We start from the raw sequence: 922,746 nt of genomic DNA, 5'->3' as shown, positions 1-922,746 counted from the left end.
GGCATTGAATTGCGCACCCGCCCGAGCGGTGGCGGTCAGGCCCGACAGGTCCTCGAAGGGCAACGCGATGTCCAGGGTTGCGCTGATGCGCTGGCATGGCACGCCGTCGACGCTGTGGATGCCGGTGCGCAGGATTTCGTGGCGCGCCAGCAGGTCGTTCAGGCTGGCGTGCAGCGCCTGGACATCGAGTTCACCCTTAAGGTGCAGGGCGAACGGGATGTTGAACAGGGTAGTGCCCGGTGTCAGTTGCTCGATGAACCACAGCCGTTGCTGCGAGAACGACAACGGCAGCAACGCCGGACGCGGCTGGGCCTTGGGGGCACTGATGGGCGCGGCTTGCGGTTCGGCGGCCTGGGCCTGGCGGGTGGCGATGGCCACGGCCAGCAGGGCCACGGTGGGATGCTCGAACAGCACACGCAACGGCAGGTCGAGTTTGAAATGGGTACGCAGGCGAGCCACGATCTGGGTCGCCAGCAACGAATGCCCGCCAAGGGTGAAGAAGTTGTCTTCCACCCCCACGGTGTCGCGACCCAGCACCTCGGCCCAGATCTTCGCCACGCTGCTTTCCAGGTCGTTGCGCGGGGCGATGCTTTGCCGGGTGTCGCCCTGCCAGTCCAGTTCCCGTGCGGCGAGGGCCTTGCGATCGACCTTGCCGTTATTGTTCAGGGGCAGTTTGTCCAGGCAGACGAACGCGGCCGGCACCATGTACGGTGGCAGCTGCGCTCGCAGGTGTTCACTCAGGCCGTCGCTGCCCCGGGCCTGGTCATGGGCCGACCAGTACGCCACCAGCCAGGCTTCGCCGACGGTATTTTCCCGCAGCAGGACCGCGGCCTCGCGCACGTTTTCATGCTGCGCCAGACGGTGTTCGATTTCGGTCAGTTCGATGCGGTGCCCACGCAGCTTTACCTGCTGGTCACGGCGGCCGAGGTATTCGATCACGCCATCTGCACGCCAGCGTCCCAGGTCACCGGTGCGATACAGGCGTCCTTCGAGTTGCGGATGGTCGATGAACGCCTGCGCGGTGCGCTGTGGATCGTGCAGGTAGCCACGGCCGACGCCGACGCCGCCGACACAGATTTCCCCGGCCACGCCAACCGGCACCGGGCGCAGGTAATCATCGAGCACATACAGGCGGTTGTTGGCCGTCGGACGGCCGATGGGCATGTGGCTGACCTCGGCCGCCGGTGCTTCGAAAATGGCCTGGAACGCCACGTCATCGGCGCATTCGGCCGGCCCGTAGGCGTTCATCAAGGCAATGTCGGGAAAGCGCGCGAACCAGTCCCGGGCCACGGTCGGTGGCAGGGCTTCGCCAGTGGGCAACACCCAGCGCAGCTCGGGCAATTGCAGGTCGCACGGGCACAGGGCGAGCAGGGTGCGCATCAGGCTCGGAACGATCTCCAGCACGCTCAGGCGCTCCTCGGCCAGGACCTGCAGCAGGCGCTGCGGGTCGTGGGCGACTTCGTCCGCAAGGATATGCACGGTAGCGCCGAGCACTGGCGCGGCGAGGAACTGCCACACCGAGATGTCGAAGGCCACCGAGGCGGTCTGGGGAATCCGGTCGTCGGCGCCAAGCCCCAGGGCCGGCACTTTGCCGAAGATATTATTGAGCATGCCCCGTTGCTCGATCATCACGCCCTTGGGCGTACCGGTCGAGCCCGAGGTGAACAGCACGTAGGCCAGGCTGTCCGGGCCGGCGAGGGCCGGCAAGGGCGCGTCGTTGCCGGATGCCCAGCAGGCTTGGGCGAACAGGGCTTCGGGGGCCTGGTCGAGGCCGCTGAGCAATTGATCGAGCAGGCCGCTGCAACCTTCGCTGGCGATCAGGAACGGGGCACGGGACAGGCCAAGGATTTCCCGCAGGCGCTCCGGCGGATGATTGACTTCCAATGGCAGCATCGCCGCGCCGGCCTTGAACACCGCCAGCATCATGGTCAACAACGCCAGGCCCCGAGGGGCCAGCAGCGCCACCAGGTCACCCTCGCTGGCGCCGGCGGCGCGCAGGGCATGGGCCAGGCGGGTGGAAAGCCGGTCCAGCTCGGCGTAGGTCAGGGATTCACCGGCGCAGACCGCGGCCACCTGCCCACCTCGCTGGGCGACCTGGGCGGCGAACAGTTGCGCGTAGCTTTGATCCAGGGGGAACTCATGGGGATTGACCGCCCATTCGCCCAGCAGTCGCTGGCGCTCTTGTGGGGCGAGCAGTTCGAAGCTGCCTAGGGGCGCGTCGGGCGCGGCCAGCATGCTGTGCACCAGGCTGGCGATGTGACCCAACAGGCGCTGCACGGTAGCGGCATCGAAGCGCTCACGGTCATAGGACACCCGGATACCCAGCTGTTCACCGGGCAGGATCACCACGGTCAGGCCGTAGTGGGTGTGCACGCTGTGGTCCATGCCTTCGAGGCTGAACTGGAAGCCCCCTTCGAGGATCTGCTCGTCGATGGGTGCGTTCTCGAACACCAGGATGCTGTCGAACAGGGTTTCGCCGCGAGGGAAATCGCTCCAGCCCTGGATGTCGGTCAGCGGTGTGTGCTCGAAGTCGCGCATGTCGACATTGAGCCCCTGCAAGGCTTGCAGCCAATTGCCGAGGGCAGCGTCCGGGTCCACTGAAACCCGCAGGGGCAAGGTATTGATGAACAGGCCGATCATTTCAGCCACACCGGTCAGGTCGGCGGGCCGACCGGCCACGGTGACGCCGAACACCACGTCCCGTTGCCCGCTGTAGCGCGACAGCAGCAACGACCAGACCCCTTGGAAGAACGTGTTCGCAGTGATGCGACGCTGGCGGCAGAAAGTGGCCAGCGCCTGGGTTTGCTGTTCGTCCAGGTGGATCAATTGATCGTCCACCAGCACCGCATCGGTGTAGCGGTCGCGGCTCACGCCATTGTCCACGGTCAGCGGCGTGGGCGCACTGAGACCTTGCAGCTGGCCGCGCCAGAACTGCTCGGCCTTGCCGGCATCCTGGCGCTGCAGCCATTGGATGTAGTCGCGAAAAGGCCGCGGGCTTTTGAGTTCCGGCGTGCGGTCGTTGCACAGCGCTTCATAGACCTTGAGGAAGTCCACGGTCACCAGGGAAATGCACCAGGCATCCATCAGGATGTGGTGGAAGCTGCGAATGAACTCGTAGGACTCGTCGGCCAGGCGCACCAGGCGGAAGCGGATCAGCGGTGGCTTCGACAGGTTGAAGCCGACTTTCTGTTCGTCCTCCAGCAGTGTGCGGATCCGCGCTTCCTGCTCGTGGGGCGCCAGGCCGCGCAGGTCGAGGGTGTCCAACGGCACCTTGACCTCCCGGTGGATCACCTGCACCGGTTGCTTCTGGCTTTTCCATTGGAAGCTGGCACGCAGGGACGGGTGCAGCGCTACCACCCGACGCCAGGATTCGAGAAACGCCACTTCGTCGATGGCCCCGCCGATGCGGTAGCGATCCTGCATCAGGTAGACGCCGGAGTCTTCATGCAGCAAGGAGTGAAACAGCATCCCCTGTTGCAACGGCGACAGTGGGTAGATGTCTTCGATCGGATTGCTGGTGGTTTTTTCGGTGGTCATTGAAAGCGTCCTGCGTAAAAAGGGGCGACGGCGGCACGGCGGCGCAAGGAACCGGTCACAGGTCGGCCTCGTTCAGTTCGGCCATCAGGGCTTGCATTTCGTCATCGGACAGGCCCGAGGCGCTGAATTCGGTGCTCTCGGCCACGGGCTCGACGGCGTCGGCGGCCAGCGGTTGCGCAACTTCGGCCATGGCCGCGATGGTCTGGCGTTCGAAGACTTGCTTGGCCGACAGCGCGATGCCTTGCTCGTGGGCCTGGGCCACCACTTGCAGGCTGAGGATCGAGTCGCCGCCGATGGCGAAGAAGTTGTCGGTGACGCTCACGGTGGACAGCTTCAAGACCTTGGCGACGATGGCTTGCAGGGTGGTTTCCATGGCATTGCGCGGGGCCACGTGGGCGCTTTCGTCGAACTGGTCCGGATCAGGCAACCGGCGAATGTCGAGCTTGCCGTTGGGGGTACGCGGGAAGGTCGGCAGGGTCAGGACCTGGGCCGGCACCATGTACGAGGGCAGGCGCTCACCGAGGAAGCGCTTGATCGCCTCCGAGTCCGGGGCGTAGCCGTGGGCGGCCAGGATGTAGGCGAGCAGGCGCTTGCCGGCGGCGTGCTCCTGGACGATCACCGCGGCTTCGCGTACGTCGCTGTGGCTGCACAGCTGGCGTTCGATTTCTCCCAGTTCGATGCGGTAGCCGCGAACCTTGACCTGATGGTCCTTGCGGCCAAGGAACGCCAGGCGCCCATCCGCCAGCCAGCAGGCCAGGTCGCCGGTACGGTAGGCGCGGGTGCCGTCGGCCAGGGTGACGAAGGCCTTGGCGGTTTCTTCGGGTTTGTTGCGATAGCCACGGGCCAGGGTCGGGCCGGCGAGGACGATTTCACCTGGCTCGCCGATGCCGCAGGCAACGTCCTGTTCGTTGAGCAGGCGCAAGTCCATGCCGGCGATGGGACGCCCGATGCTGACACTGCGGTTGGGTTCCAGAACTTCGTAGGTGGCCCATACCGTGGCTTCGGTGGGGCCGTATTCGTTGACCAATCGGGCTTGCGGCAGGGTCTTGCCGTGTTGCGCCACCAGGGACGGCGGACAGGCTTCGCCGGCGACGATCCAGCATTCGAGGCTGTCGCTCCCGCCGCTGCGCTGCAACTGATCGAGCAAGGCCTGGTACAGCGATGGCAGCGACAGGCCGTGGCTGACCTGGTGCTCTGTGATCAATTGGGCCAGGCGCGCCATTTCCAACTCTTCGCCGGTGGCGGGCAATACCAGGCGTCCGCCCTGGGCCAGGGTCCAGAAAATCCCGGCGACCGAACTGTCGAAGGCGAAGGAGGACAGCAGCAGATAGGCCCGCACTGGCGTCTCATAGGCGGCCATGCGTACCTGAGTGGAGAAGCTCAGGGCACCGTGAGTGATTTCCACGGCTTTGGGTGCACCGGTGGAGCCGGAGGTATAGATCAGGTAGGCCAGGTCGTCCGCTCCTGGCGTCGGCAGGGCTGGCAGATGGCTGGCGTCCTCGGCGCTCAGCTCGTCGAGCACGAAGCGTTGCAGGCTGGCCGGTACGCTGTCGGCCAGCTCGGCGCTGACCACGATATGGTCGATGGCGCTGTCGGCGAGCATGTAGGTCCGTCGGTCGGCCGGGTAGGTCGGGTCGATTGGCACATAGGCACCGCCGGCCTTCAGGACCGCGAGCATGGCGACAATGGCGGCATTGCCGCGCGGGAACACAATCCCCACGGGCACCCCCGGGCCGATGCCGGCGCCGACCAGTCGATGAGCCAGGTGCGTGGCGCAGGCATCCAGGCGGCTGTAGCTCAGCTCGCCGTCCTGGTCGCTGAGGGCGATGGCATCCGGCTGCTGGCGAACGCGGCGGGCAATCAGTTCCACCAGCGTCAGCGGTTCGATGTTCGGCCGGTTCGGCTCGTTCGCCACCACCTGCGACTGGAGCGGTCCACCAAGGGGCAGATGGGCCCAGGCCCGTTGCGGTTCCGCCAGGGCACCCTGCAGCAATTGCAGCCACTGCTCGGCCAGGCAGGCGGCGGCTTCGGCGCTGAGTGCGTGGCGATCATAGACCAGATGCGCCTGCACGCGGTCGGGGAGCTGGCGTACGTTCAGGCAGGCCTTTGCCGGCGCCATCACCGCCCCGGCAAAACGTTCCCGGGCATCGCCGCAACGCCAGGCGAAGGCGTAGTCCGCAGAGAGATCGTGGGTATAGTAGTCCTGCCAGCCCATGGCTCGTTCGACGCAGGCACCGACCTGGGTGCTCTGCTCCAGCAAAGTCGCCTGGGCATCCAGTTCGAGGCTGACGGGCAGGCATTGCTCGAACAGGCCCAGGGCGTTTTCCAGTTCCGGGCCACGGCTTTCATGGACCACGGCAAGGGGAACCTGTTGCTGGCCCGCCAGCCGGCCGAGTACGACGGCCCATGCGGTCAATGCCAGGTTCGCCGTCAGGGCCGGGTGGGTGGCCAGGGCGGCGGGCAATGTCAGGTCGTAGCGGGCAGGGGCGAAAGCGCCGGCGCTCGCCGCTTCGAGGGACAATTGCAAGGCAGCCTGTTCGGTTTCGCTCGATGGTTTCCAGAAGCTGACGCCGGGATGATCCGGTTCGTCTTCCACCAGGCTCCAGCGCCATTCGGCGTAATCGGCATATTGCAAAACGTCCGACAGCGGCGCGGTGCTGTCCTGCAGCAATGCACCGGCCAGCCACTTCAGGCTGGCCAGATCCAAATGGCTGCTGGCGGCCGCCAGGTCCAGCACGCTTTGCTCACCGGGCAGGCGCACCAGGGTCACGTACAAGGGCGTCGCCCAGTCGCGGGCCTGGATGGCCAGTCGCTTCAAGGCGCTGTCCTGTTTGGCGGGGCTGTGTTGTTGCAAGTCCAGCAGCTCCACTTTCAGGGAGCCAGTCTCGTCGATTACCTGCACCGGATGGCGCAACCCCGGCACCGGCATCAGGCGTGTGCGCAAGATCTCGTTGTCGGCCACGAGCGCGAGCAGGCGCTCGTTCAACGCATCGACCTCCAGCGGCAGGGACACCGCCCACTGTAGATGGCAGCTCAAAGAATGGGCGGCCACGCCGTTGAGGTGGGGATATACCGATGCCTGTTGCGGCGAAATGCGAAAACCTTGAAGTCCGTTCATGTTGATCTCGACTGAAAAGGGCTTGAACCTGGGGTGCGGCACAGCGCTCGGGGCTTGTCGACAGGTCGGCCAGGCCTCCGGGGAACGGTGGGTGCCCCCTTGAATGTCAGACGGCGACGTCGCTCGACAGCAGGGCTTCAGCCATGCCGGTCATGATTGCGCGCTTGCCGGTAAAGGGTTCACGACCGTGGACGGCGAGCATGTTGTCGATGAACAACACGTCGCCCTGTTGCCAGCTGAACCGCACCAGCGAATCGAGATAGGCCGTGCGCAGGGACTCCAGCACGTGCGGCTCGATGGGTTCGCCGTCGCCATAAAAGGTGTTGGTCGGCAGGTCCAGGTCGTTGAAGTTGCTCTGCAGCGAATCGCGGATCGCCGGGGGCAGGGTGCTGATGTGAAAAAAAGTCGCGTGGTTGAACCAGACTTCCTCGCCGGTGCGTGGATGACGCACCACGGCCGGGCCGCGCTGGCGGGTGCGCAGGCGATTGTTTTCCTTCCATTCCACTTCGATGCCAACGCTGGCGCAATACGCCTGCACCTCGTTGCGGTCTTCGGACTGGAACACGGTTTGCCACGGCAAGCCGAAACCGTCGCCGTAGTTGCGCACGTACAGCACGCCCTTTTCCCGGAACCGCGCCTCGATCTCGGGACTGATCCGGGCTTTCACGGCTCGGATGGAACCGATCGGGGTTTGCCCGCCAGTCTCGGACGGCTGCTGGCAGTAGAAGAACAGGCGCAGCGGAAAGCGTGGCGAATAGGAATGTTCGTTGTGGGGAAAGATCATCTGGTCGGCCGGGTAGTCGGTCGAGGTATAGATGTTGCCGCCGACCCGGGTACGGGGCGAAGCCCGGAACATGTATTCCAGCGCCCCGGGGGAGAGGGCGGCAATCACCTGGTCGAACTGTTCGACAGACGTTACGTTGAAGCCGCGAAACAGCAGTGCGCCGTACTGCAGCACTTTCTTTTCCAGCGACTCGCGTTCACGGGCAGCCCAGGCGGCCAGATCGACGCCACTGACAGCCGGCTCGATCACCAGGGGCAGGGCATGTTCCGGGCTGAGCAGGCGCTCGCTGACCAGTTGTTGTTCAGAGACGTTCATGGCTTTACGACGCACGGCGCCCAGGGCGCGTGGCGATGAGGGCAGGGTAGACATAACGGCATCCGACTCGGTTAAAGGGACAATGAGCGACGTTTGGCTTGCATCATCTGGCTGCGACCGGCCAGCGCCTGGGACTGTTGTCGTTCACGCTGAAAAGCCTGGTCCCAGCCATCGATGCGCTCGGCCAACGCCGGCAATGGCTCATCCAGCAGGTTGCGGGTCTGCTCCAGCAGGCACATCCACAGGTGTTGCAGCCGCGCGGCGCGATCCTGGTCGAAGTATTCGCCGCGGTACTTGAGCGTCGCGTCGAGGCCTTCGGCGCCATGCACCAGGTCGAGGACCAGATGGAAGTCCCCCGGTGCCTGGGCTACGTCTAGCGCCGATAGCTGCGCGCCGGCGATTTCGGTCGGTGTGACGCGTGACGGTTGATAGTTGAGTTTCACCTGGAACAGCGGCGAATGGCCGGCACGGCGTTGCGGCGAGAGGGCCGAGACCACCAGGTCGAACGGCAGGCCCTGGTGGGCGTAGGCCCGTCGGGCTTCATCGCGGACACGTTCGAGGAAACCGGCCAGGGTCGCTTCGCCGTGCAGGTCGCAGCGCAGGGTCAACTGGTTGACGAAGAAACCGATGACATCCGCGTGTTGCGCCAGCGGCCGGCCGCTGACATCGGTGCCCAGCAGGAACTGCTGCTGGCCGCCCAGTTGCCGCAGGACCAGTTGGTAACTGGCCAACAGCAGCATGAATAAAGTCATGCCCCGGTCGCGAGCCAATGCCCCCAGCTGGTCGCAGGTGGCCTGGGGCACCTTGAAATCCAGGCTGTGCTGGCCCGGATTCCTGCCGCTGCCGCCCAGCGCCAGGGACTGAGGCACGCCGGCCAGGTACTCGCGCCAGAATGCCTGCTCCGTGGCGATCCGTTGTTCGCTCCAGTGCAAGGCTTCCCATTGTGCGAAGTCCAGGTATTGCACCGGTGGCGCGGTGTCTGCCGAACCGGCCAGTTCCTTCAGCAATACTTGCGCCGAGCGCCCATCGAAAGCGATGTGATGCAGGGTCAACAGCAGGTCGTGTCGCTGGTCATCCTGGCTGAGCAACTGCGCGCGCAGCACCGGCCCGGCGTCAAGATCCACGGGCGTGGCATGTTCGTGGGCCAGGCGGTCACGCATCGCCTGCTGTTGCTGCGCCTCGCTCAAGCTGCGCAAGTCATGCTGCTCCAGCGCTACCGCCGTCACCGGCAGCACCCGTTGTTGCGGGCCTTCGACGCTGTCGCGATATACCGTGCGCAGCACGCCATGGCGCTGGACCAGGACGTTCAGTCGCGATGCCAGCGCCTCGATGTCCAGGGGACCGTGCAGTTGCAGGTGCAGTACCAGATTGTGCTGGGTGTCGTCCGGGTTCAGTTGGCGCAGGAACCAGAGGCGGCTCTGAGCGAACGACTGGCGACCGGCCTGGAGGTCGGCGCGCTGCATCGAAGTGGTGGCGCTCGGTGCCGGGGCGCGGAGAAACTCCTCCAAGGCCAGGGCCCATTGCCCGAGGGTTCGTTCGCCGAACAGGTCCTGGGTGTCGAGGTTCCAGCCCAGGTCGTTGTACAGCCGAGCGGCGAAGTCGGCCACGCCGATGGAATCCAGGCCTTGGCCAACCAGGCTGAGTTCGAAGTCTGCCGAGCAATAGGGATTGACCTTGTGCAGGGTCTGCTCCAGCCACTGACGGCACGCGGTCGGCGCCAATCGAGCGGTTTCGGCCACCAGGCGCTTGAGGTCCTTTGGTTCGAGCGTCTCGCCGCATGCGGCGAGGCTGCCACCGCTCTGGGCAATGATGCTCAGCGTTCCCGCCGCCAGCTGCTTGCGTGCGCCCTGACGGGCAATCTTGCCGCTGGTGGTCATCGGGATGGTGCCGGCTTCCACCAGGACAATCTGGTCGATGCCACAATCGGCGGCTTCCCGCACGGCGTTCTGCATCGAGGCAAACAGGTCTGGGTGGCGCGCCGGGTCGACGAACCTGCGCTGTGGCTCGGCGACGATCACCAGCTTCTCGCGGCCCAGCACCGGGTCCATTTCCGAGAACGCGGCGATGCGCCCGGTGCGGATGCCCGGCTCGGCATCAGTGATGGCGAACTCGATGTCGTGGGGATAGAGATTGCGACCGTTGAGAATCAGCAGGTCCTTGAGCCGTCCGCAGATCACCACCTGGCCTTCGTGCATGAAGCCCAGGTCGCCGGAGCGCAGGTAATGTTCCGATGAGCCGACAATGCGCGCCTCGAAGGCTTCGCGAGTGGCCTGGGGATTGTTCCAATAGGATTCGGCGTTGCTCGGGCCCTTGAGCCAGACTTCGCCGATGCGATCGGCGGCGCAGCGCTCGAAGGTCTGCGGGTCGACGATGGCAATGCTGTGCAAGGGCTGAGGGAAGCCGCAGGCGACGAACTCCACGGCGGGGGCATCGTCGGCGGCCAGTGCGACGCGACCGGTTTCCAGCACCGCCTTGTCCAGGCGCAAGACCACCGGCAGGGCATCGGCCGGCGTGGCGCTGACGCACAGCGTGGCTTCGGCCTGGCCATAGCCGGGGCTGATGGCCAAGGGGTTCAGGCCGCAGGCGGCAAACCGTTCGGCGAACGCTTCGAGGGTGCCGGGGTGGATCGGTTCGGCGCCGTTGATGGCGTGCTTCCAGTTGCTCAGGTCCAGCTGGGCGATCAGGTTGTCACTGACCACCCGGTTGCACAGGGCGTAGGCGAAATTGGGGGCAAAACTGGCGGTGGCGCGGTAGCGGCTCAGCGCCTGCAGCCAGGTAGATGGCGCGTTGACGAAGGTCTGGGAGGCTATCAGGTAGCACGGCATTCCGCTGTAGAGCGGCGCCAGCATGCCGCCGATCAGCCCCATGTCATGGTACAGCGGCAGCCAGTTGACCATGGCGCCGTGTTCATCGAAACCGTAGGCCTGGCGCATCAGTTCGACGTTGGCAATGAGGTTGCGCTGACGCACTTCGACGCCCTTGGGCGACCCCGTGGAGCCGGAGGTGTATTGCAGGAATGCCACGGTGGATCCGTCGATGGCCGGTGGTTGCCACTGGCTGGCCGGCGGCGTGCCCAACTGCTGCACGGTCAGCACATCGACCTGGCCTTGCACCAGCTCCCGCAGGCCTTCGCAATGATCCGCCGGTGCGAGGATCAGGCCCGGCTCGGCATCCACCACCACATTGCGTACGCGGTCCAGGTGGCGTGGCTTGCGCGACGGTGGCGGAAACAGCGGCACGGCGATCAGCCCGGCATATAGGCAGGCGCAGAACGCCCGGGCGTAGTCGAGGCTGGTCGGCAACATCAATAGCACGCGGTCGCCCGGCGTGTAGCGCGATTGCAGCGCCGCGGCCAGTGACCGGGCTTGCTCGTCGAGCTGGGAAAAAGTCAGGGTTTCGCCGATCTCTACACCGTCCGGCAGAAAGTGCAGGGCAGTACGCTGGGGGAAGTGCTGAGCGTTGGCTTGCAGCACCTCGATCCAATGTTCGAATGAAAACATGAGTCAATTCACGCCATGGCCACGATGACCTTGCGGTCACCGGTGAAAGGATTGCGACCGTGTGCCACCAGTCGGTTGTCGAGCATCAGGATGTCGCCGGGCTGCCAGGGGAAGCTGATGGCAGTCTGGCGATAGACCTCGCGCACGGTGTCGAGCATCTCGTCGGCGATCGCCGAGCCATCGCCGAAGTAGACATGGCGCGGCAGGTTCTCTTCACCTACCGCCGCCAGCAGGCTGGCGCGTACGCTCGGCTCGATGGCCGACACATGGAACAGGTGCGCCTGGTTGAACCAGACCCACTCACCGGTATCGGGATGCTGTTGCACCGCGGCGCAACGCTGGCGGGTGCGCAGGTCACCATCGGCTTTCCATTCCCACTCGATGTCGTTGTCCTGGCAATAACGTTCGACCTGGGCACGATCCTCGGTGTTGAAGACTTTCTGCCAGGGCAAGTCCAGGGCGCCGCTGTAGTTGCGCACGTAGAGCAGTTCGCGGCTGGCGAACAGCTCGCGGACCTCGGCGGGCATGCGCTGGTAGACCAGGCGGCTGTCGGCAATCGGCGTTTCGCCGCCCGTGTCGCTGGCTTTCATGCAGTGGAACCAGATGCGCGAAGGCCAGGGCCGGGTGTAGGCCTGTTCGTTGTGCAGGGGAATGAATTGATGGGCCGGGTATTCGGTGGAGCTGTAGACCCCGGCAAAGACTTTGCTGCGAGGCGTGGAGCCGAATTCGTAACTGGCCAGCGGCGCGCCGAAACTGGCGGCGAAGCGCTTGAAGTCGATGGGCGTGGCGACAGTGAAGCCGCGAAACAGGACGCCACCCACCGTCGCCAGGGTATTGGCCACGCTGTCGCGAATCGAGGCGTCCAGATCGTGGATCGACTGTCCGGCTGTCGCGTGCACCACCACGGGGAGAGTCCCCGCGCTTCCTTGCGTGGATGCGATTGAAAACGGCTCGGAACGCCCGTGCAGGTGTTCGATTGAGGTCATCCTTGTGCTTCCTCTTTTATCTTTTTCGACCCATCAAAGACCGTGAAAGCAAGGCAGTGGTCTATGGTGCGAGACGGGGCGGCAAATGTATCCAGATCAATACACGGCGGCATATTAGGTACAAATGAGATGGATTATCAATACTATTTATTTAAAATTTTTTTTGGATTAGACTCCGCTCCGCTGGCCCGAGATGGGGTTCGGCTGGCTCAAAAAAACCAAAAAAATCTGTCGCAGGGGACGGGGCGTGAATTTCAAAAAAAATACAATTGCGTTGGCGGTGGGGTCGGCGATCGGTCTGCTCAACTGCGCATGGGCGGCTGAAGAATCCGATGCTTCCAACACTCTGGAAATCGCTCCGATCACGGTGTCGGGGGAAAAGATCGACCGTACCCTTGAGCAGACTCAGTCCAGCGTCGTGGTAGTGACTGAAAAGAACCTGCGCGAGCATGCCGACAAGGACCTGGTGGATGTATTTGCCCGCACGCCAGGCGTCTATAGCCAGGCCGGCAACGAGAACTGGGGTATCCGTGGCGTGCCGGTGTCCGGTTTCGACGACCAGGGCCCGGCGGCCCTCAACGGTGCGGTATCGGTGTATGTCGACGGTGCCGTACAGCCCAACCGCGCACTGACCCTCAGCCCGGTCCCGCTCTGGGATGCCGAGCAGGTCGAGGTTTTCCTGGGGCCGCAGTCCACCACCCAGGGCCGTAACTCCCTGGCGGGTGCGGTGGTCATCCGGACCAAGAACCCCACCTTCGAACCGAGTTTCTCGGCGCAGACCAACGTGGGCAACTACGGTGAGCACGGTGCTGCCGTGGCGGGCGGCGGCTCGATCATCGACGACAAGGTCGCGGGCCGTATCGCCGTGGACTATGGCGAAGGTGATGGCTACATCCGCAACACCGCCCTCAATGACGACGCCAACCCGCGTCGCACCAGCAACGTGCGCGGCAAACTGCTGATCCTGCCCAATGACGACACCGACGTCCTGCTGACCTACGCCCACAGCGAACACCGCCAGGGCGACCGTTCTACCATGCGCGTCAACGGCAAGCCGAGCTATTACGACATCTCTTCCAACACAAAGGCTTTCGACAACCTCAAGCAGGACACCCTCAGCGCCAAGGTGGACTATCGCCTCAACGATGCCTGGTCGCTGACGAGCATGACGGCCAATACCAGTACGGACTACAGCAACCGCCTGGATTTCGACCAGAATGCCGTGGACAATCAGGTCGTTCTGCGTAAGCAAGACGGAAACCTGTTCAGTCAGGAGCTGCGCCTGAACTACACCTCGGACACGGTGAAGAGTTTTGTGGGCGCTTACTATGGCCACAACAGCAACGATATCCACGACCGATTGCTGTTCGATGACGCGTTGTTCGGTACGGTCAAGGGCGATACCACCATCGAGAACAAGGCCGTGTTCGGTGAAGTCAACTGGACGTTCGCACCACGCTGGACCTTGATCACCGGCCTGCGTTACGACCACGAAACGAACGACACCGAGATCAAGCAGGACGATTTCTCCGAAGCGGCCGATGTCAGCAAGTCGTTCGATGCGGTGCTGCCGAAGCTCGGTATCGACTACGAATTGGCGACTGATCAATACCTCGGTTTCATGGTGCAAAAAGGTTACCGCGGTGGTGGCGTCAACCTGCGCTCCGGTAGTGGTCACCAGGCCTACGACCCGGAATACACCACCAACTACGAGCTTTCCTATCGCGGTTCGTTCTTCGACAAGACCCTGCGTGCCCGCGCCAACCTGTACTACACCGACTGGAAAGACCAGCAGGTCAGCGTACGGCAGAGCGGCAGTTCGGTTATCGATGTCTTCAACGCCGGTCGCAGCGACATCAAGGGCCTGGAAGTCTTCGTCGAGAAAGACATCACCGAACAACTGACCCTGAACGTCGGTGGCGCCATTACCGATAGCCAATACAAGGACTTCATCACGGGCAGTGGCCAGGACATGAGCGGTGAGTCGTTCCTTTACTCGCCTAAATACAAGGTGTCCGTAGGTGGCGTCTACCGCTTCGACGACCGCTTCATTTTCGGTACGGATGTCACCTATCAGAGCACTGCGCCTTCGGAATACGAGTTCGACGCCAGCGGCAAGGTGAGCGGTGAGCGCCGTAGCGACAACTACGTGCTGGTGAACTTCAACACCGAGTACAAGGTGACCAAGAACGTTGCCGTGTCCGCCTACGTGAAGAACGCTTTCGACAAGGAGTACGTCACCAACAACCGCAGCGACGACATCATCGACGTCGGCGCGCCGCGCACGGTGGGCATGGCTCTGCGTTACGACATGTAAACCCACGAGCGCGGGGAGGCAATCTCCCCGCGCCTGGTTTGCAACGTCACGGATGTTTGTTTTCAGGCTGTTTGTTCCCTTCCAAACCCAGCCTCCATGGAGGAAATCATGAATACTTCTTCGAATGCCACGGCGGGTGGCGCGCAACAGCTACGTCTGTTGCACACCGGTCTGTCGACCCCTTACTGCCTCGATCCGACCCCGTTGCTGGAGCGTCAGCAACAGCAGGAATCCAATGCCCGCAGTTATCCGCGACGCATCCCCCTGGTGCTCGAAAGGGCCCACGGCATCTATGTACAGGACAGCCGAGGGCAAGTATTCGTCGATTGCCTGGCCGGCGCCGGGACCCTGGCGCTGGGCCACAATCACCCGGTCATCATCCAGGCCATCACCCAGGTCATGGCGGCGGGTGTGCCGATGCATACTCTGGACCTCATGACTCCGGTCAAGGACGCATTCGTCCAGGAAATTTTCGGGTGCCTGCCGGCCGAGTTCGCTCGTAACGCACGCATCCAGTTCTGCGGCCCCAGCGGGGCCGATGCGGTCGAGGCCGCCCTCAAGCTGACCCGCACCGCGACAGGGCGTCACTCGGTCCTGGCGTTCGAAGGCGCCTATCACGGCATGACCCTGGGCACGCTGGCCATCAGTGGCAACCTGTCGCCGAAAAACGCCCTGGGCGCCCTGATGGCGGGGGTGCAGCGCCTGCCATACCCCAACGATTACCGTTGCCCGTTCGGCGTCGCCGGCGAGCAAGGAGTCACGTTGAATGTGCGTTACCTGGAGCACCTGCTCAACGACCCGGAAAGCGGTGTGACCGCGCCGGCGGCGATGATCCTCGAACCTATCCAGGGGGAGGGCGGCGTGATCGCCGCGCCTGACCGCTGGCTCCAGGAACTGCGCCGGCTGACCCAGGCCCACGGTATTCCCCTGATCGTCGACGAAATCCAGTGCGGCATCGCCCGCAGCGGGCGCATGTTCGGCTTCGAGCAATCGGGCATCACGCCGGATGTGATCACGTTGTCCAAGGCCATCGGCGGCGGCCTGCCGCTGTCGGTCGTGGTCTACAACGATTCCCTGGATGTCTGGCAGCCGGGGGCCCACGCCGGAACATTCCGAGGCAACCAGCTGGCGATGGCGGCGGGCACGGCGACCTTGCGCTTCATCCGCGATGAGGGCCTGGTGAAGCACGCCGAATCCATGGGGGCGCATCTGCGCAAGCACCTGCTGGCCCTGCAAAGCGAGTTCGCCTGGATCGGCGATGTGCGTGGTCGTGGCCTGATGCTCGGCATGGAAGTCGTCGATCCCCAAGGCACTGCGGACGTCCAGGGCCATCCGCCGGTGGACACTGCCAGGGCCAAGGCCTTCCAGCAGGCTTGCCTGCGACATGGCCTGATCCTCGAACTGGGAGGCCGTCATGGCGCGACCGTGCGCTTCCTGCCGCCGCTGATCATCACCGAGCAGGAGATCGATTTCGTCGCGCAAATCCTGTTCCGTGCCGCCAGCGCGATCAACGAGCGTCCGGCTCGCTGATCGGACACCGTACAAGGCCTGCCTGCCATGGCAGGCCTTTTTCATGGACAGGGAGCGACGATGCCCAGGGTTCTTGCCTCGATGAAACCCGCCTGGCTGATGCTGGCGGTGCTAGGGATAGGCGGTTGCGGCGAGCCGAAGCCATCCACCGAACGTAACGTGCCGGTACCCCGGGTCAAGACGCTGACGGTACAGCCGCAGGCGTTGGCCATGACCACGGAGCTGCCCGGCCGTATCGAGCCGGTACGCATTGCCGAGGTGCGCGCCCGCGTGGCCGGTGTGGTGCTGACCCGGCAATTCCAGGAGGGCGCCGACGTCAAGGCGGGGCAGTTGCTGTTCAGCATCGACCCGGCGCCGTTCAAGGCCGCGCTGATGCGCGCCGAGGGGGCGTTGGCCAGGGCCGAGGCGGATGTCTATCGGGCCAAGGCCCAGGCAAGGCGCTTCAAGGAACTGGTGGCGATCAATGCCATCAGCCCACAGGCCTTCGACGACGCGGTCTCGGACCTCAAGAGTGCCGAGGCCGATCGCCTCACCGCCCGGGCCGACCTGGACAGCGCCCGGCTCAGCCTGGGTTACTGCCAGGTGCGGGCGCCGATCGATGGTCGTATCGGCCGGGCCCTGGTCAGTGAGGGATCGCTGGTCGGGCAGGACGAGGCCACGCAGATGGCGCGGATCCAGCAACTGGACCCGATCTATGCCGATTTCACCCAATCGGCCGATAAAGTCGTGGCGCTGCAGCAAGCCCTGGCCGACGGCCGCCTGACGCATGATGGCAGTGGCTCGGCGCAGGTGACCGTACAGGTGGGCGACCCACCCCAGGTGCGACATGGCAAGTTGATCTTTTCCGATATTTCCGTCGATCGCAGTACCGGCCAGGTCACCCTGCGTGGCGAATTTGCCAACCCGGACAACCTGCTGTTGCCCGGCATGTATGTGCGCGTCAAGGCGCCGGCCGGCGTCGATCCGCAGGCGTTGTTCGTTCCGCAACAGGCGGTGCAGCGCGGTGCCGATGGCCAGGCCCGGTTGATGCTGGTGGACAGCGGCGCGGTGGTGCGCGAGCGGGTGGTCAGCACCGGTGTGATGCAAGGTTCCAACTGGCAGATCACCCAGGGGTTGTCGGCCGGCGAGCGGGTCGTGATCGAACGGGCCGACAAGCTCGGCGCCGGGACCCAGGTCAGCCCTATCACGCTGGCCGAGCAACAGGCCCAGCACTGACGGTCAAGGAACAACAACCGTGCCGCAATTTTTCATCAATCGTCCGAATCTTGCCTGGGTCATTGCCCTGTTCATCGTGCTGGCGGGGCTGCTGACCCTGCGTACCCTGCCGGTCAGCCAGTACCCGGACGTGGCTCCACCGCAGATCAGTGTCAGCGCCAATTACCCCGGGGCGTCCGCGCAGATCGTCGGCCAGAACGTCACCAGCCTGATCGAGGAGGAGCTCAACGGCCTCAAGGGCTTGATCTATTACGAGTCCACCAGCGCCAATGGTGGGGCCGATATCACCGTCACCTTCACTCCGGGGACCGACCCCGACATGGCACAGGTCGATGTGCAGAATCGCCTGCAGCGAGTGATCGGGCGGTTGCCTCAAGCCGTCATCGAGCAAGGCCTGAAGGTGGAACAGGCGCGCTCCAACTTTCTCCTGGTGTATGCCCTGTCCTATGTCGACGGACAGGCCGACTCCGTGGTGCTGGCGGATTATGCGGCCCGGGCCATCAACAACGAAATCCGCCGGGTGGCCGGGGTCGGGCGGGTGCAGATGTACACCTCCGAACGGGCCATGCGGATCTGGGTCGATCCCGCCCGCCTCGTGGCGTACAACCTGTCGATGGCCGATGTCGGCCGGGCCATTGCCGCGCAGAACGTGCAGGTGCCCGCCGGCAGCACGGGAGAACGGCCGGGGCCCGCCGAGCAGCACATCACCGCCACCGTGATGGTGCAGGGGCAACTGGAGTCGGTCGAGGCGTTCGGCAATATCGTGTTGCGGGCCAACGACGACGGCTCCAGTGTGCGAATCCACGACGTGGCGCGGGTCGAGCTGGGGCGCAAGGACTATCGTTTCGACGCGCGCCTGAACGGCAAGCCTGCCGCCGCCATGTCGGTGCAGCTGGCCCCCGGCGCCAACGCGCTGCAGACCGCGCAAGCGATCAAGGCGCGGCTCGGGCAACTGTCGAGTACATTGCCGGCGAACATGGCCCTGAGCGTGCCTTATGACACTTCCTACTTCGTCGATGTGGCGATCGAGCAAGTCCTCTACACCCTGGCCGAAGCCATGGTCCTGGTGTTCCTGGTCATGCTGCTGTTCCTGCAGAACCTGCGTTACACGCTGATTCCCGCCGTGACCGTGCCGGTCTGCCTGCTGGGAACGATCGCGCTCATGGCGCCGTTGGGTTTCTCCATCAACATGATGACCCTGTTCGGCATGGTCCTGGCCATCGGCATCCTGGTGGATGACGCCATCGTCGTGGTGGAAAACGTCGAGCGGCTGATTTCCCGCGAGCACCTGTCGCCCAGGGAGGCGACCCGCAAGGCCATGCAGCAGATCAGCGGGGCGATTGTCGGCATTACCCTGGTGCTGTCCGCGGTATTCGTGCCACTGGCGTTCATGGGCGGATCGGTGGGAGTGATCTACCAGCAGTTCGCTATGACCTTGTCGATATCCATCCTGTTTTCCGGGTTCCTCGCCCTGAGCCTGACGCCCGCCCTGTGCGCGACCCTGCTCAAGCCCCACGACCCGACCCGCCGGGCCGGCGCTCACCGCTGGGCGCACGCCTTCAATCGGCGCTTCGATGCCCTGGCCGAGCGCTTCGAGGGACTGGGAGCCAGTTGGGTCCGACGGTCCGGGCGCAGCATGGCTGTCTACCTGGTGTTGCTGCTGGTACTGGCCTTGGCCTACCTGCGGCTGCCAACCTCGTTCCTGCCGGACGAGGACCAGGGCTACATCGTCACCGATATCCAGTTGCCGCCTGCGGCGTCCGCCTCTCGTACCGATGTCACGGTCCGGGCGTGGGAGGACTATGCCCTGGCGCAACCGGCCACCGAGCACGTGCTGGCGATCATGGGCTTCAGCTTCTCCGGGGAGGGCGCCAATGCGGCGCTATCCTACGTCACCCTCAAGGACTGGTCGTTGCGCGGCAGCGGCCAGGCCAGCGACGAAGTGGCCGAGCGGGCTAACGAGGCCTTCGAGGACATTGCCGACGGTACGCTGTACAGCGTGGTGCCGCCGCCGGTGGATGGGCTCGGTACGTCCGGTGGTTTCGACCTGCGCCTGCTGGACCTGGCGGGCCGGGGGCACGAAGCGCTATCGAAGGCGCGTGACCAGTTGCTCGAGGGCGCCAAGGCATCGCCGCAGATCGGGCATCTGTCGGAAGACGGCCTGGCTGATGCGCCCCAGATCAATGTCAGCATCGACCGTGAAAAAGCCGAGGCCCTGGGGGTGAGTTTCGACGTGATCAGCTCGGCATTGGCCGCCGCCCTGGGCTCGGAGCAGATCAACGAATTCGCCAATCAGGGGCGGATGCAGCGGGTGATCATCCAGGCTGACGGCGTCAGCCGGCAGACGCCCGAAGCGCTGCTGCGCCTGCAAGTGCCCAACCGGCAGGGGCGCCTGGTGCCGCTGGATGCCTTCAGTCGTTTCGAGTGGCAGGTCGGGCCCCTGCAGATCGCCCGCTACAACGGCTCGGCGTCGTTGCGTTTTTCCGGAGAGCCGGCGCCGGGGTACAGCACCGGCCAGGCGATGGAGGCGTTGCAGGGCATCGCGCGGCAGTTGCCGTCCGGGTTCAGCCTGGAATGGGCGGGGCTTTCCCTGCAGGAACAGCAAGCCAGCGACCAGGTCCCCTGGCTGGTGGGCTTGGCATTGACCATGGTCTTGCTGGTGCTGGTCGCGTTGTATGAAAGCTGGTCGATTCCCTTCGCCGTGTTGCTGGTGGTGCCGCTGGGCATGCTCGGTTCGGTATTGGCGGTGACGGTGATGGGCATGCCCGATGACGTCTATTTCAAAGTAGGGCTGATCACCATCATCGGCCTGTGTGCAAAGAACGCCATCCTCATCGTCGAGTTCGCCAAGTCTCTTCATGGCCAGGGCGTCAGCCTGGCGCAGGCGGCGGCCCGGGCGACCCGCCTGCGCTTTCGGCCGATTGTCATGACGTCCCTGGCTTTCATCCTGGGGGTATTGCCCCTGGCGTTGGCCAGCGGCGCCGGAGCGGCGAGCCAGCGTGCAATCGGCGTCGGTGTCATCGGCGGCATGCTGGCGGCGACGGTGCTGGGCATTCTGTACGTCCCGGTGTTTTTCGTCTGGGTGCTGTCCATCGCCCAACGGCAACGTGATCGCCGGGGTACGGTCAGCGCGCCAGTGCCCGGGGAAGCGGGGCCATGACTCGCACCGCAGGCTGACAAGGGCAACGTGACGGCCGGGAGCGGTCGTTTCCGGTTTTACCAGGTAGGTGTTGAAAAGGATTTCTCATGAACGACCCATCGGCCTCGTTGCCGCGTATCAGACCACAGCAACCCTCCCTCGGCGTCGGCCGAGGGCTTGCCGAGGATGATCGCGACACGAATCGACGTATCCGTGAATTGCTGCGCTTCTATGGGCTGCGCACCAGCCTGATTCGTTTGAAGGTGATCGAGGCCATGCTGGTCGCGGCCAGGGCGGATCATGCCCTAGAGGTGCGTGAACTGCATGCCGCCCTGGGCGAGCCTTGCGCGCAGCTGTCATTCATCAGCGTGAGGGAAGTGCTGCGGCGCTTATGCGAGGAGGATGTCGTTCTCCTGCGGGACAAGCGTTACAGCTTCACCGTCGACGCCCGGGCGATGTTGCACCTGGACACTGGTCAAGCGTTCGGATGAGGTTGTTCACTGCACAAAGTGCAGCGCCCGCGCCCTTTTTACGGGGCGCGGGCGCTTGAGCGGACCGGCGTGCAATCACAAGCGCATGCCCTGGAACGGGTTCCAGCCTTGCTCGCCTTTGACTTCCTTGAGGTAGTAAGCGTAGTTGGTCATCATCGCGTAGGTCATGGAGAACGCGATGCTCAGGCCGGTATTCAGAGGCCTTGGCACCTCCATGCCCACGATGGCGAAAAGCACGCTCAGCGCGATGTTGATGGCGATGATGAGGCCGATCATGGCCAGGTTCTTCTTCCACAGCCCCAGGACGAAGAGATAGATCGGGCCAAAGAAGAAGGCGATGATGTTGGCGTTGATGAGGATCTTTGTCCTGAAGTCGGGCAGCTTTTTCATCGCTTCCTTGTAGCGCGGGTCGCTCGGCGCTCCGTAGGTGTCGAAGAAGTTGAAGCGCTCCTGCCACTTGGCACTGTATTTGCCGCTATCTTGCAACTGTTCGGTGGTGCTCATCCGGGGCTCCTTGGGGTCCATGAGGGGTCAATCGTTCTTCCGGGATTTTCCTGTGCTTGCGCTGCAAGCTTTATAAGCGTTGGGGCGAAAAAATACTCCACCGCCTGCCCGTGGGACCGCCTGATCTGTGACCCGTATCACTTTCCTGCGCACACCGGCCCGCCCTCATTCGGAACGTGCCCATTGTCTGGCACGGCAATTACGTCTAGTTTGCTGCCCGACCCTTAAATAAAAACCAGCGTACAAAAAAATCAGGAGTCCCAGATGCAACCGATTCGTCTCGGTCTGGTGGGCTATGGCAAGATCGCCCAGGACCAACACGTTCCCGCCATCCAGGCCAACCCCGCCTTCCAGCTGGTGGCCGTCGCTACCCAGAGCAAGCCCTGTGCCGGCGTGGAGAATTTCCAGTCCCTGGGCCAGTTGCTCGATAACGGCCCGCAGGTCGATGCCATTGCGTTCTGCACGCCGCCCCAGGGTCGATTCGCGTTGGTGCAGCAAGCGCTGGCCGCAGGCAAGCATGTCCTGGTGGAAAAGCCGCCGTGCGCCACGTTGGGCGAAGCCATGGAACTGGTGAGCCAGGCGCACAAGCACGGTGTCAGCGCGCTGTTCGCCTGGCATTCTCGCTACGCGCCGGGAATCGAAGCCGCTCGCGACTGGTTGGCCACCCGGACGTTGCAGAGCGTGCAGATCGACTGGAAGGAAGACGTGCGCAAGTGGCATCCCGGCCAGGCGTGGATCTGGCAGCCGGGTGGCCTGGGTGTGTTCGATCCCGGAATCAACGCGCTGTCCATCGCGACCCATCTGCTGCCCTTGCCACTGTTCGTCGAATCTGCCGAGCTGCGGGTTCCGGACAATTGCCAATCACCTATCGCCGCCAGCATCAGGATGTCGGATGCACGCCACCTCGATGTCCGGGCGGAGTTCGATTTCGACCATGGTCATGATGAGCTCTGGAGCATCGAGATTCGCTGCGCCGAGGGTGTCCTGCGGCTGGACAACGGTGGCGCGTTGTTGAGTATCGATGGCGTGCGCCAGGCCGTTTCGGAGGAAGGGGAATACCCGGCGGTGTATCGGCATTTCCAGCAGTTGATCACGGACAAGGCCCGCGACCTGGACCTGCAGCCCTTGCGGCTGGTGGCGGACAGCTTCTTCGTGGGCAGCCGGACGCTGGTCGAACCGTTCTACGATTGAAGATCGGGCAACGGCACTGCACCCGTTGGCGTGGCAAGGTCATCGCCAGGCCCCATGTGAGGCTGCCGGACACTGCGACTCGCTCGCAGAGCCGGCAGCCTTTTTCACGTCATGCCAGCTGGAACGGCAACTGGCGTAGCGGCTTGCCCGTGAGGCTCGCGATGGCGTTGGCAAAAGCAGGTGCCAGGGCCGGCAGGCCGGGTTCACCCATCCCCGTGGGAGGCTCGGCGCTGGGTACGACATGGACGGCGATGTCCGGCATGTCGGTGATGCGCGGCACGCTGAAGTCGGCGAAGTTGCTCTGCTGCACCACCCCGTCCTTCAAGGTGACAGCGCCGCCTGGCAGGCACATGGACAAGCCCATCACGGCCGCGCCCTGTACCTGGGCTTCCACGCTGCGCGGGTTGACCACCAGGTTGCAGTGCACGCCAGCGGTGGCGCGATGCAGCACCGGGCGACCGTCTTGCACGGAGGCCTCCACGACATAGGCCACCACGGAACTGAACGACTCATGGACCGCCACGCCCCAGGCATGGCCGGCGGGAAGCTGACGCTTGCCATATTCGCTCTTGTCCACGGCCAGTTGCAGGGCCGCGCGATGGCGAGGGCTTTGGTCGCCGAACAGCTTCATCCTGTAGGCCACCGGATCCTGCCGGGTGGTGCGGGCGATTTCGTCGATCAAGGTTTCCATGACGAAGGCGGTGTGGGTGGAACCCACGCTGCGCCACCAGAGCACCGGTACGTTGAGTTTGGGATGATGGACCGTCAGGCGCATCGGCAGCGGGTAAGGGTTGCGCATGCCCTCGGTCGCGGTAGGATCGATGCCGTTTTTCACCCGGCCACCGAACAGGGTGCCGCTGAGGATCGACTGCCCGACCAGGGCGTGGTCCCAGGCCAGTACCTTGCCGTTGTCATCGAAGCCTATTCGCGCGCGGTGCAGGTGCATGGGCCGGTAGTAGCCGCCCTTGATGTCGTCTTCCCGGCTCCAGAGCGTGCGTATCGGGACCTCCAGCCCACTGGCGCGGGCAGCCTTGGCCACCTCGCAGGCCAGGGCGACGAAATCGCCGCTGGGGACTCCACGCCGGCCGAAGCCTCCGCCCGCCGTCTGCACGTTGACCAGGACCTGTTCCGGCTTGAGATTCAGCACCTTGGCGGCCACGCTCCCATCGCCGCCGGGAAACTGCGTGCCGACCCACAGGCGGGCGCCATCGTCGGCAAGCTGCACGGTGCAGTTTAGGGGCTCCATGGGGGCATGGGCGAGGTAGGGGAATACGAATTCGGCTTCGAGCTTGTGCGGTGCCGTGGCCAGGGGCGCCATGTCGGCCTCGAAATGCAACGGGCCGGGCTGGCCGGCGAGTTCCCGGTACTGGACCAGTTGCTTGTCGCTGTCGACTTTCTCCAAGCCAGCCAGGTTCCATTCCAGCTTCAAGGCGTCTCGGGCGAGCTTGGCTTGCCAGTAGCCATCGGCGATGACCGCCACGCCTTCGGCACCGCCATCCAGCGGCACCCGCACCACGGCTTTCACGCCCTTGGTGGCACGCGCCGCGCTGTCGTCCAGGGAGCTGATTTTCGCGCCGAATACCGGTGGCCTGGCGACGACGGCCGTAAGCTGCCCAGGCAGGTGCATGTCGATGCCGAAATCCTGCTGGCCGCTGCTCTTGGCCTTGGCATCGATGCGGGTGGTGGCCTGGCCGATGATGCGGAAGTCCTTGGGGTCCTTGAGCGTGATCTGCTCGGGCACGGGCATTTTCATTGCGGCTTCGGCCAGTTCCCCATAGCTTGCCTGGCGTCCTCCAGGCCCCAGCACCTTGCCAGATTGCGTGCTCAGGCTCGCCACGTCCACGTTCCAGCGCGCGGCCGCGGCGGCAAGCAGCATGGCGCGAGCGCGGGCGCCGAGTTCGCGGTATTGGATGTAGCTGTTCTTGATCGAATTGGAGCCGCCGGTGAGGTGGATGCCGAAGATCGGGTCCTGGTAGGCGGCGTCGCCGTTGCCGTTGCGACTGCGCACCAGGCTCCAGTCGGCATCGAGTTCTTCGGCGAGAATCATCGGCAGGGCGGTCTGCACCCCTTGGCCGAACTCCAGGCGATTGATGGTCACGATGACCTCTCCGCTGGGGGCGATCTGCACGAAGGCAGACGGTTGCTGGGCCGGTTTGAGAGGGGCGCCGGCAGTGTCGTTGGCCTGTTGGGCCATGGCCAGGTGCGGAAAGGCACCCAGCGCCAGCCCGCCGATGCCGACGATCTTCAGGAAACTGCGACGGGGCAGGGTGGTGGGGCCGTCGGCAAGATCGCGCTCGAACATAGGCTGCAAGGCGCGGGGAACCTCACCGGGAAAGATGTCGTTCAGCATGACGAGCTCCGATCAGGCAAGGGCCTTGGCGGCATCAGCCACCGCGGCGCGAATACGGGCATAAGTGCCGCAACGGCAGATATTGCCGGCCATGGCTGAGTCGATTTCAGCCACGGTGGGTTGCTTGCCCTTGGGTTGGGCCTTGAGGAAAGCGGTGGCGCTCATGATCTGGCCGCTCTGGCAGTAGCCGCACTGCGCCACGTCGTGCTTGACCCAGGCTTCATGGACGGCGGTGCCGACCGGATCGCTGCCGTTGGTGGCCGCTTCGATGGTGGTGATGTGCTTGCCTTCGGCGGCGGCAATGGGCGTCACGCAGGAACGAATGGCCTGGCCATCGAGGTGAACGGTGCAGGCGCCGCACAGTGCCGCGCCGCAGCCGAACTTGGTGCCGGTCATGCCCAGCGTGTCGCGCAGGGTCCAGAGGATGGGCGTTCCTGGGTCTACGTCGACCGTGTATTCACGGCCGTTGATAGTGAGTGCACTCATGATGGGCTAGCTCTCCGGACAAGAGTGGGTCAGTGCTTGGATACGACGCGTGTTGAAGACAAGGGGAGGCCGGTAGCGGAAGGTCAATCTGGCCCACTTCCGCTGTGGACACACCGCATCATCAGGCTTTGCACGAAAAGCCTTGATACTCGCTCATGCTGCGTTGAAAACAGCCTCGCCTGAACTTCGTCTCAAGACTTTTCGTACAGAGCCTGGCGCCGTGACTCGATCAGATACCGATTTGATGTGAATGACTCTAACCCACTATAGAAGTCATTGCGTTAGACCGGATTGCCTGATCCTCTCGAATAATTGCCTGATCTGGCAAATTGGCGGGTCAGTCGAATCGAAGTTGTCGATAGCCGCTTCGCCTCATCCAGGGCTCCTGAGGGCGCTAGGCTCGGTACGGAAAGCCTTGACACTCGTTCAGGCTGCGTTGAAAACCGCCTCGCCTGATCTTCGCCTCAAGACTTTTCGTACAGAGCCTGACTCTCAGGATTCAGCGCGTTGAGCGTCTGTTCGATTCGTGATCGGCCGTTGCGGCCGGGGCAAGTTCCGGGAACTGCGCCAGCAGCGCCTTGTTCCCGGCGGCGATGAGTTTCTTCACTGCCTGGGTGATGTTGAGTCGGACCATTCCGGTGGAAATGGAATACATGGCCCAGGCTTGTTCGGGTGTGCAATGGATGATTTGCTCTTCAATTTCCTTATAGGCCTTGCGGTCGTCTGACTCCGGATAGCCCTGGTGGTTACTTTGGTGCATGAATGGATTCCTTCCCTCTATGACAGCCCTGGCGTCGGGCTGTCTTTTCCCTGGGTGACGTTCATGGCTTCAGATAGCCGCGTCAGAACTGCAGCGGTTCTCCCACCCTGGGCGCTGTCTGAAAAGCCTCAAACAGAGCCTGATTCAAGCGTTGCAGGAGGCGTCAACGACAACTCCGTCAGATCAAGTGCCGCTCTTTACCTTGGTCCAGACCCGGGTGCGGATGCGCTCCAGTTTCAAGGGCAGGGGTTCGAGAGGAACCAGTGTGGCAATCGTCTTTTTGTCCGGATAGATCCAGGGATTGTCGCGCAGCTGTTGCTCGACGAATTCCGTGGCGTCTTTATTGGCGTTGGGATAGAGGGTGTGATTCGAGGTCTTGGCGATGACTTCCGGACGCAGCATGTAGTTGATGAATGCCATGCCTTCCTTCGGGTGGGGGGCGTCTTTCAATAGAACCAGGTTTTCCGACCAGACCAGCGCACCTTCGCGGGGAAGGCTGTAGGCGATCTTGCGACCAGTGTTGTTCTTTTCGTTGATGGCCTGCGCCGCAAGCGCACCGTTTGCCCAGCCCACGACCGCGCAGATGTTGCCATCGGCCAGGTCGGCGTCGATTCGCGACGAGTCGAAATAGAGGACGTAGGGACGGATTTTCAGCAGCAGCGCCTGGGCCTTCTGGTAGTCGTCCGGATTCTTGCTGTTGCTTGGCAGCCCAAGGTAATGCAAGGCAATGGAGATGATCTCGCTGGGAGAGTCGAGCATCGCCACGCCACACGACTTGAGTTTGCTGATGTTCTCTTCCTTGAAGATCAGGTCCCAGCTGTCCACCGGCGCATCGTCGCCCAGGGCGGCCTTGATCTTGTCCACGTCATAACCAATGCCGGTGGTCCCCCACAGATAGGGCACGGCATAGCGGTTGCCTGGATCATTGACTGCCAGTTGGGCCAGGATGTCAGGGTCGACATGGGACAAGTTTCCGAGCTGGTTGCGATCCAGCGGTTGCAGCACACCTGCCTGGATGAGGCTTGGCAATACATTGGAGGTGGCCACCACCACATCGTACCCTGTACGCCCGGCCATCACCTTGCTCTGCATGATTTCGGCGCTGTCGAATGGGTCCATGTGGAATCGGGTGCCGGTTTCCTGCTCGAACTCTTTCGGAGTCTGCGGTGCGATAAACCCGAACCAGTTATACAGATACATCGTCGGTTCTGCGGCACCCGCCGAGCTGTTTATCCCGATACAAAGAAGCGAAGCTGAAAGAATGCGGCGCAGGCGCGACTTGCTCATACAACTATCCTTGTCAAGGCGATGGCCTTCATGGCCGTCGTAACCCGGGACCGAATATACCCCGCATTGACGAATAGTAAATACCTACGAATACTTATCCGCGCCCGACGAATCCCTAACCCTAAAGGGGTAGAAAATGCCGCTCGACCTTCACAGCCTGGCTTGGCATCGATCGATCGGACAACTGATCATGCGGTTGAATCGTCCAGAGTTCTGGAGCTCTCTTGTCCGTCTTTTGAATGAACATGTGCAGGTCGATAACTGGGTCGTATTGATTTTCAGCAATCAGCAAGTTCAAGTGGTCAGCCTTCCTGAAGTGGCCGACACGGAAGAAGTCGATGCGTTCATTCATCGCTATGTAAAAGGGCTCTACATGCTGGACCCGTTCTACATAGCCGATCGGGAAAATCCGCAGACCGGTTTCTTCCATATGTTGGATGTGGCGCCGGAGCACTTTCTCGAGACAGAGTATTACCACCAGTATTTTGAACAGTACATCTCGGTGGATGAGGCGCAATACAACGTCAAGCTCGATCCCGAAAGAACGCTATGCGTGTCCTTCGGCAGCAATGTTCGCTTTACCCAGGAACAAATCACGACGCTCGATATCATCAAGCCCTGGGTGACAGCGTTGATGCACCAGCGCATGGCTTTTGAAGTTGACGTGGCAAAACATCCTGGCGAGCCAGCACCCTGGCCAGAGACCATCGCCTCGCTGGGGGCACAGATCACCGTGCGTGAAAAAGATGTGCTCAAGTTGTTATTGAGTGGCTTTTCAAACAAGGAAATCGCAGGAAAGCTTTCCCTGTCGGCGGAAACCATAAAAGTGCACCGTCGTAACATCTACGCCAAGTTGAATATCAAGTCACAGTCCGAATTGTTTGCACGATTCTTTACCTCCAAGCAGGACGCCATGGCGTTGAGTTGAGGCCGGTATGCCTTTGCAGAATGAGCAGAGGCACCGCTATTTCCCTCACGGCTTGCCGAAGAAATCAACCAACAGGTCGGCCACGCGGTTGGCCGCTTCCTCTGGCAGGTAATGCCCGGCATCGAGGATCACCTCGCCTTGCACATCTGCCGCCAGAGGCTTCAATGCATCGATGATGTGATTCGCGACACCTCGCTGCGCTCCGAGGGCCAGGACGGGGATGCCGAGTGGCGTCTCGGCGCGGCGACGGTTCGCGGCAACCCCTTCGCCGGACAATGCAGATTGGTAGTAGCCGGTCACCGCCCGTAATGCGCCAGGGGCCGCAAGCTGGCGTGCATAGACGGCGATGTCTTCAGGCGTGATGGTCCAGGGCTGAAGGGCCTTGGCCCTGAACAGCCAGGTGAGAAAGGCCTCTTCGCGCCCGGATATGAGTAGCTGGGGGAGGTCATCGAGCTGGTTGAACGCAAAGTGCCAACTGCGTCGGTTGGCCTCATCGACAGGCAGGTCGGTGCGAGGCGTTGAAAGGCCGGGTATCAACGCGTCGAGCAGTGCGACGCGACGGATGTCCGAGCGCCAGTCCGCGGCCCAGGCGTAGGCGATCCAGGTGCCTACGTCATGCCCCGCGACATCGATGGGGCCGTTTTCGAACAATCCGAGGACCTGGGCGAACTGGTGCAGTTCGGTGGCGACAGTGGCCAGGTCATAACGACCGGCAGGCGCATCGCTTTCACCCATGCCGCGAGGGTCGAGCGCGATGACCCGATAACCGGCGTCCACCAGTTGGGGCATCACATAGCGCCATGCATACCAGCTTTGCGGCCAACCTGGGATCAGCAGGATGGGTGGGCCTTCGCCGCCCTCGACGTAGTGAATATTGACGTCACTTACCTGTGTGCTGGCATGGCGAAAACGCTGCCAGAAGTCGGTGCGGAGCAGGAAATCCTGACCGACGAAATCAGGCTGTGCTGATCGAGTGTTCATGTGGTTTCCTCAAATGGAACTGAATGTTTCCTAATTGGGCAAAAAAATCATTCGAGCAAGCGCATCAACTCCAAAACCATGCCAGACATTGCCTCGCTGCTGGATCCGGTCTTTCCCAATACCCGCATGCCTTGCTGGAGTGCCAGCAGGAGTTTGGCCAGGGGAGCGGCATCGATCTGTGCATTGACGGACCCGTCGAGCTGCCCTTCTTCGATCAGGCGACGCAACTGTGCCTCCCGCCTGTTCTGCTGTGCAGCGATCCGGTCTGCCACGTCCATATCGGCCTGGGAAAGCTCCACGGCGGCTTCGACCACCAGGCATCCGGTGCGGCCCGGGATCTCGCCGCTCAGCTGCGCGTATTGAGTGAGCAAGGCCTGGATTTTGTCGCGGCCCGAATGCCTGTCCAGCAACTGAGCGGCGATGGCTTCGGCGCGCAGCGCCATATAGCGATCGAGCGCCGCCAGAAAAAGTCCGCGTTTGTCGCCCCAGGCCTTGTAGATGCTGCCCGACGTCAGCCCCAGGCAGGCGTTCAGGTCGGCGATGGAGGTGCCGTGATAGCCATATTCGCTGAAGCGCTTGATTGCCTTGTCCAGCACCGCATCCGTATCGAATTCGCGGGGGCGGCCTGGGCGGATGGATATTTCGGATTGAGTCGTCATGGCGACAGCATAGGAAACATTTGTTTCCAAATAAAGGGGGGGAAACAAAAAATACCGTTGCCCCCACAGAAAGACAGGCGGGTCCAGGCGAACCCGCGCCTCCTGATGCATGGCTCCGGGGCGTCTCACTGCTGCCGGATAAGCTGGAACCGTAGCCCGGGATCCGCTCGCTGTACGGACAGTGTCCAGCCGTGGGCCGTGGCGATTTCCTGGCAGATGGCCAGGCCCAGCCCCGCGCCGTGATCACGCCGATGGGCCCCGCGCCAGAACCGCTCGAAGAGATGCACCAGATGCTCTTTGTCCACGCCCGGACCGTGATCGCGCAATGTCAGGGTGTCGGCATCCACTTCGATATGAATGTCGCTGCCTCGAGGCGCATGCTGGAGAGCGTTTTCCAGCAGGTTCTTGAGTAGCGTGAAGAGGGCGCCTCGATCCGCCAGCCACTGTGTGTCGGCATCGCCGCCGACGAGCAGTTTCACCTGTGCCGTGTCGGCCATTCGTTGCAGGTAATCGACGGTTTCCCTGACCACTTCGCGGACGTTGACCGTAGCGAACCGGTAGCTCTGGATCTCGCTCGCTTCGGCCAGGTGCAGCAATTGATGGACCTGGCGGGTCATGTGCTCGACGTCGTTGAGCAGCGCTCCGCGTTCATGGCCTTGATCCAGTAATTCGATCTGGGCACGGATCAAGGCCAGCGGCGTCTTCAGCTCATGCGCCGCTTTGGCCAGGAATTCCTGCTGCACGCGATAACCACGTTCCAGGCGCATCAGCACGTGGTTGAAACTCTCGACCAGGGGCGCGATTTCCGCCGGAACCGAAGCGGTTGGCAGGCGTGCGTGAATGGACCGGGGGGAAATGGCGGCGGCCAGGTTCGATATGTCGCGCAGTGGCTTGAAGGTGTATTTCAAGGTGACGTAGACGCAGGTGCCGAAGACGAACAGCAGCACCAGGCTGAACAGGGCGATTCCCAGCCCGGTGAAAGGCAGTGCGAAGGCCCGGTAGACCAGGTGCAGGAACCTCGTGCTGGCGGCGAATTGCAGATACCAGACGCTTCCCTCGTGTTCGACGACCGCGGTGGCGCCGTGCATCCGCACGTCAGCATGCGTGAACACGAAGCGCTCCGGTGGCGGCAGGCTGGCCGCGCTGTAGGGCGGCCATTGGACTTCGCTGGCGGAAGCCAGCGCGACCTTGCCGGAATCGTCCAGCACGCGGTAAGCCGTTTCCTGTTTAAGGCTGTCGAACACCCATTCGACGTCGAAGTCGGTGACGTCCAGGTCCACCGGATTGCCCTGGCTGTCGAACACCAGGTCATCGACCATGTCGTGTGTCGTATCGGCCACTTCTGCGCCCGAGAGCAGGTCGCTCTGGGAAGAGGACATCGAAACCACCACCAGCACCACCAGCGCGGTGGTCAGCGCTGCCCCGGCGACATACGCGAGCAACACCTTAACGGCGAGGCTATTGAACCTGATCATGCGTGCCCAGGGCATAGCCATGTCCCCTGACGTTCACGATGGTGTATTGCGACCCCACCATGATCAATTTACGACGAATGCGGTGCAGGGCGACGTCCAGTGCATTGGGTGTGACCGCATCGGTCAATCCCCAGGCTGCCGCCTCCAATGCTTTGCGTCGCACCACATCGGACTGATTGCGCACCAGAAGCAGCATGATCTGCATTTGCGCAGCGGACAGGGCCATGCTCCTGTCCCCTCGGCACAGTACGCCGGTGTCGGGTCGCAAGGTCAGGTCGCCATGGCTGGGATTGAGGGTGCTGAGCTGGACGGGGCGGCGAAGCAGCGCCTTGACCCGTGCCACCATCTCATCCATGGCGAAGGGTTTGGGAAGATAGTCGTCCGCGCCGGCGTCCAGGCCTTCGACGCGATCATGCAGCGCATCCCGCGCCGTCAAGACCAGGCACGGCAAGCCCAGGGCGACCCTGCGCATTTTCTGCAGCAGCACGAGCCCGTCGCCATCCGGCAGCCCTCGGTCCAGGACCATTGCCTGGTAAGGAAGCCGCTGCACGGCCGCCCAGGCGGTGTCGATGCGGCCGACCACATCCACCGCGATGCCGACGCCGGCCAGGCCCTTGCAGATCAGCTGCGCAAGCCGTTCGTGGTCCTCGACCAGGAGTATGCGGCTCATCAGAAACGGTACAGGTAACCGAAGCGCACGCTGTTTTCGGTAGAAGCATCCACCAGCGGGCTGTCCTTGATCTCATTGGCCAGGCGTACCGCTTCCAGGTCGAGAAATACCGAGTGGTGTCGATCGAACAGGTAGGTACCACGCAGGCCGAATTCAGTGTTCATAGCGGACTTCCCGTCATAGGCTGGGCGATCGGAACGGGCTTCCTCGTCGCGAACCCCGAAATAGTAGTCGACATAGTCCTTGTCCTGCCAGACGGCGGCCAGCCGCGGAGTGAGCCTGATCCGGTCGCCCAGCTCCCACGTCCTGTCCAGGCCGAGGGTGAAGCGCTGTCCATCGCTGTTGCCCGAGGCGTCGGCCGTCCACTGCGCCGTGACGTTCGCCCATGGGTTTTCCCATTTCACGTTCCCCCCGGCCCATAGGCCGCCGTCCCGGTCATCCATACCGTCGAGAATCCGTGCGTCGTCGTCCTCATAGCCGCTGGAGTCGTAGTGGATCACTGCGTTGAACTTCAGTTGCTGAGTGTCATCGAGGCGCAGGCTCGGCAGCTTGATCTCGGCAGTGGTGCCGAACACCTCCAGATAATCGTTCTCGAAATAGATCAGCGGTATGACCTGGTTATCCCGATCGATATCGGTATAGGGCTGTTGGCTGCTGGCGGCACCGATCCCCAGCCCCCAGGATGAACTCCCTTCGGCGCGTTCCGGTTCGGCGGCGCGGACCACCAGGGACGTACTCGACCCAACCAGAGCGGCTGAAATGACCATGCAGCGCGTCAGCGCCGTCAAGCGTTTCGGAGCAGGGAAGCGTGAAAGAGACATGCAGCTCTCCAGAGCGAGGATAAGGACGCCGCGATGATCGGCAGCTTCGTCTTACCGAACACTTACCGGGCGACATCTTTCGCTCCTTGTCCCTGGTAAGGATCTGGAAAGGTTTCCCGCTGGATAGTGGCCGCCTTGCAGCGATTTGCGCACAAGCCCCATCAGCATCGCGCCGACAGCGCTGTGTCCAGGAATACCACCCGCATGAAATCGATCTCCCGCCAAACGGCTCTCGTGGCCGTGAGCACCGCCGCAGCGATCATTTTGGTGATCGTCGCCCTTGCAACGAGCCCCTCTGAATCCACGCCGGATGTCAGCCAGGCAGCCCCCGCGGCAAAGCCTGCGCTTTCGGTCGCGGTCACCACGCTGCAGCCGTTGCGGCTTCCCGTGCGGATTCATGCCAACGGCGACATCATGCCGTGGCAGGAGGCGAGCATCGGGACCGAGGCGGACGGGCTGCGCCTGGCGGAGGTCAAGGTCAATGTCGGCGACCAGGTCCGGCGCAACCAGTTGCTCGCCACCTTTGCCCCCGACACGCCTGGCGCCGAGCTTGCGCAAAGTCAGGCCGCCACGGCGGAGGCGCGGGCTGCCCTTGTCGAAGCCGAGGCCAATGCCAAGCGGGCGCGCTTGCTGGAGGTCGACGGTGCGATGTCAGCGCAGCAGATCACCCAATACCTGGTGGCCGAGCGCACCGCGCAGGCCCGGCTGAAGTCCGCCGAGGCCACCGAGCAGTTGCGGCGCCTTCGACTGGCCCACACCCAGGTACTGGCCCCGGACGACGGTGTCATCTCGTCTCGAACCGCCACCGTGGGCGCCGTGCTGCCGGCTGGCCAGGAACTGTTTCGCCTGATCCGTGGCCAGCGGCTCGAATGGCGGGCCGAAGTCGCGGCCGCCGATCTTGCGCGGTTGAAACCCGGCCAGGTGGCCAGGGTACGCCTGGCCGATGGCCAGGTGGCGCAGGGCACCCTGCGGATGATCGCGCCCACGGTGGATACGCAAACCCGCAACGGGATGGCCTATGTCGATCTGCCGGCCGGTGGCGTCGCCCGTGCCGGCATGTTCGCACGAGGCGAATTCGAGGTGGGTGCCGATCGGGCGATGACCTTGCCGCAGAGCGCGGTACTGTTGAGCGATGGCTTCAGCTACGTGCTGCGCGTAGGGCCGGACGCCAGGGTCATGCGAAGCAAGGTATCGGTCGGGCGCAGCGTGGGCGAGCGGATCGAAATCATTCATGGCCTCGACCCTGCTAGCCCCGTGGTCCTGGCCGGTGGCGGCTTCCTGAACGAAGGCGATCATGTCCGGGTCGTTGAGGCGCTGCCGGCTCCCGACCCTGACCAGGTGACATCCAGTTCGAGGGTGGGTGCTGGCAGCCTGCGTTTGCCGGAGAGCCAGCCATGAGCCTGAACGTGTCGTCCTGGTCGATCCGAAACCCGACACCGGCCATTCTGCTGTTCATCCTGCTGACGTTCGTTGGCCTGATGAGTTTCGCGATGATGAAAGTGCAGGAGTTTCCCGATATCGACTTGCCGGTGGTGACGGTGACGGCTGAATTGCCGGGCGCTTCGCCGGTCCAGCTGGAAAACGACGTCGCCCGCAAGATCGAGGATTCCCTCGCCACGGTGCAGGGCGTCAAGCACATTCGCAGCACCCTGTCCGACGGCACCGTGGACATCTCCGTCGAGTTTCGTCTGGAGAAGTCCAGCCAGCAAGGGTTGGACGAGGTTCGCGACGCCGTGGCCCGTGTGCGCGCGGACTTGCCCGCCGACCTGCGGGACCCGGTGATCAGAAAGGTCGACATCGCCGGCTCGGCGATATTGATCTATACCCTGGCATCGACGCGCCTGGACGATGAAGCCCTGTCCTGGTTCGTCGAGCACGAACTCAGCAAGGCGCTGCTGGCGGTTCGGGGTGTCGGGGCGGTTTCCCGCGTCGGTGGGGTCAGTCGTGAGGTGCGCATCGACCTGGATCCGGTGAAACTGCTCGCCCTCAATACCAGCGCCTTGGATATCTCCCGCCAGCTGCGGCAGATGCAGCAGGAGGCGTCCGGCGGCCGGGCCTATCTGGGCGGCGCGGAACAGTCGATCCGCATGCTGGCCAACGTGCAGTCGAGCGAAGAAATCGCCCGTTTCGAAATCACCCTGAGCGACGGTCGCCGTGTCAGGCTCGACGAAATCGCCTCCGTGGCCGATACGGTGGCCGAACCGCGTTCAGCCGCACTGCTCAACGGCCAGCCAGTGGTCGGTTTCGAGGTGCTGCGCGCGCGCGGCGCCGGGGAGGTCGAAGTGGGCGAAGGCGTCCAGGCCGCCCTCGACGCCCTCAAGGCCAGGCATCCTCATATCGTGGTCACAGAGGTATTCAACTCGGTGGAGCTGGTGGTGGAGAACTATGACGGTTCGATGCGCCTGCTCTACGAAGGTGCCGCCCTTGCCATCCTGGTGGTGTTTTTCTTCCTGCGTGACTGGCGAGCGACCGCCGTTGTCGCCGTCGCGCTACCCCTGTCGGCCATTCCGACCTTCGCCGTGATGCACTGGATGGGATTCACGCTGAACACCGTAACGCTGTTGTCCTTGTCCCTGGTGATCGGTGTGCTGGTGGACGATGCCATAGTCGAGATCGAGAACATCGAGCGCCATATGCGGCTGGGCAAGACTCCTTATCAGGCCGCGCTGGAGGCCGCTGATGAGATCGGGTTGGCAGTGATAGCCACCACGTTCACCTTGATCGCGGTATTTTTGCCGACGGCGTTCATGAGCGGGACCGTCGGCAAGTTCTTCGTCCAGTTCGGCTGGACAGCTGCCATTGCGGTGTTCTTTTCACTGCTCGTCGCGCGAATGTTGACCCCGATGATGGCGGCCTACCTGCTCAGAGCACCGAAGTCGTCGAACCGACAGTCTTCACGGTGGATGAACCTGTATCTGTCCTGGGCTCGCTGGTGCTTGCGTCATCGTCTGTTGACGGTGACGATCGCGGCGGCCTTTTTCGCCGGTGGCCTGATGCTCGCGGTGTCGTTGCCAGGAACGTTCATTCCTGCCGATGACGATTGGCAAACCCAGGTCACGCTGACACTCGCTCCGGGCAGCAAGATGGCCGATACCCTTTCCCTCGCCGAACGGGCACGCCGGATCGTCGAACAGAACCCCCAGGTAAAGCGGGTTTACACCGCCATTGGTAAAAGCGCCGCCGAGGATGATCCAGGCGAACCGCCTGCCAGTTCCGCCGGGGACGTGCGTACCGCCGTACTCACGATCAGCATCGCACACCGCAATGACCGCCCCGGCCTGAGCAAGCAACAGATCGAGGGCGAACTGCGCGAAGCGCTGGGCGTGTTGCCGGGAGTGCGGGTCGGGGTCGGCATGGGCGGTTCGGACAACTTCGTGCTGGTGTTGGCGGGTGAAGACGCTCTGGTGCTGACCCGACATGCGCAGCAGGTAGCGCGCGAGCTGCGTACGCTTCCAGGGGTCGGCGCGGTCACTTCAACCGCCAGCCTGGTGCGACCCGAGTTGATCGTGCGTCCTGACTTTGCGCGCGCCGCCGACCTGGGCGTCACCTCCGCTGCGATCGCCGATACCCTGCGGGTCGCTACCCTGGGGGATTACGACCAGGCGCTCGCGAAGTTGAGTTTCAGCGAGCGACAGGTGCCGGTGGTGGTAAGGCTTGCCGATGCTGCCCGGGCAGACATCGAGGTGCTCAAGCGGCTTCCGGTTCCCGGGGCCAGGGGGCCTGTAGCGCTGGAGAATGTTGCCACGCTGGAAATCGGCAGCGGTCCGGCTGAAATCGCACGCTACGACCGCATGCGCAACGTCGACATCGAAGTCGAGCTCAACGGCCAAGCCTTGGGAGACGTCGAGCAGGCGGTGCTGGCGTTGCCCAGCCTGCGGACGTTGCCGGCAGGGGTGGTGCAAACCTCCGGTGGCGATGCCGAGGCCATGGGCGAGCTGGCCATCGGCTTCGGCCTGGCGATGCTGACGGGCGTCCTGTGCATCTACATGGTGCTGGTCTTGCTGCTGAAGGATTTCATGCAGCCGTTGACAATCCTGGCGGCGCCGATGCTATCGATCCCCGGGGCATTCGTGGCCTTGTTCTTCACCGACACCGAGATGTCGATGCCGGCGATGATCGGGCTCATCATGCTGATGGGCATCGCCACGAAGAACTCTATCCTGCTGGTCGACTACATCATCCTCGCTCGCCGGGATCATGGCCTTTCCCGCTGGGATGCGATTATCGATGCCTGTGGCAAGCGTGCCCGTCCCATCATCATGACCACGATGGCCATGGGGGGTGGGATGCTACCGGTGGCCCTGGGTATAGGGGCCGATCCGAGTTTTCGAGCGCCCATGGCCATCGGCGTATTGGGCGGCCTGATGACGTCGACCCTGCTCAGCCTGCTGGTGATCCCGGTGGTCTTTACCTATGTGGACGACGCCGCCCAGTGGATCGGCAGACTCACCGGCACCTTTGGCGGGCGGCCGATGGCGGGCAAGGAAGGGCATGCCGATCTTTCTGGTGGAGGTGCTGGGTCATGAGTGGACGATGCCGCCCGAGAACCATACGCCTTACGAAAAACCGTGCTACTCGTTCAGGCCGCGTTGAAAACAGCCTGACCTTGGGCTCAAGATTTTTCGGACAGAGCCTAAGGCTGCCTTTTGGTGTCGGTCGAGACCACGTTCTCGAGACCGGCCGCATGGGGTATGTTGATCGGCACGATCAATTGCACTTGCTGACGGCGGCATTTGAATTTCACGCCCTTGCGGGGCGCCATGCCCCTGGCCGTTTCCATGCATATTTCCTTGGTGGCATAGGTCGGTCCCGGCTTGCGTTCTTCCACGCAGCCTTCCTTGCCACTGCAGATCGCCATGACCATAACGTATACAGTCATCATCCCGGTGTTGCTCCCATAGAAGCGATGCGATTGTTGCGTCCTGCGCCAGCCCTTGAAGGGGCAAACGAGTAGCAATGACACGCGGATGATGAGCCTTCATTCGAACACCCAGCAATGGCATGGTGATGCCATTTGTCGGAAAAACGTCACTATTTTAGTTTGTGGCATTTTTGCCAAAAATGGCGACAGTATATTGGCGCTATTGCTTGGAGGGCTGGGTTAATACTATGGGTTGAGCTGAGGTAATGGCCCGTAAATAAAGGGTTGAAAGTGACGCTGCGGCTGGGTGGGGGGACTGCTGTTTCGATCCGTGGATTCTGCTCAAAAATGATCGTGCAATACCTTGATTCGAATCACTTTTAAAGGGCCCAGGGCTGCGATGGCGGGGGTACATGCCGCTGTCAACGCGATCTGGATGAGGGCGATAAGGGTGGGGCACCGCGGCGGGTCTCGAAGCAATTCACCCTTCGCAAGCCTGACCTGATTGACGAGCGGATTGTTTTCTCGCGCTGGGGCGAGAAACTGGCGACAGCAAGCGCTCGATGGCACCGCCCACCATATTTGTCATCATCAGGCCGCGTGCTTGTTCATCCAGCGCATATTGACCAAGCCAACTGGGCGCGCTGTTGAGCAAGGCGGCAATGGCATGAGCGGCAGCCATCTGGCCTTGTTCGTCGAGTTGCAGGCGCACGCCGAGCAGCAGCAAGAGCTTGCTCTCATACTGTTCGCGCAACTGCCGGACCCGTTCCTGTTGCGCCTCGTTCAGGCAACCGCTGTCACGTTCCGCCAGACGGAAATGCCAAGGCATCTCCAGATGCAGGTTCAGGTGCGCGCGGATCACAAGGTCGAGCCTGTCGCGTTTCGCCGGGGCGGTTCGTTCGACGCGTTGCAGGGTGGCGAGCAACTCTTCGTAGAACTCTTCGATCAGGTCGAGCAGCAAATGCTGCTTGCTGGGGTAATGGTGATACAGCGAGCCTGGGGCGAGCCCCAGGCAGGTTGCGAGCTCACGCATGCCGACTTGACCGAAACCCTTGCAGGCAAAGAGCTCCAGCACCTTGTCCCGGTATTCGGCGAAGCGTGAGCAGCGTTCAGGCATAGGCATGGAAGCCACGCCCCGTCTTGCGTCCCAGGTAACCGGCGGCGACCATTTCCTTGAGCAACGGGGCAGGGCGGTACTTGCTGTCGTTGAAGCCCTCGTAGAAGGCTTCGAGGATTGCCAGCACCGTGTCCAGGCCGATCAGGTCCGCCAGGGCCAGAGGGCCGATCGGCTGGTTGCAGCCCAGGCGCATGCCCGCGTCGATATCCTCGGCACTGGCCAGGCCTTCCTGGAACACCAGTATCGCTTCATTGATCATCGGCACCAGGATCCGGTTGACCACGAATCCCGGACGGTTGCCGGCGGTGATGGCGGTCTTGCCGAGGGCGGTGGCCATGTCCAGCGCCAGGGCGTGGGTGGCGTCGCTGGTCTGCAGGCCACGAATCACTTCGATCAGGCCCATCACCGGCACCGGATTGAAGAAGTGCAGGCCGATGAAGCGCTCAGGTCGGCTGACGCTGGCGGCGAGCTGGGTGATGGACAGTGACGAAGTGTTCGAGGCGATCACGCAATCGGCGCTGACCTGGGCCGCGATCTGTTGCAGGACGCGCAGCTTCAAGTCGAGGTTTTCGGTGGCGGCCTCGATCACCAGTTGCGCATCCTGGAGGCTGTCGTAATCGCAGCGGGTGCGGATCCTGTCCAAGGCTGCGCATTTTCGCTCGGGGGTCAGCGTGTCCTTGGCGACCTGGCGGTCGAGATTTTTATCAATCGTCGCGATGGCTTTCTGCAGGGCCGTCTCGCTGATGTCGATCAGCGTTACGTCGAAGCCGGCCAAGGCGCAGACCTGGGCAATACCGTTGCCCATGGTGCCGGCGCCAATGACGCCGATATTTCGTGGATTCATGCGCATCTCCTGGATCACACCCGTTCGAACAACACGGCGATGCCTTGGCCGCCGCCAATGCACATGGTTGCCAGGGCATAGCGGCCCTGGCAGCGATGCAATTCATGGATGGCCTTGGTGGCGATGATGGCGCCGGTCGCGCCTACCGGATGCCCCAGGGAAATGCCCGATCCGTTCGGGTTGACCTTCTGCGGGTCGAACCCCAGCTCTTGCGCGACGGCACAGGCCTGGGCAGCGAAGGCTTCGTTGGACTCAATGACGTCCAGGTCGGCGACGGTCAGGCCGGCGCGCTTGAGCACCAGGCGGGTGGCGGGAATCGGTCCCAGGCCCATCATCGAAGGCTCGACGCCGGCATGGGCGTAACCCACCAATCGGGCCATGGGCTTGAGGCCTTGAGCCTGGACGACCTGGCCCGTGGCCAGGATCAATGCACCGGCCCCGTCGTTGAGGCCGGACGCATTGCCGGCGGTAACGCTGCCGTCCTTCTTGAAGGCGGGTTTCATGCGGCTCAATTGCTCGACATCCACCTCACCTCGGACATGCTCATCCGTGGCAAAGGAAACCGTTCCTTTGCGGGTGCTGATTTCGATCGGCACGATCTGCCCATCGAAACGCCCTTCGGCAATCGCCCGGGCGGCCCGCTGCTGGCTGAGGACCGCCAATTCATCCTGGGCCTGACGACTGATGCCGTAGTGCTCGGCGATGTTTTCAGCGGTGATGCCCATGTGGAACCCGCCAAACGGGTCCTGCAGGACCCCAAGCATGTAGTCGATGGCCTGCATGTCGCCCATTCGTGCGCCCCAGCGGGCCTGCGGCAGCAGGTACGCGCCTCGGCTCATGGACTCGACGCCACCGGCCAGCGCCGCGCCGGCATCTCCCAGCATCAGGCTTTGCGCGGCGCTGACGATTGCCTGCAGACCCGAACCGCAAAGGCGGTTGACGTTGAAGGCAGGCGTCTCTTTCGGCAGACCCGCATTCATCGCCACGGCCCGTGAAATATAGGCATCACGCGCTTCGGTGGGGATCACATGGCCCATCACCGCATGGCCGATGTGTTCGGGCGCCAGGCCCGACCGCTCGATAGCGGCGCGGCAAATGTCGGTTGCCAGCTGGACAGGCGGCACATCCTTGAGCGAACCGCCGAAGCTGCCGATGGCAGAACGGACGGCGCTCATCACAAAAATATCGGAAGGGTTCATGGCGACTCTCCAGGCAGGTCTTTTTTGTTGGCTAGGAGTCTAGAATCTGCAGCGCCACTGGCCTATGCCAAAACTGTCCAGGGGTGATGGCGTTTTTTGCCATGTCCAGGGGTGACAAGAGGGGCGTTCAACAATGCGGGAAACGGACTCGGTGGCGGTCTACTTCATGTACCCCATGCTTCATGCACTGCGTGACGAGCCGCAGCGCCTGCGCTCGGTGCTCGAGCAGGTGGGGATCGATCCGGCATGGTTGGATCAGCCGACGGCACGGGTACCGGCCAAGGCTTTCGCCGCGTTGTGGCTGGTGCAGATTCGTGAGTTGAACGACGAGTTTTTCCAGCTGGACTCCCATGGCATGCCGCCGGGCAGCTTTGCCTTGATCTGCCGGGCATTGATCCAGGAACCGACGCTGGAAAAAGCCATGCGCCAGTGCCTGGCCAACTTCGGACTGTTCCTGCGTGATTTCCGTGGCACGTTGAGTGTGCGGGGCAAGCGCGCGGTCATCAGCTTGCAGACCCGTTCGCAGAGCCGTGAGCTCGGCAGACTGGGGGAGGAAACGTTCATGGTATTGATGATCAGCCTGCTGTGTTGGCTGGGCGGACGGCGCATCCCCATCGACCGGGCGGATTTTCACCATACCCGCCTGTCACTGCAGGATGATCCCTTGCTCTGGGGGCCGAACCTGACCTTTGGCACCGAACACACCGAAATCGAGTTCGCCAGTCACTACCTGCGGCTGCCGGTGGTCCAGGACCTGGCCTCGCTGAAAGTATTCTTGCGTACCGCTCCCCAATGGCTGGTGATTCGCTTCCGCAACCAGCATGGGTTGGCATCCCAGGTCTACCAGCGCCTGCGCCATAGCCATTACAGCGAATGGCCCACCTTGCAGGCCTTCGCCCTGGAACAGCGCCTGAGCCCCAGCACCTTGCGCCGCAAGCTGGGGCGTGAGGGCTGTTCATACCAGGAAATCAAGGACGAGGTACGGCGCGGGGTGGCGTTCGAACGGCTGCGCCAGGGCCAGGCGAACATCAGCGAGATCGCCGAGCAGCTGGGGTTCCAGGAGCCGAGTGCTTTTCACCGGGCATTCAAGAAATGGACCGGAGAGAGCCCTGGGCAGTACCGGTTGCGGTTTCAGGGGCGCGAAACAGGTGGCCACTCTCTGCAACGGCGTGCTTCGGGCCCATGACGTGTTCGGCAGGCTTGGAGGAGAGGAGTTCGGGGTGGTCCTTCCTCATACCAGCGGGGTCGATGCGCTGGCGGTGGCCGAGAAGCTACGCGTGACCATCGAAGCGGCCATTATTCAAACGGACCGAGGCCCATTGCAGATCACGATCAGTTGTGGAGTGGCCTCCCTGTCGCTGGCGGGAGACAGTCCGAGCCAACTGATCGTGCGTGCGGACGATGCGCTATACAGCGCCAAGCACGCAGGTCGCAATCGAGCACGAGCTGCTCCTGCCTGTGTCGAGCAGCCGACGCAATCCCAAGGGCGATCTGCAGACTGGTAGCAGGTCGTCAACGGTCAGGATCGAGGCCTGTCTCAACCGGTAGCAACCCACTGCTGCGGTTCGTTGATTTGAGTCAAGGGAGGAATGTCGGGTAGTGGCACATTGGTATTCATTCGCCTGTGCTTCTACCAATAAGAGATACGCCCGTATATGCCAGCCTGCAGCCGTGTTCGCAGAGGTTTCTTGCCGACCCGACGTCTTGCTTCAGTTCTTCCCGCCACCCCGTCACTCTTGGCTTGCATCTCCATTGCAACGTCTTCGCAGGATCGCAGCGAGGCTGGATTCGCCTCGCCAAGCATCAAGTACTGGAAGGGATTCTGCTCATGCCCATCTCCTTCAGTAGATCACTGCCATGCCGGATCATAAGGATCTTTCGCAAGTCTTCATCCAGACCCTGGAGCAGAGTGTCGACAGCGTCGTCGTCATCGACAGCCATAACTCCATCATCTTGTTCAACGAGGCTGCCCAGAAGCTTTGGGGGTACAGTCCTGACGAAGTCATGGGCCGAAATGTGGACCTGTTGGTCCCGCAGAAGATTCGCCCTCATCACGATGGGTTCATCGATGCCAACCGCCGCACCGGCATCAACAAGATCGTCGGCACCAGTCGCACTGTGCCGATCGAGCGCAAGGACGGCTCTCGTCGTTGGGGGGCGATGTCCATTTCGAGGGTCGAGACTCAAGGGCAGATCCTGTATACCGCCTTCATCAAGGACATTACCCAGCAACATGAAGAACAGCATCGCCTGTATCTCTTGTCGCTGGTCGTCGACACCACCGAAAACGCCATCCTCATAACGGATGCCTCCTGGCGGATCATTTTCGTCAATGACGGTTTCGTCCAGATGTTCGGCTATGGCGCTCAAGAGGCTGCCGGCAAGACGCCAATCGAGCTGCTCGCGCCGCACCTTGAACACCGCCAGGTCGCAGGGATTCGCCACCAGGTGGCCAGACACCATGTCTATCACGGACAGAACTATGGCTATCACCGGGAAGGGCCGCGGGTGTGGTGCAACATCACCAGCCATTCGGTCCACGATGCCCATAGACAACTGGCCAACACCGTAAGCGTGTTGACGGACGTGACGCATACGCGGATGCATGAGGTGCTGCGCCACAAGATTCTCGAGGCGATGGTGCGCGAGGAGTCATTGAAAACCGTCTTGAACCTGGCATGCCTCGAAGTCCAACGTATTGCCCCTGAAGTCACTGCTTCGGTCCTGCATGTCGATGACCGCGGGTGCCTGCAGACATTGGCTGCCCCTGGCTTGCCGTCAGGCTTTTGCATGGCCCTGGACGGCACGGCCATGGGAGCCGGGCTCGATGCCTTGGCTGCGACGGTATTCAGCGGCGAGGCCGCCACGATAAGCGAACTCGACGCTCATCCGTTCTGGGCACGATTCAAGGAGCAGAAGCAGCCACTGGGCCTGACGAGATGCTGGGCGACGCCCGTCAAGTCCAACGACGGACGAGTGCTCGGCCTGTTCGCTTTCTACTACCGCGACTCAGGCCAGCCAAGCAGGCTTCATCAGTTGCTTGTCGACGCCTGCATTCATTTGTGTGCCTTGGCGCTGGAGCGGGAAGAGTCGCGCCAGCACATACGCAAGCTGGCGTTCTATGACGAACTGACGGGGCTGGCCAATCGCAATCTGCTCCACGCCCGGGCCGAGCAGGCGATCGCCGATGCGTCCAGACATCAGTCGAACCTGGCTGTGGTGTTCATCGACATGGACCGGTTCAAGCAGGTCAACGATTCGTTGGGGCATCCGGCCGGCGATGAGTTTCTGCGTCTGGTCGCCCATCGCCTGTCCGAGGACCGGCGTGAGCACGATATCGTCAGTCGGTTATCGGGCGATGAGTTCGTGCTGGTGCTGCCTCAATGCGACTCGGCGCAGGCGATCGACCTGATCGAGAAACTGCGGGCACGCCTGAATGTTCCTAGCCAGGTGTGCGGTGTGACCCTCAGGCCCTCGGCGAGTATTGGCGTCAGCCTGTTTCCCGAGGATGGCTGCACCATGGAGGTGCTCCTGCACCGCGCCGACATGGCGATGTACCAAGCCAAGACTCGTGCGCGGGGAAGCGTCTGTTTCTTCAACGATGGGCTTAGCCAACTGACCCAATGCCGGTTGCGCCTGGAAGCGGCGCTGCGTGAGGCGATGGATCAGCGATCCCTGCACCTGGCCTATCAGCCGCAGATCGATCTGGGCCGGTCGGCGTTGTATGGGGTGGAAGTGCTCGCGCGTTGGACGCATCCCCAACTGGGAGAGATTTCGCCCGCTCGTTTCATTGCGCTGGCGCAGGAGTGCGGGCTGATCAGCGAGCTGGGCCTCTGGGTGCTCAGCGAGGCCTGTCGTCAATTGGCCGCGTGGCGCAAGCAGGGACTGTTGGTGCCGGCGGTATCGGTGAACATGTCGCCCACCCATTTTCATGACCGTGACCTTCCGACGATCCTGATGCGGACGCTGCGGGACCATGGCCTGCAAGCCAGGGACCTGACATTGGAGATTACCGAAAATGTGCTGATGGACATCAATCCGGACACGCTGACCACCATCGAGCAGGTTCATGCCTTGGGTATAACCCTGGCAATGGATGATTTCGGTACCGGTTATTCAAGCCTCAGCTACCTGCGGCGCTTGCCGATCCAGGAGCTCAAGCTTGATCGAAGCTTCGTCCACGACCTTGAGTGCGATACGACCAGCCAGGCCTTGAGCGAGGCCGTCATCCGTATCGGCGAAAGCTTGCAGATGAGAGTGGTCGCCGAGGGCGTCGAGACGTTGGCGCAACAGCAAGTCTTGCAAAACCAGGGGTACCGGATCGTTCAAGGGTTCCTGTATTCGAGGCCCTTGGTGGCCGAGGAAATAGGCCCCTGGATCAGGGCGCGCTACGTGTAGATGTGGTTGACCCAGCCCACGAGCCGGGTTTTTTATGGCCACCTGCTCGGGGCGCTGGGAGCGAACCGGCTTCAAGCGTGCATCGGCCTGCACTATTTGAAGCGTGCCGCATAGGTCGCCAGATTGTCTGCGGTGATCAGTTCGTAGGGGACCCAGACGTCTCCCTGCACCGGCTCCTTGCGGATCATCTTCAGCGCGGCCTGCACGGCCTGCAGCGCCTGGCCCCTGGGATCCTGAAACACCGAAGCCGCCAACAGGCCGCGCTTGATGGCCGCCTGGCCATCGGGCAAGCCATCCACACCCACCACGGGGACGTCCTCCCTGCCAGCCTGGCGCAACGCCATGGCAGCGCCGATCGCCATTTCGTCGTTGTTGGCGACGACGGCGTCGAAGTCTGTACCAGCGGTCAACCAGTTGCTCGTCAGGTCCATGCCCTTGCTGCGATCCCAATCGGCGTTCTGCTGCACCACCACCTGAATGCCCGGAAAGGCCTTGAGGCCCTCCTTGAGGCCTTCGGAACGGCCCCGGGTGGCGTTTTGGGTCAGTTCACCCATGATCAGGGCGATGCTGCCCTTGCCGTTCAACCGCTTGGCAATGAACCGGGCCTGCAGTTGGCCGGCCTGCAGGTCATCCGAGGCCACGGCAACCACACCGTTGGGAATGCCGGGATCGTCGGGGCGGCGGTTGACGTAGACCAGCGGGACCTTGGCGGAGGTGGCGGCCTGGGTGATGTTGACGGTGGCGGCGGTGTCCACCGGCAGCACGATCACGGCGTCGACGTTCTGGGCCAGGAAACTCTGTACCTGGTTGAGCTGGCGCACGACATCGCCCTGGGCGTCCTCGAATTGCAGGGAGACCTTTTGCGTCTTGCCGGCTTCCTCGAGGTTACGGCGAACGTAGGTCATGAAGTTGTCGTCGACCTTGGCAATGCTGACACCGATGCGGTAGTCGGCCAGGGCCAGGGGAGTGAGGGAAAGCGCGAAGGCGGCGCACAGCAGTTTGCGAAGTAGCATGTCCGGTTCCTTTTGTTGTTATGCAAACGGGATGAAAACCTGGATCTATAACGTGAAGGCACTTTTGAAACGCTGGAGCGCACGTTCGCAATTGCCATCCGCCGCCCAGCCCTCCAGACCGACCACGCCTCGATAACCCAGCTCGGCAAGCGTCCGGGCGATGGCGGGGTAATGGATTTCGCCGGTGCCGGGTTCGCAGCGGCCCGGCACGTCGGCCACCTGGATCTCGCCGATAGCCGCCCCGGCGCGCCGGATCAACTCGATCAGATTGCCCTCGCCGATCTGGGCGTGATAGAGGTCCAGATTGAGCCGCAGGTGTGGGCTGTCCACGGCCTCGATCAGCGCCAGAGTGTCTTCGGCACGCGCAAAGGGAACCCCCGGATGATCCACCGCGGTGTTGAGATTCTCCAGGAGGAAGACTTTGCCAGCGGCCTCGCCCAGGCGCGCGATCGCCATGAGGGTGTCCCGCGCGGCCAGCCATTGCGCGCCAGTCACGGTGGGCAGGGGCCTGACCGGCAGGCCGTTGCTGTCCAGGCCGGTGCCATGCAGGTTGAGGGAGGGGCAGCCGAGCCGCTCTGCGACGGCCAGAGACTCCCGGGCACTGGCCAGCAGTGCGGCGCGTCCCTCGGCGGTGACCAGGTCGCCCGAAACATACCCGGTCATGGAGGTGAAGCGGGCGCCGGTAGCGGCCAGGGCGTCGATGTCGTGGCGCGTCCAGTCCCAGATTTCCACTGCGAAACCCAGGGCGTGCAAGCGACGAACCCGCTCGACGAAGGGCAGGTCGATAAAGACCATCTCGGCGCTGACGGCCAGTACAAAAGGTGTGGTAGAGGTCATGGCATCACGCTCCGACGGCGACCGGCTGGCCGGATTTCACCGATTCGATGGCCGCCAGAGCGATGGCCAGGGCGGCCCGGGCGTCGGTTCCGTCCACCGGCACGGGGGTGCCGCCGCGCACGGCGTCGACGAAGGCGCGCAGCTCGGCCAGATAGGCGTCGCGCAGCAGCTGCGCATCCGAGCGCTGGGTGGTCTGGCTGATGCCTTCGGCTCCGTAGCAGACCAGCTCGCTGGTGCGCACGTCGCCGGCGGTGAGCATGCCTGCGCTGCCGAACACCTCGCCACGTACGTCATAGCCGTATACCGCCTGGAAGTTGGCCTCGGCGGTAGCGATGGCGCCGTTATCGTAGCGGACGGTGACCACTGCGGTATCGAGCAACCCCTGGTCGCGCAAATCGGGTCGTACCAAGGCGTCGGCCACCGCATACACCTGGGTGGCTTTGGCGCCTGGGTTGAAAAAGTTGAGGGTGTCGAAATCGTGGATCAGGGTTTCCAGGAAAATGGTCCAGGGTTTCACCGCGGCGGGATTGTGCAGGGCCGGATCCCGGGTGAGCGAGCGCAGCAGTTGCGGCGTGCCGATGCGACCCGCGAGGATCAAGTCGCGCGCCGTACGAAAACTGGTGGCGAAGCGCCGATTGAAGCCAACCTGCAGGGCGACACGGGCTTGGGCGCAGGCCGCGATGGCCCGGTCGGCTTCTTCCAGGGTCACTGCCATGGGTTTCTCGCAGAATACCGGCTTGCCAGCGCGGGCGGCCGCCACCACCAGTTCGGCGTGACTGCGTGCCGGAGCGACGATCACCACCGCGTCCACGGCGCGGTCCTCGATCAGTGCCTGGGGATCGGTGTAGATGCGCTCGACATCCAGGGTCTCCCCAAGTCGAGCGGCGGCACCCGGGGCTGGATCGGCCAGGGCAACCAGGCGGGCGCCGTAAAGATGCCGGGCGAGGGCGGTGGCGTGGAATGTGCCCATGCGACCGGTACCGATGAGGCCGAGGGACAGAGGTGTCTTGGAATGCGGCATGGAAGGGCGTCCTTTTGTGGTTGTTATAGGCGGCCGTGGGCCTTGATAGCCCGGGAGCAATCGCCATGCCACTCCTCCAGCCCCCGTTTCCAGGCGCTTTGGCGGCTTGCCTGCTACTGTCTATGTCTAAGAAAAAGACATGTCTAGCTGGACATGTCCAACCTCTGGACAAGACTGACCCATGACGCCCCTGACCGCCGCGACCGACCTTGAACAAGAGCTGCTGTTCGTCACCGAGCTGCAGCAGCCTTCATCCGCCGACGCCACCCAGCATTCCCTGCACGCGGCATGGGAAGCCTGCCTGGCTGGCGATTGCGATCTGGCCGCTGTACGACCGGTGATTCGCGCGTCCTGGCTACGCAGCCGGGAGGCAGGCATTGCCGCGGATGAATTCCACTATGAATTCGTCTCCCCCGAGGATCTGGCGAGCCGTCTCGCTGCCCATCGCGAGCTGCTGGACATCGCCGCACCGATCATGGCCGACCTGTTGCGCTACAACCCGGACGGCCACCTCAATCTGGCGGACGCCGATGGCGTGACCCTCAGCGCTTGTGGGGTGGACCTGACCCCGTTGGGGAGCCGCCTGCTGGAGCAGGTTCAAGGGACCAATTGCACGGGTTTGGCGCTGCGCGAGCAGCGCCTGGTATTCGTCCTGGCCGCAGAGAACTTCAAGCGGGAACTGCGCGAGCGACACATGCATTGTGCTTCGGCACCGGTGCGCGATACCCAGGGACGCCTGCTGGGCGCCCTGACGCTCACAGCGGCCGTGGGCAATTTCCATTGCCACACCCTTGGCACCGTACAGGCAGCGGCCGAGGCCATCTCCCGGCAACTGGCGCTCAAGGCGTTGCTGGAGGAGCAACAGCGGGTACTGGAGGTGCTCAACGAAGGGGTCATCCTGCTGGACGATGACCGCCGGATCCGTAGCCTGAACGGCTATGCCCGGCGGCTGTTGCAGCTCGACGAGCCGCAGCAGGGCCGCCCCTTCGCCAGCCTCATCACCCAGGACACCGACCTCGATGTCTGGTTGGACCGGCGCTGGGAGCGCCAGGATCGCGATCTTACGCTGCTGCTGCCCGATGGCAGCGGTCTGCCGTGCCTGGCCTCGGCCTGTCCCATCGCCCAGGGCGGCTGGGTGCTGTCGCTCCGTGAAAACCGCCGCATCCGTGAGATTACCCGCCAGTTGCTGGGGACCCGGGCGCGCTACAGCTTCGCCGATATCCAGGGCCGTTCGGCGGCGCTGCAGGCCAGCCTGCAACTGGCACAGGCGGCCAGTCGCAGCGAAGCCACGGTGCTGGTGCTGGGGGAAAGCGGGGTGGGCAAGGAACTGTTCGCCCAAGCCATCCACAATGCCAGCGGACGTCGCCACGGTCCTTTCGTGGCGGTGAACTGTGGCGCCATCCCAAGGGATCTGGTGCAGAGCGAGTTGTTCGGTCATGTCGAGGGGGCCTTCACCGGTGCTGCGCGGGGTGGCGCGGCCGGCAAATTCGAACTGGCCGACGGCGGGACCCTGTTTCTCGATGAGATCGGCGACATGCCCCTCGAGGCCCAGATCAGCCTGTTGCGGGTGTTGCAGGAAGGCGAGGTCACCCGCGTCGGGGCGAGGAAGGCCCAGGCGGTGGACGTGCGGGTCATCGCCGCCACCCACCGCGACCTGGCCCAGGCCGTGGCGGAAGGAACCTTTCGCGAAGACGTCTTCTATCGCCTCAACGTCCTCACCCTGCAGGTGCCTGCGCTGCGCGAGCGCCGCGAGGATATCCCGCTGCTGGTGGCAACACTGCTCAAGCGCCTGGGCCGCAACCTGGAGCGACCGCCGCTGGCCATTTCCGACGAGGCGCTGGCGCGGTTGATGGCTCACGACTGGCCCGGCAACGTCCGGGAGTTGGAAAACGTCATCGAGCGAGCCATGAATCTCGCCCAGGGTGCGTTCATCGAGCCTGCAGACTTTCCCCCCGCGCTGCTCGTCGATACCGCAAGAACAGCGCAGGACGAGGAGCGCCTGACGCCCTTGGAGCAGGGGCAGCGCGAACTGATCCGTGCGGCCTTGAAAGACTCGGGGGGTAACTTGCGCCAGACGGCGAGTCGCCTTGGCATTTCGCGGGCGGGACTCTACGTCAAGCTCAAACGCTACGGGCTTAGCGCAGCCAACTTTCGAGGGGCCTCGGCGCCTTCGCCACGAATGTCAGGCCGGCGCCACGAATAGGAGGGCGTCGGCGCCTCGTCCAGCCGCGGTTCATATCGGTTCGGTCAATGGCGTGTAGCTTCGCCGGTACAGCAGATTGCCCGCCAGCTTGAGCACAGACGCGCGGCCCCAGCCAGGCAGCCTGCGCATCTTGTCCCGGGCGATGCATTGCTTCTGGACCCAATCGACGCGTGGCTTGCGTCGTTGCGTATAGCCAGCAAGGGCATCGCCGATGCGCTCACTGGCGGATAGCATCTCAGCCAGCACCAGCGCATCCTCCATCGCCATCGCAGCCCCTTGTGCCATGCTCGGAGAAGACGCGTGCGCCGCATCGCCGATCAGCACTACATGCCCCGAGACCCAATCCTCCATGACCACCTGCTCCAGACGACCAGCATGGACCTGGGTGTGTGCAGGCATCTGCTCGACAAGCGCGGACAACGGTGTCGGGAATGTCTCGAGCAGGGCATTGCGGGGTAGTTGGGCCAGGTCCTGCTGCGCTTCCCGTTCGCTGGCGCTCCTATCGGCATACATGTAGACCTGCCCGTCACCGATGGGCAGCGCCAGCAGGCTCATCGAGTCCCCGAGCATCACTGTCCAGGCATCGATGCCCACGGTGTCGGCGGTGATGAAGCGCCAACAGACGTTCCCGACATACTGGCTCAAGACCTCAGGGAACACGCTTTGACGTACCTTCGAATGAACGCCGTCGGCGCCGATGACGAGGTCGTACTCGACCATGGTCCCGTCGGAAAAGGTCGCCAGGCTGGTCTTTTCGAGGGGTTCGATCTCGCTGATCGAAGTCCCGAAACGCAGGTGTGTTTCACGCAGCGATTGGCGCAGCGTTGCGTGGAGGACGCCACGGGGAAGCGCCAGGCACGGCCCGCAGGATGCCCAGACGTCCTGGGTCTGGGTAATGCTCAACGGTCGGCCTTTGTGGTCCAGGATGCGCTGGGTCTTGATCGGTGTCGCCAGCGCTGAGGTCGCATCCAGCAATCCCAGGGCTTGCAAGGCCCGGGCTGCGTTGCCTGGCAAGTAGAGCCCGGTCCCGCCTTGGGGCACGTCGGCCTTGCGTTCGATCAGGTCGGGGCGCAATCCCTTGAGTTCCAGCGCCCTGGCCATTGCCAGGCCAGCGATACCGCCGCCCACGATCAGTATTCTCATTGCATTACCCGATGGTTGCTGTGGTTGGCGCGATCATACCGTGCGCGGCGAGGAGGAGATCTGCGGCTCGTTCGCCGATGACCACGCAAGGGGCCATGGTATTGCCGACGGTGATCCTGGGCATGATCGAGGCATCGGCGATGCGCAGTTTCTCGAAGCCATGCACCCGCAGCCGATGATCGACCACGGACATCTCGTCGCGGCCCATTCTGGCGGTGCAGCACGGGTGCCAGTAGGACACGGCGGCGTTGCGGATGAATTGCTCCATGGCGCGGTGATCCCTGGGGCCGGGTACGACTTCGCGCTTGACCAGGCCGTCGAAGGCTTCGCTGTTGCCCAGTGCCCGGCAGAGATCGACCGATGCGAATGCCGCCGCCATGTCCTCGGGCGCGCTCAGCGAGTTCGGCTCGATGAGCGGGGCATCCAGGGGGCCGGCCCCCGACAGGCGCACGGCCCCTCGGCTGACGGGACGGGCCAGCCCGGCGAACATCGTCCAACCCTGTGGCGGTGGCTGGATGTCGACTTCGGCTGGGGAGGGCACCGCGAATTCCAACTGACAGTGCAGAAGGTCCGGGGCATCCAGGCGGCTGTCGCTTTTCCAGTACAGCGTGGTCTCACAACCACCGCCGCCCACCGCCTGGGGATGCAGGTACTCCCAGGTGCAGCCAAAGGCGATATGGTCCTGGAAATTGCGACCCACGCCGGGCAGGTGACTGATCGGCGCGATGCCATGGGGGCGCAGTTCGCTTTCCGGGCCGATACCTGACTGCATCAGCACCTTGGGCGTGTTCACCGCGCCCATGGACAAGATGACCTCGGCGTGGGCATGGAAGCGCTGGCGCTGACCATCGACCACCGCTTCGACTCCGATCGCCGTTGTGCCGCGCAACAGCACCCGGCAGACCCATGCGCCGGTGAGCACCGTCAGATTCGGCTGCTTCAGCAATGGTCGAAGATAGGAGTCGTAAACGGATTCGCGCCTGCCCTGGTTGATGCGCAGATCGGTGATCGCGACCCCGCCCGGGCTTTCCATCATCGCTCCGTTGGGACTGTCATAGCGGGGAATGCCCAGGCGATTGGCCGCTTCCAGCGTTGCCCAGGCCAGGGGCTGGGGCTCGGCCGGTTGCTCGACGTGCGCAGGACCACCCGAACCGCGCCGTGCGGCGTCCGGTATGCCTTGCCAGTTCTCGATCCGCCGGTAGTAGTCCAGTACCGAGTCGTAACCCCAGGCAGGATCGCCGGACTCGGCCGCGAAATGATCCCAGTCCGTTCGATGCCCGCGGGCCCAGACCATCACATTGATGCTGGAGCCGCCCCCCAGGCCCTTGCCCATGTTCAAGGCCAGGCGGCGACCGTTGAGATGGGGGTTGGGCTGCCCGGCGAAGGCCCAATCGCGCTCGGAGCCGAGGTTCAACGGCCATTGGCCGGGCTCGACCACCTCAGGGCCGGCGTACGCCTGGCCGGCTTCGATCAGCAGTACGCGTACGTTGTCCTGGCGAGCGAGGCGGGCCGCGACCACGCAGCCCGCCGTACCTGCGCCACATACGATGAAGTCATAGTGACGATCATGCAGATGATCCATGCGTCCGTTCCGTACAAATGCAGCGGTTGAGTTCAGGGCTGTGAAGAGGCGGCGATCACTGTTTGTCGACGCTGTTCACTGCCTCGAGGATCACCTTGGCCACTTCGGCTGGCTGCGACTGCTGGGGAACATGGCTGGTGCGCAGCTCCGTCAGGGTGGCGCCGATACGCTTGGCGGCGGAACGCTGGACATCGGGATGGATCATCCGGTCTTCGCGGGCGAGCAGGTACCAGGACGGCTTGGTCTTCCAGGCGGAGACGGTCGTCTTGTCCTCGAAGGCGGAGGCCTTGATAGGGCCTTGCGTCGCAGTCATCACGGCGGTCTGTGCCGCGGGGAGATCCTGGGCGAAGTCCTTGGCCATGCCTTCTGGCGTGAGGTAGAGGAAACCGTTGCCGTCCGCCTTGATCTGACTGATACCAGGAGGCGTGGGCGCGCCTTTGCCCTGTTCGCCGCTGGTTTGTCCGGCATCGGGCGCGAAGGCGGCGACGTAGACCAGGGCGCGGACTTTCTCGTCGTTGCCGGCCTGGGTAATGACAGTGCCGCCCCAGGAGTGACCGACCAGCACGACGGGGCCCGACTGGTTGTTGAGTGTTCTCTGCGTGGCGGCCACGTCGTCGGCCAGGGAGGTGAGCGGGTTCTGCACCACCGAGACGGCCACCCCTTTGGCCTGCAGAAGCGGCACGACTTTGGCCCAATCGGAGCCGTCGGCGAACGCGCCGTGTACGATGACGACCGAAGGCGTTGTATCTTTGGCCTGGCTGACACCGGCGGCGAATGTGCTTGCAACGGCAAAGGCGACGGTGATGGCTTTCAATCTGAATGTTTTCATGGGATGAGCTCCTGTGTAGGTGCTCGAATTCTGCTGACTGGCCTGCTCGCTGGGCATCGGTCATTTATCCGACCCCAAGGTTTTTCCATGGATAGTGCGTTGCGGCTGGACATTTCATTGAGCGGAGCGCTGCGGGCGATCGGCCAGGTTGGCGACCTCAGCATGGGACAACCCCTGGGGCACTCCCGCCGCGTCGCCACGTTGGCGCAGAGGTTGGCGCAGGCCGCGCACGGCGAAGGCGAGCACCTGGCAGTGGCGGAGCAGGTCGCCTTGCTGCGCTGGTCCGGCTGCACCGCCAACGCCGAAGGTTTTGCCGACCTGCTGGGCGATGACGTCGACGGCCGCCGCGCGATGCTCGACCTGACCTTGAGCCGCGAGGAAATGACCGCGGTGCACCAGGCGACCCCGTTGGCGGTGGTGCACTGCGAGGTATCCGGCGAAGTCGCCAGGACCCTCGAACTGGGTGAGGCGGTGCAGGCAGGCTTGTGTCGTGTATTCGAAACCTACGATGGGACCGGCCGGCCGCTGGGCCTGACCCATGAGCACATTCCGGAAGTCGCTTATCAGGTGGTGCTGGCCGGTGACCTGGATATCCTCAGCCGAGCCCATGGCCTGGACGCCGCCCTGCGCTGGATCCGGGACCAGTCGGATCGACGTTATCCCGCCGCGCTCGCATCGTTGCTGGCGGATAACGCCAATGATTGGCTGACCGAGCTGGAAAATTCTTCTCAAGCCCCGGCCGGTGAGCATGCCGAGCGTTCTGTCTCACTGACGTTGGTGGGGGATGTGATCGACTTGAAGCTACCCTGGCTGGCGGGCCATTCGCGGCGGGTGGCCCTCCTGGCGATGGAAGCAGCCCGTCTGTGGGGGGTGAGCGAGCCCACCCTGACGGCGCTCGGGAAGGCCGCGCTTGTCTACGGGCTCGGTCGGGCAGCAGTGTCCAACCAGCTCTGGAACACCGCCGGGGCACTGCCTTATGGCGCCGTGGAGCGGGTGCACCTGGTTCCCTACTGGACGCAACAGGCGCTCAGGCCGATCAGCGAACTGGTCGTGCCCGCGCAGATTGCAGCCCATGCCTACGAGCGGCTCGACGGCAGTGGTTATTTTCGAGGCGTAATGGGAGATGCGCTGTGTGCCGAACATCGGCTGTTCGCTACTACCGTCGCCTGGGTCGCGCTGAGGGAGGCCAGGCCGTGGAGGGCGGCCCATGGAGAATCGGAAGCGGCCAGGCTGCTCGAACAGGAGGCCGTCCGTGGCTTGTTCGACAAGGATATCTGCGACGCGGTGATCGCCGCCGCCCGTGGCGAGCGTCGAGCGCATCAGCCCAAGGCGTCGTTACTCACCGCGCGCGAGTGTGATGTGCTCCAGGAGATCAGTCGCGGCGCCAGTAACAAACAAGTGGCGCGACTGCTGGACATCAGCCCGAGCACGGTTCGCACACACATGGAGAGCATCTTTCGCAAACTGCAATGCTCGACCCGAGCCGCCGCGACCCTCAAGGGATTGACGCTGGGGTTGATCTCCTGAAGTCGGACAATAGCGTCAGTTCTCCATCAGGCTGGAAGTGCCATGGAAGATCGTCCCATTCGGCTGGCGAACACGAACGCACCGATGGCGTCAGCCCTCAAAGCTGCCCCCCTCGATATGGTAGACCTGCGGTTCTTCGGAAAAATATTCCTCCAGGCCCATCATGAACAACCGATGGTCTTCACTCGCTTCGAAGCCTGGCGTGTGATCTTCCAGTGATTGCCATCTCACGATCAGATTGAACACCTCGGGACTTTCGATCCCTTGTGCGAGCAGATGGCCGCCGTAACCTTTCGCACGGCTGAGCAAAGGGGCGACCTCGGCAAATGCGCCTCGGAACATTTCAATGCGTTCTTTGTGAACGGGAAGTCGAGCGATCTCGTAGATCATGGCGTTTCCTCTGGCTTGGCTTGATGATTGAAATTACCCACTCAAGGAATCAGCGATGGCTCCACTGCGATCGCGATTTTTCCTTGGAGACCGTTGTTGGGCGTTTCCAAACGGGCATGGGCGAGGGCAATGTCGGCGAGCGAATAGACGGCGCCGACATGAGGCCGCAGCTGACCGCGCGTTATCAATGCACTGAGCTCATCCAGCTTGCCGCGGTTTTGCCGGGTGAACACGAAGTGATAACTGGCGTTCTTGCCCCAGGCCTGGATGAGGTTTTGTGGCTGTGCGATGTCCACGATGGTGACGACGCGGCCAAGCTGGGCCAGCACGTCGGAGCTGCGTGACAATGTGTTGCCGCCAATGGTGTCGAAGACGACATCGACGCCGCGACCATTCGTTTCCCCCATGACGGCGTCGACGTAATCCTGTTTTTCGTAATCGATGGTCACGTCGGCCCCCATGCTGCGGGCGAATGCGGCGTTTGTCTGGCGTACGGTGGTGAACACCCGGGCTCCCATGGCTTTGGCCAGTTGAATCGCGACATGACCGACGCCGCCCGCGCCGCCGTGGACAAGAATGCTTTCCCCGACCCTGAGCGCCGCACGCACCACCAGCGCTTCCCATACTGTCCCGCCGACCAGGCTCAGGCTTGCCGCCTCGAGGTGGCTCAGCGAGGAGGGCTTCTTACCGACAATGCTTTGGGCGGCGACGTGGTACTCGGCATAACTGCCTGGGCCTTCGAATATCTGTGGCGTGTACCAGACTTCGTCTCCCGGAACGAAGGCCGTCACCCCTGGCCCCACTGCTTCGACAACGCCCGATACGTCGTGCCCGGTAATGGCCGGCAGTGGTACCAGGTCGGGATAGTCGCCACGTCGAACCTGGTAATCCAGCGGATTGATGGACGTGGCGTGGACCCGCACCAGCACTTGCCCGGCTTGCGGTACGGGCTTGGGTACTTCGCAGAGCTCGAACGATTCAGGACCGCCGAATGCCTTGAGAATCATCGCTTTCATGGTTGAAAACCTCGTATCGATAAAAAGGGATATCGAGATATCTCGATATATTGCGGCAAAAAAATCTACAGCTCTTTCCCTATGATCTCGGCCAGTGCACCGATGGCCGCTTCATTGCGCTTGTAGTACGTCCACTGGCCGATGCGCCTGACTTCCACCAGGCCGACTCGTTGCAACGTAGCGAGGTAACCCGACACCGTCGACTGCGACAGCCCGATACCTTCCTGGATACTGCTGACGCAGACGCCGACCGTGAGAACGTCCCCTTCATCCTGTGGAGGGAAGTTCTTTACGGGGTCCTTCAAACCTTTCAGGATCTGAAGACGCGTAGGGTTCGAGAGGGCTTTGAATATTTCGATCAATTCCATGCGCCGAGGATATCGAGATTTACCGATATGTCAATACGAAAAAAATTGGTCCGCCCGGTTTTTCCTCGGCCGAAGCATGCCGCTCTTCAGTCGAGGCGGCCGATGGCGTGGGCAAGGTTCGCACGTGCCTGTGTTTCAAACGCGTCGAAGTAAGTGGCAGTCGTATAGAGCCGCCCCCGGGCCAGAAAGCCCTCCAGCACCTGGCGCCGCTTTTGGCGGTAAAGGGGCAGGGGCACGTAGCTGTATTCCTGACGGATTTGCCGGTCGTACTCCTCGAAGCGTTCGGGCGGCGCCCCGAGAATCGCCAGATCCGTGTCCACCAGCACTGCCTGGTCTGCCGAAGCAGGGGCTGCGTCGTGCCGCGTCACCATGACCAGGTCGTACAGCCTGCGCTGTGTTTCGGCACACAAGCCGTGATCCCGAGCGACCTCGGCCAGCCACTGGGCACTGCGCAGCTCGTTGTCGTTGCGAAGTGGATCGTAGATCGCATCATGGAACCACAGGGCGAGGTCGACCTCGGCGGCTGCCTGGCAGCTGGCGCCGACGCCTCGTCTCACCCGCAGGCACTCAGTCAGGTGCTGGCGGTTGTGGTAAGCGCGATGTGGTTCGTCGTAGCGCCGAATGAGTGCTTCGTATGTCTCGTGCGACGCCGCTGTGACGCCCAGCACCGACCAGGCACGAGCCCAGGCCGAAAAGTCCATCGCGCCGGTGTCTTCATGTGTATTGGCTGGAAACGGGGTGCTTTTTTCTGATGATGCCGTCATTTCGTGTCCTTACCATCAATCCAGGGGCTTAGCTGCATGTGCTGGCAATAACCAGAGGAGGCGATACCTGATACAAGGATTGATTCGCCGGTCAAACCGAGCGATCTCGATCAGCCTCCTGAACTTTCAATCAGCATGGCGCGCAAGCGTTGGCGTTGTTCTTCGAGTGCATCGATCTGTCGTTCGAGCCTCGCCAGCCGCTTGCGTTGAGTCTCGGTGATGTCCGCGCAGGCTTTCGCTCCTTCGATCAACAGCATGCAATCGGGAAAGCTGCGGATTTCATCCAGGCTGAAGCCCGTGGCGATCAGGCGCTGGATCTGCTTCACCTGGGTGATGGCTTTTTCCGGGAACGCCCGGTAGCCATTTTCGCTTCGCGTGGAGGCCAGCAGGCCATGCTGATCATAATGACGAATCGAGCGCACGCTGACGCCGGTGGCCCGGGCCAGGGCACCGATCTTGAGCACGGTGGGGGGCGATATCTGGTTCATGGGCGAACGATAGCATTGCGGCTTGACTGTGACACTAATGTCAGGGTCCAGGCTGTGCTCTTTCAATACTTGAGGAGCTTGAACATGATGTCGTTCAAATGCATCAACCACGGGCGCAGCTGGCTGGCTGGCCTGCTGCTGATGGGCGCGTCCTGGCTGGCACAGGCCGCCGTGCAACCGTATACCGTGACGGCGCCTGACGGTGTGTCCATCGCGGTGCAAGAGGCGGGGGACCCGAACGGTCAGCCCATCATCTTCATTCATGGCTTGCTGGGCAGTCATCTGAGCTGGGAAAAACAAGTCGAGAGCCCTGAGCTTCAGCGTTATCGCCTGATCACCTACGACCTGCGTGGGCATGGGCGTTCCGGCCAACCCGGGGAGGGCGATGCCTACAGCGACGGACGACGTTGGGCCGATGACCTGGCGGCGGTGATCGCAGGATCAGGCGCCCGACGCCCCGTCTTGGTGGGATGGTCCCTGGGGGCTGCCGTAGCGACCAACTACCTGGCCGCCTATGGCGACGAGAAGATCGCCGGCGCCGTTTACGTCGCCGGCGTCATTGAGCTCAAGCCTGATCAGATCGTTGCGCACCCCTCTGTGTACAGCGGCATGACGTCGCCTGATCTCAAGACCCACCTCGATGCCGAGCGTGAGTTCGTCGCGCTGTGTTTCGCCACACGGCCTGATGCCGATACTTTCCAGCGTTTGTTGGCCAATGCGGCCATGGCTTCCGAAAACATGCAGAAAGCCGTGCATGGCATGTCGCTGGACGCCCCCAAGGGCCTGGGTGCGATGCACAAGCCGTTGCTCTTGATTTATGGGGCGCGTGACGCCCTGGTACAGGCCGAACCGTCTTTCAATCGTGCCAAGGCGTTGAACCCCAGCATCCTCGGCAAGTTCTACCCGAGTTCGGGGCATTCTCCCTTTCTGGAAGAGGCGGGGCGGTTCAATCGTGACCTGTCTGCGTTCGTTGACGCTGCGATGCGCGCTCGGCGATGAAGCCGGCCGCTCACAGCTTCAACGGGTATTCGATCACGATGTAAATCCGGTCGATGTCATCCCCGCCCTGAGCGCTGTTGGCCCGATGGGACACGTGGGATACCTGCATGGACAAATCCTTGGCCGGCCCGGAGGGCACGATGTAGTGCAGGTCTATATCCCGTTCCCAGTGGCGTCCGCCATCCCCTTGTTGCGGGACGAACTGGCCGGTGTCCGGGTCGAGTGGGTTATACGCTCCACCTTGGGGGGCATGGGTGCCGTCGATACCGCGGCCGGTGACGTAGCGGGTCATGAATTTCAACCCCGGGACGCCGAAAGCGCCCAGGTCAAGGTCATAGCGGGCCTGCCACGAACGTTCGCCGGCACCGTTGAAATCAGCGTATTTGATGGAGTTGGCAAGGTAGATCGAGTCGCCGCCCACAAAGTCGAATGGCGTGTCGCCCTGGATCTTCTGATAGGCCAGCGTGAATCCCTGTGCGCCAAGGGTGTATTTGCCCGACAGGCTGTACGCAGTGTTATCGATCCTGCCGGACGTAGCGTTGCCGTAATCCCGGGTGTGGTAGACGTTGCTGTCCAGGAAGAACCCGGATCGCTTCAGATGTGCATTGGCGTAGTACTGACGCCAGGTGTCGGTCAGCTCGGAAGCGTACAGGGCGCCGCCCAGGGGCTGGTCTTCGAAAAATTGGGTACCGAGAAAACTGATGCTGCCTGGGTCAGTGCTTGCCCCGTAGCCCGTGAAGTCCCCTTCGCTGGTGGAGGCGTCCTGATTCTTGAACGCGGTGAACCGCCCGGCCTGCACGTGCACATCGTCGAACTCCCGACTGTCGAGCAGAAACCCTGTGGCATATTCCGGTTGCAGGCGTTTGTCGGCGGTGTCGAACACCGGAGTTTGCACGGTCATTTCACCGTAGGCCAGGGTGGTTCTGGACGAGCGCAGTTTCAACGCGCCACCGGCACTGGAGTATTCGCGCTCACTGCGGCCTTGCGAATCCAGCGGCAGCAATCCCGTTCCGGAATGCCCTCGGCCGCCATCCAGTTTCAATCCGAGAAAACCATGGGCATCTACACCGAACCCGACAGTGCCGGGGGTAAAACCGGAGGAAAACGAGGCGATGAAACCTTGGGCCCACTCCTGTTTGTAGTTTTTGTTCGCCGGGGAGGGGGATCGGTAGTCGTTCTGCAGGAAGAAATTTCGGCTCAGCACGCCGAAGGTCGAGCCGGCCATGACATCCTGCACCGAAGGCTCGGCAGCCAGGGCCGTGGTGCTGGAGCCGATCAGCACCATGGATAGCCAGAGTCTGTGCATGGGTTGTGGCCACCGTTGCGTGCAAGCTTCATTGCTGTAAAGGCGCCGGGTTTTCACCGCGTGATCTGTCGTGTGCATGCTACAACCGGTTCGGTGACTTCAAAGGGGGCGTCGGGCCATGTATGCGGGCGTGGGAAAGGCTCGCGCAGAGGGCTTGATTATTGGCTGCGGGGCTCTGGCGAGTGAGTTAAACGTTGTTAATTTCAAGCGGAACGCGTCGGGGCCTCAGATCAGGATGTAATCGCTGCGTTGGCCAATCCCCTTATGAGCGCCTGGAACCAGATGCACGTAACGGCCATTCACCAGGTCGACCGGCAAGCAATCGTCCACCTCGAGTACCGCGTCGGTGTGTGACTTGAGCCAATCGGCCGGCATGCGTTGCCTGCCCAGTTGTCTGGCCTGGGCCTTGTTCTGCGCCACCACCAGCAGGTAACGATGTGCCTCGCCAAACACACCGGGTTCGTAGCCCCCAAGGTTGATGAAAAACAGCCTCGGATCGTCGGGCCCCGGGGCCAATTGGCCGAGTTCGACACGGTAGGAGTCGATGCCGTCGACCTCCAGCCACGAGTCGATGTGCAGGCCCTTGGGGCTGCCGAACCAGGCGTCGCGCAGTTGCGGATACGCCTGTTGCAGTGAGTCCGCCTGGGCGAACAGCACATCATGTACTTCAATGCTCGCCCTTGGATGACGGCCACCGAGCATGACGATGTACAGCATGGATAACTCCTTCGGGACGCGTAAGGCGCGACATTCTGCGGATGATGGGGCGTTTATTCAAAGTCGTGAAAAACCTATACATGGTTTGAAATTATCTGTACAAGAAACTAGTCTTGTACAAGTATTTCTCTCGCCCTGATAGGTGCCTCATGGCAAATCCGGCTCGTTGGGCCTGCCTCTGCTTGCTGTTGACGGTGATGTCGTCGGCGGCAGCGGACTGGCGCACGACATTGCCCACGGCGCAACGGCTGGGAGGCGGTGATTTCACCTGGTTTGGCCTGCGCCTCTATACCGCACGGTTGTGGACTGTCGGTCTTGTACATGACTGGAACCAGCCTTTCGCCCTGGAACTGCTTTACCACCGATCCATGTCCCGGGACACGCTGGTGCAGGCCAGCCTCGAGGAGATGCGCCGCCTGGGTTCCGGTAGCGTGCTCCCGCAAGACATCACGACCTGGACTGAAGCCATGGAAGCGGCGTTCGTGGACGTGCGCCCCGGCATGCGGATCACGGGACTGTATCTGCCAGGAGAGGGCTGCCGCTTCTATGTCGACGGCAAGCTCAGTCGGGAAATTGCCGACCCGGTCTTCGCCCGGGCGTTCTTTTCCATCTGGCTGGATCCCCAGGCCCGAGACCCACAACTGCGTCAACGCCTGCTTGGCCTGGCTGACAACGACTGAGGAACATGAACATGTACAAAGCGCTTGTGCTGGTAGCCTGCCTGTTTCTGGGCAGTTGCGGCAATGTCGGGGTCGAGCATTACGCCGGGGAGCAGCCACGTCTGGACCTGGCGGCTTTCTTTTCTCGACCGGTGCAGGCCTGGGGCATGTTCCAGAAGCGCTCCGGGGAGGTGGTCAAGCGCTTTCATGTGCGTATCGACAGCCGTCGGGAAGGCGAGCAGCTGATCCTCGACGAACATTTCCTCTACAGCGACGGCACGCGTCAGCAACGCACCTGGACGCTGGTGCCGGATGGCCCGGGCCGGTGGAGCGGCACGGCGGGGGATGTGATTGGCCAGGCCCGCGGCGATGTAGCCGGCAATGCCCTGCGTTGGCGTTACCGATTGGACCTGCCGGTGGACGGAGAACACTGGCAGGTGGATCTGGATGACTGGATGTACCTGATGGATGAGGACACCCTGATCAATCGCTCGAGCATGAGCAAACTGGGCGTGGAGATCGGTCAGATCACCTTGTTCTTCCGCCGCCTGCCGGAGGGCACACCATGAACCTGAACAATCTCGCCGAGCGAGTCACTGCCGGGGAAGTCCAAGAGCTTGAACTGCTGTCGCTGGAAGGAGGTTTCTACATCCTGCGGGCCCTTACTGGCACGGGGCCGATCACCCTGAGCGATGCGCAGGGGCAACCCCTTCGATTGCGCTCCACCACCGAGCTGCGCCAGTTACTGGCGGACATGCCTGCGGTGCCGTGCATGCTGGTGCAGCAAGTGGTGCATGACGAGATGTGCGGCCTGCGTGATGGCCCCGTTGCACCGCTGCGGGTACCGGTGTCGCTGACGACCCAGTGGTAACCGGTGGATGCTGGGGCTCAGCGCCACGCCGCGATGCGCACCAGCAGCATAAAGACCAATGCCCACACCACGGATAACAGCAGCGCTGTTTCCACGGTTCCCAGGGGCAGGCCCACATTCGCCAGCCTGGCGCCGCCCAGATACGCCAATGGCCCCCCAAGGGCACCCAGCAGTGCGCCGCGCCAGATGGGCCGGCCTGCCCAGGCCAGGCTGTGACGCAAGCCGCTGGCCAGCACCAGCCACAGCAACCCCAGCCACAAGGGCAGCGGCCTGGCGTCGAAGCTGAACACACCCAGTGCCCCCAGCACGCTGTCGAGCACGCAGCCGGCCAGTGCGACGCGCAACAGTGCCTTGGCCTCGGCAGCCAAGTCCGGGCAAAGCCACAGGTGCACTGCCAGGCCAAGGGGTACCAATAGCAACAGCCAGGGGCGCTGCGCGCCCAGGACGCAGATCCACCAGCCGGCCTGCAGCCAAAGGGCGTTGCCGATCAGCCAGTATCCGGGCATCAGGCTGGCCCGGACATTGGCGCGCGCCGTGCCTGGGGCGCCGCCCACAACAGTTGTGCCACACCGATGGCACGCTCCTCGAAGCCGCCCTGGCAATAACACAGGTAGAACTCCCACAGGCGCTGGAATGTATCGTCGTAGCCCAGCGTGGTCAGCTGGGCACGGGCATGGCGCAGGTTATCGCGCCAATGTTCCAGGGTACGGGCGTAGTCCAGGCCGAAGTCCTCCAGGTGCACGAGGTTGAGCGGGGTGTGCCGGCTGGCGGTGTCCAGCATCACGCTCAGCGAGGGCAGTGCGCCGCCAGGGAAAATGTAGCGCTGGATGAAGTCCACCGAGCGCCTTGCCTGGGCGTAGCGCTGGTCGCGGATGGTGATGGCTTGCAGCAGCATGAGTCCATCGGGCTTGAGCAGTGCCGCACACTGGCGGAAATACACCGGCAGATAGCGGTGCCCGACAGCCTCGATCATTTCGATCGAGACGAGTTTGTCGAAGGTTCCTTCAAGGTCACGATAATCTTCACGCAGCACCGTCACCCGCGCCTCCAACCCCAACGCCTGAACACGCTGCAGGGTATGAGCGTACTGCGCCTCGGAAAGCGTCGTGGTGGTGACCCGGCAGCCATGGCGGGTGGCGGCGTGGATCGCCAGGCTGCCCCAACCACACCCGATTTCCAGCAGATGATCGCCGGGGTGTAATTCGAGTTTCTGGCAGATGCGCTCCAGTTTGTTCAACTGGGCCTGTTCCAGGGGCTGCCCGGGGTGTTCGAACTGGGCGGCCGAATACATCATGGTCGGATCCAGCAGCCGTTCGAACAGGGCGTTGCCCAGGTCGTAGTGGGCCAGGATATTGCGTCGTGAACCGCGCTTGCTGTTGCGGTTCAACCGGTGCAGCAAGCGCAGGGCCGGACGGCCGAAGCGTGCCAGGCCACCTTCCAGTGCATCGAGCACGTCCAGGTTGGCGACGAACAGGCGAGTCACCCGTGCCAGGTCCGGGCTGCGCCAGTAGCCATGGATGTAGGCCTCGCCGGCACCGATCGAGCCATTGCCGGCGATCATGCTCCAGGCGGTGTCATCCAGGACCTCCACTTCGGCCTGCAAAGCGCTGTCGGCATCGCCAAAATTCCACTGCTGTCCGTGGCTGAGCAGGCGCAGATGACCGTGGCGCAGTTTGCCCAGTTGGGCGAGCACAGCGGTTCGCGCGAGGCCGCCGAGCAGAGGCGCCAGGCCCGCGGACTTGCTAACGCTCAGGGTAGGATTCGACATGATCGGGATTCTCGCAAGGTTGGCCGAGCGCCAGGTTGCCCCGGCGGGTCGTGTGGTCATGGATAGGGGTACGTTTGAACAACAGGCGCAGGGCTTGCCAGTAGATGGCCGAGACGGTGCGCAGGCTCATCCAGGGGAAGGCCAGGATGTATCGATGCAGTGCCTTTCGCTCCAGCGGTTGGCGGTGCAAGGCGAGGTCGGCCTCGAAGACCTTGTCGGCGCCTTGCCAGTTCTCCATGTGGATGCGGACGCGCTCCTCGTCCAGGACGAATCGCAGGCGATACTCCATGTCCAACGGCATGAACGGCGACACATGGAAAGCCTTGGCCATGGCGAATGACTTCGCATGAGCGTCTTGCACCGGCAGTACATAGTGAAAACGTTCATGCCAGGGGGTGTTGCGCACTTCCAGCAGGATCGCCGTCAGATGCCCGTCCCGGTCATGGCAAAAATAGAAACTCACCGGGTTGAACGACAGCCCCCAGCAACGCAGTTGGGTGAGCAAGCGGACCGGGCCCTCGGGCATCTGTCCCGTGGCCTGACCGACCAGCAGGCGGGCAGCCTGGGCCAGCGATTCACCCTGGCGGGTCAGCGCCGGCAGGTAGTCGGTCTCGCGCCAGCTCAGGGGCGCCAGGCGCCGACGCCCCAGCCACCGAGACAGGCCCAGCAGCCAGGTTTGCTCGTCCAGGTCCAGGTAAAACATGCCGGTCCGGTAGCGAAAAGCATGGCGTCGCGGCGACAGGCGCCGATGGCTGATCCAGCCCAGGCAAAGGCTGCTGTTCACAATGATTCTCCGAAGTGCTCAGCCACCTTCAGAGCACTGACCACGCCGTCTTCGTGAAAACCGTTGCCCCAGTAGGCGCCACAGTAATAAGTGAACTGCTGGCCCTGCAGCTCCGCCTGGCGCGCCTGTGCGGCGGAGGCCGCCAGGCTGTACTGCGGATGGGCGTACTGGAAGCGGGCGATGATTTTCGCTGGATCCACGAGCGCCGTCTGGTTGAGGCTCACGCAGAAGGTCTCCGGCGCCTGGAGGCCTTGCAGGATGTTCATGTTGTAGGTCACTGCGGCCGGAGCCTGCTCGGTGCCGCCGAGGCGGTAGTTCCAGCTGGCCCAGGCCCGGCTTCGGCTTGGCAGCAGGCGGGTATCGGTGTGCAGCACGACATCGTTGTCGGCATAGCCGATGGCGCCCAGCACGGCTCGTTCTTGCAGGCTGGGCGCTTCCAGCAGCGCCAGGGCCTGGTCGCTATGGCAGGCGAACACCACGTTGTCGAAGCGTTCGGTGCCGGCGGCGCTGACAAGAGTGACGCCTCCTTCGTCACGGCTGACGCGCAGGACTTTGCAACCGAGGCGGATCCGTTCGGCAAACGGCCGGCACAGCGGGGCTACATAGCTACGCGATCCGCCCTGGATAACCCGCCATTGCGGACGATCATTCACCGACAGCAAGCCGTGGTTGCGACAGAAACGCACGAAGAACTGCAAGGGGAAACCGAGCATGTCAGCCCGAGACATGGACCAGATGGCCGACCCCATCGGCACGATGTAATGGTCGATGAAGCGGTGCCCGTATCCTTGGGCCTGCAGGTACGCACCCAGGGTGGTGTCGGTATCGATACGCTGACTGTCCAGGTCGGCCAGGGCCTGGCGGTTGAAGCGCAGGATATCGCGCAGCATCCTCCAGAACCCCGGGGATACGAGATTGCGCCGTTGGGCGAACAGGGTGTTCAGGTCGTGGCCGTTGTATTCCAGGCCTGTGAGCGGATCATGGACAGAGAAGCTCATCTCGGTCGGCTGTGAGGTCACCTCGAGCTGATCGAGCAAACGGATGAAGTTCGGATAGGTCCAGTCGTTGAATACGATGAAGCCGGTATCTATGGCATAGGGCTGACCACGCCAGACCACATCGACGGTATGGGTGTGGCCGCCGATCCATTCGGCGGCCTCGAACACCGTCACCTCGTGTTTGCGTGACAGCAAGTGGGCACAGGTCAGGCCCGCGATGCCACTGCCAATAATCGCTATGCGCATTGATCGTTATTCCTGTTCATGACGGGCCAGGCGTTGGCCGAGAGCCAGACGCAGGCGCGCGGGCAGCGCCCCGAGCAGGCGCAGCACCAGGGTGAAAATGCCGGGGAAATTGATCTCCAACGGGCGTCTGGGCAGACGCCGGGCGATGTGTGTGGCGGCACGCTGCGCCGACCACAGCTGGGGCATGGGGAAGTCGTTGCGACGCGTCAGCGGCGTGTCGACGAAGCCGGGGCTGACCAGGGTAACGTCGATGCCCTCGCGGGCCAGGTCGATGCGCTGTGACTCCACCAGATAGCGCACCGCGGCCTTGGAGGCCCCATAGGCACCGGCCCGGGGCAAGGCCAGCCAGGTCACGGAGCTGCCCATCACCACCAGGTGGGGGCGTTGGCCGGCGCGAAGCAAGGGGAGGGCCGCCGCCAGACAGTAGCTGACGCCCAGCAGATTGGTGCGCAACACACGCTCGACCACGGCCGGGTCGAACTGGCCCGGCTCCAGGTACTCGCAGGTGCCAGCGTTGAGGACCGCCATGTCCAGCGCCCCCCAGGCCTGCTCGATCCGGGCGGCGATTCCGGCAACCTGCTGCGGGTCGTTCAGATCGCCGATGGCCAGCAATACCTGCCCCGGAAAGCGTTCAGCCAAAGGAGCAAGGCGATCGGCGCAGCGACCACCCAGTGCGACCTGATGACCTTGCTCCAGCAGGCTTTGCGCCAGGGCGGCACCGATACCGCTGCTGGCGCCGGTCAGCCAACAGCGGCTCATGCCAGCCTGCCTTTGAGCCAGCGGATTGCGCCGCCCATGACGGGAATGTGTTCGTAAAGCAGGGCGCCAGCGTCGAAATAATCCTGGTGGAAGTGGACACGGTCATGCCACTGCAAGTGACTGCATCCCTGCAAGGTGATCTGTTGTCCATGGGCCAGGCGTGAATGGCGGAACTGCAGGGTCCAGCGCAGGTAACCCTGCCCGGGCTGCACTTCGTCCGTGCCGCTGATGAGGTAGCGGATATCCTCTGCGTTGGCGTACAACTGGGCGAAATAGGCCCGCAGGTCCTGCAATCCGCGAATATGGTGCAGGGGGTCGCAGAAGACGACATCTTCACTGTACAGCTTTTCCAGCGTGTCGAGGTTATCCCCATCGAGGCTGGCGAAGCGCTCGGCGAATTGCTGCAGATAGGCTGACATGGGTGGCTCCGGGCAATCTTGTACAAGAAAGAATATCTGTACAAGTATTGCTGAAGCCTAAGGCTAAATCTGTACAAGTCAATGGCTTTGTACAGTTATTTTGAGTCAGCGTTTGACTGCGTCCAGTTGGCGGCGCAATTCAGCGACTTCTGCCTCCAGTTCGCGGACCTTCTCTTCGGCCGATATCTGCGCGGTGACGTCACGCTGGATGCCGATGTAATAGGTCAACTGATCCGCCTCATTGTGCACGGGCGTGATGGACAGTTCGTTCCAGAACAGGCTGCCATCCTTGCGGTAGTTACGCAGCACCTGGCGGCAGGGCCGGCGTTCGCGAATCGCCTGGCGGATGGTCGCGATGCCCGCCTGGTCATGATCCTGGCCCTGGAGAAAACGGCAATCCTGATAGAGGATGTCGTCGGCGCTATAACCGGTGAGGCGCTCGAAGGCAGGGTTGGTGTAGATGAGGATGCTCTCGTGGCCCTCCTGCTCGGCGACGACGATGCCATCGTTGGAGTGCTCGACCATCAATTGCAGGAGTTTGGCGTCGATCATGGGGGTCACCTACAGGATTATGCGGCGCTATATGCGAAGCGCCGAGGCGGTTCGCTACATGATGACCTACGCAGGCTCGCCGCAAAAGGTATCTATGGGTTTAGAATGTGCCACCCTTCGGAAAACCACGTATGACTCAAACCCCTTCACCCGATCTGCTGCCCATGCGGGATGTGGTCAGCCTGACCGGCATCAATCCGGTGACGCTGCGTGCCTGGGAGCGGCGCCATGGGCTGATTCGCCCGCAACGCACCGACGGTGGGCATCGGCTGTACACGCCCGACGATGTCCAACGGATACGCGACATCCTGCGCTGGACTTCCGATGGCCTGCCCATCAGCAAGGTCGGCGAAATGCTCCAGGGCGAACGCGATGAGCCCCCTCGGCAACTCAATGCCATCCAGGATTGGCGCGCCGCCGTATTACGCGCCACGAAGGCATTCGATATCCAAGCGCTGGAAGAGACTTATCAGCAACTGTTCACGCTCCTGCCCAGGGCAACGGCATTGCGTGAAGTGTTGATGCCGGCCTGGCACGAGCTGTCATCAGGCAGCGCGTTTGGCGAGTGCAGTCAATGGCTGCTGCTCGATACCTTCCTGCGCGCTCGCCTCACGCTGCGCTTGCAGATGAACCAGGTCGAAGCCCCGCGCGTACTGCTGGCGGGCACCGAAGGGCATGCCGAGTTGCAACTGCTGTGCGCCGGTGTGCTGTTGAGCGGCAGGCAACAACGCATCGAAGTGCTCGGCTGTGGGCAACCACTGGAGGAGCTCCCCTTGCTCTGCGCGGCGATCCAGCCTGCTGCGCTGGTGATTGCGGTACAGGCACCAGTGAGCCCGATCCTGGCCAAGCGGCTGCGTTCGTTGCAGATGGAAATCGCCTGTCCACTGGCCCTTACAGGGGCGGGATCGGCGGGTTCGCAGGCTGCCTTGCAAGGTATTCCGCTGTGTCTGTTGAACGAGCAGGACGCCGATGTGGCAGGGGTGCTCAGTGCCTTGATCAAGGGCACCCTGGACCTTTGATTTGCATGGCCTACAGTGGCTCCGCTACGTATAGCCCGCCAGTATTACTCCTCCTGGCCCGTAAAAAGACCGTTGGCCTGCACGCCTTGCCAGCGGATATCTGGGTGGCGATCACTACGACGCTGGTTCTTGCCATGGAAAAAATGATGGTAAAGTGATGGCGTTGTATGAGAGTCAATCGAGCTACGCTGGACGTTTTCAAGAGCCAATTCGAGCAAGGAAGCCAAATGAATCAAAATGCATCCGCCACTGATTTTCAGCTACCTGAGCGCATAGGTGTCGCAGCTGACCTGTGTTTTTCAGTTTCAGATCATGTTGGCTACCTGGCGGATTGTCTGCTCGTTCATGACGAAGTCGTGATTCCACTCGACGCTGCGGTATTGAACCGACTGGAGGCGGCTTTTGATACGGGCCCCCTCCATCTGCTGATACAGAAAAAACGTATTCGTTTTTGCCCGGCCTACTCGTTAAGTCATGCAAACGGCGTCGAGCCGCAAACGTATGATCGCGATCGATTTTTCGCCAGTGTCCGCGACAGGGACATGCATAAGCATGGCAGTGATCGCGATGCGCTGTTCAAGGACATAGAAGACACGTTCGTTGACCCGATTGGATTCAACTACTCAACCTGGTTGCCAGCCAGGGATGTCATTGAAGATGCCTTCGCTTATTACGCAGGACGTCCAGGTTATGAGTTTCTCTTTCCCAGCGCGCGGTACTATCTGAGTGGCGCAATAACCGGGGTCGCCAGAATGAATGACCTGATGCTGGCCGGGGTCCCCTCCATGGAAATGGATCTGGAGTTACCTCAGTTATTGGAATTGTGCTACCCCATCAAACGATTGAAAGGCGCCTCCCCAGAAGCTGACCATTTCGCGGCAAAGGGTGTAATCGAGCAACTTCATAAGGTTCAGAATCTTCCAACGTTTGAAAAGCTCGCTTCAAGTTCTCTGAGGCGAGAAGAGGAAATCAAAGACATCGTGGACATCATCTTGAGTGATGAAGCCCACGACCTGAGGTCTTGGCTGGCAAGAAATCTGAAAGCCGATCTTGATGTACGTGCAGCCTATGATTCGGCTGAAAAGCGGCTGCCGTCCAAAAAGTCATGGACGAATTGGGTCAGGTTCGGGATGTCCACCGGCGTCGGTACGGTTGCCGGTTTGTTCCTGGCTGGACCACCAGGTGCCATAGCGGGGGCAGCGATAGGAGCAGCAGATCTGGCCGGAGGTGAAAAAGCAGTCGCTCTTTTTGATGGCTATCACCCTAAATTATGGCTGTCGCACATACAACGAACCGGGCTACTGAAAAAAATCTGATCCCGATCGCATCGGGTGCGTATGCCTTGAGCAAACGCCTCCAGCGATGACAGGCGAAAGTTCATGTTTGCCTGCAAGCAGCGTTCGCGCACCGTAGCCGGACGCTACCGTCCTACCTCAGACGTCCTCGACCAGCCACAGGTCGTTTCTGGAATATCGAGGCGCCCAGCTAAGGGGCAGTGTGCTGATGACCTGCTGACGCCGATGGATTCTGATGAGTGACCCAATGGAACGCATACCCTTGGCGCAGCAGGTGCCTCGCCCGCAGCTGGGGATCGTCCTGTGCCTGCTGTCGATGATGATATTCGCGTTCCAGGACGCGATCACCAAGGTCATGGTGAGGGACCTTCCGGTCACCCAACTGGTGATGGTCAGGTATTGGGCCTTCCTCGCGTTCGCTATCGTCTACAGCCTTTGCAAGGGTGGTTTGCGCGCCGCGTCCAGAACCCGTCACCCTTATCTGCAGGTCATCCGCGCGCTGATCGGCATTGGCGAGATCGCCTTGTTCGGCATCGGCCTGCGTTATCTGGGACTGGCGCAAACCCACGCACTCTTTGCGGTATTCCCGTTGATGACGTTGGCTTTGGCCGGCATTTTCCTGAAGGAATTCGTCGGAATCCGCCGATGGCTGGCGGCAGCGGTAGGCTTTGCCGGCACCCTGGTCATCCTGCGCCCGGGTAGCGGGGTATTCGAGCTGGCGGCGCTTATTCCCCTGATTGCAGCGCTGTGCTTCGCTGTTTTCAACGTCCTGACGCGAAGAATCAGCCAGGGCGACGCCTTCGCCACCAACATGCTCTATATGGGGTTGGTGGGAGCGGCCGCCATCACGCTGGTGGGATTTCCCGGCTGGGTCGCGCCTAATCCGTTGCAATGGGCATTGCTGGGCGTCCTTTCGATCACCGGCGTCGTGGCCCAGCTGCTACTGTTCCAGGCCCTGCGCTATGCGACGGCTTCTACTTTGCAGCCTTTCAATTACACGCTGCTGGTGTTCGCTACGCTCATTGGATTGTTGTTCTTTGGCGAGCTTCCCGATATCTGGACGGTGACAGGAGGCTGCATGGTCATTGCGGCCGGCTTGTACGCGGCGCGGGTCGCGAGGTAAAGCCCAGGCGAGGGGAGAGAGCCTAGAGATGATGGCCTTTTGATTTCAGCTGGATCCGGCTAGAATTCGTGCCCCTCTCAGTGAGCGGCATGTAGAAATTCACGCAAGGAAGTTGATATGCAATTTGCAAAAGCCATAGGCCTCGCCTTGGCCCTGAGCCTCAGTGGATGCGCCAGTTTCACCAAAGATGAAGTCGCACCCGTGAACCTGCCTTCAATGGCCAGCTACTCGAACAAGCCAAACGTTTATGTCGACTTCGATTTCTATCAAGGCGAACCTGGCAATGCCAAGGCCACCGAGGTGCCACAGGCGCGTGACATGCTCAAGCCCGAGCTGAAACGAACCTTCGATGAATCGGGGCTCTTCGGGCGGGTGGTCTTCGACGAGTTCCAGAAGCAACCAGGCGACTACAGCCTTCGACTGAAGGTCTATAACCATGCGCCAGGCGGCGGACAGCTGGTATTGGCGTTCATCAGTGGTTTCACACTGGGTGTGATACCCGCGGTAGGAACCGACCAGTACACCATGAGCCTTGAAACCCTGGACGATCAAGGACAGCCCCTGGCCAAGTCCAGCAATCATGATGCGATCAATACCTGGATCGGCATCTGGTTCCTGCCGCTGGCAGGCAACACGCCCAAGGCTGCGGTCACCGATACCTTCAACCGGCAGGTCAATGCGCTGTTGAAGAACTGGGTCGACACCAACCGCATGAAATACTCCGCTGTCGACACCCGCATCCCAAGGGGCTGACGCCGATGAAAAAAGGAGCCGCAATCGCGGCTCTTTTTTTGATTACTTCAATGCTTGAGTGAACTGTGGGTCGCTGTACAGGCTCTTGAGCAGATCGTGCACCATCGGGTTGTAATTGTTCGCGGCTGCCGGAATGGCGATTGCGCCAATGAAACTACTGTCCCATTCACGTTGCACGTCCTTGGTGGACTCGTACAACACCTGATCACCTTTACGCAGCGTGAAGCGTGCCGCCAGTTCCCCGTGCCCAGTGCCCATGCCTGCGGTCAGCTGACTCTTGACCAGCTGAACCTGCAGCTGCCGGTCAGCACGTGGGTCCAACAGACCCGCCTGGCGAAGCTCATCGTTGATCGCGGCCTGGATATGCAATGGAACGCTGCCTGCGGGGGAGGAAATCGGGTTCATGCGCACCATCAGCGACCCTTGGCCGGAATCGGCATTTACCTGTGCTTCGCGCAGAGGTTGCATGGGTTCGTTTTTCTTGAGCTGCTGAACGTTCTGGAAATCGGGTTCATAGCGGGTCATGGTGACGCCACAGCCCTGGAGCAACAGAGCGCAGATTGGTAGAGCCAGATAGAGCTTCTTCACAGCAAATCCTTATGTGCTTTTTTGAAGGGAGGGGATTATCGGCAGATAGCTATTGGCCATCAAGGAATAAGTTCTGCGGCAGCAGATACGCCTGACGTCGTGGTAGCTGCGATGTGCGATGAACCTTGCTCATTGCCGGAGCCGAAACGGTTCAAATGAGGGCCAACCGACGAGACGGCCGATCTGGAGCAGACCGTGATCCAGACCTCTGAATCCAGTCACCATGTCCTTTCACGGCACCGGAAAAGGAATATTGCCGTTCAGGGCCGCAGTCCTCGAGAACACGCCAGCCATGAAGTCCATGAACACGATTGCCCGCGTGGGGAGCAGTCTGTTGGCGACATAGACGATCTGCACCGGGACGGGCGGAGCGACGTGGTCCGCCAGGATGAGTTGCAATCGACCACTGCTCAAGCCTTCCTCAAACAGCCACGCGGGCCCATGTCCCACCCCCAAGCCTGCGGTGACCGCAGCACTCACGGCGTCGGGCGAGTTGACCCGGAACCTGCCGGAAACCGCAATTTCAGCGTCACGCAAGCGCCAGGTCGTCCCGGACGCCAGCAGGGTGTAGATGACGCAGTCGTGGTCGCGCAGGTCATCCGGTGTCAGCGGGACTCCGCGTTTGCCCAGGTAGTCCTTGCTGGCCACGAAGACGCGGTCGTACCATCCAAGACGCCGGGCGCGCAGGGCGCTGTCTTCCAGGTGCCCGATGCGAATGGCAAGTTCGGTTCCTTCATTGACCAGATCCACGTAGCGATCGTTGAGCTGAAGATCCAGGGTCAGTTGGGGGTAACGCTCCAGAAACGCCGGCACGTGCGGCAGCACGAACGCGTGTGCAAGCGCTGTCGGGCAGGCTACACGCAAGAGTCCCGACGGCTCGATGATGTTTCGGAAGGACGACTCGGATTCATCCACCGCATCCAGGATTCGCCGCACGTCCGAATAGTAGCGTTCACCCTCCGGCGTCAAAGACAGCTTTCGCGTCGAGCGGTGAAGCAGACGCGTCTGCAAATGCTCTTCCAGCGCCGCCACGTAGCGACTGACATTGGGTTGCCCCAGTCCCAGGTCGCGGCCCGCAGCGGAAAAGCTTCCGGTTTCCACGGCGCGTGCGAAGCATGACATCAAGAGAAACCGATCCATACCACTCCCTGGATTCATGTAATTTCTGCATGAATCATATTCAAAAGCTGGATCTTATCTATTTGTTGGCATGAGCGCACATTCTCCATCCCGACCGTGTGGGTCGCTATTCCCAGGAGAAACCAAATGTCGCGCTTGCAAGGTAAACGTACTCTCATCACTGGCGGCACCAGTGGCATCGGCCTGGAAACCGCAAAGCAGTTTCAGGCCGAAGGCGCCCGGGTCATCGTCACGGGCGTCAATCCCGATTCGATCGCCAAAGCTCAGGCTGAACTGGGATCCGAAGTCCTGGTATTACGGGCCGACTCGGCCAGTGTTGCCGCGCAACAGGAACTGGCACAAGCCGTCAAGGACCACTACGGCCAGTTGGATGTTGCTTTCCTCAATGCCGGGATATCTGTCTGGCTGCCCATCGAGCAATGGACACCAGAGATGTTCGAGCGCTCTTTCGACATCAATGTCAAAGGCCCTTACTTCCTGATGCAGGCGTTGCTGCCGGCCTTTGCGAATCCTGCTTGCATCGTACTCAACACCTCCATCAGCGCACATGTGGGCGCGGCCCGCTCGTCCGTGTATGCCGCCACGAAGGCTGCATTGTTGAACATGTCGAAGACACTTTCGACTGAACTGCTGGGACGCGGTATCCGTGTCAACGCCGTCAGCCCCGGGCCGATCGACACCCCCCTGTACGATAAGCTCGGGGTTGCGGATGCGTATCGCGAGCAAATCAACAAGGAGATCACGGCAAGCGTTCCGCTTGGCCGCTTCGGTACGGCCGAGGAGGTTGCCAAAGCGGTGCTGTATCTGGCGTCCGACGAGTCGCGCTGGACCGTGGGTTCTGAAATCGTCGTTGACGGTGGCCGCCTGCTGAATGGGTAAGCGCACCGCCCGGATGTTGGGCGAAAGCGACTTGGCATCGGGCCGATGCAACGAGGCGCTGAAGGTTTGCTTCAGCGCTGAGCGACGCGCCGACCTACTGGCGAACAAAGCGCGCGCCTTGCGCACTACAACGCCAGCTGCAACAGTGCCTGCGCCTGCCCTTTGCTGACCTGCTGCGCTCGCTCAGTGCCTAACCCCATTTTTTCAAACCACAGCAAGCTGTCTACCTGCCATTGTTCGATATCAGGCTGAGAGGTCTGGCCCAGGTCGGAACTGTAGAGCGCCCTGGGGACTTCGCACAGGACCTTGCTGAAGTCTCCCCAGGGCTGGTAGCCGAGCAGATAGGTCAGGGCGGTTTGTTCGGTGTAGACCATGGGCGCTTGAGCCAGCTCCAGCAGAGCGGTGGCGTCCAACCCGGTCAAGGGATTGGCCGGCTGGTTGAGCATAAGCCTGGGCACATCCAACCGCACCGCCGCGTCTACCAAAAGACGTACTTCCCGGGCGTCGGCATGACCGGTGGAAATGACGATCGGATAGTCCCGGGCCATCCGCAGCACATCCAGGGTTTGCGCATTGAGTTTCCCCTCCTGACTGACGGTGAGCGGCCGGATGGGGTATTTATCCAGAATCCAATGACTACTGTTGCGTTTGAGGCGGGACTGGTGGGAGCGACCTGTGACGGTGGGAAGGTGCACGATCAGCCGGGCTTCGCTGTCCCCGTGGTGGCACAGCGAACGCTGCACCACCCTGAAATCGATACCGCCGGCGATTTCATTGAGAACCACCGACCCTGAAACCGGAAGCCCTTCCTGCCTGGCCTCCCAGGCTTGGGACGCGCTGCAGCCAAGGTGGTTCTTCAGCACCACCCAGCCGTTCAACGAGCGGTAATGCCGACCGGCCTCCATCACGCCATGGCGCCGCAGGTACGCGTCGGGACCGGCGTGATAATGCACATCGATGAAGTCAGCCTCGAACAAACCCAGCGGGCGGCTCATGCGGCCACCTCCAGGTTGATGCCCAGGTGATCGCGCACGGTGCGCATGACCAATGCCGGCGCGTCGAGCAATGGACGCATGCCGCCATCGGGAATGGATAACCGGCAGTGGCGGGCCTGATCGTTGACATGCACGTTTATACCCCGCACCAGCTGCGACTGTTCGCCATAAACCGCCAGCAGTGCGCCGGAAAAACCGTGGCTCGCTTGTCGCAGGTCGAGGCGATTAAGCAGCCGGAAACCCAGGTGCAGGCGCCTGGCCTGGCGTGCGGCGCTGGCCTGGTCGATGGCGATTGGCCCGCTGGGACGTATCCGGGTCGCCGGTTGTACAAGCTGGTCGAGTAGCTGGAGCGCTTGTTCGAGATCGCCGAGCAGGGCCAGGTCAGCCATCTTCCCCAGTCGACCGTCGAGGATTCCATCGGCGAAGGCAGGGGAGGACAGCAATAGCACTTTGCTGATGTGCGGGGCGAGGCTGGTGCCGAGTAGCGCCTGGACGACCGCGCCACCCAAGGCCGATCCCACCAGCAGATCGATCTGGCCCAACGCCGACAACTCTTGGCGCCAGCGCTGTGAAAACTCTTCAAGCGATTCGTTTTCGTCGCCCAGCAGCGATAGCGTGTCGAAGACCACTATCCGGTAACCCGCTTTTACCAGTGGTGCGATCATGGGTTGGAAGAACTGCCCTTCATCCCATACGGGCATGACCGGCGACATGACCACTGCCAGTTGATTGCCGTTGCCCCAACGGCGGCTGACTGCATTGGACGTTTGCATAATCCTTCTCCGGATGATCAGGCGATTTTGCCGAGAGCCAGCAGTTGCTGGCTGTTGCGCAAGATGCGCGTGGTTTCGCTTAACAGGTCATGGACGATCTGGCGGGCGGGCTTGATGTCGCCTACCAGGTCCAATACTTCACCTGCCCAGATCGCCCGGTTGTCGAGATCATCAGCGAGCACCGCCCTGGCGTAGTCCTGGCGAATCGAATCCGGCGCCTCTCGCAATGCCTCGTCGCGCCCCAGCCAAGCTTGCGAGAAGCGGTTGGCAATGGCCCGGCCGCTGTAGTGCTCAGGCCATTCGATGCCACGCACCAGATCGAAGATCCGGGTGCGCACGGTGTCCGACGTGCTGGATTCGATCAGGCGCTTCTTGAACGCGGCCGAAGGCAGGGCCTCCTCGGTCGCGAGCAAGCGTGTGCCCAGCATGACCCCATCGGCACCCAGCATCAGCGCCGCTGCCACGCCACGCCCGTCTGCGATGCCGCCGGCCGCAATCAGCGGGATTTTGTCCCCGACCCGATCCTGCACCGCAGGCAACAATGGCATCAGGCCCCGGCGCAAGCTGTGCCCGCCGGCTTCGGCACCTTGGACGATCAAGGCATCAGCCCCGGCGTCCAGGGCCGCAGTGGCCTGGTCAAGCTCATGAATCTGTACGATGGCTTTCGCGCCGGCCCGATGGATGATCGGCACGAATGCGGCAGGATCGCCAAACGACAATGCGACGGCGTCTGGTCCGTATTCCAGTGCCAGGTCCAGCAGCGCCATGTTTCGGGCTACGGTGAACATCACCAGGCCAACGCCCCATGGTTGCTTCAGGTCCCGCATGGGCGCCAGCTCGGTGCGCATCCACCGCTCCTCGCCATAGCTGGCGCCGACCAGGCCCAGCCCTCCGGCCTGGGATACCGCAGTGGCCAGCCTGGCCCCAGAGGCTCCCCCCATGGGCGCGAGGACGATCGGGTGGGAAATATTGAAGGCCTGTGTAAGGCGCGTGTTGAGCTCAGCCATATCGATACTCCTGTTCTCGTGCGGGCAGGCCGTTTCGGCCTGCCCGTTCTGGCTTTGGGATTTATTCAGCGACGAGCGCCGCGGCCAGGGCCTGAGGAATGAAATCGCTCACCTGGTAAAGGTGGAACTCCCATGTCCCGGTGTCCTTGAGCCCTGAATAACGTGACATGAATGACTCGTCCTGAAACAACGAATCAAAGGCATCCTTACTGCTCCATTGGGCCTGGTTGATGACCGTTTTGCCATCGAGGCTCTTGTACAGTCGGCTCCACTGGAAGGCAGGGTAGGTTTGCGCCACGTACTGGACGGTTTCGCGCAGGACGGCGAGGGCGGCATCTTGCTGGCCCGGGTTCACATGGACGACGTTCACCAGGAAGATGGCCTGGTCTTCGCCCGATTGCGGTGCCTGGAATTGTTCGATTTGTGTCATGAGTCATTCTCCTTGGGATTGGGGCGGGTCATTGCGTCAGGCGGGCGGATATCGCCGGGCTGCCGTTTTCCCAAAGCAGTGGATTGATGCAGTCGGCGAACCGGACTGCGTCGACGCGACCGATGATCACGTCGTGGGTGCCGTAGCTGAGGTGACTGTCCAAGGTGCAGACAAGGCTCGATTGCGCATCCGCCAGGCAGGGCAGGCCTTGAATGTCTTCCCATTGACCATGGGCGAAACGTTCGGGCCCTTTGACCTGGCCGGCGAACACCGGCACCAGGTCGCTATGGGTCGCGCTCAACAGGTTGACGCTAAAGCGCCCGGATAGCATGAGCGGGCTGTGGAGGCTGGCTGAGCGGTTGATGCATATCAGTAGAGCAGGGGGGCTGGTGCTGACTGAGATCACAGCGGTCGCGACCATGCCCACCGGGGCATCGCCGTCGCGGCTGGCAATGATCGCCACGCTCGATGTCAACCTGCGCATGGCGTGCTTGAACTGATCCGCCAGTTCGCCAGAAACCACGTCCGTGGTGATCGGCAGGACCGCGACATTGCCCGTAGCACTGCGGGCCTGGGAATATCTGCTCATGCCACGGCCTCCATGATCCTGCCCGGCTTGTGCGGCGCGCGTTGGCCGGCTTGCTCCATCAAGGGCAATACCTCCTTGACGAAGCGCTGAAGCCCGCTCTGGTAGTCCAGCCAGGTCAAGTTGATGCCGTCCACCCCCAGGTCGGACCAGCGCTGCATCTGGTCGACGATCATCTGGGCGGTGCCCACCAACGGCACGCCGGCAAAACCGGCCTTGAAATGGAAGCGAAAACGCTCGGCATCGGCGGCGTCCTTGAACATGCCGCTTTGTACGCCGATCTCGCGGGTTACGTTATCCAGCGCCGCGTCGTCCCCATGCTGGGTCACGTAGTAGTCGAGTTGCTGGTGCGCCTGGTCCAGTGTGTCTTCGTGGACGACGTAGGCGTAGACCCAGATCTGCAGTTCCCGGCCATGTTCCAGGCGTGCCAGGTCGCGATAGGCCTTGATCTGCGCGCGGATGGTGTCATCGTCATCTTCATGCTTGAGGATCAGGAACGCGGCATCGCAATGTTGGGCGCAGAATTGCCGACCCCTTGGGGAGCCACCAGCGTTCATCAGAAACGGCCGGTTGATCGGCTTGGGCTCCGCGTAGCCTTGCTTGACGTTGAAGAACTCGCCCTCGTAGTCAAAGTACCCGTTGGCCTCCCACGCTTTTTTAGCGATCGCTATCCACTCATCGGCATGGTCGTAGCGTTTATCGTGGTCACGCTGGTGACCATTGAACATGCCCATTTCCTGGCCGAACCAACCGCAGATCATGTTCAACCCGAAGCGACCGCCGCTGATGTGATCGATGGTCGCCGCCTGCTTGGCGGCAAACAATGGGTGGACGGTGGACAAGTGTGATGTAGTGAACAGCGCGATCTGCTCGGTGACCGATGCCAGGCCTGCTGCCCAGGTGTAGGTTTCGTAGGAAACGCCCATCGGATTGCTGGCGCCTTCCCAGCCTCGCCAGCGGCCCACGGGTAGCAAAAGCTCAAGGCCTGCGCGATCGGCCAGTGTGGCGATCGCCAGGTTGCTTTGCCAATCGGCTGCCCTGTGGCGCTCTGGAACGGTGGTCAGTGTGCAACCGCCTTCGATGTTGAAACCGAACACGCCGAGTTTGATTTTGTTCTGGCTGTCGCGAACCGGATTAGGCTTGCGAATGGACACGTTTGCAGTGGTCATGTCTTGAATACTCTTTCGAATGGGGAAATAAGTCGAAATCAAGCGTTCGCCTGCTTTTCCTTGGATGACAGCCAAGGCTGGTCGTAGCGGTGCAGGGCGCGGGCCTGTTCCAGGGTGTAGCCATTGCTCACGCTCTGGATAATGTCCTTCTCTGTCTGCTCGACAGCCTGGGCACGCCGGATGACCTCTTGGGCCTTGTCTGCCGGAATTGCCAGGCAACCGCTGCTATCGCACACCACCACGTCGCCCGGATTGATCGTCACCCCGGATATCTGCACGGGTATCTGGGTTGCCTTGAGCTGCACTCGGTTTTTCGCCGATTGCATGAAGCGGGCTCGACTGAATAACGGGTAGTTCAGGCGCTGGACCGTATCGATATCCCGCGCGGCCCCGTCGATCAGCGTTCCTCGAATGCCTCGGCTTATCGCCACATGGGTCAGGATGTCGCCCCAGGTTGTGCAGTCCGTGCGCCCGGGATTGCTGGAAACGATGACCGCGTCGGGCGGCACTTCATCGATGTAATTGGCGGCGGACCTGAAGCCGTTCCGTTCCTGGACTGGCTCGTACAACACGGTGTAGGCGAAGCCGATACAACGGGTCCCTGGCACCTGCTGGTTGAGGCCGGCCAGGCCCCCGGCCAGCCCCAGGCTGTCGAGTGCATCTGACAGGCTGGCGGTGTCGAGCGCCTCGCAGGCCTTGAGCAGCGCATGGTTGTTTTGCAAAGCGGGAGAAATGATGGCGTTCATGCATGGGCTCCTTTTTTCAGGCCGTGCTTGTCCTGGTCTCCGGACTGCCGGGATGTCAGCCCGTCAAGCCGCGCCACCCATTCGAGAGCTTGCTTGACGATGGCGGCCGCCACTTCGAAGGTATTGGCCGTTCCGCCCAGGTCGTAGGTGCGGCAATCACTGCGTGCGACCTGGGAGACGGCGTTGCGAATCGCCTGGGCGGAGTGCCGATGTCCGAGGTGCTCGAGCATCAGCGCGACTGACAGGAACATTGCGCTCGGGTTGGCCCGACGTTGGCCGGCGTAGGCGGGCGCGCTGCCATGGACCGGTTCGAAGTAGGCACCCTGGGCCCCGATGTTTGCGCTGGGCGCCAGGCCCAGGCCACCCATGACCCCGGCCCCGAGGTCGGAAAGAATGTCGCCAAACATGTTTTCCGCCACGATCACCCCGAAGCGCTCGGGCCGTCGGACCATCCACAACGCAACGGCGTCGACGTTATCGATGTTGCACTGGATGTCGGGAAAGTCCGCGGCAACCGACTCCAGGATCTCTCGGGCAAACGCGCCGCTGTACCGCAGGACGTTGGGTTTGTCCGCCAGCGTGACGCGCTCGTGGCCCTGCTGGCGTGCGTACTCGAAGGCAAAGCGGAACAGGCGCAGTAGTCCTGCGCGGGTTTGCAGGCGCACCGTCATCGTGGCATCGGTGCAACTCTCTCGCGACCATGGCGCGCCATTGCGTTCGCGCTCAGCCAGTATCGGTTCGAACGCCTGCGGAATGCTGGCAAAATCCAGCCCAGCATACAGGCCCTCGGTATTCTCTCGAATCACCGAAAAACGATAGCGGTTGTTGCCCAGTACATCGGTGACAGGCCGTACATTGGCAAACAGTCCAAGTTTTTGGCGAAGCTGGATAACCGGAGAAACATAGACTCGCCCGGTTCCCCTGAGTATCGATGAAAGTTCCGCTTCCGCTTCACGAAGAGGCTTGCTGGTAATCGCTCCTAATAACGTGGCGTCACTTTCATTGATCAAGTCCCAGGTTTTATCTGGAATGCAATTTCCTTCTTTCTGCCAACAGCTCCAACCGATATCCCCAAACTTTAGATCGATGGGCAATCCAAGGGCTTCGAATAACGGCAGTACCGCGTCGGTAACTTCGACGCCAATGCCGTCACCTGGCAATACACATACTTGTTGTCGCCGGCTCATTAGCGGATACCTCCGCTTGCCAGGGAGGGCGATAGAGTCGTCGGCAATGGCTTTATAGACTTTTCCGGCTTGCGGCTACCCTGTTCGTGCAATATCTGCAAAGCGTGGAAAGTTGAAGCGGGGCTGTACGCCTTTATCACATCATCCAGGCGTTGCTGAACATCGAAGGGCATGTTGTAGGTGCCCATCATGACATCTGTCAGCGACAATGGCAGGCTGCTGGCGGGCACGGTGTCGGCGGTGAGCTGGGATAAATGCAGGGCACTCACCAGGTCATAGTCATTGCGAATGCCGGCACGGTGCAGGTAGGCGACAAAAACACCCAGGTGCAGATTGCCCGCCCCCTTGCCCATGCCACAGATTGAAGCATCGATGTATTCGGCGCCGGCATCCATGGCGGCAATGGAATTGGAAAGCGCCAGGGAAAGGTTGTTGTGGGCATGGAAGCCCAAGGGGATCAGGACCCGGCTGGATATCCGAGTGATCAGCCGGTCTACATCGGCAGGTATCATGTTGCCGTTGGAGTCCGCGAACACCAGCAAGTCTGCCCCGGCGTTCTCCGCGCGCAGGCTCATATCGGAAATTTCCCCAGGACCCAGGGTTGTGACATGGGTGATATTGGCGCTTACCTGGAAGCCATGAGCCTTGGCCAGTCGCACGGTGGCCAACCCGTCGTCCAGACGGTCGCGGCGCAGGCAAACCCTGATCATCGACACGCCATATTCCTGAAGCAGCTGGAAGTCGCTGGCATCGACATTGTGCGGATGCACCATGACGCACAAGTCGATCCGCCCCGCGGCGGCGTCATGGACCGCACTCAGGTACTGGGCGTCGACAGCGCTGGTGAGCCCATGCTCGTGCTTGCGTACGAACGAACCGTTGCGGTAACCGATTTCGCAGTACGGAATGCCGGCTTCGACCATTTGAGAAATTGCAGACTGGGCGTAATCAACGGTGAAGTTGAAATCATTGCGGTATCCACCGTCTCGCAGCGTGACATCGATAATCTTTATCTGGCTCATGAATACAGTCCCTTTTTCATGTTTCGAAGGCACGCAAGTGTGCCGCTTTAACTTCGAATAAGCAGAGGTAACCAGGAGTAACAATGTCTTGCGCAGCCGTATACGCATAACGATCAGCCGACAGTGGCGGCGTTATTGGCGTAAAAGGCAGGGGGATTATTATTATAGGAATGTAACGGTTTTCTACGAGGTCATGATTTCAGCGAAAACTCGTTCGCCTGACCTGATTCGATACTGGACAACATTCCGCAGATTGTAAACAGGTTGTTTTTAACAGCTGCTGTTAAAAAATTCCCAGTCGGGTCGAACCTTTTATTAACGATGTTGCTGTGCAAAGCAATGAATGATGAAGTCCATCATGGCCCTTATTCCGGGAGCCGTTCGCATGTCGCGATGGACCACCAGCCATAGCTCAGCATGTAACGGCCGCTCTTCGATCGAGACCCTGTGCAGGCCGCTTTGAGGATTGGCCATGAATACGGGGAGCAAGGCGATACCGGCGCCGGCCCTGGCCGCTTCGGCCTGTACATCGAAGGATTTGACCCTTAGCACCACTGGCCTTTGGCCCGCGGCATTCTCCAGCCAGATGCGCTGAGGGGAGGGTTCTTGTTCATCGTCATGGGCGATGAATTCATAGGCTGAGGGGGCACGGCCCTGGAGATAGGATTGCGCGGCGAAAAAACCGAAATCCAGGGTGCCGATCTTCCGCACGACCAGGTCCGTCTCGGTCGGTCGTCCGACGCTGATCGCGATATCCGCTTCGCGCCTTGCCATGGAGGCCATGCGGGGGTTGGACAGGATCCGCACGTTGACGCCAGGACATTGCTCCCTTAGCTGACCGAGACGGGGCGCAATGAAATGCGTCGTCAGGTGGGGAGGTGAGCTGAGGGTAATGTCTGCGACTTTATCGGTGCGGATCGCGCAGACCGCGCGGCTCAGCGCGCAGGCAGTTTCCTGCATGCGGTTACCCAACTGGGCGATCCGCTCGCCGTTTTCGGTCAATTCGTATCGGTGGCTGCGCCGGTCCACCAGGCGTATTTTCAGTGCCGTTTCAAGGGCCGCTATCCGCCGTGAAACAGTCGCGTGTTCGACGTTTAACGACCGCGCTGCGGCAGCCAGGGAGCGTATTCTCGCGAAGGCGATGAAATACCGAAGGTTCTCCCAATCGAACTGGGTGCTGTCCACAGGGAAATCGACGGCCTGCGAGGCGGTGAGTGAAGTGCTGCTAACATCCATATCGTAACTCCGTCCGAGTGGTTCTGACCGATAAAAACTCCGCTGAGTTCGAGAAAGACCGTGGCAGGCCACGGTCTCCGAGGAATGACTTTAGTGCAAAACCGCCTGGGTTTCCGACGCAAGGCCTGGTTGTCGGGCTCCATACACAAGCACCTTGGTCGCGATTGTCGCAGCTGCCAGTGCACAGAAAACCAGCCCGCTGACGATGGTTCCTTCCATTCCCAAGCGTGCGAGGAACCAGCCGCCGGCGGTTGCACCGAGCGTCACGCCCAAATTGATGAATGAAATGTAGAGTCCCGTCACAAACTCGGGAGCCTCCGGGGCTTCGGAGGTCAACCATACCTGCGTTACGATCAGGCCACTGGTGTGTGTGGCACCCCACAGCACGACGATCAACACCATCGGCAAAATGGCTGCACTGGCGAAGAAATGGAGGATCAGGTAGGACGCACCCAGCATGATCGGATGCATCAGCGTGGTACTCACTTTGTTCCTGGACAGCAAGCGGCCCGCCAGCAAATTACCGGCTACACCTCCCACACCAAAGAGGATCAACATGGCGCTGATCACCTCACCGCTCATGCCGGCTTCACGAGACAGGTATTCGGCGCTGTAGGAGTACACCGAAAACATCGCACCGAAGATCAGGGTGGAGGCCAGGATATTGAGCCACAGCGTCGGTTTGCGCAGGATAGCCAGCTGTTCCCCATAAGGGGTTCGCTGTCCGGCAAAGGTATCGGGTAGCCGGGCGATGATGCCGAGGCCGGCGATCACATTGACTGCGGTGCAGAACAGAAAGGCCGCCTCGTAGGAGAAGCGTGCGGCGATCCAGGTGGTGATAGGCACGCCCAGGACCATGCCCATGCTGGTGCCGACAAACGCTTTGGCCGTCGCTTGCGTAGCCTGTTCCTTGGGATAAAGAGACACCGCTGCGACAAAAGCCAGAGAGAAATACACCGGATGGAAGAACGCCGGAATGATCCGCAGGACCGCAAGCGATCCGTAATCGGGCGCATAGGCCGACAAGGCGCTGGAACCGGCAAAAATGAACAACGACAGGGTCAGGATCCGCTTGCGGTTGTAACGTGAAAACAACAGCACCATGAAGGGGCCGAATACCGCAATGATCAGGGCGAACAGGCCCACCAGATAGCCCGCCTGAGAGGCGCTGACGCTGTAGCGTTCGATGATCACTGGCAAGATACCGACTACGCCGAACTCGATGGTGTAGACCCCGAACAAACCCAGCGCGATGAAGAACAACGGGTTGAACATTTTCATGGCCGGTCCTCCAGGGTCACGATGACTTTGCCGAACTGCTCACCGGCCTCCAGGTATTCATGGGCCTCGACGATCTCGTCGAAGGTAAAGGTTCTGGCGATTACAGGGGACAGGCTGCCGTCGATCAGGCCGCTGGAGACGAACGCCTTGCCTTGGGCAAACAGGACCGGGTCGTTGACGATTTCGTGCAGCAGGTAGCCTCGCAGCGTGAGGCTTTTCCCTAGCACGGTGAACAGCGGAAAGGGCGAGGGCTCGCTGCTCAAGGCTCCGTACTCGATGATAATGCCGCCGCGACGGGTGGCATCCGCCAACGGCTCGATAGCCGGACCGCCCACTGGATCGAAGACAACCCTGGCGCCATCGCCGGCCGTGATCTCCCCGACACGTACCGCCAGATTTTCCTTGTCGCTGACAATCACATGAGCGGCACCGGCCGCCAGCAGCTTGCGGACCTTTTCCTCGCCACGGGTCACCGCGATAGGTATCGCCTTTACACGGTTGGCAATCTGAATGGCAGCCAGGCCTACACTGCTCGAAGCGGCGGTTATCAGCACGAAGTCACCTGCAACCAGTCCGGCGACGGGAAATAACGCGCCCCAGGCCGTGAGATATTGCATCCAGACGCCAGCGGCCTGTTCGAGGCTGAGGCTGTCCGGATGTTTGACCAGCATCGCCGCCGGCACCACCGCCTGCTCGGCATAGGTTCCCCATCGAGCGATGCTCGAAGGGGGAACGAGGCTGACCGGATCGCCTATCTCAAAATCGTGTACGGCATCGCCTAAGGCTTCGACAAAACCGGCTGCTTCGTACCCCAGCCGGCTGGGAAACTCAGCCTGCTCAAGGTACTGGCCGCGCCTGAACATGGATTCGGCGCGGTTGAGACCGATGGCTTTTACCCGGATGCGGACCTCATCAGGGCCTGGCTGGGCGACCGGTAAATCCTCGATTCGCAGGACCTCTGGATCACCATACTCATGGAACCGAACGACACGTGTCATGGCATTTCTCGCAAGGGTTGGGGACGTTTGCAGTCTAGAGGCGCGCCGAATGCAGAAAAACGCGCTGGAGTTCCGGTGTTAACGGATGTATGTGTCCGCAATGGGAATTGACCGGGCCTGGGGTAGCTGGCGGCCAAAACTGCGAACCAGGACGTAGAAGAGCGGGGTGAAGAGCAATCCGAATGCGGTCACGCCCAACATGCCGAAGAACACCGCGACGCCCATCGCCTGGCGCATTTCCGCTCCGGCTCCGGTGGAAATCACCAGGGGGACGACGCCCATGACAAAGGCAATCGAGGTCATCAGGATCGGCCTGAGCCTCAACTTGCTGGCCTCCCAGGCGGCGCTCGACGGGGTGTGCCCCTGGCGTTCCAAATCCCTTGCAAATTCGACGATCAGGATGGCGTTCTTGGACGCCAGGCCCACCAGTACCATCAGGCCTATCTGGGTGAAAATGTTGTTATCGCCTCCGGTCAACCAGACGCCCGCGAGCGCCGAAAGCACCCCCATCGGCACGATCAGGATCACCGCCAGCGGCAGCAGGAGACTTTCGTACAGCGCCGCCAGAACCAGAAAAACCAGGAGCGTGCTGACCGCCAGCACCCAGGCGGTCGTGTCACCGGCCAGCCGTTGCTGGTAGGTCAGGTCGGTCCATTCCATACGTACGCCCTGGGGCAGGGTCTGCCGGGCGATGCGCTCGATGGCTGCTTCTGCCTGGCCCGAAGAGTAACCGGGGGCGGGGGCGCCGTTGACGTCCGCCGCTGTAAAAGCGTTGTAATGCACGACCATTTCCGGCCCATAGCCGGGATCGACCGACAGCAGCGTCGACAAGGGCACCATGTCGCCGTAGGCATTACGAACCTTCAAGCGTTTGATGTCTTCGGGGTGGGCCCTGAACGGCGCATCGGCCTGCGCCCTGACTTGGTAAACACGCCCGAAAAGGTTGAAATCGTTGACGTATAGAGATCCCAGGTAAATCTGCAGGGTCTCGAATACATCGGTTACCGAGACGCCGAGCTGCTTGGCTTTGACCCGATTTAGATCGACGTCCAGTTGGGGCACGTTTATCTGGTAGCTGGAGAAAAGGGGGCCTAATTCCGGCGCCTTGGCAGCCTCGGTCATGAAGGCTTTGACCGCGCTGTCGAGTGCGACATAACCCAGGCTGGCGCGGTCCTCGATCTGGAGTTTGAACCCGCCCAGTGTTCCCAGCCCAAGGACGGGGGGCGGCGGGAAGACCGCAGTGAAGGACTGCGCAATCTTGCTGAACTCGGCATTGAGTTCTGCCGCTATCCGGTTCGCCCCCAACTCCTCGCCGGAACGCTCGGCAAAGGGTTTGAGGATGACGAAGATGATCCCGGAGCTTGAAGAGTTCATCAGACCGTTGACGGACATGCCGGGAAACTCGAGGGTGTGGGCAACGCCAGGATGTTTCAGCGCGATGTCGTTCATTTGCTGGATGACCTGCTCGGTTCGATCCAGCGAGGCACCGGCGGGCAGTTGAGCGAAACCCACCAGGAACTCCTTGTCCTGGGCCGGAACGAACCCCGTCGGTAGCGTGTGGCTCAACCAGGCGCAGGCATACAGCAGAACCGCGAACACCGCGAACGTCCTGCCCTTGTGCGCCAGCACACCGTGTACGCCGGCACCATAGTGCTCCTCGGCTTGCTTGAATCGACGATTGAAACCTTTGAAAAAACGCCCCATGACTTTGTCGATTCCACGTTCCAGAGGATCCTTTGGCGCGCCGTGTGGCTTGAGCAGCAGGGCGCAGAGGGCCGGGGAAAGTGTCAACGAATTGAATGCCGAGATCACCGTGGAAATGGCTATGGTCAAGGCGAACTGGCGGTAGAAACCGCCAGAAAGGCCGGGCATGAACGCCAATGGAATGAACACGCAAACCAGCGTAAGGGTGATGGCGACGATGGGTTTGCTCACCTCTGCCATTGCCTGGTGAGTGGCCTGGTGCGGTGACAACCCTTGGCTGATGTTGCGTTCGACATTTTCCACCACGACGATCGCGTCATCCACGACGATGCCGATCGCCAATACCAGGCCGAACAGTGACAACGCGTTGATGGAGAATCCGAACGCCAGCAAGAACGCCAGTGTGCCGACGATGGATATCGGCACAGCCAGCAATGGAATGACCGAGGCGCGCCAGGTTTGCAGGAACACGATCACCACCAGCACCACCAGCACGATGGCTTCGAACAGAGTGCTGATCACCGCATCGATACTGGAACGGACGAACTGGGTCGGGTCGAAGACGATTTTGTAATCGACGCCTGCCGGCATATCGGCCTTGGCTTGAGTCATGATTTCCCGAGCCCGGGCTGAAATGTCCAGCGCGTTGCCGCCCGCCATCTGGAAAACTCCGAAGCCTACCGCCGGCTGCCCGTCGACTAGCGAGCGAAGCGCGTAGGTGGAAGCGGCCAATTCGATCCGGGCCACATCGCGCAAGTACGTCACGCCCCCGTCCGGTACCGTCTTGATGACGATATTGCCGAATTCCTCTTCGGTTTTCAGCCGACCTTTGGCGTTGACCGAAAGCTGCAGTGGAACGCCCGCGTTCATGGGCGACGCGCCTATGACGCCGGCCGCGACCTGAATGTTCTGTTCTCGTATGGCCGCCACCACTTCGCCGGCGGTGAGGCCTCGCTGTACAACGCTGTCGGGGTCGATCCAGATACGCATGGCGTAGTCGCCGCCGCCCCAGATGCGCACTTCGCCGACGCCAGGGATACGTTCAAGCTGGCTCTTGATGTTAAGGATGCCGTAGTTGCGAAGGTAGTTGGCGTCGTATTCGTTGTTGGGCGACACCAGATGAATCGCCAGGGTCTGGGTCGATGACGATTTGCTGGTGGTGACGCCAAGGTTCAACACGTCGGCCGGCAGGCGTGGGAGCGCTTCGGAGACACGGTTCTGTACCAACTGCTGAGCCTTGTCGGGGTCGGTGCCCAGCGCGAATGTCACATTGATCGCCAAGGTGCCATCGCTGTTGGCCTGCGATTGCATGTACAGCATGCCTTCCACGCCGTTGATACGCTCTTCAAGCGGCGCGGCGACGCTCTCAGCCACCACTTTGGGGTTGGCACCTGGGTATTGGGCGTTCACCACGATCAACGGCGGCACCACATCGGGGTACTCCGACACTGGCAGCCGCGTTAGCGAGAGTATCCCGGCCAGCAATACAAGAGCGCTGAGGACGCCGGAAAAAATCGGACGGTCGATGAAAAATCCGGAAATGTTCATCATTGTTGCGCCTGTGGTTGGGAAGGCGCACGTACCGGAGCAACCTGGGAGCCCGGTGTCGCCAGGTGCAGGGAACTCACGACCACCTGCTCCTCGGGTGAGATGCCCTGGTCAATGACCCGTAGCGCACCCTGACGTATCCCGGGCTTGACCTGGCGATACTGGACGCGGCCCTCGGCATCGACCACCAGTACGTACTTTTTGTCCTGGTCGGTGCCGATGGCGCTGTCGTCGACCAAGGTTGCCGGGCGGCTGGCACTGCCTGGCAGCAGGACCCTGGCAAACAGGCCCGGGCGCAGCTCTCCGTTGCTGTTGTCGAAACTGGCCCTGACGCGGATAGTGGCTGATCGAGTATCCAGCCGGTTGTCCAGGGAGCTTAGGTTGCCCTTGCGTGGATAACCCTCTTCGTGGGCCAGCCCGAGCATGACGGGTACCGGATCGCCTGCGGGGCGGTTGCCCAGGTAGCGCAGGAAGGTTTGTTCATCCACGTCGAAGTCCGCGTAGATCGGAGAGATGGACACCAGGTTCGTCAGGGCTGTGGAGCGCTCTCCCACGTCAACGATATTTCCCGGTGTCACCTCCACCCGTGAGGCGCGACCGTCAAATGGCGCGAGGATGCGGGTGTGCTCCAGGTCGAGCCGGGCCAGTTCGACCCTGGCCTGGGCTTCATTGACCCTGGCCTGAGCTTCGTTGGCGCTCTGTATGCGCTTGTCCAGGTCGGTTTTCGCGATGGCATTGCTGGTGATTAAATGCTCGTAGCGCTGCAGCTCTTTCTGCGCAAACAGACTCATCGACCTGGCGGCCACCAGCGCGGCTTGGGCTTGTTGCAGCGTCGCGGCATAAGGACGAGGGTCGATCTCGAACATCAGGTCGCCTTTGCGCAGCAGCGCGCCGTCCTTGAAGTGCACACTGATGAGCGTACCGGCCACCAGAGGCTTTATGACTACGGTGTCGGTGGCGACCAAGCGACCGGTGTAGCTCTGCCAGTCGACGACATCTCGCGTGATGGCGCTCATCACTTGCACCTGAGGCAGCGGAGCGGGGGCGCTTTTAGCCTGGGCTACCGGGGCCCGCATGCTGATTGCGAAGCCGGCGATTAGCGCCAGCGCCAATAAGCCGAGTGCCCAAACGGGCACGCCGCTCAACCTGCGAATAAACGATGACATGGCTAGCATCCTTTCCAGTGGAGAAATCAAACCTGAGGAACACTCATTGGTCGCTCGATCGGCTTGGCTTTGCCCCAACGTCGCATGGCGGGCCGCTCGACGAAGGCGAAAAGCAGCCAGCCCCCCAGGATCGACAGGCAGAACGTGGCCGCGAGAATCAGAGAGGCCGGTACTACTGCGAAACGTTGTCCATCCAACAGCGAAGTCACGCACATCATGATCAGCAGGTGGACCATGTAGAACCCGAACGAGATCTCTCCCAGCCAGACCATCAGTGGATGACGAAACCAGGACTTGAGCTGCGCGACGTCGGCGGCAGCCAGGCTGGTGATCAGCAAGGCAATCGGAATGACGGTGGTGAGTGACAGGCTGTAGATGAAGGGCATTTCTCCTGCGAGGAAGTATGTCGCCGCCGCCAATGCCAGCGTCGGTGCGACCGGGATCGCAATCCAGCGTCCCGTCATCAGGATGCGGGCCATCAACATGCCGAGAACGAACTCGAACAACCGTAGCGGCGGAAAGTAGTAAGCCAACCACCACTGGCTCAGGGAGATGGGGTATTCGGCGATCTGCGGTGCATCGTCGACAACCTCGGCGATGAGCCAGTGGGTCACAGCCATCGCACAGACTGTGAGGCCCGCGGTCAGCCAGAGGCGGTCCTCGCCGACCTTCCACAAGGCGCGCAAGAGAAACGGAAACGCCAGGTAGAAAACCAGTTCACAACACAGGGACCAGGAAGGCCCGTTGACACTCAGGAACACCGACATGTCCGGGACCCAGGCATGAACCAGCAGCAAGTTGGGCAACCAGGCACTCACGGCTGTCAGCGGTACAGCGAACAAGATCATCGCCAGGACGAAGGTGACCAGATGATTGGGATAGATCTTCACCAGGCGACGGCGCCAGAACGCCCCAAGCGTATCGTCCCTGCGGGCCGACCAGGTTATGACGAAACCACTGAGGACGAAAAAAAACGATACGCCAAGCCAGCCCCCCACGCTGAACAAGCGCTGGAAGCCGGCGACAATGTGCTGGTCGGCAAAGGGGTTGAATCCGATGATCTTTGTCAGTGAGGCGTGAAAGAAGAACACCAAGGCAGCCGCGACAAATCGAAACCCCGTCAGGGAGTCCAGGCGTACGTTGGCATGGTTGTGATACAGGCGTGAATGCGTCATGAGTCGATACCTTTCAATAAAGATCCGCGGCGCTGTCGAAAGCCCAGGCGCCTGGTCAATTCCATGGGGCAGGTAGCCAAAAAAAAGCTGGACAACTCAAACTGCATTCGCATGAAGGCCGGCTCTCAAGCCGGTCTTTTCATCATGAACTCCTTATCGCCGCGTGAACCTTTGGCCATTCAGGCACCGTATACGGCGTTGCATAGATCGACGGTGAACTGCCCGAACATGCCTTCGAACGCCGTGTTGGTGAAGGCCACCACGCAGATCTGTTGCACCGGATCGACGAACCAGGAATGACCGAAAGCCCCACCCAGACGCCACGTGCCAACGGACTCGGTCGTTTGTGCGGCCTGCGGGTCAGTCAGCACGGTGAATCCCAGGCCGAAACCACGGCCAGGCCAATTGGCGAGTTCCAGATTGCCGGTCTGGACACTTCCCATTTCTTTCGCAAGGGTCGCTGGCATGAGCGGCCCACCACCCTGGCGCAAGGTTTCGAGCAGGGTCAGGAACTCTTCGGCGGAGCCGATCATGCCGGAGCCTCCCGATGGATAGGCACTGCTATCGAGGGCCCGATCCGCGTCCATCCGGATACCTGCAGTGTTCTCGAATACTTCGATCACTTCGACGCCATTCATGCGGCGTGGAACGGGATCGGCATTGAGGTAGGCGGCTGTCAGGCGGGAGGTGTCGACGACGTTGAAGCGGGTGTCGGACAGGCCGAGAGGCTCGCACACCAGTTGATTGACTGCTTCAGCCAGGCTACTGCCGCATACCCTGGCGATGAGGGCTCCCAACACGTCGGTGGCAATGGAATATCCCCAGTTGGTGCCGGGGCGATAGAGCAACGGCGCGGTCGCCAGCCGCCGGATGTTTTCCTCCAGGGTCAGCGGTGCGCTCTCCAGCCCGTCACACACACCGGCCTGCGCGTAGGCGCCGCCACCCTGGGCTTCGAGAAAACCATAATTCAGGCCTGCTGTATGGCTGAGCAATTGGCGCACGCTGATAGACACCCGAGTGCCGTCCGCCAGGGTCGGCTGGAACTCCGGTAGCCAGCGGGCGATAGGGTCATCCAGGCCAATGCGGCCTTGGGCAACCAAGGCCAGGGCGGCCGCCGAGGTGATAGGTTTGGTGACCGAGGAGAGCCGGAACAGGGCGTCGGTGCGCATCGGTATCCCGGCCTCTCTGTCGGCCAGGCCCACCGCGTTTCGATAGGTGATTTCGCCACGGCGGGCAACCAGTACGACAGCTCCCACCAGGCGTTTGTCTTCAATGGCGCTGCTCAGCGCAGCGTCAATTCGGGCCTGCATAGGGTCAGTGGCGATGGCGCTGGATAACTGAATGGATGCTTTGGCGGTCATGATCGCGATTCCCTGCTGTGATAGACGGTTGTCATGCTAGGTCGCAGACGGCAGGGGAAACAGAGGCTAGAATTCCGGACACATCGGACGTTTCGTTCCGCAATCAAAGCGCCAATACTCAAGGAGAGAGCGTGGACAACCTCAGCGGTATCTCGGTTTTCGTCCAGGTCGCCGAAACCCGTAGTTTTGTCGCAGCCGGTCGGCAATTGGGTGTGTCGTCATCGGCCGTTGGCAAAAGCGTCGCGCGCCTGGAGCAGCGCCTGGGAGTCAGGCTGTTTCATCGCAGCACTCGAAGCATCAACCTGACAGCGGAGGGCATGCTTTTCCTGAACCGCTGCCAGCGTGTGCTCAATGAACTGGAAGCAGCGGAGCTCGAGCTGTCCAGCTCCAGCAGCGAACCCCGTGGCAAGCTGCGCGTGAGCCTGCCCTTGGCAGGGCAGTTCCTGTTCACTTTGTTGTCCCGCTTTGCCAAGCGATACCCGGACATCCATTTGGAGCTGGACTTCAGCGACCGTCTGGTGGATGTCGTGGAGGAGGGCTTTGATGCCGTGGTCAGAACCGGCGAATTGAACGACTCTCGTCTGGTGGCGCGGCGATTGGGCGCCTTCCGTTTCCTGCTGGTGGGTGCTCCGGCCTATTTCCAGGCCCAGGGCGTGCCCTTGGACGCTGGCGACTTGAGCAACCATGACTGCTTGTTGTACCGAGTGCCTTCCACCGGGAAGCTCGAGCGCTGGCCGCTACCGGATAAAACTCACAATGGCGCGCAGGATTTGCCGGCAGTGCTGGTTTGCAACAACATCGACATGCTTTTCAACGCCGCCATGGAAGGTCGGGGCATCGCCTGCCTGCCGGAATTTGCCGTCAAGGATGCCCTTGAGTCCGGAGAGTTGCAGGCGGTGCTGACCCAAGAGGTCACCCGCACCATCCACTTCAGTGTGCTGTGGCCGCCGAACCGCTTCATCACGCCCAAGCTGCGTTGTTTCGTAGATTTCATCTCCCTGCATATGTAAGTGATCAACCGTCTAGATCCGATGACAGTTCCTTGAGGAAATCCTGGATCTTGTCTTCGTCGATTTTGACGTTCAGCGTCTTGCAGAGATGATCGGGTCACCCTGCACGTGAGCGTAGCTGTCACCGAATGCGTGGATCAGGAACCCCGGTTCCCAGCCAGGCACCTCGAAGTTTGGCCATCCTTGCCGTAGTAGGGGATCAGTACACCCAAGTTGCCCGCCGACAAAGAGTGGACCTCGGATTGCCGGCCTGGATCGGCCCGGGGCACTTTGAGCCTGTGAATCTCTGGCGACGTTGAAGAACAGCCGTATAGCAGCGCAAAAGCAACCTTTCCATAACTATCGAAATAACCGGATTGGTTGACCAATTCGCCCAGCGTTTCGCACGTGAGGCAGGGTTTGATGGTGTTGAAATCCACGGCACCATTGGCTGCGAAGATAAGTATTCCTTTGACTGGTCTCGCCGGGGCTCGATGGAGGCAGCTGCAATCCTGCCGCGCAATATGCTCCAATGGCATCCTTCATTGAATATCGAGACCTCATCATGGCTGACGCCTCCGACCAAGCCTTCTACGACCGTGCAGACGCCCATATCGAACTGTCCAACGAACAGATCAAGACCCATGGAGATCTCGGTGGGGTCAGCGCCTCAATGATGTTCGGCACCACTCGTTTCAATGCTTGGGCGAGCGCGCAGAACTTCAAGTCTGGTGCCGAAATGGCTGATGCTCGGGAGGCGCTGTTGAAGTATTTCTGCGATCAGTTCCGGCTGATGCTCGAGGATAATCTTGATGATCACATCAACAATTTCAGCCAGTACATGCAGGTGAAATAGGTTCTGGTGCCGGCACATCCAGACCTACTCGCATCTGCACTCAATCCATTACCATTGAACCGCTTTTCAACAGTCCCAAGTCTCCGACTGGCTAGGGCACCCGATGGAACCAGGGAGAAAGGGATGTACGTCAAACAAAAGTATGGCCGGTTCATCTTGCTGGCCGGCGCGTTACTGGTCAGCGGTTGCACTTCGTTTCTACAGGGCAAGCAATATGTCGTCCCCGGACCCGCTGACCCTTCAGCAACGGTTCGCCTCAAGGCTGGAGGAGGGGCGAGGCTGGATGCCATGACCTTCAGCGATAATGGATGCTATGCCGGTTATACGGTCCTGCCCTCCAACGGGGAACATATCGAATCACGGGTTGCCGTGGACAAAGAGCTGATCCTGACCTATTGGCAAGTCGCGGGTAGCAGCGCTTGTAAGATCCCGTTCTCCTTCAAGCCACAGAACGGAGCCACTTATACCTTGATTTCGGGCTCCTGGACCGAGCCTAAGGCTGGCATTCTTCCGATCTTCAACCGTGACGAGTCTTTCTGCGGGGTGGCCGTCATCAAGAAGGTCGGTGAACAGGAAAATATCGAACCCATTCAGCAACTGCGGATCAAGACCGGGTTCGGGTGCCTCAGGTTCGTCAAATAAAGACATTGAGGCCAGTGGCAAAGCAGAGGGGGAGTGCAATGACAATAACCATGGCACTGCGCCCCCAAGATCGAAACTGCCCGACATTAAGCCGGCTCAGCCATTACGGTACGGAAACCCCGAGTTCGGCGAGCTTGGCCTTATGTTTCTCCAGCAGGTATTTCTTGTCGACCAGCGCCAGGAATTTCTTGAAGTCGGCCCTGGCATCATCCTTCGCCCCCAAATGGTCGTACGCGACCCCGCGGGTGTAATAGGCCCAGGCATAGTCCGGCTGGCGTTCAAGGCCGGCGCTGAAGGCTTCGGCGGCCTCTCGGTATTGGCCCAGGTCCGTCAGGGCCAGGCCTAGATGATAGTAGGTCGGCATATGGAAGCCGGAGCCCTTACCGGCTTCTCCCAGTCCGTTGTCGAGGTTGTACTGCACAAGTTCGAGTGCTTTCTTGGGGTTGCCGGCCTCACGATACATCGCGCTCAAATCCAGGTTCGCCCGCGGATCTGGCTTGACTGCCAATTGGATGGATTTTTCCTTGGCAGTCACGGCTTGGGAAAATTGGTTGAGGTTGCTGTGGGCTTCAGCCTGCACCGCATAAATCACGCTTTGCAGCGAGGCGGGCAGTGTATTTTTCTGCAAGCACAGATCACCTTCCTGCAGCACCAGGGTGTAGTTTTCGGCCTTGAGCGCCTTCAATTGATTGGAGCAATGGGCGAGATTGGCTCTTTGCGGATTCTGCATCCCGGCACATCCTGTGAGGAGGAGGGAACAAGCGATCAGTGCGGACCAGCGAGCATTCATGGAAAACATCCTTGTCAGTCGAGCAGATGAGCGTTGAGGTCAGGGCGATAGACCTGCAGCAACGGCGCGGTCACGGTGCCTTGTAGCGAGCAGAACACGGTGGTACGTCCTGCGAGCGGCGGTTTCATGTCGCCCGTATCGACCATCAAGGCGCGGTCTACGAAACCAAACGGAGTAGCAACCCCCGGGCCGGTCAACCCTTCGGTGCGCCATTGGCCGATCGGATCACCGATGCGACGGATTTCGGCGCGGGTGATGGCTTGGCCCTGGCTGGCGAAACGTGCGTTATCGACAATGAGTGGCTTGAGTTTCGTGGCCACCTCTTGTGGCGAGCCATCTGCCACGAATCCCCAAAACAGAAAATTGCCGACGCTTTTGATGGTTTGGGCCTGGTTGTAATAGCCGACCATACGCACGCCATTGATGATCAGGGGTGTTTCGAAGTGCTGGTAAGTGCCACCTTCCTGCAACGGATCTCTGATGGTCGGCGCCTTGACCGAGCCGTAATCACTCAGGCGCAAGGTAGCTGCAGGGAGACGGGCGTCGCGCAGGCTTTCGAAGAAATGTGCATCGCAGCGAGAAAATTCGCGAAACAGTTGCTCGGGCGTGGTGACGGGCTGAGCCTGGGCCGTAAAGGCGGCGGCGACGGCGAGTAAGGCAACGCCGGGGAGAACAGAGCGGAACATTGAAATCATCCGTGAGACAAGAATGAAGGCTGTCGGCCTATCAGGGGCGAACTTTAGTAAGACGGGGCGGAGGAGGGGTTAGCGTCGGCGTCTCAGAATAAAAGATCGGGTCTGGTCGAGGATGGCACAGCAGAAATTTTCAATAGATCACTACACATCGTTGGGGTGGCCAAGCCACCTTGGATGATCATGGTTGAGCTCATTCTCGTCGCGTCTTGCCACGGGGCGAGACAGGCTTCTTGCGATCTTGACCGACATCCGTCGTGTTCCTGTCGCTTGCGAAACGCCGAGCCTGACCTAGCCTGACGAGGTGGCTTCATCGTCTCCAGCAATATCTTGTGAGAAACAAAGCATGCCTACAGACTACATAGTGACAAAGAGACAGGCACAATTGCTGAGGCTTGGCAACGCAGTGATCGACATTATCAAGGGGTTAACTCCCTACGGTAGTGGCAATCAGTTGGATGAGGAGTACGCCGCCTCACACATTCGTACTGCGGCCACCTACAACTTCATGGAAAACCCAGTCAACAGCGCCATGCTAAGACCTCGGCGTATATTAGAAATCGCCAAAAGAACAGGTGCGGGCAATTGCGATCAGCTGGGGGCAATGGCTTACGCAATCTGCAGGGATTATCTGTCGTCAGATTATTATTCAGCGTGGGTCGGCACCAACGCCCACACGTTTGCTTTGATTGGACATAACTCTGGAGATGCTGAGGACGCCATAGCGGTGGACGCTTGGCCTCAGCGGCCGCAAGCGGTGTTGTATAAACACCACTTCTGTTACGGCATGCAATTCGACACCCATGTCGCAAAACCAGGTACAGGGCGAGGGAGATACAAGGAATCAACGGCAGCTGAAGGCCTTAATTTCAAAATGTCGAATCAATGGGACGCCGTATTCAACAATGCTGAGATTCAAAACTGGAGATATGAGAATAATAACGTTGTGACCCCATGGAGGGGCCGTCAATATCGATACGTTACCGTCGGTTAACACATATCGCTGTCGCATCGAGTCTCGCGTTTCCACACAATCTTATAGACACACATAAACATTGAATCGCCCCGGGTTTCGTAGACCACTACATACTGAGCAACGAGCGGAAAAGGACGCTGAACCTTTTTCTGGGAATCACCGGTAGTGGAGCTCACGTCGGCTATGCCGTATGTCATCGCCATTGCTGGAGGTTCTTCCTAAAAGATGCGAGCCTAGTATTGGGACTGGACAACGGACATGCCTGCAGATGCTCGGCAATAAGGAGGTCCGTTGCATTAGGTCCCTCAATCCACGCTAAATGCCCGCGCTCCGGCAGCCGTATCCAGCGCTTCCCTGAGCAGCTTGATCTTCCCGCCCTCTGCGATGAGCAAGCCTGCATAGGTTTGCCGATAGACCTTGCCCGTGCCGACGACCAGCGCCTCGACGGAGTATTCGCCGAAGACCTTGTCGGGCGTGTCGATCCAAACCTTGAAATCCTTGAACCGGAAGTCCGGAATCTTCACAAGCAGGTCGGCGACCAGTTGCTCAATGGCGGCAGGTCCCTGCGCGTGCACATGAACAGTCGGTATTTCCAGCACGCCGTCCTCGGCAAACAAGGCCGCGGCTGACGTCGGCGCCTGGATGTTGTCTTGATAGGCTTGAAGCAATTGGAGAGCAGTTTTCATAGTGTCCTCTTGGGGCTGGATCTCTGGTGTGGATTCGTCAGTCTTGCCCGCTATCGCTGTCTATGGGTGATCGAGGCTGGCGATGGATGAGAGCTTAGAGAGTTCACTTCGGTGAATAAATGTGCAAAAGGCTATTTGTTAATTCATGATGATGAATAATTTTCGCCCATCTTTCCTAGACACCCCGGCCCCTTTTTAATCATGGATCAATTGCTTGCCTTACGTGTTTTCATCCGTATAGCCGAGTCAGGTGCGTTCTCAAAAGCCGCGGACTCGATGAACATTCCGCGCCCGACCGTTACCAAACTGATGCAAGACCTGGAGCGTCACCTCGACACGAAGCTGCTACACCGAACGACGCGACGCGTCAGCGTGACTTCGGAGGGGGCGGCTTACTACGAGCGTGCGACGCGGCTTATCGGCGACCTTGATGACATGGACGAGAGTATGGTGCGCGCACAGGCCCAGCCGCGTGGCCGCATCCGCGTCGATATCGGGTCGGTGCTTGCGAACATGATCCTGATTCCGGCGCTTCCAAGTTTCCGCGCGCTATATCCCGAGCTCCATATCGACCTCGGTGTCAGTGACCGGCCAATCGATCTGATCGGCGAGGGTGTCGATTGTGTCATTCGCGGCGGAGAGTTGGCCGACACCTCACTTGTCGCGCGACGACTCGCAGACCTGGACTGGGTCACCTGTGCGAGTCCGTCGTATCTTGCCGTGCACGGTGTTCCCATCCATCCTTCCGAGTTGATGCACCCTGGGCCAGCGGCAAAGAAGACGACTGGCGGGCCGGGACATGCAATCCTGGGCTACTTCTCATCACTCACCGGGAGGCCCTTCCCATTGGAGTTCTGCAAGGCAGCCGAGCAGGTTCTGGTCCAGGGACAGGTGGTGGTCGGGGTCAACGACAGCTCCGCGTATTTGAGCACGCTGCTCAGTGGAGTGGGCCTTGGTCAGGCGTTCAGGTTCATGGTCGCCCCGCATCTTGAGAGCGGAAAACTACGTACCGTGCTCGACGATTGGAGTCGGCCACGACATCGATTGAGCGTGATCTATCCGAGCAACAGGCATCTGAGCGCAAAGACGCGGCTGTTCGTCGAATGGGTGGCGCATGTGTTTGCTCCGTTCGACGACCGATAGATTTGCCTGGTCGCAGCCGAAAGCCTCGAAACTCAACTCGTCAGTAATTGAGATTTCGGTCGACCTCGTGAAGCAACGGCTGCCCTTCGGTAAGGCGGTCCAGGTTTTCGATGAACTGCTCGACTACGGGGCCTATCGACGGTTGTGCTGCGATGTGTGGAGTAACCAGGATCTTGTCATGCCTCCAGAGCTCACTGTCCGGGGGCAAGGGTTCGGTCGCAAAGACATCCAAGGCAGCACCGCTTAAATGCCCTTCGTTGACCAAGGTCAGAAGATCCTCTTCCACCACGATGCCGCCGCGTGCCACGTTGATTACGAAACTGCCTCTGGGAAGTTTTTCAAGACATGATCGTCCTAGCAGCCCGGCGGTCTGCGCAGTACCTGGCAGCAGGCACACCAGGAAATCGGACCGCTCGAGGAATGTGTCCATGCCCGCCTTCCCGATGAAGACGGGCACGCGCGACTCGCGCCCATCCGAGCGTGTCCAGCCAATGACGCTGAAGCCCAGCGCGGCGACTACGTCGGCCACGACCGCGCCGATCGAGCCAAGTCCCATGATGCCGACTGTAACTTGGCGCGCGTCGGGTACCGGCAAGCGCTTCCATTCACCCGCTGCGTGCTGCTGTTCCATCTTGGGCAGCGAGCGGAACTGCCGCAGGATCTGCAAGGACACAAACTGCGCCATGCTCAAGCCTAGCCCTGGTTCAACAGCTCGAGTGACCTTAACGTGCATTGGGAGGTCTGGCGCAGAAATGATTCCGTCGGCCCCCGCGCCTACCGAGGCGGCCAACTGGAGGTTAGGCAGGCGAGACGCGATGCCAGTGGGGAGCTTGAAGGCGAAAAGGGCTGTAATGTCGGGGTCGAGTCCTGGGCCAAGCTCAGTGACGATGTCGAGATCTGGCGCTCGGGTACGCAGCGCTTCGTAGCGGGCAGTGACGAAGTCTGATGTCAGAAGCATAAGAACTTTGTGAGGGCGTGCGGCAGGCTTGCTCATACGAAGGCATCTCTGTAGGTGCGTCTGGACGCTATCTGCTTACTTTGCTTGCTCGATTAGGGTATCGCAGGGCGTCGATGATCAATGTCAGAGCAGGTGACGATAGGCTGCGATTCGCATAGAAAATGTGCAGGCCTGGAAAGGTAGGCTGCGCATTGTGCTCGACGATTGGAACCGGCCGCGACATCGATTCAGCGTCGTCTGTTCGAACAACAAGCATCTCAGCGCAAAGGTTCGGCTGTTCGTCGAATGGGTGGTGCATGTGTTTGCTCCGTTTGACGACCGATAAATGTTGCCTGGACGCAGCCGAGTTCGCCCGCCAGCGTTTCAATGGCCACCCAAGACTGTCTCTCAGGTATCAATCGTCTTGGCAAGATGTGCCATCAGCCACTGACGGAAGCGGTTGACGCTTTGTCTGTTCTGGGCCCGGCCTTGGGGTTCCAGCAGGCAGAACTGCGCATCTGTGCGTAATATTGCTTGTGTCGGCCGCACCAGGTTGCCGGTCTGCAAGTGGTTACTCAGCAGGCCCGACCAAGCCAGGGCGATCCCCTGGCCCGCCAGCGCTGACTGGATCAGCATGGCGTAGCTGTTGATATTGATGCGGCGCCTGGGTTCTGGCGCCGGGTAGCCGAGGCGTTGAAACCATTCTCTCCAGCCAATCCAGTCCCGGTGCTGATCTTCCAGCCACAACCAGGTGCACCCCCCCAACTGTTCCAGCGTCTCGATCCCTGGGTGCTGCGCCAGATAGGTGGGGCTGCATACCGGGAAAATCTCTTCGTTGAACAGCGGTGTGACTTTCATGTTTTTCGGCGGCGTGCTGCAGTAATAAAGCGCCAGGTCACAGTCCAGCCGGGAAAAATCGCTGACTTGATCCGTCGCGATGATGCGTAGGTCAATCTCTTCATTCTGGCGCTGGAACTCCGATACAAGCGGCAGCAGCCACAACGACGCCATTGCCGTGCTGGTGACCACAGTGACTTGCTGGGCACCTTGCCAGTGACGTACGCCCGCCGTGGCCTGAGCGATTTGCTGCAAGGTGTCGCGCACACTTTCGTAATACTGGCTGCCGGTGGCGGTGAGGTTGATTTCCCGGGTTGTGCGGGTGAACAGCGCCGCGCCCAGGTAATCTTCGAGCAATCGTACCTGGCGGCTGATGGCGCCTTGTGTGACGTTCAGTTCGCGCGCCGCCACGGTGAAACTCAAGTGGCGGGCTGCGGACTCGAACGCCACCAGACTGTTGAGCGGCGGCAAAGGTTGCAGTTTCATCAGGCTGGTCACTGTTCTATAGGTGTTGGGCGCACAGATATTGTGCAGAAGCCCGTGTGCAGTGACTATCAAATTAGTGAGGCACGTCTAGAGATCGAGGACCAGGTCAGAAGTGGGCTTGCTGCAGCACAGCAAACGCAGGCCTTTGTCGATTTCCCGCTGCCTGATACCGCCGTTGTGATTCATCTCGACCGTACCTTGTACCAAGGCGGTCTTGCAGGTACCGCAGACTCCCTGGCTGCAGGAAGAGGGCACAATGGCACCGGCTTTCTTTGCGGCAGACAGCACCGTCTGGTTGCCCGGCATGCTGAAGGTCTTGCCAGAGCGAGCCAGGGTCACCGTGAATACCGCTTGCGGGTCGAGCGAAGTGGCCTGCTCGATCAATGGTTCTTCATTCAGTACGGCAATGTCGAAACTTTCCTGATGATAGTGGGCGAAATCGAACGCCGCTTCCCTGAGCAGCGATTTGACCGCTTCCATGTAACCCTGGGGGCCGCAGGTAAAGATTTCCCGTTCCTTGTAGTCCGGTACCAGTTGGCTCAACAACGGTAAATCGAGTCGGCCTATGGGTTGCTGCCATTGCGCTGTTTCGCCAAGTCCTTCGCAAATGCTGATCACTCGAAGTCCCGGCATGGCGGATTGCATGCGCGTCAGCTCCGCGTGGAAGATGATGTCGATCGGCGTACGGGCGCTGTGCACAAAGACGATATCGAGGTTGGCAGCCATGTCATAGGCGGCCCGAGTCATCGACATCAAGGGAGTCACGCCGGAGCCGGCCGACAGGTATAACAATTTACCTGCCGGATGGCCGATCGGCGTAAAGCTGCCGGCGGGGCCGGACGCTTTCAGGCTATCGCCTGGCTTGAGGTTGTCATGTAGCCAGTTCGACACGACGCCCCCCGGCACGCGCTTGACGGTAATGGAAAACGCAAAGGGCCGGGTCGGAGAGGACGACAGGGTGTAGCAACGGGCGATGGTCTGCCCACCAATGACTGGCGAGATCGTGATGAATTGACCGGGCTCGAAGCTCAGGGCGCTGAAGTCCGCACAACGAAAAATGAAGGTCTTGACGTCATGGGTTTCCTGGCGCACAGCGCAGCAGTGCAGGGTTTTCTGTTCTCCGCTGTGCCACTGCGCGCCAAACGTGCCCCAGGTGCCCGGGTCGGTAAAGTGCTGGGCTACGCTGACGTCTGCAGGGCGCGTCAGGTTCTCATAAGTCGTCATCTTCATTCCTCACACGCCATGGGCGGCCAGACGTGCCGCGTACCAGCGAGAGAACTGGTCGACATAGGCTTCGGTAAAGGCCGAGAACGGTCCAGGCGTGTAGGAAGGGTCCTGGGTGCCGCTGTGGGTAATACCAACGAGATTGGCGTCTTGCAGGTTGGTTGCGACCCAGACTTCAGTCAGCTTATCCACTTGATAATCGACGCCTTCGACCGCATCGGCATGGACCAGCCATTTAGTCCGGACCAGGGTTTTATCGGGTGCCAGCGGGATGATGTAGGAGACGACGGCGTGGTCGCTCATGACATGGGTCCACGAGTTATGTGTCCAAAGATGCATGTCGCCCAAGTCGCGGCGGGTGAGATCTCCGAAGAGACGAGTGCATGCTACGCGGGTGTCCAGGGTCTGGGATTCGCCATTGCCGGCAATGGCCAGTCGCTGCGAGCGAAATTGGGTCACGGCGTCTTCGCCCAGATGTTCGACGGCATCGCAGATATAGCCTGCGCTTTCCCAGTTGGCCTTGGTGTCTGCATTGCGTTGGTGATACTCCGCCAGCGCTTGAAGAGAATCCTCCCCCAGGCCGTCTGTACAGAATCCGAAATCTTCGGGCAGGAAAGAAGCAGTCAACTCCGGGTGAGTGGCAGCGCAGTGATAGCACTCGCGGTTGTTCTCGATCACCAGTTTCCAATTGCCGTTCTCGATGATTTCCGATTCGTAGGCGATCTTTGAGTGGGCAATGTCGTATTGGGCGAAACGCGGTGCCATGACCTGCTCAAGGTACATGATGTCTTCCGGTGGTTCGTCGCCCAGGCAGACGAAGACATGGGTGCCGATGACCCGGGTGTGCACGGGGATCAGGCTTTTGCATTTAGGGTCGAAATCCTGGCCCATGTGTGCCGCATGTTTCAGACTGCCGTCCAGGTCGTAGCTCCATTGGTGGTAGGGGCATACCAGCATCCCCACGGTCGACTTGCCGGCCTGTTTCAAGCGAGCCCCTCGGTGACGGCAGACATTGCGAAATGCCTGCACATGCTCGTCATCGTCGCGTACCAAGAGAATGGATGATTTGCCAATATCCAGGGTGGAAACATCACCGGGTTCTGGAATGTCGCCAGTGACACCCACCAGAATCCAGTGCTTGGTAAAAAAGATATCGACGTCGGTTTCAAAAATATCCTGGCGACCAAACAAACTCCCCGGCATGCCATGGCCGGGCATGCGGTCGGTCAGAAGTTCACGATGGGTTTTCACGGTATTGATAGTCATTGTGGGTCTCGCTCAAACTCAAAGTTGATCAGGCGGCAGGGACAGTTTGGAAAGGTGGAACAAGACCGTCAACGCGCTTTATTTTCACGCTCGCATAACCTTGCGTTATGCGTATAGATGTGGTTTTTGCGTTTATTATCAGTGAGTTATGCAGCTGTCATCGCGCAGCCAATCGATCAGCGCCTCAATGATTGGTTCAGGTTTTCGACCGTTCGGAATGACCAAGTGATAGGCGTCTTTTGGCTTGACCATATAGGGCGTGATTCTGATCAGCTCACCGCTGCTGAGCCGGTGTGCGATAAGTCGGCTCCAGCCCAGTGCAATGCCATGGCCTTGTGTGGCCGCTTGGATCGCATCGTTGTAGGAACTGCAGCGAAATGAGTAGGTGAGCTTGGGTCGCATATCGCCAAGGTCCCTGCACCAACGATTCCAGGTCATCCAGCCTTCCAGTGTGGAATCGGAGTCAATCAGCGCTGTGTCCAGAAAATCGTCGATGGACGAAGGGGCCGGATTAGCGGCGAGCCAGGCAGGCGAACAGACGGGAAACACTTCTTCATCGAACAGGAAAAGTGAGCTCCCATCCTCCCACTTTCCGTTGCCGAAACGGACGGCCAGGTCGACGTCATCTCGATATGAACTGGGCGAAAGCGGGTGCGTCATCAAGCGCAACTTCAACTTTGGCTGAAGGGTGCGCAGCGTGGTCAGTCTGGGGAGTATTCTCAAGTGAGAAAACGCTTCGGTGCAGGCGATGGTAATCTCCTGCTCACCAATGCCTTCGGCAATTTTGTCGAAGACACTGGCCATGCGATGAATGGACTCGGCAACGACCAGGTGCAAGACATAGCCTTCGTGAGTCAACTTGATCGAGCGATGAAGGCGATGGAATAGCTTAGTCTCCAAAGCATCTTCCAACAGTCTGATCTGTTTGCTGACAGCCGCCTGTGTCACACCTAGTTCTTGGGCGGCCAGGGTGAAACTGGCCAATCGCGCCACCGCCTCGAACTCCAGCAACGCCGTCATGGACGGTATCAATCGTCGATAGCCCTTTACCTTCTTAGCGATATCACTGGGTTGCATAGGAGTGTTCCAACGCCATATCTGGTGGATCAAGCCACCGAATATTCATGTGCGGGTTCAGAAGGCACAGGGAGCGACAGGTTATGCCCCAGCAATGCTCGATACAGCTCTCCGTCGCCCAGGATGCCTAGCACGGTGCCGGCGTGGTCTCGCACGATCAGTGGATGACCCGTTTCGTAGCGGATCTGCAGGGCAGCGCGCATGGTGGTCGTCGGCGGTACACTCGTCGGCTGTCGTCCCAACGTCTCGATTCCCTTGCCCGGATTCCATGGCTGGATGTGTGCGGCCGTGGCGCCTTTTCGAATGCTGGTCAAATGACGCTGCGGGTTCACCGCCATCCACAGGTTCTGAGCGGTATCCAGGCAGTATTCGTCACGAGCAAACACGCACTGATTCAGCGGCGTCATCAAGCTTTTCGCACAGAGCACATTCAACGGGTTGGTATGGGCGACAAAGTTACGCACGTAGTCGTCCGCCGGGTTGAGCACGATCTCTTCCGGCTTGCTGTACTGGATGATCTGGCCGTCCTTCATGATGGCGATCCGGGTGCCCAGTTTCAGGGCTTCGTCCAGGTCATGGCTGACGAACACGATGGTTTTGTGCAATTTGCGCTGCAGGTCGAGCAACTCATCTTGCAGGCCCTGGCGAATCAACGGGTCGAGTGCCGAGAAGGGCTCGTCCATCAACAGGATGTCCGCATCCATCGCCAGGGCACGGGCCAGGCCAACCCGTTGCTGCATGCCGCCGGACAACTCGTCGGGTTTCTTGTTGCGCCAATGGGTCAGGCCCACCAGCTCGAGTTTTTCGTCCACCAGCTTCCTGCATTCCTTTTCCGTGCGGCCCTGCATTTCCAGGCCAAAGCTGATGTTCTCGCGCACCGTCAGCCAGGGCATCAGGGCGAATTTCTGGAACACCATGGCAATACGCTGGGTACGCATCATCTTCAGTTCGGCCGGGGAGCAGGAGGCGATGTCTATCTGCCGGCCTTCGTGTTCGACAAAGAGCTTTCCGCGACTGACGGTGTTCAAGCCGTTGATGCAGCGCAACAGACTGGATTTGCCGGAACCGGACAGCCCCATGAGCACGCAGATCTCACCTTTATTGACCTCCAGATTGGCTTTCTCCACGCCCACGATCAAACCGGTTTTCTGAAGAATTTGCGGACGTGAAAAACCTTGGTCAAGCAAATCCAGGGCGGGCTTCGGGCGGGCAGAGAAGACGACGTCGACGTCCTCGAAACGGATGATGCTCATACGTCACCTCTTTTCAGGATTTCACGTTGCTTGCAGATTCGGTCAAGCGTGATCGCCAACAGCACGATCGCCAGGCCCGCTTCGAAACCCATCGAGATATCCGCGGTGTTCAATGCATTGACCACCGGCTTGCCGAGTCCGTCGGCGCCCACCAGGGCCGCGATCACCACCATGGAGAGTGACAACATGATGCATTGGGTGATGCCGGCGGCGATGCTGGGCATGGCGTGGGGCAGTTCGATGCGCGCCAACAGTTGGCGACGCGAGCAGCCAAAGGCCTTACCAGCGTCCATCAACTCTTGGGGTACATCACAGATACCCAGGTAGGTCAGGCGAATAGGTGCGGCGATGGCGAAGACGACCGTCGAAATCAGCCCAGGAACTACCCCAAGGCCGAAAAGCGTCAAGGTCGGGATCAGGTACACGAAAGTGGGCACGGTCTGCATCAGGTCAAGTACCGGTCGCAAGGCCGCATAGAACCAGGATCGATGTGCTGCGACGATACCCAGCGGTACACCGATGACCACGCAGACAAGCGTGGCGAAGCTCACCTGGGCGAGGGTTTCCATGGTCTCCTGCCAGTAGCCGAGGTTGAATATCAGCAGGAAGGAAAAGGTGATGAACAGTGTAAGGCTCACTTTTCGTTGGATGTAATAGGCGAGCAGGGCAAAGATGGCGATCAAGACCAAGGGGTTGAACCACAGCAACGCGTTGGTGAAGGCGGTGATGACGCCAGACAACGACAGCGATATGCCGTCGAAAAAACCTGCGCCATGTTCGGTCAACCATTCGACATACCGGGCAGTGTGTTCGCCCAGTGGAAGCTTCTCTTGTGTAGTCCACATATCACTAATCCAGCTGATGGGAGTAACAGCTCGCGAGCAGCCATCCGGGCGCAGCGTTGTGCGCCAGGATTTCAGGCAGCAAAAAACGATCGCACGAGACGTTCGTGTGAGCAGCTATCGAAGTTTTGGCAGGAAATGAGTAACAGAAGGAGCGTGTGGCCCAGTGGGTCGCACCGGCATTCCTTGACCGGATGACGGGCTGCATTCAGAGGCGTGCGCTGCAAGATTCATAATTGGCGGCTCATTGTTGTTTTGGTTTGGAGTCCTTTGCCTGCAGGAGATATTTATCCACGCGCACTGCGACGACAAACCATTTTAAGTCAATGGCTCATGAGTTTTTCTCATTAATATTCCCGGGGCTCGAAAGTAGCGAAACGGACAGGAGTCAATCAAATGTACTTCGATGTACATTTGGCGATCATACGAGTACATTCGCCTCACGCACATATTTAAAGAAGGTAAGCACAATGTCCCAGGCAGGGAAGGCGCGTGGCAAGGCTCAGGACGCAGGCTGGCGAGGTTCACCAGAGGGTTGGCTGGAGGCGGCCTACGAGGCCCTGAAGGAGTCGGGCATCGATTCAGTTCGAGTCATGCCACTGGCCAAACGCCTAGGGTTGTCACGTACCAGCTTCTACTGGTTTTTCGAGGACCGTGAGCAACTGCTGGCTGCGTTGCTGTCCCGATGGCGGGAGACCAACACCGGAGGATTGATACGGCAAAGTGAAAGTTATGCCGAGAGTATTTCCGAGGCGATCTTGAATGTGTTCGAGTGCTGGCTCAACCCCCATTTATTCGATTCTCAATTCGAGTTCGCCGTGCGTAGCTGGGCACTGCAGTCCGCTGAGGTGGCCCGGGAAGTGGCCGCCGTGGATGAGCAGCGAATGAATGCACTGGCGAGCATGTTCAAGCGCTTTGGGTACGATAGCCCGAGTGCCGATGCGCGAGCCCGGACGATCTATCTGACACAGATCGGCTACATCACAATGAATACCAACGAGTTGATCACCGTGCGCTTCCAGCGCATCCCCCATTACGTAAGCATCTTCACTGGGAAGGTGCCCAAGCAACGTGAACTGGATCGTTTCTATGGGAAATTCGGCTACGCCGAAGTCGAACCGGGAGTTTTCGTTCCCTTGACGGAAACGTTCGAGAGCGCTGCCGATGAATCATGAAACCCTGGGGATCATCGGTGGAACCGGCTGGCTGGGCGGTGCGATCGCCAAGGCTGTACTGGCCAAGGCATTGCTACCCGCGGGCAACCTGATCATTTCCAACCGTTCGGGCGGCCATCCACTGGCGCAACAAGGTGCTCGCCTGGTGACGGATAACCAAGACCTGGTAAATCGTAGCGACATCGTGATCCTTGCCGTTCGCCCCGAGCATTTCGCCAGCGTGAATATTCATGCGGGCGGGCGGACAATTATCTCGCTCATGGCCGGGATCAAGGCTCATGCGATCATGGCGCAAACATCGGCGACAGCAGTCGTGCGGGCGATGCCCAACGCGGCAGTGGAGATCGAACGGTCCTTTACACCCTGGTATTGTGCGGGGGAGGTACCAGCAGCAACGAGGAACCTGGTGCAACGCGTGTTCGAATGTGTGGGTGAAGCGGCTGAAGTTCAGGAAGAGGACTTCATCGACTACCTCTCGGCGCTCTCGGGTACCGGCCCGGCTTTTCCTGCCTTGCTGATGAGCGCACTGGCCAATCAGGCGATGGCTGCCGGCATTCCTTCCGATATCGCGCAATTGGCTGCGAAGAACGTGGTGGTCAACAGCAGCCAGCTTCTGGAAAACCACGATGCGCTGGAGATGATCGAGGCCTTGGTCGCCTATCGAGGCGTCACGGCCGCGGCTTTGCAATCAATGATCGATAGTCGTTTCGACGAACACATCGGTCGGGCACTGGAGGCCGGTGCTGCGGTTGCCCGCAAAGGGCTTCATGGCTGATAAACCGAGGCCCCTGGTCAAGGGGCTTCGGTAAGCGTCTTATTTACTCTGCCTTGAAGCAGTAGACCGCCAGCTTGTTTCCATCCAGATCCCGGGCGTAAGCGGCATAGGCATTTTCAGCCCAGCCGCGCGTGCCGGGCAGGCCTTCGCAGACACCGCCATTTGCCAGCGCGGCGGCGTGGAAGGCGTGGACCGCAGCACGGTTCGGCGCCTCGAAGCTGACGGTGCCTCCGTTGCCCACCGTTGCAGGATTGCCGTTGGCCGGCTTGAGTACAAAAAACGAAGGTTTGTCGACACCCCAGATGGAGCCATTCTCGCTGAGATCGGCGACGCGTTTGAGGCCAATCTCTTTCAGCGCTGCGTCATAGAACGCACGGGATTTGGCCAGGTCATTGGTGCCGACGGTTACATGGGTAAAAACGGACATCGTTGCTTCCTTTTTGTGGGGGGAATGAGGATCGGCGAATCAATAATGAATGACGGTACGAATGCTTTGCCCGTCATGCATCAACTCGAACGCTTTGTTGATTTCTTCCAGGGGCATGGTGTGGGTGATAAAGGTTTCCAGTGGGATCTCTCCTCGATTGGCCTTCTCCACATAGCTGGGCAACTCAGTGCGACCCTTCACCCCACCAAATGCGCTGCCACGCCACACGCGACCGGTGACGAGCTGGAAAGGGCGGGTACTGATTTCCTGGCCCGCTCCGGCGACGCCGATGATGATCGACTCGCCCCAGCCCTTGTGGCAGCACTCCAGTGCAGCACGCATCAGTTGCACGTTGCCGACGCATTCGAACGAGTAATCCACGCCGCCTTCGGTGAGCTCGACAATGACGTCCTGGATCGGCTTGTCGTAGTCCTTGGGATTGATAAAGTCTGTCGCGCCCAACGACAGCGCGACGTCTCGTTTGGCAGGGTTGATGTCGATAGCGAGGATACGTCCGGCGCTGGCCATTTTTGCGCCGATAATGGCTGCCAGGCCGATACCGCCCAGCCCAAACACCGCCACACTGGCGCCCGCTTCGACCTTGGCCGTGTTAAGGACGGCGCCGATTCCTGTGGTCACCCCGCAGCCAAGCAGGCAGACCTGCTCCAGCGGCGCCTCTTTGGGAATCTTCGCCAGGGAAATTTCCGGCAGCACGGTGTATTCGGAGAACGTCGAGCACCCCATGTAGTGGAACAGAGGTTTGCCTTCATGGGAAAAGCGCGAAGTGCCGTCGGGCATCAAGCCTTTGCCCTGGGTGGCCCGGACGGCCTGGCAAAGATTGGTTTTGCCTGAGAGGCAGAATTTGCATTGCCGGCATTCGGCGGTATAGAGCGGAATCACGTGGTCGCCGACTTGCAGCGAGGTCACGCCTTCGCCTATGGATTCGACGATACCGCCGCCTTCATGGCCCAGCACGCTGGGGAAAATACCTTCAGGATCGCTTCCCGAAAGAGTGAAGGCATCGGTGTGGCAGACGCCGGTGGCAACGATACGAACCCGCACCTCGCCAGCCTTGGGCGGTGCGACATCGATGGTGACCAACTGCAACGGTTCATTGGGCGCGAATGCGACCGCAGCCCTTGATTTCAAGGTCTGTACTGACATGGTAGTGCCTCGTTTCGAATAGGAAATTGCCCCTGATCCAGAATCAGGGGCATGACTTCAGATGTCCTTGACCAGTCGCAACGCATCGTAGATGGCCGCGTGGGTATTACGCGCCGACACCGCGTCGCCGATCCGGAACAGCTGGAAGCGGCCCTCGGGGTTGGTCACGATGTTCTGGGTTCTCCCGGCGATCAGATCATGCTGTTCCACCGCGCCATTGTTGCGCGAATGGGGACGCAGCTCGAAGTACAGATCGTCGAGGGGCAGGGTGCCATGGTTGATGACTACCTGATCGACCACTCGCTGTTTATGGACCTGGCCATAATCGCTGCCGAAGTTAGCCACCAATTGCCCGTCGCGTTTCTCCACCGAGTCGACTCGATAGGTGACGGTAAAGGTAACGTTCAGGTCTTGCAGGCTGCGCATGTAGGGCACCAGGTTCATTGCCATCACTTCGGGCGCGAACGAGCGGTCCGGTGTGACGATTTCCAGTTTCGCGCCGCTGTTGGCGATGACTTCGGCCGCCTGTAGGGCAGCATGGTCACCCGCATCGTCAAAGATCAGCACGTTCTGGCCGGGCTTGACGTCGCCGGAAATGATGTCCCAGGTTGACACCACCAGTTCATTGCCGTGCGTGAGCACTTCAGTGTGAGGCAAACCGCCGGTGGCGACGATCACCACGTCCGGATTTTCCGCCAGCACCGTTTCGGCCTCGGCCCAGGTGTTGAAATGGAATTTCACACCCAGCCGTTCGCATTGCGCCATCCGCCAGTCGATGATGCTGATCATCTCGCGTCGCCGCTCGCTCTGCGCCGTCAGGCGGATCTGGCCGCCGGGTTGATCGGCGACTTCGAATACCGTGACGTCGTGGCCGCGTTCGCCGGCCACCCGTGCTGCTTCCAGGCCCGCCGGGCCAGTGCCGATCACCACCACTTTGCGCTTGATCGACGCCTTGGGGATTTCGTGGGGCATGCTAGTTTCACGGCCGGTGGCGGCGTTGTGAATGCAGTACGCGGCGCCGCCCTGATAGATCCGATCCAGGCAGTAGTTGGCGCCGACGCAAGGGCGGATTTCTTCTTCGCGTTTCTCGATGATCTTGCGCACGATGTGCGGGTCGGTCATGTGTGCCCGGGTCATGCCGATCATGTCCACCTTGCCCGAAGCAATGGCATGGCGGGCCGTGGCGACGTCGGGAATCTTCGCGGCATGGAACGTCGGGAAGCCGGTGGCCGAGCGGATCTCGCCGGCAAAATCCAGGTGCGGGGAGTTGCGCATGCCTTGGATCGGAATCACATCGGTGAGGCCGGCATCGGTGTCGATGTGGCCGCGAACGACGTTGAGAAAGTCGACCAGGCCGCTGTCCTTGAGCATGTGCGAAATCTGGATGCCGTCCTTGGCACCGAAACCGCCGGGCAGATCCTCATCGCCGGTGTAGCGAACCCCCAGCAGAAAATCCTCGCCGCAACGCTGGCGAATGCCGCGCAGGACATCGAAGGTAAAGCGCAACCGGTTCTCCAGCGAACCGCCGTAGGGGCCTTCAAGGTCGTTGGTCAGTGGCGACCAGAACTGATCCATGAGGTGTCCGTAGGCCTGCAGTTCCAAACCATCCAGCCCGGCGGCCTTCATCCGTTCGGCGGCGTCGACATAGTCCTTGATGATGCGATCGATGTCCCACTCTTCCATCTTTTTCGGAAAGGCCCGGTGGGACGCTTCACGGCGATGGGACGGCGAGACAACCGGCAGCCAGTCGGCCTTGTCCCAGCGCGTGCGCCGCCCCAGGTGGGTCAGTTGGATCATCACCGCCGCGCCATGTTCGTGGCATTCATCGGTCAGGTCCTTCATCCACTTGACCACTTCATCCTTGTACGCCAGCACGTTGTTGAACACTGGCGGGCTGTCGCGTGACACCGCGGCGGAACCTGCGGTCATGGTCAGCGCCACGCCGGCCTTTGCCCGTTCGACATGGTACGCCCGATACAGGTCTTTCGGCATGCCATCGACAGGATAGGCCGGCTCATGGGAGGTGGTCATGATCCGGTTCTTGAGGGTCAGGTGTTTGATCTTATAGGGCTGCAGCAGAGGATCGCTGGACATGGTGTTGCGCTCCGAGAACAGAACATCAGGCTTGGTTTTGACATAACGGTATGTTTAATGTTCATGTGTGTCAACGATTAAGACATAGGTGTACATTTTTCTTGCGTGGTGGAAAAACCGGGATTACCATCCAGTCGAAACAGGGGTGGTACGGCGCGTGCGTCCGGCCATCCCGCATCGATCCAAAGTGCCAGGGGGCAGTGCGAAGAACTATGAAAGTGCTCGTTGCGGTAAAGCGCGCCATCGACCCGAATGTGAAAGTCCGGGTGAAAGCCGACGGTTCAGACGTCGAGCTCGGTGGTGTGAAGATGGCCTTGAATCCGTTCTGCGAAATCGCGGTGGAGGAGGCGATACGCCTCAAGGAGAAGGGAGCGGCATCCGAAGTGGTGGTTGTCTCCGTGGGTACGTCGGCCGCTCAGGAACAACTGCGCACGGCATTGGCACTCGGCGCGGACCGGGCGCTGTTGGTCGAGACGAATGCAGTACTTGAGCCGCTCAACGTCGCCAAGTACCTGAGCAAAGTGATCGATCAGGAAAAGCCGCAATTGATCCTGTTCGGCAAGCAGGCGATCGATCAGGAGAACAACCAGGTTGGGCAAATGGTCGCGCAGTTGATCGGCAGCGGTCAGGCCACCTACGCCTCAGCCATCAATCAGGTGGATGGTCAATGGGTCGTCGAGCGAGAGGTCGACAGTGGCAGCCAGGTGCTCGCCCTCGCCATGCCTGCGGTGGTGACCTGCGACTTGCGGCTGAACCAACCGCGCTACGCCTCTCTGCCCAACATCATGAAAGCCAAGAAAAAACCGCTTCAAACCATTGCCGCTGAAACCTTGGGCGCCAGCGTGAGGGAACACGCTCGTCTACTGGGGGTTGCTGCGCCGGCGGTGCGCAAAGCGGGTATCAAGGTCGGTTCGGTCGCCGAACTGGTGGATAAACTGAAGAACGTTGCGGGGGTGATTTGATGCGTACATTGGTGATTGCCGAGCACTACGCAAGTCAGCTTACGGCAGGTACTTGGAGTGCCGTGACCGCCGCCATGGCACTGGGTGCTGAAACCGATCTGCTGGTGATGGGCGGGACGGATGCGTCGGCAGTGGCGCAACAGGCAGCGCTGATCCAGGGCATTGACCGGGTGCTGCTCGCACAGAATGCGATATTCGAAAACATATTGGCTGAAAACGCCCAGCCATTGATCACTTCATTGGTGAGCCAAGGCTATGCGCACGTCATAACCGACGCCAGCAGCATGGGCCGCAATGTGTTGCCACGGGTCGCGGCCAGCCTGGATATCGGCATGATTTCCGATGTCACCAAAATCGTGTCTCCGGACACTTTCGAGCGACCTGTTTACGCTGGCAATGCCATCGCCACGGTGCAGTCCCTTGACCCGATCAAGTTACTCACTGTCCGCGCCTCTGCGTTCGCCCAGGCCTTGTCACATGAACATCGTTGTGAAGTGGTGACGGTCGAGGTCGGAAAAGGAGCAAGCAATGCGCGTTTCGTCAGCGAAGAACTGACTGCAAGCGAGAGGCCAGATTTGTCGAGTGCACGCGTCGTCGTTTCCGGTGGCCGCGGCATGCAAGCCAAGGAGCATTTCGCTTTGATTGAGCGGGTAGCTGACAAACTCGGTGGTGCTGTGGGCGCATCACGCGCCGCGGTGGACTCGGGTTTCGCCCCTAACGATTTGCAGGTCGGCCAGACGGGGAAGATCGTTGCGCCGGAGCTCTACATCGCGGCGGGCATCAGTGGTGCCATTCAACACTTGGCGGGTATGAGTGGCTCAAAGGTCATCGTCGCGATCAACCAGGACGCTGACGCGCCGATTGCCCAAGTGGCGGATTACATGTTGGTGGCGGACTTGTTCGAAGCCTTACCGGCGCTGGAAAAAGCATTGTGACTCTTACTATCAGCTCCGCCAAATGGGCGGAGGAGGGCCGAAGGACCTGAATAGATAAAGGCTTCTCACATAACTAAAACTTATCCATGCATAACATAAAATCCCTTGAGGGCGTAGTGGCGCTCTGCTTTTATGAGGGGAGTTAGTTCTTCTGCTGGCCTGCCAATAACTATTAATACAGTACGCGGAGATGCACCATGATGAAGTTATCGAGTAAAACTTGTATCGGCTGGCTTACTGGCTTGGCGATGGCCGCCGGTAGCCTGGTGGCCCATGCCGAAGAGCCCACACCTATCCGTATTGGATGGGTGAACTGGTCGGATACGGAAATCGCTGTAAAGCTGGCAGACACTGCATTGCGCGATCACTTGAAGCAACCGGTCAAGTTGGTGCTCGCCGATATTGGTATCCAGTTCCAGGCCTTGGCCAACGGAAATATCGACCTGATCCCGATGGTCTGGCTGCCGAGCACCCACAAGGCGTTCTACGACAAATACCAAGACAAGCTCGAGGACCTCGGTGTGTTGTATGAAGGTCGGATCGGCATGGCCGTGCCAACCTCCATTCCTACCAGCGAGATTGCCACTGTCGAAGACCTTAACAAGCCTGAGGTCCGGGAAAAACTGGGCGGCAAGATCCTGACGTCGGAAGTGGGCAATGGTCAGTACAAACTGACGGAAAAGGCCATGAAGGAATATAAACTCGATGGCTACAAGATGGTCGCTTCTTCAGAGTCTGGCATGTTGAGTGAGCTGGATCGCAACCTCAAACGTGACAAATGGTCATTGATCAACGCCTGGAGCCCGCACTGGATGTTCGCCAAGTGGCCGCTGCGCTATTTGGACGATCCGAAGCAGATTTTCGGCGGCGCCGAGCAAATTCATGCGGTTGCCCGCAAAGGTTTCAGTGCCGAACATCCTGACGTTGCCCGGTTCTTTGCCAACTTCAAGATCCCAAAGGCTGACCTTGAGAAATTGATGTCGTCTGCCCGAGACAGTTCTGCAGACAAGGTCGTTGCCGAATACTACGCCGCTAACAAGCCCCGCTTCGAGGCGATGTTCGGTAGCCAGACCGCCTCGGCTACGCCGTCCCAGTGAGGGAGCCGTTGCCAGCCAACGGTTGTGTTGCAATCCAGTGCCCTTGGTCAAGGGGTGCTGGATTCATCGAATGACTATTCAGGCGATATCCTTGGAAACCACAGCCTATCGTCGCTTTACCCTTGATGAAGCAATCGACTGGGTCAAGCATCTCTGTGTATCGAGGGGCTGCTCTCCAGCGGTAGCCGACTCGTTGGCCCACGCTACCGTGGCGGCGCAAGCGCGCGGTAACCAAGCCTTGGGGTTTCGGCATCTGGCCGATTACCTGCCGGGTTTTTCCTCAGGTCGAATCAATCCAAGGGCCGAGCCAAGAATCAGCTCTGCCGGGGCGATAATCTTCAAGTCGGATGCTCAAGGCGGAATTGCCCAGCTTGGCGTCGATCGGTGTTTCGATTCGTTGTGTCATGCCGCGCATGCCCATGGCATGGCCACGCTGAGCCAATGCAACAGTTTCACCAGCGGTGAGCTCGGTGACTTCACGCTACGGTTCGCCCAGGCTGGGCTGATTGCATTGGCGGTCGCAAACGGGCCGGCTCTGGTTGCCGTTCCTGGCGCGAAGGGTAAGACGTATTCGACTAATCCGCTCTCATTTGCCGCGCCCTCGGCCGATGGCACTCCCTTGCTCTTCGACCAAGCCTGCAGTGCCACAGCGTTCGTGAATATTGCCCATGCCGCTTCGACGGGTAGCGATATTCCGAAGGGCTGGGCGGTGGACCGGAATGGAAACGGAACCTGCAATGCCTTGGCGGCGTTAGACGGCGCACTGCTGCCGTTTGGTGGTCACCGGGGGGCCAATCTGATGCTCATGATCGAGGTCCTGGCGGCGGGGCTCACGGGGGCCAACTGGTCGCTGGATGCGCCGGCGTTCAATCAGGGAGGCCAGACGCCTGGCTGTGGCCTGTTGATCCTGCTATTGGCACCGGCATTTCAGAGGGATTCGAGCAGCGCCTAGCCAGTCAAATGTCCCGCTTGACGCAAATGGACGTCCATAGGCCGGGATGGGGCCGGCGATGCTCAATGGTCGACGCTCAGAATGATGGGATCAGCGTACCCGTCGGGCTCTTGGAAAAGTTGAGTCATCTGTAAGCCAGTTCGAATGACAAGTCAGGAGTGACATACAAAACGATGATGAACAGCACTGCAGATCCGGCATGGGATCAGGACATTATCCGCAGCGGCGATGTGCTTAGGCGTGCGCTTCGAGACTTCCTGTCTGGCAGCGTTTGTGATGAGGCACGAGCCCATGTCGCATCGCTGAATGCGTCCCGATGGAAGATCCGGAACGCTGTGGAAGCTTCGAATGCGCTGCCGGCTTCTTTGGAGCGCCATCTATGCGAAGCACTTGAATCCGCGCCTGGCGCCGATAAGGTCCTGCTATCGATACGGGGTGCGTTAGGCACGCTGCTGCCTAATGTCAGCTGGATAAACCGACAAGCCCGTGCTGACCAAGACAGTACGTTCGTGGAGCGGCATCGCCACGGGATGATTGCCGGCCCGGGAGCGTTATTTGAATGTTCCACCCTGAGCTTAGGCGTGGCACTCATGATGCCGCAGACCAGCTATCCCTATCACCAGCACCCGCCTGCTGAGTTCTATCTGGTCCTGTCACCGGGGCAATGGTATCGGGAGGATGTAGGGTGGTGGAGTCCAGGGGCCGGAGGTGTGGTGTTCAATTCCCCCTCCTGTGTCCATGCGATGAGGTCGACGGACGTTCCGCTTCTGGCCCTGTGGGGCTTGATGCATTAATGCCTCGTGATGAGTGGCTGAATTCGGACAATGATTGAGAGGAAGAGAGATGGCGGTGACCACGCAAGGCATCAAATTGGACGAAGTAACGAGGGCCAGGCTTAAGTCTGCATCGGCCAAGCTGGATCGTACTTCTCATTGGTTCATGAAAAAGGCGATTCTTAGTTTTATTGAGAAAGTTGAAAATGGGGCCGGCATAGAGGCTTTCATAGCGATCGAATTCATGGAAAAGGATACGAGGCGCCACAGCATCGCACGCCGGCTTCGCAAAGGTTGCAATACGGATTGATTAATTTTGATGACGCCAGGCTGTAATTTTGTTGGCGAAAGATGATATGGATAAACAGTGAAAAAGTATTACATATAGCGCTGGGTTATAGGTTTGATTTGCTTTCATGATTGATTTTTTCTCATGGGCATGTAATTAAAAATGGTTTGTTGAAGGGCGTTCAGGAGGAAACAATGAGGCCGGTAGAAGAGGGCGACTCTCTTGGTCAGAGAGCCAAGCCTGCTTCAGGATAAATAATACGGTGCTTTTGTGAGGACCTCCGATGATTCAGATGACCGATGCCCGGCTTGCAAGCAAACAGACCACATTCGAGGAAATCCCCTTTATTGATATCGCGCCCTTACTCGATGGGAGCGATCCGCACAAAGTCTCGCGCCAAATCGGCGAAACCTGCGAGAAAGTTGGTTTTTTCTATATCAGGAATCATGGAGTGCCTCGCGACCTGATCGATGCGATGTATGCACAGACGAAAGAATTCTTTGCCATGCCTTTTGATCAAAAGAATCAGCTGAACGTGGTCCATTCTGGTCCCACGCTTCGCGGCTACATCCCCATGTACGCAGAAAACGTCGATCCGGAAAACACCCGTGATTTCAAGGAGTGCTTCGACTACGGCGCTCACGATGACGAAGTGTCTCCATTTTTCGGGGCGAACTTGATGCCGGCCGAGCCTGCGCAGTTTTCGGATGTTTGCGAGGCCTACCATCATGCAATGCTCGAGCTGGCGCGTAAGCTGATCAGCGCTATTGCCCTGAGCCTGGATCTGCCAGCCGACTACTTCGAAAAACTGCAACGCAAACCGATCACCATCCAGCGCTTGCTGCACTACCCCTCGCAGAGCGGTGAAATTTCACAAAAGGAAATCGGGATCGGAGCGCACACGGACTATGGTTTCCTGACGATCCTGTTCCAGGACAAGGTCGGCGGATTGCAAGTGCGCAATCGCGCCGGAGAATGGGTAAGCGCTCCACCGGTGGAGGATACGTTTATCGTCAACATTGGTGATCTGGTGCAAACCCTGACGAATGATCGCTACGTATCGACCATGCACCGCGTCATCAATACCAGCGGTGTCGAGCGGTACTCCATTCCATTCTTCATCGACTTGGACTTCGACGCGACGGTCGAAACCGTCGCGACGTGTATCAGTGCCGATAACCCGGCCAAATACGCGCCTTACACCTGCGGACAACACAAGTACGGTCGCTTCGTCGCCAGCTACGCTCATTTGCGGCCTGTCGACGGCGCCAGACATTAGTTGATTTAGGTTCGGTGCGTTTGCGCACCATCAAGACCGGTCACCGCCTACTGCAGGCGGTGGCTGTGCGGGAGAGCGTCGGTTGGGGTGTCCCATGGGTATTCGACGAGGTACGCTCATCACGCGGCGTCACACCGAAATACCCACGATAACTTCTGGTGAACTGTGCAGCTGAACCAAAACCGCACAGCGCGCCTATCTTCAGGACGGGAGATGAGGTCAGCTTCAATAATTGTTGTGCTCGGAGCAAACGCATCTGAAGGTAATAGCGCGACGGAGAGATCTCCAGATACTTATGAAACAGCCTCTCCAGTTGACGACGTGAAACACCGACTTCGACTGCCAATGCGTTGAGCTCAAGGGGAGCGTCCAGATTGGCTTCCATGCGCACGATGGCCGCTAGCAGCCTGGGTTGATTTGCACCAAGTGTATGCCTGAGGGGAATCCGCTGCTGGTCCTGGGCGTCTCGCATGCGTTCGTACATGAACATATCGGAGATTGCCGCGGCCAAATCACGGCCGTGCTCGCTTCTGATCATGTGCAACATCATGTCCATCGGCGCCGTGCCACCCGAAGAGGTCAAGTGACTGCTATCGATGGAAAACAGGTGCGCAGTGATATCCGCCCAGGGAAACGCTTCTCGCATCGTCGCCAGGCATTGCCAATGAACACTGCATCGGTGTCCGTCCAGCAGTCCGGCCTTGCCCAAGGCCCAGCTCCCTGTGCAAATGGCACCCAGCTTGCGACCCAGTCTGGCCTGATGCTGCAACCAAAGCACATGTTCATGGCTTACGCTGTTATGGACCTCCATCCCGCCGCACACGATCACGGTATTCAACGCCGGGGCGTCTTCCATGTCTGCATCGGGCGTTATTTGCAAACCGGCACTGGCACGCACCGATTGTGTGCCTTTGCCCAGGATCATCCATCGATACAACTCTTTGCCGGAAAGCTGATTTGCCATGCGCAATGGTTCGATTGCTGATGCAAGCGAGATGAACGTGAAATTTTCCAACAAAAGGAATCCGACGGATCGTGGGGCAGGGCACTGCGAAGTAGACACCGTGTTGCGCTCCTCTTGGGACTATCGAATCAGGACTTGCACGTCCAACCAGCCCCCTTGAACTGCTCGGAACAGTCGCGGTGCAAGTTGCGAATTCCTTGAAGGCGATAGCGCCCTTGCCTGGCTTGTGCAAACGAGGCAATGACGCCGCCAGGCAGGGGGCAAGTGCTCGGTCAATCAGAGTTCCGCGCCCGCATGCCACTCCTTCCAGGCAATGGAAGAGCGCAGTCCCAGGCCGAGAAAAGGTTCCGGGGGGTTCCAACAGGGTTCGGGTTGATCGAGCATGATGTCCAGTAATTCACTGTCCATTCCCACGGCGTACTCGGCGATCAACTTGCCCGCCACGGTGCTGCGGGTCAGGCCCAGGCCGTTGCAGCACACAGCGCTGAACACGTCGGGGGCGATCTCACCGAAGACAGATCCAGAGTTGCGCGAAATGCACAAAGCGCCGCCCCAGGTGTATTCGAACAGCACGCCCGACAACATTGGAAAGCGTGCTTCGAAGGACTGACGGTGAGCACGGCGAACACGTTCAAGCGTTCGAAGACTCGCCGCCAGGCGAGGGTTGTAAGTGAAGGAATTGCGAATGCAAATCCGGCCATTGGCGAGTCTTCGCACAGTGGTGCCCAGCGGGTCGGCCGGAATCAGCCCCCAGCTTTGTTCGCCGCCCAGGCGCGCCTGCTCCTCGGCTGTCAACTCTCGGGTCAGGCTGGCGTATGTATAGACGGGTAGCAACCGTCCCTTGAGTCCAAGCTGACCAAACGATGCCGCGTAGGCATTGTTGGCCATGACCATGCGGGGCGCCGAAAGTACCCCTTGGGCGGTAGTCAGTTCATGGGGTTTGCCAAGCTCGATGTTCAATACCGGGCTGTCTTCATACAACCTGACATTTTCGGGCAACGATTGCGCCAATCCTCTGCACAAGGCAGCGGGTTGAACGAGTACACAGCCGGGGGCATGCAGCCCCGATTTGTAGAAGTCGGTACCGGTGATCGCTCTCATCCGCGCGGCATCCAGCATCGTATAGGGTTCCCCCAATCCGCTGAGCCCTTTGGCAAAGGACTCAAGGGCGGCGATGCCTTGTGGATTGACGGCTCCATGCAACTTGCCCTGCTCGCGCCAGTCACATTCGATGCCTTCGCGCTGGACGATCTGGCGCATGAAATCTATGCCGCCACGGCTCAGCCGAATGATTCGCTGATCGGCGCTCCGGTCGGAGGTGTAGCTGTGGGACGTCAAGTCATGGGGCAAGTCCACCATGAAGCCGGAGTTGCGTCCGGCCGCACCAAAACCTACCCGCTTGGCGTCGATCAGCGCGATCGAGGCGTCGGGTAATAGCTCGGCCAGTCGCCGGGCAGCAGCCAACCCCGCAAGGCCCGCGCCGAGTACCGCCCAGTCGGCCCTGACGGCGCCTTTGAGCGGGGTGCCGGGCGCAGGGGGTGGCAACGTTTCGTACCAACCGGGTTGACCGTCGTCCTGAGGTAGGAAGTTACACTGAAGCTGCATGGCAAGCGCCTCCGCCGTAAGTGTCAGGCGCGATGAGCCGTCAGTCGTTCATAGACTATCTTGAATATGCTTTTCTCTTCATTGCTCAGCGGTTGCAAAGGCAGACGGGTCACACCCACCGGCTGGCCTGCCAATTCGCAGCCGTATTTGATGTACTGGCAAAACTTGCCACCTTGTTCGAGCAGGTTGAGCATTGGCAGCAAACGGGTAGCCAGTTCTCGCCCTTTGACAATGTCCTTTTCCTCGACGCACGCCTGGTAGAGTGCCACATGCTCAGGTGCGAGGAAGTTGGACGCGCCCGCTACCCAACTGCGGGCGCCCCAGGTGAAAAATTCCAGGACCTGGTCGTCCATGCCGCAGCTCACTTGCAGTTGGTCGGTGTATTCGTTGAGCAGGCCGTGCATACGTTCAATCGAACCGGTGCTTTCCTTGATGGCCTGGAAGTTGGGGCGATTTTTGAGCCCGTTGATGAACTCCCAAGACATTTCAGTTCCAGTCCGGGCTGGAAAGTTGTAGAGCATGATGGGCATATCGAGCGCGTCATCGACGCTCAAGGCATGCACCAGCAGTTCTTGTTGAGTGGGCTGGCAGTAGTAGGGCGCGGCAAGAAGAATGGCATCGAAGCCGACTTTTTTGGCATGCAGGCCCAGCGTGAGACTTTCCTGGGTGGTGGTGGCGTTTATACCCGCCATCAAGGGGATTCGCGATTTGGCGTAGGCGGCAATGAAATCGAAAAGCGCCAGCCGTTCATCATGGGACAAGGCATAATATTCGCCCGTCGTACCACCGACGATCAGGCCATGCACACCCTGTTCGATAAGTGAGCCGATAATATTTTCCAGCGACCTGAAGTCCACGGAGCCCGAAGTATTAAATGGAGTTACAACGGGAGTCCAAACGCCATCAAAGTTCATACAGTGCCCTGTTATTAAAATAGTTGCGGTTTTGGTTTGTATGCAGATTACGGGTGCGAACGCTGGCGCAACAAGTAACATTTATTAACGGCAATACATGACTCAGCGTTATAAGCATCGGCGACGCCAAATAGGGATCGCTGGACGGGGGCATGAGGTATTCATGCGAACGTCCGGTGGCGCAGCCAGGTATCTGCCCGCAACAGCTATATCTCGTAGCGATTTTCCTTCGAGGGGGGGCACTCGAAGAGGGTGCTATAGCATTTGCTGAAATGAGCGGTTGAGACGAAACCGCAGGCAATGGCGACATCGGTGACGGACAATCTTGAATTTGTTATCAGGCGACGAGCCTCTCTAAGCCGTAGCTCCAAGTAGTAGCGTTGTGGAGATGAGTTGATTTGTTCTCGGAACAGGCGTTGGACCTGACGTTTGGAAAGCCGAACGCATTCCGCGAGCAAATCCAGGCCTAACGGTTCTTCAAGATTACACTCCATCAGTTTGATTATTTCTTGTAGCGGCGCACTCACGTTACGACCATGGGCCTTGGCTGACGTCCGCAGTCGAGACTGGTCATAATCCAATAGATCAAACACGGCGTCTGCGACCGTGTGATCGAGAGCAGCGTAAAGCCATTTCATCATGAGTTGAAAAGCGCCTGCGGGATTGGATGCCGTGAGTCGATCACGATCAAATACCACTGTGTCCGAGGTTACCGTCGTGTTAGGCAAAAATTCCGATAAGGCGATTCGTTGCTCTGCATGGATGGCGCATCGGTAGCCATCCAGCAGTCCTGCCTTGCCCATGTACCAGGCACCGTTCCACAACCCAGCGAGCGCAATGGGGATGCTGGCAAGTTTGTTGAGAAGTTTTATCAGCCTTTCAGGGATGACTCTGGGCGTGCGCAGCCCACCGCAGACAACCATCAGATCAAGTGCGGCGATCCTGGCATCGGTCAGGGGAGTGTCGGGCCTGATGGGGATTGCCAAGTCACTGATGACTTCGCAATCGTTGCGACTGAATGTATGGACTTTTATCGAGCCAGGCTGAATGAGGTTCGCGGTCACCAATACGTCCAGGCATTGCGTGAAGCAGGCCAGGGAGAAATTATCAAGCAGGAGAAACCCTACACTGGATGATTTATGGCCCTCGAACAATTGACTCATGAGTTTGGCTTCGTATCCAGCAGGAAACTGTCATCGAAAGGGTAGTGGGTGAGTAGTTCATGACCGGTCTGCGTGACCAGCAGTTGATTCTCCAATTTGATTCCATCTCGTCCGCCCACTTCACCGACATACGCTTCGACACAAAGGACCATGCCTGGTAGCAGCTCGCCTTCGTATCCGTAGGACTCCAGGTCTTCCGGATAGCGGATGCTGGGATACTCATCACACAGCCCTACACCGTGGTAAAGCACGCCATAGCGTTGCGCCCGACAGGGCTCCGGCAGCCGGTGCGCCTTGGCACTCAGTTCGGTGAAGCGTACGCCCGGTTTAATCAACTCGGTGTTATGGATGATATGGTCATGGGCAATCCGATACAGACGCTTCTGTTCGTCTGTGGGCTCCAGCCCCCCGCAGATCCAACTGCGGGACATGTCCACGCACATGCCATAGGTGCCGATCAGGTCCGTGTCGAAGGCCAACAAGTCACCATCGTTCAGTACCCGTGGACCGGACTCCTGGAACCATGGATTGGTGCGAGGGCCTGAACTGAGTATCCGCGTTTCGATCCACTCACCGCCCCGTCGAATATTGCCGGAGTGCAGAACGGCCCAGATATCGTTTTCAGTCGCTCCTGCCCGCAGCGCCAAATGCATCTCGGCTATGGACGCTTCACACGAAGCCACCGCGCAGCGCATCGCCTTGATTTCATCGGGGCCTTTGATCATCCGCGCCAGTTCGGTCACTTCCTGGCCGCTGCATATCTTGATCGCGAGTTCGTCCAGCGCGCGTACACCCGCGACTTCTATCCGGTCCACCGCCAGGCGCCGATTGGCTCCGGCGTGTTGACGCAGCAGCTCATCGACTTGACCTGCAAAATGCCTGGCATGACGGTCAGTGTGCTCACCAGTCTCGAAATAGAAGAAAGACGCGCCGCTGCGTAACTCAGTAACCAATGGCAAGTGGGCAGAGAGGTGATCACAGCCATGGAAATCCCACAGTACGACATGGCCGCTGGCGGCGACGAAGCAAGCGCGTGCGGGATTGTGGGTTGTCCACAATTGCATGTTGGTAGTGTCGGTGGCGTAGCGGATATTCAGCGGGTCGAACAGCAGGATGCCGCCAAGGTCTCGGGATACCAGTTGGTCGACTATCCGCTGCAATCGATATTGGCGCATGGTCGGCAGATGAGGTACTTGCAGGCCTAATTGCGCCCACTCCGCGAAAGCCAGTGGTGTAGGTCCAATCTCTACGCGATTGTTGTCATCGATGGAGCCGTCGGCTTTGAGCGCAGCGGCGCGTTGCCTGGCTGGGTCGATACGGCGAGCGCCGGCGGGAATTGAAAAGGGTGAAGTTGTCATGAATCCCATCCTGATATTCATTACAGAAGGGGCTGCTTGAGCAATTGATGTTCGAGCAGCGGCATAACGAAAACGCCTGGACATCACAATCAACGTGCCTGAATACCTCGCCACGGTACCCAACCAGGAGGTGTACGGTGTCGATAGCCGGACAGCCATCGGGCACCGCACATTTTCGATCTCTGGCTGGATAGCCAGGCGACTGGAACGCCTGGCGAGGAAGGAGGGCCGTTACTTGCTGGCTTGGGCTGCATCCCGTGAAGCCTGGAGCCAGGCATCGAATTGCTGACGGTGAGCGCCAATCCACTCCTTGGCATGCCGGGTGATATCCGCGGGCTTGTTCTCACCCTTTTGCATTCTCAGGTTCTGAGTACTTTCGTCGTCAGTGCTGATTTGCATCTGCGAAAGGAACTTCAGGGCGGCTGGATTCTTGCTGGCAAACTCCTTGTTGAGTACCGCCTCTACCTTGTCCACGGCGAAACCGAGATTCTTTCCTTTGTAGGAGGTGTCGACTTTGTTATTGCCACCAGGCAGGTCGGTGTAGGGCACTTCAAGCCATACCACGTCTTTACCTTCGACCAACACGCCGGCGTTCCACTGAGGTACCCAGGTGTAATAGAGGATCGGCTGGCCCTGCTTGTAGCGAGTGATGGTGTCTGCCATCAGCGCGAAATAGGAACCCCGATTGTGGTTGACTGTTTTCTCAAGACCATAGGCCTTGAGGTGATGGTCGATGGTCAGCTCGCAGCCCCAGCCGGGGTTGCAGCCGGTCAGATCCGCTTTGCCGTCGCCGTCGACATCGAACAGTTTCGCGATTTCTGGCTTCTTGAGGTCGGTAAGGTATTTGATGTTGTGGGCGTCTGCCGTCTTCTTATCGATCAGATAACCCTGCAATACCCCAGGCATGATATCGCCTGCCTTGATCATGTCCTCGTCACCGCCCGCTTTCTGGTAGAAAGTGTCGTGGAGCTTGTCCCACAGGTGCACAGTGAAATCCGCGTCGCCGCTGCCCAAGGCCACCAGCATGACGGAATACTCGGTTTCCTTCGGCTCCTTGATCTTGTATCCCAGTTCACGCAGCCCCTCCATGGCGATCTCACCACGGAAGCGCTCTTCGGCGATAGAAGGAAAGATCGGCGTTACCGATACACCATCGCCGGGCTTATCCGCCGAGGCCATGGCCTGGAAGGACAAGGCGGCCAGAGCGATAGCCGAGATGCACCGCCGGATGTTGCGGGAGACATTCAATTCGCACATTTCACATACCTTTCGCTGTTATTTTGTTTAAGTGCGGCAGTATTTATCGACGTTTCAAGCAGTCTTGCGCTGCGCTGAAATCTGGCGTGAACCCAAGAGACGCATGACAAGCCCGACCGGACCGGTGTGGTACCAGCGCAAGCTTGGGTCGGCTTTGCTGCGTTCCCCCATGGCCTGTGTAAGGCGATCGAGGAAGATGGCTAGCAATACCAGTCCGACTCCCCCGACAGTGGCCAAGCCCATGTCCAGGCGGCCGATACCACGCAGGACCATCTGACCCAACCCACCAACGGAGATCATCGAAGCGATGACCACCATCGACAGGGAAAGCATCAGGGTTTGGTTGAGGCCCGCCATGATGGTTGACGTGGCCAACGGCAGTTGCACCCGCATGAGCATCTGTCGAGGCGTGCAGCCGAAGGCGCGGGCAGCTTCGATCTTGTCTTCCGGTACTTGACGGATCCCCAGATTGGTCAGGCGTACCAGTGGCGGCAACGCAAAGACGATGGTCACCAGAACCCCAGGAACGTTACCGATGCCGAACAGCATCACCACCGGTACCAGATAGACGAACGCGGGTAGCGTCTGCATGGCGTCCAGGGCCGGTCTTATGGCCCGTTCCAGATGGTCGTTCCGGGCGCTGAGGATTCCCAATGGCACCCCGAACAAGGCACAAAAGAACACTGAGGTGAGGACCAGGGACAGCGTGGTCATGGATTCGGTCCACACCCCGATCATGCCGAGCAGGGTCAAGGTCACCAGGCAGAGAAGCGCCATACGTTTGCCTGCCAGTTGCCATCCCAGCAGAGACGACAGCAGGATCCCGATAGTCGGGGGGATACTTTGCAGGACGTACTCAACGCCGTTGAGGACCTGATCGATCGGCCAGCGGACGGCCCTGAACACGTCCCGGAAATTGTGGACGAGGTAGTTGAGCGCGTTTTGCACCCAATCACCCAATGGGATGATTGCCGACTGGAAGGGGTCTAGGAAGCTGAAATCTGACATGGAGGCTACCTCTCTTTGTTCTCACCGACGCTTAATGGCGACTCAGGGTTTGAAGTAACTGGCTCTTGGAAAGCGTTCCCTTGAGGGCGCCTGCGCGGTCAAGCACCGGTACTGGATATGGAAGCGTGGCGGCGATATCCAGCACGTCATGCAGAGGTGTATCGAGGTAGACGGGACGTAGTTCATGCAGGCTATAGCGTTGACCGGCCATGTCTTGCGATAGGCCCCCGTTGCCGTCGGTATCAACAACGCCCAGCAATTGATCCTGTTCGTCGATCAAGTAGCCATAGGGTGCGCCGGCTTTGAAACTGGGCGCCTTGCCGTTCACCCGACAGATCATTTCCGGATCCAGTTGAGCCACATCTCCGGCGGTCAGTACCCTGGAACTGTCGAACCCCTTGAAGAAGTTGCGCACATAGTCTGTCGCTGGCTGGTTGATCAGTTCCTGGGGAGTACCGATCTGTACGACCCGGCCACCCTCCATGATCGCGATGCGATGGCCGATGCGAATGGCTTCCTCGATATCGTGGGAGATGAAGATGATGGTGCGCTGTTGTTCAGCCTGCAGACGGATCAGCTCGCCCTGCATCTCGCTGCGGATCAGTGGGTCGAGGGCCGAGAATGCCTCGTCCATCAGCAGGATCGTCGGGTCGTTGGCCAGTGCCCTGGCCAGTCCGACACGTTGTTGCATGCCGCCAGACAATTGATGGGGGTAGCTATGCTCATGGCCCGCCAGGCCTACCTGGCTCAAGGCTTCCCGAGCGCGCAGATGGCGCTCTTTCTCCGGTTCGCCGGCGATTTCCAGGCCGAAAGCCGTGTTCTCAAGCACGCTCATGTGGGGCATCAGCGCAAAAGACTGGAACACCATGCCCATTTCCTTGCGTCGCACATCGAGCAAGGCTTTATCCGAAAGGCCGGTAATTTCTCGGCCGTTGAGATGAATGCTTCCCGAAGTGGGTTGGATCAAACGATTGAACAGGCGCACCATGGTCGATTTGCCAGAACCTGACAGTCCCATGATCACGAAAATTTCGCCCCGCTTGACCGAGAAACTTGCATCGAACACACCGACAACATGGCCGGTTTTATTAAAAATCTCATTCTTGTCGGCGCCATCGCGCAACATTTTCATCGCAACGTCCGGGTTAGAACCAAAGACCTTGAAAATGTTTTTTACCGAAAGAATTTCATCGTCATGGCTCATGCGACCCTCTTCTTGTCGTTATGACCAAATATTTAACTTGCCTCAGTCGCTGTACAACTGGCGAGCAAGCGCATATTGGCAGTCCGTTCGAATGCCGAACGTGAGTCATTACGGTGCGCCATAGTTCTGCCTTGAACTTTTTTGCCCTTGGCGTAGCGCACCCGTTATGGCATTGGCTACTTCAGGAAGAATCCAATGCCATATTCTTATTTATATACAGACTTCTGCATCAAATAGACGGTTTATGTCCAGTCGGCCTCGGCTGGCGCGCTTATAGAACTTCTGAAGTCGCCTCCGTCAGGCGGCGGGTCATGATTTCGCAATACCAATCGACGAATTGATTTACGCCATTCTCTACCAGGGATGAGTATGGACCCGGTTGATAAGCGGGTGAGGTAACGCCGACTTGGGCTCCTTCGACGAGGCGTCGGTCCTGGTCGTTAGTTGCCATCCAGACCCTGGTCAGGCGTTCGATATCGTAGTCCACCCCCTCCTGTGCGTCCTTGTGCACTAACCAGCGAGTGGTTACGACGGTCTCGCCCGGACCTCGAGGCAGCACTCGGAAGCTCAGCGCGTGGTCACCAAGAAAGTGATTCCAGGTCGAGGGATAATTGAAGTAGAGCAGGGCACCGATATTATCGACGCCACTGCGATCCAGGCGTCGGGTGACGGCTGGCTTGCCGTCCATGGTGTAGCTGCTGGCGTCCCCACTAAGTGGAATGCGGGTCATACGATACTGGCCGGCAGGATCCATGTTGATCCGGCTGGCCAAGCCTGCAGCCTCGCAAACGCTCCAATGGGCGGCAAGCTCAGGATCTTCGTCACCGCCGATGCCCTGGACGGATACGTTTTCTACAAATGACTGCAATAGTTCAGGGTGCGTCCCGTCACAGTGATAGCACTCGCGGTTATTCTCGAAGACGAGTTTCCAGTTTCCTTTCTCGATCAGGTGAGCTTCGAAGGCAACTTTGCAGTCTTCCAGATAATGAGGGCCGATGAACGGCGAAACAGCGTCGCGGAACTTCTCGAAATCCGGCGCTACTTTGGCGACGCAGACATAAATGTAGCTGTGCACCACTTCACAATGCGCAGGGATAAGCCCGTGGTCGGCTGCGTTGAAGTCCGCTCCCATGTTGCCGGCGTAAAGAAGCTTGCCATCGAGTTCGAATGTCCACTTGTGATAAGGACAGACCAGTTTCGCCACCTTGCCTTTTTCCTCGGTGCAGACTTTTGAACCCCTATGGCGACAAGCGTTGTGGAACGCCCGGACGATACCGTCTTTTCCGCGAACTACAACTACCGGATAATCACCGATCTGCAAAGTAAGGTATTGGCCTGGTTTCTCCAGCTCAAAAGTGTGCCCCGCAAAAATCCACTCCCTATGCCAGATTTGCTGCAGATCCTGACGATACAGATTGGCATCAGAATAAGCCGCGCCAGGCAGGCCATGATGCGGTTTACGCTGCTTAATCAGGTCTAATACATCGGTGTACTTAGGCATTTGCTTCATGCACTCCTTATTATCGGTGCCAAGTGCAGCGTTTTTGTGGTCAGCTGACTTGGCAACGCTGCGAACTTGCTTCAACGCTGCTTCGAATTCAGCTAGCCTAAAGGCGTAGATGCGCCTGGATTTCGGCTGCTACTGCTTGCAAACAGTCTAGGACCAGGCCACCGGCCTGAAGAATCGACATTTTTTGTGGGGTAATGATGATCTACTGTCATGGTTAAGCAGACCGAGCCTGATCAGGCGCTGATAAAGATGCCTTCGCTGCGTGCGGTCAAGGCGTTCCTGGCCGCAGCCAGGTATCAGAATTTCACTCGGGCCGCTGAAGCGCTCTGCGTGACCCAGGCTGCTATCAGCCGCCATATACGAGATTTGGAAGAGCATCTTGGGACCGAGCTTTTCGATCGGGCAGGGCGCGCCGTCAAGCTGACCAATGCCGGCTCGAATTTCTATGATGTGGTGCAATTGTCATTCAGTAGCATCGCGCAGGCCGCTGAGCGTATGCGAAATAATTCAGTCTCCAAACATGTGGTCACGCTGTGTTGTTCTCCAGCATTCACCAACTTTTGGCTCGGACCACGATTGCCGGCTTTTTTCGAAGCCTACCCTGAGATTGATCTCAACCTGGTGGTGACCCAGAACTTTTTGTCAATGGATACAGGGGTGCATCCGGACATCATTATCTGCAAGATGATGAAGAGTCATGATGGTTATCACAGCGAGCCTCTGATGTGCGACGTCGTCTACCCTGTGTGCACGCCGCTCTATCTGGAACAGCATCCGGAACTGCAATCCATCCATGGCCTTCGCGACAGCGCATTACTGAACCTCAGCCCATTCGGGCGCTCACAGGTGGCCGAGCATCTGGACTGGTATGGTTGGCTCGCTCACTTTGATATTGACCTCAAGGCGCGCTCCAGCAAAGCGTCCCACTTTTTCAACGCCAACGACTACAGCCTCTTGATCCAGCTTGTACTGGGCAGTCAGGGCGTCGCGTTGGGCTGGCATCACCTGGTCTCGCCGATGATTGAGAAGGGGTTGCTAGTGCGCCCGGTCGAGGAAAAGCTGGTGCACAAGGAAACCCTTCACTACCTGAACTTCAACGAAGATAAAGCGCGCGATCCAAGCTGCTGCAAGCTACGCGACTGGCTTTTGGCGCAGTTCGATACAGAGGAATTCGACCAGCCGGATCGAGCCCGCACATAACCGTAGATCATCAGTTGCTCCACATAAAAATCGCTGTGTGCTGTTCCCACCTGTCTTTATTCTTCCACCTTGAGAGCCAAGAACATAACGCGGTCTCAAGGTGAAGGAATGACCATTATTTCTGAACACACAAATACGAGCGCTGGTTGATATCGGCGCGATTCGTGTCGTATTCGCCTGCCAGGAAACCCAGTTTTCGTTGTATTGATTATTTGCCGTCGAGTACCACATTCGTGCGAATGAGTTACTCGTCGCCCAACTGTGCCGATCCGATAGCCCGTTGCAGTGCTCACGTTGTTGGCATCTATCGCTCAAAAAAATGCGGGGGAAGACCATATGACTCAGTTGAAGACAACAGAAGAATACCAGGCGATAGCACGACAGCTGGCCTTACCTGATAAGGCTGTGATCGATGGTGAAATACGCCCAGCACTTTCCGGCGCAACGTTTAGTACAGTCAATCCCGCCAATGGCGAGCACCTCGCCGATCTGGCCGCCTGTTCGTCAGCCGATGTGGATTTGGCCGTTACCGCCGCGCGGACCGCTTTCAATGATGGTCGTTGGTCAAAACTCCATCCTGGTGCGCGTAAGCAGGCGATCCTGCGCCTGGCAGGATTGATCGAAGAAAACGCGCTGGAGCTCGCTGTGATGGAGAGCTTGGACAGCGGCAAGACCATCTTTGACTGCCAGACAGTCGATGTGCCGGAAACCATCAATTGTCTGCGCTGGCATGCCGAAGCCATCGACAAGATTTATGATCAGGTGTCCCCAGCGTCCGATAGTCATCTCGCCTTGGTTGTTCGCGAGGCGATCGGTGTGGTTGGCCTGGTCTTGCCTTGGAACTTTCCACTGTTGATGCTGGCCTGGAAAATTGGCCCCTCCCTGGCCGCGGGCTGTTCTCTAGTGGTCAAGCCTGCGGAAGAAACATCTCTGACCACCCTGCGCGTTGCTCAGTTGGCCCTGGAGGCCGGTATCCCTGCCGGGGTATTCAATGTTGTGACCGGGGGCGGGGCTGAGGTCGGTGAACCCATTGGACGTCATCCTGATATCGACGTCATCTCTTTCACTGGCTCGACAGAGACTGGGCGTCGCTTCCTGAAATACTCCGCCGAGACCAATCTCAAGGAAGTGGTACTGGAGATGGGAGGAAAGAACCCTTGCATCGTCCTGGACGATATCGGTGATCTGGACAGCGTCGCCTCGCACATCGTCAACGGTGCGTTCTGGAACATGGGTGAGAACTGTTCGGCTATTTCTCGACTGATCGTGCATCAGGACATCAAGCAACCGCTGATGGAGCGCATCAGGCATTTCGCTGGCGAATGGCACGTGGGTGATCCACTCGACCCGGCCAACCGAATTGGCCCGTTGGTGTCCACCGAACATTTCAGCAAGGTCAGTTCCTTCCTGGGGCAGGGTGGGGCATTGCTCTTCGGTGGGCAGACAAGCCAGGGGCGGTATGTACACCCCACCATCATTGAAGTCTCGAGCAATGACGCAAGGCTTGCGCGCGAAGAAATCTTCGGGCCGATCCTCACGGTCATCACTGTCGGTAGCGTCCAGGAAGCGGTAGCGGTGGCCAACGACACCGAATACGGACTCGCGGCTTCGGTGTTCACGGACAACGGCAAGCGAGCCATGCGTGTTGCCCGCGCGCTCAAGGCCGGGACAGTCACCGTCAACTCGTTTGGCGAAGGTGACATCACCACGCCATTTGGCGGTTATAAGCAGTCAGGTTTCGGTGGCCGAGACAATTCGCTGCATGCGCACGATCAGTACACCCAACTGAAAACTATCTGGCTTGACCTGTCCGGCGATGAAGAAGGGGCTTGATGCAATGTCCGCATTCGCTTTTCCCGGTGTCAATCTGGCCGTTACCACGCCTTTCGATGCCCAAGGCAAGATCGATTATCCGCGTTTCGAAACATTGATCGAGCGCTACCTGGCTGCTGGCGTGCATGGTTTTGTCCTGAGTTCCGGGACCGGTATGCATGTGTACCTGAGCAAGGAAGAATCCGGGGAGTTGGTAGCCTTCGGCTCCAAAGTCATCAATGGACGTGCTCGCGTCATCGTTCAGACCTCTGCGCTATTGGCCGATGAGGTGGTGGAGCGAACCCGCCATGCGGCTGCATGTGGAACTGATGGCATCATGGTTCTCCCGCCTTTTTTCGAAGGCCCAACCGATGACCGGGGCATCGTTGACTTCTACTCCACGGTATCCGAAGCCGGATTGCCCATCATTGGCTACAACGTGCCTCAGGCCGTTGGCGTGGAAGTGACCCCGTCGCTTTTTCTGCAGTTGAGCGAGATTCCGAACTTTGTGTCCGTCAAGGACAGCAGCGGCGACCTTGCTGCACAAGCCTCGCTGATTCGCACTGGGCTGCCTACGATGAATGGCGCTGACCCACTGGTGCCCTACGCGCTCTTTGCTGGAGCGGCGGGCCTGATCTGGGGCGGGGCGAATATGGCTCCGCGATCGTGCGTCGCCCTGGTTGATGCCGCCATGAAACAGGACTGGACCCGCGCCCGGGAGATCTGGCGGTCGATCGAGCCGGTGATGTCACTGATCTGGCAGGGGGACTATGTGCAGTGCGTATACGCCGGCGCTGAGATCACCGGCTATGGGGCGGGGAATCCGCGTCGGCCACTGTCGCGTCTGTCCGCCGAAAAAATCGACGTGCTGAAGGCTGCTCTTGAGCCGTTGCTCGCTCTCGAGTCTGACCTCGCCTGATGACATTGGGAGCGACAGTCATGTACGTGGCCAAGAAGTTTCCAAAAAACAGCAGTCTTCCCGCTTGGGTCGCGATGCTTCCGGCGCGTGTGCCAACCGCATCGCTGGAGGGCGCTGTGACCGCTGACGTGGCGATCATCGGTGCCGGCTTTGCCGGCCTTTCTGCCGCGCGGCGGCTGTCTCAGCTTGATCCAACGCTTCGGGTGACTGTCTTGGAAGCGGGTGTAGTGGGAGAAGGTGCCACAGGCCGCAATTCAGGCTTTATCATTGATCTTCCCCATGAGGTCAGCTCAGAGGATTTCGGTGACACATCGAATGACAGGGCGCGGCGGGACATCATGCTCTATCGGACGGCGATCGACTTGGCCATGAACATGGCACAGGAGCATGGTTGGGGACGCGAGATTATCGATCCGTGTGGTCGCTACAGTGTCGCGATCAGCCAAAAAGGGGATGCGCACATCCTCCGCTACGCTCGTCAGTTGCAAGGGCTCGGCGAAGCCCATGCGGTTCTGAAGGCCGAAGGCATTTATGAGGTGACTGGGAGCCGGCTGTACACGTCAGGGTTGTTCATGCCCGGCACGGTGATGGTCCAGCCAGCAGCCTATATACGCGCTGTTGCCGACAGTTTTCGCAATCCGGTGAAGCTGTATGAAAACTCCGCGGTGAGATCCTTCGTGAAGCAGCCGGGAGGCTGGTCTCTAAGAACCGTCAAGGGTACCGTCACTGCCAAACGAATCATCCTGGCCAACAATGGGCATGCGCAGAGCTTCGGCCTGTTTCCTGGACAAATGCTGCATGTCTTCACGTACGCCTCCATGTCCGAGCCTTTCGAACCAGGACGTCTGAGCGGCAAACGTGATTGGGCCGCCACACCGGCGTTGCCCATGGGCACGACGGTGCGCCGGGTCAGTGGTGCGGACGGCGATCGCATCCTGATCCGCTCACGTTATTCCTATCACGCGGGACTGGAAATCAACGAGGGCCACGTGCAAAGCGCAGGGCGTGTCCACGACGGAAAATTCGCCGATCGATTCCCCAACCTTGCCGGCTTGAGAATGCAGTATCGGTGGGGAGGGCCGATGGCGCTGACCTGGAACAGCGTGCCGATTTTCGGGGAGATTGAGCAAGGTCTGTTTGCGGCTTGCGCTTGCAACGGCCTGGGTGCGTCCAAATCGACGGCAGCGGGAATAGCCGCTGCAGAAGCGGTTCTGGAAATGAAATCTCAGTTGGCCGAAATTTTCGCCGACTACGCATCACCTAGAAGTTTACCGCCCCAGCCCTTTCTCAGCATCGGCGCGAAGGCTGACTTGAAATTGCGAGAATGGCGTGCAGGGCGTGAGTAAGTCGGATGCGCTGAAGACCGGATAAAATATTCCGGCGCTCAGACGTCGGTTCAAGGTTGAAAGCTGCTTGCTGCGTTATTGCAACGGAACATACACGTCAGTTTGCCACTGGTCCTGCGGCGTCTCGGGAAAGAGGCTCAGGTAATGGAAGAACAGTGGCTGGTCACGCAGTTCCTCTCCACTGGCAGGAAGCCAATCGCGGTAAATCGGATAGATCGTTTCGCCGATGTGATCCGGTGACCCCACATGTCGCACCACGGCGCAGCGCCCGCCTGGAATCACGGTCTCCCGCACCCCGAACTCATTTGGCGCCACGGCCTCGTGAATTTCGCCGCAGATTGCGAAGCGAAATGCCTGCGCAGGTGTCGTATCGGGGTTGCCAAAGGGAATGCCGAAGCTGCGACTCGAAGCTACCGGCGACTGTCCGCTTTGCTTGCGCCACTCGATGAACTTGCGCACGCTCTCATTGAGAAGCCCGGCGGGCCCGCGATGTTCAAATGCCGCGACCCTGACTTCAGGGAATTGCACGACTCGTATCTGCATCATGATCGTCCTGGAAAAATGAGGGATTGCGAACACCGTATTCCAGACCTGCCAGTTCGGCTCTTTTCTGAAAGCACTCGGCGACATACCGAACGCCCGGCTGAAGGCCCTGCAAAATGCCTCCGGACTTTCGAAGGCAGCACCCAGTGCTGCCTCCAGTACCGAGTGCTCCGCGACGGTTGCCAGGCGATGCGCCGCGCGTCGTAATCGCATCAGTTGCACATAACGTGAAACAGGCACACCTACGAACGCGCTGAATTGCCGATGGAAGTGAAATGCCGAAAAGTTCGCCACACGGCTCAACGTATTCACCGACAGATCACCTTCGAGATTCTCATCAATGTAGGTGAGGACGGCGTTGAAGCGTTTTGTGTAAGCGACGTTGGTCGACATGTCGGGCACTGGGTAAATGCTCCTGGAGGTACGGTCGGCGATAGAGTCGACTATAGCAACGTGAACGTGCCTAGCCGCGTTTGCTCAATGCACGGATCGGATTGACTCATGTGGCTCAACGCAGCTCAAAGGTCGAGCATGTCAATTCAGCAAGGCTGAGCGAGGCATTGCGAGGGTGCTTGTCCGAATCTTTCCAGTGCTTGCGCGAGGTGGCATAGAGGGAGGCAGGGTGGGAAGGTCGTTGGTTTGGCTGGATTACGTGTGACCTTTGCGAATCGTGGACACTCCCCGCAAGCCCCGAAATTCAAGACCTCCAGCATCCCAATTTGCACTCAGGACACTTTTTGACGGAAAGTGTCCAGATTATTTGCAAATTTTTCCCAGAAAGTGTCCGCATTAACCGCGCAAACTGCGGAAAGTGTCCGTATTAACTAACGCTTTTTCAGCCGCGATGGCCAAGAACATAGAGTCCAAGGAAAAATTTTGCAAAAAAAACATTTGTGATTTCGATGCGAACTTCACCAGATCGCTAATCGCATATATCGATGCCGCAGATACGATTTTTGTCAATATATATAATAATACTCCATTTCTCGTCTCATTTGGCAAGTTTTTCATGAGGCCCGCTCAGCCCCTCAAAGCCTGACACCATCGGGCCTCCAATATTTTTTAGGCGTTGAAAACAGTAAAATAAAACAGCCAAAATTGTCAGTCAATATATGCCTAATTAAACTTTAATGCTCTCCGGAGTGGAACTTGACCTTGCCGGTCTAGGAAGTAAAACTAGCTTGGCTTTCGCAGTGCCGCTCTTTAAAAACCAGCAAGTGATAACCACTACCTAAAACCAACGGGCAGATGCCATTACCCAACGGCAATTCGTCAAATGGTAGGCGGAATGACAAATCGCAATAAAACATCTGAAAAAGAGAATGAGCTATCGAAAGCGCCCTCACTGGGCGCAAAATCAAAATCGAGCTCAAAGCTAAACCTGGATAGTTCGGATAAGACCATTGCTCGCTTCGATCTTGCTAGCGACCGGATTCCGACGATCAAGCTTTATCTTTCCGGTCAAATCAGCGCTGTTGATGCGGCGAACGCGATCGGTATGAAGCCATCAGGCTTTCATAAAATTATCCGGCGAGTGAGGGCACGTGGCGGTGATCTAAGTGCCGTTACGTCCAGCATGCCCGGACGCCGTCCGACGCCGTCCGAGCTTGGGGGAGAACTTGAGGGGTTGATTGTTGACTCCATCAAGACCTACGCAGGGAAGGCAGCAACCATCGAAAGGGTTTGGGTGACCGCCCAAATGCTTGCTGACGAGCGAGGTCTCAAAAGGCCTAGCTATCATGCTGTACGACGGCGGCTTTTGAAGAAGGGCAAGCGGTTCCTGGCTAACATGAAGCTAGGGAAGGTTGATGCTGCTGACATCTTCGAGGCTCGCCCCGGATACAAGGTTACGTCCCGCCCGCTTGAATGGGTTCAGATCGACCATACCCGTGTCGACATGATCGTCGTGGATGAGCAGGAGCGGACGGTGATTGATCGCCCTTGGGTTAGCTTTGCTATCTGTATACATACGAGGGCGATTGTCGGGTTTTACCTGAGCTTACTTCCGCCCAATTCTGTAACGGTAGCGATGCTTATCGAGAACTGCGTCCTTCCCAAAACGGCCATGCTCGCCAGTCTTGGGCTGGATGCAAGCGTCTGGCCTATGCACGGCGTGCCCGAGGTCATACACGCGGATAATGCGGCTGAGTTTCGCTCAGAGGTGCTGAAGGCGAGGTTAAAACGTTTCGGTGTGAGAGTTGAACACCGTGATGTCGGTAAAAAACATCAGGGAGGGCACATCGAGCGCTTGATAGGTACGATGATGCGATCTCATATCCATTTCTTGAGGGGGACAACCTATTCCAATACACAGCAGCGAGGTGATGAGAACAGTGTGGCTAGGGCATCCATCTCTATTACTGCACTTAGGAAGTTCTTCGTTTGCGCCATTCATGCTTATAACGATCGCAAGCATCCGGCCATAAAGATGTTTCCCTCCCAAAAATGGGGTGAGCATTTTGGGAAGCATTCACAGCCTCGTCAGATCGACGAGCCTTTGCATGAAGGATTTCGGTACGCACTTTACCCAGAAAGGCCGAAGCTCATCCGCGCAGGTGGGATCGAAATGCACGGGCGATTCTACTATGCACCGTGCCTGCAGAACAAAGTGCGAGAACAACTGGTAGTTAAGTACGACCCAAATGATCTTTCGAAGATATTCGTAGATCTTGAAGGGGATGGTACCTATGTAAGTGTACCAGAGTACAGAAATCAGATGCGGCGTAGCCACGACTATGCCCTGTACAGGGTTGAGCGGCAGGAGAAGGGTGAGCGGGATGGCACCTACTCTGCTGATGCGACCGCTTCTCTTGCTTTGGGCAATGCAATCGTCCAAGAAGAGTACCGGCGGACTGCTCAAAGCAAGCGCCAAGCTGCCAAAGCGGCCGGCAAACGCGATCAGCGGAATTATACCGAGTCGCTTGATTCCAGGTCTCAAGTCAATACGCAAGCCGAGCCGGAGTTTACGGATCAAACGGAACACTTGGATAACTTCCTTGACAATGCTGCAACTGCCAAGCCCGCCAGCATCGCATCCCCCGGAAAGCCCGAAAACGCCACAACTCCTAAACCCGAAGTTTCAAAAGTTCGGAAAGGGCGTGCGGCACTTCGAGCTGTCGGGGGAGAACGAAAGGCCGCGGAGCGTCGCTGGCAGGGCTTTTCGAGAAGCAGCACGGCAGAGCAGATCGACTTTGATGCGCCACCGACTCTCTACTGAAGCTGGCCTGACCTTATGAATGACTGAGACTCCGCCTCAGACATAGATCCAGCCAAGACTCACCCCAAGCCCAGTCCCTGAATTCAACATCAGGCTCCAAATCACCGATCCAATAAACAAGAGTGAGGTAAATAAACCACAATAGCTACTCTCCAACTTATATATCCTGCAAGCAGGGTGCTTAAGATCGTGGTTATCACCATTCGGCCTGCTTGCGCAGAAAATGCTGTTGGTTGGATACAGAATAAAGATCAACCAGCATTTAAGCAACGCATCTACCAAGGCGCTACAATAACAAGTCTGTTAACTCATCGGCACAGCCAAAATTTCAGTTCAAAGATATAGCTGAGGCTTCAGTGTGTCTTTTTATCCTCAATGCGTCTTATATATTATATCTGGAGATAAATTATGGATCTTTCTCATGTGCACTGCAGCTGCCACCAACTGTTTGAACTGAGCGATCATGATCGGGCTATGTCCTGCCTGAAAGATTTTTTCGTTCCGCACCCCTCCGCCGAGCGCTTGTTCAAAAAGATGGACATGATCATGTCCATGCCAAGGAAGGTTGTTGCCCCTTGCTTGCTGTGTTTGGGTAAGGGGGGCGTCGGAAAGACGAGCATGATCGAGGAGCTTGGACGCAGAAATATCACTTCTGTGAACCGAATTGTCACCGTGACGATGCACCAAAACGCGGACAACATGGGTCTGAAGGAGCTGATACTTGCCGAAATGGGGTTGGACACGAGCCGTAGAGCCCGCCAGTCACGGAGGATCAGTCCGGATCTCCAGCATCTCATCAAAAGCCAGAACATCAAAGCCATTGTCATTGATGAGGTGCATGATGCGCTTACACTCTCGCCTTTCCAGCGAAAGGTCAACCTGTCGCTGTTGAAGAACCTTTCCGGTTCCACTTATGGCCTTTCGGTATTCGCCTTTGGTGTGCCTGACGCCGCCCGCTTCTTAAGGGAGGATCCGCAACTCGCTCGTCGTTATGCAGTTCACGACTTGGAGACTTGGTCGAATGGCCAAGATGTTCGGAATTTCGTGTTCAGCTATATCCACCGGCTGCCCCTGAAAAAGCCGACGGACTTTCGTGACCAGGAACTCTGCTTGGCCATTGTCGAGAAGTCGCTGGGGATCACCGACAACATCGTCAAGATTCTGCAGGCATCGGCTTGGGCTGCAATCGCAGACGGTACCGAACGCATCACGCTCAAGCATGTCCGTGACGTGGAAGCCATCATGGCGATGGAACTGGGAACGAGTTTGCAGGGCCTGCACGACGTGAGCATGGAGAAGGACTGCGCGTAATGACGCCCTCTCAAGCTAAAGCTCTGGCTCGAGAAGTATTGGAGGACGATTTCGTCCTCCCGTATTTTTCAACGGAACAGCTGGCCATGATGAAGACTTTAGAACAATCCATCTGCCCCAGAGACCCACCCCCTCAATCAAACGCAGAGGTAAATACAGAAACAAATACAGAGTCAAACGTGATGCTGCTGGATGGTGTTTCAGGATGCGGCATCACAACATTATTCAGAACGCTGCATCAGCGCCACCCTAGCAGCACTCAGCTCCTGCAGGGTGATATGTACATTGGCGGATCAGAGTTTTTGGATCATTTGTCTGATGCATTCCATGTCAGGCGTAAGTACCATCCCAAAAAAAGGGTACTGGCGCCAAATTTGGTACGGACTTTGTCGCTCTCATCTCAAAAAACGATTTTGGTCGATGATCTAGATGTCTTAGCGAGTGACATTGATGACTATGAAACAGTTTTCGGTGTTATTCGTCTTCTCTCAGAAGAAATCCGAGGTCTCAAGTTTGTAATTTCAATGCGCAGTGCTCTACTGCAAAAAAGGTTCGACAGGTACTTGCGGCTTGGTTGGCGCCGCTACACATTTAGGCAGCGGCTGATAGATGAAGAATACCATGAGTTCGCGAATCGACTATGGGGGAGGTTGAATTGTGAGTACTCGCTCAGCCTTACTGCAGAAAGCCTTAGAGTCCCAGAGCCAAAATTTGGCTTAGACATTCAGGACGTCAATAGGTCACTCAGGCTGAAACTAGTTGAGCGCTTCCTTTACCAGCAAGGCGCAGTGGCGGCGCTCAGCACGACGAATGATTTAAATGAGTACGAAAGTTATGTCCTCCAGTTTCTCTGCACCTGAGGCCTACCCGGGGCCTTCTTCTAACCATTATTCTAAACTTTATCCTGAGCCTTATCCTGATGAAACGCTTTCATCCTGGATGTACAGAGTGCGTGAAGTCCAGCCTGAGCCTGAAGTGCGAGCGTTTTGGGGCATGCCATCCGACGCGTGGGAAAGCTCAACGCTACGCGCACCCTACATCGAAGCGCTAGGAGGCAGAGGTAAAGACTATGATTTTGACTTCAGTCTACCAGGGGTCAAGGCCTTTGCAGAATGCTATGAGATCTCGATGGAGTGGATCGAATCCACGTTCCGTCCCTCTGAGGCTCAAATCATACCGATCTGCTTTCGATCAGATTACTGCCTTACTTGCATGGAGGAATCGGTGACGGCAACGGGCTTTCCAGTGTATCTCAGAAGCTGGCGATACTTATTGAAGCCGTTTTGTCAGGTGCATGGCTGTGTACTGCGTAGTGCTGGAAATTATCTGCATGACTCAGTGGATTTTGCGATGGATGTTTTCGAGTACGATAGCGCCCGTGGTCATGAGCTGGAGAGGGAAAAGAAATGGCTCGAGAAGGACAGTGCAGTGCAGCTACTCGGCAGGATGGTCGTTGAGCGCGCAGATAAATTAATAAAGGGTTGTCAAAATCAGGCGGTGCAGCGTAACGCTGAAAACTTTCTGTTGACGCTCATGCGCCTTACACTGACGTCTGAGGTTGTGGCTGATTACACGTCGCTGCTGAAGTTCAAAGTTCAGTCGAGCAGTGAGTTTGATAATAGCAATAGTCTTGCCCTGTTTCATCAGTTGCCATTACGCGTCACGGCGATCGCCCGCGCTCGGGCGTTTTACCTGGTAGGCTTATTATTGGGGTGGATTACCGACGAGCAAGCCACTGACGCTCGGCCAGATCATGAGTTTTATCTGAGCACGTCGGGATCTTCTTTTTGGCAACGGATTGGCTCCTCGGAGCGCGTCCGTACGATGCTACAGCTGTACAGTACGGAACTGTTGAATGTATCTTCTTTGATAGGCTGGAGGTAACTGCGTGTATAAATATCTCATATCCCTTTACTGGGTTTCTGGTTTGCGCGTTCGTACGGTGCCCGCAAACGACTACGCTATCACACCAGTCTGTTTCTTAATTGATAGTGCAACTGGCATGATAATTTCATACAGCTTTAGCTATGGCTTGCCACGTTTGAAATTGCACGTCCTCGCACAGCTCGTATTTCAGGAGAAAATGGTTCGCCCAACAGCAGCCAAAAAATTGTACAGGAGTGTGCCAGGGGACATACATTTGGCGAGGAGCAGAGTTGAGACTGATGCGTGCCAGTTATCTCTTGAAACTTACAAGTATCCAAGACCATCTACGTTAAATTGGTCAAAAGCCGGTATGCTTGTGGCCCATATGTTTTATGATTGGGATTATTCAATGCTCAACGAGCTTGATAGTTTCCAGGTGATTAATTCAAGCCAACTTGTCCGGATTTTGGATCGTCTAGTAGGTCGCTTCAATAGTGCGGTTGACTCCGGTGTCGTCAACTTTTTTGGCGCCTGAGCCCGAGCGTCCTGACATGTGCTCCCACCAGTTTGCTTACTTGACTAATTTTTGGCTGTGCTGGCCTAGCTAATCCCTATAAGGGGTTCGCAAGATGGTTGACGCCCTAGCATCGGGCCATTTGCCCTTACTGACTCAAACCGCCCTATAGCGTCTTCCACAGTTTGCTCACCGTCGATTTTGCAAGCCCCAGCAGCTCCGCAGTCTCCTTCTGCGTCTTACCTTCAGCTTTGCACTGAAGCACCGCCGCTCGATTGGCAGCGCCTGATCGAATGCGACCGTGTACTGACTGAAGCTTGCCGTCGGTGAATTCGCCGTCGAGCTTGTCCAAGACACCGAGCTTCTCAAGCTTGGTGATCTCGCCGGCCAGGTGTTTCAAAAATTCCTTAGGGGTCTGGCTACGGTCATGAGCGCTGGCCACGGCCACGAGCGCAACAAGATCAACGCCCAATGCGATGGCGATGTCTTCGAGCGATGACAGGGTAGGGCTGCTTTTCGCGCGCTCGATATTGTTCATATGCCGAGCTTCGACCCGGCCATGAAAGTCTTCCTGAGACAGGTTTCGGGCGGTACGTGTCAGCCTCAAGACTGCGGCTAGCTGTTCTCTCAACGACATTTGGAATACCCAAAGCCGAGGATAAAGCCATATTGCGCGGTTCGACTCCATGCAATATAGTGCTGCGAGATGAACTGACTGGCACGCTTGTGCCGTGCTCTGATCGAGGAAGCGAAGATCGGGATGCTTCCGTTCCATTGTGCCGAGTCCCGGCACGCGTGCGCTCTGTAACCCAGTCGGCGTCAATTTATAGCTAAAGCCTCAAGGCCTGCGTTTTGCGAATCAGAATTTACTCAGACCTCCATGCCGAGTTCCACCGTTTCGACCCACCGCCCCTTGATGCTGGGGTTGACCTGGTAATCCTCGCTGGCGACATCAACAAAAAGGCCAGGGGCGTCCAATGGGCCAACGAGACGTTCGCCTGCCAGGTCGTGTACGTCACAGGGAACCACGAATATTACGACGGGCACCTTGATCGCACCTTGCAGAAAATGAGGGGCGCCGCGGCCGGCCACGTGCATGTGCTGGAAAACGAATCGCTGATTCTGGGGGACGTCAGAATCCTCGGCAGCACAGCATGGACTGACTTCACGTCAACAGGGAACCAGGTCGCGGCCAGCAACGGTGCCAGGCAAGGCATGAACGACTTCAAGTACATCAGGGCAGACTCAAACTACAGACGATTGAGACCGGATGACTTGGTTACCCGGAACCACATCGCTAAGGACTGGCTCACCCAAGAGCTCGCTCGACCGTTTGGCGGCAAAACGGTAGTAGTGACCCATCACTCACCATCTCACGTGGTGATTGGTGAGCAGCATGAAGGGCATCTTACTGCAGCGTACACCAACGACTGGCAGCACCTAATTGAGGAGGCCCATGTGTGGGTGTTCGGTCACACGCATGAGGCTACAGATGTTGAGCTGGCTGGCTGCCGGGTGATCTCAAACCCCCGTGGCTACCCTGGAGAGAACACCGGTTTTGACCCTTTTTTCGAGATCCAAATCTAATGGCCACTTCGGCGATGAAGCACTTTTTTGACCACGCCGTCGAGCCGATAGAGCTCGAGCGAGATCTTCCCTCAGAAGTCATTCAGGCACAGGGCATTTCCTGGGGGGTGGTCGTCGACGCTTACCTTGTCAACGCAGCACGGGCAGGGCAGAGCTATGCGGCGCTCGTTTACAACGATCAGTCAAACGTGAGCTCGAATGGGATGACGGTTGCTACCCCTCCACTTCAGCTTGTTGAGACAAGGGCGGGGTTCAAGCTAATGCGCAGCCTAAGCGGCAAAGACTACTACGTTATCGCTAGCGAGCTCAGCGAGCCGCGGTGAGCATTCAATTGGGTTGACTCACCCGGCCTGGAAGCCGCTTTCAACCTGTAGTACTTGGCAAGGCGCGGCGAGCACCTCGGATTTAGAGCTTTATATATCCCGCTGACCAACTCGCTGGACGGCTTCTTGCGCACTCGTGTTCACGTGGCCTTTGAAAGCACTAAGGAAAATGCATGTCTGGTCTGAAAAGAATTGAACTTACCATCAAGAACTACAATGTTAAAAATTCTGCTGAAATTGATACGCTCTATAGCCAAGTTCGGTGTGAAGACAGTGAAGGGAAAACCTTCTATTTCAAAGAAGTTTGCATGCTCGACTACCTGAAAAGGCACGGGGCGATTGTTACTGACAAGCCTCGCACTTGGTACTACAAGCATTTGAACAAGAAAAGCATCGTTCTGGTGGCGTTCCAAAAGGCAGACGGAAAGGTTGAATATGACTTTGATCACCTGCGGCAGGTTGCTAAATCCAGTATTCTCAAAGGGATCGTTTTCGCTGTGGCGGCAATTCCTGCGGGCTTGATCATCGCAACAGCGACGTTTGGTATCGGGCTACTGTTTACGCCTGTGTGCCTCTTCTATGCATACAGAAGTCTCTTTAAAATCCCCCGGATGCTGCGTCGAAGCACTCTGGTGAAGGAGCTCGCCGCGCATGGAGTGGTTGTGCAGTAGCGAGCAGCTGCGAGGCTGCGTACTGATGAGGAGCAACGAATGACAGTAGCGGTAATTTTTGATCTCTTCGGTACGCTTTTGGAGATTCGAAACCGGCAGAACCCCTATCGACGGCTTCTCCGCCTGGGCTCACAGCAGGGTCGCGCCTCATCCCCCAATGATATCCGCTGGAGCATGACCCACGACCATGGCCTCGAAGACACTGCGGCTGCATTTGGAATCAAAATCTCGCCTGCTCAGTTAGCCAATCTCCAAGCTGCTCTGGAGCTGGAGTTGCAGTCGATTCGGGTGCTCGACGACTCGTGGCCAGCGATCCCACCCGCGTCGTCCTGCATCCGCCTCGGGCTCGGCAACTAGGAAAACCGATACCACAGCGCTCCTGCACCTCAGCCGCCGCTCTTAGCCGCTAGAGATAGCGCCTTGCCCGAGTCTGTGGCATATAGCCAGTCACATTGCGTTTGGCTAGGAAGCCTCGACTCGGCCATGAGCCAGGCTTAGGGAGAAGTGGTATGTATCTTTCATCGCTGTCGATCAAAAATTTCCGCCAGTTTGGTGATCTGACTCCAGGCTTCGTCATCCATTTCAATGAAGGCGTCACTGCGCTTGTCGGTGAGAACGATGCTGGCAAGACAGCGGTAATCGATGCCATCCGGCATGTCTTGCAGACCCGTGACTCTGATTTCTTGCGCTTGGAACTGGAAGATTTTCATGTGCAAAGCAATGGTGAGCCTGCAACCGACATCACCTTGGTTTGCACACTCTCCGGGCTATCCACCTTGGAGCTCGGTGCTTTTGCTGAGTATGTGACATTCTCTCACGGCGTGGGCGTGCTCCATGTGCATTGGTCAGCGCGTCGACTCGCTGTGCCCACGGCATCAAGGCGCTGGGTCGACATTCAGGTTCGATGTGGTGAGCGTGGGGAAGGGCCGGCCCTGGACGTCGGGGCGCGGCAACTACTGGCGACCGCTTACCTGAAGCCTTTGCGCGATGCCGAGCGTGAGATGTCGCCGGGCCGTAACTCCCGGCTCTCTCAAGTGCTGAGCAGCTTTCCCGGTATCGACAGTGGGGAGTCGTATGTGCAGACCGCTCCACCAGCTTCTACAGCTGATGCCTATGGCCTGAGTATCGCGGGGATGGGCGATTTCATGCGTGAGCTCGTCCGGGGCCATGACTCTATCAAGGTTGCCCAGGCGACCATCAATGATCGGTATCTAGAGCCACTCTCTCTCGCGGGACAGCCGCTTCATAGCAATCTTGGCTTCGGCGATACAGGGAGTGAGACCACCAAGCTCAAGCAAATCCTTGAGCGGCTGGAGCTGGGACTGCTCGACAAGGGTTCAGGCTTAGTGAAGGGCAGTTATGGTTTGGGCTCAAATAACCTACTTTTCATGGCCTGCGAACTCCTGCTGCTTGGCAAGGAGCCGGACGGACTTCCGCTCCTGTTAATCGAAGAACCAGAGGCGCACCTTCACCCGCAGCGCCAGCTCAGGCTCATGGAGTTTCTGGCGAACGCATCCCAACCTGCAGCTCAAGCTCAGGGGCAGGAGCCAGCGAACACGCGAGCTGTTCAGGTAATCCTCACAACTCACAGCCCGAACCTCAGTTCCAAGATTGCCTTGGAAAACCTGGTGCTCATTCACGGTCAGCGCGCGTTTTCCATGGCACAAAAGTGCACCAAGCTTTCCGCTGACGATTATCGCTTCCTAAGTCGTTTTCTGGATGTCACGAAAGCAAGCCTGTTCTTCGCGAAGGGGTTGCTCATCGTTGAAGGTGATGCAGAGGCCATTCTATTGCCGGCCCTTGCTCGACTGTTGGAGCGTGATCTGACCAAGCACGGCGTGTCGATCGTGAACGTCGGGGGAGTTGGGTTGCGTCGTTACGCGAACATCATGCAGCGCGCCGATGACTCGGAAGGTGTAATCCAGATACCTACGGCTTGTATCACCGATATGGATGTGATGCCTGATTGCGCGCCGGCGATCATGGGGTTAGACCCGAACAAACTCACTCCAGGTGGTAAACCAGCGCCTCGGCGTTGGAAAATGATGAGCGACTTCGGTGCTACTGATGATGAGCGTGCACCAAAGCTCGCGGCTCATCGGTATAAACGGACGCGTGGCGACGGCCAGAACGTGAAGACCTTTGTGGCCAATCATTGGACGCTCGAGTATGACCTCGCCGTTGAAGGGCTCATGGATTGGATGCATAGAGCCGCCACGTTGGCTTTGCATGACGCGAAAATCAATGAAGGCACCTTGCCGCGCATGAAAGTACTTGAGAAGGCGAGTAAGGCGCTGGCGGCGCTCAAGGAGCGCTACACCGACGAAGCGGAGCGCGCCACTGAGATTTATCGATTTATAGACTCTGGCTCAAAGTCGATCACTGCACAGCACCTGGTCGACCTACTGGAGGCGGCGTTTGAAGAGGGTGAGCTCGACCAGGGTCGCTTGCGTGCTGCGCTGCCGCCGTATGTGGTTGAGGCGATCGAATACGCTACAGGTGGGCCGATCCCGGATCTGACACCCCAGCCTCCCGCTGAGCCAACCAGCATCGCACCTCCAGAAGCTGCTGAAACGGGGGATTTGGCGTAATGCGGCTCCAGGATCTTGTTCCGGCAGTTACCGATGCCGACATCGAATGGGTGAGCACGCTTATGTCGCTGCGCGACCTCGACGAGCCACGAAGAGCCTTTCTCAAACGTCTCGATACTCTTGATGTGGCAGCATGCCCGGGTAGCGGCAAGACCACTTTGGTGGTTGCCAAGCTGGCCATTCTCGGTCGCCACTGGCGCAGTCGAACGCAGGGAATCTGCGTGCTGTCGCACACCAATGCCGCACGCGAGGAGATTGAGCATCGCCTGGGCACCACGGAGGTCGGCCAGAGACTGCTGCGATACCCGCATTTCATCGACACCATCCACGGTTTTGTCATGCGGTTTCTGGCCTCACCTTGGCTGAGATCGAACGGTCATCCGCTTGTTATGGTTGATGATGAGGCGACCGGGCGTGCCAGGGGAAGGGCGTTGGGGCGCGAGCGAAGAAATATGGAGAGCTGGCTTGGTAACAGAGACACAACGCTTGCTGATCTTCGTCTTCAAACCGCTGATTTTTCGAATCCGCTTGGAGGCGTGCACTACATTTGTTCGCCCAAAGCTCCATCACACGGGAAACTAGCCAGAGCCATGGGCGCTGCGGCGTCGGAAGGTTACTTTTGTTACGACGAGGTGTTCACACTCGGTCAGGCCATGATCGAGCAAGAACCGGATATCGCTCGCTCATTGCAAGCTCGGTTTCCGTGCGTGCTCGTCGATGAAATGCAAGACACGGACGCGTCGCAGAATCGTCTACTTAACCTCGTATTTCCACGCGATGCTGTGGATACGGTCGTGGTGAGGGTAGGAGACCCGAACCAACAGATCTTCAAGGGTGACAGAGAGTCCGATGGCGCATTTCCTGATGGAGAGACGATTGATATCTCTACCAGCTTTCGGTTCAACCAGGCCATTGCCTCCTTAGCGAACGGGTTCGCCGTCGCTCCGATTACCGGAGGATTAATCGGTCGGGGAAGAACGGGGGATGGCTGCCCAAATACAATCTTTGTCTTTCCTGACAACGATACAAGCAGTGTCCTCGGCGCGTTTGGGGAACTGGTGTCTCGGTGCCTACCTGTCGCTGAACGCGAACACGGGGTGCATGCAGTCGGTGCTGTACACCGGCTGAGGGAGTTCAAGGAAGAGCACTTCCCCAAGGCGCTGGTGCACTATTGGAGCGAGTATCGCTCAGAGGCTAATAGCTCGAGGTATGCGCCTAAAACGTTTGTTGAGGGGGTTCGCAGGGCGAGGGCACACTTGGCTATCAGCGGCCACGCACACGAAAGCGTTGAGATGATTGCCAAGTGTTTGCTTCATCTCGCGGAGCGAGCCGGGCTGAGGAAGCCGGTCAAGATCAGGGCACGGCTTCACCGATATATAGAGCGAAGCTTGGCGGGTAACGCGAACCTACTGAACGCTTACCAACGATGCATTTACCTCTATTTGTTCCACCCCCATCCACTGCGTAAGGAACGGTGGGTGGAGACGCATGCGGTGCTACTCAAGCGCCTGATCGAAGAGCTGCATTCCGGGGAGGAGATTTCATTCAACGGTGAGGTTGAAGGCTACCTTGCCTGGACAGAGCCAGGCGATACGGCAAATGTGGATTCGGCGTTACCCCGTAAAACCATCAATACATTCCGGTTCGAGGATGGCAGGAACGAACCCGTCGACGTGCAGCTAGCTTCGATGCACTCAGTCAAGGGCAAGACTCATTCGGCGACGCTGATCCTGGAAACGTTCAATGGGCAGCACGTTCTGGAGATGATGTTGCCCTGGCTCGAGGGTAAGCCGCTGGTAAAGAAGGAACACCAGGTGACTTTCCGGAAAAACAGGATGCTCATGTACGTGGGTATGACTAGGCCCACCCATCTGCTGTGTCTCGCCATTCGGAGCAGTGCGCTGGGAGAGGGGGAGGTGAGAGCTGAGCGGAGGGCCGCGCTGGAAGCACAGGGGTGGGTGATCAATGAACTCGATGCGCGAGTTACTGGCTGAGTCAAACTGCTCGCGTTCGGAGCGCTTTGGAGTGCCAACCTGGTGGTATGTCTGCCGTCGTACGAATCTCACTTTTGAGAGGGCTGGATGCCTCGTTTGACAGTGGGCATCCAGTCCCGGTGTAACGCTCGCAGGCTTAGGCCGCGATGTCGTAGCCGAGCTTGTCGGTCAACAGCTCATAAAACTTCACGCGGGTGCGCGGGTTTTTGAGCTCCTGACAGGCCTCGTCCAGCGCCTGAATTGCATCCTCATGCGAGATCTTGTTTTTCTCAATCAGCGGTTTGAGCTTCTCGTTGTAGATGTAGCTCAACTCGTTGTAGTCGTCGCACTGGGCGCAGGACACGAGTTTCGCGTCCCGCTTGCCGCCTGGGTTTTCGTCCTTGTAGTGGTACTTGTCGTTGATATCGCTGATGGTCTTAGCCTTGGCCATGTCTTTCGCTCCTAATGGGTCGAGCGATCCTGGGAAGTCCTTATCGCAACCGACTAGATAGATTTGGTGGCGTTTTGCCGGTATTCAAGGCGCTGAAACATGTGGTTACCACTGTGACGGATCGGTGAAACTCCAAGACCATGTGGGCGGTAGCGCATCGCGTCAGTGCCCAGCGTAGGCAGTAAAATCTTGTATCGTATTGCCGTCAAAGACTAGGGAGGCCTCACGTGCCTCACATAAGAATTGAGTCCACCACTGCGGTGAAAGACGAGGATGCAGCGCAACTTAAACAGGCGCTACACCAAGCTGCGCGGGACTGTGGTCACTTTCCAGATGGTGGAGTTAGGACGCTTCTTTTCCCAGCGGCAAGCTCACTTGTCGCTCACAACAAGACTGAAGCATCGTTTGTGTTTATCAGCGTCAAAATCCTTCCTGGGCGAACGTTCGAGGTTCGTCAAGAAATAGCCCGTCTTCTATTCACAGCTGCCGAGGAGGCCTTGAAACCGTGCTTTGAGTGCGGAGCTGTTGAGCTTCAACTTTAGCTCAACGAGTTGGAGCCAGGGCTCAACTTCCAGAAGAATACTATGCTTTGAACACGCTTGGGCTGGTGCTTTCAGTCCACAATTAGCCGGCATGCAAGCGGTAGGGTGCTGCAGGCATTCCCCTGGTTAGCAGGTAAGCCATGCTGACCGGCATAGTTCAGGGCGAACGCTAGCACGATGTAGAACCCACCAGTTCAGCGAAGCCCCTGCCGAAAATCTCCAGGAATGTGCTTGGGTTATTGGTGTGGGCCTGCACCAGCGGTATGGCTTGCTTGGTTTGGTCGGTACCTCTCGCACACATTCAAGGAATTCTGGCGTGTCAAAAACGCCTTCACGACCTGCCAAGCAACGTCGGCATTGCACTGGTCGCGAGGGACGTGTTGCGAGCGTGCGCCATTATTGGTCTGGCGCACGCCATTCGATCGTCCAGGGTACCGCTGTAGGGCTTAGGGGTATTCAGAAAGCTTTCCGTTTTGAAGGAAATCCATCACAGCGGGATCCGCCAGCAAGGAGCGATACACGACAGCGTCCCAACTGTTAATCCCTTTCCCTATTTCTAATGAATAACCATTTTCGATGGCTGTGGTGACCGTGACTTTACCACCAGCTCGGGTTTCGCTCGCCATCCGAATAATGTTCAGATAGCTGCTTTCGAAATATTCCTTGAAACGCTCCCAAAAACCGATTCCTTCCAAATGCGATGCCACTAGGCTTTTCAGATCCAAGGTCAGGTCGTTCGATATTTCGAAAGAAATCACGGGAGTCAGGTAGGGCGCTTGTAGTTTTATCGAGTACAGCGGTTGATTGACGTCATCATAGTACGGATGCAAGAAACTTCTAGTGCCAGCGGCGTTTTTATAGTCTACCAGCTTCTCCCCTTGGCACCAATCGCAGGCAGGTACGAGGTTAAACAGGTTTGCCGCGAATTCTGGATAGGTTGTTTTAGGTAGGCAATGGTCAAGTGTCCTTGGCCTCCCAAGTTCACCACATACTGGGCATGCCAAAAGTTTATTCTTCTTCCTGAGCTTCTCCAATTCTTTAAAAGGATATTTGTCTTCATCGGGATTGTATAGTCCCAACAATGATGTCCTGCGTTTGACAGCCTCTCCGTCTGTATCGACATAGTTCCTCAATACCAACGGCGGCATGCCGGATGGACAACCCTTTTGATCGTCATACTGCTGGTATCGGGCGGTAAGGTCTGGCGTGATTCGACCGTAAAATTTCTTGAACTTGACTCTTTCGCCTAGCACTAAAGTTAACACGGCAATGCTGTCTTCGTCGGGCTTGGGGATCTTAGCGACCATCTGGTACGCTCGCATTCAGAATTTTAATGGTCATTTCTTCATTAAGTTCATCTTTGAGCTTGTCCAGCAGGTTTTTGGGGTTGCCGGCTTTTTGAATGGCCCCCTCAATCCACTGTGCGAACGGCTTGGTCACTTTGCTGTCCCCGAACACGTAGGACGAGATTCTTTGCATATTTCCACCGAAAGTTTCGAATGGTGGATGATCGATTTCAAGCCCATACTGCCCGTTGCGATAAACGTGCATGCAGTTTGCCGGGATCTCACGAGCGATGGCAAGTGAATGGGTCGCTAGGATCGCTTTTGAATTGAATGCGGCAAGCACTTTCTTGAGCAAGGCCACGAACTCCACCTCAAACGTCGGATGCAAGAAGAGTTCTGGTTCGTCTACGATGATCAAACTCTCTGCTTTGATTTGTCCAACAATATTTATGACCATGTACACGAAGAGTCGCTGGCCGGAGCTGAGGTCTAGCTTATCCGTGTCATTAAGGAATACGACCCCTGCCTTGCTGTTGACGACAGAAAAAAGATTCTCTTTGAGTTTGAGGAGCTTCGAGTGTGTAAGCGGCGTCAGCTGAATATACTGCTTGCCATCATTACCTTCAATGACCAGAGACTTGAGAAAAAGAGGTAGCTCCGCCTTAGGATTGATCTCTACCGCTAGCTTCTCGAAGCCAAGCGCGGGTTGCAGTACATCTAGAATGGTTGAGAATTTGGATGTCCAGGTGTTAAGGAAACTAAAGGCGTCGTCATCCGCTAGAGCCTTGAACATTGACTCGACTGAATCGCTGGCGGGCTGGTTACGGCTGATGGAGCTTTGGCGCGTTCCCTGGGCGGAAAGCCTGCCTCTCCTGAAGCCAAAGTACCTATACGCAGTTTTATCTTTGAGCTTGGAATCGGACAGGTCTAAAACAAAGTCCTCGAAAGGACTATAAGACATCAAGATCAGTCGCGAAATGTTCGGGTGGGCATCAAATGGCTGGTGTTTGGATTTGTGAAGCTGTGTTTGAGAACCGGCATCCATGCCCAACCAGTAAGCAACGAGATTTTTTAGCGTGTGGGACTTCCCGACGCCATTCGGCCCGATCAGGACGTTAATGTCGTAGGGAAGGGTGTCGGAATTAAATCTGAATCTGACTGGTGTGACCGCATCAACACCCCGACCTGGGAGGTTTAACGTGAAATCTTTAATTGATTGAGAATTTCCAGAAAATGCCTTCCACCCATCCTGGAAAGATTTGCGAGCGCCGGCTTCTCGCAACGGTGAGGTAGAAAAATTTTCCAGTTCGGTCAGTTTTCTTGCAGCCTCGTCCTGAGTGACGTTTACGAGATAACCTGCGTCTCGAATAAGAATCAAAACCTTCTGAGCATCTTGAACGCCCAGTTTTGTGATCAGCGCATCATAGAATTCAATGTCACTTGGGACGGACGCGTAGTTTGTATCTGGAATGGGGAAATAGCCATCCCAGCCCGAGTTACGCAGCGCATTGAGCTTCACTGGCGAGTTGGTGTCGTTCTCGATGAGTAGCTTGAGGTTGAACTCAAAAATTCGTTCGCCCTCATAATAGAATGCAGCGTTCAACGTAGTCCGTACAGAATAGTCATCCCAGTTATTATAACTGAGTGCCAGTACTGTTTTTTCGGTTTTTGTTAAAGGTGGAGTTCGGTTCCAATTATCGCCGGCATGGAAAAATACTTTCAAAAAACACCTTCCTTGAGATAACAATGTAGCGGCATGAAATGCCTCCCGCCTAGAGGATCCATTCTATTCTAAACCACCAGGTAGAGTACCGGGTGGCATCGCCGCGGGTTCGCTCAGAAAGGCACCGCCGGGTGTAGCGGTGCCTTGAGGAGTACAGCGGCTACTGATGACTTCTCATCAAGATCATTGCAGCGCCTGGGTTTTGGGAGCGCTGAGCTTCTCGTGCGCCCCGAGGGCTGCGCGCATCTCAGCGACTTGGTTGGCGGTAACGGCTGGCGCGCCATTGCCCCATGAGTTGCGTACATAATTCAGGATGTCAGCGACCTCTTGGTCACTCATTTTCGAGGCGAAGGAAGGCATGCCCGCCGCCGCCTGCCTGGCCTCGGTGTGCGGCGCTCGCGTTCCCATGAGCATTGCATGGATCAGGTTGGTCGGGTCATCCGAAAGCATACGGTGGTTGCCTGCGAAGGCGGTTACCATCCCCTCGATCCCTTCACCTTCCAGACCATGGCAGGCATAGCAATTCACCTCATACCGCAAAGCAGCATTTGCGCTGGCGGCCTCGCTCATGATCATCGGCTTACCCGGCTTGTGGTCGGAGGCTGCAAGTGACTTCAGGTAGGTGCCGATAGCCTGCAGATCAGGCGTCGAGTAGTACTGGAAGGAATGCTCAGCCATGGTGTACTGGGCCCAGTCTGCGTCAAACCGTCAAGCCGTTGCCGAGGATCTACTCTCTACGGTAGAAGGCGGGCCGGCAGTTACTGGCGAACCTGAGACAGATGCTTCTTAATATCTGCGAACCCCAGGCGAGGGTTTGGTCAGGAAACAGACCAAACCCTCTACCAACTTCACCTTTCAGATGACACCATGTTCGACCAAGGTATTAGCTAACAGCTCTAGGTCAGGCCTTGGCGCTCCAAACACCGCGCGTTAGTCTCAAGCTTTTGCGTTGAGGCTGCAGATGCGAACGAAGCGAAGGATCACCCGGGCATACTGTGTGGATTTGGCCAAAGAATTAACCATTGGCGGTGCTCATCAGGCCTATTTCAACCAAAACCAGCCACGTAGCCGTTTTCTGTTCCAGTGCTCATCACCGGAATGCAGGGCGCTCAAGGTGGTGCCAAAAATCACAGCCGTCAATTACTACATCCACCCGACCGAAAAAGCGCGCGTCAAATCTCCGCATTACAAAGACAACGAGCACTATGACCATCATGCGGACTGCGAGTGGATGCTGCCAGATGAGGACGAAGGTAGCGATGCGCCGTTGCCCGGAGAGACTGAGTTACAGACCCGCACACGCTTGGCAAAACGCCAACTCACTTCGGTAATCGATATCTTTGTTCCCCCGACACAGCCAGAACAACCCGTGGTACGTCCACCTCGAGCCGCACCAAGCGACGAGGACGAGGCAGGAGCTATTCGTCGACGGGGCGGTGGCGGCGCAGAAGGCACCCGATCCGATCGGAAGCACCGAAGCGGTGACCTGCGTGAGCTAGTGGATTACTACCACGACACACGCGAAGCCTTGAAAGACCTCTTTCCCGAGGTAACGATCAACGTGACAGGGCGTGGTGAAATACCGTTGCGTTCGTACTTCAAGAAGGTGGCTTGGGCCAGACCTGACACTGCAGGATACGTCTACAACGGCGGTGGCCGGATTGAGCCGCGTGAAGGGGCCGGCTTCTTATTCAACTTCTATGACAAGGTTACGGACAAAGATGCATCTCTCCAGGTCTCTGATGAGGTCATGACTCAGCACCGATCAAGGCGCTATGTGAATGAAATTCTCGATCAGGCACGGCTGGTAAGGTACTTCACGTTCTATTTCCTCGGCACCTTCACCTATCACGAGGCCAGCGACACCATGGTTGCACAGGTTACTGACCTTCGCTGCCTGGCGATTGACTTGGGGCCGTTGAGGAACTGAGCTTCAGTAGAGATGGCAGCTCCTAACCATTGGCAAGGGCGGCACCCGATGGGTAAATGCTTAAATCAGCGAGAGGCCTTCGCCTAGACGTAGATAGGCGCCGTGTAATGCAGCAAAGGAGCAAGTGATGCGTCAAGTGGTGTGTACCGATTGCCTTACCGAAACCTTCCTGCAGGATCATGCTTCGGAGAACGATATCAGGGAGTGTGACTACTGCGACCGAGAGCTCCCAGTCATGGACATGGATGAGCTGGTGGAACTCTGCGAAACGGCAATCCACGCCTCGTTCCGTGAGGTTCAGCAACCGAATTCAGTGATTCATCATGGTTACCCACCGATCGGTGAAAGTCTGTATGACGTGCTGGAGCGCATGCTGGGTTCCGATGAGACCCTGCTTTCTGACATCCATGAGCGCTTGCTCGACTCTTGGAGTTGTCCAGATGATGACGATCCTTGTTTCGAAGAGGAAACAGAGGCTTCGTCCGAGTTGACTATCGGTTGGCGGAAAATGGAGCACAGCTTGAAGTTCGAATCGCGGCTGGCAAATCCCTTGGTGGGGTCAATCCTGACAATGGTCTTCGACGGCATAGAAGATCTGCGCTCGGTGGACGACCGGTCAGCCATTGTGATCGCAGGCCAAGGTTATCCAATCTCGTCATTCCAACGGGGTAGGGTGTTTCAGGATGAGCAGAGCATGGAGGAAGCGCTGACTCACCCTGAAAAGCATCTCGGCCCGGTACCAGGAGGCAAGGGATCTCCTGGCCGAATGAACGCCAAGGGAATTTCGGTTTTTTACGGCGCAACAGATGACCACACGGCAATTGCGGAGGTGCGCCCTCCGGTTGGCAGCATGGTAGTTACCGCGCGGTTCGACGTAATCCGGCCTCTGAGGCTTCTCAACCTGAACGACCTGGCTTCAATGCGTCCGCATCGGGGGTTGAGCTACTTCAATCCAATTCGCAGGAGCCTCACCGAACGCTGCGCGTTTCTGAAAGACTTACAGCGCCAGCTGACGATGCCAGTTATGCCGGACTCGGCGGAAAGCGGGTATCTGATCACGCAAGCTATTGCCGATTTCCTTGCAACCCATGAAAAGCTGAATCTCGACGGTATCTTATTTCCCTCTGTGCAGGTGCAACAGGATACGTCACCGGGGCAGAACGTCATTCTTTTCAACAAGGCCAGTGGGGTAGAAAGGCTCGAGGACACACAAAAGGCTGAGTATGTGAGTCTCTGGGAACCGGATGAAGATAGGTTGGTGTATTACCCAGAGTACTGGGAAGCGGAACCTAAAGACTCAGATCAATCCTCCCGGTACGTCCCTCTGGTACCTCCGCCGGAGCCAAGCCTACGTCTAGCTCGAGACGGCATTGTGATTCACAAAATCCAGGGAGTCCGCTTCAGCACCGAGATCGACCCAGTCCACTATGTTCCTTGGTCGCAGGACAGGAAATACCATGGGTTTCGATAGCGTGGCTGGTTCCTAACGAGAGCTCGGATCTTATAAGGGATCTCGGAACCCATCGGAGTTTAGCGGGCCAGTACCAGCCGTACCGTTCATCGGCAAAACCTATATATTGGATTAGGCACATATTGAAAGCACTACATATTGGGCTAAATTGTGCTTGAGAGCCTACATCTGGTGTTTTGCCATGAACGAAGCCCATATCGAGAAAGCAGCGACCGATCTGCTCATGCAGATTTACCGTGATCGCCGTTACCTGTGGCCAGATCAAGATGTTCCGCCGATGATGATGCGCAGCCCCCGGATCGCTGCCATGGTCTGCGGCTACGACTACCATGAGCATCCCACCCTGGGAGACACCCATTTCAATCGGCACAACGCCGGTACTCGTATCGCGGGCCTGATTGACCGTCAATCGAACAAGATCGCCGTCGCGACTGAGTTTGGTGACAAAGTCCAGCTCTTCACCGGCGCGCATGAGATCGGCCATCTTGTGCTCCACGAAGACACTATCATGCACCGCGACCGCGCTTTTGACGGCAGTCATCTGCAAACACCACGTGCACCTGCAGAGAGACAAGCCGATCGCTTCGCCGCCTGCTTCCTAATGCCTCAGAAGCTGGTGAGAGAACGGTTCGAGTTCATGTTCTGTTGCAAGGGGCAATTGCGCTTCAGTGACGTGATTGCCTATCACCTCGACCCCAACAATCCGGATCGGCTTCTCTACTCCCCGAAAGAGTCGGGAGAACGTGAGCTGGCGCTGGCGCGATGCACCCGATTTAACAACCAGCACCTGGTGTCATTGGCCCAGCAATTCGGTGTCTCAGACTCGGCGATGGCCATCCGGCTCAAGGAGCTGGAGTTGGTGCGGTGGCCTTAGAACGAGCAGGGCGTTACTGGAACGTGCAGTAGGCAGAAGTTGTTGGGTCGCCCAGAGAGGCATCACTGTTCTGGGTAAAATAAAAAAGGGGCCTTCACGAGGCCCCTAATCTTTGCTTCTGAAGGGTTACTTAGCTAACCAGCTCTCGACTTCGTCGGCACCATGCTGGCTTTTCCACTCTTTCAAGGTCTTGTGGTTACCACCCTTGGTCTCGACGCGCTCTCCTGTATGTGGGTTCTTGTAGACCTTAAGCTGACGGGGCTTGCGGGTGGACTTTTCAGCCACAGCGGCTGGTGCACGTCGACTGACAGATTGTGGGTCAAGAATGGCTATGATATCGCGCAGGCTGTAGCCGTACTCCGAGAGCAGGCTACGGAGCTTTTGTTCGAATTCGATTTCGCGCTTCAGGCCATCATCGTTTTTGAGGGTCTCAAGTTCGGCAAGCTGAGCAGCCAGTTGTTGCTCCAACTTACGGAATTCGGCGAGTCTGGACATTTGATGCTCCTGTATATGGTGCGTCGAGTATAGGCGTGGGGCTACAGGCCATCAATGCGCAGGTTCAAGCCGATGCCTGAGGCCAAAGAGCAAAGAGCAAAGAGCAAAGAGCAAAGATCAAAGATCAAAGAGCAAAGAGTCGAACATCATCCGAGTATGGCCATTGATGCGAGCTTGCGAAACCAAGGTAGTCTGCGAGTGAGAACTACAGCCTCCTAGATGCGAGGCGTGAGGCTTGTTCTTCCAGCTTCGAGATCTATCACCACTACATCAATCCGAGATCGCAACGCTTCCGGAAGGCACTCTATCAAGGCTAGCCGCATGGCCTCAGGCGTACGGGGGGTAGGGACGCCCGAGGGCGGAACCTGCAGTCTTTTTCCCGTGTTGGACGGTAGTTCCCCAAACCAGAACACCAGGTAAATCCCGCAGCCATGCGAGCGCCAATCAATCAAGGCGCGGAGAGCCGTCAAAGTAGCGAAGGCAACAAATCATGCAGATCAGTTGCGCACAGCTCGAGCAGAAGTAGATCAGGCGAAAAGGGCACTAGGGGAGAGGGGCCCGGTATGGTGGAGCGACGGCAGCCCGGACTACAACCGCCACAAGGCTGTTAACACGCCCTATGCTGAGTGGTACCGCTCACTGCCCGAGCCGTAGCGATCATGCGCGCAGAGACACAGATTTTGAGCCCGCCTATTGCTTGACGCTCGCCGCTACTAGTTCCGCGATGCCTTGCCGTACGGCATCGATGTTGTCGTCGAGAGTCGACAGAGCTCCATTCACATTTCCCACCACACTGCTTGCTCCTAGGCCACCAACCCATTTGGCTAGCTCTTCGACGGCGGCGCGTAATGCATCCTGGTTATGGCTGAGGCGCTCAAGGACTTCAGCGGCTGTCCGTAGCTCTTTCATGATTAGCGAATCCTAGTAAGGTTGGCAGCAGACTTTGTATCACGGTTTCCCGCGATAAAGCTGGCGTCTTGGTATTTCAAGATGCCGCCCTGGTTGTGTTCCGCTCCCCTCATTACGCTCACGCGAAAGCTGGAGAGTGTGCAGTAGGGGCTGCCACGTGTATTGATCCGCATCGTCAGTAGGTTCGGTCGTGGCTTGTAACGGAGGTTGACTTTTATACTGTATATATATACAGTATAAAAGTCCGGGGAGTGCTCCAATCTAATAGGTGTGGTACTGACTCTCTGACGTGCATTCTCGGACTCGTGTAACTATCAGGATGATTTTTGCACGCACACAAAAGCCCCTTTCGGGGCTTTTTTTTCATTTTAGAATTCTTCGGCTTCGACATGGTATTAGTCATTCAGCCCTGCGGAAGAAATCAGTCCCATTTGATCACTCACCACTAAGCTAAGATTCTTCAATCTTATGACCAAGTGAAGCGAGGGGCTATGGCAGTTGTGTTCTTTCTACCGTGGGTATCTGCTGCCAAAGAGCTGCGGATCGCAGACCTACGCTTGATCCCTTATGAGCGAGGTCGACTTCCGGGTGAGTTGCTGGGCATACCGCAGGAAGCTTTCGACGGCGTACTAGGCAACTACGGCGACAGAGGTTTCGGCTCTCAGCCTTCACAGCCGATCCAGCAAGCCGCGGTCATCATTTGGGACGAAGACAAACCGGGCCTTGAGGCCTCGGACGCCCAAATCCAGCAGCGACTGGTTCAGTGTTCGTATCTCGCATTCTCTGCCCTGGTAGGTCGGTCGTTGTGCTCAACTTCCGACTATTGCAACGCCGACACACTCCAGGTCGTTGCGCAGCGGTTTGATGTCGCGTCACCGGCTCATTCCTGTGTGACCACGCGCCGGCGTGACGGTGGGACACAAAACATGCTGGCGGGTAGGGGAGGGCTCAAGTTCATTCGGCCGTACCACGTCGACAACAGCTCGCGGATTACGCTCGACATCCCGTTGTTTGAAGCACTACTCAGGCTACCTTTTGGGGAACTTAAGGAACGTATCGACGAGGCGGTCGTTTCCTTCCTCAGAGCCAATAGTGATGCGTCATCCATAGATGAACGATCCGAACTGATCCTGATGCGGGTCGCCATAGACACACTGCTTGACGTTCCGCATGACAAAGCTGCCTTCCGCAGAGCCATCAACGAACACTTCGATGAGCTACCGAACCCGCCCATCTGGCATAACGGGAGCCTGGACGAACAGTGGTGGTGCACGCACTGGGACAAGCACGTAAATCGCCCGCTCGACGCCTGGGTTCACGATTTCTGTGCCGCTCGTAACGCCGCAGCTCATGGCCCCGCAAATGGTGAGAAGGGAAGCATCTGGCCTCGCCATAACCATCTCATTTTCTCCGCCTGGTTGCTGCCGCTGATCGTCAAAAGGCTAGTTGCCCAAGCCGGGTTTTACGAGTTCACCGCCGAAGATAAGGTCGCGAGGGCGGGCTTTGAGGTCTTTCTGGCGCACGATCTGCTGGCCATGACCGACAAGGATGAGAACAAGGTTTGGTGGCAAATAGCCGAGTCTGAGCTTTATCTGCCTCTGTTTGCTGAGCGATTGCAGCGAGCATGCGAATGACGAAAGCATGGTGTTGTGGACTTGAGTCAATGCGTGCTGATACGCAGTGGGAGACGGGGAGGGAATCCGGGAGAGAAATGAAGATCTAGCTTGAAGCCGCCCTCGACTCGGTGTGTAAACCAATTTTTTGATGTGTAAACCACCCCGCTTTACACGTCAAAAAACTGATTTACACATTTCCTGAGACGCCGGCCTCAGGCCAACGTAACCACCTGCAGGGATCGTAGTAATAGGCACGCCTGAAACTCGCACCAGGCTCGCCTATAAGGGGGAGACAGTGAGCGGATGGCGATGGTGTAGCCTAGGATCAGACCGCAGAAGGAGCGTACTCATGAGCACTTTGCCCCCCGATCAACAGGCCCGTTATTTGGAAGTGCTCGACGCCGCGAAGCGCTTGTATGGCGGCGATATCGACGCAGCCATGCACTGGATGTCACGTCCGGTAAAAGCATTTGGCGGCAAAGCTCCTGCCGCTATGATCGCAACCAGGCTGGAAGCGGATACGGCCATCGAGTTTATCAGGCGTTTGGAGCATGGGTTTGTTGCGTGAGTTGCCTAGACGATGCCCTTTAGGTGGAAGTCTGGACATTGAGCCGGGGCGGCGCGAGAAATAGCTCGCTTCGAACCCCAAACGGAAGCCGACTGTCCACCAAACCAAAACCCTGCCGCTACCCGGTGGCCGGCTACGCGACACCCAACAGCTTTTCCAGCTGTGCATGCTCCCAGGTGCTAAGCAGCTCTACGGGGTCGGTACTGTACGACTGCAGCGAGTCAAAAATGTAGGCACGTCCCTCCGGGCTGTAGCAGCTGTCGCAATAGTCGAGCGTGTCACAGTCGTTGTAGAGCGTGAGCACCCAGCCATCGGCCTCCACCGTCATCAAACCGCAATAGATCTCAGCCCAAGACTGCTCACCTAGACGGCGCATGCTACGAACCCCGAGAGCGATGTCCCGCAGGATCTGATAAGCCTCGCGGGCCGTGAGCAGTTTTGCTCCCAAAAGAAGTACCTATATCTGGATGTTGTCGAACTGTCCGTATCCGAACTCGGCTGACCGCATGGTAAATGAAACTTGGCATGGTGGGCGTATTACGCGGGCATCAAACCTATACGATCGCCGGCGAGGAGGGCGTCCTTTCGGAATACGATGCGCGACTGGGTGCGTTCTATCAGCGCGAAGGAATGAAGGCTTCCGGCTGGTCGGAGCAAGTGATCAGCAGACTCCGGAATGTGTCGAGTCTACATGGGCGTGAGGAGCTTCTGGGTGAGCTAGGGCGGATGGGCTTAGGGCTGCGGTAAAGCTCATCGTAGGTTTGCTGAGACCTCCAGCTGGTGTGCCGCTCGCTAGGTTTCATGGTGTGGCCGCGAGCGGCTCAAGACGGTTCTTCATCGTATGGGCGCCGGTCTCAGGTTTTGAGGTCGGGTAGTCTTCGTGACGGTCAGCCCTGGCATGCGGACTCTGTAACCGTCATCACCAGCGTTACTCCATCATGCGTATAATGGAGGTGATGTCAGTCCGCCCTCAAGCAACCTTTGTGGACGCTTGCTCTCGGATTATTGAGTAAGTCTTGTCGGAACTATCTACTCAGTCCAGACGCCTTCCAGGCAGCTACTCTCTGAGATCAGACCCTGCTTCGCAAGCTGCTGCCGCCATGCAGCTTGGAAAGCGATTCAAGGATTTCCATTGAATTGGATTGTGTTTCTTGCTCGCCAATCCAGCGTTGCAGCCCCAAACCCGTTAGCGCCTTGAGGTGATCTGTTTTGGCTTCATGGAATACGGGCACCGAGTCGAGAGCACGCGATTCGGTGGCGATCACCAACTCTTTGGCATGCTTGGCTTGCCAAATGAAATGGCTAAACATCAGCTCCATATGAATCCAAGGAGACCCTGTTTTGTCTTCGTCTTCGATCGAGTGCTGTGTGGATAGAGAATGGTCGGTGTTCAAGAAGAACAGTGCGGTGGAATCGCTAATCATTTGCTGCAGAGCTGTCGCTAGGATCATGTACACATGGGCGGTCGAGCGATTGCGAAGGTCGTAGTGATAACGAGTGGTACCTTTGATTTTGCAATGTTTTTCATCAATTGCCTTCAGGAGTTCGTATGCCGAACCCCAAACCGTAGAGTCGATGAAGGCTGTTATCCCTTTCTTTTCCAGATCCAGCGCGAGTTGGATCGCCAAGTCTTGATCTTGGAATGAATGGGAAATGAAGATGTCGCATCGTTGCGCCGGGAATAGGTGCTTGATAACGGTTTTGGCATCAATGCTAACATTGTCTTTCAATAAGTAATTTTTAAGCTTGACCGTTGAGGCTTTAAGATTGCTCTTGAAGTCACTTACGTCCTTGGTAATAGGGAAATGTTCGGGGTTGATGTCAATGTTGAAGCCGTATTCCATTTTGTGGTTATCCTTTACCGAAAGTATTGTCCGGATCGTGTCTTGGTTTCGAGGGTTTCACTGACAGCTTGCGTTCGCTGTTTAGCCCGATCCCCAGGCCATGGGTGAACAGACCAACGTAGTCGAGCAGCTCGTCGTAATCTTTTTCGTCGGGTGTGAGCCAGGACTCAATTAAGGCAGAAGCGCCACCAGGGCTGCGGAGCGCTATCACATTTGCTCGGGGATGTTCCCTTTTGAACTGCTTGTGTTCGTCGAGGATACCTTGTTGCCCGCCGATGAAGACCGCGGCCTCAAACTTGTGGTGGCTGAACATGGCTCTTCTCATGAGTCCCAGACTCGACTGCCGGTCGCCAGTTGAATCTACTTCAATCAAGTTTTCAAATCTGAGGTTCACCTTTGGAGCTACCTTTGCGAAGTATTTCGACTGGTAGATCGTCACGGCAGCTCTGTTGTCGACTCCTAGATCCTCGCAGACCGCGAGAATGAGAGGGGAGATTGTGGGATGACCACCAAATACGAGGTGTTTACGACCCACTACGGTGTACAGGAATGTTCGAAGCGATGCCTGAATCAGCATCGGATCACATTGTTCATAGAAAATGTTATCACTGCTTGGAACGCTGGCAGAAAGGAATATTTTGCCCATATCGTTGGCCTCAGATTTAGCTGTATGGAGGGATGCGCTGGTTCAGACGTGTGCCCGATCTCTGACTATCGAGTGATCATTCACCATGATTGCCGGCGGAGACGCTTGCAGGTCAATCTCTGGAAGGAACGTTTCGAACGGGCACGCGGTTCCTAATACCAATCTTGGAATCGATGGCCAGCGGCGTTCGCCTTCACCAAGCGCGCATGCCCATCAAGCCTGTCTCCGAGCCATTGCATGTGGGCTTTCCAGGTTCTTTCTTCGATCCCTTCTTCGTTATAAATCACGGCAACTGGAGGCGAGTGCTCCTCCAGCGATGCTTCATAGAATGACTCGCTGGTTGGTACGCGAAGCTCTGGGTAGACAACGATTTCTTCATTTTTTACTGAGACCACCAATCCTCTTCGGGACGAAGCGCCCAGCACTTTACCGCCGGCGGCCTCTACCGAAGACGTTAGCTTCCCGACAAGATCCCGGTACCTGATCGATACGCTTTTGCTTCGATAGAGCTCGATTTTCTCGAGAATCTCGGTCAAAGCGTCCGACTGAATCAGCCGATCTGCACCGAGATCAGAGTCCTCCAACTGGACTTGTCCGCTGATCAAATGGATGTTGGTTGCTTCAACGCGTGGCCACCCAACGCGAAGCATGGCGAGTTTCCTCAACGAAGCCCTTTCGAACTCCAGCTCAGTCCAGCGGCCTTTGAAGTACCCTGAGCTATCGAGGTAGACGAGTACGTCGGAGTCGCAGAGGCGCTGCCATAGCACCTCTTGGAAGTGCTCTCCAGGTAAAATCCCGTGCGTGTCGAGGAAAACGTCGTACTGCCTCGCACACAGTTCTGAATACAGTTGCAGAGCGGCCTCTGTGGACTCTTTGCGTCGATAGCTGAGGAACACCCGGCGCTGACGTGGGATCAGCGAGCTTGCCTCCAGGAGGCAGCTCGCAAGGATAGCTGGGCTTTGGGTCATCGCAACGCCGTTCAATGCTCCAAGTTTTCCAGGAAATTCGGCTTTAAAAGTGTCTGGATCCCGCGCAACCGGAACCAGTGGTACTCGGCGGTCAATGAAATGCTCAATGGCCGCCTCATCAGTGGCATTGATGCTTGCGCAAAGGGCTGCGCAGCAGCGATCAAACTTGGGTCGGAAGCGCCTGGGATCTCCCCGAAACAGTGTCACGTCTTCATGAAGCACTAACCCGAGTTCCGAAATTCGCTCCTCTAGAGCGGCCTCGATCTCATCGGCAATAGCGGTGGGAAAGTCGCCTAGTAGGGCGAGGGAGTAGCGGGCGTCCATGAAGCTTCCGAGCCTCTCTATATCGTTGGCGTACAAGTGGCGGGCCGGGGACTCCGCACACCCAGTCGCTTGGGTGGGCTCAGTTCTACCGGTCAACATGCTAAAAGTGGCGATAAGCTATCATGTATCCAACGCACATGCTCTTGAATGCTGCTAGAAAGGTGCAGCCCTTTCCGTGCTTTCGTCCAGTAATCGGCAGTAGACAGATCAGAGTTTCTGGTGGCTTGCGGGGCTCAGAAATGGAAACCATAAAATCCGAGATGACCAGGCATGCTCCGTGCGAACATTGCCGCATCACAGCCCTCTATCTCAAGGAAATCCAATGCTGATGAGATTCGACCCTCCAACCCGAATCACCTACATTGCGTTGACCTACGCGATACCATGCTTGGCGATGTTAGCGCTATGGATGCAAGACGATTTGACGAATCTAACTGCAGCTCTGACGCTGGGTGTGGCTGCAACCTTTTTTCTTCGAATGGAGTGGATACAGAACTTCGTCCGGGCGAGGTGGCAACGTGAGTATGAACAAAAACTGGCCGCCACGGATGCGGCATTGGCTCGGGATGATCTAAGGGCCATAGAGCGTCGTCGGCTTCAGCGCTATCGTAACCAACTGGCTGATCGCTACCATCTGGTTACCTCTCCCGCGGTAACCTACAAGCCGATCAATGTCATGGGGTATGTGCTCAAATTCAGTGTTTACGCGTTCAAGAACTAGGTTGAGTTTGCTGGATTCTTAGCCTGCGGTTTTTTCGCGAGACCGCTATGCTGCTGGATCACGACTTCAAGCGCCGCCGGCTACAGGGCATGCTTTGAGAGTCAGGGGCAAGGTCAATTGGGTCACGCACTCAGGGTTCGAGATGGGCAGCAATGCTCACCTCGGCACGCTCAAGCTTTGAAGGAGCAGGGAATGAGCATTTTTAGTTGGCTGTTCAAAAGGCCCAAGGCCGTCAACGCTGAAGCCGACCCCGGGTTTCCAACGGGGCGTCGCTCAACGCTCCAGGTTTCGCGTGATAAACATTTTTTGACGGTGGAGTCGCTCGACTTTTACGGGTTATATCAGCTGTCTAAGTCAAAGCACTGGGCGATTGGGTGGCGCGACTCAGACCCTGCGGCGGGCCGAGGAGGACATCGGGAGTCGGGCCTTGGAGCCTACGTACTGGCGGATCTGAGCAGCGGTACAGTCAGTTGCAACGGAAGCATGGCTAGGCCGAACAACGGTCACGTTTCCGACTCCGGTGTTTTCTGCTTGGAGGACTGGCATTTTGGCAGCTCTCTTTCTGGAACATTCAGTGTCTTCGATCCCGCGGGAGCTGTAATCATCACGAAAGAGCTGACGGCCAATATCTTCACCAGCGACATTTCTAGGAATGGGAAGTACGCTTTCTGCGCCACAGCAAACAGCCCCAGTGAGCATGGCAACAAGGTCTTCCTGTTCGACCTGCTCAAGCGGGTAGAGCTGTATTGCGTCACTCCAAAAGCCGGATGGCCCGAAAGCTATGAGGTCGACGAGAAAACGGGAGAACTGATTGCACACTTCAAGGAGGTCGGGAGCTTCCGGTACGACATTGATGGCCAATTCCTAGATGGTGATCAACTCGAGGATGCGAACCTCACCTCGTCTCGGTTTGAGCGCATTCTCCTCTCCGCAGAGAAGGTGCTAGGGGAGGTCGATCTATCAAACGAGCGCGTCGTTGAAGTCCTGGATGCTGTCCAGCGTGCCAGGTCGCTTGGCGCAGACCAATATCCTGCTTGGAGAGCCATTGCCTTGAAAGTACAGGGGCTCGCGCACGAGCACCTGGGCCAGTACGCCGAGGCAGTCCAGGTTTACGAAGAAGCGCTTTCTTTGAATCCTAAAATCGGTGTGAAACGTAGGCTCGCTTCTGTGGCGAAGCGGATCAACACTGGATAGCAGGCACTGAATCACGGGATTCAAGCTCTGTAGGTTGGCCGTGGTGCGTTCAGTAATCGACAAGAAACGAAAAGAGCCCCGAGGGGCTCTATGACACATCACAATCATCCAGTTTGTAATGTGGTTCTAGCGCGGCACATCGCAGAGGTTGTGTTGCTCACCGAGTGGAGGGGGAACCGTCGGTAGATGTTTATGCTGTATGGGCATACAGGCTATCTGTCAATCATAGTTTGATGAGTTATTGGGCTTTGTTCATTGGATTCGTTATATCACAAGGCAGAGGGATGTATCATGGGCCTAGAAATAAGGTGTGAAAGCTATTCTTATACGTCTCATGAAGGCCCAGCTCGATTGGAGTACAGGAAGCGGTTCGGAGAACCTCGAGTAGCCCAGACTTCCATCGCACGCTGAACGATCCGGTGTGTACTGGCTAGATTGAGCGTATTCAGTTCAGGATGCCAGAGGGTTGGCACGAACCTTCTGTCGTGCGGCGAAAGAAAGACCTCGAATTCGTTGTAAATGATGTCGGGGCCGCGCCCCTTCGAGTCCTGCAGAGCTCGGGCTATCTGATCCTCTAGCTTGAGAGCCTGCAGACGCATAGTGGAGTTGATGACCACGATGTGGTGGTCGTTCAGATTTTTGGCTAGTTCATGAGGCTCAAAGATGATGCTGTCCAACACTGCGACCTGGTGCACTTTCTGGCTCCGTATTGATGCGACCCGCTGGCACTTTAGAAAATCTCTCTGCCGGCTACCTGATAAACCTCAAGCCCGGGAGGCTGACAGTCTCGCTGCGGCACGTTCATTTGCTGCATCAGGCTCAGTGACGGCGCGAACCAGCTTGGTCTGTACAAACAGGCGCATGGCATAAACCCAGCCTGGTTTGCGTATCGGCGTAAACTAATGCTCCCGCGCCGCTGAGCACCGATTGACCGCTGATAGTGTTTGGGCTTCAGCTGTAACGGCTGACTGCATGAGGATTTCTGAGCGTTTCATCAGTCCACGCGAGCCATACACATACCGCGAGTGCCATGCATGCATACCCAAGCACTCCCGCAGTTCCAGCGACGCTCATGGATTCCACGTCTCGATAGCACCACACCATCAGGTACCCCATCATTGCACCCAGCGCCGCGCGAAAAGCTGTCAGCAGGCTTCCACCGATGTTAACGAAGAACGAATGTACCTCGCGAGATTTCCGAATGAGACGGTACGCCCGGAACGTCACCCTGAAAATGAAGATACTCACCAAGCCGAAGGCGAAAAGCAGCCAGAGGTAGTAAGACATCAGGGCAGGAGCCGCCAAGAGGGCGTTTACTAATTCTCTGACCTCTTGGGGAGACGCGCATGCAAGGAAGGGCGGGGCACCGAGGAAAAAGGCATAGGTCAGTTCCCGACGCGCGCGTCGGATGAAGCCAAATTTTGGATCTCTTTTCAGTAGCAAGATTACGGACTTCCTGTAGGTCGCGACTAGATCAGCTGATCATCAAAAGCGGAATCTCGCGAGCCCCAGTAGGCCTTCAAGCATCTGCGAGAGGTAGTTTTCAGAGCCAAAGGCGAATCCTGCGGCCAGGGTAGGGGCCTTGAATTCCTCAGTTGCGTACTCGTGAGCGAAGCGGTTGATGGTCTCCGAATGCCATGAGATCCGTCCGCCTGCGATGGTTCTGATCTTACGATTTTGAATGATGTCGACCAGCGATTCCTCGCTGATTAGGCGCGTTTCGCAGAAGAATAGGAAAGAAAGAAACTCAAACCGTTCGTAGAGCAATCCTGCGTCGTGCAGACCTGCAAAATCTGGCGCCCAGCGCGGTGCCAGTACTTCAGCGAGGCGGTTGCAAAACGGTGTAGTGGAGCTGTCTTGCCCCTCGAACATTCGCCAGCGGTCGAACAGGCCGATGCCCGCTTCGACGTACAGCGGAGCGAACCTTTCCCCTATGGTGCTAGGGATTTCGTGGCGGGCAATTAGCGGAGTGCTGAACAGTTTACGGAGCTCTGTCAGGCGTTCAGCCCGGACTAACCCCATTCCGTACGCGTAGATGACCAACGTTGCGGGATAGCTCTTCAGTGAGACCCAATGCTGCCAGCCGGACTGCTCTTTTTGAGATGCGGCATACAGCCCTTTAATGGCGTCCAATACCAATGGGTACTCGCCACCGCTTCCCCAGCGTCCCAAAACTGCGCAGAGGCGAGCGAGAGGTTCGATATTGGCTTCGTAGCTGACGACCCGATCTGTGAAGTCCTTCGGTGCATCTCCGTGAGGCGGTGAAGTGAAGAGCGGTGCTAGCTGTGTGAGGGAGCGCTGAGTCTGTGCTGTGATCAGGTCATCTAGCTGGATCCGGTGTTCCGGCCTCGCCAGGAAACGCTTGGCCATTGCAAGCGTCAGTTCTATTCCTGCCGGGTTGGGTTGCCGGGACTGTTGGATGGTATCTAGCTTAAAGCTCAAGCCCTCAAAGAACGTGTCGGCATCCAAGCCATTCACCACGGTCGCTCTGCGCTGCGTGATGAGCTCTTGGCCGCGTTCGCTTGGACGGCCTCGAGCTAGCCAGTATGTAGGATAACGACGAGAGGGGGCTCTGATGAACGCGGCTCTCAGCGCATGATCCCACTCACCTGACCAACCCGCGACGATCAGCCCAAACTCATCGATGATGCGATCAAGGAGCGTATTGAATGCTGATGGATAGTCTCCCAACTCATCATCCGTGTTGAGGATCCTGGCATCCTTGTAATCGCCATGGATTTTCAGGATGTAGCAATTCGAGTGGGTAAGCGGCTCAGCGCCCGCGAAACTATCAGCCGAGCTGACCACAGCAGGTTCGATGCCGACATCTCTTAGCGCGTTTTCCATCAGGCGATCGAAGTTCGTTGTCACAATCACGCGAATGTGGCCCGTCTTGACCATGTTCGCGATAGCTCGGTGTGCACGTGTGGGCAGTTTAAGGCCGTCCTCGGCCTCCTGTTCATTCGGTTCGAGAAAGCCCTGAATTATGGCTCTGCGTTCGGTTTGGGTCGCTGTCAGGCGCTCAAGCAGCTTGGAGTAGTTGGGCTGCTCACTCGTCTGCGCGACATACCAGGAGACCCAGTCATCCTGATCGCCCGCTCCTGTGGCGATGCCCCAGCGTTTGACCAGTTCCATTGTGATCTCCCAGCCCGTCTGTATTCCTGCAGAGCGGGAGACGCCTGAGCCAACAAGGACTGCGTAGACGCCTTTGTTCTCAAACATGGAGAAAGCAATTTGAGCAGTGGCATCAGGGGCTGTTGCGGTCATGCGGAGTCCTCGGTCATTAAGCGTAATGACGCTCATAGGCAGTCGTGCGTTTCAGTCCCTCGGTACCCAGCCGACGTAGGCATGAGCTCCATGCCACAAGGATGCTCGCCTGAGTTCACCCCGTCCAGTCCAAGTGCTGGCAATTTGCCCTGTTTGCGTTCAGAGTGCAGTTGCCTACCTGCTCCTACAGGTGCGTGCTTAGCATTGCCCGCTATGCGGATCAGGGACAGGAAGTTTCAAATACCTCGTAGAAACTACAGAGCAGAAGGGATTCAGTATGTACGTAGGGCTTGAACTGACCGGCTATAAAAGCTACAGCTCGGTACCCCCGTCGGAAATTCAGAAGTTCAAGGAACAGGTGCAAGGTCAGTTCGGTGAGGTTTCCGACTACCTGGTTGATGTATTCGAAGGCAAGCGTCTAATCGACGCTGACCGACTGTCGAGGCATTTCTTCCCTCAGCAGCGCAGGACGCACGTGTTTCTCTCGCACTCCCATGCTGACGAGGAAAGGGCTGTCGAGCTTGCAATTAAGCTCCGTGACCGCGGCGTCAACGTATTCGTGGATTCCTGTGTCTGGGGAGCGTCACAGCATCTTCTTGAGAACCTGACGGCTTTTTACGCAGACCAAAAAGCAGACGGACAGCCACTGAGTGAGCGTGAAGTAAGCGATCTTTCGGCTGGCGTGCATCTGATGCTGGTAGGTGCGCTTCAGGAGATGATTGATAGAACAGAGCTTTTCGTGTTCCTGAACACTGAAAATTCCGTTCCCTTGAAGGCTTACGAAGGTTCAGATCGCACATTCTCGCCCTGGATATATTCGGAGCTTCAGTTCAGCGCAATGGTGAGACGTCGAGTGCCTGCTCGCCGCAGACGCCGTAGCCCAGAGGTCTTGTCATTGGAACACGAGCAGGCCAAACGCTTACAGCCTGATTTTGCTCACAAGGCACTCAATTCCCATCTGCCAAAAGTCGACGGTTCAGCTTTCAGTGGCTGGATTGAGCTTTTAGATGAAATGGGTGAGCCTGCCCTTGATAGCCTGTATGGGCAATTCGAGATACCAGGCCAGTTCAGACGGCTTCGGGCTCAGGCAGCTGCTAGGAGTAAAAAGCTCTTGTAAGAAGGCTCTTGGCACCTTCTCAACACCTACATGGATTGAAAAATGGCATTTTTTACGAAGTCTGAGGCACGTGCCGCAGCAAAACGAGCGATGAGAAATCGCAGCCTCGGCGAGATGATGACCGAGTCGATGGAGTCCAGTAAGCGGGCGACCAGGTTCGACGTTTTCCTGTCCCACTCGATCAACGATGCTGAGTTGGTGCTCGGGGTTAAGGTGCTGCTGGAGGAAATGGGCAAAAAGGTCTACGTCGATTGGGTGGACGATCCTGAACTGGATCGTAGCCAGGTTAACAAGCATACGGCGGCGCGGCTGCGGGGTCGGATGAAACAGTCCGAGACGCTCCTCTACATCGCTACCGAGAACGCTACCAATTCGAAGTGGATGCCATGGGAGCTGGGCTATTTCGACGGCCACAAACCCGACAGAGTCGCCATCCTCCCTGTCCTGGATAACGAAAACCAGAAATTCGAAGGGCAGGAGTACCTGGGGTTGTATCCGACGGTAGACAAAGACAGCTTGAGCGGGCCTCGTCGACAGAGTCGAGACCCGCTCAGGGATCTGGAGGCACTTCGTAGGCTCCAGGGTGGGCCGTTCCCGGGGATCGGTAAGATCTATCTTTGATCGATGACGTAAATTTCACAATGCGCAGCGTACCTTGAGATAGCTACCTAATGATTGAGTCTAGCCCGCTCTCCCCATCGCGGGCTTTTTTTTGCCTCCGATTCATGCCCAGAGAAGATTCTCGTTTCGTAGACACGCAAAGGGCGTCTTATCCTCACGGCTGCCTGGCCGCATTCGGGTTGTTGATCCACAGGAGCTGAACACACACGAGGTGCCATAGCGCACCTCGCCGAGCTGTGTTCGACCTACTGCTCGCAGTGTCACTTGATCGTGCGTTGTCCTGCGAGTAGCCAGCTCGCGCGAGCACGTCGGGATCGATCAACGGTGTAGGCCCGAGCTAGGCATTGCGAGTCCGGGCTCCTCCCTTACGCAGCCGTGTGGGAGTTGATGACGTAGACCACCACCACTGCAGTGATAGCCACCAACACCGCCCCATGGAAGACGATTAACGTTTTTGATAGCGTGGCTTTGAGCCAATTTTTCCACCCTTGGCCTTTATCGATCACCATCAGAAAGTCGATCTGGTTTTTGTCAGTCGCTCGAACCTTGTCGTAGAGCCTGCGGTAGCAACGCTCAAGCGCCAGAAAGTAGCCATCCAGTCCCCAGAAGGCGATGCCTGGGATGTAGGCGAGCAGAGCGAAGCCCTTGTCAGAATCTTTGGCGGACAGTGCGAACAGCGCCGAGATCAGGATGATCGACCAACCTTTGAGCAGAAACGAGTTAGTAGAAAGGCGATTGACTACGCCTTGAACGAATTCAAGGTGTTTGAGCTTGGCATCCATGGGGTATATCCGTCAGAAGTTGCGGTATAAAAGATCGATGGCTTTCGAGCCTCTAAGGGTGGACGCCTGTAGCATCCACTTTTGAAAATCGCTTTCTGCAATAGAGGTTAGGTGGCCGGTAGGGGCATCATGTACGACGTTGAAATGCTCGTTAGAAACTACTTCGTCCATCGCACGCTTGCCCTCTATCGCCATTTTGTAACGTGAGCGACGCCGTACCAATGTACTGAAATTGAGCTCCATGTGTATCCACGGAGACAAGGTCTTTCGCTCTTCATTTACTGAGTGCTTCAGCGAGATCGAATGCTCCGTGTTCATGAAGATGATCGTATCTGTCTGATCAATTATGCGTTGCAGGGCGGTGGTCAGGATCATGTGTATGTGCGCTGTCGAGCGATTACGCTCATCGTAATCGTAATCGATTTGACCTTGACGGCGGCGGTACTTGTCGATGGCCTTCAGCAAATCGTAGATCGAGCCCCAGACGCAAGAGTCAATAAATACATTCAAGCCGCACTTCTCTTGGAGCTCCAGTGCGATTTGGATTGCCTCGTTTGCGTCAGCGGAGGAATGAGACAAAAAAATGTCAGCCTTCACTGCCGGAAAGAGAGCCTCCAAGATGAGGGACGCATCGAATGTGTCCTCATCAATCATTAGCTGGGCGAGGTCGTCAACGCGCTTTTGGTTTGCATCTTTATAAGCATGGACTTTTGTGAAGTCTACGGGGTATGGGCCGGTGTTAATGCTCAGGTTGAAACCGCGATCCATTAAAATCTTCCTTAGTTACTGAAGATCCGTTCGCTATTCGGATCGATGCCTAGAACGCTGTTGAATAGAGAGAAATAGTCCCCAGACTCTTCAAGCTCCTGAATGGCTGGATCTGATTGCGTACAGGGGAGGGTCGCGGTAGCTCCGCCACCGGCTCGGACTGCGATCACCTTGGCATCAGGGGCTTTTTCTCTGAACATTTCATATTCGTCGACAATGCCCTTCATGCCGCCTATGAAAATACCGACTTCAAATTCGTTATCTTCCAGCATTCGCCGGCGCATAGACAAAATACTGTCTTTGAGGTCTGCTTCCTTGGGGATTAACCGAATGTCAGCAAATCCCTGGTTCTCAAGAGGGAATTTATCTTCAAAAAATGCGGATTGGTAAATGGTCACGCATTCAATGGTATTGAGCCCAAAGCTCCTGCCCGCGGCATAAACCATGGGTGTGATTGAAGGGTGCCCGCCAAATACCAAGCGCTGTCGTCCCAGCGCCAGGAGCAACAGTGATCTTACCGCTATTTGTATTTGATACGGATGGCAAGAATCAAAAAATTCTCTGCCATAGGTTGGCACGCTGGCGGACAGAAATATTGATTTCTTCATTTTCGCCAGTCCAGGAATCGCCAGCCCGAATTATAGGGTTCGACTAACCGCACGTCCTTTTCGAGGTAGTTGCTGATCCATTCCATATGTGTCTGCCACCTACGTTCTTCAATACCCGCATTATCATATACTACGGCTACTGGCGCAGGGTGATTGTCAAGGGTGGCGTCGTGCAGGGTGTAGGTCGTCGGCACGCCGAGCGCTGGATAGACATAAATTGGCTCTCCACGTTTTGGCTTGACGGTGAGGCTGCGTCGGAGTGAATAGCCCTCGATTGTCGCTTGGGCACGCTCCAAGGAGGTACCGAATGCGTTCATCAGCAGGCGATAGCGGGTAGCGACGCCTTCTGCGCGCAGATCCTCAGCCGATCGGCAGATGTGTGCGAGGCATTGATTGGTGAGCGACACGCCATCCGACAAGAAATCGTCTTTGGTCAGGCGTAAATCCAACGTAGCTTGGCTTCGATCATCGAGATCTACTTCTGGCCAGCCAGCCCTGAGAATGGGAACACCTCGGAACACGGCGCGCCCAAACTCTGCCGTTGTCCAACGGCTGTCGAAGTAGGACGGGGTATCCAGGTAGATCATGACATCGCTGTCGCACAGCTTTTGCCACAGCACCTCCTGAAAGTGCTCCCCTGGCAAGATCTCATGCGTGTCGAGGAAAACGTCGAACAACCGTTCTGAAAGCGCCGCATAGAGCTGCAGCGCTGCGGTGGTTGATTCCGTTCGTCTGTAGCTCAGGAAAACGCGTCGTTGCCGAGGCAAAAGCGAGGCGCATTCCAGCAAGCAGTTGACGATGGTCGGGATGTCCGATGAGTCCAGTCCTAGCCCGTTGAGGATCGATACTGACGGAGGAAACTCCGCGGCCAGATGTCCGAGCTTCGACGCGACTGGGATGACGGGGACACTATCCTTCATCAATTTAGTAATGTGTACGTCCTGGCCATTAGGAAGAGGGAAACACAGGGCTGCGGTGCATTTCCCGTTGGCAACGCGGTACTCGTCAGGCATACCTGTGTACCAGTCGACCTCAACGCCGAGGTTGAGTGACAGTACCGCGAGTTTCGCTTTCAAGGCTTCGTAGAATTCGTCAACGAAGCCTTCGGGAGGCGAGCCGAAAATAGCCAGGTAGTAAGAGGCGTGCTGCATGGTGATTCTCATTGGCAGAGTCGAGAGAGGGCGGTTAGTAACGCTTTCGGATCGCTATCGCTTCTTCGACCCACCTGCCAAGATTCTGAGAGATGGTTGCGTACCGTGTGGCGCTGTCATAGCCCGCTGGATCGTAAGTGCGAACGATGCTGGAAAGAGAGACATTGTCCACATTGAAGCCGGTGAACGGATTTGAGCCGACTCTGGAGAACTGGTTGTTGCGATCAGTTATGCCGTGAATGTAGACCCCGACCAAGCCCATGCCTTTGTTCCAGGCTTGCTCAATTTCGTAGTTGATCCATTTGCGCCCCGCAGTTTGTGAGCCGATTAGCACAATTGCGCATGAGCGACCGTTCATTTCGGCGGCAATCCAGTTTTTGATTGCCTGTTCGCTGCCATTTTTCACAGCTTCCCAGCCGTTGTCATAGGCCTCACGGGCGCCATGGATAGCGCCGATCGAGCGAATCTTGGCCGCTCGCCAATTGTCGGCTTCGTAGTGAAAGCTGTAAAAACAGTGGCGCATGATTCCATCTCCGCGCAGGTAATGCAGCACCGAATGCTGGGCGCTGCGAGGGCGTTGATATCATAGGGCCGCTACTCTTGGGGCGCTACATCACGATTGCAAAAAGGCTGCGTAGACTCAAGCGCTTGCGCTGGACGCGCGTGGTTGAGCGTGCGCAGTTCAAGTTACGCAGGTTGCTCGGCCTTACTGGCTTCCAAGCGCTCGTAAACTTTCTTGAGCGCTTCCCGGCGCTGCTGCGCATCTGCGGCCTCCACCTTCGCAAGAAGCCGATCTGCGGCTGCGTTAACGCCGTCACGCCCAGATCCTCGCCTGGACGAGCCTCAATCTGGCCGGTTCGTCGAGCTCTGAGGTGAAATCGGCTCGCTACCGAGGCGGGTTCGAGTCGTGATAACGTCGGAGCCACGAATTCATAGGAAGCGCCGTAATGGCAAAAGTGTTTTTCTCATACAGTCATGATGATGAAGCACTGCGCAATCAACTGGAAAAGCACCTCGCCTCCCTGAGGTACGAGGGGCTGGTTGATTCGTGGCATGACCGGCGCTTGGTCGCCGGCGAGAAGGTAGACAGTGCGATCGATGCGCAAATTGATGCCGCGGATATCGTGTTGCTGTTGGTCAGTGCCAGCTTCCTGAGCTCTCACTATTGCTATTCGGTAGAGATGCAACGCGCACTGGCCCGGCATGCTGCAGGGGAGTGCCGGGTTGTGCCAGTCATTCTGCGCGCGTGTGATTGGACTCATAGTCCGATGGGTAAGCTACTAGCGGTGCCTCAGGATGGGAAACCAATCACCAGTTGGACGAACCCTGATGAGGCTTTCACTGATGTGGTACGTCAGATTCGAGTACTGATCAAGGAAATATCGCCTAGCAACCCCGGACGTGGTGCAGTGGCTCAATCCCATCGACCATCTGCTGCCCATGGTGCCGCAGCGGACACGGTAATTTCGACGATGTTTGAGTCGGTGCGTTCGAGTAACCTGAGGCTTCGAAAAACCTTCACAGACTTCGAAATTGATCAGTTCGCTCATGATGGTTTCACTTACATCCAGCGTTTTTTCGAGAATTCATTAGCTGAACTTCAGGCGCGTAACCCTGGCATTCAAGCAACATTGAGACGACTGAGTGACACGCGGTTCGCGGCTTCCATCTATCGGGACGGGAAGGTCGCTTCGGAATGTGCGATTGGGATGGGGGATGGTATCAGTCGGAACGGTATCACCTACTCGGCTCAAGTATCCTCAAATGGATTTAACGAAATGCTCTCCGTGAGCACGGATGACCAGTCGATCTTCTTCAAGCCTCTGATGGGATTCTCTCGGAATACTCGTGATGAGAAGCTGAGCGACGAAGGTGCTGCAGAGGCGTTCTGGGCGAAACTTCTTGAGCCTCTCCAGCGCTAGGCCAGTTGACCTTATATTTTCCGCGCGCCGTGGAACGGGTTTACTTGGACTTTCCACGGATCAGCATTTTCGGCCGAATCGCCATCGAGAAACACCCTCAAAAAATAGAGGCAAAATGCCAGCTTTCTTGGGCTGCCACAAGATGCTGATCTTAACCAGGAAGGCGAATGCGTCGGCTGACGGTCTCACCACCAGCTCAGCAGCAACGTGATGAAGCCATTCGTTTTGGCTACCGTTCGTCAGGTGTATTCGGCTTTAATAGCCATAAATTGACTTGTTAAAATAAAAAAAGCTTCAAGAGTTAAGATCCTCGCTAGCGTTAACCGTAATCTCTTGATTTTTCTAAGCTTGGGCCATTGTTGTGTATATAGCCTCGGCTCAAAATGTGTATTGTGCAATATCATTATATCGTAGAAGCTTGTTTTATAGTTTAATTTTGATCGTCGCTCCTCCCGCCTGAAGGCCTTGAGCGCTCCTTGCATGGCTGCGTTTTGCGGTTAAGCTGCGAGCAGAGTAAATCATTTCGTAGGGCGTTACATGGTGCCCTGGGAGGCGGCGTGCCAAAGAATAAATTAATTAGGATGCTCGCGGTTGCAATATTTTTTCTGCTGATTAGTCTATGGTCGCATTCGGCTTATTGAGTCTTGGTTTGACAGCGTTCGCTTTAAGCCTAAGAGGACGATGCTTTTTTGAGTAATGGATGATGGACGCACGTATCGAAGGTCTGTGTGCTCAAAGCGTATGCAGTGCTGATAGGGGAAGTCAGGTTTATTCTTGATTTTCTCTATGTTTGAGCAGATTGTTGTTGTATAGATGCTTAAGAGATAATTCGGCTAGTATCTGTGCATAGCTCATCATGAGACTCAGCAGGTCGCTCAGATTAAAAGTTGAAAATATGCCGTATGTTGGGTCGGTGTGGCCGAGAAGGAAAACGTGCGTTTCCTCGCTGCTTTTCAACTTGCTGAAAAATTTATTGGCTTTTAGTGATAGTGCTGGTTTGTCTCTATCATTGATGCCGCAATCTCTAAAGATGCGTTCAATTACCTTCTCTTTATTTTTGACTACGCCTGAGTTATGTACGATTAAGTGACGCAGTTTCGATATTAAGCAGAGGTCAAAACCAACATGGTAGTCAAGTTTGTTTTTGGTTTCAATTTTTCTTAGTTCGTCGAATTTATTTCGGAAGCATGCGAGGATGCTGTTTGGTTTGCTTTTCTTGATGGCTACTTGGCTTAAGAACCAATCAAAGTCTTTCGTGGGTAAATCAGAGCGATGAGTGTTTTTGTAGTCTGAAACAGGCCAGAAATCGTAGTCGACGTAGCCCATTCCAGCGTAAAGGTTCTCAAGAAAATCTTCGAACCCCTCGTAAGCTTCTGCCAATACCCACTGGTAGTGTCGGTTTTTATGGATGTGAGCTGACCTAATCTGATCGTCTAAAAATAAGCGCTTTGCGCCATAAGTCTTGGCGTGGCCTGTTCTTAAATCATGATAGATCATGTGATGGACAGAGCGAGGGATATCCTCCATTCCCAGTTCTTTTTCACGTTCCTTCTCTTCCTTCAGCTTCCTGAGTTCACTGTCAAAACGGGAACTGATTGCGCTCCTCAGTGCGCTAGCCTCGGTCATCCTATTTCTTAGTGCATCCAGGGCGTCCAAGATTTTTTGTGCTTTCTCAGGCTCTTTCATAGTGCATCCTTGTTGGCTTTCACGCCGTTCGTTTGAATGCTCCCAGTCTGCTAACGGTGACATAAGTATTCGTAACAACGGGTAGAGGGAGGTCGATACACACCGCGTGCTTCGCGGGATAGGGCATTTTACGAGAAGCAGTGAGAGAAACGTCCACTCTGGTGGTAGGCTTCTCGTGGCCTGAGCCTCGAATGAGGCACCGCATTTGAGCCTATAACCACCCTTCATCTGGTGGATGGGCTTTGTCGCACAGAATGGAGATTTGTTGTAGTGGATGCCCCAAAGCCTGACGCATCAGCGGATGAGACCGTTGAGCCATTGTTTTCTAAAAGTCTGCTGCATCGCCTGGTCAACCGGCTACTTGATGCCGCAGGAGTGCAGCAGGCATCTGCTTGGAGAGCAGGTCGTGTCGTGGGGCGAGAGGACGGATATCAGTCAGGATTGAAAGTAGGTCAGGCAGCGGGTGTCGCTTTAGGAAACAAGATAGGGCATGCACGTGGTCTTGGTGCAGGGCGCGCTACTGGACATGAGGAGGGTAGAGCCCTTGGCTTTGAGGAAGGGCAGATAGCAGGGTTTAAAGCTGGCCACCAAAAGGGATTTGACGAAGGCAAGCTGGTGGTTGAGGTTCAGGCTGGCCCCGAACCCACGACTGGTGCTCCAGGTATCCGGGAAGACCAGCTCTTTAAAGATTGGCGCTTTCCAATCACGGAGGAGTTGGAGGCACAAATCAGAGCTGACGTTGCTGATCGATTGCCTAAGCAGCCGCCTTCAGCCGATCAGTGGAAGATGATTTTGTCGAGGACGCCTACCACATCAGTGGTTGCCGGTGCGGGGAGTGGCAAGTCCACGACCATGGTGTTGCGACTTCTTGTGTTAAGGCACTACTTAGGAATCGATTTTTCGAACCTCACCGTTGTCACCTTTACGGTTGAGTCTAAGAAGGATTTCGCTAAGAAAGTCCGAGAGGTTTTTAAGCATTGGCGCTATGAGATCTCGCATGATGAATCGCTGAAGATCGTACGTACTTTCCACTCACGGATTTTGTCTTTCGCTCGATGCCTGCCAGACATGAGTCAAGTGCAGCCTTTCGAGTTCCTGGAAAAGGACGGTACGACGAAAGAAAAAGGCTCCATGTTTCAGGTGAAGGTGGGCGAGCCCCAACTGGAGTTGATGAACGAATGCTACATGCGTCTCTACGACAAGAATCCAGCGTTCAAAACGCTCATCGGTAAGCTGTATCGTCACGCACTGGCGATGGAGAAGGTTAATGCAGATAGCCCTGACGCACTGAAGGCGCAAAGGCAGGCGCGCGATTTGGCTAAGGCTGACGAAGACATATGCGACACCCTAGAGCAACTGTGGCGCGCTGCCGGTAAGTGGCCGATCGAAGGCATCGAGTCTTCGCGCAGAGTGGTTCAGCTTCTCGGCCACGACTTCCAAGTCAACGGCTACATTCCTGAGCTGGATGCCTTTGTCATCTTGGGGGTGGATAAGTCGGAACCAAGTGATTTGAAGGCAAAGGAGGGGCGCTTTCCCTACCTCACCGCGGACGTCAAAAACAAGCGAATCCTCTTTCAGGCGCATTGCTCTCGACCAGTCATCTACCTAAAAAGCTATGTCGAATCGGCCAGTCCGATAGAGGCAATCCGCAGCTTGGTAAACACCTGCCCAAAATTCACCTATAAGCTTGAAGGTGACATTGCTCCTCAGTACATCACCGAGGCGTTCTACAGCGCCGCATCGTACATGGAGAATCTTGGCCTGGATGTTTTTGAGGCCATCCTGGCCATGCGCCTACGCAAAGACGATGCAGATCGTGACTTCTTCCATGCCCTTGCGATCTACTGGAACGACTTCACACGGATGCTGTTCAACATGACTCCGCCGGTGATGACCTTCAACACAATGTTCTCCATCTTCAGCGAACGCAAGCCCCATAACCTTCGGGCACTGACACCAGATGTGCTGCGACCGATGACTACTTTGCTGGTCGACGAGTTCCAGGATGTCGGCGCTAATACCATCTCCTGGATACGTGCGACGTTTGCTGAAATCGAGCGACGGAATTTGAGGGTTCCCACCAACGGTTCGCCGGCGTACGCCTCGCTCATGGCCGTCGGCGATGACTGGCAGAGCGTCTATGGTTGGCGTGGTAGTTCTCCGCACTACCTTATCGACTTTGACAACGTCTTCGAATCACCAGAACCCAACCGGGTGCTTATGCAGGATAACCACCGGTCTCACCAAATGGTGATTGATGCCGCAGAAGAAATCGTAAAGCGCACGCCAGGTGGTATACCTGGTAAGCGGGGAGCTGCGAAAAACCAAGCTGTGGCAGAGCATCAGGTACCAGTCGAGGTGCGCGAGATGGATTGGAATCAGATCGCAGCCGATGTTGAGCGACACTACGATGCAGGTGATTCGATCCTCGTCCTGACACGCTCAAACTCCTTGAAGGAAGAGGCGCGCGACGCGCTGGAGGATCTTCGTGAGCGAGCCAGGCTGGAACGGCGCTCTGACCAGATCAAGTTCCTTACCTACCATTCTGCAAAGGGACTGCAAGCCAAAGCTGTTTTCCTACTTGGTGATTGCGACCTCAAAACGTCCTCTCCGTCCAAGAATGACCTTTATGCTCAGGCTGGCCTCAATCGCCCGGGTGATCCTTGCGGATACGACACTTCCCAAGGCGAGGAAGCCTTGCGTACAGCATATGTAGCGATTACCCGAGCGATTACCTATTGCTACTGGTACCTGGATGATGGGGCTAAGCCAGCGATCGAGCGGGCCAGCCGGCACATCGATTCGGCTCAGCCGTACTGGAATCGTGTGAACGCTCCTGTTCCGGTCGCTGCCAGCAAGCCCAAAAGGCGAGCTAAGCAGCCTGGCAGTCGGGTTCAATGAGTACCTCCGAGTGATGGCGAATCTGGAGCAAGCAATTGGACGAGCATCTCATTCGATTTCTAAAAGGCGACGATCCGTTGATGCTGGAGGCGATTGACGCGCTCAAACGTTATCACGAGGCTGTGGATGCTTCAGCCCCTGAGGAAGAGGTAGTGCATCTGAATAACGAAGCGGAAGCGCTCTTTCAGGCAGTGTCCGATTACCTACTCCGCGCGACCGGAGGTCAGGCAGGGACGTTGCACTGAGCGTACCAGTCGAGATAGGCATGGTTATTTGGGTGAGGGCGAAAGTAATCGTTTTGCGTGTTGGTAAAGACCTCGAATAAATGGAAGCTTCCAAGAGGGGAAATCATGGAAAAACATCAGCATCTTGTCGACCTGGCGCTTGGTGGGGAATTGCCCAAGCTTGCGATCGAGTTTTTCATCGTGTTCTCCAGATTCGAGTTTGCTCTCAAGCGGTCTGCGTACTATGCAGCGCAAGGCGGCAACGCGAAGGTAAACGCCAATTGGGACGCTTTCGCAAATGATCTCGGAACTGGCTTTTTTGATGAGGTAATCGCTAAGGGTTTAGCTCCAGAGCTAGTCCACAGACCGCCCAAGCTACAAGTGATACTTCCAGATGGAGGTGGGCTAGGGTGGCGGGACACCGCCGCAGTGACCAACTCTGTGGAGCTTTTTCTCGCAATTCGCCGTGCCCGCAACAACCTGGTGCATGGAGCTAAGTACCGCGACCAAGCCACGGGGCAGGTAGATCTCATTGAGGGATCTGAGCGTGATGAGAGGCTGCTGGATCAAGCGTTGGCAGTGCTTGGCCTAGCGCTCGAACGAAATGCAGAAATCCTGCGTTTTTTCCAGCCGTACTGAGCTGTAATAGCATGCAAGGCGTAAAGCTATGGTCTTAGGTATACACTATCGAGTGTTCGAGAGGGTGGGAAAATTGGAGTTTTCAGAGCTGCAGAGCTGGTGTTACGCGGCACGAGTGGCTGACTACCGGCGCTGCCCCTGGTCACTTTCACGTCGGCCGTCGAAATATGTGCAGCCTCACTTGGTATTTTAGGCTCGTAAAGCTGGCGCGCGACGGTGGGAAGCCTTTAGATAAGAACGAAGGGGCATAAGGTAGTATGTAATAGCTGGTGATGAAGTGCGGTATGTTATTTTTTGGGGACTTCGCGCTACATTGCGCATAATAGAAGTGAAGAGATGAGTGCTGATTTATTTATTTCTTACGCATGGACGTCTACAGCCCATCGAGAGTGGGTTCGCTTGCTAGCTAGTCAGCTCCATTTAATGGGCTATGATGTGAAGCTTGATGAAAATGTCAATTATGGTTCAAATCTGCATGGTTTCATGCAGCAGGTCACCGAAGCGGCTCACGTCTTGCTAGTTGTCGACGAAAACTACGTCGATAGAGCTGACAACATGCCAGAGTCCGGAGTCGGTATTGAATCAAAGTGGATGAGTGGTGTTTTTAAGGATAAGCCAGAGTCATGGCTGTCAATCTTGTACATTCAAAATCCCAAGCTTCTCCGGCCTAAATGGTTTGGTGATCATAATCCAAAGGGTTTTGATTTCAACTGCAATATTGAAAATAAGCAGTTCCCGGGGTCGCTACAGCTTGAGGAACTCTGGCGATGGGTTGAGGGGCTTTCGCCTAATAAAGCCAATGCTATCCCGTTGTCGGTGCTACGTAATCGCTGCGCTCGGCTTGAGCGTATAGATGCTGGTCGCGATCCCGCGAATTATGTGAGTCCGGCGATTAGTGGGCAAGTGACCTTTGCCTACAAAGACCATCCTTACTACACAATTGGTTATGGGGAGTATGAGTTTAAAGTGTCATTTGCCGCACGCTCACTTGACAGTGTTTACGTCTACACAGATGGAGATCTCAAAGCGCTCGGTTTGATTGTTGACCCTGGTTTTGATCCGGCCATTGTTGCATCATTCCTAACGCTGGGGCGTGCTGTTGAGCCCGTTGTGGGGCAAAAAGTAGTACTGCTGAATCCATATGGTCTTATGTGTGTCATCACAATCAATGGGTTAGATCGCGAGATAAATGAGAAAAAATACATTCCAGGACGAGTTATTTTTTATTATGAAATTCTGCTAAATGAATAACTGTCCTGCTGGTAAATGACGCCTGTCAATTACTGACTCCGAAGGGGGCTGTCTTTTTGGTGGCAGCCCTGATCTTTCATAACTGCACTTACAGGTAGGTACGAATTGCTAGGCGGCAGCATCCCTCCATTATCGTATAGCATATTTAGGGCATGCTGGTAGTGCAGCTTAGTGCTGAATCGGTAGTTTAGAGGGAAGCATCCTTTGTGATTATATATCGTTGTGAAGAGAGCTCAGCTTATCCGACACTTTTCTTTCATCGCTCGCCGTCTGAGCTTCTCCGCAATCTCGAATATATTGTCTGCAGGGTCAGGCTTGGTAGGCACATAGCCGTTCTTGGCCAGCTCTTGAAACGCTTTCTCCACCGCCCGTTCTTTCGGGTTCCGCTCGATGAATGTACTCATAGCCGCATTGCCACCAAGGTGATTGGATCGACATGCAGCATGACATGCAGAGCCAGTTTAGTCACAGGGGCGCGGTGAAATGTTGCCGGGTGCGGCATCGACAGATGCCATACAATGGCCATCGCTTTCTTTCCAAATCCGGGGAGCCTCTGCAGGCACCGTGTTGGCAATCGCACAGGTCGAGGGGCATAAGCAAGGGCGACGTTCAGTGCGCTCAGGCCGGCCAAGCCGAGCTTGACCAATGAGGAGTGACATATGAGGGATAAAGCCCATCCTTTCCCATTTTATACGGAGGCGAAGCTCGTCATGGAAGCATTCATGAAAGCTACAGGGGAAAGGCTCGATCAAGCGCGCAGACAAGTGGGTGGAGGTGATAACGTCCAGCGCTTCAGCCATGGAGGATCTTGGCAGTCACACCACAGCTATGCCCCTGACCGTGTCGATCAGATGCAGACCATTGAGCACGAAACAAGATTGCGCGTAGAGGACATCATGGAAGGCCAACTCCAGGTCATTGAGCGGACTGCCGAGGAAATTTCCAGCAGCATGGCGGACAGCTATGCCAAAGCGTTTTATCAAATGCTTTCTGATACGTGCGAAGAGAGCGGCAACGTCATTGATGGCTCGGCTGGGAGCTTGGGCGAGCAGATGCTTAAGGCTATCGAGCAAGTCGAATACTCGGTGGATCGGGACGGTCAAGTATCGCTTCCTGAGTTTCGGATGCACCCCGACCTAGCCAAGCACCTTCATTCTGATCCTTCGCTCCGAGATCCGGTACTGCTGGCGAAAGCTGAGGAAATCAAGGCGCTCAAAACCGCCGAGGCATTGGCAGGGGAAGCGGCGCGGAAATCCAAGTTTCGATGCAGGGAGCAGTGATGGCCAAGGTATTGCTGTGTATCGGTTGCGACGACTATCAGTCTCTCAAAAAGCTGACTGGGGCCGAGCGTGACGCGATTTCTATCCATACCGCACTTTGCATTGGGCCACTGAGCAGTATCCAGCCAGTCGACACCTATCTGCTTAAATCTCCGGCCCGGCATGATCTGGATGCCACGCTGCTGCAGATTCAAGATCGGTACGATGAGATCGAAAGTTTCACGCTTTTCTTTGCCGGCCATGGCGGAGAAGCGAATGACAGTTACTTCCTGTGCCTGAGCGATACCCGGGGCGATCGGCTTTCGACCACTGGCTTCGCTCTTAGTCGCTTGTTCGAGTATTTCAACGAGCTCAAAGCTGCTCACTGTAACGTCATCATCGACGCCTGCAACGCTGGCGGTATGGTTTCTAACTTGGGCATTTTGCTCAAGCCTGAAGTGGTAGGTAAGGCAAAGACGTTCGGCGTCTCATTCTTTGTGTCCTCTGCTGCAGATCAATATGCCAGCGAGACCAACCGCGGTGGTTATGGAACCCTCGCACTGCTGAAGGTTTTAGACGGGGAGATCGACACGGGATCGCGAGCCGGGATGCTCGATCTGGTGGATATGGGGAGGCCTGCTGCGCAGTACGTGGCAGAACAAACCCAAGGGAGGCAAATGCCATCGGTGTGGGGCGTGAATCTCTACGGCCACATGCCGCTCTTTAGCAATCCGCATGCTGCCGACAATCCAGCATCCTCATTGCTGGGCCTCACTGGGATTTTACCCACCTCTTTGGCTGGGCAAGCCATCAGCAGTCATTCCGCCGAGCTCTACACGCTCATGTTCGCCCCGGAGAATGAGCTCACTCCGGACAAGCTTTTCCCTGTTTTAGCCAGGTTCGTTGATCGGCTGGCCGAGATACCCAACTCGACCGGGGTGTTCATAGGCGGGATCTGGCAATCCTTGGAGAAAAGCACAGGGCGTCATGCTAATAGCTTCTCAAGGTTGGAATTGAGCGCGACATGCATAGCTTTGCTCCTTCAGTCTTCTCAGAAGGACACCACCGCTCGAGATTGCATTGAAGGGCTTGCCCACGAGATTGTCAGGGATGTTGAGCACCTCCTTTGCGCGATCGTCCAGGGACTTCGTGAGAATCCTGGCTCGTTATGCCGTCATGGCATTCCTGATCTGTTCTACCTTCCTAAGCGGATATCGCGGATTTTAGGTTGGGCCGGCGCAGCAGTGCACCTGGCCCGGGAGCTAGGCATCAGAGATGCCGCACTCCGAGAGGTCTTGGAGCAACTGAGCGTCTTGCTGATCGAGCACTATGCAAGCACCTGTGCTGGTATGAGCGAAGACGAAGCACCGTACTGGTCAGCTTTCCTCACAGCCATCAAAGCCGATGACCTCAATAGCCTCGGTGAATTGGTCGTAAGCACGTTGATCAATGCGCTTGTTGAGCACGATGGGCGACTCGCTCGACCATTGCTGCCGGCAGAGGATGTGTACGCGTATCTCAAGGCGCGCGCAGACAAGGATTCTGTTGCTCTGAGCACTTTGAGCAACTCGCCCTCAGAAACTCTGGCCCTTGTCCTGCTCATCAGTCGGCGTCACTCGCTCGAGGAGGAACTGGATTTCAACCTTGCGAGTCTTGACCACGCACACCTCAACATTTTCATCCCGCAAAGCTACCTGGACTTCAGCCAGTCTTTCGTTCCTAACGGGATAAACCATGTGTTTCAGATCGGCCAAAAGGTGTGGACAGTCGCGGATGTCGTCCAACGTTGGGAGGCCGTGTGCAAACCCCAGATGGATAGTGACCCGTCGCTTCGAGATCCAGCAACGCGGATCGGCGCTATCTGCGCATCACTGCTTTTTCCGAATCGAGTGCCTTGGTTTTTACTCATCGAGCAGTGATCACAGGTTGCTGGCAGATCTTCACGCGTGTCGAGCGCTGTGTCGCCGCGGCTCAGTCGCCCCAGCTAGCTATTCACTGAAGATGACCAAGGCAAGCGCTTACCCAGCTCACCAATGCCTCGCGGCAGTCGACTTTGAGATTCCAAGCATCCTAGAGGTCTCCGCTTTCGAGTGACCAAGCTGTTTGCTGATCAAACCCTGCTCCTTCATCAATCTTCTGACTTTGAAGCGCCCGACCTCGACGCCTTCATCCCGTAGCATGGCCACGAGACTGCGGCTACCGGCTGAGCTACGGCTTTGGCTGAACAGCTCGTTGACACGGCTGCGCAGGCTCACTCGGCGCACATCGACACGACGACGCCGGGCCAGATGGGCGTAGTAACAAGATCGGGGCAGCTCGAACACCGAACACAACAGTTGAACAGGGTAGTGTTTTTGCCAACTGCCGAATCGACCTCAGCGTCTGCGCCCGTGTTCCTCGGCCATCAAGAGCGCAGTGGCCTCCTTTAGGATTTTCTTCTCAAGCTCCACCGGTTGATGCGGGCCTGAAGCTCTTGGATCGTCTGCTGCTCCGGTGTGAGCGCCTTGGCAGTGGGCGTAACGCCTCCACGCTCGAGTTGCAACTGGGCGACCCAGCGGCGCAATTAGCTCTCACCCACGTCGAGGGATCTGGCTGCCTCGGGGCAACTGTAACCCTGGTCAAGCACCAGGCTGGCAGCCTCACGCTTGAAGGTGGGGGATGAATGTACGTCGTTGTCTGCTCATCGAACACCTCTGTATGGCGTTCATTGTGAGACGGGAGTGACTGGATACGCTGTTAAAACTAAGGTTTAACTTAGTTTTTGCGGATCTTAGGACGGTTGTCTTGAGTATCTAAGCTACAGCTTAGTTTTTCCTGGCTGTGTAAAAGCTTTGATGCTGGTGCGGTAAGGGTGAGCGTGAGCGTGAGCGTGAGGGCAGGGTGCCGGGTGCTCGCGTGGCTGACCAAGTGCTGCATATGCATACAGATGACGTTTCCCACTGGCCCAAGCAATGCATCGCGTAATTGGCTGCGTTCATCTGATTGAGAATGAATATGAGTACGTAGCCTGGCACAGCTAGGGGCACCGTAGGATGCCTACGCTGCCCTGTGAGTATTGTGATTGCCCTATCAGTATGGTGACGCAAGAGCAGGGCAGCGCAGCATCAGCCTCTGTCTCGCGTTCCTAAGTGCTTGACCGACCGCGCTCGCTCTTGATCATGTGAGTGGTAGTAGGTGTTCTGGGTAGTAGCCAGGTTGGAATGCCTCAGGTCGTATTGGAGATCCTTCGCGTTTCTGAACGGCGCATCAAAGGTCGCCGAAGTATGACGTAGCCAGTGCGATGATGCTACGCGCAGGCTGTCCATTTCATAAGGCTCACGTCCTTCTTCACGCATTCTGACGAGCGCTTGGTCAAAAACGGTTTGGAGGAGGGCGCGCACCTGTCGATCCGAGAGGCCTGGACGACCGCTCAGCGTTTTCAGGAGTGGAGTTTTTTCCTGATAGGTAGGCAATGGACTCAGTCCAATGAAAGTACGGTACCTTGTGAGATACTTCGTTACATACTCATCGCGCACTGCGATTTTTCCGGACTTGTTGCCCTTACCCACAACATGGAACCACCAGTTTCCATCAGCATCTAGACGAAAGTCCCCCATGGTGGGCTGCCAGTTGGTGCGCCCTACGATGTCCGATATGCGCAAGTACATGCTGAACATCGTAACGAGCACAAATAGGGTGCGTTCATGTTTCCTTGGATTAGCAGCGGCCATGGATTCTGCAGTATCAATTACATAATCCCATTGCAAAGGGGTTAACGCCCGAGAAGTGCTGGATTCTAGCTGAGATGAACTGTACTGCCCCTTTTTAGTAACCTTGCGAAACGGATTCGAACTAGCTATTTCTTCTTCCACTAGATATTCATAAAAGCCGTTTGCAATCTTAAACACATTGCTCATGCTACCGGTTGATGAGTGATAGTCGGTCGGCGAATTGCCCCCAACACCTTCACTTGGGCTGCGATTTTGTTTCGGGACGCGCAGTGTGAAAGGTTTCCATTTGGAGTTGGCCGCTAATTCCAGATCCGATGGATGATCAGCACTACTTAAAGCATTTTCTGAAATGAACCGATTACGAATGACTGGCCCAACCCAAGCGGCTGGCGGGTGCTTGCAAAACTCAAGATACGCTTCGGCATCAAGCCGTTTCAACTCGTGCACAGGCTTCTGGCGAACGATCAGCGCCCAGAGAAATAGCCGCTCAACGTGGCCTCGGTACGTGCTGTATGTGAGCGCGTTGTCGGCATAACACCTCAGATAGCACCTTATGGCCAGGAACCCTGGGATGGCTTTGAGCTCGGGAGCAAAGCCTTCCAGGAATCGCGCTACGCTGGCGATCGATGGCCGGCCTACAGTGAAATCTTGATCAACGAAATCACTATGAGATTCAAATACGGGCCGGGGATTGCAGGTCATCTTACATACCGTAAAAGACCGGTCGACATCCAGCAATTGAAACTTCCTAATCTGGCTGTTTTAGGAAGTTTCCACCTCCTGCACCGCCCGCTTCAATCACTCATCTCAATCGACTGGCCATAGTTAATGGGAGTTGCCGGATGGTAGCGCCAAGTTTGGCCGGCCGCAACCTCGGTAAATTTTTCGCCCATCCACTCCATCCGTCAGTGACTATCAAGCTTGCTTGACATATGACAGGAAACGCACTAAGCAATGTTCGGAGTTGCGGATCTGCTTGGCTGCGTAATATATGAACAATTTGCATCTGGCAGCGTTAGGCATGGGTAATGCCTTGTCGCTCACATAAATGTAGGTTTATAAGAATATTGTTATTTTCGCTTCAGCCACCACCTTCGAGTGCGGGGCCTAAGGAGCTATGCGAATTTCCTTTATATTGTTTGTAGGATGAGAAAGCCTCTTTAAGGCTCTTTAGTCACTGACGTGAAGTGACAATATAAGTATAAATACGCCTCCTCACTCCAATGTCCATTTGGCTCCCGAAAGTGTCCACATTTAAAGCTTACTCATACGAAAGTGTCCGTATTATTGTCGTGCAGGTCGATTTCGGAAAGTGTCGGCATTGACTGCATATAACACCGAGGGCAGCAGAAGTGGGGATTCCGCCTGGTGGTTGCTCAGGGCGGGCTTTGGAAAGTGTCCGCATTATCGTCGCGTTCGCAGGAAAACGGCTCGGAGCGTCGTTCGTGGATGAGCTGTGCGAAAGCTTTGCTACTAGGGGGTTTCCAGGGAGCTGAATTCCAGGATCGACATCGAGAGGTCTCCTGTGAGGCCCGAAGCGCGTGGCTTGGAGCGTTTGTCTGCTTGGTGCTGCGGGGCTTTAGGGGCCACAGGGTGCGTGTATTTCAGATGAGAACTGTGGCTCGTTGAGCGTTGAAAATACGGAAAGTGTCCTGATTATGGGGTTCGCCGTGTGCGCAGGAAGGTGTCCGCATTAGGTGCAAAACCCCTGGAGGCGTTGGATTTACTCGCTTACAGGGGTGGTTCTGAAAATTCCGCAGATTACCCGAGTGTCCTGATAGCGCAGAAAACCGGAGCAACGGTTCAAACGCGCGTTTTTTGACGAGACCCAATGGATTCAAGGGTTTGCGGAAGGCGCTCAGAGGCAGAAGTGTCCGCATTTCTGAGGTTTGCTGGCATTCGTAAGCAATCCCAAGAAGCTGGAGGCCTTGTGGGCCGGGGGTTGCGGGGGGTTAAGGGGTAGGAGTGTCCGTGATTCGCAACGGTTACATTACGGTAATGGCGGCAAAGTTCGGTTTTCAGGTACAGGTGACAGCTAGTGATAAACAGGAAAACACACACTGTTTAACATAATATACATTATGCGTAACTATTTGTTTTAGAGCCGGACCGCAACACCCGGTTTGAAACCCATCCCGTGATCAACCTCTGTAGCGTTTGTCTGGACCTCGGAAACATAACCCAGGAACCCAGGAACCCAGGAACCCAGGAAGAGTTTCCTGGAAACCGCGCTCCTTGTGACAAGCGATCACGCTGACCAGTGTCCACCGTTACGGATAACGGTCTCTGGTGAACACATCACGGTAACGCTCGAACGAATCTTCCGCTGCCCAGTGCCGCCGTTCTACAGATCTGCAGGCGCGGTATGAAGCCACTTCAACAGGTCGTGACCGTCAAGCTGTACTTGCGACTTGCCGATTGACTGAAGATGCTGGTGCGCCGCTCTGGGTGCATCAACGTCAGGATCTACCTTGGATGCTGAGATCGGGCACGGACATGAAACTCTTCAGCTGGATCTCCATACCGATCATTGAGCGACGCTTCTTTTACTTGAAGATCGGCACCGAGCCCGACCGGTTCCGAAGCTGTTCCTGCTCCCGCAGCCTAAGACCGATTTCGGCGATTTTCTGCTCGCCGGCGCGCAATGCCTCGGGGCTGGTGTGGACCGAGTAGTAACCGAGATGAAGATCGAACGGGTGCGCAATGGCTGAGCCAATGACAAACACCGCATCGCCCTCTCCCGCCGTGATGCGTATCGAAGCGCTGCCTGGCTCGAACACCACCATCTCTCCCGCTTCGACAACATCCGGCGATGTCAGTTGTCCACGGGCGACGCTCAGCCACAAGGCGTCATGGCCTGCTGGTGGGGTGTATTCCCAGCTGGTGCCTTCTGAAAGAGTAACCAGCAGGTAGTTGATACCCTCGGGGGCCCGAACCGGACTTCGGACCCCCGCATAGTGGCCGAGAATGACCCGGGCTGGGCCCGCTTCAGGCATCGCAGCGGCCTCCAGGTATTGGCTGTCGACGGCCGCGTTCTCCAGGTCTGGAGGTAACGCGATCCATAGCTGAAAGCCCTGGACGCGTTCAGAAGTGCCGGCGCTCATCTCTTTGCCATGCCAGACACCGCCGCCGGCTCGCATCCATTCGACGCCGCCATAGGCGATTTCGCCGCTGCCGGACTCAGGATCATCAAAGTGCAGATTGCCTTCGGTGATGACCGTGACCGTGGCGATTCCTGAATGAGGGTGCATGGCCATCTGGCCGAGAAACGACCTGTCGCCTTCGAACAAGTCGAGGAATACGAAGGGTTTGATCAACTGGCCCAAGTCCGACGGGCTCATGAGCCGGACAATCGGCCCATGCTTGTGCCCCCGGGTGCGGTGAGTGATCCGACGGGAAACCATTGCATTGCCAAGCGCTGAAATACCCATGACAACTCCTCGAAGAATGATCGGTCCGCCCGTACAAAGCCTGGCGGCGGCGTATGTGCAGTGATCATAAGGAATCGGCATTAAGCTGATTAGAGCCTACAATTGCTTTTCACTCGGCCATTTTTGGAGTAATCGAATGTTCGATCTGAACGACGTGGCCATTTTTATCCAGGTCGTCGAATCCGGAAGTTTCGCCGGCGGCGCACGGCGCATGGGCGTTCCGCCCAACACGTTGAGCCGGCGGATCAAGCAGTTGGAGGACACGATGGGCGTGCGGCTGTTACACCGTTCGACCCGCAAACTGGCACTGACTGATGCGGGCCGGGCGTTGTTCGAACAAAGTGCCTCCCAGATCGGAGAGCTGCTGGAAGTGATCCGACGCTTTGCCGACCGCAGCCAGGAACCCGCGGGACGGGTGCGTGTGGCCGTGACGGCAGATTTCTTCGACGTGTTCCGCATGGAGTTCGTTGCCGGTTTCCTGGCTCAATATCCCAGGATCCAGCTGGATTTCCTGCTGAGTGACCATCGTGTCGACCTGATTGCCGAAGGCATCGACCTGGCGTTCAGATCGGGAATGCTGCCTGATTCCAGCCTGGTCGCACGCAAGATATTCATTGGTAGCCGCATGCTTGCCGCCAGCGCAGGTTATCTGGAGCAGCATGGATCGCCTTCGCATGTTTCCGAACTGAACCAGCACCTGTGCATTTTCCCTTCCAGCCCCTCAGGTCAAGCCACGTGGCGCTTTTCCGGGCCGGGCGGCGCCGCGGACATCGTGGTGACCGGGCGAGTCTGCGCAAACACCGCTCAGGCGCAATTGAAGGCGGCGGTCGCGGGCCTGGGCATCTGTTTCTTGCCGGGGCCCATCCTGCATGCCAGCTTGAGGAAAGGAGCGCTCGTCGAAGTGCTTCCCGAGTTTCGCCAACAAGACATCGACCTGTACGTGGTCTATCCGAGTCGACGCCAGATTCCGTTGGCGGTAAGCACGTTTGCCGATCAGGCCGTCACTCATTTGCTCGAAGAAACGGCCTTCCAATAGCGGCTGGATGATCAGGCCACGGCCAAGGACAAGCAATACTCGGGCTGCCGCTCAAGATGTCGGGCGAAGCAGGAGCGTAGCCAGCGTTCTCGAGGATCGGCATGGCTGGTGCCCCGCCATGCCATGGCCAGATCGGGACTTGAAAGCTGCAGCGGCGGGTATTCAGCGCGCAGTCCATGGATCCGGGCCATCGCCTGAGCCGCGTAGTCGGGTACGACCGCAAGCATGTCGCTATCGACCAGCAGCGCGGGCAAGGCGCTGAACTGCGGGACTGCCAGCACGACACGGCGCCGACGGCCATGGCAAGCCAGGGCACGGTCCACATGATCGGTTACCTTTCCCAGGGCAGATACTGTCACATGGGGGCGCCGGCAGAACTCATCGAGGCTCATGGGACCTGCCGAGTCGGCGCATAGCAGCATCGGCTGCACCGGGCGCAGACTCCGGCAGTGAGCCCGGGCCGGTAGTTCCTGGGCTTGGCCGACACCCAGGGAAATGTCCCCGGCAATCAGCAACTGCGGCAATTGCCACGAATCCACCCGGCGTACCACCAGGGTAATGTTGGGGGCCTCAGCTCGAAGATGCTGCATCAACTGAGGCAGCAGTGCGTACTCCACTTCGTCACTCAGCCCGACGTGAAAAGTCTCCTCGCTGGTGCGCGGATCGAAGGTCTGCGCGCAGCTCAGGGCCAGGGCAACACTCTCCAGCGCGGGCCCCAGATGGACATGAATTTCCTCGGCCCGCGCGGTGGGCTCCATCAGCCGTCCGGTCCGGATGAACAACGGGTCATCGAACATTGTCCGGAGCCGGTTCAGCGCGCTGCTGACAGTGGCCTGGCCGAGGAAAAGACGCTCTCCTGTCCGGGTGACATTGCGTTCGCGCATCATGGTTTCGAAGATCACCAATAAGTTGATATCGGCATGTCGCAGGTCATATCTGTTCATCTTATCCGCCGCCTGAGGAAGTTGATGTTCAACAGCCCTTATTTCGTCCCTCTATCGATGGGACTTTCGAGACGACCTGAGTATTTCAAGCGAGTACCTGCCAGTCACTTGTACATGGGTTCAACGGGGTCGTCCGTTGGGTATCCAGAATAATACTTGTGTATTGCCTCGCTCGTTTCCAGCCGAGGGCTCGGGCTCCGTCTGAGCCGAAGCAGTTCGGCGCCTGACACTTCTGCGGACGATACTTTCGTATGGTTCTGTCCAACGCATGAGTGATCGCCCTACACCCATGTAGAACTGTGCCTGGAAGTTTTCCTATCTAGCATTCACTCACGGCAGCCCACTGCAACTCCATAACGCATATCGCGGTTAACGGTGAGCAGCCTGTCGTGCCGAAATGCTCTAAAGGATCAATAGCCCTATCCCTCTAGATGAACTAACAGGAGAACGACCATGAGCACTTACCTGAACAGTTTCGCCCCCGACAGTGCCTTGCCGACTCAGGAGTTGGTGCCCTCGCGCTATGCCCTGCGCCTGGGTGAGATCGATGTGCTGGTGGTCAGCGATGGCGTGCTGCCGCTGCCGACCGAAACCATGTCCACCAATGCCGATCCGAGCGAGCGTGAAGCCTGGTTCAAAGAAATGTACCTGGGGCCGGACATGTTCGATTGGGCGCTGAACGTGCTGGTTGTGCGTAGCGGCGAACAACTCATCCTGGTCGATGCCGGCCTGGGCAACCAGTTCCCCGGTTTTCCCCGCGCGGGACAGTTTCCCAAACGCTTGAAGGATGCCGGCATCGAGCTGTCTGCCATCACCGATATCGTGATCACCCATATGCACATGGACCATATCGGTGGGCTGCTGGTCGATACGGTGAAGCAAGGCTTGAGCCCGAATGTGCGTATTCATGTCACGGCCACGGAAGTCGATTTCTGGAAGATTCCCGACTTCAGCCTGACCGAAATGCCTCAACCGGTGCCGGACGTCCTGCGCCGGACTGCCAACCAGTTCATTGCGCACTATCAGGATCGCCTGCAGACCTTCGAAGACGAGCACGAAATAGCCCCGGGCGTGGTCGCGAAACTCACCGGCGGACACACGCCAGGCCATTGCATCGTCTATGTGAATTCCGGCGGCGAACGCCTGACCTTTGCCGGCGACGCCCTATTCCCGGTGGCTTTCGATCATCCTGAATGGCACAACGGTTTCGAGCACGATCCGCAGGAGTCGGTCCACGTGCGTGTACGTCTGTTGCGAGAGGCTGCGGCAAGCAAAGAGCTGTTCGTTGCGACTCACCTGCCCTTCCCCTCGGTTGGCCGTGTGGCGCTGGACGGCACTGCATTCCGTTGGATTGCAGCCTACTGGGACTACTGAGAATCGATAGGTAGCTGACATTTGATCCTGTCGAACTGGCTCCCACTCACCTTTTCAATCGAAGACGCAGGTGGGAAGCCGCCCTACTTCAGGCCGCGCATACAGGTAGCCTTGCATCAGCTCGACCCCCAGGTTCAGGAGCTCGGCACTTTCTCCACGGGTCTCGATACCTTCGGCTATCACGGTGATCCCCAAGCGTTTCGCCACCAGGATGATGCCCTCGACGATGGCTTGCTTGACCGGGTCCTGATCGATGGTGCGGGTCAACGCCATGTCGATCTTCATGACGTTGGGCTGGAACATGGCCAACAGATTGAGACCTGAATAGCCGGAACCGAAATCGTCGATCGCCGTGGTGAAACCCTGGCGTTCGTATTCCGTGAAGATGGACCTGAGGTGTTCCGGGTCGTCCACCCTTTCGCCTTCGGTCACTTCGAACATGAGCCGTTCGGGCGGGAAACTGGCCTGGCGGGCGGCTTCCAGCGTAGCGCGTATACAAGTCTCGGCCCGATACACCGCATTGGGCAGGAAGTTGATGCTCAACAGGCAGTCGGGAATATCGAGGATACCCAGCCTGGCCGCTTCCTCGATGGCCTTGACCCGGCACGCCTGGTCGAACCGATAGCGGTTACCGTCATTGACCAATCCCAGGATATGTCCCGCCGATTCGCCATTGATGCCCCTCACCAGGGCCTCATAGGCAAACGTGGTGCCTGTGCGGACATTGAAGATAGGCTGGAAAGCCATGGTGAAATCAAACCCGAGCGCCACGTGGTCGCGGCATTCAGCACAACCGATGGATTTGAAGGGTCGAGAGGAAAATTGCTCGGTCATGATCATCATCCGTCGCGGTCACGGGACGTCCCTGCAGTTGCAAAGAACACTAGCCAACGCTTAGTGAATCGGCAAAGACCGGGTATTCTGAAATTTTGATCAGGATATGTGCCCAGTGTTCCAGCAATCGTGCCCATCCCCCTCCAACAGCGTCCATGGCAGGATCGGGCTCAATGCCTGAGCTGATGACGATATCCGGTTACTTCGGGCTGTTCTTCGCCGCCATGGGAGCCGCCACGCTGTTGCCCATGCAGTCGGAAGCGGTACTGGTCGGGTTGCTGTTGACCGGTCAATACGCGACCTGGGCACTGCTGGTGGTGGCCATCACCGGCAACGTGTTCGGTTCGGTGCTCAATTGGCTGTTGGGCCGCTCTATCGAGCATTACCGGCATAAACGCTGGTTCCCGGTCAGCGAAGCCAGGCTGGAGAAAGCCCAGCGTGCCTATCAGCGCTACGGGCGCTGGTCGCTGTTGCTCAGCTGGGTACCGATCATCGGTGATCCAATTACCATGATTGCTGGAGTCCTGCGCGAACCTTTCTGGAGCTTCGTATTGATCGTTACGCTGGCCAAGGCCAGCCGCTATCTTCTGCTCGCTGCGTTGACGCTTGGCTGGCTCGGGGTGGGTTACTCGATAAGTGTCTGACTCGGCTGCACAAAAATACGGGTTGAGGGGTGGCCAGGGCAGGCGTTTCATGTCGCTGCGCAAGGGCGCAATCCATAACGGCTCATCGGTATACAACCGCAAATGTATCAATGTGAGATGAGGCTAGCGTTTTCAAACCATCGCTGGCCGACCCAGCCGAGACTGATCGCTCCCCTCGGGGTACAGGCGCTTCTCTCCATCTGTCGCTCCCACCACGCGGGTTGTGCGCCTGAATAGTCCGAAACTCCCAGTCGGGCTGGGAGTATCGGTCGATGCGCAATCCGCGGCGCTTTCCCATAGTGACGAGCAATGGTCAACGGTCAGGCCTCGATGACCGCACTAGCTCTGGAGCACATCATGACTATTGGCGAGCAGAAATCCTTGTTCACCCCCACGGCAGCCACCGACCTGGAAGTCGTGGCCACCGGTGCCGACGTTACCCTGGACGAAACGGCCGGCCTGCAGAACGGCACCGCGACACCAGGCACTGCGGGCGATGCCGACGACAACGACATCCTGCTGACGTCCCTGCCCTCTGCCTTTGCCAGTCGCCTGACCGCCCTCGGTGCCGGCACCGCTACGGGCGCAGCGCTGAGTGGCTATACCGGCGCAGCCGGCAATAGCGGCAGCAATGCGTTCACGCTTTCCGCCGACCCTGGTGCGATCATTACCGATATCGGCTTCGTCGACAGTTCCGGGGTACCCCTGGACGGTGTCGACAGCGGTCTGTTCACCCTGGATGGCATCAGCATCCTGCTCTACACGGACACTGACAACAACATCGTCCTCGGCCGCGCCGGAGGCTCGGACGGTGCGATTGTATTTGCCGCCTACATCGAGGAAACCGGCTCGCCTGTCTCTGGTGGCAAGATCTGGACCGTGGAATACGCCGCGTTGAGCCATCCGGACACCACCAACCCCGATGACCCGCTCAGCCTGCAGGACAAAGTCTTCATCGGCGCCAGCCAGGACCTTGAGTTCAGCCTGGCCAATGCACCTTCCGGGCAGAATCTGTTCCTGATGTTCACCGCTGCGAACCCGACGACGGAGGTGGTCGACGGTGTTACCCGTATCACCGAGCCCACCATCATTGCCACCGGGAAGAACCCCGCCGACCAGTCCAGCGGCGTCAACATCACCACCGGCGACACCGTCAATACAAGCCAGGCCGGCGGACCGACCACCTTCGGTACCAACAACCAGATGATCGTGGAACAGGAAGGCATTCGATTTACCTTTGTCACCGGGGCCAGGCAGGATGTGACCATACCCAACCTGGACCAGAACGAAGCGGACCTTGAATCCAACATCGATTTCACCGAGATGTTCGATGCCAAGACCGCGAGCTTTGACGTGGTGCAATTGCAAAGCGGCAAAAGTGCCGTGATCACCGTCAGCGCTTTCGACACTGCTGTCGAAGCGGGCGCGGACTTTATCAACGGCTATGCGGGGGATGACCCCGTTGCGATCACCAACGTGCGCGTCATCAATATCAGTACCGGTCTGGTGACCGCAGATTCGGACGGCTCGGTGACTGATCCAACCCTCCTGATCAGCTTCGTGGATGGCGTTGCGACCATCAGCGGTGTGAAGGCCGGTTATCAGATCGAATACAGCACCACAGCGGATCACAACCGTGTGCTGATCGAAAATGGCGCGGCCGTGGATGCCAAAGGCAATAACCACGCCGATTTCGATATTGGCGGCTTCACCCTGCTCCAGGCCTCTGTCGCCAAGGCCGAGATAGGCTCGCAGATCATTTTCGAAGACGACGGTCCAAGCATCACTACCACCGGCACGGAACCTACGTTGACCGTAGACGAGACGGTGCTGGCGACTGACGCGACCCAGAGCTTCGCCGCCAACTTCACCTCGGCGTTCGGTGCCGATGGCGCTGGCACGAAGGCCTATTCACTGGGAGTGGTCGCCGGTGCCTGCGGATTGACCGACACGGCCACGGGTGAAGCGGTGAACCTGTCGCTCAACGGTACAGTGGTGGAAGGCCGTACCGCCGGCACCAACCTGCTGGTATTCACCGTCAGCGTGGATGCCGATGGCAGCGTTACCCTGGATCAGCTTCGAGCAGTGGTCCATCCGGATGCCACCGATCCGAATGATTCAACGAGCCTGACTTCGGACGAGCTGGTCACACTGACGGCAACCACAATCGACAGGGACGGCGACAGTGTCCAGGCAACGCTGAACATCGGGCAGAACCTGGTATTCAGGGATGATGGTCCCAGCATCAGCACCACCGGTACGGAACCTGCACTGACAGTGGACGAAACGGACCTGACCAGTGACGCGACCCAAGGCTTTGCCGCCAATTTCACCTCTGCTTTCGGGGCTGACGGCGCCGGCATCCTCACCTACGCGCTGGGAGTGGTCGCCGGCGCTTCGGGGCTGACCGACACCGCCACGGGCGAAGCGGTGAACCTGTCGCTCAATGGCACGGTGGTGGAGGGTCGTACGGCCGGCACCAACCTGCTGGTATTCACCGCCAGTGTGGATACCAATGGCAGCGTTACCCTGGATCAGCTTCGTGCAGTGGTTCACCCGGATGCCACCAATCCCGACGATTCGACGAGCCTGGCATCGGACAATCTGGTCACCCTGACGGCAACCGTGACCGACAAGGAAGGCGACACGGCCCAGGCGACCCTGGATATCGGCCATGACCTGGTGTTCAAGGACGACGGCCCCAGCATCAGCACCACCGGTACGGAACCCACCCTGACGGTGGACGAGACCGACCTGACGAGCGACGCGACCGAGGGTTTCGCGGCCAACTTCACCTCAGCGTTCGGCGCCGATGGCGCCGGCACCCTGAGCTATGCGCTGGGCGTGGTCGCCGGCGCCTCGGGGCTGACCGACAGCGCCTCGGGCGAAGCGGTGAACCTATCGCTCAACGGCACGGTGGTGGAAGGTCGTACGGCTGGCACCAACCTGCTGGTCTTTACCGTCAGTGTGGCCAGCAACGGCAACGTTACGCTGGATCAGCTCCGGGCGATCATTCATCCGGATGCAACCAATCCTGATGACTCGACGAGCCTGAGCGCGGATAACCTGGTGACGTTGACCGCGACCAAGACAGACAAGGATGGGGACATGGCCCAGGCGACGCTCAATATCGGGCAGAACCTGATATTCAAGGACGACGGCCCATCGCTCGCCTTCGGCAACCTGATCGGGACCGGCAGCGTACTGCCGCAATACGGTTACTGGGACCGGTCCGCCGGGGCCGATGGACTGGGCGCGGCCGGGTTGGATATTTCCCTGCTCAACGGCCAGTTCACCCTGGTCCGGCCAGACAACACGACCACCACCGGAACCGGGACACTGACGGAACAGGCGCCCTCGCCGGACATCGACGGTGCGTATCATTTTTCCGGCACCCTGACCGGTGACTTCGACAACAACGCCGACACAGCGCACACCAGCGTCGATTACACGCTGACGGCTTATGCCAATGGCAGCTACGCACTCGATCTGGTGCAAGGCTTCAGTTCGACCATCGTGCGCAGCAGCGCCGACGGCTCCCTCGATGCCGGCGGCCCGGACCCCGTGCGCACATTGTTGATCCCGGAAACCAACGACCCGACCATTCCTTCGGCCTCGGAGGAAATCGTGTTCTTCTCCGCGAAGGCGCTTGCCTCCACCACAGACATCCTGGCGGGTATCGGCCTTGGCGCACCCGACCCCACCGAGGCGGCCCTGCAGACCAATCCCCTGCCCTCGTACATCGACCCGACGGCGATGAACGTCAGCACCTCCGGGATCGGCGTGGGCAACAATCTCCTCCAGGGCGATAACCTGGCGGCGATCGGCGCCGCCGATGAAAGCTTCGTCATCAACCCGGAAAGCCTGCTGACCGGCATGAAGATCTTCATCGACAACTCCGTGGCGGGCTATAACACGGCCACCGAAGACCTGTACTTCAGGATCTTCTACGAGGATGGCACTTTCTCCAATCTCACGGAGGTGAACACCCTGACTGCGGAAGCCGGCGGCCAGGTGTCTTTCCTGGTCGAACGTGAAGGCACGGCGATGATCGATGCCGTCCAGCTCACCATGGCCCGGGGCGCGATCAAGATTCCAGTGATCCAGTTCATCCAGGAATCCGAGAGCCTGGCCAGCGACATCCAGCTGACGTTCAACGCAACGTTGACCGACAAGGATGGGGATAGCGCCACCAGCACCTTCGACGCCAACCTGTTCGCCGACGAAGCGGACGACGCCACGTTCGACTACCTGCTGGCAGGCACGGGCGGTGAGCGAGATGCCTTCAACGTCGACCTGACATTCACCGAAAACCTGTACCAGCTCACCGGCTTCGATACCGCAGGCCAGCGAGACAGCCTGGTACTCAACGGTGACCAGGGCGCGGTGGTACAACTGATCGACAACACGGGAGCCGACAGCATCGTGACGGTGGCCGAGTCGGGCGGACAGGTGACTACCATTACCCTGGTGGGCGTCGACCTGCTGAGTACCGACATCGTGCTTGGCAGTGCCTGATAACCGAAGGTGCTTGACCCGATGCGAGGGCGGCCTGGAAGCCACCCTCGCACGATGAGCATCAATCCAGCTCCACCCAGGTTGACTCGGGTGGTGCCTGGTTGCTGGTGAGCCCGTGTTTGAGGGCATACATCAGCAGGTCGATGCGATTGATGAGATTGAGCTTCTGATAGATGTTGCTCAGATGATTGTGCACGGTGTGTTCGCTGATGCCCAAACGCTCGGCGATGCTGATGTATTTGGCGGAAGGATCACCCACGATGGCGAGAATCAGCTCTCTTTCGCGCAGGGTCAGCCGCGCCTGCTTGGCCTGCTCCAGGTTGCACTTCAACGGTATGTGCCCACTGGCGGCATAACCTGAAAGCCCATCGGCCCACGCCCGGTCCATACCGACATCGCGGTGATGAACCTGGATGATGGCCCGGATGATGGATTCCGTCGGATCCTCCGCCAATACAATCCCGCGGGCCCCTGCCTCGATCGCCTGGGCAGCGGGCACCGCCTCGTAAAGTCCCTTGAGCACCAGGACTTTCATTTCGGCGCTGCGAGTGAGCTCCGCGACGACCTCCAGCGGATCCAGGGCGTCCGGAAAGAAGCTGAAGAAGATCACGTTGGGTCGCAATTGATCGGCCAGGTCCAGCGCATTGGTGTAGGTGGAGGCCTGGCCGCTCACTTCCATCTGGGGCTTCCTGGCATTGATCAGATCGTGAAGCCCCATCAGTACCAGGGGACGACAGTCGATCAGCATCACACGAATCGGTTTCTTATGGTCCGACGTCATATTCCTGGCCCCCCTGAAGCACCGACGAGAGCCTCCATCCTTGACACTTGTTGTGAGGGTGGATAATCCATGAAGCCGGATAAACCCACTGAGGCGGAATAAACAGGAATAATTATCAACAGCTTACACATGATAATGTGCTCCCTCGAGCCTGTTTGCTGAGTCTAGGCCAGCTGGCGCCCTGTCAGTCGCAACTGGCAGGGCCGCTGCATCGAGCGCAGATCCGCCGTTTCGCTGCGCATGGCCAGTCAATAAAAAATATCCATTGAAATCATCCAGCTACCTCTTTTTCCTGTGACGATATCGCTGATCTGGAAAAGCGCACTCCGTCAATTAACCGACCAGCGGCGCGAAATTGGAAGTGACAGCCGCAGGCTCGTCAATTTGCCGTCGACGCCGCGCAGCGCGGCACGCTGCTGAACGCCGGCGCCTTCACCTGGCGGCATCGATACGTTTCTCGCCCGGACCGTTACCGGGGCCCAGCCAGACATTGACGTTTGCGATGCTGTCGGCTGGTGGTTTTCCTGCCCAGCGATTGAGGATCAGCACATTGCTGAGAAAATCGTATTGCGTCTTGAGCAGGTCGCGTCGAGCGCGGAACTCGTTGCGCACGCTGGCCAGCACATCGACGGAATTGATCATCCCGTAGCTCAGCGCTTTTTCCGCCGCGACCCGGGACAGCTGGGCGGAACTCAGGGCCAGGCGATTCGCGGCGATTTTCTCGCCATTGGAGCTGGCCGTCAGATAGGCACTGGTGATTTCCTTGACCACCCGGCGCCGGACGGCTTCCAGTTCCTGTTCGGCAACCTGCTGGTCCTGATAGAGCCCACGGACCCTCGCCGAAGTCGAACCACCGCTGTACAGCGGCACCTGGATGCCGATTCCAGCGACATAGCTGTCAGTACGCGGAGCGAGGGAATTGTTGTAGCCCTCGTTGGTCTGCAGGGCGCTCAGGTTCAGGCTCAGGGTCGGGTAATGCCCGCCCTTGCCGCTGCGCAAGGCAGCGCCGGCGGCTTCGACACCGCTCTCGTTGGCCTTGAGGGCCGGGTTGAGCGCGATGCCGTCGCGGACCCAGGCTTCCAGGCTCTGGGTCGAAACCTGCAAATCAATGTCGTCGCGGATCCGGTTGAGCCTTTCCTTCACGGGGCGCCCGACGATTTCCGCCAATGCCTCGCGGCTGATGCTGGCCTGGTTGCGGGCATCGAGCTCCTGAGCTGCCAACAAGTCCACCCTGGCCTTGAGATCAAGCTGGTCGGTGACCAGGGCCAACTGCTTCTCGTACAGGGCATTGACCCGATCCAGGCTGCTCTGGGTGGTTCGACGTTCCGCCCGCACCAACTCCAGCTCATCTTCGGCCGCCAGCGCCAGGAAATAACGCCGCGCCAGCTCCACCGCCGCCTCGGCCTGGGTATCCAGCGCCTGGGATTCGGACTGTCGCGCCAGGCTCTGGAATTTGCGGTAGTTCTCCCACGCCGTTTTGTTGTAGAGGTACTGACGCAGCACCAGGTTGTAGCTTTCACTGTCGTAGCTGCGCTGCACCAGGTCGCTGTCCTGATGGATTCGATTGGTCCCGGCGTTGAACGAAAGTTGCGGCAACAGCGCTCCCATGGCTTCGCGCTGGTGTTCCTGGCCTGCCTGTGCCCGTGCATGGGAAGCCCGTATCTGCGGATCTTCCAGGCGCGCTTCGCGATACAGCTGCATCAGGTCGGTGGAAAATGTCGAGGCACTGACCCCGGTCGAGATGGTCTCGGAGGCCTGTGCCAGGACGGCATTCGTGGCGAGCATCAACCCGCCCAAAAAAACGGCTGCACGGTCCATGCCTCACTCCTCGATCATCGATTGAGACAAGGCCGCCCGGGCTGGCTGCATCAAGTACTGCAGCAGCGTGCGTTCGCCGGTGATGATCAATACATCCGCCGGCATCCCCGGCAGCAGCTTGCGTTCCCCCAGGGTCCGAGCGCCGTTGGCAGTCACCCGCACGCGTGCCAGGTAATAGGCAGTGCCGGTCTTTTCCTGGGTCAGTCGGTCAGCCGATACGCTGCTGACCTCTCCTTCGATGACGGGCGTCGTTGCACTGTCGAACGCGCCAAAACGGATGTCTGCACGTTTGCCGATGGCAATGCGATCGATGTCCACCGGCGCGACCTGGGCCTCGATCACCAGCTCGGAAACCGAAGGCACGATGTCCAGCAACGGCGTGGCCGGACTCACCACCCCACCAATGGTGTGCACCGTCATGCCGATCACCATGCCCGCATCGGGGGCGCGGATGACGACACGGCTGAGGCGGTCTTCCAGGGCCGAGGTCTTTTCCTGCAGGTCGTACATGCGCCCCTGGACTTCGGCCAACTGCTTGACCACATCGGCGTTGAAATCCTTGTCGATCTGCAGGATCTGCAACTGGGTTTCGTTGATCTGCAGGCGGGTCCTGTTGATGCTGGAACGGTGATCGGCGAGCTCCGACCTGAGCAGCCCCAGCTTGCGCTCCTGCTCGACCAGGCGCTGCTTGTCGACGAATCCTTGCTTGAGCAGGTCGCCCAGCTCGGTGATTTCACCGCCATAGGAGCGTTCCAGATGCGCCTTGGCAGCGATCATCGATTCCAGGCCCTTGACCTGTTGCTGCAGCTGGCCGATACGCTCACGCAATACCGCGACCTGCCCCGCCCGTGCTCCTCGGCGGGCATTGAACACCTGGGTCTCGCCTTGGCGTGCCTCCTCAGCACGCAGGCTGGCCGGGCCGGAAGCCCCGCCAAAGTCGATGGTCGCGAGTTCGTCGCGTTCGGCTCTGAGCCTTGCCTCCATGGCCTTGGTCGCGACCAGTTGGTTTCGGCTGATCTCGTATTCGAAGCGCAACTGGGCGTCGTCGAGAATGATCAAGGGGTCGTCACGCTGGACGATGTCACCGTCATGGGCCAGCAGCGTCTTGACGATGCCACCTTCCAGGTGCTGGACCGTCTTGCGGTAGGACTGCACGGTGACCACCCCCGGCGCGTAAGCGGCGCCATCGATAGGCGCGACTGCCGCCCAGGTGCCGAACAGGCCAAAGGTCACGCCGACAATCGCAATGCCCAGGCGGCGGATCTTTCGATCGGAGGTCGGTAGTTCGGTAGGGCTTTCAATTCGACGGTCTGGCGTCGCAGGGTTCATCGGTATCACCCCTGCCGGTATCGACACACGTGATGCCGGCGCTGGCGGGCATGGCGGGCTTCTGTGCCCGCTGTTGCTGCGCTTTGAGTTCGGCCAGCACATCCTCGCGTGCCCCATACAGACTGATCGTTCCGGCGTTCATCACCAGGAGCCGGTTGAGTTGCGACACGATATTGGTGCGGTGCGTGATGACGAACAGCGTCGCGCCGGTCTGCTTGAGCTGCTGCAAGGCAGCCGCCAGGGCACGGTCACCTACGTCATCCAGGTTGGAATTGGGCTCGTCGAGCACGATCAGGCGCGGGCGGCCATAGAGCGCTCGGGCCAGACCGATGCGCTGGCGCTGCCCTGCCGACAGCATCACACCTTCACTGCCGATGACGGTGTCGTAGCCATCGGGCAGTTGCAGGATCATCTCGTGGACACCGGCGGTCCTGGCGGCCAGGATGACCTCCGCCGGATCCACCGCGGAGAAGCGTGCGATGTTCTCCGCGATACTGCCCTCGAACAATTCGATGTCCTGGGGCAAGTAGCCGATATGGGGGCCGAGATCATGCTTGTTCCAGGCACTGATGTCCGCGCCATCGAGCCGGACCACCCCATGTTGGGCGACCCACACCCCGATGAGCGCCCGGGCCAGGGTCGACTTGCCCGCGGCACTGGGGCCGATGATGCCGACCATGCAACCGGCCGGCACGCTGAAGCTGATGTTCTTGATGATCGGGGTCCTGGAGCCGGGCGCTGTCACCACCAGGTTCTCCACCTGCACATGTCCCTGGGGCGCCGGCAAGGGCATGCATTCGGGTTGGGCTTGTTGTTTGCGCAGGATGTCGTTCAGGCGACCATACTGCGACCGCGCGGCGGTGAAACCCTTCCAGCTGCCGATGATCAGGTCGATGGGAGCCAGGGCCCGCCCCAGCAGCACGGAGCCGGCGAACACCATGCCGGCACCCACCTGGTGATCCACCGCCAGGTACGCACCCACTCCCAGTACCAGCGATTGCACCAGCAGCCGGAAGGTCCGGGACAGCGTGCTGATGGCCGCGCCTCGATTGCTCGCCAGCGCCTGCAGCAACAGCACGCTCCGTTGCCGACGCCCCCATCGGTCCATCAGGGTTTCAAGCATGCCCATGGACTCGATGACTTCGGCGTTACGCAGGTTCTTCGTGGTGTCGAGCGTGGCGCCGATGTGCTCCTTGTTGGCCTGGGCCAGCACCGGCCCGGTGAGTTTTTCGTTGATGAACGCGAGCATCAGCAACAACAGGGCACTGCCCGTGGCGACCCAGCCAAACCAGGGATGGAAGACAAACATCACGGCGATATAGATCGGTAGCCAGGGCGCGTCGAAGAAAGCGAACAGGCCATTGCCGGAAAGAAACTGCCGCAAGCCTGTCAGGTCGTTGAGGGACTGAGCCGAGGCGTCCATGCCACCGCTGTCCAGCGCCCGTCTGAAGCTGGCCTTGTAGACCTGGCGACTGAGCAGTACATCCAGCCGGGTACTGACGTGGACCATGATGCGCGAACGTATCCACTCCAAAGACCCCAGGGTCACCACCAGCCCGGTCATGATCAGCGTCAGCATGGCCAGGGTGGTGAGACTGCCGCTGGTCATCACTCGACCGTAGACCTGGAGCATGTAGAAGGTCGGAACGAGCATGAGTGCATTGATGAAAAGGCTGAAGAAGCCTACAGAAATGAAGCTGTCCCTGCAGGCCTCCAACGCTTTCCCGAGACTGTTTTCAGATGCGCTTCGCATTGGACCCCCCTGCTCGGGGCGACTCTTTTCTGGAGCTTAGATCAAGCCAGGCGAAGCCGTGGTTTTCCTTTTGCAATTCAATGAAAAAGCTCATCTGAAAAGCGGTCTGCCAAAAATATGGCAGCGAAATCCCGGCGTCCGAAGTACGTCCGCAAGCTGCCAATGACCATCCCCTCAGGAGGCGTGGTGACGGTCGGGCGTCGCGAAGGCGAGCATCGACAATCCATCAGGATCAGGACCCGCCCCTGGATGTCAGTTGCCCCCCTCCCCGATCGGCTGCAGCGCCCCGGAGGGCTCAGGCTTTTTTGCGAAGAGTCGCTGGGGCAACAGGAAGTAAGCCAGCGCCGGCAGCAGGATCAGGGCGCCGAGCATGTTCACCAGGAACATGAACGCCAGCAGGATGCCCATGTCGGCCTGGAACTTGATCGGCGACCAGGCCCAGGTTGCCACGGCGATGGCCAGGGTGATGCCGGTCAGCAGCACCACCTTGCCGGTGAACAGCAATGCCCGGTAGTACGCCTCGGACAACGAGGCGCCGGCGCGCATGTGCACCAGGATGATGCTCAGCACGTAGAGTGCGTAGTCGACGCCAATCCCCACGCCCAGGGCGATCACCGGCAAGGTGGCCACCTTGACGCCCATGCCGAGTCCGACCATCAGCGCCTCGCAGAGAATCGACGTGAGCACCAATGGCAGCACCGCGGCGAGTACCGCGCGCCAGGAGCGGAAGGTTACCCAGCAAAGCAGGACAACGGCGCCATAGACCCAGAACAGCATCTCGCGCATGGCCTTCTTGACCACGATGTTGGTGGCGGCTTCGATCCCGGCGCTGCCGGCGGCGAGCATGAACTTGACGTCCGGCAACTGCTGCCGGGCGATGAAGGCTTCGCTGGTTTCCACCACCCGTTGCAAGGTGTCGGCCTTATGGTCGGCCAGGTACACGTAGAGCGAGAGCAGCGAACAGCCCTGGTTGAACAGTTCTCGGGGCGCCCGGGTCTGTACCGCGCCAAGGGCGCCGTCGTTGGGAATCAACTCGTACCACTTGAAGTTGCCCTCGTTATAGCCGGCGGCGGCGATCTTGCTCAGGGCGGCCATGGAGTTGGTGGACTCCACGCCCGGCAGTTGTTCCAGTTGCCAGGCCAGGGAATCGACGGCAGCCAGGGTCGGATAGCGGGTGCACTGGTCTTCCGGAGTTTTCACCATCACCACGAAAATGTCCGAACTGGCCGCATAGTTTTGCGTCATGAAGGCCGCATCGCGGTTATAGCGTGAGTCCGGCCGCAGTTCCGGCGCGCCGGGATCCAGGTCGCCCACCTTCAATTGCAGGCTGACGGCGAACCCGCCCACTGCCAGCGCCAGGCCAACCAGGCAGGCCGCGCACGCCCAGAAACGCTGGGTGAACAGATCGAGAAAGCGCCAGAACGGATGCCTGACGCTCGCAGCCAACTCGGCCGTTTCCGTGCGCAGGCTGCGTGCCGCCGCCTTGGCACCGACCCCGACATAACTGAGCAGAATCGGCAGCAGGATCAGGTTGGTGAAGATCAGCACCGCCACACCGATGCTGGCGGTGATCGCCAGGTCCTGGATCACCTGGATCTTGATCACGATCAGCACGGCGAAGCCCACGGCATCGCAGAGCAACGCGGTCATGCCAGCGGCGAACAGACGACGGAAGGTGTAGCGCGCGGCAATCACCCGGTGGGTGCCACGACCGATGTCCTGCATGATGCCATTCATTTTCTGCGCGCCATGGCTCATGCCGATGGCGAATACCAGGAAGGGAACCAGCGCCGAATAGGGATCCAGGTCGTAACCGAGGCTGGCGAGCAGGCCGATCTGCCAAAGCACAGCCACCAGCGAGCAGAGCACCACCAATGCCGTGCTGCGCGCACAACGGGTGTACCAATAGAGCACCGCCACCGTCACCAGCACCGCCACCACGAAGAACAGCAGCACCTGGGTCAGGCCGGCGATCAGGTCGCCGATGATCTTGGTGAACCCTGTTATATGGATCTGGATCCGCGCGCTCTGGTACTTGTCGCGCAACGCTTCCAACTGCCGGGAGAACTCGCCGGCGTCCAGCGCCTTGCCGGTCGCCGGGTTGATCTCCAGCAACGGCACGAAGATCACGCTGGACTGAAAGTTGGCCGCCACCAGTTGGCCGATCTCGCCGGAACGGGCGACGTTGGTGCGCACCTCGTCCAGGCTGGCCGGCGAGCCGTCGTAGCTGTCCGGGATCACCGTGCCGCCATCCAGTCCCTCTTCGGTCACGGCGGTCCAGCGGGTGGTCGGTGTCCACAATGACTTCATATAGGGCTTGTCGACACCGGGCAGCAGATAGATTTCGTCGTTGAGCCGGGCCAGGGTGTCGAGGTAGTCCTTGTCGAAGATACTGCCGTCCTTGACCTCCACGGCGATGCGGATCGAATTGCCCAGACCGCTCAGTTCGCTGCGTTGTTCGAGGAAATGGGCGACATAGGGATGGGACGTCGGGATGGTCTTCTCGAAACTGGCATTCAACCCGATCTTGCTGGCCTGGTAACCCAGTACCAGGGTCGCCAGCAGGCAGAGCAGGATGACCCAGGGCCGGTGATTGAAGATCGCCCGCTCGCCCAGGTTGCCGGAGCGCGGGTCGAAGTCCTCCAGGCGGGCGGTCACCACTTGCTGTTCGAGGGCGGGATTATGGTCGTTCACGTCAGGCTCCGAATACGGCCACGAGGGCTCAGGCAAGTTGTGTTCAGCGTTGCGCCGGGGAAAGGTCGGGATCGAGGCGGGTCACGCCGCCCAGGCCGACGCAGATCAGGCTGCCGTCCGGAGCCGCCACCAGACCGGCGACTGAAGTGCCGGCCGCAGCGGCCAGGGGCCGGAAACGACTGCCGCCACCGGGGCTGAGCAGCAGGTCACCGCCCTGGCTCGCCAGGACCGATGCGCCATCACCCAGGCGGGTCGAGGCGGACAAGGCCGACTCCAGGCCGGTGTCCATGCGTCGCCAGCTAGCCCCCTGGTCGCCCGACCAATACGCATTGCCTCGCAGCCCGAATGCCAGCAACTCGCCGTTGGCGCTGCCCTGCACGCCGAAGAAACTGCCGGGGTAAGGTGACTCCAGGGAGTGGAAGCTGGCCCCGTCGTCCGTAGAACGCAGCAGCAGGCCTCGCTCACCGACAATGAACAACGCGCGACCGGCCGCCCGGATGCCGTACAGGTTCAGCCCTTCGGGGTTGTCGACCTGTTGCATCCAGGGCTGCCAGTTCTGCCCTCCGTCCTGGGTCCGCAGGATGAGGCCATAGGCACCCACCACATAGCCATTGCGCGCGTCGCTGAAGTACAGGTCGAGGAACGGCTTGTCCGGACCGTCCGCCACCAGCCGTTCGGCGTCCTTCAACCGCTGGACGTCTTGCCGTTGGCGGGCCAGAAACAGCGCTTGCTGCGCGGCTTCGATGCCGTCCAACTGCCTGGTCCAGGTTTCACCGCCGTCGCGGCTGTGCAGCACCACCCCCATGTGGCCGACCGCCCAGCCCTGCTGCGGATCGACGAACTGCACCGCCGTCAGGCTGACGCTGACCGGCACCTCGGCCTGGCGCCAGCGCTTGCCGGAGTCGTCGGAGAGCAGGACGATCCCCCGCTCCCCCACCGCCACCAATCGTTCGCCCGCGCGGGTCACCGCCAGGAGCACGGCACGGGGTGCTTTGGCGCTACGCATGGCCGGTTGATCCAGCAACACGGGTGTGGGACTGGCCAGCGTCCAGCCCGATACCAACAGCAAGGTCAGCATCATGCTCAACAACCGGGCCGCCGACCGCCCTCGCCTCAGTGAAAATGTCCCGATCATGTCCGCTCCCGTCACTGCATGAAAATTATCCAGCCCCCAGCCAGGCGCACCGCTGCCCAGGCAGTGGCGCGCCTTGCAATGCCTAGCGCGAACTGTCGTTGGCCATGGCATCGGGGGTGAAGAACGAAGCCGACGGACGCGGATAACTCTGGTACTGCACATCCAGGTCGTTGGCCGAGGAGTTCAGGAAGTAGGCGCCGGTTTCCAGGTTGTAACTGCCCCATTGCATCTGCGCGGTCAGTGCCGGCATCTCGGGGGCCAGCAGGGTCAGCGAGTAGTTATGCCGTCCCAGCTTGCCCTGGGCGTCGTAACCGTCGACCAGCAGCACTTGCCAGGAGTCCTCATCCACGTAGTAGGTACGCTTGGGCACGACGTGACGCTTGCCTTCGCGCAGGGTGGCGCTCACGACCCAGACCCGATGTTTCTCCCAGCGCACCAGGTCGGGATTGAGGAAGCCCGGCTTGACCAGGTCGTCACTCCTGGCCGCTGCGCAGCGGTTGTTGTTGTACGGCACCAGCAGTTCTTTCTTGCCTTCCAGCTTCAGGTCGTAACGGTCGGTCGGGCCGAAGATCATGAAGGCTTCGTCGAAGAAACCGACGCCGGAGGTGACGAAGTCCGGAGTGTCATAGGCGATGTTCGGCGCGCGCCGTACCCGGCGCTGGCCGACCAGGTACTGCCAGGCAGCACGTTTTCCAGGATCCATGTCCCAGTGGGTCATCAGGCCTTCGCCCGCCTTTGAAGAGGGCAATTCCGTGGACAGCTTGCCGATCCGGAATTTGCCGGCGAACGTTTCGAGGCTGCCTTCCTTGAAGTAGTACGGATCCTGGTACCAGAAACGGGCCCGGGTAGCCTGGATCTTCTTGCCGCCGGCGGTCATCAGCCAGGTGTCGAACGGCGCATAGAAGGTGTCGGCGCCCTGCCAGGACAATCGATAGTTCCACAGGGCCTCGGTACCGTTCTGCGGCAGCGGGAACGGAATCCCGCCGTAGGCACCGCTGACTTTCTCGGTTTCCACATCAACGGTGGCCCGGGTCGCGTTCTGCAGGGTGTTGTCATATACCCACTGCGGGGCGGCGGCACTGCGGTGGGTCGGATAGACGTCCAGGCGATAGCCCGGGTATTTCTGCATCAGGGCCTTGGTGCCCTCGGCCAACAGGTCGGAGTATTGCGCCATGTTCGCGGCGCTGACCGAATACAGCGGTTTCTCGGAGGCAAATGGATCGGCGCGTTTGTCGCCGTTCTTGTAACCGGCGGGCACCTGGGTGTAGCCGCCTGTCCACGCCGGGATGCTGCCGTCCTTGTTGCCTGCACGCTCGGCGCCCATGGGGGTGAGGTCTTTGTTCAGTCGTGCCGCCTGCTCGGGGGACACCGCCGCGTGCACGAAACCAGTGCTCGACAAGGCAATGACCAGGGCCGCAATACGCAAGGAAAATAGGCTTTGCATGGAAAATGAAACCTCTTATTAGAATGTGGTTTTCACGTACACGGACACGAAATCGCGGTCGGCCAGGGACTGCGCGTAGCTGAAGTTGCCGTCCTCGCGCAGCCCGGCGCCGGTCTTGCCGAAGAAGTTCACGTAGTTGACGCCGAAGTCCCAGCGCTGCAGGTAGGTGGCCTTCAGCCCGATACTCCAGTCACCGGCGTGGGTATTGCCGAAGCCGGACTTGCTCACTGCCGATGAACGTCCATCGAGCACCACGCCAAAGCCCATGGGAACGCTCACGTCCAGCGCATCCGCCACCTGGAAGTAGGCAGGTTCGGCCAGCACCCGCAGCGCGGTGGCATCGCGGGTGGTGTTGGAGTCCAGGGCCGCGCGGTTTTCAGTGACACTGAGGGTCCGGTTCCAGGCCAGCTCGGCGAGGACCGAGCCTCCGTCCCACAGCGCGTTGGGTGGCAGCAGGTAGATGGTCGACAGGTTGACGTGGGCGGTCTTGCCCTTGGCGTAAAGCGCATCGCCACTGTTGTCCGCCGCAGTCCCGGGCGTCACCACTTGCAGGTTGCTGACCAGGGGCGCGTCCCAACGCACCGAGGTCTCGCCGGCGAAGTTGAACGGGCCATACGCGGTCGAGAAGCTGACGCCCACGGTCTTGATGTCTTCGGCATAGACCTGGCGATAGGCGCCCAGGATCGGCAGCCCGGTGGCAGCCGCCGCCGCGCCGTCGAGGTAGGCATAGAGCGCGCTCGGGGCCTTGTCATGATACTGGGCGGCATAGAAACCCAGTTCCAGTTCGGTGCCGTCGGGCTTGTAGCGCAGTTGCATGCCGCCCTGCCCCGAGTTCCGCGCCTCGATATCGGACGCATGCACGGTGGTATTGCCGAACACCTGGGTCCAATCCCCGGAGCCTTCGCCGATACCGTCGTTGTCGCTCAGATAGCTGCCGGCACCCGGCAGATTGGAACGCTCCCACTCGAACTGGTAGTACGCCCCCACCGACAACTGCGGATTGATCTGCAATTGCCCGGACATCTGGTTGACCGGGCGCAGGATTTCCTTGAACTGGGTTCCCGGAACACTGAGCAACTTGACGACGTCGGTGGAGCCCTGGGCGGCGGCGATACCGTTGCCACCGTAGAACAGGCTCTCGCCGTAGATCAGGCTATGGCGCCCCAGGCGCAGGGTTCCCTGGCTCGAATCGCCGACATTGCCTCGCAGGAAGACAAAGGCATCGAGCAACTCGGCGTCGCGCCCGTGCAGTTCGCGGGTATCGTCGAGAAAATGCGGGTTGGCGCTGTCGTCGGTGTCCTGGTTATAGATGTCGTCGTACCAGGCCGCCCCACTGATCCGCAGGCCATAGTTTTCCCGGCTCAGGTCCATTTCACTGAACAGGTCCAGGCGATTGGAGACCAGGCCACGGCTGAAATTGCGATCGCCCTGGCTCTGGATCGAAGGATACAGGCCGCCCGCCGTCGGTGCGTTGATCAGCTTGTCGTCGGCACCGTGCAGGCGCCAGGCCTGGCTGTACTTGATGGTGTTGTCCCAACGCAGGCGCCATTCACTGTCGCCCAGATCTATCTGCGCCGCCTGGGACTGGGAAGCCAGGCTGGCCAGGCAGGCCGACAGCGCCAGGGCGGAACGCTTGAAACCCGGGTTGTAACGAAAGTTGCTCCGAGAGTTGCGCATGGTGTTCCTCATTGTTCTTGTTGTGGGAAACAGGTTCTTGGATCGACCTCTGGCCGGCACCACCGGCAAGGGCTGCACGTCAAAACGCGGCAAGCGGTACCTCGTTCAGATGTAGGTGGAGGCCAGCCCGCCATCGACAGGCAGGTTGACGCCGTTGATCCAGCGCGACTCATCGGCGCACAGGAAGGCGATGACGGCCGCCACCTCATCGGCGTAGGCCGGACGTTTCATGCGGTGGGCATCGGCCGCGACGCGTTCCTGGCCGAGCATGCTGACGAAGTCACCGAGGATCGGCGTGAACACCGGGCCGGGGGCCACGCTGTTCATGCGCACCGAGGTCTGCATGAACCAGGGCTGGGCCTGCAGGTAGGTCCAGACGATCAGGGCTTCCTTGAAATACTGGTAGCAGCTGTCAACCGGCACCGGATGTCGAGCCAGCCAGGCCTCGCCTTCGCCATACCCCTCGGTGCGCGCCAGGGCCCTGTGCAGTTCCAGCCGTTGTGGCCACTGGGCGCCGAGGATCGAGGCGACGTTGACGATGCTGCCCCCGGCACCGATGCGTGGCAGCATCGCCGTGCACAGATAACGCAGGCCCAGATAATTGACCTGGGCGACCAGATGCGGATCGGCAGTTCCCGGCACCCCGGCGATATTGCACAGGCCATCGAGAGCCTGCGGCAATTGGCGCACGGCGGCATCGATGGCTGTGGGATGGCTGAGATCGGCCTGGATGAAACCGTCCAGGCTCAGGTTGGGCTCATTGCGATCCATGCCGATCACAATGGCTCCGTGGGCACGCAGGGTTCGGGCTGTTTCGGCGCCTATGCCGGAGGAGACTCCGGTCACGACGATCCTCTTGTTGGTCAGCTTCATACGGGTTTCCCGATTCGCGCTTGTGCTGTGCCAGGGGGGCGCCAACCAAGCCATGTTGTTATTGCCGAATTAGTTAAACTCGGTAACTAGTTGTAGCAAGCGATATGCCATCTAACGGGAATGACACAGCGACCGCTCAAGCACGGGACATTCAGCGAATCAGGGGAATGACAGCGGAGAAACCGAAGCGGAACAGGACCAGGAAAAGTGATGATTTCATCAAATTCATGCTGCACTATGCAGATTATGATTATTCCTATTAAGGATTGGCGATGGCAGACAAGCTGATTTCCCTGGCGGAACTTTCTCGCGGAGCCCAGCAAAAACCGGTGCGCGGGGCCAGCGAGCAACTGCCCCCCGGCGCCGCGCCTACCCTGCAGGACCTGACGGAGTGCCTGCTGTTCAGCCCCGGCGATGGCCGCATCTGGCTCAATGGTGCACGCATGCTGTTGATGCACAACAGCGGCATCGGTGCATTGCGCCGGGAACTGATCGAAAGCATGGGCCTGGCCCGGGCCCGCGGCATCATGCTGCGCACCGGCTACCATTGCGGCGCCCGGGACGCAGCGCTGATCAAGGAGCGTTTCCCCGAAGCCGATACCCTCGCCCTGTTCGCCGCCGGCCCGGTGATCCACGCCATCGAAGGGGCCGTCAAGGTCGAACCGGTACACTTCGAATTCGACATGAACCTGGGGACCTATTACGGCGAGTTCCTCTGGCATCATTCCAGCGAGGACGATGAACACATCGCCCAATACGGCATCGGCACCGAGCCGGCCTGCTGGATGCAGACCGGCTACGCCACGGGCTACACCTCGGCGATGGTGGGCCGGTTGATCGTCTACCGCGAGGTCGAATGCCGTTCCACCGGCTCGAATATCTGCCGCCTGATCGGCAAGCCCGCCGAAGAATGGGAAGACGCGGAACAGGACCTGGCCGATCTCAGCGCCGAACCCTTCGTCAGCAGCAGCGGACGCAGCACGACACCCCGCGACGCCGTCGGCAGCGGCACCCTGCCGGCGCACCCGCAAGCCGATTCGGGGCCGGCCCAGGACGGCGACATGGTGGGCATCTCCTCTTCCTTCAACGCCGCCTGTCACATGCTGCGCAGGGTCGCGCCTACCCAGGCGACCGTGCTGTTCACCGGTGAGTCCGGGGTCGGCAAGGAAATGTTCGCGCGGATGCTGCACCGCATCAGCCCGCGCCATGACGCCCCGTTCGTGGCCATCAACTGCGCGGCCATTCCGGAAAACCTGATGGAGTCGGAACTGTTCGGAGTCGAGCGCGGCGCCTTCACCGGTGCGACCCAGTCACGCGCCGGTCGCTTCGAGCGCGCCAACGGCGGCACGCTGTTCCTCGACGAAATCGGTACCCTCAGCCTGGTGGCCCAGGGCAAGTTATTGCGCGCCCTGCAGGAAGGCGAAGTCGAGCGGGTCGGCGGCAGCCGCACCCTCAAGGTCGATGTGCGAGTGGTGGCCGCTACCAACGTCGATCTGCGTGCCGCGGCGCAGCGAGGGGAATTTCGCGAGGACCTGTTCTTTCGCCTGAATGTGTTTCCCATCCACTTGCCGCCACTACGCGAGCGCAAGGAAGACATCCCGTTGCTGATGACGCACTTCCTGCATCGTTTCACGCGCCTGCATGGTCGCCAGATCAGTGGTTTCACGCCGCGCACCGCCGACACCCTGCTGGCCTACGACTTTCCAGGCAACATCCGGGAATTGCAAAACCTGGTCGAGCGCGGTGTGATCAGTGCGCCGGATGGCGGTGCGATCGACCTGGCCCACCTGTTCACCAGCGGTGAACGCCTGGCCCAGCCGATGTTTTCCATCGGCACCCGCGGCCAGTTGGCAGCGGCGCCGAACGACTCGCCCTCGTCTCAGCGCTCTATCCCAGCGCCCGTGCCTGCCGACGCAGGTATTGAGGCGATCCAGGCCTTGTTCGGTGGCAAGGACCTTAGCCGACTGTCATTGCAGGAAATCGAAGACACGATGATCGACCATTGCCTGAAAGAGGTGAAAGGCAACGTCTCGGAAGCGGCCCGCCGCCTCGGCCTGACCCGAGCCCAACTGTCTTATCGTCTATCCCGGCGCCCAGGCGGCAATTGAGCTTGCCGCGGGATTGGCCTACGCCTTCGATAAGGGTGAGTGCTGGATGAAACAACGGCCGAACATGTCGAGGGCGACGTCGACCCGCTGGCTGATCTGCTCGTCGCTCCAGTGCTGCTGGATGCCCAGGGTGAACAGCTTGAGGGGCTGTGAAATCAACAAGGCGTCGATCAATTCGATCGCAGGTTCCACATCACGGGCCGCCAGCAGTCCCTTGCCGGCGGCCTTGCCCAACCAGCCCCGCAACAGGCTCAGGCAGCGCTCGGCGCCCTCCTGGTACCAGATCCTGGCGATACCTGGCGCGTTCTCACGTCCCTGGGCCGCCATCAGATAAAGGCCCAGCGCCAACGGCGACAACGTCAGGCGTGCCCACAGCGTCAGGTACATGCGCAACTCACTGAGCAGGTCCTCGGCGCAATCGATGCCGCTTTCCAGCAGCAGTTCGAGGGTCGACAAATCCCGGGCCACCAGTTGCGACAACAGCGCTTCCTTGCTTTCCACCAGCAGGTAGACGGTCTTTTTCGAGACTCCGGCGGCACGGGCGATGGCGTCCATGGTGACATTGGCAAAATTGCCATTGCCGACCGCCTCCGCCGCCGCATCCAGCAGCAGGCTCATCTGCTCCTGGCGACTGCGAACAGGCGGTCGGCCTCGACCGCGCCTGACGGTCTGCAAGGTGCTTTCAGGCATAAGCGCTCTCGTTCTCCTGCACTGCCCTGCCGTGAAACGCCTCGCGCAGGGCATCCTCTATCGACTGCCAGGCCTCATGGGCCGAAGCGTCCGGTCCCAGATGGGTGAACATATGGTCGCAACCTTGGAACATCTTCGCGTTCACCGAGACACCGGCCTGACGCAACTTTTGCGCATAGGCGTCACCCTCGGCGCGCAGGATATCGTACTCGGCCGTGATAAGGGTCGTGGCGGGCATGCCCTTCAACGCCTCGACCGTTGCCAGCAATGGCGACGCCAGAGGGTCCTGGGCCTGGGCTGGATCGCTCAGGTAGCAGCTGTTGAAGAAACGCACCAGGCCCGCGCCAAGCAGCGGCTTGTCCAGGGGCGAATGCTTGAGTGACGGGTCCTGGAGCAAATCCAGGACCGGATAATCGATGATTTGATGCACCACCCGCAGCCCTTGGTGCCCCCGCGCAAGATTGGCCACGCCGGTGGCCAGGTTGCCGCCAGCGCTGTGCCCGCCGACAGCGATACGCTGGGGGTCGATGCCCAGGTCCGCAGCCTGTTCGGCCAGCCATTCGAGCACCCTGAAACTCTGGCGCAGGCCGGCGGGAAACGGATGTTCGGGCGCCAGGACGTAATCCAGGTTCACCACCAGGCACCCAAGGTTATGGGCCAGTCGGCGGCAGTAACTGTCGTCATGTTCGGGCACGCCGGCCACGAAACCGCCGCCGTGCAGGTTCAGATACACCGGTAAAGGGCTTGTGTACGTGACAACCGGCCAATAGAACAATGCCCGTGCCGGCCCCCAGGCCGTCGGGATATCGACTTCGTCCACGCTGCGCAGCGGATGCTGCGCCGGATCGTACGTGAACCTGGCTTTCATGCGCTTGGCCAGGGCACGCAGCAGCTTGGCCTTGAAGCTTTTCAATACGCTCATGATCAGGCTCCCTTCGCGGCTCACTCGGCCGTCAGCAATTGATCCAGCAATCCGTGAATCATTGCGCCGTAGGGTGCGCGCATCGCCAGGTTCGACTCACCGATCGGGCTCTGTACCACCACCGCCTTGGCATGGCTGAAGGTACGGAATCCGTAGACGCCATGATAGGCGCCCATGCCGGAATGGCCGACACCACCGAAAGGCAGCGCCTCGAACAGCACATGGCTCATGACATCATTGATCACCACCGCGCCTGATGTGGTGCGCTTGAGCACCTGCTGGCGCTCGTCGGCATCCTCGCCGAAGTAATACGCCGCCAGGGGGCGTGGACGACTATTGACGTAGTCGATTGCGCTGGCGAAGTCGCGGTAGGTCTTGATCGGCAATAACGGCCCGAAAATCTCGTCGTGCAGGACCTGCATGTGCTCGCTGGGATCGAGTACCAAAGTCGGGGCGATCTTGCGAATCTCGCGATCGGCCAGGTCTTCCTGGGCCGGATTCATCTCGATCAGCCGAGCCCCCTTGGCCCTGGCGTCGGCGAGATAACCGTGCAAGCGGTCGAAGTTGCGCGGGTTGATGATAGAGGTGTAGTCCGGATTGTCCCGCAACGTCGGGTACAGGGTGGCTACAAATCGCAGCGCCTCTTCGACGAAGTCTTCGAGCCACTCTTGCGGCAACAGCACATAGTCCGGCGCCAGGCAGATCTGGCCGGCGTTGAAGGTCTTCACCGTCAGCACTCGCTGGACCGCCATAGCCAGATCGGCGCTGCGCGAGACCAGCACGGGCGATTTGCCGCCCAGCTCCAGGGTCACCGGCACCAGGTTCTCCGAGGCGGCCCGCATGATGTGCCGAGCCACTGACGTACCGCCGGTGAAGATCAGGTGATCGAACGGTTGTGCACTGAACAGCGCCCCGACCTCAGCGTCGCCCAGTACCGTGCTCAATTCGTTCTCGTGGAAATAGCGGCCCACCAGCTCACCGATCAGCGCCGAGGTGCGCGGGGTCAGCTCCGAGGGCTTGAGCATGGCGCGGTTGCCGGCGGCGAAAATGCTCGCCAACGGCCCGAAGGCCAGCACGATGGGGAAATTCCACGGACTGATCACCCCGACCACGCCCAGTGGCTGGTACTCGACCCGGGCCTGGCATCCGGGAAACGGGGCCGGATGGGATTGCGGCTGCATCCATTGAGCCAGGTATTCACGGCAGTGCTTGAGGCTGGCCACCGAACCGGCGATATCGGACAACAGGGTTTGCTCGCGGCTGCGATTGCCGAAGTCCGCAGACACCGCAGCGACGATGGCCTCACGGTTGTCCAGCAACAAGGCAATCGCCCGGTCGAGGCGATCACGGCGCAATTCCAGGCTCGCCGGCCCCTCGTCCAGGTGAGCTTGCTTCATTCGTGCGAGTGCTGCCGACAGTTGTTCGGCACAAGACGTCGTGGCGGATTGGCTGGTGATGCTCATGGTGTGGGTGCCTGCTGATTGATTGTTATTAGACAGTACTAAATACCGGGCAAGCGGACGCCGCTGTCGGCTCGCGGGCCGAGTATGACAAAAAAATCAACAAAGGAAACCCTTCAGTTTCTTTATTTGACGACACCTGTGAACGTGCCTTATAGCCAATGAAAACAGGAATATCGAGAAGAAATGACAGGTACGTTGCCCGTTCTGGCGACGCACCTGATATGAAATAGAAGCAAGGAGAAAAGCTGCACGGTCAATGCATCTAATTAATTTAGATAACTATTTTTTCTTGCATCAAACGGGCGGTCTCAACCGGTGAAATGCCCAGGATGAGCCTTCTCGCAAGCGTTCAAAAGCACGCTGATCCAGCGGATCTGCCGGGTGAGGTCCTGGACCTTCTCCTCGGGCATGGTTTGTCGCGCGCGGGTGAAACCCGCCAGGGTGCCCTGCTTGCGGCGCAGCGCGCGCTGCCACTTGTCCAGGAATGCCGGCGTACGCGCCTGCATCAGCAAGGGGCCAAAATACAATTCTTCATCGGTATAGATCACCGGTCCGGTACGATCGGCGACGATGATTTCGTAGTCGAAACGATTTTCCCGCAAGGCTTCCTCACACAGGATCCGGTAGTCGTTTCGCATCAGCCACTGGCGCAGCGGTTGTTCGCCGCCGTTGGGTTGCAGGATCAGCCGCTCCTGGCCGTTAAGGCGTGCCTTGCCGTCCTCGAGAATGTCGCGGATGGTCTCGCCGCCCATGCCGCAGAGGCTGATCGCGCTGATCCCGTCCTGCGCTTCGATGGCTGCCAGGCCATCGGCCAGGCGCACGCAGATTCGCGTCTGCAGGTCATTCTCGTGCACGGTGCGCATGGCCGCGCGATACGGCGTCAGTGCCACTTCACCGGCCACCGCCGCGACGATAGCGCCACGACGCATCAACGCTACCGGCAGGTAGCCGTGGTCCGAGCCGATATCGGCCAGGCGTGCGCCGGCCGGCACATGCGCGGCCACCCGTTCCAGGCGCGTGGACAATGTCTGCTCGTTCAACCCACCGCTCCTTTGCGTGATCGTCGGCCCGGTTGACCGGATCGGGGGGCGCAATTGTGTCGGGCAATGCAGCGTATTTCAAATCCAACTGACGGAGTCGGGCTACCGGCCCGAGCAGGCAAAAAAAACCCCGTTACCGAGGCCGGTACGGGGCTAAGGGAATTGGTTGGTTGCGGCCAACCAAAGGAGCACAGACAAAACGTTCGGGCCGGTCAGATGCAATCCTGTGCGGCGCGTTCAAAACTCGATGGCAGCAGGCTCGAAGCCAGCAGCCGGCGTTCGTAGATGAATACCTTGCCGCCATTTCCAGCCTTGTAGGCTTCCAGCACGTTGTCCGCCGCGACCTTGCTCGGCACTACGATCCGGTAGCTGCGCTGGGTTTGCGAAACGGTCGGGTTCAAGGTGCTGCTCTGCAGCTTGGGCACGACGCAATCTGCGTATTCGGCCGGTGTCTTCTCGGTCGTCAAGGTCAGGGACGGATCGTTCGGTGCGGACGCACAACCGGCGAGCAACAGTGAGGCCATCGCCATGGCGGGCATGAATAAAGGGCGCATCGGGCTTTCCTGGAAATGAAGTCTGGTTCGTTATGCGATGGAGGCGATTGTCCTTGGATCGACAACGAAGCAGAACTTGCTTTTCTTGATGGTCACTATCACTTCAAGCAATAGTTATGGCGTAGACCTTCCCGGCCGACTGCTATTCAATCGTGACGTTGGCTCGGGCACGGTCATGGACCGTGGCTGAGCCGTCCATATTTGCGGCCTGCCGTGATCGCCGCTAGCAAACGATGAGGTCCGTCCCATGAATGAAACGTCCTACACACCTCCGAAAGTCTGGACACACGAAGCCCCCTCAGGCGGTCACTTCGCCAATATCAATCGACCCGTCGCAGGGCCCACCCATGAGAAGACCCTGCCCGTCGGCAAGCATCCGTTGCAGCTTTATTCCCTGGCCACGCCCAACGGCGTGAAAGTGACCATCCTGCTGGAGGAGCTGCTGGCACTTGGGCATACCGGCGCGGAGTACGACGCCTGGCTGATTCGCATCAACGAGGGCGACCAGTTCTCCAGCGGCTTCGTCCAGATCAACCCCAACTCGAAGATCCCGGCCCTGCTGGACCGTAGCGTCGAGCCGTCGATCCGTGTCTTCGAATCGGGCTCGATCCTTCTTTACCTGGCGCAGAAGTTCTCGGCGTTCCTGCCCACCGACCTGGCCGGGCGCACCGAAACCCTGAACTGGCTGTTCTGGCAAATGGGCTCGGCGCCCTACCTGGGCGGAGGCTTCGGCCATTTCTATGCCTATGCACCGGAGAAACTCGAATACCCCATCAACCGCTTCACCATGGAAGCCAAGCGCCAACTGGATGTGCTGGATCGTCGCCTTGCCGAAAGCCGTTACCTGGCCGGCAATGATTACACCATCGCCGATATCGCGGTCTGGCCGTGGTATGGCCAACTGGTGCGCAACAATGTTTATTCGGCTGCCGAGTTCCTCAGTGCCCACGAATACACCCATGTGCAGCGTTGGGCGGAAGAGATCGCCAAGCGTCCGGCGGTGATCCGGGGACAACGGGTCAACAGGACCTGGGGCGATGAGGCGAGCCAGGTGCCGGAGCGGCATGACGCACGGGATCTGGGCTGACCTGCCTCGCAGGTCCGGGGGGCATGTCCCCCGGACCGAGAGCGGTCAACGCTTAGGCTGTACGAAAACTCTTGAGACGAAGGTCAGGCAAGGCTGTGTTCAACGCAGCGTTTTCAGCTCTGCCCCTCGCAGTTGACCATCCAGGCAATCCCGAAACGATCTTCGAACATGGCGAAACGCTCCGCCCAGAAGGTCTTCGCCAACGGCATCTGTACGTTGCCACCCGCGCTCAAGCCATGGAACAGACGCTCGGCCTCGGCGACGCTGTCGACATTGAGGGATATCGATACACCCTGGGGTTTTTGAAAGGGCTGGCCCGGTGGGCAATCGGAAGCCATGATGCTGAAATCGCCCACCGTCAGGCAGGCATGCAGGATCATGTCCGGGTCCTTGGGCACGCCCGCCTCCTGCGGCGCGTCGGCGAAAGACATGGAAAACACCTCGCCGCCCAGCACCTCCTTGTACAAGGCAAAAGCTTCCTTACAGTGACCATTGAAACCCAGGTAGGGAATGATTTTCATGGCGTAACTCCTGTTGTCGGTTTTCACGATTGACGGGACACCCGGGCTCGCAAGCGTTCTTCCTGCTCGCGCAACTCAGGTGTAAAGGTCTCGCCAAAATCCTCGGCTTCGAAGATCTGGCGTATTTCGATTTCGCTGTCGCTGATCATTGGGTTCGGGCAACGCTTGACCCAATCGATCGCCTCTTGCAACGACTGGACCTGGAAAATCCAGAAGCCGGCAATCAGCTCCCCGGTGTGGGCAAAGGGTCCGTCGACCACCGTCCGGTCCTGCCCGGAAAACCGCACGCGCACCCCCTTGGCGCTGGGGTGCAGACCTTCGGCGGCGAGCAGGACGCCTGCCTTGACCAGTTCCTCATTGTAGGCCCCCATGGCCGTCAGCAAGGCTTCGCTGGGCAGTTGCCCGGCTTCCGATTCCGGGCTGGCTTTTACGATCACCATGAATCGCATGGTCTTATCTCCTGGTGGCAGATAAGCCGTCCTTGTGGCGGCTCCATGGATAATCGAACGGCAACGGATGGAATCGACAGCGATGGGAAAGTTATTTTGCCAGGCTCTTTACGAAGGTATTGAGACGAAGGTCAGGCAAGGCAAAGAATCCAGGAACGTTCTATGCCGATGCCCTCAGTCCAAGGCAATCCGATTATTTTTAAAGTCATTTTCTATTGTTCATCCGACTGGCGCGAATGCTCGCCTCCTGGGCGGTCCGTTGTGCCTGTTCAGCGAGCGCCATAGCCTGGTCTGCTTTCATGTAGGCTTCATCGGCCCTTAGCCGCGCCGTTGCGGCGTTATTTTCTGCAGACTCCAACCGCGCATCGATTTCTTGGGCGTGCCTGTTACTGCACCCGGCGCTGATCGCCAGGGCAATCCCCAACGAAACGATGGGCAAATATCTGTTCATGACCGGTTCCTCGAGATAGACGCAATCAGAAAAGACTGCCGCTCAACTATCGGGCCTCATCGTTCACCCGCGCTGATCTTTATCAAGCTAATGCCCGCAGAACTACCGCCCCGAGGGCTTACTTGGATCTTGTTGACTTAGCTCAATGTCCGGGCATCGCTCGAGCGTAGAAGAAACAGGCTGGGCAAACGCGCCCCGTACCTTCAACTCCTGCCTGGAGGACTTTGAAATGAGCGACTTGAGCCTGCGCAACTCCATTCTTGAAGCACTGGAATTCGAGCCTGATATCAACGCTGCGAATATTGGCGTGGCCGTTGAAGACGGTATTGTCACCCTATCCGGACACGTCAGCAGTTTCACTCAGAAAATCAATGCTGAACGAGCCGTCAAGAGCGTCAAAGGGGTGCGCGGCGTGGCTGAAGAAATACAGGTCAGGCTCGATAAAGGAGCCGGAGCGGCAGATGACGTCCTTGCCAATCGTGCACTGAGCATTCTTGATTGGAACTGCGATGTACCCGAAGGCGACATCAAGGTGGTGGTGCAGGATGGATGGGTTGCGCTGGAAGGCGAAGTAGACTGGCAGTACCAGAGGGAAGCGGCTGAACGTGCGGTGTTCAAGTTATCCGGCGTCGTTGGCGTGAAGAACAGGCTCACACTGCGCCCGCGCGTGAACGCGAGCAATATCAAGCATTGTATCGAGCAGGCGCTCAAACGCAGTGCCGAGCTGGATGCCAAAGAGATCCACGTCAGTGTTGCAGGCGATGTAGTGAGACTCGACGGCAAGGTCCATCTATGGAGTCAGCGCCGATTGGCAGAGCGGGCTGCCTGGTCCGTGCCTGGGGTCAGAGAGGTGAACGATCATTTATTGTTGGCATGAATCGCTGCGAAAACAAAACAGTACCCTGATCGATCCTGTCGGCGCCATGCAGTCTCATCGATGAACCGTACCTGAGTGCCCCCACGGGGATTCGCTCGTGCGGGGTGTTGAGCCGCGCAGGAGTACCCGCCTCCACTCACAGTGAGCGCCTCATGCCGACACATACCCGGCGGGTGCGATTGGCGCCGGCCACCCGCCAGCAAAGTGATGCAACGTCGCTGCATCACCTTGCATCTACTCCGGCGCCGGCATTCCCATCATGGACGATTGCTGCTCCATCATCTGCATCATCATGCCCATCATGCCTTTGCCTGGACCGCCTTTCGCGCCAGGCATCCCCATACAGCCCATTGCCCCAGGTTCCTTGTTCATCATGGCCATGCTCTCCTTCATCACTTTCATGCCTTCCTGCATGGCGGCCTGACGTTCAACCAGCGTTTTTGCCGCAGCCGCCTTGGCATGTGCCACCTGCATTTTCTGCATTTGCTCGGCCATGGCCGTGGTCATGGCCGTCGATGCGGGGGCTATGTTTTCAGTCGACTCAACGGGTGCATTGGCTGGAGGGGCCGCGTCTTGGGCAAGAGCAATGACTGCGCTGCCAGACAAGATGACAGCCAGAACGAGTTTCGAATGCTTTTTCATGATGAACTCCCGGGATGGTGCAGGGTAAGGAGCATTAACCGAGCCGCTAAAAGCGACGTTGCAGGACAGATCAATCCAAGCCCTGCCATTGCAAGGGTCAATCGTTGAAACGAACGAAAGCCAGATAGGTATCTGCGCTGCAGAGTCGCCACAGATTGTTTGAAGGCGACCGCTGAAGAGGACTGCGTCCCCTCACTGAATCAATACATCGTCTTGTATTCAGCCTAATGGGTAAGGAAATGGGGAGATTGACCAATGTCAAACTGGCTGCTGGCTCGATGTTCGAGTAACAAGCTCGCTCGGATCATCCATGCTCGGATGCCAGGGCGTTGGCATGTTTACCCTGAGATGCTGCCGATGCCGCCGGTCGGATAACCTGGACATTCGACGGCGACAAACGGCTCCGAACTTATCGAGGATCGCGTTGAGCTGCTCCCTATTCGCCCCCCTTGAGCCTGGTTTCAGTAACACGACTCTACCCCATAGCCCCTGCGCACGAGGCGGCGAATCCCGTGCCTTTCACTCGTAACTTTTTGAAACGTCAAGACAGTTGTTCGATTCGTGCCGCCATACGAGCACGCCCGCAAAGTGTCGAGCCAACAAGCGATCCTGATTCCATTGGTGTCGCTGCATCGCTTGCGGCGGAACTCATGCGGATCGCAGGTCTACCGTTAGGCGCCAAAAAAAAAGCGCAACGGGTTAGATCTTCTATGCTGCTTCCAAATAAAGGATTTTTCCCATGGCCGACGCTGATATTCGACTGCTTCGTACGCATGCGCTGAAAACCGCCTGTGCCAATTGCAGCGTGCTTGAACTGTGCCTGCCCATTGGCTTGACGGGCGGTGAAGTCGAACGCCTGGATACCTTGATCGCCCAGCGCGTGAAGGTCAAAAAGGGAGCGGCGCTGTACCGCACCGGTGATCCGCTGCGCTCGTTGTATGCGGTGCGCCTGGGGTTCTTCAAGACCAGTGTGCTCTCGGTAGACGGTCGCGAACAGGTCACCGGTTTCCAGATGCAGGGGGAAATGCTCGGCCTCGACGCCATCAGCACCGAACATTACGCCTGTAATGCAATCGCGCTGGAAGACAGTGAGGTGTGCCCTATCCCGTTCGGCACCCTGGAGAAGCTGGCACGGGACCTGCCGTCGTTGCAGCACAACCTGAACAGGCTCCTGAGCCAGGAAATCGTACGCGACCACAGCATGTTGCTGATGCTCGGCAACATGAATGCCGATGAGCGCCTGGCGGCGTTTTTCCTGAACCTGTCCCAACGACTGGTCCAACGTGGTTACTCCTCCCGGGAATTCGTGCTGCGAATGAGCCGCGAGGCCATCGGCTCGTACCTGGGGCTGCGCCTGGAAACCATCTGTCGCAGCATCGCTCATCTTCGCCAGGAAGAACTGGTGGATATCCAGGGACGCAATGTCACGATCCTGGACTTGCCCGGCCTCAAGCACAAAGTCGCCGGCTGCCATCGTCACGTCGAGCTGTGATGCCTGCCTCGCCGCACCTCTGATCTACATCAGTACCGCCCCACGTCGGCGGGTCGACATTAAGACTGGTGTTCGAACCTTTGTATCGACGAGGGTTATCGAACCTCACGTCTCATGGAGGCTTCCAACATGGCAACGCATCTGCAAGGTACAGAACCGATCATCCCGACCGTCAAACCCCACCCCCTGGCCGGCAGCTTGCGAAAGGTCGAACCCAGACGACTGTCGTTGAGCCTCCTTGTCGCACTGGTAGTCGGCTCGATGATCGGCAGCGGTATTTTCAGTCTTCCTCAGAACATGGCGGCCAGCGCGGGCGCCGGAGCGATCCTGATAGGCTGGTTGATCACTGGCGTGGGAATGCTGTCGCTGGCACTGGTCTACCAGACCCTCTCCAATCGCCAGCCGGAACTCGACAACGGCGTGTTCGCCTACGCCCGGGCGCTGGGTGGGGAGTTCCTGGGTTTCAATTCCGCCTGGGGCTATTGGATCAGCGCCTGGATCGGGAACGTCAGTTACCTGGTCATCCTGTTCGCCGCGCTCAGTTATTTTTTTCCAGTGTTCGGCAAAGGCAATAACAGAGCCGCGATTGCCGGTGCATCCGTGGTGCTCTGGGCTTTGCATTGGATGATTCTTCGCGGCATGCGCACCGCCGCCAAAGCCAACGCCCTGACCACGATCGCCAAGGTCGTGCCGTTGCTGCTGTTCATCGGGTTGGTCATCGCCGGTTTTTCCAGGGACACCTTCATGGTTGATCTCTGGGGCACACCGGCACTGGGCAGTACCCTGGATCAGGTAAAGAGCACCATGCTGGTCACCGTATGGGTGTTCATCGGCATTGAAGGCGCCAACGTGTTTTCCGCACGGGCCGCAAAACGGGCCGATGTAGGCCGGGCCACCGTGATCGGCTTCGTTCTCACGTTGTTACTATTGATCGCCGTTTCCCTGCTGTCGCTGGGCATCCTCCGGCAACCGGAACTGGCGGCCCTGAAGAATCCCTCCATGGCAGGTGTGCTGGAAGCAGTGGCCGGGCCCTGGGGCGCTGTACTGATCAGCATCGGCCTGATCGTGTCTGTAGGGGGAGCCTTGCTGGCCTGGACGTTGCTGGCGGCCGAATCGGTATTCACCCCGGCCAGGGAAAAGGTCATGCCGCGCCTGCTGGCCTCGGAGAACTCCCACGGTGCGCCCGCCAACGCGCTATGGATCACCAATGGCTGCATCCAGGTGTTTCTCCTGCTGACCCTGTATTCGAGCGCCAGCTACCTGGCACTGATTTCCCTGGCCACCTCGATGATCTTGCTGCCCTATCTGTTCAGTGGCCTTTATGCATTGAAAATGACCTGGCAAGGCCAGACCTACGTCGGTCACCGGGGCCTGCAATGGCGGGACATGGCCATCGCCCTGGTTGCCACAGCCTATTGCATCTGGCTCCTGTACGCTGCCGGCCCTCGCTACATGTTGCTCAGTGCCCTGCTCTATGCCCCCGGCTCGCTGATTTACCTGAGCGCCCAACGGGCCAGGACGAACCGGGCTCTGAATGGTTTCGGCTGGGCCCTGCTGCTGGGCATCTGGGGGGGCGCGATTGTCGCCGGCTGGATGCTCTGGTCCGGCCAGCTCACTTTGTAGCAGTTGCAAGCGTTCATCGAACTGGCCGTAGACCGGTCCCTGGCGCTCACGCCAGGGACTGCCCATGTCCAATCCAGTGAAAAAAATGCCGGTCAATACCGAAGTGAGCGCCCAAGTCACGCCGATCGAAGCTGATTGAACGCTTCGCCCCTCGCCCCTCGGCGGCCATCGATGAAGGCGTATTCATTCTTGTAGCAATGATCCCGCCGGGTTTCCACTGTCCAGGGTGACATGTACCGGGCCCGGCGCCCCACAAACTGTCTGGGGCGTCATGCCGGTGTCGGCGTCCACTGCCAGTTCAGTATCTCTGGCATATCCTGTCCATGCTCGATGACGTACAGCTGATGCCTTTGCATGGTGGCCCAGTAGCGAGCCCGGGCGCCTTCTACCAGAGGCTGCAGACGAGGTACGCGCTGGATGACATCGAGGGCCAGTTGGTAGCGGTCCAGATGGTTGATGACTGCCATGTCGAAGGGCGTAGTAGTGGCGCCCTCTTCCATGAAACCGCGAACATGGAAATTGTCGTGGTTATGACGTTTATAAACCAGTCGATGGATCAGCGCCGGATAACCGTGAAACGCGAAAATCACGGGTTTATCTACCGAGAACAACTCATCGAATTCGGCATCCGGCAAGCCGTGGGCGTGCTCTTGAGGCGGTTGCAGAGCCATCAGGTCCACCACATTCACGACTCTCACACGCAGGTCGGGGGCGTATTCACGCAGCAGCGTGACAGCGGCGAGAGTCTCCAAGGTCGGTACATCACCAGCGCAGGCCATCACCACGTCAGGATCACCATCGTCCTTGCAGGCGAAGTCCCACCGGCCAACACCCGCCATGCAATGGCGAATGGCCGAATCCATGTCCAGCCACTGCCACTCCGGTTGTTTTCCGGCCACGATCACGTTGATATAACCGCGACTCCTGAGGCAGTGATCGGCGACCGACAGCAGGCAATTGCCGTCCGCCGGCAAATAAATGCGCACGATATCGGCGCTCTTGTTCGCCACATGATCGATGAAACCAGGATCCTGATGGGAGAATCCGTTGTGGTCCTGTCTCCAGACGTGAGAGGTGAGCAGGTAATTGAGCGAGGCGATTGGCGCTCTCCAGGGAACCTGGGCGGCGGTCTTGAGCCATTTGGCGTGCTGATTGAACATTGAATCGACAATATGAATGAACGCCTCATAACAGGAAAACAGACCATGTCGACCGGTCAGCAGGTATCCCTCCAGCCAGCCTTCACAGACCTGCTCACTGAGAATCTCCATTACCCGTCCGTCGCAATCCAGGTTCGTATCCCCCGCTTCCAGCGAAGCCATCCATGTCTTTGCGCTGGCCTCATATACCGCATCGAGACGATTGGAAGCGGTTTCATCGGGGCCGAACAAGCGAAAATTGGCAGCCTTGAGATTGCGCTTCATCACATCCCGCAGGTAGCCCCCCAACAAACGGGTGGCTTCTGCCTGCACGCCGCCGGGCGTCGGCACAGGTAACGCGTAGTCTGTAAAGCGAGGCAGGTCCAGTGCCTCAAGAAGCAAGCCGCCGTTGGCATGGGGGTTGGCCCCCAATCGGCGGTGCCCCGTCGGCGCCATTGCGGCAATGTCCGGCATCAGGGTCCCGTCATCATCAAACAGTTCGTCTGGCCGATAACTGCCGAGCCATTGTTCCAATTGCAGCAAGTGCAGGGGTTGTTCGAAATGGCACAGCGGTACCTGATGAGCGCGCCAAGTGCCCTCGACTGGCTGCCCATCGACGAGTTTCGGCCCGGTCCAGCCTTTCGGCGTGCGTAATACCAGCATCGGCCAGAGGGCACGCTCCTGGGCGTCCTCATGCGACCCGGTCCGCGCCCGTCGCTGGATCTCCCGGATCTTGAGCAACAGCTCTTCCAGGGTCCTGGCCAGTTGTTGATGAACGGTTGACGCATCGTCCCCTTCTACAAAGTAGGGTTCGTAACCGTAGCCATACATCAAGGCCGACAGCTCATCCTCGCTGATACGTGAAAGCAGCGTGGGATTTGCGATCTTGAAGCCGTTGAGATGGAGAATAGGCAGTACTGCGCCGTCGCGCCTGGGGTTGAGGAATTTGTTGGAGTGCCAGCTTGCCGCAAGCGTACCGGTCTCGGCCTCGCCGTCACCGATGACACACGCCACGATCAGGTCCGGATTGTCGAACGCAGCGCCATAGGCGTGCGCAAGCGAATAGCCCAGTTCTCCTCCCTCGTGGATGGAACCGGGTATCTGCGCCGAGACATGACTTGACAGCCCATAGGGCCAGGAGAATTGTCGGAACAGACGCAGTATCCCGTTCTCGTTCTGCTCTACCGAGGGATAGCACTGGGTGAAACTGCCCTCCAGGTAACTCTGAGCGACGATGGCCGGGCCGCCGTGGCCGGGCCCGGTTATCAAGATCATGTCCAGGTCATGGGCAGTGATCAGGAGGTTGAGGTGAACATAGATCAGGTTCAGCCCGGGCGTCGTCCCCCAATGTCCCAGTAGCCGCGGCTTGATATGGTTCGGTTGCAGGGGCTTGCGCAGCAAGGGGTTGTCCTTGAGGTAGATCTGCCCCACGGCCAGGTAGTTGGATGCCCGCCAATAGGCGTCAAGTCTCTTCAGTTGATCGTTGCTGAGGAAATCGTTCATCAATATCCCTTTCAACTAACGGCAATCGCTGCCAATGCCCCAAGGCATCGCTTCCATGGCAAGGCCCTGTAAGGGCTGCCCCCTGACTGATCGCACCGAACGACCCGCCACGCCTGATTGTGGATCGTGGTGCTGCCCCCGACTTGATCTACATCAGAACCGGGGTCGCAACGCTGCGACACTGTTCAGTCTCGTTGTCCAGTCGCTGCTCGCCGGCCCGGCGAGCGCATTGCTCACCCAGGAGAACGCTCATGCGTGCCATGGTCCTGCATAACCCGGGGCAGCCGTTGCAATTGGAGGAACGCCCTCTGCCGACGCCTGGTGCCCGGCAGATGCTGATCAAGGTCCAGGCTTGCGGTGTCTGCCGCACCGACCTGCATCTGCTTGATGGTGAGTTGCCACAAGCTCGTTTTCCTCGGGTCCCCGGCCACGAAATTGTCGGTGACGTCGTTGCTGTCGGTGATCAGGTGGCGCCGGACTGGGTCGGGCGACGAGTGGGCGTGCCCTGGCTGGGATGGACGTGTGGCGTGTGCCAATACTGCCGTTCGGGACGGGAGAATCTGTGCGACAAGGCGCTGTTCACCGGTTGCCAGCTGGACGGTGGTTACGCCGATTACACGATTGCCGATGCGCGCTTTTGTTTTCCCATCCCGCTGACGATGGACGCCACCGAAGCAGCCCCTTTGCTATGTGCAGGGCTGATCGGTTTCCGAGCGTTGCAGATGACGCAGAACGCCCCTCATCTCGGTCTTTATGGCTTCGGCGCGGCAGCGCGTCTGGCGATTCAGGTTGCCGTGGGCCGCGGCCAGAAAGTCTACGCGTTCACCCGCCCGGGTGACGATGAGGGCCAGGCGTATGCCCGCTCACTCGGCGCGACCTGGGCCGGTGCATCGGATCAGCCTCCTTCGCACCTGCTGGACGCCAGCTTGATTTTTGCCCCGGTCGGCGCACTGGTACCGCAAGCCCTGCAGGTAACCGCCAAAGGGGGCTGCGTCGTGTGCGCAGGCATCCACATGAGCGATATTCCCAGCTTCCCGTATCGCCTGTTGTGTCAGGAACGCACTGTACGGTCAGTCGCCAACCTGACCCGCGCGGATGGCGTGGCGTTTTTCGAGCAGATCCGTCACACGCCTGTCCATTGCAACGTGACGTGTTTCCCGCTGATCGAAGCCAACGAGGCCTTGGAGCGTTTGAGGGGCGGTCAAGTCAAAGGGGCCATTGTGCTGACCCCTTGACGAGCGGAGATCGCGGGGCGCGCGCAAGGTCGATTTTGCGCGCAGCCCATCGACGCCAAAAAAGTCATGAGACGACACTCAGCCGCCCCCCAGAATCATCTGATTCACCCCAGCCCTTGAGAACCGGTTGGCTACGTCACACATCCGGCTTGACCGCCCAGATGCTGCAGGGTGCTCGCTGCAACAGCAGCTCGGCAGTGGTGCCCAGGCGTCTGTCCAGGCCACGATGCCCCGCAGTGCCCATGACGATGACATCGATCTGCTGGTCGGCAGCGAACGTGCAGATGCCGTTCACCGGCGAGCCTTCGATGAAGTGACGCTGCTGCGGCCCCACCCCGTGGCGCTCGGCCAAGGCTTCGAATGCCTCATGTTGTGCCTGGCCCAACGCTTCGTAAGGCCCGGAGGCCAGGGGCAACGCACCGATACTCATATCCGAGGCATATATGATCGTCCAGTCGAAGGCATGCAAAAGCGCGACCTGGGCATTGCATTGCTCGGCCAGCTTGACTGCGGTGTCGACGATCCGGTCGTTGAACACCAGGTCTTGTTCCTCGCTGCGCAGCACGTCGACAATCGCCAGGATTCGCCGTGGCCGAGGGTGGCGCGGGTCGGTGACCAGATGCACCGGCACCGGGCAGTCGCGCAGCAGGCGCCAGTCCAGTGGGGTGAAGAAAATCCGTTTCAGCGCCGGTTCCGGCTGCGCATCCTTGATGATCAGGGCCAGTGGCATCTCTTTGACGTATTGCTGCAGCGCCTGATAGGCGTCGCCGCTCCAGACCACTTCGCTTGTCACCTCGATGCCATGTCGACGTGCCAGTTCCGCCTGCTGCCACAACCATTGTCGATGGGTTTCCAGATAGCCGCTGCGCGCCCTCTTGATCTGGTCCGGCGCAAAAAGGCCGGCCACCGAGAGCACCTCCAGGTAATCAATGGCCACGATGTGCAGAGGCAGGTCCAGCGCCAGGGCCAGCTCGGTGGCACGATCGAATGCAGGCGTACGGGTCAGGGAGTCAGGGGCCAATAAGAGCAAACGTTGATTCGCGGACATGGAACACCTCATCGCGTGGCGCCTCCCACTGAATGGGGATGCGAGACATCAGCATGAGCGCGTGAACGACGCAGGGACTTGACCTATGTCAGACAGCCATCATCGATGTCGAATCATGCATTTTTTCCACCGCCAATGCGCAACCGTCCCTTATCGATGCACGCTGAAGAGCGTCAACAATCGACTCCCCGCAGCGCCAGAATCATTGTGAGGCTGGCGCAGGGACCCAGAGAGACGCTGGAGCAGCACATACCGTGTCGGGTCGCTGGCGAGTGTCCCCCGTTGGCCAGGCATGAGGCGCTTCGATTCGAGCCTGCAAGGTCTTCATGAAGGCGTGGGCTTCATCGATTTTTCTGAAACCTACCCACCATATACCCAGGTGTACGATCCAGCGCTCGCCAGTCTGCTGCTCTTCAATCCAGATAATCATGACTACCCTCACACTACGCTATGGCGTGGACGAGTAATTGATCGGGACGCGATAGCCACCTTCATCACGCCATCGCGTCAGGAATGTATGTATCGCTCGCAGCGATGCGATTCCTGTCCACGAAAATCGCCGCTTTCATCTTCGCCATGGCCAATGCCTGCAGTGTCCGGTGGCCAAGGTATAGCCCGAGACTGCTCCCCTGAGTCGTGAGATAGGTTGACCATGGTCAAACATTGCTGCGTTCTCGATTGCCACTCATCACGCAGACGCTCCTTCGGCTCAACGGCGACCAGAGATGGCGGCCGAGGGCGCAGGTCCAAGTCCATGTTTTCAGCAAGCGCGCTCCCTCGACAGCAAACCTGGTCGGGATCAAACACAATCACGCTTACGGGTTGAATATCGCCCTGTGGGATTCACATCGCCGATGGTGCGCCAGCGGGCAATGGGATCGATCCCGGAACAGAGCGCAGGCATGCCAATGAACGATTCGGAGCAGCGTCGCGGTATTGTTGATGAGTGGAGTCGTACGCCATCAGGGCGATGTGGCATCGATTGGCGTTGCAGCGCAAAACGGCATCGTCAGCCAGACCAGCTCATCGCGAACTTTCCTGATTGAGCAGTGACTTGGCAAGTTCGTGATCCGGGATCCATAAGGTATTGATACAGAGCCGGGCATCTTCCTGGGTCACTGGCTCAAGGTTGAGCGGGTCGAGTTTGAAGGCGTCAACCAATGCCAGACGCGCAATACCGTTTTTCTCTACAAGCGCCTGCGCCAGGCATTCACACAGGACGCGCGGCGGCGTCTCTCTGGGGAACACTATTGCAGCGCCCTCAAACTCGATCTGCAGTCGCGAGGTGCACGTGCTGATCAAAGTCTGCACGGCATGTGACGCGAAATGAAACGTGACCAGATAACCCACCGACAGGATCGACAAGGCCACTATCCAGGTAGCCGCCTCTCTTCTCAATGTCCTTGTATCGGGTCGACGACGAGGGAGCAGTCCGGCCATGCCGCGCCAACCGCCGCGTAGGGCGTGGAGCGCATTCACGAACCAATGGACAGTCATGATCGAGCCCCTGTGCCCCAGTGTGTCTTGAGAACATACCCCCTGCCGGGGACCGCCGTTTGATCTGAATCATGCCCGGTGCGATCGGTGCGGATGTACAGCTCCAGGCTCTGTACGGAAAGCCTTGATACTCGCGCAGCTGCGTTGAAAGCTGCCCCCCAAATGCCTGAGCTTGATCATGAGACTTCACGACAGAGCCCAGGGCGCGCCAAACTCAGTGACTGTTCGGCACCACGACTACCGTCGGCGACACGGGAGCCTGATTTTCATAGGTCGGACGATCGATCAGCAATCGACAGAGCACTCAAAGAAGGCTTGTTGATTTAGCTCAATGCCGCCTCATCGTTCAAGGGTAAAAACGAACGGACCAGGCTTGCAGCCATTGTCATCCACAGAGGACTTCCCAATGAGCGACTTGAGTTTGCGTCAACATATCCTGGAGGAGCTTGAATTCCATCCCGAAATCAATGCTGCCAATATCGGTGCGACCGTGGACAACGGCGTCGTCACGCTCTCCGGTCACGTCAGTAGCTACGCTGAGAAAATCAACGCAGAACGCGCCGTGAAGAGCATCAGAGGAGTTCGTGCGCTGGCCCAGGAAATTCAGGTCCGGCCCGACAAGAACGCGGGTACGACGGATGATGCCATCGCAGCTCGCGCCTTGAGCATCATTGCGTGGAGCTCGGACGTTCCTGAGCAGGATATCAATATCACGGTGCAAAACGGCTGGGTCACACTGGAAGGCCAGGTGGACTGGCAATATCAGAAAGAAGCCGTGGAGCGGGCGGTGCACAAACTGTCGGGAGTGGTCGCAATAGACAACCGCCTGGCCCTTCGTGCGCGGGTGAACGTGGAGGACGTCCGGCAGCGTATCGAACAAGCGCTCAAGCGCAATGCCGAAGTGGACGCCCAGAGGATCCAGGTCAAGGTCGAGGGTGACACTGTAAAGCTTCAAGGCAGGGTTCATTTGTGGCGCGAACGCAAGATCGCGGAACGAGCTGCCTGGTCAGTGCCCGGTGTGAGGCAGGTCGAAGATCATCTGCTGCTCGCCTGAGCCAATTATTCCGGACAAGCCGATACCTCCCCGGATAATGCCCATGCCTCGCCTCATGGAGCCAATCTCATGAAAAGACAGCACCAATGGAACCTGTCCTACTTCGCGATTGCTTTTCTCATCCTGATCGGCGTCCAGTTCCTGTTCGTCCATCGCGATGAAGTCGAGAACCTCCCCTACAGTCAGTTCCTGCAACTGCTGAATGAGCATAAAGTCAGCGACCTTCTGGTCCAGAAGGACCGGATCAGCGGCAAGCTGCAAGAGCCTATCGACGGCCGCGAGCGGTTTTCCACGGTACGGATCGATCCGGTGTTTGCGACCGAGCTTGCCCAATCGGGCGTCAACTTCACAGCGATCAATGAAAACAGCCTTCTGAACGGCCTGGTGGGCTGGTTGATGCCTTTGATGCTGATCATGGTGACCTGGCATTTTCTTTTTCGCGGGCTGGCGGATAAACAGGGTATTGGCGGCTTGATGAGCATCGGCAAGTCCAAGGCAAAGGTCTTCCTGCAACGTGATACCGGGGTGACTTTCGCCGATGTCGCCGGGATCGATGAGGCCAAGGCCGAGCTGGTTGAGATTGTGTCGTTTCTCAAGGACAAGGCCAGATACACACGGCTGGGGGCGCACATTCCCAAGGGCATCCTGTTGATCGGCCCGCCAGGCACCGGCAAGACTCTGGTAGCCAAGGCCATCGCCGGGGAAGCCGGGGTCCCGTTTTTTTCGATTTCGGGCTCCGAATTCGTCGAAATGTTCGTCGGGGTCGGCGCGGCTCGGGTTCGCGAGCTGTTCGAACACGCACGGCAGGCAGCCCCCTGCATCATTTTCATCGATGAGCTCGACGCCTTGGGCAAGACGCGCGGCGTCGGCATGTTGGGTGGCAATGACGAGAAAGAGCAGACACTCAACCAGTTGCTGGCTGAGCTGGACGGCTTTGATCCCCGTGAGGGTGTGGTACTGCTGGCCGCGACCAACCGCCCGGAAGTCCTCGATCCGGCGTTGCTACGGGCTGGACGGTTCGACCGGCAAATCCTGATCGATCGGCCCGATCGCAAGGGGCGAGAGGCCATTCTCAAGGTCCATCTCAAGAAGATCACCGTGGAACCTGGTCTCGATGGCGCGCGTATCGCCGAAATCACCACCGGCTTCACTGGGGCTGACCTGGCCAATCTGGTTAACGAAGCGGCCATCGTTGCCACTCGACGTGGTGCCGAGTCGGTCAACCTGAATGATTTCACTGCCGCGGTAGAACGTCTTATCGCTGGGCTGGAACGCAAGAGCAGCCTGCTCGATCCTGAAGAACGCCGGGTAGTGGCCTATCACGAAATAGGGCATGCCCTGGCTGCCAGCTCACTGCCGGCCATGGACCCGGTCCACAAAGTCTCGATCGTGCCGCGCGCCATCGGCTCCCTCGGCTATACCTTGCAGCGTCCCAACGAGGACCACTTCCTGATCAGTTGCCAGACCCTGAAGGACCGGATCGTCGTTCTGATGGCCGGACGCGCCGCCGAAGAACTCGTCTATGGCCAGATCTCCACCGGGGCAGCCGATGACCTGGGTCGCGCGACTGATATCGCTCGTCAGTTGATTACCCGGTTCGGTATGAGCCCCGAGCTGGGACAATCGGTACTGGAACGCCAGAATACGACGTATCTGGGAGACCGCATGGCCACGGTGGGCGGCAAGGACTATTCCGAACAGACAGCCCGGGAGATCGACCTGGGCATTCGCGCCTTGCTCGATGACGCCTACCAACGGGCCAAGGTATTACTGACGCATCGTCGGGCCGAACTGGACATGGGCGCGGGGCTTCTCGCTGAAAAGGAGAACCTTACGCCAGAGGAGTTTCCTGCGCTCATGCCCCTCAAGCGCGGGTTGATATCCCTACGACCTGCTACGGGGACATCCTCCTGAAATCGGGCCATGCAGACGTATTCACTGGGGCGCGGGTCGTGGTGATCAGCGTTGTGATCCAGCAGTTTTCAGAAGTACTGGAGACGCAGTCAGGCAGTCGCCCTCCCCCGTGCACAGTTCGACTGGAACCGAATTTAATCAGCGTCGGTCCAGATAGCGGAACAGCTCCTCCTCTTGGCTAAAGTGCAATTGCACAAGCGTGTCCAGACGAATCAACTGATGCTGGATTTCATCGGCGAACGACGCTGCCGGGTGGGCGCTGAAATCAGCACTCATGCGCGCGAGCAAATGAATCAGGCGAAAGATTTCCCGATGGGCATGACTCAATGCCGACAAGGAAGCCTCCCCCTGCATGCTTCGCGTCAGCAGCGGGTAAAGTTTTTCTTCATCTTCGCGTTCATGACGGGCCACTGAGCATTGCAGCCTCTTTATCAGTTGCCCCAAGTCGGCCTGCGCCTGCAAGAGCGGACGCTGGGAGAAGTCAGTTGCCATCTGGTGCAGATCGCCCAGTACGGTAGAAAGCTGATCGTGTTCTACCTGTAGACGATCAATCTGCTCCCCCGCCAGCTGTTTGTTCAGGCTTCGCGACGGTCTCAATGTGCTCAGGGCATACAGGACGATCACCACATCGATGCCTTCCTGCGCTACGGCGCCTATCAACGGCGGTAGGTAGCCAAAGGCCGCCGCTATCATGGCCAGCAAGGACATTCCCATGCCGACCCACACACCCTGGCGGGCAATGCGACGAGTTCGGCGAGCTATGTCCAACGCCTCGACCAGGCGATCCAGGCGATCGACCAGCAGTACGACCCCGGCCGCCTGCGCGGATGCCGTGGTACCGCTGGCGCCCATCGCGACTCCGACATCAGCCGCCGCCAGTGCGGGAGCGTCGTTGATGCCATCCCCTACCATCAGCGTGCTGGCGCGCAGGCAGCCTGCCTGGACCGCACGCACTTTGTCTTCAGGCGTCAACCCGGCGAGCAGTTCATCGATCCCGGCAGACAGCGCAATCATCTCGGCGGTTTCCACGCGATCGCCGGTGAGCATGACTATTTTCTCGATGCCTCTGTTGCGCAGTCGACGCAGGGTCAGTGGCGTTTCCAGACGCAGCTTGTCCGAAAAGATCAGCAGGCCAACGAGCGACCCCTCCACGTCGATGAAACTGCCGGTGCATGCCAGGTAATCCATTTGACGCAGCATGTCTGCGACCCAGCCAGACACCGGCATGTCTGCGTGCACAAACGACAAGGTGCCTAAACGCACGCGCCTGCCCTCGATCAACCCGCAAAGACCGGCGCCCGGAACTTCCTCCACCTCCTGCGGCAAGCTGAGCGTCACTGCGCGCTGACAGGCTGCTGCGACAATTGCCTGAGAAATCGGGTGCGTCGAGGCCTGCGCCAGGGAAGCGGCGAGGCCAAGCAGGCGTCCTGGCTCGATCGCTCCGTTGGCTTCGATCGCCTGTAAACGGGCATGGCCGCTGGTCAGCGTGCCGGTCTTGTCGAGAAATACCTGCTTGATTCCGGCAAGCGCTTCCAGGGTCACCCCGTCCTTGATCAAGATGCCGCGGCGTGCCGCCCTGGAGATACCCGACATGATCGCTATCGGCACTCCCAGAATCAAAGGACAGGGAGTGGCCACTACCAGTACTGCCAGTGCGCGCAGCGTATCGCCGCTGATATGCCAAGCGAGTCCGGCCACCAGCAGTGTCAGGGGGACGAAGAGCAATGCGTAACGGTCGGCCATACGCACGAAGGGCGCGCGCGAGCGTCGTGCGGCTTCTGCCAGGCGCACCACCCCGGCGTAAGTGCTCTGCGCTGCCGTTCGATCGGATGTCAGGAGAATGGGCGCACCGACGTTGGTCACGCCACTGGACAATTGCTCTCCTGCCTGACGGGTGACCGACAGTGACTCGCCGCTCAGCGCCGACTCGTCCAGAACGGCGGTAGGGCTGAGCAAACGGCCATCGACCGGTATCACCTCCCCCAAGCGTACCAGCAGTGTTTGCTGTGGCTGGATCTGTTCGACCGGTATCTGCCGTAAATCGCCATTTTCCTGAAGCCAGGCAAAGCGTGGCGCACGATCGACCAGCGCGCGCAGTTCGCGTTCTGCGCGCTGCCTGGTGAAGAACTCCAGGATGCGTCCAGACGCCAGCATCAAGGCGATCACCGCCGCTACCAGGGTCTGTTCGAACAGCAATGACGCGGCGATTGCCAACAACGCAACCAGATCGACGCCCGCTTCGCGCCGAGCCAGGCGCCTGACAATCTCGAAAAGTAATACCAGCGCCATTACCAGACTGCCTGCGCCCCAACCTATCGACGCCCAGTCGGGCTTGCCCATGATCTGCGCAATGCCCCCGCCCAGCAGGGTCAAGGCTGTCAGGACTAACAGGGCCGGGTCCAGCCACTTGCCGAGCATGGCTTCGAATCCTTTATTAATGCGCGCCCAGTGCAGTGCATCATGCATGGGGCATGGATGGCGGCGCCGATGCTCGATGGCCTGACAGCTGAGGCTTGCGCCCCTCTGGCCAGTTGTTCACCAGCCTCTGTATGAAAAGCCTAGATTGCTTGGGTGAATGCTCCTTTTATTGACAAACCTCAAGCAATTCTCTCTGGCCCGGCGTAGGAGTTATCTGGCAGCAGGGCGCAGAGGGGAAAGCTTCAACGCTCAGGCTGTGGACCTGCGCAGTGATCGCAGGCAGGCCAGTGACTTGCACGTATCCAGCCCGATCCTGCCCACGCTCAAGATCTGTCGAACTTCACGATCAGACAATCAACCCTGACCGAGCCTAACGGAGCATGTATGCACTTTTTGGCCCTAGCGGTGGATTACGATGGAACCATCGCCGAAAACGGTAGCGTTTCACCTGAGGTCTGCGCATCGCTCGCCAAGCTTAAAAACAGCGGCCGCAAGTTGCTATTGATTACAGGGCGAGAACTGCAAGCGCTCAAACATCACTTTGTGCAGTTGGCGCTATTCGACTTGGTGGTCGCGGAGAACGGCGCCCTCTTGTATGACCCGATAACAGGTTCCGAGGAACTCATAGCCGATCCAGCCTCCACCGAATTGGTGAGCCGCTTGCGCGACAAGGGCGTCTCTCCACTGTCGATCGGCCGGTCGGTCATCGCCACCTGGCACCCATTCGAGAACGCAGTGATCACCAGCATTCACGAGCTGGGCCTCGAGCTGCAAATGACCTTCAACAAGGATGCGATCATGGTCTTGCCGCCTTGTGTCAATAAAGCCTCTGGCCTCAGGGCTGCCTTGCGGAGACTGGGAATTTGTGAACTCAACGTGGTAGGCGTGGGCGATGCAGAAAACGATCACGCCTTTCTCTCGATCTGTGGCTGCGCGGCCGCAGTGAACAATGCCATCGAGTCTATAAAGTCCAGCGCCGACCTATGCCTCAGCCAGGATCATGGCCAAGGGGTCTGCGAGTTGGTGGACTTGCTGCTGGATAAGGACGCGACCCTGGTTCCCATCGAGCGCACCGGAATCCTGCTGGGCCAGACCGATGATGCGCGCAACGTATGGCTTGCGTCGGAATCGGTGATGCTGGTCGTTGGCAATTCGGGCTCCGGAAAATCCAGCTACGTCACTTGGCTGACCGAAGGCATGGTCCATGCCCGTCAGGGATTTTGCATCATTGATCCCGAAGGCGACTATCTCACCCTGGATGCAGCGGTAACGGTTGGCGGCCTGACGGCTCCTCCAACGACAGAGGAGTCGGTGCATCACCTGTTGCAGGCACAGCTCAATGTGGTGGTCAGTACCCTTGCGTTGGATCCCCCCGCTCGAGTTCGACTTTTTGGCGAGCTACTGCCCTTTATCCAGCAACTGCGCAGTGCCTCAGGTCGGCCCTACTGGTTGATAGTGGACGAAGCCCATTACATGATGCCCCACTGTGCCGATTGGCCGCCCGAGTTTCTCGGTGATATCGGGGCAATCATCGTTGTCCTCGATTTTGATCAGGTGTGCCCGGCACTCCTGGAACAAGTAGACGTGCTGGTGACTCTCGGCAGCGCTGCTCGTGAACTGGTCGAACAGTTCGCCGCACGTATGCAGCGACCTTGCCCGGAACTTGGGGAGCGCTCCGAGAGACTCGAACATGCCTGTTTCTGGAATCTTCATGAAGGAGAAGAAGTCCTTCTGCTTGATCTGGTAAAGCCCCGTCAAAAACACCATCGCCACAGTGGCAAGTACGTGGCGGGAGACGTAGGCGCATGGCACTCGTTCTATTTCCCCTCACTGGGCAAAAGTGCCTCCAACCTGAGCGAATTCCTGTTTTCGTCAGCCCAACTTGAAGACACCGCCCTTCGCGAGCATATGAATGGCGGCGATTTTTCCAGTTGGTTTCGCAAGGTGATCCGCGACGATGTGCTTGCCAGCAAGACCCATCTTGTTGAGATCGACAGAAATCTGCCCCCCAAGGTCGCGCTGGAGCAGATTTGCGGACTTGTGCGATCGCGCTACCACCTCTGACGATAGCGGGATGTCCCTATTTCAAACCAGTCATGTGTTTCACCTGGCGTCTTGCGCGGCGCTGAGCCGTGCGACCAGCCGCGCCTGGAGCGCCCTGAGTTCTTCGGCCTCGGCCTTGCCCCTGCCGTGTTCGCCCGCCTGCAGGCCTTCCCAGCGAGGGATGATGTGCATGTGAATGTGATAGACCGTCTGCCCGGCCACCGCACCGTTGAATTGCGCGATCTGGACGCCATCGGGCTGCAGCTCGTCGACGATGATTCGCGTCAGGTACTGCACGGCCGACATCATCGCGCTCAGCACGGTGGGTTCGACCTCCAGGATGTTGCGGGCCCGGGAGGCCTTGGGAATGACCAGGACGTGGCCGGTGGACTGGGGAAAGATGTCCAGGAAAGCCAGGACCTGGTCGTCTTCGTAGATTTTGTAACACGGCGCGTCGCCGCGAAGGATCAGGGCAAAGATGTTCTGTGGATCGTATTGACCGTGGAGGCTCATGCTCGCTCCTTTAATGAGCTGGGGGGTGGCATCGGCATCGGCCGACCGGAAAATGGCTGGGCTGCCCGAGGCTTTGGCGCAGGGGCAACGTCCTACTGTAGTTCGATATCCCGGGGATAGTCGGATTACCGCAGAGGCCCGTTGACTATAACCGAGAAACAGCAGATCCAGCCCCCATGACCGCCTCGGCCGATCCATGCCCGCAGTGGCCTGTGTGGCCAATCCGAGTACTCGGATTAACCGTACAGGCCTCTAGCGAACCCGCACGAACTCGGCGCTCACCCGCCCGCCGTCCGGGCGTGTAAAGCTTTCGAACATCCGCTCGCCTTCCACCTTGAGTTGCAGCTCCTGTTTCGTGCGAACGCTGCCGACCCAATTCGGGAACGTGGAGCCCTCCACACGGTTGCCCGAAAAATGCCCCTGGGCGTCCACGGTATAGGTGCCGAAGAAACCGATGCTCGAGGCCATGGCGCGCCGGTTCTCCTCATCCTTGCCATTGCCGCGTACGTCTGATTCAAAGCGTGGGGCCTGGCCATTGGTGAGCACCTCGACAAAGTGCATGTCGGCGGTGAAGACCAGCATGCCCTGGGGATGCTCGCCATAGGGCCGTTCGATGCGACCGTCGCGTTCCAGCGTGGCGGACACCATGCGCCACGTGCCAGCAATTTCGTTGGGGTCAGCCGGCCACAAGCGTTCACTGGCGCCAACGGCTCCGGCCGCGACGAGCAGAAGCGCGGGCAGCCACTTCATGGCTTGTCCGCCGTCAGGGTCAGGGCTTTTTGCGCCATCAGGTCGTCCAGCCGAGCGGTCAGTGCCTGATGGATGTGCTCGAATGCCGTGCTGCCCAGCGCAATGCGGCGCCTGGGCCGGGCCGAATCCGCCACCTGGATGATCGCCTCGACCGTGCGCTCGACGTCTCCCTTCACTTCGAACGTTCCGCCGGACAAGGCCCGTCGCATCTCGCCAGCCGGCGTCGCATCGTAGACAGGGAGCGGCGTCGCGTGATCCAGGCCCTGGCCGAAGCCGGTCTCGGTCGGCCCCGGTTCGGCAATGACGACGTCGATGCCAAACGGGGCGACCTCTTGCGCGACCGCATCGAGAAAGCCTTCGATGCCCCACTTGGTGGCGTGGTACAGGCTGAAGTTGGGATAGGCCACCTGACCGCCCTCGGAGGACACCTGCACGATCCGCCCGCCGCCCTGGGCCCGCAGATGAGGCAGCGCCGCGCGCACCAGCTGGATCGAGGCGCTCAGGTTGGTGGCGATCTGGCGCTCGATCTGCGCATCACTGGCCTCCTCCGCGGCGCCGAACAACCCGTAGCCCGCGTTGCTGACCACCGTGTCGATGCGCCCGAAAGCCTGGAAGGCGTCGTCCAGCGCTCGACGCAAGGCGTGCGTGTCGGTGATATCGAAAAGCGCGACACGCAGCCGGTCTGCCGCCATCCGCTGGAGCGCTTCGAAGGCAGTGGCCCGTCGCCCGCAAGCCACCACCCGGTCGCCTCGCTCCAGCAGCTTGCGGGTCATGGCCCAGCCAATCCCGGACGACGCACCTGTGATCAACCATGTCTTCATCGGTAGCTCCTATTGGGGTTTGTCCCGAGTATATGAAGCCGGATCGCCTACAATAAGCCTCACCAATACGAACGAGCTGGTTAGAAATATTCACCAATGGCCGATATCAGTCTTTCCGATCTCAAGGTTTTCGCTCACGTGGCGCACCATCGCGGTTTTCAGAAGGCCGCCGACGCGCTGGGCGTATCCCGGTCCTCCCTCAGCCATGCCATCAAGGGACTCGAGCGGCGTCTTGGCGTACGCCTTCTGCATCGCACCACCCGCAGCGTGGCTGTGACCGAGGCAGGCGAACAATTGCTGTTGCGCTTGAACCCGCTGTTGCGGGAACTGGACGACGTGCTGGATGCGGTCAGCCATGGTCAGGACGAACTGGTCGGCACCCTGCGTATCAACGCCAGCAAGGGCGGCGCGCGATGGTTGCTCAAGCACGTGGTCCCGTCGTTCCAGCAGCGTTACCCTCGTGTCGCGCTTGACCTGGTGGCCGAAGGGCAACTGGTGGATATCGTGGCCGAAGGTTTCGACGCCGGCGTGCGCCTGGCTGAATCCGTTCCCAAGGACATGATCGCGGTGCCCTTCGGCGGCGACGTCCGGTTCGTGGCGGTCGCTGCGCCGGGTTATATCCAGGCGTTTGGCCTGCCCGTGACGCCGAACGACTTGATGGCCCACCGTTGCATTCGCCAACGCCTGCCCAGCGGGAAGCGCTATCGCTGGGAGTTTGAACAGGGCAATCGGCAACTCGCGCTGGACGTGCCCGGCACGCTGTGCCTGGACGACAACGACCTGATGGTCGAGGCGGCTTGCGCTGGCTTGGGGATCGCCTTCGTTCCGGAGCCCTTCGCCCGCCCGGCCTTGGATGACGGCGCGCTGGCCCTGCTCCTGGACGACTGGACGCCTGCCTCACCCGGCCTGTGTCTCTATTACACGGACTTCCGCCATGTGCCTGCGCCACTGCGAGCATTCATCGAGGTGGTACGCGAGGCAACACAGCATTAGCCATGCGCCGATACCCATGCACGCTATGAACCGGGAGCATGCCAGGTATGCTGCCATCTGGATTCATTCCAATTCGAAATAACCCCTATAACTAAAGAAACTGATCAATAACCGCCTGTCGCCTATCTTGAAACACACTTCAGTGCTGTCGCCTTGGTCAGGAACATTGGAACCAGGCCAGGTGATCGCGGACGAGCGCTATCCGCAGGATACGGATCGAGCCGTACGTCCACGCTGATTGGGGTGAATGACGAGGCGATATGGAGATCACGCAAAACAACCGGCTGGTGCAGGTCGACAGTCCCCTGGGCGGCGATGTCCTGCTGCTCAGGAGCATGGAAGGCAGTGAAGAGTTGGGGCGTTGTTTCCACTATGAGCTGGATCTGACGTCCGATGATCGGGCGATCACGTTCGATCAGTTACTGGGCAAGCCCATGGGCCTGACCCTGGAACTGTATGACGGGGCCAAGCGCTACTTCCATGGCATTGTCTGCAGCTGCCGCCAACTGACCGGCCATGGCCAGTTCGCTGGTTACCGGGTCAGCCTGCGACCCTGGTTCTGGTTGCTCACGCGCACCTCGGACTGTCGGATCTTCCAGAACAAGACGGTGCCGGACATCATCAAGCAGGTGTTGCGCGACCTCGGTTTCTCCGACTTCGAAGACAGCCTCAGCGGCAGCTATCGTGAGTGGGAATACTGCGTTCAGTACCGCGAGACCAGCTTCGATTTCGTCAGTCGACTGATGGAACAGGAGGGTATCTATTACTACTTCCGCCATGAGAAGGCCCGTCACGTCCTGGTGATGGCCGATGCCTATGGCGCCCACTCCACAGTGCCGGATTACGCGTCGGTGCCCTTCTACCCGCCTGACCGGCAGATGCGCGAGCGCGACCATTTCTACGATTGGCAACTGGCGCGGCAAGTGCAACCCGGCTCCCTGGCGCTGAACGACTACGACTTCTCGCGGCCCCGCGCCAGTCTCGAGGTGCGTTCAAGCGTGCCGCGCAGCCATAGCAACAGCGACTACCCGCTCTACGACTATCCCGGTGAATACCTGCAGAGCAACGACGGCGAGCACTACGCTCGTACCCGTATCGAGGCCATTCACAGCCAGTTCGAGCGGGTGCAGCTGCGTGGCCGCGCCCGCGGGCTCGGCGCCGGTCACTTGTTCAAGCTGAGCGGCTATGAACGAACGGACCAGAATCGCGAGTACCTGGTGGTGGTCGCCCGTTATCAGATCCGCCAGGAACCTTATGAAAGCGGCCAGGCTGACCTGGGCGAACAGTTCACCAGCGAACTGGATTGCATGGACGCCAGCCAGGCCTTCCGCCCTCTTCCCCTGACACCGATGCCCATCGTCCGCGGACCGCAGACGGCCGTGGTGGTCGGTCCCGGTGGCGAGGAGATCTGGACCGACCAGTATGGTCGGGTCAAGGTGCATTTCCATTGGGATCGCCATGACCAGTCCAACGAAAACAGCTCCTGCTGGATCCGGGTGTCCCAGGCCTGGGCCGGCAAGAATTGGGGATCGGTGCAGATTCCGCGGATTGGCCAGGAGGTGATCGTCAGCTTCCTCGAAGGCGACCCGGATCGGCCGATCATCACTGGTCGGGTCTACAACGCCGAGCAGACCGTACCTTACAAGTTGCCGGCCAACGCGACCCAGAGCGGCGTGAAGAGTCGCTCAAGCAAGGAAGGCTCGCCGGCCAACTTCAATGAAATCCGCATGGAAGACAAGAAAGGCGCGGAGCAACTGTTCATCCATGCCGAGAAAGACCAGGACATCGAGGTAGAAAACGACGAAACCCACTGGGTCGGTCATGACCGCAGCAAGACCATCGACAACGACGAAACCGTTCACGTCAAGCACGACCGCACCGAAACGGTGGACAACCACGAAACCATCACCATCGGCGTGGACCGGACCGAGAAGGTCGGCAACAACGAAAAGATCAGCATCGGCGTCAATCGTACCGAGGATGTCGGCAGCAACGAGACCATCACCATTGGCGCGGACCGCACGGAAAGAGTCGGTGCCAACGAAAAGATCTCCATCGCCAGCAATCGCACCGAGGACGTGGGTGGCAACGAGACCATCGGCATCGGCGGCAACCGCAACGAGACAGTCCAGGGCAATGAAGGCATCGAGATCAACGGAAACCAGAGTACCCGGATCGGCCAGAACGAATCACGGGACGTCGACCAGAACCGCAACAGCAATGTCCGGCAGAACGACAGCCTGGACGTCGGCAAGCATTTTTCCCTCACTGCCGGCGATTCCATCACCCTGACCACCGGGGCAGCCAGCATTACCATGAAGAAGGACGGCACCATCCTGATCAAGGGCAAGAACATTACCCTGGATGGCTCCGGCGCCATCAATATCAAGGCCAACAAGAATGTGGTCGTCAAAGGCCAGAAGATTTTGCAGAACTAGCCACGGAGTGGGCGCCATGACCGTCGAATACCACCTCCCCGTTTCCTCGACATCCACCCCGACCCGGGTGGACGGCGTCGTGATTGGCGTGCTGCTGGATGTGCCCATGGCGGACGCTCCGGTGGTGGCCTTCGCCGGCTGCCCCGTTGACACAGGCCTTGCCGCACGCACCACCACCCCACTCACTCGCGATGACATCGGCGCCCAGGTCGCGCTGATGTTCGAAGCCGGGGACGTGGCCCGTCCGCTGGTGGTCGGGCGCATCCAGCGCTTGCAGGAAACCGTGACGCCGGCGATCGCCCATCTGGACGGAGAGCGCCTGGACTTCAGCGCAGAACGGGAAATCGTCCTGCGCTGCGGCAAGGCCAGCATCACCCTGACCCGCGCGGGCAAAGTGATCATCCGCGGCACCTACCTTTCCAGCCGCTCCAGCGGGGCCAACCGCATCAAGGGCGGCTCGGTGCAGATCAACTAGAGGCCGCAGCCCATGGAATTGCTCAACGCCAGCAAACTGGCTGCTGCCTATACCCTGGGCATGGGGAGCGACGGTCGCGAATCCCTGGTCGTGGTGGCCAAGGGCACTTTCAACCTGCCACTGGATGGCCGCGTCGCGTCCCTGGCGGATGCCCAGCAGCCGCTGTTGATGGCCGATACCTTCCTGGGCGAGCCGGGGCTCAGCGCGCCGCTGCAGGAGATGGACTTCGCCCCGGTCAAGCCATGCTGCGATGTGCTGGTGCGCGGCAAGGCCTATGCACCCGCAGGCCGGCCCGTGACACAGTTGACCGCAGGCATTCGCATCGGCCGGGTCAGCAAGGCTTTTTCCGTGCTCGGTCCTCGGCAATGGCAGCAGGGAATAATGGGCGTTGCCCCAGGCGCGCCGCAGCCCTTTGTCGAGCAGGACATCTCCTACGCCCAGGCCTTCGGTGGTGCCCACCCCACGCTGAACGCCCCCGAAATGCTGCGTTGCTATTCGCACAACCCGAGCGGTTGCGGTTGGTACCCCAGCGACATCGACAGTACTGGTATCGTCGCAAGACCGATGCCGAACACCGAGGAACTGGGCAAGCCGATCGACAGCCCCTCGGGGGACTTCCGGCCCATGGCCCTCGGCCCCATCGGGCGTAGCTGGCCGCAGCGGGTCCGTTTCGCCGGTACCTATGACGACGCCTGGTTGGCGGACTGCTTTCCGTTCCTGCCAGGGGATTTCGACAATCGCTACTTCCAGGCCGCCCCCGAGGACCAGCAGGCCGACTATCTGCGTGGCGGCGAAGATGTGCTGCTGCTCAATCTCACGCCTCAGGAACGCGCAGGCTTTCGCATTCCCGAGATGGATGTGCCGGTCACCTTCTTCCTGAAAAAAGGCGGTCACGAGACGGTGCGCGGGGTGATCGATACCCTGCTGATCGACACGAACGCTCGCCAGGTGCAGTTGACCTGGCGTGTATCCCGGCCCCTGCGGCGCAATCTGTTCGAGATCGCCCAGGTGCTGGTCGGAACGATGCCTGCGGGCTGGTGGCGCGCCCGGGAGCTGGGCAAGGATTATTACCCATCGCTCCGCTCCCTGGTCAAAACCAGGCGGGCTTTCGAGGAGACAGACGGATGAGCGCGCTGTGCATCATCGGTTCGGGCATGGTCAGCGCGGTCGGCCTCAGCGCACCGGCGAGCTGCGCGGCGATCCGTTGCGCCATCGACAACTTCCAGGAGACCCGCTTTATCGACCGTGGTGGCGAGTGGCTGATCGCCGCCGGCGTGATGTTGGAGCAGCCCTGGCGGGGGCGCGCCAAGCTGATCAAGATGGCCGCCCGCGCCATCGCCGAGGCATTGCAGAGCGCTCCCGGCATCGATCCGCAGCAGACGCCCCTGCTACTGGGCCTGGCGGAAGCCGAGCGCCCGGGTCGCCTCGATGGCCTGGACAACAGCTTGCTGCAAGCCATCGAGGCCGAGCTGGGCCTGCGCTTTCATCCTGACTCCTGCATCATCGCCCGTGGCCGGGTCAGCGGTGCCGTGGCCCTGCTCGATGCGCGCACGCTGATCTACCAGGGGGGGCATCGCTATGTACTCGTCGCCGGGGTGGATTCTTTTCTCGCCGCACCGACCCTGGACGCCTTCGAAGACCGCCAGCGCCTGCTCACCAGCCAGAACTCCAATGGTTTCATCCCTGGTGAAGGCGCCGCCGCTGTGGTGTTGACACGCCCTGTCGCCAGCACAGAGCCGCAATTGACTTGCATCGGCCTGGGGTTCGGGATGGAAAAGGCCACGGTGGAGGCCGAAGACATGCCCCTGCGCGCCGAAGGCCTGAGTCAAGCCATACGCGCGGCCCTGGGCGAAGCCGGCTGTGGGCTGGAACAGATGGATTATCGGCTCACCGACATCTCCGGAGAACAGTACTACTTCAAGGAGGCCTCTCTTGCCTTGGGCCGTACCCTGCGGGTGCGCAAGGAGCACTTCCATCTCTGGCATCCGGCCGACTGCATCGGCGAAGTCGGCGCCGCCATCGGCCCGGCCATGCTCGCCGTGGCCCTGGCCGCCAGCCGCAAGGGATACGGCGATGGCCCGAATATCTTCTGCCATCTGGGCAACGACGCCGGCGAACGTGCTGTCGCCCTGCTCAGTTACCAGACAACGAGGGCTGCCTGATGGCGAACGAGGTCTACGCCAACAATATGGAAATATCCTGCAAGGCGGCGGACGGCAAGTCGGTGGCCTGCTTCCCGGACGTCTGTTTCACCCCGCCGCAAACCGCCGCCACTCCACTGGGGGTGCCTATCCCCTACCCCAACACCGGCTTGGCCAAGGACACCACCCGGGGCTCGCGAACGGTGAAGATCAGCGGCAAGGAAGTCATGCTCAAGGACAAGAGCTACTTCAAGACCAGTTACGGGGACGAGGCTGGAAATGCGCCGAAGAAAGGCATCATCACCAATAAAATCAAGGGAAAGGTGTATTTCACTGCCTGGTCGATGAATGTGAAGTTCGAGGGCGAGAACGTCGTCCGGAACATGGACCTGACCACCCATAACCACGGCTCGACGGCCAACACCCTGGCGTGGCCGTACCTGGACGCGGTAGCCATGGCGGACCCCGAGAATCCGTGCGTCAAGTCCGGCACCGTAAAGAAAATCAAGGCGGCCTGCCCACCGCCGGCCAAGTCATTGTCGCGCGGTGCCATCCCCGGCCCAGCCGACAACACAAGCCCGGAATGCTGTGAAGCACGCAAGTGCATGCTGGTGCCAAACTCGCCAAAGACCCGTTGTTCGAAATGTGGCGGGAAGACACCCCACCACCCGGTGCCGGTGGCAGACCTGTCGACTCCCCGGCCGATCAACCCCAAGACCGGCAAACTGAAAGTGCGCGGGGACGCCTTCGTTCCTACCTACGATCACAACAAAGCTCCCTGCGTCTGCGTGGAAGGCGCCGACCACAACTCCCGTGAGGGGCCGACCGAAAAGCTCATGCAACATGGTCGTATCGGTCGCGGCTATGTGGTCAAGCGCGATGCGATGTTGGGCGGGGCCGATGACTTCACCTACGCACAGATCAGCGACCTCGCAGCCCAGGCGGTCGCCGATGAGACTGGCTGCGACAAAGACTGCCTGAAGGCCCAGATCGACAAGGGGCACCAGGATCTGGGCGTAGGCCCGGAATCAGGCATGCGCAGGGGCGAAGTTCGCGCACCAGCCCTGGAGAAGAAGCCGAAGAATCCGGCCCCAATGATATAGAGAGCCCATCATGGATAATGAAGACTCGCTGTTTTTTACCTGCGGCCTGGTCATCAAGGCGGGCACGATCGTCGTGCCTGGGCAGTACAACTCCCTGCCGGACGAGCAAATGTCCAGGGTCGCCTTCTGCTTCGATGGAAACTGGGTCTACAACGACGTGGACGACGACGTCATAGGCGCCATCTGTTTCAGGCACAGTGACAGCAGCCTCTGGATGCTCGGACGCAAGGGCCACCTGCGTCATGTGAAAACCGGCTCGGCGGACTTCACACTCGCCAATGTCCGAGGGAAATTCGAAAACCAGCGGATCGAAACGGGCCGGCTTGGCGAACTGCTGTGCATCCGGGAAATCGCCAATGAGCTGTATATCTGCGGTCAGTCGTCCCAGGTCTACCGTCATTCGAACGGTGGCTGGGTCGGCATCAGCCCGCCGGGAGCGAAGATAGCCTCCCCCACCCTGGAAAGCCTGGATGGCCTGTCGTCCGATGATATTTATGCCGTCGGCGAAAAGGGCCTCATCATGCATTACGACGGGGCACGCTGGAGCACCCTGGACTCTGCGACCAATCGCCCGCTGTCACGGGTCCTGTGCAAGAGCGCAGAGGAGGTTTACGCCTGCGGGAACGATGGCGTGCTGCTGGTGGGCAACCGAAATCAGTGGCAGGTACTCGATACGGAACGAACCATGAATTTCTGGGACATGGCGCTGTACGACGGGCAGTTGTACATCGCCCACGTGCATGGCCTCGTTCGATATGACGGAAAAGACTTCTTCGATGTCGACACCGGCCTCCTCCCCGCGCCCGGCGCCCACAAGCTCGATGTCGGTGACGGGCTGCTTTACTCCTTTGGAGTCGACGACATTCTCAAGTTCGATGGCAGCCGGTGGGAGCGCGTGATATGCCCGCACAACACCTGAGTTCGCCTGCGGCCATCGCGGCGATGCAGTGTTCATGAGCGACTCGCTGTCTCTGGTGATCGAGCAACATGCTGAAGAAGCCAGCTTCCTTGCTGTCCTGCGCGACGATGCCTCGCGCGCGCCGCACTACGATCTCGATCACCTTGGCAAACTCGACAGCCGCCTTGACGCCCACCTCGATGGCTTGCGCATCGCAGGGCCACCAGGGCTGGAAACGCTGCTGATGCAACTCGGCCCAGACACCCTCGGCGAGATGTTCGCCAGTGTGGTGCTGGCCTTCGAGTCGGCCAATGGCAAAGTGTTGTCACGGCTCAGCGAACACCTGCGCAATGCCGCAGAAACGGAGCGCGGTTATCTGATGGCCCTGGGGTGGCTCGATTGGCAGCGGCTCTCACCCTGGATCGACCGCATGCTCGCTGCGCCTGAGCCGCTGTTTCGTCGACTCGGCCTGGCGGCCTGCGGCATGCATCGTCAGGACCCTGGCCCTGCGCTGCTGGGCGGCCTTCGCGACCCTGACCCAAGCGTGATGGCCCGGGCTGCCCGCTCCGCCGGCGAGCTGCGCCGGCGTGACCTGCTGGCCGAGATCCGCGCCCATTGCCGACACCCGGATGCGACCACGGGTTTCTGGGCCAGCTGGGCCGCCGCCCAGATGGGTGATCGGCAGGCCCTGGAGCCGCTGCGCCAGTTCGCCGAGCAACCGAGCCTTTTTCAGCAGCGCGCCCTTTGCGTGTTGTTGGCGTGGCAAGAACGCGAGTCCAGCATCGCCGGGATACGCCAATGGGTGCAGGATCCCCGGCTTCGACGTGTCGGCATCCAGGCCCTTGGGCTGCTGGGCGATCCGGTCTGCATCCCCTGGCTGATGGAACAGATGCGCGACTTGCCGTTCGCCCGTGTCGCCGGCGAAGCCTTCAGCCTGATCACTGGAGCCGACCTGGCATTGCTCGATCTGGAATTGAAGGACCTGCCGGATTTCGATGCCGGTCCGAACGATAATCCACAGGATCCGAACGTCGCCATGGACCCCGATGAAAATCTGCCCTGGCCCGATCCGTCGTCAATCGAACGCTGGTGGCAGACCCACGGCGGACAGTTCCAGTCGGGAACTCGCTACATGCTCGGACTGGTCCACAGCGAAGCCGCCTTCGGGCAGGTGCTGGTCAGGGGCCAACAGCGCCAGCGCATCGCCGCCGCCTGTGGTCTGGCACGCTTTCGGCCGGATGAAGCGCTTTTTCCCACCAGCGCCCCGGCCTGGCGGCAAAAGCGCTTGCTGGGCATGAAGCAGGCATCCGGCCCGCAGGTTTGGCCCGGTCACCTATAGTTTGCGCAACTCGCCGCCCTCCTTCTCCAAACGGGCCAGGTACGCGTCGGCATCCAGCAACTGATAGGGAAAGTAGAGCCCTGGCGGCGTTGGCGGTTGACCGTCCAAGCCGAGCAGCCGCTCCAGGGTCATTGCGACGCTGAGGCCGGTCAGCGGTGCTGCGCCTGCCGGGTGCACGACGGCATGACGGGTGCGCAGTGGTTTACCCACCAGGTCCTCGCCAGACAGTTCGATGATGATCTCGGTGGACTTCGGCCGGCCCTGGCGTCGAGTCGAGCTCACCCCAGTGGCCATATTGAACTGCACATTGGGGGCGCCCGTGGCCGCCCCCAGGCCGACGACATCGATGGACGAGAAACCAGAGGCCTGGATTGGCGTGCCATCCACCGCGTGAAAGCTGACCCTGGCGTCCTCGCCTTCGCGCCAGACATAGACGCCATCGCGCCGTGTCAGCGCGGCCGGCAGCATTTTATTCAGGTGCTCGAAGTCGGTGGCGACAGTCGGGCCTCCGGTGTCCTGCTCATCCACCAGCGCGTGGAGGCTGATGTCCTGGACCCGGCTGAAGGCCCGGGCAATGCGCAGCGTCGCCACCGTCGTCGCCCCTGCCATCCATTCGTAGCCGAGGACAATGGGCGAGGCCTGGGGTGTGTGCATGTACGTCGCGATCTCCGGCGCGATCTCGAAGACACCGGAAGAAATGCTGAGGTGCGGCACCCGGCATTTCTGCGCATAACGCAGTCCCGCCAAGGCGTGGTCCATATAGAAGATCACGACGGCGCTGACCTGGCGCTCACCGAGGCCCAGGTCCTGGGCGCGGGAATCGATCACCACTCCCTGCGCCCCGCCAATTTCCTCTGCGGTGCGCTGGGCCTTGGCAAGATCGCGGCCGCCAATCAGCAGCGGCACGTCCGGGTAAGCGGCGCGCAGCGCCCGGGCAGTCTGATGACCAATGGCGCCAGAGCCGCCCATGAACAAGATTGGATCAAGTGACATCGTGTGCTCTCCTTTTCGGGGTCAGTCACCCAATAGCAGAAGCGTCTTGGGGTCGGGTTCGCCGCAATAGAACTGATCGAGGCCTCGCTGGTACACAGGGGAATCGGGCTGGGCATGGACGAACAGTGTGAGGCAGGAGCGAAACTTCAGGTCGTCGGGCGAGCCGAACAGCTGCCCGGCGCTTATATCGCGGTGCTCCAGGACAGTGTTCACACACTGCTCCAGCCGGGGGCCTAGTACCTCGTGCTGCAGATATGCGCGTGCTTCGGCAAGGCCGGAGATGGCGAACCGAGCTGCCATCGCGGAACGACCCAGGCCTTGCAGTTGCGGAAAGATGAACCACATCCAGTGACCCGTTTTGCGCCCGGCGCGCAGTTCATCCATGACACGACTGAACACAGGGCGCTGGGCTTCGACGAACCGGGACAGGTCAAAGGTGTCGTGCATGCTCGTTGTGCCTCCATCGGTGAACGCGCCTGATCGGCATCTTGACACCAGGCGCTGTCTGAACGATCTGCGCGGTTGGCCAGGCGGGCAGCGCCTAGCCGTCGGACCGACGCCGACTGCCGCCCGGTCCCGCGTTCTTTATTTGTTCGATATTTTCCAGAAAGGTTTTAAGGATGGGCGATGGATTATCGGTCCGGTACCCCACCGCCAGATCAATGGTCGGTCGGGTGCCCTTGAGCTGTCGGCTCACGATGGTCCAGGGAAGCAGCGGCTCGACGTACGCCGGCAGGATGGCGACACCCCGGGTGGAGCTGATCAATGAAATACCGGTGCCATAGTCATCCAGCCAGTAGGAAGAGCTGACCTGCACGTTGCAACTGGCGAAATATTGCGCGATGACGTCGCGCAGTACATGGGGGATCTCGGAACAGCCGATGAACGTCTCCCTGGCCAGCTCGGCAGGGTCGATATCGCCCACACTGGCCAGGCGATGGTCGTTCGGCATGATGACCAGCAGCGGCTCCTTGGCGACCACCTCGTAACGCACATCCGGGCGAGGCTCCACGCGCAGGAAACCCAGATCGACGTCGCCTCGCTGAATGGCGTCGGCCAACGAGGGCGACTGCAGGCTGATGACCTTGAATTCGATGTTGGGCAGTTCGTGGCGAAGCAAGCGGGTCACACTGGGCAACCAGTCCGCCTCCTGCCCCGTCAGGAAACCCACCGAAAACACTTTCTTCGCTGGCCGCGCCGCCCGTCGTGCAGCCGCCACCGCCTCTTGCGCATGGCTGAGGGCGAGCCTGGCCTGATCCAGGAACGCGGCGCCTGCCGGCGTCAGCTCGACCCCCCTGGCCTTGCGGACAAACAGCTCCGCGCCGACCTCCAGCTCCAGATCGCGCAGTTGCCGGCTCAGGGACGGCTGCGCGGTGTGAAGGCGCTTGGTCGCCGCGGACGTCAGGTTGCCCTCCTCGGCAACGGCCACGAAATAACGAAGATGACGCAGTTCCATTCAGCGATGCCTCCGGGGCATGGGTGAGGACAGACAAAGTCTTTCTAAAAAACGCTGTCGTTCTCTAAAGTCTGGGCAACGGAGCGAGATCCCTCGCCCATCGAAAAAAACGCCAGTCACGCAAGGGGAAGAAGACCATGACACCCACTCATCCACCCCGGGTCCTGATGATTGCAGCCAAGGGCTTCGAAGATTCGGAGCTTTTCGATGTCCGTACCGCGCTCGCTGACGCCGGCGCGCAAGTCTACCTTGCCTCGATCGATAAAGAGCCGATCAAGGGTGTGGTCTGGGACGCCGCCACCGGTGTGTCCGCGCCCTCTGCTCAATCGATCACGCCTGACAAGACCTTGGAACAGGTCTCGGTGGACGACTATGAAGCGCTGGTGCTTCCAGGTGGCCTGGTCAACCCGGACATTTTGCGGACGATCCCGGCGGCCGTGGAAATCGTGCAGCAATTCATGGGGCGAAACAAGGTCGTTGCGGCCCTCTGCCATGCTCCCTGGCTATTGGTGGAGGCTGACGTCCTGCGGGGCCGGACGTTGACCGGCTGGCGATCCATCCGGCGCGACCTGCTCAACGCTGGCGCAACGGTGGTGGATCAGGAGGTGGTGGTGGACGGCAACCTGATTTCCAGTCGCATGCCTTCCGACATCCCGGCGTTCTCCAATGCCATCAAGCACGCGCTGGGCCTTGTCGCCGCATGACTGACGGTGACTGGCTCAACGTTCTCTCTACGATTGATTCAACAGCCCAAGAGGATAACTCCATGAACAAGATCGCACTGGTGACCGGCGCCAGCCGTGGCCTGGGGCGCAATGCCGCGCTTGCCATCGCCCGAAAGGGACATGACGTGGTCGTCACCTACCGCACCGGCGAGGCCGAAGCTCGCCAGGTCGTCGCAGAAATCGAACGCCTCGGGCAGGCGGCCATTGCGCTGAAACTCGATGTCGGTGACGTGTCCAGCTTTGCTGCGTTCGCCACCGCGCTGTCCAGTGCACTGCATGAAGTCTGGGGTCGAGCCGATTTCGACTTTCTCATCAATAATGCGGGGCACGGCGCCATGGCGGCGTTTGCAGAAACCACCGAACAACAGTTCGACGATCTCTTCAACGTGCATGTCAAAGGCGTGTTCTTCCTGACCCAGGCGCTCTTGCCGCTGATCAGGGACGGCGGGCGTATCGTCAACTATTCATCGGGCCTGACGCGAGTGTCCTTTCCAGGCTTTTCAGCCTATGCCGCGGCCAAGGGGGTGGTCGAAATCCTCACTGTGTACCTGGCCAGGGAACTGGGCAGCCGAGGGATCACCGTGAATACCGTTGCTCCTGGCGCTATCGCCACCGACTTCCTCGGCGGCGCCGTGCGCGACATGCCCGATCTCAATGCGCAGTTCGCCGGGATGACGGCGCTCGGTCGGGTAGGTGTCCCGGACGACATCGGCCCGATGGTCGCCAGCCTGCTGGCCGAGGATAACCGCTGGGTCACGGGGCAGCGTATCGAGGTGTCCGGCGGGCAGGTCATCTGATTCCAGGCGTGGGCAGCGTGTCCTGCTGGCCATACTGCCCTCACCTACGATCGCTGCCGGCCGCGTGAGTCGCAACCGGCGGTGCCCGTTTTCGTCCGGCAGTCCTGGCTCAGGCCGTCTGTTCCTGCTTCAAGCGCTTGAGCAGCGCCTGGGCCGCGGCTTCGGAGGACGCGGGGTTCTGGCCGGTGATCAGGTGCCCATCCTCGACGATATGGCTGGCCCAATCCGCAGCCTTGATATAGTCCCCTCCCTTGGCCTTGAGCATGTCTTCCACCAGGAACGGCACCACCTGTGTCAGCCCCACCGCCTCCTCTTCGGAGTTGGTGAACCCGGTGACTTTCTTACCCTCCACTACAGGCCGTCCGTCCGGTGCGTTGACGTTCTTGAATACCCCAGGCGCGTGGCAGACCGCCGCGATGGGTTTGTTCGATGCATAGAACGCTTCGAGGAGGGTCTTGGAGTCGCTGTCCTCGGCCAGGTCCCACAGCGGTCCATGGCCTCCTGGATAGAACACCGCGTCGAAGTCGTAAGGGTCCACCTCCCCCAACGGCACCGTGTTGGCCAAGGCCGCCTGGGCCTTGGTATCCGCATCGAAGCGACGGGTGGCATCGGTTTGGGCATCCTCTTCATTGCTCTTGGGGTCCAGCGGCGGCTGCCCGCCCTTGGGAGAAGCAAGCGTGACCGCAGCGTTGGCATCGACGAACACGTAGTACGGAGCGGCGAACTCTTCCAGCCAGAAGCCGGTCTTCTTGCCGGTGTCGCCCAACTGATCGTGAGATGTGAGGACCATCAGAATGTTCATGTGAATCCAGCCTCCGGGTCTGAACGGGCGAACGGTGTCCACCCTGCATTACTCTCAGAGGCTGTGTCGCGGCAGACGTTCAAGCGGATGTAGCGAACGCCCCTTCGCTTGCGTCACCGTCCTACCAGAGCGCGACGTCATAGGTGAAGTAGATGCGGTTGCTGTCCCGCCCCCGTGAAAAATCCGAACGGTAGACATAATTGCGCAGCTTCACGCCCACCCCCTTGAAGATGCCTTGCTGGACGACATAAGCGATTTCGGCATCCCGTTCCCATTCCCTTACGGCACTGCCGGACTTGCCGTCGCTGCCGCTGAGGTAACGGCTGGAAAATGTCAGGCCAGGCACGCCAAGACGGGCAAAGTCATAGCCATAGCCGGCCATCCAGGTCTTCTCGTCTTCTTCGATGAACTTGCCAATGCCGACATTGCTGAAGGAATAGACGGTGGCGCCGCTGATATATGGCAAGCCGGCTTCGCCGCTGAGCTTCTGGTAGCCGGCGCTGAACGTATGACCGACCACGGCGTAGGACAGCTGGCCGCTGAACATATCGTTGTCGATCCTGCCGCTGTAGGCCGAACCTGAGTCGACGCTGTTGAAATAGCGCAGGTCGCTGGTCAGCACCCCGGCGCCCAGTGCCAGGTCATGCTGGATACCGGCGTAGTTCTGTCGATAGAAGTTCTCGAGCTCACCGAAGAAATAGCTCAAGCGGATAGCCTTGCCCAGCTTGTAATCGGCGCCGGCATAGCTGAAGTCGCCAGCCTCGTTGCCGCTGTAGCCGTCAGGCACGATCGGCATGCTGTTGGCGGAGTCCCGTAGCTTGAAACGCTCAAGATGGCCGGCAGTGAGCGCAAGATTGTCGATGTCGGTGCTGTTGATCTGCGTGCCCTGGTAAGTCTGGGGCAACAGTCGTGCATCGTTGTAGACCAGCACCGGGGTCTTGGGCAGCAAGGTGCCGTACTTGACCGTGGTCCTGGCAATCCGGGCCTTGGCGGTCATGCCCGCGCTGGCGAACTCATCGGCGGCACGACCATCGTCATGCACCGGCAGCAGGCCGCTGCCACTGCGCCCGCGTCCCGAGTCGAGCCTGACCCCAAGCAGCCCCAGGGCATCGACGCCAAAACCGACGAAACCCGGCGTGAACCCGGACTGGTAATCCAGCAGGAAGCCTTGGGCCCACTCGGTGCGCTCGCTCTTGGCCGTGCGCGCCGCTCGCGGACTCAGGCCCTGCTCGTCGCGAAAATTCTCGTTGAAATAGACGTTGCGCAGCTGCAGCTTCAGCTTGCTGTCGTCGATGAAACCTTCGGCGTTGGCCGCGGCCAACGGCATCAGGCCGAGCATGGGAAGCAAAGCCCCACGGGTGGCAAAAATGGTCATATCAAGCTTCTCGTTGTTGTTATTGGACGTGCAGCCCGGCGCACACCTCGACGGCGAGGTGTGCCAGGCAGGAAGGCGCAAGGGTCGGGTCGATCAGGAAAACAGTGTCAACGCCCCGGTCAGCAGGGCCAGCGCGGTAATCACCAGGGAAGTCAGCACGGCCCACTTGACGGTGGCTTTCTGGAAATCCCCCAGGTCGCGATCGACCATGCCCACCAACAACAGGGTCGAAGCCACCAGCGGACTCATCAGGTGCACCGGCTGACCGAGGATGGAGGCCCGTGCGATTTCCACCGGATCGATCCCGTAGGCCGCCGCGGCGTTGGCCAGGATCGGCACCACGCCGAAGTAATAGGCATCGTTGGACAGGACGAAGGTCAGCGGCATGCTGGTGATCGCAACCACCAGCGGGAACAGATGTCCCCAGGATGGCGGGATCCAGTCGACCAGGGTCTGCGCCAGCGCGTCGACCATTTTTGTCCCGGAAAAAATCCCGGCGAAGATGCCTGCGGCAAACACCAGCAGCACCACCGTCATGGCATTGCCCGAGTGGGCAAGAATGCGTTCTTTCTGAATATCCAGTTGCGGATAGTTGATCATCAGCGCCAGGACGAAACCGATCAGGAACAGGATCGCCGAATGCATGAGCCCCATCACCAGGGCGACCATCACCGCGATCACCAGCAGCAGGTTGACGTAGGCCAGTTTCGGACGCTTGTGCGGGGTGTCTTCGATGATCGCCTGGATATAGCAATCCCCACCACCGCTCTGCAACTGGATGTTACCGATGCGCTTGCGCTCGGCGCGGCCCAGCACAAAGGCCGTGAACACCACCCACATGGCCCCGCCGATCATGGTCGGCAACAGCGGTACGAAATAGTCGCCGGCATCCAGGCCCAGGGCCGCGATCGCGCGGGTCGCCGGCCCGCCCCAGGGCGTCATGCCGCTCATGATGCTCAACGAAAGCATCGCCACGGTCGCCAGGATCATGGGGTTCATGCCGATACGCTTGTACAGGGGCAGCATGGCGGCGCAGGTAATCATGTAGGTCGTCGTGCCGTCACCGTCCAGTGCCACCACCAGCGACAGCAGTGCCGTACCCACGGCGATTTTCATCGGATCGCCATTGACGCGCTTGAGGATCTTGCGGATCAACGGATCGAACAGGCCGGCGTCGATCATCAGGCCAAAGAACAGGATCGCGAAAAGCAACAGCGCAGCCGAAGGAGCGACCATCTTCAAGCCGTCCAGCATCATCTTGCCGGTGGTCCCGCCAAAGCCGCCGATGACCGCAAAGACGATTGGCACCACCGTCAAGGCCACGATGGGCGACAGCCGTTTGGTCATTATCAGGAAGGTGAAGACCACCACCATGGCCAAGCCAAGTAAAGCGAGCATATGTCAGATCTCTTGTTGTTATTCAGTAGCCTTACCAACATCCGGGCGCACGGCTCCAACCTGCCAGGCAATAGGCTGAGTGTGCCTGGCAGAGGTCATTCATGTCGTCCCGCCCTGATATTGAATTTGCCGTGCCCGGCTAGGTGTGTTGCGCGACTTTCATGGCATCACCCATTCTTGCAATTGTGCTGATGCAACGACCCGGCAGCCGGCTAACCCGCCAGCCGGTGCGAAGCCTTGGCGTAGACGAAACCGGAAAAGAGCCGGCGTGCGGTACGCACCACCGAGGCGCGGATGGTCTCCCCGTGTTCGCCGACGTAGGACAGAACGACATCGATCGCACCGCTCGGGTGCTCGATGCGAACCCGCTGCAAGCGAGGCTCGCCTGGGCCGCCGGTCAGTCGTGCGGCGACGCTGCCTTCGGTTACACACGCGGTGGCAAGGCCGATGGAGCCTGTGATCGCCAGCGCCCGATGACAGTTGTGTGGCATGAAATAACGCACCTGCAGTGTCCCGCCGGAGCTGGCTGGCGACACCAGGACCGGCTTGGGAATCACCTTGTCGCTGACGTCCCCCAGGCCCATGGCCAGGCCGGCCTTGAGCCGCAGGGATTCAAGGCGCTGCAGGAAGTCGTGGTCGGCATCCAGTTCGGCGGGGCTTTCGTCGCCGCGCTTGCCGAGCTGGCTGGCCTCGACGATCACCATGGGCATCGCCATATCGATGCAGGTCACCGGGATGCCGTCGATCAGGTCCAGCACCTGGCCGGTGGGAAACAGTTTGCCCGTCTTGCTGCCGGCCGCATCCAGGAATGTCAGTTGCACTGGCGCGGCGGTGCCCGGTACGCCATCGATGGCCGTGTCGCCTTCATAGCTGACCTTGCCCCCAGGGGTCTGCACCTCGGAAACGACGAAAGTCCCGGTATTGAGGTTGCGAATGCGCACCCGAGTCAGGTCGCCACCGGCCTTGACCAACCCTTGTTCGATGGCAAAGGGACCCACCGCACAGAGCATGTTGCCGCAGTTGGGCGCGGTGTCGACCCGACGCTGGGAAACCATCACCTGGACGAACAGGTAATCGACGTCCGCCTCGGGGTGCAGCGAGGGGCTGACGATCGCCACCTTGCTGGTTTGCGGGCTGCCCCCCCCGATGCCGTCGATCTCCAGTTCATGGCCGGAACCCATCAGATCGAGCAGCAGCTCGTCACGCTCGGTGACGGAGGCCGGCAGATCCCAGGCGAGAAAGACCGGTCCTTTGGAGGTACCGCCGCGCATGAGCACACAAGGAATACGTTGCATGAACACTAACTCTTGTTGATCAATCTGGATAATTGATGTTCTAGAGGCAAGAGTGGCAGGGTTTAAAAAGTGTTTCCAATGCAAAGATCGGCGCGTTTATTGCGTTTTACAAATGAATAGCCTTAGGATGATTTGCAAGACACGTCGCGAGCTTGAGTGGAACCTGCATGGAATATGAACTTCAGGACATACGATCTTTCGTCAAGATCGCCGAACTTGGCAGCTTTCACGAAGCAGCCGATGCACTGCACCTGTCACAGCCGGCGCTGAGCCGACGGATGAAAAAACTCGAGGAAGGGTTGGGGACGGCTTTGCTGGATCGCACCACCCGCAAGGTCAGCCTGACCAGTGTCGGCCGTGATTTCCTGCCCAAGGCGCGGCGCCTGCTGGACGATTTCGACGATTCGATCCTCAACATCCGCGAGTTGGCGCAGCGGCAGATCGGCCGGGTGACCCTGGCGTGCATCCCAACGGCCGCCTTCTACTTCCTGCCCTCGGTGATCCGCCTGTACAACGAGCGTTATCCGAAGATCCGCATACGCCTGCTGGACCTGAGTGCCAACGAAGGTTTGGAGGCGGTCCTGCGCGGCGAAGCCGACTTCGGCATCAACATGATGAGCGGCCAGCACCCGGACATCGAATTCGTGCCGCTGGTCAACGAACCCTTCGTCCTGGCGTGCCGCCGCGATCATGAACTGGCAGGACGCAGCGCCGTCACCTGGTCGGAACTGAGCGACTACCGACTGATCGGCGTGGGACGACTGAGCGGTAACCGGATGCTGCTCGATCATGCCTTGTCGGGCCTGAGCTGGCGCCCCCAGTGGTTTTACGAAGTACAACACCTGTCCACGTCGCTGGGGTTGGTCGAGGCTGGCCTTGGCGTGTCGGCGATGCCCAGCCTGGCGATGCCGGCCGGAGACCACCCGACACTGGTCAGCGTACCGCTGGTGGAGCCGGTGGTGAACCGCTCACTGGGGCTGGTCTATCGACGCGGCGCGTCACTGTCCCCTGCCGCCGAGAAATTCGTCTCGATTCTGCTCGAGCAGTGGCCACAGTGAGCCTCGTGCGGGGCGCTGATGCGCCCCGCCGGAACCGCATTCAGCTGGATACGGGCCACGCCCCCTCCCCCAGCAACGCCGCAACGGTCCGCTCGCCCAGGCCGAGCCCCACGCTCATGCCCAGGCCGGTGTGCATCAACACGGCGGTTACACCGTCGGCGGCAGGCAACACACTGAACGGGCCTGGGCCGCGAGCACCATAGACGCCCTGCCAGCGCTCCAATACTTGCAGGCGTCCACCCAGGGTGTGCTCCGCCAGGTCGATCAGCAGGTTATCCACGTCCTCTTGGTTGAATGGCGCGGCATCTGTGCCGTAGTCGTGAGAATCGCCGATGATCAACTCGCCATGGGGTGTAGGGCTGATCAACAGATGGATGCCATGCTTTTCCAGTTGCGGGTAATCACGCTGGATTTCCCGGCGGATCGCATCGGCCTCGGGCAGGTCGCTGAAGGCGCCGTAGTGCACGCAACTCAGTCCCGTGAGCACCGCGTGGCGCAGATCCAGAGGCTGCGCCAGGCGCGCCCGCAACATCTGCAAACGACAGACTGACGGTCTCAACGCAGCCATCTGCTCGGCCAGTAGCGTCTGATAATCGTGACCGGAGCAGACGATGATCTGGCCTGCCGAAAAGCGGCCTGCCGTGGTCAAGGCGCTGCCAGGTCCGACGTCCCGTACCAGCGTCGAGAAGTGGAATTCGACGCCCTGCCCAGCCAGGTAGTCGATGATTTGTGGCAGCGCCTGCCGGGAGAACAACTGCTGATCGTCGAGCCCATGCAGAGCCGCGCGGTGATGGACGAAGCGGCCTTGGTAGAGGTTGTCCAGGGCCGGGCCGCGCAGCAGCTCAGTGCGGTAGCCCAGTTCCTCGGCACGGCCAAGGCAGAACGCGTCCAGCATGGCCTCCTCGGCCTCGGTGCGAGCGAACACCAGTGAACCCTGTTGTCTGATCGCCAGCCCGGCCGCCCTGCCCAGCTCGGCCCAGAGCCCGTGGGACTGACGCGCGAGGTCGAGCATGGGCCCGGGAGCCTGGCCCGTGACCAGTGCCTGGCCAAAATTGCGGATGGATGCACCCAGCGGTGTATGGCTGCGTTCGAATACCCGGACCTTGAGGCCGCGACGCATGCCTGCCCAGGCATGGGCGAGGCCCAGGATGCCGGCGCCTACGATCAGCAGGTCACAGTCGTGCTGATGCATGGAAATCTCCTTGATGGGGGAAGTGGCCGCCGGGGCGGCCAGGTGAGTCACGATGGAAGGCGCGGATGAGTGCGCCGCTTACTGGCTGACCGGCTCGGACTTGCCGTCATAGCGCTTGCGCCATTCGGTCAGGATGCGATCGCGGTTCTGGGAGGCCCAGTTGAAGTCGTTCTTGATCAGGCGCTGTTCGTAGTCGGCCGGCAGTTCCTGGAACCGTTCGGCGATACCTGGCTGGGCCAGTACGGCAAAGTTGGCCTTGTACAGGTCCATGGCTTCGCGGCTGGCAGCAAAGTCCGCGAGTTTCCTCGCGGCGTCCAGATGCCGGGTGCCCTTGATGATCGCGCTTGCCTCGATCTCCCAACCCAGGCCTTCCTTGGGCAGTACGATGGCCAGCGGCGCCCCCTTGCGCTTGAGCTGCACCGCCGGATACTCGAAGGAAATACCGATGGGAAACTCCCCCGCCGCGGCCTGCTTGCAAGGCTTGGAACCGGAATGAGTGTATTGGCCGATGTTCTGGTGCAACTGGTCCATGTAGGCCCATCCACCGTCTTCGCCAAAGGTCTGCAGCCAGGCGCTGACGTCCAGGTAGCCGGTACCTGAGGACGCCGGGTTGGGCATGACGATCTTGCCCTTGTAGACCGGGTCGGTCAGGTCTTCCCATCTGGTCGGCTTCGGCAGCCCCTGTTTTTCGGCTTCGATGGTGTTGAAGCAGATGCTCGCGGCCCACACATCCATGCCCACCCAGGACGGTGGATTGTCGCTGTCACGATAATGGGCACCGATCTTGTCCAGGCTGGCCGGTGCGTAGGCTTCGAGCATGCCCTGCTGCTTGAGGATGGCCAGGCTGGAGCCCGCCAGTCCCCAGACGGCATCCGCCTGGGGACGGTCTTTTTCGGCCAGCAGCTTGGCGGTGACGACCCCGGTGGAGTCACGTACCCACTTGATGCGGATATCCGGGTGTTGTTTCTCGAATGCCTGCTGGTAGGGCTTGAGTTGTTCGACTTCCAGCGCGCTGTAGACCGTCAGCTCGGTGGCGGCCTGTGCATGCAGGGCGCCGGCGGCGAGCAGGCCGGCGGCAAGGGCGATGCGCTTGAACATGGTGTGGTTCCTGTGGGTGAAGGATGGGCGAGCGAACAGGGAAAACAGCTTCAGCAGCCTTGCGGACTTTCACCGCGAGCCAAGCGCGCGTTGATAGCGTCGACGACCGGTGGCAGGTCGGCCAGAGTGTCGATCAGGTAATGGGGGCGGCTGCTGGCGAACAAGTCATCGATCCGTTGACGCTCGGCCTCCAGCCGTTCATTGGGCAACGCCTGGTATTGCGCCCAGGTGAGGCCCAGGAAGTTACCCGAGAAACGCAGCGCCACCGTCCACATGCCGGCGCAGCGCCCTTCGAGAATGCCAGGTTCGGTGTCGTCGACCTTGACGCAGGCGGCCACGTCGTCGAGCCCCAGGGCAATCACATTGGCCAGCGCCTGGGCCGGACTCGGGCGGCCCTTGGGCACTTCGTCGGTGGCGACGACGTGGTCCGGTCGATAGCCGGCCGCAGCCGCCAGTTCGACCACCTGCTGCATGACCCCCTTGGGATAGCCAGAACAACTGCCAATCTTCAGGCCGCGTTCACGCAGGCTCGCTACGGTCGCCAGGGCGCCGGGAATCGGCGCGCTGTGCTCGGCGACCCTGGCGATCTGCAGGGGCATGAAGCGCTCGTAGATGGCCGTCACGTCGGCATCGCTCGGCCGGCGCCCGAAACGCTTCTCGAAGCGCTCGGCCACAGCAGGCTGGTCGCACAGGGTGCGGATGTGATCCCACTTGCCCATGCCCATGGGACCACGGGCTTCAGCCAGGCTGACGGCGATGTCGAATTCGGCGAATGCCTCGACGAAAATCCGCGTCGGAGCGAAGGAGCCGAAATCGACCACGGTTCCCGCCCAGTCGAGAATGACGGCCTGGAGACGATCAGGGTGTTGGTAGTGCATGGCAGTACTCCGCGAGATCAGAGGCCCGGCGCCGCGCGCCAGGCCTGGGAGCGGCGCGACAGACCACGCGAAGCCCAGGCCAGCAGGAGCGACACGCTGGCACAGGTGAGAAGAATGAGGGTCGACATGGCGGCGGCACCGCCGACGTTGCCAGCATCGTCCATGTTCAGCACGGCGACGGATGCCACCATGCTGTCCGGGCTATAGAGGAAGATCACCGCCGATACGGTGGTCATCGCCGAAACGAACAGATAGCGGACGATGTCCAGCAGCGCCGGCAGGCAGATGGGCACCGTCACGCGCAGGAAATGTCGCAGCAGCGGTACCTTGAGCGACAGCGCGGCGGACTCGAATTCAGCATCGAGCTGACGCAACGCGGTGGCGGCAGTCATCTGCGCCGTGGTCAGGAAATGCGCCACGGTGCATACCACCAGCAACCCCAGGCTGCCGTAGAGCCCATGCAAGGGATTGGCCGGCAGGTTGAAAAAGAATACATAACCCAGCCCGAGCACCAGGCCGGGTACGGCCATGGGAATGAAGCACAGCAGGCGCAGCACTTGCGTCAACGGGTTCTGCCGGGTCTTTTCCAGGAGGTAGCTGCCGGTGAAAATCGCCACGCTGCCGAACAACGCTGTCGCGGTGGCCAGCACCAGGCTGTTGCGATAGGCCAGCCAACCGCCGGGAAGATCGGAGAACACGTAATTGTCCAGCGATAGCGACAGGTCGTAAGGCCAGAATTTCACCAGCGACGAATACACCGCCATGCCGAACACGCCGAGCAGCAGCGTGCCGACCAGCGCGACCAGCAGCAGAAAGGCGCCATCGCGCCCACTGCGCGGTTGCGGATGATAAACCTGGGCGCGACCACTCATGGCGTCGCGCTGGCGGCGGCGCAGCCAGGAGTCGACGGCGAAGCTGAACAGCGCCGGCAGGAGCAGGAACAACCCAATCAGGGCGCCGCGGCCGAATTGCTGTTGACCCAGTACCGCCTTGTAGGCTTCCAACGCCAGCACCTGGTAATCGCCACCGACCACCACGGGCACGCCGAAGTCGGTGATGCACAGGGTGAACACCAGGCATCCTGCGGCGAATGCCCCCTGGCGGGTGCCGGGCCAGGTGATGCTGCGAAAGGCCCGCCACGGCGACGCCCCCATGCTGGACGCTGCGTCGAACAGTCGTGCGTCCGCCAGCGCGAGGGCGCTGAGCAACACCATCAGGGCATGGGGGAACGTGTAGATGACCTGCCCCAGCACGATGCCCCAGAAACCGTAGAGACTGTCCGGCATCCAGTCACGGAGCATGCCCTGGTTGCCGAACAGGTAGATCAGCGCGATCCCTGGCAACATCGAAGGCGCCAGGAGTGGAAGCAACGATAGGCCGCGCCACAGTTTCTTGCCCGGCAGGCAGGTACGCAGCAAGCCATAGGCGAAACCATAGGCCAGCGGCAACACGATCATCACCACGGTCAGCGCGCTGGTCAGGCTGTTGCCCAGCAGCCAGCGAAAGTGGGCGCTGCGATACAGTTGCGCCGCAGCCGCAAGGCCACCGCCTTGCGTCGGGTCGCCCGCCAGGCCTCGCCAAAGAATGGCCAGCAGCGGCAGCAATACGGCCAGCACCAGCAGCGCCAGCATCACCCATCGGCCACCCAGCACGAATAGCCGGTCGGCCAGGTCCGTCGAACGCCGCGGGGATTTCACCCCCTGCTCCATCATCGCCACCTGTTCCATCAGGCGAACACCTGCAGGCTGCTCGGCGGCAAGGCCACGCGTATCTGCTGGCCGTGCAAATGCGGCAGCGCTTCAGGAGACATTTCCGCCAGCAAGGCGTGGCCCGGCAGGTCCTCCAGCTCGAAGCTCAGGCGACAGCGATTGCCCAAGAAGGTGAGTTCGCGCATGCGCGCCGGGAACAGGTTGTCCTGCTCGAATCGAGGGTTGACCCGTATCGCCTCGGGCCGGCAGAACAGGCGTCCGTCTCCACCGGGCCCGGTATCCGGCAAACGCATGCTCAGGCCACCGACACGGGCATGCTGGCCGTCACGCTGGAACGGCAACCAGTTGCCCTGGCCGACGAATTCGGCCACGAAAGGCGTCGCGGGCGTGTTGTAGACGGCCTGGGGAGTGGCGTACTGCTCGATCCGCCCCTGGTTCATCACCGCGATGCGGTCGGCCATCAGCATGGCCTCTTCCTGATTGTGGGTGACCATCAGGGTGGTGATGCCAAGCCGGCGTTGCAGGGCGCGCAGCTCGCCGCACAGATGCTCGCGCACCTGGGCATCGAGGGCCGACATCGGCTCATCGAGCAGCAGCAGCGAGGGACCCGGCGCCAGTGCGCGGGCCAATGCCACGCGTTGCTGCTGTCCGCCTGAAAGTTGTGCGGGGTATTTGTGCCCACTGCCCCCCAGGCTGACCAACTCGAGCATTTCATCGACCCGGCGGCGCACCTCATCGCGCCCACGGCCAGACAGGCCATAAGCGATGTTCTGAATGACCGTCAGGTTGGGGAACAGCGCGTAGGACTGGAACAGAATGCCGTAGTCACGCGCCTGTGGCGGTAGCGTCGAGACGTCTCGCGCGGCGAAATGCAGGCTGCCCTGCCCCTGGCGCTCCAGGCCGGCGATACAGCGCAGCAGTGTGGTCTTGCCGCAGCCGGACGGCCCGAGCAGACAGACCAGTTCGCCGGCCTTGACCTCCAGCGATACGCCGTCCAGCGCCTTGAAAGTGCCGAAGCCCTTGTGAATGTCGCGCAGTTGCAAGTCGACGGTAGCCATGCCAGGAATCTCGTTTGGAATCGAACGAGGGTCATCTTGGGTCCGGCTTGCGAAGGCTTTATGGCAGTTGGGCAAAAGTTGCCGATAGTGATATCGGCGTTTTTTGTGACGACGCCCTGGTCAGGCCTCGGTCGACTCCCGGGCGATGGCCAGGAAAGCCGCCGGCAGGCGTGCTTGGCGGCGTTCTCGCAGGCAATAGAGATACTCAGGAATGAGAGGCGCGTCATCCAGGGCGATCACCCGCAGCTCCTGATTGTCCGGAACCTCATGGCGGGCGATGACACTGATGCCGATATTGCGCAGCACCGCCTCGCGTATCGACTCGCGGCTGCCGATTTCCAGCAGCGGCCCCTGCGCGACTGCGGCCTTGCGCAGCATCTGCTCGGTGAGCTGGCGGGTGGTCGAGCCCACTTCGCGCATCAACAGGCAGTGCCCGGCCAGGGCCGAGGGCGGCAATCGCGTGTGCTTGGCCAGCGGATGGCTGCGGTGCACGGCCAGCACCAGAGGGTCCTCGCCCAGCAGCAGACGGGTGAAGCGCGGGTCTTCCTCCAACTGCGAGGATGCGGCCACGTCAACGCGATACTCTTCCAGCGCCTCGATCACCTGGAGCGAGTTGCCTATGTCCATGGTCACCTGGATCTGCGGCATGCGCTCGCGAAAGCGCCTGACCAGATCGAGCATGTAGTAAGGCGCGGTCGCGGCGATGCGCAAGGTACCCTGCAGCTGGCCGCAGTTATGCAGGTAGAACTCGATATCGGCTTCCTGCTGCAGCAGCGCCTGGACCATGGGCAACAGGCGCGCGCCATCCTCGCTCAGGGTGAACCGTCGGCCGCCGCGGTAGAACAGCTCGACCCCATACTGTGCTTCCAGGTTGCGAATCTGGGTGGTGACGGTGGGCTGGCTGAGGCCGAGCTTTTTCGCTGCATGGGTAATGCTGCCCAGGCGGGCGACCATATGGAAGGACTTGAGCTCGGCAGAAAGCATCCGTTGACAGCTCCTTGGGCCAGGCAGGCATTTGGGTGACTTGAGGCACGAAGGCGAATGGTAGGCTGCCGACGTAGCGAAGGCCACCTGAGTTTTGCCCGCGAGATTGAAGGGTCATCCCGTCGCCATCAACCGAACCGGACCCGATCACATGGTCGCGCCAGGCCCGGGCTGATCCGATACGATGCTTTTGGCCTCGAGAAACGCCTCCAGGCCAAAGACCCCGAACTCCCGACCTACACCGGACTGCTTGACCCCGCCGAACGGGGCAAGCAATTCCGGCGCGATTCTGTTGATCAACACCGAGCCGGCCTGCAGTCCGGCCGCCACGTGGCGTGCGCGTTCCGGTCGCCGGGAAAACACGTAGGCCTGCAAGCCGTAGAGGCTGGCATTGGCGATTTCCACCGCCTGCTCTTGCGAGTCATAGGCGATGATCGATATCACGGGGCCAAAAATCTCCTGTTGGGCGATATCCATGTCGTTGCTGACCTCGGCAAACACCGTAGGCCTGACGAAATAGCCCCTGTCCAGGCCGACCGGCCTGCCCTCCCCGCCGATGACCAGCTTCGCCCCCTGGGCCAACCCACGGCGGATGAAACCTTGCACGCGGTCATATTGCGTCTGGCTGACCAGGGGGCCGATGAGGGTGGATGGATCCTGCGGATTGCCGACGACCATCGCTTCTACCAGGTTCTTCACCCGGTCGATGATGAGCTTGGCCTGCCTGCGCGGCACCAGTAGCCGCGTGCCGGCGACACACGCCTGGCCGTTGTTCATGAACGCGGCATTCAGTGCCAGGGGAATGGCGATGTCGAGATCGGCATCATCCAGGATGATGGACGCTGACTTCCCCGAGAGCGAGAGGCTGACGCGCTTCATCGTCTCGATGCCGGCGCGAGCGATCAGTTTGCCGGTGGCGGTGGAGCCCGTGAATGAAATTTTTGCGACCTCCGGGTTCGTGCTGATTTCTTCACCGACATCGCTGCCACGTCCCAGCAGAATGTTGAAGACGCCCTCAGGCAAACCCGCACCGTGCAACGCTTGGGCAAGCACATCGGTCTGCAGCGGGCTCAGCTCACTGGGCTTGATGACCGAAGCACAGCCAGCGGCGATGGCCGATGCCAGCTTGCTGCAAATCGTCCCTGCCGTGCTGTTCCAGGGAGCGATCAACGCCGATACGCCCACCGGCTCCATCACGACGGTGGCGTCGCCGACCGTGCGACGCAGCGCATGGTTCTCCAGCACCTGCGCCGCATTGGCGAAAGACTGGGACGCGTAACGGCTGACCCATTGGGCACGGGCAAACGGCGCGCCGTATTCCTCGATGGCCGTGTCGCGAATTTCATCCGTCTTGGCCAGCACAGCGGCCTGTAGCTGTCTGAGCATGTCGATACGCTCGGCCTTGGAGCTGCCGCGCATCGCGACCTGCGCACGGGAGGCCGCGGCGATGGCCTGCCTGGCATCATCACGATTCGCCAAGGTGACCGTACCGATGACCGCCTCGGTCGCCGGGTTGATGCATTCCACCGTTTCGTTGCCCTGGACGGGAACGAATACTCCATCAATGTAACTGTGATCGATCTCCCACATCGTGGCTTACCTGGCTGATTGCAGTGTTTGCGGGTCCGGCATGGCCTCTCGGCTGAAGACTTGCACCTCCTGCACCAGGCCTTGGGCGGCCATCATCACCAGTTGCCGACCTTTTTCCGGGGAGGCTTGCGCCGGGTCCGACCCCATGCGGCCATCCGGATGACGGGCACGGAAATCGGCAGCCTCCCGGATCGGGCCCCAGTTGGCGATCTGTGGCGAGTAGTCCGCCGTCTTGATGGCGTGGGGATAGGCCCATTGGGTCACGGCAATTTCCGACGGTGTCGCATGGATACCGTGGCCAGACGGGAACTGCTCCCGCGCCAGGTCATTGACCCCTTCCAGGTCCCACCAGTTGCACAATTTCAAGGCGAAGCCCGCCGGGCGACGGGCGAAACTCGCCTCGGCATAAAGCTCCGAAAACGCCGCTTCGATTGACGCGATATTGCCGCCATGTCCATTGAGGAAGAATATTTTTTCGAACCCGTGGGCAGCCAGGGAGCGTGTCCAGTCGCCGATGGCGGCGATGAACGTAGAAGGCCTGAGCGAGATCGTCCCCGGAAAACCGAGATGATGCTGGGCCATGCCGATGTTGAAGGTCGGAGCCACCAGGATATCGGCTGTCTGTTGTGCCTGATGGGCGATGATTTCCGGGCACATCCAGTCCGTGCCCAACAGCCCGGTGGGACCGTGCTGCTCGTTGGAGCCGATCGGAATGACGACGGTACGGCTGCGCTGGAGGAAATGCTCGATTTCGGCCCAGGTCGATAAATGCAGAAGCATGTGCGTTCTCTCTCTTGAATGGGTTCCTTGCGGAACACGTGGGTTGACGTTCAAAGCGCCTGTTCGATTCGCCCTGTACCCAGGGTCCGGTCGCGGTGCGCCAACGGTTTGCTCGCGATGATGACGAACGCTGTACACAGAAACACGCAACCGACCGCGACGATGCCGGGGGTCATACTGGCCGTCGATGTCTTTGCCCACCCGATCACCGCGGGGCCCCAGAAGCCGCCGCACAGACCGATGGTATTGATCAGTGCGATGCCGCCCGCTGCCGCCTCGCCCTTGATCAGTTCTGAGGGCATTGCCCACAGGACCGTATAGGCCATGAACATCATGGCAACCGCCAGCGTCAGCAGGACCAGGGAGAACAGCAGGCTCCCATCGGCATAGGGGTACAGGAGCAACGACATTGCCCCGATGCCTGCCGGCACCGCGCAGTGATAGCGGCGCTCTGCGAAGCGATCGGAGCGACGCCCGATCCAGTACATGCCCGCTGCTGCGGCTACATAGGGAATGGCGACATACCAACCCAATTGCATCATGCTCTGGATACCCTGGGCCTTGAGAATTGCCGGCAGCCAGAAACTCATGGCGTAGATCGAAAAAATGATGCAGAAATAGGCGCACGCCAGAATGTAGATCCTGCGATCGCGCAACACGGCCCCGAACGAGTGGCCCCCCTCCGGCCCTGCACCCAGCTCACGCTGCAATAGCTGTTTTTCGCCTGTGCTCAGCCAGCGAGCTTCGGCAGGATGGTTGCAAAGGCAGCAATAGGCGACCACACCCAGCAGGACGCAGGGCAAGCCTTCGATCAGGAACATCCATTGCCATCCGACGAGCCCACCCACGCCTTCGAACGTGGTGATCAGCCATGCCGACAGCGGACCGCCGGCAATGCCGCCCACCGGACCGGCAATGAATACGATCGCAATGGCCCTGGCCATCCGCTTGGGGCCGTACCAGCAAGACAGGTAATAGATCATTCCCGGGGCGAAACCGGCTTCGAAGACACCCAGCAGAAATCGCATGGCGTAGAACATCGGCACATTGCGTACGAACAGCATGCAGGCCGAGGTGATGCCCCATAGCACCAGGATGCGACTGAAGGTCTTTCTGGCCCCCACCTTGGGCAACATCAGGTTGCTGGGCACCTCGAACAGCACATAGCCCAGAAAGAACACACCTGCACCGACACCATATGCAGCGTCGGATAACCCAAGGTCGTTCTGCATCTGCAATTTGGCAAAGCCGACGTTGATCCGGTCCAGATACGCGAAGACGTAGCAGACGAACAGGAGCGGCAACAGGCGCCAGTTGAGTTTGCGGTACAGGGTTGCAAGGGCCGCGGCGGAAGCCGGCGTCACGACGGTCGACATGGGGAGTCTCCAGTTTCTTGTTGCTCTGACGTGCCGAGGATGTTGCGCCGACAACGCAGACAGCAGCAAGAGCAACTATGTTCGTGTATTGTTGCCCTATGAGCAACGCACAAACTGAGGGAGAACCCATGCGCGAGATCAACCAGCAACGCTTGCGGTACTTCCATGAAGTGCTGACCCACGGATCGATCCGTGGCGCGGCGGACAGCATCAACACCTCGCCGTCGGTGATCACCCGTCAGATCAAACTGCTGGAAGAGGAACTGGGCACCCGACTGTTCGAACGCCAGGCCCGCGGCGTCCAGCCCACCGAGGCTGCCGCGCACCTGCTGGAGTTCTGGCGCGGCTATCGATCACACCAGGAGAAGCTCGAAGACCAGCTCCAGGCCATCAAGGGGCTGCAATTGGGACAGGTGCGGGTCGTCATCAGCGAGGGCTATGTCGATACCCTGGTGGACCATGTGCTCGCGCCGTTCTGCAAGCAGTACCCCAAGCTCGACATCCGGTTGGACATATTGCCGGTGGACGACGTGCTGAACGAGATTGCCGAGAATCGTGCGCATATCGGCCTGGCCTACAACCCTCCTGCGCACCCGCATATCGATTACCGAGCGACGTCCCGGCAGCCCGTCATGCTGCTGGTTCGCCCGGACCATGCGCTGGCGTTGCGCGGAGCAATGGCCACCGTCGCCGACCTGCTCGAATGCCGGTTGGTGCTGACACCGACGACCTTCGGGATCGGCCATGCGTTGAAGATGCTCGAGTATGCCGAGAAGATCCAGATCCGCCCGGCGCTGGTCAGCAATTCGTTGGCCGCCCTCAAGCGCCTTGTCGCCTCCGGTGAGTTTGCCTCGCTGTTGGGCGAAGTGGCGGCCTATCGGGAGATTGCCCAGGGCCACCTCGCGGCCGTGGCCATCGACCACCCCTTGTTCCTGGGCGTGGAGGCGAAACTGTTGGTGAAGGCCGGACGCCCGCTGGCGGCACCGGCCCAGGAACTGCTCGACTGGATGCTGCGGCGTTTGCCGATGTTCGCCAGCGGCGACCCTGGCCAGCCAGGTGCTTGAACTGCAGGCTAAGCCGTCTTGCCCTCGGTTTCGTCGATGAATTTCAGGATGCTGATACCGCCACGCAGGATATCGTCGGCGATGGCCTTGCGAGCCTTTGCCGGTTTCCTGTCTCTCAGAGCGTCGATCAACACCAGGTGTTCGTCGGCGCCGATGTAGGAGTTGTGGCCGAAGGTATAGAACAGATTCAGGATCGGGCCCATGGACACCCAGAGGCTCTCGATTTGCGCGGTGAGCATGTCCATGCCCGACAGCCGGTAGAGGGTGAAGTGGAACTCGCGATTGTGATGCATCGCAGCGAGGCCGTCGTTCTGTCGATCGGCTTGTTCGAAGGCATTGTGCAGTTCCAGCAGCTTCGCCAGGTCGGCATCGGTCACATGGTGCGTCGCCAGTTCCGCAGCCAGCCCTTCCAGGGCAATGCGGATGGTACGGACCTCCAGATAGCGCGCCCGGGTCAATGCAGGCACGGTCGCAAACCGGCCGGATCGAAGCTCCAGGCCGCGCTCGCTCACCAGCCGAAGGCATGCTTCACGCACCGGCGTCACACTGGTTCCCAGTCGCTCTGCCAGATCCTGCATGACCAACCGTTCCCCCGGCTTGAAATTGCCGGCGATCAGTCCTTCGCGAATCGAATAGTACGCCCGGGCCGAAAGGTTGCCTTGTTCCAAGGGTTGAATCTGCACAGTTCACTCCTAATGATGACCGTCCCGTGCCATGACAGGACTTTCCCATACCCATACGCGATAAGCCGCCACTTATAACATATAGGCAGCCGAGTTCCGACAAGCGCCCGCACCGAAGGCAGCGGTCAGGCTGCCTCCGGTGCCTGGCGCCAGGAACGATCAGACCAGGGTCTTCAACACGTCCTCCATCACCCCGAGGGACTCATCCAGGATCTCCCGAGTATGAGCGGTGCAGAGGTATAGCCGCTTGAGCTGCATCGGCTGGAAGATAAGCCGCTTCTCGATCAAACGCTGACGAAAGGCCACATCGAGTGCGTCATCGTTGCGCAGCAGCTCCGTGTACTGGCTGTACGGTCCCTCGAAGAAATACAGCAGCCAGGCCGAGCCATAACCGGCGCTCTGTGCGGGAATCCCGAGGCGCTGGACGATGAGGTCCAGCTGGGCACGCATATAGTCGCCCAACTCGAACAGCTTCTCGTAGGTCCCGGGGCGCGCCAACTCTTCAAGAGTCGCCTGCACGGCCGCCAACGTCGAAGGTGTGCCATTGCAGGTGCCGCCCATGAACACGCCCTTGGGCCCGGTCAAACCGATCAAGTGCATCAGTTCCCGTTTACCGGCGATGAACCCTACGGGATAGCCGGATGAGGCGGCCTTGCCGAAGGTGGCCAGGTCCGGGGTCACCCCGACGATGGACTGATAGCCTCCCAATGCATGCCGGAAGCCAGTGATCACCTCATCGAAGATCAGCACGACGCCATGGGCGCTGGTCAGGCTGCGCAGGTCTTTGAGGAATGCATCCGTAGCAGCCACCGCCCCCATGTTGTGAGCGATGGGTTCGACGATGATCGCAGCCACCTCGCCCGGGTGAGCCTTGAGGTACCGCTCCACCGAGTCGGCATCGTTATAGGGCAGGATGATCGTGTATTCGGCGGCGGCGCGCAGGATTCCGTCGGACATCGGATCGAATTGACCGATGCGCTCCCGGGTCGTCTGCCCGTTCATGGCGACATAATCGTGCCAGCCGTGGTAACCGCCCTGGAACTTGATGATCCGTTTGCGTCCCGTCGCCGCGCGGGCCAGTCGCAAGGCGTGATAGGTGGCCTCCGATCCGCTGTTGCAGAATGCGATCTGCTCGGCGCAGGGAATGTACTGGACCAGTGTCTCCGCCACTTCGACTTCCAGGTCGGTGATGCCGGCCCCCATCAGGTCCATGCGCTGGGCGACTTCGAAAACCCGGTCCCGTATCGCCGGATGCCCATGGCCCAGTACATGGGCACCGAATCCACAGTGGAAGTCAGTGTGGCGTTGCCCGTCCGCGTCGAAGAGATAGGCCCCTTGCGCACGTACGAATGCGTAGGGTTGCCCGAGCCTGCGACTGGGGCTCAGGTGTCCACCGGGCAGTACCTTTTGTGCGCGTGCATACCACGCCTGGTTAGCCGACATGACGCTGCTCCTTGCCGGAGAACCGGGCCAGCGCCTGGCGGGTGACGGCTTCGATACCCGCCGCGTCCAGCCGATAGTGACGGTACAGGTGGGTGGGCGGTGCGATCAGGCTGTACTCGTCATGGATACCATGACGGACCAGGCGCACGCCGATGCCCTCATCCGCCAGCACTTCGGCCACAGCGCCTCCCAGGCCGCCGAGTACGTTGTGCTCCTCCACGGTGATGAGCAGGTTCGTTGCGGCGGCAGCCTTCAGGATGGCTTCGCGGTCGATGGGCTTGAGGGTGTGCATGTCGATGACCCCCACCGCCAGGCCGCTATCGGCAAGGGCGTTGGCCGCCTCCAGGGTCGGGTGCAGCATGCTGCCGGTGGCGATCAGGGTCACGTCGGCACCGACGCGATGGACGATGGCCTTGCCGAACTCGAAAGTGACGTTTTGCGGATAGACGTTGGGCTCCTGGCCACGCCCGATGCGGAAATAGATCGGCTGCGGATGATGAATCGATGCGCGGATTGCAGCCGCCAGCTGTGGGCCGTCCGCCGGGGCGACCACCGTGAGGTCGGCGATGCTGCGCATGATCGCGATGTCCTCGGTGGCATGGTGGGAAGTGCCGTAGAACCCCAGGCTGATGCCGGTGTGATGACCGATCAGCCGGACCGGCAGCGCCGAGTACGCCACGTCCATGCGGATCTGCTCGCAGCACAGCAACGCCAGGAACGAAGCGAACGTGGCGACGTAAGGTGTGGTCCCGGTGGTGGCGATGCCCGCGGCGGCACTCACCATGTTCTGCTCGGCGATACCGAACTGGATGAACAGCTCCGGGTGCTTGTCGGCGAAACGGTTGAGGCCGTTGGAGTACTGCAGGTCGGCCGTCCCGACGGCAATCGAGTGGCCGTCGGCAACCAGGTCCAGGAGGCCTTCCGAGAGATAGTCGAGCCCGGGATTGATCGCGTTCAGCTGGCGATACTGCCAGCTGGCCGGCTTGACTGGCGCACTCATTGAACACCTCCATTGACCTTGATTTCTTCGATCGCCAGCGCTTCGTCTTCTGGCGCGAGCCAGCCCAGGTGCCATCCCGGTTCGGTCTCCATGTACCCCACCCCCTTGCCCTTGGCCGTCAGTGCGATCACGCAGACCGGGCGCTCGCGCGCGGGCTGCGCTTTCAACTCACGAAACAGCGTCGCGAGCGCCGCCACGTCATGGCCGTCCACCTCCCTGACATCCCAGCCAAAGGCACGCCATTTATCGGCCAGGGGCTCGATACCCACCACATCGTCGACCTTGCCGTCGAGCTGGTAGCCGTTGCGATCGACGATGGCAATGAGGTTGCCGGTCTTGTGGTGCGCCGCCGCCAGCGCGGCTTCCCAGACCTGCCCCTCCTGCATCTCTCCGTCACCCAGCAATACGTAGACATCGAATGCCTGCCCCCGCAGGCGCGCACCCAGGGCCATGCCCAAACCGCCCGACAAGGCATGACCGATGGACCCCGAGCTGAAATCGATGCCCGGCACCTTGCGCATATCCGGGTGATCGCCCAAGGGGCTGCCCAGTCGGGTGTAATCATCGAGCCAGGCCTTGTCGAAGAAGTCCCAGTCGGCGAGCAACGGGTATAGCCCGACAGCGGCGTGCCCCTTGCCCATCAGGAAGCGGTCGCGCTGCGGCCACTTCGGTTCGCCGCGCTTGAGGCGCATGGCGTCGTAATACAGCGCCGAAAATATTTCGGCGCAGGAAAACACCGAGGTGTAGTGGCCGACCTTGGCGATGGAAATCAGTCGCACCGTTTCGAGACGCACGAACAGCGCGCGTTCTTTCAAACGTGCGACCTGCTCGGGCGTCAACGGCATTACGGGGTCACGAACCGCAGGGTTTGCAGCGGGCATGAGGGCACTCCTGAGTGGGTTGATCGAGGCCTGACGCGGCCTTCTTCTTACAACTTATAAGTTATATCTTGTAGAATCAACCACCGATCGACGGTTTATTTTTTTCTCGTCGAGGGCTTGCGTGACGTTGAATTCAGTGCCAATCATATAAGTTATAAGTGATCAGCAGCCCTCAACGAGGTTTTTCATGATGCAGGAAACGCCCCTTCCCTTAACCGAACTGGCCCGCACAGACGTGCGTTTTCATCTGCATTCGCAGACCAATCTGCGGGCGCATCAACAACATGGCCCGCTGGTCATCGAACGTGGATCGGGGATTCATGTGACGGATGAACATGGTCGCGACTACATCGAGGGGATGTCGGGCCTCTGGTGTGCGGGGCTTGGCTTTTCCAATGCGAGGCTGGTGCAGGCCGCACAGCGCCAGATGTCGGTCTTGCCCTACTACCACACCTTCAACCATCGTGTGCCGAGCGTGGTCGCGCAGTTGGCCGAACGCATTGCCTGCCTGGTGCCGTTCGATAGGCCAAAGGTGTTTTTCGCCTGTTCGGGCTCGGAAGCCAACGACTCGATGATCAAGCTCGCCTGGGCCTATCATCGTGCTCGTGGCCATGGCGACAAGCGCAGGATCATCGCCCACCAGAAAGGTTTCCATGGTTCGACGGTAATGGGCGCCAGCCTGTCGGGGCTGCCCAACATGCACGCGGCGTTCGGCCTGCCCCTGCAAGACAGCGTCCTGCATGTGCAATGTCCGCATTTCTATCGCTACGGTGCCGAAGGAGAAAATGAAGCGCAGTTCACCGAGCGCCTGCTACGGGACCTCGAGCAACGCATCGAGGCCGTGGGCGCGGACTCCATCGCTGCCTTCATCTCCGAACCGGTGATGGGAGCCGGTGGCGTGATCGTGCCGCCGCCAGGTTACTTCGCCGGTGTGCAGGCGATCCTGAAGAAGCACGACATCCTGTTCCTTGCCGACGAGATCATCTGCGGCTTCGGCCGCACCGGCCAATGGTTCGGCCATCAGACCCTGGGTTTTGCGCCTGACATGATGGCCTGTGCCAAGAGCTTGTCATCGGGTTATCAACCGATTTCCTGCGTGGTGGTCGCCGGAGATATCTACACGGCCATCGAAGAACAAAGCCAGCAACTGGGCGGCTTTGGCCACGGCTTTACTTATTCCGGGCACCCGGTGGCGGCCGCCGTTGCCCTTGAAACCCTGACCATCTACGAAGAAATGCGTTTGCCGCAACTCACGCGAGAACTGGGGAGCTTCCTGCACCAGCAACTCGAACCGCTGCTCGACCATCCGCTGATCGGGGAGATTCGGGGGGTGGGCCTGGTGGCCGGACTGGAACTGGTTGCGGACAAACGAACCCGCGCCTCCTTCCCCGTCGACCGCACCATCGGTGTTCAGGTCGAACGGGCCTGTCGGGCGAACGGCCTGATCGTGCGCAACATGGGGGACTCCATTGCCCTGGCCCCGCCTTTCATCATCACTGCCGAAGAGATCGTCGAGCTGGTAGCCCGCCTGAAGCGCGCGCTCGATACCGTCGCCTTGGCCAACGGGTTGTCACTGTGATGAACGCCAAGGTCTCTACCTCCCAAAGCACCCAGCCCCTGATCGAGTTCAATGGGGTCCAGAAAAGCTATGACGGCAAGACCCTGGTCATCAAGGATCTGAACCTGGGCATCAGTCGTGGCGAATTCCTGACCCTGTTGGGCGCCTCGGGCTCCGGCAAGACCACCACGCTGATGATGCTGGCCGGTTTCGAGACGCCAACCCGGGGCGAAATCCGCATGGGCGGCACGCCGATCCAGAAAAAGCCGGCGCATCAGCGTGGCATGGGCATGGTGTTCCAGAACTACGCCTTGTTTCCCCACATGAGCGTCGAGGAAAACCTCGCCTACCCGTTGAAGATGCGTGGCCTCAAGCGCGCCGATCTGCAAGCCAAGGTCAAGCGCGCCATCGACATGGTGCAATTGCATGGCATGCAACAGCGGCGCATCACCGAGCTTTCCGGTGGGCAGCAGCAACGCGTGGCCCTTGCCAGGGCGATGGTCTTCGAGCCCGAGATCATTCTGATGGACGAGCCTCTGGGAGCCCTGGACAAGAATCTTCGCGAACACATGCAGTACGAGATCAAGCAACTGCACAAGTCCCTCGGCGTCACCGTGGTCTACGTGACTCACGACCAGAGCGAAGCCCTGACGATGTCGGACCGGATCGCGGTCTTCCACCAGGGAGATATCGCCCAGATCGGCTCGCCGGCGGCGCTGTACGAACATCCGGAAAACGCCTACGTCGCCAACTTCATTGGCGAGAACAACGTGCTGGTCGGTTCCGCCCGACGGCGCGACGAACAGAGTTGCGAAGTGATCCTGGAAAACGGCCTGCAGCTCACCGGGTCCGCCAAGGCGCTGAAAAACCCTCGACCGGAGCGGGTGGAACTGGTCATCCGCCCGGAGAACATTCGCCTGGGCCCTAGCGAGACCATGCCCTGGCAGGCCACGGTGACCGACACCGTCTACCTCGGCGACCACTTGCGGGTGCACCTGCGCCTGGGCAACGAACAACCCCTGGTGGTGAAAGTGGCCAATAACGCGCTCTTCAAGCAACTGCGGCCCGGTCAGGTGACCGGCTTCGACTGGAGTACCGACGACGCCCATCTATTCGAACTGAACTGATCCACCGTCGCACCCTGAACCATAAGTCTCGACAACAATAATGATCCGAGAGGCAACCATGCACACCCTTTCCGACACCGTCTAGTTCGTTACTGCCCGTTTGTGAACCTTGTATTTCCCTTACATCCTCAAACAGCAGGAGGGACACCCATGTCCTCGATATTGCGCCGCACCGCACTGACTACCATCTGCGCCGTCACCTTGTTCTCCAGCCAGGCGCTCCTGGCGAGGGACCTCACCGTCGTCGGTTTCGGTGGCGCCACCCAGGAAGCCTTCGACAAGGCTTACTTCAAGCCATACGCCGCGCAAAGCGGCAAGCCAGTCGTGCAGGACACCTACGACGGCGGCATCGCCAAGCAAAAGGCCATGGTCCAGGCCGGCAACCCGACCTGGGACGTGGTCCAGATGGATGAGAACGAGATGGCGCTGGCCTGCGAGCAAGGCCTGCTGGAGCCCCTCGACCGCAGCAGGTTGAGCAGTGCCGCGGACATCGCCCCCGACAAGTTCGCGCCTTGCGGCGTAGGCGCCATTGTCTGGTCGGAAGTCATGACCTACGACCACAGGAAATTCCCCAGCGAGGGTCCGCAGACCTGGGCCGACTTCTGGAACGTCAAGAAATGGCCTGGCAAGCGTGGCCTGCGCAAGCAGGCTCGCATGACCCTGGAAATCGCCCTCATGGCCGATGGTGTAAAGCCTGCCGATGTCTACACGGTGCTGGCGACCAAGGCCGGACAGGACCGAGCCTTCGCCAAGCTCGATGAAATCAAGCCGCATATCCAATGGTGGGAAACCGGCGCCCAGCCCCTGGAATGGTTGTCTTCGGGCAGCATCGCCGTCACGGCGGCCTACAACGGACGCATCGCCATCGCCAACCAGCAGGGCGCGCATTTTCCGCTGATCTGGAACCAGCAGCTCTACAGCATGGATTACTGGACCATCATCAAAGGCACGCCGAACCTCAAGGAAAGCTATGCCCTGCTCGACTACATGCTCAGCCCGAAAGCCCAGGGTGCCTTCGTCCAGGCCATCCCTTACGGCATCGTCAACGGCAAGGCCCAGGCGGCACTGGACAAGCAAACCCTGAACAACCTGCCCACCGCGCCGGCGAACCTGGAAAACGCCTTGCTGCTCGATACACCGTTCTGGGTCAACTACGAGGAAGACCTCATGGCTCGCTTCACCAACTGGGCGGCGAAGTAGATCCATCCCTTTGAATGGCGGCTTCGTTATCGAAGCCGCTGACATCCCATTCCGAGGTCATCGATATGTTCGCCCCTGCATTGGATTCACTCGCCAGCGCCCACCAGAGATCCAGCCGGCACAAACGGCTCGTTTCTGTCTTGCTGCTTTTGCCGCTGCTGGCCTACACCGCCGTATTCTTCGTTCTGCCCATCGGCATGATGCTCTATCGTGCCGTCAGCAATCCGGAGCTGGTACAGGCATTCCCCCGCACCGTCCAGGCATTGGAACAGGAAATACGCCGTGACGCCTCGAGCCTGCCCGGCGACGCGGTGTTCGAAGCGATCGAGCAGGACTTCATCCACGCCGAGAACATGGGCGTCATGGGTGAAGCCGCGCGGCGCATGAACTATGAAAACAGCGGCTACCGTTTCCTCATCACGGCCACTGCCCGCCGCTACCAGTGGCCAGCCAACCAGCAACCCGTCAACGGTGAGACACCCCGGGCGCGCCTGGTGGCCATTGATCCGCGCTGGGCAACCCCCGAGCTTTGGAATGCGTTCGAGCGTGCATCACCGGCGTATACATCCTATTACCTGCTCAGCGCCCTAGACCTGGAGCGTACGGCTGACGGCATCCAGCGCGTGCCCGCGGAGAAACGGGTCTACCTGGACCTCATTTTCAAGACCCTGAAGATCGCCTTCGTTGTCTCGGTGCTGTGCCTGCTGCTGGGCTTTCCCTTCTCCGTCCTGCTGGTCAAGGCGTCGCGGCCGTTCCAGATGCTGCTGATCCTGGCGGTGATGCTGCCCTTCTGGACCTCATTGCTGGCCCGCACCACGGCCTGGATCGTGGTGCTTCAAGAGAAGGGCATCGTCAATACCCTGCTGCTCAAGCTCGGTCTGATCGACCATCCGTTGCCCATGATCTTCGATGCCCTGGGGGTCTACATCGTCATGGTGCACATCCTGCTGCCGTTCACCGTCCTGCCGTTGTACAGCGTGATGAAAGGCATCGAGGCCCATTACATGCGCGCCTCGGGGTCCCTCGGCGCGCACCCGGTTCGCGGTTTCCTGCACGTCTACTTGCCCATGACCCTGACCGGCATCGGTTCCGGCACGCTGCTGACGTTCATCGTCGCGGCAGGCTACTACGTCACCCCAACCCTGGTGGGCAGCGCACGAGAGCAGATGCTTGGCTACTTCATCGCGTTCTACACCAACACCACGGTGAACTGGGGCATGGCTTCGGCACTGGGCCTGGTGCTGATCCTCTGTGTCATGGCGATCTACCTGGTCGCTGCCCGACTGGTGGGCATCCGCCAGATCGCCGGACTCAAGTAATCGGGAAAATCCTATGAATCATTTCACCCTGTGTTTCATCAGCCGCAACCTTTTGCGCCTGTTCGGGCTCCTCATGATCGTCTTCATGATCGCGCCCTTGCTGGCGGTGGTGCCCATCTCCTTCAGCAGCGGCACCTTCCTGTCCTATCCGCTGCCGGGATTGTCATTGCGCTGGTACGAGAAAGTGTTCAGCGCCGGCCCCTGGCTGCAGTCGCTGCGCAACAGCCTGCTGGTGGGCTGCGCCTCGACGGCGCTGGCGACATTGCTGGGCACCCTGGCGGCCCTGGCCTTCGCCCGACGCAACCTGCCCGGCGCCACCCATGTGTTGGCCTTGCTGATTTCGCCCATGATCATTCCACCGGTGATTTCGGGGCTGGGCATGTATTTTCTGTTCGGCCAACTGGGGCTCACAGGCACCCTGACCGGAATGATCCTGGCTCATACCGTGCTGGCGACCCCCTTCGTCCTCATCAACGTTGCCGCCAGCCTGCAAGGCCTGGACATGAGCCTGCTGAGGGCCGCGGCAATGGCCGGGGCCTCACCGGTACGGGCGTTCATCGATGTCGCCTTGCCCATCATCGCGCCTGGGGTGATATCGGGGGCGCTGTTTGCCTTCATGACGTCGTTCGACGAGATTGTCGTCGTACTGTTCATCGGCGGCCCCGGCCAGCGCACGCTGCCGCGGCAGATGTTCGACGGTATTCGTGACACCATCGATCCGTCGATTGTCGCCATGTCATCGTTCCTGCTGGTGGTGGGCCTGTTGGGCCTGCTGGCCACGACCTGGCTTTCCCTGCGTTCGAACAGGTCCCTGAACCAACCGGCAGCGTGACCCGCGACTGCCCCCATTCCCTCACCGACGCCGTCCGGTCAAGAGGCGGCAAGACCTTCAGGAGCAACACCCATGTATATCGTGACAGGCGGCACCCAGGGCATCGGCGCCGCAACCGTGGAAAAACTCGCCAGCCTCGGCCATCCGGTGGTGTTCACCGGGCGCGATCCATCTGCAGGTAGCCAATTGGCCGAGCGCTTGCCCGACTGCACCTTTGTGCCGGGCGACGTACTGAACGAAGACGATTGCCGTCACGTCGTGGCGACGGCGCTGCAATTGGGCGACGGCAAGCTGGCGGGCCTGGTGAACAATGCCGGCATGTCAGGACGCAAGACCTTTACCGACACCACGCAGCAGGAATGGGACCTGCTGTTCGCCGTCAATACTCGCTCGGTCTTCTTCTACACCAAGCACGCGCTGCCAGGCCTGATCGCAGGTCGCGGCGCCGTGGTGAACGTTTCGTCCATCGCGGGCAAGACCGGCGAGCAGGGGCTTGCCACCTACTGCGCCAGCAAGGCCGCCCTCCTCGGCCTGACCCAGGCCCTGGCGCTGGAATACGGCGGCCAGGTGCGCTTCAACGCCGTCTGCCCGGGGCAAATCGCCACGCGAATGATGGATGCCATCGTCAACGACGAAAAACGGCTCGCCGCGCTGACAGCCAGGATTCCCGAAGGCCGCCTGGCCAGCGCAGCAGAAGTTGCCCAGGCCATCTGCTGGTTGCTTTCGCCAGAATCCAGCTATGTGAACGGCACCACCCTGACAGTCGATGGCGGTGAAACCGCCGGCCTGCTCACGCCAAGGTCCTAGCGATCGGCACGCCCGTCAGGTCGATCAGACACGGGCAGGCCCGGCAAAGTGCGGCGACTGCCCGAACGATTCGATCAAGAGCTCGGTGAGTATGCGTATCTTGCGCGCGGGATGCTGGCCTGGCGGGCGCACGACATAGGCACCCGCCGGTGGCGGCGGATACCGCGTCATGATCGGTACCAGCGCCCCCGAAACCCTGTCTTCGTGGGTGAGGCAATCAGGCAGGTACGCAACCCCGAGCCCTGCGACGGCGGCCGCCACCAGTGCGGTGCCATTGTCGGCCTTGAAGCGTCCGTGGGGACGTACCGTGACGATCTGGTCGCCATCCATGAATTGCCAGGTCTCGGTGCTTTGCATGAGGGCCTCATGGTGGATGAGCTCGTCCGGCGACTCGGGTGCGCCATGGGCTCGAATGTAGGCCGGGCTGGCCACCAGCTTCGTGTAGATCGGCCCGATGCACCTTGCGATCAGGTTCGAATCCGGAAGGTAGCCAACCCGAATCGCACAATCGAAACCCTCGGCAATGAGGTCGACGAAGCGGTCGCTGTAGCAGGTCTGGATATGGAGCTGGGGATGACGCCGCGCCAGTTCAGCAAGCATCGGGGCAAAGTGGGTCGGGCCAAAGGACAGCGGCGCGGCCACCCGCAGTCGGCCACGCAGGGCGCCGGCGGGCAGGATGGTTTCCTTGGCGATCTCTATTTCGGCGCAGACCCTGGCGGCGTAATCCCGGAATGTCGCCCCAGCTTCCGTCAGCGCTGCCCCGCGGGTAGTGCGCGCAAGCAACTGGATACCCAGTTCCGCCTCAAGCCTGGCAAGCCTGCGGCTGACGATCGACTTGGACACCCCCAGCCGCACCGCCGCAGCGGACACCCCTGCGGCATCGGCGACTTCCACGAAGGTCTGCAGCTCTTCGATATCCAAATCAGCGTTCCTCGTTCTGCAACACAGCAAGCCTCGGGATGCTACTACTGCAGCGGTCGAGGGAACAGCACAATCCTGCTTCCTGGCGATGTCGCCGCTGGCGCGTTTCCGGGAGAACCAAACCACTCACAACATCAGTAGAGGCGTCGTCACGGCGGTGGTTATCCACCTGGCCGTGTCCCGCTCCTCCTACCTGCGTGTAGTACAACTGAGAAAAGGATCCGCAAAATGACAAGCGAGATTATCCGCAACCCCCATACCGACCAGCTCTTGTCGCCTGAAAACTCGATGTTGATCATCATCGACTACCAGCCGATCCAGGTATCCTCGATCCGCTCGATGCCCCGTGACGAACTGGTCTTCAACATCACGAGCGTCGCCAAGGCGGCCGTCAACTACCACCTTCCCATCGTCCATTCGACCGTCAACGTCGCGACCGGCCGCAACAAGCCACCGATCCAGGAACTGCAGGACGTGCTTGGCCATTTGCCGACCTACGACCGCACCTCGATCAACAGCTGGGAAGACACCGAGTTCAAGCAGGCGGTCAAGGCGATGGGCCGGCGCAAGCTCATCATGACCGCGCTCTGGACCGAAGCCTGTCTCACGTTCCCGGTGCTGGACGCCCTCCAGGAGGGTTACGAGGTCTATGTACCGGTGGATGCGGTCGGCGGTACATCGCCCGCCGCCCATGAGGCGGCCCTGCGCCGCATCGAACAGGCAGGTGCGAAACTCATCAGCCGGGTGCAGATGTACTGCGAGCTCCAGCGCGACTGGGCACGTGAATCAACCCTACCGGGCTTCATGGGGGTATTCGAGAACGCGGATGGCTTCAACGCTGAAAAAGCGCGCTAGGAAACGACGCGAGACGCTCCAGGCTGTTGAAACGTGAACAAGATGGGCTCGCGAATGCGGGCGCCATCCTTGTTGCTTCCTCGGCTGTTTTTGCCTTGCCTGACCTTCGTCTCAAGACTCTTCGTACAGGGCCTAGGGGCCAGAGGCAATCTACAGGACCGCGATGTGGGAGTCCGCCCTGGGCTCCGTGCCGCCACACAGTACGCCGCTGACCGGATCGCGCAGGATGATCTGGCCGCGCCCGTAGTCGGTCAGGTCCCTGGCGAGCTGCACCTGATGGCCGCGCCGGGCCAGGGCATTGGCCAGGTCGCGGGAGGCGCCGTGTTCGATGCCGACCTTCATGTCCCCTAGCCATTGCCAGCGCGGCGCATCCAGGGCTGCCTGCGGATTGAGGCCGAAGTCCACCAGGTTCATGACCATCTGCACATGCCCCTGGGGCTGCATGTAGCCGCCCATCACCCCGAAGGGACCGAGGGCCTGACCATTCTGGCTGAGGAACCCGGGAATGATGGTGTGGAAGGTTTTCTTGCCGGGGACCAGGCTGTTGGCATGGGTGGGATCGAGGCTGAACTCCTGCCCCCGGTTCTGCAGCGCGATGCCACTGTCAGGCAGCACCACGCCGGAACCGAAGCCGTGGTAGTTGCTCTGGATGAACGAGACCATGTTGCCTTGCGCATCCGCGGTGGCCAGGTAGACCGTGCCACTGGCATGAGGGTCCCCCGGGGCCGGGGGCTGGGCCCGCTCGCCGATCTGGCTGCGCCGCCGGCCGCTGTAGTCGTCGCTGAGCAGGTCGGCTACGGCCACGCGCATGTGCGCCGGGTCGGTAATGTAGTGCAGGCCGTCGCTGTAGGCCAGCTTCATGGCTTCCAACTGGCGATGCCAGGTCTGCTGGCTGTCGCGATGATCGAAGCTGAACCCTTCGAGGATCTTCAGGGCCATCAACGCCACCAGCCCCTGCCCGCTCGGCGGGATCTCCCAGACATCGACGCCGCGATAATTGATGTGGATCGGCTCCACCCACCGGGCCCGGTAATCCTTCAGGTCCGAGGCGCGCAGATAGCCCCCGGTGGCGCGAGAGTGGGCATCCAGGCGTTGGGCCAGCGCGCCGCGATACAGGCTCTCGCATCGAGTGGCGGCCAGTTCCTCCAGGGTGCGGGCCTGGGCCGGGTTGCGGAATATCTCTCCCGCCCGTGGCGCACGCCCCTCGATCAGAAATGTGTCGAACCAGGCCTGCAGGACCCCGTCGCGATGGGGCGTGAATTCGTCCACCGCGATCTGCCATTGATGGGCGACTACCGGGGACAAGGCGAAGCCATCCCGCGCCAGGCTGATCGCCGGTTGCAGCAAGTGGGCGAAGGGCAACTTGCCGAAGCGTTGCGACAGCTCGGCCCAGGCCGATGGGCAACCCGGGACGGTCACGGGCGTCCAGCCGTAGAGCGGCATCCGGTCATGGCCGGCCGATTTGACCGCATCGATGCTCAAGGCCGCCGGGGCATGGCCGTTGCCGTTGAGACCGTGCAACTGGCCGTTGCACCAGACCAGGGCGAAGGCATCACCGCCGAGGCCGCAGCCCGTCGGCTCCACCACCGTCAGCGCCGCTGCCGTGGCGATGGCCGCATCGATGGCATTGCCGCCCTTTTGAATCATCTCGATACCCGCCTGGGCCGCCAGGGGCTGGGACGCGGCGACCATGCCACGGCGGGCGAAAACGCTCTGGCGCTGGGACGGATAAGGGTACTCGTGAGCAGAAAATTTCAACATGGCAGAGGCTCTTCGACACAAGGTTTCAATGGCCGGGTCCGACGCCGATGGCGCCCCAGGACATCAGGCAGCAACAGGTCATAGCACCCGGCTCAGGAAAGCCCGGGTACGCGGATGGACGGGATGGCTGAAGATCTGCTCCGGCGGCCCCTGTTCGATGAGTTCGCCCTGGTCCAGGACCACCACGCGGTCGGCCACTTCTCGCGCGAACCCCATCTCGTGGGTGACCACCACCATGGTCATGCCCTCCTCGGCCAGCTCCTTCATCACCTGCAGCACCTCGCCAACGGTTTCCGGATCGAGGGCACTGGTGGGTTCATCGAACAGCATGGCCTGGGGCTTCATGGCCAGGGCCCGGGCAATCGCTACCCGTTGCTGCTGGCCGCCGGAGAGCATCGAGGGGTAATGGTTGGCCTTGTCCGCCAGGCCCACCCGCTCCAGCAGGCCGCGCGCCTGCTCCAGCGCCTCCGCACGCGGCACGCCGAGCACCTGGGTCGGTGCCTCGATGATGTTTTCCAGGGCGGTCATGTGGGGGAACAGGTTGAAACGCTGGAACACCATGCCGATGTCGCGACGCTGGCGAGCGATGTTGCGTTCCGAATCCCGCACCAGGCTACCGTCGGCCCGCTCGCGATACCCCATGGCCCGGCCGTTGACCCGGATGCGTCCACCCTGGATGTCTTCCAGCAGATTGATGCAACGGATGAAGGTGGTCTTGCCGGAACCGGAGGCGCCGATCAGCACCACTACCTCCCCACGTCGAACCTGCAAGCAAATGCCCTTGAGGATCTGCAGGTCGCCGAAGGACTTATGGACATCCAGTGCCTCGATGATCAGCTCTTCGCTTTTGTGCGCCATGCTCAACGCTCCCTCAGCAGTTTGAGTGTGCTACGACCGAACATCCGGGTGGCGGCCGGTGGTGGCGAGGACGGCCGGTCCGATTGGCCGAAGCGCGCTTCCAGCCAGCGCTGGAAAAAGCCCCAGAGGGTGGTCAGCAGCAGGAAATAGATCGCCACCACCAGGTACAGCTCGAATACCCGGAACGTTGCCGACGTGACCATCTGGGTACTGAGCAACAATTCCTGTACGCCGATCACACTGACCAGCGTAGTGTTCTTGAGCATCACGTTGAACTCGTTGCCCAGCGGCGGCACGATGACCCGGAACGCCTGGGGCAGCACGATGCGGCGCATCAGCCTGGCGAACGTCATGCCCAGGGACCGCCCGGCTTCGTACTGGCCCTTGTCCACCGCACCGATACCGGCACGGATGATCTCGGCCATATAGGCGCCTTCGTTGAGCCCCAGGGCGATGATCGCCGCCTGGATATTGCCCGGGATCACCAGGCCGAACAGATCGATGTCTTCGAAACGGAAAATCCCACCGGCCGCCAATGCCGTGTAGAGAAAGACGATCTGCACCAGCAACGGCGTGCCGCGCATCAACCACACATAAAAGCGCACTGGCAGATGCAGCAACGGATTGCTCGACAGCCGCAACAGCGCCGCGGCCAGCCCCAACGCGCAGCCCAGCAACATGGCCAGCACGCTGATCAGGCAGGTCAACCACAGACCGGTGAGATAGACCCCGCTGGGTTGCAGCAGGTACTGCCAGAACACATCCCAATTGAAATTCATCAAGGCTTACCTCAATCGAGCGTGTCACTGGCCACATGCCATTTGCTCAGCAACTGGCTGTAGCTGCCGTCGCTGCGCATGTCGCTGATCACCTGCTGCACCGCCGCCGTCAGCTGCGGATCGTCCTTGCGAATGCCCAGACCGGTGAGAATCCGGCTAAAGGCCGGCACGCCTTCCTCGAACAGATCGGGCGCCATCGCCGCGTAATAGCCGGCGGTTTCCACAGTGGTGCCGTAGGCATCCACCTGGCTGATGCGCAGGGCCTGGAAGGCATCGGTATCCGTGTTGTAGACCACCAGCTTCATCGCCGGCTTGCCGGCCTTGGCCAGGGTTTCGTTCTCGGCGTCGAGCAGGGTCTTGATGGTGGAGCCGTTGAGCACCGCGACCTTGTGACCGGACAGGTCCGCCAGGCTCTTGAGGCCTTTCGGGTTGCCCTTGGGCACGACGACGGCCTGGCTGGAGTACATGTAGTTGACGATGTCGATCACCTCGCGGCGCTCGGGCTTGTCGAACAGCTGGTCGACGATCATGTCGCATTGCTTGGCCAGCAAGGCGGGAAGCAGTCCGGAAAATGGAATGACTCGCCATTCGACCTGCTTGCCGCCCAGCCGCTTGGCCACTTCCAGGCCCAGGTCCACGGTCAGCCCCCTGGGCTTTTGCGTTTCATCGAAGGACACCAGTGGCGGCGAATCCATGCCCGAGCAATAGACGAGCCTGTCGACCTTTTGCAGGCGTTCCGGAACCACGGGCGCAGCCATCGCCCCCTGTGCAAGCAATCCCAATGACAGTACGGCAAACAACAGGCGAGGCGTATGCATGACCAGACACTCCAGTTCAGTGGGTAACGGGCAGTACTCAAAGTCAGAACACGGACAGGCTCGCGGCCTGTTCTCGTTATTTTTTCGCTTGCAGGAACGTGATGAGCTCCACAACGGTGCCCTCGATATGGGCACGCAACACCGCTTCGGCCTTATCGGCGTCGCCAGAGCGAATGGCCTCCAGAATCACCGCATGCTCCTGGCGTGCGCTCAAGGGCTTCTCAACGTGTTGCAGCCATAGGCGCATGGGCGCCTCGACCAGGGCGTAGAGGGCACTGATCTGCTTCAGCAACCGCGGACGGCCACTGAGGCTGCACAGGTATTCATGGAAAGCGCGGTGCCGGCTGACCCACTCGGCGCTTTCGTCGCGGTAGTCGTCCATCTCGTCCAACAGACGTTCCAGCGCAGCCAACTGACGGTCACCGATGCGCCCCACCGCCACTCGGATGGCCAGGCCTTCAAGGGCACTGCGCATCTCGAACACCTCCTGCAGTTCCTCGATGTCCAGGCCACTGACGATGGCGCCGCGATTGGGCCGCAGTGTCACCAGGCCTTGTGCGTCGAGACGGCGGAAAGCCTCGCGCACCGGCATCCGACTCATCCCGATTTCGCCGGCGATGTCTTCGGCGATCAACCGATCACCCTTGCGCAACCTGCCGCCACAGATGGCATCCAGCAGATAGCTGTAGGCCTCTTCCTCGGCAGTCATCGGCGGACGTTCAGCGAATGTAGGAACGAACTGCATGGCGACACCCTTTGAATTTTTGTATCCAATTATCCATGTATTCAAATAAGCAGAATGCATGCCACTTTTGATGGGCATTGCACAAGCGATTGATTCCTAAGGACAGAGCCGACCCAAGAGGCTTCTTGAGCGGGATGGAACCGCAGGACGGCCGCAGGGAAGTGCTACCAAATGGCACAACCCCTGCTCATTTCCGTGCAGGGGGTAGCCAGGTAACGACCTCAACCCGGGCGTTTCGTGACGAGGGTCTCCAGGACGGGCGCGGCTTCACGCATGAAGATTTCCAATGTCTTGGGCCCGATACCCTCGAAGGTCAATAGCCAGAGTCCGATCCCCTGGAGTCCGTCCCGCCCTTCTTCGAGTGCTTCGAGCCGGGCCGGCATTTCATCATCCAGGCGAGCCCCCAGCAGCCGGAGGCGTCGCGCAGTGGATTCGTCATAGCGGCCATAACCTGCCTGGCCCAGCCACCGGACCAGTTCACGGTGAGGGCATTGCCGGAGCTTGGCGGGTGTATCGAGACCATGGTGGTGGACGAGGATCCGATAGGCCCGCAGGGCCACCGAGGCGCGTATGCGTTTGCCCAGGAGAAAGCTTGCGAGCAGCCAACGGTACAGGCCCGGGCCAGGCGGATGAAGCATGTCGATCTCAAGATCCGCCGCACTGACGGGATTCAACTTCATGCACCTCCAGTCCTTGATGAGCGACTCACGCCGCCGGATCAGCATTGTCGGGCGCCAAGCCCCCGACAGTGTCCTGCCCTGGGGCTCTTTCCGGTCAAGGATGTCGCAGGGCCAAGGGAATCAACGGGTCGGCGCCGGTGCCGCATCGATTTTGACACGCAGCAGGCTGTAGGGTTTGACACGCTGGTCGACCCCGTTGCGAAAACCGGCCTGGCGATGGAGCTGGTTGGCCGTGAAATACAGATAGCCGTCCGGACCGATAGAGAGGGTGTCAGGCCACAATACCCGCGGGTCCTGGACAATGGTTTTCCAAGCACCGTCGGCCAGGCGCTTGCGAATCGCGTTGTGTTCATAATCGGTCGCATAGACTGCACCCTCGGCGTCCGCTTCCAGACCATCGGAAGCACCCTTTTCGCCCAGGTCTACCACCGCCGCTTCCAGGCGTTTGTCGCTGATGCCGGCATCACGCAGCAACGCCGTTGGCACCGAATACAGATGGCGACTCGATAACGGGCTGAAATACAACGTCTTGCCATCCGCCGAGAGGGCGATGCCGTCGCTAGCCACCCCCAAAGGCTTGGGTTTGCCATCGGCCCCTCGGGACATGACCGGCTGTCCTTCCACCATCGGAATGAACGACGGATCCACGGAAGTGGACCTTGCTCCACTCAAGCGCCGCATCGCCTTGCCGCTTTCGATGTCCATGACAATGATTGCCCCCGGGCCGCTGACCGACGAGTCAGTGACGTACACGGTCCCCTGATTGCCGTGGCGAAAATCGAAGCGCATGTCGTTCACATAGGTACTGGGCAATATGACGTGCGGCGGGAACACCAGCGTCTTTACCACCTGGTTGCTCGCCAGGTCCACCGCCACCAGTTTTGCGCCTCCGGCCCTGGGCGCAGCGAAACCGGGAGCCGCCGTATCCAGCAGCCAGACCCGCCCCTGCCCGTCGGCCACCACGCTCTGCACGCTGATCAGGCCCTTGGCCGGGTCGACGCTGTCCTCATGGTTGATCCGGTCATTGGGGTAAGGCCGCAATTTTCCGTCGCTGATCTCAGCCACCGTGAACGGTACATCATCCCCCCAGCGCGGGAAATTGACGAAGATCCGCCCCGTCTCGCTCACCGTGACGCCGGTCGGCATGGCGTCCTGGAAAGCGAACACCTGCTGCAAGGGGCCGATGGACCGATCAGCCGGCGCATCACTGGGAAAGTCCGTGGCCGCCATGGTCGATGTCGCTTGGACAGCCGACGCAAGAGCGAGGGCAATGGCAGATGTTGCGAATCTGTTTGTCTTGATCATGTTCATGCTCCGGGAGGCCGACGGCTGTAGGCCTGGCTGTCTGCCAAGGGTTGGAAGGAAGTCCGCAAGGACAACCGGTGGGGGCCATACTCGCCTTCTCTCCCGGGAAGAAAAATACGTAGAATGCGCCAACACTTTCACAGCTGGAGTGAAAATGATCCGCATCGACGACCTTGCGCTGTTCGTACGGACCGCAGCCCTCGGCAGTTTTTCCAACGCCGCTCGGGAAGTCGACCTGCTGCCTGGGCAGGTGGCCGCCGCTATCAAGCGCCTGGAGCGTGAGCTGGATGTTCGTCTCTTCGCCCGCTCAACACGCAGCCTGCGCTTGACCGCCGAAGGCGAACAGTACCTGCCCAATGCGCAGACCGTGCTCGATACGCTTAGAGAAGGCCGGGAAAAGATCAGGCGCGAAAGCGCCGAACTGCGTGGCGTGCTTCAGGTAGCGGCACCCTCGGATCTGGGACGCAATGTCCTGCTGCCATGGCTATCGGAATTCCGGCACCGCCATCCGCAATTGTCGTTGCGCTATTTCCTGTCCGATCAAGTGGCGGACATGTTCCGCGATCCAGTCGACGTCGCCATCCGGTACGGCCAGCTGGACGATGCCAATTACATCGCCCTGCCCCTGGCCCCCTGGAACCGCCGTGTACTGGTGGCATCCCCGGACTATCTGCACAAACACGGGCGCCCGCGCACGCCGGATGACTTGCTGCACCACGATTGTCTGCTCTACACCCTCCACGGTCGGGTCTACGACAAATGGCGGCTGGGGGCCAAGGTCGTCTCGGTGTCCGGTCCGCTGTTTTCCGACGACGCCGATGTGGTGCGGCGCTGGGCCCTCGCTGGCGAGGGGATCACCTATAGATCCTGGCTGGACCTGAACGACGATATCGGTGCGGGTCGACTGGAGGTACTGCTGCCGGATCACCCAGGCGAACCCCTGCCATTGAGCTTCGTTTGCCCACACCGCAAGCAGTTTTCGGCGGCGGTGCAACAATTGCATTCGTTGTTGCGCAGCCGGTTTGCCGAACTGGAGGAGCGATCGCCCAAGCTGGTTTGAGCCTGCCGTGGCCATCAACTCCCACGAGCATCCCGTCGCACCGCCAAGGGGGTGACACCGAAGCCCCGCAGGAACACCTCGCGCAGATGGCGGCGATCACGAAAGCCGGTTTCCCGGGCGACGGTCTCCAGGCTGTGGCGGCTCTGTTCGATCATCAGCCGTGCCGCTTCCAGGCGCAGGTTTTCGATGGCCTTGGCCGGCGACTGGCCGGTCTCCGCAGTGAACACCCGGGTGAACTGGCGCGGGCTCAGGTGCACGTGCTCGGCCAATGCCTCGACGCTCAACGGGCCGGCCAGGTTGAGCCGCGCATAATCCAGCGCGCTCTGGATCCGGTCCGATTTCGGCGCCAGGGCCAGCAGCTCGGAATGCTGGGACTGACCTCCTGTACGTCGTTGGTGCATCACCAGCTTGCGCGCCACCGAGCGGGCGACTTCGGCTCCCAGGTCCTTTTCCAGCATGCCCATCGCCAGGTCGAGGCCGGCGGTCATGCCGGCCGAGGTCCAGATCGTGCCGTCGATGATATAGATACGATCGTCTTCCACCTGCACGTCCGGGAACCGCCGCTGCAACTCGCTGGCGTAGGCCCAGTGGGTGGTCGCTCGGCGATTGGCCAGCAAGCCGGCCTCGGCCAGGACGAAACCACCGGTGCAGATGCCTGCCGTACGCCGGGCCTGTCCCCCGGCCAGGCGGGCGAATGCCAGCAGTTCGGCCGAAGGTGCAACAGTGAGCGGGTCGTTCACGCCGGTGAAGATCCAGGTCTGTGCATGCCCGGGCGCGCCCAACGGCGCGGTTTCAATGAGCATGCCCAGGGAAGAGCGGACAAGACCGCCGGTCACGGAGTAATTCTCTATGGCATAGAACGGCTCGCCGGCGACGACATTCGCGTACTCGAACACCGTCTGAGAGGCCAACGACATCACCTGGAAGCCGTCCGCGACAACATAGCCGATACGGTGCATGCCGAGTTTCCTTCTTGAATGTCCTGAAAAACGACCATAAACGTCATTTAAGACATCGTCAAATCCCCGCACTATTTCTCCAACGCAACCCACCGCTCTGGAGAATGAAAATGACTCACGCACATCCGGGTACTGCCTTGATCACCGGCGCCTCATCCGGCATCGGTGCCGTCTATGCCGACCGCCTCGCCCGCCGTGGCTACAACCTGATCCTGGTGGCACGCAACCGCGACCGCCTCAACGCACTGGCCAGGCGCATCGCCGATGAGACCGGGCGCATTGTCGAGGTGCTCGACGCAGACCTCAACGAGCGCACTTCCCTGGCCAGGGTCGAAGCCAAGCTCAGGGAAGACGCCAGCATCACCCTGTTGGTCAACAACGCCGGGATCGGCACCCACACCGCCTTGCTCGACAGCGACGTGGAACAGATGACGCGGATGATCGAACTGAACGTCACCGCCCCGACCCGGCTGACGTATGCCGCCGCGCCCGGCTTCGTCGCCAGGGGCACAGGCGCAATCATCAACATTTCCTCCATCGTCAGCGTCGCTCCGGAAATCCTCAACGGCGTCTATGGCGGCAGCAAAGCCTTCGTCACGGCACTGAGCCAATCGCTGCACCGTGAACTGGCCGACAAAGGCGTGCGCATCCAGGCCGTCCTGCCAGGCGCCACGGCCACCGACTTCTGGGCCATTGGCGGGCTGCCCGTGGAAAACCTGGACCCGGGCATCGTGATGTCCGCCAGCGCCCTGGTCGACTCGGCACTGTTGGATTTCGATCGAGGTGAGCTGATTTCCATCCCTTCGCTGCACGCCCTTGAAGCCTGGCAGGCCTACGAAGCGGCGCGCCAGCACCTCTCGACCCAGCTGTCGAGCAACGTCCCGGCGCCCCGTTACAAAGCCGCCCATTGATCACCGAATTCATCCAGGAGAATGTCCCATGAAGCTGACCCAGAACACCGTATTCATCACCGGCGGCACCTCCGGCATCGGTCGAGCCCTGGCCGAAGCCTTCCACCAACGTGGCAACCAGGTGATTATCGCTGGCCGGCGTAAAGCCCTGCTGGATGAGATCACCCAAGCCAACCCCGGCATGGACAGCGTCGAGCTCGATATTGGCAACCCGGCCCAGATCAAGGCCGTCGCCGAGCAGGTGATCGCCCGTTATCCAGCCCTCAACGTGGTCATCAACAACGCCGGGATCATGCCGTTCGACAACGCAGGATCGGGTGAACACGACGACGCCGCGGCGGTGCAGTTGATCGATACCAACCTGCTCGGACCTGTTCGGGTCAGTGCGGCGTTCGTCGAACATCTCAAGACACAGCCCGAGGCGTACATCATCAACAACAGCTCGGTGCTCGCCTTCATTCCGCTGGCCGTCACGGCGCTGTATTCGGCCACCAAGGCCGCCATCCACTCCTACACTCTGTCGCAGCGCTTCATGCTGCGCGAAACCTCGGTGAAGGTGCTGGAGATCTCGCCGCCCTGGGTCGATACCGACCTGATTCACCGCAGTGGCGACGAACGCGCCATGCCTCTCGACGAGTTCATCGCCGAAACCATGGACAAGCTCGAAGGCTCCCGCCATGAAATCATCGTCGACCGCATCGCGGCACTGCGCTCGAACCCCGGGCCGGACGAATACGCCCTGATCGAGCAGTTCAACCTGTCGATGGTGGAGAACCCCATCCCGGTCGCATGACCCAAACGGCCCGACGTCATCCGACGCCGGGCCGTTTCCCATCGGGCTTGGATAAAAAGGGTGGAGCCGGAGCGTTGAATGCCCGACCTGGCTTTCAGACAGAGCCTAGTTTTCGAATGACATCCGGATGTCATCCAGGGCACTCCACGGGCTCATGCCCGGGCGCATCGCCGTGCATTGCGGGTGGTGAACGAAGTCCCTGTCCTTGTCCTGCTCCGGTTGCTCTGCACCGCAGCCCTTGCATTTAACGGTCTGTTTGGAAAGAGCCCAGTTCGAATGCCATAAAAGAAGCTTTTCTTGAGGAGTCATGCCAGCAGTCCCATACGTAACGCCAAAACCTGTACAAATAATAGTTTCTGTATAGAAAACTGTCACCTAGCGAAACCAATCCCACCGCTTGCGTCGCACCTTCCCCTTTCGGACATACGTCACTTGCACCCCAGCCTGCTGGCAATTTCCCGCCGATAGGGTGTATCGATCTGTCGGGGAACCTGCCTGATGTAGTCCCGGGCATGGGCCAGCGTTTCCCCCGTCAGGCCAGACAGATAAGCCAGCACATCGTCCAGGGAAGGTACCCGGCCCTCGTTGTCCTCGAACCTGGGCTCAAGCGCCGTCCAGACCACCGCATCGAGCTGACGCTGCGCAGCCCATCGCGCCATCGTGCCCACCGGCGAACGGCCGGCCTTGAACAGGCCGATACCGCCTTGTCGATCCGCCGGAATCTGTTCGCGTTGGCGCAGCGCTTCACAGGCCTGCTCCAGCGATTCGACGGCCAACACCGACCACAGAACCTTGACGGGCGGCGCGTCCGGGCAGATCGCCGTGGCGAGTTCACCGCCGTCACCGACCCGTGAAAACTCTATCGGCAACAGCGGGCCGTCCAGGAACCACTCGCTGGCCAATGGCAAGGATTCAGGTTTCCAGATCAACGAACCCCATCCCAGGCAGGCAATCATCATCGTTCACATCCTTGACCGTTGGCCTTGGTTCCCTGCCGCCCTTCGGGCCGCCTTCGCGCAGCGCTTCGCGGCGGGCGGTGGGTTTGCGCTGCGCCACGCTTCAAGACGTAGACCATGGGCTGTCGAGGGCTGTTCAATCTTTACGCCGCCGGCGTTGCATCGCCAGCGGATTGAGCCGTGCACGGATTCCTTGCGCACACGGCGTACCCACCATCGGTTACTTGCGAGCCTCGAGGATCAGGTTGAAAGGCGTCTGGGCCGCGCGGCGCAGTTGTCTGAAGCCGGCCGCCTCGAATATCTCCCGCAACCGGGTCTCCCCGGCCTGGGCGCCCAGGCCCAGGCCCACTTCCTGGGAGAGTGAGTTGGGTGTGCAGATAAAGGTGGAAGCGGCGTAGAACAGCCGTCCGACAGGGGTGATGTTCTCGTCCAGCGTGTCGTTGGCAAACGGTTCGACCAGCAGGACCGTACCGTCATCCTTCAGCGACCGATAGGCATGTTGCGCCGCGCCGACCGGGTCGCCCATGTCATGCAGGCAATCGAAATAGCAGATCAGGTCGTAAGCCTCCCCGGGATAGTCCTTGGCAGTGCTTTGGGCGAAACTGACGCGGTCCTCGACGCCGGCCTCCCTGGCGCGCTGTGTCGCAGTGGCGATGGAGGGGGCGTGATAGTCGAACCCCATGAAGCGGGACGCCGCGAAGGCCTGTGCCATAACAATGGTGGAGGCGCCGTGGCCACAGCCGATATCGGCGACACGCGCGCCGGCGGTGAGTTTTTCCACCACACCTTCCAATGCCGGCAACCATTGCGACACCAGATACGTCTTGTACCCCGGTCGGAAAAAGCGCTCGGTACCGCTGAACATGCAGGGATGGTGATCGCCCCAGGCGAGCCCGCCATCACCGCGCATGGCGGCCACCAGTTTGTCCTTGTCGTGGAACATGGAAGCGACCACCATGACCCCGCCCGCCACATACACCGGCGAATCCTCGATGGCCAGCGCCAGGGCCTGCTCTTCGGGCAACACGAACTGCCCTTCGTGATGTTCCATGTACCCGGACGCCACGTGGGCGCTGAGCCATTCCCGGATCAACCGTGGGTTGCAGCCGGTCCTGGAGGCAAGCGCCTCGCAGGTCACCGGTCGGCTATCGGCCATTGCCTTGTACAGCCCGAGTTCGTCCCCCAGTATCACGTTGGCGAGCATGGCCGAGGCGCCCATATCGGACACCAGCTTACCCATGAACTCGTTCAGTTTTGCCTCGTCCATTACGTACCCTCCTGCAAGAAGGCCACCGTCGACACGGGCGCAAGAAACCTGAAGACTGTTTGCGGTGGTCGGATGGATAAAACGCGCGGGCACGTGTCGCCGTTCGTCCGGCACGCAATCACCCGGCAAACCGGACGCCAGCCCGGCTACCCGCGGCCCTGATTCACCGCAGGGATACCCAGTCTATGCCTTGCAAGGCAACGGCGTGGCATGACGCGACGCCCGGCGAAGCGGCGATCGAAGGTGGCCCGAACGAGGCAGGATGGATCAGGACAGGGACGGCCCTGGGTCAGCTTTCAGTGGCGTCGCTCGATGCCTGGTCGGCTTCGGCCGCCAGTTTCAATCGGTCGGCTTTACTGATGTACTTGGGCTTGTTGCGCGGCGCCAGCTTGGCGCTGGCCTTCTTGGCATTGGCCTGAAGTAGCTGCTTGATCTTTTTGCGACGATTCATGTGGCTCTGCCCGGCGTGTACGTGCGGGCATGATGCCAGATAAAAATAATGAGCCAACCATAATCACTACCCTTGCGGAGTAAGACGATGATGACGGATTGGAAAGGACAGGTGGCGTTGATCAGCGGCGCCGGCAGCGGGCAAGGCATCGGGATCGCCATCGCCCGGCGCCTGGGGGCCGCCGGGGCCAGGCTGGTGATCACCGCCAGCAGCGCCCGCATCGACGAGCGCGTCGCCGAACTGCGTGCCGAAGGTTTCGACGTCGAAGGGCGCGCCGCAGACCTGACCGACGAAGCCCAGGTCCGACCGTTCACGGCCTGGGCCGAGTCGCTATGGGGTCGCATCGATATCCTGGTGAACAACGCCGGCATGGCTGTCCAGGGCGCGCCCGAAGCGGCCACCGAAGTGGCCGGCATGAGCCTGGAGACCTGGAACGGCTCGATCGCGCGCAACCTGACCAGCGCGTTCCTGCTCACCCGCGGCGTACTGCCAGGCATGCAGGCGCGCCGTTATGGCCGCATCGTCCAGATCAGCTCCACCACCGGCACCCGTGCCAGCTACCCCAGCGGCGCAGCCTACAGCGCCGCGAAAGCCGGGATGGTCGGCATGAACATGAGCCTGGCACTGGAAGTCGCCTCCTACGGCATCACGGTGAACTCGGTCGCGCCGGGCTGGATCGCCACCGGTTCAAGCTTGCCTGAGGAAGTGCACGCCGCCCGCCATACCCCGCTCGGACGTGCCGGCCGCCCGGAAGAAGTGGCGGCCGCCGTCGCATTTCTCGCCTCTCCCGAAGCCAGCTATATCACCGGGGAACTGCTGGTGGTGGACGGTGGGAACTGCCTGGTTGAAAACAAGGCGCCGGGCCTTTGAATCCATGGCCAGCGCCTCCGTGGCCTGGCTTGGCAAAGCGCGGCTGTAGCGACCGACACAACATGCCGATGTCGATGGAGTCGCGACCGATCTGGCCTTCTGCTGCATTCGGTCACCCTCGCGAATGCCTGCTGGCTTGTGACGGCTTCTTCGCTGCCGATGCCGCGATGAACCAAGTCCACCCGCACCTCCAGGACGAATAATCGTTTCGTCAGAAACAAAATAAAAAAAACTTTCCATTTGCCAAACCACTGCTATGTTTATCCGCTTGGACGGATCTGGCAAGCGCCGCAGGGAGTTTTCCGTGGTCGCTGGCAAACGTTTGGCCCCTCGATAAACCCTGAATCAGGCCCCGAGCCAGGCTTTGCCGATCCCGTCGCCCGTGTCTAAACAGGATATGCCCGTCCGGGCGTGCCGATCCCACCCCTTGGGGTCGCCGCCAGGTCGGCGCCAGCACATATGGACGTGTCATGATCGAACCGCGATGCTTTTCGTTGAGCTCCACGCAACAATCCGTCTGGTTCGACCAATTGCTCTCGCCCGATACACCCTCCTACAACATCGGCGTCACGGTGCAGATCGACGGCGCCGTGGACCCGGCGATCTTCGCGGCCGCGCTCAAGTGGGTCATCACCCAGTACGATGCGTTGCGACTGATCTTCAGCGAAAGCGAAGGACAGGCCCAACAACAGGTCGTCGCCGCGCTGGAGTCGCCGTTCACCTTCCATGATTTGCGCGCTGCGCCCGATGCGCCCGCCCAGGCACTGGCTACCCTCACGCAACTGAACCGCACTCCGTTCGCACTTTATGGCCGTCCGCTGTGGAGCATGGAATGGTTCCAGCTCTCCGATACCCAGGCGCTGTGGAACACCCGTTATCACCACCTGATTTGCGATGGCACGTCCGTGGGGCTGATCGGCCAGGCCGTCAGCGCGACGTACAACCAGATGCTGCGCGGTGAGCAGCCAGTGATCGACCCGGAACTGGCGCAGGGTTACCAGGCTTTCGTGGCAAAGGATCGGGCGTACTTGGGGTCGGCCCGCTACGCCAAGGCCCGCGATTATTGGCTGGAGCAGTTTTCGACGCTGCCGGCGCCGTTGTTCCAATCCCCGGTGTCGCCGGCCACCCAGGGCCAGGCGCAACCCAACCTTACCGCTCCGGTGCCCAGCGCCCAGGCGGTCTGGACCCTGGGGGCGAGCCGCCTGGAGCTCTTGAGCCAGTGGGCAAAGACCCAGGGGGCGACCCTCAGCCACTGCTTGAGCGCGTTACTGGCCGGCTATTTCAGCCGCATGACCGATGGCCGTGAACAGCTGGTGATCGGCTTGCCGGTGCACAACCGCGGCGATGCCCTGCAGAAACGGACCGTGGGGATGTTTTCTTCGGTGCTGCCACTGGCGGTCCGGGTCGACGGACAAGCCAGCTTCGCCGAGGCGGTGCAGCGAGTCGCCCATCAGACTCGGCGCAGCTATCGGCATCAGCGCTATCCATTGCAGGACCTGCACCGTGAGCTGCGGGCACGCGCCGGCCATCCCGGCCAGTTGTTCGAGTTGATGCTTTCGGTGGAACAGTACCCCGGCGATGTGAACCTGGGCCGAGCGCGCTGCACGTTGCGCACCTGGCACAACGGCTACGAACGCTACCCGCTGGCGATCTACCTGCGCGACTACGAAGTGCAGACCGAACCGTTCCTGGAATTCAACTACGACCCGCGCCTCTTCAGCACCGAGCAGATGAGCGCGCACCTGAAGCGCCTCGAACACCTCACCGAACAGGTGCTCGCCGACCCGAGCCAGGCGCTGATGGACTACACCTTGCTCGATGCAACCGAGCAGCACCGGGTCATCCAAGACTTCAACGCCACCGCCCGGGAATATCCCGCCGAAACGTCGCTGTGCGCGCTCTTCGAGGCGCAGGTCCGACTTCGTCCCCAAGCCACGGCGCTGCAGGACGACAGGCAGTCGCTGAGCTATCGCCAGCTCGACCAGCGCGCCGAGTGGCTGGCCGGACACCTGACGGCACAGGGAGTCAAGGCCGGTGACAAGGTCGCGTTATACCTGGGCCGAGGCGCGGGGCTGATCGTGTCGATACTGGCGATCCTGAAACGCGGCGCGGCCTATGTGCCGGTGGATCGCGACGCTCCCGCCGCGCATCTGGCAAGGGTACTGGCCGACAGCGGCAGCGCCTGGCTGCTGTGCGAACACGGGCCCGCATTGTCGGTGGCAGGCGTCCTGACCCTCGACCTCGACGAACTGCCCAGCGAAGCCCCCCCTGTTCCACCGCAGGCAAGCGGTGCGAACGATGTGGCCTACGTCATGTACACCTCCGGCTCGACCGGCGTGCCCAAGGGGGTGCAGGTGCCCCACCGCGCCATCACCCGCCTGGTGCGCAACAACGGTTTCGCCGATTTCAACGCCCAGGATCGCATCGCCCTGGCCGCCAACCCGGCCTTCGACGCCAGCACCCTGGAAATCTGGGGCGCATTGCTCAACGGCGGCTGCCTGGTGGTCTGTCCCCGCGACACCCTGCTGGATGCGGCCCGGTTCAATGAACATCTGCTGCGCCATGAAGTCAGCGTCCTCTGGCTCACCGCCGGGCTGTTCCATCAGTTCGCCGAACCTCTGGCCCCGGCCTTCGCGGCCCTGCGCTACCTGATGGTGGGCGGCGATGTGCTTGATCCCCGGCGCATCGCCCAGGTGTTGCGCCACTCGCCGCCCCAGCATCTGCTCAACGGCTACGGTCCCACCGAAAGCACCACCTTCGCCACCACCCATCGCATCACCCTGGAAGACGCCCTGGCCGGTGACATTCCCATCGGCAAGCCGATCGGCAATACCCAGGTCTACGTGCTCGACGACCAACGTCGCCCCGTGCCCATCGGCGTCGCCGGCGAGCTGTACATCGGCGGCGATGGCCTGGCCCTGGGTTACCTGAACCAGCCGCAGTTGAGCGAACAGCGCTTCGTGCCCCATCCCTTCGACCCGACGCCGGGGGCGCGGTTGTACCGCACCGGCGACCTGGCGCGCTGGCGCGCCGACGGCGTGTTGCTGTTCCTGGGGCGCAACGACTTCCAGGTCAAGATCCGCGGTTTCCGGATCGAGCTGGGGGAGATCGAGGCGCAGCTCAAGGCCTTGCCACCCGTGACCGAAGCGGTGGTGCTGGCCGACGCCCAGCAACGCCTGCTGGCCTACTTCACCGCCACCAGCGCCCAGGACCCCAGCGAACTGCGCGCCCGGTTGGCCGCGGTGCTCCCGGACTACATGCTGCCCGCCGCGTTCGTCCAGATGGACGCCTTCAGCCTCACCGCCAACGGCAAGCTGGACCGCCGCACCTTGCCCGAGCCGGGAGAAGCTCACTTCGCCCTGCACCGCTACGACGCGCCGCAGGGACCGGTGGAAACCCGCCTGGCCGAACTCTGGGCCCAGATCCTGGGCGTACCGCGTGTCGGTCGCCAGGACAATTTCTTTGCCCTGGGCGGTCACTCCCTGCTGGCCGTTCAGATGGTGGAGCAACTGCGCGCCGAAGGCTGGAGCCTCGACGTCGGGACCCTGTTCAACGCGACCAACCTTCTCAACCTGGCGGCGACGCTGGAACACTCAGTCCAGGACCCGGAACCTGCGGCGACGCTCTCACTCGACCTGCCCCAGGCGCAGATCGACCACATCGTCACCACGGTGGAAGGCGGTCTGGCCAACGTGCAAGACATCTATCCCCTGGCACCGCTGCAGGAAGGCCTGCTGTTCCACCACCTGTTGCAGCCCAGGGACGATGCCTACCTGCTGCGCGCGACCCTGGCCTTCGACAGCCAGGCACGCCTGCAGCGGTTCATCGACGCCTTCGACCAAGTCATCGCTCGTCATGACGTGTTGCGCAGCGCCGTGCTCTGGGAAGGCCTGGATATACCGGTGCAAGTGGTCTGGCGCGTCGCCCGCTTGCCCGTGGTCCTGCTCGACGAGGGCCAAGCCTTTGCTGAGGAGCACCTGGACATTCGCCGTGCACCCCTGGCGCAAGCCTTCGTACGCTTCGACGCCGCCGACCAGCGCTGGCACCTGCAACTGGTTCACCATCACCTGTCCATCGACCACGCCACCCTGGGCCTGCTGTTCGCCGAAGTCCGGGCGCTGATGCTCGATCCCCGGCATCCGCTGCCCCCCGCCATCGCGTTTCGCCAATTCGTGGCCCAGGCGCGCCAGCCCCGACGCCAGGCGGATGCAGAGGCCTATTTCCAACGCTTGCTCGGTGATCTCGACGAGCCGACCCTGCCCTATGGGCTGAACGATATCCAGGGTTCGGGACGCGACAATCGCGAGGCCCAGTGCCAGCTCGATCCGGCATTATCCGTGCGCCTGCGGCATCTGGCCAAGACCCAGGCAGTGGGCGTCGCCAGCCTGTTCCACCTGGCCTGGGCAATGCTGGTGGGCAAGACCAGCGGCCGCGACGACGTCGTGTTCGGCACGGTGCTGTTCGGACGCTTCAACGCCGAACAGCACGTCGGCCGCGCCTTGGGCATGTTCATCAACACCTTGCCGCTGCGTATCGACCTCGACCTACCATTGCAGACGGCATTGCGCCAAGTCCATGGGCGGCTGGTGGAACTACTGGCCCATGAACATGCGCCCCTGGCCCTGGCCCAACGCTGCAGTGCCTTGCCCGCCCATGCGCCGCTGTTCTCGGCACTGCTGAACTTTCGTCACAGTCAGGGCCAACGCTCGACGCGCCCGGAATTCGACCTGCCCGGCATCCAGGTGATGGGCAGCGAGGAGCGCAGCAACTACCCGTTCTGCCTGTCGGTGGACGACCTGGGTGATGAATTTGCCCTGAGCGCACAGATCCATCGCTCGGTCTGCGCCGAAACCGTCCTGGCCCATATGGTCCAGGCCCTTCACGTGGTGGCGCAGACCCTGGAGACAGCGCCGACCACCGGTGCCTGCACCCTGGACAGCCTGCCCGTGGCGCAACGGCAACAGTTGCTGGAAGGGTTCAACCAGACTCGACACGCACATCCGCGCGACACCCTGCTGCACCAGCCGTTCGAGCGCCAGGCCGCCTTGTGGCCCGATGCCGTGGCCGCCCATATCGAAACCGCGTCAGCCGGCACGACCACGCTCACCTATGGCCAGCTCAATCGCCAGGCCAACCGGTTGGCCCACGCCCTGCTGGCGACCGGGTTGCGACCCGACGACCGGGTGGCGATCTGCCTGGAGCGTGGTCCGCACATGCTGGTGGCGTTACTGGCCACCCTGAAGGCCGGCGCTGCCTACGTCCCCCTGGACCCGACCTATCCGCCGGCACGCCTGCGGCACATGCTGGAAGACAGCGCCCCGCGCCTGGTGCTCAGCAGTGACGCATTGCGCACGCGCCTACCGGCTAACACCGCAATCGAGCGATGGGACCTGGACACGCCGCAGCTACAGGCCCGGCTGGACGCCCAGCCCATCGACAATCCCGATGCCGCGGACCTGAACGCCGCGCACCTGGCCTATGTGATCTATACGTCAGGCTCCACCGGTATGCCCAAGGGCGTGATGATTGAGCACCGCAACGCCTGCAACCTGCTGCACTGGGCCCTGCGCAGTTTCGACGTCGATGAGTTGCACCACAGCCTGTTCGCCACCTCGATCAATTTCGACCTGGCGGTGTTCGAGTGCTTCGTGCCCCTGGCCGCCGGCGCCACCTTGCATCTGGTGGACAATGCCTTGGCCCTGGTGGAGCGCCCCCGTACGGTATCGCTGATCAACAGCGTGCCCTCGGCCGTGGAGGAACTGGTGAGGATCGGCGCCATCGCGCCGACCACCCGAGTCGTCAACCTGGCCGGCGAGCCCCTCAAGGCACGGCTGGTGGAGCAACTGTTTGCCCAGGGCGCCACGGACCGGGTCTGCAATCTCTATGGCCCGACGGAAACCACCACCTACTCCACCTGGCTGTCGATGAGCCGTGAACAGGGGTTCCTGCCCGGTATCGGTCAACCCCTGGACAACACGCGCATCTACCTGCTCGATCGGCATCGCCAACCAGTGCCTCTGGGTGTGGCCGGGGAAATCCATATCGGCGGGGCCGGCGTGGCCCGTGGCTACCTGAACCGGGCCGAACTCACCGCCGAGCGGTTCTTGCCGGACCCTTTCGTCAGCGATCCCGAAGCGCGCATGTACCGCACCGGCGATCTGGGCCGCTGGCGTGCCGACGGACACCTGGAGTACCTGGGCCGCAACGACTTCCAGGTCAAGGTGCGGGGCTTTCGCATCGAACTGGGAGAGATCGAAGCGCAACTGCTGGGCATGCCGGGCCTGCGCGAAGCGGTGGTCCTGGCCCAACCCGGGCCTGGCGGGGATCCGCGGCTGGTGGCCTACCTGGTCGCCCAGGATCCCGCCGCGCCGGTCCCGGACCTGGCGCAGGTGCGGGCCTACCTGGAAAACCGCTTGCCGGACTACATGTTGCCCAGCGCCTGCATCGCGCTACCCCAGTTGCCCCTGACGCCCAACGGCAAGCTCGACCGGCAGGCACTGCCCCTGCCCGTGACGCTGCCCGCCGACCGGGACAAGTCCCCTCCGCGCAGCGACACCGAACGTCGGCTTGCGGCGATCTGGGCCCAGGTGCTCGGCCAGCCGGACATCGGTCGCGAGGATGATTTTTTCAGCCTGGGCGGACACTCCCTGCTGGCCGTGCAACTGCTCGAACAACTGCGCCGCAACGGCTGGAACCTGGATATCCGCAGTGTCTTCGAGCGATCGACCCTCGCGGCCCTGGCGCAACGCCTGGACACCCTGGGTACCGAGGCCGCGTCCGTGGAAAGCGTCAGTTGCATCCCTACCCCCTGCTCGCGGATCACCCCGCCGATGCTCGACCTCGTCGAACTGGCCCAGGCGCAGATCGACAGGATCGCGGCACAGGTTCCCGGCGGTGCCGGCAACATCCAGGATATCTATCCGCTGGGCCCTCTGCAGGAAGGCATGCTTTACCACCATCGGGCCCAGAGTGCCGGGGACAACTACCTGTTGCGCAGCCTGCTGGCGTTCACCGACGAAGCGTGCCTGCAACGTTTCTGCGCTGCGCTGGAACAGGTCATCGCCCGGCATGATGCCTTGCGCACCCTGGTGCTCTGGGAGGATTTGCAGGAGCCGCTGCAAGTGGTGCTGCGCCAGGTGGCCTTCAAGCCAGTGCGCCTGGCATTCGAGGGCGACGTCGCCGCGCAACTGCACGCCAGTGCCGACCCTCGCCATTACCGCCTCGACCTGCGCCAGGCGCCATTGATCGAAGCACGGGTAGCGTTCGACGCCGTCCACGACCGCTGGCTGCTGTTGCTTGTGCATCACCATGTGGTGGTCGATCACACTTCCCTGGAACTGATGATCGAGGAAATCGCACTGATCGAAGGCGGCCGGCAGGCGCAGCTGTCGCGCCCCGTCAGCGCTCGCGGGCTGGTGGCCCATGCGCGTCGACCGCAGGTTGTCAGTGCGGCACAGGCGTTCTTCAGCGAGCAGTTGGGCGACCTGGACGAACCCACCCTGCCGCTCGCCATCGATGTGCAGGCCGATCCCCGCTGGCGCGCCCTGGAACACCAACAGCCGATGGAGCCTGGGCTGGCGCGCCGCCTGCGTCAGCAAGCCAGTGCCCATGGCGTGAGTGCCGCCAGCGTCTGCCACCTGGCCTGGGCGCTGGTGTTGAGCCGTCTGAGCGGGCGCGATGACGTGGTGTTCGGCACCGTGCTGTTCGGCCGCCTGCAAGCCGGAGCCCATGCCGACCGGGCCCTGGGACTGTTCATCAACACCCTGCCTTTGCGGGTGCGCCTGGATGGCGATGTGGGCATCGTGCTCGAAGGCGTGCAGCAGGCCTTGAACGGGTTGCTCAGCCACGAGCAGACCCCACTCGCACTGGCCCAGCGCTGCAGCGCGGTACCCGCCGGCACCGCGCTGTTCAGTGCGATGTTCAACTACCGCTACAGCCATGCCGACCAGGCGAACGTCCGCCAGGCCATGCCGGGCATGAGCCTGTTGCACAGCGAAGAACGCACTCACTATCCCTTCAACCTCGCGGTGGACGACCTGGGCGAAGGCTTTCAACTGACCGCCCAGACCCACCCGGCGTACGCGCCCGCGCGCCTGGTCGGGTTCATGCTGCAAACCCTGGACGCCCTTGTCGAGGCACTGGAACAGGCCGACGACACCCCCGTCCAGCAGTTGCGCGTGCTGCCCGACGACGAAAAAGCGCGGCTGGATCGCTTCAACCGGCCAGTGGCCCTGCCGTCGTCCGGCGCGACCTTGCAGCAGCGCTTCGCCGAACAGGCTGCGCGCACCCCCGATGCCTTGGCCGTCATCGACGAACACCAGGCATTGAGCTTCCGCCAGCTCAACGAACAGGCCAACCGGTTGGCTCATCACTTACGCAACCTGGGTGTGCAGAGCGGCCAGCTCGTCGCCGTGTGCCTGGAGCGCGAGGTGCAGTTGGCGATTGCCCTGCTGGCGGTGTGGAAAGCCGGTTGCGCCTATGTGCCGCTGGATCCTGACTACCCGGCGCCCCGGCTGGCCTACATGCTCAACGACAGCGCACCGGCGGCCCTGCTCACCCAGGAACGGGTGCGTCCTCGTTTACCGACCTTTACGGGTGGACCACTGCTCAGCCTTGACGCGCCCGAATCCCTGGCCTGGACCCAGGCCAGCGCGGACGACCCGGACGCTATCGCCCTGGGCCAGCAGCCCACGGACCTGGCCTACCTGATCTACACCTCTGGCTCCACCGGACAGCCCAAGGGTGTGATGGTCGAGCACCACTCGGTGCTCAACCTCTGGGCCGGGCTGCGTCAACGCCTGGACGACCTGCCGCCGGGCACCCGTTGCTCGCTCAATGCCTCGGTCGCCTTCGATGCCTCGGTGCAACAGCTTTGCCAATGGCTCAGCGGCCACTGCCTGGTGCTGATTCCCAAACGGGTGCGCCTGGATGCCAGCGCCCTGCTGGACTACCTGCACAGCCGCCAGGTCACGCTGTTCGATTGCACCCCGACCCAGTTGCAGGTCTTGCTCAAGCATCGGCAGGCGGCGCAGACACGACAACCGTTGCCACGGCGCATCCTGCTCGGCGGCGAGGCGGTGCCCAGCGAACTCTGGACGCAACTGGCCGCTGAAGCCGAGGTTCGGGTGCTCAACGTCTATGGCCCCACCGAGTGCACCGTCGACACCACCAGTGCCTGGCTCGACAGCCATTCGACGCCGAGCCTCGGCCAACCGCTGCCCAACACCCAGGTGCATGTCCTCGATCGACATGGCCGGCGCGTGCCGGTGGGAGTGGCCGGGGAAATACACATCGGTGGCCATGGGGTCGCCCGTGGTTATTGGCAGCGCGCGGCCCTGACCGACGAACGATTCCTCAGCGATCCGTTCACTGCCCAGGCCGGTGGGCGGCTCTACCGCACCGGCGACCTCGGGCGCTGGGAAGAGGATGGCAGCCTCAGCTACCTGGGGCGCACGGATTTCCAGGTCAAGATCCACGGCCACCGCATCGAGCTGGGTGAAATCGAAAGCCAGTTGCTGGCCTTGCCCGGTGTGCAGCAAGCCGTGGTGGTGGGGCGCAACGACCGCCACGGCGTGACGCGGCTGGTCGCCTACCTGCAGGGCACGGCGCCACCGACGCCGAGCCAGGCCCGGGCCGCCCTGGCCGAACGCCTGCCCGACTACATGCTGCCCGGCCTGTACGTGCGCCTGGACAGCCTGCCGCTGACCGCCAACGGCAAGCTCGACCGCAACGCCCTGCCGGAACCCGACGCCCAGGCTTACGTGCAGACCCTCTACGAAGCCCCGCAAGGCGAACTGGAGATCACCCTGGCGGCGCTCTGGTGCGAGTTGCTGAATGTCGAACGGGTCAGCCGGCACGACAACTTCTTCGCCCTGGGCGGCCATTCGCTGATCGCCATGACTCTGGTGGAGCGCATGCGACAGCACAACCTGCGGGTCGACATCAGCCAACTCTTCACCACCCCGACCCTCGCCGGTCTGGCCATGGCCACCACCCCTTTGAAGGAACTGCTCCTGTGACCACGGAACAATTGCTGGCCCTGCTCAAACAACGTGGCGTAACCCTGTCCTTGCGCGGCGATCAATTATCGGTAGTGGCCGATGACCAGGTATTGGCCGACCAGGCACTGATCGCCTTGTTGCGCAGCCATAAACCGGCCCTGATCGAAGCCCTGCGCAACCCCGCCGCCCAGGCCGGCAGCAGTAGCGGCCTGCCGCCAGGCACCGACGACATCACCCCGGCGATGCTCGATCTCTGCCAGTTGGACGAAGCACAGATCGCCAGTATCGTCGCCAGCGTGCCGGGCGGCTGCGCCAATATCCAGGACATCTATCCTCTGGTGCCGTTGCAGGCGGGCATCCTCTTTCATCACCTGCTCCAGCAGCACGGCGATACCTATCTGCTGCATGTGCTGCTGGCCTTCGACGATGAGCCCTGCCTGCGACGTTTCATGGATGCCCTCAACCAGGCCATCGCCCGCCACGACATCCTGCGCACGGCACTGGCCTGGGAGGGCCTTGACGAGCCGGTGCAGGTAGTCTGGCGCCAGGCGCCCCTGGCGCTGGAAGTCCTCCATCCGAGCCAGATCGACGTCGAGGCCGCTCTGCGTGCCCATGCCGACCCGCGTCATCAGCGCCTGGACCTGCGCCAGGCGCCCCTGATGCGCGCCGTGGCCGCCGAGGATCCGGGAACCGGACGCTGGCTGCTGCAATTGCTGCATCACCACGCGGTAATGGACCATACCTCGCTGGAACGCCTGGTGGGAGAAGTCGCCGCGATCCAGCAAGGCCGTCTGGCGGATCTGCAGCCGCCGCAGCCGTTCCGGGATTTCGTGTTGCGCGCACGCCAGGGCCTGGGCGAAGCGCAGCACGAGGCATTCTTCACCGAGCTGCTGGGGGACATCGACGAACCCACCGCGCCCTGCGGCCTTTTGGACGTACGCGGCGATGGCAACCAGGTACAGACCCTGGAGACCGCACTCACCCTCGACCTGAGCCGGCGAATCCGTGAGCGTGCGCGTGTCCTGGGGGTCAGCAGCGCCAGCCTGTTCCATCTTGCCTGGGCATTGGTCCTGGGCAAGACCAGCGGCCGCGACGACGTGGTCTTCGGCACCGTGATGTTCGGTCGCCTGCTGGGTGCCGGCGAAGCGACCAGTGCCATGGGCCTGTTCATCAATACCCTGCCCCTGCGGGTACGCCTGGCCGTCTCCGTGGAACAGGCATTGCGCGACACCCACACGCTGCTCAGCCGGCTGATCGCCCACGAGCACGCCCCCCTGGGCCTGGCCCAGCGTTGCAGCGCCTTGCCCAGCGGCACCGCGCTGTTCTCGGCGTTGCTCAACTATCGCCACAGTGCGGCCCCCGGGCATGCACCCCAGGTCGATGGCATGCAGGTGCTGGGCGGTGAGGAGCGCACCAACTACCCCTTCAACCTGTCGGTGGACGACCTGGGGGAAGGCTTTTCGCTGAGCCTGCAAATCGATCACCAGGTGGGCGCCGAACCGGTACTGGGCTGGCTGCGCACCGCGTTGGAGAACCTGCTCGACGCCCTGGAACAGCGTCCCCTGACCCTGGCTTGCCAGCTTTCGGTATTGCCCGCCGCCGAACAGGAGCGGGTCCTGCGCACGTTCAACGCCACCACCCGCCCGCATAACGGCCCGGCTCTGCTGCACCTGGCCGTGGAGCGGCAGGCCCAGCGGCAACCCCAGGCCATCGCCGCCCGTTTCGACGCCGCCAACGGTGCCAGCCCCCTGGCCTATGAGGCGCTCAATACCCAGGCCAATCGGCTGGCGCACTTGCTGCTGCAGGCCGGTGTCGAGCCGGACAGCCGCGTGGCGATCTGCCTGGAGCGTGGCCCCCACCTGCTGATCGCCCTGCTCGGCATTCTCAAGGCCGGTGCCGCCTATGTGCCGCTGGACCCGGCCTACCCGCGGGAACGCCTGCTGCACATGCTCGCCGACAGCACGCCTCGTGCGCTGCTGACACTCGGCCCGCTGCAATCGAGCGTCCCGGCGCCCGCCGGTTGCGAAGTGCTTTGCCTGGACGCGGCCCCTGTCAAGGCGCGCCTGGCCGAACAACCCGTCCATGACCCGGATCCCGCCAGCCTTGGCCTGACCAGCGCTCACCTGGCCTATGTCATCTATACCTCGGGATCCACCGGCACGCCCAAGGGCGTGATGATCGAGCACCGCAACGCTTGCAACCTGCTGCACTGGGCGCTGCATGCGTTCGATACCGCCAGCCTGCGGGACAGCCTCTTCGCCACCTCGATCAATTTCGACCTGGCGGTGTTCGAATATTTCGTGCCCCTGGCCGCCGGCGCCACCTTGCACGTGGCCACCAACGCCTTGGCCTTGCTCGACCGCCCCGTGCCGGTCACGCTGATCAACAGCGTGCCTTCGGCCCTTGATGCGCTGGTCAATGCCCAGGCGATCCCAGGGTCAACACAGGTGGTCAACCTGGCCGGCGAGCCCCTCAAGCAAAGCCTGGTGGAGCAGGTGTTCGCCCACAGCGCAGTGCAACGCCTGTGCAACCTGTACGGCCCTTCGGAGACCACCACCTACTCGACGTGGGTGTCGATGAGTCGTGAGCAGGGTTTCGTCCCCGGTATCGGACGACCGCTGGACAATACCCAGGTCTACATTCTCGATGCGCACCGCCAGTTGGTGCCCCAGGGCGTGGTGGGCGAACTCTATATCGGGGGTGCCGGCGTTGCCCGGGGCTACCTGAACCGACCCGAGCTGACCCAGGAGCGCTTCGTCGACGACCCGTTCGCGCTCCAGGCGGGGGCCCGGATGTACCGCACCGGCGACCTGGGTCGCTGGACTGCCGACGGTCAGCTTCTCTACCTGGGGCGCAACGATTTCCAGATCAAGGTGCGTGGCTACCGCATCGAGCTGGGAGAAATCGAAGCCGCCCTGGCCCGGGTGCCCGGTGTGTTGCATGCCGTCGTGATCGCCCGCGAAGACGCCAGCGGCGATCCGCGCCTGGTGGCGTACTGGGTGGGGCAGGCGGACAGCCCGGTATCCGAGGCCCAGTTACGCGAGGCCCTGCACGCCTGTCTGCCTGAGTACATGCAGCCTGGGGCCTACGTGGCCTTGCCGACCCTGCCCCTGACCCCCAACGGCAAGCTGGACCGCGGCGCGCTGCCGGCGCCGGAGCAGACGGAAAGCGATCATTTCGAAGCGCCCCAAGGGCCGCTGGAGACTCAACTGGCGTCGATCTGGAGTCGCCTGCTGGGACGCCCACGGGTAGGCCGTGAGGACCATTTCTTCCAATCCGGCGGCCATTCGCTGCTGGCGGTGCAACTGATTTCCCAACTGCGCCAGCAACTGCGCATCGAACTGCCCCTGGCCTGCGTGTTCGATCACCCGACCCTGGCGCGGCAGGCCCGTGCCATCGAATCCCTGGGAGCGTCCGGGTTGTCCGGGGCGGCGCCTGTTCCGGCGGCGATGCGCCCGGCGCGGCTACCGTTGTCCTTCGCCCAGCAGCGCCTGTGGTTCATCGCCCACCTCGATGCCCAGGCCAGCGCGGCCTACCACATGGCCGGCGGACTGCGCCTGCGGGGAGCGCTTGACCCAGCGGCGTTGCAGGCCGCCCTGTCGCGAATCGTCGAGCGGCATGAAGCCTTGCGCACCCGGTTCGTTTCCGAGGGCGCGCAACCGTTCCAGATCATCGACCCGCCGCAGGCCTTCGCCATGCCCGTCGACGACCTGCGCGGCCAGCCCCCGGCGGTCTTCCAGGCCCACTGCACCGCCGAGGCCCAGGCACCGTTCGACCTGGCGCGCGGTCCGCTGATCCGTGCGCGCCTGTTGCGCCTGGAAGAGCAGGAGCACGTCTTGCTGGTCACGCTGCACCACATCGTCGGCGATGCCTGGTCGTTATCGGTCATCACCCGGGAACTGACTGAACTGTACCGGGCCTTTGTCCACGGCCAGGCCGACCGCCTGCCGCCACTGGCCATCCAGTACGCCGACTATGCCCTGTGGCAGCGCTCTGCGCGCCAGGCGCAACGGATCGCCGAACAACTGGCCTACTGGCGCACCCAGCTCGAAGACGCACCGCCGCTGTTGAACCTCGCCCTGGACCGCCCTCGCCCGGCGCACCAGGATTTCACCGGTGCCAGCCTGGAGGTGGGCATCGACGCCCACCTGGTCCAGTCGCTCAAGCACGTGGCCGAACGACATGGCTGCACCCTGTTCATGACGCTCCTGGCCGCGTGGTCGGTGGTGCTGGCGCGCCTGTCGGGGCAGGACGACCTGGTCATCGGTTCGGTCCTGGCGAACCGGACCCGGGCGGAGGTCGAGCCGCTGGTCGGCTTTTTCGTCAACACCCAGGCGTTGCGGGTGCGGCTCGGTGAGGTCGATGCGTTCAGCCAACTGCTGGCCCAGGTGCGGCGTACCGCCTTGGATGCGCAGGCCCATCAGGAAGTTGCCTTCGAGCAATTGGTCGAGGCATTGAACCCCTCGCGCTCATTGGCCCACAGTCCGATCTTCCAGGTCATGTTCGCCTGGCAGAACGCCCCGCAGCCCAGCCTGGAGCTGGACTCGCTGGAGCTGACGCCGTTATCCACCCATGAAGACAGCGCCAAGTTCGACCTGACCCTGGACCTGCACGAGCGTGACGGCCGGATTGCCGGTCGGTTCATCTACGCCACCGCGCTGTTCGAGGCCGACACCGTGCAACGTCACTGGCAGGCCTTGCACACCACCCTGCAAGCATTGGTCGCCGATGACCGACAACCGCTCGAGGCCGTGTCCATTCTCGGCCCGGCCGAGCGCGAACACGTGCTGCACACCTTCAATGCCACCACCCGTGACTACCCTCGCGATGAGTCGCTGCCCCGCCTGTTCGAGGCGCAGGTCAAGCGGCGGCCCGAGGCGACGGCGATCCAGACCGGCGAGCAGTCCCTGAGCTATCGCCAGCTCGATGAGCGCGCCGGCCGACTGGCCGGTTGGCTGGCCGAACACGGCGTGGTGCCGGGCGCCCGGGTTGCCCTGTGCCTTGCCCGTGGCCCACGGTTGATCGTGGCGATCCTGGCGATCCTGAAAAACGGCGCGGCCTATGTGCCCATCGACACGGCCACGCCCTCGGAGCGGCGCCGCAATCTGCTGCACGATTGCGGCAGCGCTTGGTTGCTGGTGGACGAACCGCACTCGATCCCCGCGGACCCAGCCGTCCAATCCCTTGCCTTGGCGACCTGGGAAGACACCCTGGACAGCGCCGCGGCGCCCGCCCCGGATGTACCGCGGCCCGCCGACGCGACGGCCTACGTCATGTACACCTCCGGCTCGACCGGCGTGCCCAAGGGTGTGCAGGTGCCCCACCGCGCCATCACCCGCCTGGTGCGCAACAACGGTTTCGCCGATTTCAACGCCCAGGATCGCATCGCCCTGGCCGCCAACCCGGCCTTCGACGCCAGCACCCTGGAAATCTGGGGCGCATTGCTCAACGGCGGCTGCCTGGTGGTCTGTCCTCGCGACACCCTGCTGGATGCGGCCCGGTTCAATGAACATCTGCTGCGCCATGAAGTCAGCGTCCTCTGGCTCACCGCCGGGCTGTTCCATCAGTTCGCCGAGCCTCTGGCCCCGGCCTTCGCGGCCCTGCGCTACCTGATGGTGGGCGGCGATGTGCTCGATCCCCGGCGCATCGCCCAGGTGTTGCGCCACTCGCCGCCCCGGCATCTGCTCAACGGCTACGGCCCCACCGAAAGCACCACCTTCGCCACCACCCATCGCATCACCCTGGAAGACGCCCTGGCCGGTGACATTCCCATCGGCAAGCCGATCGGCAATACCCAGGTCTACGTGCTCGACGACCAACGTCGCCCCCTGCCCATCGGCGTCGCCGGCGAGCTGTACATCGGCGGCGATGGCCTGGCCCTGGGTTACCTGAACCAGCCGCAGTTGAGCGAACAGCGCTTCGTGCCCCATCCCTTCGACCCGACGCCGGGGGCGCGGTTGTACCGCACCGGCGACCTGGCCCGCTGGCGCGCCGACGGCGTGTTGCTGTTCCTGGGGCGCAACGACTTCCAGGTCAAGATCCGCGGTTTCCGGATCGAGCTGGGGGAGATCGAGGCGCAGCTCAAGGCCTTGCCATCCGTGACCGAAGCGGTGGTGCTGGCCGACGCCCAGCAGCGCCTGCTGGCCTACTTCACCGCCGCCAGCGCCCAGGACCCCAGCGAATTGCGCGCCCGATTGGCCGCGGTGCTCCCGGACTACATGCTGCCCGCCGCGTTCGTCCAGGTGGACGCCTTCAGCCTCACCGCCAACGGCAAGCTGGACCGCCGCGCCTTGCCCGAGCCGGGAGAAGCTCACTTCGCCCTGCACCGCTACGACGCGCCGCAGGGGCCGGTGGAAACCCGCCTGGCCGAGCTCTGGGCCCAGGTCCTGGGCGTACCGCGTGTCGGTCGCCAGGACAATTTCTTTGCCCTGGGCGGTCACTCCCTGCTGGCCGTGCAGATGGTGGAGCAACTGCGTACGCAAGGCTGGTCCCTCGACGTGCGCACCTTGTTCGCCACGCCCAATGTCGCCGCGCTGGCCGTCGCCCTGGCGCAACGCCCGCAAGCTTCTGACCAGCCCCCCGTTTCGGCGGGCACCGCCATTGCCCCGGGCTGCACCCGCATCACACCTGAAATGCTGCCCTTGGTGCACCTGACCCAGGCGCAGATCGACCGTATCGTCGCCAATGTCGAAGGCGGCGCGGCCAACGTACAGGACATCTATCCGATGGCTCCCCTGCAAGAGGGCCTGTTCTTTCATTACCTGCTCCAGGACCAAGGCGATACCTATCTGCTGCACACCACCCTGGCGTTCACCGACGAGGCGCGACTGGATGGGTTCTGCCTGGCACTGCAGCAAGTCATCGCCCGCCACGATATCCTGCGGACCGCCCTGGCCTGGGAGGGCCTCGACGAGCCGGTGCAGGTGGTCTGGCGCGAGGCGCCGTTGCCCATCGAGGTCCTGCGCATCACCGAAGCCGATGCGCTCACCCAACTGCTGGCCCACACCGACGCCCGCACCCGGCGCCTGGACATCCGCCAGGCGCCTCTGCTGCGGGTGGTGAAGGCATTCGACGCCCGGGAGCAACGCTGGTTACTGCAGGTACTGCACCACCATCTGGTGCTGGACCACACCACGCTGGAACGCATGGTCGAGGAGATCGTCCTGATCCAGCAGGGCCAGGCAGCGCAGCTACGTGAGCCCGTACCGTTCCGCCATTTCGTGGCCAACGCTCGACGTGGCCAGGACACCGACCGGCAGCAGGCTTTTTTCCAGCGCATGCTGGCCGATGTCAGCGAACCTACGGCACCGTTCGGCCTGCTCGACGTTCAGAATACCGGCGCCCTCGACGAGGCCCGCGGGACATTGGAACCGGAACTGGCGCGGGCCCTGCGCCAGGCGGCGCGACGCCACCAAGTGAGCGCCGCCAGCCTGTTCCACCTGGCCATGGCCCTGGTGCTGGGCAAAGCCACCGGACGCGCCGACGTGGTGTTCGGCACGGTCTTGCTGGGTCGCTTGCAAGGCGTGCAGGGGGCCGACCAGGCGCTGGGGGTGTTCATCAATACCCTGCCCCTGCGCATCGACTTGGCGAACAGCCCGATCGGCGACAGCCTGCAGCACACCCACCAGGCGCTGATGGCCTTGCTCGAACACGAACATGCGGCCCTGGCCCTGGCCCAACGCTGCAGTGGCGTGCCGGCGGGGACCCCGCTCTTTTCCGCGCTGCTGAATTTCCGCTACAGCCTGCAAGACACGCCCCACCAGAGTGTCGAAGGCATGCGCGTACTGAGCACCGCCGAACGCACCAATTATCCCTTCACGTTTTCCGTGGACGACCTCGGCGAAGGTTTCAGCGTGACCGCACAGATCGCCGGGGCAGTGGGTGCTCAGCGAGCCTGGGACTTCATGCATCAGGCCCTCGCCAGCCTGGTGGATGCCCTGGAAAACAGCCCGCAACGGCTCGCCCGGACCCTGAATGTCCTGCCGGCACAAGAACACCTGCGGCTGGCGCGTTTCAATGCCACGCAGCGCCCGCGGCCGGAACGGGCCTTGCTGCACGAACGCTTCGAAGCCCAGGCGCGTCTCACTCCCGCGGCCGACGCGGTGCGCTGCGACGCGCGCGTGCTCAGCTATGGGCAACTCGATCAGCAGGCCACTCGCCTGGCCCGGCACCTGCGGGCGCTGGGGGTAGGCCCCGACGCTCGGGTCGGCATCCACCTGCGGCGCAGCCCGGAACTGATCGTCGCGCTGCTCGCCGTGCTCAAGGCCGGCGGCGCCTATGTGCCCCTGGACCCGGCCTATCCCGCGCAACGCCTGGCCTACATGCTCGATGACAGCGCGCCGGTGGCGATACTGACCATGAGCGATGCGCCACTGGACCTTGTCCTTGCCGCTGACTGCCAGCGCCTCGATGTGGACCGCGTACTGCGCAGCGACGAGACGGACGCCACAGCGTTGGCACCGGCATTGGAGGCACCGGCATTGGAGTCCCGCCACCTGGCCTACATGATCTACACCTCCGGCTCCACCGGCCAACCCAAGGGGGTGATGATCGAGCACGGTAACGCCCGCAACTTCCTCGACTGGGCCTTGCGCAGCTTCGACCCTCAGACCCTGGAACACAGCCTGTTCAGCACCTCCATCAACTTCGACCTGTCGGTGTTCGAATGCTTCGTGCCGTTATCCTGCGGTGGCGTGCTGGAACTGGTGGACGACGCCCTTGCCCTGCTTGAACGGCGCCCGGCGTTGAGCCTGCTCAACACCGTGCCGTCGGCTGCCGACGCGTTGCTGCGGGCCGATGCCCTGCCGGCTTCGCTGCAAACCCTCAACCTGGCCGGCGAAGCCCTGCCGCGCCACCTGGTGGAACGGCTGTTCGCCGACAGCGAGGTGCGTCGGGTCAATAACCTCTATGGCCCCACCGAAACCACGGTCTACTCGACCTGGGTGTCGATGGACCGCGAACAGGGTTTCGTCCCGCACATTGGCCGGCCCATCGACAACACCCAGGTGCATGTCCTGGACGAGGCCTTGCAACCGCTGCCGATCGGCGTGATGGGAGAGCTGTACATCGGCGGCGCAGGTGTCGGGCGCGGCTACCATCGCCGACCGGAACTGACCCGCGAGCGCTTCCTGGCCGATCCGTTCAGCGATGATCCGGCGGCTCGCCTGTACCGCACCGGCGACCTGGGCTTCTGGGACGCCGACGGCCAGCTCCATTACCTGGGGCGCAACGACTTCCAGGTCAAGATTCGCGGCTTCCGCATCGAACTGGGGGAAATCGAAGCCGCCCTGCTCGCCCTGCCTCAGGTGGCGGCCGCCGCCGTGCTGGCGGTCCGGCGCGGCGCTCGCGAACCGGCCCTGGTGGCCTATGCCGTCGCGGCCGAGGACAGCGCGCCGCTGGTGCCCGGCGCCTTGCGCGACGCCCTGGCGAGCCGTCTGCCGGGGTACATGGTGCCGGCGCTGATCGTGCCCCTGGATGTCCTGCCCCTGACCCCCAACGGCAAGCTCGACCGCGCGGCCCTGCCGGCACCTGGGGAAGAAGCCTGGGCCGTCCAGGCCTACGAGGCGCCGCGGGGGGAACAGGAAACGCTCATGGCCGAGATCTGGTGCGACCTTTTGGCCGTCGCCCGGGTCGGTCGCCACGACAACTTCTTCGAATTGGGCGGGCATTCGCTGCTGGCGGTGCAATGGGTATCCCGGGTGCGCCAACGCCTGGGCCTGGAGTTGTCCCTGGCCACCTTGTATGCCCACCCCACCGTGGCCGAACTGGCCACTCTCATGGGCACCGCCTCACGCTCCGCGCTGGCACCGATCGCCGTGCTGCCGGAAGCGGCCGTCCGGCCCCTGTCCTTTGCCCAGCAGCGCCTTTGGTTCATCGCCCGCCTGGACGCCCAGGCGAGCGCCGCGTACCACATCAGTGGTGCCCTGCGCCTGGACGGCGAACTGGACGAAGCCGCCCTGCGCAACGCCCTGACCCGCATCGTCGAGCGCCACGCCGTACTGCGCACGCGCTTCATCGAGCAGGACGGCGAAGTGAGGCAAGTCGTCGACCCGCAGCCGCGCTGGAGCTTCTCGCGCCTGGAGCCGGACGCGAGCGATCTGCGGGCGGTCCTGGCGAGCGATGCGGCGCAGCCGTTCGCCCTGGACGAAGGCCCCTTGCTGCGAGTGTTGCTGGCGCGCCAGAACCCCGCCAGTCATGTGTTGCAAGTGACCCTGCACCACATCGTTGCCGACGGCTGGTCCATCGGCGTGCTGATCGACGAACTGTCGCTGTTGTACCGGGCGTTTCGCCAAGGTGCGCCGGATCCACTGCCGGCCCTGGCGATCCAGTACGCCGACTATGCCGCCTGGCAGCGGGAATGGCTGGTGGGCGAGCGCCACGCCGAGCAACTGGCCTATTGGCTGGAGCATCTGCGCGACGCACCGCAACGGTTGGACCTGCCCAGCGATCGGCCACGGCCGCCGCGCCAGGATTTCTCCGGGGCACGCCTGGCCGTGGCGCTGGACGCGCCGTTGAGCGCCGCGCTCAAGGCCTTGAGCCGCCGCCATGGCACGTCGCTGTACATGACACTGCTGGCGGCCTGGGCGATCGTGATCGGGCGCCTCGCCGGACAGGAACGCGTGGTGATCGGCACGCCGGTGGCCAACCGCACCCGCAGTGAAGTCGAGCCATTGATCGGCTTCTTCGTCAACACCCAGGCGCTGTGTATCGACCTGGGCGGACAGCCGGACGTCGGCCAGTTGCTGGCCCAGGTGCGCCAGCATGCGTTGCAGGCCCAGGCCCACCAGGACGTACCTTTCGAACAGGTGGTCGAAGCCCTCAACCCGCCGCGTTCCCTGGCCCATAGCCCGGTATTCCAACTGATGTTCGCCTGGCAGAACGCGCCCCGCGGCGCCCTCGACCTCGACGGGCTGAGCCTCGCGCCCTTGGCTGCCGAGCAGACCACCGCGCCGTTCGACGTGTCCCTGGAACTCTACGAAGCCCAAGGGTGCATCGTCGGCGGGCTCAACTACGCCACCGCGCTGTTCGATGCCGACAGCCTGCAACGGCACTGGGGTTACCTGGTCAACGTGCTGCGCCAGTTGTGCGCCGACGATCGGCAGCCGCTGGCGCACCTGTCCCTGGTGGATGCACAGGAGCGTGAGCGCCTGCTGCACCAGCTCAACCCGGCCCCGACCCCGTTCCCCCAGGCGGGCTGGGTGCATGAACCGTTCGAACGCAGGGCACTGGAGCAGCCCGACGCTATCGCGGTCGAGTTGCATGGGCGCGGGCTGAGCTACGCCGAGCTCGACCGTCAGGCCAATCACCTGGCCTGGCGGATGATCGAACAAGGGGCCGGCACCGGCCAGCGGGTGGCCATCCACCTGCCGCGCAGCCTGGAGATGGTGCTGGCAGTGGTTGCCACGCTCAAGACCGGGGCGGCCTATGTGCCGCTCGATCCCAGTCAGCCCCTGGCTCGTCGCCAGGGCATCGTCGAGGATTGCCAGCCGTGCCTGCTGCTGTGGGATGACCAGCGTGTCGAAGGGCTGCGAGTCGGCGACACGTGCACGCCGCTGTCGGTTCGACTGGCGGTTACGGCAGACCAGGCCCTTGCCGCGCCGCCACTTGGACAACCGTCCCTTTCGGACCTGGCCTACGTCATGTACACCTCCGGCTCCACCGGGTTGCCCAAGGGCGTGGCCATGGGTCACCTGGCCCTGAGCAACCTGTTGGCCTGGCAAGCCGCACAGGCGCTGCCCGGGCCGGCCCGGACCCTGCAATTCGCCGCCTTGGGGTTCGATGTCGCGTTCCAGGAAATCTTCTCGACCCTGGGCAGCGGCGGTACCCTGGTGCTGCTGGAAGAAGCCCGGCGCCTGGATCTCGCGGCGTTGCCGCACTGGCTTGCCCAGGAGCGCATTGAGCGGCTGTTCCTGCCCTATATCGCCCTGGCGGGCCTGGCCGACAATTGGGCCAGCGACCCCGTGGAACTGCCCGCCCTGCGCGATGTGGTGGTCGCCGGCGAAGCGTTGCGCATCACCGGCCCGTTGCGCGAGCTGTTCAAGCGCCACCCGCGCGCGCGGCTGCACAACCACTACGGCCCGACCGAAACCCACGTGGTGTGTACGCACACCCTGCCCGACGCCCCCGAGCAGTGGGCAGACGTGCCGGTGATCGGGCGCCCCATCGCCAACACCCAGGTGTGCCTGCTCGATGCGAACGGCCACTGGGTCCCCCAAGGCGTCGCCGGCGAACTGCACGTCGCCGGCGTGGCCCTGGCCCAGGGCTACCTGAATCGGCCGGACCTGACCGCCGAGCGCTTCATCGCCCATCCGTTCGATGCCGCCCCTGGCGCGCGTCTCTACAAGACCGGCGACCTGGCGCGCTGGACCGCCGAAGGTACGCTGCAATACCTGGGACGCAACGACTCGCAAGTGAAGATCCGTGGCTATCGCGTCGAACTGACGGAGGTGGAAAGCCGCCTCGACCAGGTACCCGGTGTGCGCGAATCGGTGGTGGTGATGCTGCCGGGAGACGGTGGCCATCCGCGCCTGATCGCCTACTTCAGCGCCACCGAGCCACTGTCGCCCCTGACCTTGCGCAGCCAGCTGAGCGAACGCTTGCCCGAATACATGCTGCCCAGCGCCTTCGTACAGCTGCAGGCACTGCCGCAGACCGGCAATGGCAAGGTCGATCGGCAGCGCCTGCCGGCACCGGCTCCCGAGGCGTTCGCGCAGACCGAATACAGCCCGCCCCAAGGCGAACTGGAGACCACCCTGGCGGCGATCTGGAGCGAACTGCTGGGGGTCGAGCCCATCGGCCGCCAGGACGACTTCTTCGCCTTGGGCGGACACTCCTTGCTGGCCCTGCGATTGCTGGCTCAAGTGCGTCACCGGCTGGGCCTGGAAGTGCCGCTGTCGGCGGTCTTCGCCCAACCGAGCTTGCACGCCCTGGCCAGCGTGCTGCAGGACGCCGGGCACAGTCGCCTGGGCCCCTTGCAGGAGGCCGACCGCAGCCAGCCCCTGCCCCTGTCGTTCGCTCAACAGAACCTCTGGCTGATCCAACAGCTCAATCCGGATTCGACGGCAGCCTTCAACATGCCGGCAGGCTTGCGGCTGCGTGGCGAACTGGATATCGAGGCGTTGCGTCGTGCCCTGGATCGTATCGTCGCCCGTCATGAAAGCCTGCGGACCCGGTTCGTGAGCCTCGCCGGCCAGGCGCGTCAGGTGATCGACCCGCCACGCTCGCTGGCCCTGGAGGTCGTCGACCTGAGCGTGCCCGGCGCGGCGGACTGGCAAGCGCTGTGCGCCGAGCAGGCCAATCAGCCGTTCGACCTGACGAGCCAGTGGCCGATCCGCGCCTGCCTGTTACGCCTGGGCGCCGATGACCATGTCCTGCTGGTGACCGTGCACCACCTGGTCTCGGACGGCTGGTCCATGGGCGTGCTCACCGAGGAGTTCTCCGGTCTTTACCAGGCCTTCAGCCAGGGCCGGGGCGATCCCCTGCCGCCCCTGGCCCGCCAGTATGGCGACTACACGCTGTGGCAACGCCAATGGCTGCAAGCAGACGAACTGCAACGCCAACGCACCTATTGGACACGACACCTGAGCGGTGCGCCGACTTGCGTCACCCTGCCCACCGACCGCCCTCGTCCGGCCCGGCAGGACTACGCCGGGGCCAGCCTGCCGGTGCGCATCGAGCCCGGACTGACCCAGGCGCTCAAGACCCTCGGACGGCGCCATGGCACGACCCTGTACATGACCTTGCTGGCGGCCTGGGCCGTGGTGGTCAGCCGATTCTCGGGACAATCGGAGGTGGTCATCGGCTCGCCCGTGGCCAATCGCAACCGGGTCGAGCTCGAATCGATGATCGGCTTCTTCGTGAACTTCCAGGCCCTGCGCATCGACCTGGACGAAGCGCCCCGGGTGGACACGTTGTTGGCCCAGGTCAAGGGCCTGGCGTTGGCCGCCCAGGAGCACCAGGACATACCGTTCGAACAGGTCATCGAAGCACTCAACCCGCCTCGCTCACTGGCCCACAACGCCATTTTCCAATTGATGCTGGCCTGGCAGAACGCTCCCCAGGGCAACCTGGACCTGGGCAATGGCCTGCAGTTGCACAGCGTCGGCGCGCCGGTCAGCACGGCCAAGTTTGACCTGGCCCTGGATGTCCATGAAGTGGGCGACGCCATCGAGGGCGGATTCAACTACGCCACCGCCCTGTTCGATGCCGATACCGTGGACCGTCACTGGCATGCGTTGCTGGCGGTATTGCGGGCGATGGTGGACGACGATCGGCAACCCTTGGCCGGCATCGACCTGCTCAGCCAGGCCGAGCGCGACCAGTTGCTGCACGGCTTCAATCCGCCGCCGCCCGGCTTGCCGGCGCCGGTCGGTGAGCGCCTGCACCAGCGCTTCGAGGCCCAGGTGGCTAGCCGTGGCGACGCGGTGGCGGTTCAGTTCGGGACGCAGAGCTTGAGCTACCGGGCGCTCAACGAACGGGCCAATCGCCTGGCCCATCGCCTGCGCGAGCTGGGCGTGGGCCCGGATGACCGCGTGGCGATCCTGGCCGAGCGGGGTCTCGACCTTTTGGTCGGCATCCTCGCCACCCTCAAGGCCGGAGGCGCCTATGTGCCCCTGGATCCGGTCTATCCGGCGCAGCGCCTGAATTTCATGCTCGACGACAGCGCGCCGCAGGTGCTCCTGGCCCTCGAAGCACTGCCGGCAACAGTGCGGGCGCCGGCATCGTGCGTCACCGTTTCGCTGGACCCGGACGCCGGTGGCTGGAGCCATCTGTCTGGGGCGAACCCGGCAAGCGATCCCCGGGCCAGCGATACGGACCTGGCCTATATCATCTACACCTCAGGTTCCACCGGCGAACCCAAGGGCGTGATGATCGAACATCGCGCGGTGCTGCGGCTGTTCAGCGCCACCGACGCCTGGTTCGGCTTCAACGACCGGGACGTCTGGACGCTGTTCCACTCCTTCGCCTTCGATTTCTCGGTCTGGGAAATCTGGGGTGCGCTGCTGCATGGCGGCCGCCTGGTGGTGGTGCCCTACCTGACATCCCGCAGCCCGGAGGATTTCTACCGCCTGGTGGTGGAAACCGGCGTCACCGTGCTCAACCAGACCCCCAGCGCGTTCTACGCCTGGATGAAACACACGGGCGGCGAACCCCACCGCCTTCGCTACGTGATCTTCGGTGGCGAAGCCCTGGACGGCGCGGCCTTGAGGCCGTGGTTCGACCGGCCGGACAGCCAGGCCACACGCCTGGTGAACATGTACGGCATCACCGAGACCTGCGTGCACGTCACCTACCAGTTGATCGAACCCGCGCTCTGCGCCACCGATGCCGGGCTGGTGCCCATTGGCCGGCCGATCCCGGACCTGCGCGTCTACCTGCTCGACGCCGAGGGCGAGCTGGTGCCCCGGGGCGTGGTGGGCGAATTGCACATCGCCGGGCCAGGCCTGGCGCGTGGCTACCTGAATCGGGCAGCCCTCGATGCCGAGCGTTTCCAGCCGGCGCGCTTTGCCGGCGGCCACGGCGAGCGCCTGTACAAGACCGGAGACCTGGCACGCTGGACCGCCGACGGCGTGCTCCAGTACCTGGGCCGCAACGACCAGCAGGTCAAGGTGCGCGGTTTCCGCATCGAACTGGGGGAAATCGAAGCGCGGCTCGCGGCCTTGGATGGCGTGCGCTCGGCGGCGGTCCTGGCCCGCCAGGACGAACCCGGCGACCCGCGCCTGGTCGCCTACCTGCTGGCCGAACCAGGCCAGCACCTGGAACCCGGGCAATTGCGCGCGGCACTCGCCGAGCAGTTACCGGCCCACATGCTGCCCGGTGCCTATGTCCAGCTACCGCGGTGGCCACTGACCGCCAACGGCAAGCTCGACCGCCGCGCCTTGCCTGCGCCCGACCGGCAAGCCCTGCAACGGCAGCCCTATGCTGCGCCACAAGGCGCCACGGAGCTACGCCTGGCGCAACTCTGGTCGCGATTGCTGGGCGTGGAACAGATCGGTCGGGACGACAATTTCTTTGCCCTCGGCGGCCATTCGTTGCTGCTGGTGCAGCTGCTCGATGGCCTGCGCGAACAGGGCATGGACGTGGCCGTGGGGGCCTTGTTCAGTGCCGAAAACCTGGCCGCGCTGGCCCGACAGGTGGTCACCCCGGACACCTCCCGCGCAACCGCCCAGGGGCTGCTGTGCATTCGTGCCGGCTCGCCGGAGCGGGCACCGCTGTTTTTCATCCATGAAGGCACTGGCGAAGCGCTGCCCTATGCCAGGCTGGCACGGCATCTGGATCCGGAGTTGGGCCTCTACGCCGTGCAGGCGGCCGCCGAACTGGAGGATGGCATCGACAACGTGAGCCTCGCCCGCCGCTACATCGACCTGCTGCGCAGTGTCCAACCCCAAGGCCCGTACCGTTTGGCGGGCTGGTCGGCAGGCGGCGTGCTGGCTTATGAAATGGCTCGCCAGTTGCTGGGCGAGGATTGCCCCGTGGCCTTCCTCGGGCTGATCGACAGCAGCGAGCCGGGCGCCTTGCGCGCCGCGCCGTTGGCACTGACGTTCGATGAAGCCGGCCTGCGTCAGCAACTGATCGGCTACCTGGCACAGCATTGGAGCGGTGAAGACGCTAGCGGCCAGGCTGCGTGGCACACCGGGCTCGACCTGGATGCGCTCATCGCCTCGGCCCAGGCCCGGGGCTGGCTGCCATCGGGCTTCGACCGTGAGGAACTGACCCGTCGGGCACGCCTCAACCTGAACCTGCGCAACGCCATGGTTCGCTACCGGCCGGCGCCCCTGGGCCTGCCCGTGCATTTGTTCCGGGCCGCGTCGGGGCATCCGGGGGCCGACCCGAGGGACCTGGCCGCCGACTGGCGTGCGCTGCTGGGGGTCGACCTGATAGATCGGCGCGTCGAAGGCGACCACTGGTCCATCATGCGCGACCCCGAGCACCTGCGGCAGTTGGCCCAGGCCTTGGAGCAGGTCCTGGCGCAGACCGAGGGGCAGCCTGCGCAAACGGCCGGCGTGCGTGCCAGCCTGGTGCTGCAGACCGGCGCTGCGCATGCGCCTTGCCTCTTCATGATCCCGGGGGCCGGCGCCAACGTCGCCAGTTTCGTGCCCCTGGTCCGGCACCTGGGCCCGCACTTGACCGTGATCGGGTTGCAGGCCCGCGGTTCCGATGGCCGGCGCGAGCCCCATGCCTCGGTACAGGCCGCGGCGAGCGCCTATGTCCGCGAGATCCGTGCCCGAGTCCCCCAGGGTCCCTACTACCTGCTGGGCCATTCCTTCGGCGGCTGGCTGGCTTTTGAGGTCGCCCGTCAATTGCAACTCGAAGGGGCAGCGGTGGCACCGGTGATGTTGATCGACAGCCGCCCGCCAGGTTCGCGCATGGCCAGGGATCGGCGCGCGGCCCTGGGCCGGTATGTGGCGTTGCTGGAGATGGACACCGGGCGCGACCTGAACCTGGACATCGACACCCTGGCAAGCCTGGAAACGGACGAGCAATGCGCCCAACTGCTGGCGCGCATGCAAGCCGTCGGCCTGATGCCGACGCAGGCTCGTCCCGAAGCCTTGCGCGGGCCGTTGCGAGTCTTCCAGGCCAACCTGGCGACGGACTATCGACCGGCACCGGCCTACACCGGCCCGGTGGTGCTGTTCAGCGCCGCAAAAGCTCGCGTCGAACCAGGTCCAGCCGAGCCCGGCTGGGAGGCATTCGCTGCGGACTGCCGACGCCATGTGCTTGCAGATTGCGACCACCTGTCCATCCTCAAGACGGGGGCGGCGTCGACCTTGGCCGAACACCTGCGTCGCTACTGGCCCGCCCTGGAGAAATCCCATGCTCATGAGGGTTGAACCGGCGATGCGGCCCTGGCTGTGGGCGTGGGGCGGCCAGGTCGCCTCGACCCTGGGGGCGGCGCTGGCGGCGTTCAGTCTGGGTATCTGGTTGCTGCAGCAGCATGCCAGTGTCACCGACTACGCCTGGGTCATTGCGCTGTCGGCCCTGCCCGGCCTGTTCCTGGCCCCATTGGCCGGTTGGCTGGTGGATCGCTGCGAGGCGCGGGCGCTGCTGCTGGGTGTCGAGGTCTGCGGCGGCCTGGCGGCGCTCATCCTCTGGTGGCTGTTCGAACACGACGCACTGGAGCGCTGGCAGGTGTACACCTTCGCGGCGATCAACTCGAGTGGGCAAGTGGCGCGCATGCTGGTCTGTCAGGCGGCGATCCCGCGGATCCTGAGCAGCCCGAAGGCGATCGGCCGGGCCAACGGCCTGATGCAACTGATGGTCGGCTTGCCGCAACTGATCGCCCCGACCCTGGCGGCGCTGTTGCTGACCCGCGTGGGAGTGCCCGGCGTGTTATTGCTGGACCTGGGGACCGTACTGTTCTGCGCAGGTGTGCTGGGCTGGCTCGCCGTGGTCGCCCCCCCCGTACGCGCCAGCCGCCAGGCAGGCGCCCTGGTCACAGACGGATTGCCCGCGGTCCTGATGGTACTGCGTACGCGCCCGGCACTGGGGGTACTGCTGGCCTACCTGGGCCTGGAGCACCTGATGCTCGGCCTGGCCTCGGCCCTGCTGTCGCCCCTGGTCCTGGAGCGTCATTCGGTACTGGTATTGGGCACGCTGATGACCTGCGGCGGGCTGGGCATGCTCGGTGGTTCATTGTGGGTGGTCATGCGCCCGCCGGTGCGGCTGATCCGCACGGTCCTGGTGGCCGACCTGTTGCTCGGCGCCAGTGTCCTGAGCATCGGCACCAGCACTTCTCCGGCGGTCCTCTACGTGGCGGCCTTCGTGGCGTTCGGGTGCTTCTCGCTGAGTACCAGCAGTGACCAGAGCTTCTGGCAGCGCAGCCTGCCCGGAGCCCTGCTGGGTCGGGTGTTGTCCGCACGGCAGATGGTCTGCCTGCTGGCGATGCCGATGGGTGCCCTGGGGGCTGGCGCGCTGGCGGACCACTGGGCGATTCCCTGGATGAGCGAAGCCGGCGACATGCAGGCCAGGCTCACCCTGACGATGGGCACCGGCAAGGCGGGCGGCCTGAGCCTGCTGTTCGCTGTGGCGGGCCTGCTGTATGTGCTGCTCGCCAGCCTCGGCCTGGCCACCACGCCGCTGCGTCGGCTGGAACCCGGGTGGACAGAGCCTCGCCCGGCCGTTGTCGGCAGCGGATGAGTGTGCCGGCCCCGTCCAGGCTCTGTACAAAAACTCTATGGAGCCCAGGGCCGCTCGGCCTCCGGGGAAATAGCACCGCGTCGGGGCACATCGCACCTGTCCATGCTGGCGGACTCCCGCGCCAGGGCACCCATCAGTTGGGGCAGCAGGTAGCCGCTTTCATATTCGCCCTGCGTCCTTTGCGGCGCCTCCGTCCAGGACGTCGAGGCGTAGCAATCGTTTGTGTCGTACATGGGGTGGACCTCCTGGCGGGTGGAGAAACCGCAACGCCTCACCCGGCCATTGCTTGATCGCAGTCTGAACCTTGGGCCGCCGTTGGAGAATGACCAGTAACGGCATGACTCGATTGCAGCGGATGCAACAATGACGGCCTGATTGCATCAGGCGCCGCCCTGTCATGAAAAGCCCCGGGACCTTGAGGTGCCCGGGGCCTGGTGTGCGCGGCAATCGACTAGTTCTTCAAGGCGTCGAACGCCTCCAGGGAATGCAGCGAGTAGATGTACGCAGCGCCGGCGTTGAGGGATATCGCGGTGGCCAGTGCGGCGGCCACTTCTTCCCGGCTGGCGCCGGCCTTGATCGCCGCTTGCGTATGGGTCGCGATACAGCCGTCGCAGCGGGTGGTGACGGCGACCGCGATGGAGATCAACTCTCGCGTCCGGGCATCGAGCACGTCATTTTCAGCCGCCGCTTCGCCGAGTGCCATGTAGGCCTTGGCCATTTTCGGATTGCTTTTGCCCAGCGCGCCAAAGGATTTCTTGATGGTAGGCAGCAATTGGGACCAGTCATTGAACATCGTGTTAACTCCTGAGCAGGTTGGTGTACTGTTTCGACGTGCTCAGTTTTTCATCACCACGCGAACCGGTTTTGTTCGATCCGCTCAGTTTTTTTCGCGAAGCTCTCAAATGAATGCAATCGATAAACTCATCAGCCTGGCCAACGTCCGCGGCAGCCTGGACCTGCGTTGCCAGTTCCAGGGCGACTGGGCACTGGAGCATGGGCCGCAAGCCCTGGGCAAGGCGCCGTATCACATTGTCCTGGCGGGGGAATGCCGGGTGGAGTTCCCCGATGGCCAGCGATTGCCCATGCGCGCCGGCGACATCCTGCTGTTGCCCCGGGGCAGCCGGCACGTCATGCACAGCCCCGGCAGGACCGTCGCGCCAACGGTGCCTGAGACCGTCCTGGGCGGCGTATTACCGATACACCGCATTGGTCGTGCCAGCCCGGACCTGGACATGATTTGCGGCGGCTTTCATTTCAACCGCGCGTCGCTGCTGTTCGCCGCCCTGCCCGATTACCTGGTGATTCCCAGCGCCGCCTTGCCGGCCAACGGAGCGTTGCCGGCGCTGGTAGACGTCATTCGCGCAGAAGCGGACGGGGATCAGGCGGGGGCGCGTTTTTTGCTGGATGCGCTTTCCCAGGCATTGTTCACCCTGATTTTGCGGGCGCACCTGGCAAGCCGGGGGCCGGACGCCGGCTCACTGGCCTTGCTGGGGGACAAGCGCCTGGGCAAGGCCTGGCGGGCAATGCTGGACGACCCGGCCCATGAATGGGCGATTCAGGACCTGGCCGAGATGGCCAGCATGTCCCGGGCATCGTTCATGCGGGCATTCGTGCGGGTGGCGGGTGTTTCGCCATGGGTACTGCTGACCCAGTTGCGAATGGAGCTGGCGTTCAGCCTGCTGAGTCACTCGCACCTCGGTTTGAGCGACATTGCCCAGCAGGTCGGCTATCAGTCCCAGGCGGCGTTCAGCAAGAAGTTCAAGGAGATCTATGGCGAGGCGCCCGGGAAGGTGCGCCGCGCAATCTGATGGACTCCGAGAGGGACAGTCCCTTCACACCTCCAGCACCAGCGTCTCGCTGCCCTGGGCCGGTACCGCACAGCAGATCAGTACTTCATCGTCTGCCAGCGGCATGGCCGGTGTGTTCAGGTAATGCACCTGGCCACGGGTCATGCGGGTCTTACAGGTGCCGCAGGAACCGCCCCGGCAACTGAATTCCGGGCTCAGGCCCCGTGCCTCCGCCAGTTCCAGGAGCGTTCCGCTTCCGGGTTCCCAGCGGCCTTCCTTGGCCGACGTGGCGAACAACACCTTGACCGGCTCACTCGCCACCGGCACTTGCTGCGCCGCCGGAGTACTGATCTCGACGTCCCGCACCAGGGTGGAAGGACCGAAGGTTTCGGCGTGAATCCGGTCGTCCGGGATACGCAACCCCCGCAAGCCGTCATACAGGGCCTGGGTAAAGCTGCCGGGACCGCACAGGTAGTAGTCGTAGTCGTCGAGGGGCAGCAGTTGCTTGAGCAGTTCGATATCGATCCGGCCCTGTGCGTCGTAGCCCTTGCCGGCCTCGCCCCCACTGGGCGGTTGGCTGACCACGCGCAATACCCGCACCTTGCCGCCGGCCCGGGCCGCCAGTGCGTCGATTTCCTCACGAAAGGCCAGGTCGGCCACCGAACGGGCGCTTTGTACCACCCAGACCGGGCGCATCCGATTGATGCGCAGCCCCTGGTAGACCACCTCTCGCAGCATCGACAGCAGCGGCGTCACACCGACGCCCGCCGCCAACAGCACCAGGGGCCGCCGTTCGCCTGGCTGGACGGTGAAGTGCCCCTGCGGTGCCCGGGCTTCAAGGGCATCGCCGACCTGGATCCGGTCATGCAGATGGGAGGACACCGACCCGTCGCGCTTGACGCTGATGCGCAGGAAATCATCCGAAGGCGCGCTGGAAACGCTATAGGTCCGGATCACCGGGGCATCCTGCCCGTCCAGCCCGACCCGCACGGGCAGGTGCTGGCCGGCCTCGAAACGGGGCAAGCCGACACCGTCGGTGGCTTGCAGGTAGAACGAGCGGATGTTGTGGCTCTCGTCCACCACCCGGGCGACCTGCAATGCGCGCCAGCGGGTACGCAAGGCCTCGGCCTGCAGACGCTCATTGGCCTGTTCCCAGCTGCCGGTCATCAGCGAGTTGGGCGAGTCACCGTCGGCCTGGTCTTTCCAGCGCAGCGCGATGGCCGCCCGGCGCAGGACAACGCGCTGCGGCGTGAAGCGCCACAGCCGCTCGGCGCCCTGGAACGCGGCGATCTCGGGCGCATCCAGCAGGACCTCGGCGGTCCCGCTCATTTGCAAGAGGTCTCCGGTGGAGAAATCGATGAACACCAGCCCCGCGCGCGGATTGACCAGGATATTGCCCAGTGTGTTGAAAAACAGGTTGCCGGAGAAATCCGGAATGGTCAGGGTCCCGGCTTCATCCATGTGCACGAAACCGGGTTTGCCGCCGCGGTGGGAAACATCGACCTGGCGTTCGCCGTCGCGCTCGACATAGGTGGCGACATGGAAAGAATCGGCTGACGTGACCAGGGTGCGCACCGCCGGATCCGCCACTGTCAGTTCGAGGGCCGCCGAGGGCCGCTCATCGACAAAGGAATACTGGCGCAGGTTGATGTAACGCGGGCAATTGCCATAGGCCTGGCGGACCGTGATGTCCACGCCGCGGTCGCGACGACGGGCGATGGTGCCGTTCATGCGGTTGCGTCGGCGAGTGTGCAACTCGATGCCCAGCAGGCCGATGGCGTCGCCCTCGTTCAGCCCGGCCTGGGCCGGATCTTCCGGTTGCGGGGTGAGGTCGATGTGCAGTGTCTGCGGATCGGGTGAGTGCATGAAGCCCGGTTGCCCCGTGCGCAGGGTGGCCCACGCATCGCCTTGGGGATCCACCGCACCGAGCACGACGAACGGCAGTTGGGCATAGAACTCCCGATGCTGGTCCGGCATCCACGTCCGGGACATCTGCCGCTGGCCGACCCCGACCATCATTTCCACTGCGCCGACGGAGCGTTGCAGGGTCAGTTCACCTTCGTGCCAGGGGGAGACGGTTGATTTCGAGGCGTTGTCCATGGGTCTGTCCTCGCGGCCGCAGGGATGCCCGCTGCGGTGTGGGTGGGTTCGCGCCTCATGCAGAGGTGCCCGTTGTCGTGGGCTCATCTTCTGCCGTTCGCCGGCACGGCGGAATACGCACGAACCGCAATCCACCCTTTCATGAAATGCAATAGCGCCGCTCGAGGAGCCGCGCCATCGCAGGCAGCCATGACCTACCAGAGCGTCATCGTATAGCTGACGATCAAGCGGTTCTCGTCCAGGTCGTTGCCGAAGTTCGAGCGTACCGAGGCGTTGCGCCATTTCAAGCCCAACCCCTTGAGCGTGCCGTCCTGCACCACATAGGCGATGTCCGTGTTGCGCTCCCACTCGCGCCCCTCGCCCGGTGCGGCGCGTTGTACGTTGTCGCCACTGATGTAGCGCGTCATGAACGTCAGTCCAGGCACGCCAAGGCCGGCGAAGTTGTAGTCGTAGCGAGCCTGCCAGGAGCGCTCGTCGACGTTGGCGAAGTCACCGATCTGGACGAAGTTGACCAGGTAAGGGTCGCTGCGGCTGATGTACGGAAACGGATCGTCACCGCTCATGCGCTGGTAGCCCAGGCCCAGCGCATGCGCACCGAGGCTGTAGGTGAACAGCGCCCCGAATGCCTGGTTGTCGAGGTCGCGGAAACTGCCGTCTTCGGTGCTGCGCGAATAGCGCACGTCGCTCTTGAGCGCCTGGCCTGCCCCCAGGTCCAGGGTATGGACGAAGCCGAGGTAGTTCTGGCGATAGATGTCCTCCAGCTTCCCATAGCGATACTGCGCCGTGAGGTTCGGCAGGAACTGATAGTCCGCCCCGGCGAACTGGAACCGGTCGCTGGTGCCGCCGATACGGTTGGCGGTCAAGTCCTGGTAATCGGTGGAATCGACGAAGTTGATCCGGGTGAGCTGTCCACCGGTCAGTTTCAGCCGGTCGATTTCCTGCACGTTCACTTGACCGCCCTTGAACGTCCCCGGTAGCAGGCGGGTGTCGTTGGAGTTGACCACCGGATCCTTGATTTGCAGCGTACCCAGCTTGAGGGTGCTGTTGGACAGGCGCACCTTGGCGCTCAGGCCCAGTTCGCCATAGCGGTCCTGGGAACCGCCCGACGAGTCGGCAGGCAGCAGATTGGTACCGGCCGTGCCACCACCTGAGTCCAGCTTGAAACCGGCCATGCCCAGGGCGTCCAGGCCGAACCCCAGGGTGCCGGCGGTATAGCCTGACTCGATGCGCAGCAAAAAGCCTTGCGCCCACTCCTCGGCCTTGTCCCGTGCACCTTCCTGGCGGAAATCGCGGTTGAAGTAGAAATTGCGGGCTTCCAGGGTGCCCTTGCTGTCGGCGAGAAACTCGGCATGGGCGGTCGGCACGCCCATCAGGTTCAGGCCCAGCACGGTGCCGATGGGAAGGTGAAGTGGAATGAATCTGCAATAGCGCATGCGTGCTCCCTTTATCGGCGCGAGCGAACCCGCTCGGGGTGCGTTTGCGCGCGCCTCGTTATTGTTGTGTGAAGACGTGGTTTTGGGACTCGGCGCAGTGGGCTGCGTCGTGGGGCGGATTCTTCGCGGGGTGGTTTGCAGGCGTCAAACGGGAAAAAAGCCGGATCGGACATAAGAAAATTTGATGCCTGCCTGGCGCCGATCTGGAGTAACAATTGCAATGAACAAGAACGTCTGCGCCAAGAGAGCCGTCATGAACCTCAAGTTCCTCGAAACCTTCGTCTGGGTTGCCCGCCTGCAGAGCTTCAGCCTGACCGCCGAAAAGATGTTCAGCACCCAGGCAGCGATCTCCAGCCGGATCGCTTCCCTGGAGGATGAACTGGGCCTGCGCCTGTTCGTGCGCGACTCGCGCGGTGTCTCGCTGACCCCGGAAGGTTTCAAGGTGCTCACCTACGCCGAACAGATGCTGGAGGTCCAGCGTGCGTTGAAACAGTCGCTGGACGACACCAGTCCCCAGCAGGGCCTGGTGCGCATCGGCGTGATGGACACGGTGATTCACACCTGGCTCAGCCCGTTGATGTCGATGCTGATGCAGGCTTTCCCGGCGGTGGAAATCGAAATCACCGCGGACGCGGCGCGCAATCTCTGCGAACAATTGCACAAAGGCTACCTGGACATCGCTTTCCAGACCGATACGGTACGCCACGAAAGCGTGCGCAACCTCGACCTGGCGCATTACCCCATGCACTGGATCGCTGCCAGCCAGTCGATCTACGCCCGCCCCTACGGATCGCTGGCGGAAATGGCCGGCGAGCGCATCATCACCTTCGTCAAGCATTCCCGACCGCACCAGGACGTGCTCAACCTGCTGTATGCCCATGGGGTGAATGCACCGCGGGTCAGTTGCGTCAATTCGGTGTCGGCGATGACCCGGCTGATCCGCGATGGCTTCGGCATCGGTGCCTTGCCGGCGGCGCTGGTGGCCAAGCCCCTGGCAAGCGGCGAGTTGATCCAGCTGGAGCCCGGTACATCCCTGCCCCAACTGGACGTGGTGGCCTCCTGGCGCGTGGGGGTGGGGCTGGAGCTGATCGAGAGCATCGTGCAGATGAGCCGTCAGGTGGTGGGACAATATGCCCTCGATGTCGGGCCGCAACGGATGGTGGCGGCACCCGGCCTGGCCAGCGCGACGCTGGAATAACTTTTCCTTGTCGGGGGGTAACAGGATTCCTTGTTGGACGTCGACACCCCGGGGCTCTTAGGGTCTGTACGCAATGTCTTGAGACGAAGGTCAGGCAGTTTTCAACGCAGCCTGAACGAGTTCAAGGCTTTTCCTACAGACCCGACTTGAACGCCCCGACGTGCCCATGGAGCCCCTTCGATGACCCATCCCGCCCCATCCTTCGAGCAACTGCAGCGCTACGAGCCCCTCGCCCTGCGCCAAAGCATCGCCGCCGGTGCCTACCAGGGCCATACCAGCGGCCTGGGCCAGGGACGGGTGCAAGCCAACATCGTGATCCTGCCCCTGGACTGGGCCAATGAGTTCCTGCGCTACTGCACCCTCAACCGCCAGGCTTGTCCGGTACTGGACGTGACCGCGCCCGGGGATCCGTTTTTCCGCAACCTGGGCACCGCCATCGATATCCGCCACGACGTCCCTCGCTACCGGGTCTACCGGCACGGCGAGCTGAGCGAAGAGCCGCTGGACATCGGGCACCTGTGGCAGGACGACATGGTCGCCTTCGCCATCGGCTGTTCGTTTTCCTTCGAGCAGCCGCTGCTGGAAGCCGGCATCCGACTCAGGCACATTGAACTGGGGCGAAATGTGGCGATGTTCCGTACCGACATCGACACCCGCCCCACTTCGCGGCTGTCCGGCAAGCTGGTGGTGAGCATGCGCCCCATGAAGGCCGCCGCGGCGATCCAGGCGATCCAGATCACCAGCCGCATGCCCGATGTCCATGGCGCCCCGGTGCACATCGGCGATCCATCGCTGATCGGTATCCATGCCCTGGATACCCCGGACTTCGGTGACGCCGTGCCAGTGGCGGCGGATGAGATCCCGGTGTTCTGGGCCTGTGGCGTGACCCCGCAAGCGGTCATCCAGGCTTCTCGCCCGCCACTGTGCATCACCCACGCGCCGGGTTGCATGCTGGTGACGGACCTGTGGAACAGCGCGTTGTAACCTTGAAAGCGGCCCCTACCTATGACAGGACACCCGATGACCACCGCACGGCAATCGATCCAGCGCTACATAGAGGCCAAAGACGGCAACCGCCCGCACCTGCTGGCCCAGGCCTTCACGCCCGATGCCACGCTGGACATGGACATGCGCACCGACACCCTCTCGTTTCCGGCCCACACCGAGGGCCGCGACGGCATCGGCGACGTGCTGGTCCGCCGCTTTGGCCAGACCTTCGAAAACGTGTACACCTTCTGCCTGGAATCCGCGCCACCGGCAAATGTCGCCACCTTCCAATGCAAATGGCTGGTGGCGATGTCGGACAAACACAGCGGCGAAGTCCGTGTCGGCTGCGGTGAATATGACTGGCGGTTCGAAGCCGAGTCGGGCCTGGTACAGCGCCTGGCGATCACCATCGAACGCATGAAGACCCTGCCGGCCAGCGAACTGGCGGCGGTCATGGCCTGGGTCTCGACGCTGGACTATCCCTGGTGCAGCCCGGCCGCCGCCGTCCGCCATGCTCCGGACTCAGGCGAGTTGGATGAAGTGATCCGCTACGTGACGGCCAGGCGCATTCAACCGCGCGCCGACGCGTTCGGATAACCTACGCTGGCAACAAGCCCCATGACATCGCCCTGCGTCATCGCACCAAGGAATCGATCCACGTGAACATCAAGTTTCTGGAAACTTTCGTCTGGGTCGCCCGCCTGAATAGCTTTCGTCTCACCGCGGAAAAGCTATTCACCACCCAGGCGTCCATCTCCAGCCGGATTGCCGCGCTGGAGGATGAAATGGGCGTGCGTCTGTTCGTTCGCGATTCCAAGGGCGTGTCGCTGACATCCGAAGGGCAGCGGGTGCTGGAATATGCCGAGCGCATCATGGACACCATGCAAAGCATGAAGGCGGTGATCAAGGATCCACGCCAGGTGCGCGGCCGGATCCGCATCGGCGCCATGGACACCGTGATCCACACCTGGCTCAGCCCGCTGGTGACCCGGCTGATGCAATGCTACCCGGCCCTGGAGATCGAATTGTCGGCCGATACCGCAAGCAACCTGTGCTCCCAGTTGGAAAAAGGCTACCAGGACATCATTTTCCAGACCGATATCCTGCGCCTGGACAGCGTACGCAACGCCCTGCTGACCCGCTACCCGATGCATTGGGTGGTCCGCACCGGCTCGGTCTACGATCGGCAATACGCATCGCTGGAGGAGCTGTCCCAGGAACGCATCGTGACTTTCTCGCGCAACTCCCGGCCTCACCAGGACATCCTCAACCTGCTGCACTCGGCGAACATCGTCTCGCCACGCATCAATTGCGTGAACTCCGCCTCCGCCATCACCCGCCTGGTTCGCGATGGCTTTGGCATCGGCGCCATGCCCGCGGCCCTGGTACAGGGCGAACTGGCCCAGGGTTCGCTGACGCTGCTGAACGGCGTTCCGCTGCCCTCGGTGATGGACATCGTCGCCAGCTGGCGCACCGGCGCCGGCATGGAACGGGTGGAAGATATCGTCAGCCTGACGCGGGATGTGGTGGCTGACTTCGTTGCGCAATTGCCTGAGGGGTACAGGTTGACTGCAGAGTAAGCGTGCAGGCTCGCTTCCACATGGCAGTGACAGGGAAGCTCGCGCGCCTCACTTCTTGGCCGAAACGTGTCCCTAGGTCCTTTTTCAACCGAAATAACGCGCTATCCCAACACCGGTTCCGCGGTCCGGGTCTAATTCAACCCTACCCAACTGCACGATTTTTCCATCTATTTGCAAAGCTATGGCATCCGATATATCCCTTCCACCAGTCATGTTGTTCATGACTTTGCCCTGCACACCGAAGGTCATATCCAAAACGCCGTTGGAAAGAAATCGCATCAAATGGAATGCCCCGCGTGTGTAACTCCCCACCAGAATCTTATTGTCGGGTTGAATAGCCACCCCTTCGCCCCGAGAGTAAAACGGAGGCCCGGTCAGTATGGGCGCTCCATTATTGAAAGTACTGTCCAGACTTCCGTCGATATTGAGCCGGGTCACCAAGGTAAAATAACCCTTCTCTTCAATGATTACGGTTCCCACTGCCACTATCTTTCCGCCCTGCTGCTGTATGACACTAAAAACGTATGCATATTGAGTATTCTTCAGATCGATCCTGATTGTGCCGTCCTCACCAAAATCAGAATCTATGGTTCCATTACTCAGATAACGTATGAAATATATAACGCCAGTATCTGAACCCGATGAATCATTTGATCCAGCTACCAGCAATCGCCCATCCGCAAACACGATCATTGAGGGGGTTTGCAACGGTTTTGCACGGGCAATACCGCCACTGCCAAAGCTAGAATCGAAGTCTCCTCTGGTGTCGAGGCGAACAAGCAGTTTTTCGTAACTTGATACCGATAACAGGATTTTTCCGTCGGGTTGAATCGCCAGTCCATCAGATACATCGCCTCCCGGGGACAAATCCAGAAAGACACTTCCTCGTGAACCAAATGAAGCGTCCAATTCACCATTCGGTAGCACTTTACAAACAAAGATCGTTTGGGGCCCGATATCTCCGAAGCTGCACGATATGAATGCACTGTCATCCGACGCAAGTTCCAACAAACAGTTGAATATGCGGTAACCGGAGACAATGCCGATGACTTTCACACCACCCTCACCGAAAGAACTGTCCAGGCTGCCATCACTTAGAAATCGCACCAAAACAAGGTCACCTTGATTGAGATAGTACCCCGCACTGAATATCTTTCCGTCCGTGCGTAAGCGCGATGTACTCAGCAAGCGAAGTGTGGGAACCGTGACGGGAGGAAAATAGAACGCGTTACCCTCCTCACCAAAGCTGGGATCAAGGCTGCCCGGCGCTTGAGTGGCTTTTTGCGTAGTCATGTCTGCCTTCTCCCAGAAGAACAATGAGCTGACAGTATGAGGCCATGATTTTATCTCTACTGTCAGAGTTGACAGTAGAGATAAAAGGTTTATGGCGTTGAGTTGTCTGAAAGCTCAGACACTGGGACGTGGGATATTCACATTGAGTTTGCCTGATGCACCATTATCGCGGGCAAACCCCGGCTGAGCGATTTGCTGCAACCGATGCAATCCATCAGCCAACGGCAGAAGCGAAAGTTGTTCGAGCGGAATTCAGGCCTCCCTTTCCACGAGCTCATTTATCGGCGTCATCCCCAGCTACTTTTCTCCCATCACCGCCCTGCCAGTCCAGGCTGTCAGTGAACTGCAATATCGGCGACTTATCCTGAGATGCGCGTACGGCGGCGAAACGCTGTTCGTACAGGCCGCCCACTTGGAACTGCTCAGGGAGTCCGCCATGAAAATCAGTGTGTTCGGAAGTGGGTACGTGGGATTGGTGCAAGCTGCCGTCATGGCTGAAGTGGGCCATGATGTGGTGTGCATGGACATCGACGAGCGCAAGGTCGAGCAGCTTCGCCAGGGCCAGGTCAGTATTTTCGAGCCTGGACTGGCAGCGCTGGTACGTGAGGGGCTGGAGGCCGGACGGCTGCATTTCACCAGCGACGCAGCACTTGCCGTGCAACATGGTCAGGTGCTGTTCATCGCAGTGGGTACGCCCTCCAGAGAGGACGGAGCCGCAGACCTGAGCCAGGTACTGGCCGTCGGCGAGGCGGTAGCACGTCATCGTAAACAACCGATCCTGCTGGTGGAAAAATCCACGGTCCCCGTGGGTACCGGCGATCTGCTGAAGGCGCATATCGACAAGAACCTGGTCAAGGAAGGCCGCTTGCTGCAATTCGATATCGTATCCAACCCCGAATTCCTCAAGGAGGGATCGGCAGTGGCCGATTGCCGCCGGCCGGACCGCATCGTCATCGGCTGTGAGCGCGACGAGGTGAGGGAAACCATGCGCGACCTGTATGCTCCCTTCAACCGCAACCACGACCGGATCCTGTTCATGGACCTGCGCAGCGCCGAGCTGACCAAGTACGCTGCCAACGGCATGCTGGCGACGAAGATCAGCTTCATCAACCAGATGGCCGAGCTGGCTGAACACCTGGGCGCCGATATCGAGTCCGTGCGCCTGGGCATCGGCGCCGATTCGCGCATTGGCTACCACTTCATCTACCCCGGCTGCGGTTACGGCGGCTCATGCTTTCCCAAGGACATGCGTGCCCTGATCCATACCGCCGAGCAGGCGCACTGCTCCAGCGACCTTTTGCAAGCGGTGGAAACCATCAACCAACGGCAGAAGCAAAAGCTGTTCGAGCGCATCAAGGCGTTTTACCAGGGCGACCTGCGAGGCAAGACCTTCGCCTTGTGGGGCCTGGCTTTCAAACCCAATACGGATGACATGCGCGATGCACCGAGCCGTACCCTGCTCGAATCGCTCTGGGCCGCAGGGGCCAGTGTCCGGGCGTTCGATCCCGAAGCCATGCAGCAGACCCAGCGGCTTTACCCCAACGAATCGAAGCTGATGCTGATGGGCACGCCGGAATCAGTGCTGCCGGGTGCCGATGCGTTGATCATCTGCACCGAATGGCAACCGTTCAAGGCGCCGGATTTTGACCTGATCCAGCAAAAACTCAAGGCGGCGGTGATCTTTGACGGGCGCAACCTGTATGACCCCGACCGCATGGCAGACAAGGGCTTCACTTACTTTCCCATGGGCCGTGGACAGTCACACAACCTGCCTATCGCCCGACAAGCCTGGTTCCAGTCGTTCAAAAGCGCTTGAAGAGTTACCTCAAAATATATGCATTGAAACTGCATTAATATGAATTTGTAACTCAGGGGGCCCGGGGGCAGACTGTGCATGTTCCTCACCCCCAACTGTTGGAACACTTAAAGGGCTTTCTGGGATTTTCCCGTAAGCCCATTTTTTTGTTCGTTTTTTGGATTTTTGCTGAATGCTTGCCCGCTGGTTCCCCGCTGCGATCAATACCCGTCCCACCGAATGGAGCCGCGCCGCCATCGGCATGGCGTTGGGAACGATGTTCAGTGTCTGGCTTTGCAGCCAGGTGTACGGCCTCGAAGTGGCGCAGCACCTGATCGGGCCGCTTGGCGCCTCGGCCGTGCTGCTGTTCGCGGTGTCCTCGGGCGCCCTTGCCCAGCCCTGGTCGATTTTTGGCGGATACCTGTGTGCCTCGGTCGTGGCGCTGCTGGTGGCTCATGTACTGGGACGCACGCTGGGCAGCGCCTGCCTGGCGGCCGGCACTGCGCTGGTATTGATGTGCTGGCTGCGGTGCGTGCATCCTCCGGCGGGTGCGCTGGCCGCGACCATGGTACTGGCCGACCCGTCCATCGTTGCCCTGGACTGGCAGGGCGTGGCCGCCGCCATGCTGGCCGGCTCCGGCCTGCTGGCCAGCGCGCTGGCCTACAACAACCTGACGCAGGTGCGCTACCCCAAGCGCGCCAGTGAGCCGGTGGCGGTCATCCCAGCCGATCATCCCCCGGTCGATCGACATGCCATCACCGCCGAAGACTTGAAGCTGGCGTTGGCGGAAATGGAAGCATTCTTCGACGTAACCCCCGAAGATCTCGAACAATTGATCCACGCCAGCGAGCGAAATGCCCGGCGCCGCAGCATCACGGAGGTGCTGTCGGGTCGCGGCTGACCCTGTGGCTGCTATAAATATGCAGAAAGGACCTGCACGTATGCCGGTTGTGCGATGCAAATTTGCACTGTTACGATCCCGACCGGGTACGCGCGACATCATTTATAAAGAACAATAAAAGCAGGGAGTTAGCGATGACAGCTCAGGTTTCATCCAAAGCCACAGGGACTGTAGAAGTGATGGCCTGTGACGTATTGGTCGATGTGCGCAACCACATCGGCCACTTGACCCTGAACCGGCCCGCTGGCCTCAATGCCCTGACCCTGGACATGGTGCGCAGCCTGCAGCGACAGCTCGACGCCTGGGCCCTCGATCCGCAGATCCGCGCGGTCGTCTTGCGCGGTGCCGGCGACAAGGCATTCTGCGCCGGCGGCGACATCCGTTCGCTGTACGACAGCTACAAGCAGGGCGATTCCCTGCATGAAGACTTCTTCGTCGAGGAGTACGCCCTCGACCTGACGATCCACCATTACCGCAAGCCCATCGTGGCCCTGATGGACGGGTTCGTCCTGGGCGGCGGCATGGGCCTGGTGCAAGGCGCAGACCTGCGGGTGGTCACCGAACGAAGCCGACTGGGCATGCCGGAAACCGGCATCGGTTATTTCCCGGACGTGGGCGGCAGTTACTTCCTGCCGCGCATTCCCGGCGAGCTGGGTATCTATCTGGGGGTCAGCGGCGTGCAGATCCGGGCGGCCGACGCCCTGTACTGCCGGCTGGCCGACTGGTACCTGGAAAGCCGCAAGCTCGCCCAGCTCGACGAGCGCCTCGACCGCCTGGAGTGGAGCGACATGCCGCTCAAGGACCTGCAAAGCCTGCTGGCGAAACTCGCCGTGCAGCAGCTGCCAGCACCTCCCCTCGATGCCCTGCGCCCGGCCATCGATCATTTCTTCGCCCTGCCCGACTTACCGAGCATGGTCGAGCAACTGCGCCAGGTGACGGTCGCCAACAGCCATGAATGGGCCCTGGAAACCGCCACCCTGCTGGAAACCCGTTCCCCCCTGGCCATGGGCGTGACGCTGCAGATGCTGCGCCGGGGCCGGCACCTGAGCCTGGAAAACTGCTTTGCCCTGGAGCTGCACCTGGACCGGCAATGGTTCGAGCGTGGCGACCTGATCGAAGGTGTACGCGCGCTGCTGATCGATAAAGACAAAAAACCGCGCTGGAACCCGCCCACCCTGGAGGCGCTGGACGCCGGCCACGTGGCGAGTTTCTTCGACGGCTTCGACGACCTCGGGAATTGAGTCCATGCACGACCTCGAACTGACAGAAGAACAAGTGATGATCCGCGACATGGCCCGGGACTTTGCCCGTGGCGAAATCGCGCCCCATGCCCAGGCCTGGGAAAAGGCCGGCTGGATCGACGACAGCGTCGTGGCAAAGATGGGCGAACTGGGACTGCTGGGCATGGTGGTGCCCGAAGAATGGGGCGGCACCTACGTCGACTACGTGGCCTATGCGTTGGCGGTGGAAGAGATTTCTGCAGGTGACGGCGCCGTCGGGGCACTGATGAGCATCCATAACTCGGTGGGCTGCGGGCCAGTACTCAACTACGGCAGCGACGAACAGAAACAGACCTGGCTGGCCGAGCTCGCGAGCGGCCAGGCCATCGGTTGCTTCTGCCTGACCGAGCCCCAGGCCGGCTCCGAGGCCCACAACCTGCGCACCCGCGCCGAATTGCGAGACGGCCAGTGGGTCATCAACGGCGCCAAGCAGTTCGTCAGCAATGGCAAGCGGGCGAAGCTGGCGATCGTCTTCGCCGTGACGGATCCTGAACTGGGCAAGAAAGGGATCTCGGCGTTTCTGGTGCCGACCGATACGCCAGGCTTCATCGTGGATCGCACCGAGCACAAGATGGGCATTCGCGCTTCGGATACCTGCGCGGTCACCCTCAACGACTGCACCGTTGCCGAGGCCAGTCTGCTGGGCGCCCGGGGCAAGGGCCTGGCCATCGCCCTGTCCAACCTGGAAGGCGGTCGCATCGGCATCGCGGCCCAGGCCCTGGGCATCGCCCGGGCGGCGTTTGAAGCGGCCCTGGCCTACGCCCGGGACCGGACGCAGTTCGACAAGCCCATCATCGAGCACCAGAGCATCGCCAACCTGCTGGCCGACATGCACACCCGCCTGAACGCCGCCCGCCTGCTCATCCTCCATGCCGCCCGCCTGCGCAGCGCCGGCAAGCCCTGCCTGTCGGAAGCCTCTCAGGCCAAGCTGTTCGCCTCGGAAATGGCCGAGAAAGTCTGCTCCTCGGCGATCCAGATCCATGGCGGGTATGGGTATCTTGAAGATTATCCGGTGGAGCGCTACTACCGCGACGCGCGGATCACCCAGATCTATGAGGGGTCGAGCGAGATCCAGCGGATGGTCATCGCCCGGGAACTCAAGCACTACCTGGTTTAACAGCAGGAGAAGCATTGCGAGCAAGCTTGCGATGCAGGGGTGCAGTTGATGAAGACGTCGACTGCGCCGCCGCTCATCTGGAAAATTCGCTACCTGTAAGCTCCTACAGTAGCCACCTCCCGCCATCCAGGTCCTAATGATTTCGTCGCTGCATCAGTCCGTCCCTGCTCGGCTTCGGTCGCCGGCTGGACGGGCCTGTCCAGCCTTGGCCGAACAGGAGCCGAATCATGACAGACCAAGCAGGAGATGTACTTGTCGAGAACCACCGAGGCGTGGATATCTGGCGAAGACAATACGACCCTTATGGCGGTCCAGCAAATTACTTTTATGTTTACAGAGGCCGCCAGAGCCCGATGTATAGCGACCCGGGCACGCTGAAAAAGGACCTGGATATTGAAATTGACAAGGACCTAACCGCAAAAAAATAGAAACCGCTTGCCCGGCTGAACGGCCCCCGCCCATCGCGAGCAAGCTCGCTCCTACAGGGCCTGGCGGTGTACACACATGTTCCGTACACCCTGGGTCCCCTACAGGAGCGTGCTTGCTCGCGATGGCGTCAGTCAGGGTTACGGTTATTTGTCCTGGAACTGGGGCGCGCGCTTGTCCACGAACGCCGCCATGCCTTCTTTCTGATCCTGCGTGGCGAACGCCGCGTGGAACACCCGGCGCTCGAAACGCACGCCTTCGGACAGGCTCACTTCAAAGGCGCGGTTGACGCTTTCCTTGACCATCATGCTGACAGGCACCGACTTGGACGCGATCAGGGCGGCGGTCTTCAGGGCGTCATCCAGCAGTTCGTCGGCCGGTACGATCCGCGCCACGATGCCGCAACGCTCGGCCTCCACCGCGTCGATGAAACGCCCAGTCAGGCACATCTCCATGGCCTTGGCCTTGCCCACCGCGCGAGTCAGGCGCTGGGTGCCGCCCATGCCTGGCAATACGCCCAGGTTGATTTCCGGCTGGCCGAACTTGGCATTGTCGCCCGCCAGGATGAAATCGCACATCAACGCCAGCTCACAGCCGCCCCCCAGGGCGAAACCGTTCACCGCCGCGATGATCGGCTTGCGCCGGTTGGCCACGCGGTCGCTGTCGCTGAACAGGTCGTCGAGGTAGATCTGCGGATAGGTCAGCTCGGCCATTTCCTTGATATCGGCACCGGCGGCGAACGCCTTCTTCGAACCGGTCAGTACGATGCAGCCGATCCTGGGGTCCGCTTCCAGGCTGTCCAGGGCGTGGTTCAGTTCGCTGACGATCTGCGCGTTCAAGGCGTTCAAGGCCTGGGGACGGTTGAGGGTGATCAGGCCGACGCGGTCCTGGATCTCCAAGAGAATCGTTTCGTAGTTCATGCAGCACTCCTGTTCAAAGATTTCGCGAAATGACCATGCGCTGAATGTCGCTGGTGCCTTCGTAGATCTGGCAGACCCGTACGTCGCGGTAGATGCGTTCCAGCGGGAAGTCGTTGAGGTAACCGTATCCACCCAGGGTTTGCAATGCCATGGAGCAGACTTTCTCGGCCATTTCCGAGGCGAACAGCTTGGCCATGGACGCTTCCACCAGCGCTGGCTGGTCGTTGTCCCGCAAGGTTGCGGCGTAATGGACCATTTGCCGGGCCACGGCGATCTGGGTCGCCATGTCCGCCAGGCGGAACGCCACGGCCTGATGCTCGATGATCGGCTTGCCGAAACTCTGCCGTTCGCGGGCATAGTCCCGGGCCGCTTCGAACGCGGCCCGGGCCATGCCCACCGCCTGGGCGGCAATACCGACGCGTCCGCCTTCCAGGTTCGCCAGGGCGATGCGATAGCCTTCACCCTCCTCCCCCAAGCGGTTGGCCAGCGGCACCTTCATGTCCTCGAAAAGGATCTGGCATGTGTCGGATGCGTGCTGGCCGAGCTTGTCCTCGACCCGCGCCACGCTGTAGCCCGGCGAGTCGGTGGGCACGATAAAGGCACTGATGCCGCGCTTGCCGGCGCTCGGATCGGTCACCGCGAATACGATCACCACCCCGGCATTCTGCCCCGAGGTGATGAACTGCTTGCTGCCGTTGAGCACGTAATGGTCGCCCTCGAGGCGCGCCCGGGTCTTCAGGCTGCTGGCGTCGGAACCGGCCTGAGGCTCGGTCAGGGCGAAGGCGCCGAGCATCGCGCCGCTGGCCAGGGGAGCCAGGAACCGGGTCTTTTGCTCATCGGTGCCGAACTTGAGGATCGGCACGCAGCCCACCGAGTTATGCACGCTCATGATGGTCGAGCAGGCCCCATCGCCCGCGGCGATTTCTTCCAGGGCCATGGCATAGGCCAGGTAACCGGTGTCGCAACCGCCCCACTGTTCCGGCACCAGCATGCCGAAGAAACCCAGTTCGGCCATCTCGGCGATGGCCTCCCTGGGAAAACGGTGCTCGCGGTCCCAGTCGGCGGCAAATGGTTTCAGGCGTTCCTGGGCGAACTGCCGGGCCATGTCGCGGATTTGCGTCTGTTCTTCAGTGGCAAGCATGGTCATTCCTTAATACAGGCATTCGACAGCCATGGCCGTGGCTTCGCCGCCACCGATGCAGATGGCCGCGACGCCGCGCTTGAGGCCTTTCTGGCGCAGGGCCGAAAGCAGGGTCACCAGGATCCGCGCGCCGGACGCACCGATCGGATGCCCCAATGCGCACGCACCGCCGTGGACGTTGACTTTGTCGTGGGGGATTTCCAGCTTGCCCATGGTCACCAGCCCTACCACCGCAAAGGCTTCGTTGACCTCGAACAGGTCGACTTCATCCAGCGACCAGCCGGTTTTCTTCATCAGCTTCTTCACCGCACCGACCGGTGCCGTGGGAAACAGGCTCGGGGTGTCGGCGAATGCCGCATGGCCATGGATCACCGCCAACGGCTTCAAGCCGCGCTGTACAGCCTGGCTCTGGCGCATCAGCACCAGGGCGGCGGCACCGTCGGAAATGGAACTGGCATTGGCCGCCGTCACGGTACCGCCCTCGCGGAAAGCCGGTTTGAGGGAGGCGATCTTGTCGATCCGCGCCTTGGGCGGCTGCTCGTCATGGCGCACGGTCACCTGCTCCTTGCCGACCATCACCTGCAACGGCACGATCTCGGCATCGAAACTGCCGTCCTTGATTGCTTGCTGGGCACGGGTGGTGGACGCAATGGCGAAGGCATCCTGGGCCTCACGACTGAAGCCGTTGGCTTCGGCACAGTCTTCGGCGAAGGTTCCCATCAGGCGCCCCTTGTCGTAGGCATCCTCCAGGCCATCGAGGAACATATGGTCGAGCACCTTGCCGTGGCCCATGCGCAAGCCGCTGCGAGCGCGATCGAGCAGGTACGGCGCGTTGGACATGCTCTCCATGCCGCCGGCCACGACCACATCGGCGCTGCCGGCCACGAGCATGTCATGGGCCAGGATCGCCGCCTCCATGCCCGAACCACACATCTTGTTGAGGGTGGTGCAGCGGGTCGACTTGTCGAGCCCCGCCCCCAATGCCGCCTGGCGTGCCGGTGCCTGGCCCTGGCCGGCGGCGAGCACGCAACCGAACAGCACTTCCTCGACCGCGTCCGGCGCGATACCGGCACGCTCAACGGCGGCCTTGATGGCGGCAGCCCCCAACTGTGGCGCGGTCAGGCTTTTCAGTTCGCCCTGGAAGCCGCCCATGGGGGTGCGGACAGCGCTGACGATGACAATCGGATCGTTGGACATGGAAAACCTCCTATTTGGCTGCCATGCGCAAGGCACCGTCGAGACGGATCACCTCGCCATTGAGCATGCTGTTTTCAATGATATGCCGGACCAGCGCGGCGTACTCGGTCGGTTTGCCCAGCCGCTGCGGGAATGGCACGCCGGCGGCCAGGGACTGGCGCACTTCGGGGGTCATGCCAGCCATCATCGGTGTTTCGAAAATACCGGGGGCGATGGTCATCACCCGGATGCCGAAGCGCGCCAGCTCCCGGGCTGCCGGCAGGGTCAGGCTGGCGATGGCGCCTTTGGAGGCAGCGTAGGCCGCCTGGCCGATCTGGCCGTCGAAGGCAGCCACCGAAGCGGTGTTGATGATCACGCCACGCTCGCCGTCGGCATTGGCCTGCGTTTCGGCAATGACAGCCGCGGCCAGGCGCAGCAGGTTGAAGCTGCCGATCAGGTTGACGTTGATCACCTGGCTGAAACTGGCCAGGGCATGCGGACCGTTCTTGCCGAGGATTTTCTCTGCGCGCACGATGCCTGCGCAGTTCACCAGCCCGTTCAGGCCGCCAAAGGCATCCACCGTGGCCTTGACCGCCGCTTCGGCCGCGGCCTCGTCGCTGATGTCCGCCACCACGCTGTGGCAACCGAGTGCCTGGGCCTGAGCGGCCACGGCGTCGGCATTGAGGTCCACCAGCATCACCTTGGCACCGGCCTTGACCAGCATTTCGCCGGTGGCCGCGCCGAGGCCGGACGCACCGCCGCTGACGAGGAAAATCTTGTTGTCGATCTGCATCATGGTTTCCTTTGGTTCAAGCTGTAACGTTCTGCGCCGCGGCCCAGGGGGTGTTCTCAGTTGCTTTCCCCATCGCGTTGTCGCCTTAAGCGGGCCAGGCAAGGCGCAGGCCGCCGGGAAGGGTTGTTCCCTTCCCAAGGCCTGCCACGAAGCCTGGCCCGCTTTAAGACACAACCCGAAGGGCTGGCGCGGTGGGGGAACTAACTGAGAACACCCCCTAGAGCCTTGGCAATCTCTTGGTTGCGCAAGATAAAGCGCTGCAACTTGCCGCTCGGGGTCTTCGGCAAATCACTGACAAATTCGATTTCACGAGGATAGGCGTGCGCCGCCAGGCGCTTGCGCACGTACTGGCGCAACTCTTCGGCCAGTTCCGGCGCGGCACGGTACTGGGCGCCCAGCACCACGAAAGCCTTCACCAGTTCGGTCCGCTCCGGGTCGGGCTTGCCGATCACGGCCGCCTCCACCACTGCCGGGTGCTCGATCAACGCGCTTTCCACGTCGAACGGGCCGACGCGGTAGCCGGACGTGGTGATGACGTCGTCGCTGCGTCCGACGAAACTGATGCTGCCGTCGGCGTTGAACTCCACCGTGTCGCCGCTCAGGTAGTAGTCGCCGACGAAGGACTTGGTGGGACCGCCCTCGTAACCGGCGAACCAGCACATCGGCGACTGGCTGCGGTCGATGGCAAGGATGCCTGGCTGCCCCACCCCCAGTTCCCGCTGGTTTTCATCCAGCACCACAATCCGGTGGCCCGGCGAGGCGAAGCCGGCCGCCCCCAGGTGCACCGGATGCTCCAGCCCGTGGTGGTTGCACAGCACCATGCCCAGCTCGGTCTGGCCGTAGTGGTCACGGATCACCACATCGAGGTGATCGGCGAACCAGCGGATCACTTCCGGGTTCAGCGGCTCGCCGGCACTGCTGACGACCCGCAGACGGCCCTTGATCGAACGTGCGAACTGCTCGCCTCCGGCAATCAACAGGCGATAGGCCGTGGGCGAGCCCGTCAGGTTGGTGATGCCGTACTTGTTGATCACCCGGCAGGTGCTTTCCAGGGTGAACGGGCCGTCGTAGAAGGTGATCGGATGCCCCATGGCCAGCGGCCCGGTCACACCGAAATAGATGCCATAGGCCCAGCCCGGATCGGCGACATTCCAGAAAGCGTCCTCGGGGCGCAGGTCCACGGCGTCACGGGTGTAGCTCTGGAAGGCCACGATGGCCTTGAGCGGCACGGACAAGGCCTTGGCCGGCCCGGTGGTGCCGGAGGTGAACATCATCAGGAACGGGTCTTCGCCGGTGAGCATCACCGGTTCGCACTGGCTGGAATGGTTGTCCACTTCGGCCCAGAAACTGTAGTCGCCACGCACGATGCCCCGGCCTTTCTCGCCGCCCACCGTCACCACCGTGGGGCAGCCATCGACGTCAGCGAGCTTGGGACGGTTGACCGCGTCGGTGACCACCATGCGTGCCCCCGAGCTCCCGAGGCGGTGCTCGATGGCCTTGGGGCCGAACGCGGTGAATAGCGGTTGATAGACGGCACCGATACGCCAGGTGGCAAGCACCACGATCAGCAATTCGGCGGTGCGCGGCAGCAGCCCGGCCACCTTGTCGCCCTTGCCCACGCCCTGGGCCAGCAGGAAATTGGCGAAACGCGCGGCGTTGTCCTGCAGGTCTCGGTAGGTCCAGGTCGCGTCGCTGCCGTCGCGTCCCTCCCAGAACAAGGCGATGCGTCCCGGCAAGGCATGCCGGTCGCAACATTCGACGCAAGCGTTCATCGCTTCGAGCGAGCCGTGCAACGCGGCATTGACGGTGTTCAGGTAATCGAACTGCGACGTGGCGGACGAGTAATCGCGCATGACCAGAATCCCTCTGTACTTTTTATTGGTGGGGGAACCGTAAACAGGCAAATACTCGCGCCGAAGGGAGGGGGCGGCAATGGTCAAAGCCATCAAGTTGCATGACTGGTTTGGCCATGGTCCGGATCGCCAGCACGGGCGCACCGCAAGAACGCCCTGGGGTAAGCGGATTCAATGCGTCCAGGCCGATAGTCGCGGGATCGACGATCAGTGAGGTTCGTTGAGGATCAGGCTTCGATAATGCCCGGGGTTGGACCCGGACCACTTGCGAAACGCCTTGTAGAACGAACTGGCATCGGCAAACCCCAGGCGCGCGGCGATCTCCACGAAACTGATGGAAGGCTCGGCCAGCCAGGCAATCGCCAGTTCCTTGCGCACGCTGTCCTTGAGGCCCTGGTAGGTCTGCCCTTCCTCCGCCAGGCGTCGACGCAGGGTCGAGGCGGAAACGCAGAGCTGCTGGGCCAGGGCCTCGGTTTCCGGCCACTGTTCGGCGGGCAGCTGGCGCAGGTCGTGCCTGATACGGCTGGCGAGGCTTTGCGGGTCGCGGTATTTGACCAGGATATTGGCCGGGGCGCGGGCGAGAAAGCGCTTGAGCTCATCGGCATTGCGCCGGATGGGCTGGTCCAGGCATTCGGCGGCAAAGATCATCCGGGTCCGTGGCCGGTCAAAGCGCAGGTTCTGGGAAAACATCACGCGGTAGTCGTCGCAGAAATCCGGCGCCGGGCAACGCAGTTCGATGGAAAGAATCGGGATGCGCCGCCCGGCCAGCCAGCAGGTCACGCCATGGACGATCATCCAGTACGTGAAATAGGTGAAGGCCCGGCGTGGCTCCCGGTCGTCCTCCAGCAGGACGATTTCCGCCAGGCTCTGCTGGCGGGTCCACTGCGCCGGCAAGTGTTCGAGCATCAGCGACAGGAACCCCAGCCCTGCCGTCAACCCGGCGGCCAGGGTGGGCTGGGCCATGGCGCACTGGCAGAGAAAGGCCAGGCTGCCGGACTTGAGCCGGCGCGGGTCCATGCCGAAGAACTCGTCGTCCAGTCGCCTGGCCAGCAACCGCCAGAGCCGCGCATAGGCATCGGCCGGGACCCGGGCCTGGGGATCATCCAGCGACATGGGCTCGATGCCGACCTTGTTCAGCACTTCATCCGTGGCCGCTCCGGGGGCGCAGCTTTGCAGCAGCGCTTCGCGCACCAACTGGATGGAGATGGTGTCTTTTTCGGACATGGCGCCAGTGTTCACAGGATCCGGTAGAGCAGCCGTTCTATCCGCACACGGCTGACCCGCTTGAGGAACTTGGCCACCGCCGCCGGGTAATCCGGCAAAGCTTCCAGGTCCAGGTAGCGCTCGATCCGATGAGTGTGCCGGTAGATCTGTTCGAGTTCGGCCTGGCGTGGTGCCAGCAGCTCGCCCTTGGGATCGTCCAGTAGCAAGGCGTTTTCCAGGTCCAGGCGAAAGGCCCGGGGGTTGAGGTTGTTGCCGGTCAGCAAGGTATAGCGCTCGTCGACCCACATGCCCTTGAGGTGATAGCTGTTGTCGCCATCGCGCCACAGGTGCAGGTTCAACAGGCCGCTGTCGATGTAGCGCTGGTGCCGCCTGGCGAAGCGCCGCAGGCTGATCTCATACAGGTAGGGCAACGCGGCGATGATCTTGAACGGCTCGCTCGGCGGGATGAAGAAGTCGTTGGCGGTCTTGTCGCCGACGATGATGTCGATCCTGACGCCACGGGCCAGGGCTCGGTTGATCTCGCGGGTCAGCCCCAGGGGCAGGTTGAAGTACGGGGTACAGATCGTCAGTTGGCGACGACTGCTGGCGATCAGCTCGACGATGACCCGGCTCAACGGATTGTTCTTGCCCACCCCCAGCAACGGACTGACCGACAGGCCGTGCCTGTCGAGGCTGCCGGCGCTGGTGTCGTAGGCCGCGTGCTTGAGCCGGCTGCGCAGGTCGCCGATGTCATTGCGCAGGCTGCGGGTGCTGGGCAGGTTCGGCAGGTCCAGGCGGTGCACGGCCTTGGACGCGATCAGGCCGTGCTGCACCAGATGGTGCATCGAGTCGGCCAGGGCGGCGTTGTGCAGCAGGTGATAGCGGTCGTAGCGATACTTGTCGAACTTGTGCAGGTACACATTGTTCAGGCTCGCGCCGCTGTAGAGCACGCAATCGTCGATCACGAACCCCTTGAGGTGCAGCACCCCGAACAGCTCGCGGGTCTGCACCGGCACGCCGTAGATCGGCACTTCACTGGCATGGGTGCGCGTCTGCTCCTGGTACCACGCCGAGTTGCCCGGCTGTTTCTTGGCGCCGATCAGCCCGCGCTGGGCCCGCAGCCAGTCCACCACCACGACCACTTCCAGTTCGGGACGCGCGGCCTTGGCGGCATGCAGCGCATCGAGGATTTCCTGGCCGGCCTCGTCCTGTTGCAGGTACAGGGCGACGATGTAGATGCGCCGGGTAGCCTGGGCGATCTTCTCCAGCAGGCAGCGGCGGAATTCGGCCGGGCCATCGAGGATGGCCACGGCATCGGCAGTCAGTGCAAAGCTGCGCAGCTTGGGCAGCAAGGGGCGTTTGAAAAGCGACGGCATAGGGCTCGCAATAAGATCGATTCCAAAGAACGGACGAGCTTACACCATGGACGAGGCCGGGTCTTCCCGTCGTCATGAAAAAAACATTTGACCAAGGAGAACGATCGTTCTACTGTCTACCCCATGAATGAAATCATTAGCAATGACACACGAGACATCATCCTCGATGTCGCCGAAAAGTTGATCTATAAAAGTGGCATCGCGGCCACCGGCATGGATCTGCTGGTGAAAACCGCCGGCGTCTCCAGGAAAAGCGTTTATCGCTACTTCGCCAACAAGGACGACCTGATCGTGGCCGCCCTCAAGCGACGGGACGAACGCTGGATGCACTGGTTCAGCACCGAGGTCGACAAGGCCCCGACCCCGGCCGCACGCCTGTCCAACCTGTTCACCGTGCTCAAGGGCTGGTTCCAGAGCGAGGGCTTTCGCGGCTGTGCGTTCATCAATACCAGCGGCGAAACCGGCGACCCGCAAGACCCGGTCCGCCTGGTGGCGAAGCTGCATAAACAGAAACTGCTCGACTACGTCACCCGACTTTGCACCGAACAAGGCGTCGAGCACCCGGACGCCCTGGCCCGGCAGCTGCTGATCCTGATTGATGGCGCCATTACGGTCGCGCTGGTCATGGGCGATCACAGTGCCGCCGATGATGCCCAGGACATGCTGCACACGTTGTTGTTGGAAAAGAAGCAATAAACCTGCCCCGTTGAACTTTGTGAACTTGATTCATCACCCCACTGGAGATTTGCCATGTCATCTTGCGCTGAAGTTCGTCCACCGTTGCCGCCCTTTACCCGTGAATCGGCCATCGAGAAAGTCCGCCTGGCCGAGGATGGCTGGAATTCCCGTGACCCGCAGCGGGTATCCCTTGCCTATACCCTGGATACCCAATGGCGCAACCGCGCCGAGTTCGCCCATAACCGGGAAGAAGCCAAGGCATTCCTGACGCGCAAATGGGCCAAGGAACTGGATTACCGCCTGATCAAGGAACTCTGGGCCTTTACCGACAACCGCATCGCCGTGCGCTACGCCTACGAATGGCACGACGATTCGGGCAACTGGTTCCGCTCCTATGGCAATGAGAACTGGGAATTCGATGAACAGGGCCTGATGAGCAACCGGTATGCCTGCATCAACGACATGCCGATCAAGGAAAGCGAGCGCAAGTTCCACTGGCCGCTGGGACGCCGCCCGGACGATCATCCGGGCCTGTCCGAGCTGGGGCTGTAGTCCTTAAACGCTGCTGCGAGGGACCGTTGCTCGCGGGCAACGGTCCCTGGCGGCCGGCTAGGAAGCCAGCAACGTAGCGGCTGGCGGCACACGCCTCGACGCCGCCCCCACCATCAGTTCGTTGCCGTGGATATACTCGATGGGGAGCGCAATGCAGCCGCCCATGCCGAGATACTGGGGGCGCTGCCGCGCAAGGATTCGCTCGAATCGAGGCAGAAACAGACGAGCGGATCGTGCCCGGCGACAGACAAGCGGCCTGATGACGGGGTTGACCCCGATACCATCAGGCATCACATTGCCAGGGCCGCCGGCAGATCCGGCGGCAGTTGCGTTGTGTCGCAGAGTTTGTGGAGCCCATGACCGCGTCGATTCCGATCCGTCCCCCCTGCCCGCCCGGCGTTTGCGATTGCGGCCGCGATGCGTTGCTGGAAACGCCCGGCGCAGACTTGCGCATCCTTTGCCTGAACCGCCAGGAAGAAAAGCGCCTGCTCGAACGCCTGGAAAGCATCCAGGACCTGGCCGAACTGGAACGGTTGCAGCAGCGCCTGTATGAGAATCTCGGGGTACGCCTGACCATAGAGCCGGGCTACAACGAAGTCAGGACCATGCGCGGCATCGTCATCGAATTCCAGCCGCAACCGGGGCTGTGCCGCAAGATTCGCCAGTCGATCCCCGCTGCCATTCGCCGCGCGCTGGAGAAACGTCCGCAAATCGCCTGGCGACTGCTGGACGCCCACGACCTGTTCCGCGACACCTGATTGACGGGGTGCCTGGCGGGCCTGTTTCACGCCGCGACCGAACAGCCCTCCCCCCATGCTGACGCCTGGAAATGGCTCCCTCCCTGGAGCTCTACGACGGGTCAGAAATCGACGGTCGCTGACAGCAGGTAGGTGCGCGGCGTCGACAGCGTCAAGCCTGGTTCGCTGTCGTCCGAGGCACCGGCCGAGCTCCAGTAGCGTTTGTCCGCCACGTTCTCGATGTTGGCGCGCAAGGTGATGTTCTTCTCGTCGACCTTGAATGTATAGCGGGCGCCCACGTCGAAACGGAACCAGGAGTCGATTTCCTTGACGTTGGACTGGTCCAGGTATTGCGAGCTGGAATAGATGCCGCGACTGGTCAGGGTCAGGCCCTGCATCGTCGGCACGTCCCACTCGGCTCCTAGGTTGACGTTGTATTTGGGGGTGGCCGGGGCCCGGTTGCCATCGAAAGCGCCGCCCGTGGTATCGGTCAGCTCGCTGTCGATGTACATCACACCTCCGAGCAGGCGGGTGCCCTTGATCGGCTCACCGAAGACACTCAGTTCCACGCCGCTGTTCTCGCGCTTGCCATTGGGTCCGAAGACACGGGTGGTGGCATCGGTGGCATAGGCCGGCTGCTTGATCCGGAACAGCGCCGCCGTCAAGGCGAATGGACCTGCGTCATACTTGGCCCCCACTTCGACCTGGCGACTGATGAACGGCGGGAAAATCTCGTCCTCGTTTATCGAGGTCGACGGTGCGATCTTGCCCTGGCTCAGGCCTTCCATGTAGTTGGCATACAAAGACAGTCTGTCGGTGGCCTTGAACAGGAGGCCACCCGACGGCGAGACCTTCTCTTCATCGTAGGCCGTGTCGCCTTTGACATGGTTGGTCCAGTCATCCACCTCCACCCGCTGCCACCGGGCACCGAGGGTCAACAACAGCCGGTCATCGAAGAAGCCCAGGGTGTCGGACAATGCCACGCCGCTGAAGTGGTTCTCGGTGTAGACCTTGTCGTCCTGTCGCGTAGGCCTGCTGGGGGTCGGGGTCTGTACCGGGTCGTACAGGTTGCTGCGGCCGTTGGCATAGCGGGCGCCGCCATTGGTGAAGTCCATGTAGAAATAACTGGCGGCCAGGTTGACCTCATGGCTCACCGGCCCGGTGTGGAACCAGTTGCGAACCCCGGCCGTGGCCGTCCGGACATTTTCGTCCCGGGTGAAATCCCGTGGCTGAACGGTGAAGTCGCCGGCGTCATTGCTCACCGAGACGTTATGGCGAAGGAAGTCATGGTTGCTTTTACGCGCTCCGACACCGCCATACAGCATCACGGCATCGTTGACATCGAATTCGGCGTTCACCGTACCGAAGGTGTCTTTGGTCCGCGCCTTGGTCCAGGGCTGCGCATAGTTGTCGCGCACGTCGCTGGCATGGGGAACCTGGGCATTGGCGCCCACTTGTACGCGCTCCTGCGGTGCATCCGTATCGCGCTCGGTATGACCGATGTCGGTGGACAGACGCAGGCGTTCGCCGCGGAAGTCCAGGCCCAGCACGGCCATCTCCCGATCCACGCTCTGGTGGTCCCACTCGGTGTCGCCGGACTGCTTGACGCCGTTGAAGCGGATGCCGAACTTGTTGTCTTCGCCGAACCGCCGACCGACATCCACCGCACCGCCCAGTTGGTTGTTGGAGGCGTAGTTGCCGGTGAACGAGGTGATGGGCTTGTCGCTCGCGCGCTTGGGCACCACGTTGATGCCGCCGCCCACGCTGCCACGTGGCGAGATTCCGTTGATCAGTTGGGTCGGGCCCTTGAGGATATCGACCCGGTCGGCCATTTCCATGTCGATGGTGTATGTCGGCAAGACACCGTAGAGACCGTTGTAGGCCACATCACTGTTGAACAGACTGAAACCACGGATGGTGAATTGCTCATAGCGGCCACCCGCCGGGTTGGTGGAACGAACCGAGGGGTCGCTGGCGATCAGGTCGCCCAGGGTCCGCGCCTGTTGGTTCTTTACCGTCTCGCTGGTGTAGGTGGTCATGCTGAACGGCGTTTCCATGAAGTCCCGCGAGCCCAGCAAGCCCTGTGAGCCACGACGCGCCACTTGGCCGCCGGCATACACGTCGCCTCCCGAGGTAGCACCGGCTCCGAGAATCGAGGTGGGCGCCAGTTGCAGGCTGCTGCCTTCCGGCGCGGGCACCAGGACATAGGCCTGTTCACCCACCGGTTGCAATTGCAGGCCGGAGCCCTGCAGCAGACGGGCAAAGCCCTCCTCAACACCGTATTCGCCCGCGAGGCCGGGGCTGTTGCGGCCGCTGACCAGGGACGGATCCACCGACAGGTTGACCCCCGCCAGACCGGCGAACCGGGTCAGTGCGGCGCTGAGGCTGCCGGCCGGCACCTGGTAGCTGCGCCGGGACGCATCCTCGGCCTGGCTGGTGGCGATGAAGAATGGGCTGGCACTCAGGCTCAGCATCAGGCTCAGGTTCAACAGCGGACGCCAGCCGGCAACGGCCGGGCGAAAACGCAAAGGTACTGCTACGGACATTGGAGGGAGCTCTCGTTTTTGTTCACTTGCCTTGAATGACAAGCGAGACAAAAAAAGGGGACAGGCTTCAGGCGATATTTTTACGAGGGACCAGCGTGACCCAGTACCCGGTGCGCATTTGCACATCCAACGGCAGGCTGGCCGCCAGCAGCGCAAGGATCCGATCGGTGTTTTCCAGGCGGAAGCTCCCGGTCACCCGTAGCGACTCCAGGCTCTGGTCCCAACGCAACACGCCCGGACGATAACGGTCCAGCTCTCGCAGAAAATCCCCCAACGGCTGGTTCTGCGCCACCAGCACGCCGTCACGCCAGCCCAACTGAGCCACATCGAAGGCACTCACAGGCCCTGCGCCGGCGGCCTGTAAACTGACCTGCTGGCCTTTCTCCAACGTCAGCGACAGCCCATGCAGCGGCTGCAGTTGCGCTGAACCGCTGAGCAACGACACCTGGCAACTGCCCTGGCTCAACCGCACACAGACTTCGCCATCCCTGAGGGTGATCGTCCCATAAGGTGCCTGGACGGTCAGCGGCATATCGACCGCGACCTTAAGGGCCATCTCGCCTTGGACCAGAAGCACTCGCCGTGCCTTGAGATCCAGGTCCACGGCGCTGTCGGTGTTCAACTGCAATACGCTGCCATCCACCAGCGACCAGCGCCGCTGTTCTCCGGTGGCGGTGTGCAAGTCGGCCCGCCAGGCTTGCAGCGGCAGCTCTCGTCCCAGGATCCAGGCGGCCGGCACCAGTGCAGCGACGCCCAAGGCCCGCTTGAGTACATCGCGCCGAGGCAGGGATGGCCGATCCAGGGTCGCCATGCCCAACTCGGGAGGCACACCGGCGAATCGCTGGCGCAATCGCAGGGCCTTCTGCCAGGCCGCCTCATGCTGGGCACAGCTGTCCCGCCAACGCTGCAGGCCGGCGGAATCGAATTTACCGTCACCAACGTCCATCATGGCCAACCAGCGAGCCGCCGCCCGGGCCACTTCCCGGGCTTCGGGGCAAGGAGCCGGGTTCATCAGAAGTCCACCAGCAGGCAATGTTCGTAGGCCTGGGCCATGTAGCGCTTGATGGTGCGCTCGGACACCTGCATGCGCTCGGCGATTTCCCGGTAGCCCAGCCCTTCGAGCTGGCTCCACAAAAAGGCCCGCCGCACCAAGGGCGGCAGGCCATCGAGCAACTCATCCAGGGCGTGCAGGGTTTCGAGCAGCAACCAACGTTGTTCGGGAGACGGTACGCACGCTTCGGGCAAGCTCGCCAATGCGTCGAGATAAGCCTGCTCCAGGTTGCGCCGGGTGTAGAAATTGCTCAGCAGCCGCTTGCCGATCGTCAGCAGATAGGCGCGAGGCTCGTGCAGGTCGGCCAGGGGCTGGGCGCTGGACAGCACTCGCAGGAAGGTATCCTGGCGCAGGTCCGCGGCATCCCAGGCGTTGCCCATGCGCCGCCTCAGCCAGCCTTCCAGCCAGCTGCCGTGATCACGGTACAACGTATGTAGGGACTGCTCCGCCGGCGTAGCTGCATCAAACATGTCAAGAGGCCCTGCGCATGGAATGTCTCAAATGAGACTGATTCTAATTAATATTCATGCGCTAATCCAAGTCCTTTATGCCCCATGAATGCATAAAGCCCTGCTCGCCGGGCGATGACTCGGCCTTGCCGAGAAACGACAACGCCCTTGCAAGCAAGGGCGCGGGTGCGGCAAGACGGGTCAGTGGCTGGCGTGCAGGACTTTCGGCACCTCCGGCATGGCCGAAGAGTGATGGTTGATGATCTTCCACTGCCCATCCAGGCGTTCGTAGAGGAAGGTATAGCGGGCCTGGACATCCCGCTTGCTGCCGTCGGCGTTGGTGAGCGTGAAGGTGTAGACCCCACTGTCCATGGCCGCATCGGGGCCCATATGACGGATCTCCCGGTAATTGATCGTTCCCACCGGCTTGCCGGTCAGGAAGTGATCGAAGTAGTCCTGGATCTGTGCCGGTGTGGTGCGCACCTTGTTGGACAGCGTCGGCTGCAGGATGGCGTCCGGTGCATAAAGGCTGGTCATTGCCCTGGCACTGCCGGTCTTCAGCGTGGTGTTCCACTGGTCGAAGAGCGCAGCGATTTCGCGATCACCCACGTCTTTCGGCTGTTCGGCCACGGTGCGATACACGTAAGGCGTGGCATCGGCCGCATGGACCAACGGCGAGGTCAGCACAAAAAAGGCGGCAAGGGCGAAGGTTTTCATTTTCATCGTGGGGCTCCTTTGGGTTTCAATGACCCCACTTTGCCGGCCGCCCGCACCGCCGCCATCGGCCAACCGGTGCCGATCGACTATGCCGTTCGGCAGATGGGCCCCGCCACCGACACGCTCTAGGCTGTACATGCAAAGCCAACGATTGACGACCAGGCAAGGCGGTTTTCAACGCAGCCTGATCGTCGCGCAGGTACTTTTCATGCAAGGCTTGATACCGCCTCGCGACCGAATCGGTCCCTTTGATACCGGAGCCCCCATGCAAAGCCCTCCCCATGACCCCGGCAGCGCCCTGGCCATTCGGACCCAGTATCGCCAGTCGCAAAGCCGTGCCGCGCGCCTGGGCCTGCTGCTGGGCACCGGCCATGAACTGACCCGGCTGCCGCTGGCCCAGATGCGCCAGCGCGTGGTGCAACGGGCCTGTGCGTTCATGGCCATGGATCACGGCCTGCTGATGGAGTGGACGGCGGATGACCCGCTGCGAACCCTCGCCAGCCATGGCAGCGGCGAGCGCCTGGAACGGCTCGCCAGCCTCGCCCATTCGCCTTCGGCCGACCCGCAATGGCTGGAGTGCCCCGGCAGCGTCCTGCCGCAAGTGCTGCGCGTGCCCTTGCGCACCTTCGACGGCGCGGTATCCCGAGTCTTGCTGCTGGGCAACAGCGTGACCATCACGGCGCCGGACAACGAAGACATCGACTCGCTGCAACTGCTAGCGACACTGTTGGCCGCGCATCTGGAGAACCATCGGCTGCTCGAAGCGCTCCAGGCCCGGGAGCGCACCATGTCGGAGCTGGTCCATCGCCTGTTCAGTGCCCAGGAGGACGAGCGCAAGCGCGTGGCCTACGACCTGCACGACGGCCTGGCGCAGAATCTGGCAGGCCTGCATCAACGCTTGCAGGGTTTCGCCGGGCGCTGCCCCTCCCTGCCTCCGGAGCTGGCGAACGAGTTGCAGACCATCCTGGCCCTGGCCAAGGGCTGCGTCGGTGAAGGCCGGCAATTGATCGGCGGCCTGCGCCCCCATGTGCTGGATGACTTTGGCCTGTACAAGGCTGTCGACAAGGAAGCCGATCGCCTGCGCGAGGCGGGACTGGCGGTGAGCTGGGACGATCACAGCGCCGCCCGCCTGCCCGGCGCGGTAGAGATCGCCCTGTTCCGCATCGCGCAGGAGGGCATCAACAATATCCTCAAGCACGCCCAGGCCAGCCATGCGCGCCTGGGCCTGTCGGTGAGCGACGGCCAGGCCTGCCTGCGGGTCGAGGACGACGGCCGTGGCTTCGCCCTGCGGCAACCTGTCGAAACCAATGGCCGCTGCCACCTGGGGCTTGCCGCGATGCAAGAGCGCGCCAGCCTTCTGGGAGGGCAATTGAGCTGTTCGAGCGCCCCCCTGGGCGGGACCCGGCTGCTGATCCGCGTACCACTGCCCGCCCATGGAGAGCAGCCATGACCGCGCCCATACGCCTGTTGCTGGCCGACGATCATGAAGTCACCCGCACCGGGTTCATCGCCATGCTGGCCGCAAGCGAAGGTTTCGAGGTGGTCGGCCAGGCCCGAGATGGCCAGGAAGCCCTGGACCTGTGCGAACGGCTGCACCCGGACATCGCCATCCTCGACATCCGCATGCCGGTGCTCAACGGCCTGGGCGCGGCGCGCCTCCTGCGACAACGCCAGCCCTTCATCAAAGTCATGATCTTCACCATGGACGACAGCCCCGACCACCTGGAAGCAGCCATCGATGCCGGTGCCGTTGGCTACCTGCTCAAGGACGCCAGCCGCGAGGAAGTGCTGGATGCCCTCCGGCGGGTGGCCCGGGGCGAAGAGACCTTGAACAGCGCCGTCAGCGCCCGCTTGCTGCGGCGCATGGCCGAGCGCGGAGGCAGCGCCGCCGCTCAATTGCAGGCCCTCACGACCCGGGAACGCCAGGTGCTGGGCCTGGTGGCGGGCGGTTTCAGCAACCGGGAAATCGGCGAAAAGCTCGGCATCGCCCCCGGCACCGCCAAGGCCCATGTGGAGCGGGTCATCGGCAAGCTGGGCGCCGCCGACCGGACTCAGGCCGCGGTGCGCGGCATCGCCCTGGGCCTGGTGGCGCAACCCGCCGGGCAATGGCCATGAAGCTGCGGATCACGCGTCGCTGGGACGACCTGCCCCTGCGAGGCAAGGCCCTGGTGGTGATTTCCCTGCCGCTGGTGGTGCTGTTGCTGTCGCTGGTGCTGATCTACTTCACCGAACGCCAGACTGCCCGCGCCGAGGAGGACGTTCGCCGGGTGTTGCGGGTCCAGGGTGATATCCAGGCGGTCCATACCCTGCTGGCCGAAGCAGCGGCCAGCGTGAGGGGCTACCTGTTGACCCGCCGCGAGGACTTCCTGCCCGGCTACGAAAAGGCCACGTCGCTGATCCAGGCCGCCCTGCAACGCCTGGACCACAACATCCGCGACGCCAGCGTGCGCGATCATCTGCAGACCATCACGCCGCTGATCGAGGAGAAACTCGACGGATTGGCGGCGCTGCGCAACGGCAGGACCGATGACACCGAGGCCATCACGGCGATCCTGATCGAAAACAAGCAGGTGCTGGACGTGCTGCGCGAACAGATCAACGCCATGCGCATCCGTGAGGACGCCCTGCTCGACGAACGCAGCGCCGCCGCCTCGGCCACCCGCATGCGCCTGCTGTTCGCCACGTTGCTGGCAGCGGTATGCGGCCTGTTCGGTGCGATAGTCGCGGTGCTGTTCCTGTCCAAGGGCATCGTTGCCCGGGTGCAACAGGTGCAAGGCAACGCCCAGCGCCTGGCCCTGGGTCAACCCTTGCTGCCGCAACCACCGGAACAGGACGAGATCGGGCAGTTGGGCACCCGCCTGGTGGAGGCCGGGCAACTGCTGGCCGAGCGCGAGCGGGCGCTGCGGGACAACGAGGAACGGCTGCGGCTGATCATCGACGGCGTGAAGGACTACGGGATCTTCGCGCTGGATGCCCAGGGCCACGTGATCACCTGGAATGCCGGCGCCGAGCGGATCAAGGGCTATACCGAACAGGAAATCCTCGGTCGGCATTTTTCCCTGTTCTACCTGGCCGAGGAATGCCCGGCACATCCGGACATGGCCCTGCGCGAAGCCACCCGCGACGGCCATTACATGGAAGAAGGCTGGCGCTGTCGCAAGGATGGCAGTCGCTTCTGGGCCAGCGTGGTCATCACGGCCCAATACGACGCCACCGGCGCCCTGCGCGGTTTCTCCAAGATCACCCGGGACATCACCGACCGGCGTGCCGCCGAGATCGCCCTGGGCACTGCCCGCGAAGAAGCGGAAAGCGCCAGCCGGGCCAAGAGCGAGTTTCTGTCGCGCATGAGCCATGAGTTGCGCACGCCCCTCAATGCCATCCTCGGCTTCGCGCAGTTGCTGGACATGGACTCCACGGCCGGGCAGCGCCCCCAGGTCAGCCATATCCTGCGCGCCGGCCAGCACCTGCTGGCGCTGATCAACGAGGTGCTGGACATCGCCCGCATCGAGGCCGGCCGCCTGCCGCTGAATATCGAGCCCATCGCTCTGTCGGCGGTCCTGCACGAGGCCCTGACGCTGGTTTCGCCCATGGCCGCCGACGCCGGCATTCGTCTCGTCGAACTGCCGCCGCTTCCGGAGGGCACTGGTGTGCGGGCCGACCGTCAGCGCCTGGTCCAGGTGCTGCTCAACCTGCTGTCCAACGCCATCAAGTACAACCGTCCCGGCGGCGAGGTGCGCATCGAAGTGACCGCCCAGGCCCATCAGGTCAGCATCGCCGTCAGCGATACCGGGCACGGCATTGCCCTCGATCAACTGGCGCAGTTGTTCAAGCCGTTCGAACGCCTGGACGCCGATCCCCAGGTCGAGGGCACCGGCCTCGGACTGTCCCTGAGCAAGAGCCTGCTGGAAATGATGCAGGGCAGCCTCCAGGTGCACAGCGTGCCGCAACAGGGTTGCTGCTTTACCCTGCTGTTGCCGGCCGCCCAGGTGAGCGACAGCCATTCGGCGCCCATCGCGCCCCTGGCGGTGGCCCGCCCACCCGTCCAGTACCACGGCAAGGTCCTGTGCATCGAAGACAACCTTTCGAGCCTCGCGCTGATCGAGACCCTGATGCAACGCCGTCCGGGCATCCAGCTGCTGTCGAGCATGCAGGGCCAGATAGGCCTGGACCTGGCGCGCCAGCACGCGCCGCAACTGATCCTGCTGGACGTGACCCTGCCGGACCTGGAGGGCCTGGAAGTCTTGCGTCGCTTGCGCCAGTCCCCCGCCACTGCCGCGACGCCGGTGCTGATGATCACCGCCGACGCCAGCGACCTGACCCACCGAGCCCTGCAGGATGCCGGCGCCACGGCGATCCTGACCAAACCCATTCACATCCAGGCCTTCCTGGCCCATCTTGAGCACTATCTGCCGGAGCCCGCATGAACCGCGACCTGCGCATCCTGATCGTCGACGATCAGCGCCCCAACCTGGACCTGATGGAGCAATTGCTGGCCCGCGAAGGCCTGCATAATGTGCTGAGCAGCACAGAACCGCTGCGCACCCTCGACCTGTTCAACAGCTTCGAGCCGGACCTGGTGATCCTTGACCTGCACATGCCCGCCTTCGACGGCTTCGCCGTACTGGAACAGCTCAACCGCCGCATACCGGCCAACGACTACCTGCCGATCCTGGTCCTGACCGCCGACGCGACCCGGGACACCCGTCTGCGGGCGCTGGCCCTGGGCGCGCGGGACTTCATCAGCAAGCCCCTGGATGCGCTGGAAACCATGCTACGCATCTGGAACCTGCTGGAGACCCGCGCGCTGTACAAGGCGTTGCGCACCTTGATCCCATCCCAGCAGATCGAACTGCTGCGCCAGCATCGGCCCGCCGACCCGGCCTAGGCGCTGTACCGCGAACCTTGCGTGGACGGTTGTCCGCAGCTCATTTGATCCGATAGTGGAAGGTATTGCGCACCGCCGGCACGGTCACCGCCTTGCCATCGATGATCCGGGGCTGATAACGAAAGCCCTGGGCCGCGGCCAGGGACGGACGGATGAACAGTGGATGGCAACCGTCGAGTACCTTGGGATTATCGATGCGCCCATCCGGCGTCACGCTGTATTCCACCGTGCAGTCGCCTTCCAGGCCTTTGTCCAGGGCACGCTGCGGATAATCCGGGGCTTGCTTGCTCAACGGCTGGTAGCTGCGGCTGTCGGCGGCAGCCAGGCGGGCCTGCTCGGCCTGGTGTTGCCGGGCCAGTTCATCGGCCTGCCTGGCCTGGCGTTGTTGTTCGGCGGCCTGCTGGGCTTCCTGCAAGTGCCGCTCATGCTCCGCACGCCGCTCGTTCTCTACGCGCTCGCGTTGCTGTCGGGCCTGTTGCTCGCGTTTGTGCTCCTCTACCCGTTTGCGCGCCAAGGCTGCCTGTTCGAGTTTTCGCGCCTGGAGGCTCGGGTCCGGGAGGGGCTTGGCCGCTTCGGGCCGGGGCATCTCGGCCGGCGCCGGGACGGACTCCACCGGTTGCGCTGCCACAGGTTCCAGCGGGGCCGGGGCGGCCGCCTCGGGCGCAGGGGCCGGCAGCACCACCCATTGCGTGCGTAGCACCCGGGCTGCCTCCGCGGCAGGCTTTTCCACGCTCCAACCCAGTACCAGCAAGGCCGCCACGGCAGCGTGCAGGGCCACGGCGAGCCCGGCCGCCAGGCTGTTTTGCCAGAAACGGTGGCTGGCCGCTACCGGCAGGTTCATGGAAGAACTGTGCATGATCATCGCCGTCATTGCGGCGCCTCGGTCACCAGTCCCAGGTTGCTCACGCCGCCCTGCTGCAAGGCGGCCATGGCGGCGACGACCCGGCCGTAATCGGCATGATCGTCGGCCCGGATATACACCTGGGTGTCGCTGCGCTCGGCAACCACCTGGGCCACCTTGGCCCGCATCTGCTCCAGGTCCACGGCGCTGTCGGTCTGGTGTCGGGTGTCCAGTTCGTCGCCCAGGTTCCAGTAGTAGCCGCCTTCGGCCTTGACCGACAGGGTCAGGATCCGCTGGCGACTGTCGTTGGCCAGTGCCTCGCTCGCGACCTTGGGCAGTTCTATCTTCACACCCTGGGTCAGCATGGGCGCGGTGACCATGAAAATCACCAGCAACACCAACATCACGTCGATGTAAGGCACCACGTTCATTTCGGCCTTGGGCCCGTGCTTGCGTTGTGGCTTGACTAGCATCTGCCCTCTCCTTTCAAGCGGCCGAAGCCAGGTTCACCGGGGCGCCGTGCAGCTTGCGATGCAGACGGGCCTGCAACTCGTTGCCGAAGGCGTAGTAGCAGGTCAGCAGGGTCTGGCCACGGGCGGCGAACCGGTTGTACGCGATCACCGCCGGGATTGCGGCGAACAGGCCGATGGCCGTGGCGATCAGCGCTTCGGCGATGCCCGGCGCTACCGTGGAGAGGCTGGCCTGCTGTACCTGGGACAGGCCGAGGAATGCGTTCATGATCCCCCAGACGGTGCCGAACAGACCGATGTAGGGGCTGACCGAACCGACGGTGGCGAGCAATTGCAGGCCCTTTTCCAGTTGCACTTCCTGCTCGCTGATCGCCACTTGCAGCGAACGCTCCACCCCTTCGAGCACCACCTCGGGTTGGCAGGAAGGTTGGTGGAACTGAGTGAAGGCCAGCAGGCCTGCCTGGAAAATCGGCGTGATGCCGCCGTCCACGTCCCTGGCCTGGGCACTTTCGCGGTACAGGGGCAACAGGTCCTGGCTGCTGCGAAAACGCTGCATGAAACCCTTGAGCTGTCGCTCGTTGCGTTGCAGTACCGTGCTGCGCTGGATGATCAGGTACCAGCTCGACAGCGACGCCAGCAACAGCGTGAGCATGACCGCCTTGACCAGCAGACTCGCGTCGCCGATAAGGCCCCAGATCGTCATGTGTTCCAAAGTGGCTTGCATGGGTAGAACTCCTGTCTGGCTGCTATTCGATGAAATGTTCGTGACCGGTTGATGACAGCGTCGCTCAAGGCAGGCGCAGCGCCCTGGCGATATCGGCCCAGGGCACGAACTTGAAGTTCTGGGCCTGTTCGGGCATGCGCTTGCGTCCGTCCTGGACCACCAACATCCCCTGGCTCCAGGGCCCGCCGAGGTTGACCGAAGTGACTTCCAGGCCGTCGGTTTCCGAGGCGCCGTCGATACCCGCCGCCGCATTCAAGCCGACCCGCAAAGCACCGCGTACGGCGAAAGGCGGCGCGGCATCGAGCACCAGGTAGCTGTCGTTGCCCTGGCTGGACACCACCAGGTAATCGCCGCCGTCGCCTCGGTACAGGGCCATGCCTTCGACGTCGGCGTGCAGTTGCGGGCCGACTTCGATCACGCGGGTCAAGGTGGCCGGCTGGTCGGCCCGGGCATCCACGGCCCAGACGCCGACGTCTTCCTCCCCCAGGAACAACCGCTGATGGCGCTCATCGGCCACGCAGCCTTCAGGCTGGCTATCGACGCTGAACTGGCGCACCAACTCGCCCTTGACCAGCCCATCCGGGGCGCTGAGGCGATATTGCAGGTAGCGGCCGTCCTTGCCGTTGACGAAGGCATACAACTCGCCCTCGGCGGGCTGGAACAGGCAGATGCCGTAGATGTCCTCCAGCGGCGTGGGGACCTCGCCCGCTTCGCGCAGCTCGCCACTGGCGCGGTCGATGCTGAACAGGCTCAGGCTGTTGCGGTCGCGGTTACTGGCCACCGCCAGGTCGACGGTTTGCATGCCGAGTTTGAAATTGGCCCGCAAGTCGACGTTGTTCAGACGCCCCACCGACAGCTCCTGCAGCAATTTGCCTTGCAGGTCGTAGGCGAGCAGCCCTTGCTTCTTGTTGGTGCCCAGCACCCGGCTCGCCCCGGGCGTCGTCGGGTGCACCCAGATCGCCGGGTCATCCGCGGCGTCGCCCTGGCGAGCCACCGGTTCGCTCTGGGCGACGGCAGCCACGCTGGGCAACACCGGCGCCAGCGCTACCGGCGCCGGTTGCCAGCGGATTTCGCCCTGGTACAGCTGGCCGTTGTCGTCGTCCCGCAGTAGCACTTCGAGCGCGTCTTTTGTCAACCGTGCCGCCAGGCCTTCCGGCTCTTTCAGGCCTGCCAGGGCCAGGATGCCCTGGGACGTCCATCCCGCGTCCGTTTGCTGGTACAGATGCAATTGCGCGGCGTCGGGATCGAGGCCCAGCATGCCCCCCGGCATCACCGCCATGGCACCTGCCGTCTGCCGGATATCCCCGAACGGCGTGCGCATCGCCACGGGCATCCGCACGGTCTCGGCTTCAGCGGACGCCGGATAGGCCCACCAGCCGACCCGCTCTTCGTTGACGAACAACTGGCCGGCGGCGTCCTGCACCTGGCAGGTCTTGGCGTCCGGTGGCAATGGCAGACCGCGCACGCGCTGGGGCTTCGCACTCAATTGCCCGTCGGCGCCTACCAGCCATTGTTCGCCCTTGCCCTCTTCGCCCACCAGGAACACGAACAGGTTGCTCGCCTCATCGCGGTACAGGCACAGGCCGTTGACCGGAAAGTCCCGGGTGGGCAGGTACACCGGCGCCCCCCATCGACGGCCCTTGGGGTCGAGGTTGACCAGTACCGCCTGCTGGCGCGTGCTGTCGAGGCTGGCGACCAGCACGTCGGTGCCGAGGGTGCGGCTGTCGAGGCCTTCGAAACGACCCTTCAGGCGCGCCAGTTCGCGGCCTCGGGCATCGAGCAGCAGCAGCCCGTCGCGCCCGGCGGCCAGGCGTTCGCGGGTCTGCTCGCCGGGCAGGAACGTCAGCGCATCCAGGGAAAGTGCCTGGGTCGGCGCCCAGGGTTGCAGCGTCAGGCCGGGGCTGGCTGGAGCCGCCAGGGCCGGGCCGGTGGCCAGGCCGATCAACATTGCCAGCCAATAGTGCTTGGAAAAACCGATATTCATATCCAACGCAAAATCCTTGTCATCGAGCCGGGCTCAAAGTGGTTTTTATTTACCTTGTGGCGAGAGGGTTTCGCTGAGTCCCCTCGCCACAGAAAGATCAGCCCCGTCATTCAGAAATGCGTGAAGGTCAGCCCCAGCTTGTAGGTCGGGCCGTACTCCTCGTACTGGCCGTTGTAGGAGCGATGCCCGGTGTAGACGAAATACGGCTCGTCGGTGAGGTTCTGGGCCTCCAGGCTGACCTGCAGGTTCTTGGTCAGCGAATAGCGGGCGCTGAAGTCGACGAAGGTCTGGGCATCGACGTGCAGGTCGTGATCGCGGTCGCCGATGGACGCCAGTTCGAACAGATACGCCGACTTGTAGTTGGCCGACAGGCGCAGGCTCAGCTTGTCGTCTTCCCAGCCCAGCATCAGGTTGCCAACCGTGTCGGACTGGTTCGGCAGATCGATGCTGCGCTTGCGCTGGGTACCGCTGGCCTGGTCGAAGCCTTCGATTTCGGCATCCGAACGACTGAAGGTGGCATTGGCACCCAGCAGCAGGCCGTTCCAGGGCGCCGGCAGCCAGTCGAATTTTTGTGAGTAGGCCAGTTCCAGGCCATACAACTTGGCGCTGTCGCCGTTGGCATAGCTGTGGGCTTCGGCAAAATCCGTCCAGGCGCCGGTGCCGGCCAGGTCGGTGTTGTAGACGAAGTGCTTGATGTCCTTGTAGAACACGAAGGCCGAGACGGTCCCGGCATGGCCCATGAAATGCTCGATGCCCAGGTCCAGGTTGCTCGACTCCAGCGGCTTGAGGTCCGGGTTGCCGAAGGTTGCCTCGTCATCGTCGATGACGAAGCCCGGCGCCAGTTGCCCAAAGGTCGGACGCACCACGGATTTGGTCCAGGCCGCACGGACCTGGGTGTTCTTGTCCAGCTGGTAGCGCGCGTGCAGTCCTGGCAGCCAGTGGTGGTACTTGCGACGGGTCTGGGTGTCAGTGAATACGCCGTCGGTGGCGCCGGTGCCCTTGGCTTCGAATTCGGTGCCTTCGTAGCGCATGCCGGCGATGAAGCGCCAGTCGTCGATGTCGACGGTGTTCATCAGGTACGCGGCATTGATGTCTTCGCTCATCTTGAAGTCGTTGACCCGGGATTCCTGCTCGTCGAAAAACGCATCGCGATCCAGGCCGCCCAGCAATTGCTTGATGGCACCGGGGCTGATGCCCGGTCCGTAATGCCCGAGGCGGTAGTCCACATTGCCTTTCTGGAACTGCCCGAGGTTGAGCTGTTCGTCGGTGAAGCCCAGGTCATCGAAGTCTTCATAGACCCAGGCGTCCAGGTCGTTGTCCTTGTCGCGCCGGCTCACCTTGCCGCCGAACTTGACCTGGGAGGCATAGCCGCTCAAGTCATAGTCCCGGGCCAGGTCCAGGCGCAGGTTTTTCTCGGTGTCGGTGGTTTTCTGTTCCTCCCAGTCCACCTTGTCGAGGCTGAAGTTGGTCGGGTCGTAGAACCCCGGGCCGATGATCGGTCGCGGCTTGTCACTGTCGTAGAAACCACCGTCGAAACCGTCGATACCCTTGAAGGTGGCGCCGGCGATATGGCCCGGGCTGTCCTCGCTGGAGCGGCTGTAGCCGCCCTGGCCGCTGAGGGTCCAGAGGCCGAACATGCGCTCGCCACCCAGCACGTAGGACTGGATTTCCTGGGTTTCCTCCCGCTGCTTGAGTTTGCGCTCGCCTTCGGCAGCCCCCACCTCGCCCGGCGCTTGCGGGTCGTCGAAGGCAATGCTGGCGGCATTGCGCACTTCGCTGTCCTTGTAGCGGCTGTACAGGGTGCGCAGGTAATAGCTGCTGAAGTCGTCGGGCTTGTAGTCGAAGTTCAAACCGCCCCCGGCCCGTTCACGGCGGATGTCGTAGTCGCGCTGTTCGAACTCTTCGAGCCGCGAGCCTTGCTCGAAATCCCAGGCGCCCCCGGTTTCGACGTTGTCCGAACCGAAGTCGCGCTTCTGCCAGCTCAGCGCGGCGGCCACACCGAAGTTGTCGATGCCATCGCCCAGGCTGAAGCGGTCGCTGGCGGCACCAGAGAATTTCGGGCTGGTCTGGCCGGTGTTCTTGTCGTAGCTGGCTTCGCTGCTCCCGGTATAGAACAGGCCCTTGTGGTCGAAGGCCGAGAGGCTTTTCACATCCACCGTGCCGCCGAGGGAGTTGGCGTCCATGTCTGGCGTCAGGGTCTTGATCACCGACAGCGACTGCACCAGCTCCGATGGCAATACGTCCAGCGCCACGGCCCGTCGTTCGCTTTCCGGGGCCGGCACCAGCGTGCCGTTGATGGTCACACTGTTGAGGTCCGGCCCCAGGCCCCGCACGCTGACAAACCGTCCCTCGCCCTGGTCGCGCTCCACGGCGACACCGGGCAGGCGCTGCACCGCCTCGGCGACGTTCTCGTCCGGCAACTGCGCCACGCCGTCGGCATGCACCACGCTCTTGATGCTGTCGGCGCTGCGCTGTTCCTTGAGGGCCTGATCGATACTGGCCGCCTGCCCCACCACTTCAACGTGTTCCGTGGCGCCGGCGGACTGCTCTGCGGCGTTCAGTCGTTCACTGGCGATGGCCATCGCCAACGCGGTGAACGTGAAGCCCACGAGCCCGGCAGTGCTTGTGCGGTGATGCATGATGGTCCTCCCCGGAATCCGAAATCCGCCAGGCAATGGCCCGGCAACTGGGAGGGCACGCTAGGGCCGGGCAATGACGGTTCTGTGACAGCGGGGCCGAGCCAGAGGACGATATCGGCGATTCAGACGGGTTGGTCGGCCGAAGTGAGCTGAAATGACCTCTTCCCTGCGGCCCGATGAAGCTGAAGACGCTGACCTCGTGGCGAGGGGATCGATCCCCGTTGGGCTGCACAGCAGCCCTGTAGCGCTGATTGCATGGCGCGACAGGTATGCCGGCCGGGAGCGCATCGCCTCCCAACGGGGATCAATCCCCGCGCCCCAATGGGAGAGATGCGGCCTCCCTGCAGCAAAAAAACCGGACAACCGATGAGCTGATTCGACCTCCCCCAGGCATTCGCCCGTCGTCACCGCACTGTCACATTCATCTGCTGTGCTGGGCCGCATTCCGCTTCTGGCAAAGGATTCCGGCCATGTTCTGCGTGCTCGGCCCGCATCGTTTCAAACTCGCCCTGCTGCTCTTGGCCGCCAACCTCGGGTTGATCCTGCACCTGGCCTGTGGCGAGCTCAAACCCGTCGCACAATGGGTCTGGCTGGACATCCTGGGCGAAGGCGGCTCGGCGCTGCTGGCACTGGTCTGGCTGGGCCTGGTGCTCAAGAGCCGGCCGGCCGGACGAGTGACCAACTACCTGATCCTGGGCCTGGGCTGCATCTTCTTTTCCTGGTGGATCGACAGCCTCGACGAGTTCATCCATCTGCCCGACAGCATCACCTGGGATCATTGGCTGGAATCCGGCCCGATGCCGGTGGGCATGATCCTGCTGACCCTCGGCATCTACCACTGGCACCGCGAGCAACTGGCAATCAACGGCCAGATGGAAAAGCGCGAACGACTGTTCCGCGAGCACCGCTTGTTCGACAAGCTCACGCCCCTGGGCGGCGCGGACTTCCTCAAGCACGAATTGTCCGCCTGCCTGGAAGACAGCCGGCGCCGCCAGCAACCGCTGTCGCTGCTGGCCCTGGACCTGGACAACTTCACCGCCATCAACCAGCGTTTCGGCCACGGCGAGGGCGATGCAGTGCTCCAGGCCGTCAGCCAGTTGCTGGTGCTGAACCTGCGCCGCCAGGACCTGCTGTGCCGGCTGGCTGGCGATCGTTTCGTGGTGCTGTTGCCCGACACCGGCGAAAGCCAGGCCCGGCGCCTGGCCGCAGAGTTGCAGGACGCGGTGCGCAGCCTGGCTCACAAGACCCGGCAACACGGCGAACGCCTGCAACTGCTGGCCAGTGCGGCGGTGGTGATGGCGTTCGACGAATCCCCCGAGGCCCTGCTCAAACGTCTCAACCTGGCGCTGGCCCAATCCCGGCCCAGCCTGGCGAAAAGCGCCTGAGGCTGCGCCATGACCATCAAGACCTGCTGGTACGAGACCGACTGCCGCTTCATTCCGGGGCACTATCAGCCTGCCGCGCTGATCGACCTGGCGCTGTCGCGGGACATCGACAGCCATCGCCTGCTGCGCGGCACCGGGTTGTTCCATGACGATATCCTGGCCGGCCGCAGCCGCATCAGCCCGCAGCAGTTTCTTGGCCTGATCGAGAACAGTCGGCGCCTGCTGGATGCCAGCGACAGCAGTTTCCTCTTCGGCCAGCGGCTGTTACCTGGGCACTATGGGCCGGCCAGCCATGCCTTGCGCCATGCGCCGAACCTGCACCAGGCCCTGCAGACCCTGATCGAGCAACAGGCGCTGCTCAGTCCGCTGGCCGCACCACGCCTGCTGCTGGATGAGCATTACGCCTACGTCCACTGGCTGGACAGCTGCGGCGCCCATGACCAGTGGCGCTTCGTGCTGGAAGCGAGCATGACCTCGATGATCGCGATGAGCACCTGGCTGAGCGGCGAACGCCTGCCGTGGCAATGCAGCTTTCGCCACAGCGAGCCGCGTTATGTGGAGCAATACTGGGTACATCTGGGGGAACAGACACAGTTCGACCGGCCCCTGGACCTGATGCGCCTGCCCCGCCACTGCCTGGCCCAGCCCTGGCCCGACGCTTCGGCCACCGCCGGCCAGGTGGCACGGATCGAAGCCCGGGAACAGCTCGATCACCTGGGCTTCACCGCCAGTTTCCTCGACTGCGTCTACGAGTACCTGCGTGCCCATGTGCGCCAGACCCCGAGCCTGGAGCAGACCGCCCAAGCGTTTGCCATGAGCCCGGCCACCCTCAAGCGCAAGTTGCACAAGCACCACACCGGGTTTCAGCAACAGGTGGACCGGGTGCATACCCATGTGGCCTTGTACCTGTATCAGGTCAAGGGCTTCAGCAATGAAGAGGTGGCGCAGTACCTGAGCTTCAATGACACCGCGAACTTCCGGCGCTCGTTCAAGCGCTGGACCGGCAGCACGCCCAACCTGATTCGCCAACTGCTGATGCTGGGCTGACACCTATTGGTTGCCAAGGTCGGAGCGACCTGTGGCAAGGAGCTTCATCCCCTTGCCACAGAGGTGATGCCGGACGGTGCCGGCAATGATTGTGCGAGCCTCAGTGCCCGCGGATGTAGTGTTCCAACTGCCGGATCAGATCGGCCTGTTCGACGATGGCCTCTTTCACCAGGTCGCCGATGGACAACAGCCCGATCAACTGCCCATTGTCCAGCACCGGCAGGTGCCGCAGATGGCTGTCGGTCATGACCTCCATGCAGCGATCGGTGCTTTGCTGGCTATCGGCGGTGATCACCGGCGCACTCATGATCGTGCGCACCGGCGTGCCTACCGAGGAGCGTCCCTGCAGCACCATCTTGCGTGCATAGTCCCGTTCGCTGAACACGCCCACCACCTGGCCGTCTTCGATCACCGGCAGCGCACCGACATTTTTCTCGGCCATGATCCGCAGCGCCTCAAGCACCGTCTGCTCCGGCGCGATGCTATGGACCTGCTGGTTCTGCACGCTCTTGAGTCTTACCAGTTGAGCTGCGGTTTTCATTGCTTCCCCCCGACCTGCGGCTTGGTACGTTCGCTTAAGGGCCCTTGTGGCGAGGGAGCAGGCGCCCTCGCCACAAGAGCGGATCAGTGCTCGCCAATCTCCACCACGTCGCCGTTGAGTCGCACCGGCCATACCCGCAGGCGTTGTTCCGGGTACTCCAGGCAATGGCCGTCCTCCAGACGGAAATGCTGCTTGTACATGGGCGATGCGATCACCAGTTCACCCTTGATACTGCCCAGCAATCCGCGACCGATGACGTTCGCGCCGGACTTGGGGTCGCGGTTGTCGATGGCGTAGAGCGGCCGGTCCACCTGCTCCGGCAGGTACAGCAGCGCCACCTGGCTGCCGTCGTGCCAGGCGACCACGCCGGAATTGGGCACCAGGTCCTGGCGACTGCACAGGGGCCGCCACTGCACCTGGGTCTGGGCGACGGGAATACGGACGACATTTGACTGGCTCATCAGAGCACCTCCTCGGTGACGGGAATCAGGTGAAGTTCGCCGGCATGAACCGGCCGGCGCTGGCCGCGTTCCCTGACGAAATGGACATCCGGGTCGCCGCGGCCATCGTTGACGAAGGTACGGAAACGCTTGAGCTTTTCCGGGTCTTTCAGGGCATTGGCCCACTCGCATTCGTAGCGGTCGACCACCAGTTGCATCTGGGCTTCGAGCTCGGTGCCCAGGCCCAGGCTGTCATGGATGATCACGTCCTTGAGGTAGTCCAGGCCGCCCTCCAGGCTTTCGCGCCAGACCGATGTGCGCTGCAGCTTGTCGGCGGTGCGGATGTAGAACATCAGGAAGCGGTCGATGTAGCGGATCAGGGTTTCGTCGTCCAGGTCGGTGGCGAACAGCTCCGCATGCCGTGGACGCATACCCCCATTACCGGCCACGTAGAGGTTCCAGCCCTTCTCGGTGGCGATCACGCCGACGTCCTTGCTCTGGGCCTCGGCGCACTCGCGGGTGCAACCGGATACGGCGAACTTGAGCTTGTGAGGCGAACGCAGGCCCTTGTAGCGATCTTCGATAGTCAGGGCCATCTGCACGCTGTCCTGCACACCGTAGCGGCACCAGGTGCTGCCGACGCAGGATTTCACCGTACGGGTGGATTTGCCGTAGGCATGCCCGGTTTCGAAGCCGGCCTCGATCAGCTCGGCCCAGATGTCCGGCAGCTGGTGCAACTGGGCGCCGAACAGGTCGATGCGCTGGCCACCGGTGATCTTGGTGTAAAGGTCATATTTCTTGGCGACCACGCCGATGGCGATCAGCTTGTCGGCGGTGATCTCGCCACCGGCGATCCGGGGCACTACCGAATAGGTACCGTTCTTCTGCATGTTCGCCATGAAGGTGTCGTTGGTGTCCTGCAACGGCACCAGTGACGGGTCCATGATCGGCTGGTTCCAGCAGGAGGCCAGGATCGAGCCAACCGCCGGCTTGCAGAGGTCGCAGCCGGTGTGCCCGCGACCGTGCTTGGCCAGCAGCTCCTCGAAACTGATGATGCCTTCCACCCGCACCAGCGCGTACAGCTCCTGCCGGGTGTAGGCGAAATGTTCGCACAGGCTCTTGTCGACGCTGACGCCACGGGCGACCAGCTCGTGTTCGAACACCTGCTTGACCAACGCGGCACAGCCGCCGCAACCGGTGCCGGCCTTGGTGTCGCACTTCAGTTGTCCGAGATCGGTGCAACCGCTGTCGATGGCCGAGCAGATCGACCCCTTGGTGACGTTGTGGCACGAGCAGATCGTGGCGGTTTCGGGCAACGCCGCCGGGCCCAGTGTCGGAGCGCCGGCAGACGACGGCAGGATCAGGCTGGCGGCATCCTTGGGCAGCGCGATGCCGTTCTGCATGTATTGCAACAGCGTGTCGTAGTAACTGTTGTCACCCACCAGCACCGCGCCGATCACTCGCTTGCCGGCGGCGTCCACCACCAGTCGCCGATAGCTGGCGCTGGTTTCGTCGATGAACTGGAAGCTGCGCGAGCCTGGGGTGTTGCCATGGGCATCACCGATGGAACCGACGTCCACGCCAAGCAGTTTCAGCTTGGTGGACATGTCGGCACCGGTGAACGGCTCGGCATTTTCACCGCACAGTCGTGCCGCGACACTGCGGGCCATCTGGTAACCCGGAGCGACCAGGCCGAAGATGCTGCCGTTCCAGGCGGCGCATTCGCCGATGGCGTAGATGTCCGGATCGCAGGTCATGCACTGGTCATCGATGACCACGCCACCGCGTGGGCCGATGGGCAATCCGCTCTGGCGCGCCAGGGCGTCCTGGGCACGGATACCGGCGGAGAACACGATGAGATCGGTTTCCAGGAAATCATCGTCACCGAAATTCATCCGGTAGCGATACTGCTCACCGGCGGTAATGGACTGGGTTCCCTTGGACAGGTGCACACCGACACCCAGCATCTCGATACGGGCCTTGAGCGCCAGGCCGCCCCGCTCGTCCAGTTGCACCGGCATCAACCGTGGCGCGAACTCCACCACATGGGCTTCCAGGCCGAGGGTCTTGAGGGCATTGGCCGCTTCCAGGCCCAACAGGCCGCCACCGACCACCACGCCGCGACGGGCATTGCCGGCAGCGGCGCGAATGGCATCGAGGTCCTCGAGGGTGCGATAGACCAGGCAGGCATCGCCTTGGGCACCCTGGATCGGTGGCACGAACGGGTAGGACCCGGTGGCGAGTACCAACTTGTCGTAGCTGATGCGATCCCCGGCAATCACCACCTGGCGCGCCTGGCGATCGATCTCCTGGACCGGTACGCCCAGGTGCAGGGTGACGCCTGGCGTCTGGTACAGCGACGCTTCGCCGAGGGCCAGGGACTCGGCATCACGACCCGAAAAATACTCGGACAGGTGCACACGGTCATAGGCACGCATCGGCTCTTCGCTGAACACGTGCACGCGGTAATGGTTGAGGGCACCGCGCTCGATCAGTTGCTCGACGCAGTGATGGCCGACCATGCCATTGCCGATCACGATCAGCGTTTGCAGCTTGTTCAGGGAAGCGACGTTGGAATTCATATAAAGCACCCGACAAAAGCCCATCACGGTTTTTGGAAGCAAAAAAAAAGACGCCTGAAACCTTGCGGTTCCAGGCGTCTTTGCCTGTTCTGTGCGGTATCGGCCCGGCGACTGCGCCTCGCCCTACCGTTATTTCCCCGACCTGCTGGCATTCGATCTTCGTTGACCGACGGGGCTGCCCACTCGATTGCGTTCGCGGTGGGCCTGGTCACCCTCTTGCAGCGAGCGTGCCAAACCTTGCGTGCAACGCCTCGGTCATGCCCAGAGTGCCCAGCCGCCCCTTGTGGAATCGGGTCCTGCAGCGAACCTGTCGCCTTGGTGAGCCATGGCCAGGACCTGCGCCGCCACCGCCGACGCCTGCCTTCCCATGGTGCGAATCCTCACCTGCGGCTTCATAAAAGTGCAGCTATCCCTGCCTGGGCAAAAAATGCTGAACCATCGCCAACTCGGATTTTCACAATAGACAGGAGCCGGCCACGGCACTGCCCAGACCCAGCGCAGCCGCCAGGCCAGGTTACTGTCCAACCCGAAAGAGGAGATCAACGATGAAAGTCAATGAAATCATGAGTCGGGAAATTCGCACGGTTTCACCCGATACGCCGCTGCGCGAGATCGCACTGATCATGCGCCAGGCCGACATCGGCGCGCTGATCATCAACCAGGACGACCGCATGGCCGGGATGATCACCGACCGCGACCTGGTGATTCGCGCCATGGCCGACGGCATGGACCTGAACACCCCGGTCAGCCGGATCATGAGCGACGAGGTGCGCTACTGCTTCGAAGACGAAGAAGTCGACCATGTCGCCAAGAACATGGCCCAGCTGGAAAAACGTCGCCTGCCGGTGGTAAACCGCGACAAGCGGCTGGTGGGCATGGTGTCGCTGGCCAACGTCGCCAGCTGCAACGCCGACAAGCTCAGTGCCAACCTGCTGCGGGGCGTGGCGCGGCCTCACTGATGCTACCGCACCGGCCATCGGGCAGAGATCATTGAATTGGAAGAAACGCAATGGATGAGCCAAACCCGCCGGTGGTGGTGATCTGCGGCGGCAGCGCCGGTGTCGGTCGCGCGACGGCCCACCGGTTCGCCGCCGCCGGTTATCGGGTCGGCCTGCTGGCCCGGGGCGCCCAAGCCCTGGCCGACACCGAAGATGAACTGCAGCAGCGCGGCACGCGGACCCTGGGCATCGGCGTCGACGTGGCCGACGCCGCGGCCGTGCTCGAAGCGGCGCGACGCATCGAGCACGAGCTGGGCCCGGTGCAGGTCTGGATCAACTGCGCCATGACCACGGTGTTTTCCCCTGTCCGCCAACTCAGCGCCGAGGAAATCCAGCGGGTGACGTCGGTGACCTACCTGGGCACCGTCCACGGCACGATGGCGGCACTGGCGCTCATGGAGCCGCGTGATCGCGGGGTGATCATCCAGGTCGGCTCGGCACTGGCCTACCGCGCCATTCCGTTGCAGGCGGCGTATTGCGGGGCCAAGTTCGCCGTCCGCGGGTTTACCGACTCACTGCGCTGCGAACTGCTTGATGCCCGCAGCGGTATCCGCGTCTGCATGGTCCAGCTACCCGCCATCAATACCCCACAGTTCGATTGGGCACGCAATAAACTCGACAAGCGCCCGCAACCGGTTCCGCCCATCCACGATCCGGACGTCGCCGCCCGGGCGATCCTCAGCGTGGTACGACGCACGCCCAGGGAACTGTGGTTGGGCGCGGCGTCGGTGAAGGCCATTGTCGGTACTTGCCTGATGCCCGGCCTGCTCGACCGCCTGCTTGCCCGCAGGGCCTGCACCGGCCAGATGACCCGGGAAGACGACGACGGGCAACGGCCGGACAATCTGTTCGAGTCGCAGCAATCGCTGCACCGGATCCAGGGCCGGTTCAGCGGGCAATCACGGGCAGACGCACTGGCCTTGAGCTCCACCCAAGTGTCCGCATTGCTACTGGTGGTCTGCGGTCTCCTGGCGGTCACCCTGCTGCTGTTCTGAGCCTGCGTAGCGAAACCAGCGATAACCATAGCCACAAAGACTCATGCTGGCACCCTCGGGCGCGGGATATGGGCTGTCTGAAACGATTTCCTCGAAGCCCTCCAGGTCCGTCTGCAAACGTACCTCGACAGTCTCTGGGCCGAGATTGGCCAGCATCACCGAAGTGGCCTGGCCGACATGGGCAATGGCGAACACGGCGCGATGGTCTGCCGTCAACAACTGCGCCTCGCCGTTCCCCACTTCCGACAGCCCTGAGCGAGCCCATAGCAGGCGACGTGTGCGAGCCAGCAGCGACTCGGGGTCGTCCTGCTGCCGTGCGACGTTCAGGTGCGTATAGGCGAACGGCCCGTGTTCGATCAAAGGAGCAGCCAAATGATGGGCCGAGGAAAATCCCGCGTTGGCTTCGGCGTTCCATTGCATGGGAGTGCGCACCGAAAGCCGCTCGGGGCGCGACAAGTCATCGCCCATGCCGATCTCCTCGCCATAGCGCACGATTGGCGTACCGGGAAGCGACAACAATAGCGACTGGGCCAGTGCCTGGCGGCGCACGTCACCTTCGAGCATGGGGGCCAGGCGCCGGCGAATCCCGCGCCCATACAGGCGCATGTCCGGCTCCGGCGCGAAGGCCTGCATCACTTCCTCACGTTCCTCTTCGCTCAGACGCTCCAGGTCCAGCTCGTCGTGATTGCGCAACCACACCGCATAATGGGCGCCGTCCGGCGGGGCGGGGCGGCGGGCAATGGCGCGTTGCAACGGTTGCGCCTCGCCCCGGGCCAGCGCCAGGAAAATATGGTTGTTGACCCAGAAATCCAGCACCAGCCCCAGACGATCCCCCGCTCCGAAGTAGTGGCTGTAACGTTCTGGCTCGACATCCACCTCCCCCATCAAGATCCCTTCGGGGTTGATACGGATCATGCATCTGTAAAGCCTTTCGAGCAGCCAGACCCCCTGCTCCTCGTTACCGCCGCCGGCCTGTTCCACCAGGTGCGAAGCGGCATCCAGGCGAAAACCGGCGATCCCCAGCTCCAGCCAGTGGACCATGATCCGTTCGATGTCCTCGACAACTCGCGGGTTGGCAAGGTTGAGGTCCGGCTCATGCCGATAGAACAGGTGGCGATAATACTGTCCGGCCTCTTCGTCCCACTGCCAGATGCTGTCCTCCACCGAGGGAAAGATCGGCTGGTTGCCATCGTCCACGGGGGTATCGGACCACAGGTAATAATTGCGATAGACACTGTTTCTATCGCGCCGCGCCCGCTGGAACCAGGGATGCTGGTCGCAAGTGTGCTGCACCACCAACTCGAGGATCACCCGTATGCCGCGCTCCCCGGCCTTGACGATCAACTGGCGCAAGTCCTCTTCGCTGCCGAAACGAGGGTCCAGCGCCAGGAAGTCGCTGACATCGTAGCCCGCATCCTTGAATGGCGAGCGGTACAGCGGCATCAGCCAGAGCGCGCCTACCCCCAGTGCCTGCAGATAATCGAGCTGGCGGATGATGCCCTTGAGGTCGCCCCGGCCATCACCGTTGCTGTCGTAGAACAAGGAAGGATCGATCTGGTAGATCAAGGTGTTGCGGTGCCAATTGGCTTTCATTGCAGACTCCTCAACGGCACAGGATCAGCGCCTGCTCAGGGTTCAATCGACCGCTGAACGGCTGGCCTTCGCCCTGCCCGTCGCTGGCGATTTCCACTCGCCAGGGGGTGGCCAGGGGAAAGGCGTGTTCACTGTCGGCGAAATTGATGCACACCAACCTTTCGTCAGCCTCGTGATGGCGCCGGTAGGCCAGGACCTGTGGATGCGACGGCAGCTCTTCCCAGTCCCCCAGGCACAAGGCCGTGCTGCGCCTGCGACAAGCCAGGAGCCGTCGGTACAGCGCCAGGGTGGAATCGGCGGCGCTCTCCTGGGCTTGTACTGAAAGAACGTCGGCATCCGCGGCAAAGGGCAGCCAAGGCGTCGGTCCCCAGCCATGGGGTGCCTGGACGGTCCATGGCAATGGCGCCCGGCTGCCGTCCCTCCCGCCAGGGTCGACGCGCGTCCGGGCGGTAACGACGGTATCCTCCAGGCCCAGTTCCTCGCCCTGGTAGATGAAGGGCGTGCCGCGCAAGGTCAACAACATCACGGCGGCCGCACGGGCACGGCGCAGGGAGCCACCATAGCGGCTGCGATGACGGCTGTTGTCGTGATTGGACAGCACCCAGGTCGGCCAAGCCTGCAACGGTCCGAGGTCGGCTTCCACCTCGCGTATGCACATGCGCAACACCACCGGATCCCAGGGGGCGTCCAAAGGCGGAAAATTGAAGGACATGTGCAATTCGTCGCTGGCGCCGTAATAGGCAGCCACCCGGGCGGTGGAGCGAATGTTCACCTCACCGATCAGGACGCGGTCTCCGGGGTAGCTGTCCACCAGCCGGCGCAGGCCGCGCAGCACCTCATGGCTGTATGGCTGGTCGTTGATCTTGACCATGGGTTCGCCGGCCAGGCAGCGCGGGTCGTCGGCGAAACTCTGGTCCTTGCCCACGCAATGCACGACGTCGACGCGAAAGCCGTCCACCCCGCGCGCCAGCCAGAAATGCAGCACCTGGTGCATGGCCGCCACCACTTGGGGGTGGTGCCAATTGAGATCGGGCTGCTGGGGCAGGAAGAAGTGCAGGTAGTACTGCTGACTGGTTTCATCCCAGGTCCAGGCGCTGCCACCCTCTATGGAGGCGCGCCAGTTGTTGGGCTGGTCGCGCCAGATATACCAGTCGCGCCTGGGATTATCACGACTGGCCCGGGACTCGATGAACCACGGATGCTGGTCGGAGGTGTGATTGGGCACGAAATCCAGGAGCACTTTCAGGCCGCGCTCATGGGCCTGGGCGATCAACTCGTCCAGGTCGGCCAGGCTGCCGAACAACGGATCGACATCGGTGTAGTCGCATATATCGTAGCCGGCATCGCACATGGGTGAAGGATAGATCGGCGACAACCACAGGGCGTCGACCCCGAGGCGTTGCAAGTGATCCAGGCGCGTTATCAGTCCGGCAAGGTCCCCTACGCCATCGCCGTTGGCATCGGCAAACGAGCGAGGATAGACCTGATAGACCACAGCGCTCTTCCACCAGGGCGAATGGAAGGAGTTGGGCATGTCGCCTCCTTTTATCGCGATGTCGGGAGCGCAAGACCGCAGCCCCGCCTGGCGTCCCCCGTGTCACAGACCGTATTGCAGGCCTTGGTTAAGAACCGGGAAACGAACCGAGGGTTCATTTTTTGATGGGCAGGCCGGGTTGCGACGGGGCAAGCCATCCGGACAATCCCCGTGGAACGCGGCGGCTCCGGATGGTGATCCGATGAGGCGGCGGGTCAGCTTGCGGGCGCGTCAAGGGTCCGCGTGACCATCGCGACGATGTTCACGAAAAGCTCCTCCTTGGCCTGCGCCGCGCTGAGCTCACCGCCGGCCGCCGCGTTGGACAACGCCTCCGCGGCCCCGAGCATGGCCCGCAGGGCCGCCTGGCCGATGCCCCGGGGGCCGGCGTACGGCGCCAGGACATCACGGCATTTCTCCAGGAAAACCGCCTCGTACTCGCGCTTGATGCGCTCCAGCTCAGGCGAACTTTCCAACGCCGCCACCACCCCGGGAATCTCCCGACCCTGTTGCTGTACGCAGTCGACATAGGCAGAAGCGATCACCGCCGCCCGGCCCTGCAGGGTGGGTTCGCTCGCCTCCAGGGCCGTCTCCATGAGGGCGCTCTGGCGCGCGTCGTAATCCTGGTAAAGCGCGGCCAGGAGCCCTGGCCGGGTGACGAAGTGGTCGTACACGATGGGCTTGGTCACGCCGGCCTGTTCCGCGAGTCGCGCCAGGGTCAGCGCTTCGCTGCCCTCCTCGCGCACGAGCCGCCAGGCGACATCCAATAACTGCCGTTGCCGGTCCTCCCGGGAAAGACGGCGACGGGGAGGAACGGAAGATGAGGGTTGTTCAAGGCTTGACATGCTTACTTTACCAACCGTAACTTACTAAAGGTAACTTAATCGAAGCATAACGCTTTCCCGTCCTTACCGCAGCAGGAGATTGACCATGCATGCACTCATTGTCGTTGCCCACCATGATCCCCACTCCCTGACCCATGGCCTGGCGGCGAAGATCGCCGAAGGCATCACCCTCGCCCATGACACCGATACGTTCGAGATCGCCGACCTGGCCGCCGAAGGCTTCGATCCACGCTTCGGTTTCGCCGACCATGCGGTCCATCATCGCGAAGCCTTGCCCCCCGCGGACGTGCTGGCCGAACAGGCCAGGATCGACCGGGCCGACGCGCTGGTATTGGTGTACCCCATCTACTGGTGGTCGATGCCGGCATTGCTCAAGGGCTGGATCGACCGGGTATTCTCCAACGGCTGGGCGTTCGACTTCAGCCTCGACAAACCCTTTGTCAAGAAACTGCAGCGCCTGAAGGTGCATCTGGTGGCGGTCGGTGGTGCCGATGCCGACTCGTTCCAGCGTCACGGCTATGACGAGGCCATGACCGTCCAGATCGACCACGGCATCTTCGACTACTGCGGTGCGCGGGTGATCAGTTCCCAGCGCTTGCTCGAATCGGAAACCCTGGATCCGGCGGCGCACCTGGAGGCTGCCCAGGCCCTCGGCCAGCGCCTGTTCGCCCGGTCAGGGGAAACCGCACGGGAACAGGCCGACGCCGAATGTGCCTGATCACGGGCCGGGATCAGAGCGTGCGACTGCCGGCGGCGGACAGGGCGGCATCGCGCTTGTAGATATCCGGGATGTACACCGGCTGTCCCTGGCTGTCCGCCTGCACGGTCCAGTAACCCATCAGGATCGGCACGGGCTTGGCCAGCCTGAACTCATGGGTCTGTTCGCTGGCCAGCAGCGTCTCGGTGCGGGCGCGTTCGGCGGGGCTGAGCAACCAGTCGCGCAGGCGCATCACTTGTTCGATGCGCACGCAGCCCGAACTGAACGCCCGCGGGCCTTTGCTGAACAGCGCCTGGCTGGGGGTGTCATGCAGGTAGACGGAAAACGGATTGGGAAAACGGATCGCCATCTTGCCCAACGGGTTCCTCGGCCCGGGGTCCTGGCGCAGCATCAGGCCGCCAGGATGGTCCCAGTCGATATCGGCCGCCGCCAATGGCAGGCCGTCCCGGTCGATCACCCTCAGGTTCTGCCGCCCCAGGAATTCCGGATCGCGACGGATCTCGGGCAGTTTGTCTTCCCGCAGTATCGTCGGGGGAATGGTCCAGGTGGGGTTGAGCGTCAGGCGTGTGACCCGGGATTTGAGCAACGGCGTTTCCCGCCCCGCGCGACCGACCTGGGTCCGGGTCTGCCATACCGGCACGCCGCCCTGGTAAACCGTCAACTGGGCTGCGGCCACGTTGACCAGCACGCTGTCCGGCTCCAGGTCCTGGGCCATCCAGCGCATGCGCTCCAGATTGATGCGCAACTGTTCGCGGCGCATGGCCGGGCTGATATTCAACTCGGTGACGGTCCACGGTCCGACCACGCCGTCGGCCTGTAGCGAATGCTGCAGCTGGAAACTTTTCATCGCCGCCACCAGCTCGGGGCTGTAATGCTCGTCGACATCCGGCGGCAACGCGCTCAGGTAACCTTCGTTGAACAGCCGCTGGGCCAGCGCCGGGACGCGGGCGTCGCGTTTGTCCGGCTGCAACAGAGCGCCGCCGGGCACCGGTTGCCAGTCGGCCAGGGGTTGCTGCCGTTGCAAGGCGTAGGCCTGACGCAAGTTGCGATACAGCGCCAGGCTCGGCCGGGCTTGTTCGAACGCGCCCGCCAGGTCGTGCAGGCCGACCACGGCAATGTTCAGCAGGACCGCCTGACGGTCCTGAGGCTGCGGGTCGGCTTTCCATATCGGCTCCAGGCGGTCCTGGGGCAGATAACCGAAACGCAGATCCCGCAGCGCTTGCAGGTAGCGCTGGCTGATGGCGATGTCAGCGCAGGCATCGTTCGAGGAGGCTTCGGCCGGCAGGCTGTAACGAGACGGGTCCAGGCCGTCGTCGGCCAGTTGCTGAAGCTGCGTCCCCAGCGCCGCGCGTCGTTCGTCGCTCGACCAGACTGCCTGGCCTGCGTTTTGCTCATAGAACGCCTGCAGGTTCATGATCGTCGGAAAGTCGACAGCCGCCGCCAGAGCCGGGCAAGTGACCGATAATTGCCCCAGCGTGGTGTGTACAGGGGCCGGATCGCCGAACGAAACATCACCGGCCGTCGCGACCAATGGCGAAGCGAGGCATAGGAAGCTCAAGTAACATGCGGACTTTTTGAACAACTGCTTAACTCCAATCCATGGCCGTCTCGATGACGGTGACTTTTGCGACAGGTAAGACCCGCCATCATGATACAAACCAACAAATACGGACGGGATGCCGCGAATAAATACCTGCGTGGACATTTTTCGTCGGCGCTGACCTTCACTCGTCGACTCTGTCTGCTCGTGACCGGCCTGGGCGTCCTGTGCAGCCCGGCGCTGGCGGAGAAGGCAAATGCTCAAACCCTTTACAACAGCCTCGCCCACGCAGCGCCGGAACTCAATCCCCAGGCGCTCAAAAGTGCCTTGAGCGCCATGCAATGCGCGGTCGCCAATGGCGCGCGCCAGGCCCGCCACCTGGCTGTGATCGATTATTCCCAACCCTCCACGGCCCGGCGGCTGTGGATCTTCGACCTGAGTCAGAAGAAGCTGGTGTTGCGCGACCTGGTGGCCCACGGGCAGAAATCCGGGGAAAACTTCGCCACTCAGTTTTCCAATCGCCTGGGCAGCTACCAGTCCAGTCTCGGACTGTTTCGTACCCAGGAAAGCTACCAGGGCGCCCACGGCTATTCGTTGCGCATGGACGGCCTGGAACCTGGCTTCAACGACCTGGCCCGGGACCGTGCCATCGTGATCCATGCCGCCGACTACGTGAACCCGCTGTGGAGCGCGCGCCAGGGCCGTATCGGGCGCAGCCAGGGCTGTCCCGCCGTACGTCCCCAGGTGGCGCGGCAGGTGATCGATCGACTCAAGGGTGGGCAGTTCATGTTTTCCTGGTATCCGGATCCGGGCTGGCTGAAGCGTTCGGCGTATCTGAACTGCCAGCCGCAACAGGTTGCCAGCATCCTGGCCAGCAGTGGCGGCTGACCCGCACAGGCTTGCTCGGGCCAGGGTTGCAGTCGAACGGCCGGTGGTTAAAATGCCGGCCTTTCGAATCCCTGGCGTTGTCCGATGAACCCTGAAGCCCTTCACACCCTTCAAACGCATTTGCTGACGGCCCTGGCCTCCCTGCCCGACGAAACCCGGCGCCTGTTCCATGGCCGCGGACGCTGCTGGCCGGGGCTGGAACAGGTCACGGTCGACTGGCTGCAAGGGGTGGTGCTGGTTTCGTTGTTCAAGGAGCCCGAGCCGACGCAACTGGACGATCTGATGTCCATGTTGCTCGCCCTCGCTGCCTCGTCCACCTGGCAGCACAGCACCGCCCATACCCTGGCGGTCCAGCACCGCTATCTGCCCCAGAGCCTGACCCAGTGGCTGGTGGGGGAACCGGTGGATGAGTGGACGCTGACCGAAGGTGGCCTGCGCTACCGCATCGACCTGGGCAAGAAGCAGAACAACGGCTTGTTCCTGGACATGCGCTATGGTCGAGACTGGGTTCGCGCCCATGCCAGCGGTAAACGCGTGCTGAACCTGTTCGCCTACACCTGTGGTTTCTCGGTGGCGGCCATCGCCGGCGGTGCCCGGCAGGTGGTGAACCTGGATATGTCGCGGGCGGCACTGAGTCGCGGACGCGACAATCATCGCCTGAACGGCCATGACCTGGGCCAGGTCAGTTTCCTGGGCCACGACCTGTTCAAATCCTGGGGCAAGGTCATCAACAGCGGCCCCTATGATCTGGTCATCATCGACCCACCGACCTTCCAGAAAGGCAGCTTCCTGTTGACCAAGGACTACCAGCGCGTCCTGCGGCGGCTGCCGGAGTTGCTGGCACCCCACGGCACGGTGCTGGCGTGCAGCAACGATCCGGCCACCGGCCCGGACTTCCTCATCGAAGGGGTCACCCGGGAAGCGCCAGGCCTGGCGTTCGTGCAGCGCCTGGACAACCCACCGGAGTTTCCCGACGCCGATATGGCCTGCGGCCTCAAGGCCCTGGTGTTCCAGGCCCCCTGAGGACACTTGCCCACTGGCGCCGCCCCGCAAAGCCGTTGTGGCGAAGGTGCTCGCCCCCTTCGCCACAGGATCGATCAGACGCTCGCCGTGGGCGGCGATGGCGGTCGCAATGGCCACCAGGGATCGACCAGATCAGTGGTCAGGCGGCGTGCCAATACTTCGATCTCCCGGCTCTTGACCGAACGATAGATCGCCATGGTCCTGCGCAACTGGTCCTCGGTGAGCATCACCGGCTCGCCAGCCGCCCAGTTCACATCCGCGACGCCTTCGAGCGCGACGCGTCGCCAGAGCGTGCCGTTGGCTTGGGGTATCTCTTCGAGAGCGCTGGGCAGGCCAGCTTCCGGCCGGGCTAGATTATCCAGCAGTACCCGAGGCCAATGGGACGGGTCCACCGGCTCGCTGAAAGCATCCACCAGGTCCTCCTCCACCCGGTCCCATATGGCCAACCCTTCTGACCATTCGTGAGACATCAACCCCAGGTAGGGACGCCAGGTCATCTCTCCTACCCGAGGTGCCTGGTCGTTGCTGTTGAAGGTGTCCTGGGCGTCGCTGAGCCAATCGATGAACCCTTCCCGGGTGATGGCTGCGTAACGCTGGGCATCGTCCGGATAACGGCCCCTCAATACCTGGTTCCAATAGCTGTAGTGATCACTCACGAACCTGGCGAAAGGCACGCCCTGGTGTTCGAGGCGAGCCCGCTGGATCGATTCGAACGACAGGAAGTGCAGCTCCAGTTCGGCGACATCCGGTTGTTGCCTGTCCAGAATCCGCGCTTGCAGGCGGGTACGCAACTGCCCCAGTTGCAGATCGAAGTCCGGCAGCCGGGCGGCCAGATCGGCATAGAGCGCTGGTGAGCCGATATAGAACTGCAGGATGGCCGCCGCCCGCTGGCGATCGCCCAGCGACAGCCCATCGGGCGCATCGGCATCGGCATCGCGGATGGCTCCGGAGAACCAATCGATGAACCGGCGCCCTCCAGCATCGTCCCGGGCGGCTTCCAATGAGCGCTGAAGGTCGGGAAAGATATTCAGCCAGTCATCGGCGGTATAACGGAAAGCTTCGGCGTCCAAGGCACGCAGCGCCTGGATCTGCGCGCTGGGCAATGGATTGTCTTCCAGCCACAGACCGAGGGTGTTTTCCCTCGGCATGTTCGCAAGGGTCGGGATCAGGTCATCCTGGATGTTGGTGATACGGTTGCCTTTCAAGTCGACGAAAATCGGGTCGGCCGAGGGCCTCGAGAGTACGGCGAGCGCCAGGGGAGGCACCCGATCGAGCCCGGCATTGGACAGTTCCAGCTCGGTCAGGGACGCGAGTTCCGGCAGGTCTGGCAGTTCGCGGCAGTTGTTGCCACTCAAGCGCAGGTCTTGCAGGCCGGTGGCGGTACGCAGGAACGCGCTGCCCTCTTCATCCAGGCGCAGGCCACAACGCACCAGGTCCAGCCCTCGCAAACCGGGTAACGCGGTGATGGCCCGCAGTTCTTCGAGGGTGAAGCTCAGGTTGTCCGACCATACCAGCTCACGCAGCGCGGGCAACTCGGCCAGGCGGCCGATGGCTGCGACCAGGTTGGCGCTGGCCATGGCATCTCCTGCGCTGCCTATCTGCGACAGGTGCAGCTCCCGCAGGCTGACTGCACGCCCTTCGCCCAAAAGCGGGGCAAAGACATTGGCGTCCATGACCAGGGGATTGGCCCCTAACGAAAGCTCCATCAAGGACGAGAACTCGCCCACGGCCACGGGGACCGCGGTGAGTTGATTGCCGTGCAGGCGCAAGGTATCGAGATTGGGGAACAACCGCAGGAAATCCGAAGGGTCCTCATTCAGGTTCATATGGGCCAGGGTCAGTTCCTCGATATGTTCGAAACGGACGCTGATGGGAGGAAGCCGGCCGATGTCCCACCCGGACAGGCGCAATATCAGCTCGCTGTCTTCCCTGCCCGGCTCGGGCTCACGCCGCCACGCCCGCCGGATTTCATTCGCCACGCCGCGGCGCGAAAAGAGCACGTCTGCCCGTTCGTACTGACTTTCGGCAGGATGATGGGTGCCCTCGAAGCCCTCCCATTGCTGCAATCCCGTGTCCAGCGTGACCCACTCGGTGCCTAGCCGGATGACCAGGTCGTCCAGGCTGATGCCTTCGCGTTCGGCCTGTTCGGTCAGGCTCCACTGGAGTCTTTCGAGGGCCTCGCCTGCGTAAAAGGGAAACAGTTGCTCCAGACGCGCCGCCAGGCTGGCGCGCCAGCGCAGCAATGGCAAACGCCCACGGCCGCTGAGGGGATATCCCAGCCCCCCGTTCATCCATTGCGGCCGATAGGCGCCGCTGTCGAGGTGCTTGAGCGCCAGGTAGGGGCGCAGGCCCTGGCGATCTTCAAGGGCAAGGTCCAGCAGTTTCCTGCGAAGCCGTGCCGCCTCCCAGATATTCAAGCCCAGCGCCGTGCGAGCCCCGTCCGGCATTGCCCTGAGCAGTGCTTGCTCCAGGCTCGAGGCTCCGGCCAGCTCGGCCCCCTCCTCATCGAAAGGCCAGTATTGTCCGTTTTCCTGACGGATCACTTTCAGAGGCCCATCGCTGCCCATCACAAGCGGCTGTGCCAGTTCCCCGGACGCCAGGCTCAGGTGAAGCTTGCCCTGCAACTCAGGCATGTCGCCCAGCAGCCCCATGACGATCCGGTCCCGGTCAGCACCGCTTTCACCGCGTTCCAGGTCGCGCAGGGCCTGGGTCAGGCGCAGTTCGCTCTGGGCCTGCGCACACTGCTTGCCCAGGCTTCCCGTCACCCGCCCCTCCCGCAGTCGCATCCGCTCCTGGCCATGGGATTGACGCGCAAGTTCGTTGGCCATGGCGCGCGAAAGGCTTGCAAAGGCCCGCCCCACCGGGGCTGCCAATGGATCAAGCTCAGGGGCCGGGACCATGGCCGAACTTATCCGCCCGGCATGGCGCTCCAGATGACCGGCCCAGCGTTCAGCCAACAGGTCGCTGAGCTCGGCCGGCCGCGGGCCGATGGAGCTTTGTCCCAGCAACCTGTCCCGCTCCTCCACGCTCAGGCCAACCAGGATGCACTCGGCCCAGGCGTCCTGCTCCAGGTCCAGGTTGCTCAAATCCAGTAGACGCGTCGCGCTCGCTTCGCCCGCGATGTGAACGCCCATGCCGTCGCGATAGCGCAGCGCCAGTTTGCCCGGCCAACCTGGCAAGTCCACCAGCGTGTGGACGATCTGGTAAGGCAGGTTATTCCCTGGCGCCTCGCCGCGACGCAAACGTGCGATGGCATGCTGCACCCACTGCCAGTTTCGGGCCTCGTTCAGGGCCTCGGCAAGCAGGGCCGGCATCGGCTGCCCACCCACTTGCAGATAACGCAGGTGATCCTCGCTGATGCCAGTCTGCCGCTGTACGGTCAGGACCGTATCGTCGTCCAGTTCACCCGGGGTTTCGGCAAAGTTTCGCAGCAATTGGAGATTGCCCCGCTGCAACGGATTGCGGTGCGCCCATTGCCAGCCGCGACTACGGCTCCATTCCAGAAGTGGCGTCACGCCCCGATGGTCGGCAGGCAGACGCAGGTGCAGGACATCGCCGGTGCCCTGCACTTCGTAATAGTGGCCGTCGACCTGTACCCAGGCTTCGTCTTCGTTACGCCAGACACCCCAGGCGTCCTGCTCGGCCTCCACGGGCGGCAAGCGCCGCGCCCGATATGGCGTGACATCGCCATTCCACAGCCGCGTGCTGCCATCACGCACCGGCATGGGTTCCACCGCGCCGCCGACGAACCCCAGGTAAGCGCCCTGGGCGACTCCGAACAGCACATTGAAAATGTGTTCGATCCCCTCCTGGGCGTGCCCTTCGTTGAAAGCCTGGATACCCTCGAATACCTCATAGATCAGGCGGACCCCGCCGACCGCCGCCGCAGCCATCCCCACCGGGGCACAGAACGGGATGAAGCTCGCCGCGAGCATCAGCGAGCGCTCGGCCAGGCTTTCCCAGTATTCAAGCCGGGCCATCCAGGCCTGCCAGTCCTGGTCGCGGGTCGGCACCATCAGGGCCGAAGCGTTGCCCAGGGTGTGGGCCCGCCATTCGTGGTAACGGCCATGCCAGTGGTCTTCTCGCAGATGACCGACGTTCCAGGCCACGCGGGGCGCAGGCACCCGAATGCGACGCGTGTCCCGGTCCTCCCCAGGCTCGCCGTCGCGCCAGCCGACGATACGGGCATGGATCTCCTCGAAGAGGTTGGGGTTGTCCTTGATTTCCCACTCCACCTGATCATGCAGGGTTGCGCCAATACTGGCCTGCAACCGCACCGGGAAGTACCGCATCAGGCCCTGGCGGTAGCTGCGCTTGCGGACCCGTTCGGTCAGTTCTCTGGCCATGGCGTGGATGCTGGGAAACTGCTTGAGGGGCGCGACCTCATCGTGGGGCAAGTGCAAGACCACCGGCCGATTGCCCTTGGCGTCCCTTTCCAGGCCCCAATACACCCGGGCACCGAACAGTGGCGCGGACAGCACCTCCAACGCCTTGACCTCACAGGCCAGGGCGACGACGGTGTCCTCCAGCCGTACACCGGCATGGGTCAGCAGGCGCTCGCCGGTTTCATCGAGGCGACCATCCAGCTTCGCCTCATAGGCGTCGTAGGCAAGCAGGCTGCGGGCATAGGCGATGTACGCCTGGGCGACCGCTGGAATGCCGGTGCCGATGCGTGGCAGCCACTGTTCCAGCAAACGCTGGTATGCGCCCCCCACATCCACCCGTCGGCACAGGCTCGCGAAGCTGGCCGGCGTGATGGGCAACGCGGTGGTGTCCGACGCAATGCCGTCGCGGGAGAACTCGCCGCGCCGCCCCTGGATATACAGACGGCCGTGCTTGTCGAACTCGCTGCCCGGGCGGGCGTCCGCCGGCGGATAGTTGCGCATGGCTGCCTCGACCACCGACAGCGCCGGATCGGTCACATAGGGGCCGCGCCTGACCCGTGCCCGACGTACCGCATCCGAAGCATGCCGGCTGCCATTGACCGGGCGCCACGCCCGCACCTCCGGCTGGGCCTGGAGCAAGTGGCGCGCGAAAATCTCGGGGGGCGGCAGGTCGATCAGTAGCGCATTGAGCGCATCGCTGTCGCGCTGCAGTTGCCGGACCAGCACCTTGAAGCGTTCCTGCCGGGGCCGCGAAGCGTTTTTCAGCCAGGCGGGCAGCCTGGCCTGGATAAACTCGACATGAGTATCGAGGGTAGACATGGTGGACCTCCATCCTTGGGGGCGATTGGGATATCGACATGCAACGAACCCAGGATCCTCGCGAAAATGATCGGGTATTGAAACCGTTCAACCGTTGCAAGGGGTTGCGGGTCCGTGTCCATCGTCACACCAGCAAGGTCAGCCAGGCCGACGCCAGCAACAACAGCGCCATGACCCGGTTGAACCGTCCCATCGCCACAGCGGAGCGGCAGAATCTCGCGGCCCCGCGGCCCAGGAATGCCCAGACGGTCATGCATGGGATCGAGATCGCGAAGAACGCCAGGGACAACCACAGCACCCGGGTCGTGCGATCGATCTCGGCGCCAGCGAACACGCTGACCACCGCCAGGGCCATCATCCAGGTCTTCGGGTTGACCAACTGCAAGGCAGCCGCCCCGGCCAGGCCAAGCCGAGGCCCTTCCACCGGGCGGTCGGGGTCGATGGCCTGGGCCGGCGCGCTGAAAATCTGCCAGGCCATCCAGCTCAACCAGGCGATGCCGGCCCAGGACAGCAGTGCCTGGAGGGTGGCATGGCGCGCCAGCACGTCCCCCAGGCCGGTGCCCACCAGCAGCACCAGCAGCGCCGCTGCGGCGCAGGCACCCAGGATGATGGGCGCGGTGTTGGAAAGGCCGAAGCGCGAGCTATGGCTCAACACCAGGATATTGGTGGGGCCCGGGGTGATGGAGGCAACGAAGGCGAACAGGGCAAACGGCAGCAACTGGTCCATGGGACAACGTCTCGGTGAATGATCGTGAGTCGATCATCCCCAAGGGCGCGATGTTCAGTCTGGAACGTTTGAGCAGCGCTTGCGGTAGTCCGCCGGGCTCATGCGATAGGCCCGCTGGAACCAGCGGCCCAGGTGGCTCTGGTCGGCAAACCCCAGCGACGCCGCCACCGCCACGGCACTGTCGCCACGGGCCAGCAGGCGCCGGGCACGGGCCAGCCGCAGTTGAATCAGATAGGCGTGCGGCGCCAGGCCGAATGCCGCCTTGAAGGCACGGGTCAGGCGAAAACGATCCACGCCAGTGACCCGCGCCAGGTCATCCAGGCCGATGTCTTCACTCAAGTGGGCGTGCAGGTAGTCGCGGGCCTGTTGCGCCACCAGCGGCAACCGTGGATCGGGGTTGATCCGTGCCCGCCAATGCAGATGTCCGGTGAGTTCGGCCAGCAGGGTGTCGAGGGCGGTCTGGCGAACAATGCGGATTTCCTGCTGGTGCAGGCTCTGGAAGGCCATGGCGGTGGCATGGGCCAGTCGGGTGTCCTCGGCCAGCGTGGTGGCGAACCCCAGCTGCGCGTTGTCTGGCGCCACGTCGAACAACGAACGCAATTCACGCTCCAGCCAATGGGGCTCCAGGTACAGGGTGCGATAGGTGAAACCGTCGATGTGGGGTGCATTGCCGTCGTGCAGCTCCCCCGGTTCGAGGAGGAACACCTTGCCCGGCGTGCTGTTGTGCTGCTGGCGACGGCAATGAAACTGCTGCACGCCCTGCTCGGTCACCCCCACCAGGTACGTGTCATGCCAGTGGGGATCGTACGCATGCCCCTCGAAATGCGCGCGCACGGTCTCGATACCGGACGTGACGTCCTGCTTGAGATCGATCCAGTTGCGCGAGGTCATGGGCTGGCCCTGTCGTGTGTATTGGCCCGGAACAGGTTAAACGCCACGGGCGACGGCGTCTGGAAGATTTGTGCAGCGATCAGGCATCCGGGGCAAGCGCCGGCAGCACCGTTTCCACCGCCAGGCGCGCCAGCTCGGCGTCCTGCTCGGCCTTGACCCCGGACACGCCAATGGCGCCGATGCACTGTCCGTCATGGCGGATGGTCACCCCGCCTTCGAGCATCCCCTGCAGGTGCGGTGCGCTGAGAAAAGCCTGGCGACCGCCATTGATCATGTCTTCGTAGAACTTGCTGTCACGCCGGCCCATGGCGGCGGTGCGGGCTTTTTCGGTAGCGATGTAGGCCGACAACGCCGAAGCCTCGTCCAGGCGCAACAGCCCCAGGGGGTGGCCGCCGTCATCCACTACGCAAACCGACACTGCCCACTGGCGCTGGTGAGCCAGCTCCTTGGCGGCAACCAGCAACTGCGCAACGTCTTGCTCGGTCAGTACAGCTTTGATCTTCATGAAACACTCCGATGGCAACGCAAGGGTCCGCATCAAAGTATGTCCTGTGAGGACATTGGAGCCAACCCATTGCCGCCCACAGGTTCGATTCAGGATCCCTCCCCGCTAATGGATCCATTGATCAGAAAATTATCGCCACTCATTCAATAATCATTTGACAGAAAAACTAGTTAAGAGAGTTAATGGATCCACAGAATAACAAAATCAGCCTGGAGATCCATCATGTACCCCAAGAATGCCTGGTACGTTGCGTGCACCCCCGATGAAATCGCCGACAAACCACTGGGTCGTCAGATCTGTGGCGAGAAAATGGTTTTTTACCGAGGACAGGCAGGCAAGGTCGCCGCCGTCGAAGACTTCTGCCCACACCGCGGCGCCCCGCTCTCCCTGGGCTACGTGGAGAATGGCAACCTGGTGTGCGGCTACCACGGGCTGATGATGGGAGGCGATGGCAGGACCGTCGAGATGCCCGGCCAGCGAGTACGTGGCTTCCCCTGCAACAAGACTTTCGCAGTGCAGGAGCGCCACGGGTTCATCTGGGTCTGGCCCGGTGACCAGGCGCTGGCCGACCCGGCATCGATACACCCACTGGAATGGGCGCAGAACGCTGAATGGGCCTATGGCGGCGGCCTGTTCCACATCCAGTGCGACTATCGCCTGATGATCGACAACCTCATGGACCTGACCCACGAAACCTACGTGCACGCATCCAGCATCGGCCAGAAGGAGATCGACGAAGCGCCCCCGGTCACCACGGTCGAGGGCGACGAGGTCATCACCGCCCGGCATATGGAGAACATCATGGCCCCGCCGTTCTGGCGCATGGCCCTGCGCGGCAACAACCTGGCCGACGACGTGCCGGTGGACCGCTGGCAGATCTGCCGCTTCACGCCCCCCAGCCACGTCATGATCGAAGTCGGCGTCGCCCATGCCGGTCACGGCGGTTACCACGCGGCGCCCCAGTTCAAGGCGTCCAGCATCGTCGTGGATTTCATCACACCGGAAACCGAGACCTCCATCTGGTATTTCTGGGGCATGGCCCGGCATTTCCAGCCGCAGGACGAGGCGCTGACGGCGAGCATTCGCGAAGGCCAGGGCAAGATCTTCAGCGAAGACCTGGAAATGCTCGAACGCCAGCAACGCAACCTGCTGGACCACCCGCAACGCAACCTGCTCAAGCTCAATATCGACGCTGGCGGCGTACAGTCGCGCCGGGTGTTGGAGCGCTGGATTGCCCGAGAGCGTGAGGCCCGGGCCGGACTGATCGCCAGCACTGCCCAACCCCAGCTCGCGGAGGGCCGGTCATGATCGAAGTCCTGGTCGCCGCACGGCGCGAAGAAGCCCTGGACATCTGCAGCTATGAGCTCAGGCGTGTCGATGGCCAGCCACTGCCGGCGTTCACTGCCGGTGCCCACATCGATGTGCACTTGCCCGACGGCCTCGTTCGCCAATACTCGCTGTGCAATCATCCCGAGGAGCGGCACCGCTACCTCATCGGCGTGCTCAAGGACCCGGCGTCACGCGGCGGCTCCCGCGGCCTGCACGAGCAGGTTCAGCCGGGTACGCGGTTGACCATCAGCGAACCACGCAACCTGTTCCCCCTCGCGAGCCAAGCCCGCCGTCATCTGCTGTTTGCCGGCGGCATCGGCATTACACCGATCCTGTGCATGGCCGAACACCTTGCCCAGGACGGTGCGGACTTCCAACTGCACTATTGCGCCCGGTCCCTGGATCGGGCGGCCTTTGTCGAGCGTCTGCGGCGATCGGCGTATGCCGATCGGGTGTTCCTGCACTTCGACGAAGCGCCCGAAACGGCGCTGCAGGCCGCCCAGGTGCTGGCGATGCCCGACGATGATCTGCACCTTTATGTGTGTGGCCCCGGCGGCTTCATGCAACATGTGCTGGACACGGCAAAAGCCCAGGGTTGGCAGGAACCCTGCCTGCACCGAGAATACTTTGCCGCGACGCCTGTCGACACCGGCGATGACGGCAGCTTTGCGGTGAAGCTGGCCAGCAGCGGTCAGGTGTTCGACATTCCGGCGGACCGCAGTGTGGTTCAAGTGCTGGAAAGCCATGGCATCGAGATTCCGATCTCCTGCGAACAGGGCGTCTGCGGCACCTGCCTGACCCGTGTACTGGAAGGCGTGCCGGAACACCGGGACATGTTCCTGACCGAGGCGGAGCAAGCCTGCAACGATCAGTTCACCCCCTGCTGCTCCCGCTCGAAGACTCCCTTGCTGGTGCTGGATCTCTGACCTGCCGGACAACCCCGCGCCCCTGTGGAAGCGAGCCTGCTCGCAATGGCGTCCCATCAGTCGACGAGGCGGCTGGATGCGCCGCCTCGGTCGGCTTGTCGCCCGGTGCAAGACCCCAGGGGCTGCTTTATTCAGGACGCAGTATCACCGTCATCCGCTCATCCGCCGAGGACGAGCCGAACACTTCGGCGTAACGCAAAGTGGCATTGGCATGTTCGCGCATGATGGCCTCGGCCCGGGCCCCCTGGCCATGGATCAAGGCGTCGAACACCGAATGGTGCTGCATGTGGGCATAGTTGAAGCGCCGATACTCGCCAGCCATGTTCTGTCGGTCTACCGCCAGGGCGGTGACTGAGGCGAACGGCAAGTGGTCGTTGCGCGCCAGCGCATGGGCAATCGCCGGGTTGTGACTGCCTTCGACGATAACCCGGTGAAAGCGCATGTTGAGATCGTGATAGACCTCCAGGTCCTCCTCGGTCACATAGCCCTTGGCGAACAACGCGTCGCCTTGGGCCAGGCATTGCTCCAGGGTGGCACGGTCCTCGTCACTCAACCCCCGCTCGGCCGTCTGCCGCGCGGCCAGTCCCTCCAGCACACCACGCACTTCCACGGCCCCGGCAATGTCCTGGGCGCTGACCGAGCGCACCTGGAAGCCCCGCCCGCCAAAACGCACCAGCAGCCCTTCCTGCTCCAGGGTCCGGAACGCCATGCGCACCGGCATTCGCGAGACACCGAACAGTTGCGCAGTAGGGATCTCCATCAACCGTTCACCGGCCGCCAACTCGCCAGAAGCGATCATCTTGCGCAACGCAATCAGCACCGTTTGGCCGGGCTTACTCATCCAGGGACTTCCAGGCAATCAGACAGCCGCCATAGTAGAAGGCCCGGGACAGTGTGTCACGGCGGGACTGAACTGGATCGGAAAAACACCTGGACCGAAGGCCCATTGAAGATCCCTCTACAGGGACATTGGAGATGTCCACCTTCGCGAGCCAGCCCGTTCCTCCAGGTACGGGCATAGCCTCATGCCCGCAGGATCGCAGGGTCCTCGCCGCGATACAGCGCCTCGACCTTCGCCGCTCGCCACTGCAATACCGCCCGCTGATTGAGCGACCCCTTGTCGGTGATCTCGCCGCGGTCGATGGAGGCCGGCTCATCGAGCAATGCGATCCATTCCACGCGGCTGGCGTTGCCGCTGGCCTGGCGATTCAAGCGCTGCAGCCAGTCGGCGAACCATTGGCGCACCGGTGCGCTGGCAAGCACCTGGGCATCGCTGGCGGCCGAGCCCAGGCCCGACAGGCGCCGGCATTCGGGCAACCGCGGGAAGACCAGCGCCCCCAGGCACTCGCGATCCGGCGCGGTCACCACCAGGTCCTGGACGTACGGCGTCCCTTCCAGGACCGCGCGGTTACGCAACGGCCCCACACTGACGAAGACCCCGGAAGACAGCTTGAAGTCCTCGGCGATGCGCCCATCGAACATCAGCCCCAACTGCGGGTTGCCGGGATCGGCCAGCTTGATGGCATCTCCCGAGCAATAGAAGCCGTCCTCGTCGAACACCTCGGCGGTCTGCTGCGGCGAGCGCCAGTAGCCCGGCATGATGTGCGGCCCGCGAAAACGCCCTTCGAACTTGCCGTCCACCGGTACCAGCCGTACCTCGCAACCCGGTGCCGGCAGGCCGATGTAGCCGGCCACGGACAGCGGCCCGGTGGTGAAGGTGCAGGACGGCGACGCCTCGGTCATGCCCAGCCCCGCCATCATGCGGATCCGTTCGCCGCAATGCTGCTCGGCCACCTTGTCGAGCCGGTCCCAGGTGCTTTGGGACAATCCCGCCGCTGCAAAGAAGAACAGGCTGATGCGGTCGAAGAAACGCTCACGCAACTCGCCGTCCTGCTCCAGGGCGCTGACCAGCTCTTCCCAGCCCTTGGGCACGGTCAGGTAGGCGGTCGGGGAGATTTCCTTGAGATTGCGCAAGGTCTCGGCGAAGCCCTGGGCGGTGGGCTTGCCGTCGTCCAGGTAAAACGTACCGCCGTTGTACAGCACGATGCCGACGTTGTGACTGCCGCCGAAGGTATGGTTCCAGGGCAACCAATCCACCAGCACCGGCGGCTCCTCGCCGAACACCGGGAACGTCTGCAACAGCATCTGCTGATTGGCGCAGAGCATGCGCTGAGTGGTGATCACTGCCTTGGGCAGCTTGGTCGAACCGGAGGTGAAGAGAAACTTGGCAATGCTGTCGGGCCCGGTGGCGGCAAAGGCGCGCTCGGCCTCGACACCACCGGGTTGCGCCAGCAGGCTGGCGAAATGAGTCCGGGCGCGCCCGGGGATTTCTCCACGCGCGGTAATCAAGGGAACGCCGGCGGGTAACACTGCATTGATCGCGCGTTCGAAAGGCGCCGCGTCGCTGACGTACACCAGGCCCGGCTGCAACAGGTCGCAGACGTGCCGCAGCTTGGCGAAATCCTGGGACAGCAATGAATAAGCCGGTGACACCGGGCAATAGGGAATACCGGCATACATGGCCCCGAGGGCCATCTGCAGATGCTCGATGTCGTTGCCCGATAGCAACACCAACGGTCTCTCGGCGGACAAGCCGTAGCCCAACAGGCCTTGGGCGATGGCCCTGACGCTGTCGAGCATCTCGGCATAGCTGACTCGACGCCAGTCACCACCGGCCACGCGGGCTGCGATGAACGTCTGTTGCGGGCGGACCCGGGCCCAATGCACCAGGCGGTCGAGCAGGCGCGCCGGCAAGGGCTCCAGGGCCTCCAGGGAGCGCATGTGCAAGATGCCCTGCGCCTCGCTGACCTCGACGGCGGGATGACCGATCGACACCTGGCGATAACGCCCGGCGTCGGGTCGGGAGGACGATCTGGACTCGGAACTCACGTGCATTTCCTCCACCAAGGCACGCTCGGGTCGCGCTGAGCGAGCGGAGCGTGGCAGCGTCTGGCTGCGGCCTTGTCATTATTATTGGCCTGCGTCGCGGCGGTGGTCTTCAAGCCTGCCCGCCGGCGACGCAACGGATTTCAGATCGGGTAATGCCGAGGTCCGTTCTGCAGCGTCACCCAGCGCAACTGGGTGAAGTGCTCTATGGAGGCCTTGGCACCAAAGCTGCCGTAGCCGCTGGACTTGACCCCACCGAAAGGCATCTGCGCCTCGTCGTGCACAGTCGGGCCGTTGATATGGCAGATGCCGGACTCGATGCGTTGTGCCAGGGCCAGCGCACGGCTGGTGTCGCGGCTGAAGATCGCCGCCGACAGGCCGAACTCGGAGTCATTGGCCAGGCGCAGCAATGCTTCATCGCCCTCGCCGCGCAATACCACCGCCACCGGACCGAAGGACTCTTCACGGTACAGGCGCATGTCGGCGGTGACGTCATCGAGCAGGGTCGGTTGCAGGATGCAGCCGTCCAATTGCCCGCCCGCCAGCAGCCTCGCGCCTTTGGCCAGGGCATCGTCGATCAGGCCCTTGATGCGCTGGCCGGCACTGGCGTCCACCAGGGAACCCAGCACCGAGCCGTCGGCCGCGGGATCGCCGGCACGCAACGTAGCGATCTTGGTCGTCAATCGGCTGATGAAAGCCTCGGCCACGCTCGCATCGACGATCAGCCGCTCGGTGGACATGCAGATCTGGCCCTGGTTGAAATACGCACCAAAGGCTGCCGCTTCCACCGCGGCGTCCAGGTCGGCATCGTCCAGCACCAGGAACGGGGCCTTGCCTCCCAGTTCCAGCAACGCCGGCTTTAGATGACGTGCCGACAGCTCGCCGACGATACGCCCGACGTGGGTCGAGCCAGTGAAATTGACGCGACGTACCGCCGGGTTGGCAATCAGCCGCTCGACAATGGCCGGCGCATCGGCCGGGGCATTGCAGATGACGTTGACCACACCGTCCCCCAGGCCGGCGTCCTGCAGCACCTGGCCGATCAGCCGGTGCACCGCCGGGCTGACTTCCGAGGCCTTGAGCACCACGGTGTTGCCACAGGCCAGGGGCATGGCGATAGCGCGGGTGGCGAGGATCACCGGCGCGTTCCACGGTGCGATGCCCAGCACCACACCACAGGGTTGACGCAAGGCCATGGCAAAACTGCCGGGCACGTCCGAGGGGATGACTTCGCCATTGATCTGCGTGGTCATGGAAGCGGCTTCGCGCAGCATATTGGCCGCCAGGTGCACATTGAAACCGTACCAGTTGGCCATGGCTCCGGTTTCGCCGGCAGCGGCGATGAACTCGGCGCTGCGGGCCTGCAACTGTTCGGCCGCGCGCAACAGTCGGGTGCGTCGCTCATTGGGCGACAACGCCGCCCAGCCCGGAAACGCAGCGTGCGCGGCAGCCACCGCGGCGTCGGCGTCTTCCAGGGTAGCGGCGGCCACGCGCGACACCACTTGGCCGGTGACCGGGTTGCAACGTTCGAAAGTCCGACCGTCACGGGCGGGGCACGACTGGCCGCCGATCAGCAGGGGCACGTCCAGCATGGTGATTCCTCTTTATTGTCTTTATCGGGAATTCGTTCACAGTAGCGTCGAGGGCCCTCGGCGAACAGCCGCCGGGCCCTGCTCATTCAGCGCTTGTAAGCCTGCAGGCCCGGCTTGATGCTCTTGTCGTCCAGGAACTGCTTCATGCCCTGCTCCCGGCCGCCCTCCTTGTCCAGCAGGCGCGACTGGTCGAGCTTGGCGTACAGGTAGTCTTCGTTCTGCTCCCAGGTCAGCTCGCGGCAGCGCTTGAAGCCATGCTTGGCCGCTCGCAGCACCACCGGGTTTTTCTCCAGCAGGTTGCGCGCCAGCTCCACGGTGACTTCCCGCAGTTGCGCCAGGGGCACGCTTTCGTTGACCAGGCCCATTTCGGCGGCTTTCTGCCCGCCGAAAGTCTTGCCGGTCATGATGTAGTACAGCGATTGGCGATGCCCGACGGTATCGGCCATGGCCTTGCTGACCAGGTTGCCAGGCGGGATGCCCCAGTTGATTTCCGAAAGGCCGAAGGTAGCTTCATCGGCGCAGATCGCCAGGTCGCAGGCCACCAACGGGCTGAAACCGCCGCCAAAGCACCAGCCATTGACCATGGCGATGGTGGGCTTGGCGTACATGCGCAGCAGCTTCCACTGCCATTGGGACGCCTCGCGGCGGATTTTTTCCTGGAGGATCTCCGGACCGGCATCCACTTCGCGGAAGTATTCCTTGAGGTCCATGCCCGCGGTCCAGGAGTCCCCGGCGCCGGTCAGCACCAGTACACCGGCGGCCGGGTCCTGCTCCAGGGTTTCCAGCACGTCGACCATCTCGCGGTTGAGGGTCGGGCTCATGGCGTTGCGTTTTTCCGGGCGATTGAGAGTGACCCAGGCGATGCCCTCCTCGATCTCGACCTTGACGGTTGTCCAGCGACCTTCGTAGTTGCTCATGACACGTGCTCTCTTGTTCTGGGCTGAAGATGAGCTGAAACTAAACCGCAAATTTAGTTATGTCAATTAACTATTAATCAATTTATCAGTATGCCGTTCTCAGGATCGCTGCAGGCCGGATCAACAAATCTGTAATCCACCGTAGCCAGGGCCGCCTAACCCCGGCAAACTGGATAGCCTTGTTAATCACTCACCTTGAGGATGCTCTTTTCAATGGCCAAGTCTGCAAAACTTGCCGAAGCCGCCGAGGCCGTGACCGATGTCGCTGCCGTGCAGGCGCCGCTGGACTCCGCGCTGGACGAGCTGATCGGTTACGCCCTGCGCCGCGCTCAGTTGAAACTGTTCCAGAACCTGATCGGCCGGCTCGCCGTTCACGATCTGCGGCCGGCCCAGTTCTCGGCGCTGGCGATCATCGATCAGAATCCGGGCCTGATGCAGGCCGACCTGGCCCGGGCCCTGGCCATCGAACCACCACAGGTGGTGCCGCTGCTGAACAAGCTGGAAAGCCGGGCGCTGGCCGTGCGGGTACGCTGCAAGCCGGACAAGCGCTCCTATGGGATCTTCCTGAGCAAAACCGGCGAAACCCTGCTCAAGGAACTCAAGCAGATCGCCGCCCAGAGCGACCTGGACTCCACGGCGGCCCTCTCGGGCACGGAGCGCGAAGAACTGCTGCGGTTGCTGAAGAAGGTCTACCAGTCATGAAGAACGCACTGTGGCGAGAGGCTGAACGGTCTCGCCACAGTGGCCTGGAGCCCTACCAGATCGGCACGCTGTAGGTCACCAGAAAGCGGGTCTGGTTCTCGTCGCGAAACGCCGCAGCCGCGGGAAAATCATTGCGATAGATGGACTTGCGCGCCAGCAGCCCCACGTTTTTCAGCGGGCCACTCTGGATCACATAACCCAACTCCATCTGCAATTCCCGCTCCTTGCGATCCTCGGCATTGTAGGCGGCCAGCTCGATGTGATCGCCGCGCACGTAGCGCAATCGGGTCCGAAGGCCCGGCACGCCTACTGCGGCAAAATCATAATCATGGATCGCTTGCCAGGTGCGTTCACGGGCGTTGAGGAAATCCGAGCTCATGGTCATTTCACTCAGGCCCATCAACTCGGTGCCGGACACATAAGGCGTGGCGGTATCACCACTGGCATGCATATAACCCAGGCTGACGCTGTGCCCGCCCCAGCGGTAGCCGAACAGAGCCGAGACGTTGCGGTTATCCACCTTCCCGGCCTTGGCGGCGCCGTCTTCGCCACTGAAGAAGCTGCGCAGGTCGGTGGTCAGTACGCCGTCGCCAAGGGGCAGCTTATGCAATAGCGCCAGGGTCTCCTGCCGGTACAGGTCCGCCACTTCGGCGTGATAGACCCGCAGGCTGAGCGCCTTGTCGACCTGGTAGTCCCCCCCGGCGTAAACCAGGTGCGAGGAAGTGGCCGCGCCATTGAAGCGCCGGTTGGGGGACGCGATGCTCATTGCCTGGTAGTCGGTGGAATCGCGCCGGTTGATGCGATCGATATAGCCAGTATTGAGTGTCAAACCGTCGATGTCCTTGGAACTGAGCGTCGTTCCTCGGAAGGTCTGTGGCAGCAGCCGCGACGGGCTGGCGAACGCAAACGGCAGGAAGATCGACACATCGCCTGTCTTCACCGTGGTCTGGCCGAAACGCAGCTTGCCGGTCAGGGCCAGGCGCGAATACTCATCCGGTGCCCGCCTGTCGCCACTGGACACCGGCAACAGCTCGGTACCGCTGCGGTCCGGCGAGGAGTCCAGCTTGATGCCCATCAATCCCCGGGCATCCAGGCCGAACCCCACCGTGCCGGGGGTGAATCCCGACTCCACGTTCATGATCACCCCTTGGGCCCACTCCCTGGCGGCGGTCTTGGCGCCGTCATCCTTGTAGTCGCGATCCATGTAGTAATTGCGCAGTGTCAGGGTGCCATGGCTGTCGTCGATCAATCCTTGGGCTGACGCGGTGACCGAAGACAGGCTCAGCCCGAAACAGGCCAGCAGATGAGCGAAACGTGTGACAGGGGCCGCTACACAAGCGCCCCGGGCAAGATTGGGCATGTTCGACGTCCATTATTGTTGTTGTTTTGTTCGCACCCCTCCGGCTGGAAGGGATGCCGGACAAGAGAATGGAAACCCCTCGGCATTCTCGTCAATCCAGAATGACCGATAATCGAACATTAATATCATTAACTTGTTTTGCCGTTTTAGTGCCTTTTTCCCTCAAGGCCATGATTTAACGGAAAAAATATCGATTTCCAGCCCGTTTCTTCAGGCCATTCATTTTTTAGTTAGCTTTGTTAATCTAAATCCCGCTCCCTCGCCGGCTCCATCACCGGCCCCCGACAAAAACAATAAGAGGACTTGTCATGAACCATCCGGCGCGTCGTGCAACGCTGACCATTGCCTTGTGTTTCATCGTTGCGTTGATCGAAGGTTTCGACCTGCAATCGGCCGGCACCGCTGCCGCCGGTCTGCGACAGACGTTTGCCCTGGACCCGAAAATGATGGGCTGGGTATTCAGCGCCGGCATCATCGGGCTGCTGCCAGGCGCCTTCTTCGGCGGCTGGATCGCCGATCGCATCGGCCGCAAGAAAATCCTGGTGGGTGCTGTGCTGCTGTTCGGGGTCTTTTCCCTCGGCACAGCCCATGTCGAAAACGTATCCAGCCTGCTGCTGGTGCGCTTCATGACAGGCCTGGGCCTTGGCGCCGCCCTGCCCAACCTCATTGCCCTGTGTGCCGAGGCGGTGGGCGAACAGCGACGCGGTACCGCCATCAGCGTGATGTACGCAGGCGTTCCGCTGGGAGGAGCGCTGGCGGCGGTGGTCGCCATGCTGTCGGGCGAACATTGGCAGATGACGTTTTTCATCGGCGGCCTGGCGCCGCTGCTGGTGGTGCCATTGATGCTGCTGTGGCTGCCGGAATCCAGTGCCTTTCGCCAGGCACGGGCTGCTGGCGCGCAAACTCGCGGCTCCACTGGCCAGGCGCTGTTCGGTGAGGGTCGCAGCCGGACCACCCTGTCCCTCTGGATGAGTTACTTCTTCACCCTGACGGTGATGTACATGTTGCTCAACTGGCTGCCTTCGTTGCTGCTGGAACAAGGTTTCAGCAAGCCCCAGGCCGGCCTGGTACAGATGCTGTTCAACATTGGCGGTACCCTCGGGTCGTTGCTCGGTGGTTGGTTGCTGGACCGCTGCAACGGCATCAAGGTGGTGCTGTTCGTCTATGCCGGCTTGTTGAGCGCACTGGCCGGAGTGGGTTTTTCGGTCGGCATCGTGCCGATGACCATCGCCGGATTCGCCGCAGGACTGTTCGTGATGGCGGCGCAACTGGTGCTCTATGCGTTGGCGCCGCCCTCCTACCCCACCGCCGTGCGGGCGACAGGCGTCGGGGCGGCGGTGGCCATCGGGCGCCTGGGCTCGGTGGCAGGCCCCTTGGCCGCCGGGCAGATCCTGGCGGCCGGCGCAGGAACGACCGGCGTCCTGTTGGCGACGTCCCCCGGATTGGTGATCGCCGCCCTGGCGGCCATCGGTGTGATGACCCGCGCGGTGTCGGCAGGTGAGGTGCAAGCCGCGCGCTGACAAGGAGGCAGGACGAGGGCCGATGGAGTCAATCCGTGGTGCTGGCCGCCAGCACGCTCAGGGTGCGGCGCCGGGGATTCCAGATACTGAGGCACCACACACCCCACCACTCCAGCCCATCTTCGAAGTAATTGCTCCAGGGATCACGTGCCGGATCGGGCTCGTCGCTGGCCAGCCAGTCGAGGTTGAAGTTGTCGACCCAGGTCAGCACCTCGGCCCCCTCCTCGAGCCCGAGCACATCGAGCCAGTCCTTGAACAGCGCCTGTGGGCTGTCGTCGACGAAGCGAGTGCCGTAGGGCGGCTCGCAAAATGCTTTGTACAAGGCAAAAGGCGGCGGGTCGTGCGCCGCCTTGTCAGCATGCAGGAGTTGCTCGATCTCTTGCCGGTCCAGGGGCCTGGGCCTGGCCTTGTCCAGATCCCAGCGCATATCGGGAGGCGTGGCGCCGGCAAACCGAGGATCAAGGATCAACTGGCGATGGCGCTCCAGCCACAGGTTCATGATGGACCGGAACAGCAGGTCCACCGCCTCGCGGTGGAGCGCTGGGGTGACCGCCTCACCCGGTTCGGGAGCGAGCACCAGGAAATCGAAGGCGCAGCCGGCCTTTTCCATCCGCTGGCGCAAGGCGGCGCTGGCTTGCCTTTCAACCACATTCAACATGACGGGCTTCCTCAACCTTTGACACACACCACCTGATGCAAGGTGTGCACGACCTCGACCAGCTCACGCTGGGCGTGCATGACCTGATCGATATCCTTGTACGCCATGGGGATCTCATCGATCACCGCCTCATCCTTGCGGCACTCCACATGAGCGGTGGCGCGAACCTGGTCTTCGACGCTGAAGCGTTTTTTCGCCTGGGTGCGGCTCATGACCCGGCCCGCGCCATGGCTGCAGGAGCAGAACGATTGCTCGTTGCCCAGCCCCCGGACGATAAAGCTCTTGGCCCCCATCGAACCTGGAATGATCCCCAGCTCGCCCTTGTGCGCCGACACCGCGCCCTTGCGAGTGACCAGGACGTCGCGCCCGAAATGGCGTTCCTTCTGCACGTAATTGTGATGACAATTGACCGCTTCGAGCGCCACCTCGAACGGCTTGGTGATGACCTGGCGGGTGGCGCGTATCACCGCGTCCATCATCAGCGCGCGATTCTGCCGGGCGAAATCCTGGGCCCAGTCCACCGCTTGCACATAATCGTCGAAATGCCGACTGCCCTCCTCGAAATAGGCCAGGTCGCGGTCCGGCAGGTTGGCGAGGTGTTGGCGCATGTCGGCCTGGGCCAATTGGATGAACAAGCTACCGATGGCGTTGCCCACGCCGCGCGAGCCGCTGTGCAGCATGAACCAGACCCGGTTGGCTTCGTCCAGGCATACCTCGATGAAATGATTGCCACTGCCCAGGGTGCCAAGGTGCTGGCGATTGTTGCTCCGGGCCAGCTTCGGGTACTTGTCGGTAATCGCCTTGAACCGCTCGGCCAGCGCGCCCCAGGCCTGGTCGGCCTGTGGGGGAATGCTGTTCCAGGCGCCTTTGTCCCGCCCGCCCTGACTGACCGTACGCCCGTGGGGCACGGCTTTCTCGATGGCGCTGCGCAGGCCATGGAGGTTGTCCGGCAGATCGGTCGCGGTCAGCGAGGTACGGGCGGCGATCATGCCGCAACCGATGTCCACCCCGACCGCGGCAGGAATGATCGCACCCACGGTGGGAATCACGCTGCCTATGGTGGAGCCCTTGCCCAGGTGCACGTCGGGCATCACCGCCAGGTGCTTGAAGATGAAGGGCATCTTCGCCGTGTTTATCAGTTGCTGGCGGGCCTCGGCTTGAACCGGCACGCCCTGGGTCCAGAGCTTGACGGGCTTGCCATTGGCGACTTCCAGCAGTTCGTAGGTTCTTTCTTCCATGGTCCGGCTTCTGTTCGATGGGCGAGCCGCTTTCATGGGCGGCTCACGACTTTGACAGCCAGCATGAACGCAGATTCAGGGGGATTTGTCGAAGGTCGGCGTCCCAGGGCGCTTTCAACAGCCGCCGCTGCAGTCGAATCCTTTATGATTGGCTGGCTAAAAACCACGGAAATGGACTTATTTGGCACAAAATCGATCCCATACGATGAGGAGTGTCCCAAGCGGTGCCGGACGGTATCGTGCCAGGGACTTCAACAGAGCGTGAAACCGTTGCCCCAGCGGGGCAAAAATTGCGCATCATAGGCGCCGTCCGCTCAAGGGAGATTTACATGCGTGCCATTTCATCCGCCATTCGTCTTGTGGTGCTGTCGCTGGGCCTGGCCTTCGCCGCCGGTGCCGCTGCCACCGAAGAGACGCAACTGGTCGAGTCCATCAATCTCTACCGCAGCCAATCCCAGAGCTGCGCCGGCCAGGCCTCGCTGGAGTTGCCGCCGCTGGCGATGGATTCGCGACTGATCCTGTCGGCCAATGGCATTGGCGATCTGCAGCAAGCGCTGGCGCGGGCGGCCTATCCGATGGTCAACGTGCAGGCCATCAGCCTGTCGGGCCCGCGGGATGCCCAAGCGGCGATGAAAGCCGTGCAGGAGAGTTTCTGCCAGGTAGTGCTCGACCCGCAGTTCGTCGACATCGGGGTCAGCCGCATGGACCGCGAATGGCGCATCGTACTGGCGCGCCCGCTGCTGTCGGCGCGCCTGGGCGACTGGCAGGCCGAAGGCCAGAAACTGCTGAAGCTGATCAACAGTGCCCGCGCACAGCCGCGCCGCTGTGGCACGCAAGCCTTCTCGGCCACCACACCGCTGTCGTGGAACGCCACCCTGGCCCTCGCTGGCGTGAGCCACGCCCGAGCCATGGCCAACAATAACTTCTTCGACCACAAGGACCGAGACGGCCGCATGCCCGGCGACCGCGCCGAACTGGCCGGCTATCTCGGCCAGCTGATCGGCGAGAACATTGCTGCCGGACAGGACACCGCCCTCAAGGTGGTGGACGGCTGGCTGGCGAGCCCAGGACACTGCGCCAACCTGATGAACCCGCAATACCGCGAGCTGGGCGCCGGGTACGCCACCGATCCGAAAAGCGATGCGGGAATCTACTGGACGGCCATGTTTGGCACACAGTAGGGATTGGCCCGGGCGCCGTTATCGCGTACCCCGCGCAACGGCATCCCACCCCATCAATGCGGCTCCTGCCGCAACGTCTGCCGCAAATGCTGCATGAACCGGCTCAACGACGGTGACTGGGCCACCGGCTTGCGCTGCAGCAGTCCGATGGAGCGCTTGCCGGGCTGGTCGATGGCAATCACCGAGCATTGCTCACCGATGTTGAACACCGCCGTGCAACTGGCCGGCAGCAGGGAAAATCCCAGGCCTTCGCGCACCAGTCCAGTGGCCGTGCTCATGTGGGCCACCTCCCACGCCGGTTCCGGCTCGACATTCAAATAGCGCAACGCCGCATCTGCCAGGGGACGGATGCTGGTATCGGGTGTCAGGGCGATATAGGGCTGGCGCTTCCAGCCGTCCAGGCTGTCGCGTTGATGATCCTTGTGCGCCAGCAATACCAGGTTGTCATCCAACAGGCGTACGAAGCTCAGCCCGGACAGGTCGTCCGGCAATGAGGTGATGCCTGCGTCCACCTCGCCGCGCTGAACCCAGCCCATGATTTCCCCCGCACGGCCGTCCAGCACACTCACTCGTATTCCCGGGTGCTCGCGCTGGAACGAGGCAATGACCACGGGCAGGAAGGACGCGGCAGCGGTGGGCAACGCCCCGAGGCGCAGGGTGCCGCGGCTCAGGCTGAGAGTATCGCGAGCGTCGCGCACGGCATCGTCCATGTCCCTGAGCATCCGCCTGGCCTGGGGCAGGAAGTGTTCGCCGGCCGGCGTCAACTCGACACTGCGGGTGTTACGCGCCAATAACGCCAGCCCCATGGTTTCTTCCAGCCTGCGGATGCTGTAGCTCAGGGCTGGCTGGGACAGATGCAACTGCTCGGCGGTACGGGTGAAACTGGAGGTTTCGGCAATCAGGATGAAGGCGCGAAGCTGCCTGAAGGAAACGTTCATGGGCGCACTTATAAAGATACTGGATCAATTTATCTTACCTTTAAAATTCACAGAACAATGCGTTGCAGCCACCATGAGCCATCGCCTCAGTGGACATGGACATGACAAAAACAATCCTCGTCGGGTGCGGCGCCGGTTTCGCCAATGACCGTCCGGATGCCGCGCTGCGCCTGGCCCAGGACCTGGCGCAACGAAGCGGCCAGCGCTACATCATGCTCGAGCTGCTGGCCGAGCGGACCCTGGCCGAGGCGCAACTGCGCAAAAGGCTCGATCCCAAGGCTGGATACGCGTCCCGGCTGTTCGACTTCCTCGAACCGATGATGCAGGTGTGCATCGAAGCCGGGATCCCCATCATCACCAACGGCGGCGCCGCCAACCCCAGGGCGGCGGCACAACGGTTGCGGGACAGCCTCGGGGGACGCTACCCCGGGTTGAAAATCGCCTGCGTGCTGGGCGACGACCTGCTGGAGCAAAAGCCAGCACGCTACGATCGCTGGCTGTCCCTGGCTCCGGCGGAACACGACCCGGTGTCGGTGAATGTCTATACCGGCGCCGACGGCATCGCGACGGCGCTGGCCGAAGGCGCCGGTGTCGTGCTCTGCGGTCGGGTAGCCGATCCGTCGCTGGCGGTGGGGGCGATACGACACGGGCTGGGTTGGGCCGCCGACGATTGGCAGAAGATGGCGGTTGCGACCGCGGCCGGGCACCTGCTGGAGTGTTGCACCCAAGTCACCGGCGGCTATTTTGCCCATCCAGGGATGAAAGATGTTCCGGATCCGGCCAACCTCGGCTGCCCGATCGCCGAGATCCATGAGAACGGTCGCCTGATCCTCGGCAAGACCCGCCATTGTGGTGGACGGGTCAGCGAACAGACAGTCAAGGAGCAACTGCTGTATGAAGTGCACGACCCACAGCGATACCTGACACCAGACGTCGTGCTGGACCTGGGCCAGGCACAGGTGCGGTCGTTGGGCGACGACCGGGTGGAAATCAGCGGCCTGCTCGGGCATCCGCGTCCCGACACACTCAAGGGCCTGGTGGGCGTGCGCGGCCTCTGGTTCGGCGAGGCGGAAATCTCCTATGCCGGCCCTGGCGCCGTGGCCCGTGCGGCCCTGGCCCGGGAAATCCTGTTGCAGCGCTTCGACAGGTTGGCACCCGGCGTGCAGCCCTGGATCGACTTATCCGGCATCGCCAGCCTGTTCAACGACCATGACGGCCGCTATCTGCAACAACGCCTGGCCCAGGCCCCAGCGCTCGACGATGTACGCGTGCGGGTTGGCCTGACCCATTCCCAGCGATCTCTGGTCGAAGCTCTCCTGGCCGAGGTGGAGTCGCTCTATACCAACGGACCGGCCGGTGGCGGAGGCGTTCGTCGCCACCTCAGCGAAGCCGTCACGACCCGCAGCTTCCTTCTGCCGCGAAGCGAAATCCATACGACCCTGGAGTGGCACTGATGAACACGGTCCTGCTCGCCGACTACGCCCACGCCCGCGCCGGAGACAAAGGCAACATCCTCAGTGTCGCGGTGTTTCCCCACGATCCGGCGCACTACCCATGGTTGGTACGCGAGCTGAGCGCGGCGCGCGTCGCCGCGCAATTCGCCACGCGACGGCCCTCCCGGGTCCATCGCTACGAGCTGCCGAACCTCAAGGCACTCAACTTCGTGCTCGAAGATGCACTGGAGGGGGGCGTGAACCTGAGCTGCGGCCTCGACCGCCACGGCAAGAGCCTGAGCTACCTGTTATTGGCCCTGTGCCTGCCCGAACCGCCGGGCTGACCGCCCTTCCACCCGAACCGCCGACAACAATAAAAAGCGAGGTCGCAACATGATCACTCTCCTGGGATTCACGATGATGCTGGGCATCATCGGGCTGATACTGATGCGCCGGATCAGCCCCGTGGTGGCTTTCACCACCCTGCCCGTCGCCATCTGCCTGCTGGCCGGTTTCAACCTTGGACAGATCGGTGAATTCATCAAGGCCGGGCTGGCCACGGTGGCCCCAACGGCCGCGTTGTTCCTGTTCGCCATCCTGTTTTTCGGCATCATGCGCGATCGTGGATTGTTCGACCCGCTGGTCAACCTGCTGATCCGCAGCACCGGCGGCAAGCCCCTCGCCGTGGCATGGGTCACGGTACTGGTGACCTCCGTCGTGCACCTGGACGGGGTCGGCGCCGCCACTTTCCTGCTGACCATTCCGGCGTTGCTGCCTTTGTACAAGCGGCTGAACATGAGCCCCGCCATGCTGCTGTGCCTGGTGGGTACCACGGCGGGGGTCGTGAACATGGTGCCTTGGGGCGGCACCACGGCCCGGGCCGCCGCTGTCTCCGGGTTGGATGCCACCGAGCTGTGGCTGGGGCTGCTGCCGGTGCAGATGGTGGGTCTGGCCTGCATGCTGCTGGTGGCGACAGTGCTGGGGCTGCGGGCCCAGCGCCGTCGCCCCCTGTCGTTGGGCGCGGCGGCCACATGCGACCTGGATGAACTGCAACTCCAGGGCCGTGAGTTCAGCCTCTCTCCCCGGGACCTGCGCTACTGGCTGAATGTGATCCTGACCGGCGGGATCCTGGCGTGCCTGTTCACCGGCATCTTTCCGCTCTATGCCTGTTTCATGGTCGGCCTGGGTATCGCCTTGCCATTGAACTTCCCCTCCCTGGATGCACAGGCCGAGCGTCTCAAGGCCCATGCGTTCGATGCGCTGCAAATGGTGCTGGTGATGATGGCCGCCGCCGTGCTGCTGGGCGTGCTTTCCGGCGCCAAGATGTCCGATGGCATGGCCTTGGCATTGATCGATATCCTGCCAGCCGGTTCGGCCCAGTACCTGCACGTGATCATCGGTATGTTCGGCGTCCCCCTGGGCATGATCTTCTCGCCGGACGCCTACTACTTCGCCCTGTTGCCTGTGATCAAGGACGTGGCCGCCGCTGCCGGGGTCCCCCTCGAGGCCGTGGCTCGCGCCATGCTGATCGGCGAGAACACCGGTTTCTCCATCAGCCCGGTGGTACCCAGCGTCTACCTGGCACTGGCCCTGAGCGGCGTGGAACTGCGCAAGCACATGGCGTACACCTTTTTCTGGGCCTGGGGCGTCAGCCTGGTAATGCTGGCTTTCGCCGTGGCGACCGGGGCGATCCAGGTGTGAGCCCAACCAGGCGTGCCGATTTCAATGCGTGTCGAAAATCAACGACCGGTGCACCCCCGACCCCGCCCGCACGCCATCACCGACGGCCAGCGCCACCGAGCCGAAGGGCATGGCCGCATCACCACAGACGAACACCCCCGGCACGCTGGTTTCCCGGGTCATGTCGCTCTGGATGAAGGCGCCAAGCGGGCCGTCTTCGAAATCGCAGCCCAGGGTCGCGGCCAGGGTGCCGGCGACGCGGGTGCGCGGCAAGACGAACAGGCCATCGAGGGCCACCACACGCCCATCGACCAGTACGGCGTCGGCCCGCTCGCCCTCGATGCGCCGCACCCGTTGCGATACCAGTGTCACGCCGCGCCGCTCGAGGCTCGCCCGTTGTTCGGGGTCAGGCTCGAACGCGCCGTTGAGCAGGAAGGTGGTGGGCCCCCAGTCCGGCAGCATCAAGGCGTGGTGCAGCGACATTTGCGAAGTCGCCAGCACGCCTATGGGCCCTTGCTCCAGCTCGTAGCCGTGGCAGTACGGGCAATGGAAAACACTTCTGCCCCAGCGCTCGGCCAGGCCTTGCACCGCCGGCAGCTCATCGGTCACTCCCGTGGCCAGCAGCAGGCGCCGGGCGCTGTAGCATTGCCCGCCGGCGGTTTCCAGGCTGAAGCCATCCCCTTCCTTGCGGGCGCTGACTGCGCAATCGGCAAGCCATTGCACCGTTGGATAGGCCATCAACTGCCGACGGGCATCCTCGGCAATGTCTCCGGGGGCACGACCGTCCTGGCCAAGGAAGCCATGGGACGTCGCGGCGAAGCGGTTTCGACGCTGGCCGGCATCGATCACCAGCACCCTGCGCCGGGCGCGAGCCAGTTGAAGACCTGCGGACAGACCGGCATAGCTGCCGCCGGCGATGATGACGTCGTAATCCATGGTCGTTCTCCAGAGTGATTTGGAAGGCGTTGCAAAAGTCTCGACACATCGTAAGTTTCTTGAAAAGCAGCTGTCAACGATCTCGTAACTTTTGCAATTACAGGCGATACTCGGCACCGCCTCGACTTCAGAACCCCAAGCGATCATGAGAAACGACACCCGCCTGTCCCGCATGCTTCACGTCCTGATCCATATGGATCGCCATCAGCAATCGGCCACCTCCGACACCATCGCGCAGATGCTGGGTACCAATCCCGTCGTGGTGCGCCGCACCATGGCCCTGCTCAAGGAGCAGGGCTACGTCACCTCGGAAAAAGGCCACCGTGGCGGCTGGACCCTGAGCAAGCCCTTGTCGGAAATGACCTTGCTGGACATCCACCAGGCCCTGGGCAACACCACGATCTTCGCCATCGGCCTGTCCACCGATCACCCGCAGTGCCTGGTGGAGCAAGCCGTCAACGCGGCGCTGACGGATGCGTTCGATGAGGCGCAAGCCTTGCTGCTCAAACGCCTGGGAAGCATTACCCTGGCGCAGTTGGCGGAGGATTTCGACCAGCGTTTTCGGGAGGGTTGCGGGGCAGGCACCGATGGCCTTTCCCCTGTGGAACGCAACGGGCATTGAGAAGGCTGAGCGCCGCTGTCACGATCGCGCCGCCATCGCCCATAAAAAAACGCCGCTCGATGAGCGGCGTTTTTTTCCTGACCAGACAGCGTCCGGTTTACAGCGCCATGTCGGCCGCCGGATTGGCGTCACGGGCGGCAGCCGGTTTGGCCGGAACCACGGCAGCGCCTGGCTTGCCGATTGCCGGCGGCGGGTCCAGTTGCAGGACCTCGCTGGTGTACGCCCATTCCTGAGCCACGCGCTCAGGGCTTTCGTTGAGCTTGGTGCCGTAGCTCGGCACGATCTGGCGCAGTTTTTCCTGCCAGGCCGGGGTGGCGACCTTGTCCTTGAAGACTTTCTCGAGCACGGTCAGCATGATCGGCGCAGCGGTCGAAGCGCCTGGCGAGGCACCCAGCAGGCCGGCGATGCTGCCATCCTGGGACGCGACCACTTCGGTACCGAGCTTCAGGACACCGCCCTTCTCCTCGTCACGCTTGATGATCTGTACGCGCTGGCCGGCTTGCCACAGGCGCCAGTCTTCCTGCTTGGCCTCAGGGAAGTATTCCTTGAGGGCATTGAAACGATCTTCATCCGACAGCATCAGCTGGCCGGCCAGGTACTCGACCAGAGGGTACTGCTCGATACCGACCTTGGTCATCGGCCACACGTTGTGGGTGGTGGTGCTGGTCAGCAGGTCGAAGTACGAACCGTTCTTGAGGAACTTGGTGGAGAACGTCGCGAACGGGCCAAACAGGATCACACGCTTGCCATCGAGCACGCGGGTGTCCAGGTGCGGCACCGACATCGGCGGCGCGCCGACCGAAGCCTTGCCGTAGGCCTTGGCCAGGTGCAGTTGGGCGATGGTCGGGTTCTCGGTCACCAGGAACGAGCCACCTACCGGGAAACCGGCGTATTCACGGGCTTCCGGAATGTCGGACTTCTGCAGCAGGTGCAGCGCACCGCCACCGGCGCCGATGAAGACGAACTTGGCGTCGGTCTCGGTTTCGGTACCGTCCTTCAGGTTCTTGTACGAAACGCGCCAGCTGCCGTCTTCATTGCGGGTGATGTCTTCCACTTCGCTGGACAGCTTGAGGGAGAAGTTCGGCTTGGTTTGCAGGTAGGTCGCGAACTGACGGGTGATCTCGCCGAAGTTCACGTCGGTGCCCAGGGGACTCCAGGTGGCTGCCACTTTCTGGCTCGGATCACGACCTTGCATCATCAGCGGAACCCATTTGCTGATCTGCTCGGGATCTTCGGAGTACTGCATGCCGGCGAACAACGGGCTGGCCTGGAGCGCTTCGTAGCGCTTCTTCAGGAACGCGATGTTCTCCTCGCCCCACAGGAAACTCATGTGCGGCGTGGAGTTGATGAACGAGCGCGGGTTCTTCAGTACACCGTTCTTGACCTGCCAGGACCAGAACTGACGGGAAATCTGGAAGGCCTCGTTGATTTCGATGGCCTTGGAGATGTCGACCTTGCCGTTCTTGTCTTCCGGCGTGTAGTTCAGTTCAGCCAGCGCAGAGTGGCCGGTACCGGCATTGTTCCAGCCGTTGGAGCTCTCTTCGGCAACACCGTCCAGGCGCTCGACCATTTCCATGGTCCAGCCCGGCTCCAGCTCATTGAGCCAGACGCCGAGAGTCGTGCTCATGATGCCCCCACCGATGAGCAAGACATCCACTTTTTTTGGCTCGGCGGCGTGCGTGGTCGCAAGACCCATCGCCATCGCCAGGCCCAGTAGCGCCGTGTGTGTTTTCTTCAACATGTGTGTATCCCTAGGATGGAACGCCATTCCGTCCTCCCGTCTGCTCAAGGATAGACCACGCCCATGGCCGGCTGCGCCAGCATGGCGGTTATCGAGAAGGACTGGAGGAAGGACCTACAGGGCCGAGCAGTGCGTCGGCCTCTCATTTATGTCTCTCCGGCGCTGACTTCTTGTAGGTCTTGGCTTCAGCTGGGTGAGGGACACTGCAAAACGGTCGTCATCGGGCCTGGCGTGGCCGTGCCCGATTGTCGCAGCGGGGGGAGTTTACATAATGAAATAACGAGACCGAAGCCCCTTTTTCATATTCCTGACAAAAGCGCTGGGTAAAATCGGGCATTTTGATGGCCCAGCGGGACTGGCATTGACGCGCAAGCCCCGCAGATCCTGGCCTTCAGAAGTATTTCAGGATCGCGATGTCACGGCGGCGCTGTTTGACCCCTGCGAACCAACGCGTGGGGAAAAACAGCACGACCGCCAGCAGCACGCTCCACAGCCAGACCATCGGCAGGTGGTCGAAGCCGTAATAGGCGCCCTGGTTGGTCCCCCAGATGGCCACCGCCACCAGGTACAGCGCCTTGAGCACGTAAAGGTGCAGCAGATAGAAAAACATCGGGGCGCCGCCATAGATCGCCAGTAGCGCGATGCTGCCCCGCTGCCGGGCTTTCTCGAAAAGCGCCAGCAGTATCAAGCCCACGCCCAGGGTCGGCAGCAGGAACATCAGGGACGGCGGATACTTCGTCGCACTCAGGAAGCTCATGACGGTACGCAGCGCATCACCGGTCTGGACCCAGGGCTTGTCGCCATACACGTTCAGGTAACGGATCAAGACAAAGGCCAGCAGCAGGCCGATGCCGACCTGCAACAGCCGGCGCAGCCGCACCGCAGGCGCAGTGTCCTTGCCGAACCACGGCCCGATGGCCCAGCCCAGCAGGATCACGCCGATCCATGGCAATACCGGATAAGTGGTGCGAGCCCGGGTGAACTCGGTGATATCGATGAACGCGCGCTGGTGAAGAATCGACCAAGGCACGAAAAATGGCGAGTCAGGCCCCAGCACCACGCCATCGAGCAGGTTGTGCCCCGCGACGATGACCACCCCCAGGGCAATCAGCCAACTGCGCTTGAGGTGCAACAGAGCGGCCAGGACGATCATGCACAGGCCAATGCACCAGATCACCTGCAGCCATAAGGTCCTGGGCGGGAATTCGGCGTTCCAGGCGAAACAGACAAAGGTCAGTTCCAGGAACACCAGGAACAGGCCGCGCTTGAGCAGGAACAACGACGTCTGGCCCGCGGTGTGTTTCTGGCTGTAAAGCCACGCCGACAGGCCGGTGAGGAAAATGAACACCGGGGCGCAGAGCGTGCTGAGCAGGCGGGTGAAATACAGGTCCGGGGTGACGCTCAGTGCGTCGATGGGGTCGCTGACCTGGCGGTGCAGCAGAAAGGTCTCGCGGACATGGTCCACCAGCATCAACAGCATGACAAAACCGCGCAACGCATCGATGGCGAGCATGCGGACGTGGGTGGCGGCGGCGCTGGAGGCCAGGGTGGGCGCGCTGACGCCGGACGGACTCGTCGCGCTTGGGAATAGGCTCATGGCATTACTCGGATGCAAAGGAATCGTGGGGGGTCCACGCCTGGCGAGGATGAGAATCCCTGCCAAACGAAAGCGGATAACATAACATGAAATCCGCTTTACCCATCAACCCTGGGCCTTACCCGAGCATCTGGCTCAACACCGCCCGCAGCTTGCCGGGCTTGACCGGCTTGTTGAGCAGCGGTGCGTTCAGCTTGCGCAAGGCGCGACGACACTGGTCACTGCGGTCGGCGGTGATGATCACCGCCGGGATCGGCTGCTGGAAGTGCTCACGCAGGTGCTTGACCACTTCGCAGCCCACCACGTCATGATCCAGATGAAAATCCGCCAGGATCAACTCCGGTGCATGCCCTTGCAATACATCCAGGGCCCCGGCTTCGTCTGTCGCGATCAACACGTCGCAACCCCACTGCCCCAGCAACGCGGCCATGCTTTGCAGGATGCTCAGTTCATTGTCGATCACCAGCAAACGGCGGCCCGGCAACGGGTTGCCGGCCACCGCCTGTATGGGCATCTGCGACACGGGCAGCGGCTTGTCCTCGGACAGCGGCACCTCGATGCTGAACACCGAGCCCCGTCCCGGCCGGGAACGTACCTGGACCCGATGACCGAGGATATTGGCGATCCGTTCGACGATCGCCAGCCCCAGCCCTACCCCTTTGCGATCGGCGGCCCGCCCCACGTCCAGTTGGTTGAACTCGAGGAAAATCGACTCCAGGTTATCCGCCGCGATACCGCGTCCCGTGTCCCAGACCTCCAGGCTCACCCAACCGCCCCTGAGCCGTGCCGCCAGGAGAATGCCGCCATGATCGGTGTAGCGACAGGCGTTGCTGAGCAGATTGCGCAGGATGCGCGTTATCAGCCGCAGGTCGGTCAACACCGCTTCATCGATAAAGCGCACCCGCAGCTCCAAGCCCGCGGCGCCGGCCACCGACTGGAACTCCGACACCAGCGGTGCCAGCAACTCATCCAGCCGATACGACGCCGGGTCGGGACGAACCGCCGCCTGGTCCAGCCGGGAAATGTCCAGCAAGTCGGTGAGCAGGTCTTCCGCGCCTTCCAGGGCCTGATGGGTGCGCTCCACCAGCAATTGCTCGGTGGTGGGCAACGCGCGCTCGCGCAAGGTGGCGATCAACAGGCGTGCGGCATTGAGCGGCTGCAACAGGTCGTGGCTGGCGGCGGCGAGGTATTTGTCCTTGCTGCGATTGGCGGCCTGGGCGGCGTCCCGGGCCTGGCGCAGTTGCTGCTCCACCAGCTTGCGCTGGGCGATCTGCTGCTGCAGGTTGTGGTTGGCCTCCAGCAGTGCATCGGTGCGCTCGGCCACCCGCTGCTCCAGCTGGTCGTTGAGCTGCTGCAGGCGGTGCTTGGCCTGCTCCAGCTCCTCCAGGCGTGCCGCCAGCTCCGGATAATGGCTCTTGCGTGTCGAGTGGTTGCCCAGGCCCAGCAGCCCTGCCAGGGCTTTCTGTTGCTCGTCAGAGGGCTTCGCCATAGACGACCTCGACATCCCGCTGGCTCGACTCCCGAGGGTTGGTAAGGATGCACGGGTCATCCATCGCGTGTTGCGACAGGAACGGAATATCCGAGGTGCTCACCCCGTGCAGCCCCAGGGTTTCGTGGAAACCGATGGTACGCTTGAGAGCAATCAGGTGCTCCACCAGCCGGGTGCGGATCTGCCGGTGGTTGAGCCCCCGGCAATCGATGCCCAGTGTCTCGGCAATCACCTTGAACCGCTCCGGCGCCGAGGTGTAGTTGAATGCCACCACATGCTCCACCAGCACCGCATTGCACAGGCCATGGGGCAGGTCCAGGAAACCGCCCAGGCTGTGGGACATGGCGTGTACTGCGCCGAGGATGGCGTTGGAGAAGGCCAGTCCGGCCTGCATGCTGCCGAGCATGATCTTTTCCCGCAGCGCGATATCCGCCGGGTTGGCGATCATCTGCACCAGGTTGTTGTTGATCAGGCGCATCGCCTCCAGCGCGTGGGGGTCGGTCAGCGGTCCGTGCCCGGTGGACACAAAGGCCTCGATGGCGTGGACCAGCGCGTCGATACCGGTACAGGCCGACAGGAACGGGTCCATGCTCAGGGTGGTTTCCGGGTCGATCAGCGACACGTCGGGCACCGCCGCCTTGCTGACGATGGAGAACTTCATCCGCTCCTGCTGGTTGGAGATGATCACGAACTGCGACACGTCCGCCGAGGTGCCGGCCGTGGTGGGAATCAGGATCAGCGGTGGGCTGGGTATGTGCAGGGTGTCGACACCTTCGAACTCGAGGATGTTGCGACCATGGGCAACGACGATGCCGATGCCCTTGCCGCAATCCATGGGGCTGCCGCCACCGACCGCGACGATGACATCGCAGTGGTTCTCCCGGTACAGCTCGGCACCGAGCATCACTTCCTCGACCCGGGGATTGGGTGAAACGTCACTGTAGATGCAGTAATCGATGCCCAGGGCCTGGAGGCTGGCCTCGACGTCCCCCACCCAGCCGGCGGCGATGACGCCTGGATCGGTGACCACCAGCACCTTGCGCGCGCCGAAGGTCTTGGCGTAATTGCCGACATTGTGCCGACAGCCGGCACCGAACATGATTTCTGGGGATACGAACTTGCGCAGTGGACTGAGGCTCATCTTCACAGGTGCATGGCTCATTGGTAAGCCTGTTGTTATTGTCTTGGGATACCCTGAGCCTAAAGCATCCCACCGTGATTGCAATCAGACCATTGGGTAGCCCGGCCTGAACGCGTCAGGCCGGGCCGGCACTCATCGGTTGGCGAAGTACATCGTCACTTCGAAGCCGATACGCAGGTCGGTGTACGCGGGTTTAGTCCACATGGGTCTTTCCTCTTCTTGTACCGGGCGATTCCGGCAAGGTCATTAAGGCATCCAGCGCCCCAGGCTCGAATGCTACTTTCGAAGCGGTGGATGGGGTGCGTTGGTATGGGGTGGATGACATGCCACTACCTAGCCCTTGTGGGAACGAGCTTGCTCGCGATGAAGTCGAGACATTCAACACGCAGGTTGACTGATCGGCCGCTATCGCGAGCAAGCTCGCTCCCACAGGTGCAGCTGTGCTATCGGGTTAGAAGAACCCCAGCGGATTGATGTCGTAGCTCACCAGCAGGTTCTTGGTCTGCTGGTAGTGGTCGAGCATCATCTTGTGGGTTTCACGGCCGACACCGGACTTCTTGTAGCCACCGAACGCGGCGTGGGCCGGGTACAGGTGGTAGCAGTTGGTCCAGACGCGCCCGGCCTTGATGGCCCGGCCCATGCGGTAGGCCCGGTTGATGTCGCGGGTCCACAGGCCGGCACCGAGGCCGAACTCGCTGTCGTTGGCGATCGCCAGGGCTTCGGCTTCGTCCTTGAAGGTGGTGATGCCCACCACCGGGCCGAAGATTTCTTCCTGGAACACGCGCATCTTGTTATGACCCTTGAGCAGGGTCGGCTGGATGTAGTAACCGCTCGACAGGTCGCCTTCCAGGCGCTCGGCCGCGCCGCCGGTGAGCAGCTCGGCGCCCTCTTCCCGGGCGATGTCCAGGTAGGAAAGGATCTTGTCGTATTGCTGCTGGGAGGCCTGGGCCCCCACCATGGTCTCGGTGTCCAGCGGGTTGCCGCGCTTGATCCTGGCGATTTTCTTCATGACTTCGGCCATGAACGGCGCGTAGATCGATTCCTGCACCAGGGCCCGGGATGGGCAGGTGCAGACTTCGCCCTGGTTGAAGAACGCCAGCACCAGACCTTCGGCGGCCTTTTCGATGAAGGCCGGCTCGGCCTGCATGATGTCTTCGAAGAAGATGTTCGGTGACTTGCCGCCCAGTTCCACGGTGGACGGGATGATGTTTTCGGCGGCGCATTTCATGATGTGCGAGCCCACCGGGGTGGAACCGGTGAAGGCGATCTTGGCGATACGCTTGCTGGTGGCCAGGGCCTCGCCCGCTTCGCGGCCGAAACCGTGGACGATATTCAACACACCGGCCGGCAGCAGGTCGGCGATCAGCTCGGCAAAAACCATGATGGACAGTGGCGTCTGCTCCGCCGGCTTGAGCACGATGCAGTTACCGGCGGCCAGGGCCGGCGCCAGTTTCCAGGCCGCCATCAGCAGCGGGAAATTCCACGGAATGATCTGCCCGACCACGCCCAGCGGTTCATGGAAATGGTAAGCGGTGGTCAACTCGTTGATTTCTGCCGCCCCGCCTTCCTGGGCGCGGATGCAGCCGGCGAAATAACGGAAATGATCGGCGGCCAGTGGCACGTCGGCGTTGAGGGTTTCGCGAACGGCCTTGCCGTTGTCCCAGGTTTCGCTGACCGCGAGGATCTCCAGGTTCTGCTCGATACGATCGGCGATCTTGAGCAGCACCAGGGCGCGGTCCTGGACAGAAGTCTTGCCCCACGCGTCGGCGGCCGCATGGGCGGCATCCAGGGCCTTGTCGATGTCGGCGGCACTGGAGCGTGGGAATTCGGCGATCACTTCGCCATTGACCGGCGAGGTGTTGGTGAAATATTCGCCATGGACCGGCGCGACGAATTCGCCGCCGATGAAATTGCCATAGCGCGGTTTGAAGGAAACGACGGCGCCTGGGGTTCCGGGTTGTGCATAGATCATGATTGGGCCTCTGCCTGGTCGATGCCTGTCACGGGACAGGCGATAGGCCGATGGTAGAGAGCCCCGGAAGCCGGACGAATGCGTCGTTGGCAGGGGGGGCTCTCGTTATTTGGTCGTAGGTTTTGCTGCGATCCGAGGATGAGCGGGGCTTCTTTGTGCGAGCGAGCTTGCTTGCGATGAGGTCGGCAGCTCCAGCATGGAGGGTGGCTGATCGACCGCTATCGCGAGCAAGCTCGCTCCCACAGGTTCTGCATTTACCAAGGTTGGCTCAGCGCTTGGCCACCAGGTCCTTCGGCAGCTTGAAGGTCCAGAGCATGCCGCCCTGGTTGAAGTCCTTCACCCGCTTGGCCACTTCGCCGCCCCACAGGGGAACCGCGCCGCCCCAACCGGAAACCACGGACACGTATTGCTCGCCGTCCATCTCCCAGGTGATGGGCGAGCCCAGCACACCGGAACCGGTCTGGAATTCCCAGACCTTTTCCCCGGTCTTGGCGTTGAAGGCCTGCAGGAAACCTTCAGGCGTACCGGTGAAGACCAGGTTGCCCTTGGTGGTCAGCACCCCGCCCCACAGTGGCGCGAAGTTCTTGTGGCGCCACACTTCCTTGCCGGTCTTGGGATCGATGGCACGCAGCACTCCGATATAGTCCTCGTTCAACGGCTTGATGGTGAAACCGGCGCCGAGGAAGGCCGCGCCTTTCTTGTAGGCGATGCCTTCGTTCCAGATGTCCATGCCCCACTCGTTGGACGGTACATAGAACAGCCCGGTGTCCTGGTTGTAGGCCATGGGCATCCAGTTCTTCGCGCCGAGGAAGGCCGGAGCGACGAACACCGAGCTGCCCTTCGCTTCACTGCCCGGCGCCCCCGGACGACTGGCCTCGTTGTAGATCGGCCGCCCGTCCTTGTCCAGGCCGCTGGCCCAGGTGATCTTGTCGACAAACGGGAAGCCACGGATGAACTTGCCGTTGGTGCGGTCCAGCACGTAGAAGAAGCCGTTGCGGTCGGCGGTGGCCGCGGCCTTGATGTCCTTGCCGCCTTCCTTGTAGTTGAACGAGATCAGCTCGTTGACGCCGTCATAGTCCCAGCCATCGTGAGGCGTGCTCTGGAAGTGCCATTTGATGCTGCCATCGTCCGGGTTCAGGGCCAGGCGCGACGAGGAATAGAGGTTGTCGCCAGGGCGCAGGTGGGAGTTCCACGGGGCCGGGTTACCGGTGCCGAACAGCAACAGGTTGGTTTCCGGGTCGTAGTAGCCGCCCAGCCAGGGCGCCGCGCCACCGGTCTTCCAGAGGTCGCCCGGCCAGGTCTTGCCGGCCTCGCCACCGGAAATGCCATTCTCGACCGCCTTGCCGTTCTTGTAGACGTAGCCCATGTGGCCTTCCACGGTCGGACGGGTCCACAGCAGTTCGCCGTTCTTCGGGTCGAAGGCGCTGATCTGGCCCACCACGCCGAACTCGCCACCGGCCACGCCGGTGATCAGCTTGCCATTGACGATCAGCGGAGCGGCGCTGATGGAGTAGCCTTCCTTGTGGTCGGCCACCTTCTTGCTCCACACCACCTTGCCGGTGTCCTTGTTCAGGGCCACGAGCTTGGCATCCAGGGTGCCGAAGAACACCAGGTCACCGTACAGGGCCACGCCACGGTTGATCACATCGCAGCAAGGGCGGATGTCGTCGGGCAGGCGCGCATCGTACTGCCACAGTTTCCGGCCGGTGCGGGCGTCCACTGCGAACACCCGCGAATAGGAACCGGTGAGGTACATCACCCCATCCTTGATCATCGGCTGGGCCTGCTGGCCGCGCTGCTTTTCGCCGCCGAAGGAGAACGCCCAGACCGGACGCAGGTCCTTGACGTTGTCGACATTGAGGGTATCGAGGGGACTGTAGCGCTGACCCTGGACGCCCAGGCCGTTGGTCACGACCTGCTGTGGGTTCTTGGGATCCTGGAGGATTTCCTGGTCGGTCACGGCGGCCAGGGCCGAACCGGACAGCAGCATGGCACTGAGCAGCAGGCTGATGGCGAAGGGTTGGCGACGTGCGGGATGAGTCATGACGGCTACCTCTGCGGTTATTGTTATATCCGGGAAATTTTCCCGGTCTGCCGCAGATTCTTGGGCCCGGCGGCGCCGCCAACAATTGCCCGCTGTGTTGAGTTTCCTAGTTCCTTGGTACATGTGGGGCCATTGCCTGTGCCCACAACTCCTGCGACGGGCCCCTCGCCACAGAGGGTTTGTTCAGCCGAGGGTCATCGAGCATCCACCCGCTTCATCCCCGCGCGCTCATAACGCGGATAAAGATGGCTGACACTGCGGATCAGCTCATAACGGGTCAGGCTGATCCCGGCGAATCGCTCGGGGATGGGGCTGCGGATCATCTCGGCCATGTCGTCGCCCCGGGCGGCGCCGTCGCGCATCAGTTGGTCGAGCCAGCCAAGGTAATCGCGCATCTGCGCAAAGGGCCGGAGGTCGCCTGCCACCGGACCATGGCCGGGCACCAGCAGTTTCCAGGGCAAGGCCTGCAAGGTGTCCAGGTCCTTGAGCCAGACCTCCAGCCCCGGGCTGTTGGGGGTGGTCAAGGCTCGCTCGTAGAACACCAGGTCGCCGGCGAACAATACGCCGGTGGTCTCGTCCAGGATCGCCAGGTCGGCCCCGGTGTGCCCGGCCAGTTGCAGAAGGCGCAGGGAATGATCGCCCACCACCAGCCTGCCGGGCTCCAGGACCTGGGTAGGCAATACCACCTCGGTACCGCGCATCCAGTCGCCTACCAACCGGTACATGTTCTCGGCCATCGCGTCGCCCTGCTGGCGCAATAGCTCCCCAGTCCCCGCCAGGGCGGCGATGGGCACGTCGGTGAACGCCTGGTTGCCCAGGACATGGTCGGGATGATGATGGGTCAGCAGTACGCGAATCACCGGTTTATCCGTGGTCGCCGCGATGGCCCGGCGAAAGGCCTCGCCATAACGCCTGGACGGCCCGGTGTCGATCACCACCACCCCCGCATCAGTCACGATGAAACCGGTGTTGACGATGTTGCCGCCATTGCCCTTGGCAAAATTCTCCGTACTGCCTTCCAGCAGCCAGGTGCCCTCGGCGATCCGCCGGGGCTGGAGGGTATAGTCTGCCCCGGCCCAGGCTGGCCCGTTCAGGCAGATGAAGATCAGCAGCAGCCAACGCATGGCGCGCTCCTTGTGGTCAGGGGATCGCCGCCTCGAACGTGTTGCCGCTGTTGTCGCGCAGCGACAGGCGGGTCTGTCCGGGGCCCTGGATGTCGAAGCCCAGGTTGGGGTTTTCGCTGACCGCCGGGAACAGTTCCAGGCGCGCCAGCACCCGGCCTTCGGCGTCCAGCAGTTGGGCCTGGTCGAGAAAGAATTCCGGGATGCCACTCACCAGGCCGTTGTCCATCGGGTGGGCCACCTGCAGGCGCAGGCGGCTGGTGTCGCCCCGGGGGTAGCGCGCCCCGAGCACTTCGCCCAGGTGTTCCTCCCACCCCGGCTGGGTCCGCACCACACTGGGCGCGGTGCAGCCGCCTCCGGCCGCGTCGATCAGGGTCGAGCCGACGTGCCACAGGCCGTCGCGGGTCTGTACGGCGGCCCGCAGTGGCGTGGCCTGTTCGATACGGATGCGAATCGACAACCAGGGCAGCACCCGCTCTCCCGGTTGGAAATCGACGATCTTCGGCAACGGGTTCAGCTCGGCCCAGGCCAGTATCCGAACCACGTCTGCGGCAAAAGCCCGCGCATCGATTTCCAGCGGTACCTGGCGCGCATCTTCGGCAAAGGGCGGCGCCAGCAGCCGGACCCGGTCATCGAACACGAACGGTGCGTCACCCAGCAATTGCTTGTGATAGAAGGCCCACATCACCGAGGGCACCGGATCCTTGCCGGGCTCGACCGCCGCCTGCGCCATCAACGACAGGCCGCACCACAGCAGGCAACACCCCAAGCGATAAGCAGGCCATTTCATCCTGGTGCTCCTATTGGTACATCTCGGGCACTTCGTAACGCAGGCCGTAATGGGCGTAGACAGCCTTGAGGCTGCCGTCGCGGATCAAGCCTTCCAGTGCTTCTTCCACCGCATAGGCCAACTGGCGATTGCTTTCATGCACCGCCATGCCGATTTCCCAACGCTGCTTGCCCATGTTCGGGTAGGCATTCTCGGCGAGGGCCAGCTGCGGGTCGCGCGCCTGGTGCACTTGCCAGTCCACCTCGCCGCGCATGGCCATGACGGCATCGACCTCCCCGGCGTGCATGGCCTTGAACGCCTGGCCGACACCAGGGTAATGGCGGGTCCTGGCGCTGAGCATGCCGTTGAATACCGAAGTCAGGTAGAACGACGGCACGCTGTCGACTTCGACGCCGATAGGGTGCTGCTGGAATACCGCGACGCTGCCCACCGAGTCCAGCCGACGGCGGTCATAAGCCACCTGCCAACACTCCTGCTGATAGGGTCCGAACATCACCACCTGGGCATTTTCCAACTCACCGACATCGTTACGCCTTTGCACGTAATCGTGATCGTAGGGCACCCGCATCATCAGGTCGGCCAATTGTCGGTCGTGGAGCGGGCTGCTGCGCCAGATGTAATCGCGCAGGTCGTCGTCGAGCTTCTCGCCGGGGGGCGCCCAGATCAGTTTCAGCCGCACACCCAGCGCCTTGGCCAGGGCCTGGGCCAGTTCCACATCGACGCCCCTGGGCTGGCCGTCGTCTTCGAAGCTGTAGGGCGCGAAGTCCTTGTAGACCGCCACCTTCAACTCCCCGGCGGCAATCATCTGGTCAAAGCTGCGCACCTGGGCCTGAACCGCCTGGGCACCCAGCAACACATAGCAGATTACCCAGGCGAACCAGCGCATGGCGGTCACTCCTCGACGTGCACGCTGTCGAGGTAGGTGCGCACCGCCCAGAGCGCTTCCTGGCTCAGGTAGTCGGCCATTTTCGGCATGTAGACCCGGCCATCGCGCACCGCACCGTGGCGCACGCGCTCGACGAACCACTCGTCACCGGCTTCGGCGGCGTCCAGCATGCGCAGGTCGGGTGCGATCCCGCCGGACTTGGCTTCCAGGCCATGGCACGCGGCACAGTTCTGGTTGTACGCCGAAGCGCCGATCTCCACGGCCTTTTCACGTTCGGGAGAATTGCGATAAGGGTTCTGCGAGGCCCAGCCATCGCCGTCCAATGGCAGGTTGGTGTCCTTGATCGGGGTCAGGCCCTTGGTTTCCACTGCCTGGGGCACTACGTTGCCATGGGCCCATGCGGAGCCTGCGCCGGTCAGCCCCATCAGCAATGCGGTAGCGATGATGGCGTTGCGTTTTGTTGTCATTGTTATGCCCTCTGGATTGCACGCCGACCTCTCTGCAGAGGCCGTGCCGTCATCTTAGGAACCGTGCCGCACCAGCCGAATGCTGCTTTGGTGGCCGGGTCCTAGTTCCTTGGTATCGGGTCATCCGACGCAGGTCGCAAAGACAGCCGGTTCAGGAAGTCTTCCCGGCAAGGGCGGGACTTTTTCCGTATCGGCCGGCCCCCGGCGCGACCGAACCTAGTCAGGCCAAAACCTCCACTGGGAACCGCCACCATGACAATAAGAACGCTACCCGCCCTCTCCCCCCTGACCGTGGCCTTGCACGCCTTGCTGCTGGCCGGCAGTCTCTCGTTGAGCCCCATGGCCAGCGCCGCCACGCCGGGAGTCAGCTGGGAGGACATCGCCAACGACCACCTGACCACCCGCGACGTGCTGCAATACGGCATGGGCACCAACGCCCAACGCTGGAGCCCGCTGGCCCAGGTCAATGACAAGAACGTCTTCAAGCTCACGCCCGCCTGGTCCTATTCGTTCGGCGACGAAAAGCAGCGCGGCCAGGAATCCCAGGCCATCGTCAGCGACGGCGTGGTGTACGTCACCGGCTCGTACTCGCGGGTGTTCGCCCTCGACGCCAAGACCGGCAAGCGTCTGTGGACCTACAACCACCGGCTGCCGGACAACATTCGTCCTTGCTGCGACGTGGTCAATCGCGGCGCAGCCATCTATGGCGACAAGATCTACTTCGGTACCCTGGATGCGCGGGTGGTCGCCCTGGACAAGAACACCGGCAAGGTGGTCTGGAACAAGAAGTTCGGTGATCACTCCGCCGGCTACACCATGACCGGCGCCCCGGTGCTGATCAAGGACAAGACCAGCGGCAAGGTGCTGCTGATCCACGGCAGTTCCGGCGATGAGTTCGGCGTGGTCGGGCAATTGTTCGCTCGCGATCCGGACACCGGCGAGGAAGTCTGGATGCGGCCCTTCGTCGAAGGCCACATGGGTCGCCTCAACGGCAAGGACAGCACGCCCACCGGCGATGTGAAGGCCCCATCCTGGCCAGACGACAAGACCACCGAAACCGGCAAGGTCGAGGCCTGGAGCCACGGCGGTGGCGCCCCGTGGCAGAGCGCCAGTTTCGACCCCGAGACCAACACCATCATCGTCGGCGCGGGCAACCCCGGCCCGTGGAACACCTGGGCCCGCACGGCCAAGGACGGCAACCCCCACGACTATGACAGCCTCTACACCTCCGGCCAGGTGGGCGTCGACCCGAGCACCGGCGAAGTGAAATGGTTCTACCAGCACACGCCCAACGATGCCTGGGATTTTTCCGGCAACAACGAGCTGGTGCTGTTCGACTACAAGGACAAGGACGGCAAGGTGATCAAGGCCACCGCCCATGCCGACCGCAACGGTTTCTTCTATGTCGTGGACCGCAACAACGGCAAGCTGCAGAACGCCTTCCCCTTCGTCGACAACATCACCTGGGCCAGCCACATCGACCTCAAGACCGGCCGGCCGGTGGAGAATCCCGGCCAGCGTCCGGCCAAGCCGTTGCCCGGCGAAACCAAGGGCAAGCCGGTGGAAGTCTCGCCGCCGTTCCTGGGCGGCAAGAACTGGAACCCCATGGCCTACAGCCAGGACACAGGACTGTTCTACGTCCCCGGCAACCAGTGGAAGGAGGAATACTGGACCGAGGAAGTGAACTACAAGAAAGGCTCGGCCTACCTGGGCATGGGGTTTCGCATCAAGCGCATGTATGACGATCACGTCGGCAGCCTGCGGGCGATGAACCCCACCACGGGCAAGGTGGTCTGGGAGCACAAGGAGCCGCTGCCGCTGTGGGCCGGCGTGCTCGCCACCAAGGGCAACCTGGTGTTCACCGGCACCGGCGACGGCTTCTTCAAGGCCTTCGATGCCAAGACCGGCAAGGAGCTGTGGAAATTCCAGACCGGCAGCGGCATCGTCTCCCCGCCCATCACCTGGGAGCAGGACGGTGAGCAGTACATCGGCGTGACTGTCGGTTATGGCGGCGCGGTGCCGTTGTGGGGCGGCGACATGGCCGAGCTGACCAAGCCGGTAGCCCAGGGCGGGTCGTTCTGGGTGTTCAAGATTCCGAGTTGGGACAAGGCGACGGCGCAGAAGTAGCCCGTCCCCACCTGAACTGCGATCGATATACCAACCCTCTGTGGGAGCGAGCCTGCTCGCGATAGCGCCGCGGCAGTCAACATTACTGCCAGCTCATGCTCCGCCATCGCGGGCTAGCTCGCTCCCACACCGCGCTGCGAGCTAGCCGCCATGAACTACCTGCCTCTTGTACTGCTGCTGATCGCGGCATGTACCAACGCCGACGACCTCGACACCCCGCTCACCCTCAACGGCTGCGTCATTGCCGAAGCCAGCCAATGCCCCGGCGCCAACCTGCGGGGCGCAAGACTGGCGAACCAGGACTTGCGCAAGATGAACCTCAGTGGTGCCGACCTGCGTGACGCCGACCTGCGGCACGCGCGCCTGGACCTGGCGAACCTTGAGAAAGCCCAGCTACAAGGCGCCAACCTGACCCGTGCCAGCCTGCAGCAGAGCAATCTGCGCCTGGCCGATTTCAGCGGCGCCACGCTCAAGGCGATCCAGGGATGGGGGCTGTTCGCCCAGGGTGCGCAGTTCCAGCGTGCCGACCTGACCGGCGCGTATCTTCAGTTCGCCCGCTTGTCCGGCGCTCGCCTGCACGATGCCAACCTGCAAGCCGCCGACCTGGAAATGGCCTGGCTGAGCAAGGCCGACCTCAAGGGCGCCGACCTGCGCGACGCCAATCTGCAGGAGGTCAAGCTGGGAGAAAGCAACCTGGAGCAGGCTGACCTGAGTGGGTCGCGTCAGCATTACGGGAATTTCCAGGACGCCAACATGCAGGGTTGCAAGGGATGCCCGCAATCCTGGGATCGATGAGAGCCCTTCGGCAAACACCTGTGGCAAGGGGATTTATCTCCGTTGGGCTGCGAAGCGGCCCCTGTTCGGTTAACTCGGCGAACCGACTGAAGAGGGACCGCTTCGCAGCCCAGCGGGGCGTTGCGACGTTCCGCCAAATCCCCTCACCACCGTTGACCGTCGCAGTGGAACCCGGGATTCATCCCGCCACCCGCACCACCCCCATATCAATCCCCAAGTGCACCAGCTCGGCATGCGAGCTGACCTGCAACTTGCTTTTGAGCAGCGTGAGATGGTTGGACACCGTCTTGGCGCTGATGCACAGCTGTTCGGCGATGGTGCGCGCAGGCGTGCCTTTGGCGAGCATGACAAAGATCTCCAGCTCTCGCTGGGTCATGCATTGCAGGCGCGGGTCGGCGTCATGCCGGGAGCTGGCGCAGGCCAGTTGTGTCGCCAGGGACTGTTCGATATAGGCATGGCCGGCCAATACCCGTCGCACCGCCTCCACCAGCACCTGGGGCGCCGAGTTCTTGGTCAGGTACCCCGAGGCGCCGGCATCCAGCGCCTGGCGTACCAATGGCAGTTCGTCATGCATGCTGAAAAACAGCACCCGCAGTTGCGGCAGGCGCTGACGCAGGCGCCGGGTGGTTTCCAGCCCGCTGATGCCAGGCAGGCCGAAGTCCATGATCACCAGATGCGGCACCTGCTCCTGCACCTGGCTCAACGCCTCTTCGCCGGTGGTCGCTTCCCGAACCTGCAGGTCCGGCATCAAGGCTCGCAGAAGGCTGGCGTAGCCCTGCCGGACCACCGCGTGATCATCCACCAACAAAATGTTCATCGTGCCTCCAGGGGAATATTCAAGGCCAGCGCCCAGCCGGCACCGGGCTGGCAGATGACCCGCAGCTCGCCGCCCAGGCTGCGGGCCCGTTCGCACATCGAATGCAGGCCGACACCCGGTCGGGGCGGCTGCTGTGCCCCTCGGCCGTTGTCCCGCACCAGCAGGCGCAAGCGGCCGGCACGCTGGCCCAGGCGGATCCTTACCCGGGTGGCATTGGCATGGCGGGCGACATTGGTCAGCGCTTCCTGCAACAGGCGATACAGGTGGGTCTTGTCCGAGCCGGACAATGCCGGCAAGGCCCCTTCGATGCGCAAATCACAGGCAATGCCATGGGTGTCGCGGCATTGCCGTGCCAGCAATTCGACGGCTTCTTCCAGCGGCAAGTGCTGCAGCACCACCGGATACAAGTCGTGCACCAAGGCCCGGAAGCCCTGTTGCAGGTGTTCGCAATCCGCTTCGAGCTGGCTGACGGTCTGCTCCAGCACGGTCGGCTGGCCGGTGACCAGGCGCAGCAGGCAGGCCCGGGCGCGGATGCCCGTCACATACTGGCCCAGGTCGTCGTGCAGCGCCTGGGCCAGATGCGTACGTTCCTGCTCCTGCACGGCCAGCAGTGCCTGGGTGAGCCGGGTGTTATCGGCCTGGGACTGGGCCAGGGCGGCGGTCATCCGATTGAAGTGCCCCGCCAGTTGCCGCGCCTCCGGTATGCCTTCGGCGGGCAAGTGCACATTCAGGTCGCCGTTGGACACCTGGCGCAACGCCCCCAGCAGTTGGTCGAGCATCGACATGACCCGGCGCACCGCCCAGCGAATCACCAACAGGCTGAGCAACAGGGCCATGGCGCAGACGCCCAGCAGTTGCACCAGTGAATCGAGGATTTCGTCGATTTCGTCCCGCGGATCGACAGCGATCCAGGCCCGCCGCCCATCACGCAGATCCACCACCTGCGGCGCCGGGCCATCGGCGAGCAGTCGATGGCCGAGCCAGGCCTGCAGCCCGCTGTCGGCACCTGCCGGAAATTCTTCCCCTGGTGTCAGCCAGCGTATCCGCACATGCCGCAGGCTGCCGGTCAGGCGTGTCTGCAGGCTGGCCGGGTCGCGCTCGGCGGTTTCCTTGAGGTAATGCACCACCGATTCGGCCGATTGCAGCTCGCGCTTCACATCGGTCATGGCCTGCTGCAGCGACAACAGGGAGCACGCCAGGGTCACCAGGGCGAAAAACACCGTGACCCAGAGATTGATGCGCCAGAGGGCCGACATGACTAGCGTTCCGCCCCGAAGTTGACACCCATACCCTGTGGGAGCGAGCTTGCTCGCGATGACGGCGGCACAGCCAATACCGAGGCCGACTGAACCACCGCTATCACGAGCAAGCTCACTCCCACAGGAGGGCCTGGGCGGTGACAGGCTTTGGGACGATCCACCCCGATCAGACTCAGGATCAGCAGAAACGGCAGCAGCAGGGCCTTTAAAATCCGCACGGTCTGTCCACTCCTGGTCGATGACGATTGCCTGCATCCTAAAACCCTGGCGGCGACGGCGAGCTACTACCTTGGTACTGCCCCGGCGGTACTTTCTGCATATTTCCCCATGCCCCCGGCCTTCCTATGCTGGCGCTACCCGCAATGGAGGATGTCATGCGCCGGCTCGTCAGTTACGCCCTGGTTTCACTGCTGGCAGCGGCAACCGCTCACGCGAACGATGCCGCGCCACTGCAAGTGCACATCGGCTACCTGGGTTATCGCCCCGATCCAGGACCGTTGTTGTCCAATGTGATTACCGAGCCTGCCGACGCCGGGCTGCGCGGCGCCGAGCTGGCGATCGTCGACAGCAACAGTACCGGGCGTTTCCTCAAGCACGATTACCGCCTGCAAAGCGCCAGCGTCGACAGCCCCGAAGCGCTGGTGCAAGCCGCTCGCGCGCAACATGAACAGGGCCTGCGGCTGTTCGTGGTCAACGCCCCGGCCGACAGCCTGCGCCAGCTCAGCGCCGCCCTGCCCGACAGCCTGCTGTTCAATGCCGGCAGTCCCGACGACAGCCTGCGCACCACCGATTGCCTGGGCAACGTGCTGCACAGCCTGCCCGACCGGGCCATGCTCGCCGATGCCCTGGTGCAGTTCAGCGTCGTGCGCAAATGGCAGCGGGCTTTGCTGATCGTCGGCCAGACGCCCGACGACCAGGCCTACGCCGCCGCCCTGCGCCGGGCCATGAAACGCTTCGGCATCAAGACCGTCGCCGAAAAAGCCTGGCAGTTCGATAACGATCAGCGCCGCAGCGCCCAGGCCGATATGCCGTTGTTCACCCAGACCGCCGAATACGACGTGGTGCTGGTGGCGGACGAACGCGGGGATTTCGGCGAATACCTGCCCTACCAGACCTGGTACCCGCGGCCGGTGGCCGGCACCCAGGGGCTGGTGCCCACCGGCTGGCACAAGACCGTGGAAACCTACGGCGCGGCGCAACTGCAGAAGCGCTTCGAGGCCCTGGCCGGCCGTTGGATGAACGACCGTGACTTCGCGGCCTGGATCGCCGTGCGCAGCATCGCCAGCGCGGTGAGCAAGCTGCGCCAGGACGACCCGTCGGCAATCCGCCAACTGGCTCTGAGCGATCAATTGCCGCTGGACGGCTTCAAGGGCCGCAAGCTCAGCTACCGGCCATGGAATGGCCAACTGCGCCAACCGATTCCCCTGGTCCAGCCGCGGGCCCTGGTCAGCACCTCCCCCCAGGACGGCTTCCTGCACCCCTCCAACGAAATGGACAGCCTGGGCTATGACAAACCCGAAGTGAGCTGCCGTTACCCCTGATCGATAACAACAATAAGGAAACCGCCATGCCTCGCCCCTTGCTCCAAGCCTGCCAGGTCCTCACCCTGGGCATGGCGTTGTTCGCCGCCGGTCCCGCCGCCGCGAGCATCGCCTGGGTCTCCAACGAGAAGGACAACAGCCTGAGCCTGATCGACCTGCAGCGCCTGGAGGTCATCGAGACCCTGCCGGTGGGCCAACGTCCACGGGGCCTGTTGCTGTCCCACGACAACCGTCTCCTGTACATCTGCGCCAGCGATTCGGACCGGGTCCAGGTGATGGACGTGGCCACCCGCAAGATCGTCAAGGAGCTGCCCTCCGGCAAGGATCCGGAACAGTTCGCCCTGCATCCCAACGACCGCTGGCTCTACGTCTCCAACGAGGACGACGCCTTGGTGACGGTGATCGACACCCAGACATCCGAAGTGCTCGGCCAGATCGGCGTGGGCGTCGAGCCGGAGGGCATGGCCGTCAGCCCCGACGGCAAGTGGGCGGTCAACACCAGCGAAACCACCAACATGCTGCACTGGATCGACACCAGCACCCAGACCCTGGCCGACAACACCCTGGTGGACCAGCGGCCGCGTTTCGTCGAGTTCAGCCGCGATGGCTCGCAACTCTGGGCGTCGGCGGAGATCGGCGGCACCCTGACCATCCTTGATGTCGCGACTCGCCAGGTGCTCAAGACCCTGACCTTCCAGATCAAGGGCGTACACCCGGACAAGGTGCAACCGGTGGGCATCAAGCTCAGTGCCGACGGCCAGCTCGCCTTCGTCGCCCTGGGCCCGGCCAACCATGTGGCGGTGATCGACGCCAAGACTTTCGAAGTGCTGGACTACCTGCTGGTGGGCCGCCGGGTCTGGCAACTGGCGTTCACCCCGGACCAACGCCAACTGCTGGCGACCAACGGCGTGAGCGGTGATGTCTCGGTGATCGATGTCCAGAGCCGCAAGGTGCTCAAGTCGGTGAAAGTCGGGCGCTATCCGTGGGGCGTGGTGGTCACGCCATGAACGCCTTGCAGGTCAGTGACCTGAGCTTCGCCTATGGCGCCCGCGAAGCCCTCAGGCAAGTCGGTTTCGCGCTGCCCGCCGGGCAGTTCGCCGCGCTGTTGGGCCCCAACGGAGCTGGCAAGTCGACGCTGATCGCCCTGCTCACGCGCCTCTACGATGTGCAGCGAGGCGAGATCCGTGTCGGCGGCCACTGCTTGCAGGCTTCGCCTCGGGCGGCCTTGCGTCAGTTGGGCGTGGTCTTCCAGCAGAGCACCCTGGACCTGGACCTGAGCGTCGAGCAGAACTTGCGTTATCACGCCGCCCTGCATGGCCTGTCGCGGCGCCAGGGAGGTTCCAGGATCGACGCCGAGCTGGCCCGCCAGGGCCTGGCTGAGCGACGCGACGAACGAGTGCGCAATCTCAATGGCGGTCACCGTCGTCGGGTGGAAATCGCCCGGGCACTGCTCCATGAACCACGCCTGTTGCTGCTGGACGAGCCCAGCGTCGGCCTGGATCCGGGCAGTCGCCAGGCCCTTGGCTTGCATGTCCGGCAACTGTGCAGCGAGCAAGGCATCAGCGTGCTCTGGACCACCCATCTGCTGGATGAAGTGCAGCCCGGCGACGCGCTGCTGATCCTGCATCAAGGCCGCCTCGTCGCCAGTGGCCGAGCCGATGCCGTGAGCCGAGCCCATGGCGGTGACCTGGGCTCGGCCTTTACTTGCCTGACCACGCCGGGAGTTTGCTCATGAATGCGTATTGGCAATGTTTCAGCGGCATCGTGATACGCGAATGGCTGCGCTTCATGCTGCAACGCACGCGCCTGCTCAGTGCGCTGGTCCGCCCGCTCCTGTGGCTGCTGGTCTTTGCAGCCGGCTTTCGGGCGGCACTGGGCATCGCCATCATCGCCCCCTACGACACCTACATTCCCTATGAGGTGTACATCGTGCCTGGGCTGGCGTGCATGATCCTGTTGTTCAACGGCATGCAAGGCTCGTTGTCGATGGTCTACGACCGGGAGATGGGCAGCATGCGGGTGCTGCTGACCAGCCCCCTGCCCCGGGCATTCCTGCTGGCGAGCAAGCTGGTGGCGACATCGCTTATCTCATTGCTGCAGGTCTATGCCTTCCTGGCCATTGCCTGGCTGTATGGCGTCCAGCCCCCGGTCGAGGGCCTGCTGCTGGCATTGCCGGCGCTGCTGCTGGTGGCCCTGATGCTCAGCGCCCTGGGCTTGCTGCTGTCCAACGCTATCCGGCAGCTGGAGAACTTCGCCGGGGTCATGAACTTCGTGATCTTCCCGATGTTCTTCCTGTCTTCGGCACTGTATCCGCTATGGAAAATGCTCGAGGCCAGCCCCTGGCTGTACTGGCTCTGCGCGGTGAACCCGTTCACCCACGGGGTGGAACTGGTGCGGTTTGCCTTGTACGGGCAGTTCAACCTGCTGGCAATGGTGGTGTGCCTGGTGCTGACCCTGGTGTTCGCGCTGCTGGCGGTGTGGACGTTCAATCCGCAGCATGCGGCGTTGCGCAAGGCAGGTTAACCGTGCCTGTCCCTCTGTGGGAGCGAGCCTGCTCGCGATAGCGTTGGTTCAGTCGACCTCGGTATTGGCTGTGCCGCCGTCATCGCGAGCAAGCTCGCTCCCACAAGATCCGGTGGCGATCCCCAGCCTGTGACAGGAGCATTTTTACGACTTTAGTACTGGTTTTCCTGTCTATGGTCGCATTCACAAGACCGCGACCCTGGCATGTAATGCACCCATAACAACAAGGATCAATCCCCATGCTCCGTTTGCTGGCAATCGTCTTGCCGTGCCTGTGGCTGAGCGTCGCCCAGGCCGACGACACGCTGTTCTCGCCCCAGGGTTATCGCATCGACCGGTATCGCAGCCCCACGCCCGCCGAGGTCCAAGGCGCGCAGACCATCGATACCCAGGCGTTGCAGCGACTGCTCCAGCAAGCCTCGCCTCCCGTGCTGGTGGACGTCTACCGTCGGCCCTGGGTCCAGGGCCGGTTCATCGACAACGAACCCCACGCCAACCTCCCCGGCAGCCTGTGGCTGGCCAATACCGGCGACGGCCACCTGGATCCGACCTGGCAGGACTACTTCGCTCATTACCTGCGCAAAGCCACCGCCGGGCGCATGGACCAACCGTTGGTCTTTTATTGCCGCTCCGATTGCTGGTTGAGCTGGAACGCGGTAAAACGCGCCGCTGCCATGGGCTATAAGCATCTGTACTGGTATCGCGATGGCCTCGATGCCTGGGAAGCGGCCAACCTGCCCCTGCAGGCCGCCCGACCCGAACCTTTTCCCTGATGCACAAGTGCGAGTCAAAAGCGTGCTGCAACTGCCCCACAACAATAACGAGGTGAATGGCCATGTATAAAATCCTGATAGCCGACGATCACCCACTGTTTCGCGAAGCCATCCACAACGTTATCAGCGACGGCTTCCCTGGCAGCGAAGTCATGGAAACCGCCGACCTGGACAGTGCCCTGGCACTGACCCACGAGCACGACGACCTGGACCTGATCCTGCTGGACCTGAACATGCCCGGCATGCACGGCCTCAATGGCCTGATCAACCTGCGCAACGAGGCACCGACGATCCCCGTGGTGATCGTTTCCGCCGAACAGGACAAGCAGATCGTCCTGCAGGCCATCACCTACGGTGCGGTGGGGTTCATTACCAAATCCTCGCCACGTTCGCAGATGACCGACGCCATCGAACAGATCCTCAACGGCAACGTGTACCTGCCACCGGACATCATCCGCACCCAGAAGAACCCGGTAGGCCGGCGCCTGAGCGAAACCCCGGCGTTCCCGCCCGAACTGCTCCAGGCCCTGACCCGCAAGCAGCTGCTGGTACTCGAGCGCATGACCAAGGGTGAGTCGAACAAACAGATCGCCTACACCCTGGACATCGCCGAGACCACGGTCAAGGCCCACGTCTCGGCCATCCTGCGCAAGCTCAATGTGCACAACCGGGTGCAGGCGATCCTCAGTGCCGGGGATATCGATTTCGGGGCTTATCTGCGGCGTTGACACACATCCCTGTGGCGAGGCGATCTAGCGAAACGTCGCACCGCCCCGCTGGGGCGCGAAGCGGCCCTGAAAACTGACAACCGGGGTCTGCCAGGCAGACCCGGCGGGAACAATCCCCTCGCCGCAACAGCGTTCGGCTCAATGGTTGCGGGGCTGGCCCAACAAATGACTCATCGCCGTCTTGAGCTTCATCGGCCGCACCGGCTTGTGCATCAAGGTGTGGCCGCGCTCACGGATCTGCTGCTTGAGCTCGTTGCTGTAGTTGGCGGTGATCAACATGGCCGGGATCGCCGAAGCCCGTTGAGCGTTGATACGGGCCACCGCGTCGACGCCGTTCTGATCGTTGTCCAGGTGATAGTCGGCGATCAACAGGTCCACCTCGGCGTGGGCGCAGTCCACCTGGCCCGCCAGGTCCTGCTCCGACAGCGCGGTCACCACCTGGCACCCCCATCCTTGCAATAGCGTGCGCATGCCGGCGCAAATGGCCGCGTCGTTGTCCAGCACCCAGATCCGCGCGCCGCGCAAGCGTTCGAGCATGGGTTCGCTCATGTCCAGGCAGGGCTGCGGCGTGGGCGCGGTGGCGCTCAGAGGCACGTCGATGGAGAACATCGAGCCCTTGCCCGGCCACGAACGCACCTGGATCCGGTGCCCGAGGATACCGGCGATCTTTTCGACGATCGCCAGCCCCAGGCCCAGGCCGCGGTCCTGGTCCGGGCGCTGCACATCGCCGCGCTTGAACTCCTGGAAGATTTCCTCCAGGCGTTCCTCGGCGATGCCGATGCCGCTGTCCCAGACCTGGATCGAGACCTGCCGTCGATGCCGTCGGCACCCCAGCACCACCCGGCCGCTGGGGGTATAGCGGATGGCATTGCTCAACAGGTTGCGCAGGATCCGCGCGAGCAACTGCATGTCGCTGCGCACCAGGACCGAACACGGTACGAAGCGCAGCCCCAGCCCTTCGCTACGGGCCACCTGGGCGTATTCGGCGGCGAGGTTGTCGAGCAGCTCGCTGAGGGCGAACGGGGCGACATCCGCCTTGATCACCCCGGCGTCCAGCTTGGAGATATCCACCAGGGTGCCCAGCAGGTTTTCCACGTCCTGCAGGGAATTGCTGACGTTGCGCACCAACTGCGCGTTCGCCACCGGCTCGCGGCGTTCGAGCAAGGCGCTGGTGAACAATCGCGCGGCATTGAGGGGCTGCAGCAAATCGTGGCTGACCGCCGCGAGGAATTTGGTTTTCGACAGGTTGGCCTGCTCGGCTTCGCGCTTGGCCTCGCGCAAGCGCACCTCCACCCGACTGCGCTCGTCGATTTCCCGCAACAGTTGGTCATTGAGGGTGGTCAGTTCGGCGGTGCGCTCCTGCACCCGTTGCTCCAGGTTCTGGTAGGCCTGGTGCAGCGCCTCGGCGGTGCGCCGCCGCTCGGTGATGTCGCGGATCAGCACGAAGATCCCCACCACTTCGCCGTTGGCCAACCGGTTCGGCACGTAGGAGCGCAGCATGTAGCGCTCCTGGTTGTTGATGTTGGTCTCGGCGAATTCGAACGTTACGCTCTCCCCCGCCAAGGCCCGGACCACATAGGCCTCCAGGCGCTGGTAATGCTGCTCGCTGTGGGCCTCGCGCAGGCTCTGGCCGAGCATCACGCCCCGGGGCCAGCAGTACCATTGCTCGTAGACCTTGTTGGTGAACTCATAGACCAGGTCGGCATTGAGGTAGGCGATCAATGCCGGGACATGGTCGGTTATCAGACGGATCCAGCGCTCGCTTTCACTCAGCGCCTCGGCATGCTGGTAACGCTCGGTGATGTCGGTGAAGGTATTGACGTAGCCGCCGGTGGGCAGCGGATGGGTACGGATCTCCAGGACCCGGCCATCGGACAGGCGTTGCTCGCACTCGTGGATCAACCGACCGTTGCCGTCGCGGCTGGCGGGGGTCAGCAGTTGCAGTTCGCTGTCGGCGATCACCTCGTTGAACGGCCTGTGGGCGGCTACCGGGGCCAGGCCGCTGAGTTCCAGGAAACGCCGGTTCCACAGTTCCAGCACGCCTTGGGCGTTGACCATCGCCACGCCCTGGGACAGGTTGTCCACCGCCCGCTGCAACAGATGGGACTTCTGCGCCACGGCTTGTTCGCGACGCACGGTTTCGCTGAGCTTGACGTCGGTGATATCGGTGAACAGTATCACCCGCCCGCCTTCCTGGGTCGGCCGTTCGCTGACCTGCAACCAGCGCCCGTTCTGCAGCCGGTAGAGCACATGCTCGTCATCCTGCCCGCGGGTTTCCTCGCTGAACAGGCCGTTGGCGGTCATCAGGCGCTTGACCTCGCCAAGACGCATCCCGGCGATGATCCTCACCCGGCTGTGGGCCCAGAACGCCTTGAAGCGGCTGTTGAACAGGACGATGCGCTGCTGTTCGTCGAACAGCACGAAGGCATCGGAAATGCTCTCGATGGCGTCGATCAGGTGCCGGTGGGCCATCTCCGCGCGCAACCTTGCCTCGCCCAGCAAGTGATTACCGGCCTTGAGCTCGGCCATGGCCTGGTTCAGGGCGTCGGTGCGTTCGCGAACCTGCTCGGCCAGGACCACCGAATGCTGGAACGCCGCATACGGGTCGCTGCCTCGGGTCACACCGGACTCCACGCGCTCGATCAGGGCATCGTTGATACGCCGCAACTTGCGGTTTTCGTGCTGCAGCTTGGCGAGCTGCGCCTGCAGCTCAGCGATGGCCGGGGACGCGATGTCGGGCAATGGCAACTCCGGTGAAGGTCTGGTTGATATGCATGCCATTGAACTGTTCTCCATAGGTGTTGAAGCCCATCACCCGTTGTTCACGCAGGAACTGCCCGATCGGCTCCAGGCCGCCACGATCCTCCAGCTCCAGGCGCCGGAGGAAGCAATCGCAGCCGATGGTCAGCAAGAGGTCGCCGAGGCGCGACTTAAGGCCGTCGAACAGGTCTTGCAGGTTGTCCAGCAGAGGCCCCGGGGTCATGGCCGTCAGGACGATGCCGTTCTCCACCGCGCAGTAAAAACTCAGGCTCAGGTCCGGATGCACCTGCTGGATGGCGCGCACGTAGTACTGGTCGTTGATGCGCACCGCCAGCGGATGGGCGGCGAACACCCGGTAATCGAGGTCGCCGACCGGCACGCCGATGTGCCGGGCGTATTCCTCGGCGGCGGGTTCGGCGTTGAGCTCATAGACCCGCCGGGAAGCGCTGTCGGCGCCGGTCACCACCAGTTTCTCCTGGCGGGGCAGGATGTGATGGGTGGTGAACACTTCGAACTCCAGCCAGGTGTTGACCAGCACCACCACGGCGGCGCCGCTGTGGAACTGGCCTTCGAAGTACACGTGGGTGTGGGTGAGGTAATTGTCGTCACCGGCCGAGCCGCCGAAATGCGGGATGTCTCCCAGGGCCGCACTCAACGCCGCCAGCACCATTTCCTCGCGGCTCGACAGGCCATCGAGCAAGGTCAGCGCGAAGCTGTGGCCCTTGATCGGCGCCAGGGCATTGCTGCGACAACCGCCAGCCAGTCGTTCGACCATCTGCTGGGCGTCGATCAGGCTGAAATGCTCCATTTCGCCGATCAACTCGGCGGCGATGGAAAAGTGCCGGTGGTCGAAGCCCACCGCTGTCACGCAGTTGCGCCCGTAGCCCAGGGACGTGATCTCCCCGGCGCTGGTGCACCCCACCAGGCGAATGCCACCGAAACTGCGCGAAAGCGCCTGGCCGAGGGCCGGCAGATCGTATTCGGCTGAACAGAAGAACAGTACGAACCCCAGATAGGGATGCAGCAACTGCCGCGCCAGCTCCTGGGCCACTTGCTGGACGTCCGTTGCCTGGGACATTGCGCTGACCACGCCTTCGTTCCGGGCCTGTGGCATCTTCGCCTCCGACGGGTGCGTGATAGGAGTCTTGAGTGTACGAAGCCGCGCCAGGGCGACGAATGCTACTTGGGTAGCGGGTGCACGCTTCCATGGGAGGAGAACGGTGGCGGTCCCGACCGCGATGCGCACGGTGGGACCGCCACGAAACTGGCTCGATGACTGATCGCTCCCACGCTCCGCGTGGGAGCGATCATGACCTCAGTGTCTCAGGCGCATCGTACAGCCCCGCGGGGGTGTGCTTTTCGCCCGGCGAATCGGTGTCACCAGGTCAACACAGCGCCCACCGCAAAGGTATCGGTGTCCTCGTTCTGGGCGCTGGTGTCGTGGCCATTGATTTCGAACTGGTTGTACTCGGCCACGAGCTTGAGGTTGTCGTTGATGTCGTGGAACAAGGCGATGCCACGGGTTTCGTAATCGGCGCCGCTGCCCACCACCCCGTTGCCGTCGTCATCGGTCTTGCCATAGGACAGCGCCAGGCGATTCTTGCCCAGCTTGTACGAGCCCTGCAGCAGGTAGCCCTTGCTGTCGACATTGCGCAACGTGGCTTCGCCCGCGTTGTTGGTGAAGAACGGGTTGATGCCCTTGGCCTGGAATCCGGAGCCGGTGAGCGACAGCCCGCCCATCTTGGCCTGCACGCCATAGCCCAAACCCTTGGAAGTCACGGACTCGACGGTGGTATCGGTGTTGTCCGAGGTCTGGTAGCTGCCGTTGAGCCAGCTGTAGATCTTGGCTCCGGCGAGGTCGAACTGGTAGGTGATCTCGCTCTCGGTGCGTGGGTTTTCCTGGTAGGCCTTGCCGGTGGCGCTGTTGTCGTTGGTGTCCACCGGGTCCATGATCCCCACCGCCATGCGCAGTCCGTCCACCACCGGCGTGCGATAGGTGATCTGCGAGGTGGGGAACGGATAGGGATAGCCGCTGCCGATGTTGCCGAACGACACGCCACCACCGTCCACCAGGCCCAGGGTATCGCTGACCTGGCCGTAGCCGGCCAACAGCTCGTCCAGCAGGATGTTGGAACGGGCGAACAGGCCGAAGTCCTTGCCGATCAATACCTCGCCCCACTCCGGGTTGGCCACGGTGCCGTAGAACTGGCGCACGTCGATGGCGGTGTCGGTGCCGTTGGTTTCGCTGTCGTTGATGGTCACCCAGAACGATGCGCGGGCGCCTAGCTTGAGGTCATCGACCTGCTTGCCCATGTTGAAGCCCAGGTAGTTGGGCAAGAACCCCATCTTGACCCGCGACTGACGACGGTCGAATTGCTCGCCGGCACGATCCACGTCGCTGTTGACGTAGAAAGCATTGATATAGCCGTCGGTGGAAAAAGTGGTCTGGTCCTTGTCGTACAGCATGATTTCAGCCTGGGCCCACGGCGTCAGGCCGAGGGTCGAAAGGCCGGCGATCACCGCAGGCAAAAAACGGTGGCGGGTATTGTTATTGTTGTGCATGGCGCGCTCCGCAACAGGGGACAGGATGTCGGAGGCGATTATCGAAAGGCTGCAGGCCCCGCCATACGCTGCCTTGGGGGCAATTGGCGAGTGCTTTGGAAGCGCCGGGCTGGCGCGGCATTTTGGATGTAAGACGGCGAGGCTGACGGGCGCGGCAGTTTGGGCGTAAGACTGCGTTGTCGGCGGGCGCGGTACTTTGGGCGTGGGCCACTGGATGGCCTGGGAGGGTATAAGGTGGGTGCTCAATACCACCGACCTTGTGGTGAGGAGATTTATCCCCTCACCACAAGGGCCTGCTTTCGCTGGCCTGCGCGGCAGGCCCGCCGCCGTCGCCTCAGAACCTCGGCTTGACGATTTTCCAGTCCGGCCGGTAGCGCTGCATCTGCCGCACATCGTCACGCTGACGAATGCCGCAACGCAGGTACTGTTCATGCAGCAGGCCCAACTGGTCTCGGTCCAGCTCCAGCCCGAGCCCCGGCGCCCGGGTAATTTTCACGCAGCCATCGACGATGGGCAGCTTGCCGCCCTGGATGACTTCTTCGTCCGGCTCCTGCCATGGGTAATGGGTGTCGCAGGCGTAGTCCAGGTTCGGCACCGCTGCCGCCACGTGGGCCATGGCCATGAGGCTGATGCCCAGGTGCGAATTCGAATGCATCGACACCCCAAGGCCGAAGGTGGCGCACATCTTCGCCAGCACCTGGGTGTCGCGCAGCCCGCCCCAGTAATGGTGATCGGCCAGGACGATCTGCACGCTGTCCTGGGCGATGCTGCGACGCAGCTCGTCGAAGTCGGTGACCACCATGTTGGTGGCCAGGGGCAGCCCCGTGCGCCTGTGCAGTTCGGCCATCCCCGCCAGCCCTGGCGTCGGGTCTTCGTAATACTGCAGGTCATCGCCCAGTAACTCGGCCATGCGAATGGAAGTCTCCAGCGACCAGTTGCCATTGGGGTCGATGCGCAAGGGATAACCGGGAAACGCCTGCTTCAACGCCTTGATGCACGACACTTCATGCTCCGGCTCCAGGGCACCGGCCTTGAGCTTGATGCTCTTGAAGCCGTAGTCCTGGATCATGCGCCGGGCCTGGGCGACGATCTGCCGTTCATCCAGGGCTTCACCCCAGCTGTCCGGCGGGTACGGTGAATCGATGTGCTCGGCATACTTGAAGAACAGGTAGGCACTGAACGGCACTTGATCGCGAATCGCCCCGCCCAGCAGGTCCACCAACGGTACGTTCAGGTAACGGGCCTGAAGATCCAGGCACGCCACCTCGAAGGCCGAATAGGCATTGCTCACTGCCTTGCTGGCGTGGGATCCCGGCGCCAGCTCCGCCCCCGCGACGCTCGCCGGGCGGTGGGCCGCCACGGTGGCCTGGACAATGGCCCTCAGCTGATTGAGGTTGAACGGATCCAGGCCGATCAGCTGGCTTTGCAGCTGTTGCTGGATCGCCAGAGCCGGCGCATCGCCGTAACTTTCTCCCAGGCCGATGTAGCCGTTGTCGCTCTCGATTTCGATGATCGAGCGCAGCGCGTAGGGTTCGTGGATGCCGCTGGCGTTGAGCAGCGGCGGATCACGGAAGGCGATGGGTGTGACGGTGACGCGTTTGATCTTCATACAGCGGCTCCCGATGGGCCAGGGTTCAGGGCTTGTGATTTTTCCGATGAGTCGGCGTGGGTCGCTGCTTCGGGCCGACCGGACAACGAGTCAGGCTTGTCCCGACGCGGCGCGGTGCGGGCGAAAAATATCACCACGGCCGCCACGAGCGAGGTGATGGCCAGCCCGTACAGGCCGCCTTCGATGGAACCGGTGGTCTGTTCCAGGAAGCCGAAGGCCGTGGGCGCGACGAAACCGCCGAGGTTGCCGATGGAGTTGATGAGGGCGATCACCGCCGCTGCGATGCGCGCGTCCAGGTAGCCCTGGGGGATGGGCCAGAACAGTGCCGAGGCCGCCTTGAAACCGATGGCCGCGAAGCAGATCGCGACGAAGGCGAACACCGGACCGCCGGTGGTGGACATGAACATGCCGAAGGCAGCGATCACCAGGGTCACCGCGACCCAGGCCTGCTGGAACTTCCAGCGGCTGGCCAAGGCGGCGAAGCCATACATCGCCACGATGGAAATGATCCACGGGATGGAGTTGAGCAGGCCCACCTGGAAATCCCCCAGGCCGCCCATTTTCTTGATCATGCTCGGCAGCCAGAAGGTGGCGCCGTAGATGGTCAGGGCGATGGAAAAGTAGATGAAACAGAACAGCGCGATCTGGCGGTCGGCGAGCAACTTGAACACCGACGGCTTGATGACCTGGGCGGCTTCCCTGGCACGTTGCTCCTCGGCAATGGCGGCGATCAGCACGGTCTTCTCTTCAGCGGTCAGCCACTTGGCCTGGCTGGGGTGCGATTGCAACCAGAACCAGACAAACCCGCACAGGGCGATGGAGGCGAAACCTTCGATCAGGAACATCCATTGCCAGCCATGCAGGCCCATGCCGCTGATGTGCAGCAAGGCACCGGACACCGGTCCGGAAATCACCGAGGCGATGGCCGAGCCGCTGAGGAAGATCGCCATGGCCTTGCCGCGTTCGTTGGCGGGCAGCCATTGGGTGAAGTAGTAGATGATGCCGGGGAAGAACCCTGCTTCCGCCGCGCCGAGGATGAAACGCAAGACATAGAAACTGGTTTCGCCGCGCACGAAGGCCATGGCCATCGCCGCCGCGCCCCAGGTGAACATGATCCGGGTCAGCCAGGCCCGGGCGCCGTAACGTTGCAGCAGCATGTTGGATGGCACTTCGAACAGCGCATAGCCGACGAAGAACAGCCCGGCGCCCAGGCCATAGGCAGCGGCGCCGATGCCCAGGTCGGTTTCCAGGTGGCTGCGCACGAAGCCGATGTTGACCCGGTCGATGTAGTTGACGATGAACATCACCACCACCAGGGGCAGGACATGACGTTTGACCTTGGCGGCAGCGACCGCGAGGGTGCTGTCATGCGTGGAGTCCGACAGGTTGTTCAAGGGAGCCTCCCATTCATTGTTTTTGTGGAGAACGGCCCGATGATGGACGGCTGGTATTGTTCCCGTCTAATCTAACTTGGCACTTGATTGATACCTGGATTGAATCAATGTTTGAACTGGCCCAACTGCGCTGCTTCACCACCGTGGCGACCGAGCTCAACTTCCGTCGCGCCGCCGAACGGCTGAACATGACCCAGCCGCCCTTGAGCCGGCAGATCCAGTTGCTGGAGCACCACCTGGGGGTCGAGCTGTTCACCCGCAGCACCCGCAGCGTCGCGCTCACGGCCGCCGGCCGGGCTTTCTTCATCGAGGCGCAGAATCTCCTGGAGCAGGCGCAACAGGCCGCCGTGGCCGCCCGGCGGTTCGCCCAGGGCGATATCGGTTCGGTGACGATCAGCTTCGTCGGCAGCGCCGTCTATGAGTTCCTGCCCAGGGTCATTGCCGAGGCACGGCTGAAACAGCCCCAGGTCAAGATTGTCCTGTCGGAAATGAATACCTACCAGCAGCATGAGGCCCTGCGGGCCCGGCGGATCGACCTGGGCATCGTCCGCTCCCCGCTATTGGAGACCGGCTACGCCACCGAGTGCCTGGTACGCGAACCCTTCGTCCTGGCGGTGCCTGCCGGCCACCCGCTGGCCCGCGCCGACTCCGTGAGCGTCCAGGATCTCGACGGCCAACCGTTCCTCATGTACTCCCATACCGCCTACCCGCCCTTCAACGAACTGCTTACCGGCATGCTCCGCTCGGCCCGGGTCGCGCCGCAATTCGTGCAGTGGCTGGGCTCGTCGCTGACGATCCTGGCGCTGGTCAACGCCGGCATGGGCCTGGCGCTGGTGCCGCGCTGCGCCACCAGCGTGGTGTTCAAGCATGTCGTATTCCGTGAAATCGACCTGGGTGAAGGGGTGCAGAGCGAACTGCACCTAGTGTGGAGAGAGGACAACGACAACCCGGCGTTCACCATGTTGCTGGACGGCATTCGGGGAGCGGTTCGCGAGGGGCTGTGAATGCGCCGCCAGCCCAGGAAGGCCCTCGCAGTATCGTTGTCCCTCCCCGGTGTCCTCTGACCAGACCTCGCCGATTTCACAGATGGCCCGGCTGTTCGACTATTCCCGTAGCCTTCGACAAGTTGTACGATGACCGACGAGCACAATTCAAGCAAAGTGCTCGTGCATTGCCGATACCTACAACAACAAGGAAATCTTCATGAAAAAAGCGACATTGATCGTCAGCTTCTTGTGCCTGTTCAGCGGCTACGCAGCGGCAGCCACCTCATCGGCCGAACAGGAAGTGGCCCAGGCCGTCGACCACCTGACCCAGGCCATGCTGCACAAGGACATCCCGCAACTCCAGGCCCTGGCCGCCGAGAACCTGACCTATGGGCATTCCAGCGGCAACATCCAGGACAAGAAAGCCTTCATTGCCGACATCGAAACCGGCAAGAGTGCGTTCAAGACCCTGGAAATGAAGAATCAGAAAATCATCCTGTCGGGAGACACCGCCCTGGTGCGTAACCACTTTTCGGCCCAAGCGCTCAAGGGCACCGAAGTGGTCCCAACGGAAATCGAGAACTTCCAGATCTGGCAGAAGCAGAAAGACGGCAAGTGGTTGTTGATCGGTCGTCAGGCATTCCGGTTCTGATCGCTGACCGAACGCAAACCTGATCGCTTCATTGTGGCGGGGGGATTTATCCCCTCGCCACAGGTTTTTGCTTCAGGCTTCGGCCCACTGCTGCCGGTACGTCAACAGGAAGTCCACGAAAGCACGCACCCGTTGCGGCACATACCGGCCGTGAGGATAGAGCAACGTAAACGGACGGGATCGGCCACTGTAGGGTTGTAGCACCTCCACCAGGCTCCCATCCGCCAGTTCCTTTTCTACAATGAATCGATACGTCTGAAACAACCCTGCCCCATGCCTGGCCAGGCTGACCCCACCCAGCACATCATCCGAACAGCAGTAGCCGCCCTGGCCGAACACTTCGCGCTCCCGGCCGTCGACATTGAACAACCAGGAGATGCGACGACCGCTGCTGGGCAATTCGAACTGGATGCATTCGTGAACGTCCAGGTCTTCCAGGGTCTGTGGGGTCCCGGCCCGACGTAGATAGTCCGGGGAAGCGATGACCACCAGCTTCGCATCTTCCAGCAGGCGGGCGATCATGGAGGAGTCCGGCTGGGCCCGCACCCGGATAGCCAGGTCATACCCTTCGGCCACGAAATCGATGTTGCGGTTGCTCAAGTGGACGTCCACGCTGACTTGCGGATACAGCGCCCGAAAGGTCGGCAATAATGGCAGGATGCGGTGGTGACCATACGTGGTGGGCAAGCTGATGCGCAGTTGCCCGGACGGTACCGACTGCGCCCCCATCATTTCCTGCTGCGCCTCCACCAGTTGCGTCAACGCCTGGCGGCATTGCTCGAAGTAGGTCCTGCCGGCTTCGGTCAGGCGGATGCTGCGGGTGGTACGCACGAAAAGCCGGGAGCCCAGGCGCTCTTCCAGGCGAAAGACCGAACGGCTCACCGCCGCGGGGGTTACCCCTGCCAGTTGCGCCGCAGCGGTGAAACTGCCCGCCTCTGCCGCCAGGCAAAACAGTTCTATGCTGCCCAACTGCAGGTCTTCGAAATGACGTTTCATGATTGATTACACCGCGTATCAACTGAATATGCCGAGGCCCTGTTTATCAGCCTGTGGCGTATAAATACAGTGAGTTCGTTGACGTGGGAATTTCTCCTGCGTCTTTTTGATCAGCAGGAGTGCGACATGCCTTTCGTCAATGTGCGAATTACCCGAGACGGCGTTACCCGCGAACAAAAAGCCCAGGTGATCGCCGAAATCACCGATACCCTTCAGCGCGTACTGGGCAAGGATCCACACCTGACCCATATCGTGATCGAGGAAGTCGATACGGATAACTGGGGGTACGCGGGAATGACGACGACCCACTATCGAAGTCTTCCCAAGGAATGACAGATCCCTTCCGAGCCCGGTCCATTGACCGGGCTTTTTTCTGCCTGCCAGTCTGACAAATCCATGGGAACGAGCTTGCGTTGCCCTTGCCACTCATTACATGAGGTATCAACTCAAGTACCAGAACCCATATTTATCAAGCATCGATGCAGCAATACCCTGACCACAACCACCGCCCACACGGGCGCCCGGTTCCATTCAATGTGATCAGGAGTCAATCATGAGCATCAACAAAACCGTCATCGTCACCGGCGCGTCCAGCGGGATCGGCCTGGGCCTGGTCAAGGCATTCCTGGACCGGGGTTATAACGTGGTGGGCAATGCGCGCTCCGGGGCCGGCCTGGACAATGCCGCCGCCCTGCTCGGTCATCCGGCCGCCTTCATCGGCGTGGTGGGCGATATCGCCGATCCTTCGACCGCAACGGCACTGGTCGAAAGAGCCATCGAGGCGTTCGGCGCCGTCGACGGATTGGTCAACAACGCCGGCTTCTTCCTGCCCAAGCCCTTTGTCGAATACAGCCCCCAGGACCTGGACGCGTTGCTGGACACCAACCTCAAAGGGCTCGTCTTCGCCAGCCAGGCCGCGGCCGCCCATATGATCAGCCGCCAGCAAGGTTTCATCATCAACATCTCGGCCGCCGTGGCCCTGCAGCCCAACATCCAGGTACCGGCGGCGTTGCCGGTGCTGATCAAGGGCGGCGTCAACCAGATGACCCGCGCCCTGGCCCTCGAGCTGTCGCCCTACAACATCAAGGTCAACGCCGTGGCACCCGGGATCGTCGACACACCGATGCATGATCCGGCACACCGCGAGTTCCTCAACGGCCTGGCCCCGGCCGGACGCGTAGGCACCATCGAAGAGATCGCCCAAGCCGTGCTGTACCTGGCCAGCGCAGATTTCACCACCGGCGCGATACTGCCAGTGGACGGCGGCATGAGCACGGGCAAGTGGTAATAAAGAAAAACCCCGGAGGCAGGACCTCCGGGGTTTTCATGACGCACTGGATTCAGAGCGTGTAGGAGATGCCGGCCTGCACGGTCCGCGGAGCGCCCGGGTAGGCGTAGACGCCACCGAATGCTCCCTCTTCGTAGTCGGCATCAAACAGGTTCTTCAGATCCAGGTTGAGGCGGATCCGCTCGTTGACCTTGTAGAAACCGAGTAGGTCCACGACGCTGTAGCTGTCCATGCTAAAGGTGCTGGCCGCGGTATTGCCGGCCCGCTCGTCGACGTACCGGGCACCGACACCAAGGCCTAGGCCCTTGAGGCCACCGTCCTGGAACTCGTAGACGTTCAACAGGCTGAAGGAGTTCCTGGGCACGTTGAGCAAGCGGGTGCCGGACGGGATGCTGGTGTCCTTGGTCACTTCGGCATCCACATAGGCGTAGCCACCGATCATGCGCCATTGTGGTGTCAGGTTGCCCGCCACATTCAAGTCGAAACCGCGGCTGCGCACTTCGCCGGCCGCCACTTTGAAGTCCTGGTCCAAGGGATCGGGGGTCAGTACGTTACGCTTTTCGATCTGGTACACCGCCGCGTCGACACTCAACTGGCGGTCCAGCGCTTCCCACTTGACGCCCATTTCGTAGGACTTGCCCTCCTCCGGCTTGAACCCACCGCCTGCACGGCTACGGCCAGTGTTAGGTTTGAACGAACGGGCGGTATTGGCATACACCGCCACGGTGTCGGTCAGGTCGTAGATCACGCCCAGTCGTGGAGTGGTCGCGTTATGGCTGGCATCCCAATCCCCATTGCGGGTGGTGAAATTCTCGTACCGATGCTCGAACCGCTCGATGCGCGCGCCGGCCAACACCTTCAAGCGCTCGGTCAGCGCCACCTGGTCCTGGATGAATACACCCAGGGTCTTGAGGTTCTCCTGGTCATTGGTCGGCGTGCGGGTCAACGCCGGGCGTGGCTGGCCGTACACCGGATCGAAGATGTCGATCGGGTAGGCACCGGCGGCGCCGGAGGAACGCTGGATGATGGACTTGTAGTCGTAGTCTTCGTACTCGATACCGGTCAACAGTGTGTGTTCGAACCCTGCGGTGGAGAAATGCCCGGTGAGGTTGAGCTGGGTGTCACGGTCGGTCCACTCCAGCTTGCGGTAGTTGAAGTTGCGGCCCAGGGTGCGCCCGTCGGCGGCGATCCCGTTGCCCTCCACCGCGTTGCCCTGCAAGGTGCCGTCGAGCCACTGGGTTCCGCCAGCGAGGGTCCAGTCGTCGTTGAGCATGTGCTCGAAGCGCACCTGCAGCATGTTGTTGTCGTTGTGCAGCTTGCCGGCGTCTTTTTCGCCGAAGAAGGTATCGCGCGAGGCGGTGCCGCGCTGGCCGGCGTAATGGGTCAGGCCACGGTCCAGCGGCGCATTGTTGCGCATGAAATCGCCTTCGAAGGTCAGGCGCGTGGTGTCGTTGAGCTGCCAGGTGACCACGGGCGCGATGCCATAGCGCTCGGTCTCGACGTGATCGCGGAAGGTGTCGCCGCCCTCGCCTATCACGTTCAGCCGGTAAGCCAGGCGGCCCTCTTCGTCCAGCGGCCCGGAGGCGTCCAGGGTGCCTCGACGCATCCCCTGGTCATTGACCTGGCTGCCCAGGGTCACCGTGCGCTCGGCCAATGGTTGCTTGGACACCACGTTGAAGGTACCGCCCGGATCGCCACGACCGTAAAGCATGGTGGCCGGGCCACGCAGGACCTCCAGCCGCTCGATGGTGTTGGCGTCGGGCATGTTAGGGTAGCCACGGTTGATGGGGAAACCGTTGCGGTAGAACTCCCCCGTGGTAAAGCCGCGCACGGTAAACGTGGTCAGGCCCTGGCCACCGAAGTTGTTGGCCCGGCCTACGCCGCCGGCGTAATCGAGGGCATCCTGCAGGCGCGTGGCACTAATGTCTTGGACCACGTCGCGGGATACCACGGAAATGGACTGTGGTGTTTCATGAATCGCGGTGTCGGTACGGGTGGCACTGGCCGAACGGGTGGCGTGATAGCCCTTCACCGGTCCCTGTGCCGATTCATAGTCGGCGCTACCGACGATATCCGTGGCTTGCAACTCAAGGGAAGCCGGCTTGGCAGGGACTGGCTGTTCAGCCCAGGTGGAAACGGAATAAGCCTGGAGCACACACAGTGAAACGAGAATCCGACGCATCGATGCACAATCCTAATGGAAAAAAGCCTCCGCATCGGGAGGCTGACAAGAATGTGTCGCGAAAGATACAGCAACTCATTCCTGTTCGATATCTATTCCCATTAACGAAAATATTTTTTGTGACCGGTCAGTCCGCCATCGCGAGCAAGCTCGCTCCCACAGGGATCTTCGGTGCCCCCCGGCTCTGCTCCGTGGGAGCGAGCTTGCTCGCGATGGCGCCAGAACAGTCTCCCCATGCTCTACTGGCCCGCCACAATCGATTCCTGCTCCACCCGCTGGAAGAACACCTGCGCACGATGATCCTGAGTATGGGCCACATTCAACCGCAACCAGTCGCACGCCTCCCCTTGGGGCAGGAACGTCGAACCCAGGGACAACTGGATCTGCAATTGCCGGGCGATCTGCTGCACCCGTTGTGCCGTCAGGTACCGAGGCCTGGCCCAGACGAACATCCCCCCCATCGGCTCGGCAAACACCTCCCAGTGGGCCGGGTCCAGGTGGCGCAGCGTACTTGCCATCTGCTTGTTCAGACGCTGGCGCAAGCGCTGGATCAGCTTGCGATAGGCACCGTTGGCCAACAATGTCGCTACCACGTTTTCCGCCAGCAGTGAGCAACCGATGCCGGTAATCATCTTGACATCGGCCAGGCGCCGGATGATGTCGGGCTGGGCGACCACATAACCGATGCGCAGCGAACTGGACAAGGTCTTGGAAAAACTCGCCAGGTAAATCACCCGGTCCAGTGCATCCAGGGAGGCCAGGCGGGACGTCGGGCCATTCTGGAAATCGGCGTAGATGTCGTCTTCGATGAGGCGAAAGTCATGGGCCGTCGCCAGTTGCAACAGACGATAGGCCACGCTCGGCGCCAGGCTGGTGCCGGTGGGGTTCTGGTACATGCTGTTGATGAAGAAATATGAGGGTTTGTGCTCGCCGAGAAGCTGTTCCAGGCGGGCGATGTCCGGGCCTTGGGCGGTTCTCGGCACCGCCACGGTCCTGACCCCCTGCAACTTCAGCAGATTGAACAGGTTGTAGTAGCCGGGACTTTCCACCAGTACCAGGTCGCCGGGCTTGAGCAGGGTTCGCACCAACAGGTCGAGGCCCTGGCTGGCGCCTTGGGTGGTGATGATCTGTGCCGGGTCGACGTGAATGTCGATCAGGCCCAGGCGTTTTTGCAGTTGCAGGCGCAGATGAGGCGAGCCCAACGGGCTGCTGTAGTTGAACAATGCGTGGTTGTCGCTGCGCACCACCTGGCGGATCGCCTGGCCCAGGTCGGTATCGTCGCGCCAGGCGTCGGGCAGCCAGCCGCAACCGAGCTTGAGCTGCGTCGACGCGTTGTCGAACAGCGACCACGGCCCATCCCCCGGCTCTGTGTCCGGCTCGGCGGCGCGGGCCGCCTGTTGCGCCACGAAGAATCCCGAGCCGTGGCGGGACTCCAGCACCCCACTGGCGACCATCTGGTCGTAGGCCTTGATCACGCAAGACAGGCTCACGCCGTTTTCCCGGGCCAGGGAACGAATGGAGGGCATCCGCGCGCCAGGACGGATGTGCTGGGCGTGTATCCACTCCCCGAGGTGTGTCACCAGTTGCCGGATCACTGGGGTCCCGGCATTGCGATCGATGTTCAAGTCCATGGCGCGTGCCCTTGGCGGTCTCGTGGCTCAAGTGTTTCCATAATTCGAGGGAACAGTTAAACACAAAAGGCACCGTTGTGTTCCTTGTCCGTCTGCGGCCCGGACTTGATAGTCCCTCACACGTGCAGACCATCAGGACATACGCTTGAACACACCGGATCGACACTCATGGGGACTGGCCTTCGGCCTTTGCCTGATCACCCTGGCGGTCAACCTCCAGGCGCCGCTGTACACCACCTATGCGCAAGCCTCCGGCCACGGTGCCGGGGCCACGGCGGTGGCATTCTCCTGTTATGTGCTGGGGGTGCTGCCGGTCCTGCTCGCCCTTGGCGGCTTGCCCGACCGGGTCGGGCGCAAGCCGCTGATCCTGGTCGCCCTGGGCCTGTCGATGGTGGCCACCGTGATGACCTCGCTCTGGCCGAACCTGATCGCCCTGGGACTGGCGCGCCTGATGATGGGACTGGGTACCGGATTGGCCTCGGCGACTTCCACCGCCTATATGAGCGAACTGCTGGCGAATGGCGACCCACGCGCCTTCGCCAATCGGGTCACGGCCAGTACGTCCCTTGGGTTCGGCCTGGGTGCCGCCCTGACCAGCCTGTTCCTGTTGGTATATCCCAGCGTGGTCCCCGGCAGTTTCTGGTTGCAGCTGGCCATGGCCACCGTGGCGATCGTGGTGGTATGGCGACTGCCGGACCCTGCCGCAAGGAACCGCCATGCGCCAATGCTACGCCTGCCCCTGTTCCCGGCCGGCAGCCTGCCCTACAGCTTCTCCATGCTGCTGGCCTGGGCCACCTCGGGCCTGGTCATCGCCATCCTGCCGTCGGTGCTGGCAACCCATGATCTGCAGCGCTGGTCGGGCCTGTCGACGTTCACCGTGATCAGTTGCGGCCTGCTTTTCCAGCCCTGGGTACGCCGCCTGCAACCGGCCAGGGCCACGAGCCTGGGCCTGTTGATCCTGCCTGCGAGCTACGCGTTGCTGGCCTGGGGCGCGAGCGTCGGCTCCCTGCTCGCCGTGTTGGCGGGAGCATTGGGTGCCAGCAGTGCTTGTTACGGTTTCCTGTACCTGGGCGGGTTATCAGCCGTCACCGCCATGGCCGGCATGGAAAAGGCGCGGGTCACCGCGGGGTTCTTCCTGTTCGCCTATGTTGGCTTCAGCATCCCGGTCGTGGTGACCGGGCTGTTGGCGGATGGCTTCGGCGCCAATGTGGCGTTGATACTGTTTGGCATAGCGTTGAGCGTCGGAGCGTGCGTCACCGGGCTGGTCGTCGTTCGGACGCAGGCCAGCGTGGCCAGTTTCTCCCATGGATAACGCAGAAACCCTGTGGCGAGGGGATTGATCCCCGCGCCACACGGTGGGGTCGACTTGACGGCTGATAGTCCCAACGACCGTCTCGGTAAAGTCGTATACCATATTCCCATCTCAGCCATCCGACCGCCGCCGTGACTTTATCCAAGTTCAACCTGCCCGACCTGGGCAATACTCCCTCCACCTCGGAAATCATCACCCGCCACCTGCGCGATGCCATCGTGGCCGGGCATTTCGCCGAGGACGAACCGATCCGCCAGGACGACATCGCCCGGCAGTTCAACGTCAGCAAGATTCCCGTGCGCGAAGCCCTCAAGCGACTGGAGGCCGAAGGGCTGGTGATGTTCCAGCGTAATCGCGGGGCAATGGTGACGCGCATTTCCGAGGCAGAACTGGCACAGATGTTCGAGGTGCGGATGCTGCTCGAAGACAAGGTGCTGCGCCTGGCGATTCCCAACATGACCGAAGAGACCTTCGCTCGGGCCGAGGGCATCTGTCGCGAATTCATCGGCGAAGACGACGTGGGGCGTTGGGCCGAACTCAACTGGCAATTGCATGCCTGCCTGTACGAGCCGGCGCAGCGGCCGTTCATGGTCAGCCTGATCCGCTCGGTGCACGACAAGCTGGAGCGCTACCTGCGCATGCAGATGAGCCTGTCGGCCGGCAAGGAACGCGCCGACCACGAACACCGGGAGATCGTCGACGCCTGCCGGGCCGGGGATGTAGAGCGGGCCGTGAAACTGCTGGACGAACACATCGCCGGTGTCTGCAAGACCCTTTTCGAGTTCCTGCCGTCCAGTCATTGAGGGACCGGCGCTGTGCCGATTTCGTCATCGGCGGCGGATAAAAGCATCAAGCCGCCGGCCCCCGGCACGGGCGACGCTTGCGTTCACTCATCTGAATGGACGTGGCCCACCCATGAAGCGCATCACCGTGATCGACTCCCATACCGGCGGCGAACCGACCCGACTGGTCATCGACGGGTTTCCCGACCTGGGCCAGGGCAGCATGGCCGAACGCAAGCAGCGCCTGGCGAGCCTGCACGACGCCTGGCGCACGGCCTGCGTGCTGGAGCCGCGCGGCAGCGACGTGCTGGTGGGCGCGCTGCTCTGTGAGCCGCAGGACCCCAGCGCCTGTGCCGGAGTGATCTTCTTCAACAACAGCGGCTACCTGGGCATGTGCGGCCACGGCACCATCGGCCTGGTGGCGTCGCTGGCCCACCTGGGACGGATCGGGCCCGGCGTGCACGCCATCGAAACCCCGGTGGGCACCGTGCAGGCGACCTTGCACGAGGACCGCTCGGTCAGCGTGCGCAACGTGCCCGCCTATCGCTACCGCAAGGCGCTGACCCTGGAGGTTCCCGGAATCGGCCCGGTGACGGGTGACGTGGCCTGGGGCGGCAACTGGTTTTTCCTGATCGCCGACCACGGCCAACAGGTGGCGGGCGATAACCTCGACGGGCTGACCGCCTACACCTATGCCGTGCAGCAAGCCTTGGAACAGCAAGGCTTTCGTGGCGAAGACGGCGGCCTGATCGATCATGTCGAGCTGTTTGCCGATGACCCTGACGCTGACAGCCGCAACTTCGTGCTCTGCCCCGGCAAGGCCTATGACCGCTCCCCTTGCGGCACCGGTACCAGCGCCAAGCTGGCGTGCCTGGCCGCGGACGGAAAGCTGCAAGCGGGCCAGACCTGGCGCCAGGCGAGCGTCATCGGCAGCCAGTTCCAAGGTTGCTACGAAACGGCGGGCGAACGCATCGTACCGACCATTCGCGGCCGGGCATTCATCAGCGCCGAAGCCTCGCTGATCATCGAGCCGGACGACCCGTTCGCCTGGGGCATCCGTCCGTGAGCGAGGGCGCCGTTGCCGACGTGATTGTCATCGGTGCCGGTATCATTGGCGCCGCCTGTGCCCGGGCGCTGGCCCAACGAGGCGTGCGGGCCCTGGTGCTGGACGCCGGTTGGCACGGCGCCACTGCCGCCGGCATGGGCCATTTGCTGGTGCTGGACGACAACCCGGCGGAACTGGCCCTGAGCCAATATTCGCTCGGCCGCTGGCGCGAGCTGGCCGATGCCCTGCCCCCAGGCTGCGCCTGGCGCAACAACGGCACCCTGTGGCTGGCGGCCAATCCCGAGGAAATGGCGGTGGCCCACAGCAAATACCTGAACCTGCTGGCCCATGGCGAAGCCTGCGAGTTGATCGGCCAGGCCAGCCTGCAGCAGCGCGAACCTGGGCTGCGCAAAGGCCTCGAGGGTGGCTTGCTGATCAACGGCGACGCCATCCTCTACGCTCCGGCGGCCGCCCGCTGGATGCTGGACAATCCGCTCATCGATCAGCAGCGCGCTCAGGTCGTCGAAGTGGATGGCCAGCGGGTACGCCTGGACGACGGTCGCTGGCTGCGCGCCGAAGCGGTGATTCTCGCCAACGGCATCCAGGCCACCGACCTCTGCCCGGAACTGCCGATCGAGCCGAAGAAAGGTCACCTGCTGATCACCGATCGTTACCCCGCCACCGTTACCCACACCTTGGTTGAACTGGGTTACGTCACCAGCGCCCACAACGCCAGCGGCCCTTCCGTGGCGTGCAATATCCAGCCCCGACCGACCGGCCAGTTGTTCATCGGTGCGTCGCGGCAGTTCGGTACCGTCGACCCGCAGGTAGAAGGCTGGATGCTGGCCAGGATGCTCAAGCGCGCCGTCGACTACCTGCCGGGGCTGGCGCAACTCAACGGCATCCGCGCCTGGACCGGTTTTCGCGCCGCCAGCCCGGACGGCCTGCCACTGGTGGGGCAACACCCGCAGCGCAAGGGCTTGTGGCTGGCGGTGGGCCATGAAGGGCTGGGGGTCACCACCGCACCGGCCACGGCCGACCTGCTGGTGGCTCAACTGTTCAACGAAACGTCACCGCTGGCGGCACGCCCCTACCTGCCGCAGCGTTTCCTGGGAGAACCGGCCCATGCCTGAATTATTCCTCGATGACCGGCCGCTGTCGGTCGCCACTGGGACCAGCGTCGCGGCCGCCCTCGCCCTGGGCGCGGACGGCTGCAGCCGGACCTCGGTCAGCGGACAACGCCGCGCGCCGTTGTGCGGCATGGGCATCTGCCAGGAATGCCGGGTGCTGATCGACGGCCAGCGGCGCCTGGCCTGCCAGACGCTGTGCCGCGATGGCATGCAGGTGCGAACCCGACCATGAACCAAACCACCGACCTGCTGATCATCGGCGCCGGCCCCGCCGGCATGGCCGCGGCCCTGGCCGCCGCCGGCAGCGGCGCACGGATCGTGCTGCTGGACGACAACCCGTCACCGGGCGGACAGATCTGGCGCGACGGGCCCCAGGCCAACCTGCCGCCCGCGGCGCGACGCCTGCGCGCCCGACTGCAGGCCTGCGCCAACGTGCACTGCCATGCCGGCACCCGGGTGATCGCGGAGGTTGGCGACAAGACCTTGCTGCTGGAAGATGCCGAACGTGGCTGGCAGATCACCTATGAGCGCCTGGTCCTCTGCACCGGTGCACGCGAACTGCTGCTGCCCTTCCCCGGCTGGACGCTGCCCGGGGTGACCGGTGCCGGGGGCTTGCAGGCATTGATCAAGGCTGGCTTGCCGGTACGCGGCGAACGGCTGGTGATCGCCGGCAGCGGGCCGCTGCTGCTGGCCAGCGCCGCCACAGCCAGGCACCAAGGCGCGCAGCTCGTGCGGATTGCCGAGCAAGCCAAGCGCAGCGCCGTGGCCGGTTTTGCCGCACGACTGCCGCGCTGGCCGGGCAAGTGCCTGCAAGCTGTCGCTCTGTTCGACCGACACTACCGCACCGACAGCCATGTGCTGCAAGCCTATGGTCATGATCGGCTCGAAGGCGTGCGTCTGCTGCAACAGGGCAAGACGATAGAGCTGGCCTGTGATCGCCTGGCCTGTGGTTTCGGACTCATCCCCAACACCCAGCTCGGCCAGGCCCTGGGCTGCGAGCTGGCTGGCAATGCCCTCGCGGTGGACGCCTGGCAAGCCACCAGCCGCCCCGAACACTACGCCGCCGGCGAATGCACCGGTTTCGGCGGCAGCGAGCTGGCGCTTGTGGAAGGCAGCATCGCCGGGCATGCGGCGGTGGGCGATACCGCCTCGGCCCAGGCGCTGTGGACCCGTCGCCGCTACTGGCAAGGTTTTGCCACGACCCTGAACAAGGCGTTCGCCCTGGATGACAGGCTCAAGTCATTGGCCCAGGCAGACACCCTGGTCTGCCGCTGCGAGGATGTGCCCTTTGGCGAGCTGACGGGCCATCGGAACTGGCGCGAGGCGAAACTCGCCAGTCGCTGCGGGATGGGCGCCTGCCAGGGTCGGGTCTGCGGTGCCGCCCTGGAACACCTGCTTGGCTGGACCCCGCCGGTGCCGCGTCCGCCTTTCAGCCCGGCGCGAATCGAAACACTGCTGGACCTGGGGGCCTCTGCAAGCGACTGAGCCTGCCTGCGATTGCGGCGTGACAGCCACCCGATTTTCGAACGACACTGCGCTATCGCGAGCACCCTCGCGCCCACTCCAAGACGATGCCGGCCATGTACCCCTCGTTCACTTCTTTCCCGCCCTGCGACCTGGACACCCTGCTGCACAGCCTGCAACCCATCGCACCGTTGCTCGATACCCTTTCGGACGTGGTGTTCTTCATCAAGGACAGGCAGGCACGTTATGCCTTCGTCAACCAGACCCTGGCCAGACGCTGCGGCTTCAAGCACAGCGGCGATCTGCTGGGGCTCACCGCCGAACAAGTCTTCCCCGAACGATTCGGGCCGCTGTACACCGAACAGGATCGGCGGGTGCTGGCAAGCGGCCGAGAGCTGGCGGACCAACTCGAACTCCACCTGTACTACGGCAACCAACCGGTATGGTGCTTGACCCACAAGCTTGCCCTGCGCGATGCCGATGCACGGATCGTAGGCCTGGCGGGCATTTCCCGGGACCTGCAATTGCCCCAGTCCAGCCACCCGGCGTTCCAGAAACTGGCGGCGGTGGATGCCCATATCAAGCAGCACTTCGCCCGCGCCGTCAGCCTGGCGGAACTGACCGCAATCGCCGGCTTGTCGGTGGCGCAACTGGAGCGTCACTGCAAACGCATCTTCCAGCTCACGCCCCGGCAGATGATTCACAAGGCGCGCCTGGAAGAAGCCTCGCGGCTGTTGCTGGACAAGGACCTGCCCATCACCGAAATCGCCCTGCGCTGTGGCTATACCGACCACAGCGCCTTCAGCCGTCAGTTCCGCGCCTTGACCAGCCTTTCGCCCAGCCAGTATCGGGAGAACCAGCGCTGAATTGTTCCCTCTCGGGGCACGAGCGCGCCGCGCTGCTCCTATCTGTAACACCCTGGACCAGGTTCGCCCACGGCCTTGTAGGGCGCCTGTTTGAGCGAAAGCCCTCTAGATCAACCCTCTGACGCGTCGCCAGGCGACACAGCCTGAACAGGCATGGGGATTGCTTATTTAATATCGTATACGAAATCCTCAATACGATATTTCAACGCACCCATTCGACAGCGAGGCATCTATGAAGAACCCTGCATTGGCCGTAGCGTTAAGCGTTGTACTGACCCCTCTCCTTGTTTCCCCGGCCCAGGCCGACAAGCTCGACGACATCATCGGTTCGGGCAAGCTGCGTTGCGCCGTGACCCTGGACTTCCCGCCCATGGGCTCGCGCGATGAAAGCAACAAACCGGTAGGCTTTGACGTGGACTATTGCCACGACCTGGCGAAAGTCCTGGGCGTGGAAGCCGAAGTGGTGGAGACGCCCTTTCCGGACCGCATCCCGGCGCTGATTTCCGGCCGCGCCGATGTCATCGTCGCATCCACCTCCGACACCCTTGAGCGGGCCAAGACCGTTGGCCTCACCGTGCCTTACTTCGCGTTCCAGATGGTAGTCCTGACCCGGGACAACACCGGCATCAACAGCTACGCCGACCTCAAGGGCAAGGCCCTGGGCAATACCAGCGGCACCTACGAGGCCATCGCCCTGGAAAAGGACCAGAAGAGTTGGGGTAGCGGCAGTTTCCGCGCCTACCAGTCGCAGAACGACACGCTGCTGGCCGTTGCCCAGGGGCACATCGATGCCACCGTGGTGACCAACACCGTGGCGGCCGCCACCATCAAGTCGGGTAAATACAAGAACCTGAAGATCGCTGGCGACGCACCTTATGTCATCGACTACGTCTCCCTCGGTGCCAAGCGCAACGAGTATGGCCTGATCAACTACCTCAACCTGTTCATCAACCAGCAAGTGCGCACCGGGCGGTACAAGGAGCTGTTCACCAAATGGGTCGGCACTGACATCCCGCCCACCGACCTGACCGTTCCCCAGGTCTATTACTGAGGAGCGGCGCATGCCAAGCACGCCTGTGCGCATCGAAGGACGTTGCCTGGTGGAGGGAGCCGCTCAGGGCACCCTGCTCTTCGCCGACGTGGGCCTGAGTTTCTGGGGCGGTGTCGACCCGGCCAGCGGCGAGGTCATCGACCGCCATCATCCGCTGAGCGGCGAGCGCCTGGCCGGGCGCGTGCTGGCGATTCCCGGCGGACGCGGCTCCTGCACCGGCAGCAGCGTGTTGATGGAACTGATCAGCAACGGTCATGCCCCCGCCGCCCTGGTGCTTGCCGAGGTGGACGAGATCCTGGCCTTGGGCGTGCTGGTGGCGCAGGTGATCTTCCAGCGTTCATTGCCGGTGGTCTGCGTTGGACGCGAAGCGTTCGAGCGCTTGCGGGGCCAGGGTTTCGTGCGTGTCGAAGACAACCGCCTGACCCTGTCCGGCCGTCGTCCCGACGATGGCTGGCAAGGCCGCGAGGGATTTACGCCGTCCTGCACACCGACGCACATCCAGCTCACCGAACGGGACCGGGCCTTGCTCGATGGCACCCACGGCAAGGCCGCCCAGGTGGCGATGCAGATCGTGCTGCACATGGCCGGGATCCAGGCTGCCACACAACTGCTGGACGTGACCCAGGCCCACATCGACGGTTGCATCTACACAGGCCCGGCGAGCCTGCGTTTCGCCGAGCAACTGGTGCAGTGGGGGGCAAAGGTCTGCATCCCCACCACCCTCAATGCCATTTCCGTGGACCAGCGCCGCTGGCGAGAACTGGGGGTCGATCCGGCGCTGGGCGAGCCGGCCAGCGCCTTGGGGGATGCCTACATGGCAATGGGCGCGCAATTGAGCTTCACCTGCGCACCCTACCTGCTGGACACCGCTCCCAAGGTCGGCGAGCAGATCGTCTGGGCCGAGTCCAACGCAGTGGTCTACGCCAACAGCGTGCTGGGCGCCCGCACTCAGAAGTACCCGGATTTCCTCGACATCTGCATCGCCCTGTGCGGCCGCGCGCCGTTGTCCGGCTGTCATCTCGACGCCCAGCGCGAGGCTCAACTGATCATCGACGTGCCGGCCATGGAGGTCGCCGACGACAGCTTCTATCCGCTTTTGGGCTATCACATCGGCCACCTGGCGGGCCGGCGAATCCCGTTGATTCGTGGCCTGCAAAATGCCGCTCCGACACTGGACGACCTCAAGGCCTTCGGCGCCGCGTTCGCCACCACCAGCGCCGCGCCGCTGTTCCATATCGCAGGGGTGACCCCGCAAGCCTTGGACCCCGACGCATGGGACCAGGCCTTGCCGCTGGAAACCGTGGCCATCGCCGGCCTGCTTGCCAGTTGGCGCGAGCTGAACAACGCCCGGGACAACCACGTGGATGTGGTGTCCCTGGGCAACCCGCATTTTTCCCTCAGTGAGTTCGCCGCACTGGCGGCGCTGTGCGCGGGACGCCGCAAACATCCGCACGTGGTGCTGGCGATCACCTGCGGCCGCACCGTGCTGGAACAGGCCCGGGCCGCGGGGCATATCGAGCCCCTGGAGGCCTTTGGCGCAACGCTGGTCACCGATACCTGCTGGTGCATGCTGGGCGAACCCGTCATCCCGCCACGGGCCACCACGTTGATGACCAATTCCGGCAAATACGCCCATTACGCGCCAGGCCTGGTGGGACGCGGCGTGCACTTCGCCAGCCTGGCCGAATGCGTCGAGGCAGCCTGCACCGCCGCCACCGGCGGACAGCCGCCGCGCTGGCTGCAACCTGCCACTGGCCGAGGATCCCGCCCCCATGTTTGACTACAGCTTCCAATGGCGCCCCGCCCTGCGGGCCCTGCCCGACATGCTCGCCGGCGCCTGGGTGACGTTCGAGACCGCCGCCCTGTCGATGATCTTCGGCGTGCTGATCGCCCTGGTCCTGACCGTGATGCGCCAGGCGCGCAACCCTCTGCTGCGGGGCGTGGGCAATGGCTGGGTGTCCATCGCCCGCAACACGCCCTCGCTGTTCCAGATCTACATCCTCTACTTCGGCCTCGGCTCCCTCGGCCTGCATGTCAGCTCATGGCTGGCGCTGCTGGCCGGGATCACCTTCAACAACGCCGGCTACCTGGCGGAAAACCTGCGCGGCGGCCTCAGGGCGGTACCCGATACGCAGATGCGCGCGGCCCGCTCCCTGGGCATGAGCGCGTCCCAGGCCTATCGGATGATCATCGTCCCGCAGTTGTTGCGCATCGTGTTCTACCCGCTTACCAACCAGATGGTCTGGGCGGTGCTGATGACCTCCCTGGGCGTGGTCGTCGGCTTGAACAACGACCTCACCGGCGTGACCCAGGAATACAACGTCAAGACGTTCCGGACCTTCGAGTACTTCGCCCTTGCGGCGCTGCTGTATTACCTGATCGCCAAGGCGATCGTCGGATTGGCCCGGCTGCTGTCCTGGCGTCTGTTCCGTTATTGAGGGTTCGTCATGTTCGCCACCAGCCTCACGCTCAACGACCTGCTGTTCCTGCTCGACGGCGCCTGGGTCACAGTGCAGTTGACCGCTTGGTCGATCCTGCTGGGCACCCTGGCCGGGCTGCTGTTCGGCCTGCTGCGCGCGCTGATGCCCCGGGCCAGCCTGCCGCTGGCCTGGGTGCTGGACGTGTTTCGCAGCGTACCGTTGCTGATCCAGTTCGTGCTGTTCAACTCCCTCAAGAGCATCGCCGGCCTGGACCTCAGCGCGTTCGCAGTCGGCTGCATCGTGCTCGGGATCTACGCCGCGGCGTACTTCACCGAAATCGTGCGCGGCGGCGTGCTGGCGGTGCCCCTCAGCACTCGGCGGGCCAGCCGTTCACTGGGCCTGAGCTACCTGCAGGACCTGCGCTTCATCGTCCTGCCCATCGCCACGCGGGTCGCGTTTCCCGGCTGGCTGAACCTGGTGCTCGGGGTCATGAAAGACACCGCCCTGGTGATGTGGATCGGCATCGTCGAACTGCTGCGGGCCTCCCAGACCATCGTCACGCGCATTCAGGAACCCCTGCTGGTGCTGTGCATCGCGGGCCTCATCTACTACGTCATGAGCCTGGTGGTCGCCCGCCTTGGCGCACGCCTGGAAAGAAGGTGGCAGGAAAATGATTGAGATCGAAAACGTACACAAATCCTTCGGCCACCTGGAAGTGGTCAAGGGGGTGAGCCTGACGGTGGACAAAGGCGAAGTGGTGTCGATCATCGGCGGCTCGGGCTCCGGCAAGTCGACCTTGCTGATGTGCATCAACGGCCTGGAACCGATCCAGAAAGGCAGCATCCGCGTGGACGGCGTCGAGGTCCATGCCCCGTCCACCGACCTCAACCGCCTGCGGCGCAAGATCGGCATCGTCTTCCAGCAATGGAACGCCTTCCCCCACCTGACCGTGCTGGAAAACGTCATGCTGGCCCCGCGCAAGGTACTGGGCAAGAGCAGGCAGGACGCCGAGGCCCTGGCGGTTCGCCAACTCGAACACGTGGGCCTGGGGGACAAGCTCAAGACGTTTCCGGGCAAGCTTTCCGGCGGTCAGCAACAGCGCATGGCCATCGCCCGGGCCCTGGCCATGTCGCCGGACTACATGCTTTTCGACGAAGCCACCTCGGTCCTGGACCCGCAGCTGGTGGGTGAAGTGCTGGACACCATGCGCATGCTCGCCGAAGACGGCATGACCATGGTGCTGGTGACCCACGAAATCCGTTTTGCCCGGGACGTGTCCGACCGGGTGGCGTTCTTCTGCAACGGCCGGGTCCATGAAATCGGACCGCCGGACCAGGTGATCGGCAATCCGGTGCAGCCGGAGACGGCGGCGTTTCTCAAGTCGGTGAAATAGCGGATGGCCCTGTCGCGAGCGAGCTCGCTCCCACACTGTTTTGTGTACACGACAGCCCCCCCTTTTGGGAGCCAGCTTGCTCGCGATGAAACCCAGCCAGACAACACAAGGATTTGATCCATGCGCTCATCGAAAATCATCCATGTAGTCAGTTGCCACGCCGAAGGCGAAGTCGGCGATGTCATCGTCGGCGGCGTCGCCCCACCACCCGGTGCCACGGTGTGGGAGCAGTCACGCTGGATCGCCCGGGACCAGACCCTGCGCAACTTCGTCCTCAACGAGCCCCGTGGCGGTGTGTTCCGCCACGTCAACTTGCTGGTGCCGGCCAAGGACCCGCGGGCGCAGATGGCCTGGATCATCATGGAGCCGGCCGACACCCCGCCGATGTCCGGCTCCAACTCGCTGTGCGTCGCCACCGTGTTGCTGGACAGCGGCATCCTGCCCATGACCGAGCCCCAGACCCGCCTGGTACTGGAGGCCCCTGGCGGCCTGATCGAAGCGGTGGCCGACTGCCGCGACGGCAAGGTGCAACGGGTCGAGATCAAGAACGTGCCCTCCTTCGCCGACCGCCTCGATGCCTGGATCGAAGTCGAAGGCCTGGGCTCCCTGCAAGTGGACACCGCTTATGGCGGCGACAGCTTCGTCATCGTCGACGCCCAACGCCTGGGCTTTGCCATTCGCCCCGAGGAAGCCGCCGAGCTGGTGGCCGTGGGCTTGAAGATCACCCGCGCCGCCAACGAACAACTGGGCTTCGCGCACCCGTTGAATCCTGACTGGTCACACATCTCGTTCTGCCAGATCGCCGCGCCCATCGTCCAGGAGAACGGCATTGCCACTGGCGCCAACGCCGTGGTGATCCAGCCCGGCAAGATCGACCGCTCCCCCACCGGCACCGGCTGCTCGGCACGCATGGCGGTGCTGCACGCCAAGGGCTTGATGCAGGTAGGCGAGCGATTTATCGGCCGCTCGATCATCGGCTCCGAATTCCACTGCCGCATCGACTCACTGACCGACGTGGCCGGACGCCCGGCGATTTACCCGTGCATCGCCGGACGGGCATGGGTCACCGGGACCCATCAGCTGTTGCTCGACCCGGCCGATCCGTGGCCACAAGGCTATCGGCTTTCAGATACCTGGCCTGGCGCATGATTTTCCGATTGTGCAAGTCCTCTTGCCACATACCGCTAACCACCGGAGACAACCCATGAGCAAACGCATCAACTGGAGCGGCGTATTCCCCGCTGTCACCACTCAATTCAACGAAGACTTTTCCATCAACCTGGAAAAGACCCACCAAGTGATTTCCAATGTTATCCGCGACGGCGTATCCGGCCTGGTGGTGTGCGGCTCGGTGGGCGAGAACACCTCCCTGAGCGCCGAGGAGAAGATCGCCGTGACCGAAGTGGCGGTGGACGCCTCCCGTGGCCGGGTCCCGGTGATCTGCGGCGTAGCCGAGTTCACCAGCGTGCAGGCGGCCAAGGTCGCCAACGCGGTGCGCAAGGTCGGGGTCAACGGGGTGATGCTGATGCCGGCGCTGGTCTACGGCTCCAAGCCGTTCGAAACCGCCGAACACTTCCGCTATGTGGCCCGGCATGCCGACGTACCGCTGATGGTCTATAACAACCCGCCGATCTATAAGAACGACGTGACGCCGGACATCCTGATCTCCCTGGCCGACTGCGACAACGTGGTGTGCTTCAAGGATTCCTCCGGCGACACCCGGCGCTTCATCGATGTGCGCAATGAGGTGGGAGACCGCTTCGTGCTGTTCGCCGGCCTTGACGACGTGGTGCTGGAAAGCCTCGCCGTGGGGGCCGAAGGCTGGGTCTCGGGGATGTCCAATGTGTTCCCGAAGGAAGGCGAGACCATCTTCCGGCTGGCCCGCGCCGGACGCTTTGCCGAAGCGATGCCGATCTACGAGTGGCTGATGCCGATCCTGCACCTGGACGCCCGCGCCGACCTGGTGCAGTGCATCAAGCTGTGCGAAGCCATCGCCGGTCGCGGCAGCGCCCTCACCCGCCCACCGCGGCTGGCCTTGCCGGAAGAGGACCGGGTGTATGTGGAACAGATCATGGCCAAGGCCATGGCCAATCGGCCGGCGTTACCGGATGTGGGGCTTTGACCCCGGGGCATGGCGCCAACTGGCGGTGACTGGGACGCCGCCATCGCGAGCAGGCTCGCTCCCACAGGGTTCTATGATGAATACACGATAGTGGGCGCATGGGACTCAAACTGTGGGGGCGAGCTTGCTCGCGATAGCGGTCGGCCTGAACCGGCTATGCTGGATATGCCGCCTTCATCGCGAGCAAGCTCGCTCCCACGATGTCTGTGGCGGACACCACAGGGAGACCGCCCATGAACTATTTCCTGGCCCAGGCCCTGAACAACCAATGGGCCAATCACCGGCTGCTCAGCACCTGCGCGCAGTTGAGCGAGGCTGACTATGCCGCGCCGCGCACGGGATTCTTCCCGTCCATCCAAGCCACGCTTTGCCACATCCTGGAAGTGGACCGCTATTACCTCACCGCCCTGGAAGGCGACCGGGACGGCCAGATAAAGGATTTCTCCGAAACCCTGGCCTTTGCCCCACTGGTGCATAAGCAGACCCAGACCGACCAGCGGCTGGTGGCGTTCTGCGAAACCCTGCGGCAAACAGACCTCGCCCGCTGCGTCGACCTGGTCCGGGCCGACGGTGTCGTGCGCGAACGAATCGACCGGCTGCTGTTGCACCTGTTCGAACATCAGATCCATCATCGTGGGCAGGTCCACACCATGCTCAGCGCCACCCATGTCGAGCCGCCACAACTCGATGAGTTCTTTCTCGATTGCGACCGCCCCTTGCGCAAGGACGAGGAACAGCGGCTTCAGCTCGATGAACGGCGGGTCTGGCGCGCTTACTTGCCGGGTTGAACCGCCCTCACAGGAGACCTTGCCATGAACGTTATCCTTCGCTGCATCGGTTTGGCGTCGATGCTGATGGCCACGGCAGCACTCGCTCACCACGGCTGGAGCGAATATGACGCCAGCCCCCCCTTGGAACTCGACGGCACCATCAAGGAATCCGGTTACTCCCATCCCCACGGCTACGTGCGCCTGCAAACCACCGACAAAACCTGGACCGTCGTGCTGGCCCCGCCGTCGCGCATGGAGAATCGGGGCCTGACCAAAGACAGGCTCAAAGCGGGTAACCGGGCCACCGTGGTCGGCTATGCAAACCGCAACAAACCCGACGAATTGCGCGCCGAACGCATCACCATCGACGGCAAGACCACCGAGTTGCGCTGATGCAGGCCTCCCCGGCGGGTGCGACCCAAGGCTGGATGGACCAACTGGCGGATTCATCCCTGGCGGTGGCCATGCGCGGCGAGCTGTGGCTCTACCCGCTGGTGGAAGTCGTGCACATCATCGGCTTTTCGGTGCTGGTGGGCGCGGTGGTGATGTTCGACCTGCGCATCCTGGGGTTGTCCAAGGGCATCGCCGTGACCGCCCTGGCCCGTCATCTGCTGACCTGGGCCCTTGCGGCCCTGCTGCTCATCGTGCCTGCCGGGCTGATGATGTTCAGCGCGCACCCCCATGACTTTGCCGGCAACGACGTCTTCGTCCTCAAACTCTGCCTGATCGCGACGGCGGGCCTCAACGCCCTGGTGTTCCACGTTGGAACCTACCGCGGCGTCCAGCAATGGAATATCGGCCACAAGGCACCCGGCCTGGCCAGAATCCAGGCACTGCTGTCCATGGCGCTATGGTTCGCGGTGATCTGCTGTGGCCGGCTGCTGGCCTATACCTGAAAAAAGGCGATGGCCACTCCGACCATCGCCAAATCGCCCCACCTCAGGCGCCCTCAGATCCGTGCGGGTGACACGATGATCTTCACGTTGTGCTCCTTGTTGTTGACCAGTTCCTCGAAGCCCTGCCCAACGATCTGCTCCAACTGGATACGTCCGGTCACCAGGGGCGAGATGTCCAGGCGTCCGTCGGCGATAAAGGCGATCACGTCGGCGAACTCGCCGTTGTAGGCCAGCGCCCCGAGCACCTGCTTCTCGGTGGAGACCAGTTCAAAGAAGTTGAATGAACTCGGCTCCTCGAAGATCCCCACCAGGACGCATTTGCCGGCCTTGCGGATCAGGTCGATGGCCAGCTTGGCGGTGTGCTTGTTGCCGATGCACTCGAAGCTGACGTCTGCCCCCAGGCCGGCGGTCAACCGCCGCACTTCGGCCAGGGCGTCGCATTCGTTAGGATCGATCACGTGGCTGGCCCCGACTTCCAGGGCCTTGGCCTTGCGGGCGCTGGACATTTCCAGGGCAATCACCTGGGCCGCGCCGGCAGCCTTGGCACACATGATGGTGCACAAGCCGATGGTTCCGGCGCCGACCACCACCACGTTCTGCCCCAACAGGCTGCCAGCCTTTTTCACCGCGTGCATGCCCACCGCCAGCGGTTCGATCAGCGCACCGGCCTCGGCCGGGAATCCGGCGGGCAGCTTGTACAGCAGGTTGGCGGGAACATTGACCAGCTCGGCGAATGCGCCGTTGTTCATCAACCCGGTGAAGGCCAGGTTTTCACAGATGTTGTAGAGCCCATGGGTGCAGTAATAGCAGGTGCCGCAATGCTGGCAGGCATCGGCCGCCACCGGTTCGCCGACACTGAAACCCTCCACACCGGCCCCCAGTTCGACGATTTCGCCGCAGAACTCGTGGCCAAGGATGCACTGGCCCTTGATACCGGTCAGCGGATGCGGTGCATCCACCGGGATGAACACCGGCCCGGCCACGTATTCGTGCAGGTCGGAGCCACAGATACCGCACCACTGCACCCGAATCTGCACCCAGCCGGCGGGCGGCGAAACCGGCAACGGTACGTCCTCGACGCGGATATCGTTGCGACCGTGCCAGACGGCGGCGCGCATGCTGCGGGCAGGCGTGATTGAAACATTCATGATAGTGCCTCCAAGGCTTGGGGCGACGACCCGGTCGGCGCCCGCTTGATCAGTTCTGTTGAACGAATTCGAGAATCAGCCGGTTGACCTGCTCGGCCGCTTCCATCTGCACCATGTGGCCCTGCCCGGCGAGCACCTCGACCCGCGCCGCCAGCCCTTCGCTGTGGGCCGCCGGAATGATTGCGTCGTCGCTACCCCAGATCACCAGGGTCGGTACATGGCCGGCCTGCACCACTTCGCGCAGGTCCACCTGCTGGCGGCCGTCGGCGAACAGCGTCGCCGACAGTTGCCGCAGGGCGGCGTCCACGCCTTCCAGGCGCTTGTACTTGAGCATGTCGTCGAGCATCTGCCGCGTGACCAGCTCGGCATTGGAGAACAGTTGCACCAGTGGCGGCTTGAGGGCGTTGCGGTTGGCCGCCTCGACGAAGCCCTGCAGGTAGCTGCCATTGATCTGCGTGCCCAGCCCGGCGCTGCCGATCAAGGTCAAGGACCGTATCCGCTGGGGCATCAGGCGCGCGGCATTCAACGACACCGCCCCACCCATGGAATGGCCCACCAGATGCACAGCATTGATATCCAGGTGATCGAGCAAGGCCAGCACCACGCCGCTCAGCTCGTCCAGGTCGCCACGTTGCAGGGTTTTCGACGATTCGCCATGGCCCGGCAGGTCCAGGGCAATGACCCGACGCCCGACGGCCAGTGCTTCATGGTTGAACAGCCAGTTGTTCAAGTCGCCGCCAAAACCATGCACCAGCACCAACGGCACACCGCCCTCGCCGCGTTCGAAATAGCGAATCACCCGTCCGTCCAATTCGACTTTCTGAGGTGCCGGACCGCTGTCTTCATCGGCTGCGTCACCGGGCACGAAGCTGGATTGGAACTGCTCGATGACCGCGTCGATCTCGGCGTCGCTGGCCTCGCCTTCCACGACGATGCCGAGCAAGGCGCCCACCGGCAGGGTTTCGTCCTGGCGGGCGACTTGCCGGCGCAACACACCGCCAAACGGGGCCTCGACACTGCTGGAGATCTTGTCGGTCTCCACGTCCAGCACCTCGTCGCCCTTGGTGATGGCCTGGCCCTCTTCCTTGAGCCAGGCATCGACCCGGCCCTCGGTCATCGACAGCCCCCACTTGGGCATGGTCAGGGTATGAATCTGGCTCATCAGCGCTTGCTCCACTCGATCACATTGAGCACGGCGCTCTCGATCTTCGCCGCATCGGGGATGTACAGGTCTTCCAGGGCATCGGAGAACGGCACCGGAGTGTGGGGCGCGGTGACCATTTCAATCGGCGCCTTGAGCGCCCCGAAGGCTTTTTGCGCCACCAGTGCCGAGATATCGGTGGCCATGGAGCATCGCGGGTTGGCCTCGTCGATGACCACCAGCCGCCCGGTCTTTTCCACGCTTTCCAGGATGCTGTCCTCGTCCATCGGGCTGGTGGTGCGCAGGTCGATGACTTCGCAGTCGATACCCCGCCCCGCCAGGCTGCGGGCCGCATCCATGGCGATATTCACCGTGCGGCCATAGGAGACCAGGGTCACGTCCTTGCCATCGCGCAGGAAATTGGCTTCGCCAAAGGGAATGGTATAGAGCTCTTGCGGCACCTCGCCCTGCATGCCGTACAGCAATTTGTGCTCGCAGAAGATCACCGGGTCGTTGTCGCGAATCGCCTGGATCAGCAGCCCCTTGGCGTCGTAGGGTGATGACGGGCAGACCACCTTCAGCCCCGGGATGTGCGTCCACAGCGAGGTGAGCATCTGCGAGTGCTGGGCCGCGGCGCGCAAGCCGGCACCCACCATGGTGCGGATCACCAGGGGCGTGGAGGCCTTGCCGCCGAACATGTAGCGAAACTTCGCCGCCTGGTTGAGGATCTGGTCCAGGCAGCAACCGGCGAAGTCGACGAACATCAGTTCGCACACCGGCCGCACGCCGCAGGTGGCGGCACCGACGGCGGCGCCGACATAGCCGATTTCCGACAGCGGGGTATCCAGCACGCGTCCGGGAAACTGGTCGTAAAGCCCCTTGGTGACGCCGAGCACTCCGCCCCAGGCGTCGTTTTCACCGGGCGCACCGGCGCCGCCGGCCACGTCCTCGCCCATGATGAAGACACTGGCGTCGCGACGCATTTCCTGGGCCAGGGCCTCGTTGATTGCCTGCTGGTAGCTGATTTTTCTCGCCATGATGGGATTCTCTATTCTTGTTTTGAGGAAGGCGTTCAGGGATAGGAGACGTACACGTCGGTGAGCAGGTCCGCGGCCGTGGGCTTGGGATCGGACTTGGCCTTGTACACCGCGTTCTCGATCAGCAGCTCCACTTCCTTGTCGATCTGGTCCAACTGCTCTGCCGACAGCAAGCCGGCCCGGGTGGTGCGCTCGCGGAACTGCATCAGGCAGTCCTGGTTTTCGCGAAAATGCTTGACCTCATCGGGTGCCCGATAAGTCTGGGCATCGCCCTCGAAGTGCCCGTAGTAACGGGTCAGCTTGACCTCGATCAGCGACGGTCCTTCCCCGGCCCGGGCCCGCTCGATGGCGGCCCCGGCGGCTTCGTGCACGGCAAAGAAGTCAAAGCCGTCCACGGTCACGCCCGGCATCCCGAACCCGGCCGCGCGGTCGGCGATGTGATCGCAGGCCACCGACCAGTTGGACGCGGTGGCTTCGGCATAGCCGTTGTTTTCCGCGATGAACAGGCACGGCAGGTTCCACACCGACGCCATGTTCATGGCTTCGAACACCGCGCCCTCGTTGGAGCCGCCATCGCCGAAGAACACCACGGCGACGCTGTCGGTGCCCTTGAGCCGGGCCGCCAGCGCCGCGCCCACCACCAGGGGCGCGCCGGCACCGACGATGCCATTGGCGCCGAGCATGCCTTTCTCGAAATCAGCGATGTGCATCGAGCCGCCCTTGCCTTGGCAGACGCCGGTTTTCTTGCCGTAGATCTCGGCCATCATCCCGTAGACGTCCACGCCCTTGGCGATGCAATGGCCATGGCCACGGTGATTGGAGGCGATGCAATCGTCATCGCCCAGGTGGGCCATGACCCCGGCGGCCGAGGCTTCTTCGCCGGCATACAGGTGGACGAACCCAGGGATCTCGCCCGTGGCGAATTCCACGTGCAGGCGCTCTTCGAAGGCGCGGATGGTGCGCATGACCTGGTAGGCGTGCAGCAATTGATCGTGGGTGAGGGTTGTCGACATTTTTATTCTCCAGGGGTGTCTTGAAGGTTTTGGGGGTGTTGCGGGTGTTCGCGGCCGATGGCCAGCAGACGGTGCTGCGCGGCGTAGGCCAGCACCGCATTGACATCGATACTCAGCGGGCCGCCGGCATCGAGGGTGACCGTGGGCCGGTCGTTGACGTTGAATTCGATTTCCCGTTCGCCATCCAGGGCCAGGGTGCCGCTGGACAGCGACAGCCCGTGGGCAATGCCAGGCTCCAGCGGGCCGGCGGCCAGTACGCCGCAGCCCTGCAGCAGACCGGGAGCCAGCGGTACCAGCAGCGCCTCGGGCGATTGCGGGTCCAGGCGCATCCAGGCCCCTCCCGGCGCCTGGCGCGACACCGGGAACCACAGCCCGCACAGCGCCGACAAGCCCACGGACTGCGGCTCGGCAAAGGTCACGAAGACCTCGGCCAGGTCCGCCGCCCGGCTGATGGCCCGGGCGCCGACAAACCGCAGCGGCGACACAGCCACATCCACCAGGGCGACTTCCCGCAGGCCACGCTGGGCCTCGCAGACCAGAAGCCGCTTGTTGCGGCGCAAGCCGATCTGCGCGGGGATCCGGCCGCTGGCGTACAGGCCGCCGGCCAACCCGGCGGTGGTCGCCTCGCGCAGCTCGGGGAATGCATTGTTGGTACCGGTGGACAGGGTCAGCAGGGGGATGTCTCCCACGTGCGCCGCCACCGCCTTGTGGGTGCCGTCGCCGCCGAGTACGGCGATCAACGCCACTCCCCGCTCGGCCATCAGGCGCGCGGCATTGCGCGTATCTTCGACCGTCTGGCGCAGGGTCAGGTCGAGGAACTCCAGGGCCGGCCAGTGGCTGCCACGGGCCTGCCGGCCATGACTGTTCTTCAGTACGGCGGCGGCGATGCCGGTCATGTCGGTGGGCATCAGCACCTGCTGGATGCCGGTGGCACCGAAGGCCGCCAGCAGGCGCTGGATCACCGAGACCTTGTCGGTGCTGGAAAACAACCCGGCATTGGCGGTCAGGCGACGCACGTCCCGACCCGAAGCGGGATTGGCGATGATGCCTACGGTCAGGGGCGGCCGGTTCATGGCGCCACCCCGTTGCGGGCAGGAAAAGAACCTGAGCGATAACCCATGCGAACCTCGTTTTTATTATTGGAAGACCCGTCGGGCGGGTTGAAGGGGATAGAGCAAGGGCGGTGCCAGAACCGCGCAGAAGCGGCGAGACAGGCGAGCCAGAGCGGCCGGCTTCGGATCAGCCCGGCCACGGATCCGGTCTGGGTGAGACGTGGCATGTCAGCCTGCACGAGCCAGTCGTGAGACTGTGAGACGTGGCGTCTCACAGCGGGCCTGTCGTCCGTCGTGCTTGTCTGCGCCAGGGGAACGGCGCTTAATGAGCGCACAACGATAAGAAGCTGAACCGGAGGCCCGTATGCTTTCCACTCACTCCCGGGCGCATGTGGATTGCGTCAGCCGCGTGGTGAAGAACGCGGACCAGTTGCCCCAACGTCCCGTCCCCGACCTGATCCTCGATTCCTGGCGCCGCTCCATGGAGCAACACCACCTGGACCCTGGCTCGCTGCAGGGTCCGCGCATCCTGTCCGAAGACGTGCTCCGGCAGTGTCGCGAGCGCTCGGAGCTGTTTCTCAACATCGCCAGTGAAGAAGTGACCCGCCTCCATGGCCGGGTGCGCGATGCCGACTACTGCGTGCTGCTGACCGATGCCCAGGGCCAGACCATCGACTACCGGGTGGAAACCACGATCCGCAACGACTGCCGCAAGGCCGGGCTGTACCTGGGGACCTGCTGGTCGGAAGGCGAAGAAGGCACCTGCGGCGTAGCGGCAGTGCTCACCGCCCGGGCCCCGGTGACCGTGCACAAGCGCGACCATTTCCGAGCCGCATTCATTGGCCTGACCTGTTCCGCCGCGCCGGTATTCGATCCCCAGGGAGAACTGCTCGGGGTGCTGGATGTGTCGGCGGTGCGCTCACCGGATGATCGCCGTTCCCAACACCTGATCCGCCAGATGGTGGTGCAGAGCGCCCGGGAAATCGAACAGGCGTTTTTCATGAGCAGCGCCCAGGGCTACTGGGTGCTGCGGGCTCATCACAACGCCGGCTATGTCGACAGCCAGCCCGATTTCCTGTTCGCCTGGGACGACGACGGTTGCCTGCAGGCCCTCAACCCCGCCGCCCGCCAGTATCTGCTGCAACACTACGGCCAACTGCCGCAGAACATCAGCCAGGTCTTCGATCAGCAGCAATTGCACCGCGCCCGTGACGAAAGCCTTTACCCACTCGATCATGCCCTGCATGGCCGCCTGAGTGCGCCCCGCCATCGGGCGGTTCCGCGACCCAGGGTGGCGATGGCTCCTTCCGAGCTGGATCCGCGCCTGGCCGACAGCCTGCGCCTGGCGGTGCGCGTCAAGGATCGCAACCTGCCGGTGTTGATCCAGGGTGAAACCGGTTCCGGCAAGGAGGTCTTCGCCCGTCAGTTGCACCAGGCCAGCCAGCGCCGAGAGCGCCCCTTCGTGGCATTGAACTGCGCGGCGATCCCTGAAAGCCTGATCGAAAGCGAACTGTTCGGGTATGTCGCCGGGGCGTTCACCGGCGCCTCGGCCAGGGGCATGCAGGGCCTGCTGGAACAGGCCGATGGCGGCACGCTGTTCCTCGACGAAATCGGTGACATGCCCCTGGCCTTGCAGACCCGCCTGTTGCGGGTGCTGGCCGAAGGTGAAGTGGCGCCCCTGGGGGCCTCGCGGCGCAGGGCCGTGGACATCCAGGTGATCTGCGCCACCCACCGCGACCTGGAAACCCTGGTGGCTGCCGGCGAGTTTCGCGAAGACTTGTATTTCCGCCTCGGAGGCGCCCGCTTCCAGCTTCCGCCGTTACGCGAACGCACCGACCGGCTGGCGCTGATCAATCGCATTCTCGAAGAAGAATCGATGCGCTGCTCAGGCTTGCTGCAGCAGTTGAGCGGCCCGGCCCTGGAATGCCTGCTCGGCTATCACTGGCCGGGCAACATCCGCCAGTTGCGCCATGTGCTGCGCTACGCCTGCGCGGTATGCGAGGCCAGCGTGATTTTGCTCAGCCACCTGCCCGAGTCGTTGCAGGGCCCGGGCGCTATGGCCGATACGCCGGAACCGGTGGCCTGTGCGCAGCGCCAGGCCTTGCTCGACGCGCTGGTGCGTCATCGCTGGAAGCCCACCGCCGCGGCCCGGGCCCTGGGCATTTCCCGGGCCACCCTCTATCGACGGGTGCACCAGCATGGCATCGAGATGCCCGGCAGAAGCCCGGCATGAATCCATTCGCGACACCGCCTAGCGTTGCGCCAGTTCATGGCGCACGCATTGCTCGTAATAGGTCTGCTTGACCGCGGCCGGCTTGAGGCGCGAAGCGCTGTTGTAGGTCTGCTCGGTAATGCCCAGGGCCGTCATGCGCATCCACGGCCGGGGAAACTTGCGCACCTGCAGTTTTTTCCGGGCGCCGTAAAGGGTGATCCCGGACAGCTTCGAGGCCTGGGCCCCGGCCGCGATATCCGAACCCCAGCGGCACACCGACAGCTGGTTTTTCGTCAACGCCCTGGCCTGGGCTTCGAGCGAGACGATCGCCAGGAGAAATGTCGCCACGACCCACATAGAAATGCGCATAGATTTGTCGCCCAACGTTCTGAAATAGAAGAAGTTTGACGACGTTGCCATGAGCAAGGGGCCAGTATTCGGCCGAAGCGGTTCAAGATGACTGCACGCCTGCGGGGCTGCCAAACCAGCCGTTTCTGGTGCCTGGCGCCTGAGCGCGACAAATCATCCAAACAACTGTAGATTAGATCTATAACTTATTGAAAATAATGGAATTTTATTAAAAAAGACGACCCTCTCAAGGGCCGTCTTTTTTCTATAAATCACTTTATGTTTTAAAAGCAATATATTGAAATATAACGACTTTAAGTAGAAATACCTCAAGCCTGACGCCCCTATGACAAGGGAGCACGCTCCCTCGCCACGGCTCACTGGCCTGCCTTCGCCTCTTGCAACAGTTGCTGGATCACCTGCTCCTGCTCACCATAACGCCCTTCGCCAAAATGGCTGTAACGCACCTGGCCCTTGGCATCGATGAAATAGTGGGCGGGCCAGTACTGGTTGTTGAAGGCGCGCCAGATCGCATACTGGTTGTCGATAGCCACCGGGTACTGGATATCCAGCTTGCGCACCTGCTGGCGCACGTTGTCGATGATTTTCTCGTAACCATATTCCGGTGTGTGGACGCCGATCACCACCAATCCGTCCTTCTCATACTTTTTCGCCCAGCCGTTCACATAAGGCAGCGTGTGCTGACAGTTGATGCAGTCATAGGTCCAGAAATCCACCAGCACTACCTTGCCGCGCAAGGACTCGCTGCTCAGCGCAGGCGAGTTCAGCCACTGCACCGCGCCGTCCAGCGAAGGCATGGCCCCCTGGGATTGAAGGTTCGGCATGGGTGCGGCGTTGGCCTTGCTGACCACGTAGTCGATCGCCTTGGGCACGTTCTCCAAAAGGCCTTTCTCCAGAGTGGCCGCGCCCTGGGAGGACGTATTGGCCAGCAGACGATCATCGACACCCGTGCCAATCGCCACGGCAGCCAGCAACACCACGGCTCCGGTGCCGCGGCGCAACCAGGTCGTCACCGGGAGGGAGAGCTTGAGGCGTCCCACCAGCCCGCGTCCGGCGAGGATCAGCACACCCAGGGACAAGGCGCTGCCCAGGCCGTAAGCCAGCAATAACAGGCTGGTCTGCGCATTGGCGCCTTGCAGCATGGCCCCGGTCAGGATCACGCCGAGTACCGGACCGGCGCACGGCGCCCAGAGCAATCCGGTGGCCACCCCGATGAACACGGACGCCAGCGGCCCGGCCACCTGCCCGGCACCGGCATCGATGCGATTGCCCAGGTTCACCAACGGCCGCGCCAACCAGGTGCCGACCCGGCTGAACATCAGCGACAAGGCGAACAGCACCATCACCCCGAGGGCCACTTGGCGGCCGACGCTGCTGGCGCGCAGTACCCACTCACTGCTGACCACCGCCAGGCTCGACACCAAGGCGAAGGTCAACACCATGCCGCCCAGGGTCAGCAATACCGAACTGCGGGACCGGTCGGCACGGGCGAACAGAAACGGGACGACCGGAAGAATACAGGGGCTGAGGATCGTCAGGATCCCGCCAAGAAAAGCGATCAGAAGCATGGCATCACCTAATAATGGATGAATGGATAAGCAGCCAGGTCGGATCAATCAACCGGACATGATGTGGCTTGCGGGGCTGCGCAACAGCCCCTGGAGAGGCCTGAAACAGCGTTGCGCAGCACCATGGCCCGTGGCGATCCAGTGACATGAATCCAGTTGCAACAAACGGTTGGAGAGCATTCCTGATCTTTTTCATCAGTTTTCGTTATTGCAGTTTTCGGAAATTTTGCGGTAGTCCAACGCCTGCTTGTGGCCCGCTGAGTCCAGGTAGGTCATCCGGGCGTTCACCACACCGCAGGTCGGGTTGGCGTCTTCGGTGAGCGACAGCACCTTCTGGATATCCAGGTGGGAGCCGTAGGCGTAGGTTTGCGCCGGAACATTGCTTTCGGCTCGGGCCGACAAGGTGCAGATGTTCAGTGCGGCGAAAAGACAGGCGGCGTAGATGGCTTTGGTGTTCATGGTGCGTTCCTCGATTCGTTCAATGGGCTGACTTGTGTCGAGGCTCGTGGTGTCGCCTCGTTGGAAGCCATTGAATGCCACCGAGGTATCGCGCCTGTATCGAGCCAGGCGGCTTTTTGCATCGCTGTGTATCCGTCGCGCGCCAGATACACTGCAATACAAACCGTCGCGAGCCAGGCCGGTCGGTGTCTGTAGACTGACCACCAACGAAACGCCATAAGGGGCTGTACACCATGGATCATGTCGACCATGTGTTGATCGTGGATGACGATCGCGAGATCAGAGAGCTGGTGGGCAACTACCTGAAGAAGAACGGCCTACGTACCACCGTCGTCGCCGACGGCCGGCAGATGCGCACCTTTCTGGAAACCACCCCGGTGGACCTGATCGTGCTGGATATCATGATGCCGGGCGACGACGGGCTGGTGCTGTGCCGGGAGCTGCGTGCCGGCAAGCACAAGGCCACGCCGGTGCTGATGCTCACCGCGCGCAACGACGAGACCGACCGCATCATCGGCCTGGAAATGGGGGCCGACGATTACCTGGTCAAACCCTTCGCCGCCCGGGAGTTGCTGGCCCGCATCAACGCGGTGCTGCGCCGCACCCGCATGCTGCCCCCCAATCTGGTGGTGACCGAAAGCGGGCGCCTGCTGGCGTTCGGTCGTTGGCGCCTGGACACCACGGCCCGCCATCTGCTCGATACCGACGGCACCATGGTCGCCCTGAGCGGCGCCGAATACCGGTTGTTGCGGGTGTTCCTCGACCATCCGCAGCGAGTGCTCAACCGTGACCAGTTGCTCAACCTGACCCAGGGCCGGGATGCCGACCTGTTCGATCGCTCCATCGACCTGCTGGTCAGCCGGCTGCGCCAGCGCCTGCTGGACGATGCCCGCGAGCCGGCCTACATCAAGACCGTGCGCAGCGAAGGCTATGTGTTTTCGCTGCCGGTCGAGATCCTCGAGGTTTCGGCATGAACCTGTCATTGCGCTGGCCGCGGACCCTCGCGTCGAGGCTGTCGCTGATCTTCCTGATCGGCCTGATCCTGGCCCAGGGCCTGTCTTTCGGTGTCCAGTACTACGAACGCTACCAGAGCGCCAAGACCACCATGCTCGGCAACCTGGAAACCGACGTTTCGACCTCGGTCGCCATCCTCGATCGCCTGCCCGCTGCCGAGCGTCCGGCCTGGCTGCCCCGCCTCACCCGGCGCAACTACAACTACCTGCTCGATGAAGGCCTGCCCGGCCAGCCCATGGTCCCGGAAGACGCACCGATATCGGTCAGCTCGATCCAGGACGCCATCGGCCAGGCCTATGCGCTGACCTTCACCGACATTCCCGGCCCGCAAAAGCACTACCAGGCCCATCTGCGCCTGGGCGACGGCAGCCCGCTGACCATCGACGTCCGCCCGGCCATGACGCCCCTGTCTCCCTGGCTGCCGGTGGTGTTGCTGGGGCAGCTGGCATTGTTGATCGGCTGCACCTGGCTGGCCGTGCGCATTGCCGTCAGGCCCTTGACCCGCCTGTCCCAGGCCGTGGAAACCCTTGACCCCAACGCCCACGGCGCGCGCCTGGACGAAAAAGGCCCGACCGAAGTGGTCCATGCCGCCAAGGCGTTCAATACCATGCAGGAGCGCATCGCCGCTTACCTGAAAGAGCGCATGCAACTGCTGGCGGCGATTTCCCACGACTTGCAGACGCCCATCACCCGCATGAAGCTGCGCGCGGAGTTCATGGACGATGGCATCGAAAAGGACAAGCTGTGGAGCGACCTGGGCGAAATGGAACACCTGGTGCGCGAAGGCGTCGCCTACGCCCGCAGCATCCATGGCGCTACAGAAGCCAGTTGCCGCATCAACCTGGATGCGTTCCTCGACAGCCTGGTGTTCGACTACCAGGACACCGGCAAGGACGTTCAATTGTCGGGCAAGAACGCCGCCGTCATCGACACCCGCCCCCACGCCCTGCGCCGGGTGTTGGTCAATCTGGTGGACAACGCACTGAAATTCGGCGGCTCGGCGCAGATCCACGTGCAATTGACCGGCAATGGCCAACTGGCGATCCAGGTCCTGGACCGTGGCCCCGGCATCAGCGAGCACGAACTGACCGAGGTGCTCAAGCCGTTCTACCGCGTGGAAAGCTCGCGCAACCGGGAAACCGGCGGAACGGGCTTGGGATTGGCCATTGCCCAGCAACTGGCGATCGCCATGGGCGGTTCGCTGACCTTGAGCAATCGCGAAGGCGGCGGCTTGTGCGCCGAGCTGCGCTTGAGCCGCGAAACCGCTCCTGCCAGCTGAACGTCCACAAGGCCTGGCATCCGGGTTTGTATGCCAATGTGTCTGCCGTCGCCGGGCACACACGAACTTGCAATCCCCCGCGTTCCCGACACACCCCGCTTACACCCGCTTGAAAGACTCCCCGAGCCCCGGCCACTGAAAGGGTCGGGAACCACACCTCAAGGAGTCTTGCCATGCCTGCCACCGCCACGCCATCCAACCTGCGTTTCCAGGGTCGCTTCCCGATCTTTGCCTGCTCTGACTTCAAGGGCGTCCCCACGAGCGACGGGGACGTACTGCCGTTTGGCCTGACCTGCGCCACCACCATCATCCGCCTGGTCGGCACGCCGGGCCGGGCCAACACGCGTGCCCAACCTCTGCAACACGCAGCGTAATCGGGGGAGATCGTCATGTATCCAAGCATCCTTAAAGCCCTGCCCACTCGTCTCGATCACGCCGGAGCATGGCTTGCGCCACTGGGCCTGCGCCTGTTCCTGGCTTGGGAGTTCTTCGAATCCGGCCTGGAAAAATGGAACGGTACGAACTGGTTCAGCGAAATCCAGTCCGCCTTCCCATTTCCCTTCGACCAGTTGCCCGCCAGCTGGAACTGGGAGCTGTCGATGTGGGCCGAACTGCTCTGCGCCATCGCCCTGCTGATCGGCCTGGGCACCCGTCTATCGGCGCTGGTACTGATTATCGTCACCGTGGTGGCCACCGCCGCCGTGCATTGGCCCGCAGACTGGTCAAGCCTCAGCGAGCTGGCCCAGGGCTATGCGATCACCAATAAAGGCCATGGCAACTTCAAGCTCCCATTGATCTACCTGGTGGCGTTGATGCCGCTGCTGTTGCAGGGGGCGGGGAAACTGAGCGTGGATGCGCTGCTACAGACTGCCCTGAACCGTCGAAACGACGCCTGAAAACAAACCTTGTGGGAACGAGCTTGCTCGCGATGGCGGCGTATCGGTCACGGTTGATGGCGACCCGCTGGCATCGCGAGCAAGCTCACTTCTTACAGGGTTTGCGTTTCAATCGGCGGCGAGTGTCTTGCGCCCACCACACCTTCCTCTCGCATGCGCTTGAGCAGCGCCAAGGCGCTGTCCATGAATTCGAAGGCATTCGCCCCCGCTTCTTCGGCCAATCCCAGCAATTGCGCCCGTGCCTTCAGTTCCGGAAATTGCTCGATACGCTGCAACAACCGCCAGGCCAAGGGGCTGAGTTCAGAAAAGCGCACGTCGAGCCCAGGGGTACGCCTGACCAACAGCAAGGTTGGCTGGGATGGCGGTGTCGACGGCTGGTAATCCGGCGCCAGGCGATGCACCGGCCATTCATACGCCAACGGCCAGGCCAGGGGCGAAAGCTGCAAGGGCCGGTCGAGGCACAACGTTTCGTCATCGTTGGGCAAGGCTTGGGCCGGCGATTGCAACAGTGCCATTTCGACCCACTCGTAATGCGCCAGGTCAGCCATGAACGGCGGTTCCTCGGACACCGGCCGGGCCGACAGATAGTCCACGAACTCCCTGGCGATCTCTGCGAACCTGGGCGTGACGCAGCGATGCTCGCGCAGGAAGCGGCGTACACAGGCACGCCAGCGGTCCTGCCCCAGCACGCTTACCAGCACCGCAAAGGTGCCACTGAGTAACGAGCGCATGTTCTCGAAGATCAGGTCGCGATAGACCTGGGCCCGCTCCACGTCCATGCCGGACGGGACCGGACACCGCTCCGGATCGCGCAGGTAGCCGGTCAATGCCTGCTGCTGTTGGTGCAGGGTCTGCCGGAGTTCAGCCATGGATCACCGCCTGCCGGTCGGCGGTTTGCCGCTGCAACTGGCGGATGATCTGCAATTCGGCTACCAGCGCGGCGTAGGGTGGGAAGTTGAAATCCCGTTCCAGCAAGGTCGGCTGGATGCCGAAACGCGCATAGGCCCTGGCCAGCAGCGTCCAGACCACCGGCTTGACCGGCGCGCCGTGGCTGTCGATTTTCAGTGTGTCGGATTCGTCGTAATGCCCGGCCACATGCATCGCCACCACCCGCCCGGGATCCAGGCCGTCCAGGAATGCGCAGGGGTCGAAACCGTGATTGACCGAATTGACATAGACGTTGTTGACGTCGAGCAACAGGTCGCAATCCGCCTCGTGCAGCACTGCCTGGGTGAATTCCAGCTCGCTCATGTCCTGGTGGGGGGCGGCGTAGTAAGACACGTTTTCCACCGCCAGGCGTCTCCCCAGGACATCCTGGGCCTGTCTTATGCGGGCCGCGACGTGATGCACCGCCTCCTCGGTGAAGGGCAGCGGCAGCAGGTCATACAGATGCCCGTCATCGCCGCAGTAGCTCAGGTGCTCGCTGTACAGCGGCACATCGAAGCGCTCCAGGAAACCGCGCACCTGGGCGAGAAACGCCAGGTCCAGCGGAGCCGGCCCGCCCAGGGACAGCGACAGGCCATGGCAGGACAGTGGAAAACGCTCGGCCAACCCATGCAAAGCGGCGCCATGGGCGCCGCCGATGCCGATCCAGTTTTCCGGCGCGACCTCCAGGAAGTCGAAATCACCGGCAGGCGCCTCGCGCAGTTCATCGAGCAAGGCCCGGCGCAAGCCCAGGCCGACAGAGGTCTGGGGGAATGAAGCACCAGCGGCAGGACGGTTGAAGCTATGGCAAAACTCTTGGGACATGGCACATCTCCTTGACAAACAAGAGAGGGAGAGCCACGACGGATGGGGGCACGTCGCCACCGACCTGTGGCGAGGAGCGTCAACCCCTCGCCACACAAACACGCCTGCCCCATTCATGTACCAGTCGGGGCTCCCCAAAGGCGGAGGATCAGGACTCGATTGCCGCCCCGCACTTGCCCTCGCCGCATTTGCCTTCGGCGGTCTTGGCCTGGGCCGACAGGTATTGCTTGGCTTCCGGCAGGGATATGCCGCCGTCGTGGTTGGCGTCGATCTTGTCGAACTCGGCCGCACGCTCCGGTGCGGCGGCGATGAACTCGTCCCGCGAGACCTTGCCATCGTGGTTGGTATCGGTCTTGGCGAACTTGTCTTCGCCGCACTTGCCTTCGGCAGGTTTCTTCACCGTATCGGCCGCTGCCAGGGTATAGCCCTGGGCCAGGTCGTTCATGGTCAGGGCAGAAGCCGCCGAGGACAGGCCAAGGCCACCGACCAGGGCCAGGCCGAGTGCCAGGGACGAATTGCGCGAGAAGTTGAGCATGGGGTATTTCCTCCAGGGATTCGATCGCCAGTCACCGGCACCGCGTATGGGTCCCGGCTGGCTGGCGTAGTTAATCGTCGGTGTGTATCCGGCCTGTGTCCCGGACCCGCCCCTTCGTCAAGCAGATGTATCCGCCCTGCCCCGGTACACACTGAGATACACGCCCGGCCCTGGCACCCGCCCCGGAAAAAATCTAAACCTTGCGCGGCCTGTGTCGGTCAAGTCTGTAAGCACGCCAACCGCTGCACGCCGCTCCAAGCGGCTCGCGGCCTGAAACGAGGGACAGACATGAGCATGACCGTCGGTGATTTTCTGGTGGAACGTCTTTACGAATGGGGGGTTCGCCGGATCTACGGCTATCCGGGCGATGGCATCAACGGCGTCTTTGGCGCGTTGAGCCGGGCCAACGGGAAAATCCGTTTCATCCAGGCCCGACACGAAGAAATGGCAGCCTTCATGGCCTGTGCCCACGCCAAGTTCACCGGCGAGCTGGGGGTATGCATCGCCACCTCGGGGCCTGGCGCGTCCCACCTGGTGACCGGACTCTACGACGCCCGAATGGATCACATGCCGGTGCTCGCCATTTGCGGCCAGCAGGCCCGCGCCGCCCTGGGCGGGCATTACCAGCAGGAACTGGACCTGGTCAGCCTGTTCAAGGATGTCGCCGGGGCGTTCGTGCAGCAAGCCAGCGCACCCGCCCAGGTCCGCCATCTGGTGGACCGCGCCGTGCGCACGGCCGTGGGCGAGCGCCGGGTAACGGCGTTGATCCTGCCCAACGACCTCCAGGAGATGCCCTACGCGGCGCCAGCCCACAAGCATGGCACCGTGCATTCCGGCGTCGGCTATCGCAAACCCAGGGTCGTGCCCTACGAAGAAGACCTGCGCAAGGCCGCCGATGTGCTGAACGCCGGCAAGAAAGTCGCCATCCTGGTGGGCGCCGGAGCGCTGCAGGCCACCGATGAAGTGATCGCCATCGCCGAGAAACTCGGTGCCGGGGTGGCCAAGGCCCTGCTGGGCAAGGCGGCGGTGCCGGACGACCTGCCCTGGGTCACCGGCTCCATCGGCCTGCTCGGGACCGAGCCCAGCGACAACCTGATGGCCGGTTGCGACACATTGCTGATGATCGGCTCCGGCTTTCCCTACGCCGAGTTCCTGCCGCCCGAGGGCCAGGCCCGGGGCGTGCAGATCGACATTCAGGCGGACATGCTCAGCCTGCGCTACCCCATGGAAGTCAACCTGCACGGCGACAGCGCCGATACCCTGCGGGCCCTGCTGCCATTGATCGAAGAGAAGACCGACCGCAGCTGGCGCGAGAAAATCGAGCACTGGCGCCAGCGCTGGGACCAGACCCTGGAGAAGCGCGCCCTGGTCAGCGCCAAGCCGATCAATCCGCAGCGGGTCACATTCGAACTGTCGCCCCGGCTGCCGGATCGCGCCATTGTCACCTGCGACTCAGGCTCCTGCGCCAACTGGTATGCCCGGGACCTCCATATCCGTCGCGACATGATGTGCTCGTTGTCCGGCGGCCTGGCGTCCATGGGCGCCGCCGTGCCTTATGCCATCGCCGCGAAATTCTGCCATCCGGACCGACCGGTGATCGCCCTGGTGGGAGACGGCGCGATGCAGATGAACAACATGGCGGAACTGATCACCGTGGCCAAGTACTGGCGGACCTGGGGCAATGGCGCCTGGGTCTGTGCGGTGTTCAACAACCGGGACCTGAACCAGGTGACCTGGGAACAGCGGGTCATGGAGGGCGACCCCAAGTTCGAAGCCTCCCAGGACATTCCCGACGTGCCCTACCACCTGTTCGCCGAATCCATTGGCCTCAAAGGCATCCTGGTACTGCATGAGGATGATGTGGCCGGCGCCTGGGAAGCCGCACTGGCGGCGGATCGCCCGGTACTGATCGAATTTCGCACCGACCCCGACGTCCCGCCGCTGCCTCCCCATATCAAGCTGGAACAGGCGAAGAAATTCGCCAGCACCCTGCTCCAGGGCGATCCGAACGAGGCAGGCATCCTGGCGCAGACGGCCAAGCAGGTGCTGAGCGGGCTCCTGCCGGGGCACCGCAAGGACAAGCAATAGCGCCAAGCGCTCGCGCAGCGCGCAATCCGCGGCTGTACATCGGCTGTCGGGCAATTAAGTTAATTGTCCGACAGCCGATACAAAGTCGTGCGGGATATTTCGCGTTTTGCCGATGGCTTGTTTATGACTGAAGATGCTGGTGACCATTCCACCGACCTGTCCCCGGGGCTGCCGACCCGTAGCTTCACCCGACGCACCTTCCCGGCCATCATGCTCCTGCTGTTTGTCATGTCCGCCCTGGCGATCGGCGTGCTGCTCAACATCACTCAGAACCAGGATGAGCGCGCCCGGGAACAGAGCCTTTTCTTCGCCCAGCGGGCCATCGAGGGGATCCGCACCGCAATTGCACGTGACTTGAGTGACTACTCCAAGTGGAGCGACGCCTACCGGCACCTGCATGTGACGGTGGATAAGGAGTGGGCCTACGACCAGGAGAACGTTGGTAGCAGCGTTTATTCGCTTTACGGCTACCAGGCGGTATTCGTCGTGTCCCCGAGCGGGAAAACCGTGTATTCGGTGATCGACGGGAAAATGGACGAGGTCGATGCCGATACCTGGCTGGCCGGTGACCTGCGAGGGCTCGCGAAACTTGCCAGGGCCCCGGAAAACCACGATGAGGTCGTGGTCAAGTTGTTGCATCACAACAATGCGCCGGCATTCGTCGCCGCCTCGGCCATCACCATCGGCACCGACAACAGCGTGCCCGAAATACCAGGGCCGCCCAGCCTGCTGTTATTCGTGAAAGTCCTGGACGCTGCTTCCCTACAGGCCCTGGCCCGGGATTTTGCCTTGCCCGATGCATTCATCACCGCAACCCAGGGGCCGCAGGGCACCGCCCAGCTAGCCCTTGATGACCAGGCCCTTGACGGCCAAGGTCAGGAAGCCCTCGCCTGGCGACCGGCCACTCCCGGACACGACCTGCGCAAGGTCTTGCTGCCGCTGCTGATCGTGGCGTTGCTGATCCTGGGGTTCCTGGCGCTCGCCGTGTTGCGGCATGCGCTGATGATGCTCCGTGCCCAGCAGCGCCAGTACGACAGCCTGCTGGCCCACCGCAAGGCCCTGGAGCGCAGCGAAGAACGCTTCCGGGACATTGCCGAAGTGTCGTCCGACTGGCTATGGGAGGTAGACGCCAGAGGGACATTGACCTACCTCTCGGAACGCTTCGAACAGGTGACCGGTTTCAGTCCCGGCGAATGGCTGGGTAAACCCTTGCACAGGCTGCTGCATCCACACGGCGGCAGCATTTCCATCGCCCAATGGTTACTGGGCGGCGCCAGCAGTGGTTCGTCCTCCCCTCTGCTGTGCGAGTACACCGCGCGCAACCAGCGCATGCGTACCTGCAAGCTCTCGGTGCGGGCCATCGAAGCCGGCGCCCTGGGATTTCGCGGCACCGCCACCGATATCACCGATGAGCTGCGGGCACTGGCCCAGATCAAGCATCTGTCGCTGCACGACCCGCTGACCGGGCTCGCCAACCGCAACCGGTTGTTCGACTGCCTCAACGAACACCTGGATCCGGCCAGCGGCGTCCCGCTGGCCGTGTTGAACCTGGACATGGACCGATTCAAGCCGGTCAACGACTCCCTGGGGCATGCCGTGGGCGACAAGGTGCTCAGGGAAGTGGCGCATCTGCTTGTGCAGAACGTACGCGGCACCGACCTGGTGGCTCGCCTGGGGGGCGATGAATTTGTCATCGTCATGCCTGAGCCGGGCGATTCGCAGGACCTGGAGCAACTGTGCGCGCGCCTGATCGACTGCATGCAGCGCCCCATGCACCTGGACGGCAATACCCTGTACCTGGGGGTGAGCATCGGCGTTGCCTGGGCACAACCCGGTGAAACCCGCGCCGACGAGCTGCTGCGACAGGCCGACATCGCCCTGTATGCGGCCAAGGCTGCCGGCCGCAACACCTGGCGCGTGTACGTGGAAGCGATGGGCAACGTGGCCCGGGACCGCCGTCGCTATGAGCAGCAGTTGCGCGATGCCATGCACCACGGCCAGCTGGAGTTGCGCTACCTGCCCCGCTTCGATGTGAATGCCGAGCAGTTGCATGGGTTCGAAGCCCAGATGTTCTGGCACCATCCCGAAAAAGGTGAACTGAGCGGCAGCGACTTCATACCCGTCGCCGAAACGTCAGGCCAGTTGGAAGAGCTGGGGACGTGGATGCTGACCAATCTCTGTGAGGAAGCGGCAAGCTGGCCGACGCCGGTCAACGTGTCGCTGGCGGTTTCGCCCAAATGGTTCAGCAGCGGCTTGCTGCTCAACCAGGTGCAAACGGCCCTGGATGCAAGCGACCTGGCACCCCATCGCCTGACCCTGGAAGTGGCCGAAGGCATCCTGCTGGTGGACCACAAGACTGTCGCCACGACCTTGCATGCCCTCAAGGATGTCGGTGTGCTGATCAACATCGACAAGTTCGGCACCAACATCGCCTCCCTGCGCGAAGTGCTGAACCAGCCGTTCGATGGCATCCGTTTCGATCGCAACATCCTCGCCCAGCTGGGCCTGGAGCACGACGAGGCCGGAGTCCTGGCGATGATCCGCCTCAGTCGCAGCGTCGGCCTCATGGTCACTGCCGAAGGCATCGAAAATGCCCGGCAATTCAGGCAACTATGCAGTGTGGCCTGCGACCACGTCCAAGGCCCCTATTTCGGCTCCGCCCTGGCCCGTTCGGAAATGGCCTCGTTCTTCACCACACCGCGCTGGCTGTAACCCTCCCACCGCTATCGCGAGCCAGCTCGCTCCCACAATGGGCTCTGTGGTGCATGCAAAAGAACACCCCCGGTTCCCTGTGGGAGCGAGCTTGCCCGCAATGACGCCAGCACAGCCCACCTCACTGCAAGCTCAGCCCCCTACAAACTCAACCGCCCCCGCTCTTCCTCGGTCAGACGCTGCCTTGACTGCTCGTCCAGGGGGCCGGCGCCCAGTACCTGCACCGGGCTGGCCGGGTCGTAGGCCCTTGGGGTTTCGCGGCTTGCGCCGTCCCGGGACGGCGCCAGTTGTTCGTTACCGAAGCTCACCACCTGCACGGTGAACACCGATGCCTGGTTCTGCCGCGCCGCATTCTGTTGCTGGCGGGCCACATCTTCAGCCGCCTGGGTGGCCGAGGACGCCGCCGAGCTGGCCGAGGTGATCGCCCCGGTGTTCACCGAGGCCGCCAGCGGCACCCCGGTGGACTTGCCCTGGGTCTGGATGTTGGCCGCGTTCACTACGGTCAGCGCCGCGATGTTGACGTTGCCCGATACCCGGATTCCGGCCTCGCCCGCATCGATGGTGCCCAGCGGCGCGATCAGGTCGATATCCCCCGGCGCCACCTCGAGAATCGGGTTGAGGGTGGCGATACCGGCACCCGTGCTCGGCACTGACGGCGACAAGGAAACATTGCCCCAGGTGTCGTACAAGCGCTTGGGCGGCGTATAGACCACGGTGGTTTTCGAACCCCGGCCGGCGTTGATGTCGCCCTGGGCCGACCAACCGAGGATCGAGCCGCCGAAGGTCGTCATGATCCGGCTCTGGCCCAGCAGGATGCTGTCGCGGGCGTACAACTGGATATCCCCCTCACCCTGGGTGATGACCCCGGCGGTGGACGGCGGTGCGTTGCCCTCGATGCCGAATGTCTGCCCGCCACCCGGTGTGAGCATCTGGATACTGCCACCGAAGTCGGTGTGCACGCCTGCCCCGCCGAACAGGGTGATGTCGCCCTTGTAGGTGATCGGATTGCCCGCCACGTCCTTGGTCGGGAACAGCCATTCGATCGCTTCCCGTCCCCGTAGGTAGCTGCCTTGGCGCACACCGCCGGCTTCGTTGTACTCACGGCCTGCGGCCTTGAGCTCGGCGAAGTACACATTGCGGGCAAACACCCGCTGCTGCTCGGCTGGCAGCGCCGCGAAATAGGCGCGGGCCTGCTCGCTGTCGCCGCTGAAGCCGAAGCGCTGCTCCAGCCAATCCACCAATTCAGCTTCATAGGTCTTGGCGACCTTGCCGTCCTGGTTCGCCAGGGGCACGCCGGCCAGGGCCTGGTTTGCCGGGTCCAGGTACGCCTTGACGAAGCGCTGGTAGTCCGCCCCGTCGAGACCCGTGCCGGCTTGCAGCACCAGGCTCGCCCCAGGGCGCGAATCACCCGGTACCACGGCGCCGAGGCTGGTGATGCTGACCTTGTCTTCCATCAGGATATTGCGCCCGGCGGTGATCTCCAGCAGGCCGGGGCCGGCGACGTTGAAGTTGCTGTAGAGGATGTCGCGCCCGGCCGAGACGATGGAGATGTCGGTGGGGTTGTTGTGAATCAACAGATTGCCGGTACTGGTGTAGTTCCCCAGGAAGAAGTCGCTGTTCAGCGAGCCGCCCAGCGGTATACCACTGCTTACAATGTCTCGTCCGGCCCTCATCCAGACAGCCCCCATGCCTTCATAAGCAATCTGCCCGAATCGGCTATCGTTCTCGGAGGTGTACCTCATCGTTCGTCCGCTCGCGACGGCCAGCAAATCGCCGGTGAGTGCATAGAAGCGAGCAGGATCCGTGTTGCCGGCCCACTCGCTGGAAGCGCTGCTGGTATCGAACGCAAGCAACGGCAGGACATTCGCGCTGGGACGCGCACGATTGGCATCGGCGGAGAGATTGCTGAGCGCCACACTACCATTGACGAGCCCGGCAAAAGCCGGTCGCAACGGTGTGGCCAGGGCCTCGGAGGCAGCACCGGAACGACTGACCGACATGTCGCCACCGTAGATGGAATCGCCGGCCATGAACTGCAGCTCACTGTTGATGCCGGGAGCGAGCAGCAGCGCTGGGCGGTCGTTGCCGTTGTAGCCATTATCATAGAGCGCTGAGGACTTCCCGTAATAAAGGCTGCCGCTGGCTGCCACAGCCCTCAGGATGGACGGATATACCACCGCCAGGTCGGTTGCGATGCTGGATGTCAAAGGTGTCAGGTTGCCTCCCGACGACCACAAATCGACCGCAGTATTGGCCGTCCACAACGTGAACCAGCTCAGGCCTGATCCGTCAGTCGCAGCGTTTTTGAAGGGCGACCCACTCATCATCGGCGCCCGGCCCGGATCGGCGACGTCCATCACGACAAGGTCGCCCGAAGTTGCCAGATCAAAGGTAGCGTCCCCCGGCATGAGGGTCAGTCCACCGGTGGCAAAGCCTCGTGTGGATTTGAAGGAGTCGTAGGCTCGGGTTTCTCCAGGTGACTGTGCCGAGACGGCGTCACCGTATTGCAGGTCGATTCGACCGATGGCGCCGCTGTCGACCTGCACGTGGCCCCGCAGGTTGATCACCGCACCGTTCAGATGCCCGTTGGCGATCAGGCTCTCGGGGTTCAAAGCCCCCCCCACACGCAGATTGAGATCGCCACCGCCAGTCAGTTGCAGCCTGCCATCGGCGCCTACACGCCCGGTACTGCCCACGGCAAGGACCAGCCCTTGACTGCGGCTGTTGCTGCGCGGTTCGAGAAGACTCCCCGTCAGTCGATCGAGTATCCCGGCATCGCCCGCCACTTGAACATTCAGGTCGCCGCCGCCAAGCGTACCGAAACCGGTAAAACCGACCATCAGATCGGCCATGCTGGGGTCCTGCGCAGCGGTGTAGCTGCCAAAATTGATCCACCAGGCGGACGGTTGTGCCCCGGCACCCGTGGCAACTGAGCCGTTGCCTTGGCGCCACAGCCAGTTACCAACGTTGACCGTGTCGTAACCGGTATCGAATGAGTTGGGCCGCCCATAACTGCTACTGGAAACATCCATGGCGTTGCCGGTCATGTCACCACCGACCTTCAGGGTCAGGTTACCGCCAGAGTCAGGGTACCAGGCGCGATAGACACTGTTGACGCCGCCGTCCACGAATTGCTCGTTTTCGCCTGTCTCGTCATTGAGCACCGTACCTCCTGCCCCCAACGCCTTGGGCTGGTTGTACGGATCGCCGGCGTAGGTTGCGCTGGCCGAGCTGCCGGCGGTGTAGACCCCGTAAAGAGAATCCATCCTCAAGTCACCTGCCGACAGCAACTCAAGGTCTGCCGTGCCGGTGCGAATGACGCTCCAGCGCTGACTGCCCGGCTTATAACCCGGAGGACCTCCCACTTCACAGCGAGACGGATCGTCGATGCACAGGTTCGGATCGCCGAACCCTGCGAAGTCCACGGGTTGCCCCACCATGCTGGTGTCACCAAAAAACTCCAGCGATCCTGCTTCGGTCCACACCATATTCGGCACGCCAAACACGCCGTAATGACTGTCGGCCAGATGCAGATCGCCTCTGGCCGACACGGGCTTCACGACCCGGCTGTCAGCCGCCTGTGTATCGGCCCCCGCCACGAGGCGCAACGACCAGGATTGCGAACCCTCGGCCAGCATCAGGGCGATGGCCCAGTTGCTCCCCGCCACTTCCGGACGCAACTGCACCGACTCCACACCGGCCGGCAGCTTGATGTCGGTACCTGAAGGGATTTTCGAGCCCACGCTCAGTGCCAGGGCGCCATTGAGACGCTGCACATTGGTCAAACCGTTGCTCGCGTCCGCAATGCCTGGCAATGCAACGCCTTTAGGCCAGATCAGGCTGCCTATGGTTGCGCTGGTGCCCAGCAGGCTGCCAGCCCCCAGGACTGTTCCTGCCTCAAGGGTCTGAGCCGAAGCCAACAAGGTGCCGGCTGCGAACAACAGGTTACCCGAGGCGTCATGCACCGCCGCGGCCAGCACCGTACCGGCCGGCAGCTCCAGTGGCTGATCAAGCGTCGCGGCGACCGGCAGGCGTGTTCCCGCCGCCAGGGTGGCACCCTTGAGTGGCACGTCGAAGTTGAGCACCGAGCCTGCCGGAAACGCCGTGTCGTCCGCCAAGGTCACACCGGTACCGGGCACGACGATATCGCCCGCGGCGAAATCGATGCCCGGCAACAGCACCCAGCCCTTGTCATCGTTGGTGGCGGGCGGCCGGGCGAAACCGTCGGTGATGCTGCCATAGATGTTCAGGTCTCCCCCGGCGCGCAGGGTCAGTGCACCCGACTCACCGGAGCCGTACACGGCGGTTTTACGAGAGTGCGGATTCACACTGGCGTAGCGATAACCGGACAGGTCCAGGTCACCCCGCACCACCAGGTCACCGTCGGCCGTCGCGCTGACGATCTCCACGCCAGGCCGCAGGTGGAACGCATCGGCATATCGAGCGTTGTTCAGACCGGCGAGCTTGCGTTGCATCAAATCGCCGTTGGCCAGGGCCGCGTTGATGAAAGCGATACTGTCCTGGTGCTTGCCATCCAGGTACGCCTGGTCGATGACCTGATAAGGCCGGCCGCTGGCCGCCGGATCGCTGCCGTAGGCTGCGTCGTTGTACTGCCAGGTACCGTTGACGGCAATCGAACGAGCGCCCTGGATATCCAGGCCACCGCGGGCGTCAATGGCGATGTCGCCCTGGGTCGGAGCCGAGCCGGCACGTCGCGCATTGAGTTCCAGCGTGCCACGGGCACGGCCGTCGTGCTGCCCGGCGGGCGCCGCAGTGCCATGCCGCAGATCGATACGTGCACCCTCGGCCAGGGTCAGCACACCGCCGTGGGAAGTCAGGTCGACGATGGCACGGTTCGGTGAATCGATGATCTTGCCGTAGCTGTCCACCCGCAGACGGGCGCCGTGGGCGTCAAGCACCGCGTTGCTGCCCAGGGTCAGGGAACGCCCGGCCGCGAGCCGGATGCTGCCGACCCGCTCGCCACTGGCGTCGACCTTGCCGTTGACCAGCAGGCTGCCATTATCCAGCGACACACTGATGGCCGAGGCCCTGAGTTCGTTGCCGATCACCAGGTCGCCTTGCTTGAGCTGGAAACCACGGGAACCGAATACCTGTCCTTCGTTCAACCGTTGGTTCAACGCAGCGAACTGCTCACTCAGGCTACCGCCCCCGCCCAGGCGCTGGGCCTGGATTTCCACACCGCCGGCCAGGTACGGCATGGCGGTGCCTGCAGCGTCATATTCGCCTGTGCTGCCACCCAGAATCCGTCCCTGCAAATCAACGATCCCGGCGGCCTCGTCCAGGGCCACCGCGCTGAGCCGGCCAGCCTGGTTGTTGCGAGCCGAGAAGTCGATGCTGGCCCCATCAGCCTGGCGGATGTTGCCGTTCTGGCTTTGCAGGATCACCTCGCCACCAGCGCTGTAGCGTGTCACGTCGTTGAAAGTGACTGCGCGACCAGCCACGTCGATCAGCGACTTATCGGCCAGGGTCAGGTCATCCGTCGCGCTGAGGGTGAGCTTGCCGCCAGGCAGCACTACGGCACTGGCCAAATTGAGGCTCGCGCCTTTGATGGACAACTCGCCCCCAAGCCCGGAGACAGTGCCCGGCCTGGCGGTCGTGCCGGTCACGTTGACCGCCCCGCCCGCCGTGATGCGGTTGACCGAACCGGCTTCACCGGTGAGCAACGGGGTGAGGATATTCAAATTGCCGCCGCTATAGGCGTAGCCTGTTTTGGCGTCATAACTTCCCTGGCTTCGATACACCGCCAGGCTGCCCTTGTGGTTGGCGGTCAGACGCTCGCTGGCGCTGAGGTTGACGTTGGCGAATCCCAGCGCCAGGCGATCCAGGGTAGTGACCGAGCTGGGCTGGGCAAAGTCGCCGTAGCCCAATTCGATGCGCTGGGCCTGGATGTCCAGGCGACCGGCACCGGTACCGGCCCCACCGGCGATCACCGAACCCGGCGCGCCGACGGCACCGTTCCAGATCAGGTTCGCGGTGCGGATGGTCGCCACGTCGTCGACACTGCCGGCGCCATAGATGGCCGGGGTGCTGAGCATCAGGTTGCTCAGGCGTGACTTGCCTGTTGTCAGGTCATAGGTGTCCAGGCTGACGGTGCCGTAGAAATTCAGCGCCTGACTGGCCGTCAGTTCGAGGGTTTCCAGGGACGGAGCGCCATACTGGGTGTCGCCACGCAACAGGCGATCGAGCACCGTCTGGCTCAGGGTCAGGCCGGCAGGCAATACGTTGCGTCCCGCCGCATCGCTCAATGCCTGGGCGGTGCCGACATTGATGTTACTCAGGGCCAGGGTCAGGTGACGGGTGCCGTAACGCACCTGGTCGTCCAGTTCCAGGCTGCTGCCGGAGGCTGCAACGATGCTGCCTTCGGAGTGAATCCGGGTCACGCCGCTGCACGGTGTCAGGCTGCACCCGCCGATGTTGACCGAGCCCATGGAGCCTGACTGCGGAGCCAACACGTTGAGCAAGCCGTTGGAGGCCGCCAGCATGTTGTAATTCTGGTTCCTCACATTGAGGTTATAGATAAAGCCATCACGGGCATCGTATGCCGCCTTGCCCTGCCCGATAGTGTTGATGGCGGCGCCTTGCTCCACCAACAGCTCGCCGCCGTCGGCCAACAGGAAAACCTCGGGCGCTGCCAGCGTCGCACCTTCACGCAAGGTCACGCTGCGCGATACCCGCTGTGGCGTGATGTAATTGCCACCTTGGCCATATAGCACTGAAAACTGGCCGCCAATCACCTGCCGTGACGCATCGAGCGCATTGAGACTCTCGGCATCGAGGGTCACACCCTCGAAGCCGGTCGTGGCCCCCCGCCCTTCGGCGACCACCTCCAGTGCGGTGCCGTTGCTGGCAACCACCGCGACGGTGCCGCCGAATCCCCCGGCCTGAGGCGCGAACCTGCCGACGCCCTTGAAGGTGAAGGCCTGGTCTCCAGCGCCCGTCGCCAGATTCAACTTCAAGGTCTTGGCATCGACCGGCAACAGGGCCCTGGGGACGCCCAAGCGCGTGGCGTCGGCCACGGCAAACTGGGCGTAGCTGGTTTCGTTGTATTGCGAGTAGCGACGCAGCACATCGCCCGACGTCAGGATGAGCTGGCTGGACAGACTGTCACGCTGCCCGGTATTGGCCACCGATAACACACCAGCGGTAGTCCAGGAGCCGTTGCGCATCTGCTGCGCGCCCATTGTGACGCCTTGCCCCGCCAAGCCATTGACCTCGACCCGGAACGCCCCCGGCAGCAAGGCATAGGTGGACGGCATCAGGGTATACGTACCCGCCGGCAACCCAGGAACGCCGGCGCCGATGGTGATCTGCTGCCCTACCCTCGGATCCACGGCGCCGCCCTCCGGAGCGACCGGCGCGTACTGGCTCTGGTTGCCTGGCACGATGGCGTAGACCGGGTTGCTGGACAGGCCAGGCAAGGTGAATCCGCCGTTGGCACCCATTTGCACCAGCGGATTGAAACGCGCATCGGTCGAGCCACCGCGGCCGGAAATGAAACCGGCGCCAAGCAAATCACCTCCACCCGAAAGATCCAGTTCCGAACCCGCCTCGGCCGCCACCGACCTGCCACCGAGAATCACGCCGATTTCGAGATCACCGTTGGCGGAAGGAACCCCTCCTTGCCCCAGCAACACGACTTTCTTGCCGGCGTACTGATAATCTTGACCATCGACGGTGCCACCATACGGCAGCACCAATCCCTTGCCACTGACCGACGTCAGACTGCCTGGCAACAACTCCACCCGATCGGATACCCCTTCCGAGCTGTTCGTGCCGATTTCCAGCAACCCCAGAGGTGCCCGGACGACACCACCTTGTTCGATCTTCGCACTGCCCAATTGCAAGCGGCCAAATACCGAATAAGGCACTTGGGGTGCGATCCGGGTCGTACGGCCGATGACCAGGCTGCGCGCCGGATCATAGAGTTTGGTGCCACTTCCGGACTCAGCGCCCCAGCCATATCCCGCCAACACCCGTGCGCCAACCCCGGTCGCCGGATACAGTTGCGCGGCCCGCAGGATCATGTCCGAGGGGGTCAATAACTGAGTGGTGAAGCCCTGAGGCAAATCGTCGCCGGAGAACCCGGCCAGCAACCGCATATCGCCCCGACTGTTCAACTGCACCCGGTCAAAACCGCCGCGCTCCATCTCGACGGAGCTGCCATCGGCCTGCAGCACAGTGCCTTTGCTGCTGAACATCACGTTGCCCTGCACATCCAGCAGGTCGGCATTGACTGCAAAGACCGATTTGTTCGCCAACAGCGATACACCGCCCTCGATCACCGGTCGGCTGTAGTTGTCCTTGTTCGGTTGACGTCCCGCCAGACCCGATAGCAGCACGTGCGAGGCGTTGAGCCGGACTTGGCTATGGGTTGGTGCAGTTGCACCCAACCCGAAGCTGCGGGCATACAGACTCAGGCTCTGCCCCAGAGACAGCGAAACGTCACCGTCGACACTCAACAGCCCATTGCTCAGCAGGGCCAGGCTGTCGAAACCGCCCGACCGGACCTGGTCCACACCCAACCGCCCATGACCATAGACCAATGAATCCGCCACGGTCTGGGCACTGCCACCCGGCAAACTTGCCTGAGCGGACTGCCCCAGCACCAACTCACGCACCTTCAGCACTCGATCATTGACGGCATTCTTCACGTAGTAGGGCGTTTCCAGCGCCACCGACAGTTTGCCACCCGCCGCCCCCGCCCCACCCGAACGGGCGCTGAAGGCGCCATCCAGGTACAACCCGTTGGCCGATGCCAGGGAAATACTGCCGCCATTGCTCGCCACCGTCGTGCGGCCCTGGCCGGGAATATCCAGCACGGCCTGGCTGCCATCCGCCTGCAGGCGCGCGCCCTCGCGCACCACCACGAACAATTCGGACGCCGAGGCCGATCCTTTCGCGACATCAATCTGGCCACCGATGACAATCTGCCCGCCATCGCGTACCAGGCCGTAGGTCTGGCCACGCATATCGCGGGCGGTCACGGCCCGACTGGAGACGTCGATCAGCGCCTGCTCGCCAAGCCAGATGGAACGGCCATGCCCCTGGGCATTGACCGGGTCGCTGACCGTTTCATTGACGCCCAACCCGGTAAGGCTGACCCGCCCACCCCAGGCATTGAGCGTGCCATTGGCGGTCAATTGCCCGATGCTTCGCACATCGATGCCCTGGCCGGGATCGACGCTGATCACGCTGCCTGTGCCAAGGTTCAATACGGTATCGGCCATGTCGGCGGCACTGGCATTCGCGGTACCGGCATTGAGGCTCAGGCTCGCGCCGCGACGCTGGGTCAGCACCCCCTTGATCGCGTCTTCCTGGTACAACTCAGGCGTCCAGCGCTGCAAGGCACCGGCCGGGTCTGCACCGCTGCCGGTGCTCAACGCCTGCTCGTCAAAACGGTACACTGGCATCGTCACATCGACCCGGGTCCCGTCTGCCACGGTCAGGCCCTGGTTGCCGGTGATGTCATAGGCTGAAAAGCCCTTATCGAAGAAATCGCCGTCCAGTTGCAAAGTGCCGGGTTCAAGGGACGAACCGCTGTTGCCGATCAGCACCTTGTTGGCCGCCAGTTTCAAGGTCCCGCCACCGCTCACCCCGGTGCCACGCAACTCACCGTCCAGGTTCAGATCGCCGTTGCCGGACGACGCCCCCGTAGCCGCCATCAGGGTCAAGTCACCGCCCTTGCCGCCCCGGGTCTTGCCATCGGCCATGATCGCAGCGCCGGAACTGACGTCGATCAGGCTGCCCCGGCGCACATCGATATCACCACTGCTACGCACGGACACGCTGCCGCCGTTAATGAACGGCAGGCCTTGGCGGTCGTGGCCGTCGAGCAGCAGATTGCTCCAGCGTCCGGCGGTGTCCAGCTTGACGCCTTCGCCCAATGTGACCGTCGCCCGCTGTCCTGTAACGGGTGAAAGCGTGACGTCTCCCATCTGGAAGTTGTCGGTCCTGACCTGCTTGAGGATGTTACCCAATACAATGCGACCACTGCGGGCCGTCAGGTCGGCGTTCACTTCCACCTGCGGCGCATAAAGCGTGATATCCCCGCCGTCGGCTACCGTGAGTGCGCCGTCGATCTTGATGCCTTCAGCCGCCGCTACCTTGACTGCGCCGAGCTGGAAGCCATTGAGCAGCGCGTTATCCAGCACCAACTTGCCTTGCCGGTCGTTGCCGACCGCCGAGGTCAAGTCCAAGCCTGCGGCAATCTTGTCGGTCACCTTGCCGACGGTGACCTGATCGAAGGTGGGGTTCAAGCCACTGTTGATCACGCCACTGGCCTTGTCATAGATCGGCGTGTAGCTGCCCACCCACAACTGGGCCCGACGGGCCACGGCGTTTTGCGATTGCTGGTAGCCGTCGAGGTTGAGGTTCGGCGCCTGGGTCTGGCGCTCGCCCTGGTAGACCTCGCCGACGATCTGGCCTTCCAGTACCGCGTTGCGGGTCGACACCACCAGCTTGCCGGCGTCGCGGCCGACGGTGTAACCGGCCTCGAAGCGCTCGCGTGGGGCGATCAGCGGGTTGTAGTAGTAATCGGTCTGGCCCCAGCGTTGACTGTGGTCTTCGTAGCCCTTGTAGATGCCGGTGTAGAGGATGTCACCCGGCGCCCTGGACAACTCATACAAACGCCCGTCAGCGCCCTTGAGCCAGGACTGGCGCAGGTAGCCGCTCTGTACGTCCAGGGTACCGCCGGACAGGTTCAACTGGGCCGCCTGCTGGGTCACGACATCGTTGCCGGTAAACGTCAGGCTGCCACCCTGGGCCGCCCATTCGCCGACACTGTGCCCTCGGGTGCCCAGGTAGCCGCCGACTTCCAACAGACCACCCGCTGTGTACCAGCGGTCAGTGGCGTAACCGTTGGTGCCCGCCGGCACGTAGACCAGGTCACGCACGTCGACCCAGACATCGTTGTTGGTCAGCTTGCCGCCGTCGCGGTTCACCGGTGCGTCGCGCTGCTCGTTGCCCTGTACATTGACCTTGATGGAATTGGACTCCATCGCCACCTTGACGCCGATGGCACCGGACACGTCGATCACCGCACCATCGCGCACCAGGCTGCGCCCGGCGGCGCTGACGGCCACCTGGCCGCCGGTGGCCAGGGTGATGGAGCCGTTCTGGAAGTCGACACTGGCGCCACTGACGATCTCGACCCGGGACTGGTCGCTGCGGTCCACTACGCTGCTGAGGTTGTTGAATTGACCGGTGATCAGGTTGTTCGGCGTGCCATCGAGGCCTGCCGGTCCGGCATTGCGCTGGCTGTCCAGGGCGCTGCCGCCCGCAGCATCGAGCAGCACCGCCGTGGCGCTGCCCTGGCCCAGCGTCACGCTGCCGGTGCTGTCGTTGAAGGCGTTGAGCAAGTGCACGGTGCCGCGGGTGTCCACCGAACTCGTCGCGATGGCCACGCCGTTCTGCTCAACCCGGTGTCCGGTGAGGGTGATATCGCCAGTACTGGCCTGGATCAGTCCGCTGTTGATCACCGTGCCGGCGCTGCTGCCGGGCTTGAGGGACGTCGCCACCTCGTTGCCACGGGTAGTGGAACGCAGGTTGCCGCTGGTGCCCTGGCCCCGGCGGATATAAAAACTGTCGCCCGCCGCCAGGGTGGTCTGGCCCTTGGCGGTGATGATGGAACCGGCGTTCTCCACCTCGGAGCCCAGCAACAAGGCATAACCACCACCGGCCGTGGAGGTAGCGGCGCGGTGGGTTTCGATCAGCGCGCCCTGCTGCACTTCGACCTTGCCCGCCGCGTCGGTGAAGGTCGGTTGGCTGCCGGTGGCATCGACGTACAACCCACGCTTGCTGAATTGCTCATCGCTGATATTGGCCGCTACCGCCGCCAGATTGCGCACGTTGACCTGGCTGCTGCCGCTGAAAATGATGCCGTTGCGGTTGACCAGCATTACCGTGCCGTCGCCCTTGATCTGGCCCTGGATCTGGCTGGGTCGCGCTTGAGGATCGTTGACCCGGTTGAGCACGGCCCAGTCCGCATGCTGCTGGAAATCCACCGTGGTGTTGCGTCCGACGTTGAAGGTTTCCCAGTTGAGAATCGCCTTGTCGGCGGTCTGCTCGATCGTCACCGTGGTCTTGCCGCCGGCCTGGGTCTGCTTGGGCCCCTTGGCGTTGAGCCAGCCCTGGGTCAGGCTGTTATCGACCTTGAGGCCGCCCTCGCCCAATCCATCCGGCACAGTCTGCACCTGCCCGAACGCCGCTTGCCGCCCCGCCGCTTGCGCCGCCTGCTGGGCCGCGATGGCGGCCACGGTGTTGTTGAGGTTGGTCAACGAACGCTGCAACTGCGCATTGGCCCGTTGCTGTTGCGCCAAAGGCGGCGGCATGCCTGGCTGCGCCGTCGCGGGCCGCCCCGCGCCACCGGCCTGGGAGGCGCCCTTGGCGGCAAACCAGGCCGAACTGAACGCCGTCGCCGCCTGGGCATTGCTGGCCACCATCAGCAGCGCAATGGCCTGGGCCAGCGGCTTGAGTCGCAACATCGACAATTCGCCATCGCGACGTGGAGCCTTCAGGTTCGTCTGGGGTTTGCAGCGCAGCATCCTACTCATCCTTTCGGGTTCGCTCTAAGGGGTCGCAAGGCATTGCCATCAAGCTGCCAGCCTTGGTTATAGGGGTTAGGCGGTTACAGCCGCTCGGGACCGAACGGTTGTCATGAAAATTTCATGTGGCTGTGTTGGTCGGGGCCTGACGCAGAAGATCAGCAACGGCTTGCGCCGTTGCTGATCGTGTTGCATGGAGCTAGCGCGATTCGTTACAGCGGACGACCGATGCCGTTGCAGACGTTCGCATTGCCGATGCTCAGGGCATTGGTTGCGGTTACGAAGCTGCTGCGAATGGCGGTTTTCCAAGTCGCTGGAAGCGGTACAAAGCGATTGGCGGTGATGGCGGCGTCGTTGCTGCTGGCTGCCGTGGCGTTGTAGTGACGGGTGAAGAAATCACGCACCTGGGTGGTCTGGGTTGCATCGGCGTAGCACTGACTGAAGATCAGGTTGGTGAAGCCCAGGATCGGATAGCCGGAGGATGGGTAAGCCACTACGCTTGGGTCGTTCGGGTTGGTGGTTGCGGCGAACACGGGCACCCAGGCGTTCGGGTTGGCGCGGTTGGCAGCGGCAGGAACTGGAACAGCAGCGATGGCAGTCGAAACGTTGGCTGGGGCTGGGGACACACCGGCAACGCGAGCGACCTTGGTGGCGTCATCCAGACCGGCCAGGGAGGTAGCGGCGTAATCCGGGCTCATGTAAGTGATGCGACCTTGGGCAGCGTTCAACGCAGTCATCACAGCCTGGCTGCCGGTGGCAGACACGGCGCCGGTTGGCAGACCGCCGCTGTAGCTGGAAGCGAAGTTGGTGGTGACGGCGAAGGTGCCGGTTTCAGCGCACTTGGCGTTCAGGAAGCGGGTGAACAGCTCGGTGGTGCCGCTGCTCTCGGCACGGTAGACCACGGTGATCGCACCGGTACGACCCGAGCCGGTGATCTGGCTCCAGTCGGTCAGGCGGCCGGAGAACACGCCGCACAGCTGGTTGACGCTCAGGTTGACGTTGGCGGTGCCGGTCTTGTTGAACGGAATGGCGACCGAGGTAGCCACCGAAGGCACCTGGATCAATGGACCCCAGGCGGCGCCGTGGGCAGTGACGTAGTTGCTCAGCTCAGTGGCGCTGAGCTTGGAGTCGCTGCCAGCCCAGTGCACGTTCTTGCTGGTGTTGCCCGCTACGAACTTGGTGTAGTCGTTGTTCAGGAAAGCAGCCTTGCCGGCACCGCTGCCCACGCCGATGTAAGGAGCGAAACCAGCGGTCAGTACACCGGAAGTCTGGTACAGGGGCTGAGGCAAGGTCGCACCACCGCCGTTGACATCAGCCATGGCGGCCTGGGCGGCGCAGAGGCCGGCGAGGGTCAGGGATACCGCGAGAACGTTGCGCTTAAACATGAAGAATCTCCTTTCATCGTGTTCGTACGTAGGTTGATTGACGCGTGCTTGCCGTCATGGCGCTCGGTCCTGTGCCAGTGGCGATGGGGTGAGGCCATGGGTTAGAAATTCGCAGTTTCCGGTGACAGATAAAGGAAAAAACCTCGGGAGCCGAGGGCTGTTTTTCGAGTTTTTTCCTCGGGTGTTCGGGGGCTCTGCGCCGTGGGTTCAGGCGGTTTTTCCAGGGGGACGGCAAGGGTTGGCCGTGGAGTGGCGGCGAATGGTTGCCGAACGGCGGAAGATGACAGAACGAGGAACCCGAGTTTGGCGAAAGCGAGGCTCGGGAGGTGTCGACGGCGTCTGTGTCTATTTTGCTCGGTGTGCTTTTCTGGCGAGGGGATTTATCCCCCGTTGGGGTGCGAAGCGCCCTTCACAACGCGCGCGGGTGTGCCAGGCGGGTTGGCTCGGTGACATGGGGCTGCTGCGCAGCCCTGCGGTGAAAGCCCCAGAGCAGCGGTGCTTGCCACAAGGTTTGTGTCAACCAGACGAGGACGGTTTATTGAACCAGTTGGTTGATCTCGATAATCGGCAGCAGCACCGCCATGACGATCACCAGCACCACGCCGCCCATGACCACGATCATCAGCGGCTCCAGCAACGCGGTCATGCCCATGGCCCGGCGTTCGATGTCCCGGGACAGGGTCTGCGCGGCGCGTTCGAGCACCGGGGGCAGGCAACCGGTCTTTTCGCCGCTGGCGATCAGGTGGATCAGCAACGGCGGAAAGACCTTTTCCACCCGCAGGGCGGCCGCCAGGTTGACCCCTTCGCGGACCTTCGCCGTGGCATCGCTGACACTCAGGCTCAGGCGGTCGTTGGACAGTGTCTGTCGCGCCGCTTCCAGCGCCCGCAGCAGCGGCACCCCGGCGGCGCCGAGAATCGCCAGGGTGGAGGCGAAACGTGCCGTATTGAGCCCCAGCACGAAACGCCCGATCAACGGCAGGCGCAACACACGCGCGTGCCAGTTCAATCGTGCCCGAGGGTTGCGCAGGTATATCCGCCAGCTCCAGAACCCGCCCGCCAGCACACCGAAACACAGCCACCCCCAGGCGCGGATGAAGTCGCTTGCGGTGAGCATGGCCAGGGTCAGGCCGGGCAGGTCCTGGCGCGCCTGGGAAAACGCGCTGACCACCTGGGGCACCACATAGCTGAGGAGGAAGATCACGATGCCGATGGACACCAGCCCCACCACCCCCGGGTAGATGAACGCCGTCAGGATCTTGCCCCGCAGGTTGTTGCGCTCCTCGATGTAGTCGGCCAGCCGCTCCATGACCTGGGCCAGGTCACCGGACTCCTCGCCGGCGGCGATCAGTGCCCGATAGATGTCCGGAAAGTCCTTGGGACGCGCCGCCAGGGCTTCGGCCAGGCGCATGCCGCTGCGTACATCGGCCCGGACTTCACTCAGGGTCTGGGCGATGTGCTTGCGCTCGGCCTGTTCCACCGTGGCACTCAACGCAGCTTCCAAAGGCAGGCTCGCCCCCAGCAGGCTCGCCAGTTGCCGGGTGGCCCAGGCCAGGTCGTTGTCCGAGAGCCGGGCCGCGAATAACCCGCCACCGTGGGCTTGAGGTGTGTTGCGTTCCAACTGCACCTGCAATGCGGTCAATCCACGACTGCGCAGCAGGCTGAAAACAGCACCCTGGCTGTCCGCTTCCAGGTGTCCGGTCTCGATCTTGCCCTGGGCGTCGGCCGCCTCGAAACGATAGCGATTCATCAGGCGTCCCGTGTCACGCGCAGGATTTCTTCAGGAGCGGTCACGCCGCCACAAACCCAACGCTCGCCATCCTCGCGCATGCTGAACATGCCGGCCTGGCGAGCGGCGGCGCGCAAGGCCTGCTCCCCTGCCCCCTGGTGGATCAGCGTGCGGATGTCATCGTCGATGCAGAACAGTTCATGGATCCCGGTGCGCCCGCTGTAGCCGGTCTGGCTGCAGGCGGCGCATCCTACCGGGCGCCAGGTGCCGGGTGCCGCCGGGTCGGGTTGTTTGCACTGCGGGCACAGCCTGCGCACCAGTCGCTGGGCCAGCACCCCGAGCATCGACGAGGCCAGCAGGAACGGTTCGACTCCCATGTCGATCAGACGGTTGATGGCCGACACGGCGTCGTTGGTGTGCAGCGTGGCCAGCACCAGGTGACCGGTCAGGGAGGCCTGCACCGCGATCTGCGCGGTCTCCAGGTCGCGGATCTCGCCGATCATGATGATGTCCGGGTCCTGGCGCAGGATCGCCCGCAGGGCCAGGGCGAAGGTCATGTCGATCTTGGCGTTGACCTGGATCTGGCTGATGCCCGGCAGGTCGTATTCCACCGGGTCTTCCACCGTCAAGATGTTATGAACGCTGGCGTCCAACCGGGCCAGGGCGGCATACAGGCTGGTGGTCTTGCCGCTGCCGGTGGGGCCGGTGACCAGGACGATTCCGTGGGGCTGACGGATCAGGTGATCGAGCTTGCCCAGTACATCCGAGTCCATGCCCAGGGTCTCCAGTTGCAGGCGCCCGGCCTGCTTGTCCAGCAGCCGCATCACCACCCGTTCACCATGGCCCGTGGGCACGGTGGAAACCCGGATATCGATAGGCCTGCCGGCCACCCGCAAGGCAATGCGGCCGTCCTGGGGCAGGCGTTTTTCGGCGATATCGAGCTGGGCCATGATCTTGATTCGCGACACCAGCGCACCGTGCAGGGCCTTGCGCGGCGAAACCACGTCCCGCAGGGTACCGTCGACCCGGTAGCGCACCACCGAATGGCTCTCGTAGGGCTCGATGTGAATATCGCTGGCCTCATCCCGGGCCGCCTGGGTCAGCAAGGCGTTGATCATGCGGATCACCGGCGCGCCGTCCTGGGTATCGAGCAGGTCGGTGATCTCGGGAATGTCCTGCATCAAGCGGTCGAGGTCCACCTCGTTTTCCGCCGCGCCCACCACGGCGGCAGCGCTGCCGGTGTCGGCGTAGGCGCTGTTGAGCAGGCCTTCGATGTCGTCTTCGCGCACCCGCTCCAGCCGCACCTCGCCGAACTGACGACGGACTTCGCTGATGGACCAGCCCGGCGTGGAAGGACACACCATCAGCACGGCCCCCTCTTCGCCCTGGCGCAGCACCAGGCGTTGGGCCTTGGCCCAGGCGTATGGGAGAGTGTTCATGCCGACACCTCGACCCCAAGAAACACACATGCCGCCTGTGGGAGCGAGCTGGCTCGCGGTAGCGGCGGTACGGTTGCAATGAGGTTGAGTGAACTGCCGTCATCGCGAGCAGGCTCGCTCCCACAGACTCTTGGGCTGGCTTCAGCCTTGCGCATGCCGCGAACACTCAGAGGGCTGATGCTCATTGACGAGAATCTCCCTCGACCGGCACCGCCTTGATCGCCGCCCTCGGGGTTTGCAGCCCGACCGGCGCCGCGCCGGGGATCGCCTTGGCCGAGGCCGGCAGTTGCGGCGCCTGCATGTCCGGCATGGCCCAACTGCGCTCCGGTTGCAGCAGGCCCTGGGCGCGGCGCATGAAGTCGTAGCGATTGAGGGTGATGCCGCGCCCCGCCGCCGTGTCACGGATAATGTAGGGCCGCAGGAACACCATCAGGTTGGTCTTGATGATCTGCCGCCGCTCATTGCGAAACAGCGCACCGATGCCAGGGAGGGTCGACAGCCATGGCACCGCGTCGTTGCTCTGGCTGTAGCCATCCTGAAGCAGCCCGCCCAGGACCATGATCTGCCCGTCGTCCAGCAGGATGCTGGTGTCGATGGCGCGCTTGTTGGTGACAATCCCGGTGGTGCCGGAGGCGCGGTTATCGACGCTGCTGACCTCCTGATAGATATCGAGCTTGACCGTGCCGCCCTCGGAAATCTGCGGCCGCACGTTGAGCTTCAGGCCCACTTCCTCGCGGGTCACGGTCTGGAACGGGTTGTTGCTGGTGCCGCCGCCCCCGGTGACATAGCTGCCACTGACGAAGGGGATGGTCTGGCCGACGAAGATACTCGCGGCTTCGTTGTCCAGGGTCAGCAGGTTCGGCGTCGACAGCACGTTGGTGCCGCCCTTGCTTTTCAAGGCCCTGGCCAGGACTTTCAGGTCGAGGATCTTGCCAATGCCGGGAATGTCCACGGTGCCGTTGACCACCCCCAGGTTCAGGCCCGGGGGCAGTACGTCGATGCTGGTCTTGCCGTTGAGGTTGAGCCCCGTGCCGCCGAGATTGACGCCTCCGATCACGCCGCTGCCACCGAGATCGCCGGTCTGCCATTGCACGCCGAATTCGCTGGCGTCGTCCTCGCCGACCTCCACGATCAGGCTTTCGATCACCACCTGGGCCCGGCGCTGGTCCAGCAGGTCGATGACTTCCCGCAGGTTGCGGTAGAGCGGGTCCGGCGCCGAGATCAGCAAGGTGTTGGTGGTGGCATCGGCCTGGATGGTCACACCGCCGGCGCTGAACGCGGTGCTCTGCTCGTTCTGTGTCGAGGCTGAAGCCTGCCCGCTGCTGCCCTGGCCGTATCCGCCGCTGGTGGGGGCGACCGCGCCGCTGTTCCCGCTGCTGCCATCACCGCTGCTGCCCTGGCTGCCCTGGCCGTTGGTGCTGGCGCCCATGCCGCTGAGCACCGAGCGCGAGTTGTCGTGGCCCTCGGTTTCGCTCTCCCCGGTCAGCAGGCCGCGCAGGGCCTGGGCCAGTTTGCCGGCCTGGGCGTTGCGCAGGTACACCACGTGCAGGTTGCTCGGATTGTTCTGGGCATTGTCGAGCTTGTAGATCAGGTTGCGCGCCAGCTCGGTGCGCTCGGGGCTGCCAGCGCGAATGATGATGGCGTTGGAGCGCGGGTCGCCGATCACGTTGATCTTCTGGGTCTGGTCACCGCCCTGGGTTTCCAGCAGGTCGGAGACCATCTGCGCGATGTCCACGGCAATGCCGTTCTGGATGGGCACCACGTCGGTGTCGATGGCGCTGGGGGTGTCGATGCCTTCAATGAGCTGCGCCACCCGCGTCAGGTTCTCGGCGTAGTCGGTGACGACGATGGTGTTGTTGCCGGGGTACGCGTTGATCGGGTTGTTGGGCGAAACGATGGGCCGCAACACCGGGATCAGGTTCACCGCGTTCTCGTATTGCAGGCGAAAGGTGCGGGTCAGCATGCCGTTGCCGGCCGGTTTGTCGGCACTGTAGATCGGCCCGCCCAGCAGCTTGGCATCGGCTTCGGGCACCACTTGGGCCACGCCGCCCACGTCCACCACACTGAAGCCCTGCATGCGCAGCGCCGCCAGCAGCATGTCGTAGGCCTGATGGGCGGGCACCTGGCCCTCGGATACCAGGGTCAGGTTGCCCTTGACCCTGGGGTCCACCAGGAACTGCTGCCCGGTCGAGCGGGACAAGGCTCGCACCACGGCCTGGATATCGGCCTCGACGAAGTTCAGCGTGACAGGTTGATCCCCCAGCGGATTGCGCCCAGGCGTGCTGGCGCGGGCTTCGCGACTGCGGGACGTGAGATCGACCGGATGCCTCGCCGCAGGTTTCTGTTCCCGCGAGGCCTGGGCCCGCTGCCGGTCCAGCAACGCGTCGCCCGTGCGCTGGGTATTGCCCAGCGGCATGCCCAGCTCACTGTCCACCAGCAAGGGTGGCTGCGAGGCTGGCGGCGTGCTGTTGCAGGCGCTCAACGCGAGCAACAGCAACGGCGCGGCCTTGTGCCAATGACGTGGATATCTGGCCCCCTTCATGAAGCTTCCTTAGCGCCTTGCGCCTGATCCATGCGAACGGTTCCGGACAATGTGCCGGCGGTGTCGGTGTCGTCGGAACTGGCCGGGCCCGTGCGTTGCAAGCGGGCCTCGATCACTTCCAGGGAAAATCGTCCGGGATAGCTCAGCAACCAGTCGATCGCGCCATCGGCCGGAGCGTCCTGGAGGGTCAGTTGCCAGGCGTTGTTACCCGGGTCGGCAGCCTGCAGCTGATAATGTTCGCCCAGTCCGCTGGCCTCCAGGGTCTGACGCAATGCCGACTCGACCGGCTGCCCCTGGGCAGGCCCGCCGACATCCCGCAGCAGCACCTCCAGCGCTTCGGTCTGCGAACGCAGCTTGGGGGTTTCTGCCTGCCAATAGGCGATGGTCTTGAGCGGCGGCTGGATCAGGACCAGCCAGACCAGGCAGCTGCCCACCACCAGCGCCGCCAGGGACACGGCGCGCCGCTCTCTCAACGCCAGGCCCTGCCAGGCGCCCTTGAGACGCGAACGCAGGGTCTGCCAGCGAACCTTCAGTCGGGTCAGGGAGGGGTTACTCATCGTCGGCTTCCGAGGTGTCGTCGGGGGTGTCCGCGGCACCCGTACCGTTCGAGGCCGTACGCAACAACCAGCCCTGCTCGATGGCGACGACGTCGATGCCGGCCTGGGCCAGGGGCATTTTCCAATCGTCCGCGGCGGTGGCTTTCTGCGCATCGGCGACGACGGTCAGGCGTAGCTCACCGTTATCGAAGACCAGGGTTTGCACGTTGCCGCCCATGAAGGGCATGGCGCTGCCGGCCTGTCGCACAAGGGCAGCGAAGCGCCGGGCCGGATCGGTGGCCGAGCCCTCGCGACGGGCAGCGATCTGCTGACGCGCCTGTTGCAATGGGTTGAGGACCACCGGCAACTGCGGAAACGCCTGCTTCACCCGCTGGGTCATCTGCGCCTTGAGCCGTTGCCCCTGGGCTGCGTGGCGGGCGGCGTAGAGATTCAGACCAACGACCCAGACCACCAGGGCCAGCGCGCAGATCGCCGCCGCCCGGCCCCAGCCCCCACGTCCGGTCGTGCGCTGGTTCAGCCCCCCATGCAAGCCCCAGCCCGGCACGGCACCCGCCAGGCGCTGGCTTGCCGGCAAGGTCGCGATGGAAGGCTGCGGCGGCGACTCTCCCACCCAGTGCAAGCCCGGCCCGGCGTCCATCAGCCATGGGTCCGCGGTCTCCCCGACCAGCGGCTGTATCTCGGCATGCTGCGGGCCATGGCGCACCAGCAGATGTCCGTCTTCGATACAGGCCACCGGTCCGGCCAAGGCCGGCAAGGCGTAGGCCGCCGGGTAAAGGCCGCGCAACCTCAGGCCGGCCTGTTGCAGGAGGCCGCCGAGCAGGTTGAGCGACTCGCGGTCCAGCCAGGCAATCGACACCTGTCCATCGGGGTCCCGAGGGCCGTGGGCGACCTGCATCCGCTCGCAGGCCCCGAGCATCAGGGCCTGGGCCGCGCAGGTCACCGCCGCACTGATTTTCGCCGCCGGTAGCGAAGGCAGTTCCAACCGAGTCAGCAAACTGTCCCGGGGATGAAGGAAGCATTCTACCGACAGGTGTTTGGCGCCCTGCCCCAAGGCCCGGAGGCTGCTGCGCCCGTGTTCGCTCACCCGCCCCTGGCGGTCCAGCCAGGCAAACGCCAATGGCGTGTCGAGGTCCAGGCTCCCCAGCGGCGCCAGCGCTACCCGCAGCCGCTTCATACACCCACCCGTGACCAGATCACCTGGGGCAGCCGATCCGGGCTGCGCTGCAGCAACGCGTCCAGTTCGACCCGACGCTGACCGCTGCGGGCCTGACCGCGCAAGCGGAACCAGTCGCTGGTGATGCCGACCTTGACGGCGGTGGTTTCCAACTGCGGCATGCGCAGGCGATTGACGAAATCGCCGCGATTGATGAACCAGTGGCCACCGTCGCGCTCGGCCACCAATGCCTGGGCCTGTTGCAGCGACAGTCCGGGTACGTAGGCAGCCAGCACCTGAGCACTGGCGGTATTGCCGTTGAGCCAGGTGTTGGCCGGCAGCACGGTGACATGGGGCGCCAGGGTTTCCAGTATCTTGGTCGTGACCCCCTTGAGGCCGTGCAGATCCTGCAACGTGCGTATCATCGGCCGCGTGGGCGCCAGCGGCGTGCCGCCGGCGTGGGGCGAGGTGTCGCGACCGCTGTCGAAGGTGTGAGCCGTCGTCGCGGCATTCGTGCGCTCGGTGTCCGGCAATCTCGGGTACCCCGCGATGACGCGTTCGACGATGCGCCCGCGTACCGCCGCGGCAACACCCAGTTGCTCGCACAGCCGTTCGAAGGCCCGTAGTTGCTCCGGGTCCACCCGCTCGTTGGCGACGAGGTTGCGCAGGTTGAACTTGCCTTGCTCGTCTTCCAGGTGTCCTTCGAACGGCGTTTCGACCGCGCTCGAACCCGGTATCACGATGGGTTTCGCCCAAGGCTGGCCGAAACGCGTCAAGGGATCACGTTGGCGGGCCTCCCACAGCAGTTGGCGGCTCCATTGCAGGCCGCCTTGCAAGCGTGCCGTTCCCTGGATACGTAGCTGTTCGGCCTCCACGCTACGGGTGAAGAGGGTCTGGCGGGCCAGCATGCCGCCAGCGATGACTGCCACCACCGCGGCGATCAACAACGCGCTGATGACGGCCATGCCACGCTGCTTCGCGCCGTTGGGCGAATCCGTGCGCATCACGTTCCTTACAGCTGCCAGGAACCGATGTCGGCGTTGACCCCGTCGCCGTCGGGCTGGCCGTCGGCGCCCAGGGAAAACACATCGACTTCACCATTGGCACCGGGGTTGAGGTAGTTATAGGGACGACCCCACGGATCGTTGGGCAGGCGCTCCAGATAGGAACGCCAGGTGCTGTTCTTGGCATCGACCGGCCGCTCGACCAGGACCTTGAGGCCCTGGTTCATGCTCGGGTAGCTGCCGTGGTCCAGACGATAGAGCTTCAAGGCCTGCATCAGGCCGCCAATGTCCTGTTTGGCCGCCGTCGCCCGCGCCTGGTCAGGCCGGTCGAGCACCTTCGGCACCACCATCGCCGCCAGGATGCCGAGGATGACCACCACGACCATGATTTCTATAAGGGTGAAGCCGCACTGCCCGCTGGGGCCTTGGGGACGGGCAGTGTAACGGGCGATCTGCATCTCGACGGTCCTTCGCTGGATTCGATTCGAGGCGCAGTGTTACAAGAAAATATGTCAGTGATATTGAAATTGGTCAGGAGCTTGCGTCTTCAATCGGTCACGAACCCCGGCTAGCCTTGGAGGCTTGCCTTCACCGATCGAGTCCTAGCCATGTGCCGCCCCGCTCCGCAAGCCGGCTTCACCCTGATCGAAGTGCTGGTGGCCCTGGCGATCATTGCCGTGGCCATGTCGGCCGCGGTGCGCGTGGCCGCAGTGATGACCCAAGGCAACGGCCTGTTGCGCGACAAATCCATCGCCCTGCTGGCCGCCCGTACCCAACTGGCGCAGTTGCGTCTGCAAGGCCGCTTCACCCCGGGCACCCGGGTATCGGACTGCGACCAGGGGCGACTGCTGCTGCGCTGCGAGCAGAGCCTGCGCCCGGCGGAGAACGGGCGGATGCTGCGGGTCGAACTGAGCGTGTCCGACCGCAGCCGCGAGGCGCCGCCCCTGGCCCGGCTGGAGACGCTGGTCGGTCGGGAAAAATGAGCGCCGGACCTGCGTCCGCTCGCTGTTCAACGACGTATCAGGGAAGGCAGGCTCACCGAATCCGGCAGTCGGGCCAGGGGTAGCCGGGTCTGCTGGTTGCCGCGTTCGATCACCACCGCTTGCGCCTCGATCGACACCAGGCGTATGCCGGGGGCCACTCTCTCGCCCACCAGGAAACCGCGGGGTGGCCCGTCGTTGAGGCTGAGGATCGCCACGGCCGCGCGGGCACCGGCCATGACGCCGCTGACCTTGATGTCCACTGATGCCGGCTGGCTGGAAAACCACTGCAACGCCGGGTTATCGGAACGCTCGGCCATGCGTTGCGGCGTCACGTCCGGTGTGCGGGATTCGGCGGATGTCGTCAATAACGAAGACCAGGTCGCCACCCCGGCCAGCGCTGCCAACAGGCCTAGCGCCTGGACGATCTGCGCCGGCGACACACGCTCTATGAGGGACATGACCTGGCTCTCCTTGTATTGATTCCGGCGTTCAGCGTACGCGTCAATTCTCTCCGTTTTATTTCACATGCTTATCATCTTCGCCGTGCAGGATGACGCTCAACGCAAAGGAGCGCGCCATGGGCCGGGACAGGCTGCGGGGATTCACCCTGATCGAATTGATGGTGGTGCTGGTGATCGTCGGAATCGCCAGCGCCGCCGTGAGCCTGAGTATCCGGCCCGATCCGTTGAAGTTGCTGCGCCAGGACGCCGAACGTCTGGCGCAATTGCTGCAACTGGCCCAGACCGAAGCCCGCGTCGACGGGCGCCCTATCACCTGGCGCGCAGATGCCAAGGGGTTCGGCTTCAGCCGTCGTGCCGACCAGGGGACCGGCCTGGACCGTTTCAAGGACGATCCGCAACTGCGCCCGCGTCGCTGGCAGAGTTCCTCCCTGCAAGTCGATATCGAACCGGGGCCACGTGTCGTCCTGAGCGCCGAATGGATTGCCGAGCCCCTGCAGATTCGCCTGTCGGATGGCCTCAACAGCCTCACCGTGCAACGCAGTGACGCCGGACGGATACAGGTCCGATGAACAACCGGGAGACAGGTTTCACCTTGCTGGAAGTCATGGTGGCGATCCTGCTGATGGCGGTGGTCAGTCTGATCGCCTGGCGCGGGCTGGACAGCGTGACCCGGGCCGACAGCCACCTGCAGGCCAGCACCGAACAGACTGAAGCGCTGCTACGGGTGCTGAACCAGCTGGAGCGCGACGTGGCCCTGCGCGCCAGTACCGAGTTGAGCGAACCGATGAAGCCCGGCGTTGACGACGAACCCTCCACCGCCCCACCCGCCCTGACCGTGCGCAGCACCGAGGGTCGGGGGTTTCGCCTGGATGTCATCCGTGTCTCCGCGACCCAGGAAGGCCAGCTGCAACGGGTGCGCTGGTGGCTCAAGGGCGACACGCTTTACCGCGCCCAGGGCCCGGCCCGCAGCCACTACCCACTGCCCGCCCCCGGGCCGGGGGTGGCCGTGCTCAGCGAAGTCAGCGATGCCGCATTGCGGTATTGGGACGTGGAAAAAGGCTGGCGCAAGCTCAGCGGCAACCGCCGGGACAACCCGACAGGCATCGAAATCAGCCTGACCCGCCGGACACCCCAGGGCCTGGAGAAATACCGGCAGGTGCTGGGGCCTTTGGAATAAGCCCCTTGCCATCGCCTGGACGCTCGATTTCGCGGGCGCGCGCCCATAGGGATAGAGATGGCGCCGAGATCTTCACCCGGATTTCCGTGGCAGCGAGCCTGCTGGCGATAGCGGTAGGTCAGTCAACCTCTTCGCCCACTGAACCGCCTTCCCGGGCAGGCTCGCACACGGTCCTCCTCACAGGTCAGCTGATGGCGCCATCCACGAGGGCTTGCGCCTCGCTCACCAGTTGCTTGAGGTGTTCATCGCCAATGAAGCTTTCGGCGTAGATCTTGTAGATGTCCTCGGTACCGGACGGACGCGCCGCGAACCAGCCATTTTCGGTCATGACCTTCAGGCCGCCGATGGCCTGGTCGTTGCCCGGGGCATGGCTGAGGATGCTCTGGATCGGCTCACCGGCCAGTTCGGTGGAAGCGACCTGCTCTGGCGAAAGCTTGCTCAACAAGGCCTTCTGCTGCGGGCTGGCCTTGGCGTCGACGCGCACCGAGAACGGTTCGCCCAGCTCATCCGTCAGGGCGCGGTAGGCCTGGCTTGGATCACGACCGGTACGGGCGGTCATTTCCGCCGCCAGCAGCGCCGGGATCAGGCCGTCCTTGTCGGTGCTCCAGACACCGCCGTCCTTGCGCAGGAACGAAGCCCCGGCGCTCTCTTCGCCACCGAACCCCAGGGAACCGTCGAACAGGCCATCGGCGAACCACTTGAAGCCCACCGGCACCTCATAGAGACGACGACCCAGGCGCCGGGCGACGCGGTCGATCAGCCCGCTGCTGACCACCGTCTTGCCTACCGCCGCATCGGCGCGCCATTGCGGGCGGTTCTGGAACAGGTAGTCGATGGCGACGGCCAGGTAGTTGTTTGGAGCCAGCAGTCCACCGGACGGCGTCACGATGCCATGGCGGTCATGGTCCGGATCACAGGCGAAGGCCACGTCGAACCGCTCCTTCAGGCCGATCAGCCCCTGCATGGCATGACTGGAAGACGGGTCCATGCGGATCTGCCCATCCCAGTCGACGGTCATGAAGCGGAACGTCGAATCCACCTGGGTGTTCACCACCTCAAGGTCCAGGCGGTAATGCTCGGCAATGGCCGGCCAGTAGCGCACCCCCGCTCCGCCCAGCGGATCGACGCCCAGGCGCAAGCCGGCGGCACGGATGGCGTCGAAATCGATGACGTTGACCAGGTCGGCCACGTAGGTGTTGAGGAAATCATGGCGGTGAGTGGTTGGGGCTTTCAGCGCCTGCTCGTAGCTGATGCGCTTGACGCCGGCCAACTGGTTGGCCAGCAATTCATTGGCCTTGGCTTCGATCCACTTGGTGATGTGGGTATCGGCCGGACCGCCGTTGGTAGGGTTGTACTTGTAGCCACCGCTTTGCGGCGGGTTGTGGGACGGCGTGATGACGATGCCGTCCGCCAGGCCGCTGGTGCGCCCGCGGTTGTAGCAGAGGATGGCATGGGACACCGCGGGCGTCGGGGTGTATTCGTCGCCTTCGGCGATCATGACGGTCACGCCGTTGGCCGCCAGCACTTCCAGGGCGCTGGCACCCGCCGGGGTAGACAGCGCATGGGTGTCGATACCGACGAACAGCGGCCCGTCGATCCCGTGGGCTTCTCGGTACAGGCAGATCGCCTGACTGATCGCCAGCACGTGCCACTCGTTGAATCCCAGGTCGAATGAGCTGCCACGGTGACCGGAGGTGCCGAAAGCCACACGCTGGGTGGCAACCGAGGCATCGGGCCGGCCGGTGTAGTAGGCCGTCACCAGTCGCGGGATATCGATCAACAACTCTGCCGGCGCCGGCTTGCCCGCAAATGGACTGACTGTCATGCAAAACCTCTGAATGGAGTGGCTTGGGAAATGGAATGCAGTTTACTGACAGTTCGACCGTGGCGCGATGGGTTCGATCCATCGCCCTGCATTACGATTGCTCGAGCCTCAAGGCCTCGGCCAGCGCCCAGAGCGCGACGTCCATCTCATCCGATCCGCCCAGGGCATGGGTCAGGCGCAGATGCTGGGCATACAGGCCCTGGAGGCTGAACAGCTCCCCCGGGGCAATGACGATCCGCTGGGCAAGCAGGCGCTGGAACACCCGCCGCGGATCCACCCGTCGCAACGAGCGCACCCAGATGGTCGCACCTCCCTGGGGCTGCACCCATTGCACGCTGTCCCCCAGCCGCTCGCCCAGCAGCTGCGTCGTAGCGCCCGCGCTGTCGCGCAACAGACGCCGCAGGACCAGCACGTGCTGATCGATCCGACCATTGCTGTACAGCCGGGCGATGGCTTTCTGGCGAATCGGCGACAGACGAAACGCGCGCAGCAGGAAATGCCGTTGCAGCGGCAGGGTCAGCTGACGCGACAGCACATAACCGTACGGCGCTTCAGGGCCCACGGTCTTTTCGAAGGTGGAATAGACGATCAGCCGATCCGGGTCCAGCAGGTCACGAAAAGGCGTGGCACCCGTTTCGAATGCCAGGTCCGTGTAGCTGTCGTTTTCCAGCACCCAGGTGCCATGCATCTCCAGCAAGCGAGCCACGGCGCGACGATTGCCTTCGGACGCGAGCGTGCCCATGGGCATGTTCAGCACAGAGGAGAGCACCACCAGGCGCACAGACTCGTTGGCCAGCAATTGTTCCAGTAGCTCCAGGCTGATTTCGCCATCCCCCAACAAGGGCAACTCCACCACCCGGACCTCAGCCGCTTGCAACAGGCGAAGGAGGGTCCAGTCGCAGGGCGATTCCACCAGGACCGTCGCGCCCCGCAGTTCCAGGACCGCAATGAGGATTTCCAGCACGCCCCTCGGATCGGCACCGATGTAGACATCATCGGCATTCCAGCAGCGGGCCGGCGAAGAGGTATACCGGGCCGCCAGGGCGGTACGCAGTTCCTGTTCACCCCAGGGTTGCGAAGGCATCTGGGAGGAGCGTGGATACTGGCGCAACAATTCGCGCTCAAGCAGTAGCAGCGGACTGTCCAGGGGCTGCAGCGCGGCAGGCTCGTCGGCGCTGAGTACTCGCATGCCCGGTCGCCGTGCATTGACATACAGCGTCTCGAGCAAATCGTCGCCCCCCTCCAGGGTCGCGACGCAGGGCACCGGCGAGGCGTAATACCCGGACTTGGCGATGGAATAGACCCGCCCTTCCTTCTCCAGCAGCGAATAGGCGTACTGGATGGTGGAGATCGACACGCTCAGGCGGTCGGCCAGTTGCCGCAACGACGGCAGGCGCACCCGGGCATCGGCGCCCAGTTCGTTGATCAACGTCGTCAGGTAGCGATAGACCGCCTGGTAGGCGAAATCCGTTTCCCGCCCTCCTTTCATGACTTCAGGCTCGCCATTGATGCGAGCACCGAACCGGCCGGGCAGTCGTTGAATAAATCCGTCAAGCCGCGCCCCTCAATGCCTGGCCGAGCGTTCGCGCAGGCCATCGGCGTCCAGTCCCGGCGCGTCATCGTCGGTGTCGTCCAGGCCCTGTTGCGGATCGACTCCGGACGCGTTTTCCTGGTCCGGCGCCGCGATGCTCGCCCCATAGAGCCTGCTGAGCATGTCGATGGACAGGCCGCTGACATCCACCATCCACTGCGCCACCTGGTCGGCGATGGGCGCGCCCTGCATGGCCTTGTGCAAGTCCGGCATCGCCACCAGCATGCCGGGATGGCAGCAGCGCAGGAAATGCTCGAGGCCTGCGCCTTTTTCGACAAAGGGCGCGAACAGCATGCACACCAGTTGCGCTTCGTTGAGCCCCAGCGTCTTCTGCGCTTCGAGGGCGGCCAGGGCACGCCGCTCGGCAATGGCCGAGGGCGGACCGAACAGCTCGTTGGCCTGCGCGCAGGCATGCTCCGGCAGTTGCTTGCGGTGCATGATCATGACAGCCCGTTGGACATAGTCGCCATAGCCCGTCTCGTAGCTGCGCCCCTGCAGGTAGCAGGCCTGCAGGCCATGCAGATGAGCCGACAGCAGCGGGCTGAGGTATTCGTTCTCGGGGGAAGACGCGATGAAGTCGTCGGTTCGCACCCGCAGGAATTCGCTGAACAGCGGCCAGTTGGTTTCCTCGGAGCGCTCGACGATCAGGTCGTCGATACCGATATGCCCGACGCGACGGCAGGCCTGGAAACAGCCCTCGGGTTTCCACGCCCCGACCCGGTGCGCCCCGTAGAAATGCTGGAAGAGATCGCCGCCAAGACCATCGAGCTGCGCGAACAGACTGTCGAAGGTGCCGGTTGGCTCGGTGACCAGGCCGATCTTGCGGGTCGCCCGTCGAAGGCCCGCCATGAACTGCTTCTGCTGGCGTGGCGTATCGCTGCTCACCAGGGAATCGACCCCCGCCTCCCAGCGCGCCATGTGCCGATAGAACTCCGCCATGGCCAGATAGCCATCGTCGCCGATCTCCAGGGGGCTATCGGGGGAGCGAAGGTGCCCCAGGACCAGCATGTCCATGCGATTGGATTCGTGCCCGGCCACCGACAATGGCTGGCGGTGATTGAACGGCACCACTTCGCGGTTATCACTCATCAGCAGTTCGACCCGGGGATCGTCGTAGACGAACAGCGCGCTATAGCAGCGGTGGATGTTTTCCAGGGTCGACTGGGTGGTCTCGCCCAACCGCGGCGTGGCGACACGCAGGTCGAAGGTGACCGGATGCCGGCCGGCAATGCTCAATTGCGCCGCCCTCAGGGCCGTCAGGACATAGAAACTGTCCCGGCTTCCGTTCTGGACCGTCAGCACCCGGTAATCACCGATCCGCTCGATGCCGCCGGCGGCGACAATCAGGCGTTGTATCAAAAGCTGCAACGCCGTGCGCTCGGCACGGGAATAGAAACTTAACAGTCGCTGCAATATCTGTTGATACACGTGAACCATTGCCTGCTCATGAATTGCACTCATAACCATTTACCTGGAAATTCGAATATCGGCCTCGCACCCACTGATGTGACCGCGCGACATGTTGGGCTGGAGGATCTGTTCTACTACTGCGAAGAGTATTGTTAATACGCTTGAACTTTGCTTGCCGTAATTATTTGACACATACATTGAGCGCCAACCAACTTGCGTCCAGGGTCCGGCTCAAACCCGCACAATCATTGGCTTTCAACAAGCCACGGGCGCGTCCTAGGAGATTTCCGACAACGTCCCACAGATAATGAGTACAAAAAACAAAGAACATGCTGAACTTTAGTGAACAGTCTGCCCCACGCTGTTCTTCTGACAATCGATAGAAGAACCCGGACCCAATAACGGCCAAAGCATCTTGAACAGGTATTGAAGGACGAAGACCTTCCGAAAACGTGTATTGCACCACGACTTCTTCCTTGAGCTGAAAACCAGCGTTCAATTATCAGGACTTCATTAATGATTAGAAGATACAGATTAAAGGCAAAAACCAGCTCAGTTGTCCGGGGCACAAACGAAGTGGGTTCGAACGAAAGGCAGGCGCAAGCAACCGTGTCAGCACGGATTCACTGGCCTGATGGCGGGGATGACCGGGTCGGGTCGAGGATGCGCAAGAGCCCGTTGCGACGACTCTTGCGCGGGACGGACGTCAGGCGGGATCGACCACCTGGAGGGCAACACGCTCGCGGCAAGGGCATTCGTCCATGTAGCGGTGCGCCTCAACAAACTCGGCGAACGGGAAAACACGGGTCTTGAGGGGCAACAGGACGCGATCGGCCGTCAATTGGTTGATATCGCGCAGAGCCCGTTGCAACGCTACGTGGTCCTGGACAATACCCAGTTCCGGCTTGCCCGTGAAATTGCCAATGCAATGCACGAAGAACTGGATGTTCTTCTGGAACGCCGCACAGGCCGGGAATGGCGTCTGATTGCCACCTTGCAGGCCGTACAACACCAGGCTGCCCCGTGGCGCCAGCACGTCGCCCAGCAAGGACATCTGCGGTCCGCCAAGGCCGTCGAACACCACGTCGACACCGCGATTGTCGGTAAGCTTGTTGATTTGCATGAGCAAGTCCTGCTCTTCCGTGACGATGACCTTCTCGGCCCCCAGGGACAGCAGATACTCACGCTCATCGGAGGTCTTGGTGGCCGCGATCACCCGCACCCCCAGCGCCTTGCCCAACTGGACAAAGGACGGACCGGCGCAATGGCTGGCATCCGTCACCAGGGCGAACTGCCCGGGCTTGACCCGCGCCAGGTCGACATAGGCGAAATAGGCGATCAGCAGCGGCGTGTAGTGCACGGCGGCTTCGATCGGGCTCAGGACGTCGGGATATCGGGTCAGCGCGGTGCGCGGCAGCACGATGAGCTCGCCGTACACCGGATAATCGTTCGGGCTTTCGGCGGGGAAGCTGGCGACCTTGTCGCCTACGGCCAGGTCGTCGACACCGTCGCCCACGGCGGTGACCACCCCAGCCATTTCATGGCCCAGGCCAGAAGGCAGGCGAGCCTGGGACGACGCCAGGTTCTGGCGCCAAAGGGTGTCATACCAGCTGATACCGATCGCTTCTACGCGGACCTGCACTTCTCCTGGCGCAGGAAGAGCCGTCGTCTGCTCTTCGCATTTGAGCACCTCGGCACCACCAAACTTGTGAAAACGGATCGTGCGGGACATCGCAAACCTCGTCAAAGTAACCTCTAATGCCCTGAACTCTATCCGGGCTTTGTGCCCAAGACCATCAGTGGCTATTAATAGTCGACATGCCTGTCATTGATTCCGCCATCAGAAAACCACCAGCCCTGCAGGCCCGCTCCTAGGCTACGAAACGTCTTGGGACCAAGCTCAGGCAAGGCGAACACAGCCGGGCAAGCGCAGCGTACCGGGGTACATGAGCCTTGCGAGGCCGTTTTCAACGCAGCATGAACGAGTATCAGGGCTTTCCCTACAGAGCCTAGGAAAATTCAATTAGCCGGTGCAGAGTACCAGCCTTTACCCGTAAGATTCATGCCGGCCATTGTTCCCATATGGCCGCCCACGTCAAGCTTGCCGAATCTGCCAGGACCCCAGATGAATCGTAATGACCTGCGTCGTGTCGACCTGAACCTGTTGATCGTGTTCGAAACACTGATGCATGAACGCAGCGTAACCCGCGCCGCCGAGAAACTGTTCCTCGGCCAGCCGGCCATCAGCGCCGCGCTGTCGCGGCTGCGCAGCCTGTTCGATGACCCGCTGTTCGTGCGCACCGGCCGCAGCATGGAACCTTCGGCACGGGCCATCGAGATCTTCGCCTTGCTCTCCCCGGCCCTGGACTCGATTTCCACGGCAGTCAGCCGGGCGGCGGAATTCGACCCGGCCACCAGCACCTCGGTGTTTCGCATCGGCCTTTCGGACGATGCCGAGTTCGCCCTGCTGCCGATGCTGCTCAAGCGCCTGCGCGCCGAGGCGCCGGGCATCGTGCTGGTGGTGCGCCGGGTCAACTACCTCCTGATGCCGAGCCTGCTGACGTCCGGCGAAATCTCCATTGGTGTCAGCTATACCGACGACCTGCCGGCCAACGCCAAGCGCAAGGTACTGCGGCGCAGCTCGCCCAAGGTGCTGCGGGCCGATACCGCGCCCGGGCAATTGACCCTGGACGAATTCTGCGCCCGCCCCCATGCCCTGGTGTCCTTCGCCGGTGATCTGAGCGGCTTCATCGACGAAGAGCTGGAAAAGCTCGGCCGCAAGCGCCACGTCGTACTGGCCGTCCCGCAGTTCAACGGCTTGAGTACGCTGCTGTCGGGCACCGACATCATCGCCACCGTGCCCGACTACACCGCCGAGGCCCTGACCTCCGCCGGTGGCGTACGCGCCGAAGACCCGCCCATCCCGGTACGCAGCTTCGAGCTGCACATGGCCTGGCGCGGCTCCCAGGACAACGATCCAGGCGAGCGCTGGTTGCGTTCGCGGATTCAGATGTTTTTCGGCGACCCTGAGAGTCTATAGGCGTCGTCAGGAAGGCTGTTAATCCTGATCATTTCTGCCTTTTGATAGACCATGGAGATCCATCCACCTCCAGTGGATTGCTACATTAGGGGCAATTAGGGCTTGCGCTGATAGGCATGGCTGCACTGGTTGGGATGCTAGGGATGAGCGTTGGCCATTTTTGGCTTGCACTGGTATTGCTTGGCGTTGGCTGCAACTTCGGTTTTCTCGGGGCCTCTGCCTTGGTGCTGACCTGTCACACCTCAGAAGACGGGCCGCGCGTACAAGCGATCAACGACTTCGTTGTATTCGGCACTATGGTTTTCGGTTCATTTCTATCTGGCGGACTGCTCGACGCCTATGGCTGGACGACCGCCTCCGGTCTAATTCTGGTTCCAATGCTGCTGGCTATGTTCGGGCTCCTTTGGCTACAGCGTCGCCCATCTAACGTAGGCGTCCAACCTCAAACCTTACAGGTCGGCTCGGCACTGGCCTGCTTGCAGCCAGAAGGTCAATGCCATGTGGTTCAGCCTGTTAGGTAGTAAAGCACTTCGGGGCGAGCGCCGTCCTCAAGCGGCTAACTATTGGTAGCCGCTCCGAATGTCAGTTCCTTTACTTCGACGCTGCCTCCTCGAATAGCCAGTCTCGAAAAGCGGACAGTTTTGGCAAACTCGAGCACTCTGCTCGATACACGACGTAATAAGCCAATGGCGAAATGCACGATATCTCGGGGAACAAACGTATTAAACGTCCCGTCGCGAGATCATCGGCTGCCATCACGCTTCGAGCGAGAGCGATACCGTGACCGTCGATGGCAGCCTGTAGAACCGCCGCTGAATTGTTGATTTGCATTCCGCGTGTCGCAACGTTGGGGACGCCAGCCGTCTGCAACCACATGTCCCAAGATAGAAACCCCGTAGGCCTATCCATCGACAAATCATGAATCAAGGTCTCGCTTGCCAGATCGCTTGGCTTTTGCAAACGCCAATGTTCGCTAAGCAGTTTTGGCGAACATACAGGGTAGACCTCTTCCCCCATTAGCTTTTCTGCCACCAGGCCTGGCCAACTACCTGCGCCGTATCGCACCCCGATATCAATACGCTGAGCGACGAAGTCCACAGGCTTTAGGTTGGTATCAAGTCTCACATCAGTATCAGGTCGAGCGTTGTGAAAGTGCTCAATCCTTGGCAGCAGCCACTTGGCAGCAAATGCAGGACTTATCGCCACGGTGAGTACGCCTGAAGGAGATGCCTCCTGGAGTCTCTCCATGCCGAGAACCAACCTGTCGAAGCCGGCCCGAATATCCGGCAGTGCACGCTCAGCAGTTTCAGTAGGTATTAACCGCACCCGTCCACTGCTACTGCGCAGAAACAGTGGTGCGCCCAGCCAATCCTCCAAGGTGCGTACGAGCTGTCCGACTGCGGCGGGTGTGACGTTCAACTCCGCCGCTGCCGCTGAAAAGCTTTGATGGCGGGCGCTGGCTTCAAACGCGCGTAGAGCATTCAGATGAACGGGCGTTTTCATGTCGGTAAAGATTTTCTTTTAAAAAGGAACACTTTATCTCGTTTGTCGGCGTATGCAAATCAGCGAAGAATCCATCCCATATCGAAGCCGGAGCAAAGTCCCTGCTCAGGAAACTCGAAGTCTGACGTAATGATTCTGTCAGAAAAAGCGCATCCATCGATGAAGCGGTAAATGGACGCCACGAGGCTACATGCAGTTTAGCGTAAGGGCATGAGCTGGATGCTCCGAGATATTTTTTCTTTTACTGAGTCCTGTCGTCGACAGGCGTAAATCGAGGTTTTCAAAATGAGCATTGAATTCAAAGGCAAAAAGCTGTTGGTCGTCGGTGGCACCAGCGGTATGGGTTTGGAATCGGCACGCATGGTGCTGGCTGGCGGTGGTAGCGCTGTAATTGTAGGCAACCGCCCGGATAAGACCGAAGCGGCGCGTCAGGAGCTGGCGAAATTGGGCCAGGTATGGGCAGTGACCGCTGACCTATCCAGCAGCGAGGGTTTGAACGCATTGCTCAAAGCCATTGATGAGCAGCATGCAGATGTCGATCTGCTGGTGAACGCGGCTGGCGTTTTCTTCCCTAAACCATTTCTGGAACATGAGGGTGCAGATTACGACCAGTACATGAAGCTGAACAAAGCGTTCTTCTTCATCACTCAGAAAGTAGCCGCCAACCTGGTCGCCAAGAGCAAGCCTGGTGCGATCGTCAACATCGGTTCGATGTGGGCCAAACAAGCCATTGCAGCCACTCCATCGTCGGCCTACTCGATGGCCAAGGCCGGTCTGCATTCGCTGACCCAACATCTGGCGATGGAATTGGCCCCCAAGCAAATTCGCGTCAATGCGGTCTCCCCTGCGGTGGTACAAACCCCGATCTACGAAGGCTTTATTCCTAAAGCTGAAGTTCATAGCGCACTGCAAGGTTTCAACAGTTTCCACCCAATCGGTCGTGTCGGCACTCCACAGGACGTGGCCGAAGTCGTCTCGTTCCTGCTTTCGGATAAAGCAGGCTGGGTCACTGGCGCGATTTGGGATGTCGACGGCGGCGTGATGGCTGGCCGCAACTGATCACCTCGGGCAGGCGCTCGCGCCTGCCGACATTGCTGCACCACTGGTAAGGAGAAACGCATATGGTCTATCTGCAAATCAACCTCAAGATTGCCGCTGCCAAACGTGCTGAAGCCGCCGGCATCTACCAGACGTACAAGGCGCCCTTCCTCGAAACCATCAAGGGTGCGCAGTCCAAAGAGCTGCTTGTACGCGATGAGGATGTGCAAGTGCTGCACGGCTTTGACACCACAGAAAACGCACGCGCATACCTGCAAAGCGAGCTGTTCACAGCGGACGTCGTCGAAGCTCTGAAACCATTACTCGATGCTGCACCCGATGTGCGCATCTACCTAGCCGCTTAAGCCGCGTTACAAGCGCAGCACGGCGACGCATGCCCAAATTTTCAAGAGGAATACCGTCATGATGCAAGACTGGAACGCTTACCGTGAAACCCTTCTGGAACGCGTAGGCGATTACGCAAAACAGAGCCCCGACGTTATGCGCGGCCTGATGACTATCGACAACGCTGCCGCCAGGACTGGTCATTTGGAAGCCAAGTTTCATGAAATGATCGCCCTCGCTGTGGCCGTTACCACGCGCTGCGACGGCTGCATTTCAGTGCACACCAAAAAGGCTGTCGATGCTGGTGCCACTCTCGAAGAAATCTCCGAAGCCTTGGGCGTCGCTATTGCTCTCAATGCTGGTGCAGCGCTGACCTATTCGGCGCGTGTCATCGAGACCTACCAACAGCTTCCAAAGGACTAAGCCGCAGCGACAGGTGCCCGCGTTCCTAGGGGGCACCTGTCAGCGCGTTATTTGGAGAATCCCCATGCTGATCAATTCAGATTTCTCGCGCCGCGCGTTCGTGGCACCCCACAAGTATGAATGGGTCTCCTCCCCTCAAAACGGTGTCGAGCGTGTGATGCTGGATCGCGTGGGGGCAGAGAAAGCTCGTGCAACCAGCATAGTGCGGTATGCACCCGATTCGTACTTCCCACACCACATGCACCCAGGCGGTGAGGAAATCCTGGTGTTGGCCGGTACTTTTTCTGAGGACGACGAACATTATCCTGCTGGCTGGTATCTGCGTAACCCACCTGGCTCTGGACACCGCCCCTCCAGCAGTGAGGGCGCGACTATCTTCGTCAAACTTCAGCAAATGCGCGACGACGAAGCCCAACACGTGCGGATTGATACCAGTGACCCAAACAATTGGCTTCGTCACGGTAATCGAGAGATATGCCCCTTATTCTCAGATCAATCTGAGGAAGTATGCCTAACTCGACTGCCAGCATCTGAAGCACTCCTCTCCACGCCCGTACAAGGCGCGGAGTTGTTGGTGCTGGAAGGTGAAGTGGTTGTGAGTGAGCGCTCTTTTACCTCCGGTAGCTGGGTGCGCACACCCGCTGGAGAAATCCCCCCGATCACCGCTGGTGAACAGGGTGCCACCGTCTATCTCAAAACAGGTCATCTGGCCGATCTGACGGCAGGAATTTAAATGCCAAACGTACGCACTGTCATCGTCGGAGCAGGTTTGAGTGGCCTGTATGCCGCTTATCTGCTCGAACGTCAGGGTCGCCAGGATTACATCCTTCTGGAGGCGCGTGATGTGCTCGGAGGCCGAATCGCATCAGTCAGAGCGCCCCACGACCGGGCGTCGACACATACCTCTGATCGATTTGATTTAGGGCCCACTTGGTTCTGGCCCGACTTCCAAATTGAATTGCATCAACTGATTGTGCAGCTAGGCCTGGAATACTTCGAGCAGTTCGACACTGGCGACATGATGGTGGAACGCGCGTCGAGTGAATCGCCGGCACGCACGCGCGGCTATGCCAGCTCACCGGCCTCTATTCGCTTGAAAGGTGGCATGTCGGCACTCATCGACGCACTGAGCAGATCGCTGGACTCAAAACAAACGCTTACCGATCAGACCGTCCTCTCGATTCGCGCCACACCGGCCAATGTAGAAATTGATAGCACAGACTCTGCCGGAAACCTCACGACCTGGTGCGCAGAGCAGGTCTTGCTGGCGATGCCTCCGCGTCTGGTAGAGCGAAACATCAAGTTTGAGCCAGCATTGCCAACCGAGTTGGCTCGACAGTGGCGAGACACTGCCACTTGGATGGCGCCTCATGCCAAATACCTTGCGATCTACGACAGACCATTCTGGCGTGAGCAGGGGCTGTCCGGTGCCGCGCGGAGTGCGCGTGGCCCATTGGGCGAGATACACGATGCTTCCATGCCTGATGGCAGCGCGGCGCTATTTGGCTTCTTCGGTGTACCTGCGTACGTCCGTAAAGCGGTTCCCGAGGATGTGCTGCGCGAACACAGCCGTGCACAACTCGTACGTCTCTTTGGATCACAGGCAGCGGAACCACGCGCTGACTTCATCAAGGACTGGGCGCAGGATCCTTTGACCGCTACCGAAGCTGATCTTGGCTCGGCTGGCCACCCCACAAGCACTCCCCAAGCTGCGGCGAGCTCAGGGATTTGGAAGGGGCGACTCACCGGCATCGCCAGTGAATGGTCACCACAGTTCCCTGGATACGTTGCCGGTGCCATTGAGGCCACGTCGCTGGCAATTCGGGCCTTATCGCCATTGCCGGACTAAACGAATACTTCCCCATTCGTTGAGGATGAGAACATGCCAGATCAACGTTTTGACTTTCACGGAGCACTTGGAACAGTGCTGTCTGGACGAATTGAGCGTCCACAGACCACACCTCGTGGGTGGGCTATTTTTGCCCATTGTTTCACTTGTGGAAAGGAAAGCCTCGCGGCAGCGCGAATTGCACGAGCCCTTGCACTGAACGGGATTGGTGTACTGCGTTTTGACTTCGCAGGACTCGGGGGTAGCGAAGGAGAATTCGCTCACTCAACTTTCGCCGCTGATGTGGGTGATCTCATCGCCGCAGGCCGCGCCATGACTGAAGCAGGCCATCCTCCTTCATTACTGATTGGCCACAGTTTGGGTGGGGCGGCAGCGTTGAGTGCCGCCGCCGAAATGCCCTCCGTGCAAGCAGTGGCAACCATCGGTGCTCCTGCCGATGTGAAACATATCCTTCATCAGTTCGACAATGTTTCTTGCCAGTGATGAGTCGCGCTACATGTTGGGTGCGGAGATTGTTGTTGACGGGGGCTTCGCCCAGCTTTGAATCGATGAAGCGCTGAACCCACTCACGTCAAATCTGACCTACCCATAGGACACAAGACCATGAAAAATACTTACCAAGCAATGCAAGTGACCCGGCCTGGAGTCCTCGAAATGGTGGATCGCCCGATACCTACTCCATGTACCGGAGAGGTATTGATTGAAGTCGAAGCGTGCGGCATCTGTGGTGCCGACATAAGCGACATCGAAGGTGCAGATCCAACGCTGCAAGCACCACGGGTACCAGGTCATGAGGTGGTTGGCCGTATAAAGGCGCTCGGCGCTCACACCTCTTCCATCTGGAAGATTGGCCAACGCGTAGGGGTGGGCCGACTCGGCGGACACTGTAACGAGTGCGCCCAATGCCGTCAGGGCAACTTTCAACTTTGCCCTAACCAACATTTCGTTGGTGCTACCTGTGACGGTGGCTATGCCGAGCTGATGATCGCTCGCAGCAGCGGACTGGTGTCGATCCCCGACGAGCTCGACGCCGTGGAGGCCGCCCCGCTCCTCTGCGCAGGTATAGCGACCTTCAATGCCCTAAAAAAATGTGGTGCCAACGCGGGTGACACCGTGGCCATTCTTGGTATAGGAGGCCTCGGACACATGGCGCTCCAGTATGCGCGCCGCATGGGGTTTAGAGTCATCGCCGTGGGCCGAGGTCAAGACATTGCAGATGATGCGCTGGCATTGGGGGCGCATCTTTATATCGATACCAATAACGAAGATGCTGCAGCAACGCTCAACAGCTTGGGCGGTGCTCAGGCCATCGTCAGCACCGTCGGTCATCCCGACGCGGTGTCTGCGGTGGTGGGCGGATTGGCACCTCAAGGAAGGTTGATTCTGCTTGGAGCACACAAGTCACCCCTGCCCGTTTCGTCTGGACAGTTAGTCGTCGGCGAACGCAGTGTGTGCGGATCCCTCACAGGCACACCCTACGAAAATGAGCGCACCTTGGATTTCAGCGTGCTCACGGATGTACGTCCGAGAATCGAGGTCATGCCACTCGAACAAGCCAATGAGGCCTTTCAGAAGTTGAAGTCTGGTGAAGCCAAATTCCGGATTGTGTTGACTGTCGCAGGTGAAAGTGTGGCACAGAAAGGTTTGCCCTAAGCGTCATCGCTCTCGTGCGCTAACACCTAGCGCACATTGTCGCACTTGCGATTGCATTGAAATCGGTGATGGAGATTCAGAATGACGTTCAAGAGCTCAGGCCAGAGCACTGACACAGCGGCTAGCAACGCATCAGTCGCGCCTTTTATCGTTCTGATGACGAGCCTTGCAATGATTGCGTTCGCAGCCAACTCATTGCTCACCAGGGCAGCTTTTCAAACGACCGACATCGATGCGGCTTCATTCAGTGGCATCCGAGTGATATCGGGCGCACTGACATTACTGATAATTTTCCTGGCTCAGGGCGGAAAAATTAAACAGCTCAAAGCGCAGTGGTGGGCCGCAATCTTCCTGTTCACATATGTCGCCGCCTTTTCCTTCGCCTACCGTGACATCAGTACCGGCGCAGGCGCATTGATACTCTTTGCATCTGCACAAGTCCTTATGATTTCTTATGGGCTCCGGAGGGGGGAACGCACAAGCATCTTCGGGCTGTTCGTTGCTCTCGGCGGAATGATCGCTTTTCTCGCCCCATCCGCATCGGCACCACCTGCGTATGCTGCCGCGTTGATGGCGGTTGCAGGAATCGCGTGGGGCGCTTTCTCAGTGGCGGGAAAGGCTAACGAGTCTCCACTCGTCAAGACTGCGAGCAGTTTTCTTGGGGCAATTCCCTTTGCTGTTGTGCTCGTGCTTTACCAACATGATCATCTGCGTGTCGATACTACCGGGGCGTGGTATGCAGTGATTGCTGGAGGTTTAACATCAGCCGTTGGATACGCGATTTGGTATTGGGCACGGGTTCGAATGACCACTATTACTGCCGGGGCCGTTCAGCTTTCAGTTCCCATCTTGAGCATGGTACTTGGCGTTCTCATCCTCAGCGAGGACATCACAATGCTCAGCGGCATTTCGGCCTTAGTGACATTGAGCGGTGTCGCGTGGGTCTCATTGACCACCAAGCAAAAGAAACTCTGACGACGCACCGATACGGGTGTTCCCCCCCTTCTTTCAAAAGTTGGTGACGGTGATTAGGCATGCCCAGCCACCGGAGGTAGCTGGACACCGTTCATCAGCGAAGATTGATCAAGCCGTCAATACAGGTAACGGCTTCGCCTCCGACCTTGATGACCTCATCGCTCACTTCGAGATTGATGAAACCCGCGCGGCCCAAAATTTGACCCTGACTGGCTCGGAATTGACTGCCAAATGCTTCGGCCTGCCCGGTATGTCGGATAAAAGCCGCCATGGCTCCGTTTCCACTGCCGCAAACGGGATCTTCGCTAACACCGCAAGCTGGAGCAAAAGCGCGTATTTCTACATCTGCAGTGCCGTCAACCGGGTACTTGCCGAACACAATTACCCCAGTTGCTCTATCGCGTAGATTGCTTACCTTCATACTCTGCAAATCAGGCTTATTCGCAATCACCTGCTGAGCACTGGCGAGCTGGACGACAACCCAACGTGCACCGACGTCAACAAGAACAGGTGGATACTCACGTGATATGGATGTGCCCAAACAGGCCTCCAATTCATCAATACGTTGAGCATCAAATGGCTCGAATTTCGGATGGGGGAGCTCAAACGAGATTAACTGCTTTCCGGCCTCGTCAATGGTGACATCAAGCCGCACCAACCCAGCACCGCATTCTTGAACGACGACGCCGTCGGTGGGAACGATGGCGCCGGCCTCTATAAGAGCGTGTGCGGTGCCGATAGTGGGATGACCCGCGAACGGGAGCTCTGATCCAGGCGTGAAAATGCGAACGCGATAATCGGCCTGCTCTTGAGTTTTCGGTAATACGAAAGTGGTTTCGGAAAGGTTCGTCCAATTGGCAATCTGTTGCATCTCGGCGTCCGACAGCCCCTTCGCATCGAGAACGACTGCCACAGGGTTACCTTTGTATCGCTCGAAAGTGAACACATCAACTTGCTTAAAACTGACGCTGTGCATGATTGGTCGTCCAATAGGGTTGAGAGTCACTGAATTTTAGTTTCCTACCCTTTTTGGATACAGCTACAGTCAGCACATTGATTTATGAGTACAATTCAAAGCCCCTCATGTGCATATCTTTTAAATATCCTGCTAGGTACAGCAAATAGCACCGAAGAGTCGAATTATTCTATCTGAGCGAAGTAATTTGCCCAGAGCCCCGTCATGTCTGTCAGTTCAAAGCCCGATTTATTTAGCTCGTTCAACACATAGAGGATCTCTTAGGGAACCCACGACCTCATCGTACAGCGTATCCACGGCACGAGATCCCTTTGAATCCCGGCTCCGCATCAGCACGACTTCAATTACCGGAAGCTCGGGTAAACCTTGCCGCGCATCGAGCATCTTTAGAGTGGGAGGAAGGCTGCACCGCGTAAGCACAGCAACTGCCATTCCGCTTTGAGCAGCAGCTATTTGCCCGCTGACATTAGGACTGTTGTAGACAACTCGATACTCACGTTGCTGAGCCTCAAGCGCTGCCAGTATCTCGGTACGCAACCGTCCGCCTAATTCATGCACTGCAATCGGTAGCGGGCTGCGCTTCCAGATCTCGTGCTGTTCAGCGGCGCCCCACACCAAGGCTTCCCTGAAGAGCAACTCACCACGTGAAGGTGCATCACGGGTCACCAGCGCCAAATCGATTTCACCTCGATCAACCTTTGCCAGCAGCGCTGTGGACTCTTCACACACCAACGTGACCTCGACCTCACCGAAGCGCGCAGCAAAGTGCCTGAGCACCGGCACCAGGTACGGCACTGCATAGTCGTCAGGAACGCCAAAAGACACCCGCCCGGAAAGAGCCCCACCATGCATAGCAAGCACCAGGGTCGAGTGAGACGCTAGTAACTTGCGCGCATGGCCCAGCAGATCGAAGCCAGCGGGCGTCAGAGACAGTTGCCTAGGCTCGCGGTTGAGCAACGGGCGACCGATGCTATCTTCTAGCTTCTTTAATTGCATGCTCACCGCTGACTGCGAGCGCGATACCTGTCGCGCCGCCGCCGTCATGGAACCGGTATCAACCACCGCCAGGAAGGTTCGTAGCCAGTCAATCTGCAAATCCTTGGAGTGCATCACTAAACCTTAGCAATTCGAAACTCGAATGGCGATTATAAAACTTATTCGCTTTTCTTGGATCGCTCAGCGCCCCCAAAATGGCGCCTGAATAGAGGTACAACCTGATCCAGTGAGGTGGAATGGTGTTAAGTGTCGATGCAAGCTCCGTAGAGTTGGATAAATACGAAATATGGAGCGGCTTCAAACAGCTCTTGCCGATCTCCATGTTCGTTGTGGTCTTTGCGATTGCCTTCGGGCTTGCTGCCGCGCAGACAGGGCTGAGCGAAGCGTCAACTCTTCTAATGAGTATTCTGGTATTCGCTGGCGCAGCACAATTTGCAGTGCTTGACCTCTGGGGTCAGCACGTCCCGGTAATACCGTTGGTGATCACGGTATTCGCGATCAATGCCCGCCATCTGTTGATGGGAGCAACCCTGTACCCCTGGTTACGCGAACTACCACGCGCCAAGCGTTACGGCGTGATGATGGTGGTTTCCGACGCCAACTGGGCGATGTCGATGCAGGCGTTCAACAGCGGCAAGCGAGGCATGGGACTGCTGTTTGGGGGCGGTCTTGCGCTGTGGTCGGCTTGGTCGCTTGGCAGTTGGCTGGGGCTGAAGTTTGGAAGCGTCATTCAAAACCCAGTGAGTCTGGGCCTCGACATGGTGATGGGCTGTTTTCTTCTCGCGATGGTGCTCGGAGGCCAAAAAAACCTGCGCATGTTGATCATCTGGAGTGTGGCGGCCGCAGCGTCCTTATCGGCCTACTTGTATTTGCCTGAAAACAGTCACGTTGTTACTGGAGCATTGGCCGGCGGTTTACTGGGCGCCTTCTGGCCGGAGAAAAAGAATGAGCATTGAAACTTCAGGCTTCGGCACGCTGTACATCATTCTGATCATGGCAATTGTCACGCTCGCCACCCGGTGGGGCGGCGTATTCGTGATGTCATTTGTGCCCATCAACTACCGGGTGCAGCAATTCATCAGTGCCATGTCCGGATCGGTACTGGTGGCGGTGCTGACACCGATGGCAATTACGGGTGATAACGGCGCGCGACTCGCATTGCTAACGACCGCCATCGTGATGCTAACACTGCACAAATCTCTTCCGGCGATTGCAGCCGGGATTTTGATGGCAGCATTGTTCAGGCAGCTTCAGGTCGTCTTGTAATATGCCCCCTCTCAACCACCTATGGACATGAAATATGGATCCGCACTCAGTTTTGGCTTTTACCCTAGTCGCAGCGATTGCCATCGCAAGCCCTGGCCCTGCGACCGTTATGGCGATCAATAACAGTTTGGCATTTGGGCCGCGTTATGCCGTATGGTCATCATTGGGCAACGCTTGCGGATTGTTCTGCTTATCGGCTGCTGCGGCGTCTGGCTTGGGCGCCCTGCTCGCAAGCTCCGAATGGATGTTCAATGCGGTGAAAGTCCTGGGTGCCGGTTACCTCTTATATCTGGGCGTGAAGCAGTTGTTCAACAAGCATCCAATCCTCATTCAGGAAGTGCAGCCGGATGGCAAAGCGATTACACCGTCACGTATGAAACTCTACAAGTCGGCTTTCCTGACCGCCGTCACCAATCCTAAGGCAACGATATTCTTTACCGCCCTGTTCCCGCAGTTTATTAACAAGGACGTCGCGCTGCTGCCACAATTCCTGCTACTCACCTTCATCTTCATGGGTTTGTCGCTGGCTTCATTGAGCGTTTATGCCGCCGCTGCGGCTCAGGTCAAAAGTGTACTGACCCGCCCAGCACTCTCCATATGGATCGGCAGGCTCGTAGGCTCAGCATTCATCTGCTTCGGCGCTGCCATTTTGACGGTACGCCGCCCAGTTTCTTGAGATAAACCTGCGCCTTTGGCCTAGCTTAGCTGGGCCGCTCGGAGGCCGGCTAAGACACTGCGCAACAGTCCGCTTTTGGCCGAGGCTGTGTAAAAACGCTTTTGAGCGCGGCAGGTACTCAAAATAGAACTGAAAATTACATTGCCACCCCAGTCCGTGTCAGGAATCGTCATTCGTGATCGCTCGTGTACGGCATAGGATTAGGGGCAAAATTGGGGGCACATCAAGACTTTTTCAAACTGAAACTACCGTCCTAGAGCCAAGTCAAAATGTTCTTTGGGGACCCGGACAGCTTGTGACGCTCCATGGCCTGCGCGTAAACGCCCGGGCCACAGGCTGCAAGAGAATCCTGTTCACAGGTGTTGAGTGGCCTCAACGTGTTCAACCATTAACAGTCAGGGCACACTCGACAACGGGTCACGGTCTCGACCTCGCAACATCCGAGGCCAGACCGCTGCTGTCTTCAGGCTAGGACCTTTGTGGCGTCACGCTCTCCACCGCCCGATGAGGCTCAAACCAATTCAGCCAAAGATGCCGGATTGAAGCCCTTCAGGCCTGCGTAATCGCCTTTTTCCACTTTGGCGACCCAATCCATGTCACTCAGCAGGACACGCCCTACGGCGATCAGATCGAACTCTTCGCGCTCCATGCGTTCAACGAGCCGATCCAGGCTGGCCGGGAGCGATCCCTCGCCGGCAAAAGCGTGAGTGACATCGTTATCCAGCCCGACCGAACCGACGCTGATGGTCGTGGCTCCCGTGACCTTCTTCGCCCACCCCGCGCAGTTCAGCCCGTTCTCACCGTCAATGTCGGGAAACTCAGGTTCCCAGAAACGTCGCTGCGAGCAGTGCAGGACGTCGACACCGGCCTCGACCAGTGGCAGCAGCCAGTCCTCCATCACTGCGGGTGTCTCAGCGATGCGCACGCCGTAGTCCTGCTGCTTCCACTGGCTGACACGCATGATGATCGGGAATTCAGGACCCACCGCCTGACGAACAGCAGACACGATCTCGCTGGCAAAGCGCGAGCGTTCCTTGATGGACGGGCCGCCGTAGCGGTCGGTGCGCAGATTGCTGCCAGACCAGAAAAACTGGTCGATCAGATAACCATGGGCTCCGTGGATCTCCACGGTATCGAAGCCCAGTCGCTTGGCATCTGCTGCGGCCTTGGCGAACGCTGCTACCGTGTCGGCAATGTCCTCTTCACTCATCGCCACGCCACGCGGATCACCTGGCGAAACGAGGCCCGAAGGGCTCTCCACTGGCGCATCCGGCTCCCAGTCGTTGATGTAACGCGTGGAACCGGTGTGCCAGATCTGTGGGGCCATGCGTCCGCCCGCGCCGTGGACCGCATCGATCACGTTTTTCCATCCCGCCAGCGCCGCGTCGCCATGAAAAAATGGGATGCCGCCATCATTACGCGATGCCGGACGATCGATCACGGTGCCTTCCGACAGAATCAGCCCGACACCTCCTTCTGCTCGTCGCCGGTAATAGGCAGCACTCGCTTCACTCGGAATGCCATCGGGTGAGAACAGACGCGTCATGGGTGCCATGACAATACGATTCTTCAGTTCGAGCGACCGGATGGAAAAAGGACGGAATAAGATGCTGGTATCGGGGATCGACATCGGATGGACTCCATTTGTTTTCGGAGGCCATAAAGTATATTTTGTAAACCTGATGTCAATTAGGCACTTAAAGTCGCCTTGGTATACATGAGGAAACTTCGATGCTGGAATTGAAGCCGCAATGCTTTTCGTCGGAGTGCCCAAGCCGGGCGCTGTTCGACCAGATCGCGGACAAGTGGTCAATGATGGTTTTGGCGGTGCTCGATGACGGACCGCATCGCTTCAACGCCATCAAGCGCCGCCTGGAGGGCGTCACCCAGAAGGCACTGACACAGTGCCTGCGGCGACTGGAACGAAATGGTCTCGTCTCGCGCCAGATCATTTCGTTCTCACCTGTGGCGGTGCAGTATGAGATCACCCCACTGGGTCAAACGCTGCAGCAGCCATTTCGCGAACTGCATAAATGGACGCTCGACAAATTACCCGAGGTCGAAGCGGCCCGGTCGAAGTTCGACGAGGCCGCGGAGCAAAAGCCGGCGGTGTGATTGCCGAGTGACTTGTCACCACTGCCCATCTGCAACGCATGACTTCGCAGACTTGCCTGCGGTATCCCTGAACCTGCCAACCGCTAAATCAAGTGCCAGATTTCACTCTCGCAGCAGGGGAAATTTCCGGATCGTGGCCCGGAAGTGGCCATGAAACAGCCGCCCTTGATCGGCACATCATCGAGGGCTGCCCTCAATTGGACATCCTGATCTGCGGCAACGACCGCATCGCCTTGTGCGCCTATTGCTGCTGGGCCGTGGCCTGAAGATCCGCGGCTATGTGCCCGTGCCTGGCTACGACCACATGATCGGCATCGCCGATCGCTCATCCCCGCTCCTGATCCACGGTACGACTGCCGTACTACGAGATCGGTCGAAAAGCGGCCCGGCATCTGATCGAGACCCTGCAAGTCGCGGGGCCCCAGTGGATGGCCCATTGGTGATCAGGGCGTCGCTATAAGCCAGGCCCTGCCGGCTCCGTACTTCACGCGACGCTGTCCAGCTGCTCGCAATGGATCGATGGTTGGCAGGCACTTGAATCGTTTGTCAGGCAACCAGATCGTTGGTACCGAAGGTATTGACCCCCACCAGCTGAATCTCGAAATCCGCGTCCAGGTCGTCGTTGAGGTTGCCGTAGAGCACGTGATCAACGAAGCGCAACTGCCCGGCGCCGCTGAAAACGTTCGAACCTATGAAGTTGAATGGGTTGTCTGCCGTGGTCAGGATATTGGCATCCAGTTTTGACAGGTCAAGTTTGTCGCCCTGCAGGCTGTTGAAGTCGAGGATGACATCGCGAATACCTCCGGTGCCCAACTCGTTCAACGCATCGAAGACGAATCGATCAGCGCTCTCTCCGCCCGTCAGTAGATCCGTGCCCAGCCCACCGATCAACGTGTCGGCGCCCGCGCCGCCATTGAGCTGATCGTTGCCTGCACCGCCGTTCAGCACGTTGTTGCCGGCATTACCTGCCAGCACGTTGTCCAGGGCGTTGCCGGTGCCATTGATTGCGGCAGTGCCAGTCAGCGTGAGGTTTTCCAGATTCGTTACCAGGGTGTAGCTGACAGACGAGAGGACGCCATCGATTTCCGTCAGAGAGGCACTTGCCTCGGTGATCGTATCAGCGACATTGTCAACCACGTAGACGTCATTGCCGGCCCCGCCATCCAGGATATCCGCACCGCCCAGGCCATTGAGCACGTTATCGGCGGCATTACCGATCAGGCTGTTGTCCAGGGTATTGCCGACAAGGTTGAGCTCAGCCGTGCCGAGCAACTGGCCGTCCTCGACGTTGGCCGACAGGGTGTAGCTGACCGCGGTGAGGATCACGTCCCGGCCTGCACCGGCAAGTTCGATAACCTTATCACCCAGGTTGTCGACGACGTAGCTATCGTTTCCCTCGCCTCCGACCAGCGTATCCAGCCCAACCCCGCCGTCCAAAACGTTGTCGCCGACGTTGCCGGTCAACACGTTGTTCTGGGCATTGCCAGTGCCGCTGATAGCCGCCGTACCGAGCAACGTCAGATTCTCCAGGTTTGCGCCCAGGGTCCAGTTCACCGCAGAAAGCACCGTGTCGATTTCGCTGGCCAGGGTGCTGGTTTCGCTGATGATGTCACCGAGATTATCGACCACATAAATGTCGTTGCCCGTATCTCCGATGAGCGTGTCGATACCGCTACCGCCGCTCAGAGAGTTGGCACCCGCATTGCCGGTGATGCGGTTGTTCAGCCCGTTGCCGGACGCGCTGATGGAAGCGGCGCCGATCAGCGTAAGGTTTTCCAGGTTCGCTCCCAGGCTGTAGCTGACGGACGAGAGGACGCCATCGATTTCCGTCAGAGAGGCACTTGCCTCGATGATCGTATCAGCGACATTGTCAACCACGTAGACGTCACTGCCGGCCCCGCCGTCCAGGATATCCGCACCGCCCAGGCCATTGAGCACGTTATCGGCGGCATTACCGATCAGGCTGTTGTTCAGGGTATTACCGACGCCGTTGATAACCGCCGAACCTAACAGTGTCAGGTTCTCCAGGTTTGCGCCCAGGGTCCAGCTCACAGCAGACAGCACCGTGTCGATTTCGCTGGCCAGGGTGCTGGCTTCGCTGATGACATCACCGCTGTTGTCGACCACATAAATGTCGTTGCCGGTGCCTCCGATGAGCGTGTCGATACCGCTACCGCCGCTCAGAGAGTTGGCACCCGCATTGCCGGTGATGCGGTTGTTCAGCCCGTTGCCGGACGCGCTGATGGAAGCGGCGCCGATCAGCGTGAGGTTTTCCAGGTTTGTTCCCAGGCTGTAGCTGACGGACGAGAGGACGCTATCGATTTCCGTCGGTGACGCACTGGCCTCGGTGATCGTATCAGCGGCGTTGTCAACCACGTAGATGTCGTCGCCTGCACCGCCAATCATGGTGTCGTTGCCAGCAAGACCATTCAGAATGTTGCTCAGCGCATTACCTATCAGGGTATCGTCATTGACTGAGCCGACTGCGTTTTCGATCTTGGCGCCGTAAGCGATCGCCAATCCTTCATTAAATGCGTCCTGGGTATTCAGGTTCAGAAAAGCCTTGCCGATTTTGCTGAACTGTCCTTCATTGAGGTCGATACGGACCGCTGCCGCCTGATTGCTTGCGTCGATGGTATCAATGCCACCAGCGTCCCAGATAGTCTCGAAAACCGACTGGTCAGCGGTCCAGCGATAGTTGTTATCGCCCGTCTGCCAAAGCATGTTGGCGCCATAGAGGCTTTGGATCGCCGCAATATCGAGCAGCATGGGCGAGGTGGGTTCATAGGAATACGCGTTGCCGTAACTCATGATCGTATAACGAACATCGTCGTACTGATCTGCAAGCACCGTGTTGTTTGTCAGCCCTTGGGAGAACGGATGTTTCAAACCCAGCGCATGACCGATCTCATGCATAAACGTCAGGTAGTCGTAGGTGCCCGGGGTGGGAGCCGGCTCGTTGGTCACCGGTCCGATCCAGACATCCCCTGCGGCGGCGCTTTGCCCGGGGAAATAGCCCCAGGCGGCGGTGTCGGAATCCATCCAGGAATAGCCGCCAAAGCGCAAGTCACCGACATTCGTGGAGGTTTCGCTCACTTGGGTGAACTTGATATTGGCAACCGAGCTCCACTCGGCGAGCGAGCCGACAACGGCGGTTTTCTGCGCTGACGTCAGGGCATAGCTAGCACCGTACTCGTTTTCGTCGCTGTAGGAGCGGGAGAATAAAGAGCCGATGTTTATGAAACTGTATGTCAGGGACGTGCCACTGCTCGTGCCTGACCAGTAGGTGCCATAGATCAAGCTATCGATTTGCGCATTGCCCGTCAGCTTTGCAGATAAAACAGGTGAATAACCGAGTGGACTAGGCATGCGAAACTTCCTGTGTGCAAACCTGCAGCCCTTCTTGGATGGGGCCGCAGCAAGAGATCATGATGTGGAATGGCGGCATTGATATCATCTAGCCATTGTTTTTTCAAATTTTGACGCTATTTACTTGGCGCAACAAGCCACTCGTTAGTCTTGCGAATATCCCCGTCCCCCAGCCTTCCGCTCCAGCGGTGCAGCACCAGCAGGCTGGTAACGAACCGGTACTGGGACTGGTAGAAATCACGCCGTGCACGAAACTCATCCTTGATGCTGTCCAGCACATCGACGGCGTTCTTGACGCCATAACCGAAGGCTTTTTCCGTGGCCGTCCGTGACTTCTCGGCGGACTCCAGCGCGCGGCGTGTCGCCTTGATCCGGCTGAGTTCGGCCATCATGCCGAGGTAAGCCGTGCGGGTTTCCTTGACCACCTGGCGCCTCAGCGCCTCCAGCTCTTGCTGGGCGACCTCCCTGTCGCTCTCGGAACTCGATACCCGGGCGCTGGTGGAGCCGCCACTGTAGAGAGGGACCTGCAAATCGAGGGAGGCAACGAGATTGTCCGAGCGTGGCGTCAACGCGCCCTCATAGCCGATATCACTGCGCTGCGCGGTGAGGTTCAGGCCCAGGCGCGGCAAATGGCCCGCCTTGGCTTCGCCGATGGCGGCCTCGGCGGCGCGGATATTGTGCTCCCGGGCATGCAAGGCCGGGTTGCTGTCCAGGGCCATCCGTATCCAATCGTCCGGAGTCTGCGGCGGCAGAGTGAAGGCTGGGTTGTCGCCGATACGCTTGAGAGGTTCCTGGACGTCCCGCCCCACCAATTCGGAAATGGCTTCGCGGCTGACCTGGACCTTGTTGCCGGCCTCGATCTCGTCGGCCTTGAGGGCATCCACTCGCGCCTCGAGGTCGAGGGTATCGGTCACCATCGCCATCTGGCGCGCATACAGCGCCTTGATCCGCTTGAGGTTGCGCTCGGTGGCGGCCAGTTCGCTGCGCACCAGGGACAGTTCATCCTCCGCCGCCAGTACGGCGAAGTAGCGTTCGGACAAGTCGATGCTGGACTGCACCTGGGTGTCGTCGGATTCGTACTGGCTTTTCTGGGCCAGCTCGACGTACTTCTGATAACTGCGCCAGACCTGCGGGTCGTAGAGCACCTGATTGAGTACCACGGCCATGCGTTTGCCGTTGTACTGGATTCGCCCCAGGTCATCGTCCCGCCGGCTGCGGTTGACACTGCTGCTGGCATTGAGCTGCGGCAGCAAGCGGCCCAAGGCCGCCCGCTCATTGCCGTCACCGCTACGAGTCAGGGCCTGTGCCCGCAGGATACGGGGATCGGCCCCTTGCGCCTCCTGGTGCAGTTGCCAAAGATCGACATAAGGCAGCGGCGCTTCAGTGTCAGCCAAGGCGCTCATCGACACAGCGAGCAGGCCGATCGCGATCAGAGACTTCATGTCAGTCCTCGATCAACGAACGGGCAAATGCATTGCTGGCGGGCTGCATCAAGTACTGCAACAGCGTCCGCTCCCCGGTATTGAGCAGCACTTCGACCGGCATGCCCGGCACCAGGGTTAGGCTGCCCAGCGTGCGACGCCCATTGTCTGTCAGCGCCACCCGCGCCAGGTAGTAGGCCGCACCGGTGTCCTTGTTGGTCAGGCGGTCAGCGGACAGCTGCACCAGTTGCCCTTCGATCACCGGCGTGGTGCCACTCTTGAACGCACTGAAACGCATGCTCGCCAGCTTGCCGAGGGCGATGCGATCGATGTCCATGGGCGAAACCTGCGCCTCGACGATCAGTTCTTCGTTGGCCGGGACGATATCCAGCAACGCAGTGCCCGGGCTGACCACCGCGCCCAGGGTGTGCACCGTCATGCCCATGACCATGCCCGACTCAGGCGCGACGATGTCGGTGCGCTGGTCGCGGTCCTGCAGGGTGGCGAGGCGCTCGCGCAACTCATACACCTTGCTCCGTGTGTCACCCAGCAGGCCTGCCACCTCACTGGCGAAGGTTTTCTTCAATTGCAGTATCTTCAGCTTCGCTTCGTCGGCATGGACGCGTGCCTGGGCAATCCCGGACTGGCTTTCGGCGATTTCGGCCCGCAGGCGCGACAGGCTGCGTTCCTGTTCCCGCAGGCGCTGCTTGTCCACGTAGCCTTCGGCGAGCAAGGCCCGCAAATCGACAATCTCTTCTTCATAGGACGCCGCCAGCGCCTGCTTGCTGGCGATGATGTTCTTGAGTCCGCGAATCTGTTCCTCGATCTGGCCGATCGTCGTCTCTTGCAGGCCGACTTCGCCCAGAAGCGAGGTCCGTCGCGTCTGGAAGATCCGTGCTTCGCTGTCCCGAGCTTCGCGCACGCGCGGGTCGGAGGGGTCAAGGGAGTGCACGGCGACGGGCTCGGGCAGCCCGTCCCGCTCAGCTTCGAGGCGGGCCTGCAGTTCAAGCGCCGCCACCAACTGGCTGCGCATGGCTTCCATTTCCGAACGTGCCTGGGTGTTGTCCAGCACCATCAGCACATCGCCGGCTTTTACCAGGTCGCCGTCATGCACCCGCAGTTCCCGCACGATGCCGCCTTCCAGGTGCTGTACGGTCTTGCGGTAGCTCTTGACCGTGACCACCCCTGGGGCCAGTGCCGCGCTGTCCAGGGGCGCCAGGGTGGCCCAGCCGCCGAACAGGCCAAAGGTGACCAGCAGCATCAGATACCCGATGCGCCGTGCCGGAGCGTCATCGATCGGCAGTGTGGACATGTCGACGGATGAGGACTTATTGCTTGGCATAAAGGTGCTCATCCGCTTCTTTCGATGGGGCCGTCGCCTGCTGGGCGGCGGGGGCAGCGCCCCGCAACCGTGCCAGGACCGGGTCGCGCGGCCCGAACAGGCTCAACTCGCCCTGGTTGAGGACCAGCAGCTTGTCTACCTGCGCCAGCACACCTGAGCGGTGCGTGATGACAAACACCGTGGCACGGCTCTGCCTGAGTTTGTGCAACGCCTCGGCAAGCATTTTTTCCCCGGCGTCGTCCAGGTTGGAGTTCGGCTCATCGAGCACCACCAGGCGTGGCTCACCGTACAAGGCGCGAGCCAGGCCGATGCGTTGCCGCTGGCCACCGGACAATCCGCCGCCATTGGCGCCGATCACGGTGTCGTAGCCGTCGGGCAATTGCAGCACCAGCTCATGGACACCCGCCATGCGCGCGGCGGCGACCACTGCTGGCGCATTGGCCGGGCCAAAGCGCGAGATATTCTGGCTGATGGAGCCCTCGAACAATTCGATGTCCTGGGGCAGATAGCCGATATATTGGCCCAACTCCTCCCGGCGCCATTGGCTGATGTCTGCACCGTCCAGGCGTACGGTGCCGGCCTGGCCTGGCCAGATACCCAGCAACGCCCGGGCCAGGCTGGACTTGCCGGCGCCGCTGGGACCGATGATGCCCACCGCTTCGCCGGCGGACACCTGGAAGCTCAAGCCCCGGACAACCGGCTTGCGGCTGCCCGGCGCACTCACCGAAAGCCCCTCGACGCGAATCGCCCCTTCGGGCGCGGGTAATGACATGCGTTCTGGCTCAGCGGCCACCTCGATCAGCAGCGTCTGCAACCGGGCATATTGCGAGCGTGCTCCCAGAAAGCCTTTCCACACGCCAATCAACTGGTCGATGGGCGCCAACGCCCGCCCCAGCAGAATGGAACCGGCGATCATCATCCCCGAGGAAATTTCATGGGTAATCGTCAAATAGGCCCCCAACCCCAGCACCAGGGACTGGAGGACCTGGCGGAACGTCCTGGACACCGCGGCAATGCTCGCCGCGCGATCACTGGCCAGACTCTGCAAGGCCAGGACCCGATGGATGCGCTCGTTCCACTGCTGGCGCAGGCTGGCGAGCATGCCCATGGACTCCACCACCTCGGCATTGCGCAGGCTCTTGGCGACAAAGGCGCTGGCGACCATCTGCTCACGATTGGCCGTCTGCAACGGCCCACGGGTCAGTTGCTCGTTGGCGAAGGCCAGTGCTCCCAGCAGCAACGCGCTCAATAGTCCCATCCAGCCGTACCAGGGGTGGAACATGAACATGACCGCCAGGTAGATCGGGATCCAGGGCGCATCGAAAAACGCAAACAGACCGTTTCCGGTCAGGAACTGGCGCAACGCGCTCAGGTCGCTCAGCGGCTGGCCCGAAGCGTTCATCCCGCTGCTATTGAGGGCCTGCTTGAAACTGGCGTCGAACAGACGCTGGCCCAGCAGCGTGTCCAGACGCGTACTGACGCGCACCATGATCCGCGAACGAACCCACTCCAGCCCGCCCATGGTGGCCATCAGCAGCAACATGATCAGCGTCAGCATCAACAAGGTCGACAGACTGGCGCTTCCTACAGCGCGGTCATACACCTGCAACATGTAGAACGACGGAACCAGCATCAGCAGGTTGACGAAAAAACTGAAAAAACCAACGGAGAGGAAACTGCCTCTGCATACGGCAAGGGCGCCTTCCAGATCGGTCTTCGGGTGGGCTGACATGGTTCGTTACCTGGGCCGGCTTGGGGCTGACTGCAAAAACGTGGGGGACCGGTACCCGGATGCTTGTGATTTTTCAGCAGGGCACTGCCGACGCATCCGGGCAAAAAGGGTCTACGGCGGCATATCGGCGGCGGCAGATATTTCTGAAGGGGCGGCTCCCGAGGAAATCGTCAACGAATGCAAGCCGGCAGTGCTCCCCTGGACTACCCTGTCTTCAGGATGTGCTGCATTGCACATATTCATCGTGCGCAAGGCGCTGTTTCACCCACCCGGGCGACGTAGAATGGCGCCGCCTTTCATGCCTGAAGTAATCGATCATGAGCCGGATCACCTGCGTGTCGAATGCTCGCGCCAAAGTGCTTTGCCGGCTTAGCCTGTTGCTGACATTGCTGGGCTTGTGCACTGCGCATGGCGCCCCTCTGCCCATCGAACTGCACATCCTCGATGCGCCTCCACTGACCTTCGTCGACGACCCCAAGGGGCATGGCATCGTTGGCGATATCGCCATTGAGGCGATGATCCGCGCCGGCTATGCGGTGAAAATCCATGTCTTGCCCTGGGCCCGGGCACAAAAACATGTCAGCGAGGAGGAGGATCACCTGATCGCCCCGCTGTCGCGCATCCCCGTGCGGGAGGATCGCTTTACCTGGATCGCCCCGATCATGTCGATGGAGCGGGCGTTCTTCACCCTCGACCGGCAAGTGGCCAGCTTTGCCCAGGCCAGGGAGACCTTCCGCAAGATCGGTGTCGGCCTGGGAAGCGCCCAGGAGGCGATCCTGCGTGCCGAGGGGTTCGACGACGATCAGATCTACACGCTGACCATCGGCGACAACCCCGCTCAGATGCTCCTGATGGGACGCATCGATGCCTGGTTCAACGGCGTCCCGGAAAGCCGCTACATCTGGCCCAAGGTGTCCGACCGCAAGCTTTTGATGAGCTCGGTGGGCAGCAGCGCCGACATCTACCTGGCCTGCTCCAGGAAGTGCTCGGCCAAGATGGTGAGAGACTTGCGCCAGGCCGTCGAAGCGATGCGCCAGGACGGCACCTTCAGCCGTGTACAGGCGATCTATCAGCCCCGGTAATGCCTGCGGGACCGAAGCCAGGCTTATATCATTCCGGATGATAGTTATCTTTGCTTCATTCGATTCGTTCCGTTGCATCCCGCCACGCATCATCCGCCCATTCTCAATACATTGGCGGAGCTATCCATGGAACATTCACTTTCAAAATTGCGTTTTCCCCTCGCACTGTTGGCAGTGCTGGTGATAAGCGCCTGTGGCAAGACTCCCGATACCGCGGCTTCCATGCCGGCCGCCAAGGTGAGTGTGGCCAAGGTGCTGGAACAACCGGTCAACGAATGGGACGAGTTCACCGGACGCCTCGAGGCACCGGAGACTGTCGAGATTCGTCCGCGGGTTTCCGGTCAGATCGACGAAGTGGCCTTCACCGAAGGCGCGCTGGTCAAGAAAGGCGACCTGTTATTCCAGATCGATCCTCGTCCCTTCCAGGCCGAAGTCCGGCGCCTCGAGGCCCAGCTGGCCCAGGCCCGCGCCACGGCCACCCGTAGCGAGAACGAAGCCCAGCGTGGCGAACGCCTGCGTCAGAGCAATGCCATTTCCGCCGAGCTGGCTGACTCGCGCACCAGTGCCGCCGCCGAGGCCCGTGCCGCCGCAGCGGCCATCCAGGCGCAACTGGACCTGGCCAAGCTGAACCTGAGCTTCACCCGCGTCACCGCGCCCATCAGCGGCCGCGTCAGCCGGGCGGAAATCACCGCCGGCAACCTGGTCACCGCCGACGTCACCCGGCTCACCAGCGTGGTTTCCACCGACAAGGTGTATGCCTACTTCGACGCCGACGAGCGAGTCTTCCTCAAATACACCCAACTTGCCCGCCAGGGCCAGCGCGGCCAGGCCACGCCGGTCTACATGGGCTTGTCCAACGAGGACGGCAACCCGCACCTGGGCCAGATGAACTTCATCGACAACCAGGTCAACCCGCAGACCGGCACCATCCGCGGTCGCGCCGTGTTCGACAACAAGGACGGCGCCTATACCCCAGGCCTCTATGCCCGGCTCAAGCTGGTGGGCAGCGGCACCTACTCCGCCGTGCTGATCAACGACGAAGCCGTGGGCACCGACCTGGGCAAGAAATTCGTCCTGGTGATGGATGCCGACAACAAGCCTGCGTATCGCGCCGTCGAGCTCGGACCGAAGATCGAAGGCCTGCGCATCGTGCGCAACGGCCTGAGCAAGGACGACACCATCATCGTCAAGGGCTTGCAGCGGGTTCGCCCGGGATCGCCGGTCACACCTGAAACCATACCGATGGCCAGCGAAGAAACCCTCGCCGCCCTGGCGCAACATCGCAAAGCGCTCGAAGCCAGCAATCTGCCCCAGGTCGCGCCGTCCAAGGCGACAAACGGAACGGCGGGCAAACTGGCCGCTGCGACTCCACGCGGTTAAGGAACTGAACCAAGATGAAATTTTCCCAGTTCTTCATTTCACGGCCGATCTTCGCAGCGGTACTGTCGCTGCTGATCCTGATCGCCGGCGCCATTTCGCTGTTCCAGTTGCCGATCAGCGAATACCCTGAAGTCGTGCCGCCGACCGTGGTGGTGCGGGCCAACTTCCCGGGCGCCAACCCCAAGGTCATCGGCGAAACCGTGGCCGCTCCCCTGGAGCAGGCCATCACTGGTGTCGAGAACATGCTCTACATGTCCTCACAGTCCACCGCCGACGGCAAGATCACCCTGACCATCACCTTCGCCCTGGGCACCGACCTGGACAACGCCCAGGTGCAGGTGCAGAACCGCGTCACCCGGACCGAGCCCAAGCTGCCGGAAGAAGTGACCCGGATCGGCATCACGGTGGACAAGGCTTCGCCCGACCTGACGATGGTCGTGCACCTGACCTCGCCGGACAAACGCTACGACATGCTCTACCTGTCCAACTATGCCCTGCTCAACATCAAGGACGAGCTGGCACGCCTGGGCGGCGTGGGTGACGTGCAACTGTTCGGCATGGGTGACTACTCCCTGCGGGTCTGGCTGGATCCGAACAAGACCGCCTCGCGCAACCTGACCGCCACCGACGTGGTCACCGCGATCCGCGAACAGAACCGCCAGGTGGCCGCCGGTGCCCTGGGCGCTCCGCCAGCCCCCAACGCCACGGCCTTCCAGCTTTCGGTCAACACCCAGGGGCGCCTGGTGACCGAGGAAGAGTTCGAGAACATCATCATTCGCTCCGGCGAGAACGGAGAGATCACTCGCCTGAGAGACATCGCGCGGGTGGAACTGGGCTCCAGCCAATACGCCCTGCGCTCGCTGCTGGACAACCAGCCGGCGGTGGCCATCCCGATCTTCCAGCGGCCAGGCTCCAACGCCATCCAGATTTCCAACGATGTTCGCGCCAAGATGGACGAATTGAAGAAGGGCTTCCCCGCCGGGATGGACTACAGCATCGTCTATGACCCGACGATCTTCGTGCGCGGCTCCATCGAAGCGGTAGTCCATACCCTCTTCGAAGCGCTGATCCTCGTGGTGCTGGTGGTGATCCTGTTCCTGCAGACCTGGCGCGCCTCGATCATCCCTCTGGTGGCGGTACCGGTGTCGCTGATCGGTACGTTCGCCGTGATGCATCTATTCGGCTTCTCGCTGAACGCGCTCTCGCTATTCGGCCTGGTACTGGCCATCGGTATCGTGGTGGACGACGCCATCGTGGTGGTGGAGAACGTCGAACGGAACATCGGCCTGGGCCTCACGCCCGTGGAGGCCACCAAACGCGCCATGGGCGAAGTGACCGGTCCGATCATCGCCACGGCCTTGGTACTGTGTGCGGTCTTCGTTCCCGCGGCGTTCATCAGCGGCCTGACCGGGCAGTTCTATAAGCAGTTCGCCCTGACCATCGCCATCTCCACGGTGATCTCGGCGTTCAACTCCCTGACCCTGTCACCGGCCCTGGCAGCGGTACTGCTCAAGAGCCACGACGCGCCCAAGGACCGTTTCTCCAGGTTCCTGGACCGCATCCTCGGCAGCTGGCTGTTCCGCCCGTTCAACCGCTTTTTCGACCGTGCCAGCCACAGCTACGTGGGCGCCGTGGGCCGCGTGATCCGCAGCAGCGGCATCGCCCTGTTCGTCTACGCCGGCCTGATGGTGCTGACGTTCTTCGGTTTCTCCAGCACGCCCACCGGTTTCGTGCCAGGCCAGGACAAGCAGTACCTGGTGGCCTTCGCGCAACTGCCGGATGCCGCGAGCCTGGACCGCACCGAAGATGTGATCAAGCGCATGTCCGACCTGGCCCTCAAGCAACCCGGCGTCGAAAGCGCGGTGGCCTTCCCTGGCCTGTCGATCAACGGGTTCACCAACAGCCCCAATGCCGGCATCGTGTTCGTGACCCTCAAGCCTTTCGACGAGCGCAAGGACCCGAGCCAGTCGGCCGGTGCCATTGCCGGCGCCTTGAACGGGCAGTACTCGGAAATCCAGGAAGCCTATATGGCGATCTTCCCGCCGCCGCCGGTACAGGGGCTGGGTACGATCGGCGGTTTCCGCCTGCAGATCGAGGACCGGGGCAACCTCGGTTACGACGAGCTGTACAAGGAAACCATGAACATCATCACCAAGAGCCGCAGCGTGCCGGAACTGGCCGGCCTGTTCACCAGCTACACCGTGAACGTGCCCCAGGTCGACGCCGCCATCGACCGTGAGAAAGCCAAGACCCACGGCGTGGCCGTCAGCGACATCTTCGACACCCTGCAGATCTACCTGGGTTCGCTGTATGCCAACGACTTCAACCGCTTCGGCCGTACCTACCAGGTCAACGTCCAGGCCGAGCAGCAGTTCCGTCTCGAATCGGACCAGATCGGCCAGCTCAAGGTGCGCAACAACCGTGGGGAGATGATTCCACTGGCCACCTTTATCAAGGTCAGCGATACCTCGGGGCCGGACCGCGTGATGCACTACAACGGTTTCATCACTGCGGAAATCAACGGCGCGGCCGCACCGGGCTACAGCTCCGGCCAGGCGGAAAAGGCCATCGAGAAACTGCTCAAGGAAGAACTGCCCAACGGCATGACCTACGAGTGGACCGACCTGACCTACCAGCAGATCCTCTCGGGCAACACCGCGCTGTTCGTGTTCCCGCTCTGCGTGCTGCTGGCGTTCCTGGTGCTCGCGGCGCAGTACGAAAGCTGGAGCCTGCCGCTGGCGGTGATCCTGATCGTACCGATGACCCTGCTGTCGGCCATTACCGGAGTGATCCTGTCCGGTGGCGACAACAACATCTTTACCCAGATCGGCTTGATCGTACTGGTGGGGCTTGCATGCAAGAACGCGATTCTGATCGTCGAGTTCGCCAAGGATAAACAGCTGGAAGGCATGAACCCGCTGGCGGCGGTCCTGGAAGCCTGCCGTCTGCGTCTGCGGCCGATCCTGATGACCTCCTTCGCCTTCATCATGGGCGTGGTGCCCCTGGTGTTCTCCAGCGGCGCCGGCGCGGAAATGCGTCATGCCATGGGTGTGGCGGTGTTCTCCGGGATGCTGGGCGTAACCTTCTTCGGCCTGCTGCTCACGCCGGTGTTCTATGTACTGATCCGCAACTTCGTCGAACGCAGCGAGGCCCGCAAGGCGGCCCGGGCTTTGAAACTGGAGGCGCAACAATGAGTTTGAAAGCGTTCGTTCCGAGCTTGCTGGCCCTGGCGCTCAGCGCCTGCGCGGTGGGCCCGGACTACAAGGCACCACAGACCGAGGCGGCGAATATCATCACCGCCACCGAAGGTGCCGCCGGCCAGAAGAACTTCGACCGGGCCCGTTTCGAAGGCATCTGGTGGCAGCAATTCGATGACCCGACACTCAATGCGCTGGTGAGCCGGTCCCTGGAAGGCAACCGCGAGCTGCGCGTAGCGTTCGCCCGCCTGCGGGCAGCCCGGGCGATTCGCGATGACGCCAGCAACGACGTCATGCCGACCATCACCAGCCGAGCCAGCAGCAACCTGGGTAAGGGCCAGATTCCCGGGCAAACCACCGACCGGGTCAATACCGAGCGCTATGACCTGGGCCTGGACATGGCCTGGGAGCTGGACCTGTTCGGACGCATCCAGCGCAACCTGGAAGCCACCGATGCCGACCAGCAGGCCGCCGAAGCCGACCTCTATCAGCTGCAGGTGACCATGATCGCCGAGTTGGTGGACGCCTATGGGCAACTGCGCGGCGCTCAACTGCGGGAAAAAATCGCCCTGGCGAACCTCGAGAACCAGCAAGCCTCACGCAAGATCACCGAAAGCCTGCGCGATGCCGGCGTCGGCGATCAGCTCGACGTGGTACGCGCCGATGCGCGCCTGGCCTCGGTGGAAGCCAGCGTGCCGCAGCTGCAGGCCGAGCAGGTCCGCCAACGCAACCGCATCGCCACCTTGCTGGGCGAACGCCCGGACAAGCTGAGCGTCGACCTGAGCCCCAAGGAGCTGCCCGCCATCGCCAAGGCCCTGCCCATCGGCGATCCGGGTGAGCTGCTGCAACGGCGTCCGGACATCCTGAGCGCCGAACGCCAGCTGGCGGCTGCCACGGCGCGCATCGGCGTCGCCAAGGCCGACCTGTTCCCTCGGGTCAGCCTGAGCGGTTTCCTCGGCTTTACCGCCGGGCGCGGCTCGCAGATCGGCTCCTCGGCGGCCAACGCCTGGGCATTGGGGCCGAGCATTACCTGGGCCGCCTTCGACCTGGGCAGCGTGCGGGCCCGCCTGCGCGGTGCCAATGCCGAAGCGGAAGGCGCCCTGGCGTCCTACGAACAGCAAGTGCTGCTGGCCCTGGAGGAATCGGAAAACGCATTCAGCGACTACGGCAAGCGCCAGCAACGCCTGATCTCGCTGATTCGCCAGAGCGAATCGAGCCGCGCCGCCGCCGACCTGGCCGAAATCCGCTATCGCGAAGGCACCGTGGACTTCCTCGTGCTCCTCGACGCCCAGCGTGAACGCCTGGCCGCCGAAGACACCCAGGCCCAGGCCGAAGTGGATCTGTATCGCGGCATCGTCGCGATCTACAAGGCCCTGGGCGGTGGCTGGCAACCGGAAACCGTCGCCAGCAACTGACCGATCCCGGCCGACAGAGCTCCTTTGGTTGGCCGCAACCAACCAAATATTGGCCTCGTATCCCATCTGGATGCGGGGCTTTTTTTTGGTTCTTCACCGATTGCCTGGCCGCCCTCCTTTGCCCCTACGCGCCGGCGCCGTCACACCGACGGCCCGAACACGATCGCACAGGCCGAAGCCCACGAATAATGGCGAAATGGCACAGGGTTTGACTCAGGCTCTTGCCTGGTCGAAGCTTGCGACATTTCACGCTACCTGGTCATGGATTTCCTGTATGCCCTCGCTTCGCCGCTATGCGCTTATCAGCCTGCTCGTGCTATTGGTCATCGTTGTGGGCACCCTGTGGCTGCGCAGCACCACCCCGCAGATCCCGGAAGCGGTCAAGCGTGGCTACAGCGAGGCGCTGGAACAGGCGCGCAACGGCCAGCCTGGCGCGGCACGGATGCTATACCAGCAACTGGGTCGCCCTGACCTGTCGCCCAAGCGCCGGGTATGGCTGCACGCCGAGCTGCCCAACTACCCAAGCCCCCAGGCCCTGAAACTGGCGGATGCGGACCTGCACAGCGAATCGGCGGACGTGCGTCGGGCAGCCATCGGCAGCATCGTCGGGCTGGTGCCGGCGAACCAGCGCACCCTGCTGCTGGGGCCATTGCTCGAGGACAACGAGCCTGAAGTACGGTTTGCCGCCGTGAATGCACTGCTGGGCCTGTCACCCGATGACCTGGGCTTGTATTTCGGTGCCATGCAGCTGGCCATCGACACTTGGAAACAGGTGCTCCAGGACGGCCCGCTCACCAGTGAATCCCTGTATCAGCTCGCCCGCCTTTACCTGCACAACGCCCAGCTGGACAAGGCCCGACAAGCCTTGGAGCAGGCCTTGAAGCTCAAGCCGGACAACCTGCCGGCACTGGTCATGCAGGTCGAAGTGCTGGACAAACTGGGCCAGGGCGATGCCGCGCGCAAATTGCTCGCCCGAGAGTTGCAAGCCCAGCCGGAATCGGCTTATCTGCAACATGCGCTGGGCATGTGGTTGCTGCAGCATGGCCAGACCGAATACGCCGTGCTCGGCTTGGCGAAAGCGGTGGAACTGGAGCCGGAAAACCGTCATTACCGTTATGACCTCGCCACCACTCTTCACGCCGAGAATGAGGTGGAAGCGGCGCAAAAGCAGTTGCAGGAGATCGTCCAGCGCTACCCCGCCGACCGCAAGGCGCGGGTCCTGCTGATCAATTACTGGAAGGAAACCGGTCAGTTGCAGCATGTCCAGGTTCTGTTGGCGAAACTGGAACAACTGAACCCCGACGACCCGGCGTTGCAGCAGGCGTGGTGAGGGTGCAAGCCATGATTCCCTGGCGGGCGATCGGGTGATGTCCGACAGCCGGAAACACCGAATCAAGGCTCGAAGTCGTCGACAGTGTCACACAAGCAAGCAGAGGAAGCGGAACCGCTATCGCCGCCAACGGTCAAGTAATGAGGCGGTTCATTTCAGGCTCTACCCGGCCTGCCGCCCACTTCCCTGGTCATGAGAGGGCTCTTTTTGTCTACATCCAACGAGTTGATCAGCGCAAAAGCCGCTACCGGCATTGAAGGGCTGGACGATGTCCTTTGCGGTGGCCTGTCCCGCGGTCATGTGTTCCTGCTTGAAGGGGAACCGGGGACCGGCAAAACCACGGTCGCCTTGCATTTCCTGCTGGCGGGCGCCCGGGCCGGCGAGCGATCCTTGTACATCACCCTATCGGAAACCGAACGGGAACTGCGTCAGGGTGCCGCCTCCCACGGCTGGGAGATGGATGACAACATTGTCATTTTCGAGCTGACCCCGCCAGAAAGCCTGCTCAACGCCGAGCACCAGCAAAGCCTGCTGTATTCTTCGGACCTCGAGCTGGGGGAAGCCACCCGGCAAATCTTCGAAGTGGTGGAACGGGTCAAGCCGACCCGGGTGGTGCTCGACAGCCTGTCGGAGATCCGCCTGCTGGCCCAGAGTTCGTTGCGCTATCGCCGCCAGATCCTGGCGATCAAGCATTACTTCGTGCGCTACGACGCCACGGTGCTTTTGCTCGACGACCTTACCACCGAGTCCCTGGACAAGACCGTCCACAGCGTTGCCCACGGGGTGATTCGCCTGGAAGAACTGACCCCCACCTATGGCGCCGAGCGACGCCGGATCCGGGTGGTCAAGTATCGCGGACAGAAGTACCGCGGCGGTTACCATGATTTCACCATCATGACCGACGGCGTGCACGTCTTCCCACGACTGGTGGCCGCCGAACACCGCGGGCAATACAACCGCCGGCAACTCTCCAGCGGCATCGCACAAATGGACGCCTTGCTGGGCGGCGGTATCGAAACCGGTTCCAGCACCTTGATCCTGGGCCCGGCAGGTACCGGCAAATCGCTGATTGCGCTAATCTTCGCTGCAGCCGCGGTGAATCGTGGCGAGCACGCCGCGCTATTCATCTTCGACGAGGAACTGGGCCTGTTGTACGAGCGGATGAAAAACATCGGCATCGACCTGCAGGCACTCCAGGACACCGGCAGGTTATTGATCGACCAGGTGGACGCCGCCGAACTGTCTCCCGGCGAGTTCTCTCACCGAGTGCGTCGTTGCGTCGATGACGGCAACATCAAGACCGTGGTGATCGACAGCATCAACGGCTATCAGGCAGCCATGCCGGAGGAAAATGCCCTGGTGCTGCATATGCATGAGCTGCTGCTCTACCTCAACCGCAAGGGCGCGGCGACCTACATGACCGTCGCGCAACACGGCCTGGTGGGCGACATGCAGGCGCCGGTGGACATCACTTACCTGGCCGACACGGTGATCCTGCTGCGTTACTTCGAAGCGCTGGGCAAGGTTCGCCGAGCGATCTCCATCATCAAGAAACGCACCGGCAGCCATGAGTCCACCATCCGCGAATACCGTATCGGCAACCAGGGCATGACCATCGGCGAGCCGCTGGAGGCCTTCCAGGGTGTATTGCGCGGTGTGCCAACCTACATGGGAGCGGACAATCCGTTGCTCAAGGACGATATCCAGTGACGTTAGCGGAACCCTTGTCCGAGCGGGCGTTGATCCTCGCCCCGCTGGGAAGGGACAGTCAGATTGCCTTGATGATCCTCAATGAAGCCGGTTTTGCCGGCCTCATCTGCCGTCATCTGGGGCAATTGTGCGAAGAATTGGAGAAAGGCGCCGGCTTGTTGGTGATTTCCTCGGAGGCCCTGGTGGGGCCGGACCTGGAGACGCTGTTCCTGCAGATCGAACAACAGCCCGCCTGGTCCGACCTGCCCATCGTCCTGCTGACCCATCACGGTGGCCCGGAACAGAACCCGGCGGCACGCATCGGCGTGCAGCTGGGCAACGTGACCTTCCTGGAACGCCCTTTCCACCCCGTGACCCTGGTCAGCCTGGTGACCACCGCCCTGCGTGGCCGCCGAAGGCAATACGAAGCCCGGGACCGCCTGATCGACCTCAGCAACAGTGAATTGCGCCTGCAAAATACCCTCGAAACCCTCGAGCAGCAGGTAGAGGAACGTACCGCACAACTGCGCCACAACGAAGAAGCCCTGCGCCAGTCACAGAAAATGGAAGCGGTGGGCCAGCTCACCGGCGGCATCGCCCACGACTTCAACAACATGCTCACCGGCATCATCGGCAGCCTGGAGCTGCTGCGTCGCCGCCTCGCCCGCGGCCGCACCGAAGACCTGGACAGCCTGATCGACCTGGGCGTGACCTCCGCCAACCGCGCCGCCGGCCTGACCCATCGCCTGCTGGCTTTCTCGCGTCGCCAATCGCTGGACCCCAAGGCCGTACAGATGAACACCCTCGTACTGTCCATGGGAGAACTGTTGCAACGCAGCCTCAACGAAAGCATCCGGCTGGACATGCAACTGGACAATCAACTGTGGATCGCCGAAGCCGACCCCAATCAATTGGAAAGCGCCCTGCTCAACCTGGTGCTCAACGCCCGGGACGCCATGCCCGATGGCGGTAAACTCGTGGTGCAGACCTACAACCAGTACCTGGATACCGGGTTCACCGACGCCTACACCAACCTCGAACCCGGCGACTACGTGGTATTGAGCGTCCAGGACACCGGTTGCGGGATGCCCGAGGCGGTCGTCAGTCGCGCCTTCGACCCCTTTTTCACCACCAAACCCATCGGCCAGGGTACCGGGCTGGGCCTGTCGATGATCTATGGCTTCAGCAAGCAATCCCACGGCCATGTGACCATCGACAGCGTTGTCGGCCAGGGCACCACGGTCAACCTGTACCTGCCGCGCTTCAAGGGTGAAGAGGTGCAAGAGCCCAAGGTCGATGCCCAGCACACCCCCCATGCCCAGGATGGCGAGACCGTGCTGATCGTCGAAGACGATCCGGCGGTTCGGGTGCTGGTCAGCGCGGTACTGAGTGAATTGGGCTATACGTTCCTCGAAGCTGCCGACGCCAATGGCGCGATACCGATTCTCCAATCAGACCAGCGCATCGATCTGCTGGTCAGCGACGTGGGCCTGCCGGGCATGAACGGGCGGCAACTGGCGGAAATCGGCCGGCAGATACGCCCGGACCTGCGGGTGCTGTTCATCACCGGTTACGCCGAACATGCCGCGGTAAGGGGTGGTTTCCTCGATCCGGGCATGCAGATGATCACCAAGCCGTTCACCTTCGACTTGCTGACCGCCAAGGTACGGGAAATGATCCGGGCCTGAGCGGCCCGGACTTACCGGCGATGCATGAAGATCAGGACAGCATGGTGCGCATGATGGCCTGCAGCTCATCCAGCTTGAAGGGTTTGCCCAGGATGGGGGCCGTGCGGGTGATGGGACTGTCGGTTTCCTGGATCTCTGCGGCATACCCGCTGATGAAGATCACCTTCAGGTCAGGGCGCAACCTGACGGCAGGCTCGGCGATCTGTACCCCGGAAATGACGCCTGGCAGACGAAAATCAGTGATCATCATGTCCAGATGGGGCTTGCTTGCCAGGATCTCGAAGGCCTTTTCACCGTTCTCGGCCTCCAGCACCCGATACCCTTCGCCCGACAGGTAGGCGGACAACACCGTCATGATCGACGGGTCGTCCTCGACGATCAGTACAACATCTTGCGCATCTTCACTCATGAGAAGCCTTTGTTCGATCAATAGCTGCTGATACGACCGTAGGGTCACTCAGAGGTTGCGTCGGCCCGACAGTTTTCTGCAGGGGCAGACAAACGCGAAACAAGGCCCCTTCGTTGAGGCGGCTGTCGACCGTGATGGTGCCACCGTGGGCGGTCACGATCTGCTCGGAAATGAACAGCCCCAGCCCCAGGCCGGCGGAGACAGCCTTGGACGTCACCCGCTCGAACTGCTGGAAGATGCGCTTCTGGTTCTCTTCGCTGATGCCGATGCCGCGGTCCTGGACTTCGACGCAGGCATGCTCAGGCGTCTTGTAGACACGCACGTCGATGGGACCTTTGCCGCCATAGCGCAACGCGTTGGTCAAAAGGTTCGACACCACCTGTTCGATCCTGAACTCATCCCAATGGCCTTCCACCGAGGGTTCGGCGGTGTAGGTCAACGAGCATTCAGCCGCCATGAGCTGCGGCTGGAAGTTGCGCAGCAGGTTTTCCACCAGCGTGCCCAGGTTGAAACGAGTCGGACGGATGGACAGTTTTCCGGTACGAATCCGCGACACATCCAGCATGTCTTCGATCAGGCGGATCAAGCTCTTGATCTGACGCTCGTCGCGCTCGACCATCGCCCTCACCTTGTCCAGGCTGAATGCCGCGGCATTGTCCCGGGCCAGGTGCATCTTGCGCAGTTGAGTCTCCAGGATCAGGCCATTGAGGGGCGTACGCACCTCATGGGCCACGATGGACATGAAATCGTCACGCATGCGCACCGCCTGTTCGAGTTCGCCGCGGGTGGCCTGCAACTGCTGCAGCAGGACTTCCTGTTCCCGGCGACTCTCTTGCAGGGCAACGACCTGCTCCTTAACAGCCTTTTTCTGGCGATAAAGCTCCACGAACACGTTGACCTTGCTTCTGACGGCATGGGTGTCCAATGGTTTGTGCAGGAAATCCACCGCGCCGTTCTCATAGCCGGTGAACGCATAGTTACGCTCACGACCGGCGGCGCTGACGAAAATGATGGGAATGCTGCGGGTCTTCTCCGTGCCGCGCATCAGTTCGGCCAGTTCGAAGCCGTTCATCTCCGGCATCTGCACATCGATAATCGCCAATGCGAAGTCGTGTTGCAGCAGCAGGGACAGCGCCTGGTCAGCCGACAGCGCCTTGAAGACCTCGCGGTTGTCCCCCTTGATCAGCGCCTCCAGAGCCAACAGATTTTCCGGCAGATCGTCGACGATCAGCAGTTTGGCTTGAATCTCTCTTGGCATCTCGTTCATTCCAACCCGGCCAGCAATTCGCTGATGCCTTGTAAAGTAAGGATGTGGTCCGGCTCGTGCAGCGCCAACGCCGCCTCGGGCATGGTCGGGACCTGGGCTTGTGCGGGGTCCTGGACAACCGTGACGCCGCCCAGGGCCTTGACCCGGGCCAGGCCCTGGGCACCGTCGTCATTGGCCCCCGTCAGCACGACCGCCAGCAGGTTCGGGCCGTATACATCGGCGGCGGATTCGAACAGCACGTCAATGGACGGCCGGGAATGATGCACCGGTGCCTCCAGGCTCAACGACAGGCTGCGATCGGCCTCCACCGACAAGTGATAACCCGGCGTGGCGAAGTACAGGGTGCCAGGCTGGATGTCCTGCTTGTCCCGCGCCTCCTCCACCGGTATCGCCAGGCGATGGCCGAAGACCTGGGCCAATTGGCTGTCACGCTCGTCGGGCAGGTGCAATACCGCCAGCACAGGTATGCCAAAGCCCGGGCGCAATTGCCCGAACACCTTGAGCAGCGCCTCGACCCCGCCGGCTGAAGCACCGACCACAATGGCCTCGACCGCAGGCCAGGACCCATCCCTCGTCTGGTTCATAACTTGCGATAGATCCGTTCCTGTTTGACCAACGGCTCGAATTGCTTGCCGAACGTTGAAAAATCCAGGGTTTCCTTGCTGCCCAACACAAGAAAGCCTCGGTGGCAGAGCGACTCGTGGAATAACCCAAAGGCGCGATCTTGCAACTTCTTGTTGAAATATATCAATACGTTACGACAGGAAATTAACTGTGTTTCTGAAAAAACACTGTCCGTCGCCAGGCTATGATCAGCGAAAGTCACGTTCTCGCACAGTGTCTTGTCGAACATGGCGTAATCGTAGGCAGCAGTGTAGTAGTCGGCAAACGATCGACGCCCGCCGGCACGCTGGTAATTCTGGGTGTAGCTCCTGACGCTTTCCAGGGAAAAAATGCCCTGCTTGGCTTTTTCCAGCGACCTGGGATTGATATCGGTGGCATAGATCAAGGTACGGTCCAGCAAGCCCTCCTCCCGCAGCAGGATCGCCATGGAGTAGACCTCTTCCCCCGTGCTGCAACCGGCAATCCAGATCTTGATGGAAGGATAGGTCTTGAGCAGCGGCACGACTTCCTCGCGGATAGCCAGGAAGTGCGACGGGTCGCGGAACATCTCGCTGACCGGAATCGTCAGCAACTGCAAAAGCTGCATGAAAATGCCCGGGTCGTGCAGCACCCGTTCCTGGAGCGCCGAAATGGTCCGGCATTCGAACTGGCTCAGGGCATGCAGTACCCGGCGCTTGATGGAAGCACCGGAGTAATCCCGGAAATCATAGCTGTACTTGAGGTAGATCGCTTCGATTAACAACCGAAGCTCAATGTCAGTGTCACGTTCCACTAAATTCTTTCCATATTCGGCAACCACACGCGAATCAGTGAAAACAGACGGTCCAGGTCGATCGGCTTGGCCAGGTAGTCGTTGGAACCCGCCGCCAGGCAACGCTCCTGATCATCCTTCATGGCCTTGGCCGTCACGGCGATGATGGGCAGCTTGCGCCAACGCGGGTCCTTGCGGATCAGCGCGGTGGCTTCGAAACCGTCCATTTCCGGCATCATCACGTCCATCAGCACCAGGTCGATGTCCTCGTTCTCATTCAACCGCTCGATCGCCTCGAAGCCGTTGCGACCGATGACCACGATCGCCCCTTTTGCCTCCAGGGCACTGGTCAACGCGAAGATATTGCGCACATCGTCGTCCACCAGCAGCACCTTGCGCCCCTCGAATACCTTGTCGCGGCTGCGGGCAGCCTTGAGCATGCGCTGTCGTTCATGGGACAACCGGGATTCGACTTTGTGCAGAAAGAGTGTCACCTCGTCCAGCAACCGCTCTGGCGAGCGGGCACCCTTGATGATGATCGAGCGCGAATATTTGCGCAGCTCGGCTTCTTCATCGCGGGTCAGGTTGCGTCCGGTGTAGACGATCACCGGTGGGAAGGAACAGATTTCCTCGGTGGACATGCGCTTGAGCAGATCGTTGCCCAGCATGTCCGGCAGCTTGAGGTCGATGATCATGCAGTCGTAGACGTTGTCCCGCAGCAGGTCCAGGGCTTGCTGGGCCAGGCCTACGGCCGTGATCTCGATGTCGTCGTCGCCGATCAGGCGGGTGATGCTGTCGCGCTGCAGGTCATCGTCCTCCACCAGCAGCACTCGCTTGACCTTCTGGGTCAGCTTGGCTTCCAGGCGCGCGAACACGTCCTTGAGCTCTTCGCGGGTGGTCGGCTTGACGGCATAGCCGATAGCCCCCATGTGCATCGCGGCCTCGACGCGATCTTCGACGGAAATCACATGCACCGGGATATGCCGGGTCTCGGGTTGTTCCTTGAGCCGCTGCAGCACGGTCAGGCCGGAGTGATCGGGCAGGCGCATATCCAGCAGGATCGCATCGGGCTTGAGCTGCAAGGCCAGGTCGAAGCCTTCGTCGGCAGCGTGGGCCACCAGGCACTGGTAGCCCAGTTCGTGAGCCAGGTCGAAAAGGATCCGGGCGAACCGGGCCTCGTCTTCGATCACCAGGATGCAGCGGGTGGCGAACGGGGCCTTGTCCCGGTCGTCGGCGAACCGGGCGATGGGGCTTTCCACTTCGGCCACCGGGGGAGCCGTCACAGAAGCAGGCGCGGCGGTCACGGGGGCAGGCAGGCTGGACGAGGGGATGAACGTCGGTGGCTCCACTGGGGCGTTCCCAGGCTCGACATAGCGCTCGGGCAGGACCAGGGTGAACACGCTGCCCTGTCCCGGCTCGCTGGACACCGAGATCGAGCCGCCCAGCAGGGTCGCCAGGTCCCGGGAAATCGACAGCCCCAGGCCGGTGCCGCCATACCGGCGGTTGGTGGTGCCATCGGCCTGGCGGAACGCTTCGAAGATACTCTGCTGCTGGTCCGCGCTGATGCCGATCCCGGAGTCACGCACCATGAATGCGATGCCCGAGTCCGGCTGGCCGCTGACGGTCAGGCAGACCGAACCCTGCTCGGTGAATTTCACCGCGTTGGACAGCAGGTTCTTGATGATCTGCTCCAGGCGCTGGCGGTCGGTGTACAGCATCGACGGCGCGTCCGGCAGCAGTTGCACCTCGAAGTCCAGGCCCTTGTCGGCCGCCAGCGGCGTGAACAGGTCCCGCAGGCTGTCCACCAGGCGCGGCACGCTGGTGTTCTCCGGGCGGACTTCCAGCTTGCCGGCTTCCACCTTGGAAATGTCGAGGATGTCATTGATCAGGTTCAGCAGGTCGTTGCCGGCGGAGTAGATGGACTCGGCAAACTTGACCTGCTCTTCACTGAGGTTCTGCTGCGGATTCTCTGCCAGCAATTTGGAGAGAATCAGCGAGCTGTTGAGCGGCGTGCGCAGCTCATGGGACATGTTGGCGAGGAACTCGGACTTGTATTTGCTGGAGCGCTGCAACTCTTCGGCGCGTTCCTGCAACTGCAGCTGGGCCAGGTTCAGCTCGCTGTTCTTCTGGTCCATGGCGTCGCGTTGCTCGGCCAGTTGCTCGTTGGTCTGTTCCAGTTCCTGCTGCTGGGCTTCCAGGTGCGCCTGGGACTCCTTGAGGATGCGCGACTGTTCCTCCAGCTCCTCGTTGGCCGTCTTGAGCTCTTCCTGCTGGACCTGCAACTCTTCATTCAACTGCTGGGTTTCAGCCAGCACTTCCTGCAACCGCTGGCGATAGCGGGCGGCTTCTATGGAGGTACCGATGCTGCCGGAGATCCGCTCCAGCAGTTCAACGTCGCGTTCGGTCAACGGACGCAGGAATCCCAGCTCGATGGCGCCGTTGATCCGGTCATCGTCGCTGGTCGGCACCACCAGCACGCTGTTGGGCAAGCCTTTGCCGAGCCCCGAGCTGACTTTCAGGTAATCCTTGGGCACGTTATCCAGGCGGATAAGGCGCCCCTGTTGGGCGGCCTGGCCGACGATGCCTTCTCCAGGAGCGATCAACTGCTCCTTTTCCGCGTCCTCACGGGACAATCCATAGCTGGCGACCCGCTTGAGCACGCCATTCTCTTCACGGGCATACAACGCCGCGACGGCGCAATCCAGGTAACGGGCACAGAACTGCAGGATGTTGCGACCCAACAGGTTCAGGGTCAGTTGCCCCAGCACCTGCTCGGCCAGTTGGGTCTGGCCGGTGCGCAACCAGGCCTGCTTCTCCAGGTGCAACGCGCTCTGCTGCTGAATCTTGAGGCTGGCGGCGTACTGACTGGACAGATTCAACAGGTCGCGGCGCCCGACATAGGCCAGCAGACCGCTGACAGCGGCGACGAACATCAAGTACAGGGTGATGCTCCAGAGCGTGGTGGAACGGACCCTGTCGTTGCGCTCCGTGCGCAATCGCTGCTCGGTATCGATGATGTCTTCGAAGGACTTGCGGATTTCATCCGTCAGGCGCTTGCCACGCCCGGCCTTCACCGCACCGCGATAATCGCCACTGCTGCGCTGCAGGTCGATCATGCTCTGGGCGTAGTTGGCCCACTCCGTCTGCAACGCTTGCACCTTGTGCAGGCGATCGGTCTGGGTAGGGTTGTCGGCTGTCAATTCCAACAACGTTTCCAGCGCCACGGCGATGCGCGGCTTGGCGACTTCATAAGGGTCGAGAAAATGCTCGTCACCGCTCAGCAGGTAACCGCGCATGCCCGTTTCCAGGTCCACGCTGAGCTTCAGCGCTTCGTTGGCATTATTGATCACCCGGTCGGTATGACCGACCCACTGGATCACCGACAGCAGGTAGGTCACCAGCACGATGAAGAACACCGCACTGAGGGCACCGATGCCCAGCGGCAGGCTGATATTGCGGCTCAGGAGCTTGCGAAAACTTTGCTCGTCGACCGAAGACGAAGGAGTCATGGAAAAAGGCCTTGGCAAACAGTTGAAAACCGTGGAGTGTGCCCGAAAGTGATGGCTTGGATCCACATTTCTGACGAGGCAAGGACGCAGTTCCCAGGGCGAGCCGCCCAATGGCAAGGAAGCGACTATCCTTGTCGGCTCTTGTACTATAGATCCTTTCTTGTACACCCCAGGGAACTTGTCACACCTCGCCATTTACTCATGCATAAGGCCTTTTTGCCGCTTCCGATTTATTTTCCGAGAATAATGACCATGTCCACCCCCGCTCCTGGCACCGCCATCACCGTTCTTGTCGTCGAAGATGACGACATTGTCCGCATGTTGATCGTCGATGTGCTGGAAGAACTCGAATACCAGGTGCTCGAGGCGGACGGCTGTGAACAGGCGCTGGAGCAGCTTCGCAACCCCGACCAGGCCATCGACCTGATGATGACGGACGTCGGCCTGCCCGTGATGGATGGCCGCGAGCTGGCCAAACAGGCCCGCGCGGTACGCCCCGGCCTGCCGATCCTGTTCGCCAGCGGCTATGCCGAAAGCATCGACGTGCCTGACAACATGGCGGTGATCGGCAAGCCATTTTCCATCGACCAGCTACGCGACAAGGTCAAAAGCATCCTGCCTTGAGCCGCAAGGGATTTCTGGTCACTATCGGCGCCCCCTGCGCCGTTGTGCCTGATTGCCAAAGGAAATGCCCTGCTCATGCCTCTCCCTCCCTCCTTGAAGGTCCTGGTCATCGGCTACGTCTGGCCCGAGCCGCGCTCATCGGCCGCCGGCGGACACGTCATGCAGATCCTCGAAGCGTTTCTCGGGCAAGGTTGGGAGATTACCTTCAGCAGCCCCGCCAGGCCTGGCGAGAACCGCGCCGACCTGTTGGCATTGGGCATCCGTGAGGTGGCGATCGAACTCAACCACAGCAGCTTCGATGCATTCATCAGCGAACTGGCACCGGATATCGTGCTGTTCGACCAGTTCATGATGGAAGAGCAGTTCGGCTGGCGGGTCGAGAAACATTGCCCCGATGCCCTGCGGGTACTCGAGACGTCCGATCTGCAGAGCCTGCGCCACGCCCGGCATCACCGCCTGAAGGAGCGTTTGAAGACGGACAGTGCTTCCCAGGATTTCAGCGACCTGTTCGCACCGGCCCTGCATGAAGAATTCCAACTGATGGCCGACACGGACATGGCGAAGCGGGAAATCGCCGCGCTGTACCGCTGCGACCTGAACCTGATGGTGTCCGAGTTCGAAATCGAGCTGCTGGTTGAACATTTCGGACTGCCCCGCGACCTGCTGCTCTGGTGCCCGCTGATGCTGGACCTGCCAGCCGCGCCGGCCGTGCCCTACGAAGACCGGGCGCATTTCCTCAGCATCGGCAACTTCCGCCATGCACCGAACTGGGACGCCGTGCTCTGGATGAAAAATGCCGTCTGGCCGCTGATCCGCCAGCAATTGCCCGGCGCGCAACTGCACCTGTATGGCGCCTACACCCCGCCAAAGGCAGCCGCGCTGCACAATCCGGCCCAGGGCTTTCATATCATGAACTGGGCCGAAGATGCCCTGCAGGTGATGTCGGCGGCACGCATCTGCCTGGCGCCGCTGCGTTTTGGCGCCGGCATCAAGGGTAAGCTGATCGATGCCATGCTGTGCGGCACGCCGAATGTCACCACCCCCGTCGGCGCCGAAGCCATGCACGGCGGCCTGCCGTGGCCCGGGGTGGTGGCCAGCAGCGCAGAAGCGCTCGCCGGGGCTGCCGTGCAGCTGTATAGCGATCCGGCGCGCTGGGCTCAGGCCCGGGACGATGGCTTCGCGCTACTGGCGAGCCGTTATTGCCGGCAGGTCCACGCCCCGGCGTTGATCGAGCGCATCCAGGCCTGCCGCTCCAACCTTGCACAACGGCGTCGGGACAACTTCACCGGCAGCATGCTGCGGCACCACCAGCATAAAAGCACCCAATACATGTCCCAGTGGATCGAGGAGAAGAATCGCAACCAGTGAAGGCCGCTGCAGATCGAGAGTGTCCTGCATGAACCTTTTCGACCGCGTTTCGATCATAGGCAACTGTGCAACCCTCTTTCGCCACGTACATGACCCAGCGACCACCGGTACCCTCGGCGGGCTGGCACCGCTACGGCGATAGGGGCATTATCCAGCAGCGATAAAAACAAAAGCGCAGGCCTATGACCCGAACAGCGAGAGTCACCGACCCTTCCTATGAGTTGATGGATGACCATAACGGACTGTCCATCATCTATCGCCAGCATGGTTTTCCGTGCCCCTTGGTGCGTTGGCATTTCCATAAGGAATATGAGCTGCACCTGATCGTTGCCAGCTCCGGCAAGGTGTTCATTGGCGACTACATCGGCAACTTCTACCCGCAGACCTTGTTTCTCACCGGCCCCAACGTGCCCCACAACTGGATCAGCCAGGTGGCCGAGAATGAAGTGGTGCCCAAGCGTGACATGCTGGTGAATTTCACCGATGAGCTGTTCGACAGCGGCCACCAGGTATTCGCCGAGCTCAAGACCATCGCCCCGCTGCTGGAACGGGCCCGGTACGGTATTGAGTTCCGCTGCAAGCGCACCATCCGCCAGGCGACGATCCTGATGCAGCGGATCGCCGATTCCCAGGGCATGAGCCGCCTGGGCTATTTCTTCATCCTGATGGAGTTGCTGGCCACCTCGGATGACTATCAGTTGCTCTCCGGCGCCACCTCTTCGCAGATGGCCGACGAGCACAGCGTCGACCGCACCAACCGCGCCGTGGATTACATCTTCGCCCACTACGCCCGGGAGTTGACGCTGGAAGAAGTCGCCGAACACCTGGGCATGAAACCCACCTATTTCAGCCGGGTGTTCAAGCAGGCCACCGGTCGTTGTTTCATCGAGTTTGTCAATCGGCTGCGCATCAGCAAATCCTGCGAGTTGCTGGCCGATGGCGACAAGCCGGTGACGGAGGTGTGCTTCGAATCGGGCTTCAACAACATTTCCAACTTCAACCGCAGGTTCCAGCAGCTCAAGGGCATGACCCCTTCCCACTACCGACGGTTGGCGGTACAGCGGCTGACCGAGCAGAACCAGGGCTGACACTTTCCTGCCCCGGTGAGGCAGGATCAGGGGCCGGAGTGACCTGTGGCGAGGGGATTTATCCCCGCCGGGGGCGCGACAACGCTCCCCATATCAATCCAACACTGAGGTGGGTCAGAAAGAACCGGGGGCCGCTTCGCAGCCCAGCGGGGATAAATCCCCTCGCCACGCCACAGATTTATCTCCTACACAGATTTAATCTCCTACATACAGATTCAATCTTCCGCACATGGACGAATCCTTCCCGACAGACAAACTTCGCTGAAACCGCATGCACTGCAAAAAAGTATCAGCATAAGTGCGACGGATGATTTGTCACGCCGCCCATTGAAGGCTGTAATCAGCGCACATCCTTCCTTTCATCGGAAGACTAAAAACAATAACTGTCCTTCTGCAGCCTGCCGGGCGCAGAAAAGGAGTGCGCGATGAAACCTTTGGCAAAAACCCTGCTTGTCTCCACTTGCTTGACCTTCAGCAGCGTCAGTTTCGGCGCACAGACCCTCACCATTGCCACCGTCAACAACAGCGACATGATCCGCATGCAGAAACTCTCGAAGACCTTCGAGACAGAGCATCCGGACATCAAGTTGAATTGGGTGGTGCTTGAAGAAAATGTCCTGCGCCAGCGCCTGACCACCGACATCGCCACCCAGGGCGGGCAGTTCGACGTCTTGACCATTGGCATGTACGAAGCCGCACTGTGGGGCGCCAAGGGTTGGCTGGAACCCATGAAGGACCTGCCGGCTTCCTACGACCTGGACGACGTCTTCCCTTCCGTGCGCGATGGCCTGTCGGTCAAGGGTACGCTGTACGCCTTGCCGTTCTACGCCGAAAGCTCGATCACCTATTACCGCACCGACCTGTTCAAGAACGCCGGGCTGACCATGCCCGAACGCCCGACCTGGACCCAGATCGGCGAGTTCGCGGAAAAACTCACCGACAAATCCAAGGAACAGTATGGCCTGTGCCTGCGGGGCAAGGCCGGTTGGGGCGAGAACATGGCCCTGATCACGACCCTGGCAAACGGCTTTGGCGCGCGCTGGTTCGATGAGAAATGGCAGCCACAATTCAATGGCCCCGAGTGGAAGGATGCGCTGAACTTCTACGTCGACAACATGAAGAAATCCGGCCCGCCGGGTGCTTCCAGCAACGGTTTCAACGAGAACCTGGCGCTGTTCAACAGCGGCAAGTGCGCGATGTGGGTCGATGCCAGCGTGGCCGGTTCGTTCGTGACCGACAAGACCCAGAGCAAGGTGGCCGATCACGTCGGGTTCACTTTCGCCCCCCAGGAAAAAACCGACAAGGGCACCTCATGGATGTACTCCTGGTCCCTGGCCATCCCCACCAGCTCCAAAGCCAAGGACGCGGCCAAGGTCTTTACCACCTGGGCGACGTCCAAGGAATACGGCCAATTGGTCGCCAAGACCGACGGCATCGCCAACGTACCGCCAGGCACCCGCACCTCGACGTACAGCGATGAGTACATGAAGGCCGCACCGTTTGCCAAGGTGACGCTGGAGTCGCTGAAAGTCGCCGACCCGAAAGCCCCTACCCTCAAGCCCGTGCCTTATGTCGGCATTCAGTTGGTGACCATCCCCGAATTCCAGGCCATTGGCACCCAGGTAGGCAAGTTCTTTTCCGGCGCGCTGACCGGTCAACAGACCGTGGACCAGGCCTTGACGGCCGCGCAGTCCACCACCGAACGCGAGATGAAACGCGCTGGGTATCCCAAGTAGTCAGCTCATTGAGGCCCGCTCCCGATTCCTGTGGGAGCGAGCTTGCTCGCGATAAGGGCCACCCGGCCAATATCACGAGTGACTGATACGACGCTATCGCGAGCAAGCTCGCTCCCACAGTGGATCTACACAGGCCCGCAAAAATCGGTTCAATGCCATGAATAGCTCAACGACAACTGTCAAAGCCCCACTCGAGATAGCCCCACCGGTACGCAAGGTCCGTGTGGCCAACCCCGGCTGGTTCCTGGTCAGCCCTTCGGTGGCCCTGTTGCTGCTGTGGATGATCGTGCCACTGGGCATGACTGTCTACTTCTCGATGATCCGCTATAACCTGCTCTACCCCGGCGAAAACGAATTCGTGGGGCTGGAGAACTTCACGTACTTCCTGACCGACTCGGGGTTCATGCCCGGCGCCACCAATACATTGCTGCTGGTCGGCAGCGTGCTGCTGATCAGCGTCGTGTTCGGGGTATTGATCAGCGCATTGCTGGAGGCCAGCGAATTCTTCGGGCGCGGGATCGTGCGGGTGCTGCTGATCTCGCCGTTCTTCATCATGCCCACCGTGGGGGCGCTGATCTGGAAGAACCTGATTTTCCATCCGGTCTCGGGGATCCTCGCCTCGGTGTGGAAGCTGTTCGGTGCCCAACCGGTGGACTGGCTGGCCCATTACCCGTTGCTATCGATCATCATCATCGTGAGCTGGCAATGGCTACCCTTTGCGATCCTGATCCTGATGACCGCCATGCAGTCCCTCGATCAGGAGCAGAAAGAAGCTGCCCGCCTCGACGGCGCCGGGCCGATCGCGATCTTCTGGCACCTGACCCTGCCGCACCTGGCCCGTCCGATCGCCGTGGTGCTGATGATCGAAACCATTTTCCTGCTGTCGGTGTTCGCCGAAATCTTCACCACCACCAACGGCGGTCCCGGCTATGCCTCCACCAACCTGGCCTACCTGATCTACAACCAGGCGCTGGTGCAGTTCGACGTCGGCATGGCGTCGGCCGGTGGCTTGATTGCCGTGGTCATCGCCAACATCGCCGCCATCATCCTGGTTCGGATGATCGGCAAAAACCTCACCGACAAGCACTGAGGCCGCCGCCATGACTCTTCAACAATCCCGTCGGCTGCAAAGCCTGCTGCTGGGTACGCTGGCCTGGGCCATCGCGATCGTGATCTTCTTCCCGATCTTCTGGATGGTGCTGACCAGCTTCAAGACCGAAATCGACGCGTTCGCCACGCCGCCGCAATTCATTTTCGCGCCGACGCTGGAGAACTACCTGCACATCAACGAGCGCAGCAACTACTTCAGTTTCGCCTGGAACTCGGTGGTGGTGTCCTTCAGCGCCACGGCCCTCTGCCTGCTGATCGCAGTACCGGCGGCCTACTCCATGGCGTTCTACGAAACCCAGCGCACCAAAGGCACCCTGCTGTGGATGCTCTCCACCAAGATGCTGCCGCCGGTGGGCGTGCTGATGCCGATCTACCTGCTGGCCAAGCAGTTCGGCCTGCTGGATACCCGGGTCGCACTGATCATCATCTACACACTGATCAACCTGCCCATCGTGGTCTGGATGATTTACACCTACTTCAAGGACATTCCCCGCGACATCCTCGAGGCCGCGCGCCTGGACGGCGCCACCCTTTGGCAGGAGATGGTCCGCGTGCTTCTGCCGATCGCCAAGGGCGGGCTGGCATCCACTGTGCTGCTGTCGCTGATCCTGTGCTGGAACGAGGCGTTCTGGTCGCTGAACCTCACCTCGTCCAAGGCTGCGCCGCTGACGGCGCTGATCGCTTCCTACTCCAGCCCTGAAGGTCTGTTCTGGGCCAAATTGTCGGCCGTCTCGACCCTGGCCTGCGCGCCGATCCTGATTTTCGGCTGGATCAGCCAGAAACAGCTGGTGCGCGGTTTGTCCTTCGGCGCCGTCAAGTAACGCGCCTTACATCTTTATCAAGCGGAGGCTCATCATCATGGCCAACCTGAAAATCAAGAATCTGCAAAAAGGCTTCGAAGGCTTCTCCATCATCAAGGGTATCGACCTTGAAGTGAACGACCGCGAGTTCGTGGTCTTCGTCGGCCCGTCGGGCTGTGGCAAATCCACACTGCTGCGGCTGATCGCCGGCCTGGAAGAGGTCAGCGACGGCACCATCGAACTCGATGGCCGGGACATTACCGAAGTCAGCCCGGCCAAGCGCGACCTGGCCATGGTGTTCCAGACCTACGCCTTGTACCCCCACATGAGCGTGCGCAAGAACATGTCCTTCGCCCTCGACCTGGCCGGCGTGCCCAAGGCCGAGGTGGAAAAGAAGGTCAACGAAGCGGCGCGCATCCTTGAACTGGGACCGATGCTCGAGCGCAAGCCCAAGCAACTGTCCGGTGGCCAGCGCCAGCGCGTGGCGATTGGCCGGGCCATCGTGCGCAACCCGAAGATCTTCCTGTTCGACGAACCCCTGTCCAACCTCGACGCCGCACTTCGGGTGCAGATGCGCCTGGAGCTGGCGCGCCTGCACAAGGAGCTGCAGGCGACCATGATCTACGTGACCCATGACCAGGTCGAGGCCATGACCCTGGCGGACAAGGTGGTTGTACTCAACGGCGGTCGCATCGAGCAGGTCGGCTCGCCGCTGGAGCTCTATCACCAGCCGGCCAACCTGTTTGTCGCCGGCTTTCTCGGCACCCCGAAGATGGGTTTCCTCAAGGGCAAGGTCACGGCGCTCAGCGGCCTGGGCTGCGAAGTGTTGCTGGATGCGGGCACGCGTATCCAGTTGCCCGTCAGCGGGGCCAGCCTGGACGTCGGCAGCGCGGTGACCCTGGGCATCCGCCCGGAACACCTGAACCTGGCACAACCGGGCGAATGCACCTTGCAGGTGACGGCCGACGTCAGCGAGCGGCTGGGCAGCGACACCTTCTGCCACGTCACCACGGCGTCCGGCGAAGCCCTGACCATGCGCGTTCGTGGCGACCTGGCGAGCCGTTTCGGCGAGCAGTTGAGCCTTCATCTGGACGCCGACCACTGCCACCTGTTCGATGCCGATGGCGTGGCGCTGACCCGCACGCTGCGCGCCGCCGCCTGATTACCGAGATCCGTGATGAAACTCAACCGTCAAAACCTGCACAACCTCGCTGCGCACGTCGCCCTGCCCGCCTATCCCTTGAGCGATATCCGCCAAGGCATCGCCCACATCGGCGTCGGCGGTTTCCACCGGGCTCACCAGGCGTACTACACCGATGCGCTGATGAACACCGGCGAAGGCCTGGACTGGGCCATCTGTGGCGTAGGCCTGCGGCCCGAAGACCGCCGCGCGCGGGACGACCTGGCCGGCCAGGACTACCTGTACACGCTGTATGAACTGGGTGACACCGACGACACCGAAGTGCGGGTCATCGGCGCCATAGCCGACATGCTGCTGGCCGAAGACAGCGCCCAGGCGCTGATCGACAAGCTCGCCGACCCGCAGATCCGCATCGTCTCGCTGACCATCACCGAGGGTGGCTACTGCATCGACGACAGCAACGGCGAGTTCATGGCCCACCTGCCGCAGATCCAGCACGACCTGAGCCACCCGGACCATCCGAAAACCGTGTTCGGTTTTCTCTGTGCAGCCCTCGCCAAGCGGCGTGCCGCGGGCATCCCGGCATTCACCCTGATGTCCTGCGATAACCTGCCCCACAATGGCGCCGTGACGCGCAAGGCGCTGCTCGCCTTCGCCGCGCTGCGCGATGCCGACCTCGGGCAATGGATCGACCGCAACGTAAGCTTCCCCAACGCCATGGTGGACCGCATCACCCCCATGACCAGCGTGGCCCACCGCCTGCAACTGCACGACGAACACGGGATCGACGACGCCTGGCCGGTGGTCTGCGAACCGTTCGTGCAATGGGTCCTGGAGGACAAGTTCGTCAATGGTCGGCCGGCCTGGGAAAAGGTTGGCGTGCAATTCACCGACGATGTTTCGCCTTACGAGGAGATGAAGATCAAGCTGCTCAATGGCAGCCACCTGGCCCTGACGTACCTGGGCTTTCTCAAGGGCTATCGCTTTGTCCACGAAACCATGAACGATCCGCTGTTCGTGCGTTACATCCGCGCCTACATGGACCTGGACGTGACACCGCAACTGGCACCGGTGCCCGGCATCGACCTGGGCGAGTACAAGGACACCCTGGTGGAGCGTTTCTCCAACCAGGCCATTGCCGACCAGTTGGAACGGGTCTGCTCGGACGGCTCGTCGAAGTTTCCGAAGTTCACCGTTCCCACCATCAACCGCCTGATCGCCGATGGCGCTGAAACCCGCCGCGCGGCGCTGGTGGTTGCGGCCTGGGCCGTGTACCTCAAGGGCGTGGACGAGAACGGCGCGACGTATTCGATCCCGGACCCTCGGGCGGCGTTCTGCCAGGCCCTGGTGGCCGACGATGCGCTGGTGACACAGCGGATGCTGGAGGTGGAAGAAATCTTTGGCACCGCGATCCCCCGCTCGCCGGAGTTCGTGGCAGCATTCGAATGGTGCTGCAACAGCTTGCGCGAGCACGGGGTAACACGAACACTTGAACGGGTATTGGCTGACGCAGACTGAACCTGCGGACGCGGTCGCTTTTTTGTGGCGAGGGGATTTATCACCTTGCCACAGGTTCCAGGTTCCAGCCTGTCCCGGCCCGAACAGTTCTGTGCTGACGGTTCATTGATATCAAGGATTTCCATGGCAAACCAACAACTGTTCCTGGGCATCGACTGTGGCACCCAAGGCACCAAGGCGCTGATCCTGGATGCGATCAGCGGCCAGGTACTTGGCCAGGGCGCCGCTGCCCACAGCATGATCAGCGGGGCCAACGGTCGCCGTGAACAAGACACTGGGCAATGGCTCGATGCCTTTACCCAGGCGACTCATCAGGCGCTGGCTGCGGCCGGGGTCGATGGCCAGGCCATCCTCGGCATCGGCGTGTCCGGCCAGCAACACGGCCTGGTCCTGCTTGACGACCAGGGCCAGGTCTTGCGCCCGGCGAAGTTATGGTGCGACACCGAGACGACGCCGGAAAACGATCGGCTCCTGGCGCACCTGGGCGGCGAGGACGGCAGCCTGGAACGCCTCGGCGTGGTCATCGCGCCCGGCTACACGGTGTCCAAGCTGCTCTGGACCCGCGAACGACACCCGGATGTCTTCGCCCGCATCGCCCGCATCCTGCTGCCCCATGACTTCCTCAACCATTGGCTCACCGGCCGCCATTGCAGCGAATACGGCGACGCCTCGGGCACCGGTTATTTCAACGTGCGCACCCGCCAATGGGATGTGCGACTGCTGCAGCACATCGACCCCAGCGGCCGGTTGCAGGCGGCCCTGCCGGAACTGATCGAGGCCCACCAGCCCGTCGGCCGCATCCTGCCGGCCATTGCTGCGCGCCTGGGCATCAACCCCGAGGCCGTGGTGGCAAGCGGTGGCGGAGACAATATGATGGGCGCCATCGGCACCGGCAACATCCAGCCAGGTGTGATCACCATGAGCCTCGGCTCTTCCGGCACCGTCTACGCCTACGCCCGGGAACCGGCGGTCAGCCCGCAGGCATCGGTGGCGACGTTCTGTTCATCCAGCGGTGGCTGGCTGCCATTGATCTGCACCATGAACCTGACCAACGCCACCGGTGCGATCCGCGAGCTGCTGGGGCTGGACATCGAGGCTTTCAACACCCTGGTGGCCCAGGCACCCATCGGGGCCGAGGGTGTCTGCATGCTGCCGTTTCTCAACGGCGAACGCGTGCCTCCCCTGCCCCATGCCAGCGCCAGCCTGCTGGGCCTGACGACTACCAACCTGAGCCGGGCCAACCTGTGCCGCGCGGTGGTCGAAGGCACGACGTTCGGCTTGCGCTACGGCCTGGACCTGCTGCGGGCCAACGGCCTCGAGGCCCGCAGCATTCGCCTGATCGGCGGCGGCTCGAAAAGCGCGGTCTGGCGGCAGATCGTCGCCGACATCATGGACACCACCGTCATCTGCACCGAGCAGAGCGAAGCGGCCGCCCTGGGCGCGGCGATCCAGGCCGCCTGGTGCCATTCAGGATCGCCGCAAGGCCTGGACGAGCTGTGCGAGCGTTGCGTCAAGCTCGATCCGGCCAGTGAAACCCGGCCGATCGCCGAGCACGTCGCGGCATCGCAACAGGCCTATGAACGTTACCGACAACACGTCGCAACCCTTTGAGAGCAGGCAATTATGTTTCTGGTGTGTGGTGAAGCACTGTTTGATGTCTTCAGCGAAGACGAGGCTGGCGGTCCGGTCGCGCAGGTCAATTTCAAGGCCATCGCCGGCGGCTCGCCGTTCAACGTGGCGGTGGGGCTGCGCCGCCTGGGGAGGGAGTCGGCGCTGTTCGGTGGTTTGTCCACCGACTATCTCGGCCGGCGCCTGCGCCAGGTCCTGCTCAGCGAGGGCGTCAGCGCAAACTACCTGGTGGACTTCGATGCACCGACCACCCTTGCGATGGTTGCCGTCGGTGCCAATGGCTCACCCCATTACAGCTTCCGTGGCGAGGGTTGCGCGGATCGCCAACTGACTCTGGAGCATCTACCCGCGCTGGGGCCGGAGGTCCGCGGCCTGCATTTCGGTTCGTTCTCCCTGGTGGTACAACCCGTCGCCGACGCGTTGCTGGCACTGGCGCAACGCGAAAGCGGCCAGCGCCTGATCAGCCTCGATCCGAACGTGCGACTCAACCCGCAGCCGGACATCGAACTCTGGCGTGCCCGGATCGGGACGCTGGTGCAATTTGCCGACCTGATCAAGGTCAGCGACGAAGACCTCGGCCTGCTCTACCCTGAGCGCGATCCAGGCACGGTGATCCAAGGCTGGCTTGAACACCGCTGCCAATTGGTCTTCCTGACCCGGGGTGGCCAGGGCGCAACGGTGTTCAGTCGCCGCCATGGCAGCTGGTCGATGCCCGCCCAACCGGTCAAGGTGGCCGATACCGTGGGCGCAGGGGACACCTTCCAGGCCGCCCTGCTGACCTGGCTGTCGGAGAACGAACTGGATTCGGCCGAAGGCCTGCGGACACTGGAACGGGATCAGGTCAGCGCCATGCTGCAATTCGCCATGGGCGCGGCCGCCCTGACGTGCGGCAAGACAGGTCCGGACCTGCCGTACAGGCACCAGCTGAGCTGAGGGAAACGAGGGGAAACCGGACGCCGGGCCTGGGCTTGAGCCCCAGCCCAACGTCTGCGTGACTGACTATGGGCTATTAACGCCCGGTCATTCGATGCTGCTGGTGGAATTGATTACCGGTGACATGACTGTGGTCAAGCTCGGTACGCAGGTCGGCGATCAGATCGTTGATGGCCCGGCAGCTGGTGAGCTTGTTGGCATCGATATCGGTTCTGAGCAAGGCGACACGATCGGTTACATGGTCATCGAAGACCTTGATGGTCATCGACAGATCGGGTGACAAGGTGCATTGGGAGCGCTTGGGTAACAAGCTGCTTTCAATGATGCTGCGCATTTCGAGGGCAGATAAAAACATGGCGACTCTCTCCTGTTGAGGCGTCCAACTTATGTTCACGACGACGGTGATTCTTGTCCGTGTTCTTCCGTGCGGACTGGGACGATAAAAAAACCGTGCCGTTCGTTTTTGGCGTTTTAATCAATAGGCTCGTACAAACGAACTCTTGGATCATCCCGCAAAAAATATGCCTGCAATTGCCACGTTTCTGTTTGATGTAAATCAATGACTTAGCGTGCCAGCGTCGAGACTTCCTCGGGCAAAATGCAAGGAAGCGGCGTATTGCTCTTGCAAACTGCAATTGCTCATTGCGTCGGAAGCTAGATTAGCCCTAATTGCCATCATGCAAAGGGGCGTCCGTCGGCTGGCATGAAAAAAGCGATGACAGGTCATGTCACGCCGTTTCCAGGGCGGCTCGCTGCGCGACCTGCCCCAGGCTATCGAAGTTGATATTGGCACCGGAGTCAATGGCCACCAGCGTCTGGCCCCGGATGCCGGTACGGGCCACATACTGCTTGATGCCGGCCACCGCCAACGCGCCGGAAGGCTCGGTGATCGAGCGGGTATCGTCGTAGATATCCTTTATAGCGGCGCACAATTGGCCGTTGCCGACCGTGATCACCTCGTCCACGCAGAAGCGGCAGATCTCGAAACCATGGACGCCGATCTGCGCCACCGCCACACCATCGGCGAAGGTACCCACGCTTGGCAGGATGATTCGCTCCCCTGCGGCCAACGCCGCCTGCAGACAAGCGGAGTGTCGGGACTCGACACCGATGATGCGCACCTGTGGGCGCAGGTACTTGATGTAGGCGGCAATCCCGGCGATCAGCCCGCCTCCGCCCACCGGAACGAAGATCGCATCGAGCGCGCCGGCATGCTGGCTGAGGATTTCCATGGCGACCGTACCCTGGCCGGCGATCACATCGGGGTCATCGAAAGGAGAAACGAATTCTCGTCCGGTCTCACGGGCCAGGTTCAACGCATGCTCCAGGGCATACGGAAAACTCTCCCCGTGCAGCAGGGCTTCGGCGCCCCGGTCGCGTACGCCCGATACCTTCAACCCGGGTGTGCTCCTGGGCATCACGATGCAGGCCGAGATGCCCAGCTCCCGCGCCGCCAGCGCGACGCCCTGGGCATGATTGCCGGCCGATGCGGTGATGACACCACGGGCCCGCTGCGCCGGGGTCAACCGGACCAGCTTGTTGTAGGCGCCGCGGATCTTGAATGAGAACGTCGGTTGCAGGTCTTCGCGCTTGAGCAGGATCCGGTTGCCCAGGGCCTGGGACAGCGCCGGCGCCGCTTGCAGCGGCGTGCGTACGGCCAGTTCGTATACCGGCGCGGCGAGGATCTTCTTGACGTAGTGTTCCAGTAACGTTTGCTCGTGGCGGGTCGCGGTCATGGCGTGCTCCTGGTGAGGTGGAAGCCCAGGAGACAGAAAGAAGAAACCCGCCTCGAGGGCGGGTTGGGTACAGTCGTCAGCTAGCCCGCCAGATAAGGAATGGCGGTAATAATGCTTGGCTGGTTGCGCAGTACGGTGTTAGTCATGCCTGGAAACTAGCCGGGTGTCGAGGGCAAGTCAATCACCAATGTGCGGTAGACCGAATCAAGGCCACCGCCCTGCGGATCACCCGGCGCTGTTTACTTGAGCCCGACCTTGTACAACGCACCGTCGTCTTCATCCGTCAGCACATACAGGTAACCGTCCGGCCCCTGGCGCACGTCCCGGATGCGCTCCTTGAGTTCCCCCAGCAAACGCTCTTCGTGGACCACCTTGTCCCCCTCCAGTTGCAGGCGGATCAGGTCCTTGGACACCAAGGCGCCGATGAACACGTTGTGCTGCCAGGGCTTGAAGCGGTCACTGTCGTAGAACGCCATGCCACTGAGCCCCGGCGAAACCTGCCATACATGATGAGGGCCAAGCGCACCGTCGACGGTCTTGCCCTGGGCTTCGGGAATCGGCGAACCGGAGTAGTTGATGCCATGGGTCGCCAGCGGCCAGCCGTAGTTCTTGCCACGCTCGATGATGTTCAGTTCATCGCCACCCCTGGGCCCGTGCTCGTTCTCCCACAGCGTACCGGTCCAGGGATTGAGCGCGGCGCCCTGGGGATTGCGTACACCGTAGGACCAGATCTCGGGCCGGACATCTTTCTGCCGGACAAAGGGGTTATCGTCCGGCACCTGGCCGTCCGGGTAGATACGCACGACCTTGCCTTGCAGCTTGTCCAGGTCCTGGGCCGTCGGACGCTGGTTGTTCTCCCCCAGGGTGATGAACAGATAGCCGTCCCGGTCGAACACCAGGCGCGAACCGAAGTGATTTCCCGTCGATAGCTTTGGCTGCTGGCGGAAAATCACATCGAAGTTCTCCAGGCGCGTCAGGTCCTGGGACAACTGCCCGCGCCCCACCGCAGTGCCGGCCTTGCCGTCCTCACCGGCCTCGGCATAGGACAGGTAGACGGTACGATCCTGCTTGAAGTCCGGCGACAGCACCACATCCAGCAATCCGCCCTGGCTCCTGGCCCAGACCTCGGGTACGCCGCCCAGGGGCGCCGATAATCGGCCTTCGGCATCCACCAGGCGCAGGTTGCCGGACCGCTCCGTCACCAGCATGCCCCGCTGGTCCGGGAGGAACGCCACGGACCAGGGATGCTCCAGCCCCCTGACCACGGTGGTCACCTCCAGGGTGCCCTCCTCGCTCTTCAACGACTGGGTCTGGGCGGCCGTGGCCACGGTGGCGAATGTCAGGACAGTGCTGGCGCAGAGCGCAGCGATGAATGTCTTATGCAACATGCACAGCTCCTTCTGTTATCACTGGCGATTACCGTTGTTCATGTTCCGGTTGGGCGTGCCGGACTCGATGGTGGGCCTGGGTGAACCAGGCGGCGGCCCGGAACGCGGATAACCGTTGCCGATACCGCCATTTTCCAGGGTCGGGGGTCGAGGTGCGGGGATCGTCGGATTGTGGCGGATCGTCGGCACGTTGGGCTGGGTGCCCTGCATGCTGTTGGGATTGGCCCGCCGTATCGGATTGCTGTAGGGGTCATTGTTGCCCGGCAGGTTCTGGGCCAGGACCAGCGCCCCGGGGTCCGGCGTCGCCTGGGCGGCACCGGCCAGCAACAGCGCGGAAACGGCGAGCATCAGCCTGTTCATGGGTTTCTCCTGCGTCGCGAAATCGCTCAGGGATATCGAAAGCACGCTACTGCTCTGGTTCGCCGTTGTTAAGTGAAAGTCCCGGTAAAGATGTAACGAGGCATCTCCGGGCAAATCGACAGGCGTTCCCGTCACGGCTTGAACTCGCTTCCAGGGAAACTTTTGCCGGGGCCGGAAGGTCACCAAGAGAGACTTCATCACTGGCAAGGAACCCCCACCATGGCACGGGCAATCTGGAAAGGCGCTATCAGTTTCGGGTTGGTGCATATCCCGGTTGCGCTGGTGTCGGCGACGTCATCCCAAGGGGTGGATTTCGACTGGCTGGACAAGCGCAGCATGGACCCGGTGGGCTACAAGCGGGTCAACAAGGTCACCGGCAAGGAAGTGACCAAGGAAGACATCGTCAAGGGCGTCGAATACCAGAAAGGCCAGTATGTGCTGCTCAGCGAAGAGGAGATCCGCTCCGCACACCCCAAGTCCACGCAGACCATCGACATCTTTTCCTTCGTCGACAGCGAGAAAATCCCGCTGCAGAACATCGACACCCCCTACTTCCTTGCCCCCGACAAGCGCGGCGGCAAGGTCTATGCGCTCTTGCGCGAGACCCTGGTCAAGACCAACAAGGTGGCCCTGGCCCATGTCGTGTTGCATACCCGCCAGCACCTGGCGGCCCTCATGCCCCTGGAATCGGCTTTGGTGCTGGTGATGCTGCGCTGGCCCGCCGAAGTGCGCGACCTGGATATCCTGGAACTGGGCGACGAGGTGATTCACCCGACGCTGGCCAAGGGTGAGCTGGAAATGGCCAAGCGCCTCGTGGAGGACATGAGTGGGGATTGGGAACCCCAGGCATACCGCGACAGTTTCGAGGACAAGATCATGGAACTGGTGGAGAAAAAAGCCAACGAGGGTCGGCTCGAAGCAGTGGAAACCGACCCGGGCGAAGAACAACGCAAGAGCGCCGATGTCATCGACCTCACCGAACTGCTCAAACGCAGCCTGGGCAGCAAGGGCAAGGCGGCCGACAAGCCCGGCGGCAAGACCGCCGAGAAAGCCGCCAAGCCTCGTAAATCCACCCCTGCCAAAAAAGCCACCAAGGCCTCCCGGGGCTAATCCCCGAAGCCAGTACTGCAAGGGAATCTGTCATGGCCAAGGCCGATAGTGAATATGCCCGTTCGTCCGGCACCGAACCGGACACCGTCACGACTCGCGACGACAACCGGCGAGACGACAGCCTTACCGATAACCGGTTACCCGAACGCCTGTCCCCACAACTCGCTACGCCCGTGGAGCAACCACCGGCCGGCGATTGGCGTTATGAAGTCAAATTCGATGGCTATCGACTGCTGGCCCGCATCGAGCATGGCGCGGTCCGCTTGTTCAACCGCAATCACCAGGACTGGACCGAGCGCCTCAAGCTGCACGCCGATGCCCTCGCCGCCCTTGGCCTGGGGGACAGTTGGCTGGACGGTGAACTGGTGCTGCTCGACGATACCGGGCGATCCGACCTGGCGGCCCTGCGGCAGGCTTTTGAGATCGGTCGCACCGTGGACCTGCTGTATTTTCTGTTCGATGCGCCATTTCTCAATGGTCGGGACCTGCGCCAGGTGCCGGTGGAAGAACGACGAGCTACGCTGAAAAAGGCCCTGGCCAACAATGCCAGCAAACGCCTGCGGTTCTCCGAAGCATTCTCCGCCAGCCAGGACGAGATCTTCGAGAGTGCCAGCGCCCTGTCGCTGGACCGTGTGGTCGGCAAGCGCCTGGGCAGCCCCTACGCGGGCCAGCGCAGCGTCGATTGGGTCAAACTCAAGTGCCGGCTGCGCCAGGCCTTCGTGATTGTCGGCTTCACCCGTGCGCAAGGCACCCGCAGTGGTTTCGGTGCGTTGCTGCTGGCGGTCAACGGCCCTGCGGGGCTGACATACGCCGGTCGGGTTGGCACAGGGTTCAAGCAAGCCCAGCTCAAGGGCTTGCACGAGCAGCTCTTGAGGCAGGTGCGTGACACTTCGCCCCTGAACGTTCCCCTCAATACGGCACAAGGGCGCGGCGTGCAGTGGGTCGAGCCAACCCGCGTCTGTGAAATCGAATTCGCCGAGTGGACCCGCGACGGCCTCGTGCGCCAGGCAGCCTTTCTCGGCCTGCTGGCCGACACGCCAGTCGACCAGGTGGTGCGAGTGCAACCCTTGCCGATCAAGGCCATGGCACCTGAACCCAAGCGCGGCGCAAAACATCGCGCGGTGCATGTCGGCGGCGTGAAGATCTCTCATCCCGAGCGGGTCATCGACAGTGTCAGCGGCGTGCATAAGGTGGAACTGGCGCAATACTACGCGGACATCGCGCCATGGATCCTGCCCCATCTGAAACAGCGCCCGGTGGCCCTGCTGCGGGCACCGGATGGAATCGGTGAAGAGCAGTTCTTCCAGAAGCATGCCGACCGCCTGGAAATTCCCCATATCCGCCAGCTGGATCCGGCCCTGGACCCTGGCCATGCCGCGCTGATGGAAATCGACAGTCCACGGGCACTGATCAGTGCGGCTCAGATGGGGACGGTGGAGCTGCATACCTGGACCGCGACCCACGACCGGATCGAAACCCCCGACCTGTTCGTCCTGGACCTGGATCCGGACCCGACACTGCCCTGGAGCGCCATGCTGGAAGTCACCCGCCTGACATTATCGGTGCTCGACGAATTGGGGTTGCAGGCATTCCTCAAGACCAGCGGCGGCAAAGGCATGCACGTTATCGTGCCGCTGGCGCGCAGTGAGGGATGGGACACGACCAAGGCGTTCGCCAAGGCCATCTCTCAATTCATGACCCGGCAGATGCCCCGGCGGGTGACGGCCACCATGGGGCCCAAGAACCGGGTCAGGAAGATCTTCATCGACTACCTGCGCAATGCCCGGGGCGCCAGTACGGTAGCCGCCTATTCGGTACGCGCCCGGCCCGGCCTGCCGGTGTCGGTACCAATTGCCCGGGCGGAACTCGATGGCCTGCGTAACGCCCAGCAATGGGATATCCATACCGCACTGGAGCGAGCCAGGGGGCTGGGCGCCGATCCGTGGGACGGCTACAACCACCGCCAGCGGATCACGGCCCGGATGTGGCAACAACTGGAGGCCGAGAAGCCCGGAGAGTGAGCTGCTCGCGTCCCGACACCGTGCAGGAACGGGACTGCGGCAGCCCCCTCAGATCCAGACGAAAATCGCCAACAGCCCACCGAAGAACGCCCATTTTTGCAGGTAATACAGGGTACGGTTGCGCTTCTTCAGGGCCTTGCCTTGCAGGCGGATCCTGTAGAGCCTGGAAAACGCCCGGTTCAGCCCGCCGGTCCTGTCGCCAGCATCGTTCGGTGCACCGGCGGCCGCCATTACGGTGCGACTGAACCAACGGTTGAAGGCACTGGCCCAGCGGAATTTCATCGGCCGCTCCACGTCGCAGAACAGGATGATGCGGTTGTGAGGCGTGGTGTTCTCGGCGTAATGGATGAACGTCTCGTCGAACATCACCGCCTCGCCATTACGCCAGTGGTATTGCTGGCCATCGACATTGATGTAGCAGCCAGGATCGTTGGGCGTATCCAGGCCCAAGTGGTACCGATACGAACCGGCATACGGGTCGCGGTGCCGGACCAGCTTCGAGCCTGGCGGCAACTCGGCGAACATCGCCGCCTTGATCGACCCGATGCCCTGTACCAGCTCGGTAGTGCGCGGACACAGCTTCATGGCCGAAGGATGGCTGTCGCCGTACCACTTGAGGTAGAAGCGCTTCCAGCCCGTCTTGAAGAACGAGTTGAAACCGACATCGTCATATTGATTGGAGCGCTTGATTTCCCCTGCCTTCAGCAGGTTCTGGCCTTCGGCGCGAATTTCTTCCCAATGGGCCTGCAAGGGGCTCAGGTCGGGAAAATCGGCCGTTTCCAGGTAAGGCCTGTTGGGCAGTTTCGAACACAGGTACAGCAGGCAATTGATAGGCGCCAGGAAGGAAGAATGGTCGCTCAACTGGCGACCGAGCTTGTGCCGCACACGCCCACGCAAGTGCACATAGCCGATGGAGAGGATATAGATCGCAACAATGATGAGTTTCACGCGATTCGTCACACAGCTTAAGTGAACGGACTGCTCTCCCCACCAAGCGGCAGCGTGAGGGCATCTGAAAGATGGCATTTTAGCCACACTTTGTAACTGAAAGTTACCCTCAATTGTGAAAAACTGTCATGCCCGGCCCCCCCTCCCCAAGCGCCCTCGGCCCAGCCACGCCCCCAGACAATGTCATAAGGACTGAATCAGAAGCGCCGATGCACTCCAGGCATCAGCTCCCTAGAAAAAATGAATTAGTCACTTGACCGCTCGGTCAAGAATTATGAACGCAGTAATCTGACGAGGTAACAGAGATGACTATCGAAGCAGAGACACTCGTGCAACTGACCGAAGCGCTTCAAGAGCAAGGCATGGTTCTGGTCTCGGACGTGGCATTCACCCGTGCACCCTACCGGCAGAATCATCGCTGGATCTGCATCGTGGAGTAGCGAGCGCCATGACGGGTGGACCCGTCCTGCGCGCGGGCGATCGCCAGCTGTTTTCGCCTTGCCTGACGTTCATCTCAAGACTTTTGTGCAGAGCCTAGGGTGACGGAGTACCACCTTCGACCGGTCGTCCATCAAGGGCAGGCATCGGGTCCGTCTGGACCCCGGTGGATAGACAAGCCCAGGCTTCATATGCACGCCTATGGCGAGAGACCGCCTCATCCCAGCGAACCCCTGAAACTTCGCGAGAAACGACGAGCATCATGAGATGATTCGTGGCTGCATCGAGATCGAGCAGCAGGTGATGGGCGTTGAAGCGAAAATCGTCAATCGAAGGCATGAGGTCACACATGAAATCGGCGGATTACCAGGGATCAGGTGCCCTGCCACGTAGAATCATTGTGACACCACTTCGATTGACGATGTGAAAGCCCAGACGATCGGTGGCCTGGGCTACTTGTAGTACACGTCAAAGATAGCGCCGGCATTGAAGCTGCCCAGCTTGGGTTTATCCGTGCGCCACTTCAAACGAGCCTCGAATTGCTTGCAGTTACTGGTCGAGCTGACTTGAGGAATCACCACGAACGCGTTGTTGAAGCGCAGCGGGGTGTGGTTGTCGGCATCCAGGATTTCGATACCGACCGAATCATTATCCTTGGGCACCAGGGTTCCCATACTGTCGTATAGACTCGCGTTCTCCGCGGGTCGCAGAATCCCGTTCAAACCATACACGGCGGTACCTTGACAGGTACGTTGTTCAAAGAGCGAGAAGGTGGCACGCTTGATTTCAAGCCCGGGAGTTGCGCCAGCACTGATGATATTTCCGAAACTCATGGTAGTAGGATTCACGGTAACCGTGGACGAACAGGGGATGAGGTTGGCGGTGAGGCCTTTGACAACTACAGAGAGCAACCCCGAAATAGGCTGCCCCTCCTTCCCAATCGTATAGGGAACATAGTTGTTCAGGTCTACTGTCCTGGTCTGTGAAGTCGTGCTTGCAGCGGTCTTTTTTAAAATAAACAAAGAGGCCTTGTAATATCCGAACTCATTGACATTTATCTGCCCTACCGACGTACTGTTCGTAGGCATGGTCCTTGCGCGCACAGACTTGGTAACAGACGGGCGATAGTCAGTGCCATTCAACGTCACCCCGACTTCTATATCCGGACCAAAATCCCGGCCGAGGGGATTAAGAAAAAAATAGGTCGCAAACGTCGAAGGTCCTAACCAGCAGTTGTAGTTCAGGTCCTGGGCGGGCATCCGCCATACTACCGTTCCTGCAGGTGCCGAGTCGGGTATCGTTACAGAGGCATTGATTTGCAAGGCTTGCGTAGTTGCATGAGTGTAGGTGTTGTCACAGGTGTATTGCACCTCGCTCTGGGCCTTGGACTCAGACACATTGAAACTCAACGAAAGCGCTGCCAGGATACTTATTGCTTTATTCATATCGGCGATCCTGAATTAGGTGTGGAACGCGTCACAGCCATCACATGCGGAGTTCTATCGCCCTCATCCGTGATGAACGTGCTGGTAATCCTGGCTATTGGCTTTGCACAATCGGCCAGCTGTACATCCCGTGTAGAAAAGGGGGGGCAACATCAGGTGCGCCACGGGTTTCCCACACACCCGCCCCTGCCGATCAAGGAATTGGACATCCGTGAGAGTCTGGAAATAAGGCGAATCATTGTGAGCATCGAGGATGGCATCTTTTGATTGGGTCGCCTGCCGCCAATACAACCTGGTAAAAGCTTCTGTCGGAGACATAGGCAACGCGGGGCGGAAAAATACCTTCAGGCGGTGACGCAGGACAATCTGCAACCTGTTCTGCTCCGCAGGAACCTTTGGAATATCCATCACACTCAATAGAAAACAGGACTCCCGATCCCGAGGAAGCCCAACCCCTTGATACAGAATATCAACCGTCTGCTTGTCTCCGGGCTGAATCTCAATTAATGGTCTTGAAAGCGCAAGCGGCAAGTCGTCCAGAGCTTGCTGATCATCGCCATCACCAAATGTGACCTGGGCCAGCACGGCTTGCTTGCCAACATTTTCGATTGTAATTGTTTTTGCCTTGTCCCTGGCATTGAAGACGAACCGGGTCGTCCCACCGAAATCAACATCTGCCGCCGCCAGCCCAGTAAACGTTATCGTTTGAGACAGTAGCCAGACCAAGGCACCGAACTTGATAAACCGCATAAAACAAACCATCCCTGCCACAAACAAAATCATTCATTGAAATTGCAAGCTTCCCGCCAACGACCAGACAGAACCATCAATACTCCCAATATTCGGCTGCAGCCCGGCACTGGTTTTTTATAACATCGAGCATCGATTCATTCCAGGAAATGGCCGCTCTTTAAGAATCGTCTTAATTCCGGCAATCGATCTATAAAACAATAACCAGGTGTTGGGCTCAGCTATATAACATCGGCAAGCGAAGGGCCGCAGTTACGCAACATCGTAAACTGGAAAGACGAATCACCACTTGCAGTTGATGAAACCTGATCTGGCACTGATCGGCGGATAGCGCTTTATCGGTTACATGCGGATCGATCGATGTGCCTGTCAACAACCTCCCGCGAGCGACCTTACGTACGCAAGGAGACGGCAGGCCATTTACAGCGCAGCTCCATGAAAGCCAGGCCGGCAGCTCTGGCCCTCCAACCCTCCTGCGAAGCGATCACGCGCTCCCGCAAGGAAGCACGCTGATGAAGGGTCAGGTGCGGATGCGCTTTCGGCTGCCATACAACTGCCGTCATACTTATGCGACAATGCGCGCAACGTCCAACATGCCCCCCGCATTCATCGCTCAGCAGCTTGGCCACAGCGTCCAATGTTGCTGGCGACGTATGCGCGTTGGCTCAACCTCAAGCTCGGACTGGGCGGAGCTGGAGAAGCTCCGAATGGATACCACATCGGTATCAGGGAAAATGACCAGCTCTAACCCATTGATAGGTAAGGTAATTGATCTCCACAGCTAACATCACCATGCAGTTCGGCGCCAAGCCGCTGTTCGAAAACGTTTCGGTCAAGTTCGGTGCGGGCAACCGCTATGGCCTGATCGGCGCCAACGGTTGCGGCAAGTCGACCTTCATGAAAATCCTCGGTGGCGATCTCGAGCCGTCCGGTGGCCAGGTGATGCTCGAACCGAACGTACGCCTGGGCAAGCTGCGCCAGGACCAGTTCGCCTACGAAGCCTTTACCGTGATCGACACGGTCATCATGGGTCACGAGGAACTGTGGAAGGTCAAGGCCGAGCGTGATCGCATCTACTCGCTTCCGGAAATGACCGAAGAAGACGGCATGGCCGTGGCCGAGCTGGAAACCGAGTTCGCCGAGATGGACGGCTACACCGCCGAGTCCCGTGCCGGTGAGCTGCTGCTGGGCCTGGGCATTCCGCTGGCACAGCATTTCGGTCCGATGACCGAGGTGGCGCCGGGCTGGAAACTGCGGGTCCTGCTCGCCCAGGCGTTGTTCTCCGATCCTGAAGTACTGTTGCTCGACGAACCGACCAACCACCTGGACATCAATACCATCCGCTGGCTGGAAAACATCCTCACGGCGCGTAACAGCACCATGATCATCATTTCCCACGACCGGCACTTCCTGAACAGTGTCTGCACCCACATGGCCGACCTGGACTACGGTGAGCTGCGCCTGTTCCCGGGCAACTATGACGAGTACATGATCGCCGCGACCCAGTCCCGCGAGCAGCTGCTGTCGGACAATGCCAAGAAAAAAGCCCAGATCGCCGAGCTGCAGACCTTCGTCAGCCGCTTCTCGGCCAACGCCTCGAAAGCCAAGCAGGCCACTTCCCGCGCCAAGCAGATCGACAAGATCCAGCTCGCCGAGGTCAAGCCGTCGAGTCGCGTGAGCCCATTCATCCGGTTCGAGCAGACCAAGAAACTGCATCGCCAGGCAGTCACCGTCGAGCGTATGTCCAAGGGCTTCGACGGCAAGACCCTGTTCAAGAACTTCAGCTTCACCGTCGAAGCCGGCGAACGTGTGGCGATCATCGGCCCCAACGGTATCGGCAAGACCACCCTGCTGCGCACCCTGATGGGCGAACTGACACCCGATAGCGGCTCGGTGAAATGGACCGAAAGCGCCGAGCTGGGCTACTACGCCCAGGACCACGCCCATGACTTCGAAGACGACGTCAGCCTGTTCGAATGGATGGGCCAATGGACCCAGGGCGAACAGATGATCCGGGGCACCCTGGGTCGCATGCTGTTCTCCAACGATGAGATCCTCAAGTCGGTCAAGGTGATCTCCGGTGGCGAACAGGGCCGCATGCTGTTCGGCAAGCTGATCCTGCAGAAGCCCAACGTACTGGTGATGGACGAACCGACCAACCACCTGGACATGGAATCCATCGAAGCGCTGAACCTGGCGCTGGAAAACTATCCGGGCACGCTGATCTTCGTCAGCCACGACCGCGAGTTCGTGTCGTCCCTGGCCACCCGCATCATCGAACTGAGCGCCGACGGCGTCGTCGATTTCAGCGGCACTTATGACGACTACCTGCGCAGCCAGGGTGTGATGTTCTAGGACCGTCCCCAACGGCTAATGAAAAGCCCTGTCCAATGCGACAGGGCTTTTTTGCATTCGGCATCCCTATAGGCGCGAGCCGGGTTCAAAGGCCTTGGCCTGGCCATTTAGTTAGCCTGCTTTCTTTTCTCCCCATCTCGCGCCATCATGGAACTCTCCCGCCGCCGCCCGCGAACGAGCTCCATGTCAACGCCTCAATCCGCCCCCGGTTCCCTGTCGGTCACCCTGCAGATCGTCTCCATCGTTTTCTACACGTTCATTGCCTTTCTCTGCATCGGCCTGCCGATTGCCGTATTGCCGGGCTACGTCCACGAGCAACTGGGCTTCAGTGCGGTGGTGGCTGGATTGACCATCGGCTCGCAGTACCTGGCGACCCTGCTCAGCCGGCCCATGGCCGGGCGGCTGTCGGACAGCGTCGGCACCAAGCGGGCGATTGTCTACGGTTTGTCGGGTATCGTGCTCAGCGGGGGGCTGACCCTGCTCTCCACCTTGCTGCAAAGCCTGCCACTGCTGAGCCTGCTGATCCTGATCGGCGGCCGGCTGTTGCTGGGGGTGGCCCAGGGCCTGATCGGCGTAGGCACCATCAGTTGGTGCATGGGCCAGGTCGGAGTGGAACACACGGCCCGTTCGATTTCCTGGAACGGCATCGCCTCTTATGGCGCGATCGCCATCGGTGCCCCCCTGGGAGTGGTGATGGTGGGCGACCTGGGTTTCGCCAGCCTGGGGATCGCCTTGTCGCTGCTGGCCGGTGGGGCGCTGTTGCTGATTCGCAATAAACCGTCGGTGCCGGTGGTTCGTGGCGAGCGCCTGCCTTTCCGGGCGGTATTCGGCCGTATCGCGCCGTTTGGAACGAGCCTGTGCCTGGCCTCGATCGGCTATGGCACGCTCACGACATTCATAACCCTGTTCTACCTCAGTCGCGGCTGGACCGGCGCGGCCTGGTGCCTGACCGTCTTCGGCATCTGTTTCATCCTCTCGCGCTTGTTGTTCATTTCCAGCATCGGCCGCTTCGGAGGGTTCAACTCTGCCATTGCGTGCATGAGCATCGAAACCCTCGGGCTGGTGTTGCTGTGGCTGGCGCCTTCCACAGGGTTCGCCCTGGTGGGCGCGGGGCTGGCCGGTTTCGGGCTGTCGCTGGTGTACCCGGCGCTGGGCGTGGAGGCCATCAAGCAGGTGCCGAACACCAGCCGCGGCGCGGGATTGAGTGCCTACGCCGTCTTCTTCGACCTGGCCCTGGCGATTGCCGGGCCCATGATGGGCGCGGTGGCGTTGAACCTGGGTTATTCATGGATCTTTTTCAGCGCCGCTGTACTGTCGATCAGCGGCCTGGCCTTGACCCTGCTGCTACGCCAGCGTGCCGGAAAAGCCGCTTATTGATCCGCGGTCCGCAGGCCGGCGCGGGTCGGCCTACCCAAGGCCTGGCTGAAAAAGCGCCCTGCTTCGGAGATCATGGTGCGGTGGATGTCCTTGCGGTCGACGCCATCGGCATCGGTGCAGAGCGCAGGCATCGCGGCGATCTGCTCTTCAGTGCAAGGGGCCATGAACACGAAATGCCCGGCCCCGGCCAGGGTCTTGAAATCCGGCGCGGTGGGCAGTTTGCGGGCCAGGGCGGCGGCATTCTTGTCAAAGGCCACCAACTTGTCGCCATCGCCGCTGTACAGCAGCACCGGCACATGGACGTCGGCCAGGGTATGACGGCCGAACTTCAGGCTCAACGGCGCCATCAACAACAACGCCCGGACCCTGGGGTCGGCCACCGGATGCAGGTCGTCGCGGTCGGCAATCAGCTCGCCCTGGGTGTTGCAGGCATCGCGATCATCCGGCCGCTCATGGCAGTAGCGACGCAGGCGATCGAGATCCGGGGTGGCGCCCGACAGGATCAACGCGGTTTCGCCGCCGGCCGAATAGCCGATCACGCCCACCTGCCCGGCATTGACGAACGGCGACAGCATCGGGTCGCTCAACGTTGCGGTGATGGCTTCGGAGATCTGGATGGGCCGTCCGTACAGATTGCTCAAGGTGCCGAGCCGGCTGTGGTCCTGGGCGTTATCGCCCGGATGAATCACCGCCACCACCACGAACCCCTTGCGCGCCAGGGACGTGGCCAGGTCATGCAAGGCCAGCGGCGTACCGGTGTTGCCATGGGAGAGCATCAGCATGGGAAAGCGGCCGATGGCGATCCGGGCGTCCGGCGCGGCATCGATCTCATAGCCTTCCAACCGGCTGGTCCGCTCCCGGGCGGTCGACGGATAAAAGGCGATGGCACGCATGGGCTGGTGGTCCAGCGGATCGAGGAAGCTCAGCTCATGGAAACCGGCACTCCAATGAGGCTCCAGCCCCGGTGCGGCCTGTACTGTCACCAGGCTGCCGAGCAAACCAAGCAGTAACCCTGCACCAAGACGCTTCATCGACTCTTCCACCTTCACCAGCGAACGACAGAGACCTGTCCGCTCGCCGCCCTGACGTGCACCCGGCAGCCAGAATACAGCGTTTTACAAGGGTTTCGATATGCACGGTAAGAACAAGCCCGCCCACGACAGCGATGTATCGCCCGGCATCGCTGCTGGATGACACACCGCTATCGCGGGCGGGCCGCTCCCGGAGGATTCAACAGCGTTATGCGGCGGCGAACTGCTCGCCGATCTGCAGCTTGGCTTCGCCCATGGCCTTGGTGCGCATGTCATCACCGTAAGCCAGGCCTTCGGCCCGGACGATCTCGATGTCGGTGATGCCGAGGAAACCGAACAGCAGTTTCAGATACGCTTCATGACCCACGCCGCTTGGCTGGCCGGCATGCAGGCCGCCGGCAGTGGATACGATGACCAGTTTCTTGTTGCCGCACAGGCCTTGCGGACCGGCTTCGGTGTAGCGGAAGGTCTGGCCAGCGACGGCGATACGGTCGATCCAGGCCTTCAATTGGGTCGGGATGGTGAAGTTGTACATCGGCGCAGCCACTACCAGTGCATCCGCCGCCAGGAATTCGGCCAGGGTGGCGGCGCTGAGCTGCGCCTCATGCTGCAGGGCGGCGTCGCGCAGTTCGGCGCTGGTACCGGCCGCCACCAGCGTCTGGGCGGAGAAGTGGCTGATGGCGTCGGCGGCCAGGTCGCGATAGGTCACCTCCACGTCCGGCTCGGCGGCTTTCCAGGCCTGGACCACTTCGCGGCTCAGCTGGCGAGAAGCGGAGTTGTCTCCGAGGATGCTCGAATCGATGTGCAGAAGTTTCATGAAGTGCTCTCCAAGTGGAATCGCTACCGAGGCGATCGATTGGTGACAATCCTACCGATGAAACCAATGGCCGATTAGCCAGCATTGATGCGATAGTTCGTTCCACTGACAGGACAATCGGGCTTTACATGCAAGACCTCAACGATCTGTACTATTTCGCCAAAGTCGTCGAAGCCGGTGGTTTCGCCGCCGCCGGACGGGCACTGGGCATTCCCAAGTCACGGTTGTCCCGGCGCATCGCCGAGCTGGAAGAACGCCTCGGTGCCCGGCTGCTTCAACGCACCACCCGACAGTTGAAGCTGACCGCCGTGGGGGAACGCTACCTGCGCCATTGCCAGGCCATGCTGCTGGAGGCCGAAATGGCCGACGAAGCCGTGGCAAGCATGTCCAGCGCACCGCGAGGCAGGCTGAGGGTTTCGAGCCCGGTGGGGCTGGCCCACGAGATGCTGCCCGGCGTGGTGGCCGACTTCCTGGAGAAATTCCCCCAGGTGCAGCTGGAAATGATCCTGCTCAACCGTCGCGTGGACCTGGTGAGCGAAGGCATCGACGTGGCGCTGCGGGTGCGCGACCTGGGGGACGAGGACCCGCTGCTGATGACCCGGCGCCTGCGCCAGGCACGATTGATCATGGTGGCCAGCGCCGCCTTCGTCGAAGGGCACCGGATCGAGACCCCGGAAGACCTCAGGCAACTGCCCGTGCTGGGTGCCCTGGAAGCCGACCGCCTGGTTCACCTGCGCCTGCTCAATGCCGATGGGGAAAGTGTCGACCTGGCCCTAGAAGCGCGCCTGGGCATCGACGATTTCATCGTCCGCCGCGCCTGCGCCCTGGCCGGCCTGGGCTTTACCCTACTGCCCAGCATGTATTGCGAACAGGAGTTGAGGGACGGCACACTGGTGGAACTATTGCCAGGCTGGTCGCTGCCCGATGGCTGGCTGCAGGCCGTCTATCCCCACCGACGCGGACTGCTGCCGGCGGTGCGGGCTTGGATCGACCATCTGGTGGAAGCCTTTGCCCGTTGTGGAGACAGGACGCTATGAGTTTGAGCGAAGAGGACGTCGCCCGCTTCTGCCTGGGCCTGCCCGGCGCCAGGGAAGATTACAAATGGGGCGGCGTGCGGGTGTTCTCCATCGCCGGGAACAAGATGTTCGCCTTGCAGGGATTGCGCGGTGACTCCCTGGCGTTCAAGGTCGACAAGGACCTGTTCCTGGGCCATTGCGATCGACCGGGCATCCACCCGGCCCCCTATCTGGCCCGGGCCCAGTGGATCATCATGCAGACGCCCTACCCGCTGGGCGCCGAAGAACTGCGGGGCCTGCTGCAACGCTCCCATCAACTGGTGGTCAGCAAGCTGCCCAAGCGCACCCAGGTCGGCTTGCTGTTGCCCTGATTCAGAACAGCGCCAGCAGATGGCCGCCCAGGAACAACTGATCGATCCAGAACACCTGATGCAGCACCACGATGAACCAGAACACCACCTGGAACGATACCTTGCGGGTCTTGTGGCGGAACATTTGCTGGGCGAGCAATGCCCCGGGCCAGCCGCCCGCCAGTTCCATGGCGTGCAGGACGTTCTCCGGGGTGCGCCAGGCCTCGGCGCGGGCCTTGCGCTTGTCATTCCAGTAGAGCAGAAACGTCATCAGGCTGACGGCCCCGTAGGCCGCCAGCGGCAGCCACGACGCCTCTTGCAGCCAAAGCAGCAAGGAACCCAGCAGTGGCAAGGCGCACAACAGCGCAAACACGATCCACTTGAGCCGCAGGTTCTGCACGCCACCCGCCGCCTGACGCGTAGCAGGCTTGCGCAGGCCCGGACCGTTCATGGCCGGACCGTTCATGGCCGGCCCTTTCATGGCTGGACTGTCGCCCAATCCACCCAGCCGAATTGCCAGGTCGCCAGGATCAACAGGCCGAACGCGATCCGGTACCAGGCAAACACCGCGTAGCTGTGGCTGGCAATGAACCGCAGCAGCCCCCTGACCGCGATCATGGCGAAGATGAAGGCCGTGATGAAACCGATGGCGAAGACCGGAAAATCCGCCGGAACGAAGAGCTCGCGATACTTGTAGCCCGAGTAGACCGCCGCGCCGACCATGGTCGGCATCGCCAGGAAGAACGAGAACTCTGTCGCGGTCTTGCGCGACAAGCCGAACAGCAAGCCGCCGATGATGGTCGAGGCCGAGCGCGAGGTGCCGGGAATCATGGCCAGGCACTGGGCAAGTCCGACCTTCAGCGCGTCTTTCCAGGAAATATCGTCAACGGTTTCGGCGTGTACTTCATGCTGGCGCCGCTCGGCCCAGAGCATCACCAAACCGCCCAGCACCAGCGCAGTGGCCACCGTGATCGGGTTGAACAGATAGTGGTGGATCAGGTCGGCGAACAGCACGCCCAGCACCACCGCGGGCAGGAAGGCGATCAGCAGGTTCGCGGTGAACCGTCGGGCAGAGGGTTGGGTGGGCAGGCCCAGTACCACGTCGAAGATCTTGCGTCGGAACTCCCAGACCACCGCCAGGATCGCCCCCAGCTGGATGATGATATTGAACGCCATGGATCGTTCGCCACCAAACTGCAGCAAGTCGGCTACCACGATCTGGTGCCCCGTGCTGGAAATCGGCAAAAACTCCGTCAAGCCCTCTACAACGCCAAGAATCAGTGCCTGTAAGGCGGTCCACAAATCCATTCATCCCCCAAAAAAGACCTGGTATGCGCAGGCCTCATCGATATTCAAGTGTCAAGGCAGTGCAAAAGCAGCGGGAGCACGATAACGGCGACCGTTCAAAAAAAACCAATGAAAGATCGACGCCAGGCTCAGGTTTTTCGCCGCGAGGCCGAAATCCTATCAGACAAGCCCTGATAACGCCGCCGCGTTATGGCCCAAGCGCCGCGGACGACAAGAACAAGAAACCGGAGTGACAGCGTATGAATAGTTTGCGCAGTGTATCGATCAGTCGACGCTTGTGGCTCATCCTGGGCGTGGCCATCGTGATGATGTTCATGTTGGGCGCCTTGATGCTCAAACAGATCCACACCGACCTCCATCAGGCAAAGGTGCAGAAAACCCAGCATGTGGTCCAGACCGCCAGTGGCGTGCTGAACTACTACCATGGCCTGGAAACGGCCGGCACGCTGACCCGGGAGGCCGCGCAGAAGCAGGCGCTCAATGCCGTGCGGGGCCTGCGCTATGACCAGAACGACTATTTCTGGATCAACGACCTGACCCCGGTCATGCTCATGCACCCCACCAACCCCAAGCTCGAAGGCCAGAATCTCTCGGCGATCCGCGATCCGAACGGGTTCGCGCTGTTCAACGAAATGGTGTCCATCGCCAAGACCAAGGGCGCCGGCATGGTGAACTACCTGTGGCCGAAACCGGGCGCGGAGGCACCGGTGGGCAAGACTTCCTACGTCACCCTGTTCCAGCCCTGGGGCTGGATCATCGGTTCGGGCGTGTACGTGGATGACGTACAGGCCGAATTCCTCGCCCAATTGATCAAGGCTTCGGTGATCGGCCTGGTGATCGCGCTGATCATGGGCCTGCTGTTGGCGCTGATCGTGCGCAGCATCGTGCGGCCGTTGCAGGAGACAGTCCACGCCATGGCGAATATCGCCAGCGGCGAAAGCGACCTGACCCGGACCCTGGACACCCACGGGCAGGACGAAGTCACCCAGCTGGCCCGGCACTTCAACGCCTTCACCGCCAAGCTGCGGCAGGTGGTGAGCCAATTGCAGGCCTCCGCCGGTGCCCTGGGGCAATCGTCCAATGAACTGGGCAACGACGCCGCACAAGCCCAGGAACGCAGCCAACAGCAATCGCAACAGATGGAACTGGTCGCCACGGCGATCAACGAAGTGACCTACGGCGTGCAGGACGTGGCCAAGAACGCCGAACATGCCGCCAGCGAAATGCGCGACGCCGAATCCCAGGCCCAGCAGGGCCAGGTCAACATCGACGGCAGCCTGCAGCAGATCGACCGTCTCTCCCAGACCATTGACCAGGCCGTGGAAGTGATTCGCACCCTGGCGAGCGAAAGCACCCAGATCGGCAGCGTGCTGGAGGTGATTCGCTCCATTGCCGAACAGACCAACCTGCTGGCCCTCAACGCCGCGATCGAGGCCGCTCGCGCCGGGGAACAGGGTCGTGGCTTCGCGGTAGTGGCCGATGAAGTGCGGTTGCTGGCCCAGCGCACGCAAAAGTCCACGGCGGAAATCCAGTCAATGATCGAGCGCCTGCAGAGCCATTCCGAAGCCGCGGTGAAAGTCATCAGCGACAGCAGCCGTGCCTCGCAACTGACCATCGAACAGGCCGGCCTGGCCGGCGCCAGTCTCAACGCCATCGGCCAGGCCCTGCGCAACCTCAACAGCCTCAACGCCTCCATCGCCAGTGCCACCCTGCAACAGGCCCACGTGGTAGAGGACATCAACCAGAACGTGACCCAGGCCGCCGGCCTGTCCCACAGCACCGCCCTGGCGGCGGAACAGTCGAGCCTGGCCAGCGCCCGGCTCAGGGAACTGAGCGAACAATTGAACGGACTGCTCAAACAGTTCCGCGTCTGACGACCACCAGGGCGGGACAACCGCCCGTCCTGGACCTGTGTGGGAGCCAACCTGCTCCCACACAGGTTCTATGCAGTTTCCCCGGAATCGATGCTGGCCCCCACGGATGGAGGTTGGAGCTATCCCCTGCATACCGTTTACAATCCCCGCCCCTTCCACTCCCTGAGGAACCGCCATGTCCGGGCTCGAACTGTTTGCCGCAGTCCTCGGCGTGATCGCTGTCTGGCTGACCGTCAAGCAGAACCCCTGGTGCTGGCCGATCGGCCTGGTCATGGTGTTGCTGTACACCTGGATCTTCTTCGGTGTGAAGCTGTACTCCGATATGTTGCTGCAAGTGGTCTACGCCGTGCTGCAACTTTACGGCTGGTGGCAATGGACGCGTGCCGGGCAGCATCATGACGGCCGGCAGGTGACACGCCTGGGAGGGCCTTCGGTGATGCTCGGGCTGGCCATGGGCGCAGCCGCAAGCCTGATGCTCGGCGCGGCAATGGCGCACTGGACGGACGCGGCGCAACCCTGGCTCGATGCGGCGCTCACCGGCTTCAGTCTGGTGGCTCAATGGTGGATGGCGCAGAAACGCGTACAATGCTGGCCGTTGTGGATCGTCCTGGACGTGATCTTCGTGGGCCTGTTCATCTACAAGGGCTTGTACCTCACCGCCGGGCTTTATGCCCTGTTCACCCTGCTGGCCGTGCAAGGCTGGCGGGAGTGGCGTGCCGACCCGGCCTTGCGCGCATGAAGGTGGTGGTGCTGACCGGCCCGGAGTCCGCCGGCAAAAGCTGGTTGGCCAAGCAACTGCAGGAACAGTTCGGCGGCTTGCGGGTGGATGAATACGTTCGCCACTTCATGGAACGACACCGGCGCGATACCTGCCTGGCGGACATCCCTGATATCGCCGCCGGACAACTGGCCTGGGAAGACGCGGCACGCGTCCGGCAACCGACCCTGCTGATCCTCGACACCCATCTGTTGAGCAACATCCTCTGGAGCCAGACGCTGTTCGGCGATTGTCCGCACTGGCTCGAACCCGCCCTGCTGGCGCGCCACTACGACCTGCACTTGCTGCTGAGCCCCGAGCAGGTCGACTGGACCGGTGACGGCCTGCGCTGCCAACCCGACCTGAAGGAACGCATGGCGTTCTTCGAAGCCATCGAGCAGTGGCTGGTCCGTCACCACCGTCCTTACCAGGTGATCGAAGGTGACTGGACGCAACGTCGGGACCAGGTCTTCGCTGCCGTGGCTCGACTACTGCGTACCTGAACGCCGGATCGTCCCTGAACCCGCGCCACCCTTTACAACCGGGCCTATTCCCATCGTTGTGTTTCATCGATGCAACACCTGCCTGGCGCCAAACACGGATCCAAGGCTGTTTCATCATTTTGCCATCGCGACTGTCAATTTTTCGGACACTGCCGCCAGACACTGGATCCAGAGCCAGCGGACCGCCTGCCGCCCGTCGGGCTCTGCCGGCCTTGTCTCAGCAATGAAACAGGTTGCGTAGGCGGCCCTCTCGGCTCGCCAACAAGCCATTGAATACAAAGGTTTTTCAGAAACCGGCACAACTACTGCTCCGCCCCCTTCGCAGCGCTGGACCAAGGCCAGCCCACCGAAGAAGGAATCGATGCCGTGGGGACTTTCAAGAGACGCTTGACCTGCCTGTTGCTGATCGGCTGCGCCACCAGCGCAACCCTCAGCCTGCCGGTACAAGCCGAAGGAAATGGCGTCATTGTGCTCGACCGTGACGTGCAGCCCATCCACATAGGTCGCAACGGCGGCAAAGACCCCTACCCGACCACTGTCAACGCCAACCCCTCCGATCGAATCCATCAGGCTACGACCAGTACCGAATTGAGCGACGGCGACTTCGCCAGCGTCGCCAGCGGCTCGTCGATCCGCAACACGGTCAATACCAATACCGGCGTGCAGGGCCTGAACGTCGTGACCAACCCCAATGGCATGCCCGGCATGAGTGCCGGCCACGGGGGCGGTAGCGGTGGTGCGATTTCCGGCACCATCAACCGCTCGCTGAGTTCCGGCCTGGCCCCGCTGGGTCGATTGGCGGGAGGACAGTGACATGAAGCCGGCCCTGTTGCTGCTCGCCCTGCTCGGCCCTTGCGCCGCGTTCGCCGATCCGGGTGCAGCGCTGGTCAGCCATGCCAACCTGCAGGACTCCGGCGGCCGCTACACCGGCAACCTCAACGTCAACCAGGCGGCCGGCGACCAGACCCAGCAGACCAACACCCGGGCCATCGCCATCGGCACCGGGGCACAGGCGACCACCCGCGTTCACCAGCGGCTGGATACACCGGCCAATGCGTCCATGAGCGCCACCGCCCGCATCGGCGGTCATTCATTCACCAACGGCAACGGAGTACTGGGCGTCAACCAGTCCGCCGGTGCCAACAACCAGATGGCCAATGTCATGCGGGTGGGCATCAGTGCCCAACCGCAGGGCATGGACGACAGCGCGCTTTCTCAGCAGAACGTGGCGTTGTCATCGAACTCAGGAGCAACTGGCGCCCCAACCGGAAGCCGCCAGGTCGTCACCAGCGACCAGGCATTCACCGGCAGCCGTGGGGTCATCCAGGTGAACCAGAGCGCCGGGGTGGGAAACCGCATGGCTAACACCCTGAGCATACGGGTCGCTGACTGACCCGGAATAAAAACAAGAAACAAAAAACTGACACTTCACCGACGACAAGCAAGGAGAAACACCATGAAACCTGCAATGGCACTCAAACCATTGGTTTTCGCTCTCGCCGCTGTCATGGCAATGGCCGCACAGGCCGGCGGAAACGGTAATGGCAACGGCAACGGCCATGGTCACCATGGCCCTCAAGGGCCGACGCTGGATCAACTGCTGTCCATCAACGCCGGAGCTGGGGCTACGGTGATGGACGAGCAGAACAGCGACGGCAACGTGGTGACCAACCAGGCCACCCGAAACACCGCGCAAGCCACTGACTCACTCAATGGCAGCAACGGCAACATGGGCGCCAACATCGCCGCTGGCGACGGCAACCAGCAGGACAATGCCGCCGCCCTGGCCACCGCCGACGAAAGCTTCATCTTCGGTTCGGCGGTGGCCGCCTCCAGCGCCACGCAAACCAATAACAACAACTACGTCAAGAACAACTCGACCCATAACACCGCCTCGCTCACCAATGCAGGCAACAATGGCTCCGGCAACATCGGCATCAACGTGACTGCCGGCAACTTCAACCAACAGAAAAACAACCTGGCCATCGCTGTATCAGGAGGTCGCATCGCAGAAGCGTCCGCCTCGGCCGATCAGTCCTCCACCGGCCTGCAGGTCGACAACAAAGGTGTGCGCACCTACAAGACCGATACCCTCACCAGCACCTACTCCGCTTCCGGCACCTTCAAGGCCAAGGGCACCGGTACCGCCGAAGACGATCATGGTGGCTGGGACAACAGGGGCGGCTACGGCGGCGGCCACGATGACGACAAGTTCAAGTTCTCCGCCGTGGGTACTTTCGAACTGGCCGGCAGCAACACTCAGCAAGTGCTGACCCGCGATGGCTGGAAAACCCCAGTGATCAATAACGCCACCATGAGCAATTCCATGAACGGCTTCTCCGGCAACGGCGGGGCCAACGTGTCGGCAGGCGTGGGTAACCAGCAAAGCAACTCGCTGTCCATCGCTGCCGGCTGCAAGGCCTGCATGTAGTCGCGCATGAAACGAAGCCCCGGCAACGGGGCTTCTGTTCCAGGATTTCCATAAGGCGTATCCATCATGCGCGCGATTGCCCTTTCCCTGCTGCTGTGCATGGCCTTCATGGCCGAGGCTGCGCAGATCCCCGTGGCCGCCTTGCCGGGCGGCATGCTGGTCTACAAGCCGGTGCAAAGCCTGCGCGAGCGCAAGTTCCGCGACATCGTCGAGCAGAAGACCGACTTCAGTTGCGGTGCCGCCGCCCTCGCCACGGTGCTGCGCCAGGCCTATTGGCTCGATGTCGATGAGGAGCACGTCATCAAGGGCATGCTGGTCAATGCCGACCAGGACCTGGTTCGCACCCAGGGCTTTTCCATGCTCGACATGAAGCGTTACGTGGAAAGCATCGGCATGCGCGCCCGGGGTTACCGGATACCCGCGCAAAAGCTCGAAGCCGTGACGATCCCCGTGGTGGTCCTGATGGAGATACGTGGCTACAAGCACTTCGTGGTGCTGCAGCGTGCCGACAAGCAATGGGTCTACATCGGCGATCCGGTGCTGGGGCACAAGCGCTACGCCCATGACGATTTCGTCAAAGGCTGGAACGGCATCGTCTTTGCCATCGTCGGTCCCGGCTATGACAAGGCCAATGCGCTGCGCAGCCCTCCGCAACCTTTGACGGCACGCAACAAGCTGGACGGGTTCAACCCGGTCAAGGATGCGGAACTGATGGATTTCGGCTTCATACAGAGCGACTTCTTTTAATCGCCGACCACTTGCCAACAAATACGTACAAAAGGAGCAGGATGCTCCGGGAGCAGTACATGAAAACTTCATACTGGCTGTCGCTTGCCTGCCTGGTCGCGACGGTCTCGGGCTACGCCCATGGCGGATTCAAACCCATCGAAGTCAAGGACCAGGAGCTTTCCGAGCTGCGTGGTCGTTATGTCATGCCCGGGCGAGTCATCAGCTTCGGCATCGTCATGAGCAGTACCTGGCGCAACGCCAGCGGTGATCTGATCGGCGCAACCAGCTCCATGCAGATCCAGGCCGCCACCGTCAAACCCGAGTTCTACGTCTCCACCATCAAGCAGGCCGGCAACGGCCACACTGCCGAACAAGGCAACGGCACTATCTCCGGCGGTGCGGGCCTGGGCACGGGCCAGGGCGTGACTCAGAGCGTACGCGCCGCGGGCGACGGCAACACGGCCTACAACACTGTCAGCATCAACGTGAAGGAAAGCAGCCAGGCTCCTGCCTTGACGCCATCCCAGGGCCAACTGCTGAGCAGCGGCCAGACCATCACCGGCAGCAACGCCGCCGGCAGTGTCGCGGTCAAGGCCACCGGCAGCGGCGTGCAGATGGCGATCCAGGCGAGCCACAACCAGGGCAGCACCCTGCAACAGGTAGCCCAGGGCGGCTTGCTGCAGAACACCCGCCTGCTGGGCAACAGCAACCTGGTCAACAACATGACGCAGCTCAACGTGGTGCTGAACAACAACGGCCCGAGCGCCGGGACACTGGACTGCAACCTGACCCAGTTGCGCGGCCTTCGCAACCTTGGCTATTGAACGGCGCTGCTTGCGACCACTGGGCTTATAGGGATGGCATACCTCATGTATCGATCCGTATCGTTGCGCGCTGTGATGTGTTTGAGCACGCTGTTGCCTGCCCCTCTGCTGCAAGCGGCACAGGATGCGGAAATCGAAGCCCTGAAACAGGAACTGCTGGAGCTCAGGCAACGCTATGAGGTCCAGCAGAAGGCCCTGGCGGTCCTCGAACAGCGGGTTCGCCAGGTGGAAGACCAACCCGCCGCCCCGCCGCCCAAGCGCCTGGTCAAGTCACCGGCCGACATGAAAGGCAATCAGACTGTTGCCGGAAGCGGCACGACTGCCAGCGGTGGCAGTGGCTACGGACAATCCCTCGCCGCAGACTCCCAGCCCGCCCAGAGCGTCTCCAACCTCTACGACGAAGCCAGCGGCTTCTTTGGCGGTGGCAAGTTCAGCTTCGAGACCGGCGTGACCTATTCGCGCTATGACACACGGCAACTGATCCTCAACGGTTTCCTGGCCCTGGATTCGATTTTCCTGGGCAACATCAACCTGGACCGGATCAAGGCCGACACCTGGACACTGGACCTGACCGGTCGCTACAACTTCGACAACCGCTGGCAGTTCGACCTGAACGTACCGGTGATCTATCGCGAATCCACCTACCAGTCCGGCGGCGCCAACCAGGGCGCGGCCGGGGTGACCAGCGAAGAAACCGTCACCCGCGACCCGACCATCGGCGACGTCAATTTCGGCATTGCCTACAAGTTCATGGACGAGTCCATCGATACCCCCGATGCGGTGGTGACCCTGCGCGTCAAGGCGCCCACCGGCAAGGATCCGTTCGGCATCAAGCTGCGCCAATCCCAGGCCAACACCAATCTGTTCGTGCCCGAGGACCTGCCCACCGGCAATGGCGTCTGGTCGATCACCCCCGGGATCTCCCTGGTCAAGACCTTCGATCCGGCCGTGCTCTTCGGCAGCCTGTCCTATACCCATAACTTCGAGGAGTCGTTCGACGACATCAGCTCCACCGTCAACCAGGAAGTACCTGGCAAAGTGCGCATCGGTGACAGCTTCCAGATCGGCGCGGGCATCGCCTTCGCCTTGAACGAGAAGATGAGCATGTCGTTCTCGGTGTCCGACCTGATCCAGAAGAACAGCAAGCTCAAGCAGGACGGCGGGGATTGGGAGTCGGTGGTCTCCAGCGACGCCAACGCAGGCTATTTCAATATCGGCATGACCGTGGCCGCCTCCGATAACCTGACCATCGTGCCCAACCTGTCCATCGGGCTGACCGACGACGCACCGGATTTCTCCTTCAGTCTGAAATTCCCGTATTACTTCTAAGGCGTACGAAAAGTCGCCGAGCGACGCTCAGGCAATACAAGATAGACGAGCAATGCCCTTGTGGGAGCGAGGCGGCTGCATCATCCGCGGCCGCCCCCGCTGCCACAATTACTTTCAGGGCCTAGCGGATCTGATGCTTGTGCAGCAGGCGGTAGAACGTCGGGCGAGACACGCCCAACACCCGGGCCGCCACGCTCAGGTTATCGCTGTGCCGGTTGAGGACATCGCTCAGTGCCTGGCGCTCGGCGCGAGTCTTGTAGTCTTCGAGGGTGCCCATCGGTGCCACGACGCCCTGGTGGCTGGCCAGGCCCAGGTCCCGGGCTTCGATCTGCCGCCCCTCGGCCAATACCAGCCCGCGACGAACACGATTGGCCAGTTCCCGGATGTTGCCCGGCCAGTCATGCATGCCCATCGCCACCAGCGCGTCCTCGCTGAAGCTGCGCGGCCGGCGGCCGGTTTCCTGGCTGTAGAGATGGGAGAAGTGACTGGCCAGCATCGATAAGTCGCCGTGGCGCTCACGCAAGGGCGCCATCACCACTTGCAGCACGTTCAGGCGGTAGTACAGGTCTTCGCGAAACCGCTTGTGCTCGATGGCCGCCTCAAGATCCACATGGGTGGCGGCCAGTACCCGCACGTCCACGGGGATGGGCTGGCTGCCGCCGACCCGTTCGATGTGTTTCTCCTGCAGGAAACGCAGCAGGTTGGCCTGCAGTTCCAGGGGCAGGTCACCAATTTCATCCAGGAACAATGTCCCGCCGTGGGCGGCTTCGATGCGCCCGATCTTGCGCTGATGAGCGCCGGTGAAGGCCCCTTTCTCATGGCCGAATAGTTCCGACTGGATCAGATGCTCGGGAATGGCCCCGCAATTGATGGCAATGAACGGCTTGTTGCGCCGCTGGGACTGGGAATGCAGGGTGCGCGCCACCAGCTCCTTGCCGGTGCCGCTCTCACCGCGAATCAATACAGGCGATTCGGTGGGCGCCAGTTTGTGCAACAACTTGCGCAGCTCGCGAATGGGTTTGCTGTCGCCCAGCAGCTCATGTTCGGGCTGGTCAACGTGGACAGAACCCTGCCCCCGCAGCCGCGCCATGCCAAACGCTCGACCCAGCGTCACCTGGACCCGGGATACGTCGAAAGGCAAGGTATGGAAATCGAAGAACCATTCGCAGACGAAATCCCCCACGTTCTTGAGGTGCAGCACTTCCTGGTTGAGTACCGCGATCCATTCGGCGCCGCTGCGGCTGATCAGCTCCTTGACCGCCTCCGGGCGCTCCAGGTGAAAGGGCTGCAGCCGCAAGAGGCCGACATCGCAGGAGCGATCGCCTGCATGCTCGAGGGAGCAACTGTCCACTTCCCAACCAATGCCGCGTAACCCCGGCAGCAGGCGATGACAATCATCGCAGGGATCAACCACGAGCAGACGACGCAACGTACTGGCTTCGATCATGACTGATCCTTGGCGCCAAAAATAAGAAAAATGAGTAGAAACAGGCGTTTGGCGAACCTGCATGTAACAGTAGCAAGAAGTTGACACCCCCTTGTATCAATTAATTATTGATTGGGCATTAAAGCGGTTATAAGCGAGCGTTTCGTTAGTTGCCACTTGCCGGAATCTTTCACGAGGCTTTCAAACAAAAGCCTTTTTGCCCTGTCTGAAAGAAAATCGAAATTTATTCAAGGAATGTGTGACCTGATCCCGGGTTCGGGACATCAGTACAAGTAACCCGCCGCACGGTACGCCCAACCGACGGCACATCATTTGATTGGGCACTTTTAAGAGAAAACGCCATGAACGCCCCGCTCCGTATCAACGAAGCTCTTTTGATTGCCGACCGCGCATTTAAGCCTTTCCAATGCGTGGCCTGGGCCCCACAAGACGGTAACGGCGAACTGAGCCTGACCGTCGTCGACCGCACCAATACCCATATTGGACGCACCCAGATCCCCAGCAGCGCCTATACCGATCCAGCCCAACTGGCCGACCTGTTGAAACAGGCACGCGCCGAACTGAGCCAGGAAGGTTACAAACTGCAATCCTGGTCCATGCCTGAATAACTGGCTGTCAGGCTCTGTACGAAAAGTCTTGAGACGAATGCCAGGCGAGGCTGTTTTCAACGCAGCATGAACGAGTATCAAGGCGTTTTATACAGAGCCTGAAGGCTGTTTATTGAAAGCAGGCTTTGCACTGGGTCAAAAAGCCATTGTTCTGGCACAAGACGCTTCTATATCTGTAGAAGTTGACAGTTGTACGCCATCACTTTCAGGGATTGAATGTTGCCCTCATGCAGTCATCGCCCCTCCGGGCCGGTCGACGCGCAAGGAGAGGCATGCATGCTCAATCACTTCGCCCCTGGACTGCCGAAGACGGTAGCCCACGCCGGACAGTTGGACTCAGGCTTTGCCAATGGCGGCAAGGTGTCGGTTCAGTTCCGTGGCAGCACGTCGAGCCTGACCACGGGGATGGCCGTCGACCGCCACGGACGCATCCTGGTGGCAGCCAAGGTCGAGACCGCCCAAGGCAGCCGTTTCGGGCTTGCCCGCCTCAACCATGACGGTTCGCCGGACAAGGGGTTCGGTACCCTGGGCTGCGTCATCGGCGCTTTCGAGCAGGGCTTTGAAGCCACGGCGGGCAAAGTCATCGTGTTGCCCGACGCAAGCATCCTGTTATCGGGTCTTCACTACGAAAGCGCCGACCGCACCCTGCCCGCCCTGGCGTTGTTCGATCAGCAAGGCCGCGCGGTGCCAGGCTTCGGCCACGCCGGGCGAACAATCATCCGGCTTTGCGGCAATCTTTCCCAGGGTCTGCGTGATCCCTGGCTGCCTCCCGGCGTACCAGGCCTTGAAGCCTGCGACATGCGCGTGCAGGCCGATGGCCGGATCCTGTTGTTGGCCAACCATCATTTTCAGTTGTCCGATCATGTCGGCATCCTGATCCGCCTGCTGCCGGATGGCAGCCTGGACAGCACATTCAACAGCGGCGGCTTCGTGATGGTCCGGCGCCTGTTGAAAAACACCTGGCTGAGCTGCCTCGCACTCCAGGCCGACGGCAATATCCTCGCAGGCGGTGCGATCGACCTGCCCCAACAAGGCCTGATGGCCCGCTATGACCCCAGCGGCAGACTCGATGACAGCTTCGGCGACAACGGTTTCCTGTCCATCACGACCCAGGAGCGCAGCGTGATGATCAGCCAGATCGTCCAGCATGAAAACGGCGACCTGCAGGCGTTCGGCAGCAGCCGTGACCCGATGCAGTGCCTGACACTCAAGGTACGCCCGGACGGCCAAGCGGACCTCCAGTTCAACCAGGGACAATGCCGGCTTCTACAGATCGGGCGCAGCGCGAGCCAATGGACCGCCGCGCAGCTTCAATCGGACGGGAAGCTGGTGACCGCCGGCGCCACCATCGGCGGCATCGAGGCTGACTTCGTCCTGGCCCGGCATCTACCGGACGGCTGCCTCGACCCGTTTTTCGGCCAAGGCAGAGGCTGGACTCGCACCCGACTCGGCTACAGCCTGGATACCGCCACCTCCCTGGCATTGCAGGCAGATGACAAAATCCTGGTGGGCGGCTATTCCCTTCATGGCAACTACAGGGCAGTCGTGGCGCGGTATTGGGCCTGAGTCGCAACAGTATCTTTTCCTACGCTTGATATTCCGCATTGCTTACGGCAACTTGCGCGCTTCTAAATAAAAGGAGCAGCCGATGTCCGGTTCAATGGCTGAAGCTTTCGCGCATAACTTTCTTGGGCATTCGCCTCGCTGGTACAAAGCGTGCATCGTCGCCTTCCTGATCCTCAATGCCCTGGCGCTGTGGACCCTCGGGCCGGTCGTTGCCGGCTGGATGCTGGTGCTGGAGTTCATCTTCACCCTGGCCATGGCGCTCAAATGCTATCCCTTGATGCCTGGCGGCCTGCTGTTGATCGAGGCCCTGGTCCTGGGCATGACTACGCCCAAGGCCCTGTACGACGAGTTGACCCATAACTTTCCGGTGATCCTGCTGCTGATGTTCATGGTGGCCGGGATCTATTTCATGAAGGACCTGCTGCTGTTCCTGTTCTCTCGCCTGCTCCTTGGCGTGCGCTCGAAGGCACTGCTGGCCTTGATGTTCTGCTTTCTCTCGGCGTTCCTGTCGGCATTTCTCGACGCACTGACCGTCACCGCGGTGATCATCAGCGCCGCGGTGGGCTTCTATTCGGTGTACCACCGCGTGGCATCGGGCAACGACCCGCGCCAGGACAGCAGCATCGATGAAGACCATGACCTGCCTTCGCTGCACCATGGAGACCTGGAGCAATTCCGGGCGTTCCTGCGCAGTTTGCTGATGCATGGCGCCGTGGGCACCGCCCTGGGGGGCGTATGCACGCTGGTGGGCGAGCCGCAGAACCTGCTGATCGGCCATGAAATGGGTTGGCACTTCGCGGAGTTCTTCCTGAAGGTCGCCCCTGTATCGCTGCCAGTGCTGGCAGCCGGACTGGTCACTTGCGTGGCATTGGAGAAACTGCGCTGGTTCGGCTACGGCACGCTGCTGCCAGACAATGTACGAGCCGTGCTGGCCGATTACGCCGCCCAGGACAACCACGAGCGCACCTCACGCCAACGCGCAGCCCTGGTCGTGCAGGGTATCGCCGCGTTGATCCTGATCGTGGCCCTGGCCCTGCACATTGCCGAAGTCGGCCTGATCGGCCTGATGGTCATCGTACTGATCACCGCGTTCACGGGGATCACCGACGAACATCGACTCGGCAACGCATTCAAGGATGCCATGCCGTTCACCTCCTTGTTGGTGGTGTTCTTCGCGGTGGTGGCGGTGATTCATGACCAGCAATTGTTCACGCCGCTGATCCAGTGGGTACTGGCCCTGCCCGCCGACCAGCAGCCAGGGATGCTGTTCATCGCCAACGGCCTGCTGTCCGCCATCAGTGACAACGTGTTCGTGGCGACCATCTATATCACCGAGGTGAAACAGGCCTTCGTTTCCGGTCACATGAGCCGCGAGCAGTTCGAGACCCTGGCCGTGGCCATCAATACTGGCACCAACCTGCCCAGCGTCGCGACTCCCAACGGCCAGGCCGCGTTCCTGTTCCTGCTGACTTCATCGATTGCACCGCTGATTCGCCTGTCCTATGGCCGGATGGTCTGGATGGCGGTGCCTTATACCGTGGTGATGGGCGGCCTGGGCTGGTTTGCGGTGACCTACTGGCTGTGAGGCCTGGCGATGGCCCTGCCAACGGTCTGCACGTTGGCAGTCACTTTCGCGGGCAAGCCTGCTCCCACGGGAGAATCCGTTGATCCGGATTGCCGACTCATCGGGTTCGTGCGGGAGCGGCATTGCCCACGAAGACGGCGACCGGGCCGATATCAAGGCAAGCCTCCCCCTCGTGGCTTCACCGGGGCAGGATGAATCGCTCGATCGCCAATGCCGCGCCATCCTCGGTCACGGCGGCGGTAATCACGTCCGCTTGGCGCTTGATCGTCTCGTCCGCCTGGCCCATGGCAATGGACAGGCCCGCGCGATGAAACATCGCCGGGTCGTTACCGCCGTCCCCCATGGCCGCCGTCTGCTCCAGCGGCACGCCCAGGAACGTCGCCAGCGTGGACAACGCCTCCCCCTTGTTCGCCTTCATCGCCGTGACGTCCAGATAGATGGGTTGCGAACGCGACACCTGGGCCTGGCCCTTGAGCAGCGGATGCAAACGGGCTTCCAGCTCAATCAGTAGATCGGTGTTGGCGCTGGTGGCGACGATCTTGTCGATGCGCTCCAGGTAGGGCTCGAAACTCTCCACTTCCACGGGTGGATAACCCAGGCCACGGGTCTCTATCGGCACCATCGGACCGTTGGCGTCACGCACCAGCCAGTCACCGTCGGCAAACACCCAGACTTCGATGCCGGGTTGGTCGGCATACAGCGCCAGGGTGGTCAGCGCCGCCTCGGGGGGCAGGTAATGCACGGCAAGGAAACTGCCGTCGGGATGAACCAGGGTGCCGCCGTTGAACGCAGCGGTGGGCAGGTCGACACCCAAGGCCTCGATCTGTTGCAGCATGGCCCGCGGCGGTCGCCCCGTGGCGAGGCTGAACAACACACCTGCTTCACGTAGCGCGCGCACCGCCTGGATGGTGCGTTGATTGAGGCTGTGATCGGGCAGCAGCAGCGTGCCATCCATGTCGCTGAGCAAAAACCGGATGGGCTGTTTCAACGACTCGCTCATCCGAGGCCATGCCAGACACGACCGTCGCGTGTCAGCAGGTCGTTGGCAGCGGCCGGGCCGTCTTCCCCGGCCTGGTAGGGCTGCACCGTCGCGTCCTGCTGCCAGGCATCCAGGAACGGCTGCACCGCGCGCCAGCCGTTCTCGATATTGTCGGCCCGCTGGAACAAGGTCTGATCCCCCGTCAGGCAATCGTAGATCAGGGTTTCATAACCCGTTGATGGCTGCATTTCGAAAAAATCCTTGTAGGCAAAGCCCAATTCTATGTTGGCCATGTCGAGGGCCGGCCCCGGCCGCTTGGCCAGCAGGTCGAACCACATGCCTTCGTTGGGCTGGATCTGGATTCTCAGGTAAGTGGGTTGCAATTCATCGACTTCGGTGTCGCGAAACTGTGCATAGGGCGCCGGCTTGAAGCAGATGACGATTTCCGTATCCCGCACGCTCATGCGCTTGCCGGTGCGCAGGTAAAAAGGCACCCCGACCCAACGCCAGTTGTCGATCATGACCTTGAGGGCCACATAGGTCTCGGTGCTGCTGTCGGCGGCGACGTTGGCTTCCTGGCGATAGCCGCTCACCGGATTGCCGGCGATTTCGCCGGCGGTGTACTGGCCTCGTACCGAGTTGGCGCGGGCCTGTTCCACCGACCAGGGCCGGATCGCCCCCACCACCTTGGCCTTTTCGCCACGTACCGCATCGGCACCGAAGGCGGCCGGCGGCTCCATGGCCACCATCGCCAGCAGTTGGAAAAGGTGGTTGGGCACCATGTCCCGCAGGGCACCGGTGCGCTCATAGAAACTGCCACGGGTTTGCACACCGACGGTTTCAGCGGCGGTGATCTGCACGTGGTCGATGTAATGGTTGTTCCAGAACGCTTCGAACAGGCTGTTGGAGAAACGGCTGACCAGGATGTTCTGCACCGTCTCCTTGCCCAGGTAATGATCGATCCGATAAATCTGTTTCTCGCTCATCACCTTGAGCAGGCAGGCATTGAGGGCTTCGGCGGTCTGCAGATCGGAACCGAACGGCTTTTCGATCACCACGCGCCGGAAGCCATCCTCCTGCTCCTGCAGCAGTCCGGCCGCACCGAGGCGACGGACCACTTCACTGAAGAAACGCGGCGCGGTCGCCAGGTAGAAGACCGCATTGCCAGTACCGCTGGCAGCGATTTTCGCTTCCAGCGCCACATAGGTACTGTCATCGAGGAAGTCACCCTGCACGTAGCTGATGTTCCTGGCCAGCCTGGCCCACAGCTGCGGATCAAGTGCCCGGGCGGCATCGCCGCCCTTGCTTGCCGCTTCGTTGCGGATGAAGTCCTCGAGTTTCCTGGCGAAGTCCCCGTCACTGATAGCGTTGTGGTCAACACCGACAATCCGCAGTCCATCCCCCAGCAGCCCATCCCGACAGAGATGGTAAAGCGCTGGCATCAGCAGGCGCTTGACCAGATCACCATGGGCACCGAACAGGAACAACGTGGTCGGTGGTGCGGGCTCTGCCTTGGATTTCCTGCCGATCGAGGTCATTTTTTTGGTGTCTCCACATGGCCGCCGAAGCCGAAGCGCATGGCCGACAGCATCTTGTCGCCATAGGTGCTCTGCTGGCGGGAACGGAAACGGGCGAACAGCGAGCTGGACAACACCGGAACCGGCACTGCCTGCTCGATCGCGGCCTCGATGGTCCAGCGGCCTTCCCCGCTGTCGGCCACTTCACCGGAAAAACCGTCCAGCTTCGGATCGCTGGCCAGCGCATCGGCCGTCAGGTCCAGCAACCAGGACGAAACCACGCTGCCACGCCGCCAGACTTCGGCGATATCGGCCAGGTTCAGATCGAAACGCTGCTCCGGCGGCAGGCTTTCGCTGGATTTGGTCTTGAGGATATCGAAGCCTTCGGCGAACGCCTGCATCATTCCGTATTCGATGCCGTTATGGATCATCTTCACGAAATGCCCGGAACCGGCCGGGCCCGCATGGATGTAGCCACGCTCGGCGCGGTCATCGTCGGACTTGCGGTCACGGGTGCGCGGAATATCGCCCATGCCAGGCGCCAGGCTGTCGAACAGCGGGTCCAGGCGCGCCACCACTTCGGTGTCGCCGCCGATCATCATGCAATAGCCACGCTCCAGCCCCCATACGCCCCCGGAGGTGCCGACGTCGATGTAGCTCAAGCCCTTTTCCGACAAGGCCTGGGCGCGACGGATGTCGTCCTTGTAATACGTATTGCCGCCGTCAATGACCACGTCGCCTGGCTCGAGCAGCTCGCTCAACGCGTTGATGGTGTCTTCGGTGGGTGCGCCGGCCGGCAGCATGACCCAGACCGCCCGTGGCGCCTGCAGGCCGGCCACCAGGGCCGCCAGGTCCGCGACGCCCGTGGCGCCTTCCTGGACCAGGTTTTCGACAAAAGCGCTGTTGCGATCATAGACAACGGTGGTGTGCCCGTTGAGCATCAGGCGCCGCGCAATATTGCCGCCCATGCGGCCCAGTCCAATGATCCCGAGTTGCATGTGCTGATGCTCCCTACTACAAATAAAGGTATGTCAAAGGTTTAGCTCACGACTATGAGGAGGTTAGTCCAGAGCATTGCTGCATAGTTTCCGGTTAATTCGTGCAATCACAAGGGATAACGCTCCAAATCCGGTCGAAGACACGGCGACCATGAAAAATAAAAAAGTTCCATTCACGAGCAAAAGAAATCAGAATCGGCGCCGATAGTAGAGGTGTCGACCAAAAACTGGCGACATCTCTATAGTTGATGTACGCCATTTGCGAGGTGAGCAATGGACCCAGTCGTTACCGCACGTCCCCCACAGACCCTTTATGTGACCATTCGTCGCGATGAATTACGCCTGCTCAAAGAAGAGCGTGATCTGCTGCTCGATGAAGTGACCCAGTTGCGCCTGCAGCTGCAACACGCACAACTGACCCACCAGGGTCAGGCGCTGGCTCGCTAGACCTGCTCCAGTCGGAAGTGACGCTGAACATACCAGTGTCACTTCCATGAACCCTGGGCATCCCCACAGGAAAATCGGCTCGGTTCGAAGCATTCGCGCCCCCCTGTCCCCTCGCGGTCTCCCTTCGCGACACCACATCCCTGCGTCCCGTAGACAAAAAACTCACGAAGTTTTCACACCCTCATCGCAATACTCCGCGCCTTTGAAGAGGGTCGGTGCACGCCCGCGGATGCCGGATCGGCCCCTGCGGCAGCGCCGACAAAAGGCTGGAGAGCTTGATGAGTGTGTTCAAACGCAGCAAAACGACTGCGAAAGGTTTCGATTGGGCCGGACTTGGCTGGCTGTTCCTGTTCTTCTGGTATTTTTCGGGCATTACCCAACTGCTTATCCTGGTGACCGACACCTCCGGCTTCACCGGGTTTCGCCAGGCGCTGATCATGAGCGCCGTGTGGCTGGCGCCCATGCTGCTGTTCCCGGCCCGGACCCGCCTGCTCGCCGCCTTGATCGGCGTGGTGCTGTGGGCGTGTTCCATGGCAAGCCTGGGCTATTTCTTCATCTACCAGCAGGAATTCTCCCAGAGCGTCATTTTCATCATGTTCGAATCGAACGTGTCTGAAGCCGGTGAATACCTGACCCAATATTTTGCCTGGTGGATGGTGCCGACCTTCCTGGCCCATACAGCGGTCAGCTATTGGCTATGGACGCGCCTGCGCCCGGTGTACCTGCCGCGGGGCCGGGCCATGATGGCCGCCGCCGCGATCATGGTGGCCGTGGTGGGTTACCCATTGGTCAAGCAAACCTTGCGTACCGGCACCCTGGCCGGGGGCCTGGAGAAATTCGAAGACCGCATCGAGCCCGCCGTGCCCTGGCAGATGCTGGTGGCATACCGTCGTTACGGTGAACAACTGACCAATATGCAGGGCATGCTGCACAGCGCCAGCAAGATCGAGCCACTGCGCAACCTCAAGGACGCCATGGCGAACCAGCCGGCGACCCTGGTATTGGTGATCGGCGAATCCACCAACCGTCAGCGCATGAGCCTCTACGGCTACCAGCGGGAAACCACGCCGGAACTGGACAAGCTCAAGGACCAGCTGGCGGTGTTCGACAACGTGATCACTCCACGTCCGTACACCATCGAAGCGCTGCAACAGGTCCTGACCTTTGCCGATGAGCAGCATCCGGACCTTTACCTGAGCACACCCTCGCTGGTCAGCATGATGAAACAGGCGGGCTACAAGACGTTCTGGATCACCAACCAGCAGACCATGACCAAGCGCAACACCATGCTCACGACCTTTTCCCAGCAGGCCGACGAGCAGGTCTACCTGAACAACAATCGCAACCAGAACGCCGCGCAATACGATGGCGACGTGATCGCGCCGTTCAACAAGGCCCTGGCCGATGCCGCGCCGCGCAAGCTGATCGTGGTGCATCTGCTTGGCACCCACATGAGCTATCAGTACCGGTACCCGCCGACCTTCAACAAGTTCACCGACCGCCAGGGCGTACCGGCAGGGGTGCGCGACGATCAGGTCCCCACCTATAACAGCTACGATAACGCGGTGTTGTACAACGACTTCGTGGTCTCCAGCCTGATCAAGGATTACGCCAGGACCGACCCCAACGGCTTTTTGCTGTACCTGTCGGACCACGGTGAGGATGTATTCGACTCGGCGGGGCACGACACCCTGGGACGCAACGAAGGCAAGCCCACCGCGCCGATGTACACCATTCCGTTCATGGCCTGGGCCTCGCCAAAATGGCGCGAAAGCCATGACTGGAACTTTGCCGGCGACCTGTCACGGCCCTACAGCAGTTCTCAGCTGATCCATACCTGGGCAGACCTGGCAGGCCTGAGTTTCGACGAGCTGGATCGCAGCAGGAGCCTGGTCAGCGATGACTTCAAGGCCCGGCCCCTGTTGATCGGCAATCCCTATCAACGCCAACACAAGGCGCTGATCGACTTCAGCCTGATGCAACCCAGGAAACCGGAGCCCCGGCTCGTGCAGAAATAACCCAGGCCCGGGCGCGGGCCAGGGTTCTACAAAGACTTGGTCCAGAACAGCATCCGGCCATGGGCCGGGTCGAACATGCCGGCGGCGAAACCGAATTTGCCATAGCTGGCCTGGGCCACGGCGTTGCCTTCAAGCACCTCCAGGGTCATCTTGCAGCAGCCGCGCTGGCGGGCGATGTCTTCGACCTTCTGCAGCATCTTCTGGCTCAGGCCCAATCCGCGAAAGGCCTGCATCACCGCCACATCATGGATATTCACCAGGGGACGGCAGGCAAAGGTGGAAAAACCTTCGAAGCAGTTGACCAGCCCCGCCGGCTCGCCATTGACGAATGCCAGCACGCTGAACGCATGGGGGCGCTTGGCCAGTTCTTCCGGCAGGTGCAACAGCACTTCGGCCGGCAGGGGCCGACCGCCCCCCATCGGGTCTTGCGCATAGCCGTTGAGCACATGACAAATCGCCTCGGCGTGAACCGGGTTGGTGTAGCTGGCTTGCAATACAAGGATGTCCCTGGCTTCTTCCATGACCTTCCATCTCTCTTTGAATGCCGATCGCCCTTGGCTTCGGCGGATACAGGTCAGGCTGGCTGACCGAAACGTTGCAACTGCATTTCCTGGAGGCGACTGAGGGTACGGCGAAATGGAAATTGCAGATAGCCCTCGGTGTACAACCGCTCCATCGGCACCCAGGCCGAAAGATACAGCGGTACCTTGCGGTCGTAGCATTCGTCGATCAGGGCGATGAAGCGGCGCACACCATCGTCGTGAATCGACAACTGCGGCAGTTCTCTGTCCCCCGCCTCGACCCGCTCGACGCCGTCTTCCGTACCACGGGCAATGCGGCCCTCGCGCTGCTCGGCGCTCAGGCTGGGCACATCGCTGAGCAGAATGACGCTGAAGCGGTCGCAAAGCGCCATGAAATCCAAGGCTGAAAAAGGCTGCTCGCACAGGTCCGCGTAGCGGGTCCAGAGCACTGTCTCGCTGGCCTGGACCGGCTCATGCAGGCGATGGCCCACTTCTATCGGTCCGTCACGCAGCGCTTGCCCCGCAGTCAATTGAGCGAAGACTGCGGCCAACGGGTCAGGCCGAGCGCGTTCCCGCAGCCAGTAGCGCTGTTGCAGCGCACCCGGATGCTGGCGGTGGTCTTGCCATCCATTCACCGGCACGATCTGCATATGTTCCTTGATCGCGCTGATGGTGGGCAGGAAACGCTCGCGGTTGTGGCCGTTGGCGTAAAGCTCTTCGGGAGGCAGGTTGGACGTGCTCACGATCACCATGCCCCGCTCGAACATCACCTGGAAGAGCCGGCCGAGGATAAGGGCATCGCCGATATCGGTGACGAACAGTTCGTCGAAACACAGCACCCGCACTTCGGCGCTCAGCTCCCGGGCCAGGGCCTGCAAGGGATCCGGCGTGCCGGTGAGCTGGAATGAACGCTGGTGTACCCAGGCCATGAAATGATGAAAGTGCTGGCGGCGCGCGGGGACCTTGAGACTTTCGTAGAAACGATCCATCAACCAGGTCTTGCCGCGCCCCACCGGTCCCCAGAGATAAACCCCCTTCACGGGCTTGCGCCCCTCCTGCAATGCCCGGTGGCATTGCTCCAGGGCCATGATGGCGAGCTCCTGGGCCTCGTCCTGGACGAAGCCATGGTGTTCGATGGCGTGCTGCCAGGCGATCAAGGGTGAGTCGAAAATCATACGGCCCGGGTCCGGAAAGCGAAGTCGCCGAGTATGCCATGAACCGGCACTTCGCCGTGTGACGGAAGGTCTCCCTCGCCGTCACTGGGCTCGCGTCAGGTTGCCGGGTTTCTAGACTGAAATATCCAACCGGCTGATTTTCCCCTGTTCGTTGAGGCGGAAGGTGTATCGCAGCTCCAGCGGGCTGCCGGGAAAGGTCCCGGAGATCAGGTTGTGGACCAGCACCTTGCCGGTGCGCTGCTGCACGTTCAGCACCTGCACCCGCGGCTGGTAGCGCCGGGCGGTGTCCTCCATCCATTGGGCAATGGCCTGGGTACCGGCCCGGTGCTGGCCTTCATCGAATACGTTGGCATCCTCGGCGAAAAAACGCGGCACCGCCGAACTGTCACGGGCATTGGCGGCCGCAATGTAACCGGCTATGGCCGGGGCCAGGGAAGAGACGGGATTGGACATGGTACGGCTCCTTGTTCTAGCGATCTGGCATCATGCTAAAACAGCGCCATGTCAGTTTTTGTCAGGAGTGAAACGTCCGGTTTCATCCAGCTGCATCGACTTCATCCAGGCCCGCAACAGATCGCTGCGCCTGCCAGGGTAGCGCCCCCCCTCCTCGATGGCACACGCGATCCGATCGGTGCGAAAGGTCCGATAGGCGTCGCGTAATTCACACCATGCCACCACGACCCGCGCCTCGTTGAAAAACCCCAGGGCCAGGGGCCAGACCAGTCGCTGGCTCGGCGTATTGTTCACGTCGGCGTAGTCGATGCGCAGCTTCGCCTGGCTGCGAATGGCCTGGCGGTAGACGTTCAGTTCCACCCTGTTCTGCGGGTAGCCATAGCCCGGCGGACCGGGCAGCACCGTCGGGTTGCGCAGGGCGTCCCGGACGTCGGGAGCCAGCACCGCGGCGACCTTCGCCAAGGCATCGGCGGCGGCCTTGCCCAGCACATCGTCGCCACGCTGGTCGACGTAGCGCAGCCCCAGCACGATGGCCTCGATTTCATCGGCAGTGAACATCAGCGGCGGCAGGAACAGCCCGCTGCGCAGTACATAGCCGATGCCCGCCTCGCCCTGGATCGGAGCGCCAAGGGCCGTCAACTCGGCTATGTCCCGGTAGAGCGTGCGTTCAGACACGTTCAGCTCGGCCGCCAGCGTCGCGGCAGTGACCGGGCAACGCTTGCCCCGCAAGACTTGCAGCAAAGTGAGCAGCCGGGTGGTACGCGACACGATGGCGATCCGCAAGAAAAAAGTTGACGCAGATTAGCAGAGCCTGATGTCAGAAACTGTCAGGAGCCCTTTATGGAGCGTGTTGTGGGTTATGGTGTCCTCGGTTTCCGCGTTTCCCGACTGCATCTTTATCTTGAGAGCGTGCCATGCGCAGAATCATCGGTTTATCTTTCTTTCTGATGCTCTTGAGCCTGAACGCCTGCACGCTGCTGCAGCGTCACGACCCGCTGAACATCAATGTGGTGGGCATCGAACCCTTGGCCAGCCAGGAACTGGAGATGCGCTTCGCGGTGAAACTGCGCTTGCAGAACCCCAACGACATCGCCATCGATTACAACGGCGTGGCCCTGGACCTGGAGGTCAATGGACGCACCCTGGCGTCGGGGGTCAGTGACCAGGCAGGCACCATCGCGAGGTTCTCCGAAACGGTGCTGAGCGTGCCGGTGAGCATCTCGGCTTTTTCGGTGCTGCGCCAGACGCTGGGCCTGAGCCAGACCCAGCGCCTGGACAACCTGCCCTACGTGCTCAAGGGCAAGCTGGCGGGTGGATTGTTCGGTACCGTGCGCTTCGTCGACCGCGGCACCCTGGACTTGCCGAGCTCCACGGCCAACTGGTGATTCATGGGATAAAACGCACGCCGGGCCTGGCCCGCTCGTCCACCACCAGCTCGAACACATCCGGACGGGCGTAATGCCCGACCACGTCATAGTCGTAGCGCACCCCCACCAGGTCGTCGGTGTCGATTTCAGCGGTCAACAGGCCGGCCTTGTCCTTCAACGGACCGGCGAGCACGTCGCCCATCGGGCCTACGATCACGCTGCCGCCGGCGATCAGCGGCCGCTCGGCCGGCCAGTTCGCGACTTCGATCCCCAGCGCCTGGGGCGAGGCCTGGACCTGGCAGGCACTGACCACGAAGCAGCGGCCCTCGTGAGCGACGTGGCGCATGGTCACTTGCCACATGTCCCGCTCATCCACCGTCGGCGCGCACCACACCTCGACGCCCTTGGCGTACATGGCCGTACGTAACAGGGGCATCATGTTTTCCCAGCACACCGCCGCGCCCAAACGCCCTACCTGGCTGTCGACCACCGGCAGTGTCGAGCCATCGCCCTTGCCCCAGATCAGCCGCTCCGTACCGGTGGGCATGAGCTTGCGATGCTTGGCCACCAGGCCTGCCTCGGGCTCGAAATACAGGGCCGTGCAGTACAAGGTGCTCCCGGCGCGCTCGATGACGCCCAGCACCAGGCTGGCGCCGGTGCGCGTCGAAAGCCCAGCCAGTGCCTCGGTCTCGGCGCCGGGCACGTCGATGGCATTGGCGAAATAGCGAGCGAAGGCTTCTCGCCCTTCCGGCAACCGATAGCCCAGCTGGGTACCGAATCCTTCGCCCTTTGGATACCCGCCCAACAGGGCCTCGGGCATTACCACCAGCCGGGCGCCGGCCTGGCGTATGGCCTCTTCATAGGAAAGGATCTGCGCCAGGGTCTCGCCCTTGCCGCCGGGCAAGGAACCGATCTGCAGGGCGGCCACGATGGATTTTGGCATGGGGTTGCAACTCCTTGGTTCATCAGGTGTTGCCGATTCTCAAGCGTCGACCGATCATGAATAAAGCCCTGATCACTGCTAAATGATATGAGCCAAATGAATATCGCCGATATCGACCTCAACCTGCTCAAGACCTTCGAAGCCCTGCACGACGAATCCAGCGCCAGCCGCGCCGCGCTGCGCCTGGGCGTGACCCAGTCGGCCATCAGCGCCGCCCTGCGCAGGCTGCGCAGCCTGTATGACGATCAGTTATTCGTGCGCACCGGTCGCGGCCTGGCACCGACACTGCGGGCCGATCAATTGAAGCCGGTGATCAGCGACGCATTGAACAAATGCCGCCAGAGCCTGGCGATGATCGATCCGGATGCCAGCCATTACCAGGGGCGCTCGGTCATCGTCGGCCTGTCCGACGACTTCGAGATCGCCTATGGACGGCGCTTGATCGAGGAAGTGGCGCAACGTGCACCAGGGTTGAGGTTGATCTTCCGCCAGACCCACAGCCAGATCGTCGGCCGTGATCTGATGGAGCGCCATCTTGACCTGGCGATCACCGCCGGAGGTTTCGCGCAGCGGCTGCTCAGTCGACGGGTCCTGGGTGAAGGGGACTACGCGTGCCTCGTCGATCAGGCCAGCCTGAAGGAAGGCCAGGCGCACCTTGCGCTGGAAAGCTTCGTGGCGCGGGAACATCTGCTGGTATCTTCCGGTGGGTTCATCGGCATCACCGACGAGGGGCTGGCCGGGCTCGGCCTGAGCCGGAGGGTCTGCGCCTCCACCACGCATTTTGCCGCCCTGCCATTCCTGCTCAGGGGCAGCCAGGCCGTGGCGACCATTCCGACACATGCGGCCCGGGCCATTGCGTCCCTCAGCGGCCTGGCGCTGTTACCCTGCCCCCTTGCCTTGCCGCGCTACCCTATCGAACTGGGCTGGCGAACCCACGCGCAGATGGATCCGGCCGTGATCAAGGTTCGCGAGGCCATCCTGGCGACCTTCAAATGAGGTTCATTTATTGGTCGCCATCAGGCGATTGACTTCACTGCGCACCATGTTGGCGTACTCAGGGGGCGACATGCCATCCAGCTCCGCCCGCACCCACTCGGCCCACTTGCCCTTGCGCTTGGAGCGCTCGCCGAACAGGCGGGCCGCTTCGCCCTTGGCCTTGCCCAGGTTGTTCTGCCACAGTTCGAACAGTCGGGATTTTTCGTCTTCCAGCGCAGCGCGCTCGGCCAGGGGCTTGTCAGCGAGATTGAAGCTCATGGAAATTACCTGTTGCGTAAATAGGCGACATCTTACACCTTGCAAGGAAACGTCTTAACACCCATTTTGGCTGTGCGGCGCTTGCAACTTTCCCCCAGGCGCGGCACTCCACTGTTCACTGCCATCATCTGCAAGGAGTCATTCAATGCCCCGTAAAAGCCCAGAGCAAGCGAACGGAGAGCAAATCAAGGACCAGGCCTTCAGCGAATTGAAGGCCTTGATTGAAGAATCGGAAAAACTGCTCAAGAGCAGCGCTTCACTGGTGGGCGAAGATGCCGAAAACCTGCGGGGGCAGATCGCCCATAAACTGCAACAGGCCCTGGACTCCCTCGCCAGCGCACGGGATCGCACCCGCCCCATGGTGGACGCCACCGAGACCTACATTGGTGGCCACCCCTGGCAAACCGTGGCGATTTCCGCCGGTTTCGGGCTGGTGGTGGGCTTGCTGCTGGGACGACGCTAAGCCTGCCCGTGGCAAGGGCTTCCCCCTTGCCGCGCTGAGTCCGACACCCGCCCAGACGGGCCTTACACGCCGGCCAATTCCCGCAACTGCGCCAGTGTCTGTTCCTCCAGCACAATCCCTCGCTCGCTGGATTGACGGCGCTCGCGATGCCGGCGATCCCCCGGCAACCGTTGCAACCCCACCCCCTGCATTTGCCTGACCAGTTCCTGGCTGCGCTCGGCGAAATCCTGCCCGGCGGCCTTGCTCGGGTCGATCACGATCAGCAACTGGCCGGTCCATGGCGTCTTGGCACCGGGATGATTGCTCCAGTCGAACTCGAAGGAAAAATGCCCCCCCGTCAGGGCCGCCGCCAGCAACTCCACCATCATCGACAAGGCCGACCCCTTGTGCCCGCCAAACGGCAGGAGTGCCCCGCCATCCAGGATTGCCTTGGGATCGCAGGTCGGCTGACCCAGACTGTCCACCCCCATGCCCGGGGGCAACAGTTCGCCCTTGCGCGCGGCAATCTGCACATCGCCATGGGCGATGGCGCTGGTCGCCAGGTCGAAGACAATCGGCTCCCCGTCAGCCCGTGGCGCGGCAAAAGCGATGGGGTTGGTGCCGAACAGCGGGCGCTGTGCGCCATGGGGCACGACACACGTCATGCTGTTGACCACACTCAAGGCCACCAGCCCTTCATAGGCGAACGGCTCGACATCCGGCCAGAGGGCGGCGAAGTGGTGAGAGTTACGGATAGCCAGCACCGCAATGCCGGCGCTGCGGGCCTTCTGCACCAGTAGCGCACGCGCGGCAGCCAGGGCCGGCTGGGCGAATCCGTTGCCGGCGTCCACCCGCACGAACCCCGAGGCAACATCCTCGACCACCGGCACGGCCTGGCCATCGACCCAACCGCTATCGAGGGTCGAGACGTAACCGGGGATGCGAAACACCCCATGGCTGTGGGCTCCGTCGCGCTCGGCGCCGGCGCAGTTTTCAGCCAGGATCCGGGCGACGTCGGCCGAGGTGCCGTGTCGCAGGAAAATCTTCTCCAGCAAACCCGCCAGGGCATCGAAGGACAAGGCGCCGGAACCGGCGTGTTCGGATAGCGCAGACATCTGAAGCTCCAGAATGATTGTTGGAGGTAGCAACAGGTAAGACAAACCAGCGCGCCGATTAAACACCGCTTCATGAGCGCGCTGTCAACCTTTGCGCCGGCGCCTGAGCCTGACAGGCACCGGGGGCCTGGCGTGCGGTAACTATCTACCACCTTCGCCCTTCCATGGCGTCCTAGCCTGACCGCTTCATCCACGGCTGCCTCGCGGCGCCTTGATCGAGAAGCGACGATGACCGAGACCACCCCACTGCTGTTTTCCCACGTGCTGGATGCCAGCCGCCTGGACGAACTGAGCGCACCCCACGGATTGACGCAGGCGGACCTCGACTGGTTGCATCACGCTGCACTGCCCAGCCACTCGCTACGTGCAGCGCAGACACCGCCGATGTCTGTCGAAACCATCCTGTTCGAAGCGACCGGCCGAACCCCGATTCCCCTGGCCGGCTGCCTTAGCCTGACGGCCTCGCCAGCAACCGGCGCTTCGCAGGCTTGGCCTGCGTTTCTCTATACACCACAAGGTGGCATCAGAAAGTTCGCCAGCCGCCGAGCCCTCGAAACAAAGATCGAGCACATGCTGGTGAGCCCCGTCGAACGTGACGATCTGTTTCAACTGCTCTCGATTTCACAACGGGCCGAACTGAACGGCTCCCCCGGCATCCGACAGACCCGCTCGCTCATCGAGGGCGATGTCTTCGAAGCCCTTGTCGCAAGCATCGAGCATGCACAGAGCCTCAATGCCCGGACAATGGTGGACGAACTGATGAAACTGCCTTCGTTGCAGGCGATGCTCGACCAGGTATTGAACGAAGCGGCGTCGAACTTCGACCACAGGCAGGGACGCGTGGCGATCAGCACCTATGCCGGCGCCGGGAGCCCGACAGCCGGCCGGGTCATCAACACCATGTCCCTGGCTGACGCGGTCCTGGTCTATTTCCACCACCAGGGACGACCCAGCGGACATGACGTGGAATTCATCCATCCGGGGATCACCCCATCATCCGGGAACGCCCGGCAGTGGGAAAACCTGCTGAAGGTCGCCGCTGGACACCTGATCCCACGGCTCATCCAGTGCATCGAGGGTTACTGGGACGCCACCGGCCCCTTTCATATTTCACGCCGCAAGCTTCTCTCGCAGGTGCTCAGCGACACGTTGCGGGCGAACATCCTGATCCAGCGGGAACAGGGGCAACTGACGCATGCACAGAGCCGGGAGCTGTTCCGGGTCCTCGGGCCGTCCGGTCGGGATGAAACGCTTCTGTTCATCGAAACGGTGCGACTCTGGGAATACGAACCGCTCTACGTGGAGCTCGCCGGCTCGTTGATGATCAGCGGCAAGGGGCACTACCTCTACACGCCCAGCCACGGTCTCCAGAAAGTCGACGACTATCTGAGCTTCAAGCAGACATTGCTCGGCACTCCGACCCGGGCCACGCGAAAAGAAGCCCTCTACGGCCTTCTGAGCCTGGAAGAGCGCAACCGCTTCCTACGCCTCGACGAGCCAAAGGTGTCGGGGCACCCCGTGGCCTTGCCGGTGTTCGAGTCCCTGGCCAACACCATCATCGGCAAGCAGACCAGCAACCTTCATTACGCCTTGGAGATGTCTCGCCAGGGCAAGGTCGACCTTCACGCCCTCGTCGACAAGGCGCTGGACATACGCACCTTGATCGACAAAAGCCTGTTGAAGCAGGGGATCCAGGGCCATTGGGGTGCCCAACCGGTGTTTTACGGAGACTTGCGCCCTTCCAACTTCATGGCCGACCAACTGGAAAGGAAGATCAAGAGCTATGCCAGCGTCGAAGAGGCGTTCACCACGCTGTTCGCCCGAGTGCCGATGTCCAGTCCCCACGAGTTTTCCAAGGACCTGAGAGCGCTGCTGCCAAAGCTCACCAACGTTTTTTCCCTGGGAATACGTGCCGAAGCCGAACTCAGGGAGCTGGACGGAACCCTGCCGCCAGCCGCCCACGACCTCATCAGGACCGTGTTCGCCTACGACCCCGATTTTCCCGACCGCACCCAACGCATGGGGGTCAAGGGCTTCCGGCCGGACGTCTATTCGCTGAGGCTCACCTGTACCGACGAAACCCGAACGGTCCACCTTTGCCTGGCCAACTGTTTTTTCCTCACCGAACGCGGCGGGCTGGATACGCCCTATTCAGGCCTGGGTATTCTGTGGACACCTTCGGACGGCCTGCAGGTCTTTTCTTCCGTGGAGATGGCCGCCGGGCAATTGAACCGCTACCTGCTCGACCCTCGAAGACGTTTCAGCCTGCTGGAAAACCTGCCCGCTGCCCAACGCAAACCCCACGGGCATTACCGGCTCGAGGCATTCGAGCTGATCGAAGACAACGTCCTGTCGAACCGGATGAGTTCCTTCATCGATCTTTTCGAAGCCGAACACCGGTACCTGAGCAGTCTGAAAATCGGCCCATGGAAACTGAGCGGGATGGCCTTGGCGAAAAGCCTCGAGGCGCTGCAGAACAAAGGCGCCCCGACCAATCTGCCGCGTGCGATGCGCATCGCCCAGGCGAACCGGTGGCGGCAGAAACTGCCCGCCTGGCTCGGCACGGCCGCCCTGGAAGATCAACGCTTGCATATCGATCTGCTCGACCAATACAAGAACAGCGTGGCCGACGGCAAGGACTACCTGGACGGTATCGAGCCGCTTCGCACCTATGTCGGTAAAAAGCTCAAGGCATTACTGGATGCACGCCTTGGCGAAAAGGATCTCGACCCGGCCAGCATCCTGATCACGCCGAACCTCGCATTGGCCGGTCCTCCCGCTTCCTTGATCGATTTCGCCTTGAACCATGTCGAGTTCACCCAGAAGACCGGCTTGCATGTCTCCTCCACGTCCGGAAAAAAACTGCCGGACAGTCTGAACGAAGACACTGTGAAGCAGATGCTGCTGTCCCTGGATATCTCCACTTCGTATAAAAAACACGTCAGGGACAAGCTCTCCGGCACGGGAGCGGACGCAGAAGCGAGAAAGCAGCGTTTTCGCCGCCAGTTGCCCTGGCAACTGTTGCAGCATGCCCACGCACGGCACCTGCAACAGTACCTGTCGGCCACGGCATTCGACTTGATTCGCCAGGTCCTGGATATGCCGGACGGCATCGCGCGCCAGGCAGTGAAGGGTGCCAGCGCCCTGATCCGTCCACTGGAACTGATAACGACCGGCGGCGCCGCGGCGGTCAAGACACTGGGACTCTACCTGATCGGATCGAGCACCGACGCGACGGCTCCTCATGTGCTGTATGCGCCCTACCGCGCGGGGCCGAACCTCATCGAATTCAAGGACGAGGCCAGCCTCATCGCTGCGCTCAACCTGCCCGGGGCGCTTCAGGATCTGCTGATCAGCCGGCTCCCCACGACCCAGCAGGGGCTGTTCCGGAACCTGTTCGTGTCCACCCTTGGAAAACTGTCGGACATCACCCTGGCCTCGAACCCGATTCAGACGAACCTGCTCGACACGCTGTTCAACGATAACCTGGACCTGCTATCGGACCTGTTGAGCACCCAGACCGACCGCAAACGCCAGTTCGACTGGCAAACGGTCCTGCATCTGTTCAGCACCGGGGTCAGGTTTGCGGGACGCCAGCTACCGGGCAAATTGACGTTTTTCGAGACCCTTTGGGAAAGCTACCAGGACTTCAAGGCCTCTGCCGAAGCGCTGCGACAGCATGACTGGAAAACCGGCTTGCATGACTTCATCGCCGGCGCCGCGGAAATGGTCTCGCTGGGCATGCTCAATCGCGACGATACGTTCGGCCTGCTCGCCCCCGCCAGCCCAGCAACGCAGGTGTCCCGGACGACGACCGAAATGAGCTGGAAAGATATCGCGTCCACGGCACCGACCCGTACCAACCTGCACGCCTTCGAAGCCACGGATGCCAGCCTTTTCGACCTGCACGCAAACCTGGCCGACGGCACCTACGGCGCAGCGGGATCCGGCAAGCTCTATGCGAGCGTGGCCGGCAGGGTCTTCCAGGTCGCCAAAGCGAACCAGGTATGGCGTGTCGTCCATGCCCATGGCGAAGGACCGATACTGGCTCGATCGTCCGACGACCAGCAGTGGGCGATCGATCCGCAGCGACACACCATTCGCTACGGCAAGGTCATGTCCACGCTCGCCAATTCCTACAGTGACTACCAGGCCGGCGCCTCGTTGAACATCGAAGCCCGGGGCATGGCTGAAATACGCAGGAAATACCCCCACCATGCCAATGCCATCGTCCAGGCCCTGGAGACAGCCAGGTTCTACTCGATCAACGCCCTCCATAACCTGGAGCACGCCAGGCAGCAACGTGCGCTGGCCTCTCGACTGGAAACGTTTCTCCAGACGTTCCTGGGCGTGGAACACGTCGATGCCGGCCTGATCGAGAAGGTCCACACGGCGATTGCGCCGATCTGCCGGGCACTGGCCGATCCTTCATGGGAAGCGCAGAACGCCAAGCGCATCGTCATCGGCAATCTCAAGGATATAAACGATATCGCCACAGCATTTGTCGTGGAACCCAACGCCAAGGGACGGATTTACCTCACGCAGCTGTTCTTTGAAATAGGCCTGGACCGATACCAGGAGCTTGTGCCGCAATCATTCAATGTCGACGCCCATGCCCAGGGGGCGACACTTATCCATGAATTGACCCACCAGTTGTTCGACACGTACGACATCGTTTACCTGGATGCTTCATTGCCCTTCTTCGACCTCATTTCCCAAGACACCGAATTCGGACGACGCAAGTCGGGGGAGTTGAAAGAGCAACAACTCAAAGGGTTTTCGCTGGGTACGCCGCGATCGAAACTGTTCATGGCCTGGGACCATCGGGCCAGGATGCTCAAGAGCCTGGAACAGATACGTCAATTCAAGGACATGACCAGGGAAATACTGAAAATCACGGGGGCTACCAGCATCAGCGAAGCACGGGATATTTTTCTCGACCCCGCTTCGGCCGATAAACGCATCGACCTGATCCTTCGAAACGCCGACTCCATGACCTTGCTGATTTGCATGCTGGGACGCCAGCTCGACGCCGTGCTGCCCGCCGCTGGCTCTTGAGTGGCTATACTTCTGCCATGCGCGACCCGTTGATCTTTTTTTCACCCGGCCCATGGGATGCTAGGGCGCAGCCATACGGGTGCAAGCACCTTTGGCGGAAAAAAACCGGCCTATTTGACATGTTATCGCCATGACGGCAGTTCTCGACAGCTCATGCCGAAGGTTAGAATGCGGCAAACCAGGAAGAGTCAATGACCGAACATACACTCTCGGAAGCCGAATACGACGCCATTACCGATGCGGCCGCGCACTGGTGCATGCGTATGCATGCTGCCGACTGTAGCGATGCCGAACGGCTGGCCTTCAAGCAGTGGCACGATGCCGATCCCCTGCATGCGTTCGAATACGCCGCCATGCTGGAGATCTGGGACGTCGCCGATCACTTGCCGCGCGTCGAACCCGCGCCGCCGGTCCCGGTGTCTCGTCCCCGGCCGCGGGCGCGCTGGCGTCCCCTGGCCGCTGCCGCCGCGGTGCTGGTGCTGGGGCTGCCACTGGCGGCCTATACGGGCTGGAACCTGGGCTGGCTGGCCAATTCCTACGAGCGCTTCGAAGCCGACGCAAGCGTACGGCGCATCATCCTGGGCGATGGCAGCCAGGTAGAACTCAACCTGGGCAGCGAGCTGGTATTCGCCAATTACAAGAATGAGCGTCGCGCGACCCTGAAAAAGGGCGAGGCGTTTTTCGAAGTCAGCCACGATACCCAGCACCCGTTCATCGTTCGGGCCGGCCAGGGCCAGGTACGGGTGACCGGGACCCGCTTCAACGTCTGGATGTATCAGGACCAGGTGCGCGTCACGCTGGTGGAAGGCTCGGTACTGGTCGCCAGCAACCATGCACTGACGAAAAACGGCTCGCGCCTGACACCCGGCATGCAGGCGATCTACAAGGCCGGCGATTTCCAGCCGCAGGTCCGCGAAACGCCTGCCGATGACAGCTCACTGGCATGGCGCAGCGGCAAGCTGGTGCTGGATAACCTGACCCTCACCGATGCGCTGCCGCTGATCAACCGCTACCTCGACCGTCCCGTCATGCTGGCCGACAACAACACCGGCGCCCTGCGCATCGGCGGTATCTACAACGTCAGTGAAGTGAAGAACCTGGTGCCGTCGTTGCCAAAAGTACTGCCGGTCTACCTGACGCAGAACAAGGACGGCAACCCGGTGCTCAATGCCGTCGGCCAGAGGCCGACCAGCACTCAGAAAACTGCTCCCCGTCAATGACAAAGGGCCGGCGTCGGCGTCGGCGTCGGCGTTGACGCTATCGCAGGCTGTCTTGCGGCTCCAGGCTTATTGCGTGGCCACCCTGCCGGCCTCATCGCGCTCACGAATGATCAGCGCCTGGTAGTGGGGATCGGCCTTGATCTGCTGTTCGGTGAATGGCAGCACGCTCCAGCGTTTCTTCGAGAACGCCTCGGTCTGGTCCGCCGAATGAGGGGATGCCGGGTCGCTGGAAATGGAGAATGCCAACAGCCCTTGTGCCTGGGGCCCCTTGCTGTCGAATGTCACCACTTGCAGGTAACTGGTGCCGCTGACCACTTCGCGCTTGCCGTTTGCCCCCGGCACACTCTGAATCGCATTGTAGATCCCCAGCTCCCCAGGCCCGCCGTGGATCGGTGTCTGCCGGCCACCGCTGCTGGCGACCTGAAGATCCTGCCAGCGGCTGGAGGATGGCAGCCCGGCGGCCTTCACCGCCTCCACCGAGGCGACCATGGCCTGGCGCACTGCCTCGCTGACTGCCGGCTTCTCGACAGCCAGGCCTCGTGGCGTATGTTGTGGGTCCTTTGGGTCGAAGGCCACGCGCCAGGCATCAGGCACGGCCTGCAGCCGCTCCATGATGCGCTGGAAATGAACGAACCCCAATCCGCTGTCCAGGCCAGCAGTACGGTCCCACGCCTTCAGGCTGGCACACGCCTGAGCCAGTACCGCTGCAGCGGCGCCCGATTCGGCCGAACAGAACGCCAGCAGGTCTGGCATCACCTGGTCGGCCAGGTAGACCTGGTCGTCCATTACCATGCGCTGCAAGTCCTCCACCTTCACCGGTCCTTGCTGGGCCAGCCTGCCGAGCCGGTCCAGGGCAAAACGCGACCGCTGGCCCAAGGGCTGGCCTTGCTGGCTGATCAAGGGCGAATAGCCGGACAATGGTTGTGACGGGTTGACCATCCAGGCCGAATCGTTGGAATTCTGCACAAAGTCGCGGCGCAACAGTTGCGGAAGTTTTTCGGCGGCGTAGATGCCTTTCTGCGCAGCTTTCGGGTCCACATCCCAGGCGCATTCGCTACGCGAGCCGTCCAGGACGATCAACTTCTGCCCGGCCCGCGGGTCGCTGCAGCGGGCCAGTTTATCGGCCCCCACGTTCGGCACCACCGACAGGTTCATGTACAGGCTCTGCCCCTGGTCATCCACCGCCAGGGTGTTGACCCACGGAATGCCCTGGATCTCATGCACGGTATTCTGGAAATCCTCGAGGGTGACAGCCCGGTTCATGGCGTACCACTGGGCCAACACCCGATCGTTTTCCAGGTTGGCATCCCGCAGGCTGTAGGCGAACTGGCCGTCCCAGTCCAACCGTCCGGGCCACTGCACCACCGGCCCGAACCGGGAGCCGTAGACCACCCGCGAAATCGACTTCACCTGGCCGTCGGGCTGCCTGATTTCCACCGTGACCGTCTGCTGGCTCATCGGTACGGACTCACCATCGATCAGGTAACGGGTCGGGTCCTTGGGATCGAGCTGCAGGCGGTACAGGGTGAAATGCTTGGAAGTGTCGACAGTGTGGGTCCAGGCCAGATGCTGGCTGAAACCGATGTTGATCACCGGCAGCCCCGGCAACGCGGCGCCCATGACATCCAGCTTGCCCGGGATGGTCAGGTGCATCTGATAGAAGCGCATGCCCCCCAGCCAGGGAAAATGCGGATTGGCCAGCAGCATGCCGCGTCCGTTGAAGGAACGTTCACTGCCGATGGCCAGCCCGTTGCTGCCGCGCTCCAGGGCGAAGCGCTGCTGTCGGTCGGCGGCGACCACGAAATCCGCCACCGGCACGCCGGCGTCCGCCGAAGCCCTGGGCGGCTGCGCACCGGCCAGGGCTTCGGCGAACTGGCCAACGCCGCCTTCCACCAGCAGACGACGGGTCAACTTGACCAGGTCCAGCGCGGTGATCGGTCGTACCCATTCGCTCGCGCATTGCTCAGGCAGCCCTTTGGCCCGGCGCTCGGACAAGGCACGGTTGTAGCCCACCGCATACCCCTCGACCAGCTGTTTCACCTCGGGCGTCTGTGCCTGCCAGAAACCGGAGACCGCCTGGGGGGTGTTGAGCCAGCTGAAAAACAGGTCGCTGGCGGTGTTTTTCCGCTGTTCGACCGTGACCTGGTCGGGCCCGAAATACCGCGAGCGCTGGCCATTGACCGTGACGATTTCATTGGCGAGCAGGCAGAGATTGTCCTGGGCGTAGGCATAACCGATGCCATAACCCAGGCCACGCTCATTCTCGGCACGGATATGCGGCACGCCAAACTGGGTACGACGGATCTCGGCGCTGGCCTGTTGCGCATCGCCCTGGGCGCTGGCAACGGCGGCAAGCCCCAGCCCCATGCCCAGAACCGCGCCTGTGAGGCAAAACCTCGATAACTGCCCGGATATCTTCACGTTCACTCCTGATCGAAAACCTTGAAAACCGGGACGGCTACTGAAAGGACAGCAGGAAAAACGTCATATCCGGCCTGGAAATCACATCCCTCGGGCATGAAGCCGGGAACGCGCCTTCCTTGGAAACGAACCGGATAAAAAAAAATTAATGACCAGCCAGAGGCCTGATCACGGGGCTTGCACGACATTGCCGCATTTTTTTACAACCGCGCCTTCATGATTGGCCGCTCTCGTTCGTCCTATCAGGAGAGTATTTGCAATCTTTTCTTCTGTTCAGGCTGGTAAGGAGTTTCTGCATGCATAACGCGCAACTGCCCAGGGAGGGTAAGCCGGGGTCAACCGGCATCGCGATAAAGACCCCCGACAACGTGTTCGCCAGGCCAACGGAACGCGGCAGCAATGAGCACATCAGGCGCCTGCTCAAGAGCTTCGGGCTCAGAACCAGCCTGATTCGCCTCAAGGTCATCGATGCGCTGCTGACGGCGGCAGGGGAAAACCGCAGCCTGGGTGTACGAGGGGTACACAGCCAGTTGGTGGGGCTGGACATTCCATTGTCCTTCCTCAGCGTACGCGAGGTCTTGAAGCGCTTGTGCAGCGAGGGGGTACTGACACTCAACCCCGACAAGAGCTATAGCCTGCACCACAGGGCAATGGCTGCGCTCGAGGCTGGCGACTGACGCCAGGCGCTCCCTGCAAAGCGCTAGGGCTTGACCTTGCGTCGCATCACCCCGTTGATCACGACGACGATGACCGCCACGGCAATGGCGATGTATTGGAACAGCTGTTCGCTGATCATGCCTTTGTTCTGCATCCAGGACAGCCCGAGCATGATTGCCAGGACCACGAGGACGATCAGGATCGAGTATTTCAAGCGTTGCGAATGAGTCATTGCCAGTTCCTGAATGTATCCGTTCTGTATCCGTCTGCTTGCCAGGTGCCTACCCGATTCCAGGGACAAGGGGCAGCACACGGGGTCCCATGGTACAGCCGAAGGCGCGTTTGCACGCAACCCGGTGCTGTTCATCATGAGGATTTATTTATGTTTCGTCGTATAACCCTGCTGCTCGCACTGTCGTCCACCCTGATGCTGGGCGGCTGCCTGTTCTTTCCTCACGACCGGGGTCATGGCGATGGGCCAGGGCGCCACGGCGGTCCAGGCTTCGACCCACACCGTTGACTGACGTGGCTGAATCGTCAGAAACCGACGGGCCGCCTGCCAGGCCAGCGGCATCAGACTGATTACCCAAAGCAGGAACAAATGCCCACACGGCAGGGCATTTGTTCGTACAACTTTAAGTCAGGTTTCCTCCGCAAACTAAGGGCAACGCTTATTTCGGCCCTGAAACCCGCCCACGTATTCTCGAATAAGAGGCACTTACCTCCTTTGAAAATAACGTTGGAAACCATGCAAAACTTGCTGACAACTTCCTCACCCAATCGATTGACAGGTTTTTGCCTGGCTATCGCGCTTTTCGAACTCCTCACCTACATGGCCAGTGACCTGGTCATGCCCGCCATGCCTGCAGTCACCGAAGAGCTCGGTGCGACTGCGGACCAGATACCCTATGCCTTCAACCTCTACCTGCTGGGCGGCGTCATGCTGCCCTGGCTGATCGGCCCCCTGTCGGATCGCCATGGGCGGCGCCCCTTCATGCTCGCCGGCTGTGCCGGCTTCGTGCTGGCGTGCGCGGCGATTACCCAGGTCACCCACATGCCGGGGTTCAATGGCCTTCGCCTGATCCAGGGCATGGGCCTGGGCTTCGTGATTGCCGTCAGCTATCCCGCCATACAGGAAATGTTCAGCGAATCGGACGCCGTGAAGGTCATGGCGCTACTGGGCAACCTCGCCCTTCTCTCTCCCTTGCTGGGTCCTTTGCTGGGGGGGCTGATGCTGCAATGGCTGTCCTGGCGCGAGCTGTTCCTGCTGCTGGCCGGCCTGGGGGCGATGAGCTGGCTGGCCTTGTGGGGGTTCATGCCGCACAAACCCGGACCGGCTTATCGCCAGTCGGCGTCCGAGCCCTTCGAGCTACCCAGGCTGCTCAAGCGTTATGGCGCCTTGCTGGGCCATGTCGGTTTCCTCTCTGCCAGCGTGGCGCTGGGCCTGATGAGCCTGCCCCTGATTGCCTGGATAGGCCTGTCGCCGTTGCTGTTGATCGAGGGCCAGGGCCTTTCTCCGCTGCTGTACGGGCTGTGGCAGGTTCCGGTCTTCACCGCGGTGATCCTCGGCAATCTCCTGCTCAATGGCCTGGTGGAGCGGGCTGGCGTGCGCGGTGTGCTGCGCTACAGCCTCTGGCCCCTGTGTGCAGGCCTGATCGCATTGGTGCTCGCCAGCCGCTTGCCGCTTTCCCTGCCGGTTCTGGTCGGCGCCCTGTCGCTCTATGCCCTCGGGCTGGGCATGGGCAACGCAGCACTGTATCGACTGGCCCTTTACGCCAGCGACGATAGCAAAGGCCTGGTCTCGGCCATGGTCGGGATGATTTCCATCGCGGTGATGAGCTCGGCCGGTTCGCTGCTGGCACTGTTGGGCGCCGGATCAAGCCTGGAATCCTTTGCGCTGAAGACCGGCGTCGCCGGGCTCAGCTGTCTTGTGGTGTTGCGCCTGTTCATGACCCGTCCGGTCACTCAAGCCTGATTTGCCGTCCTGAGGAAATCCAATGATCCATTTCCCCCATGCCGATGCGCTATGCGCATCGCGCCATCCCTATAGCCCCGAATCGATGCCCACCGGACTGTTCGATCGTGCCATGGCAGAGATCAGCCTGTTCCATAGCCACCACACGCCGGGTTATGAAGACTGGCTCAACGCCAACGGCCTTGGCGCCGCAGACCTGGAACATTTGACCGACTGGTCGCGCCTGCCGCCCATCTACGCCAATTACTTCAAGCAGCGACTGCTGCTCAGCCCCACCGCCGGGGATGCCCTGGAACTGACCTCCTCCGGCACCAGTGGGCAGAAAAGCCGCATGCGCTACGACGAACGCAGCATGGCGGCCGCCCAGGGGATGGTGGCGCGGATCTTCGAGCACTACGGCTGGTTCACGCCGGATTCGCCTTGCAATTATCTGTTGCTCGGCCACGAACCCGAACCTGACAATCGCCTGGGCACTGCCTATACCGATCAGTTCCTGTGTCGCTTTGCCCCGGTCAATCGCGTTGCGTATGCGTTGCGGCGCACCGGAAAAGGCCATGAGTTCGATGTCTTTGGCGTCATCCGCGCATTGCAGGAATTCGCCGAGCAGGGCCTGCCGGTCAGGATATTCGGCTTCCCGGCGCTGCTTTGCCATGTACTTGAGCGCATGCGCGAAAGCGCCGTCCCGGACCTGAAGCTTGCGCCCGATTCCCTGGTGTTCCTGGGAGGCGGCTGGAAAAAACAGGCCGCCCAGGAGATTCCCCGCCAGCAGGTCTATGAGCACATCCGCCGGCAGTTGGGTATCGACACCCAGCGTTGCCGGGACGGCTATGGCGCGGTCGAACATGCCGTGCCGTACATCGAATGTGCGCACCACCGCTTCCATGTGCCGGTGTACTCGAGAGTCTTCGTCCGCCACCCCTCGGATTTCAGCGTCCAGCCATTCGGCGCACCGGGTCTGCTGTCTTTCGTATCGCCCTACATCTCTTCCAGCCCGGCCCATGCCGTGGTGATGAGCGACCTCGCGACCCTGCACCCCGCCGATTGCGAATGCGGCTCGGCTACCCAGTGGTTCGAGCTGCATGGCCGTGCCGGTACCAGCGCCAGCCGAAGCTGTGCCATGGCGGCCGCCGAAATGATCAAGGAGAACTGACATGTACCTCATCAACGGCCAACTGCATGGGGAGCTGCCCCTGGACGAGACGCTGCAGCGGTTGCAGGCACGGCTGCCCGACCTCCTGGCCTCGCCACCCTCGAGCGACAGCGTGCTCGAATGCGCCGAGACGTTCGTAGAAGAGCTGCGCTCTGCCGGTCGAGCCCCATTCCTGACCGAGGATCAGTGCCAGGCGCTGATCGCCTTCTGCAGTCGCGATCACCTGGGCGTGAAGCTGACGCGTGAACTGGGACCGTCCCCTCGCTCGATCAGGCGCATCGACTACAGCGATGGCCCCTTCGAAAGCTGGCAGCCCCTGGGCCTGGTGGTACACGTCACGCCGGGCAACGCACCGCTGCTGGCGTTCTGCGCCGCCCTGGAAAGCCTGCTGGCGGGCAACATCAACTGGATACGTCCAAGCACCCGTGACGAGGGCCTGACGGCGCGGGCGCTCAAGGCCTTCCTCGATTGCGATCCAAGTGGCCGCCTGCGCGAATACCTGGCGGTATTGCCGCTGCCGTACCACGAGAACAAACGTCTCTTCGCCCTGGCGCAAGGCGTCAGCGCGTGGGGTGGAGAAACGGCCCTCAGGGCCATGCGCGAGCAGATCCCCGGCGGGTGCCGCTGGATCGACTGGGGCCATCGCATCAGCTTCGCCTATGTCACGCTCCGCGCCGCCAGCCCACAGGCACTGGACTGCCTGGTGGACGAAATCTGCCGCCTGGATCAGCAAGCCTGCTCCAGCCCGCAATGGCTGCTGGTGGACAGCGATGAACCTGCTGCGTTGCAGGCATTGGGCAATGCGCTCGCCGCTGCGTTCGAACGACGGTCCGGGCGCTGGCCGGCGCTGGCGGTCAGCACCGCGGAGGCCTGCGAGATCACTACCCGGACGGCTCTTGCCCGACTGGACCAGAGCTTCGCGCAAGTCACCGGCCAGGTCTGGGACGGCAGCGGCTGGCGCATTCTGTGGGAACATCATCGCCAGTTGTCGCCATCGCCGCTGTTCCGCACGCTATTGCTGCGCCCCGTCCCTCGGGCGGCATTGATCGAAACCCTGCTGCCCTGGCGCAATGTACTGCAAAGCTGCGCGCTCATGTGTGAAGCGGACCAGGCCGCGGAACTGACCCGCGGCCTGCTAGCCGCTGGCGTAACCCGTGTTTCAGCGACCGCGGCCGTCCAGCAAGGCTATGACGGCGAGCCCCATGACGGCGTCTATGCGCTGCAACGGTTGAGCCGTCGGGTGTCGGTCAGTCTCGAGGCGGATATCGCACCTCATCGGGTCACCCTGGACCGGCCGCCCCCCGCTCTGTCGGTCGACGCCTCGACACCCATCATGGACAAGGCGGCTTTCGCCGCATTACCCGTCAGTGCCCAGGCACAGCTGTTCTTCCGCTCCGGCGGCAGCAGCGGTGCGCCTGTGCTGGCGTCCTACAGTCATCGCGACTTCGATCGCCACATGCGCGCGGCAGCCGACGGGTTGCGCGCCGCCGGACTCGATCCCGCACGGGACCGTGTCATGAACCTGTTCTACGGGGGCGGCCTCTATGGCGGTTTTTTCAGCTTTTCGAAAATTCTTGAACAGATGAACGTCGTGCACTACCCCATGGGCGCTCCCTCGGACAACGATTTCGATGAAATCGCCCGGTTGATCGTCGCCCATGACGTCAACACCGTAGTGGGCATGCCGAGCACCCTGCACCGCTTGTTCTCCAGCCAGCGGCCCGCGCTCCAGGGTTACGGTGGCGTACGCAAGGTACTGCTCGGTGGCGAGCACCTGGGCCAAGGCAGTCGGCAACTGCTTCAGGACTGCGGCGTCACGAGCATCCGCTCAGCCATCTATGGCACCGTGGATGCCGGCCCACTGGGCCATGCCTGCCTCGCCAGCGACGAGGGTGTCTTCCATCTGATGGCCGACATCCAGCACCTGGAAATCGTCGCCCTGGACCAGGACATCCCGCTAAGGCGTGGGGACACCGGACGGCTGCTGTTCACTTCCCGCCTGCGCCAGGCACAACCCCTTCGCCGCTATGAAGTCGGCGATTGTGGACGCTGGTTGACCACCCCTTGCCCGTGTGGCCTGGAATCGCCACGGTTCGAATTGCGCCAGCGTCACGGCCGCCTGGTTCGCATCGCCACGGAGTTCATCAATACCCAGGAACTCACCGAACGGGCGCAAGTGGCCATCCAGGTCGTTCTCGATCACGACGCAAGTGGCTGTGAACGCTTGCTGATTCGCGCCGACGGTGATGCCAGGGCGGTCCGCCACAGGGTCCTGGGCCTGCGGCCATTGTCCACCTCGGTCAATGCCGCCCTGCTGGTACTGGAAGTCCAATCCTGTCCGGTCGAGTGCTTCGAACATAACAGGCACAGCGGCAAGGTCCCGCTGGTGATCGACGTCAGAAAACACGGCTGATTGCCTTTTGCCTGTCCGTCACCCCGTGAATTTTTCCAGAGAATCCCGATGAGCATTTCCTTCACGTTTGAACCCTGGCTGGCCCATGTCCGCCAGCATTCAAGGTATTACCAGAGACACCTGGGACATCTACCGTCCCAGGGCTGCGCCTTGCAGGACATACCTGTTGCGGACGTCAACGATTACTGGTCCGACAGCCAGGACCTGGACACCTGGGAGGTACTGACCGATCGGGTACAGGACGCACTGGTCTTCAAGACCGGGGGCACCACCGGCCAGGGGAAACTGTCGGTCTATACCCATCAAGAGTGGCAATGGATGCTCGACTGTTTCGGTCGCAGCCTGTCCACGCAACTCAAGGCAGGGGATCGAGTCGCCAATCTGTTCTTTTCCGGGGACCTGTATGCCAGTTTCCTGTTCATTCACGGCGCCCTGTCTCGCATTGAAGCAGCCATCACCGAGTTCCCCTTCACCGGCTCGGTCGAACCCGACATCCTGGCGGACGCCATTACCGCGCACCATATCAATGTGCTGGCCGGGGTTCCGGCGCACTTGCTGGCATTCGCCAGCCACCTGAATCAGCAGGGACGGACGTTGCCCCAGGTCACCACGGTGCTGTTCGGTGGAGAGCACCTGTTCGAAGGTCAACTGCCATCGTTGAGAAGCGCCCTTCCGAAGGCACGCTTCACATCGATCGGTTATGCCAGCGTGGACGCCGGGCTGGTGGGGGCCAGTACCCCGGACTGCAATCCAGGGGAACACCGGGTCTTCGACGAACAGACTCGGGTGGAAATCATCGATGAACTGAGCGGGGATGTCATCGAGGCGTGCGACCGACCCGGTAACCTGGTGGTGACCAACTTCACCCGTACCTTGATGCCGATCCTACGCTACCCGGTAGGCGACCGTGCCTGCTGGCGTGAACCGGTCGGTACGCCGCGCCGCAAGTTCGCGCTTCAGGGACGCAGCAGCCACAGTCAACGGGTACGGGTAGGCGTGCTTTCGCTGTCTGCGCCGCAGATCAATGAAATCATCCAGGGCATGGCCGGTGACGCTCAATGGCAACTGATCATCGAGCAGGTGGCAGGCAACGATCGCGTGGTGCTCAAATGGACCCCCGGCGTTCCCCTTCAAGCATATGAATCATTGTCACTGGCGCTGGAGGCCGCTCTCACCAGGCTGTATCCGGGCATCGAGCGGGTTGGCCTGGAGGTCCGGGCCTGCCATGCACGGGACCTGGAGCGCCATCCCCGCTCCGGCAAGCACCTGCCGGTCATCGATCGGCGATCCTACGGCCCGACGGGCCGCACCCAATGAGCGCCTTGGTCATCAGGCCGTTCAGGCCTGCGGATGCCGTCGGCACAAGCGAACTGTTCCGCCGGGTGTACGGGTACCACTACGTTTCGCCGGACGTCTACCTGCCCCACATGATCTGCCAACATAACCTGCACCAACGGTGGCATTCCATGGTGGCGGTGCTGGATGAACGTGTCGTCGGCCATGCTGCGCTGTGCCAGGCTGCCCCCCGTCATGAAGATGCGGAACTGGCGCTGATGGCGGTGGATCCCACCCTGCAAGGCAGTCAGATTGCAACCCGCCTGGGTCGGCAGTTACTGGAGCGGTGCCAGGACCTCGGACTCGCCAGGCTGTCGATCAAGCAAGTCACCAGCCATCCCTACAGCCAACGGCTGGCACAACGACTGGGTTTCCATGACACCGGGCTGATGCCCGACCATGTGCCTTCGCCGTTCGACGTTGCCCTGGCCGAAACCGTGGTGGTCGGCTGCCAGATGATCCAGGGCCATCGCCGGCCATTGCCCTCGATCCGATGGCCTGCGACATGCCAATGGTTCATGGCCCCAATGGCATCGCGGTTTGGCGTCACGCTCGATGACGCCCCGTGCTCGGTGCAACCTCTGCAACTCAGGCAGTTGCCGGGGCGGGTCGACGTCGTGGCTGGACACATCGGCCGTCACCTGGCCAGGCAACTGCAACAATTGCCTGCCCACTGGTCCATCTCAGTGAGGCTCAGCCTTCGCCGGCAATTCAACGACGATTACCGGCGACTGATGGCGGCCGGATTCATCTTCACCGGGCTGATGCCCGGCGAGGCAGATATCAGCTGGCAGGCGCTGTTCCACCGAGGGGCGCTGGCCCGCCGGCTCGACCTGATCTCAGCACCGATGCAACGTTTGCATGAGCAACTACAGGCCCATACCGAGAACTGGAGAGGATCGATAACAAGCTCGGCGGCATGATACCAGCGACCAGCGCGCACCCGTACCAGGGGCAAGGATCGAAGAAGCCTTGATCGCCGCCGCCTCCCGGTCATGGGCCGGGAGGCGGCGGGTCCTCCAGCAAAGTGACGATGCTGGGTTCAATGGCGTTTGCATCCACCTCCAGCAAGGCCAGGGTCACCGGCAACTTGAAACGCCGACGCCCTGCACTGCCCGGATTGAGGTACAGGCGCTCGCCGCGCCAGTCGATGCCGGGCTTATGGGAATGGCCGGTGATCACCAGTTTCACGCGCGGGTCGAGTGAAGCCGGGACATCGGCGATGTCGTGCACCAGCAAGACCTGCCACCCGCAGAGGTCGAACTGCAGGCGATCGGCCAGCCGGCCAGCCCAGTCGGCCCCCAGATCGTTGTTACCGCGCACTACCTGCAAAGGGGCGATCTCGGCCAATCGCTCAAGAATATCGAGCCCACCGATATCACCGGCATGGATGATCTGTTCGCAGCCGCGCAATGCCTCGAGCGCTTCGGGGCGCAGCAGGCCGTGTGTATCGGAGATGACGCCAACCTTCATGCCTGCCCCCTCCCCCGCATTGCGGCAATGGCTTGCGTGACGCGACGCATGGACTATTACTGGACTGACGCCCGACGGGCACTAGCCACAGGCCCATGTGTCTTTACTCTATCTTTTTTTCGCCCCACGAGTGCCACCACCTGTACCGGCCCTACCGTAGTCAGCTAACGTGCCGGTTTCGGATAAGGTAGGCTGCGCACCGCAAGATGCGCAGAAAAGTCGCCAAAGGATATGTAATGCTCGGACGCAAACAGCCGGAGCCAAAGATAGACAGTACCGACGAGGCCTTTTCCCACCCGGCCGTGAAGGCTGGGGCTGCACTGCGGCTTACGGTCAGTTTCATGCTGGTGGTGGTTGTGGCGTTCCTCAGCGTTGAAGGCTGGCGGACATGGCGTGACTATCGTGCGGCCTTCGCGGCCGCCCGCGACTCGGTGACGAACCTGGCGCGGGCAACGGCGCAACATGCCGAGGACACCATCCGGCAAGTGGATGTGGTGACCGCCGCGCTCAGCGAGCGCGTGGAAGGCGACGGACTCCAGAACATGGATATCCCGCGCATCCACAAACTGTTGGTGCAGCAATCGGCCATCATGCCGCAACTGCACGGGCTGTTCATCTATGGGCCCGACGGCAGATGGCTGGTCACGGACAAGGCAGCGATACCGGAGGAAGCGAACAATTCGGATCGTGACTATTTCCAGTACCACCGCACCCACGAAGACCGAAACGTGCGCATTGGCCAAGTGATCAGGAGCCGATCGACCAACGATCTGATCATCCCCATCTCCCGCCGCCTGAACAATCCCGATGGCTCCTTCGCCGGGGTGCTGCTGGGCACCGTCAAGGTCAGTTATTTCGTCGATTACTACGGTGATTTCAAGATCGACGACAAGGGCGCCCTGGTCCTGGCCATGCGCAATGGAACCATCCTGGTAAGACGCCCCTTCATCGACTCGGTGGTGGGCAAGAGCCTGGTCAACAGCGTCATCTTCAAGCACTTCCTGCCGAACTCGAACCAGGGCATCGCGCAAGCCAGGGCCGTCGTCGACGACACCGAGCGGCTGTATGGCTACCGAGCCCTGACCACCTACCCATTGGTGGTGGAAGCCGGCCTGTCCCGGGAATCCATCATCGCCCCCTGGCGTCGCGACCTGCTCAAGACCGGTTTCGTGCTGGTGTTCCTGATCCTGACCCTGGTCAGTTTCGGCCTGATCGTGCTGAGCCAGTTGCGCTATCGGATGGCCATGGAACAACAGATCCTCGATGCGCACCAGACCATGCGGGCCATGGCCCTGACCGACAGTCTCACCGGGTTGTACAACCGCAGGAAACTGGACATCACCCTGGCCGATGAGCTACGACTGGCCAGGCGCCAGGGTTCTTCGCTGGCGCTGATCATGCTGGACGTGGATTACTTCAAGCGCTTCAACGACAAATACGGGCACGCCGCGGGCGATGACTGCCTGCGGGCGATCGCCAGTGCGATCCAGCATGCGGTCAAGCGGCCGAGCGACCTGGCCGTCCGCTATGGCGGTGAAGAGTTCACCGTCCTGCTGCCCAGTACCGACAGCGTGGGTGCCGCCAAGGTCGCCCAGACGATACTGGAATCCATCAGGGCGCTGAACATCGAACACGGCGACCATCCATTGGGAATCGTCACCGCCAGCGCGGGAATCACCAGCTGTCGGCCAGGCACGGACGACGTGACGCCCGCCATGCTGATCAAGGCCGCCGATGCCTTCCTGTATCTGGCCAAGAACACCGGGCGCAACCGCTGGTGCAGCGCCGAACCGGCGCCGCGCTAGCCCTCCGGGTGACGGCCGCGGTACCGCCGTGCATCGGTCCGCGCACACAAATCCAAGTCCACAGGTGCCGGGCAGCCGCCTGACGGCTACAATGCGCGCTTCGACCGTGACCAGCCTGATTAGAAAAACACATGTCCTTGCCCAAGCATCATCTGGAATTGCTCAGCCCTGCCCGCGACGTGACCATCGCCCGCGAGGCCATCCTGCACGGCGCCGACGCCGTGTACATCGGTGGCCCGAGTTTCGGTGCGCGTCATAACGCCTGCAACGAGGTGGGCGATATCGCCCGGCTGGTGGAGTTCGCCCATCGTTACCACGCCCGGGTGTTCACCACCCTCAACACGATCCTGCACGACAACGAACTGGAGCCGGCCCGCCAGCTGATCCATCAGTTGTACGATGCTGGTGTCGACGCGTTGATCGTCCAGGACCTGGGGGTGATGGAACTGGATATTCCGCCGATCGAGCTGCATGCCAGTACCCAGACCGACATCCGTACCCTGGCAAGGGCCAAGTTCCTCGACCAGGCCGGGTTCTCGCAACTGGTACTGGCCCGGGAGTTGAATCTCCAGGAAATCCGCGCCATCGCCGACGAAACCGATGCCGCCATCGAATTTTTCATCCACGGCGCCCTGTGCGTCGCGTTTTCCGGTCAATGCAACATTTCCCACGCCCAGAACGGCCGCAGCGCCAACCGTGGGGACTGTTCCCAGGCCTGCCGCCTGCCCTACACCCTCAAGGATGACCAGGGCCGGGTGGTCGCCTATGAAAAACACCTGCTGTCGATGAAAGACAACAACCAGAGCGCCAACATCCGTGCCCTCGTGGAAGCCGGTGTGCGCTCCTTCAAGATCGAGGGGCGCTACAAGGACGTGGGTTATGTGAAGAACATCACCGCCTACTACCGCCAGCGCCTGGACGATGTCCTCGAAGACCGTCCCGACCTGGCCCGCGCCTCCAGTGGCCGTACCGCGCATTTCTTCGTGCCCGATCCGGACAAGACCTTCCACCGGGGCAGCACCGACTATTTCGTCAGCGAGCGCAAGATCGACATCGGCGCCTTCGATTCGCCGACCTTCACCGGCGTACCGGTGGGCGTGGTGGAAAAGGTCGGCAAGCGCGACCTGCAGGTGGTGACGTTCGACCCGCTGTCCAACGGCGACGGCCTCAACGTGCTGGTCAAGCGGGAAGTGGTGGGCTTCCGGGCCAACATCGCCGAGCCCAGGGGCGAGTTCGAAGAGGACGGCCAGAAGCGCTACCGCTACCGCGTCGAGCCCAACGAGATGCCAGCCGGGATGTACCAGCTACGTCCCAACCACCCGTTGAGCCGCAACCTGGACCACAACTGGCAGCAAGCACTGCTCAAGACTTCGGCCGAACGCCGGGTGGGCCTGTCCTGGGTCGCGCACCTGCGCGAGGAACGCCTGGAACTGGTCGCCACCAGTGAAGAAGGCATCAGTGCCAGCGTCAGCCTCGACGGCCCCTTCGGCCTGGCGAACAAACCGGAACAGGCACTGGAGCAGTTGCACGACCTGCTCGGCCAACTGGGCACCACCGACTATCACGCCACGTCGATCAAGCTGGATGCGCCCCAGGCGTTCTTCATCCCCAACTCGCAGCTCAAGGCGTTGCGGCGCGAAGTCATCGAAGCCCTGACCGCTGCCCGTGTCGCCGCCCATCCACGCGGTGGCCGCAAGGCCGAGACCGACCCGCCGCCAGTGTACCCGGAGTCGCACCTGTCGTTCCTGGCCAACGTCTACAACCAGAAGGCCAGGGATTTCTATCATCGCCATGGGGTCGAGCTGATCGACGCAGCGTTCGAGGCCCACGAGGAGACCGGCGAAGTACCGGTGATGATCACCAAGCATTGCCTGCGGTTTTCGTTCAATCTCTGCCCCAAGCAAGCCAAGGGCGTCACCGGCGTGCGCACCAAGGTTGCGCCGATGCAACTGATACACGGCGACGAGGTGCTCACCCTGAAGTTCGACTGCAAGCCATGCGAGATGCACGTCATCGGCAAGATCAAGGGGCATATCCTCGACCTGCCATTGCCAGGCAGCACGGCGGAGCCGGTGGTCGGCTACATCAGCCCTGAAGACCTGCTCAAGACCATCCCGCGCGCACCGCACTGAGCCACGCCCTGCGCAAGCGAGCGGCTCGCGACGACGGCAACCGGATCAGCCTGGATGCAAGCTGATCCACCGCCATCGCGAGCCTGCTGGCCAGTCGTGGACCCGCTTGGCGTTCCCCGGGTCCTGCATCAGGCTCGGATCAGGTGAATACCCGCTCACCCACATCGTTTTTCAAATCTGCGCCGTTTTTGCTTCGCTGTGCGACACAATCCCCTGCAAGACTCCCCCGCCCCTCGCTCGCCTGTTAGGTTGTAAGCGTTTGTGTCACAAAATCAGACACTTGTCTCCCAACCGCCTGCAAAGGAATGCCCAGCAATGGACTTCTCGCTCAAACACCTGGCCGCGGCCACCCTGATGCTGTCCAGCCTCGCCTCGCTGACCACGCCCGCCTTCGCCAACATCACCGCCCAGCAGGGCTCGACCATCGTCAAAACCTTCGCCAGCACGCCGGTCTCCAACTTCAGGCAGTTCCTCGCAGAAGTCGCCAAGAGCGACCTGGCCAAAACGGCCAATCTGGCTCCGGCCATCAGTGCCTTCCAGGGCAACAAACCCCTTTCGGCTGAGCAGCAGAACGAAATCCATCGCCTGCTGGGCCTCTATGCCCGGGTGAAATACGGTGCCGCGGCCACCGAAACCCTGCGCGAGCTGGTGGCCATCCCGACGTACCGCCAGGACGGCGTGGCCCAGCATGAGAATCCCGAGTTCCTCAAGATCGCCGACAAGATCAAGAGCCTGGCCCAGTCTTTCAACCTGAACTTCCGCAACGTCGATAACCGCGTCTACGAAATTACACTCGAAGGCAGCGGCAACGAGGTCGTGGGCATCCATGCCCATGCCGATGTGGTACCCGTGACGCCGCAGAACTGGGTGCTGAAGGACGGCACCCGACTCGACCCGTTCAAAATCACCCTGGTGGGCGACCGCATGTACGGCCGGGGCACCGAGGACGACAAGAACGGCATCGTCGTGGCGCTCTATGCCATGAAGATCATCAAGGAAGAACAACTGCCGCTGGCGAGAAACTTCAAGCTGCTGGTGGACACCACCGAGGAAACCACCGGCGACGCCATCCCCTACTACTTCGAACGCAACCCCACACCCGACTACAACCTGGCGCTGGATGGCGGCTATCCGGTCGTGATCGCCGAGAAAGGCTATGGCACGGTCATGGCCAAGTTCCCCCGGCGCACCGCAGAGGGCAAGGGCGCCGAAATCACTGGATTGACCGGAGGCCTGGCAACCAACCAGATTCCATCCACTTCGGTGGCCACCTTCGCCAGCGACAGGCCGACCGAGCTGGCCGCCAGCCTGCTCAAGGCCGCAACCGAGTACGCCAGGCGCAATGGCGGCGATTTCGAAGTGGCTACCCAGGTGGCCGGCCCGGATGTCCAGTTGACCTTCACCGGGGTTTCCGCCCACTCCTCCGAACCCGAGTCGGGCGTCAACCCCGTGGCGAGGATGCTGGACTTCATCAACGGCCTCGACGCACAGGTGGCGCTCAAGCACAACCACATCACCGATGCCGCTCGTTACGCCGCCGAAAACTGGGGCCTGGACTACCTGGGCAACAAGCTCGGGATCGGGTTTTCCGACACCTTCATGGGCCCGTTGACCGCCTCCCTGACCTACGTCGGGATGGATGACAAAGCCTTCAAGCTCGCCGTCAACCTGCGGGTGCCGGTCGGCAAGCCTACGGCAGCGCTCAAGACGGAAATCGCTGACAAGCTGGCGGCCTGGAGCAAGAAGTCCGACGTTGCGGTGGCCTTTGACTATTCCATTGACGATCCGATGTACCGCAACCCCGAAGGTGAATGGGTCAAGGCGCTGCTGGCCGTGGCCACCGAGAACCTGGGCATGGAACACAAGTTCGGCACCTCGGCGGGCGCTACGTCGGTCCATGACCTGCCCAACGGCGTGCAATTCGGCCTGGCGATGCCTGACGTCAAGTACACCGGTCATAACGACAACGAGTTCAAGACCGTCGAGCAATTCCTGCTGGACCTGCAGATCGTGACCGAGATGATGGGGCGGATCGGGCAGATGCCGAAGTTGTAGACATCCCTGCTCGGGGGCCAGTGAGCTTTGCTGGCTCCCAGGGTCTGTACGAAAAGTCTTGAGAGAAAGCTCAGGCGAGGCAGTTTTCAACGCAACATGAACGAGTATCAAGGCCGTTCGTACAGGACCTGACAAGGCTGCTTCATTCCTTCAGGTGAGTGGCGCTTGGGTCGATGACCTTGGCGGTGATGTCCACCAGCTCCAGGCCCCAGTCACCTTGCAGGTACCAATCCTCCCCGCTCATCTCCGCCGGGTGCATGGTGCGATCGGCACCGTTGCCGCACGCCAGGGCAGTCGATGCGCAATACCGATCGCACCCCCAGCAGATACGTTCAGGGTGTTTGGGGCTGATGGGAAAGGGTTTGGCCATGTCGATACCGCTGACGGATGGGTGTAGGTGCACCCTATCGCTGTACCGCCAGGGCACATTTGATTTCGATCAAGAACGGGCGATGAACCACGATCTGGCCCGGCGCAATCGCGCTGGAAATTGACAATAATCATTATTATTCGCAGCGAACATTCCTAGACTCGGCCCAACTCCAAGCCGTTCAGGAAATCGTCATGCGCACGCTTGCCCCACTGTCTCTCGCCCTGCTGTTCATCGCACCGCTGTCCCAGGCCAGGGAATACCCCATCGGCGAACCGCAACTGTGCCCAGGACTCGAGGTCGGTGCCGTGTACCTGCAACCGATCGAAATGGCCCCCGCCGGCATGATGCGGGCCACGGCGGATTCCGATGTGCACCTGGAAGCCGACATCCGTGCCACGGCAGACAATCAGCAAGGCTTCCAGGAGGGCAGCTTCGTGCCTTACCTCAACGTCTCGTTCAAGCTGAAGAAACAGGGCAACGACACCGAGCTCAAAGGCGACTTCCACGCCATGGTGGCCAACGACGGACCGCATTACGGCGACAACGTGAAACTGCTCGGCCCCGGTAGATATCAACTGACCTTCACCGTCCTGCCGCCCGGTGGCCATGCCTCCCTGGGCCGTCATACCGACAAGGAAACCGGCGTGGCGCCGTGGTTCGAACGTTGTGAATTGAAGTACGAATTCGTCTATGCCGGCATCGGCAAGAAAGGCGGGTATTGAAGATGAACCGTGCACCCCGCACGCCCCACGCCGCCAGCCATCGCCGCCTGGCGTGGCTGATGCTGGCCGGCCTGGCACTGCCTTCGGCGGCCCATGCGCAATTGCCGACCTACGAGCTGAGCATTCGTGATGGCCACTTCACCCCCGCCCTGCTGGAAGTGCCCGCCGGACAACGTTTCAAGATCGTGCTCAAGAACGTCGGCCAGGGTCCGGCAGAGTTCGAGAGCACGCCCTTGCGGGTGGAAAAGGTCCTGTCGCCGGGCGTCACCACGTTCGTCGTGATCCACCCGCTGCGCCCCGGGCACTATCCGTTCTTCGATGAATTCAATCCGCAACTGCCCGAGGGCGGCATCCTGGCCCGGTAACGGCCAGCAGGAGGCGTTTGCATGACTCAATCGATGTTCATTGTCTGGCGCGAAAGCGTCGAGGCGCTGCTGGTCATCGGGATTCTCCTGGCCTGGGTCGGTCGCCGGCCACAGTCCCGACGACTGTCGCGCTATGTATGGAGCGGAGCCGCGCTGGGCCTGCTGGTGTCGGCGCTCCTGGCCGGCCTGATCCTGCTCGCCGGCGAGGCCATGAGTGGTGCCGCGAACGAGTGGTTCCAAGCCGCCCTGGCGTTGATCGCCAGCCTGCTCATCGTGCAGATGGTGGGCTGGATGCACCGAAACGCCCGGACACTCAAGCAGGACCTGACACGCCACGCCGGTGAGCGCCTGGACCGCCAGGGTGGCCTTGGGCTGTTGGTCCTGGCACTGCTGGCGGTCAGCCGCGAAGGCAGTGAAACCGTGGTCTTCCTGTACGGCGCCGGTGCGAGGTTGCAAGGCACGTCACTGGGCCTGTTCGCCATTGGCGCAGTAGCCGGCCTGGCGCTGGCACTGCTGACCGTCACCCTGCTGCACGGCAGCCGCCGGTTCATCTCGTGGCCACATTTCTTCGCCATCAGCGAAGCGATCCTGCTGCTGTTGGGGGCCGCGCTGCTGGTCAGCGGCATGGAGCGGATCGCCGGGCAATGGCTCGCCATGGACTGGCCCGAGCCGGTGTATCGCGCCATCGGGGACGCCCTCTGGGACACCGGCGCGGTACTCGACGACGGCCATGGCCTGGGCGGCCTGCTGGCCGACTTCGCCGGCTATCGGGCGAGCCCCAGCATGCTGACCTTGGTCGTATGGCTGGGCTACTGGCTGCTGGTGGCCGGATGGCTGCGGCCGCGCAAGACGCGAAGCCTGCCATGCCCGACCTGAACCCGTGGCTCCAGCGCCTGGGCGATGGCATGCGGCGCCACGGTGCGACCATTCGCGCCGTGCAATGGGGGGTGGTGCTGTTCTATGCCGTGCTGTTGGTGCTGCCCGCCGTGGCGCCATTGCCGGCGAGCCAGGCGCGGCTGTTCGACAATCTCACCCTGCTGGCGCAGTTCCTGTTCTGGGGAATCTGGTGGCCGTTCGTCTTGCTGTCGATCGTACTGTTCGGTCGGCTCTGGTGTGGCGTGTTATGCCCTGAGGGCGCGTTGAGCGAATGGGCCAGTCGGTATGGCAAGGGCTTGGGCGTGCCCCGCGGGATGCGCTGGGCCGGCTGGCCCACCCTGGCGTTCTGCCTGACCACGATCTATGGCCAACTGATCAGCGTCTATGACTACGCCCAGGCGGCACTGCTGATCCTGGGAGGCTCGACCGTCGCGGCCATGGTGGTCGGCCTGCTGTTCGCCCGAGGCAAGCGGGTCTGGTGCCGTTACCTGTGTCCGGTCAGCGGCGTCTTCGCCCTGCTCGCCCGCCTGGCGCCGGTGCATTTTTTTGTGGACGAACAACGCTGGCTGGAGAACTTTGGCCCCCGCCGCCCGCCGCCCAATTGCGCGCCGCTGCTGGATATCCGCCGCCTGCGGGGCGCCGCGGACTGTCACGCCTGCGGTCGTTGCAGCGGCCAGCGCGATGCGGTGCGCTTGATTGCCCGTTCCAGCAGCCAGGAAATCCTGGAGGCGACGCCGGCCACCGTCTCGGCATGGGACGTGCGCCTGCTGCTGTTCGGGGTCATCGGCCTGGCCATGGGCGCCTTTCAATGGACCGTCAGCCCCTGGTTCATCGCCTTGAAGCAAGCGCTGGCACAATGGTTGGTTGCCCACGAGCTGTTCTGGCCGCTGCAGGACAATGCTCCCTGGTGGCTGCTGACCCATTACCCCCAGGCCAATGACAGTTTCAGTTGGCTCGACGGGTTTTGCATCCTCGCTTACCTGGGCACGAGCGCCATGCTGCTGGGCACCTCATTGCTGTTGCTGATGCGCCTGGCGGCGAGATTCGTGGGCGATCCCGCCCAATATTGGCCCTTGGCCATCACCTTGACGCCCCTTGGCGGTGCAGGATTGTTCCTCGGCCTGTCGGCCACCACCGTCAAGCTGTTGCGCTATGAAGGGTTGTTGCTCGAGTGGGTACAGCCGGCTCGCGCCGGGCTGCTGGTGGCGGCGATCGCCTGGAGCCTCTGGCTGGGTTACCGGCGCCTGGAACAGAGCGCAGCGACACCCCTCCAGCGATTGCCCGCCATGGCCTGCCTGGTATCGGCCAGCGGGCTGGTGGGCTATGGCTGGTGGTTACAGTTCTGGGGCTGGTGACACACCGCCCTGTGAAAGCGAACCTGCTTGCGATGACATCGGCACGGCCCCTTTTGCCATAAGCTGACTCACCGCCATTGCGAGCTGGCTCGTCCTCCGGGACCAGGGACATCGCTCGATGTCCCTGGGCATCGCCTGCTGGCTACACCTTGAACCGCGCCACTGTTTCATGCAGCGAACCCGCCATCTGGGCCAGGTCCTGACCGGCCGTGTCGGTGTGACGGGCGCCCAGCAGCACCTGCTCGGACAGGTTGCGAATCCCCGTCAGGTTGCGGTCTACCTCCCGGGCCACCAGCGCCTGCTGTTCCGTGGCGCTGGCGATCATCAGGTTGCGCTCGTTGATCTGCGAGATCGAACGGGCGATTTCATCCAGGGCATCGCCCGAGCGCTGGGCCACTTGCAGGGCGCTCTGCACCCGCTCGCTGTTGCTCTGCATGGCACTCACTGCCTGGCCGCTGTCCTGGCGGATGTTGCCGATCATGTCTTCGATTTCCCGGGTCGAATCCTGGGTGCGATGGGCCAGCGCCCGGACCTCGTCGGCCACCACCGCAAAGCCCCTTCCGGCGTCGCCGGCACGGGCCGCCTCGATGGCGGCGTTCAACGCCAGGAGATTGGTCTGTTCGGCGATGCTGCGGATCACGTCCAGCACCGAGCTGATGTCCTCGACCCGTCCCGCCAGTTGCTGGATGCGAGAGGAGGAATCCATCACGCCATCGGCCAATACGCCGATGGACGCAACCGTTTCCTGGACCTGCTCGCGCCCGCGCTGGGCGGTCTGTTCGGAGAGGCGCGACGCCTCGCTGGTGCTCACCGCATTGCGCGCCACTTCATCCACCGCGGCTGTCATCTGGTTCACCGCCGCCGCGGCCTGTTCGATTTCCATACCCTGCAATTGCAAGGTGCTGTTGGTCTGGCTGCTGACGGCACTCAACTCTTCGGACGAGCTGGCCACCCGGTCCACCGAGGCCGCGATATGGCGGACCATGGCGTTGAGATTCTGCTGCATGTCATGCATGTTGCTCATCACGCTGTCATTCGCACCGACGCCCACGGGAACCCGGATCGTCAGGTCGCCCTGGGCGATGAGGTTCAGCACCCGTGCCGCATCATCGGGTTCACCGCCCAGCGGACGGGTCACGCTGCGCGTCACCAGTATCGCGACAGTGCTCACCAGGGCCAGGCACATCAGCACCAGGGCGAGCATGTTGCGTCGTGCATCGCTGTAGCGTTCCTGGGCCAGGCGCTCGCGCTCGGCGAACAGCTTGCCCTGCATCGCCATCAGCCCTTCCAGGCTCTTGTACACCTCCAGCTCCGCCGGGATCACCCCTTGGCGCAGCTGCGTCATCGCCTCGTCCCTTGCGCCCTGGCGGATCAGCGTCTGCACCTGGACGAACGCCGCCACGTAGGCTTCGCGGCGCTTTTTCAGTTCAGCGTATGCGGCCTTGCCTTCGGGCTGGACCAACAGCGGTTCCAGCGTGGCAAAGGCCTGGGTGATGCGTTGCCGGGTGGCATCGATGGACTGTTGGACCTGGGCGTTGTCCTTGTCGATCAACAGGTCCCGGGTGTTGCGGGCGTTATCGCGCACGCCCGTGGCAATCACCATGATCGGATCGATCCTGGGCCAGTCCTGGCGGACAATCTGCTCGGCCTGGTCGCGCAGTGTCGCCAGGTCGTGCAAGGCGTAGAACGCCAGGGCGATCAACGCCAGGGGCGCGATGGCAAAGCCGATGACGATACGTTGGGCAGTGGTGAGTCTGGTCATATCAAATGCTCCCTGTTCAACTACCTGCCATCCGGCAGCGCATTTGAAAACCTTGAGAAAATGCCCGGTCAGGCCGGGCCGATGAGCCTCAGCGTGGCAGTGTCAACTGCGCAACACGAACGAGGGGAACAACTCGCGAAGGGCTCCCCACAGCTCGGGCTGCAAGGCTTGTGCCGAAACGCTGGAAAGATGGGGGTCGAGCATTCGGGCGGTGCGCACCAGTTGCACGGCGAAACGCTTGACGCCCTGCTCGCTCAGGCGCCGGGCCAGGGTCAACAGTCGATCGGGATCGAACAGGTGCCAATGCACGGTGGTGCGGCATTCGTAATCCACGCCACTGGCCAGCAAGTGGTCGAGGCTGCGCCAGTTGGCGGCACCGCTTCCCTCGACCCGGGTGACATCCAGCGCGTCCTCGGGCAGGGCCTTGATGTCGAAACCCACCCAGTCGGCCAGGCCCACCACCTTGGCGAAAGCCGCCGGCTTGATACCGGCGCTGTGCAGGCCGACGCGAAACCCCATCTGCCGCACTTCTTCCATGGCCAGGGCCAGGCCGTCCTGCAGAGTCGGCTCGCCACCGCTGAAGACCACGGCATCGAGCAGGTCCTGGCGACGCTGCAGGAATGCCAGTACCCGGCACCAGTCCACCTCCTCGCTGCCGCGCGGGGGGATCAGTTGCGGGTTATGGCAATAGCGACAACGCCAGGCACACCCCTGGCAGAACAGGACGCAAGCCAGTTGGCCCGGATAGTCGAGGGTGGTCAGGGGCACCATGCCCCCGACCCGCAGCACTCGACTCATGGACGCCCGGCCGCGCTTTCGGTGAAGTGCACCCGCTCGCGGTGCTCGGACTGTTTGCCTGGGTTGAACGCCGCCACCGGGCGGTGATAGCCCATCACTCGGGTCCAGACTTCGCAGCGTTGGCGCTGTGCCTGTGGAACGGTCTGTGATGCAGTCATGGATGTAGCTCCTTGCGGTCGATGGATCGGATCAGTGAACGCTGCCCTGGCGCTGTTGTTGCAGCAGCAAGGCCTCGTCGCATTTGGGGCAGAACTCGTGTTCGCCCGCCAGGTAGCCGTGCACCGGGCAGATGGAGAACGTCGGCGTGACGGTCAGGTACGGCAGCCGGAATCGCCCCAGGGCCTTGCGCACCAGTTGCTTGCAGGCCTGGGCGGAAGAAATCTGTTCGGCCATGTACAGGTGCAGCACGGTGCCGCCGGTGTACTTGCATTGCAGTTCGTCCTGCAGCTCCAGGGCTTCGAACGGATCGTCGGTGAAGCCCACCGGCAGTTGCGAGGAGTTGGTGTAGTAAGGCGCGACCGGACTGCCGGCCTGCAGGATGCCGGGGTAGCGCTTGAGGTCTTCCTTGGCGAAACGGTAGGTGGTGCCTTCGGCGGGCGTGGCCTCCAGGTTGTAGAGGTGGCCGGTTTCCTCCTGGAAACGCAGCAGCGTGGCCCGTACGTGATCCAGCAGCCTGAGCGCGAAAACCCGGCCCTGCTCGGTGTGCAGGCCCTGCTGGTCATCGGTGAAGTTGCGCAGCATTTCGTGCAGGCCATTCACCCCGATGGTGGAGAAATGATTGCGCAAGGTGCCCAGGTAGCGCTTGGTGTAGGGATACAAACCGGCATCCATGTGATGCTGGATGACCTTGCGCTTGACCTCCAGGCTCTCCTTGGCCAGTTCCATCAAGGTATCGAGGCGTTGCAGCAACGCACTGGTGTTGCCCTTGTAGAGGTAGCCCAGGCGCGCGCAATTGATCGTCACCACGCCAAGGGAACCGGTCTGCTCCGCCGAGCCGAACAGGCCGCCGCCGCGCTTGAGCAGTTCGCGCACATCCAGTTGCAGGCGGCAGCACATCGACCGCACCTGGTTGGGTTGCATGTCCGAATTGAGGAAGTTCTGGAAATACGGCAAGCCGTAGCGGGCGGTCATTTCGAACAGTCTGTCGGCGTTCTCGCTATCCCACGGGAAGTCATGGGTGATGTTGTAGGTGGGAATCGGGAAAGTGAACACCCGTCCTTTCGCGTCGCCGGCCTGCATCACTTCGATGTAGGCCCGGTTGAGCAGGTCCATTTCCTGTTGCAGGTCGCCATAGGCGAACGGCATTTCCTCACCGCCGATCACCGGGATCTGCTCGCGCAGGTCCTGCGGGCAGACCCAGTCGAACGTGAGGTTGGTGAACGGCGTCTGTGTGCCCCAGCGCGACGGGACGTTGAGGTTGTAGATGAACTCTTGCAACGCCTGGCGGACCTCGTCGTAGCCGAGCCTGTCCTTGCGCACATAAGGCGCCAGGTACGTGTCGAAGGAACTGAAGGCCTGGGCCCCGGCCCATTCGTTCTGCAAGGTCCCGAGGAAATTCACCATCTGCCCCAGGGCACTGCTCAGATGCCTGGGAGGCCCGGCCTCGACCCGTCCCGGCACACCGTTGAGGCCTTCATGCAACAACGTGCGCAAGGACCAGCCGGCACAGTAGCCGGCGAGCATGTCCAGGTCGTGGATATGCAGGTCGGCCTCGCGGTGGGCCTCGCCGATGGCCTGGCTGTAGACCTCGTCGAGCCAGTAGTTGGCGGTGACCTTGCCCGATACGTTGAGGATCAGCCCGCCGAGGGAGTAACCCTGGTTGGCGTTGGCCTGCACACGCCAGTCCTCGCGGTCCAGGTATTCGTTCATCGAGGTGGCGACTTCCACCAGGGTGCGACGATCCCGACGCAGGCGTCCGTGTTGTTCGCGATAGACGATGTAGGCGCGCATGGACAGGAAATACCCGGCGTCCATCAGAACGCGTTCGACACGGTCCTGGATCTGCTCGACGTTCAACCGTGTCTGTCCTTCCAACCGGGCCAGCACCGCCTGCAGCAGCTCCTCGGCCTCGGCCTCGGTATATTCGCCCGTGGCCTTGCCGGCGGCGATCAGCGCCTGGCGGATCTTGTTCGCGTCAAAGGCAACCACGCTGCCATCGCGCTTGTGCAAGCGGTTACAGCCCACAGCGATCAACATACTTTGCATTTTGGCTCCAGACACTACATATAGGATTTTTTCTTTATAAAAACACAATATGCAGTGGAGATTACGGCCAAACGATCGAGTTGCAATTGATCGATATCAAGAATCCGGGGCGACTATCCATCAGGCTTGAAAGATCATTTTGGCAGCCCCCTTATCCCTGTGGGAGCGCGCTTGCTCGCGATAGCGGTGGGTCAGTTGAGATCGATGTTCAATGGGCCGCCGTCATCGCGAGCAAACTCGCTCCCACAATTGGATCGGGGTACGACCGTGAGACCAAGAACAGGCCTGCTGCGCCCCCCAGCGGGAGCAAGCTCCCGCGCCACGGGGTTTGTGCAGGCCCTTAGCCTCCAGTCATGTTCATGAACCGTACGATCTGCACTTCTGCACCGGGGTTGAAATCATGCCGCAATGGCTTGCCGCGCAACGCCTGTCGCACCGCCTGGATGACCGGTTGGTCGTCCAGCGGATACCGGCGCAGCAAGCCGCGCAGGTCCAGGGAGTTTTCCTGTCCCAGACACAACAGCAAGCGCCCTTCGACGGTCATGCGCACCCGGTTGCAACTGGCGCAGAAGTTGTGGGTGTTGGGGGAAATGAAACCGATCCGGGTGTCCGGATGCTGTTCCAAACGCACATAACGCGCCGGCCCGCCGCTGTTTTCGGTGCTGTCCAGCAGCCGGTGATGGCGAGCGATCCCGGCCCGGACCTCATCGCTGGAACAGAACGACTCGCCCCGGGAACGCCCGACCTCCCCCAACGGCATTTCTTCGATGAAGCAGATATCGATGTGTTGGTCGATGGCGTACTGCACCAACGCCGGGACTTCATCGAAGTTGCGGCCTTTCATGACCACGCAGTTGAGCTTGATCCGCTCAAACCCGCCGACCTTCGCCGCTTCAATCCCTGCCAGCACTTGATCGAGGTTGCCGTTACGGGTGATCGCCCGAAAACGCTCACCGTCGAGGCTGTCGAGGCTGATGTTCAGGCGCTTGACTCCGGCCTCCACCAACGGCCGGGCCAGTCGCGCCAGTTGCGAGCCATTGCTGGTCATCACCAACTCCCGCAGGCCGGGCAGTGCGGCGATGTCGCGACACAAGCCGACGATGCCGGGACGGATCAGCGGCTCGCCGCCGGTCAGGCGGATTTTCTTCACCCCCAGCCCGACGAACAAGCGCGCCAGCCGATGTATCTCTTCCAGCGTCAGTACCTGCTGGCGCGGCAGGAAGGTCATGTTTTTCGCCATGCAGTACACACAGCGAAAATCACAACGATCGGTCACCGACATCCGCAGATAATCGATCTGGCGCCCAAATCCGTCCTGCAACACGGCGTTCATGGATACCCCCTGGTTGGCCCGGTGTTCACTGCACCAACGGCGAGTCGGCGCCCTGGAGATGGATGCCACGGATGTCCGCCGCACCGACCAGGGTCTGCAGGTACTGCACCAGCGCCTTTTGCCACACGCCCTGCTCCAGCTGGGTGCGGATGGCGGTCGCCACGGCTTCGTAAGGCAGCGGCTGGCCTTCGATGCGCTGGTCGATGCTGATCACGTGCCAGCCATAGCGACTTTCCAGCGGCTTGCCTGCCAGGCCCGCCGGCAGCGTGAACAACTGACGCTCCAACTCGGGCACGGTCTGACCCTTGCTGATCTGCCCCAACGACCCGCCCTGCTCCTTGGACGGGCACGCCGAATACTTCAGCGCCAACTCGGCGAAGCTGCCGGGAAACTGGTCCAGCCGCTGGAGCAGCAACTCGGCCTGGGCATGGGCCAGGCTGCGGGCCTCGGCGTCATCCGGCGCGCATTCGAGCAGGATGTGTCGCACCGCCAGCAACGGCGCGCTGTGGAAACGCGCCCGGTTGCTTTCGTAGTAATGCCGGCAGGTGGCCTCGTCACATTGCGGCACCTGCACCTCACGTTCGAGCAACAGCCGCGTGGCTGCCTCTTCTTCGTTTTCACCGGCAGCGACCTGCAACGCCAGGCCCAGCTCGGCGATGCGCTGCTGGAGCAATTGGCGAATCACCAGGGCCCGTGCCGCCTGGTAGACCGCCTCCTCGCGACTGTCAGCCGGGTGATATTGCAGCTCCTGGGCCATCGCCTGCGGGGTGATGGACACCCCGTTGACGCTGATGATCGGCCATTGCTGTTCACTGCTGGCAATCAACTGCGGCGCTTCATCTACCGCCACCGGCCCAGCCTGGGCCGGCTCGAACTGCGCCGCCCCGACGGGGTCCACATCGACCACCGGCGGCACTTTTGCCGAGGAGCCGCAACCACCGCTACCGCTACCACCGCCACATCCGCATCCACTGGCCATGATCTTCTCCTCAGAACTTCTGCCGAACGATTTGATAACGACGTCCCAGGTACCAGACCGGCGCACTGACGATGTGGACCAGACGGGTGAACGGAAACAGCACGAACAGGGTCAGGCCCAACAGCACATGGAGCTTGTAGACCAGGCCCACCGGTGCCATGGCGGTGGCCGCCTCCACCGGACGCAGCAGCACGGTGTTCTGGGCCCAGTCGGCCAGCATCACCATCACCGAGCCGTCCATATGGGCAGTGGACGCCACGATGGTCATCAAGCCCAATACCAGTTGCACCAGCAGCACCACCAACACCAGGATGTCCGAAGTGTTGGACGTGGCACGCACGCGCGGGTCGGTCAAGCGGCGGTTGAGCAGCATCAGCAGGCCGATCAGCCCCAGCACGCCGAAGAAACCGCCGGAAACCATCGCCAGCAACTGCTTGTTCTCGGTGCTCAACACATGGTGGTAGATCGCCGAGGGCGTCAGCAGACCAACGAAGTGGCCGGCCAGCACGAACAGCACGCCAATGTGGAACAGGTTGCTCGCCACGCGCATGCCGCGGTTGCTCAGCATCTGGCTGGAGCCGGCCTTCCAGGTGTACTGGGACAGGTCGAACCGTGCCCAACTGCCGATCAGGCAGACCGCCAGGGCCACATAGGGATAGACCCCGAACAGCAACAGATCCCATTTAGACATTGCCCACCTCCCCGGCTGGCGCTGCGGCCCGCCCTTCATGCTGAAAATCCACCCAGTGCAACGGCACCGGACCTTCTTCCCGGATCTTGCCCGGCGCGCTCGGCAGCGAACTGCAACGCTCCTGCTGCTCGGCCTTCATGAAATCCACCACCTCTTCTTCCCAGACCCTGTCCAGGGCTTCGAGGGAGTCGTCCCGTGGCTCGGCTTTCACCTGCTCTGCCAGCCCGGCGACCGCCGTCTGGGGTTCGGCCCCGGCAATCTGCAACAGGGCCCGGAAACAGCTGGCGTAGGCGCTTTCCCGCTCGTCCAGGCGCGCCGCCAGCAAGGCCAGCAAGTGCGCCACGTCCGCCAACCCTTCACGGGCCTCGATGTCTTCGCGGGTGGACAGAAACTCCAGGTACAGGGGGATGTAGTCGGGCAGCTCCTTGACGCCGATGGCGAAGCCGGCTTCTTCGTACTGGGCCATCATGTCCACCATGGCCTGGCCGCGGTCGCGGGACTCACCGTGGACATGTTCGAACAACAGCAGCGACAGCGAACGGCCGCGACCGAACAGCGCCCCGTAGTGTTCCTGGCCGTCCATCAGATCCTGGCTGCAGATCAGCTCCAGCAGCTCGAACAGCCCGGCACGCTGGGCGGGACTGATTTCCCGGGCCTGGAGAATCGCCTGTTCGAGTTCGTCACGGGCGGCCACCAGGGTTTCGGTCGGGTAGTCGAGGAGCAGCGAAATCACCTTGAGAATGCGCATGTTCATTCCTCCCACAACTGCACGGTCTTGATCACATCCCGGCGGTTGGCCTTCTTGCCGCCGAACATGTTGGTGTCGGAACTGCCGCTGCAACCGCTGCCGAAGCTGAAGCCGCAACCGGAGCGCTCGGCGAATGCGTCGCTCATGGCGTCTTCGCGGTGGGCGCTGGGCACGACGAAACGATCCTCGTAGTTGGCGATGGCCAGGTAGCGGTACATCTCCTCCACCTGGTTCACGCTCAGGCCGACGTCGGCCAGCACTTGCAGGTCCTGTACGCCATCGACCTGCTGGGAACGCTTGTAGGCGCGCATTGCCAGCAGGCGCTTGAGGGCATGCCTGACCGGCTTTTCGTCACCGGCGGTGAGCATGTTGGCCAGGTAACGCAATGGGATGCGCAGGCTGTCGACGTCCGGGATCACCCCGTTCATGCCCACGGTACCGGCGGCCGCAGCGTTCTGGATCGGCGACAGTGGCGGCACGTACCAGACCATCGGCAAGGTGCGGTATTCCGGGTGCAGCGGGAGCGCGAGCTTCCAGTCCACGGCCATCTTGTAGACCGGCGAACGCTGGGCCGAGTCGATCACCGACTGCGGCACACCATCGGCCAGGGCCTGGCGGATCACCGCCGGGTCGTTGGGGTCGAGGAAAATCTCCAGTTGCTTCTCGTACAGGTCCTTCTCATCGGCGGTGCTTGCCACTTCGCTGATGCGGTCGGCGTCGTACAGCAGCACGCCGAGGTAACGGATCCGGCCGACGCAGGTTTCGGCGCACACCGTCGGCATCCCCGCCTCGATGCGCGGGTAGCAGAAGATGCATTTCTCCGACTTGCCGCTCTTCCAGTTGAAGTAGATCTTCTTGTAAGGGCAGCCGCTGATGCACATGCGCCAGCCGCGGCACTTCTCCTGGTCGATCAGGACGATGCCGTCTTCCTCGCGCTTGTAGATCGCCCCGCTCGGGCAGGATGCCGCGCACGCCGGGTTCAGGCAGTGCTCGCACAGGCGCGGCAAGTACATCATGAAGGTGTTTTCGTACTCGCCGTAGATGTCCGCCTGGACCTTGTCGAAGTTCTTGTCCTTGCGCCGCTTGGCGAATTCGGTACCGAGGATCTCCTCCCAGTTCGGGCCCCACTCGATCTTTTCCATGCGCTTGCCGGACACCACCGAACGCGGCCGTGCGGTGGGTTGATGTTCGCCCAGTGGCGCGGTGTGCAGGTGCTGGTAGTCGAAATCGAACGGCTCGTAGTAATCGTCCAGGCTGGGCAGGTCCGGGTTGGCGAAGATGTTCGCCAGCACACGGAACTTGCCGCCGATGCGCGGGTTGATCGAACCGTCGGCGTTGCGGACCCAGCCGCCCTTCCACTTGTCCTGGTTCTCCCATTCCTTTGGGTAGCCGATGCCCGGCTTGGACTCGACGTTGTTGAACCAGGCGTATTCCATCCCTTCGCGGCTGGTCCAGACGTTCTTGCAGGTGATGGAGCAAGTGTGACAGCCGATGCATTTGTCCAGGTTCAGGACCATGCCGATTTGTGAGCGAATCTTCATCTCAGTTCTCCTCGATATCGGTTGGCAGTGGACGCGGCAGATCATCGCCACTGGAACCGTCGAGCCAATCGACCTTGGCCATCTTGCGCACCACGACGAATTCGTCGCGGTTGCAACCGACCGTGCCGTAATAGTTGAAGCCATAGGCCTGCTGGGCGTAGCCACCGATCATGTGGGTGGGCTTGAGCACCACGCGGGTCACCGAGTTGTGGTGGCCACCACGGGTCTTGGTGGTTTCGGAACCTGGCACGTTCACGATCCGTTCCTGGGCGTGGTACATCATCACCATGCCCTCCTTGACCCGCTGGCTGACCACCGCCCGGGCGGTCAGCGCGCCGTTGGCGTTGAAGCATTCGATCCAGTCGTTGTCCTCGATGCCGGCGCGCCTGGCGTCGATTTCCGAAAGCCAGACAATCGGCCCGCCACGGCTCAAGGTCAGCATCAGCAGGTTGTCGCTGTAGGTGCTGTGGATGCCCCATTTCTGGTGCGGGGTGATCCAGTTCAGGACGATCTCGGTCTCGCCATTGCCGCGCTTGCCCTTCACGCCGGCGATGGTGCGGGTGTTGACCGGAGGCCGATAGCTCATCAGCTGCTCGCCGAACGCCTGCATCCAGGGGTGATCCTGGTAGAACTGCTGGCGACCGGTGATGGTGCGCCATGGAATCGACTCGTGGACGTTGGTGTAGCCGGCGTTGTAGCTCACATGGTCGTCTTCCAGGCCGGACCAGGTCGGGCTGGAAATGATCTTGCGCGGCTGGGCCTGGATGTCGCGGAAGCGAATGGCCTCATGCTCCTTGGAGACGGCCAGGTGGCTGTGGTCGATGCCGGTGAATTCCGACAGCGCCGCCCAGGCTTTCACCGCCACATGGCCGTTGGTTTCCGGAGCCAGGGACAGGATCACTTCGGCGGCGTCGATGGCGCTGTCGATCTTCGGCCGCCCTTGGCTGATACCGGCGTCCACTTCATGATGATTGAGCTCGCCGAGGAACTTCACCTCGGCGTCGGTGTTCCAGTTGATGCCCTTGCCGCCGTTGCCGAGTTTTTCCAGCATCGGGCCCAGGGAGGTGAATTGCTTGTAGATGTTGGGGTAGTCGCGCTCCACCACTTGCAGGTTCGGTGCGTTCTTGCCCGGTACCGGCGCCACACCGGCGCTTTTCCAGTCGGTCCCGCCAAATGGCTGGGCCAGTTCGCCAACGCTGTCGTGCATCAACGGTACGGTCACCAGGTCTTTTTCCACGCCCAGGTGTCCGACGGCCATGGCGGAAAACGCTTTGGCGATGCCCTTGTAGATTTCCCAGTCCGAGCGCGATTCCCAGGCCGGATCGATGGCGGCGGACAGCGGGTGGATGAACGGGTGCATGTCCGAGGTGTTCATGTCGTCTTTTTCGTACCAGGTAGCGGTCGGCAAGACGATGTCGGAATACACGCAGGTCGAGGACATGCGGAAGTCCAGGGTGGTCACCAGGTCGAGCTTGCCAATGGCACCCTCGTCGACCCATTCGGCTTCAGTGGGCTTGCAGTCACCGACCTGGCCGATGTCTTCGTTCATCACGCCGTTCTTGGTGCCCAGCAGGTACTTGAGCATGTACTCGTGGCCCTTGCCCGAGGAGCCCAGCAGGTTGGACCGCCAGATGAACATGTTGCGCGGGAAGTTCACCGGGCTGTCCGGTTGCTCGCAGGCAAAGCGCAGGGAGCCGTCCTGCAGCGACTTGACCACATAATCCTTGGGTTCCAGGCCCGCGGCGGCGGCATCGCGGCAGATGTGCAGCGGGTTGGTGTTGAGTTGCGGCGCGCTGGGCAACCAGCCGGCCCGTTCGGCGCGGATGTTGTAGTCCAGGGCGTGCTCGGGGAACTGCGACTTGTCGGCCAGGGGCGAAAGCACGTCGTGCATGCTCATCTTCTCGTGGCGCCATTGCGAGCTATGGCCATAGAAGAAGCTGGTGCCGTTCATCTGCCGGGGCGGACGGTTCCAGTCCAGGCCGAAGGCCAGGGGCAGCCAGCCGCATTGCGGACGCAGCTTTTCCTGGCCGACGTAGTGGGCCCAGCCGCCGCCGGTCTGGCCGATGCAACCGCAGAGCATGAGCATGTTGATCAGCCCGCGGTAGTTCATGTCCATGTGATACCAGTGGTTCATCGCCGCCCCGACGATGATCATCGAGCGGCCACGGGTCTTGTCGGCGTTGTCGGCGAACTCGCGGGCGATCTGGATCGCCTTCTCGCGGCTCACACCAGTGATCTGCTCCTGCCAGGCTGGCGTACCGGGTACCGAGGCGTCGTCGTAGTCCTTGGCGACGTTGGCGCCCCCCAGGCCACGGTCGATGGCCAGGTTGGCCGCCGACAGGTCGAATACAGTGGCGACTTTCGCCACGCTGCCATCGGCCAGCACCACGCTGTGCACCGGCACCCTACGGAACTGCACCGCATCACCGGCCACGTGCTGGAAGTACTCCTGGGCTTCGCCGGCGAAGTACGGGAACGCCACCTCGGCGACGTCACCGCCGATCAGGCTCAGCTTGAGGTCGATTTCACGCCCCTCGCCGCCTTCACGGGGCAGGATGTTCCACTTGCCCTTCTCGCCCCAGCGATAGCCGATGGAACCCTGGGGGGAAACCAGCTCGCCGTTGGCATCCAGGGCGATGGTTTTCCATTGCGGGTTGTTGTCCTGGCCGAGGTTGTCGGTCAGGTCGCTGGCCCGCAGGAAACGGTCCGGCTGGTAGCCCGCGCCTGGTGCAGCGCCAAGCATCGGCTTGAGCATCACCAGCACCGGCAGGTCGGTGTAGCGCTTGGCGTATTCGGTGAAATAGGCGCTGGGCTTGTCCAGGTGGAATTCTTTGAAGATCACATGGTTGAAGGCCTGGGCCAGGGCGGCGTCGGTGCCCTGCTTGGGGTTGAGCCACAGGTCGGTGAGCTTGGCGACTTCCGAGTAGTCCGGGGTGATCGCCACGGTCTTGGTGCCCTTGTAGCGCACCTCGGTGAAGAAGTGGGCATCAGGGGTACGGGTCTGCGGGACGTTGGAGCCCCAGGCGATGATGTAGTTGGAGTTGTACCAGTCGGCCGATTCCGGCACGTCGGTCTGCTCGCCCCAGACCATCGGCGAAGCGGGCGGCAGGTCGCAATACCAGTCATAGAAGCTCAGGCACACGCCACCGATCAGCGACAGGTAGCGCGAGCCGGCGGCGTAGCTGACCATGGACATGGCCGGGATCGGCGAGAAACCCACCACCCGGTCAGGGCCATGGGTCTTGACGGTGTAGACGTTGGCGGCGGCGATGATCTCGTTGACTTCTTCCCAGTTGGAGCGGATGAAGCCGCCCATGCCGCGCTTGCTTTTATAGGCGTCGGCCTTGGCCTTGTCCTCGACGATGCTGGCCCAGGCCTCCACCGGCGGCAGGGTCTGCCGGGCTTCGCGCCACAGCTTGAGCAACGGCTTGCGGATCTTCGGGTACTTGAGCCGGTTGGCGCTGTAGATGTACCAGCTGTAGCTCGCGCCGCGAGGGCAACCGCGAGGTTCGTGGTTGGGCAGGTCGTTGCGGGTGCGCGGGTAGTCGGTCTGCTGGGTTTCCCAGGTGATAAGGCCGTTCTTGACGTAGATTTTCCACGAGCACGAGCCGGTGCAGTTCACTCCATGGGTCGAACGCACGATCTTGTCGTACTGCCAGCGGGAACGGTAGACGTTTTCCCAGTCGCGGGACTCCTTGCGGGTCTCGCCGTGACCGTCGGAAAACTCGCCTTGCTTGCGGTTGAAGAACCGCAGTTGATCCAGTAAATGACTCACAGTGTCTTCCTCTCAGGCTTGCTCCGCGGGGTCTGCGCCCCGCCCAGGCAGGTTTAGGTTCGGCTTAGCAAGGTGTCGCGGCGCCCTTGCGGGCATACCACCACCAGGTCACCACGATGCAGCTCAGGTAGAAGCCGACGAACATGTAGAAGGCCATCTCCGGACCGCCCGTCAGGGCCATCGAAGTGCCGAATGATTTAGGAATGAAGAACGCACCGAAGGCGCCCATGGCCGAGCTGAAGCCCAGCACCGCGGCCGACTCCTTGCCGGCGTTCTTGAGCGCTTGCTCGCGCACCTCGGGCTTTTTCCCCAGGGCGGCTTTTTCATGCAGGGTGCGGAAGATCACCGGGATCATGCGGAACGTGGAACCGTTGCCCACGCCAGTGGTGATGAACAGCAACATGAACAGGCCCAGGAAGCCGTAGAAGTTGCCGCCCTGGCCACCTTGGGGCAGAAAGTGCATGACGCCGAACACCATCGCGATCATCATCACGAAGTTCCACAGGGTGACCTTCGCACCGCCGAGCTTGTCCGCCAGCCAACCACCCAGCGGCCGCACCAGGGCGCCCACCAGGGGGCCGAGGAAGGCGAATTTCAGGGCGATGACTTCCGGGAACGAAGTCTTGATCAGCAGCGGGAACGCGGCGGAGAAGCCAATGAACGAGCCGAAGGTCGCCAGGTACAGCCAGCACATCAGCCAGTTGTGCTTGCGCTTGAAGATCACCGCTTGTTCGCTGAACGAGGCCCGGGCGCTGGACAAATCGTTCATGCCGAACCAGGCAATCAGGGTCACGGCCAGGATGAACGGCACCCAGATGAAACCGGCGTTCTGCAGCCACAGCGAGCTGCCGTCAGCCAATACCTGGGGCTCGCCGCCCATGAAGCCGAACACCCCGAAGGAGATCACCAGCGGCACGCAGAACTGCATCACCGAGACGCCCAGGTTGCCCAGCCCGGCGTTCAGGCCCAGGGCGGTGCCCTGCTGGGACTTGGGATAGAAGAAGCTGATGTTGGACATGCTGGAGGCGAAGTTGCCGCCGCCAAAACCGCAGAGCAATGCGATCAGCACGAAGACGCTGTAGGGCGTGCCCGGATCCTGTACCGCGAAGCCCATCCACAGCGCCGGCACCAGCAGCGATGCAGTGCTCAGGGCGGTCCAGCGCCGACCGCCGAAGATCGGCACCATGAACGAATAGAAGATGCGCAAGGTGGCACCGGACAGCCCCGGCAGCGCCGCCAGCCAGAACAGCTGGTCGGTGCTGAAACTGAAGCCGATGGCGTTCAGGCGCACGATCACCGTGCTCCAGACCATCCACACGGCGAAGGCCAGCAGCAGCGCCGGGATCGAGATCCACAGGTTGCGCCGTGCGGTCTGTTTGCCACTGCTGCCCCAGAAGGCGGGGTCTTCCGGGCGCCAGTCATGGATGACCGGGCCTTTGTCAGGCGTTTGCAGAACGGACATGTTCTTCTCCTTGGGCAATGCTGGAAAACGGGGGTTGGCTGGCGGGCTGACGCTTGCCCAGCAGCGGGCGCTTGCGCATTTCGCTGAAGTACATCCAGATGAGGGAGACCCAGACCACGCCGTACAGCAACATGAAGCAGGACGAGCGCACGCCGGTGAGGTCCACCAGGGCGCCGAACATGATCGGCAGCACGAAGCCGCCCAGGCCGCCGGCCAGGCCGACGATGCCGGACACCGCGCCCATGTTTTTCGGGTAGTCGTTGGCGATGTACTTGAAGACCGAGGCCTTGCCGAACGCGAAGGCGATGCCCATCACGAACAGCAGCACGGTGAACAGGGTGGCGTTGAGGCCGATGTGGAAGTCGACGATGCCGTTGACGGTCTGCACTTGCAGCTGGGTCTGGGGATAGGACAGCAGGAACAGACAGATCCAGCTGACCCACAACACCCACCAGGTCACGCTCTGGGCACCCCAGCGGTCGGACATCCAGCCACCGACGGCGCGCAGCACACCACCGGGCAGCGAAAAGCACGCCGCCAGCAGCGCCGCGCTCTGCAGGCTGAAACCGTATTCCTGCACGTAGTATTTGGTCATCCACAGCGCCAGGGCCACATAGCCGCCGAACACGATCGAGTAGTACTGGCAGTAGCGCCACACGGCCGGCTCTTTCAGGGCCTTGAGCTGTTCGCGCAGGCTGGCGCCGTTGGCGCTGCGGTGCTCTTTTTTCTCGGCGGTGAGGAACCAGAACGACAGCGCGGTGAGGAACAGGATCGCGCTGAACACCTTCGGCACCAGGTGCCAGGAGCCCAGGGCGATCAAGGCCGGCGCAAGGAACTTGGTCACCGCCGCACCGGCGTTGCCGGCACCGAAGACGCCCATGGCAAAGCCCTGGTTCTGTTTGTCGAACCACTTGGCGACGTAGGCGATGCCCACCGAAAACGAACCGCCGGCCAGGCCGACGAACAGCCCCAGGACCAGGAACTGCCAGAAGGCCGTGGCCAGGGTGATCAGGTATAACGGCAGTACGCAGGACAGCATCAGCAGGAAGAACACGATGCGCCCGCCGAAACGGTCGGTGAGCAGCCCCAGGGGCAGGCGCACCAGCGAACCGGTCAGTACCGGCGTGGCGGCCAGCAGGCCAAACTGGGTTTCGTTGAGGGCCAGCATTTCCTTGATGGGAACGCCGAGCACCGCGAACATCATCCAGACCATGAAGCACACGGTGAAGGCCAGGGTACTCATCCCCAGTACCAACCCTTGTTGCACTTGCGCTCGCATCACGATGCTCCCATCAGTTCGATGAGCGCAGACTAGTGATGCCTACCCCGCAAAAACTTGACGTGAGTCAAAGAGCCTCCCGGGGGTATGGGCCTATGCTTGGCCCACCTACCTCCAAGGAGGTAGTCCCTGAAATTGATAGAACCTTTTGTTTATCAATAGCTTGAACGAATTGGCCGAAGCTTTTATGGAAACGGAACGGCCAACAACTCTTTAGAGGTAGTGCGCCCGGGATCGGCTGCAACACCCTCGATCCGAGGCACCCTATGCTCGTTTTACCGCTGTTGCGCCAGGGCCAGCCGCAATGATGGGCTGGCTGCGCAGCTCCCTGCCCGCGCGCGCCGCGGTAGCAGTCATCCTGATTGCCATCCTTGCCCTGGCCAGTTCCCTGAGCGCCGGATTGATCGCCTGGTTCAGCCAGGGCGATGCGGCAGCGATCAACACCGCCGGCTCGGTGCGCATGGAGACCTACCACCTGAGCTGGAAACTGGCGGCGGGCGACACCGCCGCCATCCCGGCCATCGTCGACAGCCTGCAGCAACGCCTCAACAGCCCTTCCCTTCGCGCCGTGCTGGAGGACGGCCCGACAACTGCCCTGAACCAGAGCTATCGTGACCTTCTGCAACGCTGGGACGAGACCCTGCGCCCCGCCGTCGAGCGCGGCGACTCGGCGCTCTTGCAGGCCAGCGCGGATTCCTTCGTCGCGCAGCTGGACCAGTTCGTCACCCTGCTGCAACGCCAGAGCGAGCACAAACAGGGCTGGCAACAGACGATCCAGGGCATGGCGCTGTTCAGCACCATGATCATCCTGCTGATCGGCTTGTACGAACTGCAATACAGCGTGGTCACGCCGTTGCAGGAACTGGTGGAGGCGACCCAGCGTTTTCGCCGTGGTGAATTCCAGGTCCGGGTCAATCACCAGTCCGAGGATGAACTGGGCCAACTGGCGACCAGCTTCAACACCATGGCCGAAACCATCGAGCAGTCCCACCGGACCCTGGAAGAACAGGTCCGCCAGAAAACCCTGAACCTGCAACACGCCAATGCCGCCCTGGAACTGCTGTACCAGAGCAGCCGCAGCCTCGCCACGCGCCAGGCCAATGCCCAGGGCCTGGATGAGCTGATCGGTCGTTTCCAGCAGCGGCTGCCGGGCCTGCGCCTGTCGCTCTGCCTGCAAGGGCAACTGCAGGCCCCCGCGCGGCAACTGCTGGCGATTCATGGCGCCAACAACCGCGAGGTCTGTGCCAGCAGTGACTGTGCCACCTGTCAGAAGCATCATGGTGCCCGGCCACAGACCTTCAGCATCAGCAACCAGGGCAACGAACTGGGCGAGCTCAAGGCGCATTTCGTCGACGGCCATACGGCGCAACCCTGGGAGACCGAACTGATCCAGGCCCTGGCCAACGTGATCGGCACGTCACTGTCCCTCAAGCGCCAGCGCGAGCAGGACCATCGCCTGTTGCTGCTGGACGAACGCACCATCATTGCCCGGGAGCTGCATGACTCCCTGGCCCAGGCCCTGTCGTACATGAAACTGCAGGTCAGCCGCATGCAGACCCTGATGCGTCGTGGCGAACCGGTGCAAACCCTGGAAGCGGTGACCGGCGAGCTGCGCGAAGGACTCAACAACGCCTATCGCCAGCTACGGGAATTGCTGACCACGTTTCGCCTGCAGATCCACGATGACGGCCTGGTGGAAGAGCTCAAGGACACCGCCGCGGAGTTCTCCAGCCGCGGGGACTTCCAGGTCCATCTGTTCATCGACACACTGGCTTTCGAGCTGTCGGCCAGCGAACAGATCCATATCCTGCAGATCACCCGTGAAGCCTTGTCCAACTGCCTGCGCCACGCACACGCCGAGAATGCCTGGCTGCAGTTGCGCCAGGAAGGCGAGACGGTGCAATTGTCGGTCGAAGACGATGGCCGTGGTTTCAGCGGCGAAGTGGACCAGCGCGAACACCATGGCCTGAACATCATGAACGAACGGGCCCGCAGCCTGCGCGGCCAGCTGCAGATCCTCTCCCGGACACCCCAGGGCACCCGTATCCAGGTGTGCTTCCAGCCGGAATTCCTGGGCCAACACACCGAAGGCACCGTCACATGAACGCCCCCCTGCGCCACACCCTGCTACTGGTCGACGACCATCCGATGATGCGTCGCGGGATTCGCCAGATGCTCGAACTCGAAGACGACCTGCAGATCGTCGGCGAAGCCAGCCATGGCGAAGAAGCCCTGTGTTTGATCGAACCGCTCAAGCCCGACCTGGTGCTGCTGGACAACAACATGCCGCAGATGAACGGCATCGAAACCCTGCGTCGGCTGCGCGCCATGAACTACAGCGGCAAGGTGTTGCTGTTCACCGTGTCCGATGCCGAGGACGACATCCGCGATGCCCTGCGCCTGGACGCCAACGGCTACCTGCTCAAGGACATGGAGCCCGAGCTGCTGGTGCAGTACATCCGCGATGCGCTCAAGGGCGCCCTGGTGATCAGTCCCGGGCTGACTCGTGTCATGGCCCAGGCCCTGCGCTCCCCGCCCCGCCAGGCCGACGTGGACCTGACCGAGCGCGAACGCCAGGTGCTCAAGACCATCGCGGCCGGCTACAGCAACAAGGTCATCGGCCACAAGCTGGGCATCACCGAAGGCACGGTGAAGGTCCACGTCAAGAACCTCTTGCACAAGCTCGGCCTGCGCTCGCGGGTCGAGGCCGCCGTATGGGCCATGGAGCACCTGCGCGGGGTCGGTTAGGCTGCAATGCCCGGGCAGGTCTCCCCGCCCGGCTCCCCAGCCGCCATTTGAAAAGTCCTCGGAGACAAAGGTCAGGCCAGGCAAAAACCGCCTGGGAAGCTGGATTCACTGGCGTAAACGAGCATTCCGAGGCGGTTTTCGACGCCGCATCACCGAGTATCAGGGCTTTTCGAACAGCACTTAATGTTGGACCTGGACCATGGAGCTCACCTGCACCCGGGCCTGCATCTGCTCCGCCCCGCCTCCGCGACGCATGCCCCGCACCGGGCAGGCATCGAGGTAGTCCAGGCCGACCGCCAGCTTCAGGTGCCGGTCCGGGCGGGTCAGGCGGTTGGTCACATCGAAGCTGTACCAGCCATCGCCCAGCCAGGCTTCGGCCCAGGCGTGGCTCGCCAGGTGACTTTCATCCTCGGTGCACAGGTAGCCCGAGACATACCGTGCCGGAATCCCCAGGCTGCGGGCGCACGCCAGAAAGGCGTGGGTATGGTCCTGGCAGACACCCGAGCCGCCGGCAAACGCCTCGGCGGCCGTGCTGTTGACCGCGGTCGTACCCGGACTGTAGGGCATGCGGGCCACCAGGCCGTCCATCAGGGCGGTCAAGGCGGCACGATCGCGTCGGCCCGCGCATTGTTCCTCGGCGAAGGCACCGAGGGCGTCGTCCGCCTGGGTGAGACGGCTGGTACGCAGGAACGGCAATGGCGACTGGTCATCCGGCTCCACCTCCACCGCCTGGTGGATCTGCACCTCACCGTAGGCCGTGAGCACCAAGGCGCCGTGGGGCTCGTCCATGGTCATCACATGCAGGATGTTGCCGTACGGGTCGAGCTGGCTGCGCACCAGGCGCGGCAACTCCAGGTGCCATTGCAGGATGCGCTGGCGCTGGCTGTCCTTGGGCGTCAGGCGCAGGAACTGGATGCTGGTGCACACCTCGTCGGTGTAGCGGTAGGTGGTGTCATGGCGTATGGAAAGTTTCATACGACCTCCAGATAGGATTCGTGGACGGTCTGGCCCAGGTGGCGGATCTGGTCGATAAGGTCGGTCAGCCACAGATGCAGGCCCGAGGCCAGGATCTCGTCGATCCCGGAATAACGCAGGCGTGCGTGCAGCTCCGCGGCCAGGCGCTGGGCCGGGCGCCCATTGTTGCCCGGCAGGCTGGCCAGGATGTGGTCGAGTTCCTCGATGCAGGCGAGCAACGAGCGCGGTACATCGGCGCGCAGCAGCAACATTTCCGAGACCTGCTCGGCATTCGGCGCATTGCGGTAGATCTCGTTGAACGCCTCGAAGGAAGACAGGGCCCGCAGCAACGCGCTCCACTGGTAGTAGCCGCGCGCCGATTTGTCGCTGACCTCCTCCGACTCCTCGCCATACATTTCGTAGCGGGCGTCCAGCAACCGCAGGGTGTTGTCCGCCCGCTCGATGAAGGTGCCCAGGCGAATGAAACAGTAGGCATCGTTGCGCATGATGGTGCCCGACGTCGCCCCACGGAACAGGTGCGAGCGTTCCTTGACCCATTCGCAGAAATGACTGATGCCGTAGCGTCCCAGGCCATTGCCGGCGATGTTGCGCATTTCCAGCCAGGTGGCGTTGATGTTTTCCCACATGTCGGCGGTGATGCGTCCGCGCACGGCGTGGGCATTGGTCCGCGCCGCCCGCAGGCAGCTGTAGATGCTGCCGGGGTTGGTGTCGTCCAGGGCGAAGAAATGCAGCATGTGTTCGCTGTCGAGCGCCCCATAACGAGCGTTGTAGTCGTCCAGCGTACCGGCGGCCAGCAATGACATCGCCAGCTCGGCGTGCCCGTCGCTACGCCCGGCCTGGGGCATCAGCGACAGCGAGTAGCTGACCTCCAGCATGCGCGCCAGGTTCTCGGCGCGCTCCAGGTAGCGGGACATCCAGTAGAGGTCCGAAGCGGTTCTTGAAAGCATGTCTTAATCCTCCACTACCCAGGTGTCCTTGGTACCGCCACCCTGGGACGAGTTCACCACCAGCGAGCCCTCGCGAAGCGCCACGCGGGTCAGCCCCCCGGGCACCAGGCGCGTCTCCTTGCCCGACAGCACGAACGGACGCAGGTCGATATGACGCGGGGCGATGCCGTTCTCGACAAAGGTCGGGCACGTGGACAGGCTCAGGGTCGGTTGGGCGATGTAGTCTTGCGGCCGGGCCTTGAGGCGGGCGCGGAAGTCTTCGATCTGCGCCGCGGTCGCCGCCGGCCCCACCAGCATGCCGTAGCCGCCGGAGCCCTGGGTTTCCTTGACCACCAGGTCGGGCAGGTTGGCCAGCACATGGGACAGGTCCTGGGGCTTGCGGCACTGCCAGGTGGGCACGTTCTTGAGGATGGGTTCTTCGGTGAGGTAGAAGCGGATCATCTCGTCCACGTAGGGGTAGATCGACTTGTCGTCGGCCACGCCGGTGCCGACGGCATTCGCCAGCACCACATTGCCGGCGCGGTACACGGCGATCAGCCCGGGCACGCCCAGCATGGAGTCGGGGTTGAACGACAGCGGATCGAGGAACGCATCGTCGAGACGACGGTAAATCACGTCCACCTGTTGGGGACCTGCCGTGGTGCGCATGTAGACATGGTCGTCGCGCACGAACAGGTCGGCCCCTTCCACCAGTTCCACCCCCATTTCCCGGGCCAGGAACGCGTGTTCGAAATAGGCACTGTTGAAACGGCCGGGGGTCAGGACCACGGCGGTGGGGTTGTCCAGCGGGCTGGAGCTCTTGAGGGTGTCGAGCAGCAGGTTCGGGTAATGATCGATGGGGGCCACGCGCTGGGCCGCGAACAGTTCGGGGAACAGGCGCATCATCATCTTGCGGTCTTCGAGCATGTAGCTCACGCCGCTGGGGGTGCGCAGGTTGTCTTCCAGCACGTAGTAGCTGCCATCGCCGTCACGCACCAGGTCGACACCGGCGATATGGGCATAGATGCCCCGGTGCAGGTTCAGGCCCTGCATCGCGATCTGGTAACCCTCGTTGGCCAGCACCTGCTCGGCCGGGATGATGCCCTCCTTGAGAATGCGCTGGTCGTGATAGATGTCGGCCAGGAACATGTTCAGGGCCTGGACCCGCTGGATGCAGCCGCGCTCGACCGTCTGCCATTCACTGGCCTTGATGCTGCGCGGAATGATGTCGAACGGTATCAACCGCTCGGTACCCTGCTCGTCCCCATACAGCGTGAAGGTGATCCCGGCGCGATGGAACAGCAGGTCGGCTTCGCGCCGGCGTTGCTCGAGCAGCTCGGTCGGCGTGTCCGCCAACCAGCGTGCGAAGGCTTGGTAATGCGGGCGGCAGTCACCCTTGGCGTCATACATTTCATTGAAAAAAGCTCGGGGCATAGCCAACTCCCAGCCGCGTTCTACACGGCATTTCTTATCACTGCGTCATTCCAATAGTGCGGCCTTGCCTGTTTGGGTGAGCCTTGTTTGATGAGCCCTGGTTCTATGAGCACCTCATGGATGTCGGTCGCTGATCTGGCCTTTGCGTCTGGAAGACGTGCGCCCCCTTCAACTCTGCGTAGTGCCCCTCTCCTCTGTTCTGTGGGTGTCTGTTCCATGGAAGCCCCCGGTTCGGTGGCCACTGACTCAAGCCGTAGCAAAGGCTGTGCCCAAGCTCGAGGTTAGGCGCTTTCGCTGGAAAAACCGGCGCAAAATGGCGTAACCGTGAAATTTTTATTCGTTTGAGCGGCGAAAAGCACCTGATAAGGCTGCAAAGCCCTGCACGGCGCCTGACCAGGACATCGCAAACGGGTCGAATCGGTGCAGCGAAACGGATGAAGGGCGCTTGATGCCCTGAAACGGGGAAATTACTACCCACTGGCGATTTCGGCCTCCCTGCAAGCCGGCAATCGAACCAAGCCCATGTGTGTCAAAAGTGACAATTGTCCCCACTGGCCCGCCGCCGTCGCGCAAACGGCTGTCAACTGCCCGCAAAGCCCAATAACGTATCGCGCAAACGGATCAACTCTGATTAAGGATGATGCACGTGGGGGTCTTTCGGTTGCTGCTGGCAATGCTGGTGGCGATGTCTCATATGGGCGTGACGTTCATGGGCTTCAATCCCGGCGTGGTGGCCGTGATTTCCTTCCTGATCATCAGCGGCTTCGTGATGACCTCCCTGATCGAACGCAACTACGGCAGCGATGGGCAGATTGGCCTGTTCTACATCGACCGGCTGTTGAGGTTGTACCCTCAGTTCCTGCTTTACTTCGCCCTGTCCTGCGTGGTGATTCATTTCCTGTTGCCCGGCACACCCCAGGCCGCGGCCCTGACCCTGGAAAACGTCGCCACCAGCCTGCCGATCGTACCGCTGGGTTTCTATATGTTCGGCATCACCGTGCCGCAGATCCTGCCGCCGGCCTGGTCCCTGGGCATGGAAATGTGTTTCTACCTGCTGATCCCGTTCCTGATCCGCTACAGGGCGCGGGGCATCGCATTCGCGGCGTCCGTGGCGATCTTCCTGGTTGCCTCGCTGGGCTACCTCGACACGGATATATACGGCTACCGGTTGCTCCCGGGCGTGCTGTTCATTTTCCTCTGTGGCAGCTACCTGTACCGGGCCCAAGCCAAGGGCCTGTGGATCGCGTCGATGACCGCGGCTGTGGCTGGGTTGATGTGCCTGGGCATTGCCATGGGGTTCATTCCCCGCCGTCCTTTCAACGCGGAAGTCACCCTCGGCATCGCCCTCGGCCTGCCGGCAGTATTCCTGCTCGCCAGGCACAAGCCTCATCGGCTGGACGAACTGCTGGGCAATATCAGCTACGGGGTGTTCCTCAACCACTTCGTGGTGATGTACGTACTGCGGGCGTTCTGGCCGGTGGAGTACAACGCGCTGATCATCACGGCGGTACTGGTGCTGTCGTTCGCATTGAGCGGCGTGTCCTATTACCTGGTGGAGCGACCGGCGCTGAAGCTTCGCCACGCCCTCAGGTCAGGCGTCAGGCAGGACGCGGCGAAGCCCCCCGTCGGCGGCACCCCGGCTTAGCCTGCGACACCATGAAAAAGCCCGGGACAAAACCCGGGCTTTTCGGTTTCAGCGCAGCGCGATCAGAATGTCACGCTGGCGCTCAGGCGTGCGGTACGAGGCTCGCCGACGTTGACCTGCAGCTCGCTGCCGGTGGAGGACGGGTAGTACTGCTTGTCGAACAGGTTGTCCACGTTCAGCTGCAACGAGGTCTTGTGCCCCAGCACCGGAGATTCCCAGCGCAGGAAGGCATCGGCGACGGTGTAGCTGCTCAGCCAGAAATCGTTGTCGTTATTGGCGGCTCGTTCACCAACGTAGCGCGCACCGCCCCCGGCGTGCCAGGCGCCGAATTCGGCGGGGACATTGAGATGATGGGTCAGGTACAGGCTGGCGGTGTGTTTCGGCGCGTCGGCGAGACGGTGACCTTCGTCATCCGGATCGTCGAGGATTTCCGTATGGGTGTAGGCGTAGGTGCCGATCAGGTCCCAGCGGTCGGAAAGGCGACCGGTGATGTCGAGTTCCAGGCCTTGGGAGCCGACTTTTCCGGCGGCTTCGGAGACTTCGTCGACAGTAGTCACTACGTTCTTCTTAACAATGTCGAACAGGGCGAGATTGATGTTCAAGCCCGGCAACGGATCGTACTTGGCGCCAATTTCATAGCTGCGCCCCTCCTCTGGCTTGAAGGTACGACTGTCCTTGTCGACCACGTCGTTGGGCTTGAATGAACGGCTATAGTTGCCATACAGCGAAAGGGTCTCGGATGCCTTGTAGACCACGCCCAGGAATGGCACGAAAGCGTCGCCGTTATCGTCGCGAACCGGCGAAGCAGGAACCAGTCCTTGTGTAGTGTATTGATCGTAATGCTGGTAGCGACCACCAAACACCAGGATCCAACGATCATCCAGATGCCAGTTGTCCTTGAGATAGATGGAGCTGGATGTCAGTTGGTTGCTCAGATTACTTTGTGCCGCATTGATTCTGCCCGGCTCTGCCAGCCCACCGTAGACAGGGGCTGTGATGTCGAATCCGCCTTGCGCGACCCCACGATAGGTCTTGCCGCGATACTGATCGGATACCTGATTATCGACCCCCACCAGCAGGTCATGGCGTTGGCCGAACAGCTCCTGCTTACCAATGAAATCCCAACTCGCGTAACGGGTCTCATCATCGTAGTGCGCGCCATTGGCAGCCCTGCGCAGGATATTGCCAGTCAGTTGGCTCGGCTGCGCAATCGAAAGGCTGTACCGATCATTGTTCCAGCCATACGTCACGCGGGTTTTCCACGCCTCGCTCAGCTCATACTCGAAACGCGCCGTCGCTGTCTCGCGAATGCCCACGCTTTTGGCCCAGGGCTCGTCCAGGCGCTTGTCATAATCGATGTCCACCGGATGTCCATTGCGGAACACTGTGCCCCGGTCAAACGGATTGGAATATTCGTTGTACTCATAACTCAAATTCAACGAAGCCCGCTCACCCGTCCAGGCCAGCGAAGGCGCGACCAGAGTGCTCTCGTTGACCCCGTAGTTGCGCCAGTAATCTTCATGTTTGCGCTCGGCAATCAAGCGATACGCCAACCCTGTGTCTCCCAACGGCCCGGTGGTATCCAGGGCCATGGTGCCGCCGCCTTCGCTGTAGCCCGAGCCGCTCAATGTGGTGCTCCGGGTGTACTCGGGCTTCTTGCTGATCACGTTGATCAGGCCGCCCGGCTCCAGCGCGCCATACAGCAACGAGGCCGGCCCCTTGAGCACCTCGACCCGCTCGGTGGTGGCGCTGAAATTGTGCCCCAGGTTCGAGCGCACGCCATCGCGCAGGATCGAGCCATCGTCGTTGGTACCAAAGCCGCGCTTGACCAGTGAGTCCCGCGAGCCGCCCAGGGTGTTGCCCTGGCTGACACCGCTGACGAATTTCATCGCATCGTTCAGCGAGCGCACCTGATAGTCATCCAGGGTCTGCTGGGTGACGACATTGATGGACTGCGCCTCTTCCTTGATCGGTACATCGCTCTTGCTCGCCGTGCTGGCTTGCGATGCCGTGTAACCCTCGTCCTGAGTGATGCGGGTGCCCTGGATATCCGTGGTGGGCAGCTCAAGGGAATCCTGCGCCCACAAGGGGCTGGCGATGAGGCAGCAGGACAGCGTGGGCAGCACACGCTTGAAGAATGCGCTGCGGTTAGCGAAAGGGATGGAACGCTTCAAGAAAGGGCACTCATGGGAGGGGACGTTAATGAGAGCGAATATACTTTGAGAATAATTCCCAGTAAATCTTTTCCATCAAACCCATCGCCTTCCAACCCTATGAATCGGGCCGACTTTTGCAGAGTGATATCAAATAGCCCTTCCCCGCCTAAAGCTTTGGCGCTTTCGGTCGAATGTATTCCATTAAAAGATTTTTCCGCCCAGGAGCGACGGTATGCAGACGTTAAAGGACTTGTACGAGTCTATCGAAATGCGTTTTTTCGATACCCTCACTAAAAAGCTGTCGAGCCTTTTTCTACTGGTCGTGGTCAGCGGGTTGCTGTACTGGGTCGCCCTCAGCGCCCGTGCGGACATCGTGCTGCAGTTGCGCAATGCCCAATTGGACGCCGCCTTGCTGGGGCAGATCGAGGGGCGACTCGACAGCCTGACCCACGCGCTGCTGTTCGGTACGTTACTGACGGCGGGCATGATCAGCTTCATGGTCTGGTACTTCCGCCATCTCATCGTGCGCCCGGTCACAGCCATGACCAAGGCCCTGGAGGAAATCGCCAACGGCGAAGGCGACCTGTCCAAGGACTTGCCCCTGGTGACCCACGACGAAATCCGCGTACTGGCAGGCACGTGCAACCGTTTCCTGGCCAAGCAGCGGGAAATCATCAGCAACGTCCAGGCCCTGACCGTACACATCGCCGTGGAATCGGCGCGTTCGCTCAAGAACATCAGCGATTCCAGTGACAGCGCTACCCACCAGGCACGCTTCGCCAAGGAAGTGATGGACCAGAGCAACAGCGCCGTTGGCCGCATCGAGGAAGTCTCGCGCCAGACCCAGGGCATCTCCAGCACCACCGCCCAGAACCTGAGCATGGCCCGCGACTCCTACGCCGAGTTGCTCGAAGTGACCGGCAACATCAGCGAAATCTCCAGCAGCCTCAACGAGTTCGCCACGCTGGTGAACGCCTTGAACCAGCGCTCCTCGAGCATCAAGTCCATCGTCGGGTTGATCCAGCAGATCTCCGCCCAGACCAACCTGCTGGCGCTCAACGCCGCCATCGAAGCCGCCCGGGCCGGCGAAAGCGGCCGAGGCTTCGCCGTGGTGGCCGATGAGGTGCGGACCCTGGCACAGAACGTCAGCCGGGCCACCGACGATATCTCCCGCAACATCGACGCCATGCTGGAAGAAGTCAGCTCCACCCATCAACAGACCACCCAGATCAGCCACAGCGCCCGGGAAACCCAGAAAGTCGTGGAGCGCGCCTCCGGCCATTTCGAAAGCATGATCGGCGACTTCGAGTCCACCAATGGCAAGCTGGCGGACATCGCCGAGCATATCCAGCAGTTCGCCGATGCCAACACCGGCATCAACGAGCGAGTCACCCAGATCCACGCCGACAGCCAGTCCATCGATCAGCGCATGCAGCATTCGGCGACCGCCACCCGCGACCTGTCCGGCGTGGCCGAGCGGGTACAGGCGTTGCTGGGCCGCTTCGTGCTCGGCCATGGCAAGCTGGACGCCGCCATCACCCGGGCCAGCGAATGCCGCGACACCCTTCAGGTCCGCCTGCAGGCACTGCTGGACGAGGGGCTCGATCTGTTCGACCAGAGTTATCAGCTGATCCCGGGCACCGATCCCAAGCAGTACATGACCCGCTACACCGAACGCTTCGCCCAGGTCTGCCAGGAAGCCTGCGACACCCTCACCCGCAGCACGCCGGGGGGCAAGGTTTCGTTCATTGTCGACAGCAAGGGGTATTGCCCGGTGAACAACAGCTGGGTTTCGAAGCCACCGACCGGCGACAGGGCGGTGGATCTGCCGGTGTGCCGCAACAAGCGAATCTTCAACGACCCCATTGGCCTACGTGCGGCAGGCAACGTCCAGCGCTTCCTGCTGCAGACCTACCTGCGCGATACCGGGGAAATCATGACCGAGATCGACGTCCCGTTCTTCTTTGGCGGTCGTCACTGGGGCAACTTGCGCGTGGGCTTCGATGCGGCGGTGTTGCTGGCGGAGTGAGGGTGCGCTTACACGCCCCCCTCCCCCGGAAACGACTGATGCTGGGGGGAAGTCTGCTCACAAGCGGTGGATCAGCGACATCATCGTCAACTGACCCACTGCCATCGCGAGCAGGCGTGCTCCCACAAGGGATCCGTGGCGTAAGCAAATCCTGAGGTCATCCTACAAAGGGGTCTGAGGTGTATGCACCTCTTGAGCCCCCAGAAACAACTGTGGGAGCGAGCTTGCTCGCGATAGCGGTGGATCAGCGACATCATCGTCAGCCGACCCACTGCCATCGCGAGCAGGCTCGCTCCCACAAGGGTTGCATCATCCGCCGGCAATCAGCGGTTCAACAGCACTTGGGCCCGGCCTTGCCGCCGTAGCGGGCTTCCTGGCGTTCGCGGAAGAACGCCTCGTAGTCCATCAGCGGCTTGTCCGGGTGCTTGGTTTGCATGTGCTCGACGTAGTTGTCGTAGTCGGGCATGCCGACCATCAGGCGGGCGGCCTGACCGAGGTATTTACCGAGGCGACTCAAGTCATTGAACATCGTTGCAATCCTCTGGTTACGCGTCCGGCAGGGCCTGGAATGGCGCTTCTTTGTCCGTGCGCTCTTTCGTGCCCCAGGCGGCGATGCCGACCTTGAGCGCGTAGAACAGGATGCTGAAGACCACGAACAGGAACAGCACCGTCAGCGTGGCGTTGGTGTAGGCGTTGAACACCACGTGCTGCATCTGCTCCACGCTCTTGGCCGGGGCCAGGACCTGGCCGGCGGCCAGGGCATCGTTGTACTTGCGCGCCAGGGCCAGGAAGCCGATCGCCGGGTTGGCGTCGAACAGCTTGATCAGGCCCGCGGTGGTGGTGCAGATCAGCAGCCACGTCGCCGGCAGCAGCGTGACCCAGACGTAGCGCTGGCGCTTCATCTTGATCAGCACCACGGTACCGAGCATCAGGGCGATCCCCGCCAGCATCTGGTTGGAGATGCCGAACAGCGGCCACAGGGTGTTGATGCCACCCAGCGGATCGATCACGCCCTGGTACAGCAGGTAGCCCCACAGTGCCACGCAACCGGCGGTGGCGATCAGGTTGGCGGGCCAGGATTCGGTGCGCTTGAGGGCCGGCACGAACGAGCCCAGCAGGTCCTGCAGCATGAACCGCCCGGCACGGGTGCCGGCGTCCACCGCGGTGAGGATGAACAGCGCTTCGAACAGGATCGCGAAGTGGTACCAGAACGCCATGGTGTTCTCACCCGGCAGCACCGAGTGCAGGATCTGCGCGATACCCACCGCCAGGGTCGGCGCACCGCCGGCGCGGGCCAGGATGGTGGTTTCGCCGATGTCCTTGGCCACCGCCTGCAACGCGTCCGGCGTGATGGCAAAGCCCCAGTTGCTGACGGTCTGCGCCACGGCCACCACGTCGGTCCCGACGATGGCCGCCGGGCTGTTCATGGCAAAGTACACGCCCGGCTCGATCACCGAAGCGGCGACCATGGCCATGATCGCCACGAAGGACTCCATGAGCATGCCGCCGTAGCCGATGTAACGGGCATTGACTTCGTTATCCAGCAGCTTGGGCGTGGTGCCCGATGAAATCAGCGCATGGAAGCCCGACACCGCGCCACAGGCGATGGTGATGAACAGGAACGGGAACAGCCCGCCCTTCCACACCGGGCCGGTGCCGTCGGTGAACTGGGTCAGCGCCGGCATCTTCAGCTCGGGCATGGTGATCAGGATGCCGATCGCCAGGGCGACGATGGTACCGATCTTGAGGAACGTGGACAGGTAGTCCCGCGGCGCCAGGATCAGCCACACCGGCAGCACCGCCGCGACAAAGCCGTAGCCGATCAGCATCCAGGTGATCTGCACGCCGGTAAAGGTGAAGGCCTTGGCCCAGACCGGATCGGCGGCCACCTGCCCGCCCAGCCAGATCGAACCCAGCAGCAACAGCACGCCGATGAGGGAGATCTCACCGATGCGGCCCGGGCGGATGTAGCGCATGTAGATGCCCATGAACATCGCGATCGGGATGGTCGCCATCACCGTGAAGATCCCCCACGGGCTCTCGGCCAGGGCCTTGACGACGATCAGCGCCAGCACCGCGAGGATGATGATCATGATCAGAAAGCAGCCGAACAGCGCGATGGTGCCGGGGATACGGCCCATTTCCTCGCGCACCATGTCGCCCAGGGAGCGACCGTTGCGGCGGGTGGACAGGAACAGGACCATGAAATCCTGCACCGCACCGGCCAGCACCACGCCGGCGATCAGCCAGAGCGTGCCGGGCAGGTAGCCCATCTGCGCCGCCAGCACCGGCCCGACCAGCGGCCCCGCGCCGGCAATCGCCGCGAAGTGGTGGCCGAAGAGGATGTGCTTGTTGGTCGGGACATAGTCCAGGCCATCGTTGTTGAGCACGGCGGGAGTGGCCCGGCGCGCGTCGAGTTGCATCACGTTGTTGGCGATGAAAAGGCTGTAGTAGCGGTAGGCGACCAGGTAGATGGCCACGGCTGCGACGACGATCCAGAGGGCGTTGATGGGTTCGCCGCGGCGCAAGGCCACGACACTCAACGCACAGGCTCCCAGAACAGCCACGGCAAACCAGGCGAGGTGTTTAACCAGACGGGTTGTCATTGCGTGTCTCCTGCCGATGTCCAAGAGGACTGCGGCGATTGTTTTTATAATGTGCCCCGGCTATTCGGAGCCGGCCCAATATCGTTGCAAGCCGTCAATAAATAAATCCGTAGTACTACGTAGACGCCGTCGGTCTTGCAGGGCCGGGCTTGCTTGCACAGGTCTGCTATCGGGTAGGATGTTTGGCATATGATGCCAGTCATCACGCCTCCCCTCGCCAGGCCCGGACAGGAGTACAGATGCTGCTCAAACACAAAATCGTCGCCCTCGGGATCCTGCCCCTGGTCCTGGCGATCGCTGTCATCTGCGTGCTGGTGATTTCCCTCAACCGCCAGTTGGGTGATCAGCAGGCGCAACTGATCGAAGACAGCATCCTGGCCAGCAAGCGCGCCGAGTTGAAGAACTATGTCGAGATGGCGCAGAGCCTGATCGCCCCGCTGTACAACGATGGACAGGGGGACGAAAAGGCCCAGCAGCAAGTGCTGGAGGAGTTGCGCAAGCTCAGCTTCGGCATCAACGGTTATTTCTTCGTCTACGATCGCCAGGGCCGCAGCCTGATGCATGCACGCCAGTCGGAACTGGTGGGCCAGTACCTCTGGGACATGAAGGATCCCCACGGCCTGCCCGTCATCCAGGCGCTGATCAAAAGCGCCGAGTCAGGCGAAGGCTTCCAGCGCTATGCCTGGAACAAGCCCTCCTCCGGCCAGGTGACCGACAAACTGGCCTATGTGGTCATGCTCGATCGCTGGGGCTGGATGCTCGGCACCGGGATCTACCTGGAGGATGTCGAACTCGCCACCCAGAAGGCCCGCGATGAAGTGGCCCAGGGCATCCACACCACCATGCAGGCCATCGCCGCGGTGGCATTGGTGGCGGTGCTGCTGGTATTCGCCGGCGGCATGACCCTGAACGTCAGTGAGCACCGCCTGGCCGACAAGAAACTGCAACGGCTGAACCAGCGCATCGTCAGCTTGCAGGAGGAAGAGCGCTCACGGGTGTCTCGCGAGCTTCACGACGGCATCAGCCAGGTGCTGGTGTCGATAAAGTTCCAGTTCGAACTCGCCAGCCATGTCCTGGAGAATGGCCAGGAAAATGGCCTGGGTATCCTGAAGAACGCCACCGACCGGCTGGGCCAGGCCATCGGCGAAATCCGCAGCATTTCCCATGACCTGCGCTCTTCCCTGCTCGATACCCTGGGCCTGCCGGCCGCCATCGGCCAGCTCGCCGCCGAGTTCGAACAGCGCAGCGGGCTCGAAGTGTCCTATCGAAGCAACGAATTCGACTGCCGGCTGGAAAATGGCGCCCCCGTCTCGCTGTTCCGCATCGCCCAGGAGGCCTTGACCAATATCGAACGCCACGCCGGAGCCAAGCGGGTCGCCATCACCCTGTTCGGTTCGGGCCAGTCCTTGCGCCTGACGGTGGTGGATGACGGCATGGGCTTCAACGTGCCCCAGGTCGAACGTGGCCATGCTGGCATCGGCTTGCGTAATATCCGCGAACGGGTCGAGCATTTCGGCGGCCGCCTGGAACTGACCTCGACACCCGGACGAAGCGAACTGGACGTCCTGCTCCCCATGAACATGTCGGTCACGCAAAGCTGATGAGCCCCCATTACAACAAGAGCGCCTGCCCATGAGCCTGCCCCCTGTAATCCGTGTCGCGCTGGTGGACGATCATTCCCTGGTCCGCGACGGCATCAGGGCCTTGCTGTCCGTCATGCCGCAACTGGAGGTGGTCGGTGAAGCGGAGAACGGCGAGCAAGCGCTGGAAATGATCGGTCGTTGCCAGCCGGACCTGCTGCTGATGGACATCGGCCTCAAGGACATGAACGGACTGGAACTGACCCGGCTGCTGGGCAAGCAGTACCCCAGCCTCAAGATCCTCATGCTCAGCATGTACGACAATCATGAATACGTGAGCGAGTCCGTGCGCTCCGGCGCCAGTGGCTACGTGCTCAAGAACGCCCCATCGCGGGAAATCATCGCCGCCATCGAAGCCATCATCAGCGGCGGCACCTTCTACAGCGCCGAGATCGCCCAGCGGCTCGCCGCCGATCCGAACACCGACAACGAACTGACCCCTCGCGAGAGCCAGGTGCTGCGCAAGATGGTCCAGGGCCTGAACAACAAGGAAATGGCCCGGGAACTGGACATCAGCGTGCGCACCGTCGAGACCCACCGCCTGAGCATCCGCCGCAAGCTCAACATCGACAAACCCGCGGCACTGGCGAAGTACGCCATCGATCACGGGATCATATCCAGCTGAACAGTGGACGGCTGACGCGGATGCAGCGGGCGGAACCGTCCACGCAAGGTTGCAACGGCGCCATGGCTCCGGCAGGTGCCTCGCTTCACTTCGCGAACAGCTGGCCCATGTCCTTGAAGGCCTTGAATTCCAGCGCGTTACCACACGGATCGAATAAAAACATGGTCGCCTGTTCGCCAACCTGGCCCTGGAAGCGAATATAGGGCTCGATCACGAATTCGGTGCCGAAGGACTTCAAGCGTTCGGCCAACGCTTCCCATTCCTGCCAGCCCAGCACCACGCCAAAATGCGGGACAGGAACGTCATGACCGTCCACCGGGTTGCTATGGACGCTTTCCTGGGACGGCGTCTTCGGATGTTCATGGATCACCAGCTGATGTCCGAAAAAATTGAAATCGACCCATTGGGCGCTGGACCGCCCTTCTTCCAGGCCAAACACTTGGCCGTAGAAAGCGCGGGCGGCCGCGAGGTCATATACAGGGATAGCCAGGTGAAAAGGCGCGATACTCATCGGGACTCCAGGGGTTTGAGGTCAGGGAAACCAGCCTAGCGCCGCGCAGAAGATAAAAAAATCAATATAAATCGCTCAGGAACACAACTATTCTTTGTGAATGATCAAAGAACTCAAAACACTGGTCGCCGTCTGCCGCGAGGGCACGTTCGCCGCCGCCGGCCACCGAATCGGCCTGACCCAGGCCGCCGTCAGCGCCCAGATGCAGCGTCTGGAAGCCGAGCTGGGCTTCCCGATCTTCGATCGCAAGGGTCGTAGCGCCCAGCTCAATCGGATGGGTCATCAAATCCTGCTCCAGGCCCAGGACCTGCTGCGCCTGTACGACAACCTGGGCTCCGCCAGCATCGGTGCGCCCGCCAGTGTCTTGATCAACATCGGCGCCATCGCCTCGGTACAGCGCTCGTTCCTGCCGGACGCGCTGGCGAAGTTCCACCGACAGTATCCGCAATGCCGAACCCGCGTGATACCCGGCCTGTCGATCGAGTTGATCAACCTTGTGGACGCCGGTGAGATCGACATGGCCCTCATCATTCGCCCGCCTTTCTCACTGCAGAGCGACCTGCGCTGGGCCACTCTGGTCCGTGAGCCCTACCGATTGATCGTACCCGCCGATGTGCCCGGGGATGACTGGACCGAACTGCTCGCCAGCCAGCCCTTCATCCGTTATGACCGCTCTTCTTTCGGCGGCAGGCAGGTGGACCGATTCCTCAGCCGGATGCCTGTCAACCTGCGAGAAATATGCGAGCTGGATGAACTGGATGCGATCATCAAACTGGTGGGAAAAGGCGTGGGGGTCGCGCTGATTCCCCAGACCGCCGCCCATCAGGACTGGCCCGGCGACGTCCGGGTGGTGGAGCTGGGGGAGCACACTTTTCACCGTGATATCGGCCTCGTGCATCGTCGCCCCCAAAGCCTGAGCGAGCCTGTGGGATCGCTCGTGCAATTGATGAGCGAACATATCCGACCGGACGGCCCTTGAACACGAGCCCTGCCGCCACCGCGGGCGCAAGCATGCCCAGCCCACGCCTTCGGTGACAGCCTGCAAGCACTTTCACTACACTGGCCCGTCTTGTCCCCTTCCCTTGCGAGACGTGCGTCCCTATGAAAAACACAATAAGCACAATGACGTTCTGCGGCCTGATGGCGCTGTGCGGCAGCGTCATGGCCGAGCCGGCCCCTTCCCATCTGGATCAGGTCCTGCAACGCGGCGAGCTCAAGGTCTGCACCACCGGTGACTACAAGCCCTACACCTACAAGGCTGAAAGCGGTGAATACGAAGGCATCGACATCGACATGGCACGCTCCCTGGCCACGAGCCTGGGGGTGAAGGTGCAGTGGGTGCAGACTACCTGGAAGACCCTGATGCCGGACATGCTGGCAGGCAAGTGCGACATCGGCATGGGCGGGATTTCCGTGACCCTGGAACGCCAGAAGAAAGCGTTTTTCAGTGACACCCTGGACGTGGACGGAAAAATCCCGCTGGTGCGCTGCGAAGACCAGTCGCGCTACCAGACCATCGAGCAGCTCAACCAGCCCTCGGTGCGCCTGGTGGAGCCCGCCGGCGGCACCAACGAAGCCTTCGTACGGGCCTTCCTGCCCAAGGGCCAGCTCAGTTTCCATGACAACGTGACCATCTTCCAGGAGCTGCTGGACAAGCGGGCCGACGTGATGATCACCGATGCGTCGGAAGCCCTCTACCAACAGAAACTCAAGCCTGGCCTTTGCGCCGTCAACCCGACCCGCTACCTGCAATATGGCGAGAAGGCCTATCTGCTGCCTCGGGACGACACCACCTGGAAAATGTATGTGGACCAGTGGCTGCACCTGAGCAAGGCCAATGGCAGCTACCAGAAAGTCATCGGGCAGTGGCTGGCGGTGCCAGGGGCTCGATAACGCTCTGATAACGATGCGTTAGGCTGTGGGAACGAGCCTGCCCGCGATGGCGCCGGGTCAGCCACACTGCAAGTCGCTGACACACCGCCATCGCGAGCAGGCGCGCTCCCACAGACTTGAACGGGACCCGATTCAGCTCACTGTCCTGCCCGCACCTTGGCGATTTCGTCGTACATCATCTTCACCAGGTTGGCGTCCAGGGACTGGGCGAACTTGTCGATCACCGGCCGCACCCGCTCGCGGAAGCGATCTTTCTCGGCCGGGGTGAGTTCGTTGACGGTCATCGCGCCAGCCAGCGTCGCCTTGGCCTTGTCCATGCTCGCCGCGGTGACTTCCCGCTGGAAGTGCTGCGCTTGGGCGGCGGCCTCGCGAATCATGGTTTTTTCAGCATCGTTGAGGCGATTCCAGGTCTTCTGGCTGATGATCAACGATTGCGGGTTGAAGATATGGCCCGTGACGGACAGGTATTTCTGCACCTCGTAGAACTTGTTGCCCTCGATCACCGTGAACGGGTTCTCCTGGCCGTCGATGGTGTGTTGTTCAAGACCGGTGTAGACCTCGGGGAACGCCATCGGCACGGGGTTGGCCCCCAGCGCGGAGAAGGTTTCCAGGTAGATGGGCGACTGAATGACCCGAATCTTCAGGCCCTGCATGTCTTCGAGCCGGTTCACCGGATGCTTGCTGTTGGTCAGGTGGCGAAACCCCAGGTCCCAGTAGCCCAGGCCGACCAACCCTTTGCTGTCCAGTTGCGCTGCGAGCTTCTGGCCGACCGGTCCGTCGATCACCGCATGGGCCTCGGCGGCGTCGTTGAACAGAAACGGAAAGTCGAGCATGGCGAAGTCCGGTGCCTGGGCCGCCAGGATGCCCGAGTTGAGCACGGTGATATCCAGCGTACCGCCCTGCAGGGCAGACACCGTCTGCACGTCACCGCCCAGCGTGCCGCCGGGGAACAGGCGGACCTTGATCTTGCCGCCGCTCTTTTCGCTGAGCAGGTCGGCGAACTTCTGCGCCCCCTGGCCCTGTGGATGTTCCTTGACGTTCTGGAACGCGAATCGCAGGGTGCGCTCGCGTATCTCGTCCGCATGGCCGGCCACGCTGCCCAGCAGCAACCCCGTCGCACATGCCCCGGCCAACAGGGTCTTCATCAGTTTTCGCATGTCACTCTCCATTCATTATTGTTGTTGAGGTCGAGCTGACCAGGCTTGCACCGGGCTCATCCGGTGAAGAACTTCAACGGCCCGAGGACCAGTTGCGGGAACAGCACCAGCAGGAACAGCACCACGAATTGCGCGAGCATGAACGGCCAGACCCCGCGGACGATCTCCTCGAAATCCAGCTTCGCCACGCCGCACACCACATTCAGTACCGTGCCCACGGGCGGGGTGATCAGGCCGATGGCCGTATTGATCAGAAACAGCACGCCGAAATACACCGGATCGATCCCCGCCTGGATGACCGCGGGCATCAGCACCGGCGTGAGGATGAGGATGGTCGGCGTCATGTCCATGACCGTTCCCACCAGGATGATCAACGCCATCATCACCAGCAGCAGGAGGGTCTGGTTGTCCATGAAGGGTGCCAGCAGCTCCACCAACTGACCCGGCAGGTCTGCAATGGTCACCAGCCAGGATGAAACCATGGCCGCCGCCACCAGCAGCATCACCACCGAAGTGGTCCTGGCCGAGGACAGGATCACTTCGTACAGTTGGCTGACTTTCATTTCCCGATAGATCACCAGGGACACGAACAGCGAGTAGACCGCCGCCACCACTGCGGCTTCGGTGGGGGTGAAGATGCCGAACTTCAGGCCCAGGATGATGATCAGGGGCAGGCCCAGCGCCCAACTGCCGTCGAGCAGGGTGCGCAGTACTTCGGCGCGGGAGCGCTTGGGGGGCGTTTCCACATGCTCGTTGCGCGAGATGTACCACCAGGCCACGGCCAGCGAAGCGCCCAGCAACAGCCCTGGCACGATGCCGGCCAGAAACAGCTTGGAAATCGACACACCGGACGCCACGCCAAACACAATGAAACCGATGCTGGGGGGAATGACCGGCGCAATGATGCTGCCGGCCGCGATCAGGCCGGCCGACCGACCCCGGGAGTGCCCGGCCAGCACCATCATCGGCACCAGCAACGCCGCCAGTGCGGCCGCGTCGGCAACGGCGGAGCCGGAGAGCGATGCCAGCAGGCAGGACGCGATGATCGCCACGTAACCGAGGCCACCGCGCTTATGCCCTACCAGGGCCATGGCAATGTTGACGATGCGCTTGGACAAGCCGCCGACATTCATGATTTCGCCGGCCAGCATGAAGAACGGCACCGCCATCAGCGGAAAGCTGTCGGCGCCATTGAGCAGGTTCTGGGCAATGATCTGCGCGTCGAACAGGTCCAGGTAGACCATCAACGCCACACTGACCACCAGCAAGGCAAACGCGATGGGTATGCCCAGCGCCATGCTGCCCATCAGGGACCCGAGGAAAATGGCCAGTGTCATGGGCGGTCACTCTTGATGGGGTTATGCGCCAGCACTTGCGTAGCGTCGTTGTCCTTGATCATCACCAGCTCGTCGTCGCCGAGCTTGCCGAACAGGGCCAGGTAGAGTTCATGGAGCAGGATCGGCGCGGCACTGGCACCGAATACCAGGCCGGCGGCATAGAACAGCGCCATGGACAGACCGGATGCCGGTGCGACCACCTGCAGGTTGATCACCGCCTGCTGCCAGCTGCCCAGCAAGATCAACCAGCAGATGTACAGCATCAGCAGATGCCCGATGACCAGGCAGGCGCGCTTGCCGGCCGCTGGCAGACGCTTGACCAGGCTGTCCATGCCCAGGTGCGCGCGGTCCTTGAGTGCCACCAGGGCGCCGAGAAAAATCATCCAGACGAAGAACCAGCGCGACAGCTCCTCGGACACGCTGATGCCGGAGTTGAAGGCGTAACGCAGCACGACGTTACCGAATACCAGCACGATCATCGCGACCATGCACAGGACAATCAGCAACTTGAGCAACTTGAAATACAGATCGACGACTTTGGTCATCTTGAAGACCTCTCGGGTTTGTCGAGCGCCGGCCTCGGCGGCGCGATAGGACCGCAGCGGCGTGGGCCGCTACCGGGTCGAACCGGAGACGCAAATGGCTTCAGGAATGAAACGACAGAGCGAAGAGAGAGCGTGGGGTGCCCGCGGACGGCTGCGCATAGGGTGTTCCTCTATTTTTATTATGAGCCCCGCCGTATCGGACAAGACTGTTGCGCCTAAAATGTACCAACCGGTTAGTTCGGTCAATAACCCAGGCCTGCCCACCGTACAAAGCGTGCGATTATCGGCTAGGGAAAGTCCTCGGAATTGAGCACTGGCAGGCAGGTCTACAACGGATTTGTATCGGTCTGTATATGAACCCGCGACAGATACGAAACCGTCGATTTCGCCCTCTCCCGCCACACAGCGTCGATACATCCAGGCGTTTAACTGTGATCACCGGACAGCAACACCCTTCGCTGCCACGGACCCAATCCACTTGAACGCAAGGAGAACCACCATGCTCAGTTTCTCGAAGATATCCTCCCTGGCACTGGCCCTGACCCTGGTTGGCGGGGTCGGCGTGGCGAATGTCGCCTCGGCGAGCGCAACGCCCCACAGCCAGGCTGCGCAACACCTGGCTGAAGGCGGGTCCGACCGTTTGCTGGAACGCCGTGTCGCCGAAGGTGGCTCCGACCGCTTGCTGGAACGTCGTGTCGCCGAGGGCGGGTCCGATCGCTTGCTGGAACGTCGTGTCGCCGAAGGCGGCTCCGACCGCTTGCTGGAACGTCGTGTCGCCGAAGGCGGGTCCGATCGCTTGCTGGAACGTCGTGTCGCCGAGGGCGGGTCCGACCGCTTGCTGGAGAATCGTGTCGCCGAAGGCGGCGCCGATCGCTTGCAGGAGCTGCGCGAACGCAGCGCCGCGACCGTCGCCTGAAGGTCCCGTCAATGCCCTTCGAGAAGCTGCGTGGCGTGACAGAGAGTGCCGCCACGCCAGCTTCGAGACGGCTCGCAAAGCACCAGTGGCTTCAACTGAGTACCACTACCCCACCCGGTAATTCGATGCATCGGGCCCCGTAGGCGTCGCGGATCAGCAGCGCCACGCCAGCCAGTTGATCGAGACGGAAACGCGCCTGGACCTTGCGCTGGCCCAACTCACGATTGAGCAGCAACAACATGCCCGGACGGTAGCGGTTGATTTCATCGATGACGCTGGCCAACGTGGCGTCGTTGAAGACCAGCACTTGCTCGCGCCAGGCAACGGCAGCCGATACATCGGCGTTCTGTGGCTGGCCGGTACGGCCATTGCCGTAGGTCAATTGCATGCCCGGCTCCAGACGCAAGCTCTGCCCCTGTACCTGCACCTGCACGACGCCTTCCAGGCAGGTAGTGCAGACGCTCTGGTCCACGTAGCGGATGTTGAACCGTGCCCGTGCAGCGCTGATCCAGCCGGTGCCGGCCTGGACGCTGACCGTCGAGACACTGCGCCCCTGCACTTCGATCTCTCCAGCCAGCAACTCCAGTGCCTGCCCTCCCTCTGCCAGCGCACGGCGACTCAGGCGGGTCTGGGTATTGAGCTCCAGGCTGATTCCATCGCCCAGTTCCACCCGCCGCTGCTCGCCAACCTCGGTGACGTAGTCGGCTCCCAGCCCGGAAATTCCGCCGGGCACCATCGTCCTGATCAACAGGAAACCCGCCGATGCCGCGATGGCCCCGCCCAGGAATGCCCGACGGCCGAAATGCCGCGGTGCCTGCATGGCCTCGGCGGCCGGCAGCAGCCCCTGCCAAAGCGCCTTGGCCTGCTCGAATGCCTGGGCGTGCGCGGGGCTTTGCCCACACCATTGGCGCAAGGCCCGGGCATCGGCCACGGTGGCCCGTCCCGAGGTCAGCAGGATCAGCCAGTCTCGGGCTTCGTCGGCCAGTCGAGCCTCTGGCGTGGCATCAGGGGAAGCGATGCTGAAGATGTTCAAGCGCACACGTACTCACGAATTGATCCGATCCAAGGGTTGTACGTAAAGTCGCCACGCGGCGAGCAGGCCAGGCGAAAACAGCCGAGCAAGCGCAGTTGACGGGTTGCCAATGAGCGTTGCGAGCCTGTTCTCAACGGCAGCAGGGTCGTCGCGCAGGCACTTTTCGTACACAGCCTAACCTTCAAGACTGTTTTCCCGCCCCGGGACCGAACCGTTGGATGACTTTTCTTTCCAGGCGTTGGGCGCAATGCCCCAGCGCGGCCTTGATTTCCTTCTCCACCATCCGGGTGGAAATACCGAATCGCTGGGAAATTTCCAGGTGCGGTGCTTCTTCCAGGCGCGCCGCGATGAAAATCCTGCGCCGGCGCGCCGGCAATTCATACAGTGCCTTGAGCAAGGTCTGCAGTTCCTTCTGCCCGCTCACGACCCGGGCCGGGTCCAGCGCCTCATCCGAAACCTGCAGCAGTTCGTCGATCTCGCCGCCGGTCAGCAGGCGAGCATCGGCTTGCCGTCGGTCGGCGGCGATGTTCAGGGCCATGCGATACAGATAGGCGTTGGGCTGGGCGATGTCCGGTGTGTCGTCCATGCGATCGACTCGCAGGTAGGTCTCGTGCAACACATCGTTGGCCAGTTCCTCGGAACCCAGGCGTCGGCGCAGGCGAACCTTGAAATCCTCGTAGGAGGTGAGGAAAAGCCTGACCATCGGGTTGCGACCAGTGTCTTTCATTGCCCGAACACCCCTTCCCCTGCTGTGCATTCCATGCGTTTTCCTGATGAGTCGGGTAACAAGAGCAGGGTCACCGGCTGGCGCAACGACGTGGGCGCCGGGCGGTCGATCCTGAGGTTCTGCATACTGTTGACCAGGGCCTTGTCACGCATCAGATTCCCGGTGGAAGCGACCAGGCGAGTGTGCTGGACCACCCCGTCGCGGCCGATCCACACCTGCAGCAACGCGCGAAAGCTGCCCGGACGGGTCAGTGGCGACGCACACAAATTGCGTTGGATGACCGCCTGGATGGCCGCCGCATAATTGCCTTCACTCAACCCCGGCGCAGCGCCGGGGGGCAGCGCGACTTCACGGACCCGCACCGGCTGCAACGTGAAGGCGTCCGCCCGGGCGTAATGCGCCGCAAGCCCTGTACCGCGCAGCAATACGTTCAAGGCTTCGGAAGGCGTGAATCGCCCCTGGACACCCAGGGTCTGGCGTCGGCTCGACAACCCGTGGTCCACCAGCACCGCCATGCCGGTCGCCCGGCTGAACTGCTCCAGCGCCGTGGTCAATGCCTGGGGCGCGATGTCCAGCTCCACCAGGCCAACAGCCCGCACCGGAGCGGCCAGCAGACACAACCACACCATCAGCCAACCCAAGGGGGGCCTGGTCAATCCACGCCTGCATCCACCCCTGGCGCTGCCTTGCTGCACGACTGACGTATCCGTTGAAAAACGTCATCCTGAGGGCTGTTTATGAATGTCGTATGACACCTGATACAAATCCCTCGGACCGCACTAGACTGATGCCCTGACAACGCGCCGTCCGCGGTGACGGGCCAGGAGGTCAGCGATGAAACAGTGGATGGGCATGACGGCGGGAGTGGGATTGTTCACGGTGCTTTGCAGCGCCTGGGGCGACGAGGCGCCGGCCTGTATCGAGGTGACGGTGGGTGGCTACAAGACCCCCGACTACAACTGCCTGAGCCGTCAGATGGGCAACGATCCACAGGCCGCGGCCGCCGCTCGACAGGCCCGGGAAGCCCTGGACGTGCCCGTCGAGCGGCGGCCGCCCAACAGCGTCGGCCTGGCAACGCCGGCGGCTACCGGGGTGCGCATGGGCAATACGTTCGGCACGTCGGCCAAGCCCCAGAGGCCAGCCAGCGGCCAATGACTTCGCTGCGCCTCAACAGCCGTCCGGGTGCCGTGTCGATCAAGCGCTGGGACTCTGACGGAAACTCACCGCCAGACGGTTCCAGGCGTTGATGGTGCTGATCGCCAGGGTCAGGTCCACCAGCTCTTCTTCGGCGAACTGACTACGGGCCAGGGCATAGACGTCATCCGGCACCTGGCTTTCGGCCAATAGCGTGACCGCTTCGGTCCAGGCCAGGGCGGCACGTTCGCGCAGGTTGAAAAAGCCGCTGTCGCGCCAGACCGCCACGGCGTAGAGGCGTCGTTCGGTCTCACCCTGGCGTCGCGCGTCCACCGAGTGCATGTCCGTGCAAAAGGCGCAGCCGTTGAGCTGCGAGGCACGAATCTTGATCAGGTGCAGCAGCGCCGGCTCGATGCTCAGGCGACTGGCCAGCGCTTCCAGGCCGATCATCGCTTTCATCGCCCCGGGGGAGGCGCTGTAGTAATCCAGACGCTGGCTCATGGCGGGCTCCGTGGCGTTCGATAGCGTCACGGTAGGGCCTGCGGGCCGCCAGGGACAGGTCCAATTCAACGAAAAAACCGGGACCACCGTCCAGAAGCCAATAGGCGGGATTTTCACCACGCAACTTCTACGCGCTTATCCAATACGGGTAATCTTGCCCCTTTGATGCTCGCCGCAACCAATTGCCCCAGGAGCCAGCGGGTATGGAACTTCATGTCGTCATCAACGGCCGCAAGGACCTGACGAGCCAGTTGTATCAACAATTACGCAGCGCCATCGAAAGCGGCCGCCTGGCCGCCGGTACCCAACTGCCCCCCAGCCGGTTGCTGGCCGAACAGCTGGGGGTGTCTCGCAAGACGGTTTCCGATACTTATGCGCAGCTCACCTATGAGAACTTCCTGACCGGCATCATAGGCAAGGGCACCTACGTCAACGCCCGTCCGGCCAGGATCGTGCACAAGCAGAGCCACCGGGAGCTGGCCGGCGCCGAGGTGGTGCAAGCCTGGCGCAACATGCCGGACCTGATGCGCCACCCCAGCGTCGAGAGTGCCCTGCGCTACGACTTCATCGGTGGCGCCACCGGCAAGGGCCAGTTTCCCCTGGACGACTGGCGCCGCTGCACCGCCCATGCCCTGCGCCAGATCGCCAGCCACAAGGGTTTCTATAGCCAGCCCGAAGGCCTGCCGGCGCTGCGCAATGCCATTGCCCGGCACGTCGCGTTTTCCCGCGGGGTCAATTGCCAGGATGACGACGTGGTGGTGTGCAACGGCGCACAACAGGCCCTGGACCTGATCTCGCGAGTACTGACCTGTCCCGGTAGCCTGGTGTCCATGGAAGACCCGGGCTACCCACCGGCGCGCCTGCTGTTCGGTTCCCATGGGGCGACGGTGGCCGGCGTGCCGGTGGACGAGCAAGGCATGCGCGTGGACCTGATTCCCGACGGTACGCGGCTGATCTACGTGACCCCTTCCCACCAGTTCCCGTTGGGCATGCCCATGAGCCAGGCGCGGCGCCAGGCCTTGCTGGCAAGGGCCTACGAGCTGGGGGCGATCATCATCGAGGACGACTACGACAGCGAGTTCCGCTACGAAGGACGCCCTGCCGACTCCCTGCAGAGCATGGACGAACGCGGCATCGTGGCGTACGTCGGGACCTTCTCCAAGACGCTGCTGCCGGAACTGCGGCTCGGTTACGCCATCTTGCCACCGGCCATTCTCGAAGCGGTGATCCTGGCCAAGCGCCTCACCGACCAGCACACCTCCACCCTGCCCCAATGGGCCTTGGCCAAGTTCATCGCCGAGGGCTGCCTGCTCAAGCACATCCGTCGATGCCACACCCTCTACGCCGGTCGGCGCGAACGCATCCTGGCCCGCATGGCCGGGGACCTGTCTCCCTGGTTCGAAGCCGTGCCCACCACCGCGGGCTTTCACCTGGCGGTACTGTGCAAGGTGCCGATCGACCTGGCGCTGGTGATCGAGCTGGCGAAGAAAGCCGAAATCGGCTTGTACAGCCTCGACGGCTTCTTCAACGAAGCGCCGGTCCGCCCGGGCCTGTTCCTGGGTTTTGGCGCGATCGAAACCCTGGACATCGACACCGCCCTGGACCGCTTGCGGGACATCCTGCAACAGCTCGCCTGAGGCGATTGGACTGGTCATTTATCCGCCCATTGGCTGTTTTAGCCTTGGCCTGGGGGGCCTATCCTGCACAGGTGCCGTTGAGTGCCGAACAACCCCGTCCGACTTGATTCAGGAGCCAGCGCAATGACTCGCCAAGTGATCAATACCGTACAGGTGCAGGCTGCCGCCGGCCGCTCGGAAGAGCTGGGCCGGCAATTGCAGCAGATCGTCGAAACCCTGCGTGCCCAGCCGGGCTGCGACGCCTATATGGTCGACCGTTGCCCGGAGGACGGCGATCGCTGGACCGTCAGCGCCCGCTGGCAATCGGAAGCGGCCATGCAGGCCCACTTCAATTGCCCCGAAGTGCAAGGCTTCATCGGCCTGATCGACAATCGCCTGGCCCGCAGCGTGGACTTCAACAGCTTCCCGATTGTCTGAAGGTCGCCGCTTTATTCCTGCCCGGCCAGATTGTGGTGAGGGGATTGATCCGCTCACCACAAAGGGGCTGGCCAGCTCATCGCACTGGCCAGCCTGCCGTGGATTCGCCCCCATCATTGGTCTACTCACCTTCCGCAAGATTGGACGTTTGCTTGCCTCACCCTGGGGCTTAGGGTGGATTCATCGCCGCAACAGCGCGAATCCACTCACAACCACACAGGTCATGTCCCCATGAAAACACTCTGCCTGATCGCCGCCCTCGGCCTGCTGCCCCTCGCCCAGGCCTACGCCCATGAAACCGCGCCTTCGGAAAAGGTCACGGTGCTGCAGGAAAAGGCGTTGAAGAACCTGCCCGGTAAAAAAACCATGATGCTCACGGTCGACTACGCGCCGGGCCAATCCTCCATTGCCCACAAACATGAAGGCACGGCCATGGCCTATGTGCTCGAAGGCGCCATCACCTCACAGGTCAAGGGCGAGCCGGCGACCACCTACAAGGCCGGGGAGTTCTGGTATGAAGCGGCGGGTTCCGAGCACCTGGTCTCGAAAAACGCCAGCGCGACCGAGCCGGCGAAACTGCTGGTGTTCATGGTGATGGGAAAGGATGAAGCGGTATTGATACCGCTGAAAAACTGACGATCACACTACAAGCTCGCTTCCACAGGGGGCCACAGTCAATCCTGAAAGGCAAAAAAGCCCCGCATCTCGCGATGCGGGGCTTTTCATTCAACGCCGGATCAGTTGGCCGTCACGACCGCCTGACCGCTCAACGCCAGGTCCAGCAGTTCGCGGTTGGCCACTGCGTACATGGCGTAGTCGGTACCGTTGGCGGCACGGATGTCCACCAGCATCGCACGCCAGCGCTCGACCATGCTGTGATGCTGCTCCAGCCACAGCGCCAGGCGGGTTTCCACGTCCTGGGTGCCATCGCCCTGTTGCAGGACCGAGATGGTGATCGCCCGCTGCTGCCAGTCGACATCATCGCGGAACGCTTCGCGGGCCAGGGCCTGCCAGTTGTTTTCCACTGGCAAGGCGCTGATCTGCTGCAGGTACCAGGTGACGTCCAGGGCGCTGCCCACGGCGAAGTAGGCCTTGGCCACATCGGCGGCGTTCTGGCCCGTCACGTCGGATGCCTCGATGATCGGCAGCAAGGTGTACAGGTGCGTGGTGCCTGCCACCATGCGCGCCAGCAACTCCGGCACGCCGGCCGCCACATAGGCCTGGTAGCGGGTCTGCCAGCCTTCGCGGGTCGGACCTTCCAGCAGTTCGTCGAGCTTGAGGCCCAACGCCGCCAGGTGCGGACCGAAGTGCGCGACGTCGCGGGCGGCGTTCTGCTCGTTGCGGCGGCTGCGCAGGAACCAGCGCGTCGCGCGGCGTCCCAGGCGCATCAGCTCGTCCATCAGTTCCAGCTGGACGTCCGCCGAGACCTGGTGGTCCAGGGCTTCGATCTGGCGGAACCAGTGTGGAAGGTGAAAGATATCCCGAACGATGACATACGCACCCGCCACGTTCGCCGGGCTCATGCCAGTGGACTCTTTCAGCCGCTGGACGAAAGTGATGCCCATGTGGTTGACCAGGTCGTTGGCGATCTGGGTGCTGACGATCTCGCGCTTGAGACGATGGCGACGCATGGCTTCGGAGAACTTGCTCACCAGGGTCGGCGGGAACGCGGTTTCCATGTCCCGGGTCAGGTAGTCGTCGTCCGGCACCAGGGAGTTGAGCAGCGCCTCCTTGAGGTCGATCTTGCTGTAGGAGATCAGCACCGACAGCTCGGCACGGGTCAGGCCATGGCCCGCCGCGACGCGTTCGGCCAGTTGCTCCTCGGTCGGCAGGAACTCGATGGCGCGGTCCAGCTTGCCCCGGGCTTCCAGGTCGTTCATCAGGCGCTTGTATTCGGCGATCCGCACGAAGGCACGGCGGGCCGCCAGGGACAGGGCCTGGGTCTGCTTGTAGTTGTTGCCCAGCACCAGGCCACCGACTTCGTCGGTCATGCTCGCCAGCAACTGGTTGCGTTGCTTGTCGGTCATGTCGCCGGCCTGCACCACTTCGTTGAGCAGGATCTTGATGTTCACTTCGTGGTCGGAGCAGTCCACGCCACCGGCGTTGTCGATGAAGTCGGTGTTGGTGGCGCCGCCATGCAGGCCGAACTCGACGCGACCCAGCTGGGTCATGCCCAGGTTGCCGCCCTCGCCCACCACCTTGCAGCGCAGCTCGTTGCCGTTCACACGCAGTGCATCGTTGGCCTTGTCGCCGACGTCGGCGTGGCTCTCGCTGCTGGCCTTGACGTAGGTGCCGATACCGCCGTTCCACAACAGGTCCACCGGTGCCTTGAGCAAGGCATTGAGCAGTTCGGTCGGGGTCAGCTTGTCAGCCTTGATGTCGAATCGTTCCTGCATCTGTGGCGTGATGGCGATGCTTTTCGCGCTGCGCGAGAAGATACCGCCGCCTTCGGACATGATGCTGGTGTCGTAGTCGGTCCAGGCCGAACGCGGCAGGTCGAACAGGCGCTTGCGCTCGGCGAAGCTGCTGGCCGGATCCGGATTCGGGTCGACGAAGATGTGCAGGTGGTTGAACGCCGCCACCAGCTGCAGCTTGTCGGACATCAGCAGGCCGTTGCCGAACACGTCGCCGGCCATGTCGCCGATGCCCACCACGGTGATGCTGTCTTCCTGGACATTGATGCCACGCTCGCGGAAGTGGCGCTGCACGCCCACCCACGCGCCCTTGGCGGTGATGCCCATCTTCTTGTGGTCGTAACCGGCCGAGCCGCCCGAGGCGAACGCGTCGCCGAGCCAGAAACCGTAGTCGATGGCGATGCCGTTGGCGATGTCGGAGAAGGTCGCGGTGCCCTTGTCCGCCGCCACCACCAGGTACGGGTCGTCATGGTCATGCCGCACCACGTTGGCCGGCGGCACCAGGGCGCCGTCCTTCAGGTTGTCGGTGATGTCCAGCAGGCCCGAGATGAAGATGCGGTAGCAGGCAACGCCCTCGGCCGCGATCTCGTCCCGGCTGCCGCCCAGTGGCAGGCGACGTGGCAGGAATCCGCCCTTGGCCCCCACCGGCACGATCACCGAGTTCTTAACCTGCTGGGCTTTTACCAGGCCCAGCACTTCGGTGCGGTAATCCTCTTCACGGTCGGACCAGCGCAGGCCGCCGCGAGCCACATTGCCGAAGCGCAGGTGCACGCCCTCGATCCGTGGCGAGTACACGAAGATCTCGAACTTGGGCACCGGCTTGGGCAGTTCCGGGATCAGGTGCGGGTTGAACTTGAAGCTGAAGTACGACTTGTTCTGGCCGTGGGCGTCGGTCTGGTAGAAGTTGGTCCGCAGGGTGGCCTTGATCAGGTCCAGGTAGCGACGCAGGATGCGGTCTTCGTTGAGCACCTGGACATCGTCCAGGGCCGTGAGGATCGCCTGTTCCAGGCGCAGTTGCTTGTCTTCCAGGTCGTCGCCGCTGAGTTTGCGTGCCAGGTAGAAGCGGGTCTTGAACAACCGGGTCAGTTCGCGAGCGATATCGGTGTGGTTGTTCAGGGTGCTGGCGATGTAACCCAGGTCGAAGCCCAGGCGGATCTGCTTCAGGTAACGGGCATAGGCTCGCAGCAGCGCCACATCGCGCCATGGCAGGCCGGCGGTCAGCACCAGACGGTTGAACGCATCGTTCTCGGCATCGCCGCGCACGATGTGCACGAAAGCGTCCTGCAGGGTGTCGTTGAGCTGCTGGATGTCCAGGTCCAGGCCTTCGGCGGCGGTGAAGGCGAAATCGTGGATCCAGAACTCGCGGCCGTTGTTGTGGCGCAGGCGGTACGGGAACTCACCCAGCACGCGCAGGCCGAGGTTTTCCAGGATCGGCAACACGTCGGACAGGGCCAGCGGCGCGTCGGCGTGGTACAGCTTGCAATGCAGCTCGCGCTGGCCGGATACCTGGCCCAATGGCTGGTAGAAGCTCATCACCAGCGGATTGGTTTCGTTCAGGCTCAGCAGGTGCTGCATGTCCACCACCGCCGAATGGGCGGCAAAGCGCTCGCGGTAGCCGGCCGGGAAGCCTTTGGGGAAGTCCGCCAGCACGTTGGTGCCCTGGGCTTCGCCGAAGCTCTCGATGACCAGGCTGGCGTAGTCGTCCTTCCAGCTGCGGCAGGCCTGTACCACTTCCTTTTCCAGCAGCAGCGGGTCGATGTCGATACGGTTCTTCGGGTCCACCCGCAGGATCAACTGCACACGAGCCAGCACGGACTCGGAGAAGAAGGTCCAGAATTCGCAGTCCGTGGCCTTGAGGCGATCCATCAGCACTTGCTGGATCTTCTGGCGCACTTCGGTGGAATAGATGTCGCGCGGCACGTAGGCCAGGCAGTAGCAGAAACGGCCATACGGGTCTTTGCGCAGGAACACGCGGATCTTGTTGCGCTCCTGAATCTGCACGATGGACATCACGGTGCTGAACAGCTCGTCCACCGGCGTCTGGAACAGGTCGTCACGGGGCAGGACTTCCAGTACCTGGGCCAGTTCCTTGCCCAGGTGCGCCTTGGCCTGGAAGCCCGAGCGCCGCTCGATTTCCTCGACCTTGCGGCGGATGTACGGGATGACCCGCACGCTTTCGCCGTACACCGAGGAGGTGTACAGGCCCATGAAACGGCATTCCTTGATGACCTTGCCGTCGGCGTCGATTTCACGGATCGACACATAGTCCGGGTAGGCCGGACGATGGACGCGGCTCGGGTGCGCGGCCTTGGCGAACGACAGCGGAGTCGGTTCACGCAGGTAGTTGACGGCGTAGTCCTCGATGCGCAGGTCATCGGCGGTCAGGCCGGCGCGCAGCAGCCTGGTCAGGCCGAGGAACGAATCGGGGTTGTACTCGATGTGCCCACCCTCGGCATCTTCACGGACCACGAACTCTTCATAGCCCAGGAAGGTGAAGTGGTTGCCCACCAGCCACTCCAGGAAGGTCTTGATTTCGCTCTTTTCATCGGCGTCGATGGCGTAGGCGCTGTTGTCCAGGCCCACCAGGATGTCCTGGACCTTGGCTTTCATCGGTTCGAAGTCGGCCACGGCCACGCGCACTTCACCCAGCACCTGCTCGAGTTCCTTGCTCAGGACGTTGAGTTCGGCGGCGTTGGCGCAGCGGTCGATTTCCAGGTACATCAACGACTCTTGCAGGATCCCCTCGCCCTGGGTGCCCTTGGGCAGGATTTCCAGTAACTCGCCCTTGGCGCCACGGCGCACGCTCAGCACAGTGGTTTGCAGGGTATGGATGCTGTAGCCGCGACGGTTCAGCTCGGTACGCACCGAGTCCACCAGGAATGGCAGGTCGTGGTGCAGCACTTCCACGGCGGTGTGGGTCGATTGCCAGCCGTGACGTTCGTAATCGGGGTTGTACACACGCACCTGCGGTTGCGCGTGATCGAAGCGCTCAAGCAGGCGCCAGGCAGACAGGGTGCAACCGGCGAGGTCGGACAACCGGCGCTGGGTGAGTTCATCGAGGGAAATGATGCCGAAGAATTGTTCAGCGAACAGCGCCACTTGTGGCAGTGCCTGTTCACTGATGTGCTGCGCCAGTACCGCTTGCAGTTGATGCTGGAAGTCGGCTTTGCTGGCTGCGGTGAAGAACGCCATCTGTGGTACTCCGCTTGGGCTTGTTATTGATGAAAGCGTCGTGCAACCCCTCTCGGGCTGCCGGCCATCCTGTTCCTGATTCTCGGGCAGAGGAAACAGGACGACAGGTGGGTGAAGCTGGACAAGACCCGCAGGTCACATTCCTTTTCCATGTAACCTTCCATGTGATGAACACCTGCCAAAAACACCCCACGGTGCTCTTGGCAGGTGCGCATCCGTTGCGCAGCTTAACGAGTGCGACAACGAGCATGCTTGCAGCGCTGCGACATATTCGGTCAACGGCTAGCTAAACAGCCGGTACGCACCGGACAACCCTAGCAGGCTGGGGACCAAACGGCACCCCGAGGCGGTAAACCAGCAGAAAATCCTTCGCGCTGGCAGAATCCACTTTTTGCACCCCGCACGTGCACTCGATCCTGGAGCCATCACCTTGAAAATGACCACCGCCCTTCTGATCGCCAACCCGTGTGATGAAGAAGAAGACAACATGGCCATGCTCTGCTGCCACAGCGCCCAGGGCGAAATGTTCCTCATGAGCCGTTATCCCGACGAGGACGAGCTGGAGATCGCGCTCGATGGCGAGCCTTCGACACTGGATGGTGTAAAGGTGACCCTCAGCCCGACCCTGCTGAAGATCGAGATCGCCGCGGCGCACGTCGATGCTCTCAATGGCGACGACGTGCTGGAAATCAGCCACTGCACCGATGCGGCGGATCTGGTGGAAGTGGAGTTGACCCTGCAGAACATTCTCCGGGGTACCGGGACCTACGTAAGACAGGACTGATTCCAGCGTTTCAATGGACGCTATCGTGAGCAAGCTCGCTCCCACAGGACTGGCGTCGTTCACCAACCTGTGCAAGTCACCATCGTGCAAGCGAGCTTGTTCGCGATAGCGGCGGCTCAGCTTGCAAGAGAGTGACCGTCACCTCAAAACCGCTCGCGACGTGGCAACCGTCGGTCGCTCTCGCATCGAGACGCCCTTGACGGGCGACTGTGTTCTGAGGTTTCCTGAAACCGGTTTCAGAACCGTTGAATAATTCCAATAAGCAGGTTTCCATCCGTGAATTCTTTCTCCGCCGCCCAGCGCAGCCGCGTCACCATGCTTGATGTGGCCGAACGCGCCGGGGTTTCCAAGGCCAGCGTCTCGCGGTTCATCGGCGAGGACCGCGCCCTGCTCTCCGAAGCCATCGCCCGGCGCATCGAGCAAGCGATCAGTGAACTGGGCTATCGCCCCAACCAGATGGCCCGCGGCCTCAAGCGCGGCCGTACTCGCCTGATCGGCATGCTGGTGGCCGATATCCGCAACCCTTATTCGATTGCCGTGATGCATGGTGTGGAAACCGCCTGCCGTCGCCATGGCTACAGCCTGGTGGTATGCAACACCGACCGGGACGACGAGCAGGAACGCCAGCACCTGGCGCTGTTGCGCGCCTACAACATCGAAGGCTTGATCGTAAACACCCTCGGCCATCACCGGGACGAACTGCTCGAACTGCGCAACGAGATGCCCCTGGCACTGGTGGACCGCAAGGTCGACAGGCTCGACAGCGACCTGGTGGGATTGGACAACCCCGCCGCCGTGACGATGGCCCTCGATCACCTTGAACAGCGAGGCTACCGTGACCTGCTGCTGGTAACCGAGCCGTTCGACGGGACCAGCTCGCGAATCGAGCGGGTCGAGAGCTTCAAGGCTGGCATCGAGCAGCGCCCCGCCCTCTGCGGCACCGTGGTGGAAATCTGCGATCAGTTGACCACGCGCATCGAGACCTTCCTGGCCCAGCCGGACCGGGGCCCCAAGGCGCTGTTCTGCGCCAATGGCATTGCAGCCTTGTCCGCCACCCGGGTGTTGCGTGAACTGGGCTGCGACCTGTTCGACGACGTGGGCCTGATCGCCCTCGACGACCTGGACTGGTATCCGTTGGTGGGCAGCGGCATCACGGCCCTCGCCCAACCCACTGCCGAGATCGGCGCCAGTGCATTCGAATGCCTGCTCAAGCGCTTGCGCGGCGACAGCGGGCCGGTGCGGACCCTGGATTTTGCGGCGCGGTTGATCGAGCGTGGGTCGACGCTTGGCAATGGTCGGTGATGGTGAGGGCGCTATCGCGAGCAAGCTCGCTCCCACACTGGATCTGTAGCGCATTGAAGACCCCTGTGGGAGCCAGCTTGCTCGCGATGAGGCCCTGAAGCTCCCCCTTTTTTTTGACCAGAACTGAAACCGGTTTCAGAGGTGTGACAACAATGAACAAGCCACCCGTTTCCATCAGCCTTTCCAGCTACGGCGCCGACCTGGTGCGGCAACATGGCCAAGGCAGTTTCATCGATCTGCTGACCGCCGCCGGCGCCTCGCGGGTCGAATGGCGCGAGGAACTGCTCACCACCGAACAGCCCGCCGAGCTGGCCACGAGCGCCCAGGCCAAAGGTTTGCAGAGCATTTTTTCGTCCCCCCTCGAGCTGTGGCTCGCGGGCCGGTCCAAACCCAATCCCGCCCTGGCGCCTACCTTGCAACGTGCCGAGGCGTTCGGCTCCACATGGCTGAAAGTCTCCCTCGGTCACTTCACCGATTCCCATGACCTGTCAGCCTTGGCGGATGTGCTCGCCGCAAGCCCGGTGCAATTGCTGGTGGAAAACGACCAGACCTTGCAGGGCGGGCGAATCGAACCGTTGCAACGGTTCTTCGCCGCAGCCGAGCAGCAAGCGTTGCCCATCGGCATGACCTTCGATATTGGCAACTGGCAATGGCAGGACCAATCGGCGGCCATGGCGGCCCGGCAGCTCGGCCGCTATGTGGCGTATGTGCACTGCAAGGCGGTGGCCCGACGCGCCGACGGCAAGCTGGTGGCCATGCCGCCGGCAGTGACGGACCTGCATGTGTGGGGACAACTGTTCAAACAGATGCCGGCCGGCGTGATGCGGGCCGTCGAATACCCACTGCAAGGCGAAGACCTGTTGCAGTTGACCAGGGAGCATGTGGCCGCCCTCGCCCAACTTGGGCAATCGAGCCGGGAGCCCGCCCATGTCTGAGCTCGATGTATTGTCGTTCGGCGAAACCATGGCGATGCTGGTGGCCGACCAGAACGGTGATCTGGCCTGCGTCAACCAGTTTCATAAACGCATCGCCGGGGCCGACAGCAACGTCGCCATCGGCTTGTCCCGGCTGGGCTTGCAGGTGGCATGGCTGAGCCGGGTCGGCGCCGACTCCCTGGGCCGTTTCGTGGTGCGGACGCTGGAGAACGAAGGCCTGGACTGCAGTCACGTGGCGGTGGATCCAGCGCACCCCACCGGATTCCAGTTCAAGTCCCGTACCGATGATGGCAGCGACCCGCAAGTCGAATACTTCCGACGCGGCTCAGCGGCCAGCCATCTGTCGGTGGCGTCCATCGTGCCGGCGCTGCTGCAAGCCCGTCACCTGCACGCCACCGGTATCGTGCCGGCGCTGTCGGCCACGGCTCGGCAGATGGCCTTCGAGTTGATGACCCGCATGCGCGAAGCCGGCCGTAGCCTGTCGTTCGATCCCAATCTGCGACCAGGCCTGTGGGCCAGCGAGTCGACGATGATCGGCGAAGTCAATCGCCTCGCCGCCCTCGCCCACTGGGTCTTGCCGGGACTCGGCGAAGGGCGGCTGCTGACCGGGTACGACGAGCCCGCCGACATCGCCGCGTTCTACCTGGACCAGGGCGCCGACGCCGTGGTGATCAAGCTCGGCGCGCAGGGTGCCTATTACCGCACGCCGCTTGAACAAGGCGTTGTGCCTGGCGTGCCGGTGGCGCGCGTGGTGGACACCGTGGGCGCCGGCGATGGATTTGCCGTTGGCCTGGTCAGTGCGTTGCTCGAAGGACGCGCCATCACCGAGGCCGTGCAGCGCGCCAACTGGATTGGCAGCCGCGCGGTACAGAGCCGTGGAGACATGGAGGGATTGCCGACTCGCATTGAGTTACTGGCTGAATTTGAAACCGCCTATCGCGAGCAAGCTCGCTCCCACATGGGATCGAGTTAACCCCTGTGGGAGCGAGCTTGCTCGCGATAGAGGCCACCGCAAAACACACCTGCTGCAAACAAAAACAACAAGCTCAGGAGTCAACGACATGCAAACGCTCAACCTCGCCACCCGCCGCTGGTGGTACATCATGCCCATTGTGTTCATCACCTACAGCCTGGCCTATCTGGATCGGGCCAACTACGGGTTCGCCGCCGCCTCGGGCATGGCCGAGGACCTGATGATCACACCGGGGTTGTCGTCCCTGCTGGGGGCCCTGTTTTTTCTCGGCTACTTTTTCTTCCAGGTACCGGGGGCGATCTACGCCCAGAAGCACAGCGTCAAGAAGCTGATCTTCGTCAGCCTGATACTCTGGGGCTCGCTGGCGACGCTGACCGGCGTCGTCTCCAATGCCTATTGGCTGATCGTGATCCGCTTCATGCTCGGCGTGGTCGAGGCCGCCGTGATGCCGGCCATGCTGGTTTACCTGTGCCATTGGTTCACCCGGGCCGAACGCTCGCGCGCCAACACCTTCCTGATCCTCGGCAACCCAGTGACGATGCTGTGGATGTCGGTGGTGTCCGGTTATCTGGTGCAGCAGTTCGACTGGCGCTGGATGTTCATCATCGAGGGCCTGCCGGCGGTGTTCTGGGCCTTTATCTGGTGGCGCCTGGCGGATGATCGTCCGTCCCAGGCCAAATGGCTCAACGCCCAGGAAAAACACGACCTGGAGAGCGCATTGGCAGCGGAACAGGTCGGCATCAAGGCGGTGAAGAACTACGCCGAGGCCTTCCGCTCGCCCAAGGTCATCATCCTGGCGCTGCAGTTCTTCTGCTGGAGCATCGGGGTCTATGGGTTCGTGCTGTGGCTGCCGTCGATCCTCAAGGCAGGCCAGCAAATGAGCATGGTGGAGGCCGGCTGGCTGTCGTCCTTGCCGTACCTGGCGGCGGTGGCCGGCATGCTCGTGGTGTCCTGGGCGTCGGACAAGGCCCAGAAACGCAAGCGTTTCGTCTGGCCGCCACTGCTGGTCGCCTCCATCGCGTTCTATGCCTCGTACCTGCTGGGGCCCGAGCATTTCTGGTGGTCCTACAGCCTGCTGGTGGTCGCCGGGGCCTGCATGTATGCGCCGTACGGGCCGTTTTTCGCCATCGTCCCGGAGATCCTTCCGGCCAATGTCGCAGGTGGCGCCATGGCGTTGATCAACAGCATGGGCGCCCTGGGCTCCTTCGGCGGCTCCTACCTGGTGGGTTACCTCAACGGTTCCACCGGTTCTCCAGGCATGTCGTTCCTGCTGATGAGCGGCGCACTGCTTCTGTCGGTGGTGCTGACCCTCGCCCTCAAGCCTGGCGCCAGCGACCGGGTCGAATCCAAGGCCGCCAAGCCACACCCGGCGACCGCCCACTCCTGAATCGAGACCGATCCCCATGAAAAAACACGTGGTGTTATACAAGGCCCTTTCCGAACAACTGATGGCCCGCCTGCAAGCCCTGGCCCAGGTGACCCTGGTCGAACGTCTCGATGCCCAGGGCCTGGCGCAACTGCGCGACGCCTTGCCTGGCGCCCATGGCCTGCTGGGGGCCAGCCTCCGGCTGGACGCCTCGCTGCTGGACCTGGCGCCAGACCTGCAAGCCATCGCCAGCGTCTCGGTGGGGGTCGACAACTACGACATCGACTACCTGACCGAACGCCGGATCCTGCTCACCAACACGCCCGACGTGCTGACCGAAACCACCGCAGACACGGGTTTCGCGCTGATCCTGGCCACCGCTCGCCGCGTGGTGGAGCTGGCCAACCTGGTCCGTGCCGGCGGCTGGCAACAGAGCATCGGCTCCAAGCATTTCGGCAGCGACGTCCATGGCAAGACCCTGGGTATCATCGGCATGGGTCGCATCGGTGAAGCCCTGGCCCAGCGCGGGCACTTCGGCTTCGGCATGCCGGTGATCTACCACAGCCACTCACCCAAGCCTGCGGTCGAGCAGCGTTTCAACGCGCGTTATTGCAGTCTCGACAGCCTGTTGCAGCAGGCGGACTTCATTTGCCTGACCTTGCCCTTGACCGCCGAGACCCACGGTCTGATCGACGCCCAGGCGTTTGCCCGGATGCGCCCCGAGAGTATTTTCATCAATATTTCCCGAGGCAAGGTGGTGGACGAAGCGGCGCTGATTGAAGCCCTGCGCAACAAACAGATCCGTGGCGCGGGGCTGGATGTCTTCGAGCGCGAGCCCTTGAATGCGGATTCGCCGCTGCTGCAGATGGACAACGTGGTGGCGACGCCACACATGGGCTCGGCCACCCACGAAACCCGGGAGGCGATGGCCCGCTGCGCGGTGGACAACCTGCTGGCGGCCCTGGCCGGTGAGCGGCCGGCCAACCTGGTCAACCCCGACGCCTGGAAAGGCTGAGTCGTCCTTCTTTTGTGGCGAGGGGATGGCGCTCCGCCAATCTTCCGTGAAAGCCAGCCTGATCGTGAGGGTGCGGCTCAGCTTGCTTCCATGCTGACGCTATGACCGTCATTGCGACCTGGTCCGACCTCACCTCTTGAATCCAAACCGATCACAAATCCGCACACCGGACAAAATCCCGTTAGTCGCCACCCCCCGCCATGCTTTAAAGTAACGCCCCCAGCCCCGACGTTATCCGAACGCCAGGGGCTTCCCTTTCCAGGAACAGTCATCGATGGAACATCGTGAAGCGCTGCTGGCGCTGCGAACCTTTCTTTCAACGCAGATTCTCGGCCAGGAAAAACTCATCGAGCGCCTGCTCATCGCCCTGCTCGCCGACGGCCACATGCTGGTGGAAGGCGCGCCGGGGTTGGCCAAGACCAAGGCCATCAAGGAGTTGGCCGAAGGTATCGAAGCGCAGTTCCATCGCATCCAGTTCACCCCCGACCTGCTGCCGGCCGACATCACCGGCACGGAAATCTACCGTCCGGAAACCGGCAGCTTCGTGTTCCAGCAGGGGCCGATCTTCCATAACCTGGTGCTGGCGGACGAAATCAACCGGGCCCCGGCCAAGGTCCAGTCGGCCCTGCTCGAAGCCATGGCCGAGCGGCAGGTCAGCGTCGGGCGCAGCACCTATGAGCTGTCGCCGCTGTTCCTGGTCATGGCCACGCAGAACCCGATCGAGCAGGAAGGCACCTACCCTCTGCCGGAGGCGCAGCTCGACCGGTTCCTGATGCACGTCAAGATCGGTTTCCCCGATGCCGCGGTAGAACGGCGCATTCTCCAGCAGGCCCGGGGCGAAGCCCTGCACGGCGAAACCACGCCCGAGCGCCGCGTGAGCCAGCAGGCGATTTTCTCCGCCCGCAAGGAAATCCTCGGGCTGTACATGGCCGATGCCGTGGAGGAATACCTGGTGCAACTGGTCATGGCCACCCGCAACCCGGCCAAGTTCGACCCGGAAATGGCCGAGTGGATCGCCTACGGCGCCAGCCCGCGGGGCTCCATCGCCCTGGACCGCTGCGCCCGAGCCCACGCCTGGCTGGCCGGACGCGATTTCGTCAGCCCCGAGGACATCCAGGCCGTGTTGTTCGACGTGTTGCGCCATCGCATCATTCTCTCGTTCGAAGCCGAAGCCGCGGGCATCGACCAGGACCGGGTCGTGCAGCGGATTCTCGACGTCGTCGCCGTCGCTTGAGCATGAGTCATGAATAGCCCACTGGCGCCCGCACCGGGCATCCGCGTCAGCCTGTCGGAGCTGATCGAGATGCGCCATCGCGTGCGCGAAGTGCAGTTGTTTTCCACGCCTGGCCAACGCAGCCCGCTGATCGGCCTGCACCACTCCAAGCTGCGTGGGCGCGGGGTGGATTTCGACCAGGTGCGGGTCTATCAGGCCGGCGACGACGTGCGCACCATCGACTGGCGCGTGACCGCTCGCACCCAGGAACCCCACACCAAGCTGTTCCACGAAGAGCGGGAGCGGCCGATCTTCATCATGATCGAGCAAAGCCATCGACTGTTCTTCGGCTCGGGGCTGACCTTCAAGTCGGTGCTCGCCGCCCAGGCCGCCAGCCTGTTCGGCTGGGCCGCGCTGGGGCACAACGACCGGGTCGGCGGCCTGGTGTTCGGCAACAATACCCATTACGAGGTCAAGCCCCGGCGCAGCAAACAGAGCCTGCTGCAACTGCTCAACCGCCTGGTGCGGGTCAACCAGTCGCTGCACACCGAGGGCGAGCCGGATCGCGACTCGTTCGGCATCGCCTTGCGTCGGGCCCGGGAAGTGCTGCGCCCCGGCAGCCTGGCGATCGTGATCTGCGACGAACGTGCGCTGTCCGACAGCGCCGAACAGCAACTGAGCCTGCTGTCGCGCCATTGCGATCTGCTGCTGCTGCCGCTGTCCGACCCATTGGATCATGCCCTGCCCGCGGCCGGTCTGTTGCGCTTTGCCCAGCGCGGCGCGCAGCTGGAGCTCGATACGCTCAACGTGGAGCTGCGCCAGGCCTATCGTGCCCAGGCCGAGGCACGCCTGGGGCGCTGGGAAATGCTGGCGCAGAAGCTGCGCATCCTGATGATGCCCCTCAGCACCCAGGGCGACATGGTCGAACAGTTGCGCGAATACCTGAATCCCGGACGACCGGGGAAAAAACGATGAGTAGCCTCGATCAATTGCAGCCACTGATAGCGCCACCGCCTATCGGTTTCTGGCCCCCCGCGCCAGGCTGGTGGCTGCTGCTGGTACTGTTGCCCCTGCTGGGCCTGGGCCTGTGGCAGTTGCGCCGCTTCATCCCGGCCAAGCGCAACACCGACCGCGCCGAGCAGCCCCTGGACCCGGTGCGCCTGGCCGCCCTGGCCGAACTCGCGCAACTGCCCAAGCCCTATGACGGCGCGCCGGCCGGTGCCTGGCTGCAACAGCTCAACGGGCTGCTCAAGCGCCTGTGCCGCAACCACTATCCCTACAGCCAGAGCCATACCCTCAACGGGCGCAAATGGCTGGCCTTCCTGGATAACCGCTGTCCGGCCGCCGGCCTGACCCGCTGGATGGTGCTGGTGGAAGGCGCCTACAAACCCGAATGCAAGCTGGACGACAAAGCCATCGCCGGCCTGACCCAGGCCGTCGAAATCTGGATTCGCAAGCATGTTTGAGTTCGCCTGGCCGTGGATCTTCGCCCTGTTGCCGCTGCCCTGGCTGATGCGCCTGGTGCTGCCGCCGGCCGACAGCGGCGAATCGGTGCTCAAGGTCAGCTTCCTGGAAGACCTCGAAGGCCTTGTCGGTCGTCGCGCCCGGGCCAGCCTGCCGAGCTGGCGCCAGCAGGCGCCCTTCATCCTGCTCTGGCTGCTCCTGCTGATCGCCGCCGCCCGCCCGCAGTGGCTGGGCGAGCCATTGCCGATTGCCGCCAGCGGTCGCGACCTGCTGGTGGCGGTGGATGTCTCCGGGTCCATGGATTTCCCCGACATGCGCTGGCAGGACGAGGAAGTCAGTCGCCTGGCACTGGTCCAGCACATGCTGGGGGACTTTCTCGAAAAACGCGAAGGCGACCGGGTCGGCCTGATCCTGTTCGCAAGCCAGGCCTATCTGCAGGCACCCTTGACCTTTGACCGCCACACCGTCCGGCGCTGGCTCGATGAGGCGCGCATCGGCATCGCCGGCAAGAACACCGCCATCGGCGACGCCATCGGCCTGGCCCTCAAGCGCCTGCGCCAGCGCCCGGCCCACAGCCGCGTGCTGATCCTGGTCACCGACGGTGCCAACAACGGTGGCGAAATCGACCCGTTGACCGCCGCCCGGCTGGCCGCCGACGAGGGCGTGAAAATCTACCCCATCGGCATCGGCGCCGACCCGGAGCAGAGCGGCACGGCGGGCTTTCTCGGCGTCAACCCGAGCCTGGACCTGGACGAACCGGCGCTCAAGGAGATCGCCCAGGCCACGGGTGGTCGGTATTTCCGGGCCCAGGACGGTGGGCAACTGCTCGAGATCAAGACCACCCTCGACCAACTCGAACCGGTGATTCAGCAGCCGACCCAGGCCCGCCCCGCCCAGGCGTTGTACCAGTGGCCCCTGGGCATAGCCTTGCTGCTGAGCATGCTGCTGGTGGTCCGTGAGCGCTGGCCGGACAACCCCTTGCAGCGTCTGTTCACCCAGCCGCTGTTCCAGCCGGCCCAACATGCCGAATGGCGTCAACGGCTCAAGCGCCTGCGCTTGCGGAGGCGCCGATGATCAGCCTGTGGCCGCACTGGTTGCGCCCCGCTTTCGTATTGGTGCTGCCCCTGCTGGGGTGGTTGCTCTGGCAGCTGTGGCATCGGCAGAAACGGGTGGGCCGCTGGCAGATGATCCTGCCGCCGGCCTTCCACGCGGTGTTGCTCAGCGGCGGCAGCGGTCGGGAAAGCCGCTTGCCCTGGATCGCCCTGGGCCTGGGCTGGCTGCTGATGGTCCTGGCGTTGCTCGGCCCCAGCTGGGCACGGGTCGAACAGACCAGCCAGAAGCCCGCCGACCCGCTGGTGGTCGTGCTGGAGCTGACCCCGGAAATGCTCGCCACCGACGTGCCGCCCACTCGCCTGGAGCAGGCCCGGCGCAAGCTGCTGGACCTGCTGCATAACCGCAGCGACGCCCAGACCGCGATAGTCGTCTACGCCGGCAGCGCCCACACCCTGGTGCCGCTGTCGGACGATCTGGCCACCAGCGCCAACCTGCTCGAAGCTCTGGCCCCTTCGATCATGCCGCAAGGGGGGCATCGAGCCGATCTGGCCATCAACAAGGCCATGGCCCTGCTGGACCAGGGCGGGCTCGGCCATGGGCGGATCCTGCTGATCGGTTCGTCCCTGAACGAGCAGGAACGCCAGGGTATCCGCCAGGTCCTGGACGGCTCCGCCACCCGCTTGCTGATGCTGGGCATCGGGACACGCGAAGGCGCGCCGGTGGCCCAGGGCGATGGCAGCTACCTCAAGGATGCACAAGGCGCGATCCTGGTGCCGCGCCTGGACAGCCCCAGCCTCAAGGCCTTCATCAACGAGTTGGACGGCCGTTACCGTCCCGCGCGCCTGGACGACAGCGACCTGCGAGGCCTTGGTTTGCTGGAAGGTCCACGGCATCTGCGCCAGGACGGCCAGACCCTGCGCCTGGACACCTGGGCCGACCAGGGTTACTGGCTGCTCCTGCCGCTGTTGCTGCTGGCCGCCTGTGCCGGACGCCGGGGCTGGCTGTTCTGCCTGCCGCTGCTGTTCGTGCTGCCGCAGACCGGGCATGCCTTCGAATTCGAGGACCTGTGGCTGCGTCCCGACCAGCAGGGCCAGCATCTGCTCAAGCAAAAGCGTCCGGCAGAGGCCGCCGCTCATTTCGAAGACAGCCAGTGGCAAGGCGTCGCCCTCTACGAGGCCGGGCAATACAGCGAAGCCGCCCGGCGCTTTGCCGAGGGCTCCGACGCCCGCGCCCATTACAATCGCGGCAATGCGCTGGCCAGGAGCGGCGAACTGGAAGCCGCGCTGGATGCTTATGAACAAGCCCTGGAACTGCAACCGGACCTGCGCCCCGCCCAGACCAACAAGGCTCTGGTGCAGAGCCTGTTGAAAGAACAGACAGTGCCCCCGGACGAACCCGAGCCTGCCGAGAGCGAGGCATCGAACCCCGCCGAACAATCGCCCGGCGCCGATACGCCGCCCCAGTCTTCACAGGCCCAATCGTCCTCCGCCGAGGCAACGACACCGCCGGAAGAAGCCCAGCCATCGCCGACGGCACCGGACGGCGCCCAGGACGTACCGGGAAGCGAGCTGCCCGACGAACAGACCACCACTCCGCCACTGCGCCCCGCCGCCGGACGCAACGAAGAAGAACAGCGCCAGGCACTGGAGCAATGGCTGCGCCAGATTCCGGACAATCCGGGCGAACTGCTGCGACGCAAATTCTGGTATGAACAACAAAGCCACCAGGCCCAGGGAAAAACCCCATGATCCGCTTCACCGCCCAGTTCCTTGTCTTGCTGCTCTGGATCGGCGCGGCCCAGGCCGCGCAGTTGACCGCCAGCGTCGACCGCAGCCGCCTGAACTCCGGGGAAACGGTGGAGCTGACCCTGGAGTCCAACGACGCCACGCTGTTCGGCAAGCCTGACCTGGGGCCGCTCCAGGCGCTGTTCGACGTGCGCGGCACCCGCCAGGTCAACCAACTGACGACCTTGGACGGCGAAAACCGCGCGACCACCCGCTGGATCGTGACGCTGCTGCCGCGCCAGAGTGGCACGGTGGTCATTCCTTCCCTGCAACTGGGGGAAGTGAGCAGCCAGCCGATCACCCTGCAAGTGATCGAAAGCGAAACCCGCAACGCCTCCGGCACCCTGGCACCGGTGTTCATCGAAGCCAGCCTCGACCAGAACCGCGTGTACGTGCAGGCCCAGGCGATCCTGACCTTGCGTATCTACCATTCGGTGTCGCTGTACGACGACAGCAGCCTGACGCCCCTGCACATCCCCGATGCCCGCACCGAGCAACTGGGCGAATCGCGCACCTATGAGAAAGTCATCAACGACGTGCGCCATGGCGTGATCGAGCTGCGTTACGGCATCTACCCCCAGCGCAGCGGCGAGCTGACGATACCGGCCCAGACATTCAGCGCGACCCTGGTCGAACCGGTGGCCCAGGGGGCCGCGCCATCGGGCCCCAAGCCCGGCCAGTTGATGCGGGTCAGCTCGACCCAACTGTCGTTGACCGTCGACCCCAAGCCCGCCAGCTACCCCCCCGACGTACCGTGGCTACCGGCCCGCAGCCTTTCCCTGAGCGAGAGCTGGAGCCCGGAACCGACCCACAGCCAGGTAGGCGATTCCCTGACCCGCAGCCTGACCCTCGAAGCCGAGGGCCTGGCCAGTTCCCAGTTGCCACCGCTGCCTGCCACGGAAATCAATGGCCTGCGCCGCTATCCCGACCAGCCGGTGCTCAGCAGCCGCAGCAGCGAACGGGGGCTGGTGGGCAGCCGCGAAGACCGCGAGGCGCTGGTGCCCAACCGCAGCGGCACCATCGAGTTGCCGCCGGTGGAAGTGGTCTGGTGGAACACCCTGGAAAACCACCTGGATCGCACCAGCCTTCCGGCGCGGACCCTGCAGGTGGCGAACAACCCCAGCCTGATGGTGGATACGCCGGCGGGCACGCCACAGGTGGTGACCACCGTCGACAGCGAAACCCTGTGGTACTGGCAGTTGAGCACTTTGCTCCTGGCCTGCACCACCCTGCTCGGCTTCGGCCTGTGGTGGCGGGCCCGTTCGCAGCCGGCGGTGCTTCGCGCCACCCAGGCCGGGCCGAGCCCTCGCACCCTGCTGGACGACCTCAAGCGCACCTGCCTGGCCAACGACCCCCACGCCACCCGCCAGGCCCTGGACGCCTGGGCCCGGCAGCAGCCGGAAACCCTGGCCGACATGGCGGCGCGCTTCGTACCGCTGTCCGATGCCCTCGACGGCCTCAATGGTGCGCTCTACAGCGAAACCGGCCAGCACTGGCAAGGCGAAGACCTGTGGCGCGCCATCCGCGCCATCCCGCCCACCGAAAACGCGCAAGATTCGGCCGGCGATTCAGGGTTGCCGCCGTTGTACCCTAAATAGCTCACGCATCCATACAGAGCAATCAAGCCAGGCACAGCACCTGTGGCGAGGGGATAAATCCCCTCGCCACGCAATTGGCTCCCGATTCGATCGGTACATCCAACGAAGTTGAGCAAGTCCTGCTTCCCATTTCCCAGTAAACTCTGCTTCTTTTAGCCGCCCCTCTCTTCACCGCGGCCATCACCTGTTTTCTGGAGTTTGCCTTGCGTCTGTTCCACACCTCCGATTGGCACCTGGGGCAAAACCTGCACGGCCAGGAACGCGATTTCGAACACGCGTGTTTCCTTGAATGGCTGCTGCGCCAGCTGGCCTGCGACAAACCCGACGTGCTGCTGATCGCCGGCGACATCTTCGACACCGTGAATCCGCCGGTCAAAGCCCAGGAACGGCTGTACGACTTCATCGTCAGTGCCCATGAGCAAAATGCCAACCTGACCATCGTGATGATCGCCGGCAACCATGATTCCGGCTCGCGGATCGAGTTGCCCGCGCCCTTGATGCGGCGGCTGCGTACCCATGCCCTGGGCCGGGTGCTGTGGCTGGACGATGGACAGCTGGACGTCGAGCGCCTGCTGCTGCCCCTGCCCGACGCCAAGGGCAAGATCAAGGCGTGGTGCCTGGCCCTGCCCTTCCTGCGGCCTGCGGAAGTGACCGGCGCGCAGCTGGGGGACGACTACCTGCGGGGCATTGGCCAGGTCCATGAATGGCTGATCGCGGCCGCCAACGCCAAGCGCAAGAAAGGCCAGGCGCTGATTGCCGTCAGCCATGCGCACATGGCCGGCGGTTCGGTGTCCGAAGACTCGGAACGCAGCCTGATCATCGGCAACGCCGAAGCCCTGCCCGCCAGCCTGTTCGGTCCCAGCATCAGCTACGTCGCCCTCGGCCATCTGCACAAGCCCCAGAAGGTCAATGGCGAAGAGCGCATCCGCTACAGCGGCTCGCCGATCCCGCTGTCGTTTTCCGAGATCGGCTACTCGCATCAGATCCTCGACATCACCCTGGATGGCGAAACCCTGGTCAAGGTCGAGCCGAGGCTGATCCCCCGCGCCGTCAACCTGCAACGCCTGGGCCCGGCTCCCCTGGCCGAGATCCTGGTACAGCTCAAGGACCTGCCTGACATCGACCTGTTGGCCGACATCCAGCGCCAGCCCTGGCTGGAGGTGCGGGTACGTCTCGACGAACCGCAGCCGGACCTGCGCCAGCAGGTGGAAACCGCGCTGCAAGGCAAGGCCGTGCGACTGGTGCGGATCGCCGCCGAGTACGCCGGCAGCGCAGGAGCCGGGCGTATCGACGACACGGCGCTGATCGAGCTGGATCAACTCAGCCCCCAGGAACTGTTCAGCCGCGCCTGGCAGGACACCTACGGCAACGAAGTGGATGAACAGACCCTCGAGGATTTTGCCCTGCTGTTGCAAGACGTGCAGACGCAGGAGGAGCAAGCATGAAGATCCTCGCGATCCGCCTGAAGAACCTCGCCTCCCTGGCCGGGCCCTTCGACATCGACTTCACCGCCGAACCCCTGGCCAGCGCCGGCCTGTTCGCCATCACCGGTCCCACGGGCGCCGGCAAGAGTACCCTGCTCGACGCCCTGTGCCTGGCGCTGTTCGGTACCGTGCCGCGCCTCAGCCACACCGGCCGCGATGCCAAGGTGCCGGACGCCGACGGTGAAGTCGCCACCGGCGATCCGCGCACGCTGTTGCGTCGCGGCACCGGCGACGGCTATGCCGAAGTGGATTTTCGCGGCATCGACGGGCGTCGCTACCGCGCCCGCTGGGAAGCCAACCGCGCCCGGGAAAAAGCCGGCGGCAAACTGCAAGCCAGTCGCCAGAGCCTGCGGGACCTGGACAACGATCAACTGCTGGCGAGCCAGAAAGGCGAATACAAGACCCAGCTCGAAGCGGCCCTGGGCCTGAACTTCGAACAGTTTACCCGCGCCGTGTTGCTGGCCCAGAGCGAGTTCAGTGCGTTCCTCAAGGCCGATGACAACGAACGCAGCGAGCTGCTGGAAAAGCTCACCGACACTGCGCTCTATACCCGCCTCGGCCGTCGTGCCTTCGACAAGGCCAAGCAGGCCAAGGAATCCCACAGGCAGCTGCAGGACCAGGCCAGCGGCGTCACCCCCCTGGCGCCGCAGGCCCGGGCCGAGCTGGATGAGCGTTTCAACCTGGCCCAGCAGCAGCTCAGGCTCCAGCAGGCGCAACTCAAGCAACTGGAGCAGCAACACACCTGGCTCAAGGACCTGCACCAGTTGCAGGACGAACACGCCAGCGCCGCCGAACAGCTGCAACAGGCCCAGGCCGAATGGACCGCCCTGGCCGACGAACGCCTGAAGCTCACCCGCCTGGAACACCTGGCGCCCCAGCGGCATCAGTTTGTCCGTCAGGCCGAACTGACTCGACAACTGGCGCCCCTGGCGACACAGATCCAGCGACTCAGCGAGCGACAGATCGAGCTGAACGAACAACGGGCGGAACTGGAAAAAGGCCTGGAGGCGGCGCAACTGGCGCTGGTCGCGGCTCGACAGCAGAGCACCGACAACACACTGTCGTTGCGCCAGGCGTTCGATGAACAGAGCACCCTTGCCCGTCTCGCCACCGAGGTCAATCAGGCTGCCGAACGCCAGCAACACGCCCAGCAGGCCTGCATCGAAGGCCAGCGCACCATCGAGACCCTGCAACAACAGCAACGGCAGGTAGCCGAACGCCTGCAGCGCATCGCCATCGAGCTGGAGCAGAGCGGCCACCTTGCGCCTCTCAGCGACGCCTGGAATGCCTATCGCGATCGCCTTCAGCAACTGATGCTGATCGGCAATCGCTTGAACCAGGGCCAGGCCGAACTCGCCACCCTGGAACACAGCGCCGCCCGTGCCGCCGAGGACCTGGCGGCACGTCGGCAGGATCTGGAAGTGCTCTACAAGGAAGCCGGCGCCGAGCCCGAAGCGGTGGCCGAACAGGTCCAGTTGCTCGGCACCCTGCTGCAGGACAATCGCAAGCAACAGCGTGCCTTCGAGGAGCTGACGCGCCTGTGGGCGCTCCAGCAAGACCTGGACAAACGCGCAGCCGAACTGGAACAACGCCAGCAGCAGGCGTTGCAGGAGCGTGACCGGTTGGTGCGCGAAGGCAGCGAAGCCAAGGCCGAGCTGGGGGTGGCCGAGCAGACCCTGACTGTCACCCGCCAACTGCTGGAGCGCCAGCGCCTGGCCCGAAGCGAGAGCGTCGAGCAATTGCGCGCGCAACTCCAGGACGACCAGCCCTGCCCGGTATGTGGCAGCGTCGAGCATCCTTATCATCAGCCCGAAGCCCTGCTGCAAAGCCTCGGGCGCCACGACGAAAGCGAAGAAGCCAACGCCCGCCAGGCCGTCGAGCGGCTCAATGAGAAAGTCATCGACCTGCGGACCCGCTACAGCGGCGTCATCGCCCAGCTCAAGGAACTCAGGCAGCAGCATGAACAGCTGGCCGACCAGCAACAGGCGCTGAACCCCACCCTGCAAGCCCATCCACTGGCCACGCAACTGTCGGCCCAGGACGCCCCCCGGCGCGACGCCTGGCTCGCCCAGCAGAACAGCCAGCTGAACCTGCGCATCACCCAGGACGAAGAACGCCAGGCCGCCCTGCTGACCCTGCAACAGGACGCCACGCGCCTGGCTCAACACCTGCGAGCCGCCGAAACCGCCAGCCAGCAGGCCACGCAGCACCTGGAGCACCAGCGACAGGAGCTGACCCGTGATCGCCAGCGCCTGGATGAGGAACTGAGCCACTTCAGCGCGTTGTTGCCCGCCGACACCCTGCAAGCCCTGCGCACCGAGCCCGCCGCGACGTTCATGCAGCTCGACCAGCAGATCGCCCGGCGCCTGGAGCAGTTGGAACAGCAGCGCGACGAACTGGGCGAACAGCTCCAGCGCCAGCAGGCCCTGGAGAAGGAACAGGACCGTCAGCAGACCCGGGCCCAGCAGCTGGAAGCGGCACAGCAACAACTCCAGGCCCTGACCGGACAGCAGCAGGCCTGCCAGCAGGCACTCAAGCAATTGCTGGGGGAACACGCCAGCGCCGAGCAGTGGCAACAAAGGCTCGAGCAGGCCCTGGAGCAGGCTCGTAGCGCCGAGGCGGCGGCCAGTCAGCAGCTGCATGAACGGCGCAACGAACTGGTGCAACTGGCCGCCGAGCTCAAGGCCCGGCAGGAACAGACCCAGGCCCTGGACGCAGAACTTCAGTCGCTGGCCGCTGGCATCGGCCAATGGCGCGCCTCCCATCCGGAACTGGACGACGCAGCCCTGCAGGCCCTGCTCGAACTGGACGAACAACATGTCGGCCCGTTACGCCAGCGATTGCTCCATGGCGAGAAGGCCGTCGAACAGGCCCGGGTACGGCTGGCCGAACGCGAGCAGCGCCTGCACAACCATCAGGCCCAGCACAACGGCAATCCATCGCCCGAGGCCCTGAGCGACGCCCTCGCCGAGCTGCAGACGCAGTTGGCCGCCAGCGAGCAGCAATGCGCCGAGCTACGCGCCGAACAGGCGCAGGACCAGCGCCGGCAGGACGCCAACCAGGCCCTCGCCCTGCAGATCGACCAGGCCTATGCCGAATATCAGCGCTGGGCGCGCCTGGATGCCCTGATCGGCTCGGCCACCGGCGACCGCTTCCGCAAACTGGCCCAGGCCTACAACCTGGACCTGCTGGTGCACCACGCCAATGTCCAACTGCGGCAACTGGCACGCCGCTACCGGCTCAAGCGCGGCGGCAGCATGCTCGGGCTGCTGGTGCTGGATACGGAAATGGGCGATGAACTGCGCTCGGTGCATTCCTTGTCCGGTGGTGAAACTTTCCTGGTCTCACTGGCGTTGGCACTGGGGCTGGCCTCCATGGCCTCCAGCACGCTGAGAATCGAGTCACTGTTCATCGATGAAGGGTTTGGCAGCCTCGATCCAGAATCCCTGCAGTTGGCGATGGATGCGCTGGACGGCCTGCAAGCCCAGGGCCGCAAGGTCGCGGTGATCTCCCATGTGCAGGAAATGCACGAGCGGATCCCGGTGCAGATCCAGGTTCGCCGCCAGGGCAACGGCTTAAGCACCGTGGAGGTAAAATGAGCCGTCCCACGCTCTATTCGTTTCGACGCTGCCCTTATGCGATGCGAGCGCGCATGGCCTTGCGCTATAGCGCTGTCGAACTGGACATCGTCGAGGTCAGCCTGAAGGCCAAGCCGGCCGAGATGCTCGCCCTTTCCAGCAAAGGCACGGTGCCGGTGCTGCAGGTCGATGGCCGGGTGATCGATGAAAGCCTGGAGATCATGAGCTGGGCCCTGGCCCGGCACGACCCGCAAGATTGGAGGCTACGGGACGATGCCGACGGCCAGGGGTTGACCGCGGCGTTGATCGAGGAAAACGACCAAGTGTTCAAGCTGCACTTGAATCGCTACAAATACCCCGAACGCTACCCCGAATACCCGAAGGAGTATTACCGCAGCGAAGGTGAAGACTTTCTGCGCCGCCTGGAGGCACTGCTTGCAACCCGGCCCTTCCTGGCGGCGCAGCACCAGAGCCTGGCGGACGTGGCAGTGTTGCCCTTCGTGCGCCAGTTCGCCCATGTGGATCGCCAATGGTTCGCCCAGGCGCCCTACCCGAACCTGCAGCGCTGGTTGCAGCGGCTGCTCGATTCCGAGCTGTTCGTGGCCATCATGGCCAAGTAGCCAACTGCCCTCACATCACCCCTGTGGCGAGGGGATTTATCCCCGCTCGGTTGCGCAGCGACCGCAAAAGGGGACCGCTTCGCGCTCCAGCGGGGGTAAATCCCCTCGCCACAAAGGCAACCAGCCCCTGCCCTGTCAGTCGTGCAGGAAACTCAGTAGTCGCTCCCGAGCGGCTTCCAGCTCGCCGGGGACCGGTTGGGCCGCGGAAACAATCGGGGTGGAATAGAGGAAAAGCAGCATTACTGCCAGACGCATTGCCATGGTGTCGATCCTTGTCCGCTAAGGAGTCAATTTGTCAGCGTCAAATTTAAACACATGGCCATATGATATTACAGCGGGAATTTCGCAAACGAATGAAGCCTGCGATCTTTTCTCTTCCTCAAAGATGAAAAGATCGCAGGCGTCAGGGGTGATGCGGTATTTCAGTGTTGGCTCTTGTGGTCCAGTGCGGCGTAGAAATTGGCGCTCTGTTGCAGGTATTTCTCGGTGTAGGTCTGGGTGCGATTCGTCTTGTTGCTGATCTCGACGCTGGCGCTGGCAGGCAGTGCCACGGTGGCAGAGATGGCGGAAGCGGCGATCACGGAGAAAAGATTCAGGTTCATGGCGGTATCCTCGGATTCAGTTGGCTGACTTGCCCGGTTGGGCCGTGAAGCAAACTTACGCGCCGAGGCGTCTGGTCTTGAAATGCTTTGCAACACTAACCGATATCAATCGTCTTGATACAACGGCGCAGCCCCCGGAACACGGGGGCTGCGGTCTATTGACGCAGCATGAATTTCAAATCGCTCGGTGCATCCATCGCCACCTTCTGCACGGTTTTACCCAGCAGGCCGGTCTTTGGATCACGCTCCAGCACCACGATCTGGTTGCTCTTTTGATTGGCGACCAGCAGGAATCTACCGCTCGGGTCGAGGCTGAACTCCCGTGGATGGTCGCCTTCCACGGAGCGCCGCTGCAGCTCCTTGAGCGTGCCGGCCGCCGGGTCGATGGCGAACACCAGCAGCTCGTTGGTGGTGCCGCGATTGCTGACGTACAGGAACTTGCCGTCCCTGGATGCATGCAGCGCCGCGGCGGCCTTCGCTGGCTGAGGCTTGCCGGCGGCCAGGTCCACCAGTTGACGCTGGGTCAGGCGCCCGTCCTGGTAGTCGAACACGGCCACTTGCGCGGACATTTCCATCGTCAGCCAGGCGTGCTTGCCATCACCGCTGAACAGCAGATGACGCGGCCCGCTGCCGGGCGGCAGCTGCACGAACGCCGGGTCGGCGGCAGTCAGGGGCAACTCGGGGTTGGCCTTGGGGTCGTAGCGGTAGACGAACACCTTGTCCGCCCCCAAGTCATTGGCGAACACATACTTGCCGTCAGGCGAAGACACCGCCGCGTGCACATGGGCCGACATCTGCCGCTCGGGGTTGACCCGGCTCGGCTGATGGCTGCTCAACTGCACGACGGGCGACAGCTTGCCGTCCGCCCCCACCGGCAATACCGCCAGGCTGCCGCCCGGATCTTCCACCACCGAATAATTGCTGACCAGCAGGTGCCGGCCATCGCCGCTGAGGCTGGAATGGGTCGGCTCGTTGCCCAGGGACTGCACCTGGTTGATCAGGCTCAGCGCATGGCTGTCCGGGTCGATGGCGTAGCTGCTGACCTTGCCCACCGGATCCTTCTGGCCCGGCCCGTTTTCGTTGACCACGAACAGGCGGGTCATGTCGGCCGAAAGGGTCAGCCAGGAAGGGTTGTCTGTCTTGACCACCTGCAGGGGCTTGGCATCGAGCTGGCCGGTGCGGCTGTCGAACTGCAACCGATAGATGCCCTGGCTCTGGCCCGCGGTGTAGGAACCCACCAGCAACGAGTGGCGCTCATCGGTACTCGCCTGGACGCCCATGGCGCCAACACTGCTAGCCATCAGCAATGGCCAGAGACTACGCATCTTCATATTCGTCATCCTCGTCGTCGTGGCCGCTGGTGGCTTGCACGCACTCCAGATGGTGATCGCCCGAGTCGCTGCTGATGATCCAGTGCTTCGAGGCGTGATCGAAGGTCGCGGCCCGCATTTGCGTCGCGGTGAAACGCCAATGCTCGAGCGTGCGACCGTTCATGCACTCGACGTGCAGCTGGTCCTGCTCATCGAGGAAAAAATCGAACGCGTGCAGCCCATCGATGATCAGCATGTCGCATTTATCGAGGGCTTGCAGCAGGGGGGCGGTTACGGCAGTCATGGTGATCAGTCGGTCGTTGGGAAAGCAGCCATGATAACCCAATGTGTCAGTGGACCTTGGGCCATCACTTCAAAAGCAATGTCGACCGGACAATGGCCCGCGCGAGCAAGCTCGCTCCCACACTGGATCTTTTGTGAACACAGGATGTGTATTCACTGGAATCCTGATGGTGGGAGCGAGCTAGCTCGCGATGGCAGCCGTCCATCAAACCTCAATGCAACTGCCCCATCGCACTCCTCAGAGCGCCTCGCGCCCCGGCACGCCATCCACCAGCCGCAGGATCCCCAGCGGGTTGGCATTCTTCAGCGGCTCCGGCAACAGGCTGTCAGGGTAGTTCTGGAAGCACACCGGGCGCAGGAAACGATCGATCGCCAAGGTGCCCACCGAGGTACCCCGGGCATCGGACGTCGCCGGGTAAGGCCCGCCGTGGACCATCGAATCACACACCTCGACACCGGTCGGATAACCATTGAGCAAGATGCGACCGACCTTCTGTTCCAGCAACGGCGTCAATTCGCTGAACCGTTCGAAATCCGCCGGCTCGCCGATCATCGTGGCGGTCAGTTGACCGTGCAGGCCGTTCAGCGCAGCGCTGAGCTGCGCCTGGTCGGCCACTTCGACGAACACGGTGGTGGGCCCGAACACTTCTTCCTGCAACGCCTCGTCACCGTCGATCAACAGGCGGGCATCCGCCTTGAACAACTGCGGCTGGGCCTGGTTGCCCTGCTGTTCACGCCCGGCCAGGTGTTCGATGCCCGGATGAGCCAGCAACTTCTGCAAGCCTTTGCCATAGCTCTGCAAGGTGCCGGCATTGAGCATGAATTGCGGCGCCTGGTCGCCGATCAAGGCGGCCACCTGCTGGGTGAACGCCGTGAATTGCGGCGAGCGGATACCGATCACCAGGCCGGGATTGGTGCAGAACTGACCGCAGCCCATCACCACCGAGGCGGTCAGGTCGCGGGCGATGCTCTCGGCGCGGCTTTCAAGGGCCTGTGGCAGGACGATCACCGGGTTGATGCTCGACATCTCGGCGAACACCGGTATCGGCTGGGGCCGCGCGGCCGCCATGTCGCACAGGGCACGCCCGCCCCTGAGGGAACCGGTGAAGCCCACGGCCTGGATCGCCGGGTGCTTGACCAACCACTCACCGACACCACCACCGTAGATCATGTTGAACACACCGGCCGGCATCGCGGTTTTTTCCGCCGCGCGGATGATTGCATCGGCCACGTGCTCAGCCGTCGCCATGTGACCACTGTGGGCCTTGAACACCACCGGGCAACCCGCAGCCAGGGCCGACGCGGTATCACCACCGGCCGTGGAAAATGCCAGGGGAAAGTTGCTGGCGCCGAACACCGCCACCGGCCCCAGGCCGATGCGGTACTGACGCAGGTCCGGACGTGGCAACGGCGTGCGTTCAGGCAAGGCGCGGTCGATACGCGCACCGTAGAAATCGCCGCGGCGCAGGACCTTGGCGAACAGGCGCATCTGGCCGCTGGTGCGACCGCGCTCGCCCTGGATCCGCGCCGCCGGCAACGCGGTTTCACGGCAGACCACGGCCACGAACTCATCGCCCAGGGCATCCAGTTCATCGGCGATGGCTTCCAGGAACTCGGCCCGGCGCACCGCGCTCAGGCTGCGATAGGCCGGATAAGCCGCAGCCGCGGCCTTGGCGGCGGCGTCGACTTCTTCTGCCGTGGCCTGGATGAAGTCATGGGGCAACGCCTCGCCGGTGCTGGCGTCGACGCTTTGCAGGCGAGTCTGGCCGGCCGCGCTACGCGCACCGCCGATGTAGTTGTGGCCAAGGATCTGGTTCATCGCAAGTCTCCTTTCAAAGTGTGCCGATAGTACCCGGGTTGAACACCGCGTCCACCGGGGCGATCCCGTTGACCAGCGGCGCGCCGAACTCAGCCTGGCTGATTTCGAACACATCCCCCGGCTGGGTGCGGATGCCGTCGGCGAACGACAGGGTCGCGGTGCCGAAGAAATGTACGTGCACGTCCCCCGGGCGAAGGAACTGACTGTACTTGAAGTGATGGAACTCCAGGTTTTCGAGGCTGTGGCACATGTTGGCCTCGCCGCTGAGGAATTCGTTCTGCCACAGCACTTCGCCGTTGCGCAGGATACGACTGGTCCCGGACAGATGTTGAGGCAGTTCTCCCAGACGAAGTTCCGGGCCAAAACTGCAACTGCGCAATTTCGAGTGGGCCAGGTACAGGTAATTCTTGCGCTCCATGACGTGGTCGGAGAACTCGTTGCCCACGGCGAAGCCCAGGCGATAAGGCTTGCCGTCGTGGCCGATGACATACAGCCCGCTGATTTCCGGCTCTTCGCCGGCGTCTTCAGCGAACGGTGGCAGCGGGAACGGGTGGCCCGGACGGACCACGATGCTGCCGTCGCCCTTGTAGAACCATTCCGGTTGCACGCCGGCCTGGCCCGCGGCGGGCTTGCCCCCCTCCACGCCCCACTTGAAGATGCGCATGGTGTCGGTCATGGCTGATTCGTCGCCGGCCTGCTGATGCATCTTGTCCCGCGCCGAGGCGCTGCCCAGGTGGGTCAGGCCGGTCCCGCTGACCAGCAGGTGCGCCGGATCCGGATGATCCAGCGGCGGCAGGATGCGCAGCTCAGCGAGCAATTGCGCGTAGTCATGGCTGGCGCCCAGGCCCAGGCTGTCCACCTGCCGCTCGAGCTTCACACCCGCCTCGATGGCCGCCAAGGCCAGGTCGCGCACCGTGCTGGCGCCCTGCACTTCCCGCACCCGGTCGCCCTCGACCACACCGACACGGCGTTCGCCATTACTCAATTCGAACTGAACTAAACGCATATCTTTTCTCCTTGTAAGCAAAACTTGAATTCGGTGCAGTCCCCCTGTGGGAGCGAGCGGGCTCGCTCCCACAGTCAAGTGCAGTGGTCTAGGTACGCGTCGCCCCCCGGGCGCTGGCCGCGAACTGATCGGCCGGCAGTACATGCTTGCGCTCCAGCAACCGATACACCACGCCGGTCAACACCAGGCCAAACACCATCACGCAGGACAGGAAGTACAGCCCCGATGCCAGGTTGCCGGTGTATTGCTTCAGCGCGCCGATCACGAACGGCCCGATATAGCCTCCCAGGTTGCCCACCGAGTTGATCAGCGCGATGCCCGCTGCCGCACTGGCGCCGGCAAAGAAACGCCCCGGCAGGGTCCAGAACACCGCCGTGCAGGAGAACAGCGCGAACGCCACCAGGCACAGCGCCGCCAGTTGCAGCACCGGCACCGACAGCCAGGCACTGAGGAACAGGCCGAGGGCCCCCAGCACATAAAGCACGGCCAGATGACCGTAACGATCGTTCAGGCGATCAGAACTGCGGGGGATGATCAGCAAGCCGACGATGCCGAAGATGTATGGCACCGATGACACGAAACCGGTCACCAGGTCGCTGCCGCCAAACTGCTTGATCAGGGTCGGCAGCCACAGGCCCAGGCCGTAGATGCTCAGGGTCACCGGCAGGTAGAACAACGCCAGCAGCAGGACACGCTTATCCTTCAAGGCGTGCAGCGGGTTGCCGTGACGGGTCTGGCCATACTCCTGCAAGTCCTTCTTCAGCTCGCCGGTCAGCCAGTCCTTTTCGGCCTGGTCCATCCATTTCACTTGTTGCGGGCCATCAGGCAGGTAGCGCAGCACCGGCCAGGTCAGCAGCACCGCCGGCAGGCCGATGACGATGAACAACCACTGCCAGCCGTGCAGGCCGAGGATGCCATCCATGCCCAGCAAACCACCGGATACAGGACCGGTGATCATCATCGCGATGGGCTGGGAAAGAATGAACAGGCCCAGGATCTTGCCGCGATGGCGCACCGGGAACCACTGGGTGATGTAGTACAGCACGCCGGGGAAGAAACCGGCTTCGGCCGCTCCCAGCAGGAAGCGCATCACATAGAAGCTGTAGGGGCCCTGCACGAAGGCCATGCCGATGGTGATGGCGCCCCAGGTGATCATGATCCGGGCGAACCAGCGCCGGGCACCGAAGCGTTCCAGCATCAGGTTGCTGGGGATTTCCAGCAGGAAATAGCCGATGAAGAACAACCCCGCCCCCAGACCATAGGCCGCGTCGCCGATGCCGATGTCGGCGCCCATGTGCAGCTTGGCGAAGCCCACCGCAGAGCGGTCCACGTAGGCGATCAGGTACAGCAGGATCAGGAAGGGAATCAGTTTCAGCGTGATGCGGCGGATAAGCCGCAGTTCCTGGCTCATGGGTCCGGTCTCCGATTGTTGTTGTTATGGAACCTCGGGGGATTTCTCTCGCGCATGGCGCCAGGACGATCCCTCCGTTGAATTGGACTATATAGTAATACTATTTACCCAACAACACTTCCAAACCTGACAAATTGAGCATATGTTACGCTCAAGCTGGAACAATATAGTCATACAATAAGAGAATCGATCATGTCTGATAAGAAACCCTCCCTGCGCTCGGCCCAATGGTTTGGCACCGCCGACAAGAACGGCTTCATGTACCGCAGCTGGATGAAAAATCAGGGCATCGCCGACCATCAGTTCCACGGCAAGCCGATCATCGGCATCTGCAATACCTGGTCGGAGCTGACGCCGTGCAACGCGCACTTCCGGCAGATCGCCGACCACGTCAAGCGCGGCGTGATCGAGGCCGGGGGCTTCCCGGTGGAATTCCCGGTGTTCTCCAACGGTGAATCGAACCTGCGCCCCACCGCCATGCTGACCCGCAACCTGGCGAGCATGGACGTGGAAGAGGCGATTCGCGGCAACCCGATCGACGGCGTGGTGCTGCTCACCGGTTGCGACAAGACCACCCCGGCCTTGCTGATGGGGGCCGCCAGCTGTGACGTACCGGCCATCGTCGTCACCGGCGGGCCGATGCTCAATGGCAAGCACAAGGGCCAGGACATCGGTTCGGGCACCGTGGTCTGGCAATTGAGCGAGCAGGTCAAGGCCGGCACCATCACCCTCGACGACTTCCTTGCGGCCGAGGGCGGCATGTCCCGCTCGGCCGGCACCTGCAACACCATGGGCACCGCCTCGACCATGGCCTGCATGGCCGAGGCCCTCGGCACCTCCCTGCCCCACAACGCCGCGATTCCGGCCGTGGATGCACGGCGCTATGTGCTGGCCCATATGTCCGGCATGCGTGCCGTGGAAATGGTCCGCGAAGACCTCAGGCTCTCGAAGATCCTGACCAAGGAAGCGTTCGAGAACGCCATCCGGGTCAACGCCGCCATTGGCGGTTCCACCAACGCGGTGATCCACCTCAAGGCCATCGCCGGGCGCATCGGCGTGCAACTGGACCTGGACGACTGGACTCGCATCGGTCGCGGCATGCCCACCATCGTCGACCTGCAACCCTCCGGACGCTTCCTGATGGAAGAGTTCTACTACGCCGGCGGCCTGCCGGCGGTGCTGCGCCGTCTCGGCGAGGCCAACCTGATTCCCAACCCGGACGCCCTGACAGTCAATGGCAAGAGCATCGGCGAGAACACCAAGGACGCGCCGATCTACGGCCAGGATGAAGTCATCCGCACCCTGGACAACCCGATCCGCGCCGACGGCGGCATCTGCGTGCTGCGCGGCAACCTGGCGCCACTGGGCGCGGTGCTCAAGCCTTCCGCGGCGACCCCCGAACTGATGCAGCATCGCGGCCGCGCGGTGGTGTTCGAGAACTTCGATGAATACAAGGCCCGGATCAATGACCCGGAACTGGACGTGGATGCCGATTCGATCCTGGTGATGAAGAACTGCGGGCCCAAGGGTTATCCGGGCATGGCCGAAGTGGGCAACATGGGCTTGCCGGCCAAACTGCTGGCCCAGGGCGTGACCGACATGGTGCGCATTTCCGACGCGCGCATGAGCGGCACCGCCTACGGCACCGTGGTGCTGCACGTGGCACCGGAAGCCGCGGCCGGCGGGCCATTGGCGGCGGTGAAGGAAGGTGACTGGATCGAACTCGATTGCGCCAGCGGCCGTCTGCACCTGGACATCCCGGACGCCGAACTCGCCGCCCGCCTGGCCGACATCGCCCCACCGCAGCAATTGCTGGTAGGCGGCTACCGCCAGCTGTACATCGACCACGTGTTGCAGGCCGACCAGGGTTGTGACTTCGACTTCCTGGTGGGTTGCCGCGGCGCCGAAGTACCACGCCACTCCCACTGACCCCTGCCATACCCCTGTGGGAGCGAGCAAGCTCGCTCCCACAGTAGGCCGGCGTCAGCATTGAAGGCACTAGCGACCCGCCATCGCCGCGCCTGCTATCATGCGCAGCATCTCTTCGTACAGGAACGCATCGCGTCCCATGGATTACCGTAAACCCTCCGACCGCAAAAGCATGCACGCCCGCATCGTCCAGGAACTGGGGATGCAGATCGTCTCCGGGCGCTTCAAGCCCGACGACAAATTGCCCGCCGAAGCGCTGCTCTGCGAAGAATATGCCGTCAGCCGTCCGGTCCTGCGCGAAGCCACCCGTGTGCTGGTCGCCAAGGGCCTGGTGTATTCGCGTCCCCGTGTCGGCACGGTGGTCAAGCCGCGCCGGGAATGGCACATGCTTGACCCCGATGTGCTGCATTGGCTGATGAAGAGCAGTCCGCAGAATGAATTCTTCAACGTGCTGACCAGCGTGCGCAGCATCATCGAACCGGCCGCTGCGGCCCTGGCCGCGCAGTTCGCCACGCAGGCCGATATTGCCGCGATCCGCGAGGCCTACCAGCGCATGGAAGCGGCGCCGACGCCCGAAGCCATGCTGCAACCGGACCTGGACTTTCACAGCCTGATCGCCGACGCCACCCACAACGACCTGCTGGCCAACCTGTGCAACATGTTGTCGGTGGCCATCGCCGAAGCGCTCAAGCACTCCAACCAACGGCCCAACCTGCATGAACTGGCGATGCCACGGCACAAGGCGATCCTCACCGCCATCGAGAACCGCGACGCCCTCGGCGCACGCCATGCCACCCTGGTGCAACTGGACGATGCCCGCAGCGCGCTGAACGTGGTGCTGGGCACCGATCCGGCCTGATATCTCCCGCCAGGCCCATCGGGGCCTGGCATAAACGTCATCCTTCCCGGTGGTATCTATATACCGCCCGCACGGGCACCAGAGGTCGATACTTTTCCAGGCGTCATTCCAACGACCCCATGAAAAGGACTTCCCATGACCCTGCCCTCACCGGCCACCACCCCTTCTGCGCTTGCGCAAAGCGTCAGCCTGCAATTTGCCAGTCGCCCCACCTTCGAGCAGTTCGCACAACGCATGCTCAAGCAAGCCATCCAGGAAAAATACCCCACGCTGGCCTTCGATCTTTCCAAGACCCGGCTGGCAACACCCGATACGGCCTCCCGCGGCTACCTGCTTGAACCCTTCATGCCCCGCGTCCTCGATTACCTGGCGCTTGGCACCCCCATTGAGTTCAAGGATCTCAAGGGGCGTCGCAGTTTCCTGTCCGACGCACCACCGCGGCTCCTTGCGCCAGACGATGGCAAGCTGGACATGAAGGTCATCGAAAAGCTGCTGCTCGAACTGCCCTGGCGTGTGCCGATCGGGCTGGAGGATGCGTTGACGCGTTACTGGAACGCCAACATCGACAGCAGCCCGCAGGTTGACAGGCAGGACGGCACCAGCCGCTGGCAGTGGCTCAGTGATGTGCTCAAGAACCTGCTGCACATCCGCAGCCTGCAGCAGCAAGACCTTGGCGGGCAAGCTCGGCAAGCCCTCGACCAGGTTGTCCGATGGCCGGACCGTGAACAACGCCTGCGGCACCATGCAAAGGCTGCCGTCCATGCCTACAGCCTGGAGACCCGGCTCACTCGGGACGGCTCCCACAGCGTATTGACCAGCAGCGAGGTCCTGCTGATCCACTGCGTGAAGAACGCGACGGTCTTGCTGCTTTGCAGTGCTGGAGGCGCTCTCCAGGCCTTCGACTCCCTGGAGGCTTTTACGCGTCATTGGGGCACCGTGATTGCCAGCCGCTACGTCGTGGACACCGTGACCTGCCAGCGCAACGAGATCGGTGGCAACGTTTTCGAAACCCAGTCGGCCATGATCCTGGAACAACAGCTGGCCGACCTGGACGCCGTGCAACTGCCCTCGCGCATTGGCCTGCCCGACCTCAAGACGCTCTATAACGAGCTGAGCGACCCCGCCCGCTACCTGCTCGACGCCCCGCGCCCGATGCCCGAAACGTCGGCATGGATCGCCCCCCTGATTCCGGACTGGCTGAAACAGGCGTCGGTCCTCGACAGGACGAAAATCCAGCAATACAGCCTGGCATTGGCCAGTGCCAAGAAACGCAACCAGGGGCGCACCTTTCTCAGCGACATCCAGGACATCAAGGCCTTCGCCGCCGATGCCCTGCTCGGCGCCTTGCAAAAGGCCAACGACCGCAGCCCGGCCAAGGCCCAGGCCAGCCAATACCAGCCCGACGATGTGCGACTGACTTTCAGCGCAGCGGCGGGTTATCCGGGAACCATCGGCATCGTCGAAAAACGAACCATCAGCCTGACCGAACTGGCGATCGCCAATCTCGTCGCCCGGCCCGGCGTGGACCCGGTCCTCAGCCATCGTAAGGGCCTGGCATTGCCGGTATGGCTGACAGCCGATTTCATCACCCGCAAGGGCGGGCTGATCGAACAGGTGGACATCGGCACGACCTACCCGCGCTACTTGCAGCAAAAGCTGCTGGACGATGTGTCACAAGCCCACGAGCGTCAGCGGATATTCGCCGAACAGATCCCCGCCCAACTGCCCCTGGATGCCCTCAAGCAGATCCTCAACCACGAAAACGGCATGACCCGCCAAGGCCTGGCCCTGCTCGAAGCCCTGCTCAACCCCGAGGCCGATGAGCAACGAGTCAGCGGCGCTCCCGTGGTCATCCGCCACCTGGCCTTCCTGCGCAAGCCTGAAGCCCATCCCGATACCGTGGCGAACATGTTCATCATCGAGCCGGAAGACATCGCCACTGGCCCGCATGTGCTGTATCGCCCCCTTTATACGCCGTCGCTGCTGCAATACCCGACGCGACAGGCATTGCTGCAGGCCATCGTCGAGCCCGGTGACCTGCACCAGAGCGTACTGACCTGGATGTCCGACGCCGCTCGCGTGATCTATGCCAACGGCGGTTTCCAGGAACCCCATATCGTGCGTTTCTACCAGGGCGATGAGTTCAGCCTTCCCCAGAAGCCGGCGCCGGCGACCCTGGCGGTCGACAGCGTCAACGACGAGCTGCGGCAGTTCCTGCGCAACGGCGAACTGATGCAGTATCTCTACGGCAGCAATGCGCGGGCCCTGGTCACCCAGGCGGACCGGGACTCGGTTTCCAACAGCGAAAGCCGCTGGGCCGTTCTGCTGCACGGTGGCAGCCTGCTGTTCAACACCTTGCTGTTGCCCCTGTTGCGCGGCCCGGCCATGGCCACCGCCTGGCTATGGAACCTGATGGCCAGCGCCAACCAGGACATCCCGGCCCTGGCCAGCGAAGACTCGGTGACGCGGGAGCTCGCCGCCGTCGACCTGCTGCTCAACCTCGGCATGCTGCTCGTCCAGTTCCCCTCCATCAGTGCGTCCCCTCGCCCCCCCTTGCCCGAGGCGCTCAAGGAACAGGCGATGCGTCCTCCGGCGCCGCGCATCGTCCCGGAGCAATGGCCCGCCCCCGCACCGCCGAGCATCCATGAGGGCCCCGTGGCCTTGCCAGGGGAACGCTTGGGAAACAGCGGCGCGAACCTTGACCTGAGTTTCGCCAGCGCGAGCCGTCGCTTGACGACCGGGCAGCTCGCCCGCCTGCAACGTTTTCAGGTAAGCCAACCGGCGTCCCTGCCAGAGCCGACAAAATATGGCCCCTACACGGGCCTGTACGTCATCCGCAACACCTGGCACGCCCTGGTGGATGGAAAAATGTATCAGGTGACCCCTGAATCGGACGGCAGCGCGATCATCGTCAACCCCCTGGCCCCACGGGATCCGGCCCAGAATGGCCCAGTGTTGCAATCCGATACCCGCGGCAACTGGTCCATCGACCTGCGCCTGCGCCTGCGTGGGGGCATGCCGCCCAAGCGCCTGGCGAAACTGCGGGACATCAAGGCCCAACGCGCGGCCGAGCTGAGTGAGCTGCTGAAGAGTTATTACAAGGACGAGGCCGATCGGCAACGCGCCCTGGACACCGCCCAGGAAGTCATGACGAGGGCCCAGGAAGGCAACTTTACCGAGGCGCAACGCGCGGACAAGCGGGCGCGGTTCTACAAGCTCCTTGAGGAGCAGACTGACACCTATCTGAAGCTGCTGGACAACGTCACCGAATATGCCAGCCACGATATGCAATTGCCCTCCGGCATCATTCGGGCGTTGATGGAGAACGTGGTCAACAACGCCCGCAAGGGCTTCCTGATCAACGAGTTCGAGCTGACGGCGCTGGATGCCGCCTATGGCCAATTCACGCACGATTATTCGACCCTGCAAGCGAATGTCGCTGGCAACCTTCTCGACTATTTCAACTACCTTGACGCCTTGAGTGACATTAACGATCGCTCGATCTATTGGCTGGAACTCAGGGATCGCTATCTGGAAGCGCTGTTGAACCAGGGTGCCGCCGGCGCGCAAGTGTTCGAACGCCTGACCCAGGACCGTCCATTGGGTGAACGAACGGCATTGGCCACCAAGGCCCTGCAACTGCCTACGCTGGCGGCACTGATATTCAAGGATCCCGACTCCAATCTTCCCGAGAACCTGCACAGCGTCACCCAGCTGTTGATGGAACAGGCGCGCTCCCAGTCCGACCTGAGCACCTACGAGCTGACCCCATCGGAACAGATCGAGGTCCTGGAAAGCCTGGTCGAACACTATGGCGCGGCACTCGATGCCATGCAGGGTATGAAAGCCCTCAATGTCGCTGACATGGACACGTCCTATTTCGGCAGGCTGTTCAGGCTGGTCGAGGGCCTTTATGAAGAGGCGTCCACGAAGCTGGCCGCCGAAATCAAGCCCGAGCCGCAGCCCCGCAGGCGCCCGCCGAAACGCAGCAGGACAGCTGCCGGACGTCCGCAGAAAAAGGTGATCAAGACGCGCAAGAGCGGCGTGTTGATCGGTGACTTGAAGCCGGCCGGCACATCACTGCCGATCGAGGTCGTCGAGCTGCGCTCTGAAGTCGACGACAGGTTGCTCGCCACCTACTCGCGACACGACGACATCTGGGACATCGTCGAAGTCCAACGACCGACCCCGGCACCCCGCACACGCTCGGTCAAAGCGATCAAGGCCGATGCACGAAAACTGCTCGGGCAACTGGACAACAGTCTGGCGAACGCCGAGCGCTATAAAACCCAGTGCCGCTTCCCTCAGGAAATCGAAGAAATCCTGAGCAATGAGGCAAGTCGCTACCGCAAGCTGGCCGAAGAACTCGAACGAGCCTTCACCGCCTCGAAAACCCCGCGCACCGCAGCCGATCAGACACTGACCGGGCAACTGTCAGACGCCGTTTCGCGCCTGACCACCCGGGGCAGCGATCTGCGCACCGAATTGAGCCTGAAACTGCCGCCCACCGACAGCAACCTTCGCTACCTGTTCGAGAAAGACCTGGTGCAAGTCGCAAGGCTCGGCGAACGCAAAGCCTTGAAAGGCGAGCGCAAGGATTTTCTCCAGGAATACGCCATCAATGACCGGGACGGCTGGCCCCTCTGGTATGCGCACTTTCATTACGAAACGGCGGAAACGCCAAAAGCTGACTTCAGCGTGGCGCATCTGAAAACCAAGGAGCAGCGCAAGGAGCATTACCATTCAATGCTGGCCAAGGCGAAAAGCCCTTACGCGGTGGTGAATGTGCATCGAGGACAGATCGGCAGGCCGCTGGCGCAGAGCAGGTTCTTGCCGTTGGCGCCTTGATTACCTGAGACGGCGGTGACCGCGGCGAGGGGATTTATCCCCTCGCCACGGATTCACTCCAGGGCCTTTGAGTGGATCAAGGTTGCACCTTTGCCGTTTCAACTTTCGGTCAGTGGGCAAACAGCGAGTTGCCCTTCTGCCCCGCCAGCTTCTCCGGCTTGATCAGGAAACGCGCCAGCGCCGGCAGCAGCCACAGCGCACCGAACATGTTCCACAGCAGCATGAACGTCAGCATCAACCCCATGTCGGCCTGGAACTTGATGGCCGAGAAGATCCAGGTGCAGACACCGATGGCCAGGCACAGGCCGGTGAACAGCACCGCCTTGCCTGTGGATTTCAGCGTCTGGTAGTAGGCCTCCTGCAGCGGCAGACCGGCCCGCAAGAAACTCTCCAGGCGGCTGTAGATGTAGATGCCGTAGTCGACGCCGATCCCCACGCCCAACGCCACCACCGGCAGGGTCGCGACTTTCACGCCGATGCCCATGAACGCCATCAGGGCGTTGCCCAGCACCGACGTCAGCACCAGCGGCAGCACGATGCACAGCGTCGCCGCCCAGGAGCGGAAGGTGATCATGCACATGGTCGCCACGCAGATGTACACCAGGATCAGGATGGTCAGTTCCGATTCCTTGATCACTTCGTTGGTGGCCGCCTCGATGCCGGCGTTACCGGCGGCCAGGATGAATTCCAGGCCCTCGCGGTTGTTTTCCTTGGCAAAGTCCTGCACCGCCTTCACCGCACGGTCCAGGGTCTCGGCCTTGTGGTCATTGAGGAATACCAGCACCGGCGCCAGGGAACAGCTGTTGTTGTACAAGCCATCGGCCCGGGCGATGGAGTTGTTCAGCACGTCAGGGTTGCGCGACAGGGTTTCCCATTTCAGGTTGCCCTCGTTCATGCCCTTGATCATCTGCTTGGACACGGTCACCAAAGAAATGGCCGACTGCACGCCCTCGGTGTTCTGCATCTTCCACATCAGTTCATCGATGGGGGCCATGGCCTCGTAGCGCGAGCAGCCTTCGGTCTTGGTCTTGACCATCACCACCAGCACATCGGAGCTGGTGGAATAGTTGCTGATGATGAAGTTGTTGTCCTGGTTGTAACGCGAGTCCGGGCGCAATTCCGGTGCCCCCTGGTCCAGGTCGCCGATCTTCAGGTTCTGGCTGTACCAGAGGCCACCGCCAAAGGCGAGCACGGCCAGGGCAATGGACACCGGCGCGACCTTGGCGCTGGCGAAGCTCGACAGCAACCGCCAGAACGGATGTTCGCGAGTCGCATCTTTCTTGCTGCGCTCGATGGCACGCTTGCTGATTCCCACGTAGGAAATCGCCACCGGCAACAGGATCAGGTTGGTGAACACGATCACCGCCACACCGATGGACGCACCGATGGCCAGTTCGCGGATCACACCGATGTCGATGATCAACAGGGTGATGAAGCCCACGGCGTCCGCCAGGATCGCGATCATTCCCGGCAGGAACAATTGCCGGAAGGTCCGCCGCGCCGCGGTCAGGGCGTTGTCCGCCTCACTGGACTGCAAGGCGATGCCGTTGATTTTCTGCACGCCATGGGAAATACCGATGGCGAAGATCAGGAACGGCACCAGCATCGAGTAGGGGTCCAGACCGAAACCGGCCGCATGCATCAGGCCCAGCTGCCAGACCACCGCCACCAGGGTCGTGCTCAGTACAGCGATGGTGCTGCGCATGCAATGGGTGAACCAGTACAGCAGGACCAGCGTGATGACGAACGCCACGCCGAAGAACATCACCACCATGATCAGGCCATCGATCAGGTCGCCGACTTTCTTGGCGAAGCCCACGATATGGATCTGTACGTTGGGATTCTGGGCTTCGAACTTGTTGCGGATCTTGTCTTCAAGCTCGTGGGAAAACTTCTGGTAGTCCAGGGACAGCAGCTTGCCCTGGTCCTGAGGGTCCGGGTAGGACTCCAGCAGCGGGATATCGATGATGCTCGACTTGAAGTCGTTGGCCACCAGGCGCCCTACCTGGCCGGACTTGAGCACGTTGTTGCGCAGCAGCTCCAGGCTGTCGGCCGAGCCGTCGTAGCTCTGGGGAATCACCTCGCCACCGGCAAAGCCCTCCTCCGTCACTTCGGTCCAGCGCACGCTCGGGCTCCACAACGACTTGAGCCCGGAACGGTCGACGCCGGAAATGTAGAAGACTTCGTCGTGGATCTGGCGCAGGGTCTCCATGTATTCCTTGGAGAAGATGTCGCCATTGGTGGCTTCCACGGAAATCCGTACCGTGTTGCCCAGGTTCGCCAGGTCGTTGCGATGTTCGAGCATCCTCTCGATGAAGGGATGCTCCAGGGGAATCATCTTCTCGAAGCTGGTGGACGGCCGGATCAGCGTGGCCTGCCAGAACAGGAAGAGGCTGACCAGCAGGCAAATGACGATCACTGCCGGGCGGTTGTTGAAAATCAGGCGCTCGAGGAAGGTCGCCTTGTCTTGGTGATGACTGCTCATGGGGTCCGCCTTGTTGTTATTGTGCCCGACTCATGCCCGCGGTTCATTTGCCCGGTTCGGCGCCGGTGGGGGTGGTGGCGCGTACGCCCCCTTGCCCTGCCAGGATCAGGTTGCCATTGCCCGCCGCCGCTACGGCCGCCACGGAAATCCGATCGGGCCGATTGAAGACGCTGAAGGTCACGCCGTCATCGGTGCTGCGTATCACGCTGCCGCCGTTGCCGACGATCACGATGGAGCCGTCCGGCAGCAAGGTCGCCCCTGACAGGCCGAACTCCAGCTCGCCGCGAGCGGCCTTGAGCTCCACCTGCTCCCAGCTGCCGCCGAAATCGGTGGAACGATAGAGGTTGCCGCGCAGGCCGTAGGCCAGCAATGTCGAAGGCTGGGCAGTGCCGATGACACCGAACAACGAACCTTCGTACGGGCCTTCGAGCTTCTCCCAGGTCTGGCCCCAGTCGGCGGAGCGGAACATGGCGCCGGCCTCGCCGACGATGAACAGGCCGGCGTCTTTCACGGCGGCGATGGCATTGAGGTGAAACTGGTCTTCGTTGTCGAGGCGGTCGCTGGCATCTTCCCAGTGCTTGCCGCCGTCGGTGGTCTCCAACAGCGCGCCGTAGGCCCCTACGGCAAAGCCGTTGGTGGCGTCCTTGAACCAGACATCCAGCAGTGGCGCCTCGCGGTTGAGGTCCTCGAATTGCTTGGTCCAGGTGGTGCCGCCGTCTTCGCTGGCAAGGATCTGCGCGTCGTGCCCCACGGCCCAGCCGCGCTTGTCGTCGACGAAAAACACGGCAGTGAGCAATTGGCGGGTCGGAACCTTGGCCTGGGTCCAGGATTTGCCCTGGTCGTCGGAGTAGACGATGTGCCCACGGTCACCGACCGCCACCAGGCGCTGGCCGGCGTGGACCACATCGAGCATCAGGGTTTTGCTGGCCTTGGCCGATTCGACGGAATAGATGACATCGGTTGTCGAGGCCGCAACGGCCAACGCCGGTGCCGACAACACCGCAGAGCCCAGCAGCGAGAGCGCCGAGGCCAGCAACGCAACACTGCGCAGCACCGTCGGACGTGCACGGCTCACTGCCATGACAGGCTCACTCATAGACCTTTCCCCCATTATTATTGTTAGGTCATTCAACCTTTCAGGGCGCCGTAAGCGGGCTCTGTGCTGTTGCAGTCCTGGAGCATAGTCCTGAAACCTGCAATCTAGAGCCACTTCGGAAGCTGACCTATCCTATCGGGCTTTCGAAAGGTCTGACAATCGACGCCGCGTTATCTTTTGTTAACCAGAAGGCTGGGCGTGGGGACTGAATGGTGGGGTATTCGGTGGGGTGATAGCGAGGGGGCCTGGTGGTGACGGCTGACGTTATCGCGAGCAAGCTCGCTCCCACAGAGGATCCATACTGACCACGGAATAAGTGTCCGCTGGAGCGCTACTGTGGGAGCGGGCCTGCTCGCGATGGGAACACCGCGGTCCGCCAGGCAGACCGCGGCATCAACGTCACGCCAGGCTCTTGCTCACCACTTCGAAGACATCGGCCGACAGCCCGCCGGACGCCAGAATGCGCTCAAGTTCGCCCTTCATCAGTGTCTGGCGGGCACTGTCGTATTTGCGCCAGCGGGTCAACGGTGCCAGTTGCCGCGAGGCGATCTGCGGGTTGAAGCCGTTTAGCTGGATCACCAGGTCCGCCAGGAAGCGGTAGCCCGAGCCATCGGCGGCGTGGAAGTTGATCAGGTTCTGCCCGGCGAACGCACCGACCAGGGCCCGCACCTTGTTCGGGTTCTTGATGTTGAACGCCGGATGCGCCATCAACGCCTTGACCCGCGCCAGGCCGCCCGGCAAGGGGCTGCCGGCCTGGACGCTGAACCACTGGTCCATCACCAGCGGGTTGCCCTTGAAGTTTTCCGCGAACACTTCAAGGGCCTTGGCCTTCTCGGTCTCGTACGGCGAGTTGACCAGCACCGCCAGCGCCGTGAGGCGTTCGGTCATGTTGTCGGCCGTGTCGAACTGGTCCAGGGTGGCGCTGAGCACTTCGGGCTTGTCGGTGAGCATCAGGTACGACAGCGCGATGTTCTGCAACGCGCGGCGGGCGAAATGCTCGGCCTCGGCCACGTACGGCGTGCGCTTCGACAGGTCGCGGTTGGCCTCATAGCGCAGCCACAGGGCTTCGAACAGGCTCTCGGCCAGTTGCTGGCGGGCGAATTCGCGCGCGGCATGGATGGCTTCCACGTCGGCCACTTCGCTGATTTCCGTCAGATAGGCCTCGCTTGGCAGCGAGAGCATTTCCGCGACCATGGCCTGGTCCAGGGATTCGTCCGACAGCACCGTGCGCAGGGCACTGACCAGACGTGGGTCCAGCGCCAGGCGCTCGCCCTTCTGGTGTTGGGCGATCAGCTCCTGCAATACCTGCACCGACAGTTGCTGGCCGGCATCCCAGCGATTGAAGCCGTCGCTGTCGTGCTGCATCAGGAACATCAACTGGTCGCGATCGTACGGGAAGCTCAGCTTCACCGGCGCCGAGAAGCCCCGCAGCAGCGATGGCAGGGGTTTTTCCGCGATGTCGACGAAGGTGAAAGTCTGTTCGGCCTCGGTCACCGAGATCACCCGGGACGTACCGCCCGCGGCGGCCTCCCCGGCCAGGCGCAGAGGCATTTCGGCGCCCTTGCTGTCCAGCAGGCCGAGCTCCACGGGAATCACGAATGGCCGTTTTTCCTGCTTGTCCGGGGTGGGTGGGCAGCTCTGGCTGAAGGTCAGGCTGTAGGTCCTGGCCGTGGCGTCGTAGGACTCACTCACCGCCAGGCGTGGGGTACCGGCCTGGCTGTACCAGCGCTTGAACTGGGTCAGGTCGACGCCGTTGGCATCTTCCATGGCCTTGATGAAGTCATCGCAGGTCACGGCCTGGCCGTCGTGGCGTTCGAAGTACAGGTCGCTGCCCTTGCGAAAGCCCTCCGGCCCCAGCAGGGTGTGGATCATGCCGACCACTTCCGAGCCCTTTTCATACACGGTCAGGGTGTAGAAGTTGGAAATCTCGATGAAGCTGTCCGGGCGCACCGGGTGGGCCATGGGGCCGGCGTCTTCGGCGAACTGGTGGGTACGCAGGTAAGCCACGTCCTGGATACGCTTGACGGTGGCCGAGTTCATGTCGGCGGAGAACCCGGCATCGCGGAACACCGTGAAACCTTCCTTGAGCGACAGCTGGAACCAGTCGCGGCAGGTCACGCGGTTGCCCGACCAGTTGTGGAAGTATTCGTGGGCCACGATGGCTTCCACCCGCTGGTGCGCAGCGTCGGTGGCGGTTTCGGCGCGGGCCAGCACGGCGCTGGAGTTGAAGATGTTGAGGCCCTTGTTCTCCATGGCGCCCATGTTGAAGTCGTTGACCGCGACAATCATGAAGATGTCCAGGTCGTATTCACGCCCGTACACCTCTTCGTCCCAGCGCATGGATTTCTTCAGACTGGTCATGGCGTGCTGGCATTTGTCGATGTTTTCCGGCTCGACATAGATGCGCAAGGCCACCGTGCGCTCGGTCATGGTGGTGAAGGTGTCTTCGACGCACCACAGGTCCCCGGCCACCAGGGCGAACAGGTAGGCGGGTTTCTTGAACGGATCTTCCCAGGTCGCCCAGTGCCGGCCGTCCTCCCCCGGACCGCTGGCAATCGGGTTGCCGTTGGACAACAACACCGGATAGCTGTGCTGCTCGGCCACCACGGTGGTGGTGAACTTGCTCATCACGTCGGGGCGGTCGAGGTAATAGGTGATCTTGCGGAAACCCTCGGCCTCGCACTGGGTGCAGAACATGCTGCCGGACTTGTACAGGCCTTCCAGGGCGGTGTTGGTTTCCGGATGGATGCGCACGCTGGTGTCCACCGTGAACGCCTGGGCCTTGGGCTGCAGGGTCAGGTGGCTGTCGTCCAGGTGATAGTCGCCCGGGCCCAGGTCGCTGTCGTCGAGCTTGACCGACAGCAGTTCGAGCTGTTGGCCGTCCAGCACCAGCGGCGGCAAGCCGGCGCCCCGCTCGGGGTTGCGGCGCATGACCAGTTGCGCATGGACCAGGCTGTGGTCCTCGAACAACTCGAAGGTCAGGTGTGTCTCGTCGATCAGGTACTCGGGCGCCTGATAGTCCTTGAGGTAGATCATCTTCGGTTGTTCGGTGCGCATGGGTCGAATCCTTCTACTGATGCACGGCGAGCTGATAGGCCGTGTATTTACGAATATTGATCACGCCGGTATCGAAAATCAGATACTGGCCCTTGATTCCCAGCAACGTGCCTTCGGCAATCGGGTCCTTGTCCAGGTTGAAACTGACGATCTTGGCCGGGTATCGCTCCACCGGATAGCGAATCTCCACAGGTTCGACGTCCGCTATGGTCTGGATCGCTTGCAGGCCGAAACGTTCCTGCAGCCCCTGAAGCCCCTGGGCGCAGCTTTCGAACAGCGAATCGCGGATCCGGGGCAGGTCCACCGCCACCGCGTCGCCCTTGAGCAAGGCGCGCCAGTTGGTCTTGTCCGCCACCTGGCTGCGGAACAGGTCTTCGACGAACCCCGACTGCTGGCGGGTGGCGACCCGCAGGATCGGCAGCGCCTGGCTGGCGCCCTGGTCGAGCCAGCGGGTCGGCAGTTGCGTGGCCCGGGTGATCCCGACCTTCACGCCCGAGGAGTTCGCCAGGTACACCACATGATCGGTCATGCAGAACTGTTCGCCCCATGCCGGCTCGCGGCACGTCCCAGCCTCGAAATGGCAGCGCTCGGGGCTCATGATGCAGATATCGCATTGCGCCAGCCTGGTCATGCAGGGGTAGCAGTAGCCCTGGCTGAAGCTGGTCTTGGTGCGGCGCCCGCAGTGGGTGCAATGGATCGCACCGAGAAACTCCAGGCGCACCGTGCTGCCGATCAGCGGGTTGACCGGCACCTCGACATCGCCCAGGCGAAAGGCATATTGAACGGTCGGCCCGTCCAGGCGCGCCGACATCTTGCTGATTGCACCGCGGCCAATCTCGATCAATGGATGGCATCCGACTTGAACAGGATGTTCGGCACTTCGTGCGCCTTCGACTGGCACTCCTGCGGGCCCATGTAGCCGGTGCGCTCTTCCTCGGGCAGGTTCTGGATTTCCCAGGCGATCATGGCCTGCAACGACAGCTCGCGCTGTTCGGCGGTGAGCTTGTTGCCGTCGGCCCATTTACCGATCTCCACCGCCAGTTTCAGGCTGCGATAGATGTCGGGGGTGATGTTTTTGATCATTTCGTTGAACGAAGACATAGGTTCTCCGCGCTATCGCGCATATTCAAGAGGCACAGGCGCCGGTCAGGGGGCCATTTTACGGCGAGCGAACAGCCCACCCAACAGCCCTGTGAAGCAACCGACGAGCAGCCCGCCGACGTGGGCCGCGTTGGCGATGTCGCCGAAGCCGATCAGCGAAACCAGCCCGGACAGGCACAGCAGCAGCCACACCAGCATCATCACCAGCACCCCACGGGGCAAGTGATAGGTGGGGTTTGGCGCCAGCAGTTGATAGATCCAGCAATGCCCCAGCAAGCCGTACAGCACCCCGGACAACCCACCGAACAGGGTCGGCCCGCTGAACAAATACTGGGCGAAATTGGATACGAGGCTGAACAGCAGCGTCAGCCCCAGCAGGTTGATGCCGCCCTGGCGCGCTTCGATCCGGCGGCCCAGTTCCCAGTACCACATGCCATTCATGGCAATGTGCAGGAAACCGAAGTGGATCAGCATCGGCGTCACCAGGCGCCACCACTGCCCCGCCGCCAGGCTGTCGGCCAGGGGGGTGAAATGGATGTAGTCGCCGACGACGCGAAACTCCAGGAAGGTCAGCCAGCGCAGCGTCTCGAGATTTTCCCCCAGCAGGGTCACCGCCGCGACGATCAGGCTCAGCAGCAACACCAGGGCCGTGATCGGACTGCGGGTCAATTGCTCGACGAAACCCGTCCGCCGTGGGGGGGTGCCGCTGGCAGGCAGCGCCAGCTGGTGCTCGGGGTCGCCCGCCGGAAAGCGTTCGTACAGGGAGCGCACGTCTTCGCTGATTTCGTCCGGCACCCAGAGCACCTGCTCGCCCGCCTCTTCGCTGACGCGGTGAGGCACCTGCATGCGTTGCAGCAACTTGACGAAACCGCTCAGGTCCTGGGCCAGGGGTAAACGCAACACAGCGACAGCGGTCACTTCACCACCTCCGGTCGTTCCACATCGACCCAGACGAATTTGTGCGGGTCCAGTCGGGTTTCCTGGTCCAGGCGATAGGCGGCCAGCTTGCCGTAGAGCACGGCGCTGTAGTCCAGGCACGCCAGGTTCGGGCGGATCGGCGCGGGTTTGCCGCTGCGCCAGTAATGGCCGACGAACAGCAGCGGTTGATCGATGCCGTAACGCAGCAGGTTGTTCTTTTCATCGGGAGACAGGGGCCTGCGCGCCACCGGTTCGGGCAAGGCGTCGGGCTGGAAGACGATATCGCCGTAGGTCTGCGGGTCGTCCTCCCAGAACTTGGTACGAAAGAACGAACGGGTCAGGCCATCGCCACCGGTCAGGGTCATGCCATGGGGCAGGCGCATGTCGGTACCCCGCAACAGGCGGTCGAACACCGTGCAGGCGAAACTGCCGGACTGCGCCGAGGCCTGGAGGAAATGCTCGTCGATGCAACCGTCCGGGAACAGGCCCCGCAGCGGCTCGATCAGGCTGGCGTCCCAACAGGCATGCACCACCCGGAAACGACCGGCATCGACAAACAACGGCAGCTCGTAGAACCAGGCCAGGAAATCGTGCCAGTCGCCGGGGTGATGTTCGAACTGGGTCAGGGTCTCGTTGAGCAACCGGGCATGGCGCGGCGTGTGTTCGCGAACATAGCGCTGGCCACTGCCGGGCAGTGCCGGAGTGCTCCAGCCCAGGGCATTGAACTCGTGGTTGCCCATGATGCACAGCGCCTGGCCGGCCTCCACCATGTCGTGGACGATGTGCAGCGCCTCGCGGATCCGCGGGCCACGGTCGATGATGTCGCCCAGGAACACGGCCATGCGCGACGGATGCCGCCAGACCCCGCCCTGCTTGTGGTAACCGAGCCGGTCAAGCAGGTGTTCCAGGGTCAGGGCGCATCCGTGCACGTCACCGATCAGGTCGTAACTTCGCGCAGGATCGAGCATCAGTCGCCCCTTCCTCCCAGCCGGCTGCCCCAGCCGAGCTTGGTCCGGCAGACTTCGTAGTAATTGTGATCCAGCGGATGGATCAGGCGCAGCTTCTGCGCCTTCTTGCTGACGGTGATGGTGTCACCCGGCGCGCAGGTGAAGTGGTTCTGACCGTCACAGGACACTTGTGGGTAGATCTGCATATCCTTGGACACGACGATTTTCAGTTCACTGTTGCCATCGACCACGATGGGTCGCCCAGACAAGGTATGGGGGTACATGGGCACAATCACAATAGCGTCGAGCTTGGGATGCATGATCGGGCCACCGGCGGACAGCGCGTAGGCCGTGGAGCCCGTGGGCGTGGCGACGATCAGGCCGTCGGCCTTCTGGCTGCAGACGAACTGGCCGTCGATGTACAGCTCGAACTCGATCATGCGCGTGGATTTGCCCGGGTGCAGCACCACGTCGTTGAGGGCGTCGCCCTGGCCGATGGCCTCGGCGTGACGGCGCACCTCGGCCTGCAGCAGGAAGCGGTTTTCCACCAGGTAGTGGCCGTCCAGTACTTCGGCGACCTTGGTTTCCAGCTCGTCCGGGCGGATGTCGGTGAGAAACCCCAGGCTGCCCCGGTTGATCCCCAGCACCGGGATATTGTGCCGCGCCAGGGCCCGCGCGGCCCCCAGCAGGCTGCCGTCGCCGCCCACCACGATCACCATGTCGCAGACTTCGCCCAGCATCTTGCGCGACGACGTCTGCAGGCCATGGCCCGGCAGGACTTCGGCGATGGTATCTTCGAGAATCACATGCAGGTGCCGCTCCAGGAGGAAACGCTTGAGGCGGCGGACGGTGTCCAGCACCTGCGAACTGCCCAGGCGACCGATGATGCCGATATTGCGAAATTGCTCCATGGGGCTCCTGCGAGGGTCTGCGACGGGCGAAAAACCCGATTATGGGCGAAAGCGGCCCATAGACAAAATTCTTTAAGCCTTCACCATCGCGCAAGGCCCTTCATTCGAGGCTTGCCCTCGCCATGGGCCCTGGGTTTTCCCGAAACGAACAGTCTTGGCCATATAGCGGCTATGCTCGCAAAATGATCCTGTTTCCCGAACTGCTGGACCTGCCCCGCCGCTTGCGCCATCCCGAAGTGCGGGACCTGGCGTGGGCGATACTCGCCCCGCCGATGCTCATCGACACCCCCTGGCCCCAGCGCCATCCCCTGTCGGGCAGCGACTGGGTGCAGCAGCCCCACCGGCTGGAACACTGGTTGCAGCAACTGGACCGCGACAGCTATCCCCTGCTGCATTGCCTGTCCCAGGGCCGGACCCGGCGCCTGGGCCTGTACTACGAAAGGCTGTGGCAGTTTGCCGTGCAACACGCGCCGGGCATCGAGCTGGTCGCCGCGAACCTGCCGATCCGCCACCAGGGCCATACCCTGGGCGAGCTGGACCTGCTGCTGCGCGACGGCGAAGGCATCCATCACCTGGAACTGGCGATCAAGCTCTACCTCGGCCCCCAGGACGGCAACGGGCAAGACACCGCTCGGTGGCTGGGCCCGGGCAGCCATGACCGGCTCGACCGCAAACTGGCCCACCTGCGCGAACACCAGTTACCCATCTCGGCGCGCCCGGAAAGCCGCGAAGCCCTGGCGACACTGGGCATCGACGCCGCGGGCATCGAGTCGTTCCGCTCCGAACTCTGGCTGGGGGGCTACCTGCTTTATCCCTGGCCCGGCCACGCCGAACCGCCCGCCGGAGCGCACCCCAGGCATTTGCGCGGCAGTTGGTTGCATCAGCGCGACTGGCCGGCGTTCGTCGCCCAGCGCCCACCGGGCCGCTGGCAACCCCTGCCCCGGGCCGCCTGGCTGGCCCCGGCCCATTACCCGGCGGACCAGACCTGGACCACCGGGCAGCTTGAAGCCTGGCGACTGGCCCTGGACCCCATGGCGCCGGCGCAACTGATGGTGCGCCTGACGGAAAATGCCAAGGGTGAGTGGGAAGAAGCCGAACGGCTGTTCCTGGTGGCGGATCGCTGGCCGGATGTGCCGGGCAATGGCTGAGCCTTGTGCTGCCTGTCAGGACCTCATCGCGAGCAAGCTCGCTCCCACATGGTGTCTCTGTTCTCCCTTGAAATGGCAGGCGCGGCGGTCAGTGTGGGAGCGAGCTTGCTCGCGATAAAGCCACCTCGGTCTAAATGGACAACCGCACCGCCAGCGCCGCCAACGTCACCAGCAACACCGGCACGGTCAGCACGATCCCGACCTTGAAGTAATAGCCCCAGCCGATGCGGATGTCCTTGCGCGCCAGCACATGCAACCAGAGCAAAGTGGCCAGGCTGCCGATCGGCGTGATTTTCGGCCCCAGGTCGCTGCCGATGACGTTGGCATAGACCATCGCCTCCTTCACCACCCCGCTGGCCTGGCTGGCGTCGATGGACAAGGCGCCGACCAGTACCGTCGGCAGGTTGTTCATCACCGACGAGAGCAAGGCCGTCAGCAACCCGGTGCCCATGGCCGCACCCCACACCCCATAGCCGGCGAAAACGTCGAGCCAGCGAGCCAGGTAATCGGTCAGGCCGGCATTGCGCAGCCCATAGACCACCAGGTACATGCCCAGGGAAAAGATCACGATCTGCCAGGGCGCTTCTTTCATGGCCTTGCGGGTGGAAATCTTGTGACCCCGGGCCGCCACGGCCAGCAGCAACGCGGCGCAGACGGCCGAGATCGCGCTGATGGGAATGCCCAGCGGCTCCAGGGCGAAGCAGCCCAGCAACAGGATCGCCAGCACCACCCAGCCGGCGTAGAAGGTGGCCGTGTCGTGGATGGCGCTGGCCGGATCCGCCAGTTGCTGCGGATCGTAGTCGCGAGGGATATCGCGACGGAAGAACCACAGCAGGATCGCCAGACTGGCCGCCACGGCCACCAGGTTCACCGGCACCATCACCGACGCGTAGCGATTGAAGCCAATGCCGAAGAAGTCCGCCGACACGATGTTCACCAGGTTCGACACCACCAGCGGCAGGCTCGCCGTGTCGGCAATGAAACCCGCGCCCATCACGAAGGCCAGGGTCGCCGCCGGGGAAAAGCGCAAGGCCAGCAGCATGGAAATCACGATCGGCGTGAGGATCAGCGCCGCGCCGTCATTGGCGAACAACGCCGACACCAGTGCCCCCAGCAGCACCATGAAGGCAAACAGCTTGCGTCCGCTGCCCCGCCCCCACCGGGCCACGTGCAGCGCCGCCCAAGCGAAGAAACCCGCTTCGTCCAGCAACAGGCTGATGATGATCAGCGCGACGAACGTGCCGGTGGCATTCCAGATGATCTGCCACACCAGGGCAATGTCACCGACCTGCACCACGCCGCTCAACAGGGCCAGAACGGCACCGAGGGTGGCACTCCAACCGACGCCCAGGCCCTTGGGTTGCCAGATCACCAGCGTAATGGTCAGCAGGAAAATCAACGACGCAACGAGCATGCACAATCGCCTTGAGAAAAAAATGGAGGAATGATCAGCAGCAGCGCACGGGACGGTCGACCATCGCGGTCAAGCGTTGCACATCCGCCGCCAGCCACTGGGCGTTGGCCGCCAATGCCTGTTCCAGCAGCGTACCCACCCAGGATGGCAATTGCGGGTGCAGCCGGTAATAGACCCACTGCCCTTGCCGCCGGTCGCTGAGCAGGCCGGCGTGACGCAGCTGCGCCAGGTGTCGAGAGATCTTCGGCTGGCTCTGGTCCAGGGCGGCGGTGAGTTCACAGACACACAACTCGCCTTCACGGGCCACCAACAGCGCGATGCGAGAGCGGGTGTCGTCGGCCAATGCCTTGAAGACATCGACGGGATTATGGGGATTGGGCATGACGAAAAAAGTTTTGGGTAGGCGAAGGACGAATATATGGAGATCCGAATATTCAGTAAAGCGGGGATTGGTGTCACAGGTCCCCTTGTGGCGAGGGGATTTATCCCCGCTGGGGCGCAAAGCGGCCCTAAAATCTGGCAACTCGGTATGCCAGACAGAATCGGGGGGCTGCTTCGCAGCCCAGCGGGGATAAATCCCCTCGCCACAGGATTGTGTTGGGCCAGCTAGCGCGGATCGACGTTATCCAGGGCCCGGTTCGCCAGCAACCCACCCAGCTCGATCAACTGCTGGATGCCCAACGCCACATGCCGACGCGAACCTTCCAGTTCGAAGGCCAGGTCGCTGATCATGGCATCGGCCGAGGCCAGGGTTTCGCTGAGGTTGGCGAGCAGGCATTCGGTGTCGATGCCGTTCACCACGGTGAAGAGCTGGCCTGGAGGCGGACCGGTGTCGGGCTCGGGCTTGAGATAGAAATCGAGGGTGCGTTTGGCGGCTTTGTCGAAGGCGGTTGGGTCGGGATCGGTGTCTGGCGGATTGGGGGTTGGTTTGAACATGGTGAAGCTCCAAATCGAAATATTGAAGCCATCACTCTCGCTACCAAACGAGGGTGGCGGCCATACGCGGGTTGGTAGACCGGTGACTTGGAGAACCGGCGCGCCCGAAGGCGCCCTGCGCATGACCGCCATAGCAATACAGGCGGAAAAAGCCTATATCAGAGGGGGCTATGCGCCAAAGTCTAACCGGGCTACCAAACCCGATCGCTGAGTCTCAGCGACCTGGAAACGATAAAGCCCGGCCCACAAGCGCACAAGCCGGCGAATTCTGGCGCAGTTGTAGGCAATGGCGCAAGGCGGTGGAGTCGAAGGCTGAAGGATGGCGTGGGGCGCAGGTTCGGTAAGCTCGGGCCTGTACAGGAAGATAGATCACCGCACTCGTGACGAAGGGGGCGCAGGCCGCTGTTATACAGGGTCCGGGTAATCAACAATGTCTTGCTGATAAATATTTGCGCCCCTTTTACATCGTCCTCTTTACCTCAATGACTTTTTGGGAACCTGAGCAGCATTACGTCTATACATTTAAAGGGCGCACACACCAAGCCGCCCGCCAAACAGTTGGCACGGAATCTGTTTTGCTCTTTATTTGTATGGTGGTACCTAGATCGGCGATAAAACTTGCCCAGGCTACGGGTGGTAAGGGTCTGGGAGTACAAGTCCAACGGTTTCTGATCAACATAGTGTCCTCTATAAAGGGAAGCCATGTGTCCTCATCGGTATATCGCCTTCTCAGGTCGGTGAGATGAGCTGAGGTAAATTCGATGCCTCCTTGTGATTCGCGCCACACATCGGCGCTACTGGCTGACATGAGCGAATCATTCAGCAGTAACTCCATTACATTTGAAACGCGCACGCTGAATCGTGCCGTCGCCCCGTCCTGATCGGTGACCTCAATCACAGTTTCTCCATTCCCCTCGCCCGTCACAATGCCTTGTTGGGTGACCGAGGCAACTCTCGTATTCATTGACCGGTAGAGATAAGGGGGAACGCCGTTGGAGGCCGTTCGTTGTTGAGTATTTCCAGGCGAGTCGGATGGATTCGGCTTTTGGGTCCAGTTGACGTTGGCTCGCACTGATAGACCATCCAATATCATTAGTGAGGGATCCACAGTAAGAGGAGGGCTGATAAGCAGGCGGTAGGTTCGCAGCGGAAAACTAACCGCATTAGCTTGGTTCGAAGTGCGATCGAAAGTGACCTCAAGCACTACCTTGAGCTCAGAACCATCGCGCAGCTTCTCCAACTCACTCCGTGATAGCGATGTGGAAAGCCCAGCAGTCACCTGGCCCGAGCTGACCTCTGAGTTGGTATACAGCGCAATCGTGTAATGCGAACCATCCTTGGCAATCCCCTCGCAACTCATCCAGACCCGCTGGCCCGCCGCAATCAACGGCCATGGCGCGACAGTGACGCGTGCATTCCCGGTAAACTTACTCAAATCCAATTCAGTCCCCAGCCCTCCCTGCGCCGCCTCCGGAATCAACGGTATCGTCAGGCTCGCCACAGGCATCGCCTGCACATTCAGCACAAACGCATCCGACGGCGGCGACTCCACGCCGTTCTGGATTACCGTGTAAGTCACCGTCACCGACTTGCCCAGGTTGAACGCCACCACGCTGTTGGTCATCGGAACGTCCCAGCCATCCCTGACCGGCCATTCCTCCGAGGTGTACGACCCCCCGGCCGGCGTGCCCGGTGCGCCGGTCCAGGTGACTTTGAGTTTGTCCTCGGGCAGCAGCGCGGCATTGGCTGGCACGACGACGGTCAACTTGTCCTTGGCATTGACCGGGTTCAGGATGGCGCCGTTGGCTTCTTCCACCGAAGGTGCCTTCAGGTCCAGGACCGAACCCACCGTCAGGTGCCTGACAATGGAATTGCCCAGCAAGCTCGTGCCACGGGTGATGGAGTAGCTCACGTCTACCGTGCCATTGAGGTTTTCGGTCACGTACCGGAACGGCACGGTAAACGGCACCAGCTTGCCCGCTGTGTTGCCAGTCAAGGTTCTGGACTGGTCCGGGGCATTGCTCGACGAACCGCGCCAGCGCAGCACGACGATATCTTCGGGAATCGTCGCGGTATGGGTCGCGTGAACGTTCACGCCAATCAGCGGATTGACGTCGTCCGGGTTCAATACGTCGTTGGGCGCTTCCACCACAGTCGGGATAGGCAGCGACGGCGCGGCGACCCCCACGCTCAACACCAGATGCTCCGATTCGGGTTGGCCGTTCACGCTGTAGTACACGGTGAGCGAGCCGCCATCGAGCCGCTTGACCTGCTCTTTGGCGAGGTTCGCCAGCACCGGCGCGCCGACCGGCTCTCCACCGACGATGGCGGTCACTTCATGGTAGGTCGGCAGCGTGGTGGAGGTGCGACCGTCACAGATGATAATGATCTCGTCGCCGGCGGTTCGGCCTGGGTAGTAAGGAACGGACAGGGTGTAGAAGCTGAGGTCCGGATCCAGCGTTCCGCCCACCGCTTCCACAATCTCCGGGGCCAGGTATTGACGGGCATCGCCGATCACGGTCACGGAGGTGCTTTTCGATGGGAGATCCTTCTCGCCACTGCGGATCCTTAGGTAACTTACCGAGGCCCGTCCCCTGGCGATCGCCGCGACATCATCATGGGGGATGGTGAAGTCGTAGTAGTAGGGAATGGTTTGAACCGTGTGCTCCAGCGGGCCGACGATCACCGGGGAGCTATCAGCAGCCGTGCCACGCCAGGTCAGGCGCAAAAGGTCACCCACGGCGTGTTCGTAGCGGTTGGCGGTGACACGTACGGTGACCGGATTGCCGGCCAGTTCGGCGAGGTCGACCTCCTCCACCGGAAAGCCATCGACCAGCACCAGCGGCGGATCGAGGCGATTGTTGTTCACATCCACCAGCACATGGGTCACCGCGGACCAGCGCCAATACCCCCCCGGGTAATTGCCGCACTCATCCACCACCTGATAGGCCACGGCCAGGGCATCGCTGTCCTCGGCTCGCTCGATCACCTCCAGGGGGATGGTGATAGTGATCTCTTGGTTTTCCTCATCCTCGGCCACCGTGTGATAGACATTCTCGGTGCCCCAGGCCACGTTGATCTCGTCTCTGCGACGCATGTTCTTGTATGGCTTGATGGTGATCGGCACACCGGCTGCGGCCTCGTCGGGGCCAACCCCGTTGTCGAGAATGTCCTGGGGAATCGAATACTTCAGGCCCGAATGGCCAGGGGTGCCTTGGTCCGGATCGAAGCCACCGGGTGGGTCGAGCTTGACCAGCAAGTTCCACTGCGGCTGCGACACGACCGGTTGCGTCGAGCTTGACCGCAGCACACTGTAGAACACCGGAAAAGCGTCGCCTTCGACGATATGCCCTTCATCGACCCGGAAAGCCAGTCGCTGGTTTTTCTGGTTCTGGTCGACGACGGTGCTCCAGACAGGGGCGGAGCCATCGCTCCAGTAGAGTTTGAAGTCGTCACCGACCTCCATGTTGGTCCAGGGTTCGACGATACAGAGCAGCCCCCCTTCCACCAGCCTGGCCGGAATACCGGCATCGTAGTCCTGCACCAAAAGCGTCCAGCCTGGAAACCAGGGCGGGTCGAGAGTGTCGGCCGAAGGCGTGCTGCTGGGCGAATAACGCCGGGGGAATCGCTTTTCCATGGGAAACACCTCGATCTTTGAGGGGCTGCCAATAAAACAGTAGAGGCGAAGGGAAGGAGCGATCATTAAGACGCGCCGGGGTGGGAGCGTCTACTGTCAGGATTGACAGGTGGAGGGATGACCTTCGTGGCGAGGGAGCGGGTTTCCTCGCCACGGATAAGATGGACCGATTAACGCAGGTCGCCGTTATCCAACGCCCGGTTCGCCAGCAACCCACCCAGCTCGATCAACTGCTGGATGCCCAACGCCACATGCCGACGCGAACCTTCCAGTTCGAAGGCCAGGTCGCTGATCATGGCATCGGCCGAAGCCAGGGTTTCGCTGAGGTTGGCGAGCAGGCATTCGGTGTCGATGCCGTTTACCACGGTGAAGAGTTGGCCTGGGGGTGGGTCGGTTTCGGGGTCGGGCTTGAGGTAGAAATCGAGGGCGCGTTTGGCGGCTTTGTCGAAGGCGGTTGGGTCGGGATCGGCGTCTGGCGGATTGGGGGTTGGTTTGAACATGGTGAAGCTCCTTGATGAGTGGAGCCGTCATCCATCGCTGCTAAACGAATATAGGTGGCGGCTGTACGCGGGTTAGCAGACCAGGCATCAAGGAACCCGGCGCACCGAAGTGCCCCACGCATAGCCGCCATGATGCTGACCAGCCGAAAAGGGCCGACTGTTCAATGGCGACACTGGCGTGCCTTGATGGTGCGAGCTGCTAAACCCGATCGCTGATTCGTCAGCGACCCGCAAACGATAGAGCCCGCCTCCCAGGCGCACAAGCCGGCGGATTCTGGCGCAGTTGTAGGCCATGGCGCAAGGCGACGTAGCCGGAGGCTGAAGGATGAGGTGAGACGCAGTTTCGGCAAGCTCGGGCCTGTTAAAGCGAGTTTCCTCGCTTTAACAGGCTGTACTTCTAGTAAATAAATGCGTCCCCTTTTTCCTGATTGATCGGTTCAAATGCCAACATACGGGGATACAACTGATTATTACGGTCCTCGCCGAAGCTCAGAGCGCCAAATCTATTTAAATGCCAAACATAAGCAGAAATTCTGGGTTGGCCTGATGGGCTTTCCCATATATATGCGAGCCCCGTAAATAGCCTCTCCGGAGTGTTCGGTCCAGTTGCCATTTCAAGCAGTCCTTCAAGAGTTTCAAAATTCTGAGCAAGAGCCAATATGTACTCATGTGAATCCTTGGTGAGTGCCCATCCGACTTCGCGTGCCCATGCGTGCACATCCGCAGGAGTTGTGGGCTCTACAATACGTATCAACAGCCGGACTATATTCTCGACCATCACCTCATAACGCACCTCAGCCCCTGCGGAGTCTTCAATCACAATTGTTGTCACACCATTACGCAGGCCGGCGACCTTGCCCGCCTCGGACACAGATGCCGTTTCTGGATCGAGCGAAGTATAACTGTAGGGAGGAATCCCACCGGTGGGCATACGAGTACCTGTATTGTTGGGAACCTCACGCTGTGCCAGACCATACGATTGAAAAATTTTGATGCCGTCCAACCGCATGGGCGTAGGATCCACGATCAGTGGATTGGCCCTGGCTACTCTATAAGTTCGCAGTGGAAAGCCGACCGCATTGGCTTGACTCGAAGTGCGATCGAAAGTGACTTTCAGCACAACCCTCAACTCAGAACCATCGCGCAGCTTCTCCAACTCGCTCCGTAACAGCGGTGTGGAAAGCCCAGCAGTCACCTGGCCCGAGCCGACCTCTGAGTCGGAGTACAACGGAATCGTGTAATTCGAACCATCACTGGCGATCCCCTCGCAACTCAGCCAAACCCGCTGACCCGCCGCAATCAACGGCCATGGCGCGACAGTGACGCGTGCATTCCCGGTAAACTTACTCAAATCCAATTCAGTCCCCAGCCCTCCCTGCGCCGCCTCCGGAATCAACGGTATCGTCAGGCTCGCCACAGGCATCGCCTGCACATTCAGCACAAACGCATCCGACGGCGGCGACTCCACGCCGTTCTGGATCACCGTGTAGGTCACCGTCACCGACTTGCCCAGGTTGAACGCCACCACGCTGTTGGGAATCGGAACGTCCCAGCCATCCCTGACCGGCCACTCCCCCGAGGTGTGTGAACCACCTGCCGGCGTGCCCGCTGCACCGGTCCAGGTGACTTTGAGTTTGTCGTCGGGCAGCAGCGCGGCGTTGGCCGGCACAACGATGTGGAGCGCGTCCTTGGCCTGGACCGGGTTCAGGATGGCGCCATTGGCCTCTTTCACCGAAGGAGGCAACAGGTTCTGCGCCGCTCCGATCACGCTCGCATGAGCCGTTTTTGAGGAGCCTATCAGCGTCGTGCCCCTGAACAGTTTGTAAGACGCCTGCACCGTACTGCCCGAAATAACCTTGTCGTTGGGAATCTCCAGCACACAGGCCTGTTTCTGCCCAAAACCATCGGTTTCGACCGTTCCCGTCTCGCTGTGGGTGACCTCCGGCTGGCCTGCCACTTTCGCGACGTAGGTCGCCTCGATCGTATCTCCCGGCAGGAAACGAGGGTCGCTGGTCAAGATGATCAACAGCAGCGGGTTCGTACCCAGTTTCTCGAGATCGATGATCCCGGGGTCGTCAGCCGTGTCGCTGGCGATTTCCCGCGGGATCGGCACCGGCAGTCGAAGACCGGCCTGGTCTACGTCAACCGTCTGCACAGCGGACCAGGGCGAGTTGAGATCCGGCGAGTTGCCCAACTGGTCGGTGACCGTGAAGGAGAACATGAACTGGGCATGGTCATCGCCCAGGTCGGCGCTGGTGACATCGAAGCAGATCGTGGTGGGTGTCGGCGAGCCGGGGTCCGGCGGCGATGGGGCCTCGGTATCAGGCACCGTATGGTATTTGGGCTTGCCGTTGCAGTTGAGCCAGATACGGTCATGTGCCCGGCAATAGGGGTAGCTGCCCGGCCCTACTCCGTTCTTGATTTCATCCGGCAGGATCAACTCCAGCTCGGAATGCGCACCATCGCCAGGCGTGCGATCGAAAAGGCCTGGCCGGAACTCGTTGTAGAGGATCTCTGCAGGAGGATCGGAGGTTTCAACGACACCGCTGAGACGCCTTATGGTGTAGGTCAGTCGATTGACTGCGTTGGCCAATAGTTTTCCATGAGGAATGTACAGCTCCACCGTGTCGTCGGTGCCCAGCGTGTTCCGGTTGTCGATGTTCGTCTCGCCATTGAGGTTGATCGAGACGTTCTCCCCGCCTGTCTGGTTTGTATAAGGCAACACCGCGACCTTGCAGCCCGCGGGCTCCTGGTCATAGATATGCTTGGGCACCCCGAAATCGCCCCCCACCACAGGGCGAGTGGCGCGCGGCAGGTCGGGTTTCTCCAGAAGGACAGTCTGGTCGGCGGGTGTCGATGGCGGGGGCATGGTCGGAGTCCTCATAAGTGACGCGTCAAGGCGTGGAGATATGAGAGCGCCGATGTGTAAGGGCTGGCTACTGTCAGTACTGACAGGTGAGAGCAGGTTTAAGACGAGCGGCGAGCTGGTTTCATGGCTGCCTGCTCCCGCTCGGTTGCGCAGCGACCGCCCCACCGAAGGGGCTGCTTCGCACCCCGGCGGGAGCAAGCTCCCTCGCCACGGGTGGGACGGTCGATCAGCGCAGGTTGCCGTTGTCCAGCGCCCGGTTCGCCAGCAACCCGCCCAGTTCGATCAACTGCTGGATGCCCAACGCCACATGCCGGCGCGAACCTTCCAGTTCGAAGGCCAGATCGCTGATCATGGCATCGGCCGAGGCCAGGGTTTCGCTGAGGTTGGCGAGCAGGCATTCGGTGTCGATGCCGTTTACCACGGTGAAGAGTTGGCCTGGGGGTGGGTCGGTTTCGGGGTCGGGCTTGAGGTAGAAATCGAGGGCGCGTTTGGCGGCTTTGTCGAAGGCGGTTGGGTCGGGATCGGTGTCTGGCGGGTTGGGGGTAACTTTAAACATAAGATAACGCTCCATGTGTGCTCATAAGGAGCCATCACCCTTGCTACCAAACAAAGGGTGGCGGCCATACGAAGGTTGGTAGACCGGCCCACATGGAAAACCGGCGCGCCCGAAGACGCCCTGCGCATGGCCACCATCAGACAAGCCAAAAGGCATGCACAAGGTAACGCTATACGCCATGTGGAAGACGGGCTACCAAACCCGATCGCTGATTCGTCAGCGACCCGCAAACGATAGAGCCCGCCTCCCAGGCGCACAAGCCGGCGGATTCTGGCGCAGTTGTAGGCAATGGCGCAAGGCGGTGTAGCCAGGAGCGCTTATGCCCCACACCAGAACCCATTCCTATTTCGCCCTGATGCCGAAACCATCTGCCCGATTCTTACCCAAGACAGATTCAAGTGGCGTTTCTGCGCCAGTCTCTGTCTGGATGCCATAGACATACCCAATCCCCCATGCAGTAGATGACCAACTCCAATTGGGACTGACCCCGGGCGCCCCGTTGTAATCGCTCCTCATCCGGTGCCATTCATCACGTGTTGGGAGACGTCCTCCTTGAGCCGCCGCTGCGTTGTTACATTGGTTGTACGTGCCATGTACACCAGTCCCGAAAGCAACGAACACATTTGATACAGCTACAGGATAGGACGTGTAATTACCCTTCTGATCCACCGCGTAAATGATGGCTGCCCCGTTGCCAAACGAAGTGACTTTCCCAGTGCTCACATCAACATGGGCGATATGGGGGGCGCTGGAGCTGTATTGGTAAGGCGGCACGCCGCCAGCAGGCTGGCGATAACCAAATGCACCGGCAGCAGGATTGGGCGGCACGGCCCCCGTGCTGCTCAAGAATATCCAGGTGGAAAGAACCATCTGCGTCGGGTCTATCGTTAATGGCTCCACTACGGTGAAGCTTTTTACTGCCGACTCCTGTCCACTGCCATATAGGGCCCTGGCTTTCAGGCTGTAGGTCCTGGCGGTCAGCCCCGCAAGTGTGGTGTTCCAAGCTGTGGTGTTGGCGGGAATATCAACAACATTGCCAATAGCACTATCAACGTCTATCAGCTGAATCTGCTGACCGCTGTTGCCAGTGCCGGTGACTACGACGCTGGTTTCGACCGTGGTCCCATCGACAACCGAGCCTTGACTGTCAGAGATATCCGTAATAGTGGGAGCAATCAATGCCACCGCTCTGACAATGTAAATCCGTAACGGAAAGATAACGGCCTCGCTCTGGTTACTGGTTCGATTGAACGTCACCAGCAGCACAACTTTGAGCTCAGAACCATCGCGCAGCTTCTCAAGATCGCTCCGTAACAGCGGCATGGAAAGCCCACCGGTCACTTGGCTTGAGCTGACTTCCGAGCCGGCGTACAGGGGAATCGTGTAATTGGAACCATCACTGGCTATCCCCTCGCAACTCAGCCAAACCCGCTGACCTGCCGCAATCAACGGCCATGGCGCGACGGTGACGCGTGCATCCCCGGTAAATTTACTCAAATCCAATTCAGTCCCCAACCCTCCCTGCGCCGCCTCCGGAATCAACGGTATCGTCAGGCTGGCCACAGGCATCGCCTGCACATTCAGCACAAACGGATCCGACGGCGGCGACTCCACGCCGTTCTGGATCACCGTGTAGGTCACCGTCACCGACTTACCCAGGTTGAACGCCACCACGCTGTTGGGAATCGGAACCTCCCACCCATCCCTGACCGGCCATTCGCCCGAGGTGTGAGAACCCCCGGCCGGTGTGCCCGGTGTGCCCGGTGCGCCGGTCCAGGTGACTTTCAGTTTGTCGTCGGGCAGCAGCGCGGCGTTGGCCGGCACGACGACGTGGAGCGAGTCCTTGGCCTGGACCGGGTTCAGGATGGTGCCATTGGCCTCTTTCACCGAAGGAGGCAACAGGTTCTGCGCCGCTCCGATCACGCTCGCATGGGCCGTTTTTGAGGTACCGACCAGCGTCGTGCCCCTGAACAGTTTGTAGGACATTTCTACCGTGCTGTCCGGAATAACCTTGTCGTTGGGAATTTCCAGCACACAGGCCTGTTTCTGCCCAAAACCATCGGTTTCGACCGTTCCCGTCTCGCTATGGATGACCTCCGGCTGGCCCACCACTTTCGCAACGTAGGTCGCCTCGATCGTATCCCCCGGCAGGAAGCGTGAGTCACCGGTCAAGACGATCAACAGCAGCGGGTTGGTGCCCAGCTTGTCGAGGTCGATGGTGCTGGGATCGTCGCCCGTGTCGCTGCCGATTTCCCGCGGGATCGGCACCGGCAGTCGAAGGCCGGCCTGGTCCACGTCCACGATCTGTACTGCCGAAAAGGGCGAGTCAAGGTCCGGCGAGTTGCCCAACTGGTCGGTGACCGTGAAGGAAAACATGAACTCGGGATGGTCCTCGCCCAGGTCGGCGCTGGTGACATCGAAGCAGATCGTGGTAGGCGTTGCCGAGCCGTGGTCCGGCGGCGCAGGAGCCTCGCTTTCCAGCACGGTACGCATCACATCCTTGCCGTTGCAATTGAGCCGGATGCGGTCATGTGCCCGGCAATAGGGGTAGCTCACGCACACCGTCGCCCGGGAGAACCCCGGCCCTATGCCGTTCTTGATTTCATCCGGCAGGATCAATTCCAGCTCCGAGTGTGCGCCATCGCCGGGCGAGCGATCCTCGTTACCAGGGCGGATCTGGTTATACAGAATCTCCACGGGAGGGTCAGAGGTTTCGGGGATACCGCTCAGGCGCCTCACGGTGTAGGTCAGTCGATTGACCATGCCGGGCAGCAATTTTCCATTCGGTATGTAGAGCTCCACCGTGTCGTCGATGCCCAGCGTGTCCCGGTTGTCGATGTTCGTCTCGCCATTGAGGTTGATCGAGACGTTCTCCCCGCCTGTCTGATTCGTATAAGGCAACACCAGAACCTTGCAGCCTGCGGGCTCCTGGTCATAGATATGCTTGGGCACCCCGAAATCGCCCCCCACCACAGGGCGAGTGGCGCGCGGCAGGTCGGGTTTCTCCAGAAGGACGGTCTGGTCGGCGGGTGTCGATGAAGGGGGCATGGTCGGAGTCCTCATAAATGACGCGTCAGGGCGTGTAGATATGAGAGCGCCGATGCATGAGGGCTGGCTACTGTCAAAGTTGACAGTTCGGGAAGCGATCAGGGGTGTCGAGCGGGGTAGCTCACTGAACAGGGAGTGCTACCCCGCTCCCAGAGCAAAGGGATGCGTAGGGCGGGATCAGCGCTTTTTATGCTGCTCCACCCACTTGCCATAGGCATCGATGAACTTCTGCAGGAACGGCCTTACAGACTCCGACAGGTTGCCCGCCTCGTCGAACGCCGTGCCGGCGCCGCTCAGGTAGGCTTCCGGCTGCTGCATGCACGGCACGTCGAGGAACACCAGTGACTGGCGCAGGTGGTGGTTGGCGCCAAAGCCTCCGATGGCCCCCGGCGATGCGCTGATGACCGCACCCGGCTTGCCGCTCAGGCAGCTCTGGCCGTAGGGGCGGGAGCCGACGTCGATGGCGTTCTTCAGCGGTGCCGGCACCGAGCGGTTGTATTCCGGGGTGACGAACAGCAAGGCGTCGGCCGCGCCCACCTGCTGGCGGAAAGTGCGGTAAGCCTCGGGCGGCGTGACGTCCAGGTCTTCGTTATAGAGCGCCAGCTCGCCGATCTCGACGATCTGCAATTTCAGGTTGGCCGGCGCCAGGTCCGCCAGGGCCAACGCCACCTTGCGGTTGATCGACGCCTTGCGCAGGCTTCCTACCAGAACGGCCACGCTATACACATTACTCATAAGGGAGCTTCTCGATTTCGGATCAAGGGAGCCTGTAGTTATAGATGATCGGGCTGACAATTGGACCAGTGGAGCGACGAAAACCGGCGGCCTGGACTATTTTTTCCTTGTAGGAAAACTTACCGCGCGTGGGCAAGGTCTACAGAACCGCAAATCGAGTCATCTATTTCCAGAGGTTCTAAGCAATGGCAGCAGTACAAGTCGGACATTTTCATGCGCGGGACGCCGAAGGTCGCGTCTATTCGGTGTATGAATTCCAGGAGTCGACCCCGTCGCCGGAAGGTAATGGCAAGGAGCCTGTCACTACTTACAAGTTGGCCATCGGGGACCGGGTCAACAAAGTGGACAATGACCGGTTTGTACTGGTGCAGTCAGGGATCGAACTGACACGCGAACCCGAAACCTCCATCGCCTCGTAAGTTGAGCAGAAGTCGTACCTGGACTTGGGTTAGGATTCAGCCACTCAATGGCTTTCCCGCCCAACATGGACTTGCTGCATGCGTTTACGCCACATCGAAGTGATCCAGGCGCTGTTGCAGACCGGCCACCTCGGCACGGCTGCCGAATGGCTGCAGCTGCCGGCGGCTGACGTCGAAGCGATCCTGCGCGACGCCGAGGCCCAGTTGGGTTTCATGCTGTTCGCCAGCGTGCGCGGTCGCCTGCAAGCCACCCGGGAAGCATTGGCGCTGCGCGAAGGCATCACGGGCGTGTATGACGCTCTCGACCCGGTGCAGCGCCTGGCCAGTAGCCTCAAGCATCACCAGGCCCCCGCGCTGCGGATCATCTGCACGCCGCCACTGGCCCAACAGCTATTGCCCCGAAGCCTGGCAGCCCTGCGTCGCCGTTACCCGGACGCCCCCTGCACCCTGCTCAGCCAGCCCACCCGCGAGATCGTCCGTAGCCTGCTGCTGCGCGACAGCGATCTGGGCCTGAGCCTGCACGATCCCGAGCACCCCGATATCCATTGCCAGATGATCGCCCAGGGCAAACTGCAATTACTGGCCCCCCACGGCTGGCTGCAACCCCGGCAAAAGTACGTTTCGCTCCAGGATCTGGCGGGCCAGCCGCTGGTGGGACTGGATGGGCACGACCCGCTGAGCCCGGCATTCGAGAATAAACTGGGAGGGCTGCGTCCGGCGCCGCTGGTCCAGATCCGCGTGCAGACCCACCAGATGATGCGCGCCATGGTCGAGGCCGGCGAAGGCCTTGCCATCGTCGACCCGTTTACGGCCTCAGGTGCCAAGGGCAGCGGGCTGGATGTGTGCCCTGTGTCGCCGGCGGTGCCCATCTGCCTCTACGCGCTGCACCTGAACGGCACGGCCCCCTCGCCCACCCTCCTGTCACTGCTGGAGCTGGTCAGGGAACAAGCCGAGGCGTTGCTGAGCCATTGACCGACATGCCCACCGGATCATCGAACAACCGGTACCAGAACAACGCCACTTCGGCGGTATGCCGGTCGATGCCGCGATAACGCAGTTGGTCGATGCCGCCCAGCACATAGCCGCAACGCTCATAGAGCCGGCAGGCGCCGAGGTTGTTGTTCTGGGTTTCCAGCATGATGCCTGGCAGTTTTTTCTTGCGGCTCCAGAACTGGGCGACATCGAGCAAGGCCTTGGCCACGCCATGGCGACGGGCCGGGGCATGCACCGCCAGTTCGTCGATATGGGCAAAGCCGTTCCAGTTGGTGCTGATCACCAGGTGCCCCACCGGCTGGTCGTCCAGGTACGCCATGAAGATTTCGCTGTCTGGGGCATCGTGGAAGCCACTGAACTCTTCGGGGTCGATGCCATAGCACTTGCGGTAGGGAACGATGGGGGTCACAGGCCACTGGCTCACGGGACAGCCGATCTGCGCCGCCCCGTAGGCACTGACTTCGAAGCTGAAATCGCTGCCCCAGATATAGGTCGCGAAGCCGTCATCGACGACCCGCACTGACAAGCCGGGGTGTTTCGGATTCATCACCGGTTGCATACTGGGGAAGCCCTCATTCCTTGAGACAATCAACGGCCCATTGCCATCCATTGCCCTTGCCTTTGGAATCTTCATACATCAAGCGGGTATCCATGGCCTGCTCGTCACCTCAGGTTAGAAGGTCGTTGCGATTGTGGCGAATGAATGATGCCCGATCCTGTGGCAGCGAACCGGCTCGCCGAGGGTGACACCCCGGGCACCGGTGCGATGCCCGGGCACTGCTGTCGCGAACGAGCTCGCGCCCATGGGTCGAACGATCAGTTTGCCGAGGCTTGTGATTCCACCAGTTGCGTCCACAGTGCCGGAGCGCCAGCGGATTTGGCGATGGCTTCCAGACGCGCGGCATGTTCGGCCAGGTCGCTTTCGCTGGCGCGGATGATCCGGCTTGGCGTGCGATCGGCGGGCAAGCGGCGGATTTCCGAAGCCTTGTTGCCCGAGCCTTCGCCGGTACCGTTGCCGTCCGAGGCGTTGCCGGCCAGGGACAGGCTGGTCTGGCCGCCGGTCATGGTCAGGTAGACGTCGGCCAGGATCTCGGAGTCGAGCAATGCGCCGTGCAGTTCACGCCCGGAGTTGTCGACGCCATAGCGCTTGCACAAGGCATCGAGGCTGTTGCGCTGCCCCGGGTGCCGTTCTCGGGCCATGACCAGGGTGTCGAGGATGGTGCAGTGCTGGCTGATGTCGGCCCGGTCGTGCTGGCCCATCAAGGCGAATTCGTTGTTGATGAAGCCAACGTCGAACGCCGCGTTGTGGATGATCAGCTGTGCGCCCTGGATGAACTCGAAGAACTCGTCGGCCACTTCGGCGAAACGCGGCTTACCCACCAGGAATTCGTTGGTGATGCCGTGGACGCCGATGGCCCCCTCGTCACTTTCCCGGTCCGGTTGCAGATAGACGTGAAAATGACGACCGGTCAGGCGCCGGCCGATCAACTCGACACAACCGATTTCGATAATCCGGTGACCATCGGTCACCGGCATGCCGGTGGTTTCGGTATCCAGTACAACAGATCTGTTGGCCATCAGTGTTCAGCTCTCAACGGGCAGTCTTGCAAAAGCGCGGATGTTAACACGCTCCGAGGGAGTTGCTGGCCGCAGCTTTTGTGGGCAGGGTTGCATCAGGCCTGCTTGTAGCCACGCACCTCGTCCACCCCGCGATTGGCCAACTGGTCGGCCCGTTCGTTACCGTGGTGGCCGATGTGGCCGCGCACCCACTTCCAGGTGACGTTGTGGCGGTTGACCTGTTCGTCCAGCAGTTTCCACAGGTCGGCGTTCTTGACCGGCTCCTTCGCAGCGGTCTTCCAGCCGCGCTTCTTCCAGTTCGCCATCCACTCGTTGATGCCTTTCATCACGTATTGCGAGTCGGTCACCAACAATACGTCGCAGGGCCGCTTGAGTTCCTCCAGGCCACGAATGGCGCCCATCAGCTCCATGCGATTGTTGGTGGTGTTGGCTTCGCCGCCCCAGAGCTCTTTTTCCACGCCCTTGAACACCAGCAACGCGCCCCAGCCGCCCGGGCCGGGATTGCCCTTGCAGGCGCCGTCAGTGAAGAGTTCTACGCTATCGCTCATGCCAATCTATCCAGAAAAAATGCAAAGGCCTGCCGGCCGGGACCGGCAGCGCCCCAGGCCGGAAGCCGGCCCGACGGTATCAGAAAAGGGTCAGGGCTCGATGTGGCGGCGATTGACCTTGGCCATCGGCAAGGGAATCAGCTTGCCCATCGGCTCGCGACGCACCTGGCGCACCGGGCGCAGCCCGACCGCGATCTTGCGCGCCACCAGTAGATAGAAGCCGCCACCGGACAGTTGCCAGTCACCGGCCCTGCGCTCCCAGCCAGCCAGGCGAGCCTGCCACTTGGGTGACGCAAGCGGCGGACGATAGCACCCGAAGCGGCGTTTCTCCAGCGCGAAACCCAGCAGGTTGAGCCAGTCGCCCACCCTCGACGCCGAGATGCAACGGGCCTGGCGCAAGGCGTCGTGGGCGAACACATGCCGCAAGCCCCAAGTGCTCCAGGGGTTGATGCCGATGATCACCAGGTGCCCGCCGGGCCGCACGCTGCTGGCGGCTTCACGCAGCAGGCCGTGGGGCGACAGGCAGAAATCCAGGCCGTGCTGCATCACCACCACGTCGGCGGCGTGCTCGCTCAACGGCCACGCCTGTTCCTCGCAGACGATCTCGACCCCCGGCAAGGGCGCTCCCAGGCGCACGTTGCGCTGGACCTGCGGCGCCGACGGCGGCGTCTGCGCCGACGGACCGTAATGCACCAGGTAGCCGCCGAAGAAACGCCCTAGCTCGTCTTCGAGCATGCGCCGTTCTTCTTCCAACAGGAATTGCCCGACAGGGCCGGACAGCCATTCACGGGCCGCGCTGATCAGCGCCAGCCATTCAGGATCAGCCTGAGCGAACGCTTCATCGGTCATTTGCATTCTCCAACGCGCCAGGAAGTTCTAAGATGCGCCTTTGTTTTCCGCTTGGCGAATTCCGCGATGATACAGATCAGTGCCCTGCCCGCGTTCACCGATAACTACATCTGGTTGTTACAGGATCACGCCAGCCGCCGCTGCGCGGTGGTAGACCCGGGTGACGCCACGCCGGTGCAGGCCTGGCTCGAAGCACATCCGGGCTGGGTCCTGAGCGAGATCATGGTCACCCACCATCACCATGACCATGTCGGCGGCGTCCAGGCGCTGAAAAGCGCCACCGGCGCCAGAGTCTATGGCCCGGCCAGCGAAAACATCCCGGCGCGGGACGTGCCCCTCGAAGACAACGACCGCATCAGCGTGCTCGACCTGGACTTCGATGTCTACGCCGTGCCTGGCCATACCCTGGGCCATATCGCCTACTACCACCGTGGCCTGCTGTTCTGTGGCGACACCTTGTTCGCCGCCGGTTGCGGGCGCCTGTTCGAGGGCACGCCGCAGCAGATGCATCGCTCCCTCGGCCGGCTCGCCGCCTTGCCTGAGGATACGCTGGTCTATTGCACCCATGAATACACCTTGAACAACCTGAAGTTCGCCGCCGCGGTGGAGCCCGACAACCCGGACATTGCCGCCCGTCTGGAAAAAGTCACCCGCCAGCGCCACGATGGCGTGATCACCCTGCCCTCGACCCTGGCCCTGGAAAAACTCACCAATCCATTCCTTCGCACGACTGAAACATCCGTTAAACAAAAAGCAGACGAACGGAACGGCCAGCGAAACGGGACGCCGAGCGAGGTTTTTGCGGCCTTGAGGGCCTGGAAAGATAAGTTCTAAGCCCCCCGTATGTTGATACAAAAATTCTGAACGGTTGACCTGTTGGGGTGCGCTTCCTAGAATCGGCCGACATTTTTGCCCGGAACTTACTTCCAGCCAATGTCGTCATCCATACGTAAGTCCGTTCAGTCCGACACATTGACCCGCTTGGCTCAAGCCATCGCGGTGGCCGTGTCCGCCACCCTGGCGGGCTGCCAGAGTTCGGGCCAGCTACCCCAGGCCGATACGGCCCAGGCGCCGAAGAACATGGCCGCCCGGGCCAAGCAGAAACCCGTCTGGCTCAGCGAGAAGCCCAGCCCCCAGGTTCCCCAGGATATCTGGGAGCGCATGCGCCAGGGCTTCCAGCTGCAGGAAACCGCCGGCGTGAACCCGCGCATCGAGCAACAGCGCCTGTGGTTCGCCAGCAACCCGTCCTTCCTCGAAGGCGCCGGCGAACGCGGCAGCCTGTACATGCACTACATCGTCGAACGTCTCGAAGAGCGCAACATGCCGCTGGAGCTGGCCCTGCTGCCGGTGATCGAAAGCGCCTACAACCCCATGGCCTATTCCCGGGCCAACGCCGTAGGGCTGTGGCAGTTCATCCCGTCCACCGGGCGCTACTTCAACCTGCGCCAGACCCGCTTCTATGATGGGCGTCGCGACATCACCGCCTCGACCACGGCCGCCATGGACTACCTGACGCGCCTGCACGACATGTTCAACGGCGACTGGTTGCTGGCCCTCGCCGCCTACAACGCCGGCGAAGGTACCGTCAGCCGCGCCATCGAACGCAACGAAAAACTCGGCCTGCCCACCGACTACTGGAACCTGCCGCTGCCGGCGGAAACCCAGGCCTACGTGCCCAAGCTGCTGGCACTGTCGCAGGTGGTGCTGTCCCCCGATGCCTACGGCGTGAACCTCAACCCGATCGCCAACGAACCTTATTTCCAGGTCGTCGAGATCAACCAGCGCATGGACCTGTCCAAGGTCGCGGCGGTGGCGAACATCGACGAAGACGAGCTGTTCCAGCTCAACCCGGCCTTCAAGCAGCGCACCACCATCGACGGTCCGCAGCACCTGCTGGTTCCTACCTCCAAGGCACAGCTGCTGACCGCCAGCCTGTCAACCATGCGTCCGGAAGAACTGATCAGCCAGCGCTCGCTCAAGCCGGTCTTCGAAAACGTCGACGACAGCGAATTGGAAGGTGCCAGGCGCACCTACCGCGTCAAGCGCGGCGACAACCTGGCCCAGATCGCCAAGGCCAACAATGTCCAGACCAAGGACCTGCAACGCTGGAACAAGCTCAGCGGCAACAAGCTCAAGGTCGGCCAGACCCTGGTAATGCAGGACACCAGGGCCACGAAGGGCACCGGCAAGCGCATCAACACCGTGGTGGCCGCCAACAGTGGCAAGAACAGCAAGGAAAAGACCAAGCAGACCCAGTACAAGGTCAAGCAGGGTGATTCGCTGTATGTGGTTGCCAAGCGGTTCAACGTCGAAATGCAGCATCTCAAGCGCTGGAATCCGCGAATGGGCAAGGCCCTCAAGCCTGGGCAGATGCTGACGGTCTACTCCCCTCACTGACCGAGGGGCTCCCTGTGGCGAGGGGATTTATCCCCGCTGGGCTGCGCAGCAGCCCCAATGGACGGCGTCTCAGACAAGACGCGGGGTCGGTTCGCGCCCCAGCGGGGATAAATCCCCTCGCGACAGGTTCGGCGTTCGCCGGCCAATGGCGTAGCAGACTGGGCCCACCCGCTGCCCCCGCCTTTTTCCTGCCGATACAAGCTGTTACTGTACAGGCCATAAAAGCCCAAGCCGCCTGGATCGGATCTCAGACTTGATACGTCCCCTCCTCCTGTTCCTGATCAGCCTGGCCTTGAGCTCCCCTGCCGGTGCGGCCATCAGCGAAAGCCATGGCTATGCGCAATTCGGCACGCTCAAGTACCCGGCCAGATTCACCCACTTCGACTGGGTCAATCCGCAAGCCCCCAAGGGCGGCACCTTGCGGGTCATGGCGTTTGGCACCTTCGATACGCTCAATCCCTACACCTTCAAGGGCAGCAGCCCGGTGTCCACGCCGAATTTCCTGCAATACGGCATCAACGAGCTGAACGAGCCCCTGATGGTCGGCACCGGCCAGTACGCGCCTTCCGGCGATGAGCCGACCTCCAGCTACGGCCTGATCGCTCAATCGGTGGAGTACAGCGATGACCGAAGCTGGGTGGTCTTCAACCTGCGACCCGAAGCACGTTTCCACGACGGGGTGCCCATCACCGCCTACGACGTAGCGTTTTCCTACCGAACGCTGCTCAAGGAAGGCCATCCGCTGTACCGCACCAATCTGCAGGAAGTGCTGCGGGTGGATATTCTCAACCCGTTGAAAATCCGCTTTGTCTTCAAGCGCGCGGGCAACCCGCTGTTGATCCTGCGCCTGGGAGAACTGCCGGTACTGCCCCAGCATTACTGGAAGGACCGCGACTTCAAGGCCACCACTTTCGAACCACCCCTGGGCAGTGGGCCTTATCGCATCACCCAGGTGCAGCCGGGCCGCCAACTGGTGTTCGAACGGGTGAAGGACTATTGGGGCAAGGACCTGCCGGTCAATCGCGGCAAGTACAACTACGACCGGATGGAAGTGGAGTTCTATCGTGACAGCGACGTGGCCTTCGAAGCCTTCAAGGCTGGCGAGTTCGATATCTACATCGAGCACCAGGCCAAGAACTGGGCCAACGGCTATGACTTCCCGGCGGTCAAGCGTGGCGACGTGATCAAGGCGCAGATTCCCCACCGGATCCCGACCCAGACCCAGGGCCTGTTCATGAATACCCGACGGGGCACCTTTGCCGACGCCAGGGTGCGTGAAGCACTGGGGTTGATGTTCGATTTCGAGTGGACCAACCGCACGCTGTTCAGCGGCGCCTACAAGCGCACCCTCAGTTACTACCCCAACAGCGAGTTCTCCGCCAGCGGCCTTCCGGTGGGGCACGAATGGCTGTTGCTCAAGCCCTACCGCGAACAACTGCCCCCCCGGCTGTTCACCGAACCGTTCAGCCTGCCTCAGACCGACGGTCGCGGCATCCCCCGGGACACCCTGCGCAGGGCCCTGGCGCTGCTCAAGGAAGCCGGCTGGACACTCAACGGCCAACGCCTGCTCAATGCCGACAGCCAGCCCCTGCGCTTTGAAATCCTGTTGGTCAATCCGAACCTGGAGCGCATCCTGCAGCCTTACGTGGGGAACCTTGCCAGCATCGGCATCCAGGCTCGCCTGCGCACAGTGGACCGTGCCCAGTACAAGCAGCGCCTGGACCAGTTCGACTTCGACATGATCCTCCTGACCCTGGGCCAGACCCTCAGCCCCGGCCTGGAGCAATGGCAGTATTTCCATTCCAGCCAGGCTTCGGTCAAAGGCAGTAAGAACTATGCCGGGATCGCCAACCCGGTGGTGGACCATCTGCTGGAAAAACTGCTGGCGGCCCGGACCCGGGACGAGCAGGTCGCCGCCGGCAAGGCCCTCGACCGGGTGCTGCTGTGGCAGCACTATTGCATTCCCAACTGGTATCTCAACTACCATCGCCTGGCCTACCATGACCGGTTCGCCTTCGTCACCACGCCGCCCTACACCCTGGGCCTGAGCGCGTGGTGGCTGAAATCTTCGGAGAAAGATCAATGAAGCCTTTGCGCGCCCTGCTCCTGCAGGCCGGTGGCCTGATGTTCGCCGGGCTGGCCTGCGCCGCCCCGCAGCACGCCTTGACCCTGTACAACGAACCGCCGAAATACCCGGCCGATTTCAAGCATTTCGACTACGTCAACCCCGACGCCCCCAAGGGCGGGATCTTCCGCCAGGGCGGATTTGGCGGCTTCGACAGCCTCAACCCGTTCATCAGCAAAGGCGTGCCGGCCGATGACATCGGCCTGATCTACGACACCCTGGCCAAGCAAGGCCTGGACGAACCCTTCACTGAGTACGGCCTGATCGCCGGGAAGATCGAGAAAGCCCCGGACAACGCCTGGGTACGCTTCTACCTGCGCCCCGAGGCCCGCTTCAATGACGGCCACCCGGTGCGTGCCGAAGACGTGGTCTTCAGCTTCCAGACCCTGACCAAAGACGGCGCGCCGATGTTCCGGGGCTACTACAACGACGTGGCCGAAGTGATCGCCGAAGACCCGCTCAAGGTGCTGTTCAAGTTCAAGCACACCAATAATCGCGAACTGCCGCTGATCCTCGGGCAATTGCCGGTATTGCCCAAGCATTGGTGGGCCGAACGCGACTTCAACAAGGGCAACCTGGAAATTCCCCTGGGCAGTGGCCCTTATCGGGTCGCCGAAGTGAAGGCCGGCCGTTCGATCCGCTATGAGCGGGTGAAGGACTACTGGGGCAAGGACCTGCCGGTCAACCGGGGCTTCTACAATTTCGATGTGCTGAGCACCGACTACTACCGCGACAACACCGTCGCGGTGGAGGCCCTGAAAGCCGGGCAGTTCGACTTCTGGCTGGAAATGACCGCCAAGAACTGGGCCAATGCCTACAACATCCCGGCCGTGACCGAAGGCCGGCTGATCAAGGAACAGATCCCCAACGGCAATCCCACCGGTATGCAAGGCTTTGTCTACAACCTGCGCCGCCCGGTGTTCCAGGATGTGCGAGTGCGCAAGGCCCTGAGCCTGCTGCTGGACTTCGAGTGGACCAACAAGCAGCTGTTCAACGGTGCCTATGCCCGCACCCGCAGTTATTTCGAGAACTCGGAAATGGCCGCCACCGGCCTGCCCGGCGAAGACGAACTGAAGATCCTCGAACCTCTGCGCGGCAAGATCCCCGAGCAGGTCTTCACCGAGGCGTTCCAGCCTTCGATGTGCGACGGCAGCGGCATGATCCGCGACCAGCAGCGCAAGGCCTACCAACTGCTGCAGGAAGCTGGCTGGCGCATCGTCGACGACAGGATGGTCGACGCCCAGGGCAAGCCGGTGGTGCTGGAATTCCTGCTGGCCCAGACCGAGTTCGAGCGGGTGCTGCTGCCGTTCAAGCGCAACCTGAGCGACCTGGGCATCGAACTGGTGATTCGCCGGGTGGATGTGTCCCAGTACATCAACCGCGTCCGCTCCCGGGATTTCGACCTGGTGGTGGGCAGCTTCCCCCAGTCCAGCTCGCCGGGCAACGAGCAGCGCGAGTTCTGGATGTCGGCCGCCGCCGACAAGCCCGGCAGCCGCAACACCATGGGCCTGAAGGACCCGGCGGTGGACCAGTTGGTGGAACAGTTGATCAACGCCGATTCACGCAAGAGCCTGGTGGCCCATGCCAGGGCGCTGGACCGGGTGCTGCAATGGGGCTACTACGTGATTCCCAACTGGCACATCAAGACCTGGCGCGTGGCCTACTGGAATCACATCGGCCATCCGAAGGTCACGCCGACCTATGACATCGGCACCACCACCTGGTGGGTCAAGCCGGACACCAAGCCTGCCGAAGAAGTGGAACACGTGATAGAAAAACAGAACAACGCTGCCTCGGCGAGCGTGGAGTAACCCGATGCTGGCTTATATCTTGCGGCGGCTGCTGCTGATCATTCCGACCCTGTTCGGCATCCTGCTCATCAACTTCGTCATCATCCAGGCCGCGCCCGGGGGGCCGGTGGAGCAGATGATCGCCAAGCTCGAAGGTTTCGAGGGCGCCACCAGCCGCATCGCCGGCGGCGGTGCCGAAGTGTCGGTGGCCGGCTCCAGCTACCGTGGCGCCCAGGGGCTGGACCCGGCGCTGATCAAGGAAATCGAGCGCATGTACGGCTTCGACAAGTCGGCCCCCGAACGCCTGTGGATCATGATCAAGAACTACGCGCGCCTGGACTTCGGCGACAGCTTCTTTCGCGACGCCAAGGTCATCGACCTGATCAAGGAGAAACTGCCGGTCTCCATCTCCCTCGGGCTATGGAGCACGCTGATCATGTACCTGGTCTCGATCCCCCTGGGGATCGCCAAGGCCACGCGACACGGCAGCCACTTCGATGTATGGACCAGTTCGGCGATCATCATCGGCTATGCGATCCCCTCGTTCCTGTTCGCCATCCTGCTGATCGTGGTGTTCGCCGGCGGCAGTTACTTCGACTGGTTCCCGCTGCGGGGGCTGACATCCAACAACTTCGACCAGTTGAGCATGGGTGGCAAGATCCTCGACTACTTCTGGCACCTGGCCTTGCCGGTGACCGCCCTGGTGATCGGCAACTTCGCCACCATGACCCTGCTGACCAAGAATAGTTTCCTGGACGAAATCAACAAGCAGTACGTGGTCACTGCCAAGGCCAAGGGCCTGACGCGCAATCGCGTGCTCTACGGTCATGTGTTCCGCAATGCCATGCTGCTGGTGATCGCCGGCTTCCCGTCGGCGTTCATCGGGATCTTCTTCACCGGATCCTTGCTGGTGGAAGTGATCTTTTCCCTCGACGGCCTCGGCTTGATGAGCTTCGAGGCCGCGATCAACCGCGACTATCCGGTGGTCTTTGGCACGTTGTTCATCTTCACCCTGCTGGGGCTGGTGGTGAAGTTGATCGGCGACCTGACCTACACCTTTGTCGATCCGCGCATCGACTTCGAAAGCCGGGAGCATTGAGATGAACCTGTCCCCTCTCAATCGCCGTCGCTTCGAACTGTTCAAGGCCAACAAGCGTGGCTGGTGGTCGCTCTGGCTGTTCATGGCCCTGTTCGTCCTGAGCCTGGGCGCCGAGCTGATCGCCAACGACAAGCCGCTGGTGGTGCATTACGACGGTGGCTGGTACTTCCCGGCCCTCAAGCGCTACCCGGAAACCACCTTCGGCGGCGAGTTCCCGCTGGAGGCCAACTACAAGAGTCCCTACATCCGCGAGCTGCTGGCGGCCAAGGACGCCTGGGTGCTGTGGGCACCGATTCCGTTCAGCTACCAGAGCATCAACTACGACCTGAAGGTCCCGGCTCCTGCCCCTCCTTCGTCGGTCAACTGGCTGGGCACCGACGACCAGGGCCGCGACGTGCTGGCCCGAGTGATCTACGGTTTCCGGATCTCGGTGCTGTTCGCCCTGACCCTGACCCTGCTCAGTTCGATCATCGGCGTGATCGCCGGCGCCCTGCAGGGATTCTACGGCGGCTGGGTCGACCTGGCCGGCCAGCGCTTCCTGGAGATCTGGTCCGGCCTGCCGGTGCTTTACCTGCTGATCATCCTGGCCAGCTTCGTCCAGCCCAATTTCTGGTGGTTGCTGGGGATCATGCTGCTGTTTTCCTGGATGAGCCTGGTGGATGTCGTGCGCGCCGAGTTCCTGCGTGGCCGCAACCTGGAATACGTGCGTGCCGCCCGGGCCCTGGGCATGCAGAACGGTGCGATCATGTTCCGCCATATCCTGCCCAATGCCATGGTCTCGACCATGACGTTCATGCCGTTCATCCTCACCGGCGCCATCGGCACCCTCACCGCCCTGGACTTCCTCGGTTTCGGCCTGCCGGCGGGCGCACCCTCCCTGGGCGAACTGGTGGCCCAGGGCAAATCCAACCTCCAGGCCCCCTGGCTGGGCATCAGTGCGTTCGCCGTGCTGGCGATCATGCTGAGCCTGCTGGTGTTCATCGGCGAGTCCGCTCGCGATGCCTTCGATCCGAGGAAGTGATATGAACCAGGACAACCTGATCGAAGTGCGCGACCTGGCGGTGGAATTCATCGCCGGCCACCACCATCAACGGGTGGTCGAAGGCGTCAGCTTCGACATCAAGCGCGGTGAGACCCTGGCCCTGGTAGGTGAAAGCGGCTCGGGCAAGTCGGTCACCGCCCATTCGATCCTGCGGTTGCTGCCCTACCCGCTGGCCCATCACCCCACCGGGACCATCCAGTACGCCGGGCAGGATCTGTTGAGCCTGAAAGAGAAGACCATCCGTCATATCCGTGGCAACCGGATCGCGATGATCTTCCAGGAACCGATGACGTCCCTCAACCCGTTGCACTCCATCGGCAAGCAGATCAACGAAGTGCTCGGCATCCACAAGGGCCTGACCGGCAAGGTGGCGACCCGCCGGACCCTCGAGCTACTGGAGCTGGTGGGGATTCCCGAACCCCACAAGCGCCTCAAGGCCCTGCCTCACGAGCTGTCCGGCGGCCAGCGCCAGCGGGTGATGATCGCCATGGCCCTGGCCAACGAGCCGGAACTGCTGATCGCCGACGAACCGACTACCGCCCTGGACGTCACTGTCCAGCTCAAGATCCTCGACCTGCTCAAGCAATTGCAGGCACGATTGGGCATGTCGCTGCTGCTGATCAGCCACGATTTGAACCTGGTGCGAAGAATTGCGCATCGCGTATGTGTCATGCAGCGCGGTTGCATCGTCGAACAGGCATCGTGCGAAGAATTGTTCCGCGCACCGCAGCATCCGTACACTCGGGAACTGCTGGCCGCAGAGCCCAGCGGCAACCCGGCGGCCAACGTCGCCGGTCCGCCGTTGCTGCAGGTCGAGGACCTCAAGGTCTGGTTCCCGGTCAAGAAAGGCTTGTTCAAGCGGACCGTGGACTACATCAAGGCCGTGGACGGGATCCGCTTCAGCCTGCCCCAGGGCCAGACCCTGGGCATCGTGGGCGAAAGCGGTTCGGGCAAATCCACCCTGGGGCTGGCGATCCTGCGGTTGATCGCCAGCCAGGGCGGGATCCGGTTCGAGGGCAAGCAGCTCGACAGCCTGTCCCAACAACAGGTCCGGCCGCTGCGACGGGAGATGCAAGTGGTCTTCCAGGACCCGTTCGGCAGCCTGAGCCCGCGCATGTGTGTGGGCCAGATCGTCGGCGAAGGCCTGCGGATCCACAAGATCGGTACCGAAGCCGAGCAGGAACAGGCGATAATCGCCGCACTGGAGGAGGTAGGCCTGGACCCGGAAACCCGGAACCGCTACCCCCATGAATTTTCCGGAGGGCAGCGGCAGCGTATCGCCATTGCCCGGGCCTTGGTGCTCAAGCCGGCGTTGATTCTGCTGGACGAGCCGACGTCGGCCCTGGACCGCACCGTGCAACGCCAGGTGGTGGAGCTGTTGCGGTCGCTGCAAAGCAAGTACAACCTGACGTATCTGTTTATCAGCCATGATCTGGCTGTCGTCAAAGCGCTGAGCCACCAACTGATGGTGGTCAAGCATGGCCAAGTGGTCGAACAAGGTGATGCCCGCAGCCTATTCGCTGCGCCGCAACACCCCTATACACAGCAGTTGATGGAGGCCGCCTTCCTGGCCCCGACAACTGCCGAATAACCTGAAAGAGGAGCAACACATGGGTTTTCTCGCCGGTAAGCGCGTACTGATCGTCGGTGTCGCCAGCAAGCTGTCCATCGCATCCGGCATCGCCGCCGCCATGCATCGCGAGGGCGCTGAGCTTGCCTTCACTTATCAGAACGACAAACTCAAGGGTCGTGTCGAAGAGTTCGCGCAAGGCTGGGGTTCGAGCCCTGAGCTGTGCTTCCCATGCGACGTGGCCAGCGATGAAGAAATCGCCAAGGTCTTCGAGGAGCTGAGCAAGAAGTGGGACGGCCTGGACTGCATCGTGCACTCCGTGGGCTTCGCCCCAGGCGACCAGCTGGACGGCGACTTCACCGAAGCCACCACCCGCGAAGGTTTCCGCATTGCCCACGACATCAGTGCCTACAGCTTCGTCGCCCTGGCCAAGGCCGGCCGCGAAATGATGAAAGGCCGCAACGGCAGCCTGCTGACCCTGTCCTACCTGGGCGCCGAGCGCACCATGCCGAACTACAACGTCATGGGCATGGCCAAGGCTTCCCTGGAAGCCGGCGTGCGTTACCTGGCCGGTTCCCTGGGCCCGGAAGGCACCCGCGTCAACGCCGTTTCGGCCGGCCCGATCCGCACCCTCGCCGCTTCCGGCATCAAGAACTTCCGCAAGATGCTGGCCGCCAACGAAGCGCAGACCCCGCTGCGTCGCAACGTCACCATCGAAGAAGTCGGCAACGCCGGCGCCTTCCTGTGCTCGGACCTGGCGTCGGGCATCAGCGGTGAAATCATGTACGTGGACGGCGGCTTCAACACCACCGCCATGGGCAACATCGAAGAGTAATCTTCAGCGCGCATGAAAAACGCCGCTCGTCCTGCAAAGGGCAAGCGGCGTTTTTCGTTCTGGCGACCCGCTGCGCCAGCGCGTGCGGCGTGCGGCGTGCGGCGTGCGATGGCCATCATCGCGTCAATCAAAGATCACATTGCCATCAAATGGCCTTGCAAAACGACAATGGCCGACTAGATTCAGAATTGTCTTCCCAAGCGCAACCCGCCGCAGCGGGTCCCACCGAAAACGAGACTGCCTATCGACCCGAGAACCAGCCGACGACGCTTTTAAACATTGACACGGAATGAGTCAAAACACACAAGAGGGATGCTTGATGAAGCACAGCCGGTGGTATCGTGCGCTCTCGAAAAAAGGACCCGCCAAGCCGTTCTGGCTATCCTTGTTCTGCTTCTGTGGCCTGGTGATTGCCAGCTTCCTGTTGTTCGAACAACAGATCCAGGCATTCCTGACCCACCTGCAGTTGTACCTGCCCTCGACCTCCTCGCAAAAGCTCAACCTGGCCCTGTTGCTGATCGCCCTGCTGGCCCTGGACGTGGTGCTGCCGGTGCCTTCGAGCCTGGTGGCGCTGCTGGCCGTGGCAAGCCTGGGCAGCCTTGGCGGCTACCTGGTGATTTTCGTCGGCCTGTGCCTGGGGGCCGGCTTGGGGTATGCCTTGGGAGCCGGCTATTTCCGGCTGTTGTCCGGGCGACTGGGCCTGCACCAGCGCCAGCCGGGACAACTGGGGTACCGGTTGGGCACGCTGTCGCTGGTCTGCCTGCGGGGTGTGCCGGTGCTGGCGGAAACCTCGGTGGTGGCAGCGGGCATGCAGCGCTACCCGCTGCGTGCCTTCGTACCGGTGGTCGTGCTGGCCAATGCCGGCCTGGCCCTGGCCTACGCCGCCATCGGTAGGTTCCTTGTCGAACAGAACGCCCTCCTGGTGACAATCCTGGCCAGCATGGTCCTGCCCGGCTTGTTCATCGCCGGCTACAGCCTGCTCAAGACCTTTCGCAAGCGCGACGCGCAGCAGCCCCTGCACGGGCGCTTCGAGGTCAGCTACGACTATCCGGTGGTGTTCACCGATCACCTGTTCGATCCGTCCAATCCCTGTTTGCATCAGCAGCTCAGCGCCCGTCAAGACAAGCCGGTGAAGGTGCTGGTGTTCGCCGATGAACAGTTGCTGCGCAGCAATCCGGCACTGCAGGAACAGATCGATGCCTATTTTGTCCGCCATCCCGCGGACCTGCGCCTGCTGACAGCGCCCATTGCGGTTCCGGCCGGTGAGTCGAGCAAGGATGCACAGGTGTTGCAGCAGCTCTACACCAACATGCTGCACCACGGGCTGGATCGGCATTGCCATGTGCTGGCACTGGGAGGCGGGGCAGTACTGGATGCGGTTGGGTATGCCTGCGCCACCTTCCACCGCGGCATTCGCCTGGTCCGCGTCCCCAGCACCGTCCTCGCCCAGAACGACGCCGGGATCGGCGTGAAGAACGGCATCAATGCCTTCGGCCAGAAAAACCTGCTGGGGGCGTTCTACCCCGCCACCGCCGTGATCAACGATTTCCAGTTGCTGGGCAGCCTGGGCCGGCGCGACCAGATCGCCGGGTTGGCCGAGGCGGTCAAGGTGGCGCTGATCAAGGACGCGGCGTTTTTCCAATGGATGGAGCAACAGGCCGACGCCCTCGCCCACTTCGATCACGAGGCCAGCCGGCACGCCATCCGCCGCTGTGCCGAGTTGCACCTGGCCCACATCACCAGCGCCGGCGATCCCTTCGAACGCGGTAACGGTCGCCCCTTGGACTATGGCCACTGGGCCGCCCACAAGCTGGAAAATCTCAGCCAGCATCGGTTGCGCCATGGCGAAGCGGTGGCGGTGGGCATCGCCCTGGATGGCCTCTACGCCAACTTGCTGGGCCTGCTGAGCGATGCCGACGCCGAACGTATCGTGGGCCTGCTGCTCAGGCTCGGCTTCAGCCTGAACCCACCGGAACTGAGCCTGAAGGATCCCCAAGGCCGCCCGCTGCTGTTGCTGGGCCTGGAAGAGTTCCGTCAGCACCTGGGCGGCGAGCTGTCCATTCCCATGCTCTGCCGCATCGGCGAATCGCTGGATGTGCATGAGATCGACGCCACGCGGATGGAGCAGGCGCTACGGCGGCTGTCCGGTCTCGCCGATCCGGTCCCGGCATTGAGCGAGGGTTGGGTACGATGAGCCAGGCATCGCCGGACCTGAAAACCTGGATGACCCTGGGCCGGGTTTCCAACCTGCCCACGGTGTGGACCAATACCCTGGCCGCCGCCCTGCTGGCCAGCAGCGCCGGGGCCCTGGCGCCACCGTCTGGGGCGGTGTGGGTCTTGCTGCTGGCGGCCTTGTCGATGCTGTACCTGGCCGGCATGTTGTTGAATGACTTGCTGGACGCCGACTGGGACCTGCGACACCACAACCCGCGCCCCATCACCCTCGGGCTGGTCAGCCGCCAGCAGGTCGGGCTCGCCTGCGCCCTGTTGCTGGGGCTGGCCGCCGTTGCCGTGCTGGGCCTGAGCCGGCTGATCGACCAGCCATACTGGTTGCTGGGCGGCGCCCTCCTGCTGCTGGCCTGTATCCTGGGCTACAACCTGCTGCACAAGAAATACGCCCACAGTGTCTGGCTGATGGGGGCCTGTCGCTCGGCACTCTACCTCACGGCGGCCGCCAGCCTGGCGGTGCCGCCGGAGCCCATCTGGCTCTGCGCCGTGTTGCTGGGGGTGTATATCAGCGGCCTGACTTACCTGGCCCGCCAGGAACACCGCAACCAGTTGCTCAGCCGCCTGCCGCTGATCCTGATGCTGAGCCCGCTGACCCTGGCGATCCACAACGATAATCCCTGGTTCTGGCCCGTGCTGCTGCTCTGGCTTGGCTGGCTGGGCTGGCATTACCGACGTCATCTGGCCGACCCTCGGCAACGGCGGGTCCGCACGTTCATCGGCGCCGGGCTGGCGGCCTTGCCACTGTTCGATGCCCTGGTACTGGCGGTGGCCGACCAGCCACTGGGCAGCCTGTCATGTGTCCTGGTGTTTTTGCTGCTTCCCCACTTCCAGCGCTGGATCAAACCGACATGAACAAGGACATTGCCGGGCCTTCATCGACGGCTCTTGAAATGCGCCGGGACAGTCTGGAGCAACAGCGCCAGACCTTGCTCCAGCACCTCGACGAGGCCGGCCTGCAGTGGTGGCACCAGGCACTGGAACAGCTTGCGCAACGCCCGGATGCCACGAGCGCGGCTCTGTTGAGCAGCCAGTGCAAGCGAGGCCTCAAGGAAGACATATGGACCCACGGTACCGGCTGGAGCCATGTGCAACTGGCGCGGGCGCTGTTGCTGGCCGAGGTCCTGGAGCGGCAACCCGCCACCGGCCAGTTGCCCTTGCTGCGCCAGTTGTTCCTGTGGGGCGACGATCAGGAAAAGATCGCCCTGCTCAAGGCCCTCGACTGGCTCGACAGCCAGGGGGTGTGCGTAGAGCTTGCGCTGCAAGCCGGGCGTACCAGCAACAGCCAGGTGTTCGCCGCCCTTGCCCTGGACACCCTCTATCCTTCGCGCCACTACGACGACCGGGCCTTCCATCAACTGGTACTCAAGGCACTGGGCATGGGGCTCGATGTACGTCGCCTGCTTGGCCTGAAGCAACGCCAGAGTGTCGCCCTCAATCAACTGGCCCTCGATTTGCTGGCCGAACAGCTCGCGGCCGGGCGTACGGTATCGGCCGGCCTGCCCCTGGCGATTGCCTTCGACTTGCTCAGCCCGGCGCAGCGCCAGCGCCTGGAAGGCCTGGCCCGACAGCAACGCTTGCCGCCGCAATGGCGTGAACACCTGACCGGCCCCTAGCGAACCTCCGTTCAACGATCCCCTGCTCTATTGATGAGGATGCATCATGCCTAAATATTTCGACCCGCATATCCATATGGTCAGCCGCACCACGGACGACTATCAGAACATGGCGGCTGCCGGCATAACCGGCGTCATCGAGCCCGCGTTCTGGCAAGGCCAGGCCAGGACCAGCGTCGGCAGCTTCATCGACTATTTCGACACGCTGTTGGGGTGGGAACGCTTTCGCGCCAGCATGTTCGGCATCCACCACTTCTGCACCATCGGCCTGAACCCCAAGGAGGCCAACGACCTCTCGGTGGCCAATGAGGTGCTGGAGATCCTGCCACGCTACCTGGTAAAGGACGGCGTGGTGGCGGTGGGCGAGATCGGCTATGACGACATTACCCCCGAAGAAGACCGTTTCCTGGCCGCCCAGTTGGAACTGGCCAAGCAGTTCAACCTGCCGGTGCTGGTCCATACCCCCCACCGGGACAAGATCGGCGGCACCAAGCGCACCCTGGCGGTGATTCGCGAGATCGGCATCGCCGAACACCTGGTGATCATCGACCACCTCAACGAGCTGACCTTGCCCCTGGTGCTGGACACGGACTGCTGGCGCGGCCATTCCATCTACCCCAACACCAAGATGTCGGAGCAGCGCATGGTCGCGTTGCTCCAGCAGTACGGCACGGAAAAGATGGTGGTCAACAGCGCCGCCGACTGGGGCATCAGCGACCCGCTCAAGGTGCCCAAGACCGGCGAGGCGATGCTCGCGGCCGGCTTCAGCGAGGCCCAGGTGGAACAGGTGCTGTTCCATAACCCGGTGGATTTCTTTGCCCAGAGCGGGCAACTGGACAAGACCCTGGTCGGTACCCCGCTGCCCATCGACCAGCGCAAGCAATGGCAGGACAACTCGACCCTGCGGGGCCAGGAACCGGTGGTCAAATGAAGATCGAGACCGGTTGGCATGCCGCGCAGATCGGTTATTGCAGCAACGTGCACCCCACACCGGACCTGGCCAGCCTGCGTGCGTCCATCGCGGAGCATTTCCAGGGCGTTCGCAGGCTGCGCGGGCTCGACGAACAGGACAGCGGCCTGTGGATCAGCGCCCTCGCCGCGCGAGAACTGCAGCAGGCGTCGGCGCGCCGGGACTTCCTCCACCTGCTGCGACACAACGGGTTGCGCCTGACCTCCCTCAACGGCTTTCCCTACGGCCAGTTTCATCAGGGCGCAGTGAAAGCCGAGGTCTACCAGCCCCACTGGGCCGATCCGCGGCGACTGGAATACAGCGTGAATCTGGCACGGATCCTCGCCCAGGCGCTGCCACCTGACTGTTCCCAAGGTGTCATCTCCACCGTGCCCCTGGGCTACGCCGCCCACTGGAACGGGAATTTGCAGCAGCGTGCCGAGCATCAGCTGCGCCAGCTCACGGCTTCCCTCGCCAGGCTCCACCTGGAGACGGGCAAGAAGATCGTGTTCTGCCTGGAGATGGAGCCGGACTGTGTGCTGGAAAACACCGGGCAGGCCATCGCCTTCTTCCATCGGCTGCAGGCCAGGGACCCCCACCACGACCATCTGGCGCTGTGTTTCGACGTGTGCCACCAGGCCGTGGTCTTCGAGGACTGCTACCAGTCTCTGGGCCGGTTGCGTCAGGCCCGGGTGCCCGTCGGCAAGATCCAGCTGTCCAATGCCTTGATCTGTCGCCTGCCCCAGGCCCTCGATCGGCGCAAACAGGTGCTCGACGCCTTGGGGGGCTTCGCCGAAACCACCTATCTGCACCAGGTGAAGGCCCAGGATGAGCAAGCGCGTCTAAGAGCCTGGGCCGACCTGCCCATTGCCCTCGGCGATTGCGCAGACCCTCGGCAGCAGCAACATGCCGAACTGAGGATCCATTTCCACATCCCGCTGTTCAGCGAACACTTGCTGTTGCCGGAGCTCAGCGGCAGCCAGAACGCCCTGTCGCGAACCTTCGACTACCTTGCCGACCATGGGGATTTTCGTCCGGTCCTCGAGGTGGAGACCTACAGTTGGGGCGTGCTGCCTGCCCAACTGCGACCCACCACCGCCCAGGCCCAGCTCCAGGGCATCGCCAGGGAACTGCATTGGGTCGAAGAGCAATTGCGCCACCGGCAGTTGCTGCATTCCCAGGCCCGGGAGGTGTACGCCAATGCACGCTGAGCGCCCTCGTCAACCGCTGCTGCTGATCAATGTGGTAGGGCTGACGCCGGCGCTGCTCGGCGCGGCGACGCCGCACATCAATGCCCTGTTGCAGAAGGCCAGGATGGCCTACCTGCAACCGGTCTTCCCGGCCGTCACCTCTACGGTGCAGGCCTCGATCCTGACCGGGCAGGCACCGTCGGAGCACGGCATCGTCGGTAACGGCTGGTATTTTCGCGACCAGGCCGAAGTGCGGTTCTGGCTGCAACCCAACACCCTGGTCCAGGGCGAGAAAATCTGGCAGACGCTGCAGCGCCAGTTGCCCGGGTTTCGCTGCAGCCAGTTGTTCTGGTGGTACAACATGTACGCGCAGGTGGACGCCGCCATCACCCCCCGTCCGCACTACCCCGCCGACGGCCGCAAACTGTTCGGCCTGTACTCCTCGCCGGCGAGCCTGCATGAGCGGATCGAACAGCAGATCGGCCAGTTTCCGTTCCAAAGTTTCTGGGGGCCGGCGGCCGGCATCGCCTCGAGCCGCTGGATCGTCGATTGCGCCATCGCCGAATTCGGGATCAACCGGCCCGACCTGCAATTGATCTACCTGCCGCACCTGGACTACAGCCTGCAACGCCTCGGCCCCGACGATCCGTCCATCGTCGATGAAGTCCGCGCCATCGACCACGAAGTGGGTCGCCTGCTGGCGTTTGCCCAGGCACAAGGCGCGGCGGTGATGCTGCTCTCCGAATACGGGATCGAAGCCGTCCACCAGTCGGTGTCCATCAACCGCCTGTTGCGCTCGCAGGGCCTGTTGCAGGTGCGCCAGTCCCTGAGCTGGGAACTGCTCGACCCGGGCGCCAGCGCGGCCTTTGCCGTGGCCGATCACCAGGTCGCGCACATCTACGTCAAGCAGCCCCGGGACATACCACGGGTCAAGGCATTGCTGCAGCGGCAAGCGGGCATCGAGCAGGTGCTCGATAAGGACGAGCAACGGACCTGGCATCTGCATCACCCGCGCAGCGGAGAGCTGGTCGCTGTCGCCTCGGCGGGCTACTGGTTCGATTACTACTACTGGCTCGACGACCGCAAGGCACCGGATTTCGCCCGCACCGTGGACATCCATCGCAAGCCCGGCTACGACCCGCTGGAGCTGTTCATCGACCCCACCATTCGTTTTCCCAGGCTGAAGGTGGCGCGCCGCCTGTTGCAGAAAAAACTCGGACTTCGCTACTACATGGACCTGATTCCGCTGGACACCGGGCTGATTCGCGGCAGCCATGGCCGGCTGCCCACCAGCGAGGAAACCGGCCCGCTGCTCATCACCAATTGTGATCTGCCGTTACCCCAGCACCTTGCGGCCACGGCGGTGAAGCAACTGCTCCTGGAACACTTCCTGGGGCGCTCTCCTACCGACACGGCCAATGCCAAGGAGCTTCCATGCGGCGAGCCATTTCCATAACCGTTCTCAGTGCCCTGGCCGGTTTGGCCCAGGCACAGGACAACGACAGCTTTAATTGCAGCGACTTCCTCACCTACGGGACAGACGTTGACGCGACGCGTAAAGCGTTCAAACAAAGCCCCGAGGCCATGGCCTGGAACTGGTTCGTCTGCCTGAACCAATCCGACGCCCGGGGTTACAACCGTCAATGGGAGTCGTTCAAGCCCTCCGACCAGGTCTATCTGGCCAACGGCGCCAACCCCGGTTCGTACGACAGTCGCATGCGGCTGCCGGACGAGGTGATCAGGCAAGCCAACGCCCTGGGTCTGAACTCGAACCGAGTGCTGCACAACCTCAATGCCACCCAGCAGGTCGACGGCCTGAGTCTGGAAATGGATGGTGCCGCCGTGCCTGACACACAAAAAGGTCACGTCGTGCGTTTTCAACTGCTGATGGGCCAGGACACCTACAACTACATCGTCAAGAACAATGTCTACAACATGAACGGTCAGGATGCCCTGTCGAGCAGCCTGAACTTTCCGGCTACAGCCTGGGAGTTGAAAGCCGCCTGGCTGTGGATCGGTGCGGACATGGCCTACAAGAAGAGGCTGGAAAGCGACGGCTACTATGTCGCCCAGGCCTATTACCCGGTGGGCACCGGCTACAGGGTCGGCTATGCGGCGTTGAGCGGCTTGCACGTGGTCAACAAGCTGACCTCCAGCTGGGTCTGGACCACCTTCGAAAACGTCAACAACTCCAAGTACACCGTGACCAAGGGCCAGCCATCGGCGCCGATGAAAAACCAAACCGGGCCGACATCGGCTGCGATACCGGTCAATACACAATTCCAGGCCAGTCAACCAGGACTCTCGAAGTACGAGCTGATCGGGGTGGAATACCAACGCATTACCCAGGTCCTGGCGAACTCGCAATTGGAATCGGCGTTCCAGGACACATCGTCCTGCCTGGCCTGCCACGACACCGCCGCCTACTCGAAGAACAGCGGTTATTTCAATTTCGCCATCCCGACCCAGGGCGGGCTCACCTACCCCACCACGCCGCTGTCGGAGAAGGACTTCACCGGCTACAACAAACTGGATTTTGTCTGGTCGCTCAAACGCGCCCAGTGGCAACGCTAAGGAGAGCACGACATGAGCGTACTGAATTTCCCCCGCATCTACCTCAACGGCGAGATGTTCTGGAACCCGCCAACGGCCAATAACAACGACAAGTTCCCGCTGTATGACGCGGTGAAGATGGACATCAATTGGCCGTTCGTGAAGCACTTCGGCATTGACCAGCACAACGCCCCCGACAGACTGATGCCATGGACCGTCTCCACGCAGTACATGGCTCACATGCCGACCTATGTGCAGCAGGTACCAGGCAATGTCGATCTGAACCATGACCCGTACATGCCGGCCGAATGGGATCTGTTCGGCGATAACGGTTGCGGCCTGGTGAACTACGGGAAAACAACGTCGACCGTCATCGGCGGCGAACTGCAGCCCAATACTTACATCGACCATGATCCGCTGGTGGGCGCGCCCTACCAGTTGCTCGGCAGCCCCCTGGGCAGCTCCACCCCCACTGCGGCGCGCTTCGTGGATATCAGTCCATGGCAGAACACGTTCACCGCATTGTATTTCGACAAACTGGTGCTGGGGGGTACGTCCTGCGGCCTGACCCTCAACCGCAAGTACCGGATGATGGACCGTTTCCTGAACTTCGGTTGGGGAGCCCTGGGTGGCCTGGTGAACGTCAGCACCACCTGGCAGACCTGCTTCCCCAAGGAGAACCTGGAATGGGTAATCGGCAAATCGTCCCTGCTGGCCAACCTCCAGCAGCAGATGGAGCAGCAAGGGGCACAGGGCCTGATGTTCCGCTTTTGCGTCTACCTGACCTGCTACGACAGGAACGGCATATTCAATGATTACCCGCAGAGCGTGAACACCCGCTCCAACGACCCGAACGTCATGGCGAAAGTGCGTGACCTTTACAACAAAGGCTTGAAAAACGTCAACGAGATTTTCTTCAACCCCGCCTACAGCCGCACCTCGGCAGTCCTGGGGCTGTGGTTCGCCAACGAATACCCCACCGCCCCTGCCGGGCTGCGCCTGGTGCCCGATCAGGAGGTGTCGATGAGCAAAGCACATTCCCAGGAGACCAAAAAAGTCAAGTTGGGGGTGATTTCGGCACAGATTAACGACTACACCCTGTCACTTGACCTGGGCAATACCTTTCCGAGCTATCCCGTGGATGACACGGCTGATATCCCCGTCCCGGAAAAATTCAATGCCGGTACCTACCACCTGGGCGCCGAAAAGGATGGAAAATTCAAGCCGGCGGTCATCTTGAGCTTCGCGCAATACCAGCAGGCTGCCTTCAACCAGCGCTCGGGTATCCTCGATATTCCCCTCGATGACTATACCAAGGGCATATTGGAATCCGGTCCGCTGATTCTGCGTCAGTTGGGCCTGTACAGCGCTCCCCAGACCGTCGCCGCCACCCAGCAGACATGGACCGCCGAAGTGATCGAGAGCGGCGGCTTCATCGACGTCGGTGACCGCAAGACGCTGAGCATCATGGTGCAGAAAAACGGCCAGCCGGCTGCCAACACCACGTTGTATGTGGCGGAGTACGGCAATCCCTACATGGTGACCACCAGCAACTATTACCTGGCGTTCAGTAACGCGGTCGACTTCACGCTGTTCTACGACAACCCGCCGGACCGCACCCAGAACACCGCCTGTCTGCCGCAGTTCACCGACGTGCCCCCGGTCGCACTCTATCGCAGCACCGGTAGCGGTCGCGGGCTGACCGACCTGCAGGACGTGTCTCAACCCGTAGGCAATCCGGTTGCTTATCAGAACTTTCTCAAGGTTTCCGGTACACCGATAGCCGTCGACCTGCGCCCCTGCCTGGTCTTTGAAAACCCCCAAACTGGCACCGGTACACTGCAGGACAATAAGGCCAGCGTCAGTTATTCCTACGCCATTATCACCACCAACGCCCAAGGCATCGCCCAGGTAGGCTGCCGGGCTGTGGCGCCGGGTTTCCCTACCTTGCGCTTCTTCGTGCAGGAGAATGGCAAAAAACCGGTCATTCCCTTCAGCTTTCCACTCACCCAGGCCTTCGTCGATTTCCTCGCGCCAATACGGGTGCTGCCCGTGGACATGCCGTTGCAACAGGAATTCGTCGACACCTGGAACGCCATCTACGAGGACACGGATGCCCCGGAACAACTGTGGAACACGTTCATCTATCCCAAGATCCTGCAAACCTTCTATTACCTGTACCCCATCATGAACAAGTTCATGCCGCTCAATTCCCGGACGCGCGTGGAAGGCGCCGTTGACCAACTGATCCTGCTGATCAGCAAGGATTACCAGGACCACAGCACCCTTGCGATGCCCATCACCCGGGACATGTCCCAGAGCCGTCGCGCCATATTGGAGCTGTGGGCCAAGCGTCTGGTGAAACTCAATTACCCCCCCAGGAAACTCAGCATGAGTGACTACAACGGCCTCTGACGAGTTCACCGAGGATCACCGGGTGGCGAACCCGCCACCCGGCACTTCACAGGAGTGTCGATATGAAAGCCAGCCTCTTGAGCCGACTGTTGTTACTGATCCTGTTGTTCAGTCCGGGGCTTTTTGCCCAACAGGACAGCAGCGCCGTGTACTTCACCATGGGGGTCCACAACAACGAGGGCTGCAACGAACAGAACGGCAACTGCATCGCCAGGCGCGCGCCGGGCGATCCTTCCGATCCATTCTTCCCCGCGTTCTGGATCAGCGACTGGACCATGTACCGGGTGATGCACAACTACGAGAAGAACCCGCCGCCCTATAGCGATCCGCCCAGCACCCTTGCCCCGGCGGACTACACCGTATCGCGAGGCACCAGCTATTACGACACGACGTACATTCCGGCCGATGGCGACGGCTTCGGTGCGATGATGGAGCACTACGAGAAATACTGCCTGCCGATCTTCCCGATCAAGAACAACAACTACACCTGCTCATTCGTGTCCCTGGGCAACAAGGCGTACTTCCTGACCTACCCGCAGGACCGCCCCAGCGACATGCCGGCCTGCTGCATGTTTTCACCGATGAACCATCCGCCCCGGCAAGACTTCATCAAGCACTTGCCCTACAGCGCCGAGCGCAGCAAGCACCTCGATGGCAGCGTCCAGGCCTACGCCGTGGACGTTGACTCTCCCCAGGGCCCCATCCTTTTCGGTTACGCCTTCTACAGGAAAATGACCGGGCAGCCGCCCTATCGGCATCCGCAATCATTCTATTTCTCCGGTGACGCCAAGGTCGCCGATGCGCCCATCGTCAGCCAGAACTACACCAACTTCCGCATCGCCAGGCCAGACCCGGCCCAGACCTGGGCCCGGGTGGCAGCGATGTGCCCGTCAAACCCGCCGCCCTGCCAGTTATTCGAGCCGCCAGCGTCCCGGAGCAACGGCCAGAAAGCCCAATGGAACAAGCTCATGCAGCGCAAACCCTGATCAAGGACGAAGCATTATCATGAACACTTCTCTTGGTTTTACCGCGATGCTACTGAGTGTCGTCAGCCTGCCTGCGCTCGCCCTGGCACCGTCCCAGCAGGACACGCCGAAGCCGACCACGACCCTCAATTGCCAGCCCCCCAACACCGCGCCTGCCGCCAATGCCAGCCAGGATCTGTTCGATCAATACAGCTGGCAGATGTTCATCGCCTTGAACTGGCCGGCACAGGACGGCCAGCGTGGCGACCCCAATTGCAACAAGCAACCCGGGGACCCCGGCTACACAGTCTGGCAGACCTACAAGAGCGTGGAAGAAATCTTCCTGCCCCAGGGTACCGACCCCGGCCCGTGGAACAGCCCGCAGCGGGCAAAGAGCCTGGCCATCATCAACATTGCCGCGCTGAAGAACAGCTCGCTGGTGAACGCCGTGGACCAGGCCGTCGGTGGCTGGCTGATCGACCAGGCAGGCAACCCCACCTACTACGATATCTCGGCCAACGAAACGTCCTATGACTACATCGTCGACAACCAGTACTACAACGCCGATGTGGTCTCCAAGGCCAGCAACATCGCCTTTCCCAACGGGGTCATCGAGGTCAAGTCGAGCTGGCGCATCCTCACGTCCAGCGACACGCCAGCCGCTACCTGACCCAGTTTGCCCGCGTCGCGACGTTCGACGACCAGGGCCGCCGCACCGGTGTCACCGAGGCGTACCTGGGCCTGGTGGGGCTGCACATCATTACCAAGGCCAACGGGTACCCGCAGTGGATCTGGTCGACCTTCGAGCAGGTCGACAACGTACCGCCCAAGGCACTGGTGAACGGCAAGTGGATCGATCAACCGGCCGCAGGCACGGCCTATTCCTACTTCAACGCCGCGGCGCCCGTTACCAGCCTCAACCAGTCGCCCTGCGACTGGCAGACCCAGGGTACGCACCTGGTCTGCGTGCCCAAGGCCGGCACGACGTTCCAGACCCCGAACCCATTGAACCGGGTCACCCCGATTGCCGACGTGACCAACGGCGTCAACGCCAATTACCAGTCCGATCCTGGTCTGCAAAAAAGCGTGCTCAAGTACTACCAGCTCATCACTACCCAGCGCCCGCTGATGCCCGACAACCCCAGTAATCCCCTGGGCCAGCCGACACCGTCGCTTTCGGCCAACGTGACCATGGAAAGCTATATCCAGCCCAACAGCAGCTGCATGAATTGCCACTCCATGGCGACACCGGTCAGGAGCCCCTACAAATCCGATTTTTCCTATCTGTTCAAATTCGCCAGTTCGCCTGTCATCAAATCCATCAAGGACGAGAAATAGATCATGAGCATCCTGAACGGACCCCGACTGAATTTCTGGGGCGGCATCCGCACCGATGTCAGCCTGCCGAACAACTCTCCCACCATTCCCTACAACGGCAACGAGGAGTGGCCGCTGTTCGACCTGACCACTTCGACCCTGGCGCCAGGGGCCCAGTCCTATACCGACGAGCAGTTGAACGACATGATCAACGCCCCCAACGGCACCTACTACACCGCCGGCGGCTGGAATCACTACGGGCAGCACGTCGTCGACATGCAGAACGCCCTGATCAGTTCCCAAGGCGCGCCAGGCGGCATCAGCACCACCGGCGATCTGGTGGGCCAGCCGGTCTACCTGCTCGGTTCGGTGGACCCGGTGACCGGCCAAGGGCCGGTGTCTGGCCCGATGATGGTGGACCTGGATCCCTCCGGAACGACGACCACGCAGATCTTCGTTGGTGGCCTGCAGATCGGCGGCAACAGTGACATCCAACTGCTGATCCACAGCAATACCGTGTGCAGCAGTCTCGACGTGGCGGTTCGTGTACTGCTCCCCAAATCAATGGACGCACCAGGCTCCTTCCACGCCAGCGGCACCTTCCAGCTGACCTTTCCCTTGAGCAGCATCGTCAGTTGGAACCAGAACAGCGCCGGGTTGCGCTCGATCATCCAGGCGCCGGGGGCGACGGGCATCGTCCTGCGTTTCGTCATGTTCGAGATGTGCCCGACGATGACCACCGAACAACTGGACGCCGATTATGCCGCCGGCAAATACACACCCAACCCGAGCATCGGCCGGGTCATCGGCACATTGGCCCCGGCCTTCGCCGATGAGCCGCTGAACTGTCAGCCGGGCCGGCAACTGGTCAACCAGGCGACCGGGGGCACCGGCTACGCCGAACTGGGGGAGAAAAACGGTTACCTGAGCATCGACATGGTGAACGTCATCCCCAAGGAAACCTTCCGGGCTGTCCGGGACGACATCACCAGCCCCATAGGGCCCAACGCCGACTACGGCCCCGTCACCTTCACCGCCGGCACCACCACCCTGGCGACCCTTGAACCGACCAGCCGCTTCCTGTCCGACTACTACGTCTATGGCGGTATCGTCGACCTGCCCATGACCTTCGATCAGCAGCAGGCCGTGCAAACCAGCGCCCTGGCGATCAATGCGCCCGGCAAGGTCGCCACCACAACGCTGCAAGCCACCGAATCGACCTATCGGGTCTACGCCGACCAGCGCAACGTCTATCTGGATGACTACCCCAACGGACTGTCGATCACCCTGCAAGTCCGCTACCTGGGCGGCCCGGTGACCAGCACCACCGAAATCGGCCTGCAAGCGGGACCTTCTGCGGTGTATACCGATCCGCAATATTGGGACTTCCTCGACTTCCCCGCCTCGCTCACCTTGGACAGCGGCCAGTTGTCGGTCAGTTTTCCCGTCACCCTCAAACCGGACAGCGCCGCCCAGGCGGGCTTCGTCGCACTGACCTACACGGCCAACGGCAGTGCGGCCAGTGCCTACTTCACCAACATGCGCAAATACGCCCAGACCGATTTCGGCATCCCCACGGGCACCACCATCACCTGGCCGCTGATGTATCCCAACGTCCTGCGTTTCCATTACCTGGCCTTCCCCGCGATGTCGCGCTACGTCCCGTTGAACCAGCCCGACGCAATCATGGGCGCGAAGAATGCCATTCTCGCCCGGACCTCGGACGCCTACAAAGGCACCACATTGTTCATGCCCGTGGTGCGTTCCATGTCGCCCTGCCAGCGGGCGCTGCTGCGGGCCTACCTCACCGGGGAACCGTGGCAAGCGCCGCAGTGATCACGCCCCCTTGCCCCATGGAGAGAGCCCCCATGCCCATCCAGATCCCGGCGCAGCCCAACGAAACCCTGCGCCCCAGCACCCTCATCGCCGAGGGCCTGCTGAACCCTCGCGGCGTCTGCGTGCAGGTCGATGGCAGCCTGCTGCTGGCCGAGGCCGGTTCCGGCCTGCCGCAGCAGACCTTCAGCGGTCGCATCACGCGCTGGCGTCCCGATCCCCATGTACCCGGTGCCTATCTGCCGCCGGAGGTCGTGGCAGACGGCTTGCGCGCCATGAACATGCAGGCGCGCATGTTGCGCGATGAAATCATGGGCCTGTCGGATATCGCCTGCGGCGAGGGACGCTGCCTGGCCAGCCAGACCGACTACGTCGACGGATCAAGGCTGCTGGACCTGCAATACACGCCGCCCGAACCGGTGTTTCACAGCCGCGGCAATCTGAACGCGCTGTGTTACCACCCCTCTCGCCACAGTTGGCTGGCCGTCAAACCCGATACCAACCAGTTGGTGGAGTTCGTCATCGGACAGGACGAACGCGTGTTGGTCCAGTTGCCCGAACTGGCGCAAGGCCAGGAAGCCGTACCGGTGACCCTGGTGTACGAACCGGCGACGGATGCCGTGCTGATCAGCCTGTTTTCCGGCGAACTGCGAGGCGACCCAAGCCGCAGAGGCATCGACTTCGCCGACAAGGCCGGCCAGGTCATTCGGGTCCACCCCGACAGCGGGCAGATCGAACGGCTGATCAGCGGCTTGCAACTGCCCACGGGCGTGGCGCTCTGCCCGAGAGGGAACGTGTTGGTGCTGGAGCTCTGCGACAGCCTGCAGCAACCCCTGCTGCCCGACTGGAACGGCGAGGTCCGGCATGGTGGCTTCACCCGGTTCTCGGGCCGGCTGTTGAGCTGCAATCTGCAGACAGCCCAGGTCGATGTACTGGCCCGGAATCTCGATACCCCGTCCAACCTGTGTGTGGTGCAGCACGCCGTGCTGGTGAGCGAAGGCATGGGCCTGATCGGAAGACCGTTGCCCACGCCAGACCATCAGATCGTCCCACTCAGTGGCAGGCTTCGCCGGGTATCGCTCTGATCGACCGCGCGGCGGGGCACTCCTGTCCCCGCCGCCGTCGATGCCCTGGAATGGAAAACGCTTCCAAGGCAGGCTCGTCTACCATCCCCGGCCGCTACCGTGAACAGGCAGCCAGGCTGCGGTCAGCCGGAACAGGATACGAATCGAGTCATGGCGCCCATCGCGTGAAGACGAAGTCATGGTTCTGCACGCGCGCCTGGTGACAGGCGAAGCAGGTCTGGTGCTGTGCTTCATCGGCGGGCTTGCCGTTGATGAAGCGACCGAACCCCCAGCCACCGGTCGATGCGTACTTGCTGGAGTCCTTGACCATGACCTGGACGGTGGTGGCCGCGCCGGGAATGGACGCCGGTTCGAACTCCGGCGACTGGACGTGTTTCCAGGCCAGCTTGACCAGCACCGTGCCGTCGGGGAATGGCAGCGTAGACGCCTGGTAGGCCTTGATCGCCAGGTCATTGCCCAATACGGCCCGGAGTTCGTCCAAGGGCGCGGCCTCCTGTGCCGGCGCCACGAGCGCCCATTGGCGGTAGCCGTCGGGCAGCTTGACGCCGTAGATGGGTGAGACATCGCCGCCGCCCGTGTCGCCCAAGGCGACGCCGGCGAAGGTGGCCATGGCGGCAGTCAGCAAGGTCAGGTATCGGATTTTCATCATCGATCTCCTTGTACCCCACTCACAGATGATCGGCATCGATCACCGCCTGGGCGAAAGCCTGCGGGGCCTCCTGCGGCAGGTTGTGGCCGATGCCACCGCTGATCAGGCGATACTCGTACTTGCCGGTGAAGCGCTTGGCATAGGCCTCGGCAGGCGGATGCGGTGCCCCGTTGGCATCGCCTTCGAGGGTGATGGTCGGCACGCCGATGGACGGGAACGTCGCCAGTTTCTTCTCCAGCGCATCGTAGCGGGCTTCGCCCTTGACCAGGCCCAGGCGCCAGCGATAGTTGAAAATGGTGATGGCGGCATGGTCGGGGTTCTGCAAAGCGGCGGCGCTTCGGTCGTAGGTGGCGTCATCGAAGTTCCACTTGGGCGAGGCCAGTTTCCAGATCAGCTTGGCGAAGTCATGGGTATTCTTCTCATAGCCCAGACGACCACGCTCCGTCGCGAAGTAGAACTGATACCACCACTGCAACTCGGCGGCCGGCGGCAGCGGCGCCTTGCCCGCCGCCTGGCTGCCGATCAGGTAACCACTGACGGCGACCAGCGCCTTCACCCGCTCCGGCCATAGCGCCGCGACGATGTCGGCCGTGCGTGCGCCCCAGTCATAGCCACCGAGCACCGCCTGCTTGATGTTCAGCGCGTCCATGAAGTCGATCAGATCCTTGGCGAGGGCAGCGGGTTGACCGTTACGCACGGTCCTGGCCGAAAGAAAACGCGTATCGCCATAACCCCGGGCATACGGAATCAGCACCCGATAGCCCTTCTCCGCCAGCGCCGGCGCCACGTCGGCGTAACTGTGGATGTCGTAGGGCCAGCCGTGCAGCAGGATCACCACCGGCCCGTCCGCAGGCCCGACTTCGGCATAGGAGACATCCAGCAGGCCCGCCTTGACATGCTTCAGGGGACCGAACGAAGTGTGACTGCCCGGGGTAATGGCGCCGATGGTGCTGGCCGGTACTTCGGCGGCGCTCGCCTGCGCCGAGGCAGCGCCCAGGGCGCCCAGTTGCAGCAAGGCAATCGCCAGGACAGACGGCGCGAGCAGACGCCGAAGGCGCGGTGAAAAGGTTGGGGTCGACAGAGTCGTGGCCATGGTGAATCTCCCGTGGGGACGGCAAGTAGCGGTTCGAAATGTGAGATCGGTTGGAAGCGGTTCGCCAACGGATTTACCCGAGGCAAGACGGCCCTGCGCTGTCTCGATGAGATCATTTGATGCCGGGGAGGTGTCTCGGATGTGTCACGGCGGCCCGTTTAAGCAACAGTCCGTATCGATGCGGGGTTTTGTTACATAGAGATACAAAAGCGATCGAGGCGCTTCCAGGGCTGTTGCAGCCCTGGGTATCGCACGGCAGGTCTATCGGTCAGCGCCGGCCTGCTCTCTCACACGGGCCAACACGACCTGCAGGGGGTGCAGCACCGTTGTGCCCTCCTGGCGCTTGATCTGGCTACGGCAGGAATACCCATCGGCAACGACTCGCCCCGTGCGGTTGAGCCGCTTGATGAGCGGTTTCCAGGACTGTCCGTAGATCGTGTCCGATGTCGTGGCATTGCGTGCTTCGTGACCGTAGGTCCCCGACATGCCGCAGCAGCCACTGGCTGGGACCTGAAGGGTCAGCCCCATGCGTTCGAATATCTTCTGCCACAACGCGACACTGCCCGGCTCGTTGGTCTTTTCCGTGCAATGGGGAAGGAACTGGTAAGGCTCATCCGTCTGCGTGACCTGCGTGTGCGGCATTACACTGGCCAGCCACTCTTGCGCGAGCAGCACCCGAGGCGCCACGTCGCCCGCGGCCTTGGTGTATTCCTGTCGATAGACCAGGGTCATCGCCGGATCGAGTCCCACCAATGGAATCCGGTAGTGCTGCAGGCTCGACAGCGTCTGCCCGTTGAAGTTGGCGGCCTTTTCGAACGCCTTGAGGAAACCCTGGACCTGGAGCGGCTTGCCATTGGGCGCGTACGGGGCCAGGTAGACCTTGTAGCCAAGCCGAGCAATCAATTCCAGCCAGTCAACCAGCAACGGGGTTTCAAAGAAACGCGTGAAGGCATCCTGGACGAGGATGACGCTTTTCTCTCGCTGCTCGTCTGACAGCGCGGCTAGACGTTCAGGCGTCGCGGCCTCCACGCCCCATGTCCGACAAGCGGCCGTGAAGTCCACCAGGCTGAGCAGCGGACTGTCCACCATCCCGGCGGCCCGTTCGAGTACCCAGCGAACCGGCCGTGCGCCCATGACGAAATTGTAGAGGCGCGGCATCCTGGCGATATGGGGCACCGTATATTCCAGGGACCCGATCAGGTAGTCCTTGAGGGGGCGCAGATAGCGGCTGTGGTAGAGCTCGAGGAAACGCGAACGAAACTCCGGCACGTTCACCTTGACCGGGCATTGGCCCGCGCATGACTTGCAGGCCAGGCACCCGGCCATTGCCTCATAGACTTCGTGGGAAAAATCCCGCTGCCCCATTTTCTGCGCCAGGCTGTTGATAGCGCGACGGGCCATGCTCCAGGGGGCGGCGGCCCGCAGCCGGTCGCTCGCAGCCAGGACATCGACACCCTCCAGCCCCTGCCGCCTCAGCCATTCGCGTATCAACGATGCCCGGCCTTTCGGAGAATGGACTCGATTGCGCGTGGCTTTCCACGACGGGCACATGGCGTCATCGGGGTCGAAGTTGTAGCAGGCGCCGTTGCCGTTGCAATGCACCGCCGCGTCATAGCTTTTCCAGACGCGCTCATCGATGGTCCGATCCAGCTCGCCGCGCAACGTCACTTCGTCAACCCGAGTCAGGCGCGCGCCGGGAACCGTCGCCGGCGTGGCGATCTTGCCTGGGTTGAGTTGGTTGTTGGGGTCGAAAGCCGCCTTGAGCGCCTGCAAGGCCGGGTACAGGTCACCGAAATAGTCCGGCACATACTGCGACCTCAAGCCCTTGCCATGTTCGCCCCACAGCAACCCGCCATATTTCTGGGTCAGGGCCGCGACGGCATCGGAGACAGGCGGGACCAGGGCCGCCTGGGCAGGGTCCTTCATGTCCAGGATCGGGCGCACATGCAGCACGCCGGCATCGACGTGGCCGAACATTCCGTACTGCAAGCCATGGCTGTCCAGCAGGGCCCGAAACTCGAGGATGAAATCCGCGAGATTTTCGGGAGGCACAGCGGTGTCTTCGACAAACGGCTGCGGCCTGGCCTCGCCCTTGACGTTGCCCAACAGGCCCACCGCGCGCTTGCGCATCGCATAGACCCGCTTGAGCGCATCGGCACCGATGGCCAGCGTATGGCCCAGGCGCACCACCGAGGTATCGCGCTGCAAATGCTGCACGAATTCGTGGACCCGCTGCTGGAGCGCCTCTTCGTCGTCTGCGCTGAATTCAATGAGGTTGATCCCCAGCGTCGGCCTGGCGGGGTCTTCAGGGAAATACTCGGCGACGCCGTGCCAGACGATATCGTTCATCGCCAGCATCAGCACCTTGGAATCCACGGTCTCGATGGACAGCGGCTTCATCGCCATCAGTGCCTTGGCGTCTCGCAAGGCGTCCATGAATCCGGCATAGCGCACGTTCACCAGGATGGAATGCCTGGGGATGGGCAGGACGTTGAGTTTTGCCTCGACGATAAAGCCCAGGGAGCCTTCGGAACCGCAAAGCACGCTGTTGAGATTGAAGCGCCCGTCGGCTTCACGCAGGTGAGCCAGGTCATAGCCCGTCAGGCAGCGATTGAGTTTCGGAAAGGTGGTCTCGATCAGTTCGGCCTGGGTAGCGACGATGTCCAGGGCGCATTGGTAGACCTGCGCGACCCGATCGCCGCGACCGGCCAGCGCAGACAGTTGCGCCCCATCCATGGGCGAACTGGTGAAGCAGGCGCCCCCCAGCAACACCGTCGACAATTCAAGGACATGATCGCGGGTCTTGCCGTAGGTGCAACTGCCCTGGCCGCTGGCATCGGTATTGATCATGCCTCCGACGGTGGCGCGATTCGATGTCGAGAGCTCCGGCGCGAAGAACAACCCATGGGGCTTGAGCGCCGCATTCAACTGATCCTTGACCACGCCACTCTGCACCCTGACCCAACGCTCCTCGACGTTGATCTCCAGGATGCCGTTCAGATGACGGGACAGGTCCACCACCACCCCATCGGTCAGCGACTGGCCGTTGGTGCCCGTCCCTCCCCCGCGAGGCGTGAGCACCACCTGGCTGTGCTCGGCCTGGCCGGCCAACCGCGACAATAGCTGCACATCCTGCACGTCGAGGGGAAACACTGCCGCCTGGGGCAGGCGCTGGTAGATGGAATTGTCGGTGGCCAGGACCGTCCGGTCGCCAAGGTCGCGGGCGATCTCGCCGCGAAACCCCGCAGCCTGGAGCGCGTTCAAAAAAGCGTCATAAGTCGCTTCCTGGGCAGAGGAAGGCGCTAACCGGGCAATCATGATGGGATTCCTGCAGGCTAAAAGCTAATCTATGCATTCTTATTACGCATGCTCAGGACAAGCCAAGCTGAACAGGCGCATGTGATTTCGCTGATTCTTGCGGCTATTGGTCCTTGAGACAAACGTAATTCCTGCTGGTTTTGCATGAGCGTTATGAATGAACCCGAGAAGATTGACGCCTTCGATGTCGCTGTTGATCGCCTTCGAAGCAGCCGCCCGTCATGGCAGCTTCACCAAGGCCGCCGACGAGCTGGCATTGACCCAGAGCGCTGTCAGTCGCCAGGTGCAGACCCTGGAGGCGCAACTTGAAATCGAATTGTTCAGGCGCGAGGGTCGGAAGATCGAATTGACGGCGGCCGGGGCCCTGTACCAGCACGAACTGACGGCGGCACTGGGTCGCATTCGAAGCGCTACATTGCAGGCCATTTCGTACAGCAGCAACGACGGCCCCCTGAACCTGGCGGTGCTGCCGACCCTGGGTTCGAAATGGCTGCTGCCACGCATGCATGAGTTCTATGCCCGGCATCCCGGGATACTGGTCCACATCCACTCCCGGATCATCCGCGAGGATGTCCAGGCATCTACCCAGGACATGAACGCGATCATCTGCGCCGGTCACGGCGAGTGGCCCGGCTACATCGCCCATGAACTGTTCCCGGAAAGACTGGTGGTGGTCGCCAGCCCCACGGCACTGCCCGAATATCGCACCCTGTCCCCCAAGGACATCACCGGACAGGTACTGTTGAACGTCGTATCGAGGCCCAGCGTCTGGCCGGACTGGTTCGACGCCCATGGCCTGGACCACCGGCACATGAGGTCCGGCCCCGGCTTCGAGCTCACGGCGCACCTGATCCAGGCGGTGTCCGCAGGCATCGGCATCGGCTTGATCCCCCACATCCTGGTGCAGGACGAATTGAAGCGCGGCGAACTGGTCGCCCTGTCCGAACCGATGCAAAGCGGGCGCAGCTACTTCCTCGCCTACCCGTCCCGCTACCAGCACCTGCCCTCGCTGAAGGCCTTCAGCCAGTGGCTGTTGTCACTACCGCTCCCCGATCAATGAGCCCTGGCGGTCGTGCAAAAAAAAATGGACCTCTTTTCAGAGGTCCATTTTTTTCACGGCCAGGTACGAGAAACGAGATTCACCTGGTCAGGGAATCTCAAGCGTCTCAGTTCCAGGGACGGTCTCCATGTTCGTCCTTGATGCGGGTCGGCAGGCCCATCACGTCCAGCGCCTTGAGGAAAGCCTCGGCGGGCAACTCCTCGACGTTGACCATGCGCTGCACGTCCCATTCGCCACGGGCAACCAGCAAGGCGGCAGCCACTGGCGGTACGCCGGCGGTATAGGAAATGCCCTGGCTATCGGTTTCCGCATAGGCTTCTTCGTGATCGGCCACGTTGTAGATGAACACTTCGCGCGGCTTGCCATCCTTGGTGCCCTTGACCAGGTCGCCGATGCAGGTCTTGCCGGTGTAGCCGGGCGCGAGGGAGCTCGGATCAGGCAGCACGGCCTTGACTACCTTGAGCGGCACGACCTCCAGCCCTTCGGCGGTCTTGACCGGTTGTTCCGAGAGCAGGCCGAGGTTCCTGAGCACGGTGAACACGTTGATGTAGTGCTCGCCGAAGCTCATCCAGAACCGCACGTTGGGCACGCCGAGGTTCTTGGACAGGGAATGCACTTCATCGTGACCGGTCAGGTAGAGATTCTGCGACCCCACGACCGGCAGGTCGTCGGTACGCTTGACCTCGAACATGGTGTTGCTGGTCCACTCACTGTTCTGCCAGCTCCACACTTGTCCGGTGAATTCGCGGAAATTGATTTCCGGATCGAAATTGGTGGCGAAATACTTGCCATGGGAACCGGCATTGACGTCGAGAATATCGATCGAGTCGATCCGGTCGAAATACTGTTGTTGCGCCAGTGCCGCGTAGGCGTTGACCACACCCGGGTCGAAACCCACGCCGAGAATGGCCGTGATGTTCTTCTGCTGGCATTCTTCGAGGTGCTTCCACTCGTAGTTGCCGTACCAGGGCGGCGTCTCGCAGATCTTGCCCGGTTCTTCGTGAATGGCGGTGTCCAGGTAGGCCACGCCGGTATCGATGCAGGCGCGCAGCACCGACATGTTGAGAAAAGCGGAGCCGACGTTGATGACGATCTGCGATTCGGTCTCGCGGATCAGCGCCTTGGTCGCCTCGATGTCCAGGGCGTCCAGGGCGAAAGCCTTGATTTCAGCGGGTTGTTTGAGGCTACCCTTGGCCTTGACGCTGTCGATGATGGCCTGGCATTTGGAGATGTTGCGCGACGCGATAGCAATACGACCGAGTTCATCGTTGTGCTGCGCGCACTTGTGGGCCACCACCTTGGCGACACCTCCTGCACCAATGATAAGAACGTTCTTCTTCAATTTTCTCAATTCTCCTTTGCGCCAGTTACGAGAGGCTGGACAGATAGTCTTCGAACCCAAATTCACGAACCACCTCGACACTACCGTCGAGTTGTTTCACTACGATGGATGGCATTTTCAAACCGTTGAACCAGTTTTTCTTGACCATGGTGTAACCCGCCGCGTCGATGAACGACAGTCGATCGCCGATGGCCAGCGGACGATCGAATTGGTATTCGCCGAAGATGTCTCCGGCCAGGCACGACTTGCCGCATACCATGTAGGTGTGCTCGCCCTCGCTGGGCGCCAGCTTGGCGTTCAGGCGATAGATCAGCAGATCGAGCATGTGGGCTTCGATGGAGCTGTCCACCACGGCCAGGTGCTTGCCGTTGTAGAGGGTGTCGAGCACGGTGACTTCCAGCGAAGCGCTCTGGGTGATCGCCGCCTCGCCCGGTTCCAGGTAGACCTGCACGCCATACTTCTCGGAGAACGCCTTGAGGCGTGCGCAGAATGCGTCCAGGGCATAACCCTCGCCGGTGAAATGGATACCGCCGCCCAGGCTGACCCACTCGACCTTATGCAACAGATGACCGAAGCGTTCCTCGATAGTGCCCAGCATCTGGTCGAACAGGCCGAAATCGCCGTTCTCGCAGTTGTTGTGGAACATGAAGCCGCTGATCTGCTCGATCACCGCCTCGACCTTGACCGGATCCCACTCGCCCAGGCGACTGAACGGACGGGCCGGGTCGGCCAGCAGGTAGTCGGAGCTGCTCACTTGCGGGTTGACCCGCAGGCCGCGCACCTTGCCTGCGCAAGCCTGGGCGTGACGCTGCAGCTGGCTGATGGAGTTGAAGATGATCTTGTCGCAATTCTCGATCATCTCCTCGACCTCGTCGTCGGCCCAGGCCACGCTGTAGGCATGGGTCTCGCCAGCGAATTTCTGGCGACCGAGCTTGAGCTCGTACAGCGACGAGGAGGTGGTGCCGTCCATGTACTGCTGCATCAGGTCGAACACCGACCAGGTGGCGAAGCACTTGAGCGCCAGCAGGGCCTTGGCCCCGGACTGCTCGCGCACGTAGGCGATCTTCTGCATGTTCGCCAGCAGTTTTTGCTTGTCGATGAGGTAGTACGGTGTCTTGATCATTTCGAGGCCCCCGGCAAGGCCAGCCAAAAAAGGATGCGCATTGTGCCTTCACTGGCCACAGATCGAAAGTGCAGCTTGCCGGATCGATTCGAAACACCCGCCAGGCGCCTGTCGCGCAAGCCCTCGCCAGAGCGCTCCCAGGCCCTGCGGGCGGTTTTGGCAAAAAAATGCCACTCATCGAGTGGCCTTTACCGTCACACAAGCCAGAACGGTGATTCGTCACTGGGTATTCACGCCGCCCTAGGTCTCGACGGCACTCATCCCCACGGGCGCCGTTTCCTGCCAGTCATCGGCCTGGCGCCCCAACTGCCAGCCCAGGTAGCCCCATAGCAGCGCGCACGCGGCGCCAATCACCGCCACCAGTGCGGCGCCCTGCCCCAGCATGTCCAGAAGGCTCTTGGCCCAGCCGCTCACGGCGTCGCCGCCACGATAGACCACGGTGTCGATGAAGTTCTTGGCCTTGTACTTGCTCTCGGCATCCAGGGGCGCGAAGAGCATTTCCCTCCCCGGCCGGACGAATGCGTACTCGCCGATCCGTCGCACGATCATCAACGTCGCCAGCAGCGCGAACCCGGGCGCCAGCGCCAGCCCCAGGAAGCCGACGCACATGATCAACGGCACGACCGCCAGCAACGTACGCACCCCCAGCCTGGGCGCGATACGCCCGCTGATGAACAACTGGGACACAAGCGCACCGGCCTGCACAATGATGTCGATGGTGCCGAAGACACGAACCTGCGCCTCACGATCCGGAAAATGCTCGTTCACCAGGCGCGCCTGTTCGAAATAGAGAAAGGTGCTGACCGTCGCCAGCAGCACCACGAACCCGGCGATCCCCAGCAGGTAAGGCGAGCGGAGCACGGCGCTCAGGCCGCTGAACGGATTGCCCCCCAAGGGCTGCCGGGGGCTCTGGGTCGGCGCGGCGCCTGGTCGCCCGGCCCCACCGGTCTCACGCCATCTCATCAGCGTCCGCTTCAGCACCAGCGTGGCGCCGAGCAACAGGGCCGCGATCAGCATCAACCCCGAAGCGCCCACCAGGCCGATGAGCGCCGCGCTCAGTGCCGGCCCCAGCAGGCCGCCGATGCTGGCCCCCGCCGCGATGAAAGCGAACAGGCGCTTGGCCTGGCCGCTGTCGAACACATCGGCCATCAGGCTCCAGGCCACGGACACGACGAACAGGTTGTAGACCGATATCCAGACGTAAAAGACCCGGGCCAGCCAGACACTGTCCGGGGCGAACTGGAAGAACTCGACGAACAGCAAAAGGTTGATACCGAAGAAGCCATACACCCAGTCGATCAGGCGCAAGCGCGCAACCCGCGCGCTCAACCAGGCGAACAACGGAACGGCCGCCAGCATCACCAGGAAGGTCGCGGTGAACAGCCATTGCAGATTCTCCACACCGGCGGTGATCCCCATCGACTCACGGATCGGCCGCAGCATGAAATAACCGGCGAACAGGCAAAGGAACAGCAGGAAACCGCACAGCGCCGGACGCAGCTCATCGTCGCGGGCATTGATGGCGAGGCTCAGCCGGTGCAGATGCCGGTGCAGATGCCGGTGCAGATAGTTTGGCGCACTCATGAAAGCTCCAAAGGTAACAGGCCAGAGAAACAGGCACGGGGCGTACTCCCCGTGCCCGGGGTCGCTTCACGGATAGCTGACCCCTGTGAGCCGCTCGGACAGGGTCCAGAGCCGGTCGGCGTCCGCCGTCCGCGTAGCCGCTGCCGGCACCTTGGCGAACCCCAGCGGACCGCGTTTTTCTTCATCGCCCACCGGACCGTAGTAGGCCCCGCCGACAGCCTCGCGGGCCGTGGCCGCATACAGCGTGGGCAAGGCTCCCTGCGCAGCGGAGTGGTATTTGTCCCGATCCTCGGCCCAGCGCTGGCCGAACTCGCTGTTCAAGCCAGGGCCGCGCGCGATCAGTTCGGTGACCGCCACGCCGGGATGCGCCGCAATGCTGCGAATGCCCCAACCCTCGGCCTCGCTGCGCCGCTGCAAGGCAAAGGCCCAATGCAGGATGGCGAGTTTGGATTGCGCATAGGCCGCATAGGGCTGGTACGCCTGCTCGGACTGCAGGTCGTCGAAGTTCATCGCCCCGCGACCGGCGGCAATACTTGAAAGGCTCACCACCCGGGCGTCCTGGCTTTGCCGCAACAAGGGCACCAGCAGGCCGGTCAGGGCGAAGTGTCCCAGGTAGTTGGTTGCCAGCTGCATTTCAAAACCGTCGGCCGACGTACCTCGCTCGGGAGGCGCCATGATGGCGGCGTTATTGATCAACACATCGAGGCGGGGCAAGCGCTGATTGAGCTTTTGCGCCAGCTCGCGCACCGAGGACAGATTGGCCAGGTCCACGGACTCGAACTGCACCCTGGCGTCGGGCACCGCTTGCCGGATCCGCGCGATGGCCTCCGCGCCCCGCTCCGGGTTGCGCGCGGCGATGATGACTTCGGCACCGGCACGCGCGAGTGCCAGCGCATCCTCGTAGCCCATGCCGCTGGTGCCGCCGGTGACCAGGATGATCCGGCCATCCTGGGAGGGCATGTCCCGCGTCGACCACTGCGGTTTCGGCGCGGCAGTATCAGCCGCTTCGATGCTCACCGCACCGAGCAACGTGACGCCGACGGTAAGCCCTCGGGCCAGTTTCACGAGTCGGCCCACAGGGCCCGTTGCAGATGTTGTCGTATTCCACATGATTGGAGATCTCTGTTCGAAGGATGAACTGCACCCGCACACGCTCACTGAAGCGTGCAGGCCTCGGTCAACTGCAGGAAGCTGACCTGCTCTGTACTGCCCTGGGTGTTCACGTAGGTCATATGGGCGCGCACGACCTCGCACGTTCGCGAGGGGGGTACCTCGATGCGAACGACCTTGGCGATATCCAGGGGCATGCCGTATTCATAGGCCGGGGCCCGCGTCTGTTCCTTGGCGAACAGTGACGGGCTGCCCAGGGGGACGACGGCCAGCAGACCGATGATGGAAACGGTTCGAATGTTCATGGTGCTCTCCACGACTGTCCTTTACCGGGATGGTGGTAGCACTCTAGGGAGTAGAGACTGACGTCAGGGTGACTGCTGACTGACAGGAAGATGTCAAACGCCGGGGTTCGCCGCACCAGGCTCTTTACGAAGAGCCTCGAGCCGAAGGTCAGGCAAGGGGATAACGGCCGAGCAAGCGCAGTGGGCTGGCGTGCATGAGCGTTACGGCGCGGTTTTCAACGCAGCATCAACGGGTATCAAGGCTTACAGCGCCTAGACCGAATCGTGGGGCAAGGCCTGGCTCATCAGGGAAAACCCGAAGGTATTGAAGCCGTCCTTGCTATGGGCGAACACGCGTCCACCGTGCATGGACGCCACCGCCCGCACGATGGAGAGGCCCAGGCCATGATGCGCATCGCTTCGCGCCCTGGCGGCGTCGGCGCGATAGAAACGCTCGAACAGATGTTCCAGGTGCACGGTGTCGATGGGATCGCCCGCGTTGGAAACGCTCACCTCTACCTGTATCCCCTGGCTCACCAAATTCACCGTGATAGTGCTGGCCGGCACTGCGTAGCGCGCGGCGTTCTGCAACAGGTTGGCCAGGGAGCGGTGGAACAGCCGTCGGTCGATGCGCGCACGCATATCGCCCGTGACCACCACGTTCAACTGCCGGTCGAGCAGGACCGGCTCCAGGTACTCAACGGTCTTGCTCGCCTCCTCGTACAACGAGACATCGCTGAGCTCGGTCGCCCGCTGCCCGCTTTCGGCGCCGGCCAGGAACAACATGTCGTTGACCAGGGTGGCCATGCGCTCCAGCTCTTCGAGGTTGGACTGCAACAGATCCTGGAGCTCACCGACGTCGCGCCCGTGGGCCAGGGCGACCTGGGTCTGCCCGATCAGGTTGGTCAAAGGCGTGCGCAGTTCGTGGGCCACATTGGCGTTGAACCCTTCGAGCTGGCACCAGGCGGCTTCCTGGCGAGCCAGGGCACCGTTGAACGACACCGCCAGCTCCTGCAATTCGCCCGGCAATGCCTCGGTGTCCAGCCGCTGCTTCGAATCCCCCGGCGGCAGGCTGTTGGCCTGCCTGCTCAGGCGCCTCACCGGCCCCAGGCCGAAACGGGCGATCCAGTAGCCAAGCAGCGCCACCAGCACAACGCCCACGGCTGAAATCAGGATCAGGATCTTGGTGAAGTGTCCCAGGGTCTTCATGAACGGCGTCGAATCCAGCCCCACGATAAAGCGCAGTTCCGGACGGCTGCCCAGGGCGGGAATAGTCTTGACCAGCAACATCATCGGGCGAGCCCGATCCGGTATTTCCAGGGTGGAGAAGCCTTCCGGACGCTTCGACCAGTCCTGGCCATCCGGCATCTGCCCGCCGTAGCTGTAGGCCGGATTATCCACCACCACCCAGTAGCGCACCCGTTCATCGGCAGGCGTCAGGCCATCCAGCTTTTGTCGCAGGCCGACCCAGAACGCCGGCGAGTCGTATTTGGCGAGCACCGGATCGAGCACGGAATGGCGCAGGATCAGCTCGTTCTGCATCTGCTCGTTGAGCGACTGCTTCAACGAACAACGCAGCAGCGTTGCGCTGACCGAGGTGATCAGCATGGCGGCCAGGGCAAACATCAGGGCCAGCCGCCGGGCAATCGATCGCTTCATCATCGCTGTCCGACCTGCCGGCCATCGCTGTCGCGACTCTCCAGCACGTAGCCCATGCCACGGACAGTGTGCAGCAGCTTGCGCGGATACGGCGCGTCGACCTTGGCCCGGACGCGCTTGATCGCGACCTCGACCACATTGGCGTCACTGTCGAAGTTCATGTCCCAGACCTGCTCGGCAATCATCAGCTTCGACAGGATCTCGCCCTGATGCCGCGCCAACAGGCTCAGCAGGCAGAACTCCTTGGCCGTCAGGTCCAGGCGCAGCCCGCCCCTGGTCACCTTGCGCGCCTGCAGGTCGACCTCCAGGTCATCGATGCGCAGATGCGTCAGGTCGGCGGTGTCGCCGGCGCGACGCCGTATCAGGGCCTGGACCCGTGCCACCAGCTCGGCGAACGAAAAGGGTTTGCCCAGGTAATCGTCCGCCCCCTCTCGCAGGCCGCGCACCCGGTCATCCACCGTGCCCCGGGCCGACAGCATGATGACCGGGGTGTTCTTGTGCAGGCGCAAGCCTTGTAGCACGTCGTAGCCGTCCTTGCCGGGCAGCATCACATCGAGGATCACCACGTCGTAATCCAGCTCCAGCGCATAGTGCAGGCCATCGATGCCGTTGTTCGCCACATCGACGATATAGCCCAGTTCGCTCAAGCCACGATGCACATAGGAAGAAGTCTTTTCTTCGTCCTCGACGATGAGCAGGCGCATCAGGTACTCCTCTGGAAGCGGGACAGGCAGGCGACCACAGCCTGCATCAAGCCATTCCCCAGTCTAGATAACGAAAGTGTCCGGAGGCTGACCGCTTCCTGACATTCCTGTCAGAAAGGCTCGATGGCCGTATGGCTTGTCCCCCGCCTCAATCGTCGTTGAAAGGCGCATGCGGGTTTCGCTCTCCGGGCGGACCGGGCCGCTCAAGGGCGCGACAGGTCGAGGCGAAACCTTGCCCAGCCAGTTGCCCCTGCACGAAGGCAAAAGCCTCGTTCAGCGAGCCATGCAGCACCCCATCGTGCCCCAACCCGTCATAGAGCCGCCAGGAAACCTGGTTGCCGGCGGCACATAACGCCGCTGCGACCGCGTACTGGCGCAGCGGCGCAATCGTCCGGTCAGCCTGGCCAGTGGCGATCAGCACGGGGAATGGAATCGCTGCCTGTGGCATATCCGTCGTTGGCATGCGCAGCGCATCCAAGGCTTCGGGGGTGACGGTCAGAAGCTGTGACACGGAGTCGACCCGCAGCTCGCGTGATTTGAGGGCGATTTCACGGGTGCAGCCCCGCCGGGCAACCTCGAGCAGTTCAAGGCCTTTGGGCGTCAGCAGGTCTTCGATCCGCGGTGCGTTTTCCCGCAGGCCACCGGAGGCCAGCGACAAAAAGATCGTGTTGGATTGGCGCGCCGGCAACGCCACGGGACCGTCGGGAAAGGTGCTGTTCGGGGCCGTGAGCACCGCGCCGAGGATATTGAGCTGCGGCGCGTAGGTCTCGGCGAGTATCGCCGCGCCCAGCGCCGCGCCGCCGCCCTGGGACTGCCCGGCCAGGAACACGCGATCGGAAATCACCTGGGGGCCGATTGCCCGCGCCGCCCGGATGGCATCCAGGATCGAACGGCCTTCCGCCTGCCAGAACGTATAGGGATGGGGCCCCGGTCCGCCCAAGCCCTGATAGTCCGTCGCGACAACCGCGAAGCCACGCTCCAGCCAGCGATTGACATAGGCTGCGTCGCGCTCGCGCAATCCGGTCCAGGAAGGGGCGCAGCGGTCGGCGATTCCCAGAGTGCCGTGTGCCCAAGCCAACAGCGGCCAACCTTCGGACGGCGGTGCAACGTCCGGGAGGAACAGCACCCCGCTCACGGGGACCTGCCCCGAGTGCCAGCGTTGGTCGGTGGAGGTGTAGAGGATGCGCATCGCTTGCGAGGCGGCCGGCATCGTTTCCTGCAATGCCAGCGGCTCTTTTTTCAGAACGACACCGGGCAGCGCGGGCATTGCATCGGACCACCGATAGAACGGGGAAAGCGTCATGTCGCCTGCCGAAGGACCGGTCACAAGCCTGCCGTCGGTGGCGGCCGTCACCGCCAGGCTGGCCAGAAACACCGGCGCAAGCCGCGCGGCCATGGCGAAGGTTCGAAAAACCAGCATTGGACATTCACCTGACAATCAAGGAAAAGCCAGCGCCTCGCGCAACGCGGCGCCCTGGGTACGGATCACCTGTCGCACCACCGGTGCCACTTCATTGAAACGGATAAACCCGTGGGGCATGTTCGCAAGCACATCCAAGTGTGTCGCCACACCGCAGCGCCGCAGCTTGTCCGCGAGTTCCTGGTTCCCGTCGAGTAACGGGTCCAGCGCTCCGACCACCAGGCGCACGGGTGCAAGGCCCGCCAGGTCAGCCAGGATCGGCTGCACTCGCCAGTCGCGTTCGTCATGGGCCAGGTAGCTCGCCCAATAGGCACTCATGGTTTCGGCCGAAAGGTTCTGCCCGCCGTATCCGCCGAATCGTCGCCACGAATCGGAGGTGACGTCCCTGGAGTAGCTGCCGTAGAACAGGACCAGCTGTCGCAACGCGTCCACTCCCGCGTCGCGCAGGGCAATGGCGGCGCCCAGGGCCAGGTTGGCGCCGGCGGAATCCCCCGCCAGTACATACCCGCGTACCGGAAAATCGGTGACAGCGTTCAGGCGGATGACCCGGCTCACGATGGAGACCACCTCGTTGAACGCCACAGGAAACCGGTATTCCGGCGACAGCGCATAATCGATGGACAGCACCGCCAGGCCGCTGTCGCGCACGAACTGGCGTAAAGGTGCGTCCCAGCCGTTGAGCGATCCATGCCGAAACCCTCCGCCGTGACAGTAGAACATCAGCGTCGGCGTCTCTTCGGCCTGCGGCCAATACAGCTTGCACGCCACCCGGCGACGGTTGACGCAGAACCCCAGCGTGCGCTCATAGGACAGCGGCACGCTGCCCTGGGTCGCCCAGGCGTTGATCCGCTCCAGTTGGGCCCGGACGCTTTGCACATCCCCGTGAATGACAGGAAGCAGGTCCAGTTCATGCAGGGTCGTCGCGACGGCAGCCAGATCGGGATGTACCTGGGGGTCAGCGGCCGCCGACGGGCTTGCACGGCTCATGGCGTGCCCCTTGGCACGGTGGCCGGCCGACCATCCGCGATGACGCAATGCCCGGGAGGATTGCCCCCCTGCAGGACCGCCATCGCGCACCGGGCAGCGATCAGATTGGTGCGATTGAGCCCTTCCACCGTGGAGGCCGCTACGTGCGGCGTCGCCACTACGTTGGCAAGCTGGATCAATTGTTCGCTGACGGCGGCAAGCGCCGGGTCCGACTCGCTTTCAAAAACATCGAGCCCCGCCCCCGCTATCAGGTCCTGTTGCAAGGCCAGCAACAAGTCCGCATCCCGCACCAACCCACCGCGTGCGGCATTGATCAGCACCGCGGAACGTTTCATCGACGCCAACGCCTGGCTGTCGATCATGCCCTGGGTCTGTGGGGTGAGCGGGGCGTGGAGCGTAATGAAATCGCTTTGCTTGAACAGGGTCTGCAGATCGACGAAACGACAACCCTGGCCGCTGCTTTCCAGTGCCTCATCCGGGTGAGGGGTATGGATCAGGGTCGTGACGTCGAACCCGGACAGGCGCTGCACCACCGCCCTGCCGATCCGCCCCAGTCCCACCACTCCGACGGTCTTGCCGTACAGATCGCTTCCCAGGGGAATCGTCCAGTCGCCGCCGGCCAGGCCCGCCTGGCATTGCTTGAGCCTGCGACAGACGGCAAGCATCAGCCCCACGGTATGATCGGCGACACTGGCGTCGTTTCCGCCAGGTGCGATGGTCGCCACCTTTCCCGTGGCGACCACCGCCGCCGTATCGACCCGCTCATACCCCACGCCTCGGCGAGCGATGACTTTCAGGCGCGGGAGTGAAGCCAACAGGTCGGCCGTCACGTTCGCATGCCCGACAATCCAGCCATCCGCTTCATTGAGCAGCTCGATCAATTGGCGTTCGTTCCAATGCCCCTCTGTTTGCCCGTGGGCAGGCTCGGCGATGACGACCTCGCAGTCGTTCGCCTGCAGGAAGGCGATGGCTGCGGGATCAAAAAAGCGTTGGGTGATCACTACTCTATGGCGAGGTTTCATCAGGGATTTCTCGATCGCTCAGTCGATGGTCAAAATGCGTAGTCCAGATACACGCGCGCTTCCGATCCGCTGACCACGTTATCCGGCTGGGCGGATACGAGGGCGACAAAATCCTCGTTGATCCGATAGTCGATATAGATCACGCCCACTGAAAGTCCGGAGTATTCCTTTTCATCGAATCGGTAATAGACGCGATATTCCTTTTGCCGCTCGCGCACATCGGTGCGTTGGCCGCTGAGGGGGTTGCCGGCGTCGAAATCGCCTTGCTTGTAGATGGCCATGGCCTTGAAGCCGTCCAGCGAAGCGCCGAACAACGAAAGGCCGGAGAGGTCGTATTCGGCACCGACCTGCCAGGTCCTTTCACCATCGTTATTGAAGTCATTGCCGGAGCGCGTCCAGGCATCCATCCTGCCGTCGACGTTGTCCGCATGATCGAAGTAGGCATAGCCCAATTGCCCGTTGCTCAACCGGGCTTTGGTTTCAGAAAAGGACACTCCCAGGCGTACCTTATCGAGCAGCAGCCCCAGGTTGATGTTCAGCCAACTGGCCTTGTCATCGTAGGCCGCCTGGCCTGCCGACCAGTCTCGCTCCCATATTGGCCCGGCCTTTTCGAATCGATAGTACTGGGTGTCCAGCACGACCCCGGCGCGCTTGCCAAGCGGTGCCTGCAAGGTCAGGCCATAACGGGTATTTTCATTGAAGTCCCGTGACACACCGTGATCGTAGCTCAGCTCGATGGCCTTCAAATCGTATTTGACGCCGTAGGTGTACAGGTCCTTTATTTCCTCCCCCGTCTGGCTCAGCAAGTGCTCGAATTCTTCCCGGTCCCGGGGCGAGCTCCTGTTGATGTACGCAGCTTCGAACCCCAGCGTTCCCGGCAGTGGGCCAATCCCCATGTTGGTGAAATTCAGATGGGTACGGGCGCCCTGGTAGGAGCCTGGAACGATCCGCGTATCGAGGCTCACCAGGGTGCCGGCATCGAAGCGGCCTCGCCCGATCTGGGCGTCGGCATTCCATCCGTCCCCCACATGGCGCGCCTTCAGATAACCTTGCCCGAGCTTCGCGAAGCCGCCATTGGTTCCATCGGTGTCGTCGAACAGATCCCGGCCGTTGTCTTTCGAGTCGAGCATCGCCACAGCGTAGAGAGAGGCATCGAAGCCCACGATTCCGGCCCAATAGTTGGAGTTGTAATCAACGATCGCCCCGACTCCGGTCCCGCCCAGTTCATTGCCATCCGGAAATCCACCGAAACGGTCTTCGATCAAGTCGTTGGATATGCGCGTATTGATATAGACAGAACGAAGATATGCATTCAACTTGCCTTCATGCTGAAACCGGTCCGGATAACTGATGGCGGCTGCCAGGCAACTATCCGATATAACAACCATTGAACAAAAAGCCACAGCGACGGCGTTAATCGAGTTCATCGACCACCTCATCTATTATTTTTATTGTTGACGTGCGGGCGCGAGCAGCGCCCTTTTAACTTCGGTGCAGCGAACTGTGCAAACTGAAAGTTACTTAGATGATCGCCCGTGTAATGATGGCCGTTACTATCAATACAAGACTGCTGCCGATTGCCCAGAGCAAGCAATATCGTTGCATATCGCCCATATCACGCTTGATGATCCCGCTGATGAGATAAACCGCCGCGACCAGGGGGCTCAGTGCATGAACCGGTTGCCCCAGGACAGAGGCGCGGGCAATGTGCATCGGGGCGATCCCGTATTCGGCGCCGGCCGCCCCCAGTACCGGCAGGATGCCGAAGAAGAACGCGTCATTGGACAGCAGGAAGTTAAGCGGCAAGGCCAATAGCGCAGTCAGGATGCTGAAGTACTGGCCGCCCCCCTCGGGAATCATTTGCACGATTTTCTCGGACATCCCGTCGACCATTCCCGTGCCGGACAAGATGCCGGTAAAGACCCCGGAAGCGAATATCAACGCAATGACCGTCAGCACGCTTTCGGCGTGAGCTGCGATCCGGGCCTTCTGTTCGGCCAGTCGCGGGTAATTGATCAGCAATGCCAGGCAGAAGCCCACCATCATTACCAGCGGCAAGGGGGCCAACCCGGTACCCATGGCGTACATGAGCCCGGCGGTCAATGCCAGATTGATCCAGAACAGCCTGGGCCTTTGTGTCTCGGCCCGGACTTCAGGCAACGGCACCTGATCCAGCGCCGGCCCGGCCTCCTTCTGCGCGGGTGTCCAGCCCAGGCGACGCCGCTCCCTATGGCCGATCCAGAACGCGACCAGGAAGGCATAGGCAAGCCCCACCAGCATGGCGGGCACCAGCCCGAGGAACATTTCCCCTACGTCGACGTGAAGCGCACTGGCGGCACGGGCGACCGGCCCACCCCAGGGAATCAGGTTCACCACGGTATTGGTCAACAGAAGCATCAACGCCAGGATGAGCGGATTCATCCCCAGGCGCAGATACAGAGGCAGGAACGCTGTCGTGACAATCAGAACAGTCGTCGCGCCATCGCCGTCGAACGAAATGACGGCGGCCAGCAAGGCTGTACCCAACACCACTCGAAGCGGATCGTTTCCGACATGACGCAGGATGCGTCGTACAGCGGGCTCGAAGAGCCCGGCGTCGAACATGATCGCGAAATACAGGATGGCGAACATCAACATCAGTGCGGTGGGCGCGACCTGTTTCACCCCATCCATCACCATTGCACCCAGCTGCGGCCCTGCCCCACTCGCCAATCCGAAAGCCACCGGAATCAGTACCAGCGCCGTAACCGCGGAGAGCCGCTTGCTTATGATCAACGCCATAAACGTAACGACCATTGCGAAACCTAGCCAAGCCATGCGTGCACCTTCTTATTTTTATAATGGAGTAGAAATCAATGTGAACAAGCAACTTCTTAACAAAATCTACATAGGCGGGAATACGCTGTAAATCTTGATTTTTTTTGTCAATGTCTGTCGTTTCCGAACTCATCCAAAAGTGCTGGAGGCCTCGTCTGATCAGGGATTGGCCGATCGTCGATCGAATCATCGGACTGTTCATCCGCGACTGCGAATGACCTCGTGAAATGAAAAAACGGATACGGGCACAGGAAAAATGCCGCCGGGATGAACATTGACGAAATCGTCAAATAAACAGTAAATATGAACGCATATTTATCAACCTGAACGAATCCGTCATGCCAGACCAAGAAGACCTATACCTATCGGCGCAAGAGTCGGCAGCCATGCTCAGGGTCAGCCTCCCTACGCTGTACGCCTATGTCAGCCGCAAGAACATCCGCTCCATCAAGATCCCGGGTTCCCCGAAGCGTCGCTATTGGGCCGAAGACATCCAGCGCCTGGTCAAGCACCCGACGGGGGCGAAGCCTTCGGTGAAACGTTCGCCGCCTGCGGACAGCGCCATCACCCTCATCACCGATGATGGGCTTTTCTATCGAGGGCACGACGTCACCGAGCTGGCCGACCACGCAACGGTCGAAGAGGTTGCCGGCCTGATGTGGCAGGTGCCTTCGGCCTTCGGTGCTTCGCTGCCGCGTGTTCCGAAAGACAGCGGCAAGTTGCTGAAAATCTACGAACACCTGTCCGCGCCGGAAAAGGCCATCGCACTGTTTCCGCTGGTACAGCGAGAGAACCCCAAGGCCTTCGATCTTTCCACCGAAAGCTATGCCCGCACCGGCGCGGATGTGGTGAGGTGGTTCGCCGCCCTGGTGGTGGGCGCGACCGAGCCGAGCACGCAGCCGCTGCATGAATTCATCACCCAGGCTTGCGGTGTCCGGCCGGCACTCGCCGACCTGATTCGGCGCCTGCTGATTCTCAGCATCGATCACGAGCTGGACCACACCACCCATAGCGTTCGCGTCGCCGCCACGACAGGCGCCACGCCCTACTACGCCGTGATCGCGGGACTCGCGGCAGCCAGGGGCCACAAGATCGCGTATGGCAGGAATGAAGCGGCCAGCAGGATGATCGAGGAGATCTGCACGGCGACGGATCCCACCCAGCCCATTTTGCAACGCTACAGCCAGGACGGACGTATTCCGGGGTTCGGTCCGAATGTGCATTCCATCAACGATCCGCGGGCCAGCAACCTGATGCAGGCGTTGACCGAGGCATTCGCTGGCGACGGCGAGTTCGCCAAATTGCAGAAGGCTTTTTCGGTGGCTGCCGAGCTGGTGGCGTACCCACCGGAGTTCATTCTCCTGGTGAGCTTCATCGGCAGGAAGTTTGGGTTGCATGGGCAGGAAATCGCACTGGCAGGGGTCGGTCGGTTGATTGGCTGGATTGCCCATGCCAGCGAGCAATACAACCAACACCTCGATGCCCGCCCCCGCGCGCGGTACACCGGGACCCTGCCAGGAACCTCCCGACAGGGCCACGCCTGATCCCTGCATCCCGGCGAGGGCTCCCTGCCTGCCGGGCCTGTAGTTGCGTAAGGTTTGACGTACCGCCCGGAACTATCGGGCCATCGCCGCAAACAAGTCCTCGAACCGCGCCTGATGCTCAAGCCCGGCCACGAAATCCAATACCGTCGCCTGTGCCGATGCCTCGATATGGGGGGCTGCCATGCGCCTGAATTTGCGTTCGAAGTCGTGATCGGTCATGGGCGTCTCCACGGAGCCGGGCCCGGTGATCATCTCGCTGACGACGGTCTCGCCCGACCTCAGTGTGACGACGAGACGGTTGGCCAGATGCCGGGGAAACAGCGCCGTAAGCCCGGGATCTTCCACCACGATGATCTTGTCCATCAGGCCGATCACCGCTGGGTCATGGATCTTCTGCTCGGCATAGGAGCCGATGGTGATGTCGCCATCCATCAATGCCCGGGCGACGTTGTAGGGCAAGCTATGGTCGGCGGTCTCCCGGGTCCTGGGCAGCCACTTTTCCGGGGTATCGGCCAGCACCCGGCGGTTGAATTCCGAGGTTTCGATGGTGATGGCGGCAATCTCTTCAAGACCGGCGATACGCTTGCGTATATCGAGCGCCGCCCAGACGGCGGTATGCAGTTCACCGTTGGTTGGAAATGTCTTGGTCAGCGAGCGCCGTATGGCGTAGTCGCCGTTTTCAGGCGAACCGAAACGATCCATGTCCAGCTCGAACGGCCCGCAAACCAGCTTGAAAAAGCCCATGTCGCCTTCAAAGACCGGCGACGGCCCGGTCATGCCATGGCGCGCCAGTTGAGCGGCAAAAATGGCGTTGCGTGACGCGTTGGCCGCCGAGCAGCCTTTCCAGTCCGATAATGTGCCGCTGCGGACCTGGCGCATAGCCAAATGGCCGCTCAGCGCGATATTGATCGCCTGTTCAGTCTGGTCCACGTCCAGCCTCATCAGGCTGGAGGCCGCAGCAGCCATGGCGACGTTGATGTAATTGACGTGGTCCCAGCCGCGCTTGTTCAGGCTGGCCGCATCCTGCAGCCGCATCTGGATTTCATACGCCAGCACGATGGCCGATATCAACCGGGCCCCACCCGCCCCCTCGGCTTGCGCCACGGCCAGGCAGGCCGGGATGTTGTCGCTGGGATGCCCGGGCTCCAGGCCCATGTATCCGTCGTTGTAATCCAGAAAGCGCACCATGGCGCCGTTCACGAACCCGGCGATTTCGGCCGTTGTCCGCAGGCTTGTGCCAAACACGCTGGAGGTCCCGCCGCGATGACACTCGGCATAACGGATGGCGGCATTGATGGGCGGCGCTCCATAGGCGCCCAGTACGCATGCCAGGCTGTCGATGAAACGCTGGCGCACAATCGCGACGATGGTGTCGGGCAGGCGCTGTTGCGCAAACCCATGGGCGTAGCGCGCCAGTCGCCGGGCAATGGTCGAGTCTTGCATATTCACCTCTTGTTCCAGTTCGAGCGCTCGGTTTCCAGGCTCTGTACGAGACGTCGCGCCGACTTTTCTCGTACAAGCCTGGCGATCGATGACGGACGATTTCAGTCCATCACGACGTCGAGCAACCGCACGTACTGCTGACCCGCATGCATGTCACGCTCGACCATTCCGCCTTGCGGCGTAGCACGGGGGAAGGAGATCTTGACCATTTCCAGATTGGGCACCGGGATGTATTTCACCCGTTCGGGATCGGTGCCATATAGCAGGGCAAACTGCTCCGGCGAGAGCGCGTCGCTACGGGAATAACGTTCAAAGTTCTCCCGGCCATTGAAGAAGATATCGAAGGTAATCCAGAACGGTCCGGCTTGTTTCGATCGAACATGACGGCAGACATCGCGCAACTTAACCACGATTCAACTCCTTCGCAGCTGGCGCCGCCTCGGAAAGGTCAATCCACTTGATACGTACCAGCTCCATTGGGTCCTCAAGCTGCACGACGTGATTGAGCTTGAATTCAAAAATCCGGCCGCGAGGGATATCCGCGGGCGTGAACGCGAATCCATAGGAAGGCAGTTCCTTGCCCATGACACTTGGATAATGAAAAAAGTACGGATTGCAGGCCTGCGCGATGGTATCTGCAAGTTGCTGGGTTGCAGCCGTGGCCACGAATAACATGCCGATCTCGGGAGGTGGCAAGGTTCCCGCGGGCGGCTTCATCCCGGTGACCGCATTCCAACCGTACATGCGCAGGGATATATGAAACTCACCCAACTCGTCGGCGGGAATGGACTGGCGGGTACGGGCATAGAGCGCTTCGAGCAGGCGATCGTGGAAACCATCGATGTCCTTGAGTACGTCCGGGTCCTGGATACCCACCAGCATGATGGTCTGATAGGCACCCGCGGCGGCGCCTTCCAGCTTCATGGTGTAGGGCATCGGCTCCCAGCGCGATCCTTCGACCCTGACGGCGCGTCCGTTCAGATCGGCATAACGTGCGTCTGCGACATTCAGGATGCCCCCCGGCTCCAGCAAGCGAAACGGATCGCTGTTTTCGTAGAGCATATGCGCGGAGACACTGTGGGGTGTGCACAGATTGTCCTGGCTGAGGGGTTCCACATTGAACCCGTCGGCATCCACGCTCAGCAGTATCCCGGAGCCCAGCGTCGGATTGACGGCGCACTGCACGCCACATTCGCCTGTCTTGCCGGCATGCCAGGACGGCCCCCAGGGCGCACCCTTCCAGATCGGATAGCAGGCAATGACGGCGGTGTCGGTGGATCGGCCGGCCAGTATGATGTCCGCGCCGCCATCAAGCGCCGCGAGGAACGGCTCGACCCCCAACGCGGCGACAATGTGCTCGCAGGCATCGACCGTTGCATCCTCCAGTTCACCGTGTGGCGCAAGAGGCTTGATCCGCCCTTGGGCATTCAGTCGCTTGATGGTGTCTTTCTCTTGCTCACAATAGATAAGAGCAACTTTCGGTGTCACCCCGAGTTCACCGGCAACTTCAATGACGATATCCCGCGTCCAGTTCAGATTGAGATCGCCACCGGCTTGCCCGGAAGTACCGATAATAATCGGCACGCCAGAGGATGCCTGGGCTTTCATCAATATACTCAGGTCGCGTTTTACCGAACCGCGATTATTCTTTGATTTGCCAAGTGCAAGATAAGCTGCGCCACTGTCGGTCGACCCCGCATCCGAAGCAATGACTTGCGCACCGGCCGCCAGCCCATAGGCAATTTCTTCTTCGCGCACACCTGCCCCCAAAGAACCACAGGGAACAATGACTTTTACGCAACCTTCGAATAGCCGCCCCATAGAAGCCTCTTTTGTATTTATTTGTGGGCCGATCATAAAGCCTGGAATCAGGCTGACAAGTGGACAGTTTTTATCCATATATCTTTACTGGTAAGTTGGGCATTCTTATTGTTCACAGCAAAGATCAATGACCGGTCATGAGGCATATGAGCATCAATCGCGAGCGTTCCTTACTGCCCGAAGACCTGCGTGTCTTCCTCACCGTTATCCGCAAGAACGGCTTCGGCCACGCGGCGCAGGAACTGGGTTATTCGCCTGCGTATGTGAGCAAGCGGATGGCGGTCCTGGAGACGACACTGGGGACCAGGCTGTTGCATCGCACGACCCGCCGGGTCGCGTTGACCGACGAAGGCGAACGTGTCCGCATCTGGGCCACGCGGTTTCTGGGGGACATGGAGGATTTCATCAGCGAGCTGACCGACGCCCGGCAGCAATTGCAGGGAAGCTTGCACATCTGCAGCTCCTTCGGCTTTGGCCGCAACCATGTCGCCCCTGCGATCCCCGCCCTTTCGCGAATGTACCCGCGCATGGAGATCCGCCTCGACGTGTTCGATCGCCTGGTGGACATCGTCAATGAAGGCTTCGACATGGAAATCAGCGTAGGCGACAACCTGCCCGACCAGCTCCTGCATAAAAAACTGGCCAGTCATCGCAGGGTGCTCTGTGCCGCCCCCGACTACCTCCAGCGCCGCGGTGTCCCGACGTCTCTGGATGACCTGGCCGGGCACGACTGCCTGGTGCTCAAGGAACGTAACAACCCCTTCGGCATCTGGAACCTGACGAAGGATGGCGTCGAAACATCGATCCGGGTCAGCGGGCCACTTTCATCGAACAATGGCGAGATCGTGTCGCACTGGGCCTTGAGTGGCGCAGGCATCATCCTGCGGTCGCTGTGGGACGTGAAACCCATGCTGGAGAGCGGGCAACTGGTGCAGGTGCTGCCCGACCATTTCCAGAGCGCCAATGTCTGGGCCACCTACCCGACACGGCTAAGCCAGTCGGCGAAGCTGAGGGTCTGCATCGAGTTCTTCGAGGCGCATTTCGACGATCTATCCCTGGTTTGAGCATCCGGCAGTCGCCGCCCGATGCCCGTGAAAAGACTCAGCCCAGCCAGGGATGGGCGGCGTGATACCGCGCTTCGAAATCCCGGATCTGCACCGCTCGCCGCAAGGTACTGCCGATGGCATCCAGGCCCAGCAGCAAGGCCTGTTTGCGCAGTTCGTCGATGGCGAAGCCGATACTCGACCCGTCGCTCAATCGAATCTGCTGGTTGGGCAAGTCGACGGTAAGCGTGGCGCTCGCCCCGTCGCTCACGACCCGCCCCAGCGCCTGCAACTGCGTTTGGCAGAGCTGTATCACGAGCACGCCATTGCGCAGGCAGTTGTCGTGGAAGATACCCGCGAAGCTCGTACCGATCAGGGCACGGATCCCCAGTTGCCTGAGCCCCCATACCGCATGCTCACGACTTGAACCACACCCGAAGTTGGGCCCGGTCACCAGGAAACGGGCACCGCTCCAGGCAGGCCGGTTGAGGACGAAGTCTGGATTGGGCTCGCCGGATTCCAGGAAACGCAGGTCGAAGAACACGCCTTTATCCAGTCCATTGCGGTCGATGCCCTTGAGGAACTGTTTGGGCATGATCACGTCGGTATCGACGTTAGAGGCAAGGATGGGTGCGGCCTTTCCGGTCACGCTGTCAAAGGGTTGCATGGTTCAGGCCTCCTCGGTCAACAGGCGTACGTCCGTCAGGCGGCCCCGGATAGCCGCGGCGGCGACCATCGCAGGACTCATGAGGTGAGTGCGAGCACCCGCTCCCTGGCGCCCCTCGAAATTGCGATTGGTACTGGATGCGCAGCGATCCCCCGGAGCGAGGACGTCATCGTTCATCGCAAGGCACATGGAGCACCCGGACTGACGCCACTCGAAACCGGCATCGAGGAAGACCCTGGCCAACCCTTCCCGCTCCGCCTGGGCACGCACCTGCGTCGAGCCGGGAACGATCATCGCTCGTACCGTCGCAGCGACTTTCCGGCCTTTCACCACGCGAGCGACGTCGCGCAAGTCTTCAATGCGCGCATTGGTGCACGAGCCGATGAACGCATGGCTGATCGTCACGTCACTCAACGCCATGCCCGGCTCCAGGCCCATGTAGGCCAGGGCGCGCTGCATGCCCTGGCGCAGGATCGGATCGGCGACGGCCTTGGGGTCTGGCACGGTCCCACCCACGGGCAACGCCTGGTCCGGACTGGTTCCCCAGGTCACCATCGGCTCCAGGGCGCTGACGTCCAACCGGACTTCATTGTCGAACACCGCGCCTTCATCGGTGAACAGTTCGCGCCACTTCTCTAGAGCGGCCTCCCACAGCTCACCCTGAGGGACACGTGGCCTGCCCTTGAGATAGGCATGGACCTTCTCGTCGGGCGCCATGAATGCGCCCCTTGCCCCGGCCTCTACGGCCATGTTGCAGATGGTCATCCGCGCTTCCACGCTCAAGGCATCGATGACAGGGCCGGCGAACTCGATGGCGTAACCGGTGGCTCCCGCCGCACCGACTTTCTCGATCAGGGCCATGATGACATCCTTCGCGGTAACGCCCGCCCTCAACCGCCCGGTGACCATGACACGCAGGGTCTTGAGCCGCTTGTAGACCAGCGTCTGCGTCGCCAGAAGATGTTCGATCTCGGAAGTGCCGATACCGAAGCCGAAGGCCCCCAGGGCCCCGTAGGTGGTGGTATGGCTGTCGCCAGCGGCCACCACCATCCCCGGCAGGATGAAGCCCTGTTCCGGCGCCACCACATGCTCGATGCCCTGGCGTTTATCCAGCACGTCGAACAGCTCGATGCCGAAGTCGCGGCAGTTCTTTTCGAAATAGGAGACCTGCAAGGCACCGCCCGAATCGGGCATGGTGGCGATACGATCGGGGGCGGTCGGATTGACATGGTCGACCACCGCCAGCGTCGCACCCGGACGCCACACACTGCGCCCGGCGTCACGAAGCCCGCTGAAGGCTTGCGGGCTTGTGTACTCGTTGGCCACTTGCCGGTCGACGTAGAGCAAGACATGCCCCTCATCGTCCAGGGTACAGACGGTATGGCTGTCGATATGTTTCTGATAAAGCGTGCGAGGGCCGGTCATGGTGGTGGGCTCTTCTGTCATGCGGGATCGGAGTTGATCCCCAGCATAGGCCCAATGAAATCCCCATCAATGGCCTCGCAGTAATGGTGCGGAACACGATTCGTGAATAATGGGCCGCGTCGATCTCGGAGCCGGCATGCCCACTCAGCCTGTTCTACTGGAGCGGTAACGGATTGACCCCCATGCTTAGCCCCGTCCGTCCCTGGCGGGGCTTGAGCAACACATACTCGCTTTGGGTAGATTGCACCCGTGCACATTGCGGGCCGTATTCAAGCTTCAGGCAAAGGAAAGTCAGCCCCACGGGAAACGCGTTCCCAAGTGCGAAACTCGGTCTGCATGGCCGAGAGTTTACCCATTGCGACATCAACGGCCCGGTTCCCCAGCAACAGACGCTGGGGGGGCTGCGCCGCGGTGACCGCCGAGTAGATCGCCGCAGCCGCGCGAGCCGGGTCGCCTTCCTGCCGGCCTATGGAAGCGTCATAGGCGCGACGCGCCTGCCCGGCGGTGGCATCGTAATCGGCGATGGACTCGCTGACCTGGGTGGCCGAACCGGCCCATTCGGTGCGAAACGCACTGGGCTCGACCGTCATGACACCGATACCCAACGGCTCGACCTCGGCACGCAAGGTTTCCGACAACCCCTCCAGTGCGAACTTGCTCGCGCAGTAATAACCCACTGCTGGAAAGCCGGCCAGGCCCCCGATGGAGGTCAGGTTTACAATCATGCCTCGGCCTCGCTGGCGCATGCCGGGAAGTACGGCGTGGATCATGTTGGCGGAGCCAAAGAAATTGACCTCGAACAGCCGCCGCGCCGACTGCGGGTCAGTCTCCTCGACGGCGGCGAAATAGCCGATGCCGGCGTTGTTGACCAGCACATCCACCGATCCGAACAGGCGCTCGGCTTGCGCCACGACGGCCTTGGCCTGCTCGGCATCGGTGACATCCAGCGGCAGTATCAGGGCCTCGCCAAGGTCGGCAAGATCCCGTACCTGCTCGGCGTTGCGAGCGGTGACGATCACACGCTCGCCGCGTTCCAGCAGATGAGTTGCGATGAATCGGCCGAAACCGGTGGAACAACCGGTCACCAGCCACGAGTGCTGCTTGCTCATGGTCCGTATCTCCTGTGAATGGTCGGGTTTCAGGATCCAGCCGGATCGGGCTGCTGCCCGAAGGCGCGGATCTCGGGGGCCTCGCTGCAGAGCGAGTCGAGCTCTTTCATGAAGGCCTTCACATAGGGCGTCTGCATATGGCCGTCGAAGTCGGCGGGCGAGCGCCAGTCTTCGTAGACGAACCAGCGCTCGGCGGAATCGGCGGCCCGGTAGATCTCGTAACGAACGCAGCCAGGTTCCTGCCGGGTGGGGCCGACCAACGCCAGGAGGCGTTGGCCCAGCACCTCGCCCTGCCCAGGCCGAGCGTTGAAGAAAGCCACATTGGTCAACATGCTCATGATGTTCTCCTGTATGACAGTGGATCGATCAACCCGCGGTGACGGTCATGCCGCCGTCGGCCATGACCACCGAACCGACGATGAAACTTGCGCGGTCCGAGGCGAGAAAAGCGACGACTTCAGCGATTTCCTCTGGCTGCGCGGCACGACCGATGGGCGCGGCCTCGCCATGCTGGGCCAGGAAACCCGGGCCGTCTTCGACCACGTCGTTGAGGATGTTGGTCACCACGTCGCCGACGCCCACCGCGTTGACACGAATGCCATGCTCGATCGCTTCCAGGGCCAGGGTGCGGGTCAGCTGGGCCAAGGCACCTTTCGAGGCGGTATAGGCGGCAATGGTCGGGAAGGCGAAATAGGAGGCATAGGACGCGATGTTGACGATGGCGCCGGCCTTGTTGGGCATCATTGCCTTGACCGCTTCGCGGCAATGCAGGAAGGCCGCAGTGGCGTTGACCGCCTGGATGCGCTCCCAGTCTTCACGGGTCATGTCGATGACCAGTTTGTTGATGATGATCCCGGCGTTATTGACCAGGATGTCCAGCCGGCCGAACTGCTCGACGGCCAGCCCGACCGCGCGCTCGGCCGCGCCATCTTCGGTAATGTCGGCCACCAGCGGCACCAGTCCGGGACGGGCCAGCGCCTCGACGGCGGGGTTTCGGTCCTCGGCGACGACCTTGGCGCCACGGGCATGCAGCAGTAACGCGATAGCCTTGCCGATGCCGCTGGCGGCACCGGTGACCAGCGCGACCTTGCCTTCGACTTCGTTGGGAAAATGCTGCTTGATATCGCTCATGATTGCTCTCCTGCGTTGCGAGCCGAGGAGACATTCATCGGCTCGGCGCCTGTGAGGCGCTGTCGTTATCGACGGCTTCACTGTCTCGCAACGGGCCGATCCAGGCTTTTGCAGGCTTGCCGAGGCTGTCGGGATCTTGCGCCGAGGTGAACGACGCAGCCTCGCGGCCATCGATGGCAGTGGCTTGTCGGAAAAATCCGGATAACATTCAAGAAAACGTTCGAGCGATTAGAAATGATTTCAGACCCAGGCACGCCAACCCTCGACCAGCTTCGGGTATTCCTGACCGTGGTGGACGTCGGCAGCTTCGCCGGTGCCGCCCGCAAGCTGCATCGGGCCACGTCGGTGGTGAGCTACTCCATCGCCAACCTGGAAATGCAGCTCGGCGTAAGCCTGTTCGACCGCAAGACCACCCGCAAACCCCAGTTGACCGATGCCGGGCGCACGGTACTGGCCGAGGCGCGCACCATCTACAACGGTATCGACGGCCTGCGGGCCAAGGTGCGTGGATTGCTCCATGGGCTGGAAGCCGAGGTGCATCTGGTCCTCGATGTGATGCTGCCCAGCGAGCGCGTGGTGGACGCGCTCAAGGCGTTTCGCGAGCGCTTCCCGACCGTGTCGCTGCACTTGCACGTCGAGGCCTTGGGCGCGGTGACGCAACGGGTGCTGGACCGGACGGCCACGTTGGGCGTGAGCGGCCCCTTGACCCATAACCTCGACGGCATCGAACGCATCGGCGTGGGCAAGGTGGCTTTGATTCCGGTCGCCGCTCCCGACCATCCCTTGGCCCAATCGGCCCCCCATGCGCCGGGTGCCGGGCGCGCCCATGTGCAATTGGTCCTCACCGACCGCTCCAGCCTGACCAAGGACCAGGAGTTCGCGGTCATCGGCACCCGCACCTGGCGACTGGCCGACCTGGGGGCCAAGCACACGCTGCTGCGCGAAGGCATCGGCTGGGGCAACATGCCCATCGACAGGGTGAGCGACGACCTGGCCAGCGGCCGGCTGGTGCACCTCGACCTGCCCGACTGCCAAGGCGGCGATTATGGCTTTGACGTCGTCTACCGCACCGACATGCCCCCGGGCCCCGCGGCCAGCTGGCTGATCGAGCGCTTCAAGGCACAGGCGACCGATCTCTGATCGTTCGAGAAAATCGAACCTGAACGTCGAAAGCAACTGGCTTTTCATGACGGTGGTGCCGTGAGACAAATGCTCCAGGCCTGCCGTCCGGCACGCCCCGCCTTCGCCTTGAGACGAGTGATGACCATGATGACTGCCGAGCGGCTGCTGCACCTGCATTTCGAGTTGTTTGTGGATGACCATGAGCGCTGGAAGAACCTGATCGCCGATGACCTGGTATGGGAGCTGCCGTTTGCCCCTGCCCTCGGCCATCCGGCGCGGCTCGAGGGGCGCGATCAGGTATTGGGCCATGTCGGCTGGTTCGTCGGCGCGGTGCAGGACTTTCTCTTTTACGACCTTCGTATCCAACCGAGTACGAACCCTCTGGAGGCCGTCGCGCAAGTCAAGGCCAAGGGAACGATCAAGCACACCGGACGCCTTTATGAACAGGATTACGTGCTGTTCGTACGGGTGGAAAACGGCAAGCTGGCGTTCATCCGCGAATACTTCGACCCTGTACGGGCCGCCCTCGCCCTCGACGCCCCCATACCGGCCCTGGCGAACTGAGTCGACGGACACTCTTGCTCCGGCAGGCCATTGCTGCGTTACCCTATCGGTGCCGCCCTTGTCCGAGAGTGTCGCCCATGGAGCCTTTTGTGCACCCGCCTGAAGATACCGACCTGGCCGCCAGCGATGCCCAGCGCATCATGGCCGAGTCCATGCCGCAACATTTGCCGGGAACGGCGCAGGCACTGCCATCGCACCCGGCCATGCAGGATGTGGTGGTGCAGCTGTTCAGCCATCACAGCATCGTCGAGCCGATACTGGTGCCCGCCGTTGTGGAGCCGCTGCTGGTGTGGGTACTGGCGGGGCGGGCCAGGGTCGAGGAGCGCGCGCTCGGCGGCGCGTGGGAAGCCGCCCTCGTGGAGGCCGGCGACTTCTTCCTCACCAATACCCGCGATCCCTATGAAATGCGCTGGCAGACAGTGGAATGCGACACCTTCGAAGTGATGCACCTGTACCTGGGCCTGTCGCTGATCGATCAGGCTGCCCGCGATGTCCTGGGGGACCATCCCGATCCGGTGAGTTTCCTGGACATCTCCGGGGCCCGGGATGAGCGGGTGGACTTCATCCTCGATCAGTTGCGCATCGAACTCACCGAGCAACGCCAGCCCAGCCCGTTGTTCGTCCACAGCCTGGCCCAGGCCCTGGCCGTGCACCTGATCCGTCGATACCGCGATCCGCACGGCGACAACCGACGCAGCGGCGCCTTGCAAGCTTACAAGTTGCGTCGCGTCCTGGCGGTCATGAACGAGGGCCTGGCCGAAGACTTCAACCTCGCGCAACTGGCCCGGATCGCCGAATTGAGCGAGTACCACTTCAGCCGGGTCTTCAAGCGCGCGACGGGACTGTCGCCCTCGCAGTACTTCATCCGCCTGCGGATGAGTCGGGCCCGGCAACTGCTGCTCGAAACCGATCGCAGCATCATCGATATCGGGCTGGAGGTGGGCTATTGCAGCCCAAGCCATTTCTCCCAGGTCTTCCGGCGCGAGGTGGGGGTCACGCCCAGCACTTACCGCCAGGCATGAGCGGCCCTACAGGTTCTGCGGCTTGAAGCGCTCGCTCAGGTCGAGCATCGGGCCCGCTACGCGAAAACGACCCTGCCCATGGTAATGCAAGGTGGCCGGCTCGCTCACCGTGGCAGCGACGTGCCCCTTCACCACTTCCCAGATGAACAGACCGTACTCGTCGATCTGGCGATCATCGGCCAGGCGACATTCGAAACTGGCATAACATTCCTGGATCAACGGCGCCTGTACATGGTGGGCCGGCGCCGCGGTCAGCCCGTACGCCTCGAACTTGTCCAGCGAATGCCCCGAGCTGTTGCCCACCGCGACGACCGCATCGACCATGTCCGCGGTGGGCACGTTGATCACGCATTCGCGGCTGCGGCGGATCAGTTCGTAACTGTGGTTGCCTGCCCAGATGTAACAGCCGAAAAGCGCGGGACTGAATTGCATCATCATGTGCCAACCCATGGTCATGATGTTGGTTTCGCCCCGCCAGCCGGATGTGACCAGCACGATGGGGCCGGTCTCGAGATGACGACGGGTCTCGACCACGGGAAAGTCGGTCTTTTCATAACGCTGCATGGCAATGTCCTCCGATGGAAACCGGAGGCCAGCTTCTCGCACTTGCGAGCGGCGGTCTGTCGGAAGACTGTCGAGGGTGTCGGGAAATTGCGCATGAAAAAACCGGGCGTCTGCCCGGTTCGATTCATTGCCGCCACGGACCTATCGACTGGCGTCGAGTACCAGCTTGCCACGTATGTGCCGCTCCTTGCTCTGGCGCAGCGCGTCCTCGGCCTGGGACAAGGGCAGCACCTGGACCTCGATCACCAGCTCACCGGATTCGAACAACGAGGCAATGTGCTGGAGCTGCGCACCGTCGGAGCGTGTGGCGAAATGCTTGCCGCAGGCCCCGGCGGCTTCGGCCAGGCTGGCGTCGGGCGGGCTCACCGGGGAGACCAATACACCGCCGGGCTTGAGCACCGACCAGGAACGCACCTGGGTATCGCCACCGACCAGATCCAGCACCACATCGACCCGGTCCACGACAGACTCGAACGGAGCCTGGTTGTAATCGATCACCTGCGCGGCACCCAGTGCTTGCAAGTAGTCATGGTTGTACGCCGAGGCGGTGGCGATAACGGTGGCGCCGGCCATACGCGCCATCTGCACCGCCATGCTGCCGACACCGCCCGCCGCGCCGTGGATCAGCATGCGCTGGCCGGCCTTGATCCGTGCATGCTCATGGAGGGCCTGCCAGGCAGTCAACGCGACCGCCGGAACACCACTGGCTTGCAACGCCGTCAGGCGATTGGGCCGATGCGCAAGACGCTCCGCGCTGGCGACCACCTCGGTGGCATACCCGCCAACGATATTGATGAAACCGAACACCTCGTCGCCGACAGCCAGGCCACTGACGTTTTCCCCTACCGCCGCGACGCGACCGGCCACCTCGACGCCTGGCGTATAGGGCAACTGCAGTGGAATGAACGCCTTCATGGCACCGGAAAGGACCTTCCAATCGACCGGGTTCACGCCGCTGCCGGCCACTTCGATCAACACCTCACCCTGGCCTGGAACCGGCGAGGCCACCTCCTCGAACGACAAACCTTCAACCGGGCCGTACTGTGCTACGCGAATCGCTTTCATCTCTCACCTCGTAAAAAAGGAAATGGCGAGCCGGCGGCAGGCCGGCCCAGGGTCAGGCGCGGCGCGCATCCAGGCTGAAGCGGCCGGCGCCAAAGGCAACTACCTGCAACAGGCCACCGGCCATGGCGATGTTCTTGAAGAAGTGGATGAACTGATTCTGGTCGCCAAGCTGGTTATGGAACGCCAGCGCGGTGGCGACGCTGAACAGGGCCAGACCGGCCGCGACCAGGCGTGTGCGGTAGCCCAGAATCAGGGCAACACCGCCGACCACTTCCACCAGGATGGCGATTGCCAGGGCCAGGCTCGGGAACGGTAGGCCGACCGATTCGATATAAGCGACCATGCCCGCCGATGCGCCGATCTTGGAGACGCCGGAGAGCAGGAAGATGGCGCTCAGCAAGATGCGCCCGGCGAATGCAGCGGATGAAGACAACGAGGCGGCAGGGCCGAAAGCGGTGTTGGTGACGGTGCTGGACGATACGTTGGGGTGAGTCATGGTGGTTTCCTCTTGAAGGGCTCACCACCTTGGTGAGCCGCAATGAGGTGAATTCTGCGCGCAACTCACTTACCTAAAAAGCCAGCTAATTTCGATCAAATCGTTCTATTAAATAGAAAAGCCGAGCGTCGGTTGAAGTATTGGAAAATACCCATGAACCGGTTGCCCTTGCGGTTCGTTTCCAGTCGGAGCCGATTGTTCGTCGCCATTGAATTCACCTGGCAACTTCACACGGTTTATCTCCTGCTCCCAAACCAGAACAATGCCCTCCATCCCCGCCAGGCACGCCGCCCCGTCCAGAGCGGAGCCTGTGACTCATCAGCCCCGCAACTGCGCAAGGGACTCCCCATGACCATAGAGAATTCGTCGACGTTGCGCTCCGCCCTGGCCGCCGTGAACCTGCGGGCCGACCGCTTCGAACCTTATCTGTACGCCCTGCTGCGCACGGTATTCGCCATCGTCCTGTTCACCCACGGACTGCCGAAGGCGCTGCGCACGTCCCACGGGTCGATGGCCGATCCCATGGCCGGGTCCATCAACCTCATCCAGAACGTCATGGGCCTGCCCTTCGCTGCGCAGCTCGCGTTTCTGGTCATGCTGTTGGAAACCGTTGGCGCCCTGATGCTGGCGGTGGGGCTTGCCACGAGGCTGGTGGCCCTGCTGATCGCAATCCAGATGCTTGCCATCAGCTATGCGCTCGGACCGACCTGGCCCTGGATAGACCGGGGCATCGAGTTTCCGGTATTGATGGGTTTCCTGGCGCTCTACATCGTTGCGCGTGGTGGCGGCGCGCACTCGGTGGACGCACGCCTGGGGGCCGGCTGAGGTGGCGCGAGCGGGCGTCGCGCTCCCCAGTCAGGCATTTCAAGGGCGGTGTGCAATCATGCGATCCACTTGCGATCACCGGTAAAGCAAATGGTCAGCCACCGCGTCGCGTCGGCCTGACCCAACCTGGCAGAGATCTGCTCACGGATCGCGTCCAGTTGCCCTACGGTTTGCAACCGGTAATCCGCCGGGAGCACGATGTGGATCTCGATAAAGCGCGCCCGCCCGTGCTTCTGGACATAGGACACATAGTCCTCGAAGCCGTGTTCCACCGTGGCCGCGTCCATCACCTGGCGCACCGTATCGTCAAGGTGATCCGGTGCGATACCCAATACATCGCGCAAAGCCGGGCGCAGGATCTTGAAGGCCGGTGCCAGCATGCTCAGCGCCAGCAGGATCAGGATCAACGGGTCGACATACATCGCCCACTGCCCGTAACCCTGGGACTTGAGCAACAGAGCGACCAGGAAACTGACCAGCAGGCCCACCGAAAGCATCGCGTCGACCAGCCAACTGATGTTGTCGAACTGGATGAGCGATGACTTGAGCGTTCGATTGCGGTAGCGAACGTAGAAGAAATAGCCGAACTCGACGACGGTGAACACCGCGGCATAGATGATCACCATGCCCAGCTCGATTTCACGGCCACCGTTGATGATGCCGGACACGCCATTGAGGAAGGCATAGATGGCGATCAGCAGCAGGAAACTGCCTTCGATCAGCAGGACCATGGGCTCCAGATGCCAGAATCCGAACTGGAAGCGGTGGTTGCTTTCCTTGGCGATCAACCTGGCCGTGATCAGCATCAGTACCTTGATGAAGGTAGCGACCAACGAGAAAAAACCATCGAACAGGATGGATTGGGCACCCGTTATGAAACCGGTGCAGATCCCGGCAATCGCCACGGCGAACATCAGGAAAGTGGATTGTTTGAGCAGCGACTGCTCACCTCGGTTACTCACGTAGCTTACCTCTGACAACATTCGAATCGATGCACAGCACGATCGATTTCCGGGCGATAGTCTACTTCATCGCCCTGGCAAGGAGCCTTTGAAGACGCCCACCTTCGGCATTTTAAGAATCGTCCTATGCCGGGCCGACACTCGAATCGAGGGCCGGAGGGCATGGCCGTCGCACGTGTCAGGCCCGCCAGCGCGTGCCCCATGCCAGGCTCCCGAGGCCACGCTTTCGGAATCGTCTGATACCCGTGCGGCTCGCGCCTCGCTAGGTTGGCTGGATGAAATTGAAGAACTACCTTCACCAGATCAACCCCCTCCTCTCCACTCCCAATGCCGCCCGACGCCTGCTGCGCATCTTTGGCGTGGTGCTGCTCGTGGGCATACTCAGTGGTGTCTACAGTTTTCTGCTGCTGACGTTCAATGCCGAGGTATCGCGCAGGCGCAGCCACATGAGCAGCGCCATCGCCGAGGCCCATACGTTCTTCACGACCCGTGGGGCATTGCTGGAGAGCCTGAGCCTGTCGGCCATCCGCAAGCCCGAGGGGGTGAAGCCACAGGTGTCGCCCGAGGAGATCCATCTGCTGCTGGGCAACGCACAAGGCAAGCAATGGAGCATCTGGTTGACCGAGCGGGTCAGGGACTACCTGACCAGCAGACAAGTGAACCTGCTCTATGTCAGCAGCGGCAACGATGTGCGAGTGAAGCGGCTTTACACGGCGACCCCTGCCGTGGGCGATTTTCCCTCGGCGATGCTGGACCGCTTGCAAGCGTTGAAAGGTGACAACAGGGCCTCGGTCAATGAGCTCTGGCTGACCAATCAGTCGAGCAGTCATTCGCAGCTGTACATGTTCATTCGTCTCGATCGGCGCGACCTCGACTCCGGCTGGCTGGGCTTGGAAATGGACGGTCGCGAGGTGTCCCACGCCCTGGACGACAGGAGCGCCGGGCAATTCATGATGTTCAATCCCGACGGCATGCTGGTATTCAGCAACAGCCAGCCGGCGCAACTCAGCCAGAACCTGTTGCAGGTGCAACGGCAGAATTTCTTCGGCTTCGTCGGCGATGCCTGGCTACCCGACCACCTGGTCATGCGCAAGCAGCTCAAGTCCTCCGACTGGCAGCTGGTGTACTCCATCGACTTGCGAGACGTCCTCCTGGCGCTATGGCCCCGCCTCGTGGGTGCCCTGCTGTTCTGCCTGTTCAGCATCAGCCTGGTGTGGATACTGATTCGCCGCCTCGAACATCGCTTCATCGCGCCGACCATCAGCCGCATCCAGGCCCTGGTGGAAAGCGAGCTGTTCAGCAGCGATGTGATCCAGACGGCCCCTGTGGCCCTGTGCGTGCTGCGCCGCGCCAATGGCCAGGTGGTCCTGGAGAACACCCTGTCGCAGCAGTGGCTGGGGCAAAGCGGCGAACGCGAGCGTCTGAGCCCTCGATGGATCTACCGGGCCTTCGACGCCATGGACCCGCAGGTCACCGACTACTTCGAGGCGGCCGACGGACGCCACCTGTACCTGAGTTGCGCCCCCACCCGCTACAAGGGCGAAGACGTGCTGCTTTGCGCGTTCAGCGATATCAGCACCCGCACGCAGATCGAAGAAGCCCTGGAGCAGGCACGACAGCTGGCCGACGCCGCCAATGAAGCCAAGACCCTGTTCCTGGCGACGATGAGCCATGAGATCCGCACCCCGTTGTACGGCGTGCTCGGGACACTGGAATTACTGGCGCGAACCGAACTGGATGCCCAGCAGACCGACTACCTTCGCACCATCGAGAGCTCTTCGGCGACATTGCTGCAATTGATCTGCGATGTCCTGGACGTCTCCAAGATCGAGGCAGGGCAACTGGCCCTGGAGCTCACCGAGTTCAGCGTGCTGGACCTGATTCACGAGGCGACCCAGGGCTATGCGGCCGCAGCCCATGGCAAAGGGCTGGACTTGTATGCCGTCATCGATCCGAAGGTACCTGAGCGGGTCATCGGCGACGTCTCCAGAATCCGTCAGATCCTCTACAATCTGTTGAACAATGCAGTCAAATTCACCGATGCAGGCCGAATCGTACTGCGAGTCAAGCTGGCTGGGCGGGACGGTGAGCGGGTCAGCCTGTTCTGGCAGGTTTCCGACACGGGCAAGGGAATAACCCAGGAAGACCAGTCGCGCATTTTCGAACCCTTCTACCAGACCCGCGGCCACACCAACGTGATCGCCGGTACCGGGTTGGGCCTGCCCATCTGCCAGCGTCTCACGCATCTGATGAATGGCAGTATCCGCGTGGTCAGCGAGCCCGGGCTGGGCAGCAGTTTTTCCCTGACCCTCTCGCTCGAACAGCCCATGGCGCCCGCGCCGGCGAGCAGCGTCCCGCCTCTGCTGCCGAAAGTGGTCTTCGTGGTTTCCCCCATCCGTGAACTGGCCGAGACCATGAGTGGCTGGTTGCGTCGCTGGGGCGCACGTGCGCAACTCGATCGCCCTGCCCCGGGCGCTCCGACCCAGGGAGCCGTGCTGCTCGAGCTGCACCCGGGTTCCTTCGAACAACGCCTGGCCCCGCAATGGACCGGGTCGCTGGTGATGGCGACCGGCGACGGCTATAACGACCCCCAGCAGGCTGCCGACGGCTGGGTGGTGAACATCAATCACCTGAACGCGATCCACCAGGCCGTCAGCCGCGCCCAGGGCCTGTGCGCCATCGAACCGGCGCATGACATCTGGCCGCGGCACCTGAAAAAACTGCATCTGCATATCCTGGTGGTGGAAGACAACGTCATCAACCAGTTGATCCTGCATGACCAATTGCAGGAACTGGGTTGCACGGCGGAACTGGCCGGAAACGGTGAAGAAGCGTTGGCGATGTGGCGCCGGGGTCGGTTCGATGTCGTGCTGAGCGACGTCAACATGCCCCGCATAAACGGCTATGAACTGGCTCGCGAGCTACGCCGCCTTGGCTGCGAAGTACCGATCATCGGCGCTACCGCCAATGCCATGCGCGGCGAAGAAGCACTGTGCCTGGCCGCAGGCATGAACCACTGCCTGGTCAAGCCTTTCACCCTGCAGGCCCTGCATAACCAACTGGCGCCCTACGAAAGAACCCCCTCATGAAACCCATCAGCGTACTGGTCGTCGAAGACCACCCATTCCAGCAGGTGTATCTGCAGAACCTCTTCAGCGAGCTGGGGGATTTCGACCTGCAATTCGCCCAGGAAGGCAGCGCGGCGCTGGATTGCCTTAAAAAGCGTGATTTCGATCTGGTCCTGACCGATCTGTTGATGCCCGGCATGGACGGCATCCAGTTCATCCAGGGACTGGCCGCCTCCGGCGCCCGGCCCGCGCTGGCGATCATGAGTGTGGCGTCCAGACGAATGCTCACGAGCGCAAGCCTGGCCGCCCGTAACCTGGGCGTCAAAGTCATAGGGCTGATATCCAAGCCGGTCAAGCTCGCCGCATTGCGCAATCTCACCGATCAACTGGGCGGCCTGCGCCAGGCTGACCTGCCCCTTCCCGGCCCGCAGATCGACCACCTGGCCATCAGCAATGCACTGGAGAGCGGCGAGTTGCGCGCCTGGTTCCAACCCAAGAAGTCCCTGGCCAACGGGCGGATCGTGGCCGCCGAAGCGTTGGTGCGCTGGGTTCATCCCGAGCATGGGCTTCTGCTGCCCGGGGTTTTCCTGCCGGCACTCAAGGCGTTCGACCTGGAAGAATGCCTGCTCTGGCACATCCTGGAGCAAGCGATCATCGCTCAGAACCAATGGTGCAGCCAGGGCTATGCCATCCCGGTGTCGATCAACCTGCCCACGCATCTGCTCAACAGCCCGGACCTGGCGGACCGGATCCTCGCGTTCGTCCTCGAGCACCAGGGTGTTCCGGCGATGATCTGCTTCGAGTTGATGGAGTGCTCCATGCCCGAAGACATCAGCAACTTCTACGCCGGTGCATGCCGGTTGCGCATGAAGGGGTTTGGCCTTTCCCAGGACGACTTCGGCCAGGGCTACAGCTCGTATATGAACCTGGTCTCGACACCGTTCACCGAGTTGAAGATCGATCGGGCGCTGGTGCATGGCTGTACCACCAATGAAGAACTGACCCAGGCCCTGACCAGCATCGTCGCGCTCGGCCGCCAGCTGGGCCTGACGGTCGTGGCCGAAGGGGTTGAAACGGCGCAGGAGCTGGCGCTATTGCGTAGAATCAACTGCACCCAGGTGCAGGGTTTCCTGATCTCCCATGCCGTGTCGTCCAGCGAGTTCCAGCAATTGCTGACTCAGGATGGGCCGGCCTTGGTCGACTGACGACTGGAAATCCATTTTCATTTTGTCCAAGGTCGCGCGGTGCGCAACGTTTCCGAGCGTCCTTCAAAGGTTGGCCCAATGACCCATTCCGATGATCTTCTACAGAAACTGACCAGCAGCTCCTTGAAGATGAACAAAGGGCTGATCGTGCTGGGCGGTCTGGCGTCGCTATTGATCGGTCTCAGTGCCTGGGGCTTGAACCGAATGATCGAGGAGCAGCGCGACACCGTTCGGTTTCACTTCGCCAGGCTGATGGAAAACATCGGCGAACAGGACGCCTTCCTCGATGCGATTGCCCGGCAAAGCGCCAAAGGCCTGCCGCTGGATACCGGGCAGTTCCGGATGTTTGTCGAAGAGCCGTTGCCGGATGAAGGCGATGGCATCTACAAAGGCCAGGAACTGTCTTTCTCCCTGCCCTTCAGCGTGAAGATCAACCCGGCCACCATCGAGCCGGGGGAACGCCACCGGGTCTTCGGCCTGGGTGCCCATTTGGCCAGCTACTACAGCGCCTTCTGGTCGGCGTCGTATTACCAGTCGCCGCAGGTGTTCCTGTTCAACATGCCGGACAACTTCGATATCGCCGTGCCCGCTGCCGGCCGCCTGCGCGGCGTCGGCCAGATCCAGGGCGGCACCTACCAGCAGGTCATGAACCAGATATTGCAACGGCTGCATGAGGACAACCCTCGGCCTGCGGACAGTCGCGTGCACTGGGTGCGCTACAGCGCCGAAACGGACAACAGCGCCCCGCCGACCGTCCTGGCCTACATCAACATCGACATGCCGGCCACCCAGCTGGGTATCCGGGGTGCCAGCCCCTGGGTGGTGGTGGCTTCGCTGCTGAACCTGAACCAGCTCAACGAGATCGAGCGCATCATGGAGTGGTCGATCTACGATCGCTTCAGCCTGGTAGCCCCCAACGGTGCCCTGCTGGTAGGCGCCGAAAAGCCTGGGCAAGACCTCAAGGACGGGCTCAACTTTCGTCTCGATGGCCTGGTGTTCAAGATTTCCAGCGACGGGCAACAGCCCTGGACAGCCGTCTATGTGGTCGGCTTCAAGAGCTTCATCGACTATGCCTGGTGGCCCTTGCTGGGCATGTTGACGCTGATGCTCGCGAGCATCGGCGGTGGCTGGGCTTTCAACCGGTGGTACAAGACTCGCGTGGTCTTGCCCGCCCATGAGGCCCACCAGAGCATCGCCGAAAGCGAGGCCTTCAGTCGCGCGATCATCGACAGCGCTCCCACCGGCCTGTGCGTGATACGTCGCAGCGATCACAAGATCCTCCTGCAGAACCAGCGTCTTCAACAATGGCAGCCAAGTGACAAACTGATCGCCGCACTCGAGCAGAGGCAACTGCTCACCCGTGCGGGCCAGACGGAGCTGCAGATCGACGGTCGCCATCTGCAGGTGGGTTTCGTCGGGGCTCGCTATCACGGGCAGGAGGTCTGGATCTGCGCATTCAACGACGTGACCCGCCACATCGAGGATGCCGCGGCGCTGGAACAGGCACTGCACGCCGCCGATTCCGCCAATGCGGCAAAAACCCGTTTCCTGGCGACCATGAGCCATGAGATTCGCACGCCTTTATACGGCGTACTGGGCACGCTGGAACTCCTGGGCCTGACTGAGCTGGCCCCCCGCCAGCAGGAATACCTGCGCACGATCCAGCGCTCGTCGGCCACCTTGTTCCAACTGATCAGCGACGTACTGGATGTATCGAAGATCGAAGCCGGGCAGATGACCATCGAGGCCCAGGACTTCTGCCCGCTGGAACTGACCGAAGAGACCCTGCGGGCCTACAGCGCTTTCGCCCAGGCCAAGGGCTTGCAGCTTTACGCCTGTATCGACCCCGCCGTTCCCGACCAGGTGCGGGGCGATCCGCTGCGGATCCGCCAGATCCTCAACAACCTGGTGAGCAACGCGATCAAGTTCACCGACAACGGACGCGTCGTACTGAGGTTGCGAGTCCTGGACAAGAATGCCGACGTCGCCAGCCTGCTGTGGCAGGTCAGCGACTCCGGCATCGGCATCTCCCAAGCGCAACAGGCCCAGCTGTTCGACCCTTTCTACCAGGTTCGCGATGCGTCCAGCGAAGCGGGCGCCGGCCTGGGCCTGGCGATCTGCCGGTGGTTATGCGAACTGATGGCCGGCGAGCTGAAAGTGGTGAGCGAACCCGGGCTCGGCAGCAGTTTTTCATTGCAACTCAAGCTTGCCTGCGGCCAAGGCCATCTGGGCGACTGCCCGCAATTCGATCCGCACACCCCGCCCGTCTATGTACAGGCACCCACGCCTGAACTGGCGCAGCATGTCTGCAACTGGCTCGAACGACTAGGCCAGGAAACCCGTATCGTCAACCCGGAACAGCCGCCGTGCGCATCATCGCTGTTGCTCGATGTACTGCCCTCGTCCCAGGAGTCCTCCTGGACTGGCCCGCGGATAATCGCCAGGGCCGCCGGTCCTAACCCGCCGGAGTACACCCGCGCCGGTTGGACCGTGGATGCGTACGACATCCGGGCGATGGCATGGGCAATACGTTTCGCCCAGCAGGGCACCGACTCGCGGACATTCCCATCGACCATGGAGCCGCCACGACACCTGGACCTGAACATCCTGGTGGCCGAGGACAACCCGATCAACCGGGCGATCATCAAGGAGCAACTGCAGGCGCTGGGCTGCTCGGTAGTCGCCACGGCGAATGGCGAGCAGGCCCTGCATCAATGGTTGCCCGGCTCATTCGACCTGGTGCTGACCGATGTGAACATGCCGGTAATGAACGGCTATGAACTGGCCCAGGCACTGCGCAGGAACGAGCCGGACCTGCCGATCATCGGGGTGACCGCCAATGCCCTGCGCGACGAGGGAGAGCGCTGCGCTGCGGTCGGCATGAATGCCTGGCTGGTAAAGCCGCTCAACCTGCACATGCTGCGAACACAGCTGTTGAAACACTGCAAGCTCGCCGAGCCGCTCCCCTTCAGCCCGGCACCGCCTGCGGCCGACACGGTGCACAATGCCGACCGGCCACAGCTGTCGCCGAAAATGCGGGACCTGTTCCTCAGCACGATGCAGCAGGATATCGACACGCTCAATGCCACGCTCCAAGGCAACGACACCGCCGCGGTAGCCCGGCAACTGCACAGCATGGCCGGGGCATTGGGCGCCGTGCAGGCGGCCGACCTGGCGCAAACCTGCATCGACCTGGAGAACCGGTTGGAGGGCCGGCACATGACACCTGACCTGGCCAGCGACATCGAGGCTATGCTTGGGCGATTGAGAGCGATGCTCGACGCACTGGCATGACGGTATGACTCAATAACGTATTAGGGATAGCCAACATGGCCACACTCAACGTCGTGATCGCGGATGATCACCCCATCGTATTGCTGGGCGTGCGTGAGCTGATAGAACGCGACGACCGCTTCCGGATCGTCGGTGAGGCGGTCTGTTCGAATGGACTGATAGAGCTTCTCAAACACCAGCCGGTCGACCTGGTGATCACGGACTTCAACATGCCGGCCGACTCACCCTACGGTGACGGACTCAAACTGGTGGAGTACCTGCGACGGCACTTCCCGGAGGTGAAAATCCTCCTGCTGACGATGATCTCCAACCCGCTGATCCTGACCCGGCTCCATGAGCTGGGCGTGGTCGGTGTCATCCAGAAGAACCAGTTGCAGGACGACATCCAGCTTGCGCTCACGGCCATCGCCCAGGGACGCCCTTTCAAGAGTGCAAGGCCCCTGGCCCATAGCGTGAGGGAGCAGAACGTCGCGCTGGATGAACGGCTGTCGAGGCTATCGCCCAAGGAGTTCGAGATTCTGCGCCTGTTCGTCTCGGGGCTGAGCGTCACTGCCATCGCAAAAAGCCAGTCCAGGAGCGCGAAGACCGTCAGCACCCAGAAAATCGCCGCCATGCGTAAACTTGAAGTTTCCAGCGACCAGGATCTGCTGACGTATTGCCTGGAGAACAATATCTTCAGTTGAACAACTCTCTTCGCGCCTACTTGTCATTTCTATAACTTTCAACTTTCGCGCGCCCTCCTCCAACATTCATACATTGACGGTCTGTGCATGAGGCGCAGGCCCGTTCATCGCTCTAAACGCTCCGCCCACAACTAGCCCATTGACATCAATCAGAATTGTCTGATGGCCCGTGCCCCGGCAAAAAACTAAATTGGCCCGGCGTTTAGAACGCAACTTATCTCCGACATATGGATATTTAAATGAAGAACATATCGCTGACACTGCTGACACTTTCAATGCTCGCCGCCGCGGGTCAATCGTTTGCAGCTGATCCGGTAACGCCCACCCTGGCCGGCAGTGGCACTATCAATTTCAGCGGCATCATCAACAACGACGCCTGCTCCATCGAAAGTGCCGGCCTGAATAAAACCATCTCGGTGCCCATGGGTGAAGTGTCCATCAAGGACATGGGCACAGCAGCAGCACCCATCGGCAGCGGCAAGCTGAGCGCGGAAAACTTCGACATGAAGATCAACTGCAACGCCGGCACCAAGGTTGCGATGATTTTCGAACCGACCAAAGGCGCGGGCTCGGGCATCGTGACCGGCACCAAGGTCCTCAAGCTGACTGACGGTGTAGGCGCAGCCAAGAACATCGGTATCGCCCTGCTGAACGCCAATGGCGACCAGATCGACCTGAGCTCCCCAACTGCCGCCAGAATCGAAAACACCCTGCAGGACGGCAGCGCGACCCTGAAGTTCTCCGCTGCCTACGTCACCACTGCCGATCCGAAGACCGCCGTGGCCGGTCGCGGCGACGCCACCCTGCCGTTCACCCTGCAATACGAGTAAGGGCCGGACGGGGCTGATACTGCGCGGGACTTCAGGGTCCCGCCTTTTCTCAATTTCAGGCATCCAGTCATGTTCAACCGACACTTCCTATCGTTGTGCGTGGGTTTGCACTGCGCACTGCTCGCAGCACAGGCAAGCGCCGGCATCTCGCTGAGCGCGACCCGCCTGGTGTTCGACGCCGAGCACAAAGAGGTCAGCATCAAGGTACGTAACAATGGTGACGACCTGCTGATTCAATCCTGGATCGACGGCGAGACCGAGAAAGCGCCAGTCCCTTTTGCCGTGACACCGCCGCTGGCAAGGATCATGGCCAAGGAACAGCAACTGCTGCGGATTATCTATGAGGGCACCGGCATGCCAACCGACAAGGAATCGGTGGTATGGCTCAATGTCCAGGAAATCCCCCAGGCCGCCAAGACGCCGAACACGTTGCAACTGGCGGTACGCCAGCGCATCAAGGTGTTCTTCCGCCCTGTCGGCCTTGCGCCAGAAGCGTATCTGGCGCCTGAACAACTGTCGTGGCGACTGGGCGAGCAGCAAGGTCATGCGACATTGACGATAAGCAACCCGAGTCTCTATCACGTTTCATTGTCGGAAGTGGCCGTTCGTTCAGGCTCCAGCACTGAACACCCGGTGGACTCCATGATGATTGCGCCCGGCGAGACCAAAACGCTCCCTCTTAAACAGGCCACACATTCGAACTATTCGAGCGTCAACTTTTCAAGCATCAACGATTACGGTGCGCAAGTTCGCTATGCAGCGACTTTCACCGGTGCATCGGCCGTCAATGGAAAAGCAGTGCAATAACGATCGCCGCACTCACAGCAGTTCCCGACGCTCTCCGATTTCAATAACGAACCTTAACTTCTGTCGTCCGTAGCGATATAGGGCTGGGCATGTCTTTATTCCCACGCAGCAACTCCAACTCCCCGACAAAAACGACGTCGTCCATTAACTTTGGTCTTAACGCGTTATACCTGGCGATGTTGGCAGGCCTGACCCAGCTCGCAGAAGCTGGCGACCCGGCAGTTCAAGAACCCCTTCAAGTCAGCCAGTTCAATACCTCATTCCTGCAAGGCGCAGCGTCCTCCGTGGACCTGGATCTGCTGCTCTCGGCCAACAGCGTTTTGCCAGGAAATTATCGGGTGGACGTCTACAGCAACGACGTGCTGGTCGGCCGTCGCGATATCGATTTTCGGCGCGTTGAGAAAAGCGCAAAAGTGGAAGCCTGCCTGACCCTGGAAACCTTGCAGCAACTGGGGATCAACCTGAGCCGGCCCGAAGTGGCGGACCGCCTCAAAAACGCTGCGCCGGACGCCTGCCATGACCTGCCGGCCTTGATCGACCAGGCGACCGTCAACTACGACCCCAGTCGCCTGCGACTGTCGATCAGCATTCCGCAGATCGCCATGCAACGAGGCATGCGTGGTTATGTCGACCCCGCGCTGTGGGACGCGGGAGTGCCCGTTGGGTTCATCAACTATCAGTTGAGCAGCAATCGCAACAGCACCGACAGCGCCACGACGATTTCCAACAACCTGGGTCTGCGCAACGGCATCAACCTCGGCGGCTGGAGGCTGCGCAACGAATCCAACTTCAACAGCCAGACCGGCCGGCCGAATACGTTCACCAGCAACCGTAGCTATGTGCAACATGACGTCACGGCCCTGAAGGGACAGTTCAGCGCGGGGGACATTTTTTCCGACTCGCAGTTGTTCGACAGCGTCCGCTACCGCGGGCTGATGCTGAGCTCCGACGAGGGCATGCGCGCCGACAGCGAACGTGGCTACGCACCGGTCATCAGAGGCGTTGCGCAAAGCAACGCCACCGTGGAGATTCGCCAGAACGATTACATCCTGTACAGCACCAACGTGCCGCCTGGTCCTTTCGAGATCAGCGATATCTACCCCAGCGGCTCCAACGGTGATCTCCAGGTGACGATCATCGAAGCGGACGGCCGCCGACGTGAAACCATCCAGGCCTTCTCCAGCCTGCCGATCATGGTGCGCCAGGGGCAGGTCAACTACAGCGTCTCGGCGGGCCAGTACAAGAGCAACACCGAAGGCCTGGCATCGCCGCAGATGCTCAGCAGTACCTTGGCCTACGGCCTGAGCAGCAACACGACCGGCATCGTCGGCGTACAGGCAACCGATAATTTCAGGGCCTTGTCCATGGGCCTGGGTCGCAATACGCCCTGGGGGGCCGTGTCGTTCGACCTGACCCATTCGTCCAGCCAGTCCCACGGCCAGACCACACAAGGCAACAGCCTGCGGATGCTGTACGCCAAGACTTTCAGTGGCACCAACACCAACTTCACCCTCGCTGCCTATCGTTACTCGACCGAGGGTTACCGCACGCTGACCGAACATATCGAGGATCAGAGCTACGCCGAACAGCGTCGCGGCAACTCCAAGACCCGCACGGACCTGACCGTGAGCCAGAGCCTGGGCCGCAACCAGCAGTTCGGAAGCCTTTACCTGAACGCTACCGACCAGCGTTACTGGGGACGAGGCGGATCCCAGAGTGTGTCCGCCGGCTACAGCAACAACTGGGGTGACCTGACCTACAACCTCGGCGTGATCCACACCCAGGACGTGGGAAGTTTCGGCCCCTCGAACAACGACACACAGATGAACCTGTCGCTGTCGTTTCCCCTCGGTTCCAAACCACGGGCCCCCCGGGCGTATTTCTCGACCACCAGCCAGAAATCCGGCGACAGCACTCAACTGGGGGTGAACGGCTACCTATCGGAAAACAGCGACACCTATTATTCCGTACAGGCAGGCAACAGCAGCACCAGCGGCAATTCGGGATCGGCGAGCATCAGTACCCGACAGCCCTTCGTGGACATCAATGCGGGCTACAGCCAGGGGCGCGGCTACACCTCGCAGAACCTGAACCTCGCCGGCTCGGTGGTAGCCCACGCGGGAGGGATCAACCTCGGGCAGACCCTGGGTGAAACCTTTGCACTGGCCGAGGTGCCAGACGTACCCGGCGGCGTCAAGATCAGCAGTTTCAGCGGAACCAAAACCGGCCGCAACGGCTTTGCGGTCATCCCCAACACCCAACCCTACCGGGTGAACTGGATCAGCCTCGACACTCGTGATCTGGGCGCCGATGTCGAGATCGAGAATGCCACCCAACAAGTCGTGCCTCGACGCGGCGCCGCCGTACTGGTGCGCTACGCCTCGCAAACCGGTCGGCGGGTCCAGTTCGAACTGTTCGATGCCATGCACAAGCATCTGCCGTTCGGCACGGTGCTGGAAGACTCAAGCGGCAAGCAGATCGCGATGGCCGATCCTTCCGGCAAGGCCCTGGCCCTGGTGCAGGACCCGAGCGCCACGCTCACCATCAAATGGGCGGACAAGCAATGCCAGGCGAGTTACTCCCTGCCCGAGCGCGACAAGGCTCTGAACTACGAGCGGGTCAGGCTCGAATGCAGGCCCTGACGGTGCGCCTCATGGCGCCGTCAGCGTCACCAGCCAGGTGCCATCGAGCACGGGCTTTCCGGCCGCGTCCACCAGGGCGTAGCGCTGATTGTAATAAGGCTCGTCCGTGCCGCTGTCCGCGATCAGGCGTGCCGAGACACCGGGTGTCTGGTTGCCCTGGCCGCCCATGTGTGTGACATCGAGAGTAGCGCCGCGGGCCGCACGCGGGCATTCGACGAGTTCGATCGCGACGCCGGGGTTCATGTCCGTTCGGCACCCTGGCTCGACGATGCTCCCGGTGAAACGGATAACGCCTTCGGTCAACGCCGGTTCGGCCTGGCACGCCCCGTTCAGGGCCACCCACAGCGACACGCCCATCACTACCTCTTTAACGCCCATAGCGACTGCTCCTTGGCTTGAGTCATCAAGGTCTATGTCGTCAGCGGCAGAGGGATCTTGAGTGTTGTGAAAGAGCTCGGGACCACCGTCCAAGCGATTCCGGCCCCAGCGCAGGCGTGTCCACCCGATCGGTTCGGTGCTGCGGACGTGGCGTATAGGAATCTTCCGATTCCAAAAGCCGGCGACGGATCTTATCGTCGAATTCCAATATCCCTGTCCCAGCCTCCGTCAACCTTCCGACTTCAAATCGATCCCCGCGCAGCGCCGCACCCACCCAGAGCAGGTCTTGAATGACACCAGGAAAAATCATAGTACCCATCGTTTTCCTCGCCTTGACGGGCCAGGGAGCAGAGGCAGCCTGTTCCTTTGTGAAAGGACACGGCCTGACCACCATGCAATTCGATTTTCCGCCGACGATATCGGTGCCCCGGGATGCCCCAAATGGAACGGTCCTTTATGAAACGCCAACAAAAACCTTGCAAGGCGTAAACAGTTCCTACACGTGCCCCTCGGGGTATACCTATGGCATCAAAAACAGCCTTGGGACAACGACACCCGGCAACAACATATTCCCGATAGGCAATACAGGCATCGCCTGGCAGTGGATACGCGTCGAAATCAACAACACCGCGGCACGCGGCTACCCCAACATTGATAACGGCCCCTCCGGCACCTGGGGGTGGAATGGCTCCCAGCACGCGCTACGCCTGATAAAGATCGCCGACACCCAGGGCGAGCTGCTGAAGCTGCCTTCGGGAATATATGGCTATTACTACTTCGACAGCATCACGCCCCTGGCAATGAGCGTGACCAGCAGCACCTCCATCGTTGCCCAATCCTGCGACACGCCAGACGTGACCGTGGACATGGGCAAACACAAGCTCAGTTCATTTGCGGAATATGGTTCGCAATCCGCCCCGGTCAGTTTCAATATAAGGGTCAACAACTGCCCCAAGGGCATCAACAAGATTACCTACACACTCGCCCCGACCCCGAACAGTCCCGCATGGAATGCCAGCCTGGGTATCGTCAACCTCAACAATACGTCCACCGCCAAGGGCCTGGGACTGCAACTGCTTGGCAACGACCAGCAACCATTGGAACTCAACAAAAGCTATGTCCTTGGCGAGTCCCCCGCCGCGGGCGGAACCTTCAGCATCCCCCTGACTGCGCGGTATTTGCGCGTCCTGCCCTCGGGAAGCAGCGGGATACTCGATCCTGGCCTGAGCGCAGGAACCGCGAATGCAGACGTCTGGTTCATCATGAATTACCTGTGACGGACGCCCGCTTTCGATGAGATGCCTGAGCCCCGCTCATCCGTGGCCAGCTGGATTGCCTGCCATGCCAGTTGTCCAGAAACCCTGGCGCATCAATGGTACTGGGCTAGAGTCAACGCTTTGCGATGCTCTAAAGGACTGGAAACATGGCCACCACCTACAGCGCCCCTGGGACGATGATCGTCGATATCGCGGGACATGCGGATAATGCCCAGGACGTGGTGATACAGCCCGATGGCTCGATTCTGATCGCCGGCTTCAGCCAGTACAGCGACGACCTGGACGAGGGCATGGACTTTTCGCTCACCCGCCTTCTTGCCGACGGCAGTCTGGACAAGGACTACGGCAACGCCGGCCGACAGGTGATCCACAAGCAGATCCCTCTCGAAAAGACATACACTCTTCAGGTCCAGGCCGACGGTGCGGTGGTGACTGCCCACGAAGGGCATGACGATACCGCCATCGTCCAGCGCTGGGGGCCGGACGGCAAAGCCGACCTCACCTTCAACAGCAATGCCGCGGCCAGCCTGCCCAGCGGGTTTGGTTCAGCCCCCCTGGTACAGGCCAAGGCCGACGGGGGCGTGCTGGTCAGTGCGCTGGAAGGTCACACTCTGAAAGTGGCCCAGCTGAATGCCGACGGCACCCGGGACATGGCGTTTGGCACGCAAGGCACCTTGACGCTGCAAGCCGACGGCACGTTCGAGTTCATGCAAGGCCTGACCCCGATGGCAGATGGAGGCCTGCTGGTCCAGGGCGCGCCCGGCTTCCAGAACAGCTTGCTCAAGTACACGGCCGATGGGGAATTGGATACCGACTTTGGCGAGGGCGGCATCGCGTCGCTGTCCTTTCTCGGCAGCTACCGTGGCGACGTGGCCATACAGGACGACGGCAAGATCCTGGTGGCCAGCACCAGCACCTTCAAGGATTTTGCCGTGACCCGGCTCAACGCCGATGGCAGCCTGGACCTCAGTTTCGGCAACCAGGGGACGGTCAGCGTCGACCTGCCCGGCGACTCGGCCCTGGCCAGCGAAATCACTTTGCTGGACGATGGCAGGATCCTGCTGGCCGGACACGCCTACGCCAACCATGGCAGTGACTTTGCTGCGGTTCGCCTGAATGCCGATGGCAGCCTTGACACGACGTTCGGCAGCACGGATGGCACCGCCAGACTGGTGGGCTCCTCTGGCGAGGATAAGCTGCAAGGCCTGGAAACCGATGAGATCCTGCGTGGCCTGGCGGGAGACGATCTGCTGCAGGGCAATCTCGGCCGTGACCTGCTTTCCGGTGGCGCGGGAAACGACGTATTGCGCTATGCCAGCGTGGCCGACAGCTTCCGCTGCGCCGACAGTAGCGGCAGCGATCGCCTGCTCGACTTCAATCCCGACGAAGACCGTATCGATCTCAGTGCCCTGGGCTTCACCGGCATCGGCAATGGATACGACGGGACGCTGGCGATCCGAAACAATGCCGACGACACACGCACTTACCTGAAGAGCTTCGAGGCCAATGGCGACGGACAACGTTTCGAACTGGTGATCGACGGCAACGTTTCCTCCCGGCTCAACGAGAGCAACCTGCTGTTCAGTGCGGCGGACAACAGCGCGCCGGCCAGCGCCGATACTGGCGCGAAGTCCGCTGAGGTGCCCCCGCCGGGGCATGTGGAACTGACGTTGATAGGCACAGGTCCGAACCTGCATACGGACGTGGTCTGATCGGGTCACGGGCCAACCTTAGCTGGCGCCACTGCTCGCCGGGCAAGGCGTGACACGGTTCGCCCTTCAGCCCCCACTCGCCCCTCTCGTGAGGCTTTGCGGTGCAATGGGTCGGCCAATCATGGGCTCATGTCCGGTTTCGTCCAGGTACGCCTTGGCGCGCCGCCCCTGTCTCGCGGCCCCTCAGGCAGCCGTTAAGTGGCAAAATCCCCTATCAAGAACTTTCCGGAGACCCCAATGCTTCGTGTGTTTGAACGAAGACTCGACCCCTTCCCACCCGATGAAGCCCCACCGCCCCCGGTCGGTCTGGTCCGTTTCCTGTGGGCCTGCACCCGAGGCGCTCGCGGCTATATACTCGCTTTTGCACTGCTCAGCGCTGGCGTATCGATTTATGAAGCCTGGCTGTTTTCCTTCCTGGGCCAGGTCGTGGACCTGCTCTCGACCTGGCAGGCTGGCGGCGAGGCGCAAGCACAGGAAAGCCGGGTGCTGTGGGGTATCGGCATGGTCTTGCTCGCCAGCATCGCACTGGTGGCGCTGCGCACGATGGTGCAGCACCAGGTATTGGCGATCAATCTGCCGTTGCGGCTGCGCTGGGACTTCCATCGCCTCATGCTGCGCCAGAGCCTTTCGTTCTTTTCCGATGAATTCTCCGGCCGGGTGACCACCAAGGTGATGCAGACGGCACTCGCCGTGCGCGAGGTCCTGTTCACCGTCATTGAAATCGCCCCCGGGATCGGCGTGTATTTCATCGCGATCATCGCACTGGCGGGCGGCTTCGCCCTGAAACTGATATTGCCGTTCATTGCCTGGATCGTATTGTTCGGCCTGGCCATGCTGTACTTCGTGCCGCGCCTGGGGCAAGTCGGCCAGGAACAGGCCCATGCGCGCTCGTCGATGACCGGGCGCATCTCGGACGCCTACACCAACATCACCACGGTGAAGCTGTTCTCTCACTCCAAGCGTGAGGCGCATTTCGCCCGCGCCGCCATGGAAGATTTCAAGCTCACCGGCTTTCGCCAGATGCGCCTGGTCAGCCAGTTCGAGATCGTCAACCAGGCCCTGGTGGTCGCGTTGATCCTTGGCGCCGGCGGCTATGCCTTGTGGTTGTGGCACCAGGGCGAAGTCGGCACCGGGGCCGTGGCGGCGATCACCGCCATGGCGCTGCGCATCAACGGTATGTCGCACTGGATCATGTGGCAGATGACCTCGCTGTTCGAGAGCATCGGCACCGTGCAGGATGGCATGGAGACACTGACCCGCGGCCCCAAGGTGGTGGATGCGCCCGATGCCGGCGTGCTGGTCCCCAAGGGCGGCGCGGTGACGTTCGATAATGTCAGCTTCAACTACAACGGTGAGCGCCAGGTGCTCGATGGTCTGAGCCTGCATATCCGCCCGGGCGAAAAGATCGGCCTGGTGGGCCGTTCCGGTGCCGGCAAGTCGACGCTGATCAATCTGCTGCTGCGGTTCTACGACGTCGACAGCGGAGAGATCCGCATCGATGGCCAGAACATCGCCAGGGTGACGCAAGACAGCCTGCGCAGCGCCATCGGCATGGTCACCCAGGATACCTCCCTGCTGCACCGCTCCATCCGCGACAACATCGCCTACGGTCGCCCGGAGGCCACCGATGAACAGATCCGTGCGGCGGCAGCCAACGCCCAGGCCGATGGGTTCATCCGTCAACTGAGCGACCGGCAAGGCCATAGCGGCTATGACACCCTGGTGGGTGAACGCGGCATCAAGCTGTCGGGGGGCCAGCGCCAACGTATCGCGATCGCCCGGGTGATGCTCAAGAACGCACCGATCCTGTTGCTTGACGAGGCCACCAGTGCCCTGGATTCGGAAGTCGAAGTCGCCATCCAGGAGAGCCTCGATGAAATGATGGAGGGCAAGACCGTCATCGCCATCGCCCATCGACTCTCGACGATCGCGGCCATGGACCGGCTGATCGTCATGGATGAGGGGCGCATCGTCGAACAAGGCACCCATGCCGAACTGCTGGCGAAAAACGGCACTTACGCACGGCTGTGGCACCACCAGAGCGGTGGATTCCTGGGTGAGGACCAGGGCGTGGCCGAGGCGGTGGAGTAACCGCGCCTGTCGCGGGCCGATTGCATCGACAAGCCAGGCCCGTGAAGCGATGAACCGCAACTTTGCGGCGCAGGCAGGAAGAAACGGACAGGCCGGCTCGGCGGGTGCGCATGAACGACAACGAATGCGCCCGGGCCGGCACCCGCTCCTGTCACCGCAGCCGTGCCTTCCAAACCGGAGGCCTGCCAAGTAATCTGAAGTTCTCCGATCGAAGACGTTGGCCCGCTCATGGCTTGCCCGCCCGATGACACCACCCGCCGCACTCGCGATACCGTCCTGCGCTATCACCTGGCCTGGAAACATCGGGACCTGGAGGCGATCATGGCGCTGTACCATCCCGATGTGCAGTACAACGACTTCTTCCAGAACCGCACCATGGGCCTGGCGCAATTGCGCGTGTATGTGACAGGCACCCTGCCCCGGCAGCCGGATGAATACCTGGAGCACACCGATCGCATCCGGGCCGACGGCAGCACAGCCTTCATCCAGTACCAGACCGCACTGCAGGGCAGCGGCCAGCGGGTGGTTTTCCGCTCCAGCGAAGCCATCACCGTGCGGGACGGGCTGATCTGGCGCGTCAATGAATACGCCTCGCTGGTGCATGAACACCCGCAAGCCAATGCCAACCGGGCGCCGGCCATCAGCAAGCTGGGGTTGTCGGCCCGGCAGTTGACCTACATGGCCCGGGACCTGGACGAGTACTTCCAGCGCCAGCAACCCTTCCTCGATCCGGAGCTGGACCTGCAGACGGTGGCGGCAGCGACGGGTTATAGCCGCAACCAAATGTCATACCTGCTCAACCAGGTGCTGGGCCAGAGTTTCTACCGCTACGTTAACCAGGCCCGGGTGCAGTATCTGCTGCGCCGCCTGGCCGAAGAAGGTGAAGCGATGCCCATGGATGACCTCGCTGCCGATGCCGGCTTCAACTCCACCTCATCCTTCTACAAGACCTTCCGCGCCCATACCGGCTGTACTCCCAAAGCCTGGCTGAAGCTGCATTGCACGCGTACCCGCAGATAAGACAGCCGAAGAAGCCGATGCCTAAACTCGTGCCTGAATCGGTAAGCGGGGTATGGCATGGGCGACTGGCGCGGTGTGAGTTTGTGGATGGAGCAACTCGAGGAGCCACTGGAGCCGAGGCCGGCATTGGCCGAAGATCTCCAGGCAGACGTGGCTATCATCGGCGCGGGCTACACCGGACTCTGGACCGCCTACTACCTCAAGCGCCAGGCTCCCCACCTGAATATCGTGATCGTCGAAGCCCAGATCGCGGGCTTCGGTGCCTCCGGCCGCAACGGAGGCTGGTTGATGGGGAACCTGCAGGGTGAGGACCGCCTGCTGGGCGCACTCTCGCCGACGGCCCGGGCAGAAGGTTTCGAGCTGCTGCACGGCATACCGGATGAAGTGGCGCAGGTCTGCCAACGGGAAGCGATCGACTGTGACCTGCGCAAGGGCGGCGTACTGTATTGCGCGGCCCGCTACCCCGAACAAGAACGCCGCCTGCGCGAACAACTGGATGGCTATCGGGCCCTGGGCCTGGATGACGCGGACTATCGCTGGCTGGACCGCGAGGAGCTGGATACCCAACTGAAAGTGGCCTCTGCCTACGGCGGCCTGTATTCGCCCCACTGCGCCACCGTCCAGCCAGCCAAGCTGGTTCGTGGATTGGCGCGAGCCGTGGAAAAGCTCGGGGTGCGGCTTTTCGAACAAAGCCCGGTATCGAGCTGGAAGCCCGGAGAACTGTCGACCGCCCAGGGGAAGGTCCGCGCCGACTGGATAGTGCCGGCACTGGAAGGTTACTCCAGTGAACTTGCGCCCTTGGGCAAGCACCTTGTCGCTGCGCAAAGCCTGATCGTCGCCACCGAGCCGCTGTCGCCAGACCTTTGGGCGCGAATTGGCCTCAGCCATGGGCAGGCTTTCAGCGAGAACAGCCGCCAAGTGACCTATGGCCAGCGTACCCGGGACAACCGCCTGGTATTCGGTGCCCGCGGCGGCTACCGCTTCGGCGGCAGACTGCGTCAGGACTTCAACCTCAGCGGTGCCGAACGCGACCTGCGCCGGCAACTGTTCGGTGACCTGTTCCCGGAACTGCGCCAGGTACGACTGACCCATGCCTGGGGAGGCAACCTGGGAATCGCCCGGCGTTTTCAGCCCCACATGCTGGTGGACCGCCGCCAGCAAGTGGCGCTCTCGGGCGGCTATGGCGGCGAAGGGGTCGGCGCCAGCAATCTGGGCGGACGCACCCTGGCCGAGCTGATCCTCGGTCGTGAAAGTGTGCTCACCCGCCAGCCATGGGTCCTGGCCGAGCGCTCCATTGCCTCGCTGCCGCGATGGGAGCCCGAGCCTCTGCGCTGGCTTGGCTACAACGCGATCATTCGCAGTTTTGTGCTGGAAGACCGGCTACTGGCCAACCTTGAAACCCCACGGTGGCGGCGAAAAATGGCTGAAGGCCTGGCGTCCACCATGGAAAGCCTGATGCACAGTAAGGAGCCCTTCGCATGACCATCGAACACTTCCCAGACACCGCAGCACTGCCCTTGGGCCAGGCCCATCCGGTCGCAGTGCCGTTGGGTGAACCGGTGGCCCACGTATCCAGCAACGCAGTGGAACGCACCGACGGCGTCGAGGCCGGGGTGTGGGAATGCACACCCGGCCGTTGGCGCCGGCAAATCGTGCAACAGGAGTTCTGCCACTTTATCCAGGGACGTTGCACCTTCACGCCGGATGAAGGCACGCCCATCGATATCCAGGCCGGCGACGCGTTGATGTTCCCCGCGAACACAACGGGCATCTGGGACGTACAAGAGACCGTTCGCAAAAGCTACGTACTGATTTTCTGACTGCCCCTTCCATAACGCTTAGAACAAAGGTTGAGGTATCTGTATGTTGAAAATGATCGCTCCATTGCTACTGGTCAGCGCCGCCGCACAAGCGGCGGATACCGTAAGGATCTACAACTGGAGCAGCTACATCGCCCCGGATACCTTGCAAGCGTTCACGGCCAGCACCGGACATCCCACTCAGTATGACCTGTACGACAGCAACGAAATGCTCGATGCCAAGTTGATGGCGGGGCACTCGGGCTACGACGTGGTGTTTCCGTCCAACCACTTCATGGCACACCAGATTACCGCGGGTGCGCTGAAGGTCCTGGATCGCAGCCGCTTGCCCAACTGGAACAATCTCAACCCGACACTGATGAAGGCCCTGGAAGCCAACGACCCCGGCAACCGCCACGGTTTTCCCTACCTATGGGGCAGTACCGGCATCGGTTATAACGTCGACAAAGTCAAAGCCGTACTTGGCGACACGCCCGTGGATTCCTGGGACCTGGTGTTCAAGCCGCAAAACATGAAAAAGCTGGCGCAGTGCGGGGTGGCGTTCCTGGATAACGGGCCGGAAATCCTGCCGATCGCCTTGAATTACCTCGGCCTGCCGCACCACAGCCAGCAGAAGGCCGACTACGCCAAGGCCCAGGCCTTGCTGATGAACGTGCGGCCTTACATCAGCTACTTCCACAGTTCCAAGTACACCGGCGACCTGGCCAATGGCGATGTCTGCGTGGTGGTGGGCTTTTCCGGTGACGTGATGCAGGCCGCTTCGCGCGCAGAGGAAGCTGGAAACGGCCAGAGGATTGCCTACGTGATTCCCAAGGAAGGCTCGCCCATGTGGTTCGACATGGTCGCCATGCCCGCCGATGCGCCGAACGAAGCAGCCGGATACGCTTTCATGAATTACCTGCTGGACCCAAAAGTGATGGCCAACATCAGCAACCACGTGCACTACGCTAACGGTAACGCCGCAGCCGAGTCCCTGGTAACCCCGGCCATCAGGGAAAACCCGATGGTCTACCCGCCGCAAAGCGTGATGCAGAAACTCTTTGTACTCCAATCCGTACCGCTGCAGGTCGACCGCATGCGCACCCGCATCTGGAGCACGGTTAAAAACGGCGGTTAGTTCCGGGCCGGCAACCCAGTGACAACACTGCGACAGCGACAGGTCGGATGTTTCGGTCCGGCCTCCATTCGCGTACAGAGCCTAGTCCTGCGGAACATCGAGGGGGATATCGAGGGTGAACGTTGCGCCGTGTCCGGCCCCCTCGCTGTGCACGGTCAAGCGGCCGCCCATTTCCCGCGCGGCGAGGGCGCAGCTGTGCAGGCCGAAACCATGGCCGTCCGGGCGCGTCGTGAAGCCATGGGAGAAGATCCGCGGCAGGTGCTCCGGCGCAATCCCATTGCCGTTGTCGGATACCGTGATACGCAAGGTCGGTCCCTCGGTGAGGCAGGCACTGAAGGTGATGCACGGCTTGCGATCGAGCACGCCGCCCAACGCCTGCCTGGCATTGCTGATCAGGTTCACCAGGATCAGCAATACCCGGTGTCGGTCCAGGGACAGCAGGGGCAGGTCGGCAATCTCCTTGACCACCGCCACCTCCTGGCGCGACCGTGACCCGGCACTCATGCGCAAGGCGTCGTCGATCAGCTGCGAGACAGGCACTGTCTCGACGATACTGACAGCAACGGCATAGGTCTGCTGGGCAGCGACAATGGTTTTGATATGGTCGATGCCCTTGGTGAGCTGCCCCAGCTCCTCGATGATGCCCTGCTGCTCCACTGTCACCACGTCCGCCAACCTGATCAGGTACTCGGGCAGCAACTTTCCCTTTTGGTCCCGGGTGAGGAAATCGCCCAGGTCATCGATGTGTTCGTTCATCATCTGGGCCACCCTGGCCAATCCCTGGGCCTTGGAGGCGCGCATCTGGCTGCTGACCAGTTCCGCCGAAACGTTCACGCTGTTGAGGACATTGCCGACGTTGTGCAGCACCGTCGTGGCGATCTCGGCCATGCCTGCCTGGCGAGACTTCGCATTCAGTTCGGTCTGCACCTGGCTCATGCGCAGCGCCGCACGGACGCGGGCCTTGAGCTCCAGGGGCGAGAAAGGCTTGGCGATATAGTCGTCGGCACCACTCTCCAGGCCGGAGACGCAGGCCTCGGCGCCGCCGCGGGCAGTCAGCAGGATCACAGGGATATGGGCGAACCCGGCGCTGGCCTTGATCCTGGCCGTCAGGCCAAAGCCGTCGAGCTCCGGCATCATCACGTCCGAGAGCACCACATCGATCGGTCGGCGCTGCAGTATCGCCCAGGCCTGTTCGCCATCGGCCGCGGTGACGATGAGGTAGTCATCGCGCAACAGTTCATGGAGGTAGCCAAGCATTTCCGGGCTGTCATCCACCACCAGTACCCTGGACTGCAAGGCGCCCTCCGGGCGTTGCTCATCATCTGCGCCTTGCGCTGAAGCCCGGGCGTCGCCACTGCCATGGCGTCCGTCGTCGAAAAGCAGGTGGCGCTGCTCGGACGTGACCGGGGTGGTGGGCGACGGCAGCTCCTGCATGGCGCTGGCTTCGCTCGACACGCTGTCAGGCTCGGCCCCCCGCGCAAATCGGACAAAGAAGCAAGAACCCCGTCCTGGCTCACTGTCGACGCCCACCTCGCCTCCCATCAGCTCGGCGAGATCCTTGACCAGGGCGAGACCGATGCCTGTGCCGCTGTAATGCCGTGTGGCGGAATTATCGATCTGGGAAAAACGCTGGAACAGCAGTGGCAGCTTGTCCGGCGCAATGCCGATGCCCGAGTCATGCACCGCGAATTCGAATCGGTCGTCATCGAGAGCGCTTACCGCCAGATGTACGGTGCCGCCGGCGGGCGTGAACTTGATGGCATTGCTCACCAGATTGAGCAGGATTTTCTCCAGGTGTCGGGGGTCCAGGAACACCGTGCCGAGGGCAGGATCGATGTGACAGGTCAAGGTGCAGCCCTTGCCCTTGGCCACCATGGCGGCATCCTCGGCCAGCACCCCTACCATCCTGTTCAGGTCGATGGGCTCCGGACAACATTCGAACTTGCCCGCTTCGGCCTTGGAGAAATCGAGGATATCGTTCACTCGATTCATCAGGCGCAGCGCGTTGCGTTGGGCGCGCTCGATCTGCACACGCCAGTCCGCCGGCGGGCTGCTCGCCGCCGAGAGCTCTTCCAAGGGAGCGAGAATCAGGGTCAGGGGGGTGCGCAGTTCGTGGCTGACCGTGGCCACGAAATCGCTCTTCGCCTGGTTGGCCGTCTCGGCCTGGTTGCGCGCCTGAATCAGTTCGACGGCCTGGGCCTCCAGCAACTCGGTCTGCCGATGCAGGGTGTCGGTCCGCTCGGCGACCATTCTCTCCAGCGAGGCCTGGACCTGCTGTCGCTCGGCTTCGGCCTCGGCTTCCAGTACCCGAATGCGCAAGGCGTTCTCCTGGAATACCCGGACGGCGCGGGTCATGATCCCGATTTCATCGCCGCGTTCGGCGCTGGCGATCTCGGCATTCAGGTCACCGGCGGCCAGCCGGCGCATCACCGAGGCCAGGGCCACGATGGGCTGCGCGACGAACCGTGAGGTGCTCCAGGCGATGGCGCCGGCCAGCAGGATGGCGACGGTACCGGCGATGATCGTCGCAAGCATGCCGCGATCCTTGTGGACCTGGGCGTCCGACCGCGCCTGCCCGGCGAAGCGCGCAACCAGCAGGCCGGCGCTCCGTGCCTCGTTGCGAACCTGGTCGCGCGCATCGCTCAAGGCATTGCTCGCCTGGTGGAACCTGGCGAATGCCGCCCGGTAGCCGGCAATCTGGTCGCTGACCGTCAGCGGCGTCGCGTTGCCTTGCAGCCCCACGGAAGACGGGAGCACCCGCGAAAGACGGGAAAGTTCGTCCAGGATGAGGCCGACGGAACTGGCGACCTCGGCCGATGGCGACAGGCGAAACGACAAGGTCTGTGCCTCCAGGGTGGCAACACGCTCGGCGAAACGCTTGGACAACGCGGCTGCATTTTGCAGCAAGCCGGTGGCGGCCTGGATATCGCTGGCGTCGTGGGCAACCTGCTGGTCCGTTTCGCCCAGCATGGCTTCGAGGCGCCCGGTCGCCTCCCCGACGGCAGCGAGATGCCCCAAGGCCTCGCCTCCCCGGAGCCTGGGCGCATCGCCAAGCCGCTCGAGCGCCAGGCCGGCCGCGGCGACCGCCGCCGCCAGTTGCTCCAGTGCCTGTGCCTGCTGCGGCGTTCCCATCAGCTCACGCAATTGCTCGACCACCGGCGGGAGTGCGGCGCAGGCATTGCGCGCCGCCGTGGCGGCCGCCCCATCACCGGTCGCCAGCAGCCTGGCCACATTGGCGGTGATGATCCGTTCGCCGTTGCGCAGGATATCCAGGATGCGGTGCGAGTCTTCGATGTCGCTCACCCGTGCTGCGTGATCGGCGGCACGGGTCCCAAGGGTCTTCAGCCCGTCGGCGATACCCCGCTCGACGAGGATCGTCACCTCTCGCATCCGGCCGTAGTGGGCCGTCATGTTCTCCGTTTCGCCATCCATGGTCAGGGTGGCCGCCCGCAACGCCGCGATCGCCGTGGCGAGCCGCTCCAGACTGCCCTTGAGCGATTGCGCCTCAGCCACCGGAATGGCGCCGAGGGCGGCGATAGCCTTTGCCACCATGCCTTCGGCCTGGGACAGGCTTTCCTGGTCGCGAGTGGCGATGAAGTTTTCCACCCGCCCGGCGGCTCCGTTGACCGACGCCAGAATTTGCGCCGAATGGCTGGTCGAATCCACCGCCCGCACCATGCCTCGAAGGCCGTAGAGGTTCACCAGCGACACCGTCAGCATCAGGAACACCAGTGCGGCGACCGCCAGGCCGATCCTGACGGCGATGGGCCTGTCCGTGGCTGATTTGAATGTGAACATGGCGCCTCGCCTCCTCGCCCGCCCCTACTGCTTCGCGGCCTCCGGCAAAGGCGCTGGCGGCGCCGTCCTGTCAAGGGCCGCGTCGATCATCGCCGCAACGGAGGCCTGGCTATAGGAAGGGTTGGCGGCGCCGCCCACCGGCATGGTGGCGAGCCAGGTGTCCAGGTCCTTCGCATCGATACGGACCAGCGGCACCTCGACGAACTTCGGCACCTGCTTGCCCGCCAGGATCTGCTGGGCCACCCAGAAACCCACCTGGGAAACGCTCGGGGAAGCGGAGACCGAGACCGTCTCGTAGCCATTGGCATCGCGCTCCTGTTTCCACAGGGCGAGTTCATCCTGGCGGTTGCCCATCACAATGATCGGCAAGGGCCGTCCCGCCGCCTTGAACGCCATGGCCGCTCCATAGCCGTCGCCCCCCTGGGTCGCGACGGCATCGATGTCGGGCAGCGACGGCAGCGCCAGCGCCACCTCCTTGCGTGCGACGGAAGCCGTCCAGTTGCCGTACACGGTCTTGGCGAATGTCAGGCCCGGATAGTCGCTGGCAGCCTTGTGAATGCCGTCGCTGATGTTCTTGTCGGTGGCATCACCGGCAATGCCGCGGATCTCCAGCAGCGTTCCGTTGCCCTTGAGACGCTGGGCGATGTAATCGATTTCCACGCGGCCCATGGCGGACCAGTCGTAGTCCACGGTATAGACACAGCGTTCGGTGACCAGACTGGCCATGACCACCACCACGATGCCGGCGTTGCAGGCATCGCGGATCACCCCGTTGAGTGCCGTGTCGGACGCGGCCAGGATGACGATGGCGTTGACGCCCTGGACGATCATGTCCTGGATATGGGCCGCCTGCTCCGACGCCGAGTTGTTGGCGCTGACCACTGGCGCTTCCCGGATCAAGCCCTCCTTTTGCGCCTGGACCGCAACTTCCTGCCAGTTGCGCACCATCACCTTGCGGAAATCACTGCCCGCATAGGAGTTGCTGAAGGCAATGCTGTAGCTGGCGGTAGGGCCGCCGGCGATGCCAGCTTCGCCTGCCTGGGCTGGATGGGCGGCAAGCATCGCCAGCCCGGCCAGGCTACCGGCGAAGCGCCCCATGATCTCCTGGAACGGCTTAGTGTTCATGCGGTTCTCCATTACGCTTGGGATTCGTGCCCGAATCATCGAGGTGTTCGCTGATCGGGTCGCCGAGGGCAGTGTTGATACGGATGAAACGATCGAGTCCAGGCAATACCACCAACCGTTCGCTGGGGCGCCTGGAAAGGAAAATCGACGGGGTCAAACGGTCGCCCGATAAGGCGTCATGGGAAGAACCGAACACATACAGACTCCTTTCCCTGGTGGCTGATACCTGAAACCGATGGATTGCTGCAATGGCGATGAGCATAGCCCCAACACGCCCGCTTCGCTCGCAGCCGGGGAGGACTTCAGCCAACGGAGCGATACGCTCGTGACACCTGGGCGACTGAGGGGGCCTACCTTTCGGGCGGCCTGGGGAAAGCATCCGGCGGCCCGGTTGCCAATGGCTATCCAGGCGTTGTCGGCACCGGCATCCCCTCCATCCAGGAGATGCTCTATCATGAGCGAACGTTCATGTCATGCCTATCTGCCGACTCGCCGGGACACTGTATTCATGAGAGACCTGCCGCCGACCGCGACACTGCGCGCCTTTGAAGTCGCCACCCGACACACGACCTTTACCTCTGCCGCCAATGAGCTGCACGTCACGCAAAGCGCGGTCAGTCACCAGCTCAAGCATCTCGAAGCGCTATGGGGGTTGCCGTTGTTTGAGCGCGGCAAGTCATTGAGCCTCACCGCAGCGGGTGCCACGCTGGCGCCCATCGTGCGGGAGTTCTTCATGAGCCTCGAAGCAACCCTGGCCGATCTGCGGGAGCAAAAAGGCAGGGTCCGGCTCGAAGTCAGCACCACGTACTCCTTCGCCCTGAAATGGCTACTGCCCCGCTTGCCGGGACTTTCTCGCCAGCATCCCGAGTTGCTGGTGTCCCTGGACACCACGGACAAGATCATCCATTTCTCCAGTGCCCAGGCGGATGTCGCGATCCGGCTCGGCAAAGGCACTTACCCGGGCCTGTATTCGGAATTCCTGTTCGGCGAGCAGGTGTTTCCGGTGGCGAGCCCCGATCTGCTGCAGCGCTTCGGGACACCGCGCAGCCCTGCCGAGCTGTTGCACTACCCGCTGCTGACCCGTGATGGCGCCGAGCTGGTACCGAAATGGGAAGCCTGGTTCGAAAAGGTCGGGCTGGAATTCCTGCCGCTCAAGGAAAGCGTCCGGTTCGGGGACACCAACATGACGGTCGAGGCCGCTTTGCTCGGCCAGGGCGTCGCCCTGGTGCGCAGCGGACATGTTGAAAACGAAATGAGCGATGGCCGCCTGGTGCGGCTGTTCGATGTGCCGTTCCCCTCGCCACTGGCCTACTACTTCGTTTGCCCGAAAGGCACCGAATCGCAACCCCACATCATCAGCTTTCGCCAATGGCTGCTCGGTGAGGCGCTGAAATTCCAACGGGCCCATGGATGATGCATGAGAATTCATTCATGAAACGATGAGGAGACTTCGCTGTAGTTCCCGCAGACGGGCTGCCTAGAATGGTGCATGCCTATCCATATCACCTTGCTGGTTCTCTTCGCCGCGCTCCTGCATGCCAGCTGGAACGCGCTGCTGCGTGGCGGTGCCGACCGACTATGGTCGATGACGATCATGTGCGTCGCCATCGCTTCGGTCAGCCTGGTCTGCGCAGCGTGCATGGCGCCACCGGCGGCGGCCAGTTGGGGCTATGGGGTGCTGTCGGCACTGCTGCATATCGGCTACAACCTGTTTCTGGTGCGCAGCTATCGGGTTGGTGATCTGGGGCAGGTCTATCCGATCTCTCGAGGATCGTCCCCGGCGTTGATCACCCTGGGCGCCGCTGCCTTTGCCGGCGAAAGCATCGCCCCTGAGGCATTGCTGGGTATCGCCCTGGTATCGGGCGCAATCATTTCCCTGGCCTTGCGGGGGCGCAGCCTGTCGGTGCCCAGCCTTCCCTATGCGCTGGGAACGGGCTGTTTCATCGCGGCCTACAGCGTCACCGACGGCATCGGCACCCGTCTTTCCGGCGCGCCGCTCGCCTACACCGTGTGGATGTGTGCCCTGTGGGGCTTGCTGATGCCTGCGGTGTACATCGGCTTGCGTGGTGCCCGCAGCCTGTTCTCCATCAGGCCCGGCATGGGCGCCGCCCTGGTGGGCGGAGTGGTCTCCTTGCTGGCCTATGCAATAGTCATCCACGCCATGAACGAAGCCCCCATGGGCGCGGTATCGGCATTGCGCGAAACCAGCGTGCTGTTCGCCGCGCTGATCGGCTACGTGTTCCTTGGCGAGACGCTGACTGCCCGGCGGGTGCTGGCGTGCGCAGTGATCGTCAGCGGCATCCTCTTGATCGGCTGACACAACCGGTTTTCCTGACGCTATAGGAGGTACTCACGATGAACAACGTCTCCCAGGCACCGTTGATACTGATAACCGGCGGCGGTCGTGGAGTGGGCGCCGCCACCGCGCGGCTGGCCGCCGCGCGGGGTTATGACGTCGCGATCAGCTATGTTGCCAACCAGGCTTCGGCACTGGCGGTGGTGGCGGATGTGCAGGCATTGGGGCGCCGGGCTCTGGCCGTGAGGGCCGACAGCGCGGACCCCGGCCAGGTGGCCGACCTGTTCACGGCCATCGACCGCTCGTTCGGCCGCCTCGATGTGCTGGTCAATAACGCCGGGGTCCTGTCCGTTCAGTCGCGCCTGGAGGATCTGGGCTTCGAGCGCATGCAGCGCATCTTCGCGGTCAACTCCATCGGCCCGATGCTCTGCGCCCAGCAGGCAGTGAAGCGCATGGCCTACCGGCACAATGGTGCGGGCGGCGTGGTGATCAATGTCTCCTCGGCATCGGCGCGCCTCGGCAGCCCCAACGAATATGTCGACTACGCGGCATCCAAGGGAGCCCTGGAAACCTTCACCATCGGGTTGGCCAAGGAGGTCGCCCGGGAAGGCATACGCGTCAACGGCATCCGCCCCGGGCACATCTACACCGAAATGCACGCCAGCGGCGGCGAGCCGGGACGTGTCGATCGCGTCAAGGACACGATTCCCATGGGCCGCGGTGGCCAGCCGGAGGAAGTGGCGCGGGCCATCCTGTGGTTGGCCAGCGCGGAGGCATCGTTCGTTACCGGTACGTTCCTGGATGTGACCGGGGGGAAATGAGCGGGTAGGCCGGATCCGTCCGTCCCGCCAGGGCACTACCCACCCCGGAATTCTCCGGCCGATTGACTGAGCGGCGCTGTCGGACGGGTCAGGTGGATTTGAACGGATCAGGCCCCTGGCGGTGGCAGATTAAAAGCTGCCCACTCCCCGGAACATCCATTGTTCGACGCGCCTCGAAGTGACGCCGTCCCTGAACCCATAACCTGATAGCCACCCTGGAGGAGATGGCTATGACGCACCCCCGTTTTTTTGGACAGACCGTACTGACCTGCACGTTCATCCTGGCAATGATTGGTTGGGGAATCGGTTTCTATGGGCCGCCGATCTACATGCAAGCGGTCATGGATCGCACGGGTTGGCCAATCGCCCAGGTCTCGACTGCCGTCACCCTGCACTTGCTCAGCGGTACGATTGTCATCGCCAACCTGCCGAAGCTTTACGCACGATTCACAATCCCCGGCATCACCCTGCTGGGCAGCATCGTCCTGGGCATCGGCGTGAATATCTGGGCTCATGCCAACCAGCTCTGGGTGCTGTATGCCGGTGCCGTCTGCTCGGGTATCGGCTGGGTCACGTTGGGTGCCGTTGCCGTCAATACCCTGATCGCTCCCTGGTACGTCAAGGAAAGACCCAGGGCGTTGGGCAAGGCTTACAACGGCGCCAGCATGGGTGGCGTGATCTTTTCGCCGCTGTGGGTGCTGCTGATCGAACGTTTCGGCTTTGCCACGGCAGCGTGGATGATCAGCACCATCGCCGTACTGCTCGTTGGTGCCTTCGCCTTCCTGGTGTTCAACAAGAGCCCACAAAGCCTGGGGCAACATCCCGATAACGCAGACCGGCCGGAACCTGTATCGATCGATGCCAGTGCAACCCCTTGGACCTTCCTGCAGACGTTCAGGTCGGCCAGTTTCCGCAGCCTGGCAGTCGGCATGTCCCTGGGGCTTTTCGCCCAGATCGGCCTGATCGCGCACTTGTATTCGATCCTGGCGGGACGCATGGGAGCCCATGACGCCTCCTTCGCCATGGGTCTGGCCACCGCCAGTGCGATGGGCGGGCGATACGTCGCCGCACGCCTCATGAGCCGAGGCATGAACCGCCGCCAGTTGGCCTGCCTCGGCTATGCCATCCAGATGCTGGGCACGCTGCTGCTTGCGGTCCTGGACCTTTATCCCATGGTGGTCTGGATAGCCGTGGTACTCATCGGCTCGGGCATTGGCAATGCCACCTCCCTGCCCCCCTTGATCGCACAAACCGAATTCAGCCGCGAACAAACAGCCAGGGTGATCGCCCTGATGGTCGCGATCAGCCAGGCCACCTACGCCTTCGCCCCGGCATTTTTCGGCGTGCTGCGCTGCGCCTTCACCGATCCCGGTCACGCGATCCGAGCCGTGGTAACAGCCGCGGTCGTGGTGCAGGTGCTGGCCATTTTTTCGTTCTATCGGGGAGTATCCATTCGCCCTTTCAAGAAAGTCGTTTCCTGATCTGTCGCATTCGAAGATTCAAGTACGACAGGCTCTGGATCGCATTGACTGCTGCAAGGTCATACGGTCATGGCTAACAGAACGGAGTAATCGCCCTTATGACTTCGAACCTTGCAGCGCTTTATAACGCCTACATCGCCTGCCTGAATGCACAGGACTGGGAAAACCTGGGCCACTTCGTGCACCCGGATGTGGTTCACAACGCAAGGCCACTAGGCTTGCACGGCTATCGCAGCATGCTGGAAGCCGACTATCGGAACATTCCCGACTTGCGCTTTGAAATCCAACTGCTGGTGGTCGACCCACCCCGGCTGGCAGCTCGCCTGGCATTCAATTGCACGCCGACCGGAGAGTTCCTGGGCCTTGCGGTCAACGGGACACGGATCTGCTTCGCGGAAAACGTTTTCTACACGTTCGAGGACGGCAGGATCCGTGAGGTCTGGTCGGTCATCGACAAGGTCGCGATCGAAGCCCAGCTTCCATCGGCGTAGCGGATACTCAAGGCCGCAGGTCGGTTGAGCATCGACCTGAGCAACCACCTCGATTTCCCGAGCCCTAGATCATCGGTGAGCTGCTCACCACCCGCAGCGCCAACCCCTCGAACGCGTCCAGCGTGATGGTGAACTCGCCTTCGGGCGTCAGGTCGCCTTCGACCCGTTCGTTGATGATGTCGACCACCGGCCCGGGTGCGATATTGGGCAGGTGCAGAGTCTCAGTGATCGGGGTCGAACTGAAGTTCAGCGCGGTGATCTGCGTCCCTTTGCCGGCCGGCAGTTCGTGAACCATGATCAGCAGTCCTGGGTGCTCGACGTCCGGAATCAGTATCTGGCGACTGGCGGCGATGTCATAGGCACGGCGCGCAGCGAGGATCCTGCGCAGCTGCGAGACGAACGAATCCGGATCTTTCAACTGGCCTGGCAAGCTGCCGTACAGGGTCTTCGGACGTGGCATCTGACCGGCCGACAGTGTCGCATCAGGGTTGAGGTCCACAAGGTCGTAGGCACCGCGGTGAATCCAACGCGTGTCGCCGTCGCCCATCAGATGCTCGACCTGTTCGGCGGGCAACGGCAACGCGCCCATCAGGTCCCAGCCAGACAATGCGAATACGCCGGGCTGCATCGCGTTATACATCACCAGCAGCAGATGAACCTGGCGAATCTGCTGGATATCTGCCGTCGTAATGGTGTCGAGATCGCGAATTCCCAGCGCCGCCGTGATGATGCTCGCCGTGGTGCAGGACACACCGTTGGTGACGAACTTCAGATTGTAGGGCGCATGCTCTCCAGCGAGGCGTTCGTACATCTGCTCGCGGATGTGCTCACGCAGGATGTTGCCGGGGAAGGTCTGCCCCTGATAGAGGTAAGTATCGTGCGCGTGCAGGGTCCAGAAATGCACCAGTTCCAGGGTCAACTCATCATGATTCTGCAGCGCATGAATCAGCGAGCCCGGATCGATGCCGAAGGTGTGCATCTGGCGCAGCATCAATCGCAGGAATTCCGTGTCGCCCGTCAGCAAGGCATGCTGGTAGGCGGGTCGGGTGATGAAATCGTAGGACAGATCCGCCCCTCCGTGGGACATGGCGGCGATGTCGTCCACGGTCAGGTTCAGTTCCTGGAAACTGAATCCGCCGGCCTTGCGAATCGCTCCAGCGAGCAACTGGTTTGCGGTGATCGATAGCGGATGGCTTTCGGACCAGGCGGTCCCCTCGAGCTTGCGCTCCACGCCGAGAAATCCGTTGGCGTCCAGACGCAGGATTTTCGCCCCCGAGACATCGATGGCATGCAGCGCGTCGCCGATGATCATCTGTTGAGCGGCAAAGGTCGGATCCAGCCAGTTCAGTGAAGGTTGCCCTTCCTTGAAGTAATGCAGATAGACCCAACGCCGGGGCTTGCCGTCGACCCCCATCACCACCGGGGTCGCACTCCAATCGGTTTCCTTGACGCCCGGTTCGAAGAAGATCACCCGTTGCAACTGTCCAACGATGTAATGCTTGTCTCGCAGAACGTCCACCTGCTGCGGGGTGAGGTTCTGCGCATCGCGTCCCTCGGCAATGTCGGGCAGCAGCGGCCAGTCCTCCTCACGGATTTCCACCATGTGGTAGAGCCCCGGGTAATCCTCATACGCCATCTCGGCCAGACGAAAATCCGCACCCTTACCGGTATGAGACGGGATGACATCCTCGATGACGACCGCATTGTGCGCGGCGGCCATCCGGGTCAATGCTTGCAACTGCGCCTCGGTGCCCAATTGCGGGTCGATGTCGAAACTGATGCGGTCAAAATTGCCGTCGATCGTAGGTGTGTAGTCAGTGCCCGAAAGGCCACCGGACCTTTTCAAAGGGCCATTGTGAATGCCCTGGATACCGATTTTCGACAGCGCATGCCATAAGGTCTCATCCCCCAGCGCTTCAAGCACAGTGCCATTTTCGCGGGTAACGATGGAAGCCGGATACGCGGTGAACCACACCGAAGCCAATGCCGAGGCGTCGCGAGGCCGGGTATGCGCATAAGGCTGCTGCCACAATCGACCCTGACCCGAGTAGAGCCTGGCGCGCTTCCTCGCTGCATTGAGCATCGATTGCTCGATCAGCCAGTCGACATGGTTTTTCTCAGCTGCCGTCATGGACACCATCACCTCCGTCAAGAAAACCGCAGGCGCCAGCTCTTCAACCGAGGCGCCGCTCGTTTCCATATGAGGCCGCTACGGGACATTCGTTGCATCGAATCAGGAGAAAGCCTGCCAGACGCAATCGGCCAGGTCGGAGCGAAGCTCGATCGGCTTGAAAGTGCGGGCTTCGGACAAAACACCAGGACGATGCCTTGCTGGGGGTGATTGCACTGCAACCTCCCATATCCCTTCGCAGCGGACGCGCAGCGTTCAGCTCGGCAGCTCTCGACGCGGCATCACTCTGCAACCAGCAGCCTCTTCACCTCGGCGACAATCGAGTCTATGTCGAATGGCTTGGGCAGCACCGCATCGAACAGGTCCGATCGCGTCATGCCCAGGTGCGCCTGGGCACCGCTCATCAAGATGATGGGCAGCCCATTGACGGACGGCAAGGCTCGCACGGCCGTGGCGAACTCAAGACCATCCATGACCGGCATCATGAAGTCAGTAATGATCAGGGCTGGACGTTCTCTTTCCAGCACTTCGAGTCCTTTTTGACCATTGCTGGCCGTTACCACCATGAAGCCCTCGTCCTCTAGCGCAAAACTGAGGATGTCAGCGATCAGATACTCGTCGTCGACGACCAGGATGGTGGTCATGTCAATTCAACCCGCTCAAAGACTTATGATATTGAACCAGGCAATGACTCAGCTGAGACTGAAGGTTCATTTCTCAAAGCCTTTTCAAGGAAAACATCTTGATCCCGGATGACCACCTCGAATCGCGACGGGTCATAAGAGCTGTCTCGTACCTTAAGAATGGAGAGCGTCCTTCTTAGTTCAGAGCGATCCTCAAGGAAGCGCATGAGCATCAGGTTGTCGACGATGCTGGACAGGTCCGAGTTCGGTGAGCTGACCTCGGAGCCGAATAGGTCACGCATCTCCCAGGAGGCGAACACCGTAACGCCCCTGGCCCTGAGCTCGTTCATGAGCGCGCTGTAGAAATCCGTAATCCGCGCGGGGTTGGTCGAAGTCCGTGTCATGCCGCTCAGGCTATCGATGAACAGGCGCTTGATACCCTTTTCCTTAACGATGTCCAGCAGTCGTGCGCCGAGTCCGTCCAGCAGGCCTTCGGTGGTGGGCTGCCAGGCAATGCTCAATGCTCCGCTTTTTTCCATGCCTTCGATATCGATACCCAGGGAGAGGCCTTTGAGGCGCAGTCGCTGCGGGCTTTCATAGAATCCAAAATGCAAGCCAGGGGTGTCTGCCGTCGACTGGGCGAGGAATTTGAGACCCAGCGTCGTCTTCCCGATCCCGGAAGGTCCAATGACCAGGGACACACTGGAGCTGTACAAGCCTCCGCCCAATATGTCATCCAGAGAGTCGATCCCGCTGGCGATACGCGTCATGTTGGCACTGTCCGGGGCGGAAGGACGACTGTACAGGCTTTCCAGGCGCGGATAGACAACCAGGCCGTCATCGTTGATTTCACATTCGTGAAGACCGGTCAGCGCGCTGCTGCCGCGGGTCTTGCGCAGCTGGATACGCCGTACCGAGCGCGTCCCGAACAGCTCCTCTCCCATTTCGATGACACCATCGACCATCGTGTGCTCGGGGCTGCCGTCGTCAAGCCGTGAACTGGTAAGGAACAATACGGTGCAACCGGCAAAAGCGGCATGCCCCTGCAGCTCCGAGATGAATTTCTTGGTATCGATAGGCGAATCGGCCTTGGAACGCGCATTGAGCAGACCATCGACCACCATCACGGTCGCCTTTTGTCGGCTGATCTCGCGTCTGAGCAGCTTCACGACTTCATCCAGGCCTTCGTTTTCCAACGTATCGAATGCGCTGACAAACTGGATTTCGGCGCCGACCTTGGATGCGTCGAAAAAACTCAGCGTAGAAAGAAACTGGAAAAGTCGATCATGTGATTCGGCCAACAGCGTGGCGACTAAAACCCGGCCGCCACTGCGGGCGTGATGGAATCCAAGCTGGTTCGCCAGGATCGTCTTGCCTGACCCTGGGCGTCCCTGGATTATGTATGAAGCACCCGCGACCAACCCTCCCTGGAGCAGCGCGTCGAGTCCTTCGATTCCGCTTTCAAGGCGTTTTAGCTTTTCCACAATGCGACCCTGATCTGAAAAAACAGGCTGTTCAAGCCCAATGAAGGGGATGCTAACGCCATTTCCGCTTCGGAGCCATTCAGGTCGAGCGTAAAGTTGGATTGGGGATCGCTTGCCTTGGGCCGATACGCCTTGACGGACACCGCCTGGCCGACGCCCGCCGTTTCTTCAATCAGCGCTCAGAACAAGGCATCCAATAACCGGTAATAGCCGATCCCGGCCGCCAGATACAACCGCTGCAACCCGTGAAATGGAATTCGACGCAGCGGCATGACCGGGAACGGGAACGCCTGGGTCGCCCCCGACAGCTTCGCGGCCAGGTGCTTGCCTAACGCCGTGGACAGGGCGATGCCGCGACCGTTGTAACCAAGCAGGACGCACAGCCCCGGCGCAGGCTCATGGACATGCGGAAGAAAACTCTGGGTCAGCGCCACCCGACCACTCCACCGATACTCGACAGGCACCTGCGCCGCTTGCGGAAACAGCGCCGCCAGGGAACGCTCCAGGTGCGCCCAGTCGCGGGGCTGGGATGGCTCCGAAAACGGCCCACGTCCTCCCAGGAGCAAACGCCCCTGGGCATCCAGCTTGAAGTACAGCAGCAAGCGTCGAGAGTCCGAACAGACCTCGCCACCGGGCAGGATGCTCTTGCGGATCGCCGATGGCAGCGGACGGGTCGCAATGATGAAGCTGTTGGCTGCAACGACAGTCTGGCGCAAGCCGGGCCAGAGGTCGTCGGTATAGCCATCCGTGGCCAATAGCACCCGTTGCGCACTGACCCTGGCCCCTTGCACGGTGGACAACGTCCAGCCCGACGGCTGTCGCTGCAACCGCGTGACACGGCTGTGGCCGTGGATCATCGCGCCCTGCCCCAATGCGGCCTTTGCCAGGCCACGGGCGTAACTCAGCGGATGCAAGCTGCCGGCCCGCGGATCAACCCAGCCACCCAGATAGTTGTCGGTACCGATGCGTTGGCTGACGGCAGTCCGGTCCAGCAGCTCCACCTGGACTCCACGGCGTTGCCACTGCCCGGCGCGCTGCTCGATGACTTTCATCGCGGCGGACGAACAAGCGGGTTGAATCCAGCCTTTCTGGGTCGCATCACAGTCGATTGCATACCGGCGGACCAACGAAAACACTTCGTCGGCGGCGCAACCGGCTACATCGAGCATCGCTTCGGCACGGGCCGCACCGAATTTGGCGTGCAATTGATCGGGATCGAACTTCAGCCCGGGAATCACCTGGCCGCCGTTGCGTCCCGAAGCCCCCCAGCCGGGCTCCCCGGCATCCAGCACACAGACATCGACCCCCGCCTCGGCCAATCGCAAGGCCGTGACCAAACCGGTGTAGCCGGCCCCCACGATGGCGACATCCACCTGTTTGTCTTCAGCCAGCGCCGGCGTTTGCACCGCCGGCGCAGCAGTCGCGGCCCAGAGCGAGGCCGGCAGTTGCGGTGCGAAAGGGGCATTCATGCCTGCACCTGCGCGTTGTGGTCGAGCAACCGGCGAAGAAAATCCTGGGTGCGTGGGTGGGTCGGGGTGCTCAATACTTCTCGGGCCGGCCCTGACTCGACGATCTTGCCGCCGTGAAGGAAGCAGACCTTGTCGGCCACGTCCCGAGCGAACGCCATTTCGTGTGTCACCACGATCATGGTCATGCCCTCGTTGGCCAGGTTGCGCATCACCGTCAACACCTCGCCCACCAGCTCTGGATCCAGGGCCGAGGTCGGTTCGTCGAAGAGAATCGCCTGGGGGTTCATCGCCAGTGCCCGGGCAATGGCGACACGTTGCTGCTGCCCACCGGACAGTTCGTCCGGATAGGCATTCATCCGATGGGACAAGCCGACCTTATCCATCAGCGCCTCGGCATTTCTGCGGGCGACCTGAGGTTTTTCCTTCTTCACGTAGATGGGCCCCTCCATGACATTTTCCAGGGCCGTACGGTGCGGGAACAGGTTGAAACGCTGGAAAACCATCGCCACCCGGGTGCGAATGTCGTGGATGCTCCTGGCGTTGCGATCAACCCGTTCTTGGCTGACCAGAACGTCGCCCTGGTCATAACTCTCCAGGCCGTTGATACAACGCAGCAACGTAGACTTTCCCGACCCCGATGGGCCGATCAGGCACACCACTTCACCGCTCTTGACCTGCAAGTCGATGCCTTCGAGGACCGGCACGCTGCCGTAACGCTTGTGAATGCCCTTGATCTCGATCATGACGTTCTCCGGGTGCTCAAGCGTGCTTCCAGACGACGCAGCGCAAAGGACAGCGGCAGGCTCATCGCCAGGTAGAGCAATGCCACCAGGGTGTAGACCGTCATGTTCTCGAAGGTAGAAGAGGCGATCAGTTGCCCCGCACGCGTCATCTCGGCCACGGTGATAGTGGAGACCAGCGACGAGTCCTTGAGCATCATGACCAGGGTGTTGCCGTAGGGCGGCAAGGCAATGCGCAATGCCTGGGGCAGCACCACTCGCCGCATCACCATCGCACCGCGCATGCCCAGGGATTCGGCCGCCTCGATCTGCCCTTGCTGGATCGCCTGGATACCGGCCCGGAAGTTCTCGGCCTGATATGCCGAATAAGCGATCCCCAGGCCAATGATGCCGGCCTGCATTGCAGTCAGCTGGATGCCGAATTCCGGCAGGACGAAATAGATATAGAACAGCTGCACAATGATTGGCAGCCCGCGGATGACGTTCACCACGCTGATGGCGAACAAGGCGATCGCCCTTATCCTGGAAACCATCATCAGGGCCAGGACCAACCCGATCAACGAGCTGAGGACAAACGACCCGGCCGTCACCTCAAGAGTGACCACCGCCCCTTTGAGCAGGATTGGAAGGAAGTCCAAGGCATTCTGGAGAAACATAAGGCTACCCACGAAACAATGAGTGGATCCGCCCGCCGTTGCGGGCGGTCGACAAAACCGTCAGTTGAGCTTCCACTTCCTGATGATCTGGTCGAGGGAACCATCGGCCTTGATAGCGGCGATGCCTTTGTTGACCTGCGCAAGCTTCTCACTGTCTCCCTTGCGCATGATCAGGCAGACATCCCCCATCACCACGGGCTGGTAGCTCTGGACCAGATGCACCTTGTTCTGCGTGCCTTGAGCCAACTGGTAGGCGACCACCGGACGATCGGCAAAGCCTGCCTTGATCCGACCAAGCGCCAGGTCGCGCATCAGGTCGGGAATCGAGTCGTAGCCACGCACTTCCTTGAAGACACCGCGCTTGTTCAGCTCATCGATGAACACCGTGCCGACCTGGGCGCCGACCACCTCACCGGCAAAATCCTCCATGCGGGTGTACGGGGTCTGGTCGTCGGCCTTGACGATCAGACCCTCGCCATAGCTGAAGACCGGGTCGGAATACTGCACCACCTTTTCCCGCGCCGGCGTGCGAAGCATGGCGGCGGAAATCAGGTCGATCTTGTTTGAAGTCAGGGAGGGAATCAGCGAAGCGAAGGTGGTCTGCTGGATCTCCACCTCGAAGCCGCCAGCCTTGGCCACTGCCTGCGCGGCGTCGACCATCATGCCCTGGATACTCTGGCTCTTGACGTCGAGGAAGGTGAAGGGAATACCCGTCGCGGTTGCGCCAACCTTGTAGACGGGTTCGGCGGCGACGCTGGCCGAAGCGATGCCGCAGGCCAGAGCGACAACGAGCGTGAGTGCACGAAAGCGAGTAAGCATGGCGTATCTCCCAATGGACGCTTTTATTTGTCTTAAGTCCGGTACGGGTGCCCCAGGTGTATGGCAGGAGGCTCAAAATGAATATAAACGATTTACTCGAATCGTAAAGAGATTTATAAGTATCGAATACCGATACGCATGAAGCAAAAATAAGGAATTCCACATGAGCGAAACCCCTCACCCTCTGTTCAATCAGTCACTGGAGAAAGGCCTGGCGGTGCTGCGAGCGTTCAACGCATCCCGGCGCACGATGAATCTGGCGGATATCGCGCAAGCGGCGGATATCAATAAAAGCTCCGCGCAACGCATGATCCACACCCTTGAAGAGCTTGGTTACGTGCGCAAGCATCCGCAGACCAAACGCTTCCAGCTGACCCCGAAGGTCATGGAGATCGGCTACAACTACCTGGCCGCCGATACGCTGGTCGACGTGGCCAACCCGTTCCTTGCCGAGCTGGCCCAGGCTACCGGGGAGACGACCAACCTGACCGAGCCCGACGGACTGGACATGGTGTACGTGGCACGCTTCGTGGCGCCGAAATTCATCCCGATCCACATGCCCATCGGCAGCCGGATACCAATGTACTGCACCGGTTCCGGACGGGCCTTGCTGAGCGCCCTGCCCGACGACGAACTCACTGCCGTACTGCACGCCAGCGAGCGCAAACGCCATACCCAGTACACCCTGACCGCGGTCGACGACATCATCGAGCAGATCGAGACCACGCGGCGCAGAGGCTACGCCACGAACAAGGAAGAGTTGTTCCTGGGCGACATGTCCATTGCTGCGCCAATCATCGGCAGCCAGGGCCTGCCGGTAGCGGCCGTGCATGTGGTGGTGCCCAGCAGCCGCTGGACCATGGAGGAAGCCGAGCGCAAGCTGGCACCCGCGGTCATCGAATGTGCACGGGCGATTCGTTCGTCGATACGGACCCTTTAGCAGATTGCTCCAGTGGACAGACACCCTGTCCCTTGCACAAATCCAATTATTACCACCGTCGCTTAGAGGGTGGACTGCGCATACAGGATAGGGTGATTGAGCCCTGGGCTAGTTCAACTGGGAGCCCTTCCAACGAAACACGCCGGGGCAGGTAGCAGTATTTGAACGAGAACAGCACCAACGGTTTGATGGTGCAACTTACCTATCACTCCGGTTGCCCCCAAGGCTCGTGAGTGACTCACACAGAAACATCAAACCGAAGCCTTCAGATCCACCCCCAGCGCCCGGGCAAAGGCCTTGACCAAGGGGCTGCGTACAGTGTTGTGACGCAGTATCAGACTGAACGGCGTGACGATGTTGATCAGGTCTGGACATACTGCGCGAAACTCTCCCCGCGCCACCATCGATGCGGCGTAATGCTGGGGCAGGAACCCGAGGAAACGCCCCGTCTTGATCAGCAGCGCCACGGCTTCCACTTGGGTGGCTGAGGCGGAGAAGCTGTCGTAGTGCGCAAACTTCAGTTTGTCGCGATGAATCGCGTAGCGATGGTTGACGCATTCGTACTCCTTGAGCACATGTGCGCCAATGTCCTCGTCCGCCATGGAGAACAGCGGGTGGCCAAGTGCGCAATAGACCTGCGAACGTTCTTCATAGAGTTCGTAGTAATCGAACTCTTCGCGTTTTTGATAAATCGGTACGATTCCCGCTACCAACCGCCCTTCGACGACACCTCTTTCGACTTCATCGAGTTGTGAAGCCTGAAGTTGAAACCGGACTTTGGGCGACTGTTCATTAATTTGCCTGAGCGCAGCAACTAACGGGGAATTATCATCAGAGATAGTATTATCAATAACCCCCACACCAAGATCACCAACAAGTTCGTTCTGCGCTGAACTAAGTCGGTCACGGAAGTTGTCGACCGAGGCAAATAAGTCTATCGATGCCTGATACACCAGACGCCCTTCTTCCGTCAGGTGAAAGCCCTCGCGCCCACGCGTACAAAGGCGCATCCCGATACGGATTTCCAAGTCGGAAATCTGTTTGCTGATGGCTGCCAGCCCCACGTTCAGCTCATTTTGTGCGGCACTAAAGCCTCCCGCCTCGACCACCGCCTTGAACACTTTGAGCAATTTGAAGTCCAGCCCGCTGAGGGCCAACGGTGCCTTTTGCGGGGTTCTTGGCGGCGGGTTTCCGGAATTGGAAAGTGGGGTTTCCATAATGCTTATTTACCTCTGGCGCTCTATTCAACAACCTGTGCCCAACAACAAGAACAAGCTGACCCAATAATAATGAACACAGAAAACCAAGCTTGGCAACCGCCAATAAATTCCGAACATCAGCGCCAAAACGCTGGTCGCGAAACATCAAAAGCTGACAGTTCGATCAGCGCTCGCACCGATGCAACTGCCCTCTTGAAAACTGCTCTGGCCTGACTTCGCTCGCTGATTTTCGTAGCGACGTCGTGGCCTGGAGTACCCGTTTCAGTTCGCGAAACCGACGAGGAAAACAACAATGTCTCAAACCACCGACCGACTCTGGGGAGCTCGCTTCAAATGCGGCCCTTCCGAAGCCTTGGCGGCCCTGTCCCGTTGCCCTGAGCGCTACTTCCGGCTCACCCCGTACGACCTCGCCGGCTCCAAGGCCCATGCCCGGGAATTGCAGCGCGCCGGACTGCTGAACGAGCAAGAAACCCTGACCATGCTCGACACCCTGGAACGCATCGGCGCGGACTATCGCGCCGGCAGCATCGCCCCGACCCTGGATGATGAAGACGTCCACACCTTCATCGAGCGCCTGCTGACCGAACGGCTTGGCGCCTTGGGTGGCAAGCTGCGGGCCGGTCGTTCGCGCAACGACCAGACCGCCAACGATCTGCGGCTGTTCCTGCGTGACCACGTACGCACCGTGGCCGTTGAAGTGCTGGCCCTGCAGCAGGCGTTGGTGGAACAGGCCGAGCAACACATCGAAAGCATCTGCCCCGGCTTCACCCATCTGCAGCAGGCGCAACCGATCGTGTTTGCTCACCACCTGCTGGCCCACGCCCAGTCGATGCTGCGCGACGTACAACGGTTGGTGGACTGGGACGCACGGACGTCGCTGTCGCCACTCGGTGCGGCGGCCATGGCGGGCTCGGCGATCGCTCGCCTACCTCAACAATCGGCAAAGGAAATGGGCTACAGCGGCGTTTGCGAAAACTCCATCGACGCCGTGGCCAGCCGCGATCACGTCGCCGAGTTCCTGTTCATCGCCAGCATGCTCGGCATCAATATCTCGCGCCTTGCCGAAGAGTTCTGCCTGTGGTCATCGCGGCAATTTCGCTGGGTCGCACTGGACGATGCCTACGCCACCGGCAGCTCGATCATGCCCCAGAAGAAGAATCCGGACATCGCCGAACTGGCGCGAGGCAAGGCCGGTCGCCTGATCGGCAACCTGACCGGCCTGCTCTCCACGCTCAAATCCCTGCCCCTGTCCTACAACCGCGACCTGAGCGAAGACAAGAACGGTGTGCTCGACAGCGTCGACACGCTGCTACTGGTATTGCCCGCCATGGCGGGAATGGTGGCGACCATGAAAGTCAATGTCGAGGAGTTGCGCCGCCAGGCACCGCTGGGCTTCACCCTCGCCACCGAAGTTGCCGATTGGCTGGCGGTGCGCGGCGTACCGTTCAAGGAAGCTCACGAAATCACCGGTGCTCTGGTCCAGGCGTGCGAGAAACACGACATCGAACTGTGGGAGGCCTCCCCCGCTCTGCTGGCGGAAGTCGATCCTCGCCTCACCCCGGAGGTACGCGAAAGCCTGACCCTCGAAGCCGCCATCGCTGCCCGCAATGGCTGGGGTGGGACCGCGCCACAACAGGTACGCGAACAGATCGGACGCTTGAAAGCCGCCCTCGCCACCCAGCAGCAATGGACCGAGGACTATCAGGGCTTGCGCCTCTGAGCAACACACCGGACCTGTGGGAGCGAGCTTGCTCCCACAGCGATAGCGCTGCAACCGAGTACGGAGAAACAACATGAGCCAGACACAGGCAGAACGACTCCAGGCGGAGCGCAAGCTGGCGGAAAACCAGTTCGACATCACCCAGTACGATCATGTGCCCCGGCGCTACTACGGGCGTATCTTCTTCGCCACGCTGATCGTCATCGCCCTTGTTGGCCTGGTGCGTGCCTTCGCCGAAGGCAAGATCGAATGGTCGTACATCGGCCAGTTCCTGACCTCCGAGGCGATCATGTGGGGCTTGCTCAACACCATCGTCATGGCGGTATTGGCCATGGCGCTGGGCATCGTGTTCGGCGTGATCACCGCGATCATGCGCATGTCGGCCAACCCGATCCTGCGCTATGTGGCCGTGACCTACACCTGGCTGTTTCGCGGCACGCCGTTGATCCTGCAACTGCTCCTGTGGTTCAACCTGGCGCTGATCTTCCCCACCATCGGCATTCCCGGCCTGTTCGAAATGGACACCGTGAGCCTGATGACTCCGTTCGCGGCGGCCTTGCTGGGCTTGAGCATCAACCAGGGTGCCTACACCGCCGAAGTGGTGCGCGCCGGCCTGCTGTCGGTGGACACCGGGCAATATGAGGCTGCCAAATCGATCGGCATGCCACGCCTGCAAGCGCTGCGCCGGATCATCCTGCCCCAGGCCATGCGGATCATTATTCCGCCGGTAGGCAACGAGTTCATCGGCATGGTGAAGATGACCTCGCTGGCGAGCGTGATCCAATACTCGGAATTGCTCTACAACGCCCAGAACATCTACTACGCCAACGCCCGCGTGATGGAGCTGCTGATCGTTGCCGGCATCTGGTACCTGGCCACCGTCACCGTCCTGTCCTTTGGTCAGAGTCGCCTGGAGCGTCGTTTCGCCCGCGGCGCCGGCAAGCGTTCCTGAGGAGTTCCACATGAGAAGCATCGTCAAGGCCGTGAGCCTGAATAAATATTACGACCAGTTCCACGCGCTCAAGGACATCGACATCGAAGTCGAGCAAGGCGAAGTGCTGTGCATCATCGGCCCGTCCGGCTCGGGAAAAAGCACCTTGCTGCGCTGCGTCAACCAGTTGGAAAAAATCGACAAGGGCGGCCTGTGGGTCGACGGCGAACTGGTGGGCTACCGGATCGTCGGCAACAAGTTGCACGAACTCAACGAAACCCAGATCGCCCGCCAGCGGCTGTCCACCGGCATGGTGTTTCAACGGTTCAACCTGTTCCCTCACATGACCGTGTTGCAGAACATCATCGAAGGACCGTGCCAGGTACTCAAGCGCTCCCCCAAAGAAGCGAATGAGGAGGCCCTGGAATTGCTCGCCCGTGTCGGCCTGGCGGACAAATGCAACAGCTACCCGATCGAGCTTTCGGGCGGCCAGCAGCAACGTGTGGCCATCGCTCGTGCATTGGCCATGCGTCCCAAGCTGATGCTGTTCGATGAACCCACTTCGGCACTCGACCCGGAACTGGTCGGTGAGGTGCTGTCGGTGATGCGCGATCTTGCGCAGACCGGCATGACCATGATCGTCGTCACCCATGAACTGGGCTTCGCTCGCGAAGTTTCCAATCGCATGGTGTTCATGGACGACGGGCAGATCGTGGAGGCTGGAAGCCCCGAAGAAATACTAATAAGTCCACAGAACCCTCGCACCCAAAGCTTCATTTCTGCCGTTCGAACCTAAGCGTCCGTTGACGCTCACAACACTCATAAGAGAACGACCATGAAGAACTTCTTTATCCCCGCAGTACTCGCTGGCGTCATGGCTTGCGGCTTCACCTTCGCGGCCGAATTGCCGGCAAGCATCAAGGCCAAGGGCGAAATCGTCGTGGCGATCATGCCGAACTACCCGCCGATGGACTTCAAGGACCCGGCCACCAACACCCTCACCGGCTTTGACTATGACCTGGGCAACGCCCTGGCCGAGCGCCTGGGTGTGAAGATCAAGTGGCAGGAAACAGGCTTTGAACAAATGATCAACGCCCTGACCACCGACCGCGTCGACATGGTGCTGTCGGGCATGACCGACACCGCCGAACGCCAGGCCAGCGTGACCTTCATCGACTACTTCACCAGTGGTCCGCAGTTCTACACCTTGCAGAAAAACAAGGACACCAACGAAATTCTCGACCTGTGCGGCAAGAAAGTCGGCACCAGCCGCCGCACCACCTTTCCAGCGGAAATCGCCGAGTGGAGCAAGGCCAACTGTGAGGCCGCCGGCAAGCCGGGGATCAACGTGGTCGGCACCGAAGGCTCGGCCGATGCCCGGGCGCAACTGCGCCAGAGCCGCATCGATGCAGCCATGCAGGGCAGCGAAACCCTGCCTTACCTCAAGACCCAGGAAAAGGACATGTACAAGACCGTGGGCCTGCCGATCTCCGAGCAGTACACCGGCATGGGCGTGAGCAAGAAGAAACCTGAGCTCAGCGAAGCGGTGAAGGTCGCGCTGCAAAGCATGATCGATGACGGCAGCTACCAGGCGATCCTGAAGAAGTGGGATCTGGAACTGGGAGCGATCAAGACCGCGACCATCAACGCCGGGAAGTGATCGCACAGGCCATTTGATTCCGATGTGGCTGCGGGCTTGCTTGTGAGTGTTCCAACGTCAATGTTGCTTCACTCGACGCCATCGCGAGCAAGCCCCGCCACAAAGGGTCTGGTGTCTACGAATAAAGATGGAGCACTACCGATGCCCTCCTCACCCACCTGGCCCGCGCCGCACAAGGCTTGCCTGGCCCTGGCCTTCGACCTCGATGGCCCGACCGGTGATGCCATGCTCAACGGCTCGATCTGGCGTAAGCCCGAGTACTTCGGGTTCGGCGGCTATGGCCCTTACCGTGCACTACCGCGCCTGCTCGATGTGCTCGACGAATTCCGGATCCCGACGACATTCTTCGTCCCCGCCTGGGTCGTGGAGAACTGGCCGAGACAATGCCAGGCGATTGTCGAGCGTGGGCATGAGGTGGCTTATCACGGCTACAAACACGAATCCTTTTATGCCCTGACACTGGATCGGCAAAAGGAAGTCATGCAGATCTGCCGCGAGGTGTTCTGGAAACACCTGCACATCCGCGCAGAAGGCTTCCGCACGCCGTCCGGCGACTGGCGCGCCGAGACCCCGGCCATGCTGGTGGAAGCCGGGGTGATCTATTCCAGCAGCATGCGCGGCGACGACCGACCGTACCTGATGGAGGTAGCGGGTTTCGATACGCCGCTGGTGGAAATTCCAGGCCGATGGGAAATGGACGATTACGCGTCCCTCGCCTACACCCGCGCGCCGAACTTTCCTTCCGGGTTGGACCGTACGGCCAGTTACGCGCTGACCCTGGACAACTGGTGCCGCGAATATGACGGCGCGATGGACGAAGGGTTGTGCCTGACCACCCTCTTGCACCCGAAAATCATCGGTAAGCCGGGACGCCTCCTGCTGCTGGAAAAGCTTTTCGAACACATGCGTCGGCGCGATGACGTGTGGTTCGCCACCTGCCGCGACGTCGCCCACTTCTGGTTGAAGGAGCACCGCCATGGCTGATTCCATCTGGCCGGAAGGCTATCGCTGCGCTGTGGTACTGACCGTCGATTACAACGACATCCATGGCATCCTCACACAAGCCCCGGAAGTGGCCGGGCGTGACAAGACCTTATCGGTATGGCGCTACGGTACCCAACGCGGCGTGGCGCGCTTGCTCGGCCTGTTCAAGGAACTCGGGGTCTGCAGCAGTTGGTTCGTCCCCGGCATCATGGCCGAGGAAAACCCAGCGCTCATCCAGACGATCCAGGACGACGGTCATGAGATCGCCTGCGCCGGCTACCGTCATCAGGATTACGATGCGCTAGACCTGGACGCCCAGGGCGCCGATGTCGTCAGGGGCTGCGAGACCCTGGCCAGGCTGACCGGCAAGCGCCCGGTCGGCTTTCGAATCCCGGCAGGCAATGGTGCGCCGGGATTCATCGGCGCATTGAAGGACCAAGGCATCCGCTGGTCCTCGTCGTGGCGCGGCGACGACTTGCCATTCGCTCACCCGACTGCGCCCGGTGTCATTGAAGTGCCGCTGCATTATGAGCTGGAAGACGAGCCTTACTTCGCCTTCAACTTGAGCCCGGCGGTGCCACCGGGACAATCACGGATCGCCTCCTACAGCCACACCCTGGGCAACCTGCAAATGGATTTCGCCGGGTTTCACCGTTTTGGCCTGTGCTATGTACTTCGCCTGCACCCGGAAATCATCGCCACGCCGGGACGGATAGGCGTGTTGCGCGAGTTGATCGAGGGCATTCAACGGCACGACGACGTGTGGATCGCCACCGGCGCCGAGGTCGCGCAATGGTGGGCAAACAGCGCAGCGCCGGCGGCCGAGGATCATCCCGCCTCGGTATACGAGCGCCATTACCGGGATTACGTCTGATGAGCGAACGTTTGCAACGGTTGGCGCAATTCTGTGTCGATCTGCGGTTTGAAGATCTCTCGCCTGGGTTGATAGCCCAAACCAAGCGACACATTGTCGATACGTTCGGCGCAACCCTGGTCGGCGCCGAGAGTGAGATCGCCAAACAGGCACATAAAGTATTCGCCGGTGACGCGGGCGAGGTTCCGGTTTGGGGAACCGCTCTGCAGGTCGGCGCGGGCCCGGCGGCGATGTTGAACGGCATCGCCGCCCATGCGCTGGAGCTGGACGATACCGGTGGTTGCGATCACTCCGGGGCCGTCGTGCTGCCAGCGGCGATGGCGGCGGTTTCGCTGCGCGCACGGCCCGTGAGTGGTCGTGAATTCATCAGCGCCGTCGTGATCGGTTATGAGGTTGGCCGTCGAGTCCTCGAAGCCTGCGGCGGCTATAGTGCCCACAATGGCGCCGGCTGGCACTCCACCGCGACCTGCGGGGTGTTCGGCGCAGCCGCCGCCAGTGCGCGCATCCTGGGTCTGGATACCCGGCAAACCCTGGCCGCACTGGGCATTGCCGGCAGCTTCAGCGGTGGCCTGTGGGCCTTCATTCACGATGGCTCGCACAGCAAGAAACTGCACAGCGGGCGCGCCGCAGAAGGGGGTCTGCTGGCTGCGCGGTTCACCCAACAAGGCATCAGCGGGCCGACGCAGTTATTCGATGACGTCTGGGGCGGTTTTCTGAACACCCTTGCCCCAGCGACTTCAAGACCCGAAGCCCTCGATGCAGAGCTCGGCGTGAACTGGAAGCTCGCCCGCTGCTCGATCAAACCCTATGCCTCCTGTCGCGGCACCCATTCGGCCATCGACGCCCTCGGCCAGCTGTTGGAGCAGTTGAAGGTATCCGTTGACCAGGTCGAAAACCTGCACGTCGGGTTGAGCGGTTTTCTTCACGGCATGTGTGGCGGCCGGGATATCGCCCACCTCGCGGCCGCACAAATGAGCCTGCCGTATGCCCTCGCCGCGCGGTTGGTGCATGGGCATTGCCAACTGCACGCTTATGACGATCGGCAACGCAACGATCCTCTGGTGACTCAGTGCATGTCGCGCATCCAGCTTGAAGTGGACCCGCGACTGGATGAGGATGGCGAGCCTGTGGTGACCCTGCGGACCGTGGACGGTCGGCAGGCAAGCCTGTGTGTGGAAGTGCCCTTGGGAGCGCCGGGCAATCCACTTGCCGATGAGGCCCTGGATGAGAAGTTCTTCAGTTTGACGACGCGGGTAATGCCCCAGGAACGGGCTGCGGAACTACTGAAGCAACTGCGACGCATGGAAGACCTGGAATCGATACGTACGCTGGAACGGTGGCTGGGGTGATCAGGGTATCGACGGCTCGGGCGTCATCGCGGTGCACGCCAACAATCTGAATAAGGACATTTGCACCTCGTGGCCACTTACTCCCTCGTCATTCGACGCTTGATGATCGTTTCGCTGACCATTGTGGTGAGCCGCGCCATCACCAGCCCGTTGCTTACGCTGTTTCTGAGCAACAAGCTGGGCCTCAATCAACAAGATGTCGGCTTGCTGCTGGGCATCGCGGTGTTCATCGCCACCCTGCTGGCCTTGTACGGTGGCTACATCATCGACCGCCTGGAGAAGCGCCGGCTGCTGATCCTGGCGATGCTCTCCAGCGCCGTGGGTTTCGTCCTGCTGACCTTTGCCGAAAACCTTTACCTGACTACCTTGACCGTGGTGATCACCGAGACCGCGTCAGCCCTGTTTCTGATCGGCTCCAAAGCGATCCTCAGCGAAAACCTGCCCATCGGCCAGCGCGCCAAAGCGTTTTCCCTGCGCTACACCCTGACCAACATCGGCTACGCCACCGGTCCCATGCTCGGCGTGGTGATTGCGGGGGTCTACCCGATTGCGCCATTCCTGATCGCCGCAGGCATCGCGTTCTTCAGCGTCTTTCTGATGATGGGAATCCCCAGCGATGGAACGCCGACAGCGGCCCTTGGCCCACCGCCCAGCTTTCTCAAGACGTTGAAGACCCTGAAGAACGACCGCACGCTGATCATGTTCACCTGCGGCTGCCTGCTCAGCACCGTGGTGCACGGGCGCTTCACGCTCTATCTGTCGCAATACCTGCTGGTCACTCACGACGCCAAGCGTGCACTGGAGATCATGGCCGCCCTGCTCGCCTGCAACGCAATCACGGTGATTGTGCTGCAATACCAGATCGGCCGGTTCCTCGACCGCGAGAAGCTGCGCTACTGGATCGCTGCGGGCACCAGCCTGTTCATGCTTGGCCTGATCGGATTCAGCCTGGCGGACGACATGCTGAGTTGGTGCGTGGCGATGTTCATTTTCACGCTCGGTGAAATGATCATCTACCCGGCCGAATTTCTCTTCGTCGATACCCTGGCCCCGGAAGAACTGCGCGGCAGCTACTACGGCGCCCAGAACCTGGCCGCCCTGGGCGGCGCCCTGAGCCCGGTGATCTGCGGGTACCTGCTGATACAAACCCCGGCACCGACGATGTTCTATGCCTTGAGCGCCTTGACTGCGATGGGCGGGCTGCTGTGTTTCATGAGCGGGCGTCGGGTAGCGGCCGTGCAGAAGTGATTCATGGAACGGCATTCTTGCTGTAAGACGGCTCGGCGGCGTGAGCAACGCCAGGTTCCGGAACATCGGATCCATGACTGACGATCAGGGCAGCGACCAGTGATCAATAGTTTAGAAATCTCTGAACTATCTTTTTGCGCTTCCCTATTTTTTCCGTCAACCGCCCCTCCCTACTATTGACCGCAACAAAGGAGCCTTCCATAGAGATCCGGCCCGAAGATTGCCTTTCCTGATTGTCACTGCCGTTCGTTGTGCGTTTCGGTTAGCCGCAACGTCGCCGTGTCAATCATGCGAAGGAACCTTTGGAGCAGATCGATGAAGTTGGAAATATTCCGAACGTTGTGGGGCTACACAGCGAGCAAGGCACAAGCGCTCGACGAGTTGCTTGAAGCAGGGTTCGATGGCATGGAAGCCCGCCTGCCCATGACCGCCAGCGAACGTGCCGAGTTCGCAGCCTTTCTACGCATCAACAAAGTCAGTTATATCAGCACCGTCTTCAGCGCCTACGACGTTCTGCCGGAGCAGTCGGCAACTCCCGACGAACACCTTCTGGACCTCGACAAGAAACTCGGTTGGGCGGCTGAGTTGGCACCGCGCTTCATCAATCTGCTGGCTGGCAACGATCGCTGGCCCCTGGCACAGCAAGTCGACTTCTTTGGCCGCGCGATGGACCTCGCGCGCAAGCATGGCCAGGTGTGCGCCTTCGAAACCCATCGCGCTCGCTCGTTATTCAATCCCTGGGTCACCCTCGAGTTGATTCGTCAACTGCCGGACCTGCGCTTCACCAGCGACATCAGTCATTGGGTCGTCACCTGCGAGCGCCTGCTCAACGATCCGGAAGACGATCTCAGCACCTTCGTCGAACGCGTTCACCATATTCAAGCCCGAGTCGGATACGACCAGGGACCGCAAGTGCCCCACCCCGCCGCCCCCGAGTACAGCCAAGCGCTTGCCTTCCATCAACAACATTGGGAGGCCATCTGGCGATCCCAGGAAAAACGCGGGTATCAGGTCAGCACGCTGACACCGGAGTTCGGCGCCGACGGCTACCTGCATCACCTGCCCTTCACCAACGTGCCGGTGGCTGATCTGTGGTCGCTGAACGTGTGGATGGCAACCACCGAGCGCGAGCATTTTCGGCGTTTCGCCTGCACCTCAACCCGATAAGGAGCGCCCACTCATGCCTGACAAAACGCCCACGACCGCCAACTTCAATCGCATTCCGGTGGTGGATATCGCCGGGCTGTACAGCGACGACCTCACCCAGCGACAGGCGGTGGCCGAAGAACTGGGTAACGCCGCCCGCGCAGTCGGTTTCCTGTACATCAAGAACCACGGCATCGAGTCGTCACTGATCGACGGCTTGCGTCAAGCGGCGAAGAACCTGTTTGCCCAATCGCTTGAATACAAAATGCAGCATTACATCGGCACTTCACGCAGCCACAAGGGTTTTGTGCCTGAAGGTGAAGAGGTCTATGCCAAAGGCAAACCCGATCACAAGGAAGCTTTCGATATCGGTTTCGAAGTGAGCGAAGACGATCCGCTGGTGATTGCCGGCACGCCACTGATCGGGGCCAACGAATGGCCGGACCTGCCGGGTTTCCGCCCCGCCGTCGAAGCCTACTACGCCGCGGTGTTTGCATTAGGTCGTCGCTTGTTCAAGGGCTTCGCGCTCGCTTTGGGCCTGGAGGAGGACTATTTCGAGGCAATGGTGACTCGCCCACCGTCGAAACTGCGCCTGATCCACTACCCATTTGACCTGGCGGCTCAAGACGCGCCCGGCATTGGTGCGCATACCGACTACGAATGCTTCACCATTTTGCTTGCCGACAAGCCAGGCCTCGAGGTGATGAACGATCAGGGGCAATGGATTGATGCGCCGCCCATGGACGGTACGTTTGTGGTCAACATCGGCGACATGCTGGAGGTCATGACCGCGGGCACATTCGTTGCTACGGCTCACCGAGTGCGAACCGTCAGCGAAGAGCGCTACTCGTTCCCACTCTTCTATGCCTGCGACTTCCATACGCAAATCAAGCCACTGCCGCAGTTTCTTAAAGGCGGTAAGGATTACGAGGAAATCACCATCGGTGAGCACATGTTTGGCCAAGCGTTGCAAACCTATCAATACCTGCGCCGCAAAGTCGAACGCGGCGAACTCAAACTGTATGAGCGCGCACGCAAGCCTTCGAGCTTCGGTCACTTGAAGAACCAGACGCAGGAAGCGTCCTGATGCCCCCGACCGTTCCAAGACAACCCTGTTTCAAACCAGTCCAATCCTACTTTTTCGACGTGGAGTCACCGATGATGCGCAATCCAATGAATATTGCTGTCCGCTTGTCCCTGCTGGCCTTCGCGATCCTCGGTGCGGCAGGAGCCCACGCAGCCACGACGGTGACACCCGGCGTCCTCAAGGTCGGCATGGAAATCACCTATCCGCCCTTCGAATCTTACGACGAACAAAAGAATGTCGTCGGCTCCGACCCCGAACTGGCGCGATTACTCGCCAAACATCTGGACCTCAAGGCCGACTTCGTTGACACCAAATTTCCCAACCTGCTTCTGAGCCTGAACGCCGGTCACTATGACGCGATCATCTCGGGCATGTACATCACCCCCCAACGGCAGACTCAGGCGCAAACCATCCCATACGCCAAGACCGGCGCAGCGATCATGGTGCTCAAGGACAGCCCGCTGAAACCGAAAGTACCGCAAGACCTCTGCGGCCTGAAAGTCGGCCTGGAAAAAGGCACCACTTGGGTCACGCAATTCAACAAACTCTCGACCGATTACTGCGTCCCGAATAACAAGGGCGCGGTCATGGTCAGCGAATTCCCGTCCGCCCCTGAAGTGACCCAGGCGCTGCTCTCCGGCAACGTGCAGGCTCAGGTGGAGATCGACGGCGCCGCCGGCATGATCGCAGAACGCACCAAAGGCCGGGTTGTGATCAGCACCGATCACTCGATCTATCAACAGACGCTGGGGATCTACGTCAAAAAGGACAACGACGCGCTCTATCAGGCGCTGCTCAAGGCTTTTGACGCGACGAAAGCGTCGGGTGAATACGCCGCCCTGTTGAAGAAATACAACCTGGAAGAACCGACTAACTGACTCAATGCAGCCCTGTGGGAGCGAGGCCGCTCCCACAGTCGGCGGCGTTCGCTTGACTGCCCGGCATAGGTGAAGCCTCCGTCGACGCCAGCAGTTGGAGGTACACATGCAATTTGAATGGCCCTACTTCTTTTCTCTGTTTTCGGTCTCGGACTTCTGGAAAGCCTGCATTACGGTGGTGGAACTCAGCACGCTGGCCTGGTTCATCGGCATGCTGCTGGGCTTCCTGCTGGCGTCGGCCAAGCTTTCGGCCACGCGTTGGATCAGCGTGCCGGCGTCGGTTTATATCTGGTTCTTTCGCAGCGTGCCGCTGCTCGTACTGGTGGTGTTCGTCTATAACCTGCCGCAGATGTTCCCGGTCACCCGTGGCGTACTGTCCAACCCGTTCTATTCCGGCCTGTTCGCGCTGGTGGTGACCGAGGCGGCGTACATGGCGGAAATTCATCGGGGCGGCTTGATATCCGTTGCCAAAGGCCAGAAAGAAGCCGGCCGTGCACTGGGCATCGGCCTGATCGGTCTGCAGCGCCTGATCGTGATCCCGCAGGCGTTCCGCATTTCCCTGCCGACCCTGATCAATGAATACATCACAGTGGTGAAGCTGACCTCGCTGGTCTCGGTGATTTCCTTGACCGAACTGTTGACCGTGGGCCAGCGCCTTTACGCGCAAAACTTCCTGGTCATGGAAACCCTGTCGGCTGTGGCGGTGTATTACGTGCTGATCGTGACCGTGCTCGGCTGGCTGTTTCATTGGCTGGAGCAACACCTGGAGCTCAACAACCGCAAACCACAGACGCTGGATGACATCAGCCTGCGGCGTCTTCGCGCGGTACGGGCGGTGACCTCTCCGGCAGACGCTCGTACAGCGCCAGGGCCTGGTTCGGCACCCGCCCTGCAGCTGGTTGACATTCACAAGCGCTACGGCCAGCACGTCGTGCTCAAGGGCATCAACCTTGATGTCAACGTGGGCCAGGTGATCTCCATTATCGGTCCGTCGGGATCGGGGAAAACCTCACTGATTCGGACCATCAACGCCTTGGAAAACATCGACCAGGGCGAGATCATTCTATTCGGCGAAAGCTATATCAACGCCGGTGACAACACCAACACGCACCCAGTACGCCGTGGGATACAGCGCATCGGCATGGTGTTCCAGAGCTTCAACCTGTTTCCCCATCGCACCATTCTCGACAATGTCACCCTCGCCCCGCGTTATCACGGCCGCGACAAGTCCATCAGCGAGCAGCGCGCCTACGCTCTGCTGGACAAAGTAGGGTTGCTGGCTCACGCGCAAAAGTATCCGCATCAGTTGTCAGGCGGTCAGCAACAACGGGTGGCAATCGCCCGCGCATTGGCGATGGATCCCCACATCATGCTGTTCGATGAACCTACTTCAGCCCTTGACCCGGAACTGGTCGGCGATGTGCTCAAGGTGATCAGCGACCTGGCAAAAGAAGGCATGACCATGTTGATCGTGACCCATGAAATGGACTTCGCCATGTCAATTTCCGACAGGGTGGTTTTCATGGAGGACGGCCTGGTCAAACTGGATGCGGAGCCTGGGATGATCCGAGCTGACCAGTGCGGCGAGAGAATCAGGAAATTCATGAGGGTTTGAACTCGGTGTGATTGGCTCCTGGCACTCGAGATGGAAAATTCGTCAAGCACGCCGATTCCCACCCACGTTATGCGTTGCGAAGCTGCTGGCGAGTCATTCTGATGAGGACTCATCCGGATCTCGGATCATTGGCCCCGATGGCAAACCGTATGCGCACGCGACAACCACCTGCCTGATCTTCGATCATCCCGCAATCACACAGGGGACCTCTCATGGCCAAGACCGAGACCGATCCTGGCCCACTCGTTATCCGCGTAAAACTGCGACGCCAAGGCCTTTGCGCCGACACTGTCTGACAATATCGCTGCGACTTGATCAATGGTGAACCATGAAATATGCATCCTTCAGAACCGATCGCATCGATCTCTATTGGTCACATTGGCCGGATAATGTCACGCCTGGCGAGGAAATTGTCCGTGGGTTCGAGGCTGATCTGTTCCCGGCTTCGCATGCGTTGGGATTGGGTATCGTCACTTGGTCGCCACTCGGCGCAGGCATGCTGACCGGTAAGTACCGCAAGGGCGAGAAAGGACGCGCCGAGGGCCTCGGTGGCAAGGTGTTCCAGGCAGAGAATAGCGAGCAGCGCACACAGGTCCTCGACACGGTGATCGCCATCGCCAACGAACTGGGCGTCAGCCCCGGTCAGATCGCCATCGCCTGGTCCGGCACGCACGGGTCGTTGCCCATCATCGGCCCGCGCTCGGTTGAGCAGTTGGCCGACAACCTCGCAGCCCTGTCGGTTGAACTGTCAGCCGAGCAGATTCATCGGCTCGACACCGTTAGCAGTTTGTCTGCTTCGATGCCAGCAAGGACAGCGGCCCCTTGGGCTCGCGCAGCAGCGCAGATCGTGGCTTGAACGTGGGTGGGTGATGCAAGCCGACGACAAGAAAGCCAGACTCAACTGTATGCATCACCTGCCCTGCCCCCCTTATCGCCTGACATGTTCCTGTCAGCCTCCCGTCACCCTGACGTCAGATCGTTGCGCCTAAAGTAATGCCAGGATTGCTCCTGCGGCGCCATCGTGAACCTGCGGGAGCGAGCCTGCCCGCTCCCGCTGGAACCTGGCTTAACCAGAGATTCCGCCCCCTTGGTTGCTTTTTGCCGGAGCTCTTGTCATCAGCCGGAAGGAGAAACGCAAATGAACCACCCTGACGGGCACGACAGCGCACTTGATCAATTCATCTGGCCATCGCCAGACGGTATCCTGGACCGGAAGGACCTGTTGCTTCGCCTGCGCGCCGAACAGCGGTTCATGGCCGCACAGGACCCTGCATGCAGGCTCGATCAACAAGACTACCTGCTTTCCCTGATCGATTCGGTATCAGCACGGGCCGACGGTGCCGCGCAACGCTCAGGTTTCGATGCCAGGCGAATGCGTAGCGTCATCACCGAAGCGGCCATGAGAAGCCATTGGGGCAAGCCCTCAGGCGGTCGCCGAACCCAGGGCATCGCCGCACATTACGATGCGCAGACTTGCATGGCCGCGGTACTCGATGTCGAGCTGAGCGACGAGGGGCGCTTGATTGTGCATGACACGGTGTTTGTCGCTGACCTGGGCACTGTAGAAAAACCCGGTCGCCTACGCGCCCAGCTGGAAGGCGCATGCATGATGGGGGTCGCACTCGTGGCATCTTCTGAATTTGGTGTGACGGCGGCGGATCTGTGCCCGACGATCGCCCAACGCTCCCGCTGGCCACTCGTCTCATGGCTGCCAGGGCACATCGCGGTACATTTGATCAACCCAACGGGTGCGCTCCAGGCCTGCCAGCCCAGCCAGCTGAGCTATGTCCCCATCGTCCGGGCCTTGTGCGATGCGATTCGCAAAGCCTCGGACAAGCGTACCAGCGATTTTCCGCTCAAAAGCCAATCGCTCGAAAGAATGGGCGGACGTTAAGTCACTGACGGGCTTCAAATCAAACCCGGCGCCAGGGCTTTCAGCGTCGCCGCCACACCAGTGGTGCACTGCCATTTGGCAATCCGATAGCCACGAAAGCAGGGTAGATTATCTCTTCCAGACAAGTGAGGTTGCGCGCCATGCCTTCAACTCCCTGTGTCCCGTCCAGCCTCCGTGGGCAACGCGGCGCGAACCTGTTCGTGGAAGTACTGCGCAGCGAAGGCGTCCGCCATGTCTTCGGCAATCCGGGAACAACGGAGCTGCCTTTGCTCGATGCGCTCTCGGGCGTCTCCGATATTCACTACGTGCTCGGCCTCCAGGAGGCCTCGGTCGTGGCGATGGCCGACGGTTATGCCCAGGCATCCGGCCGCCCCGGTTTCGTCAACCTCCATACAGCAGGAGGCCTTGGCAATGCGATGGGCGCCATCCTGAACGCGAAGATGGCGAACACGCCGCTGGTGATCACCGCGGGCCAACAGGATACCCGCCATGGCGTGACCGACCCGCTGCTTCATGGTGATCTGGTCAGCCTGGCCCGACCGAGCGTCAAATGGGCGGAGGAAATCCAGCACCCCGAGCATATCCCGATGCTGCTGCGTCGCGCTCTTCAGGACTGCCGCACGGGGCCGACCGGCCCGGTTTTCCTTTCGCTGCCGATCAACGTGATGGAGCAGCACACCGATGCCGATGCTGGCCAGCCGTCGCGAATCGAACGAGGAGCGGTGACCGCGGCGATTGACCCGTTGGCTGAGGCCTTAGCGACGGTTGCTCCGGGCCGTCTGGCGATTATCGTCGGGGAGGAGGTCTCCCAGTCGAATGCGCAAGTGGAAGTGGTGAGACTCGCCGAAGCACTCGGCGCGCCAGTCTTCGGGCCATCCTGGCCCGGGCATATCCCCTTCCCCACCGCTCATCCTCAATGGCGCGGAGCCTTGTCGCCCAAAGCTGCCGATATCCGCGAAACGTTCGCTGACTTCGATGCGGTCTTGCTTCTCGGCGGTCATTCGCTGATCAGCTACCAATACTCGCAAGGCCCGGCGATTCCCCCTCAGTGCCGTCTCATTCAATTGACCGGCGATGGCCACCAACTGGGCAGAGTGCATGGAACGACACTGGGATTGATAGGCGACATAAAGCTGTCGTTGCAGTTGTTGCTGCCGTTAATGGATCAGGCACTGGCCCCACACAGCCAGGCCATCGCGACGCTGCGAAATGTCGCTGCGCACGAGCGCAGTACTCGCCGAATCGCAGTGGCCGAGCGCGCGAAGCGCGAATTCAATGCGCCCGTGACCACGCCTTTCGTAGCGGCCCATGAAGCTGTCCGGGCAATCGGCCCTGATGTGTGGATCGTCGACGAAGCGCCGGTCACCATCGCTCATGTGCGTGCTTGCCTGGATTCGCATTCGGCCCGCCAGTACCTGTTTACACGCAGCGCCATCCTTGGATGGGGCATGCCGGCGGCTGTCGGTACATCCCTTGGCCTGGACCGGACCCCGGTGGTCTGCCTGGTCGGCGATGGCTCGGCGATGTACTCCCCCCAAGCGCTTTGGACAGCGGCACACGAGCGTTTGCCCGTCACCTTTGTGGTCATGAACAATGGCGAATACAACATCCTAAAAAACTACGCGCGTAACCAGGCGCACTACCGAAGTGCCGGTACGAACCAGTTCATCGGCATGGACATCCGGGACCCCGCCATCGACTTCCAGGCCCTCGCCTCCTCCCTGGGGGTCGCTTCGCGCAGGGTCGAGCGCGCCGGCGATATCGCTGAAGCGGTCGAGGATGGCATTCGCTCAGGCCGTCCCAACCTCATCGAATTGCCGATCATGGCTTGAAGCTAACGGCCGTTCACCTTTGGCGCGGCCCCATGAAAACTGCAGCCCTGCATCAGCGACCGCGATCGACATCATGGATGTTGAGCTTGCACCGGGCCTTCGCAGCTATCACCTTATCTATTCACGCCAGCCTTCCTCATGGGACGATCAAAAGCCCACGCCCTATCGTGTTCGGATAACCGTCAGCGTGTCCGTATGAATCGGGCCTTGTATTCCTTCGAAAACTGCTCACAAGCCTTGCCAAGCTCATCTGAGCTTTCATCGGTTGATCTTGATCAGGTTGAAGAGGTGCAATTATTCCCAATCTGTAGACGTTCGATCCACCAAGCTTCGTGGTTGCCTTGGTCAGCACAATAGCTGTAGCTTTGATCTTCAATAAGCGAGGATATGTCATTGGACGACTCTGAACATCTGAAACAACTGTGCGCTCGTTTCAACTCTGGAGAATGTCTGAGCTTTACGTTTTTCTGGGGGCACCAGCGTAGTAAAACTGGCGTCACGGCTTCGTGCTTCAGCCAATGGTTCGAGGCCGGGTTCATTGTCGACGGGCAACATTACCCGACAGCCGAACACTACATGATGGCCGAGAAAGCGGCCTTGTTCGACGATCAGGATATTCGTGCGCAGGTGCTCCAAACGCCTACTCCAAATGCCGCCAAAGCGCTTGGCCGCAACGTGCGCGGGTTCAATGATAAGGTTTGGCTGCAACACCGATACGACATCGTCGTTCGAGCGAACCAGGCCAAGTTCTCCCAGAATCCGCAGTTGAACGATTTTCTTCTACAAACCGGTTCGCGGGTTATTGTCGAAGCAGCCCGGTTGATAACATCTGGGGTATAGGGCTCGCACAGGACAGCGCGGATGCGAACAATCCGAATCTGTGGAAAGGCTTGAATCTGCTGGGATTTGCGCTGATGCAGGTGCGGGACGGGACTGATATGCCTGCTCCAAGGTAGTGTCCTGACCTTGCTCACGAAAAGCGCAAAAGCCTTGGCGAACGACAGGGCTTATTGCATGCGACCTTATCAAGAAAGCGCGTCAACCAACAGAAGCTGAGTCGCCCGAATTTTTGTCGACACCTTCAGGCGGCTGCTTCTGGCCGTTTTCTGCCTGTCGCCACCGGCAGAAATCGGCCAGAAGCGGTCATTCTGATTCATCTAGAAAATCAGAGGCGATTCAGGCCGAGCTGTACCCGTCCTTTAACTACCTGCCCAGAAGTTCGCTTGAGGTAAGGACTAAATCGTGTTGCTGCCCTCAACGAATGTGCCGCCGACGTGCAACTGCTCAATGATTCTGAAGGCCAAGAGGCCATAGACTACTTCAGGTTTGGTGTCATTTCGGACGTACCGGATGTGCGTTACGACATGTGCGGTGCCGAAGCGTCGATTCGCCTCCGATGTTCCTTCGAGTACGCTTGCAACGATATCGGCCTCAATCAATGGCTCGTGATTACATGCCCCCTGCGGCGGTAGACACTCGCAGATCGGCTCATGCTGCTCACCAACTTCTAGGCGCAGTTGCAGGAGATTATGCCGAGGCCCGGTAATACGTGAAGCGGCAAGGTACTCTCCGAGGCGGACGAAATGCATGTAATTTGCCTCTACTGTTTGGTTAAAGGATGCACTCTAGCCCTTCTTGAGGGACTCAATCAGGCCTGTCGAATAGAGCTGAATCGGTCCTTCTTCTGTAGACGCTTTCAAAGGACCGCTCCTTGGCGGAATTCTGCCTGTAAGGCAGCAGCCGACCATAGCGGTCTGTTGGCAATGAAAGGGACCGGCAATGAAGGGGCCAGATTTATTTACTGGAAATACTGTCCACTTTTTTATGAGGTTCGCCACTCCTTGGCTTGGCGCGGTTGAACCGCCGACGTTGGGAACACCCGCTGTGCCTGTAAGTCTACCTGTAACCAATCATTGGTAAGGTACAGCGCAATGGATAAGACAATTACCGTGGATCAACTGGCGACCACTGACCTCAGATCAATCAACGAGATATGGCTCGGCGGGACTCATACCCAGCTATGCCTCTGGCGTGGCGCACAAGTCTTCACCCACGAAATGCTCAGCGAAGGCACCCACGATCAGAATGTCCAACGCCTGTGCCTGCAGTTGGTCAACCCTGACGATCAGGCCGCAGTGGCCCATGTTGAGCGGATCGCGCGCGAACGACTGACAAAGATGGGCAAGGAAGGCGAGTTTTATCCGGCTGAGGAAGCGGACACCCATCAATAGTCGCTCTGCAGCGGTGATAAAAAGAGGAATATCGGCCAGTCATTAAGGTCCTCAGTACGTCACTTGAGGATCTGGCGCTACACATCTCGGCGATATCCCTTATTGGGCCATTCGATCAGAGGCGAGAATCTCCGCAAGAAAATCGATGAACACATTGATGCGGCTGGAGCCGCGGTGATTGGGCAAATACAGCGCATTGATGCAGCTGCTCGCACTGCCCGGATTGACTTCGTAATGCTCCAGCAACCGTGTCAGTCGACCTGCGGCGACGTCATCGCGCACCAGCCAGTCGGCCAGCAGAGCCACCCCGCCGCCCGCGATTGCGGCCTCGCGCAAGATGTCGGCGTTGTTGCTTTGCAACCGGCCATGCACGTTGAGCTGAAGGGGTTGCTCGTCGCCCTGAAACGTCCAGTGATGATGCGATCCACCGTAATCGAAGCGCAGGCACTGGTGCCCCAGCAAGTCATTAGGATGCCTCAGCGCCGCGTGACGGCCCAGGTAATCCGGGCTGGCGACGACCCAGCGCTGGAAGCCCCCTACCCGTTTACTGACGATGTCCTCGCTGACCACCGACGAGCCGAGGCGCACGGACACATCGATCTGCTCGCTCAACAGGTCACCAACCTGATCGCTCAATGACACGCTGATTTCCAGTCCCGGATGACGGTCGAGCAGTCGGCCCAGATGTGGCGCGATGATTCGCCGGCCAAACTCGACGGGGACACTGATCCGCAGGCGCCCTTGCGCCTCGCTGCCGCGGTCGGCGACCACGGCATCGGCTTCATCGATGGCCTCCAGAATAGCCACGGCTTTTTCAAAATAGGCTTGCCCGGCGACGGTCACGCTGGTGTTGCGGGTCGTGCGGTTAAGCAGGCTGGCGCCCAGCTCGCTTTCCAGGCCCGCCACCTGGCGTGTCACCGAAGAGGTGGAGATTCCAAGTTTGCGCGCCGCAGAGGAATAACCGCCGCAACGCACGGTTTCAACAAACATCTTCAACGCCAGCAATTTGTCCATCAGCGGAGTCCGGTCGAAAGGGAACGGAGCTGATTGTGCATGACCGTTCGCCCGCCGTCTTGCAGGACTGCGCTTCGCCGCGCTCCTCGATGCCTGTTGGTCAGACATCTGCCTTGCGACTCATGAATATCACCAGGGCCAAGGCAGGCAGCAACGCGATCGCCACCGCAGAGAGGCTCCAGCCGAAATGCTCATAGAGCGGGCTGGCCACCAGCGATCCCAAGGCGCCGCCGACGAAGATGCTGGTCATGTACACGGCATTCAATCGAGCCCGGCTGTGCGGGTCGATGGAATACACCTCGCGTTGGCCCAACACCATGTTCAGTTGCACGGCAAAATCCAGCAGCACCGCGCACACGACAAGCCAGATGTAACCACTGCCGGGCAGCGCTGCAATCAACAAGGAGACCGGAGCCAACAGCAGCGCAACGAGTGTCCCGCGACGGCCATGACCTGCATCGGCCAAGCGTCCGGCAATGGGCGCGGCCACGGCACCGACGGCGCCTACCAGCGCAAAGATCGCGATCTGCACCTGGCTGAAACCGTGGTGGCGCATCAGCTCGATGGGCGCCAGGGTCCAGAACAGGCTGAAGCTGGCGAACAACAATCCCTGATACAACGAACGTTGGCGCAGGACCGAATGGCGCCGGGCCAGCGCAAACACCGAGCCGATCAATGCGGCATAACTCGCCCGATGCGTCGGTACGCGACGCGGCAGCGCAATGGCGGTGATCAGGGCGATAACAGCCATCAGCGCCGCCGCACTGAAGAACACACCGCGCCAGCCGAACACGTCCACCAACAGGCTCGACAGCGGACGCGACAGCAGGATGCCCAGCAACAGGCCGCTCATGATGTTGCCCACCACCCGGCCTCGTGTTGCTTCCGGAGCCAGGTGTGCGGCCAGGGGCACCAGGATCTGCACCGCTACCGATGTGAGGCCGATCAGCAGCGACAAGACGAGGAATATCGACGGCGAGTGCGTCAGCCCGGCACACAACAGGGTAACGCCCGACGCGAGGGTGAGGCCCACCACCAGGCGCCGGTTCTCCGCAAGGTCAGCCAATGGCACCAGCAGCAATAAACCCAGGGCGTAGCCCAATTGCGTCAGCGACACGATCAGGCTCGCATTGGTGCTGGACAGGCCAATTTGCGGCGCGATCAATTCGACAATCGGCTGAGCGTAATAAAGATTGGCCACGACCGCGCCGCAGCAGAACGCCAGGAACGCGACCATCAGGCCGGAAAGTGAAGCGTGTTGTTCGGCCTTGGCCGTCGCGGCGGGATTGCCCATGAACATGATGACACCTCGGTAGGTTTGGGGAAGTGATCGTCAGGCTAAGGGCAGCGGTCTGCCCGGAGAACCCATTGATCGGGCAATGAAGTGATGCGCGACACGCAACGCCAGCGGTGTTGCGGTTGGCGCAACAGGCTTTTGCGTGATCCGCTGATACTCCGGCGCATGGGCCTTCTCTACCCTTGGGCACTCGGCGCAGGACTCTCCATCGGCGCCCTTTTCCGGTTGATCAAGGAGACGTCAATGACCTCGAATCCATCCTCAATGTCCAGCGCGCGTGCCTCAGGCTTGGGATGCCCATGATCGGCATTTCCATGAGGTCCAGACCGTTTTGGATCGGCGCCGCGGTCCTGGCTTCGATAGGTGCGATCGCTGCTACCCTGCTGATGTGGCGTCCGGCGATTGCACCTATCGAGCGGCCGCGAACCTTCGATTCGGCGCAGTTGCAACGCGGCGCGCGCGTCGTCGAAGCAGGCGACTGCGCGGTATGCCACACGAGACCCGGCGGCCCTTACCTGGCAGGGGGACTGCCGCTGGTGACGCCGTTTGGCACGCTCTACAGCACGAACATCACACCCGATCCGCAGACTGGCATTGGTCAGTGGTCGCTGCCGGCGTTCGAGCGGGCGATGCGTGAAGGGATCGCCCGCGATGGGCACTTCCTGTACCCGGCCTTCCCGTACGTGCATTACCGACGCATGACGGCAGGCGATATAGAAGACGCCTATGCGTACTTGATGAGTGGCCCTGCCGTGCACGCTCCAGCCCGGCAAAACCGCATGAGCTTCCCGATGAACCTCCGGCCGCTAGTGGCGTTCTGGAATTTACTGTTCCTGCAGGGCGAGCCACTGACTCCCGTGGCGCAGCAATCCGATGCATGGAATCGCGGGCGCTACCTGGTCGAAGGCCCCGGCCACTGCGCAGGCTGTCATTCTCCGCTGAACCTGATCGGCGCCGAGACGTCCGGCGCAAGCCTGGCCGGCGGTACCGTGGATGGTTGGGAAGCGCCTTCGCTGCTGGGCATGGGCCGTCGTGCAAATGCCTGGCGCTACGATCAGTTGGTGAGCTACCTGCGAGGAGAAGTGGTGCACGGCCATGGAACTGCCGCCGGCCCGATGCGCCCGGTCAGTCTCGGCCTGGCGCGCTTGCCAGTCGGCGACGCACAGGCGATCGCCGAGTACCTGCTGAGCTTGCCCGCCAGAACGGTCACCACCGAGGTCCCAGCCGCAGATGCTAATGCCGGGGCCTCCGATCAGACCATTGGCGCCCTGCTGTTCGCCAGCGCCTGTGCCGGCTGCCATGGGCCAGCTGCACCGATGCGTGAAATCGACGAGCGTCCTTCGCTGGACCGTACGTCATCGTTGCAAGCCCCGAACCCGCGCAATTTCCTGAAAACCGTGTTCGAAGGCGTCCCGGCAACGCCGGGCATGCCGGGACCGATGATGCCGCCGTTTGCCGCCAGCCTCGACAACGATCAACTCATCGCACTCGCTTCGTACCTGCGCCGACAAGCCAGACCCGACCAACCCTGGACAGACCTTTCTTCAACCCTTGAAGCGATACGTCAGGAGACGAAATGACTCAAGTCACGCTTAACGTCAACGGCTCGGCCCGGACATTGGACCTCGAACCTGACATGCCGCTGCTCTACGCGCTGCGTAATCATCTGGGGCTCAACGGCGCCAAGTACGGGTGTGGCTTGGGGCAGTGTGGCGCCTGCACGGTCATCGTCGATGACAAGCCTGTATTTTCCTGCGTGACACCCTGCGCCGGACTTGAAGGCAAGCGGGTTCGAACGGTGGAAAGTCTTGGTACCGCCGAACAACCCGGTCCTTTGCAAAAGGCATTTATCGACAAACAGGCGGCCCAATGCGGCTATTGCATCGCCGGTATGTTGATGCGCGCGCAGTCACTGCTGGAGAGCAACCCGCAGCCGGATGAACAGACCATTCGTGAGTATATGGCCGGCAACCTGTGTCGATGCGGCACCCACTTGCGAATCATCGACGCGATCAGCCTTGCCGCCAGGCAAAACGGGAGCGCGCCATGACAGTGGTCAACGAGGTCAATCACAGCCGTCGCGCATTCTTGCGTGGGGGCGCCTTGCTGATGGCGTTTACCCTGGTACCGGTGCCGCGACGTGCGTGGGCGGACACCGAAGTCGACACGCTGGGCACGGTGGTATTGGCACCGGATCTGCCCGGCAGCCTGCGCACCAATCCCTATCTTGATGCCTGGATCCGCGTCGGTCATGAAGGCATCACCGTCTATACCGGCAAGGTTGAATTGGGCACTGGGGTCAAGACTGCCTTGCTGCAAATTGCCGCTGAACGCCTGGAGGTTTCTCCATCAGCGATCAACCTGCTCACCGCCGACACGGCGCTGACGCCCAACGAAGGTTACACCGCTGGCAGCCACAGTATTTTCGACAGCGGGACCGCGCTGTTCAACGCAGCGGCGCAGGTACGTGGGCTGCTGCTGGAGTCGGCTGGACGTAGCTGGGCGGTTGCGCCAGCACTGTTGACGACCCGGGAGGGCATCATTCACGGTCCCAACGGACAACGAATGGCCTACGCCGACGCTGTCAAAAACGTCGATCTGCACCGGTATGCACAGTCCGATTCGCCAGCACTGCCTGCGGCGCCATTCAAGTTGATCGGCCATTCGCTGCAACGGCTGGATATTCCGGCAAAAGTCAGTGGTGGCGCCGCGTTTGTCCAGGACATCCGCCTGCCGGGCATGCTGCACGCTCGGGTGATTCGCCCACCCCGCCCTGGCTGCACACTACAGGCCCTTGATGCAGCATCGATAGAGGCGCTGTCCGGGGTTGTGCAGGTGATTCGCGACGGCAATTATCTTGCGGTGGTCGCGCGGGATGAATGGCAAGCGATCAAAGCGATGCGCAGCGGATACGAAACGGCGCGCTGGAGCGGTGGCCAGGCAATCCCCGAATCCGCGGACATTCATGCATTACTCAAACGCCTTCCTTCACGCCCCTACCCGATCAGCCATGAAGGCACTGCCCAGGGTGCGACCGACAACAGCTATCAGGCCCGCGTGACCAAGCAATACCTGATGCATGGCTCCATTGGCCCGTCCTGCGCCGTGGCCTGGTTCAAGGACGGCACCCTCACCGTCTGGACCCACACCCAGGGCGTGTATCCCCTGCGGGCCGGGATCGCCGAAATGGTGCAGCTACCCCCCGAACGCGTTCGCTGTATCCACACCGAAGGGTCCGGTTGTTATGGCCATAACGGCGCGGACGATGCGGCAGCCGACGCGGCGTTGATTGCCATGCGCATACCCGGCACACCGGTCCGGGTCCAATGGATGCGCGAGCAGGAAAATCTCTGGGAGCCCTACAGCTCGGCGATGGTAACCGAAGTCAAAGCCAACCTGAACGCCCAAGGTCGGTTGCAGGACTGGAACTATGAACTGTGGACGACGCCGCACAACGAACGCATCGTCAACGCCGGCCGGCTGCTGCCGGCGCGATTGCTGGCTCGACCGTTCGCCTCCGCACCTTCGGTGCCCATCGCTCAACCTGAAGGCGATGGCGATCGCAACGCCGTGCCGCTGTACACGCTGGCCTCTACACGCATCAACATGAACTTTGTCACGCAGATGCCCTTTCGCACTTCGGCCATGCGTTCACTGGGTGCGCACATCAACATTTTTGCGATCGAAGCGTGCATGGATGAGCTTGCGTCCAGGGCCAGGGTCGATCCGATAGCCTTGCGCCTGGCTCATCTGGAAGATCCCCGGGCGCGGGCCGTGGTGGAGCGGGTTCGCGACGGAATTGGCTGGCAGCAAAAAAGCAATGAGCCTGGCGCAGGCATCGGCTTTGCCTTTGCCCGGTACAAAAACATCATGGGTTACTGCGCAATCGCGGTAAGACTGCAGGTACATCCGCTGACCGGTGAAATACAGATCGAGCATGTGGTCACGGCGGTGGACGTCGGACAGATCGTCAATCCCGATGGCCTGCGCAATCAGGTGGAGGGCGGGATCGTCCAGTCCACCAGTTGGACGCTGTATGAACAGGTCGCCTATGACGCCGGGGGTATACGCAGCTACGACTGGAGTGGTTACCCGATCCTGCGCTTTTCGCAGGTGCCCAGGAAGGTCGATGTTTATCTACTCGACCAACCGGGACAACCGTTTCTCGGCGCCGCCGAAATCGTCCAAGGTCCCATGGCCGCCGCCATCGGCAACGCCGTGGCGAACGCCACCGGCCGACGCTGGTTGAACCTGCCCCTGACCCGCTCGGAGCAGCCGTCCTGACCCGCATTGCGTTGCGTTTCACGCAATGCAGTGTTGGGCGTTCCTCGGATTATCAAGCGCCCGCCCGCCGATTAACTTAAAGCCATCCGGTGCCTGACCCAACGTCCGCCGCAACCCTGCTTTCTGTACCGCTATTGGAGAACACCCCATGACGCAGCACCTTTTCCAACCCATCGCATTGGGCCCCTACACACTCCCTCACCGCGTGGCGATGGCGCCTTTGACACGCTCTCGCGCCGGGCAACCGGGCGACGTGCCAACGGCCATGAACGCCGAGTATTACCGCCAGCGTGCGAGCGCCGCGTTGATCATTACCGAAGCAACGCAAATTTCCCGGCAAGGCCAAGGCTATGCCTGGACACCGGGCATCTACAACGCTGAACAGGTGCAAGCCTGGCGTGCAGTCAGCACCCAGGTGCATGAGAGCGGCGGCCTGATCTTCATGCAGCTCTGGCATGTGGGCCGCGTGTCCCACCCGAGCTTTCAGCCTGACAACGCGCGCCCGGTTGCCCCGAGCGCGTTACCCGTGCCGGGCAAGACGTTCATCGTCGACGCGGATGGCAACGGTGTCTGGAGCGATGTACCGGTGCCGCGTGCACTGCAGGCTCCAGAGATCACCGACATCATCGACGACTACCGCCGGGCCGCGCGCAATGCACTGGACTCTGGAATGGACGGCGTGGAAATTCATGCGGGCAATGGTTATCTGCTGGACCAGTTCATCAACAGTAACAGTAACCAGCGCGAGGATGCTTACGGTGGAAGCCTGGAAAACCGTGCACGGCTGTTATTGGAAGTGGTCGCCGCCGTAGTCGACGAAGTGGGCGCAGAGCGCGTAGGCGTACGCTTGACGCCGATGGGACGGTTCATGGGCATGGGCGATGAGACACCGCAGGCGACATTCGGCTACATCGTGCGCTCGTTGAACCAATGGACGCTGGCCTATCTGCACCTCGTCGAGCCCGCCGTGGTTGGCACCGTCAAGGACGAGCACTTCGATCCGCGATGGGATGAAATCATCGGTCAATTACGTGCGGCATGGGACGGCGTGTTGATGATCGCCGGTGGCTACGATCCCAAGACGGCGGAACAGGCCTTGATCGACGGCCGCGCGGACATCATTGCGTTCGGCAGAGCCTTCCTGGCAAACCCGGATCTGCCCCGGCGAATTCGTGAAGGGTTACCGCTCAATGCACCAGACCCGAGCACCTTCTTCGGTGGCGATCAGCGTGGCTACGTGGATTATCCGACTCATTCCTGAGCTGGGCTTAACGCAGTTGACCAGTCCGAAAGGCGGCCGGCGCGGATTGTTTGGGATTATCACTCCACATAACGCAGCCAAAGATGAATCCGACCCGAGACCGCCTGAGCGACTGCAAAAATGCGTGCTTGTAGTTTTTCAACGCTCGTGTTGTAGAGCGCGCAAAAGTCTTTCGCAACGAGATTGGCCAGAGATAGATCAGGCGGCTCAGCACGAATGAAGCCGATGTAAGAGGCACCTACGCCCATTAGCTCATAGCCATGCGCTTCTGAAAAATGACGCGCAACCGCAAAATTTTTCGCAGGGTCTAAATCGGAAGTGAAATAGCCGTTGGGAAAAGCAGCGAGTGCCTGGTAAGACTCCTGAACGGGTACCAAAGCGCTGACATTGGCTGGTCGATTATCGATACAGGTTTTTCCTGATAACCAATCCACTCCTGCAGGGCCTGCTCATCAAGCGTCAAACCATGAGCACAAGCATCTTCGAAAGACCTAGCTGCTACCAGGTTCGTGAAATTGCGAAAGCAAATTGCGAACTCCGCTTTCGTGATCGGATAACCTACATATTCATCGTTCTCAAAACATTCTTGAGGCAGCCCCGCGATGTCCTCCTCGGTGGCGTCATCCATTCCTGAATTACTGCGAGCATGGCCCGACGTGTATCAAGCCTGGTGCAGATCATCGAGCGAGAACAGAGGTTTAAAGCCTGGGTGCGACTCAGCAATCTTACGACGAGCCTCGGTCAGATCGTCAAAGCTGGTAATCCCGCTCACACCGTACTCATCGCAGGTCCCTACAGACGGGTTCTCACGCATGCCATTACCGCGAAATTCGATATCCATAAAGCGTGGCTTGCTCCATGTTGTTACTGAATTGAGGGAGTAATCCTAAGCGCTCCAAGATCATCATAGAAACAAGCTACAACAGGACCCGTAGCATGCAACACACACTGCATGTGGCCGCTGCCAATTCCTGCCGCAAGTTCAATCAAAGCGCCACTGGCGTAGAGATACCAAAGCTGAACACTCATAGGACAACATCAGCCCTCTCATACATCGGGCAACCGCAAGCGATCTACTTCGTCAAAGAGATTACAAAAGACGTCCACCAGGGAAGGGTCGAACTGGGTACCGGCCTGATCGGTGATGAAACGCCTCGAGCGCTCGACATCCCAGGCCTGCTTGTAGGCTCGAGGCATTCTTATGGCGTCATACACATCGCATATCGACACAATCCTTGCCGATAACGGAATTTCCTTGCCCCGCAACCCCTTGGGATAGCCGGTACCGTCCCAACGTTCGTGATGCGCCAGGGCAATTTCCGCTGCGAGATCCGTCAAGGGAGAACCGTCCGGGTCATGCAGGATTTCATAACCGATGCGGGCATGTTCCTGCATGACTTCCCTTTCCTGCGGCGTCAACGCTCCCGGTTTCTGCAGAATCGCATCGGCAATGCCGATTTTCCCGATATCGTGCATCGGAGCCGCCATTTTCAGGAGTTCGCACCATTGAGAAGGCATGCCGATTGCCTTGGCCAACAAAGCGGAGGACTCGCCGATACGAACAATGTGTTGCCCCGTGTCATCATCGCGATAGCTGGCTGCTCGACTCAAGCTGCTGCTGATCGCCTTGTAGCTGGAAGCCAGTTGGACCGTGCGCAACTCGACTTTGCGCTCAAGCTCGGCATTGACATCGCGTAGCAGCTTCGCCGCCTGCGCCAGCTCCAGGCAATTGCGTACCCGCAGTAGCACCTCAGGCAGGTCAATGGGCTTGGAGATGAAGTCGTTGGCGCCTTTTTCCAGGCCTTTTCGTCTGTTCTGCTGGTCATTCAAGGCCGTTACGATGATGACCGGTGACTCGGTGCGGTCCCGCTTATTGAGACGATCGAGGATCTCAAAGCCGTCAGGCGCGGGCATATCCAGGTCCAGCAACACCAGGTCCCAGGCGTTCGAAAGCAGCCAATCCAGTCCTTGGGCCGAGTCGTTGAAGGTGGTGATGTTGCGCAGGCCCACGGCTCGCAGGCATGAATCCAGAAGCCGGAGGTTGGTGGGCACATCGTCGATAATGACGATCCTGCTTTCAGCATTTACTTTGGTGAACATGCATCTGCCCTCTTCGCAGCGAGCGTCAATACGAGGTGACGGATACTCTGGCCATCCAACGGAGAGGGCACGATGGCCTGGCACGCCAATCGGTCGACCGAAGCGTGATCATCGGCCGCACGAACCACGATGATCGACATCTGCGCCTCGCCGATCCTCGTGCGTAAACCGCGAAAAAAAGTATCCAGTACAGGCACACGGTCCGCGGTGGCGACGATCAATACGCTGACTGTCGTGGTTTCGAGCACGAGGCTGGCATCAGGCAACGTATCGACGCGCTGCAACTCGAAATCACCGGCCAACGCCTCCCGAACCACCTGGGCATCCCGGGGGTTGTCGCTCACCAACAGCACGCGTGGCAAGCCAATCGCTGACGCTGTGCAATCGCTGGCCGGCGCTGGAAAATCCGAAGAGCACATGTCGATCCAGAAGGTGGTTCCCACGCCGACCTGGCTTTCAAAGCCCATGGTGCCGTGCATCAGGACCGCCAGGTCCCGGCACAACGCCAAGCCAATGCCGGTGCCCTGGATGGAAGAGTTCTCCTTACCCAAGCGCTGGAAGGGCCGGAAAAGCTCTTGCTGCACATCCGGGGAAATGCCCATCCCGGTATCCGTCACGTAAAGACGCAACCGGGCTCCCGTCTCGACAACCATGGCCCCCAGCGTGATATTGCCACCGGGTCGGTTGTACTTGATTGCGTTGGACAACAGATTGATCAGGACCTGCTTGAGGCGACGCTTGTCCGCCCAGACATGCCATGTATCCGGAGGAGCCTTGATGTGCAAGGTCTGGCCGTGCGCAGAGACCTGCTGCAAAACCATGTCAGCGCAGTTGGATAGCAGGCTTGCCACAGGCACCGGCTTGAGATCCAGCAGTGGCTTCTCAGCCTGCAGGCTGGAGAGATCAAGCAGATCGTCCACCAATTGCATGAGGTGTTCACTGGCCTTGATGATTTCCTGCAGGTTGGCTGTCTGTTGCGACGCGTCGTCAGGCGGTTGCATGAGCCCCAATTGGGCAAACCCGTAGATGGCATTCAATGGGGTTCGCAACTCATGGCTCATGCTGGAGATGAACTTGGATTTGGCCGTACTGGCCGCCTCTGCCTCCAGGGTTTTCTCCCGCAGATCCAACTGAGTCTGCTTGAGCGTCGTGATGTCGACACACGCCACGACCACGACACTGGACTCATCGAGCCGCGAGGGCTCCAGAGTGCGGCCTCGGCAAAGGATCCAGATCAACTTGCCATGCACGTCCCTGATGCGGAATTCCGCTTCCGGCGCCACGCTGGCACTGCCCCTGGCCTCTTCCAGGAACTGCGTGAAGGTCTGCCGATCTTCAACGGGAATGTTCTGCAGCAGGGTCTCCATCGGCACTTCATTGGCGGCAAAACCGAAACGCTGGCACAAGGCACCCTTGAGGATGAAACGGTGCCGCTGGGGGTAATACTCCCACAGCCCTTCGGCGAAGCTCTCCATGACCAACTCAAGACGCTGCTGCGTGGCGTTGCGAACGGACTCTGCCTGGGCCAACTGCCTGCCCATTCCCAGTGCCTGGTTGGACATTGACCACAGTTCGGTGATATCGGAAGGGCTTGCCGCCGGTTGCCAGTGGCCCCGACCGATCTCCCGCATCATTTGGGAGACCCCTTGGACCGGTGTGCTCAATTGGCGGCTGAGATCACGCGTGCGCCACCACATGAAGGCAAAGAACAAGGTGTAGAACAGCACCAGCCCCGCGACCAACAGATAACCCACTTCGCGGTAATGACTGGCGAGCAGATTGGTTTCGTGCATGACTGCCGCTTCGTCCACCACCGCCAGCAGGAACCAGCCGGTGGAGGGAATCTCGTCCCAGGCGACCAGGTGAGGCCGTCCATTCAACGTCAGCGCAACGATACCTTGTGAATGGTCGGGCAAGTTCTTGTTGAGGCTGGCAAGGTCCGGATGACGAGCGAGGTTCAAATCCGGCGATTGCAAGCGCTCGCGATCGACAGGTTCTCCAGCGGGCTGGTTCTCGACGTGCAGGGAAAAATCACGTTGGCCTGCCTTGGGGACGGCCATGACATCGAGCTTGTCGTTGACCAGCATCAGGTAGCCATCCCACGGCATCTGCAACTGCTCGATTCGCTTCAAGATGCCGTCGACCGTGACATCGACGCCGGCCACGCCCTCAAGAAAGTCGCCTCTGTAGACCGGCGCGATGGCAGACATCATCCATCCCTGGCCGGCAGGGTCCAGGTAGACATCCGTCCAGACGACTTTTCTCTCCGGGTTGTGCTGGGCATCGGCCAGGTAATAAAAGTTGTACTGGGGGATGTCCATATCATGGGGATACTGTTCGAGCGTATTGAACCAGGGATAAATCCGGTTATAGCTGTCCCAACTATTGAAATAGATGCTGGCAATCAACGGATCCCCATCCTTCAACTGCTTCATCATGAAATCCTGGTTTGCCAGGAGAGAAACCTTGTAGAGATCCTGTTTTTGCGGCGCAGTGACATTCGAATAGAACGAGGCGGACGCTCCGTCGTTTACCGCGCTGTAACGGACACCGTCGGCACTCAATGAAAGCGATGCCGCCGTGAGATTCTGGTTTTCGGTGAGTTCATGCTCGGTGGACTTGGCATAAAGGCCGATCGCCTTGTGGATCTGCTCCAACTGTCCCTGCACCAACAATGCATTCTGCTGCACCGATACCTGGATGTCTCGTGTCGCACTCTGATGCAGATATTCGATCTGGGAATTGCGTATGGACTGGTTCGTGATGAAATAAGTCGTGATCAGCACGCCTTCCACCAGGACAAGTGGCAACAGGCTGGTACTGGCAAACGCCCGCCAGATCCATCTGCGAAGGCTGACCCTCTCTGTTGAAGCTACTTGCATAGGCACGCTCGTTGCGTCGGCGGCACACACTGATATCACAATGACACCATTGTGGTCGCATCCCTGGTTTCTGTCCAACAGGACTCTCGTCCTTTCGTCTGCCTGCCACCCCATCCGGCAAGTACACCAGCATCGATCAAAAGCCCGTGTGCAACCTTATGACCATAGTCGAACACCCGATTTTGGTCGCAAGACTTAAGCTATGCTCAAGATCGGATCACTAGAGGACGGGGCGAATGGACTCAGCCATGGCGATTGCAACACCGTCCACGCAGGATGCCGAGGATGTGGGGGTCCTGTTGCTGGATGCCCAGGGGGCGCTGCTGATCATGGATGACAGCGCCAGCCGGCTGCTGGGCCTAAGCGAGAGCGTCGCCGCCCTGATGCCCTCGCCCGGGCTTTTTTCCCTCAGACCGCTGACATTTGACCAGCACCTGACCCATGCGCGACTCAAGGGGAACTGGTATTTCCAGAGTACGTCGGCCAACGGCGACACGCTGAGCGTGACCCTCGACTACAAGGCCCGACAATCCACCTATCTGGTGAAAGTCCGCCGCGCCGAACCCGTTCACGTTGCCGAACAGGATTACCGCCTGGCGTTCCATTCTGCCGGCACCGGCCTGGCGTTGTTGCGAATGAGCGGTGAGTGGATCGCCGCCAACCGAAGGCTATGCCAGATGCTTGGCTACACCGAAGAAGAACTTCGTGCCACCTCCTTCCAGCGTCTGACGCACCCGGACGACGCCGATATCAGCAAGGATGAATTGCAAAGGCTCATCCAGGGGCACCGCACCAGCCTGACCCTGGAAAAACGCTACATCCGTAAAGATGGCAGCACGCTGTGGGCACGCCTGACCCTGGGCATCGCCCGTAACGCTGATGCCCAAGCGCTTTACTTCGTATCGCAGCTGGAAGACATCAGTGAGCACCTCGCCTTGCGCCAGGCATTGTTCAATAACGAACAGAAGTACCTCTCGCTGGCCCAAAGCTCACAAAACATCATCCTTCGCTACAATCGGCTGGGACAGCAGATCTATGCCAATCCCGAGCTTGAACGCGCCCGAGGTTTTCCCAACACTCACATCACCGAACGCGTCTCGACGCCCAATCAGCTCGATGAGTACTTTCGCACGCAGGTAGAGCTCACGTTATCGACCGGCGTAGCGAACACGTTCCTGCTGGAAAACAAGGACACGCATTCCCGTCGATCCATGGATTTCCTGTGCAACCTGACCCCGGAGCATGACGAAACAGGGGAGCTGTGTGGGGTGCTGGTCACCGCCCAGGACATCAGCGCATTACGCCGGCAGGAACGCGCCGAGAATGCGCGCTCCGCCATTTTCCAGAAGATGGTCACCCACGACACGCTCCTTGAGGTGCTGCCCCTGCTCGGCGCCTACCTGGATATTCTGACCCCCGAGTTGCACAACGCCATGGCGTTCAAGGCTGTACCTGGCGACGACTCCGCTGGCGCGCCTCCTACGGATACGTCCTCGATCGCAAGCTGCCTGGCCGACGATCTTGATCGACGTCCCGAGCTGTTCGGGCACCACCACTTCATCGCTGACTTGAAAAGCGATGCCCTGGGCGTCGCGTTCAGCCGGCCCGCCTTGAAGGCAGGCTATCGAGGTTGCTGGGTTGAGCCGGTGATCAACAAGACCGGCGGCACCATGGGCGTCATCCTGTTGTTCGTCGTTGGCGACACCCAACTGAGCGAGCAGGACCGCAAACATGCACGAATGGCCAGTCATATCGCTGCCATCGCCTGGGAGCGCTGCTCGGCCCACAGCCACCTGGCGCAGAGCGAACGCCGTTACCGCGAAGTCTTCGACCATTCGCAAGACATGCTTTGCCTGCTCGCCGTGGATGCCGAGCAGCAACTCAGTTGCCTGGAGGCCAATCCAAAGCTGTGCGAAATGCTCGGCAAAAATCATTCGGACATGATCGGCCAGTCGTTGGGCCAGTGCCTGGAAAAAGAAGCCGCAAGCATTGTCGAGGCGATCTGCCTGCACTGCATCGCCGTGGGAGCCCCCATCGAGCTGGATGCCCACCTGCCCTGCGGCCAGCGCTCACTCGTCGTCCATTTCAACCTGGTCCCCGTAGCCGATTCAAATGGGCGCTTGCATCGCCTGGTGTGCATCGCTCGCAACATTACCGACATCCTGGAGGCCCAGCGCAACGAACTGGCCCGGCAGCAGGAGATCGGCACGCTGGTCGAGAACTCTCCGGATGGTATTGCACGACTGAGTCGAACCGGAGAATTGCTGTTCGTCAATCCCGCCCTGGAAGCCTGGCTGGATCGCCCGCAAATCGACTTGCTGCGCAAGGGTCTGCTCGAGATCCTTCCGAAGAACCTGCAAAGCCAGTTATTCCATGCAGCCGTGATCGAAGCCGTGGAAAAGGGCCAGCCCCTGGAGCATGAATTTGTGCTCACCGAGCAGCATCGACTGCAGCGCGTCTATCACATCAGTCTCGTACCCGAGCAGGACATCCAGGGAAAGATCGCCACCGTGCTGGCAGTCGTTCGCGACATATCGCAGTTGCGCCTGGCTGAAATGCGCCTGGCATCGCTCAACAAGCAACTGCGCCAGTTGATGTCCAGTCGGGAAAGTGCGCGGGAAGAGGAGCGCAAGCTCATTGCGCAGGAAATCCACGATGAGCTCGGACAACATCTGACGGCAATACGCATGGGCACTTCGCTGCTGCGCTTCCAGTACGGCGAGCAATTGCCCCAGCTCAGCGAACAAGTGGCACGCCTGCTGCAACTGATCGACCAAACGGTGCAGGTGGTCAGGAACATTTCCACCAGCCTGCGCCCCTCCATCCTCAACATGGGCATCGTCGCGTCATTGGAATGGCTGACCGACACGTTCAAGCAGCAATGGGGCATCGACTGCAACCTGCAGGTTCCTGCGCAAAAAATCCATCTGGACGATGCCAGCGCAACCGCTGCATTTCGGATCGCCCAGGAGTCGCTGACCAATATCGCCCGACACGCCGAAGCCACTCGGGTCGATATCACGTTCGAGCAAGGCGAGAACGGCTGGTCACTGGAGATCACCGACAACGGCAAAGGCTTCGAGCAACGCGAACAATCAACCCGGACCCTCGGCTTGCTGGGAATGCGCGAACGCGGCCTGACCCTGGGAGGCACTACCACCATATCCAGCAGCCCGGGCAGCGGTACCACTGTCCAACTGCGCGTACCTGATTCAAGGAGTCACGACTCATGATCCGTTTAATGGTGGCCGACGATCACACGATCATGCGCGAAGGCCTCAAGCAATTGTTCGCGCTGGTAAAGGACATCTGCGTGGTGGCGGAAGCGGAGAACGGAGCCCAGGTCCTGGAGCTGTTGCGCCATACCGAGATCGATGTGCTCCTGCTCGACATGACCATGCCCGGTTCGAGTGGCGAGGATCTGATCAGCCGTATCCATGCCCATTACCCCAAACTGCCGATGCTCATCCTGAGCATGCACAATGAAGCCCACATCGCCCAGCGTGCCCTGCGTGCCGGCGCCTCGGGCTACATGACCAAGGACCGCGACCCGGAAGCGCTGTTGGCCGCGATCCGCAAGGTGAGCACCGGCGCACGTTACCTCGACCCACAACTGGCCGAGCAGATCGCACTGCAAAGCAGTGGCGTGACACCCGAGAACGCCTCGCAGAGCCTGACCTCGCGTGAGTTCCAGATCCTGCGCATGCTGGCCCAAGGACTGAGCGTCAACCAGATCGCCGAACAGCTGGTGATCAGCAACAAGACCGTCAGCACCCACAAGACTCGGCTGATGGAAAAGATGTGCTTTGCCACCAGCACCGACCTGGTGCGCTACGCCTTGAATGAAGGGCTGGTCTGAACACCTTGATCAGGGCTGATGGCCGCGGACGCCAAGGATGGCCGAAGCGATCTGTTCCAGGGGCAGCTCGCGCTCGACCGCGCCCAGCTTGAACGCCTCGCGCGGCATTCCATACACCACACAAGACTCTTCGTCCTGGCCCAGGGTCCTGGCGCCGGCATCGCGCATTTCCTTGAGGCCACGAGCGCCATCGTCCCCCATGCCTGTCATGATGATGCCCAGGGCGTTGCTACCTGCGCTGCGTGCGACCGAACGGAAGAGTACATCCACCGAAGGTCGATGCCGGCTGACGGGAGGCCCCTGGACAATATCCACCTGGTACTGGGCACCGCTGCGCTTGACCAGCATGTGAGTGCCTCCCGGCGCAATCAGCGCACGCCCGGGGATGATGCGGTCGCCCTGTACCGCCTCGCGGACCTCGATCTCGCAAACATGATCGAGGCGTTCGGCGAAGGCGGCGGTAAACTTCTCCGGCATGTGCTGCACCACGACAATGCCTGGACAGACCCGCGACAGCCCCTGGAGAACCTGTTCCAGGGCCTGGGTGCCGCCGGTGGAAGTACCGATGGCCACGATGCTTTCAGTCGTGCGCGCCATGGCCACGGCCCCAGGGGACAGGATCGCGTCAGCACTGAGCCGAGGCGGTACGTCGGCAGGCGTCCGTGCACCCACCCTGCGCCGCAGGTTGGCCTTCGCTGCGCCCCTGACGGCCTGGACCAGTTCATCCGCACTCTCAGTCAGGAACTGTCGCAGGTTGGACTGTGGCTTGGTGACGATACTGACTGCACCGGCCGCCAATGCCTGCAAGGTGGTCTTGGCGCCCTTCTCTGTGAGCGTCGAACAGATCACCACCGGCGTAGGCTTCTGCGCCATCAGCTTTTTCAGGAAGGTAATACCGTCCATTCGTGGCATCTCGACGTCCAATACGATGACATCAGGCCATTGCCTGTTCATCTTCTCCATGGCGTACACCGGATCGACGGCAACGTCGATAACCTGTATCCCGCTGGCCTGGTTCAAGGTCGCACTCAACACCTGGCGCACCACTGCGGAATCATCAATGATCAAGACCTTGATAGCCGTCATCTGAGATTACTCTTGGGCGATTCGAATACCTTGCGTACCGAGTCGGCATGATGGAGTTGGAGGCGTCCGCTGCCCACATCGAACACCAGGTGGCGATACCCTCGGCCACCTACGTGATAGGCCCGGCACTGCAATCCATGGTCCTGGATCAAGCGCCTGGCGGCATTGACGTTCTGCTGGCCGATCCCGGTAGCGTCACCGCGCTCTACTCCGGGAAACATGTCGGCCCCGCCGAAAAGACTCACTTCGAACTGCTCGGGCCGGGCCCCCGCCCGATGGATGCATTCGAGCAACAGCACCAAGGCATCCGTAGCGTAACGGCCGTTCAGGTGTCCGGCGCCGCGGCCGCCCCGCCGAGGCAACATGAAATGACACATGCCGCCCAACAAGCGTTGCGGGTGCCAGAACACCAGGGCCACACAGGACCCCAGCACCGTACACAAGCGCATCTGGCGTCCTCCGAACGCCACGTCGCCGGGCTGCAGGAAATACTCGATCACCTGAACCATCTCAAGCGTCCGGCTTACGGTAGATCGAGGGTTTGACCAGGTGCAATTCGTCGCTGATGCCATTCAGGCTTTCCGAGTGACTCACGATGAAATAACCCCCTGGCCGCAGATGCTTGCTCAAGCGCTTGACCACCTCGGACTTGGTCTGGTTATCGAAATAGATCATCACATTGCGCAGGAAGATCACGTCGAACTGCCCCACCGAAGGCAGTGGGTTGTTCAAGTTGATCGACGTGAAGGTAATCCGTGACGCCAACGCGCGGTCGACCATGAAGATGCCATTGTTGCTGCCCACGCCCTTCAGGCAGTACTTGTTCAGCAGCGGCTCGGGAATACCGCGGATACCATCCAGTGGGTAGCGTCCGCTCCGGGCTTTTTCCAGTACCCGGCTGCTGATATCGGAAGCGAGGATCTCCCATGGCCGGGTGCCCAGACTGTCAGCCAGCACCATGGCCAGGGTGTAGGGTTCTTCCCCCGTGGAGCAGGCACCACTCCAGATGCGCACCGGGCCATTGCCACGCAGCTCGGCGAGCACCACGTTGCGCAGAAAATCGAAATGCTTGGGTTCTCGAAAAAAATAGGTCTCGTTGGTGGTCAGCAGGTCCACCGCCATTTGCAACTCGGCCTGGTCCTTCATCAGCAAACGGTAATAGCTGCCGTAGGTGGTCAAGTTGAAAAACTGCAGGCGCTTGGCCAAACGGCCGCTGACCAGCTGCTTCTTGGCAACGGACAGGCTGATTCCGGCAATCTCGTGAATCATCGCCCGAAACTGCTGGAACTCGTTGTCTGATAGGACGGCATTCATGCTTTCGACCCGCCTTCATCGATGCTCGAAGCAAGGAGTGCCGACCAGTCATTGCGACTGAGCAGATGCTCGATGTCCAGCAACAGCACAAAACGATCACTGAGCTTGCCGACCCCCACTACGAATTCAGGACTAAGGCGTCCCTGGAGCGCCGGCGCCGGCTCGATCTGTTCGGCCGGGATCTCCAGCACTTCGCTGACGGCGTCCACGATGATGCCCACCAGGCCGGCGCCACTGCTGCCGTGGATCTCCAGCATGACGATGCAGGTGCGCGGATTTTCCAAGGTCTGGGCCCCGCCGAAACACAGGCCGAGATCCAGCACCGCAATGGCCGCCCCGCGCAGATTGATGATGCCGCGAACCTTCTGCGGCGCCATCGGCAACGGGGTGATCGGACCGTATTCGACAATCTCCCGGACGCATGGGGTACCGACCGCAAACATCTCCTGGCCGACGCTGAAGGTCAGGTACTGCTGGGCTGCCGTCCCTTGGGCCGATGGGCGCGACGCAGATATGGACATGGTTCACTCCTCGGGGCCCACCGCAGGCGGCAGCCCCCTCTCAAGACAACGTAGGCACGCCTGAGCACGACGGCTCAATGCAATTGGCTGGCGATCTCACGGACACACAGCACCTGGTCGATCTGAAGCACAGTCAGGAACGCCCCTCGTACCTTGACCATCCCTCGAATGAAGTCTTCACGGATCCGGTTTCCGATCGCCGGCGCGGCCTTGACGTCCGCCAGTTCGATTTCGATCACCTCGCTCACCGAGTCGACGACAATGCCCAGTACGTGGGGTTCGCCTTCCTGGGTCAGTTCCAGGATAACGATGCAGGTCCTGCTGCCTCGCTGCGTGGCGCCCTTGCTGAAGCGCGCCTGCAGATCGATCACCGGGACCACCGAACCGCGGAGATTGATCACCCCGCGGATGAAATCGGGCATCATCGGTACGCTCGTCACCTGGCCGTATTCGATGATCTCGCGCACGCACAAGGTATCGATTGCATAGACCTCCCTGGCGGACACGAACGTCAGCAATTGCAGGAGTTCGCTGTCGCACGGACTCTGCGGCACGTACTCGAAATGGCTCAAGGCTGCAGCGTCCATGTCTCAACTCCCGAAGCGAATGAAACCGCCTTCCTGGGCATGCTCGCTGCTTTGCAGGCCGCCCAGACCGGTAGCAGAGGCCCGTGGTACGGCAGACACCGCCACCCGCCCCTGCAAGGTGAAAAAGCCCATCAACTCCTGTAGCTGTTCGGCCTGGCTGCTCATTTCCTCGGCGGTGGCGGCCAGCTCTTCGGAGGCCGAGGCGTTTTGCTGAGTGATCTGGCTCATCTGCGACATGGCGGTATTGATCTGCTCGGAGCCGATGGATTGCTCTTCGGATGCCGCCGCGATCTCCTGGACCAGATCGGAGGTCTTGGTGATCGAGGGCACGATCTCATCCAGCAGGTTGCCGGCCCGTTCAGCCAGGGCAACACTGCTTTTGGCCACCTGGCCGATTTCCTGCGCCGCGACCTGGCTGCGTTCGGCGAGCTTGCGCACCTCAGCGGCGACAACCGCGAAGCCCTTGCCATGCTCGCCGGCACGGGCCGCTTCGATGGCCGCGTTGAGCGCCAGCAGATTGGTCTGATAGGCAATCGAATCGACGATCCCGATCTTCTCCGCGATGGTTTTCATGGCCGAGACGGTGTCCTTGACGGCCTGCCCACCCTCGCTCGCTTCCTTGCTCGCCTTGCCGGCCATGCCATCGGTCACTTTGGCGTTCTCGGTGTTCTGCGAGATCGACGCCGACATCTGTTCCATCGACGCTGACGTTTCTTCGACCGACGCCGCCTGCACCGAAGCCGATTGGCTGATGCTCTGGGCCGTGGCGGAGATCTCTTCCGAAGCGCTGGACAGCGAATCGGCGGAACTGCGAACCTCGCCAATGATCTGCGAGAGTTTGCTCACCGTTTCGTTGACCGCATTCTTCAGGTCTTGCAGGCTGCCCTGGTAATCACCCTTGACACTGCGGGTCAGGTCACCACCGGACAGGGCCATCATGACCTCCATCGCCTCGCTGAGGGGCGCGACGATCGAGTCCAGCGTGCTGTTGATCCCCGCCACGATGCGGCGGAAATCCCCTTGGTGGCGAGTACTGTCCGCACGGGTATCGAGCCGACCGACTACCGCATTCTCGCTGAGCATCTGGGTGTCTTCGATCAGCGCCTGGATGTTGCTGCGCAGTTGCTCGATATTGTCGTTGATAAAGGCTTTTTTGCCGGGGAACTGGGCCAGGGGCGCCGACAGGTCGCCTTCGCCGAAAGAGCGTATGCAAGCCATGGCCTGTTTTTTCACGCTGATATGGCCATCGACCATGTCGTTGATGCCTTGGGCGATCTGACGGTAGGAGCCTTGGAATCGCTGTACGTCGATGTGCACATCGATGTCGCCTTTCTCATGCTCGTCCGACATGTGACGCATCTCTTCGATCAACGCCATGATGGTGCTGCGCAGATGTTCGACGGTGACGTTAATGAACGCCTTCTTGCCGGGGAAGGCTTGCAGGGGCGCCTGCAGATCGCCCTCGCTGATCGATTTGATGCAGGCCATGGCTTGCTTCTTGACGTTGATATGCCCGGCGACCATATCGTTGATGCCTTGGGCCATCAGCCCATAGCTGCCAGCGAAGCGTGCCGCATCGATCTGCACGTCGATGTCGCCTTTGTCGTGCTCCGCGGACATGCTGTTCATATCGCTGATCAACTGGTTCAAGGTCCCGCTCAGGCGGTCCATGGACCCCATCAGTCCGGTACGCTCAAGGCCGTTGCCACTGCCTTGCACATCCAGCTGCCCGGCCACGAACCGCTCCGCCAGCCGGCGTACATCGTCGGGCTCGCCACCCAATGTGTGAAGCAGCCGGCGCACCAGGAAGAAGCCGATCAAGCCGATGGCCAGCAAGGTAGCACCACCGACCAAGGCAATGCTGTAGATCGCCGTCTGTTCGGTCGATGCCGCAATCGCTGCATTTTTTTCCCCCAGGTCCAGGTTGTGCTGGCGGATATCGCCCAGGGCCGAAGTCACCTTTTCACGTGTCACGTCCAGGTCGAGCAGCAGACTACGGGCTTCAGGGGCCGCGCTCCTGAGGGCATTGTCGAAACGTTCCGCCCCCCGGTTGTATTCGTTGACTGTGCTGCGCAAGGCGCTGAGCAGCGTGGCGTCACGATCGTCGGAGACGAACTCTTTCTGGTACCGATCGAGTGCCTGGAGTACCGACTCCCTGTCACTTTGCTGGGAACCGCCGACAGGTCCGGACAGGCTCTGCCATTGGCGACTGTGGCTCTGCGCCAGGGCCAGGGCCACATGATCCAGCAACTGCAGGCTGGGCACAGTGTTGACTTGTGCATAGCTGGCGGTGCTCCTGACCCCACCCATCAGATAGAGACTGAGACTGACGAGGATCAGGATGCCCAACAGAGCTGAGGCGACCAGCAGCGAGATATTCTTTTTAACGGTCATGAGCTGTACTCCAGGGAACACTATTGAGTCAATTCAGGGCTGAGGGTCGTACCGTGCTTCTGCTGGCTGGCGACTTGCCCGAGTAGTTTGGGAATATCCAGGATCAACGCTACCGCTCCGTTCCCCAGGATGGTGAAGCCGCCCAGTCCGTGAGCTGTACCGAAAATCTTGCCCAGCGGCTTGATCACCGTCTGGAACTCCCCCAGCAATTGATCGACGACCAGGCCTACCCGCATCCCCGCGTAATGCACCACCACGATGTTTTCACGGCCATGGTTGGGCTCATCGATGGCGAACATCTCGCGCAGACGCAGCACCGGAAGCACCGCACCTCGCAGGTCGAGGAATTCCTGGTTGTCGCCGTCATCGGTCGACAGCTCGATGCACTCCTCGACCAGGTCCAGGGGCACGACGTAAGAAGCGTTGCCGACTCCGATCAGAAAACCATCGATGATGGCCAGGGTCAGCGGCAGGCGGATACGCACCGTGGTGCCCACGCCCTCTTCGCTTTCCAGATTGACCGAGCCGCGCAGCGCGACGATGTTCCGTTTGACGACATCCATCCCCACGCCGCGCCCGGACAGGTTGCTGACCTGATCGGCGGTGGAAAAGCCTGGCTCGAAAATCAGATTGAGAATGTCGCCGTCGGCCAGCTGTTGCCCTTCGGCAACCAGGCCGCGCTCCATCGCCTTGGCCAGGATGCGTTGCTTGTTCAGGCCGCCACCGTCGTCACTGACTTCAATGACGATGCTGTTGGCCTCGTGATAGGCGTTGAGGCGAACCGTACCCTGCTCTGGCTTGCCACGTTCACGACGCACATGGGAGGCTTCGATTCCATGGTCCATGGCGTTGCGCACCAGATGGGTCAGGGGATCGCCGATGCGCTCGACCACCGTCTTGTCCAGCTCGGTCTCGGCGCCAAAGACGTGCAAGGCGATGTCCTTGCCCAGCTCCTTGGAGACATCGCGCACCACCCGCTGGAAGCGGTTGAACGTGGCACCGATCTGCACCATTCGCAGGGTCAGGGCACAGTCGCGCACCTCCTCGACAAGGCGCGAGAGCGAGCTGGTCGCTTCAATCAACTCGCCGATGCCGCTCTGGATGGCCCCCAGGTTGGCGCCAGCGCCGGCGATGATCAGCTCGCCCACCAGGTTGATCAATTGATCCAGTTTGCCGGCGTCGACCCGAATCAGATTACCTTCGGCCGGACGGGCCTCTTTTGCCCCCCGGCTCTTGGTCGCGTCATCGCGCGCCATCTGGTCTGGCACCTCGGGGGCCACCGCAACGACCGTCGACTCGCCAGAAGACGAACTGGCCAGCCAGGCTTCACGGGTGACGGAACCGCAGGCGACGAAGGCCTCGACCATGGCATCGGGCTCAGCATCGAGACGGCCGATCAAGGCCCGGAAACCGGCCAGGTCGCCGTTGCATGGCAACACGCAGATCCGGCTGCCCTCGCGAACGAAGTCGAAGGCCCCTTCGATGGTGGCCTGGTCGGCATCACTGACGAACCCCAGCTCAAACCCCAGGTAACAGGTTTCCGGATCCATTGCCGCGATATCCGGCATGCCCTCGGTGATACACACGACAGCGCTGATTTGCCCGAAGCTGTTGAGGTAGCGCAGCAATGACAGCGGATCCATGCCGTTGCGCAAAACGTCGGGACACAGGCGAAGGGACACATGCCAACGCGCGACGCAAGCCGATTGCGGCGGTTCGACCGTTGCCAGGCACTGCACCGGTTCCGGACAGTGCTCCAGGTAGCGGTCGAGACGCTCGACCAATGCCGCTCCCTGCCGCTCGTGCTCTGCTGTCATGCCTTGCAGGTCGCCGTGGCTGGCAAGCAATTCAATGAGCGTGCACAAGTGGTCCCGCACTTCGAGGAACAACGCGCTGAGCGACTCGTCCACCCGCAGCTCATGTCCGCGGACCCGATCCAGTACGCTTTCCGCGACATGGGTAAAGGCCACGATCGGCGTGAAGCCAAACAGGCCGGCAGACCCTTTGATGGTGTGTGCGACGCGAAACAACGCGTTGATGGTGTCGGCATCATCCGGGGCCTGTTCGATCTGCAGCAGCGCGTCTTCCATCAGGAGCAGAAGCTCCTGGCTTTCGGCGATGAAGGTCTGTAGCACATCGTCCAGATTCATGGGCGAACTCATGGTTTCAACCTCTCTGCTGACGAGGCGTGGCCGACTCGTCGAAAAAGCTGTGCAACCCGCTCATATCCAGTGCATCAAGCACCGCTGTGCTGGGATTGCTCAGCAGCAGGCTGGAACCGTGGCTCAGTGACGCCTGCTTGATCAGCACCAATAGCTGGAGTCCGGCGGTATCGATTTCGTCCACACCCCCAAGATCCATTTCGACTTCATGGGCCAAGGGAAACAGTTCCAGCAACAGGTCCTTGCGTTCAGCGGCGGTGTAGATGGTCAGGGGACCCTCGAGCACCAGGATCCGACGCAGACAAGCCGTGGTGTTTGTCATGACAACCTCCTTTCCAGGGACTCTGGCGGCGCTAAGGCATGATCAGTTTGGAGACGGCACCCAGCATCTGGGCCGGCTGGAAGGGCTTGACCATCCAAGCCTTGGCACCGACGGCCTGGCCCTGCTGTTTCATGGCCTCTGCGGTTTCGGTGGTCAGCATGATCACTGGCGTGAACTTGTAGGCCGGCAGCAGTTTGGCGGCCTTGATGAAACTCAGGCCGTCCATGTTCGGCATGTTCACGTCACTGACGATCAGGTGGATCTTGCGGCCGTCGAGCTTGGTCAGGGCGTCGCGACCGTCGACACCTTCGATGACCTCGTAACCGGCGCCCTTCAACGTGATGCTCACCACTTGGCGAATGGAAGCAGAGTCATCGACAATCAGGATGGTTTTGCTCATGGGAAACTCCCTAGAAAAAAGTGATCTCGGATGAAGGGCTGCTCACCACAGGCTTTCCGTGATGGATCGCGTGTTGTTCAGGCATCGTGTAGGTGCTTGCCAATTGCTCGAGCCAGCTCTTGGCGATGATCGGGGCAGGTGTTCCGCCGGCAAGGGCCAGTTGCTGGCGTTCGGCGATATGCGCATGCAGTTTGCTAAGATCGTTGTTGACCAAAGAAAGCATCTGGCCGACCCGGTCCTGGAACTGCAGGGCGACCAGTACCCCCGATATCTCGGTCGCAACGTTTTCGCTTTGCTGCTGAAGACTGCTGCTGGTATCGACAATGGCCTGGGCGTTATGCCGAAAGTGCTCGATCACCTGGGACACCAGTTGCTCGGAGTGAGCCAGGGTGTGTGAATCCTGCTGCGCCTGATGCCGGGAAAGCTCGACGGTGCGAGAGATCGCAGCGTTGACGGTGTTCACCGTTTCACTGATTTTCTGCCCCGTCTCGCCGGATAGACTCGACAGTTTGCGCACTTCATCGGCCACCACCGCGAAGCCACGTCCGGCATCCCCCGCCCGCGCCGCTTCAATGGCGGCGTTGAGCGCCAGCAGATTGGTCTGCTGGGCAATATCCCCGACGAACTTGGCCATTTCCTGCAACTGCGAGGTGAAGTCAGAAAGGAGCAAGACCTCCTTGAGTTCCGACTCCTTGCGCAAAAGCGCGTCACGCAGGGCAACCATGATCGAATCCAGGTCCCGCTGACCGACCTCAAGGATATCCAGCAGACGTGCGCCCGAATTCTGGCCTGCGCCCTGGGACGCGGAAGCACTGATCTCCCCCGACAGCGTCGCGAAGCGGTGACTGAGCTTGAGGATCGACTCCTCGCTGAGGATGCGCGCCGCATCGATCTGGTGGCTCCAGATCGGCAGCACCTGCGCACAGACCTCACCCAATCCTTCATCGGGTGAAACGGCCAGCGGAAGGTGACCTGGCAGATCGCCTTGCTGGGCGTGCAAACGGGTACTCACTAAGCGCTTGTTCCACATGCCCATGAACAGCGAGCCCAGCAGGACAAAAGCGCAACTGACTGCGCTTGCAGGGGTGAGGTCCGCGCTGATCAGTATCGCGGCGCAACCGAGCGCTGCCGTCAAACCCGCAGGCAGCATCAAGATCAGGGGGGAAGAATCTACCTGTCCTTTCACCTTCATCTCTCCAGTTCAGTGCGGATCCGGCGGGATCCGGCGCAAGAACATCCAGCCTTGGGATGCCCGGTTCTGTTGGCCTGAAGAGATGATGGCCAAGTAATAGCAATGAAACTATCGGAGCATCCTGATTTACCACTAAGGATTGCGGTTGCGCCGTAGGAGAATTCCTACGCGCCCCGGACACTCCGGAAGAAAAAAACCAGCGACAAGCGCTGGCAAGGAAACCCAGGTTCGTACCGCGTTAGCCAAAGCGCGTCTCGCGGCCTTGCACCTTGGCGCCCCAGAGCGCTTCGAGGTTCTTCAAACCCCAGGTTTTCTCCGACTCGAAGCTGACTATCCTGTCCTGCCCACAGGCCAGGTCAATGCATTCGGGCGGCAGCGGTGTGCGACTCGACGCCGAGAAGAAAACCTTCACCATGGGCGTGAGCAAACATTCGTGATGCTGTTCCATGACCACCGCCAACCTGTCGCTTTGGAGTCGTACCAACGCGCCCACCGGATAGATACCAATGCATTTGACGAAGGCGTGAAACACTTTCTGATCGAAGTGCCCTGTCCATCCGGCCATTTTCCGAATCGATTCAGCGGGGCACCAGCGATCTCGATAAGGTCGGTCAGACGTCACGGCGTCATACACATCACAGACGGCTGCCATGCGCGCGAACAGGCTGATCTGGGTTCCGCATAATTTATGGGGGTAGCCGCTGCCGTCCACTTTCTCATGGTGATGCAGACAAACGTCCAGCACCCGGTCAGTGAAGTACCTGCTTTGCCCCAGCATCCTGGCTCCAGCCTCAGGGTGGGTGCGCATCGTCGTGTGTTCGTTGTCATTCAAAGGAAGTGGCTTGGCCAGGATGGCCGCAGGTATCGCCATTTTGCCCACGTCATGCAGCAAGCCAGCCAGACCGGCCTCTTCTACCAGGAGCGGCGGTAGATCCAACTGGCGTGCCAGACCAATCATCAACCCGCAGACGGCTACGGAATGCATGTAGGTATATTCGTCGGCAGTTTTGAGGCGCACCAGACTGAGCAGTGCGTCAGGATGGCGTAACAGGGACTCGGATATCTCACCCACCATGTCCGTGACACGATCCAACTGAACGATCCGCCCCATCCGTAGCTCGCCGAACATCTCCATGACCGCGGCCTTGGAGCTGGAACAAAGTTCGGCCGCCCTTGACAACTCTTCGCTCATTGCCGCCCTCGGACGTGGGCAGACGGCTTGTGCGCAAGATCGGTCCGACGCACATGAGGGCTGCTGTCCGCCTTGCCCCGCTTGCGCATTGGTTTCAGCACACGCAGAAACCTGTACGTCCACCCCCTTGGACAGGTCGATCCATGCCCCAACGATGCCCGGAACAAGGATCTTTTCCAGTACCTCTTCATTCTGGATGAGAAAGCTATTGTTCCAGAACGGACGCTCCATACAGGAACCGGTTAGCTCCTGGACAAACATTCCTACGCAAAGATCGGCCACACCGATATGTTTCAGCACGATCCAGATCCCCTCTCTGTCCGCAACCGCCCTCCCTGAATTGTCCGAATGCGATGACCAAGCGTGATATGGCTTGGATAGGCATCAAGATGCCGCCCTGGCCCTTGAATGATAGCTATGAGCCACCAACCAAATAATCGGAGCAATCTTATTTAGGGCTAGGAATCACGGATGCGCCTGTAGGGATTTTCCTACGACAGTTTCGAAGTACTGCTGGGGAGGGCCCCTCTCAAATTGCGCGCTGAAAAGAGACCGAAGTCAGGTTTCATTAGACCACTACACTTGTCACCTGCCCGCGTTACGCGGACAGATGCACTAATCGCGTTTTGAGTCGGCTTTGACGCCAGCGCCCTCCCACATGAGTTACTTGAACAGAATCTGCAACGCTGGGAAAACGAAAACGAGCCAAAGTCCCGTCCATGGCAACCGGCTTAGATCGCCAGCCCGGCGATGCGACCCTCGACCAGTTGCAGATAATTGCCCAACATATCCAGCCCTTGCTGCGTCATCACTGACTCGGGGTGAAACTGCAGACCATAGATCGGCAGCTCACGATGTCGCAGCGCCATGATTTCGCCAGGCTGGCCGTTTTCATCCAGCGCATGGGCCGTAGCCACCAGTTCGTCGGGCAAAGCGCCGGCCACGAGCGAGTGATACCGCGCCACTTCCAGACAGTCAGGCAAACCGTCGAACAAGTCACGGCTGTCGTGACGGATGCGCGACACCTTGCCGTGCAGCACCTCTCGCGCCCTGCGTACCTCTCCGCCAAACGCAGCAGTGATGCATTGATGGCCCAGGCAGATACCCAGTATCGGCAAGCGGCCCGCAAAGTGTTTGATGGCGGCCAGCGAAATACCCGCCTCGGCAGGCGAACACGGCCCCGGCGAGACAATCAGCGACTGCGGTTGCAGTGCTTCCATTTCTGCCAGGGTGATCTGATCGTTGCGCCGCACCTCGACATCGGCACCGAGCATGCCCAGGTACTGCACGATGTTGTAAGTGAACGAATCGTAGTTATCGATCATTAAGTGCATAGGCCACCTCCTGACGTTGGGCCAGTGTTTGGCAGCGGCCCGCCGCAACCCGCATCAACTGGCTTTTCTCGATGGTTTCCTGCCACTCGCGTTCGGCGACTGAATCCTGCACAACGCCGGCGCCGGCTTGCACATAAAGTCGCGCATCCTTGAGCAGCCCGGTGCGAATGGTGATCGCCAGATCGGCGCGACCGTTCCAGTCCAGATAACCGATGGCACCGCCGTATACCCCGCGTGCATGCGGCTCAAGTTCGGCGATGATCTCAAGCGCACGCACCTTCGATGCGCCGCTGAGCGTGCCGGCCGGGAAAATGCTTTTGAACAGTTCCAGACCACTGACGTCGTCGGCTATCTGGCCGGTGACCGTCGAGACGATGTGCATGACGTGGGAGAAGTATTCCACTTTGAGCAACTGGCTTACCTGCACACTGCCTGTATTGGCCAACCGCCCGAGGTCGTTTCGCGACAGATCGACCAGCATCATGTGTTCGGCGATCTCCTTGGGATCGGCAAGCAGCTCTTCTCTGAGACGGTTGTCCTCGGCCACCACGCTGCCTCGCCGCCGAGTGCCGGCCATGGGCCGCGTCGTCACCGTTTGCTCCTGCTGGCGGAACAGCATTTCCGGAGAAGCGCCAACCACCTGGCAATCCCCCAGATTCAACAAGTACCGGTACGGTGTTTGCCCCAGATCCGACAGGGAGCGATACAGCGCCACGGCATCCTCCTCGAAAGGCAGGCTCATGCGCTGGGACAATACCACCTGCATTACATCGCCTGCGGCAATGTAGTCCTTGATCCGCGCCACCGCTTCGATGAACGCAGGTTGCGGGAAGGCAGATTCGGCGGCGGGAACAGTCACCTCGGCCACATGCGCGCAAGGTGCCGGTGCTACCAACAGGGGCCGCACATTGGCAACCAGACGATTGAGCCGATCCATGCCACTCTGATAGTCGCCCAACGTTTTCGAGCTTTCATGCACGATGCACCAGGCCAGCCGTTCGCGGTGGTCGAACACCACTACATCGGTGCTGATCAGTTGCAAGACGTCAGGGAGATGAAAACCGGAAGGCTTGCGGGGTACACGGCGCAGGCGTGGCTCAATCAGCCGGGTCGTTTCGAACCCGAAGTAGCCGAACAGCCCACCGCTGAACGGTGGCAGGCCGGGACAATCCGGTACGCGAAAGTGCTTTTGCAGCCGGGCCAGTTCCGCCAGTGGATCTTCGCAGTCAATCCGCGTCGACAATTGGTCGTTGCAGTAACGGCGCACGACACCTTCATCCAGTTCAATACGCTCATTGCACGGCAAGCCGATCACTGAATACGCCTGCTCGAACACACCGTCGTGCCAGTGCCCGGTTTCGAACAGATAATCCTGCCCGCAATTGGCTAGC

General features: G+C 61.6%; 752 protein-coding genes and 13 pseudogenes (2 of these 765 running past the window's edge). 363 read left to right on the top strand and 402 right to left on the bottom strand.

Annotated elements, in window-relative coordinates:
* From AC1M7R_RS25825 to AC1M7R_RS25805, 5 genes are all read right to left on the bottom strand, one after another.
* Positions 1-3,537, bottom strand: partial view of a non-ribosomal peptide synthase/polyketide synthase gene (locus AC1M7R_RS25825; RefSeq protein WP_490610110.1) — the 5' portion only. The gene continues 10,407 nt to the left of window position 1, outside the view; only the first 3,537 of its 13,944 coding nucleotides appear in the window; the start codon lies at positions 3,535-3,537; its stop codon lies off the left edge, out of view.
* A 55-nt stretch (positions 3,538-3,592) separates the two neighbouring features.
* Complete coding sequence (locus AC1M7R_RS25820; protein WP_490610109.1) at positions 3,593-6,655, bottom strand: non-ribosomal peptide synthetase; 3,063 nt, start codon at positions 6,653-6,655, stop codon at positions 3,593-3,595.
* A gap of 106 nt (positions 6,656-6,761) precedes the next feature.
* Entirely contained in the window at positions 6,762-7,808 is a 1,047-nt protein-coding gene (locus AC1M7R_RS25815; protein WP_490610108.1) for a TauD/TfdA family dioxygenase, read from the bottom strand.
* 17 nt (positions 7,809-7,825) lie between these two features.
* Positions 7,826-11,254 (bottom strand): condensation domain-containing protein, encoded by a 3,429-nt coding sequence (locus AC1M7R_RS25810; protein ID WP_490610107.1) that lies wholly within the window; start codon positions 11,252-11,254, stop codon positions 7,826-7,828.
* An 8-nt stretch (positions 11,255-11,262) separates the two neighbouring features.
* Positions 11,263-12,240, bottom strand: a complete 978-nt coding sequence (locus AC1M7R_RS25805; RefSeq protein WP_490610106.1) for a TauD/TfdA family dioxygenase — start codon at positions 12,238-12,240, stop codon at positions 11,263-11,265.
* Positions 12,241-12,487: 247 nt separating this feature from the next.
* Between AC1M7R_RS25805 and AC1M7R_RS25800 the strand changes: the two genes are divergently transcribed.
* The 5 genes from AC1M7R_RS25800 to AC1M7R_RS25780 all read left to right on the top strand — a co-directional run bounded on the left by AC1M7R_RS25800 (position 12,488) and on the right by AC1M7R_RS25780 (position 20,932).
* On the top strand, positions 12,488-14,557 hold the full coding sequence (locus tag AC1M7R_RS25800; protein WP_490610105.1) for a TonB-dependent receptor: 2,070 nt from the start codon (positions 12,488-12,490) through the stop codon (positions 14,555-14,557).
* Between the two features lie 108 nt (positions 14,558-14,665).
* Positions 14,666-16,087, top strand: a complete 1,422-nt coding sequence (locus AC1M7R_RS25795; RefSeq protein WP_083526357.1) for a diaminobutyrate--2-oxoglutarate transaminase — start codon at positions 14,666-14,668, stop codon at positions 16,085-16,087.
* Between the two features lie 60 nt (positions 16,088-16,147).
* Positions 16,148-17,302 carry an efflux RND transporter periplasmic adaptor subunit gene (locus AC1M7R_RS25790; protein WP_490610104.1) on the top strand — a complete coding sequence of 385 codons (1,155 nt, stop codon included), beginning with the start codon at positions 16,148-16,150 and terminating at the stop codon, positions 17,300-17,302.
* Positions 17,303-17,321: 19 nt separating this feature from the next.
* Complete coding sequence (locus AC1M7R_RS25785; protein ID WP_123596134.1) at positions 17,322-20,462, top strand: multidrug efflux RND transporter permease subunit; 3,141 nt, start codon at positions 17,322-17,324, stop codon at positions 20,460-20,462.
* 86 nt (positions 20,463-20,548) lie between these two features.
* Positions 20,549-20,932 carry a hypothetical protein gene (locus AC1M7R_RS25780; protein ID WP_072398396.1) on the top strand — a complete coding sequence of 128 codons (384 nt, stop codon included), beginning with the start codon at positions 20,549-20,551 and terminating at the stop codon, positions 20,930-20,932.
* Positions 20,933-21,007: 75 nt separating this feature from the next.
* On the opposite strand, the gene AC1M7R_RS25775 is transcribed toward AC1M7R_RS25780, so the two are convergent.
* Entirely contained in the window at positions 21,008-21,436 is a 429-nt protein-coding gene (locus tag AC1M7R_RS25775) for a DUF2628 domain-containing protein (protein ID WP_123596136.1), read from the bottom strand.
* Positions 21,437-21,700: 264 nt separating this feature from the next.
* Between AC1M7R_RS25775 and AC1M7R_RS25770 the strand changes: the two genes are divergently transcribed.
* A complete protein-coding gene (locus AC1M7R_RS25770; RefSeq protein WP_490610103.1) occupies positions 21,701-22,627 on the top strand; it encodes a Gfo/Idh/MocA family protein in 927 nt (308 codons plus the stop codon).
* Positions 22,628-22,736: 109 nt separating this feature from the next.
* Here AC1M7R_RS25770 and AC1M7R_RS25765 read toward each other — a convergent pair whose 3' ends face one another.
* From AC1M7R_RS25765 to AC1M7R_RS25750, 4 genes are all read right to left on the bottom strand, one after another.
* Positions 22,737-24,977: a xanthine dehydrogenase family protein molybdopterin-binding subunit gene (locus AC1M7R_RS25765; protein WP_072398393.1), complete on the bottom strand. Its 2,241-nt coding sequence runs from the start codon at positions 24,975-24,977 to the stop codon at positions 22,737-22,739.
* Positions 24,978-24,989: 12 nt separating this feature from the next.
* On the bottom strand, positions 24,990-25,463 hold the full coding sequence (locus AC1M7R_RS25760; RefSeq protein ID WP_072398392.1) for a (2Fe-2S)-binding protein: 474 nt from the start codon (positions 25,461-25,463) through the stop codon (positions 24,990-24,992).
* Between the two features lie 499 nt (positions 25,464-25,962).
* Complete coding sequence (locus AC1M7R_RS25755; RefSeq protein WP_072398391.1) at positions 25,963-26,223, bottom strand: hypothetical protein; 261 nt, start codon at positions 26,221-26,223, stop codon at positions 25,963-25,965.
* A gap of 183 nt (positions 26,224-26,406) precedes the next feature.
* Positions 26,407-27,510: a polyamine ABC transporter substrate-binding protein gene (locus AC1M7R_RS25750; protein WP_072398390.1), complete on the bottom strand. Its 1,104-nt coding sequence runs from the start codon at positions 27,508-27,510 to the stop codon at positions 26,407-26,409.
* Between the two features lie 136 nt (positions 27,511-27,646).
* Here AC1M7R_RS25750 and AC1M7R_RS25745 point away from each other — a divergent pair, with 136 nt between their 5' ends.
* The gene (locus AC1M7R_RS25745; protein ID WP_072398389.1) at positions 27,647-28,438 is read left to right on the top strand and encodes a helix-turn-helix domain-containing protein; all 792 of its coding nucleotides are present in this window, start codon (positions 27,647-27,649) and stop codon (positions 28,436-28,438) included.
* 45 nt (positions 28,439-28,483) lie between these two features.
* Here AC1M7R_RS25745 and AC1M7R_RS25740 read toward each other — a convergent pair whose 3' ends face one another.
* Genes AC1M7R_RS25740 through AC1M7R_RS25720 form a run of 5 tightly spaced genes read right to left on the bottom strand, consistent with a single transcriptional unit; the run spans position 28,484 to position 33,044 of the window.
* Entirely contained in the window at positions 28,484-29,419 is a 936-nt protein-coding gene (locus AC1M7R_RS25740; RefSeq protein WP_072431200.1) for an alpha/beta fold hydrolase, read from the bottom strand.
* A 47-nt stretch (positions 29,420-29,466) separates the two neighbouring features.
* Positions 29,467-30,189 carry a TetR/AcrR family transcriptional regulator gene (locus AC1M7R_RS25735; RefSeq protein WP_490610102.1) on the bottom strand — a complete coding sequence of 241 codons (723 nt, stop codon included), beginning with the start codon at positions 30,187-30,189 and terminating at the stop codon, positions 29,467-29,469.
* A gap of 14 nt (positions 30,190-30,203) precedes the next feature.
* Complete coding sequence (locus tag AC1M7R_RS25730; RefSeq protein WP_490610101.1) at positions 30,204-31,574, bottom strand: sensor histidine kinase; 1,371 nt, start codon at positions 31,572-31,574, stop codon at positions 30,204-30,206.
* A complete protein-coding gene (locus AC1M7R_RS25725) occupies positions 31,537-32,223 on the bottom strand; it encodes a response regulator transcription factor (RefSeq protein ID WP_072458943.1) in 687 nt (228 codons plus the stop codon). Before AC1M7R_RS25725 ends, AC1M7R_RS25730 begins: the two co-directional genes overlap by 38 nt.
* Positions 32,223-33,044: a MipA/OmpV family protein gene (locus AC1M7R_RS25720; protein WP_231991071.1), complete on the bottom strand. Its 822-nt coding sequence runs from the start codon at positions 33,042-33,044 to the stop codon at positions 32,223-32,225. Before AC1M7R_RS25720 ends, AC1M7R_RS25725 begins: the two co-directional genes overlap by 1 nt.
* 204 nt (positions 33,045-33,248) lie before the next feature.
* Here AC1M7R_RS25720 and AC1M7R_RS25715 point away from each other — a divergent pair, with 204 nt between their 5' ends.
* Both AC1M7R_RS25715 and AC1M7R_RS25710 read left to right on the top strand, forming a co-directional pair.
* A complete protein-coding gene (locus AC1M7R_RS25715) occupies positions 33,249-34,442 on the top strand; it encodes an efflux RND transporter periplasmic adaptor subunit (RefSeq protein WP_076406970.1) in 1,194 nt (397 codons plus the stop codon).
* The gene (locus tag AC1M7R_RS25710; protein ID WP_490610100.1) at positions 34,439-37,570 is read left to right on the top strand and encodes an efflux RND transporter permease subunit; all 3,132 of its coding nucleotides are present in this window, start codon (positions 34,439-34,441) and stop codon (positions 37,568-37,570) included. Before AC1M7R_RS25715 ends, AC1M7R_RS25710 begins: the two co-directional genes overlap by 4 nt.
* Positions 37,571-37,677: 107 nt before the next feature.
* Here AC1M7R_RS25710 and AC1M7R_RS25705 read toward each other — a convergent pair whose 3' ends face one another.
* From AC1M7R_RS25705 to AC1M7R_RS25690, 4 genes are all read right to left on the bottom strand, one after another.
* Positions 37,678-37,923, bottom strand: a complete 246-nt coding sequence (locus tag AC1M7R_RS25705; RefSeq protein ID WP_143007953.1) for a hypothetical protein — start codon at positions 37,921-37,923, stop codon at positions 37,678-37,680.
* 463 nt (positions 37,924-38,386) lie between these two features.
* Positions 38,387-39,028 (bottom strand): TetR/AcrR family transcriptional regulator, encoded by a 642-nt coding sequence (locus AC1M7R_RS25700; protein ID WP_337349640.1) that lies wholly within the window; start codon positions 39,026-39,028, stop codon positions 38,387-38,389.
* Positions 39,015-39,866, bottom strand: a complete 852-nt coding sequence (locus AC1M7R_RS25695; RefSeq protein WP_072431206.1) for a 3-hydroxybutyryl-CoA dehydrogenase — start codon at positions 39,864-39,866, stop codon at positions 39,015-39,017. Before AC1M7R_RS25695 ends, AC1M7R_RS25700 begins: the two co-directional genes overlap by 14 nt.
* Before the next feature lie 14 nt (positions 39,867-39,880).
* A complete protein-coding gene (locus tag AC1M7R_RS25690; RefSeq protein WP_072458940.1) occupies positions 39,881-41,065 on the bottom strand; it encodes an acetyl-CoA C-acyltransferase family protein in 1,185 nt (394 codons plus the stop codon).
* Positions 41,066-41,198: 133 nt separating this feature from the next.
* On the opposite strand from AC1M7R_RS25690, the gene AC1M7R_RS25685 reads away from it, so the two are divergent.
* The 3 genes from AC1M7R_RS25685 to AC1M7R_RS25675 all read left to right on the top strand — a co-directional run bounded on the left by AC1M7R_RS25685 (position 41,199) and on the right by AC1M7R_RS25675 (position 45,463).
* Positions 41,199-42,251, top strand: a complete 1,053-nt coding sequence (locus tag AC1M7R_RS25685; protein ID WP_490610099.1) for an AraC family transcriptional regulator — start codon at positions 41,199-41,201, stop codon at positions 42,249-42,251.
* On the top strand, positions 42,133-42,570 hold the full coding sequence (locus AC1M7R_RS25680; RefSeq protein ID WP_490610098.1) for a GGDEF domain-containing protein: 438 nt from the start codon (positions 42,133-42,135) through the stop codon (positions 42,568-42,570). Before AC1M7R_RS25685 ends, AC1M7R_RS25680 begins: the two co-directional genes overlap by 119 nt.
* A 352-nt stretch (positions 42,571-42,922) precedes the next feature.
* A complete protein-coding gene (locus AC1M7R_RS25675) occupies positions 42,923-45,463 on the top strand; it encodes an EAL domain-containing protein (protein ID WP_490610097.1) in 2,541 nt (846 codons plus the stop codon).
* Positions 45,464-45,555: 92 nt separating this feature from the next.
* Here the strand turns inward: AC1M7R_RS25675 and AC1M7R_RS25670 are convergent, their stop codons facing one another.
* From AC1M7R_RS25670 to AC1M7R_RS25660, 3 genes are read right to left on the bottom strand one after another with little or no spacing between them, the layout of a single operon-like run.
* Positions 45,556-46,476, bottom strand: a complete 921-nt coding sequence (locus AC1M7R_RS25670; RefSeq protein WP_072398377.1) for a sugar ABC transporter substrate-binding protein — start codon at positions 46,474-46,476, stop codon at positions 45,556-45,558.
* A 45-nt stretch (positions 46,477-46,521) separates the two neighbouring features.
* The gene (locus AC1M7R_RS25665; RefSeq protein WP_072398376.1) at positions 46,522-47,313 is read right to left on the bottom strand and encodes a TIM barrel protein; all 792 of its coding nucleotides are present in this window, start codon (positions 47,311-47,313) and stop codon (positions 46,522-46,524) included.
* Positions 47,314-47,317: 4 nt separating this feature from the next.
* Complete coding sequence (locus tag AC1M7R_RS25660; RefSeq protein ID WP_072398375.1) at positions 47,318-48,334, bottom strand: Gfo/Idh/MocA family oxidoreductase; 1,017 nt, start codon at positions 48,332-48,334, stop codon at positions 47,318-47,320.
* 181 nt (positions 48,335-48,515) lie between these two features.
* Here AC1M7R_RS25660 and AC1M7R_RS25655 point away from each other — a divergent pair, with 181 nt between their 5' ends.
* A complete protein-coding gene (locus AC1M7R_RS25655; protein WP_072398374.1) occupies positions 48,516-50,537 on the top strand; it encodes a sigma-54-dependent Fis family transcriptional regulator in 2,022 nt (673 codons plus the stop codon).
* A 30-nt stretch (positions 50,538-50,567) separates the two neighbouring features.
* On the opposite strand, the gene AC1M7R_RS25650 is transcribed toward AC1M7R_RS25655, so the two are convergent.
* Genes AC1M7R_RS25650 through AC1M7R_RS25640 form a run of 3 tightly spaced genes read right to left on the bottom strand, consistent with a single transcriptional unit; the run spans position 50,568 to position 54,091 of the window.
* Positions 50,568-51,680: an FAD-dependent monooxygenase gene (locus AC1M7R_RS25650; protein WP_490610096.1), complete on the bottom strand. Its 1,113-nt coding sequence runs from the start codon at positions 51,678-51,680 to the stop codon at positions 50,568-50,570.
* 4 nt (positions 51,681-51,684) lie between these two features.
* Positions 51,685-53,262 (bottom strand): GMC family oxidoreductase, encoded by a 1,578-nt coding sequence (locus AC1M7R_RS25645; RefSeq protein ID WP_072458938.1) that lies wholly within the window; start codon positions 53,260-53,262, stop codon positions 51,685-51,687.
* Between the two features lie 55 nt (positions 53,263-53,317).
* A complete protein-coding gene (locus AC1M7R_RS25640) occupies positions 53,318-54,091 on the bottom strand; it encodes an alpha/beta hydrolase (RefSeq protein ID WP_072398371.1) in 774 nt (257 codons plus the stop codon).
* Positions 54,092-54,178: 87 nt separating this feature from the next.
* Here AC1M7R_RS25640 and AC1M7R_RS25635 point away from each other — a divergent pair, with 87 nt between their 5' ends.
* A complete protein-coding gene (locus tag AC1M7R_RS25635; RefSeq protein WP_072398370.1) occupies positions 54,179-55,618 on the top strand; it encodes an HD domain-containing phosphohydrolase in 1,440 nt (479 codons plus the stop codon).
* A gap of 90 nt (positions 55,619-55,708) precedes the next feature.
* Here AC1M7R_RS25635 and AC1M7R_RS25630 read toward each other — a convergent pair whose 3' ends face one another.
* The 5 genes from AC1M7R_RS25630 to AC1M7R_RS25610 all read right to left on the bottom strand — a co-directional run bounded on the left by AC1M7R_RS25630 (position 55,709) and on the right by AC1M7R_RS25610 (position 58,644).
* On the bottom strand, positions 55,709-56,008 hold the full coding sequence (locus AC1M7R_RS25630; protein WP_072398369.1) for an antibiotic biosynthesis monooxygenase family protein: 300 nt from the start codon (positions 56,006-56,008) through the stop codon (positions 55,709-55,711).
* A 41-nt stretch (positions 56,009-56,049) separates the two neighbouring features.
* A complete protein-coding gene (locus AC1M7R_RS25625) occupies positions 56,050-57,024 on the bottom strand; it encodes a zinc-dependent alcohol dehydrogenase family protein (RefSeq protein WP_072431216.1) in 975 nt (324 codons plus the stop codon).
* Positions 57,025-57,089: 65 nt separating this feature from the next.
* Complete coding sequence (locus tag AC1M7R_RS25620) at positions 57,090-57,392, bottom strand: ArsR/SmtB family transcription factor (RefSeq protein ID WP_072398367.1); 303 nt, start codon at positions 57,390-57,392, stop codon at positions 57,090-57,092.
* A gap of 86 nt (positions 57,393-57,478) precedes the next feature.
* Positions 57,479-58,156 carry an HD domain-containing protein gene (locus tag AC1M7R_RS25615; protein ID WP_072431217.1) on the bottom strand — a complete coding sequence of 226 codons (678 nt, stop codon included), beginning with the start codon at positions 58,154-58,156 and terminating at the stop codon, positions 57,479-57,481.
* Between the two features lie 110 nt (positions 58,157-58,266).
* Positions 58,267-58,644, bottom strand: a complete 378-nt coding sequence (locus tag AC1M7R_RS25610) for a MerR family transcriptional regulator (protein ID WP_072398365.1) — start codon at positions 58,642-58,644, stop codon at positions 58,267-58,269.
* A gap of 84 nt (positions 58,645-58,728) precedes the next feature.
* Between AC1M7R_RS25610 and AC1M7R_RS25605 the strand changes: the two genes are divergently transcribed.
* Positions 58,729-59,643: an alpha/beta fold hydrolase gene (locus AC1M7R_RS25605; RefSeq protein WP_490610095.1), complete on the top strand. Its 915-nt coding sequence runs from the start codon at positions 58,729-58,731 to the stop codon at positions 59,641-59,643.
* 10 nt (positions 59,644-59,653) lie between these two features.
* Here the strand turns inward: AC1M7R_RS25605 and AC1M7R_RS25600 are convergent, their stop codons facing one another.
* Both AC1M7R_RS25600 and AC1M7R_RS25595 read right to left on the bottom strand, forming a co-directional pair.
* Positions 59,654-60,949 (bottom strand): OprD family porin, encoded by a 1,296-nt coding sequence (locus AC1M7R_RS25600; RefSeq protein WP_072398364.1) that lies wholly within the window; start codon positions 60,947-60,949, stop codon positions 59,654-59,656.
* 225 nt (positions 60,950-61,174) lie between these two features.
* Entirely contained in the window at positions 61,175-61,666 is a 492-nt protein-coding gene (locus AC1M7R_RS25595) for a DUF1543 domain-containing protein (protein ID WP_072398363.1), read from the bottom strand.
* Between the two features lie 149 nt (positions 61,667-61,815).
* Here AC1M7R_RS25595 and AC1M7R_RS25590 point away from each other — a divergent pair, with 149 nt between their 5' ends.
* The 3 genes from AC1M7R_RS25590 to AC1M7R_RS25580 are packed head-to-tail and all read left to right on the top strand — an operon-like array spanning position 61,816 to position 63,196.
* Positions 61,816-62,346: a chalcone isomerase family protein gene (locus AC1M7R_RS25590; RefSeq protein ID WP_072398362.1), complete on the top strand. Its 531-nt coding sequence runs from the start codon at positions 61,816-61,818 to the stop codon at positions 62,344-62,346.
* Positions 62,347-62,357: 11 nt separating this feature from the next.
* Positions 62,358-62,894 (top strand): DUF3833 domain-containing protein, encoded by a 537-nt coding sequence (locus tag AC1M7R_RS25585; RefSeq protein WP_072458935.1) that lies wholly within the window; start codon positions 62,358-62,360, stop codon positions 62,892-62,894.
* Positions 62,891-63,196: a DUF6482 family protein gene (locus tag AC1M7R_RS25580; RefSeq protein ID WP_072398360.1), complete on the top strand. Its 306-nt coding sequence runs from the start codon at positions 62,891-62,893 to the stop codon at positions 63,194-63,196. Before AC1M7R_RS25585 ends, AC1M7R_RS25580 begins: the two co-directional genes overlap by 4 nt.
* A 17-nt stretch (positions 63,197-63,213) precedes the next feature.
* On the opposite strand, the gene AC1M7R_RS25575 is transcribed toward AC1M7R_RS25580, so the two are convergent.
* From AC1M7R_RS25575 to AC1M7R_RS25545, 7 genes are all read right to left on the bottom strand, one after another.
* Entirely contained in the window at positions 63,214-63,702 is a 489-nt protein-coding gene (locus tag AC1M7R_RS25575) for a DUF2878 domain-containing protein (RefSeq protein WP_072398408.1), read from the bottom strand.
* Positions 63,702-64,964, bottom strand: coding sequence for an SAM-dependent methyltransferase (locus AC1M7R_RS25570; protein WP_072398359.1), 1,263 nt, complete (start codon positions 64,962-64,964; stop codon positions 63,702-63,704). The genes AC1M7R_RS25575 and AC1M7R_RS25570 overlap by 1 nt, the downstream gene beginning before the upstream one ends.
* Positions 64,939-65,748: a DUF1365 domain-containing protein gene (locus AC1M7R_RS25565; protein ID WP_072431221.1), complete on the bottom strand. Its 810-nt coding sequence runs from the start codon at positions 65,746-65,748 to the stop codon at positions 64,939-64,941. The genes AC1M7R_RS25570 and AC1M7R_RS25565 overlap by 26 nt, the downstream gene beginning before the upstream one ends.
* Positions 65,745-66,992 carry an NAD(P)/FAD-dependent oxidoreductase gene (locus AC1M7R_RS25560; protein ID WP_072398357.1) on the bottom strand — a complete coding sequence of 416 codons (1,248 nt, stop codon included), beginning with the start codon at positions 66,990-66,992 and terminating at the stop codon, positions 65,745-65,747. The genes AC1M7R_RS25565 and AC1M7R_RS25560 overlap by 4 nt, the downstream gene beginning before the upstream one ends.
* Before the next feature lie 6 nt (positions 66,993-66,998).
* Entirely contained in the window at positions 66,999-67,751 is a 753-nt protein-coding gene (locus tag AC1M7R_RS25555) for an SDR family NAD(P)-dependent oxidoreductase (RefSeq protein ID WP_490610094.1), read from the bottom strand.
* A complete protein-coding gene (locus AC1M7R_RS25550) occupies positions 67,748-68,170 on the bottom strand; it encodes a nuclear transport factor 2 family protein (RefSeq protein ID WP_072398355.1) in 423 nt (140 codons plus the stop codon). The genes AC1M7R_RS25555 and AC1M7R_RS25550 overlap by 4 nt, the downstream gene beginning before the upstream one ends.
* A 105-nt stretch (positions 68,171-68,275) precedes the next feature.
* On the bottom strand, positions 68,276-68,722 hold the full coding sequence (locus AC1M7R_RS25545) for a PAS domain S-box protein (protein WP_072431224.1): 447 nt from the start codon (positions 68,720-68,722) through the stop codon (positions 68,276-68,278).
* Between the two features lie 131 nt (positions 68,723-68,853).
* On the opposite strand from AC1M7R_RS25545, the gene AC1M7R_RS25540 reads away from it, so the two are divergent.
* The 4 genes from AC1M7R_RS25540 (at position 68,854) to AC1M7R_RS25525 (ending at position 72,912) form a co-directional block, all read left to right on the top strand.
* Entirely contained in the window at positions 68,854-69,741 is an 888-nt protein-coding gene (locus AC1M7R_RS25540) for a MerR family transcriptional regulator (RefSeq protein ID WP_072398353.1), read from the top strand.
* A 227-nt stretch (positions 69,742-69,968) separates the two neighbouring features.
* Positions 69,969-71,057, top strand: a complete 1,089-nt coding sequence (locus tag AC1M7R_RS25535; RefSeq protein ID WP_490610093.1) for a hypothetical protein — start codon at positions 69,969-69,971, stop codon at positions 71,055-71,057.
* 214 nt (positions 71,058-71,271) lie between these two features.
* The gene (locus AC1M7R_RS25530) at positions 71,272-72,159 is read left to right on the top strand and encodes a DMT family transporter (protein WP_072398351.1); all 888 of its coding nucleotides are present in this window, start codon (positions 71,272-71,274) and stop codon (positions 72,157-72,159) included.
* A gap of 117 nt (positions 72,160-72,276) precedes the next feature.
* A complete protein-coding gene (locus AC1M7R_RS25525; protein ID WP_072398350.1) occupies positions 72,277-72,912 on the top strand; it encodes a hypothetical protein in 636 nt (211 codons plus the stop codon).
* A gap of 42 nt (positions 72,913-72,954) precedes the next feature.
* On the opposite strand, the gene AC1M7R_RS25520 is transcribed toward AC1M7R_RS25525, so the two are convergent.
* Positions 72,955-73,500: a hypothetical protein gene (locus AC1M7R_RS25520; protein ID WP_072398349.1), complete on the bottom strand. Its 546-nt coding sequence runs from the start codon at positions 73,498-73,500 to the stop codon at positions 72,955-72,957.
* Positions 73,501-73,731: 231 nt separating this feature from the next.
* Complete coding sequence (locus AC1M7R_RS25515) at positions 73,732-74,640, bottom strand: LysR family transcriptional regulator (protein WP_123596160.1); 909 nt, start codon at positions 74,638-74,640, stop codon at positions 73,732-73,734.
* Between the two features lie 126 nt (positions 74,641-74,766).
* Here AC1M7R_RS25515 and AC1M7R_RS25510 point away from each other — a divergent pair, with 126 nt between their 5' ends.
* Positions 74,767-75,519, top strand: coding sequence for an SDR family oxidoreductase (locus AC1M7R_RS25510; protein ID WP_072458928.1), 753 nt, complete (start codon positions 74,767-74,769; stop codon positions 75,517-75,519).
* A 125-nt stretch (positions 75,520-75,644) separates the two neighbouring features.
* On the opposite strand, the gene AC1M7R_RS25505 is transcribed toward AC1M7R_RS25510, so the two are convergent.
* The 16 genes from AC1M7R_RS25505 to AC1M7R_RS25430 form a co-directional block, all read right to left on the bottom strand.
* Positions 75,645-76,514 (bottom strand): DUF6282 family protein, encoded by an 870-nt coding sequence (locus AC1M7R_RS25505; RefSeq protein ID WP_072458927.1) that lies wholly within the window; start codon positions 76,512-76,514, stop codon positions 75,645-75,647.
* Positions 76,511-77,287: an alpha/beta hydrolase gene (locus tag AC1M7R_RS25500; protein ID WP_072431230.1), complete on the bottom strand. Its 777-nt coding sequence runs from the start codon at positions 77,285-77,287 to the stop codon at positions 76,511-76,513. The genes AC1M7R_RS25505 and AC1M7R_RS25500 overlap by 4 nt, the downstream gene beginning before the upstream one ends.
* Positions 77,288-77,304: 17 nt before the next feature.
* Positions 77,305-78,294, bottom strand: a complete 990-nt coding sequence (locus AC1M7R_RS25495) for an NAD(P)H-dependent flavin oxidoreductase (RefSeq protein ID WP_072398344.1) — start codon at positions 78,292-78,294, stop codon at positions 77,305-77,307.
* A gap of 61 nt (positions 78,295-78,355) precedes the next feature.
* A complete protein-coding gene (locus AC1M7R_RS25490; protein WP_490610092.1) occupies positions 78,356-78,724 on the bottom strand; it encodes an antibiotic biosynthesis monooxygenase family protein in 369 nt (122 codons plus the stop codon).
* 28 nt (positions 78,725-78,752) lie between these two features.
* Positions 78,753-79,313 carry a flavin reductase family protein gene (locus AC1M7R_RS25485; RefSeq protein ID WP_083526354.1) on the bottom strand — a complete coding sequence of 187 codons (561 nt, stop codon included), beginning with the start codon at positions 79,311-79,313 and terminating at the stop codon, positions 78,753-78,755.
* Positions 79,310-80,479, bottom strand: coding sequence for an LLM class flavin-dependent oxidoreductase (locus tag AC1M7R_RS25480; RefSeq protein WP_072398342.1), 1,170 nt, complete (start codon positions 80,477-80,479; stop codon positions 79,310-79,312). The genes AC1M7R_RS25485 and AC1M7R_RS25480 overlap by 4 nt, the downstream gene beginning before the upstream one ends.
* 38 nt (positions 80,480-80,517) lie before the next feature.
* Positions 80,518-81,225, bottom strand: coding sequence for an RraA family protein (locus AC1M7R_RS25475; RefSeq protein WP_072398341.1), 708 nt, complete (start codon positions 81,223-81,225; stop codon positions 80,518-80,520).
* Positions 81,222-82,412, bottom strand: a complete 1,191-nt coding sequence (locus tag AC1M7R_RS25470) for an isocitrate/isopropylmalate dehydrogenase family protein (RefSeq protein ID WP_072398340.1) — start codon at positions 82,410-82,412, stop codon at positions 81,222-81,224. The genes AC1M7R_RS25475 and AC1M7R_RS25470 overlap by 4 nt, the downstream gene beginning before the upstream one ends.
* Complete coding sequence (locus tag AC1M7R_RS25465; RefSeq protein WP_231991073.1) at positions 82,412-83,542, bottom strand: aldolase catalytic domain-containing protein; 1,131 nt, start codon at positions 83,540-83,542, stop codon at positions 82,412-82,414. The genes AC1M7R_RS25470 and AC1M7R_RS25465 overlap by 1 nt, the downstream gene beginning before the upstream one ends.
* A 207-nt stretch (positions 83,543-83,749) precedes the next feature.
* Positions 83,750-84,670: a LysR family transcriptional regulator gene (locus tag AC1M7R_RS25460; RefSeq protein ID WP_083526353.1), complete on the bottom strand. Its 921-nt coding sequence runs from the start codon at positions 84,668-84,670 to the stop codon at positions 83,750-83,752.
* Between the two features lie 90 nt (positions 84,671-84,760).
* Positions 84,761-85,951: an MFS transporter gene (locus AC1M7R_RS25455; RefSeq protein WP_072398338.1), complete on the bottom strand. Its 1,191-nt coding sequence runs from the start codon at positions 85,949-85,951 to the stop codon at positions 84,761-84,763.
* The gene (locus AC1M7R_RS25450) at positions 85,948-86,949 is read right to left on the bottom strand and encodes a zinc-dependent alcohol dehydrogenase family protein (protein ID WP_490610091.1); all 1,002 of its coding nucleotides are present in this window, start codon (positions 86,947-86,949) and stop codon (positions 85,948-85,950) included. The genes AC1M7R_RS25455 and AC1M7R_RS25450 overlap by 4 nt, the downstream gene beginning before the upstream one ends.
* Before the next feature lie 78 nt (positions 86,950-87,027).
* Complete coding sequence (locus AC1M7R_RS25445) at positions 87,028-90,201, bottom strand: efflux RND transporter permease subunit (protein ID WP_490610090.1); 3,174 nt, start codon at positions 90,199-90,201, stop codon at positions 87,028-87,030.
* Entirely contained in the window at positions 90,201-91,217 is a 1,017-nt protein-coding gene (locus tag AC1M7R_RS25440) for an efflux RND transporter periplasmic adaptor subunit (protein ID WP_231991074.1), read from the bottom strand. Before AC1M7R_RS25440 ends, AC1M7R_RS25445 begins: the two co-directional genes overlap by 1 nt.
* A gap of 176 nt (positions 91,218-91,393) precedes the next feature.
* The gene (locus AC1M7R_RS25435) at positions 91,394-92,542 is read right to left on the bottom strand and encodes an acyltransferase family protein (protein WP_076406986.1); all 1,149 of its coding nucleotides are present in this window, start codon (positions 92,540-92,542) and stop codon (positions 91,394-91,396) included.
* 179 nt (positions 92,543-92,721) lie between these two features.
* Positions 92,722-93,852 carry a serine hydrolase domain-containing protein gene (locus AC1M7R_RS25430; RefSeq protein WP_372239187.1) on the bottom strand — a complete coding sequence of 377 codons (1,131 nt, stop codon included), beginning with the start codon at positions 93,850-93,852 and terminating at the stop codon, positions 92,722-92,724.
* A 182-nt stretch (positions 93,853-94,034) separates the two neighbouring features.
* Between AC1M7R_RS25430 and AC1M7R_RS25425 the strand changes: the two genes are divergently transcribed.
* From AC1M7R_RS25425 to AC1M7R_RS25415, 3 genes are all read left to right on the top strand, one after another.
* Positions 94,035-94,913: a LysR family transcriptional regulator gene (locus AC1M7R_RS25425; protein ID WP_076406988.1), complete on the top strand. Its 879-nt coding sequence runs from the start codon at positions 94,035-94,037 to the stop codon at positions 94,911-94,913.
* A gap of 544 nt (positions 94,914-95,457) precedes the next feature.
* Positions 95,458-95,748, top strand: coding sequence for a DUF3144 domain-containing protein (locus AC1M7R_RS25420; RefSeq protein WP_076407365.1), 291 nt, complete (start codon positions 95,458-95,460; stop codon positions 95,746-95,748).
* A 123-nt stretch (positions 95,749-95,871) separates the two neighbouring features.
* The gene (locus AC1M7R_RS25415) at positions 95,872-96,390 is read left to right on the top strand and encodes a hypothetical protein (protein ID WP_072398331.1); all 519 of its coding nucleotides are present in this window, start codon (positions 95,872-95,874) and stop codon (positions 96,388-96,390) included.
* Positions 96,391-96,493: 103 nt separating this feature from the next.
* Here the strand turns inward: AC1M7R_RS25415 and AC1M7R_RS25410 are convergent, their stop codons facing one another.
* Together AC1M7R_RS25410 and AC1M7R_RS25405 are read right to left on the bottom strand one after the other, a co-directional pair.
* A complete protein-coding gene (locus AC1M7R_RS25410) occupies positions 96,494-97,180 on the bottom strand; it encodes a tetratricopeptide repeat protein (RefSeq protein ID WP_177305120.1) in 687 nt (228 codons plus the stop codon).
* A gap of 14 nt (positions 97,181-97,194) precedes the next feature.
* Positions 97,195-97,875 (bottom strand): hypothetical protein, encoded by a 681-nt coding sequence (locus AC1M7R_RS25405; protein ID WP_490610089.1) that lies wholly within the window; start codon positions 97,873-97,875, stop codon positions 97,195-97,197.
* A gap of 343 nt (positions 97,876-98,218) precedes the next feature.
* Here AC1M7R_RS25405 and AC1M7R_RS25400 point away from each other — a divergent pair, with 343 nt between their 5' ends.
* Positions 98,219-98,866 carry a hypothetical protein gene (locus tag AC1M7R_RS25400; RefSeq protein WP_076406991.1) on the top strand — a complete coding sequence of 216 codons (648 nt, stop codon included), beginning with the start codon at positions 98,219-98,221 and terminating at the stop codon, positions 98,864-98,866.
* Between the two features lie 287 nt (positions 98,867-99,153).
* On the opposite strand, the gene AC1M7R_RS25395 is transcribed toward AC1M7R_RS25400, so the two are convergent.
* Entirely contained in the window at positions 99,154-99,534 is a 381-nt protein-coding gene (locus AC1M7R_RS25395) for a nuclear transport factor 2 family protein (RefSeq protein ID WP_490610088.1), read from the bottom strand.
* A 201-nt stretch (positions 99,535-99,735) separates the two neighbouring features.
* On the opposite strand from AC1M7R_RS25395, the gene AC1M7R_RS25390 reads away from it, so the two are divergent.
* Complete coding sequence (locus tag AC1M7R_RS25390) at positions 99,736-100,677, top strand: LysR family transcriptional regulator (protein WP_490610087.1); 942 nt, start codon at positions 99,736-99,738, stop codon at positions 100,675-100,677.
* A 40-nt stretch (positions 100,678-100,717) separates the two neighbouring features.
* Here the strand turns inward: AC1M7R_RS25390 and AC1M7R_RS25385 are convergent, their stop codons facing one another.
* The 7 genes from AC1M7R_RS25385 to choW all read right to left on the bottom strand — a co-directional run bounded on the left by AC1M7R_RS25385 (position 100,718) and on the right by choW (position 108,602).
* The gene (locus AC1M7R_RS25385; protein WP_490610086.1) at positions 100,718-101,671 is read right to left on the bottom strand and encodes a 2-hydroxyacid dehydrogenase; all 954 of its coding nucleotides are present in this window, start codon (positions 101,669-101,671) and stop codon (positions 100,718-100,720) included.
* Between the two features lie 351 nt (positions 101,672-102,022).
* The gene (locus tag AC1M7R_RS25380) at positions 102,023-102,937 is read right to left on the bottom strand and encodes a LysR substrate-binding domain-containing protein (protein ID WP_139642021.1); all 915 of its coding nucleotides are present in this window, start codon (positions 102,935-102,937) and stop codon (positions 102,023-102,025) included.
* 87 nt (positions 102,938-103,024) lie between these two features.
* Positions 103,025-104,161 carry an FAD-binding oxidoreductase gene (locus AC1M7R_RS25375; RefSeq protein WP_490610085.1) on the bottom strand — a complete coding sequence of 379 codons (1,137 nt, stop codon included), beginning with the start codon at positions 104,159-104,161 and terminating at the stop codon, positions 103,025-103,027.
* 9 nt (positions 104,162-104,170) lie between these two features.
* The gene (locus AC1M7R_RS25370) at positions 104,171-105,427 is read right to left on the bottom strand and encodes an aromatic ring-hydroxylating oxygenase subunit alpha (protein ID WP_490610084.1); all 1,257 of its coding nucleotides are present in this window, start codon (positions 105,425-105,427) and stop codon (positions 104,171-104,173) included.
* A gap of 138 nt (positions 105,428-105,565) precedes the next feature.
* A complete protein-coding gene (locus AC1M7R_RS25365) occupies positions 105,566-106,504 on the bottom strand; it encodes a LysR substrate-binding domain-containing protein (RefSeq protein ID WP_490610083.1) in 939 nt (312 codons plus the stop codon).
* 29 nt (positions 106,505-106,533) lie between these two features.
* Positions 106,534-107,757, bottom strand: coding sequence for a choline ABC transporter ATP-binding protein (choV, locus tag AC1M7R_RS25360; RefSeq protein WP_490610082.1), 1,224 nt, complete (start codon positions 107,755-107,757; stop codon positions 106,534-106,536).
* A complete protein-coding gene (choW, locus tag AC1M7R_RS25355) occupies positions 107,754-108,602 on the bottom strand; it encodes a choline ABC transporter permease subunit (RefSeq protein ID WP_490610081.1) in 849 nt (282 codons plus the stop codon). Before choW ends, choV begins: the two co-directional genes overlap by 4 nt.
* A 467-nt stretch (positions 108,603-109,069) precedes the next feature.
* On the opposite strand from choW, the gene AC1M7R_RS25350 reads away from it, so the two are divergent.
* Complete coding sequence (locus AC1M7R_RS25350; RefSeq protein ID WP_490610080.1) at positions 109,070-109,774, top strand: TetR/AcrR family transcriptional regulator; 705 nt, start codon at positions 109,070-109,072, stop codon at positions 109,772-109,774.
* Positions 109,764-110,549, top strand: a complete 786-nt coding sequence (locus tag AC1M7R_RS25345) for a pyrroline-5-carboxylate reductase family protein (protein WP_490610079.1) — start codon at positions 109,764-109,766, stop codon at positions 110,547-110,549. Before AC1M7R_RS25350 ends, AC1M7R_RS25345 begins: the two co-directional genes overlap by 11 nt.
* Positions 110,550-110,592: 43 nt before the next feature.
* On the opposite strand, the gene AC1M7R_RS25340 is transcribed toward AC1M7R_RS25345, so the two are convergent.
* Genes AC1M7R_RS25340 through AC1M7R_RS25330 form a run of 3 tightly spaced genes read right to left on the bottom strand, consistent with a single transcriptional unit; the run spans position 110,593 to position 114,234 of the window.
* On the bottom strand, positions 110,593-110,976 hold the full coding sequence (locus AC1M7R_RS25340; protein WP_490610078.1) for a VOC family protein: 384 nt from the start codon (positions 110,974-110,976) through the stop codon (positions 110,593-110,595).
* Positions 110,977-111,015: 39 nt separating this feature from the next.
* Positions 111,016-112,140, bottom strand: a complete 1,125-nt coding sequence (locus tag AC1M7R_RS25335; RefSeq protein WP_490610077.1) for an S-(hydroxymethyl)glutathione dehydrogenase/class III alcohol dehydrogenase — start codon at positions 112,138-112,140, stop codon at positions 111,016-111,018.
* Positions 112,141-112,197: 57 nt separating this feature from the next.
* The gene (locus AC1M7R_RS25330) at positions 112,198-114,234 is read right to left on the bottom strand and encodes an oxidoreductase (protein WP_490610076.1); all 2,037 of its coding nucleotides are present in this window, start codon (positions 114,232-114,234) and stop codon (positions 112,198-112,200) included.
* A 212-nt stretch (positions 114,235-114,446) separates the two neighbouring features.
* Here AC1M7R_RS25330 and AC1M7R_RS25325 point away from each other — a divergent pair, with 212 nt between their 5' ends.
* The 7 genes from AC1M7R_RS25325 (at position 114,447) to AC1M7R_RS25295 (ending at position 120,521) form a co-directional block, all read left to right on the top strand.
* Positions 114,447-115,196 carry an electron transfer flavoprotein subunit beta/FixA family protein gene (locus AC1M7R_RS25325; protein WP_490610498.1) on the top strand — a complete coding sequence of 250 codons (750 nt, stop codon included), beginning with the start codon at positions 114,447-114,449 and terminating at the stop codon, positions 115,194-115,196.
* Complete coding sequence (locus AC1M7R_RS25320; RefSeq protein WP_490610075.1) at positions 115,196-116,131, top strand: electron transfer flavoprotein subunit alpha/FixB family protein; 936 nt, start codon at positions 115,196-115,198, stop codon at positions 116,129-116,131. The genes AC1M7R_RS25325 and AC1M7R_RS25320 overlap by 1 nt, the downstream gene beginning before the upstream one ends.
* Positions 116,132-116,328: 197 nt before the next feature.
* Positions 116,329-117,228: a glycine betaine ABC transporter substrate-binding protein gene (locus AC1M7R_RS25315; protein WP_490610074.1), complete on the top strand. Its 900-nt coding sequence runs from the start codon at positions 116,329-116,331 to the stop codon at positions 117,226-117,228.
* A 70-nt stretch (positions 117,229-117,298) separates the two neighbouring features.
* A complete protein-coding gene (locus tag AC1M7R_RS25310; protein WP_490610073.1) occupies positions 117,299-118,180 on the top strand; it encodes an Ldh family oxidoreductase in 882 nt (293 codons plus the stop codon).
* A gap of 173 nt (positions 118,181-118,353) precedes the next feature.
* The gene (locus tag AC1M7R_RS25305; RefSeq protein ID WP_490610072.1) at positions 118,354-118,974 is read left to right on the top strand and encodes a dimethylsulfonioproprionate lyase family protein; all 621 of its coding nucleotides are present in this window, start codon (positions 118,354-118,356) and stop codon (positions 118,972-118,974) included.
* A 49-nt stretch (positions 118,975-119,023) separates the two neighbouring features.
* Complete coding sequence (locus AC1M7R_RS25300) at positions 119,024-119,263, top strand: transcriptional regulator (RefSeq protein WP_490610071.1); 240 nt, start codon at positions 119,024-119,026, stop codon at positions 119,261-119,263.
* 262 nt (positions 119,264-119,525) lie between these two features.
* Complete coding sequence (locus AC1M7R_RS25295; RefSeq protein ID WP_490610070.1) at positions 119,526-120,521, top strand: isopenicillin N synthase family dioxygenase; 996 nt, start codon at positions 119,526-119,528, stop codon at positions 120,519-120,521.
* A 40-nt stretch (positions 120,522-120,561) separates the two neighbouring features.
* Here the strand turns inward: AC1M7R_RS25295 and gbdR are convergent, their stop codons facing one another.
* The 9 genes from gbdR to AC1M7R_RS25250 all read right to left on the bottom strand — a co-directional run bounded on the left by gbdR (position 120,562) and on the right by AC1M7R_RS25250 (position 131,495).
* The gene (gene gbdR / locus AC1M7R_RS25290; RefSeq protein WP_490610069.1) at positions 120,562-121,584 is read right to left on the bottom strand and encodes a choline metabolism transcriptional regulator GbdR; all 1,023 of its coding nucleotides are present in this window, start codon (positions 121,582-121,584) and stop codon (positions 120,562-120,564) included.
* Between the two features lie 177 nt (positions 121,585-121,761).
* Positions 121,762-123,090 (bottom strand): NAD(P)/FAD-dependent oxidoreductase, encoded by a 1,329-nt coding sequence (locus AC1M7R_RS25285; RefSeq protein WP_490610068.1) that lies wholly within the window; start codon positions 123,088-123,090, stop codon positions 121,762-121,764.
* Positions 123,091-123,113: 23 nt separating this feature from the next.
* The gene (gene dapA, locus AC1M7R_RS25280; RefSeq protein WP_490610067.1) at positions 123,114-124,004 is read right to left on the bottom strand and encodes a 4-hydroxy-tetrahydrodipicolinate synthase; all 891 of its coding nucleotides are present in this window, start codon (positions 124,002-124,004) and stop codon (positions 123,114-123,116) included.
* A gap of 206 nt (positions 124,005-124,210) precedes the next feature.
* The gene (locus tag AC1M7R_RS25275) at positions 124,211-125,167 is read right to left on the bottom strand and encodes a GlxA family transcriptional regulator (RefSeq protein WP_490610066.1); all 957 of its coding nucleotides are present in this window, start codon (positions 125,165-125,167) and stop codon (positions 124,211-124,213) included.
* Positions 125,164-126,525 carry a dimethylsulfonioproprionate lyase DddP gene (gene dddP / locus AC1M7R_RS25270; RefSeq protein ID WP_490610065.1) on the bottom strand — a complete coding sequence of 454 codons (1,362 nt, stop codon included), beginning with the start codon at positions 126,523-126,525 and terminating at the stop codon, positions 125,164-125,166. The genes AC1M7R_RS25275 and dddP overlap by 4 nt, the downstream gene beginning before the upstream one ends.
* A gap of 231 nt (positions 126,526-126,756) precedes the next feature.
* Positions 126,757-127,782, bottom strand: coding sequence for a glycine betaine/L-proline ABC transporter substrate-binding protein ProX (gene proX, locus AC1M7R_RS25265; RefSeq protein ID WP_490610064.1), 1,026 nt, complete (start codon positions 127,780-127,782; stop codon positions 126,757-126,759).
* A gap of 54 nt (positions 127,783-127,836) precedes the next feature.
* Complete coding sequence (gene proW / locus AC1M7R_RS25260) at positions 127,837-128,790, bottom strand: glycine betaine/L-proline ABC transporter permease ProW (RefSeq protein WP_490610063.1); 954 nt, start codon at positions 128,788-128,790, stop codon at positions 127,837-127,839.
* 31 nt (positions 128,791-128,821) lie between these two features.
* The gene (locus AC1M7R_RS25255; RefSeq protein WP_490610062.1) at positions 128,822-129,994 is read right to left on the bottom strand and encodes a quaternary amine ABC transporter ATP-binding protein; all 1,173 of its coding nucleotides are present in this window, start codon (positions 129,992-129,994) and stop codon (positions 128,822-128,824) included.
* Between the two features lie 271 nt (positions 129,995-130,265).
* Positions 130,266-131,495, bottom strand: coding sequence for an aromatic ring-hydroxylating oxygenase subunit alpha (locus AC1M7R_RS25250; RefSeq protein WP_490610061.1), 1,230 nt, complete (start codon positions 131,493-131,495; stop codon positions 130,266-130,268).
* Between the two features lie 219 nt (positions 131,496-131,714).
* Here AC1M7R_RS25250 and AC1M7R_RS25245 point away from each other — a divergent pair, with 219 nt between their 5' ends.
* From AC1M7R_RS25245 to AC1M7R_RS25230, 4 genes are all read left to right on the top strand, one after another.
* Positions 131,715-132,704 (top strand): LysR family transcriptional regulator, encoded by a 990-nt coding sequence (locus AC1M7R_RS25245; RefSeq protein WP_490610060.1) that lies wholly within the window; start codon positions 131,715-131,717, stop codon positions 132,702-132,704.
* Positions 132,705-133,040: 336 nt separating this feature from the next.
* Positions 133,041-134,537: an aldehyde dehydrogenase gene (locus AC1M7R_RS25240; RefSeq protein ID WP_490610059.1), complete on the top strand. Its 1,497-nt coding sequence runs from the start codon at positions 133,041-133,043 to the stop codon at positions 134,535-134,537.
* A 4-nt stretch (positions 134,538-134,541) separates the two neighbouring features.
* Complete coding sequence (locus AC1M7R_RS25235) at positions 134,542-135,435, top strand: dihydrodipicolinate synthase family protein (RefSeq protein ID WP_490610058.1); 894 nt, start codon at positions 134,542-134,544, stop codon at positions 135,433-135,435.
* A 20-nt stretch (positions 135,436-135,455) separates the two neighbouring features.
* A complete protein-coding gene (locus AC1M7R_RS25230; protein WP_490610057.1) occupies positions 135,456-136,781 on the top strand; it encodes an NAD(P)/FAD-dependent oxidoreductase in 1,326 nt (441 codons plus the stop codon).
* A gap of 75 nt (positions 136,782-136,856) precedes the next feature.
* Here the strand turns inward: AC1M7R_RS25230 and AC1M7R_RS25225 are convergent, their stop codons facing one another.
* The gene (locus AC1M7R_RS25225) at positions 136,857-137,717 is read right to left on the bottom strand and encodes an AraC family transcriptional regulator (RefSeq protein ID WP_207956435.1); all 861 of its coding nucleotides are present in this window, start codon (positions 137,715-137,717) and stop codon (positions 136,857-136,859) included.
* An 895-nt stretch (positions 137,718-138,612) separates the two neighbouring features.
* Here AC1M7R_RS25225 and AC1M7R_RS25220 point away from each other — a divergent pair.
* The 5 genes from AC1M7R_RS25220 (at position 138,613) to AC1M7R_RS25200 (ending at position 144,253) form a co-directional block, all read left to right on the top strand.
* Positions 138,613-140,541: a TnsB C-terminal domain-containing protein gene (locus tag AC1M7R_RS25220; RefSeq protein WP_438663354.1), complete on the top strand. Its 1,929-nt coding sequence runs from the start codon at positions 138,613-138,615 to the stop codon at positions 140,539-140,541.
* A 408-nt stretch (positions 140,542-140,949) separates the two neighbouring features.
* Positions 140,950-141,852: a TniB family NTP-binding protein gene (locus AC1M7R_RS25215; RefSeq protein ID WP_263963172.1), complete on the top strand. Its 903-nt coding sequence runs from the start codon at positions 140,950-140,952 to the stop codon at positions 141,850-141,852.
* Positions 141,852-142,712 (top strand): hypothetical protein, encoded by an 861-nt coding sequence (locus AC1M7R_RS25210; protein ID WP_490610056.1) that lies wholly within the window; start codon positions 141,852-141,854, stop codon positions 142,710-142,712. The genes AC1M7R_RS25215 and AC1M7R_RS25210 overlap by 1 nt, the downstream gene beginning before the upstream one ends.
* Positions 142,672-143,736, top strand: a complete 1,065-nt coding sequence (locus tag AC1M7R_RS25205; protein ID WP_438663356.1) for a hypothetical protein — start codon at positions 142,672-142,674, stop codon at positions 143,734-143,736. Before AC1M7R_RS25210 ends, AC1M7R_RS25205 begins: the two co-directional genes overlap by 41 nt.
* A gap of 4 nt (positions 143,737-143,740) precedes the next feature.
* Positions 143,741-144,253 carry a hypothetical protein gene (locus AC1M7R_RS25200; protein ID WP_490610055.1) on the top strand — a complete coding sequence of 171 codons (513 nt, stop codon included), beginning with the start codon at positions 143,741-143,743 and terminating at the stop codon, positions 144,251-144,253.
* Between the two features lie 145 nt (positions 144,254-144,398).
* Here AC1M7R_RS25200 and AC1M7R_RS25195 read toward each other — a convergent pair whose 3' ends face one another.
* Positions 144,399-144,770, bottom strand: a complete 372-nt coding sequence (locus tag AC1M7R_RS25195; RefSeq protein WP_438663358.1) for a helix-turn-helix domain-containing protein — start codon at positions 144,768-144,770, stop codon at positions 144,399-144,401.
* A gap of 314 nt (positions 144,771-145,084) precedes the next feature.
* On the opposite strand from AC1M7R_RS25195, the gene AC1M7R_RS25190 reads away from it, so the two are divergent.
* From AC1M7R_RS25190 to AC1M7R_RS25165, 6 genes are all read left to right on the top strand, one after another.
* Positions 145,085-145,819 carry a metallophosphoesterase gene (locus tag AC1M7R_RS25190; RefSeq protein WP_490610054.1) on the top strand — a complete coding sequence of 245 codons (735 nt, stop codon included), beginning with the start codon at positions 145,085-145,087 and terminating at the stop codon, positions 145,817-145,819.
* Positions 145,819-146,142, top strand: coding sequence for a hypothetical protein (locus AC1M7R_RS25185; protein ID WP_198834657.1), 324 nt, complete (start codon positions 145,819-145,821; stop codon positions 146,140-146,142). Before AC1M7R_RS25190 ends, AC1M7R_RS25185 begins: the two co-directional genes overlap by 1 nt.
* A 173-nt stretch (positions 146,143-146,315) precedes the next feature.
* Entirely contained in the window at positions 146,316-146,813 is a 498-nt protein-coding gene (locus AC1M7R_RS25180; protein WP_490610053.1) for a hypothetical protein, read from the top strand.
* Positions 146,814-146,852: 39 nt separating this feature from the next.
* Entirely contained in the window at positions 146,853-147,170 is a 318-nt protein-coding gene (locus AC1M7R_RS25175) for a hypothetical protein (RefSeq protein ID WP_438663361.1), read from the top strand.
* A 152-nt stretch (positions 147,171-147,322) separates the two neighbouring features.
* The gene (locus tag AC1M7R_RS25170) at positions 147,323-149,404 is read left to right on the top strand and encodes an ATP-dependent nuclease (protein ID WP_198834654.1); all 2,082 of its coding nucleotides are present in this window, start codon (positions 147,323-147,325) and stop codon (positions 149,402-149,404) included.
* A complete protein-coding gene (locus AC1M7R_RS25165) occupies positions 149,404-151,398 on the top strand; it encodes a UvrD-helicase domain-containing protein (RefSeq protein ID WP_438663363.1) in 1,995 nt (664 codons plus the stop codon). Before AC1M7R_RS25170 ends, AC1M7R_RS25165 begins: the two co-directional genes overlap by 1 nt.
* 136 nt (positions 151,399-151,534) lie before the next feature.
* On the opposite strand, the gene AC1M7R_RS25160 is transcribed toward AC1M7R_RS25165, so the two are convergent.
* A complete protein-coding gene (locus AC1M7R_RS25160; protein WP_198834652.1) occupies positions 151,535-151,828 on the bottom strand; it encodes a hypothetical protein in 294 nt (97 codons plus the stop codon).
* Between the two features lie 227 nt (positions 151,829-152,055).
* On the opposite strand from AC1M7R_RS25160, the gene AC1M7R_RS25155 reads away from it, so the two are divergent.
* On the top strand, positions 152,056-152,370 hold the full coding sequence (locus AC1M7R_RS25155; RefSeq protein ID WP_198834651.1) for a 5-carboxymethyl-2-hydroxymuconate Delta-isomerase: 315 nt from the start codon (positions 152,056-152,058) through the stop codon (positions 152,368-152,370).
* A 446-nt stretch (positions 152,371-152,816) separates the two neighbouring features.
* Here the strand turns inward: AC1M7R_RS25155 and AC1M7R_RS25150 are convergent, their stop codons facing one another.
* From AC1M7R_RS25150 to AC1M7R_RS25140, 3 genes are all read right to left on the bottom strand, one after another.
* Positions 152,817-153,677, bottom strand: a complete 861-nt coding sequence (locus tag AC1M7R_RS25150; RefSeq protein ID WP_438663364.1) for a hypothetical protein — start codon at positions 153,675-153,677, stop codon at positions 152,817-152,819.
* Entirely contained in the window at positions 153,667-155,379 is a 1,713-nt protein-coding gene (locus AC1M7R_RS25145; protein ID WP_438663365.1) for an AAA family ATPase, read from the bottom strand. Before AC1M7R_RS25145 ends, AC1M7R_RS25150 begins: the two co-directional genes overlap by 11 nt.
* A gap of 183 nt (positions 155,380-155,562) precedes the next feature.
* A complete protein-coding gene (locus AC1M7R_RS25140; RefSeq protein WP_490610052.1) occupies positions 155,563-156,057 on the bottom strand; it encodes a c-type cytochrome in 495 nt (164 codons plus the stop codon).
* Between the two features lie 319 nt (positions 156,058-156,376).
* On the opposite strand from AC1M7R_RS25140, the gene AC1M7R_RS25135 reads away from it, so the two are divergent.
* From AC1M7R_RS25135 to AC1M7R_RS25125, 3 genes are all read left to right on the top strand, one after another.
* Positions 156,377-157,309 (top strand): hypothetical protein, encoded by a 933-nt coding sequence (locus tag AC1M7R_RS25135; protein ID WP_490610051.1) that lies wholly within the window; start codon positions 156,377-156,379, stop codon positions 157,307-157,309.
* Between the two features lie 127 nt (positions 157,310-157,436).
* Positions 157,437-158,780 carry an RES family NAD+ phosphorylase gene (locus AC1M7R_RS25130; protein WP_490610050.1) on the top strand — a complete coding sequence of 448 codons (1,344 nt, stop codon included), beginning with the start codon at positions 157,437-157,439 and terminating at the stop codon, positions 158,778-158,780.
* Positions 158,781-158,961: 181 nt separating this feature from the next.
* Entirely contained in the window at positions 158,962-159,654 is a 693-nt protein-coding gene (locus tag AC1M7R_RS25125) for an ImmA/IrrE family metallo-endopeptidase (RefSeq protein ID WP_053256027.1), read from the top strand.
* Between the two features lie 126 nt (positions 159,655-159,780).
* On the opposite strand, the gene AC1M7R_RS25120 is transcribed toward AC1M7R_RS25125, so the two are convergent.
* The gene (locus AC1M7R_RS25120; RefSeq protein WP_053256026.1) at positions 159,781-160,149 is read right to left on the bottom strand and encodes a histone-like nucleoid-structuring protein, MvaT/MvaU family; all 369 of its coding nucleotides are present in this window, start codon (positions 160,147-160,149) and stop codon (positions 159,781-159,783) included.
* A 420-nt stretch (positions 160,150-160,569) separates the two neighbouring features.
* Here AC1M7R_RS25120 and AC1M7R_RS25115 point away from each other — a divergent pair, with 420 nt between their 5' ends.
* The 3 genes from AC1M7R_RS25115 to AC1M7R_RS25105 all read left to right on the top strand — a co-directional run bounded on the left by AC1M7R_RS25115 (position 160,570) and on the right by AC1M7R_RS25105 (position 163,242).
* Positions 160,570-160,803 (top strand): hypothetical protein, encoded by a 234-nt coding sequence (locus AC1M7R_RS25115; RefSeq protein WP_490610497.1) that lies wholly within the window; start codon positions 160,570-160,572, stop codon positions 160,801-160,803.
* A 746-nt stretch (positions 160,804-161,549) separates the two neighbouring features.
* Positions 161,550-162,692: a hypothetical protein gene (locus AC1M7R_RS25110; protein ID WP_490610049.1), complete on the top strand. Its 1,143-nt coding sequence runs from the start codon at positions 161,550-161,552 to the stop codon at positions 162,690-162,692.
* 331 nt (positions 162,693-163,023) lie between these two features.
* Positions 163,024-163,242: an antitoxin Xre/MbcA/ParS toxin-binding domain-containing protein gene (locus tag AC1M7R_RS25105; RefSeq protein WP_146476347.1), complete on the top strand. Its 219-nt coding sequence runs from the start codon at positions 163,024-163,026 to the stop codon at positions 163,240-163,242.
* 133 nt (positions 163,243-163,375) lie between these two features.
* Here the strand turns inward: AC1M7R_RS25105 and AC1M7R_RS25100 are convergent, their stop codons facing one another.
* A complete protein-coding gene (locus tag AC1M7R_RS25100; protein ID WP_480460865.1) occupies positions 163,376-163,690 on the bottom strand; it encodes a DUF7693 family protein in 315 nt (104 codons plus the stop codon).
* A 65-nt stretch (positions 163,691-163,755) separates the two neighbouring features.
* On the opposite strand from AC1M7R_RS25100, the gene AC1M7R_RS25095 reads away from it, so the two are divergent.
* Positions 163,756-163,989 (top strand): hypothetical protein, encoded by a 234-nt coding sequence (locus tag AC1M7R_RS25095; RefSeq protein ID WP_490610048.1) that lies wholly within the window; start codon positions 163,756-163,758, stop codon positions 163,987-163,989.
* 323 nt (positions 163,990-164,312) lie between these two features.
* On the opposite strand, the gene AC1M7R_RS25090 is transcribed toward AC1M7R_RS25095, so the two are convergent.
* From AC1M7R_RS25090 to thcB4 (AC1M7R_RS25080), 3 genes are all read right to left on the bottom strand, one after another.
* Entirely contained in the window at positions 164,313-165,086 is a 774-nt protein-coding gene (locus AC1M7R_RS25090; protein WP_236295268.1) for a toll/interleukin-1 receptor domain-containing protein, read from the bottom strand.
* A gap of 7 nt (positions 165,087-165,093) precedes the next feature.
* Positions 165,094-165,732, bottom strand: a complete 639-nt coding sequence (thcA, locus tag AC1M7R_RS25085) for a Thoeris type III anti-phage system protein ThcA (RefSeq protein ID WP_490610047.1) — start codon at positions 165,730-165,732, stop codon at positions 165,094-165,096.
* 152 nt (positions 165,733-165,884) lie between these two features.
* Complete coding sequence (thcB4, locus tag AC1M7R_RS25080; RefSeq protein WP_186567053.1) at positions 165,885-167,024, bottom strand: Thoeris type III anti-phage system protein ThcB4; 1,140 nt, start codon at positions 167,022-167,024, stop codon at positions 165,885-165,887.
* A 322-nt stretch (positions 167,025-167,346) separates the two neighbouring features.
* On the opposite strand from thcB4 (AC1M7R_RS25080), the gene AC1M7R_RS25075 reads away from it, so the two are divergent.
* Positions 167,347-167,745 (top strand): hypothetical protein, encoded by a 399-nt coding sequence (locus AC1M7R_RS25075; protein ID WP_490610046.1) that lies wholly within the window; start codon positions 167,347-167,349, stop codon positions 167,743-167,745.
* Positions 167,746-167,937: 192 nt separating this feature from the next.
* On the top strand, positions 167,938-168,939 hold the full coding sequence (locus AC1M7R_RS25070) for a tetratricopeptide repeat protein (RefSeq protein ID WP_490610045.1): 1,002 nt from the start codon (positions 167,938-167,940) through the stop codon (positions 168,937-168,939).
* Between the two features lie 332 nt (positions 168,940-169,271).
* On the opposite strand, the gene AC1M7R_RS25065 is transcribed toward AC1M7R_RS25070, so the two are convergent.
* Complete coding sequence (locus AC1M7R_RS25065) at positions 169,272-169,634, bottom strand: hypothetical protein (RefSeq protein ID WP_438663397.1); 363 nt, start codon at positions 169,632-169,634, stop codon at positions 169,272-169,274.
* 790 nt (positions 169,635-170,424) lie between these two features.
* A complete protein-coding gene (locus AC1M7R_RS25060) occupies positions 170,425-172,206 on the bottom strand; it encodes an SIR2 family protein (protein ID WP_490610044.1) in 1,782 nt (593 codons plus the stop codon).
* A gap of 277 nt (positions 172,207-172,483) precedes the next feature.
* Here AC1M7R_RS25060 and AC1M7R_RS25055 point away from each other — a divergent pair, with 277 nt between their 5' ends.
* The gene (locus tag AC1M7R_RS25055; protein WP_490610043.1) at positions 172,484-173,323 is read left to right on the top strand and encodes a ubiquitin family protein; all 840 of its coding nucleotides are present in this window, start codon (positions 172,484-172,486) and stop codon (positions 173,321-173,323) included.
* A gap of 42 nt (positions 173,324-173,365) precedes the next feature.
* The gene (locus AC1M7R_RS25050; protein ID WP_236295275.1) at positions 173,366-173,944 is read left to right on the top strand and encodes a toll/interleukin-1 receptor domain-containing protein; all 579 of its coding nucleotides are present in this window, start codon (positions 173,366-173,368) and stop codon (positions 173,942-173,944) included.
* A gap of 365 nt (positions 173,945-174,309) precedes the next feature.
* On the opposite strand, the gene AC1M7R_RS25045 is transcribed toward AC1M7R_RS25050, so the two are convergent.
* The 5 genes from AC1M7R_RS25045 to AC1M7R_RS25025 are packed head-to-tail and all read right to left on the bottom strand — an operon-like array spanning position 174,310 to position 177,776.
* Positions 174,310-174,726, bottom strand: coding sequence for a hypothetical protein (locus AC1M7R_RS25045; RefSeq protein WP_236295276.1), 417 nt, complete (start codon positions 174,724-174,726; stop codon positions 174,310-174,312).
* A 12-nt stretch (positions 174,727-174,738) separates the two neighbouring features.
* Positions 174,739-175,494: a toll/interleukin-1 receptor domain-containing protein gene (locus AC1M7R_RS25040; protein ID WP_236295277.1), complete on the bottom strand. Its 756-nt coding sequence runs from the start codon at positions 175,492-175,494 to the stop codon at positions 174,739-174,741.
* 11 nt (positions 175,495-175,505) lie between these two features.
* Positions 175,506-176,102: a Thoeris type III anti-phage system protein ThcA gene (gene thcA / locus AC1M7R_RS25035; protein WP_490610042.1), complete on the bottom strand. Its 597-nt coding sequence runs from the start codon at positions 176,100-176,102 to the stop codon at positions 175,506-175,508.
* Positions 176,099-177,253 (bottom strand): Thoeris type III anti-phage system protein ThcB4, encoded by a 1,155-nt coding sequence (thcB4, locus tag AC1M7R_RS25030; protein ID WP_490610041.1) that lies wholly within the window; start codon positions 177,251-177,253, stop codon positions 176,099-176,101. Before thcB4 (AC1M7R_RS25030) ends, thcA (AC1M7R_RS25035) begins: the two co-directional genes overlap by 4 nt.
* 34 nt (positions 177,254-177,287) lie before the next feature.
* Positions 177,288-177,776 carry a TIR domain-containing protein gene (locus AC1M7R_RS25025; RefSeq protein ID WP_490610040.1) on the bottom strand — a complete coding sequence of 163 codons (489 nt, stop codon included), beginning with the start codon at positions 177,774-177,776 and terminating at the stop codon, positions 177,288-177,290.
* A gap of 424 nt (positions 177,777-178,200) precedes the next feature.
* On the opposite strand from AC1M7R_RS25025, the gene AC1M7R_RS25020 reads away from it, so the two are divergent.
* Positions 178,201-179,175 carry a toll/interleukin-1 receptor domain-containing protein gene (locus AC1M7R_RS25020; RefSeq protein WP_236295281.1) on the top strand — a complete coding sequence of 325 codons (975 nt, stop codon included), beginning with the start codon at positions 178,201-178,203 and terminating at the stop codon, positions 179,173-179,175.
* Positions 179,176-179,943: 768 nt separating this feature from the next.
* Here the strand turns inward: AC1M7R_RS25020 and AC1M7R_RS25015 are convergent.
* Positions 179,944-180,861 carry a hypothetical protein gene (locus tag AC1M7R_RS25015; protein ID WP_490610039.1) on the bottom strand — a complete coding sequence of 306 codons (918 nt, stop codon included), beginning with the start codon at positions 180,859-180,861 and terminating at the stop codon, positions 179,944-179,946.
* A gap of 270 nt (positions 180,862-181,131) precedes the next feature.
* Here AC1M7R_RS25015 and AC1M7R_RS25010 point away from each other — a divergent pair, with 270 nt between their 5' ends.
* The 6 genes from AC1M7R_RS25010 to AC1M7R_RS24985 all read left to right on the top strand — a co-directional run bounded on the left by AC1M7R_RS25010 (position 181,132) and on the right by AC1M7R_RS24985 (position 189,054).
* Positions 181,132-183,762: a UvrD-helicase domain-containing protein gene (locus AC1M7R_RS25010; protein WP_236295283.1), complete on the top strand. Its 2,631-nt coding sequence runs from the start codon at positions 181,132-181,134 to the stop codon at positions 183,760-183,762.
* Between the two features lie 35 nt (positions 183,763-183,797).
* Complete coding sequence (locus tag AC1M7R_RS25005) at positions 183,798-184,007, top strand: hypothetical protein (RefSeq protein ID WP_236295284.1); 210 nt, start codon at positions 183,798-183,800, stop codon at positions 184,005-184,007.
* A gap of 105 nt (positions 184,008-184,112) precedes the next feature.
* Positions 184,113-184,625: a hypothetical protein gene (locus AC1M7R_RS25000; protein WP_236295285.1), complete on the top strand. Its 513-nt coding sequence runs from the start codon at positions 184,113-184,115 to the stop codon at positions 184,623-184,625.
* 336 nt (positions 184,626-184,961) lie between these two features.
* Complete coding sequence (locus AC1M7R_RS24995; RefSeq protein ID WP_490610038.1) at positions 184,962-185,876, top strand: toll/interleukin-1 receptor domain-containing protein; 915 nt, start codon at positions 184,962-184,964, stop codon at positions 185,874-185,876.
* 659 nt (positions 185,877-186,535) lie between these two features.
* Positions 186,536-187,156, top strand: coding sequence for a hypothetical protein (locus AC1M7R_RS24990; RefSeq protein WP_490610037.1), 621 nt, complete (start codon positions 186,536-186,538; stop codon positions 187,154-187,156).
* Positions 187,156-189,054, top strand: coding sequence for a caspase family protein (locus AC1M7R_RS24985; RefSeq protein WP_490610036.1), 1,899 nt, complete (start codon positions 187,156-187,158; stop codon positions 189,052-189,054). Before AC1M7R_RS24990 ends, AC1M7R_RS24985 begins: the two co-directional genes overlap by 1 nt.
* Before the next feature lie 174 nt (positions 189,055-189,228).
* On the opposite strand, the pseudogene AC1M7R_RS24980 reads toward AC1M7R_RS24985, so the two are convergent.
* The 3 genes and pseudogenes from AC1M7R_RS24980 to AC1M7R_RS24970 all read right to left on the bottom strand — a co-directional run.
* Positions 189,229-189,819 (bottom strand): annotated as a pseudogene (locus tag AC1M7R_RS24980) (transposase); the annotation flags it as partial.
* 420 nt (positions 189,820-190,239) lie between these two features.
* Entirely contained in the window at positions 190,240-191,547 is a 1,308-nt protein-coding gene (locus AC1M7R_RS24975) for a tyrosine-type recombinase/integrase (RefSeq protein WP_236295288.1), read from the bottom strand.
* 1,844 nt (positions 191,548-193,391) lie between these two features.
* Positions 193,392-194,276 carry a pirin family protein gene (locus AC1M7R_RS24970; protein ID WP_072431239.1) on the bottom strand — a complete coding sequence of 295 codons (885 nt, stop codon included), beginning with the start codon at positions 194,274-194,276 and terminating at the stop codon, positions 193,392-193,394.
* Between the two features lie 136 nt (positions 194,277-194,412).
* Here AC1M7R_RS24970 and AC1M7R_RS24965 point away from each other — a divergent pair, with 136 nt between their 5' ends.
* On the top strand, positions 194,413-195,312 hold the full coding sequence (locus AC1M7R_RS24965; RefSeq protein ID WP_490610035.1) for a LysR family transcriptional regulator: 900 nt from the start codon (positions 194,413-194,415) through the stop codon (positions 195,310-195,312).
* An 11-nt stretch (positions 195,313-195,323) separates the two neighbouring features.
* Here the strand turns inward: AC1M7R_RS24965 and AC1M7R_RS24960 are convergent, their stop codons facing one another.
* Positions 195,324-196,256: a LysR substrate-binding domain-containing protein gene (locus tag AC1M7R_RS24960; RefSeq protein WP_490610034.1), complete on the bottom strand. Its 933-nt coding sequence runs from the start codon at positions 196,254-196,256 to the stop codon at positions 195,324-195,326.
* A gap of 453 nt (positions 196,257-196,709) precedes the next feature.
* On the opposite strand from AC1M7R_RS24960, the gene AC1M7R_RS24955 reads away from it, so the two are divergent.
* Positions 196,710-197,630: an MBL fold metallo-hydrolase gene (locus AC1M7R_RS24955; RefSeq protein ID WP_123596174.1), complete on the top strand. Its 921-nt coding sequence runs from the start codon at positions 196,710-196,712 to the stop codon at positions 197,628-197,630.
* Positions 197,631-197,684: 54 nt separating this feature from the next.
* On the opposite strand, the gene AC1M7R_RS24950 is transcribed toward AC1M7R_RS24955, so the two are convergent.
* Positions 197,685-198,473 (bottom strand): EAL domain-containing protein, encoded by a 789-nt coding sequence (locus AC1M7R_RS24950; protein WP_490610033.1) that lies wholly within the window; start codon positions 198,471-198,473, stop codon positions 197,685-197,687.
* A gap of 173 nt (positions 198,474-198,646) precedes the next feature.
* Between AC1M7R_RS24950 and AC1M7R_RS24945 the strand changes: the two genes are divergently transcribed.
* Together AC1M7R_RS24945 and AC1M7R_RS24940 are read left to right on the top strand one after the other, a co-directional pair.
* Complete coding sequence (locus AC1M7R_RS24945) at positions 198,647-199,108, top strand: YqaA family protein (RefSeq protein WP_123596233.1); 462 nt, start codon at positions 198,647-198,649, stop codon at positions 199,106-199,108.
* A gap of 330 nt (positions 199,109-199,438) precedes the next feature.
* The gene (locus AC1M7R_RS24940; RefSeq protein WP_490610032.1) at positions 199,439-203,626 is read left to right on the top strand and encodes a DUF5801 repeats-in-toxin domain-containing protein; all 4,188 of its coding nucleotides are present in this window, start codon (positions 199,439-199,441) and stop codon (positions 203,624-203,626) included.
* 61 nt (positions 203,627-203,687) lie between these two features.
* Here the strand turns inward: AC1M7R_RS24940 and AC1M7R_RS24935 are convergent, their stop codons facing one another.
* The 9 genes from AC1M7R_RS24935 to AC1M7R_RS24895 form a co-directional block, all read right to left on the bottom strand.
* Complete coding sequence (locus AC1M7R_RS24935; RefSeq protein WP_072391894.1) at positions 203,688-204,407, bottom strand: response regulator transcription factor; 720 nt, start codon at positions 204,405-204,407, stop codon at positions 203,688-203,690.
* Positions 204,408-204,839: 432 nt separating this feature from the next.
* Positions 204,840-206,225, bottom strand: coding sequence for a TolC family protein (locus AC1M7R_RS24930; RefSeq protein WP_490610031.1), 1,386 nt, complete (start codon positions 206,223-206,225; stop codon positions 204,840-204,842).
* Positions 206,226-206,228: 3 nt separating this feature from the next.
* Positions 206,229-207,554 (bottom strand): HlyD family type I secretion periplasmic adaptor subunit, encoded by a 1,326-nt coding sequence (locus AC1M7R_RS24925; protein WP_072391888.1) that lies wholly within the window; start codon positions 207,552-207,554, stop codon positions 206,229-206,231.
* Complete coding sequence (locus tag AC1M7R_RS24920; RefSeq protein ID WP_072391885.1) at positions 207,523-209,307, bottom strand: type I secretion system permease/ATPase; 1,785 nt, start codon at positions 209,305-209,307, stop codon at positions 207,523-207,525. Before AC1M7R_RS24920 ends, AC1M7R_RS24925 begins: the two co-directional genes overlap by 32 nt.
* A gap of 252 nt (positions 209,308-209,559) precedes the next feature.
* Positions 209,560-212,001, bottom strand: coding sequence for an efflux RND transporter permease subunit (locus AC1M7R_RS24915; protein ID WP_490610030.1), 2,442 nt, complete (start codon positions 211,999-212,001; stop codon positions 209,560-209,562).
* 43 nt (positions 212,002-212,044) lie between these two features.
* A complete protein-coding gene (locus AC1M7R_RS24910; RefSeq protein ID WP_083526351.1) occupies positions 212,045-213,082 on the bottom strand; it encodes a WD40/YVTN/BNR-like repeat-containing protein in 1,038 nt (345 codons plus the stop codon).
* Between the two features lie 136 nt (positions 213,083-213,218).
* A complete protein-coding gene (locus AC1M7R_RS24905) occupies positions 213,219-214,580 on the bottom strand; it encodes a DUF1329 domain-containing protein (RefSeq protein ID WP_072458908.1) in 1,362 nt (453 codons plus the stop codon).
* Positions 214,581-214,598: 18 nt separating this feature from the next.
* Entirely contained in the window at positions 214,599-216,257 is a 1,659-nt protein-coding gene (locus AC1M7R_RS24900; protein WP_490610029.1) for a DUF1302 domain-containing protein, read from the bottom strand.
* 105 nt (positions 216,258-216,362) lie between these two features.
* Entirely contained in the window at positions 216,363-217,130 is a 768-nt protein-coding gene (locus AC1M7R_RS24895; protein ID WP_072431245.1) for a coniferyl-alcohol dehydrogenase, read from the bottom strand.
* Between the two features lie 272 nt (positions 217,131-217,402).
* Here AC1M7R_RS24895 and AC1M7R_RS24890 point away from each other — a divergent pair, with 272 nt between their 5' ends.
* On the top strand, positions 217,403-219,238 hold the full coding sequence (locus tag AC1M7R_RS24890; RefSeq protein ID WP_490610028.1) for a sigma 54-interacting transcriptional regulator: 1,836 nt from the start codon (positions 217,403-217,405) through the stop codon (positions 219,236-219,238).
* A gap of 18 nt (positions 219,239-219,256) precedes the next feature.
* On the opposite strand, the gene AC1M7R_RS24885 is transcribed toward AC1M7R_RS24890, so the two are convergent.
* From AC1M7R_RS24885 to AC1M7R_RS24865, 5 genes are all read right to left on the bottom strand, one after another.
* Positions 219,257-219,928, bottom strand: a complete 672-nt coding sequence (locus tag AC1M7R_RS24885) for a TetR/AcrR family transcriptional regulator (protein ID WP_072431246.1) — start codon at positions 219,926-219,928, stop codon at positions 219,257-219,259.
* Positions 219,921-220,850 (bottom strand): alpha/beta hydrolase, encoded by a 930-nt coding sequence (locus AC1M7R_RS24880; RefSeq protein ID WP_072392014.1) that lies wholly within the window; start codon positions 220,848-220,850, stop codon positions 219,921-219,923. Before AC1M7R_RS24880 ends, AC1M7R_RS24885 begins: the two co-directional genes overlap by 8 nt.
* A gap of 20 nt (positions 220,851-220,870) precedes the next feature.
* Positions 220,871-222,313, bottom strand: a complete 1,443-nt coding sequence (locus AC1M7R_RS24875) for a coniferyl aldehyde dehydrogenase (protein WP_072431247.1) — start codon at positions 222,311-222,313, stop codon at positions 220,871-220,873.
* Between the two features lie 308 nt (positions 222,314-222,621).
* A complete protein-coding gene (locus tag AC1M7R_RS24870) occupies positions 222,622-223,353 on the bottom strand; it encodes a tRNA (adenine(22)-N(1))-methyltransferase (protein ID WP_083714597.1) in 732 nt (243 codons plus the stop codon).
* 212 nt (positions 223,354-223,565) lie between these two features.
* Entirely contained in the window at positions 223,566-223,907 is a 342-nt protein-coding gene (locus AC1M7R_RS24865; protein WP_072431248.1) for a YajG family lipoprotein, read from the bottom strand.
* A gap of 247 nt (positions 223,908-224,154) precedes the next feature.
* Between AC1M7R_RS24865 and yghU the strand changes: the two genes are divergently transcribed.
* Positions 224,155-224,994: a glutathione-dependent disulfide-bond oxidoreductase gene (gene yghU / locus AC1M7R_RS24860; RefSeq protein ID WP_072391854.1), complete on the top strand. Its 840-nt coding sequence runs from the start codon at positions 224,155-224,157 to the stop codon at positions 224,992-224,994.
* Between the two features lie 113 nt (positions 224,995-225,107).
* Here yghU and AC1M7R_RS24855 read toward each other — a convergent pair whose 3' ends face one another.
* The 3 genes from AC1M7R_RS24855 to AC1M7R_RS24845 all read right to left on the bottom strand — a co-directional run bounded on the left by AC1M7R_RS24855 (position 225,108) and on the right by AC1M7R_RS24845 (position 226,415).
* Positions 225,108-225,515: a VOC family protein gene (locus tag AC1M7R_RS24855; protein WP_072391851.1), complete on the bottom strand. Its 408-nt coding sequence runs from the start codon at positions 225,513-225,515 to the stop codon at positions 225,108-225,110.
* Positions 225,516-225,538: 23 nt separating this feature from the next.
* Positions 225,539-225,964, bottom strand: coding sequence for a YciI family protein (locus AC1M7R_RS24850; RefSeq protein ID WP_072391848.1), 426 nt, complete (start codon positions 225,962-225,964; stop codon positions 225,539-225,541).
* A gap of 205 nt (positions 225,965-226,169) precedes the next feature.
* The gene (locus AC1M7R_RS24845) at positions 226,170-226,415 is read right to left on the bottom strand and encodes an Lpp/OprI family alanine-zipper lipoprotein (protein WP_490610027.1); all 246 of its coding nucleotides are present in this window, start codon (positions 226,413-226,415) and stop codon (positions 226,170-226,172) included.
* A 229-nt stretch (positions 226,416-226,644) separates the two neighbouring features.
* Here AC1M7R_RS24845 and AC1M7R_RS24840 point away from each other — a divergent pair, with 229 nt between their 5' ends.
* The gene (locus AC1M7R_RS24840; RefSeq protein ID WP_076407004.1) at positions 226,645-227,292 is read left to right on the top strand and encodes a BON domain-containing protein; all 648 of its coding nucleotides are present in this window, start codon (positions 226,645-226,647) and stop codon (positions 227,290-227,292) included.
* 234 nt (positions 227,293-227,526) lie between these two features.
* Here AC1M7R_RS24840 and AC1M7R_RS24835 read toward each other — a convergent pair whose 3' ends face one another.
* On the bottom strand, positions 227,527-227,934 hold the full coding sequence (locus AC1M7R_RS24835; RefSeq protein WP_490610026.1) for a hypothetical protein: 408 nt from the start codon (positions 227,932-227,934) through the stop codon (positions 227,527-227,529).
* A gap of 739 nt (positions 227,935-228,673) precedes the next feature.
* Here AC1M7R_RS24835 and fnr point away from each other — a divergent pair.
* A complete protein-coding gene (gene fnr, locus AC1M7R_RS24830) occupies positions 228,674-229,426 on the top strand; it encodes a fumarate/nitrate reduction transcriptional regulator Fnr (protein WP_490610025.1) in 753 nt (250 codons plus the stop codon).
* Between the two features lie 129 nt (positions 229,427-229,555).
* Positions 229,556-231,049 carry an arginine-ornithine antiporter gene (gene arcD / locus AC1M7R_RS24825; protein WP_490610024.1) on the top strand — a complete coding sequence of 498 codons (1,494 nt, stop codon included), beginning with the start codon at positions 229,556-229,558 and terminating at the stop codon, positions 231,047-231,049.
* Between the two features lie 269 nt (positions 231,050-231,318).
* Here arcD and AC1M7R_RS24820 read toward each other — a convergent pair whose 3' ends face one another.
* Positions 231,319-233,691, bottom strand: a complete 2,373-nt coding sequence (locus AC1M7R_RS24820) for a phosphoketolase family protein (RefSeq protein WP_123595595.1) — start codon at positions 233,689-233,691, stop codon at positions 231,319-231,321.
* A gap of 251 nt (positions 233,692-233,942) precedes the next feature.
* Here AC1M7R_RS24820 and AC1M7R_RS24815 point away from each other — a divergent pair, with 251 nt between their 5' ends.
* On the top strand, positions 233,943-234,926 hold the full coding sequence (locus AC1M7R_RS24815; RefSeq protein ID WP_490610023.1) for a zinc-dependent alcohol dehydrogenase family protein: 984 nt from the start codon (positions 233,943-233,945) through the stop codon (positions 234,924-234,926).
* A 136-nt stretch (positions 234,927-235,062) separates the two neighbouring features.
* Here the strand turns inward: AC1M7R_RS24815 and AC1M7R_RS24810 are convergent, their stop codons facing one another.
* Positions 235,063-235,974, bottom strand: coding sequence for a universal stress protein (locus tag AC1M7R_RS24810; protein ID WP_123595596.1), 912 nt, complete (start codon positions 235,972-235,974; stop codon positions 235,063-235,065).
* A gap of 1,023 nt (positions 235,975-236,997) precedes the next feature.
* A complete protein-coding gene (locus AC1M7R_RS24805; RefSeq protein ID WP_076407012.1) occupies positions 236,998-237,471 on the bottom strand; it encodes a hypothetical protein in 474 nt (157 codons plus the stop codon).
* 406 nt (positions 237,472-237,877) lie between these two features.
* Here AC1M7R_RS24805 and AC1M7R_RS24800 point away from each other — a divergent pair, with 406 nt between their 5' ends.
* Complete coding sequence (locus tag AC1M7R_RS24800; RefSeq protein WP_337349550.1) at positions 237,878-238,525, top strand: BON domain-containing protein; 648 nt, start codon at positions 237,878-237,880, stop codon at positions 238,523-238,525.
* 69 nt (positions 238,526-238,594) lie between these two features.
* Positions 238,595-240,439 (top strand): ATP-dependent zinc metalloprotease FtsH, encoded by a 1,845-nt coding sequence (gene ftsH / locus AC1M7R_RS24795; RefSeq protein WP_490610022.1) that lies wholly within the window; start codon positions 238,595-238,597, stop codon positions 240,437-240,439.
* A gap of 138 nt (positions 240,440-240,577) precedes the next feature.
* Here ftsH and AC1M7R_RS24790 read toward each other — a convergent pair whose 3' ends face one another.
* A complete protein-coding gene (locus AC1M7R_RS24790; protein ID WP_490610021.1) occupies positions 240,578-242,857 on the bottom strand; it encodes a heavy metal translocating P-type ATPase in 2,280 nt (759 codons plus the stop codon).
* A 384-nt stretch (positions 242,858-243,241) separates the two neighbouring features.
* Here AC1M7R_RS24790 and AC1M7R_RS24785 point away from each other — a divergent pair, with 384 nt between their 5' ends.
* A complete protein-coding gene (locus tag AC1M7R_RS24785) occupies positions 243,242-244,921 on the top strand; it encodes an HAD-IIB family hydrolase (RefSeq protein WP_490610020.1) in 1,680 nt (559 codons plus the stop codon).
* Positions 244,922-244,960: 39 nt separating this feature from the next.
* Here AC1M7R_RS24785 and AC1M7R_RS24780 read toward each other — a convergent pair whose 3' ends face one another.
* The 3 genes from AC1M7R_RS24780 to AC1M7R_RS24770 form a co-directional block, all read right to left on the bottom strand.
* The gene (locus AC1M7R_RS24780) at positions 244,961-245,413 is read right to left on the bottom strand and encodes an HIT family protein (RefSeq protein ID WP_076407017.1); all 453 of its coding nucleotides are present in this window, start codon (positions 245,411-245,413) and stop codon (positions 244,961-244,963) included.
* 252 nt (positions 245,414-245,665) lie between these two features.
* Positions 245,666-246,163: a lipocalin-like domain-containing protein gene (locus tag AC1M7R_RS24775; protein ID WP_490610019.1), complete on the bottom strand. Its 498-nt coding sequence runs from the start codon at positions 246,161-246,163 to the stop codon at positions 245,666-245,668.
* Positions 246,160-246,984: an SDR family oxidoreductase gene (locus AC1M7R_RS24770; protein WP_490610018.1), complete on the bottom strand. Its 825-nt coding sequence runs from the start codon at positions 246,982-246,984 to the stop codon at positions 246,160-246,162. Before AC1M7R_RS24770 ends, AC1M7R_RS24775 begins: the two co-directional genes overlap by 4 nt.
* 96 nt (positions 246,985-247,080) lie before the next feature.
* Here AC1M7R_RS24770 and AC1M7R_RS24765 point away from each other — a divergent pair, with 96 nt between their 5' ends.
* The 8 genes from AC1M7R_RS24765 to AC1M7R_RS24730 all read left to right on the top strand — a co-directional run bounded on the left by AC1M7R_RS24765 (position 247,081) and on the right by AC1M7R_RS24730 (position 256,371).
* Complete coding sequence (locus tag AC1M7R_RS24765) at positions 247,081-247,977, top strand: LysR family transcriptional regulator (protein ID WP_490610017.1); 897 nt, start codon at positions 247,081-247,083, stop codon at positions 247,975-247,977.
* Between the two features lie 260 nt (positions 247,978-248,237).
* Positions 248,238-250,415, top strand: coding sequence for a type VI secretion system Vgr family protein (locus tag AC1M7R_RS24760; protein ID WP_072458906.1), 2,178 nt, complete (start codon positions 248,238-248,240; stop codon positions 250,413-250,415).
* Positions 250,416-250,431: 16 nt separating this feature from the next.
* Complete coding sequence (locus tag AC1M7R_RS24755; RefSeq protein ID WP_103894574.1) at positions 250,432-250,890, top strand: DUF6484 domain-containing protein; 459 nt, start codon at positions 250,432-250,434, stop codon at positions 250,888-250,890.
* A gap of 12 nt (positions 250,891-250,902) precedes the next feature.
* On the top strand, positions 250,903-252,018 hold the full coding sequence (locus tag AC1M7R_RS24750) for a DUF2169 family type VI secretion system accessory protein (RefSeq protein ID WP_490610016.1): 1,116 nt from the start codon (positions 250,903-250,905) through the stop codon (positions 252,016-252,018).
* Positions 252,015-253,052, top strand: coding sequence for a beta-ketoacyl synthase N-terminal-like domain-containing protein (locus tag AC1M7R_RS24745; RefSeq protein WP_072431253.1), 1,038 nt, complete (start codon positions 252,015-252,017; stop codon positions 253,050-253,052). The genes AC1M7R_RS24750 and AC1M7R_RS24745 overlap by 4 nt, the downstream gene beginning before the upstream one ends.
* Positions 253,052-254,134: a PAAR-like domain-containing protein gene (locus AC1M7R_RS24740; protein ID WP_083526348.1), complete on the top strand. Its 1,083-nt coding sequence runs from the start codon at positions 253,052-253,054 to the stop codon at positions 254,132-254,134. The genes AC1M7R_RS24745 and AC1M7R_RS24740 overlap by 1 nt, the downstream gene beginning before the upstream one ends.
* A 10-nt stretch (positions 254,135-254,144) precedes the next feature.
* On the top strand, positions 254,145-255,053 hold the full coding sequence (locus AC1M7R_RS24735; protein WP_072431254.1) for a WD40/YVTN/BNR-like repeat-containing protein: 909 nt from the start codon (positions 254,145-254,147) through the stop codon (positions 255,051-255,053).
* Between the two features lie 34 nt (positions 255,054-255,087).
* Complete coding sequence (locus AC1M7R_RS24730) at positions 255,088-256,371, top strand: TIGR02270 family protein (RefSeq protein WP_490610015.1); 1,284 nt, start codon at positions 255,088-255,090, stop codon at positions 256,369-256,371.
* Here AC1M7R_RS24730 and AC1M7R_RS24725 read toward each other — a convergent pair.
* The 3 genes from AC1M7R_RS24725 to AC1M7R_RS24715 all read right to left on the bottom strand — a co-directional run bounded on the left by AC1M7R_RS24725 (position 256,366) and on the right by AC1M7R_RS24715 (position 258,820).
* Positions 256,366-257,364 (bottom strand): NAD(P)-dependent oxidoreductase, encoded by a 999-nt coding sequence (locus tag AC1M7R_RS24725; protein ID WP_123595610.1) that lies wholly within the window; start codon positions 257,362-257,364, stop codon positions 256,366-256,368. The genes AC1M7R_RS24730 and AC1M7R_RS24725 overlap by 6 nt on opposite strands.
* Before the next feature lie 21 nt (positions 257,365-257,385).
* Positions 257,386-257,811, bottom strand: a complete 426-nt coding sequence (locus AC1M7R_RS24720) for a DUF1810 domain-containing protein (protein WP_490610014.1) — start codon at positions 257,809-257,811, stop codon at positions 257,386-257,388.
* Positions 257,812-257,905: 94 nt separating this feature from the next.
* The gene (locus AC1M7R_RS24715) at positions 257,906-258,820 is read right to left on the bottom strand and encodes a LysR family transcriptional regulator (RefSeq protein ID WP_123595614.1); all 915 of its coding nucleotides are present in this window, start codon (positions 258,818-258,820) and stop codon (positions 257,906-257,908) included.
* 137 nt (positions 258,821-258,957) lie between these two features.
* On the opposite strand from AC1M7R_RS24715, the gene AC1M7R_RS24710 reads away from it, so the two are divergent.
* Both AC1M7R_RS24710 and AC1M7R_RS24705 read left to right on the top strand, forming a co-directional pair.
* Positions 258,958-259,524 (top strand): type 1 glutamine amidotransferase domain-containing protein, encoded by a 567-nt coding sequence (locus AC1M7R_RS24710; protein WP_072391804.1) that lies wholly within the window; start codon positions 258,958-258,960, stop codon positions 259,522-259,524.
* A 62-nt stretch (positions 259,525-259,586) separates the two neighbouring features.
* A complete protein-coding gene (locus tag AC1M7R_RS24705; protein WP_490610013.1) occupies positions 259,587-260,342 on the top strand; it encodes an SDR family NAD(P)-dependent oxidoreductase in 756 nt (251 codons plus the stop codon).
* 109 nt (positions 260,343-260,451) lie between these two features.
* Here AC1M7R_RS24705 and AC1M7R_RS24700 read toward each other — a convergent pair whose 3' ends face one another.
* The 4 genes from AC1M7R_RS24700 to AC1M7R_RS24685 all read right to left on the bottom strand — a co-directional run bounded on the left by AC1M7R_RS24700 (position 260,452) and on the right by AC1M7R_RS24685 (position 265,212).
* Positions 260,452-261,144 carry a type 1 glutamine amidotransferase domain-containing protein gene (locus AC1M7R_RS24700; protein ID WP_072391798.1) on the bottom strand — a complete coding sequence of 231 codons (693 nt, stop codon included), beginning with the start codon at positions 261,142-261,144 and terminating at the stop codon, positions 260,452-260,454.
* A gap of 121 nt (positions 261,145-261,265) precedes the next feature.
* Positions 261,266-262,519, bottom strand: a complete 1,254-nt coding sequence (locus AC1M7R_RS24695; RefSeq protein ID WP_271901162.1) for an OprD family porin — start codon at positions 262,517-262,519, stop codon at positions 261,266-261,268.
* Between the two features lie 93 nt (positions 262,520-262,612).
* Positions 262,613-263,917 (bottom strand): CitMHS family transporter, encoded by a 1,305-nt coding sequence (locus AC1M7R_RS24690; RefSeq protein WP_490610012.1) that lies wholly within the window; start codon positions 263,915-263,917, stop codon positions 262,613-262,615.
* A gap of 212 nt (positions 263,918-264,129) precedes the next feature.
* Positions 264,130-265,212, bottom strand: coding sequence for a 4-oxalomesaconate tautomerase (locus AC1M7R_RS24685; RefSeq protein WP_072431260.1), 1,083 nt, complete (start codon positions 265,210-265,212; stop codon positions 264,130-264,132).
* Between the two features lie 167 nt (positions 265,213-265,379).
* Here AC1M7R_RS24685 and AC1M7R_RS24680 point away from each other — a divergent pair, with 167 nt between their 5' ends.
* Positions 265,380-266,270: a LysR family transcriptional regulator gene (locus AC1M7R_RS24680; RefSeq protein WP_076407026.1), complete on the top strand. Its 891-nt coding sequence runs from the start codon at positions 265,380-265,382 to the stop codon at positions 266,268-266,270.
* Positions 266,271-266,310: 40 nt separating this feature from the next.
* Here the strand turns inward: AC1M7R_RS24680 and AC1M7R_RS24675 are convergent, their stop codons facing one another.
* The 9 genes from AC1M7R_RS24675 to AC1M7R_RS24635 form a co-directional block, all read right to left on the bottom strand.
* On the bottom strand, positions 266,311-267,462 hold the full coding sequence (locus AC1M7R_RS24675; RefSeq protein ID WP_072431261.1) for a TIGR03364 family FAD-dependent oxidoreductase: 1,152 nt from the start codon (positions 267,460-267,462) through the stop codon (positions 266,311-266,313).
* Between the two features lie 78 nt (positions 267,463-267,540).
* Positions 267,541-268,560, bottom strand: a complete 1,020-nt coding sequence (locus AC1M7R_RS24670; RefSeq protein WP_337349544.1) for a putative 2-aminoethylphosphonate ABC transporter substrate-binding protein — start codon at positions 268,558-268,560, stop codon at positions 267,541-267,543.
* A gap of 50 nt (positions 268,561-268,610) precedes the next feature.
* Positions 268,611-269,438: a phosphonoacetaldehyde hydrolase gene (phnX, locus tag AC1M7R_RS24665; protein ID WP_072431262.1), complete on the bottom strand. Its 828-nt coding sequence runs from the start codon at positions 269,436-269,438 to the stop codon at positions 268,611-268,613.
* A 17-nt stretch (positions 269,439-269,455) separates the two neighbouring features.
* The gene (locus AC1M7R_RS24660; protein WP_410000446.1) at positions 269,456-271,165 is read right to left on the bottom strand and encodes a putative 2-aminoethylphosphonate ABC transporter permease subunit; all 1,710 of its coding nucleotides are present in this window, start codon (positions 271,163-271,165) and stop codon (positions 269,456-269,458) included.
* Positions 271,165-272,205, bottom strand: coding sequence for a putative 2-aminoethylphosphonate ABC transporter ATP-binding protein (locus tag AC1M7R_RS24655; RefSeq protein ID WP_072391776.1), 1,041 nt, complete (start codon positions 272,203-272,205; stop codon positions 271,165-271,167). Before AC1M7R_RS24655 ends, AC1M7R_RS24660 begins: the two co-directional genes overlap by 1 nt.
* 120 nt (positions 272,206-272,325) lie before the next feature.
* Entirely contained in the window at positions 272,326-273,189 is an 864-nt protein-coding gene (locus AC1M7R_RS24650; RefSeq protein WP_072391773.1) for a LysR family transcriptional regulator, read from the bottom strand.
* A gap of 147 nt (positions 273,190-273,336) precedes the next feature.
* On the bottom strand, positions 273,337-274,779 hold the full coding sequence (locus AC1M7R_RS24645) for an aldehyde dehydrogenase family protein (RefSeq protein WP_490610011.1): 1,443 nt from the start codon (positions 274,777-274,779) through the stop codon (positions 273,337-273,339).
* A 6-nt stretch (positions 274,780-274,785) separates the two neighbouring features.
* Positions 274,786-275,559 (bottom strand): creatininase family protein, encoded by a 774-nt coding sequence (locus AC1M7R_RS24640; RefSeq protein WP_490610010.1) that lies wholly within the window; start codon positions 275,557-275,559, stop codon positions 274,786-274,788.
* Between the two features lie 50 nt (positions 275,560-275,609).
* Positions 275,610-276,935 carry an MFS transporter gene (locus AC1M7R_RS24635; protein WP_072391766.1) on the bottom strand — a complete coding sequence of 442 codons (1,326 nt, stop codon included), beginning with the start codon at positions 276,933-276,935 and terminating at the stop codon, positions 275,610-275,612.
* 128 nt (positions 276,936-277,063) lie between these two features.
* Here AC1M7R_RS24635 and AC1M7R_RS24630 point away from each other — a divergent pair, with 128 nt between their 5' ends.
* On the top strand, positions 277,064-277,999 hold the full coding sequence (locus tag AC1M7R_RS24630; RefSeq protein WP_072458891.1) for a LysR family transcriptional regulator: 936 nt from the start codon (positions 277,064-277,066) through the stop codon (positions 277,997-277,999).
* A gap of 8 nt (positions 278,000-278,007) precedes the next feature.
* Here AC1M7R_RS24630 and AC1M7R_RS24625 read toward each other — a convergent pair whose 3' ends face one another.
* The 4 genes from AC1M7R_RS24625 to AC1M7R_RS24610 form a co-directional block, all read right to left on the bottom strand.
* A complete protein-coding gene (locus AC1M7R_RS24625; protein WP_072391760.1) occupies positions 278,008-278,682 on the bottom strand; it encodes a GntR family transcriptional regulator in 675 nt (224 codons plus the stop codon).
* A gap of 159 nt (positions 278,683-278,841) precedes the next feature.
* Positions 278,842-280,125 (bottom strand): aspartate aminotransferase family protein, encoded by a 1,284-nt coding sequence (locus AC1M7R_RS24620; RefSeq protein ID WP_490610009.1) that lies wholly within the window; start codon positions 280,123-280,125, stop codon positions 278,842-278,844.
* Complete coding sequence (locus AC1M7R_RS24615; RefSeq protein WP_072391754.1) at positions 280,115-281,125, bottom strand: transketolase family protein; 1,011 nt, start codon at positions 281,123-281,125, stop codon at positions 280,115-280,117. The genes AC1M7R_RS24620 and AC1M7R_RS24615 overlap by 11 nt, the downstream gene beginning before the upstream one ends.
* Positions 281,122-282,006, bottom strand: coding sequence for a transketolase (locus AC1M7R_RS24610; protein ID WP_072391751.1), 885 nt, complete (start codon positions 282,004-282,006; stop codon positions 281,122-281,124). Before AC1M7R_RS24610 ends, AC1M7R_RS24615 begins: the two co-directional genes overlap by 4 nt.
* Positions 282,007-282,193: 187 nt before the next feature.
* On the opposite strand from AC1M7R_RS24610, the gene AC1M7R_RS24605 reads away from it, so the two are divergent.
* From AC1M7R_RS24605 to AC1M7R_RS24580, 6 genes are all read left to right on the top strand, one after another.
* A complete protein-coding gene (locus AC1M7R_RS24605) occupies positions 282,194-283,585 on the top strand; it encodes an aminotransferase (RefSeq protein WP_072431265.1) in 1,392 nt (463 codons plus the stop codon).
* Positions 283,585-284,691, top strand: coding sequence for an ABC transporter ATP-binding protein (locus AC1M7R_RS24600; protein ID WP_490610008.1), 1,107 nt, complete (start codon positions 283,585-283,587; stop codon positions 284,689-284,691). The genes AC1M7R_RS24605 and AC1M7R_RS24600 overlap by 1 nt, the downstream gene beginning before the upstream one ends.
* 150 nt (positions 284,692-284,841) lie before the next feature.
* On the top strand, positions 284,842-285,891 hold the full coding sequence (locus tag AC1M7R_RS24595) for an ABC transporter substrate-binding protein (RefSeq protein ID WP_072391742.1): 1,050 nt from the start codon (positions 284,842-284,844) through the stop codon (positions 285,889-285,891).
* A gap of 140 nt (positions 285,892-286,031) precedes the next feature.
* Positions 286,032-287,210: an ABC transporter permease gene (locus AC1M7R_RS24590; protein ID WP_490610007.1), complete on the top strand. Its 1,179-nt coding sequence runs from the start codon at positions 286,032-286,034 to the stop codon at positions 287,208-287,210.
* Between the two features lie 13 nt (positions 287,211-287,223).
* Complete coding sequence (locus AC1M7R_RS24585) at positions 287,224-288,042, top strand: ABC transporter permease (protein ID WP_072391739.1); 819 nt, start codon at positions 287,224-287,226, stop codon at positions 288,040-288,042.
* 72 nt (positions 288,043-288,114) lie between these two features.
* On the top strand, positions 288,115-288,849 hold the full coding sequence (locus AC1M7R_RS24580; protein ID WP_072391736.1) for an SDR family NAD(P)-dependent oxidoreductase: 735 nt from the start codon (positions 288,115-288,117) through the stop codon (positions 288,847-288,849).
* Positions 288,850-288,873: 24 nt separating this feature from the next.
* Here the strand turns inward: AC1M7R_RS24580 and AC1M7R_RS24575 are convergent, their stop codons facing one another.
* Positions 288,874-289,770, bottom strand: a complete 897-nt coding sequence (locus tag AC1M7R_RS24575) for a LysR substrate-binding domain-containing protein (protein ID WP_072458890.1) — start codon at positions 289,768-289,770, stop codon at positions 288,874-288,876.
* 228 nt (positions 289,771-289,998) lie between these two features.
* Here AC1M7R_RS24575 and AC1M7R_RS24570 point away from each other — a divergent pair, with 228 nt between their 5' ends.
* On the top strand, positions 289,999-290,625 hold the full coding sequence (locus tag AC1M7R_RS24570) for a hydrolase (protein WP_072391730.1): 627 nt from the start codon (positions 289,999-290,001) through the stop codon (positions 290,623-290,625).
* A gap of 150 nt (positions 290,626-290,775) precedes the next feature.
* Here AC1M7R_RS24570 and AC1M7R_RS24565 read toward each other — a convergent pair whose 3' ends face one another.
* The 7 genes from AC1M7R_RS24565 to AC1M7R_RS24535 form a co-directional block, all read right to left on the bottom strand.
* On the bottom strand, positions 290,776-292,386 hold the full coding sequence (locus AC1M7R_RS24565) for a gamma-glutamyltransferase family protein (RefSeq protein ID WP_490610006.1): 1,611 nt from the start codon (positions 292,384-292,386) through the stop codon (positions 290,776-290,778).
* A gap of 78 nt (positions 292,387-292,464) precedes the next feature.
* Positions 292,465-293,244: an amino acid ABC transporter ATP-binding protein gene (locus AC1M7R_RS24560; RefSeq protein ID WP_072391724.1), complete on the bottom strand. Its 780-nt coding sequence runs from the start codon at positions 293,242-293,244 to the stop codon at positions 292,465-292,467.
* A gap of 2 nt (positions 293,245-293,246) precedes the next feature.
* Positions 293,247-294,023 carry an amino acid ABC transporter permease gene (locus tag AC1M7R_RS24555; protein WP_072391721.1) on the bottom strand — a complete coding sequence of 259 codons (777 nt, stop codon included), beginning with the start codon at positions 294,021-294,023 and terminating at the stop codon, positions 293,247-293,249.
* A gap of 11 nt (positions 294,024-294,034) precedes the next feature.
* Positions 294,035-294,841: an ABC transporter substrate-binding protein gene (locus AC1M7R_RS24550; RefSeq protein WP_072391717.1), complete on the bottom strand. Its 807-nt coding sequence runs from the start codon at positions 294,839-294,841 to the stop codon at positions 294,035-294,037.
* A 76-nt stretch (positions 294,842-294,917) separates the two neighbouring features.
* Positions 294,918-295,586, bottom strand: a complete 669-nt coding sequence (locus AC1M7R_RS24545) for a GntR family transcriptional regulator (protein ID WP_072391714.1) — start codon at positions 295,584-295,586, stop codon at positions 294,918-294,920.
* 221 nt (positions 295,587-295,807) lie between these two features.
* The gene (locus tag AC1M7R_RS24540) at positions 295,808-296,260 is read right to left on the bottom strand and encodes a DNA methylase (RefSeq protein WP_123595628.1); all 453 of its coding nucleotides are present in this window, start codon (positions 296,258-296,260) and stop codon (positions 295,808-295,810) included.
* A gap of 126 nt (positions 296,261-296,386) precedes the next feature.
* Positions 296,387-297,496, bottom strand: a complete 1,110-nt coding sequence (locus AC1M7R_RS24535) for an L-dopachrome tautomerase-related protein (protein WP_092180925.1) — start codon at positions 297,494-297,496, stop codon at positions 296,387-296,389.
* Between the two features lie 229 nt (positions 297,497-297,725).
* On the opposite strand from AC1M7R_RS24535, the gene AC1M7R_RS24530 reads away from it, so the two are divergent.
* Complete coding sequence (locus tag AC1M7R_RS24530; protein ID WP_076407032.1) at positions 297,726-298,631, top strand: LysR family transcriptional regulator; 906 nt, start codon at positions 297,726-297,728, stop codon at positions 298,629-298,631.
* Between the two features lie 14 nt (positions 298,632-298,645).
* On the opposite strand, the gene AC1M7R_RS24525 is transcribed toward AC1M7R_RS24530, so the two are convergent.
* Positions 298,646-299,590 carry a GlxA family transcriptional regulator gene (locus AC1M7R_RS24525; RefSeq protein WP_490610005.1) on the bottom strand — a complete coding sequence of 315 codons (945 nt, stop codon included), beginning with the start codon at positions 299,588-299,590 and terminating at the stop codon, positions 298,646-298,648.
* Positions 299,591-299,700: 110 nt separating this feature from the next.
* Here AC1M7R_RS24525 and AC1M7R_RS24520 point away from each other — a divergent pair, with 110 nt between their 5' ends.
* Positions 299,701-300,501, top strand: coding sequence for an SDR family NAD(P)-dependent oxidoreductase (locus AC1M7R_RS24520; protein ID WP_092180928.1), 801 nt, complete (start codon positions 299,701-299,703; stop codon positions 300,499-300,501).
* 28 nt (positions 300,502-300,529) lie between these two features.
* On the top strand, positions 300,530-301,294 hold the full coding sequence (locus tag AC1M7R_RS24515) for an SDR family oxidoreductase (protein WP_072458884.1): 765 nt from the start codon (positions 300,530-300,532) through the stop codon (positions 301,292-301,294).
* A gap of 428 nt (positions 301,295-301,722) precedes the next feature.
* Here AC1M7R_RS24515 and AC1M7R_RS24510 read toward each other — a convergent pair whose 3' ends face one another.
* From AC1M7R_RS24510 to AC1M7R_RS24500, 3 genes are all read right to left on the bottom strand, one after another.
* Positions 301,723-302,253 (bottom strand): hypothetical protein, encoded by a 531-nt coding sequence (locus AC1M7R_RS24510; RefSeq protein WP_072391691.1) that lies wholly within the window; start codon positions 302,251-302,253, stop codon positions 301,723-301,725.
* A 217-nt stretch (positions 302,254-302,470) separates the two neighbouring features.
* A complete protein-coding gene (locus AC1M7R_RS24505) occupies positions 302,471-303,517 on the bottom strand; it encodes a class I SAM-dependent methyltransferase (protein ID WP_072391688.1) in 1,047 nt (348 codons plus the stop codon).
* Positions 303,518-303,806: 289 nt separating this feature from the next.
* Positions 303,807-303,968: a DUF2986 domain-containing protein gene (locus tag AC1M7R_RS24500; RefSeq protein WP_072391685.1), complete on the bottom strand. Its 162-nt coding sequence runs from the start codon at positions 303,966-303,968 to the stop codon at positions 303,807-303,809.
* Positions 303,969-304,055: 87 nt separating this feature from the next.
* On the opposite strand from AC1M7R_RS24500, the gene AC1M7R_RS24495 reads away from it, so the two are divergent.
* The 7 genes and pseudogenes from AC1M7R_RS24495 (at position 304,056) to AC1M7R_RS24465 (ending at position 333,976) form a co-directional block, all read left to right on the top strand.
* Entirely contained in the window at positions 304,056-304,838 is a 783-nt protein-coding gene (locus tag AC1M7R_RS24495) for an SDR family NAD(P)-dependent oxidoreductase (protein ID WP_072391682.1), read from the top strand.
* A gap of 470 nt (positions 304,839-305,308) precedes the next feature.
* Positions 305,309-314,857, top strand: coding sequence for a non-ribosomal peptide synthetase (locus AC1M7R_RS24490; protein WP_490610004.1), 9,549 nt, complete (start codon positions 305,309-305,311; stop codon positions 314,855-314,857).
* 224 nt (positions 314,858-315,081) lie between these two features.
* Positions 315,082-317,925, top strand: a pseudogene (locus AC1M7R_RS24485) (non-ribosomal peptide synthetase); the annotation flags it as partial.
* Positions 317,911-329,106: pseudogene (locus AC1M7R_RS24480) on the top strand (amino acid adenylation domain-containing protein); the annotation flags it as partial. The pseudogenes AC1M7R_RS24485 and AC1M7R_RS24480, both read left to right, overlap by 15 nt.
* Positions 329,095-330,660: pseudogene (locus AC1M7R_RS24475) on the top strand (amino acid adenylation domain-containing protein); the annotation flags it as partial. The pseudogenes AC1M7R_RS24480 and AC1M7R_RS24475, both read left to right, overlap by 12 nt.
* Positions 330,646-332,670, top strand: a complete 2,025-nt coding sequence (locus tag AC1M7R_RS24470; protein ID WP_490610496.1) for a thioesterase domain-containing protein — start codon at positions 330,646-330,648, stop codon at positions 332,668-332,670. The pseudogene AC1M7R_RS24475 and the gene AC1M7R_RS24470, both read left to right, overlap by 15 nt.
* Positions 332,654-333,976: an MFS transporter gene (locus tag AC1M7R_RS24465; protein ID WP_490610003.1), complete on the top strand. Its 1,323-nt coding sequence runs from the start codon at positions 332,654-332,656 to the stop codon at positions 333,974-333,976. Before AC1M7R_RS24470 ends, AC1M7R_RS24465 begins: the two co-directional genes overlap by 17 nt.
* 35 nt (positions 333,977-334,011) lie before the next feature.
* On the opposite strand, the gene AC1M7R_RS24460 is transcribed toward AC1M7R_RS24465, so the two are convergent.
* Together AC1M7R_RS24460 and AC1M7R_RS24455 are read right to left on the bottom strand one after the other, a co-directional pair.
* The gene (locus tag AC1M7R_RS24460; RefSeq protein ID WP_490610002.1) at positions 334,012-334,209 is read right to left on the bottom strand and encodes a hypothetical protein; all 198 of its coding nucleotides are present in this window, start codon (positions 334,207-334,209) and stop codon (positions 334,012-334,014) included.
* A 218-nt stretch (positions 334,210-334,427) separates the two neighbouring features.
* Positions 334,428-334,769 (bottom strand): carboxymuconolactone decarboxylase family protein, encoded by a 342-nt coding sequence (locus AC1M7R_RS24455; RefSeq protein ID WP_072391670.1) that lies wholly within the window; start codon positions 334,767-334,769, stop codon positions 334,428-334,430.
* Positions 334,770-334,878: 109 nt separating this feature from the next.
* On the opposite strand from AC1M7R_RS24455, the gene AC1M7R_RS24450 reads away from it, so the two are divergent.
* Entirely contained in the window at positions 334,879-335,784 is a 906-nt protein-coding gene (locus AC1M7R_RS24450) for an AraC family transcriptional regulator (protein WP_092180961.1), read from the top strand.
* 24 nt (positions 335,785-335,808) lie between these two features.
* Here the strand turns inward: AC1M7R_RS24450 and AC1M7R_RS24445 are convergent, their stop codons facing one another.
* Positions 335,809-337,863, bottom strand: a complete 2,055-nt coding sequence (locus AC1M7R_RS24445; protein ID WP_490610001.1) for a 2Fe-2S iron-sulfur cluster-binding protein — start codon at positions 337,861-337,863, stop codon at positions 335,809-335,811.
* Positions 337,864-338,057: 194 nt separating this feature from the next.
* Positions 338,058-339,296, bottom strand: a complete 1,239-nt coding sequence (locus tag AC1M7R_RS24440) for an OprD family porin (protein WP_092180967.1) — start codon at positions 339,294-339,296, stop codon at positions 338,058-338,060.
* A gap of 253 nt (positions 339,297-339,549) precedes the next feature.
* Here AC1M7R_RS24440 and AC1M7R_RS24435 point away from each other — a divergent pair, with 253 nt between their 5' ends.
* From AC1M7R_RS24435 to AC1M7R_RS24420, 4 genes are all read left to right on the top strand, one after another.
* Positions 339,550-340,494 carry a LysR family transcriptional regulator gene (locus AC1M7R_RS24435; protein WP_072391998.1) on the top strand — a complete coding sequence of 315 codons (945 nt, stop codon included), beginning with the start codon at positions 339,550-339,552 and terminating at the stop codon, positions 340,492-340,494.
* Between the two features lie 180 nt (positions 340,495-340,674).
* Complete coding sequence (locus AC1M7R_RS24430) at positions 340,675-341,478, top strand: putative hydro-lyase (RefSeq protein ID WP_072458769.1); 804 nt, start codon at positions 340,675-340,677, stop codon at positions 341,476-341,478.
* Between the two features lie 36 nt (positions 341,479-341,514).
* Positions 341,515-342,078: a nuclear transport factor 2 family protein gene (locus AC1M7R_RS24425; protein WP_490610000.1), complete on the top strand. Its 564-nt coding sequence runs from the start codon at positions 341,515-341,517 to the stop codon at positions 342,076-342,078.
* 62 nt (positions 342,079-342,140) lie between these two features.
* Positions 342,141-343,061: a LysR family transcriptional regulator gene (locus AC1M7R_RS24420; RefSeq protein ID WP_490609999.1), complete on the top strand. Its 921-nt coding sequence runs from the start codon at positions 342,141-342,143 to the stop codon at positions 343,059-343,061.
* 84 nt (positions 343,062-343,145) lie between these two features.
* Here the strand turns inward: AC1M7R_RS24420 and AC1M7R_RS24415 are convergent, their stop codons facing one another.
* Complete coding sequence (locus AC1M7R_RS24415) at positions 343,146-344,354, bottom strand: NHL repeat-containing protein (protein WP_490609998.1); 1,209 nt, start codon at positions 344,352-344,354, stop codon at positions 343,146-343,148.
* Positions 344,355-344,790: 436 nt separating this feature from the next.
* Between AC1M7R_RS24415 and AC1M7R_RS24410 the strand changes: the two genes are divergently transcribed.
* The 5 genes from AC1M7R_RS24410 to AC1M7R_RS24390 all read left to right on the top strand — a co-directional run bounded on the left by AC1M7R_RS24410 (position 344,791) and on the right by AC1M7R_RS24390 (position 349,875).
* The gene (locus tag AC1M7R_RS24410; RefSeq protein WP_072430990.1) at positions 344,791-346,170 is read left to right on the top strand and encodes a UDP-glucose dehydrogenase family protein; all 1,380 of its coding nucleotides are present in this window, start codon (positions 344,791-344,793) and stop codon (positions 346,168-346,170) included.
* A 172-nt stretch (positions 346,171-346,342) separates the two neighbouring features.
* A complete protein-coding gene (locus AC1M7R_RS24405) occupies positions 346,343-347,050 on the top strand; it encodes an HPP family protein (protein ID WP_072430991.1) in 708 nt (235 codons plus the stop codon).
* Between the two features lie 134 nt (positions 347,051-347,184).
* Positions 347,185-348,291: an enoyl-CoA hydratase/isomerase family protein gene (locus AC1M7R_RS24400; RefSeq protein ID WP_490609997.1), complete on the top strand. Its 1,107-nt coding sequence runs from the start codon at positions 347,185-347,187 to the stop codon at positions 348,289-348,291.
* Between the two features lie 4 nt (positions 348,292-348,295).
* Entirely contained in the window at positions 348,296-349,447 is a 1,152-nt protein-coding gene (locus tag AC1M7R_RS24395) for an acyl-CoA dehydrogenase family protein (protein WP_072391645.1), read from the top strand.
* A 227-nt stretch (positions 349,448-349,674) separates the two neighbouring features.
* Positions 349,675-349,875, top strand: a complete 201-nt coding sequence (locus AC1M7R_RS24390) for a hypothetical protein (protein ID WP_072430993.1) — start codon at positions 349,675-349,677, stop codon at positions 349,873-349,875.
* A 144-nt stretch (positions 349,876-350,019) separates the two neighbouring features.
* Here AC1M7R_RS24390 and AC1M7R_RS24385 read toward each other — a convergent pair whose 3' ends face one another.
* The 5 genes from AC1M7R_RS24385 to AC1M7R_RS24365 all read right to left on the bottom strand — a co-directional run bounded on the left by AC1M7R_RS24385 (position 350,020) and on the right by AC1M7R_RS24365 (position 355,756).
* The gene (locus tag AC1M7R_RS24385) at positions 350,020-350,793 is read right to left on the bottom strand and encodes an enoyl-CoA hydratase (RefSeq protein ID WP_072391639.1); all 774 of its coding nucleotides are present in this window, start codon (positions 350,791-350,793) and stop codon (positions 350,020-350,022) included.
* 13 nt (positions 350,794-350,806) lie between these two features.
* Entirely contained in the window at positions 350,807-351,934 is a 1,128-nt protein-coding gene (locus AC1M7R_RS24380) for an acyl-CoA dehydrogenase (protein ID WP_072391636.1), read from the bottom strand.
* A gap of 9 nt (positions 351,935-351,943) precedes the next feature.
* On the bottom strand, positions 351,944-353,131 hold the full coding sequence (locus tag AC1M7R_RS24375) for an acetyl-CoA C-acyltransferase (protein ID WP_092180979.1): 1,188 nt from the start codon (positions 353,129-353,131) through the stop codon (positions 351,944-351,946).
* Positions 353,132-353,141: 10 nt separating this feature from the next.
* On the bottom strand, positions 353,142-353,903 hold the full coding sequence (locus AC1M7R_RS24370; RefSeq protein ID WP_072391630.1) for an SDR family NAD(P)-dependent oxidoreductase: 762 nt from the start codon (positions 353,901-353,903) through the stop codon (positions 353,142-353,144).
* A 200-nt stretch (positions 353,904-354,103) separates the two neighbouring features.
* Complete coding sequence (locus tag AC1M7R_RS24365) at positions 354,104-355,756, bottom strand: AMP-binding protein (protein ID WP_490609996.1); 1,653 nt, start codon at positions 355,754-355,756, stop codon at positions 354,104-354,106.
* A gap of 79 nt (positions 355,757-355,835) precedes the next feature.
* On the opposite strand from AC1M7R_RS24365, the gene AC1M7R_RS24360 reads away from it, so the two are divergent.
* Positions 355,836-355,970: a hypothetical protein gene (locus tag AC1M7R_RS24360; protein ID WP_256573044.1), complete on the top strand. Its 135-nt coding sequence runs from the start codon at positions 355,836-355,838 to the stop codon at positions 355,968-355,970.
* Here AC1M7R_RS24360 and AC1M7R_RS24355 read toward each other — a convergent pair.
* Both AC1M7R_RS24355 and pssA read right to left on the bottom strand, forming a co-directional pair.
* Positions 355,964-356,980 (bottom strand): AraC family transcriptional regulator, encoded by a 1,017-nt coding sequence (locus AC1M7R_RS24355; RefSeq protein WP_103894477.1) that lies wholly within the window; start codon positions 356,978-356,980, stop codon positions 355,964-355,966. The genes AC1M7R_RS24360 and AC1M7R_RS24355 overlap by 7 nt on opposite strands.
* Before the next feature lie 11 nt (positions 356,981-356,991).
* The gene (gene pssA, locus AC1M7R_RS24350) at positions 356,992-358,335 is read right to left on the bottom strand and encodes a CDP-diacylglycerol--serine O-phosphatidyltransferase (protein WP_072458776.1); all 1,344 of its coding nucleotides are present in this window, start codon (positions 358,333-358,335) and stop codon (positions 356,992-356,994) included.
* 123 nt (positions 358,336-358,458) lie between these two features.
* Between pssA and AC1M7R_RS24345 the strand changes: the two genes are divergently transcribed.
* The 3 genes from AC1M7R_RS24345 to AC1M7R_RS24335 all read left to right on the top strand — a co-directional run bounded on the left by AC1M7R_RS24345 (position 358,459) and on the right by AC1M7R_RS24335 (position 360,323).
* Positions 358,459-359,031 (top strand): TetR/AcrR family transcriptional regulator, encoded by a 573-nt coding sequence (locus AC1M7R_RS24345; protein WP_072391619.1) that lies wholly within the window; start codon positions 358,459-358,461, stop codon positions 359,029-359,031.
* A 54-nt stretch (positions 359,032-359,085) separates the two neighbouring features.
* On the top strand, positions 359,086-359,565 hold the full coding sequence (locus AC1M7R_RS24340) for a nuclear transport factor 2 family protein (protein WP_072391615.1): 480 nt from the start codon (positions 359,086-359,088) through the stop codon (positions 359,563-359,565).
* Positions 359,566-359,921: 356 nt separating this feature from the next.
* Positions 359,922-360,323 carry a hypothetical protein gene (locus AC1M7R_RS24335; RefSeq protein WP_072391612.1) on the top strand — a complete coding sequence of 134 codons (402 nt, stop codon included), beginning with the start codon at positions 359,922-359,924 and terminating at the stop codon, positions 360,321-360,323.
* Positions 360,324-360,424: 101 nt separating this feature from the next.
* Here the strand turns inward: AC1M7R_RS24335 and AC1M7R_RS24330 are convergent, their stop codons facing one another.
* The 4 genes from AC1M7R_RS24330 to AC1M7R_RS24315 all read right to left on the bottom strand — a co-directional run bounded on the left by AC1M7R_RS24330 (position 360,425) and on the right by AC1M7R_RS24315 (position 365,071).
* On the bottom strand, positions 360,425-362,848 hold the full coding sequence (locus AC1M7R_RS24330; protein WP_072391609.1) for a TonB-dependent receptor: 2,424 nt from the start codon (positions 362,846-362,848) through the stop codon (positions 360,425-360,427).
* A 67-nt stretch (positions 362,849-362,915) separates the two neighbouring features.
* On the bottom strand, positions 362,916-363,860 hold the full coding sequence (locus AC1M7R_RS24325; protein ID WP_072391606.1) for a FecR family protein: 945 nt from the start codon (positions 363,858-363,860) through the stop codon (positions 362,916-362,918).
* Entirely contained in the window at positions 363,860-364,369 is a 510-nt protein-coding gene (locus tag AC1M7R_RS24320; RefSeq protein ID WP_072391603.1) for a sigma-70 family RNA polymerase sigma factor, read from the bottom strand. The genes AC1M7R_RS24325 and AC1M7R_RS24320 overlap by 1 nt, the downstream gene beginning before the upstream one ends.
* A gap of 180 nt (positions 364,370-364,549) precedes the next feature.
* The gene (locus tag AC1M7R_RS24315) at positions 364,550-365,071 is read right to left on the bottom strand and encodes an SgcJ/EcaC family oxidoreductase (RefSeq protein WP_072431002.1); all 522 of its coding nucleotides are present in this window, start codon (positions 365,069-365,071) and stop codon (positions 364,550-364,552) included.
* 259 nt (positions 365,072-365,330) lie between these two features.
* Here AC1M7R_RS24315 and AC1M7R_RS24310 point away from each other — a divergent pair, with 259 nt between their 5' ends.
* From AC1M7R_RS24310 to AC1M7R_RS24295, 4 genes are read left to right on the top strand one after another with little or no spacing between them, the layout of a single operon-like run.
* Entirely contained in the window at positions 365,331-366,515 is a 1,185-nt protein-coding gene (locus tag AC1M7R_RS24310; protein ID WP_072391992.1) for a sensor histidine kinase, read from the top strand.
* Positions 366,512-367,180 carry a response regulator gene (locus AC1M7R_RS24305; RefSeq protein WP_072391597.1) on the top strand — a complete coding sequence of 223 codons (669 nt, stop codon included), beginning with the start codon at positions 366,512-366,514 and terminating at the stop codon, positions 367,178-367,180. Before AC1M7R_RS24310 ends, AC1M7R_RS24305 begins: the two co-directional genes overlap by 4 nt.
* Positions 367,177-369,489, top strand: coding sequence for an ATP-binding protein (locus AC1M7R_RS24300; RefSeq protein ID WP_490609995.1), 2,313 nt, complete (start codon positions 367,177-367,179; stop codon positions 369,487-369,489). Before AC1M7R_RS24305 ends, AC1M7R_RS24300 begins: the two co-directional genes overlap by 4 nt.
* The gene (locus AC1M7R_RS24295) at positions 369,486-369,950 is read left to right on the top strand and encodes a response regulator (protein WP_072391594.1); all 465 of its coding nucleotides are present in this window, start codon (positions 369,486-369,488) and stop codon (positions 369,948-369,950) included. Before AC1M7R_RS24300 ends, AC1M7R_RS24295 begins: the two co-directional genes overlap by 4 nt.
* 40 nt (positions 369,951-369,990) lie before the next feature.
* Here the strand turns inward: AC1M7R_RS24295 and AC1M7R_RS24290 are convergent, their stop codons facing one another.
* The 5 genes from AC1M7R_RS24290 to AC1M7R_RS24270 form a co-directional block, all read right to left on the bottom strand.
* Positions 369,991-370,821 (bottom strand): energy transducer TonB, encoded by an 831-nt coding sequence (locus AC1M7R_RS24290; protein ID WP_490609994.1) that lies wholly within the window; start codon positions 370,819-370,821, stop codon positions 369,991-369,993.
* Positions 370,818-371,264, bottom strand: coding sequence for a protein TolR (tolR, locus tag AC1M7R_RS24285; RefSeq protein ID WP_072391587.1), 447 nt, complete (start codon positions 371,262-371,264; stop codon positions 370,818-370,820). The genes AC1M7R_RS24290 and tolR overlap by 4 nt, the downstream gene beginning before the upstream one ends.
* Before the next feature lie 13 nt (positions 371,265-371,277).
* Positions 371,278-371,985 carry a protein TolQ gene (gene tolQ / locus AC1M7R_RS24280; protein ID WP_092181007.1) on the bottom strand — a complete coding sequence of 236 codons (708 nt, stop codon included), beginning with the start codon at positions 371,983-371,985 and terminating at the stop codon, positions 371,278-371,280.
* 64 nt (positions 371,986-372,049) lie between these two features.
* Positions 372,050-373,969, bottom strand: a complete 1,920-nt coding sequence (locus AC1M7R_RS24275; RefSeq protein WP_490610495.1) for a phytase — start codon at positions 373,967-373,969, stop codon at positions 372,050-372,052.
* Positions 373,970-374,079: 110 nt separating this feature from the next.
* Complete coding sequence (locus AC1M7R_RS24270) at positions 374,080-376,608, bottom strand: TonB-dependent receptor (protein ID WP_072458782.1); 2,529 nt, start codon at positions 376,606-376,608, stop codon at positions 374,080-374,082.
* Positions 376,609-377,078: 470 nt separating this feature from the next.
* On the opposite strand from AC1M7R_RS24270, the gene AC1M7R_RS24265 reads away from it, so the two are divergent.
* Entirely contained in the window at positions 377,079-377,993 is a 915-nt protein-coding gene (locus AC1M7R_RS24265) for a GGDEF domain-containing protein (RefSeq protein WP_490609993.1), read from the top strand.
* 9 nt (positions 377,994-378,002) lie between these two features.
* On the top strand, positions 378,003-379,040 hold the full coding sequence (locus tag AC1M7R_RS24260) for an AraC family transcriptional regulator (protein WP_072391573.1): 1,038 nt from the start codon (positions 378,003-378,005) through the stop codon (positions 379,038-379,040).
* Between the two features lie 100 nt (positions 379,041-379,140).
* On the opposite strand, the gene AC1M7R_RS24255 is transcribed toward AC1M7R_RS24260, so the two are convergent.
* From AC1M7R_RS24255 to nirB, 3 genes are all read right to left on the bottom strand, one after another.
* On the bottom strand, positions 379,141-379,581 hold the full coding sequence (locus AC1M7R_RS24255) for a CBS domain-containing protein (RefSeq protein ID WP_490609992.1): 441 nt from the start codon (positions 379,579-379,581) through the stop codon (positions 379,141-379,143).
* Positions 379,582-379,664: 83 nt separating this feature from the next.
* Entirely contained in the window at positions 379,665-380,042 is a 378-nt protein-coding gene (gene nirD / locus AC1M7R_RS24250; RefSeq protein WP_072391568.1) for a nitrite reductase small subunit NirD, read from the bottom strand.
* Positions 380,042-382,603 (bottom strand): nitrite reductase large subunit NirB, encoded by a 2,562-nt coding sequence (gene nirB / locus AC1M7R_RS24245; RefSeq protein WP_490609991.1) that lies wholly within the window; start codon positions 382,601-382,603, stop codon positions 380,042-380,044. The genes nirD and nirB overlap by 1 nt, the downstream gene beginning before the upstream one ends.
* A 545-nt stretch (positions 382,604-383,148) precedes the next feature.
* Between nirB and AC1M7R_RS24240 the strand changes: the two genes are divergently transcribed.
* Together AC1M7R_RS24240 and AC1M7R_RS24235 are read left to right on the top strand one after the other, a co-directional pair.
* The gene (locus AC1M7R_RS24240; RefSeq protein WP_053156782.1) at positions 383,149-383,562 is read left to right on the top strand and encodes a CBS domain-containing protein; all 414 of its coding nucleotides are present in this window, start codon (positions 383,149-383,151) and stop codon (positions 383,560-383,562) included.
* 50 nt (positions 383,563-383,612) lie between these two features.
* Positions 383,613-384,596 (top strand): SDR family oxidoreductase, encoded by a 984-nt coding sequence (locus tag AC1M7R_RS24235; protein ID WP_490609990.1) that lies wholly within the window; start codon positions 383,613-383,615, stop codon positions 384,594-384,596.
* Here AC1M7R_RS24235 and AC1M7R_RS24230 read toward each other — a convergent pair.
* The 3 genes from AC1M7R_RS24230 to AC1M7R_RS24220 all read right to left on the bottom strand — a co-directional run bounded on the left by AC1M7R_RS24230 (position 384,549) and on the right by AC1M7R_RS24220 (position 388,565).
* Complete coding sequence (locus AC1M7R_RS24230; RefSeq protein WP_490609989.1) at positions 384,549-386,189, bottom strand: alpha-amylase family protein; 1,641 nt, start codon at positions 386,187-386,189, stop codon at positions 384,549-384,551. The two genes, AC1M7R_RS24235 and AC1M7R_RS24230, sit on opposite strands and share 48 nt — an antisense overlap.
* A gap of 10 nt (positions 386,190-386,199) precedes the next feature.
* Complete coding sequence (locus AC1M7R_RS24225; protein WP_072431012.1) at positions 386,200-387,723, bottom strand: alpha-amylase family glycosyl hydrolase; 1,524 nt, start codon at positions 387,721-387,723, stop codon at positions 386,200-386,202.
* A gap of 215 nt (positions 387,724-387,938) precedes the next feature.
* The gene (locus tag AC1M7R_RS24220) at positions 387,939-388,565 is read right to left on the bottom strand and encodes a TetR/AcrR family transcriptional regulator (protein WP_315641439.1); all 627 of its coding nucleotides are present in this window, start codon (positions 388,563-388,565) and stop codon (positions 387,939-387,941) included.
* Between the two features lie 85 nt (positions 388,566-388,650).
* On the opposite strand from AC1M7R_RS24220, the gene AC1M7R_RS24215 reads away from it, so the two are divergent.
* Complete coding sequence (locus AC1M7R_RS24215) at positions 388,651-389,283, top strand: NAD(P)H-dependent oxidoreductase (protein ID WP_165887538.1); 633 nt, start codon at positions 388,651-388,653, stop codon at positions 389,281-389,283.
* A gap of 13 nt (positions 389,284-389,296) precedes the next feature.
* Here AC1M7R_RS24215 and AC1M7R_RS24210 read toward each other — a convergent pair whose 3' ends face one another.
* Positions 389,297-390,865, bottom strand: coding sequence for a L,D-transpeptidase family protein (locus AC1M7R_RS24210; RefSeq protein WP_490609988.1), 1,569 nt, complete (start codon positions 390,863-390,865; stop codon positions 389,297-389,299).
* Positions 390,866-391,030: 165 nt separating this feature from the next.
* Between AC1M7R_RS24210 and AC1M7R_RS24205 the strand changes: the two genes are divergently transcribed.
* Together AC1M7R_RS24205 and AC1M7R_RS24200 are read left to right on the top strand one after the other, a co-directional pair.
* Entirely contained in the window at positions 391,031-391,711 is a 681-nt protein-coding gene (locus tag AC1M7R_RS24205) for a murein L,D-transpeptidase catalytic domain family protein (protein ID WP_143147039.1), read from the top strand.
* 84 nt (positions 391,712-391,795) lie between these two features.
* Positions 391,796-392,734, top strand: a complete 939-nt coding sequence (locus tag AC1M7R_RS24200) for a class I SAM-dependent methyltransferase (RefSeq protein WP_072391542.1) — start codon at positions 391,796-391,798, stop codon at positions 392,732-392,734.
* 74 nt (positions 392,735-392,808) lie between these two features.
* Here the strand turns inward: AC1M7R_RS24200 and AC1M7R_RS24195 are convergent, their stop codons facing one another.
* The 4 genes from AC1M7R_RS24195 to AC1M7R_RS24180 form a co-directional block, all read right to left on the bottom strand.
* On the bottom strand, positions 392,809-397,938 hold the full coding sequence (locus AC1M7R_RS24195) for a leucine-rich repeat domain-containing protein (protein ID WP_072391538.1): 5,130 nt from the start codon (positions 397,936-397,938) through the stop codon (positions 392,809-392,811).
* 124 nt (positions 397,939-398,062) lie between these two features.
* Positions 398,063-398,665, bottom strand: coding sequence for a LysE family translocator (locus AC1M7R_RS24190; RefSeq protein ID WP_072391535.1), 603 nt, complete (start codon positions 398,663-398,665; stop codon positions 398,063-398,065).
* 54 nt (positions 398,666-398,719) lie between these two features.
* Positions 398,720-399,556, bottom strand: a complete 837-nt coding sequence (locus AC1M7R_RS24185) for an AraC family transcriptional regulator (RefSeq protein ID WP_072391532.1) — start codon at positions 399,554-399,556, stop codon at positions 398,720-398,722.
* Between the two features lie 79 nt (positions 399,557-399,635).
* Positions 399,636-400,061 carry a GlcG/HbpS family heme-binding protein gene (locus AC1M7R_RS24180; RefSeq protein ID WP_072391529.1) on the bottom strand — a complete coding sequence of 142 codons (426 nt, stop codon included), beginning with the start codon at positions 400,059-400,061 and terminating at the stop codon, positions 399,636-399,638.
* Positions 400,062-400,283: 222 nt separating this feature from the next.
* On the opposite strand from AC1M7R_RS24180, the gene AC1M7R_RS24175 reads away from it, so the two are divergent.
* Together AC1M7R_RS24175 and AC1M7R_RS24170 are read left to right on the top strand one after the other, a co-directional pair.
* Positions 400,284-401,369, top strand: coding sequence for an aromatic ring-hydroxylating dioxygenase subunit alpha (locus tag AC1M7R_RS24175; RefSeq protein WP_072391526.1), 1,086 nt, complete (start codon positions 400,284-400,286; stop codon positions 401,367-401,369).
* A complete protein-coding gene (locus AC1M7R_RS24170; RefSeq protein WP_072391523.1) occupies positions 401,366-402,316 on the top strand; it encodes a PDR/VanB family oxidoreductase in 951 nt (316 codons plus the stop codon). The genes AC1M7R_RS24175 and AC1M7R_RS24170 overlap by 4 nt, the downstream gene beginning before the upstream one ends.
* A 127-nt stretch (positions 402,317-402,443) precedes the next feature.
* On the opposite strand, the gene AC1M7R_RS24165 is transcribed toward AC1M7R_RS24170, so the two are convergent.
* The 4 genes from AC1M7R_RS24165 to AC1M7R_RS24150 all read right to left on the bottom strand — a co-directional run bounded on the left by AC1M7R_RS24165 (position 402,444) and on the right by AC1M7R_RS24150 (position 407,711).
* Positions 402,444-403,157, bottom strand: a complete 714-nt coding sequence (locus AC1M7R_RS24165; protein WP_072391520.1) for a GntR family transcriptional regulator — start codon at positions 403,155-403,157, stop codon at positions 402,444-402,446.
* Positions 403,158-403,339: 182 nt separating this feature from the next.
* Positions 403,340-405,205 (bottom strand): feruloyl-CoA synthase, encoded by a 1,866-nt coding sequence (locus AC1M7R_RS24160; RefSeq protein ID WP_490609987.1) that lies wholly within the window; start codon positions 405,203-405,205, stop codon positions 403,340-403,342.
* A 140-nt stretch (positions 405,206-405,345) separates the two neighbouring features.
* The gene (locus tag AC1M7R_RS24155) at positions 405,346-406,794 is read right to left on the bottom strand and encodes an aldehyde dehydrogenase (protein WP_072431020.1); all 1,449 of its coding nucleotides are present in this window, start codon (positions 406,792-406,794) and stop codon (positions 405,346-405,348) included.
* An 86-nt stretch (positions 406,795-406,880) separates the two neighbouring features.
* Entirely contained in the window at positions 406,881-407,711 is an 831-nt protein-coding gene (locus AC1M7R_RS24150; RefSeq protein WP_072391514.1) for a p-hydroxycinnamoyl CoA hydratase/lyase, read from the bottom strand.
* A 213-nt stretch (positions 407,712-407,924) separates the two neighbouring features.
* Between AC1M7R_RS24150 and AC1M7R_RS24145 the strand changes: the two genes are divergently transcribed.
* A complete protein-coding gene (locus tag AC1M7R_RS24145; protein WP_072431021.1) occupies positions 407,925-408,413 on the top strand; it encodes a MarR family winged helix-turn-helix transcriptional regulator in 489 nt (162 codons plus the stop codon).
* Between the two features lie 52 nt (positions 408,414-408,465).
* Here the strand turns inward: AC1M7R_RS24145 and AC1M7R_RS24140 are convergent, their stop codons facing one another.
* A complete protein-coding gene (locus AC1M7R_RS24140) occupies positions 408,466-409,773 on the bottom strand; it encodes an OprD family porin (protein ID WP_072458794.1) in 1,308 nt (435 codons plus the stop codon).
* A gap of 308 nt (positions 409,774-410,081) precedes the next feature.
* Between AC1M7R_RS24140 and mhpT the strand changes: the two genes are divergently transcribed.
* Positions 410,082-411,293, top strand: a complete 1,212-nt coding sequence (mhpT, locus tag AC1M7R_RS24135; RefSeq protein WP_490609986.1) for a 3-(3-hydroxy-phenyl)propionate transporter MhpT — start codon at positions 410,082-410,084, stop codon at positions 411,291-411,293.
* A gap of 28 nt (positions 411,294-411,321) precedes the next feature.
* Here the strand turns inward: mhpT and AC1M7R_RS24130 are convergent, their stop codons facing one another.
* Positions 411,322-411,951: a hypothetical protein gene (locus AC1M7R_RS24130; RefSeq protein ID WP_490609985.1), complete on the bottom strand. Its 630-nt coding sequence runs from the start codon at positions 411,949-411,951 to the stop codon at positions 411,322-411,324.
* Between the two features lie 11 nt (positions 411,952-411,962).
* Complete coding sequence (locus tag AC1M7R_RS24125; protein ID WP_490609984.1) at positions 411,963-413,189, bottom strand: RtcB family protein; 1,227 nt, start codon at positions 413,187-413,189, stop codon at positions 411,963-411,965.
* 329 nt (positions 413,190-413,518) lie between these two features.
* Here AC1M7R_RS24125 and AC1M7R_RS24120 point away from each other — a divergent pair, with 329 nt between their 5' ends.
* A complete protein-coding gene (locus tag AC1M7R_RS24120) occupies positions 413,519-414,370 on the top strand; it encodes a CAP domain-containing protein (protein ID WP_490609983.1) in 852 nt (283 codons plus the stop codon).
* Between the two features lie 53 nt (positions 414,371-414,423).
* On the opposite strand, the gene AC1M7R_RS24115 is transcribed toward AC1M7R_RS24120, so the two are convergent.
* On the bottom strand, positions 414,424-415,308 hold the full coding sequence (locus AC1M7R_RS24115; protein WP_072391491.1) for a LysR family transcriptional regulator: 885 nt from the start codon (positions 415,306-415,308) through the stop codon (positions 414,424-414,426).
* Between the two features lie 101 nt (positions 415,309-415,409).
* On the opposite strand from AC1M7R_RS24115, the gene AC1M7R_RS24110 reads away from it, so the two are divergent.
* The 3 genes from AC1M7R_RS24110 to AC1M7R_RS24100 are packed head-to-tail and all read left to right on the top strand — an operon-like array spanning position 415,410 to position 418,442.
* Complete coding sequence (locus AC1M7R_RS24110) at positions 415,410-416,762, top strand: acyclic terpene utilization AtuA family protein (RefSeq protein WP_072391983.1); 1,353 nt, start codon at positions 415,410-415,412, stop codon at positions 416,760-416,762.
* Complete coding sequence (locus tag AC1M7R_RS24105; RefSeq protein WP_176776514.1) at positions 416,762-417,085, top strand: AtuA-related protein; 324 nt, start codon at positions 416,762-416,764, stop codon at positions 417,083-417,085. Before AC1M7R_RS24110 ends, AC1M7R_RS24105 begins: the two co-directional genes overlap by 1 nt.
* A 49-nt stretch (positions 417,086-417,134) precedes the next feature.
* The gene (locus AC1M7R_RS24100; RefSeq protein ID WP_076407052.1) at positions 417,135-418,442 is read left to right on the top strand and encodes a CitMHS family transporter; all 1,308 of its coding nucleotides are present in this window, start codon (positions 417,135-417,137) and stop codon (positions 418,440-418,442) included.
* A 21-nt stretch (positions 418,443-418,463) separates the two neighbouring features.
* Here the strand turns inward: AC1M7R_RS24100 and AC1M7R_RS24095 are convergent, their stop codons facing one another.
* On the bottom strand, positions 418,464-419,357 hold the full coding sequence (locus AC1M7R_RS24095) for an NAD(P)/FAD-dependent oxidoreductase (RefSeq protein WP_123595227.1): 894 nt from the start codon (positions 419,355-419,357) through the stop codon (positions 418,464-418,466).
* Between the two features lie 145 nt (positions 419,358-419,502).
* On the opposite strand from AC1M7R_RS24095, the gene AC1M7R_RS24090 reads away from it, so the two are divergent.
* Positions 419,503-419,979: an Rrf2 family transcriptional regulator gene (locus tag AC1M7R_RS24090; protein WP_076407053.1), complete on the top strand. Its 477-nt coding sequence runs from the start codon at positions 419,503-419,505 to the stop codon at positions 419,977-419,979.
* A 97-nt stretch (positions 419,980-420,076) separates the two neighbouring features.
* Here AC1M7R_RS24090 and mqo read toward each other — a convergent pair whose 3' ends face one another.
* The 11 genes from mqo to pedF form a co-directional block, all read right to left on the bottom strand.
* Positions 420,077-421,720, bottom strand: a complete 1,644-nt coding sequence (gene mqo, locus AC1M7R_RS24085) for a malate dehydrogenase (quinone) (protein WP_490609982.1) — start codon at positions 421,718-421,720, stop codon at positions 420,077-420,079.
* A 391-nt stretch (positions 421,721-422,111) separates the two neighbouring features.
* On the bottom strand, positions 422,112-423,317 hold the full coding sequence (locus AC1M7R_RS24080) for an acetyltransferase domain-containing protein (RefSeq protein ID WP_490609981.1): 1,206 nt from the start codon (positions 423,315-423,317) through the stop codon (positions 422,112-422,114).
* Positions 423,318-423,435: 118 nt separating this feature from the next.
* A complete protein-coding gene (locus AC1M7R_RS24075) occupies positions 423,436-424,806 on the bottom strand; it encodes an ATP-binding response regulator (protein ID WP_490609980.1) in 1,371 nt (456 codons plus the stop codon).
* Positions 424,790-425,947: an alcohol dehydrogenase-like regulatory protein ErcA gene (ercA, locus tag AC1M7R_RS24070; protein ID WP_371128607.1), complete on the bottom strand. Its 1,158-nt coding sequence runs from the start codon at positions 425,945-425,947 to the stop codon at positions 424,790-424,792. Before ercA ends, AC1M7R_RS24075 begins: the two co-directional genes overlap by 17 nt.
* A gap of 132 nt (positions 425,948-426,079) precedes the next feature.
* On the bottom strand, positions 426,080-426,151 hold the full coding sequence (gene pqqA, locus AC1M7R_RS24065) for a pyrroloquinoline quinone precursor peptide PqqA (RefSeq protein ID WP_003243383.1): 72 nt from the start codon (positions 426,149-426,151) through the stop codon (positions 426,080-426,082).
* A 247-nt stretch (positions 426,152-426,398) separates the two neighbouring features.
* A complete protein-coding gene (gene exaC, locus AC1M7R_RS24060; RefSeq protein ID WP_072391467.1) occupies positions 426,399-427,919 on the bottom strand; it encodes an acetaldehyde dehydrogenase ExaC in 1,521 nt (506 codons plus the stop codon).
* Positions 427,920-428,187: 268 nt separating this feature from the next.
* Positions 428,188-429,963: a PQQ-dependent methanol/ethanol family dehydrogenase gene (locus AC1M7R_RS24055; protein WP_072391466.1), complete on the bottom strand. Its 1,776-nt coding sequence runs from the start codon at positions 429,961-429,963 to the stop codon at positions 428,188-428,190.
* A gap of 194 nt (positions 429,964-430,157) precedes the next feature.
* Entirely contained in the window at positions 430,158-431,087 is a 930-nt protein-coding gene (locus AC1M7R_RS24050; RefSeq protein ID WP_072391465.1) for a quinoprotein relay system zinc metallohydrolase 1, read from the bottom strand.
* Positions 431,088-431,103: 16 nt separating this feature from the next.
* Positions 431,104-431,874 (bottom strand): quinoprotein dehydrogenase-associated SoxYZ-like carrier, encoded by a 771-nt coding sequence (locus AC1M7R_RS24045; protein WP_072431033.1) that lies wholly within the window; start codon positions 431,872-431,874, stop codon positions 431,104-431,106.
* A 10-nt stretch (positions 431,875-431,884) separates the two neighbouring features.
* On the bottom strand, positions 431,885-432,760 hold the full coding sequence (locus tag AC1M7R_RS24040; protein WP_072391463.1) for a substrate-binding periplasmic protein: 876 nt from the start codon (positions 432,758-432,760) through the stop codon (positions 431,885-431,887).
* A 5-nt stretch (positions 432,761-432,765) separates the two neighbouring features.
* The gene (gene pedF / locus AC1M7R_RS24035; RefSeq protein ID WP_072391462.1) at positions 432,766-433,227 is read right to left on the bottom strand and encodes a cytochrome c-550 PedF; all 462 of its coding nucleotides are present in this window, start codon (positions 433,225-433,227) and stop codon (positions 432,766-432,768) included.
* A gap of 252 nt (positions 433,228-433,479) precedes the next feature.
* Here pedF and exaA point away from each other — a divergent pair, with 252 nt between their 5' ends.
* The gene (gene exaA, locus AC1M7R_RS24030) at positions 433,480-435,354 is read left to right on the top strand and encodes a quinoprotein ethanol dehydrogenase (RefSeq protein WP_072391461.1); all 1,875 of its coding nucleotides are present in this window, start codon (positions 433,480-433,482) and stop codon (positions 435,352-435,354) included.
* A gap of 150 nt (positions 435,355-435,504) precedes the next feature.
* The gene (locus AC1M7R_RS24025) at positions 435,505-436,149 is read left to right on the top strand and encodes a pentapeptide repeat-containing protein (protein ID WP_072391458.1); all 645 of its coding nucleotides are present in this window, start codon (positions 435,505-435,507) and stop codon (positions 436,147-436,149) included.
* Between the two features lie 178 nt (positions 436,150-436,327).
* Here the strand turns inward: AC1M7R_RS24025 and AC1M7R_RS24020 are convergent, their stop codons facing one another.
* Together AC1M7R_RS24020 and AC1M7R_RS24015 are read right to left on the bottom strand one after the other, a co-directional pair.
* Positions 436,328-436,966 carry a response regulator gene (locus tag AC1M7R_RS24020; RefSeq protein ID WP_072391455.1) on the bottom strand — a complete coding sequence of 213 codons (639 nt, stop codon included), beginning with the start codon at positions 436,964-436,966 and terminating at the stop codon, positions 436,328-436,330.
* On the bottom strand, positions 436,963-438,222 hold the full coding sequence (locus AC1M7R_RS24015) for a sensor histidine kinase (protein WP_072458801.1): 1,260 nt from the start codon (positions 438,220-438,222) through the stop codon (positions 436,963-436,965). The genes AC1M7R_RS24020 and AC1M7R_RS24015 overlap by 4 nt, the downstream gene beginning before the upstream one ends.
* A gap of 377 nt (positions 438,223-438,599) precedes the next feature.
* On the opposite strand from AC1M7R_RS24015, the gene AC1M7R_RS24010 reads away from it, so the two are divergent.
* From AC1M7R_RS24010 to AC1M7R_RS23985, 6 genes are all read left to right on the top strand, one after another.
* Entirely contained in the window at positions 438,600-439,766 is a 1,167-nt protein-coding gene (locus tag AC1M7R_RS24010; RefSeq protein WP_072458803.1) for an ABC transporter substrate-binding protein, read from the top strand.
* A gap of 26 nt (positions 439,767-439,792) precedes the next feature.
* Positions 439,793-440,773 carry a YVTN family beta-propeller repeat protein gene (locus AC1M7R_RS24005; protein ID WP_072391444.1) on the top strand — a complete coding sequence of 327 codons (981 nt, stop codon included), beginning with the start codon at positions 439,793-439,795 and terminating at the stop codon, positions 440,771-440,773.
* On the top strand, positions 440,770-441,501 hold the full coding sequence (locus AC1M7R_RS24000; RefSeq protein WP_072458804.1) for an ABC transporter ATP-binding protein: 732 nt from the start codon (positions 440,770-440,772) through the stop codon (positions 441,499-441,501). The genes AC1M7R_RS24005 and AC1M7R_RS24000 overlap by 4 nt, the downstream gene beginning before the upstream one ends.
* Positions 441,498-442,289, top strand: a complete 792-nt coding sequence (locus tag AC1M7R_RS23995) for an ABC transporter permease (RefSeq protein ID WP_072391437.1) — start codon at positions 441,498-441,500, stop codon at positions 442,287-442,289. Before AC1M7R_RS24000 ends, AC1M7R_RS23995 begins: the two co-directional genes overlap by 4 nt.
* 239 nt (positions 442,290-442,528) lie before the next feature.
* Positions 442,529-443,062 carry a PQQ-dependent catabolism-associated CXXCW motif protein gene (locus AC1M7R_RS23990; protein ID WP_072391434.1) on the top strand — a complete coding sequence of 178 codons (534 nt, stop codon included), beginning with the start codon at positions 442,529-442,531 and terminating at the stop codon, positions 443,060-443,062.
* A 62-nt stretch (positions 443,063-443,124) separates the two neighbouring features.
* Positions 443,125-443,790: a response regulator transcription factor gene (locus AC1M7R_RS23985; protein WP_053151254.1), complete on the top strand. Its 666-nt coding sequence runs from the start codon at positions 443,125-443,127 to the stop codon at positions 443,788-443,790.
* A 138-nt stretch (positions 443,791-443,928) separates the two neighbouring features.
* Here the strand turns inward: AC1M7R_RS23985 and nahK are convergent, their stop codons facing one another.
* From nahK to AC1M7R_RS23960, 5 genes are all read right to left on the bottom strand, one after another.
* Positions 443,929-446,571 carry a hybrid sensor histidine kinase/response regulator NahK/ErcS' gene (nahK, locus tag AC1M7R_RS23980; protein WP_256343726.1) on the bottom strand — a complete coding sequence of 881 codons (2,643 nt, stop codon included), beginning with the start codon at positions 446,569-446,571 and terminating at the stop codon, positions 443,929-443,931.
* A complete protein-coding gene (nosP, locus tag AC1M7R_RS23975; protein ID WP_072431038.1) occupies positions 446,501-447,664 on the bottom strand; it encodes a nitric oxide-sensing protein NosP in 1,164 nt (387 codons plus the stop codon). Before nosP ends, nahK begins: the two co-directional genes overlap by 71 nt.
* 263 nt (positions 447,665-447,927) lie before the next feature.
* The gene (locus tag AC1M7R_RS23970) at positions 447,928-449,112 is read right to left on the bottom strand and encodes a porin (protein WP_072391425.1); all 1,185 of its coding nucleotides are present in this window, start codon (positions 449,110-449,112) and stop codon (positions 447,928-447,930) included.
* 334 nt (positions 449,113-449,446) lie between these two features.
* A complete protein-coding gene (locus tag AC1M7R_RS23965; protein WP_072391422.1) occupies positions 449,447-450,721 on the bottom strand; it encodes a glucarate dehydratase family protein in 1,275 nt (424 codons plus the stop codon).
* Complete coding sequence (locus AC1M7R_RS23960) at positions 450,718-452,115, bottom strand: MFS transporter (RefSeq protein WP_072391419.1); 1,398 nt, start codon at positions 452,113-452,115, stop codon at positions 450,718-450,720. The genes AC1M7R_RS23965 and AC1M7R_RS23960 overlap by 4 nt, the downstream gene beginning before the upstream one ends.
* Before the next feature lie 107 nt (positions 452,116-452,222).
* On the opposite strand from AC1M7R_RS23960, the gene AC1M7R_RS23955 reads away from it, so the two are divergent.
* Entirely contained in the window at positions 452,223-453,119 is an 897-nt protein-coding gene (locus AC1M7R_RS23955) for a LysR family transcriptional regulator (RefSeq protein WP_072391416.1), read from the top strand.
* Positions 453,120-453,318: 199 nt separating this feature from the next.
* Complete coding sequence (locus AC1M7R_RS23950; RefSeq protein WP_072391413.1) at positions 453,319-453,753, top strand: nuclear transport factor 2 family protein; 435 nt, start codon at positions 453,319-453,321, stop codon at positions 453,751-453,753.
* Positions 453,754-453,825: 72 nt separating this feature from the next.
* Here AC1M7R_RS23950 and AC1M7R_RS23945 read toward each other — a convergent pair whose 3' ends face one another.
* Positions 453,826-454,749 carry a LysR family transcriptional regulator gene (locus AC1M7R_RS23945; RefSeq protein WP_072431040.1) on the bottom strand — a complete coding sequence of 308 codons (924 nt, stop codon included), beginning with the start codon at positions 454,747-454,749 and terminating at the stop codon, positions 453,826-453,828.
* A gap of 126 nt (positions 454,750-454,875) precedes the next feature.
* On the opposite strand from AC1M7R_RS23945, the gene AC1M7R_RS23940 reads away from it, so the two are divergent.
* On the top strand, positions 454,876-455,082 hold the full coding sequence (locus AC1M7R_RS23940; RefSeq protein WP_072391406.1) for a tautomerase family protein: 207 nt from the start codon (positions 454,876-454,878) through the stop codon (positions 455,080-455,082).
* A gap of 220 nt (positions 455,083-455,302) precedes the next feature.
* Positions 455,303-456,037, top strand: a complete 735-nt coding sequence (locus tag AC1M7R_RS23935; protein WP_072391403.1) for an SDR family NAD(P)-dependent oxidoreductase — start codon at positions 455,303-455,305, stop codon at positions 456,035-456,037.
* Between the two features lie 52 nt (positions 456,038-456,089).
* Here AC1M7R_RS23935 and AC1M7R_RS23930 read toward each other — a convergent pair whose 3' ends face one another.
* Entirely contained in the window at positions 456,090-458,219 is a 2,130-nt protein-coding gene (locus AC1M7R_RS23930) for a TonB-dependent siderophore receptor (protein WP_490609979.1), read from the bottom strand.
* Between the two features lie 239 nt (positions 458,220-458,458).
* Positions 458,459-459,850, bottom strand: a complete 1,392-nt coding sequence (locus AC1M7R_RS23925; RefSeq protein ID WP_072391397.1) for an aminotransferase-like domain-containing protein — start codon at positions 459,848-459,850, stop codon at positions 458,459-458,461.
* Positions 459,851-459,995: 145 nt separating this feature from the next.
* Here AC1M7R_RS23925 and AC1M7R_RS23920 point away from each other — a divergent pair, with 145 nt between their 5' ends.
* The 17 genes from AC1M7R_RS23920 (at position 459,996) to AC1M7R_RS23840 (ending at position 475,101) form a co-directional block, all read left to right on the top strand.
* A complete protein-coding gene (locus AC1M7R_RS23920; protein WP_072431043.1) occupies positions 459,996-461,162 on the top strand; it encodes an MFS transporter in 1,167 nt (388 codons plus the stop codon).
* 131 nt (positions 461,163-461,293) lie between these two features.
* Positions 461,294-461,965 carry a GntR family transcriptional regulator gene (locus AC1M7R_RS23915; protein WP_072391391.1) on the top strand — a complete coding sequence of 224 codons (672 nt, stop codon included), beginning with the start codon at positions 461,294-461,296 and terminating at the stop codon, positions 461,963-461,965.
* Positions 461,966-462,077: 112 nt separating this feature from the next.
* Positions 462,078-463,010, top strand: a complete 933-nt coding sequence (locus tag AC1M7R_RS23910; protein WP_490609978.1) for a 4-hydroxyproline epimerase — start codon at positions 462,078-462,080, stop codon at positions 463,008-463,010.
* Complete coding sequence (locus AC1M7R_RS23905; RefSeq protein WP_490609977.1) at positions 463,007-464,122, top strand: NAD(P)/FAD-dependent oxidoreductase; 1,116 nt, start codon at positions 463,007-463,009, stop codon at positions 464,120-464,122. The genes AC1M7R_RS23910 and AC1M7R_RS23905 overlap by 4 nt, the downstream gene beginning before the upstream one ends.
* Positions 464,115-464,351 (top strand): 2Fe-2S iron-sulfur cluster-binding protein, encoded by a 237-nt coding sequence (locus tag AC1M7R_RS23900; RefSeq protein WP_072391381.1) that lies wholly within the window; start codon positions 464,115-464,117, stop codon positions 464,349-464,351. The genes AC1M7R_RS23905 and AC1M7R_RS23900 overlap by 8 nt, the downstream gene beginning before the upstream one ends.
* Positions 464,348-465,604 carry an FAD-dependent oxidoreductase gene (locus tag AC1M7R_RS23895; RefSeq protein WP_490609976.1) on the top strand — a complete coding sequence of 419 codons (1,257 nt, stop codon included), beginning with the start codon at positions 464,348-464,350 and terminating at the stop codon, positions 465,602-465,604. The genes AC1M7R_RS23900 and AC1M7R_RS23895 overlap by 4 nt, the downstream gene beginning before the upstream one ends.
* A gap of 95 nt (positions 465,605-465,699) precedes the next feature.
* Positions 465,700-466,449 carry an AraC family transcriptional regulator gene (locus tag AC1M7R_RS23890; RefSeq protein ID WP_076407067.1) on the top strand — a complete coding sequence of 250 codons (750 nt, stop codon included), beginning with the start codon at positions 465,700-465,702 and terminating at the stop codon, positions 466,447-466,449.
* A gap of 232 nt (positions 466,450-466,681) precedes the next feature.
* The gene (locus tag AC1M7R_RS23885) at positions 466,682-467,500 is read left to right on the top strand and encodes an ABC transporter substrate-binding protein (RefSeq protein ID WP_072391372.1); all 819 of its coding nucleotides are present in this window, start codon (positions 466,682-466,684) and stop codon (positions 467,498-467,500) included.
* Positions 467,501-467,510: 10 nt separating this feature from the next.
* Positions 467,511-469,280: a cis-3-hydroxy-L-proline dehydratase gene (gene lhpI, locus AC1M7R_RS23880; protein WP_076407068.1), complete on the top strand. Its 1,770-nt coding sequence runs from the start codon at positions 467,511-467,513 to the stop codon at positions 469,278-469,280.
* Positions 469,273-469,938 (top strand): amino acid ABC transporter permease, encoded by a 666-nt coding sequence (locus tag AC1M7R_RS23875; RefSeq protein WP_072458811.1) that lies wholly within the window; start codon positions 469,273-469,275, stop codon positions 469,936-469,938. The genes lhpI and AC1M7R_RS23875 overlap by 8 nt, the downstream gene beginning before the upstream one ends.
* A 9-nt stretch (positions 469,939-469,947) precedes the next feature.
* On the top strand, positions 469,948-470,598 hold the full coding sequence (locus AC1M7R_RS23870; RefSeq protein ID WP_072391358.1) for an amino acid ABC transporter permease: 651 nt from the start codon (positions 469,948-469,950) through the stop codon (positions 470,596-470,598).
* On the top strand, positions 470,591-471,313 hold the full coding sequence (locus AC1M7R_RS23865) for an amino acid ABC transporter ATP-binding protein (RefSeq protein WP_490609975.1): 723 nt from the start codon (positions 470,591-470,593) through the stop codon (positions 471,311-471,313). Before AC1M7R_RS23870 ends, AC1M7R_RS23865 begins: the two co-directional genes overlap by 8 nt.
* A 120-nt stretch (positions 471,314-471,433) precedes the next feature.
* Positions 471,434-472,462 carry a trans-3-hydroxy-L-proline dehydratase gene (locus tag AC1M7R_RS23860; RefSeq protein ID WP_490609974.1) on the top strand — a complete coding sequence of 343 codons (1,029 nt, stop codon included), beginning with the start codon at positions 471,434-471,436 and terminating at the stop codon, positions 472,460-472,462.
* Positions 472,463-472,517: 55 nt separating this feature from the next.
* Positions 472,518-473,435 carry a dihydrodipicolinate synthase family protein gene (locus AC1M7R_RS23855; RefSeq protein ID WP_490609973.1) on the top strand — a complete coding sequence of 306 codons (918 nt, stop codon included), beginning with the start codon at positions 472,518-472,520 and terminating at the stop codon, positions 473,433-473,435.
* A gap of 233 nt (positions 473,436-473,668) precedes the next feature.
* Complete coding sequence (locus AC1M7R_RS23850) at positions 473,669-474,223, top strand: DinB family protein (RefSeq protein WP_092181100.1); 555 nt, start codon at positions 473,669-473,671, stop codon at positions 474,221-474,223.
* Positions 474,224-474,247: 24 nt separating this feature from the next.
* Positions 474,248-474,598 carry a DUF6152 family protein gene (locus AC1M7R_RS23845; RefSeq protein ID WP_490609972.1) on the top strand — a complete coding sequence of 117 codons (351 nt, stop codon included), beginning with the start codon at positions 474,248-474,250 and terminating at the stop codon, positions 474,596-474,598.
* Positions 474,598-475,101, top strand: a complete 504-nt coding sequence (locus tag AC1M7R_RS23840) for a DUF6644 family protein (RefSeq protein ID WP_072391340.1) — start codon at positions 474,598-474,600, stop codon at positions 475,099-475,101. The genes AC1M7R_RS23845 and AC1M7R_RS23840 overlap by 1 nt, the downstream gene beginning before the upstream one ends.
* A gap of 53 nt (positions 475,102-475,154) precedes the next feature.
* On the opposite strand, the gene AC1M7R_RS23835 is transcribed toward AC1M7R_RS23840, so the two are convergent.
* From AC1M7R_RS23835 to AC1M7R_RS23815, 5 genes are all read right to left on the bottom strand, one after another.
* Positions 475,155-476,219: a 2,3-butanediol dehydrogenase gene (locus AC1M7R_RS23835; protein WP_243750458.1), complete on the bottom strand. Its 1,065-nt coding sequence runs from the start codon at positions 476,217-476,219 to the stop codon at positions 475,155-475,157.
* 79 nt (positions 476,220-476,298) lie between these two features.
* Entirely contained in the window at positions 476,299-477,411 is a 1,113-nt protein-coding gene (locus tag AC1M7R_RS23830; RefSeq protein ID WP_072431054.1) for an acetoin dehydrogenase dihydrolipoyllysine-residue acetyltransferase subunit, read from the bottom strand.
* Positions 477,411-478,427: an alpha-ketoacid dehydrogenase subunit beta gene (locus AC1M7R_RS23825; RefSeq protein WP_072391330.1), complete on the bottom strand. Its 1,017-nt coding sequence runs from the start codon at positions 478,425-478,427 to the stop codon at positions 477,411-477,413. The genes AC1M7R_RS23830 and AC1M7R_RS23825 overlap by 1 nt, the downstream gene beginning before the upstream one ends.
* A 35-nt stretch (positions 478,428-478,462) precedes the next feature.
* Positions 478,463-479,440: a thiamine pyrophosphate-dependent dehydrogenase E1 component subunit alpha gene (locus AC1M7R_RS23820; protein ID WP_072391327.1), complete on the bottom strand. Its 978-nt coding sequence runs from the start codon at positions 479,438-479,440 to the stop codon at positions 478,463-478,465.
* Between the two features lie 2 nt (positions 479,441-479,442).
* A complete protein-coding gene (locus AC1M7R_RS23815; RefSeq protein WP_072431055.1) occupies positions 479,443-480,513 on the bottom strand; it encodes an ATP-NAD kinase family protein in 1,071 nt (356 codons plus the stop codon).
* Between the two features lie 343 nt (positions 480,514-480,856).
* Between AC1M7R_RS23815 and AC1M7R_RS23810 the strand changes: the two genes are divergently transcribed.
* A complete protein-coding gene (locus AC1M7R_RS23810) occupies positions 480,857-482,725 on the top strand; it encodes a sigma-54-dependent Fis family transcriptional regulator (RefSeq protein WP_490609971.1) in 1,869 nt (622 codons plus the stop codon).
* 18 nt (positions 482,726-482,743) lie between these two features.
* Here the strand turns inward: AC1M7R_RS23810 and AC1M7R_RS23805 are convergent, their stop codons facing one another.
* The 3 genes from AC1M7R_RS23805 to AC1M7R_RS23795 form a co-directional block, all read right to left on the bottom strand.
* Positions 482,744-483,073 (bottom strand): hypothetical protein, encoded by a 330-nt coding sequence (locus tag AC1M7R_RS23805; RefSeq protein WP_072391317.1) that lies wholly within the window; start codon positions 483,071-483,073, stop codon positions 482,744-482,746.
* Positions 483,074-483,429: 356 nt separating this feature from the next.
* On the bottom strand, positions 483,430-484,641 hold the full coding sequence (locus AC1M7R_RS23800; protein ID WP_072391314.1) for a cytochrome c biogenesis protein DipZ: 1,212 nt from the start codon (positions 484,639-484,641) through the stop codon (positions 483,430-483,432).
* Positions 484,642-484,836: 195 nt separating this feature from the next.
* Positions 484,837-485,100: a DUF2790 domain-containing protein gene (locus AC1M7R_RS23795; protein ID WP_072431057.1), complete on the bottom strand. Its 264-nt coding sequence runs from the start codon at positions 485,098-485,100 to the stop codon at positions 484,837-484,839.
* Between the two features lie 233 nt (positions 485,101-485,333).
* Here AC1M7R_RS23795 and AC1M7R_RS23790 point away from each other — a divergent pair, with 233 nt between their 5' ends.
* The 4 genes from AC1M7R_RS23790 to AC1M7R_RS23775 all read left to right on the top strand — a co-directional run bounded on the left by AC1M7R_RS23790 (position 485,334) and on the right by AC1M7R_RS23775 (position 488,289).
* The gene (locus AC1M7R_RS23790) at positions 485,334-486,074 is read left to right on the top strand and encodes a response regulator (RefSeq protein ID WP_072391308.1); all 741 of its coding nucleotides are present in this window, start codon (positions 485,334-485,336) and stop codon (positions 486,072-486,074) included.
* Entirely contained in the window at positions 486,071-487,393 is a 1,323-nt protein-coding gene (locus AC1M7R_RS23785; RefSeq protein ID WP_490609970.1) for an ATP-binding protein, read from the top strand. The genes AC1M7R_RS23790 and AC1M7R_RS23785 overlap by 4 nt, the downstream gene beginning before the upstream one ends.
* 173 nt (positions 487,394-487,566) lie before the next feature.
* Positions 487,567-487,767, top strand: coding sequence for a hypothetical protein (locus AC1M7R_RS23780; protein WP_072391303.1), 201 nt, complete (start codon positions 487,567-487,569; stop codon positions 487,765-487,767).
* A gap of 15 nt (positions 487,768-487,782) precedes the next feature.
* Positions 487,783-488,289 carry an HvfX family Cu-binding RiPP maturation protein gene (locus AC1M7R_RS23775; protein ID WP_072391300.1) on the top strand — a complete coding sequence of 169 codons (507 nt, stop codon included), beginning with the start codon at positions 487,783-487,785 and terminating at the stop codon, positions 488,287-488,289.
* A gap of 92 nt (positions 488,290-488,381) precedes the next feature.
* Here the strand turns inward: AC1M7R_RS23775 and AC1M7R_RS23770 are convergent, their stop codons facing one another.
* From AC1M7R_RS23770 to AC1M7R_RS23760, 3 genes are all read right to left on the bottom strand, one after another.
* On the bottom strand, positions 488,382-489,158 hold the full coding sequence (locus AC1M7R_RS23770) for an HvfC family RiPP maturation protein (RefSeq protein WP_072391297.1): 777 nt from the start codon (positions 489,156-489,158) through the stop codon (positions 488,382-488,384).
* Positions 489,151-490,038 (bottom strand): HvfB family MNIO-type RiPP peptide maturase, encoded by an 888-nt coding sequence (locus AC1M7R_RS23765; RefSeq protein ID WP_103894499.1) that lies wholly within the window; start codon positions 490,036-490,038, stop codon positions 489,151-489,153. Before AC1M7R_RS23765 ends, AC1M7R_RS23770 begins: the two co-directional genes overlap by 8 nt.
* A gap of 148 nt (positions 490,039-490,186) precedes the next feature.
* The gene (locus AC1M7R_RS23760; RefSeq protein WP_072391282.1) at positions 490,187-490,573 is read right to left on the bottom strand and encodes an EF-hand domain-containing protein; all 387 of its coding nucleotides are present in this window, start codon (positions 490,571-490,573) and stop codon (positions 490,187-490,189) included.
* Positions 490,574-490,861: 288 nt separating this feature from the next.
* On the opposite strand from AC1M7R_RS23760, the gene AC1M7R_RS23755 reads away from it, so the two are divergent.
* Together AC1M7R_RS23755 and AC1M7R_RS23750 are read left to right on the top strand one after the other, a co-directional pair.
* The gene (locus AC1M7R_RS23755) at positions 490,862-492,661 is read left to right on the top strand and encodes a thiamine pyrophosphate-requiring protein (protein WP_490609969.1); all 1,800 of its coding nucleotides are present in this window, start codon (positions 490,862-490,864) and stop codon (positions 492,659-492,661) included.
* 123 nt (positions 492,662-492,784) lie between these two features.
* On the top strand, positions 492,785-495,373 hold the full coding sequence (locus AC1M7R_RS23750) for a bifunctional diguanylate cyclase/phosphodiesterase (protein WP_490609968.1): 2,589 nt from the start codon (positions 492,785-492,787) through the stop codon (positions 495,371-495,373).
* 140 nt (positions 495,374-495,513) lie between these two features.
* Here the strand turns inward: AC1M7R_RS23750 and AC1M7R_RS23745 are convergent, their stop codons facing one another.
* From AC1M7R_RS23745 to gspG, 9 genes are all read right to left on the bottom strand, one after another.
* Complete coding sequence (locus AC1M7R_RS23745; RefSeq protein ID WP_490609967.1) at positions 495,514-507,936, bottom strand: filamentous hemagglutinin family protein; 12,423 nt, start codon at positions 507,934-507,936, stop codon at positions 495,514-495,516.
* Between the two features lie 212 nt (positions 507,937-508,148).
* Positions 508,149-509,321, bottom strand: coding sequence for a substrate-binding domain-containing protein (locus tag AC1M7R_RS23740; protein ID WP_072391271.1), 1,173 nt, complete (start codon positions 509,319-509,321; stop codon positions 508,149-508,151).
* Between the two features lie 535 nt (positions 509,322-509,856).
* Positions 509,857-511,068 (bottom strand): type II secretion system inner membrane protein GspF, encoded by a 1,212-nt coding sequence (gene gspF / locus AC1M7R_RS23735; protein ID WP_490609966.1) that lies wholly within the window; start codon positions 511,066-511,068, stop codon positions 509,857-509,859.
* Positions 511,068-512,486: a type II secretion system ATPase GspE gene (gene gspE, locus AC1M7R_RS23730; RefSeq protein WP_490609965.1), complete on the bottom strand. Its 1,419-nt coding sequence runs from the start codon at positions 512,484-512,486 to the stop codon at positions 511,068-511,070. Before gspE ends, gspF begins: the two co-directional genes overlap by 1 nt.
* Positions 512,487-512,667: 181 nt before the next feature.
* Positions 512,668-515,028 carry a type II secretion system secretin GspD gene (gene gspD / locus AC1M7R_RS23725; RefSeq protein ID WP_490609964.1) on the bottom strand — a complete coding sequence of 787 codons (2,361 nt, stop codon included), beginning with the start codon at positions 515,026-515,028 and terminating at the stop codon, positions 512,668-512,670.
* Positions 515,025-515,585, bottom strand: coding sequence for a type II secretion system protein M (locus AC1M7R_RS23720; protein WP_072458822.1), 561 nt, complete (start codon positions 515,583-515,585; stop codon positions 515,025-515,027). Before AC1M7R_RS23720 ends, gspD begins: the two co-directional genes overlap by 4 nt.
* On the bottom strand, positions 515,578-516,759 hold the full coding sequence (gene gspL, locus AC1M7R_RS23715; RefSeq protein ID WP_490609963.1) for a type II secretion system protein GspL: 1,182 nt from the start codon (positions 516,757-516,759) through the stop codon (positions 515,578-515,580). Before gspL ends, AC1M7R_RS23720 begins: the two co-directional genes overlap by 8 nt.
* Positions 516,756-517,742, bottom strand: coding sequence for a type II secretion system minor pseudopilin GspK (gspK, locus tag AC1M7R_RS23710; RefSeq protein ID WP_092181127.1), 987 nt, complete (start codon positions 517,740-517,742; stop codon positions 516,756-516,758). The genes gspL and gspK overlap by 4 nt, the downstream gene beginning before the upstream one ends.
* An 8-nt stretch (positions 517,743-517,750) precedes the next feature.
* Complete coding sequence (gene gspG / locus AC1M7R_RS23705) at positions 517,751-518,200, bottom strand: type II secretion system major pseudopilin GspG (RefSeq protein ID WP_490609962.1); 450 nt, start codon at positions 518,198-518,200, stop codon at positions 517,751-517,753.
* Between the two features lie 150 nt (positions 518,201-518,350).
* Between gspG and gspI the strand changes: the two genes are divergently transcribed.
* On the top strand, positions 518,351-518,725 hold the full coding sequence (gene gspI, locus AC1M7R_RS23700; RefSeq protein ID WP_092181130.1) for a type II secretion system minor pseudopilin GspI: 375 nt from the start codon (positions 518,351-518,353) through the stop codon (positions 518,723-518,725).
* Positions 518,726-518,751: 26 nt separating this feature from the next.
* Here the strand turns inward: gspI and AC1M7R_RS23695 are convergent, their stop codons facing one another.
* Complete coding sequence (locus tag AC1M7R_RS23695; RefSeq protein ID WP_072458826.1) at positions 518,752-519,183, bottom strand: general secretion pathway protein GspC; 432 nt, start codon at positions 519,181-519,183, stop codon at positions 518,752-518,754.
* Positions 519,184-519,302: 119 nt separating this feature from the next.
* On the opposite strand from AC1M7R_RS23695, the gene gspH reads away from it, so the two are divergent.
* Both gspH and AC1M7R_RS23685 read left to right on the top strand, forming a co-directional pair.
* Positions 519,303-519,755, top strand: a complete 453-nt coding sequence (gene gspH / locus AC1M7R_RS23690; RefSeq protein WP_072391241.1) for a type II secretion system minor pseudopilin GspH — start codon at positions 519,303-519,305, stop codon at positions 519,753-519,755.
* Positions 519,752-520,363 (top strand): type II secretion system protein GspJ, encoded by a 612-nt coding sequence (locus tag AC1M7R_RS23685; protein ID WP_072391238.1) that lies wholly within the window; start codon positions 519,752-519,754, stop codon positions 520,361-520,363. The genes gspH and AC1M7R_RS23685 overlap by 4 nt, the downstream gene beginning before the upstream one ends.
* Positions 520,364-520,547: 184 nt before the next feature.
* Here the strand turns inward: AC1M7R_RS23685 and pgm are convergent, their stop codons facing one another.
* The 4 genes from pgm to AC1M7R_RS23665 all read right to left on the bottom strand — a co-directional run bounded on the left by pgm (position 520,548) and on the right by AC1M7R_RS23665 (position 526,921).
* Positions 520,548-522,188 carry a phosphoglucomutase (alpha-D-glucose-1,6-bisphosphate-dependent) gene (gene pgm / locus AC1M7R_RS23680; protein WP_072391235.1) on the bottom strand — a complete coding sequence of 547 codons (1,641 nt, stop codon included), beginning with the start codon at positions 522,186-522,188 and terminating at the stop codon, positions 520,548-520,550.
* A 91-nt stretch (positions 522,189-522,279) separates the two neighbouring features.
* Positions 522,280-523,677: an aminotransferase-like domain-containing protein gene (locus AC1M7R_RS23675; protein WP_072458829.1), complete on the bottom strand. Its 1,398-nt coding sequence runs from the start codon at positions 523,675-523,677 to the stop codon at positions 522,280-522,282.
* Between the two features lie 75 nt (positions 523,678-523,752).
* The gene (locus AC1M7R_RS23670) at positions 523,753-525,240 is read right to left on the bottom strand and encodes a hypothetical protein (RefSeq protein ID WP_072431079.1); all 1,488 of its coding nucleotides are present in this window, start codon (positions 525,238-525,240) and stop codon (positions 523,753-523,755) included.
* 655 nt (positions 525,241-525,895) lie between these two features.
* A complete protein-coding gene (locus AC1M7R_RS23665; protein WP_072391226.1) occupies positions 525,896-526,921 on the bottom strand; it encodes a zinc-dependent alcohol dehydrogenase family protein in 1,026 nt (341 codons plus the stop codon).
* 393 nt (positions 526,922-527,314) lie between these two features.
* Here AC1M7R_RS23665 and AC1M7R_RS23660 point away from each other — a divergent pair, with 393 nt between their 5' ends.
* Complete coding sequence (locus tag AC1M7R_RS23660; RefSeq protein WP_072431080.1) at positions 527,315-528,229, top strand: LysR family transcriptional regulator; 915 nt, start codon at positions 527,315-527,317, stop codon at positions 528,227-528,229.
* Positions 528,230-528,372: 143 nt separating this feature from the next.
* The gene (locus AC1M7R_RS23655) at positions 528,373-528,750 is read left to right on the top strand and encodes an MFS transporter (RefSeq protein ID WP_143007957.1); all 378 of its coding nucleotides are present in this window, start codon (positions 528,373-528,375) and stop codon (positions 528,748-528,750) included.
* Between the two features lie 70 nt (positions 528,751-528,820).
* Here AC1M7R_RS23655 and gcvA (AC1M7R_RS23650) read toward each other — a convergent pair whose 3' ends face one another.
* On the bottom strand, positions 528,821-529,732 hold the full coding sequence (gcvA, locus tag AC1M7R_RS23650; protein WP_072431082.1) for a transcriptional regulator GcvA: 912 nt from the start codon (positions 529,730-529,732) through the stop codon (positions 528,821-528,823).
* A gap of 285 nt (positions 529,733-530,017) precedes the next feature.
* Between gcvA (AC1M7R_RS23650) and AC1M7R_RS23645 the strand changes: the two genes are divergently transcribed.
* The 8 genes from AC1M7R_RS23645 (at position 530,018) to AC1M7R_RS23610 (ending at position 536,015) form a co-directional block, all read left to right on the top strand.
* On the top strand, positions 530,018-530,791 hold the full coding sequence (locus AC1M7R_RS23645) for an SDR family NAD(P)-dependent oxidoreductase (RefSeq protein WP_034138527.1): 774 nt from the start codon (positions 530,018-530,020) through the stop codon (positions 530,789-530,791).
* Positions 530,792-530,853: 62 nt separating this feature from the next.
* Entirely contained in the window at positions 530,854-531,135 is a 282-nt protein-coding gene (locus AC1M7R_RS23640; protein ID WP_072431083.1) for a hypothetical protein, read from the top strand.
* 61 nt (positions 531,136-531,196) lie between these two features.
* Entirely contained in the window at positions 531,197-531,538 is a 342-nt protein-coding gene (locus AC1M7R_RS23635; RefSeq protein WP_218124375.1) for a carboxymuconolactone decarboxylase family protein, read from the top strand.
* A gap of 64 nt (positions 531,539-531,602) precedes the next feature.
* Entirely contained in the window at positions 531,603-532,271 is a 669-nt protein-coding gene (locus AC1M7R_RS23630) for a cupin domain-containing protein (protein WP_072431085.1), read from the top strand.
* Positions 532,272-533,387: a flavin monoamine oxidase family protein gene (locus AC1M7R_RS23625; protein ID WP_072431086.1), complete on the top strand. Its 1,116-nt coding sequence runs from the start codon at positions 532,272-532,274 to the stop codon at positions 533,385-533,387.
* Positions 533,388-533,420: 33 nt separating this feature from the next.
* Positions 533,421-533,870: an alpha/beta fold hydrolase gene (locus AC1M7R_RS23620; RefSeq protein WP_490609961.1), complete on the top strand. Its 450-nt coding sequence runs from the start codon at positions 533,421-533,423 to the stop codon at positions 533,868-533,870.
* 120 nt (positions 533,871-533,990) lie between these two features.
* A complete protein-coding gene (locus tag AC1M7R_RS23615; RefSeq protein ID WP_072431089.1) occupies positions 533,991-535,040 on the top strand; it encodes an alcohol dehydrogenase in 1,050 nt (349 codons plus the stop codon).
* Positions 535,041-535,121: 81 nt separating this feature from the next.
* Positions 535,122-536,015: a DMT family transporter gene (locus AC1M7R_RS23610; RefSeq protein ID WP_197432264.1), complete on the top strand. Its 894-nt coding sequence runs from the start codon at positions 535,122-535,124 to the stop codon at positions 536,013-536,015.
* 94 nt (positions 536,016-536,109) lie between these two features.
* Here AC1M7R_RS23610 and AC1M7R_RS23605 read toward each other — a convergent pair whose 3' ends face one another.
* Both AC1M7R_RS23605 and AC1M7R_RS23600 read right to left on the bottom strand, forming a co-directional pair.
* Entirely contained in the window at positions 536,110-536,991 is an 882-nt protein-coding gene (locus tag AC1M7R_RS23605; protein WP_034138534.1) for a PhzF family phenazine biosynthesis protein, read from the bottom strand.
* Between the two features lie 228 nt (positions 536,992-537,219).
* Positions 537,220-538,101, bottom strand: a complete 882-nt coding sequence (locus AC1M7R_RS23600) for a LysR family transcriptional regulator (protein WP_072458833.1) — start codon at positions 538,099-538,101, stop codon at positions 537,220-537,222.
* A 122-nt stretch (positions 538,102-538,223) separates the two neighbouring features.
* Here AC1M7R_RS23600 and AC1M7R_RS23595 point away from each other — a divergent pair, with 122 nt between their 5' ends.
* From AC1M7R_RS23595 to AC1M7R_RS23585, 3 genes are read left to right on the top strand one after another with little or no spacing between them, the layout of a single operon-like run.
* Positions 538,224-538,943 carry an AzlC family ABC transporter permease gene (locus AC1M7R_RS23595; RefSeq protein ID WP_072431091.1) on the top strand — a complete coding sequence of 240 codons (720 nt, stop codon included), beginning with the start codon at positions 538,224-538,226 and terminating at the stop codon, positions 538,941-538,943.
* Complete coding sequence (locus tag AC1M7R_RS23590) at positions 538,933-539,253, top strand: AzlD family protein (protein WP_072431092.1); 321 nt, start codon at positions 538,933-538,935, stop codon at positions 539,251-539,253. Before AC1M7R_RS23595 ends, AC1M7R_RS23590 begins: the two co-directional genes overlap by 11 nt.
* Before the next feature lie 34 nt (positions 539,254-539,287).
* The gene (locus tag AC1M7R_RS23585; protein ID WP_490609960.1) at positions 539,288-539,929 is read left to right on the top strand and encodes a LysE family translocator; all 642 of its coding nucleotides are present in this window, start codon (positions 539,288-539,290) and stop codon (positions 539,927-539,929) included.
* A gap of 511 nt (positions 539,930-540,440) precedes the next feature.
* Here the strand turns inward: AC1M7R_RS23585 and AC1M7R_RS23580 are convergent.
* Complete coding sequence (locus AC1M7R_RS23580) at positions 540,441-541,559, bottom strand: NADH:flavin oxidoreductase (protein ID WP_072391220.1); 1,119 nt, start codon at positions 541,557-541,559, stop codon at positions 540,441-540,443.
* A gap of 101 nt (positions 541,560-541,660) precedes the next feature.
* Between AC1M7R_RS23580 and AC1M7R_RS23575 the strand changes: the two genes are divergently transcribed.
* Together AC1M7R_RS23575 and AC1M7R_RS23570 are read left to right on the top strand one after the other, a co-directional pair.
* Positions 541,661-542,044, top strand: coding sequence for a winged helix-turn-helix transcriptional regulator (locus AC1M7R_RS23575; protein WP_072391217.1), 384 nt, complete (start codon positions 541,661-541,663; stop codon positions 542,042-542,044).
* 149 nt (positions 542,045-542,193) lie between these two features.
* Positions 542,194-542,504: pseudogene (locus AC1M7R_RS23570) on the top strand (substrate-binding domain-containing protein); the annotation flags it as partial.
* A gap of 86 nt (positions 542,505-542,590) precedes the next feature.
* Here AC1M7R_RS23570 and AC1M7R_RS23565 read toward each other — a convergent pair.
* The 4 genes from AC1M7R_RS23565 to AC1M7R_RS23550 form a co-directional block, all read right to left on the bottom strand.
* Positions 542,591-545,413 carry a M10 family metallopeptidase C-terminal domain-containing protein gene (locus AC1M7R_RS23565; RefSeq protein ID WP_490609959.1) on the bottom strand — a complete coding sequence of 941 codons (2,823 nt, stop codon included), beginning with the start codon at positions 545,411-545,413 and terminating at the stop codon, positions 542,591-542,593.
* A 116-nt stretch (positions 545,414-545,529) separates the two neighbouring features.
* On the bottom strand, positions 545,530-546,855 hold the full coding sequence (locus AC1M7R_RS23560; RefSeq protein ID WP_490609958.1) for a TolC family outer membrane protein: 1,326 nt from the start codon (positions 546,853-546,855) through the stop codon (positions 545,530-545,532).
* A gap of 1 nt (position 546,856) precedes the next feature.
* Positions 546,857-548,176: an HlyD family type I secretion periplasmic adaptor subunit gene (locus tag AC1M7R_RS23555; RefSeq protein WP_072391208.1), complete on the bottom strand. Its 1,320-nt coding sequence runs from the start codon at positions 548,174-548,176 to the stop codon at positions 546,857-546,859.
* Entirely contained in the window at positions 548,163-549,908 is a 1,746-nt protein-coding gene (locus tag AC1M7R_RS23550; protein ID WP_076407090.1) for a type I secretion system permease/ATPase, read from the bottom strand. The genes AC1M7R_RS23555 and AC1M7R_RS23550 overlap by 14 nt, the downstream gene beginning before the upstream one ends.
* 317 nt (positions 549,909-550,225) lie before the next feature.
* Here AC1M7R_RS23550 and AC1M7R_RS23545 point away from each other — a divergent pair, with 317 nt between their 5' ends.
* The 7 genes from AC1M7R_RS23545 (at position 550,226) to AC1M7R_RS23515 (ending at position 561,689) form a co-directional block, all read left to right on the top strand.
* Positions 550,226-550,990: a substrate-binding periplasmic protein gene (locus AC1M7R_RS23545; RefSeq protein ID WP_072459210.1), complete on the top strand. Its 765-nt coding sequence runs from the start codon at positions 550,226-550,228 to the stop codon at positions 550,988-550,990.
* A gap of 126 nt (positions 550,991-551,116) precedes the next feature.
* A complete protein-coding gene (gene mexE / locus AC1M7R_RS23540) occupies positions 551,117-552,370 on the top strand; it encodes a multidrug efflux RND transporter periplasmic adaptor subunit MexE (protein ID WP_072391198.1) in 1,254 nt (417 codons plus the stop codon).
* Between the two features lie 14 nt (positions 552,371-552,384).
* A complete protein-coding gene (locus tag AC1M7R_RS23535; protein ID WP_072391195.1) occupies positions 552,385-555,564 on the top strand; it encodes an efflux RND transporter permease subunit in 3,180 nt (1,059 codons plus the stop codon).
* On the top strand, positions 555,561-556,982 hold the full coding sequence (locus AC1M7R_RS23530; protein ID WP_072431100.1) for an efflux transporter outer membrane subunit: 1,422 nt from the start codon (positions 555,561-555,563) through the stop codon (positions 556,980-556,982). Before AC1M7R_RS23535 ends, AC1M7R_RS23530 begins: the two co-directional genes overlap by 4 nt.
* 274 nt (positions 556,983-557,256) lie before the next feature.
* Positions 557,257-558,312, top strand: coding sequence for a tetratricopeptide repeat protein (locus AC1M7R_RS23525; RefSeq protein WP_072391190.1), 1,056 nt, complete (start codon positions 557,257-557,259; stop codon positions 558,310-558,312).
* A 207-nt stretch (positions 558,313-558,519) separates the two neighbouring features.
* Positions 558,520-560,022, top strand: a complete 1,503-nt coding sequence (locus AC1M7R_RS23520) for an ATPase domain-containing protein (RefSeq protein WP_072391187.1) — start codon at positions 558,520-558,522, stop codon at positions 560,020-560,022.
* Positions 560,019-561,689: a response regulator gene (locus AC1M7R_RS23515; RefSeq protein ID WP_072431102.1), complete on the top strand. Its 1,671-nt coding sequence runs from the start codon at positions 560,019-560,021 to the stop codon at positions 561,687-561,689. The genes AC1M7R_RS23520 and AC1M7R_RS23515 overlap by 4 nt, the downstream gene beginning before the upstream one ends.
* A 31-nt stretch (positions 561,690-561,720) precedes the next feature.
* Here the strand turns inward: AC1M7R_RS23515 and AC1M7R_RS23510 are convergent, their stop codons facing one another.
* Genes AC1M7R_RS23510 through AC1M7R_RS23490 form a run of 5 tightly spaced genes read right to left on the bottom strand, consistent with a single transcriptional unit; the run spans position 561,721 to position 568,249 of the window.
* On the bottom strand, positions 561,721-562,098 hold the full coding sequence (locus tag AC1M7R_RS23510; RefSeq protein ID WP_490609957.1) for a response regulator: 378 nt from the start codon (positions 562,096-562,098) through the stop codon (positions 561,721-561,723).
* Positions 562,091-563,356: a hybrid sensor histidine kinase/response regulator gene (locus tag AC1M7R_RS23505; protein WP_072431151.1), complete on the bottom strand. Its 1,266-nt coding sequence runs from the start codon at positions 563,354-563,356 to the stop codon at positions 562,091-562,093. The genes AC1M7R_RS23510 and AC1M7R_RS23505 overlap by 8 nt, the downstream gene beginning before the upstream one ends.
* Positions 563,357-563,361: 5 nt before the next feature.
* The gene (locus AC1M7R_RS23500) at positions 563,362-563,949 is read right to left on the bottom strand and encodes a chemotaxis protein CheB (RefSeq protein ID WP_072391178.1); all 588 of its coding nucleotides are present in this window, start codon (positions 563,947-563,949) and stop codon (positions 563,362-563,364) included.
* Positions 563,946-564,761, bottom strand: a complete 816-nt coding sequence (locus tag AC1M7R_RS23495) for a CheR family methyltransferase (RefSeq protein WP_072391175.1) — start codon at positions 564,759-564,761, stop codon at positions 563,946-563,948. Before AC1M7R_RS23495 ends, AC1M7R_RS23500 begins: the two co-directional genes overlap by 4 nt.
* Positions 564,761-568,249 (bottom strand): response regulator, encoded by a 3,489-nt coding sequence (locus AC1M7R_RS23490; protein ID WP_072391171.1) that lies wholly within the window; start codon positions 568,247-568,249, stop codon positions 564,761-564,763. The genes AC1M7R_RS23495 and AC1M7R_RS23490 overlap by 1 nt, the downstream gene beginning before the upstream one ends.
* Positions 568,250-568,501: 252 nt before the next feature.
* On the opposite strand from AC1M7R_RS23490, the gene AC1M7R_RS23485 reads away from it, so the two are divergent.
* From AC1M7R_RS23485 to AC1M7R_RS23440, 10 genes are all read left to right on the top strand, one after another.
* Positions 568,502-568,873 carry a response regulator gene (locus tag AC1M7R_RS23485; RefSeq protein WP_072391167.1) on the top strand — a complete coding sequence of 124 codons (372 nt, stop codon included), beginning with the start codon at positions 568,502-568,504 and terminating at the stop codon, positions 568,871-568,873.
* Between the two features lie 75 nt (positions 568,874-568,948).
* The gene (locus AC1M7R_RS23480) at positions 568,949-570,241 is read left to right on the top strand and encodes a glycosyltransferase (RefSeq protein ID WP_092181938.1); all 1,293 of its coding nucleotides are present in this window, start codon (positions 568,949-568,951) and stop codon (positions 570,239-570,241) included.
* 182 nt (positions 570,242-570,423) lie between these two features.
* Positions 570,424-571,329 carry an AraC family transcriptional regulator gene (locus tag AC1M7R_RS23475; RefSeq protein WP_072391160.1) on the top strand — a complete coding sequence of 302 codons (906 nt, stop codon included), beginning with the start codon at positions 570,424-570,426 and terminating at the stop codon, positions 571,327-571,329.
* Between the two features lie 425 nt (positions 571,330-571,754).
* Complete coding sequence (locus AC1M7R_RS23470; protein WP_072431105.1) at positions 571,755-573,065, top strand: ABC transporter substrate-binding protein; 1,311 nt, start codon at positions 571,755-571,757, stop codon at positions 573,063-573,065.
* Between the two features lie 157 nt (positions 573,066-573,222).
* Positions 573,223-574,155 (top strand): carbohydrate ABC transporter permease, encoded by a 933-nt coding sequence (locus AC1M7R_RS23465; RefSeq protein ID WP_072391153.1) that lies wholly within the window; start codon positions 573,223-573,225, stop codon positions 574,153-574,155.
* A gap of 10 nt (positions 574,156-574,165) precedes the next feature.
* The gene (locus AC1M7R_RS23460; RefSeq protein WP_072391149.1) at positions 574,166-574,996 is read left to right on the top strand and encodes a carbohydrate ABC transporter permease; all 831 of its coding nucleotides are present in this window, start codon (positions 574,166-574,168) and stop codon (positions 574,994-574,996) included.
* A gap of 37 nt (positions 574,997-575,033) precedes the next feature.
* Positions 575,034-576,137: an ABC transporter ATP-binding protein gene (locus AC1M7R_RS23455; RefSeq protein ID WP_072391145.1), complete on the top strand. Its 1,104-nt coding sequence runs from the start codon at positions 575,034-575,036 to the stop codon at positions 576,135-576,137.
* A gap of 15 nt (positions 576,138-576,152) precedes the next feature.
* Positions 576,153-577,634, top strand: a complete 1,482-nt coding sequence (locus AC1M7R_RS23450; RefSeq protein WP_072391142.1) for a mannitol dehydrogenase family protein — start codon at positions 576,153-576,155, stop codon at positions 577,632-577,634.
* A gap of 123 nt (positions 577,635-577,757) precedes the next feature.
* Entirely contained in the window at positions 577,758-579,245 is a 1,488-nt protein-coding gene (gene xylB, locus AC1M7R_RS23445; RefSeq protein ID WP_072431106.1) for a xylulokinase, read from the top strand.
* A 12-nt stretch (positions 579,246-579,257) separates the two neighbouring features.
* Positions 579,258-580,196: a carbohydrate kinase family protein gene (locus AC1M7R_RS23440; RefSeq protein WP_076407095.1), complete on the top strand. Its 939-nt coding sequence runs from the start codon at positions 579,258-579,260 to the stop codon at positions 580,194-580,196.
* A gap of 76 nt (positions 580,197-580,272) precedes the next feature.
* Here AC1M7R_RS23440 and AC1M7R_RS23435 read toward each other — a convergent pair whose 3' ends face one another.
* From AC1M7R_RS23435 to AC1M7R_RS23420, 4 genes are all read right to left on the bottom strand, one after another.
* Positions 580,273-580,551, bottom strand: a complete 279-nt coding sequence (locus AC1M7R_RS23435; protein ID WP_072391133.1) for a DUF1652 domain-containing protein — start codon at positions 580,549-580,551, stop codon at positions 580,273-580,275.
* 373 nt (positions 580,552-580,924) lie between these two features.
* Entirely contained in the window at positions 580,925-581,932 is a 1,008-nt protein-coding gene (gene ilvA / locus AC1M7R_RS23430; protein ID WP_072391130.1) for a threonine ammonia-lyase, biosynthetic, read from the bottom strand.
* A gap of 239 nt (positions 581,933-582,171) precedes the next feature.
* Positions 582,172-583,320 carry a PQQ-dependent sugar dehydrogenase gene (locus tag AC1M7R_RS23425; protein WP_490609956.1) on the bottom strand — a complete coding sequence of 383 codons (1,149 nt, stop codon included), beginning with the start codon at positions 583,318-583,320 and terminating at the stop codon, positions 582,172-582,174.
* A gap of 18 nt (positions 583,321-583,338) precedes the next feature.
* A complete protein-coding gene (locus AC1M7R_RS23420; protein WP_072459216.1) occupies positions 583,339-583,680 on the bottom strand; it encodes a hypothetical protein in 342 nt (113 codons plus the stop codon).
* Between the two features lie 219 nt (positions 583,681-583,899).
* Here AC1M7R_RS23420 and ku point away from each other — a divergent pair, with 219 nt between their 5' ends.
* Both ku and ligD read left to right on the top strand, forming a co-directional pair.
* On the top strand, positions 583,900-584,790 hold the full coding sequence (gene ku / locus AC1M7R_RS23415) for a non-homologous end joining protein Ku (protein ID WP_072391121.1): 891 nt from the start codon (positions 583,900-583,902) through the stop codon (positions 584,788-584,790).
* A gap of 32 nt (positions 584,791-584,822) precedes the next feature.
* The gene (gene ligD, locus AC1M7R_RS23410; RefSeq protein ID WP_490609955.1) at positions 584,823-586,811 is read left to right on the top strand and encodes a DNA ligase D; all 1,989 of its coding nucleotides are present in this window, start codon (positions 584,823-584,825) and stop codon (positions 586,809-586,811) included.
* A 48-nt stretch (positions 586,812-586,859) separates the two neighbouring features.
* Here the strand turns inward: ligD and lpxO are convergent, their stop codons facing one another.
* Positions 586,860-587,759 carry a lipid A hydroxylase LpxO gene (lpxO, locus tag AC1M7R_RS23405; protein ID WP_072391114.1) on the bottom strand — a complete coding sequence of 300 codons (900 nt, stop codon included), beginning with the start codon at positions 587,757-587,759 and terminating at the stop codon, positions 586,860-586,862.
* A gap of 305 nt (positions 587,760-588,064) precedes the next feature.
* On the opposite strand from lpxO, the gene AC1M7R_RS23400 reads away from it, so the two are divergent.
* Positions 588,065-588,199 carry a hypothetical protein gene (locus tag AC1M7R_RS23400; RefSeq protein WP_256327893.1) on the top strand — a complete coding sequence of 45 codons (135 nt, stop codon included), beginning with the start codon at positions 588,065-588,067 and terminating at the stop codon, positions 588,197-588,199.
* 450 nt (positions 588,200-588,649) lie between these two features.
* Here AC1M7R_RS23400 and AC1M7R_RS23395 read toward each other — a convergent pair whose 3' ends face one another.
* A complete protein-coding gene (locus tag AC1M7R_RS23395; protein ID WP_490609954.1) occupies positions 588,650-589,642 on the bottom strand; it encodes a fimbrial protein in 993 nt (330 codons plus the stop codon).
* Positions 589,643-589,705: 63 nt separating this feature from the next.
* Positions 589,706-590,392, bottom strand: a complete 687-nt coding sequence (locus AC1M7R_RS23390) for a fimbrial biogenesis chaperone (RefSeq protein WP_490609953.1) — start codon at positions 590,390-590,392, stop codon at positions 589,706-589,708.
* 530 nt (positions 590,393-590,922) lie between these two features.
* Between AC1M7R_RS23390 and AC1M7R_RS23385 the strand changes: the two are divergent.
* The 3 genes and pseudogenes from AC1M7R_RS23385 to AC1M7R_RS23375 form a co-directional block, all read left to right on the top strand.
* Positions 590,923-591,177 (top strand): annotated as a pseudogene (locus tag AC1M7R_RS23385) (hypothetical protein); the annotation flags it as partial.
* On the top strand, positions 591,161-592,747 hold the full coding sequence (locus tag AC1M7R_RS23380; RefSeq protein WP_072391104.1) for an ABC-F family ATPase: 1,587 nt from the start codon (positions 591,161-591,163) through the stop codon (positions 592,745-592,747). The pseudogene AC1M7R_RS23385 and the gene AC1M7R_RS23380, both read left to right, overlap by 17 nt.
* Positions 592,748-592,930: 183 nt before the next feature.
* Positions 592,931-594,124: an MFS transporter gene (locus AC1M7R_RS23375; RefSeq protein ID WP_490609952.1), complete on the top strand. Its 1,194-nt coding sequence runs from the start codon at positions 592,931-592,933 to the stop codon at positions 594,122-594,124.
* On the opposite strand, the gene AC1M7R_RS23370 is transcribed toward AC1M7R_RS23375, so the two are convergent.
* Together AC1M7R_RS23370 and AC1M7R_RS23365 are read right to left on the bottom strand one after the other, a co-directional pair.
* Positions 594,118-595,155 carry an alpha/beta hydrolase family protein gene (locus AC1M7R_RS23370; protein WP_490609951.1) on the bottom strand — a complete coding sequence of 346 codons (1,038 nt, stop codon included), beginning with the start codon at positions 595,153-595,155 and terminating at the stop codon, positions 594,118-594,120. The two genes, AC1M7R_RS23375 and AC1M7R_RS23370, sit on opposite strands and share 7 nt — an antisense overlap.
* 208 nt (positions 595,156-595,363) lie before the next feature.
* Entirely contained in the window at positions 595,364-595,972 is a 609-nt protein-coding gene (locus AC1M7R_RS23365) for an FMN-dependent NADH-azoreductase (protein WP_072391095.1), read from the bottom strand.
* Between the two features lie 128 nt (positions 595,973-596,100).
* On the opposite strand from AC1M7R_RS23365, the gene AC1M7R_RS23360 reads away from it, so the two are divergent.
* Entirely contained in the window at positions 596,101-597,009 is a 909-nt protein-coding gene (locus AC1M7R_RS23360; protein WP_072391092.1) for a LysR substrate-binding domain-containing protein, read from the top strand.
* The gene (locus AC1M7R_RS23355; RefSeq protein WP_072391089.1) at positions 597,006-597,359 is read left to right on the top strand and encodes an MmcQ/YjbR family DNA-binding protein; all 354 of its coding nucleotides are present in this window, start codon (positions 597,006-597,008) and stop codon (positions 597,357-597,359) included. The genes AC1M7R_RS23360 and AC1M7R_RS23355 overlap by 4 nt, the downstream gene beginning before the upstream one ends.
* Position 597,360: 1 nt before the next feature.
* Here AC1M7R_RS23355 and AC1M7R_RS23350 read toward each other — a convergent pair whose 3' ends face one another.
* Positions 597,361-597,789, bottom strand: a complete 429-nt coding sequence (locus AC1M7R_RS23350) for a DUF1294 domain-containing protein (protein ID WP_076407101.1) — start codon at positions 597,787-597,789, stop codon at positions 597,361-597,363.
* A gap of 26 nt (positions 597,790-597,815) precedes the next feature.
* Positions 597,816-598,646 carry an undecaprenyl-diphosphate phosphatase gene (locus AC1M7R_RS23345; protein ID WP_072391083.1) on the bottom strand — a complete coding sequence of 277 codons (831 nt, stop codon included), beginning with the start codon at positions 598,644-598,646 and terminating at the stop codon, positions 597,816-597,818.
* Positions 598,647-598,885: 239 nt separating this feature from the next.
* Between AC1M7R_RS23345 and AC1M7R_RS23340 the strand changes: the two genes are divergently transcribed.
* The 9 genes from AC1M7R_RS23340 (at position 598,886) to fapF (ending at position 607,093) form a co-directional block, all read left to right on the top strand.
* Positions 598,886-600,520 (top strand): methyl-accepting chemotaxis protein, encoded by a 1,635-nt coding sequence (locus AC1M7R_RS23340; RefSeq protein WP_072391079.1) that lies wholly within the window; start codon positions 598,886-598,888, stop codon positions 600,518-600,520.
* A gap of 175 nt (positions 600,521-600,695) precedes the next feature.
* The gene (gene pnuC, locus AC1M7R_RS23335) at positions 600,696-601,259 is read left to right on the top strand and encodes a nicotinamide riboside transporter PnuC (RefSeq protein ID WP_072431116.1); all 564 of its coding nucleotides are present in this window, start codon (positions 600,696-600,698) and stop codon (positions 601,257-601,259) included.
* Positions 601,256-601,780 carry an AAA family ATPase gene (locus AC1M7R_RS23330; protein ID WP_072391072.1) on the top strand — a complete coding sequence of 175 codons (525 nt, stop codon included), beginning with the start codon at positions 601,256-601,258 and terminating at the stop codon, positions 601,778-601,780. Before pnuC ends, AC1M7R_RS23330 begins: the two co-directional genes overlap by 4 nt.
* Before the next feature lie 366 nt (positions 601,781-602,146).
* Positions 602,147-602,593 (top strand): functional amyloid chaperone FapA, encoded by a 447-nt coding sequence (gene fapA, locus AC1M7R_RS23325; protein ID WP_072391069.1) that lies wholly within the window; start codon positions 602,147-602,149, stop codon positions 602,591-602,593.
* A 1-nt stretch (position 602,594) separates the two neighbouring features.
* On the top strand, positions 602,595-603,173 hold the full coding sequence (fapB, locus tag AC1M7R_RS23320; RefSeq protein WP_072431118.1) for a fibril amyloid subunit FapB: 579 nt from the start codon (positions 602,595-602,597) through the stop codon (positions 603,171-603,173).
* A 63-nt stretch (positions 603,174-603,236) separates the two neighbouring features.
* Complete coding sequence (gene fapC, locus AC1M7R_RS23315) at positions 603,237-604,211, top strand: amyloid-like fimbrin subunit FapC (RefSeq protein WP_072391062.1); 975 nt, start codon at positions 603,237-603,239, stop codon at positions 604,209-604,211.
* 66 nt (positions 604,212-604,277) lie between these two features.
* Positions 604,278-604,958, top strand: coding sequence for a fibril amyloid maturation endopeptidase FapD (fapD, locus tag AC1M7R_RS23310; protein WP_072431120.1), 681 nt, complete (start codon positions 604,278-604,280; stop codon positions 604,956-604,958).
* A gap of 59 nt (positions 604,959-605,017) precedes the next feature.
* Positions 605,018-605,764: a fibril amyloid subunit FapE gene (gene fapE, locus AC1M7R_RS23305; protein ID WP_072391976.1), complete on the top strand. Its 747-nt coding sequence runs from the start codon at positions 605,018-605,020 to the stop codon at positions 605,762-605,764.
* Between the two features lie 45 nt (positions 605,765-605,809).
* Positions 605,810-607,093: a fibril amyloid transporter FapF gene (gene fapF, locus AC1M7R_RS23300; RefSeq protein ID WP_072391056.1), complete on the top strand. Its 1,284-nt coding sequence runs from the start codon at positions 605,810-605,812 to the stop codon at positions 607,091-607,093.
* 121 nt (positions 607,094-607,214) lie between these two features.
* On the opposite strand, the gene AC1M7R_RS23295 is transcribed toward fapF, so the two are convergent.
* Positions 607,215-608,540: a sigma-54 dependent transcriptional regulator gene (locus tag AC1M7R_RS23295; RefSeq protein WP_072391053.1), complete on the bottom strand. Its 1,326-nt coding sequence runs from the start codon at positions 608,538-608,540 to the stop codon at positions 607,215-607,217.
* A 341-nt stretch (positions 608,541-608,881) separates the two neighbouring features.
* Here AC1M7R_RS23295 and AC1M7R_RS23290 point away from each other — a divergent pair, with 341 nt between their 5' ends.
* The 3 genes from AC1M7R_RS23290 to nhaB all read left to right on the top strand — a co-directional run bounded on the left by AC1M7R_RS23290 (position 608,882) and on the right by nhaB (position 612,299).
* Complete coding sequence (locus AC1M7R_RS23290) at positions 608,882-609,148, top strand: hypothetical protein (protein ID WP_072391050.1); 267 nt, start codon at positions 608,882-608,884, stop codon at positions 609,146-609,148.
* A gap of 276 nt (positions 609,149-609,424) precedes the next feature.
* Positions 609,425-610,714, top strand: a complete 1,290-nt coding sequence (locus AC1M7R_RS23285) for a delta-60 repeat domain-containing protein (RefSeq protein WP_092181961.1) — start codon at positions 609,425-609,427, stop codon at positions 610,712-610,714.
* Positions 610,715-610,796: 82 nt separating this feature from the next.
* The gene (gene nhaB, locus AC1M7R_RS23280; protein WP_072391045.1) at positions 610,797-612,299 is read left to right on the top strand and encodes a sodium/proton antiporter NhaB; all 1,503 of its coding nucleotides are present in this window, start codon (positions 610,797-610,799) and stop codon (positions 612,297-612,299) included.
* Positions 612,300-612,477: 178 nt separating this feature from the next.
* On the opposite strand, the gene AC1M7R_RS23275 is transcribed toward nhaB, so the two are convergent.
* From AC1M7R_RS23275 to gnd, 3 genes are read right to left on the bottom strand one after another with little or no spacing between them, the layout of a single operon-like run.
* Complete coding sequence (locus tag AC1M7R_RS23275) at positions 612,478-613,299, bottom strand: Cof-type HAD-IIB family hydrolase (protein ID WP_072391042.1); 822 nt, start codon at positions 613,297-613,299, stop codon at positions 612,478-612,480.
* Positions 613,296-614,816, bottom strand: a complete 1,521-nt coding sequence (zwf, locus tag AC1M7R_RS23270) for a glucose-6-phosphate dehydrogenase (protein WP_076407105.1) — start codon at positions 614,814-614,816, stop codon at positions 613,296-613,298. Before zwf ends, AC1M7R_RS23275 begins: the two co-directional genes overlap by 4 nt.
* The gene (gnd, locus tag AC1M7R_RS23265; protein ID WP_123595529.1) at positions 614,813-615,793 is read right to left on the bottom strand and encodes a phosphogluconate dehydrogenase (NAD(+)-dependent, decarboxylating); all 981 of its coding nucleotides are present in this window, start codon (positions 615,791-615,793) and stop codon (positions 614,813-614,815) included. Before gnd ends, zwf begins: the two co-directional genes overlap by 4 nt.
* Positions 615,794-616,066: 273 nt before the next feature.
* On the opposite strand from gnd, the gene AC1M7R_RS23260 reads away from it, so the two are divergent.
* Positions 616,067-616,240 carry a DUF6026 family protein gene (locus AC1M7R_RS23260; protein ID WP_168199073.1) on the top strand — a complete coding sequence of 58 codons (174 nt, stop codon included), beginning with the start codon at positions 616,067-616,069 and terminating at the stop codon, positions 616,238-616,240.
* A gap of 278 nt (positions 616,241-616,518) precedes the next feature.
* Positions 616,519-618,258 (top strand): phosphoethanolamine transferase CptA, encoded by a 1,740-nt coding sequence (locus AC1M7R_RS23255; RefSeq protein WP_072459224.1) that lies wholly within the window; start codon positions 616,519-616,521, stop codon positions 618,256-618,258.
* A 26-nt stretch (positions 618,259-618,284) separates the two neighbouring features.
* Here the strand turns inward: AC1M7R_RS23255 and AC1M7R_RS23250 are convergent, their stop codons facing one another.
* The 4 genes from AC1M7R_RS23250 to AC1M7R_RS23235 form a co-directional block, all read right to left on the bottom strand.
* Positions 618,285-618,779, bottom strand: a complete 495-nt coding sequence (locus tag AC1M7R_RS23250; protein ID WP_072391028.1) for a GNAT family N-acetyltransferase — start codon at positions 618,777-618,779, stop codon at positions 618,285-618,287.
* 53 nt (positions 618,780-618,832) lie between these two features.
* Positions 618,833-619,954: a cell division protein ZapE gene (gene zapE, locus AC1M7R_RS23245; protein WP_490609950.1), complete on the bottom strand. Its 1,122-nt coding sequence runs from the start codon at positions 619,952-619,954 to the stop codon at positions 618,833-618,835.
* A gap of 111 nt (positions 619,955-620,065) precedes the next feature.
* The gene (locus AC1M7R_RS23240) at positions 620,066-620,407 is read right to left on the bottom strand and encodes a nuclear transport factor 2 family protein (RefSeq protein WP_072391022.1); all 342 of its coding nucleotides are present in this window, start codon (positions 620,405-620,407) and stop codon (positions 620,066-620,068) included.
* A 51-nt stretch (positions 620,408-620,458) separates the two neighbouring features.
* The gene (locus AC1M7R_RS23235; protein WP_072391974.1) at positions 620,459-621,175 is read right to left on the bottom strand and encodes a helix-turn-helix transcriptional regulator; all 717 of its coding nucleotides are present in this window, start codon (positions 621,173-621,175) and stop codon (positions 620,459-620,461) included.
* Positions 621,176-621,321: 146 nt separating this feature from the next.
* Here AC1M7R_RS23235 and AC1M7R_RS23230 point away from each other — a divergent pair, with 146 nt between their 5' ends.
* A complete protein-coding gene (locus AC1M7R_RS23230; protein ID WP_072391019.1) occupies positions 621,322-621,792 on the top strand; it encodes an LEA/WHy family protein in 471 nt (156 codons plus the stop codon).
* A gap of 1 nt (position 621,793) precedes the next feature.
* On the opposite strand, the gene AC1M7R_RS23225 is transcribed toward AC1M7R_RS23230, so the two are convergent.
* Positions 621,794-622,717 carry a carbon-nitrogen hydrolase family protein gene (locus AC1M7R_RS23225; protein WP_490609949.1) on the bottom strand — a complete coding sequence of 308 codons (924 nt, stop codon included), beginning with the start codon at positions 622,715-622,717 and terminating at the stop codon, positions 621,794-621,796.
* Positions 622,718-622,804: 87 nt separating this feature from the next.
* Between AC1M7R_RS23225 and AC1M7R_RS23220 the strand changes: the two genes are divergently transcribed.
* Positions 622,805-623,713: a LysR family transcriptional regulator gene (locus AC1M7R_RS23220; RefSeq protein ID WP_490609948.1), complete on the top strand. Its 909-nt coding sequence runs from the start codon at positions 622,805-622,807 to the stop codon at positions 623,711-623,713.
* Between the two features lie 3 nt (positions 623,714-623,716).
* Here AC1M7R_RS23220 and AC1M7R_RS23215 read toward each other — a convergent pair whose 3' ends face one another.
* Positions 623,717-623,971, bottom strand: coding sequence for a hypothetical protein (locus AC1M7R_RS23215; protein WP_490609947.1), 255 nt, complete (start codon positions 623,969-623,971; stop codon positions 623,717-623,719).
* A 145-nt stretch (positions 623,972-624,116) separates the two neighbouring features.
* Here AC1M7R_RS23215 and AC1M7R_RS23210 point away from each other — a divergent pair, with 145 nt between their 5' ends.
* A complete protein-coding gene (locus AC1M7R_RS23210) occupies positions 624,117-624,434 on the top strand; it encodes an ElaB/YgaM/YqjD family protein (RefSeq protein ID WP_072391006.1) in 318 nt (105 codons plus the stop codon).
* A 62-nt stretch (positions 624,435-624,496) separates the two neighbouring features.
* On the opposite strand, the gene AC1M7R_RS23205 is transcribed toward AC1M7R_RS23210, so the two are convergent.
* Entirely contained in the window at positions 624,497-625,528 is a 1,032-nt protein-coding gene (locus AC1M7R_RS23205; RefSeq protein WP_072391003.1) for an Ldh family oxidoreductase, read from the bottom strand.
* 228 nt (positions 625,529-625,756) lie between these two features.
* On the opposite strand from AC1M7R_RS23205, the gene AC1M7R_RS23200 reads away from it, so the two are divergent.
* On the top strand, positions 625,757-630,586 hold the full coding sequence (locus tag AC1M7R_RS23200; protein ID WP_490609946.1) for a dermonecrotic toxin domain-containing protein: 4,830 nt from the start codon (positions 625,757-625,759) through the stop codon (positions 630,584-630,586).
* 191 nt (positions 630,587-630,777) lie between these two features.
* Positions 630,778-631,806 carry a FecR family protein gene (locus AC1M7R_RS23195; protein ID WP_072390997.1) on the top strand — a complete coding sequence of 343 codons (1,029 nt, stop codon included), beginning with the start codon at positions 630,778-630,780 and terminating at the stop codon, positions 631,804-631,806.
* A 66-nt stretch (positions 631,807-631,872) separates the two neighbouring features.
* Here AC1M7R_RS23195 and pvdQ read toward each other — a convergent pair whose 3' ends face one another.
* Complete coding sequence (pvdQ, locus tag AC1M7R_RS23190; RefSeq protein ID WP_334223617.1) at positions 631,873-634,227, bottom strand: bifunctional acylase PvdQ; 2,355 nt, start codon at positions 634,225-634,227, stop codon at positions 631,873-631,875.
* Between the two features lie 296 nt (positions 634,228-634,523).
* Between pvdQ and AC1M7R_RS23185 the strand changes: the two genes are divergently transcribed.
* Positions 634,524-634,904, top strand: coding sequence for a fe2+ zn2+ uptake regulation protein (locus tag AC1M7R_RS23185; RefSeq protein ID WP_072390994.1), 381 nt, complete (start codon positions 634,524-634,526; stop codon positions 634,902-634,904).
* A 23-nt stretch (positions 634,905-634,927) separates the two neighbouring features.
* Here the strand turns inward: AC1M7R_RS23185 and AC1M7R_RS23180 are convergent, their stop codons facing one another.
* On the bottom strand, positions 634,928-635,116 hold the full coding sequence (locus AC1M7R_RS23180; protein ID WP_024780171.1) for a hypothetical protein: 189 nt from the start codon (positions 635,114-635,116) through the stop codon (positions 634,928-634,930).
* Positions 635,117-635,266: 150 nt separating this feature from the next.
* On the opposite strand from AC1M7R_RS23180, the gene AC1M7R_RS23175 reads away from it, so the two are divergent.
* The 6 genes from AC1M7R_RS23175 to AC1M7R_RS23150 all read left to right on the top strand — a co-directional run bounded on the left by AC1M7R_RS23175 (position 635,267) and on the right by AC1M7R_RS23150 (position 642,680).
* Positions 635,267-635,404, top strand: a complete 138-nt coding sequence (locus AC1M7R_RS23175) for a hypothetical protein (RefSeq protein ID WP_165887563.1) — start codon at positions 635,267-635,269, stop codon at positions 635,402-635,404.
* Between the two features lie 228 nt (positions 635,405-635,632).
* The gene (locus tag AC1M7R_RS23170) at positions 635,633-636,859 is read left to right on the top strand and encodes an MdfA family multidrug efflux MFS transporter (protein ID WP_072390991.1); all 1,227 of its coding nucleotides are present in this window, start codon (positions 635,633-635,635) and stop codon (positions 636,857-636,859) included.
* A 22-nt stretch (positions 636,860-636,881) separates the two neighbouring features.
* Positions 636,882-638,009 carry a LuxE/PaaK family acyltransferase gene (locus tag AC1M7R_RS23165; RefSeq protein ID WP_072390988.1) on the top strand — a complete coding sequence of 376 codons (1,128 nt, stop codon included), beginning with the start codon at positions 636,882-636,884 and terminating at the stop codon, positions 638,007-638,009.
* Position 638,010: 1 nt separating this feature from the next.
* Entirely contained in the window at positions 638,011-640,422 is a 2,412-nt protein-coding gene (locus AC1M7R_RS23160) for an acyl-CoA reductase (RefSeq protein WP_490609945.1), read from the top strand.
* A gap of 48 nt (positions 640,423-640,470) precedes the next feature.
* Positions 640,471-641,739: a phenylacetate--CoA ligase family protein gene (locus tag AC1M7R_RS23155; protein ID WP_490609944.1), complete on the top strand. Its 1,269-nt coding sequence runs from the start codon at positions 640,471-640,473 to the stop codon at positions 641,737-641,739.
* Positions 641,736-642,680, top strand: a complete 945-nt coding sequence (locus AC1M7R_RS23150; RefSeq protein WP_490609943.1) for a GNAT family N-acetyltransferase — start codon at positions 641,736-641,738, stop codon at positions 642,678-642,680. Before AC1M7R_RS23155 ends, AC1M7R_RS23150 begins: the two co-directional genes overlap by 4 nt.
* 70 nt (positions 642,681-642,750) lie before the next feature.
* Here AC1M7R_RS23150 and AC1M7R_RS23145 read toward each other — a convergent pair whose 3' ends face one another.
* On the bottom strand, positions 642,751-643,230 hold the full coding sequence (locus AC1M7R_RS23145; RefSeq protein ID WP_490609942.1) for a metallophosphoesterase family protein: 480 nt from the start codon (positions 643,228-643,230) through the stop codon (positions 642,751-642,753).
* 236 nt (positions 643,231-643,466) lie between these two features.
* Between AC1M7R_RS23145 and AC1M7R_RS23140 the strand changes: the two genes are divergently transcribed.
* From AC1M7R_RS23140 to AC1M7R_RS23130, 3 genes are all read left to right on the top strand, one after another.
* Positions 643,467-645,035 (top strand): sensor domain-containing diguanylate cyclase, encoded by a 1,569-nt coding sequence (locus AC1M7R_RS23140; RefSeq protein ID WP_072459234.1) that lies wholly within the window; start codon positions 643,467-643,469, stop codon positions 645,033-645,035.
* Between the two features lie 131 nt (positions 645,036-645,166).
* Positions 645,167-647,167 carry a peptidase U32 family protein gene (locus tag AC1M7R_RS23135; RefSeq protein ID WP_072390970.1) on the top strand — a complete coding sequence of 667 codons (2,001 nt, stop codon included), beginning with the start codon at positions 645,167-645,169 and terminating at the stop codon, positions 647,165-647,167.
* A gap of 315 nt (positions 647,168-647,482) precedes the next feature.
* On the top strand, positions 647,483-649,222 hold the full coding sequence (locus AC1M7R_RS23130; protein WP_076407112.1) for a dipeptidase: 1,740 nt from the start codon (positions 647,483-647,485) through the stop codon (positions 649,220-649,222).
* Between the two features lie 142 nt (positions 649,223-649,364).
* Here AC1M7R_RS23130 and AC1M7R_RS23125 read toward each other — a convergent pair whose 3' ends face one another.
* On the bottom strand, positions 649,365-649,592 hold the full coding sequence (locus AC1M7R_RS23125) for a DUF3079 domain-containing protein (RefSeq protein ID WP_072390963.1): 228 nt from the start codon (positions 649,590-649,592) through the stop codon (positions 649,365-649,367).
* A gap of 194 nt (positions 649,593-649,786) precedes the next feature.
* On the opposite strand from AC1M7R_RS23125, the gene AC1M7R_RS23120 reads away from it, so the two are divergent.
* The 4 genes from AC1M7R_RS23120 to AC1M7R_RS23105 are packed head-to-tail and all read left to right on the top strand — an operon-like array spanning position 649,787 to position 652,913.
* Positions 649,787-650,317, top strand: a complete 531-nt coding sequence (locus tag AC1M7R_RS23120) for an iron transporter (RefSeq protein ID WP_072390960.1) — start codon at positions 649,787-649,789, stop codon at positions 650,315-650,317.
* A 2-nt stretch (positions 650,318-650,319) separates the two neighbouring features.
* Positions 650,320-650,682 carry a cupredoxin domain-containing protein gene (locus AC1M7R_RS23115; RefSeq protein WP_072390957.1) on the top strand — a complete coding sequence of 121 codons (363 nt, stop codon included), beginning with the start codon at positions 650,320-650,322 and terminating at the stop codon, positions 650,680-650,682.
* A 21-nt stretch (positions 650,683-650,703) separates the two neighbouring features.
* The gene (locus tag AC1M7R_RS23110; protein ID WP_072390954.1) at positions 650,704-651,558 is read left to right on the top strand and encodes an FTR1 family iron permease; all 855 of its coding nucleotides are present in this window, start codon (positions 650,704-650,706) and stop codon (positions 651,556-651,558) included.
* Positions 651,546-652,913 (top strand): 4Fe-4S binding protein, encoded by a 1,368-nt coding sequence (locus AC1M7R_RS23105; RefSeq protein ID WP_076407376.1) that lies wholly within the window; start codon positions 651,546-651,548, stop codon positions 652,911-652,913. The genes AC1M7R_RS23110 and AC1M7R_RS23105 overlap by 13 nt, the downstream gene beginning before the upstream one ends.
* A 142-nt stretch (positions 652,914-653,055) precedes the next feature.
* On the opposite strand, the gene AC1M7R_RS23100 is transcribed toward AC1M7R_RS23105, so the two are convergent.
* The 12 genes from AC1M7R_RS23100 to AC1M7R_RS23045 form a co-directional block, all read right to left on the bottom strand.
* Positions 653,056-654,675 (bottom strand): methyl-accepting chemotaxis protein, encoded by a 1,620-nt coding sequence (locus AC1M7R_RS23100; protein WP_072390951.1) that lies wholly within the window; start codon positions 654,673-654,675, stop codon positions 653,056-653,058.
* Between the two features lie 102 nt (positions 654,676-654,777).
* Complete coding sequence (locus AC1M7R_RS23095) at positions 654,778-655,473, bottom strand: anaerobic ribonucleoside-triphosphate reductase activating protein (RefSeq protein ID WP_072390948.1); 696 nt, start codon at positions 655,471-655,473, stop codon at positions 654,778-654,780.
* On the bottom strand, positions 655,470-655,631 hold the full coding sequence (gene nrdD, locus AC1M7R_RS23090; protein WP_072390945.1) for an anaerobic ribonucleoside-triphosphate reductase: 162 nt from the start codon (positions 655,629-655,631) through the stop codon (positions 655,470-655,472). Before nrdD ends, AC1M7R_RS23095 begins: the two co-directional genes overlap by 4 nt.
* A gap of 31 nt (positions 655,632-655,662) precedes the next feature.
* On the bottom strand, positions 655,663-657,678 hold the full coding sequence (locus AC1M7R_RS23085) for a ribonucleoside triphosphate reductase (RefSeq protein WP_072390942.1): 2,016 nt from the start codon (positions 657,676-657,678) through the stop codon (positions 655,663-655,665).
* A 340-nt stretch (positions 657,679-658,018) separates the two neighbouring features.
* Complete coding sequence (moaA, locus tag AC1M7R_RS23080; RefSeq protein ID WP_072459239.1) at positions 658,019-659,011, bottom strand: GTP 3',8-cyclase MoaA; 993 nt, start codon at positions 659,009-659,011, stop codon at positions 658,019-658,021.
* Between the two features lie 25 nt (positions 659,012-659,036).
* Positions 659,037-659,990 (bottom strand): peptidylprolyl isomerase, encoded by a 954-nt coding sequence (locus AC1M7R_RS23075; protein WP_072390936.1) that lies wholly within the window; start codon positions 659,988-659,990, stop codon positions 659,037-659,039.
* Between the two features lie 10 nt (positions 659,991-660,000).
* Positions 660,001-660,681 carry a respiratory nitrate reductase subunit gamma gene (gene narI / locus AC1M7R_RS23070; RefSeq protein ID WP_072390933.1) on the bottom strand — a complete coding sequence of 227 codons (681 nt, stop codon included), beginning with the start codon at positions 660,679-660,681 and terminating at the stop codon, positions 660,001-660,003.
* A complete protein-coding gene (narJ, locus tag AC1M7R_RS23065) occupies positions 660,674-661,429 on the bottom strand; it encodes a nitrate reductase molybdenum cofactor assembly chaperone (RefSeq protein ID WP_072390930.1) in 756 nt (251 codons plus the stop codon). The genes narI and narJ overlap by 8 nt, the downstream gene beginning before the upstream one ends.
* 2 nt (positions 661,430-661,431) lie before the next feature.
* Entirely contained in the window at positions 661,432-662,970 is a 1,539-nt protein-coding gene (gene narH / locus AC1M7R_RS23060) for a nitrate reductase subunit beta (protein ID WP_072390927.1), read from the bottom strand.
* Position 662,971: 1 nt separating this feature from the next.
* Positions 662,972-666,745 carry a nitrate reductase subunit alpha gene (locus AC1M7R_RS23055; RefSeq protein WP_072390924.1) on the bottom strand — a complete coding sequence of 1,258 codons (3,774 nt, stop codon included), beginning with the start codon at positions 666,743-666,745 and terminating at the stop codon, positions 662,972-662,974.
* Positions 666,746-666,809: 64 nt separating this feature from the next.
* Positions 666,810-668,207: a NarK family nitrate/nitrite MFS transporter gene (locus AC1M7R_RS23050; RefSeq protein WP_072390921.1), complete on the bottom strand. Its 1,398-nt coding sequence runs from the start codon at positions 668,205-668,207 to the stop codon at positions 666,810-666,812.
* Entirely contained in the window at positions 668,185-669,486 is a 1,302-nt protein-coding gene (locus AC1M7R_RS23045) for an MFS transporter (RefSeq protein ID WP_207956440.1), read from the bottom strand. The genes AC1M7R_RS23050 and AC1M7R_RS23045 overlap by 23 nt, the downstream gene beginning before the upstream one ends.
* A 304-nt stretch (positions 669,487-669,790) precedes the next feature.
* On the opposite strand from AC1M7R_RS23045, the gene AC1M7R_RS23040 reads away from it, so the two are divergent.
* On the top strand, positions 669,791-671,590 hold the full coding sequence (locus tag AC1M7R_RS23040) for a HAMP domain-containing protein (protein ID WP_072390915.1): 1,800 nt from the start codon (positions 669,791-669,793) through the stop codon (positions 671,588-671,590).
* Positions 671,587-672,234 carry a two-component system response regulator NarL gene (narL, locus tag AC1M7R_RS23035; RefSeq protein WP_072390912.1) on the top strand — a complete coding sequence of 216 codons (648 nt, stop codon included), beginning with the start codon at positions 671,587-671,589 and terminating at the stop codon, positions 672,232-672,234. Before AC1M7R_RS23040 ends, narL begins: the two co-directional genes overlap by 4 nt.
* 180 nt (positions 672,235-672,414) lie before the next feature.
* Here narL and AC1M7R_RS23030 read toward each other — a convergent pair whose 3' ends face one another.
* From AC1M7R_RS23030 to AC1M7R_RS23020, 3 genes are read right to left on the bottom strand one after another with little or no spacing between them, the layout of a single operon-like run.
* A complete protein-coding gene (locus tag AC1M7R_RS23030; RefSeq protein WP_072390909.1) occupies positions 672,415-673,209 on the bottom strand; it encodes a transglutaminase family protein in 795 nt (264 codons plus the stop codon).
* Complete coding sequence (locus tag AC1M7R_RS23025; RefSeq protein ID WP_072390906.1) at positions 673,206-674,156, bottom strand: alpha-E domain-containing protein; 951 nt, start codon at positions 674,154-674,156, stop codon at positions 673,206-673,208. The genes AC1M7R_RS23030 and AC1M7R_RS23025 overlap by 4 nt, the downstream gene beginning before the upstream one ends.
* A gap of 3 nt (positions 674,157-674,159) precedes the next feature.
* Positions 674,160-675,569 (bottom strand): circularly permuted type 2 ATP-grasp protein, encoded by a 1,410-nt coding sequence (locus AC1M7R_RS23020; RefSeq protein ID WP_072390903.1) that lies wholly within the window; start codon positions 675,567-675,569, stop codon positions 674,160-674,162.
* 646 nt (positions 675,570-676,215) lie between these two features.
* On the opposite strand from AC1M7R_RS23020, the gene AC1M7R_RS23015 reads away from it, so the two are divergent.
* Positions 676,216-677,214: an acyltransferase family protein gene (locus AC1M7R_RS23015; protein WP_072459243.1), complete on the top strand. Its 999-nt coding sequence runs from the start codon at positions 676,216-676,218 to the stop codon at positions 677,212-677,214.
* 62 nt (positions 677,215-677,276) lie between these two features.
* On the opposite strand, the gene AC1M7R_RS23010 is transcribed toward AC1M7R_RS23015, so the two are convergent.
* The gene (locus AC1M7R_RS23010; protein WP_490609941.1) at positions 677,277-679,388 is read right to left on the bottom strand and encodes a TonB-dependent siderophore receptor; all 2,112 of its coding nucleotides are present in this window, start codon (positions 679,386-679,388) and stop codon (positions 677,277-677,279) included.
* Between the two features lie 214 nt (positions 679,389-679,602).
* Between AC1M7R_RS23010 and AC1M7R_RS23005 the strand changes: the two genes are divergently transcribed.
* Complete coding sequence (locus AC1M7R_RS23005; protein ID WP_072390897.1) at positions 679,603-681,399, top strand: methyl-accepting chemotaxis protein; 1,797 nt, start codon at positions 679,603-679,605, stop codon at positions 681,397-681,399.
* 331 nt (positions 681,400-681,730) lie between these two features.
* Here AC1M7R_RS23005 and AC1M7R_RS23000 read toward each other — a convergent pair whose 3' ends face one another.
* Complete coding sequence (locus AC1M7R_RS23000) at positions 681,731-681,928, bottom strand: YbdD/YjiX family protein (protein ID WP_072390895.1); 198 nt, start codon at positions 681,926-681,928, stop codon at positions 681,731-681,733.
* Positions 681,929-681,944: 16 nt separating this feature from the next.
* Positions 681,945-684,005: a carbon starvation CstA family protein gene (locus tag AC1M7R_RS22995; RefSeq protein ID WP_072430556.1), complete on the bottom strand. Its 2,061-nt coding sequence runs from the start codon at positions 684,003-684,005 to the stop codon at positions 681,945-681,947.
* A 239-nt stretch (positions 684,006-684,244) separates the two neighbouring features.
* On the opposite strand from AC1M7R_RS22995, the gene AC1M7R_RS22990 reads away from it, so the two are divergent.
* Positions 684,245-685,606 carry a cache domain-containing protein gene (locus tag AC1M7R_RS22990; RefSeq protein WP_072398947.1) on the top strand — a complete coding sequence of 454 codons (1,362 nt, stop codon included), beginning with the start codon at positions 684,245-684,247 and terminating at the stop codon, positions 685,604-685,606.
* Between the two features lie 31 nt (positions 685,607-685,637).
* Positions 685,638-686,270 carry a response regulator gene (locus AC1M7R_RS22985; protein ID WP_072398946.1) on the top strand — a complete coding sequence of 211 codons (633 nt, stop codon included), beginning with the start codon at positions 685,638-685,640 and terminating at the stop codon, positions 686,268-686,270.
* 85 nt (positions 686,271-686,355) lie between these two features.
* On the opposite strand, the gene AC1M7R_RS22980 is transcribed toward AC1M7R_RS22985, so the two are convergent.
* Entirely contained in the window at positions 686,356-686,781 is a 426-nt protein-coding gene (locus AC1M7R_RS22980) for a VOC family protein (protein WP_072430555.1), read from the bottom strand.
* Positions 686,782-686,881: 100 nt separating this feature from the next.
* Here AC1M7R_RS22980 and AC1M7R_RS22975 point away from each other — a divergent pair, with 100 nt between their 5' ends.
* A complete protein-coding gene (locus tag AC1M7R_RS22975; RefSeq protein WP_072398944.1) occupies positions 686,882-687,760 on the top strand; it encodes a LysR family transcriptional regulator in 879 nt (292 codons plus the stop codon).
* Between the two features lie 122 nt (positions 687,761-687,882).
* The gene (locus AC1M7R_RS22970; RefSeq protein WP_072398943.1) at positions 687,883-688,674 is read left to right on the top strand and encodes a transporter substrate-binding domain-containing protein; all 792 of its coding nucleotides are present in this window, start codon (positions 687,883-687,885) and stop codon (positions 688,672-688,674) included.
* A 137-nt stretch (positions 688,675-688,811) separates the two neighbouring features.
* Here AC1M7R_RS22970 and AC1M7R_RS22965 read toward each other — a convergent pair whose 3' ends face one another.
* Genes AC1M7R_RS22965 through AC1M7R_RS22955 form a run of 3 tightly spaced genes read right to left on the bottom strand, consistent with a single transcriptional unit; the run spans position 688,812 to position 691,713 of the window.
* Positions 688,812-689,831, bottom strand: coding sequence for a TRAP transporter substrate-binding protein (locus tag AC1M7R_RS22965; protein ID WP_072398942.1), 1,020 nt, complete (start codon positions 689,829-689,831; stop codon positions 688,812-688,814).
* A gap of 56 nt (positions 689,832-689,887) precedes the next feature.
* Positions 689,888-691,168 (bottom strand): TRAP transporter large permease subunit, encoded by a 1,281-nt coding sequence (locus AC1M7R_RS22960; protein WP_072398941.1) that lies wholly within the window; start codon positions 691,166-691,168, stop codon positions 689,888-689,890.
* A complete protein-coding gene (locus AC1M7R_RS22955) occupies positions 691,165-691,713 on the bottom strand; it encodes a TRAP transporter small permease (RefSeq protein ID WP_072398940.1) in 549 nt (182 codons plus the stop codon). The genes AC1M7R_RS22960 and AC1M7R_RS22955 overlap by 4 nt, the downstream gene beginning before the upstream one ends.
* Before the next feature lie 499 nt (positions 691,714-692,212).
* Here AC1M7R_RS22955 and AC1M7R_RS22950 point away from each other — a divergent pair, with 499 nt between their 5' ends.
* Positions 692,213-692,629 carry a hypothetical protein gene (locus tag AC1M7R_RS22950; RefSeq protein WP_072459551.1) on the top strand — a complete coding sequence of 139 codons (417 nt, stop codon included), beginning with the start codon at positions 692,213-692,215 and terminating at the stop codon, positions 692,627-692,629.
* Between the two features lie 91 nt (positions 692,630-692,720).
* On the opposite strand, the gene AC1M7R_RS22945 is transcribed toward AC1M7R_RS22950, so the two are convergent.
* From AC1M7R_RS22945 to AC1M7R_RS22935, 3 genes are all read right to left on the bottom strand, one after another.
* A complete protein-coding gene (locus AC1M7R_RS22945; protein ID WP_072398949.1) occupies positions 692,721-693,662 on the bottom strand; it encodes a FecR family protein in 942 nt (313 codons plus the stop codon).
* 181 nt (positions 693,663-693,843) lie between these two features.
* A complete protein-coding gene (locus AC1M7R_RS22940; RefSeq protein ID WP_072398938.1) occupies positions 693,844-694,389 on the bottom strand; it encodes a sigma-70 family RNA polymerase sigma factor in 546 nt (181 codons plus the stop codon).
* Positions 694,386-695,018, bottom strand: coding sequence for a secretin and TonB N-terminal domain-containing protein (locus AC1M7R_RS22935; RefSeq protein ID WP_072398937.1), 633 nt, complete (start codon positions 695,016-695,018; stop codon positions 694,386-694,388). The genes AC1M7R_RS22940 and AC1M7R_RS22935 overlap by 4 nt, the downstream gene beginning before the upstream one ends.
* A 205-nt stretch (positions 695,019-695,223) precedes the next feature.
* Between AC1M7R_RS22935 and AC1M7R_RS22930 the strand changes: the two genes are divergently transcribed.
* On the top strand, positions 695,224-695,544 hold the full coding sequence (locus AC1M7R_RS22930; protein WP_072398936.1) for a hypothetical protein: 321 nt from the start codon (positions 695,224-695,226) through the stop codon (positions 695,542-695,544).
* 39 nt (positions 695,545-695,583) lie between these two features.
* Here AC1M7R_RS22930 and AC1M7R_RS22925 read toward each other — a convergent pair whose 3' ends face one another.
* Positions 695,584-696,024, bottom strand: coding sequence for a carboxymuconolactone decarboxylase family protein (locus AC1M7R_RS22925; protein WP_072398935.1), 441 nt, complete (start codon positions 696,022-696,024; stop codon positions 695,584-695,586).
* A gap of 203 nt (positions 696,025-696,227) precedes the next feature.
* Between AC1M7R_RS22925 and pdxR the strand changes: the two genes are divergently transcribed.
* The 3 genes from pdxR (at position 696,228) to AC1M7R_RS22910 (ending at position 698,714) form a co-directional block, all read left to right on the top strand.
* Positions 696,228-697,661, top strand: coding sequence for a MocR-like pyridoxine biosynthesis transcription factor PdxR (gene pdxR / locus AC1M7R_RS22920; protein ID WP_315641506.1), 1,434 nt, complete (start codon positions 696,228-696,230; stop codon positions 697,659-697,661).
* 123 nt (positions 697,662-697,784) lie between these two features.
* Entirely contained in the window at positions 697,785-698,078 is a 294-nt protein-coding gene (locus AC1M7R_RS22915; protein WP_072398933.1) for an antibiotic biosynthesis monooxygenase family protein, read from the top strand.
* Positions 698,079-698,309: 231 nt separating this feature from the next.
* Positions 698,310-698,714, top strand: a complete 405-nt coding sequence (locus tag AC1M7R_RS22910; RefSeq protein WP_072398932.1) for a cupin domain-containing protein — start codon at positions 698,310-698,312, stop codon at positions 698,712-698,714.
* A gap of 101 nt (positions 698,715-698,815) precedes the next feature.
* On the opposite strand, the gene AC1M7R_RS22905 is transcribed toward AC1M7R_RS22910, so the two are convergent.
* A complete protein-coding gene (locus tag AC1M7R_RS22905; RefSeq protein ID WP_337349272.1) occupies positions 698,816-703,684 on the bottom strand; it encodes an NAD-glutamate dehydrogenase in 4,869 nt (1,622 codons plus the stop codon).
* Positions 703,685-704,114: 430 nt separating this feature from the next.
* On the opposite strand from AC1M7R_RS22905, the gene AC1M7R_RS22900 reads away from it, so the two are divergent.
* The 15 genes from AC1M7R_RS22900 to AC1M7R_RS22830 all read left to right on the top strand — a co-directional run bounded on the left by AC1M7R_RS22900 (position 704,115) and on the right by AC1M7R_RS22830 (position 722,853).
* Positions 704,115-704,468, top strand: coding sequence for a hypothetical protein (locus AC1M7R_RS22900; RefSeq protein WP_072398930.1), 354 nt, complete (start codon positions 704,115-704,117; stop codon positions 704,466-704,468).
* 276 nt (positions 704,469-704,744) lie between these two features.
* The gene (locus AC1M7R_RS22895; protein WP_490609940.1) at positions 704,745-705,770 is read left to right on the top strand and encodes a LacI family DNA-binding transcriptional regulator; all 1,026 of its coding nucleotides are present in this window, start codon (positions 704,745-704,747) and stop codon (positions 705,768-705,770) included.
* Positions 705,771-705,922: 152 nt separating this feature from the next.
* The gene (locus AC1M7R_RS22890) at positions 705,923-706,705 is read left to right on the top strand and encodes a sugar phosphate isomerase/epimerase family protein (RefSeq protein ID WP_315641510.1); all 783 of its coding nucleotides are present in this window, start codon (positions 705,923-705,925) and stop codon (positions 706,703-706,705) included.
* Entirely contained in the window at positions 706,698-707,678 is a 981-nt protein-coding gene (locus tag AC1M7R_RS22885) for a sugar kinase (RefSeq protein ID WP_072398927.1), read from the top strand. Before AC1M7R_RS22890 ends, AC1M7R_RS22885 begins: the two co-directional genes overlap by 8 nt.
* A gap of 88 nt (positions 707,679-707,766) precedes the next feature.
* Positions 707,767-709,065: an MFS transporter gene (locus tag AC1M7R_RS22880; protein ID WP_072398926.1), complete on the top strand. Its 1,299-nt coding sequence runs from the start codon at positions 707,767-707,769 to the stop codon at positions 709,063-709,065.
* 16 nt (positions 709,066-709,081) lie between these two features.
* A complete protein-coding gene (locus tag AC1M7R_RS22875) occupies positions 709,082-710,059 on the top strand; it encodes a 2-hydroxyacid dehydrogenase (protein WP_490609939.1) in 978 nt (325 codons plus the stop codon).
* Positions 710,060-710,333: 274 nt separating this feature from the next.
* A complete protein-coding gene (locus AC1M7R_RS22870; protein ID WP_072398924.1) occupies positions 710,334-711,293 on the top strand; it encodes an AAA family ATPase in 960 nt (319 codons plus the stop codon).
* Positions 711,294-711,302: 9 nt separating this feature from the next.
* Complete coding sequence (locus tag AC1M7R_RS22865; protein WP_072398923.1) at positions 711,303-712,247, top strand: DUF58 domain-containing protein; 945 nt, start codon at positions 711,303-711,305, stop codon at positions 712,245-712,247.
* Positions 712,244-712,738, top strand: a complete 495-nt coding sequence (locus AC1M7R_RS22860; protein ID WP_072398922.1) for a DUF4381 domain-containing protein — start codon at positions 712,244-712,246, stop codon at positions 712,736-712,738. Before AC1M7R_RS22865 ends, AC1M7R_RS22860 begins: the two co-directional genes overlap by 4 nt.
* The gene (locus AC1M7R_RS22855; protein ID WP_072430541.1) at positions 712,731-713,810 is read left to right on the top strand and encodes a vWA domain-containing protein; all 1,080 of its coding nucleotides are present in this window, start codon (positions 712,731-712,733) and stop codon (positions 713,808-713,810) included. The genes AC1M7R_RS22860 and AC1M7R_RS22855 overlap by 8 nt, the downstream gene beginning before the upstream one ends.
* A complete protein-coding gene (locus tag AC1M7R_RS22850) occupies positions 713,807-715,537 on the top strand; it encodes a tetratricopeptide repeat protein (RefSeq protein ID WP_072430540.1) in 1,731 nt (576 codons plus the stop codon). Before AC1M7R_RS22855 ends, AC1M7R_RS22850 begins: the two co-directional genes overlap by 4 nt.
* Complete coding sequence (locus AC1M7R_RS22845) at positions 715,534-717,171, top strand: BatD family protein (RefSeq protein WP_315641514.1); 1,638 nt, start codon at positions 715,534-715,536, stop codon at positions 717,169-717,171. Before AC1M7R_RS22850 ends, AC1M7R_RS22845 begins: the two co-directional genes overlap by 4 nt.
* A gap of 203 nt (positions 717,172-717,374) precedes the next feature.
* Positions 717,375-718,616 carry an exonuclease SbcCD subunit D C-terminal domain-containing protein gene (locus AC1M7R_RS22840; protein ID WP_490609938.1) on the top strand — a complete coding sequence of 414 codons (1,242 nt, stop codon included), beginning with the start codon at positions 717,375-717,377 and terminating at the stop codon, positions 718,614-718,616.
* Positions 718,613-722,254 carry an AAA family ATPase gene (locus AC1M7R_RS22835; protein ID WP_490609937.1) on the top strand — a complete coding sequence of 1,214 codons (3,642 nt, stop codon included), beginning with the start codon at positions 718,613-718,615 and terminating at the stop codon, positions 722,252-722,254. The genes AC1M7R_RS22840 and AC1M7R_RS22835 overlap by 4 nt, the downstream gene beginning before the upstream one ends.
* Positions 722,251-722,853, top strand: coding sequence for a glutathione S-transferase (locus AC1M7R_RS22830; protein WP_490609936.1), 603 nt, complete (start codon positions 722,251-722,253; stop codon positions 722,851-722,853). The genes AC1M7R_RS22835 and AC1M7R_RS22830 overlap by 4 nt, the downstream gene beginning before the upstream one ends.
* 135 nt (positions 722,854-722,988) lie before the next feature.
* Here AC1M7R_RS22830 and AC1M7R_RS22825 read toward each other — a convergent pair whose 3' ends face one another.
* The 7 genes from AC1M7R_RS22825 to AC1M7R_RS22795 all read right to left on the bottom strand — a co-directional run bounded on the left by AC1M7R_RS22825 (position 722,989) and on the right by AC1M7R_RS22795 (position 729,304).
* On the bottom strand, positions 722,989-723,114 hold the full coding sequence (locus tag AC1M7R_RS22825; protein WP_256327602.1) for a hypothetical protein: 126 nt from the start codon (positions 723,112-723,114) through the stop codon (positions 722,989-722,991).
* Between the two features lie 161 nt (positions 723,115-723,275).
* Positions 723,276-723,455, bottom strand: a complete 180-nt coding sequence (locus tag AC1M7R_RS22820; RefSeq protein WP_072459544.1) for a hypothetical protein — start codon at positions 723,453-723,455, stop codon at positions 723,276-723,278.
* 155 nt (positions 723,456-723,610) lie between these two features.
* The gene (locus AC1M7R_RS22815; RefSeq protein ID WP_072398914.1) at positions 723,611-724,786 is read right to left on the bottom strand and encodes a lactonase family protein; all 1,176 of its coding nucleotides are present in this window, start codon (positions 724,784-724,786) and stop codon (positions 723,611-723,613) included.
* Positions 724,773-725,069: a DUF5629 family protein gene (locus AC1M7R_RS22810; protein WP_072398948.1), complete on the bottom strand. Its 297-nt coding sequence runs from the start codon at positions 725,067-725,069 to the stop codon at positions 724,773-724,775. Before AC1M7R_RS22810 ends, AC1M7R_RS22815 begins: the two co-directional genes overlap by 14 nt.
* Positions 725,070-725,306: 237 nt before the next feature.
* Positions 725,307-726,887: an aldehyde dehydrogenase (NADP(+)) gene (locus AC1M7R_RS22805; protein ID WP_072459543.1), complete on the bottom strand. Its 1,581-nt coding sequence runs from the start codon at positions 726,885-726,887 to the stop codon at positions 725,307-725,309.
* 13 nt (positions 726,888-726,900) lie between these two features.
* Complete coding sequence (gene araD1, locus AC1M7R_RS22800; RefSeq protein WP_072398912.1) at positions 726,901-727,893, bottom strand: AraD1 family protein; 993 nt, start codon at positions 727,891-727,893, stop codon at positions 726,901-726,903.
* An 88-nt stretch (positions 727,894-727,981) separates the two neighbouring features.
* Positions 727,982-729,304, bottom strand: a complete 1,323-nt coding sequence (locus tag AC1M7R_RS22795; RefSeq protein ID WP_072398911.1) for an MFS transporter — start codon at positions 729,302-729,304, stop codon at positions 727,982-727,984.
* Between the two features lie 192 nt (positions 729,305-729,496).
* Between AC1M7R_RS22795 and AC1M7R_RS22790 the strand changes: the two genes are divergently transcribed.
* From AC1M7R_RS22790 to AC1M7R_RS22780, 3 genes are all read left to right on the top strand, one after another.
* The gene (locus AC1M7R_RS22790; RefSeq protein WP_072398910.1) at positions 729,497-731,233 is read left to right on the top strand and encodes an IlvD/Edd family dehydratase; all 1,737 of its coding nucleotides are present in this window, start codon (positions 729,497-729,499) and stop codon (positions 731,231-731,233) included.
* A 139-nt stretch (positions 731,234-731,372) separates the two neighbouring features.
* A complete protein-coding gene (locus AC1M7R_RS22785) occupies positions 731,373-732,092 on the top strand; it encodes a FadR/GntR family transcriptional regulator (RefSeq protein ID WP_072398909.1) in 720 nt (239 codons plus the stop codon).
* Positions 732,093-732,227: 135 nt separating this feature from the next.
* Positions 732,228-736,940 (top strand): dermonecrotic toxin domain-containing protein, encoded by a 4,713-nt coding sequence (locus AC1M7R_RS22780; protein WP_490609935.1) that lies wholly within the window; start codon positions 732,228-732,230, stop codon positions 736,938-736,940.
* 109 nt (positions 736,941-737,049) lie between these two features.
* Here the strand turns inward: AC1M7R_RS22780 and AC1M7R_RS22775 are convergent, their stop codons facing one another.
* The 8 genes from AC1M7R_RS22775 to AC1M7R_RS22740 form a co-directional block, all read right to left on the bottom strand.
* Positions 737,050-739,425, bottom strand: a complete 2,376-nt coding sequence (locus tag AC1M7R_RS22775; RefSeq protein ID WP_337349279.1) for an efflux RND transporter permease subunit — start codon at positions 739,423-739,425, stop codon at positions 737,050-737,052.
* A gap of 43 nt (positions 739,426-739,468) precedes the next feature.
* The gene (locus AC1M7R_RS22770) at positions 739,469-740,521 is read right to left on the bottom strand and encodes a WD40/YVTN/BNR-like repeat-containing protein (RefSeq protein ID WP_072398906.1); all 1,053 of its coding nucleotides are present in this window, start codon (positions 740,519-740,521) and stop codon (positions 739,469-739,471) included.
* Between the two features lie 399 nt (positions 740,522-740,920).
* Positions 740,921-743,578: an aminopeptidase N gene (pepN, locus tag AC1M7R_RS22765; protein ID WP_490609934.1), complete on the bottom strand. Its 2,658-nt coding sequence runs from the start codon at positions 743,576-743,578 to the stop codon at positions 740,921-740,923.
* 13 nt (positions 743,579-743,591) lie between these two features.
* Positions 743,592-744,422, bottom strand: a complete 831-nt coding sequence (locus AC1M7R_RS22760; protein ID WP_072398904.1) for a DUF2797 domain-containing protein — start codon at positions 744,420-744,422, stop codon at positions 743,592-743,594.
* Positions 744,419-744,679 (bottom strand): YeaC family protein, encoded by a 261-nt coding sequence (locus tag AC1M7R_RS22755; protein WP_053153794.1) that lies wholly within the window; start codon positions 744,677-744,679, stop codon positions 744,419-744,421. The genes AC1M7R_RS22760 and AC1M7R_RS22755 overlap by 4 nt, the downstream gene beginning before the upstream one ends.
* Positions 744,680-744,724: 45 nt before the next feature.
* On the bottom strand, positions 744,725-745,597 hold the full coding sequence (locus tag AC1M7R_RS22750) for a rhomboid family intramembrane serine protease (protein WP_072459541.1): 873 nt from the start codon (positions 745,595-745,597) through the stop codon (positions 744,725-744,727).
* Positions 745,594-746,568 (bottom strand): metallophosphoesterase, encoded by a 975-nt coding sequence (locus tag AC1M7R_RS22745; RefSeq protein WP_176776491.1) that lies wholly within the window; start codon positions 746,566-746,568, stop codon positions 745,594-745,596. The genes AC1M7R_RS22750 and AC1M7R_RS22745 overlap by 4 nt, the downstream gene beginning before the upstream one ends.
* The gene (locus tag AC1M7R_RS22740; protein WP_024776985.1) at positions 746,565-747,455 is read right to left on the bottom strand and encodes an NAD(+) kinase; all 891 of its coding nucleotides are present in this window, start codon (positions 747,453-747,455) and stop codon (positions 746,565-746,567) included. The genes AC1M7R_RS22745 and AC1M7R_RS22740 overlap by 4 nt, the downstream gene beginning before the upstream one ends.
* A 182-nt stretch (positions 747,456-747,637) precedes the next feature.
* On the opposite strand from AC1M7R_RS22740, the gene AC1M7R_RS22735 reads away from it, so the two are divergent.
* Positions 747,638-748,603 (top strand): DUF1853 family protein, encoded by a 966-nt coding sequence (locus AC1M7R_RS22735; protein ID WP_072398901.1) that lies wholly within the window; start codon positions 747,638-747,640, stop codon positions 748,601-748,603.
* Between the two features lie 130 nt (positions 748,604-748,733).
* Here AC1M7R_RS22735 and AC1M7R_RS22730 read toward each other — a convergent pair whose 3' ends face one another.
* The 9 genes from AC1M7R_RS22730 to AC1M7R_RS22690 all read right to left on the bottom strand — a co-directional run bounded on the left by AC1M7R_RS22730 (position 748,734) and on the right by AC1M7R_RS22690 (position 762,298).
* Entirely contained in the window at positions 748,734-750,017 is a 1,284-nt protein-coding gene (locus AC1M7R_RS22730) for an arsenic transporter (RefSeq protein ID WP_072430530.1), read from the bottom strand.
* 34 nt (positions 750,018-750,051) lie between these two features.
* Entirely contained in the window at positions 750,052-750,399 is a 348-nt protein-coding gene (locus AC1M7R_RS22725; RefSeq protein ID WP_072398899.1) for a metalloregulator ArsR/SmtB family transcription factor, read from the bottom strand.
* A 224-nt stretch (positions 750,400-750,623) separates the two neighbouring features.
* On the bottom strand, positions 750,624-750,953 hold the full coding sequence (locus AC1M7R_RS22720; protein ID WP_440776356.1) for a DUF6124 family protein: 330 nt from the start codon (positions 750,951-750,953) through the stop codon (positions 750,624-750,626).
* 514 nt (positions 750,954-751,467) lie between these two features.
* The gene (locus AC1M7R_RS22715) at positions 751,468-754,590 is read right to left on the bottom strand and encodes an immunoglobulin-like domain-containing protein (protein ID WP_072398897.1); all 3,123 of its coding nucleotides are present in this window, start codon (positions 754,588-754,590) and stop codon (positions 751,468-751,470) included.
* A 170-nt stretch (positions 754,591-754,760) separates the two neighbouring features.
* Positions 754,761-755,090 carry a DUF6124 family protein gene (locus AC1M7R_RS22710; RefSeq protein WP_072398896.1) on the bottom strand — a complete coding sequence of 110 codons (330 nt, stop codon included), beginning with the start codon at positions 755,088-755,090 and terminating at the stop codon, positions 754,761-754,763.
* Positions 755,091-755,487: 397 nt separating this feature from the next.
* Positions 755,488-757,959, bottom strand: a complete 2,472-nt coding sequence (locus tag AC1M7R_RS22705; protein ID WP_490609933.1) for a hypothetical protein — start codon at positions 757,957-757,959, stop codon at positions 755,488-755,490.
* A gap of 226 nt (positions 757,960-758,185) precedes the next feature.
* A complete protein-coding gene (locus AC1M7R_RS22700) occupies positions 758,186-758,515 on the bottom strand; it encodes a DUF6124 family protein (RefSeq protein WP_072398894.1) in 330 nt (109 codons plus the stop codon).
* Between the two features lie 342 nt (positions 758,516-758,857).
* A complete protein-coding gene (locus AC1M7R_RS22695; protein ID WP_490609932.1) occupies positions 758,858-761,563 on the bottom strand; it encodes an immunoglobulin-like domain-containing protein in 2,706 nt (901 codons plus the stop codon).
* A gap of 177 nt (positions 761,564-761,740) precedes the next feature.
* The gene (locus tag AC1M7R_RS22690) at positions 761,741-762,298 is read right to left on the bottom strand and encodes an NADPH-dependent FMN reductase (protein ID WP_072394790.1); all 558 of its coding nucleotides are present in this window, start codon (positions 762,296-762,298) and stop codon (positions 761,741-761,743) included.
* 185 nt (positions 762,299-762,483) lie between these two features.
* Between AC1M7R_RS22690 and AC1M7R_RS22685 the strand changes: the two genes are divergently transcribed.
* A complete protein-coding gene (locus AC1M7R_RS22685) occupies positions 762,484-762,717 on the top strand; it encodes a hypothetical protein (RefSeq protein WP_072394788.1) in 234 nt (77 codons plus the stop codon).
* Between the two features lie 78 nt (positions 762,718-762,795).
* Positions 762,796-763,689 carry a LysR family transcriptional regulator gene (locus tag AC1M7R_RS22680; protein WP_072394786.1) on the top strand — a complete coding sequence of 298 codons (894 nt, stop codon included), beginning with the start codon at positions 762,796-762,798 and terminating at the stop codon, positions 763,687-763,689.
* Here the strand turns inward: AC1M7R_RS22680 and AC1M7R_RS22675 are convergent.
* The 4 genes from AC1M7R_RS22675 to AC1M7R_RS22660 form a co-directional block, all read right to left on the bottom strand.
* Positions 763,655-764,269, bottom strand: coding sequence for a GNAT family N-acetyltransferase (locus AC1M7R_RS22675; protein ID WP_072394784.1), 615 nt, complete (start codon positions 764,267-764,269; stop codon positions 763,655-763,657). The genes AC1M7R_RS22680 and AC1M7R_RS22675 overlap by 35 nt on opposite strands.
* 257 nt (positions 764,270-764,526) lie before the next feature.
* The gene (gene dnaQ, locus AC1M7R_RS22670) at positions 764,527-765,288 is read right to left on the bottom strand and encodes a DNA polymerase III subunit epsilon (protein WP_072430525.1); all 762 of its coding nucleotides are present in this window, start codon (positions 765,286-765,288) and stop codon (positions 764,527-764,529) included.
* Between the two features lie 95 nt (positions 765,289-765,383).
* Entirely contained in the window at positions 765,384-765,836 is a 453-nt protein-coding gene (rnhA, locus tag AC1M7R_RS22665; RefSeq protein WP_047700958.1) for a ribonuclease HI, read from the bottom strand.
* A gap of 90 nt (positions 765,837-765,926) precedes the next feature.
* Positions 765,927-766,685, bottom strand: coding sequence for a class I SAM-dependent methyltransferase (locus tag AC1M7R_RS22660; protein ID WP_072394780.1), 759 nt, complete (start codon positions 766,683-766,685; stop codon positions 765,927-765,929).
* A gap of 66 nt (positions 766,686-766,751) precedes the next feature.
* Here AC1M7R_RS22660 and gloB point away from each other — a divergent pair, with 66 nt between their 5' ends.
* From gloB to AC1M7R_RS22560, 20 genes and pseudogenes are all read left to right on the top strand, one after another.
* Entirely contained in the window at positions 766,752-767,519 is a 768-nt protein-coding gene (gene gloB, locus AC1M7R_RS22655; RefSeq protein WP_315641396.1) for a hydroxyacylglutathione hydrolase, read from the top strand.
* A 99-nt stretch (positions 767,520-767,618) separates the two neighbouring features.
* On the top strand, positions 767,619-769,082 hold the full coding sequence (locus AC1M7R_RS22650) for a transglycosylase SLT domain-containing protein (RefSeq protein WP_072394777.1): 1,464 nt from the start codon (positions 767,619-767,621) through the stop codon (positions 769,080-769,082).
* A gap of 253 nt (positions 769,083-769,335) precedes the next feature.
* On the top strand, positions 769,336-771,168 hold the full coding sequence (locus tag AC1M7R_RS22645; RefSeq protein WP_072430524.1) for an extracellular solute-binding protein: 1,833 nt from the start codon (positions 769,336-769,338) through the stop codon (positions 771,166-771,168).
* Positions 771,165-773,018 (top strand): extracellular solute-binding protein, encoded by a 1,854-nt coding sequence (locus tag AC1M7R_RS22640; protein ID WP_072394773.1) that lies wholly within the window; start codon positions 771,165-771,167, stop codon positions 773,016-773,018. The genes AC1M7R_RS22645 and AC1M7R_RS22640 overlap by 4 nt, the downstream gene beginning before the upstream one ends.
* 4 nt (positions 773,019-773,022) lie before the next feature.
* The gene (locus AC1M7R_RS22635) at positions 773,023-774,096 is read left to right on the top strand and encodes a microcin C ABC transporter permease YejB (RefSeq protein ID WP_072394771.1); all 1,074 of its coding nucleotides are present in this window, start codon (positions 773,023-773,025) and stop codon (positions 774,094-774,096) included.
* 1 nt (position 774,097) lies between these two features.
* Entirely contained in the window at positions 774,098-775,117 is a 1,020-nt protein-coding gene (locus AC1M7R_RS22630; RefSeq protein WP_072394769.1) for an ABC transporter permease, read from the top strand.
* A 1-nt stretch (position 775,118) separates the two neighbouring features.
* Positions 775,119-776,729, top strand: coding sequence for an ABC transporter ATP-binding protein (locus tag AC1M7R_RS22625; protein WP_072394767.1), 1,611 nt, complete (start codon positions 775,119-775,121; stop codon positions 776,727-776,729).
* A 19-nt stretch (positions 776,730-776,748) separates the two neighbouring features.
* Positions 776,749-777,543, top strand: a complete 795-nt coding sequence (fabI, locus tag AC1M7R_RS22620) for an enoyl-ACP reductase FabI (protein WP_053153864.1) — start codon at positions 776,749-776,751, stop codon at positions 777,541-777,543.
* A gap of 319 nt (positions 777,544-777,862) precedes the next feature.
* A complete protein-coding gene (locus AC1M7R_RS22615; RefSeq protein ID WP_490609931.1) occupies positions 777,863-779,737 on the top strand; it encodes a 3-dehydroquinate synthase in 1,875 nt (624 codons plus the stop codon).
* Entirely contained in the window at positions 779,734-780,624 is an 891-nt protein-coding gene (locus tag AC1M7R_RS22610) for a UbiA family prenyltransferase (RefSeq protein ID WP_072394763.1), read from the top strand. The genes AC1M7R_RS22615 and AC1M7R_RS22610 overlap by 4 nt, the downstream gene beginning before the upstream one ends.
* Positions 780,621-781,385: an EboA domain-containing protein gene (locus AC1M7R_RS22605; RefSeq protein WP_072394759.1), complete on the top strand. Its 765-nt coding sequence runs from the start codon at positions 780,621-780,623 to the stop codon at positions 781,383-781,385. Before AC1M7R_RS22610 ends, AC1M7R_RS22605 begins: the two co-directional genes overlap by 4 nt.
* Positions 781,386-781,431: 46 nt before the next feature.
* Complete coding sequence (locus AC1M7R_RS22600; RefSeq protein WP_072394757.1) at positions 781,432-782,316, top strand: TatD family hydrolase; 885 nt, start codon at positions 781,432-781,434, stop codon at positions 782,314-782,316.
* Positions 782,313-783,545: a metabolite traffic protein EboE gene (gene eboE, locus AC1M7R_RS22595; RefSeq protein WP_072394755.1), complete on the top strand. Its 1,233-nt coding sequence runs from the start codon at positions 782,313-782,315 to the stop codon at positions 783,543-783,545. Before AC1M7R_RS22600 ends, eboE begins: the two co-directional genes overlap by 4 nt.
* Complete coding sequence (locus AC1M7R_RS22590) at positions 783,535-784,980, top strand: alkaline phosphatase family protein (protein WP_072394753.1); 1,446 nt, start codon at positions 783,535-783,537, stop codon at positions 784,978-784,980. Before eboE ends, AC1M7R_RS22590 begins: the two co-directional genes overlap by 11 nt.
* On the top strand, positions 784,959-786,098 hold the full coding sequence (locus tag AC1M7R_RS22585) for a hypothetical protein (RefSeq protein WP_072394751.1): 1,140 nt from the start codon (positions 784,959-784,961) through the stop codon (positions 786,096-786,098). The genes AC1M7R_RS22590 and AC1M7R_RS22585 overlap by 22 nt, the downstream gene beginning before the upstream one ends.
* A gap of 12 nt (positions 786,099-786,110) precedes the next feature.
* The gene (locus tag AC1M7R_RS22580; protein WP_072394749.1) at positions 786,111-788,492 is read left to right on the top strand and encodes a hypothetical protein; all 2,382 of its coding nucleotides are present in this window, start codon (positions 786,111-786,113) and stop codon (positions 788,490-788,492) included.
* Positions 788,493-788,554: 62 nt separating this feature from the next.
* On the top strand, positions 788,555-789,478 hold the full coding sequence (locus AC1M7R_RS22575; protein ID WP_072394747.1) for a hypothetical protein: 924 nt from the start codon (positions 788,555-788,557) through the stop codon (positions 789,476-789,478).
* A 19-nt stretch (positions 789,479-789,497) separates the two neighbouring features.
* Positions 789,498-790,795: pseudogene (locus AC1M7R_RS22570) on the top strand (hypothetical protein).
* A gap of 3 nt (positions 790,796-790,798) precedes the next feature.
* A complete protein-coding gene (locus AC1M7R_RS22565) occupies positions 790,799-792,610 on the top strand; it encodes a hypothetical protein (RefSeq protein WP_072394743.1) in 1,812 nt (603 codons plus the stop codon).
* Between the two features lie 32 nt (positions 792,611-792,642).
* The gene (locus AC1M7R_RS22560; RefSeq protein ID WP_072394742.1) at positions 792,643-793,692 is read left to right on the top strand and encodes a hypothetical protein; all 1,050 of its coding nucleotides are present in this window, start codon (positions 792,643-792,645) and stop codon (positions 793,690-793,692) included.
* Between the two features lie 148 nt (positions 793,693-793,840).
* Here the strand turns inward: AC1M7R_RS22560 and AC1M7R_RS22555 are convergent, their stop codons facing one another.
* The 3 genes from AC1M7R_RS22555 to ydiJ form a co-directional block, all read right to left on the bottom strand.
* Entirely contained in the window at positions 793,841-794,338 is a 498-nt protein-coding gene (locus tag AC1M7R_RS22555) for a cytochrome P460 family protein (RefSeq protein ID WP_072394740.1), read from the bottom strand.
* A 22-nt stretch (positions 794,339-794,360) separates the two neighbouring features.
* Positions 794,361-795,434 carry an alpha/beta fold hydrolase gene (locus AC1M7R_RS22550; RefSeq protein ID WP_072394738.1) on the bottom strand — a complete coding sequence of 358 codons (1,074 nt, stop codon included), beginning with the start codon at positions 795,432-795,434 and terminating at the stop codon, positions 794,361-794,363.
* Between the two features lie 261 nt (positions 795,435-795,695).
* Complete coding sequence (gene ydiJ, locus AC1M7R_RS22545; RefSeq protein WP_072394736.1) at positions 795,696-798,752, bottom strand: D-2-hydroxyglutarate dehydrogenase YdiJ; 3,057 nt, start codon at positions 798,750-798,752, stop codon at positions 795,696-795,698.
* 157 nt (positions 798,753-798,909) lie between these two features.
* Between ydiJ and AC1M7R_RS22540 the strand changes: the two genes are divergently transcribed.
* Positions 798,910-799,812, top strand: a complete 903-nt coding sequence (locus tag AC1M7R_RS22540) for a LysR substrate-binding domain-containing protein (RefSeq protein ID WP_072458427.1) — start codon at positions 798,910-798,912, stop codon at positions 799,810-799,812.
* Positions 799,813-799,918: 106 nt separating this feature from the next.
* On the opposite strand, the gene AC1M7R_RS22535 is transcribed toward AC1M7R_RS22540, so the two are convergent.
* The 12 genes from AC1M7R_RS22535 to AC1M7R_RS22480 all read right to left on the bottom strand — a co-directional run bounded on the left by AC1M7R_RS22535 (position 799,919) and on the right by AC1M7R_RS22480 (position 813,864).
* The gene (locus tag AC1M7R_RS22535) at positions 799,919-801,154 is read right to left on the bottom strand and encodes a saccharopine dehydrogenase family protein (RefSeq protein ID WP_072394732.1); all 1,236 of its coding nucleotides are present in this window, start codon (positions 801,152-801,154) and stop codon (positions 799,919-799,921) included.
* A gap of 25 nt (positions 801,155-801,179) precedes the next feature.
* Complete coding sequence (locus tag AC1M7R_RS22530) at positions 801,180-802,277, bottom strand: carboxynorspermidine decarboxylase (RefSeq protein ID WP_072394730.1); 1,098 nt, start codon at positions 802,275-802,277, stop codon at positions 801,180-801,182.
* A 240-nt stretch (positions 802,278-802,517) separates the two neighbouring features.
* The gene (locus AC1M7R_RS22525; RefSeq protein ID WP_103894240.1) at positions 802,518-803,861 is read right to left on the bottom strand and encodes an NTP/NDP exchange transporter; all 1,344 of its coding nucleotides are present in this window, start codon (positions 803,859-803,861) and stop codon (positions 802,518-802,520) included.
* A gap of 66 nt (positions 803,862-803,927) precedes the next feature.
* Positions 803,928-804,971 carry an SDR family oxidoreductase gene (locus AC1M7R_RS22520; RefSeq protein WP_103894239.1) on the bottom strand — a complete coding sequence of 348 codons (1,044 nt, stop codon included), beginning with the start codon at positions 804,969-804,971 and terminating at the stop codon, positions 803,928-803,930.
* 44 nt (positions 804,972-805,015) lie between these two features.
* Entirely contained in the window at positions 805,016-805,276 is a 261-nt protein-coding gene (locus AC1M7R_RS22515) for a DUF2790 domain-containing protein (RefSeq protein WP_072394724.1), read from the bottom strand.
* Positions 805,277-805,528: 252 nt separating this feature from the next.
* Positions 805,529-806,914, bottom strand: a complete 1,386-nt coding sequence (locus AC1M7R_RS22510; protein ID WP_072394721.1) for a heavy metal sensor histidine kinase — start codon at positions 806,912-806,914, stop codon at positions 805,529-805,531.
* A complete protein-coding gene (locus AC1M7R_RS22505; protein WP_072430513.1) occupies positions 806,914-807,618 on the bottom strand; it encodes a heavy metal response regulator transcription factor in 705 nt (234 codons plus the stop codon). The genes AC1M7R_RS22510 and AC1M7R_RS22505 overlap by 1 nt, the downstream gene beginning before the upstream one ends.
* A 148-nt stretch (positions 807,619-807,766) precedes the next feature.
* Positions 807,767-809,038 (bottom strand): alpha/beta fold hydrolase, encoded by a 1,272-nt coding sequence (locus AC1M7R_RS22500; protein WP_083526329.1) that lies wholly within the window; start codon positions 809,036-809,038, stop codon positions 807,767-807,769.
* A gap of 18 nt (positions 809,039-809,056) precedes the next feature.
* Entirely contained in the window at positions 809,057-810,025 is a 969-nt protein-coding gene (locus tag AC1M7R_RS22495; RefSeq protein WP_490609930.1) for an alpha/beta hydrolase fold domain-containing protein, read from the bottom strand.
* The gene (locus AC1M7R_RS22490; RefSeq protein WP_165887574.1) at positions 810,022-811,047 is read right to left on the bottom strand and encodes a phosphoglycerate dehydrogenase; all 1,026 of its coding nucleotides are present in this window, start codon (positions 811,045-811,047) and stop codon (positions 810,022-810,024) included. The genes AC1M7R_RS22495 and AC1M7R_RS22490 overlap by 4 nt, the downstream gene beginning before the upstream one ends.
* Before the next feature lie 29 nt (positions 811,048-811,076).
* Positions 811,077-812,363 (bottom strand): OprD family outer membrane porin, encoded by a 1,287-nt coding sequence (locus tag AC1M7R_RS22485; RefSeq protein ID WP_490609929.1) that lies wholly within the window; start codon positions 812,361-812,363, stop codon positions 811,077-811,079.
* A 205-nt stretch (positions 812,364-812,568) separates the two neighbouring features.
* Positions 812,569-813,864, bottom strand: coding sequence for a CitMHS family transporter (locus AC1M7R_RS22480; RefSeq protein WP_072394711.1), 1,296 nt, complete (start codon positions 813,862-813,864; stop codon positions 812,569-812,571).
* A 338-nt stretch (positions 813,865-814,202) separates the two neighbouring features.
* Here AC1M7R_RS22480 and AC1M7R_RS22475 point away from each other — a divergent pair, with 338 nt between their 5' ends.
* Entirely contained in the window at positions 814,203-815,408 is a 1,206-nt protein-coding gene (locus tag AC1M7R_RS22475; RefSeq protein WP_072394709.1) for a citrate synthase, read from the top strand.
* 72 nt (positions 815,409-815,480) lie between these two features.
* Here the strand turns inward: AC1M7R_RS22475 and AC1M7R_RS22470 are convergent, their stop codons facing one another.
* The 3 genes from AC1M7R_RS22470 to AC1M7R_RS22460 form a co-directional block, all read right to left on the bottom strand.
* The gene (locus tag AC1M7R_RS22470; RefSeq protein WP_490609928.1) at positions 815,481-816,851 is read right to left on the bottom strand and encodes an MmgE/PrpD family protein; all 1,371 of its coding nucleotides are present in this window, start codon (positions 816,849-816,851) and stop codon (positions 815,481-815,483) included.
* A gap of 101 nt (positions 816,852-816,952) precedes the next feature.
* Positions 816,953-817,261 carry a DUF4387 domain-containing protein gene (locus tag AC1M7R_RS22465; protein WP_103894235.1) on the bottom strand — a complete coding sequence of 103 codons (309 nt, stop codon included), beginning with the start codon at positions 817,259-817,261 and terminating at the stop codon, positions 816,953-816,955.
* Positions 817,254-818,750 (bottom strand): acyclic terpene utilization AtuA family protein, encoded by a 1,497-nt coding sequence (locus tag AC1M7R_RS22460; RefSeq protein WP_231991083.1) that lies wholly within the window; start codon positions 818,748-818,750, stop codon positions 817,254-817,256. The genes AC1M7R_RS22465 and AC1M7R_RS22460 overlap by 8 nt, the downstream gene beginning before the upstream one ends.
* 68 nt (positions 818,751-818,818) lie before the next feature.
* Between AC1M7R_RS22460 and AC1M7R_RS22455 the strand changes: the two genes are divergently transcribed.
* A complete protein-coding gene (locus tag AC1M7R_RS22455) occupies positions 818,819-819,736 on the top strand; it encodes a LysR substrate-binding domain-containing protein (RefSeq protein WP_490609927.1) in 918 nt (305 codons plus the stop codon).
* Positions 819,737-819,773: 37 nt separating this feature from the next.
* Here AC1M7R_RS22455 and leuD read toward each other — a convergent pair whose 3' ends face one another.
* The 5 genes from leuD to AC1M7R_RS22430 form a co-directional block, all read right to left on the bottom strand.
* Positions 819,774-820,382, bottom strand: a complete 609-nt coding sequence (gene leuD, locus AC1M7R_RS22450) for a 3-isopropylmalate dehydratase small subunit (RefSeq protein WP_072394694.1) — start codon at positions 820,380-820,382, stop codon at positions 819,774-819,776.
* Positions 820,383-820,385: 3 nt separating this feature from the next.
* Entirely contained in the window at positions 820,386-821,807 is a 1,422-nt protein-coding gene (leuC, locus tag AC1M7R_RS22445) for a 3-isopropylmalate dehydratase large subunit (RefSeq protein ID WP_490609926.1), read from the bottom strand.
* Positions 821,808-822,076: 269 nt separating this feature from the next.
* Positions 822,077-822,916 (bottom strand): oxidoreductase, encoded by an 840-nt coding sequence (locus AC1M7R_RS22440; protein ID WP_072394688.1) that lies wholly within the window; start codon positions 822,914-822,916, stop codon positions 822,077-822,079.
* Positions 822,917-822,945: 29 nt separating this feature from the next.
* Entirely contained in the window at positions 822,946-823,254 is a 309-nt protein-coding gene (locus AC1M7R_RS22435) for a putative quinol monooxygenase (RefSeq protein WP_053153991.1), read from the bottom strand.
* Between the two features lie 28 nt (positions 823,255-823,282).
* Positions 823,283-824,047, bottom strand: a complete 765-nt coding sequence (locus AC1M7R_RS22430; protein ID WP_072394685.1) for an SDR family NAD(P)-dependent oxidoreductase — start codon at positions 824,045-824,047, stop codon at positions 823,283-823,285.
* Positions 824,048-824,281: 234 nt separating this feature from the next.
* Between AC1M7R_RS22430 and AC1M7R_RS22425 the strand changes: the two genes are divergently transcribed.
* The 3 genes from AC1M7R_RS22425 (at position 824,282) to AC1M7R_RS22415 (ending at position 826,755) form a co-directional block, all read left to right on the top strand.
* Positions 824,282-825,187 carry a LysR family transcriptional regulator gene (locus tag AC1M7R_RS22425; protein WP_053153997.1) on the top strand — a complete coding sequence of 302 codons (906 nt, stop codon included), beginning with the start codon at positions 824,282-824,284 and terminating at the stop codon, positions 825,185-825,187.
* 120 nt (positions 825,188-825,307) lie between these two features.
* Positions 825,308-825,733, top strand: a complete 426-nt coding sequence (locus AC1M7R_RS22420; RefSeq protein ID WP_256222677.1) for a nuclear transport factor 2 family protein — start codon at positions 825,308-825,310, stop codon at positions 825,731-825,733.
* 152 nt (positions 825,734-825,885) lie between these two features.
* Positions 825,886-826,755: a helix-turn-helix domain-containing protein gene (locus AC1M7R_RS22415; protein WP_053155345.1), complete on the top strand. Its 870-nt coding sequence runs from the start codon at positions 825,886-825,888 to the stop codon at positions 826,753-826,755.
* A 6-nt stretch (positions 826,756-826,761) separates the two neighbouring features.
* Here AC1M7R_RS22415 and AC1M7R_RS22410 read toward each other — a convergent pair whose 3' ends face one another.
* The 3 genes from AC1M7R_RS22410 to AC1M7R_RS22400 all read right to left on the bottom strand — a co-directional run bounded on the left by AC1M7R_RS22410 (position 826,762) and on the right by AC1M7R_RS22400 (position 828,880).
* A complete protein-coding gene (locus AC1M7R_RS22410; RefSeq protein WP_072394682.1) occupies positions 826,762-827,319 on the bottom strand; it encodes a flavin reductase family protein in 558 nt (185 codons plus the stop codon).
* 141 nt (positions 827,320-827,460) lie between these two features.
* Entirely contained in the window at positions 827,461-828,384 is a 924-nt protein-coding gene (locus tag AC1M7R_RS22405) for an NADP-dependent oxidoreductase (protein ID WP_490609925.1), read from the bottom strand.
* A 52-nt stretch (positions 828,385-828,436) separates the two neighbouring features.
* Positions 828,437-828,880, bottom strand: coding sequence for a DoxX family protein (locus AC1M7R_RS22400; protein ID WP_082339813.1), 444 nt, complete (start codon positions 828,878-828,880; stop codon positions 828,437-828,439).
* Positions 828,881-829,228: 348 nt separating this feature from the next.
* On the opposite strand from AC1M7R_RS22400, the gene AC1M7R_RS22395 reads away from it, so the two are divergent.
* Positions 829,229-829,705 carry a DoxX family protein gene (locus tag AC1M7R_RS22395; RefSeq protein WP_092179703.1) on the top strand — a complete coding sequence of 159 codons (477 nt, stop codon included), beginning with the start codon at positions 829,229-829,231 and terminating at the stop codon, positions 829,703-829,705.
* 56 nt (positions 829,706-829,761) lie between these two features.
* Here AC1M7R_RS22395 and AC1M7R_RS22390 read toward each other — a convergent pair whose 3' ends face one another.
* Positions 829,762-830,667, bottom strand: a complete 906-nt coding sequence (locus tag AC1M7R_RS22390; RefSeq protein ID WP_053155351.1) for a cation diffusion facilitator family transporter — start codon at positions 830,665-830,667, stop codon at positions 829,762-829,764.
* A 275-nt stretch (positions 830,668-830,942) separates the two neighbouring features.
* Here AC1M7R_RS22390 and AC1M7R_RS22385 point away from each other — a divergent pair, with 275 nt between their 5' ends.
* The 7 genes from AC1M7R_RS22385 (at position 830,943) to AC1M7R_RS22355 (ending at position 843,196) form a co-directional block, all read left to right on the top strand.
* Positions 830,943-833,756 carry an ATP-binding protein gene (locus tag AC1M7R_RS22385; protein WP_053154005.1) on the top strand — a complete coding sequence of 938 codons (2,814 nt, stop codon included), beginning with the start codon at positions 830,943-830,945 and terminating at the stop codon, positions 833,754-833,756.
* Positions 833,753-834,940: a response regulator cyclic di-GMP phosphodiesterase PvrR gene (pvrR, locus tag AC1M7R_RS22380; protein ID WP_271902092.1), complete on the top strand. Its 1,188-nt coding sequence runs from the start codon at positions 833,753-833,755 to the stop codon at positions 834,938-834,940. Before AC1M7R_RS22385 ends, pvrR begins: the two co-directional genes overlap by 4 nt.
* 78 nt (positions 834,941-835,018) lie before the next feature.
* Entirely contained in the window at positions 835,019-838,234 is a 3,216-nt protein-coding gene (locus AC1M7R_RS22375; RefSeq protein ID WP_092179697.1) for a hybrid sensor histidine kinase/response regulator, read from the top strand.
* A gap of 35 nt (positions 838,235-838,269) precedes the next feature.
* The gene (locus AC1M7R_RS22370) at positions 838,270-838,917 is read left to right on the top strand and encodes a response regulator (protein ID WP_053154013.1); all 648 of its coding nucleotides are present in this window, start codon (positions 838,270-838,272) and stop codon (positions 838,915-838,917) included.
* 239 nt (positions 838,918-839,156) lie between these two features.
* Positions 839,157-839,747 (top strand): fimbrial protein, encoded by a 591-nt coding sequence (locus AC1M7R_RS22365; protein ID WP_053154017.1) that lies wholly within the window; start codon positions 839,157-839,159, stop codon positions 839,745-839,747.
* A gap of 69 nt (positions 839,748-839,816) precedes the next feature.
* Positions 839,817-840,554, top strand: a complete 738-nt coding sequence (locus AC1M7R_RS22360; RefSeq protein WP_072458440.1) for a fimbrial biogenesis chaperone — start codon at positions 839,817-839,819, stop codon at positions 840,552-840,554.
* 176 nt (positions 840,555-840,730) lie between these two features.
* Positions 840,731-843,196 carry a fimbria/pilus outer membrane usher protein gene (locus tag AC1M7R_RS22355; RefSeq protein WP_082339815.1) on the top strand — a complete coding sequence of 822 codons (2,466 nt, stop codon included), beginning with the start codon at positions 840,731-840,733 and terminating at the stop codon, positions 843,194-843,196.
* A 9-nt stretch (positions 843,197-843,205) separates the two neighbouring features.
* Here the strand turns inward: AC1M7R_RS22355 and AC1M7R_RS22350 are convergent, their stop codons facing one another.
* The gene (locus tag AC1M7R_RS22350; RefSeq protein ID WP_053154022.1) at positions 843,206-843,574 is read right to left on the bottom strand and encodes a hypothetical protein; all 369 of its coding nucleotides are present in this window, start codon (positions 843,572-843,574) and stop codon (positions 843,206-843,208) included.
* 290 nt (positions 843,575-843,864) lie between these two features.
* Between AC1M7R_RS22350 and AC1M7R_RS22345 the strand changes: the two genes are divergently transcribed.
* From AC1M7R_RS22345 to AC1M7R_RS22315, 7 genes are all read left to right on the top strand, one after another.
* The gene (locus AC1M7R_RS22345; RefSeq protein WP_083526331.1) at positions 843,865-844,851 is read left to right on the top strand and encodes a fimbrial protein; all 987 of its coding nucleotides are present in this window, start codon (positions 843,865-843,867) and stop codon (positions 844,849-844,851) included.
* A gap of 146 nt (positions 844,852-844,997) precedes the next feature.
* Entirely contained in the window at positions 844,998-846,563 is a 1,566-nt protein-coding gene (locus AC1M7R_RS22340) for a M10 family metallopeptidase C-terminal domain-containing protein (RefSeq protein ID WP_072394671.1), read from the top strand.
* Between the two features lie 237 nt (positions 846,564-846,800).
* Positions 846,801-848,654 carry an ABC transporter ATP-binding protein gene (locus AC1M7R_RS22335; RefSeq protein WP_337349292.1) on the top strand — a complete coding sequence of 618 codons (1,854 nt, stop codon included), beginning with the start codon at positions 846,801-846,803 and terminating at the stop codon, positions 848,652-848,654.
* Positions 848,655-848,882: 228 nt separating this feature from the next.
* Complete coding sequence (locus AC1M7R_RS22330; protein ID WP_072394665.1) at positions 848,883-849,674, top strand: AraC family transcriptional regulator; 792 nt, start codon at positions 848,883-848,885, stop codon at positions 849,672-849,674.
* Positions 849,675-849,731: 57 nt separating this feature from the next.
* Positions 849,732-851,156, top strand: coding sequence for an NAD(P)/FAD-dependent oxidoreductase (locus AC1M7R_RS22325; RefSeq protein WP_165887580.1), 1,425 nt, complete (start codon positions 849,732-849,734; stop codon positions 851,154-851,156).
* Entirely contained in the window at positions 851,153-851,494 is a 342-nt protein-coding gene (locus tag AC1M7R_RS22320) for a cupin domain-containing protein (protein WP_072394659.1), read from the top strand. Before AC1M7R_RS22325 ends, AC1M7R_RS22320 begins: the two co-directional genes overlap by 4 nt.
* 43 nt (positions 851,495-851,537) lie before the next feature.
* Complete coding sequence (locus AC1M7R_RS22315) at positions 851,538-852,611, top strand: polyamine ABC transporter substrate-binding protein (protein WP_490609924.1); 1,074 nt, start codon at positions 851,538-851,540, stop codon at positions 852,609-852,611.
* Positions 852,612-852,692: 81 nt separating this feature from the next.
* On the opposite strand, the pseudogene AC1M7R_RS22310 reads toward AC1M7R_RS22315, so the two are convergent.
* The 5 genes and pseudogenes from AC1M7R_RS22310 to AC1M7R_RS22290 form a co-directional block, all read right to left on the bottom strand.
* A pseudogene (locus AC1M7R_RS22310) lies at positions 852,693-852,980 on the bottom strand (ATP-binding protein); the annotation flags it as partial.
* 567 nt (positions 852,981-853,547) lie between these two features.
* Positions 853,548-853,835 (bottom strand): annotated as a pseudogene (locus AC1M7R_RS22305) (response regulator transcription factor); the annotation flags it as partial.
* A gap of 315 nt (positions 853,836-854,150) precedes the next feature.
* Positions 854,151-855,038, bottom strand: a pseudogene (locus AC1M7R_RS22300) (sensor histidine kinase); the annotation flags it as partial.
* 1,395 nt (positions 855,039-856,433) lie between these two features.
* Positions 856,434-857,534: an ABC transporter substrate-binding protein gene (locus AC1M7R_RS22295; protein WP_072394650.1), complete on the bottom strand. Its 1,101-nt coding sequence runs from the start codon at positions 857,532-857,534 to the stop codon at positions 856,434-856,436.
* Complete coding sequence (locus tag AC1M7R_RS22290) at positions 857,524-857,796, bottom strand: hypothetical protein (protein ID WP_143148671.1); 273 nt, start codon at positions 857,794-857,796, stop codon at positions 857,524-857,526. Before AC1M7R_RS22290 ends, AC1M7R_RS22295 begins: the two co-directional genes overlap by 11 nt.
* A 246-nt stretch (positions 857,797-858,042) precedes the next feature.
* Here AC1M7R_RS22290 and gcvA (AC1M7R_RS22285) point away from each other — a divergent pair, with 246 nt between their 5' ends.
* From gcvA (AC1M7R_RS22285) to AC1M7R_RS22265, 5 genes are all read left to right on the top strand, one after another.
* Positions 858,043-858,948 carry a transcriptional regulator GcvA gene (gene gcvA, locus AC1M7R_RS22285; protein ID WP_076407378.1) on the top strand — a complete coding sequence of 302 codons (906 nt, stop codon included), beginning with the start codon at positions 858,043-858,045 and terminating at the stop codon, positions 858,946-858,948.
* Between the two features lie 75 nt (positions 858,949-859,023).
* A complete protein-coding gene (locus AC1M7R_RS22280) occupies positions 859,024-859,851 on the top strand; it encodes a DMT family transporter (protein ID WP_072394630.1) in 828 nt (275 codons plus the stop codon).
* A 38-nt stretch (positions 859,852-859,889) separates the two neighbouring features.
* A complete protein-coding gene (locus AC1M7R_RS22275) occupies positions 859,890-860,651 on the top strand; it encodes an SDR family oxidoreductase (protein ID WP_072458446.1) in 762 nt (253 codons plus the stop codon).
* Positions 860,652-860,881: 230 nt separating this feature from the next.
* Positions 860,882-862,132, top strand: coding sequence for an MFS transporter (locus tag AC1M7R_RS22270; RefSeq protein ID WP_337349295.1), 1,251 nt, complete (start codon positions 860,882-860,884; stop codon positions 862,130-862,132).
* A gap of 98 nt (positions 862,133-862,230) precedes the next feature.
* Complete coding sequence (locus tag AC1M7R_RS22265; RefSeq protein ID WP_072394622.1) at positions 862,231-862,623, top strand: ester cyclase; 393 nt, start codon at positions 862,231-862,233, stop codon at positions 862,621-862,623.
* Between the two features lie 64 nt (positions 862,624-862,687).
* On the opposite strand, the gene treS is transcribed toward AC1M7R_RS22265, so the two are convergent.
* The 7 genes from treS to AC1M7R_RS22230 all read right to left on the bottom strand — a co-directional run bounded on the left by treS (position 862,688) and on the right by AC1M7R_RS22230 (position 870,545).
* Positions 862,688-864,754, bottom strand: coding sequence for a maltose alpha-D-glucosyltransferase (gene treS / locus AC1M7R_RS22260; RefSeq protein WP_337349296.1), 2,067 nt, complete (start codon positions 864,752-864,754; stop codon positions 862,688-862,690).
* Positions 864,755-865,035: 281 nt separating this feature from the next.
* Positions 865,036-865,398: a response regulator gene (locus AC1M7R_RS22255; protein WP_072394619.1), complete on the bottom strand. Its 363-nt coding sequence runs from the start codon at positions 865,396-865,398 to the stop codon at positions 865,036-865,038.
* Between the two features lie 23 nt (positions 865,399-865,421).
* Positions 865,422-866,861 (bottom strand): ATPase domain-containing protein, encoded by a 1,440-nt coding sequence (locus tag AC1M7R_RS22250; RefSeq protein ID WP_072458449.1) that lies wholly within the window; start codon positions 866,859-866,861, stop codon positions 865,422-865,424.
* Positions 866,862-867,040: 179 nt separating this feature from the next.
* Complete coding sequence (locus tag AC1M7R_RS22245; RefSeq protein WP_315641375.1) at positions 867,041-868,330, bottom strand: NAD(P)/FAD-dependent oxidoreductase; 1,290 nt, start codon at positions 868,328-868,330, stop codon at positions 867,041-867,043.
* Complete coding sequence (locus AC1M7R_RS22240; RefSeq protein ID WP_072458451.1) at positions 868,327-869,073, bottom strand: amino acid ABC transporter ATP-binding protein; 747 nt, start codon at positions 869,071-869,073, stop codon at positions 868,327-868,329. The genes AC1M7R_RS22245 and AC1M7R_RS22240 overlap by 4 nt, the downstream gene beginning before the upstream one ends.
* Positions 869,070-869,726, bottom strand: a complete 657-nt coding sequence (locus tag AC1M7R_RS22235) for an amino acid ABC transporter permease (protein WP_123595860.1) — start codon at positions 869,724-869,726, stop codon at positions 869,070-869,072. The genes AC1M7R_RS22240 and AC1M7R_RS22235 overlap by 4 nt, the downstream gene beginning before the upstream one ends.
* 60 nt (positions 869,727-869,786) lie before the next feature.
* Positions 869,787-870,545, bottom strand: coding sequence for an ABC transporter substrate-binding protein (locus tag AC1M7R_RS22230; RefSeq protein ID WP_072458452.1), 759 nt, complete (start codon positions 870,543-870,545; stop codon positions 869,787-869,789).
* Between the two features lie 163 nt (positions 870,546-870,708).
* On the opposite strand from AC1M7R_RS22230, the gene AC1M7R_RS22225 reads away from it, so the two are divergent.
* On the top strand, positions 870,709-871,485 hold the full coding sequence (locus tag AC1M7R_RS22225) for an IclR family transcriptional regulator (RefSeq protein ID WP_072458453.1): 777 nt from the start codon (positions 870,709-870,711) through the stop codon (positions 871,483-871,485).
* Between the two features lie 251 nt (positions 871,486-871,736).
* Here the strand turns inward: AC1M7R_RS22225 and AC1M7R_RS22220 are convergent, their stop codons facing one another.
* The gene (locus tag AC1M7R_RS22220; protein ID WP_490609923.1) at positions 871,737-872,702 is read right to left on the bottom strand and encodes a LysR family transcriptional regulator; all 966 of its coding nucleotides are present in this window, start codon (positions 872,700-872,702) and stop codon (positions 871,737-871,739) included.
* Between the two features lie 295 nt (positions 872,703-872,997).
* On the opposite strand from AC1M7R_RS22220, the gene argH reads away from it, so the two are divergent.
* From argH to ybiA, 16 genes and pseudogenes are all read left to right on the top strand, one after another.
* On the top strand, positions 872,998-874,425 hold the full coding sequence (argH, locus tag AC1M7R_RS22215; RefSeq protein WP_103894222.1) for an argininosuccinate lyase: 1,428 nt from the start codon (positions 872,998-873,000) through the stop codon (positions 874,423-874,425).
* Positions 874,426-874,498: 73 nt separating this feature from the next.
* A complete protein-coding gene (locus AC1M7R_RS22210; RefSeq protein WP_060742901.1) occupies positions 874,499-875,377 on the top strand; it encodes an amino acid ABC transporter permease in 879 nt (292 codons plus the stop codon).
* A 10-nt stretch (positions 875,378-875,387) separates the two neighbouring features.
* Positions 875,388-876,152: an amino acid ABC transporter ATP-binding protein gene (locus AC1M7R_RS22205; protein ID WP_076407165.1), complete on the top strand. Its 765-nt coding sequence runs from the start codon at positions 875,388-875,390 to the stop codon at positions 876,150-876,152.
* Between the two features lie 39 nt (positions 876,153-876,191).
* A complete protein-coding gene (locus AC1M7R_RS22200) occupies positions 876,192-877,016 on the top strand; it encodes an ABC transporter substrate-binding protein (RefSeq protein ID WP_072430483.1) in 825 nt (274 codons plus the stop codon).
* A 141-nt stretch (positions 877,017-877,157) separates the two neighbouring features.
* The gene (locus AC1M7R_RS22195; RefSeq protein ID WP_076407166.1) at positions 877,158-878,000 is read left to right on the top strand and encodes a polysaccharide deacetylase family protein; all 843 of its coding nucleotides are present in this window, start codon (positions 877,158-877,160) and stop codon (positions 877,998-878,000) included.
* Positions 877,993-878,874: a polysaccharide deacetylase family protein gene (locus tag AC1M7R_RS22190; protein WP_076407167.1), complete on the top strand. Its 882-nt coding sequence runs from the start codon at positions 877,993-877,995 to the stop codon at positions 878,872-878,874. The genes AC1M7R_RS22195 and AC1M7R_RS22190 overlap by 8 nt, the downstream gene beginning before the upstream one ends.
* Positions 878,874-880,223, top strand: coding sequence for an MmgE/PrpD family protein (locus tag AC1M7R_RS22185; RefSeq protein WP_072394576.1), 1,350 nt, complete (start codon positions 878,874-878,876; stop codon positions 880,221-880,223). The genes AC1M7R_RS22190 and AC1M7R_RS22185 overlap by 1 nt, the downstream gene beginning before the upstream one ends.
* Positions 880,224-880,292: 69 nt before the next feature.
* On the top strand, positions 880,293-881,471 hold the full coding sequence (locus tag AC1M7R_RS22180; protein WP_072394573.1) for an MFS transporter: 1,179 nt from the start codon (positions 880,293-880,295) through the stop codon (positions 881,469-881,471).
* A 315-nt stretch (positions 881,472-881,786) separates the two neighbouring features.
* Positions 881,787-882,638 carry a sugar phosphate isomerase/epimerase family protein gene (locus AC1M7R_RS22175; protein ID WP_072394570.1) on the top strand — a complete coding sequence of 284 codons (852 nt, stop codon included), beginning with the start codon at positions 881,787-881,789 and terminating at the stop codon, positions 882,636-882,638.
* A gap of 13 nt (positions 882,639-882,651) precedes the next feature.
* Positions 882,652-883,704, top strand: coding sequence for an isopenicillin N synthase family dioxygenase (locus AC1M7R_RS22170; protein WP_490609922.1), 1,053 nt, complete (start codon positions 882,652-882,654; stop codon positions 883,702-883,704).
* 74 nt (positions 883,705-883,778) lie between these two features.
* The gene (locus tag AC1M7R_RS22165) at positions 883,779-884,582 is read left to right on the top strand and encodes an ABC transporter substrate-binding protein (RefSeq protein ID WP_072430573.1); all 804 of its coding nucleotides are present in this window, start codon (positions 883,779-883,781) and stop codon (positions 884,580-884,582) included.
* A gap of 106 nt (positions 884,583-884,688) precedes the next feature.
* Complete coding sequence (locus AC1M7R_RS22160; protein ID WP_072394565.1) at positions 884,689-886,197, top strand: amino acid ABC transporter permease/ATP-binding protein; 1,509 nt, start codon at positions 884,689-884,691, stop codon at positions 886,195-886,197.
* 346 nt (positions 886,198-886,543) lie between these two features.
* Positions 886,544-887,053, top strand: a pseudogene (locus AC1M7R_RS22155) (aldo/keto reductase); the annotation flags it as partial.
* Positions 887,054-887,335: 282 nt separating this feature from the next.
* The gene (locus tag AC1M7R_RS22150) at positions 887,336-888,091 is read left to right on the top strand and encodes a hypothetical protein (RefSeq protein WP_490609921.1); all 756 of its coding nucleotides are present in this window, start codon (positions 887,336-887,338) and stop codon (positions 888,089-888,091) included.
* Positions 888,092-888,291: 200 nt separating this feature from the next.
* Positions 888,292-889,923: a thiamine pyrophosphate-binding protein gene (locus AC1M7R_RS22145; protein WP_490609920.1), complete on the top strand. Its 1,632-nt coding sequence runs from the start codon at positions 888,292-888,294 to the stop codon at positions 889,921-889,923.
* Positions 889,924-890,316: 393 nt separating this feature from the next.
* Positions 890,317-890,879: pseudogene (gene ybiA / locus AC1M7R_RS22140) on the top strand (riboflavin biosynthesis intermediates N-glycosidase).
* A gap of 279 nt (positions 890,880-891,158) precedes the next feature.
* Here the strand turns inward: ybiA and AC1M7R_RS22135 are convergent.
* The gene (locus AC1M7R_RS22135) at positions 891,159-891,512 is read right to left on the bottom strand and encodes a hypothetical protein (protein ID WP_072458461.1); all 354 of its coding nucleotides are present in this window, start codon (positions 891,510-891,512) and stop codon (positions 891,159-891,161) included.
* Between the two features lie 342 nt (positions 891,513-891,854).
* Here AC1M7R_RS22135 and AC1M7R_RS22130 point away from each other — a divergent pair, with 342 nt between their 5' ends.
* On the top strand, positions 891,855-892,154 hold the full coding sequence (locus AC1M7R_RS22130; RefSeq protein WP_072394550.1) for a hypothetical protein: 300 nt from the start codon (positions 891,855-891,857) through the stop codon (positions 892,152-892,154).
* Positions 892,155-892,253: 99 nt separating this feature from the next.
* Here the strand turns inward: AC1M7R_RS22130 and AC1M7R_RS22125 are convergent, their stop codons facing one another.
* Both AC1M7R_RS22125 and AC1M7R_RS22120 read right to left on the bottom strand, forming a co-directional pair.
* Complete coding sequence (locus tag AC1M7R_RS22125) at positions 892,254-893,168, bottom strand: LysR family transcriptional regulator (RefSeq protein WP_072394547.1); 915 nt, start codon at positions 893,166-893,168, stop codon at positions 892,254-892,256.
* Positions 893,169-893,268: 100 nt separating this feature from the next.
* The gene (locus AC1M7R_RS22120; protein WP_490609919.1) at positions 893,269-894,468 is read right to left on the bottom strand and encodes an MFS transporter; all 1,200 of its coding nucleotides are present in this window, start codon (positions 894,466-894,468) and stop codon (positions 893,269-893,271) included.
* 296 nt (positions 894,469-894,764) lie between these two features.
* On the opposite strand from AC1M7R_RS22120, the gene AC1M7R_RS22115 reads away from it, so the two are divergent.
* From AC1M7R_RS22115 to AC1M7R_RS22100, 4 genes are all read left to right on the top strand, one after another.
* Positions 894,765-896,045: a c-type cytochrome gene (locus AC1M7R_RS22115; RefSeq protein ID WP_371264368.1), complete on the top strand. Its 1,281-nt coding sequence runs from the start codon at positions 894,765-894,767 to the stop codon at positions 896,043-896,045.
* Positions 896,042-896,515 carry a (2Fe-2S)-binding protein gene (locus AC1M7R_RS22110; protein WP_072394541.1) on the top strand — a complete coding sequence of 158 codons (474 nt, stop codon included), beginning with the start codon at positions 896,042-896,044 and terminating at the stop codon, positions 896,513-896,515. The genes AC1M7R_RS22115 and AC1M7R_RS22110 overlap by 4 nt, the downstream gene beginning before the upstream one ends.
* Positions 896,512-898,749: a xanthine dehydrogenase family protein molybdopterin-binding subunit gene (locus AC1M7R_RS22105; protein WP_072430473.1), complete on the top strand. Its 2,238-nt coding sequence runs from the start codon at positions 896,512-896,514 to the stop codon at positions 898,747-898,749. The genes AC1M7R_RS22110 and AC1M7R_RS22105 overlap by 4 nt, the downstream gene beginning before the upstream one ends.
* 148 nt (positions 898,750-898,897) lie before the next feature.
* Positions 898,898-900,010, top strand: a complete 1,113-nt coding sequence (locus tag AC1M7R_RS22100; protein ID WP_072394536.1) for an alkene reductase — start codon at positions 898,898-898,900, stop codon at positions 900,008-900,010.
* 59 nt (positions 900,011-900,069) lie between these two features.
* Here AC1M7R_RS22100 and AC1M7R_RS22095 read toward each other — a convergent pair whose 3' ends face one another.
* The 4 genes from AC1M7R_RS22095 to AC1M7R_RS22080 form a co-directional block, all read right to left on the bottom strand.
* Positions 900,070-900,444, bottom strand: coding sequence for a DUF4253 domain-containing protein (locus tag AC1M7R_RS22095; protein ID WP_231991086.1), 375 nt, complete (start codon positions 900,442-900,444; stop codon positions 900,070-900,072).
* 227 nt (positions 900,445-900,671) lie between these two features.
* Positions 900,672-900,851: a hypothetical protein gene (locus tag AC1M7R_RS22090; protein ID WP_231991087.1), complete on the bottom strand. Its 180-nt coding sequence runs from the start codon at positions 900,849-900,851 to the stop codon at positions 900,672-900,674.
* A 206-nt stretch (positions 900,852-901,057) separates the two neighbouring features.
* The gene (locus AC1M7R_RS22085) at positions 901,058-902,110 is read right to left on the bottom strand and encodes an HD domain-containing phosphohydrolase (RefSeq protein ID WP_072394533.1); all 1,053 of its coding nucleotides are present in this window, start codon (positions 902,108-902,110) and stop codon (positions 901,058-901,060) included.
* Positions 902,095-904,992 carry a sensor histidine kinase gene (locus AC1M7R_RS22080; RefSeq protein WP_490609918.1) on the bottom strand — a complete coding sequence of 966 codons (2,898 nt, stop codon included), beginning with the start codon at positions 904,990-904,992 and terminating at the stop codon, positions 902,095-902,097. The genes AC1M7R_RS22085 and AC1M7R_RS22080 overlap by 16 nt, the downstream gene beginning before the upstream one ends.
* Before the next feature lie 248 nt (positions 904,993-905,240).
* Between AC1M7R_RS22080 and AC1M7R_RS22075 the strand changes: the two genes are divergently transcribed.
* Positions 905,241-908,225 (top strand): sensor histidine kinase, encoded by a 2,985-nt coding sequence (locus tag AC1M7R_RS22075; protein ID WP_256343824.1) that lies wholly within the window; start codon positions 905,241-905,243, stop codon positions 908,223-908,225.
* A complete protein-coding gene (locus tag AC1M7R_RS22070; protein ID WP_072394525.1) occupies positions 908,222-908,851 on the top strand; it encodes a response regulator in 630 nt (209 codons plus the stop codon). Before AC1M7R_RS22075 ends, AC1M7R_RS22070 begins: the two co-directional genes overlap by 4 nt.
* Positions 908,852-908,860: 9 nt before the next feature.
* Here AC1M7R_RS22070 and AC1M7R_RS22065 read toward each other — a convergent pair whose 3' ends face one another.
* The 13 genes and pseudogenes from AC1M7R_RS22065 to AC1M7R_RS22005 all read right to left on the bottom strand — a co-directional run.
* The gene (locus tag AC1M7R_RS22065; protein ID WP_072394524.1) at positions 908,861-909,937 is read right to left on the bottom strand and encodes a protein-glutamate methylesterase/protein-glutamine glutaminase; all 1,077 of its coding nucleotides are present in this window, start codon (positions 909,935-909,937) and stop codon (positions 908,861-908,863) included.
* Positions 909,934-910,446, bottom strand: a complete 513-nt coding sequence (locus AC1M7R_RS22060) for a chemotaxis protein CheD (protein ID WP_072430469.1) — start codon at positions 910,444-910,446, stop codon at positions 909,934-909,936. Before AC1M7R_RS22060 ends, AC1M7R_RS22065 begins: the two co-directional genes overlap by 4 nt.
* Before the next feature lies 1 nt (position 910,447).
* Positions 910,448-911,251, bottom strand: a complete 804-nt coding sequence (locus AC1M7R_RS22055) for a CheR family methyltransferase (protein WP_072430468.1) — start codon at positions 911,249-911,251, stop codon at positions 910,448-910,450.
* Positions 911,248-911,772, bottom strand: a complete 525-nt coding sequence (locus AC1M7R_RS22050) for a chemotaxis protein CheW (protein WP_072394517.1) — start codon at positions 911,770-911,772, stop codon at positions 911,248-911,250. The genes AC1M7R_RS22055 and AC1M7R_RS22050 overlap by 4 nt, the downstream gene beginning before the upstream one ends.
* A gap of 74 nt (positions 911,773-911,846) precedes the next feature.
* Positions 911,847-912,359 (bottom strand): chemotaxis protein CheW, encoded by a 513-nt coding sequence (locus AC1M7R_RS22045; protein ID WP_072394515.1) that lies wholly within the window; start codon positions 912,357-912,359, stop codon positions 911,847-911,849.
* Positions 912,360-912,362: 3 nt separating this feature from the next.
* Complete coding sequence (locus AC1M7R_RS22040; protein ID WP_442961966.1) at positions 912,363-914,039, bottom strand: methyl-accepting chemotaxis protein; 1,677 nt, start codon at positions 914,037-914,039, stop codon at positions 912,363-912,365.
* Positions 914,040-914,773: 734 nt separating this feature from the next.
* The gene (locus tag AC1M7R_RS22035; protein WP_072394511.1) at positions 914,774-916,903 is read right to left on the bottom strand and encodes a chemotaxis protein CheA; all 2,130 of its coding nucleotides are present in this window, start codon (positions 916,901-916,903) and stop codon (positions 914,774-914,776) included.
* A gap of 16 nt (positions 916,904-916,919) precedes the next feature.
* Positions 916,920-917,237, bottom strand: coding sequence for an STAS domain-containing protein (locus AC1M7R_RS22030; RefSeq protein WP_072394509.1), 318 nt, complete (start codon positions 917,235-917,237; stop codon positions 916,920-916,922).
* Positions 917,238-917,268: 31 nt separating this feature from the next.
* Positions 917,269-917,637, bottom strand: a complete 369-nt coding sequence (locus AC1M7R_RS22025; protein WP_072394506.1) for a response regulator — start codon at positions 917,635-917,637, stop codon at positions 917,269-917,271.
* Between the two features lie 10 nt (positions 917,638-917,647).
* Positions 917,648-918,250 (bottom strand): annotated as a pseudogene (locus tag AC1M7R_RS22020) (methyl-accepting chemotaxis protein); the annotation flags it as partial.
* An 817-nt stretch (positions 918,251-919,067) separates the two neighbouring features.
* Positions 919,068-920,321: a cyclic di-GMP phosphodiesterase gene (locus AC1M7R_RS22015; protein WP_076407177.1), complete on the bottom strand. Its 1,254-nt coding sequence runs from the start codon at positions 920,319-920,321 to the stop codon at positions 919,068-919,070.
* 431 nt (positions 920,322-920,752) lie between these two features.
* Positions 920,753-921,355: an anthranilate synthase component II gene (locus AC1M7R_RS22010; RefSeq protein WP_490609917.1), complete on the bottom strand. Its 603-nt coding sequence runs from the start codon at positions 921,353-921,355 to the stop codon at positions 920,753-920,755.
* Positions 921,336-922,746: the 3' portion of an anthranilate synthase component I family protein gene (locus AC1M7R_RS22005; RefSeq protein ID WP_072394500.1), read on the bottom strand. Its footprint extends 113 nt past the window's final position; only the last 1,411 of its 1,524 coding nucleotides appear in the window; the start codon falls outside the window, past its right edge; its stop codon occupies positions 921,336-921,338. Before AC1M7R_RS22005 ends, AC1M7R_RS22010 begins: the two co-directional genes overlap by 20 nt.

This window comes from Pseudomonas sp. MS01C9, assembly GCF_058202755.1.
The sequence above is the reverse complement of the archived record's forward strand: the minus strand, read 5'-3'. Positions and strand labels throughout refer to the sequence as shown.

Coding starts and splice junctions, on each gene's coding strand:
- AC1M7R_RS25820 (WP_490610109.1), bottom strand. CDS start 6,655: ATGAACGGACTTCAAGGTTTTCGCATTTCGCCGCAACAGGCATCGGTA.
- AC1M7R_RS25815 (WP_490610108.1), bottom strand. CDS start 7,808: ATGTCTACCCTGCCCTCATCGCCACGCGCCCTGGGCGCCGTGCGTCGT.
- AC1M7R_RS25810 (WP_490610107.1), bottom strand. CDS start 11,254: ATGTTTTCATTCGAACATTGGATCGAGGTGCTGCAAGCCAACGCTCAG.
- AC1M7R_RS25805 (WP_490610106.1), bottom strand. CDS start 12,240: ATGACCTCAATCGAACACCTGCACGGGCGTTCCGAGCCGTTTTCAATC.
- AC1M7R_RS25795 (WP_083526357.1), top strand. CDS start 14,666: ATGAATACTTCTTCGAATGCCACGGCGGGTGGCGCGCAACAGCTACGT.
- AC1M7R_RS25790 (WP_490610104.1), top strand. CDS start 16,148: ATGCCCAGGGTTCTTGCCTCGATGAAACCCGCCTGGCTGATGCTGGCG.
- AC1M7R_RS25780 (WP_072398396.1), top strand. CDS start 20,549: ATGAACGACCCATCGGCCTCGTTGCCGCGTATCAGACCACAGCAACCC.
- AC1M7R_RS25775 (WP_123596136.1), bottom strand. CDS start 21,436: ATGAGCACCACCGAACAGTTGCAAGATAGCGGCAAATACAGTGCCAAG.
- AC1M7R_RS25770 (WP_490610103.1), top strand. CDS start 21,701: ATGCAACCGATTCGTCTCGGTCTGGTGGGCTATGGCAAGATCGCCCAG.
- AC1M7R_RS25765 (WP_072398393.1), bottom strand. CDS start 24,977: ATGCTGAACGACATCTTTCCCGGTGAGGTTCCCCGCGCCTTGCAGCCT.
- AC1M7R_RS25760 (WP_072398392.1), bottom strand. CDS start 25,463: ATGAGTGCACTCACTATCAACGGCCGTGAATACACGGTCGACGTAGAC.
- AC1M7R_RS25755 (WP_072398391.1), bottom strand. CDS start 26,223: ATGCACCAAAGTAACCACCAGGGCTATCCGGAGTCAGACGACCGCAAG.
- AC1M7R_RS25750 (WP_072398390.1), bottom strand. CDS start 27,510: ATGAGCAAGTCGCGCCTGCGCCGCATTCTTTCAGCTTCGCTTCTTTGT.
- AC1M7R_RS25745 (WP_072398389.1), top strand. CDS start 27,647: ATGCCGCTCGACCTTCACAGCCTGGCTTGGCATCGATCGATCGGACAA.
- AC1M7R_RS25740 (WP_072431200.1), bottom strand. CDS start 29,419: ATGAACACTCGATCAGCACAGCCTGATTTCGTCGGTCAGGATTTCCTG.
- AC1M7R_RS25735 (WP_490610102.1), bottom strand. CDS start 30,189: ATGCATCAGGAGGCGCGGGTTCGCCTGGACCCGCCTGTCTTTCTGTGG.
- AC1M7R_RS25730 (WP_490610101.1), bottom strand. CDS start 31,574: ATGGCTATGCCCTGGGCACGCATGATCAGGTTCAATAGCCTCGCCGTT.
- AC1M7R_RS25725 (WP_072458943.1), bottom strand. CDS start 32,223: ATGAGCCGCATACTCCTGGTCGAGGACCACGAACGGCTTGCGCAGCTG.
- AC1M7R_RS25720 (WP_231991071.1), bottom strand. CDS start 33,044: ATGTCTCTTTCACGCTTCCCTGCTCCGAAACGCTTGACGGCGCTGACG.
- AC1M7R_RS25715 (WP_076406970.1), top strand. CDS start 33,249: ATGAAATCGATCTCCCGCCAAACGGCTCTCGTGGCCGTGAGCACCGCC.
- AC1M7R_RS25710 (WP_490610100.1), top strand. CDS start 34,439: ATGAGCCTGAACGTGTCGTCCTGGTCGATCCGAAACCCGACACCGGCC.
- AC1M7R_RS25705 (WP_143007953.1), bottom strand. CDS start 37,923: ATGACTGTATACGTTATGGTCATGGCGATCTGCAGTGGCAAGGAAGGC.
- AC1M7R_RS25700 (WP_337349640.1), bottom strand. CDS start 39,028: ATGCCTATGCCTGAACGCTGCTCACGCTTCGCCGAATACCGGGACAAG.
- AC1M7R_RS25695 (WP_072431206.1), bottom strand. CDS start 39,866: ATGAATCCACGAAATATCGGCGTCATTGGCGCCGGCACCATGGGCAAC.
- AC1M7R_RS25690 (WP_072458940.1), bottom strand. CDS start 41,065: ATGAACCCTTCCGATATTTTTGTGATGAGCGCCGTCCGTTCTGCCATC.
- AC1M7R_RS25685 (WP_490610099.1), top strand. CDS start 41,199: ATGCGGGAAACGGACTCGGTGGCGGTCTACTTCATGTACCCCATGCTT.
- AC1M7R_RS25675 (WP_490610097.1), top strand. CDS start 42,923: ATGCCGGATCATAAGGATCTTTCGCAAGTCTTCATCCAGACCCTGGAG.
- AC1M7R_RS25670 (WP_072398377.1), bottom strand. CDS start 46,476: ATGCTACTTCGCAAACTGCTGTGCGCCGCCTTCGCGCTTTCCCTCACT.
- AC1M7R_RS25665 (WP_072398376.1), bottom strand. CDS start 47,313: ATGACCTCTACCACACCTTTTGTACTGGCCGTCAGCGCCGAGATGGTC.
- AC1M7R_RS25660 (WP_072398375.1), bottom strand. CDS start 48,334: ATGCCGCATTCCAAGACACCTCTGTCCCTCGGCCTCATCGGTACCGGT.
- AC1M7R_RS25655 (WP_072398374.1), top strand. CDS start 48,516: ATGACGCCCCTGACCGCCGCGACCGACCTTGAACAAGAGCTGCTGTTC.
- AC1M7R_RS25650 (WP_490610096.1), bottom strand. CDS start 51,680: ATGAGAATACTGATCGTGGGCGGCGGTATCGCTGGCCTGGCAATGGCC.
- AC1M7R_RS25645 (WP_072458938.1), bottom strand. CDS start 53,262: ATGGATCATCTGCATGATCGTCACTATGACTTCATCGTATGTGGCGCA.
- AC1M7R_RS25640 (WP_072398371.1), bottom strand. CDS start 54,091: ATGAAAACATTCAGATTGAAAGCCATCACCGTCGCCTTTGCCGTTGCA.
- AC1M7R_RS25635 (WP_072398370.1), top strand. CDS start 54,179: ATGGATAGTGCGTTGCGGCTGGACATTTCATTGAGCGGAGCGCTGCGG.
- AC1M7R_RS25630 (WP_072398369.1), bottom strand. CDS start 56,008: ATGATCTACGAGATCGCTCGACTTCCCGTTCACAAAGAACGCATTGAA.
- AC1M7R_RS25625 (WP_072431216.1), bottom strand. CDS start 57,024: ATGAAAGCGATGATTCTCAAGGCATTCGGCGGTCCTGAATCGTTCGAG.
- AC1M7R_RS25620 (WP_072398367.1), bottom strand. CDS start 57,392: ATGGAATTGATCGAAATATTCAAAGCCCTCTCGAACCCTACGCGTCTT.
- AC1M7R_RS25615 (WP_072431217.1), bottom strand. CDS start 58,156: ATGACGGCATCATCAGAAAAAAGCACCCCGTTTCCAGCCAATACACAT.
- AC1M7R_RS25610 (WP_072398365.1), bottom strand. CDS start 58,644: ATGAACCAGATATCGCCCCCCACCGTGCTCAAGATCGGTGCCCTGGCC.
- AC1M7R_RS25605 (WP_490610095.1), top strand. CDS start 58,729: ATGATGTCGTTCAAATGCATCAACCACGGGCGCAGCTGGCTGGCTGGC.
- AC1M7R_RS25600 (WP_072398364.1), bottom strand. CDS start 60,949: ATGCACAGACTCTGGCTATCCATGGTGCTGATCGGCTCCAGCACCACG.
- AC1M7R_RS25595 (WP_072398363.1), bottom strand. CDS start 61,666: ATGCTGTACATCGTCATGCTCGGTGGCCGTCATCCAAGGGCGAGCATT.
- AC1M7R_RS25590 (WP_072398362.1), top strand. CDS start 61,816: ATGGCAAATCCGGCTCGTTGGGCCTGCCTCTGCTTGCTGTTGACGGTG.
- AC1M7R_RS25585 (WP_072458935.1), top strand. CDS start 62,358: ATGTACAAAGCGCTTGTGCTGGTAGCCTGCCTGTTTCTGGGCAGTTGC.
- AC1M7R_RS25580 (WP_072398360.1), top strand. CDS start 62,891: ATGAACCTGAACAATCTCGCCGAGCGAGTCACTGCCGGGGAAGTCCAA.
- AC1M7R_RS25575 (WP_072398408.1), bottom strand. CDS start 63,702: ATGCCCGGATACTGGCTGATCGGCAACGCCCTTTGGCTGCAGGCCGGC.
- AC1M7R_RS25570 (WP_072398359.1), bottom strand. CDS start 64,964: ATGTCGAATCCTACCCTGAGCGTTAGCAAGTCCGCGGGCCTGGCGCCT.
- AC1M7R_RS25560 (WP_072398357.1), bottom strand. CDS start 66,992: ATGCGCATAGCGATTATTGGCAGTGGCATCGCGGGCCTGACCTGTGCC.
- AC1M7R_RS25555 (WP_490610094.1), bottom strand. CDS start 67,751: ATGAGCCGCTGTTGGCTGACCGGCGCCAGCAGCGGTATCGGTGCCGCC.
- AC1M7R_RS25550 (WP_072398355.1), bottom strand. CDS start 68,170: ATGTCAGCCTATCTGCAGCAATTCGCCGAGCGCTTCGCCAGCCTCGAT.
- AC1M7R_RS25545 (WP_072431224.1), bottom strand. CDS start 68,722: ATGATCGACGCCAAACTCCTGCAATTGATGGTCGAGCACTCCAACGAT.
- AC1M7R_RS25540 (WP_072398353.1), top strand. CDS start 68,854: ATGACTCAAACCCCTTCACCCGATCTGCTGCCCATGCGGGATGTGGTC.
- AC1M7R_RS25535 (WP_490610093.1), top strand. CDS start 69,969: ATGAATCAAAATGCATCCGCCACTGATTTTCAGCTACCTGAGCGCATA.
- AC1M7R_RS25530 (WP_072398351.1), top strand. CDS start 71,272: ATGAGTGACCCAATGGAACGCATACCCTTGGCGCAGCAGGTGCCTCGC.
- AC1M7R_RS25525 (WP_072398350.1), top strand. CDS start 72,277: ATGCAATTTGCAAAAGCCATAGGCCTCGCCTTGGCCCTGAGCCTCAGT.
- AC1M7R_RS25515 (WP_123596160.1), bottom strand. CDS start 74,640: ATGGATCGGTTTCTCTTGATGTCATGCTTCGCACGCGCCGTGGAAACC.
- AC1M7R_RS25510 (WP_072458928.1), top strand. CDS start 74,767: ATGTCGCGCTTGCAAGGTAAACGTACTCTCATCACTGGCGGCACCAGT.
- AC1M7R_RS25505 (WP_072458927.1), bottom strand. CDS start 76,514: ATGAGCCGCCCGCTGGGTTTGTTCGAGGCTGACTTCATCGATGTGCAT.
- AC1M7R_RS25500 (WP_072431230.1), bottom strand. CDS start 77,287: ATGCAAACGTCCAATGCAGTCAGCCGCCGTTGGGGCAACGGCAATCAA.
- AC1M7R_RS25495 (WP_072398344.1), bottom strand. CDS start 78,294: ATGGCTGAGCTCAACACGCGCCTTACACAGGCCTTCAATATTTCCCAC.
- AC1M7R_RS25490 (WP_490610092.1), bottom strand. CDS start 78,724: ATGACACAAATCGAACAATTCCAGGCACCGCAATCGGGCGAAGACCAG.
- AC1M7R_RS25485 (WP_083526354.1), bottom strand. CDS start 79,313: ATGAGCAGATATTCCCAGGCCCGCAGTGCTACGGGCAATGTCGCGGTC.
- AC1M7R_RS25480 (WP_072398342.1), bottom strand. CDS start 80,479: ATGACCACTGCAAACGTGTCCATTCGCAAGCCTAATCCGGTTCGCGAC.
- AC1M7R_RS25475 (WP_072398341.1), bottom strand. CDS start 81,225: ATGAACGCCATCATTTCTCCCGCTTTGCAAAACAACCATGCGCTGCTC.
- AC1M7R_RS25470 (WP_072398340.1), bottom strand. CDS start 82,412: ATGAGCCGGCGACAACAAGTATGTGTATTGCCAGGTGACGGCATTGGC.
- AC1M7R_RS25465 (WP_231991073.1), bottom strand. CDS start 83,542: ATGCGTATACGGCTGCGCAAGACATTGTTACTCCTGGTTACCTCTGCT.
- AC1M7R_RS25460 (WP_083526353.1), bottom strand. CDS start 84,670: ATGGATGTTAGCAGCACTTCACTCACCGCCTCGCAGGCCGTCGATTTC.
- AC1M7R_RS25455 (WP_072398338.1), bottom strand. CDS start 85,951: ATGAAAATGTTCAACCCGTTGTTCTTCATCGCGCTGGGTTTGTTCGGG.
- AC1M7R_RS25450 (WP_490610091.1), bottom strand. CDS start 86,949: ATGACACGTGTCGTTCGGTTCCATGAGTATGGTGATCCAGAGGTCCTG.
- AC1M7R_RS25445 (WP_490610090.1), bottom strand. CDS start 90,201: ATGAACATTTCCGGATTTTTCATCGACCGTCCGATTTTTTCCGGCGTC.
- AC1M7R_RS25440 (WP_231991074.1), bottom strand. CDS start 91,217: ATGAGCGCCATCACGCGAGATGTCGTCGACTGGCAGAGCTACACCGGT.
- AC1M7R_RS25435 (WP_076406986.1), bottom strand. CDS start 92,542: ATGACGCATTCACGCCTGTATCACAACCATGCCAACGTACGCCTGGAC.
- AC1M7R_RS25430 (WP_372239187.1), bottom strand. CDS start 93,852: ATGCAGGCCCGAATTGACGCTGCGCTGAGCAGCGCCATTGAAGACAAA.
- AC1M7R_RS25420 (WP_076407365.1), top strand. CDS start 95,458: ATGGCTGACGCCTCCGACCAAGCCTTCTACGACCGTGCAGACGCCCAT.
- AC1M7R_RS25415 (WP_072398331.1), top strand. CDS start 95,872: ATGTACGTCAAACAAAAGTATGGCCGGTTCATCTTGCTGGCCGGCGCG.
- AC1M7R_RS25410 (WP_177305120.1), bottom strand. CDS start 97,180: ATGAATGCTCGCTGGTCCGCACTGATCGCTTGTTCCCTCCTCCTCACA.
- AC1M7R_RS25405 (WP_490610089.1), bottom strand. CDS start 97,875: ATGATTTCAATGTTCCGCTCTGTTCTCCCCGGCGTTGCCTTACTCGCC.
- AC1M7R_RS25400 (WP_076406991.1), top strand. CDS start 98,219: ATGCCTACAGACTACATAGTGACAAAGAGACAGGCACAATTGCTGAGG.
- AC1M7R_RS25395 (WP_490610088.1), bottom strand. CDS start 99,534: ATGAAAACTGCTCTCCAATTGCTTCAAGCCTATCAAGACAACATCCAG.
- AC1M7R_RS25390 (WP_490610087.1), top strand. CDS start 99,736: ATGGATCAATTGCTTGCCTTACGTGTTTTCATCCGTATAGCCGAGTCA.
- AC1M7R_RS25385 (WP_490610086.1), bottom strand. CDS start 101,671: ATGAGCAAGCCTGCCGCACGCCCTCACAAAGTTCTTATGCTTCTGACA.
- AC1M7R_RS25380 (WP_139642021.1), bottom strand. CDS start 102,937: ATGAAACTGCAACCTTTGCCGCCGCTCAACAGTCTGGTGGCGTTCGAG.
- AC1M7R_RS25375 (WP_490610085.1), bottom strand. CDS start 104,161: ATGACGACTTATGAGAACCTGACGCGCCCTGCAGACGTCAGCGTAGCC.
- AC1M7R_RS25370 (WP_490610084.1), bottom strand. CDS start 105,427: ATGACTATCAATACCGTGAAAACCCATCGTGAACTTCTGACCGACCGC.
- AC1M7R_RS25365 (WP_490610083.1), bottom strand. CDS start 106,504: ATGCAACCCAGTGATATCGCTAAGAAGGTAAAGGGCTATCGACGATTG.
- choV (WP_490610082.1), bottom strand. CDS start 107,757: ATGAGCATCATCCGTTTCGAGGACGTCGACGTCGTCTTCTCTGCCCGC.
- choW (WP_490610081.1), bottom strand. CDS start 108,602: ATGTGGACTACACAAGAGAAGCTTCCACTGGGCGAACACACTGCCCGG.
- AC1M7R_RS25350 (WP_490610080.1), top strand. CDS start 109,070: ATGTCCCAGGCAGGGAAGGCGCGTGGCAAGGCTCAGGACGCAGGCTGG.
- AC1M7R_RS25345 (WP_490610079.1), top strand. CDS start 109,764: ATGAATCATGAAACCCTGGGGATCATCGGTGGAACCGGCTGGCTGGGC.
- AC1M7R_RS25340 (WP_490610078.1), bottom strand. CDS start 110,976: ATGTCCGTTTTTACCCATGTAACCGTCGGCACCAATGACCTGGCCAAA.
- AC1M7R_RS25335 (WP_490610077.1), bottom strand. CDS start 112,140: ATGTCAGTACAGACCTTGAAATCAAGGGCTGCGGTCGCATTCGCGCCC.
- AC1M7R_RS25330 (WP_490610076.1), bottom strand. CDS start 114,234: ATGTCCAGCGATCCTCTGCTGCAGCCCTATAAGATCAAACACCTGACC.
- AC1M7R_RS25325 (WP_490610498.1), top strand. CDS start 114,447: ATGAAAGTGCTCGTTGCGGTAAAGCGCGCCATCGACCCGAATGTGAAA.
- AC1M7R_RS25320 (WP_490610075.1), top strand. CDS start 115,196: ATGCGTACATTGGTGATTGCCGAGCACTACGCAAGTCAGCTTACGGCA.
- AC1M7R_RS25315 (WP_490610074.1), top strand. CDS start 116,329: ATGATGAAGTTATCGAGTAAAACTTGTATCGGCTGGCTTACTGGCTTG.
- AC1M7R_RS25310 (WP_490610073.1), top strand. CDS start 117,299: ATGACTATTCAGGCGATATCCTTGGAAACCACAGCCTATCGTCGCTTT.
- AC1M7R_RS25305 (WP_490610072.1), top strand. CDS start 118,354: ATGATGAACAGCACTGCAGATCCGGCATGGGATCAGGACATTATCCGC.
- AC1M7R_RS25300 (WP_490610071.1), top strand. CDS start 119,024: ATGGCGGTGACCACGCAAGGCATCAAATTGGACGAAGTAACGAGGGCC.
- AC1M7R_RS25295 (WP_490610070.1), top strand. CDS start 119,526: ATGATTCAGATGACCGATGCCCGGCTTGCAAGCAAACAGACCACATTC.
- AC1M7R_RS25285 (WP_490610068.1), bottom strand. CDS start 123,090: ATGCAGCTTCAGTGTAACTTCCTACCTCAGGACGACGGTCAACCCGGT.
- dapA (WP_490610067.1), bottom strand. CDS start 124,004: ATGAACTTTGATGGCGTTTGGACTCCCGTTGTAACTCCATTTAATACT.
- AC1M7R_RS25275 (WP_490610066.1), bottom strand. CDS start 125,167: ATGAGTCAATTGTTCGAGGGCCATAAATCATCCAGTGTAGGGTTTCTC.
- dddP (WP_490610065.1), bottom strand. CDS start 126,525: ATGACAACTTCACCCTTTTCAATTCCCGCCGGCGCTCGCCGTATCGAC.
- proX (WP_490610064.1), bottom strand. CDS start 127,782: ATGTGCGAATTGAATGTCTCCCGCAACATCCGGCGGTGCATCTCGGCT.
- proW (WP_490610063.1), bottom strand. CDS start 128,790: ATGTCAGATTTCAGCTTCCTAGACCCCTTCCAGTCGGCAATCATCCCA.
- AC1M7R_RS25255 (WP_490610062.1), bottom strand. CDS start 129,994: ATGAGCCATGACGATGAAATTCTTTCGGTAAAAAACATTTTCAAGGTC.
- AC1M7R_RS25250 (WP_490610061.1), bottom strand. CDS start 131,495: ATGCCTAAGTACACCGATGTATTAGACCTGATTAAGCAGCGTAAACCG.
- AC1M7R_RS25245 (WP_490610060.1), top strand. CDS start 131,715: ATGGTTAAGCAGACCGAGCCTGATCAGGCGCTGATAAAGATGCCTTCG.
- AC1M7R_RS25240 (WP_490610059.1), top strand. CDS start 133,041: ATGACTCAGTTGAAGACAACAGAAGAATACCAGGCGATAGCACGACAG.
- AC1M7R_RS25235 (WP_490610058.1), top strand. CDS start 134,542: ATGTCCGCATTCGCTTTTCCCGGTGTCAATCTGGCCGTTACCACGCCT.
- AC1M7R_RS25230 (WP_490610057.1), top strand. CDS start 135,456: ATGTACGTGGCCAAGAAGTTTCCAAAAAACAGCAGTCTTCCCGCTTGG.
- AC1M7R_RS25225 (WP_207956435.1), bottom strand. CDS start 137,717: ATGTCGACCAACGTCGCTTACACAAAACGCTTCAACGCCGTCCTCACC.
- AC1M7R_RS25220 (WP_438663354.1), top strand. CDS start 138,613: ATGACAAATCGCAATAAAACATCTGAAAAAGAGAATGAGCTATCGAAA.
- AC1M7R_RS25215 (WP_263963172.1), top strand. CDS start 140,950: ATGGATCTTTCTCATGTGCACTGCAGCTGCCACCAACTGTTTGAACTG.
- AC1M7R_RS25210 (WP_490610056.1), top strand. CDS start 141,852: ATGACGCCCTCTCAAGCTAAAGCTCTGGCTCGAGAAGTATTGGAGGAC.
- AC1M7R_RS25205 (WP_438663356.1), top strand. CDS start 142,672: ATGAGTACGAAAGTTATGTCCTCCAGTTTCTCTGCACCTGAGGCCTAC.
- AC1M7R_RS25195 (WP_438663358.1), bottom strand. CDS start 144,770: ATGAACAATATCGAGCGCGCGAAAAGCAGCCCTACCCTGTCATCGCTC.
- AC1M7R_RS25185 (WP_198834657.1), top strand. CDS start 145,819: ATGGCCACTTCGGCGATGAAGCACTTTTTTGACCACGCCGTCGAGCCG.
- AC1M7R_RS25180 (WP_490610053.1), top strand. CDS start 146,316: ATGTCTGGTCTGAAAAGAATTGAACTTACCATCAAGAACTACAATGTT.
- AC1M7R_RS25175 (WP_438663361.1), top strand. CDS start 146,853: ATGACAGTAGCGGTAATTTTTGATCTCTTCGGTACGCTTTTGGAGATT.
- AC1M7R_RS25170 (WP_198834654.1), top strand. CDS start 147,323: ATGTATCTTTCATCGCTGTCGATCAAAAATTTCCGCCAGTTTGGTGAT.
- AC1M7R_RS25165 (WP_438663363.1), top strand. CDS start 149,404: ATGCGGCTCCAGGATCTTGTTCCGGCAGTTACCGATGCCGACATCGAA.
- AC1M7R_RS25160 (WP_198834652.1), bottom strand. CDS start 151,828: ATGGCCAAGGCTAAGACCATCAGCGATATCAACGACAAGTACCACTAC.
- AC1M7R_RS25150 (WP_438663364.1), bottom strand. CDS start 153,677: ATGGTCGCTAAGATCCCCAAGCCCGACGAAGACAGCATTGCCGTGTTA.
- AC1M7R_RS25140 (WP_490610052.1), bottom strand. CDS start 156,057: ATGGCTGAGCATTCCTTCCAGTACTACTCGACGCCTGATCTGCAGGCT.
- AC1M7R_RS25130 (WP_490610050.1), top strand. CDS start 157,437: ATGCGTCAAGTGGTGTGTACCGATTGCCTTACCGAAACCTTCCTGCAG.
- AC1M7R_RS25125 (WP_053256027.1), top strand. CDS start 158,962: ATGAACGAAGCCCATATCGAGAAAGCAGCGACCGATCTGCTCATGCAG.
- AC1M7R_RS25120 (WP_053256026.1), bottom strand. CDS start 160,149: ATGTCCAGACTCGCCGAATTCCGTAAGTTGGAGCAACAACTGGCTGCT.
- AC1M7R_RS25110 (WP_490610049.1), top strand. CDS start 161,550: ATGGCAGTTGTGTTCTTTCTACCGTGGGTATCTGCTGCCAAAGAGCTG.
- AC1M7R_RS25105 (WP_146476347.1), top strand. CDS start 163,024: ATGAGCACTTTGCCCCCCGATCAACAGGCCCGTTATTTGGAAGTGCTC.
- AC1M7R_RS25095 (WP_490610048.1), top strand. CDS start 163,756: ATGAAACTTGGCATGGTGGGCGTATTACGCGGGCATCAAACCTATACG.
- AC1M7R_RS25090 (WP_236295268.1), bottom strand. CDS start 165,086: ATGGAATACGGCTTCAACATTGACATCAACCCCGAACATTTCCCTATT.
- thcA (WP_490610047.1), bottom strand. CDS start 165,732: ATGGGCAAAATATTCCTTTCTGCCAGCGTTCCAAGCAGTGATAACATT.
- thcB4 (WP_186567053.1), bottom strand. CDS start 167,024: ATGGACGCCCGCTACTCCCTCGCCCTACTAGGCGACTTTCCCACCGCT.
- AC1M7R_RS25075 (WP_490610046.1), top strand. CDS start 167,347: ATGCTGATGAGATTCGACCCTCCAACCCGAATCACCTACATTGCGTTG.
- AC1M7R_RS25070 (WP_490610045.1), top strand. CDS start 167,938: ATGAGCATTTTTAGTTGGCTGTTCAAAAGGCCCAAGGCCGTCAACGCT.
- AC1M7R_RS25060 (WP_490610044.1), bottom strand. CDS start 172,206: ATGACCGCAACAGCCCCTGATGCCACTGCTCAAATTGCTTTCTCCATG.
- AC1M7R_RS25055 (WP_490610043.1), top strand. CDS start 172,484: ATGTACGTAGGGCTTGAACTGACCGGCTATAAAAGCTACAGCTCGGTA.
- AC1M7R_RS25050 (WP_236295275.1), top strand. CDS start 173,366: ATGGCATTTTTTACGAAGTCTGAGGCACGTGCCGCAGCAAAACGAGCG.
- AC1M7R_RS25045 (WP_236295276.1), bottom strand. CDS start 174,726: ATGGATGCCAAGCTCAAACACCTTGAATTCGTTCAAGGCGTAGTCAAT.
- AC1M7R_RS25040 (WP_236295277.1), bottom strand. CDS start 175,494: ATGGATCGCGGTTTCAACCTGAGCATTAACACCGGCCCATACCCCGTA.
- thcA (WP_490610042.1), bottom strand. CDS start 176,102: ATGAAGAAATCAATATTTCTGTCCGCCAGCGTGCCAACCTATGGCAGA.
- thcB4 (WP_490610041.1), bottom strand. CDS start 177,253: ATGCAGCACGCCTCTTACTACCTGGCTATTTTCGGCTCGCCTCCCGAA.
- AC1M7R_RS25025 (WP_490610040.1), bottom strand. CDS start 177,776: ATGCGCCACTGTTTTTACAGCTTTCACTACGAAGCCGACAATTGGCGA.
- AC1M7R_RS25020 (WP_236295281.1), top strand. CDS start 178,201: ATGGCAAAAGTGTTTTTCTCATACAGTCATGATGATGAAGCACTGCGC.
- AC1M7R_RS25015 (WP_490610039.1), bottom strand. CDS start 180,861: ATGAAAGAGCCTGAGAAAGCACAAAAAATCTTGGACGCCCTGGATGCA.
- AC1M7R_RS25000 (WP_236295285.1), top strand. CDS start 184,113: ATGGAAAAACATCAGCATCTTGTCGACCTGGCGCTTGGTGGGGAATTG.
- AC1M7R_RS24995 (WP_490610038.1), top strand. CDS start 184,962: ATGAGTGCTGATTTATTTATTTCTTACGCATGGACGTCTACAGCCCAT.
- AC1M7R_RS24990 (WP_490610037.1), top strand. CDS start 186,536: ATGAGGGATAAAGCCCATCCTTTCCCATTTTATACGGAGGCGAAGCTC.
- AC1M7R_RS24985 (WP_490610036.1), top strand. CDS start 187,156: ATGGCCAAGGTATTGCTGTGTATCGGTTGCGACGACTATCAGTCTCTC.
- AC1M7R_RS24975 (WP_236295288.1), bottom strand. CDS start 191,547: ATGACCTGCAATCCCCGGCCCGTATTTGAATCTCATAGTGATTTCGTT.
- AC1M7R_RS24970 (WP_072431239.1), bottom strand. CDS start 194,276: ATGGGTATTTCAGCGCTTGGCAATGCAATGGTTTCCCGTCGGATCACT.
- AC1M7R_RS24965 (WP_490610035.1), top strand. CDS start 194,413: ATGTTCGATCTGAACGACGTGGCCATTTTTATCCAGGTCGTCGAATCC.
- AC1M7R_RS24960 (WP_490610034.1), bottom strand. CDS start 196,256: ATGAACAGATATGACCTGCGACATGCCGATATCAACTTATTGGTGATC.
- AC1M7R_RS24955 (WP_123596174.1), top strand. CDS start 196,710: ATGAGCACTTACCTGAACAGTTTCGCCCCCGACAGTGCCTTGCCGACT.
- AC1M7R_RS24950 (WP_490610033.1), bottom strand. CDS start 198,473: ATGATGATCATGACCGAGCAATTTTCCTCTCGACCCTTCAAATCCATC.
- AC1M7R_RS24940 (WP_490610032.1), top strand. CDS start 199,439: ATGACCGCACTAGCTCTGGAGCACATCATGACTATTGGCGAGCAGAAA.
- AC1M7R_RS24935 (WP_072391894.1), bottom strand. CDS start 204,407: ATGACGTCGGACCATAAGAAACCGATTCGTGTGATGCTGATCGACTGT.
- AC1M7R_RS24930 (WP_490610031.1), bottom strand. CDS start 206,225: ATGGACCGTGCAGCCGTTTTTTTGGGCGGGTTGATGCTCGCCACGAAT.
- AC1M7R_RS24925 (WP_072391888.1), bottom strand. CDS start 207,554: ATGAACCCTGCGACGCCAGACCGTCGAATTGAAAGCCCTACCGAACTA.
- AC1M7R_RS24920 (WP_072391885.1), bottom strand. CDS start 209,307: ATGCGAAGCGCATCTGAAAACAGTCTCGGGAAAGCGTTGGAGGCCTGC.
- AC1M7R_RS24910 (WP_083526351.1), bottom strand. CDS start 213,082: ATGATGCTGACCTTGCTGTTGGTATCGGGCTGGACGCTGGCCAGTCCC.
- AC1M7R_RS24905 (WP_072458908.1), bottom strand. CDS start 214,580: ATGCAAAGCCTATTTTCCTTGCGTATTGCGGCCCTGGTCATTGCCTTG.
- AC1M7R_RS24900 (WP_490610029.1), bottom strand. CDS start 216,257: ATGCGCAACTCTCGGAGCAACTTTCGTTACAACCCGGGTTTCAAGCGT.
- AC1M7R_RS24895 (WP_072431245.1), bottom strand. CDS start 217,130: ATGAAGCTGACCAACAAGAGGATCGTCGTGACCGGAGTCTCCTCCGGC.
- AC1M7R_RS24890 (WP_490610028.1), top strand. CDS start 217,403: ATGGCAGACAAGCTGATTTCCCTGGCGGAACTTTCTCGCGGAGCCCAG.
- AC1M7R_RS24885 (WP_072431246.1), bottom strand. CDS start 219,928: ATGCCTGAAAGCACCTTGCAGACCGTCAGGCGCGGTCGAGGCCGACCG.
- AC1M7R_RS24880 (WP_072392014.1), bottom strand. CDS start 220,850: ATGAGCGTATTGAAAAGCTTCAAGGCCAAGCTGCTGCGTGCCCTGGCC.
- AC1M7R_RS24875 (WP_072431247.1), bottom strand. CDS start 222,313: ATGAGCATCACCAGCCAATCCGCCACGACGTCTTGTGCCGAACAACTG.
- AC1M7R_RS24865 (WP_072431248.1), bottom strand. CDS start 223,907: ATGCGCCCTTTATTCATGCCCGCCATGGCGATGGCCTCACTGTTGCTC.
- yghU (WP_072391854.1), top strand. CDS start 224,155: ATGAATGAAACGTCCTACACACCTCCGAAAGTCTGGACACACGAAGCC.
- AC1M7R_RS24855 (WP_072391851.1), bottom strand. CDS start 225,515: ATGAAAATCATTCCCTACCTGGGTTTCAATGGTCACTGTAAGGAAGCT.
- AC1M7R_RS24850 (WP_072391848.1), bottom strand. CDS start 225,964: ATGCGATTCATGGTGATCGTAAAAGCCAGCCCGGAATCGGAAGCCGGG.
- AC1M7R_RS24845 (WP_490610027.1), bottom strand. CDS start 226,415: ATGAACAGATATTTGCCCATCGTTTCGTTGGGGATTGCCCTGGCGATC.
- AC1M7R_RS24840 (WP_076407004.1), top strand. CDS start 226,645: ATGAGCGACTTGAGCCTGCGCAACTCCATTCTTGAAGCACTGGAATTC.
- AC1M7R_RS24835 (WP_490610026.1), bottom strand. CDS start 227,934: ATGAAAAAGCATTCGAAACTCGTTCTGGCTGTCATCTTGTCTGGCAGC.
- fnr (WP_490610025.1), top strand. CDS start 228,674: ATGGCCGACGCTGATATTCGACTGCTTCGTACGCATGCGCTGAAAACC.
- arcD (WP_490610024.1), top strand. CDS start 229,556: ATGGCAACGCATCTGCAAGGTACAGAACCGATCATCCCGACCGTCAAA.
- AC1M7R_RS24820 (WP_123595595.1), bottom strand. CDS start 233,691: ATGAACGATTTCCTCAGCAACGATCAACTGAAGAGACTTGACGCCTAT.
- AC1M7R_RS24815 (WP_490610023.1), top strand. CDS start 233,943: ATGCGTGCCATGGTCCTGCATAACCCGGGGCAGCCGTTGCAATTGGAG.
- AC1M7R_RS24810 (WP_123595596.1), bottom strand. CDS start 235,974: ATGTCCGCGAATCAACGTTTGCTCTTATTGGCCCCTGACTCCCTGACC.
- AC1M7R_RS24805 (WP_076407012.1), bottom strand. CDS start 237,471: ATGACTGTCCATTGGTTCGTGAATGCGCTCCACGCCCTACGCGGCGGT.
- AC1M7R_RS24800 (WP_337349550.1), top strand. CDS start 237,878: ATGAGCGACTTGAGTTTGCGTCAACATATCCTGGAGGAGCTTGAATTC.
- ftsH (WP_490610022.1), top strand. CDS start 238,595: ATGAAAAGACAGCACCAATGGAACCTGTCCTACTTCGCGATTGCTTTT.
- AC1M7R_RS24790 (WP_490610021.1), bottom strand. CDS start 242,857: ATGCTCGGCAAGTGGCTGGACCCGGCCCTGTTAGTCCTGACAGCCTTG.
- AC1M7R_RS24785 (WP_490610020.1), top strand. CDS start 243,242: ATGCACTTTTTGGCCCTAGCGGTGGATTACGATGGAACCATCGCCGAA.
- AC1M7R_RS24780 (WP_076407017.1), bottom strand. CDS start 245,413: ATGAGCCTCCACGGTCAATACGATCCACAGAACATCTTTGCCCTGATC.
- AC1M7R_RS24775 (WP_490610019.1), bottom strand. CDS start 246,163: ATGAAGTGGCTGCCCGCGCTTCTGCTCGTCGCGGCCGGAGCCGTTGGC.
- AC1M7R_RS24770 (WP_490610018.1), bottom strand. CDS start 246,984: ATGAAGACATGGTTGATCACAGGTGCGTCGTCCGGGATTGGCTGGGCC.
- AC1M7R_RS24765 (WP_490610017.1), top strand. CDS start 247,081: ATGGCCGATATCAGTCTTTCCGATCTCAAGGTTTTCGCTCACGTGGCG.
- AC1M7R_RS24760 (WP_072458906.1), top strand. CDS start 248,238: ATGGAGATCACGCAAAACAACCGGCTGGTGCAGGTCGACAGTCCCCTG.
- AC1M7R_RS24755 (WP_103894574.1), top strand. CDS start 250,432: ATGACCGTCGAATACCACCTCCCCGTTTCCTCGACATCCACCCCGACC.
- AC1M7R_RS24750 (WP_490610016.1), top strand. CDS start 250,903: ATGGAATTGCTCAACGCCAGCAAACTGGCTGCTGCCTATACCCTGGGC.
- AC1M7R_RS24745 (WP_072431253.1), top strand. CDS start 252,015: ATGAGCGCGCTGTGCATCATCGGTTCGGGCATGGTCAGCGCGGTCGGC.
- AC1M7R_RS24740 (WP_083526348.1), top strand. CDS start 253,052: ATGGCGAACGAGGTCTACGCCAACAATATGGAAATATCCTGCAAGGCG.
- AC1M7R_RS24735 (WP_072431254.1), top strand. CDS start 254,145: ATGGATAATGAAGACTCGCTGTTTTTTACCTGCGGCCTGGTCATCAAG.
- AC1M7R_RS24730 (WP_490610015.1), top strand. CDS start 255,088: ATGAGCGACTCGCTGTCTCTGGTGATCGAGCAACATGCTGAAGAAGCC.
- AC1M7R_RS24725 (WP_123595610.1), bottom strand. CDS start 257,364: ATGTCACTTGATCCAATCTTGTTCATGGGCGGCTCTGGCGCCATTGGT.
- AC1M7R_RS24720 (WP_490610014.1), bottom strand. CDS start 257,811: ATGCACGACACCTTTGACCTGTCCCGGTTCGTCGAAGCCCAGCGCCCT.
- AC1M7R_RS24715 (WP_123595614.1), bottom strand. CDS start 258,820: ATGGAACTGCGTCATCTTCGTTATTTCGTGGCCGTTGCCGAGGAGGGC.
- AC1M7R_RS24710 (WP_072391804.1), top strand. CDS start 258,958: ATGACACCCACTCATCCACCCCGGGTCCTGATGATTGCAGCCAAGGGC.
- AC1M7R_RS24705 (WP_490610013.1), top strand. CDS start 259,587: ATGAACAAGATCGCACTGGTGACCGGCGCCAGCCGTGGCCTGGGGCGC.
- AC1M7R_RS24700 (WP_072391798.1), bottom strand. CDS start 261,144: ATGAACATTCTGATGGTCCTCACATCTCACGATCAGTTGGGCGACACC.
- AC1M7R_RS24695 (WP_271901162.1), bottom strand. CDS start 262,519: ATGACCATTTTTGCCACCCGTGGGGCTTTGCTTCCCATGCTCGGCCTG.
- AC1M7R_RS24690 (WP_490610012.1), bottom strand. CDS start 263,917: ATGCTCGCTTTACTTGGCTTGGCCATGGTGGTGGTCTTCACCTTCCTG.
- AC1M7R_RS24685 (WP_072431260.1), bottom strand. CDS start 265,212: ATGCAACGTATTCCTTGTGTGCTCATGCGCGGCGGTACCTCCAAAGGA.
- AC1M7R_RS24680 (WP_076407026.1), top strand. CDS start 265,380: ATGGAATATGAACTTCAGGACATACGATCTTTCGTCAAGATCGCCGAA.
- AC1M7R_RS24675 (WP_072431261.1), bottom strand. CDS start 267,462: ATGCATCAGCACGACTGTGACCTGCTGATCGTAGGCGCCGGCATCCTG.
- AC1M7R_RS24670 (WP_337349544.1), bottom strand. CDS start 268,560: ATGTTCAAGCGCATCGCCCTTGCCGCCGGCCTGCTCGCCGCCGGCGCC.
- phnX (WP_072431262.1), bottom strand. CDS start 269,438: ATGCACTACCAACACCCTGATCGTCTCCAGGCCGTCATTCTCGACTGG.
- AC1M7R_RS24660 (WP_410000446.1), bottom strand. CDS start 271,165: ATGGAACAGGTGGCGATGATGGAGCAGGGGGTGAAATCCCCGCGGCGT.
- AC1M7R_RS24655 (WP_072391776.1), bottom strand. CDS start 272,205: ATGGCTACCGTCGACTTGCAACTGCGCGACATTCACAAGGGCTTCGGC.
- AC1M7R_RS24650 (WP_072391773.1), bottom strand. CDS start 273,189: ATGCTTTCTGCCGAGCTCAAGTCCTTCCATATGGTCGCCCGCCTGGGC.
- AC1M7R_RS24645 (WP_490610011.1), bottom strand. CDS start 274,779: ATGTGGGAGATCGATCACAGTTACATTGATGGAGTATTCGTTCCCGTC.
- AC1M7R_RS24640 (WP_490610010.1), bottom strand. CDS start 275,559: ATGCTTCTGCATTTATCGACCTGGGCCGAAATCGAGCATTTCCTCCAG.
- AC1M7R_RS24635 (WP_072391766.1), bottom strand. CDS start 276,935: ATGTCGACCGTCGTGACGCCGGCTTCCGCCGCGGCCCTTGCAACCCTG.
- AC1M7R_RS24630 (WP_072458891.1), top strand. CDS start 277,064: ATGCGCGAGATCAACCAGCAACGCTTGCGGTACTTCCATGAAGTGCTG.
- AC1M7R_RS24620 (WP_490610009.1), bottom strand. CDS start 280,125: ATGTCGGCTAACCAGGCGTGGTATGCACGCGCACAAAAGGTACTGCCC.
- AC1M7R_RS24615 (WP_072391754.1), bottom strand. CDS start 281,125: ATGAGTGCGCCAGTCAAGCCGGCCAGCTGGCAGTATCGCCAGCTGAAC.
- AC1M7R_RS24610 (WP_072391751.1), bottom strand. CDS start 282,006: ATGCCCGCTGCAAACCCTGCGGTTCGTGACCCCGTAATGCCGTTGACG.
- AC1M7R_RS24605 (WP_072431265.1), top strand. CDS start 282,194: ATGATGCAGGAAACGCCCCTTCCCTTAACCGAACTGGCCCGCACAGAC.
- AC1M7R_RS24600 (WP_490610008.1), top strand. CDS start 283,585: ATGAACGCCAAGGTCTCTACCTCCCAAAGCACCCAGCCCCTGATCGAG.
- AC1M7R_RS24595 (WP_072391742.1), top strand. CDS start 284,842: ATGTCCTCGATATTGCGCCGCACCGCACTGACTACCATCTGCGCCGTC.
- AC1M7R_RS24585 (WP_072391739.1), top strand. CDS start 287,224: ATGAATCATTTCACCCTGTGTTTCATCAGCCGCAACCTTTTGCGCCTG.
- AC1M7R_RS24580 (WP_072391736.1), top strand. CDS start 288,115: ATGTATATCGTGACAGGCGGCACCCAGGGCATCGGCGCCGCAACCGTG.
- AC1M7R_RS24570 (WP_072391730.1), top strand. CDS start 289,999: ATGACAAGCGAGATTATCCGCAACCCCCATACCGACCAGCTCTTGTCG.
- AC1M7R_RS24565 (WP_490610006.1), bottom strand. CDS start 292,386: ATGTTGAAATTTTCTGCTCACGAGTACCCTTATCCGTCCCAGCGCCAG.
- AC1M7R_RS24560 (WP_072391724.1), bottom strand. CDS start 293,244: ATGGCGCACAAAAGCGAAGAGCTGATCATCGAGGCACTGGATGTCCAT.
- AC1M7R_RS24555 (WP_072391721.1), bottom strand. CDS start 294,023: ATGAATTTCAATTGGGATGTGTTCTGGCAGTACCTGCTGCAACCCAGC.
- AC1M7R_RS24550 (WP_072391717.1), bottom strand. CDS start 294,841: ATGCATACGCCTCGCCTGTTGTTTGCCGTACTGTCATTGGGATTGCTT.
- AC1M7R_RS24545 (WP_072391714.1), bottom strand. CDS start 295,586: ATGCAGTTCGTTCCTACATTCGCTGAACGTCCGCCGATGACTGCCGAG.
- AC1M7R_RS24535 (WP_092180925.1), bottom strand. CDS start 297,496: ATGGCGGCCACGGACTTTCCCAGTGATGCGCCGGCTGATCGGTCCATC.
- AC1M7R_RS24530 (WP_076407032.1), top strand. CDS start 297,726: ATGATCCGCATCGACGACCTTGCGCTGTTCGTACGGACCGCAGCCCTC.
- AC1M7R_RS24525 (WP_490610005.1), bottom strand. CDS start 299,590: ATGCACCGTATCGGCTATGTTGTCGCGGACGGCTTCCAGGTGATGTCG.
- AC1M7R_RS24520 (WP_092180928.1), top strand. CDS start 299,701: ATGACTCACGCACATCCGGGTACTGCCTTGATCACCGGCGCCTCATCC.
- AC1M7R_RS24515 (WP_072458884.1), top strand. CDS start 300,530: ATGAAGCTGACCCAGAACACCGTATTCATCACCGGCGGCACCTCCGGC.
- AC1M7R_RS24510 (WP_072391691.1), bottom strand. CDS start 302,253: ATGATGATTGCCTGCCTGGGATGGGGTTCGTTGATCTGGAAACCTGAA.
- AC1M7R_RS24505 (WP_072391688.1), bottom strand. CDS start 303,517: ATGGACGAGGCAAAACTGAACGAGTTCATGGGTAAGCTGGTGTCCGAT.
- AC1M7R_RS24500 (WP_072391685.1), bottom strand. CDS start 303,968: ATGAATCGTCGCAAAAAGATCAAGCAGCTACTTCAGGCCAATGCCAAG.
- AC1M7R_RS24495 (WP_072391682.1), top strand. CDS start 304,056: ATGATGACGGATTGGAAAGGACAGGTGGCGTTGATCAGCGGCGCCGGC.
- AC1M7R_RS24490 (WP_490610004.1), top strand. CDS start 305,309: ATGATCGAACCGCGATGCTTTTCGTTGAGCTCCACGCAACAATCCGTC.
- AC1M7R_RS24470 (WP_490610496.1), top strand. CDS start 330,646: ATGCTGCCCGGTGCCTATGTCCAGCTACCGCGGTGGCCACTGACCGCC.
- AC1M7R_RS24465 (WP_490610003.1), top strand. CDS start 332,654: ATGCTCATGAGGGTTGAACCGGCGATGCGGCCCTGGCTGTGGGCGTGG.
- AC1M7R_RS24460 (WP_490610002.1), bottom strand. CDS start 334,209: ATGTACGACACAAACGATTGCTACGCCTCGACGTCCTGGACGGAGGCG.
- AC1M7R_RS24455 (WP_072391670.1), bottom strand. CDS start 334,769: ATGTTCAATGACTGGTCCCAATTGCTGCCTACCATCAAGAAATCCTTT.
- AC1M7R_RS24450 (WP_092180961.1), top strand. CDS start 334,879: ATGAATGCAATCGATAAACTCATCAGCCTGGCCAACGTCCGCGGCAGC.
- AC1M7R_RS24445 (WP_490610001.1), bottom strand. CDS start 337,863: ATGGACAACGCCTCGAAATCAACCGTCTCCCCCTGGCACGAAGGTGAA.
- AC1M7R_RS24440 (WP_092180967.1), bottom strand. CDS start 339,296: ATGCGCTATTGCAGATTCATTCCACTTCACCTTCCCATCGGCACCGTG.
- AC1M7R_RS24435 (WP_072391998.1), top strand. CDS start 339,550: ATGAACCTCAAGTTCCTCGAAACCTTCGTCTGGGTTGCCCGCCTGCAG.
- AC1M7R_RS24430 (WP_072458769.1), top strand. CDS start 340,675: ATGACCCATCCCGCCCCATCCTTCGAGCAACTGCAGCGCTACGAGCCC.
- AC1M7R_RS24425 (WP_490610000.1), top strand. CDS start 341,515: ATGACCACCGCACGGCAATCGATCCAGCGCTACATAGAGGCCAAAGAC.
- AC1M7R_RS24415 (WP_490609998.1), bottom strand. CDS start 344,354: ATGACTACGCAAAAAGCCACTCAAGCGCCGGGCAGCCTTGATCCCAGC.
- AC1M7R_RS24410 (WP_072430990.1), top strand. CDS start 344,791: ATGAAAATCAGTGTGTTCGGAAGTGGGTACGTGGGATTGGTGCAAGCT.
- AC1M7R_RS24405 (WP_072430991.1), top strand. CDS start 346,343: ATGCTTGCCCGCTGGTTCCCCGCTGCGATCAATACCCGTCCCACCGAA.
- AC1M7R_RS24400 (WP_490609997.1), top strand. CDS start 347,185: ATGACAGCTCAGGTTTCATCCAAAGCCACAGGGACTGTAGAAGTGATG.
- AC1M7R_RS24395 (WP_072391645.1), top strand. CDS start 348,296: ATGCACGACCTCGAACTGACAGAAGAACAAGTGATGATCCGCGACATG.
- AC1M7R_RS24390 (WP_072430993.1), top strand. CDS start 349,675: ATGACAGACCAAGCAGGAGATGTACTTGTCGAGAACCACCGAGGCGTG.
- AC1M7R_RS24385 (WP_072391639.1), bottom strand. CDS start 350,793: ATGAACTACGAAACGATTCTCTTGGAGATCCAGGACCGCGTCGGCCTG.
- AC1M7R_RS24380 (WP_072391636.1), bottom strand. CDS start 351,934: ATGCTTGCCACTGAAGAACAGACGCAAATCCGCGACATGGCCCGGCAG.
- AC1M7R_RS24375 (WP_092180979.1), bottom strand. CDS start 353,131: ATGTCCAACGATCCGATTGTCATCGTCAGCGCTGTCCGCACCCCCATG.
- AC1M7R_RS24370 (WP_072391630.1), bottom strand. CDS start 353,903: ATGCAGATCGACAACAAGATTTTCCTCGTCAGCGGCGGTGCGTCCGGC.
- AC1M7R_RS24365 (WP_490609996.1), bottom strand. CDS start 355,756: ATGCGCGATTACTCGTCCGCCACGTCGCAGTTCGATTACCTGAACACC.
- AC1M7R_RS24360 (WP_256573044.1), top strand. CDS start 355,836: ATGGTCAAAGCCATCAAGTTGCATGACTGGTTTGGCCATGGTCCGGAT.
- AC1M7R_RS24355 (WP_103894477.1), bottom strand. CDS start 356,980: ATGTCCGAAAAAGACACCATCTCCATCCAGTTGGTGCGCGAAGCGCTG.
- pssA (WP_072458776.1), bottom strand. CDS start 358,335: ATGCCGTCGCTTTTCAAACGCCCCTTGCTGCCCAAGCTGCGCAGCTTT.
- AC1M7R_RS24345 (WP_072391619.1), top strand. CDS start 358,459: ATGAATGAAATCATTAGCAATGACACACGAGACATCATCCTCGATGTC.
- AC1M7R_RS24340 (WP_072391615.1), top strand. CDS start 359,086: ATGTCATCTTGCGCTGAAGTTCGTCCACCGTTGCCGCCCTTTACCCGT.
- AC1M7R_RS24335 (WP_072391612.1), top strand. CDS start 359,922: ATGACCGCGTCGATTCCGATCCGTCCCCCCTGCCCGCCCGGCGTTTGC.
- AC1M7R_RS24330 (WP_072391609.1), bottom strand. CDS start 362,848: ATGTCCGTAGCAGTACCTTTGCGTTTTCGCCCGGCCGTTGCCGGCTGG.
- AC1M7R_RS24325 (WP_072391606.1), bottom strand. CDS start 363,860: ATGAACCCGGCTCCTTGCCCCGAAGCCCGGGAAGTGGCCCGGGCGGCG.
- AC1M7R_RS24320 (WP_072391603.1), bottom strand. CDS start 364,369: ATGTTTGATGCAGCTACGCCGGCGGAGCAGTCCCTACATACGTTGTAC.
- AC1M7R_RS24315 (WP_072431002.1), bottom strand. CDS start 365,071: ATGAAAATGAAAACCTTCGCCCTTGCCGCCTTTTTTGTGCTGACCTCG.
- AC1M7R_RS24310 (WP_072391992.1), top strand. CDS start 365,331: ATGCAAAGCCCTCCCCATGACCCCGGCAGCGCCCTGGCCATTCGGACC.
- AC1M7R_RS24305 (WP_072391597.1), top strand. CDS start 366,512: ATGACCGCGCCCATACGCCTGTTGCTGGCCGACGATCATGAAGTCACC.
- AC1M7R_RS24300 (WP_490609995.1), top strand. CDS start 367,177: ATGAAGCTGCGGATCACGCGTCGCTGGGACGACCTGCCCCTGCGAGGC.
- AC1M7R_RS24295 (WP_072391594.1), top strand. CDS start 369,486: ATGAACCGCGACCTGCGCATCCTGATCGTCGACGATCAGCGCCCCAAC.
- AC1M7R_RS24290 (WP_490609994.1), bottom strand. CDS start 370,821: ATGACGGCGATGATCATGCACAGTTCTTCCATGAACCTGCCGGTAGCG.
- tolR (WP_072391587.1), bottom strand. CDS start 371,264: ATGCTAGTCAAGCCACAACGCAAGCACGGGCCCAAGGCCGAAATGAAC.
- tolQ (WP_092181007.1), bottom strand. CDS start 371,985: ATGCAAGCCACTTTGGAACACATGACGATCTGGGGCCTTATCGGCGAC.
- AC1M7R_RS24275 (WP_490610495.1), bottom strand. CDS start 373,969: ATGAATATCGGTTTTTCCAAGCACTATTGGCTGGCAATGTTGATCGGC.
- AC1M7R_RS24270 (WP_072458782.1), bottom strand. CDS start 376,608: ATGCATCACCGCACAAGCACTGCCGGGCTCGTGGGCTTCACGTTCACC.
- AC1M7R_RS24265 (WP_490609993.1), top strand. CDS start 377,079: ATGTTCTGCGTGCTCGGCCCGCATCGTTTCAAACTCGCCCTGCTGCTC.
- AC1M7R_RS24260 (WP_072391573.1), top strand. CDS start 378,003: ATGACCATCAAGACCTGCTGGTACGAGACCGACTGCCGCTTCATTCCG.
- AC1M7R_RS24255 (WP_490609992.1), bottom strand. CDS start 379,581: ATGAAAACCGCAGCTCAACTGGTAAGACTCAAGAGCGTGCAGAACCAG.
- nirD (WP_072391568.1), bottom strand. CDS start 380,042: ATGAGCCAGTCAAATGTCGTCCGTATTCCCGTCGCCCAGACCCAGGTG.
- nirB (WP_490609991.1), bottom strand. CDS start 382,603: ATGAATTCCAACGTCGCTTCCCTGAACAAGCTGCAAACGCTGATCGTG.
- AC1M7R_RS24240 (WP_053156782.1), top strand. CDS start 383,149: ATGAAAGTCAATGAAATCATGAGTCGGGAAATTCGCACGGTTTCACCC.
- AC1M7R_RS24235 (WP_490609990.1), top strand. CDS start 383,613: ATGGATGAGCCAAACCCGCCGGTGGTGGTGATCTGCGGCGGCAGCGCC.
- AC1M7R_RS24230 (WP_490609989.1), bottom strand. CDS start 386,189: ATGAAAGCCAATTGGCACCGCAACACCTTGATCTACCAGATCGATCCT.
- AC1M7R_RS24225 (WP_072431012.1), bottom strand. CDS start 387,723: ATGCCCAACTCCTTCCATTCGCCCTGGTGGAAGAGCGCTGTGGTCTAT.
- AC1M7R_RS24220 (WP_315641439.1), bottom strand. CDS start 388,565: ATGTCAAGCCTTGAACAACCCTCATCTTCCGTTCCTCCCCGTCGCCGT.
- AC1M7R_RS24215 (WP_165887538.1), top strand. CDS start 388,651: ATGCATGCACTCATTGTCGTTGCCCACCATGATCCCCACTCCCTGACC.
- AC1M7R_RS24200 (WP_072391542.1), top strand. CDS start 391,796: ATGAACCCTGAAGCCCTTCACACCCTTCAAACGCATTTGCTGACGGCC.
- AC1M7R_RS24195 (WP_072391538.1), bottom strand. CDS start 397,938: ATGTCTACCCTCGATACTCATGTCGAGTTTATCCAGGCCAGGCTGCCC.
- AC1M7R_RS24190 (WP_072391535.1), bottom strand. CDS start 398,665: ATGGACCAGTTGCTGCCGTTTGCCCTGTTCGCCTTCGTTGCCTCCATC.
- AC1M7R_RS24185 (WP_072391532.1), bottom strand. CDS start 399,556: ATGACCTCGCGCAACTGGATCGATCTCAAGCAGGACGTCACGTCCGGT.
- AC1M7R_RS24180 (WP_072391529.1), bottom strand. CDS start 400,061: ATGAAGATCAAAGCTGTACTGACCGAGCAAGACGTTGCGCAGTTGCTG.
- AC1M7R_RS24175 (WP_072391526.1), top strand. CDS start 400,284: ATGTACCCCAAGAATGCCTGGTACGTTGCGTGCACCCCCGATGAAATC.
- AC1M7R_RS24170 (WP_072391523.1), top strand. CDS start 401,366: ATGATCGAAGTCCTGGTCGCCGCACGGCGCGAAGAAGCCCTGGACATC.
- AC1M7R_RS24165 (WP_072391520.1), bottom strand. CDS start 403,157: ATGAGTAAGCCCGGCCAAACGGTGCTGATTGCGTTGCGCAAGATGATC.
- AC1M7R_RS24155 (WP_072431020.1), bottom strand. CDS start 406,794: ATGCTGGACGTGCCCCTGCTGATCGGCGGCCAGTCGTGCCCCGCCCGT.
- AC1M7R_RS24150 (WP_072391514.1), bottom strand. CDS start 407,711: ATGAGCAACTACGAAGGTCGCTGGACAACCGTCAAGGTCGAGATCGAG.
- AC1M7R_RS24145 (WP_072431021.1), top strand. CDS start 407,925: ATGGCCAAGTCTGCAAAACTTGCCGAAGCCGCCGAGGCCGTGACCGAT.
- AC1M7R_RS24140 (WP_072458794.1), bottom strand. CDS start 409,773: ATGCCCAATCTTGCCCGGGGCGCTTGTGTAGCGGCCCCTGTCACACGT.
- mhpT (WP_490609986.1), top strand. CDS start 410,082: ATGAACCATCCGGCGCGTCGTGCAACGCTGACCATTGCCTTGTGTTTC.
- AC1M7R_RS24130 (WP_490609985.1), bottom strand. CDS start 411,951: ATGTTGAATGTGGTTGAAAGGCAAGCCAGCGCCGCCTTGCGCCAGCGG.
- AC1M7R_RS24125 (WP_490609984.1), bottom strand. CDS start 413,189: ATGGAAGAAAGAACCTACGAACTGCTGGAAGTCGCCAATGGCAAGCCC.
- AC1M7R_RS24120 (WP_490609983.1), top strand. CDS start 413,519: ATGCGTGCCATTTCATCCGCCATTCGTCTTGTGGTGCTGTCGCTGGGC.
- AC1M7R_RS24115 (WP_072391491.1), bottom strand. CDS start 415,308: ATGAACGTTTCCTTCAGGCAGCTTCGCGCCTTCATCCTGATTGCCGAA.
- AC1M7R_RS24110 (WP_072391983.1), top strand. CDS start 415,410: ATGACAAAAACAATCCTCGTCGGGTGCGGCGCCGGTTTCGCCAATGAC.
- AC1M7R_RS24105 (WP_176776514.1), top strand. CDS start 416,762: ATGAACACGGTCCTGCTCGCCGACTACGCCCACGCCCGCGCCGGAGAC.
- AC1M7R_RS24100 (WP_076407052.1), top strand. CDS start 417,135: ATGATCACTCTCCTGGGATTCACGATGATGCTGGGCATCATCGGGCTG.
- AC1M7R_RS24095 (WP_123595227.1), bottom strand. CDS start 419,357: ATGGATTACGACGTCATCATCGCCGGCGGCAGCTATGCCGGTCTGTCC.
- AC1M7R_RS24090 (WP_076407053.1), top strand. CDS start 419,503: ATGAGAAACGACACCCGCCTGTCCCGCATGCTTCACGTCCTGATCCAT.
- mqo (WP_490609982.1), bottom strand. CDS start 421,720: ATGTTGAAGAAAACACACACGGCGCTACTGGGCCTGGCGATGGCGATG.
- AC1M7R_RS24080 (WP_490609981.1), bottom strand. CDS start 423,317: ATGAGCCTATTCCCAAGCGCGACGAGTCCGTCCGGCGTCAGCGCGCCC.
- AC1M7R_RS24075 (WP_490609980.1), bottom strand. CDS start 424,806: ATGGCGAAGCCCTCTGACGAGCAACAGAAAGCCCTGGCAGGGCTGCTG.
- ercA (WP_371128607.1), bottom strand. CDS start 425,947: ATGAGCCTCAGTCCACTGCGCAAGTTCGTATCCCCAGAAATCATGTTC.
- exaC (WP_072391467.1), bottom strand. CDS start 427,919: ATGATCTATGCACAACCCGGAACCCCAGGCGCCGTCGTTTCCTTCAAA.
- AC1M7R_RS24055 (WP_072391466.1), bottom strand. CDS start 429,963: ATGACTCATCCCGCACGTCGCCAACCCTTCGCCATCAGCCTGCTGCTC.
- AC1M7R_RS24050 (WP_072391465.1), bottom strand. CDS start 431,087: ATGCGTTGGCTGCTGCTGATCTTCATCTGCCTGAACGGGCCAGCCTGG.
- AC1M7R_RS24045 (WP_072431033.1), bottom strand. CDS start 431,874: ATGAAATGGCCTGCTTATCGCTTGGGGTGTTGCCTGCTGTGGTGCGGC.
- AC1M7R_RS24040 (WP_072391463.1), bottom strand. CDS start 432,760: ATGCGCTGGTTCGCCTGGGTAATCTGCTATGTGTTGCTGGGTGCCCAG.
- pedF (WP_072391462.1), bottom strand. CDS start 433,227: ATGACAACAAAACGCAACGCCATCATCGCTACCGCATTGCTGATGGGG.
- exaA (WP_072391461.1), top strand. CDS start 433,480: ATGACAATAAGAACGCTACCCGCCCTCTCCCCCCTGACCGTGGCCTTG.
- AC1M7R_RS24025 (WP_072391458.1), top strand. CDS start 435,505: ATGAACTACCTGCCTCTTGTACTGCTGCTGATCGCGGCATGTACCAAC.
- AC1M7R_RS24020 (WP_072391455.1), bottom strand. CDS start 436,966: ATGAACATTTTGTTGGTGGATGATCACGCGGTGGTCCGGCAGGGCTAC.
- AC1M7R_RS24015 (WP_072458801.1), bottom strand. CDS start 438,222: ATGTCGGCCCTCTGGCGCATCAATCTCTGGGTCACGGTGTTTTTCGCC.
- AC1M7R_RS24010 (WP_072458803.1), top strand. CDS start 438,600: ATGCGCCGGCTCGTCAGTTACGCCCTGGTTTCACTGCTGGCAGCGGCA.
- AC1M7R_RS24005 (WP_072391444.1), top strand. CDS start 439,793: ATGCCTCGCCCCTTGCTCCAAGCCTGCCAGGTCCTCACCCTGGGCATG.
- AC1M7R_RS24000 (WP_072458804.1), top strand. CDS start 440,770: ATGAACGCCTTGCAGGTCAGTGACCTGAGCTTCGCCTATGGCGCCCGC.
- AC1M7R_RS23995 (WP_072391437.1), top strand. CDS start 441,498: ATGAATGCGTATTGGCAATGTTTCAGCGGCATCGTGATACGCGAATGG.
- AC1M7R_RS23990 (WP_072391434.1), top strand. CDS start 442,529: ATGCTCCGTTTGCTGGCAATCGTCTTGCCGTGCCTGTGGCTGAGCGTC.
- AC1M7R_RS23985 (WP_053151254.1), top strand. CDS start 443,125: ATGTATAAAATCCTGATAGCCGACGATCACCCACTGTTTCGCGAAGCC.
- nahK (WP_256343726.1), bottom strand. CDS start 446,571: ATGGCATGCATATCAACCAGACCTTCACCGGAGTTGCCATTGCCCGAC.
- nosP (WP_072431038.1), bottom strand. CDS start 447,664: ATGCCACAGGCCCGGAACGAAGGCGTGGTCAGCGCAATGTCCCAGGCA.
- AC1M7R_RS23970 (WP_072391425.1), bottom strand. CDS start 449,112: ATGCACAACAATAACAATACCCGCCACCGTTTTTTGCCTGCGGTGATC.
- AC1M7R_RS23965 (WP_072391422.1), bottom strand. CDS start 450,721: ATGAAGATCAAACGCGTCACCGTCACACCCATCGCCTTCCGTGATCCG.
- AC1M7R_RS23955 (WP_072391416.1), top strand. CDS start 452,223: ATGTTTGAACTGGCCCAACTGCGCTGCTTCACCACCGTGGCGACCGAG.
- AC1M7R_RS23950 (WP_072391413.1), top strand. CDS start 453,319: ATGAAAAAAGCGACATTGATCGTCAGCTTCTTGTGCCTGTTCAGCGGC.
- AC1M7R_RS23945 (WP_072431040.1), bottom strand. CDS start 454,749: ATGAAACGTCATTTCGAAGACCTGCAGTTGGGCAGCATAGAACTGTTT.
- AC1M7R_RS23940 (WP_072391406.1), top strand. CDS start 454,876: ATGCCTTTCGTCAATGTGCGAATTACCCGAGACGGCGTTACCCGCGAA.
- AC1M7R_RS23935 (WP_072391403.1), top strand. CDS start 455,303: ATGAGCATCAACAAAACCGTCATCGTCACCGGCGCGTCCAGCGGGATC.
- AC1M7R_RS23930 (WP_490609979.1), bottom strand. CDS start 458,219: ATGCGTCGGATTCTCGTTTCACTGTGTGTGCTCCAGGCTTATTCCGTT.
- AC1M7R_RS23925 (WP_072391397.1), bottom strand. CDS start 459,850: ATGGACTTGAACATCGATCGCAATGCCGGGACCCCAGTGATCCGGCAA.
- AC1M7R_RS23910 (WP_490609978.1), top strand. CDS start 462,078: ATGAAGCGCATCACCGTGATCGACTCCCATACCGGCGGCGAACCGACC.
- AC1M7R_RS23900 (WP_072391381.1), top strand. CDS start 464,115: ATGCCTGAATTATTCCTCGATGACCGGCCGCTGTCGGTCGCCACTGGG.
- AC1M7R_RS23895 (WP_490609976.1), top strand. CDS start 464,348: ATGAACCAAACCACCGACCTGCTGATCATCGGCGCCGGCCCCGCCGGC.
- AC1M7R_RS23890 (WP_076407067.1), top strand. CDS start 465,700: ATGTACCCCTCGTTCACTTCTTTCCCGCCCTGCGACCTGGACACCCTG.
- AC1M7R_RS23885 (WP_072391372.1), top strand. CDS start 466,682: ATGAAGAACCCTGCATTGGCCGTAGCGTTAAGCGTTGTACTGACCCCT.
- lhpI (WP_076407068.1), top strand. CDS start 467,511: ATGCCAAGCACGCCTGTGCGCATCGAAGGACGTTGCCTGGTGGAGGGA.
- AC1M7R_RS23875 (WP_072458811.1), top strand. CDS start 469,273: ATGTTTGACTACAGCTTCCAATGGCGCCCCGCCCTGCGGGCCCTGCCC.
- AC1M7R_RS23870 (WP_072391358.1), top strand. CDS start 469,948: ATGTTCGCCACCAGCCTCACGCTCAACGACCTGCTGTTCCTGCTCGAC.
- AC1M7R_RS23865 (WP_490609975.1), top strand. CDS start 470,591: ATGATTGAGATCGAAAACGTACACAAATCCTTCGGCCACCTGGAAGTG.
- AC1M7R_RS23860 (WP_490609974.1), top strand. CDS start 471,434: ATGCGCTCATCGAAAATCATCCATGTAGTCAGTTGCCACGCCGAAGGC.
- AC1M7R_RS23855 (WP_490609973.1), top strand. CDS start 472,518: ATGAGCAAACGCATCAACTGGAGCGGCGTATTCCCCGCTGTCACCACT.
- AC1M7R_RS23850 (WP_092181100.1), top strand. CDS start 473,669: ATGAACTATTTCCTGGCCCAGGCCCTGAACAACCAATGGGCCAATCAC.
- AC1M7R_RS23845 (WP_490609972.1), top strand. CDS start 474,248: ATGAACGTTATCCTTCGCTGCATCGGTTTGGCGTCGATGCTGATGGCC.
- AC1M7R_RS23840 (WP_072391340.1), top strand. CDS start 474,598: ATGCAGGCCTCCCCGGCGGGTGCGACCCAAGGCTGGATGGACCAACTG.
- AC1M7R_RS23835 (WP_243750458.1), bottom strand. CDS start 476,219: ATGCGCGCCGCCGTCTGGCACGGTCGCAACGATATCCGCGTCGAGGAC.
- AC1M7R_RS23830 (WP_072431054.1), bottom strand. CDS start 477,411: ATGAGCCAGATTCATACCCTGACCATGCCCAAGTGGGGGCTGTCGATG.
- AC1M7R_RS23825 (WP_072391330.1), bottom strand. CDS start 478,427: ATGGCGAGAAAAATCAGCTACCAGCAGGCAATCAACGAGGCCCTGGCC.
- AC1M7R_RS23820 (WP_072391327.1), bottom strand. CDS start 479,440: ATGTCGACAACCCTCACCCACGATCAATTGCTGCACGCCTACCAGGTC.
- AC1M7R_RS23815 (WP_072431055.1), bottom strand. CDS start 480,513: ATGAACCGGCCGCCCCTGACCGTAGGCATCATCGCCAATCCCGCTTCG.
- AC1M7R_RS23810 (WP_490609971.1), top strand. CDS start 480,857: ATGCTTTCCACTCACTCCCGGGCGCATGTGGATTGCGTCAGCCGCGTG.
- AC1M7R_RS23805 (WP_072391317.1), bottom strand. CDS start 483,073: ATGCGCATTTCTATGTGGGTCGTGGCGACATTTCTCCTGGCGATCGTC.
- AC1M7R_RS23800 (WP_072391314.1), bottom strand. CDS start 484,641: ATGCTTCTGATCGCTTTTCTTGGCGGGATCCTGACGATCCTCAGCCCC.
- AC1M7R_RS23795 (WP_072431057.1), bottom strand. CDS start 485,100: ATGAACACCAAAGCCATCTACGCCGCCTGTCTTTTCGCCGCACTGAAC.
- AC1M7R_RS23790 (WP_072391308.1), top strand. CDS start 485,334: ATGGATCATGTCGACCATGTGTTGATCGTGGATGACGATCGCGAGATC.
- AC1M7R_RS23785 (WP_490609970.1), top strand. CDS start 486,071: ATGAACCTGTCATTGCGCTGGCCGCGGACCCTCGCGTCGAGGCTGTCG.
- AC1M7R_RS23780 (WP_072391303.1), top strand. CDS start 487,567: ATGCCTGCCACCGCCACGCCATCCAACCTGCGTTTCCAGGGTCGCTTC.
- AC1M7R_RS23775 (WP_072391300.1), top strand. CDS start 487,783: ATGTATCCAAGCATCCTTAAAGCCCTGCCCACTCGTCTCGATCACGCC.
- AC1M7R_RS23770 (WP_072391297.1), bottom strand. CDS start 489,158: ATGGCTGAACTCCGGCAGACCCTGCACCAACAGCAGCAGGCATTGACC.
- AC1M7R_RS23765 (WP_103894499.1), bottom strand. CDS start 490,038: ATGTCCCAAGAGTTTTGCCATAGCTTCAACCGTCCTGCCGCTGGTGCT.
- AC1M7R_RS23760 (WP_072391282.1), bottom strand. CDS start 490,573: ATGCTCAACTTCTCGCGCAATTCGTCCCTGGCACTCGGCCTGGCCCTG.
- AC1M7R_RS23755 (WP_490609969.1), top strand. CDS start 490,862: ATGAGCATGACCGTCGGTGATTTTCTGGTGGAACGTCTTTACGAATGG.
- AC1M7R_RS23750 (WP_490609968.1), top strand. CDS start 492,785: ATGACTGAAGATGCTGGTGACCATTCCACCGACCTGTCCCCGGGGCTG.
- AC1M7R_RS23745 (WP_490609967.1), bottom strand. CDS start 507,936: ATGCTGCGCTGCAAACCCCAGACGAACCTGAAGGCTCCACGTCGCGAT.
- AC1M7R_RS23740 (WP_072391271.1), bottom strand. CDS start 509,321: ATGTTTAAGCGCAACGTTCTCGCGGTATCCCTGACCCTCGCCGGCCTC.
- gspF (WP_490609966.1), bottom strand. CDS start 511,068: ATGAATCGCTATCGTTTCGAGGCGGCCGACGCCCAGGGCAAGATCGAG.
- gspE (WP_490609965.1), bottom strand. CDS start 512,486: ATGAACACTCTCCCATACGCCTGGGCCAAGGCCCAACGCCTGGTGCTG.
- gspD (WP_490609964.1), bottom strand. CDS start 515,028: ATGAAGGGGGCCAGATATCCACGTCATTGGCACAAGGCCGCGCCGTTG.
- AC1M7R_RS23720 (WP_072458822.1), bottom strand. CDS start 515,585: ATGAGTAACCCCTCCCTGACCCGACTGAAGGTTCGCTGGCAGACCCTG.
- gspL (WP_490609963.1), bottom strand. CDS start 516,759: ATGAAGCGGCTGCGGGTAGCGCTGGCGCCGCTGGGGAGCCTGGACCTC.
- gspK (WP_092181127.1), bottom strand. CDS start 517,742: ATGCGCACGGATTCGCCCAACGGCGCGAAGCAGCGTGGCATGGCCGTC.
- gspG (WP_490609962.1), bottom strand. CDS start 518,200: ATGCAGATCGCCCGTTACACTGCCCGTCCCCAAGGCCCCAGCGGGCAG.
- gspI (WP_092181130.1), top strand. CDS start 518,351: ATGTGCCGCCCCGCTCCGCAAGCCGGCTTCACCCTGATCGAAGTGCTG.
- AC1M7R_RS23695 (WP_072458826.1), bottom strand. CDS start 519,183: ATGTCCCTCATAGAGCGTGTGTCGCCGGCGCAGATCGTCCAGGCGCTA.
- gspH (WP_072391241.1), top strand. CDS start 519,303: ATGGGCCGGGACAGGCTGCGGGGATTCACCCTGATCGAATTGATGGTG.
- AC1M7R_RS23685 (WP_072391238.1), top strand. CDS start 519,752: ATGAACAACCGGGAGACAGGTTTCACCTTGCTGGAAGTCATGGTGGCG.
- pgm (WP_072391235.1), bottom strand. CDS start 522,188: ATGACAGTCAGTCCATTTGCGGGCAAGCCGGCGCCGGCAGAGTTGTTG.
- AC1M7R_RS23675 (WP_072458829.1), bottom strand. CDS start 523,677: ATGAAAGGAGGGCGGGAAACGGATTTCGCCTACCAGGCGGTCTATCGC.
- AC1M7R_RS23670 (WP_072431079.1), bottom strand. CDS start 525,240: ATGAGTGCAATTCATGAGCAGGCAATGGTTCACGTGTATCAACAGATA.
- AC1M7R_RS23665 (WP_072391226.1), bottom strand. CDS start 526,921: ATGTCCCGCACGATCCGTTTTCACAAGTTTGGTGGTGCCGAGGTGCTC.
- AC1M7R_RS23660 (WP_072431080.1), top strand. CDS start 527,315: ATGAATCGTAATGACCTGCGTCGTGTCGACCTGAACCTGTTGATCGTG.
- AC1M7R_RS23655 (WP_143007957.1), top strand. CDS start 528,373: ATGAGCGTTGGCCATTTTTGGCTTGCACTGGTATTGCTTGGCGTTGGC.
- gcvA (WP_072431082.1), bottom strand. CDS start 529,732: ATGAAAACGCCCGTTCATCTGAATGCTCTACGCGCGTTTGAAGCCAGC.
- AC1M7R_RS23645 (WP_034138527.1), top strand. CDS start 530,018: ATGAGCATTGAATTCAAAGGCAAAAAGCTGTTGGTCGTCGGTGGCACC.
- AC1M7R_RS23640 (WP_072431083.1), top strand. CDS start 530,854: ATGGTCTATCTGCAAATCAACCTCAAGATTGCCGCTGCCAAACGTGCT.
- AC1M7R_RS23635 (WP_218124375.1), top strand. CDS start 531,197: ATGCAAGACTGGAACGCTTACCGTGAAACCCTTCTGGAACGCGTAGGC.
- AC1M7R_RS23630 (WP_072431085.1), top strand. CDS start 531,603: ATGCTGATCAATTCAGATTTCTCGCGCCGCGCGTTCGTGGCACCCCAC.
- AC1M7R_RS23625 (WP_072431086.1), top strand. CDS start 532,272: ATGCCAAACGTACGCACTGTCATCGTCGGAGCAGGTTTGAGTGGCCTG.
- AC1M7R_RS23620 (WP_490609961.1), top strand. CDS start 533,421: ATGCCAGATCAACGTTTTGACTTTCACGGAGCACTTGGAACAGTGCTG.
- AC1M7R_RS23615 (WP_072431089.1), top strand. CDS start 533,991: ATGAAAAATACTTACCAAGCAATGCAAGTGACCCGGCCTGGAGTCCTC.
- AC1M7R_RS23610 (WP_197432264.1), top strand. CDS start 535,122: ATGACGTTCAAGAGCTCAGGCCAGAGCACTGACACAGCGGCTAGCAAC.
- AC1M7R_RS23605 (WP_034138534.1), bottom strand. CDS start 536,991: ATGCACAGCGTCAGTTTTAAGCAAGTTGATGTGTTCACTTTCGAGCGA.
- AC1M7R_RS23600 (WP_072458833.1), bottom strand. CDS start 538,101: ATGCACTCCAAGGATTTGCAGATTGACTGGCTACGAACCTTCCTGGCG.
- AC1M7R_RS23595 (WP_072431091.1), top strand. CDS start 538,224: ATGGTGTTAAGTGTCGATGCAAGCTCCGTAGAGTTGGATAAATACGAA.
- AC1M7R_RS23590 (WP_072431092.1), top strand. CDS start 538,933: ATGAGCATTGAAACTTCAGGCTTCGGCACGCTGTACATCATTCTGATC.
- AC1M7R_RS23585 (WP_490609960.1), top strand. CDS start 539,288: ATGGATCCGCACTCAGTTTTGGCTTTTACCCTAGTCGCAGCGATTGCC.
- AC1M7R_RS23580 (WP_072391220.1), bottom strand. CDS start 541,559: ATGTCGATCCCCGATACCAGCATCTTATTCCGTCCTTTTTCCATCCGG.
- AC1M7R_RS23575 (WP_072391217.1), top strand. CDS start 541,661: ATGCTGGAATTGAAGCCGCAATGCTTTTCGTCGGAGTGCCCAAGCCGG.
- AC1M7R_RS23565 (WP_490609959.1), bottom strand. CDS start 545,413: ATGCCTAGTCCACTCGGTTATTCACCTGTTTTATCTGCAAAGCTGACG.
- AC1M7R_RS23560 (WP_490609958.1), bottom strand. CDS start 546,855: ATGAAGTCTCTGATCGCGATCGGCCTGCTCGCTGTGTCGATGAGCGCC.
- AC1M7R_RS23555 (WP_072391208.1), bottom strand. CDS start 548,176: ATGCCAAGCAATAAGTCCTCATCCGTCGACATGTCCACACTGCCGATC.
- AC1M7R_RS23550 (WP_076407090.1), bottom strand. CDS start 549,908: ATGTCAGCCCACCCGAAGACCGATCTGGAAGGCGCCCTTGCCGTATGC.
- AC1M7R_RS23545 (WP_072459210.1), top strand. CDS start 550,226: ATGAGCCGGATCACCTGCGTGTCGAATGCTCGCGCCAAAGTGCTTTGC.
- mexE (WP_072391198.1), top strand. CDS start 551,117: ATGGAACATTCACTTTCAAAATTGCGTTTTCCCCTCGCACTGTTGGCA.
- AC1M7R_RS23535 (WP_072391195.1), top strand. CDS start 552,385: ATGAAATTTTCCCAGTTCTTCATTTCACGGCCGATCTTCGCAGCGGTA.
- AC1M7R_RS23530 (WP_072431100.1), top strand. CDS start 555,561: ATGAGTTTGAAAGCGTTCGTTCCGAGCTTGCTGGCCCTGGCGCTCAGC.
- AC1M7R_RS23525 (WP_072391190.1), top strand. CDS start 557,257: ATGCCCTCGCTTCGCCGCTATGCGCTTATCAGCCTGCTCGTGCTATTG.
- AC1M7R_RS23510 (WP_490609957.1), bottom strand. CDS start 562,098: ATGAGTGAAGATGCGCAAGATGTTGTACTGATCGTCGAGGACGACCCG.
- AC1M7R_RS23505 (WP_072431151.1), bottom strand. CDS start 563,356: ATGCCAAGAGAGATTCAAGCCAAACTGCTGATCGTCGACGATCTGCCG.
- AC1M7R_RS23500 (WP_072391178.1), bottom strand. CDS start 563,949: ATGAACCAGACGAGGGATGGGTCCTGGCCTGCGGTCGAGGCCATTGTG.
- AC1M7R_RS23490 (WP_072391171.1), bottom strand. CDS start 568,249: ATGACTCCTTCGTCTTCGGTCGACGAGCAAAGTTTTCGCAAGCTCCTG.
- AC1M7R_RS23485 (WP_072391167.1), top strand. CDS start 568,502: ATGTCCACCCCCGCTCCTGGCACCGCCATCACCGTTCTTGTCGTCGAA.
- AC1M7R_RS23480 (WP_092181938.1), top strand. CDS start 568,949: ATGCCTCTCCCTCCCTCCTTGAAGGTCCTGGTCATCGGCTACGTCTGG.
- AC1M7R_RS23475 (WP_072391160.1), top strand. CDS start 570,424: ATGACCCGAACAGCGAGAGTCACCGACCCTTCCTATGAGTTGATGGAT.
- AC1M7R_RS23470 (WP_072431105.1), top strand. CDS start 571,755: ATGAAACCTTTGGCAAAAACCCTGCTTGTCTCCACTTGCTTGACCTTC.
- AC1M7R_RS23465 (WP_072391153.1), top strand. CDS start 573,223: ATGAATAGCTCAACGACAACTGTCAAAGCCCCACTCGAGATAGCCCCA.
- AC1M7R_RS23460 (WP_072391149.1), top strand. CDS start 574,166: ATGACTCTTCAACAATCCCGTCGGCTGCAAAGCCTGCTGCTGGGTACG.
- AC1M7R_RS23455 (WP_072391145.1), top strand. CDS start 575,034: ATGGCCAACCTGAAAATCAAGAATCTGCAAAAAGGCTTCGAAGGCTTC.
- AC1M7R_RS23450 (WP_072391142.1), top strand. CDS start 576,153: ATGAAACTCAACCGTCAAAACCTGCACAACCTCGCTGCGCACGTCGCC.
- xylB (WP_072431106.1), top strand. CDS start 577,758: ATGGCAAACCAACAACTGTTCCTGGGCATCGACTGTGGCACCCAAGGC.
- AC1M7R_RS23440 (WP_076407095.1), top strand. CDS start 579,258: ATGTTTCTGGTGTGTGGTGAAGCACTGTTTGATGTCTTCAGCGAAGAC.
- AC1M7R_RS23435 (WP_072391133.1), bottom strand. CDS start 580,551: ATGTTTTTATCTGCCCTCGAAATGCGCAGCATCATTGAAAGCAGCTTG.
- ilvA (WP_072391130.1), bottom strand. CDS start 581,932: ATGACCGCGACCCGCCACGAGCAAACGTTACTGGAACACTACGTCAAG.
- AC1M7R_RS23425 (WP_490609956.1), bottom strand. CDS start 583,320: ATGTTGCATAAGACATTCATCGCTGCGCTCTGCGCCAGCACTGTCCTG.
- AC1M7R_RS23420 (WP_072459216.1), bottom strand. CDS start 583,680: ATGAACAGGCTGATGCTCGCCGTTTCCGCGCTGTTGCTGGCCGGTGCC.
- ku (WP_072391121.1), top strand. CDS start 583,900: ATGGCACGGGCAATCTGGAAAGGCGCTATCAGTTTCGGGTTGGTGCAT.
- ligD (WP_490609955.1), top strand. CDS start 584,823: ATGGCCAAGGCCGATAGTGAATATGCCCGTTCGTCCGGCACCGAACCG.
- AC1M7R_RS23400 (WP_256327893.1), top strand. CDS start 588,065: ATGACTATCGAAGCAGAGACACTCGTGCAACTGACCGAAGCGCTTCAA.
- AC1M7R_RS23395 (WP_490609954.1), bottom strand. CDS start 589,642: ATGAATAAAGCAATAAGTATCCTGGCAGCGCTTTCGTTGAGTTTCAAT.
- AC1M7R_RS23390 (WP_490609953.1), bottom strand. CDS start 590,392: ATGCGGTTTATCAAGTTCGGTGCCTTGGTCTGGCTACTGTCTCAAACG.
- AC1M7R_RS23375 (WP_490609952.1), top strand. CDS start 592,931: ATGTCAACGCCTCAATCCGCCCCCGGTTCCCTGTCGGTCACCCTGCAG.
- AC1M7R_RS23370 (WP_490609951.1), bottom strand. CDS start 595,155: ATGAAGCGTCTTGGTGCAGGGTTACTGCTTGGTTTGCTCGGCAGCCTG.
- AC1M7R_RS23365 (WP_072391095.1), bottom strand. CDS start 595,972: ATGAAACTTCTGCACATCGATTCGAGCATCCTCGGAGACAACTCCGCT.
- AC1M7R_RS23360 (WP_072391092.1), top strand. CDS start 596,101: ATGCAAGACCTCAACGATCTGTACTATTTCGCCAAAGTCGTCGAAGCC.
- AC1M7R_RS23355 (WP_072391089.1), top strand. CDS start 597,006: ATGAGTTTGAGCGAAGAGGACGTCGCCCGCTTCTGCCTGGGCCTGCCC.
- AC1M7R_RS23350 (WP_076407101.1), bottom strand. CDS start 597,789: ATGAACGGTCCGGGCCTGCGCAAGCCTGCTACGCGTCAGGCGGCGGGT.
- AC1M7R_RS23345 (WP_072391083.1), bottom strand. CDS start 598,646: ATGGATTTGTGGACCGCCTTACAGGCACTGATTCTTGGCGTTGTAGAG.
- AC1M7R_RS23340 (WP_072391079.1), top strand. CDS start 598,886: ATGAATAGTTTGCGCAGTGTATCGATCAGTCGACGCTTGTGGCTCATC.
- pnuC (WP_072431116.1), top strand. CDS start 600,696: ATGTCCGGGCTCGAACTGTTTGCCGCAGTCCTCGGCGTGATCGCTGTC.
- AC1M7R_RS23330 (WP_072391072.1), top strand. CDS start 601,256: ATGAAGGTGGTGGTGCTGACCGGCCCGGAGTCCGCCGGCAAAAGCTGG.
- fapB (WP_072431118.1), top strand. CDS start 602,595: ATGAAGCCGGCCCTGTTGCTGCTCGCCCTGCTCGGCCCTTGCGCCGCG.
- fapC (WP_072391062.1), top strand. CDS start 603,237: ATGAAACCTGCAATGGCACTCAAACCATTGGTTTTCGCTCTCGCCGCT.
- fapD (WP_072431120.1), top strand. CDS start 604,278: ATGCGCGCGATTGCCCTTTCCCTGCTGCTGTGCATGGCCTTCATGGCC.
- fapE (WP_072391976.1), top strand. CDS start 605,018: ATGAAAACTTCATACTGGCTGTCGCTTGCCTGCCTGGTCGCGACGGTC.
- fapF (WP_072391056.1), top strand. CDS start 605,810: ATGTATCGATCCGTATCGTTGCGCGCTGTGATGTGTTTGAGCACGCTG.
- AC1M7R_RS23295 (WP_072391053.1), bottom strand. CDS start 608,540: ATGATCGAAGCCAGTACGTTGCGTCGTCTGCTCGTGGTTGATCCCTGC.
- AC1M7R_RS23290 (WP_072391050.1), top strand. CDS start 608,882: ATGAACGCCCCGCTCCGTATCAACGAAGCTCTTTTGATTGCCGACCGC.
- AC1M7R_RS23285 (WP_092181961.1), top strand. CDS start 609,425: ATGCTCAATCACTTCGCCCCTGGACTGCCGAAGACGGTAGCCCACGCC.
- nhaB (WP_072391045.1), top strand. CDS start 610,797: ATGTCCGGTTCAATGGCTGAAGCTTTCGCGCATAACTTTCTTGGGCAT.
- AC1M7R_RS23275 (WP_072391042.1), bottom strand. CDS start 613,299: ATGAGCGAGTCGTTGAAACAGCCCATCCGGTTTTTGCTCAGCGACATG.
- zwf (WP_076407105.1), bottom strand. CDS start 614,816: ATGACCTCGATCGGCAGGAAATCCAAGGCAGAGCCCGCACCACCGACC.
- gnd (WP_123595529.1), bottom strand. CDS start 615,793: ATGCAACTCGGGATCATTGGACTGGGCCGCATGGGCGGCAATATTGCG.
- AC1M7R_RS23260 (WP_168199073.1), top strand. CDS start 616,067: ATGGACCCAGTCGTTACCGCACGTCCCCCACAGACCCTTTATGTGACC.
- AC1M7R_RS23255 (WP_072459224.1), top strand. CDS start 616,519: ATGAGTGTGTTCAAACGCAGCAAAACGACTGCGAAAGGTTTCGATTGG.
- AC1M7R_RS23250 (WP_072391028.1), bottom strand. CDS start 618,779: ATGGAAGAAGCCAGGGACATCCTTGTATTGCAAGCCAGCTACACCAAC.
- zapE (WP_490609950.1), bottom strand. CDS start 619,954: ATGATTTTCGACTCACCCTTGATCGCCTGGCAGCACGCCATCGAACAC.
- AC1M7R_RS23240 (WP_072391022.1), bottom strand. CDS start 620,407: ATGTCCAATCCCGTCTCTTCCCTGGCCCCGGCCATAGCCGGTTACATT.
- AC1M7R_RS23230 (WP_072391019.1), top strand. CDS start 621,322: ATGCGCAGAATCATCGGTTTATCTTTCTTTCTGATGCTCTTGAGCCTG.
- AC1M7R_RS23225 (WP_490609949.1), bottom strand. CDS start 622,717: ATGCCAAAATCCATCGTGGCCGCCCTGCAGATCGGTTCCTTGCCCGGC.
- AC1M7R_RS23220 (WP_490609948.1), top strand. CDS start 622,805: ATGAGCCAAATGAATATCGCCGATATCGACCTCAACCTGCTCAAGACC.
- AC1M7R_RS23215 (WP_490609947.1), bottom strand. CDS start 623,971: ATGAGCTTCAATCTCGCTGACAAGCCCCTGGCCGAGCGCGCTGCGCTG.
- AC1M7R_RS23210 (WP_072391006.1), top strand. CDS start 624,117: ATGCCCCGTAAAAGCCCAGAGCAAGCGAACGGAGAGCAAATCAAGGAC.
- AC1M7R_RS23205 (WP_072391003.1), bottom strand. CDS start 625,528: ATGTCTGCGCTATCCGAACACGCCGGTTCCGGCGCCTTGTCCTTCGAT.
- AC1M7R_RS23200 (WP_490609946.1), top strand. CDS start 625,757: ATGACCGAGACCACCCCACTGCTGTTTTCCCACGTGCTGGATGCCAGC.
- AC1M7R_RS23195 (WP_072390997.1), top strand. CDS start 630,778: ATGACCGAACATACACTCTCGGAAGCCGAATACGACGCCATTACCGAT.
- AC1M7R_RS23185 (WP_072390994.1), top strand. CDS start 634,524: ATGCATAACGCGCAACTGCCCAGGGAGGGTAAGCCGGGGTCAACCGGC.
- AC1M7R_RS23180 (WP_024780171.1), bottom strand. CDS start 635,116: ATGACTCATTCGCAACGCTTGAAATACTCGATCCTGATCGTCCTCGTG.
- AC1M7R_RS23175 (WP_165887563.1), top strand. CDS start 635,267: ATGTTTCGTCGTATAACCCTGCTGCTCGCACTGTCGTCCACCCTGATG.
- AC1M7R_RS23170 (WP_072390991.1), top strand. CDS start 635,633: ATGCAAAACTTGCTGACAACTTCCTCACCCAATCGATTGACAGGTTTT.
- AC1M7R_RS23165 (WP_072390988.1), top strand. CDS start 636,882: ATGATCCATTTCCCCCATGCCGATGCGCTATGCGCATCGCGCCATCCC.
- AC1M7R_RS23160 (WP_490609945.1), top strand. CDS start 638,011: ATGTACCTCATCAACGGCCAACTGCATGGGGAGCTGCCCCTGGACGAG.
- AC1M7R_RS23155 (WP_490609944.1), top strand. CDS start 640,471: ATGAGCATTTCCTTCACGTTTGAACCCTGGCTGGCCCATGTCCGCCAG.
- AC1M7R_RS23150 (WP_490609943.1), top strand. CDS start 641,736: ATGAGCGCCTTGGTCATCAGGCCGTTCAGGCCTGCGGATGCCGTCGGC.
- AC1M7R_RS23145 (WP_490609942.1), bottom strand. CDS start 643,230: ATGAAGGTTGGCGTCATCTCCGATACACACGGCCTGCTGCGCCCCGAA.
- AC1M7R_RS23140 (WP_072459234.1), top strand. CDS start 643,467: ATGCTCGGACGCAAACAGCCGGAGCCAAAGATAGACAGTACCGACGAG.
- AC1M7R_RS23135 (WP_072390970.1), top strand. CDS start 645,167: ATGTCCTTGCCCAAGCATCATCTGGAATTGCTCAGCCCTGCCCGCGAC.
- AC1M7R_RS23130 (WP_076407112.1), top strand. CDS start 647,483: ATGGACTTCTCGCTCAAACACCTGGCCGCGGCCACCCTGATGCTGTCC.
- AC1M7R_RS23125 (WP_072390963.1), bottom strand. CDS start 649,592: ATGGCCAAACCCTTTCCCATCAGCCCCAAACACCCTGAACGTATCTGC.
- AC1M7R_RS23120 (WP_072390960.1), top strand. CDS start 649,787: ATGCGCACGCTTGCCCCACTGTCTCTCGCCCTGCTGTTCATCGCACCG.
- AC1M7R_RS23115 (WP_072390957.1), top strand. CDS start 650,320: ATGAACCGTGCACCCCGCACGCCCCACGCCGCCAGCCATCGCCGCCTG.
- AC1M7R_RS23110 (WP_072390954.1), top strand. CDS start 650,704: ATGACTCAATCGATGTTCATTGTCTGGCGCGAAAGCGTCGAGGCGCTG.
- AC1M7R_RS23105 (WP_076407376.1), top strand. CDS start 651,546: ATGCCCGACCTGAACCCGTGGCTCCAGCGCCTGGGCGATGGCATGCGG.
- AC1M7R_RS23100 (WP_072390951.1), bottom strand. CDS start 654,675: ATGACCAGACTCACCACTGCCCAACGTATCGTCATCGGCTTTGCCATC.
- AC1M7R_RS23095 (WP_072390948.1), bottom strand. CDS start 655,473: ATGAGTCGAGTGCTGCGGGTCGGGGGCATGGTGCCCCTGACCACCCTC.
- nrdD (WP_072390945.1), bottom strand. CDS start 655,631: ATGACTGCATCACAGACCGTTCCACAGGCACAGCGCCAACGCTGCGAA.
- AC1M7R_RS23085 (WP_072390942.1), bottom strand. CDS start 657,678: ATGCAAAGTATGTTGATCGCTGTGGGCTGTAACCGCTTGCACAAGCGC.
- moaA (WP_072459239.1), bottom strand. CDS start 659,011: ATGAACGCCGTGTTGCAGGACGGATTTGGGCGCCAGATCGATTATCTG.
- AC1M7R_RS23075 (WP_072390936.1), bottom strand. CDS start 659,990: ATGGCCAGTGGATGCGGATGTGGCGGTGGTAGCGGTAGCGGTGGTTGC.
- narI (WP_072390933.1), bottom strand. CDS start 660,681: ATGTCTAAATGGGATCTGTTGCTGTTCGGGGTCTATCCCTATGTGGCC.
- narJ (WP_072390930.1), bottom strand. CDS start 661,429: ATGCGCATTCTCAAGGTGATTTCGCTGCTCCTCGACTACCCGACCGAA.
- narH (WP_072390927.1), bottom strand. CDS start 662,970: ATGAAGATTCGCTCACAAATCGGCATGGTCCTGAACCTGGACAAATGC.
- AC1M7R_RS23050 (WP_072390921.1), bottom strand. CDS start 668,207: ATGTCCGTTCTGCAAACGCCTGACAAAGGCCCGGTCATCCATGACTGG.
- AC1M7R_RS23045 (WP_207956440.1), bottom strand. CDS start 669,486: ATGCGAGCGCAAGTGCAACAAGGGTTGGTACTGGGGATGAGTACCCTG.
- AC1M7R_RS23040 (WP_072390915.1), top strand. CDS start 669,791: ATGATGGGCTGGCTGCGCAGCTCCCTGCCCGCGCGCGCCGCGGTAGCA.
- narL (WP_072390912.1), top strand. CDS start 671,587: ATGAACGCCCCCCTGCGCCACACCCTGCTACTGGTCGACGACCATCCG.
- AC1M7R_RS23030 (WP_072390909.1), bottom strand. CDS start 673,209: ATGAAACTTTCCATACGCCATGACACCACCTACCGCTACACCGACGAG.
- AC1M7R_RS23025 (WP_072390906.1), bottom strand. CDS start 674,156: ATGCTTTCAAGAACCGCTTCGGACCTCTACTGGATGTCCCGCTACCTG.
- AC1M7R_RS23020 (WP_072390903.1), bottom strand. CDS start 675,569: ATGCCCCGAGCTTTTTTCAATGAAATGTATGACGCCAAGGGTGACTGC.
- AC1M7R_RS23005 (WP_072390897.1), top strand. CDS start 679,603: ATGCAGACGTTAAAGGACTTGTACGAGTCTATCGAAATGCGTTTTTTC.
- AC1M7R_RS23000 (WP_072390895.1), bottom strand. CDS start 681,928: ATGTTCAATGACTTGAGTCGCCTCGGTAAATACCTCGGTCAGGCCGCC.
- AC1M7R_RS22995 (WP_072430556.1), bottom strand. CDS start 684,005: ATGACAACCCGTCTGGTTAAACACCTCGCCTGGTTTGCCGTGGCTGTT.
- AC1M7R_RS22990 (WP_072398947.1), top strand. CDS start 684,245: ATGCTGCTCAAACACAAAATCGTCGCCCTCGGGATCCTGCCCCTGGTC.
- AC1M7R_RS22985 (WP_072398946.1), top strand. CDS start 685,638: ATGAGCCTGCCCCCTGTAATCCGTGTCGCGCTGGTGGACGATCATTCC.
- AC1M7R_RS22980 (WP_072430555.1), bottom strand. CDS start 686,781: ATGAGTATCGCGCCTTTTCACCTGGCTATCCCTGTATATGACCTCGCG.
- AC1M7R_RS22975 (WP_072398944.1), top strand. CDS start 686,882: ATGATCAAAGAACTCAAAACACTGGTCGCCGTCTGCCGCGAGGGCACG.
- AC1M7R_RS22970 (WP_072398943.1), top strand. CDS start 687,883: ATGAAAAACACAATAAGCACAATGACGTTCTGCGGCCTGATGGCGCTG.
- AC1M7R_RS22965 (WP_072398942.1), bottom strand. CDS start 689,831: ATGCGAAAACTGATGAAGACCCTGTTGGCCGGGGCATGTGCGACGGGG.
- AC1M7R_RS22960 (WP_072398941.1), bottom strand. CDS start 691,168: ATGACACTGGCCATTTTCCTCGGGTCCCTGATGGGCAGCATGGCGCTG.
- AC1M7R_RS22955 (WP_072398940.1), bottom strand. CDS start 691,713: ATGACCAAAGTCGTCGATCTGTATTTCAAGTTGCTCAAGTTGCTGATT.
- AC1M7R_RS22950 (WP_072459551.1), top strand. CDS start 692,213: ATGCTCAGTTTCTCGAAGATATCCTCCCTGGCACTGGCCCTGACCCTG.
- AC1M7R_RS22940 (WP_072398938.1), bottom strand. CDS start 694,389: ATGAAAGACACTGGTCGCAACCCGATGGTCAGGCTTTTCCTCACCTCC.
- AC1M7R_RS22935 (WP_072398937.1), bottom strand. CDS start 695,018: ATGGTGTGGTTGTGTCTGCTGGCCGCTCCGGTGCGGGCTGTTGGCCTG.
- AC1M7R_RS22930 (WP_072398936.1), top strand. CDS start 695,224: ATGAAACAGTGGATGGGCATGACGGCGGGAGTGGGATTGTTCACGGTG.
- AC1M7R_RS22925 (WP_072398935.1), bottom strand. CDS start 696,024: ATGAGCCAGCGTCTGGATTACTACAGCGCCTCCCCCGGGGCGATGAAA.
- pdxR (WP_315641506.1), top strand. CDS start 696,228: ATGGAACTTCATGTCGTCATCAACGGCCGCAAGGACCTGACGAGCCAG.
- AC1M7R_RS22915 (WP_072398933.1), top strand. CDS start 697,785: ATGACTCGCCAAGTGATCAATACCGTACAGGTGCAGGCTGCCGCCGGC.
- AC1M7R_RS22910 (WP_072398932.1), top strand. CDS start 698,310: ATGAAAACACTCTGCCTGATCGCCGCCCTCGGCCTGCTGCCCCTCGCC.
- AC1M7R_RS22905 (WP_337349272.1), bottom strand. CDS start 703,684: ATGGCGTTCTTCACCGCAGCCAGCAAAGCCGACTTCCAGCATCAACTG.
- AC1M7R_RS22890 (WP_315641510.1), top strand. CDS start 705,923: ATGAACAAGCCACCCGTTTCCATCAGCCTTTCCAGCTACGGCGCCGAC.
- AC1M7R_RS22885 (WP_072398927.1), top strand. CDS start 706,698: ATGTCTGAGCTCGATGTATTGTCGTTCGGCGAAACCATGGCGATGCTG.
- AC1M7R_RS22880 (WP_072398926.1), top strand. CDS start 707,767: ATGCAAACGCTCAACCTCGCCACCCGCCGCTGGTGGTACATCATGCCC.
- AC1M7R_RS22875 (WP_490609939.1), top strand. CDS start 709,082: ATGAAAAAACACGTGGTGTTATACAAGGCCCTTTCCGAACAACTGATG.
- AC1M7R_RS22870 (WP_072398924.1), top strand. CDS start 710,334: ATGGAACATCGTGAAGCGCTGCTGGCGCTGCGAACCTTTCTTTCAACG.
- AC1M7R_RS22865 (WP_072398923.1), top strand. CDS start 711,303: ATGAATAGCCCACTGGCGCCCGCACCGGGCATCCGCGTCAGCCTGTCG.
- AC1M7R_RS22860 (WP_072398922.1), top strand. CDS start 712,244: ATGAGTAGCCTCGATCAATTGCAGCCACTGATAGCGCCACCGCCTATC.
- AC1M7R_RS22855 (WP_072430541.1), top strand. CDS start 712,731: ATGTTTGAGTTCGCCTGGCCGTGGATCTTCGCCCTGTTGCCGCTGCCC.
- AC1M7R_RS22850 (WP_072430540.1), top strand. CDS start 713,807: ATGATCAGCCTGTGGCCGCACTGGTTGCGCCCCGCTTTCGTATTGGTG.
- AC1M7R_RS22845 (WP_315641514.1), top strand. CDS start 715,534: ATGATCCGCTTCACCGCCCAGTTCCTTGTCTTGCTGCTCTGGATCGGC.
- AC1M7R_RS22835 (WP_490609937.1), top strand. CDS start 718,613: ATGAAGATCCTCGCGATCCGCCTGAAGAACCTCGCCTCCCTGGCCGGG.
- AC1M7R_RS22830 (WP_490609936.1), top strand. CDS start 722,251: ATGAGCCGTCCCACGCTCTATTCGTTTCGACGCTGCCCTTATGCGATG.
- AC1M7R_RS22825 (WP_256327602.1), bottom strand. CDS start 723,114: ATGGCAATGCGTCTGGCAGTAATGCTGCTTTTCCTCTATTCCACCCCG.
- AC1M7R_RS22820 (WP_072459544.1), bottom strand. CDS start 723,455: ATGAACCTGAATCTTTTCTCCGTGATCGCCGCTTCCGCCATCTCTGCC.
- AC1M7R_RS22815 (WP_072398914.1), bottom strand. CDS start 724,786: ATGAAGATGCGTAGTCTCTGGCCATTGCTGATGGCTAGCAGTGTTGGC.
- AC1M7R_RS22810 (WP_072398948.1), bottom strand. CDS start 725,069: ATGACTGCCGTAACCGCCCCCCTGCTGCAAGCCCTCGATAAATGCGAC.
- AC1M7R_RS22805 (WP_072459543.1), bottom strand. CDS start 726,887: ATGAACCAGATCCTTGGCCACAACTACATCGGCGGTGCGCGTAGCGCG.
- araD1 (WP_072398912.1), bottom strand. CDS start 727,893: ATGCGTTTAGTTCAGTTCGAATTGAGTAATGGCGAACGCCGTGTCGGT.
- AC1M7R_RS22795 (WP_072398911.1), bottom strand. CDS start 729,304: ATGAGCCAGGAACTGCGGCTTATCCGCCGCATCACGCTGAAACTGATT.
- AC1M7R_RS22790 (WP_072398910.1), top strand. CDS start 729,497: ATGTCTGATAAGAAACCCTCCCTGCGCTCGGCCCAATGGTTTGGCACC.
- AC1M7R_RS22785 (WP_072398909.1), top strand. CDS start 731,373: ATGGATTACCGTAAACCCTCCGACCGCAAAAGCATGCACGCCCGCATC.
- AC1M7R_RS22780 (WP_490609935.1), top strand. CDS start 732,228: ATGACCCTGCCCTCACCGGCCACCACCCCTTCTGCGCTTGCGCAAAGC.
- AC1M7R_RS22775 (WP_337349279.1), bottom strand. CDS start 739,425: ATGAGCAGTCATCACCAAGACAAGGCGACCTTCCTCGAGCGCCTGATT.
- AC1M7R_RS22770 (WP_072398906.1), bottom strand. CDS start 740,521: ATGAGTGAGCCTGTCATGGCAGTGAGCCGTGCACGTCCGACGGTGCTG.
- pepN (WP_490609934.1), bottom strand. CDS start 743,578: ATGCGCACCGAACAACCGAAGATGATCTACCTCAAGGACTATCAGGCG.
- AC1M7R_RS22755 (WP_053153794.1), bottom strand. CDS start 744,679: ATGTCTTCGTTCAACGAAATGATCAAAAACATCACCCCCGACATCTAT.
- AC1M7R_RS22740 (WP_024776985.1), bottom strand. CDS start 747,455: ATGGAGCAATTTCGCAATATCGGCATCATCGGTCGCCTGGGCAGTTCG.
- AC1M7R_RS22735 (WP_072398901.1), top strand. CDS start 747,638: ATGATCCTGTTTCCCGAACTGCTGGACCTGCCCCGCCGCTTGCGCCAT.
- AC1M7R_RS22730 (WP_072430530.1), bottom strand. CDS start 750,017: ATGCTCGTTGCGTCGTTGATTTTCCTGCTGACCATTACGCTGGTGATC.
- AC1M7R_RS22725 (WP_072398899.1), bottom strand. CDS start 750,399: ATGCCCAATCCCCATAATCCCGTCGATGTCTTCAAGGCATTGGCCGAC.
- AC1M7R_RS22720 (WP_440776356.1), bottom strand. CDS start 750,953: ATGTTCAAACCAACCCCCAATCCGCCAGACACCGATCCCGACCCAACC.
- AC1M7R_RS22715 (WP_072398897.1), bottom strand. CDS start 754,590: ATGGAAAAGCGATTCCCCCGGCGTTATTCGCCCAGCAGCACGCCTTCG.
- AC1M7R_RS22710 (WP_072398896.1), bottom strand. CDS start 755,090: ATGTTCAAACCAACCCCCAATCCGCCAGACGCCGATCCCGACCCAACC.
- AC1M7R_RS22705 (WP_490609933.1), bottom strand. CDS start 757,959: ATGCCCCCGCCATCGACACCCGCCGACCAGACTGTCCTTCTGGAGAAA.
- AC1M7R_RS22700 (WP_072398894.1), bottom strand. CDS start 758,515: ATGTTTAAAGTTACCCCCAACCCGCCAGACACCGATCCCGACCCAACC.
- AC1M7R_RS22695 (WP_490609932.1), bottom strand. CDS start 761,563: ATGCCCCCTTCATCGACACCCGCCGACCAGACCGTCCTTCTGGAGAAA.
- AC1M7R_RS22690 (WP_072394790.1), bottom strand. CDS start 762,298: ATGAGTAATGTGTATAGCGTGGCCGTTCTGGTAGGAAGCCTGCGCAAG.
- AC1M7R_RS22685 (WP_072394788.1), top strand. CDS start 762,484: ATGGCAGCAGTACAAGTCGGACATTTTCATGCGCGGGACGCCGAAGGT.
- AC1M7R_RS22680 (WP_072394786.1), top strand. CDS start 762,796: ATGCGTTTACGCCACATCGAAGTGATCCAGGCGCTGTTGCAGACCGGC.
- AC1M7R_RS22675 (WP_072394784.1), bottom strand. CDS start 764,269: ATGCAACCGGTGATGAATCCGAAACACCCCGGCTTGTCAGTGCGGGTC.
- dnaQ (WP_072430525.1), bottom strand. CDS start 765,288: ATGGCCAACAGATCTGTTGTACTGGATACCGAAACCACCGGCATGCCG.
- rnhA (WP_047700958.1), bottom strand. CDS start 765,836: ATGAGCGATAGCGTAGAACTCTTCACTGACGGCGCCTGCAAGGGCAAT.
- AC1M7R_RS22660 (WP_072394780.1), bottom strand. CDS start 766,685: ATGACCGATGAAGCGTTCGCTCAGGCTGATCCTGAATGGCTGGCGCTG.
- gloB (WP_315641396.1), top strand. CDS start 766,752: ATGATACAGATCAGTGCCCTGCCCGCGTTCACCGATAACTACATCTGG.
- AC1M7R_RS22650 (WP_072394777.1), top strand. CDS start 767,619: ATGTCGTCATCCATACGTAAGTCCGTTCAGTCCGACACATTGACCCGC.
- AC1M7R_RS22640 (WP_072394773.1), top strand. CDS start 771,165: ATGAAGCCTTTGCGCGCCCTGCTCCTGCAGGCCGGTGGCCTGATGTTC.
- AC1M7R_RS22635 (WP_072394771.1), top strand. CDS start 773,023: ATGCTGGCTTATATCTTGCGGCGGCTGCTGCTGATCATTCCGACCCTG.
- AC1M7R_RS22630 (WP_072394769.1), top strand. CDS start 774,098: ATGAACCTGTCCCCTCTCAATCGCCGTCGCTTCGAACTGTTCAAGGCC.
- AC1M7R_RS22625 (WP_072394767.1), top strand. CDS start 775,119: ATGAACCAGGACAACCTGATCGAAGTGCGCGACCTGGCGGTGGAATTC.
- fabI (WP_053153864.1), top strand. CDS start 776,749: ATGGGTTTTCTCGCCGGTAAGCGCGTACTGATCGTCGGTGTCGCCAGC.
- AC1M7R_RS22615 (WP_490609931.1), top strand. CDS start 777,863: ATGAAGCACAGCCGGTGGTATCGTGCGCTCTCGAAAAAAGGACCCGCC.
- AC1M7R_RS22610 (WP_072394763.1), top strand. CDS start 779,734: ATGAGCCAGGCATCGCCGGACCTGAAAACCTGGATGACCCTGGGCCGG.
- AC1M7R_RS22605 (WP_072394759.1), top strand. CDS start 780,621: ATGAACAAGGACATTGCCGGGCCTTCATCGACGGCTCTTGAAATGCGC.
- AC1M7R_RS22600 (WP_072394757.1), top strand. CDS start 781,432: ATGCCTAAATATTTCGACCCGCATATCCATATGGTCAGCCGCACCACG.
- eboE (WP_072394755.1), top strand. CDS start 782,313: ATGAAGATCGAGACCGGTTGGCATGCCGCGCAGATCGGTTATTGCAGC.
- AC1M7R_RS22590 (WP_072394753.1), top strand. CDS start 783,535: ATGCACGCTGAGCGCCCTCGTCAACCGCTGCTGCTGATCAATGTGGTA.
- AC1M7R_RS22585 (WP_072394751.1), top strand. CDS start 784,959: ATGCGGCGAGCCATTTCCATAACCGTTCTCAGTGCCCTGGCCGGTTTG.
- AC1M7R_RS22580 (WP_072394749.1), top strand. CDS start 786,111: ATGAGCGTACTGAATTTCCCCCGCATCTACCTCAACGGCGAGATGTTC.
- AC1M7R_RS22575 (WP_072394747.1), top strand. CDS start 788,555: ATGAAAGCCAGCCTCTTGAGCCGACTGTTGTTACTGATCCTGTTGTTC.
- AC1M7R_RS22565 (WP_072394743.1), top strand. CDS start 790,799: ATGAGCATCCTGAACGGACCCCGACTGAATTTCTGGGGCGGCATCCGC.
- AC1M7R_RS22560 (WP_072394742.1), top strand. CDS start 792,643: ATGCCCATCCAGATCCCGGCGCAGCCCAACGAAACCCTGCGCCCCAGC.
- AC1M7R_RS22555 (WP_072394740.1), bottom strand. CDS start 794,338: ATGAAAATCCGATACCTGACCTTGCTGACTGCCGCCATGGCCACCTTC.
- AC1M7R_RS22550 (WP_072394738.1), bottom strand. CDS start 795,434: ATGGCCACGACTCTGTCGACCCCAACCTTTTCACCGCGCCTTCGGCGT.
- ydiJ (WP_072394736.1), bottom strand. CDS start 798,752: ATGATTGCCCGGTTAGCGCCTTCCTCTGCCCAGGAAGCGACTTATGAC.
- AC1M7R_RS22540 (WP_072458427.1), top strand. CDS start 798,910: ATGAACCCGAGAAGATTGACGCCTTCGATGTCGCTGTTGATCGCCTTC.
- AC1M7R_RS22530 (WP_072394730.1), bottom strand. CDS start 802,277: ATGATCAAGACACCGTACTACCTCATCGACAAGCAAAAACTGCTGGCG.
- AC1M7R_RS22525 (WP_103894240.1), bottom strand. CDS start 803,861: ATGAGTGCGCCAAACTATCTGCACCGGCATCTGCACCGGCATCTGCAC.
- AC1M7R_RS22520 (WP_103894239.1), bottom strand. CDS start 804,971: ATGTGGAATACGACAACATCTGCAACGGGCCCTGTGGGCCGACTCGTG.
- AC1M7R_RS22515 (WP_072394724.1), bottom strand. CDS start 805,276: ATGAACATTCGAACCGTTTCCATCATCGGTCTGCTGGCCGTCGTCCCC.
- AC1M7R_RS22510 (WP_072394721.1), bottom strand. CDS start 806,914: ATGAAGCGATCGATTGCCCGGCGGCTGGCCCTGATGTTTGCCCTGGCC.
- AC1M7R_RS22505 (WP_072430513.1), bottom strand. CDS start 807,618: ATGCGCCTGCTCATCGTCGAGGACGAAGAAAAGACTTCTTCCTATGTG.
- AC1M7R_RS22500 (WP_083526329.1), bottom strand. CDS start 809,038: ATGCTGGTTTTTCGAACCTTCGCCATGGCCGCGCGGCTTGCGCCGGTG.
- AC1M7R_RS22495 (WP_490609930.1), bottom strand. CDS start 810,025: ATGAGCCGTGCAAGCCCGTCGGCGGCCGCTGACCCCCAGGTACATCCC.
- AC1M7R_RS22490 (WP_165887574.1), bottom strand. CDS start 811,047: ATGAAACCTCGCCATAGAGTAGTGATCACCCAACGCTTTTTTGATCCC.
- AC1M7R_RS22480 (WP_072394711.1), bottom strand. CDS start 813,864: ATGGCTTGGCTAGGTTTCGCAATGGTCGTTACGTTTATGGCGTTGATC.
- AC1M7R_RS22475 (WP_072394709.1), top strand. CDS start 814,203: ATGCCAGACCAAGAAGACCTATACCTATCGGCGCAAGAGTCGGCAGCC.
- AC1M7R_RS22470 (WP_490609928.1), bottom strand. CDS start 816,851: ATGCAAGACTCGACCATTGCCCGGCGACTGGCGCGCTACGCCCATGGG.
- AC1M7R_RS22460 (WP_231991083.1), bottom strand. CDS start 818,750: ATGGATAAAAACTGTCCACTTGTCAGCCTGATTCCAGGCTTTATGATC.
- AC1M7R_RS22455 (WP_490609927.1), top strand. CDS start 818,819: ATGAGCATCAATCGCGAGCGTTCCTTACTGCCCGAAGACCTGCGTGTC.
- leuD (WP_072394694.1), bottom strand. CDS start 820,382: ATGCAACCCTTTGACAGCGTGACCGGAAAGGCCGCACCCATCCTTGCC.
- leuC (WP_490609926.1), bottom strand. CDS start 821,807: ATGACCGGCCCTCGCACGCTTTATCAGAAACATATCGACAGCCATACC.
- AC1M7R_RS22440 (WP_072394688.1), bottom strand. CDS start 822,916: ATGAGCAAGCAGCACTCGTGGCTGGTGACCGGTTGTTCCACCGGTTTC.
- AC1M7R_RS22435 (WP_053153991.1), bottom strand. CDS start 823,254: ATGAGCATGTTGACCAATGTGGCTTTCTTCAACGCTCGGCCTGGGCAG.
- AC1M7R_RS22430 (WP_072394685.1), bottom strand. CDS start 824,047: ATGAGCGATATCAAGCAGCATTTTCCCAACGAAGTCGAAGGCAAGGTC.
- AC1M7R_RS22425 (WP_053153997.1), top strand. CDS start 824,282: ATGATTTCAGACCCAGGCACGCCAACCCTCGACCAGCTTCGGGTATTC.
- AC1M7R_RS22420 (WP_256222677.1), top strand. CDS start 825,308: ATGACCATGATGACTGCCGAGCGGCTGCTGCACCTGCATTTCGAGTTG.
- AC1M7R_RS22415 (WP_053155345.1), top strand. CDS start 825,886: ATGCCGCAACATTTGCCGGGAACGGCGCAGGCACTGCCATCGCACCCG.
- AC1M7R_RS22410 (WP_072394682.1), bottom strand. CDS start 827,319: ATGCAGCGTTATGAAAAGACCGACTTTCCCGTGGTCGAGACCCGTCGT.
- AC1M7R_RS22405 (WP_490609925.1), bottom strand. CDS start 828,384: ATGAAAGCGATTCGCGTAGCACAGTACGGCCCGGTTGAAGGTTTGTCG.
- AC1M7R_RS22400 (WP_082339813.1), bottom strand. CDS start 828,880: ATGACTCACCCCAACGTATCGTCCAGCACCGTCACCAACACCGCTTTC.
- AC1M7R_RS22395 (WP_092179703.1), top strand. CDS start 829,229: ATGACCATAGAGAATTCGTCGACGTTGCGCTCCGCCCTGGCCGCCGTG.
- AC1M7R_RS22385 (WP_053154005.1), top strand. CDS start 830,943: ATGAAATTGAAGAACTACCTTCACCAGATCAACCCCCTCCTCTCCACT.
- pvrR (WP_271902092.1), top strand. CDS start 833,753: ATGAAACCCATCAGCGTACTGGTCGTCGAAGACCACCCATTCCAGCAG.
- AC1M7R_RS22375 (WP_092179697.1), top strand. CDS start 835,019: ATGACCCATTCCGATGATCTTCTACAGAAACTGACCAGCAGCTCCTTG.
- AC1M7R_RS22370 (WP_053154013.1), top strand. CDS start 838,270: ATGGCCACACTCAACGTCGTGATCGCGGATGATCACCCCATCGTATTG.
- AC1M7R_RS22365 (WP_053154017.1), top strand. CDS start 839,157: ATGAAGAACATATCGCTGACACTGCTGACACTTTCAATGCTCGCCGCC.
- AC1M7R_RS22360 (WP_072458440.1), top strand. CDS start 839,817: ATGTTCAACCGACACTTCCTATCGTTGTGCGTGGGTTTGCACTGCGCA.
- AC1M7R_RS22355 (WP_082339815.1), top strand. CDS start 840,731: ATGTTGGCAGGCCTGACCCAGCTCGCAGAAGCTGGCGACCCGGCAGTT.
- AC1M7R_RS22350 (WP_053154022.1), bottom strand. CDS start 843,574: ATGGGCGTTAAAGAGGTAGTGATGGGCGTGTCGCTGTGGGTGGCCCTG.
- AC1M7R_RS22345 (WP_083526331.1), top strand. CDS start 843,865: ATGACACCAGGAAAAATCATAGTACCCATCGTTTTCCTCGCCTTGACG.
- AC1M7R_RS22340 (WP_072394671.1), top strand. CDS start 844,998: ATGGCCACCACCTACAGCGCCCCTGGGACGATGATCGTCGATATCGCG.
- AC1M7R_RS22335 (WP_337349292.1), top strand. CDS start 846,801: ATGCTTCGTGTGTTTGAACGAAGACTCGACCCCTTCCCACCCGATGAA.
- AC1M7R_RS22330 (WP_072394665.1), top strand. CDS start 848,883: ATGGCTTGCCCGCCCGATGACACCACCCGCCGCACTCGCGATACCGTC.
- AC1M7R_RS22325 (WP_165887580.1), top strand. CDS start 849,732: ATGGGCGACTGGCGCGGTGTGAGTTTGTGGATGGAGCAACTCGAGGAG.
- AC1M7R_RS22320 (WP_072394659.1), top strand. CDS start 851,153: ATGACCATCGAACACTTCCCAGACACCGCAGCACTGCCCTTGGGCCAG.
- AC1M7R_RS22315 (WP_490609924.1), top strand. CDS start 851,538: ATGTTGAAAATGATCGCTCCATTGCTACTGGTCAGCGCCGCCGCACAA.
- AC1M7R_RS22295 (WP_072394650.1), bottom strand. CDS start 857,534: ATGAACACTAAGCCGTTCCAGGAGATCATGGGGCGCTTCGCCGGTAGC.
- AC1M7R_RS22290 (WP_143148671.1), bottom strand. CDS start 857,796: ATGCTCATCGCCATTGCAGCAATCCATCGGTTTCAGGTATCAGCCACC.
- gcvA (WP_076407378.1), top strand. CDS start 858,043: ATGAGAGACCTGCCGCCGACCGCGACACTGCGCGCCTTTGAAGTCGCC.
- AC1M7R_RS22280 (WP_072394630.1), top strand. CDS start 859,024: ATGCCTATCCATATCACCTTGCTGGTTCTCTTCGCCGCGCTCCTGCAT.
- AC1M7R_RS22275 (WP_072458446.1), top strand. CDS start 859,890: ATGAACAACGTCTCCCAGGCACCGTTGATACTGATAACCGGCGGCGGT.
- AC1M7R_RS22270 (WP_337349295.1), top strand. CDS start 860,882: ATGACGCACCCCCGTTTTTTTGGACAGACCGTACTGACCTGCACGTTC.
- AC1M7R_RS22265 (WP_072394622.1), top strand. CDS start 862,231: ATGACTTCGAACCTTGCAGCGCTTTATAACGCCTACATCGCCTGCCTG.
- treS (WP_337349296.1), bottom strand. CDS start 864,754: ATGACGGCAGCTGAGAAAAACCATGTCGACTGGCTGATCGAGCAATCG.
- AC1M7R_RS22255 (WP_072394619.1), bottom strand. CDS start 865,398: ATGACCACCATCCTGGTCGTCGACGACGAGTATCTGATCGCTGACATC.
- AC1M7R_RS22245 (WP_315641375.1), bottom strand. CDS start 868,330: ATGAATGCCCCTTTCGCACCGCAACTGCCGGCCTCGCTCTGGGCCGCG.
- AC1M7R_RS22240 (WP_072458451.1), bottom strand. CDS start 869,073: ATGATCGAGATCAAGGGCATTCACAAGCGTTACGGCAGCGTGCCGGTC.
- AC1M7R_RS22235 (WP_123595860.1), bottom strand. CDS start 869,726: ATGTTTCTCCAGAATGCCTTGGACTTCCTTCCAATCCTGCTCAAAGGG.
- AC1M7R_RS22230 (WP_072458452.1), bottom strand. CDS start 870,545: ATGCTTACTCGCTTTCGTGCACTCACGCTCGTTGTCGCTCTGGCCTGC.
- AC1M7R_RS22225 (WP_072458453.1), top strand. CDS start 870,709: ATGAGCGAAACCCCTCACCCTCTGTTCAATCAGTCACTGGAGAAAGGC.
- AC1M7R_RS22220 (WP_490609923.1), bottom strand. CDS start 872,702: ATGGAAACCCCACTTTCCAATTCCGGAAACCCGCCGCCAAGAACCCCG.
- argH (WP_103894222.1), top strand. CDS start 872,998: ATGTCTCAAACCACCGACCGACTCTGGGGAGCTCGCTTCAAATGCGGC.
- AC1M7R_RS22210 (WP_060742901.1), top strand. CDS start 874,499: ATGAGCCAGACACAGGCAGAACGACTCCAGGCGGAGCGCAAGCTGGCG.
- AC1M7R_RS22205 (WP_076407165.1), top strand. CDS start 875,388: ATGAGAAGCATCGTCAAGGCCGTGAGCCTGAATAAATATTACGACCAG.
- AC1M7R_RS22200 (WP_072430483.1), top strand. CDS start 876,192: ATGAAGAACTTCTTTATCCCCGCAGTACTCGCTGGCGTCATGGCTTGC.
- AC1M7R_RS22195 (WP_076407166.1), top strand. CDS start 877,158: ATGCCCTCCTCACCCACCTGGCCCGCGCCGCACAAGGCTTGCCTGGCC.
- AC1M7R_RS22190 (WP_076407167.1), top strand. CDS start 877,993: ATGGCTGATTCCATCTGGCCGGAAGGCTATCGCTGCGCTGTGGTACTG.
- AC1M7R_RS22185 (WP_072394576.1), top strand. CDS start 878,874: ATGAGCGAACGTTTGCAACGGTTGGCGCAATTCTGTGTCGATCTGCGG.
- AC1M7R_RS22175 (WP_072394570.1), top strand. CDS start 881,787: ATGAAGTTGGAAATATTCCGAACGTTGTGGGGCTACACAGCGAGCAAG.
- AC1M7R_RS22170 (WP_490609922.1), top strand. CDS start 882,652: ATGCCTGACAAAACGCCCACGACCGCCAACTTCAATCGCATTCCGGTG.
- AC1M7R_RS22165 (WP_072430573.1), top strand. CDS start 883,779: ATGCGCAATCCAATGAATATTGCTGTCCGCTTGTCCCTGCTGGCCTTC.
- AC1M7R_RS22160 (WP_072394565.1), top strand. CDS start 884,689: ATGCAATTTGAATGGCCCTACTTCTTTTCTCTGTTTTCGGTCTCGGAC.
- AC1M7R_RS22150 (WP_490609921.1), top strand. CDS start 887,336: ATGAACCACCCTGACGGGCACGACAGCGCACTTGATCAATTCATCTGG.
- AC1M7R_RS22135 (WP_072458461.1), bottom strand. CDS start 891,512: ATGCATTTCGTCCGCCTCGGAGAGTACCTTGCCGCTTCACGTATTACC.
- AC1M7R_RS22130 (WP_072394550.1), top strand. CDS start 891,855: ATGGATAAGACAATTACCGTGGATCAACTGGCGACCACTGACCTCAGA.
- AC1M7R_RS22125 (WP_072394547.1), bottom strand. CDS start 893,168: ATGGACAAATTGCTGGCGTTGAAGATGTTTGTTGAAACCGTGCGTTGC.
- AC1M7R_RS22120 (WP_490609919.1), bottom strand. CDS start 894,468: ATGTTCATGGGCAATCCCGCCGCGACGGCCAAGGCCGAACAACACGCT.
- AC1M7R_RS22115 (WP_371264368.1), top strand. CDS start 894,765: ATGATCGGCATTTCCATGAGGTCCAGACCGTTTTGGATCGGCGCCGCG.
- AC1M7R_RS22110 (WP_072394541.1), top strand. CDS start 896,042: ATGACTCAAGTCACGCTTAACGTCAACGGCTCGGCCCGGACATTGGAC.
- AC1M7R_RS22105 (WP_072430473.1), top strand. CDS start 896,512: ATGACAGTGGTCAACGAGGTCAATCACAGCCGTCGCGCATTCTTGCGT.
- AC1M7R_RS22100 (WP_072394536.1), top strand. CDS start 898,898: ATGACGCAGCACCTTTTCCAACCCATCGCATTGGGCCCCTACACACTC.
- AC1M7R_RS22090 (WP_231991087.1), bottom strand. CDS start 900,851: ATGGATATCGAATTTCGCGGTAATGGCATGCGTGAGAACCCGTCTGTA.
- AC1M7R_RS22085 (WP_072394533.1), bottom strand. CDS start 902,110: ATGTTCACCAAAGTAAATGCTGAAAGCAGGATCGTCATTATCGACGAT.
- AC1M7R_RS22080 (WP_490609918.1), bottom strand. CDS start 904,992: ATGCAAGTAGCTTCAACAGAGAGGGTCAGCCTTCGCAGATGGATCTGG.
- AC1M7R_RS22075 (WP_256343824.1), top strand. CDS start 905,241: ATGGCGATTGCAACACCGTCCACGCAGGATGCCGAGGATGTGGGGGTC.
- AC1M7R_RS22070 (WP_072394525.1), top strand. CDS start 908,222: ATGATCCGTTTAATGGTGGCCGACGATCACACGATCATGCGCGAAGGC.
- AC1M7R_RS22065 (WP_072394524.1), bottom strand. CDS start 909,937: ATGACGGCTATCAAGGTCTTGATCATTGATGATTCCGCAGTGGTGCGC.
- AC1M7R_RS22060 (WP_072430469.1), bottom strand. CDS start 910,446: ATGGTTCAGGTGATCGAGTATTTCCTGCAGCCCGGCGACGTGGCGTTC.
- AC1M7R_RS22055 (WP_072430468.1), bottom strand. CDS start 911,251: ATGAATGCCGTCCTATCAGACAACGAGTTCCAGCAGTTTCGGGCGATG.
- AC1M7R_RS22050 (WP_072394517.1), bottom strand. CDS start 911,772: ATGTCCATATCTGCGTCGCGCCCATCGGCCCAAGGGACGGCAGCCCAG.
- AC1M7R_RS22045 (WP_072394515.1), bottom strand. CDS start 912,359: ATGGACGCTGCAGCCTTGAGCCATTTCGAGTACGTGCCGCAGAGTCCG.
- AC1M7R_RS22040 (WP_442961966.1), bottom strand. CDS start 914,039: ATGGGGTCCATGGACCGCCTGAGCGGGACCTTGAACCAGTTGATCAGC.
- AC1M7R_RS22035 (WP_072394511.1), bottom strand. CDS start 916,903: ATGAATCTGGACGATGTGCTACAGACCTTCATCGCCGAAAGCCAGGAG.
- AC1M7R_RS22030 (WP_072394509.1), bottom strand. CDS start 917,237: ATGACAAACACCACGGCTTGTCTGCGTCGGATCCTGGTGCTCGAGGGT.
- AC1M7R_RS22025 (WP_072394506.1), bottom strand. CDS start 917,637: ATGAGCAAAACCATCCTGATTGTCGATGACTCTGCTTCCATTCGCCAA.
- AC1M7R_RS22010 (WP_490609917.1), bottom strand. CDS start 921,355: ATGCACTTAATGATCGATAACTACGATTCGTTCACTTACAACATCGTG.